The organism is Enterococcus sp. AZ050 (assembly GCF_051715085.1).
Taxonomy (GTDB): Bacteria; Bacillota; Bacilli; order Lactobacillales; family Enterococcaceae; genus Enterococcus; species Enterococcus faecalis.
Genome location: NZ_JBIOTC010000001.1, coordinates 1 through 922,746, shown reverse-complemented (window position 1 = coordinate 922,746; position 922,746 = coordinate 1). Strand labels below are relative to the sequence as shown.

851 protein-coding genes, 5 tRNA genes, 2 other RNA genes, 26 pseudogenes, 6 riboswitches and 3 other annotated features (1 of these 893 only partly in view) are annotated in these 922,746 nt (G+C 36.5%); of the genes and pseudogenes, 542 read left to right on the top strand and 342 right to left on the bottom strand.

The window, feature by feature from the left end; all coding sequences use genetic code 11:
- Together IGJ04_RS04420 and IGJ04_RS04415 are read left to right on the top strand one after the other, a co-directional pair.
- Positions 1-3,135, top strand: the 3' portion of a protein-coding gene (locus IGJ04_RS04420; protein ID WP_438839973.1) for a hypothetical protein. Its footprint begins 654 nt before the window's first position; 3,135 of the gene's 3,789 nt are visible here — the last part of the coding sequence; its start codon lies off the left edge, out of view; it ends in the stop codon at positions 3,133-3,135.
- A 56-nt stretch (positions 3,136-3,191) separates the two neighbouring features.
- Positions 3,192-4,394, top strand: a complete 1,203-nt coding sequence (locus tag IGJ04_RS04415) for a DUF4238 domain-containing protein (RefSeq protein ID WP_438839972.1) — start codon at positions 3,192-3,194, stop codon at positions 4,392-4,394.
- Between the two features lie 177 nt (positions 4,395-4,571).
- Here IGJ04_RS04415 and IGJ04_RS04410 read toward each other — a convergent pair whose 3' ends face one another.
- Genes IGJ04_RS04410 through IGJ04_RS04390 form a run of 5 tightly spaced genes read right to left on the bottom strand, consistent with a single transcriptional unit; the run spans position 4,572 to position 11,359 of the window.
- A complete protein-coding gene (locus tag IGJ04_RS04410; RefSeq protein ID WP_438839971.1) occupies positions 4,572-5,474 on the bottom strand; it encodes a conjugal transfer protein in 903 nt (300 codons plus the stop codon).
- An 18-nt stretch (positions 5,475-5,492) separates the two neighbouring features.
- A complete protein-coding gene (locus tag IGJ04_RS04405) occupies positions 5,493-6,494 on the bottom strand; it encodes a bifunctional lytic transglycosylase/C40 family peptidase (RefSeq protein WP_438840348.1) in 1,002 nt (333 codons plus the stop codon).
- A 5-nt stretch (positions 6,495-6,499) separates the two neighbouring features.
- On the bottom strand, positions 6,500-8,533 hold the full coding sequence (locus IGJ04_RS04400; protein ID WP_438839970.1) for a CD3337/EF1877 family mobilome membrane protein: 2,034 nt from the start codon (positions 8,531-8,533) through the stop codon (positions 6,500-6,502).
- Positions 8,533-10,983, bottom strand: a complete 2,451-nt coding sequence (locus IGJ04_RS04395; protein WP_438839969.1) for an ATP-binding protein — start codon at positions 10,981-10,983, stop codon at positions 8,533-8,535. Before IGJ04_RS04395 ends, IGJ04_RS04400 begins: the two co-directional genes overlap by 1 nt.
- Positions 10,967-11,359 carry a conjugal transfer protein gene (locus IGJ04_RS04390; protein ID WP_438839968.1) on the bottom strand — a complete coding sequence of 131 codons (393 nt, stop codon included), beginning with the start codon at positions 11,357-11,359 and terminating at the stop codon, positions 10,967-10,969. The genes IGJ04_RS04395 and IGJ04_RS04390 overlap by 17 nt, the downstream gene beginning before the upstream one ends.
- A gap of 122 nt (positions 11,360-11,481) precedes the next feature.
- Between IGJ04_RS04390 and IGJ04_RS04385 the strand changes: the two genes are divergently transcribed.
- Positions 11,482-12,717 carry a hypothetical protein gene (locus IGJ04_RS04385; RefSeq protein WP_438839967.1) on the top strand — a complete coding sequence of 412 codons (1,236 nt, stop codon included), beginning with the start codon at positions 11,482-11,484 and terminating at the stop codon, positions 12,715-12,717.
- A gap of 4 nt (positions 12,718-12,721) precedes the next feature.
- Here IGJ04_RS04385 and IGJ04_RS04380 read toward each other — a convergent pair whose 3' ends face one another.
- Entirely contained in the window at positions 12,722-13,222 is a 501-nt protein-coding gene (locus IGJ04_RS04380) for an antirestriction protein ArdA (protein ID WP_438839966.1), read from the bottom strand.
- Between the two features lie 430 nt (positions 13,223-13,652).
- Between IGJ04_RS04380 and IGJ04_RS04375 the strand changes: the two genes are divergently transcribed.
- Complete coding sequence (locus IGJ04_RS04375; protein WP_438839965.1) at positions 13,653-14,123, top strand: hypothetical protein; 471 nt, start codon at positions 13,653-13,655, stop codon at positions 14,121-14,123.
- Here IGJ04_RS04375 and IGJ04_RS04370 read toward each other — a convergent pair.
- The 10 genes from IGJ04_RS04370 to IGJ04_RS04325 all read right to left on the bottom strand — a co-directional run bounded on the left by IGJ04_RS04370 (position 14,120) and on the right by IGJ04_RS04325 (position 25,191).
- Positions 14,120-14,341 carry a hypothetical protein gene (locus IGJ04_RS04370; protein WP_010709716.1) on the bottom strand — a complete coding sequence of 74 codons (222 nt, stop codon included), beginning with the start codon at positions 14,339-14,341 and terminating at the stop codon, positions 14,120-14,122. The two genes, IGJ04_RS04375 and IGJ04_RS04370, sit on opposite strands and share 4 nt — an antisense overlap.
- Complete coding sequence (locus IGJ04_RS04365) at positions 14,338-14,631, bottom strand: hypothetical protein (RefSeq protein ID WP_438839964.1); 294 nt, start codon at positions 14,629-14,631, stop codon at positions 14,338-14,340. Before IGJ04_RS04365 ends, IGJ04_RS04370 begins: the two co-directional genes overlap by 4 nt.
- A complete protein-coding gene (gene mobT / locus IGJ04_RS04360; protein ID WP_438840347.1) occupies positions 14,628-15,827 on the bottom strand; it encodes a MobT family relaxase in 1,200 nt (399 codons plus the stop codon). The genes IGJ04_RS04365 and mobT overlap by 4 nt, the downstream gene beginning before the upstream one ends.
- Positions 15,828-16,004: 177 nt before the next feature.
- Positions 16,005-17,369 carry an FtsK/SpoIIIE domain-containing protein gene (locus IGJ04_RS04355; RefSeq protein ID WP_438840346.1) on the bottom strand — a complete coding sequence of 455 codons (1,365 nt, stop codon included), beginning with the start codon at positions 17,367-17,369 and terminating at the stop codon, positions 16,005-16,007.
- A gap of 45 nt (positions 17,370-17,414) precedes the next feature.
- Positions 17,415-18,197 carry a hypothetical protein gene (locus IGJ04_RS04350; RefSeq protein ID WP_438839963.1) on the bottom strand — a complete coding sequence of 261 codons (783 nt, stop codon included), beginning with the start codon at positions 18,195-18,197 and terminating at the stop codon, positions 17,415-17,417.
- 12 nt (positions 18,198-18,209) lie between these two features.
- Positions 18,210-18,578, bottom strand: a complete 369-nt coding sequence (locus IGJ04_RS04345; RefSeq protein ID WP_438840345.1) for a YdcP family protein — start codon at positions 18,576-18,578, stop codon at positions 18,210-18,212.
- Between the two features lie 10 nt (positions 18,579-18,588).
- Entirely contained in the window at positions 18,589-18,903 is a 315-nt protein-coding gene (locus IGJ04_RS04340; RefSeq protein ID WP_438839962.1) for a YdcP family protein, read from the bottom strand.
- 141 nt (positions 18,904-19,044) lie between these two features.
- Entirely contained in the window at positions 19,045-21,639 is a 2,595-nt protein-coding gene (locus IGJ04_RS04335) for a SpaA isopeptide-forming pilin-related protein (RefSeq protein ID WP_438839961.1), read from the bottom strand.
- Positions 21,640-21,786: 147 nt separating this feature from the next.
- Complete coding sequence (locus IGJ04_RS04330; RefSeq protein WP_438839960.1) at positions 21,787-23,808, bottom strand: P-loop NTPase fold protein; 2,022 nt, start codon at positions 23,806-23,808, stop codon at positions 21,787-21,789.
- A 363-nt stretch (positions 23,809-24,171) separates the two neighbouring features.
- The gene (locus IGJ04_RS04325; RefSeq protein ID WP_438839959.1) at positions 24,172-25,191 is read right to left on the bottom strand and encodes a DUF4238 domain-containing protein; all 1,020 of its coding nucleotides are present in this window, start codon (positions 25,189-25,191) and stop codon (positions 24,172-24,174) included.
- 440 nt (positions 25,192-25,631) lie between these two features.
- On the opposite strand from IGJ04_RS04325, the gene IGJ04_RS04320 reads away from it, so the two are divergent.
- The 4 genes from IGJ04_RS04320 (at position 25,632) to IGJ04_RS04305 (ending at position 30,479) form a co-directional block, all read left to right on the top strand.
- Entirely contained in the window at positions 25,632-26,819 is a 1,188-nt protein-coding gene (locus IGJ04_RS04320) for an FRG domain-containing protein (RefSeq protein ID WP_156210240.1), read from the top strand.
- Positions 26,820-27,247: 428 nt separating this feature from the next.
- Positions 27,248-27,535: a hypothetical protein gene (locus tag IGJ04_RS04315; protein WP_002394704.1), complete on the top strand. Its 288-nt coding sequence runs from the start codon at positions 27,248-27,250 to the stop codon at positions 27,533-27,535.
- 347 nt (positions 27,536-27,882) lie between these two features.
- Positions 27,883-29,133: a hypothetical protein gene (locus tag IGJ04_RS04310; RefSeq protein WP_002367008.1), complete on the top strand. Its 1,251-nt coding sequence runs from the start codon at positions 27,883-27,885 to the stop codon at positions 29,131-29,133.
- Between the two features lie 407 nt (positions 29,134-29,540).
- Complete coding sequence (locus tag IGJ04_RS04305) at positions 29,541-30,479, top strand: hypothetical protein (RefSeq protein ID WP_438839958.1); 939 nt, start codon at positions 29,541-29,543, stop codon at positions 30,477-30,479.
- 616 nt (positions 30,480-31,095) lie between these two features.
- Here the strand turns inward: IGJ04_RS04305 and IGJ04_RS04300 are convergent.
- A complete protein-coding gene (locus tag IGJ04_RS04300) occupies positions 31,096-31,698 on the bottom strand; it encodes a YczE/YyaS/YitT family protein (protein WP_438839957.1) in 603 nt (200 codons plus the stop codon).
- Between the two features lie 84 nt (positions 31,699-31,782).
- On the bottom strand, positions 31,783-32,562 hold the full coding sequence (locus tag IGJ04_RS04295) for an SDR family oxidoreductase (protein WP_033625881.1): 780 nt from the start codon (positions 32,560-32,562) through the stop codon (positions 31,783-31,785).
- 415 nt (positions 32,563-32,977) lie between these two features.
- On the opposite strand from IGJ04_RS04295, the gene rseP reads away from it, so the two are divergent.
- The 13 genes and pseudogenes from rseP (at position 32,978) to asnS (ending at position 53,107) form a co-directional block, all read left to right on the top strand.
- Positions 32,978-34,246 carry an RIP metalloprotease RseP gene (rseP, locus tag IGJ04_RS04290; protein WP_002362168.1) on the top strand — a complete coding sequence of 423 codons (1,269 nt, stop codon included), beginning with the start codon at positions 32,978-32,980 and terminating at the stop codon, positions 34,244-34,246.
- A 71-nt stretch (positions 34,247-34,317) separates the two neighbouring features.
- Positions 34,318-36,036 (top strand): proline--tRNA ligase, encoded by a 1,719-nt coding sequence (locus IGJ04_RS04285; RefSeq protein WP_002356780.1) that lies wholly within the window; start codon positions 34,318-34,320, stop codon positions 36,034-36,036.
- Positions 36,037-36,578: 542 nt separating this feature from the next.
- Complete coding sequence (locus tag IGJ04_RS04280; protein ID WP_010707318.1) at positions 36,579-37,109, top strand: hypothetical protein; 531 nt, start codon at positions 36,579-36,581, stop codon at positions 37,107-37,109.
- A 12-nt stretch (positions 37,110-37,121) separates the two neighbouring features.
- Positions 37,122-38,434: pseudogene (locus IGJ04_RS04275) on the top strand (hypothetical protein).
- Positions 38,435-38,447: 13 nt separating this feature from the next.
- Positions 38,448-38,738, top strand: a complete 291-nt coding sequence (locus IGJ04_RS04270) for a hypothetical protein (protein WP_002400826.1) — start codon at positions 38,448-38,450, stop codon at positions 38,736-38,738.
- A 3-nt stretch (positions 38,739-38,741) separates the two neighbouring features.
- A complete protein-coding gene (locus tag IGJ04_RS04265) occupies positions 38,742-39,077 on the top strand; it encodes a hypothetical protein (protein WP_002400825.1) in 336 nt (111 codons plus the stop codon).
- Positions 39,078-39,318: 241 nt separating this feature from the next.
- Positions 39,319-43,674: a PolC-type DNA polymerase III gene (locus IGJ04_RS04260; RefSeq protein WP_002400824.1), complete on the top strand. Its 4,356-nt coding sequence runs from the start codon at positions 39,319-39,321 to the stop codon at positions 43,672-43,674.
- A 210-nt stretch (positions 43,675-43,884) separates the two neighbouring features.
- The gene (locus IGJ04_RS04255; protein WP_002356790.1) at positions 43,885-45,342 is read left to right on the top strand and encodes an amino acid permease; all 1,458 of its coding nucleotides are present in this window, start codon (positions 43,885-43,887) and stop codon (positions 45,340-45,342) included.
- 217 nt (positions 45,343-45,559) lie between these two features.
- Complete coding sequence (locus tag IGJ04_RS04250) at positions 45,560-46,936, top strand: hypothetical protein (protein WP_002400823.1); 1,377 nt, start codon at positions 45,560-45,562, stop codon at positions 46,934-46,936.
- 180 nt (positions 46,937-47,116) lie between these two features.
- Complete coding sequence (locus IGJ04_RS04245) at positions 47,117-49,906, top strand: ATP-dependent DNA helicase DinG (RefSeq protein ID WP_438839956.1); 2,790 nt, start codon at positions 47,117-47,119, stop codon at positions 49,904-49,906.
- Positions 49,907-49,981: 75 nt separating this feature from the next.
- A complete protein-coding gene (locus tag IGJ04_RS04240) occupies positions 49,982-50,500 on the top strand; it encodes a cell wall elongation regulator TseB-like domain-containing protein (protein ID WP_002382785.1) in 519 nt (172 codons plus the stop codon).
- 38 nt (positions 50,501-50,538) lie between these two features.
- On the top strand, positions 50,539-51,738 hold the full coding sequence (locus IGJ04_RS04235; protein WP_010715361.1) for a pyridoxal phosphate-dependent aminotransferase: 1,200 nt from the start codon (positions 50,539-50,541) through the stop codon (positions 51,736-51,738).
- Between the two features lie 16 nt (positions 51,739-51,754).
- Positions 51,755-53,107, top strand: coding sequence for an asparagine--tRNA ligase (gene asnS, locus IGJ04_RS04230; RefSeq protein WP_002376912.1), 1,353 nt, complete (start codon positions 51,755-51,757; stop codon positions 53,105-53,107).
- A gap of 46 nt (positions 53,108-53,153) precedes the next feature.
- Here asnS and IGJ04_RS04225 read toward each other — a convergent pair whose 3' ends face one another.
- On the bottom strand, positions 53,154-54,113 hold the full coding sequence (locus IGJ04_RS04225) for a Gfo/Idh/MocA family protein (protein WP_002382786.1): 960 nt from the start codon (positions 54,111-54,113) through the stop codon (positions 53,154-53,156).
- Between the two features lie 166 nt (positions 54,114-54,279).
- Between IGJ04_RS04225 and IGJ04_RS04220 the strand changes: the two genes are divergently transcribed.
- The 12 genes from IGJ04_RS04220 (at position 54,280) to clpB (ending at position 71,142) form a co-directional block, all read left to right on the top strand.
- Entirely contained in the window at positions 54,280-54,804 is a 525-nt protein-coding gene (locus IGJ04_RS04220; protein WP_002382789.1) for a hypothetical protein, read from the top strand.
- Positions 54,805-54,863: 59 nt separating this feature from the next.
- Positions 54,864-55,043 carry a hypothetical protein gene (locus IGJ04_RS04215; RefSeq protein WP_002384259.1) on the top strand — a complete coding sequence of 60 codons (180 nt, stop codon included), beginning with the start codon at positions 54,864-54,866 and terminating at the stop codon, positions 55,041-55,043.
- Positions 55,044-55,142: 99 nt separating this feature from the next.
- Positions 55,143-55,784: a glycoside hydrolase family 73 protein gene (locus tag IGJ04_RS04210; protein WP_002366997.1), complete on the top strand. Its 642-nt coding sequence runs from the start codon at positions 55,143-55,145 to the stop codon at positions 55,782-55,784.
- Positions 55,785-55,803: 19 nt separating this feature from the next.
- Positions 55,804-56,490: a hydrolase gene (locus tag IGJ04_RS04205; protein ID WP_002356802.1), complete on the top strand. Its 687-nt coding sequence runs from the start codon at positions 55,804-55,806 to the stop codon at positions 56,488-56,490.
- Positions 56,491-56,636: 146 nt separating this feature from the next.
- Positions 56,637-56,734, top strand: a riboswitch (purine riboswitch).
- A gap of 154 nt (positions 56,735-56,888) precedes the next feature.
- A complete protein-coding gene (locus IGJ04_RS04200; protein ID WP_002400819.1) occupies positions 56,889-57,470 on the top strand; it encodes a xanthine phosphoribosyltransferase in 582 nt (193 codons plus the stop codon).
- A gap of 2 nt (positions 57,471-57,472) precedes the next feature.
- Positions 57,473-58,792 carry a nucleobase:cation symporter-2 family protein gene (locus IGJ04_RS04195; protein ID WP_438839955.1) on the top strand — a complete coding sequence of 440 codons (1,320 nt, stop codon included), beginning with the start codon at positions 57,473-57,475 and terminating at the stop codon, positions 58,790-58,792.
- A gap of 327 nt (positions 58,793-59,119) precedes the next feature.
- Positions 59,120-60,235 carry a 5-(carboxyamino)imidazole ribonucleotide synthase gene (purK, locus tag IGJ04_RS04190; protein WP_379895428.1) on the top strand — a complete coding sequence of 372 codons (1,116 nt, stop codon included), beginning with the start codon at positions 59,120-59,122 and terminating at the stop codon, positions 60,233-60,235.
- Between the two features lie 42 nt (positions 60,236-60,277).
- On the top strand, positions 60,278-61,573 hold the full coding sequence (gene purB / locus IGJ04_RS04185) for an adenylosuccinate lyase (protein ID WP_002356808.1): 1,296 nt from the start codon (positions 60,278-60,280) through the stop codon (positions 61,571-61,573).
- A gap of 385 nt (positions 61,574-61,958) precedes the next feature.
- Complete coding sequence (locus IGJ04_RS04180; protein WP_029656609.1) at positions 61,959-63,020, top strand: DUF916 and DUF3324 domain-containing protein; 1,062 nt, start codon at positions 61,959-61,961, stop codon at positions 63,018-63,020.
- Between the two features lie 33 nt (positions 63,021-63,053).
- Positions 63,054-67,703 carry a WxL domain-containing protein gene (locus IGJ04_RS04175; protein ID WP_438839954.1) on the top strand — a complete coding sequence of 1,550 codons (4,650 nt, stop codon included), beginning with the start codon at positions 63,054-63,056 and terminating at the stop codon, positions 67,701-67,703.
- A gap of 187 nt (positions 67,704-67,890) precedes the next feature.
- Complete coding sequence (locus tag IGJ04_RS04170; RefSeq protein WP_010713227.1) at positions 67,891-68,262, top strand: DoxX family protein; 372 nt, start codon at positions 67,891-67,893, stop codon at positions 68,260-68,262.
- A gap of 273 nt (positions 68,263-68,535) precedes the next feature.
- On the top strand, positions 68,536-71,142 hold the full coding sequence (gene clpB, locus IGJ04_RS04165) for an ATP-dependent chaperone ClpB (RefSeq protein ID WP_002362158.1): 2,607 nt from the start codon (positions 68,536-68,538) through the stop codon (positions 71,140-71,142).
- A gap of 34 nt (positions 71,143-71,176) precedes the next feature.
- Here clpB and IGJ04_RS04160 read toward each other — a convergent pair whose 3' ends face one another.
- Positions 71,177-71,656 (bottom strand): nucleoside 2-deoxyribosyltransferase, encoded by a 480-nt coding sequence (locus tag IGJ04_RS04160; protein ID WP_002362157.1) that lies wholly within the window; start codon positions 71,654-71,656, stop codon positions 71,177-71,179.
- A gap of 23 nt (positions 71,657-71,679) precedes the next feature.
- Positions 71,680-72,900 (bottom strand): GNAT family N-acetyltransferase, encoded by a 1,221-nt coding sequence (locus tag IGJ04_RS04155; protein WP_002356813.1) that lies wholly within the window; start codon positions 72,898-72,900, stop codon positions 71,680-71,682.
- A 246-nt stretch (positions 72,901-73,146) separates the two neighbouring features.
- On the opposite strand from IGJ04_RS04155, the gene lepA reads away from it, so the two are divergent.
- The 45 genes and pseudogenes from lepA (at position 73,147) to IGJ04_RS03930 (ending at position 121,424) form a co-directional block, all read left to right on the top strand.
- Positions 73,147-74,982: a translation elongation factor 4 gene (gene lepA, locus IGJ04_RS04150; protein WP_010709699.1), complete on the top strand. Its 1,836-nt coding sequence runs from the start codon at positions 73,147-73,149 to the stop codon at positions 74,980-74,982.
- Between the two features lie 185 nt (positions 74,983-75,167).
- Positions 75,168-76,088: a helix-turn-helix domain-containing protein gene (locus IGJ04_RS04145; protein ID WP_438839953.1), complete on the top strand. Its 921-nt coding sequence runs from the start codon at positions 75,168-75,170 to the stop codon at positions 76,086-76,088.
- A gap of 275 nt (positions 76,089-76,363) precedes the next feature.
- The gene (locus tag IGJ04_RS04140; RefSeq protein WP_289868262.1) at positions 76,364-76,762 is read left to right on the top strand and encodes a replication initiator protein A; all 399 of its coding nucleotides are present in this window, start codon (positions 76,364-76,366) and stop codon (positions 76,760-76,762) included.
- 123 nt (positions 76,763-76,885) lie between these two features.
- The gene (locus IGJ04_RS04135; protein WP_438709840.1) at positions 76,886-77,032 is read left to right on the top strand and encodes a replication initiator protein A; all 147 of its coding nucleotides are present in this window, start codon (positions 76,886-76,888) and stop codon (positions 77,030-77,032) included.
- Positions 77,019-77,846: a hypothetical protein gene (locus IGJ04_RS04130; RefSeq protein WP_438839952.1), complete on the top strand. Its 828-nt coding sequence runs from the start codon at positions 77,019-77,021 to the stop codon at positions 77,844-77,846. Before IGJ04_RS04135 ends, IGJ04_RS04130 begins: the two co-directional genes overlap by 14 nt.
- A gap of 4 nt (positions 77,847-77,850) precedes the next feature.
- The gene (locus IGJ04_RS04125) at positions 77,851-78,288 is read left to right on the top strand and encodes a hypothetical protein (RefSeq protein WP_289868174.1); all 438 of its coding nucleotides are present in this window, start codon (positions 77,851-77,853) and stop codon (positions 78,286-78,288) included.
- The gene (locus tag IGJ04_RS04120; RefSeq protein ID WP_258076823.1) at positions 78,285-78,419 is read left to right on the top strand and encodes a hypothetical protein; all 135 of its coding nucleotides are present in this window, start codon (positions 78,285-78,287) and stop codon (positions 78,417-78,419) included. Before IGJ04_RS04125 ends, IGJ04_RS04120 begins: the two co-directional genes overlap by 4 nt.
- A 630-nt stretch (positions 78,420-79,049) precedes the next feature.
- Positions 79,050-79,382 carry a hypothetical protein gene (locus IGJ04_RS04115; RefSeq protein WP_202579720.1) on the top strand — a complete coding sequence of 111 codons (333 nt, stop codon included), beginning with the start codon at positions 79,050-79,052 and terminating at the stop codon, positions 79,380-79,382.
- A gap of 52 nt (positions 79,383-79,434) precedes the next feature.
- On the top strand, positions 79,435-79,635 hold the full coding sequence (locus IGJ04_RS04110; RefSeq protein WP_033918864.1) for a hypothetical protein: 201 nt from the start codon (positions 79,435-79,437) through the stop codon (positions 79,633-79,635).
- Positions 79,636-80,017: 382 nt separating this feature from the next.
- The gene (locus IGJ04_RS04105; RefSeq protein WP_289868177.1) at positions 80,018-80,578 is read left to right on the top strand and encodes a hypothetical protein; all 561 of its coding nucleotides are present in this window, start codon (positions 80,018-80,020) and stop codon (positions 80,576-80,578) included.
- 118 nt (positions 80,579-80,696) lie between these two features.
- The gene (locus IGJ04_RS04100; protein WP_438839951.1) at positions 80,697-84,776 is read left to right on the top strand and encodes a SpaA isopeptide-forming pilin-related protein; all 4,080 of its coding nucleotides are present in this window, start codon (positions 80,697-80,699) and stop codon (positions 84,774-84,776) included.
- Between the two features lie 150 nt (positions 84,777-84,926).
- Entirely contained in the window at positions 84,927-85,235 is a 309-nt protein-coding gene (locus IGJ04_RS04095) for a hypothetical protein (RefSeq protein WP_438839950.1), read from the top strand.
- A gap of 46 nt (positions 85,236-85,281) precedes the next feature.
- On the top strand, positions 85,282-85,515 hold the full coding sequence (locus IGJ04_RS04090) for a hypothetical protein (protein WP_438839949.1): 234 nt from the start codon (positions 85,282-85,284) through the stop codon (positions 85,513-85,515).
- 14 nt (positions 85,516-85,529) lie between these two features.
- Complete coding sequence (locus tag IGJ04_RS04085) at positions 85,530-85,763, top strand: hypothetical protein (protein ID WP_438839948.1); 234 nt, start codon at positions 85,530-85,532, stop codon at positions 85,761-85,763.
- Between the two features lie 92 nt (positions 85,764-85,855).
- On the top strand, positions 85,856-86,356 hold the full coding sequence (locus IGJ04_RS04080) for a hypothetical protein (RefSeq protein WP_057086817.1): 501 nt from the start codon (positions 85,856-85,858) through the stop codon (positions 86,354-86,356).
- Between the two features lie 154 nt (positions 86,357-86,510).
- Positions 86,511-86,837 carry a hypothetical protein gene (locus IGJ04_RS04075; protein ID WP_070363656.1) on the top strand — a complete coding sequence of 109 codons (327 nt, stop codon included), beginning with the start codon at positions 86,511-86,513 and terminating at the stop codon, positions 86,835-86,837.
- Between the two features lie 93 nt (positions 86,838-86,930).
- Complete coding sequence (locus IGJ04_RS04070; protein WP_438839947.1) at positions 86,931-88,409, top strand: glucosaminidase domain-containing protein; 1,479 nt, start codon at positions 86,931-86,933, stop codon at positions 88,407-88,409.
- A 68-nt stretch (positions 88,410-88,477) separates the two neighbouring features.
- Positions 88,478-89,332: a hypothetical protein gene (locus tag IGJ04_RS04065; RefSeq protein WP_438839946.1), complete on the top strand. Its 855-nt coding sequence runs from the start codon at positions 88,478-88,480 to the stop codon at positions 89,330-89,332.
- Between the two features lie 610 nt (positions 89,333-89,942).
- Entirely contained in the window at positions 89,943-90,326 is a 384-nt protein-coding gene (locus IGJ04_RS04060) for a toll/interleukin-1 receptor domain-containing protein (RefSeq protein WP_438839945.1), read from the top strand.
- 100 nt (positions 90,327-90,426) lie between these two features.
- Complete coding sequence (locus IGJ04_RS04055) at positions 90,427-90,708, top strand: hypothetical protein (RefSeq protein WP_438839944.1); 282 nt, start codon at positions 90,427-90,429, stop codon at positions 90,706-90,708.
- A complete protein-coding gene (locus IGJ04_RS04050; RefSeq protein ID WP_438839943.1) occupies positions 90,698-91,537 on the top strand; it encodes a hypothetical protein in 840 nt (279 codons plus the stop codon). Before IGJ04_RS04055 ends, IGJ04_RS04050 begins: the two co-directional genes overlap by 11 nt.
- A 752-nt stretch (positions 91,538-92,289) precedes the next feature.
- Complete coding sequence (locus tag IGJ04_RS04045) at positions 92,290-93,120, top strand: hypothetical protein (protein ID WP_438839942.1); 831 nt, start codon at positions 92,290-92,292, stop codon at positions 93,118-93,120.
- 27 nt (positions 93,121-93,147) lie between these two features.
- Complete coding sequence (locus IGJ04_RS04040; protein WP_438839941.1) at positions 93,148-93,369, top strand: hypothetical protein; 222 nt, start codon at positions 93,148-93,150, stop codon at positions 93,367-93,369.
- Complete coding sequence (locus tag IGJ04_RS04035) at positions 93,359-93,694, top strand: hypothetical protein (protein WP_438839940.1); 336 nt, start codon at positions 93,359-93,361, stop codon at positions 93,692-93,694. Before IGJ04_RS04040 ends, IGJ04_RS04035 begins: the two co-directional genes overlap by 11 nt.
- A 5-nt stretch (positions 93,695-93,699) precedes the next feature.
- Positions 93,700-94,839, top strand: coding sequence for a hypothetical protein (locus IGJ04_RS04030; protein WP_438839939.1), 1,140 nt, complete (start codon positions 93,700-93,702; stop codon positions 94,837-94,839).
- A 115-nt stretch (positions 94,840-94,954) separates the two neighbouring features.
- Entirely contained in the window at positions 94,955-95,509 is a 555-nt protein-coding gene (locus IGJ04_RS04025) for a hypothetical protein (protein WP_438839938.1), read from the top strand.
- A 67-nt stretch (positions 95,510-95,576) separates the two neighbouring features.
- Positions 95,577-97,064, top strand: a complete 1,488-nt coding sequence (locus IGJ04_RS04020) for a hypothetical protein (RefSeq protein WP_438839937.1) — start codon at positions 95,577-95,579, stop codon at positions 97,062-97,064.
- A gap of 87 nt (positions 97,065-97,151) precedes the next feature.
- Positions 97,152-97,487, top strand: coding sequence for a hypothetical protein (locus tag IGJ04_RS04015; RefSeq protein WP_438839936.1), 336 nt, complete (start codon positions 97,152-97,154; stop codon positions 97,485-97,487).
- A 155-nt stretch (positions 97,488-97,642) separates the two neighbouring features.
- Positions 97,643-98,542 carry a hypothetical protein gene (locus tag IGJ04_RS04010; RefSeq protein WP_438839935.1) on the top strand — a complete coding sequence of 300 codons (900 nt, stop codon included), beginning with the start codon at positions 97,643-97,645 and terminating at the stop codon, positions 98,540-98,542.
- A gap of 100 nt (positions 98,543-98,642) precedes the next feature.
- Complete coding sequence (locus IGJ04_RS04005; protein WP_438839934.1) at positions 98,643-101,189, top strand: type IV secretory system conjugative DNA transfer family protein; 2,547 nt, start codon at positions 98,643-98,645, stop codon at positions 101,187-101,189.
- Positions 101,179-103,146: a pLS20_p028 family conjugation system transmembrane protein gene (locus IGJ04_RS04000; protein WP_438709925.1), complete on the top strand. Its 1,968-nt coding sequence runs from the start codon at positions 101,179-101,181 to the stop codon at positions 103,144-103,146. The genes IGJ04_RS04005 and IGJ04_RS04000 overlap by 11 nt, the downstream gene beginning before the upstream one ends.
- Before the next feature lie 14 nt (positions 103,147-103,160).
- The gene (locus IGJ04_RS03995; RefSeq protein ID WP_016622180.1) at positions 103,161-103,541 is read left to right on the top strand and encodes a DUF5592 family protein; all 381 of its coding nucleotides are present in this window, start codon (positions 103,161-103,163) and stop codon (positions 103,539-103,541) included.
- Positions 103,542-103,620: 79 nt separating this feature from the next.
- On the top strand, positions 103,621-106,170 hold the full coding sequence (locus tag IGJ04_RS03990) for a trse protein (RefSeq protein WP_438839933.1): 2,550 nt from the start codon (positions 103,621-103,623) through the stop codon (positions 106,168-106,170).
- Position 106,171: 1 nt separating this feature from the next.
- Positions 106,172-106,348 (top strand): hypothetical protein, encoded by a 177-nt coding sequence (locus IGJ04_RS03985; RefSeq protein WP_165442590.1) that lies wholly within the window; start codon positions 106,172-106,174, stop codon positions 106,346-106,348.
- A gap of 19 nt (positions 106,349-106,367) precedes the next feature.
- Positions 106,368-107,522, top strand: coding sequence for a DUF3991 domain-containing protein (locus IGJ04_RS03980; RefSeq protein ID WP_438839932.1), 1,155 nt, complete (start codon positions 106,368-106,370; stop codon positions 107,520-107,522).
- Positions 107,519-108,604, top strand: coding sequence for a lysozyme family protein (locus IGJ04_RS03975; protein WP_438839931.1), 1,086 nt, complete (start codon positions 107,519-107,521; stop codon positions 108,602-108,604). The genes IGJ04_RS03980 and IGJ04_RS03975 overlap by 4 nt, the downstream gene beginning before the upstream one ends.
- A 102-nt stretch (positions 108,605-108,706) precedes the next feature.
- Entirely contained in the window at positions 108,707-108,940 is a 234-nt protein-coding gene (locus IGJ04_RS03970; protein ID WP_014862336.1) for an AbrB/MazE/SpoVT family DNA-binding domain-containing protein, read from the top strand.
- On the top strand, positions 108,940-109,266 hold the full coding sequence (locus IGJ04_RS03965) for a type II toxin-antitoxin system PemK/MazF family toxin (RefSeq protein ID WP_014862335.1): 327 nt from the start codon (positions 108,940-108,942) through the stop codon (positions 109,264-109,266). Before IGJ04_RS03970 ends, IGJ04_RS03965 begins: the two co-directional genes overlap by 1 nt.
- Positions 109,267-109,363: 97 nt before the next feature.
- Positions 109,364-110,002, top strand: a complete 639-nt coding sequence (locus IGJ04_RS03960) for a hypothetical protein (protein WP_242384647.1) — start codon at positions 109,364-109,366, stop codon at positions 110,000-110,002.
- 5 nt (positions 110,003-110,007) lie between these two features.
- Entirely contained in the window at positions 110,008-110,949 is a 942-nt protein-coding gene (locus IGJ04_RS03955; protein WP_438724645.1) for a hypothetical protein, read from the top strand.
- Positions 110,950-111,343: 394 nt separating this feature from the next.
- On the top strand, positions 111,344-111,622 hold the full coding sequence (locus IGJ04_RS03950; RefSeq protein ID WP_438839930.1) for a hypothetical protein: 279 nt from the start codon (positions 111,344-111,346) through the stop codon (positions 111,620-111,622).
- Positions 111,619-112,023: a hypothetical protein gene (locus tag IGJ04_RS03945; RefSeq protein WP_016622190.1), complete on the top strand. Its 405-nt coding sequence runs from the start codon at positions 111,619-111,621 to the stop codon at positions 112,021-112,023. The genes IGJ04_RS03950 and IGJ04_RS03945 overlap by 4 nt, the downstream gene beginning before the upstream one ends.
- Positions 112,016-114,193: pseudogene (gene mobP2, locus IGJ04_RS03940) on the top strand (MobP2 family relaxase). Before IGJ04_RS03945 ends, mobP2 begins: the two are co-directional and overlap by 8 nt.
- 77 nt (positions 114,194-114,270) lie before the next feature.
- Entirely contained in the window at positions 114,271-115,050 is a 780-nt protein-coding gene (locus IGJ04_RS03935; RefSeq protein WP_325829761.1) for a hypothetical protein, read from the top strand.
- A gap of 83 nt (positions 115,051-115,133) precedes the next feature.
- Positions 115,134-121,424: an SNF2-related protein gene (locus IGJ04_RS03930; RefSeq protein WP_438839929.1), complete on the top strand. Its 6,291-nt coding sequence runs from the start codon at positions 115,134-115,136 to the stop codon at positions 121,422-121,424.
- A 17-nt stretch (positions 121,425-121,441) separates the two neighbouring features.
- Here the strand turns inward: IGJ04_RS03930 and IGJ04_RS03925 are convergent, their stop codons facing one another.
- Together IGJ04_RS03925 and IGJ04_RS03920 are read right to left on the bottom strand one after the other, a co-directional pair.
- Positions 121,442-121,705: a hypothetical protein gene (locus IGJ04_RS03925; RefSeq protein ID WP_438839928.1), complete on the bottom strand. Its 264-nt coding sequence runs from the start codon at positions 121,703-121,705 to the stop codon at positions 121,442-121,444.
- A gap of 71 nt (positions 121,706-121,776) precedes the next feature.
- A complete protein-coding gene (locus IGJ04_RS03920; protein ID WP_014862324.1) occupies positions 121,777-121,974 on the bottom strand; it encodes a hypothetical protein in 198 nt (65 codons plus the stop codon).
- 124 nt (positions 121,975-122,098) lie between these two features.
- Between IGJ04_RS03920 and ssb the strand changes: the two genes are divergently transcribed.
- From ssb to IGJ04_RS03850, 14 genes and pseudogenes are all read left to right on the top strand, one after another.
- Positions 122,099-122,548, top strand: a complete 450-nt coding sequence (ssb, locus tag IGJ04_RS03915; RefSeq protein ID WP_113851244.1) for a single-stranded DNA-binding protein — start codon at positions 122,099-122,101, stop codon at positions 122,546-122,548.
- Positions 122,549-122,641: 93 nt separating this feature from the next.
- Positions 122,642-123,202 (top strand): thermonuclease family protein, encoded by a 561-nt coding sequence (locus IGJ04_RS03910; RefSeq protein ID WP_438839927.1) that lies wholly within the window; start codon positions 122,642-122,644, stop codon positions 123,200-123,202.
- Positions 123,203-123,323: 121 nt separating this feature from the next.
- Positions 123,324-123,500: a hypothetical protein gene (locus IGJ04_RS03905; RefSeq protein ID WP_202499172.1), complete on the top strand. Its 177-nt coding sequence runs from the start codon at positions 123,324-123,326 to the stop codon at positions 123,498-123,500.
- Positions 123,487-123,741, top strand: a complete 255-nt coding sequence (locus tag IGJ04_RS03900) for a hypothetical protein (RefSeq protein ID WP_438839926.1) — start codon at positions 123,487-123,489, stop codon at positions 123,739-123,741. The genes IGJ04_RS03905 and IGJ04_RS03900 overlap by 14 nt, the downstream gene beginning before the upstream one ends.
- Positions 123,719-123,961 (top strand): hypothetical protein, encoded by a 243-nt coding sequence (locus IGJ04_RS03895; protein ID WP_438839925.1) that lies wholly within the window; start codon positions 123,719-123,721, stop codon positions 123,959-123,961. The genes IGJ04_RS03900 and IGJ04_RS03895 overlap by 23 nt, the downstream gene beginning before the upstream one ends.
- Positions 123,962-124,003: 42 nt before the next feature.
- Positions 124,004-124,663: a DUF2786 domain-containing protein gene (locus IGJ04_RS03890; RefSeq protein WP_431449847.1), complete on the top strand. Its 660-nt coding sequence runs from the start codon at positions 124,004-124,006 to the stop codon at positions 124,661-124,663.
- An 18-nt stretch (positions 124,664-124,681) separates the two neighbouring features.
- The gene (locus IGJ04_RS03885) at positions 124,682-124,936 is read left to right on the top strand and encodes a hypothetical protein (RefSeq protein ID WP_014862514.1); all 255 of its coding nucleotides are present in this window, start codon (positions 124,682-124,684) and stop codon (positions 124,934-124,936) included.
- Positions 124,937-125,196: 260 nt separating this feature from the next.
- Positions 125,197-125,742 carry a hypothetical protein gene (locus IGJ04_RS03880; protein ID WP_438839924.1) on the top strand — a complete coding sequence of 182 codons (546 nt, stop codon included), beginning with the start codon at positions 125,197-125,199 and terminating at the stop codon, positions 125,740-125,742.
- Between the two features lie 803 nt (positions 125,743-126,545).
- Positions 126,546-128,969 carry an ATP-dependent DNA helicase gene (locus IGJ04_RS03875; RefSeq protein WP_438839923.1) on the top strand — a complete coding sequence of 808 codons (2,424 nt, stop codon included), beginning with the start codon at positions 126,546-126,548 and terminating at the stop codon, positions 128,967-128,969.
- Positions 128,970-129,013: 44 nt separating this feature from the next.
- On the top strand, positions 129,014-129,643 hold the full coding sequence (locus IGJ04_RS03870; RefSeq protein ID WP_438839922.1) for a hypothetical protein: 630 nt from the start codon (positions 129,014-129,016) through the stop codon (positions 129,641-129,643).
- A gap of 243 nt (positions 129,644-129,886) precedes the next feature.
- The gene (locus tag IGJ04_RS03865; protein ID WP_438839921.1) at positions 129,887-130,483 is read left to right on the top strand and encodes a GNAT family N-acetyltransferase; all 597 of its coding nucleotides are present in this window, start codon (positions 129,887-129,889) and stop codon (positions 130,481-130,483) included.
- A 6-nt stretch (positions 130,484-130,489) separates the two neighbouring features.
- Positions 130,490-130,687: pseudogene (locus tag IGJ04_RS03860) on the top strand (type II toxin-antitoxin system RelE family toxin); the annotation flags it as partial.
- A gap of 128 nt (positions 130,688-130,815) precedes the next feature.
- On the top strand, positions 130,816-131,430 hold the full coding sequence (locus tag IGJ04_RS03855; RefSeq protein ID WP_202579798.1) for a recombinase family protein: 615 nt from the start codon (positions 130,816-130,818) through the stop codon (positions 131,428-131,430).
- Positions 131,431-131,450: 20 nt separating this feature from the next.
- A complete protein-coding gene (locus IGJ04_RS03850) occupies positions 131,451-131,579 on the top strand; it encodes a hypothetical protein (protein ID WP_289868198.1) in 129 nt (42 codons plus the stop codon).
- A gap of 481 nt (positions 131,580-132,060) precedes the next feature.
- Here IGJ04_RS03850 and IGJ04_RS03845 read toward each other — a convergent pair whose 3' ends face one another.
- The gene (locus IGJ04_RS03845; protein WP_202579693.1) at positions 132,061-132,594 is read right to left on the bottom strand and encodes a DUF805 domain-containing protein; all 534 of its coding nucleotides are present in this window, start codon (positions 132,592-132,594) and stop codon (positions 132,061-132,063) included.
- A gap of 540 nt (positions 132,595-133,134) precedes the next feature.
- Between IGJ04_RS03845 and IGJ04_RS03840 the strand changes: the two genes are divergently transcribed.
- Positions 133,135-133,803 (top strand): hypothetical protein, encoded by a 669-nt coding sequence (locus IGJ04_RS03840; RefSeq protein WP_289868199.1) that lies wholly within the window; start codon positions 133,135-133,137, stop codon positions 133,801-133,803.
- A gap of 323 nt (positions 133,804-134,126) precedes the next feature.
- Complete coding sequence (locus tag IGJ04_RS03835) at positions 134,127-134,327, top strand: hypothetical protein (protein WP_279257368.1); 201 nt, start codon at positions 134,127-134,129, stop codon at positions 134,325-134,327.
- Positions 134,328-134,349: 22 nt separating this feature from the next.
- Here IGJ04_RS03835 and yajC read toward each other — a convergent pair whose 3' ends face one another.
- Positions 134,350-134,598, bottom strand: a complete 249-nt coding sequence (yajC, locus tag IGJ04_RS03830) for a preprotein translocase subunit YajC (RefSeq protein ID WP_438768528.1) — start codon at positions 134,596-134,598, stop codon at positions 134,350-134,352.
- Positions 134,599-134,850: 252 nt separating this feature from the next.
- Here yajC and IGJ04_RS03825 point away from each other — a divergent pair, with 252 nt between their 5' ends.
- The 3 genes and pseudogenes from IGJ04_RS03825 to IGJ04_RS03815 form a co-directional block, all read left to right on the top strand.
- A complete protein-coding gene (locus IGJ04_RS03825; protein ID WP_438768527.1) occupies positions 134,851-135,066 on the top strand; it encodes a class II bacteriocin in 216 nt (71 codons plus the stop codon).
- Between the two features lie 16 nt (positions 135,067-135,082).
- Positions 135,083-135,367 carry a bacteriocin immunity protein gene (locus IGJ04_RS03820; protein ID WP_010717206.1) on the top strand — a complete coding sequence of 95 codons (285 nt, stop codon included), beginning with the start codon at positions 135,083-135,085 and terminating at the stop codon, positions 135,365-135,367.
- Between the two features lie 358 nt (positions 135,368-135,725).
- Positions 135,726-136,466: pseudogene (locus tag IGJ04_RS03815) on the top strand (excinuclease ABC subunit A); the annotation flags it as partial.
- 108 nt (positions 136,467-136,574) lie between these two features.
- On the opposite strand, the gene IGJ04_RS03810 reads toward IGJ04_RS03815, so the two are convergent.
- The 5 genes from IGJ04_RS03810 to IGJ04_RS03790 all read right to left on the bottom strand — a co-directional run bounded on the left by IGJ04_RS03810 (position 136,575) and on the right by IGJ04_RS03790 (position 140,628).
- Positions 136,575-137,873 (bottom strand): MFS transporter, encoded by a 1,299-nt coding sequence (locus IGJ04_RS03810; RefSeq protein WP_438839920.1) that lies wholly within the window; start codon positions 137,871-137,873, stop codon positions 136,575-136,577.
- 24 nt (positions 137,874-137,897) lie between these two features.
- Complete coding sequence (locus IGJ04_RS03805) at positions 137,898-138,527, bottom strand: flavodoxin (protein ID WP_289868236.1); 630 nt, start codon at positions 138,525-138,527, stop codon at positions 137,898-137,900.
- A gap of 118 nt (positions 138,528-138,645) precedes the next feature.
- Positions 138,646-139,269 (bottom strand): NAD(P)H-binding protein, encoded by a 624-nt coding sequence (locus tag IGJ04_RS03800; RefSeq protein WP_202579687.1) that lies wholly within the window; start codon positions 139,267-139,269, stop codon positions 138,646-138,648.
- Positions 139,266-140,132: an aldo/keto reductase gene (locus IGJ04_RS03795; RefSeq protein ID WP_202579686.1), complete on the bottom strand. Its 867-nt coding sequence runs from the start codon at positions 140,130-140,132 to the stop codon at positions 139,266-139,268. The genes IGJ04_RS03800 and IGJ04_RS03795 overlap by 4 nt, the downstream gene beginning before the upstream one ends.
- A gap of 76 nt (positions 140,133-140,208) precedes the next feature.
- On the bottom strand, positions 140,209-140,628 hold the full coding sequence (locus tag IGJ04_RS03790) for a MerR family transcriptional regulator (protein ID WP_202579685.1): 420 nt from the start codon (positions 140,626-140,628) through the stop codon (positions 140,209-140,211).
- A gap of 318 nt (positions 140,629-140,946) precedes the next feature.
- Here IGJ04_RS03790 and IGJ04_RS03785 point away from each other — a divergent pair, with 318 nt between their 5' ends.
- From IGJ04_RS03785 to IGJ04_RS03770, 4 genes are all read left to right on the top strand, one after another.
- A complete protein-coding gene (locus IGJ04_RS03785; protein ID WP_431449856.1) occupies positions 140,947-141,531 on the top strand; it encodes a recombinase family protein in 585 nt (194 codons plus the stop codon).
- A 13-nt stretch (positions 141,532-141,544) separates the two neighbouring features.
- Positions 141,545-141,829 (top strand): hypothetical protein, encoded by a 285-nt coding sequence (locus tag IGJ04_RS03780; RefSeq protein WP_438840344.1) that lies wholly within the window; start codon positions 141,545-141,547, stop codon positions 141,827-141,829.
- 1 nt (position 141,830) lies between these two features.
- Entirely contained in the window at positions 141,831-142,037 is a 207-nt protein-coding gene (locus tag IGJ04_RS03775) for a hypothetical protein (protein WP_010818055.1), read from the top strand.
- Positions 142,038-142,168: 131 nt separating this feature from the next.
- The gene (locus IGJ04_RS03770; protein ID WP_192411281.1) at positions 142,169-142,768 is read left to right on the top strand and encodes a tyrosine-type recombinase/integrase; all 600 of its coding nucleotides are present in this window, start codon (positions 142,169-142,171) and stop codon (positions 142,766-142,768) included.
- A 1,028-nt stretch (positions 142,769-143,796) separates the two neighbouring features.
- On the opposite strand, the gene IGJ04_RS03765 is transcribed toward IGJ04_RS03770, so the two are convergent.
- Both IGJ04_RS03765 and dltB read right to left on the bottom strand, forming a co-directional pair.
- A complete protein-coding gene (locus IGJ04_RS03765; protein WP_181034000.1) occupies positions 143,797-144,354 on the bottom strand; it encodes a DUF805 domain-containing protein in 558 nt (185 codons plus the stop codon).
- 798 nt (positions 144,355-145,152) lie between these two features.
- The gene (dltB, locus tag IGJ04_RS03760; RefSeq protein ID WP_181034001.1) at positions 145,153-146,352 is read right to left on the bottom strand and encodes a D-alanyl-lipoteichoic acid biosynthesis protein DltB; all 1,200 of its coding nucleotides are present in this window, start codon (positions 146,350-146,352) and stop codon (positions 145,153-145,155) included.
- A gap of 1,201 nt (positions 146,353-147,553) precedes the next feature.
- On the opposite strand from dltB, the gene IGJ04_RS03755 reads away from it, so the two are divergent.
- The 8 genes from IGJ04_RS03755 (at position 147,554) to IGJ04_RS03720 (ending at position 153,697) form a co-directional block, all read left to right on the top strand.
- A complete protein-coding gene (locus IGJ04_RS03755; RefSeq protein WP_438839919.1) occupies positions 147,554-149,224 on the top strand; it encodes a bacterial Ig-like domain-containing protein in 1,671 nt (556 codons plus the stop codon).
- Between the two features lie 15 nt (positions 149,225-149,239).
- Positions 149,240-149,878 carry a SpaA isopeptide-forming pilin-related protein gene (locus IGJ04_RS03750; protein ID WP_202579640.1) on the top strand — a complete coding sequence of 213 codons (639 nt, stop codon included), beginning with the start codon at positions 149,240-149,242 and terminating at the stop codon, positions 149,876-149,878.
- Positions 149,879-149,951: 73 nt separating this feature from the next.
- Positions 149,952-150,518 carry a WxL domain-containing protein gene (locus tag IGJ04_RS03745; protein WP_202579671.1) on the top strand — a complete coding sequence of 189 codons (567 nt, stop codon included), beginning with the start codon at positions 149,952-149,954 and terminating at the stop codon, positions 150,516-150,518.
- 97 nt (positions 150,519-150,615) lie between these two features.
- Positions 150,616-150,942, top strand: a complete 327-nt coding sequence (locus tag IGJ04_RS03740) for a hypothetical protein (protein ID WP_202579598.1) — start codon at positions 150,616-150,618, stop codon at positions 150,940-150,942.
- 22 nt (positions 150,943-150,964) lie between these two features.
- Positions 150,965-151,279 (top strand): hypothetical protein, encoded by a 315-nt coding sequence (locus IGJ04_RS03735; protein ID WP_438839918.1) that lies wholly within the window; start codon positions 150,965-150,967, stop codon positions 151,277-151,279.
- 140 nt (positions 151,280-151,419) lie between these two features.
- Positions 151,420-152,718, top strand: a complete 1,299-nt coding sequence (locus IGJ04_RS03730) for a DUF3440 domain-containing protein (protein ID WP_438840343.1) — start codon at positions 151,420-151,422, stop codon at positions 152,716-152,718.
- Positions 152,719-152,742: 24 nt separating this feature from the next.
- Entirely contained in the window at positions 152,743-153,177 is a 435-nt protein-coding gene (locus IGJ04_RS03725; protein WP_202579591.1) for a hypothetical protein, read from the top strand.
- Positions 153,164-153,697, top strand: a complete 534-nt coding sequence (locus tag IGJ04_RS03720; protein ID WP_438839917.1) for an IbrB-like domain-containing protein — start codon at positions 153,164-153,166, stop codon at positions 153,695-153,697. Before IGJ04_RS03725 ends, IGJ04_RS03720 begins: the two co-directional genes overlap by 14 nt.
- Positions 153,698-154,120: 423 nt before the next feature.
- Here IGJ04_RS03720 and IGJ04_RS03715 read toward each other — a convergent pair whose 3' ends face one another.
- Together IGJ04_RS03715 and IGJ04_RS03710 are read right to left on the bottom strand one after the other, a co-directional pair.
- Positions 154,121-155,167, bottom strand: coding sequence for a hypothetical protein (locus IGJ04_RS03715; protein WP_438839916.1), 1,047 nt, complete (start codon positions 155,165-155,167; stop codon positions 154,121-154,123).
- A 39-nt stretch (positions 155,168-155,206) separates the two neighbouring features.
- Complete coding sequence (locus tag IGJ04_RS03710; protein ID WP_438839915.1) at positions 155,207-155,569, bottom strand: helix-turn-helix domain-containing protein; 363 nt, start codon at positions 155,567-155,569, stop codon at positions 155,207-155,209.
- A gap of 1,484 nt (positions 155,570-157,053) precedes the next feature.
- Between IGJ04_RS03710 and IGJ04_RS03705 the strand changes: the two genes are divergently transcribed.
- From IGJ04_RS03705 to IGJ04_RS03685, 5 genes are all read left to right on the top strand, one after another.
- Positions 157,054-157,455, top strand: coding sequence for an RNA polymerase sigma factor (locus IGJ04_RS03705; protein WP_289867979.1), 402 nt, complete (start codon positions 157,054-157,056; stop codon positions 157,453-157,455).
- Positions 157,449-157,697 (top strand): helix-turn-helix domain-containing protein, encoded by a 249-nt coding sequence (locus tag IGJ04_RS03700; protein WP_202579588.1) that lies wholly within the window; start codon positions 157,449-157,451, stop codon positions 157,695-157,697. Before IGJ04_RS03705 ends, IGJ04_RS03700 begins: the two co-directional genes overlap by 7 nt.
- A gap of 342 nt (positions 157,698-158,039) precedes the next feature.
- The gene (locus IGJ04_RS03695; protein ID WP_033919048.1) at positions 158,040-158,228 is read left to right on the top strand and encodes a DUF3173 domain-containing protein; all 189 of its coding nucleotides are present in this window, start codon (positions 158,040-158,042) and stop codon (positions 158,226-158,228) included.
- Position 158,229: 1 nt separating this feature from the next.
- Complete coding sequence (locus IGJ04_RS03690; RefSeq protein ID WP_202579587.1) at positions 158,230-159,372, top strand: site-specific integrase; 1,143 nt, start codon at positions 158,230-158,232, stop codon at positions 159,370-159,372.
- 409 nt (positions 159,373-159,781) lie between these two features.
- On the top strand, positions 159,782-160,615 hold the full coding sequence (locus tag IGJ04_RS03685) for a hypothetical protein (protein WP_002400814.1): 834 nt from the start codon (positions 159,782-159,784) through the stop codon (positions 160,613-160,615).
- Between the two features lie 40 nt (positions 160,616-160,655).
- Here the strand turns inward: IGJ04_RS03685 and IGJ04_RS03680 are convergent, their stop codons facing one another.
- The gene (locus IGJ04_RS03680) at positions 160,656-161,717 is read right to left on the bottom strand and encodes a LacI family DNA-binding transcriptional regulator (RefSeq protein ID WP_002356832.1); all 1,062 of its coding nucleotides are present in this window, start codon (positions 161,715-161,717) and stop codon (positions 160,656-160,658) included.
- Between the two features lie 176 nt (positions 161,718-161,893).
- On the opposite strand from IGJ04_RS03680, the gene IGJ04_RS03675 reads away from it, so the two are divergent.
- From IGJ04_RS03675 to trpS, 10 genes and pseudogenes are all read left to right on the top strand, one after another.
- Complete coding sequence (locus IGJ04_RS03675; protein WP_438839914.1) at positions 161,894-162,280, top strand: hypothetical protein; 387 nt, start codon at positions 161,894-161,896, stop codon at positions 162,278-162,280.
- Complete coding sequence (locus tag IGJ04_RS03670) at positions 162,261-164,060, top strand: DUF2264 domain-containing protein (RefSeq protein ID WP_002400812.1); 1,800 nt, start codon at positions 162,261-162,263, stop codon at positions 164,058-164,060. The genes IGJ04_RS03675 and IGJ04_RS03670 overlap by 20 nt, the downstream gene beginning before the upstream one ends.
- 15 nt (positions 164,061-164,075) lie before the next feature.
- A complete protein-coding gene (locus IGJ04_RS03665; RefSeq protein WP_002362143.1) occupies positions 164,076-165,218 on the top strand; it encodes a glycoside hydrolase family 88 protein in 1,143 nt (380 codons plus the stop codon).
- Between the two features lie 49 nt (positions 165,219-165,267).
- Positions 165,268-166,544, top strand: a pseudogene (locus IGJ04_RS03660) (ABC transporter substrate-binding protein).
- A 150-nt stretch (positions 166,545-166,694) separates the two neighbouring features.
- The gene (locus IGJ04_RS03655; RefSeq protein ID WP_002356840.1) at positions 166,695-167,597 is read left to right on the top strand and encodes a carbohydrate ABC transporter permease; all 903 of its coding nucleotides are present in this window, start codon (positions 166,695-166,697) and stop codon (positions 167,595-167,597) included.
- Positions 167,598-167,686: 89 nt separating this feature from the next.
- Positions 167,687-168,487, top strand: a complete 801-nt coding sequence (locus IGJ04_RS03650; protein ID WP_425279518.1) for a carbohydrate ABC transporter permease — start codon at positions 167,687-167,689, stop codon at positions 168,485-168,487.
- Positions 168,488-168,499: 12 nt separating this feature from the next.
- Entirely contained in the window at positions 168,500-169,171 is a 672-nt protein-coding gene (locus tag IGJ04_RS03645; RefSeq protein ID WP_002400811.1) for a hypothetical protein, read from the top strand.
- 100 nt (positions 169,172-169,271) lie between these two features.
- The gene (locus IGJ04_RS03640; protein ID WP_002400810.1) at positions 169,272-170,240 is read left to right on the top strand and encodes a hypothetical protein; all 969 of its coding nucleotides are present in this window, start codon (positions 169,272-169,274) and stop codon (positions 170,238-170,240) included.
- Positions 170,241-170,250: 10 nt separating this feature from the next.
- Positions 170,251-174,029, top strand: a pseudogene (locus tag IGJ04_RS03635) (Ig-like domain-containing protein).
- A 161-nt stretch (positions 174,030-174,190) separates the two neighbouring features.
- On the top strand, positions 174,191-175,195 hold the full coding sequence (gene trpS, locus IGJ04_RS03630; protein ID WP_002356846.1) for a tryptophan--tRNA ligase: 1,005 nt from the start codon (positions 174,191-174,193) through the stop codon (positions 175,193-175,195).
- A 53-nt stretch (positions 175,196-175,248) separates the two neighbouring features.
- On the opposite strand, the gene IGJ04_RS03625 is transcribed toward trpS, so the two are convergent.
- Entirely contained in the window at positions 175,249-177,027 is a 1,779-nt protein-coding gene (locus tag IGJ04_RS03625) for an ABC transporter ATP-binding protein (protein WP_438839913.1), read from the bottom strand.
- A 52-nt stretch (positions 177,028-177,079) separates the two neighbouring features.
- On the bottom strand, positions 177,080-178,807 hold the full coding sequence (locus IGJ04_RS03620) for an ABC transporter ATP-binding protein (RefSeq protein ID WP_033594907.1): 1,728 nt from the start codon (positions 178,805-178,807) through the stop codon (positions 177,080-177,082).
- 66 nt (positions 178,808-178,873) lie between these two features.
- On the opposite strand from IGJ04_RS03620, the gene IGJ04_RS03615 reads away from it, so the two are divergent.
- From IGJ04_RS03615 to IGJ04_RS03605, 3 genes are all read left to right on the top strand, one after another.
- Positions 178,874-179,689, top strand: coding sequence for a MerR family transcriptional regulator (locus tag IGJ04_RS03615; RefSeq protein WP_002395516.1), 816 nt, complete (start codon positions 178,874-178,876; stop codon positions 179,687-179,689).
- A gap of 473 nt (positions 179,690-180,162) precedes the next feature.
- A complete protein-coding gene (locus IGJ04_RS03610) occupies positions 180,163-184,047 on the top strand; it encodes an isopeptide-forming domain-containing fimbrial protein (protein ID WP_438839912.1) in 3,885 nt (1,294 codons plus the stop codon).
- A 9-nt stretch (positions 184,048-184,056) separates the two neighbouring features.
- Complete coding sequence (locus IGJ04_RS03605) at positions 184,057-184,716, top strand: isopeptide-forming domain-containing fimbrial protein (protein WP_438839911.1); 660 nt, start codon at positions 184,057-184,059, stop codon at positions 184,714-184,716.
- A gap of 93 nt (positions 184,717-184,809) precedes the next feature.
- Here the strand turns inward: IGJ04_RS03605 and IGJ04_RS03600 are convergent, their stop codons facing one another.
- Positions 184,810-185,397 (bottom strand): CPBP family intramembrane glutamic endopeptidase, encoded by a 588-nt coding sequence (locus tag IGJ04_RS03600; RefSeq protein WP_002400588.1) that lies wholly within the window; start codon positions 185,395-185,397, stop codon positions 184,810-184,812.
- A gap of 350 nt (positions 185,398-185,747) precedes the next feature.
- On the opposite strand from IGJ04_RS03600, the gene IGJ04_RS03595 reads away from it, so the two are divergent.
- From IGJ04_RS03595 to IGJ04_RS03570, 6 genes are all read left to right on the top strand, one after another.
- Positions 185,748-186,704: an ABC transporter permease gene (locus IGJ04_RS03595; protein WP_002356852.1), complete on the top strand. Its 957-nt coding sequence runs from the start codon at positions 185,748-185,750 to the stop codon at positions 186,702-186,704.
- 11 nt (positions 186,705-186,715) lie between these two features.
- Positions 186,716-187,639 carry a carbohydrate ABC transporter permease gene (locus IGJ04_RS03590; RefSeq protein ID WP_002359877.1) on the top strand — a complete coding sequence of 308 codons (924 nt, stop codon included), beginning with the start codon at positions 186,716-186,718 and terminating at the stop codon, positions 187,637-187,639.
- A gap of 23 nt (positions 187,640-187,662) precedes the next feature.
- Entirely contained in the window at positions 187,663-189,129 is a 1,467-nt protein-coding gene (locus tag IGJ04_RS03585) for an ABC transporter substrate-binding protein (RefSeq protein ID WP_438839910.1), read from the top strand.
- A gap of 70 nt (positions 189,130-189,199) precedes the next feature.
- Positions 189,200-189,835, top strand: coding sequence for a YesL family protein (locus IGJ04_RS03580; protein ID WP_002362905.1), 636 nt, complete (start codon positions 189,200-189,202; stop codon positions 189,833-189,835).
- The gene (locus IGJ04_RS03575; protein ID WP_016616597.1) at positions 189,789-191,519 is read left to right on the top strand and encodes a sensor histidine kinase; all 1,731 of its coding nucleotides are present in this window, start codon (positions 189,789-189,791) and stop codon (positions 191,517-191,519) included. Before IGJ04_RS03580 ends, IGJ04_RS03575 begins: the two co-directional genes overlap by 47 nt.
- An 11-nt stretch (positions 191,520-191,530) precedes the next feature.
- On the top strand, positions 191,531-193,012 hold the full coding sequence (locus IGJ04_RS03570; RefSeq protein WP_002378518.1) for a response regulator transcription factor: 1,482 nt from the start codon (positions 191,531-191,533) through the stop codon (positions 193,010-193,012).
- Between the two features lie 40 nt (positions 193,013-193,052).
- Here IGJ04_RS03570 and IGJ04_RS03565 read toward each other — a convergent pair whose 3' ends face one another.
- Positions 193,053-195,194, bottom strand: a complete 2,142-nt coding sequence (locus IGJ04_RS03565) for a GH92 family glycosyl hydrolase (protein ID WP_033625060.1) — start codon at positions 195,192-195,194, stop codon at positions 193,053-193,055.
- A 172-nt stretch (positions 195,195-195,366) separates the two neighbouring features.
- On the opposite strand from IGJ04_RS03565, the pseudogene IGJ04_RS03560 reads away from it, so the two are divergent.
- Positions 195,367-196,467 (top strand): annotated as a pseudogene (locus IGJ04_RS03560) (FUSC family protein).
- Positions 196,468-196,510: 43 nt separating this feature from the next.
- Here IGJ04_RS03560 and IGJ04_RS03555 read toward each other — a convergent pair.
- A complete protein-coding gene (locus tag IGJ04_RS03555; protein WP_010828892.1) occupies positions 196,511-196,993 on the bottom strand; it encodes an SRPBCC family protein in 483 nt (160 codons plus the stop codon).
- A gap of 21 nt (positions 196,994-197,014) precedes the next feature.
- A complete protein-coding gene (gene gloA2 / locus IGJ04_RS03550) occupies positions 197,015-197,395 on the bottom strand; it encodes an SMU1112c/YaeR family gloxylase I-like metalloprotein (protein ID WP_173958932.1) in 381 nt (126 codons plus the stop codon).
- A gap of 211 nt (positions 197,396-197,606) precedes the next feature.
- On the opposite strand from gloA2, the pseudogene treB reads away from it, so the two are divergent.
- Positions 197,607-198,872: pseudogene (gene treB / locus IGJ04_RS03545) on the top strand (PTS trehalose transporter subunit IIBC); the annotation flags it as partial.
- Between the two features lie 169 nt (positions 198,873-199,041).
- Positions 199,042-200,046 (top strand): nucleoid-associated protein, encoded by a 1,005-nt coding sequence (locus IGJ04_RS03540; protein ID WP_002356866.1) that lies wholly within the window; start codon positions 199,042-199,044, stop codon positions 200,044-200,046.
- Between the two features lie 37 nt (positions 200,047-200,083).
- Here the strand turns inward: IGJ04_RS03540 and IGJ04_RS03535 are convergent, their stop codons facing one another.
- A complete protein-coding gene (locus IGJ04_RS03535; RefSeq protein ID WP_002398569.1) occupies positions 200,084-200,437 on the bottom strand; it encodes a YxeA family protein in 354 nt (117 codons plus the stop codon).
- A 198-nt stretch (positions 200,438-200,635) separates the two neighbouring features.
- Between IGJ04_RS03535 and IGJ04_RS03530 the strand changes: the two genes are divergently transcribed.
- Positions 200,636-201,340 (top strand): zinc metallopeptidase, encoded by a 705-nt coding sequence (locus tag IGJ04_RS03530; RefSeq protein WP_002384290.1) that lies wholly within the window; start codon positions 200,636-200,638, stop codon positions 201,338-201,340.
- Between the two features lie 83 nt (positions 201,341-201,423).
- Entirely contained in the window at positions 201,424-201,762 is a 339-nt protein-coding gene (locus tag IGJ04_RS03525; protein WP_002356871.1) for a hypothetical protein, read from the top strand.
- Positions 201,763-201,788: 26 nt separating this feature from the next.
- Here IGJ04_RS03525 and IGJ04_RS03520 read toward each other — a convergent pair whose 3' ends face one another.
- Positions 201,789-202,634, bottom strand: coding sequence for a PhzF family phenazine biosynthesis protein (locus tag IGJ04_RS03520; RefSeq protein ID WP_438839909.1), 846 nt, complete (start codon positions 202,632-202,634; stop codon positions 201,789-201,791).
- A 56-nt stretch (positions 202,635-202,690) separates the two neighbouring features.
- On the bottom strand, positions 202,691-203,542 hold the full coding sequence (locus IGJ04_RS03515) for a PucR family transcriptional regulator (protein WP_438839908.1): 852 nt from the start codon (positions 203,540-203,542) through the stop codon (positions 202,691-202,693).
- A 77-nt stretch (positions 203,543-203,619) separates the two neighbouring features.
- On the opposite strand from IGJ04_RS03515, the gene tadA reads away from it, so the two are divergent.
- Positions 203,620-204,141: a tRNA adenosine(34) deaminase TadA gene (gene tadA / locus IGJ04_RS03510; protein WP_438839907.1), complete on the top strand. Its 522-nt coding sequence runs from the start codon at positions 203,620-203,622 to the stop codon at positions 204,139-204,141.
- Positions 204,142-204,180: 39 nt separating this feature from the next.
- Positions 204,181-204,267: signal recognition particle sRNA small type (ffs, locus tag IGJ04_RS03505), an RNA gene on the top strand.
- 87 nt (positions 204,268-204,354) lie between these two features.
- Here the strand turns inward: ffs and IGJ04_RS03500 are convergent.
- Positions 204,355-205,593, bottom strand: a complete 1,239-nt coding sequence (locus IGJ04_RS03500) for an aminopeptidase (protein WP_438839906.1) — start codon at positions 205,591-205,593, stop codon at positions 204,355-204,357.
- 250 nt (positions 205,594-205,843) lie between these two features.
- Here IGJ04_RS03500 and IGJ04_RS03495 point away from each other — a divergent pair, with 250 nt between their 5' ends.
- Together IGJ04_RS03495 and IGJ04_RS03490 are read left to right on the top strand one after the other, a co-directional pair.
- Positions 205,844-206,416, top strand: coding sequence for a TetR/AcrR family transcriptional regulator (locus IGJ04_RS03495; RefSeq protein WP_002356883.1), 573 nt, complete (start codon positions 205,844-205,846; stop codon positions 206,414-206,416).
- Positions 206,417-206,573: 157 nt separating this feature from the next.
- Positions 206,574-207,047, top strand: a complete 474-nt coding sequence (locus IGJ04_RS03490) for a TspO/MBR family protein (RefSeq protein ID WP_002419752.1) — start codon at positions 206,574-206,576, stop codon at positions 207,045-207,047.
- Positions 207,048-207,120: 73 nt separating this feature from the next.
- On the opposite strand, the gene IGJ04_RS03485 is transcribed toward IGJ04_RS03490, so the two are convergent.
- Positions 207,121-207,564, bottom strand: coding sequence for a flavodoxin (locus tag IGJ04_RS03485; RefSeq protein WP_002356885.1), 444 nt, complete (start codon positions 207,562-207,564; stop codon positions 207,121-207,123).
- Between the two features lie 174 nt (positions 207,565-207,738).
- Between IGJ04_RS03485 and map the strand changes: the two genes are divergently transcribed.
- The 12 genes from map to IGJ04_RS03425 all read left to right on the top strand — a co-directional run bounded on the left by map (position 207,739) and on the right by IGJ04_RS03425 (position 217,823).
- Positions 207,739-208,503, top strand: coding sequence for a type I methionyl aminopeptidase (gene map / locus IGJ04_RS03480; RefSeq protein WP_438839905.1), 765 nt, complete (start codon positions 207,739-207,741; stop codon positions 208,501-208,503).
- A gap of 15 nt (positions 208,504-208,518) precedes the next feature.
- Entirely contained in the window at positions 208,519-209,427 is a 909-nt protein-coding gene (locus tag IGJ04_RS03475; protein WP_002383768.1) for a YihY/virulence factor BrkB family protein, read from the top strand.
- Between the two features lie 110 nt (positions 209,428-209,537).
- A complete protein-coding gene (locus IGJ04_RS03470; RefSeq protein WP_033600749.1) occupies positions 209,538-210,674 on the top strand; it encodes an MraY family glycosyltransferase in 1,137 nt (378 codons plus the stop codon).
- A 121-nt stretch (positions 210,675-210,795) separates the two neighbouring features.
- Positions 210,796-211,584, top strand: coding sequence for a glycosyltransferase family 2 protein (locus tag IGJ04_RS03465; RefSeq protein ID WP_002359892.1), 789 nt, complete (start codon positions 210,796-210,798; stop codon positions 211,582-211,584).
- Positions 211,584-212,411: a glycosyltransferase gene (locus IGJ04_RS03460; RefSeq protein WP_010713251.1), complete on the top strand. Its 828-nt coding sequence runs from the start codon at positions 211,584-211,586 to the stop codon at positions 212,409-212,411. Before IGJ04_RS03465 ends, IGJ04_RS03460 begins: the two co-directional genes overlap by 1 nt.
- A gap of 3 nt (positions 212,412-212,414) precedes the next feature.
- On the top strand, positions 212,415-213,128 hold the full coding sequence (locus IGJ04_RS03455) for a glycosyltransferase family 2 protein (RefSeq protein WP_002362119.1): 714 nt from the start codon (positions 212,415-212,417) through the stop codon (positions 213,126-213,128).
- A 121-nt stretch (positions 213,129-213,249) separates the two neighbouring features.
- Positions 213,250-214,116 (top strand): glucose-1-phosphate thymidylyltransferase RfbA, encoded by an 867-nt coding sequence (gene rfbA / locus IGJ04_RS03450; protein WP_002364387.1) that lies wholly within the window; start codon positions 213,250-213,252, stop codon positions 214,114-214,116.
- A gap of 12 nt (positions 214,117-214,128) precedes the next feature.
- Positions 214,129-214,701: a dTDP-4-dehydrorhamnose 3,5-epimerase gene (gene rfbC / locus IGJ04_RS03445; RefSeq protein WP_002356893.1), complete on the top strand. Its 573-nt coding sequence runs from the start codon at positions 214,129-214,131 to the stop codon at positions 214,699-214,701.
- Positions 214,702-214,725: 24 nt separating this feature from the next.
- On the top strand, positions 214,726-215,754 hold the full coding sequence (rfbB, locus tag IGJ04_RS03440; protein ID WP_002359895.1) for a dTDP-glucose 4,6-dehydratase: 1,029 nt from the start codon (positions 214,726-214,728) through the stop codon (positions 215,752-215,754).
- A gap of 92 nt (positions 215,755-215,846) precedes the next feature.
- Positions 215,847-216,689, top strand: coding sequence for a dTDP-4-dehydrorhamnose reductase (gene rfbD, locus IGJ04_RS03435; protein WP_010715344.1), 843 nt, complete (start codon positions 215,847-215,849; stop codon positions 216,687-216,689).
- 58 nt (positions 216,690-216,747) lie between these two features.
- Positions 216,748-217,473 carry a glycosyltransferase family 2 protein gene (locus IGJ04_RS03430; protein ID WP_002369094.1) on the top strand — a complete coding sequence of 242 codons (726 nt, stop codon included), beginning with the start codon at positions 216,748-216,750 and terminating at the stop codon, positions 217,471-217,473.
- A complete protein-coding gene (locus IGJ04_RS03425) occupies positions 217,473-217,823 on the top strand; it encodes a DUF2304 domain-containing protein (RefSeq protein WP_002356898.1) in 351 nt (116 codons plus the stop codon). The genes IGJ04_RS03430 and IGJ04_RS03425 overlap by 1 nt, the downstream gene beginning before the upstream one ends.
- Positions 217,824-217,896: 73 nt before the next feature.
- Here the strand turns inward: IGJ04_RS03425 and IGJ04_RS03420 are convergent, their stop codons facing one another.
- Positions 217,897-218,238, bottom strand: a complete 342-nt coding sequence (locus IGJ04_RS03420) for an EamA family transporter (RefSeq protein ID WP_002356899.1) — start codon at positions 218,236-218,238, stop codon at positions 217,897-217,899.
- 247 nt (positions 218,239-218,485) lie between these two features.
- Here IGJ04_RS03420 and IGJ04_RS03415 point away from each other — a divergent pair, with 247 nt between their 5' ends.
- From IGJ04_RS03415 to IGJ04_RS03250, 34 genes are all read left to right on the top strand, one after another.
- Entirely contained in the window at positions 218,486-219,280 is a 795-nt protein-coding gene (locus IGJ04_RS03415) for an ABC transporter permease (RefSeq protein WP_002356900.1), read from the top strand.
- A gap of 12 nt (positions 219,281-219,292) precedes the next feature.
- A complete protein-coding gene (locus IGJ04_RS03410; RefSeq protein WP_438839904.1) occupies positions 219,293-220,510 on the top strand; it encodes an ABC transporter ATP-binding protein in 1,218 nt (405 codons plus the stop codon).
- Positions 220,500-223,643: a glycosyltransferase gene (locus tag IGJ04_RS03405; RefSeq protein WP_010709670.1), complete on the top strand. Its 3,144-nt coding sequence runs from the start codon at positions 220,500-220,502 to the stop codon at positions 223,641-223,643. Before IGJ04_RS03410 ends, IGJ04_RS03405 begins: the two co-directional genes overlap by 11 nt.
- Positions 223,644-223,654: 11 nt before the next feature.
- A complete protein-coding gene (locus IGJ04_RS03400; protein ID WP_438839903.1) occupies positions 223,655-225,796 on the top strand; it encodes a glycosyltransferase family 2 protein in 2,142 nt (713 codons plus the stop codon).
- The gene (locus IGJ04_RS03395; protein ID WP_438839902.1) at positions 225,797-227,800 is read left to right on the top strand and encodes a DUF7657 domain-containing protein; all 2,004 of its coding nucleotides are present in this window, start codon (positions 225,797-225,799) and stop codon (positions 227,798-227,800) included. It abuts the gene before it with no gap.
- Between the two features lie 28 nt (positions 227,801-227,828).
- Positions 227,829-229,130 (top strand): EpaQ family protein, encoded by a 1,302-nt coding sequence (locus IGJ04_RS03390; RefSeq protein WP_002383757.1) that lies wholly within the window; start codon positions 227,829-227,831, stop codon positions 229,128-229,130.
- 105 nt (positions 229,131-229,235) lie between these two features.
- Complete coding sequence (locus IGJ04_RS03385; RefSeq protein WP_002400612.1) at positions 229,236-230,633, top strand: sugar transferase; 1,398 nt, start codon at positions 229,236-229,238, stop codon at positions 230,631-230,633.
- A 120-nt stretch (positions 230,634-230,753) separates the two neighbouring features.
- Entirely contained in the window at positions 230,754-231,587 is an 834-nt protein-coding gene (locus IGJ04_RS03380; protein WP_010707337.1) for a glycosyltransferase, read from the top strand.
- A gap of 15 nt (positions 231,588-231,602) precedes the next feature.
- Positions 231,603-232,445, top strand: a complete 843-nt coding sequence (locus IGJ04_RS03375) for a LicD family protein (RefSeq protein ID WP_002400614.1) — start codon at positions 231,603-231,605, stop codon at positions 232,443-232,445.
- 319 nt (positions 232,446-232,764) lie between these two features.
- Positions 232,765-236,940, top strand: coding sequence for a GW dipeptide domain-containing protein (locus IGJ04_RS03370; protein ID WP_438839901.1), 4,176 nt, complete (start codon positions 232,765-232,767; stop codon positions 236,938-236,940).
- Between the two features lie 1,137 nt (positions 236,941-238,077).
- Entirely contained in the window at positions 238,078-238,782 is a 705-nt protein-coding gene (locus IGJ04_RS03365) for an IspD/TarI family cytidylyltransferase (protein ID WP_002378508.1), read from the top strand.
- A 12-nt stretch (positions 238,783-238,794) separates the two neighbouring features.
- Positions 238,795-239,853 carry an NAD-dependent epimerase/dehydratase family protein gene (locus IGJ04_RS03360; protein ID WP_141416951.1) on the top strand — a complete coding sequence of 353 codons (1,059 nt, stop codon included), beginning with the start codon at positions 238,795-238,797 and terminating at the stop codon, positions 239,851-239,853.
- A gap of 1 nt (position 239,854) precedes the next feature.
- Entirely contained in the window at positions 239,855-240,835 is a 981-nt protein-coding gene (locus IGJ04_RS03355; RefSeq protein ID WP_002401288.1) for a glycosyltransferase family 2 protein, read from the top strand.
- Positions 240,836-240,850: 15 nt separating this feature from the next.
- Positions 240,851-242,245 carry an O-antigen ligase family protein gene (locus tag IGJ04_RS03350; RefSeq protein ID WP_002401289.1) on the top strand — a complete coding sequence of 465 codons (1,395 nt, stop codon included), beginning with the start codon at positions 240,851-240,853 and terminating at the stop codon, positions 242,243-242,245.
- Between the two features lie 2 nt (positions 242,246-242,247).
- On the top strand, positions 242,248-243,072 hold the full coding sequence (locus IGJ04_RS03345; protein ID WP_010707340.1) for a LicD family protein: 825 nt from the start codon (positions 242,248-242,250) through the stop codon (positions 243,070-243,072).
- Positions 243,073-243,094: 22 nt separating this feature from the next.
- Positions 243,095-244,012, top strand: coding sequence for a lipopolysaccharide biosynthesis protein (locus IGJ04_RS03340; RefSeq protein ID WP_438839900.1), 918 nt, complete (start codon positions 243,095-243,097; stop codon positions 244,010-244,012).
- 72 nt (positions 244,013-244,084) lie between these two features.
- A complete protein-coding gene (locus tag IGJ04_RS03335) occupies positions 244,085-245,506 on the top strand; it encodes a lipopolysaccharide biosynthesis protein (RefSeq protein WP_002401292.1) in 1,422 nt (473 codons plus the stop codon).
- 92 nt (positions 245,507-245,598) lie between these two features.
- The gene (locus IGJ04_RS03330) at positions 245,599-246,558 is read left to right on the top strand and encodes a GDP-mannose 4,6-dehydratase (RefSeq protein WP_029656611.1); all 960 of its coding nucleotides are present in this window, start codon (positions 245,599-245,601) and stop codon (positions 246,556-246,558) included.
- 157 nt (positions 246,559-246,715) lie between these two features.
- The gene (locus IGJ04_RS03325) at positions 246,716-247,462 is read left to right on the top strand and encodes a glycerophosphodiester phosphodiesterase (protein WP_438839899.1); all 747 of its coding nucleotides are present in this window, start codon (positions 246,716-246,718) and stop codon (positions 247,460-247,462) included.
- Entirely contained in the window at positions 247,463-248,392 is a 930-nt protein-coding gene (gene miaA, locus IGJ04_RS03320) for a tRNA (adenosine(37)-N6)-dimethylallyltransferase MiaA (protein WP_438839898.1), read from the top strand.
- 3 nt (positions 248,393-248,395) lie between these two features.
- Positions 248,396-249,637, top strand: a complete 1,242-nt coding sequence (hflX, locus tag IGJ04_RS03315) for a GTPase HflX (protein ID WP_438839897.1) — start codon at positions 248,396-248,398, stop codon at positions 249,635-249,637.
- A gap of 204 nt (positions 249,638-249,841) precedes the next feature.
- The gene (locus tag IGJ04_RS03310) at positions 249,842-250,225 is read left to right on the top strand and encodes a MerR family transcriptional regulator (protein WP_002388239.1); all 384 of its coding nucleotides are present in this window, start codon (positions 249,842-249,844) and stop codon (positions 250,223-250,225) included.
- Positions 250,226-250,267: 42 nt separating this feature from the next.
- Positions 250,268-251,608: a type I glutamate--ammonia ligase gene (gene glnA / locus IGJ04_RS03305; protein WP_002356929.1), complete on the top strand. Its 1,341-nt coding sequence runs from the start codon at positions 250,268-250,270 to the stop codon at positions 251,606-251,608.
- Positions 251,609-251,865: 257 nt separating this feature from the next.
- The gene (gene nifJ / locus IGJ04_RS03300; protein ID WP_438839896.1) at positions 251,866-255,597 is read left to right on the top strand and encodes a pyruvate:ferredoxin (flavodoxin) oxidoreductase; all 3,732 of its coding nucleotides are present in this window, start codon (positions 251,866-251,868) and stop codon (positions 255,595-255,597) included.
- Between the two features lie 196 nt (positions 255,598-255,793).
- Positions 255,794-256,678, top strand: coding sequence for a diadenylate cyclase CdaA (cdaA, locus tag IGJ04_RS03295; RefSeq protein ID WP_002389035.1), 885 nt, complete (start codon positions 255,794-255,796; stop codon positions 256,676-256,678).
- On the top strand, positions 256,675-257,838 hold the full coding sequence (locus IGJ04_RS03290; protein WP_002374494.1) for a CdaR family protein: 1,164 nt from the start codon (positions 256,675-256,677) through the stop codon (positions 257,836-257,838). The genes cdaA and IGJ04_RS03290 overlap by 4 nt, the downstream gene beginning before the upstream one ends.
- Positions 257,831-259,186: a phosphoglucosamine mutase gene (gene glmM, locus IGJ04_RS03285; protein WP_002356936.1), complete on the top strand. Its 1,356-nt coding sequence runs from the start codon at positions 257,831-257,833 to the stop codon at positions 259,184-259,186. Before IGJ04_RS03290 ends, glmM begins: the two co-directional genes overlap by 8 nt.
- Positions 259,187-259,415: 229 nt before the next feature.
- Positions 259,416-259,967, top strand: coding sequence for an ECF-type riboflavin transporter substrate-binding protein (locus IGJ04_RS03280; protein WP_002356937.1), 552 nt, complete (start codon positions 259,416-259,418; stop codon positions 259,965-259,967).
- Positions 259,968-260,067: 100 nt separating this feature from the next.
- A complete protein-coding gene (locus IGJ04_RS03275) occupies positions 260,068-261,774 on the top strand; it encodes an ABC transporter ATP-binding protein (RefSeq protein WP_438839895.1) in 1,707 nt (568 codons plus the stop codon).
- Positions 261,771-262,604, top strand: a complete 834-nt coding sequence (locus IGJ04_RS03270; RefSeq protein ID WP_002356939.1) for an energy-coupling factor transporter transmembrane component T family protein — start codon at positions 261,771-261,773, stop codon at positions 262,602-262,604. Before IGJ04_RS03275 ends, IGJ04_RS03270 begins: the two co-directional genes overlap by 4 nt.
- A 442-nt stretch (positions 262,605-263,046) precedes the next feature.
- Positions 263,047-264,855, top strand: coding sequence for a glutamine--fructose-6-phosphate transaminase (isomerizing) (glmS, locus tag IGJ04_RS03265; RefSeq protein ID WP_438839894.1), 1,809 nt, complete (start codon positions 263,047-263,049; stop codon positions 264,853-264,855).
- Positions 264,856-265,165: 310 nt separating this feature from the next.
- Positions 265,166-266,404: an aminoacyltransferase gene (locus tag IGJ04_RS03260; protein ID WP_002362084.1), complete on the top strand. Its 1,239-nt coding sequence runs from the start codon at positions 265,166-265,168 to the stop codon at positions 266,402-266,404.
- A 47-nt stretch (positions 266,405-266,451) separates the two neighbouring features.
- On the top strand, positions 266,452-266,742 hold the full coding sequence (locus IGJ04_RS03255) for a hypothetical protein (RefSeq protein WP_002359936.1): 291 nt from the start codon (positions 266,452-266,454) through the stop codon (positions 266,740-266,742).
- 175 nt (positions 266,743-266,917) lie between these two features.
- The gene (locus tag IGJ04_RS03250) at positions 266,918-267,883 is read left to right on the top strand and encodes a hypothetical protein (protein WP_438839893.1); all 966 of its coding nucleotides are present in this window, start codon (positions 266,918-266,920) and stop codon (positions 267,881-267,883) included.
- A gap of 87 nt (positions 267,884-267,970) precedes the next feature.
- Here IGJ04_RS03250 and IGJ04_RS03245 read toward each other — a convergent pair whose 3' ends face one another.
- The 3 genes from IGJ04_RS03245 to IGJ04_RS03235 form a co-directional block, all read right to left on the bottom strand.
- Complete coding sequence (locus IGJ04_RS03245) at positions 267,971-268,150, bottom strand: hypothetical protein (protein WP_002384325.1); 180 nt, start codon at positions 268,148-268,150, stop codon at positions 267,971-267,973.
- A 213-nt stretch (positions 268,151-268,363) separates the two neighbouring features.
- Positions 268,364-269,854 (bottom strand): glucosyltransferase domain-containing protein, encoded by a 1,491-nt coding sequence (locus IGJ04_RS03240; protein ID WP_002398603.1) that lies wholly within the window; start codon positions 269,852-269,854, stop codon positions 268,364-268,366.
- 157 nt (positions 269,855-270,011) lie between these two features.
- Positions 270,012-270,084 (bottom strand) — tRNA-Thr (locus tag IGJ04_RS03235).
- A 263-nt stretch (positions 270,085-270,347) separates the two neighbouring features.
- Positions 270,348-270,593: a binding site (T-box leader), on the top strand.
- Positions 270,594-270,915: 322 nt separating this feature from the next.
- Positions 270,916-271,166: a binding site (T-box leader), on the top strand.
- A gap of 85 nt (positions 271,167-271,251) precedes the next feature.
- Between IGJ04_RS03235 and IGJ04_RS03230 the strand changes: the two genes are divergently transcribed.
- The 5 genes from IGJ04_RS03230 (at position 271,252) to IGJ04_RS03210 (ending at position 276,989) form a co-directional block, all read left to right on the top strand.
- Positions 271,252-272,322, top strand: coding sequence for a methionine ABC transporter ATP-binding protein (locus IGJ04_RS03230; RefSeq protein ID WP_010713268.1), 1,071 nt, complete (start codon positions 271,252-271,254; stop codon positions 272,320-272,322).
- A gap of 18 nt (positions 272,323-272,340) precedes the next feature.
- The gene (locus IGJ04_RS03225) at positions 272,341-273,021 is read left to right on the top strand and encodes a methionine ABC transporter permease (RefSeq protein ID WP_438839892.1); all 681 of its coding nucleotides are present in this window, start codon (positions 272,341-272,343) and stop codon (positions 273,019-273,021) included.
- A gap of 18 nt (positions 273,022-273,039) precedes the next feature.
- The gene (locus IGJ04_RS03220; RefSeq protein WP_002401303.1) at positions 273,040-273,873 is read left to right on the top strand and encodes a MetQ/NlpA family ABC transporter substrate-binding protein; all 834 of its coding nucleotides are present in this window, start codon (positions 273,040-273,042) and stop codon (positions 273,871-273,873) included.
- Positions 273,874-273,887: 14 nt separating this feature from the next.
- Positions 273,888-275,081 carry an amidohydrolase gene (locus tag IGJ04_RS03215; RefSeq protein ID WP_002410522.1) on the top strand — a complete coding sequence of 398 codons (1,194 nt, stop codon included), beginning with the start codon at positions 273,888-273,890 and terminating at the stop codon, positions 275,079-275,081.
- A 369-nt stretch (positions 275,082-275,450) separates the two neighbouring features.
- Positions 275,451-276,989 carry an ABC-F family ATP-binding cassette domain-containing protein gene (locus IGJ04_RS03210; protein WP_071646748.1) on the top strand — a complete coding sequence of 513 codons (1,539 nt, stop codon included), beginning with the start codon at positions 275,451-275,453 and terminating at the stop codon, positions 276,987-276,989.
- A gap of 54 nt (positions 276,990-277,043) precedes the next feature.
- Here the strand turns inward: IGJ04_RS03210 and IGJ04_RS03205 are convergent, their stop codons facing one another.
- Genes IGJ04_RS03205 through IGJ04_RS03195 form a run of 3 tightly spaced genes read right to left on the bottom strand, consistent with a single transcriptional unit; the run spans position 277,044 to position 279,572 of the window.
- Positions 277,044-277,970: a metal ABC transporter substrate-binding protein gene (locus IGJ04_RS03205; protein ID WP_002356954.1), complete on the bottom strand. Its 927-nt coding sequence runs from the start codon at positions 277,968-277,970 to the stop codon at positions 277,044-277,046.
- Positions 277,957-278,826, bottom strand: a complete 870-nt coding sequence (locus IGJ04_RS03200; protein WP_002369145.1) for a metal ABC transporter permease — start codon at positions 278,824-278,826, stop codon at positions 277,957-277,959. The genes IGJ04_RS03205 and IGJ04_RS03200 overlap by 14 nt, the downstream gene beginning before the upstream one ends.
- Positions 278,823-279,572, bottom strand: coding sequence for a metal ABC transporter ATP-binding protein (locus IGJ04_RS03195; protein ID WP_002360005.1), 750 nt, complete (start codon positions 279,570-279,572; stop codon positions 278,823-278,825). The genes IGJ04_RS03200 and IGJ04_RS03195 overlap by 4 nt, the downstream gene beginning before the upstream one ends.
- A 212-nt stretch (positions 279,573-279,784) precedes the next feature.
- On the opposite strand from IGJ04_RS03195, the gene IGJ04_RS03190 reads away from it, so the two are divergent.
- The 4 genes from IGJ04_RS03190 to mnmA all read left to right on the top strand — a co-directional run bounded on the left by IGJ04_RS03190 (position 279,785) and on the right by mnmA (position 283,823).
- On the top strand, positions 279,785-280,759 hold the full coding sequence (locus IGJ04_RS03190; RefSeq protein WP_002362076.1) for a ribose-phosphate diphosphokinase: 975 nt from the start codon (positions 279,785-279,787) through the stop codon (positions 280,757-280,759).
- A gap of 156 nt (positions 280,760-280,915) precedes the next feature.
- Complete coding sequence (locus IGJ04_RS03185) at positions 280,916-282,061, top strand: cysteine desulfurase family protein (RefSeq protein ID WP_002360007.1); 1,146 nt, start codon at positions 280,916-280,918, stop codon at positions 282,059-282,061.
- 67 nt (positions 282,062-282,128) lie between these two features.
- Complete coding sequence (locus IGJ04_RS03180; RefSeq protein WP_002356959.1) at positions 282,129-282,473, top strand: DUF1831 domain-containing protein; 345 nt, start codon at positions 282,129-282,131, stop codon at positions 282,471-282,473.
- Positions 282,474-282,698: 225 nt separating this feature from the next.
- Positions 282,699-283,823 carry a tRNA 2-thiouridine(34) synthase MnmA gene (mnmA, locus tag IGJ04_RS03175; RefSeq protein ID WP_002362075.1) on the top strand — a complete coding sequence of 375 codons (1,125 nt, stop codon included), beginning with the start codon at positions 282,699-282,701 and terminating at the stop codon, positions 283,821-283,823.
- A gap of 180 nt (positions 283,824-284,003) precedes the next feature.
- On the opposite strand, the gene IGJ04_RS03170 is transcribed toward mnmA, so the two are convergent.
- Both IGJ04_RS03170 and IGJ04_RS03165 read right to left on the bottom strand, forming a co-directional pair.
- Positions 284,004-285,242, bottom strand: coding sequence for a multidrug efflux MFS transporter (locus tag IGJ04_RS03170; protein ID WP_016618437.1), 1,239 nt, complete (start codon positions 285,240-285,242; stop codon positions 284,004-284,006).
- 16 nt (positions 285,243-285,258) lie between these two features.
- Positions 285,259-285,774 (bottom strand): YbhB/YbcL family Raf kinase inhibitor-like protein, encoded by a 516-nt coding sequence (locus tag IGJ04_RS03165; protein WP_002362073.1) that lies wholly within the window; start codon positions 285,772-285,774, stop codon positions 285,259-285,261.
- 132 nt (positions 285,775-285,906) lie between these two features.
- Between IGJ04_RS03165 and IGJ04_RS03160 the strand changes: the two genes are divergently transcribed.
- The 8 genes from IGJ04_RS03160 (at position 285,907) to cydC (ending at position 296,694) form a co-directional block, all read left to right on the top strand.
- Positions 285,907-286,476 (top strand): TetR/AcrR family transcriptional regulator, encoded by a 570-nt coding sequence (locus IGJ04_RS03160; protein WP_002411399.1) that lies wholly within the window; start codon positions 285,907-285,909, stop codon positions 286,474-286,476.
- Between the two features lie 97 nt (positions 286,477-286,573).
- A complete protein-coding gene (locus tag IGJ04_RS03155) occupies positions 286,574-286,939 on the top strand; it encodes a DUF1033 family protein (RefSeq protein ID WP_002356966.1) in 366 nt (121 codons plus the stop codon).
- A gap of 130 nt (positions 286,940-287,069) precedes the next feature.
- Positions 287,070-289,151 (top strand): DNA topoisomerase III, encoded by a 2,082-nt coding sequence (locus tag IGJ04_RS03150; protein WP_002388224.1) that lies wholly within the window; start codon positions 287,070-287,072, stop codon positions 289,149-289,151.
- A gap of 84 nt (positions 289,152-289,235) precedes the next feature.
- Entirely contained in the window at positions 289,236-290,099 is an 864-nt protein-coding gene (locus tag IGJ04_RS03145) for an AraC family transcriptional regulator (RefSeq protein WP_002369920.1), read from the top strand.
- A gap of 665 nt (positions 290,100-290,764) precedes the next feature.
- Entirely contained in the window at positions 290,765-292,183 is a 1,419-nt protein-coding gene (locus IGJ04_RS03140) for a cytochrome ubiquinol oxidase subunit I (protein WP_010707351.1), read from the top strand.
- A complete protein-coding gene (gene cydB / locus IGJ04_RS03135; RefSeq protein WP_002356976.1) occupies positions 292,180-293,193 on the top strand; it encodes a cytochrome d ubiquinol oxidase subunit II in 1,014 nt (337 codons plus the stop codon). The genes IGJ04_RS03140 and cydB overlap by 4 nt, the downstream gene beginning before the upstream one ends.
- 4 nt (positions 293,194-293,197) lie before the next feature.
- Positions 293,198-294,931 (top strand): thiol reductant ABC exporter subunit CydD, encoded by a 1,734-nt coding sequence (cydD, locus tag IGJ04_RS03130; RefSeq protein ID WP_438839891.1) that lies wholly within the window; start codon positions 293,198-293,200, stop codon positions 294,929-294,931.
- A complete protein-coding gene (cydC, locus tag IGJ04_RS03125; RefSeq protein WP_438839890.1) occupies positions 294,928-296,694 on the top strand; it encodes a thiol reductant ABC exporter subunit CydC in 1,767 nt (588 codons plus the stop codon). The genes cydD and cydC overlap by 4 nt, the downstream gene beginning before the upstream one ends.
- 79 nt (positions 296,695-296,773) lie before the next feature.
- Here cydC and IGJ04_RS03120 read toward each other — a convergent pair whose 3' ends face one another.
- Positions 296,774-297,754, bottom strand: a complete 981-nt coding sequence (locus IGJ04_RS03120; protein ID WP_438839889.1) for a polyprenyl synthetase family protein — start codon at positions 297,752-297,754, stop codon at positions 296,774-296,776.
- A gap of 121 nt (positions 297,755-297,875) precedes the next feature.
- On the opposite strand from IGJ04_RS03120, the gene IGJ04_RS03115 reads away from it, so the two are divergent.
- The 17 genes and pseudogenes from IGJ04_RS03115 to IGJ04_RS03035 all read left to right on the top strand — a co-directional run bounded on the left by IGJ04_RS03115 (position 297,876) and on the right by IGJ04_RS03035 (position 315,297).
- Entirely contained in the window at positions 297,876-298,781 is a 906-nt protein-coding gene (locus IGJ04_RS03115; RefSeq protein ID WP_343440881.1) for a prenyltransferase, read from the top strand.
- Between the two features lie 28 nt (positions 298,782-298,809).
- Positions 298,810-300,021, top strand: a complete 1,212-nt coding sequence (locus tag IGJ04_RS03110; protein WP_438839888.1) for an NAD(P)/FAD-dependent oxidoreductase — start codon at positions 298,810-298,812, stop codon at positions 300,019-300,021.
- 171 nt (positions 300,022-300,192) lie between these two features.
- On the top strand, positions 300,193-302,616 hold the full coding sequence (locus IGJ04_RS03105; protein WP_438839887.1) for a DNA translocase FtsK: 2,424 nt from the start codon (positions 300,193-300,195) through the stop codon (positions 302,614-302,616).
- Positions 302,617-302,746: 130 nt separating this feature from the next.
- Positions 302,747-303,448: a GntR family transcriptional regulator gene (locus tag IGJ04_RS03100; RefSeq protein WP_002356983.1), complete on the top strand. Its 702-nt coding sequence runs from the start codon at positions 302,747-302,749 to the stop codon at positions 303,446-303,448.
- 117 nt (positions 303,449-303,565) lie between these two features.
- A complete protein-coding gene (locus tag IGJ04_RS03095) occupies positions 303,566-304,315 on the top strand; it encodes an ABC transporter ATP-binding protein (RefSeq protein WP_002381711.1) in 750 nt (249 codons plus the stop codon).
- Complete coding sequence (locus IGJ04_RS03090; RefSeq protein WP_438839886.1) at positions 304,305-306,134, top strand: ABC transporter permease; 1,830 nt, start codon at positions 304,305-304,307, stop codon at positions 306,132-306,134. Before IGJ04_RS03095 ends, IGJ04_RS03090 begins: the two co-directional genes overlap by 11 nt.
- Before the next feature lie 125 nt (positions 306,135-306,259).
- Entirely contained in the window at positions 306,260-307,333 is a 1,074-nt protein-coding gene (gene rlmN, locus IGJ04_RS03085) for a 23S rRNA (adenine(2503)-C(2))-methyltransferase RlmN (RefSeq protein ID WP_002356987.1), read from the top strand.
- A 289-nt stretch (positions 307,334-307,622) separates the two neighbouring features.
- Complete coding sequence (locus IGJ04_RS03080; protein ID WP_438839885.1) at positions 307,623-308,951, top strand: APC family permease; 1,329 nt, start codon at positions 307,623-307,625, stop codon at positions 308,949-308,951.
- A 240-nt stretch (positions 308,952-309,191) separates the two neighbouring features.
- A pseudogene (gene comGA / locus IGJ04_RS03075) lies at positions 309,192-310,159 on the top strand (competence type IV pilus ATPase ComGA).
- Positions 310,116-311,162: a competence type IV pilus assembly protein ComGB gene (gene comGB / locus IGJ04_RS03070; protein ID WP_016618444.1), complete on the top strand. Its 1,047-nt coding sequence runs from the start codon at positions 310,116-310,118 to the stop codon at positions 311,160-311,162. Before comGA ends, comGB begins: the two are co-directional and overlap by 44 nt.
- On the top strand, positions 311,162-311,437 hold the full coding sequence (comGC, locus tag IGJ04_RS03065) for a competence type IV pilus major pilin ComGC (protein WP_002356991.1): 276 nt from the start codon (positions 311,162-311,164) through the stop codon (positions 311,435-311,437). Before comGB ends, comGC begins: the two co-directional genes overlap by 1 nt.
- Positions 311,434-311,880 carry a competence type IV pilus minor pilin ComGD gene (gene comGD, locus IGJ04_RS03060; protein ID WP_016618445.1) on the top strand — a complete coding sequence of 149 codons (447 nt, stop codon included), beginning with the start codon at positions 311,434-311,436 and terminating at the stop codon, positions 311,878-311,880. The genes comGC and comGD overlap by 4 nt, the downstream gene beginning before the upstream one ends.
- Positions 311,846-312,172 carry a type II secretion system protein gene (locus IGJ04_RS03055; RefSeq protein WP_010775953.1) on the top strand — a complete coding sequence of 109 codons (327 nt, stop codon included), beginning with the start codon at positions 311,846-311,848 and terminating at the stop codon, positions 312,170-312,172. The genes comGD and IGJ04_RS03055 overlap by 35 nt, the downstream gene beginning before the upstream one ends.
- Complete coding sequence (gene comGF, locus IGJ04_RS03050; RefSeq protein ID WP_010707381.1) at positions 312,162-312,596, top strand: competence type IV pilus minor pilin ComGF; 435 nt, start codon at positions 312,162-312,164, stop codon at positions 312,594-312,596. Before IGJ04_RS03055 ends, comGF begins: the two co-directional genes overlap by 11 nt.
- Entirely contained in the window at positions 312,596-312,949 is a 354-nt protein-coding gene (gene comGG, locus IGJ04_RS03045; protein WP_016618446.1) for a competence type IV pilus minor pilin ComGG, read from the top strand. The genes comGF and comGG overlap by 1 nt, the downstream gene beginning before the upstream one ends.
- 128 nt (positions 312,950-313,077) lie before the next feature.
- Positions 313,078-314,085, top strand: coding sequence for a class I SAM-dependent methyltransferase (locus IGJ04_RS03040; RefSeq protein ID WP_002357063.1), 1,008 nt, complete (start codon positions 313,078-313,080; stop codon positions 314,083-314,085).
- Positions 314,086-314,109: 24 nt separating this feature from the next.
- On the top strand, positions 314,110-315,297 hold the full coding sequence (locus IGJ04_RS03035; RefSeq protein ID WP_002357064.1) for an acetate/propionate family kinase: 1,188 nt from the start codon (positions 314,110-314,112) through the stop codon (positions 315,295-315,297).
- 111 nt (positions 315,298-315,408) lie between these two features.
- On the opposite strand, the gene IGJ04_RS03030 is transcribed toward IGJ04_RS03035, so the two are convergent.
- From IGJ04_RS03030 to IGJ04_RS03015, 4 genes are all read right to left on the bottom strand, one after another.
- Complete coding sequence (locus IGJ04_RS03030) at positions 315,409-315,882, bottom strand: universal stress protein (protein WP_002357065.1); 474 nt, start codon at positions 315,880-315,882, stop codon at positions 315,409-315,411.
- Positions 315,883-316,058: 176 nt separating this feature from the next.
- Positions 316,059-316,337, bottom strand: coding sequence for a hypothetical protein (locus IGJ04_RS03025; protein WP_002380425.1), 279 nt, complete (start codon positions 316,335-316,337; stop codon positions 316,059-316,061).
- A gap of 61 nt (positions 316,338-316,398) precedes the next feature.
- Positions 316,399-316,592: non-coding RNA, 6S RNA (ssrS, locus tag IGJ04_RS03020), on the bottom strand.
- Between the two features lie 72 nt (positions 316,593-316,664).
- Positions 316,665-317,942, bottom strand: coding sequence for a replication-associated recombination protein A (locus tag IGJ04_RS03015; protein ID WP_010713277.1), 1,278 nt, complete (start codon positions 317,940-317,942; stop codon positions 316,665-316,667).
- Positions 317,943-318,070: 128 nt separating this feature from the next.
- On the opposite strand from IGJ04_RS03015, the gene IGJ04_RS03010 reads away from it, so the two are divergent.
- The 29 genes from IGJ04_RS03010 to IGJ04_RS02870 all read left to right on the top strand — a co-directional run bounded on the left by IGJ04_RS03010 (position 318,071) and on the right by IGJ04_RS02870 (position 347,369).
- Entirely contained in the window at positions 318,071-318,748 is a 678-nt protein-coding gene (locus IGJ04_RS03010) for a DNA-3-methyladenine glycosylase (RefSeq protein WP_185928058.1), read from the top strand.
- A complete protein-coding gene (locus tag IGJ04_RS03005) occupies positions 318,705-319,190 on the top strand; it encodes a DUF3013 family protein (protein WP_010713278.1) in 486 nt (161 codons plus the stop codon). The genes IGJ04_RS03010 and IGJ04_RS03005 overlap by 44 nt, the downstream gene beginning before the upstream one ends.
- Positions 319,191-319,205: 15 nt before the next feature.
- Entirely contained in the window at positions 319,206-320,153 is a 948-nt protein-coding gene (gene prmA, locus IGJ04_RS03000; RefSeq protein WP_002357075.1) for a 50S ribosomal protein L11 methyltransferase, read from the top strand.
- 1 nt (position 320,154) lies between these two features.
- The gene (locus tag IGJ04_RS02995; protein ID WP_002357078.1) at positions 320,155-320,907 is read left to right on the top strand and encodes a 16S rRNA (uracil(1498)-N(3))-methyltransferase; all 753 of its coding nucleotides are present in this window, start codon (positions 320,155-320,157) and stop codon (positions 320,905-320,907) included.
- A gap of 214 nt (positions 320,908-321,121) precedes the next feature.
- Entirely contained in the window at positions 321,122-323,335 is a 2,214-nt protein-coding gene (locus IGJ04_RS02990) for a RelA/SpoT family protein (protein ID WP_002357079.1), read from the top strand.
- A 23-nt stretch (positions 323,336-323,358) separates the two neighbouring features.
- Positions 323,359-323,805, top strand: coding sequence for a D-aminoacyl-tRNA deacylase (dtd, locus tag IGJ04_RS02985; protein WP_002357080.1), 447 nt, complete (start codon positions 323,359-323,361; stop codon positions 323,803-323,805).
- A 139-nt stretch (positions 323,806-323,944) separates the two neighbouring features.
- The gene (locus IGJ04_RS02980) at positions 323,945-324,166 is read left to right on the top strand and encodes a hypothetical protein (protein WP_002383130.1); all 222 of its coding nucleotides are present in this window, start codon (positions 323,945-323,947) and stop codon (positions 324,164-324,166) included.
- Positions 324,163-325,464: a histidine--tRNA ligase gene (gene hisS / locus IGJ04_RS02975; protein ID WP_002362049.1), complete on the top strand. Its 1,302-nt coding sequence runs from the start codon at positions 324,163-324,165 to the stop codon at positions 325,462-325,464. Before IGJ04_RS02980 ends, hisS begins: the two co-directional genes overlap by 4 nt.
- 17 nt (positions 325,465-325,481) lie before the next feature.
- Entirely contained in the window at positions 325,482-327,251 is a 1,770-nt protein-coding gene (gene aspS / locus IGJ04_RS02970) for an aspartate--tRNA ligase (RefSeq protein WP_002360034.1), read from the top strand.
- A gap of 149 nt (positions 327,252-327,400) precedes the next feature.
- Positions 327,401-328,237, top strand: coding sequence for a bifunctional hydroxymethylpyrimidine kinase/phosphomethylpyrimidine kinase (locus IGJ04_RS02965; protein ID WP_025191152.1), 837 nt, complete (start codon positions 327,401-327,403; stop codon positions 328,235-328,237).
- Entirely contained in the window at positions 328,221-328,727 is a 507-nt protein-coding gene (locus IGJ04_RS02960; protein WP_002395212.1) for an ECF transporter S component, read from the top strand. Before IGJ04_RS02965 ends, IGJ04_RS02960 begins: the two co-directional genes overlap by 17 nt.
- Positions 328,724-329,293, top strand: a complete 570-nt coding sequence (locus IGJ04_RS02955) for a TIGR01440 family protein (protein ID WP_002364165.1) — start codon at positions 328,724-328,726, stop codon at positions 329,291-329,293. The genes IGJ04_RS02960 and IGJ04_RS02955 overlap by 4 nt, the downstream gene beginning before the upstream one ends.
- Positions 329,294-329,435: 142 nt before the next feature.
- On the top strand, positions 329,436-330,314 hold the full coding sequence (locus IGJ04_RS02950) for a YitT family protein (RefSeq protein ID WP_002357090.1): 879 nt from the start codon (positions 329,436-329,438) through the stop codon (positions 330,312-330,314).
- A gap of 420 nt (positions 330,315-330,734) precedes the next feature.
- Positions 330,735-331,772 (top strand): sugar-binding transcriptional regulator, encoded by a 1,038-nt coding sequence (locus tag IGJ04_RS02945; RefSeq protein ID WP_085443264.1) that lies wholly within the window; start codon positions 330,735-330,737, stop codon positions 331,770-331,772.
- A 39-nt stretch (positions 331,773-331,811) separates the two neighbouring features.
- Positions 331,812-332,813 (top strand): type I glyceraldehyde-3-phosphate dehydrogenase, encoded by a 1,002-nt coding sequence (gap, locus tag IGJ04_RS02940; RefSeq protein WP_002357093.1) that lies wholly within the window; start codon positions 331,812-331,814, stop codon positions 332,811-332,813.
- Between the two features lie 126 nt (positions 332,814-332,939).
- Positions 332,940-334,133, top strand: a complete 1,194-nt coding sequence (locus IGJ04_RS02935; protein ID WP_002357094.1) for a phosphoglycerate kinase — start codon at positions 332,940-332,942, stop codon at positions 334,131-334,133.
- 48 nt (positions 334,134-334,181) lie between these two features.
- Positions 334,182-334,937, top strand: coding sequence for a triose-phosphate isomerase (gene tpiA / locus IGJ04_RS02930; RefSeq protein WP_002362045.1), 756 nt, complete (start codon positions 334,182-334,184; stop codon positions 334,935-334,937).
- A 131-nt stretch (positions 334,938-335,068) separates the two neighbouring features.
- Positions 335,069-336,367 (top strand): phosphopyruvate hydratase, encoded by a 1,299-nt coding sequence (eno, locus tag IGJ04_RS02925; protein WP_002357098.1) that lies wholly within the window; start codon positions 335,069-335,071, stop codon positions 336,365-336,367.
- A gap of 354 nt (positions 336,368-336,721) precedes the next feature.
- Complete coding sequence (locus IGJ04_RS02920) at positions 336,722-337,546, top strand: toll/interleukin-1 receptor domain-containing protein (RefSeq protein WP_002400675.1); 825 nt, start codon at positions 336,722-336,724, stop codon at positions 337,544-337,546.
- Positions 337,547-337,562: 16 nt separating this feature from the next.
- A complete protein-coding gene (locus IGJ04_RS02915; RefSeq protein WP_002371997.1) occupies positions 337,563-338,924 on the top strand; it encodes a deoxyguanosinetriphosphate triphosphohydrolase in 1,362 nt (453 codons plus the stop codon).
- 211 nt (positions 338,925-339,135) lie between these two features.
- Positions 339,136-339,351, top strand: coding sequence for a hypothetical protein (locus IGJ04_RS02910; RefSeq protein WP_002357102.1), 216 nt, complete (start codon positions 339,136-339,138; stop codon positions 339,349-339,351).
- 143 nt (positions 339,352-339,494) lie between these two features.
- Positions 339,495-342,266, top strand: a complete 2,772-nt coding sequence (locus tag IGJ04_RS02905; RefSeq protein ID WP_438839884.1) for a sigma 54-interacting transcriptional regulator — start codon at positions 339,495-339,497, stop codon at positions 342,264-342,266.
- 71 nt (positions 342,267-342,337) lie between these two features.
- The gene (locus tag IGJ04_RS02900) at positions 342,338-342,757 is read left to right on the top strand and encodes a PTS sugar transporter subunit IIA (RefSeq protein ID WP_002389037.1); all 420 of its coding nucleotides are present in this window, start codon (positions 342,338-342,340) and stop codon (positions 342,755-342,757) included.
- Between the two features lie 11 nt (positions 342,758-342,768).
- Positions 342,769-343,239 carry a PTS sugar transporter subunit IIB gene (locus IGJ04_RS02895; protein ID WP_002357106.1) on the top strand — a complete coding sequence of 157 codons (471 nt, stop codon included), beginning with the start codon at positions 342,769-342,771 and terminating at the stop codon, positions 343,237-343,239.
- Between the two features lie 15 nt (positions 343,240-343,254).
- Positions 343,255-344,046 carry a PTS mannose/fructose/sorbose/N-acetylgalactosamine transporter subunit IIC gene (locus tag IGJ04_RS02890; protein ID WP_002357107.1) on the top strand — a complete coding sequence of 264 codons (792 nt, stop codon included), beginning with the start codon at positions 343,255-343,257 and terminating at the stop codon, positions 344,044-344,046.
- Positions 344,027-344,860, top strand: coding sequence for a PTS system mannose/fructose/sorbose family transporter subunit IID (locus tag IGJ04_RS02885; RefSeq protein ID WP_002384383.1), 834 nt, complete (start codon positions 344,027-344,029; stop codon positions 344,858-344,860). The genes IGJ04_RS02890 and IGJ04_RS02885 overlap by 20 nt, the downstream gene beginning before the upstream one ends.
- Positions 344,861-344,870: 10 nt before the next feature.
- Positions 344,871-345,947, top strand: coding sequence for an SIS domain-containing protein (locus IGJ04_RS02880; protein WP_438839883.1), 1,077 nt, complete (start codon positions 344,871-344,873; stop codon positions 345,945-345,947).
- The gene (locus tag IGJ04_RS02875) at positions 345,941-346,945 is read left to right on the top strand and encodes an SIS domain-containing protein (RefSeq protein WP_002357110.1); all 1,005 of its coding nucleotides are present in this window, start codon (positions 345,941-345,943) and stop codon (positions 346,943-346,945) included. The genes IGJ04_RS02880 and IGJ04_RS02875 overlap by 7 nt, the downstream gene beginning before the upstream one ends.
- A 73-nt stretch (positions 346,946-347,018) precedes the next feature.
- The gene (locus IGJ04_RS02870; RefSeq protein ID WP_002360043.1) at positions 347,019-347,369 is read left to right on the top strand and encodes a DUF2200 domain-containing protein; all 351 of its coding nucleotides are present in this window, start codon (positions 347,019-347,021) and stop codon (positions 347,367-347,369) included.
- A gap of 199 nt (positions 347,370-347,568) precedes the next feature.
- On the opposite strand, the gene IGJ04_RS02865 is transcribed toward IGJ04_RS02870, so the two are convergent.
- Positions 347,569-347,928, bottom strand: a complete 360-nt coding sequence (locus tag IGJ04_RS02865; RefSeq protein ID WP_002364154.1) for an iron chaperone — start codon at positions 347,926-347,928, stop codon at positions 347,569-347,571.
- A gap of 150 nt (positions 347,929-348,078) precedes the next feature.
- Positions 348,079-348,228 carry a hypothetical protein gene (locus IGJ04_RS02860; protein WP_002357118.1) on the bottom strand — a complete coding sequence of 50 codons (150 nt, stop codon included), beginning with the start codon at positions 348,226-348,228 and terminating at the stop codon, positions 348,079-348,081.
- Positions 348,229-348,436: 208 nt separating this feature from the next.
- Here IGJ04_RS02860 and IGJ04_RS02855 point away from each other — a divergent pair, with 208 nt between their 5' ends.
- The gene (locus tag IGJ04_RS02855; protein ID WP_070416108.1) at positions 348,437-350,272 is read left to right on the top strand and encodes an LTA synthase family protein; all 1,836 of its coding nucleotides are present in this window, start codon (positions 348,437-348,439) and stop codon (positions 350,270-350,272) included.
- A 35-nt stretch (positions 350,273-350,307) separates the two neighbouring features.
- On the opposite strand, the gene IGJ04_RS02850 is transcribed toward IGJ04_RS02855, so the two are convergent.
- The 3 genes from IGJ04_RS02850 to yeiL all read right to left on the bottom strand — a co-directional run bounded on the left by IGJ04_RS02850 (position 350,308) and on the right by yeiL (position 352,731).
- Positions 350,308-351,489, bottom strand: coding sequence for a multidrug effflux MFS transporter (locus IGJ04_RS02850; protein ID WP_002365813.1), 1,182 nt, complete (start codon positions 351,487-351,489; stop codon positions 350,308-350,310).
- Between the two features lie 109 nt (positions 351,490-351,598).
- Positions 351,599-351,994 carry a DUF3224 domain-containing protein gene (locus IGJ04_RS02845; protein WP_438839882.1) on the bottom strand — a complete coding sequence of 132 codons (396 nt, stop codon included), beginning with the start codon at positions 351,992-351,994 and terminating at the stop codon, positions 351,599-351,601.
- A gap of 71 nt (positions 351,995-352,065) precedes the next feature.
- Positions 352,066-352,731: a transcriptional regulator YeiL gene (gene yeiL / locus IGJ04_RS02840; RefSeq protein WP_002419935.1), complete on the bottom strand. Its 666-nt coding sequence runs from the start codon at positions 352,729-352,731 to the stop codon at positions 352,066-352,068.
- An 88-nt stretch (positions 352,732-352,819) separates the two neighbouring features.
- Between yeiL and IGJ04_RS02835 the strand changes: the two genes are divergently transcribed.
- The 4 genes from IGJ04_RS02835 to IGJ04_RS02820 all read left to right on the top strand — a co-directional run bounded on the left by IGJ04_RS02835 (position 352,820) and on the right by IGJ04_RS02820 (position 357,609).
- On the top strand, positions 352,820-353,470 hold the full coding sequence (locus tag IGJ04_RS02835; protein ID WP_438839881.1) for a YczE/YyaS/YitT family protein: 651 nt from the start codon (positions 352,820-352,822) through the stop codon (positions 353,468-353,470).
- 317 nt (positions 353,471-353,787) lie between these two features.
- Positions 353,788-356,493, top strand: coding sequence for a cation-translocating P-type ATPase (locus IGJ04_RS02830; protein WP_002419934.1), 2,706 nt, complete (start codon positions 353,788-353,790; stop codon positions 356,491-356,493).
- Between the two features lie 69 nt (positions 356,494-356,562).
- Positions 356,563-357,099, top strand: coding sequence for a GNAT family N-acetyltransferase (locus tag IGJ04_RS02825; protein WP_002425928.1), 537 nt, complete (start codon positions 356,563-356,565; stop codon positions 357,097-357,099).
- A gap of 69 nt (positions 357,100-357,168) precedes the next feature.
- Positions 357,169-357,609 carry a hypothetical protein gene (locus IGJ04_RS02820; RefSeq protein ID WP_438839880.1) on the top strand — a complete coding sequence of 147 codons (441 nt, stop codon included), beginning with the start codon at positions 357,169-357,171 and terminating at the stop codon, positions 357,607-357,609.
- An 80-nt stretch (positions 357,610-357,689) separates the two neighbouring features.
- Here IGJ04_RS02820 and IGJ04_RS02815 read toward each other — a convergent pair whose 3' ends face one another.
- The 3 genes from IGJ04_RS02815 to IGJ04_RS02805 are packed head-to-tail and all read right to left on the bottom strand — an operon-like array spanning position 357,690 to position 358,401.
- Positions 357,690-357,872 carry a hypothetical protein gene (locus IGJ04_RS02815; RefSeq protein ID WP_164548038.1) on the bottom strand — a complete coding sequence of 61 codons (183 nt, stop codon included), beginning with the start codon at positions 357,870-357,872 and terminating at the stop codon, positions 357,690-357,692.
- Positions 357,850-358,011 (bottom strand): hypothetical protein, encoded by a 162-nt coding sequence (locus tag IGJ04_RS02810; protein WP_002357133.1) that lies wholly within the window; start codon positions 358,009-358,011, stop codon positions 357,850-357,852. The genes IGJ04_RS02815 and IGJ04_RS02810 overlap by 23 nt, the downstream gene beginning before the upstream one ends.
- Positions 358,012-358,044: 33 nt before the next feature.
- Positions 358,045-358,401 (bottom strand): hypothetical protein, encoded by a 357-nt coding sequence (locus tag IGJ04_RS02805; protein ID WP_002419931.1) that lies wholly within the window; start codon positions 358,399-358,401, stop codon positions 358,045-358,047.
- A gap of 179 nt (positions 358,402-358,580) precedes the next feature.
- On the opposite strand from IGJ04_RS02805, the gene IGJ04_RS02800 reads away from it, so the two are divergent.
- From IGJ04_RS02800 to IGJ04_RS02770, 7 genes are all read left to right on the top strand, one after another.
- The gene (locus tag IGJ04_RS02800) at positions 358,581-359,915 is read left to right on the top strand and encodes an FAD-dependent oxidoreductase (protein WP_438839879.1); all 1,335 of its coding nucleotides are present in this window, start codon (positions 358,581-358,583) and stop codon (positions 359,913-359,915) included.
- A complete protein-coding gene (locus tag IGJ04_RS02795) occupies positions 359,905-361,371 on the top strand; it encodes a helix-turn-helix domain-containing protein (RefSeq protein WP_002385844.1) in 1,467 nt (488 codons plus the stop codon). Before IGJ04_RS02800 ends, IGJ04_RS02795 begins: the two co-directional genes overlap by 11 nt.
- A 276-nt stretch (positions 361,372-361,647) precedes the next feature.
- Positions 361,648-363,153, top strand: a complete 1,506-nt coding sequence (glpK, locus tag IGJ04_RS02790) for a glycerol kinase GlpK (RefSeq protein ID WP_002357138.1) — start codon at positions 361,648-361,650, stop codon at positions 363,151-363,153.
- A 20-nt stretch (positions 363,154-363,173) separates the two neighbouring features.
- Positions 363,174-365,003 carry a type 1 glycerol-3-phosphate oxidase gene (gene glpO / locus IGJ04_RS02785; protein ID WP_438839878.1) on the top strand — a complete coding sequence of 610 codons (1,830 nt, stop codon included), beginning with the start codon at positions 363,174-363,176 and terminating at the stop codon, positions 365,001-365,003.
- A gap of 7 nt (positions 365,004-365,010) precedes the next feature.
- Positions 365,011-365,730, top strand: a complete 720-nt coding sequence (locus IGJ04_RS02780; protein ID WP_002357140.1) for an MIP/aquaporin family protein — start codon at positions 365,011-365,013, stop codon at positions 365,728-365,730.
- 282 nt (positions 365,731-366,012) lie between these two features.
- Complete coding sequence (locus IGJ04_RS02775; protein ID WP_048737323.1) at positions 366,013-366,540, top strand: 5-bromo-4-chloroindolyl phosphate hydrolysis family protein; 528 nt, start codon at positions 366,013-366,015, stop codon at positions 366,538-366,540.
- Positions 366,533-367,378 carry a hypothetical protein gene (locus tag IGJ04_RS02770; protein ID WP_438839877.1) on the top strand — a complete coding sequence of 282 codons (846 nt, stop codon included), beginning with the start codon at positions 366,533-366,535 and terminating at the stop codon, positions 367,376-367,378. Before IGJ04_RS02775 ends, IGJ04_RS02770 begins: the two co-directional genes overlap by 8 nt.
- Before the next feature lie 302 nt (positions 367,379-367,680).
- On the opposite strand, the pseudogene IGJ04_RS02765 reads toward IGJ04_RS02770, so the two are convergent.
- Positions 367,681-369,189: pseudogene (locus IGJ04_RS02765) on the bottom strand (helix-turn-helix domain-containing protein).
- Positions 369,190-369,307: 118 nt separating this feature from the next.
- Positions 369,308-371,221: a PfkB family carbohydrate kinase gene (locus tag IGJ04_RS02760; RefSeq protein WP_179143025.1), complete on the bottom strand. Its 1,914-nt coding sequence runs from the start codon at positions 371,219-371,221 to the stop codon at positions 369,308-369,310.
- 179 nt (positions 371,222-371,400) lie between these two features.
- On the opposite strand from IGJ04_RS02760, the gene rihC reads away from it, so the two are divergent.
- From rihC to IGJ04_RS02745, 3 genes are read left to right on the top strand one after another with little or no spacing between them, the layout of a single operon-like run.
- The gene (gene rihC / locus IGJ04_RS02755) at positions 371,401-372,321 is read left to right on the top strand and encodes a ribonucleoside hydrolase RihC (protein WP_438839876.1); all 921 of its coding nucleotides are present in this window, start codon (positions 371,401-371,403) and stop codon (positions 372,319-372,321) included.
- 16 nt (positions 372,322-372,337) lie between these two features.
- On the top strand, positions 372,338-373,711 hold the full coding sequence (dcuC, locus tag IGJ04_RS02750; RefSeq protein ID WP_438839875.1) for a C4-dicarboxylate transporter DcuC: 1,374 nt from the start codon (positions 372,338-372,340) through the stop codon (positions 373,709-373,711).
- Positions 373,712-373,722: 11 nt separating this feature from the next.
- A complete protein-coding gene (locus IGJ04_RS02745; protein ID WP_438839874.1) occupies positions 373,723-374,211 on the top strand; it encodes a GNAT family N-acetyltransferase in 489 nt (162 codons plus the stop codon).
- A 78-nt stretch (positions 374,212-374,289) separates the two neighbouring features.
- On the opposite strand, the gene IGJ04_RS02740 is transcribed toward IGJ04_RS02745, so the two are convergent.
- Positions 374,290-375,318 (bottom strand): lactonase family protein, encoded by a 1,029-nt coding sequence (locus tag IGJ04_RS02740; RefSeq protein ID WP_438839873.1) that lies wholly within the window; start codon positions 375,316-375,318, stop codon positions 374,290-374,292.
- A 191-nt stretch (positions 375,319-375,509) separates the two neighbouring features.
- Here IGJ04_RS02740 and clpX point away from each other — a divergent pair, with 191 nt between their 5' ends.
- Both clpX and yihA read left to right on the top strand, forming a co-directional pair.
- Complete coding sequence (gene clpX / locus IGJ04_RS02735) at positions 375,510-376,763, top strand: ATP-dependent Clp protease ATP-binding subunit ClpX (RefSeq protein ID WP_002357154.1); 1,254 nt, start codon at positions 375,510-375,512, stop codon at positions 376,761-376,763.
- Positions 376,764-376,860: 97 nt separating this feature from the next.
- Positions 376,861-377,442 carry a ribosome biogenesis GTP-binding protein YihA/YsxC gene (gene yihA, locus IGJ04_RS02730; RefSeq protein ID WP_002357155.1) on the top strand — a complete coding sequence of 194 codons (582 nt, stop codon included), beginning with the start codon at positions 376,861-376,863 and terminating at the stop codon, positions 377,440-377,442.
- Between the two features lie 16 nt (positions 377,443-377,458).
- Here yihA and IGJ04_RS02725 read toward each other — a convergent pair whose 3' ends face one another.
- Positions 377,459-377,611 carry an SPJ_0845 family protein gene (locus IGJ04_RS02725; protein ID WP_002362024.1) on the bottom strand — a complete coding sequence of 51 codons (153 nt, stop codon included), beginning with the start codon at positions 377,609-377,611 and terminating at the stop codon, positions 377,459-377,461.
- Between the two features lie 177 nt (positions 377,612-377,788).
- Between IGJ04_RS02725 and yidD the strand changes: the two genes are divergently transcribed.
- Both yidD and IGJ04_RS02715 read left to right on the top strand, forming a co-directional pair.
- The gene (gene yidD, locus IGJ04_RS02720; RefSeq protein WP_002357157.1) at positions 377,789-378,091 is read left to right on the top strand and encodes a membrane protein insertion efficiency factor YidD; all 303 of its coding nucleotides are present in this window, start codon (positions 377,789-377,791) and stop codon (positions 378,089-378,091) included.
- A gap of 2 nt (positions 378,092-378,093) precedes the next feature.
- On the top strand, positions 378,094-378,975 hold the full coding sequence (locus IGJ04_RS02715) for an ROK family protein (RefSeq protein ID WP_002365792.1): 882 nt from the start codon (positions 378,094-378,096) through the stop codon (positions 378,973-378,975).
- 40 nt (positions 378,976-379,015) lie between these two features.
- Here the strand turns inward: IGJ04_RS02715 and IGJ04_RS02710 are convergent, their stop codons facing one another.
- Complete coding sequence (locus IGJ04_RS02710) at positions 379,016-379,627, bottom strand: FUSC family protein (protein ID WP_010713300.1); 612 nt, start codon at positions 379,625-379,627, stop codon at positions 379,016-379,018.
- Positions 379,628-379,729: 102 nt separating this feature from the next.
- On the opposite strand from IGJ04_RS02710, the gene IGJ04_RS02705 reads away from it, so the two are divergent.
- From IGJ04_RS02705 to IGJ04_RS02685, 5 genes are all read left to right on the top strand, one after another.
- Positions 379,730-380,689 carry an aromatic acid exporter family protein gene (locus IGJ04_RS02705; protein ID WP_002419923.1) on the top strand — a complete coding sequence of 320 codons (960 nt, stop codon included), beginning with the start codon at positions 379,730-379,732 and terminating at the stop codon, positions 380,687-380,689.
- A 115-nt stretch (positions 380,690-380,804) separates the two neighbouring features.
- Positions 380,805-381,758, top strand: coding sequence for a hypothetical protein (locus IGJ04_RS02700; RefSeq protein ID WP_164972898.1), 954 nt, complete (start codon positions 380,805-380,807; stop codon positions 381,756-381,758).
- 154 nt (positions 381,759-381,912) lie between these two features.
- On the top strand, positions 381,913-383,250 hold the full coding sequence (gene murC / locus IGJ04_RS02695; protein ID WP_002357163.1) for a UDP-N-acetylmuramate--L-alanine ligase: 1,338 nt from the start codon (positions 381,913-381,915) through the stop codon (positions 383,248-383,250).
- 196 nt (positions 383,251-383,446) lie between these two features.
- Positions 383,447-383,932, top strand: a complete 486-nt coding sequence (locus tag IGJ04_RS02690) for a MaoC/PaaZ C-terminal domain-containing protein (protein WP_002357164.1) — start codon at positions 383,447-383,449, stop codon at positions 383,930-383,932.
- Positions 383,925-384,611 carry a Bax inhibitor-1/YccA family protein gene (locus IGJ04_RS02685; protein ID WP_002357165.1) on the top strand — a complete coding sequence of 229 codons (687 nt, stop codon included), beginning with the start codon at positions 383,925-383,927 and terminating at the stop codon, positions 384,609-384,611. The genes IGJ04_RS02690 and IGJ04_RS02685 overlap by 8 nt, the downstream gene beginning before the upstream one ends.
- 188 nt (positions 384,612-384,799) lie before the next feature.
- On the opposite strand, the gene IGJ04_RS02680 is transcribed toward IGJ04_RS02685, so the two are convergent.
- The 3 genes from IGJ04_RS02680 to IGJ04_RS02670 all read right to left on the bottom strand — a co-directional run bounded on the left by IGJ04_RS02680 (position 384,800) and on the right by IGJ04_RS02670 (position 387,907).
- Positions 384,800-386,602, bottom strand: coding sequence for a glycerophosphoryl diester phosphodiesterase membrane domain-containing protein (locus IGJ04_RS02680; RefSeq protein WP_438839872.1), 1,803 nt, complete (start codon positions 386,600-386,602; stop codon positions 384,800-384,802).
- Between the two features lie 100 nt (positions 386,603-386,702).
- The gene (locus IGJ04_RS02675) at positions 386,703-387,311 is read right to left on the bottom strand and encodes a TVP38/TMEM64 family protein (protein WP_002383106.1); all 609 of its coding nucleotides are present in this window, start codon (positions 387,309-387,311) and stop codon (positions 386,703-386,705) included.
- Between the two features lie 221 nt (positions 387,312-387,532).
- Entirely contained in the window at positions 387,533-387,907 is a 375-nt protein-coding gene (locus IGJ04_RS02670) for a VOC family protein (RefSeq protein WP_002381774.1), read from the bottom strand.
- 196 nt (positions 387,908-388,103) lie between these two features.
- Between IGJ04_RS02670 and IGJ04_RS02665 the strand changes: the two genes are divergently transcribed.
- The 22 genes from IGJ04_RS02665 (at position 388,104) to IGJ04_RS02560 (ending at position 414,134) form a co-directional block, all read left to right on the top strand.
- Positions 388,104-389,465 carry an Nramp family divalent metal transporter gene (locus IGJ04_RS02665; RefSeq protein WP_002360069.1) on the top strand — a complete coding sequence of 454 codons (1,362 nt, stop codon included), beginning with the start codon at positions 388,104-388,106 and terminating at the stop codon, positions 389,463-389,465.
- 107 nt (positions 389,466-389,572) lie between these two features.
- The gene (gene rimM / locus IGJ04_RS02660; RefSeq protein WP_002360070.1) at positions 389,573-390,097 is read left to right on the top strand and encodes a ribosome maturation factor RimM; all 525 of its coding nucleotides are present in this window, start codon (positions 389,573-389,575) and stop codon (positions 390,095-390,097) included.
- A complete protein-coding gene (gene trmD / locus IGJ04_RS02655; protein WP_002381776.1) occupies positions 390,087-390,827 on the top strand; it encodes a tRNA (guanosine(37)-N1)-methyltransferase TrmD in 741 nt (246 codons plus the stop codon). Before rimM ends, trmD begins: the two co-directional genes overlap by 11 nt.
- Before the next feature lie 143 nt (positions 390,828-390,970).
- Entirely contained in the window at positions 390,971-391,318 is a 348-nt protein-coding gene (rplS, locus tag IGJ04_RS02650; RefSeq protein ID WP_002357176.1) for a 50S ribosomal protein L19, read from the top strand.
- Between the two features lie 1,012 nt (positions 391,319-392,330).
- On the top strand, positions 392,331-392,684 hold the full coding sequence (locus tag IGJ04_RS02645) for a hypothetical protein (RefSeq protein ID WP_438839871.1): 354 nt from the start codon (positions 392,331-392,333) through the stop codon (positions 392,682-392,684).
- Positions 392,681-393,004, top strand: coding sequence for a hypothetical protein (locus IGJ04_RS02640; RefSeq protein WP_438839870.1), 324 nt, complete (start codon positions 392,681-392,683; stop codon positions 393,002-393,004). Before IGJ04_RS02645 ends, IGJ04_RS02640 begins: the two co-directional genes overlap by 4 nt.
- A gap of 381 nt (positions 393,005-393,385) precedes the next feature.
- A complete protein-coding gene (locus IGJ04_RS02635; protein ID WP_010707478.1) occupies positions 393,386-394,774 on the top strand; it encodes an MFS transporter in 1,389 nt (462 codons plus the stop codon).
- Positions 394,775-394,816: 42 nt separating this feature from the next.
- Positions 394,817-396,877 carry an LTA synthase family protein gene (locus IGJ04_RS02630; RefSeq protein ID WP_438839869.1) on the top strand — a complete coding sequence of 687 codons (2,061 nt, stop codon included), beginning with the start codon at positions 394,817-394,819 and terminating at the stop codon, positions 396,875-396,877.
- A 500-nt stretch (positions 396,878-397,377) separates the two neighbouring features.
- The gene (locus IGJ04_RS02625) at positions 397,378-398,223 is read left to right on the top strand and encodes a glycosyltransferase family 8 protein (RefSeq protein ID WP_438839868.1); all 846 of its coding nucleotides are present in this window, start codon (positions 397,378-397,380) and stop codon (positions 398,221-398,223) included.
- Entirely contained in the window at positions 398,213-399,115 is a 903-nt protein-coding gene (locus tag IGJ04_RS02620; RefSeq protein ID WP_438839867.1) for a glycosyltransferase family 8 protein, read from the top strand. Before IGJ04_RS02625 ends, IGJ04_RS02620 begins: the two co-directional genes overlap by 11 nt.
- Positions 399,116-399,500: 385 nt before the next feature.
- Positions 399,501-400,232, top strand: coding sequence for a GntR family transcriptional regulator (locus tag IGJ04_RS02615; RefSeq protein ID WP_002360115.1), 732 nt, complete (start codon positions 399,501-399,503; stop codon positions 400,230-400,232).
- An 11-nt stretch (positions 400,233-400,243) separates the two neighbouring features.
- Entirely contained in the window at positions 400,244-401,416 is a 1,173-nt protein-coding gene (gene agaS / locus IGJ04_RS02610; protein WP_002398374.1) for an SIS domain-containing protein, read from the top strand.
- A gap of 22 nt (positions 401,417-401,438) precedes the next feature.
- A complete protein-coding gene (gene lacD / locus IGJ04_RS02605; protein ID WP_002357245.1) occupies positions 401,439-402,434 on the top strand; it encodes a tagatose-bisphosphate aldolase in 996 nt (331 codons plus the stop codon).
- Between the two features lie 15 nt (positions 402,435-402,449).
- Positions 402,450-403,391, top strand: a complete 942-nt coding sequence (locus tag IGJ04_RS02600; RefSeq protein ID WP_010823747.1) for a hexose kinase — start codon at positions 402,450-402,452, stop codon at positions 403,389-403,391.
- Positions 403,392-403,423: 32 nt separating this feature from the next.
- The gene (locus IGJ04_RS02595) at positions 403,424-405,238 is read left to right on the top strand and encodes a glycoside hydrolase family 35 protein (protein ID WP_025192026.1); all 1,815 of its coding nucleotides are present in this window, start codon (positions 403,424-403,426) and stop codon (positions 405,236-405,238) included.
- A complete protein-coding gene (locus tag IGJ04_RS02590) occupies positions 405,235-405,714 on the top strand; it encodes a PTS system mannose/fructose/N-acetylgalactosamine-transporter subunit IIB (protein WP_002361968.1) in 480 nt (159 codons plus the stop codon). The genes IGJ04_RS02595 and IGJ04_RS02590 overlap by 4 nt, the downstream gene beginning before the upstream one ends.
- Positions 405,715-405,727: 13 nt before the next feature.
- Positions 405,728-406,627 carry a PTS mannose/fructose/sorbose/N-acetylgalactosamine transporter subunit IIC gene (locus IGJ04_RS02585; protein ID WP_010707485.1) on the top strand — a complete coding sequence of 300 codons (900 nt, stop codon included), beginning with the start codon at positions 405,728-405,730 and terminating at the stop codon, positions 406,625-406,627.
- Positions 406,614-407,423, top strand: coding sequence for a PTS system mannose/fructose/sorbose family transporter subunit IID (locus IGJ04_RS02580; RefSeq protein WP_002357254.1), 810 nt, complete (start codon positions 406,614-406,616; stop codon positions 407,421-407,423). The genes IGJ04_RS02585 and IGJ04_RS02580 overlap by 14 nt, the downstream gene beginning before the upstream one ends.
- A gap of 19 nt (positions 407,424-407,442) precedes the next feature.
- Positions 407,443-407,850 carry a PTS sugar transporter subunit IIA gene (locus tag IGJ04_RS02575; RefSeq protein ID WP_002365775.1) on the top strand — a complete coding sequence of 136 codons (408 nt, stop codon included), beginning with the start codon at positions 407,443-407,445 and terminating at the stop codon, positions 407,848-407,850.
- A gap of 149 nt (positions 407,851-407,999) precedes the next feature.
- Complete coding sequence (locus IGJ04_RS02570; RefSeq protein WP_438839866.1) at positions 408,000-411,974, top strand: endo-alpha-N-acetylgalactosaminidase family protein; 3,975 nt, start codon at positions 408,000-408,002, stop codon at positions 411,972-411,974.
- A gap of 240 nt (positions 411,975-412,214) precedes the next feature.
- Positions 412,215-413,369, top strand: coding sequence for an AI-2E family transporter (locus IGJ04_RS02565; protein ID WP_002386882.1), 1,155 nt, complete (start codon positions 412,215-412,217; stop codon positions 413,367-413,369).
- Between the two features lie 120 nt (positions 413,370-413,489).
- Positions 413,490-414,134 (top strand): DUF998 domain-containing protein, encoded by a 645-nt coding sequence (locus IGJ04_RS02560; RefSeq protein ID WP_113792553.1) that lies wholly within the window; start codon positions 413,490-413,492, stop codon positions 414,132-414,134.
- Between the two features lie 46 nt (positions 414,135-414,180).
- On the opposite strand, the gene IGJ04_RS02555 is transcribed toward IGJ04_RS02560, so the two are convergent.
- Both IGJ04_RS02555 and IGJ04_RS02550 read right to left on the bottom strand, forming a co-directional pair.
- The gene (locus tag IGJ04_RS02555) at positions 414,181-414,792 is read right to left on the bottom strand and encodes a lipoprotein (RefSeq protein ID WP_002382413.1); all 612 of its coding nucleotides are present in this window, start codon (positions 414,790-414,792) and stop codon (positions 414,181-414,183) included.
- A gap of 185 nt (positions 414,793-414,977) precedes the next feature.
- Positions 414,978-415,148 (bottom strand): hypothetical protein, encoded by a 171-nt coding sequence (locus IGJ04_RS02550; RefSeq protein ID WP_002380379.1) that lies wholly within the window; start codon positions 415,146-415,148, stop codon positions 414,978-414,980.
- A gap of 199 nt (positions 415,149-415,347) precedes the next feature.
- Between IGJ04_RS02550 and IGJ04_RS02545 the strand changes: the two genes are divergently transcribed.
- From IGJ04_RS02545 to IGJ04_RS02530, 4 genes are all read left to right on the top strand, one after another.
- The gene (locus IGJ04_RS02545) at positions 415,348-415,800 is read left to right on the top strand and encodes a DUF2188 domain-containing protein (protein ID WP_002374668.1); all 453 of its coding nucleotides are present in this window, start codon (positions 415,348-415,350) and stop codon (positions 415,798-415,800) included.
- Positions 415,801-415,991: 191 nt separating this feature from the next.
- A complete protein-coding gene (locus tag IGJ04_RS02540; RefSeq protein WP_002366823.1) occupies positions 415,992-417,011 on the top strand; it encodes a branched-chain amino acid aminotransferase in 1,020 nt (339 codons plus the stop codon).
- Between the two features lie 134 nt (positions 417,012-417,145).
- Positions 417,146-417,466: a cupin domain-containing protein gene (locus tag IGJ04_RS02535; RefSeq protein ID WP_185946354.1), complete on the top strand. Its 321-nt coding sequence runs from the start codon at positions 417,146-417,148 to the stop codon at positions 417,464-417,466.
- A gap of 62 nt (positions 417,467-417,528) precedes the next feature.
- Entirely contained in the window at positions 417,529-419,169 is a 1,641-nt protein-coding gene (locus tag IGJ04_RS02530; RefSeq protein WP_010828822.1) for a peptide ABC transporter substrate-binding protein, read from the top strand.
- 97 nt (positions 419,170-419,266) lie between these two features.
- Here the strand turns inward: IGJ04_RS02530 and IGJ04_RS02525 are convergent, their stop codons facing one another.
- Positions 419,267-420,142: an NAD(P)H-hydrate dehydratase gene (locus tag IGJ04_RS02525; protein ID WP_438839865.1), complete on the bottom strand. Its 876-nt coding sequence runs from the start codon at positions 420,140-420,142 to the stop codon at positions 419,267-419,269.
- Positions 420,143-420,291: 149 nt separating this feature from the next.
- On the opposite strand from IGJ04_RS02525, the gene IGJ04_RS02520 reads away from it, so the two are divergent.
- The 14 genes from IGJ04_RS02520 (at position 420,292) to IGJ04_RS02455 (ending at position 433,990) form a co-directional block, all read left to right on the top strand.
- Positions 420,292-421,158 (top strand): SPFH domain-containing protein, encoded by an 867-nt coding sequence (locus IGJ04_RS02520; protein WP_438839864.1) that lies wholly within the window; start codon positions 420,292-420,294, stop codon positions 421,156-421,158.
- A 172-nt stretch (positions 421,159-421,330) separates the two neighbouring features.
- Positions 421,331-421,819 carry a 5-(carboxyamino)imidazole ribonucleotide mutase gene (gene purE, locus IGJ04_RS02515; protein ID WP_002360132.1) on the top strand — a complete coding sequence of 163 codons (489 nt, stop codon included), beginning with the start codon at positions 421,331-421,333 and terminating at the stop codon, positions 421,817-421,819.
- A complete protein-coding gene (gene purK / locus IGJ04_RS02510; RefSeq protein WP_033625011.1) occupies positions 421,812-422,936 on the top strand; it encodes a 5-(carboxyamino)imidazole ribonucleotide synthase in 1,125 nt (374 codons plus the stop codon). The genes purE and purK (IGJ04_RS02510) overlap by 8 nt, the downstream gene beginning before the upstream one ends.
- Before the next feature lie 151 nt (positions 422,937-423,087).
- Complete coding sequence (gene purC / locus IGJ04_RS02505; RefSeq protein ID WP_002357270.1) at positions 423,088-423,801, top strand: phosphoribosylaminoimidazolesuccinocarboxamide synthase; 714 nt, start codon at positions 423,088-423,090, stop codon at positions 423,799-423,801.
- 13 nt (positions 423,802-423,814) lie between these two features.
- Positions 423,815-424,066, top strand: coding sequence for a phosphoribosylformylglycinamidine synthase subunit PurS (purS, locus tag IGJ04_RS02500; RefSeq protein WP_002357271.1), 252 nt, complete (start codon positions 423,815-423,817; stop codon positions 424,064-424,066).
- A complete protein-coding gene (purQ, locus tag IGJ04_RS02495) occupies positions 424,067-424,741 on the top strand; it encodes a phosphoribosylformylglycinamidine synthase subunit PurQ (protein ID WP_002361952.1) in 675 nt (224 codons plus the stop codon).
- Entirely contained in the window at positions 424,738-426,957 is a 2,220-nt protein-coding gene (purL, locus tag IGJ04_RS02490) for a phosphoribosylformylglycinamidine synthase subunit PurL (RefSeq protein ID WP_016616891.1), read from the top strand. Before purQ ends, purL begins: the two co-directional genes overlap by 4 nt.
- Entirely contained in the window at positions 426,933-428,372 is a 1,440-nt protein-coding gene (gene purF / locus IGJ04_RS02485) for an amidophosphoribosyltransferase (protein WP_016616890.1), read from the top strand. The genes purL and purF overlap by 25 nt, the downstream gene beginning before the upstream one ends.
- Position 428,373: 1 nt before the next feature.
- On the top strand, positions 428,374-429,405 hold the full coding sequence (gene purM / locus IGJ04_RS02480; protein WP_016616889.1) for a phosphoribosylformylglycinamidine cyclo-ligase: 1,032 nt from the start codon (positions 428,374-428,376) through the stop codon (positions 429,403-429,405).
- Complete coding sequence (purN, locus tag IGJ04_RS02475) at positions 429,402-429,974, top strand: phosphoribosylglycinamide formyltransferase (protein ID WP_016616888.1); 573 nt, start codon at positions 429,402-429,404, stop codon at positions 429,972-429,974. The genes purM and purN overlap by 4 nt, the downstream gene beginning before the upstream one ends.
- A complete protein-coding gene (purH, locus tag IGJ04_RS02470) occupies positions 429,926-431,512 on the top strand; it encodes a bifunctional phosphoribosylaminoimidazolecarboxamide formyltransferase/IMP cyclohydrolase (RefSeq protein ID WP_016616887.1) in 1,587 nt (528 codons plus the stop codon). The genes purN and purH overlap by 49 nt, the downstream gene beginning before the upstream one ends.
- A gap of 18 nt (positions 431,513-431,530) precedes the next feature.
- Entirely contained in the window at positions 431,531-432,778 is a 1,248-nt protein-coding gene (gene purD / locus IGJ04_RS02465) for a phosphoribosylamine--glycine ligase (protein WP_010823738.1), read from the top strand.
- Between the two features lie 127 nt (positions 432,779-432,905).
- Complete coding sequence (locus IGJ04_RS02460; RefSeq protein ID WP_010713335.1) at positions 432,906-433,235, top strand: DUF1648 domain-containing protein; 330 nt, start codon at positions 432,906-432,908, stop codon at positions 433,233-433,235.
- Positions 433,236-433,255: 20 nt separating this feature from the next.
- Positions 433,256-433,990 (top strand): TIM44-like domain-containing protein, encoded by a 735-nt coding sequence (locus tag IGJ04_RS02455; protein WP_078071503.1) that lies wholly within the window; start codon positions 433,256-433,258, stop codon positions 433,988-433,990.
- 39 nt (positions 433,991-434,029) lie between these two features.
- Here the strand turns inward: IGJ04_RS02455 and IGJ04_RS02450 are convergent, their stop codons facing one another.
- From IGJ04_RS02450 to IGJ04_RS02435, 4 genes are all read right to left on the bottom strand, one after another.
- On the bottom strand, positions 434,030-434,551 hold the full coding sequence (locus IGJ04_RS02450) for a QueT transporter family protein (protein ID WP_010707505.1): 522 nt from the start codon (positions 434,549-434,551) through the stop codon (positions 434,030-434,032).
- 145 nt (positions 434,552-434,696) lie between these two features.
- On the bottom strand, positions 434,697-435,482 hold the full coding sequence (locus IGJ04_RS02445) for a 3-oxoacyl-ACP reductase (RefSeq protein ID WP_438839863.1): 786 nt from the start codon (positions 435,480-435,482) through the stop codon (positions 434,697-434,699).
- Between the two features lie 62 nt (positions 435,483-435,544).
- Positions 435,545-435,778 carry a DUF2829 domain-containing protein gene (locus tag IGJ04_RS02440; protein ID WP_002357284.1) on the bottom strand — a complete coding sequence of 78 codons (234 nt, stop codon included), beginning with the start codon at positions 435,776-435,778 and terminating at the stop codon, positions 435,545-435,547.
- Complete coding sequence (locus tag IGJ04_RS02435) at positions 435,768-436,502, bottom strand: YigZ family protein (protein WP_016616883.1); 735 nt, start codon at positions 436,500-436,502, stop codon at positions 435,768-435,770. The genes IGJ04_RS02440 and IGJ04_RS02435 overlap by 11 nt, the downstream gene beginning before the upstream one ends.
- A gap of 69 nt (positions 436,503-436,571) precedes the next feature.
- On the opposite strand from IGJ04_RS02435, the gene IGJ04_RS02430 reads away from it, so the two are divergent.
- Both IGJ04_RS02430 and IGJ04_RS02425 read left to right on the top strand, forming a co-directional pair.
- Positions 436,572-436,859, top strand: coding sequence for a DUF7662 domain-containing protein (locus tag IGJ04_RS02430; protein WP_002357286.1), 288 nt, complete (start codon positions 436,572-436,574; stop codon positions 436,857-436,859).
- Between the two features lie 139 nt (positions 436,860-436,998).
- A complete protein-coding gene (locus IGJ04_RS02425) occupies positions 436,999-437,316 on the top strand; it encodes a PTS sugar transporter subunit IIB (protein ID WP_029644912.1) in 318 nt (105 codons plus the stop codon).
- Positions 437,317-437,640: 324 nt separating this feature from the next.
- On the opposite strand, the gene IGJ04_RS02420 is transcribed toward IGJ04_RS02425, so the two are convergent.
- Positions 437,641-438,357, bottom strand: coding sequence for an AAA family ATPase (locus IGJ04_RS02420; protein WP_438839862.1), 717 nt, complete (start codon positions 438,355-438,357; stop codon positions 437,641-437,643).
- Between the two features lie 272 nt (positions 438,358-438,629).
- Here IGJ04_RS02420 and IGJ04_RS02415 point away from each other — a divergent pair, with 272 nt between their 5' ends.
- From IGJ04_RS02415 to IGJ04_RS02340, 16 genes are all read left to right on the top strand, one after another.
- Positions 438,630-439,946, top strand: a complete 1,317-nt coding sequence (locus IGJ04_RS02415) for a DEAD/DEAH box helicase (protein ID WP_438839861.1) — start codon at positions 438,630-438,632, stop codon at positions 439,944-439,946.
- A complete protein-coding gene (locus IGJ04_RS02410; RefSeq protein WP_016618332.1) occupies positions 439,936-440,622 on the top strand; it encodes a ComF family protein in 687 nt (228 codons plus the stop codon). Before IGJ04_RS02415 ends, IGJ04_RS02410 begins: the two co-directional genes overlap by 11 nt.
- Positions 440,623-440,760: 138 nt before the next feature.
- A complete protein-coding gene (hpf, locus tag IGJ04_RS02405) occupies positions 440,761-441,312 on the top strand; it encodes a ribosome hibernation-promoting factor, HPF/YfiA family (protein WP_438839860.1) in 552 nt (183 codons plus the stop codon).
- A gap of 255 nt (positions 441,313-441,567) precedes the next feature.
- A complete protein-coding gene (gene secA, locus IGJ04_RS02400) occupies positions 441,568-444,105 on the top strand; it encodes a preprotein translocase subunit SecA (protein WP_002420121.1) in 2,538 nt (845 codons plus the stop codon).
- 76 nt (positions 444,106-444,181) lie between these two features.
- A protein-coding gene (gene prfB, locus IGJ04_RS02395; RefSeq protein ID WP_100068981.1) for a peptide chain release factor 2 occupies positions 444,182-445,283 on the top strand; the annotation gives its coding sequence in 2 pieces (ribosomal slippage) (positions 444,182-444,253 and positions 444,255-445,283; 1,101 coding nt in all).
- Between the two features lie 105 nt (positions 445,284-445,388).
- Complete coding sequence (gene ftsE / locus IGJ04_RS02390; protein ID WP_002361935.1) at positions 445,389-446,075, top strand: cell division ATP-binding protein FtsE; 687 nt, start codon at positions 445,389-445,391, stop codon at positions 446,073-446,075.
- On the top strand, positions 446,068-446,952 hold the full coding sequence (gene ftsX / locus IGJ04_RS02385) for a permease-like cell division protein FtsX (RefSeq protein WP_002364071.1): 885 nt from the start codon (positions 446,068-446,070) through the stop codon (positions 446,950-446,952). The genes ftsE and ftsX overlap by 8 nt, the downstream gene beginning before the upstream one ends.
- Positions 446,953-447,127: 175 nt before the next feature.
- Complete coding sequence (locus IGJ04_RS02380) at positions 447,128-447,982, top strand: phosphate ABC transporter substrate-binding protein PstS (protein WP_002357298.1); 855 nt, start codon at positions 447,128-447,130, stop codon at positions 447,980-447,982.
- A gap of 122 nt (positions 447,983-448,104) precedes the next feature.
- Entirely contained in the window at positions 448,105-449,025 is a 921-nt protein-coding gene (gene pstC, locus IGJ04_RS02375) for a phosphate ABC transporter permease subunit PstC (RefSeq protein ID WP_002357299.1), read from the top strand.
- A complete protein-coding gene (gene pstA, locus IGJ04_RS02370; RefSeq protein WP_002357300.1) occupies positions 449,025-449,909 on the top strand; it encodes a phosphate ABC transporter permease PstA in 885 nt (294 codons plus the stop codon). Before pstC ends, pstA begins: the two co-directional genes overlap by 1 nt.
- 16 nt (positions 449,910-449,925) lie before the next feature.
- Positions 449,926-450,735 carry a phosphate ABC transporter ATP-binding protein PstB gene (gene pstB, locus IGJ04_RS02365; RefSeq protein WP_002357302.1) on the top strand — a complete coding sequence of 270 codons (810 nt, stop codon included), beginning with the start codon at positions 449,926-449,928 and terminating at the stop codon, positions 450,733-450,735.
- A 10-nt stretch (positions 450,736-450,745) separates the two neighbouring features.
- Complete coding sequence (pstB, locus tag IGJ04_RS02360; protein ID WP_002357303.1) at positions 450,746-451,504, top strand: phosphate ABC transporter ATP-binding protein PstB; 759 nt, start codon at positions 450,746-450,748, stop codon at positions 451,502-451,504.
- Positions 451,505-451,518: 14 nt separating this feature from the next.
- The gene (phoU, locus tag IGJ04_RS02355) at positions 451,519-452,196 is read left to right on the top strand and encodes a phosphate signaling complex protein PhoU (RefSeq protein WP_002357304.1); all 678 of its coding nucleotides are present in this window, start codon (positions 451,519-451,521) and stop codon (positions 452,194-452,196) included.
- 208 nt (positions 452,197-452,404) lie between these two features.
- Positions 452,405-454,006, top strand: a complete 1,602-nt coding sequence (liaX, locus tag IGJ04_RS02350) for a daptomycin-sensing surface protein LiaX (protein WP_002360155.1) — start codon at positions 452,405-452,407, stop codon at positions 454,004-454,006.
- A 74-nt stretch (positions 454,007-454,080) separates the two neighbouring features.
- Complete coding sequence (locus tag IGJ04_RS02345; protein ID WP_002357306.1) at positions 454,081-454,404, top strand: PspC domain-containing protein; 324 nt, start codon at positions 454,081-454,083, stop codon at positions 454,402-454,404.
- Positions 454,404-454,760 (top strand): phage holin family protein, encoded by a 357-nt coding sequence (locus IGJ04_RS02340; RefSeq protein ID WP_002357307.1) that lies wholly within the window; start codon positions 454,404-454,406, stop codon positions 454,758-454,760. Before IGJ04_RS02345 ends, IGJ04_RS02340 begins: the two co-directional genes overlap by 1 nt.
- Before the next feature lie 34 nt (positions 454,761-454,794).
- Here the strand turns inward: IGJ04_RS02340 and IGJ04_RS02335 are convergent, their stop codons facing one another.
- Entirely contained in the window at positions 454,795-455,757 is a 963-nt protein-coding gene (locus tag IGJ04_RS02335; protein WP_002357308.1) for a GIY-YIG nuclease family protein, read from the bottom strand.
- Positions 455,758-455,966: 209 nt separating this feature from the next.
- Between IGJ04_RS02335 and hprK the strand changes: the two genes are divergently transcribed.
- The 6 genes from hprK (at position 455,967) to IGJ04_RS02305 (ending at position 460,964) form a co-directional block, all read left to right on the top strand.
- Positions 455,967-456,902: an HPr(Ser) kinase/phosphatase gene (gene hprK, locus IGJ04_RS02330; protein WP_002357309.1), complete on the top strand. Its 936-nt coding sequence runs from the start codon at positions 455,967-455,969 to the stop codon at positions 456,900-456,902.
- 17 nt (positions 456,903-456,919) lie between these two features.
- A complete protein-coding gene (lgt, locus tag IGJ04_RS02325; protein ID WP_002381830.1) occupies positions 456,920-457,753 on the top strand; it encodes a prolipoprotein diacylglyceryl transferase in 834 nt (277 codons plus the stop codon).
- A 68-nt stretch (positions 457,754-457,821) separates the two neighbouring features.
- Entirely contained in the window at positions 457,822-458,844 is a 1,023-nt protein-coding gene (locus tag IGJ04_RS02320) for an NAD(P)H-dependent glycerol-3-phosphate dehydrogenase (protein ID WP_002357312.1), read from the top strand.
- 11 nt (positions 458,845-458,855) lie between these two features.
- Complete coding sequence (gene galU / locus IGJ04_RS02315; protein WP_002357314.1) at positions 458,856-459,752, top strand: UTP--glucose-1-phosphate uridylyltransferase GalU; 897 nt, start codon at positions 458,856-458,858, stop codon at positions 459,750-459,752.
- Positions 459,753-459,929: 177 nt separating this feature from the next.
- Positions 459,930-460,361, top strand: coding sequence for a DUF948 domain-containing protein (locus IGJ04_RS02310; RefSeq protein ID WP_002364066.1), 432 nt, complete (start codon positions 459,930-459,932; stop codon positions 460,359-460,361).
- 15 nt (positions 460,362-460,376) lie between these two features.
- Positions 460,377-460,964 carry a YtxH domain-containing protein gene (locus IGJ04_RS02305; RefSeq protein ID WP_002381831.1) on the top strand — a complete coding sequence of 196 codons (588 nt, stop codon included), beginning with the start codon at positions 460,377-460,379 and terminating at the stop codon, positions 460,962-460,964.
- Between the two features lie 120 nt (positions 460,965-461,084).
- Here IGJ04_RS02305 and IGJ04_RS02300 read toward each other — a convergent pair whose 3' ends face one another.
- Complete coding sequence (locus IGJ04_RS02300; protein WP_438839859.1) at positions 461,085-462,188, bottom strand: aminopeptidase P family protein; 1,104 nt, start codon at positions 462,186-462,188, stop codon at positions 461,085-461,087.
- A 214-nt stretch (positions 462,189-462,402) separates the two neighbouring features.
- Between IGJ04_RS02300 and ccpA the strand changes: the two genes are divergently transcribed.
- Entirely contained in the window at positions 462,403-463,404 is a 1,002-nt protein-coding gene (ccpA, locus tag IGJ04_RS02295; protein ID WP_002357319.1) for a catabolite control protein A, read from the top strand.
- A 104-nt stretch (positions 463,405-463,508) separates the two neighbouring features.
- Here the strand turns inward: ccpA and IGJ04_RS02290 are convergent, their stop codons facing one another.
- Complete coding sequence (locus tag IGJ04_RS02290; protein ID WP_070415814.1) at positions 463,509-465,914, bottom strand: transglycosylase domain-containing protein; 2,406 nt, start codon at positions 465,912-465,914, stop codon at positions 463,509-463,511.
- A gap of 184 nt (positions 465,915-466,098) precedes the next feature.
- On the opposite strand from IGJ04_RS02290, the gene tyrS reads away from it, so the two are divergent.
- Positions 466,099-467,361, top strand: coding sequence for a tyrosine--tRNA ligase (tyrS, locus tag IGJ04_RS02285; RefSeq protein ID WP_002357324.1), 1,263 nt, complete (start codon positions 466,099-466,101; stop codon positions 467,359-467,361).
- Between the two features lie 65 nt (positions 467,362-467,426).
- Here tyrS and IGJ04_RS02280 read toward each other — a convergent pair whose 3' ends face one another.
- The 5 genes from IGJ04_RS02280 to IGJ04_RS02260 all read right to left on the bottom strand — a co-directional run bounded on the left by IGJ04_RS02280 (position 467,427) and on the right by IGJ04_RS02260 (position 470,969).
- Positions 467,427-468,560: a site-specific integrase gene (locus tag IGJ04_RS02280; RefSeq protein ID WP_202579563.1), complete on the bottom strand. Its 1,134-nt coding sequence runs from the start codon at positions 468,558-468,560 to the stop codon at positions 467,427-467,429.
- Positions 468,561-468,577: 17 nt separating this feature from the next.
- Positions 468,578-468,895, bottom strand: a complete 318-nt coding sequence (locus IGJ04_RS02275; RefSeq protein WP_438709756.1) for a hypothetical protein — start codon at positions 468,893-468,895, stop codon at positions 468,578-468,580.
- A gap of 67 nt (positions 468,896-468,962) precedes the next feature.
- Entirely contained in the window at positions 468,963-469,973 is a 1,011-nt protein-coding gene (locus tag IGJ04_RS02270) for an LPXTG cell wall anchor domain-containing protein (protein WP_070363885.1), read from the bottom strand.
- A gap of 43 nt (positions 469,974-470,016) precedes the next feature.
- The gene (locus IGJ04_RS02265; protein WP_101732118.1) at positions 470,017-470,229 is read right to left on the bottom strand and encodes a hypothetical protein; all 213 of its coding nucleotides are present in this window, start codon (positions 470,227-470,229) and stop codon (positions 470,017-470,019) included.
- Positions 470,229-470,969: a helix-turn-helix domain-containing protein gene (locus IGJ04_RS02260; protein WP_438839858.1), complete on the bottom strand. Its 741-nt coding sequence runs from the start codon at positions 470,967-470,969 to the stop codon at positions 470,229-470,231. Before IGJ04_RS02260 ends, IGJ04_RS02265 begins: the two co-directional genes overlap by 1 nt.
- A gap of 154 nt (positions 470,970-471,123) precedes the next feature.
- Here IGJ04_RS02260 and IGJ04_RS02255 point away from each other — a divergent pair, with 154 nt between their 5' ends.
- From IGJ04_RS02255 to IGJ04_RS02245, 3 genes are all read left to right on the top strand, one after another.
- Positions 471,124-471,351, top strand: coding sequence for an XRE family transcriptional regulator (locus tag IGJ04_RS02255; protein ID WP_438839857.1), 228 nt, complete (start codon positions 471,124-471,126; stop codon positions 471,349-471,351).
- Positions 471,352-471,379: 28 nt separating this feature from the next.
- The gene (locus IGJ04_RS02250) at positions 471,380-471,580 is read left to right on the top strand and encodes a hypothetical protein (protein WP_070363880.1); all 201 of its coding nucleotides are present in this window, start codon (positions 471,380-471,382) and stop codon (positions 471,578-471,580) included.
- Between the two features lie 305 nt (positions 471,581-471,885).
- Complete coding sequence (locus IGJ04_RS02245) at positions 471,886-472,164, top strand: hypothetical protein (protein WP_263307712.1); 279 nt, start codon at positions 471,886-471,888, stop codon at positions 472,162-472,164.
- On the opposite strand, the gene IGJ04_RS02240 is transcribed toward IGJ04_RS02245, so the two are convergent.
- Positions 472,161-472,391, bottom strand: coding sequence for a DUF2188 domain-containing protein (locus IGJ04_RS02240; protein WP_101732120.1), 231 nt, complete (start codon positions 472,389-472,391; stop codon positions 472,161-472,163). The two genes, IGJ04_RS02245 and IGJ04_RS02240, sit on opposite strands and share 4 nt — an antisense overlap.
- A gap of 207 nt (positions 472,392-472,598) precedes the next feature.
- Between IGJ04_RS02240 and IGJ04_RS02235 the strand changes: the two genes are divergently transcribed.
- The 6 genes and pseudogenes from IGJ04_RS02235 to IGJ04_RS02210 all read left to right on the top strand — a co-directional run bounded on the left by IGJ04_RS02235 (position 472,599) and on the right by IGJ04_RS02210 (position 475,139).
- Positions 472,599-472,955 (top strand): hypothetical protein, encoded by a 357-nt coding sequence (locus tag IGJ04_RS02235; RefSeq protein ID WP_438839856.1) that lies wholly within the window; start codon positions 472,599-472,601, stop codon positions 472,953-472,955.
- Positions 472,956-473,034: 79 nt separating this feature from the next.
- Complete coding sequence (locus tag IGJ04_RS02230; protein ID WP_438839855.1) at positions 473,035-473,328, top strand: hypothetical protein; 294 nt, start codon at positions 473,035-473,037, stop codon at positions 473,326-473,328.
- Positions 473,329-473,542: 214 nt separating this feature from the next.
- On the top strand, positions 473,543-473,671 hold the full coding sequence (locus IGJ04_RS02225) for a hypothetical protein (RefSeq protein WP_438839854.1): 129 nt from the start codon (positions 473,543-473,545) through the stop codon (positions 473,669-473,671).
- Between the two features lie 58 nt (positions 473,672-473,729).
- Positions 473,730-474,047 carry a DUF771 domain-containing protein gene (locus IGJ04_RS02220; RefSeq protein ID WP_438839853.1) on the top strand — a complete coding sequence of 106 codons (318 nt, stop codon included), beginning with the start codon at positions 473,730-473,732 and terminating at the stop codon, positions 474,045-474,047.
- Positions 474,048-474,068: 21 nt separating this feature from the next.
- Positions 474,069-474,787: pseudogene (locus IGJ04_RS02215) on the top strand (ORF6C domain-containing protein).
- Between the two features lie 178 nt (positions 474,788-474,965).
- A complete protein-coding gene (locus IGJ04_RS02210; RefSeq protein ID WP_438839852.1) occupies positions 474,966-475,139 on the top strand; it encodes a hypothetical protein in 174 nt (57 codons plus the stop codon).
- Here IGJ04_RS02210 and IGJ04_RS02205 read toward each other — a convergent pair whose 3' ends face one another.
- The gene (locus IGJ04_RS02205) at positions 475,140-475,340 is read right to left on the bottom strand and encodes a KTSC domain-containing protein (protein ID WP_154081271.1); all 201 of its coding nucleotides are present in this window, start codon (positions 475,338-475,340) and stop codon (positions 475,140-475,142) included.
- A gap of 106 nt (positions 475,341-475,446) precedes the next feature.
- Here IGJ04_RS02205 and IGJ04_RS02200 point away from each other — a divergent pair, with 106 nt between their 5' ends.
- The 39 genes from IGJ04_RS02200 (at position 475,447) to IGJ04_RS02010 (ending at position 505,689) form a co-directional block, all read left to right on the top strand.
- A complete protein-coding gene (locus IGJ04_RS02200) occupies positions 475,447-475,641 on the top strand; it encodes a hypothetical protein (protein WP_174114273.1) in 195 nt (64 codons plus the stop codon).
- Entirely contained in the window at positions 475,632-475,817 is a 186-nt protein-coding gene (locus IGJ04_RS02195; RefSeq protein ID WP_438839851.1) for a hypothetical protein, read from the top strand. The genes IGJ04_RS02200 and IGJ04_RS02195 overlap by 10 nt, the downstream gene beginning before the upstream one ends.
- Before the next feature lie 44 nt (positions 475,818-475,861).
- The gene (locus IGJ04_RS02190) at positions 475,862-476,185 is read left to right on the top strand and encodes a hypothetical protein (protein ID WP_438839850.1); all 324 of its coding nucleotides are present in this window, start codon (positions 475,862-475,864) and stop codon (positions 476,183-476,185) included.
- Positions 476,186-476,384: 199 nt separating this feature from the next.
- Complete coding sequence (locus tag IGJ04_RS02185; RefSeq protein WP_192189395.1) at positions 476,385-476,717, top strand: hypothetical protein; 333 nt, start codon at positions 476,385-476,387, stop codon at positions 476,715-476,717.
- On the top strand, positions 476,704-477,354 hold the full coding sequence (locus tag IGJ04_RS02180; RefSeq protein WP_438839849.1) for an ERF family protein: 651 nt from the start codon (positions 476,704-476,706) through the stop codon (positions 477,352-477,354). The genes IGJ04_RS02185 and IGJ04_RS02180 overlap by 14 nt, the downstream gene beginning before the upstream one ends.
- Positions 477,351-477,992 (top strand): putative HNHc nuclease, encoded by a 642-nt coding sequence (locus IGJ04_RS02175; RefSeq protein WP_002363343.1) that lies wholly within the window; start codon positions 477,351-477,353, stop codon positions 477,990-477,992. Before IGJ04_RS02180 ends, IGJ04_RS02175 begins: the two co-directional genes overlap by 4 nt.
- 4 nt (positions 477,993-477,996) lie before the next feature.
- The gene (locus IGJ04_RS02170; protein WP_438839848.1) at positions 477,997-478,197 is read left to right on the top strand and encodes a hypothetical protein; all 201 of its coding nucleotides are present in this window, start codon (positions 477,997-477,999) and stop codon (positions 478,195-478,197) included.
- Positions 478,198-478,248: 51 nt separating this feature from the next.
- Entirely contained in the window at positions 478,249-479,157 is a 909-nt protein-coding gene (locus tag IGJ04_RS02165) for a DnaD domain protein (RefSeq protein WP_438839847.1), read from the top strand.
- A 3-nt stretch (positions 479,158-479,160) separates the two neighbouring features.
- On the top strand, positions 479,161-479,463 hold the full coding sequence (locus IGJ04_RS02160) for a hypothetical protein (RefSeq protein ID WP_202579554.1): 303 nt from the start codon (positions 479,161-479,163) through the stop codon (positions 479,461-479,463).
- A gap of 320 nt (positions 479,464-479,783) precedes the next feature.
- A complete protein-coding gene (locus IGJ04_RS02155; RefSeq protein ID WP_438839846.1) occupies positions 479,784-480,608 on the top strand; it encodes a DNA-methyltransferase in 825 nt (274 codons plus the stop codon).
- 210 nt (positions 480,609-480,818) lie between these two features.
- Positions 480,819-481,568, top strand: coding sequence for a phage antirepressor (locus tag IGJ04_RS02150; protein ID WP_047649051.1), 750 nt, complete (start codon positions 480,819-480,821; stop codon positions 481,566-481,568).
- A 323-nt stretch (positions 481,569-481,891) separates the two neighbouring features.
- A complete protein-coding gene (locus IGJ04_RS02145) occupies positions 481,892-482,308 on the top strand; it encodes an ArpU family phage packaging/lysis transcriptional regulator (protein WP_438840342.1) in 417 nt (138 codons plus the stop codon).
- 810 nt (positions 482,309-483,118) lie between these two features.
- Positions 483,119-483,190, top strand: a tRNA-Glu gene (locus IGJ04_RS02140).
- A 216-nt stretch (positions 483,191-483,406) separates the two neighbouring features.
- Complete coding sequence (locus IGJ04_RS02135; protein ID WP_219376566.1) at positions 483,407-483,493, top strand: putative holin-like toxin; 87 nt, start codon at positions 483,407-483,409, stop codon at positions 483,491-483,493.
- A gap of 351 nt (positions 483,494-483,844) precedes the next feature.
- Positions 483,845-484,075 (top strand): hypothetical protein, encoded by a 231-nt coding sequence (locus IGJ04_RS02130; protein ID WP_438839845.1) that lies wholly within the window; start codon positions 483,845-483,847, stop codon positions 484,073-484,075.
- A gap of 68 nt (positions 484,076-484,143) precedes the next feature.
- Positions 484,144-485,001, top strand: a complete 858-nt coding sequence (gene terS, locus IGJ04_RS02125; protein WP_438839844.1) for a phage terminase small subunit — start codon at positions 484,144-484,146, stop codon at positions 484,999-485,001.
- Positions 484,961-486,259, top strand: coding sequence for a PBSX family phage terminase large subunit (locus IGJ04_RS02120; RefSeq protein ID WP_438839843.1), 1,299 nt, complete (start codon positions 484,961-484,963; stop codon positions 486,257-486,259). Before terS ends, IGJ04_RS02120 begins: the two co-directional genes overlap by 41 nt.
- Before the next feature lie 15 nt (positions 486,260-486,274).
- Positions 486,275-487,774, top strand: a complete 1,500-nt coding sequence (locus IGJ04_RS02115; RefSeq protein WP_438839842.1) for a phage portal protein — start codon at positions 486,275-486,277, stop codon at positions 487,772-487,774.
- The gene (locus tag IGJ04_RS02110) at positions 487,774-488,937 is read left to right on the top strand and encodes a phage minor capsid protein (protein ID WP_438709744.1); all 1,164 of its coding nucleotides are present in this window, start codon (positions 487,774-487,776) and stop codon (positions 488,935-488,937) included. The genes IGJ04_RS02115 and IGJ04_RS02110 overlap by 1 nt, the downstream gene beginning before the upstream one ends.
- A 112-nt stretch (positions 488,938-489,049) precedes the next feature.
- Positions 489,050-489,643, top strand: coding sequence for a phage scaffolding protein (locus tag IGJ04_RS02105; protein WP_192189247.1), 594 nt, complete (start codon positions 489,050-489,052; stop codon positions 489,641-489,643).
- The gene (locus IGJ04_RS02100) at positions 489,643-490,638 is read left to right on the top strand and encodes a major capsid protein (RefSeq protein WP_172759938.1); all 996 of its coding nucleotides are present in this window, start codon (positions 489,643-489,645) and stop codon (positions 490,636-490,638) included. Before IGJ04_RS02105 ends, IGJ04_RS02100 begins: the two co-directional genes overlap by 1 nt.
- A gap of 32 nt (positions 490,639-490,670) precedes the next feature.
- Complete coding sequence (locus IGJ04_RS02095; protein ID WP_016632587.1) at positions 490,671-490,787, top strand: HeH/LEM domain-containing protein; 117 nt, start codon at positions 490,671-490,673, stop codon at positions 490,785-490,787.
- Complete coding sequence (locus IGJ04_RS02090; protein ID WP_033918994.1) at positions 490,780-491,172, top strand: hypothetical protein; 393 nt, start codon at positions 490,780-490,782, stop codon at positions 491,170-491,172. Before IGJ04_RS02095 ends, IGJ04_RS02090 begins: the two co-directional genes overlap by 8 nt.
- Positions 491,166-491,507, top strand: coding sequence for a putative minor capsid protein (locus tag IGJ04_RS02085; protein ID WP_016632589.1), 342 nt, complete (start codon positions 491,166-491,168; stop codon positions 491,505-491,507). Before IGJ04_RS02090 ends, IGJ04_RS02085 begins: the two co-directional genes overlap by 7 nt.
- Positions 491,507-491,854 carry a minor capsid protein gene (locus tag IGJ04_RS02080; protein WP_016632590.1) on the top strand — a complete coding sequence of 116 codons (348 nt, stop codon included), beginning with the start codon at positions 491,507-491,509 and terminating at the stop codon, positions 491,852-491,854. The genes IGJ04_RS02085 and IGJ04_RS02080 overlap by 1 nt, the downstream gene beginning before the upstream one ends.
- Entirely contained in the window at positions 491,854-492,252 is a 399-nt protein-coding gene (locus IGJ04_RS02075; RefSeq protein ID WP_016632591.1) for a minor capsid protein, read from the top strand. The genes IGJ04_RS02080 and IGJ04_RS02075 overlap by 1 nt, the downstream gene beginning before the upstream one ends.
- 1 nt (position 492,253) lies before the next feature.
- Complete coding sequence (locus IGJ04_RS02070) at positions 492,254-492,733, top strand: phage tail tube protein (RefSeq protein ID WP_070363852.1); 480 nt, start codon at positions 492,254-492,256, stop codon at positions 492,731-492,733.
- A gap of 88 nt (positions 492,734-492,821) precedes the next feature.
- Complete coding sequence (locus IGJ04_RS02065; protein WP_016632593.1) at positions 492,822-493,259, top strand: hypothetical protein; 438 nt, start codon at positions 492,822-492,824, stop codon at positions 493,257-493,259.
- Positions 493,260-493,267: 8 nt separating this feature from the next.
- Positions 493,268-493,846: a Gp15 family bacteriophage protein gene (locus IGJ04_RS02060; protein ID WP_438709743.1), complete on the top strand. Its 579-nt coding sequence runs from the start codon at positions 493,268-493,270 to the stop codon at positions 493,844-493,846.
- On the top strand, positions 493,839-497,819 hold the full coding sequence (locus tag IGJ04_RS02055; RefSeq protein WP_438839841.1) for a phage tail protein: 3,981 nt from the start codon (positions 493,839-493,841) through the stop codon (positions 497,817-497,819). Before IGJ04_RS02060 ends, IGJ04_RS02055 begins: the two co-directional genes overlap by 8 nt.
- Positions 497,820-497,875: 56 nt before the next feature.
- On the top strand, positions 497,876-498,577 hold the full coding sequence (locus tag IGJ04_RS02050) for a phage tail protein (RefSeq protein ID WP_438709741.1): 702 nt from the start codon (positions 497,876-497,878) through the stop codon (positions 498,575-498,577).
- Positions 498,574-500,853, top strand: coding sequence for a phage tail spike protein (locus IGJ04_RS02045; RefSeq protein WP_438839840.1), 2,280 nt, complete (start codon positions 498,574-498,576; stop codon positions 500,851-500,853). Before IGJ04_RS02050 ends, IGJ04_RS02045 begins: the two co-directional genes overlap by 4 nt.
- Positions 500,846-502,318 carry a BppU family phage baseplate upper protein gene (locus IGJ04_RS02040; protein ID WP_438839839.1) on the top strand — a complete coding sequence of 491 codons (1,473 nt, stop codon included), beginning with the start codon at positions 500,846-500,848 and terminating at the stop codon, positions 502,316-502,318. The genes IGJ04_RS02045 and IGJ04_RS02040 overlap by 8 nt, the downstream gene beginning before the upstream one ends.
- Before the next feature lie 16 nt (positions 502,319-502,334).
- Positions 502,335-502,769, top strand: a complete 435-nt coding sequence (locus IGJ04_RS02035; protein WP_202579541.1) for a hypothetical protein — start codon at positions 502,335-502,337, stop codon at positions 502,767-502,769.
- Entirely contained in the window at positions 502,769-502,909 is a 141-nt protein-coding gene (locus tag IGJ04_RS02030; protein WP_438768144.1) for an XkdX family protein, read from the top strand. Before IGJ04_RS02035 ends, IGJ04_RS02030 begins: the two co-directional genes overlap by 1 nt.
- A gap of 29 nt (positions 502,910-502,938) precedes the next feature.
- Entirely contained in the window at positions 502,939-503,343 is a 405-nt protein-coding gene (locus IGJ04_RS02025; RefSeq protein ID WP_010710709.1) for a phage holin family protein, read from the top strand.
- Positions 503,327-504,160 carry a peptidoglycan recognition protein family protein gene (locus IGJ04_RS02020; protein ID WP_016617618.1) on the top strand — a complete coding sequence of 278 codons (834 nt, stop codon included), beginning with the start codon at positions 503,327-503,329 and terminating at the stop codon, positions 504,158-504,160. Before IGJ04_RS02025 ends, IGJ04_RS02020 begins: the two co-directional genes overlap by 17 nt.
- Before the next feature lie 460 nt (positions 504,161-504,620).
- Positions 504,621-504,908 (top strand): hypothetical protein, encoded by a 288-nt coding sequence (locus tag IGJ04_RS02015; protein WP_438839838.1) that lies wholly within the window; start codon positions 504,621-504,623, stop codon positions 504,906-504,908.
- 265 nt (positions 504,909-505,173) lie between these two features.
- A complete protein-coding gene (locus IGJ04_RS02010; RefSeq protein ID WP_438840341.1) occupies positions 505,174-505,689 on the top strand; it encodes a Fic family protein in 516 nt (171 codons plus the stop codon).
- Between the two features lie 235 nt (positions 505,690-505,924).
- On the opposite strand, the gene IGJ04_RS02005 is transcribed toward IGJ04_RS02010, so the two are convergent.
- The 3 genes from IGJ04_RS02005 to IGJ04_RS01995 all read right to left on the bottom strand — a co-directional run bounded on the left by IGJ04_RS02005 (position 505,925) and on the right by IGJ04_RS01995 (position 507,431).
- Positions 505,925-506,383 (bottom strand): hypothetical protein, encoded by a 459-nt coding sequence (locus tag IGJ04_RS02005; protein WP_438839837.1) that lies wholly within the window; start codon positions 506,381-506,383, stop codon positions 505,925-505,927.
- 33 nt (positions 506,384-506,416) lie between these two features.
- Entirely contained in the window at positions 506,417-506,674 is a 258-nt protein-coding gene (locus tag IGJ04_RS02000) for a hypothetical protein (RefSeq protein WP_025193465.1), read from the bottom strand.
- Positions 506,675-507,140: 466 nt separating this feature from the next.
- Positions 507,141-507,431 (bottom strand): hypothetical protein, encoded by a 291-nt coding sequence (locus IGJ04_RS01995; RefSeq protein ID WP_002393362.1) that lies wholly within the window; start codon positions 507,429-507,431, stop codon positions 507,141-507,143.
- 437 nt (positions 507,432-507,868) lie between these two features.
- Here IGJ04_RS01995 and IGJ04_RS01990 point away from each other — a divergent pair, with 437 nt between their 5' ends.
- The 8 genes from IGJ04_RS01990 to ybaK all read left to right on the top strand — a co-directional run bounded on the left by IGJ04_RS01990 (position 507,869) and on the right by ybaK (position 515,475).
- On the top strand, positions 507,869-508,531 hold the full coding sequence (locus IGJ04_RS01990) for a YdeI/OmpD-associated family protein (protein WP_002361915.1): 663 nt from the start codon (positions 507,869-507,871) through the stop codon (positions 508,529-508,531).
- Positions 508,531-508,998: a DUF1801 domain-containing protein gene (locus IGJ04_RS01985; RefSeq protein ID WP_002369299.1), complete on the top strand. Its 468-nt coding sequence runs from the start codon at positions 508,531-508,533 to the stop codon at positions 508,996-508,998. The genes IGJ04_RS01990 and IGJ04_RS01985 overlap by 1 nt, the downstream gene beginning before the upstream one ends.
- Positions 508,999-509,008: 10 nt before the next feature.
- Entirely contained in the window at positions 509,009-509,902 is an 894-nt protein-coding gene (locus IGJ04_RS01980; protein ID WP_010715252.1) for a deoxyribonuclease IV, read from the top strand.
- 193 nt (positions 509,903-510,095) lie between these two features.
- Positions 510,096-510,314: a YneF family protein gene (locus IGJ04_RS01975; RefSeq protein ID WP_002357397.1), complete on the top strand. Its 219-nt coding sequence runs from the start codon at positions 510,096-510,098 to the stop codon at positions 510,312-510,314.
- Between the two features lie 196 nt (positions 510,315-510,510).
- Positions 510,511-512,262 carry an ABC transporter ATP-binding protein gene (locus IGJ04_RS01970; protein WP_438839836.1) on the top strand — a complete coding sequence of 584 codons (1,752 nt, stop codon included), beginning with the start codon at positions 510,511-510,513 and terminating at the stop codon, positions 512,260-512,262.
- The gene (locus IGJ04_RS01965) at positions 512,262-514,046 is read left to right on the top strand and encodes an ABC transporter ATP-binding protein (RefSeq protein WP_010823724.1); all 1,785 of its coding nucleotides are present in this window, start codon (positions 512,262-512,264) and stop codon (positions 514,044-514,046) included. Before IGJ04_RS01970 ends, IGJ04_RS01965 begins: the two co-directional genes overlap by 1 nt.
- Positions 514,047-514,201: 155 nt before the next feature.
- The gene (aroD, locus tag IGJ04_RS01960) at positions 514,202-514,963 is read left to right on the top strand and encodes a type I 3-dehydroquinate dehydratase (protein WP_010712514.1); all 762 of its coding nucleotides are present in this window, start codon (positions 514,202-514,204) and stop codon (positions 514,961-514,963) included.
- On the top strand, positions 514,960-515,475 hold the full coding sequence (gene ybaK / locus IGJ04_RS01955; protein ID WP_033625742.1) for a Cys-tRNA(Pro) deacylase: 516 nt from the start codon (positions 514,960-514,962) through the stop codon (positions 515,473-515,475). The genes aroD and ybaK overlap by 4 nt, the downstream gene beginning before the upstream one ends.
- Before the next feature lie 130 nt (positions 515,476-515,605).
- On the opposite strand, the gene IGJ04_RS01950 is transcribed toward ybaK, so the two are convergent.
- Entirely contained in the window at positions 515,606-516,013 is a 408-nt protein-coding gene (locus IGJ04_RS01950) for a ribonuclease HI family protein (RefSeq protein ID WP_002357402.1), read from the bottom strand.
- A 100-nt stretch (positions 516,014-516,113) separates the two neighbouring features.
- Between IGJ04_RS01950 and IGJ04_RS01945 the strand changes: the two genes are divergently transcribed.
- On the top strand, positions 516,114-516,575 hold the full coding sequence (locus tag IGJ04_RS01945; RefSeq protein WP_002357403.1) for an EbsA family protein: 462 nt from the start codon (positions 516,114-516,116) through the stop codon (positions 516,573-516,575).
- Between the two features lie 104 nt (positions 516,576-516,679).
- Here the strand turns inward: IGJ04_RS01945 and IGJ04_RS01940 are convergent, their stop codons facing one another.
- Positions 516,680-516,886 carry a cold-shock protein gene (locus IGJ04_RS01940; protein WP_002357404.1) on the bottom strand — a complete coding sequence of 69 codons (207 nt, stop codon included), beginning with the start codon at positions 516,884-516,886 and terminating at the stop codon, positions 516,680-516,682.
- Positions 516,887-517,064: 178 nt separating this feature from the next.
- Between IGJ04_RS01940 and IGJ04_RS01935 the strand changes: the two genes are divergently transcribed.
- The 16 genes from IGJ04_RS01935 to IGJ04_RS01860 all read left to right on the top strand — a co-directional run bounded on the left by IGJ04_RS01935 (position 517,065) and on the right by IGJ04_RS01860 (position 534,616).
- Positions 517,065-518,735, top strand: coding sequence for a formate--tetrahydrofolate ligase (locus IGJ04_RS01935; protein ID WP_002371060.1), 1,671 nt, complete (start codon positions 517,065-517,067; stop codon positions 518,733-518,735).
- A 104-nt stretch (positions 518,736-518,839) separates the two neighbouring features.
- Entirely contained in the window at positions 518,840-519,544 is a 705-nt protein-coding gene (locus IGJ04_RS01930; protein WP_002360173.1) for a CBS domain-containing protein, read from the top strand.
- 5 nt (positions 519,545-519,549) lie between these two features.
- Positions 519,550-520,026, top strand: coding sequence for a signal peptidase II (gene lspA / locus IGJ04_RS01925; RefSeq protein ID WP_002366774.1), 477 nt, complete (start codon positions 519,550-519,552; stop codon positions 520,024-520,026).
- A complete protein-coding gene (locus tag IGJ04_RS01920; protein ID WP_002371061.1) occupies positions 520,013-520,918 on the top strand; it encodes an RluA family pseudouridine synthase in 906 nt (301 codons plus the stop codon). Before lspA ends, IGJ04_RS01920 begins: the two co-directional genes overlap by 14 nt.
- Before the next feature lie 338 nt (positions 520,919-521,256).
- Positions 521,257-521,796 (top strand): bifunctional pyr operon transcriptional regulator/uracil phosphoribosyltransferase PyrR, encoded by a 540-nt coding sequence (pyrR, locus tag IGJ04_RS01915; protein WP_301280621.1) that lies wholly within the window; start codon positions 521,257-521,259, stop codon positions 521,794-521,796.
- Positions 521,797-521,812: 16 nt separating this feature from the next.
- Entirely contained in the window at positions 521,813-523,093 is a 1,281-nt protein-coding gene (locus IGJ04_RS01910) for a solute carrier family 23 protein (RefSeq protein ID WP_002357410.1), read from the top strand.
- A 13-nt stretch (positions 523,094-523,106) separates the two neighbouring features.
- Positions 523,107-524,033 (top strand): aspartate carbamoyltransferase catalytic subunit, encoded by a 927-nt coding sequence (locus IGJ04_RS01905; protein WP_002357411.1) that lies wholly within the window; start codon positions 523,107-523,109, stop codon positions 524,031-524,033.
- A gap of 8 nt (positions 524,034-524,041) precedes the next feature.
- The gene (locus IGJ04_RS01900; RefSeq protein WP_016618342.1) at positions 524,042-525,325 is read left to right on the top strand and encodes a dihydroorotase; all 1,284 of its coding nucleotides are present in this window, start codon (positions 524,042-524,044) and stop codon (positions 525,323-525,325) included.
- 2 nt (positions 525,326-525,327) lie between these two features.
- Positions 525,328-526,407 carry a carbamoyl phosphate synthase small subunit gene (locus tag IGJ04_RS01895; protein ID WP_002360175.1) on the top strand — a complete coding sequence of 360 codons (1,080 nt, stop codon included), beginning with the start codon at positions 525,328-525,330 and terminating at the stop codon, positions 526,405-526,407.
- Positions 526,407-529,589, top strand: a complete 3,183-nt coding sequence (gene carB / locus IGJ04_RS01890; RefSeq protein ID WP_438839835.1) for a carbamoyl-phosphate synthase large subunit — start codon at positions 526,407-526,409, stop codon at positions 529,587-529,589. The genes IGJ04_RS01895 and carB overlap by 1 nt, the downstream gene beginning before the upstream one ends.
- A gap of 107 nt (positions 529,590-529,696) precedes the next feature.
- Positions 529,697-530,488, top strand: a complete 792-nt coding sequence (locus tag IGJ04_RS01885) for a dihydroorotate dehydrogenase electron transfer subunit (RefSeq protein ID WP_002365731.1) — start codon at positions 529,697-529,699, stop codon at positions 530,486-530,488.
- On the top strand, positions 530,485-531,423 hold the full coding sequence (locus IGJ04_RS01880; RefSeq protein ID WP_002409453.1) for a dihydroorotate dehydrogenase: 939 nt from the start codon (positions 530,485-530,487) through the stop codon (positions 531,421-531,423). The genes IGJ04_RS01885 and IGJ04_RS01880 overlap by 4 nt, the downstream gene beginning before the upstream one ends.
- Positions 531,413-532,126: an orotidine-5'-phosphate decarboxylase gene (pyrF, locus tag IGJ04_RS01875; protein ID WP_002357417.1), complete on the top strand. Its 714-nt coding sequence runs from the start codon at positions 531,413-531,415 to the stop codon at positions 532,124-532,126. Before IGJ04_RS01880 ends, pyrF begins: the two co-directional genes overlap by 11 nt.
- A 1-nt stretch (position 532,127) precedes the next feature.
- Entirely contained in the window at positions 532,128-532,760 is a 633-nt protein-coding gene (gene pyrE, locus IGJ04_RS01870) for an orotate phosphoribosyltransferase (RefSeq protein ID WP_002357418.1), read from the top strand.
- Positions 532,761-532,930: 170 nt separating this feature from the next.
- Positions 532,931-533,644: a carbonic anhydrase gene (locus IGJ04_RS01865; RefSeq protein ID WP_002382382.1), complete on the top strand. Its 714-nt coding sequence runs from the start codon at positions 532,931-532,933 to the stop codon at positions 533,642-533,644.
- A gap of 18 nt (positions 533,645-533,662) precedes the next feature.
- Complete coding sequence (locus IGJ04_RS01860) at positions 533,663-534,616, top strand: LysR family transcriptional regulator (protein WP_438839834.1); 954 nt, start codon at positions 533,663-533,665, stop codon at positions 534,614-534,616.
- Between the two features lie 159 nt (positions 534,617-534,775).
- On the opposite strand, the gene IGJ04_RS01855 is transcribed toward IGJ04_RS01860, so the two are convergent.
- Positions 534,776-535,822, bottom strand: coding sequence for a GntR family transcriptional regulator (locus IGJ04_RS01855; RefSeq protein WP_096397784.1), 1,047 nt, complete (start codon positions 535,820-535,822; stop codon positions 534,776-534,778).
- A gap of 156 nt (positions 535,823-535,978) precedes the next feature.
- Here IGJ04_RS01855 and IGJ04_RS01850 point away from each other — a divergent pair, with 156 nt between their 5' ends.
- The 4 genes from IGJ04_RS01850 to IGJ04_RS01835 all read left to right on the top strand — a co-directional run bounded on the left by IGJ04_RS01850 (position 535,979) and on the right by IGJ04_RS01835 (position 542,311).
- Complete coding sequence (locus IGJ04_RS01850) at positions 535,979-537,268, top strand: glycoside hydrolase family 125 protein (protein WP_438839833.1); 1,290 nt, start codon at positions 535,979-535,981, stop codon at positions 537,266-537,268.
- An 11-nt stretch (positions 537,269-537,279) separates the two neighbouring features.
- Positions 537,280-539,970 carry an alpha-mannosidase gene (locus IGJ04_RS01845; protein WP_438839832.1) on the top strand — a complete coding sequence of 897 codons (2,691 nt, stop codon included), beginning with the start codon at positions 537,280-537,282 and terminating at the stop codon, positions 539,968-539,970.
- A gap of 161 nt (positions 539,971-540,131) precedes the next feature.
- Positions 540,132-541,295 carry a pyridoxal phosphate-dependent aminotransferase gene (locus tag IGJ04_RS01840; RefSeq protein WP_104855391.1) on the top strand — a complete coding sequence of 388 codons (1,164 nt, stop codon included), beginning with the start codon at positions 540,132-540,134 and terminating at the stop codon, positions 541,293-541,295.
- 125 nt (positions 541,296-541,420) lie between these two features.
- On the top strand, positions 541,421-542,311 hold the full coding sequence (locus IGJ04_RS01835; protein ID WP_002357425.1) for a phosphate ABC transporter substrate-binding protein PstS family protein: 891 nt from the start codon (positions 541,421-541,423) through the stop codon (positions 542,309-542,311).
- A 40-nt stretch (positions 542,312-542,351) separates the two neighbouring features.
- Here IGJ04_RS01835 and pnpS read toward each other — a convergent pair whose 3' ends face one another.
- A complete protein-coding gene (gene pnpS, locus IGJ04_RS01830) occupies positions 542,352-544,127 on the bottom strand; it encodes a two-component system histidine kinase PnpS (RefSeq protein ID WP_002413857.1) in 1,776 nt (591 codons plus the stop codon).
- A complete protein-coding gene (locus tag IGJ04_RS01825) occupies positions 544,124-544,834 on the bottom strand; it encodes a response regulator transcription factor (RefSeq protein ID WP_002360193.1) in 711 nt (236 codons plus the stop codon). The genes pnpS and IGJ04_RS01825 overlap by 4 nt, the downstream gene beginning before the upstream one ends.
- A gap of 162 nt (positions 544,835-544,996) precedes the next feature.
- Here IGJ04_RS01825 and IGJ04_RS01820 point away from each other — a divergent pair, with 162 nt between their 5' ends.
- From IGJ04_RS01820 to ffh, 3 genes are all read left to right on the top strand, one after another.
- A complete protein-coding gene (locus tag IGJ04_RS01820) occupies positions 544,997-545,461 on the top strand; it encodes a DUF523 domain-containing protein (protein WP_438839831.1) in 465 nt (154 codons plus the stop codon).
- A gap of 83 nt (positions 545,462-545,544) precedes the next feature.
- On the top strand, positions 545,545-545,883 hold the full coding sequence (locus tag IGJ04_RS01815; RefSeq protein ID WP_002357429.1) for a putative DNA-binding protein: 339 nt from the start codon (positions 545,545-545,547) through the stop codon (positions 545,881-545,883).
- A gap of 4 nt (positions 545,884-545,887) precedes the next feature.
- Positions 545,888-547,306 (top strand): signal recognition particle protein, encoded by a 1,419-nt coding sequence (ffh, locus tag IGJ04_RS01810; RefSeq protein ID WP_002361897.1) that lies wholly within the window; start codon positions 545,888-545,890, stop codon positions 547,304-547,306.
- Positions 547,307-547,380: 74 nt separating this feature from the next.
- On the opposite strand, the gene IGJ04_RS01805 is transcribed toward ffh, so the two are convergent.
- The gene (locus IGJ04_RS01805; RefSeq protein WP_438839830.1) at positions 547,381-548,136 is read right to left on the bottom strand and encodes a MerR family transcriptional regulator; all 756 of its coding nucleotides are present in this window, start codon (positions 548,134-548,136) and stop codon (positions 547,381-547,383) included.
- A 117-nt stretch (positions 548,137-548,253) separates the two neighbouring features.
- Positions 548,254-548,808, bottom strand: coding sequence for an NADPH-dependent FMN reductase (locus tag IGJ04_RS01800; RefSeq protein ID WP_002357432.1), 555 nt, complete (start codon positions 548,806-548,808; stop codon positions 548,254-548,256).
- A 141-nt stretch (positions 548,809-548,949) separates the two neighbouring features.
- Here IGJ04_RS01800 and IGJ04_RS01795 point away from each other — a divergent pair, with 141 nt between their 5' ends.
- From IGJ04_RS01795 to IGJ04_RS01755, 9 genes are all read left to right on the top strand, one after another.
- Positions 548,950-549,753 (top strand): GNAT family N-acetyltransferase, encoded by an 804-nt coding sequence (locus IGJ04_RS01795; RefSeq protein ID WP_438839829.1) that lies wholly within the window; start codon positions 548,950-548,952, stop codon positions 549,751-549,753.
- A 146-nt stretch (positions 549,754-549,899) separates the two neighbouring features.
- The gene (rpsP, locus tag IGJ04_RS01790) at positions 549,900-550,175 is read left to right on the top strand and encodes a 30S ribosomal protein S16 (RefSeq protein WP_002357434.1); all 276 of its coding nucleotides are present in this window, start codon (positions 549,900-549,902) and stop codon (positions 550,173-550,175) included.
- A gap of 11 nt (positions 550,176-550,186) precedes the next feature.
- Entirely contained in the window at positions 550,187-550,432 is a 246-nt protein-coding gene (locus IGJ04_RS01785; RefSeq protein ID WP_002357435.1) for a KH domain-containing protein, read from the top strand.
- Between the two features lie 120 nt (positions 550,433-550,552).
- Positions 550,553-551,119, top strand: coding sequence for a hypothetical protein (locus tag IGJ04_RS01780; RefSeq protein ID WP_002357436.1), 567 nt, complete (start codon positions 550,553-550,555; stop codon positions 551,117-551,119).
- 214 nt (positions 551,120-551,333) lie between these two features.
- Complete coding sequence (gene rnz / locus IGJ04_RS01775) at positions 551,334-552,275, top strand: ribonuclease Z (protein WP_002360200.1); 942 nt, start codon at positions 551,334-551,336, stop codon at positions 552,273-552,275.
- Positions 552,276-553,064, top strand: a complete 789-nt coding sequence (locus IGJ04_RS01770) for an SDR family NAD(P)-dependent oxidoreductase (protein WP_002357438.1) — start codon at positions 552,276-552,278, stop codon at positions 553,062-553,064.
- A gap of 16 nt (positions 553,065-553,080) precedes the next feature.
- Positions 553,081-553,548, top strand: coding sequence for a LapA family protein (locus IGJ04_RS01765; RefSeq protein ID WP_002357439.1), 468 nt, complete (start codon positions 553,081-553,083; stop codon positions 553,546-553,548).
- Positions 553,549-553,702: 154 nt separating this feature from the next.
- Positions 553,703-556,015, top strand: a complete 2,313-nt coding sequence (gene recJ, locus IGJ04_RS01760) for a single-stranded-DNA-specific exonuclease RecJ (protein ID WP_438839828.1) — start codon at positions 553,703-553,705, stop codon at positions 556,013-556,015.
- A 2-nt stretch (positions 556,016-556,017) separates the two neighbouring features.
- A complete protein-coding gene (locus IGJ04_RS01755) occupies positions 556,018-556,530 on the top strand; it encodes an adenine phosphoribosyltransferase (RefSeq protein ID WP_002357441.1) in 513 nt (170 codons plus the stop codon).
- Between the two features lie 106 nt (positions 556,531-556,636).
- Here the strand turns inward: IGJ04_RS01755 and IGJ04_RS01750 are convergent, their stop codons facing one another.
- Both IGJ04_RS01750 and trhA read right to left on the bottom strand, forming a co-directional pair.
- Positions 556,637-556,834, bottom strand: coding sequence for a hypothetical protein (locus IGJ04_RS01750; protein ID WP_002360203.1), 198 nt, complete (start codon positions 556,832-556,834; stop codon positions 556,637-556,639).
- A 193-nt stretch (positions 556,835-557,027) separates the two neighbouring features.
- Positions 557,028-557,681 (bottom strand): PAQR family membrane homeostasis protein TrhA, encoded by a 654-nt coding sequence (gene trhA / locus IGJ04_RS01745; protein WP_002357443.1) that lies wholly within the window; start codon positions 557,679-557,681, stop codon positions 557,028-557,030.
- A 131-nt stretch (positions 557,682-557,812) separates the two neighbouring features.
- On the opposite strand from trhA, the gene IGJ04_RS01740 reads away from it, so the two are divergent.
- The 14 genes from IGJ04_RS01740 (at position 557,813) to IGJ04_RS01675 (ending at position 569,044) form a co-directional block, all read left to right on the top strand.
- Positions 557,813-558,655, top strand: a complete 843-nt coding sequence (locus IGJ04_RS01740) for a DegV family protein (RefSeq protein ID WP_002357444.1) — start codon at positions 557,813-557,815, stop codon at positions 558,653-558,655.
- A gap of 103 nt (positions 558,656-558,758) precedes the next feature.
- Positions 558,759-559,658, top strand: a complete 900-nt coding sequence (locus tag IGJ04_RS01735) for an SGNH/GDSL hydrolase family protein (protein WP_438839827.1) — start codon at positions 558,759-558,761, stop codon at positions 559,656-559,658.
- On the top strand, positions 559,651-560,304 hold the full coding sequence (locus IGJ04_RS01730; RefSeq protein WP_002357446.1) for a YpmS family protein: 654 nt from the start codon (positions 559,651-559,653) through the stop codon (positions 560,302-560,304). Before IGJ04_RS01735 ends, IGJ04_RS01730 begins: the two co-directional genes overlap by 8 nt.
- Before the next feature lie 16 nt (positions 560,305-560,320).
- Entirely contained in the window at positions 560,321-560,836 is a 516-nt protein-coding gene (gene msrA, locus IGJ04_RS01725; RefSeq protein ID WP_002357448.1) for a peptide-methionine (S)-S-oxide reductase MsrA, read from the top strand.
- Between the two features lie 5 nt (positions 560,837-560,841).
- Positions 560,842-561,060: a YozE family protein gene (locus tag IGJ04_RS01720; protein ID WP_002364020.1), complete on the top strand. Its 219-nt coding sequence runs from the start codon at positions 560,842-560,844 to the stop codon at positions 561,058-561,060.
- Positions 561,061-561,147: 87 nt separating this feature from the next.
- Positions 561,148-562,590, top strand: coding sequence for a S41 family peptidase (locus IGJ04_RS01715; protein ID WP_025192032.1), 1,443 nt, complete (start codon positions 561,148-561,150; stop codon positions 562,588-562,590).
- Positions 562,591-562,608: 18 nt separating this feature from the next.
- A complete protein-coding gene (gene lepB, locus IGJ04_RS01710; protein WP_002382369.1) occupies positions 562,609-563,163 on the top strand; it encodes a signal peptidase I in 555 nt (184 codons plus the stop codon).
- Between the two features lie 114 nt (positions 563,164-563,277).
- A complete protein-coding gene (locus IGJ04_RS01705; RefSeq protein WP_002360207.1) occupies positions 563,278-563,727 on the top strand; it encodes a hypothetical protein in 450 nt (149 codons plus the stop codon).
- Between the two features lie 148 nt (positions 563,728-563,875).
- Positions 563,876-564,244, top strand: a complete 369-nt coding sequence (locus tag IGJ04_RS01700) for a GntR family transcriptional regulator (RefSeq protein ID WP_002357453.1) — start codon at positions 563,876-563,878, stop codon at positions 564,242-564,244.
- Positions 564,241-565,095: an ATP-binding cassette domain-containing protein gene (locus IGJ04_RS01695; protein ID WP_173951156.1), complete on the top strand. Its 855-nt coding sequence runs from the start codon at positions 564,241-564,243 to the stop codon at positions 565,093-565,095. The genes IGJ04_RS01700 and IGJ04_RS01695 overlap by 4 nt, the downstream gene beginning before the upstream one ends.
- Position 565,096: 1 nt before the next feature.
- Entirely contained in the window at positions 565,097-565,828 is a 732-nt protein-coding gene (locus IGJ04_RS01690; protein ID WP_002371093.1) for a hypothetical protein, read from the top strand.
- Positions 565,829-566,020: 192 nt separating this feature from the next.
- Entirely contained in the window at positions 566,021-566,701 is a 681-nt protein-coding gene (locus IGJ04_RS01685; protein ID WP_002357457.1) for an ABC transporter ATP-binding protein, read from the top strand.
- Entirely contained in the window at positions 566,702-567,985 is a 1,284-nt protein-coding gene (locus IGJ04_RS01680) for an ABC transporter permease (protein WP_438839826.1), read from the top strand.
- Positions 567,986-568,075: 90 nt separating this feature from the next.
- Positions 568,076-569,044 carry an NADP-dependent oxidoreductase gene (locus IGJ04_RS01675; protein ID WP_025192033.1) on the top strand — a complete coding sequence of 323 codons (969 nt, stop codon included), beginning with the start codon at positions 568,076-568,078 and terminating at the stop codon, positions 569,042-569,044.
- 220 nt (positions 569,045-569,264) lie between these two features.
- On the opposite strand, the gene IGJ04_RS01670 is transcribed toward IGJ04_RS01675, so the two are convergent.
- The 4 genes from IGJ04_RS01670 to IGJ04_RS01655 form a co-directional block, all read right to left on the bottom strand.
- Positions 569,265-569,867 (bottom strand): alpha/beta hydrolase, encoded by a 603-nt coding sequence (locus IGJ04_RS01670; RefSeq protein WP_438839825.1) that lies wholly within the window; start codon positions 569,865-569,867, stop codon positions 569,265-569,267.
- Positions 569,868-569,879: 12 nt separating this feature from the next.
- Complete coding sequence (locus IGJ04_RS01665; RefSeq protein WP_033596522.1) at positions 569,880-570,842, bottom strand: ring-cleaving dioxygenase; 963 nt, start codon at positions 570,840-570,842, stop codon at positions 569,880-569,882.
- Positions 570,843-570,852: 10 nt separating this feature from the next.
- Positions 570,853-571,281 (bottom strand): MarR family winged helix-turn-helix transcriptional regulator, encoded by a 429-nt coding sequence (locus tag IGJ04_RS01660; RefSeq protein WP_002357464.1) that lies wholly within the window; start codon positions 571,279-571,281, stop codon positions 570,853-570,855.
- 128 nt (positions 571,282-571,409) lie between these two features.
- The gene (locus tag IGJ04_RS01655; RefSeq protein WP_002360217.1) at positions 571,410-572,204 is read right to left on the bottom strand and encodes an SDR family NAD(P)-dependent oxidoreductase; all 795 of its coding nucleotides are present in this window, start codon (positions 572,202-572,204) and stop codon (positions 571,410-571,412) included.
- Between the two features lie 204 nt (positions 572,205-572,408).
- On the opposite strand from IGJ04_RS01655, the gene IGJ04_RS01650 reads away from it, so the two are divergent.
- Both IGJ04_RS01650 and IGJ04_RS01645 read left to right on the top strand, forming a co-directional pair.
- Positions 572,409-573,161: a DUF7006 family protein gene (locus IGJ04_RS01650; protein ID WP_002384475.1), complete on the top strand. Its 753-nt coding sequence runs from the start codon at positions 572,409-572,411 to the stop codon at positions 573,159-573,161.
- Positions 573,162-573,265: 104 nt separating this feature from the next.
- On the top strand, positions 573,266-573,988 hold the full coding sequence (locus IGJ04_RS01645; protein WP_002357468.1) for a TraX family protein: 723 nt from the start codon (positions 573,266-573,268) through the stop codon (positions 573,986-573,988).
- A 59-nt stretch (positions 573,989-574,047) separates the two neighbouring features.
- Here the strand turns inward: IGJ04_RS01645 and IGJ04_RS01640 are convergent, their stop codons facing one another.
- Complete coding sequence (locus tag IGJ04_RS01640; protein ID WP_002382358.1) at positions 574,048-575,082, bottom strand: YdcF family protein; 1,035 nt, start codon at positions 575,080-575,082, stop codon at positions 574,048-574,050.
- 282 nt (positions 575,083-575,364) lie between these two features.
- Here IGJ04_RS01640 and ptb point away from each other — a divergent pair, with 282 nt between their 5' ends.
- The 6 genes and pseudogenes from ptb to IGJ04_RS01610 form a co-directional block, all read left to right on the top strand.
- Positions 575,365-576,186, top strand: coding sequence for a branched-chain phosphotransacylase (gene ptb, locus IGJ04_RS01635; protein ID WP_010823706.1), 822 nt, complete (start codon positions 575,365-575,367; stop codon positions 576,184-576,186).
- Between the two features lie 18 nt (positions 576,187-576,204).
- Positions 576,205-577,287, top strand: a complete 1,083-nt coding sequence (gene buk, locus IGJ04_RS01630) for a butyrate kinase (protein WP_438839824.1) — start codon at positions 576,205-576,207, stop codon at positions 577,285-577,287.
- Positions 577,288-577,292: 5 nt separating this feature from the next.
- The gene (gene lpdA / locus IGJ04_RS01625; RefSeq protein ID WP_010713372.1) at positions 577,293-578,702 is read left to right on the top strand and encodes a dihydrolipoyl dehydrogenase; all 1,410 of its coding nucleotides are present in this window, start codon (positions 577,293-577,295) and stop codon (positions 578,700-578,702) included.
- A 10-nt stretch (positions 578,703-578,712) separates the two neighbouring features.
- Positions 578,713-579,699, top strand: a complete 987-nt coding sequence (locus tag IGJ04_RS01620) for a thiamine pyrophosphate-dependent dehydrogenase E1 component subunit alpha (protein WP_438840340.1) — start codon at positions 578,713-578,715, stop codon at positions 579,697-579,699.
- 21 nt (positions 579,700-579,720) lie between these two features.
- Positions 579,721-580,707 (top strand): alpha-ketoacid dehydrogenase subunit beta, encoded by a 987-nt coding sequence (locus IGJ04_RS01615; protein ID WP_002357475.1) that lies wholly within the window; start codon positions 579,721-579,723, stop codon positions 580,705-580,707.
- A gap of 23 nt (positions 580,708-580,730) precedes the next feature.
- Positions 580,731-581,216: pseudogene (locus IGJ04_RS01610) on the top strand (biotin/lipoyl-containing protein); the annotation flags it as partial.
- Here IGJ04_RS01610 and IGJ04_RS01605 read toward each other — a convergent pair.
- Positions 581,217-581,831 (bottom strand): annotated as a pseudogene (locus tag IGJ04_RS01605) (LysR family transcriptional regulator); the annotation flags it as partial.
- Between the two features lie 176 nt (positions 581,832-582,007).
- On the opposite strand from IGJ04_RS01605, the gene IGJ04_RS01600 reads away from it, so the two are divergent.
- The 12 genes from IGJ04_RS01600 (at position 582,008) to IGJ04_RS01545 (ending at position 595,009) form a co-directional block, all read left to right on the top strand.
- On the top strand, positions 582,008-582,949 hold the full coding sequence (locus IGJ04_RS01600) for a 2-dehydropantoate 2-reductase (protein ID WP_002374778.1): 942 nt from the start codon (positions 582,008-582,010) through the stop codon (positions 582,947-582,949).
- Positions 582,950-583,224: 275 nt separating this feature from the next.
- Entirely contained in the window at positions 583,225-584,076 is an 852-nt protein-coding gene (gene ylqF, locus IGJ04_RS01595) for a ribosome biogenesis GTPase YlqF (RefSeq protein WP_002357480.1), read from the top strand.
- A 1-nt stretch (position 584,077) separates the two neighbouring features.
- Positions 584,078-584,845 (top strand): ribonuclease HII, encoded by a 768-nt coding sequence (locus IGJ04_RS01590; protein WP_010823704.1) that lies wholly within the window; start codon positions 584,078-584,080, stop codon positions 584,843-584,845.
- A gap of 60 nt (positions 584,846-584,905) precedes the next feature.
- Positions 584,906-585,769 (top strand): DNA-processing protein DprA, encoded by an 864-nt coding sequence (gene dprA, locus IGJ04_RS01585; RefSeq protein WP_002382350.1) that lies wholly within the window; start codon positions 584,906-584,908, stop codon positions 585,767-585,769.
- Positions 585,770-585,859: 90 nt separating this feature from the next.
- On the top strand, positions 585,860-586,513 hold the full coding sequence (locus IGJ04_RS01580; protein WP_010828812.1) for a CPBP family intramembrane glutamic endopeptidase: 654 nt from the start codon (positions 585,860-585,862) through the stop codon (positions 586,511-586,513).
- A 184-nt stretch (positions 586,514-586,697) separates the two neighbouring features.
- On the top strand, positions 586,698-588,776 hold the full coding sequence (gene topA, locus IGJ04_RS01575; RefSeq protein WP_438839823.1) for a type I DNA topoisomerase: 2,079 nt from the start codon (positions 586,698-586,700) through the stop codon (positions 588,774-588,776).
- Positions 588,777-588,883: 107 nt separating this feature from the next.
- A complete protein-coding gene (trmFO, locus tag IGJ04_RS01570) occupies positions 588,884-590,191 on the top strand; it encodes an FADH(2)-oxidizing methylenetetrahydrofolate--tRNA-(uracil(54)-C(5))-methyltransferase TrmFO (RefSeq protein WP_002357486.1) in 1,308 nt (435 codons plus the stop codon).
- A 211-nt stretch (positions 590,192-590,402) separates the two neighbouring features.
- Positions 590,403-591,302: a tyrosine recombinase XerC gene (xerC, locus tag IGJ04_RS01565; protein WP_002357488.1), complete on the top strand. Its 900-nt coding sequence runs from the start codon at positions 590,403-590,405 to the stop codon at positions 591,300-591,302.
- 28 nt (positions 591,303-591,330) lie between these two features.
- Positions 591,331-591,879, top strand: a complete 549-nt coding sequence (gene hslV, locus IGJ04_RS01560; RefSeq protein WP_002357489.1) for an HslVU peptidase proteolytic subunit — start codon at positions 591,331-591,333, stop codon at positions 591,877-591,879.
- Positions 591,880-591,893: 14 nt separating this feature from the next.
- Positions 591,894-593,297, top strand: a complete 1,404-nt coding sequence (gene hslU, locus IGJ04_RS01555) for an ATP-dependent protease ATPase subunit HslU (RefSeq protein WP_033624982.1) — start codon at positions 591,894-591,896, stop codon at positions 593,295-593,297.
- A gap of 20 nt (positions 593,298-593,317) precedes the next feature.
- Positions 593,318-594,100 carry a GTP-sensing pleiotropic transcriptional regulator CodY gene (codY, locus tag IGJ04_RS01550; RefSeq protein WP_002357492.1) on the top strand — a complete coding sequence of 261 codons (783 nt, stop codon included), beginning with the start codon at positions 593,318-593,320 and terminating at the stop codon, positions 594,098-594,100.
- Between the two features lie 33 nt (positions 594,101-594,133).
- Positions 594,134-595,009 carry an aldose 1-epimerase family protein gene (locus IGJ04_RS01545; protein ID WP_010707554.1) on the top strand — a complete coding sequence of 292 codons (876 nt, stop codon included), beginning with the start codon at positions 594,134-594,136 and terminating at the stop codon, positions 595,007-595,009.
- 41 nt (positions 595,010-595,050) lie between these two features.
- On the opposite strand, the gene plsY is transcribed toward IGJ04_RS01545, so the two are convergent.
- Complete coding sequence (gene plsY, locus IGJ04_RS01540) at positions 595,051-595,680, bottom strand: glycerol-3-phosphate 1-O-acyltransferase PlsY (protein WP_002360243.1); 630 nt, start codon at positions 595,678-595,680, stop codon at positions 595,051-595,053.
- Positions 595,681-595,885: 205 nt separating this feature from the next.
- A riboswitch (cobalamin riboswitch) is annotated at positions 595,886-596,045 on the top strand.
- 118 nt (positions 596,046-596,163) lie between these two features.
- Between plsY and IGJ04_RS01535 the strand changes: the two genes are divergently transcribed.
- The 29 genes from IGJ04_RS01535 (at position 596,164) to IGJ04_RS01395 (ending at position 625,529) form a co-directional block, all read left to right on the top strand.
- Positions 596,164-597,192, top strand: coding sequence for an ABC transporter substrate-binding protein (locus IGJ04_RS01535; protein WP_002384486.1), 1,029 nt, complete (start codon positions 596,164-596,166; stop codon positions 597,190-597,192).
- Positions 597,185-598,192, top strand: a complete 1,008-nt coding sequence (locus IGJ04_RS01530) for a FecCD family ABC transporter permease (protein ID WP_002360246.1) — start codon at positions 597,185-597,187, stop codon at positions 598,190-598,192. The genes IGJ04_RS01535 and IGJ04_RS01530 overlap by 8 nt, the downstream gene beginning before the upstream one ends.
- Entirely contained in the window at positions 598,189-598,956 is a 768-nt protein-coding gene (locus IGJ04_RS01525; RefSeq protein ID WP_010707556.1) for an ABC transporter ATP-binding protein, read from the top strand. Before IGJ04_RS01530 ends, IGJ04_RS01525 begins: the two co-directional genes overlap by 4 nt.
- Before the next feature lie 141 nt (positions 598,957-599,097).
- On the top strand, positions 599,098-599,541 hold the full coding sequence (locus IGJ04_RS01520) for a EutP/PduV family microcompartment system protein (RefSeq protein ID WP_002363995.1): 444 nt from the start codon (positions 599,098-599,100) through the stop codon (positions 599,539-599,541).
- Complete coding sequence (locus IGJ04_RS01515; protein ID WP_002360247.1) at positions 599,538-600,119, top strand: cob(I)yrinic acid a,c-diamide adenosyltransferase; 582 nt, start codon at positions 599,538-599,540, stop codon at positions 600,117-600,119. The genes IGJ04_RS01520 and IGJ04_RS01515 overlap by 4 nt, the downstream gene beginning before the upstream one ends.
- 44 nt (positions 600,120-600,163) lie before the next feature.
- Positions 600,164-600,313, top strand: a riboswitch (adenosylcobalamin (AdoCbl) riboswitch).
- A 292-nt stretch (positions 600,314-600,605) separates the two neighbouring features.
- Entirely contained in the window at positions 600,606-601,736 is a 1,131-nt protein-coding gene (locus IGJ04_RS01510; protein WP_010707558.1) for a 1-propanol dehydrogenase PduQ, read from the top strand.
- 159 nt (positions 601,737-601,895) lie between these two features.
- The gene (gene eutS, locus IGJ04_RS01505; protein ID WP_002345864.1) at positions 601,896-602,243 is read left to right on the top strand and encodes an ethanolamine utilization microcompartment protein EutS; all 348 of its coding nucleotides are present in this window, start codon (positions 601,896-601,898) and stop codon (positions 602,241-602,243) included.
- 27 nt (positions 602,244-602,270) lie between these two features.
- Positions 602,271-602,843 carry an ANTAR domain-containing response regulator gene (locus tag IGJ04_RS01500; RefSeq protein WP_002357503.1) on the top strand — a complete coding sequence of 191 codons (573 nt, stop codon included), beginning with the start codon at positions 602,271-602,273 and terminating at the stop codon, positions 602,841-602,843.
- A complete protein-coding gene (locus IGJ04_RS01495; protein ID WP_002357504.1) occupies positions 602,844-604,277 on the top strand; it encodes a sensor histidine kinase in 1,434 nt (477 codons plus the stop codon).
- Positions 604,278-604,343: 66 nt separating this feature from the next.
- Complete coding sequence (gene eutA, locus IGJ04_RS01490; protein ID WP_438840339.1) at positions 604,344-605,792, top strand: ethanolamine ammonia-lyase reactivating factor EutA; 1,449 nt, start codon at positions 604,344-604,346, stop codon at positions 605,790-605,792.
- Positions 605,793-605,809: 17 nt separating this feature from the next.
- Positions 605,810-607,174: an ethanolamine ammonia-lyase subunit EutB gene (locus IGJ04_RS01485; protein WP_142966505.1), complete on the top strand. Its 1,365-nt coding sequence runs from the start codon at positions 605,810-605,812 to the stop codon at positions 607,172-607,174.
- Positions 607,175-607,191: 17 nt separating this feature from the next.
- Positions 607,192-608,103 carry an ethanolamine ammonia-lyase subunit EutC gene (gene eutC / locus IGJ04_RS01480; protein WP_010823698.1) on the top strand — a complete coding sequence of 304 codons (912 nt, stop codon included), beginning with the start codon at positions 607,192-607,194 and terminating at the stop codon, positions 608,101-608,103.
- A 13-nt stretch (positions 608,104-608,116) separates the two neighbouring features.
- On the top strand, positions 608,117-608,770 hold the full coding sequence (gene eutL / locus IGJ04_RS01475) for an ethanolamine utilization microcompartment protein EutL (protein WP_002357509.1): 654 nt from the start codon (positions 608,117-608,119) through the stop codon (positions 608,768-608,770).
- A gap of 13 nt (positions 608,771-608,783) precedes the next feature.
- The gene (locus IGJ04_RS01470; RefSeq protein ID WP_002366723.1) at positions 608,784-609,302 is read left to right on the top strand and encodes a BMC domain-containing protein; all 519 of its coding nucleotides are present in this window, start codon (positions 608,784-608,786) and stop codon (positions 609,300-609,302) included.
- Entirely contained in the window at positions 609,293-610,771 is a 1,479-nt protein-coding gene (locus IGJ04_RS01465; RefSeq protein WP_002357511.1) for an acetaldehyde dehydrogenase (acetylating), read from the top strand. The genes IGJ04_RS01470 and IGJ04_RS01465 overlap by 10 nt, the downstream gene beginning before the upstream one ends.
- A 123-nt stretch (positions 610,772-610,894) precedes the next feature.
- A complete protein-coding gene (locus tag IGJ04_RS01460; protein WP_002357513.1) occupies positions 610,895-611,185 on the top strand; it encodes a BMC domain-containing protein in 291 nt (96 codons plus the stop codon).
- Positions 611,186-611,252: 67 nt separating this feature from the next.
- Positions 611,253-611,822, top strand: a complete 570-nt coding sequence (locus IGJ04_RS01455; protein ID WP_002357515.1) for a hypothetical protein — start codon at positions 611,253-611,255, stop codon at positions 611,820-611,822.
- A 3-nt stretch (positions 611,823-611,825) separates the two neighbouring features.
- Positions 611,826-612,461 (top strand): ethanolamine utilization phosphate acetyltransferase EutD, encoded by a 636-nt coding sequence (eutD, locus tag IGJ04_RS01450; RefSeq protein WP_002357516.1) that lies wholly within the window; start codon positions 611,826-611,828, stop codon positions 612,459-612,461.
- A 14-nt stretch (positions 612,462-612,475) separates the two neighbouring features.
- On the top strand, positions 612,476-613,075 hold the full coding sequence (locus IGJ04_RS01445; RefSeq protein WP_002363982.1) for a TIGR02536 family ethanolamine utilization protein: 600 nt from the start codon (positions 612,476-612,478) through the stop codon (positions 613,073-613,075).
- A gap of 12 nt (positions 613,076-613,087) precedes the next feature.
- A complete protein-coding gene (locus IGJ04_RS01440) occupies positions 613,088-613,351 on the top strand; it encodes a EutN/CcmL family microcompartment protein (RefSeq protein ID WP_002357519.1) in 264 nt (87 codons plus the stop codon).
- 12 nt (positions 613,352-613,363) lie between these two features.
- Positions 613,364-614,464 (top strand): ethanolamine utilization protein EutH, encoded by a 1,101-nt coding sequence (gene eutH, locus IGJ04_RS01435; protein WP_002357520.1) that lies wholly within the window; start codon positions 613,364-613,366, stop codon positions 614,462-614,464.
- Between the two features lie 12 nt (positions 614,465-614,476).
- Complete coding sequence (locus IGJ04_RS01430; protein ID WP_002357522.1) at positions 614,477-614,920, top strand: ethanolamine utilization protein EutQ; 444 nt, start codon at positions 614,477-614,479, stop codon at positions 614,918-614,920.
- Between the two features lie 88 nt (positions 614,921-615,008).
- A complete protein-coding gene (locus IGJ04_RS01425) occupies positions 615,009-615,437 on the top strand; it encodes a CoA-binding protein (protein ID WP_010713382.1) in 429 nt (142 codons plus the stop codon).
- 204 nt (positions 615,438-615,641) lie between these two features.
- Positions 615,642-617,699, top strand: coding sequence for a DNA topoisomerase IV subunit B (parE, locus tag IGJ04_RS01420; RefSeq protein WP_002401497.1), 2,058 nt, complete (start codon positions 615,642-615,644; stop codon positions 617,697-617,699).
- 12 nt (positions 617,700-617,711) lie between these two features.
- Entirely contained in the window at positions 617,712-620,174 is a 2,463-nt protein-coding gene (gene parC / locus IGJ04_RS01415; protein WP_194178126.1) for a DNA topoisomerase IV subunit A, read from the top strand.
- 289 nt (positions 620,175-620,463) lie between these two features.
- A complete protein-coding gene (gene pflB / locus IGJ04_RS01410; protein WP_002357529.1) occupies positions 620,464-622,710 on the top strand; it encodes a formate C-acetyltransferase in 2,247 nt (748 codons plus the stop codon).
- A gap of 76 nt (positions 622,711-622,786) precedes the next feature.
- Entirely contained in the window at positions 622,787-623,551 is a 765-nt protein-coding gene (gene pflA, locus IGJ04_RS01405; RefSeq protein WP_002357530.1) for a pyruvate formate-lyase-activating protein, read from the top strand.
- 95 nt (positions 623,552-623,646) lie between these two features.
- On the top strand, positions 623,647-624,573 hold the full coding sequence (locus IGJ04_RS01400) for a manganese-dependent inorganic pyrophosphatase (protein ID WP_002360265.1): 927 nt from the start codon (positions 623,647-623,649) through the stop codon (positions 624,571-624,573).
- Between the two features lie 71 nt (positions 624,574-624,644).
- A complete protein-coding gene (locus IGJ04_RS01395) occupies positions 624,645-625,529 on the top strand; it encodes a DUF1803 domain-containing protein (protein WP_438839822.1) in 885 nt (294 codons plus the stop codon).
- A gap of 58 nt (positions 625,530-625,587) precedes the next feature.
- Here the strand turns inward: IGJ04_RS01395 and IGJ04_RS01390 are convergent, their stop codons facing one another.
- Positions 625,588-626,139 carry a DUF2179 domain-containing protein gene (locus IGJ04_RS01390; RefSeq protein ID WP_002361848.1) on the bottom strand — a complete coding sequence of 184 codons (552 nt, stop codon included), beginning with the start codon at positions 626,137-626,139 and terminating at the stop codon, positions 625,588-625,590.
- Positions 626,140-626,319: 180 nt separating this feature from the next.
- Here IGJ04_RS01390 and cls point away from each other — a divergent pair, with 180 nt between their 5' ends.
- The 4 genes from cls to IGJ04_RS01370 all read left to right on the top strand — a co-directional run bounded on the left by cls (position 626,320) and on the right by IGJ04_RS01370 (position 631,622).
- On the top strand, positions 626,320-627,780 hold the full coding sequence (gene cls / locus IGJ04_RS01385; RefSeq protein WP_002381891.1) for a cardiolipin synthase: 1,461 nt from the start codon (positions 626,320-626,322) through the stop codon (positions 627,778-627,780).
- A 282-nt stretch (positions 627,781-628,062) separates the two neighbouring features.
- Positions 628,063-629,943, top strand: a complete 1,881-nt coding sequence (locus IGJ04_RS01380) for a beta-glucoside-specific PTS transporter subunit IIABC (RefSeq protein WP_438839821.1) — start codon at positions 628,063-628,065, stop codon at positions 629,941-629,943.
- On the top strand, positions 629,943-631,352 hold the full coding sequence (locus IGJ04_RS01375) for a glycoside hydrolase family 1 protein (protein ID WP_049095496.1): 1,410 nt from the start codon (positions 629,943-629,945) through the stop codon (positions 631,350-631,352). The genes IGJ04_RS01380 and IGJ04_RS01375 overlap by 1 nt, the downstream gene beginning before the upstream one ends.
- A gap of 108 nt (positions 631,353-631,460) precedes the next feature.
- Positions 631,461-631,622: a hypothetical protein gene (locus tag IGJ04_RS01370; RefSeq protein ID WP_002361843.1), complete on the top strand. Its 162-nt coding sequence runs from the start codon at positions 631,461-631,463 to the stop codon at positions 631,620-631,622.
- A gap of 58 nt (positions 631,623-631,680) precedes the next feature.
- On the opposite strand, the gene IGJ04_RS01365 is transcribed toward IGJ04_RS01370, so the two are convergent.
- Together IGJ04_RS01365 and IGJ04_RS01360 are read right to left on the bottom strand one after the other, a co-directional pair.
- Positions 631,681-632,661, bottom strand: a complete 981-nt coding sequence (locus tag IGJ04_RS01365) for a LacI family DNA-binding transcriptional regulator (protein WP_438839820.1) — start codon at positions 632,659-632,661, stop codon at positions 631,681-631,683.
- Positions 632,662-632,679: 18 nt separating this feature from the next.
- On the bottom strand, positions 632,680-634,140 hold the full coding sequence (locus IGJ04_RS01360; protein WP_438840338.1) for a sucrose-6-phosphate hydrolase: 1,461 nt from the start codon (positions 634,138-634,140) through the stop codon (positions 632,680-632,682).
- 242 nt (positions 634,141-634,382) lie between these two features.
- On the opposite strand from IGJ04_RS01360, the gene IGJ04_RS01355 reads away from it, so the two are divergent.
- From IGJ04_RS01355 to IGJ04_RS01340, 4 genes are all read left to right on the top strand, one after another.
- Positions 634,383-636,056 carry an alpha-glucosidase gene (locus tag IGJ04_RS01355; RefSeq protein WP_438839819.1) on the top strand — a complete coding sequence of 558 codons (1,674 nt, stop codon included), beginning with the start codon at positions 634,383-634,385 and terminating at the stop codon, positions 636,054-636,056.
- A gap of 16 nt (positions 636,057-636,072) precedes the next feature.
- Entirely contained in the window at positions 636,073-638,001 is a 1,929-nt protein-coding gene (locus IGJ04_RS01350; RefSeq protein WP_438839818.1) for a sucrose-specific PTS transporter subunit IIBC, read from the top strand.
- Positions 638,002-638,272: 271 nt separating this feature from the next.
- On the top strand, positions 638,273-639,154 hold the full coding sequence (locus tag IGJ04_RS01345; protein WP_002394463.1) for a helix-turn-helix domain-containing protein: 882 nt from the start codon (positions 638,273-638,275) through the stop codon (positions 639,152-639,154).
- Positions 639,155-639,286: 132 nt separating this feature from the next.
- On the top strand, positions 639,287-640,720 hold the full coding sequence (locus tag IGJ04_RS01340) for a cryptochrome/photolyase family protein (protein WP_010823687.1): 1,434 nt from the start codon (positions 639,287-639,289) through the stop codon (positions 640,718-640,720).
- Between the two features lie 213 nt (positions 640,721-640,933).
- On the opposite strand, the pseudogene IGJ04_RS01335 reads toward IGJ04_RS01340, so the two are convergent.
- The 5 genes and pseudogenes from IGJ04_RS01335 to IGJ04_RS01315 form a co-directional block, all read right to left on the bottom strand.
- A pseudogene (locus IGJ04_RS01335) lies at positions 640,934-642,372 on the bottom strand (catalase).
- A gap of 302 nt (positions 642,373-642,674) precedes the next feature.
- Positions 642,675-643,663 (bottom strand): annotated as a pseudogene (locus IGJ04_RS01330) (hypothetical protein).
- Positions 643,664-643,802: 139 nt separating this feature from the next.
- A complete protein-coding gene (locus IGJ04_RS01325) occupies positions 643,803-644,228 on the bottom strand; it encodes an 8-oxo-dGTP diphosphatase (protein WP_438839817.1) in 426 nt (141 codons plus the stop codon).
- Positions 644,229-644,316: 88 nt separating this feature from the next.
- On the bottom strand, positions 644,317-646,095 hold the full coding sequence (locus tag IGJ04_RS01320; protein ID WP_438839816.1) for an ABC transporter ATP-binding protein: 1,779 nt from the start codon (positions 646,093-646,095) through the stop codon (positions 644,317-644,319).
- Entirely contained in the window at positions 646,088-647,836 is a 1,749-nt protein-coding gene (locus IGJ04_RS01315; RefSeq protein WP_438839815.1) for an ABC transporter ATP-binding protein, read from the bottom strand. Before IGJ04_RS01315 ends, IGJ04_RS01320 begins: the two co-directional genes overlap by 8 nt.
- Positions 647,837-647,972: 136 nt before the next feature.
- Here IGJ04_RS01315 and IGJ04_RS01310 point away from each other — a divergent pair, with 136 nt between their 5' ends.
- Positions 647,973-648,791 carry a helix-turn-helix transcriptional regulator gene (locus IGJ04_RS01310; protein WP_002357554.1) on the top strand — a complete coding sequence of 273 codons (819 nt, stop codon included), beginning with the start codon at positions 647,973-647,975 and terminating at the stop codon, positions 648,789-648,791.
- A gap of 53 nt (positions 648,792-648,844) precedes the next feature.
- On the opposite strand, the gene IGJ04_RS01305 is transcribed toward IGJ04_RS01310, so the two are convergent.
- Together IGJ04_RS01305 and IGJ04_RS01300 are read right to left on the bottom strand one after the other, a co-directional pair.
- Positions 648,845-649,372, bottom strand: coding sequence for a GNAT family N-acetyltransferase (locus IGJ04_RS01305; RefSeq protein WP_010707581.1), 528 nt, complete (start codon positions 649,370-649,372; stop codon positions 648,845-648,847).
- A 19-nt stretch (positions 649,373-649,391) separates the two neighbouring features.
- Positions 649,392-649,796: a GNAT family N-acetyltransferase gene (locus IGJ04_RS01300; RefSeq protein ID WP_002363965.1), complete on the bottom strand. Its 405-nt coding sequence runs from the start codon at positions 649,794-649,796 to the stop codon at positions 649,392-649,394.
- 271 nt (positions 649,797-650,067) lie between these two features.
- Between IGJ04_RS01300 and IGJ04_RS01295 the strand changes: the two genes are divergently transcribed.
- Positions 650,068-650,676 (top strand): NUDIX hydrolase N-terminal domain-containing protein, encoded by a 609-nt coding sequence (locus IGJ04_RS01295; protein ID WP_002363964.1) that lies wholly within the window; start codon positions 650,068-650,070, stop codon positions 650,674-650,676.
- 47 nt (positions 650,677-650,723) lie between these two features.
- Here IGJ04_RS01295 and IGJ04_RS01290 read toward each other — a convergent pair whose 3' ends face one another.
- The 4 genes from IGJ04_RS01290 to IGJ04_RS01275 all read right to left on the bottom strand — a co-directional run bounded on the left by IGJ04_RS01290 (position 650,724) and on the right by IGJ04_RS01275 (position 654,965).
- Positions 650,724-652,064, bottom strand: a complete 1,341-nt coding sequence (locus IGJ04_RS01290) for an NADH oxidase (RefSeq protein WP_002361833.1) — start codon at positions 652,062-652,064, stop codon at positions 650,724-650,726.
- Positions 652,065-652,361: 297 nt separating this feature from the next.
- On the bottom strand, positions 652,362-652,805 hold the full coding sequence (locus tag IGJ04_RS01285) for a Fur family transcriptional regulator (protein ID WP_002357560.1): 444 nt from the start codon (positions 652,803-652,805) through the stop codon (positions 652,362-652,364).
- Positions 652,806-652,943: 138 nt separating this feature from the next.
- Positions 652,944-653,876 carry a cysteine synthase A gene (cysK, locus tag IGJ04_RS01280; protein WP_126300956.1) on the bottom strand — a complete coding sequence of 311 codons (933 nt, stop codon included), beginning with the start codon at positions 653,874-653,876 and terminating at the stop codon, positions 652,944-652,946.
- Positions 653,877-654,104: 228 nt separating this feature from the next.
- Positions 654,105-654,965 (bottom strand): glucosaminidase domain-containing protein, encoded by an 861-nt coding sequence (locus IGJ04_RS01275; protein WP_002357562.1) that lies wholly within the window; start codon positions 654,963-654,965, stop codon positions 654,105-654,107.
- A gap of 354 nt (positions 654,966-655,319) precedes the next feature.
- Here IGJ04_RS01275 and IGJ04_RS01270 point away from each other — a divergent pair, with 354 nt between their 5' ends.
- Entirely contained in the window at positions 655,320-656,510 is a 1,191-nt protein-coding gene (locus IGJ04_RS01270; protein WP_002357563.1) for an MFS transporter, read from the top strand.
- A 51-nt stretch (positions 656,511-656,561) separates the two neighbouring features.
- Here IGJ04_RS01270 and tkt read toward each other — a convergent pair whose 3' ends face one another.
- Together tkt and IGJ04_RS01260 are read right to left on the bottom strand one after the other, a co-directional pair.
- Positions 656,562-658,556, bottom strand: a complete 1,995-nt coding sequence (gene tkt / locus IGJ04_RS01265; RefSeq protein ID WP_002360299.1) for a transketolase — start codon at positions 658,554-658,556, stop codon at positions 656,562-656,564.
- Positions 658,557-658,627: 71 nt separating this feature from the next.
- A complete protein-coding gene (locus tag IGJ04_RS01260; protein ID WP_438839814.1) occupies positions 658,628-658,870 on the bottom strand; it encodes a DUF896 family protein in 243 nt (80 codons plus the stop codon).
- A gap of 150 nt (positions 658,871-659,020) precedes the next feature.
- Here IGJ04_RS01260 and lexA point away from each other — a divergent pair, with 150 nt between their 5' ends.
- Positions 659,021-659,641 (top strand): transcriptional repressor LexA, encoded by a 621-nt coding sequence (gene lexA / locus IGJ04_RS01255; protein ID WP_002357566.1) that lies wholly within the window; start codon positions 659,021-659,023, stop codon positions 659,639-659,641.
- 13 nt (positions 659,642-659,654) lie between these two features.
- Here the strand turns inward: lexA and queG are convergent, their stop codons facing one another.
- From queG to IGJ04_RS01140, 23 genes and pseudogenes are all read right to left on the bottom strand, one after another.
- Positions 659,655-660,824, bottom strand: coding sequence for a tRNA epoxyqueuosine(34) reductase QueG (gene queG / locus IGJ04_RS01250; protein WP_002366694.1), 1,170 nt, complete (start codon positions 660,822-660,824; stop codon positions 659,655-659,657).
- A 23-nt stretch (positions 660,825-660,847) separates the two neighbouring features.
- Positions 660,848-661,342, bottom strand: coding sequence for a trimethoprim-sensitive dihydrofolate reductase (gene dfr / locus IGJ04_RS01245; RefSeq protein ID WP_438839813.1), 495 nt, complete (start codon positions 661,340-661,342; stop codon positions 660,848-660,850).
- A 17-nt stretch (positions 661,343-661,359) separates the two neighbouring features.
- The gene (locus IGJ04_RS01240) at positions 661,360-662,307 is read right to left on the bottom strand and encodes a thymidylate synthase (RefSeq protein WP_002398298.1); all 948 of its coding nucleotides are present in this window, start codon (positions 662,305-662,307) and stop codon (positions 661,360-661,362) included.
- A 17-nt stretch (positions 662,308-662,324) separates the two neighbouring features.
- Positions 662,325-664,214: an ABC-F family ATP-binding cassette domain-containing protein gene (locus IGJ04_RS01235; protein WP_438839812.1), complete on the bottom strand. Its 1,890-nt coding sequence runs from the start codon at positions 664,212-664,214 to the stop codon at positions 662,325-662,327.
- Between the two features lie 110 nt (positions 664,215-664,324).
- Positions 664,325-666,379 (bottom strand): cation:proton antiporter, encoded by a 2,055-nt coding sequence (locus IGJ04_RS01230; protein ID WP_002360309.1) that lies wholly within the window; start codon positions 666,377-666,379, stop codon positions 664,325-664,327.
- A gap of 35 nt (positions 666,380-666,414) precedes the next feature.
- A complete protein-coding gene (locus tag IGJ04_RS01225) occupies positions 666,415-666,747 on the bottom strand; it encodes an ACP phosphodiesterase (RefSeq protein WP_002357572.1) in 333 nt (110 codons plus the stop codon).
- Between the two features lie 77 nt (positions 666,748-666,824).
- On the bottom strand, positions 666,825-667,301 hold the full coding sequence (locus IGJ04_RS01220; RefSeq protein ID WP_002357573.1) for a hypothetical protein: 477 nt from the start codon (positions 667,299-667,301) through the stop codon (positions 666,825-666,827).
- A gap of 11 nt (positions 667,302-667,312) precedes the next feature.
- Positions 667,313-667,507 (bottom strand): hypothetical protein, encoded by a 195-nt coding sequence (locus tag IGJ04_RS01215; protein WP_002357574.1) that lies wholly within the window; start codon positions 667,505-667,507, stop codon positions 667,313-667,315.
- A gap of 193 nt (positions 667,508-667,700) precedes the next feature.
- The gene (locus tag IGJ04_RS01210; RefSeq protein ID WP_002382324.1) at positions 667,701-668,549 is read right to left on the bottom strand and encodes a DegV family protein; all 849 of its coding nucleotides are present in this window, start codon (positions 668,547-668,549) and stop codon (positions 667,701-667,703) included.
- Positions 668,550-668,624: 75 nt separating this feature from the next.
- The gene (locus IGJ04_RS01205) at positions 668,625-669,797 is read right to left on the bottom strand and encodes an LCP family protein (protein ID WP_002365661.1); all 1,173 of its coding nucleotides are present in this window, start codon (positions 669,795-669,797) and stop codon (positions 668,625-668,627) included.
- A gap of 143 nt (positions 669,798-669,940) precedes the next feature.
- Positions 669,941-670,783 carry a prephenate dehydratase gene (gene pheA, locus IGJ04_RS01200; protein WP_438839811.1) on the bottom strand — a complete coding sequence of 281 codons (843 nt, stop codon included), beginning with the start codon at positions 670,781-670,783 and terminating at the stop codon, positions 669,941-669,943.
- 7 nt (positions 670,784-670,790) lie between these two features.
- Entirely contained in the window at positions 670,791-671,297 is a 507-nt protein-coding gene (locus IGJ04_RS01195; protein ID WP_159150482.1) for a shikimate kinase, read from the bottom strand.
- A gap of 19 nt (positions 671,298-671,316) precedes the next feature.
- Positions 671,317-672,603 (bottom strand): 3-phosphoshikimate 1-carboxyvinyltransferase, encoded by a 1,287-nt coding sequence (gene aroA / locus IGJ04_RS01190; RefSeq protein WP_104659709.1) that lies wholly within the window; start codon positions 672,601-672,603, stop codon positions 671,317-671,319.
- A 6-nt stretch (positions 672,604-672,609) separates the two neighbouring features.
- A pseudogene (locus IGJ04_RS01185) lies at positions 672,610-673,705 on the bottom strand (prephenate dehydrogenase).
- 33 nt (positions 673,706-673,738) lie between these two features.
- Positions 673,739-674,905, bottom strand: coding sequence for a chorismate synthase (gene aroC / locus IGJ04_RS01180; protein ID WP_010713405.1), 1,167 nt, complete (start codon positions 674,903-674,905; stop codon positions 673,739-673,741).
- Between the two features lies 1 nt (position 674,906).
- Positions 674,907-675,983, bottom strand: a complete 1,077-nt coding sequence (aroB, locus tag IGJ04_RS01175) for a 3-dehydroquinate synthase (protein ID WP_438839810.1) — start codon at positions 675,981-675,983, stop codon at positions 674,907-674,909.
- Between the two features lie 22 nt (positions 675,984-676,005).
- The gene (aroF, locus tag IGJ04_RS01170) at positions 676,006-677,031 is read right to left on the bottom strand and encodes a 3-deoxy-7-phosphoheptulonate synthase (RefSeq protein ID WP_438839809.1); all 1,026 of its coding nucleotides are present in this window, start codon (positions 677,029-677,031) and stop codon (positions 676,006-676,008) included.
- Between the two features lie 36 nt (positions 677,032-677,067).
- Positions 677,068-677,934, bottom strand: a complete 867-nt coding sequence (gene aroE / locus IGJ04_RS01165; RefSeq protein ID WP_438839808.1) for a shikimate dehydrogenase — start codon at positions 677,932-677,934, stop codon at positions 677,068-677,070.
- 487 nt (positions 677,935-678,421) lie between these two features.
- Entirely contained in the window at positions 678,422-678,877 is a 456-nt protein-coding gene (locus IGJ04_RS01160) for a hypothetical protein (RefSeq protein WP_002357586.1), read from the bottom strand.
- 89 nt (positions 678,878-678,966) lie between these two features.
- Positions 678,967-679,341 carry a thioesterase family protein gene (locus IGJ04_RS01155; protein WP_438839807.1) on the bottom strand — a complete coding sequence of 125 codons (375 nt, stop codon included), beginning with the start codon at positions 679,339-679,341 and terminating at the stop codon, positions 678,967-678,969.
- On the bottom strand, positions 679,341-680,561 hold the full coding sequence (locus IGJ04_RS01150) for a CCA tRNA nucleotidyltransferase (RefSeq protein WP_016617312.1): 1,221 nt from the start codon (positions 680,559-680,561) through the stop codon (positions 679,341-679,343). Before IGJ04_RS01150 ends, IGJ04_RS01155 begins: the two co-directional genes overlap by 1 nt.
- Positions 680,558-681,337 (bottom strand): 4-hydroxy-tetrahydrodipicolinate reductase, encoded by a 780-nt coding sequence (gene dapB / locus IGJ04_RS01145; protein WP_438839806.1) that lies wholly within the window; start codon positions 681,335-681,337, stop codon positions 680,558-680,560. The genes IGJ04_RS01150 and dapB overlap by 4 nt, the downstream gene beginning before the upstream one ends.
- Entirely contained in the window at positions 681,330-681,680 is a 351-nt protein-coding gene (locus IGJ04_RS01140) for a nucleotide pyrophosphohydrolase (RefSeq protein WP_002363944.1), read from the bottom strand. The genes dapB and IGJ04_RS01140 overlap by 8 nt, the downstream gene beginning before the upstream one ends.
- 123 nt (positions 681,681-681,803) lie before the next feature.
- Here IGJ04_RS01140 and IGJ04_RS01135 point away from each other — a divergent pair, with 123 nt between their 5' ends.
- Positions 681,804-682,688, top strand: a complete 885-nt coding sequence (locus tag IGJ04_RS01135) for a YitT family protein (protein WP_002357595.1) — start codon at positions 681,804-681,806, stop codon at positions 682,686-682,688.
- A gap of 37 nt (positions 682,689-682,725) precedes the next feature.
- On the opposite strand, the gene IGJ04_RS01130 is transcribed toward IGJ04_RS01135, so the two are convergent.
- From IGJ04_RS01130 to IGJ04_RS01085, 10 genes are all read right to left on the bottom strand, one after another.
- Positions 682,726-683,265 (bottom strand): ReoY family proteolytic degradation factor, encoded by a 540-nt coding sequence (locus tag IGJ04_RS01130; RefSeq protein WP_071646703.1) that lies wholly within the window; start codon positions 683,263-683,265, stop codon positions 682,726-682,728.
- A gap of 9 nt (positions 683,266-683,274) precedes the next feature.
- Positions 683,275-684,531 carry a tetratricopeptide repeat protein gene (locus IGJ04_RS01125; RefSeq protein ID WP_024041751.1) on the bottom strand — a complete coding sequence of 419 codons (1,257 nt, stop codon included), beginning with the start codon at positions 684,529-684,531 and terminating at the stop codon, positions 683,275-683,277.
- Between the two features lie 9 nt (positions 684,532-684,540).
- A complete protein-coding gene (locus IGJ04_RS01120) occupies positions 684,541-685,581 on the bottom strand; it encodes a hypothetical protein (protein ID WP_010816517.1) in 1,041 nt (346 codons plus the stop codon).
- A gap of 305 nt (positions 685,582-685,886) precedes the next feature.
- On the bottom strand, positions 685,887-686,162 hold the full coding sequence (locus tag IGJ04_RS01115) for an HU family DNA-binding protein (protein ID WP_002357604.1): 276 nt from the start codon (positions 686,160-686,162) through the stop codon (positions 685,887-685,889).
- A 247-nt stretch (positions 686,163-686,409) separates the two neighbouring features.
- Entirely contained in the window at positions 686,410-687,720 is a 1,311-nt protein-coding gene (gene der, locus IGJ04_RS01110) for a ribosome biogenesis GTPase Der (protein WP_002357608.1), read from the bottom strand.
- Positions 687,721-687,893: 173 nt separating this feature from the next.
- Entirely contained in the window at positions 687,894-689,105 is a 1,212-nt protein-coding gene (gene rpsA, locus IGJ04_RS01105; protein WP_002360341.1) for a 30S ribosomal protein S1, read from the bottom strand.
- A gap of 113 nt (positions 689,106-689,218) precedes the next feature.
- Positions 689,219-689,899 carry a (d)CMP kinase gene (gene cmk / locus IGJ04_RS01100; RefSeq protein ID WP_010713408.1) on the bottom strand — a complete coding sequence of 227 codons (681 nt, stop codon included), beginning with the start codon at positions 689,897-689,899 and terminating at the stop codon, positions 689,219-689,221.
- Between the two features lie 236 nt (positions 689,900-690,135).
- Entirely contained in the window at positions 690,136-690,762 is a 627-nt protein-coding gene (locus IGJ04_RS01095; protein ID WP_002360346.1) for a LysM peptidoglycan-binding domain-containing protein, read from the bottom strand.
- A gap of 75 nt (positions 690,763-690,837) precedes the next feature.
- Positions 690,838-692,280, bottom strand: coding sequence for a RecQ family ATP-dependent DNA helicase (locus IGJ04_RS01090; RefSeq protein ID WP_105194901.1), 1,443 nt, complete (start codon positions 692,278-692,280; stop codon positions 690,838-690,840).
- The gene (locus IGJ04_RS01085) at positions 692,281-693,315 is read right to left on the bottom strand and encodes a helix-turn-helix domain-containing protein (protein ID WP_438839805.1); all 1,035 of its coding nucleotides are present in this window, start codon (positions 693,313-693,315) and stop codon (positions 692,281-692,283) included. It abuts the gene before it with no gap.
- A 35-nt stretch (positions 693,316-693,350) separates the two neighbouring features.
- Here IGJ04_RS01085 and IGJ04_RS01080 point away from each other — a divergent pair, with 35 nt between their 5' ends.
- Positions 693,351-693,569, top strand: coding sequence for a ferredoxin (locus tag IGJ04_RS01080; RefSeq protein ID WP_002357617.1), 219 nt, complete (start codon positions 693,351-693,353; stop codon positions 693,567-693,569).
- A 22-nt stretch (positions 693,570-693,591) separates the two neighbouring features.
- On the opposite strand, the gene IGJ04_RS01075 is transcribed toward IGJ04_RS01080, so the two are convergent.
- The 8 genes from IGJ04_RS01075 to IGJ04_RS01040 form a co-directional block, all read right to left on the bottom strand.
- Positions 693,592-694,923, bottom strand: a complete 1,332-nt coding sequence (locus IGJ04_RS01075) for a zinc ribbon domain-containing protein (protein WP_002420209.1) — start codon at positions 694,921-694,923, stop codon at positions 693,592-693,594.
- A 256-nt stretch (positions 694,924-695,179) separates the two neighbouring features.
- A complete protein-coding gene (locus IGJ04_RS01070; protein WP_002382314.1) occupies positions 695,180-695,845 on the bottom strand; it encodes an ECF transporter S component in 666 nt (221 codons plus the stop codon).
- A 71-nt stretch (positions 695,846-695,916) separates the two neighbouring features.
- Positions 695,917-696,036: riboswitch (FMN riboswitch) on the bottom strand.
- A gap of 150 nt (positions 696,037-696,186) precedes the next feature.
- Positions 696,187-696,903 carry a pseudouridine synthase gene (locus IGJ04_RS01065; RefSeq protein WP_002357624.1) on the bottom strand — a complete coding sequence of 239 codons (717 nt, stop codon included), beginning with the start codon at positions 696,901-696,903 and terminating at the stop codon, positions 696,187-696,189.
- A gap of 3 nt (positions 696,904-696,906) precedes the next feature.
- Positions 696,907-697,512, bottom strand: a complete 606-nt coding sequence (gene scpB, locus IGJ04_RS01060) for an SMC-Scp complex subunit ScpB (RefSeq protein ID WP_002357625.1) — start codon at positions 697,510-697,512, stop codon at positions 696,907-696,909.
- Complete coding sequence (locus IGJ04_RS01055) at positions 697,509-698,303, bottom strand: segregation/condensation protein A (protein WP_002420210.1); 795 nt, start codon at positions 698,301-698,303, stop codon at positions 697,509-697,511. Before IGJ04_RS01055 ends, scpB begins: the two co-directional genes overlap by 4 nt.
- 64 nt (positions 698,304-698,367) lie before the next feature.
- The gene (gene xerD / locus IGJ04_RS01050; protein WP_016617958.1) at positions 698,368-699,258 is read right to left on the bottom strand and encodes a site-specific tyrosine recombinase XerD; all 891 of its coding nucleotides are present in this window, start codon (positions 699,256-699,258) and stop codon (positions 698,368-698,370) included.
- Between the two features lie 168 nt (positions 699,259-699,426).
- The gene (locus IGJ04_RS01045; protein ID WP_002357629.1) at positions 699,427-700,356 is read right to left on the bottom strand and encodes an alpha/beta hydrolase; all 930 of its coding nucleotides are present in this window, start codon (positions 700,354-700,356) and stop codon (positions 699,427-699,429) included.
- Positions 700,357-700,549: 193 nt separating this feature from the next.
- The gene (locus tag IGJ04_RS01040; RefSeq protein WP_002360357.1) at positions 700,550-701,641 is read right to left on the bottom strand and encodes a DUF871 domain-containing protein; all 1,092 of its coding nucleotides are present in this window, start codon (positions 701,639-701,641) and stop codon (positions 700,550-700,552) included.
- Between the two features lie 181 nt (positions 701,642-701,822).
- Here IGJ04_RS01040 and IGJ04_RS01035 point away from each other — a divergent pair, with 181 nt between their 5' ends.
- The gene (locus tag IGJ04_RS01035) at positions 701,823-702,572 is read left to right on the top strand and encodes a peptidylprolyl isomerase (protein WP_002374887.1); all 750 of its coding nucleotides are present in this window, start codon (positions 701,823-701,825) and stop codon (positions 702,570-702,572) included.
- 43 nt (positions 702,573-702,615) lie between these two features.
- Here IGJ04_RS01035 and IGJ04_RS01030 read toward each other — a convergent pair whose 3' ends face one another.
- The 5 genes from IGJ04_RS01030 to obgE all read right to left on the bottom strand — a co-directional run bounded on the left by IGJ04_RS01030 (position 702,616) and on the right by obgE (position 706,979).
- Positions 702,616-702,990, bottom strand: coding sequence for a YxeA family protein (locus IGJ04_RS01030; RefSeq protein WP_002357632.1), 375 nt, complete (start codon positions 702,988-702,990; stop codon positions 702,616-702,618).
- A 142-nt stretch (positions 702,991-703,132) separates the two neighbouring features.
- The gene (locus tag IGJ04_RS01025; RefSeq protein WP_438839804.1) at positions 703,133-703,678 is read right to left on the bottom strand and encodes a TetR/AcrR family transcriptional regulator; all 546 of its coding nucleotides are present in this window, start codon (positions 703,676-703,678) and stop codon (positions 703,133-703,135) included.
- A 218-nt stretch (positions 703,679-703,896) separates the two neighbouring features.
- Positions 703,897-705,195 carry a PTS sugar transporter subunit IIC gene (locus IGJ04_RS01020; RefSeq protein WP_002363934.1) on the bottom strand — a complete coding sequence of 433 codons (1,299 nt, stop codon included), beginning with the start codon at positions 705,193-705,195 and terminating at the stop codon, positions 703,897-703,899.
- 26 nt (positions 705,196-705,221) lie between these two features.
- Positions 705,222-705,524: a hypothetical protein gene (locus IGJ04_RS01015; RefSeq protein ID WP_010817272.1), complete on the bottom strand. Its 303-nt coding sequence runs from the start codon at positions 705,522-705,524 to the stop codon at positions 705,222-705,224.
- 138 nt (positions 705,525-705,662) lie between these two features.
- Positions 705,663-706,979, bottom strand: a complete 1,317-nt coding sequence (obgE, locus tag IGJ04_RS01010; RefSeq protein WP_002384537.1) for a GTPase ObgE — start codon at positions 706,977-706,979, stop codon at positions 705,663-705,665.
- A 287-nt stretch (positions 706,980-707,266) separates the two neighbouring features.
- Here obgE and gap (IGJ04_RS01005) point away from each other — a divergent pair, with 287 nt between their 5' ends.
- Positions 707,267-708,277, top strand: coding sequence for a type I glyceraldehyde-3-phosphate dehydrogenase (gap, locus tag IGJ04_RS01005; protein WP_438839803.1), 1,011 nt, complete (start codon positions 707,267-707,269; stop codon positions 708,275-708,277).
- A 58-nt stretch (positions 708,278-708,335) separates the two neighbouring features.
- Here the strand turns inward: gap (IGJ04_RS01005) and IGJ04_RS01000 are convergent, their stop codons facing one another.
- The 15 genes from IGJ04_RS01000 to IGJ04_RS00930 form a co-directional block, all read right to left on the bottom strand.
- A complete protein-coding gene (locus tag IGJ04_RS01000) occupies positions 708,336-709,529 on the bottom strand; it encodes an MFS transporter (protein WP_438839802.1) in 1,194 nt (397 codons plus the stop codon).
- Positions 709,505-710,827 carry a radical SAM protein gene (locus IGJ04_RS00995; RefSeq protein WP_438839801.1) on the bottom strand — a complete coding sequence of 441 codons (1,323 nt, stop codon included), beginning with the start codon at positions 710,825-710,827 and terminating at the stop codon, positions 709,505-709,507. The genes IGJ04_RS01000 and IGJ04_RS00995 overlap by 25 nt, the downstream gene beginning before the upstream one ends.
- A 68-nt stretch (positions 710,828-710,895) precedes the next feature.
- Positions 710,896-711,030 carry a hypothetical protein gene (locus tag IGJ04_RS00990; RefSeq protein WP_268258774.1) on the bottom strand — a complete coding sequence of 45 codons (135 nt, stop codon included), beginning with the start codon at positions 711,028-711,030 and terminating at the stop codon, positions 710,896-710,898.
- A 171-nt stretch (positions 711,031-711,201) separates the two neighbouring features.
- A complete protein-coding gene (fur, locus tag IGJ04_RS00985; protein ID WP_438839800.1) occupies positions 711,202-711,651 on the bottom strand; it encodes a ferric iron uptake transcriptional regulator in 450 nt (149 codons plus the stop codon).
- A gap of 115 nt (positions 711,652-711,766) precedes the next feature.
- Positions 711,767-712,648, bottom strand: a complete 882-nt coding sequence (locus IGJ04_RS00980; protein WP_010823669.1) for a CvfB family protein — start codon at positions 712,646-712,648, stop codon at positions 711,767-711,769.
- A gap of 73 nt (positions 712,649-712,721) precedes the next feature.
- Complete coding sequence (locus IGJ04_RS00975; protein WP_438839799.1) at positions 712,722-714,785, bottom strand: cell division site-positioning protein MapZ family protein; 2,064 nt, start codon at positions 714,783-714,785, stop codon at positions 712,722-712,724.
- 151 nt (positions 714,786-714,936) lie between these two features.
- Positions 714,937-716,043: an RNA polymerase sigma factor RpoD gene (rpoD, locus tag IGJ04_RS00970; RefSeq protein ID WP_002360364.1), complete on the bottom strand. Its 1,107-nt coding sequence runs from the start codon at positions 716,041-716,043 to the stop codon at positions 714,937-714,939.
- 107 nt (positions 716,044-716,150) lie between these two features.
- Positions 716,151-718,037, bottom strand: coding sequence for a DNA primase (gene dnaG / locus IGJ04_RS00965; protein WP_016617302.1), 1,887 nt, complete (start codon positions 718,035-718,037; stop codon positions 716,151-716,153).
- A 316-nt stretch (positions 718,038-718,353) separates the two neighbouring features.
- A complete protein-coding gene (locus IGJ04_RS00960; protein ID WP_002357645.1) occupies positions 718,354-720,690 on the bottom strand; it encodes a cation-translocating P-type ATPase in 2,337 nt (778 codons plus the stop codon).
- Positions 720,691-720,818: 128 nt separating this feature from the next.
- Complete coding sequence (locus IGJ04_RS00955) at positions 720,819-721,436, bottom strand: lysozyme family protein (protein WP_002357646.1); 618 nt, start codon at positions 721,434-721,436, stop codon at positions 720,819-720,821.
- A gap of 226 nt (positions 721,437-721,662) precedes the next feature.
- Positions 721,663-723,660 carry an N-acetylglucosamine-specific PTS transporter subunit IIBC gene (gene nagE, locus IGJ04_RS00950; RefSeq protein ID WP_438839798.1) on the bottom strand — a complete coding sequence of 666 codons (1,998 nt, stop codon included), beginning with the start codon at positions 723,658-723,660 and terminating at the stop codon, positions 721,663-721,665.
- Between the two features lie 36 nt (positions 723,661-723,696).
- Entirely contained in the window at positions 723,697-724,530 is an 834-nt protein-coding gene (locus IGJ04_RS00945) for a PRD domain-containing protein (RefSeq protein WP_438839797.1), read from the bottom strand.
- A 309-nt stretch (positions 724,531-724,839) separates the two neighbouring features.
- On the bottom strand, positions 724,840-726,492 hold the full coding sequence (locus tag IGJ04_RS00940; RefSeq protein WP_438839796.1) for a peptide ABC transporter substrate-binding protein: 1,653 nt from the start codon (positions 726,490-726,492) through the stop codon (positions 724,840-724,842).
- A gap of 17 nt (positions 726,493-726,509) precedes the next feature.
- Positions 726,510-727,886 (bottom strand): transglutaminase-like domain-containing protein, encoded by a 1,377-nt coding sequence (locus tag IGJ04_RS00935; RefSeq protein WP_137685764.1) that lies wholly within the window; start codon positions 727,884-727,886, stop codon positions 726,510-726,512.
- Positions 727,887-727,902: 16 nt separating this feature from the next.
- Positions 727,903-728,967, bottom strand: coding sequence for a dipeptide epimerase (locus tag IGJ04_RS00930; protein ID WP_438839795.1), 1,065 nt, complete (start codon positions 728,965-728,967; stop codon positions 727,903-727,905).
- 275 nt (positions 728,968-729,242) lie between these two features.
- On the opposite strand from IGJ04_RS00930, the gene IGJ04_RS00925 reads away from it, so the two are divergent.
- Entirely contained in the window at positions 729,243-729,587 is a 345-nt protein-coding gene (locus IGJ04_RS00925) for a metal-sulfur cluster assembly factor (RefSeq protein ID WP_002357660.1), read from the top strand.
- 97 nt (positions 729,588-729,684) lie between these two features.
- Here the strand turns inward: IGJ04_RS00925 and IGJ04_RS00920 are convergent, their stop codons facing one another.
- Together IGJ04_RS00920 and IGJ04_RS00915 are read right to left on the bottom strand one after the other, a co-directional pair.
- Complete coding sequence (locus tag IGJ04_RS00920) at positions 729,685-730,224, bottom strand: GNAT family N-acetyltransferase (RefSeq protein ID WP_438839794.1); 540 nt, start codon at positions 730,222-730,224, stop codon at positions 729,685-729,687.
- 212 nt (positions 730,225-730,436) lie between these two features.
- A complete protein-coding gene (locus tag IGJ04_RS00915; RefSeq protein WP_438839793.1) occupies positions 730,437-731,291 on the bottom strand; it encodes a hypothetical protein in 855 nt (284 codons plus the stop codon).
- A gap of 286 nt (positions 731,292-731,577) precedes the next feature.
- Between IGJ04_RS00915 and IGJ04_RS00910 the strand changes: the two genes are divergently transcribed.
- A complete protein-coding gene (locus IGJ04_RS00910) occupies positions 731,578-732,111 on the top strand; it encodes a hypothetical protein (RefSeq protein WP_002365632.1) in 534 nt (177 codons plus the stop codon).
- A gap of 15 nt (positions 732,112-732,126) precedes the next feature.
- On the opposite strand, the gene IGJ04_RS00905 is transcribed toward IGJ04_RS00910, so the two are convergent.
- Both IGJ04_RS00905 and lysA read right to left on the bottom strand, forming a co-directional pair.
- Positions 732,127-733,119, bottom strand: a complete 993-nt coding sequence (locus tag IGJ04_RS00905; RefSeq protein ID WP_016617300.1) for an alpha/beta hydrolase — start codon at positions 733,117-733,119, stop codon at positions 732,127-732,129.
- A gap of 145 nt (positions 733,120-733,264) precedes the next feature.
- Positions 733,265-734,575 carry a diaminopimelate decarboxylase gene (lysA, locus tag IGJ04_RS00900; RefSeq protein ID WP_025192682.1) on the bottom strand — a complete coding sequence of 437 codons (1,311 nt, stop codon included), beginning with the start codon at positions 734,573-734,575 and terminating at the stop codon, positions 733,265-733,267.
- A 197-nt stretch (positions 734,576-734,772) separates the two neighbouring features.
- Between lysA and IGJ04_RS00895 the strand changes: the two genes are divergently transcribed.
- Together IGJ04_RS00895 and IGJ04_RS00890 are read left to right on the top strand one after the other, a co-directional pair.
- Positions 734,773-736,653 (top strand): fructose-bisphosphatase class III, encoded by a 1,881-nt coding sequence (locus IGJ04_RS00895; RefSeq protein WP_033624956.1) that lies wholly within the window; start codon positions 734,773-734,775, stop codon positions 736,651-736,653.
- 153 nt (positions 736,654-736,806) lie between these two features.
- Positions 736,807-737,694 carry a serine hydrolase gene (locus tag IGJ04_RS00890; protein WP_002357668.1) on the top strand — a complete coding sequence of 296 codons (888 nt, stop codon included), beginning with the start codon at positions 736,807-736,809 and terminating at the stop codon, positions 737,692-737,694.
- A 110-nt stretch (positions 737,695-737,804) separates the two neighbouring features.
- Here the strand turns inward: IGJ04_RS00890 and IGJ04_RS00885 are convergent, their stop codons facing one another.
- The 12 genes from IGJ04_RS00885 to IGJ04_RS00830 all read right to left on the bottom strand — a co-directional run bounded on the left by IGJ04_RS00885 (position 737,805) and on the right by IGJ04_RS00830 (position 748,533).
- Entirely contained in the window at positions 737,805-738,902 is a 1,098-nt protein-coding gene (locus IGJ04_RS00885; RefSeq protein ID WP_126268154.1) for a hypothetical protein, read from the bottom strand.
- Positions 738,903-739,412: an RNA polymerase sigma factor gene (locus IGJ04_RS00880; protein ID WP_002360391.1), complete on the bottom strand. Its 510-nt coding sequence runs from the start codon at positions 739,410-739,412 to the stop codon at positions 738,903-738,905.
- Positions 739,413-739,550: 138 nt separating this feature from the next.
- On the bottom strand, positions 739,551-739,940 hold the full coding sequence (locus tag IGJ04_RS00875) for a hypothetical protein (protein ID WP_010823655.1): 390 nt from the start codon (positions 739,938-739,940) through the stop codon (positions 739,551-739,553).
- A gap of 74 nt (positions 739,941-740,014) precedes the next feature.
- A complete protein-coding gene (locus IGJ04_RS00870) occupies positions 740,015-740,650 on the bottom strand; it encodes a V-type ATP synthase subunit D (RefSeq protein WP_002357673.1) in 636 nt (211 codons plus the stop codon).
- A gap of 4 nt (positions 740,651-740,654) precedes the next feature.
- Complete coding sequence (locus tag IGJ04_RS00865) at positions 740,655-742,031, bottom strand: V-type ATP synthase subunit B (protein WP_002357674.1); 1,377 nt, start codon at positions 742,029-742,031, stop codon at positions 740,655-740,657.
- Positions 742,024-743,805 carry a V-type ATP synthase subunit A gene (locus IGJ04_RS00860; RefSeq protein ID WP_010775823.1) on the bottom strand — a complete coding sequence of 594 codons (1,782 nt, stop codon included), beginning with the start codon at positions 743,803-743,805 and terminating at the stop codon, positions 742,024-742,026. Before IGJ04_RS00860 ends, IGJ04_RS00865 begins: the two co-directional genes overlap by 8 nt.
- Before the next feature lie 17 nt (positions 743,806-743,822).
- On the bottom strand, positions 743,823-744,134 hold the full coding sequence (locus tag IGJ04_RS00855) for a V-type ATP synthase subunit F (RefSeq protein WP_002357676.1): 312 nt from the start codon (positions 744,132-744,134) through the stop codon (positions 743,823-743,825).
- Complete coding sequence (locus IGJ04_RS00850; RefSeq protein ID WP_438839792.1) at positions 744,124-745,125, bottom strand: V-type ATPase subunit; 1,002 nt, start codon at positions 745,123-745,125, stop codon at positions 744,124-744,126. Before IGJ04_RS00850 ends, IGJ04_RS00855 begins: the two co-directional genes overlap by 11 nt.
- A gap of 16 nt (positions 745,126-745,141) precedes the next feature.
- A complete protein-coding gene (locus IGJ04_RS00845; protein WP_002365627.1) occupies positions 745,142-745,723 on the bottom strand; it encodes a V-type ATP synthase subunit E in 582 nt (193 codons plus the stop codon).
- Between the two features lie 16 nt (positions 745,724-745,739).
- Positions 745,740-746,213, bottom strand: coding sequence for a V-type ATP synthase subunit K (locus IGJ04_RS00840; protein WP_002363905.1), 474 nt, complete (start codon positions 746,211-746,213; stop codon positions 745,740-745,742).
- Between the two features lie 27 nt (positions 746,214-746,240).
- Positions 746,241-748,220 (bottom strand): V-type ATP synthase subunit I, encoded by a 1,980-nt coding sequence (locus IGJ04_RS00835; RefSeq protein ID WP_438839791.1) that lies wholly within the window; start codon positions 748,218-748,220, stop codon positions 746,241-746,243.
- A complete protein-coding gene (locus tag IGJ04_RS00830) occupies positions 748,210-748,533 on the bottom strand; it encodes a hypothetical protein (protein ID WP_002391201.1) in 324 nt (107 codons plus the stop codon). The genes IGJ04_RS00835 and IGJ04_RS00830 overlap by 11 nt, the downstream gene beginning before the upstream one ends.
- 116 nt (positions 748,534-748,649) lie before the next feature.
- Positions 748,650-748,697: a sequence feature (sodium ion sensor (DUF1646 type); this cis-regulatory element may regulate processes involved in with the transportation of sodium ions), on the bottom strand.
- A 208-nt stretch (positions 748,698-748,905) separates the two neighbouring features.
- Between IGJ04_RS00830 and nrdI the strand changes: the two genes are divergently transcribed.
- The 3 genes from nrdI (at position 748,906) to IGJ04_RS00815 (ending at position 750,844) form a co-directional block, all read left to right on the top strand.
- Complete coding sequence (gene nrdI, locus IGJ04_RS00825) at positions 748,906-749,349, top strand: class Ib ribonucleoside-diphosphate reductase assembly flavoprotein NrdI (RefSeq protein WP_002389303.1); 444 nt, start codon at positions 748,906-748,908, stop codon at positions 749,347-749,349.
- Positions 749,350-749,407: 58 nt separating this feature from the next.
- The gene (locus tag IGJ04_RS00820) at positions 749,408-749,587 is read left to right on the top strand and encodes a hypothetical protein (protein ID WP_002357684.1); all 180 of its coding nucleotides are present in this window, start codon (positions 749,408-749,410) and stop codon (positions 749,585-749,587) included.
- Between the two features lie 121 nt (positions 749,588-749,708).
- Positions 749,709-750,844, top strand: a protein-coding gene (locus IGJ04_RS00815) for an IS3 family transposase (RefSeq protein ID WP_438839790.1) whose coding sequence is annotated in 2 segments (ribosomal slippage) — positions 749,709-749,982 and positions 749,982-750,844 — 1,137 coding nt in all. Because the reading frame shifts where the segments join, the coding sequence is not laid out codon by codon here.
- Between the two features lie 104 nt (positions 750,845-750,948).
- Here the strand turns inward: IGJ04_RS00815 and IGJ04_RS00810 are convergent.
- Positions 750,949-752,298 (bottom strand): glucose-6-phosphate isomerase, encoded by a 1,350-nt coding sequence (locus IGJ04_RS00810; protein ID WP_002357685.1) that lies wholly within the window; start codon positions 752,296-752,298, stop codon positions 750,949-750,951.
- Positions 752,299-752,479: 181 nt separating this feature from the next.
- A complete protein-coding gene (gdhA, locus tag IGJ04_RS00805) occupies positions 752,480-753,826 on the bottom strand; it encodes an NADP-specific glutamate dehydrogenase (protein WP_002360402.1) in 1,347 nt (448 codons plus the stop codon).
- 137 nt (positions 753,827-753,963) lie between these two features.
- Here gdhA and IGJ04_RS00800 point away from each other — a divergent pair, with 137 nt between their 5' ends.
- The gene (locus IGJ04_RS00800) at positions 753,964-755,250 is read left to right on the top strand and encodes an NAD(P)/FAD-dependent oxidoreductase (protein WP_002361770.1); all 1,287 of its coding nucleotides are present in this window, start codon (positions 753,964-753,966) and stop codon (positions 755,248-755,250) included.
- 40 nt (positions 755,251-755,290) lie between these two features.
- Here IGJ04_RS00800 and IGJ04_RS00795 read toward each other — a convergent pair.
- Positions 755,291-755,962, bottom strand: a pseudogene (locus IGJ04_RS00795) (ATP-binding cassette domain-containing protein); the annotation flags it as partial.
- A 6-nt stretch (positions 755,963-755,968) separates the two neighbouring features.
- Here IGJ04_RS00795 and IGJ04_RS00790 point away from each other — a divergent pair.
- Positions 755,969-756,475 carry a hypothetical protein gene (locus tag IGJ04_RS00790; protein WP_438840337.1) on the top strand — a complete coding sequence of 169 codons (507 nt, stop codon included), beginning with the start codon at positions 755,969-755,971 and terminating at the stop codon, positions 756,473-756,475.
- 25 nt (positions 756,476-756,500) lie between these two features.
- Here the strand turns inward: IGJ04_RS00790 and IGJ04_RS00785 are convergent, their stop codons facing one another.
- Positions 756,501-757,895, bottom strand: a complete 1,395-nt coding sequence (locus tag IGJ04_RS00785; protein ID WP_438839789.1) for a 6-phospho-beta-glucosidase — start codon at positions 757,893-757,895, stop codon at positions 756,501-756,503.
- Positions 757,896-758,036: 141 nt separating this feature from the next.
- Between IGJ04_RS00785 and IGJ04_RS00780 the strand changes: the two are divergent.
- Positions 758,037-759,034, top strand: a pseudogene (locus tag IGJ04_RS00780) (LacI family DNA-binding transcriptional regulator).
- Between the two features lie 35 nt (positions 759,035-759,069).
- On the opposite strand, the gene IGJ04_RS00775 reads toward IGJ04_RS00780, so the two are convergent.
- From IGJ04_RS00775 to IGJ04_RS00615, 33 genes are all read right to left on the bottom strand, one after another.
- On the bottom strand, positions 759,070-760,332 hold the full coding sequence (locus tag IGJ04_RS00775; RefSeq protein WP_010713432.1) for an ABC transporter permease: 1,263 nt from the start codon (positions 760,330-760,332) through the stop codon (positions 759,070-759,072).
- Complete coding sequence (locus IGJ04_RS00770) at positions 760,325-761,224, bottom strand: ABC transporter ATP-binding protein (protein ID WP_002357699.1); 900 nt, start codon at positions 761,222-761,224, stop codon at positions 760,325-760,327. The genes IGJ04_RS00775 and IGJ04_RS00770 overlap by 8 nt, the downstream gene beginning before the upstream one ends.
- A gap of 104 nt (positions 761,225-761,328) precedes the next feature.
- Positions 761,329-761,586 (bottom strand): DUF3884 family protein, encoded by a 258-nt coding sequence (locus tag IGJ04_RS00765; protein WP_010713433.1) that lies wholly within the window; start codon positions 761,584-761,586, stop codon positions 761,329-761,331.
- A gap of 170 nt (positions 761,587-761,756) precedes the next feature.
- Positions 761,757-763,553: an excinuclease ABC subunit UvrC gene (uvrC, locus tag IGJ04_RS00760; protein ID WP_438839788.1), complete on the bottom strand. Its 1,797-nt coding sequence runs from the start codon at positions 763,551-763,553 to the stop codon at positions 761,757-761,759.
- Positions 763,554-763,717: 164 nt separating this feature from the next.
- On the bottom strand, positions 763,718-764,032 hold the full coding sequence (trxA, locus tag IGJ04_RS00755) for a thioredoxin (protein ID WP_002357703.1): 315 nt from the start codon (positions 764,030-764,032) through the stop codon (positions 763,718-763,720).
- Positions 764,033-764,129: 97 nt separating this feature from the next.
- On the bottom strand, positions 764,130-766,496 hold the full coding sequence (locus IGJ04_RS00750; protein ID WP_002369462.1) for an endonuclease MutS2: 2,367 nt from the start codon (positions 766,494-766,496) through the stop codon (positions 764,130-764,132).
- Positions 766,497-766,606: 110 nt separating this feature from the next.
- On the bottom strand, positions 766,607-767,155 hold the full coding sequence (locus IGJ04_RS00745; protein WP_002357705.1) for a CvpA family protein: 549 nt from the start codon (positions 767,153-767,155) through the stop codon (positions 766,607-766,609).
- A 19-nt stretch (positions 767,156-767,174) separates the two neighbouring features.
- A complete protein-coding gene (gene zapA / locus IGJ04_RS00740) occupies positions 767,175-767,618 on the bottom strand; it encodes a cell division protein ZapA (protein WP_002357706.1) in 444 nt (147 codons plus the stop codon).
- A 268-nt stretch (positions 767,619-767,886) separates the two neighbouring features.
- Entirely contained in the window at positions 767,887-769,989 is a 2,103-nt protein-coding gene (locus IGJ04_RS00735; protein WP_002398260.1) for a heavy metal translocating P-type ATPase, read from the bottom strand.
- Positions 769,990-770,110: 121 nt separating this feature from the next.
- A complete protein-coding gene (locus IGJ04_RS00730) occupies positions 770,111-771,115 on the bottom strand; it encodes an ATP-binding cassette domain-containing protein (protein ID WP_438839787.1) in 1,005 nt (334 codons plus the stop codon).
- Positions 771,112-771,783: a molybdate ABC transporter permease subunit gene (gene modB / locus IGJ04_RS00725; protein ID WP_002360415.1), complete on the bottom strand. Its 672-nt coding sequence runs from the start codon at positions 771,781-771,783 to the stop codon at positions 771,112-771,114. Before modB ends, IGJ04_RS00730 begins: the two co-directional genes overlap by 4 nt.
- An 8-nt stretch (positions 771,784-771,791) precedes the next feature.
- Positions 771,792-772,592: a molybdate ABC transporter substrate-binding protein gene (modA, locus tag IGJ04_RS00720; RefSeq protein ID WP_002357711.1), complete on the bottom strand. Its 801-nt coding sequence runs from the start codon at positions 772,590-772,592 to the stop codon at positions 771,792-771,794.
- Positions 772,593-772,610: 18 nt separating this feature from the next.
- Positions 772,611-773,582 carry a molybdopterin-binding protein gene (locus IGJ04_RS00715; RefSeq protein ID WP_010713437.1) on the bottom strand — a complete coding sequence of 324 codons (972 nt, stop codon included), beginning with the start codon at positions 773,580-773,582 and terminating at the stop codon, positions 772,611-772,613.
- A gap of 3 nt (positions 773,583-773,585) precedes the next feature.
- On the bottom strand, positions 773,586-774,068 hold the full coding sequence (locus IGJ04_RS00710) for a MogA/MoaB family molybdenum cofactor biosynthesis protein (RefSeq protein ID WP_002361756.1): 483 nt from the start codon (positions 774,066-774,068) through the stop codon (positions 773,586-773,588).
- The gene (locus IGJ04_RS00705) at positions 774,061-774,495 is read right to left on the bottom strand and encodes an MOSC domain-containing protein (RefSeq protein ID WP_002357714.1); all 435 of its coding nucleotides are present in this window, start codon (positions 774,493-774,495) and stop codon (positions 774,061-774,063) included. Before IGJ04_RS00705 ends, IGJ04_RS00710 begins: the two co-directional genes overlap by 8 nt.
- A gap of 2 nt (positions 774,496-774,497) precedes the next feature.
- Positions 774,498-775,472, bottom strand: a complete 975-nt coding sequence (gene moaA / locus IGJ04_RS00700) for a GTP 3',8-cyclase MoaA (protein ID WP_438839786.1) — start codon at positions 775,470-775,472, stop codon at positions 774,498-774,500.
- Positions 775,469-775,978, bottom strand: coding sequence for a cyclic pyranopterin monophosphate synthase MoaC (gene moaC, locus IGJ04_RS00695; RefSeq protein WP_438839785.1), 510 nt, complete (start codon positions 775,976-775,978; stop codon positions 775,469-775,471). The genes moaA and moaC overlap by 4 nt, the downstream gene beginning before the upstream one ends.
- A gap of 264 nt (positions 775,979-776,242) precedes the next feature.
- Positions 776,243-777,445, bottom strand: coding sequence for a molybdopterin molybdotransferase MoeA (locus IGJ04_RS00690; RefSeq protein WP_438839784.1), 1,203 nt, complete (start codon positions 777,443-777,445; stop codon positions 776,243-776,245).
- A 17-nt stretch (positions 777,446-777,462) separates the two neighbouring features.
- Positions 777,463-780,183 carry a formate dehydrogenase subunit alpha gene (gene fdhF / locus IGJ04_RS00685; RefSeq protein ID WP_438839783.1) on the bottom strand — a complete coding sequence of 907 codons (2,721 nt, stop codon included), beginning with the start codon at positions 780,181-780,183 and terminating at the stop codon, positions 777,463-777,465.
- A 2-nt stretch (positions 780,184-780,185) separates the two neighbouring features.
- A complete protein-coding gene (locus IGJ04_RS00680) occupies positions 780,186-781,484 on the bottom strand; it encodes a complex I 51 kDa subunit family protein (protein WP_438839782.1) in 1,299 nt (432 codons plus the stop codon).
- Positions 781,485-781,495: 11 nt separating this feature from the next.
- Positions 781,496-781,984, bottom strand: coding sequence for an NADH-quinone oxidoreductase subunit NuoE family protein (locus IGJ04_RS00675; protein WP_002357722.1), 489 nt, complete (start codon positions 781,982-781,984; stop codon positions 781,496-781,498).
- Complete coding sequence (locus tag IGJ04_RS00670) at positions 781,972-782,553, bottom strand: hypothetical protein (protein ID WP_002378323.1); 582 nt, start codon at positions 782,551-782,553, stop codon at positions 781,972-781,974. The genes IGJ04_RS00675 and IGJ04_RS00670 overlap by 13 nt, the downstream gene beginning before the upstream one ends.
- Positions 782,543-783,367 (bottom strand): formate/nitrite transporter family protein, encoded by an 825-nt coding sequence (locus tag IGJ04_RS00665; protein WP_438839781.1) that lies wholly within the window; start codon positions 783,365-783,367, stop codon positions 782,543-782,545. The genes IGJ04_RS00670 and IGJ04_RS00665 overlap by 11 nt, the downstream gene beginning before the upstream one ends.
- Before the next feature lie 15 nt (positions 783,368-783,382).
- Positions 783,383-783,958, bottom strand: coding sequence for a molybdenum cofactor guanylyltransferase (locus IGJ04_RS00660; RefSeq protein ID WP_368554031.1), 576 nt, complete (start codon positions 783,956-783,958; stop codon positions 783,383-783,385).
- Between the two features lie 139 nt (positions 783,959-784,097).
- Entirely contained in the window at positions 784,098-785,126 is a 1,029-nt protein-coding gene (locus IGJ04_RS00655) for a lysylphosphatidylglycerol synthase transmembrane domain-containing protein (RefSeq protein WP_002371843.1), read from the bottom strand.
- Between the two features lie 19 nt (positions 785,127-785,145).
- On the bottom strand, positions 785,146-785,412 hold the full coding sequence (locus IGJ04_RS00650; protein ID WP_002357729.1) for a DUF1294 domain-containing protein: 267 nt from the start codon (positions 785,410-785,412) through the stop codon (positions 785,146-785,148).
- Positions 785,413-785,557: 145 nt separating this feature from the next.
- Positions 785,558-786,787 (bottom strand): peptidase T, encoded by a 1,230-nt coding sequence (gene pepT, locus IGJ04_RS00645; protein WP_002360428.1) that lies wholly within the window; start codon positions 786,785-786,787, stop codon positions 785,558-785,560.
- A 29-nt stretch (positions 786,788-786,816) separates the two neighbouring features.
- Complete coding sequence (locus tag IGJ04_RS00640; protein WP_002413840.1) at positions 786,817-787,935, bottom strand: Nif3-like dinuclear metal center hexameric protein; 1,119 nt, start codon at positions 787,933-787,935, stop codon at positions 786,817-786,819.
- A complete protein-coding gene (locus IGJ04_RS00635) occupies positions 787,919-788,635 on the bottom strand; it encodes a tRNA (adenine(22)-N(1))-methyltransferase (protein WP_010775808.1) in 717 nt (238 codons plus the stop codon). Before IGJ04_RS00635 ends, IGJ04_RS00640 begins: the two co-directional genes overlap by 17 nt.
- 202 nt (positions 788,636-788,837) lie before the next feature.
- Positions 788,838-791,480 (bottom strand): alanine--tRNA ligase, encoded by a 2,643-nt coding sequence (alaS, locus tag IGJ04_RS00630; protein ID WP_002357736.1) that lies wholly within the window; start codon positions 791,478-791,480, stop codon positions 788,838-788,840.
- A 345-nt stretch (positions 791,481-791,825) separates the two neighbouring features.
- Positions 791,826-792,509 carry a helix-turn-helix domain-containing protein gene (locus IGJ04_RS00625; protein WP_438839780.1) on the bottom strand — a complete coding sequence of 228 codons (684 nt, stop codon included), beginning with the start codon at positions 792,507-792,509 and terminating at the stop codon, positions 791,826-791,828.
- Positions 792,510-793,057: 548 nt separating this feature from the next.
- Positions 793,058-794,416 carry a DEAD/DEAH box helicase gene (locus tag IGJ04_RS00620; protein ID WP_002385937.1) on the bottom strand — a complete coding sequence of 453 codons (1,359 nt, stop codon included), beginning with the start codon at positions 794,414-794,416 and terminating at the stop codon, positions 793,058-793,060.
- A gap of 53 nt (positions 794,417-794,469) precedes the next feature.
- A complete protein-coding gene (locus IGJ04_RS00615) occupies positions 794,470-795,651 on the bottom strand; it encodes a VanZ family protein (RefSeq protein ID WP_438839779.1) in 1,182 nt (393 codons plus the stop codon).
- Positions 795,652-795,706: 55 nt separating this feature from the next.
- Between IGJ04_RS00615 and IGJ04_RS00610 the strand changes: the two genes are divergently transcribed.
- Positions 795,707-796,105, top strand: a complete 399-nt coding sequence (locus IGJ04_RS00610; RefSeq protein ID WP_438840336.1) for a hypothetical protein — start codon at positions 795,707-795,709, stop codon at positions 796,103-796,105.
- A 60-nt stretch (positions 796,106-796,165) separates the two neighbouring features.
- On the opposite strand, the gene IGJ04_RS00605 is transcribed toward IGJ04_RS00610, so the two are convergent.
- From IGJ04_RS00605 to IGJ04_RS00585, 5 genes are all read right to left on the bottom strand, one after another.
- A complete protein-coding gene (locus IGJ04_RS00605) occupies positions 796,166-796,504 on the bottom strand; it encodes a zinc ribbon domain-containing protein YjdM (RefSeq protein WP_002357741.1) in 339 nt (112 codons plus the stop codon).
- A gap of 113 nt (positions 796,505-796,617) precedes the next feature.
- On the bottom strand, positions 796,618-797,571 hold the full coding sequence (locus IGJ04_RS00600; RefSeq protein WP_002357742.1) for a DHH family phosphoesterase: 954 nt from the start codon (positions 797,569-797,571) through the stop codon (positions 796,618-796,620).
- Positions 797,572-797,584: 13 nt separating this feature from the next.
- Positions 797,585-798,904, bottom strand: coding sequence for a DRTGG domain-containing protein (locus tag IGJ04_RS00595; RefSeq protein WP_438839778.1), 1,320 nt, complete (start codon positions 798,902-798,904; stop codon positions 797,585-797,587).
- A 9-nt stretch (positions 798,905-798,913) separates the two neighbouring features.
- Positions 798,914-799,588 carry a metal-dependent hydrolase gene (locus IGJ04_RS00590; RefSeq protein ID WP_438839777.1) on the bottom strand — a complete coding sequence of 225 codons (675 nt, stop codon included), beginning with the start codon at positions 799,586-799,588 and terminating at the stop codon, positions 798,914-798,916.
- Positions 799,589-799,792: 204 nt separating this feature from the next.
- Positions 799,793-801,226, bottom strand: coding sequence for an MFS transporter (locus tag IGJ04_RS00585; protein WP_438839776.1), 1,434 nt, complete (start codon positions 801,224-801,226; stop codon positions 799,793-799,795).
- A 191-nt stretch (positions 801,227-801,417) separates the two neighbouring features.
- Here IGJ04_RS00585 and IGJ04_RS00580 point away from each other — a divergent pair, with 191 nt between their 5' ends.
- The 5 genes from IGJ04_RS00580 to IGJ04_RS00560 all read left to right on the top strand — a co-directional run bounded on the left by IGJ04_RS00580 (position 801,418) and on the right by IGJ04_RS00560 (position 806,154).
- Positions 801,418-801,768: a helix-turn-helix domain-containing protein gene (locus tag IGJ04_RS00580; protein WP_002357747.1), complete on the top strand. Its 351-nt coding sequence runs from the start codon at positions 801,418-801,420 to the stop codon at positions 801,766-801,768.
- Between the two features lie 335 nt (positions 801,769-802,103).
- On the top strand, positions 802,104-803,225 hold the full coding sequence (locus IGJ04_RS00575; RefSeq protein ID WP_438839775.1) for a baeRF6 domain-containing protein: 1,122 nt from the start codon (positions 802,104-802,106) through the stop codon (positions 803,223-803,225).
- A gap of 297 nt (positions 803,226-803,522) precedes the next feature.
- Positions 803,523-803,723, top strand: coding sequence for a cold-shock protein (locus tag IGJ04_RS00570; protein ID WP_002357750.1), 201 nt, complete (start codon positions 803,523-803,525; stop codon positions 803,721-803,723).
- Positions 803,724-803,879: 156 nt separating this feature from the next.
- Complete coding sequence (locus IGJ04_RS00565) at positions 803,880-805,085, top strand: YdcF family protein (RefSeq protein ID WP_016615776.1); 1,206 nt, start codon at positions 803,880-803,882, stop codon at positions 805,083-805,085.
- A 16-nt stretch (positions 805,086-805,101) separates the two neighbouring features.
- A complete protein-coding gene (locus IGJ04_RS00560) occupies positions 805,102-806,154 on the top strand; it encodes an AI-2E family transporter (RefSeq protein ID WP_002357754.1) in 1,053 nt (350 codons plus the stop codon).
- A 19-nt stretch (positions 806,155-806,173) separates the two neighbouring features.
- Here IGJ04_RS00560 and IGJ04_RS00555 read toward each other — a convergent pair whose 3' ends face one another.
- Positions 806,174-808,585, bottom strand: a complete 2,412-nt coding sequence (locus IGJ04_RS00555) for a hydroxymethylglutaryl-CoA reductase, degradative (protein ID WP_016617927.1) — start codon at positions 808,583-808,585, stop codon at positions 806,174-806,176.
- Between the two features lie 185 nt (positions 808,586-808,770).
- On the opposite strand from IGJ04_RS00555, the gene IGJ04_RS00550 reads away from it, so the two are divergent.
- Positions 808,771-809,922: a hydroxymethylglutaryl-CoA synthase gene (locus IGJ04_RS00550; RefSeq protein WP_033625681.1), complete on the top strand. Its 1,152-nt coding sequence runs from the start codon at positions 808,771-808,773 to the stop codon at positions 809,920-809,922.
- A gap of 72 nt (positions 809,923-809,994) precedes the next feature.
- Here IGJ04_RS00550 and IGJ04_RS00545 read toward each other — a convergent pair whose 3' ends face one another.
- The 5 genes from IGJ04_RS00545 to IGJ04_RS00525 form a co-directional block, all read right to left on the bottom strand.
- Complete coding sequence (locus IGJ04_RS00545; RefSeq protein ID WP_033625682.1) at positions 809,995-810,777, bottom strand: hypothetical protein; 783 nt, start codon at positions 810,775-810,777, stop codon at positions 809,995-809,997.
- 123 nt (positions 810,778-810,900) lie between these two features.
- Complete coding sequence (dhaL, locus tag IGJ04_RS00540) at positions 810,901-811,503, bottom strand: dihydroxyacetone kinase subunit DhaL (protein ID WP_002357759.1); 603 nt, start codon at positions 811,501-811,503, stop codon at positions 810,901-810,903.
- Between the two features lie 12 nt (positions 811,504-811,515).
- Entirely contained in the window at positions 811,516-812,499 is a 984-nt protein-coding gene (gene dhaK, locus IGJ04_RS00535) for a dihydroxyacetone kinase subunit DhaK (RefSeq protein WP_002363860.1), read from the bottom strand.
- Positions 812,500-812,898, bottom strand: coding sequence for a dihydroxyacetone kinase phosphoryl donor subunit DhaM (gene dhaM, locus IGJ04_RS00530; protein WP_002357762.1), 399 nt, complete (start codon positions 812,896-812,898; stop codon positions 812,500-812,502). It abuts the gene before it with no gap.
- 12 nt (positions 812,899-812,910) lie between these two features.
- Positions 812,911-814,050: a glycerol dehydrogenase gene (locus IGJ04_RS00525; RefSeq protein ID WP_002363858.1), complete on the bottom strand. Its 1,140-nt coding sequence runs from the start codon at positions 814,048-814,050 to the stop codon at positions 812,911-812,913.
- A 160-nt stretch (positions 814,051-814,210) separates the two neighbouring features.
- Between IGJ04_RS00525 and IGJ04_RS00520 the strand changes: the two genes are divergently transcribed.
- Complete coding sequence (locus tag IGJ04_RS00520; RefSeq protein ID WP_002382271.1) at positions 814,211-815,197, top strand: PocR ligand-binding domain-containing protein; 987 nt, start codon at positions 814,211-814,213, stop codon at positions 815,195-815,197.
- A gap of 112 nt (positions 815,198-815,309) precedes the next feature.
- On the opposite strand, the gene lpdA (IGJ04_RS00515) is transcribed toward IGJ04_RS00520, so the two are convergent.
- The 9 genes from lpdA (IGJ04_RS00515) to IGJ04_RS00475 all read right to left on the bottom strand — a co-directional run bounded on the left by lpdA (IGJ04_RS00515) (position 815,310) and on the right by IGJ04_RS00475 (position 830,050).
- Positions 815,310-816,716, bottom strand: coding sequence for a dihydrolipoyl dehydrogenase (gene lpdA / locus IGJ04_RS00515; protein WP_002357765.1), 1,407 nt, complete (start codon positions 816,714-816,716; stop codon positions 815,310-815,312).
- Positions 816,717-816,723: 7 nt separating this feature from the next.
- Positions 816,724-818,343, bottom strand: coding sequence for a dihydrolipoyllysine-residue acetyltransferase (locus IGJ04_RS00510; protein WP_002357766.1), 1,620 nt, complete (start codon positions 818,341-818,343; stop codon positions 816,724-816,726).
- Between the two features lie 142 nt (positions 818,344-818,485).
- The gene (locus tag IGJ04_RS00505) at positions 818,486-819,463 is read right to left on the bottom strand and encodes an alpha-ketoacid dehydrogenase subunit beta (protein ID WP_002357767.1); all 978 of its coding nucleotides are present in this window, start codon (positions 819,461-819,463) and stop codon (positions 818,486-818,488) included.
- Between the two features lie 2 nt (positions 819,464-819,465).
- On the bottom strand, positions 819,466-820,581 hold the full coding sequence (pdhA, locus tag IGJ04_RS00500; protein WP_002357768.1) for a pyruvate dehydrogenase (acetyl-transferring) E1 component subunit alpha: 1,116 nt from the start codon (positions 820,579-820,581) through the stop codon (positions 819,466-819,468).
- A gap of 598 nt (positions 820,582-821,179) precedes the next feature.
- The gene (mgtA, locus tag IGJ04_RS00495) at positions 821,180-823,792 is read right to left on the bottom strand and encodes a magnesium-translocating P-type ATPase (RefSeq protein WP_002388982.1); all 2,613 of its coding nucleotides are present in this window, start codon (positions 823,790-823,792) and stop codon (positions 821,180-821,182) included.
- A gap of 223 nt (positions 823,793-824,015) precedes the next feature.
- A riboswitch (M-box (ykoK) riboswitch) is annotated at positions 824,016-824,183 on the bottom strand.
- Between the two features lie 81 nt (positions 824,184-824,264).
- Positions 824,265-824,846, bottom strand: coding sequence for a TMEM175 family protein (locus tag IGJ04_RS00490; protein WP_002407466.1), 582 nt, complete (start codon positions 824,844-824,846; stop codon positions 824,265-824,267).
- 169 nt (positions 824,847-825,015) lie between these two features.
- Positions 825,016-826,629: a glycoside hydrolase family 13 protein gene (locus IGJ04_RS00485; RefSeq protein WP_033625423.1), complete on the bottom strand. Its 1,614-nt coding sequence runs from the start codon at positions 826,627-826,629 to the stop codon at positions 825,016-825,018.
- Position 826,630: 1 nt separating this feature from the next.
- Complete coding sequence (locus tag IGJ04_RS00480; RefSeq protein WP_016626466.1) at positions 826,631-828,256, bottom strand: glycoside hydrolase family 13 protein; 1,626 nt, start codon at positions 828,254-828,256, stop codon at positions 826,631-826,633.
- A gap of 27 nt (positions 828,257-828,283) precedes the next feature.
- Positions 828,284-830,050: a glycoside hydrolase family 13 protein gene (locus IGJ04_RS00475; RefSeq protein ID WP_016615768.1), complete on the bottom strand. Its 1,767-nt coding sequence runs from the start codon at positions 830,048-830,050 to the stop codon at positions 828,284-828,286.
- Positions 830,051-830,309: 259 nt separating this feature from the next.
- On the opposite strand from IGJ04_RS00475, the gene IGJ04_RS00470 reads away from it, so the two are divergent.
- The 3 genes from IGJ04_RS00470 (at position 830,310) to IGJ04_RS00460 (ending at position 833,856) form a co-directional block, all read left to right on the top strand.
- Positions 830,310-831,560, top strand: a complete 1,251-nt coding sequence (locus IGJ04_RS00470) for an extracellular solute-binding protein (protein WP_002382263.1) — start codon at positions 830,310-830,312, stop codon at positions 831,558-831,560.
- 85 nt (positions 831,561-831,645) lie between these two features.
- Complete coding sequence (locus IGJ04_RS00465) at positions 831,646-832,989, top strand: carbohydrate ABC transporter permease (protein ID WP_002357775.1); 1,344 nt, start codon at positions 831,646-831,648, stop codon at positions 832,987-832,989.
- A 3-nt stretch (positions 832,990-832,992) separates the two neighbouring features.
- On the top strand, positions 832,993-833,856 hold the full coding sequence (locus tag IGJ04_RS00460; RefSeq protein WP_002360454.1) for a sugar ABC transporter permease: 864 nt from the start codon (positions 832,993-832,995) through the stop codon (positions 833,854-833,856).
- 37 nt (positions 833,857-833,893) lie between these two features.
- Here IGJ04_RS00460 and IGJ04_RS00455 read toward each other — a convergent pair whose 3' ends face one another.
- Positions 833,894-834,403, bottom strand: a complete 510-nt coding sequence (locus IGJ04_RS00455) for a MarR family winged helix-turn-helix transcriptional regulator (protein ID WP_002365578.1) — start codon at positions 834,401-834,403, stop codon at positions 833,894-833,896.
- 124 nt (positions 834,404-834,527) lie between these two features.
- On the opposite strand from IGJ04_RS00455, the gene IGJ04_RS00450 reads away from it, so the two are divergent.
- From IGJ04_RS00450 to IGJ04_RS00440, 3 genes are all read left to right on the top strand, one after another.
- Positions 834,528-836,867 carry an ABC transporter ATP-binding protein/permease gene (locus tag IGJ04_RS00450; RefSeq protein ID WP_002360456.1) on the top strand — a complete coding sequence of 780 codons (2,340 nt, stop codon included), beginning with the start codon at positions 834,528-834,530 and terminating at the stop codon, positions 836,865-836,867.
- Between the two features lie 119 nt (positions 836,868-836,986).
- The gene (gene camE / locus IGJ04_RS00445; RefSeq protein ID WP_438839774.1) at positions 836,987-837,487 is read left to right on the top strand and encodes a plasmid sex pheromone cAM373 precursor; all 501 of its coding nucleotides are present in this window, start codon (positions 836,987-836,989) and stop codon (positions 837,485-837,487) included.
- Positions 837,488-837,683: 196 nt separating this feature from the next.
- Positions 837,684-838,145: a hypothetical protein gene (locus IGJ04_RS00440; protein WP_010775800.1), complete on the top strand. Its 462-nt coding sequence runs from the start codon at positions 837,684-837,686 to the stop codon at positions 838,143-838,145.
- Between the two features lie 42 nt (positions 838,146-838,187).
- Here IGJ04_RS00440 and trxB read toward each other — a convergent pair whose 3' ends face one another.
- The 32 genes and pseudogenes from trxB to IGJ04_RS00280 all read right to left on the bottom strand — a co-directional run bounded on the left by trxB (position 838,188) and on the right by IGJ04_RS00280 (position 872,515).
- On the bottom strand, positions 838,188-839,102 hold the full coding sequence (gene trxB / locus IGJ04_RS00435) for a thioredoxin-disulfide reductase (RefSeq protein WP_002357780.1): 915 nt from the start codon (positions 839,100-839,102) through the stop codon (positions 838,188-838,190).
- A gap of 157 nt (positions 839,103-839,259) precedes the next feature.
- On the bottom strand, positions 839,260-839,796 hold the full coding sequence (locus IGJ04_RS00430) for a hypothetical protein (RefSeq protein WP_227301199.1): 537 nt from the start codon (positions 839,794-839,796) through the stop codon (positions 839,260-839,262).
- A 47-nt stretch (positions 839,797-839,843) separates the two neighbouring features.
- Positions 839,844-840,137 (bottom strand): annotated as a pseudogene (locus IGJ04_RS00425) (DUF5085 family protein); the annotation flags it as partial.
- 33 nt (positions 840,138-840,170) lie between these two features.
- Positions 840,171-840,293, bottom strand: coding sequence for a hypothetical protein (locus IGJ04_RS00420; protein ID WP_438839773.1), 123 nt, complete (start codon positions 840,291-840,293; stop codon positions 840,171-840,173).
- An 8-nt stretch (positions 840,294-840,301) separates the two neighbouring features.
- The gene (locus IGJ04_RS00415; protein WP_025189366.1) at positions 840,302-840,748 is read right to left on the bottom strand and encodes a hypothetical protein; all 447 of its coding nucleotides are present in this window, start codon (positions 840,746-840,748) and stop codon (positions 840,302-840,304) included.
- Between the two features lie 239 nt (positions 840,749-840,987).
- Positions 840,988-841,686: a hypothetical protein gene (locus IGJ04_RS00410; protein WP_002413337.1), complete on the bottom strand. Its 699-nt coding sequence runs from the start codon at positions 841,684-841,686 to the stop codon at positions 840,988-840,990.
- Positions 841,683-842,093 (bottom strand): annotated as a pseudogene (locus tag IGJ04_RS00405) (T7SS effector LXG polymorphic toxin); the annotation flags it as partial. The gene IGJ04_RS00410 and the pseudogene IGJ04_RS00405, both read right to left, overlap by 4 nt.
- 5 nt (positions 842,094-842,098) lie before the next feature.
- Positions 842,099-842,830 carry a hypothetical protein gene (locus IGJ04_RS00400; RefSeq protein ID WP_081115628.1) on the bottom strand — a complete coding sequence of 244 codons (732 nt, stop codon included), beginning with the start codon at positions 842,828-842,830 and terminating at the stop codon, positions 842,099-842,101.
- Entirely contained in the window at positions 842,818-843,999 is a 1,182-nt protein-coding gene (locus tag IGJ04_RS00395) for a hypothetical protein (RefSeq protein WP_438840335.1), read from the bottom strand. Before IGJ04_RS00395 ends, IGJ04_RS00400 begins: the two co-directional genes overlap by 13 nt.
- Complete coding sequence (locus tag IGJ04_RS00390; protein WP_438839772.1) at positions 843,996-844,712, bottom strand: hypothetical protein; 717 nt, start codon at positions 844,710-844,712, stop codon at positions 843,996-843,998. The genes IGJ04_RS00395 and IGJ04_RS00390 overlap by 4 nt, the downstream gene beginning before the upstream one ends.
- Positions 844,700-845,989: pseudogene (locus IGJ04_RS00385) on the bottom strand (T7SS effector LXG polymorphic toxin); the annotation flags it as partial. The pseudogene IGJ04_RS00385 and the gene IGJ04_RS00390, both read right to left, overlap by 13 nt.
- The gene (locus IGJ04_RS00380) at positions 845,968-846,687 is read right to left on the bottom strand and encodes a hypothetical protein (RefSeq protein ID WP_002361718.1); all 720 of its coding nucleotides are present in this window, start codon (positions 846,685-846,687) and stop codon (positions 845,968-845,970) included. The gene IGJ04_RS00380 and the pseudogene IGJ04_RS00385, both read right to left, overlap by 22 nt.
- A complete protein-coding gene (locus IGJ04_RS00375; protein WP_438839771.1) occupies positions 846,672-848,216 on the bottom strand; it encodes a T7SS effector LXG polymorphic toxin in 1,545 nt (514 codons plus the stop codon). Before IGJ04_RS00375 ends, IGJ04_RS00380 begins: the two co-directional genes overlap by 16 nt.
- Before the next feature lie 15 nt (positions 848,217-848,231).
- Positions 848,232-848,876 carry a DUF4176 domain-containing protein gene (locus IGJ04_RS00370; RefSeq protein ID WP_438839770.1) on the bottom strand — a complete coding sequence of 215 codons (645 nt, stop codon included), beginning with the start codon at positions 848,874-848,876 and terminating at the stop codon, positions 848,232-848,234.
- Between the two features lie 13 nt (positions 848,877-848,889).
- On the bottom strand, positions 848,890-849,162 hold the full coding sequence (locus tag IGJ04_RS00365) for a hypothetical protein (RefSeq protein WP_002407019.1): 273 nt from the start codon (positions 849,160-849,162) through the stop codon (positions 848,890-848,892).
- Between the two features lie 19 nt (positions 849,163-849,181).
- Positions 849,182-849,628 carry a YwqH-like family protein gene (locus IGJ04_RS00360; RefSeq protein WP_002357790.1) on the bottom strand — a complete coding sequence of 149 codons (447 nt, stop codon included), beginning with the start codon at positions 849,626-849,628 and terminating at the stop codon, positions 849,182-849,184.
- A gap of 12 nt (positions 849,629-849,640) precedes the next feature.
- On the bottom strand, positions 849,641-849,826 hold the full coding sequence (locus tag IGJ04_RS00355) for a hypothetical protein (protein WP_438839769.1): 186 nt from the start codon (positions 849,824-849,826) through the stop codon (positions 849,641-849,643).
- Complete coding sequence (locus IGJ04_RS00350; protein ID WP_438839768.1) at positions 849,823-850,512, bottom strand: DUF6232 family protein; 690 nt, start codon at positions 850,510-850,512, stop codon at positions 849,823-849,825. The genes IGJ04_RS00355 and IGJ04_RS00350 overlap by 4 nt, the downstream gene beginning before the upstream one ends.
- 14 nt (positions 850,513-850,526) lie before the next feature.
- Positions 850,527-853,094: pseudogene (gene essC, locus IGJ04_RS00345) on the bottom strand (type VII secretion protein EssC); the annotation flags it as partial.
- Positions 853,095-853,298: 204 nt separating this feature from the next.
- Positions 853,299-854,147 (bottom strand): hypothetical protein, encoded by an 849-nt coding sequence (locus IGJ04_RS00340; protein WP_368023080.1) that lies wholly within the window; start codon positions 854,145-854,147, stop codon positions 853,299-853,301.
- A gap of 9 nt (positions 854,148-854,156) precedes the next feature.
- On the bottom strand, positions 854,157-855,755 hold the full coding sequence (locus tag IGJ04_RS00335) for a hypothetical protein (RefSeq protein WP_438839767.1): 1,599 nt from the start codon (positions 855,753-855,755) through the stop codon (positions 854,157-854,159).
- A complete protein-coding gene (locus IGJ04_RS00330) occupies positions 855,746-856,102 on the bottom strand; it encodes a hypothetical protein (RefSeq protein WP_002394401.1) in 357 nt (118 codons plus the stop codon). Before IGJ04_RS00330 ends, IGJ04_RS00335 begins: the two co-directional genes overlap by 10 nt.
- Before the next feature lie 12 nt (positions 856,103-856,114).
- Positions 856,115-856,369, bottom strand: coding sequence for a hypothetical protein (locus IGJ04_RS00325; protein ID WP_002394400.1), 255 nt, complete (start codon positions 856,367-856,369; stop codon positions 856,115-856,117).
- Positions 856,370-856,780 (bottom strand): DUF4176 domain-containing protein, encoded by a 411-nt coding sequence (locus tag IGJ04_RS00320; protein WP_010712370.1) that lies wholly within the window; start codon positions 856,778-856,780, stop codon positions 856,370-856,372.
- Positions 856,777-861,207: a type VII secretion protein EssC gene (gene essC, locus IGJ04_RS00315; protein ID WP_438839766.1), complete on the bottom strand. Its 4,431-nt coding sequence runs from the start codon at positions 861,205-861,207 to the stop codon at positions 856,777-856,779. Before essC (IGJ04_RS00315) ends, IGJ04_RS00320 begins: the two co-directional genes overlap by 4 nt.
- Positions 861,188-862,360: a type VII secretion protein EssB gene (gene essB, locus IGJ04_RS00310; protein WP_010712368.1), complete on the bottom strand. Its 1,173-nt coding sequence runs from the start codon at positions 862,358-862,360 to the stop codon at positions 861,188-861,190. The genes essC (IGJ04_RS00315) and essB overlap by 20 nt, the downstream gene beginning before the upstream one ends.
- Positions 862,357-862,626 carry an EsaB/YukD family protein gene (locus IGJ04_RS00305; RefSeq protein ID WP_010712367.1) on the bottom strand — a complete coding sequence of 90 codons (270 nt, stop codon included), beginning with the start codon at positions 862,624-862,626 and terminating at the stop codon, positions 862,357-862,359. The genes essB and IGJ04_RS00305 overlap by 4 nt, the downstream gene beginning before the upstream one ends.
- Positions 862,627-862,640: 14 nt before the next feature.
- A complete protein-coding gene (locus IGJ04_RS00300; protein WP_096397710.1) occupies positions 862,641-863,138 on the bottom strand; it encodes a hypothetical protein in 498 nt (165 codons plus the stop codon).
- 2 nt (positions 863,139-863,140) lie between these two features.
- Positions 863,141-866,617: pseudogene (esaA, locus tag IGJ04_RS00295) on the bottom strand (type VII secretion protein EsaA).
- Positions 866,618-866,644: 27 nt separating this feature from the next.
- Positions 866,645-866,938 carry a WXG100 family type VII secretion target gene (locus IGJ04_RS00290; RefSeq protein WP_002357798.1) on the bottom strand — a complete coding sequence of 98 codons (294 nt, stop codon included), beginning with the start codon at positions 866,936-866,938 and terminating at the stop codon, positions 866,645-866,647.
- Positions 866,939-867,353: 415 nt separating this feature from the next.
- On the bottom strand, positions 867,354-868,061 hold the full coding sequence (locus IGJ04_RS00285) for a GntR family transcriptional regulator (protein ID WP_002357800.1): 708 nt from the start codon (positions 868,059-868,061) through the stop codon (positions 867,354-867,356).
- A gap of 206 nt (positions 868,062-868,267) precedes the next feature.
- Positions 868,268-872,515, bottom strand: coding sequence for an acyl-CoA dehydratase activase-related protein (locus IGJ04_RS00280; protein WP_438840334.1), 4,248 nt, complete (start codon positions 872,513-872,515; stop codon positions 868,268-868,270).
- Positions 872,516-872,690: 175 nt separating this feature from the next.
- On the opposite strand from IGJ04_RS00280, the gene IGJ04_RS00275 reads away from it, so the two are divergent.
- Complete coding sequence (locus IGJ04_RS00275; protein ID WP_002357803.1) at positions 872,691-873,302, top strand: TetR/AcrR family transcriptional regulator; 612 nt, start codon at positions 872,691-872,693, stop codon at positions 873,300-873,302.
- 55 nt (positions 873,303-873,357) lie between these two features.
- Here IGJ04_RS00275 and IGJ04_RS00270 read toward each other — a convergent pair whose 3' ends face one another.
- The 8 genes from IGJ04_RS00270 to IGJ04_RS00235 form a co-directional block, all read right to left on the bottom strand.
- Positions 873,358-873,537: a hypothetical protein gene (locus IGJ04_RS00270; RefSeq protein WP_002357804.1), complete on the bottom strand. Its 180-nt coding sequence runs from the start codon at positions 873,535-873,537 to the stop codon at positions 873,358-873,360.
- A gap of 154 nt (positions 873,538-873,691) precedes the next feature.
- Positions 873,692-873,763, bottom strand: a tRNA-Gln gene (locus tag IGJ04_RS00265).
- 9 nt (positions 873,764-873,772) lie between these two features.
- Positions 873,773-873,853: transfer RNA gene (locus IGJ04_RS00260), tRNA-Tyr, on the bottom strand.
- 96 nt (positions 873,854-873,949) lie between these two features.
- Complete coding sequence (locus IGJ04_RS00255; RefSeq protein ID WP_002357806.1) at positions 873,950-874,183, bottom strand: DUF2969 domain-containing protein; 234 nt, start codon at positions 874,181-874,183, stop codon at positions 873,950-873,952.
- A gap of 146 nt (positions 874,184-874,329) precedes the next feature.
- Complete coding sequence (locus IGJ04_RS00250; RefSeq protein ID WP_002357808.1) at positions 874,330-875,799, bottom strand: flotillin family protein; 1,470 nt, start codon at positions 875,797-875,799, stop codon at positions 874,330-874,332.
- 16 nt (positions 875,800-875,815) lie between these two features.
- A complete protein-coding gene (locus IGJ04_RS00245) occupies positions 875,816-876,349 on the bottom strand; it encodes a hypothetical protein (RefSeq protein WP_002357809.1) in 534 nt (177 codons plus the stop codon).
- 183 nt (positions 876,350-876,532) lie between these two features.
- Positions 876,533-879,169, bottom strand: a complete 2,637-nt coding sequence (locus IGJ04_RS00240) for an FtsX-like permease family protein (protein ID WP_438839765.1) — start codon at positions 879,167-879,169, stop codon at positions 876,533-876,535.
- A 9-nt stretch (positions 879,170-879,178) separates the two neighbouring features.
- Positions 879,179-879,880: an ABC transporter ATP-binding protein gene (locus IGJ04_RS00235; protein ID WP_002363831.1), complete on the bottom strand. Its 702-nt coding sequence runs from the start codon at positions 879,878-879,880 to the stop codon at positions 879,179-879,181.
- Positions 879,881-880,040: 160 nt separating this feature from the next.
- Between IGJ04_RS00235 and IGJ04_RS00230 the strand changes: the two genes are divergently transcribed.
- Positions 880,041-880,700: a DNA/RNA non-specific endonuclease gene (locus IGJ04_RS00230; protein WP_002357812.1), complete on the top strand. Its 660-nt coding sequence runs from the start codon at positions 880,041-880,043 to the stop codon at positions 880,698-880,700.
- A 13-nt stretch (positions 880,701-880,713) separates the two neighbouring features.
- Entirely contained in the window at positions 880,714-881,100 is a 387-nt protein-coding gene (locus IGJ04_RS00225; RefSeq protein WP_002357813.1) for a hypothetical protein, read from the top strand.
- Between the two features lie 63 nt (positions 881,101-881,163).
- On the opposite strand, the gene IGJ04_RS00220 is transcribed toward IGJ04_RS00225, so the two are convergent.
- From IGJ04_RS00220 to IGJ04_RS00210, 3 genes are all read right to left on the bottom strand, one after another.
- A protein-coding gene (locus IGJ04_RS00220; RefSeq protein ID WP_096397480.1) for an IS3 family transposase occupies positions 881,164-882,308 on the bottom strand; the annotation gives its coding sequence in 2 pieces (ribosomal slippage) (positions 881,164-882,035 and positions 882,035-882,308; 1,146 coding nt in all).
- A gap of 116 nt (positions 882,309-882,424) precedes the next feature.
- A complete protein-coding gene (gene nagA, locus IGJ04_RS00215; RefSeq protein WP_002357814.1) occupies positions 882,425-883,573 on the bottom strand; it encodes an N-acetylglucosamine-6-phosphate deacetylase in 1,149 nt (382 codons plus the stop codon).
- Positions 883,574-883,673: 100 nt separating this feature from the next.
- On the bottom strand, positions 883,674-884,501 hold the full coding sequence (locus IGJ04_RS00210; RefSeq protein ID WP_002381942.1) for a helix-turn-helix domain-containing protein: 828 nt from the start codon (positions 884,499-884,501) through the stop codon (positions 883,674-883,676).
- Positions 884,502-884,678: 177 nt separating this feature from the next.
- Between IGJ04_RS00210 and IGJ04_RS00205 the strand changes: the two genes are divergently transcribed.
- Positions 884,679-884,855, top strand: coding sequence for a hypothetical protein (locus tag IGJ04_RS00205; RefSeq protein ID WP_002357816.1), 177 nt, complete (start codon positions 884,679-884,681; stop codon positions 884,853-884,855).
- Positions 884,856-884,920: 65 nt separating this feature from the next.
- On the opposite strand, the gene IGJ04_RS00200 is transcribed toward IGJ04_RS00205, so the two are convergent.
- The 12 genes from IGJ04_RS00200 to mgtA (IGJ04_RS00145) all read right to left on the bottom strand — a co-directional run bounded on the left by IGJ04_RS00200 (position 884,921) and on the right by mgtA (IGJ04_RS00145) (position 899,553).
- Positions 884,921-886,138, bottom strand: coding sequence for a pyridoxal phosphate-dependent aminotransferase (locus tag IGJ04_RS00200; RefSeq protein WP_002357817.1), 1,218 nt, complete (start codon positions 886,136-886,138; stop codon positions 884,921-884,923).
- A 246-nt stretch (positions 886,139-886,384) separates the two neighbouring features.
- A tRNA-Leu gene (locus IGJ04_RS00195) sits at positions 886,385-886,468 on the bottom strand.
- A gap of 68 nt (positions 886,469-886,536) precedes the next feature.
- Positions 886,537-886,998: a SprT family protein gene (locus IGJ04_RS00190; protein ID WP_002365561.1), complete on the bottom strand. Its 462-nt coding sequence runs from the start codon at positions 886,996-886,998 to the stop codon at positions 886,537-886,539.
- A 26-nt stretch (positions 886,999-887,024) separates the two neighbouring features.
- Entirely contained in the window at positions 887,025-889,217 is a 2,193-nt protein-coding gene (locus IGJ04_RS00185; protein WP_438839764.1) for a Tex family protein, read from the bottom strand.
- Positions 889,218-889,314: 97 nt separating this feature from the next.
- Positions 889,315-890,049 (bottom strand): metallophosphoesterase family protein, encoded by a 735-nt coding sequence (locus IGJ04_RS00180; RefSeq protein ID WP_438839763.1) that lies wholly within the window; start codon positions 890,047-890,049, stop codon positions 889,315-889,317.
- A gap of 238 nt (positions 890,050-890,287) precedes the next feature.
- The gene (dnaJ, locus tag IGJ04_RS00175; protein ID WP_002357822.1) at positions 890,288-891,457 is read right to left on the bottom strand and encodes a molecular chaperone DnaJ; all 1,170 of its coding nucleotides are present in this window, start codon (positions 891,455-891,457) and stop codon (positions 890,288-890,290) included.
- 54 nt (positions 891,458-891,511) lie between these two features.
- Complete coding sequence (locus IGJ04_RS00170; RefSeq protein ID WP_002357824.1) at positions 891,512-891,634, bottom strand: hypothetical protein; 123 nt, start codon at positions 891,632-891,634, stop codon at positions 891,512-891,514.
- A gap of 114 nt (positions 891,635-891,748) precedes the next feature.
- The gene (gene dnaK / locus IGJ04_RS00165) at positions 891,749-893,578 is read right to left on the bottom strand and encodes a molecular chaperone DnaK (protein ID WP_002357825.1); all 1,830 of its coding nucleotides are present in this window, start codon (positions 893,576-893,578) and stop codon (positions 891,749-891,751) included.
- Between the two features lie 59 nt (positions 893,579-893,637).
- Complete coding sequence (gene grpE / locus IGJ04_RS00160; RefSeq protein WP_002357827.1) at positions 893,638-894,177, bottom strand: nucleotide exchange factor GrpE; 540 nt, start codon at positions 894,175-894,177, stop codon at positions 893,638-893,640.
- Positions 894,178-894,231: 54 nt separating this feature from the next.
- Complete coding sequence (hrcA, locus tag IGJ04_RS00155; protein WP_033624937.1) at positions 894,232-895,275, bottom strand: heat-inducible transcriptional repressor HrcA; 1,044 nt, start codon at positions 895,273-895,275, stop codon at positions 894,232-894,234.
- 225 nt (positions 895,276-895,500) lie between these two features.
- Positions 895,501-896,649, bottom strand: coding sequence for a radical SAM family heme chaperone HemW (hemW, locus tag IGJ04_RS00150; RefSeq protein WP_033625284.1), 1,149 nt, complete (start codon positions 896,647-896,649; stop codon positions 895,501-895,503).
- A gap of 243 nt (positions 896,650-896,892) precedes the next feature.
- Positions 896,893-899,553, bottom strand: coding sequence for a magnesium-translocating P-type ATPase (mgtA, locus tag IGJ04_RS00145; protein WP_438839762.1), 2,661 nt, complete (start codon positions 899,551-899,553; stop codon positions 896,893-896,895).
- A gap of 113 nt (positions 899,554-899,666) precedes the next feature.
- Positions 899,667-899,837, bottom strand: a riboswitch (M-box (ykoK) riboswitch).
- A gap of 252 nt (positions 899,838-900,089) precedes the next feature.
- Between mgtA (IGJ04_RS00145) and IGJ04_RS00140 the strand changes: the two genes are divergently transcribed.
- Both IGJ04_RS00140 and IGJ04_RS00135 read left to right on the top strand, forming a co-directional pair.
- Positions 900,090-900,965 (top strand): LysR family transcriptional regulator, encoded by an 876-nt coding sequence (locus tag IGJ04_RS00140; protein WP_002382245.1) that lies wholly within the window; start codon positions 900,090-900,092, stop codon positions 900,963-900,965.
- 23 nt (positions 900,966-900,988) lie between these two features.
- Positions 900,989-901,876, top strand: a complete 888-nt coding sequence (locus IGJ04_RS00135) for a LysR family transcriptional regulator (protein WP_002357832.1) — start codon at positions 900,989-900,991, stop codon at positions 901,874-901,876.
- Between the two features lie 61 nt (positions 901,877-901,937).
- Here the strand turns inward: IGJ04_RS00135 and IGJ04_RS00130 are convergent, their stop codons facing one another.
- The 23 genes and pseudogenes from IGJ04_RS00130 to IGJ04_RS00020 form a co-directional block, all read right to left on the bottom strand.
- A complete protein-coding gene (locus IGJ04_RS00130; protein ID WP_002357833.1) occupies positions 901,938-903,086 on the bottom strand; it encodes an FtsW/RodA/SpoVE family cell cycle protein in 1,149 nt (382 codons plus the stop codon).
- Complete coding sequence (locus IGJ04_RS00125) at positions 903,052-904,227, bottom strand: FtsW/RodA/SpoVE family cell cycle protein (protein ID WP_002366570.1); 1,176 nt, start codon at positions 904,225-904,227, stop codon at positions 903,052-903,054. Before IGJ04_RS00125 ends, IGJ04_RS00130 begins: the two co-directional genes overlap by 35 nt.
- Before the next feature lie 158 nt (positions 904,228-904,385).
- Entirely contained in the window at positions 904,386-904,646 is a 261-nt protein-coding gene (locus tag IGJ04_RS00120) for a DUF2087 domain-containing protein (protein ID WP_002360471.1), read from the bottom strand.
- A gap of 24 nt (positions 904,647-904,670) precedes the next feature.
- Positions 904,671-905,012, bottom strand: coding sequence for a DUF1048 domain-containing protein (locus IGJ04_RS00115; protein ID WP_002357836.1), 342 nt, complete (start codon positions 905,010-905,012; stop codon positions 904,671-904,673).
- A gap of 3 nt (positions 905,013-905,015) precedes the next feature.
- Positions 905,016-905,339, bottom strand: coding sequence for a PadR family transcriptional regulator (locus IGJ04_RS00110; RefSeq protein WP_438839761.1), 324 nt, complete (start codon positions 905,337-905,339; stop codon positions 905,016-905,018).
- Between the two features lie 149 nt (positions 905,340-905,488).
- A complete protein-coding gene (locus IGJ04_RS00105; RefSeq protein WP_438839760.1) occupies positions 905,489-906,085 on the bottom strand; it encodes a GNAT family N-acetyltransferase in 597 nt (198 codons plus the stop codon).
- Positions 906,085-907,035 (bottom strand): riboflavin biosynthesis protein RibF, encoded by a 951-nt coding sequence (gene ribF / locus IGJ04_RS00100; protein WP_002363808.1) that lies wholly within the window; start codon positions 907,033-907,035, stop codon positions 906,085-906,087. Before ribF ends, IGJ04_RS00105 begins: the two co-directional genes overlap by 1 nt.
- A 25-nt stretch (positions 907,036-907,060) precedes the next feature.
- A complete protein-coding gene (gene truB, locus IGJ04_RS00095) occupies positions 907,061-907,981 on the bottom strand; it encodes a tRNA pseudouridine(55) synthase TruB (RefSeq protein WP_010713466.1) in 921 nt (306 codons plus the stop codon).
- Between the two features lie 155 nt (positions 907,982-908,136).
- Complete coding sequence (locus IGJ04_RS00090) at positions 908,137-909,261, bottom strand: SH3 domain-containing protein (RefSeq protein ID WP_016617903.1); 1,125 nt, start codon at positions 909,259-909,261, stop codon at positions 908,137-908,139.
- Positions 909,262-909,379: 118 nt separating this feature from the next.
- The gene (locus IGJ04_RS00085) at positions 909,380-909,775 is read right to left on the bottom strand and encodes a phage holin family protein (protein ID WP_002357842.1); all 396 of its coding nucleotides are present in this window, start codon (positions 909,773-909,775) and stop codon (positions 909,380-909,382) included.
- Positions 909,776-909,798: 23 nt separating this feature from the next.
- A pseudogene (locus tag IGJ04_RS00080) lies at positions 909,799-911,567 on the bottom strand (hypothetical protein).
- Between the two features lie 32 nt (positions 911,568-911,599).
- A complete protein-coding gene (locus tag IGJ04_RS00075) occupies positions 911,600-913,057 on the bottom strand; it encodes a phage tail protein (protein ID WP_002397217.1) in 1,458 nt (485 codons plus the stop codon).
- Between the two features lie 12 nt (positions 913,058-913,069).
- The gene (locus IGJ04_RS00070; RefSeq protein ID WP_002365553.1) at positions 913,070-913,996 is read right to left on the bottom strand and encodes a distal tail protein Dit; all 927 of its coding nucleotides are present in this window, start codon (positions 913,994-913,996) and stop codon (positions 913,070-913,072) included.
- A gap of 1 nt (position 913,997) precedes the next feature.
- On the bottom strand, positions 913,998-916,931 hold the full coding sequence (locus IGJ04_RS00065) for a phage tail protein (RefSeq protein WP_010828734.1): 2,934 nt from the start codon (positions 916,929-916,931) through the stop codon (positions 913,998-914,000).
- Complete coding sequence (locus tag IGJ04_RS00060) at positions 916,921-917,289, bottom strand: hypothetical protein (protein WP_002361692.1); 369 nt, start codon at positions 917,287-917,289, stop codon at positions 916,921-916,923. The genes IGJ04_RS00065 and IGJ04_RS00060 overlap by 11 nt, the downstream gene beginning before the upstream one ends.
- A gap of 17 nt (positions 917,290-917,306) precedes the next feature.
- Positions 917,307-917,666: a tail assembly chaperone gene (locus tag IGJ04_RS00055; RefSeq protein WP_002357848.1), complete on the bottom strand. Its 360-nt coding sequence runs from the start codon at positions 917,664-917,666 to the stop codon at positions 917,307-917,309.
- 32 nt (positions 917,667-917,698) lie between these two features.
- Positions 917,699-918,211: a phage major tail protein, TP901-1 family gene (locus IGJ04_RS00050; RefSeq protein ID WP_438839759.1), complete on the bottom strand. Its 513-nt coding sequence runs from the start codon at positions 918,209-918,211 to the stop codon at positions 917,699-917,701.
- Positions 918,212-918,223: 12 nt separating this feature from the next.
- Positions 918,224-918,640, bottom strand: a complete 417-nt coding sequence (locus IGJ04_RS00045; RefSeq protein WP_002382237.1) for a hypothetical protein — start codon at positions 918,638-918,640, stop codon at positions 918,224-918,226.
- A 221-nt stretch (positions 918,641-918,861) separates the two neighbouring features.
- A complete protein-coding gene (locus IGJ04_RS00040; protein ID WP_002360491.1) occupies positions 918,862-919,269 on the bottom strand; it encodes a RinA family phage transcriptional activator in 408 nt (135 codons plus the stop codon).
- 19 nt (positions 919,270-919,288) lie between these two features.
- Entirely contained in the window at positions 919,289-919,681 is a 393-nt protein-coding gene (locus IGJ04_RS00035; protein WP_016617237.1) for a hypothetical protein, read from the bottom strand.
- Positions 919,682-919,747: 66 nt separating this feature from the next.
- Positions 919,748-920,589, bottom strand: a pseudogene (locus IGJ04_RS00030) (ATP-binding protein).
- A gap of 18 nt (positions 920,590-920,607) precedes the next feature.
- Positions 920,608-921,363 (bottom strand): DnaD domain protein, encoded by a 756-nt coding sequence (locus IGJ04_RS00025; RefSeq protein WP_033625339.1) that lies wholly within the window; start codon positions 921,361-921,363, stop codon positions 920,608-920,610.
- 45 nt (positions 921,364-921,408) lie between these two features.
- Positions 921,409-921,591, bottom strand: a complete 183-nt coding sequence (locus tag IGJ04_RS00020; RefSeq protein ID WP_002379367.1) for a hypothetical protein — start codon at positions 921,589-921,591, stop codon at positions 921,409-921,411.
- 169 nt (positions 921,592-921,760) lie between these two features.
- On the opposite strand from IGJ04_RS00020, the gene IGJ04_RS00015 reads away from it, so the two are divergent.
- The 3 genes and pseudogenes from IGJ04_RS00015 to IGJ04_RS00005 form a co-directional block, all read left to right on the top strand.
- A complete protein-coding gene (locus tag IGJ04_RS00015; RefSeq protein ID WP_002357856.1) occupies positions 921,761-922,243 on the top strand; it encodes a helix-turn-helix domain-containing protein in 483 nt (160 codons plus the stop codon).
- A 34-nt stretch (positions 922,244-922,277) separates the two neighbouring features.
- Positions 922,278-922,361 (top strand): annotated as a pseudogene (locus tag IGJ04_RS00010) (toxin); the annotation flags it as partial.
- Between the two features lie 194 nt (positions 922,362-922,555).
- The coding region (locus IGJ04_RS00005; protein ID WP_438839758.1) for a hypothetical protein at positions 922,556-922,746 on the top strand (191 nt) is incomplete at its 3' end.

Sequence of the window (922,746 nt, the reverse complement as noted above, 5' to 3'; positions counted from 1 at the left end):
TTTATAAAAGCAGAGTCTTCAATAGAAGCAACTTTATTTTTAATTGCTGCAATGAAAAATATTGATATTGAGATAGCTCACAAAGTTATTCTTATAAAAGACAGAGACACATGGAATAAGGTTATATCACTAGAAAATAAAAATATTATTTTGGTGCCGATATTTCCAATTGATGATGATATCTCTTGCCCAGACTATATTAGTGCAATCTTACCTATTAGTAAATTTACACCGCTTGCTAAAATATCGGAAAATTTTAAAGGTATGGAAATTAGTAGATTTAAACATGATCAGTTTCAAAAAAATTTATTGGAATTAGATATTTCACACGATAAAATTTCGGAACTTGAAAAAGATACAAAAAGATGTTTTCTTCCTTTGTACAGAAAATTATCAACCAATCCTTTGGTAAAGAGACCGGGCTGGCTTTCATTATTGAACAAAGAAACTGCAAATTTAATTTCCATTATGTTAGTCAGTTATATAGATACAGAGTCGCAAGGTGATATTGAAGTACTTAAAATACTGACTAAAGATTCAAGTGAATTTTTATCAAAACTTGAAGAATGGACAAAAATGGAAGACTTTCCAATTATAAATATTGGCAATGTGTATCGAGTAGTTTCAGTTCAAGACATGTGGTTATTTTTGACCGATAAAATTAAAAAAAATGATATTGAAAACCTGGAAAAAGTAATAAGTTTAATTTTTTCAGAAACAACTCCTAAATATGATTTACCGACTGAAGAAAGAAGTATGGCAGCAATTTTAGGAAAAAACGATAAATATTCAAAACAGCTTATTGAAGGGTTGTTAATTTCATTGATTTTTTTAAAAGAAAGAGATGAGATGTTCTCTAGTACATTTATTGGTTCAACCAAAACGGTCGTAAATGTTTTATTGAAAGAGATATTGAGCGAAATAAACTCAGAAAAACAATGGCTTTCAATTGCAGAATTTCTTCCGTTAATTTCTGAAGCTTGTCCTCAGGTTGTGATTGATAAATTAAAAAAAGAACTCAGAAATCCAGAGAGTATGTTCTGGGAGATATTTAATGTAGGGGAAGGGAATAGTTTATTTTCAGGGAATGTATATCACCATTTATTGTGGGCGATAGAGAGGTTGCTTTGGATGGAAGATTACGCTGTAGATGCGATACTATTATTGGTTAGAATAGCGCAAAAGCAGTACACTCTTCCAAATGGAAATACGCCAGAATCAAGTTTGAATCAAGTTTTTAACATGATGTTTCCTCAAACTATATTATCTAAAGATGAATTAGCCAAGTTATTAGGGAAAATTATTCGTGACTATCCTGATGTGGGTTTAAAAATTATCGATGAGATGAGTGGAAATAATAATAATCGTATACTAATATCAATAAGTAAACCTGAATGGGTTGATTTCACGGATCCATATGAAAAAAGATCTTTAACATATAGGGATTTGCAATCATTTAGAAATAAGATTGTAGACGTTTATTTTGAGAATATTAGTGAAACAGATATTCGTGTATACGAAATTATCTTTAAAAATATTGGTTACTTTTACTATGGAAATGAACAGAAAATAAAAAAATTAATTGAGAATAATATTGAGAATTTCAATGAAGAGAAAAAATTTTCGATATCAATAAATATAAGAAAAACTATTTTTAACAATAAAAAATATATCGATAGTGAAAGCAATCTACCAGAAAAAACTATTAAGTTTTTGGAAGATTTATTGCCTTTGATAGAGCCTAATAATATTATGAGATTTGTTTATTTGTGTAAATATAATCCACCAATCAATAATCCTGTCCCTTATTCTGATTCGATTCAATATGATATAAATCAAGAAGACACATTAGTTTATATTGAGCGAGAAAAAGCAATAAGAGAGATTATGAAAGTTTATGGAATAGATGAGATGATTGACTATTGTAAATTTATCGAAGATACTTCTGATTTTGCAAAAATAATTGTTGAAGAAGTTTTAGAGGGACAGTTTGATGTTGAGTTTTTATTAAAAGTTCAAAAAATCAATTCTATTTTATTTAGTTCACTTCTTTTCTTCTTGAATAGAGATGGTTTAGAAACTATGTTTAAAACACTAGAGAACGATTCAAGTTTATGTTGGAAACAAAAAGCGGATATATTTTGTCAAACTGAACACAGTATGACTTTGTGGAAAGAAGTAGAAAAGCACGATTCTTTGTTTCAAAGTTACTTTTGGAAGAATTCGCCATGCATTTCTGTGGTTCGTTTAAATAAAGATGAGATTGAGTATTATCTACGTAAACTGGTCGAGCATGGTCGAGTAGTAGAAGCGATTAATTCAACTGCTTATTCCGACTATAATGATTACAAAGTTTTACAATTTTTATTGTATTCATTACGAGAGTATATAAATGATGGGAATAATATGAACAATTCAGATAAACTTGATCCTAAGAATATTCAAAATGTTTTTGAAAAAATTTACCAAGAAAAAAATAAGGATATTGAAAAAATCGCTATTTTGGAACTATATTTCATTGGAATTCTACCTTTTGATTTTTATCCACAATCTATAAGTGAATTGATAGCTAAACAGCCAGAAATTTATGTTCAATTAGTATCAAAGTCATTTTTGGACGATTCTGGAGAAAGTAAAAATAATGGTAACTCCATTTCCTTCTATAAAATACTAGATAGAATAACTATTATTCCTGGCTGCAATAAATATACCGCAGACAAAGAAGCTTTTGATTCATGGATTACTAATGTTAGAACTATCGCTAAGGAATATGGATACGAAAAAGCAGTATCATTGTCTTTAGGAACTTTTTTAAGCCACTCACCCAATGGTGAAGATGGTATTTTCCCTCATGAAATTATAAGAGATTTTTTTGAAGAAAATGCTTATGAATCTTATGTTTCAGAATACCTTATCCCTAACTTTGTTGTAGGAAAAAGTAATCATGAGGGGGCTAAAGTATTTTGGGGGAGTAGTAGTAATCATGAAAAACATATGGCAGAAAAATACAAGAATGATGCTAAAATAATAAAAATTGATTATCCAGAAACTTCTTCGATTCTGAAGCGCTTAAGTGATAGCTATGAATGGAGTTCTAAGGCTGTAAGTAGTATTGATGAGAGGTACTTTGATTAATATGTGATAAATATGATTGGTAAAGAGTATTTAAAATTATCAGGAAGGTGGAAAAAATGCAAGTAACAAAAAAACAACACTACATCCCACAAGGTGTATTGAAACATTTTTCTGATAATAGAAAAAAAGTTTTTGAACTGTACAATAACTCTTATCTAAGTAAAAAAGAAATTAGAGATACTATGTGTCAGAACTTTGTTTATGAGCATGAAAAATTACCCCAAAATACTATTGAGAATTCTTTTGCACGTATTGAGAGTGCATTTATTCCTTATCATGATAAATTAGTCAAAGTATTGGAAGAGAATTACTTAATCAGTCAAGAATTACCAGAAGAGGAAATTAATAAGTTAATGATGTTTTATGTATTGCTATATTTACGCAGTGGTGCATTACTGGAAGAGTACGCAACATATAGTGATAATCCAAAAAATGAAAGAGTCGAACGGCTTTTAGAAAATATAGTTGGTAACGTATATCCAGCTAAGCTTGCAAATACCATTCTAAAGGGGTATGAATTATCAATTCTTGTTGATGAAGCTGAAATGTTTTGTATGAGTGATCAATTTTTTAGCACAGTATCTTTAAAGTTTAAGAATAAGTTTTCCAATATGTCTAATCGTCAGATTGGTTTTAAGGACACGATGATTTTAATACCAATATCTTCAAAATTTTATTTATGTTTTTACCATGGTAATAAACCTAAGTATGTCAAATTTAAATCATATTGTTTCCTTACAGAAGAGCAAACAAATGAAATAAATGTAGCTATTTTAAAAAATTCGTATTCCAAGTCAGTTTGTATGAAAGAAGTTCCTTTGAAACAAAATAAATCTGAAGGTCAAGGCATGAAAAGTCCTGAACGGAGCATTATGGTATATCAAGGTGGAGACGTATCTATAAATACAATTAAAAAGGAAATAGAATTTTATAAATCAGAAGAAAAATTTAGTAAAGAATATTTGTCTATTTTTAGTGAGTATAGAAGCTTGTATGAAGGAAAAGTTAAACGAAATGATTTATGTCTTTGTGGAAGCGAAAAAAAATACAAAAAATGTTGTCTAGAAATACATGAAAGATGTATTAGTATTTACCATGAAATTCACAATCAAAAAAATGACTGGTATTCTATTTCACCTAAATATACAGTTGAACGGGAAATTGAAGTATTTAGAGGTCCTCAAGAAGAAATTCCGACATCTAAAGATCGTGAAATATTTGAATTATTAAAGAAAGAAAATTTAGGACCTATGAGATGAATTTTATATACTTGAATATGAGCAAGTATAAGGGCAGATGCTCATGTTAAATAGTTCAAGTTATATATCTAAGAAGATGAAAATTAGTGAGTAAAAAAATCTGGAATTTTTACAAATAAGTACAGCAACAATAAAAGAAATCTAACGAATAATTCTCGTTAGATTTCTTTTATTGTATTAGTTTAAAATCATCCAGTTATCTTCTTTTTGTAGAGTTAAATTATATTGAGAAGTTTGAATAGCTTTAGTTATTGGATCAAGGTATGTCACCGATACTTGTGCAATGACTTGATCATTTTTTAATGAATAATTGGAAGAAGCTAGTTCCAAAAATTGATATTCTCTATTAATAGGTTTTAAAGCTTGATTATTAACGTAGTAAGATAGTTCTTTTTCATTAGCTTTGGGGTAAAGTTTAAAAAATGTTTTTAAGAATGAATCAATTTCCTCTGTAGTTTTGGCGTCTATGGTTCCGTCTATATCGCTAACTTTTGGCTTGTACTTTGATTTAGTAGGTATACTACTTATCGTTGGATTTTTTATAATAACCATATTTTCTTCATCGTCCACATAGATAGTAAGAGTATAGGCAGAGTGAGTGGTTTGTTTCTTTTTTTGTTCGGTAATATCTTGGTTAACAGTAAATAAAACCTCAAAGTTGTTTCTATCGACTGGCTTAATATCCCAAAACTGAATGGATTCAACTGTAGAATTTGTAGGAATATCAGTCCTCACCATATCTGCATTTAGGATTTGTAAATCTTCTGTAAGATAATCTTTTAATTTTTCAGTTCGTTGATCTAATGCTTTTTGATTATGCTCCCAAGAATAGAAAACCGTAATGAAGTTTCGACTGAAGCTTTCGATTTTATTTGTATCAATGACTCGTTGTTCAATGATTTCTTTTTCATGAGTCGTATGTTGATCGATAGTTGTAAAGTTTTTATACACACCAAAAGTAATACTTGCTAGCAGTAAAACCCATAGTACCGTTGTCGTTTTTTTGTGTGTTCCTACTTTTATTGTAGGAATTTTTTTGACTTTGTTTCTTTTTTCTTTTCTCTCTAGTTTGATTTTCATGAATGTGATTCCTTTCTCTTATTTAGTAATAATTCGCCCTGCACCAATTAGGTGTTGTTGCCAATAAGTTGAGGTAAGGTCACCATAACCAATGGGATCTCCTGCGTGATACATTTGTGTTGGAGATACGACGATGCCAACATGTGTAACATAGTCCGATGTATCGTAGGTTGAGTGGAAGAAAACTAAGTCCCCAGCTTTTGCTTCAGTTAATGGAATATGTTGTGTAGCGTCATACTGTGCTTGAGCGATTCTTGGAAGGATTATGCCAGCTTTTCCAAAACACCATAACGTTAACCCACTACAGTCAAAACTTGTCTCAGGACTAGTACCTCCAAAGACGTAAGGATAGCCCTGATATTTCAACGCTTCATCCATGATTGCTTGGACAGTTTTATTATCAAATTCAGTCACTGTTAGATATTGAGAAACTAATTTTACATAAAATTGATTTCCGTAGTTGTATCGCCACCCACCATTAATAGGTATGGCAATTGGATTGGGATAACTCACTTTAGTACCGTCTGATTTTTCCTTTGAGAAGGTTTCTGCTAGCTCATAAGAATATTTCTTTCCGTGAGAAGCAATGTATTCAAGAAAACCACCGCCATAATTATAGGATTGAATGACTGAATTAACATCGCAGCCTAAGTCATTGGAAGATTTCAAAAGTTCGCTAAAGTACTTACAGCCTTGTCTAATTGATTCTTCAGTTGATAAAGTATTTGGAGGAAGTCCTAGAGACTCACTACTTTGCATCACATCTTGCCCTTTCCCAGCAGATTCAACCTGCATAATCGCAAGAATATAGCGAACATATTTTGAAATATCATATTCCTTGCAGTATTTCTCAACGGTATTCTTATGAGAAAGAACTTCCTTTGAAACAGACAATCCACCTATATCAGAAGAGTCTTGAGCACTACTGTCATCAACTGAGAAAAAAAGGATGACGCAGAAAATTAAGCCAAATAGGATCATAAATAAACTACCAAATAGTAGAGTAAACTTTAGTTTTATTAGCTTCATTTTTTAGAACCTCGATTTTTAGGTTGCCTTCTTTCCTGTGTCGTGTTCCTAGGGGCTTGATTATCTTTTGATTGTTTAGGGTGAGGATTCTTATTTTTAACTGGTTTATTTTCACGATTGATTGGTGTAGTCGATGCATTCATTATTTCAGATTTTGAATAAGGCTTGATAGTATATTTTGTAAGCGGACGTTGATGATCTGGAGTTTTTGAATTTGTTTTATTTTGAGTTTTAGGTGAACTAGTTTTACGTCTTGTTTTTGCTTGTTCCATTTCTAATCGTTTTTGTGCAATTGTTTGTTTATGCTGACGTTGTTTTTTCAGTCGTTCGGCTTGATTTTTTTGTGGTGTATTTTTAGTTGTATCAGAAAAGTTTTGAATGCCTTCTTTTAAGTTGACTTTCTTTTTATGAATCGCATATTTAGCTTGTGTAGGTAAATCTTTTGTTTGTTCTTTTAGTAGTTTGGTTTTATCACTTGCTCGTCGTTTTATATCTAACACATTGCCTGTTGTTTTTCCGAGTCGTTCTGATAATGTTTGCTTCGGTTTAATAGGTGAAGGAACAGTATTCTGTCTGTCGTGAGTTTGAGGTACGGATTTGTTATTAGCTGCTGCTTTCTTTTTAGAAGGGGAACTTTCTGGAGTCAGACTTTTACTGAGTTGCCGTTGGATTTTTCTTGTTTGGCGATTGACTAAGCGTTTAGGTTTACGGAAAATTTGTTTTCCAACACCTTGAGAATCATTACTTTGTAATGCAAACAGACTCATTAAGTCGCCCAATTTTAAATAGATACCAGCGAACGTCACAATCTGTAAGAATGCCGTCATAAAGAAGGGCGAACTGGCGGACAATGAATACAACATCGTAGAAATGCTAAAAGCAACAGTAATAATCATTGTAATACCTGCTCGAGTCATGATGACATTAAAGAGTTTCATAACAGCCCTTTTACTGGTACTTTGAAAACTAGGAATCATACTTAGCAGAAAACTAATTGGTAAAAACATGGCATAGACAATGAAGAGGACTTGAGAGAAAATCATGATCCCTGTGAGCAGAAAGATAAAAATAGAAATGCCGATGTTAAAGAAAAATAAGAAGAAGACCGTCCCCAGTCGATTAATGGCTTTGGTGATACTCAAATTGTTGTTTTTCTTATTCTCAATCTCATCTTTAACAGTCGTTTCTCTGTCTTTTCCGTCATTAAGTGTTGGACTAACGGAAAGAAGTTTCTCAACACGAGATTCTCCTAAAGATTCAATATCAGAATCATCGTATTGTAAAAGAAGCCAAGGCTGTTGTACTTGGATAGAAAATAGGCTATCTCGTATTAAGTCCACACTGTCTTTTCCTTTAGAATCAGAATTAGGTAAAATAATCTTTGTGCCAATATCTAAGCTTGCTTTGCTTACATCGGTAGAGAATTCATTAATCTTTTGAATGTAATCAGGTGCATAAGCAATAAAAGAAGCAGATAAAATAAAGACTACGAAAAAGTTGATGACAGCTTGAACAGCCTTGGTAGTTTCACGTTTTAATAATCCCGTATAAGCGACATAGATACCCAAAACTAAAACTAGAATCAATAGAAAGCCTACATAGAATCCAGAACTAGAAAAGCCATGTTTCGTAATTCCTGCAATGGTTTGCATGCTTTGACCAATTGCATCGGTTGTTTGAGAAATGAAATCTAACTTGTAGGCTTCTTGAATCAAGTAACCTGTCGCATTTGAAAGGTAAAGAGAAATGGTCCAAATGAAATTGGTAATGGCATAAAGACCATACGTGACTTGTTTTCCAATCCCATCACCCCAGTTCCAAGGCAACCAGCCCCATGAATTATCGACATAGAAATCTAGTTGGTAATTATCAAGCGGGTATTTTGAATACACATTACTGGAATTAATGGTATCGTCTACTAGTCCAGCAGCTTCTACAAAGGTTCCTAGCAAAATTAGCGAAAGTAAAATAATCCCAACCAGTAGAAGTAGAGATAAAATAATTTTCTTTAAAGGCCATTTGTGTTTCATTAGGACACCTCTTTTCTCACAGGCGGTCTTGTATCAAAAGCATGAAGCAACTCTTCAAAAATGGGATGAAATTGAATCACACCTACACGTCCATATAAATCTGAAAGGAGACATTGACCATTTTCTAAATCTCTTAATCGTTTTTGATTGCCTTCATCTTCTTTATCAATGCCAAAAAATTCCAATGTCTTTTTAATTTCATGAATATCCGTAGAACGGAAAGCAAATTTCAACCCAAGATTATTTTTTAGTTTTTCATCTAGTAAGTCATCCGCATTTTGCGTAACAAAATAGACCCCTGCATTCATAGCTCGTCCAGCACGGACTAGCTTCATAGAAAGGGTCTTTCCTTGAGCTACTTGAAGGAAACTCCAAGCTTCATCTAGGTCAACAATTTTAAAGATAGATCTGTCAGAGTGAATGAAATCTAAAGCAAAGGTACTAATAACAATTAGCATGGCAACACTTAGTAATTCCATCGTCGTATATTCTTCAAACCCAGTTATAGCATCAGGAAGAACTAAATCGGCAACTTGAATAATATTGAGCTGCTTATCTAAACTAATAGACTGTTCAACAGTTCCGTCACTAAACAATAAGTGGGCAAAATCGTAGTCGGTAAAAGATTCAATGTGATCGGCTATATGGTTACTGATAACCGTATCTTCTTTTCGTAGTTCATCCAGAACAAGTAAAAGACCACGCGTTTTACTTTTGGTAACACGACGAATGGCTTTTCGTAAGACTGGGAATTTTTCACCATCCCGACTGGATATTCCTGTTAAGGACGTCAAAATATCAATCGCTAGGCTTTCACTATCTTTAGGTCGTTTTAAAATGACATAAGGATCAAGTAATCCTTTATTGGTCTCTTCGCTTGTAAGGTTCACAATATTAATTTCGTGCGCAATATCTGGTAACGTTTCTTTCCAGTTGCCTCGTTCTGCTTTTGGATCAACGATAACGGCTTGCCCACCAAATAAAACAGCATAGTAAACGAGCATGTTATTACTAAAGGATTTCCCACCACCCAAAGAGCCAATGAATGCAGAAGCCAAGGCATTCGTAACAGAGCCTTTTACACCTTGACTGGCTAAACTAGGTTTTAGATAAACGTTTCTTCCGGTATCTAAGTTGTATCCTACATAGATACCTTCTGTTTCTCCTAGCATTTGAGTCGCACCAAAACCTAATCCAGCAAGGAAATCAGAGGTGACATATTGGATATAGTCGTTTATATATCGTTTAGAAGCTGGAATAAATTCACCATGTAACCCAAGCATATCGCCAAAAGGTCGCACCAATTTGATACTAAAATCATCATAGAAATCTTTGACTTCATTGCAACGACGTTTTAATTCATCTGGATCACTTGCAGAGACACGTATAACATAGCTTAGTTTGTACATAGACTCTTTTGTTTGATCTAAGGTACTTTCAAGTTCATCTACTGAGTCTAATGCATCTACAACGTTCGAGCTTGTCTCATTATTACTTTCAAAGGCATGATTGTCTAAATCTTTAAGTTCTTTCTTTTTATTTCTAACGGTAGAGAGGGCTTTTTTGTTCGTAACGATTTCTACGTTCATAGAAGTATCAATAGGGAAGGAGAATTGTTGTTGCTGGTAATAAAAGATTTCGCTATTTGGAAAACCTAATTCACCAATAACAGAATTGATTGTAAAATAAGCAGCGTATGTTGTCTCATCTTCGTTTTCAATTTTCAAATAACGCTGATTTTCTTCGATCAAGCAACGGGTCGGTTTTAAAAGGTCATACCGTTTTACTAAGGTTTCTTTTTTTAGTTTTTTAGTTGGTAGGTGATAAGAGTATTCTTCATAGGGGGTTCCCGTTTGTCCATAAATGTGTTCAATGATATAGCCAAAATCATCTTTAGATGCGCGACGAATCTTAAAGCGTTTTGAGATTTTATTTTCAAGAAGGTGTTCCATTTTTGAAAAACGATCAATCTCATCATTACTCATAGAGACAAAATCTCCCATAAGCTTATGGTTCACATCATGAAAAAAATCTTGTAAAGAAATCCAAAATTCGTTGGATACATTCTTAATTGTCACTTCTTGATCATTTAGAGATAATTTAAAGCCAATAAAAAAGCGATAGTCAACTTGATTGTCTCCAATCATTTCAACTAACGCATCGGTTTGTTCGTCTATTTTTTTAGTGGCGACTTCTTTTAATTTACCAGTGATTTCATTTTTAGATCGCTCCTGTGCGGCTCGAATACTGGATTCGGTACTAAGTTGCAAGGCATGAATTTTTCCATCCCGATTTTGAGCAATCAATTGACGGAAGCTGTCATGTACTTGGAACTTTTCTTCTGGACTCAGAAAACTATAGTTATAGGGTATCAATTCATAGTAAGAAAAGCATTCACCATCATGATTGAACACCAGGTTATTTTCAATATATTTAATCGGAAACTTCATAAAGTTCACTCCTTACAATTGTAATGGATTCATTTAGTTTTTGAGACTTCAATTTTATGGGCTTGTAGGCATAAGTTAGTTTAGAACGGAAAAAATAAGAGAGGATAGATTTTAAGAATCCATACGGTTTTTTTCCGTCAAATGTTTTTTGACTCATAAACCAAGTGACGGCAAGGGGTAACCCAAGATATTTTAGAAACGCCCCATCAATGAATGAGAGAGGTGGTATGTGGCTAAATAGAATGACAAAAAGAATGGATACCACAAACCATGTCATTTGAGAAAAGGTAATAGGGAAGGGAAGTTGTAAGTCGTTGATAGCATAGATAACTTTTTCTACATTCCAGATGCTAGTATAGCTTTTTATTTTTTTCACTACATCACGTCCTTTCTTAAAACAAAAAAGAGTCACTCATTTTAATAGTGAGACTCTTTGGTAATTATATATTTACTTTTTGTTATTCTTTATAGATAATAGAGCTTATAGGAGGGGATTTTTTGGGAAATAAAGGAACTGATAAAAATAATTACTCGTTATTAGGAATGCTAATATTATTGATACTGCTCTACATACCACTAATACTGTTATCAAAAAAATTATACATCGCAACTAGTCTTTATGTTTTACTAATTAGTATATGGATTGTTTGGATAAATCGAAACATTATTGTAAAAAATACTAAAATATTTTTTACAGAACGAAAAAAACTTAAAAATTTAGATTATTATCGAATTACAGATGACAATAAAATTATTGATTTAGAAAAAAGAAGAAATATCTTTAGCCTTTTTCGTGACATGACAATGGGAACATTCCTTATTGCAGTAGTAAACATTATGGCTATAAGTAGTCTTATTCGTCACTTTCTAGGAGAGTCACCGATATTAAATCTAATAACTGCAATCGTAATTAGTTTAATAACCCTTGTTGGCTACGGAGGTATCCTAGCTAGCATAGTTTACAAATATACAACAACTATTTATGTTGCTATACCAATGATTAGTGCCATTATCTATTTTTCATTTCTAGACCCGTTAGTTTCCTTTTTACCAGACTTTGCTCGGTTGGCAGGATATTTAATGACTACAATCATATTATATTTTATATTAACTTATGCGTTTCCAGCTCATATTCTAAGAAAGTTAAATAGCAAGACTATTTTGATTAGTTCATTCACTACAATTTTAGCTTCCTTTTTCAGTCAAATATTACAGTTCTTTTTCACAAGTTATTTTCAAAATGAGCATTATTTATTAACTGTTGAAGCTGTAAAAGAAACTACAGATATTTCTGAGGGTCTAAAAAGTATCATCTTAGATAATAAAGAATTAATAGATATTATCAATCATTTTTTATTAAAAGAAGGGGCAAATTTGTTAGCCTCAATAACAAGTCTGATAATAACTGCCTTAACAATTTCTTACATTATTGGGGGACTGATAATTAACCATAGAATCCGAAAAAATAAATTAAAAGCTAAATCGATATATAGAGAATTAATAAAAAAAGAACATCCATCCTATAGTATTTTGATTGAATGTTCTTTCTATGGTGGTGAAGAGTATGAAAATCTTCTGTTAAACAATAATATAACTTTAGAAATAATTATGGAAAATGAAGCTGCTATAAAAATTCCTGATATTTCCAGAAAAACAAGACTTATAGCATGGTGGAAAAGAAATTCAATAATGTATTCTACATTTAATGACATACGACAAATTTTTGAGAAATAAACTATTAATTGATGTATTCAAATACTCCATGAGAAGTAATCAAAAAACTTCCTTCAAGTTCCATATCTCTACCAAGTGCTTGATAATCAATGTAGTTTTGAAGATTACTGGGAACTTCTCCAAGACTTCCAGTTTCTTCTACATAGTAACGAGCCACATCCTCCATATCATCACAATCTGGATAACAAATAATATCATCTTTATTTTCTATTAGTTCTTCAATATCATTAAACCAGTAATTCATAAATTCTGAGATGTTGTCATAAAATTCTGTTCCTTCTAGTTCTTCAATTAATGCGCATTTCCGATTGATTTCTGATATTGATGTGTATTCACCAACATCAAATGGAAGCTCATAATCGTGGATGGCATATTCTTCATATTCATCGTTTAATCCAATTTGTTCTTTGACTGCATCGAAATCAATAGGAGGCGTGAACCAGTCACCGACCAGTTCACCCTCATTGTATTTGCCAAGATTGGCAATATAAACTTGCATTTCCATGTGAATCAACACCTTTCTTTTTATGAAACGTTTTTGAAAATGCCTTTTGGAATGATATACTATTTGTAACTATTTAAAATAATTTATTTAAACGTCATTAATAACCAATAGTTAACTGACAAGGATTGAAATCGAAATGAATAAACAACTAATACTTAAACAATCAAAAGTAGCTCGCACTTTGAGCATAAATAATAGATTTATTTTAGAATCAGCAGGTTTATGTGGCTGTTTCTATTGTTGTGCCATTTTTCCATATGCTGATATAAAAGAATGGATCAATGACGCACTAGATCAAACAGCGGTGTGTCCATATTGTCAGATAGATTCTGTAATACCCAAGAATGAACAATATCATTTAACAACCGACTTTTTGAATTTCATGCATCGACAATGGTTTAATGACTAATTATTTTCTGAGGAGCTTACTATGACAAAACTTGTTTATAATCATGATAAATTTTTCGTTTTTACTGATACACCAATTACAAAATGCTTTTTAGACAATCAGTTTCTACATATAGAATGTGAATTTGTCTATTGTTTTTTTAACAATAGTGGTAAGCCAGCAGTCTATTCATCAGAAGGGCATCCTAAAGTTGTTATTCAACTTAAAAAAATAATCAATTGGACTAATTGGGAAAATCAGGAAAACTACACTAATGAATTCAAACAGCATATTTCTTCGCTTGTTGGAACGGAGTTTTTAGAATTTTCCTACAAAGACAATGTTGGGAAAATTATTTATGTTTCAGGAGAAATTGAATTTGAGTTTATCGATTTTCAAATGATTGTTTCTCCTGAAAATTTGTATTTTTATCGAGATGTTACTAAAGAAGAAATCCAACAGTTTCTACCTTTTGAATTACCTAAAATTCAACTCCCTGTTTCATTTCATTAAGCACCAATGATCTTATTAAAAATATTCAATAAAACATCCTTGACGCCACCGGCATTAAAAACTAATCCAACTGCAATCAATGCAATGATTAAAAAGCCAATGAGTTTTGAAAATTCACGTTTAAAGCCTAAATAAATCCCAATCACAACAATGGCCATTAAAACGAGCGATTGCGCATTGGATAGAAACCAGGTATATAAATTTTGTCCAAAGTTCATAATGATGTTTTGCTCCTTCCATTTAAATAATTTGTTCTGTTCGATAAATAGATGCGAACACGCTCTAGTAATTTCGCAGGAGTTAAATATTTTCCATAAGTTGTGACAATATTAGAGTGATACTTATGAAAAGTTTGTTTGTAAAAGGTGTATCGATAATAAATATCATTTGGTTTCTTGTAACCTTCAATGATTAAAGAAGTATATTTTCCTGTATCTAACATATACAATTCATTTTCTTTGAAACAAAAAAATCCGAGCATTTTTAATTCTTTCGTTAGACGATTCATAAAATGACGTCCTCCGTACTATAAGATTGTTGTTCTATTATTTTTTCATGTCGCTCATTTAAACGAGCCTCACGAATAAGTTCATCCACAATATCTGTGTTATTTAAGGTATCCAACATTTTTGCTACTTTTAAAGTTGGCGCAACTTGATGACGTAGCCAATTTAATGTTCGCTCAAATGAGTAGGGTTCAGGTTTGGTTGTTAATCTTAGTGCACCACGATCTTTGCCTATAAACCATTCCCAATGTTCGTTGGTTTCCCAATCTGTCCGGCGTTTTGTTTCGTCTTTATCTACAAAACGTATATAGCGGTTAATGATATCAAAGGCTGTCTTTTCAGCATTGTTAAAAGCTAGTAAATCCTGAACGGCATGACTGGCTCTGTCATTTTTTAAACGAATTTCAAAACGATTTTTGATAGCTGCTTCTTCAATAGGGACAGCGTTTTTGACGTATTGTTCATAGTCTTTTTCGTAAATACAAAAATAGACTTCACTTTTCAGTGAGCCTATATATAAGGTGTTTCCCATATCTGCTTTTTCTTCACGATGAACTAATTCTCCAGAACGATAATTTTTAAAGCTTCGAAAAACTGAAATACATTCTTCTTGTTTACATTTTCGGGTTAGTTCAGGAATATCTAAGATGCCAACTTTATCATTAATTGCTAAATCCAGTCGTTTGAAGACGGCGTTTTCTTCTAAGCATGTCCGAAAAAAATCAAACCAACTACGATGTTGAGCCAATAAAAAGCTTTCGAATTGACGACAGCCTTTTCCTTTGAGTTCAAGTAGTGTGCCTTTGGTAATATCATAAGAAATCATGACAACAATATCACCAAAACGAAAATGTTCTTGGTAACCGTAAAATGCAAAATCTTCATGAAGCATATAATCTATGTTGATTCGTAAAATATGTTCAATCACATGATCCACCTTGTCGGTGGGAAATCGAATTCGGACATAATCGAAAAGCATCTCTAAAGGATTAGCTGGATTAAAACGTTCTAAAGCGCTGTTTAAGATCTCTTTTAATTTAAGTGTAGGTATTGCTTTTCCAGTTTCTATGTCACTTATATAGGAACGAGTAATGCCAGAGGCTAGGGCAAGCTTGTTTTGTGAGAGACCATAAGTTAACCGTTTGTTTTTTAGTTCTTTTCTCCAAGTTTCATTTGTGTTCAATCGCAAACCTCCAATAAAAAATACAGATGTAAACTTTTGGTGCTTAGTTTACATCTGCATAGTATTTTCAAAAGCCTTGTGAGTAAGGGCTTTAAGATATTTTAGGAACTGTTTCCAGTTGCTTTTGTGCCCCCCTGTTAGGTATAGGGGGGCTGAGCCTGTTGGTGTGGCTTGCGCCACACCAACAACAAGCTAGGCTGTATCTGCATCTTTCGCTTCGCACGATGCAGCCACAGCCTGCTTTTGTTGATTGAGCTCTTGAATAGCTTCTAAAAAGTCGTGCTCTTTTGGAACAAGAGGGGTATAAAACTCACTAATGACACTTATTCCAACATCCACATAGCCACGACCTTTAATAGGTTTTAAGAAGAAGTCTTTATCATTTTCACCAAACATCATGTTATAGCCAAGCTCTGACATTCTTCCTAGAGCTACTCGAAAATTAAAATTATCACGAATACCATCACCTAAATATTTTGCATCAGGTCTCTGACAAGCCAAAATCAAGAAGAAGCCAGATTGCCGACCTAGCATCACAATTTTTTTAAGTTTACTCATCACTTCGATACTGTCACGTCCAATCATTTCCATGAAAGAAGTATACTCATCAAAAACTAAAAAGTGAGCAGGTAAATTTAAATAGGCATAATTTTTACCAGTTTTATATCCATCCATTAATTTCATTGTTTCATTTCGTAGTATCATTTCATCATAAAATTGGTTTAAGCAGTCGATCATGTCTTCTTTCTTATAATAGACATTTGGCATAACCGTTTCTAAGTCAGCCAAGTCAGCATTCTTTGGATCAAGCACATAAATAGTGGCATTGGTTTGAAGAAGGGCTTCAATAATCGTTAGGATAAAATAAGTTTTTCCTCCACCAGTTCCGCCAGCAATTAACATATGGGGCAGGGAGTCATAAGACCACCAAACCTTATCCATTAATTTTAGTTGTCCATTTTGTGCTTTAACATCATCAATGGTAATCCGACTGTTAATCGTATCGTAAAGAAGGATGTATTCCACATAAGAGTCTTTAAGAATTTTATCCGTAAGTTCACAATACAATCCTGTTTCCAATTTGTTTTCCAATCGTAAAAGTTGTTCTTGGTATTTGCCCATTGTGATCTCTACCTGAATATGAATCAATCCATCTTTTAAACGATAATAAATTTTTGGGAAATAGCGGATTTTTTCTTTCGTTTTACTACTACCTAAGTCTTTAAAAAAGCTATCTGCTTGTATTTGTTCGGATTCATACCAGCCATTCTCTAGAATCATTCGAGCTAGTTTTTGACGGTGATGCAATTGTTTAATATGGTCAATTCGGCAGTAATAGTAAAGATAAGTTGCTAAAAGGCAAACAAAAAGAGCAGTGAAGAGACTGCTCATTATATAGGGGATATTTAATTGGATGTTTGCATCTATAAGCTTTACATTTTTCCAGTTTATTTGAAGAAGTTGTTTATGGTAAAACAACAAAATAATAGAGAGGTAAAGAGGTAGTAGTGTAGCAAGTGTGAAATAATAAAGGAGATTTTTATCATTCGGTCTAATTCGTTTTCCACGATAAGTTCAGTTCATTTTGAGAGTCTCCTTTCATTAAAGAGTAAACTTTTGTGAGGTATATGCATGACAATTTTTATCAAAAGATGGTTGGGGAATTCTTTCGTATTTTCGATAAGCAATTCGCTTTTCAAATCGAAGTTCATTTTCTTTTGGGTAATTGCCTCTTATATATTTTGGTGAGCATTTCAGGAGTTTTTCAGCATCCTTTGTTAAAGGATAAAGATAACGAAACATACGGCCATTAATCTTTTCAATGCCTTTATATTCACAAAAATCGTGAGTTAACCAATTTCTTTTAGATACACCATCAAACTGGGCGTTTTCTTCTAACAAAATTCGCGCACTTCGAGGATGGATTTTTTCGGAAGTTATACTATGACGATAAACACTTGTCTTGAAGTAACCGCCATAATAAAAATTAGCAGCTTGATAAACATAGCCACATTTTCCTTCAATCCCATCAGCTAACGTATATAAAAAGAGGCAGTCTGTATTCTCTTTAAGCCACTTAACAAGAGTGGAAAGAGCAAGACTTCCAAAGTAGTTCGTTTGATTCATTTTGGGTAAAAAACACATTTTCCCAATTTCTAAATAATCATTTGTAACTAAATTCTGTTTAGGAAAAAGTTTTCGAATCGTTTGTAGTGGCTGAGTTCCCCAACCAAGCTCTATTACACCTAACAATTCCCTTTCACAATAGATTCCTAGAAAGTATTTGCACAATCTAGGAATCACTTTTGAATAGTGGTAGTTCCGAATAAAAGTTATTGCCTGTTCTCTAGGGATAGGCTCTATCACGAGTGATTTAGAGATCATCTAACATACTTCCTATTTCCCGTTAGTAGGTTCTTTTCTTGACATTTGCACTTTTTCCTTTAGTTTAATATCATCAGCTTTAATATACCAATCTACATCTGCACCTTGATAAGTGGCATTAGCGACTGTATCTGCAATTGGATTCATTAATTCCACTTCTGCATTATATTCAAATTCTTTTAGTGGAACGGAAGCAGGGATGCTTACTTGAATCATACGACCTTGACCGGTTGATTTTAAATCGTAAGTGCGTTCTTTGATATCGTTTGAAGCTGTTCCATCTTCATTTTGGATCCGAACTTCTCGACGCAATGCCGAAAATTTTAACGTACCAAATGTTTCTTCTTTTTCAATGACAATTCCTTCAGCTAATCTCATAATTTTTTTCCTCCTATAATTTCACAATATCATCAGCGTGCATGATGTAATTTGTGAATCCTCTCGTTCCAATTTTGTATCCTTCAGCTGTTATTTTGGGATTCACAAGTTTCACTTTATCGTCTACTTCAAAATGCTTTTCACCAGCATCGGCAGGTAAAATGACTTCAATATCATCTGCGCGTTGAATTGTTGAATAAAGATTATAACTGCGAGAGAGTACAGTCGGTTTTCCATTGATTCTTCTTTGTTCAACTGTTCCTTCACCCGCATATTCTAGCTGACCAAATGTTTTTTCCATATTGGGGATAATGTGTTTTAATTTCATATTTAATTACCTCTTTCTTTTAGTTGAGTTAAATTCGTTTGACTTGCATGGTCTATTTGTTGGCGAGCGAATGGGATTCATATTAACCCTCCTAGAAGATATAAAAACACAAGAATCTTTTAAAAAAGTAGATTCTTGTGTTTAGTCGTTAGTTTCTTTTGATTTTTTTACTTTCTTTACGCCAATAAAAGTTAATGCGCTCAGAGACAAGGCAATCCCAATGCCAAGTAGAAGAGGACTATGCGTTTCTCCTGTTTGTGGCAATGGATTCGATTCTGTTCTTTGATTTGTCATTTTGCATTTCACCACCTTTCCATGTTCTTTGATTTCAAATTTTATGGGTGTTTCATCTAATTGGTAGCCCTGTGGAGCACCGAATTCTTGGAAATAATAGATTCCTTTTGGCAAATCTTTAAAGGTAAAGTTTCCTTTTTCATCCGTTTTTCCTTCAATAATACAGTTTTTATCTTCATCAAGAATTCTAATATCGGTGTTTGGAAGAACATCACCAGTAGAAACATCTTTCTTCGTTAATTCAGCACTTCCTTTTATTAAGTCATTTTTTATTTCTAATAGAATAGGAGTTTCTTCATTTTCGGAAAGCTGTTCCCCTATCACTTTTCCGTCAGAATCGGTTGCTTTAATACCTTCTTTAGTAGAAGTTATTTGAATAATAGAATCAAGGGGGAGGTAATGATCAGAAGAAGGGAACTTTTCTTTCAGATAGAACGTCCCTACAGGAACATTTGAAAAAGTACCTATGGATTCTTTGTCGATCGAAACGGTTTGCAAAACTTTTCCATCTTCATCTTCAAGTGTAAATTCAGCACCTGTTCCTAGACCGTCATAATTAAATTCATACCCGTTTTTATTTTTCAATGTTGCTTGCTCATTGTTTTTTTTGATACGGAATTCATTAAAATGTAATTTGTTCAAGATAGAAATATCAGAACCTTCTTCGGTAGGAGACTCATAGATTGTAATTTCTTTCAGTGAATCATTATCTTCAGCTTTAAAGCTAAAAGGGTACTTATTGGGATTTAAGTCGTGATCCGTACCTGAATCTAGCTCTTTGAAGTAATAGTTACCTTCTGGATACTGAAGCTCATCCAGGGTTAAAAGACCTTCTTTGACCGTTCCATAATTAATTAAAGAGTCTTGAGGGATTTCTTGATCAGCAAACGCCATTGATTGATCTGTGTACAAACCAAATACTTTATCATTTGCTTCTTGAACATCAAGAATAGGGAGGTTATCTTTCCATTCTTTGATGACTTCTTCAGATTTATGAAGTGTTAATTTTATTTTTTGAAATTCATTGGTAGCGGATAAGGATTCAGAGACTAATTCAATGGTTTGTCCTTGATAAGTGAATTCAAAAGGAATCGGAGTGGAATCAATAATGAATCCATCAGGTGAAGATTTTTCAATAGCTTGGTATTTACCAAGGTAGAGAAGAGGCATGTCAATTAATTCTCCATCATCACCTGTTACAACAGTAGCCACAGTATCGCCCTTTTTAGCATGAGTTGTGCTTCCAACTTTGATATCTTCTGTCGCTTGAATTTCGTAAGTTACACCTGCAAGAGGTCTGTAATCAAATTTGAATTCATATAAATCACCATATTCAGTTTCTTTCTTTTCAAGACCTACAGGTACTTTTCCTTTTTTTATGAGGGAAAGTTGTCCTTTTTGAGGTTTATTATCTAAAGTTACTTCAATGGTTTTATTTGGTTCTACTACTACTTTTTTTAGTTCACCTTGATTAAAGAAACCATCTGGTGCAGTCACTTCGCTAATTGTTACGGTTGTACCTTGAGTAATATCATTTATTTGTGCAAGTCCGTTAGAATCTGTCATCACTTCTTTGGTTTTATTGTCGTACTCAAATTTCAATTTAGCATTTGGTAAAGGTTTTCCTGTATCTTTATCGATTTTCTTTACTTTGATATTTCCATTTAGTTTCACTTTGACATTCAGGTTGAATTCACCCGCATTTGAAAGTTTAAAGGTGGCGACTTTTTGTTCATTAGGTTTAGCATAAACAAAGCTTTGACCCACTGAATTTGAATCAGCAATACCATATTTAATCGTTCCAGATTCCTTAGAATCTTTGGTAGCAGTCAATGTTAGTTTATTGCCATTCTTCTCAATTTTGAGGTTAGCGGAATTACTAAGCTGCTTAACATATTTGGATAAGACATTGTTTTTATCTTCTAAAGTAACGGACTCACCAACTTTTAGATTGATTGTTTGATTATTAAAAGTCGGTTTGACGTTATGATTTTTGACTTGATTTAATATCTCATTTCTCCGATTCTCAAAATTGGGAATATTTGTAGTTAATAATTCATCGCCAAATTCAAGCCAGACTAAGTTTTGAGTAATCCCATAATTATCAATAGTAGGGTTTACTTGATAACCGTAATACGCAATTAATGAAAGGCGTTCTTTTTCTGCGATAGTTAGTTCTGATGGGGTGAATCCAGAACCACCAGTAAGAAGTGTTCCATGTTCAATACAAAATGCAGGTTGATTATCCGCTTTAATCATATGGATGCCGTCATCAGTCCAATGTAATCCACCTAATGATTTAATATGCCAGGTAGAAATGTAGTTCGCAACTTTTTCATAATTGACCGTAGCAGCGAATGTAGTAATAGGGGAAATAAAAAAAGCGATTAGGACTGTTAGTAAACTAAACAGCGTAATCGCTTTGGTGTTTTTTGTATTCATTTATTTTGTCTCCTTAAGTTGATTGATAATTTTTGAAAAATGAGAGTAGGGTTTCTTATTTTTATTACCATTTTAATCTCCATTATCTTAAAGTTAACTTCATTTATATAAAAAAGACGTCCATATAAGAACGTCTTTCAATATTAATTAGTGATCCTTGACTAATTGTATATTCAATTTATCTTTGTAATAGCTATCCATATCTGTATATCTTGTCTGTATTCTTTTTAATTGCATATCTGAGATAGTTGAACGTAATTCAATTCTGTTAATACCGCGATCATAGCTGTTTCTAGCAATAAAGTGATAGAACTGTCGGTCTGATAACAATATTAGTGTCTCTACTTGCTTATCAGTAAATTTTTTATTATTTAGATATAGATAGTGAAAAATAAATTCCGGATATTCTAAATCATTAATAGTATCAGATTGTAAGGCAGATACAATAGCTTTTCTCTGGGAATCTAATACATTTGTTGGCTCTATATAGAGATAGTACTGATAGAATTGAAGTTGAGCAGAAACATCAAGTTTATGGATAAAATGTTTTTGCAAGTATTCTCTAGCTTCATCTTTGTTTCTAGAATCAAAGTAAGTGTTTAAGTGCAGGCCTAAACTAATAATCATGCAAACTTCTTTTCTAATTGCTTGTTTATCTATATCTGCATCATCAGGATATTTATAATCTTGATGACTAACAAAGTCCATAGCTAATTTAAATAAATTATTTTTTTCTGAAATAGTTAATTGATTCTGATTTCTTCTAATATAATCAGATATGTCTGAGTTAGAGTTTTCTTGGATTTTTTGTAATACTTTTTCTCTTGTAGAGGAACTATTAATCATATCTCTAATATCTTTTCCAGCAATATTTACAGGAACATAGTTAATGAGATAATTTGGGAATTGGGTAATAAAGTCATTGTATTTATAATTTTTATATTGTGTATTTCCGTATAAATCATCGTATCTCAAAAGGATATCTAGAATTAGAATAGTCGGAATAGTAGTTGTGCTATTTTCTCCAAAGTATTTTCTAGCTTCATTTTTGATATTTTCTAATTCACTATTCTTTTTTTCAGAATCATTTTGAATAGCTAATCTAAAGCCAGTATGATGGTAAGCATCTAAAAGCTTATCGATTTTGTTAGCTAAGATGTTATAATGACTATTATGAAATAAGTAGAGATAGATGATTAAAAACTGTTGATCTATATTAACTTTATCGTATCGATCTTCATGATATATGATTTCATTCACGTACTTCTCAAATAATTTTTTTTCTCTTAAGGTTCTATTTTCCGTAATTATTTCATTTTTTAAAGTTTCTAAGTTTTTAGTTTCAGTAGTACTTAATGCATCTTCTCTTTTTTCTTCGATAGAGCTAGTAATAGTTTCAAAATAGAGTGACCAAAAATTTGAAGGTGATAGTTCATAAGGCAATTCTATTCTTCTATCAATTATTTTTTGTAAGTAGCTATCTTCATTTTGTTGAATAGAATTGTAATCACCCAAAAATACAAATTTTATTTTTTTGTTAGTTATCAAATTGAAAATTTTGTATAATTCATTCTGTCTAGAAGGAGTAATGCGATCAAAATCGTCAATAATGATTATTCTTTTTCTCCATAAAAAGTATTTCTTTGTGCGAATTTTTAGTAGATTTAAAAATAAACTATCATAATCAATCTGTCCTAAAATTTGAGTCATTCCAGATAAAAAACCAGAAATAAAGAAAAAATAAGTAGTGGTAGTAATAGATGAAGAACTACTAGTAGCTGATTCGATAGGAAACTTTATATTGGAAAAATATACAGCCAATCCGCTAAACAATAAGAATATTAAAAAGAAAATATATTTAGTGATGAAACCAGTTATCGGAAAAAGTGTTCTGTAGCAAATTTCTGAAGTTTTTTGATTAGTTGTTATTCTCCATAAATCTATTGTTTTTATTATCTTTTTTTTGAGTTTTATAAATTTAAAGTCTATTTTATTTTCCTCAAGAATAATGTTAAGATAACTAGTTTTTCCGCTTCCCCATTTTCCATTTAGAAAGATAACATCATCATTATTTTCTTTGAAAAAATTTATATAATCCGAGTGAGCTCGCTTATTGTATTTAATGGAATAGTTATTATCATTTTTTCCAGATATAGGTTTATCGCGCATTAAATTTCCCCCTTAAATTTAGAAGTTATCTCCTAAAGTATAGCATAATTCAGAAAATATAATTTTAGTACATAGGGAGATAAAATTTTGTATCTTTGAAAAAACTGAAGACGTTAATTAACTATTTCAGTATTTATTCTAGCTCGCGAATTATTTACTAATTAGTTTGAAATTCAATTAAAACCAATTATAATCCACAAAAAATTTCAAGCCTTAATTGTATTTATAGGAAATAATGTTGTAATACAAATGTTTAGGATCTATCGGAAACTCGCCAATAATCTGGTCTTCTAACAAATTTTTAAAGTTTATTTTATTGAATGATGTATCAATTTTTCAAAGAAAAAATAAGAGTTTATTTATCTAAAGTTTGTCTTTTAAAAGAGGAATTTCATCGTTCACATAATTGTCATGGAAATTCTTTAATGAGTCATTAAATTCTCTGAATTCTTTTTCATCTACACGACGTTTGCGTATTTTCGTGATTTTTTTTACAGCAATTCGCGAATATACTTTAGAATATGCATTCTCAACAATGTATCTTTGGATTTCCTCAGCAAAAGTCAGAGACGCTTTTTGGTATGGAGTTGTAGGTTGACCAATTGTTGCAAATAATAACTTGGTTGGAGATAAAGGGAAAATGATATTTGTATTGTTTACACCCCAAGCACCATCAAAATTGTAATTCTTTTTATTGTAGAAGTTTAGAAAAATTACTGGGTCATCAGAAGTAGCCCATTCAAAGTTATTAGGAGCATCATAGATACACCATGAAATCTTATTTAAAGCTTTATAAGTGGAAGTAAGGAGATGTTTTATACCAAACAACCACAATGATTTACCAGCAATTGTTTGTACGATCAAACCAGATTTTTCCTCATCAAGTTTCTGAATATCAACTTTTAAGGGAATGAAGTTGTTGTATTCTGTTTTTGATTTATTATCAACTCGCAAAGTTCCTGTTGTTTTAAACTCTTGCTCCATTGAGAATGTTAAATCTTCAATAATATCAGGAAATGTATCTATTACAAATTTTTGAATACGGTAAAAACCCTTCAATGTTCTGAGGTATTGACTAGCAACTAGCTTTGAAATATATTCTTCGTCAATCTCATCAAGAATAGAGTAAGAGTTAATTTTATCGATGAATGAGCTATATTGCATTTCAAATTCAGTTGAAAAAAAATCTTCCATTTCATCGGTGATTTCGCCTTCATCGTAATACAAATATAAAGAGTCAAGGCTTGAAGTTCTTGAGATAGAAACATTACTCCATTTAGGACATTTATCATGAGGAGCTAGAAGCTTATATTCATAAATTTTATTTTCACGAGCCCATTGTTTTAGATATGTTTTAGGAACATAATGATTGTTAATTTTCAAATGAATCCCTCCTTTATAGCTATATTATAGTATTTTATTTTGGTAATCAACTAACCTCGAATAATCCGATAGTTCAAGTTAAGAAGTACATCTTTATTGAAAGTAACGTGAATTTTGTCTTGTTCCCAAAAATAAAGTGAGAATTATTAGCAGACTGGCTCTCACATAGAGATCAGTACATCGAGTGGGGTATATGAAAAAAGATACTCATTTTTAAGATGAGTCAGTTGGTATTCGTCAGAAAATCAGAATGCCGTTATATCAAGGCTTCTGGTGCATCTTTTTTTGAATAGTATTGGTAGAATATAAATATAATTGATGGTTGATTTAGACAGAATATATAAGTATTCATAACGAATGAATACTTAACTAATTGGCTATTACATAAAATTATATGTTAACATGAACATATAAAAAATAATTGATGAAAGGATAATTGTATGAAGACGATAATCAACATTAATAACATTCAAGACTATATTTCTAATATAGAAGCTTTAGATGGTAATTATTATTATAGGGGAGAATCGAGTACTAAGTTTCCAGAAATAACGGCTTCTGCTTTTAGAGAGTACAATATTCCTTTTTCTGAAATGAGACAAAGAATCGATTATAGAAAAACGTTAAAAGAATATTATAGTGAAGTTGGACATCAATTAAATGAAATTGAAAGAGAAAATTTTCTTCAATACTCACAACATCATGGGTTACCAACTTCGTTAATAGATATCACCTCTAGTCCACTGGTGGCACTCTATTTTGCATGTTCTTCTAATTATCAGGAAAGTACATGTAAAGTTCATGTTTTTAATAAAGAAAGATTCATTGATATGTCTGATTTTGAAAATAAAGAAGAAATGACTTTAAATTCTTTCTTTTTAGATAATGACTTCACATATCAAGTTTTAGTAAAAATAAAAAATCAATCCATTGAAGCTAAACGTGAACTATTATTTAAATGTATTGAAAATTTAGAATCAATTATGGTAAAAAATAGTGTTTTGTATGAAAGAAAATATATTGGAATTGAAGTTGATGCGACTTTTGCTCAAATATTACGAGAGTTTAAGTCACAAGAATACGAAAATCTAGAGACGTATGCCCAAAATTTTGAGGAAATTTTTTTGAAATATTTCGAAATAGATTTTAAGTATAATAAAGAGCGTAACAAATTTAGGACTGCAATTTCAATGATTGGAAAAGATCCTATATTTGAAGTTCATTATAAACAATATTTGTCAGATACACTTGCAGTGATTATCTTATTGGCTATTAATCAGCAAAGTAGGAATATGGTAGATAGTTTTTCAAATCAATTTTCTATATCTTATGAAGTTGGGTCGCATGTTGTATTTCCGTTAATTTCTATTCAACCATCTGTTAAATTTGAGCGTATGAAATCACAAGAGGGAACATTTCTTTATCAACTGCCTCATTATAGAGGAGCAGCTAATGAAACTAGTGATTATATAGGCTTTTCAAAAGTTGATAGTGATGTAGAATTTGTTATAACAGATAAAGAAAAAGTGTTTAGGAGTTTAAATAGATTAGGTATTAATCAAAAAACTATTTTCCCGGATCATGACAATATTGCTGAGTATTTAAAGACAAAGGAACTATTGGAATAATTAAGAATATATTCTATTAAATTCTTTAGATATTTTTGAGTGAGCATGCAGCAATAAATTACTCAAGATAATCTTGCTAAGTTATCTTGAGCATAAGTTAATTCAGAAATGTTTTTTTTAGTATCTAACCTAGCTCGCAAATTCTTACTAAAATTCCCAAAAATATCCATTTTTTCTTGCCAAAAAAGTTTGAAACTAACTCAAAACTAACTACAATTGGCAAAAATTAACGGGATATGACAGTATTCACTAGAGAAAAGAATACTGTCATACCAATATTTAGAACCCATTAGAGCCTTCAGAAAAAGCTAACTTTTTGCTGGAAGGTAGTGTGGGATAAACCTGTTATAGGAGCTAGAACCCTTAATCTATAAGGATTCTAGCTTTTTTATTTTGTCTTGATAGTAGAAATGACCAGCTTTTTACTGATGAGCCATCATATCAGCAAACTCTTGACCAGTTTTCTTAGGAGCGCTGTTCACAATATCTGTATAGATAGATTACGTTACTTTTCTATTTATGTTGATGAGTCTATTCCAAATGATAAGCAAGCTATATCAGAAGCAATTAGCCTATCTGTTCAGCAGAATGTGGGAGAAGGGATAACAGTAAGTTTAAAAGAGCCACTGAAAACGGGGTACACTCTTACTCTAATTGAAGTACAACCAACTCAAGCTAATCATACCTTCGGTAGAATGATACAAGGAATTGGATGAATAGGATATAGAATCCTACCCCGTTATTATTTGACCGTACTGAGGGTATCCTTTAAATGAGCTACAGTGCTCACTGGGGGTATTCTTTTTTTGACTTTTGTAAAAGGTTAATAAGTTTTGATACATGAAACGAAATGAAAAAAAGGCTTATAAACGTTGAGGTAGAACGGTTTTTATGTTTCAAATACAGATGAAATGAAAAATAGTTTTTGGTTGAAAATCCTTAAAAAGTACTACATAGTTGTGGGAGTTATTGTAGATGAGACAGACCTACAAATATTTCATATAGCTTCTATTGGTTATCCTTGGCTAAAGAAGGATGATATAATAAGAAACGAGGTGATTGAATGGGAGATAAGATAGCTAAAAATGAAACTATACATGATTTAGAAGAAAGTATACAAGGAGCTAAACTTCTAAGCAGTATTTCTTCATTATTTGGTATTAAAATTGATGAAGATTTTGATTTGCTAGAAAAAAGGATAATAGAAATTAAAGAATTACCAGATAAGTTTAATGAAATATTTTCTTCTAGAGGATGGATTGCGCATGATTCTTTAGATGTTAAAGTAATGAAAGAATGTGTGGAACAGGGAATAGATGGGGAAAGTCTTCTTATAAATTATTATGAAGGAAAGCTAGAATGGCTAATTAACATGTTATCTTATAGACCTATATTCAAGGAAAGAGCTGAGTTACTAAATTTGGCTAAAAAAGACTATTTTGAGGAAAGATATCATAGCTGTATCCCAATTGTGTTAATGTTGGTTGATGGTATAGTTAATGACATTAAACCAACAGGGTTATTTGCTGATACGACAGATTTAGACGTATGGGATAGTATTGCAGGTCATTCTACAGGACTAAATTCTCTTGTAGATATTTTAAAGAAAAATAGAACAAAAACTAATGTAGAACCGATTTATTTACCTTATAGAAACGGTATACTACATGGTAGGGAATTGAAATATAATAATAAGATAGTTGCTATTAAGACATTTGCCATTTTATTTTATGTGAATGACTGGATTCAGTCTTTAGAAAGTGAAGAAAAAAGAAGAGAAGAGTATCTAGAAGAGAAAAAGAAAAGTAGAGAAACAAGTTTTTTTGATATAGCTAGGAAATATACTGATCATAAAAAGAAGTTACAAAAAATGGATAAGCTACTTGAAGAATGGCAACCAAGAAAATTTGAAAATGGTTATGAGCACTTTACTATTAAAGATGGGACACCAGAAGCCAATGCTATTAAATTTTTAGAATGCATTAAAAAAGGAAACTTTGGTACACCAGTTAGTTTGTATTTTGAAAATATATATGGAAAAGTTTCAGTGAAAGAAAAAGCTGGTCTATTTAGAAAAGAATATGAGGATATCAGATTGGATAGTTGTTCTATAACTAAAATAGATGACAAAGGTGCGTCAGTGAGTCATGTATATATATCTATGGTTTATAGACTTGATGGTGTATGCAAAAATAAAGAATTAGATTTTAGGATGATATATGAAAAACAAGGAGAAGTTGAAAACAGGCTGATAGAGGGAGGAGAATGGAAAATAGTGAATATAGAAGGGATAATAGACCAATTGAAATCTTAGTACATTTTTTCACCTACTATATGTAGGGGGTGGATAATCTTTAATTATTATGTTCAGATGATTTGGTAGCGTTCTACAATTAGTTTTTCGTATTTAATATATAGTTTGTTTACAATCTATATAAAAGAATGAGGCACAATATATAGTGTTATAGATTTGACTGTATAAATACATTGTGATATTATCAAGTAATAGAAAAAAGGGCATAGATTGCAGTCTATCCCCGTGGTTGATATTAGTTAAACTAGTTGCAGACACAACACAAAAATCAATTACCTAACTAAAATGTTGACTCTTAGAAGTTTACCAAATGTTTTTGAAAATGTAAAGCTTTTTTGCTTAGAGTATCCAAAACTAGAATTAATTTCGACCTTTTCTATAAAATATTATAGATAGGGAATGATGTAATGGTAAAATTTAGTCAAGCTTTGTATTCAAAGGATGGTGAATCTAGATTTATCGAAGTTAAAAGGATTCCGCATCAAAATAATTATGATGATTTCGTGAACCACTTGTTTTGTCCAGATGAAAATTGTGATGCGAAATTAATTTATGTTAGAACTCGTGAAGGCGGTTACTTGAAAAAACCGCAAGGTTTTGAACATAATGAAGAGTGTGATTATGCTGATGACTCAATTAGGGTTGTCCCTGAAACTGTATATATTGAGATTAATGGAAATATATCAGATGATGGTATTTCTCGTAGAAATAAAAACATGGGTAAAAAGCTAAGAGATTTTTTAAATCCTCCAGAGGAAAAAAAAGTAGCTAAGTCAGATAAGAAAAAGACTACTAGGTCTAAAAAGGATTCAGATGATCCTAACTCCAAAGATGTCAAGACAGGGTTTAGAATAAAGTATGATCCCAATAGTATAGTAAGTAAAGAAAAATTAGATCAAAATGGTACAAAAACAAGAGAACCAGCGTTTATATCGGTTCTTCTTCACCAAATATCAGAGAGAGATTCCAATAAGAATCTGTCGACTGTTGGCTTAATTAAAAATGTAGTTCTTAACAAAGAACAATCATCTGCTTCTATACAAGTTGTGTTTGAAAATGTTAAAGCAACTATTTATCTACCACAAGCTTTTTTTAGTAATTCTATACGTGGACTATCTAAAGAACAACTTTTTGAATATGTTGAAATGTTGGGGAAATATATAAGGACAAATCCTGATAGTCTATATATAAACACCATGTGTCAGACTCATAAGATAGATATAGAAAATTTAGCTCTGTATGTGTATGACCCAGACTTTCCAAGTTTTATACTTGCTTCTAATACTAATAGAGAATTTAGAAGTTTAAGTGTGTTGGCTTCTATGATATCTACAAATGCAATTTAAACGAAATTTAATTGTGAGGAGAGAGGCTTTAATGTTTCTCTTCTTTGTTTCAATAATATGCCTTAAATTGGCAAATATATAAATACTTATGTATAAATGGGAAAACATTTCTGCCTGACAATGATATGAGATTTTTGAAAGCTTGAGAAGATCATGTTACATTTTTGTTCAGGTAATGGTTACTATTATAAATAAACATTGAAAATACCAAGAAAAATGTAACTGATTTTATTGAAGAAAATTGCGAATAAAAAAGCTGAATTTTTTAACAAAACAGCTTTTTAAATTGCTCCCAATAACACATCAAAATTGACCAGATTTTGACCATCCTAATTTGATAATCATTGATAAATATTGAGTCTTTAAACTACAATAAGAACTCTTAATAACTTGGTTTGATAGTTAATGACACTGGTTGAGAAGTCGATTCCAATATGGAAGGCTCTGTCGGCTAGTTTTTCACTCTACCAACAAATAATCAACCAAAACAACAACGGAAAGCCAAACAAGAAACACACTAATCATGCTTCTTCAAAGAAGCACAAATAAAAAAGCGATGACTCGAGAAGAAAATCTCTATGGAGTCATCGCTTTTTCTTATATTTTAGTTAAAAAATCATTTTACTAAAGGTTGAAGTAACTTGTTCCAAAAACTAATAAGTGGGCCAGCACCAAATGCACAAATAATTGTACCAATCCCAATTGGACCACCAGCAATAAAGCCAATTAATAGGACCAACAAATCTTGTGCTTTTCGAACAGAAGCGTAAGGTTTGTTGGTTTGTTGACAGATGGTTGGCGCAATCGCATCATAGGGGGATTCGCCTTGATCTGTAGCCATGTATAAGGCGCAGCCAAATGTAAAAATCAGGACTCCGACGAATAAAGAAAGTAGTTTGCCAATTGTTGAGCCTCCTAAACTATCGGCGTAAGGTTGAAGCCAAGTAGAAATCTGTTGAATCAAAATCCCTACTAAAAGCATATTTAAAATAGTTCCTAGACCAATGGCTTTTTTGTTTTTTAAATAGACATAGAATAAAATAAACGCATTGACAATAATTTGAAAAATGCCTAATTGCATACCAAACATCGAAGAAAGTCCGATATTCATAGCAGTGAAAGGATCAACTCCTAAACCTGCCACTCTTAAAGTGGATGCGCCAATCCCGATAATAACTAAACCAATTAAAATTAAAAAAACATTTTTGACTAGTTTCATGGTAAGCCTCCTGAATAGATTTTGTGTGTGATAGTACAAAGTCTGCAACAAAAATTCATAGAGAATTTTGTTGCAGACTACTTTTTAACCAGCTCCGTGTTGGAACGAAGGGTATAGAGACATCCCGCCATCTACAAAGAGTGTTGTTCCGGTTACGTATGAGGATTCATCAGAAGCTAACCAAGCGGCCGCAGCAGCTACTTGATTGGGTTTACCAATAATGCCCATAGGAACCATGCTCGTTGTTTGTTTTAACTGTTCGGGATCGGAAAATTTTTTAGCATTAATAGGTGTGTTAATCGCTCCAGGCGCAATACAGTTGGCACGAATACCATATTCCGCATATTCCAAAGCGATTGTTTTCGTGAACATTTCGGTGGCGCCTTTACTTGCCGCATAGTGGGCGAACGTTGGCCAAGGAATTCTTTGGTGAACGGAGGACATATTAATGATTGACCCTTTGATTTTTTGATCTCTAAATATTCGGAGTGCCTCTCTAGAACCCAAAAAGACACCGTTTAAATTGACATCAATGACACGTTGCCATTCTTTTAATGGCATATCAATTGTCGGAAAAGAAGCCTCCACACCGGCGTTATTTACCCAAATGTCAACATGACCAAACTCTTTTAAAGCGGTTTCAGCTAACGCTTTAATATCCTCTTCATTAGAGACATCAGCCTTCACGAATTTTACGCGGTCTGCGTGCTTGGCTTGGACATCTTCAAATTCTTTAGGCAGCTCACCGACATAGTCAGCAACAACATTCATGCCCTCTAAGATATAACGCAGAGTAATAAATAATCCTAAACCCGTAGCTGCACCAGTGACAACGGCCACTTTACCATGTAATTCTCCATACATTGATTCATTCCCCCTAAAATTACTATTAATACTTTCATGGTAGCACATGTCAATCAGCGTGTTGATAAAATACGACAAACTGTCGGAAAAGTTTATGGTCTAAAGTTAGCTACTATTGTTGAAGGTCTTTAAAAAAATACTGGTCGTAGTAATCAATTCCTCTCATTTATAGAGTTTTCTAAAAAAACACAAAATATCTAGGCGAAGTGGTCAAGTCCAATGGTTATTTATGAGTGAATATGCTAAAATAAAACTTGTCTTACATAAGGAAAGATTTGTTCACTAACAGTGGCGACTGTTCTCAGTAAACAGTTGCACTGGTTTATCGGGAAGGGAACAGAGCAAGTTTTACGAGACTTTCCCATGTAATAATAAAAAGCACTGAACGTCAGTGAATGAAGGAAGAAGGACATCTATGAAAACAATTATCACATTCATTATTGTCTTCGGTATTCTTGTCCTCGTACATGAATTTGGCCACTTTTATTTTGCAAAACGAGCGGGTATTTTAGTTCGTGAGTTTGCAATCGGAATGGGACCAAAGATTTTTGCGCATCGTGGAAAAGATGGCACCACTTATACGATTCGCTTATTGCCGATTGGTGGCTATGTGCGAATGGCTGGGATGGGCGAAGACATGACAGAAATCACACCAGGTATGCCTCTATCTGTTGAGTTAAATGCCGTGGGTAATGTGGTTAAAATTAATACAAGTAAAAAAGTACAATTACCTCATAGTATTCCGATGGAAGTCGTTGATTTTGATCTTGAAAAAGAATTATTCATCAAGGGCTATGTCAATGGAAACGAGGAAGAAGAAACCGTTTATAAAGTTGACCATGATGCAACGATTATTGAAAGTGATGGAACCGAGGTGCGGATTGCGCCACTTGACGTTCAATTTCAATCAGCGAAATTATCGCAACGCATTTTAACGAACTTTGCGGGACCCATGAATAACTTTATCTTAGGGTTTATTCTGTTTACGTTAGCGGTCTTTCTACAAGGAGGCGTCACTGATTTAAACACGAACCAAATTGGACAAGTGATTCCTAATGGCCCAGCCGCAGAAGCTGGGTTGAAAGAAAACGATAAAGTCTTATCGATTAATAATCAAAAAATCAAAAAATACGAAGATTTTACAACCATTGTGCAGAAGAACCCCGAAAAGCCGTTAACGTTCGTAGTTGAGCGTAACGGCAAAGAAGAGCAACTAACAGTGACACCAGAAAAACAAAAAGTGGAAAAACAAACGATTGGTAAAGTCGGCGTTTATCCTTATATGAAAACCGATTTACCGTCAAAATTGATGGGTGGTATTCAGGATACTTTGAATAGTACGACACAGATTTTTAAAGCACTCGGCTCACTATTCACAGGCTTTAGTTTAAACAAACTAGGTGGGCCAGTCATGATGTTTAAATTATCGGAAGAAGCATCCAATGCTGGAGTAAGTACAGTTGTATTCTTAATGGCCATGTTGTCAATGAACTTAGGGATTATTAATTTGTTGCCGATCCCAGCTTTAGATGGCGGGAAAATTGTCTTAAACATTATTGAAGGTGTACGTGGAAAACCAATTAGTCCTGAAAAAGAAGGCATCATTACGTTAATTGGCTTTGGGTTTGTCATGGTGTTAATGGTGTTAGTTACTTGGAACGATATTCAACGCTTTTTCTTTTAAGGAGAAAGCTTAAGTAAAAAAGTGTGTAAAGAAATCAAAAATAGTTGATTTTAAAATAGAGGAGAGTTTTAATGAAACAGTCAAAAATGTTAATTCCAACGTTAAGAGAAGTACCAAATGATGCAGAAGTCTTAAGTCATCAAATTCTGTTGCGCGCAGGCTATATTCGTCAAGTCGCTGCAGGGATCTATTCTTATTTACCTTTAGCCAATCGTGTTTTAGAAAAATTAAAAACGATTATGCGAGAAGAATTTGAGAAAATTGATGCAGTTGAAATGTTAATGCCTGCGTTATTACCAGCAGAACTTTGGAAAGAATCAGGCCGTTATGAAACTTATGGACCTAACTTGTATCGCTTAAAAGATCGCAATGACCGTGACTATATCTTAGGACCAACGCATGAAGAAACCTTCACAGAATTAATTCGTGATGAAATCAATTCTTACAAACGATTACCTTTGAATTTATACCAAATTCAAACAAAATATCGTGATGAAAAACGCCCACGTTCTGGCTTATTAAGAGGCCGTGAATTTATCATGAAAGATGGCTATTCTTTTCATGCCGATGAAGCTAGTTTAGATCAATCATACCGTGATTACGAAAAAGCTTACTCACGCATTTTTGAACGCTGTGGACTAGAATTCCGTGCCATTATTGGGGACGGTGGTGCCATGGGTGGTAAAGATTCTAAAGAATTTATGGCGATTTCTGAAATTGGGGAAGATACTATTTGCTATTCAACAGAAAGTGATTATGCTGCCAATTTAGAAATGGCAACAAGTCTTTATACGCCGAAAAAATCACATGAAACACAATTAGATTTAGAAAAAATTGCAACACCAGAAGTGGGTACAATTGCCGAAGTGGCAAACTTCTTTGAAGTTGAGCCACAACGTATTATTAAATCAGTACTATTTATTGCCGATGAAGAGCCAGTAATGGTCTTGGTTCGTGGCGATCATGATGTCAATGATGTCAAATTGAAAAACTTCTTAGGCGCTGATTTCTTAGATGAAGCAACAGAAGAAGATGCTCGCCGTGTCTTAGGAGCGGGCTTTGGTTCAATTGGTCCAGTCAATGTTTCCGAAGATGTTAAAATTTATGCAGATTTAGCTGTTCAAGATTTAGCCAACGCCATTGTTGGAGCTAACGAAGATGGCTATCATTTGACAAATGTAAATCCAGATCGTGATTTCCAACCAATTAGTTACGAAGATTTACGCTTTGTTCAAGAAGGCGATCCTTCTCCTGATGGCAATGGTGTCTTAGCCTTTACCAAAGGAATCGAAATTGGTCATATCTTCAAATTAGGAACGCGTTACAGTGATGCTATGGGCGCAACAGTTTTAGATGAAAACGGTCGTGAAAAATCAGTGATCATGGGTTGCTATGGCATCGGCGTTAGTCGTTTACTTTCAGCAATCGTTGAACAAAATGCAGACGAGCGCGGTATTAATTGGCCAACAGGAATTGCGCCATTTGATTTACACGTGGTCCAAATGAATGTGAAAGATGAGTATCAAACAAAACTATCACAAGAAGTTGAAGCAATGATGACCGAAGCGGGCTACGAAGTATTAGTTGATGACCGCAACGAGCGTGCAGGCGTAAAATTTGCTGATGCTGATTTAATTGGTTGTCCAATCCGTATCACAGTCGGTAAAAAAGCAGTTGATGGTGTGGTAGAAGTCAAAATCAAACGTACTGGTGAAATGTTGGAAGTACGCAAAGAAGAATTAGAAAGTACACTTTCTATTTTGATGAACACAACATCAGAAGCGGAATAAATAAACAAACTTAATAACAGTATAAAGCTTAAAACGAAATCAAAGTTTCTCTGATTTTGTTTTAAGCTTTTTTAATGTAATAAAAAACTTAAATGTCTCAAGCTATAAACAATATTCGATTTTAAAAATTAATCTATATAAAATTACTCCATTTATTTTTTTAAAATAACAAAGGAAATAAATAAGTGATTTAAGCTGATTAAATGATATTTTTGTGTTTTTAAACAAATTTTTCATATATATATATATATATATATATATATATATATATAGAATTTAAAATTATATTTACAGTAATTATATGTTAATGGTATTATAAAATGGTGGCTAATTCATTAGATTAAATAGAGGAGGTTATAACTAATAAAAAATAGGTTAGAAAATTAAAGAAAATACTCTTTCAGAACAGAAACGATTGAATGAAGTTAGGTTAGTAAAGGGAACCCAGTAGCATTGGTGCTGTACTAGTGAAAGGAATTTATGGGACGAATCCAATAAGTGTTAAAACATGATTGTACATAAAAAAGAAAGGAGGGAAGCCAGTGAAAAAAGGAAAACTAAGTACCTTAGCTGCTGTAGTACTAATCATAATAGGAATTGGAGGGAAACAATACATGGATAAAAAAGCAATAGAAAAAGATTACCAACAAGGCATCGGTTTAATTCAAAAATATGTATCAAACTATTTGGTAGAAAACTATGAAGGTATTGAGAAGATTGAGTGGCAAGGCGTTGGCGTGGAATGGCGGAATGCAAAAGGATATGGGCCTTCGTTGTTGGGGAATTATGTGAATACTAGAGTGAATATATTTGTATCAGAAGATAAATATTTTTCTGTAAGATTTACTTTGACAGATGAAACAGATTATGACAATAATTTGAAAAAATATGTTAAAGCAAGTTCTTTGAATTCTGAAAATATTGATTTTTCAATCAAATCGGATTTGGAAAATGCTACCTATGATTTAAAACAGAGTGAAAAAGAATCATTCACGAAGCTAGAGAAGTCAATTTTTGGTAGTGATAATGCAAAAATCATTTATAACTTAGAAATTTATGAGTTGAACTATTAGGGGGGAGAATCTATGAGTAGAGAAATCACAACGGAAATATTAGCTAACGCTATTGATGAGACGAAAGATACTGTTCAAACAAAGAATACAAATGTACGATTGAAAATTCAAGGAAAAAAACAGACTTCAAAATCATCCACAAAGCCGCCAGCACCCAATCCAGCCAACTAAATGCCATGGCCATCGCCCCTTTAGATGACCAAGGCAAACCTGACTATAACAACGTCGCTGTCGTGTACGCTGGTACCAATTCATTTGGGGATGAAGGTAAAAAAGGCTTTGAAACAGCTGGAACAGCTTTTGTAGGTGGACTTTCTGAAGAATATCAGGAAGCTGAAAAATTTTTAAAACAAACGCAGCAAAAAATCGCCTCGCAAAACGGCACAATTACCGATGTTGCAGGCTTTAGTCAATCAGGTGGCTACATGATGAAAATGGCAGGGAAATACGGGCAAGAAATGGGCTTTCGTACCACCAGTTTTGATGATTGGGGCCGCAATCAATTTGAACGTTTAACGACGAGTGAAAAACAGTGGCTACAAGAAAATCCAGAATTTTTGATTCGCTACCAAAATGATTCATGGGCAGCACTGTCAGGACGTGATAGTAAATATGGCACGATTTCTTCGATTTCAGGGGTTGGTGAACATAATACTTTAGCCAACTATTTTGACGGGGACGACTTGGATTTGGATCGTTTAGCCAAAGATGGCATTTTTGCACCGAATATGACTTTGGAGCAAGTCAAGTTAGCAGCGAAAGTCTGGGCAAAGAAAAATGGCGACTGGGATCCCACCACAAATAATGAAGCCGAAGCGAAAAAACGAGTGCAGGAGTACTTAGAACTCTATGGCGAATTTGCGCAAACGAATGCGAATTTGGAAAAATTAAAATCTGGTACTGATAAAGCTATTCGTTCTTTACATACAAAAATTGCCAGTGCTTCTGGCGGTCAAAAAATCAAGTTACGAGCAGACTTGGCATTACAGGTAGCTAATCAGGCTAGGACAATCGGTGAAGAAGCGGAGAAATTGCTAAAACAAAGCCAGCAAGACACAGAACAAGCGTTAGCAGAAATTTCCAAGGAAATTTTAACAAGTGCTAATGAAATTAGACAATATTTGTCTTATTCTGAGGTCCAAGCAATGATTGCACCGTATGAAAAAAGTCGTTTGTGGGACGAGGCACAGGCCAGTCACAATCGGAAACAAGTTCAACAATATAATCAAAAACTGATGACATTTAGTGAAAAGTTAACAACTGCGGCTAAAAATATTCAAGAATACGATCGCCAAGCAGGGAATCAGTTATTTGCACAGAAATGAAAGGATGTCGCACATGGATGAACTGGAAAGAGAACTTCAATTGGAATTAGAACGCGTACAAAAGATACAAGAACGCCAAGCCATTCAAGCTGTGATTACAGCAAAACAAACCAGAATCGCAACCATCAAACAAACCTCCACACATACAATCAAGAAACTTTCAGAATTGATGAGCAAACAATCAAAAACTACGTTGCCTTCTTCCTTAAAAGGTGCGTTTCAAGGGCAAGTGGCGGACGCAGCGAGCCATTATTTGAAAACGATTCCTGACGCAAATTTAAAAACACCAGCAAAAGGAGGTTAAGAGATGACACCGGAAGAAAAACGCCGCAGTTACCAGATGATTGAAGACAACTATTATCAAGAAAAGCGCAGAATCAATCAACAACAGCAACATGTTTCCGCTGAAATCCAGCGATTTAGACAACAAACGAACCAACTAGTAGGCAAGGTGGCTTATTTTACTAGAAATGATACTTGGGACAAACGAATGTTTCATCATCAAATAGCCACCAGTTTAGATGAAGTGAAACGAACAGAAAACCGATTTGTTTTAATCCTAGAAGAAACAGAACAAGCCATGCGGAAAAATTATCGAAAAGAGATTGAGAAATTGGAAGAAATGGCAAGAATGGATTTGTAAGGGATTGGTAAATACGGATTGACAGGATTTTTTTGTTCAATATGTTCAAACAAATAATGGAATTCTTCAGGAGTACATTACTCTTGTTCTCTAATTTTTAGCAAGCCATTGACGGAACAAGATTGTTTTTTTACAAAAAACGAGTATACTTAATAGAGAAGCGAATGCAGAGAAACCGAAAAAAGGCACTTGACAGATTTGTCTGAGGGCCTTTTTTCAATGATAGAAGGAGGTTCATTTTGTGACAGAAAAAGCACGCGATTTATTTGATAAACTGATGACGCAAATTCAGTTAGATGACACAGCGAAAGAACATCCCTTAATTCAAAATGGCCGGATTGACAAGGTCATTGTTCACCAACAAAGTCGCTTATGGGAATTTCATTTAAGTTTTGATGAATTGATGCCAGTGATGCTATATCAAACATTTATGCAACAATTGGAACTAGCTTTTCAACAAATTGCGCAGGTTTCCGTTCAAATAACCACAAATCAGACAACATTTACTGAGGAACAATTAACGGATTATTGGCAATTGGCCTTGTTAAATAGTCAATGCAATACACCGTTAGTTCAGAAAGTCTTAAAAACACAGACACCACAATTTGAAGATCGGAAAATTATCTTACCTGTTGATAATGAAGCAGTTATTCCTTATTTGAAGCAACAATATTTACCAATTATTGAGGAACTTTATTTCTCTTACGGGTTTCCTAAATTTCATATTGAACCAAAAATGGATCAACAGCAAGCTGCAGAAGTGCTGAAAAAGTTTGAAGAGCAAAAATTAGAACAAGCCGCAGCCTTTCAACAACAAGCTGCTGAATCGCTTGTTAAACATGAACAAATGAAAAAAGAAAAACAACAACAAGCGCCTGCGTTTGATGGTCCAATTCGTTTAGGTCGGAATATTCCCAATGATGAACCCATTATGCCAATGGGAAACATACTGGAAGAAGAACGTCGGATAACGATTGAAGGCTTTATTTTTGATAAAGAAGTGCGTGAATTGCGTTCTAAACGAAAAATTTTAATTTTGAAAATAACTGATTATACTTCCTCTTTCGTGGTGAAGAAATTTTCGAATGGGGAAAAAGATGAACAAGTTTTTGATGCGATTCAACCGCAAAGTTGGATTCGTGTTCGTGGTAGTGTACAAGAAGATACCTTCATGCGTGATTTAGTCATGAATGCCCAAGATTTGATGGAAGTCGCCCATGCGCCAAGAAAAGACTACGCGCCAGAAGGTGAAAAACGTGTAGAATTACACATGCATAGTAACATGAGTACAATGGATGCGACCAATAAAGTAGGTGACTTGGTGGCGCAAGCGGGGAAATGGGGTCACAAGGCCATCGCAATTACGGATCATGGCGGCGCCCAAGCGTTTCCTGATGCCCATGCTGCAGGTAAAAAAGCAGGCGTTAAAATTTTATACGGCGTGGAAGCTAATATTGTTGATGATGGTGTACCCATTGCTTACAACGAAGAACATATTGAATTAACAGATGCTACCTATGTAGTCTTTGACGTGGAAACAACGGGGCTTTCCGCTGTTTATGATACAATTATTGAATTGGCCGCTGTCAAAATGCACAAAGGAAATGTCATTGAGACATTTGAGCAATTTATTGATCCTGGCCATCCATTATCTCAAACAACGATCAATTTAACTGGGATTACAGATGAAATGGTGCGCGGTTCAAAATCCGAAGAAGAAGTTTTACGCATGTTTAAAGAGTTTTCAGAAGGAACTATTTTAGTGGCCCACAACGCTTCTTTTGATATGGGGTTCTTAAATACAAGTTATGGCAAACATGGAATACCTGAAGCGGCTAATCCCGTCATCGATACATTAGAATTATCCAGATTCTTGTATCCACATTTCAAAAGCCATCGTCTAAATACCTTATCGAAAAAATTTGGCGTCAACTTAGAACAACATCACCGCGCCATCTATGACTCGGAATCAACGGGTCATTTGTGCTGGATTTTCTTAAAAGAAGCGAAAGAGAATCATGATATGCATTTCCATGATGATTTGAATCGTCATATTGGCGAAGGAGACTCATACAAACGAGCTCGACCTTTCCATGCAACGATTTTAGCAACAACTCAAGCAGGATTAAAAAATCTTTTTAAATTGATTTCCATGTCCAATGTAGATTATTTTTTCCGAGTACCACGGATTCCTCGTTCGCAATTATCGAAGTTAAGAGAAGGGCTTTTAATCGGTTCCGCATGTTCAAACGGCGAAATCTTTGAAGCAATGATGCAAAAAGGTGTCGAAGAAGCAAAAAATCGTGCCAAATTCTACGATTATATTGAAGTTATGCCCAAACCAGTTTACGCGCCATTAATTGAACAAGAATTGGTGAAAAATGAAGCAGATTTGGAAGAAATTATTAGTAATCTAGTGAAAATCGGTGACGAACTTGGCAAGCTGGTTGTCGCCACTGGAAATGTTCATTATTTAAATGAAGAAGATGCCATCTATCGGAAAATTTTAGTCGGGTCTATGGGTGGCGCTAATCCGTTAAATCGCCATAGTTTACCAAAGGTTCATTTCCGAACCACCGATGAAATGTTAACGGAATTTCAATTTTTAGGACAAGACGTCGCTAAGCGAATTGTAGTAGAAAATCCCAACAAAGTCGCTGATTTATGTGAAGAAGTTATTCCAGTAAAAGACGATTTGTATACGCCGAAAATTCCTGGGTCTGAACAAGAGATCACTGATTTAAGCTACAATCGTGCGCGCGAATTGTATGGCGATCCTTTACCAGAAATTGTCGAAAAACGGTTAGAAAAGGAACTGAATTCGATTAACGGGAATGGTTTCTCGGTCATTTATTTAATTTCTCAAAAACTGGTGCATAAAAGTAATGAAGACGGCTATTTAGTCGGTTCACGGGGCTCTGTCGGTTCGAGTTTTGTTGCGACAATGACAGGGATTACTGAAGTAAATCCTTTAGCGCCACATTATTATTGTCCTGAGTGTCAATATTCTGAGTTCTATGAAGATGGTTCCTATGGTTCAGGGTTTGATATGCCTGAAAAAGCCTGTCCAAAATGTGGCGCTCGATTGTTTAAAGATGGTCACGATATTCCTTTTGAAACGTTCTTAGGGTTCCATGGCGACAAAGTTCCCGATATCGATTTGAACTTTTCTGGCGATTATCAAGCCGAAGCCCATAACTACACGAAAGTTCTTTTTGGTGAAGAATATGTCTATCGGGCAGGAACCATTGGTACAGTAGCTGACAAAACAGCGTATGGCTTTGTTAAAGGATATGAAAGAGATCATAATTTACATTTGCGTGGTGCTGAAATTGATCGCTTAGCCAAAGGTTCAACAGGGGTTAAACGGACGACTGGGCAGCATCCCGGCGGTATTATTGTAATTCCTGATTACATGGATGTTTATGACTTTACGCCAATTCAATACCCTGCTGATGATCAAGAGGCAGAATGGAAAACGACGCACTTTGATTTCCATTCCATTCACGATAATATTTTAAAACTTGATATTCTGGGACATGATGATCCAACCGTGATTCGGATGTTACAAGATTTATCTGGGATTGAGCCAAAAACCATCCCAACAGACGATCCAGAAGTGATGCGTATTTTTGAAGGACCTGAGGTTCTAGGTGTGGATGCAGAGCAAATTTATTCTAAAACAGGAACGTTAGGAATTCCTGAATTTGGAACACGTTTCGTTCGAGGCATGTTAGAGCAGACCCATCCATCAACTTTTGCAGAATTACTTCAAATTTCTGGACTGTCTCACGGAACCGATGTGTGGCTAGGGAATGCAGAAGAGTTGATTCGCCGTGGCGAAGCCAATCTTGCTGAAGTAATTGGTTGTCGGGATGATATCATGGTATATTTAATTCATGCTGGTTTGGACAGTGGGATGGCCTTTAAGATTATGGAAACGGTACGTAAAGGACAATGGAATAAGATTCCTGATGAACTACGGGATACGTATTTAAATGCGATGAAAGAAAACAACGTCCCTGACTGGTATATTGATTCTTGTTCTAAAATTAAATATATGTTCCCGAAAGCCCATGCGGCAGCATACGTATTAATGGCGTTGCGGGTCGCTTACTTTAAAGTTTATTTCCCAATCTTATATTACTGTGCATTTTTCTCCGTTCGGGCGGATGACTTTGACTTAGTGGCAATGTCACAAGGGAAAGAAGCTGTGAAAGCACGAATGAAAGAAATTACGGACAAAGGGATGGACGCCTCCACTAAAGAGAAGAACTTATTAACGGTTTTAGAATTATGTAATGAAATGCTGGAACGGGGCTATAAATTTGGCATGATTGATTTGTACAAATCGGACGCTGAAAATTTTGTGATTGAAGGGGATACCTTGATTGCACCTTTCCGAGCAGTGCCAAGTTTAGGACTCAACGTAGCGAAAGCCATTGTCGCTGCGCGAGAAGAGCAACCGTTCTTGTCGAAAGAAGATTTGGCAACACGAGGCAAAGTTTCTAAAACGTTAATTGAATACATGAATGAAAATGGTGTCTTAAAAGACTTGCCAGATGAAAACCAATTATCATTATTTGATATGTTATAAAAGAAAAATCTCTTAGAAAAAGGCCGGTGAAGCAACTTATTCACCGGCCTTTTTTAGTCATCAAATAAATTAGAAAATCATTGCTAGAAGCGTTTTAATTACTTATTAAAAAGCCATCTTTATTTAATTATGTTGAGCTTGTGCATAAAAAGTAAAATGCTTATGATAAATGAAGAGCTTTATTTTTTTAATAAGAAAGGAATTGGTTATATGGACAAAAAGCAATTACGATGGTTCACCGTCGGGTTAATTGCCTTTAACATGGTCTGGGGTCTTGGAAATGTTGTGAATAATTATGCACAACAAGGGATTTCAGTGGTCACTTCATGGCTTTTGATTTTAGTTTTATATTTTATTCCCTATGCGTTAATCGTAGGACAGTTAGGTTCAACATTTAAAGACAGTAATGGTGGGGTTAGTTCGTGGGTGCAAAATACCAGTACTAAACGTCTAGCCTATTATGCAGCATGGACTTATTGGGTAGTGCACATTCCTTACTTGGCACAAAAACCACAAGCAATTTTAATTGCCTTAGGTTGGGCAGTTCAAGGGAATGGAAACTTAGTCAATACGATGCCAATCGTAACGGTATCATTTATTTCATTAATAATTTTCTTGGTTTTCTTGTTATTATCAACAAAAGGGTTAACCACCTTAAAAGTTATTGGTGGTTTAGCTGGAACCGCCATGTTTGTGATGTCTATTTTATTCATTTTATTAGCGGTAGGCGCACCATTTATTAATTCAACGGTTGAATTTGCGACGCCAAACATGTCACAAGTCAGCACCTACATTCCTAAATTTGACTTTAGTTATTTTACAACCGTATCAATGTTAGTTTTTGCGGTAGGTGGCGCTGAAAAAATTTCTCCTTACGTAAATGCAACTAAAAATCCAGCCAAAGAGTTCCCTAAAGGAATGATTTTCCTAGCAGCAATGGTTGGTTTATCGGCTGTTTTAGGTTCATTTGCAATGGGCATGTTATTCTCAAGTGACAATATTCCTAAAGATTTAATGGCAAATGGTGCCTACAGTGCCTTCCAAAAATTAGGCGCATATTATGGTGTCGGTAATCTCTTAATGATTGTTTATGCTTTGACGAATACAGTGGGTCAAGTGGCTGCATTAGCCTTTTCAATTGATGCTCCACTGAAAATTCTTTTAGCTGAAGCAGATCCAGAATTTGTTCCAAGTTGGTTACGTAAACGTACGAAAAAAGGTACGTTAATTAATGGTTACTTATTAACAGGTATTTTAGTAAGTATTATTATCGCTTTACCGATGTTTGGGTTGAAGGACATGAACGAAGTGGTTAAATGGCTAACTAACTTAAATTCTGTAGTTATGCCAATGCGTTACTTGTGGGTCTTCTTTGCCTATATGCTTCTAAACAAAGCATACAAACAATTTAATTCAGAATATAAATTTGTTAAAAATCCTAAAATTGGTTTTGTGTTTGGTCTCTGGTGTTTCCTATTTACAGCCTTTGCTTGTATCCTAGGAATGGTGCCTAAATTTGAGTATGCCTCAGACCCTCAAGGCTGGTTGTTCCAATTAGCTTCTAACATTGTGACACCAATCGTCTTAATTCTATTAGGAATGATTTTACCAGCAATTGCACGTCGCGAGAAAAAAGACACGATTTTGCCAATTGATTCAGCAGAATAATTGGTTACATGTCCCAAGGATAAAATAGTCAGTTTAAGTATTTTGCGTGAGATAAATGGTCAATAGGACTGTTTGTCTCACGTTTTTTTCTGTCGATTTTTCTCTAAAATTTCTATTGTCTCTTAAAAATATGAGAAAATCAGAAGAATTTCTCCTGTATACTAAAGGTATCTATCATTAAAAATGGTTATTAACGGAGAAAAAGGAAGTGAACCTCATGACTAAAACACTTGAAACACAACCAGAAGAGAAAACGGTCTTTCTTTGTAAAGAAACGAATCCAGATTTTTTAGGACGAGAAATTTATGCGGATAATGTTGAAACACCGTATAATTTTTACTTAATTCGCAAGCTTTATTTAGCGAAAGAGTACCAAAATTTAGCAGAAGGGGAACAATTTTTTGAGGCTTTATGTGAAAGTTGGGATGAATCAGAACAGTTTGAAGAGTTAATTGTTAAAAAGATTTATGTCTATGTTGAAACGGAGTTAATGTACTACACTGTTTATTTTGGAAGCTTTGAGCCGACCACTCGTGACTTACGATTCGCACTGAAACAATGGATGTATGAAATACCGACAACTAAAAATAAAAAAACAGTCCGTATGAATGAAACCAATGTACAAGTAGTGCCGCAAGAAAATCAATTAACGGAATTAGCTGGTGAAATTGCTGTCTTACGTGAAATGTTGACACTTTTAAAAGAAAATTTAGCCTCCTTGAATGAAGCCGTTAAGCAAACGAGAAATCCCGTCATTTCTAGACAAATAAAAACGATCCATTTGAAAAGAGCTTCTCCTGTGATAGCCGCAGAACAGGCATCGCTAAAAGTATCAGAGGATACTAATCCGGAACAACCAGACGTCAATCTCTCGCCTGATAATCTGGAAAATCAAGAAGGTGAAACAACTGTAGCAACAAGTGAAGCAGTGCTTCCCGTTAACAAACTAGTGCTTGAAGAACCAGCGAAAGAACCAGTGTTATCTGAACCAGCGCCAATTAAAGAAGCGCAGCTAGAAAAAAAACAAGAAAACCAGCAGAGCACTGCGGCAAAACCTTTATTTACTTTTCCACAAGAAACAGAAAAAAGCTCGCTAAATTCAGTGGATAAGTCTGCCGAAAAAGAAGAGGAGCAGAAGCCAGAAAAAGAAGCTGTCTCTATGGAAAGTGAGAAAGAAAATTCATCAAGTCGGACAATTCCTGCGGACTTTCAACGACAATTGGACGAATTAGAAGAGGAAATTTATCGTCGCTTTATGAGTCGCCAGTTAGAGGATACTGATGGAAATCAAGCAGTACCGAAAATAACGATTGAAAAAAGACAGTTAGAAGCACAAATGTTTGAAGCAAAAGCATTCTCACAATCATTTAAACAAGTTCAAAAGAAAAAGGCAGGAGACGTGCGAATTTGCAATCAGTTAAGTTGTATGAAATTAGAAAAAGGATTAGATAAATTTTTAGACGAAGTTACAGAATATGTTGAAAAGCGGACACTATTTAATAAAAAGGTTCGTTGTCCGCTACCAGTAATCAGAGAATTGGAAGGCTATGGGCAATTAAACCAGTATATGCAGAAAATCCTTGACTGTTATTAATCGCTTATTTAGGAGAAGGTAAGACAAAACCGTTCAGTTTATCAGCTTTTAAGCCTGAAACAAAAATCACTTTGGATTTTTGTTTCAGGCTCTTTCTTATTATCTCTGGAAAAGATTTCAAGAGAATTTTTGAAATACTAGTGAAAATCCTATAAATTGTAGTATAATTTTCAAAGATGAATGAAAGGCGTGAAGTCATTGAAAGACAAACAAGTGTATGCAGTAGTTGACCTTGAAACGACTGGAACAGATCCTACAAGTGATCGGATCATTCAGTTTGGATGCGTTCTCGTTCAAGATGGAAAGATTATTGCGAACTTTGCGACAGATGTGAATCCCAATCAAGTAGTACCAAAACAAATTCAAAGTTTAACGGGGATTAGTAATACGCAAGTTCAAAAAGCGCCTTATTTTGAAGATGTAGCACATACAATTTATCATTATCTGGAAGATACTATTTTTGTGGCGCATAACGTCCACTTTGATTATAATTTTTTAGCTCGTGAACTGGTACGGTGTGGCACGCCGCCACTTACCATTCCAGCCATTGATACAGTGGAATTGGCACAGATTTTTTTACCGACAGAAAAAAGTTTCCGTTTAAGTGATTTGTCGGAAAGCTTAGGTTTGTCTCATGAGAATCCCCATCAAGCAGATAGTGATGCGCAGGTTACAGCCGAACTTTTGTTATTAATTCAAGAAAAAATGAAATCTTTACCATTAGTCACTATGGAAAAAATTGCGGAATTAAGTCAACAGACAGCGCGGGAAACCAGTACTTTTATTCAACAAACGTATGAACAAATGAAAAAACAAGTCACACCATTAAATCCAGCTTATCAAGTGGTCAGTGGCATTGCTTTACGCAAAAAAGAAGTTCCTCTTTTTGAAGAAACGTTCTATCAGACTAGCACGTATCCCAAAACTAAAAAAGCCAAAGAAAAACTGTTTGGCGAACGTTTCGCTTATCGTGCGGAACAGAGTCGGATGATGAATTTAGTCTATGATCATTTTACAGAAGGAACGACAAAAGATTTATTTATTGAAGCAGCGACTGGAACGGGAAAAACATTAGGCTATCTGTTGCCGATGAGCTATTTAGCAACGCCAGAAAAACCAGTCATCATTTCAACAGTTTCGATTGTTTTACAAAATCAATTAGTGGAAAAAGATTTACCATTAGCCAATCAAATCTGCCAAGGAAAATTACGAGGCATTGTTATTAAAAGCCATCGACACTATCTTGATTTACAACGCTTTAAGGCAACGTTGAATCAGCCAACTCCGCAAAAACAATACGCTCTTTATCAAATGGGCGTTCTCGTCTGGTTGCTAGAAACAGAAACGGGCGATTTAGATGAACTACAATTGACGAATTTAAATCATTTATTCTGGAAAGAAGTTACACATCGCGGATTGGATTTTCTTTCAAAAAAAGATGAACTTTATGAAGTTGACTTTTTAAGACATCTGTATAAAAAAGTCGCTCAAAGTAACGTGTTGATTGTTAATCATGCATTTTTGGCGCAAGAGTCGCTAAGGAAACAACCGTTATTACCTGAAAGTCCGTGGCTAATTATTGATGAAGCACATCATTTACCAGACATCGCTAGTCGGATGGCGAGCGAACGAGTGAACAGTGTGATACTAAAAAAACAAGTCACACATTTTATTGAAAAAGAACAACTTTTTGTTGCTTTACAGCAAATTTTTCAACAGTTTTCTGAAGAGCAGCGGTTTGTAAAAATTTATCAGCAAGGTTTACTGGATTTTGTGGATGAATGGCAAGATTTTCTTTTTGAATTGCATCGTTTATTTAGTAAAACGCAGAAGCGGATAGACCATCAGGAGTTGCTTTTAACCAAAGAACGTATTGATTATTTATCTGCTGCGGGAGAAAAACATAGTCAAACGCTCCAGCTTTTACTGCAGGAGCTGTTAACTATTCAAAGTAAGTTACAGCAAACAATTATGAGTCAGTTGGAAACCTTTAGTTTGGCTGATCGCATCGTTTTTGTTCGCTTGTTTCAATTTTTTGATGAAATTGAACGTATTCATCACTGTTTTACCATTTATCTTGATGATTGGCGTCCACGTTGGGTAAAAGAATATTTACCACAAAATGAAGACCATGGCTTGATTGAAATTCATGACTTAGAAGCTAGTTTGCTTCCTGAAACAAAGTGGTATCCGCGGTATGAACGAATTATTTATACAAGCGGCACATTGAAGTTTGGCAACAATAAAAAGTATTTACCGCAACGGTTAGGTTTAACAGAGGTGACGTTCAAAACCCTGCCAACGCCATATAACTATGCAGAAAATGCGCGAGTCTATGTACCGGAAGAAGCAGTAGCCATTCAAAATGCCTCTTCCTATGAGATGGGTCAATACATTTCAGATACCATTGAAAAATTGATGGCGCAAGAGGAACGTTCGATGTTGGTTCTTTTTACTTCGCATGAATTATTGTCCACCGTGTATCATCAAGTCCAGCCAAGATTATTGGAAAAAGGACAAGAGGTCCTCGCCCAAGGGATTAGCGGCAGTCGTGAAAAAATTCTTAAACGGTTCTCTAATGGAAAACCGAATGTCTTGCTAGGAGCCAATAGCTTTTGGGAAGGTGTGGACTTACCAGGAACAGCTTTACAGTTATTGATAGTCACGCGTTTGCCTTTTGAAAACCCGAAACGACCACTTGTGCAAGCAAAATATGCGTATTTAGAAGCAGAAGGGATACAACCATTTGCTCAAGAAGCGGTACCGAAAGCAGCCTTACGTTTGCGACAAGCACTGGGCCGTTTAATCCGTTCTGAAGAAGATAGAGGGGCATTGCTGATTCTGGATCGTCGTTTAGTCACTGCAAAATATGGCAAACGATTAATCAAAGCGTTTCCCAAAGGACTCTCAGTAAAAGAAGCGCCCATGCCTGAAATTTTAGAAGAATTAAAGGAATTTTTAAACAAATAATCGATTATTTTTAGGTCATATTTGTGAAAGGCCGCTATTTTTCTGCTATAATAAGACCCAGTAAGTTTAGAGAGGATGGAAGGATTTTTGGAGGAATTAGAAGAAAAGAAAGAGAAGAAACGGATTACTGTCCTTTTAACCCTATTGGCAATCCTTTTAGCAATTCTTGTAACAATAATTATCTTTTTTGTACGAACCAATCAACCAATGGCTCAAGCTAAAAAAGAAGCAACCGCAATTGCCAAAACTTCTGCTAATTTAGAAACAGTTGATAAATTTTACTGGTTTACACGCAAAAATACGTATTTTACTTTAACCGGCAAAAATGATAAAGGCACAGAGATTGTCGTGATTGTCCCTAAATCGGGAGAAAAAGTCACGGTCTTAAATCAAAAAGATGGTCAAACTGAACAACAAATAACAGATATTGTTGCTAAAGCCCATCCCGATGAATCGGTGATGAAAGCTACGTTAGGGCTTTATGATAAGCGCCCTGCATGGGAAGTGGTCACCGAAAATGATCAAGGAGTACTGACGTATTATCTGATGAGCTTTGATAAAGGCGAAGAGATCAACGTTGTCAAAGATATTTAATTTAGATAGGTTTTGATGAAAGTGGGAGTGAAAGGTGTATGAACGTATCAAATCGAGCACAGCAATTGACTCCTTCTGTTACATTAGCAGCTGCCGCCAAAGCGAAAGCATTAAAAGCAAAAGGTGTAGATGTTTTAAGCTTAACGGTTGGGGAACCAGATTTTGTAACCCCAAAAAATATTCAAAAAGCAGCAATTGCTTCAATTGAGGATGGAAGAGCAAGTTATTACACACCTTCTGGCGGCATTCCTGAATTAAAGCAAGCAATTGTCTCTTATGTGGAACGAGAATATCAACTTCGTTATCAACCCAAGCAAGTTATTGTGACAGATGGTGCCAAATATGCGCTGTATCTATTATTTCAAGCCATTTTGAACGTTGGGGACGAAGTGATTATCCCTGTCCCTTATTGGGTAAGTTATGGTGAACAAGTCAAGTTAGCAGAAGGCAAGCCAGTGTTTGTATCAAGCACGCAAGAGCAATCATTTAAAGTGTCAGTCGCACAATTAGAAACTGTACGAACGGACAAAACAAAAGCAATCATTTTAAATTCACCATCTAACCCAACTGGTGTTATTTATACGGAAGAAGAATTACGCCAAATTGGTGAATGGGCAGTTGCTCATGATATCCTCATTATTGCAGATGATATTTATGGTCGTTTGGTGTACAATGGACATCGGTTCACACCAATTGCAACCATCTCAGAAGCAATTCGTCAACAGACAATCATTATTAATGGCGTTTCCAAAACATATGCAATGACAGGCTGGCGCATTGGTTTTGCAGTCGGGGATGAAAAAATTATTCAAGCAATGACACAACTCGCTTCACAATCCACCAGTAATCCAGTCGCAGTTAGCCAATATGCGGCAATTGAGGCTTTAACAGGTGAACAGTCGACAGTTGAAGACATGCGTCAGGCCTTTGAAAAACGCCTAAATCATATCTATCCAAAAGTAGCAGCTTTGCCAGGCGTTTCGCTAATAAAACCTGAAGGCGCCTTTTATCTATTCCCGAATGTCAAAAAAACGTTAGAAATTTGTGGGTATGATAACGTGACTAACTGGGTGGAAGATTTATTACAAGAAGCGCATGTTGCTCTGGTAACGGGAGAGGGCTTTGGTGCACCAGAACATGTGCGGATGAGCTATGCGACAGATTTAATGACGTTAGAAAAAGCGATTGAGCGAATGAATGACTTTATAGAAAAGAAACGAATTCAGCACAACGCCTAAAAGAATAAACTAAGAAATGAACGGAGAGACAAACGTGGAACAAATTCAAATTATTGATTCAAACAAACATGTTGGAGAAACAGTAAAAATTGGCGCTTGGATTGCTAACAAACGCTCAAGCGGAAAAATTGCCTTTTTACAATTACGTGACGGGACAGCCTTTTTTCAAGGTGTCGTGTTCAAACCAAACTTCATTGAAGCCTTTGGTGAAGAAGCTGGTACAGAAAAATTCCAAGAAATTAAACACTTATCACAAGAAACAGCAGTCATGGTTACTGGTGTTATCAAAGAAGATAGCCGTTCTAAGTTCGGCTATGAAATGGATATCACTGATTTAGAAGTCGTTGGCGCTTCAGAAGATTACCCAATTACGCCGAAAGAACACGGTACAGATTTCTTAATGGATCATCGTCATTTATGGTTACGTTCAAGCAAACAACATGCAATCATGTTAGTTCGTAACGAAATTATTCGTGCTACTTACGAGTTCTTTAACGAACAAGGATTCATTAAAATTGATAGCCCAATTTTAACAGGCTCAGCACCAGAAGGCACAACAGAATTATTTGAAACAGATTACTTCGGACAACCAGCATTCTTATCACAAACAGGTCAATTATATGCAGAAGCTGGTGCGATGGCATTTGGAAAAGTCTTTACTTTTGGACCAACCTTCCGTGCGGAAAAATCCAAAACTCGTCGTCACTTAACGGAATTCTGGATGATTGAACCAGAAATGGCATACACAACTCATGAAGAATCACTAGATATTCAAGAAGCCTACGTAAAACATTTAATTAAATCAGTATTGAAAAATCAACAATATCCATTGGATGTTTTAGAACGTGATACAGCTTTACTGGAAAAATATGTTTCGGAACCATTCAAACGTATTACTTACGATGATGCGATTGAGTTATTACAAAAAGAAGAAGCAAACAATGATTATGATCACATTGAATGGGGCGAAGACTTTGGTAGCCCACATGAAACCTTTATTTCAAATTACTATGGCGTTCCAACATTCATTTTAAATTATCCAAAAGCAATTAAAGCCTTCTATATGAAACCACATCCAACACGTGAAGATGTTGTAATTTGTGCCGATTTAATTGCGCCAGAAGGTTATGGTGAAATTATCGGTGGTTCAGAGCGTGCAACTGATTATGATTATTTGAAAGAAAAAGTAGCTGAGTTTGGCTTATCTGAAGAAGAATACAGCTGGTATTTAGATTTACGTAAATACGGTTCTGTGCCACATTCCGGCTTCGGGTTAGGTTTAGAACGTGCTGTTACGTTCATTACTGGTAATGAACACATTCGTGAAGCGATTCCGTTCCCACGTATGTTAAACCGTATTTATCCATAGAGAACAAATAAAAAAGAGAACTTCGGCAAAAGCCGAAGTTCTTTTTTTAATTCTGCCATAATTTTTGCATCTGGTCCAAAATATCAATGACTTCTGTCGTGAAAAATAAGGAGCGGTTGGGTTGAGTACCTTTGATTGCTTCAACCATATTGTAGATTTCATAATTCATGGCTTCAGCTGAGTACCCAGAAACGATGGTCTCAACCGTACCGTCATTGTAGTGAACGATTGCTTCATCTGCACGTGGATAATCTGTAATGGTAATATAGGCATCTTCAAAAGCAACAATTCCTTGCTTTGGCATTTTTGCTTGGAATGTTAATGAAATAGTAGCCAACTCATTTTCTTTATTCCGAAGCAATGTCACCGATTGTTCATCAACGCCAGTAGAGAAGGGAACCATGCTAGAAGCTAAAACGTCTGGCTGTGAGCTGAGAAACCAACGAGCAAACGAAACCGCATAAGTACCAATATCTAACAATGCGCCGCCTGCTAAGTCAGGATTAAAAAAGCGATTTTTAGGATCGGGTTCTTTGTAACTTCCAAATGGTGCTTGAATCATTTTTAACTGACCAAATTTGCCAGCATCCATCAAGCGACGTAATTCGTCGTATAGTGGCATGTTAAAAATAGTCATGGCTTCTGCTAAAATAAGGTCATTTTTTTCTGCAACTGCCAAGGCTTGTTTTAATTCTGCCGCGTTCATCGTAATAGCTTTTTCACACAACACATGTTTTCCGGCCTGGAGCGCTTTTAAAATGTGTTCAGCATGTTGTTTATTTGGCACTGCTATATAGACAACATCGATTGTTTCATCTGCTAGCAATTCTTCATAAGAACCATAGGCTTTAGGGATTGAATAATCAGCGGCAAATTGTTCTGCTTTAGACAATGTCCGTGAAGCAACAGCTGCAAGTTGGCTAGTTTCTTGTTTAAACGTTGAAGCAAATTCGTGGGCAATCCCACCTAATCCTACGATGCCCCATTGATATAATTTTTTTGTCAAAAGAAGTCCTCCTAATCTATGCAATTTCTTCAAATCTTCTTCATTATTTATTATACTGTAAACAAGAGAAATTAGAAAACAAGGACAATTTAGTAAATATGATAAAATCCAGAGATAAAAAGATGCTTTTTTTAGAGAATTTCAGTAAAATAGAAAATGGAGGCGAATGATTATGCATCAAGTTTATGTAGATATTATTGTTGACGCAATTATTGAACAGTATCAAACAGAAGAAAATTTTTACTCCGCTTATCAAATTCAAGCAGCCGATTGGCAAGCTTGGAAAGAAGGCCAATTTGGTTTGGACAATGAAGTCATGCAAAAAATTAAGAATTTGTTTACGGATTATGAGTGGATGCTGACTCAAAAAATACTCCGCCAAACCATCTTATTTCCGGAAAAACGTAACCTAGCTGTTTCGGAATATAAACGGTTAAAAACAACAATTGCCAAAAAATGGCTGCAATCTGATTTGGGCGTTGTAGAATTGATTCCTAACAATAAACAGGAACAAGAAATTGCTGCTGGTTATATCGATTTGAAAGTGACGCTGGCCTATGGTGAATGGGGTTTTGATGACATTATTACATTCCGGTTACCAGCTACGATTCAACGACAATTGGAAGGTTCAAAAGTTGAATTATTAGATTGGGTCAATGAAAATCTGATGGATACTTACGTAGGTGAATAACGAATAGGAAGGATGGTCTTTTGAAATACACAATTGCTGGGATTTTATCTGTGATTATTATGTTTGGTGCGGTAATTTTTGTCTTTTTTGGCAAAAAGCCAGTTGAAGAATCTGTTCACACATCAACTGAAACAACAGTGAAATCATCCACTAAAATTTCTGAAAGTAGTACAGTTTCTTCAACTGCTACCACTGAATCAAGTACTGAAATCACGAGCGTAAGCAGTGATGAAAGTTGATAATTTTCTGTGAAAATGATACAATTATTCGGTTATAGTAACAAATGAAATCAATCACGAAAGTGAAAGATAGTGAAACATTTTATCGGAAAATAAAAGATGAAGTGGGGAATTAATGAAGTGAGCAACTATCAGAAAAAAAGAAAAAAGCAGCTGAATTTGCCAAAGTTATTCTTAGGCGTAGTTGTCGTCGGTTTAGCCTTTGTCTTTTCGTTATCTGTCCTTTCTGATTCAGATAAGGGACAAAGCGAGTCAGTCAATCGCCAAAATGAAAACATCTCAAAAGAAGAATTTGTTGCTGAAATCACACCGTATGCACGTGAATTACAAGAATCTTACGGGGTGTTACCAAGTATTATTATGGGGCAAGCAGTTTTAGAATCAAATTTTGGACAAAGTCAATTAGCATCGAAATATAACAATCTTTTTGGGATTAAAGCATATGGGAATCAACCAAAAGTCAATTTAGAAACAAAAGAGTATGTCAATGAGGTCTGGATTACGATTCAGGGTGATTTTCGAGTTTATGACAATTGGGAAGAATCCATGCGAGATCATACCAAGTTATTTGTTGATGGGGTCGATTGGGATCCAAATTTATATGAAAAAGTCTTGTTAGCCAAAAATTATAAAGAGGCTGCACAAGCGCTTCAAGATGCTGGATACGCAACGGATCCTACATACGCTGATAAGATCATTCATGTAATTGAAGAATACAATTTAAATAAATACGACCGTTAAGCATGGAGGAATGATGACAATGAGCGAAAAGTGGATTCCAGAAATTATGACGCCGCTGAAACAAGATATTGTAAAAATGCCAGAGATTATTCGGCAAGCCAGTGGCATTAAAATTTTTGGCCGTAAAATAAAATCAATTATTTTTACGACAGATATTGCGATTATCCGCAATACGGATGCACAGGCAGTGATTGCTGTATATCCTTTTACACCGCATCCAGCGATTACAAAAGGCATTATTGAAGCAGCGGATATTCCTGTCTTTTCAGGAGTCGGCGGCGGTTTAACGCAAGGCATGCGTTCTGCTTATATGAGTTTATTTGCAGAAGCACAAGGCTCAATGGGTGTCGTTTTGAATGGTCCTACACCAATTGAAACAATTAAAATGGTGGATGAAGCAATCGATATTCCTATTATCAGCACAGTAACTTCTATTCATACACCAATTGATGAAAAACTTGCGGCTGGCGTGGATATGATTAATATCAGTGCAGGAAAAGACACTGCAGCCACCGTACGCTATTTCCGTGGCAAGTATCCAGAATTACCGATTATTGCAACAGGAGGACCAACTGAATCGAGTATTCATGAAACCATTATCGCCGGAGCGAATGCTATTACATATACGCCCCCTAGTAACGGTGAATTATTCAGCAAAAAAATGAAAAAATATCGTGAACAAGAAAAAGCAACCGATGAAGAATAAAAAACGCTTTGGCAGCCGATCCTGCCAAAGCGTTTTTGGCTATTTAATGTTCGCTTTTACGGAACAATGGAAGAATGAACCAATTATTTGAAAATTCTAATGAAAAAAAGTTGTTAAACCATTGAAAGTTAGAGATTTTTGTACTATCCTAGAGAAACATAGAAGCTTGTATAAGGTCAAAATACGGTTGACCGTCTCTACCCAGCACCGTAAATGCTGGTCTATAAGTGAAGAAGAGCGGATAGCCCTTTTTTGCTTTGGCAAAATGGGCTTTTTTCTTTTGTTAGAACACGAATATAAATAGCACTTTGTTTTATTTCGTTCGTTTTTAACGAACCGTCCTTTCCTCAGGATGAGAACAAAGCATCTATCGAAAAATAAGTAAAGGAGTTCATATTGTGAAGGAATTAGTCGAACGTATTAAAAATGATGGCCGTGTATTAGGTGAAGGTGTTTTAAAAGTAGATAGTTTTATTACGCACCAAGTGGATCCAGAATTAATGGAGGCTATGGGTAATCGTTTTGCTGAGGTTTTCGCAGAAGCAGGCATTACCAAAGTAATTACAATTGAAGCATCAGGAATCGCTCCTGCCTTATACGCAGCGCAAAAATTAGGTGTGCCAATGATCTTCGCTCGTAAGGCAAAAAGTTTAACCATGGATGAAGAGCTCTTAACGGCTTCAGTTTATTCATTTACAAAACAAGTGACAAGTCAAATTTCCATTTCAAGAAAATTTTTATCTGATGCTGATAAAGTGTTGATTATTGATGACTTTTTAGCTAACGGACAAGCTGCTAAAGGATTGGTAGAATTATGCCAACAGGCTGGTGCAAAGGTTGAAGGAATTGGTATCATAATTGAAAAATCATTCCAAGATGGTCGTCAGTTATTAGAAGACATGGGCTTAAATGTAGTCTCTTTAGCACGTATCGCTTCATTAAGTGAAGGAACGGTGACGTTTTTAGAGGAGGATGCATAATCTTGGAAACAAAACAATTGAATACACCACAACAGACGGAAACACCAAATGGGAAAGCCGCCGTTTTAGGATTGCAACATTTATTAGCGATGTATGCTGGAGCAGTTGCGGTACCTTTATTAATCGGAACCGGCTTGAATTTTGATTCGCAACAAATGACGTATTTGATTTCAATCGATATTTTTATGTGCGGCGTTGCGACACTTTTACAATTAACGGTGAATAAGTTTTTTGGGATTGGTTTGCCAGTCGTTTTAGGTTGTGCCATTCAAGCAGTTGCGCCTTTAATCATGATTGGTACGAACAAAGGGGTTGGGGCAATTTACGGTTCAATTATTGCTTCGGGCATTTTTGTCGTTCTTATTGCAGGATTTTTCTCAAAAATTAAACGTCTATTTCCGCCTTTAGTCACCGGCACAGTCATTACAGTTATTGGTTTGACCTTAATTCCTGTTGCTGTTGAAAAAATGGGTGGCGGCTTAGCAACGGACAAAAGTTTTGGTGATCCTAAAAACTTGCTCCTCGCATTTGTAACAATTGCCTTAATCATTGTTGTGCAAGTTTGGGGACGTGGCTTTATCAAGTCAATTGCCGTGTTAATCGGCCTAGTCGGCGGCACAATTTTAGCTGCGTTTCTGGGATTAGTGGATTTATCTCCTGTTGGTCAAGCTACGTGGTTTCATTTTCCACAGCCATTTTATTTTGGCAAACCAACGTTTGATCTTTCTTCTATTGTGTTGATGATTATTATTTCAATTGTTAGTATGGTTGAATCAACAGGTGTTTATTTTGCCTTAGGAGATATTACAGGGAAGAAAATTGGCGAAGATGATTTACGTCGTGGGTATCATGCAGAAGGTTTAGCCGTCATTTTAGGGGGGATTTTTAATACGTTTCCTTATACAGGTTTCTCTCAAAATGTCGGGTTAGTTCAATTATCTGGGACCAAAACACGTCGACCAATTTATTTTTCTGCTTTTTTCTTAATTATTTTAGGCTTATTACCAAAAATTGGTGCGATGGCCCAAATTATCCCAGAGCCAGTTTTAGGCGGCGGAATGCTGGTTATGTTTGGAATGGTGGCTGTCCAAGGAATGCGCATGTTGTCAAAAGTTGACTACTCAAATGACAAAAATTTATTAATTATTGCCATCTCAATTGGCTTTGGTTTAGGCTTTAATATTATGCCGACGCTCTTTAATAAAGTACCAGAAACTGTTAGCATGTTTACTGGTAATGGAATTGTCATGAGCAGCATTACCGCAATTATTTTAAATCTTTTATTCAATGGTTTAAAAGAAACCTCAGAAAGTAACGAATAGTTTCAAAAAAGTATGATAGATAAGGTCAGGTGGCTTTTCTTTCATACTTTTTTGACCTCATCATCGTTTAGAAAAATTTAATGTTTTCATCAATCTGAAGAGAAAAAGAGAAAAAAGCTTGGTTACAAAGAGACGAGTAGTAAGTTACCGCTGTTTTATCCTAAAGTATGTTAATAAATTCTGATGAGAAAACCTAAGGGAAACACTGCTGGCACTTGAAGTTGAGCCTTTTTCCTTGTATCATGTAAAAAGAGCACTCTTAAAGGCTAGACTGCGACGAGAAACCGCAGAAGGATTTTAAGGATAAAACTGTGATGGAAAGTTGTGATGAACTTGGATAAACCACTATTACCTGGTCAAGTGATTGGTATCATTGGTGGCGGACATTTAGCAAAAATGATGGCCCTTAGTGCAAGAGAAATGGGGTTTCGAGTGGGTGTGCTAGATCCACAAATTGATTGTCCTGCTGCACAAGTTGCCGATTGGCAATTATTAGGAGCATATAATGATCCTGAAGCGTTAGAGAAATTGGCAAAACGTGCCCAAGTGATTACGTATGAATTTGAACATGCAGATGTTGATGCGTTAACAGCGATTCAACATTTAGCGAATATACCACAAGGAACAGACATTTTAGCGATTACGCAAGATCGCTTAATGGAAAAAAGTTTCTTGGAAGATAATAATATTGTGATTGCACCTTATGCAACGATTGTTAGTCCTACTGATATTCAAGAAGCAATTGATGGCATTGGTTATCCGTGTATCTTGAAGAATACGCGAGGGGAAGGTCGTTATGTACTACATAGTACTTCAGACTTAGCGCCATCCATGAATCTTCTGAGAGAAGGAACCTGTGTCTTGGAAGCTTGGATTCCTTACGAAAAAGAATTATCTGTTCTGATTTCTGGTAATGGTCGTGGCGAATTTGCGACATTTCCAGTTGTGGAAACAATTAAAAAAGAGCGTAAGCTACATGAAACGATTGCGCCAGCCCGAATTGATGACGAAGTCAGTGGCGAGTTGCAACGAATTGCTAAGGTGATTGCTAAAGCAGTTGGTTTAGTCGGCACCCTTTCAATTGAAATGTTTTATACAGAAACAGGCGGGATTTATGTAAATAAAATTTTACCTCGTCCAGAAGATGCTGGGAATTTTTCAATAGATGCTTGTTCTTTTAGCCAATATGATACGCATATTCGTGGTTTATGTAATTGGCCAATGCCAACGATTCAACTGTTGTCAGAAGCGGTTACGGTCAATGTGCTTGGGAATGAAGCCTATGAAACGATGGACATTATTAATGAACATCCAGATTGGCATTTCCACTATTATGGCTATAGTGAAGCAAAAGCGCAACGAGCGATGGGGCATATTACTATATTAACCAAAGAAATCGATGAAACACTGGAAGAAATTAAAGAAACAAAGATTTGGTCGTAATTATTTTTCAAAAATTGAGGAGTAAAGAGGGGATAAGGTACAATGATTGATCGTTATACAAGACCCGAAATGGGCGCAATTTGGACAGATGAGAACCGCTACAAGGCATGGCTAGAAGTTGAAATTTTGGCGGATGAAGCTTGGGCAGAACTTGGCGAAATTCCTAAAGAAGATGTACAAAAAATCCGAGAAAATGCATCATTTGATGTTGCACGTATTTTAGAAATTGAAGCAGAAACCCGTCATGATGTTGTCGCTTTTACCCGTGCCGTTTCAGAAACGCTTGGTGAAGAGCGAAAATGGGTGCACTATGGCTTAACCAGCACAGATGTTGTGGATACTGCCTATGGTTATCTATTGAAACAGGCGAATGATATTTTACGGAAAGATTTACAAACATTTACGGAGATTGTCGGAGCCAAAGCCAAAGAGTATAAACATACGGTCATGATGGGAAGAACGCATGGTGTTCATGCAGAACCGACTACATTTGGTTTGAAATTAGCGTTGTGGTATTCTGAAATGAAACGCAACATTGAACGTTTTGAACATGCAGCCAAAGGTGTCGAAGCAGGTAAAATCAGTGGAGCCGTAGGTACCTTTGCCAATATTTCACCATTTGTTGAAGAATATGTTTGCGAACATTTGGGAATCCGTGCTCAAGAGATTTCGACACAAGTTTTACCACGTGATTTACATGCAGAATATGTTTCTGCCATGGCATTAATTGCGACAAGTATTGAAAAATTTGCAACAGAAATTCGTGGTCTACAAAAATCAGAAACACGTGAAGTAGAAGAATTTTTTGCAAAAGGACAAAAAGGATCTTCGGCAATGCCGCATAAACGGAATCCAATTGGTTCTGAAAATATGACTGGTTTGGCACGTGTGATTCGTGGTCATGTCATTACTGCCTTTGAAAATGTGAGTTTATGGCATGAACGAGATATTTCTCACTCGTCTGCTGAACGGATTATTATTCCCGATACAACGATTTTGCTAAATTACATGTTGAATCGTTTTGGTAATATTGTCAAAAACTTAACGGTCTTCCCAGAAAATATGAAACGTAACATGGATGCGACCTATGGACTAATTTACAGCCAACGTGTCTTGTTAAAATTGATTGACCATGGCATGACACGTGAAGAAGCGTATGATCTGGTCCAACCAAAAACAGCTTACGCATGGGATCATCAAACGGCGTTCCGTCCGTTGCTAGATGCGGATGAAAAAATTACATCTGTCTTATCAAAAGAAGAGCTAGATGATGCCTTTGATTATCATTATCATTTAAAAAATGTTGACACGATTTTTGAACGTGTTGGTTTAGGATAAAAAAGAGCGTTCAGGAAAAAACAGTTTCTTCCTGAGCGCTTTTTTATTTTCAGAAAAAAAGTTGAAAAGTTATTTAGTAGAAATAAGAAGAAAAAGTATTAATTTTTAGCGAGCAAACGTCAAAAGGTATAATTCATTTATTTACCTTTTGACGTTTGCTCGCTATTTGTTTGGTTTTTCTTTAGATTATAAAGGAGATATTTTCAAAAAAAGATGGAATTTAGGTGTTTTCATAGGTGTAAAGCGCTATCAAACCCTTATAGGATAAGCATATATCATTTTTTAATTATGGGTTTAAAAATTCAAAATTTTTTTTTGTGTATCTTTAGCTATAATGAGTCTATTAACGATAATTATTAAAAGAATGGAGGGAAAGTTGATTGTAATGAAATTGTCACAAGTCCCAAATAAAACGACGGGGAATGGAATAAAAATATTCTGTTATCTCTGTTTTATAGTTAGCTGTTATCTAATCTTTTTACGCTTCGAAGTTGCTTTATCCCAACAACCAGAGCCACAGCCACTAGCGGGTTTCACAGTTGAAAGTGTGATACCAGATAATCAGCTAGATAAGAACCAAACTTATTTTTATTTAGGTGTTCAGCCAAGTAATCAGCAGATTATTCAAGTGAAAATCAGAAGTTTGCAAAAAGAGCCCGTAACTGTCGCTTTAAGTATTCATGATGCAGTGAACGGAACGGAAGGACAGATTGACTATACGCAGACGAGCCCCAAACTAGATTCTAGTTTGACAAATTCCATCACACAAATTGTTCATTTGCAAAATAAGGAAGCTACGGTCACTGTAAAAAACTTTGAAGAAAAAATAGTGAATTATGAAATCAAAATACCCAAAGAGCCGTTTTCTGGAGTTAAATTAGGCGCATTACGGTTTATTAAACAATTAGAGGATGAATCATTAACAAGTAATCAGTTTACATCAACCTATGCGTATACTATTTCCGTCATGTTGACAGAAGATAAACAACCATTTGATGAAGGAGCAGAATTGCAACTAAAAAAAGTTGGTACAACGATCAGTGCTGGCCAACCTGTGGTTCAAGTAACATACCAAAATCGGCAACCAAAAGTTATGAAAGAAGCAACAATTACCAATTGGTTAACCAAAAAAGGTCAGACAAAAGAGTTACTAAAAAAAGTACAAGCAGATGTGACAGTGGCACCTAATTCGCTATTAGCTATGGATCTGCCATTGAATGACGTTGTCCTGCCAGCGGGAACTTATACTGTTCACAGCCAAGTAAGCGCTGGTAATCGCGAATGGCAGTGGCGAAAAGATTTTACAATTACACAAACGCAAATAAAACAATGGTCGACGAATACACCTTCAGCAAAAAGGCAACCGTTTTTGTTAGTGGGCGGTAGTGCAATGGTCCTCGTTGTAGTTAGCATTTATTTTTACCTTAAAAAGAGTAGAACTAAATAGTAAAGAAATAAAAAGGAAAAGCAGGTGTTGGTTATGAACAAGAAAATGACTCATCTAATCTGTGTCATATTATTAGGCACGATGATTTTACCAATTAATGGCTTAGCTGAGAGGACTGAGTCAACAACAGTAACGAGTGAAATGCAACAAATTATTGAAGATTCATTACCTAAGCTATCAGAACCGTCCAAGCAAACGATAGAAACAACTGAAACAACCGATTCTTCAATTGAAAAAACTCAAGCAACTGAAGCAACGAAAGAAGTAGAAACTGTTTCCTTTACTTGGTCACAACAAGAATCAGAACGTCAAGTAACTGCCGGAGCGGATTTTTATCTAAAAATAACTAGTAATGTAACTTGGGCGGAAATCCAATTGCCTCAGGAAATTCAATATAATCCCCAAAAGAACCAACAATTGCAGGAGCATAGTTCTTATAATCAAGAACAACATAGCTTGGTTTTAAGAGACTTAGCCCAGTTGGGGGAGAGTTACTTGCTGTTAACGACAACAAAAGCAGGAACCTTTACCTTGTCAGTCAAAGATAAAAACCAAGAAACGTTGGCTAATAATTTAGACGTGACGATTGTGAAAGAGCAAGTAGTAGTGCCACAAGAGACCCAGAAGAGTAGTGAGCAGAAGCAAACAAAGGAAAATGAAAAAAGCAACCCTGTCGTTAAGTCTAAAAACATTGCCGCTAAAGCGAATGGGATTACGGTCGGTTTGACTGCACCAGCCACTTATCGTACATATACTGACCCTGCGACAGGAACAGCACCAGATTACTTAACTGTTTCTTTACCAGTTTCCATCAGCCAAGCGGGCCTCACTGGTACTTCGATTGAGCTTCCTTATGGCTTTTATCCAAGTAAAAGTGACCCGATTTTTAAAGACTTTGATAGTACAGCACCGATATTTTCGTTGGTGACACCTAGTACACCTAGTGCTAACTCCATTGTGGCTTCGTATGTAAACGATACGGCCAATAAAAAATTAATTATTCGCTTGAAAGAAACCAAGACAACTTTAGAGACGATTAATTTACGTTTTAAATTTAATAATGTCTATGATGCCAAAATCCCACCTGAACAAATCGTGTGGAATAATCTCCAAGCGAAGGTATTTGATAATACGGGGACACAAATAGCAAGTTCAGCGACAAATAAAGTGTTAAAAACTGATGTGGCTGTTTCTAGTGCTTCATATGTGCTTTCTGGTTACGCAGTTCCTAGTGATGACAATTATTTTGATGGTGATATTGTTATGACAAACTCTTATCGGTTTAATTATTTAGCTAGAGCGAATTTAGACCCTAATTATGAGCATCAAGTGTATGTTGAAATTCCCACGGGAGCTACATTAACGGGAACTTTAGCCAATAAATTATTAAAAACAGGGATCACAAATGCACAAGACCCTAGTGTGCCAGCGGGTTTTACTCGGTACTATCAGAAATTAGTAACTCTCTCACCAAATATTTTAGAAAACCCAGCAACTCGAATTGATTTATCCTATACTAACACAAGGGTTACTTTGAATAAAACGTATGCAGAAGGGAGTACTTTTTCTGTTAATTTTGGAATGAAAGTAAAATTCCTAAATGGGAAAATAAATACGCTTACCACTACGAAAAGTTATGTAAAACGTTCTCGGCCAGATTTTCAATTATCAGGAACAGGCTATCATTCGACTGTTATAGGTTCTACTAACACAGTTAATAACTTAGATAATTTAGCGACAGCTGGAAATTTTTACGCTTTTAGCTCTGGGATATTTAACCGCTCTGCTACTATTAAGAATACTGGCGCTAAACCAATTCAAGGAGTGACATACAAGTTACAAGAATTAACTGCAGGCTCAGCTAAGGGAAACTTTACTAATTTATATATTTTAGGTTTGACTGATGGAGTGAGTGTCCCCGCCTATTATCGCCCTTTGTATCATATTAAAAATGCTGTAACTGGAACGAGTCGTTCTGTTTGGAGCAGTACACCTGCCACGACTGGTAGCTTTAGTCCAGCTTTACCGACTTTAGCAACCAATGAGTATATTTCAACCATTGATATTATTCCTATGGGAACCGATGGCACAACCGCCAATTCGTTACCTCCAGGCAATGGGATGGCACTCCGATATCGAATCAAAAGTTGGTCTAATGGGCGGTGGCCAGATGGGACAGTACTTTCTAAGATGACTAATCCAATCACCTTTGGAGCCACAATGCAGTACCAAGATGCAACGGGGACTCCTACAGAGCTTAAATTAAACAATAATGTAGTATATTATAATAAAGGGGTAGCCTTACGTGCTTCTGCTTACCTTACCAGTGTTAATAGTGAGAATAAACTGCCTGGGGACACGATTAACTATGAAATAAGCGGGAGAAACAGTGGCTACTATACAGATACTTCTTCTGGGGATTGGGAGAATCCCATTATTACAATTAAAGTTCCCAAACAGTTACGTTTAAAAGCGACTACGAAAAAAGATTTTATTGATGAGAGTAACCAAGTGACCTATCCAGCTTCGGTGACCGTTGAAACCTTAGCTACAAATGATACAACTTACAATTATTATCGTTTTAAGACGTCCAGCACGGCTTATAAATCTAAAGTAACGGGAGAGGCTAGTTTTTTTCGGATTCCTTTAGAATTTGTAGTGGATAGTTCAGCTGCTTCTGGAAGCTATCAAATTCCTTATATCGCCTATAGTAGCCCTAAGCCAACTGATTTCTTTCATGGTGTACTTACTCAATTATCCGCTGCAGAGGCTAAAAAAATCGGTGTAGACAACACGAAAGAAAATAGCTACGAGATCAACTCATCTCCTTTTAATATCGGCTTTTCTGTTGTGGATTCTTCTAAATTAGACAGCGCTACTAATGCTCGTGGCTCCGCGACGCAAGCTTGGTCAAATACGAATATCTTTGCGGTAGATCGCAAAGGCACCCCGCAAATGCAAACGGTCATTAAAAATTCTGGAAATACAAACTTCAATAATGTTCGCTTGTATAATATTTTACCTTCTTCTAGTGATGGTCGTGGTTCAACAGGCAGCATCGGGTTTACAAACTTGACCAGTAATAATGGGACAGCCAAAACTTACTATACAACTAAGCCTGTCTCACAATTGCCTAGTTATGCTAACAATGATTTGCAAGCGTGGAATGCCACTAAACTAACCAGTTTAGGGTTCACTACAACTAAACCCGCTAATTCAGCTTTAATCACAGCAATCTATGTCGATTTTGGCGCAACGACAATCAAACCAAGTGAGACATTAGATGCGATTATGAGTTTTTTAGTGCCAGATGCAGAGAATCAAAAAGCAATTAACCAATTTCAATATTCTGCTAAAGAAGCTAAAGCAGGAGCCACTTTAACAGCAGTTAGTGATGAAATTACCTTTAGCACAGAGTTTGCTCAAGTAGCCTATGAACAAAATTTACCGAGTATTACAGTTCCTGGAAGTGGAGTGAAAGATTTACCTTCTCCGCAAACAATCCAGTTAGATGTGAATGATGCCGGCAAAATTGTCATTCCAACAGCCAAACCAACGCTTAGTGGTTATACTTTTGTAGAATGGCAAGATGTTGAAACACCAACCAAAAAATATCAACCGGGAGCAACGATTAGCTTTACGTCTACGTCAACTACCACAAAAATAACTCTGAAAGCTATTTGGAAACCAATCTCAGTGAATGTGACTTTTAGTGCCAATGGGGGCTCGGGTGGTACGGCTGCTAAAGCCTATACTTTTGGGACAGTAGTTAATTTAAGCACGGTTGTGAAGCCAACAAGAACAGGCTATATTTTTCAAGGTTGGGCTACAACAGCCAGTGACACAACACCAGATATTACAACAAACCCTCTCGTTAATTATGCCTCAGCTAAGACCTATTATGCTGTTTGGAAGGGGAACGCTTATACCGTAAAGTTTGATGCGAATGGGGGAACTGGTACTATGCCTAACGCTAGTTTTATTTATGGAACAGGCAAGCCATTACCAGCCAACACCTTTACGAAAGAGAGTAATACGTTCCTTGGTTGGTCGAGGACACGGACAAGTGCAGTTGTCTATACGGATAAACAAATAATTTCGACATTAACTGCTACTAATAATGGGACTGTAACTTTATATGCGAAATGGAGTGGGCAACGACCTGTATTGATGGGGACACCAAGTACGTTTGATTTTGGCAAACAAACGATTTCGCCAACGGCAAAAAGTTATGGACTAAATTCAGCAAGCTATGTAGGAAGTCCCGAATTACAACAAGCTGGTTTTATGTTACGTCTAGAAGATAATCGACCAACTAGCACAGGTTGGAAATTAAACGTTAGTTTATCTGAATTTAAAGATAAAACTGGTAAATCTTTACCACAAGGAGAAGGAATTACCTTAAACTTTGCGGACACTCAGCTTCAAAAAGTTCAATATGCTAATACAGCTGAGGAATCAGTAACGACTGGTTTTACCAATGGACCGATGTTAGGTTCTCAAGCTTTTCGATCGGGTGCAACAGCCCAATCAATAATCACAGCAACTGGAGCACAAGGAAGTGGAACTTGGCAACTATATTTTCCTTTTGAAGAGATAAAATTAACTGTGCCTGCAAATGTAGGAGAAATATCAAAAGTATATCAATCGACAGTAACTTGGTCATTGGACGATGTAGTCTAATCTTAGTATGTTTCACTTGAAAGGAAAGTTAATTGTATTAAGAAAAAATATAAGTTTTATAGTAATATTAAAAAACAAACGTATTGTTAAATACGTTTGTTTTTTTCTATACTTTTTTCGATTTATCCTTTATAATGTAACTTAAATAGTTACATTAACTATTTAATGCAAACAAAGGAGGAGAAGTATGGATAAACAACAGCGAGGCATTCAAGTGATTAGAATTTGGCTAGGGGCGACGATGTTAATTCATGGAGTGATGAAAGTAACGTCATTGGAAGATACTTTAGCGTTTTTTGCTAGTATTGGTTTGCCAAGCCTTTTCGTGTATGGTGTAGCGGCAATTGAATTAATTGGTGGATTATTTATGATTATTGGCTTTTTAATTCCATTGGTATCAGTAGGATTCATAGCAGTTTTAGTCGGAGCTATTTTTTCTTTTGGTTTGGCAAGTGGTTTTAGTGGTTATGAGTACGAATTATTTTTAGCAATAACCAGTTTGGCTATTTTGGTTAGCCATGCCGATAAAAAGTATCTTACGTTAAAACTTTATTTTTAATAAATCAATGTAATAAAGAGTTGGTCAAACTAGTTGTTATTGCGAAAAAAGCCCTAAAACAGTGATATTTAACTGTTTTAGGTTTTTTTTTATCAAAAAGGTCAAAAAAGGTCAATTTATTTATTGACCTTTACTGACCAATAGGGTATAATAAATTTATAAGGTTTACAAATACCTTAACTTTTGAAGAAATCCATCAAAAGTCGGATAATAATAATTGTAAAGAATGTTAAAATAAAAAAAAGACAAAACAATAAACGGGAGGGATCGTTTATGAATATTGAAAAAATGACAACAACGCTACAAGAGGCGATTGCTGAAGCTCAAAAAGTTGCGGTGACACGGCAACATCAAGAAATTGATATTGCACATTTATGGAAAATTTTTCTTCAACCAAACCATTTTGGGCGTAATTTTTACACAGATGCTGGTTTAGATGTTGACGCATTTGAACGAGAAGTAGATAACGCGTTAGATGAATATCCAAGTGTGGCAGGCGGTAATGTGCAATATGGTCAAAATTTAAGTCAAAATTTGTTCCATTTATTGCAAGAAGCTGATTCACTTCGAGAAGAATTCCAAGATGAATTTTTATCAACCGAAATTGTACTTTTAGCTTTAATGAAATTGAAAAATTATCGTTTAACAAAATATTTAATGCAACAAGGCATTACAGAAAAAGAGTTAAGAAAAAATATTGAAGAGATGAGAGGAGGAGATCGTGTGACTTCTCAAAACCAGGAAGAACAATATAAAGCACTAGAAAAATACGGTGTTGACTTAGTACAACAAGTAAAAGCAGGAAAACAAGATCCAATCATTGGTCGTGACGAAGAAATTCGTGACGTTATTCGGATTTTATCAAGAAAAACTAAAAATAATCCAGTCTTAATTGGTGAACCAGGTGTTGGTAAAACAGCGATTGTTGAAGGATTAGCACAACGAATCGTTCGTAAAGATGTTCCCGAAAACTTAAAAGATAAAACCATTTTTTCTTTAGATATGGGTGCCTTAATTGCGGGAGCAAAATTCCGTGGCGAATTTGAAGAACGGTTAAAAGCTGTTTTAAAAGAAGTGAAAAAAAGTGATGGCAAAATCATTTTATTCATTGATGAAATTCATAATATCGTCGGAGCTGGTAAAACAGAAGGCAGTATGGACGCCGGGAATTTATTAAAACCGATGCTAGCACGTGGTGAATTGCATTTAATCGGTGCCACAACGCTTGATGAATATCGCCAATATATGGAAAAAGATAAAGCCTTAGAACGTCGTTTCCAAAAAGTATTAGTCAAAGAACCAACAGTAGAAGATACAATTTCTATTTTGCGTGGCTTAAAAGAACGATTTGAAATTCACCACGGCGTGAATATTCATGACAATGCTTTAGTTGCTGCCGCTACTTTATCCGATCGCTATATTACTGATCGTTTCTTACCAGATAAAGCGATTGACTTAGTCGATGAAGCAAGCGCAACGATTCGAGTGGAAATGAATTCGATGCCTACAGAGCTCGATCAAGTAACACGTCGGTTAATGCAACTAGAAATTGAAGAAGCGGCCTTGAAAAAAGAATCAGATGATGCAAGTAAAAAACGGTTAGCCAACTTGCAAGAAGAATTAGCAGATTTGCGTGAAGAAGCCAACTCAATGAAAATGCAATGGGAAACGGAAAAAGAAGAAGTTAATGCGGTTTCCAACAAACGTGCAGAGATTGATAAAGCAAAACACGAATTAGAAGATGCTGAAAATAATTATGATTTAGAACGAGCGGCTGTTTTGCGTCATGGAACAATTCCGCAATTAGAACATGAATTGAAAGAATTGGAAGAAAAGAACGCCAAAGATAACGTTAAAATGGTACAAGAATCGGTTACTGAAAACGAAATTGCGCAAGTGGTCGGTCGTTTAACCGGCATTCCTGTGACAAAATTAGTTGAAGGCGAACGAGAAAAATTAATGAAACTGAATGAAACATTACACAAACGTGTGATTGGTCAAGATGAAGCCGTCGATGCTGTTAGTGATGCGGTGATTCGTTCAAGAGCAGGCTTACAAGATCCAAATCGCCCACTCGGTTCGTTCCTTTTCCTAGGACCAACTGGTGTTGGTAAAACAGAACTTGCTAAAGCTTTAGCTGAAGATTTGTTTGATTCTGAAGATCATATGGTACGGATTGACATGAGTGAATACATGGAAAAACATGCCGTGTCTCGTTTGGTTGGTGCCCCTCCAGGCTATATTGGTTATGAAGAAGGTGGTCAGTTAACAGAAGCTGTTCGTCGAAATCCATATACAATTGTTTTATTAGACGAAATTGAAAAAGCGCACCCAGATGTCTTTAATATCTTATTACAAGTTTTAGATGATGGTCGTTTGACAGATTCTAAAGGTCGGGTCGTTGATTTTAAAAATACGGTTTTAATTATGACAAGTAACATCGGCTCTCAGCTTTTATTGGAAGGTGTGACACCTGAAGGAACAATTCCAGAAGAAGTTGAAAATCAAGTCATGAATATTCTAAAAGGACACTTTAAACCAGAGTTCTTAAACAGAATTGATGATACTATTTTATTTACACCATTAAGCTTGGATAATGTGAAAGGAATCATTGGTAAAATGACCGCACAACTTGCTCATCGTTTAGAGCAACAAGAAATTGTGTTGGAAATCACTGATGAAGCTAAAACATGGATTGCTGAAAATGGGTATGAGCCAGCTTATGGAGCTCGTCCGTTAAAACGTTTCATTACTCGCGAAGTCGAAACACCATTAGCAAAAGAAATTGTTTCTGGACGAGTAATGCCAAAAACAAAAGTCACGATTAGTCTATTAGACAATCAATTAGTTTTTGAAAATGAACCGATAGAAGAAGTATAAAAAAAGAACGAGCGAATTCGCTCGTTCTTTTTTATTATGACAATCGTTGCTTAATTTCTTCCAACAAATCCTCTTCTGAAGAAACAACCCGACCATTCAATTTAATCAAACCAACTGTATAAAGGTTTAAATAATGGAATTGATTTTCAGCGACTTCGTTCAAAGCATCAAGCTTTTGGTGATTATCAGCACCTTGTTGTCGGCTGTCTGTGTAAAGGGCAACCACCGGAATTCCTTTGGCATAAGCAACACCAATTTCGGAAGCTACGCCCGCATCAATGGTTGGTCCGTCTAATAAAGCAACCAATAAATCGCTAGCAAGGACATTTTCTGTATCTGCTAAGGCAATCATTTTACTATCGGCATAAGCAGATTTGTCGTTAATCGCCGCATTTTCTTGTGGTAAATAAAGATCGATTGTTTTATCCAATTGTCGAATTTGTTCGACTAAATAGGCATTATAACGTAAGTCAGCTTGCGAAAATAAAGGTCCTGCAAAATAAATTTTTGTCATTTGTCTGTCTCCAATCCAAGGGTTTAGAAATAATCACTGAAATAAGCTTCTTGGTCAGGAAAAATCCGTTCCAAAGAATTTAAAGTTTCTTTATCTGTATCAATGCGCTCAATTCGATGTAAGTACGAAGGGCGTCGGTAATTCATGACTAAACAAGTTAGTGTTTGAATATCTAAGTGAACGGCGGTGCCTAAAGGTTCATCCGTAATGGTTACTTGATCATTTTCATCCCAAATTAAGCCAAAAATACCATTATTCCACTCAGCAACAGGATCTTTAACGACAAAATGGAAGGGCTTAGCTGTACTTTCAAAAGGAAAATTTTCTAAAAAGGCTTTGACATCGACAATTCGAGCCATATAATAGGGCTCAATGCTTTCTTTAATTTGGCTGTCTTCTAAAAGAAAGGCTAATGGTTCATTTTTATAGATATCGCCCTTGACCCAATAAACCATCGAAAAATGCGCAGTAATAAAATTCCACAAGCCATTTCGGGCTTCTTGGTTCAAGTAAAACATTTCCTTAATATGAAATACCTCATCGGCCACCCAATAGAAAAGTACTCCTAAAGGTTCTTGATTGGCACCATAATAGACAGCAGCAGTCCGTTCTTCCTCGTTTTCGAAACGCCAATATTCTTCCCAGTTGAAGGCACTACGAATGAGCGCGCCGTGATTTTGACGAGCGAATCGCGCATAGACATCAAAGACATCTGGGTGATCGACAGCTAACCGTTCAATCATTCCTGGAACAGGAACGGTTTTTGGTAATTGCGTATCCCGAATTTTAAAAGATAACTTGTCGGACATGATTTCCCAACCTTTACGTCGGTAATAAGGAATGTTGTAAGGGAAAAGATAAGAAATCCACTGTTTATCTTGGCGCATTTCTTCTAATGCCGTTTGAATCAAGTCTTTCATTAAACCGTGGTTGGCATATTCAGGATAGGTACCGACACCAGTAACGCCGCCCATTTTATACAAAGCACCATGGATATTGACTTCGCATGGATAGATAGCAATTTGTGAAATTAATTGATTTTCGTGAAACCAGCCAAATACTTTTGAAAGTTCTAAAATCGGTTGTTTTGATTTGATAAATGCGCGTTTGTTTTCAAAACCACTTTCTTCAATATCTGCTTCAGTCACTTGAAAAACATAGGAAAGAAGTTCATTAAATTGATCAATGTGTTCTTCCTCAACAGGCTTTAAGGTCAGTTGCTTTCGAAATTCTTGTTCATCCATTTTTCCATCTCCAATAAATTTACTGTTTTTAGTATACCAAATTTTTCGAAACTCTGTTAGCCTTTCGAAACCAAAAGAATAAAAGGGAAGTGCTTTAAATCTTCTTCAAAAATTGGTATAATGAAAAGTGCTGATTATCCTAGACCTTTAAACATGATAATTTGATAAAAAAGGCAACTAAAATATAACAATTGATTGATGAAGCTAGCAGGGAGCTAGCTTTTCTTAAAAGAAATGAGGCAAAAAATGAACAATAAAGAAATGAAAGCAAGACAAGAGAAAATTCGTAATTTCTCGATCATTGCCCACATTGACCATGGGAAGTCAACTTTAGCCGACCGGATTTTGGAAAAAACAAATACAGTTAGCAGTCGAGAAATGCAAGATCAATTACTTGATTCAATGGATTTAGAGAGAGAACGCGGCATTACCATCAAATTAAACGCAATTGAATTAAACTATACAGCCAAAGATGGTGAAACCTATACTTTCCATTTGATTGACACACCAGGGCACGTCGATTTCACCTACGAAGTTTCTCGTAGCTTGGCAGCTTGTGAAGGGGCTGTTCTAGTTGTTGATGCGGCGCAAGGAATTGAAGCGCAAACGCTAGCAAATGTCTATTTGGCATTGGATAATGACTTAGAAATTTTACCTGTTATTAATAAAATTGATTTACCCGCCGCTGACCCAGAGCGTGTTCGGACAGAGATTGAAGACGTAATTGGAATTGATGCATCGGAAGCTGTTTTAGCAAGTGCCAAAGCAGGGATTGGGATTGAAGATATTTTAGAACAAGTGGTGGAGTATGTACCAGCTCCATCAGGCGATATTGAGGCTCCTTTAAAGGCTTTGATTTTTGACTCTATTTACGATAGTTATCGGGGGGTCGTTTTAAACATCCGTGTAATTGACGGTGTCGTTCGTCCTGGGGATAAAATCCAAATGATGAGTAACGGTAAAACGTTTGATGTAACAGAAGTCGGCGTTTTTTCACCGAAACCAATTGCTCGTGATTATTTAATGGTTGGTGATGTGGGCTATATCACCGCTAGCATTAAAACGGTTCAAGATACACGGGTCGGGGATACAGTGACTTTGGCCGACAATCCAGCAGCAGAAGCACTACCAGGCTACCGCAAAATGAATCCAATGGTTTATTGTGGCTTATATCCAATTGATACGTCGCGCTACAATGATTTACGGGAAGCATTAGAAAAATTACAATTAAATGATGCGGCGTTACAATTTGAACCGGAAACATCGCAAGCTTTAGGATTTGGTTTCCGTTGTGGTTTCTTAGGTTTGCTGCACATGGATGTTGTTCAGGAACGTTTGGAACGAGAATTTAATTTAGAGTTAATTACAACAGCACCGTCTGTAATCTATCACGTTAATAAAACTGACGGAACAACCGTTGTTGTTGACAACCCAGCTGAATTTCCAGAACCAGTAACGATTGAATCTGTGGAAGAACCTTATGTTAAAGCGCAAATCATGGTGCCAAATGATTATGTAGGAGCAGTAATGGAATTATCACAACGTAAACGTGGCGAATTCATTACAATGGATTACTTAGACGATTATCGTGTAAACGTAGTTTATGAAATTCCGTTATCTGAAATCGTGTTTGACTTTTTCGATAAATTGAAATCAAGTACAAAAGGCTATGCATCCTTAGATTACGAAATGGCTGGCTATCGTACCAGCCGTCTAGTAAAAATGGATATTCTATTAAATGCTGAAAAAGTGGATGCTTTAAGCTTTATTGTTCACCGAGATTTCGCATTTGAGCGTGGTAAAGCGATTGTTGAGAAACTGAAAAAACTAATTCCACGTCAACAGTTTGAAGTCCCAGTTCAAGCGGCGATTGGTCAAAAAATTGTGGCTCGTTCAGATATTAAAGCCTTACGCAAAAACGTACTGGCTAAATGCTATGGTGGCGATGTTTCTCGTAAACGTAAATTGTTAGAGAAACAAAAAGAAGGGAAGAAACGGATGAAACAAATTGGATCCGTGGAAGTTCCTCAAGAAGCCTTTATGGCGGTTCTGAAAATGGATGAGCAAGATAACGAGAAATAGCTTGTTATCAATATAAAAGCCTATTAAATAAGGGTTTTCGAGTTGCTGGAAAAGCGTGATTTTGCTGTTTAAAGAAATTTAAACTGTCATATTACTGTCACAGCTATAAAAAAATTAACAAAAATGGAATATTTTCTTGAAGATTTTTTTCTATCAGTGTAGGATAAAAGCATCTCATTAAGGAGGTGCTTTTTATTTTTGAAAATAATAGTGGGAATATCCTAAAATCTTTAAGGAAAGAACAAAAATTGACTCAAAAGAAGCTATCTGAGTTAACAGGGATTTCTCAAAGTGCTTTAGTCAAGTATGAGAATGGTACAAGAGGTATTTCAAAAAATGTAGATATTGCGCTAAGCAAGGCTCTGAATGTAGATTCATTGCTTAAAAATGAAGTAGAGAATTTGAGTTATATGATTAACCGAATAATAGAATATAGGGATCTAAATAATTTATCTAATAAAAATTTAGCAAATAAAATCGGAATTAGTGAAGCTTTATTAAGTTATATTTTAAATGGAAGGAGAAAACTTTCAAAAGAGATTCAAAGAAAAATTGCATTATTTTTGTTAAATGATGGAAATGAAAGTTTGATAGATACTAAGTTAGGTGGTGCTTCTTTAAATTTTCCAAGTATTGATAAAAACTTGATGGGGAACAGAATAAAAACTATTCGAAAAAATAGAGGAGAGAGTTTAGAAAAATTTGGTCAAAACTTCACTTGTCCAGCTAGAAAAAATGTGATTAATAGATGGGAAAATGGTGTAAATATTCCTGATGTAGAAAGATTGATGAACGTTGCTTACCTTGGGGGGACGACTGTTCCTGCTCTCTTATATGGAGAAGGTTATAAAAATATGTTAAAAGAGGGAAAGAAGATTAGAAAATTTGAAAAATTGGCTCCTTCTATGCTGGGGGTTAGATTTCGTAAAATTCGAAGTGATTATCGTTTAGAAAGAATAGCTTTCGGTAAACTTTTTTCCCCATCTATTACAAAGTGGTCAATAGATAAATATGAGAATGGAAAGGATGTGCCTAATACAGAACGAATTATTCAGTATGCTTATATTGGAAAAGTCTCATTAGAATTTTTAATATATGGCAACTGATACTATTGTAAAGTGATAATAAAAGAAATTAGAATAATTGACTTTAAAAGTACTTCAATTTGTAGTAATTCTAGAAAAATGAGAACAAAATAAACCTAGATTGTTTAGATAATATAGGTTTGTAAGTGTCTAGTTTCTACCCTAAACATATTTTGAAAATTAGGATTTTCTAATCTATAAAATTCCTTCAAAAAATTAAATGACAATCAAAAAAAGCTCTGTGTAATTCGATTTATCCAGAGCTTTTTTTATGTGTTTTTCTAGGAGGAAAAAATATGGTAAAAAACAAATTTCGCGCAACAGATGTGTTGACACAAGCAACTTTTCACATGCCAAAACTATTTTTTATAAAATCGTCGAAATATTATGCGATGTCTGCTCAAGCAAAATATGTCTATAGCTTACTGAATGAGTACTTAGAAGAATCCTTAATTGAAAAACGCATTGATGAAAAGAAACATGTCTATATTTCTTATGCCAATCAAGAATTAGCTGTTTTACTCAATGTGTCTGAAGAAGAAATTGAGGGAATCAAAAATGAATTAGAAGATTACGACTTATTGACAATTGAATTCGGTCGAATTTATCTAAAAGAATTGATTGCTACAATGGAAGATGTTCATAGCTATCAATACCAAAATTCTTTCTTAATTCATGAGCAAGATGAGGTGTAAAAGATGGCTACAAAGAGATTTACCGCAACTCGTAAATACAATGAATTATACTATCAATTTCCAAAAGTATTTATTACAAGCGAGAAATATCGCTCGTTGTCTGATAAAGCGAAAATTGCGTAAATGGTTTTTCGGTCACGTTTAGATTTAGCCATTCAACGAAATCAAGTGGATAGTCAAGGCTTTGTTTATTTTGAATTTACGGAACAAGAGTTAGCGAAAGTAGTGAATTGTTCTAAATACAATCAAAAAAGAATTGAAAGAATATGAGCTATTAGAAATAGAGGATATGGGGTTTGATCTACAAACGGGAAAAAGAAACAAGGCTCGTTTGTATCTAGGAGAATTAGAAACGACAGAAAATGATGTGTATTCTTTAAGTCCTGATGGCTCAACTAGTGAAGATTCTGCACAAGGAAAAGAAGAGGAGAAATCTGCTAATCATTTAGGAAGTTTCGATGATTTTGGCGAAAAAAATCCATGTGAAAATTCTGCGCAATTATTTAATAATTCTTTTAACAATCTAGATACAAAAATCGATACAGCGATTTTCACAGAAGTATCTAGTAGTTGGCAAAAAGAGTTTATTGTTCGTTACAGAGAAAGTACATTTGTTCCGAAAGATGTTTTGACATGGATTGTTCGCAGTTCAACTGAATGGCGTGAGGCGAAAGAGCAGCTAAACATGATTTATGACAGTAAACGAATTATCGAAAAGCGGCAACGAAAGTATAATCAAAAACATGGTTTATCTGAAGAAAGCGAGTATCGAATTTTAGGGGAAATATTTGCAGAAGATTTAAGTAAGACGTATCAACGCTGTATTCAAAACGAAAAAGTCGCTCGTCATGAAGGCAAAGAAATTCAGAATCGCAAAGGATTTTATTTCAAAGCTTTATTAAATTTTTGGGAATGTTGTGCAAGAGAATTGAATCTGGATCCAATGACAACAGGACTGCCAGAACAAGCAGAAATTCATTACTTCAAGCTAAGCGCTCATGTGGTCATGAAGGCCTGGAAACGCAGATTTATGGGCTGTCACAATTGCCAAAAATTTCGATGCATAATTGGTTGGAGGAATTAGATAAATGAAAATGAATCCCAATCATTTACGTCACATTTGTTGTGAAGTAACATTGTTTAATCGGCAACGTTGGAAGTTATCGAATCGGATTGTTCGAAGGATTATTGTAGATTCAATGGGGAAAAGCACAGTGATTTTGTCAAAAAAATTAGCAACAAAGCAAGATTTCCAACTGTTTTTTTCTCAAGTGAAAGCTATTTTTTTGGATGAAAAAATGATTGCGAATCGTGGTTGTTCGAACCATGATTTGATGGTTTCAAATATTGTTTTCTCACGAATGAAACGTCGACAAGACCTATTAATTCAGGCACGAAAAGCGTATAAAGTATTCAAAAAGCAAGAAAAGCAAAAATGGTCCAGAGGAAAACAAAACGAGCAAATAATGAATAAAAATGTATCGAAACGACCACAGCGACACCAAAAAGAAAGAGGGAAGACATGAAAACTATCCGATTTTACTTGCTTGCACTAATTGTTTTTCCTGTGGTTTTGTTGGGTGTATTGGTTTTAGAACTTGGAATTAAACTAACAACTATTTATCGACGGTTAAAAAATAAAACAGAAAGAAACTAGCCTTTTTTGTTTGTTAGTTTTTATTTGAGCTAACAAACAAGGAATAAACGAGTAAGTAACGAGCGGATAAATCGCTATCGAAAAAAGGATAAGAGAGCACACGGACACGAAATGTAAATACTTTTTAGGAGCATTTGATGATGAAAGGGAAAGCTCGCTAGCGGAAGGAACCCCTTGAACTAGGGGATTAGAAATACTCAAGGAGAAGAAATTCCTCCTTCAAACGGAAGCGATACACGTAAACTTATTTATTTCTTTTGGGAAATCTTTGAAAACTAGATAGAAACAGGACTTTCTAAGTTAATCAGCGTGTCTAACAGGGACTTAGGAAGGATAAACCACCTAAAAGTATGGTGAATCTGAAGACAGTATAAAATCACGACACGTATTAATGGGTGTGGCACAGAACAAAAAAGTTTATTTGTGTGGATCAGGTAGTATGAAAAACATATGGTGACGAGTACAATCGTCCGCTCGTTTTTTAAGAGAGCAAAGACACTTTTTAGAGTTTTGGGTTGCTGACGCTAGAAACCCTGTGAGAAAAAAATCTGTTAACTTGTTAATAATTTGTAAAAACTAGTAAACAAAAGAGGCTAGTTTTAGAGAAGATTTCAAAGAAAGGGTGAGGAGATGAATTTGACATGTGACAGAGTCGTTCAAAAGAAAGACTATTCAAATAGTTTATGTAAGGTTGATATTCCGGATTTTGTAAGAAAAAGAATTGATTATTTTGCGAATTTTATTCCAAAAGGAATGACGTATTCAGACTTATATTTATTTACGATAGCTGAACCGACCGAAGAAGTATCAGTGATGTTTGAAGAAATTTTTGTTAGTCCATATCTTGAGATGGATCAAGCATTTATCAAATGGTATCGAGAACCGAAGTATTGGAAGCAACGCCAAATAGAATTAGCGAATGCAGTTATTCAGATATATCAACAAAAAATACTGAATGGATAACTGAATACTGTCTAATGTCAATAGACAGAGTAAGAGAGGAAAGGAATTTTGCATGAATAAGAAAAAAGAGCAATGCAGTTTAAATCAATTAAATAAAAAAACAATTGTGCTTGTAACAATGGACGGTAAAAAAGTATCAGGCATTCTTGCAGGTGTAACGAAATATGAATTGTATATCGAACAAGTGCATGAGGGGAAAAAAGGACAAATGTTTGTTTTCTTTAAACATGCAGTGAAATACATTCGTTGGTAAAACGATTGAATTGGAGAAAAGTGAAATGTGTGATTTTTTGAAAAGCAAAAAAAGAATTGAAAATTTTTTCTATTTACTTGATTATTTTTATTAGTTTTTTATTTGGGACTTTAAATGAGAAAATGGTGAATAGACAACTTGTTTTTGAGGAAATATTAAACACTATTCAAAATCAATGTGAAAAAATTAGAGGTTTGAAAGAAGAGGAATATTCTATTGATCAAGTGTTTCTGTTTTGTTGGATACAGAAAAAGCAATAATAGCGAGTACAATCAGTACGATTGAACCAACTGCAACAATGTATTTCTTATTCATAAAACCTCCGTTGTAAAATTGTTTATTATTGTTTTACTTGTAAATCCAAGACAGAAAACACTTCATTTTGAGTTTTGATGGCAATGTAGCAAGTGTGCAAAACAGCGCAGGTGAAACTGTGGCTCAAACAGTGATTCAAGATACAGACAAAGTAAATCCTTCTCAACCTGTCGGACAACCTGCACAAGAAGCAACAACGAATAATGTAGTAACAGATAACACACAAACTGGAAATGTTGAAGCAGCACCAAGTACACCAGAACAAACGCCAGTTCAACCAGATAATGGCAGTCAAGGCGGACAAACAACGCCTTCTACACCAGAAAATAATCAACCGTCAACTCCTGAAAATGGGGGAACGACAACACCAGAACAACCAAGCCAACCTGGCGGAGGCAATCAAGGTGGTTCAAATGGAGGAACAACAACTCCTGAGCAACCAGAAACTCCACAAGAACCAACGCCAGATAATGAACCAGCTGGACGTGTAAGTCCTTGGTTCATGACATATGAGGAAGCTGAAGCTTGGGCAGAAAAAAATCTAACTGATGAAGAATACAATAGATCAGGTCTTGCCACTAGCTCATTTTCTGATGGTACAATCAGATATTGTGTAACATTAAATTAAGATAGGCACTATACTTATGAAAGATCTTTAACGTTTATGTTAAAGGTCTTTTTTTGTACAAAAATTTCACCAATTTAGGTGTTTATATAGATAAATTTTTAATTAAGGGGGCAAACAAATGCGATTAAAAAAATTATGTACACTCTTTGCTGTAGCAGTGTTAGGAATGAATTCTTTAACTCCTGTAACACAAGTAGTAGCTGAAGAACTTCCGTCTATGGCAACTACAGAAACAACTGCTTCTGAAAGTACGTCCAGTACGACGGAAACTTCAAAAGAAGAAACAACAGAAAAAACTCAAACAAGTTCTTCTGAAAAAGAGAAGACAAGTGAGACAAAAGAGGATGAAACAAGTACACAAACTCAGCCGTCAACAGACACGGAAATGGGCGAATCAACAGTTAACGCTGATAATTCAAGTCCAGAAGTGGCAAAAGGTGAAGAACAACTGTATTCTTCTGATAGATCTGCCTATACTTATTTAGAAGGAAATGAAACAGAGCTTGTAAAAGCAGAATTACTTTCTTTTATGGACGCACATACACAAGAAATTCAAGCAATCAAAGGTGCTTCTTATGAAGCACACGTAGGATTTACTGCTTCAAATGGTAAGTTGTATGAATTCACTCCAGTTGAATCAGCGTCTAGATTGCGTAGAGCAGTAGAAGAACGAGCAGGAATAACGATTCAAGTTGTTCGTCAATTTGCGGTTAATTGGCATATTCGGATGCCTAATAGTGGCTTAGAAACATGGGGCTCAGTTTATGATGAAATGGCTACTCCTGATGGAAAACCACTTTTTTGTATTGAACCAGGGCTTTTGGTTAATGGTTTTGGTGGATATACACAAACAGTAATGCCTAGTCAGATTACAAAAAGAATGAAACAAGGTGCAACAGTAGGATATACTAAAACTAAAGATATTCCACATTATTGGAATACTCAAACATTTTTGTGGGATGAACTAGGTGTTCAATGGATTCAAAACAGTGGACGCAATCAAGGGATTATTAATGAAATCCATAATGGAATTGCGAATCTTGCAAAACGACCTTCATTTAACAATCAACAAGTAACATTAAAAGTAGGCCAATCTGTAACGTTAACAGATACAAATGGCGTATTTAAAGATTATCAAAAAATGAGTAGTAACACGGCAGGAGTAAAAGTAGAGAGAAATGGCAATCAATTAAAGCTAACAGCAACTGCCTCAAGTAATGAAACAGGAAATGTTAGTTTTTTACGTTATTCAGAAGATCCTAATAATATTGCATATGTTAAACCAGGAAGTCAGACAGTTGCAGTTTTAGGAGATCCTGATAGAGCTAAAATTAGTATTCCAATCAAAGTTCTAAAAAACGGTAATGTAAAAATCAAAAAAGTGGACGCAGACACAGGAAAAGCTATTTCTGGTGCGAAATTCAAACTTTCTTATGGTGGCCGAAATGTAGAAGTGGTAACTAACGCTAATGGTGAAGCTGACCTGAAAGACATTCCTCACGGAACAAAAGTAATCCTTGAAGAAATTCAAGCAGCGAACGGCTACGTTCTTAACAAAACACCACAAACAGTTACAATTGAAGCAAATAAAACAATTACAGTTACGTTCAAAAATAAAAAACAAGTGGGCCGCTTAGATCTTATCAAAGAAGATAAGGAAACAGGCAATCAAGCGCAAGGCTCTGCTAAGTTAGAAGGTGCTGTGTATGGTTTATTTGAAACAAACGGTCAAAAAGTAAAAGAAGTGACGTTGAAAAAATCTGGAGACAAAGTCACAGGTTCTTTTGAAAACATTCAAATTATGCATGACTATTATGTTCAAGAAATCAAAGCACCAGAAGGATATACGTTAGATAAAACAAAATATCCAGTAAACATTGCATATGCAGGCCAAGATAAAACTGTCGCAGTAAAAACAATGACGCTAAAAGACCAAGTCATCAAAGGTGGCGTGGAAATTGTTAAAATTGGTGACAAACCACTTGTCAAAAAAGTCCTTGATACAATCGCAGGAAAAGCAGACAATATCAAGCCTCAATTAGAAGGGGCAGAATTCACTATCACGTCAAAAACAACTGGAAAAGTTGTAAAAGTGATGACAACGGATAAAAATGGTAAAGCAAGTACAGGTAAAACATTGCCTTACGATTCTTATGTAATGACAGAAACTAAAACGCCAGAAGGTTACTTGCCAATTGAGCCAATCGAATTTACTATTTCAGAAGAAGACCAAAAATTCTTCTGGGTATTGGAAGATAAAATCATTGAAGCTCGTCTACATTTAGTCAAAGTGGACGCAGAAACAGGAAAAAATATTCCGCTACGCGATACCACGTTCAAAATTTGGGACCGCTGGGCAAATGACGGTAAAGGCGACTATGTTTCTATGCGTGTACCAAACTCATTAGAAATTAGTGACGAATTCAAAACCAATGAAAAAGGGGAATTTGTGACAAGCGATAGCTTACCTTACGGAAAAAATCGTTATGAAATTCGTGAGTTACGTGCGCCAGAAGGCTACTTAATTGCGACTGAACCAGTTGTTTTCTCTGTTACTGAAGCCGATGCAGGTGGTGTAATTACGATTAAATTCGAGAATATGCCACAAAAAGGCCAAGTAAAAATCCATAAGACAGGTGAAAAAGGAATTTCTACCGTTGAAAAAGAATGTGAGTACGGGAAATATGCGGAAATTCAATATGACCAAGTGGATTTAGCAGGTGTGAAATTCAAAATCCGTGCAAGAGAAGATATTACAACACCAGACGGAACAGTTCGTTTGGCCAAAGGTGAATATGTTCAAAAAGACGGTAAAGATTTTGAGTTAGTAACAAATGATTTAGGAATGACTGAATCTGAGCCAAACTTGTATCTAGGTAAATACGAAGCAGTGGAAATCGAAGCACCAAATGGTTTTGTGATGTTAAAAGACCCAATTCCTTTTGAAATCAAATACGAAGGACAACTGGTTGAATTGGCTTCTACAACCGTTAAAGTGGAAAATCAATTGCAAGAAATCAACGTATACGGCTACAAGAAACAAGAAGTTGTAACTGGTTGGGAAGACGGCAAACCAGTGATCGAGCTAGAAAATGCGAAGAATGGCCAAGTCTTTGGCTTGTTTGTTGGTGAAGGTGGTATTCAAATTGGCTTTGATATTTTACCTCATGATACTGCATTAGCTTTTGCGAAAGTCAAAGACGGCAAATTAGCTTTTGAAGGCTTAACATTACCAAATGTAGAAAGTAATTTCTACTTAAAAGAAATTGATGCAGGTAATGACCATGTGTTGGACGAAACCAAATATGGATTTAAATATGTACCTTCTACGAATGAAAAAGAGCATACGATTCATGTATTTACGGACGGATACGCTGAAAACAAAGAAATCTTGACGAAAATGGTTCGAAAAGAGATTGAAAACAAATTGGCGTATACAGACGTAGAGCTAATCAAAACGGATAATTTAGGAAACAAACCACTTGAAGGGGTTGAGTTCAAATTGATCCGTGTAGACGGTAAAAAAGAAACTGTGGTAAATACGTACAAAACAGATAAAGACGGAAAAATCGCTGTGAAGAAATTACCAACAGGGAACTACAAATTCAAAGAAACAAAACCTTTGAAATGGTACTATCCAAATACAGACGATTTGAGCTTTGAAGTAACGCCAGAAACGAATGGCCAAGTCATTTCCCTTAAAGCAGTCAACAAACGCAAACCAATGGAAATTACGACACTTTTAGCGACTGTAGACGGTAAGAAAGAAGCGAACCCAACGATTGACAATACATTACGTGATGAAGTGAAAATCAAAGGTTCTGAAGTAGGACACACGTACACTATCGTTACTCCATACGTAGACCCAGAAACGAAAAAAGTGATTACGACTGTTGAATCAACGTATACAGCAAAAGCCGAAAATGAAACGATCCATGTAGATATTCCAATTGCGAAAAATACAATGAAAGACGGTCAAAAAGGGGTAGCTACTCACTATATCTATTACGATAAAGAAAAAACAAAACTTGTTGGTAAAGAAGATAACTTGGCCAATAAAGACCAAACAGTTACCTTCAAAACACCAAAAGCATTACCAAAAACAGGAGAAACAGCAAATGTTGCATATGTAGCATTAGGGCTGTTTCTTTTTGTATGCGCAAGTGTTGTGTTGGTACGGCGTAAAGTCAAAGAATAATTGAGCATGACGAATAAGCGATTAGATTTCTTCTAACCGCTTATTCGATTTTGTAAAGAGTGGAATTGTAGACAATAAAAATTAACAGGAGAAGTGAAGATTAAAAGCTCTTTGCTTTTTTGTTAGTTAAAGTATGTAGGAGGTAAGCAAATGTTGTTATATATTGTTCAAAAATACAAGGGAGCTATTTATGTTGAAGATAGTATCATTTTTTATGATAAAAAATGGATGGAAGAATATATAAAAGAAAAAAAAGAATCTGAATTATATACGTACAGAGGGATTATAATTAATCCTTTTTTAACTGAAGATGCATTAATGAAATTCAATTTTTCAATTGAAAGAGATATTTTAGCACTTCATGAAGAGTTCATACAAATAGTAAAACCTGAATATAGGTTTTTATCAGAGAAATTGTTTTATAAAGTGTGTCCTTTTATAATCAATCGGTTCTCTTAACTAATAAAATTAGAGATAGTCAAAAGAGACTATTTCTAGTTTTGTTATGATATTTGAAGTGAAATTGGGAGGAATGATAGTTGTTAATGAGGTCTATCTAAATAAACAAAAACAATTTAAAAAACTTGCAGACAATGCTATTGATTTGTATCAAGTGGACTTTTCGTATTCAGGAGAGTTAAGCGGAATTACAACTGATAATCAAGAGGTACGTGTCAATCAAGATGGAACAGAGTTGTTTGTAAATGATAAGAAAATAGAAGGAGACATACACAAATAAGGAGAAGGAGATCAATGCTTTCTAAATTTTTGAACAATTTTAACAAGAAAAAACAAAGTAGAAATAAACAAAGAAATATCCATAAAAATTGGTTTTTAGACGCTAATATCTTGACTGATAATTCCACAAAGCCTATTAGCCAATCAAAGAAAATGAGAAAAAATGCTTGCTTTATGCAAGTAACTGATGCCAATTTTTTTATTATACCTGAATCAAGAAATCCGAAATTTGGAAAATGGAATAGGTAGTAAAGAGTATCTTATGTAGAAAATTTGTAAAAATAATTAAAAGTAGGGTTAGGAGAAAATGTTGTTTATTTTTATGTTGAGGAGGAATCTCTGTGTTTTCAAGAATATTATCTGAATTTGCTTCTGTTGAAACTGTTATTGTTTATTTATTACCATCAGTGTTATTGGCATTGTTTTTTCTTTTGTTGCTTACATGTATTGCTTTTTATTCTAAAATATCAAAAATCAAAAGAATTTGTCTTTTAGCAGGGTTAAGTTTTTTTCTTATTGCTACATGTATAACGGGTTATATTTATAACAAAAAAGAGAATGAGTGGAAGGATACTATTCAACATAGTTTGAAAGAAAAACATTATCAATTACCAGGAATGGTAGACGATAAGTCTAAACCAATTATACAGTTTTATCCTAACCCTGTTCTAAATTTTTATGAATCATTGAAAAACGAAGGACCATCTTTTTTTGTTAATTTTAAAACAGAGGATAGGAGAATAAATCCAAAATTTTATTTAACAGGAGAGATTCGAGGAAATAAAGTAACAAATATTCAAATCGTTAATAACAAAAATGTAAAGGAGAAACTTTTACAATGAGTAGCATTCTTTTTGCCTGTGGCTTACTTGTTGGTCTTTTCTTAGGTGTATTTCTAAGTTATCTAGCTTTACACGTTGAGTAACATAGTATTTTTTGACAGTGAAGTTCACTGTTTTTACTTATAATAATTGAGAAAATTTTAGGAGGAACTTTATGGGAAGTATTTTTAAAGCTGAAGGAAAAGCTTTGGCAGTGAGAGAAACAGATGTAAAACTTTATTATGATGAAAATAATTATCTTTTTCGGATTTCACTTTTACCAAATAAAGTGTTGGAATTTCAGAAGAATGGTTTGTTGAAGCCAGATCAGTTGAGGGCATATACCCAGATAATTTTGATACATTCAGGTAAGTGTTTGCCAATACCGATTGTACAAGGAAGTCATGGAGTTTGGAAAGATTTGTTTGGATTTGACGTACCAAAATCATCCAAAATAAAGAAACGAAAATTAAACAAGTGGCACCTAAAAGCAAAAAATTAAAAAAATTTTTACAGTGTATTAAAAAAGCTTTCACAAACAGATGTATATACTTCTGTTTGGTAAGAAAAAAATGAAATAAATGGAGGAAAAGTCATGAAGAAAACAAGTAAATTATTGTCTGCATTATTAGTTGTTAGCCAAGTGTTCGGCTATACACCAGCAGTTTTTGCAAATGAAGAACCTACGTCGCCAACGCTTTCTTCAGAATCTGCGACGGTTCAAGAAGGAAGTACTGGAGAACAAACAGAAGAAACCGTTGATTCTACACCAGAAACAACGCCAGAAGTACCACCAACAGATTCTTCCACGGAGGAACAACCGACTACGCCTGAACAGCCAGTAGAACCAGAAACGCCTACAGTGCCAGATTCAAGCAAACCAGAAACCACACCCGTAGAACCCGAACAAAAACCAGAAGAAAATCAGCCTGTGGAAGAGTCTAAGCCAACGGATTCTACAACGATACAAACACCACAAAAGCCGACAGAAACGCCGACGAATCAGCCAAATGTGTCCACTCAATCTGGTGTTTCTACTAATACAGAAACAAGCACAACAAATCAAGAAACAGCAGCACCTGTTGTAGACGAAGTCAAAGAATACCACCAAGCTCCATCAGCGCCTATTCAAGAGTTAGTGCCAGAAAGTACGCTTTCTTCAGATGGAACAATTCACTTTGAAAAAAATGAAAGTGTGGAACAATTTATTCAAAAAATTGGAGAAGCGGCTAGAAAAGTGGGCCAAGAAAATGATTTGTATGCTTCCGTTATGATTGCGCAAGCGATTTTAGAATCTGCTAGTGGTCAAAGTTTACTATCAAAAGCACCAAATTATAATTTATTTGGCATCAAAGGGACACATAACGGAAAAGGGGTCTCTTTTGCGACACAAGAGGATTTAGGCAATGGAACGCTTTATACTACCCAAGCAACCTTTAGACAATATCAGAGCTACGAAGAGAGCCTGAAAGACTATGCGAAACTCTTAAAAGAAGGGTTGGCAGGTAATGCTTCTTTTTATGAAGGTGTCTGGAAAAGTAAAGCGAAAACCTATCAAGAAGCTACTCAGTATTTGACAGGACGTTATGCGACAGATAGTCAATACAATCAGAAATTAAACGGCTTAATTGAAACCTACGACTTAATGATGTATGATCACCCGAAAGCGACAGTAGAAATGACAGAATCTGATTTTCCAGCGTATAACGGTGAAAACTACGATACGTCTAATAGCTATGCGTGGGGGAATTGTACGCAATATGTCTATAATCGAATCACTCAATTAGGTAAACACATTGACTTAACGATGGGAAATGGAAAAGACTGGGGAGTGACTGGTCTAGCTCGAGGGTATGAAGTGAGTCGCACACCACAAGCTGGAACAGCTGTTTCCTTTCCTGCAGGCGTGTTGGGTGCAGACCCAGTTTATGGTCATGTCGCATTTGTAGAAAAAGTGAATCAAGACGGTTCTATTTACATTTCAGAAATGAATGTACAAGGATTAAACATCGTATCTACTCGTACAATTCCAGCAACTCAAACGAGTATGTTGAATTATATCATGCCCAAATAAAGAAACAGAGAAAAGCAGACAATGTGTCTGCTTTTCTTTTGTTTCTACGAGAAAGGATTTTGAAAAAAATGAAAAATGATGTTAAAAAAATGTTCAACGAGTTAAAAAGGGAAATGAAAGAAACGAAAAATAAATGTAAAGCAACCCTAACAAGTTTTGCGTTTTATCGTATTCAATGGATGAATCTTATTTATTTTATCAAACACCTTGCGAAGATAGTCTGGCTGTTGTATTTTTGGAATTTTAGTCTAATTTATTTTGAATTAGATAAAATTTTGGGAATATCTAAACAACAGCTGTTTACTGCTGTAGCCACCACGTTAAGTAGTTTTTTACTTATTTGGTTTCTTGGCCATTTTGTAGGTTTGTTATGGGACATATCTAACTCAGATTATAAAAGAGAGCGATTCTGTCATTTAGTAAAATCATTTACCAATTATTGTTGTGTATGGTTTGTCTATTTAATTTGGCAAAAACAAATTCCGAATATCCAAACGTTGGATGATATTCCAATAGAATTCATTTTTACATTTCTTTCCAATTTAGTAACGTTTCTTTTAAGTACTCTTGCGATTCACCTTTTTTGGAAAAGAGCGAGAAACCATTTAGCTGTTATTGCAGATTATAGGGAAAAAAGAGAGGCTGATTCTATCCCTAAACGTATTCAAGATCAAGTTATTTTGTCTGATTACGCTAAGCAGCTTTTTGTTCCAGTTGGTTTAAAAAAAGTTGAACATGAGCTTGAAAACCAGCCTGCCTATATAGAAGGACAATCTGCTCATACTCATATAGAAAAATATCTAGAAGAAACATTTGTTATTGTGAAATTGAAGTGGTCAATTATCGAGCCGAAAAGTTTATCGGTGCAAGAATGTGTGCTTGAAACTGATTCATCATTCACTTTAGAAGAAGCTAGTGAATGAGAATAAAAAGAAAAAAGGTATTTAAAAAGTGAAAAGCTAATAGTTTCTAAAACAAGAAGCTTCTGAGTAAAGGAAATAAAAAAAGAGAAGCAATCACACCTGATTGCTTCAACAGCGTTTTAGAAAATAGTTTCTAATTTTTTTTTTGAGGTAAGTATGTTATTTATATAACATATTTTTTTTTAAAATTCAATAAAAAATACCAGTCTTTTAGACTGGCAGTCGTAAATTCGATGCGTTGAATTTACTAAGGATTACACTATATGTTTGAGTTTACTGGCTTAACTACTTTATATCAAAAATTTAAAAATTTTTCAATAAAAAATTCACTGCCTCAATAAATGTAGTTGAGACAGTGAAAAATGTGATCGTAGTTAATACAAAGTTAATTATTATATAAAAAAAGAGGAACAGTCAATATAAAAAATACCCAGCCAATCAACCACTGATTGACGGGGTATTTTTATAAATAATTAGACTATTAAACCAGAAAGAAACGCCCGCTAGTTTCCGCTAACGGGCGTTCGAGTGTGACAAAGAATCGCCATTCTTTCTTCATTTATACCATAAGTTTGTTTGTTATTTCAAGCAAAAAAAGAAAAAGTTGTTTGTGTCATACTGTCATAAGAATAAAGCAGAAGTAGAAAAAATTATTTCCGGATTGAGAGAATATGGTTTAGATTTTTGGTTAGACGAAGAACAAATTGATGTAGGCGACAGATTAATGGAACGAGTAGACGAAGACGTTCGTTTATCGGATATTCCGATTATATTTTTGAGTGAAGCAACTAAAGAAGCGATGTTTGCTAAGCATGAATTATTCGTTTTTTTTGATAAAGTGATTTATCAACAATCAACTGCTAAGCCTTGGTTTATTGTAAAACTAGACCAAGTAAACCCCAATGATATTATGTTTGGCTTAGGAAATTTCAAGTATATTGATTATGAACATAGTACAATTGAAGAAATCGCTCAAGCAATTGAAAAAAGATGAATTAAGTCAACACTAGCTACTAACAAATGGGATGTTAGTAGTTTTTTGTTATTCAAAAATAAAAAAACAAGGAAAAAGGTAGAAGGGAGAAAATCAAACAATGAACAATTTTTTATTGTTAATGATACTACCGATATCAACAGCAGTATCATTGGTATTAATTAGATTCATGGAGGAAAAATATAGAGAACGTCGACGTTTATTGACTGACAAACAAAAAGCAATTCAAGAGTCGCTGGACTTTTTAAAGCAGGTCAACGATGAAATACAACGAGTTCAACTAGAAAATGAAGAATTACGTTCACAAAATCGTGCGTTGCGACAAGCAAACAGTCACTCTGTAGAATTTATGAAGGAAGAAGGTTTAACAAATGAAAAATGATGCTAAAAAAATGTTCCACGAGTTAAAAAGAGAAATGAAAGAAACCAAAAATAAGTGTGTAGCAACCCTAACAAGTTCTGCGTTTTATCGCGTGCAATTGATGAATCTTATTTATTTTATCAGATATCGTGCGAAGATAGTCTGTCTACTGTACTTTTTTAATTTTAGTCTACTTTGTTTTGAATTAGACAAAAGTTTTAAACAACAGCTGTTTACAAACGTAGCAGACACAATAAGTAATGTTTTACTTTTTGTGGTTTTTGTTCAATTTATGTTTTTGGGACTATTAGGCTTTAAAAGAGAGCGGTTATGCCGTTTTGTAAAATCTTGCATTGTCTGTTGGTGTGTATTGAGAGTTAATTCCACATGGCAAGGACAAATTCCAAATATCCAAACATTGGATGATATTCCAAGGGAATTTGATGTTACATTCCTTTCCAATTTAGTAACGTTTCTTTTAAGTAGCCTTGCAATTTATCTTTTTTGGCAAAGAGCAAGGAACCATTTAGCTGTTATTACAGATTATAGAGAAAAAAGAGAGACTGCTTCTATTCCTAAACATATTCAAGATCAAGTTATTTTATCGGATTATGCTAAGCAGATTTTTGTTCCAGTTGATTTCAAAATAGTTGAACATGAGCTTGAAAACCAACCTGCTTATATAGAAGGACAATCTGCTTATACTCATGTAGAAAAATATCTAAGAGAAACATTTGCTACTGTGAAATTGAAGTGGTCAATTATCGAACCGAAAAGTTTATCGGTGCAAGAATGTGTTCTTGAGACTGATTCATCAGTCACTTTAGAAGAATCTGGTGAACGAGAATAAAAAGAAAAGAGACAGTTAAAAAGTGGAAAGCTAATAGTTTCTAAAACAAGAAGCTTCTGAGTAAAGGAAATAAAAAAGAGAAGCAATCATGACTGATTGCTTCAAGTGCGGTTTAGAATTTTTGTTTTTGTTACTTGATTGAGGTAAGTATCTTTTTTATATCATATCTTTTGTTGGAATTCAATAAAAAATACCAGTCCGAGAGACTGGCAATCGTAAATTCGATGCGTTGAATTTACTAAGGATTACAATATATGTTTGAGTTTACTTGCTTAACTATTTTATATCAAAACTTAGTAAAAATTTCAATAAAAAATTCACTGCCTCAATAAATATAGTTGAGACAGTGAAAAATGTGATGGTAGTTAATACAAAGTTAATTATTATATAAAAAAAAGAGGAATAGTCAATATAAAAAATCCCCAGCCAATCGACCACTGATTGACGGGGTATTTTTATAAATAATTAGACTATTAAACCAGAAAGAAACGCCCGCTAGTTTCCGCTAACGGGCGTTCGAGTGTGACAAAGAATCGCCATTCTTTCTTCATTTATACCATAAGTTTATTTGTTATTTCAAGCAAAAAAAGAAAATGTCCAGTACCGCAAATACTGGACTTTAAAGGAGTTTGTTTAGTGACAACACCATAAAGACTGGTGATATTTATAACTATTTTATAACATAAAGCGATTTCTTAGGCAAGTAGTTTTTACTTGCTTTTTTTGTTGCTTTGAGAGGAGGTGAGGAAGAAATGAACGAAAAAGAACTAGCTATAAAAAAATGGTTACTACATTTGTTAGATCAAGTTTATCTTGATGCAGATGCGTACAAAAACTTTTTTATACGTATTTTACCAAAAGAGCGAAAGCGTGTAACAGGCACTTATCATTCAGTTGAACGAGTGATTGAGGTAAGTAACTTGTTACGGCCTCCAGAAGTAATTGCTTTAAGTGTCATAAAGCTTTTAGCCCAACATATTGTTGTGGTCAATCAAGAATTATTTGACACAGAAGAATCAGAAGTAAGTATCTGTAAAGAATTACTAACAGAATTAATCAATCAAGGAAAAATTAGTAAGAAAGAACTAGGAACGATGGTTGATACAGGAATGTTAGAAGACGAAATGGCGGTGTATGGAGAAATTTCTACATGGTCAGAAAAAGAGACAGAAGACTTACTTTGTGTGGTGGTTAGAAATAGTTTTTCTCTTAAAGGAGCATTACGAAAACGAGGGTATAAATGGTTGTCAGCTAGAAAAGCATGGATTAAAACTTATTCTTCGTTAGAAACTGCTGAAGAGGAAAAAAGCAGCTTGTGGACGTTAAGCAGTGAAATAGACATTGGTCTTGAAACACCGATACAATGTTTATTTCATTTTGATTATTTTCTTGCCATTAAACAACCAGAAGTCAATGGTGACCAAATGGAAGTGCTTGGCTATGTCTATGAAAATTACGGAATTACCAAAAAATTTGTTAAGCGCGTTCCTACTTGTTTATTTTCAAATGAACGAGAACGGTTGGCAAAATTAGAAATTCCATTTGAATTAGTCGTACCGAAAGAACGTCAGGTCGTGTATTAAACACATAAAAAAATAGGAGGCAAGTATATGGCAGTAAAAATTGATGGAGTCATAAAAAAACGTGCGCAATCGTTAATGGCTCTAAATGGCCAATCTTATGAAGAATGGCTAAATGAACAACATCAGAAATATTTGAATGAACAAGCTGATGTGATTGATCAATTATTGAAAAAAGAATTGGAACGAAAAAAGCATGAGAATCAGCAAAAACCACATCAAATGTATGGAGGGAATTCTAATGGTGAATAAAGTAAAAGAAAAGTGGACACGTTGGACGAGTGTGTTACAAATAATTTTAGCTTTAGGTTGGATTGAAGTAAATACAATGATGCCTGCTTTTGCGGACGTAGAACAAACATTAAAAGGAGTAGAAACGGGTTTAGGTTCTAATTTTAGAAAATTTGCCAATCCAGCCTTAGGTATTGCTATTGCAATTTATGGTGGTTGTCGTTTCTTAGGAGTAGAACTGTCTCAATGGGCCAAAAGATTTGTATTTGGTGCATTCGTTGGTGCAGCCATTATTATTAATTTCACTTGGATTAAAGATACTATCTGGGGTTGGTTAGGAGGGTAAAAGAAATGGCAGTAGAAGTAGAAATTTTAACATCAAATGTTGAAATTCTAGCAAAGCAGCCTCCCTTAGAACTATTACCTTTTAGTGATTTTTTAGAAATTACCCAGTATATGGAAAAAGGAGAAACTGTGACGTTTCAATTATTGGAAGTAGCTGGAGAGCCGTTTTACAAAGGGACATTTACAAAAATGTCTGAGGAATATGCGTTTGAAGAAGATATTCGTAAAAAGTTGAATCAAGTGATAAAACAAAAGAAAATGTCTGCAGAACAAGCAGAATCATTGTTGGAAAAACTTTCTTTTACAACGGTTCAAGAGACACCACCGCTTTCTGTGAAACAGAAATTTTTAGAAAAAAAGAAAGAGAAGTCTGAAAAAGTACTGATTCAGAAAAAGAAACCAGAAAGACGTGTTCCACGTCTTTCTAAGGTTTCTCTTCCTTCTTTTTTTGTTTCATGGAAAAAAATAGGCATTGGAGTGCTTATTTTTAGCTGTATAGGATTAAGTGCCTTCTTTTTCTTGAAAAATGATACGAGTGTAGCAAAGAAAGACACTAGTTATGAACAATTATTTCAGGAAGGAAACTATCAACAGCTTTTAGAAAAGTATCCTGAAAAAGAACAAACGTTGATTGAGCAGTTGTATCAAGAAGGAAATGAGAAGGGACTGGAAGAAGTAGCGAAACAAGCCACTGATAATTTGGCTCAATTTTATCTTTCTTTTTATCGAAAAGACTGGGAAAAAGTGACAACTCTTAAAGAGTTACCACAAGAAAAAGACGTTTTGTCAATGAAAGGTTATGCTTTTTTAAAACAAGGCAAGCTAGAAGAAGCTAAATTAATCAATGAAGCAATCAAAAATGAAACGCTCACCCAACAAATTGAAGCATATGAACTAACTCAGGCATATAAGGCTTTGCGAGAAGGAAATGTTTCAACCGCTGAAAAAATCAATAAAGAAATAGCAAATAAACAGCTATCAGACGATATTTCAGTAGTAAAAAGCATATTAAATTTAATGAAAAAATATGCAGAAGATAAAGAAAATAAAAAGTTGTCAGAAGCTGAGCGAAAAGAAGCGCAACAAAATTATGATGACTGGAAAAAGAATTTACAACAAATAGGGGAAGAGTCAACCTTTGAGTAAAAATGACAGGTATCTTCTATACATATTGTGGAATTCTTTTGAAGCTATTTTCTTTTGTAATAAGAAGAATGTAGAACCCAAAATTCCTTTTTGCTAAAATTGGAGGTGAAAAAAAGTGAAAGGAAGTAGTGTGATGGATTGGGTACAACTGAGTGGGATTTTGTCAATTATTGCTACTATCGTAGCAACTTTGATAGTAATGGTACGAGATAATAAAAATTTAACAAGGGACCATAAAGACTTATCTAAAGATCATGTAGATTTAAAGCATGGGCAAAAAAGTCTAAGTAAAAAGCTTTCTGTTCATGAAAAAAATAGAGTTTCAGACGTCCATAAGTTAGATAAGACCGTATCAGAAATAATGAAAGAGACAACAAGGGTTTCAACATTTTTATTTAATGAAAAACAAAAAGAGCAACATAAGTTAAGTTTGTTGAATTATAGTCAACAAGATATTCAAGATTCGTTGGAACATATTCAAGGGATTTTTGAAGTAGTCAAAGAAACGAATCGTTTGAATGCTAAACTTGCTTCTGAACGAGAAGAATTGATACGTAAAAACGAAGAATTGACTGAGAAGAATCAACAGTTGCAACAAGAGAACCATGAATTAACTAAAAAATTAGATAAAATAATGAATAAAGGACGTTCTAAAGGCTTAGAACGTTAAAAATATAAAATACTACGTAAAACGATAATCATTGAATGATTGTCGTTTTTTTATTGGAGGAAAAACTATGTCAAAAGAAGTAAATGTAAACAATGAGAAAAAAATGAAGTATGGAATTGTTAGTGTATGTGCAGTCGCTTTGTTAGGCTGTGGTGCAGCATTTGCTATGTTAAACAATGAACCTGAGCCAGTGCATAAAGCAAATGGCACAGAAACAATCCAAGAACGTAAAGAAAAACCGTCTGCAGAAACGAAAAAAGCGCCTTGGGAAAAACAAGTGGAAAAAAGTCAGAAGAAAGAAGCTTCTAAAAAAGCAACCAAAACAGACGATCCACTGGCATTAGTTAAGGATGAAGCTCCGTTGGTAGTAGCTAATCCATTAAAAGCAAAAGTTGAATTACTGAATCAGTTAGAAAAAGCGATTTCTGTGCAAAATGAGAAAGAAGCAACCAGGAAAAAAGAACAAGAAGTCGTTCCTTTAGTATTCTCTAAAGAGGAGAAACCAGCTGTTTCTTTAACAGAAAAACCGACTAATAAACCGAATGTAGAAAAGCCTGAAGGCTCCGAAGAATTGGAACAACCAGTATTACCAGAAAAACCAATTTTACCAAATGAACCTGTATTGCCAGATAACCAACCGTCTATACCAACACCGCCTGACCAAAATATTCCAAGTGAACCAGAGCAACCAGTATTACCAGAAGAGCCAACAGGACCTTCTTTAGATGAGTTGGTTTCTTCCGCAAAAGATAAGTTACAAACAGCAAATACGCAAGCCCAAGCAATTAATCAACAGTTACAACAAGTACAAGACAAATTAAACCAATTGAATCAAGTAACAGAAAAAACACAAGCAAATGTAAATGAAGCAACAGAACATTTAGCTGAAGTAAATCGATTAGTAGCAGAATACAATGAATTATCGGCTCAAATTAAACAGTTGTTAAATGAAAACAACGAAATTCCGCCTATTAATCTAACGATCTATCAAGAAACTTATGCGAAGTTACAAGCAAAAGTAACTGAAATTCAAGAAGCACAGAAAAAAGCAACACAGTCAACAGAAGCTGCACAAACAGTTGTTTCAGAAGCACAAGAAGTAAATCAATCATTAGATACAATGAAACAACAATATGAAGAAACGCATAAACCACAAGCGGAAACAGCGGTTTCCACGATTCAAACAACTGTAAATGAAGTGAAAGAAACACCTGAAGTAGCAGAACAGGTACAACCAGAGTTATCTCAAGCACAAGAAACAGCAAATATGGTAGGAACAACAATAGAAAAAGTGGAAGCTGGGTTTGAAGAAGCTAATCAAGCAACAACAGAAGAAAAATTAACGCAAGCCCAAGACTCTGTTAATCAGTTAGTAGAAGAAACAACCAATCAAAATCAGAAGGTAGAAGAAGTGTTAGCAGACTTTAATCAATTGCCAACCCCACCTGAAGAAACACCTGAAGTGCCAGAACAAGAGACACCAGAAACTGCACCTACCACGAGTGAAGTAACTACCCCTGAGCAACCTGTAAGTGCAGATTCTACTATGGCCTAAGAGATTGTTTCATTTTTTGAGCAGAGAAAGTCTTATTTTCTCTGCTTTTTAAAATGTATTTTGTAAAAGAATAGGAGAAAACAGTCTATGGTAAAGAAAAAATTATATTACTTGTATTTTAAAGGAAACGATTATCAGTTACTTAGTGGTAATCATTCTGAAGAAATGAAAAATATTATGAATGGCTCGAGTGGTACACAAATTTTGACAATTGGGCTGACAAAAGAAAATGAAAATGCTACAGAATTTGTTGTGTGGGGAAGCTCTAAGGAAGAAGTAAAGGAGCTTTTGGAAACAGGGATAAAAAATGTATTAGATAATTTAATTAATTATATGGAAGGAGATTTAAAAAAAGGATTGGAATTGACTTGTTTAGAGATGTTAAAGAACAGTTCTCCAAATTTAGGAGAACTGTTCTTTTAGTTCGTTAAGTATTAGTAACTTTTCATTTGGTGCTGGTTCAGATTTTAAGCAGAGAAAGTCTTATTTTCTCTGCTTTTTTACTATGAATAGCCTTTTTCTGGTAAGAAATATGACATTTTATATAGCAAAATTATGATAGAATAGGAGAAAACAAAATGATATTTGTTAAGATAGGAGTAGTTTTGCTAATGCTAAGTGTAGGTGTAGAGGTTGTTAAAAGCATTTTGAAAAATAACCATGGCGCTCAATTTCTTATGCAGTTAGGAGCAATTATCTTTGTAATTCTGGGAATTGCTTCAATAGACTTAGTATATTCTTCTTTTTTTACTCAAGGGTGGTTATTTTTTCCTTCGATGATTAATACTTTATTAAAGGAATCAGAAATTCCTTTTGTTTATTCAGATAAACTAAATGTGGAGTTAAACATGATTGGTATAAGTATTATACTTATCATATTATATATAATTGCACGAAATAGGCTAATCACTACTGACAAAAAACAGATTAAACTTGTTGAATTGGATAATAAAGTACCAATTTATGTCGACAAAAAAACGTTTAATTACTCTTTTTTTTGGATTGGATTAACCACGCTTCTTGTATCTTTTAGTTACTATTCTTATATTTTTGATTTAGGACGTACGGATAAACGGATACTAATTCCCCTGATGATTGTATGTGGAATAGTTGAATTATTATTAACTGTAACACAATATATTTTTTTAAAAGAGCTAAAACAAATTGGTTTTATGATTCTCTTGTTTAAAGATAAAGAAAAATATAGTGATATAGTGACGAAAATTGACAAGCTCCTTACTAATTCTACTGTATATGTACAGGGGAAAGAGATTGATAACCTATTAAAAACATGTGTTGATATGAATGTATTTGATGTAATAGGAACAGAAAAAATAAGAGATATTAAGTTGAATGATACTGTTCAGATAAAATTGACAGAATTAGCTAAGAAGTTTTTCTCAAATCAAGAGGAGCTTTTATCAAAAGGAGTCGTTATATGTGAAGAAGGAGTTGATTTATATAGTTTAGAAGAATAAAGAACAAGTCCTTTAAGAAGTTTTGCTTATTTGATAAAAATGGATAAAAACAAACACTGATAGAAAGGTGTTTGTTTTTATTTTATTATAGGAGGTTCCTATGAGAAAAAAAGAAAGAGGAAAATATAAAAAAAGGAATTATGAAAAAGCCGCACAAAATCATTTACGATTTCTTGCAGATCGTCGCTTTTTAATTCCTAGTATGACTATTTTCTTTATGGTGGAAATGATTCTTGGAAATTGGTTAATACAAATGGTTGGAAGTATTACCCAACAATCACTGTTTGATTTTCAAGGGGTATCATTAAGACAAGCAGTTTTTTACTATCCGATAGGACAATATCCTCAATGGTATCTTCTATTGTTTCTTTTTTCTTTAGTTGGGGTAGCTGTATCAACGCTTCGATTGTATAGCTCGTTTCGACCATTGGAAGAAGAACACGTTCAAGGAACGATGGATTTTGAGACAGTCGAAGGAATGAATAAGCAATATGAGCTTGTTCCTGTCCATATGTTTACAGACAAAGAAGATTATTTTGATGGGAAACCAGGCTATCCAGTCGGAAGAAAACCACAAACCCCTAGTGAAAAAGCCCAAGGGCTTTTTTATTATTATGTTGATACTACAGATTCGAATAGCATTACTTTGGCAGGAACACGCCAAGGGAAAGGTATTTATTTTGTAGATCCATTTATTGATATATTGACACGAGCCCGATTGATTAGCAATCGGGCTTCTTTTGTTATGACAGCTACTAAAGGAGACGAGCCAAGGGTATGGTATGAAACCTTAAAAAAACGCGGCTATCGCATACGAGTGGTTAATACAATGAATCAATATTATTCTGACCCAATACCTGTTTTGGGTGTGTTTAATAACTATTATCGACACTATAAACGATTAAAAGCAGAAAGTACTCAGTTGAAACAAGCTGGCAATAAAAGCGAAGCGTTAAATTTAAATATTCAAGCGGAAAAACAATTGGCCAATGCAGAAAAAATCATTACGCAAGCAGCATTCTCTTATTTTAAAGAAGTGAATGAAGGAAAAGATGGTGGTTTCTGGACCAAGGCTTGTCGTAGTTTATTTATTAGTATCGGTATAGCTTTAGCAGATCAGGAATATGAAAAAGAGGAAAAGAGTAAAGTCAATCCATACACTATTTATACGGTTGCTAATGAAATGCAAAAACGCAGAATCAAAGAAAAATCCCATAATTTCTTACGAAAATACACAGACGATGAGAGTGAATTAAAACGTTTGTTGGCAGAGTATGAAGGGAAATGTGAATTAGACGTTTTCTTTGGTGAATTGCCTCGCACACACCCAGCTACACGACATTATGACGCAATTTTTGCTTCAGCACCAGCTCATGTGACGTTGGGAAATATTATAACGCATTTTAATGGAGATTTAGAGCCGTTCTTAATGACGTTAAATGCCAAAATGACAGCGATTGATGATGGCTTTGATATGGAACTGATTGGTTTTGATAGAGAACAACCAACAGCGGTATTTGTTATGTTAAGTGATGCAGATACGTCTAACAATGCGTTAGGAGTCATGTATATCGATCAAATTTATCAAGTATTGATTAATCGATGTAACTTAGAGGACGATTCCTGTTGCTATCGAGATGTGCATTTCATTTATGAAGAAGGAGGAAACTTAGGCGTTCCAATCTCAAATCTAGCAAGAAAATGGACAGCTGGACTAAGTAGACGTTTATTTTCTCATTTAGTGTTACAAGATGTGCAACAACTTGCTTCTTTATATGATGAGGATACGAAAGATATCATTTTGGGCAATACAGGGAATTTAGCGTATATTCGTACAGCCTCAGATAAAACGAATAAATATATTTCTGGTCGATTAGGTGAACGGTCGAATTACTCAAAAACCCGACATAAAGATCCGCTGTCTATAAAAGCAACCGAGACAGAAAGCGCAGAAAAAATTGATTTGTTAGCTTCGTATGAGTTAGAACGTGTACGTGAAGGGGAATCGATTATTTTGCGTATTAATAAACACCGAGATTTAGAAGGAAACCCTATTTATCAGTATCCGATTTTTAATACGTATGAAAATGATACCAACTTAATCCCTTTTTATAAGTATCGGAAAATGAAAAAAGTTTCATGGGAAGAGATTCCTGTAAATAATCAGTTTATGGAACTAGAGCTGGAAGAGTTGAATTGGTTGTTAGAACCTAAAGAAATAAAACAGACAAGTGCTCCAGAACAGCTTTCACTTCCATTGCTTTCAGAGTATCAAAAGCCAAAACGTAGAAAACAACAAGAAAATAAAGTGTTATCACTGAAAGAGATTGAACCAGAAGTGCAAGAAAAGCATTTCTTTGAAACAAGCAAATATCAAACGCAGGTTGCGTTGCTAGAAAAATTATATGGTGACCAGCTTGAACAATCAGTAAAAACTACTTTTTCAGAAGAACAACAAAAACGCTTGACCTCGTTGATTCATATTGCAGGTGAAAGGAACAACAAAGCGTTTGCGGAACTTAAAACTATTTCAGATACAGGAAATTTACGGTCGTACTTTAGTTGTATACTCTCTAATTTTGAAGAAAAAGCCGTAAATGTTTTTGTGCAACAATTGAAAGAATGGAGGGGAACGTATGAGTACTAAAGAAATTTTTACAGCATTAGATACGTTTTCGGATTATCTTTCGCTTGCGTCTATGATAAAAGATATTGGGCGTTCCATCTTGTATTTTATTGTGTCAGTTCTATTATGGATTGTAGACAACTTAACGAATGTATTAAAAGAAATGTTAAAATTTTTGGGGTTTTACAATGCTGATTCTTTAAAAGGAGAAGGTGGGCTAGTTCAAACGCTTATTAGTTTTAAATCATTTGGGGTAGCTGTTGCTATTTTAATGATTGGGCTAGTTCTACTTTTAGGGAAATCACAACAAACAAGAGATATTCCAATGAATGTCTTGATGTTGTTGCTAATGTCGTTGATGTTGCCTTCTATTATGCGTGATGGGATAAAAATTGTAACGGCCACAGAAACAAGTTTATCTGCGACACAAGGGGCTGTTGGCTTTGCGACAGTAAAAGACAACATAATAGACACGTATATTTTAGCAGAAAAAGGGTGGAAGACCACAGAACCTGACCCCAAAAATCGACTGACGGATTTAGATTGGTTTGATATCAATGAACGAATATCTGATCCAGATGAAATGGAAAATGGGGAAGTATTTAATTATGAACTAAAAAACAAGAAAAATGGAGAAGGAAAAGAAGCGGTCGAATTGGACGACGGTGGAGGAGGAATAAAAGGATGGTTACTGAAAAAATTCTTTACCTCGGCTTATTATCGATGGCGAGCAGATTGGTTGCCAATGATTGTTACATTGGGTGTTCTTGCGTTTTCTTTAATTATTTCACTGCTTCGTGTAGGACGGTTAGGAATTGAGCTTGCTTTTAACAATATTTGGGCTCAATTAACTGTCTTTTTTAGTTTTCGTGATATGAAACGTGCAAAAATGGCGTTTATGGAAATCATCAGTGGGTTTGTCATGTTGCTGTCGATTTTTACGATGTATTATGTGTTTATCTACTACAATAGCTTCGTGTTTTCAAAAGATGTGTCTATGTTGGCTAAATTGTTTGCTGTAGCTGGTGGTGCTTGGTTTGTGTATGACGGACCAGCGATTGTTCAAAAAACATTAGGTATTGATGCAGGACTATCTACTGCAGGTTCGTTTGTTATGGGTATGGGTGCCAAAAGTGCAGCTGATAAAGTTGGTGATGTGGCTAAAACAGCCGCAGGTGCTACGGTTGCAGGAGTTGTTGGTGCTGCAGGTTTTGCTGATGGTTTGATGAGAGGTAAGAAAAATAATGAGGACGCAAACCTTAACAAAACGGATAATGAAAAGAATACAGATGAAACAAATGATGATCTACCACCAGAGGATGAACCAGAAGATTCTAATTTAGAGAAAGAATCAAAAGATACAGAAACAAAAAATGCTTCTGAAAATGAAGGAGAAGATTCTGAAACAGGAGAACCTGATATGGAAGAGTCTGCAGATACAGAAAAATCATCAAATGAACATGAAAATATGGATGACTGGAATCAAGAAGATATGGAAGAGAAAAATTCAGAGGGCAATGATGCTTCCTCTTCTCCTGATGAATTTGATGAAACTGGCGAAGCAGATAAGACAGCAAACGAACAAGATTCTTCTAATTTTTCAGAAGAGACTGGTGAAAAGAATACGACTTCTGACCATGAATCTACAGAATCAGCAAGTAAAAATTCTAGCGATACAAGTGAATCAACAGCACCTGATGAAAAAGAGAGGAGAAACTCAGACCGCTCTTCTGCTTCAGAAAGAGAAGAGAATGCAGATAATTCTTTAGAAAAAGTAGAAAATCCGTTTAAGAAAAAAGCGAAAGAAATGATTCATACCAATAAGTATCAAAAAAATATGAAAAATCCTATTGGGAATCAAGTAGATCGTTATCAACGGAACAAAGAATTTGGTCAAGAAGTAAATGAGTGGTTAAGTCAAAGAAAAGCATTAAAAGAGCAAGCACGTAATGAGCAACGTTCAAAAAATAATGACTAGGCAGGTAAGAGTGTATGCATGAAATACAAGAAGAGATTTTCACACAAGCAAAATTTTTTGGGAAACTCTTAATAAAGGATGCGGTTTGTGTGTTTATTCTGTTTCAGGTAGCCACAGGGTTACAAGAAAAAACCTATAACCCACTAGGCACTGTTGCGTTTCTTTTTGTTATGATTATGGGAATCTATTGGTTATTGCCAACTGTAGGAAATGTACGAGTGAGGAATTATCAGCGATTGTGGCTTATTCTTTCAAAAAATCGTCAAACCTATCATGCGATTGCCCAACAATCTTTCCAAGAGGAAGAAGAAATAGAGTTTCCCATGTTTACGGAAGAAGAGCTTTTAGAAGAAGATTCGCAAATTGAACAAGAGATGAAAGAATATAATGAATAAAAGAAAGCAAAGAGACATTCTTTGCTTTCTTTTTATTTCATGGTGTAAGTATTTTAGAACAAGGAAGTGAAATGATTTGATGATTGATACAGATGCATTATTGCAACCAGAAGAGGCGTTACCAGCGTTAATTGATACAACGGAAAAGAAAAAAGAAAAAAAGAAAATAAAAAAAATAGAAAAATCCGTATTAAGTTTTATGGCAGAACGTCGCATTATTTCGGAAGAGTGTATTGCCTTAGAAAAAGGAGTAACAGACTTTTATCGTATTGAAGACTCTTCTGCACGAGAGGGAAGTTTAGAACAACGACAAGCAGCCATCAATGATTTTTTGGTCTTTTTAAAAGCGATTCACAAGGATGTAAAATTCATTTTTACCAGTTTTCCAATTGATATGTCGGAAAATATTGATTATGCCATTCGTCGGTTTAAGATGGGGGCATTAAGTCCAGCAGTAAAACAAGAACAGAAATATACGCTTAAAGTATTAGAGAATTTAGACAACAATCGATTAATTGATACGGTCTATCTTCAAATATTTGCAGATAACGAAGAAGAATTAAAAGAGGTTAGTCGCGAAATACGGGTAGCTCAAAGTGCAGGATTTCGATTGTATCCAATGACATTAACACAAAAAATCAAATTCTTATTTCGACGATATAATCCAAGTTCTCCTTTGCCTGTAGGCATTCCTTATCAAAAAACAGATAAAACAGGAAGAGAAGCCTCTGTACAAAAAATAGTAGATAAAAAAGGATATGATCCGTTATTTATTGGAACTATTCAGCCAATGGGAGGAGTTAAACCGCATTCTTCAAAAGATTTACAAATTGCGGACGGTTACATACGGGTATTAAACCTTGTTATTTATCGACCGAAGAATAATCCGAATTTTTGGGGTGAAAAAATTTTTTGTATGAAAAACGTTTTAAGCACGTTGGATGTTCATACGATTGATATCAATAATCCTCTAGTAGAGCAAAATTTAAATCGTAGTTTAGGAGAATATGAAGAGCGTGTGTATTCGTCAAAAGACAAAATTTCACGAAAAAAAGCTCGGAAAGAGTATGAACAACTTGATCGTACCGTAGAAAGTATTTTGGAATCGGTTGAAGTTTTAAAAGAAATTCATGTACGATACATTTTGACTGAATCAAGTATTGAAAAACTCAATGAACGAGAACAAGAAATTCACCGAAAACTACGAAAAAATCAATTTCAAGCAACTTGTTTCTTAGATGAAGCAGAACGGCAATTTAGAGCTTCTTTTGTAAGCTTTAAAGAAGGCATGAAGCTAATTAAACGGAAAGGAAAAGAAATTAAAGGAACGGCATTAGCAGGAAGTTATGCGTTTAATTATGCCAATCACATTGACTATGATGCACCGTATAGTGGCTATCCGTTATACGGATCAGGTGTTGTTGCGTTATCTACCACACATAAGGATAGTGTGAGAAAATCCTACAGCATTTTTATTATAGGTAGTCAAGGGTTTGGAAAAACAACGGCTGCTAAAAAGCTATTAAAACAGGCAGTGGAATATAACAATATTCATTATGGTTTTTATGTAAGTGATGAAACCAAACGCTTAACAGAAAAATTAGGGGGCAATTATTACGATGCAAGTCTTGTCCGTTTAAATCCTTGCCAAATCTATCGCTCTGATGTGGATGCAAAAACAAAACAGACCAATGAAAAACAATCGTTAAAAACAAATTTAACCAAAATGCGTTTAGTTTTTGGGTTAGCTGAAAACATTGATTTTGGCAGTTCTATTATGACAGAAGCAAAGCAAATTTTTAATGATGGGTATCGGAAATATATGGAGCGTCATCATTTAGAAGAAAGTAAAATTACCCAATATGATCCTGAACAGTATCCAATTTATTCTGATATCTTGGCTTATGCAAAAGAAGAATACAATAGGCGATCTGAAACGTTTGAAAAGCAATCGTTGAGTGAGTTAATAAAAAAACTAGAATCGTTTATTACGGATTCAGGAGACATTTTTAATCAAAAATCAACGTTTGATTTTTACGATAAGAAATTAGTGACCTTTAATATGGAAAATCTCGTAAAATCAGATATGTTTGCGTATAACGCCCAATACTACAACTTATATACCGCTGCATTTAGCGAAACCGTTCGTGTAGGCCAACGAGAAAAGTATTTGTTTGACCGTAAGAAAAAACGGGTAGACGAACTGATTTATTCCAATATTACTTCAGATGAGTTTCATAACCCTATTCGCACAGAAAATCTTACGTTGTTAAAAGCTTTGGACCGTTATAATCGTGAAGGAAGGAAATTATTGATTGGCCAAACGTATATATTGCATGATATAGCCGACGCATTTCCTGACTATAGCGACAATAAAATGGGTGAAATTTCAAAGATTGTTGTGAACTTGTTTAAATTATCTACGTATCGGTTTTTGTTTAAACAAGATGAATCTTCCGAAGAATTATTAAGAAAAGTCTTTGGGAAACAACTAAGTGTTTATGATATTAAAGATATTATTCAGTTTGAGGAAGGCGATATTTTGTTAAATATTAAGGGAGCGAAAAATATCAAATTCCGTTATGGTCTATCAGCTATGGAAAAAGAAATTTTTGATGGAGGGGTGTAACATGGCTAAAAATGTAGTAGAAAAGCAAAGAAAACTGAAAAAAATAAAACAAAGCGTTCAGCGCATTGTATTTGGAAAAAAGAATCAAACGATTGTAAGTTTTGAAACAAGACGACTATACCTTCTGGTAGTAGTTGTCTTTTTTATTTACCTTTTATGTTCATGGTTAGTTTCTTAAAGGAATAGGAGGGAAACACATGTCAACCATTCCTGTTTTCTCCCAAAAACAGTTAGCAATTGCAAGACGTGCAAATATGTTGGCGTATATGCAAGAGCGAGGAGAAACTTTTGAAAAAGTTTCTTCCAAATTTTTAGAACATACACTGCATGATAGTATGCGAGCAAATGCCAAAACAGGTGTCGTAAATTGGTATTCTCAAGGAATCAATTCGTATGATAATGCGATAGATTTTGTTATGACTTATTATCAAGAGCCTTACGAGCAAGTAGTGCGTCAATTGTTAGACTTTCAATTTAATCAGCAGAAACGATACACGACAACGAAAACAGCAAATAAACAACAAGAACCACGACAAGAAGCATTTCGCTTAGATAAGCTTTCAATCACAGGAAATTATGACACAGGTGTATTAGATGAAAAAGGCTGGGATTATTTAAGAAGTCGCTATTTATCTGATGAAACCATTCAAGAATTTGTAGATAAACAAATGATTAGTTCAGACAATCGCCACAACATTCTTTTTAAATTTTCTGATATTGGAAAAGGTAAAATGGGAACAGTGGTTGGAGCGGATGTGCAAGGAACCTATGCTCGACCATTGGCAAAGCGAATAAAAAAAACGAAAGAGAATGACCTTAATTTAGAACGAAAATATTTTAAGGGAATTGCTTTAAATAGCCACGGACAACGTGGTTTTTTGTTTGCCAAAAATGTTGATTTTAAAGAACCTATTACACTTTATGTGACAGAAAGTCCAATAGAATCTTTATCGTTGTATGAGTTAGATAAAGAATATTTGCCTAAAAATAGCTTTTTCCTTTCATTGTCTGGTTTAAAAGAAGAAACCCTTTGGCGAACGTGTCGTGATTTATCCAATACGATGAACTGTTCTATTGGAAGGATCGTGTTAGCTGTAAATAATGATGAAGCTGGAAAAGAATTAGTGAGTAACGTGCATGGTACTTATAGTAAAAATGCTGAAATGAAAGAAAACACTAAGTTAACTTTATACTTGCCAACAGCGATAGAAAAAGGAGATTACAATGAAGTCTTAGAAATGCAAAAAACAGGGCGTCTTGCCAGTCGTGAACTGAAGGAAAAAGAACAACAGCAAGCGCAACAACTATATAACCAACAAAAGGCTGTACAGTATCAAGAGGTGTCGGTATGAGAGGTTTAAAGGCGAAAATTTTTCTTATCGTTGCTTTATTAGGAAGTATAGCTTTAGTTACAATGTCTGTTGCTCAAGAAATAAATTATATTATCATGCTTGCAATAGGTACTGAAGAAGAGGAAAAAACAAATCTTTCTCCTGTAGAAAATCAAGGACTTTCAGCAGAAGTATTAGCGTTAAAACCAATTGTTGAGCGAATTGCCAAAGAGATGGGGGTTTCAGAAGAAGTTCCTTATCTTTTGGCCATTATTATGGTGGAATCAGGAGGAAGAGGTGGCGATCCGTTTCAATCAAGTGAAAGTGCGGGATTGCCGCCCAACTCAATAACTGATCCTGAACAGTCTATTCGGCAAGGAATTATCCATTACAAAAGTGTTTTACAATTAGCAAAACAATATGGCATAGAAGATAGAAAAGCAGCCTTACAAGCATATAACTATGGCGGAGGTTTTCTTAGTTGGTTACATGCTAATAATCGTCCATATACGTTTGATGCAGGCGTAGAATTTGCTAGACAGCAAGCGAATGGATTGAAGGTTCCATATACGAATCCGATAGCAAGTTCTCATGGAAATTGGCGCTATGCTTATGGAAATATGTTTTATGCAGAATTAGTGTATCAGTACGTGAATAGTATGCAACAAGGGGTTGCGAATGGTGGAAATGGGGCTTCTTTAGCGGTTTTAGAATCTGTTTTAGGTCAGGAACTTTACGGCGGAGAGTGTTACATGTTGACCGCTTATTACGTTGAAAAATTAGGAGGCCCACAATTACGAGGAAGTGGCTTCGACTATGCAGAAAGAATTGGCGAAGATTACGATTGGGCATCATATGGATGGTCAGTAATTATTGACCCTAAGCCGTCAGATTTGCGCGCAGGAGACATTGTTAATTGGTACGCAGGAGGAATATTAACACCTCAAATATGGGGCCATACAGGCGTAATAGCGAGTGTTTCAGACGGTGGGCAATCGTTTACTACCTACGAGCAAAATTCAGAAAAAGGAAGAATAGTAGCGAAGTATAATCGTACCTATTCGATAACGAAAATCCGTAGTATTGTGCGAAAAAACAAATAATAAGTTGTATTTTTCTTTTATAATAAATTGCTATTCATTCTTTTTGACAATTGAATTAAATTGAGTTAAACTTTGTTAAACTAAAGAATGGAGCTGAAAAGAATGGAAACCATCGCAAGAAAAATCGGCAATTCTGTAGGAGCAATTTTCCCAAAAGATATCTCTCCAGAAGTTGGGGAAGCCTTTACTATTTTTAAAGTAGGTGACACGTATATTCTAAAACCTAAAAAAGAAGATATTTTTGAAAAGAAAGAAGCGTGGGAAGGTTTTAGAGAGTCTTTAACAGAAGAAGATAAAGAATGGGACACTATGAAGCTTGAAGGGGAAGAATATTAATGTATACACCAAAACAGCGTGACATTATTTGGTTAGATTTTGACCCTTCTAAAGGTAAAGAGATAAAAAAACGAAGACCTGCATTGGTCGTCAGTAAAGATGAATTTAATGAACGGACAGGTTTTTGTTTGGTCTGTCCCATAACGTCTTCTAAAAGAAGCTTTGGGACATATATTTCTATAAAAGACCCACAAAAAATTGCAGGAGACGTTGTTACACATCAATTGCGTTCGGTGGATTATACGAATAGAAATGTAGAAAAAATAGAGCAATGTGATGTATTAACATGGATTGATGTTATTGAAGTCATAGGTATGTTTATTTGAGTACAGAGTTAATAAAATAGACAGGAAAAAGCAATCTAAGAAAGAATTCTTAGGTTGCTTTTTTTTGTAAAAAAATACAAGAATGCGAGGGAAAATAATGAAATCAATGCCTCAATGGTTAATGATTGGTTGTTGTGGTTTATTATTAGGGATAGGAGGAACCTTCTTCTATACAAAGAAAATATTGGCACCACAAGAAACAAAAATCATGCAAAACTATGAAGAAAAAAACAAGCAATTAGAAGAAGAATTACAGTCGTTAAAGGAGAAAAAAGCTAACGGAACAGCAGGAGAAGTTCCGATTCCGAAACATACTTATTCACATAGAGAATATAAAAATTTAAAAGCGATTGGAGAACAATTTAGGAAAGCCTATTATGATATTTCTACCGATACGGCAGAAGAAAAATTAAAAAAATTATCGGAAATATGTGAACCCAAATTAGCAAAAACGTTACGTCCTGCTTGGGTAGATGACTACAAAGATAGCTTCCGAATTGAACAAGAAACAGTAAGTGAACAATACTATGTTCAGCTTGATGGCATTACTGGTAAAGCAAGAATGATTGGTTGTCTGGTTGTTTCAACGAAACACGGAAGTGCGCAAGCATTTGATGTGAAATATATCGATCAATTTACGTTAGAAAAAGACGAAAATAATCATTGGAAAATAAAAAAATTTGAAGAACAAATTGCTTCACGAGATTTTCCTACTAGCTATTTTTCTAAGGAGTGAAACGAATGTTTGACAAGATAAATGAATGGCAAGAACGTATTGAAACATTTCGAGAACAAGTCCAATCGAAGGAAAAAAAACCTCGTAAAATACAGTCAAAATTACAAAAACATGCCTCAAAATTTTATATTTTGATGTGTGTTTTTACTATTTGTGGGTATCTATTTTTTAGCTTTTCAAGAAGTATTTTTAAAGATGATAGCCCTATGTTAGATACAGGAATTGGCGTGGCAAGTAAAACAAAAATCGGGTCTAGTGAAGTTGAAATTTTATCACGAAAAGTAAATGAGGATAGTGGGTATGGAGAAGTTCTTTTTTCTATAGAAGATGGGAACGACCAGGTGCATAAAAATTATGTTGCTTTCGCAGGAGAAAGCAAAAGTAAGCAACAAATAAAAACCGATTTACAAGAAATTTCAACGGGTTACTACTTACTGAAATTGAATGGCATACCCAAAGAATGGAAAGAAATTATTATTGATTTTGGGTACAACGAAGAGAAAAAAGCGCCAACTTCTATCGAACAAATTGAAGAGGAAGCAGAAGAAAAACAAAAGAATCAATCGCAACAAACAACGTTTTATTGGGACGTTAGAAAAAGTAAAAACAGTCCTGACTTAAAAGAAAAACCAAAAGAAAATTATGAATTAGAGGTCATTAAAATTGAAGAAAAAGAGGTAGGAAAACAACAAAAATTATTAGCGGAAAACAGTAAAAAAATTGATGAAGAAATGAAATTAATTGAAGAAAAAATAGCTACTGAAAAACAAGAATTGTTCTATAAAGTTGGGGAGGAAAAAGAAGATGGAGAAGAAATTGTTAGAGGGTTGGAAAGAGAAAAAGAAACCTATTTAGAAACCAAAAAGAAGATAGCTGAGGAACAAGAATTATTAGAGGAAAAAGCAGAAAAATTAGCTGAAAAGCGAAATAAAATAACAAATAATTAATCATTTTACACCTATTAAAAACGTAGTATGTGTCTATTAGAAATGTATTATGTTTGTAGTATGAATGTAGTATGTGTCTATTAGAAATGTAGTATGTCAAAAGCACAATTACTGTAAAATCAATAAATACGTATCTATTAGAAATGTAGTATATATGTATTATGAATGTAGCATGTATGTAGTATGAATGTATTATGAGTGGGCAAAAATGTACTACACCGGAAAGCCTTGCACTGCAAGGCGGGACACCCTGTGTGTCCCCCATTTCCCCTTATGCTCTTACAAGAAGAGTGGCGATTAAGCAAACTGCTCAGAACTAGAAAGATAAATAACGAAGGTACAACAAAATAACAAGAAGTGAAAGGAAATAAAAAAGGAAGGAAATGTGGTAAAAGTGACAGAAAAAGTCATTATAAAGATAAGAGATATTGATAGAGAAACGAGCCAACGATTAGTAAAAGTGGCAAAGGAAAAAGGGTACAGTGGACGAGATGAAATGTTGCGTGACATTCTGAAAAAAAATGCCTATGAAGAGTTTCAATTAGAGACAGAAATTCGTTATCAAGCTTTTACAAAAGATGTAGTTGAAACGATGCAATTGGGCATGGAAATTTTAGCAATGAAAATGCTCGAACCAGGAAAAACTTTTGACGAAATGGAGAATGAAAAATGACGAAAAACACTTTAGAAGTAAAGAAATCAACAAGTATTTATATGTCAGCAAAAACGAAAGAGCGATTGGATCAGTTGGCAGACAAATTACATTATAGTTTAGGAGATACGATTGAGTTTCTATTGGATATTTCTGAACGGACAACGATGAATCAATCAGACGAATTATTGGCCACACAAAATCAAACGAAAAAAATGGTTTCGGTGATTGAAGAGCGGACAGAATTATTTATGGTTTTATTCAATGCAATGACAGATTTTATGCAACTAGAAATCAAAGAAGGGGAAGAACATGCAGCGTTTATTGAAGCGAAAGAGCTAGTAAAAAAACGACAAGAAAGTAGAAAAACAGAAGCGATTAATAAAAAGAAATATTCTCAAGTGACGGGAAGAAATGACTAAGAAAACAGCAGGCATTATCTTGACGAGTGCGTTTGTTATGCCTGGTTCCAATACGTATCAAGCTTACTTGGATTATATGGAAAGAAATGAAGCCACTCGTAATGAACAATTCGATCGTTTTAATGCTTTTTCTACACAAAATTTTATGGACAGTATTTCTGCTATTGATGGCGGAGGAGAAGTGATGTTTTCGACCTATAATGATTATATGTCGAATCCAGAAAAAACCTCTGCACTATTTACAAAAAATTATGATCAAACACCAGAAAACGAAGTTCACCGAATGAAAAAATACTTTAGTGAGGCACAAGAAAATCGCTCACCTTTATGGCAATTAGTCTTTAGTTTTCGCAATGAATGGTTAATTGAAAAAGGTTACTTAGATGAGAAAACCAATCATTTAAAAGCGCAATATATTTACCAAGCTACTTGAAAAGCCGTAGCTGAATTGGAAAAGAAAGAAGGATTGAAAGGTGAATGGACAGCGGCCATTCACTACAACACAGATAACCTTCATGTTCACGTAGGTTATGTTGAAAAAGAACCGACAAGAGAATGGATTAATTATATTCACCCAACAGAGCCTCACAAATCAGGTTGGCAATATAAAGGGAAATTTGCGCAAAAAAATATCACAGCGACAAAACGTGCTTTCGTGAATGAATTAATGCAAAATAAAGAACAATTATTGTCATTGCAGACCTACCTAGATTATCAAAAAAGATTAGCAGAATCTTGTCAGGAACAATTTACACAAGGGCAGTATGAACAACGCTTTGTTCAACTCATGGAAAAACTTCCTCGCAATCAATATTTTTGGAAATATGGTTTTGCGGAGCGCCACCATTTTAAACCAGAATTGGACCGATTAATTGATTTATTTCTAGAAACTGATGGCAAAGAATTGATGGATAAAATTCTTCCACGTTTAAAACAAATTTCTGATGATTATGAAGAAGTATATGGGAATCCAAGAAATAAACCTACGTATTATGATCAACAACTTTATGGAAAAAATAGTTTGTATTCTCGTATAGGAAACTTAATTTTATCCGAAGCAAAAAAACACCCTGAATTATTCAGAAAAACACCACGAGCTGCTTCTTTGTCAGCATTAATTGAAGAAGAAAATAGAGAAAGAGATAGTCCAAACGAACAATTTTTAACAGAACAACAAATAGTAACAGAGGAGGGGGGCTTTTCTGAAGGCTATGCGTCGTTAGAAGCTTCTATGCCAAGTGAAGAATCAGAATCTTTAATTGACGTACAAAGTGAAAAGCCTCTCTCAGAGCTGTGCACAAATAAAGAGGAGTGGACAGAAGAAGAGCAACGGATGTTTTCATCATTAGAGGCAGAGCAGCCAATGGATAACGAAGAAGAACAGATAACAGCTCAACAAACAGAAGCAAAAAAAGAAGAAACACCATTAACTCAAGCATTAGACACGTTGAATCGTTTTTTTGAAAACCGTGAAGCTACAAGAGAAGAGCGAAATCAGAATATTATACGTCAAATGGAATTAGAAAAAGAAACCGCTATTAAAGAAAAGCGAGGGGTTTATTTCCATAAAGTAAATGATGAGGATTTGGCAGAACCTGTGAGTATATTTGAACATGGAAAATTAAAGAAAAAGATTATCTTACCTAGCAACAATCGTGCGGAATATGTGTCAATGCATGAAGGGCCTTCTAAGAAGATAAAAAGCAACTTAGAAAATTATTCAAGTACAAACCAACGGTCAATTTTGAACCAAAAACCAGAAGCAACGTATGTGTTAGGAGAAGAGCGTTGGCAACTGAAGAATCGTCGAATAAAAGAGTCAGAAAAAGACAAGCCTATTTTATTAATTAGCCTAAAAAAGGAAGGAGAAGAGAGTTTTCGTTTTGAAAAAAAGAAGGTTTATGATTATTCTCAGACAGAAGAGATTCCTATAAAAGAACGAAAAAAAGATGAAACGATAGAAAAAGGTGTATTGACCAAAAAGCAACCTTCGGCATTCCGCTCGACAAATGTAGGATTCAACAAGAATCACTCGAAACAAAGTGATTATGAATTTCGAAAACAGATGTATCATTTACGGAAAGCGTGCCAAAATAGTTTACAAAATTACTTAAATGAAAAGGCGTATCGAGAGTTAGAACATTCTATCGGTACAGAAATGATTTTTTAATAAGCAACCATTGTGTATTAGAAGATAGCTGAAGCTATCTTCTTTTTTTATTTATCAAAAAGAAAAGAGGAAACAATATGCAAAAAGAAGTATCTAATTTTGATTTTTCAGATTTTTACGATGAAGGATTTGAAAAAACAAGTAATATTCGTCAAGCGATTTATGTTTTTCAAGATGGTTCAATGTGGAATGGTTATTCTGAGGGAGGGGGTGGTTATATTAGAGATGTAGATCATGGGTCTATTGAAGCCTTTTTTAAAGACACGTCAATTGATAGATATCACCCTGAATATCATTCGATGGTTTTGAGCGAGCTAGTTCAAGTTGTACCAGAAACGCAAACGGTATTAACATTAGAAACCAATAATTACTCAGAAGAACAATTAGAAATGTTGCAGCAATTTGAACAAGAAGGATTTTCTATAGAAAAATTAGAAAGTTCTATTTCAGAAGAACAGGAAAAGTATGTACCGATTCAAACAGCAGAAGGAATGTCTGAAGTTTTTGAAAGAGAAACAAAAGAACCTCTTCCAGAATTAGAAGAAAAAGTAAAACAGGCCTCTATCGAATTAGAAGAAAATATTATGGAATTAGACGATGAAGAATTTTGGGAAGATTTACAGTCAAGATATGACTTAACAAAACTTGAAGACATAGAAAAAGCACAAGAAGAAACTGAACAGCGATTACTTGAAGAGGATGAAGAAGCTAAAGAATTAGCTGAAATAGAAAATGAAATGTGGGAGGCATATGAACAACAACAGGAGGAAAATATATATTTACAAGAAGAACTAGGAATTGCTGCAATTGAACAAAAAATGGCTCAGCATGAGATGGAACAAGGACTATCTTTTTAAAAAGTATTTTTTGTAGCATAAAATGAAATTTCCCTGCTTGACTAATCATGTGCGTTAATATATGATTTGTGTGAGCGGGAGTAATGAAAGGAAGACTAGATTTGCACCCAACGAAACAAAAAAAGCTATTAAGTTTGTATGATGAAACTTTTTTACAGGTCACTAAAACAGAACAAAACTTTTTTAATTTTTTGAAGCAGAGTAGTTATTTGCATAAGTATTCGATAGATGAACAGCTTTGTATTCATGGGCAAAGGCCACAAGCAAAGTATTTAGCTGATTTTGATACCTGGATACGAATAGGACGATTTGTTAAAAGAGGGCAAAAAGCAATATGTGCTTTACGATTCAATGAAGATAGAGTTCAAGGGCTTAACTTTTTTGATGTGTCTCAAACGTATGGTAAAAAAATAGATTTTCCAGATTATACTTTGTCAGAGCAAGAATATAGTCAGTTATTTACTATCGAACAGGTAAAAAGTAAAATAGCTGAAATTCAGAATTATAGTCATTTGTCGCAAGCTGAGAATCGTTTAGCGGAAGTAATTGGTAAAGAATTAATCCGGTATAAAACAATACAATCTTTTACAAAATCTATTGAATGGAACGTGGATTTACAAGATTTGAATAAATTTGTTCCAATTATGCAAGTTGCGAATGAAATGAATCGTGTCGTAAGTAAAGAAATTTTATTATTAAAACAAGAAGAAAGGATGAATAGCAATGAGTATGACATACAAGGAGAACGAAGCTGGAGTACAGATTCCTCAAGTCACATATCCCGACAACAAACCATTGGGGAGATTCGGGAAGATAGCAGTAGAGAATTTGAAGAATCGAAACAGATCGGAGTACGTGATAAAAATGATGGACGCCAGCTTGATGAGCTACGGCCACGAAATGGAACAAAAAATGTGGAATCGAATCAGCGAATTGGAGAATCAGTACGAACAACAAGCGCCGTTGACGAAAGAACAACAGAAAGACTTGATGACCGCAACGAAAATACGGAATCAGTATCGACAACAAGCAACGGAAGTAGCAATGAAGGAACTACTCAACTAGACGAAAATACAGCCATGTCGTTGTTAAATGAGGAACTCCTTCAAGGAACAGGAACCGAACATGGTAAGTATCGGGTTGTTCATTTTTTCAATAATGTAAAATCACAGTCGTTACGTATTAAATTCTTAAAAGATGAATATGGATACTATGGCCATGCAGGACCAAATCAACCTCATGTATCGTATTCTTCAAAAGGTGTTTCTATTGATGATATACAATATAGTTGGAAACAAGTTACACAGACGTTGGACGAACTTATTCTCACTAATCAGTATTTAATTGGTGGAGAAACTATTGGCTATCATCAATATAGAAGTACGTTAGATGATGATACATTCATAAAACAAAATAAAACGAAAACCAATAGCGAAAACTCTGAACAAGAGCTTTCGCTATTTGATTTTTCTTCAGATAATGTTGAATCAGAAAACGTATCAGACACTACAATGATAGGAAGTTCTTCTCTTGAAGAAGAGCAAGTTTTGCAAGAAACAGGACAAGCATTCTATTTTCCAGAAACAGAACATTTTTATGATACGAAACCGAAAGAGAAAATTCGAAATAATATAGCAGCTATTCGATTATCAAAAAAGATTCAAAAAGAAAATCGATTAGCAACACCTGAAGAACAAGTAATTTTAGCTAAATATGTTGGCTGGGGTGGTATTGCGAAAGTATTTGATACACGTTCTGACAACTATGAAAAAGAACGAGAAGAATTACGTTCTTTAGTAACTGAAAAGCAATATAAACAGATGCGAGAAAGTGTACTGACTGCTTACTATACAGACCCAATGATTATTAAAGCAATGTATCAAAAAGTCCAAGCATTCGGGTTCACAGGAGGAAAAATTTTAGATCCCGCGATGGGTACGGGAAACTTCTTTTCTGCTTTACCAGATACTTTAAAAGACCAATCCGAATTGCATGGAATTGAATTAGATGAAGTTACTGGAACGATTGCAAAACAATTGCACCCTGAAGCTGACATAAAAATCAAAGGATTTGAAGAAGTAGGGCCTTTAACAGATCAGTATGATTTAGTCATAAGTAATGTTCCTTTTGACCAGCAAAAAATAACGGATAGTCAGTTTGAACGACGTTATTCTATCCACAATTATTTTTTAAGAAAAGCCATTGATAGTGTACACGATGGCGGAATAGTAGCCATTATAACGTCTACTAATACGTTAGATAATTTGACTGGAGATATACTTCTTGATGTCAGTAAAGAGGCAAAATTACTTGGAGCAGCAAGACTTCCAAATAATGCATTTAAAAAGATTGCAGGAACAGAAGTGACCACAGATATTTTATTTTTCCAAAAAGATGTCTCATGGGCTGCTACCCAAGCCTATTCACCTAATTGGTGTTTTGTAAAAACAGGAAAACAAGGAGCAATCTGGTATAACAATTATTATCACGATCACCCTGAACAAGTTTGTGGCCAGTTTGAAATAAGACACCACCATGGGAATACATTGTCGGTTGTTTCGTCAGGTACACCACTTGATGTGCAATTGAAACAAGCGTTTGAACGCATAGAAGGTCGTTATTTTGGTGAGAGGAAAATAGTCGAAGAAATAGAAAAAGCGGATATAGTGGAAAAAGAGCCGCTTTCTATTGACGAAATTCCGTTATTTACACATGAACTCATTGATAATCAAATCTATTACAATGATTCTAATGAAATCGTGAAAGTTGATGTATCAGGGAAAGCATTTGATAAAATGAAACGATTAATTGATATTCGTAATACGTTATTGGATGTGATTGCGATTCAACGAGAAGTTGACTATGATACAGAAACGTTGAAAGAGTTACAAGAAAAACTAAATCAATCTTACGATTCGTTTGTTGAAAAGTATGGATCCATTAATGAAAATCAAAAGGTTTTTGTGAAAGATGATTATTTACCGTTACTTCGCTCGATTGAAGTGCTTGAAAAAGATGGAAGTATTACTAAGTCTGAAATATTTACTCAAGCGACGATTCGACCTAAAAAAGAGATTAAGAGCGTTTCTTCTGCGTTAGAAGCGCTACATGCGTCTTTGGGCAATCGTTTAAAGATTGATTGGGCATATATGTCTGATATCTATTCCAAACCTGCAGAAACGATTTTAGAAGAATTAGGGGAGAAAGTATTTCTTGAACCAAATTTATATGATGAATCCAATCTTTTTGGGGAAGGATGGCAAGAAGCAGAAGAATATTTAAGTGGTGATGTGAAAACAAAATTACTTGAAGCAAAAAGAGCGGCAGAAAAGCACCCAGATATTTTTGAACGAAATTTTAAAGCATTACAAGAAGTGCAACCAAGTCCAGTTAAAGCAGGAGACATAGAATTTTCGATTGGAAGTTCATGGATACCAACAGAAATGTACCAGGAATTCATGTATGAAACTTTTGAAACGAGACCTTATTATATCAACTATGATGTGATTAAAATTGAAAAAGACTCTCTTTCGGTTCGTTATTTTATTAAGGGAAAAGGACAAGATAAAAGCGCCGTTGTTACCAATCAATATGGAACAAAGCGTGCGTCTGCGTATAGTATTCTTGAAAATAGTTTAAACCTAAAGAAAGTTGAAGTGAAGGACAAAATAAGAGATGGAGATAAATACAAATATGTATTGAATCCAACGGAAACTGCCTATGCACGTTCCAAGCAAGACCAATTAGAAGAGGTATTCCGTTCGTGGGTGTTTAAAGATGAAAAACGTTTGGAAAAACTGCAAGAAATTTATGAAGAACGATTTAATCGAATTGTTCCAAGAACGTATAATGGCGATTATTTAGTGTTTTCAGGTTTAAATGAATTGTATGAGCTACGTCCACACCAAAAAAACGTTGTCGCACGTATTATTCAAAATGGTCGTGCATTGATGGCACATACGGTAGGTGCAGGAAAGACATTGTCCATGATTAGTGCGGGAATGTTAATGAAAGAGCAAGGATTAATTAATAAACCGCTATATGTTGTGCCGAACCATTTAACCAATGAATTTGGGAATGAACTATTACGTTTTTATCCAGCGAAAAAGGTTTTAATTACAACTAAAAAAGACTTTGAGAAAAAGAACCGCCAAGCCTTTATCTCAAAAATTGCTGTGGGGAATTACGATGCCATAATTATTGGCCATTCGCAGTATGAAAAAATTTCCCTTTCTCCAGAAAGACAAAAAGAAATGCTGGAAGAAGAAATTGCCCAGGTATCAGACGCAATTGCTACGTATCAAATGGAATCTGATGAAGATAGCTGGTCAATTAAGCAAATGATTGCCTTTGAAAAACGTTTAGAAGAACGTTTGGAAAATCTAAATAAATTAGATAAAAAAGATAAGCAAGTCTATTTTGAAGATTTAGGGGTTGATTTTCTTTTTGTAGATGAAGCACACCAATACAAAAATTTGTACAGTTATACCAAATTATCGAATGTTGCAGGTGTGAATTCTTCAAACAGCTTAAGAGCTAGCGATCAAGAAATGAAATGTCGCTATTTGCTAGAAAAACATAATAACAGAGGGGTAGTATTTGCAACAGGAACTCCCGTATCAAATTCGATGTCGGAGTTGTATACGATGCAAAAATATTTACAACCAGATGTGTTAAAACAATATGGGGTGTATCATTTCGATGCGTGGGCGTCTACATTTGGTGAGATTATTTCTTCTTTGGAAATTACTCCTGAAGGCACAGGTTATCAGATAAAAAATCGATTTGCGAAGTTTCATAATTTACCAGAACTTATGCAAATGTATAATTTGATTGCTGATATTCAAACTAAAGATATGCTAAATTTACCTGTACCAAAAATGAAAACAGGAAAGGCACAAGTAATTGTGACAGAGCTGACAACATATCAAAAAGAAAAAGTCGCTCAATTAGCGGAACGTGCAGAACGTATTCGTGCAAAAGAAGTAACGTCCGACGTTGATAACATGTTAAAAATTACGAATGAAGGAAAACTTATGGCGCTTGATCCACGCTTAATGGACGATTATGATTCTAAATGTTATCCAGTTGAAGAATTGAAAGAAACAAAAGTTGCTGCATGTGCTAATAAGGTATTTGAAATCTGGGAAAATTCTAAAGAAAGAAAATCTACTCAAATGATTTTTTCAGATTCAGGAACACCTAATCCGCAACGGTTTAATATCTACGATGAATTAAAATTACAACTGATTGAAAAAGGGATTCCAGCAGAAGAAATTGCCTTTATTCATGATGCTAAAAACGAAAAACAACGGGAAGAGATATTTGATGCTATGCGTGAAGGTGAAATTCGTGTCTTATTAGGAAGTACGAGTAAACTTGGTACAGGAACAAACGTGCAGAGAAAATTAATAGCCTGTCACCATGTCGACTGTCCATGGCGTCCTTCTGATATCGAACAACGTGATGGTCGAATTATCCGTCAAGGCAACGAAAATGAAGAGGTTGAGATTTATCGGTACGTCACAAAAGGCTCTCTGGATAGTTTCTTATGGCAAATTCAGGAGCAGAAATTAACGTTTATCAACCAAGTTATGACAGGAAAAGCCGTAACACGTAGCTGTGATGAATTGTCAGATACGGTTTTGGAAGCGGGAGATATGAAGGCCATTGCTTCAGGAAATCCAAAGATTGCTGAAAAAATGAAATTAGATAATGAAATCGCTCGTTTGAAAATGATGCAACGAACATTCATTAATGAAAAAGAAGGCTTAAAATGGCAAGTTAAACATGAATTACCTGCGAGAGTCAATTCTTTAAAAGAGACGGTAGCTAAATTAGAAGAGGACAAACAGTTAGTAGAATTACCTGCAAACCAAGAATTTTCAATAACCATCGATAATCAAACGTTTACTGAACGTGCAAAAGCAGCAGAAAAATTGGATGAACTTTGTACTTTGTATAAAAACACGGAGAACTTTACTGAGATTGGTGAGTATCATGGGTTTACAGTAGAAGTAAGAAAAAATTTCCACGAATATGGAAATGTAGATATCCGTATGGTTGGACAATCCAATTACATTGTGAGTAATGCTCTTGGAAATGGATTGGGTGGTATCAGAAAAATGGAAAATGAGTTACAAAGAATACCAAGCTACTATGCAGACACCGTGAATAAACTAGAAATCGTAGAAGATCAATTTTCTAAAGCGAAAGAGCGACAACAAGGAGGATTTCCTCAAGAAAAAGAACTGGAGGAAAAACTAGCGTTGCAAGCTCAATTAAATCAAGAAATTCAAACGACTTTAGAAAGTGAAAAAGCAACTACAGCATGTAAGGAATTTGAACAACCAAACCTTGAATTAGAATACTAATAAAAAAGCCGTCACAATCAATGTGATGGCTTCTTTGAAGGTTGATTTTTTTGTCGGTTTTGTATCTTCTTTGCATAAGCTTCTACGTCTTGTTTTAAAAATAAACGCACGGTTCCAGAAGGTGTATTACCCTTTTTTTCAACAAAGGGTAATAATTGTTTAGTATAAACAGATTGAGTAAATGCATAGCTACTTTGCTTAGTGATAGCCATAGCTTCTGTTCTATTTAGCAAATTTTCTTGACACCATTTTTGATAATGTTCTAGTTTTTCTTCGTCCAAAATACTCCTCCTTTCAACATGCTTCGAACTTTTTTTATAAAAGAATGATGGAAGAGACTTCGCTAACAGAATCAATTGTTTGGCGAAGTCTCTTCTCTTTCTTTTAACCAGCTACGGACAAGTTGTAAATCTTCTTCAGTTGCTAAATTTAGAATAAAGCTTTTTGTCGCATATTTTTTATTACGATACTGTTTGGCTGCGGCATTTTTCTGCTCGTATTTTTTTATAGCTTTTCTTTGTGCTTCCGAAGTTTTGTAAGAATTATCCAAAAAAACACCTCATTTCATTTTTAATATAGCATAAAAAAATAAGAATATCCATAGATAACTATTGACATTATATGGATATCCATATAAAATATATTTATAAAAGATAAGAAAGAAGGAACGACAAATGATGAATAATGTGACATTAATTGGAAGAGCGACGAAAGACCCAGATTTACGCTATACAGTTAGTGGAACAGCTGTAGCAACATTTACTCTTGCCGTAAATCGTAATTATAAAAACCAGAATGGTGATCGTGAAGCAGATTACATTCAGTGTGTGATTTGGCGTAAGCCAGCAGAAACGTTAGCTAATTATGTAAAAAAGGGAACATTGTTTGGAATTTCAGGAAGACTTCAAACTCGAAACTATGAAAATCAGCAAGGACAACGAGTTTATGTGACAGAAGTTATTGTAGAAAGTTTTTATTTGTTGGAATCACGTTCGCAAGCAGAATCGAGAGAACAAAAAACGACAACGAGTCAGACTCCACCTATGGATAATACTATGGGAAATAATGATGATCCATTTGGTGGAAACCCAATAAATATTTCAGATGATGACTTACCGTTCTGAGAGCTTTGTTAAGTAATGTTTTATGAAAATATAAATAAGTCTTGCTCTATGCTACGCAGGCATGGAGCAAGAAATTATAGAAAGGATAAAAAAATGAGGAAACGACTAAATAAAATAGGCTTCTTTTTTGTTTCTTGTCTTAGCTTTCTTTTATTGACGGGCTGTAGCACACAAGAAATAATCGGTGGATTAACGCAAGAACTACACCAATCGATACAACAAATCGAGCAAAAACAAACTTCTTCAGAAAGAGTAGCTGTAGATTTTGTTAGACATGTAGACGGTGATACAAGTGTGTTTCTTGTAAATGGCAAGGAACAAAAAGTAAGGTATTTGTTGATAGATACTCCTGAAACAGTCAAACCGAACACACCTGTTCAACCATTTGGTAAAGAGGCAAGTAATCGAACAAAAACATTGTTGAGTAATGCAAAAGAAATCCAACTAGAATTTGATGAATCCAATAAAACAGATCGTTATGGTCGCTTATTGGCATATGTGTTTGTGGATGGAAAGTTGTTGCAGGAAACCTTAGTAAGTGAAGGTTTAGCAAAAGTCGCTTATGTGAAAAATAAAGAAGCAAAATACTTAGAACAGTTAGAAGCAAAACAAGCATTAGCGCAGCAACAGTACTTAGGCATATGGGGTAACTAGTGCTAATAAATCAATTTAAAATAAAAAACGGTACTTGTTATAAATGAACAAGTACCGCAAACAAAGGGTTCACAATTAAAATGATAACTATATTTTACTAGAAAAAGGACGTGAAGACAAGGTGAACAAACGATTAGTGGTCGCAATGCTTTTATGTGGTATGTTAATGCAATTTTTACCGTTGTTAATTAAATTAGTTATTTTCTTTTTGTTATTTATCTATTTGTTTACTACTTGGGATGAGTATAAATATCAATGTTCAGTGAGAGAAAGAAGGGTACAAAATGTCCAAAAATAATTCAGGTCCACATGTGAACCTAACAGCTCCACATGTGGAGGAAAAAGCGCGAATTGATTGTTTAGTTTCTCGAGAAGTAAAAGAGATGTGGGAAGAAATTGTGGCAAAAGATAAAGAGATGAGCGAAAAGCGCTATTATCCTGCATATACATTAGAACGAATGATTCGAGCAGATTATCAAATAATGAAGGCGTTTGGAACAGGAGGAAGGGAAAAGAATGGAAAAACAAAAAATAGCTGAAGCGTTTATAAAAATTGTTCCGTCATTTCTTTATTCAGTTTTTGGCTTGATCATTTCATGGACATTGCAGTTACTTTATCATTGGAAGTTTCTTTGGCTAGTAATTAATGTATGTGGATTCTATGTATTATTTGTTACTTTCCTATTTGTAGTAGCTGTAGTAGTTGTTAAAAGAAAAGAACGGAAACTTGAGATAAAAGAAGATGAATTGTATTTTTGAAATAATTAATTAAAAGTATAAATAATAAAGAGAGGGAAAAGAATGGAAAATAAACGATTTATAAAAATTCAAAAGCTTTTAGCTTTAGCGAATGATGCAAATGATGAAGAATCCATGAGCGCGTTAGCGAAAGCACAAGAGCTAATGCTTGCTTACGGAGTATCTGAGGAACAAGTATTTGACTATAAACAATTTTCTTTTGAAGAGAAAGTGGTTGATTTTGTTGTATATCAAGGAAAGCCGCAGAAATGGCTATATCGATTAGCAGGAATTATTGCTTGGAATTTTCGAGTAAAGTTTTATTATGTAGCAGGAACACCTGTAGAATTACATTTTCTAGGAACGAAAACAGATGTAGAAATTGCGGATATTACGTTTCATTATGCAAAGGGAAGTATTGCATATAGTGCAAGGAGATTCATGCAACGGCCTGAAATCAAACGAAAAAGAAAGCGGAAATGGCAATTAAAACAAGATTATATTCAAGGTTATCTTGTAGGATTGCAGGAACAATTTGAGGAACAAGTAAAAACAAAAGGGTACGAAATGGCTTTACAAGTTCCAGAGCACGTGCAAAAAGAGTTTGATCAATTATCACTAGTGCCAGGAAAAGATACTTCTCATAAAACAAAAGACCTAGTAGCATTTCAGGAAGGCGTTGAAGAAGGGAAACAATTTAGTCAAAGAGAAAGATTAGTATAAGGAAAGAGTGAAAGCAACATGTTTATTTACGGCCGTGAGTGTGGCAACACGTTTGGTTGTACGTATTTTTTGCAAATTCGGAACGTAGAATTAACAGTAACGTTGATATGGAAGGGGGATTTTTTTGAATACAATGAAACAGAAGTGAAAGAAATAATTAATCAGATACCAGGGCTAACAGACACATTGAAGGTAGCAATCTATCAATATATTGAAAAAACAAATCAATTATTTTTTCTTTCCTACAAAGAAAAAGTAATTATGAGAGATTGAATTTTGGAAAAACATAGTATAAAATAATAAGAGATTTTCATTAAGAAGGTCATTATATTTCTCAATTTTGACGATGCTCTCTATTTGATAGAGAGCTTTTTGTAAGAAAAATATTGTGCTTTTTCTTATTGTGTGGTATTATTTGATTAGAGGTAGTCGGAGAACAATACCGACTCTAAAAAGAAACTGTTCATAGTTGATGTAGTCGTAGATGCCGCGACTCTAAAAAGAAAGGCTTTTTTTTTATGAGAGGTATAGATATGATTAAAAAGAATACTCTTTACTTTCGTTTGATGAAACCAAGCTATTTTAATGATTATAAAAGCTTAGATGAGTTTCAAGAAGATCATTTAAGAGGTCACGGAATAATGATTTTAGATGTAGACGATTTATTAGTTGCAATTCCCTTGAGATCAGGTATTCCAGCTTATATGAAACAAGCAAAACATATATTTTTTTATGAAATTTATATTAAAGAGAACAAAAAAGAGTGTTTAAAAGCGTTAGATTTTAGTAAATTAACCATCATAGAAGAAAAATACTTGGATAATACAAGAACGTATATATTTAAAGATGAAAAAGAAAAACAATTTTATCTAAATAATTTTAATAGAATTTATTCACGGGTTAATAGTTATGTATCTTCTTACAAAAAAATATGTAAAAATATTGAAGAAGGAAAGACAATTACTTCGTATACGTTAAAACCTTATAGATATAGCACTTTACGAAATTTTCACAAAGAATTAAATATAAAAATCTCTAAAGAAGATTTTACAACTGAATTAGATAAAATTTTTAAATAAAAAATATTTATTCACCATGCAAAAATATGAAGTTGTTAAACAATGACAAAAGAAGTAACCAGGCATTAACTTTGGCGAGTTAACTGGTTACTTTTTAATTAGTAAATCTTGCTACCGTCTTAAACGGTTCTACACTAGAAAGTTGTGTTAGCGTAGCGCACAGCTCTCTTTTTCTTTATAGTATAGCATATTCTAAAAAAATACTACTAAATGAGTAGGGCGCAACGATCTATTATAGATGTGTGCCTTTTTTAAACCAAAAAACGCAAGATTTGAAAGAAACGAAAGCCAGCCGTTTTCCGCCGACTGACCAAAGAGATAGATTTGTAAAGAAATGATTTGTGCTTCCTATAATTCTTTTATATCATTTAATGATTTAATAGACAACCAATTTATTAAAATAGATTTAACAAGAGCCAACAGGGTATACTTTGTTGGCTCTTGTTGTTGATTGTACATATATTAAGTTTGTAAGGAGGCAACAGAATTGGGCAATAAAATTTGGAAACGGTGAGTATTTTTATGGTAATAAAATTTATCATTTTTTTAAAGATTATAAGATATTCACAGTTGTTGAAAAATACGTTTATTGGTAAACTTACAGTAATGAATCTACAAAGTTAATTATAAAAATAATTTTTTTAAAGAGGAGTGGATTTATGGATTTGAAATTCAATATTTTTGGAAAATCAATATATTCTTTGGAAGAAATGGAGCTAATTCAATTAGCTGCCCAATGGTTTTATGATGCGGGAAGACTTCATGGGCTCAGGTAACCCAAGGTGATTTTGCAGTTAATGCAATTGAAAAAATTATATCGGATCAAAGTGGATCTTATCGTTTTGGAGGATTTGATAAAATATTTTCAGGTAAAAGGAAGGAAAGTTATTAGAAGAATGAGTAAGACGGATGATATATTGCATTATTTTGAAAAAGAATTGCCTAAATTGTATAATGGAGCACCAATTAGAAAAGAACAAGTACAGCTTGCTTTAGATGTTGGAAACTTCCTCTTTAATTCTCAAAAAAAATTTTTATTTATTGATGCTCCAGTAGGAACTGGAAAATCAATGGGAGTGCTTATACCAACGCTTATGTATTCTAAAAGTAAATTTAAAAGTTTACTTTACGCTACAGCAACAATTAGTTTACAAAATCAGATAATGAATGAGGAAGTACCTAAATTAAAAAAATTAAATTTAGTTGACAATGCATTATTAGCTATGGGAAAGAATAATTACACATGCAGATGGAATTTTGAAGATAAACAAGAAAAGTTTTCTAAAGAAAAAAGAAAAAAATTGTCTGCGTACTTTGAAAACTATTCAAGATATACTGGGCAATTATCTGAAATTGAAGAAGAATATGAACTTAGTCAACAAGAAAGTAATTACATAAGAATGCCACAAACTATTTCAAATAAGAAAGATAAAAATTGTAGAGAATGTATTTACAAAAATAAGTGTAGTTCTATTAATCATAGGAAACTATTTAGAAGTGAAAGTAATTATTTTAACATTACGGTTACAAATCATGATCAAATGATTGTTTCTCAAAAATGTAAAGAGGACGGGATAAAACCAATTGTTCATATAGATAAAGGTGTAATCGTAGTTGACGAAGCACATTTGTTTATAGAAAACTATTTGGGTAGAACACAGACCGAATTAACTTTTAATGAACTTAACAAGCTTGTGGGTATGATAGATAATAAGTTGGAAGAAGAATTAAAAAAAGAACAAAAGAAAGTATTAAAAAATATAGACGAAGTACAGGGAATAGCTGAAATAACTCAAGAATGTAAATATTTGTTAAAAGATAGTATAGATAAATTAGAAAATTTATCTATCAGGCAATCAATGAAAAAAAAATCGAATGATGAATTGATGGATCGAATTGACGAATGTACCAAAATTTTAAAGACTATTAAAAATGATAGCCATATTTCATGGATAGATTTAGAACAAAAAAAGTATTGTGCAGCTTCAAAGAAATTTTTACCAGAATTTACAACGTTTATTTCAAATTTAGCGCAACATAATAAAGTAATATTTATGTCAGGAACATTAACTGGAACAAAAACAAAAGAAGAAATTGTATTACAGTGGGGATTACCTTCTAAATATTTTGATTTTTACTGTTACAACACACCATTTGATTATTCAAAACAAGCTAAAGTTTATATACCGAAAGATATAGCTACACCTACTCATAGTAACGAAAACCATTTGTTTGATGTAAGTAGAAGAATAATAAAAATGACAGAAATTTCAAAAGGTAATTTATTAGTATTATGCACTTCAAAAAAATACATGAATACTATTTCAAATGAGTTGAAAAAATATTACAAAACGAACTATGACATTCTTACTCAAGGTGATAAAAGGGTAGAAATGTTAACTGAAGATTTTAAATTAGGAAATAAAATTTTAGTAGGTTCAGGGTCGTTTTTTACTGGTTTTTCAGTAGCTGGTAAGGCCCTAACGTCTGTAATTATTACTAAATTACCATTTCCAACTCCAAATAATCCACTAATAAGATTAATAGGACAAAATATGGACAAGGATGAAAAGTTTAATCAAGTGATTCTTCCAATGATGTTTAATAAATTAAATCAGGCTATGGGGCGTCTGATTAGAGATATTGATGATTATGGAATAATCTCTATTCTTGATCCTAGAATATACAATAATTCAAAATATTCAGATAAAGTTATAAAAAATTTATCAGAGATAGATTACAAAATAACAGATTCTTTTGTAGAAATTAACAAATTTTACGAAAATATAAGTAAAAATGGTACAAATGCTGAGTTTGTTTTATACACTCGCAATAAGTTATCTAGACTACCTATTCTTGATCCAAAAAGAGATGTATACTCACTTTCTAAACTCAATCAAATTAACAATAAAACCTCTATTCAGAAAAAAAATACAAGAGAAAAAAAAAGAAGTGAACTTATTGAACGTGTTAAACCTTTGGAAGATTTCCGAAAAAAATGGAAATTACAATTGTTTACTCAAAATCAAAGAGATCAAGGTGTAGAAAAGTGTTTTATTTCCACAGTTGAATTAATTACTAAAAAATTTGAATCAAATAAACAAGAAGTAATGGAAGATCTATTTAAGAAATATCCATTTTCTGATAAATTTGAGAAAGATAAATTTAGACGTTTGGCAGAAGAAATAATTGCAAAGAATAATATACAGAAAACTGAGATTGATTGAATTTGAATAATTAGTTGATGTAATAAAAAAGAGGTGTAGAAGATATGGCGAAACAAGAAAAGGAAACAATTATGACCCAATTGGATTTTCTTTGGAATAGTAGTATAGAGATGAACTCATATTTTACTGTAATAAAACAAATTGATGATAATTTTTATACTTATAAAGATCAAATATTATTATCTCCAACTTTTTATCTATACACATATAATGCTTTAATTATAGCAACTTGCTCTGAAGTATCTAGAATGTATGATAGAAGAAGTAAAAATAATTTATTTAAATTTTTGAATTATTGTATTCAAAATAGCGAGTTATTGTTTTTAATTCATAAAAATGATGGATCAGGGTTAAAGAGCAAGCTGGAAATCGACGAATTTATGCATGAAACTAATAATAAAATAAAAAAAATAGAGTTAGTATTAGATAATCTAAAAAAACAAAGAGATAAAATTTATTCGCATAATGATTTTCAAAAAAAAGAAGACAAAAATTTGTATATAAATAATAATCCAATTTTCGTAGAAGATATGGAGAAACTAATACAAATAGCAACAGAATTTTTACAATCTATGTACGTGTTATTAATAAATAGAAAAAAAGCAATAGTAGCAAATGGAATTTTAGATTGGGAGAATACATTGCAAATATTAAAAGATAGAGGAATTTATTAAAAATTACCATGAAAATGTTGTCTTTAAATATCTATTAAAATTTATTCATAAAGAAAGTTACTTAATATAGCTAAGTGTCTTTAGGACATGAGAAAAATATTATATACAGATGACATACCGTATCTTTTCTTATAAATATTTAATTCTCCTCAAGATGAAGAACAAGTGATTAGTAGAAACAAGATTATGATAATATTTTAGCAAGTGGATTAAGTAAAGGAAGGCGAATGAGCTTATGTTTTTTTGAAGAAAAGAAAAATAGAAAAGTTACAAACGTTATGTAATCAATATGAATATGAACTTAATCAATTTAAATGTAGGGAAGAGCGACATAAGGTAAATAACACCAGAAGTGAAAAATATCCACTACCCTCTCCTGAAATTTTAGATAATGGAAATCATATTATATTGGACGAGTTGGATTTACTTAATGGAATTATTATGGTGTTTAAACTTAAAAAGCCCGTTGAAAGATGGATGTTAGATTTAGGTTCTTCCTTACAATGCAGAGATGATTGTGCTAAATGTATAGCCAGAATTAAATTAGGCCTGACTGTTGACAATTTTACTAAAATTGAAGGGCTAGGTGTAGATCCTATGTATAGAAAGAATGGCCTAGCAACTTATTTACTAAAAAGAACAATTATTTGGGGAAAAGAAAAAGGTATTTCAGGACTATATCTTACAGCATGCGCTTCTTCAATAAGCGATGAAAATTCGCTAACTCAAGATGAATTAGTTCAATTTTATAAAAATATTGGATTTCAACAACGTTCTGACAAGTATTCAGGTGATTTGGTATATTACTACAACGAAAAAAGAAGTTTCCGATGGCTTTAATAATCTATAATAGTCACATGGATTAGAAAAAACTTAGAAGAAACTACTGACCATCGTCAACATGGAAAAGGCTTGACAGGAAATAGAAGTGCTGAATGGCGTTATAGAATTGGAAAATATCGTATACTTGCTAATATTTGTGATTCTGAAATTGTGATACAATATTTTTTTATAGGTCATAAAAACATCGTTTATAAAAGATAATTTATTGTTAGTGATAGATATTTGAAAATAAAAAAATAGCACGAAAAACCAAAGAGGTCAGAAACTTTAAGTTTTTGGCCTGTTTGTTTTTTCGTGCTATACTTGGAATTATCAAGTGTCAAAAACTTATGTTCAGAAAAGGTGGGGAAATTTTGTCTATTTATGGTTATTCAAGAGTGAGTACTAGTAATCAAGATTACAAAACCCAGATTCAAAAACTAGAACAAGCTGGAGCAGAAAAAATCTTCAGTGAAAAATATACGGGAACAAAAAAAGAAGGAAGAAAAGAATTAGAAGAACTACTATCTATTGTAAAAACTGGTGATAAAGTTTTAGTGACGAAAATTGATCGGCTGGCTAGAAGTATCGTTGATTTAAATTCGATTATTTCTTCTTTGAACAAGTCAGGAGTGACTATCACCTTCTTAGATAATGCCCTAACATTTGAGCCAAACAAAAGTGATTCTATGCAAACATTGATGATGAACATGTTAGGGAGTTTTGCGCAATTTGAAAGAGATTTGATTGTGACGCGAACTCAAGAAGGAAAACAGTGGCATAGAGCTAATAATAAAAATTATCGAGAAGGACGTCCGAAAAGAGTTCTGAATGATAAATATAAACATGCACTAGAGCTAATGGAAACAAACAGCATGCGAGAAGTAGAAAGGAAAACAGGGATTTCTTTATCTACTCTCAAACGAATCAAGAAACAAGCGAAAGAAGAAAATTTACTTTTATAATAAACAAGGGAGACTAACAAATGAATAACGTTGCAGAAGCATTAAATATATTAGGAAATTTTTGTGGTAAAAGAGATATTGCCGAACTTACTTCAGAACAATTACAGGATAAATATGGTATTAAGCAAGCAGACGTGCTAGGGTGTTAAAAGAAAAAACTGTGATTTATAGAGAACTATTCATAAAAAGGCTTGAATACTTGTAAATAGATATGATAAAATTTTTGGTAACAAGACTTCTTACATTCTTAATTCATGCCAAAAGACTAGAGGATTATTATGTGTAAATTTTTTAATTCCTCACCTCTAGTTTTTTGAGCATGAAAAGTAATATTATATTCTTAGTTTTAGATAAAATTAATATTAGATAGTAGGAAACAGTATACACCACTTTCGAATAATTTATTACACAAAAAGGACTAGATTACTTATTAAAAATAATCTAGTTCTTTTTGTTTTTTATTAAGCGAAAAGAGCTATCATAAATTATTTTTTTGAAGATTAATATAATAAAAACACTAGGTAAATGAATAAAAAACCTAGTGCTTTTGTGGAGTATTACTTATGCATTTTTGAATAAATAAAGTATAACATGTTTAAAGCAGAAGTAAAGTTCCATTTTAAGAGCTTTTTATTCTGCCGAACGGAAAAAGAAACGTAAAATTTTATTTTCGCTTTTCGTAGTCAGCATATCTGTAGGAAAAATGGTTAATAGGAACATAAAAACATTGATAGTAAAAGCTAAAAATGTAAGCAAAATATTATTCCCAAAAGTAATTTCTTCTGATACGTAGTCGAAATTATAACTATAAGTTCCTTGAGACATAAAAAGTATAAGATAAAGACAAAGACTTCCCCAACCTGTTAAACCAGCATCGCGATTACGTCGAATATTTAAGGCGATACTTGGTATGATTGCGATAAAAATAAAAATAAAAAATAGAATGAGCCACCATTTTAAAGCGTCTACAGAAGAATAAGCAAATGCTGAGAAAAAGAAAACTATCCCCAAAATTATGGTTATTATGGTTAGCAGAGTAAATGAAAGAGCAACCCACCAGTAACCAGCGCGTGTGGTTCGACCTTTAAAATCGAAATACCCTCTAAAAAAGTCTTTGATTGCTTGTTTGCAAGACACTTTACCTTTTTGTTCAATTTTAGCCAAAATACTTCCTCCTTAAATTAGATATTTTCAAAAAAAGATTTTACTATATTGTAATATGAGGTGCAATATTTTTTAGTAGGGTTATAATTCTATTTTTTTATTGTGTAAGTATACTAAATTCTGCTGAATATACTTGAAAAGGGGAATAGAAAATATGGTTGTTTGTTACCACATGGAAGTTGTTTATAACAACAAAGGGTTACAAAGTGATAATGTTGTATAAACTATTTATAAAGTAGGTAAGAACAGTGAAAAAAGACAAAAGAATTTTTTTGTCTCTTTTATAAACTAAAAAAGTTGTTATCTTATTGTTTTTTTTCTTGATATGTAAGGGAGTAATTTATAAAACGAGATTTTCTCATTTTTTTTTATTTGCTCTTATTGAAAAAAATATTATTTTTTTGTAATTTTATATATAGAAATATACCTTGCAAAAGAGAGAAGTTTCGCTTCTAATTGAAAACTATAAACAACAAAAAAAAGACAAAAAAATTCTTTTGTCTTTTTTCATAGGAAAACTTTAATCAGGAGGAGATATGTTTGAAGAAATTTTATCAGTTAGCAGTAGGAGTTAGTTTGCTAAGTGTGCTAGTAGGGTGCGGAACCAAAGAAATAAAACAAGCACAATCAACGCAAGAAACTACCAAAACAAGTTCAACTAAAATTAGTGAAAGTTTAAGTACGAATGAAACATCTACGTCTATTGAAGAAAAACAAAGTAATGGTGCAATTTCTAAAGATTTATCTAAGAATTGGTATGATAATCAAATACAAATAGATAGCCAAGTGTTGACTATGCCTATAGAATTAAAAGATTTGAATAAGTTAGGTTTTGAATTGAAATATTCAGATTCTTACGTATTAAACCCAAAAGATTCAGTTGCAGGAACACATTTAACAAATAAAAAAGGTAATACTATTTCTGGTACGTATTCAAATTTAACTGATAAAACAATTGATATTAAAGAGTCAAGTATGACATCTATTAATATAACGGATACTACCAATAAAGATTTGACAGTTTTCTTTCCGGGTGGTTTAACATGGGGGACTACTATCGAGAAGGTAAAGGAGATGTATGGAGAGCCCAAAGATGAATACACTGGAGATAGTGGTTTTGCAATTTTAACGTATCAAGAGGATACAGATCATTATGCAAAATTAACATTCTCAAATGGAAAGCTAAAAGGGTATGAATTATATATCTAATCTTCAGATAGAGAAATTGATTTATAAAGAAAATGTTCTCTTTATTTCTTTTTGTTATTTCGCCAGTGATAAACTCCTGTTAAGATAGTGGCTATATAAAAAGGCAGATACTTAAGAAGAGTATATTCATGGTTCCCTCCTAGTTAAATGAAAGTCATGAATAATTGTACTAAGATTTTTTTAGGGAAATTAAGATTGAAATAGGAAAGTAAATACGATAAAATTTTTATAGCCTGATACGTTGAAATTGTTCTTCAGAGACTATTTCTTCCAAACCACCTACTAGATAGGTGGTTTTAATCATTATTTTCGGAGGTTGTGTTTTGGCCAAAAAAAGTAAGGATTTAATAAATATTGGCTCATTTGTGCATTGTCAATCTGTTTTGGGACAAACGATTAAAGGAAAAGTTGAAGTGATAAATCAATATACAGTGATCGTTTTTGATGGAGAATTTCGTCATGTGGTCACGAAAAAACAGTTGAAAGAGTTAGGCTATTCTTTATCAAATAAAAGAAAAAAATAAGCAGAGAGGAACCCCTTTCTGCTTATTTTTTCGCTCGTATAGATTGTTGATCAAAGTCGAAAAACGCCCCTTCACAGTCGAGAGTTACCTTCTTTTTATCTGAAGATATTTCAGAAATTACTCCATGTAACCCACCAATAGTCACAACAGCGTCTCCTGGTTGTAAATTGTTAAAAAAATCTTGTCGTTCTTTTTGTTGCTTTTTTTGTGTACGAAACAGATAAAAATACATAGCAACAATGACTAACAGCATGATAAGCATCGGTTTCATTTCTCCTTGTTAATTTGAAAATTTATATATAGACATCAAGGTTATTTTATAAAAAGAAAGTATTGATGGCAATATTTGTTTCGAATGAAATGGTACAATAATCAGGTAAAAAACAATTGAAATTGATGGATACCAACTTACAAAAATATTAGGAAAATTCTTTTGTTTTAACATTTACAAAACTATACCAATAGTTCTATAATTTCTATATAGAAGACGTTTTCTAATTTTTATTTTTCGAGGTGAACATTCATGAAAAAGAAATTAGTTAAAGGCTTAGTTATTTGTGGGATGATTGGGATTGGTTTTACAGTATTAGGAACAAATGTAGAAGCCGCCACGTATTACGGAAATGGTTTATATTGTAATAAGCAAAAATGTTGGGTAGACTGGAATAAAGCTTCAAGGGAAATTGGAAAAATTATTGTTAATGGTTGGGTACAACATGGCCCTTGGGCTCCTAGATAGAAAGGATTAGTTTAAAATGGATAAACAACAAGAATTACTAGATTTACTTAGTAAAGCGTATAATGATCCTAAAATAAATGAATATGAGGGGTTAAAAGATAAGTTATTTGAATGTGCCAAAAGATTGACAACTAATGAAACAAATATCGGTGAAGTCTGTTATAAATTAAGTACAATTAATAGTGAGTATTTAGCAAGACATCATTTTGAAATGCCTAAATCAATTATTGAATTGCAAAAATTTGTGACTAAAGAGGGCCAAAAATATAGAGGTTGGGCGTCTATCGGTATTTGGAGTTAAACAATCGTTTTTTTAGGAGAGTTTATGGACATCAAGAAAAAAGAAGCGCTGGAAAAGATTATTCAATTAACAAATAATGCATTAGCGAATCCGCAAATTTCTTCAGATAAAAACTTAAATGACCTTTTATAAAGTTTAGAATAATTACAAAATTCCGTATAAAGCAACATAATGTAGTTGAATATAAACTAGTATATTTTGTATTTCCCCACTGTCTTGGATGACAGTGGGATTCTTTATTCTGTTTGGAGAAAACTACTATGTATAATAAAAAATTTTACTGTTAAAAATGAACGCTGTTCGCTTGACTATACGAACTCTAGTTCGTATAATATTGAGTGGAAAGGTGGTTTTTGACATGAAATTTGATTACTCCAAAGAACCTAGACGCGACATTCTGTGTATCGATGTAAAATCATTTTATGCGAGCGTAGAATGTGTAGAACGTGGCTTAGATCCCCTCAAAACAATGCTCGTGGTAATGAGTGGTGCGGATAATGCAGGTGGCTTAGTACTTGCTGCTTCTCCAATGGCAAAAAAAGTTCTAGGAATTTCTAATGTGACTCGTAAAGACGAAGTCCCTGATCACCCTGATTTATTAGTTGTACCACCAAGAATGAATGTGTATATGAAAAAGAATCAAGAAATCAATAATTTATACAAAAGATTCGTTGCCGACGAAGATCATTCTGTCTTTAGTGTAGATGAAAGCTTTTTAGATATTACTGCTTCTCTCTCCTACTTCAACTGTGAGTCAGCATTTAAGTTGGCCAAAATTATACAGCGTGTGATTTATAATCATATGGGATTGTACGTAACTATTGGAATTGGAGACAATCCTTTGCTAGCTAAATTAGCATTAGACAATGAAGCGAAAAATGCACCAGGTTTTGTGGCAGAATGGCGATATGAAAACGTAGAAGAAAAAGTTTGGTCTATCTCCCCTATTACGGAATTTTGTGGCATTGGTAAGCGAATGGCTGCTCGTTTGAAGATGTCAGGAATTCAATCCATTCATGATTTAGCTCATACAGATCCTTACATTTTAAAACAACGTTTTGGTGTCATGGGTGTCACTTTTCTATTTAAATGGCAAATATTATTCTCCTTAAATGACAAATATAGGATTTATCTATAAAAATGAGAGCTAAAATTTTGATTGCTAATCAAATCTTAGCTCTCATTTTATTTTGGATGATTAAAAAAACTATTTTCTATTATTGACAAAGAGAGTAACCACTAATATAGATATAAGTATAAATACTGCCATCATCCAGATTTCAGTTTGAAAATTAGTTGTTGTTGCGACAATCAATGATAATCCGATAGGACCACCAATTTGATGCATCGTGTTTGTTACACCACTTGCAATACCTGCCAACTCATCAGGTGCATCATGAACACCTGCAGATGTGACTGGAGCTAAAATTAAACCTTGTCCTAACCCAAGTATGATCATAGGCACAAAAATAGTCTGCCAATAGCCATTTAATGGATTTGAGATAGCAAGTAAAATTAACCCTATAGATAATGTGATTTCTCCAATAAGTAATATCTTATTGTTCCCAAATTTTGAAGTTAACTTTGGTAATTGCATCGCAATCATAAAATTAACAATTGTCAGTGGCAAAAAAGCAAAACCGGATTTTAACGCTGAAAAACCATATTGGCTTTGCATCATCTGTGGTAAAAAGAACCAAAATGGCAACATTGCCATCATAAATAAAAGACGAGTCACATAAGCACCAGAACGAATCTTATTTTGAAAAAGTGCTAACGGGAGAATGGGTGAAGAAGTCTTTCGTTCCCATAAAATAAACAAACATATAAAGATAATCCCTATAAATACGAAATTAAGCATTCCTTCAGTAAAGCCATAGATAATACCAACCAAACCGATTATGGAAAGTATACTACCTAAATAGTCGATATTTTCTTTTCGGCGAGCTGAAGGTTTCACATACTTCAATGTTAGGATAAATAATATAAGAGTAAATGGAACGTTTATTAAAAATCCTACACGCCAAGAAATCAAGCTAGTTAGTCCACCACCAACTAATAAACCAATACTTGAACCAATTCCAGCAGTTGCCCCATAATAAGAAATCGCACGTTGTCTCGTATTATTTTGGTAAGCATCCATGATTAATGCCAAAGTTGTTGGAGCGATAATGGAGCTGCCAATTCCTTGTATTGCACGCATACTAATGACCATTTCAGCTGATTGCGATAGACCAATCGCTAAAGAACTGAATCCAAAGATCAGTAATCCTATCAAAAAAATACGTTTCCTCCCTAATAAATCAGAAAGACGTCCGCTTAATAGTAAAAAACCTCCAAAAGTAAGTGTGTATGCACTGGATACCCATGAAAGTGCTGCAGCAGATAACCCTAAACTTTCACCTATCTGCACAGAACTTGTAAAAATGATTGAATTATCCATTAATATCAAAAAATAAGATAATAATGTAATTGGTAAAATGACACCAAATTTTTCTCTATTCAAGTTTCCTAACTCCTTTCTATTTTTTTAATTGATTGTTTCTAACCATGTATCAATTTCCTTTGATACTTTTTCTCTATTTTTATCTTTAATAATAAGCATGAGGCCGTTTGTCTCTTCTCCACCTTTTACAGTGTACCCTTCTAGTACATTAGCGCCTTTGGTATTAGCGCTTATCTGACTGAAAGTTGAACCCACACCGTAACCACCGTGTGTATTAAAAGGTATAATTGTTTTCCCGGTGAAATCATAGCTATCTAAAAAAGAAACAACGGCTTGGGGTAACGCCATATTCCACGTTGGTGTTCCAATAAAAATCCGTTCGTATTTGTCGAAATCAGGAATAGTCGTTGTTAATTCTGGTAAGATATCTCTTTCCTGTTCTAGTGCATTTTGTTCAACTTCCTTCGGATAATCTATTGGTCTTTTTTCTTCTGTTTCGATTTGTATAAGATCTCCAGCAATCTTTTCTTGAATCAGTTCAGCAACTGCTTTTGTATTTCCAGTTCGTGAATAATAAGCAATCAATGTTTTTGGATTTTTCATCATTTCTCCTCCTTCTTGAATTTTGCTTATCATTTTAGGTAAAGTAATAAATTCAACAATGATGAAGCTTATAAACGCTATTAAAAAGTATGAAATTCGTTTCTTAAACATCTCAATCGCCCTCTTTACATATTATTTCCCATAAAAATACTGCGGCATCAACTATCTCATGATTGATGCCACAGTATTCACTTTTACTTTTCTAAATGGTTAAACTTGCATCCTTCTATCAATAAAAATCAGGTTTTGATTTATTTTCTGAACCAGATTCCCACAATCCAATACTTGCTCGAATGTCATTTCTTTTTCCTGTTATATTGTCCATTATAAATTGAGCAATAGCACGTCTCGTAATTTGAGCACCTAAAAATGGGTCTCCCTTAGAGCTTGCAATATAGTCCTTTCGGTTCCCATTATAGAGCCAAGTCATACGCATATAAGTGTAATCCAAATCACTGACTTCCAATGCTTCTACACCTCGATTATGCGCGACTGCCTCTCCCATCATGTGACTATTCCATGTAGCAAACGGTTCTGCAACTTCACCGTACACGCTAAGTACACCTGCTTGAATGATTCGTTTCACACCCGTTTTATGCATTGCATCAATCACAATTTCGGTTACTTTTTTATTATCAAAATTCATATAAATGATATCTTGGTTTTTCATAACATTAATCAAGTCAGTTAATTTTCCAGCGTCTCCAGAAACCTTTGTTACATTCGTATAGGGTAATTTAGCGGTATGGCGCCCAAATAAAGTCAAATGTAAACCAGGTTGCTCTTGCAAAAGCGGGATTAATACCTGTGGAATCTGACCGCCAGCACCAATAATTAGGATATTTTTGTTCATTTTTCTGTATCCAACATCCGATTCATAAACCATTCTACTTGTTGAGGTGCATCATGATCAAAGAACGCAGATTCTTTCATATCTAAAGCCGCTATCTTTTCAATATCTTCTTTTGAAAGCTCAAAATCAAAAATATCAATGTTTTCAGCCATTCGTTCGGGTCGAACTGATTTTGCTAAAGCAACAATCCCTCTTTGCATTAACCAACGTAATACAACTTGTCCTACTGTCTTTCCGTATTGTTTACCGATTTCTGTTAATACAGGATTAGTAAATAGTTCGTGACGACCTTCTGCAAATGGTGCCCAAGCTTCAACTTGTACACCATATTTTTTATGCCATTCCTGATCTTCAATTCGTTGATTCCAAGGATTCACTTCGATTTGATTGATTTGAGGTTTCACGTCATTCAACCCAATAAATTCGATCATTTTAGCTGATTTGAAATTTGAAATCCCAATGGCACGTAATTTTCCTGCTTTTTGAGCAGCAACCATTGACCGCCATGCACCATAAATATCTCCGTATGGTTGATGAATAAGATAAAGATCCAGATAATCCAACCCCATTACTTTAAGAGAATGTTCAATCGTTTCCGCAGCTTTTTCTTCTGGTGCTTGAAGAATAAACAATTTAGAAGTAACAAAAAGTTCTTCTCGAGTGACTAGGCCTTCATTGATGGCACGTTTGATTCCTTCACCTGTTTCTTTTTCATTTCCGTAAATAGAAGCTGTATCGATCAGACGGTATCCTGTTTTAATAGCTTGATAGACTGCTTCAGCTGTTTCCTCCAATGGAATTTGATAAACACCAAATCCTAATTGTGGCATTTCTACGCCATTGTTCAAAGTAATTGTTTGCATATTGTTTTCCTCCTCCATTTTTCTTTACATGTTCTATCCTAAACCTTGGAGTTAAGTCCATAGCAAGAAAAAATTTTTATTTTTTTCGTTCCCATAGTTTTTCGACTTTATCAGGCTCCAATGCACCTGCTTTAAATTTTGCGATGTGATCATCATATGTTTCTATCTTATAAATAAGTAAGTCTCGTACTTCCTGCATTTCCGCTAACTTTTTGTCTAATTCTTCTAATTGATCAGATAAAATTTGTTTCTGAGCTTTTTCTACATTCTGCGTTTCGCGTAATTGAGCCAATTGAGCAAACTCAATGAGTGATTCGATCGATAATCCCGCATTTCGTAAGTTTTTTGCTAGATAAATCCAATTAAGATCATTCGTAGTATAGTCCCGATAGCCGCTCTCATTGCGGTGAATAGGTGGTATGACACCAACCCGTTCATAATAGCGTAGTGTGTCTACACTCAAATCAAACATTTCCGCTGCTTTTTTAATATTCATCAAAATTAACCTCCACATCTTTTTATATAAGTATCATAAACCCTAAAGTGAACTCTAAGGCAAGTTATTTAAAAAATTTTATTCCTTGGTTTTCCATTTATTTATGTTATTATTCAAAACTAGAATCATACCAGATATATTTTTTTATTTCAAAATAAGTGTACAGAAAATCACGCGTTTCTGTACACAGTATTTTTTTATCTAGTTTTTAAATTTTTAACTCCTTTTCGTGTTCATAAACTCATATCAAAATCTATGTTCAAATATACTAGTTGATTAAAGTTATGTTACAATAGATTTTGTAAAGGAGTGATTTTTTTGAAAATAGGATACGCCCGGGTGTCTACTGGTTTACAAAATTTGGATTTACAAGAAGATAGCTTAAATAAATTCGGATGCGAAAAAATTTTTTCAGATCATATGAGTGGTGCAAAAAGTAATCGGCCAGGATTAGAAACAGCCATTGATTTTGTACGATCTGGAGATACACTTGTCGTTTGGCGTTTAGATCGTCTAGGAAGAAATATGGAAGACTTGATTTCAATCGTCAATCGCTTGAATGAACGAGGTGTTAGTTTTCATAGTGTTCAAGAAAATATAACAATGGATAAATCAAGTTCTACTGGACAGCTTATGTTCCATTTGTTTGCAGCATTTGCGGAATTTGAACGAAATCTAATTTTAGAAAGATCTGCGGCAGGACGAGCGGCAGCTAGAGCAAGAGGGCGATTTGGAGGTCGTCCTGAAAAATTAAAAGCACAAGACTTAGAATTACTAAAGACTCTAGTTGATAGTGGAACACCGATTAAAACCATTGCCGAACGTTGGAATGTTTCTCGAACAACGATTTATCGCTATTTAGATAAAATGGAGGAAAAAAGTGGAAAAACAAATGTTCACTAGTTTTTCAGATGTTATGGAGAATAAAAAGAAAATCATTCAATTGTTGGAAAATCCTTTGATTTCAGGATATGGAATAGAAAAAATGTCAAATGGTCGACTCTATTCAGCAAATTATCAAAGATACAAAAAACGCGTTGAAAAAGAAAATAAGCCAATGGTTATTTTTGATACGATGTCAGTAAAAGTGGAAAAACTATTATTAGAGTTGGCCGAAGAAGTATTGCGAGTTCAGCCTAAAACAAAACAAGAATATAGAGAAATGATTGCAAGATATAGTTTTAGAAACGGAGAGATTTAAGATGGTTGTTCGAAAAAAATATGATCACTGGGGAATAGAAATTACTACGTGGAATAAGACAAATGTAGTTGCATATGTTGCTTGTGATTGTGGGCAATTGGCTAGAAGAGAGCTGGGAAAATATAATCATTTTAAGTGTAGTAGCTGTAAAAAAGAATATAAATTAAGCAATGGTTCTTATATAGAAATAGGTGCGGGAAAGAATTAAAACACTTTTAAAAACCATCATGAATTAGATCAAAGTAGATAATTCATGATGGTTTTTATTGAAAATAAAAAGAAGAGGTACATTTGAATTCTTTTTATGATAAATATAAAAATATGAAAGAAGTGTGAACAGTGAATACAGTAGTTCCTCTAAAAGATAAACGGTCAATAAATAAAATGAAAAAAAGTTTGCGTAAAGGGAGATATGGTGAGCGAAATGTGCTTATATTTTCTATGGGAATTAATACAGCCTATCGTATTTCGGATTTGAGAAATCTAAAATTATCAGATGTAGCAATGATAGAAGAAAATAAAATAGTGATTAAGAATAGATTGTCTTTAAAAGAACAAAAAACAGGGAAGTACAATTCTGTTATATTATCAGACCAATTACGAGAAGAACTTGAGATTTATATCAATAAAAATTTTACAGAATATGTAAATAATGATGAGTTAGAGCATTATCTTTTTCCTAGTGGAAAAGGGATAGATAGACCAATGAATCGTCAAACATTATGGGCCATTTTAAACCGTGCAGCAAGTGAAAATGGAATCTCAAATATAGGTAGTCACTCTATGAGAAAGACATTTGGTTATTTTTTATATAAAAACAAAGTACCTATAGAAATTATTCAGGATTTATTAAATCATTCTTCCCAAAGAGATACATTAAGGTATATAGGGATTACACAAGAAGATAAAGATATAGCTGTTATGAGTTTAAACTTATAAAAATATAAAAGTACAAAACAGAAGAATAAAAACCATATTTACAATTTTTATTCTTCTGCTTTGTGGTTCTATGAATGTATATCACAATTTTTTTGTTTTTTATGAATAATAGAGTCTTAAAAAAATAGTAACAGTTTACAGGACTTTGAACTAAACAAATGAACTGTTATGAGTAAAAATAAAACATATTTTTTACTTTATGTTTGAAAGAAAACCAGTGAAAAAAGGGAGCCAAATTGAGAAAACCAGTATAATAATGCTTACTTTTTGAAGCGTTGTTAATTTTTTTCGCTCAGTTTTAAAACTAAAGAGTAATAAAATGCTACTGAAAAAGCTTATAAAACTTGAAAAAATGTATATGAAATCGGACATTTGTTACCTCCAAAATAGTGTTAAATTTTATTTTGAATGGAAAAAAACAAAAGAGTGAATTAGCTCTTGAATGATTAATTCACTATGTGTTCAACCTAAAAAAAATATAAAAGGTTTTTCAACAAAAATCAATAGTTTTTTTGTTAAAGAAAGAATTAAAATAGTCGATATTATTTTTTAGAGATAGGGTGTTAAAAAAGTTAGAATCTATAGGAAACTATTCATAAAAAAGGTTGAATACTTGTAAATAGGGATGATAAAATTCTTGGTAACAAGATTTCTTACATTCTTAATTCATGCTAGAATACTAGAGGCTTATAATTTGTAAACTTTTTAACTCCTACCTCTAGTTTTTGTGCATGAAAAGTAGTATTGTATTTTGAGTTCTAGTTAAAAACTAATACTAGATAATAGGAGATCTCATTTTTAAATAATTTATTATACAAAAAGAACTAGGTTATTTTTGATAAGTAACTTAGTTCTTTTTTAGTAAATAAAAATGGTTATTATAAACTATTTTTTTCTGAATATTAATATAAAAAAACACTAGGTAAATGAATAAAACCTAGTGTTTTTGTGGAGTATTAATGATGCATTTTTGAATAGACAAAGTATAACATGTTTAAATTAGAAGCAAAGTTCCATTTTAAGAGCTTTTATTCTGCCAATCGGAAAAAGAAACGTAAAATTTTATTTTCGCTTTTCGTAGTCAGCATATTTGTAGGGAAAATGGTTAATAGAAGCATAAGAATATTGATAGTAAAATCTAAAAATGTAACTAGAATATTGTTTCCTAATGTAATATTTTCTTTGCTTCCTTCTATGAAATCAAAATTATAAACATAGCTATAAGTTCCTTGAGCCATAAAAAGTATAAAAGCTAAAAGATACAGACAAAGAGTTCCCCAACCTGTCAAACCGACATCACGAATTCGACGGACATTTAAGGCTAAGCTTGGAATAATTATGAATAAGATAAAGATAGAGACTACAATTAGCAGCCGTTTTAAAGCCTCCGCAGAAGAAGAAACAAACATTGAAAAAAAGAAAAACATTCCTAAAATTAAAGTTATTATAGTTAATAGAATAAATGCAAGTATAACCCACCAATAACCTGCACGTGTTGTTTGTCCTTTAAAATCGAAATACCCTAAAAAAAAGTCTTTGATTGCTTGTTTAAAAGATACTTTACCTTTTTGTTCAATTTTAGTCAAAATAATCCCTCCTGAAATTAGATATTTTATCAAAAAAGATTTCACTATATTGTATTATGAGGTGCAACATTTTTTAAAAGGGTTGTAATTCTATTTTTCATTATATAAGTATACTTAAAAATATATAGAATATGAAAAATAACAGCAATAAGAATATCCACCCAAAAGACTGGTGTGTAATATTTAATTTCAATTTACAAATCGAAAAAAAGTTGTTTATAATGACAAGTTAGAAATTGTTTTAGTTTTTTTGTATAATTTTTCCTAAAGATAGAAAAAAACAATGAAAGAGACGTAAGAAACTACCCAAATAAGTTCAACTAAAATTAGTGAAAGTTTAAGTACAAATGAAACATCTACGTCTGTTGAAAAAACGCCTCTGTATAACAGATACAAGGGCGTATAGTGTAAGTAAATGTAGTTGTTTTAGAATTTTGGGAAAAACTCTATGGTAAAAGGTAAACATATACAACAAACAAGTACTATAATATTGATTTTTTGCATAGTAGTTAAGTCTTTCCAGCTTTCTTTAAATGTAAATAAAAGTAGAATGCTACTAAAAAAACCAATGAAGCTTAAAATAATGCGAACAGTGTCCATATTATCCCTCCTTAAATTTATTTACTAAGAGAATTTAACAAAATTTTGATTCTATTTCAATAAATGATAAATATAATGAGAAAATCCTAATAAAATGATAACAGCCTACAATATTTTTTTATTGAAAACTATACCTTCCCTTTTTTTAACCATAAAAGTATATTTTAGTTATTATATCTCTTTTGTTTTGATACTGAACTATTTAAACCAAAGTTGATCTAAAAATCCTGAAAATATAAAAAAACTAATACAAATGGCGTGGAAGGTTAAAAATATTGCAAGTGCGTGGGTCAATTTATTTGATGGAATTTTTTTTCTGTTTTTTTTCTTGAAACGTAACCAAGCATCTGTTAAGCAAATCAAAGTTGCATGATATACTCCGTACATAATGTAATACCAGGTTAAACCGTGCCATATCCCCATAATTAAAAATAAAACAAAATATCCAATATTTGAAGCTACAATTTTGCTTTTGAACATGTTCTTTTTCATTAAAAAGAACATTAGTCGCATATATACATAATCACGGAACCAAAAAGATAAAGTCGTGTGCCAACGATTCCAAAATTCTTTTATATTCCAACTTAAGAAAGGCTTATTAAAATTCATAGGAGTATCATACCCCATTAAATAACTTGTTCCTACTGCAAATAAACTGTATCCAGCAACATCAAAAAAAAGATATAAGCTATAAACATACATATAACCTAAAGCCCACAATGAAATACCATCTTGTGCTAAAGCAATTTCTTTAACATATTGTAAAAGTTCATATAAATAATAACTAATAATGAATTTGTATAAAAAGCCTAAAAATAAACAAAAAATACCTCTATCTAGAAAGTCTAAATATTTTTCTGTATTGGGCGGACTTGTTAAATCTTTTTCAAAACGCCGATATCTATCAATTGGACCAGAAGAGATTGTTGGAAAAAAAAGTAAAAATTGAATGTAATGCCATGGATAGTATTCTTTAATCAATCCATCGCGCAAGTCGATATTTACTTGGACAGCTTTAAATGTTAGATAAGATATTCCTAAAAAGCCTATTGGAGTTTTCTCTAGCATAAATGGAGAAATTTTTACTAAGATAAGTGGCAAAATATTTAGAAAAATGAAAAGATAAAATATTTTATTTTTATTCTTATTCTTTCGATAAGTAGCATAAGTCCATGTCAATAGTGTTTGATAGATAGTATATACAATTATAGTTATACCTTGTTGCCATCGATGACCACCAAAACTTATATAAAGAAAAAGTAAAGTTATTAATGTTTGATACCAAGACCATCTTTCTCCTTTAAACATTAATGTTAAGATTATTGGTATCAATGCTATAATCAATAATACAAAATAAAATGGGGTGTAATATGGTACCATATGAGGAAAATTCATCACTATATTTCCACCAGTCTTTCATAGTTTTTTTCATCTATTAATCATAGTTAATAAAAAAAATATTTCCATATATAAGTCTAACGATTTTCTTACATTGTTGTAACATTTAGTATATCTAAAAAAACAATAGTGAGAAAAGAAGAATATTATACTGAAACGATTGCTTTCAGTAGGGTTATAATTCTATTTTGCATTACATAAATATACTTAAAAAATAGTAATAAGAATATCAGCTCCAAAAATTGGAGTGTAAAAAGTAGTGTATTGAATTCTTTATAGAAACGAATCTTACAGTTCATTATTCTGCATCGTAACTAAAAATTCTCAATAAAAAATACACTATCAAAAAAATTGGTTGGAATAGTGTAAAATACTGTGATTTTTTTAATAAAATATACTTACCACTGAGTATATTTGAATAGGGTAATAGAAAATATGGTTGTTTGTCACTATATGGAGGTTGTTTATAACAACAGATGTAAAATTTAAATCAAAGTCAATAAAATAAATGTGTATTTATTTTTTTTATGATTGCAAATAAGTTAAAGAACTACAAATTGATATTGTTGTATAAGCTATTTATTAGGTAAAAAACAATGAAAGAGACACAAGAATTTTTTGTCTCTTTTGTAAACTAAAAAAGTTGTTATTCTATTATTCTTTTTTGTTTGATATGTAAGGGTTTAATTTATAAAAAAAGGTATTTTTTCATTTTTTTTATTTAATCCTATTGAAGAAAATATTATTTTTTTGTAATCTTTTACATAGAGATATTCCTTGCAAAAGAGACAAAAAATTCTTGAGTCTTTTTTCTGAAGATGAGAAATCACTTTAAGAGAAGTTGTAAAAATAGTAAAAGAGGAAAGGTGTTTATCTCGCATTGCATAGCAAAATTGGATAAAACTAAATTGCTTTTTAAAGGGATAAGTTAGTTTTATTATATAAAATTAAAGAGGGAGGAAGTGTGTTTGCAGCAGAATCAGAAATAGCTCTTACCTCTTCTTACCCCTTAAGAGAGGAGGTAATCAGCGTTGTAAGAAGTCAAATTTTTATAGCTGTTTAATCAAGCCTATAAGTTTAAAATTTTGTATGGTTTCAAAAAGTAATAGGGAGTGATAAGGGTTTGACTAAGAATAGAATGTATTGGTTAGTCATAAAAAATTTTTTCTTAGGAGTGTTTATCCTATTTATTCTGGGAGGAATGACAACAAGTGCACAAGAGTTGGATTATAAGAACACCTTGCCATATTATGGCTATAATGAAAACTCTGAAAATAATGGACAAGGCTATTTGAGAAAGACGGTTGCTGTTTTAGGTGTTGGAAATATATCTGATAATACGGCAATAAGCTCGGGGAATCAATCACAAAATGGCTCTTCTATTAGTGGTGGTTGGAAAGTAGGCCCAAATGATAAAGTAGTAATGGATTTGCATGTAGAAGGTATGTTATTGAAAAAAGAAATAAATAGAGTGAATTTTGAGTTTTATTATAATGATGTAATTGAGATTGATACAACTATTGCGCCACAAGTTGTTCTTCCAGATGGAAAATCACAGCCTTTAACTTGGGGAAAAGATGTAATATATAGTCCTGAAAATAAGAAAATTACAGCTTCATTGACTCCAGATCAGTTGTTAATGCCAGATAATAATTATAGTCCGGCGATAAGAATTCAGGGACAAATAAAAGAGTTTTCTATTGGAGATTACTCCCAAATTCCATTAAATTTGCGAATTACTACACAAGCAGCGGATGGGAATACGTATGTTTCTGGTGTAACAGGTTATTTTAGTTCTAAAAATCAGTTAACAGCACAAAAAACAGTGAAAAATTTAAGTGATACTTCTTCGGACAAATTTTACGAAGGAGACACTATTGAATATGTAAGTGAATTAAATAATACAGTAGCTAAACCTACTGTTGATGTAAAAAATATTACTGTTGAAGATGAATTACCAACAGGGTTTGAGTATGATCCTGATTCACTAGTTATTAGTAAAGTAGGAGTGACTGGGGAAGAAATCATCACAAATCAAGTAACAATGCATGAAAATTCAACGAAAAAAATCAGCTTTACATTAAATAGTTTGGAAGCAAACATGAAATTAATTGTAAAATACCAAGGGAAAATTTCTACAGGTATTACAGAGCTGACAAACACAGTAAAATTTATTGGGAGTCAACAAAATGTAGCAAATAATCCTATGATAGTAACCAATACTATTCAAGTAAATAAAGATTTGAGTAGTATTGAAGTAAAAGATTCTTCGATTTTTGTTGGAGATCCATGGAAGAAAGAAGATAATTTTGTTTCAGCGACTGACAGATCAGGAACTCCATTGACTGTTGATCAAATACAGGTAATTGGAAATGTCGATAATCAAAGGCCAGGAAAATATCCAATAACTTATAAAAATGGCAGCATTGAAAAAATTGCTACAGTTACTGTAAAAGGAAAACTGGAATTGAATGTTCCAAGTACTTTTGATTTTGGAATACATGAATTAGAAAAAGGAACAAGCTATTATGAGCCACGCTTTTCTGAAAATGAAGAATTTACTGTTATTGATAGACGAGGAAAAGGAAGTAAGTGGCAATTGACAGCTAAAATGAATTCTGTGTTAACAAATAATGAAGGAAAAGAACTTCCTAACAGTTTAATTTATAAAACAGAAAGTGATGAACAAATTATTACACAAAATTCTGCACAATTGATAGCAAGTAAAACAACTACTGAGTCGGAAGATAGCACAGATATAACAGTAAATTGGAATGCTCAAAAAGGAATCTTATTGAAAATTAAAACAGGTGAGGCTTCAATAGGAGAGTATACAGGAACAATTGAATGGACGTTAAACGATACGCCATAGAAAGGAATAGAAGCGATGAAAAAAGTCTATCAATGGTTGTTAATGGGTAGCTTAATGGTTTTGACTTTTTGTTTAGGCATTACTACTTATGCAGAGTCTAAAACGAGTCAAGCTGGAATTACTTTTACTGGTGATGGTTCGATTGAAGTCTCTGTAACTTTGCAAAAAAAGGATAAAGAAACAAAAGAAGTATTATCAGGAGCGACGTTTGAACTACGAGATGAAAAAGGAGCAGTAGTAGAAGTAGCTCAATCGATGACGACAGATGGAAAAGGAGAAATACACCTTACCCGATTGTTTCCAGGAAAATATACGTTTGTGGAAACAAAAAGCCCAAAGGGGTATCAACTAGATCAAACCCCAATCCCATTTGAAGTGGGATTTGATCAAACTTCTGTAAAGGTTACAGCTTATAATGAAAAAAGTAAAAAAACAGGTGGTACAACGCAATCAACAACACCTGTAGAGAGTACGAATAAAAATCAAAGTACAAGCAGTAAAGAGCCTGTAGCTCAAAAACAAGAAGTAGCTAAAAAAGCAAAAGGAAACCTTCCAAAAACAGGTGTCAAAATGTCATACGTTTGGATGATTCTAGGTATTCTTATTTTGGCAAGTGCTATTTATGGGATGTATCGGAAATATATAACAAAGTAGCTAAACAAGTGGAATAAACAAAATTTGAATTTTGTTTATATAAATAATTTTTTAAGAAAGAAGGAGAAAATTTATGAAATCAATGAAATTAACTAGTGCATTGACAGTGGCTATGATTGCAGGAGGGATTGGATTCTCTTCAATTTCTGCAGATGCAGTAGCACCACAACAAACTACAGGGAAAGTGACATTTACTGCAGGGGACTTAACGTTGGATAAAGTGCCAAGTTTTGATTTTGGTACACAACAAATTACGACACAAGATAAAGATTATGATGCGCAAGCACAAAGTGAAGTTCAGGTGACAGATTTACGTGGTTCTTCAGCTGGATGGACACTAACAGTTACAGCAGGGAAGTTGAAAGCTGGAGTAAAAGAATTAACAGGGGCTCAAGTTAGTCTAGCTAGTGGAGTAGTAGCTAATTCAAGTAATGAAACAGTCACAGCTTCAGATACGACTTTGACACCAGAACAGTCAGTGAAAGTGATGAATGCAGCAGCTGGAAACGGAAATGGAGTGACGACTGGGACTTGGCAAACAACAGGCGTGAAATTACACGTTCCAGGAACTTCAACAAAATCAGCAGAACAATATACTGCAGATTTAACTTGGACATTAACGGATGCGCCAGCATCATAAATAATAAAAGAAATAGAGGGAAGCAAATCGCTTCCCTTTTTTCAAAGAATAATGGGTGTATTTAACAGTGGGAAGAAAGTAAATGGAGTAAAGAAATATGTATGAAACAAGATGTATAAATGATGAAAAAATTCTTCAAGACAAGAACAAAATTAAAGAGACACGAATAGAATTATTATGTTTGATGGCATTAGATGATGAATGGCATAGAGATGAAACCAGTGAATTATATAAGAAAATTATGGCGTGTAGTGAAGAATTACGACGATTAACTTCTGATAAGAGAAAAATTCGTAGAATGAGTCAAGAAGAATATATGCGTTTACGAGCATTGGGGTATACACTTCATGAGATTGCGGATTATTATGGTGTCTCTGTATCTTATTTAAATAAATGGCGTCAGAACAAAGGGATAATCGTATAACTAATGAAAGAAGGGATGAACTGTGAAAAAAAGATGGCAACAAGTACGATCAATTATTCTTTCCTATCTTGCAACAATTATAGGATTACCTGTAATCTATTCTTTTTTGGATCAACAACTGCCTATATTTAGTGGCTTTACAGATACTTGGCGGCAGACAATTGTTTTTACATTTTGTGAAAATGGACAGACATTTATTTATTTTCTTGGATGTTATTTTTCCACATTAGAAATAATGGGATGTTTTTTTTTTTTAGCAGAAAAATTAAAAAATCAAAAAATCAAAAAATCAAAAGCCTTGAAAGTTGGTCACTTCTTTCCTATTATTTTTATATAATAGCTAATTTTTATTGCTATTCAGATAACAAAAATCGGTTAGATTGGTTGTAAATAAACTTAAAACTTTGGGTAAAAAGAACAAGACAGTGTAATTTAATTAGTTAAAAACATGTATGCAAAATAAGCTAGGTGAATGAGATGAAAGAATATAAAAAAGAGAATGTTTTAGATGCTGCAATTACTAGACTAACGTATATATTCGAAAACTTTCAACATGTCTATTTTTCTTTTAGCGGTGGAAAAGATAGTGGAGCTATGATTCAATTGGCAAATGTAGTCGCAAAAAAATTGAATAGAAAGTTTGATTTATTTATTCTTGATGTTGAGGCCAATTATGATTCAACTCGTTTTTTTATTGAAAAAATAAAAAAATTAGAATCTATAAAAGCGACATATCATTTTTGTTTACCTTTTTACGAAGATAATACAACCAGTATTTTTCAACCTCAGTGGCTTATGTGGGACGATGCAGCAAAAGAACAATGGATTCAACCATTACCTAAAGATGCTATTACAATAGATAAATTAGATAAAAATTTGTTTACGTTGTATAGGAGTTCAAATATGAATCCTGATAAATTTTTAAAAAAATTTATTCATTGGTATTATTATTCAAATGATGAAGAAACTGTAGCTTGTGGAATAGGTATACGCTCTCAAGAAAGCTTAAATAGATATAAAGCAATAACTAGCTCTAAATTTAATTATGATGAAAAATGCTGGATTAAACATCAATATTCTAAGCAGATTCATGCAGTCAACTTTTATCCTATATATGATTGGAGCTTACAAGATGTATGGGGAGCATACGCAAAATATGACTGGTATGTAAATGAGTTTTACGAAAAGATGTATAAAGTAGGAGTTCCTTTATCGCAGATGCGTATATGTCAACCTTATGGATTGCAACAAAGAAAAGGTTTAGAGCAATATGCTTTTGTAGAACCTAACACATGGGAAAGAGTAGTTAATAGAGTCTCTGGCGCAAACTTTGGTCGACTGTATTCAAGAACATCGTTACTATCACATTATAAGTCAAGGAAACCTGATCATATGTCGTGGCAGGAATATACAGTTTTCTTACTAGAGTCTATAGGCCTATATTCAAATAAAATGAGAGATCATTATTATTGGAAATTGTCAATATTAATGGAGTACTATAAAAAGAATTTTAATGTTGATATTGATGATATACCTGAGGAAGCGACAAAAAAAGAATGGCAGAATGATGAAAAACTTTGGCATAATTGGAAAGATATAGCAAGAGCCATAGAGAAAAATGATTTTGCATTAAGTACTAGACAATATAGTTTAACAAAAGTAGATGAAGAAGAATTATATGAATTAGCAATAGAGTATGGGAATAATTTAGGAATAGAAAATCTTCCATACTTTCAATTACGTAAAATAGAGAAAAAACTAAAACATTTGATGTAGAATAGTTAAGAAAGCAGGGATTCAATGGACTATAAAATGTTGAGCTTTTTTCCTCCATACAACAAATCACAATTTTATCAATTAATGGGCTTTTTTTTTGCTGAAAGAATATATCAAAAAATGTATCCCTATTTAGTAAATACACCTAAAACTTACTGGTATGTAGTTGTTGACAGTAAAAATGTCGTCCAAGCATTTTCTTCTTTTGAAAAGAAAAAAAATAAAATTGAAATAGGTGATATTTATCAGTCTAGTAGAATAAAAAAAGATATAAAAAGAATATTATTAAGAAAAATGCTGTTAGATATTAGAAATTACGATCAAGCAGGAGTAATTGAAGCTTGTGTTAATAATTTAGAAGATAAAAGATTATTTGAATTAAAAGGTTTTAGTGTTTTTAAAAAAACAAAAAACTATTATTTTTTAAAAAAAGAAGTGAGTGTTAATGAGAAAAATTGATTTTCCAGTTTTAAATGTAAAAATGGTTCTTTTGTCACAAATAGTTGCAAATGATTATAATCCTAACAAGGTTGCTTCTCCTGAAATGAAGTTATTAGAGCTTTCTATAGTTGAAGATGGCTTTACACAACCTTTAGTTTGTTACTATGATAAGGTAAATGACAGGTATATATTGATAGATGGTTTTCACAGATATTTAGTTGCAAAGGATAAACTGTTTTTAAAAAAAGTTCCTGTAACAGTAATAGATAAACCTTTGGAAAAAAGAATTGCTTCAACGATAAGACATAATCGTGCACGGGGAGTTCATGGAATTGCAGAAATGGAAAATATTGTTCAAAGATTGATCAAGAGTGGATGGCATGACAATAAAATATCTAAAGAATTAGGAATGGATATGGAGGAAGTTTTTAGATTTAAGCAGTCCTCTGGATTAAAGGCGGCTTTTAGTAGTCATAATTTTAGTAAAAGTTGGATTGCGTTTGAAAATAGATATTACAAGAAGAAGTATAAAACGTAAAAGATTCTTAATAGAAGTATAAATTAGAATTTAAGATGAGAAAATGCGTAAAATATACTTTTCAATTACGGAAGAGAAGGTCTTTTTGGTAAATAATAATTGAATATTAAAGGTGTTGAAGTACTTACTTGTTTTATAGATGACGCCGAAGTTCTGGCACTGCATCCTGGTCCTCCAGTATTTACCAAAAAGACCGTTTAGAGTTTTTTTATTTATTGAAAAACATTGGAGTATCATTTTAGATTAAGTAATCTGATTATTTATTTAGAATAATTAAAAGAACACAAAGGCTTAACAATGCCTCCCAGTTGGGCAGTAAACAAGCCAAAAAATCTGGAACGAAAATGCTACGATTCTCGATCTACGTATTGGATTGGATTTTATTTAATCATTTTTTGGTATCTTTCAGGTAATCATTTGTTTCTAACTTTTTTCAATAATATTGAATAATAGTTTTTTTAGATCTTTTTTTAGAGTAGTCACTGAAATTGGAAAGAGATTATCATTTTTTTGATTAGTTAGTAGTGCTCGATCACAAATAATAATATGCGGTAAAGATTGAACATATATTGGAATACTAGCTAAATCATAGTACATAATAGTATCTATAGTATTGAATTCTGGATTAATCCATCTTTTTAGGTTTTCTCTATATAAAATATGTGAAAGCTCATCTTTAGCCACTATAATAAATATGGTCTTTTTTTCCTGTTTTTTTAATAATGTAGTTGTCACCTGCGCACAAAATTTTTCAATAGAGATAGAATTGAATTGAACGCTAGATAAGTTGAATTCTTGTGTCCATTCTTTCAATACTTTATTGACCCTATGAATACAATCAATTTGATCAGGTGTTAAATAATAATGTTTATCTACTATAAAGCTCTGTATATTATGCCAAATAGAATTTATAAAAGTTAAAAAAGGTTTTTCAAAAGAAATTTCATTTAGTAGAACTGTTCTAAATTCGTATTCAAATTTTCGAATTAGTTGTTTTACTATAGGATTATTTTCTATTGTGAAATTACGCTCAATCAAGTAATTAGTCTCAATCAATAAGTAGTTATCCGTATTCAAAGAAACAGCTTTGTACATAAAGCACAGAAAGATTATCTCGTCAGAACTTAACATACTTTCTTTTAGAATTTGTTTATTTATACTATTAATTTTTTCAAAAGTAAAGCTTGAATTGACTATTTTTTCATAATAATCCAGTGGGAAACTAATTTTAATATTTTTATCTTTTCTGGTTAATGAAAGGTAAGTCGCGAAAAGAAAAAGGGTGTAATCTCTTTCATCTATCTCATGATTATTTGAAAAATCGTTGAAAACACAATCACATATTACTTTTGCTGTTTCCATATATTCCGTTTCTATTGATTCATTATACAGATCTGAACGCATCCAAATAGATAATACTACGAGTCGAAAGTTAATCTCATTATCTATAAATTCCTTATCTTCATTCATTATATTTGAATTGATAAAGAAATCTTCAACTTTCTTTTTTTAATGAAATGCTTTTGTAACAGATACATATTCTTTATCAACTATATCCAAATAATTTGATTCCCCTGTTAAGTATCGAGTGCAAACTCTTAAAATTTTGGAATCTTTATACAGCTTTTTTACCAAAGAATAATAATTTGTTCCAGTATGAAACGTTATACAAATTTCTTTACTTGTAAATGATGAATTTAAAATATGATCTTCCAAAAATGTGCATATTTTTTGGAAATCTCTTTTTATAGTATTTGAATTCACATGAAGTTTTGTTGCAACATCATTAATGTTTAAGGTTTTCATATCTAGTAGATATTCTGTAAGCTTTACTTGTCTAATAATATCTTTCTCAATATATTTTTCAATCATAATAGCTACCCTTTCTTTAAAGCAAAAATTATTATTTTAGCACTATATAACAAAAAGATGTCGTAAAATCTTTTTATAATTCATGAGGCGTAAGAAGACTTGAGAAATTATTGGTATATGTCATCACAATTAAAACTGCTCGAATTACATGGAGGAAAAGATATATATTTCTATGTATGAGCTATCTTTAAAAAATGGCAAATTCCTAAAATTATTGCAGGATAATCTAATATGTCTTGGTGTCTGATTAAGATGAACTAATTATCTGAAAATTCTCCTTTTTTCGAAATCAAATAAATCACCAGACAAAATATTGATAAAATAAAAAAATATCCTATATCTAGTATATACTAACTTCGATTTAAGTGAAACTTTTTTTTGCTAGCTCATAACTAAATCTAGAGTATTATTCCATAAAGAATAAGTCAAGAAAACGGCAGAAGCATATCTTTTTTATTCATCAAAAGAATTTTTATTTTCAAGGTTTGATAAAAAATTTAAATATCAAAAGCTAATAGACAAATAACTACTGCACGTGTATATAGGGAAAAGATGCTTTGTCAAAGTAATATTGAGAACAGACCTCAGCTGATAGATCTATTGAAATAGGTTTGTCAGAAAAATGATTGAAAGTAGAAAAATACTAAAAACGATTGACATGTATATAGAAGAACTTGATATTCGTAGTGTTTAGGATTTAGGTGTCAAAATTTTAATTAATAAATAATTTTTATTTAGTGATATGGTCGATGGTAATTCATGTATGTCTTCACATTATCATTATCCTTTTTCAAAAGAATTCATACAGTTAGTAGATCGTAAATGTATTGTAGGTATTGATGAAGTATCGGGAGTAAGGTTACCTTTGAGTTTCACAGCTATTTTTTAGACGACATTATAGAAAACATATAACGTGAATAGAGATATGGACAATAAATGTTCACAAACTGACGATTGAAAAATTGATAGAACGTGACAAAAATTTTCCAAGAGTTTCGTAACGTGGTCAATTGCAATGAACCAGATTCGATTTCCAAAGGGCTAAAGATTAGTTTGTGAACAAGTGAAGGAATCTTAAGAGTACAAGGGAATAAAAAAGGAAGATTTAGTAGAGAATGGGCGCCTAAAATGATTGTGCACTATCTGAACAAAATGGTTATTAACACCAAAATTCAATAATATAAAATAGGATAGTAATAATAGATATTTTTTATAAAAGCACATAAAAACCTATAATTTTTTTGAAAACCGATTAGGCTAACCTAGTCGGTTTTTTTGTTATCTATCTGTATTCATAAGAGAAGAACAGATATTTGCAATTAATGAATACTATACATCTTGGATAATTTTTTAATGATCGTATGTAAAAATAAATTTTGTCTATGCTGGTATGAGAAATTTTACAAGATTTTTCTTGTTTTTCGAAAAAAAAGCACACTTCGATTGTTGTATTAGTGGAAAGGGGAAAATGGAGCAGATATATAATGGAAAAAATTTTTGATGAAAATTCTATACAACATCAATTTGATGCTTATTGCAAAAAGGTTTTACGAAATGAAGCAAAAAATATAAGGAAACAAAAAGCTAGAATAAAAAAAAATGAAGAACCACTAGATTATGTAAGTGAAAGCAAATATCCGCAGAGTGAATACGAAAATAAAAGTAGTTACCTTCTGCTAGGAATGGAAATTTTAGTTTCAGATCCAAAATTATCAGTAGCCATTGATGCTTTATCGAAAATGAAGAGAAAGATTGTCTTGCTTTATTATTTTGCAGGTTTCAATGACAAAGAAATTTCAGAAATACTTAACATGAGTACAAGTGGTATTTGGTATCAACGAACTAAGGCAATAGAACAACTAAAAATGGGGTATGGTTTATGGTAGAAATACGAAAAAAAAGCTATTACCCAATAATTCCAATACCAATTATTTTATCTGCTATAGAGGAAGATCCAATTTCGATAAAAATTATACTTAAGCACTATTATAGTTACATGGCTAGTTTATGTTTGTCAAATGGATTTAATGAAACGGGAAAATCTATCGTTTATATGGATGAAATTATGTTAAGACAATTAGAAACAAAGCTAATAGAAGCTATATTGAAATTTAAAATCAAAAAATAAAAAAATCCCCTTTCCATTTGTCTCTCTAAAAGAGGCTTTCAATATTTAATGAGATTCTTTTAGTTGGACAATTTAGTTGTTCATTGAAATCTAAATAGATTCTATCAGTACTTTAACACTTCAAAGAGCATATTTTAGATGCGCCATGACATCTTATTATTTAGATAGAGCGACGAAAATTCTAAAATAATTTTTATAGTCAATAAAAAGCGATGACTTGAAGCTGAGATAATGATACTTCCGTAAGGCTCGCCGTAAACTTGGGGAGAGGTGAAAGTCCTATGTGCTTTAGACAAAAGCAGCTGATAGAAGGAAATGATAATAATTTAAGAAGGTGGTATAATGAAGACAGCAACTCGAAAAGATATAGTTAAATTAGGCTTTTCTAAATACTATGCTGATAAAATCTTCAGGGAATGCAAAACACTTCTGGTTAAAAGAGGTTACACGTTTTATGAACAATCGAAAATAAAACGTATACCTGTTTCGATAATAGAAGAAGTCTTACACATTTCTTGGGAGGAACATTAAGATGAGAAGAGTTGCAAATGTTTATAAAGATTCAAAGAGAGGGACGTGGTTTTTTTCAGTAACTTTAGGACAAGATCGTTTTGGTAAGAGAATACAAGTAACAAGAAGAGGATTTAAAACACAAGGAGAAGCAAAGAAAGCATTAGAAGAAGTAAAACAAAATTTTTCTGATTCACAAGGTATTTATTTACAAGGAATCACTTTCCATGATTTTTACCATAAATATTTTTTTCCTTGGTATAAATTAGGAACTGTTGAAAAGACGTATGTGAAAACAGAGAATATTTTGCAACGTGCATTGGACTATTTTGGACATATGCAACTAGAAAAAATTCGTCCGATTCATATACAAGAATTCCAACAATTTTTAGTGAACATTCGTATTACCAAAAACGGAAAAGACTCCCCATTATCGTCAAATTATATTAAACAAATATTCAATAAACTAAGAGTGGTTTTTAAACGGGCCACTGTATTGGAAATCATTGAAGAAAATCCGGTAGATTCTATTGGCAAAATTAAAACGCAGCGTTCGAAAATAGAATTTTGGACAGTTGATGAATTTAAGCAGTTTTACCACTGTGTTTATCGAAATGATTTTGAAGAATCTTTCTATAAACGATTAATCCGATTTGCTTTTGTAACAGGTATGAGAAGCGAAGAGCTTTTAGCGTTACAATGGTCCGATTTGGATTTAGACAATAAGTCATGTAGTATCAATAAATCCATTCACATTCGGACAAGAGAAGATTTCGAATTTGCAGATACTAAAAATACTTCAAGTACTCGAACAATTGCTTTGGATGAAAAAACAATAGAGGATTTGAAAGAGTGGAAAACCATTCAAAAAACGATTGCTGAGGACATCAGCCTGGTGTTTTCGTATGATGGACTCCCTCCATCTCCAAGGACGATTCTTAATCGGATAAAAGCATTGGCAAAGGTAGCAGGGGTAAAACCCATTCATATGCATGGGTTACGGCACTCCCATGTTGCCTTTTTAGTTGAACATAATAAAAATATCTATGCTATCTCTAAACGTTTAGGCCATTCATCTATAAAAACTACTTTAGATAAATATGGTCATTTATATCCAGAAACGAATCAAGCGCTCGCGGATGAAATTTCGAGGTTTGATATTTAATTTTTTCTCATTTTTCTACTGTCATACCGTTGTCACGAGCCGATTTCCAATTTAAGAACGTTGATATATCGGGATTTTGATAGTACTTGGCGGTATCGAAAATGGATGAAGATGATCAGAAAAAATCATAAATTTATTCTTTTTTTATTGAAAGTGGGACATTAGTCATTTCGACTTGAGCCGACTCCCAAAAGTTAGACCTAGAAATCTAACTTTTGGGGGTCGGCTCAACTTATGTCACACTTTTTAACTCTTAAGATAATCAGTTTGAACAAAAGAAGACTTTTAAGAAAAGCCTTTTTATTTTTTTGATCTAAACATTTATTCTTTAATCAGCTATTATTTTAGTAAAAAATAGATTAATTTACTAAAATAATATATAATAAAGGTAAAACTAGGAGGGAAGCATATGACGTGTATTTCATTATCGATTTTAAATCAAGAACAAGAAGTTAGAAAAGCTAAGATAGATGATTCAGATTCTTTGAAAGAGTTAACTATTACAGGAAAAGATTTTGTTTGTTTAGCTGCTCGGGATTGTCAATTACAAGACGGCGATGTGATTCAAGTTTGTTTAGATACGCCCAATACTTATTTAATGGTGAAGTTAGATGCTACGCTTGACAGCAGTTTGATTTATGTTCCAGAACAAAAATGGACGTTTCCAATCACAAAAAATGAAAACGCTATCGAAGCGCGAGCAGCGTATCGTTTTGAAACCAAGAAACCTTATATAAGTGTGCGTGTTGCCACTAAAGAAGAAATTAAGAGTTATCGTAATTGGGCGTTAAATCCACATGATTTACAACATTTTACTGGTGCGTATCCTCATGCATCTGCCAACGTGGAAACGCGAAATGATGCCACTTTTTTTGCTTGCAATGCGATTGACGGTACCTTTGCTAATCTTTATCATGGGCCGTATCCTTATCAATCATGGGGGATTAATCAGCAGTTAGATGCCGCATTAAAAATTGAATTTGGGCGTGAAGTCTTGTTGGATAAAGTGATCTTAACATTACGAGCGGACTTTCCTCATGATAATTATTGGCAACAAGTGACTTTAAAATTTTCCGACGGTACACATGAAGTTTTTAAAACTGTTAAGACTGAGCAACGCCAGAGCTTTACCTTTGCGAAACGGGCAGCGGAGTGGGTGATACTAACAGAGTTAATTCAAGCAGATGAACCATCACCATTTCCAGCATTAACACAAATTGAATTATTTGGTCAAAACAAATAAAAAATAAGGACGGTTCCTTTATAGGAGCGGTCCTTATTTTTTATTTCTGGCGTGGGCTAGTTGTCGATTGGCGGACAACCAATTCTGTGTTTAACAGGACTCTACGAGGAATGCTAGGCATTTGAATTCGTTTGTGCAATAAATTAATGCCTGTCTCGCCCATTTCTTCAGTAAAGGCATGGACAGAGGATAGCGGTGGTGAGACATATTGAGAAATAGAGATATCATTGATCCCCATGACACTAATTTCTTCAGGAACCTTTATACCGTGTGCGGCTAACGTATGTATCACACCGATTGCAAAGGCGTCATTATAAGCAAGAATCGCAGTAGGTAAATCATTTCCCCATTTCTCTAACGCTTCTTCTGTCAATTGTTCCCCCGTTTTGACATCCAACATGCCATTTTCTTTTAAGATAAAATAATCTTCGTTAAACAAGTGATAATGCTGCATAATGTCAAGATAAGCGTTGGTTGTCGGTGTTTTATAGCGACGGAAACCATACATATTTTCGCTTTCTTCGGCACCAATAAAGGCAATTTTTTCGTGGCCCAATTCCAAAAGATGGGTTAAGGCAATCTCGGTTGCTTGATAAAAATCAGTATTTACAGAATCAAATTCCTCCAATGGGAAATTACTGCCAATTACACAAAGGTTTGGATGCAGTTGCTGCAACTCTTGTAGCGTCTTTTGAGTGAATTTACCAATTGCCAAAATGCCATCAATCCCTTGAAGGTTATGTTGTTCCAATTGAGAAACTTTGAGAATATTGTAACCTAACTCTTCGGCCCGTTTTTCAGCGCCTAAACGAATCGACATATAGTAAATATCCGTTAGTTCTTCGTCATCTGAACGCCACTGAACGACGGCAATCGAAGGCTCTTGCGGAGCTGTTTGTACGGAAAGGTTAGGTGTCAGTTGCTCCTGCTGTTTGTTTTTATTTTTAGTTTTATATTTCGTATAATTCAGGGTTTCTGCTGCTTCAAAAATTTTTCGCTTGGTTTCCTCTGTAACGGATAAGTTTGGATCATAGTTCAGAACTCGCGATACAGTTGAAATTGAAACATTCGCGACTTTTGCGATATCTGTGATAGTTGCCATTCTAAATGCCTCCTTCTCAAGTACTATTATAGCATATAGTATATTTCTTTTTAGTAAAAAAAAGCAAGAAAAAGCTTTTTTTTACTTTTTTTTAGCAAAAACTATTGATTTTTTGACTAAAAAAATATACTATAAAGTCAAAGAAAGCGCTTTAATTCGATGGAGAAGGTGGTTTAGTGAAAAGATTTTCACTTTTTTTACTAATTTTACTTGCTTTAACAGATTGTAAATCCGGTGAAAAAGAATTTGATGAAGAATCTCTTCAAAATCTAAAGGAAACGGCACAGTCTTATTCAGAAACAGAATTACAAAATGGTGACGTTCGTTTAAATGAATATATTTCTTTGAAAGGGGAGATTGTTGAGAGCGACAGTCGTTCCAGTTTAATAAAAAAAGGTGATCGTTTTATTTTGAAAAGTGGTTCTAGTAAATATCAAGTTTTTAATGAGCAAAAGAAAAAATTGAAAATTGGTGACGAAGTGACAGTTTACGGAGAATATTACGGCTTTTTGAAAGGGACATTAATTGAAAGTGAGGAGAATCATGATTCAGCCACGAATTAGACAGAATCCTTTTGAAACATACGAAGAAGTTGCAGAAGGATTTGAAGATTTATTAGCGCCACTGGAATTGTTTTTTGATCGAGAATATCAAGGTCATCTGGATTTAGGGACACACGGGACAGTTTATTCTAAAGGAACACGTGATGCGGAGGCATTTTTACGACCATTATGGGGACTAGGTCCTTATGTAACGCAAAATGAAAGTGAGTATTTGAATGACTTTCTAACGGGAATTATCGAAGGCACCGATCCTGAGAGTTCATCTTATTGGGGAAAAACAAAAGATTATGATCAATTGATTGTTGAGATGGCAGCATTAAGTACATTTCTTTTGTTAAACAAAGAAAAAACGTGGGACCAGCTAACAAAAGAACAGCAAAATAATTTACACAGTTGGCTGATACAAGCCAATGAAAACATTATTCCGCCAAATAATTGGCATTTCTTTAGAGTGTTGCTGAATTTAGCGATGAAACATTGTGAAATGCCGTATTCAAAAGAACAGATCGCTGTTGATTTGGCTGTAATTGATCGTTTTTATGTCGGTAATGGTTGGTATTATGACGGAGTCGAGACACAAGTTGATTATTATGTTTCTTTCGCTATTCATTATTATAGTTTATTGTATTGTCGTTTTGCCCCGGAAGATACCGCAAGAGTGGCTATTATGAAGGAACGAGCAACTTTGTTCGCGCAAGAGTTTAAATATTGGTTTACTCAGCCAGGAGAAGCGATTCCCTTTGGACGTAGCTTAACGTATCGTTTTGCTCAAGTGTCATTTTTTAGTGCCTTAGTTTTTGCAGATGTTGAAGCATTGCCGTGGGGTGAGATCAAAGGTCTAATCAGCCGACATCTTCATCAATGGATGAACAAAGATATTTTTACAACAGATGGATTATTGTCGGTAGGTTATGATTATCAAAATATGGTCTTTGCCGAAGGCTATAATGGTCCTGGTTCACCTTATTGGGCCTTTAAAACATTCATTTTGTTAGCGGTTCCAAAAGATCATCCTTATTGGCAAGCAGAAACACAGCCTATTAGCTTTCCAGAAAAACACTTACCTTCACCAGAAAGTCGGAACTACTATCAAGTAAATGATGCAGGGACACATGGTTTAATGTTTCCAGCGGGACAATTTATTAATTATCAAGCTCATGCGCATGATAAATATAGTAAATTTGTTTATTCTTCCCATTTTGGTTTCAGTACTATAAAGAGTGATTATTGGTATTACGAAGGTGCTTATGATAATTGCTTGGCTTTAGCTGAAGACGACCATTATTTCCGCACGAAGGGATTAGATGATCAGTACGAAATTCTTGATGATCGTATCATTCATCAATGGTATCCTTGGTCCGATGTAGCAATCAAAACGACAATTGTACCATTAGAAGGCCAGCATTTACGGATCCACGAAATTGAGACACAACGTGCATTAGTGGCTTATGAAGGTGGCTTCTCAATCCCGCTCTTCGATGAAAAGGTCACTTGCGTTTCTGATCAAATGGCTGAGGTAAAAAATGCAAAAGGTGTGTCAAAAGTAGAAAATATCAACGGCTTTTCTGAAGCTGCGATTATTCGAACAGAACCGAATACAAATTTACTTTATCCGTTAACGGAGTTGCCATATTTGAAAGCAAACTTGTCGAAAGGGAAACATCTTTTAATTACATTGGTGACAGGCGTACTACCGAATGAACAAATTGAGCCAGTTAAAGTTAGGTTAAAAGAAAATCAGCTTTTAGTTGAAGAAAAAGTTGTAATTTTGGGGAATTAGGGGGAGAAATACACAATGACAGAAAATGGACAGATTGAGTGGTTGCCGAAGCAAATCAGTTTTGCTTTAAACAAAGTTCGAGGAAATTTAGAGACATTTAAAGAATTAGTTCCACCCGCGGCAAGTTTAAATCAAATTTATTATCCTGAAGAAAATATTGACTGGACGGCCAGCTTTTGGCCAGGAATGTTATTTTTAGCAAAGGAATTAACAAATTCAACAGAGTTCGATGAAGTGATTGCCACACAGATGGCTTCTTTTCAACATCGCTTGGATGAACAAATTGAGCTGGAAACACATGATATAGGCTTTTTGTATATTTTAACAGCCATTGCCGATTATCAAGTCAATGGTCATGAGGCCTCAAAAGAAATGGCCTTGCAAGCTGCGGACTTATTAATGAAACGTTATTCACCAAAAGCCAAGATTATTCAAGCTTGGGGGAATTTAGACGATCCAGAGCAACGAGGCAGAATGATTATTGATTGTTTAATGAACTTACCATTATTATACTTTGCAGCAAAAATGACTGGCAAGCAAGAGTATTATGAAGCTGCCTACAATCATGCGAAACAAACACAAAAATATATTGTGCGAGAAAATCACACCACGTTCCATACGTATTATTTTGATACGGAAACAGGCGAAGCTTTATACGGTAAGACGCAGCAAGGATACTCAGACGATTCTTGTTGGGCTCGCGGCCAAGCCTGGGGAATTTACGGCTTTACGTTAAGTTATTTATATACAGGAGATAGTAGTTTTCTGGAAACAGCAAAAAATGTTGCTGATTACTTTATTCAAGAATTACCAGAGGACAAAATCTGTTACTGGGATTTAATTTTCAATGAAGGGAGTGAAGAAGAACGTGATAGCTCATCTGCTGCAATTGCTGCATGTGGCTTACTAGAATTATCTCGTCAGCTTCCATTAAATGATGAAAAACATGGCTATTATGAAAAGGTTGCGCTAGAACTATTACAAGCATTAGCGGAAAAGTATACAACGGTTTTACGACCAGAGTCGAACGGCCTATTGCTTCATGGTGTCTATGATAAAAAAACAAATACAGGAGTCGATGAATGCATGATTTGGGGCGACTACTTTTATTTGGAAGCGTTAACTCGTTTAGCGAAAAGCTGGTATTCTTTTTGGTAATTCAGGGAGGAAAACTCCTAAAAAATAATAAATAGCGGAGGTAGTACAAATGAAATTTTGGAAAAAAGGCTTAACAGCGGCAGCGTTGTTAGCGGTGGCGGCAGTAACTTTAACAGCATGTGGTGGTTCAAGTGAAAAGAAAGCAACTGAAAAGAGTGAAGATGGCAAAACAAAATTAACAGTAACTACTTGGAATTATGACACGACCCCAGAATTTGAGAAATTATTCAGAGCTTTTGAAGCGGAAAATCCTGATATCACTATTGAACCGGTGGACATTGCTTCAGATGATTATGACACAAAAGTAACAACGATGCTTTCATCAGGAGATACGACAGATATTTTAACCATGAAAAACTTACTTTCATATTCTAATTACGCGCTACGCAATCAATTGGTGGATTTAACCGATCACGTTAAAGATTTAGATATCGAACCTGCCAAAGCAAGTTACGAGATGTATGAAATCGATGGTAAAACCTATGCTCAGCCTTAACGTACAGATTTCTGGGTATTGTATTACAATAAAAAAATGTTTGATGAAGCCGGAATTGCCTATCCCGATAACTTAACTTGGGATGAATATGAAGCGTTAGCGAAAAAATTATCTAAACCAGAAGAACAAGTATATGGTGCCTATCAACATACTTGGCGCTCAACCGTTCAAGCGATTGCTGCTGCTCAAAACAATGCCAATTTGATTGAACCAAAATACAATTATATGGAAACTTATTATGATCGCGCATTGAGAATGCAAAAAGATCAATCACAAATGGATTTTGGAACAGCAAAATCAACAAAAGTAACGTATCAATCACAATTTGAAAATTCAAAAGCGGCGATGATGTACATGGGTAGCTGGTACATGGGGACTTTATTAACCAACATTGATGATGGCAAAACAAATGTCGAATGGGGGATTGCCGAAATACCACAACAAGAAAAAGGCAAAGCAACTACCTTTGGCTCACCGACAAGTTTTGCAATTAATAAAAACAGTAAAAACAAAAAGCTGCTCAAAAATTCTTAGACTTTGCTTCAGGTAAAGAAGGTGCAAAACTTTTAGCAGAAGTAGGGGTGGTTCCTTCTTATAAAACAGATGAAATTGATAAAATCTACTTTGCAAGAAAAGGAATGCCTTCAGATGAAGTCTCACAAAAAGCCTTTAACCCAGATACAATTAATTTAGAATTCCCATCTGATAAAAACGGTGCCGCAATTGATAAAGTATTACAAGAAGAACATGATTTAATTATGGTCGGCGACGAAAAACCAAAAGATGGTATTGCTAACATGGAAAAACGTGTCAAAGCAGAGATAGACTAACTATTATTTCCTGCAAAAACACAAAAGATTGATGAAAAAAATAAGCTGAAATGAGTAACCTACAATGAATTTCAGCTTATTTTTTTAAATAAAGAATGTAGCTTGAGTTTGGAAGGAGGGCCTGTTAAGTTCACTTAACAGAATACAATTATGGAAATTACTTCAAAAACAAAAACAGCAAATAAATTGAGACGAAAAAATACGTGGACTGCGTTATCTTTTATCGCACCAAACTTTATTGGCTTTTTCCTCTTCACTTTAATCCCGGTTATCTGTTCACTGATTTTAGCTTTTATGAGTTGGGATTCTTTTTCAACTCCTGAATTTGTCGGAATGAAAAATTTCACCAAAATGATTCATGATGATACGTTTTGGATTTCGTTAAAACAAACGTTTATCTATACGATTGGTGTTGTTCCGTTAACATTGATTTGCTCATTAGGACTAGCGATTTTGTTGAATCGTAAAATTAGAGGGATGAAATTTTTTAGAACGGCTTTTTTCTTTCCTTATGTAACGTCATTAGTTGCGATTGCGGTCGTTTGGAATATGCTATTTCATCCAACAATGGGACCAATTAATCAATTTTTGAAATTATTTATTGAAAATCCTCCTGGCTGGACATCTAGTTCTACTTGGGCTTTACCAGCAATTATCATCGTTAGTGTGTGGCGCTTTATGGGGTATTATATGATTTTGTATTTAGCTGGTTTACAAAGTGTGCCAAGAGAATTATATGAAGCAGCGTCAATGGATGGCGCGGGTAAATGGAATCAATTTTTAAATGTTACCTTACCTTCACTACGACCAACGACCTTTTTCGTGACTATCATGCTTGTAATTAACTGTTTCAAAGTGTTTGACTTAGTTCAAGTTATGACTGGTGGTGGACCAGGACGTGCAACGAATGTGTTAGTTTACGAAATTTACAATGAAGCCTTTGTCAAATTTAATTTTGGTTATGCATCAGCCATTGCGATGGTCTTATTCATCATCGTTCTAGCGATTACTGTGGCTCAATTTAAATGGAATCAACATCAAGAGAAAGTTTAGGAGGAGAAAAGATGGAAGCAACTTTTTCAAAAAAAGAAAATACTTGAAAAGCAAAAACGAAAAAAGCAGAAAAAGTCACACCTGGTGGGATCCTTGTAATCATTCTCTTAACTTTACTTGCGTTAATTACTTTGGTGCCTTTCATTTGGATGGTTTCAGCATCATTTAAAACAAACAATGAAGTTTTCACCATTCCAATTCAATGGATTCCTAAAAGTTGGCATCCAGAAAACTATTCCGTTATTTGGGAACGCATTCCATTGTTAACTTTCTTTAAAAATACGTTATTTTTAAGTATTGTGATTACGATTATTCAACTATTTACTTCAAGCTTTGCAGCATATGGCTTTTCAAAAATGAATTTTAGAGGAAGAGATACACTTTTTATTACGTACATCGCAACAATTGCTATTCCTTGGCAATCGTATATGATTCCACAATTTATTATGATGCGTCAATTAGGTTTGACTGACACGTTATGGTCACTTGTTTTATTACAAGCATTTAATGCATTTGGGGTCTTTTTACTGAAACAATATTACAGCAGTATTCCAGATTCACTATGTGAAAGCGCGCGGATTGATGGGTTAAGTGAGTGGGGAATTTATTGGAAAATTATTTTACCATTAACCAAACCAGCTTTAGCCAGTCTCACGATTATTACTTTTGTGAATACATGGAATGACTATATGGGACCTTTCATTTATTTATCTTCTACTGAGAATAAAACGATTCAGTTAGGTTTGAAAATGTTCGTCGGTTTATTTGATGCTGAATATGCCTTAATCATGGCCGCATCAGTGGTTTCTATTTTACCAGTAGGGATTGTCTTTTTAGCAATGCAAAAATACTTTGTTGAAGGTATTGCTACATCTGGAATGAAGAATTAGGAGGAAGTTTGAATGTTTACTAAGCAAACCTTTGATAATAATATCTATATGAAAATTTTTCGCTGGCTTTACATTTTATTTATCGGTAATCTAGGGCTTCTCTTAGTGAACATTCCTTTTTTCATAGCGGTGATTAGCTTAGACATTGATCCACGAAACCTCCCACTTTTTGTAGTAACGTTGCTGCCGATGGGGGCAGGGATGATTGCACTTTTAGGTTTAATCGATACTTTTAAAGAAGAAAAAGAGCTGGATCCGTTTAAAACTTTTTTCCAAAAGTTTCGTCAGTTTGGGTTAAGAGGCTTTCTTATCAGCTTGCTAGGCTTAGGAAGTAGCATCATCAGTGTGACAGATATATTCTTTTTTGCCAAAACAACGATTGGTAAATGGTTTATTCCATTGATGGTCCTTCTGCTAATTTTTGGGTTAGCTATTATGCTGAATGCTTGGTATTTTCAAGTACGAAACCCGCAAGCTTCTTTTAAAGATGTGTTTCGGATTTCAATTTACTATGGACTGCGGAAATGGTATGTCAGCTGTCTAAATGTTTTTTTACTATTCTCAATGTTTGCAATGATGTGTTTGAAGCCACAGTTTGGGTTTGTTGTAACCCCTGTCCTGTTCCTAGGGATTATTTATTTAAATACTGGGAAATTGCATGAAAAGCAAAAAAAGAATAAATAATTTTTACCTAATAAGTAATCTCGATTTTCAGGAAAATGAATGAAGGTGGGATTGCTTATTTTGTTCTTGCCTTGTTTATTAAAGTGGAGGGAGCGAACGAATGAAGAAAAAAATAATTATTTTAAGTAGCTTTTTGATAGGTGCTATTTTTGTGCTCGTTATTTTTACTACCAGCCAGCAAAGTATGATTAATAACGAAGCAATCCAAGTCGAAGAATTGATTGTTTATGGCGATAAAAATATGAATCGTGTAGCGAAGCAATTCTCTGATCAGAATAATTTAACTTCGTTTGGGAAAAATTTCTGGCGCAAAACGTATAACGGAAAATCACCCACTCAGGAACTACTGAAGGTTGCAACGAAGGATTTAGTACAACATAAAATGATTAAACAGCTGGCAACGGAGTTAGAAATAGCCCACTCACAAACATTTGGGCAAGAAAAAAAAGAATGGCAAGACCAAAAGAGCAGTTTAACGCTCTGGCAATTTCTAGATGCAAAAGATCAACAATTACAGGACCAAATAAAAGAGAAATTAATGGAGAAAGAAAAGCCAACGCAAAAAGAATTGCGGCAGGCCTTTGAGCAATTGGAGGATAAATATAAAAAGACCGATTACTTTATTGAAGCAATTGAAATTCCAACTTTTTCAGGTAAGCAAGCAGAATTAGAAAAAATAGCCGAAGCAATCTCTCCGAATCTATCTTATGAGGAGACGTTATTGGAGTGGCAAAATAAATTACCTAATCTTGTTATTGCATCGTATCAATTGAAGAGTGCAGAAATCCAAAAAGAGGATATTTATTCGTTGTCTGTTGGGGAGATTCTTAGTGAAAAAGCTGTTGGTACCGTGGTGGAAGGATACCACGAAAACCAATACTTTTATATTTTTAATAAGGAAGGAGGGCAACTTTTACAGTTTGAAGAAGCACCACAATTTGGCAAAAATGCCTATATCAACACATGCTACAAAGAGAAATTAGCTACGTATCAACAAGCAACCAAAGTAGACTTGTTGGAGAAAGACAGAGAAAAGTTTTTTCAAAATTATCAAAATAAAAACAGTTAAGGAGCAGAAAATGAGAAAAAAAGCGTATTTTAAAAGTGTAACCATTTTCCTTTCTATTTTGCTTGTTTTTTCCCAGCTTCAATTATTTAGTCTTCCTGCTTATGGGGAAACAGTGAGTGATCAACCGTTACTTTTTCGTTCAGTAGGTGTCGCTCAAAATGGGACGACCTACTATGTGGATGGGGAAGGAGGAAATAATGCCAATGATGGGCAGTCACCTGCCAGTGCTTGGCGTGATTTTGAAAAAGTGAATCAGACGGAGTTTCAGCCAGGCGACCATCTTCTGCTGAATGCGCAAAGTACCTGGAATAACCAATTGTTGCATCCAAAAGGGAATGGGACAGCGGCACAAAAGATTGTCATTGATTTTTATGATACGAATGACAAAGGAGAAACCATTTTTGAAACAACACGGCGTCCGATTATTAACGGTGGTGGCACCTACAGCACAGGGACTTTCAAACGTGCAATCTCAGGGGCCGTGCAGTTAGTGAACCAAGAATATTGGGATATTTCAAACTTAGAAGTGACAAATACACCAGAGCTAGATAATCTCGAAGGCTATAAGAAACCAGGAGATGCTCAAAGAGCGGGGATATTAGTCCTAGGATATGAACAAAATCGAACGTTCAATAGTGTCACGATACGGAATAACTATGTTCATGACGTTCAAACAGAATATTATTTGAATCTAAGTGGGAATACTGCAACCAAACGATTAAAAGCGGTAGGTGGAATTATTGTTTTAGGAAGTTGGTTTGATGAGAATGGCAATGTAGTAACGGCAGCCAATGATCATCGAACAACGACTGGATTTAATGATATTTTGATTGAAAATAATGTGATTCAACGAGTGGGACTTGAAGGAATTCGAACAAAAGCTGATTCAGATACCTCAAGAGCCAACACTTTCTACAAAACGTTTTCTAATATTACGATTCGTAATAACTATTTAGAAGATATTGCTGGCGACGGAATTGTCTTGTCAGAAGCCAAAAGTGGCGGTGTCGTCGAAGGAAATGTTGCTGTCCGAATGTGCAATGCCGATTATGGTACACAAAATTACGCGGGCGTTTGGGCAATGTCTGTAGATGACGGACTGTTCCAATATAACGAAGTATACGGAATCAAATATGGATTTAACGATGCCGAAGCTTATGATGTGGACATGCAGTCAAACAATGTTATTTATCAATATAACTATTCACATCATAATACTGGCGCTTTTTATTGCTTATGTCTGATCAAAAAAATTCGGTTATTCGTTACAATATCTCAGCTAATGACGGCGGTGGTAACCGAGGAACAGGTAAAGACAATCCAGGCGGAGCTGGTGGCTACAATTATAAAGAACAAAGCATTTTCCATTATTGGGTAAAAAATGATGGAGCGGCAATGCCAACTATCCACAATAATACGATTTATGTTGGCGACGGCATTTCAACGTCATTATTTGGTGAAGGAAATAGTTCTGACAACAGTGGTACAGTAGCCAATTTTTACAATAATATTTTATACAAAGAAGGTACCGGACAATTAAAATTCTTATCTAATTATCCAACAAATGGGACACAACCAATTGAACGTAAAATGGTCGATAATCCAGAAAAATATTTCAAAAATAATGTTATTTGGCCAAAAGAAATTGCTACAGAAAAAAGTGGTGCAACTGTTGAAAAATTAGTATCAAGTGGAAACATTTTTGAAAAACCACAATTAGAAATCACAGATAACCCTGAAAAAGTGAAAGAGTTGGCAGAGCAAGAATTTACGACATTGAAACCAACAAAAGATAATGTGGTTGAATTTACTTCCAAAGAACGCTTACGTCAGCGAGCACAAATGTTCCAATTAAAAGAAACCTCGCCAGCGATTGGTAAAGGCTTGTCGGAAGTGAACAGTGCGGCCGAAGACTTCTTTGGAAATAGCTTGAAAAATAAAGTTTTAGATATTGGTGCGCAACAAGCATCCACAATTGAAAAAAGTATTCGTTATCAAAATCAAGTGTTAGAAATTAGTTCGGCAACAGGTGTGTATCCTAATTTGCCAGAGCAAGTTGAATTAACGTACGAAGAAGTCGTTAATGAAGAAGTGGTTGCGACAGGCAAAAAAGAATTTAAGTTACAATGGGAAGCAATCCCTCAAGAAAAAATTAATACAGCAGGCACAGTTGAAGTTGCAGCAACAGTTATCGGCTTACCGATAGATGCTGTCAAAGTAACAGCCAAGGTCTCTTTTGAGGGTGAACTTGGTGAAGGAAAAGACACCGTTAAACTAAAAACAGCTCAAACTGCCTATGTTCAAAAGAGTGATGGTAACCGAGCATACTCTGCTATAGCAGGCGGTACCGCTGCCATTAGTTCAGGAGACGCCTATAAATATCCTTATGGAGTAAACTATACGGGCAATTACGCATTAAAATTAAAAAATGCTAGTTCTGCAGGGTATAATCGCCGGATTTACGTTGAAATTGATACACAAGAATTGAAGAACTATCAATCACTAAAAAGTGCCAATTTAGAACTAAATGTGATGCGTTATGATGTGTGGAATGGTGCTGGCAATACAAATGATGAACGTTTGAAAAATACGCAGTTCCAAGTAGATGTTTATGGAACAGATACTAATTGGATGAGTAACACCATTACTTGGAATAATGGTCCAAATAATTTAAATGTACCAAATGAAGAAGTTATTGCTCGACAATCTTTTACAAATAGTTCAATTATGAATAATCAAAATACAATCTCTATTGATATTAGTAACTATCTACGGAAGCTAATTCAAAGTGGTGAGACAATTCCAGCCAAGTTAAGTTTCTTATTAGCGATTACAGACAGTCGTTTGCCTGGTTATGATTCTGATAATGCTGGGTTTGATGCTTTTTCAAAAGAAGGCGCACAAAAGGCCTATCAAGACTTTTTAGCAGGCAAATTGACCTTGCCAACTGGTCAACAGCTAACAGAGGATAGTTTAGCTCCTAAAATTGTTTTATCGAATGTTTTCGAAGTCAAACATGAGTCGATTGAGGTTGCGACAGAAGCGGGTCAAGCCCCTAAACTACCAGAAAAAACAACTATTTTTTATTCGGATGGTTCACAACGAGAAGTGACTGTCAATTGGTCAGAAGTTCCAGCATCTTCTTATCAAAAAGAAGGAACATTCACTGTTGTAGGACGAGCAGCAGGTGTCTCAATGCCAATTATTGCCAATGTAAAAGTCACCGCTAAACATATTGTTGGATTCAAGGAATTGCCTACGCTGGATCGACTAACAGGCACCTCGCGAGGCGAACTGAATTTGCCAACTGAAGTAATTGCAAAATTAGATGATGGTAGCGAAACGAAATTGAAGGTTATTTCTTGGGATGACGATGTTAGTAATTATTCGCCAAGTAGCCCGCCAGGTACTTACCAGTTCCCTGCTGCAGTAGAAGAAAAAATAGGAATTGCGAATCCTGATGAACGAAAAATCTTCCAAGTCGTGCAAACTCATGCGATTCCTGAAAGAGTTCAATTTGCTACAGAAACAGCCACTATAAAATCAGGCGAAAATTATCAAATTCAATCTAAAGTGATTGGTCAAGCGCCGCACACAGAAACGGATGCTTGGAGCTCGCAAGTAACGTATGAGTTGGTTACACCAGATGCTGGCAATACAGTAAGTGTAGATGAGAACGGTCTGATTAGGACAGAAGCAACGACTGCTGCAGGAAATTATCAAATCAAAGTAACAAGCAAAGTTTTACCGGTAGTGACTGCACAATTTTCAATTAAAGTCACAAAATAAATAAACTGTTTGAAGAGACTGGAACAAGAATTGCTGTAGCTTGCAATCTTTCTAGTCTCTTCGATTATCTAGAATCAATAAATATTCTATTGCCTACTATTCATTCTTTTTAAAACAAGGTAAAATAATAAATGAAAGTAAACGATAAAGGTGTGTAGACAATGAATACTATCTTAACAGGTGATCGTCCAACTGGTAAATTGCACCTAGGACATTACGTAGGTTCCTTAAAAAAACGAGTAGAAATGCAAGCAGACCCTACAAATCAATTATTTGTCATGATTGCAGATTTACAAGCATTGACAGATAATGCAAAAAATCCCGAAAAAGTTTCAGCCAATGTTTTAGAAGTTGCTTTGGACTATTTAGCAGTTGGTTTAGACCCTACGAAAACAACAATTTTTATCCAATCGCAAATTCCACAGTTAGCTGAATTAACAATGTACTATCTAAATTTAGTGACCACGTCACGTGTTCGTCGGAATCCAACGGTCAAAGCAGAAATTGAGCAAAAAAAATTTGGCGAGGGTGTTCCGACAGGATTCTTTATTTATCCCGTTTCACAAGCTGCTGATATTACTGCCTTTCAAGCGAACTTAGTCCCAGTTGGGGAAGACCAAAAACCAATGTTGGAACAAGCGCAAGAAATTGTGCATAGTTTTAATCAGACGTACGGTGAAGTTTTAGTTAGACCGGAAGCTGTGTTACCACCAAAAGGCATGGGACGCTTGCCAGGAATTGATGGCAACGGAAAAATGAGTAAGTCTTTAGGTAATGGTATTTATCTTTCAGATCCAGCTGAAGTGGTTCAGAAAAAAGTAATGAGTATGTATACCGATCCAAATCATATTCGTATAGAGGACCCAGGACAAGTTGAAGGAAATATGGTCTTTACTTACTTGGATGTCTTTGGGAAAGAGAAAGAATATATTGAAGAATTAAAAGAGCACTATCGTCATGGCGGTTTAGGAGATGTGAAAATTAAACGTTACTTAATTGATGTCCTAGAAGAAGAACTCGCACCGATTCGTCGACGTCGTGAAGAGCTGGCTAAAAATCCAGAAGCGATTATGGAAATGTTGCATAAAGGAAGTCTTGCTGCTGAAAAAGTGGCAGCACAAACCTTAACAGAAGTCAAAAAAGCGATGGGAATTCAATATTTCTAAGCAATAAAAGAACTGGAACAAGTCAAAAGAAGAATGACTTGTTCCAGTTCTTTTTAAGTGGTTTGAAATTGACTATTATATAAGCTGGCGTAAAGAGTCGGAGCTTGTAATAGTTCCTGATGCGTTCCCTTTTCAATAATATCGCCATTTTTCATCACTAAAATTAAATCAGCATTTTCAATCGTGGATAATCGATGAGCGATAACGAAGCTTGTTCGATTTTCTGTGACAGTTTCCATCGCTTTTTGAATATGGGCTTCTGTTCGTGTGTCCACACTCGAAGTTGATTCATCGAGAATAACAACGGGCGGATTTGCTAAAATGATTCGGGCGATGGTTAATAACTGTTGTTGCCCTTGTGATAATGCACCATTTTCGCTAGAAATAATTGTGTCATATCCTTGAGGAAGGGTCCGAATAAAATGATCACATTGAGCAATTTTAGCCGCTTCAATTATTTCTTCACGAGAAGCGTCTTTTTTTCCATAGGCAATATTATCTGCTACGGTTCCTTCAAATAGCCAAGTGTTTTGTAATACCATGCCAAATAAATTTCTTAGATTTTGTCGAGAAAGTTTCGTAATATCAATCCCATCAAAAGTAATGGCGCCTTGATTTATTTCATAGAAACGCATCAATAAGTTGACTAATGTTGTTTTACCAGCGCCGGTGGGTCCCACAATGGCCACTGTTTTTTTCGGTTGAACAGAAAAATCAACATTCTTCATTAAAATTTTTTCTGGTGTGTAGCCAAATTGAACATTTTTAAATTCAATGGCTCCTTTAGGAGAAGAAATAGTTTCTAAATGAGTTGCTTCTGGCTGTTCATCAGCTTCATCTAAGATAACAAAAATCCGATCAATGGAAGCCATCGCTGCTTGAATTGAGTTAATGACATAAGAAGCGGTAGAAATCGGCTCAGAAATTTGGTTGATATATTGCAAATACGCTTGCAAGAAACCAATCGTAATACCACCAGATAAAACGAGCATTGCGCCTAAGATAGCACTGATAATAAAAGCCAACTGATTGATAAAACGAATAGCTGGATAAATCGCAAAATTTAGAAACTGTGCTTTTTTAAAGGCACGATAATGTTGTTGATTAACAGCAGCAATTGTTTTTTCAGCATTTTGCTGTTGATTAAAGGTTTTTGTGACCAAATTTCCTGCTAAATATTCTTCCATTTTATTATTTAATTGACCTAATTCAGCTTGACTTTGATCAGCAAACACCTTGTTTTTATTCGCAATTTTTGTCGTCATGAAAGTACTACCGCCAATTAGTAGCAACACTAAAATAGTTAATTTTGCATCAATATAGAACAACATAATTCCTGCAAAAAGGATAGTCACGACGGAAGTGAAAAATTGGTTGATGCCTGTTAAAAGAACTTGTGACAATTGGTTTAAGCCAGTTGTTGAACGACTAATGATATCGCCCACTTGGTGATTGTCAAAGAAGGCCATTGGTAAAGTTTTAAACTTTTTTGTCACTTCTTTTCTAATTCTTAAAGTAACCCGTTCGCTTAAAGAAGCCATTGCTCGTTCCTGGATAAAAGAAGTGATACTACTAATGATTGAAAAGAGAATTAAAAGTAAGACGGGACCTAAGAGTGCTTCTTCAACTAAAGGAAGTGTCATGCCTTTGAGTCCGACACGCTTGATCGCTTCTAAGAGGTTATCAATCCCGATTGCCATAATATAGGTCATGGCAACAATTAATAAGTTTCCAATTAAACTGCAGATCATTAGACCATAAAAGATTGGATGCTCAGGTTTAATCATTTTCCAGAAACGTTTAAAGCTTTGAAGATTCATTGTTTTTTTCATTGTATGGCTTGAAAAGAAAACTTTCTTTCAAGCAGTCACATCCTTTCTTTAATTACTTGGGTAAGATACCTTGCGATTTAGCAAAGTCTTGGTAATAGCTATTAGTGGTAAGTAAATCAGCGTGGGTGCCTTGACCAACAATCCTTCCTTCATCTAGGACGATAATATTGTCAGCGTTCATGATTGTACTTAACCGTTGAGCAACAATGAGTAAAGTTTTGTCCGCCATTTGTGCATGTAAAGCGGCACGTAGAGCGGCGTCAGTTTTGTAATCTAATGCGGAAAAGCTATCATCGAAAATATAAACGTCTGCCGGTTTGATTAAGGCTCGTGCAATACACATTCTTTGTTTTTGACCACCAGAATAGTTGGACCCGCCTTGTGCTACGAAACTTTCAATCCCTTGTGGTAAGGAATCGATAAATTCAGAAGATTGTGAAATTTCTAGTGCCGTTCTTATTTCTTCTGTAGTTGCTTTGGCATTTCCCATTAATAAGTTTGATAAGATTGTCCCACTGAAAAGAAAGGCTTTTTGTGGCACATAACTGATGACTTGGCGAATCGTTTGCTGAGATAATGAGCGGATATCTGTGCCAGAATAGCTAATCGTGCCGGCTGTGACCTCATTTATTCGTAAAAGTAACTTAACTAAAGTACTTTTACCAGCGCCAGTTGCACCAACAATCGCCGTTGTTTTTCCTTTAGGGATGACAAAACTAACATTTTCTAAAACAGGATCAGCTGTTTCTGTATATTGAAACGTGACGTGATCGAAGCAAATCAAGGCTTTCTCAGGATGATAAGCAATGGTTGCTTCAGTGTGAGGATCGCTAATTTCAATTTCTTCTGACAAAACTTCTTGCAAGCGATTCAAGGAAGCAACGGACCGTGGAATGACAACTAATACCATAGCCGCGATCATTAAGTAGGCCAAAGTTAGAAGCGTATATTCAATCACAGCTGTAACGGTGCCAATTTGTAGGGTGCCTACTGCAACTAAATTACCGCCAAACCACAAAATAGAGGCGTACACAACGCCCATTAATAAAAAGGCAACGGGAGTAATCCAAGCAAAGATTCGATTCACTTTACTCATGCGTTCAGCATAATTTTTAAATGTTTGATTGGTTCGCTGCTCTTCAAAGTCTTGATTATTGAACGCACGAATCATATTAATTCCAGTAAAGAACTCTCGTAAAGTCGTAGTAATTCGATCCATTTTTGGTTGAATTTTTAAAGATAAAGGGGTACCTTTTTTCATTAAAAAATAAACAACGACTAAGTAAAATACGATGGAAGCCAATGTTACCCAAGCGAGTGAAACTGAATAAGAAAATGTCATCACTAAGGCAAATAAACTAATAATAGGCGCTGGAAAGATTAATTGGCAAAATAGCACAATCATTGTTTGAACATTATCTACATCGTTGGTCATTCTAGTTAGCAAAGAATTTGAACCAAATTTATCAACATTTTTCATCGAGAATTGTTGAAATTTTTTAAAGAACAATCCTCTAACTTGAAAACCAAACTTAGCAGCTACTAAAGCAGACAAATAGCTAGAAATAATTGCGGCAATTGTTCCAATGAATGCCACAAGAAACATTTGTATGCCAATCGTTTTAATTACTTGTTGGTCACCGCTAACGATGCCCACATCAATCAACTTGCCAACTAATTTAGGGACGCCAAGGGTTCCTGCGATTTGCAAACAGATGGTTAAAGTTGTCGCAAGAACAATCCATTTATTTTCTTTAATAAACTCTTTCATTAATTTCATGAAATTTCCTCCTTAAACAATACCGTTTTAGCTGTTACAAAGAGTCATTGTACACGTTCAAGTAACTTGAATGTCAACAGTAGAAATGCTAAACTTTTTGATGGAGGGAACAGTATGGAAAAAAATTACACAATAAAAGATGTTTCTGAGTTGTTAAATATCCCTAAGTCCACGATTCGTTATTGGGACGAGCAAGGGTTGATTAGTACAACACGCAATGAAGAAAACGGATATCGAACCTTTGATTTAGAAGATTTGTTCAAAATATATGATATTGATTTTTATCGAAAAATGGGGATTCCTATCAAAGATATGTTGAATTTATATAAAAAGACTCCTACCGATCTCTATGCCACCATGGAAGCAACAGAAGAACAACTGGGGCAAGAAATAAAAAGGCTTCAGCATAAATACAAAGAAATCAAGAAAAGAAAATTACATTTACATGCGTTAATTGATTTAGAAACATTGGTTTTTTCAGATGAACCAATTCCTTTTGATAAAATTGTTGTTGTTGATATTGAGGATCCAGAAGAGATGAAAGTTTACATGGAACACATTTCAACTTTAGGTATTTACGGGGATTTAAGTGAATCCAATGAATTGACGTATGGGATTTGTTTGGCAAATCATGTGAATAAAAAAAGTTTAGACAAAGTGATTTGGCTCAAAGAACCAAGTAGCCAATACAAAGGCTTTATTTTAAAAGTCAATACACAAGATACCCGTTTGAATAATATCGAAGAAGTAAAAAAGCGTTTAGCAAAACAAGGATTTGAAACAGGCATCGTTGTCGGGGAGCATATCTTGACACAACTAGAAGAGGAAAATCAATATATTGAATATTATTATGGTTGGATTGAAATTTTAGGGGAAAAGTAAAACAATTAAAAAAAGGAACTAGCAATAGCAAATGTAGCTAAGCTAGTTTCTTTTTTTGGTAAATGTAATGAAAATTACATGAAAAAAGTTTTAGTTTTTAAAACAATTTAGAACGAATGTTATTAAAGGGAAAACAATAAAAAAATTACTCTTAAAGCTAGAACTTACCTATATTTGTATTTTTTTAGGGAAAGTCAATATATTTGCTTCATATAAAACGTGTTATTTAATTCGCTATTTTTTGTTGAAATATCGGGTTTTTTTCTTTTTTTAGCTAATATAATGTGTTACTTTTTGATTATAAGGAGAAACGGAAAATCGTACGTTAAAAAAAGTTGTTGTAGCTAAATAAAGAAAGAATTGAAGGTTGAAAAGTATTTTATGGAGGTGGATATTGAGAAACAATTAGTAATTGTAAAAGTTGTTTGAAGATGATTTGTTTAAGTAAATGAAAAGAACGAAGGAGAATGTAAATGAATAGAGCAGTTAAAAATTTTGTGAGTTACCTTATGATTACCATGCTGTTTATTTTAAATTTGTTACCAATGATGAACGCATTTGCTCAAGAAGTAACAAGTGATGCTGAGAATACTGTTGAAAAAGACGGGCTCAAAGTAATAGGGAAAATAGAAGATACATCGTCTCAAGAAGATATTAAAACGGTCACTTACGAAATAACAAATACACGAGATGTACCAATCAAAAATCTCATTTTAAAACAAAAAAATAACAATGATAGTCCAATCAAATTTGTATTAGATACTTTAAGCGAAGAGCGAGGACCTACGTCTTTAGAAGAACAAGCAAAGGTTGAAACAAATAAGAAAGATCAAACAACCGATATTAAACTGCTTAACCTTCAACCAAATTCGACAAGAAAGATTACCATAAATGGGCAAATAACTACAAAAGCGTCGAGCAAGTTATTGGTCAGCGTACTAATAGAAGATAATGAAAAAGGAACACTAGTAATTGATTTACCTAATAAATATATGCTAGCAGATAAAGAGTCGGTTTCGAAGGAAAAACAGGAAACTTCAGAAACAAAAGTAGAAAATCAGGCAAACGAAACAGCCTCTTCTACAAATGAAATGACCGCAACTACTAGTAACGAAACAAAGCCTGAAGCAGGAAAGGCGACAGAAAGTATTCAAGAGACAGCACTAACGCAGGCTACCGAAAGTCCTGAGCAACCTCCATTAAAGGCGCAACCTACTGGTCCGTTAGTGCCACCAACACCTGGTCGGGGGTTTAATACACCGATTTATCAAAGCGTTCATAAAGGAGAACTTTTTTCAACGGGAAATACCAACTTAAAAATTGCGAATGAAAATACGGCGGCTGCACAAACATTTTTAAACACACGAGGAGCAAGTAGTGGTTATGCAATTAACAATTTTCCTTTAGAATTTGCAGATGTTGACAATGATCCAAATACGTATAACTCTAGTCGGGCTTATATTGATTTAAATGGTGCAAAAGAGATTGCTTGGGCGGGCTTATTTTGGAGTGCATCTAGATATAAAGGCCCTGCTTACGGAACAAATCTTTCTGATGAAGAAATTAGTGCACCAGTTCAATTTACTACACCAAATGGAACCGTACAGCGTGTTTCGCCCCAAAGGTACCATCGTATCGATCAAGATGCAACAAACCCAGGACAACGTTTCGGGTACAATAATACTGGATTTTCTAATTATGCAGATGTAACTTCAATTTTACAAGGGGATAAAAGTGCGACAGGAAGTTATACGTTAGCAGATATTCCTATGACAAGTAGTTTAAATGGTCAATATCAATATTATAACTTTAGTGGTTGGAGTTTGTTTGTTGTTACAAAGGATCAGGCAAGTAAGTCAAGAGCTTTTAGTATTTACTATGGAGCACGTGGCAATGCTGCTGGAACTAATAATGAATTTACTATGAGCAACTTTTTAACAGCAAAACAAGGAAATCTTGATCCAATTGTGACCTGGTTTACTGTTCAAGGAGATAAATACTGGACTGGAGACAACGCACAAATTAAAAATAGCGCAGGAATTTGGGTAAATATTTCGAACACGCTCAATCCAGTTAACAATGCTATGAACGCAACTGTGACAGATAACGATGAACATATGGTAGATAAGTATCCAGGAAAATTTGCGCCGGATCATCCTAATTTTTTAGATATTGATATCGATCGTATGGCAATTCCCGAAGGTGTTTTAAATGCTGGACAAAACCAAATTAATTTTAGAACAACAAGTAGTGGTGACGATTATTCTACGAATGCGATTGGTTTTGCTGTAAACGCAGAAACACCTGAATTTGAAATTAAGAAAGAAATTGTGGAACCAAAAGAAACTTACAAAGTTGGTGAAACGATCACGTATCGTGTATCACTAAAAAATACAAAAGCTGATTCAGAAGCGATAAATTCAGTCTCGAAGGATGCACTAGATGGTCGCTTAAATTATTTGCCAGGCTCTTTAAAAATTATTAGTGGACCAAATTCTGGTGAAAAAACGGATGCTTCAGGCGATGATCAAGCTGAATATGATGAAACCAATAAACAAATTATAGTCCGTGTCGGCAATGGTGCAACTGCTACACAAGGAGGTAGCTACAAAGCTGATACAGCTGAAACAATTTACGAATTTAAAGCGCAGATAAATGAACGAGCAAAAGCAAATGAATTAGTGCCTAATAGCGCAACAGTTGAGGCAGTAGATATTTTAACATCTGCAAAAGTCAACGAAACTTCTAATATAGTAGAAGCAAAAATTGCGGACGAACAAGTAACTGGCAAATTAACCGCTATAAAAACCGTTAATAACGCCAAACCCAAACTAGGCGAAACTATCGAGTACACCATCAGCTTCCGCAACACCATCGAAAACAGTGTCCTAAACAAAGTAGTTATCACAGACCAACTACCAAAAGGACTGACGTATGTCAAAGATAGCCTAACAAGTATCGGTGATGAACCCCAGCCAACAAGCTTGAAAGAAGCTAACGGCACAATCACAGCGGAATACCCAAGTATCACCGATACGAAAGAACGGAGTATTCGTTTCAAAGTGATCGTTAACGAAGAAGCCAAAGCGGGCGAAACAATTCTCAACAAAGCCAAAGTAGATGACACAGTCAATCCACCAGAAGAACCAGAGGTGCCCATTACACCCGAAGAACCAATCACACCTCGAGTAAAAGAAGGCAAACTAACCGCAACAAAAACCGTTAATAACGCTAAACCAAAACTAGGAGAAGCAATCGAATACACCATCAGTTTCCGCAATACCATCGAAAACGGCGTCCTAAACAAAGTAGTTATCACAGACCAACTACCAAAAGGACTGACGTATGTCAAAGATAGCCTAACAAGTGTCGGTGATGAACCCAAGCCAACCAGCTTGAAAGAAACCAACGGCATAATCACGGCGGAATACCCAAGTATCACTGATACAAAAGAGCGGAGTATTCGCTTCAAAGTGATTGTTAATGAAGAAGCCAAAGCGGGCGAAACAATTCTCAACAAAGCCAAAGTAGATGACACAGTTAATCCGCCCGAAGAACCAGAGGTGCCTGTGGTACCAGAAACGAACGCAGGCAAACTAACCGCAACAAAAACCGTTAATAACGCCAAACCAAAACTAGGCGAAACTATCGAGTACACCATTAGCTTCCGCAACACTGTCGAAAACGGCGTCCTAAACAAAGTAGTTATCACAGACCAACTACCCAAAGGACTAACGTATGTCAAAGATAGCCTAACAAGTGTTGGTGATGAACCAAAACCAACCAGCTTGAAAGAAGCCAACGGCACAATCACAGCGGAATACCCAAGTATCACCGATACAAAAGAGCGGAGTATTCGTTTCAAAGTGATCGTTAACGAAGAAGCCAAAGCGGGCGAAACAATTCTCAACAAAGCCAAAGTAGATGACACAGTCAATCCACCAGAAGAACCAGAGGTGCCCATTACACCCGAAGAACCAATCACACCTCGAACAAAAGAAGGCAAATTAACCGCTACAAAAACCGTTAATAACGCCAAACCAAAACTAGGCGAAACTATCGAATACACCATCAGCTTCCGCAACACTGTCGAAAACGGCGTCCTAAACAAAGTAGTTATCACAGACCAACTACCCAAAGGACTGACATATGTCAAAGATAGCCTAACAAGTGTCGGTGATGAACCAAAGCCAACCAGCTTGAAAGAAGCTAACGGCACAATCACAGCGGAATACCCAAGTATCACCGATACGAAAGAACGGAGTATTCGTTTCAAAGTGATCGTTAACGAAAAAGCCAAAGCAGGCGAAACAATTCTCAACAAAGCCAAAGTAGATGACACAGTCAATCCACCATAAGAACCAAAGGTGCCCATTACACCCGAAGAACCAATCACACCTCGAATAAAAGAAGGCAAACTAACCGCAACAAAAACCGTTAATAACGCTAAACCAAAACTAGGCGAAACTATCGAGTACACCATTAGCTTCCGCAACACTGTCGAAAACGGCGTCCTAAACAAAGTAGTTATCACAGACCAACTACCCAAAGGACTAACGTATGTCAAAGATAGCCTAACAAGTGTTGGTGATGAACCAAAACCAACCAGCTTGAAAGAAGCTAACGGCACAATCACAGCGGAATACCCAAGTATCACCGATATGAAAGAACGGAGTATTCGTTTTAAAGTGATCGTTAATGAAGAAGCCAAGGCAGGCGAAATAATTCTCAACAAAGCCAAAGTAGATGACACAGTTAATCCACCCGAAGAACCAGAAGTGCCCATTACGCCTGAAGAACCAGCGAAAAATAAAAAGGAAACAAAAAAAGTTGTTACAGACCAGAACAAACCTACAAAAAATAGTAAAAATGAAATTGCCATAAACAAGAAAGAAACGTCTAAATCATCCTATTTACCAAAAACAGGAGAAAAAGTCCAAAAAATATTTGCGTATCTGGGTGTAGGACTGATCTTAATTGTATTAATTCTCTATGTTATAAAGAGAAACAAAGAAAAAGAGGAGTAAACAAAATCGATTGTTTTAGAACGACTAATTAGCTGAAAATTTAAGAGTTGGCAACATAAGTCAAAATGACCTATGTCGCCAACTCTTTTTGATTTATAACAAGAAACCCAACATATTATTAACAATATGAATAGCCATAACAAATACAAGCGAACGATTTGATTTTAAGTAAGCTGCAGATAATAAAATAGCTCCTGGCAGATAAATGAGAAAATCAAGGGGCTGTTGTGTGTGCATAAAGGTGAATAAAAAAATTGAAATCATAGTTGCACAGGCTATACCAATTGTTTCCGATAAACAATTCATTAATACTTGCCGAAAAACTAGTTCTTCAGCAATTGGCCCCACGATTGCTAAGAAAAATAGAGTAACAAGCAATGGGACTTGTGCACCAAATGAGAGAACGTCTTGTTGATTAGCAATTAGATTATTACTCATGATTTTTTGAATAATAACATCGACTAAAAAAATCAGCCCCACCCATAAGAAAATGCTAAAAATACGCCAAAGAGTCTCTTCTTTAAAATAGTCGAACCCAGCAACGATTTCTTTCCAAAATAAAACTATTCCCACAATAGCAGTAATAGTTAAACCTGTTACGAGATTTGCAAAAGATGATTCTACTAAATTATTATCAAATAACAGTGAAATAGCTAATAATAATAAAGAACCAGCTTGCATTAAAACTGTGAAAAAATATACCACAATTAAACTAATTGCTCTAGTGTTTTTACGGATAAAATTCAAAAATAGTCCTCCTCAAAAATAATTAGATAATATCCTTTGTGAAAATAACAAGTTCTCAGCTTTTATACAACAAATACGCACAAGTGAAATCGCTTTATGAGTGGAATTTATCCAATTATTTTTAATGTTCTTAAGAGGTTATAAAAAAAATATCAGATAAACGTTTTCACAAAGAACGGTCAATTCGGCAAATTTTTACCTTAAATGACACAAAATCTATAATTTGTTTCTCAAATCCTATAATTTGTTCCTTAAAAAGATATTATGAAAACGCTATTATATTTATGAAAGGAGCGAAACGAATGAAGAAGAAAAACGGGTTTTTTCAAAATGTATGGCGTTATAAGGCCTTAATCCTTATGGCGTTACCAGGATTTATCTGGTTTATATTTTTCTTCTATATACCAGTCTTAGCCAATGTGGTCGCATTTAAAGATTTTCATATTTCACCAGATGGTTTCTTAGCTAGTCTAAGAGAAAGTCCTTGGGTTGGTTTTGAAAACTTTAAATTTTTATTTGCGTCAAAAGATGCTTGGTTAATTACTAGAAACACCATTTTGTACAATGTCGTCTTTTTAGCCTTTAACTTATTCTTTGCGATTGCTTTTGCTATTATTATGAGTGAATTAAGAAATCGTCGCTTGGTTAAAGTTTATCACACGATGTCATTGCTACCATATTTCTTATCTTGGATGGTTATTAACTATTTTGTTTATGCCTTTTTAAGTCCAGATAAAGGGATTTTGAATCAATGGATTACTGGTAATGGCGGTACAATGATTAACTGGTATGCAGATCCACGTTGGTGGCCAGTAATTTTTGTCTTCCTAAATGTTTGGAAGAGTCTAGGCTACAACAGTATTATCTACTATGCTTCTGTGATGGGGATTGATCCGACATACTATGAAGCAGCGATGGTAGATGGTGCCAACAAATGGCAACAAATAAAAAATGTTACGATTCCACAAATTTTACCAATGATGTCTGTTTTATTAATTTTAAACATCGGCGGTATCTTCAGAGCAGACTTTGGTTTGTTCTACATCGTACCAAGAAATTCAGGTGCGCTTTACAACGTGACAAGTGTGTTAGATACCTATATTTACAATGGCTTAACGGCTACTGGTGATGTAGGCATGACGGCAGCTGCAGCGTTATATCAATCTGTCGTTGGCGCATGTTTGTTATTAATTGCGAATTTAGTTGTTCGTCGAATTGAACCAGATTCAGCACTATTTTAGGAGGAAGGATTATGAAAAAGAAAAAAGTCACTAGCGTTAACGTTCGATCCTTCAACCCGACAGCGAATTTGATTTTCAATATTGTCATTGCTATTTTTGCTATTTCCTGTGTGGTTCCGTTTTTCTTTGTTATTATGATTTCATTGACAAGTGAAGGATCATTAGCAGCAAACGGCTATCGGTTTTGGCCAAAAGAATTTTCATTGGAGGCCTATCGTTACATTTTCCAAGGGGCAATGAGTCAACGCATTATTCATGCCTTAGGGGTAACGGTCTTCATTACGGTGACAGGGACGATTGTCAATGCAACAATGACGTCATTATATGCCTATGTCATTTCTCGTTCCAACTTTCCATTTAAAAAATTCTTTACATTGTTTGCTTTAATTACAATGTTATTTTCACCAGGGATGGTTGCGAACTATTTAGTAATGACAAACTTATTGCAATTGAAAGATACAATTTGGGCGTTAATTTTGCCTTTAGCTTTAGGACCATTTAATATTTTAGTGATGCGAACGTTTTTCAAGAAAACCGTGCCTGACAGTATTATTGAATCAGCACGTATTGATGGCGCAAGTGAAATGCGCATTTTTGTCAGCATTGTGTTACCGCTAGCCGTTCCAGGGATTGCCACAATTAGTTTGTTTGCGGCTTTGGGTTATTGGAACGATTGGTTCAATGCGTTACTTTACATTCAAAAAGATACCTTGGTACCATTACAGTATTTATTGATGAAAATTCAAAACAACTTAGAGTTCTTATCAAGAAGTACGGATATGGGTGCAGCAGCACAAGAAGGGTTAGGCGTTCTACCAAGTGAATCGGCTCGAATGGCGATTGTTGTCTTATCTACGTTACCAATTGCGTTAACTTACCCATTCTTCCAAAAATATTTCGTGGGTGGTTTAACAATCGGCGGCGTGAAAGAATAAAATTGTACAGGAGGAAATAAGGAATGAAAAAATGGCAAAAAGGATTAGCCGTAGCTGGCGCAGCAGCTTTAGCTGTAGGATTAAGCGCGTGCGGTAAATCTTCAAAAGATGCAGCGTCAAAAGGTGATGATAGTACACCAACGTTATTAATGTATCGTGTTGGGGACAAACCAGATAATTATGACCAATTAATCGATAATGCGAATAAGATTATCGAGAAAAAAATTGGGGCAAAATTAAAAATGGAATTTGTTGGTTGGGGCGATTGGGACCAAAAAATGTCAACAATCGTTGCTTCTGGTGAAAGCTATGATATTTCATTAGCACAAAATTATGCAACGAATGCACAAAAAGGCGCCTATGCTGATTTAACTGATTTAGCACCTAAATATGCCAAAGAAGCCTATGATCAATTGCCAGATAACTATATTAAAGGAAATACGATCAATGGAAAACTGTATGCGTTCCCAATTTTAGGTAACTCTTACGGTCAACAAGTTTTAACTTTTAATAAAGAATATGTCGATAAATACAATTTAGATATTAGTAAAGTCGATGGTAGTTATGAAAGTGCAACGGAAGTTCTAAAAGAATTCCATAAAAAAGAACCAAATATTGCTGCTTTTGCTATCGGCCAAACATTCTTTGCAACAGGTAATTATGACTTCCCTATTGGTAACCAATATCCATTTGCAGTAAAAACAACTGATAATGGCTCACCAAAAATTATTAACCAATATGCCGACAAAGACATGATTAATAACTTAAAAGTCTTACATCAATGGTATAAAGATGGCTTGATTCCAACAGATGCTGCTACAAGTACAACACCATATGACTTAAATACCAATACTTGGTTCATGCGTCAAGAAACACAAGGACCTATGGATTATGGTGATACAATCTTAACACAAGCTGCTGGCAAACCACTTGTTTCTCGCCCACTAACAGAACCATTAAAAACAACATCACAAGCGCAAATGGCTAACTATGTTGTTGCAAACACGTCTAAAAACAAAGAAAAATCTGTTGAATTGCTAGGCTTATTAAACAGCAATCCAGAATTGTTAAACGGACTTGTTTATGGTGAAGAAGGCAAACAATATGAAAAAGTTGGCGATGATCGCGTGAAATTATTGAAAGATTACACACCAACAACTCATTTGAGTGCTTGGAACACAGGAAACAACTTAATCATTTGGCCAGAAGAATCTGTCACTGAAGACATGGTTAAAGAACGTGATAAGAGCATCGAAGAAGCAAAAGATTCACCAATTCTTGGTTTTACTTTTGTAAATGATAAAGTGAAAACTGAAATCACTAACGTTGCTACAGTTATGAATCGTTACGCAGCAAGCTTAAATACAGGAACTGTTGATCCAGAAGAAACACTTTCAAAATTAATGGATGACCTAAAAACAGCTGGCTGGGATAAAGTTCAAAAAGAAATGCAAACACAATTAGACGAATATATCCAATCTCAAAAATAATCACAGGAGGCTGAGGCATTAGCTGAGCGCTTTTGGCTCAGCCTTTTACATAATAGAAAGGAAGAGGAAGATGGAAAGTACAGGGATTCAGCGGTTGTTTTACCTTTCCTGGACAGTAATCAAACTAAATTTACTGTTTGTTTTATTTAGTTTAGCTGGAGGGATTATTTTTGGTGTTGGCCCAGCACTCCAAATGATGACTGATTTCATTTTGGAAGAGGGCATGAATTATCAAGCAATCACCGTTAAACGAGCATTTGAATCATGGAAAGCACATTTTAAAAGAAGTAACTGTTATTTTTTACTTTTTCTCTTCACTTTAGGATTTGTTTTTTATAATATTTATTTAGCCGTTCAATTTACCGGAATAATGTGGTTAATTATTACATTTATTTTATTTTTTGTTTCCCTAATACTCGTTATTTTTTACATTTATATGCTACTATATGAAGGAAGCTATTTTATCTCAACTATTGATTTAATGAAGCTTTCATTTATCAGTATCTTTTTAAACCTCGGTGTATTTTTTAAAGTCTTATTCGGTGTAATTAGTATCGTTGCTTTAACTTGGAAAATGAAAGGACTGCTACTATTTGCTTCGTTTGCCTTAATTATGATGTGGTGTGCCTATGTCACGCGCAAAAATCGCCAGTTTATTGATGGAAAGTTGGAACAAAATGAAGCAAATCTTCAAAAAACTGTTTAAAAAAAAATATTTATTAAATCGATTAGTACAAAAATACAGTCTACTGTTAACAAGTATTATTTTGTTAACGGTGGCTGCTTTGTGCGTTTATGTTACTTATACAATTAACTTATCAATTGATTCACAAAAAAATAACGCCGTTTCCCAAATTGACAGCTATGTAACGAATAAAAATAATGCGGCGACAAATATGATTAATGAATTAGCTGGCTCTGCAAGTAAAATTGAAAACATGCGAAAATATATGGAACTTTCTCCTCCTGAGTATTTTGACTATACTTACAGTCAATGGTCGGAAGATCGGGTCAGTACCCACTTTGGAAATAATTTAAGTACATTATTTAGCACCTTTCCTGACTTAGAAGAAGTGATTATTCGCTTAGATGAATTTGATCAGGTTTTGTTCGCCAATCGCACAGCTACAAATGGGAAAAAAATGGATATGTCATCAATTAAAAAACATGGCTTTCAACTAATGCGAATTATCTCCGATCCTTATACAGGACAACCGTTGGGAGAGTTGTACACTGTGTTTTCAAGTCAAGAGTTGCTAGGCAACCAAGCAGACTTATTGAAAAAATCAGGTATTAATGCGTTTATCTATGATAGTGCTGGGAATCAAATTTTTTCTGAAAAAGCACAATTTACCAAAGAAGAAGAGCGGCAACTAGATAAAAGAATGCACACCGATAGTGACATTCAACAGGTTTTTCATAATCGCTACGATATTACGGAAATAGAAAGCAGTGGCCGGAGTACCATTCTCTTATTAACAAGCCGCCGAGTCTTATTTCAACAATTGTTTATGAATTATGCAGCCATTTTAGGGATTGGGTTACTTTTGATTGTTATTTTATTAGTGGGCTTAAACCGCCTATTTAAACGCTATTCTCAACAAGTCCAATTAATTTTAGAAGCGACACGAGCCATTGGCGATGGCAATTTAAAAGAACGAATTGACACGAATCAAGTTCAGGAAGAGTTGAATGATATTGCTTCCGCGATTAATTTTATGGTAGACAGTTTAGATCAATACATTCACGATATTTATACTTTAGAAATTAAGCAACGCGATGCTCACATGAGAGCGTTACAGTCGCAAATTAATCCTCATTTTCTTTATAATACGTTGGAATATATTCGTATGTATGCCTTGAGTCGGCAACAAGAAGAACTAGCTGATGTTGTCTATGCTTTTTCAACGTTACTTAGGAATAATATTAACCAAGAAAAAACCACGACCTTGGCAGAGGAAATCTCATTTTGCGAAAAATATGTGTATTTGTATCAAATGCGTTATCCCGACCAATTTGCCTATAAGTTCGAAATAGAAGAAACAATTGCTGATGTTGAAATTCCTAAGTTCATCATTCAGCCGCTTGTCGAAAATTATTTTGTGCATGGAATTGACTATCAACGACAAGACAATGCTATCAAGGTCCACGCCTACCGAGAAGGCGAAAAAATTATTGTGGCTGTTGTGGATAATGGAAAAGGAATTACCGCCAATCGGTTAGAGGAAATTCGCGAACGTTTAAATCAAACAGAAATAGAAACGGAACAATCCATTGGATTAAGAAATGTTCATGAACGTTTACAACGCTTTTTTGGGGAGAGTTATGGTTTAACCATTGAAGGGAAAGAAGGAGAAGGGACGACAATTCGTCTTTCGTTTGTAGCATAAGGGGTGAAAAGATGTATCGAGTGATGTTTGTTGATGATGAATATATGATTTTAGAAGGCTTAAAATGGATTATTCCTTGGCAAGAGTTAGGCTTTGAAATTGTTAAAACAGCGCGTAGTGCGCAAGAAGCATTGGCTTTTTTAGAAACAGAATCCATTGATGTTTTATTAACAGATATTACGATGCCGGAAATGAGTGGGATCGAATTAATTGAGCAAGCAAAGAAAAAAGGACATCAATTTATTAGTTTAATTTTATCAGGTTATCAAGAGTTTGATTACGTCAAAAAAGGCATGGCTTTACAGGTCCAAGATTATCTTTTGAAACCAGTCAATAAGCAAGAACTATTAGCCAATATCCAGAGAATTAAAATAGAATTGGACCAACAAAAAAAATCCCATGCCCGCGTGCGTCTATATCTAGAAAATGGCTTGATGCGTTGGCTTAATGATGAAATCAGCGAAGGGGAATACGAAGAGTTAATGCAGCAATTTACGACTATAAAACCAGGTGATTTTACCGTTTTATTGGTTGAAGCTGAGATGCCATTTTTAGAAACAATCAAGGAACTATTTATGAAAAAAGGTCAACTGTTATTCATTGAAAGTTGGATGAGTACGTACCACCAATTGTTACTTATCTATAAAGGGGCTAGACAAGAAGCGTTCTTATTTATTCGTGAAATTGAAGCGATTCTAGCTGGTCAAGGTCAGATTTTTGTAGGGGAATCTGTCAATGAATGGGAAACGGTTTATGAAAGTTATGAGAAAGTAAAACAGTTGCAAGCAATTGAAACGTTCTATCAAGAATTTCTGCCAAATAATCAAAAAGAACAAATGAATCGTTCGGCAGAAGATTTTACTTTTCTAGCGTTTAACCAAGCCTTGATGATTGGGGATATGCAGACCATTCAACGGGAATTAGATGCCATTTTCAATCAGTTAAGTCAACAACACGCTACGCCAGAATATGTACGCTATGTAGTCTTCTTACTTTTTTCAGATATTTCCCGTCAGTATCCAACTGTGTTAGAAGAAAACTATGAAAAAATCGTGGAAGAAATTCGAGCCAGCAACAATCTTAATACACTGTATGCGTTAATGCAGCAAGTCTTGGCAGAAGTGAAAAATAAACCTAAAATAAAAAAATATTCAGAAAGTGTTAGCCAAGCTGTAGAAAGAATTGAACAAGGCTATTTAGAAGAATTAAACTTAAAAACGGTGGCGGATGAGCTTCATTTGAATCCTAGTTATTTAGGCCAAATTTTCAAAAAAGAAACCAAGCGGAGTTTTTCTCAATATTTGAATCAAGTGCGTACCAAGCATGCCCAGAAATTATTATTGTACACGGATGATACAATCAACGAAATTTCAGAAAAAGTAGGATTTAACAATACCAACTACTTTTCAAAAATGTTTAAAAAATTAAATGGAATTACGCCAAAAGAATTTCGAGAGCAATACCAATCAAATTACGCAGGTGTCGAAGAATAAAAAGAAAGATGTTCAATTTTTATGAACATCTTTCTTTTTATTATTTTTCTGTACTTAATGAAAACGGTCGTTCTGCTGTGTTTTGTGGATTCGGGACAATCCCTAATTGATAATCTAAAGTCCCGCCGTTTAATAGTTCTTGATGAGTAAAATAAGGCGCAGTATGTTTTTCTTGGTTTAACTGAATTTCATGAATAAATTGTTGTTGGACTTTGTTTGGTGATGTCTGAATGGTTAATTGTTTACCATTTGACAGTTTTACTTCCGCCGTCTGGACTAAAGGCATCCCGATTACATATTCACCAGTTCCTGGTGTGACGGGATAAAAGCCTAAGCTATTAAAAATATACCAAGCAGACATGCTACCATTGTCTTCATCACCTGGATAGCCAGTTGGTGAAGCATCAAATGTTTGCATTAGTTGTTTTAAAAGTGGTTGAGCCATCTCTGGTTTGCCGATGTAGCTGAATAGAAACGGATAATGGAAACTTGGTTGATTTGAGATGGCTAATTGACCAAAATCAATTGCCGCCATTTCACTCATTTCATGAATTTCAAAACCATAGCCTTCAACGTTAAAGTTAGGTGCTTGATTGCAGAGCTGAATTAATTTTTTTTCGAAAGCTAACTCGCTACCATATAGCTTAATCAAACCTGCAAAATCTTGATAGACCGCAAAACTTGATTGCCAAGCACTTCCTTCGGCGTAATCTTTGCCCCAACGAATATCTAAAAAGTCAGGACGGAAATTGCCTTCAGTATCCTTTGCTTGCATAAAGCCAGTTTCAGGATTAAAAAGTTGTTGATAATTCAAGGCTTGTTGACGATAAAACGTTGCGGTCTCTGAATCATTCAATGTTTTTGCAACTTGCGAAATACAGAAATCACTGTACGCATAGTCTAAGGTATGATTGACAGATTCATGATAGGTTGAAGGAACATAGCCATATTTTAGATAATCCAGAGTTCCTTGACGTCCATAATTTTCTCGTTCGCTTTGTTGTGTAGCGCCTTTTTTCATCGCTTCTAGGAACTGAGGCATCAAGTCAGGACGAATCTTTTTCACGGCGGCATCAGCAATGACAGCATCAATCAAGGTGCCGGGCATTAAACCACGCTCATCTGGAGATAACCATTTTGGCAAGAAACCTGTTTCGTTGTAACTATTTAAAAAGCCTTCTAGCATCTCTTCGTATTTTTCTTGAGCAATGAGTGAGAACAATGGGTAGACCGTTTTGTAAGTATCCCAAAAGCCATTATTGGTATATAGTACACCAGGACGAACCGTTTGCGAGAACGTATCATAATGAATCGGCTGCTGATTTTCGTCCAATTCATAAAAGGTTTGCGGAAATAGGAATGTTCGATACAGTGTATGATAAAACGTTTTAGTATGTTCAGGGTTTTCATGCGTTACTTTAAGGCGATCGAAATAATTATGCCAATCTGCGATTCCTTGTTGCAGCATCTCAGTAGAACGCAAAGAGATTTCTCGCGCTAAATTTAACTGCGCTTGTTTTTCAGAAATAAATGAACTACTAAAATGAACAACTTGTTGAGCAATATTTCCAAAAGAAAGAAGGATTTTGCCATCTTCGCCTGAAGAAGGAGCAAACCATTTGGTTAAAGGCTGTTCAAAATGAAGCACGAAATAAAAACTAAAATCTGGATCTTCACAACCAGAATAGTTGATGACTTTTACAGCCACTTGATGGTTATCTAATTGTTTTACTTGATAACGTCCAGGCAGAGTTAGTAGTAAGTGATTATCTTTTTGTTGATAATCAATGGTTAAGATACCACCATACATGCTTGGGATTAATTGAGAAGTTATTTGATAGCGTAATTGAGTTAAGTTAATTTCGACAGGAGAAAAAAGACTTTCTTCTGGACGATAAGAACTTTGGGCATGGAATAAAGAAAGTTCCGACAATGAACCACTGACAGGGGTCATTAATAAATGGCTAAAATCACCCATCCAAGGACTTGGTTGATGCGTTACTCGATAGCCTTGAAATGTTCGATCTTCTGGATGAAACCACCAGCTGCCTTTTTGGTCAGTTGTTTGCGGGGCGTAAAAATTCATCCCAAATGGCACGCCAGTATAGGGTAGACAATTTCCATTTGAAAAACTATGTTGGTTGGCAGTTCCGTGTCGCGTATCAATCGCTTGAATATTCATGAAAGTAGCTCCTTTGTTTTAAATGATATATCATATAGGCTGATTATAGCACAAAAAACGATAAATGAAAGCGTATTTATTCGCTTTTTTATTTATTTTTAACGAATTGGTATATTCAATTTGGAGAGGGAATTGACAAGCATGTTACAATGGATAAGGAATCGATATTGGAGTGATTGTTATTTATTTTTTTAGTACAAAAAGTCAGCAATTTTTTGCGTATGTTTGGGCCATTTTCCCAGTCATCGCCTTTTTTTTGGTTAGTTTTTATACATTGGATTTTTTATTTTCCCCAAGCTATTTAATTATGGTGCCTGTATTTACTATTATGTTTAAAATTAACTATAAAAAAGATTATTCGTTTGTAGCGCTGCTCAAAATGAGTATCAGGCAATTTGTGATCAGTTTTTTAGCATTTATAGCTAGTAGTTCCTTTAGCTAGTCTATTATTTTAAATAGTAGTGTGACATTTTTAATTGTTTATTTATTTTATTCATCTGCGACACCCATGCGGTATCATAGTTATTTGATGATGTTTACGTTTTGTCAGTTAATCCAGGTTAAAGGAAATACATTTTTGATGCAATCTCAAGTTGTGGCCTTTTTAATTGGTCTTTTTTTATTGGCTTTAACACTAAACGCTTGGTGGCAAACAGGATTAAGTCAGTTAGCCAGCTTAAAGAGTAGAGGCCATAAAAGCATTCAATTAAATATGAAACAACAAAAATTGGCGGTTATTAATTTCTGGCACGACTTACAACAGACTTTTTTTGGGATCACAAGTTTCAAACAATTTTTAGAAAGTCCTGACGAAAGGGTGCAACGATTTCGTTTAGCTATTCGTATGAGTTTCACCATTACGCTGAGTTTTATTTTAATGTGGAGTGTAGGAGGCATTAAAATAATTTGGATTCCGATGAATGTTTTTCTACTCTTGCATCCAGTGAAAGCAGAAATGAACACGCGTATTAAGACACGTTTTTGGGGGACTCTTTTAGGATGTTTCCTTAGTCTGTTTGTTGTCAATTGGCTTCAATTGCCACTGACACACCTCGTTGTTTCTAGTTTGATTGGCATCTTTGTTTATGCCCTAAAACCAGGAACCGTGTTACAAGTGACAATGGCAACGATTTTTGGGTTATGTTTGGCAACAATTAGTTTACGAGGGATGTATGCCGCAGAGTTGCGGGTCTCTTTTGTATTATTGGCAATTTTTGTTGTTTGCTTAATTGATTTAGGTTTATTTGTTTATCAGCGTATTTTACGTTTTTAAAAAGTGTGGCACAGAGGGTTATTTACCTGTTGTGCCACACTTTTTAATTTTCTAAATTCGTTAATTTTTCCAAGTAATGATTTTCTATTTGCGGAAAATCTATTTTTTCTGGTGCTGCATCAGGGGTTTCAACTACTTGCTTCAAGCGGTTGAGAACAATTGACCAACCAGCGATATCTTTATGGCGAGGTGTTGTAAAATTTTCTGGGAGAGATTCTGAAAAGACTAACAGGGTCTGATGAGGTGCTTGTTCTTTTAAGTCAAAATAGATGATACCAGTATCCCAAGTCACGCCCAGATATTTGTCCTCTGCATAATCAGTGAAAGGCATTGTTTCTTCAAAATCGGGCAGAATAAACCGCCAAAACCCGTTAACACCTAATTCACCAATCTCTAATTCTGGAAACCATTGTTTTAGTTTGTCTGTCTCAGTTAAGTAGCGCCAAATCGTTTGAGGGCTGGCTGAAATTGCCCGTTCTGTACCAAAATAAATCGTCTGGTTTTCTAAGCGAAAGGTATCTTTCATTTTGTTTCTCTCCTTTATTTATTATTCATGAAGTTCTAAAGGTAGTCCATCTGGATCAAAAAAGAAGGTCATTTTTTTACCCGTAAAATCATCTACTCGTAGCGGTTCTGTTTCAATTCCTTGCTCATTTAAAAAAGCAATCACTTCTTCAATACGTTCAACTTTAAAAGCTAAATGACGTAATCCTAAAGCTTCAGGATAAGAGGGGCGAGCTGGAAATTGATCAGAAATGAAAATTTCCAATTCTTGGCTGCCTAATTTTAAATCTAATTTAATATCGTTTTTTTCGGGACGATGATTTTCGCGAAGAACTTCAAAGCCCAACTTTTCGACATAAAAATTTTTAGTTGCTTGATAATTTGAGGCATTGATTGCCACATGATGAATTTCTTTAAAAAACATTTTTCATACTCCTTTTCGTTTTTTCCCTCTGTAGTATAGCAATAAAGAAGCAGCTAAAAAAGCGTTCTGTTTGACTCTTTAAGAAAAGACAAGGGATTTGTAAAAAAATAAAATTATTTTTTTGAAAGAAAGCGCTTGCCAAAAAAAGAATAATCAAGTATGATGTATATACAACTTAATTGTATATACAAGTTTGAGAGGGGAATGTAAAATGGGTAAGTTTCAAAGCGATGCACAGCAGTTGTTGAAAGCAGTAGGAGGCAAAGAGAATATTTCAGCTGTTTCTCATTGTGCAACTCGAATGCGTTTTGTATTAAAAGATCCAAAAAAAGCGGATGTACCTGTGATTGAAGATATTCCTTCTGTAAAAGGAACCTTTACAAATGCTGGACAGTTTCAAGTAATTATTGGGAATGAAGTCCCACAATTTTATAATGATTTTTCTGCAATTTCCGGTTTAGAAGGGGTTTCAAAAGAAGAAGGGAAAGCAGCTGCCAAAAGTAATTTGAGTCCTGTTCAACGAGTTGTTTCTGTTTTAGCTGAGATTTTTACACCATTAATTCCTGCACTTGTTATCGGGGGATTGATTTTAGGATTCCGCAATATTTTGGAAGGGGTTCCATTTGGCTTTCTTGATGGTCAAACAATCGTGGAAGTTTCTCAATTTTGGAATGGGGTCAATTCATTCTTATGGTTAATCGGCGAAGCAATTTTCCACTTCTTGCCAGTTGGGATTACGTGGAGTATTACGAAGAAAATGGGAACCACACAAATCTTGGGGATTGTCCTAGGGATTACATTAGTCTCACCACAACTTCTGAATGCTTATTCAGTTGCGACGACTAAAGCAGCAGAAATTCCTTTCTGGGATTTTGGGTTTGCTCAAGTTAACATGATTGGTTATCAAGCGCAAGTTATCCCAGCTATGTTAGCCGGCTTCTTGCTTGCCTATCTTGAAATTTTCTTTAGAAAAGTGATTCCTCAAGCAATTTCAATGATTTTTGTCCCATTGTTTGCTTTAGTACCAACAGTATTGGCTGCACATGTCATTTTAGGGCCAATCGGTTGGACGATTGGTAGTTGGGTCTCTGATATCGTAAATGCAGGATTAACGTCAACATTTAATTGGTTATTTGGTGCCGTCTTTGGCTTTATGTACGCACCATTAGTCATCACTGGGTTGCATCATATGAGTAATGCGATTGATTTACAGTTGATTGCTGACTTTCAGTCAACCAACTTATAATATGTTTATCCATTTGTTGCGGGCATGATTGGTTCGGCAATGGCAGGAATGTTTGCCACTTTAATGGGCGTTCGTGCGACAAGTATCGGCGTCGGTGGCTTGCCAGGAATTTTATCTATTGTGCCACAATATTACTTGCCATTTTTAGGCGCAATGGTGATTGCTATTATCGTACCAATGGGCTTAACTTATATTTTCAGAAAGAAAGGCATCTTTAATAAAGTCGATCCAGTTGATGAAGCAACAGGGATGTTATACAGCGAAGAAGGGTAATCGCTTTTTGAAGTAAAGAAGAATTTGTAGACATTTGTCTACGAATTCTTCTTCTTTTTATAGAAACTATTGGCTTTTTTCTCTCTTTCAGTTAGACTAAAAAGGTTGAGAAAAGGAGATCGTAAAAATGGATATTTATTTAAAAAAAGCAATTTTACACATTATTGATCGAGAAACTGGGACGCCGGTTTTCTCTGAAAAGGAACTAGATTTAACGACCGAGTATATTCGAACGTATTTAACTGCAAAAATTTCAAAACTTTCGACTGCACAAACAAAGACTGGAACATTGGCGGAAAATAGTTCCTTTGTTGACACGTTACGTGGGATTCCTAGTGATTTTGTGAAGAAAAGCCAAGAAGTTACCCAACATTGGTATGATGTTTATTCAGGAAGCGAAGATGCGCCTAGTGCTGATATTTTGTTCATTTTATATGAATTAGATACGGTGTTACATGTCGCAATGATTAAATTAAACTATAAAGAAAGTTACACGCATTACGTCGACTATGAAGAAGAATCTGTTTATAACAAACTGATTATCAACCGAGCAATTTTGTCTTCAAAATCACAAAAACCAGATGAAGGGATTACGGTTGACTTAGATACATTAGCATTTGAATTACTAGAGAAAAGATATGAATTTTCAGGAGAAAAAATCTGGTATTTCTCTGAAAAAGTGATTGAGACGCAAGCGGCGCCTTCCATGGAAGAAAATATCAAAGAAATTAAAAAAGCAGTCAAACGCATTGGAAAGAAATTTAACGAAGATGAGTTTGAACTAATGGCTTCTGTAAAAGAAGCGGTGTATGATAGCATTGAGGAAACGGGGACGATTGACAATGAGCAGATTGCTGAGCAAGTGTTTAAAGAAAATGTATCAGCTAAATTAGCTTACCAAGAAGAAGTGAATGAATCGAAGTTTGTCGACAAAACACCGCCAGTCAGAGAATCTCGCGAAATTTCTGAAAAGAAATTTGGCAAACAAAAGTTAAAAATGGATAACGGTATTGAATTAATTGTTCCGTTAGATGTTTACCGCAATGGCGATTTAATTGAATTCGTCAATAATCCAGATGGCACAGTGTCCATTATGCTAAAAAATATCGAAAAAATTAGTAATCAATTATAAAGAAAAAACCGTTGGTCGTTTGCCAACGGTTTTTTCTTTATTTTAATTTTTCTAAAGCTTTTTCAGGGACTTCTTTTTCTGTCACTTCATTCCAACTGATCACGCCTTTACGGGGATTGACTTTCAATTTTAGATAGGCTTTCATACGTAAAGGTTGATCACGGTATTCATTTAATTCCACGGTCTTTTCTTCGCCGTTTTTATTAAACGCAGGTTGTTGATAGTAATACATGGTCGTTGGTTCACCAGAATCTGATTTTTCATCTTTCTTTTCACCAGATGTTGTGATTTGTGTATAATAGGCTTCTCCGCCGTAATAGTAATTATAAACGCCCCAGCTACCACCGGCTAAAATGACTAAGGGGATTAATATTTTTAGTAATGTTTTCATTTTCCTCACCTCAAGGAATAGTATGCCTTTTTTTTAGAAAATTTGCCATATTTTTTTCCGTTAATTGAGTGACACTTTTGTTAGTTTTGGTACTTTCTTGAAAAATTCATCATTTTTTTAAACAAAAGACAACGTTTGTCGCTCCCTTTTTTCCACTATCATGCTACAATAAAGAAAAAAAGATGGAGGTAGAGGACAATGATGCCCTTTTATTTTGGAATCGATCCAACCTATATATTGGTAATTATTGGAATTGCGATTTCTGGTGCGGCCTCCGCATATGTTAACAGTACCTTTCGTAAATATGATCAAGTACGAAGCAGTAAACATGTTACAGGCACGCAGGCAGCACAATATATTTTACAAAAAGAACAAATTAATGATGTTGGAGTTCAGCAAATTGCGGGTGATTTAACCGACAATTATAATTCTGGAAACAAAATGTTGAGCTTATCCGAAGCCACTGCTCAATCGACATCGGTCGCGGCTATTGGCGTGGCGGCTCATGAATGCGGACATGCGGTACAAGATCATACGAACTATGTGCCTTTACGTCTTCGTGCAGCCATTGTTCCAGTTGCCAACATTGGCTCAACCATCTCCTTTCCACTAATTTTGATTGGTGTTTTATTTAGTTGGAATCAAACATTAATCAACATTGGAATTTTGGCTTTTTCATTAGCCTTGATTTTTCAATTGGTGACTTTACCGGTGGAGTTTAATGCGTCTAGACGTGCATTAAGTATTCTTTCTGAAGGTGGGTTATTAACAGAAGAAGAAGTCCCAATGGCCAGAAAAGTTCTTTTTGCAGCTGCACTTACCTACGTAGCAGCAGCGCTTTCGACCTTTTTACAACTTTTACGTTTGGTTATTTTATTTGGTGGTAACAACCGACGAGACTAAGTGCTAGTAAAGGTCTTTCTATTACGCATAAAAGTAATAATATGTTATGATTAAAGTAGAAAATAACAGAGGAGCTGAAGGAAATGAAAGCATCAACAAAAATTGGTATCGGTTTAAGCATTGCTGCAGTTGCAAGTGTCTCTGTTGCAGTCATCGCTTCTGAAAAAATTATTAAGAAGGTATCTCATGTTTCCAATCGTTATAAAGTTAAAAAGTTTGTAGACGATAAATTTGATGGAAACCAAAAATTATTATCGATTGTCGATGATTTATCCGATGATGAATTAGATTCTGTTTTAAATGTTGTTGATCGTGTGAAAGATGGCGGTTCAAAATTAGCTGAATATGGCGAAAAAGTTAAAGACAATACAGATTCTTTAAAAGAACGCTTTTTCACATTTATTGAAGATGCAATGAAGTAAAAAAGATGGCCTAGGCCATCTTTTTTTTATAAAAATAATTCTTTTGTTTCAACATAATAGCCTCTGCCACCAACTAAAACTTGATCAATTGTCTTTTGGGATGTAGTGTTCAAACGCACTAAGACTTCTGAAGGAGCGTTTAAGGTATAACCTTGGGCAAAGGTGTAATTGGTTTTTTGTAAAATTTGGTGATGGTGCAGATAACAAGCTAACGCACCATTTGATGTACCAGTAGCGGCTTCTTCATCGATGTCATAAAGGGGCGCAAAATTCCTACAAATGATATTTTCTTCAGACAAAGCAAAAAGATGCATCCCAATAACTCCATACTTTTGACTAAGTAACTTAATTTTTTCAAAGTTTGGTTGTAAATCCAGTAATAATTGCGCATTTTTAATGGGAACCAAAATATCTTTTAGGCCCGTTGACACAATCTGGATAGGAAAAGCAGTTGCCACTGCGTTTAAATCAAAGCATCCGCTCAATTCTTCTAAAGTGAGCGTATCATAAAAAGTTGGGACAGTTTGTTCCATAAATAGTTGTTCACCGTTCGCCGTGATTGCGAGCAAACCGCTGTTCGTTTCGATTGTATATTCTGTTTGCAATAATTTATTTAAGTGCTTCATAATGGTGAAAGCGCCAATTGTCGCGTGGCCACATAAGTCGACTTCTTCTTTTGGTGTAAAATATTCAAGGCGGAAATCAGCAATCTTTGAGTCTGAAATAAAAGCAGTTTCTGCAAATCCTAGTTCTTTGGCGATGGCCATTTTTTGGGTTCTCGTTAAGGGCTGTGTCATAAAAACAACGCCTGCTTTGTTGCCACCTTCGTGGTTTTTACTAAATGCACTAGCGACATATGCGGTAATTTTCATTGGAACGCCTACTTTCTAATTGGGAATAAAAAACATACGAGTACAAAATGGACGTGCTACTTTCTTAATAACAAATAACAAAAGATTAAATCATCCATTTTTTTTAAAGATAAGCCAGTTTGTTCAAAAAACTTTTCCAACCGATAGTGTAAAGTATTTCGATGCATAAATAAATCTTTTGCAGTGGAGCTGATATTGCCTTGATTTTTCCACAAAGCGCTGATGATTGGCTGAATATCGGTGTCTTTATTTAATAAACGACGATAATACTCAACAAGTATATTTTGACTCATGGCTTCCTTGGTAAAATAGTGGAGGGCGACATCGGTTAAACTAAAAACAGTCGTCCGACTAGAGGAATTAAGTTCTTCTGAAAAAATACGTTGTTCTTCATGGAAACAACGCCGGAGAATGTCTTCAGAGGAATAAAAATTGCCAACAAATACAGCACTAGTGCAATCAAAGTCTGTATCTAATGTTAAAAAAATCCCTTGAATTTCTTCTTGTTGAAAGGTATTTTTTGACTGTTCTTCAACTAAAATATACATATTATTACTTGGACTGAAACAATCAACTGTATCTGGAAACATCTTTGTTAAATTAAATTGCCATTCAGCTTGTAATTCTTTTGTGACATTCGTTTGAATTTGCAACATACGAAAGGTCCCTTCGGCAGGTAATTTTGCCTGTTGAAATAAGTAACTGAACCAAGGATGGTTACCAGTAATTGTTGGGTTTTCAGAAATTGGGAAAAGCGCTTCCAACAAATGCTGTTCTTTAATACTTAAGAAAGCTTTATTCACAATGAAAAATTGGTCGTCAACAGGAATTGAATAGGTGGCTTCGGAACCAATTGTTTTTGATAAATAGCCTTTGGGATAAAGCTGAGATAAATTTTCAATAATCATAGACACACCTCACTGATTTATTGTACCATGAAGCAAGACAGAAGTTTAGTGGGAAAAAGCCGAAAGGTGGAAATTAATTGGGAAAAAAAGAAACAACGTTAACACAAGAAGAAAAAGAATTTTTTATGCGAGAAGCCATTGCAGAAGCGAAAAAAGCAGAAGGTTTGGCTGAGGTGCCTATTGGAGCTGTAATTGTTCGGCAAGGGAAAATTATTGGCCGCGGGCATAATCTGAGAGAAGCACGGCAAGAAGCAACGGCGCATGCAGAAATGTATGCAATCCAAGAAGCGTGTCGCGGGATAGAAAATTGGCGTCTAGAAGAAACCCAATTATTTGTAACTTTAGAGCCTTGTCCAATGTGTAGTGGGGCGATGCTTTTAGCACGAATTCCAGAAGTTTATTATGGCGCAACTGATCCTAAAGCAGGCACTGCTGGCACATTGATGAATTTATTAGAAGATGAACGCTTCAATCATGTGGCCTATGTCGAAGCAGGCGTTTTAGAAGAAGAGTGTCGCTTATTGCTAGTTCAGTTCTTTAAAAAGTTACGGGCAAAGAAAAAAGAAGAGAAACTTTTAAAAAATCAAAAGAAAGACTAGTCAAAAGAATAAAAATACGTTATACTAGGTTTTGCCGAAAGGCTAGGACAATGGCGGGCTAGTGAATTGTGTCAGATCCGGAAGGAAGCAGCACTAAGCAAGTGCCGCCATGTGTCTGATTGAATAAGGAACATATCAAGGCTGAGAAGCCTTTTTTTATTTGAAATAAAAAGAAGCAAGCCGTAAAAAATAACGGCTTGCTTCTTTTTAAATTTATGCCCAATCGCCATTTCTAAAAACTGGAACAATCGTCCCGTCTTCCTTAATGCCATCAATATTCATTTTGTCAGATCCTACCATAAAGTCCACATGTGTTTGGCTACGATTTAAACCAGCTTCAGCTAATTCTTCTTCGCTCATCTCCGTGCCGCCTTGTAAGTTGAAGGCATAGGCCGAACCAAAGGCTAAATGATTAGAGGCGTTTTCATCGAACAATGTATTATAAAAAATCAAACCGGATTGTGAAATTGGTGAAGGGTCTGGCACTAAAGCAACTTCTCCTAAGTGTTTGGCACCTTCATCAATAGCTAAGAGATTTTTCAATGCTTCTTCGCCTTGTTCAGCTGAGAAGTCAACAACTTTTCCATCTTTAAATGTAAATTTCATGCCCGAAATGATTGTGCCAGCATAACTTAGTGGTTTTGTACTAGAGACATAACCATCAACGCGGCGACTATCTGGAGCGGTGAAAACTTCTTCTGTTGGCATATTAGCCATGAATTCTTCTCCACGCGCGTTATAACTACCAGCGCCTTCCCATAAATGGTTTTTAGGCAAACCAATCGTTAAATCTGTCCCAGGAGCTGTGTAGTGTAAAGCAGTAAATTGTTGTTCGTTTAATTCAGCCGCTTTTTCTTGTAATTTTTTATCATGGATATCCCAAGCAATGACTGGGTTTTCTTCATAAATTCGTGTTGTTTTAAAAATTTCATTCCAAAGTGCATCAACTTGTTCTTCACTTGTTGCTAATTCTGGAAAGACTTTAGCTGCCCAGCCTTCACTAGCAGCAGCTACAACAGTCCAACTTACTTTGTTGGCTTGCGTTGCTTTTCGTAGGTTGACCAATGCTTTCCCATTAGCCGCTTGGAAAGCTGCTACACGTTGTGCATCCACGCCAGCTAATGCATCAGGATTAGAAGAAACCACGCTAATTCGGCTTGCGCCTTTGACAATCCAATCATCGGTTTGATCAATTTTATATTGAGGAACATTTTCAATACGATCAGTTGCAGCATGAGCTAAAAATTCACGTTGAATGGTTTCGTCGCTCCATTGAACAATTACTTCGGCCGCGCCTAAGCGATAAGCTTCTTCCGTAATTAAGCGGGCAAGGGGCGCTTGATCGACACTGATTTGTAAAACAACCGTATGATTGTCCTGAACATTGACACCCGTTTCAGCAATTAAACGTGCATATTTCTTTAGATTTTCATTAAAATTCTCTAAGGTCATTCGTGATTCCTCCTTCATTTTGATGGGTAATGACTGCTCATATCATAACACGGAAGAGCAGGGAACTCAACGAAATAAAGCCTTTATCAACTGTTATTTTAAGTCGGGGTAAAAGTTGTCGTGCTCCCGCTCAGTGAACTTTTGTACAAAGAGTTGTTCTAATTTTGCATAATAGAAAAATCGTGTTACAATAACCATAAGCATTTATTTGGAAGCGTTGTATATGAATGAATAAAGGGGATAGGGAATTATGGCAAGAAAAAAAACCATTACGAAAGAGCAGATTTTAACAGCTGCCTATGAAGTAGTCGCCACTGAAGGATTTTCGAAGTTCACTGCACGTAATATTGCTAATAAAATGAAATGTTCCACCCAACCGATTTATTTGGAATTTAAAAACATGGATGATTTACGCGATGCTTTATTCCAAAAAATTCATAAATACTTAGCGAAAGAAGTATTTCCAGTAAAACATACCGGGAATACAATTGTTGATTTGGCTTTAAACTATATTCATTTTGCGACAAGTGAAAGTAAGTTATATCGTGCGCTTTATTTAGAAGAATATGGTGGCGGCAAAAAAATGCAAGAATTCTCTTATCACTATTTTACTGAAGCGGTAAAAGCTGATCCTGAGTATGCTAATTTAAACGATGTTCAAATTGACTCTTTACACATGGGAACATGGGTGGTCGCTACTGGTGTGGCTGCATTGATGACTTCTGGAATTATCCATCCTTCAGAAGAACAAATCATTCATTTAATGAAAGATAGTATTGAAGCAATTCTTGAACGAGATGAACCAATTGATATTGACCTATAAAAATTAAAAAAAGTGTAACCTCATGCTGATAACTTCTGTGAGGTTACAGCAAAAGACTGTTTCTTAAAAGAACGGTCTTTTTTTGTTAAGTGTATTAATGGTAGATTATTCGCAACCATGCTACAGTAAAGAAGAGAAATAGAAAGGGGCAAAAAACATGAACCGAGTGAAAGATAAGCGTTTATGGCTAAGTATTGTAGGAATTACCGGACTAGGGCTCTTGTCGGGCTTATTTTCAGTAAATGCGAGAGAATATTATCAAGCGTTGAGATTACCAAGTTTTGCTCCGCCAGGCTGGTTATTTGGACCGGTATGGTTGGTGTTGTATATTTTTATGGGCATTACTTTTTATTTCATCTTAGTTCATCCAAATAAACAACAGAAAAAACGGATGATTACGCTATTTATTTTACAATTTATTGCGAACTTTTTCTGGACATTTTTCTTTTTTTCTTTACAAAATAATTTAGTATCTGTGATTGATATCTCTTTGTTATGGCTATTATTAATAGTTCAACAGTGGGACTACTTGCGTTATAAATTAATAACGCGTGGCTGGTTGATGATTCCTTATATTCTTTGGGTTACTTTTGCGGCAGCTTTAAATTACAGTATTTTATTTTTAAATTAGGAATATCAAAACACCAGAGAAAAATGGAAAATCGCCATTTTCTCTGGTGTTTTTTTTGTTTATTTTAACGTAGTTATTCTGCGGCAGTTGCTAATTTTTTCGCAAATTCTTCTAAACGTTGGATGTCGTCTTCTTCAGCGGCTAGATCAACTTTAACACTGTCGGCGCCTTTTTTTGCCCCAATTTGAGTAAAGACTGCTTCGAAGTCGTCCACCGATTTACAAAAATCATCATAAAACGTGTCTCCTGAACCACAAACGCCGAAGATTTTTCCTGATAAATCAATCTCTTGTAAGTCTTCATAAAAGTCGACAATTTCATCAGGTAAATCGCCATCGCCATACGTATATGTAGCTACTACACAGATATCGGCCTCTTCAAAATCAGCGGCATCGACTTGCGTACACTCATCAATTTCGACCTCTAATTCTAAATCTTCAAATGCTTCTGCAACAATGTCGGCAATTTCTTCTGTATTCCCAGTCATGCTTGCATACACAATTTTAGCTAACGTCATAAACTTTCTTCCCCCTCATACAATTCTGTCACTTATTATAGCAGATGCGCATTTCTTATAAAAGACTAGCGAGTGCTTTTATTAAGGGACTTTTTGAAAATTGGTGTTTGAACAATCTTTTTTGCAAAAAATGTGATAAAATAATTTGAATGAAACAAGTTTAGGAGAGATAGTATGATTACATTAAAATCACCACGAGAAATTGAAATGATGGATGAATCAGGGGAATTATTAGCGGATGTTCACCGTCATTTACGGACGTTTATTAAACCTGGCATTACAAGCTGGGATATTGAAGTATTTGTGAGAGACTTTATTGAAAGTCATGGTGGCGTGGCGGCTCAAATTGGCTATGAAGGCTACAAATATGCTACCTGTTGTAGTATCAACGACGAAATCTGCCACGGATTTCCTCGTAAAAAAGTATTAAAAGATGGCGACCTAATCAAAGTAGATATGTGTGTCGACTTAAAGGGCGCAATCTCTGATTCATGCTGGTCTTATGTCGTGGGTGAATCAACACCTGAAATTGATCGCTTGATGGAAGTAACCAAAAAAGCGCTATATCTTGGGATTGACCAAGCACAAGTAGGAAATAGAATTGGCGACATTGGTCATGCAATTCAAACGTATGTAGAAGTGGAAGGCTATGGCGTAGTTCGCGACTTTGTAGGTCATGGCATTGGCCCAACTATTCATGAAAGTCCAATGATTCCTCACTATGGTGAAGCAGGTAAAGGACTACGTTTAAAAGAAGGAATGGTTATTACCATTGAGCCAATGGTTAACACAGGGACTTGGCGCATGAAAATGGACCCAAATGGTTGGACTGCTTATACTGAAGATGGCGGTCTAAGCTGTCAATATGAACATTCATTAGCGATTACGAAAGAAGGTCCAAGAATCTTAACGTCACAAGGCGAAGAATTGACTTATTAATAAGGAGAGTGTGTGATGAAGTTTCTCGACAACATCAAAAAGAATCAATCTTTGATGCGTTTTATTGAGACAACGCAAAGTCACATGGTCACAGCCGAAATAGGCAACAGCTCAGTGGTTGTTGCCTATTATTTATTACTCTCGCTGTTTCCATTACTGATTGCGGTGGGCAATGTCTTACCTTATTTAAGAATCGACCCTAATTCTGTGTTGCCTTATATTGCAGAGGCCATTCCGAAAGATGTTTATAAGAACTTAGAACCAGCGATTCGTTCACTATTGACTCAACGTTCAGGGGGGTTGCTTTCTGTTTCCGCTTTAGCAGCATTTTGGAGTGCCAGTCAAAGCATTAATGCACTACAAAATGCGATGAATAAAGCTTTTGGTGTCGAACAAAGGAAAAATTTTATTCTCGTAAGAGTGGTCTCATTTTTAGTTATTTTGTTATTTATGGTAGCGATTGTTGGTGTAGTAGTAATTTTAGGTCTGGGTCAGTACATTATTGAATTACTGCAACCAATTTTCCATTACTCAACATCTGTGATCGATACTTTCCAAGCGTTAAAATGGCCGTTAACGACCGTTGTTTTATTAGTGATTATGTGTTTGATTTATGCGGTCGTTCCTAATCGGAAATTATCGTTACGTTCTATTTTGCCAGGGGCTATTTTTTCGACAGTCGGTTGGATGCTATTATCACAAATTTTTGGTTTGTACGTAAAATATTTTAGTTCTAGAATCGCAAGTTATCAAATCATCGGGAGTTTTATCATCTTGATGTTATGGCTGAATTTTGCTGCCACGATTATTATTTTAGGAGCAATTGTCAACGCTGTTGTCGATGAATACTTATCTGGAGATAAAGAAAAAAAACAACCAAGTTTTGAACAACGCTTGTTTAGATGGTTTAAAAAGAAAAAATAAATGGATTTCTTTAAAAAAGTCTAAACCGTTGCCAGAACACATGTTTCAGCTTGTAAATGCTTCAGTTTACGGTATAATATACCCTGAACGAGAAGAAAGTGGGTTCGACTATGTCACTATTTATTTATGAAGTTTTGATACGTTTATTCATGACATTTATCTTATCTTTGCTATTAACACCACTTGTTAAGCTTCTAGCGTTTCGGATTGGCGCCTATGATGCACCAGGAGAGCGACGAATCAATACCAAAAATATGCCTACAGCAGGAGGACTTGCAATCTATATTGCTTTTGCTGGTTCATGTTTATTGATTTTTCGTTCGATTATCCCACAAGATTATATTTGGCCGATTATTTTGGCTGGTGGAATGGTTGTTTTGACAGGCCTCATTGATGATATTAAAGAGATTACTCCAATGAAAAAAACAATCGGTATTTTGTTAGCAGCATTAGTTATTTATTTTGTTGCTGGAATTCGGATAGATTTTGTGACGTTGCCAGTCGTTGGAATGATTGATTTGCGCTGGTTTAGTTTACCACTAACTTTATTGTGGATTTTAGCGATTACAAATGCAGTAAATTTAATTGATGGTTTGGATGGTTTAGCATCAGGCGTATCCATTATTGGATTAACCACGATTGGTATTACAGGGTATTTTTTCCTACATGCTAAAACGGTCTATATTCCAATTGTTATTTTTATTTTAGTTGCGAGCATTGCGGGATTTTTCCCATACAATTTTTATCCAGCTAAAATATTTCTAGGAGATACTGGGGCGTTATTCCTCGGGTTTATGATTGCGGTAATGTCGTTACAGGGCTTAAAAAATGCCACGTTTATTACGGTAATTACGCCAATGGTGATTTTAGGTGTGCCAATTACGGATACGGTTTATGCAATTATTCGACGGCTATTGAACAAGAAGCCCATTTCCTCAGCAGATAAAATGCATTTGCATCACCGCTTGTTATCTTTAGGTTTTACCCATAAAGGGGCGGTCATGACTATTTATGCGTTAGCGTTAGTTTTTTCCTTTGTTTCTTTATTGTTCAGCTATTCAAGTACAGTAGCATCAATTTTATTAATTGTCTTTTGTTTAATTGGCTTAGAATTATTTATTGAATTAATCGGTCTAGTTGGCGAAGGGCATCAACCGTTGATGTATTTGTTACGGATTTTAGGGAATCGTGAATATCGTCAGGAGCAAATGAAAAAGCGACTTGGCAAGCATTCTAAGAGAAAGTAAAGAAATCTTTAGGTTGCTTTGCGAGAGCGTAAACCTATGATATAATTCCATTAAACTTAAAAAAGTATATGTGTGAAACATATGCTTTTTTTTTAAGACGATGTTTCAGTAGTAAGGAGAAATGAGCATGCAAGAAATGGTAACAATCTCGATTGTCACTTATAATAGTCGTTACATTTTTAATGTACTAGACCAATTAAAAGCTGAACTAGGTACTGATAGTATTTATGATATTCATATCTATGACAATCATTCTGAAACAGCGTATCTTGAAAAATTAACAACATATGAACCATTTATTACTATCCATCGCGCTGAAGAAAATCAAGGGTTTGGTCATGGTCATAATCAAGTGTTATTCAATGCTTCGACAAAATATGCAATTATTTTTAATCCCGATGTTTTGGTTACTAAAGACGTGCTTGATCGTCTATTAGACCGTATCAAAATAGATAAGAACATTGCAGTCGTTAGCCCTAAAGTGTTAAATGAAGATGGCACGACGCAATATTTAGTTCGTCAAAAATTAGATGTCTTCGATTATATGTTACGTTTTATTCCCTTTCAATTTGTAAAGAAAATTTTTGATAAACGTTTGAGTATTTATGAATGTCGCGATTTGTCGGATACAGAAACAACGGATATTAAAATGGGCTCAGGCTGTTTTATGTTGATTGATCGTGAAAAATTCGTTGAAATTGGTGGGTTCGATGAACGTTTCTTCATGTACTTTGAAGACAACGATTTATGTTTACGTTTTGGCAAAGCAGGCTATCGGATTCTCTATACGCCTTTTGAAACGGTTGTTCACATGTATGAAAAGGGCGCCCATAAAAGTCGAAAATTGTTTAAAATCTTTATGCAATCAATGGGAAAATTTTTTAACAAATGGGGCTGGAGGTTCTTTTAATGAGTCAAAGATTAGCGGTAGTCATCGTCTTATATCAAATGAAAATGGCTGATACGCCGAATTATTTGTTATTAAAAGAAGTGGTAAATCATCCCGAATTGCACTTATTTATTTATGACAACAGCCCACTTCCTCAAGAAGATGCATTATTTTTACAACAAAATGTTACTTATCGACATAATCCTGATAATCCAGGCCTAGCGACCGCTTATAATGAAGCGATTGCTTTTAGTCAAGCGAATCAATGTGAATTATTGTTGCTCCTTGACCAAGACACAGAAGTGCCAGCCTCTTATTTTGATACGTTGATCATCATGCCATTAGATCCGACTGTGGCAGTCTATGTTCCAATTGTAGAAGCAAATGGACAACAAATTTCGCCAGTATATAGTGATCAATACGTTGGGCTTAAAGGAGCAAAGCCAGCAGCAGGGATAGCCAACCAACCGTTGATGGCTATCAATTCTGGTACAGTTATTACGGCAGAAACGCTACGCTGGTTGGAAGGATTTTCGGAAGAATTTCCTTTGGACTATTTAGACCATTGGTTCTTTTATCAATTAAATCAAGCCAATAAAAAGATTGAAGTCTTACCAATCCACCTAAAACAAGAATTGTCTGTTTTAGATTATCGTACAATGAGTCCTCAACGTTATCGCTCTATTATTGAAGCAGAAACGTTATTTTATCGTCGATATGATCAAGAAAAGTTTTCCCATCATCGACGCCATTTATTTTTACGCAGTAGTAAGCAATTTTTAACTGTCAAAAATCGCCAAATTTGGCGGCAAACATTGGCAGAATTTCTCAAGTTAATGAAAGGATAATCTATGATCTCAGTTTGTATTGCGACATATAATGGAGAAAAATATCTCGCGGAACAATTAGATAGTATTCTTTTACAAGTCAGTGAAGAAGATGAACTAATTATTTCAGATGATGGTTCTACTGATCATACGTTGGAAATTTTGAGGACGTATGCAGCGAATTATCCCCAAATTCAATTGTTACAAGGTCCAGGGCAAGGAGTGATTGCTAATTTTGCATTTGCGCTTACGCATACGAAAGGCGAAGTAATATTTTTAGCAGATCAAGATGACGTTTGGTTGCCAAATAAAGTAACGACGGTGACAGAATATTTTGAAACGCACCCTGACATCCAAGTGGTTATTAGTGACTTGAAAATTGTTGATGCGGATTTACAAGTTACCAATCCCTCTTATTTTAAGTTTCGAAAAGTCAAACCAGGGTTTTGGCGAAATGCGATAAAAAGTGGCTATATTGGGGCAGGTATGGCCTTTCGTCAAGAGATGAAAAACGTCATTTTACCCATTCCGCCAGAAGTTCCTATGCATGATATGTGGATTGGCTTATTAGCTGCACGGAAAAAGCAAACGGGTCTCATTAAAGAACCATTAGTGCTTTACCGAAGACATGGAGCGAATGTCAGCCCTATTATTACCAAAACAAGTTTCCAACAAAAATTAAATTGGCGTGTGAATTTATTAAAAGCTTTACATCAGCGTTTAAAGGAACAACGCTAAACTTTTACAGATTTGTAAAATTTACGTAAAAAACATGACAAACCCTATGCTTAATGCGATAATAGGGAAGGATATTTGGTTTTATAGAAACTAAAAATAGAAGTATTTAAGGAGATTGTTCATGAAAGGAATTATTTTAGCAGGCGGAAGCGGGACACGCTTATATCCGCTAACAAAAGCAACATCAAAACAATTAATGCCAATTTACGACAAACCAATGATTTATTACCCAATGTCAACGTTAATGTTGGCGGGAATTAATGAAATTTTGATTATCTCTACACCAGAAGATACACCACGTTTTGAAAGCTTATTCGGCGATGGCCATGATTTAGGCATTCATATCGAATACGCGGTACAAGAAAGCCCAGATGGTTTGGCGCAAGCATTTATTATTGGTGAAGAATTTATTGGTGATGATAGTGTCTGCTTAGTTTTAGGGGACAATATTTATTATGGTGGCGGCTTATCAAAAATGTTGCAACGAGCGGCTTCTAAAGAATCAGGGGCAACAGTCTTTGGTTACCATGTAAATGATCCAGAGCGTTTCGGCGTGGTAGAATTTGATGAAGAGATGCGGGCGCTTTCTATTGAAGAAAAACCAGCACAACCAAAGTCAAATTATGCAGTGACAGGTTTGTATTTTTACGACAATGAAGTGGTTGAAATTGCGAAAGGGATCAAACCTTCAGAACGTGGGGAATTAGAAATAACAGACGTTAATAAAGTCTACCTTGAAAAAAATAAACTTTCTGTTGAGGTAATGGGCCGTGGCTTTGCTTGGTTAGATACAGGCACACACGAATCCTTATTAGAAGCGTCAACATTTATTGAAACAATTGAAAAACGTCAAAATTTAAAAGTCGCTTGTTTGGAAGAAATTGCTTATCGAATGGGCTATATTACAAAAGAACAATTGGTAGAATTGGCACAACCATTGAAGAAAAATGGCTACGGCCAATACTTGCTACGTTTAGCAGCAGAATAGGAGCGAAGAAACGTGAAAGTTATTGATACAAAATTACAAGATGTCAAAATTATCGAAATGGATGTTTTCGGTGATCATCGTGGCTTTTTTACAGAAAGTTATTCCAAAGCTAAATTTGCAGAACATGGATTAGACTTTGATTTTGTCCAAGATAATCATTCATTATCAACAGAAGCAGGTGTCTTGCGTGGATTGCATTTTCAAAAAGGCGAAGCTGCGCAAACAAAACTAATTCGTGTTGTAACAGGTGCGGTATTAGATGTGATTGTTGATATTCGTAAAGGGAGTCCAACCTATGGTCAATGGGAAGGCTACATTTTATCAGAACATAATCACCGTCAGCTTTTAGTACCAAAAGGTTTTGCCCATGGTTTTGTCACTTTGACACCGAACGTGAACTTTATGTACAAGTGTGACAATTACTACAATGCGGCAGCAGACGGCGGTATTGCTTTTAACGATCCAGCGTTAGCTATTGATTGGCCAATTGCGCCAGAAAAAGCGATTACGTCAGAAAAGGATCAAAAACATCCAACCTTAAAAGAATTTGAAGCGGAAAATCCGTTTATCTATGGCGAAATTTAAGAAAAAAGTAGGAGAGTTTCAATTATGAAAAAAATCATCGTAACAGGTGGAGCTGGTTTTATCGGCTCAAATTTTGTTCATTATGTTGTAAAGAATCATCCAGAAGTTCATGTAACTGTATTAGATAAATTAACGTATGCAGGAAATGAAAAAAATCTTGAAGGTCTACCAAGTGATCGCGTGGAATTAGTCGTAGGAGATATCGCTGATGCTGAATTAGTTAATCGTTTAGTCGCTGAAACAGATGCGGTCGTTCACTATGCTGCTGAATCGCATAACGACAACTCATTAAACGACCCATTCCCATTTGTACAAACCAATCTGATTGGGACGTACACATTGATCGAAGCTTGCCGTAAAAATAATGTTCGTTACCACCATGTATCGACTGATGAAGTTTATGGCGATTTACCTTTAAGAGAAGATTTACCAGGACATGGAGAAGGCGAAGGGGAAAAATTCACTGCCGAAACGCCTTACAATCCTTCAAGTCCTTATTCTTCAACAAAAGCAGGATCTGACTTGTTAGTCAAAGCGTGGGTTCGTTCTTTCAACTTACAAGCAACAATTTCAAATTGTTCAAATAACTATGGTCCATATCAACATATTGAAAAATTTATTCCCCGTCAAATTACCAATGTCTTAAGTGGCATTACACCAAAACTTTATGGTGCTGGTAAAAATGTTCGTGACTGGATTCATACAAACGACCATTCTTCGGCTGTTTGGGCAATTTTAACAAAAGGGCAAATTGGCGAAACATATTTAATCGGAGCCGATGGTGAAGAAGACAATAAAACAGTAATGGAATTAATTTTAGAATTAATGGGACAACCTGTTGATGCCTATGAGCATGTCAACGATCGTGCAGGACATGACTTACGTTATGCGATTGACTCAACCAGATTACGCGAAGAACTAGGTTGGGAACCAGAATTCACGAATTTCCGTGAAGGCTTGGCAGAAACAATCAAGTGGTATACAGAAAATGAAGACTGGTGGCGTGCAGATAAAGAAGCTGTTGAAGCAAAATATGCACAAAATGGTCAGTAATTTTTTCTGACATGTGAGATAACAGTCGAAAGGCGATGGCAAAGTACAAAAGCTACTTTGCCCTGCCTTTTTTTCAAGAAGGAGTGAAAAAAATGATTTTAATTACTGGTGGAAATGGCCAATTGGGCACAGAATTACGTCACCTATTAGATGAACAAGGAATTGAGTATGTTTCAACGGATTCAACAGAATTAGATATTACTGATGCGGATAGTACGTTGGCAAAAGTGAAAGAAATTCAACCAAGCGTCATTTATCATTGTGCTGCTTATACAGCTGTTGATAAAGCAGAAGACGAAGGCAAGGAATTAGATGAAAAAGTGAATGTAGATGGCACACGTCATATTGCAGAAGCTGCTAAAGCAGTGGGGGCGACACTTGTTTACGTAAGTACAGATTATATTTTTGATGGAACTAAAAAAGAAGGTGTCTATGCAATTGATGATCAACCGAATCCTTTAAATGAGTATGGTCGGACGAAGTTATTAGGTGAACAAGCGGTACAAGAAATCCTGGACGACTATTATATTATTCGAACATCATGGGTATTTGGTCAATACGGTCATAACTTTGTCTTTACCATGCAAAAATTAGCGGAAACAAGAGACCAACTAACGGTAGTGGACGATCAATTTGGCCGCCCAACTTGGACAAGAACGTTAGCGGAATTTATGGCATTTGTTATTGCAGAAAAAGCGCCATTTGGTGTTTATCATTTGTCTAATGAAAACAGCTGTAGCTGGTATCAGTTTGCTAAAGAAATTTTAAAAGATACTGAAGTGGAAGTACTGCCAGTGGATTCAACTCAATTTCCACAAAAGGCGCAAAGACCACAATATTCTGTCATGGATTTAAGTAAAACAGAAGCGTTAGGCTTTAAAATTCCTACTTGGCAAGAAGCCTTAGCACAAATGTTAGAAAATGTTCAACAATAAATTGTTTTGTGTAAGTGAGGGGTTTTGTTAGAGAAAAAGTGGAAAGGTGTTTCTCTTTATGAAGGTACTTTTAATCATTCCTGCTTACAATGAGGAAGAAAACATTTTGCGGACGATTGCTTCCATTGAAACATTTAAACAGGAAGTTACGCATTTTCAACATGAATTGGATTATGTGGTAATTAATGATGGCTCGACAGATGGAACCAAACAAATTTTAGAAGCCAACCAAATTAATGCCATTCATTTAGTGTTGAATTTAGGTATTGGCGGGGCGGTACAGACCGGCTATAAATATGCGTTAGAAAATGAGTATGATGTGGCGGTTCAGTTTGATGGTGATGGTCAACATGATATCAATAGTTTACCTGTTTTACTGGAACCATTAGCAGAGGATAAGTGTGATTTTTCGATTGGCTCTCGTTTCATTCCTGGAAACGAAGCGGCTTTTCAAAGTACGAAAATGCGCCGTTTTGGTATTCGTTTGTTATCTTTTTGCATTCGAATGGCTTCTGGTAAAACAATTTATGATGTGACTTCTGGTTATCGAGCGGGAAATCGGAAAGTGATTGCTTTTTTTGCAAAGCGTTATCCGACAAATTATCCTGAGCCAGAATCGATTGTTCACTTAATTAAAAAACGTTTTGTGATTGTTGAAAGACCTGTCAATATGATGGAACGGCTTGGTGGTGTTTCTTCGATTCGTGCCTTGGCTTCTGTGAAGTATATGCTGGAAGTCGGCTCAGCAATTCTGATTGCTGCCTTTATGAAGGAGGGAGATTAATGCTACCAACCGTGTTATGGCTAGCTTTATTTTTATTTGCAATTGGCTTTTTCTTATACATTATTCGAGGAATTAATAAAAATATTTTTCTCCTAAAAAATGCTTTGATTTGGTTATTAATCTCAATTGTCTTAATTATTTTTGCTATTTTCCCGCATGTGGCAGAATGGTTAGCAATGGCCTTTGGGTTTGAAACAACATCAAACTTCTTATTATCAGCTGCGGTGATTGTCCTTTTAATCATGGAAATTAAAAATTCTGTGTTGATTTCAAAACACGAAAATCGCATTAAAACATTATTGCAAGAATTATCTATCATGAAATCTGAAGAAAATAAAAAAGATCGCTAATGTGTAGTGACCCTTAAAAGTTGGACCTGAAAGTCTAATATTTAAGGGTCAGCTCAATGAATAGCGATCTTTTTTATTTAAGATTCATAATCACAATGCCGACAATAATAACCACAGCACCAATAAGGGCATTCGTTGTGATCGTCTCTTTTAGAATCAGATTTGAAGCGATTAAAATAGCAATGTTTGTACAGGCAACGCCTAAAGGAACAATGTAAGAAACATCGGAACGACTAATAATTAACATCCATAAAATAAAACTAATTAAATAACAAAATAAACCTAATAAAGAAATAAGTGAGATATTCATTGAAAAGATTGTTTGTTGGAGTTGGATGTTCAAACTGCTAGAACCTAGTTTAAATAAGACCAGACCAGCAGAAGACAGAAATACGTAAATAATAAAAAGAACCATAATTTCCCTTCTCTCAAAAATAGTTTCCGTGCAAAAAAATGCAAGACCTCCATTATTGTAGCATAATCTCCTAAAAATTGGACAAGATTTTTTAATATAGCGAAATCAGTTAAATTTTTCTTTATAAAAAGGGGTCTACTATTGAAAAGCTAGGCGTTTATCGATAAAATAGAAATGTTGTTTAAAATGGCATTTTTGTATCCAAAAATTTTAGATAAAAATAGTTTATTACGGAAGGAATAAGTATATGTTTAAAGAAACATTTTCAATTTTCAAGAATATTTTTCAGAACAAAAAATTGTTATTACAATTTTCATTTAATGATTTTAAGGCCAAGTATGCTGGTTCAGCACTAGGAATTGTCTGGGCGTTTTTAACGCCATTAGTAACTGTTTTGACGTATTGGTTTGTCTTTTCTGTAGGCCTTCGTTCTAGAGCTGGCGACAATATGCCGTTCATTGTCTATTTAGTAACAGGGATGGTACCTTGGTTCTTCTTTTCAGATTCGTTATTATCAGCCACGAATGTGTTTCGTGAATATAGTTATTTAGTTAAAAAAGTCGTGTTTAATGTACAAATTTTACCAACGTCTAAAATTTTATCGAACTTGTACACCCACTTGTTTTTCATTCTAATTGGTTTTGTAATTACTACAGCTAACGGTTATTACCCAAGTCTGTACAGTTTGCAATTAATTTACTACTTAGCTTGTTTATTAGTCTTTTTAACAGCAATTACGTGGATTACTGCTTCAACACAACCATTTTTACCTGATATTATGCAATTTATCAATATCATTATGCAAACAGTTATGTGGACATTACCAATTTTATGGCAACCAACTGGAATGATTGCGACAATCTTAAAAATCAATCCATTATATTATATTGTTCAAGGATACCGCGAATCTTATTTAGGCGGTGCATGGTTCTGGGAACATTGGCAATATAGCTTATATTTCTGGGGAGTTACTATTGTTTTACTATTAATTGGCTCAACCGTGTTTAGACGCTTAAAACCACATTTTTCAGATGTACTATAAGGAGAGAACGACATGTCAGAATATGCAATCGATATCCAACATATTACCAAAACATACAACATGTATAAAAAGCCGTCCGATCGGTTTAAAGAAGCGCTTAGTCCAACCAAAAAATCTTACCACGATTTGTTTTATGCGTTAGACGATGTCACGATGCAAATTAAAAAAGGCGAGATGATTGGCTTTGTCGGCGAAAATGGTTCTGGAAAATCAACCATGTTAAAAATTATTACAGGAGTATTAACGCCAACCTCCGGGTCCATGGTGATTAATGGGAAAATTTCAGCGTTGCTTGAATTAGGTTCAGGTTTTAACCCTGAATATTCAGGATATGAAAATATTTTCTTAAATGGAATGGTCTTGGGTTTTTCCCGAGAAGAGATGGAAGAGCGTGTCCAAGATGTCATTGATTTTGCTGACATCGGCGATCATTTGTATCAACCAGTTAAGACATACTCTAGTGGTATGTTTGTCCGCTTGGCTTTTGCGGTAGCCATTAACGTGGATCCCGATATTTTAATTGTCGATGAAGCGTTGGCTGTCGGGGATTTAGAGTTTCAATTAAAATGTATGGAAAAATTTACAGAAATTAAAAATTCTGGTAAAACAATTTTATTTGTTTCTCACGATGTAAACTCCATCCGCCGTTTTTGTGATAGAACTTTTTGGTTGCAACACGGGAAAGTCGTTGAATATGGAGATACGATGGACGTGACTACCAATTACGAAAACTTTTTGAAAAAGAAATCAATTAAAACAGTTGACCGCGAAGCGACCATGAAAGATGAAACCCCAACGCCAGATATTATTGAAGTGGATCATGCGGAACTTTTAAACGCGGATTATGAACCATTAGAAATGGTAACGCAAGATGAAAAAGTGATTGTAAAAATTGAATATACTGTCAAAAACGACCAAATTAAGAAGCCTGTTTGTGGGGTCGCTATTCGAACAGTGGACAATCATTATGTCTGTGGCTTAAATACGTTGTTAGATGGCGTGAAAATTCCTTGGAAAAAAGGACGGAATGTTTTTTATTTAGAATATGAAAAAATGTCATTATTAACAGGTGAATATTATTTTGATATTGCTTTCTTTGAGGAACATGCAACAGTCCCATTAGTCTACAAAACAAAATACGTGACGATGTTTATTACCGGTCGTTATGCCGGAGAAGGAATTGTCATCTTAGATCATAAATGGAAGGATACGACAAAAGATGAAGTATGATTTTGAAATGGAAACAGACGAGAGTACCAGTGTTGGGAAAATCGTAGCACAAATCAAAGAAAATAGTGATGTCTTGGAATTTGGTCCAGGTAATGGGCGAATGACTAGCTATTTGATGGAAGAAAAAAAGTGCCAGGTCTCAATTGTTGAATTAGACAAAGAACTTTATGATCATGTCAGTCAATTTTCAACAGATGCCTTTTATGGCAATATTGATGAAAATGATTGGGTCGAATACTTTGCTGGTAAGACGTTTGATTATATCGTTTTTGCAGATGTGTTGGAACATTTAATGAATCCTCAAAGCGCCTTAGCAAAAGTCAAACCATTTTTAAAACCAGGTGGTCAAATTTTAATCACGTTCCCTAATTTGGCACATAATTCGGTCTTAATTGATTTATTTAATAATCGTTTAACGTGGAATGAAACTGGGCTATTGGATGCTACGCATAAATCATTCTATTTACAAGAAGGATTTGAAAAAGTTTTTGCAGAAGTTGGTTTATACATTGCCAAAGAAGATTTTACATTTAATCAAGTTGGCTACAACGAAATTCCTACGACGTATGAAGCGTTACCTGTAGAAGTACAAGCAGCTTTTAAAGCGCGTCCCTTTGGCGAAGTGTATCAGTACTTTTTTGCCTTGACTGCTGAACCAGTAGAACAGCCAGAGCGAGTGACACCAGTAAATTCATACAATGAAAAAAACGTTCATATTTTAATTAATTGCGGCGAAGAAAAAGAGACTGAGTTGGATCAACCAGTTGATTTACAAAAACCTGAAACAAAACAGTTCCAACTGAAGATACCAGAAGACGTCCAACTGATAAAATTATTCCCAAGTTTAACGGGGGCAATTATTAAATTATCCATGACGATAGACGGCGAGACAGTCCCAGTCGCAGCCACGAATGCTTTTCTGGTACAAGAGAATATCTATTATTTCTTAGATACGCAAGTACCTGTAATCGAAGTAACCGATGCACAAATGGCAGGCAAAGACCTGACAGTAGACATTGATTATTTCTTTGAAGGCAATTATTCAGAACGTGAAAATACCTTTATTCATGCACTGTTAGATGAAAGAAATCAATTTTTAGAAGAAATGAATAAACAGACGGAGACTGCCCCTATGCCTACTGGAAAATATAAACGAATCACGTTAACTAAATTTGATAAAATGATTAATTTAACCATCGACGATATTGCTCGCGATGTAGAAAATAACGTTTCTGTTATCAGAGGGTGGGCGTATGACAAACAAACAAATTATCCGCTAAGATTCAGCATTGCAGAAGCTAGTGAATCAGTCACTTATACGGTGGAAACAGAATATCGTCGGGATGTTATTGATATGTTTGAATTAGAAGGCGATCAAGATTATGGTTTTGTCATTACGATTAAAGATCCAGAAGATTTACCAGCCTACACGTTAAACATTGACACCAAATCAGGTCAGAAGGTTCAATACGTGGTGGAGCGTCCAAACATGGTTCAACCAGGTACGAAATTTGATCGAGCATGGCGTTCGATTCAAACACGTGGTTTGATGGGCTCAGTGAAGTGGTACTTTAAACGACAAGAAAAAGCAGAAGCCCCTGTTGACGTGGAGGCAGTTTTAGCGGAAATTAAAACGTTCCAATTTCAGCCTAAAATTTCTGTCGCTGTGCCTGTTTATAATGTCGAAGAAAAATGGCTTGCAGCATGTGTCTCTTCTTTACAAAATCAGTACTATGAAAATTGGGAGTTATGTTTAGCAGATGATGCATCGCCAAGCGAACATATTAAGCCCATGCTAGAAAAATATAAAGAACTAGATCAACGAATCAAAGTTATTTATCGCGAAGAAAACGGACATATTTCAGAAGCAACTAACTCAGCTTTGTCGATTGCTACTGGCGATTTTGTTGGTTTCATGGATAACGATGATGAATTAGCGCCACAAGCATTATATGAAGTGGTCAAAGCTTTAAATACAGACCCAACGATTGATTTTCTTTATACTGATGAAGATAAAATTACAGAAAATGGTCGTCGCTTCAACGCGTTTTACAAATCGGACTGGAATCCAGAACTGATTTTAAACCATAATTACATTACACACTTTGTTGTTGTGAAACGTGATTTATTAGAAAAAGTAGGCGGATTGAACTCAGCATATAACGGTGCTCAAGACTATGATTTCGTATTACGAGCAACGGAACAAGCAACGAAAATCAAGCACATTCCTGGTATGATGTATCATTGGCGTGCCATTGAATCATCGACTGCTCTAAACCCTGAAAGCAAAGGTTACGCCTATGTAGCTGGTCAAAAAGCGGTCCAAGCGGCAACGGAACGCCGTGGCTTAAAAGCACAAGTAGAGATTGCCGAATTTTATGGTTCCTATAAAATTAACTATCTTTATGATCATGTGCCGATGGTATCATTGATTATTACGAATGATACAGAGAATATGAGTAGTTACTTACGTCAATTATTAGAAAAAACTGCCTATACAAATTATGAAATTCTATTGCCTGCACGCTTCGAGAATCAAATAAATATCCAAAATGACCGTCTTCGTTATGTTTCAACAGAAACTCGTCATGGCATGATTCAAGCTGCTAAGGGAGAATATGTGGCTTTATTAAATGCTGGATTGGTACCAACGAAAAATGATTGGTTAAAAGAGTTAATGAACATTGGTCAACAAGAGACCTCTGGTTTAGTGACTGGCCGCGTAGTTGACGCACGCTATCGCGTGGAAACGGTGGGAGTATCAGTTGATACAGACAAAGGTCGATTACTTTATCCTGAAAAAGGCACCCCTGGTAAAAGCTTAGGTTACTATTACAGAATTGCTTTACCAAGAAATATTCAAGCAGCAACTGAAGACTGCTTACTATTCAACAAACAACTTTACCTAAATTTAGAAGGAATTAACGAAAGCTTAGGAAAAGAATGGATGGGTGTCGATTTATCGTTACAATTTGCTAGCGCTGGTAAACGAAATGTATATGTGTCCTATGCAATTTTGAAAGCAGACGAAAAAATGCAAAACCATGATAAAAAAGGATCTTATAAAGAACTTGCGGAAAAATGGACCGCGGAAGCTTTAGTTGATCCCTACCGAAATCCGAAACATCTATAAGGAGAATGCACATGAATGAAGACATTAAGGTGATCTTTGATAGTATCTATCGCGACAAAATAACAAATAATTTAACCATTACAGGTTGGGCGTTGGATACAATCACTAAAGAAAGCCCAACTTTCACAATTAATAATGAAAACCAAGTGTCCGCTTATAACATTCAGCGCGTTTTACGTGAAGATGTTAATCAAATTTATCAAACAGAGCCTGCGATTGAAGCTGGCTTTGTTGTTACACTTGAAGGAATTAAACAAAAAAAAGTACTCCCTTTTCATTTTCAATCATCAGCACATGTTGTAACGGTGGATTTCCCCTTGAATAAAAAATATCCAGTGATTCCAGGGACAGAAGATAAAGTGACTCGTCTTTGGATAAAAGCCAAAAAAGGATTTAAGTATATGGCTAAAAATGGTATTTCTCATACCATTCAACGAGCGAAAATTGAGAAACTGAGAAATCAAGCTTCGTATCCTAACTGGTTAGCTAGAAATGAAGTACTTGACATAGAAGCGATGACACAAGAAATCGCAACATTTCATTACCAACCTAAAATTTCCATTGCGATGCCAGTGTATAATGTTGAAGAAAAATGGCTTCGGTTGTGCATTGATTCTATTTTGAATCAAGTCTATACTAACTGGGAATTATGTATGGCCGATGACGCCTCAACAGATCCTAATGTCAAAAAGATTTTAACAGAGTACCAACAATTGGATGAGCGAATTCGGGTCGTCTTTCGTAAACAAAATGGTCATATTTCAGAAGCAACCAACTCTGCTTTAGCGATTGCTACCGGAGAATTTGTCGCCTTACTAGACAACGATGATGAATTAGCAATCAATGCTTTTTATGAAGTGGTTAAAGTGCTTAATGAAAACCCAGAACTAGACTTAATTTATAGTGATGAAGATAAGATTGACATGGATGGAAATCGTTCTGATCCAGCCTTTAAACCAGATTGGTCACCTGATTTACTTTTAGGAACCAATTACATTTCGCATTTAGGTGTGTATCGTCGGAGTATTCTAGAAGAAATTGGCGGCTTTCGAAAAGGTTACGAAGGTTCTCAAGACTACGATTTAGTTTTAAGATTTACTGAAAAAACGACAAAAGAACGCATCACACATATTCCAAAAGTTCTTTACTATTGGCGGATGCTGCCAACCTCAACAGCAGTGGATCAGGGCTCAAAAGGTTATGCTTTTGAAGCGGGGCTAAGAGCCGTGCAAGATGCGCTCGTTCGTCGAGGTATTAATGGTCATGCAACGCATGGGGCGGCGAATGGCTTATACGATGTTTATTATGACATTGAATCTGAAAAGTTAGTCTCAATTATTATTCCAACTAAAAATGGCTATAAAGACGTACAACGTTGTGTTTCATCGATTATTGAAAAAACAACCTACCAAAATTACGAGATTATTATGGCTGACAATGGAAGTACAGATCCAAAAATGCACGAATTATATGCAGAATTTGAACAACAATTACCTGGTCGCTTTTTCGTTGAATCAATCGATATTCCATTCAATTTCTCAACTATTAACAATTGTGCAGCGAAAAAAGCGCACGGAGAGTATTTATTATTTTTAAATAATGATACCGAAGTGATTACAGAGAATTGGTTAACCTTGATGGTTTCATTTGCTCAGCAAGAACGGATTGGCTGTGTAGGTGCGAAATTATTGTATCCAAATAATACGGTCCAACACGCAGGCGTTATTTTAGGATTAGGTGGTGTCGCTGGACATGGTCATTATGGTTATCCCCATGGTGACTTAGGCTATTTTGGTCGGTTAGCTATTAATGTTAATTATTCAGCAGTAACTGCCGCATGCTTACTTATGAAAAAAGCAGATTTTGATGCAGTTGGTGGTTTTGAAGAAGCGTTTACCGTAGCTTTCAATGATGTTGATTTATGCCTGAAAGTCCAAGCTTTAGGACGTGACAACGTCTGGCTTCATGAAGCAGAGCTTTATCATTTTGAATCTCAAACTCGTGGATATGATGATAAAGGCAAAAAGAAAAAACGTTTTGAACAAGAAAAAGTGATGATGGAAGAAAAATGGGGACCTTCAATTGAAAATGATCCATTTTATAATCCTAATCTGACAAGGGATATTCCCAACTTTTCATTACGAATTGACTAGATGCAATTGCGGATGACGAAATGGAGCGAAAAGATGGAACAACAACTAACTACAAGAAAAGAAAAACAACCATTACGCAACCAAGCTGAGCAGAGCGCTCGCTTGGTTGATCATTTGTTACGCTGGCGCTATCTGCTAGCGGCAGTCATTTTTATTTTACTGGTCGCCTTTAAAGTCCATGGTAGTTCATTAAACATGTGGGATGCGTATGTTTCTGAATATGCGGATGGTCAAAAAAGTTCATTAATTGCTGGTGAACCAAGAGGTGTTCGCTCGGATGAATGGCTCGTTCAAACCCCATTTAGCCTCTCACAAACACAAACAGGTTTGAAAACACATAATGATGTGATTACGTTAAATGGGCAAGACATGGTGGTAGGCTATAATTCACCAGCGTGGAATCTGGCCACGTTAGCGAAACCTTTTACGTGGGGCTATGTACTATTAGGCAAAGAATATGGCTTATCATGGTATTGGAATCTTAAATTAATTGGCTTAATTTTATTTTCTTTTGAAATTGGTTTGATCGTCACACGGCGGAATAAATATTTAGCTTTGTTAGCAAGTGTTTGGATTCCGTTTTCTTCGGCCCTTCAATGGTGGTTTGTCTCGCCAGTTGGAGATTTAGTATTTTTTGGCTTAGGTTTTTTAGTGGGAATTTATAATTATTTCTATTATCATAGTAGTGTTCGACGTCGTGTCATATGTGCGATAACGGCTGTTATTATGGCCTCAGGATTTGTTTTAGTTATTTATCCTGCGTTACAAGTACCACTTGGTTATTTGATTTTATTATTTTTAATTTTATTTTTTTTAGAATTTCGTAAAAAAATTAAGTTGGATAAGTGGGATGGGGTCCTGATAGGTGGGGCACTCTTGATGACGGCGATTATTGTTGGCGGCTCGCTATATGGCTCATTGGATTCCTTAAAAGCAGTAATGGATACCGCTTATCCAGGAAAACGGGTAAGTTTAGGTAGCGATATGCCTAAACGCGACATTTTGTTATTTTTAACAAATTGGAAAATGCCGTTTCAAGATGTTCCATATTCAAATAATTCGGAAATCAGTAGTTTTTATCAATTATTTTTTGTTATTTTGCCGCTCTCACCATTTATTTTTTATAAAAAAATCAAAGAAAACATTTACGGTTTTGTCTTATTCGTGTATTGTTTATTTAACTTAGTTTGGATGAGCGTTCAATTTCCAACAATTTTTGCTAAGTTGACATTGTGGTCTTATGTGCCAGAACAACGGGCGATGTTATCCTTTGGGTTTGCCGCTGTGTTATTGAGTTTATGGTTCATCGATTATTTATGGAATCGCCAAGCAAAAATTCCAATGATGGCCTGGTTAGGGGCGCTAGGATTAAATGTTGTTCTGTATTTCTTTGTTTTATATACGGGCAATTTACGGTTATACGTTACACGAATGGACATCATTGGTGTCTTAGTTGTCGCTACCGTTTTAATTGTTGCTTTATTTAAACGTTGGCGCACGTTATTTGTCCTTGTCTTATTAGGAATCATTATGGTTTCTGGTGCCTTTGTTAATCCAATTTCTCGAGGCGTTTCTGCTGTCTATGGTAAAAAATTAGCGGTAGAAGTGGAAGAAATTAACAAAAAAGACCCCAACCAATTGTGGGTGGGCGAACGCTTGATGTATGGCTATTTGCCAATGTTAGGTGTGCATACATTTAACGGTGTTGCTTTTACACCTGACTTAGAGGCTTGGAAACCATTAGATCCAAAAGGAAAAGACACATTTATTTATAATCGCTATGCGCACATCAATGTTGAAGTAGGAAATCAGACCCCTGTTTTAGAGTTGATGCAAAAAGATGCGATTATTGCTCGTTTATCTCCAGAAAAATTAAAAGAATATGGGATTAAATATGCGGTCGTTTATAAACCATTAGAACCGTTAGACACACCAACGATTCATTTTGAAAAATTATATGGACCTGATCAGAACGGGGCATATATTTATCGAATAAACGACTAGTGATTCATTCATGGAATGAGGTTTGAATATGGGAAAAGTATTGAATAGAATCGGTCGACTTATTTTATTAGTTACAATGATCGGCTCGTATACGATGTGGGTCGTAGGAATTGATGCGCCAGTCACAAAATATATGTATGCCAATAGTTCAATTTTATTATTAATAGCAGTAATACTTGTATTGCTATTAAATTGTACGAAATTAAAATTTATTGACTGGCTAACCGTTGCGTTGGCGTTAGCCACCTGGCTCTTGTTTCACTTTACGGAATCAATCCGTCATAGCACAATGCAAACAGATACAATGATTCCTTTAATTATTTTGTTGGTCCTTTGTTTTAAAGTTTGTGTCTTTGATCGTTTGGATCAAACGCTTTTATTAATTGTCTCTTTAGTTGCTTTGAGTGCGACTTTGTATCGGATGTCCGTGGAGTTGCCTCAGTTGATTCCAGCAGACGAAATTTTTAAAGAATCAAATAAACTCGAAAGTATTTGGATTAATACCAATACGATTGGTGCAACATTGATGTTTTCAACAATGATGGCCAGTAGTTTGATCAAAGCATATAGAAATAAGGTTTTTAACCTGCTGCTTTTACCTGTATACATTGGTGGTGTTTTAGGTACATGGGTCAGTCAATCCAAAACCTCTTTTGCCATTTTAGTTGGTTTTATTCTGGTGGATAATCTTTTACCAAAACGTTTCTTGCAACGTTCGAAAGTTTGGCTGTTTGGTTTTGTCGGAGTAGCTGCATTGGGACCATTGTTATTTTACTTATGTGCGGAATCGGATACTGTGGATTTATTTACAGGAAGAGAACGAATTTGGCATGAGTTTTTTGCTAAATGGTTATCTGATCCTCAACATATTAAAGTCGGTATGGAGCCTTTTGTGGCCTCATGGAAACCGCTGGGGACACATAATGCTTTTCTATTTACGTTAAGTAATTTTGGTGTCATTGGCTATCTGATTTTATTTGGTTTTTTAGTCAGTATGATTTTATTGATTGGTTTCCGCAAAAAAACATTGGATCGTTTGCAAGTTAGTTTACTTTTAGGCTTCCTTTTAATATGGATTCATTCATTTATGGAAGATATTTTATTAGCGCCTCATTGGATGCCGATTGTTTATAGTTTCCTTGGGCTAGCCTTCTACTTCCGGCCAGAGAAAAAACGAGGAAGACATGAAAGACCAACGACGCCTAAAAGAAGAAAACGAGTGAAACAAACAAGTCCTGTTAGCAATGAAGAGCGCCCGATAGCACCTGTTGACGAAGAGGGCTGGGACCAACCTGAAGAATTAAGTCGTGTCCAAAGACATCGCAGATAATTTTCATCCTATAGAACTTTCTTGTCCGCTGACATTATGGTAATATAGGGGTTGCATGTTATTACAAATAATGTAATTACTGGAAGTGAAGAGAGGAAGTTTTTAATGACATCAAAAAGTGAATGGAGTAATGCAAGACGAATTGTAATTATTTTAGCAGACGTTTTGCTCTATAATTTATCAATCATCTTAGGGTTTATGGTGAAATTTGGCCGAGAAATTCCTTCATTTAACTTTGTGGCTTATGAAAAATCTGCAATTTACATTTCAATCTTTTTTATCTTTTTGAATTTATTGTTAGGTGCGTATATTTTTTATAATCGCAAAATTAGTGACATCATTTTTGTTACGGTGATTGGTCAAATTTTAATGACTTTAACGATTATGATTGTGACATTTGCCGGACGTTGGTTTACGTTCCCGCGTTCTGTTTTAGGATATTCTTTTATAATCGGAATTATTGTTCTAAGTCTTTGGCGAATTCTTGTTTATTATCTTTACTTAAAGGTCAGCAATGAGCGAAAAGTTGTTTTACTAGGTAAAGAAAATCAAGTTATGCAGTCAATTCAAAACTTTATGTCTGATAAAAATAACAAGCATAAAGTAACGAGCGTTGTTGTCAGCAATTACTATGAAAACTTAAAAAAAATTATCGATGAAATCGATATTGTTTATATTTCAAGTAATGTTGATGAGAACGAAAAAGTAAAATTGTATCAATTAATTGTCAAACACAAGAAAAAAATCTTTTTAGATACAAGTTTTGAAAATCTAATTATGTTAAAACCGAACATGATGAACTTTGAAGATGAAAGTATTATCGAAGTCTCAAATTTTGAAATTCAACCAGAAGAGAATTTTATTAAACGTTTATTTGATATTTTAGTCTCTGTTTGCCTATTTGTGATTACCTCCCCCTTAATGCTTATTGCAGCAATTTTAGTCAAAGCAACCTCACCGGGACCAGTGATTTACAAACAAACTCGGATTACATTAGATCAACGTGAGTTCTCGATTTTAAAATTTAGAACGATGTCGGCAACAGCGGAAGCAAAATCAGGTCCAGTCTTATCTACAAGTAACGACAGTCGCGTCACTACAGTTGGTAAATACTTGCGCGCTTTACGTATTGATGAGTTGCCACAACTAATCAACGTTATTCGCGGAGATATGTCCATTGTCGGACCACGTCCTGAACGACCATTCTTTGTTGATCAATTTAATCAGGAAAACCCGAATTACTATTTACGTCACAATGTACGTGCGGGGATTACCGGCTATGCCCAAGTTTATGGGAAGTATGCTTCTGACTACAATAGTAAATTGAACTTTGATTTACTGTACATCAAGAATTATTCATTACTATTGGATATGAAAATTCTACTTCAAACCATCAAAATTCTCTTTGATAAAGTATCATCAAGAGGATTGGATGAGTCTGAAGAACGTGAAGAATTGACGATGGATTATTGTAAAGAGAATGCTATTAGAATTTACCGTTAAGAGGAGCTATGGCTTCTCTTTTTTTTGAAAAAAAGAGAGACTTCTAACAAAGCTTGAAAAATCAGGTATTCTATGTAAAAATATACAAGCGTGGATGAAAAAAGAAATAGGGGTGAAGAAATGGAAAAGGTACCAGTAAGTGTCTTACTTTCCATTTATATAAAGGAGCGTCCTGAATATGTTATTGCATGTTTAGACAGTATTTTTAATCAAACTGTAAAAGTCGATGAAATAGTATTAGTAGAAGATGGTCCTGTAACTGAAGAAATGACAGTCATTGTAGATAAATATAAAGAAACGTATCCAGAAGTGCTTCATGTTTTACCTCTAGAAAAAAATGTTGGTTTAGGTAAAGCGTTGGCAGAAGGGGTTAAAGCTTGTCGTAATGAACTGATTGCACGAATGGATGCAGATGATATTATGAAGACGGATCGGATTGAAAAGCAGTGGCAATTATTTCAAAAAAATCCTAACTTGGTCATTACCGGTTCTAACATTATCGAATTTGAAGGGAACATAGAAAATATTTTGGGGTATCGTAACCTTCCCAGTTCTAATGAGGCTATTCGTGAATTTTCCAAAAGAAGAAACCCGTTTAATCATATGACTGTCATGTATAAGAAGTCAGACATTTTAGAGGTCGGTAACTATCTGCCAATGTCAGGATTTGAAGATTATTATTTGTGGGTGCGGTTATTGAAAAAAGGAAAGGAAGCACAGAACCTTTCTGAACATTTAGTCTATGCTCGAACAGGCAGTGATATGTACGCACGGCGTGGTGGTTGGCAGTATTTTAAGTCAGGACTAAAAGGACGCAAAGCAATCTATCAAGCAGGACTTGGTAGTTTTAAAGATTTTTTTGTGAGTTCCAGTGCACATGTTGTCGTAAGTTTGATGCCGAATACTTTACGAGGTAAATTTTATGAGAAGTTTTTAAGGAAAGAAAATGATTAAGATTGAGGTAAAATTATGCAAGAGATGTCTCAGACAGATTTAAAAGAAATACAGGCTGTAACATTAACTATGTCCAAATATTTTGTGCAATTTTGTCAAGAAAATAATTTATTATGTTATTTCTGTGGCGGTGGTTGTATTGGTGCTGTACGCAGTCAAGGATTTATTCCGTGGGATGATGATTTGGATTTTTTTATGCCACGACCAGACTATGAAAAATTAAAAAAGCTATGGCCACAGAAAGCAGACATAAATAGATATCCATTATTAGTTGCTTCTAAAACATATAATGATCATAATTCATTTATAACTATTAGGGATACTGCCACTACTTTTATTAAACCCTATCAAGAGGATTTAGATATCCCTCATGGTTTACCAATTGATATTTTTCCGTTAGATGGTGCGCCAGAAGGGAAATTGCGAAGAAAAATCCAAAAGTTTTGGGCACTGATTTATGCGTTATTTTGTTCGCAAGTTGTTCCAGAAAAACATGGTGGTCTGATGGCTACAGGAAGCAAGGTTTTATTAGGGATTTTTTCTTCAAGCAAAATTCGCTATCATATTTGGCGCTTCGCTGAAAAAAGAATGACCAAGTATTCCTTTGGTTCAACTCCTTATGTCACAGAATTGTGTGTCGGACCACGCTACATGGGCAATATTTATCATTTAGAAGATTTTAAATCTGCTATTTTTGTTCCATTTGAAGATACAAAAATGCCAATACCAGTGGGCTACAAGCGCTACTTAACACAGGTTTTTGGGGATTATATGCAATTGCCACCAGAGGAAGATCGTCAACCTCATCATGAAGCGCTAATTGTTGATACTAAAAAATCGTATACAGAATATCTTTAAAAACTTCAATTATTTATACTGAAGCTGAACGTTATCTATAAATAGCGTTCAGCATTTTGTTGTAAAAAAATAAATAACATAATCAATGTAATAAAAAGATAAAGTTTAGAAATAAAATAGTAAAAAAAAGTTAGCAAGATTTTCTTGACGTAAGCTAAAATTTATTAGAAAATTATTTGAAACTAGTGCTCATTCTAATCAGTTTTGAGAAATTTCAATTTGAAAAGTAAAAAATTGTTGGTTTCAAGTAAAATTTACATACTATAATTAAATGAGGATTAATTGTAAACAATACGCAAAAAGAAGGGTTAAATAAATAATGAAGAGAATAAATAAAATATCTGTTATTACAATGCTAATGTTGACAGCATTGGTTCCTAGTTCATCAATAGTGTATGCAATCGATGCATCAAGTAGTGAAAGTGCAGAAGAAGTAATTTCTACGGATACAGCAGAAACACTAAACTCTACGTCATCTAGCGGGGAAACTTCGACAGAAAGTTCTTCTAGCACCTCATCTTCAGTTCCTTCGGAAACAAAAAATAGTTTGGACACGAGTGATGCTAAAGACACTTGGCAATCAAAAGATGCTGAAGAAACTTCGGAAACGACTAGTTCTTCAGAAGCTAATAATAAAGATGAAGACGAAATCGTAATAACAGAGGATATGAACAAACCTATGGGATCAGGAATGAAAGGAACGAGAAGAAAAAGAGCCGCATATGCCTATGGTGATCCTATTAGCATAACAGAGGCAAATCGTCCGCCTAAAAACTTTATCGATGTATCTTCTTGGAATGGTAGTTTAAGTGTAGCAAATTATCAAACTATGAAAAGTTATGGGATAGGCGGAGTGGTCGTTAAAATGACCGAAGCGACAACTTATCAAAATCCAGAAAGATTTGCACAAGTTCAAAATGCAAATGCAGTGGGAATAAAAGTATCCGCCTATCACTATAGTCACTTTACAACAAAAGATCAGGCAATAAAAGAAGCAAACTACTTTGCCGATACAGCAATTAATACTGGATTACCAAAAGACACTTTAATGATTAATGATGCAGAAGAAGGTAGCATGAATAATGGACAATTGACAGCTAATTCAATTGCTTTTGCTAATCAATTAAAAGCAAGAGGTTTTACGAATGTATTACATTATTCAATGGCAGCATGGTTTACAGAAGGAGTTTTATCGCCTACACAACTAGGGACTGAAAATATTTGGATTGCTCAGTATCCTTTTGAACCGACTGCAGATCAGTTATGGCACAAAAATGAAGGTTATGCGGCATGGCAATGGTCTTCATTATTAACGATTCCAGGTGTTGATATCGGCGTAGGTGTGTTTGATATTAATGCTGATTACACTGGACGATTTACATCTAGTGGTGGAAAACAGTATGATGATTTAATTAGCCAAAAAAACTACGATTATAACGCAAAAGTAAAAGTAGCGAGTGAAGCAAAAAAACATGATGTATACAACGGAATTTACAATGTCGGTCCAGGAGTTTCTAGTATGGGCAAAGGAGACATATACGCAGGTCAAGCCGCCCATATTACAGGGTATGCGAAGACTAGCCGTGCAGAATTTTTGCGATTTGCGATTGGAGGCAAAACAATTGGCTGGATGAATAAGCAGGCGTTTACCCCTGCTCTCAATACAGCGACTTACACGAAAATGAACAAACAAGGCATTATCGCAGACACGTCAATTTCTAATGGACATGGGGTCTTTAGCAAAGCGAACAATACTGCCGAAGATGGCGAGAACTTGGGACGTGCCTCTCAATATGCCAACCAAGTCGTAACTATTATCCAGTCTGCAAAATTATCTAATGGTCTGACCACATACCAATTTCAATTGAATGGCAAAACAATCGGCTGGGTAGATAGTCGGGCATTTGGAACAATCTTTGATGATTTAATTAGTCAAAAAAACTACGATTACAACGCAAAAGTAAAAGTAGCGAGTGAAGCAAAAAAACATGATGTATACAATGGAATTTACAATGTCGGTCCAGGAGTTTCTAGTATGGGTAAAGGGGACATATACGCAGGTCAATCCGCCCATATTACAGGGTATGCGAAGACTAGCCGTGCAGAGTTTTTGCGATTTGCGATTGGAGGCAAAACAATTGGCTGGATGAATAAGCAGGCGTTTACCCCTACTCTCAATACAGCGACTTACACGAAAATGAACAAACAAGGCATTATCGCAGACGCGCCAATTTCTAATGGACATGGGGTCTTTAGTAAAGCGAACAATACTGCCGAAGATGGCGAGAACTTGGGACGTGCTTCTCAATATGCCAACCAAGTCGTAACTATTATCCAGTCTGCAAAATTATCTAATGGTCTGACCACATACCAATTTCAATTGAATGGCAAAACAATCGGCTGGGTAGATAGTCGAGCATTTGGAACAATCTTTGATGATTTAATTAGTCAAAAAAACTACGATTACAACGCAAAAGTAAAAGTAGCGAGTGAAGCAAAAAAACATGATGTATACAATGGAATTTACAATGTCGGTCCAGGAGTTTCTAGTATGGGTAAAGGGGACATATACGCAGGTCAATCCGCCCATATTACAGGGTATGCGAAGACTAGCCGTGCAGAATTTTTGCGATTTGCGATTGGAGGCAAAACGATTGGCTGGATGAATAAGCAGGCGTTTACCCCTGCTCTCAATACAGCGACTTACACGAAAATGAACAAACAAGGCATTATCGCAGACACGTCAATTTCTAATGGACATGGGGTCTTTAGCAAAGCGAACAATACTGCCGAAGATGGCGAGAACTTGGGACGTGCCTCTCAATATGCCAACCAAGTCGTAACTATTATCCAGTCTGCAAAATTATCTAATGGTCTGACCACATACCAATTTCAATTGAATGGCAAAACAATCGGCTGGGTAGATAGTCGAGCATTTGGAACAATCTTTGATGATTTAATTAGTCAAAAAAACTACGATTACAACGCAAAAGTAAAAGTAGCGAGTGAAGCAAAAAAACATGATGTATACAATGGAATTTACAATGTCGGTCCAGGAGTTTCTAGTATGGGTAAAGGGGACATATACGCAGGTCAATCCGCCCATATTACAGGGTATGCGAAGACTAGCCGTGCAGAGTTTTTGCGATTTGCGATTAGAGGCAAAACAATTGGCTGGATGAATAAGCAGGCGTTTACCCCTACTCTCAATACAGCGACTTACACGAAAATGAACAAACAAGGCATTATCGCAGACGCGTCAATTTCTAATGGACATGGGGTCTTTAGTAAAGCGAACAATACTGCCGAAGATGGCGAGAACTTGGGACGTGCTTCTCAATATGCCAACCAAGTCGTAACTATTATCCAGTCTGCAAAATTATCTAATGGTCTGACCGCATACCAATTTCAATTGAATGGCAAAACAATCGGCTGGGTAGATAGTCGAGCATTTGGAACAATCTTTGATGATTTAATTAGTCAAAAAAACTACGATTACAACGCAAAAGTAAAAGTAGCGAGTGAAGCAAAAAAACATGATGTATACAATGGAATTTACAATGTCGGTCCAGGAGTTTCTAGTATGGGTAAAGGGGACATATACGCAGGTCAATCCGCCCATATTACAGGGTATGCGAAGACTAGCCGTGCAGAGTTTTTGCGATTTGCGATTGGAGGCAAAACAATTGGCTGGATGAATAAGCAGGCGTTTACCCCTACTCTCAATACAGCGACTTACACGAAAATGAACAAACAAGGCATTATCGCAGACGCGTCAATTTCTAATGGACATGGGGTCTTTAGTAAAGCGAACAATACTGCCGAAGATGGCGAGAACTTGGGACGTGCTTCTCAATATGCCAACCAAGTCGTAACTATTATCCAGTCTGCAAAATTATCTAATGGTCTGACCGCATACCAATTTCAATTGAATGGCAAAACAATCGGCTGGGTAGATAGTCGAGCATTTGGAACAATCTTTGATGATTTAATTAGTCAAAAAAACTACGATTACAACGCAAAAGTAAAAGTAGCGAGTGAAGCAAAAAAACATGATGTATACAATGGAATTTACAATGTCGGTCCAGGAGTTTCTAGTATGGGTAAAGGGGACATATACGCAGGTCAATCCGCCCATATTACAGGGTATGCGAAGACTAGCCGTGCAGAGTTTTTGCGATTTGCGATTGGAGGCAAAACAATTGGCTGGATGAATAAGCAGGCGTTTACCCCTACTCTCAATACAGCGACTTACACGAAAATGAACAAACAAGGCATTATCGCAGACGCGCCAATTTCTAATGGACATGGGGTCTTTAGTAAAGCGAACAATACTGCCGAAGATGGCGAGAACTTAGGACGTGCTTCTCAATATGCCAACCAAGTCGTAACCATTATCCAGTCTGCAAAATTATCTAATGGTCTGACCTCATACCAATTTCAATTGAATGGCAAAACAATCGGCTGGGTAGATAGTCGAGCATTAAAAAAATAATAGTGAAAATACTTATTGAATCACACACAGAAAGAGCCTGGGACAAAAATCACTTCAGATTTTTGTCCCAGGCTTAAAAATTGATAAACGGCGGAAACAGAAGCAACACTACGCGTTGCATTGTTCTCAACAACTTCTATGGTGTTTTCTCGACATACGTCTCGTCACAGTCCGGCCGTCAAAAGAGCTAAAGCGCTAAAAGTTGCAATGTTTCACTGTGAAGCATGAACAGATGAAATCATCGTACACTACACTTCGTTTCAATCTCTTCAATTTCTAAGTCTTAAAGGACTAAGAGATTGAAGAATTCGGTGAAGGTCCTTCTTATTCTTCTAAAGAATTTTGGAAAGGGAAGTACGCCATAGTCGCAAATTTAAGGATTACTCTGTTGAAATTCATGCAAGAGAGTAGGTTTTAATGGCAGATTTCCCTAACAAAGTGAAACTATTAGAGTGAAAATGGGAACATAGATTAAAAAATTTATTTAGCGACTATTTCATACGTTGGTTCCTCATCAAAAAGCAATAATAGGTACTATTGAATTCCTTTATTTTGAAAATATTTCAAAGAAAGTTATTATCTAAAAATTTAATTCATATTAGTTGTGGACTTGTATAACAATTGGAATTATACGACTAGTTTAAAACATAAAGTCAATGAATCAAGGAGTATTCTTATCGTCGTATCTTTTATTTCAACTAAGGTAGGGTTTGTTAAAGAATGTATTATGGACAGGCTCTTAAAGAAAATACTATTTTTGAAAGTTAACAATAATTAAAGAAGATCATTGGGAGATACATTTATTAGTATAACGATCATCGAAGTAAAGAAACACTTGGTTTGGCAATTCCTATCAATTTTTGTCAAGAACAACAATTAAAAATAAAGTGGAAAATACACTTAATAAAAAGTCAAACTTTCCGAAACCTGTCCAGATTTATATTCATCAATGAGTTTTTTCTTAATCAAATATTTACAGTTCGATTAAGGTCTACGATAAATTATTGAAACTTACTGATAGTTATGAGAAAATGTAAAAGATTGAATGCAGTTTTGGCTGTGTTGATGAATATATAAGTTAAACAAAATTGAAATAAAACTAGTTGTTGACTAGTTAGAGAAAGGATTTTGTATCAAATGATTACAGCTTTAATTATTGCCGGTGGGGTCGGTAAACGAATGGGGCAGGAGATTCCTAAACAATTTATTATGGTAGAGGAAAAACCGATAATTATCTACACATTGGAATCTTTTCAAAAGCATCCACTCATTGATCGAATCTTAGTTGTGTGTAAAAAAGGTTGGGAACAAACACTAGATGCCTATGCAAAAGAGTACCATATTGACAAATTACAATGGATTATTCCAGGAGGAAATTCTGGTCAAGAATCAATTAACAATGGGGTTAATTTCTTAAAAGAACATTCAAATCCAGAAGATACTATTGTTATCCATGACGGGATTCGCCCATTAGTTGATGAATTAGTTTTATCTGATGTAATTGTTAAGTGTCAAGAATATGGAAATGCAGTGACTTCGTTGCCATATAATGAACAAATTTTTGTAAAAGAAACTGAGGAAACAACTCGACAATATATTAATCGTGAAACATTACGTCGCGTGTCAACACCACAAGCCTATAAATTTGAAAAATTAACTTGGGCTTACGAAAAAGCATTCCGTGAGAATATTGGTATTTCTGAATCGTCATACACAAATACTATGATGGTGGATTTAGGCGAAACATTGTATTTTGCTTTAGGCTCAGATAAAAACATTAAGTTAACCACACAAGATGACTTACAGTTATTTAAAGGCTTCTTGAAAATGAAAGAAGAGTAGTGGAGGGATACCATGTTATTTACAGACGATAATTATTTATCAGACGTTGAACGAGTTTTAGAGAAGACACCAGATTGGACGAAAGTAACAAATAAATCTGTTTTTATAACTGGTGCTTCAGGCATGATTGGGACCTTTTTAATTGATGTACTTATGTACCAAAATAAAACGAGAAATGCGAATATTTCAATCTGGGCGATGGGACGAACATTGTCGCGTTTGGAAGAGCGATTTACTAGTTATTTAGAAGATCCGTTATTCCATATAGTTATCGGAGATGTCACAGAAGAAATTCAGGTAGCAGAAGCTTGTGACTATGTGTTGCATTGTGCTAGTAATACACATCCTAAATCATATGCCAGTGATCCAATTGGGACGATTATGACCAATATTGCTGGTACGCAGCATATTTTAGATTATGCGGTCAAAGCGAATAGTGAAAAAGTGTTATTTTTATCAACTGTTGAAATCTATGGAGAAAATCGTGGAGATCTTGATAAATTTACGGAAGACTATTGCGGCTATATTGACTGTAACACGCTACGGGCCGGTTATCCCGAAGGAAAAAGAGCAAGTGAATCATTATGTCAAGCCTATATTCAGAAATATGGTATTGATGTTGTTATTCCAAGAATTAGTCGTACTTTCGGGCCTACGATGTTACTTTCGGATAGTAAAGCTTCTTCTCAATTTATTATGAATGCAGTCCATAAAGAAAACATTGTGTTAAAAAGTGCAGGGACCCAACTATATTCTTATGCATATGTTGCAGATATTGTATCTGCTCTTCTGTTTTTATTAGTTAAAGGGCAAAAAGGGGAAGCTTACAATGTTTCAAACGAACATTGCGATATTACGTTACGTACTTTTGCGGAAACATTAGCCAATGTGGCTGGAACAAAAGTGATTCATGGTGAAGCCACCGCCCAAGAAAAACAAGGGTTTTCTAAAGCAACAAAAGCACTACTAGACAATCAAAAAATCTACGCATTAGGTTGGCGGCCACTGTACGACAGTATGGAAGAACCATTAAAACATACAATTAAAATTTTAGAAGGTAGCGGAAATTGATATGCCCAAAATTAGTATTATTGTTCCTGTATACAATGTAGAAAAATATTTAGAAAAATGTGTACGCTCTATTTTAGCTCAAACGTTTACTGACTTTGAATTAATTCTGGTGGACGATGGCTCTCCAGACAGTTCTGGAGCAATGTGTGATCAGTTTGCTGAACAAGATCAACGGGTAAAAGTTATCCATAAAGAAAATGGTGGGCTAAGCGATGCTCGCAATGCTGGAATTGAGATAGCGACAGGTGAGTATTTAGGTTTCGTAGATAGTGATGATTACATTGCGGATGATATGTATGAATTATTATATACAAATATCGTAAAAGAAGATGCCGATTTATCAATCTGTGGTATTTATGATGTCTATGAGGGGAAAGAGCCTGTAGAAAAACAACAGCAATATATAGTATTAGATAAAGTAGCGGCAATGAAAATGATTTTAGAAGCTAAAGTTGTATCTGTTCATGCTGTGAATAAGTTATATAAAAAAGAAATTTTTGAAGATATCCGATACCCTGTAGGCATGATTACAGAAGACGGCGCAGTTATTTTATCTATCCTAGAGCATACAGAGAAAATTGTTATTGATACGCAACAAAAATATTATTATTTTCACCGTGCCAATAGTATTTCAAGCAATCTTTTTTCTAAGAAAGATTTAGATACAATCAATGTTTGGAAAGAAAATGAAAAATATATCTTAGACTGGTATCCTGAATTATCTAATGTTGTTCATACACGTGTATGTTGGGCAAATTTTATAGTATTAGATAAAATGATGAATAGTAAGTTAAATAATGAAGAAAAAAAAGTTCAAAAAGAAATTGTTACTTTTTTACGAAAAAATTTTAAATTTATAATGAAAAATCAATATTTTACTATGCCTAGAAAAGTCGGAGCAATCGCACTTCAAATCGGAGTACCATATTATAAGATGATTGCTATATTGGAAGAAAAACATAGGAAAACAAAAAATGAATAAATTAGGAGTAGTATTATGTGGGTAAATAACTTTTTGGAAAAAACGAAATTACCGTTTTTAATAATTTTTGAATTTATGCTTTTATTAAGAACAATTAGTCTTTATAGCTTGTTACCAAGTAAGGTAGATACTCTGGTGTTTGGGTTGATATCAATTTGGGCGATGGTTTATATTCTAAATCAGATGTTTTTTATTCTAAAAAATAAAAGATTTAAACAATTTGATCCGATGTTAGTCATTTTTATAGTCATGCTTTTTTTTGTAACACTCATTCATTACCAAACGTATTTTATAGCTAACCTAAAATTAGTTATATGGCAGGCTATTTTTTTATTAGTTATTTATCAAATTGGTAAAGAACAAGATAAAAAAACATTTAAAGTATTAGAAAAAATTCTTTTAATAGTTTGGGGATTGTTAGTAGTTATCGCTATTTGTATGTTTTTTATACAGTATTCATATACAGCGCCTTTGGATAAAATTTATAATGGCTTAAGAATTGGCTTTTTTGAAAATCGTTTATATGGGGTATTTGCCGACCCTAACTTTGCAGCTACCATTTCTGTTGTTTCAATAATTTTATCGGTGTCATTGCTTTTTCAAACTACTTTGAAAAAGTGGAAATGGTTATTGATAATGAATACTTTGATACAATGGATATATATAACTTTATCTGGATCAAGGACGGCTTTTGTAGAGCTAATGGTAATTATTTTTGTGGGTTCGTTTTTTGTGGTGTATCAAAAAACGACTGAAAAAAAATTAGGTTTACAACTTTTATATTCTATTATTACAAGTATTGGTATGGTCTTTTTTGCCTATATAGCAACGAAGCTAATTGAAAGAGGAATGTTAGCTATTTTAGATTTGTGGAATAACGTAGAATACAAATCTACAACGAACGTTTCAAAAAATCGACCAGATGTTTCTTTGGATAGACCAGACGTAGAAAACAAGACAGATATTTCTAATAATCGTTTTGGACTTTGGAAAAGTTCGTTTGAGATATTTCAGTCAAATATCTGGTTTGGTACCTCTCCTAGAAATTTGGTAACATATGCCCAACACTATTTACCTAATACTTTGATTGCGGTTAAACAACAAACTTCGCATAATTTTTTCTTTTATACCTTAGCGACAACGGGGCTGGCAGGGACTATTCCGTTAATTCTGTTTTTAATTAATAAAATCCTAACAACATTGCAAGTTTTATTTTCAAAAAAAATCAATATTTTTAATGATAATTTTTTGAGAAATGTCTTAATTGTACTGACTATTTTAGTTTCGGCAATGTTTCTAACAGAATTAATTTTAGTTAATAAAATTGGTACCTTTTTATTTTGGCTATATTTAGGTTCTGTATCTAGTCAATTAGTAAAAAACAATAATAAATTCTTATTTTGGAGATAAAAATGAAACCATTAACGATTAAAGAAATACAAGAAACGAGCACAGAAATATTAGTATATATTGATAATATATGTCGTCAAAATAATATTGAATATTCTATTTACTACGGTAGTTTAATTGGTGTTGAAAGGCACCAAGGATACATCCCTTGGGATGATGACTTGGATATTGTCTTAACGAGACCTAATTATGATCGTCTAATTAATATATTATCTAAAGATAAAAATTATCTATTATTGAGCTTGGAAACAAGAAAGAACTATCGCTATACGTTTGCAAAATTAGTTGATACTAGAACATGTGTTAAATCGAAGCAATTTTATAATAGTGAGGACCCGGAATTAGGTGTGTTTGTCGATATTTTTCCGATTGATGGTTTTCCAACCACATCTTCTGAACGTTTAGATTTTGGTCGTCAATGCGAGTCATATAGAGAAAATATGTTAGCTACCTTAAATAATTCTTATGCCATTTCTAAATCTCGATGGAAAGCATACTTAAAACGAGTACTTCTATATCCAAGGTACCGAAAATTACTTAAACAGGGAGATTATGATTTTTGGAAACGTAAATTTATGGATAAAGTAACTACTTATCCGATTGAATCATCTATCGAATGTGGTTATATTGAATTTATCAACGAAGAATGGGGTGTTTTTCCAAAAGAATGGTTTGATCATTATGAAGATGTGTTATTTGCTGGCAATAAAGTTCGAGCAATCAAAGACAGAAAACTATTTTTATCATTACGTTATGGAAATTATATGGAATTACCACCTATGTCTGAACAAGTAACGCACCATCCGTATACTTTTTATTGGAAATAAAGTAAAAAAGGTAGGAAAAATAATGGATTATAATCGCATGATGATTATTACTTTAGATGAAAAATCAGTTCTGTTTTCAACTGATGCGCAAAAATTAGGTGTACATGTAGAAAAATATTTTTCTAAACGTCCTTTTATTGTTAAATTATTAAATCAATTAGATAAAAGAATAGACGCTACATTTGCAAGATTTTTTTATGGAGAGTGGAAAAATAATCTCTCTGAAATAGATTTTATTTTGTTGAATTCTCATTACTTTTCACGACCGGTAATTAAATATTTAAATCGTAAATATCCGCATATCAGGATTGCTATATGGTATAGTAATCCTGTTGAAAAAGATACACCGGTTTCTTATTACGCTGATTTAAACTGTGAGCTTTGGTCCTTTGATATAGGTGATTGTGAAAAATACCAAATGCATTTTAATAACCAATTTATAGACGAGACAAAGGTTGTTGCTAGTCAGGAAGATCCAAAGTATCAATCTGATGTTTGTTTTATTGGTGTAGATAAACAGCGTCTCTCTTATTTATTAGAGTTAGAAGCGTACTTTGTAGAGTGTAATTTGAATCCTTTTATCTATGTAGTAGATTCTTCGAAAAATTCTTATTCAAACTATGACTATAAGAAGCCTATCTCTTATAGTGAACTCATTAAGTATGAAGCAAATACATCGGCTATTCTAGATGTTGTACAGGAAAATCAACATGGAATATCATTAAGACCTTTAGAGGCATTATTTCTTAATAAAAAGTTAATTACGAATAATCGCACAGTTTTAAACATGGATTTCTATGAAAAAGAAAATATATTCTTACTAAATAAACAAAATATGTCTGAGATATTAACGTTTTTAAAGGTACCTATGAAACCAGTTGCTGAAACTGTTAAAGAGAAGTATTCATTCAAAGGTTGGTTAAATAATTTTTTTATTTAAAGTACGAAAAATGAAAATCTATGATGAATATTTTTTTGATTTAAACTTATAAAAGAATAAGAGGTACAATAAATGAATGAGAAAGCTAAATCAGTTGTAAAAAATCTATACTATACAGTCGCTGCTAATTTTGCTACCCTGGGGATATCCGTTTTATTAAACTTATTTGTTCCAAAATTGCTGGGGGTTAGAGAATATAGTTATTGGCAATTATATGTTTTCTATGCTTCCTATGTTGGTTTTTTTCACTTAGGCTGGATTGATGGTATCTACTTAAAAATTGGGGGAGAAGAATACGAAAATTTAGATAAAAGAAATCTCGGTTCTCAATTCTGGTATTTAGCGATTTTTGAATGTTGTATTTCTGCTTTTGTCATTCTTTGGGCTTACTTTTTCATGCCGAAAGAATATCAAGGGATTATTTTGATATTGACGGCCATTGTTTCAGTAATTACAATTGCAAAAACGTTTATTCTGTATGTTTTCCAGTCAACAAATCGTATTAAGGAATATGCTCAATTATCCAGAAATGATCGCTATTTATATGTCCTGTTCATTGCAATTTACTTTGCATTAGGAGGACGAGATTTTTATTGGCTAATCATTATGGATATACTTTCTAAACTGATTATTACGGTTTGGGGAATGTTTAGAGTTAAAGACATGTTGCGTGTGAACATGATGAGTTTGAAGGAAGTTACTCCTGAAATAGTTGATAATATTAACATAGGTAGTAAACTAATGCTCAGTAGTATAGCAAGTATGCTAATAATGGGAACCATTCGCTTTTTTGTTCAACAGCGTTGGACTATCGAAACCTTTGGTAAATTGTCCTTTACTTTAAGTTTATCAAATATGTTTTTAACTTTTATTAATGCTGTTGGAATTGTAATGTTTCCGTTGTTAAGACGGACAAATAAAGAGCGATTGCCGTCTTTATTTGTCACATTAAGAGGTGTTTTTGTTCCGTTGACGTATGCAATTCTGCTGTTATATGTACCCGTCAAATTTGTTTTAGGTATGTGGTTACCCGAATATAGCGAGAGTTTGAAATTTATGGGAATTCTATTTCCTATAGTTATTTATGAAGGTCGGATGTCTTTACTAATTAATACGTATTTAAAAACGTTGAGAAAAGAAAAAACAATTTTATTTGTTAACGTATTGACACTTGCCTTGTCGTTAATCCTATCGCTGTTTGTGATTTTCGTTGTTGGGAACTTGAATTTAACTGTTGGGTTGATATTAGTAAGTTTAGCATTTCGTTGTAATTTAGCAGAAATTTTTCTATGCAAAGATATGAACGTTAAAATAGGTAATAGCACGGTATTGGAAACGTTGGTTACATTATTGTTTATCTTTAGTAATCTTTGGTTTGGCGGTAGTATTTATAGTTTCATTTCTTATGGAATTGTGTATATTATCTATTTCTTATTCATTCATAAGAGCTTTGTAAATAACGCAAAGAATTTAAAATATTTAGTAAAAGGTTGAGAAAGTTATTTTCTCTCCTTTTTTATTGAAAAAAACAAACTGTAGTCTTTGACACCTAAAAATGGTAAAATTAATGTATTATTTTAATTGGAGTGGGAAACTTGAGGAACTTTTTAATCACAGGCGGTGCCGGCTTTATCGGCTCAACCTTAGCAAATTATTATAGTAAAGACAATCAAGTTGTGGTCATTGATGATTTATCAATGGGCCAAACTGAAAATTTAAACACATCTGAAAATATCACGTTCATTGAAGGTAGCGTGATTGATCAACAATTAATGGAAAAAGTACTACAAGAGTATCAGTTCGATTACATTTTTCACTTAGCAGCGATTGCTAGTGTAGCAGATTCAGTAGCACGTCCAGTGGAAACACACCAAGTGAATTTTGAGAGTGTGTTACAATTACTGGAATTAATTCGGAAATACCAGAAAGATTTAAAACGTTTGGTGTTTGCTTCTTCTGCAGCGGTTTATGGTGATGAGCCAACTTTACCAAAACAGGAAGAATCAGTAATTCGTCCATTAACGCCTTATGCAGTCGATAAATTTGCTTCTGAAAAATATGTTTTAAACTATTGTCATTTATATGATGTTCCGACAAGCGCTGTTCGCTTCTTTAACGTTTATGGGCCAAACCAAAACCCTAATTCGCCTTATTCTGGCGTTATTTCGATTGTGATGGACTCTTACAAACGCTTATTGGCCAATCAAGAAGTGACATTCAATATCTTTGGCGATGGAAAACAATCCCGTGATTTTGTCTTTGTTGAGGACGTGGTTCAAGCATTGAATCTTGTCGCTCATTCTGACCAATCACTTGGGGAAGTGTATAATGTCGGGACTGGAAAAGCAACCGATTTAAATGAGTTAATTTCTTCTTTAAATGATATTATGAAAGTCACTTTGCCAGTTGAATACAAAGAAGCGCGAGCTGGGGACATCAAAGATTCCTTAGCGGATATATCTAAATTACGTGCCATTGGTTATGAACCGAAATATAGTATTCAATCCGGTTTGGATAAATATGTTAAGTATGAACTAAAAGATTAAGAGAATAAAAGACGGATTTGAGACTAAATTGTTTATAAGACTTAGAGAGTGGGACATCATCAGTCGCTTTGATTGATGTCTTGCTCTTTCTTTTCTTTTTCCTATATTTGAACCCACCTCACTCCAATGGTACAATAAACAAGATTGGAGTGAGAGCATGACAGATATTATTGCACATCGAGGAAGTAAAGGCACCCATCCTGAAAATACGTGTATTGCTTTCAGAGAGGCTGTTCGTGTTGGTGCTGAAGGAATTGAATTAGACGTTCACTTATCTAAAGATGGTTATTTAATCGTTATGCATGATGAAACGGTGGATCGTACGACAGATGGTCATGGTGAAATCCAACAGTTAACATTAAACGAATTAAAACAACTAGATGCTGGAAGCTGGTTTCAGAAAAATCCTTCTGTTCAATGTGTTCCAACATTGGAAGATGTTTTAAATTGTCTTGTAGAAGAACAATTCAATGGTTTTTTGAATATTGAACTTAAAACGGACATTATCCATTATGAAGGAATTGAGAAAAAAGTCGTCCAACAAATGAAGCAAAAAAACTGGCCGTTTCGTTATTTATATTCTAGTTTTTATTTTCCGAGTTTAGTTAAATTAAAAAAAGCTGATCCTAAGACAGAAATTGCCTTTATTTATGAATCTGCAGAGGATTTAAGTCAAGCGGGACCGGCATTCGCGCTTGTCGATAGTTTACATCCAAAAATGTCTTGGGTGTTGGCTCATGAAAAAGAACTTATCGCAATTGGCAAACCGCTGCGGCCGTGGACTGTTAATCGGATGGAAGAAACGGAAAATTGTTTTCAGCTAAAATTGGCGGGTGTTCATACGGATTTTCCTGAAGAAGCAAAATTTGCTCGTCAAAATTGGCAAGAAGAAGGAGAAACATAATTGGAGAAAGTATTAGTTATTGTAGGACCCACTGCGGTGGGGAAAACAGCATTAAGTATTGCTTTAGCAAAAAAATTTAATGGTGAAATTATTAGCGGTGACTCCATGCAAGTTTATCGCTCGTTAGACATTGGCACCGCTAAAGTCACAGAAACAGAAAAAGAAGGAATTCCTCACTATTTAATTGATTGCCGTGAAGTCAGCGAAACATATTCTGCCGCTGATTTTCAGAAAGAGGGTCGTCAAAAAATCAAAGAAATTACTGAAAAAGGGAAACTACCAATTATCGTTGGAGGAACAGGTTTGTATATTCAATCACTCCTTTATGATTTTCAACTAGGAAGTCGTGAGATAGATGACTCGCCTGAAATTAGAGAAACGTACAATTTATTTGCGGAAGAAAAAGGGAATCAAGCCTTATGGCAGTTATTACAACAAAAGGATCCTCTAGCGGCTGACAGCATTCATTTTAATAATCGCAAAAAAGTCATTCGTGCGTTAGAGGTCTTTGATAAAACAGGTTATAGTATTTTGACCCCGAAGGAAAAACCAGCTCGTCTCTATGATTATTATTTGTTAGGTTTGAAAACAGATCGCGCTTTATTGTATGAGCGTATTAATCAGCGGGTGGATCAAATGATGACAGAAGGACTGTTGGAAGAAGCAAAACAGATGTTTCAGCAACCACATGCACAAGCAGCTCAAGGTATTGGCTATAAAGAATTTTTCCCGTATTTTTCCGGTGAACAATCATTAGAGATGGCGGTTGAAACAGTCAAACAGCAATCGCGGCGATATGCCAAACGTCAATTGACTTGGTTTAGAAATCGAATGGCTGCGCATTGGTGGGATTTGGTTCAGCAGCCAACAGATTTGCCCAAGTTGGAAAAAGAAGTAGCGGAATGGCTACAACAGAAGGAGAGTGAGTAGGCGATGACCACTCATGAAAAAGTGATTCTAGTAGGAGTTGAGACGGAAAAAAATTATCAGACATTTTCTGCATCAATGGAAGAACTGGCGAATTTAACGGAAACCGCTAATGGCGAAGTGGTGTTTGTTTTAACGCAAAAACGACCACAAGTCGATCGACAAACCGTAATCGGTAAGGGGAAATTGGAAGAATTAATTCAATTAACAGATGCCTATGAAGCGGATCTTGTGATTTTTAATCATGAGCTCACACCGCGTCAAAATCAACTGTTATCTGAAGCATTAGCTGTGCGAGTAATTGATCGTGTACAATTAATTTTGGATATCTTTGCTTTGCGTGCGCGCTCCAAAGAAGGAAAGTTACAAGTTGAATTAGCACAATTGGATTATTTATTGCCTCGCTTGGCTGGTCAAGGAAAACAGTTGTCCCGACTTGGAGGAGGTATTGGGACACGCGGGCCTGGTGAAACGAAATTAGAGTCGGACCGCCGACACATTCGGAATAAAATCTTAGGCATCCGTCGTGAGTTAAAAGAAGTCACTGCTCATCGTGAACGAAGCCGCCAGAAAAGACAAAATTCAGAACTATTTCAAATTGGCTTGATTGGTTATACCAATGCTGGCAAATCAACCATTCTCAACATGTTGACGACAGCAGGAACTTATTCAGAGGATCAATTGTTTGCAACGTTAGATCCTTTAACTAAAAAATGGCAATTGCCTCAAGGCATGGAAGTTACGCTGACCGATACGGTCGGCTTCATTCAAGATTTACCAACACAACTGATTGAAGCCTTTCAGTCGACATTGGAAGAAAGTCGGACGATGGATTTACTGCTCCATGTGGTGGATGCAAGTGCGCCAGATCGGTTACAACATGAACGCACAGTTCAAACATTGATTAAAGAATTAGCGTTGGAAAATATTCGGTGCTTGACGGTTTATAATAAAAGAGATCAAGTGGACAGCAAAGAATTTGTCCCAACCTTATTTCCCAATGTATTGATCTCAACTAAAATTCCTGAAGATAAAGAACGACTGGTTCAAGCTATCCGTGCCCAAATGATGGAATTACTCGAGCCTTATCAATTAGAAATTAGCCCAACTGACGGACAACTATTAAGTGAACTTCGCCGGATGACACTAATGATTTCAGAAGAATATGCTGAAAATGAAAATCGGTATATCGTGAAAGGTTTTGCGAAAAAAGAGTCTAAATGGTTGGCTGAATCCGAAAAAGAATAAAAAATGGTAAGTTGATTAGAAATGATTTGTAAAAACAAATCATTTCTATTTTTTTGGTTAGCAGGAGAAAATCAGCCATGAAAAGATGGGAAAGTCCATATTTATCAGGTTTTTTTTGTTTTATGTTAGAAAATCTAACATAAGTTCTTGACAATTTGTCATTCTATTGTTATTCTAAGAAATAACTAAGAGAGGAGGATGGAGATGAGAGAAAAAGAGTTACGCCGTTCCATGTCAGTTTTTCCAATTGGTACAGTTATGAAACTAACGGATTTGACCGCTCGACAAATTCGCTACTATGAAGAACAGGGATTGATTCATCCAGAACGTAGTGAGGGCAACCGACGCATGTATTCTTTAAATGATATTGATGTTTTGTTAGAAATTAAAGATTATTTATCTGATGGATTGAACATGGCAGGGATTAAGCGTGTGTATGAAATGAAATTAGAGGAACAAAAAAACACCGCCGAGGCGACTCGTCCGTTAACCGATGCAGATGTTCGTCAGATTTTATACGACGAAATCCTTTCGCAAGGAGGACTTACTCAGCAAAATCCGTTCCAATCGAATGTACCAAGGCTTTAACGTTTCAGCAGCCAATAAAAATGAAGGATGGGGATCAGACCGATGACAAGAAAAGCCAAAACGGCAGAAGAGATTAAACATATTGCAGAAGAAGAAAACGTACGTTTTTTACGACTAATGTTTACCGACATTATGGGAACAATTAAAAATGTTGAAGTTCCTGTGAGTCAGCTAGATAAAGTATTAGATAATAAAATGATGTTTGATGGGTCATCCATTGAAGGATTCGTTCGTATCGAAGAAAGTGACATGTATTTATACCCTGATCTATCTACATGGATGATTTTTCCGTGGGAAAGCGACCATGGAAAAGTTGCGCGCTTAATTTGTGATATTTACAATCCTGATGGTACCCCTTTTGCCGGAGATCCCCGCGGTAATTTAAAACGCGCCTTAGCAGATATGAAAGAATTAGGCTTTACTTCGTTTAACTTAGGACCAGAACCAGAATTTTTCCTATTTAAATTAGATGAGAATGGTGAAATTACCACTGATTTGAATGATAAAGGTGGCTATTTTGATTTTGCGCCAACCGATTTAGGTGAAAATTGTCGCCGTGATATTGTTTTAGAGTTAGAAAGTTTAGGCTTTGAAGTGGAAGCTTCGCATCATGAAGTAGCACCTGGTCAACATGAAATTGACTTTAAATATGCTGATGTAGTTGATGCTTGTGACAATATTCAAACGTTCAAATTAGTTGTGAAAACTATTGCGCGCAAACATGGCTTGCATGCAACATTTATGCCAAAACCTTTGTTTGGAATTAATGGTTCTGGTATGCACTGCAATATGTCATTATTTAATGAAGAAGGTAATGTTTTTTATGACGAGTCAGGAGAGATGGGCTTAAGCCAAACTGCGTATCATTTCTTAGGTGGTTTATTAAAACATGCCCGTGCCTATACTGCGGTATGTAACCCAACAGTGAACTCTTATAAACGCTTGGTACCAGGTTATGAAGCACCTGTTTATGTAGCTTGGAGCGGCAGAAATCGTTCACCACTCATTCGAGTTCCTGAGTCTCGTGGTTTATCGACTCGTTTAGAGTTACGTTCTGTCGATCCTTCAGCGAATCCGTATTTAACAATGGCAGTCTTATTACAAGCAGGTTTGGATGGTATTCGTAATGAACTTACGCCACCGCCAGCGGTTGATCGTAACATTTATGTGATGAATGAGGAAGAACGTCAACATGCACAAATTGAAGATTTGCCATCAACCTTACACAATGCCATCAAAGAATTACGTAAAGATCAAGTAATGATTGATGCATTAGGTCGTCACATTTTTGCCAATTTTGTAGAAGCAAAACGAATGGAATGGGCAGCCTTCCGTCAAACCGTTTCTGAATGGGAAAGAGAACAATATTTGGAGTTGTACTAAAAGCTGTTACTTTTAATAATCTTAATGTTTAGAAAGAGGGAGATAAGTCGAAACGCTTATCTCCCTCTTTCATTCTTTAGTTTGTGAACGAATGGATAATTTCTATTTCACAAAATAAAGTAATTTTAATTCAGTTAAATAGTTTGTTTATAGGGGATAAAGTGGTTTTTTCTCAATTTCTCTTTTATTTTTAAGCAAAAAAATTGACAAAATCTTTCATAATTTGTGAAATTCCGCTATAATAAACAAGAATATGCGTGCAACTATTCTATTTTTTAGATATAAAGGATGAGAAAAACATGCGGAAAATGAAAACAATGGATGGGAATGCTGCAGCAGCTTATATTTCCTACGCCTTTACAGAATTAGCAGCCATTTATCCAATAACACCAAGTTCAACAATGGCTGAACTTGTTGATCAGTGGTCGGCCGAAGGTAAGAAAAATATCTTTGGTCAACCTGTGAAAGTAGTCGAAATGCAATCGGAAGCTGGTGCTGCCGGCGTGGTCCATGGCTCTTTAAAAACAGGCGCGCTTACCACGACCTATACGGCTTCACAAGGGTTACTTTTAATGATTCCTAATATGTACAAAATAGCTGGAGAACTATTACCATCTGTTTTTCATGTGGCGAGCCGAGCTTTAACCACGAATGCTTTAAATATTTTTGGTGATCAAGGAGACGTAATGGCCGCACGCCAAACAGGCTTTGCTATGTTGTCAGAAAGCAGTGTACAAGAAGTGATGGATTTGGCACCAGTGGCTCACTTAGCTTCGATTGAAGCGAGTGTTCCATTTATGAACTTTTTTGATGGCTTTAGAACAAGTCATGAAATTCAAAAAGTGGCAGTTCTTGACTATGAAGAATTAGCACCCTTAGTAAATCAAGAGAAATTAGCCGAATTTCGTCGTCGGAGCATGAACCCGAATCACCCTTCCGTTAGTGGAATGAACCAAAATCCAGATATTCACTTTCAACAACGAGAAACAATAAATCCTTATTATGAAAAATTACCTGGTATTGTTCAAAAATATATGACAGAAATTAACCGGTTACGGGGAACCAATTATGATTTAGTGACGTATTATGGCGCAGAAGATGCAGAAGAAGTGATTGTTACAATGGGTTCAGTTGCGCAAACAATTGAACAGACGGTTGATTATTTACAAGAACAGGGAAGAAAAGTTGGCTTCCTTAATGTCCATCTTTATCGACCATTTCCAGTTGAAACATTTCTCGAAAAAGTACCTCAATCAGTTAAAGCAATTGCTGTCTTGGATCGGACGAAAGAGCCCGGTGCTGGTGGTGAACCGTTATTATTGGATGTCCAAAGTGCGATGTATGAAGCGGACATTCGCCCAACAATTATTGGTGGGCGCTATGGGTTAGGTTCTAAAGATGTACTGCCAAATCAAATTGTTGCGGTTTTTGATGAATTAATGAAAGAACGTTCTGCCATGAAGAAGCGCTTTACAATTGGGATTGATGATGATTTAACTTATACTTCATTAGAAGTTGGCAAACCACTTGATTTGACGAATCCGAAAACCTATCAAGCTAAATTTTGGGGCTTTGGTTCTGATGGGACAGTAGGGGCGAACAAGTCAGCGATTAAGATTATCGGTGATCATACAGACAAGTATGCGCAAGGCTTTTTCTATTATGATTCAAAAAAATCAGGCGGGTTGACCGTTTCTCATTTACGTTTTGGCGAGACGCCTATTCGTTCAACGTACCTCATTGAACATTCTGATTTTGTGGCCTGTCATACGGCCGCTTATTTGCATACCTATGATTTAGTACAAGGGTTAAAAAAAGGCGGGACTTTCCTCTTAAATACCATTTGGAATGATGAACAACTAGCACGATTTTTACCCAATCAATTAAAACGGTATCTAGCTGAAAATGAGATTCAGTTTTATACAATCAATGCAGTGAAATTAGCTAGTGAAGTCGGACTAGGCGGGCGAATTAATACCGCAATGGAAACAGCTTTCTTCAAATTAGCGCAAATTATGCCTTTTGAGCAAGTGTTACCAATTTTAAAAGAAGAAGCACTGAAAAGTTATGGTCATAAGTCTATGAAAGTTGTCGAAAAAAATATTCAAGCAATCGATAAGACCGTTGAATTGTTGCATCAGGTACCTGTTCCAGCAGAGTGGAGAACGCTTGAAGTTCAACCGCGAAAACGTTCAGAAAATGTTAGTGATTTTGTTCATGAAATTGTTGAACCGATTAATCGTCAAGAAGGCAATGCGTTATCTGTTGCGACACTAGCGAAAAATGGGATGACAGATGGGCGGATGCCTTTGGGAACTGCGGCAGTTGAAAAACGTGGAGTTGCATTAGAAGTACCTGAGTGGATTAGCAATCGATGTACTATGTGTAATGAGTGTGCCTTTGTATGTCCCCATGCGGCGATACGACCATTCTTAGCCGATGAAGAAGAAATGACTGAAGCGCCAGAAGGATTCATTGTGCGTGATCTACGTGGTGCCGACGGCTTGAAATATCGTATCCAAGTCTCAGTCAAAGATTGTACTGGCTGTGGACTTTGTGTTGAAGCCTGTCCAGCTAAAGGCAAAGCTTTAGTAATGAGACCTTATGAAGAAGAAAAAGAGCAGGCTATGAACTGGGCGTTTGCTATGACATTACGTCAAAAGGAAAACCCAGCAAAACCGAATACTGTTTTAGGTTCGCAATTTAATAAACCTTTATTAGAGTTTTCTGGTGCTTGTTCTGGTTGCGGCGAAACGCCTTATGTTAAATTATTGACGCAAATGTTTGGTGACCGAATGCTGATTGCTAATGCAACAGGTTGCTCATCGATTTGGGGTGCTGCAGCGGGTGTGACACCTTACACTACGAATGAACAAGGACAAGGTCCAGCTTGGTCAAATTCTCTTTTAGAGGATAATGCCGAGTTTGGTTATGGCATGTTGTTAGCAACGCAAGCGCGTCGCGAACGTTTAGCTAGTAAAATGACCAAAGCTTTTTCTGTAGCCAGTGATTCTTTACGTTTATTGATGGAAGATTGGATAGCACATCTGTCCGAAAGTGAAGGTACGCAACAACGTGCAGCTAAATTACGTGCAGCTTTGCTTGAAGAAAAAACGAATCAACCTTTATTGGAAGCAATTTATGACGATCAAGATCTTTTTGTTAAACCAAGTCAGTGGATGATTGGTGGAGACGGCTGGGCTTACGATATTGGCTACGGCGGTATTGACCACGTGTTAGCTAGTGGCGCTGATGTGAATATGTTAGTTCTAGATAATGAAGTCTATTCCAATACAGGTGGCCAAACTTCCAAAGCAACTCCGGCATCAGCGATTGCGAAATTTGCTGCCAGTGGGAAATATGCCTCTAAAAAAGATTTAGGGATGATGGCAATGACTTATGAAAATGTCTATGTCGCTCAAATTGCCTCAGGTGCAAACCAAATGCAGACGATTAAAGCTTTTGAAGAAGCAGAAAAATTCCCTGGACCATCGATTATTATTGCTTATACACCATGTATTACACATGGTTTAGCAGGTGGGATGAGTCAAACGTTGAAAGAAGCGAAAGACGCGGTTCATTCAGGTTACTGGTCTTTATATCGCTATAATCCATTATTGCGAGAAAAGGGCAAAGAACCAATGACATTGGATTTCAAAAAACCAGATTTTTCATTAATGAAAGAGTTTATGCGCCAACAAGTTCGCTTTGCATCCTTAGAATCTAGTCAACCAGATACAGCGGAATTGTTATTTAATAAAACAATTAATGATGCTAAGAGACGGTTCTATAATTATGCTCGTTTAGCTGGTCAAGAAGAAAAAATTCGAGCAAAACTTGAAAAACAAAGTGAACCAGAAATAACTGCGCCAGAGAACGAGAAGCCACGAGTGAAAAAGGAACGCGTAGTTGATCCGGAAGCGGAAGCAAGAAGGGCTGCCCGCCGCGCAGAACGAGCAGCCAAGAGAAAACAACGTGAGCAAGATTAAATAGAAATCAAAAAAACGTGTCTGAGCTTTTTGCTTGGACACGTTTTTTAGTTAGAAATGCGATTTTTTGATGAAAAATTTCAAGTTATTTGAAAAAGTTCCTAAATTTTTTTGATGTTTCCGCTTGCGTTCTGTGATGAAAGAAAATAATGTGGTATACTTGTTAGGAAATCTTGAGAGAGAAGTGAGGGGTATGATGTCGTTTCAATTGAATCAATTATTAGATTTGAATTATTGGCAGCAAGTCATCTCAACGGATTTCTTATCTAAGGATTTTGTTATCAATATCATAGATATCCTAGTCGTATGGTACCTCGTTTACAAATTAATCATGCTTGTTCGTGGAACAAAAGCAGTCCAACTATTAAAAGGTGTCGCTGTTTTTATCATTATCCGCATTCTAAGTGAGATAATTGGTCTACATACATTATCTTGGTTAATGAATCAAGTCATCATGTATGGTGTAATCGCCGCGGTTGTTATTTTTCAACCAGAAGTGCGAAGAGGGCTGGAACATCTAGGGAGAAGTTCGTTTTTCCGCCCGAATAAAGGTGCGCAACAAGAAGATGAGCGTATTATTCAGGCCTTTGACAAAGCCATTCAGTACATGTCAAAACGGAAAATTGGTGCTTTGATAACCATTGAACGCAATACCGGTTTAGATGAATACATTGAGACAGGTATTGATTTGGATGCCGATATTACTGGTGAATTACTGATTAATATTTTCATTCCAAATACACCACTACATGATGGTGCAGTGATTATCAAAAATGAAAAAATTGCTGTTGCTAGTGCGTATTTACCGCTATCAGAAAGCAATTTAATTCCAAAAGAATTTGGAACGCGCCATAGAGCCGCAGTCGGTATCAGTGAAGTCAGTGATGCCATTACGATTGTTGTTTCTGAAGAAACTGGTGACGTTAGTTTGACGTTGAACAATGAATTAATTCCTGGTCTAACGCAAGAAGAGTATTTAACAATTTTGCGTAAGGAGTTAATTTCGGAATCATCGGAAGATAAAAAAAGTGCTTTACAGCATTTTATCGATGATGTAACAAAGGGGGTTAAACGCAAATGAGAAAAGCCTCCCAAAAAAGCTGGTTTAATGGTTTGCTTTCATTGCTGTTTGCATTGTTGTTATTTTTTAATGCCAATGCAACAGGCAATAATCCCTCCAATTCAGGTTCAAGCCAAACGTATAGTGAAACACTGAATAATATTCCGGTCCAAGTCCAATACGATAAAGACAAATATTATGTCTCTGGATTTGAAGAGAGTGTAAATGTTCATTTACGTAGTGCGAACCGCATTCAATTAAACATGGAATCAAATGCTGACACACGAAATTTCCAAGTGGTCGCAGACTTAACCAAATTGCCATTAGGGACTTCGGAAGTGCCTTTGACAGTGCGGGGACTAAGTTCAGCTGTTACAGCTGAAATTGAACCAAAAACAGTGACTGTAACGATTGAAAAGAGAGTAACAAAAAAATTCGATGTAGAAGCACAACTTTCTGATAACATTGAAAAAGAAGGCTACAAAGTAAAAAATATTTCTGTAGATCCAAAAACTGTAGAAGTAACAACTGGAGAAGAAACAGCGAAAGCAATTGACAAAGTGATTGCACCAGTCTCAAGTGCCAAACAAACAATTGATACGATTAAACAAACGGTAAATGTCCAAGCGCTAGATGCCAAAGGTCAAGTCCTAAGTATCGAAAATCCAGCACCACAAGTCAAAGTAACAGTAGGCTTAACTGCGCCAACGAAAGATGTACCACTGAATGTTAGTATGACAGGTACGCCACCTGCTGGGATCGCTCATTACAATTATAGTTTATCAACGTACCAAGTTAGGGTCAGTGGCCCGCAATCAATTTTAGATACGCTAGAATCAATTGAGGTACCGGTAGATATTTCTGATATTCGCAAAGAAACAAAACAATCAGTGACTATTCCCGTTAATGGAGAATACGTAGTTACACCAGATGAGGTTGACGTTTCTTTGAGCCCCGTGTACAATCAACAACAGTCATCAAATACAAATGAAACTTCAGGGGAACCTGCAAGTTCAACAACGGTTGGCTCAGGTAGCCAAGCAGTACAACCAAGTACATCCAGTCAAGTAGAATCAAATACTTCTGAAACAACAAGTGAGGGATCAACAGTAGAAAGTACAACTGCTGGTTCAACTGAAAATACAGAGAATCAAGTGACTAAGGAGAATCAAAATGGGTAAATATTTTGGAACAGATGGTGTAAGAGGAATTGCAAATAAGGAGTTAACACCTGAATTAGCTTTTAAATTAGGACGTTACGGTGGTTATGTGTTGAGTCAACATGAAGATAGTTCAAGAAAACCTCGTGTTCTAGTAGGCCGCGATACACGTATTTCAGGTGAGATGTTGGAACAAGCATTGATTGCTGGATTATTATCAGTCGGAATTGAAGTTTTCCAATTAGGGGTGATTTCAACACCTGGTGTAGCATATCTTACTCGTTTACAAAAAGCATCCGCTGGCGTAATGATTTCAGCTTCACATAATCCTGCGGAAGACAATGGGATTAAGTTTTTTGGGGCAGATGGCTTCAAATTAGTAGACGATCAGGAAGCAGAAATTGAAGCATTGTTAGATGCAGAAGAAGACACCTTACCAAGACCTTCTGCAGAAGGCTTAGGCTCGTTAGATGAATTTCCAGAAGGCTTACTAAAATATTCGCAATTTTTAGTTCAAAGTATTCCTGGCGATTTAGCGGATATGACTGTTTGTTTAGATGCTGCCAACGGAGCAACCGCAACAGCAGTCAATCGTGTCTTCGCAGATTTAGAGACAGATTTCTATACAATGGGAACAAGTCCTAATGGCTTGAATATCAATGATGGTGTGGGTTCCACTCATCCTGAAGCTTTAGCAGAAATGGTTGTTGAAAAAGGCGCGGATGCTGGTTTGGCTTTCGATGGCGACGGTGATAGAATTATTGCAGTCGATGAATTAGGACGAATTATCGATGGTGATAAAATCATGTATATTTGTGCTAAATATTTAGCTGAGAAAAAACGTTTGAAAAAAGATACAATCGTTACAACAGTGATGAGTAATCTAGGTTTCCATAAAGCTGTAGAAGAAATTGGCTTAAAAGATGTGGTAACGCAAGTGGGTGATCGTTATGTTGTAGAAGAAATGCGTAAAAATGATTACAATTTTGGTGGCGAACAATCTGGTCACATGATCTTTTTAGATTACAACACAACAGGTGATGGTATGCTTTCAGGGATTCAATTGTTGAATGTTATGAAGCAAACGGGAAAAAAATTATCTGAATTAGCGGATGAAGTGACGATTTATCCACAAAAATTAGTCAATATTCGTGTCACAGATAAAAATGGTGCAATGGAAGTTCCAGCAATCAAAGCAGTTGTCGAACAAGCAGAAGCAGAAATGAATGGCGAAGGTCGTATTTTAGTTCGTCCTTCTGGAACAGAACCATTGTTACGTGTGATGGCTGAAGCGCCGACACAAGAAAAAGTTGATTATTACGTTGATAAAATTGCCGAAGTAGTACGTGCAGAAATCGGCGTTGAATAAGAACCAATTAGAAACCAGACACTTAATGCTAGCTTGCGTTAAGTGTCTGGTTTCTTTGTTGGAAATCAAAAAAAGAAAATAGCTAATAAGCTCCGTCTATCATTGACATAGAGCGGTTAAAAGGGTACTATTTTAGAAGTAAGATGCACCGCGTATCTTCTTTTTTTATTTGATAAAATCAAGAAGGGAGCGGCTGTAAATCAATGGAGTTATAGAATGGAGGAGCGAAATGAAAGAAAAAATGTCCGTCAAGACAATTGTAGCAATTGGAATTGGCTCTGCAGTTTTTGTTATTTTAGGTCGATTCGTTGTAATTCCAACTGGGATTCCTAATACGAACTTAGAAACGTCGTATCCATTTCTTGCTTTAATGTCAGTTGTTTTTGGACCAGTAGCTGGAGGGCTAATTGGTTTGATCGGTCACACGTTAAAAGATTTTACCACGTATGGTAGCGCTTGGTGGAGCTGGATTATTTGTTCAGGAATTATTGGTATTATTTTTGGCTTCGCTGGTCGTAAAATGGATCTTCAACATGGTGAATTTACAACAAATGACATGGTGCGTTTCAATATTTTCCAAGCCTTTGGCAATATCGTCGTTTGGGGCTTAATCGCGCCTAGTTTGGATATTTTGATTTATAGTGAACCCGCAAGTAAAGTATTTACACAAGGCGTATTCGCGACTGTTTCAAATATTGTCGCTGTGGGGATTATTGGAACATTGTTGATGAAAGCTTATGCATCAACAAGAACAAAGAAAGGCAGTTTATCGAAAGATTAAGAAACTGTCGAAATAATTTAAATGGTTAAGGGTCTGCCCTAGTAATTACTTTGCTAATGCTCAGACCCTTTCTTTTATGGAGAAACTGAGGTGAGGCCGAATGAAAAAACCAATCATTACTTTTAATAATTTTTCCTTTCAATATCATAGCCAATCTGAACCGACATTAAAGGGGATTCAATTAACCATCTATGAAGGAGAAAAGGTTTTAATCGTTGGGCCTAGTGGTAGTGGCAAATCAACATTGGCGCAATGTATCAACGGGTTAATTCCCAATATTTATGAAGGTGAGATTCAAGGAACAGCTACGGTTGCTGGTAAAAATATCCAAGAAACAAGTCTATTTGATTTGTCTTTTGATGTAGGAACTGTTTTGCAAGATACCGATGGGCAGTTTATCGGTTTAACGGTTGCTGAGGATATTGCTTTTGCTTTAGAAAACGATGCAGTTGAACAAGCAGAAATGAAAAAAGCGGTCCACAAATGGTCCGAGATTGTTGAGCTGAATCAGTTATTGCAACACCGTCCACAAGATTTGTCAGGTGGTCAAAAACAACGTGTATCTATGGCGGGCGTTCTAATTAACCAATCAAAAATTTTACTTTTTGATGAACCTTTGGCTAATCTTGACCCACGAGCGGGACAAGAAACAATGACTTTGATTGACACCATTCAACAAGAAACAAAAGCGACTGTTTTAATAATAGAACATCGCTTAGAGGACGTTCTTTGCGAATCAGTTGATCGAATTATTGTCATGAATGAGGGCGTAATTATTTCTGATACAACGCCAGATGAATTGTTACGTCAAGATACGTTGACCCAACAAGGGATTCGTGAACCTTTGTACGTTACAGCCATGAAATATGCTGGGATTGATTTAACACAAGTTAGTCATTTAGACAAATTAGCCGAAGTATCAGGCGAAACAGTTTTGTCCAAAATGACACAGTGGTCTGTCCAACCTAGTTCAGTTAGTGCAGTCAAAGGAGCTGAACTATTACGTTTGGAACAAGTGTCCTATCAATATGATCGTCACGGTGAAAAAGTGTTAGATGACTTCTCAGTAACTATTCATCATGGAGAAATGATCAGCATTGTAGGAAAAAATGGTGCCGGGAAGTCTACACTTTCTAAAATAATTTGCGGGTTCATCACGCCTCAATCGGGCAAGATTTTATGGGAGGGACAGGATTTTTCCAATTATTCAATCAAAGAACGTGCAGATAAAATTGGTTATGTGATGCAAAACCCCAATCAAATGATTTCTAAAAAAATGATTTTTGAAGAAGTAGCTTTAGGATTAGTTTTACGAGATGTGCCACAAGCAGAAATTGAGGAACGTGTGACGAATATTTTACATATTTGTGGGCTGTATCCCTTCCGGAACTGGCCGATTTCCGCATTGAGTTTTGGGCAGAAAAAACGGGTAACTATTGCATCGATCTTAGTTTTAGAACCTGAATTATTAATTTTAGATGAACCAACAGCTGGGCAAGATTTTAAACATTATACAGAAATGATGACATTTTTAGAAGAATTGAACCGCTTAGGTGTGACTATTTTAATGATCACTCACGATATGCATTTAATGTTGGAATATACAACACGTGCGTTAGTAGTTTGTGATGGACGTTTACTAGCAGATGCGACTCCAGTTGCTGTTTTAACAGATGAAAAATTAATTCAAGCGGCTTCTTTAAAAGAAACGAGCTTGTTTTCCTTTGCTAAAGCGTTAGGCTTGGAAAATCCCTTGCTATTTACGGAAAAATTTGTTGCTTACGATCGTGAGGTGCGTTTTGGATGAGTGAACGACAAATGTTAGGCTATCATCCTGATTCAACCTGGATTCATCGCTTAAACGGCACAAGCAAATTAGTCTTTTTAATCGTTGTCTCTGTGGCTTGTATGACCACGTATGATACTCGTTATCTGTTAGGAATGTCTGTGGTTTCGCTTGTTTTGTTAAAATTATCAAATATTAAATGGCATCAAATATCTTTTGTTATTAAATTTATTGCTATTTTTTCTTTGTTAAATATCTTAACGGTTTACCTTTTTGCACCTGAATATGGGGTTGATTTATATCAATCACGTACCGTGATTTGGGAAGGAATCGGACGGTTTACTTTGACACAAGAAGAATTATTTTATGAATTTAATTTAGTTTTAAAATATTTCTGTACGATTCCGTTGGCATTAATCTTTTTATTAACAACAAATCCTAGTGAATTTGCCTCCAGCTTGAATCGAATTGGTGTGAGTTATCGGATTAGTTATGCAGTAGCGCTGGCTATTCGTTATATTCCCGATATCCAAGAAGATTTTTTTAATATTTCTTTAGCACAACAAGCGCGAGGCTATGAGATGTCTAAAAAGGGACGGTTAGGCCAACGAATCAAAGGCGTAGCACAAATCGTTTTACCCTTAATCCTATCTAGTTTAGATCGAATTGAAACTGTGAGTACCGCTATGGAATTAAGGCGTTTTGGTCAAAAGAAAAATCGAACGTGGTATGCGCAACAACCTTTTCATCTGCGTGATTTTTCGGTAATGATACTTGCCTTATGCTTATTAGGAATCAGTTTCTGGTTGTTCCATGTGAATGGTGGCCGGTTTTATAATCCATTCCAATAAATAACAAATTGATAAGGTTCTATAAATAGAACGGATATTTTTTTATTATTAAGAATCTAGTACTTTCTCTTACTATGAGTGTACTAGATTCTTTTTTTGCAACTTTAAAGAACTAGACCAATTTTTGGTTTTTAGATTTTTGTTGACAAGTACCTACTTTTAATTGTATGATTATTTATGTTTCTACGGAATATATTTACAAAGGAGGTATATAGACCAATATCGGATAGCGCCAGACCTGAACGTTCAGGTGACGAGGAGAGAGCTTATCGAAGATTCGGCGGGTGGCTCTAGGGACTGCACTCTACAGATAACAAAGAAAAACTAATTGTGAAGTTAGAACAAAGCGGTTATCACGCAGGTAGAAACATATAATGGGATTTGCTAGTTAAACAGGACCTAGTAAATACAGAATTTCAATTGGAAAGTAGGAATTAGCATTATGTGTGGAATTGTCGGAATGATTGGAAAAGAAAATGTCACGGAAAGTTTGATTCAAGGATTAACAAAATTGGAATATAGAGGTTATGATTCTGCTGGGATTTGTGTGAATGATCAAAGCCAACAGTCCCATGTAGTTAAGGCAGTTGGAGGCATTGCCGATTTAGCAGCAAAATTAACGCCAGAAATCGATGGAACAGTTGGTATTGGTCATACTCGTTGGGCCACTCATGGCGAACCAACTGTCGCCAATGCACATCCCCATGTTTCAAGCGATCAACGCTTTGCATTAGTGCATAATGGTGTCATTGAAAACTTTGAAGAATTAAAAGAACAATTTTTAAGTGGTGCTCACTTAATTGGTGATACAGATACTGAAATCGTCGTTCAATTAATTGCTCATTTTGCTGAAAATGGTTTTTCAACAAAAGATGCTTTTAAAGCGGCTTTAGCCGAAATTAAAGGTTCATACGCTTTTGCATTAATGGATAAAATGGACCCCAATACTATCTACGTAGCGAAAAATAAAAGCCCGTTACTTATCGGTCTAGGTGAAGGCTTTAATGTTATTTGTAGTGATGCGATGGCGATGATTAAAGAAACCAATCAATTTGTTGAGATTGTTGATGGTGAAATTGTAACTGTTACAGCGGACAAAGTAGTAATCGAAACGCCAGAAGGACAAGTAATCAACCGAGAACCTTTTGAAGCGCAATTAGATTTAAATGACATTGAAAAAGGAACATATCCGTTTTATATGCTCAAAGAAATTGATGAACAACCTGCAGTGATGCGCAAAATTGTTCAAGCGTATACTCAAGGTGAAAAAGTGACTTTAGATGAGGCGTTACTTGAAAAAATTAATCAATGTGACCGAATTTACATTATTGCTTGTGGGACAAGTTATAATGCAGGTTGGGTCGGAAAATCTTTAATTGAAACGATTGCCAGTATTCCTGTGGAAGTTCATTTATCAAGCGAATTTGGCTACAACATGCCTATTTTATCTGAAAAACCGTTCTTCATTTTCTTAAGTCAAAGTGGTGAAACGGCAGATAGCCGCCAAGTACTTGTACAGGTTAATGAATTAGGGCATCCATCACTTACATTAACAAATGTTGCTGGCTCAACATTATCACGTGAAGCGGACGATACCTTGTTATTACACGCAGGACCAGAAATTGCTGTTGCTTCCACCAAAGCTTATACTGCTCAAATCGCTGTCTTAGCTATTTTAGCAAAAGCAATTGGTGAAGAACGCCAAACATTAGCGGCCGTCTCATTTGATGTGGCTCACGAATTGAGCGTGGTAGCAGCTGTCATGGAAACCTTGATTGATGAAAAACAACAAATGAAAGCCTTGGTGGAAGATTATCTGACGTATACTCGAAATGCCTTCTATATCGGGCGAGGAGTCGACTATTATGTGTCGATGGAAGCGGCCTTGAAGTTGAAAGAAATTTCCTACATTCAAGCAGAAGGCTTTGCGGCAGGTGAATTGAAGCATGGAACGATTGCCTTAATTGAAGAAGGAACACCTGTGATTGGGATTGTGACAGATGCCAAAGTCGCAGCCCATACAAGAGGCAATTTAAAGGAAGTCGAAAGTCGTGGAGCAAGAAATATTGTGATTGCTTTGGAATCCTTGGCAAAACCACAGGACCAACTGATTATTCCAGATGTTCATCCGTTACTTTCTGCCTTAGTTAGCATTGTTCCAGGCCAATTATTAGCGTACTATGCAACCTTACAAAGAGGCTACGATGTTGATAAACCAAGGAACTTAGCCAAAAGTGTAACTGTTGAGTAAATCAAGAACCTGAGAGAAAGATGTTCAACAGGTTTTCATAAGTTTTAATATCTGAGACAAAAATCTAAAGTGATTCTTGTCTCAGATATTTTTTATAAAAGAAAGATATTCAGTCAAAAATGAAAGATTCCAAAGAAATTCTTTTTTTCCGTTGAAAACTGTTTGCATTTTAGCAAAATTAGATATAATTAATAAGAACCGAAAAATAAGAATTAGCCAGTGAGGTAACTTTGTTTGAAAGAAAGCAAAAAGTAGGTTAAGCTGAAAAGTGCTAATTTATTTAACAAAAAAAGATTGTGAGTTGTTTGATATGGATCAGTTTAGTACATTAACTGAACAAGAATTTACTACCTTTGCAATGACACATCCTGCAGGTAACTTTTTAGAAACACCCGAAATGAAACATTTATTGGAACGACGTGGCTGGCATTGTGAATACGTTGGCGTCAAACGAGAAGGCCAACTAATTGCTGCGTGTATCCTAAGCAAGAAAAAAGTCAAAATTGGTTATGCTTTCGACATTGACGGCGGAATTTTGATGGATTATACAGATAAAAAATGTGTAGAAGCCTTTTTCACAGGCTTAAAAAAATATGTGAAAAAAAATGATGGCCTTTATTTAACCTTTACTCCAAATAAACAAATTTGTTTACGTGATTTTAATGGCGGTGAAGTTGAAAAGGTCAATCAAGAAACATTTGACTATTTCACATCAATTGGTTTTGAACACCAAGGATTTGATGTGCACAATTTTGATGGCGCGCCACGTTGGCTGTTTGTCAAAGATATGGCTGGATTAACAGAAGAAGAGCTTTGGAAATCTTATGGAAAAGATGCTAAATATGACATCAAGAAAACATGGGAATATGGCGTAACAACCCGAGAACTTCGTTACGAAGAGTTACCTCTCTTTAAGAAATTAACGGAAGAAACAAGTGCACGGCGTAATTTTGAAGATAAGGATTTAGCTTATTACCAAGCTGTTTATGAAGAGTTTGGCGAACGAGCGAAATTTATGGTGGCGGAACTAAACTTTGCTACTTATTTAGAAAATCTTCATGAGAAATTACGCAAATTACAAGAGACGCTCAACGAAGTCAATGAAGCGTTAATTGCCAATCCTAAAAGCCGTAAAAAAAATAACCAGAAACGTGAATTTGAAGATGAAGTTCGTACCGTGCGCAAACGGATTGACGAGGCTAAAGAAATGAAAACATCAGATGAACCTGAAATTTTAGCAGGTGCCTTATTCATTGTTCATCCACAAGAAGTTGTTTACTTGTTTAGTGGTACGTATGAAAAATATAAACAATACTATGCACCGTATTTAATTCAACATAAAATGTTAACTTACACAGTAGAAAATAACATTCCCAAATATAATTTTTATGGCGTTGACGGTGTCTTTGATGGAAGTGATGGGGTTCTTAAATTCAAACAATCCTTTGGCGGTCATGTCGAAGAATTAATGGGCAATTTCCAATGGAAAGCCAAACCAATGAAATATGCCTTATATCACGCATTAAAAACAATTAAAGAAAAAGTCTAAAATTAAAACCCAATCCTTAAAAAGGAATGGCAAAGTGAGGCGTTTAAATGGAAAATCAAGTTGAGGTTATGACGTATGCACAGTTAAAAGAAATTATGCAGGCGTTAGAAGCAAACGAAGCGATTACAGAAGATACAAAGGTCTTTATTGATACAGGCTGGGATAGCGTGCAAGAAGTAGCACCAGATGCAGTCAGTATTGAAAAAGTTGCTAAATTCACAGTAGCAGATGTTTTAACAAACGAAAGTTTTGCTGGGTATAGTTTAGAGGAAAAGGCGGAGAAGATGAACGCTGAGGGCGACCTAGAAACGGCAATTATTATTCGTAATCTTTACTAAAAAAGTCCGTTTGAATAGTTAAAATCGAGGTCGGGACAGAACCGTTTAGCTCCGAGCAACGCGTAGTGTTGGTTCTGTTCCCGCCGGTTATCAGGTTTTGAGCCTGGAGCAAAAATCCAAAGTGATTTTTGTCCCAGGCTCATCTGCTTTAAACAAGAAATAAAGGAGGTTAGATATGAGTACCATTCATGAATTTCCCAAAAACTATGAACGTTTTATTGCACAAGGAGAAGAAGCACTTGTAGAACATAATCAGATCGCCGCTTTAGAAAATTTTCAACAAGCCTATCAGCTACAACAAACGCCGCCAGTAAACCAAAAAATTGTCCAATTATTGTTGGAAATGGGTGAAGCTGACGAAGCACTAGCATTGGCAGAAGCGTTCCAAGAGTCTTATTTTGAGAACCTTGAAACAGCGGCAATTTATATGCAAATTTATAGTCAAAGTCGTCGCTTTATTGAAGGGTATATTTTATTGAAGCAATTACTTCAAACTAAAAAAATAACGCTAGCACAACAAAAAACGTTAGAACAGCAATTAATGCAAGTGGAAGAGGCGTATCAACAATTAGAAACGCAGCAAATTCAAGCAATTAAAAGGAACTTGTTAGTAAGCGATCAATTGCCCGTTTATCAACAATTAGCGAACATTAAAACCAGTTTATATTTGCCTAAACCAGTATTTGTGGAAGTCGCAAAAGATTTAGTTATGAACCAAGCACTTAGTTATTTTGCTCGGGAATGGTTCATTGAAGAATTAGCACTGTTGCAATTTTCAGAACCACTGACTTTTCTTTGGTATGACAATCAGCCTCAGACAGTCTTACTAGAAGGAAAAACTGGACCGTTAAATACGCCAATCTATTCCGAAATTTATACTGAACTTAGGAATCGTTTAGAAAATGATGATCCAATTATGCTGCAGCATTTGGAAGAAGAAATTCGGTTGCATCTTGCCTATTTGTATCCATTAGCAGAGAAGGTTATTTCAGATCCAACTATCTGGGTCTTGGGTTATTTGGCAACCTACTATCCTGAATATATTGAAAAAGAATTGACTGAAGCAAAAGGTCATCAAATCGATGCTGTTCAAAAAGTTCAACAGGCGATACGAACGGCTTTTACACAAATAATGCTTTAAAAAATGGCACGTCCTAAAAACGAGGACGTGCCATTTTTTCGGTTTCAGAAATTTGCTGAATCTGCTCTAATTGCTTTTCTTGACTGATTATTGCGGATAATAGAAAAAAGCAAGACAGAAATAAGTAAAAAGGATTCCTTGAATCAAGCAAATCACAACGAACAATGGCGTTGCTCCTGGAAAAGAATCAGAAATCCGTGTAATTAAAAATTCAACTAACCATAAAATCATTGAAAATAAAAATAATTTTTTCTGATGAGTTCTCATAGTCCGCAACAACCTTTCTGGTGATTTTCACTTCTCTATCATAACATAGAAAACGAACTGTTTTTTCTCAAAAATTTTGTTACTTCATAAGAAAAATGGGAAATAAACAAGTTTCAGGAAGTACTAGCTTTACCCGAAAAGAATACTTAATCCATCTTAATCAAACCATACAGTCACGTTTATTGCAAAAGAAGTGTTTTTGGATGGAACAAATTATTTCATAAATACAAATATTTCTTTGTTGTTTGTATAAATGTCATAAAAGTGATTACTTACTACTTTTTGATTTTTAGACATATCCGTATCGGTCAGTGGTGCCATCTCTACTCCTAAATTCGATGAAGTATTGAACCAAACGTAATTAGGGAAATATAGACCGTCATTTGGTGGCACGATTTTTGAAAGAATTGGGTAGTTTCGACTTGTATTAGCATAAACAGTTGAATTTTTGAAAAACGTATTTAAATAAACTTTTTTTCGTTCGTTTGTTACAACATTTTTTAAATCATCTGTTAAAACAGCTGCTTGGCGATTGAATGCTTCTTTTTGATAGTTTAATGTGGAAGAATACACCAAAACAAACGATAAAATATAATAAGATAACAAGCTGGCCACAAGTAACGAAGTTAGATAAATTGCTTTCACTTGTCGATTGTTAAATAAACTTAACATGCTGATTGTAACAAAAACAGCAAATCCGTAAATATAGCGAGGCGCATCACCAGCGATATTTCTTGAATAGACAATAAAAATACCAAAACTTAAGAGAGAAGCAAGTCCTAAATACAAGATACAATAAAGGAAACTTAAGCCCAAGTTGATTTTGCTATTTGATAGATGACTAATAAAAAATAAAACAAGCAGTAGGAGCAGTAATAAAAGCCATAAACGATTACTCTGGTTCAATAGCTCTGAAAAATAATGGTAACTATTTTGATAAGCCACACTGGGAATATCGTGGAAACTTGGTAAGGCCTGACTGCCCCCAATGTTGTTTGTTGCGGAAGGTACAAATTTTAACTCGATAAGGTAGCTGACTATAGAAAGTAGATAAGCGATAGCAGCAAGTGCGACTTTTTTACAAAGAGCAATGAAATTTTCTCCAGCAAGTAACTGCTTGAAAGTAAGGAATAAGACGATAACTATATAAATTCCTGACGAGGCTTGGTAAGTATTAAACATAACAAACAGTGAAAAGACAGAAACCAAGAAAAACGTAAAAGAATTACGCTGCCACCAATAAAAAGGAAGAAACGAACAAAAAATACTCAATGCCATATAGGGACTATCAAACCTGAAACTAAGACATTGGAGGAACCAAGGATTGAGGCCAATTAAAGTAGCTACTAAAGAGGAACCCCAGCTAATTTTTTGGTCATTGATGATATAAATTGCCAGTATGCTTGTGAGAGATAAGATAAGACCTGTTAGAATCGGTGTGGTCAAGCCCAGATCTGTCAAATGACGACTTCCTTGAACAAACCATGAGAGAAATTCACTGCCCCAACGTGCGTAAGTCGTACCAAAATCTGTCATTCCAGCGACTTGGCGAGCATTATCATCTAAGTAAGGGAAATTGATAATGCCGATGGATAAAACTGCCACTTGATAAATTAAAATGATCAATAGAAGATAGGCTTTATTTTCAATACACCAATTCTTTAAATCAAATTTTTTTGATTCTGTAGGTAATTGTTTCATCATTGTACTCCACTCCAATAATTATTTAACAATTAAAATATACCATAACGAGTGGAATGAAGAAATTGCTTTTGTTATTTTCTCATCTTGACAGAACACTAAGGGTAGGCAAAACAAAAAAATCCCAACTCTTTATTAAAGAGTTGGGATTTTACCAAAAAGCCACCTGCCGGGCTTGAACCGGCGACCCCCACCTTACCATGGTGGTGCTCTACCAACTGAGCTAAGGCGGCACTTTCAAAGGCTAAACTAACTCGAGGATTGCAACGAAGTGAAACCCATAGAGTTCATTTTCAAAGGCTACACTGCGACGAGTAATCGTCAAAGTTCCTTTTGAAAAATCGTACAAATCTCGTGCACAAGAAATAGAATAACGTATAGACGAAAGTTTGTCAATTGCTCTTTCGTAAAAAAAGAAAAATGATTTTTTTCTAAGAAAAACTGTTGACAATCTCTTTTTTCTCTAGTAAAGTGTAAATCATCATCACAGATAACTATTCATTCGTTGAAGAGAAGAGTAAATTTTGATGACCTTCAAAAGAGAGTCCTGATTGGTGAAAAGGGACAAGGTTCAGAAAAGTTGAAGATGGCCTCTGAGAATAAATTGCTGATAAGTAAGCAATTTCGGCTAAGCACCCGTTACCATGTGCACCAAGTTAATAAAGACTTGGATAAGAGATGAGATATAAAGAATCAGTTATATTTCGAAAAAAGGTGGTACCGCGAATCATTCGCCCTTTACTAGCAAAACGCTAGTGAAGGGCTTTTTGCTGTGAATCACTACGACTGGCGCGAAGCGACAGAGTAGATGCTGTCTGCGATTACTCGACGCAGTATGGCCTTTGTAAGTGATGAACAGTACAAGGTGACCGGAGGGCAGGTTGTATCATTTGCACGAAAATGTTCCTACGATTCTCGCCACAGTCAAATCCTGTTGGGCACTACGACTGATGCAAAGAGAGAGAGCAGCTATTATCTGCGATTACTCGATGCTTGAAGGGGTAGGAACTCTAGTCTGTTTGATTTTGAAAATAAACGAAAATCAGTTTAAAATGAATAGAAATAAAAAAGCAGTGATATAGTAAGTACAAGACTTGATTTGTCTAACAGAGAGCCTAGGTAGCTGAGAATAGGTGACAAAGACGTTTTGGAAAATGGCTATTGAGCAAGCGCTCCGAGTGTTAAACACAAGGCGGCGACGGGTGCTCCCGTTATCGAGCTAGGGTATCGAACATATTGTTCCGTACTTGAAAAGGGAATTTGTGTGAGCAAATTCTGAACATGAGGTGGTAACACGCAAAAAAGCGTCCTCAACGATACAACTCGAGTTGTGTCGTTGAGGATGCTTTTTTCTTTTTTGTGAAAAAATGCAGGTTGGTAAGAATGAAGGGGGATAAAGAATGATTGAACTAAAAAATATCAGTGTGACATTTCAACAAAAAAAACAAGAAATTCAGGCTGTCCAAGATGTTTCTTTGACGATTGATAAAGGGGATATCTACGGAATCGTTGGGTATTCCGGTGCTGGAAAAAGTACGTTAGTACGGGTAATTAATTTATTGCAACGACCAACAGCGGGCACCGTTATTATTAACAAAGAAAATATTTTAACTTTTTCTAAAAAGGAATTACGACAACAACGAAAAAAGATTGGAATGATTTTTCAACATTTTAATTTGATGAAAGAGCGGACCATATTTAGTAATATCGATTTTTCATTAAAATATTCTGGGCTAAGTAAAAGTGAACGGCGTCAAAAAATCAGCCATTTATTAGAGCTAGTTGGACTAAGTGAAAAACGGGACGCTTACCCCAGTCAACTATCAGGAGGGCAAAAACAGCGGGTTGCGATTGCCCGCGCTTTAGCAAATGATCCTGAAATTTTACTTTGTGATGAAGCGACGAGTGCGTTAGATCCAAAAACAACAGGACAGATTTTAGCTTTGTTAAAAAAGTTAAATCAAGAACTGAACTTGACGATTGTCTTAATCACCCATGAAATGCAAGTGGTTAAAGAAATTTGTAATAAAGTCGCGGTGATGGAAAATGGCTGCGTTGTCGAATCAAACGATATTGTTTCGATTTTTAGTCAACCCCAACAACCTTTAACCAAAGATTTTATTCGGACAGCAACTCATATTGACCAAGCATTAACCACGATTCTTGAACATCCTAAATTAGCTGATTTAGATAAAAATCAAGAATTAATTGAATTTTCTTATGTGGGAGATCAAACGAACGAGCCATTAATTGCACAATTGTATAGCCAATATCAGGTGTATACGAATATCCTTTATGGTAATGTCGAAATTGTTCAAAACGTTCCTATTGGTCATTTAATTGTGGTGCTTTCTGGTGATGAGGCCCAGCGTCAACAAGCCCTTACTTATTTAGCGAAACAAGGCGTGCGAACCAATGTTTTGAAAACCTATCAGCAAACGAAGAAAAAGCAGAATTTACAGGTGATTTAAAAAAGGAGTGAACTGAGAATGTATCAATTATTTGAGAAATATTTTCCGAATGTTGTCCAATTAAAACAAGAATTTCTTCAAAGTACATGGGAAACAGTATACATGGTTTTTTGGACAGCATTGATTGCTGGTGTGTTAGGAGTCTTGTTGGGTGTCGTGCTTGTCAGTACTGGCCCCAGTGGTGTTTTGAAAAATCCACCCCTGTATAGTGTCTTAGAAAAAATTATTAATGTTTGCCGCTCTATTCCTTTCATCATTATGCTCACACTGATTCAACCATTAACACGAATTTTGGCAGGAACGACAATTGGTACAACCGCAGCGTTAGTCCCATTAGTTATTGGCGTAATCCCGTTCTTCGCGCGCCAAATTGAAAATGCGTTATTAGAAGTGGATCCTGGCGTTATCGAAGCGGCAGAAGCTATGGGGACGAGTCCCTTAGGGATTATTTTTCGGGTTTATCTAATTGAAGGGTTACCAAGTATTATTCGTGTTTCAGCGGTGACAATTATTAATTTAATTGGATTAACAGCCATGGCAGGAGCGATTGGGGCTGGTGGTCTGGGCAACTTAGCGATTACTCGAGGCTACAATCGCTTTCAAACCGATGTGACATTTATGGCCACGTTAATTATTTTAATTATGGTATTTATCAGTCAAGCCATTAGTAATCAATTAATCAAAAAAACATCACATTAGAAAAAGGAGAAATGACAAATGAAAAAATTTAGTAAATTAATTGGACTTATTGGGGTATTAGCTTTTACGATTGCAGGTTGTGCATCGGGGACTGCGAAGGATACTAAGACAGAAACTGTTAAACTAGGCGTTGTAGGAACAAAAAACGATGAATGGGAATCGGTCAAAGAGCGTTTGAAAAAGAAAAATATTGATCTACAATTGGTAGAATTTACAGACTATACGCAACCAAACGCAGCATTAGCAGAAAAAGAAATTGATTTAAATGCCTTTCAGCATCAAATCTTTTTAGACAATTACAATAAAGAACATGGGACGAAATTAGTATCAATTGGCAATACAGTCAATGCACCATTGGGAATTTACGCTAATAAATTGAAAGATATCACGAAAATTAAAGACGGCGGAGAAATTGCTATTCCTAATGACCCAACGAATGGTGGGCGGGCGTTAATTTTATTACAAACTGCAGGACTGATAAAAGTTGATCCTGCGAAACAGCAACTACCGACTGTCAGTGATATTACTGAAAATAAACGCCAATTGAAAATAACTGAATTAGATGCTACGCAAACAGCGCGTGCTTTACAAGATGTCGATGCTTCAGTGATCAATAGCGGCATGGCTGTCGATGCTGGGTATACACCAGATAAAGATGCAATTTTCTTAGAACCTGTAAACGAAAAAGCGAAACCTTATGTGAACATTGTCGTGGCCAGAGAAGAAGATCAAGAGAATAAACTTTATCAAAAAGTTGTAGAAGAATATCAACAAGAAGAAACGAAAAAGGTCATTGCAGAAACATCAAAAGGCGCCAATGTTCCAGCCTGGGAAACATTTGGTAAAAAATAAAGGAGGCATTTATAATGAGTACAACAACGATTCAAACAATCCAAGAAGCTATTGCTACAGAAAAGGAATGGATAATCCATTTAAGACGTCATTTTCATCAATACCCTGAAGCAAGTTTAAAAGAATATGAAACGATTAAGCGAATTAAAGAAGAACTACTAGCCTTAGCTATTCCTTTTGTAGAAGTAGGGGAAACGGGTGTTTTAGCAACCATTGAAGGAGGTCTTGGCGCTGGCAAAACGATTTTGTTACGTGCAGATATTGATGCGTTGGAATTGCCAGATGCAACAGGTACTGCCTATGCTTCTAAAAATCCAGGACTCAATCATGCTTGTGGACACGATGGTCATGCGGCAGCATTGCTAGGTGCAGCTAAAGTGCTCAAAAAACATCAGGATACCTTTTCAGGAACGATTAAACTGGCCTTTCAGCCCGCTGAAGAAATTGGTGCAGGCGCGCGACAATTTGTGGAAGGAAATTATTTAGAAGCAATCGACCAAGTGTTTGGGATTCATTTAGATTCTAGTGTGCCGGTCGGAAAATTAGTCGCTACCAAAGGCGCCACCAACGCCTCTTGTGATATTTTTAAAATTGAAGTCAGTGGTCAAAGTAGTCACGTCGCCCAACCACAGAATGGCCGGGATGCTGTTTTAGCAGCGGCCAGTATCGTTGTGGAATTACAAAAAATTGTAGCTCGCGAGATTGATCCTTTAGATTCTGTCGTAGTAGGAATTGGCGTTTTACAAGCAGGAACACGCTATAATATTGTAGCAAACCAGGCAACCATTGAAGGTACTGTCCGAACATTTAGTCAGGAAACGCGCCAATTTGTTTTACAACGAGTCGAAGAAATTGCCCATGAAATTGCCCAGTCTCATCGCACAGAAATTGCTGATTTTTCTGTTTATGCGGCAGCGAATCCATTAATTAATGAAGAACAAGCAACCAACCGTGCACAGCAGGTAGCCAGTGAAATTGTTGGTTTTGAAAATGTTGTGACCGATCATCCTAAAAGTTTAGGGGCGGATGATTTTGCTGATTACTTAGCGGTAATTCCTGGTATCTATGGACGGGTCGGTTCACGAAACCCTGAAAATCCTGCTACTCATTTTGGACACCATCATGAACAATTTGATATTGATGAACGTGCCTTACTTTTAGCAGCAGAGTACCACGTACGCTATGCATTAAACTATTTATCAGAATAATAGGGATAGGGAGCCGACAAAATGATGGTTTGTGGGCTCCTTTCGTTATAAACCAACGTGGCTTGCTTTCTTGTCATTCTATGGTAAAATACAAGCATAAGAAAGGTGATTCACATGTTTTTTGTTTTAACTGATAAATTAACAAGAAAAGTAGCTCCCGATAGTTTAAGAACAGATGAAGCACTGTTGTGGAGCCGAGCAATTAATTTCTTCATCGCTTGATAGGACATTTTTTGACTAGAAAAGCTAGTCTTATTTGAGTGTACGTACAAGCGGTTGTCGGGATTTCTGTCAGGATGGACGACGTGCAGACGTGGTTCTTTTTTTGTTGTCCCAAAATAATCAGTTAACAAGAAAGAAGTGACGAAAATGAGTATTTTAACTATTGAACATTTAACGCATCGGTTTGGCGAAAAGGTCTTGTATGAAGAGGCTTCATTGCAAGTGAATAAAGGGGATCATTTAGGCTTAACTGGCCAAAATGGTGTCGGCAAATCCACCTTAATTAAAATTTTAACGGGGGAAGTATTGCCAGACGAAGGAACGATTCAGTGGCAAAAAAATTGTAAGATTGGGTACTTGGATCAGCATGTTTCTGTAGAACAATCACTAACGATGGTTGATTTTTTGAAACAAGCCTTTCAAGAACTTTTTGATAAAGAAGCGAAACTGACAAAACTTTATGAAGAATACAGTCAAACGGCTTCGGAAAAACTTTTAGAACAAGCAGGCAAATTACAAACAGATTTAGATGAAAGTAATTTTTACCAAAGCGACACGATTATTCAGGATTTAGCCAATGGGTTAGGACTACAAGCAATTGGTTTGGATAAAAAGTTAGGGGAGCTAAGCGGTGGTCAACGTTCAAAAGTGATTTTAGCAAAATTATTGTTAGAGGCCCCTGATGTGTTACTTTTAGATGAACCCACCAACTATTTAGATGATACACATATTCAATGGCTTGTTCGCTATCTGAATAATTTTGAAGGAAGCTTTCTATTAGTCTCCCATGATTATCAATTTTTAAATGAAGTGACGAATTGCATCGCAGACATTGAGTTTGGCAAGTTAACCAAATATACTGGAAATGTAGAAAAATCTTTTGCACAAAAAGAGCAGAATAAACAAACCTATTTGAAACAGTATCAGGCCCAACAAGAAAAAATTGAAAAAATGGAAGCCTATATTCGTAAATACAAAGCTGGAAATCGAGCAACGATGGCTAAAAGTCGTCAAAAACAATTGGACCGGTTGGAACGATTGACTCCGCCTGGTTCCTTGACTAAGCCAGCGATTGAATTTCCTTATCAAGGGTTAGTTGCAACGCAAGCACTAACGACCCAGAAGTTAGTTGTCGGCTATCGGGAACCTTTGTTAGAACCGTTAGATTTAATGGTTCATGTCGGTGAAAAAGTCGCATTGAAAGGCTTTAATGGGATTGGCAAATCAACATTAATTAAAACGTTGACGAAAGTGATTCCTTCATTAGATGGAGAATTTCATTATCCGCTGAATACAAAAATTGCTTATTTTACCCAAGACTTAGCGTGGCCTAATGAGCAGTTAACGCCGCTAGACTATTTATCAGATCGTTTTCCAGATACAACGATTAAAGAGCGAAGAAGTCATTTGGCTAGGGCAGGTTTACCAGATAAGCTAGCAATGCAGTCGTTAGCCCTGTTAAGTGGTGGTGAGCAAACAAAAGTAAAACTAGCGGAACTAATGATGCAAACAAGTAATTTGTTATTTTTAGATGAGCCAACCAATCATATTGATGAAGCGGCCAAAAAAAGTTTACAAGAAGCAATTCACGTTTACCCAGGAACGGTTTTTCTGGTTTCCCATGAAGCAGATTTTTATGAAGAAATTGTGGATCGAGTAATTGATATTGAGGAATTAGTTAAATAAAGAAGAAAGAACCAAGTTGAGGGGGAGTCAACTTGGTTCTTTCTTCTTTATTATTTATTTACTCATTAAGCCATCATGGATTTTTGTTAAATTCCAGTTCATCATGCTGTAGTACGTATCGCCTTCTGTTCCTTCTTTGGCAAGAGAGTCTGTGAAAAGTGTATCGTAAATTGGTCGTTTCACTTCTTTTGAGACCCGTTCCATACTACGTTTATCGACACTGGTTTCAACAAATAACACAGGTGCTTTTGATTTCTTAATGGTATCAATAATCGTGGTCATTTGTTCAGGTGTTCCTTGACTTTCTGTGTTAATTTCCCAAATATAAGCGGCATTTAAATCATAAGCTTTGGAGAAATATTTAAAGGCACCTTCACTTGTAACTAATAATTTTTTATCATCAGGAATATCAGCAAATTTAGCTTTGGCTTCCTCATGTAGTTTGCTAAGTTTTTCGGTATAATTTTTCGCGTTTTCTGTATAGAAATCTTTATTTTTTGGATCTTTTTCTACCAACACGTCACGAATGTTTTCTACATATTTAATGCCATTTTCAATGTCTAACCAAGCATGCGGATCTTCTGTTTGTTCTTGACCGGCACTTGTTAAATATTGTGGCGTAACATTTTTGCTTGTAGAAAAGTAATCTTTATTCTCAACTTTTTTGGCCGTTTTCATTAATTTGTTAAACCAGCCATTTCCGCCTGTTTCTAAGTTCAAGCCGTTAAAGAATAAAATGTCCGCTTCAGAAGCTTTCGCAATGTCTTCTGGTAACGGTTCATATTCGTGAGGGTCTGTCCCAATTGGCACAATACTATGCAGCTCAATTTTGTCTTGCCCAACATTTTTCACTAAATCAGATAGGATCGAGTTCGTTGTCACAATTGCTAATTTTTCTTTCTTTTCAGCGGCTTGATTCCCGCAAGCAGCTAACGTTAACCCTGCTAAAAGTGTTAAAAAAAATAAACTAAATTTTTTCATTCGTTGATTCCTCCATTTCTTTCTCACGGTTTACAAATACTAGGCCTTTCTTTGGTGAGAAAAAGAAAGCCAATAAAAAGAATAAGGCGGCGGTTAAAACAATCGTCGCACCAGAAGCTAAGTTATAAGAATAACTAAAGAATAGGCCAATCACTGAACTTAAAATCCCAAAAGTAGAGGCTAAGCCAATCATTGTCGGTAAGTGATTTGTTAATAGATAAGCTGTTGCCGCTGGCGTAATCAGCATGGCAATGACTAAAATAGTTCCGACGGTTTGCAAAGAAGAAACAGCGACTAATGTTAGTAAAAACATCAATGCATAGTGGAAAAATTGAATATTTAAACCATAGGCCTGAGCCATTGTGGGATCAAAAGAAGTGAGTTGCAACTCTTTATAAAACAATGCCACAAAAATCAAAACAATCACGCCGACGACACAAGTAATTAAAATATCGGTATCTGCGACCGCTAATACATTTCCAAACAGAATATGATATAAATCGGTGGAACTTTTTGCAAAAGAGATAAAAATAATCCCTAAAGCAAAAAAAGAACTAAAGACAACACCAATGGCAGTATCATTTTTTAGTGGACTTTTTTGGGTAATAAAGCCGATTGATAATGCAGCTAATAAGCCAAAAATAGAAGCGCCAAAAATATAATTGAAACCAAACATATAAGAAACAGCGACCCCTGGTAAAACAGCATGTGAAATCGCATCACCCATCAAAGACATCCCACGTAAAATAATGAATGAACCAATTACCCCTGAAATGAGTCCGACAATTACAGACGTCAAAAGGGCATTTTGTAAAAATTGATAACGGAATAAACCATCAATAAATGCAGCAATCATTTTGCAACCCCCTGTATTAATAAATCACCTAACAAATCACCGTATGCTTCTTGGAGCGTTTCTGCAGTAAATGTTTGTTCAACAGGACCCGCAGCAATTAGCCGGTTTTTCAAAACGATTAATTCATCAAAATAGTGGGACACTTTGTGCAAATCATGGTGAACAATGATAATCATTTTACCTTGATTTTTTAATGATTTGAGAATATCCATAATCACTTTTTCACTAGACATATCAATGCCGACGAAAGGTTCATCTAAAAAAATCACCTCAGCACCTTGGGCCAAAACACGAGCGATAAACACACGTTGTAATTGGCCACCAGAAAGTTCGCCAATCTGGCGTTGCGCATAGTCTTCTAATTGCACCATTTTTAATGCAGCCATGGCTGCTTGCTTTTCTTTCTTTCCTGGGCGTTTTAATAGTCCCAAGTTTGGATAGGTTCCTAGCAAGACCGTTTCAAAAACGCTAATTGGGAAACTAAGATCCAAGGCGCTACGTTGTTCTACATAGGCAATGGTTGTTTTTTGTTGGTCAATCGCTTGATTATTTAACAAAACATCACGTTCCTTTGTTTTAATCAAGCCTAATAACCCTTTAATAAATGTTGACTTTCCAGCACCATTTGGTCCGATAATTCCAGTAATTTTACCGGAGGGAATAGTAACGTGGATATTATTTAAAGCGGTCCGTCCTTGATATTGAACGGTTAACGCTTGAACAGCTAAGTTAAAGCTTTTTCTCATGAAATTCCTCCTTTTTAGGTTTGCCTTAAAATCAGTATAAGGGATAGTTTAAGAAAATGCAAATAATTTTTAGGTGCACCTAAATACAAGCGCTTTTTTCACAAAGAAAACCGTTTCTTTCAATAAATTAAGGAGGATCCCATGATTTTTATGACAAAAAATGGTAGAATATGAATGAAAACGACTATTATTTTATATTGACGGAGGATATCATGACCGAAAACTATCAAGATGACACCTTACGCATCTTCAGTTTAAATGCAAATCGACCACTTGCTGAAAAAATCGCAGCATCAGTAGGAACAGAATTAGGAAAAAGCACCGTGCGCCAATTTAGTGATGGCGAAATTCAAATTAATATTGAAGAAAGTATTCGTGGCGATCATGTCTACATCATCCAAGCAACGAATGCTCCTGTAAATGATCATTTGATGGAATTGCTTATTTTAATTGATGCATTAAAACGTGCTAGCGCAAAAACAATTAATGTTATTTTGCCTTACTATGGTTATGCTCGCCAAGACCGCACAGCGAAACCAAGAGAACCCATTACTGCGAAATTAGTTGCTAATATGTTGGTAGAGGCAGGCGCAACACGTTTGTTGACATTAGACTTGCATACTGTTCAAGTCCAAGGATTTTTTGATATCCCAGTAGATAATTTATTTACAATGCCTTTGTTTGCTCATTATTATCGTCAACAAGCATTAGTAGGGGAAGAAATTGTGATTGTTTCGCCTAAAAACAGTGGCGTTCAACGCGCACGTAGTTTATCGGAGTACTTAGATGCGACCTTAGCAATTGTCGACCATGAAGAGATTGATGGGGTGCGCCAAGAAGGTTACGTTATTGGGAATGTCGCTGGGAAAAAATGTATTCTTGTTGATGACATTTTGAATACTGGTCAAACGTTAGCCACAGCGGCGGAAGTTTTAATGAAAAATGGTGCGCAAGAAGTGTATGCTTGCGCCTCGCATGGTTTGTTATCAGAAGGCGCAAAAGCAACCTTAGAAAATGCGCCGATTAAGGAAATTAGTATTACTGACTCTGTTTATACGACAGCAGACCGCCAACCAGCAACCTTGAATATTATTTCTTGCGCTGAGTTAATGGGGGAAGCGTTACTTCGTATTCATGAAAATAAACCAATGAGTCCATTATTCCGTTTAGAACCAAAAGGAGAATAAGTGATTCCTTAAACTAGAAATAGGTCTAACAACTTTAATAGTGTTGGGCCTATTTTTCTTATCTCTTTTATAAATAGAAGAGAAAGTATTCTGATTTTGTGTTTTAAGCTTTTTATGCTAGAATAACGCCAGAACATAAGGAAAGGGACGAGTCATTTGGAACCCATTTATTTAGATCATGCGGCAACAACACCGCTTCATCCAACGGTCATTCAAGCGATGACTGAAAATATGCAAACGACTTTTGGCAATCCATCAAGTATTCATCAGTTTGGACGAAAGGCACACGGTCTTCTGGAAGAAGTGCGTCAAACGATTGCCGAGAGCTTACAAGCCAAACCCCACGAAATTATTTTTAATAGTGGTGGCACAGAAGGGGATAACACAGCCATCTTGGCAGTTGCTTTTTCTCGTCAAAAGGAAGGAAAACATATTATTACTACGGCAATTGAACATCCCGCTGTGTTACGAACGATGGAATACTTAGAAACGTTAGGCTTTGAAGTGACTTACTTGCCTGTGAATGAAAATGGTCAGATTTCAATGGATCAATTCAAAAAGTCTTTACGCGAAGAAACGATCTTGGTTTCAATGATGTATGGCAATAATGAAATTGGAAATCGATTACCGATTGCTGAAGTTGGTGCAATTCTTAAAAATCATTCGGCGATTTTTCATACAGATGCCGTCCAAGCTTATGGAAGTGAAGTCATTTTACCTCATGAATTAGGGATCGACTTATTAAGTATTTCCGCTCATAAAATCAATGGTCCAAAAGGCGTAGGTTTTTTATTTAAAAGCGATGCAATCCAATTACCACCTCTTTTACATGGTGGGGAACAAGAAGAAAAACGACGTGCGGGCACGGAAAACTTAGCTGGAATTATTGGCATGGGTACTGCCGTTTCATTACTAACTTCTGCAGAAAAGCAAGCAAGAAAAACAGCCTATCAAAGTTTTCAAACGATTATTTTAAAAGCGTTAGAAGAAGCCAATATTGATTTTTCAATTAATGGTGAACCAACCAATCGTTTAGCGCATGTCTTAAATCTTCATTTAAAAGGAATTCCCAGTGATTTGCTCTTAATGCATTTGGACTTAAGAGGTATTGCGATTTCAACAGGCTCGGCTTGTACAGCGGGAACTGTGGATCCTTCGCACGTGTTGACAGCGATGTATGGAGAAAATTCCTCGGCTATTAAAGAATCAATCCGGATTAGTTTTGGCTATGGGAACACACCAGAAGAAATTGCGACTTTTTCTGAAGTACTAGTTGCAGTGATTCAACAATTGAAAAAATAATCTGATTGCGGCAGCTACAGGTTTTCGCTATAATGAAGATAACAATGAAAATAACGAGGTGGAACCCATGGCATTTACAACAACGGCTGCTGTTGAAGGCTCAACAGTTTTTTACAAAGTACATCCTAGTGCAAAACGCTATACATTAAAAGATAACGGCTTTACTGAAACAAAATCAGGGAACTTTCAATTGATTCGTTCCTTAGATCCAACGCCTCAGAGAAATGAAGGCTTCAAATTGAAAATTACGATCACTGCTGATCTAAAAGAGTTGAAAATGTCCATTACAACGGCAAATGGTTTAAAACCAATGAATATTTTCAAGAATGAACAACATGAAATGAGTAAAGAAAAATACTTTTTCTTAATGGATGGCTTAATTAGCCGTGGTGTATTAGAGAAAGTAGAATAATTTAGAGAAACCTGAAGAAACAAGTGAAAGTAGCTTGTTCCTTCAGGTTTTCTGTTTATTTGAAAGCAATAGCTTGTTGGCTGTGTCTTTGTTCCAAGTATTTTCTCATTATACGCCCGGCTTGCTTTACTTATTTCAAAAAAATAGTATAATGAAAAGCACTGAAAAGTTACGACCTTCAAATCGTGGATGATTTCAGAATCTAATTGAAATGATGGTGATAAAATGGCAGATAACAGCAAAACGCGTGTCGTGGTAGGCATGAGTGGCGGTGTCGATTCATCTGTCACAGCGTTGCTTTTAAAAGAGCAAGGCTATGATGTAATTGGGATCTTTATGAAAAATTGGGACGATACAGACGAAAATGGTGTCTGTACCGCAACTGAGGATTATAAAGATGTCGCAAAAGTAGCGGATCAAATTGGGATTCCGTATTATTCGGTCAATTTTGAAAAAGAATATTGGGACCGTGTGTTTGAATATTTTTTAGCAGAATATCGGTTAGGACGGACACCAAATCCAGATGTCATGTGTAATAAAGAAATTAAATTTAAAGCATTCCTAGATTATGCTATGCAACTAGGCGCTGACTATGTTGCAACTGGCCACTATGCGCAAGTAGAAACAGATGAAAATGGCGTAGTGCATATGTTACGTGGAATTGATAATAATAAAGACCAAACCTATTTTTTAAGCCAATTATCACAAGCCCAATTGGCAAAAACAATGTTTCCATTGGGTGGCATGGAAAAGTCAGAAGTTCGTGCAATTGCTGAACGTGCTGGATTAGCCACAGCCAAGAAAAAAGACTCAACGGGCGTTTGTTTTATTGGTGAAAAGAATTTCAAAGAATTTTTGAGTAATTATTTACCAGCTAAAAAAGGCAACATGGTGACAGAAGATGGCGAAATCAAAGGACAACATGATGGTCTGATGTATTATACTATCGGTCAACGCCAAGGCTTAGGAATTGGTGGCGGCGGTAAAACACAAGAACCATGGTTTGTGATTGGGAAAGATTTAACTACCAATACATTATATGTGGGACAAGGATTTCACCATGAAAAACTATATGCAACACATTTAGAAGCTAGTGAGGTTCATTTTACTGTTGATACGCCAATGCCAAAAGAGTTTGACTGTACGGCTAAATTCCGTTATCGTCAAGCAGATATTCCAGTGCATGTTTCCTTATCTGAAGATGGCACAAAAGCAACCGTTACGTTTAAGGAACCAGCCCGCGCAGTCACTCCAGGTCAAGCTGTTGTTTTTTATGATGGAATGGAATGCTTAGGGGGCGGCTTAATTGATCGCGCCTACCAAGATGAAAAAGAACTACAATACGTCTAAAAAAGTTTCACGAGTTGTGAAACAAAAAGCGTATAGTTAACCAAAAGAAAAGCGGATATGCTGGTCATAAAACCAGTAAATATCCGCTTTTCTTTTTTGTTTTATATGCCTATTTTTTTTGAAATAAGAAAAAGAGAAAAATTAAAAATTCAAATTGTGGATAACTTTTCTGTGTATAACTTAGTCATCATTTTTCTCTTTTTTTAATTCGGCGGTGCTTCGACGAACCCATAGAAGGTTAATGAGAACCAGACAAGAAGTGGAAATAAAGACCCCACGATAACCGAAAGCGGCAGATACGCTTGAACCAATCATAGGACCAATCACATTTCCTGTCGCTTGGAAAGATTGATTGTAACTGAAAATACGACCTGCAGCGTCACTTGGGGAATAACGAGTGATCAACGTTTGAACAGCTGGTAGTAAACAGGCATCGGAAATCCCAACTAAGAAACGAAGCATGGCAAGCTGCCAGACATTTTGAACAAAGGCCATTGGTAGGTAAACGAAAATGGCTAAAATTAAGCCAATTGTCAAGATGCGTTCACTGCCAATACGATCGCCTAACCGGCCGAAACGAGGGGCGGCTATTAACGTTGCAATCCCTGGAATAGAAGCAATGACTCCGCTAATTAAGGTGACATTTCCGTGACCACCCAACAATTGTTGAATATATAAACTGATGATGGGACTAATTGAATTATTGGAAGCTTGAATGATTAATGTCGTAATAAACATTCCAAGAATCACGTGGGGATGTTCTAGTTTTTTTAAAATTTGTTTCCCAGATGCGGCTTGATTTTTTTCAATTGGCACAAACTCTTCATGGACAAAGACGAGACTCAAAACAAAAACGAGTAATAAAATCGTACCAGTAATGAAAAAGGTTGGCCGATAACCGAAAATAGAAGCAGTGACACCGCCCAAAAGAGGACCAAGCAACGTGCCGGTAACAGAACCAGTGGCTAAAGTACCAAGCACTTGACCGCTTTTTTCCTTAGGTGTGCCTGTAGCAACTAACGCAGTCGCATTACTGATATAACCAGAAAAAACACCTTGTAATAAGCGTAAGCCAATCAATTGATAAACACTTGTGACTGCGCCCATTAAACTAATGACGATAGCCATCCCTAATGAAGCGCGTAATAACATTAACTTGCGTCCTTTTCGGTCGGCTAAACGGCCCCACCAAGGTGAAACAATGGTCGTGACTAAAAAAGTGGAGGAGAACGTGATTCCGCTCCAAAAATTCAATTGTTGGTGGGTAAAATTACCTAATGTGTTGATATAAAGAGGCATGAATGGCATCACTAAGCTAAAGCCAATACCAGCCATAAATGTGCCAAACCATAAAACAAGCAGATTTTTTTCCCAAGGTTGTCTTGGACGGAAAATTTTACTTTTAATTAATTCATACATTCTATTTCCTCACTTTCTAGTAAAGAAATTCAAATTTGGCTTTGGCGAGTCGTTGATCATTCAATGCTTGATGCAATTCATTCGCAAAAAAGCCTTCTTTTAAATTTAGTGGATTTTTTGTAGCGTATACATATAACGTATAGGTGTGCACACCAGAGCGAGGACTTAACCCCAGATAACGTTCGGTTAACTCAGGTAACGTTTCAGTGGCAAGCGCTGGAATCATCTGTTTCCCCAAAGGAGAAGCAAGACTATTTTTTCCTTGAATGGTAGGCTTGAGTGCTGTTCGACTAAAGTCTTCAGGAATCTCATTGGTTACAGGAACATTGGCAGCTAACCAATGAATAAAAGGGAAACCGATTAGAGGAATCGTGTCATAATCAATTAATTCCCAGGATAAATAGCGGGCTTCTTTAGGAATGGCCGCTAAAGAAATAGGAAAAGATAAAATAGGACGTTCGTGTAATAAAAATTCTGCACTGGTTCGTTTGCCATAACGATCGGCCAAATGAGAACGGTTGGTAATATGCATGCCAAACAGCCTTCTTTCAAAAATGATGTTTACAAATTATTATTATAAACTATAATTTATAGTTTAAAAAGAGTCAATAGATATGATAAACTAATACTTGTCCAAAATTTAAGAATTGGAGGCGTCAGAAAGATGGCAAAAAAACGGAATTTAACGAAAGCCAAAATCCTTGAAAGTGCCCGCAACCTAGCGGAAGAATTGGGCGTTCACCAATTAACCTTTCAAAATTTAGCCGTTGATTTAGGCATCAAGTATCCTTCACTCTATAATCACTTTAAAAATATTGCTGAAGTAAAAAATGCTCTAGTGGACTTGTTAATTCAAGAATTAAATGATGCATTGCGAAGAGCCTTAGTGGGTAAGAGTGGCGCAGAAGCAATTCGGATATATGCTGAAACGTACCAACAATTTGCTTTTGAAAATTCTGCAGTCTATGAATTACTTATCAGTGTGCCGAAAACGCAAAACCAACAATTAATTGAAGGCATCCATGAAACCAATCAAATTATCTTACAACTTTTAGCTTTTTATCCATTTAATAATGAAGAACGACTGCACAAAAGTCGAGAATTACGTAGTTTAATCCATGGCTATATTACCTTACGTTTTTTAGGTTATTTTCAACGCGAAGAAGCCACGCCGGAAGAAAGTTATCGTCGCATGATTGAAGATTTTATTGCTTCTTTAGAAGTAGCAGGATAAAATAAATTTCAAAAATTTCTCAGTCCGAAACCAAATCCTTGCAACTTTTTCAGAAAGTGACTATGATACCTACAGTAGCAAAAAAAGGAGCGGTTCAATGTATCAAGTAATTACAATGTATGGCGACAATGAACCTTGGTGGTTTTTTGATGATTGGCAAGAGGACATTGTTCAAGAAAAAACCTTCGATAACTTGACCGATGCAGAGACATATTATGTGGAAGTTTGGCAAAAACTTTCTCAGAATTATACATACGTCAACACGAAGCCTAATTATTTAACGGCTTTCTGGAATGATGGGGAAGAACGCTGGTGTGAAGAATGCGATGAAGATTTACAACAATACTTCGGTTTAGCATTACTAGAAAATCATCATGCAGTTACTTTTGAAAATAAAGCTGAGTTTACCACAATATCCAATCATTTTGGCAAAACAAAATTCTGCAAACGGAAAGTTATTTGAAACGCATGAGTTTAAAGAAAAACCTCAGGGAATTTTCTTTAAACTCTTTTTCTATTCTCGGAATTTAGAGAAAATCGAACCAATATTTGGTATAATACGAAAAGATAGCACTCAAAAAGGAGCGAAACTAGTGGTTGCAAAACAATTAATTATTGCTGAAAAACCTAGCGTAGCAAAAGATTTAAGCCGCGTTTTAGGAGCAAATCAAAAAAATAAGAATTATTATGAAGGACCCAACGTGATTGTCACCTGGGCTTTAGGCCATCTCTTAGGACTAAAAATGCCAGAAGATTTAAACAAAGAATGGCAAACGTGGCAAATGGAAACTTTACCGATGATTCCTAAGAATTTAGGGATTAAACCGTTACCGAAAACGGGACATCAATTAAAAGCGATTAAACAATTAGCTAATCGTAAAGATGTTTCTGAAGCCGTGATTGCCACTGATGCTGGTCGTGAAGGTGAATTAGTGGCCCGCTGGATTTTAGAATATGTCCGTTTTAACAAACCAGTCAAACGCTTATGGATTTCATCTCAAACAGACAAAGCCATTAAAGACGGGTTTAAGAAAATTCGCCCAGCGAAAGACTACGATAATTTGTATTACTCTGCCTTGGCGCGCGCAAAAGCTGACTGGTTAGTTGGGCTAAACGTCACACGGGCCTTGACAGTGAAATATCAAGATAACTTATCCGCAGGTCGTGTTCAAACACCAACTTTAGCAATGGTACGCCAACAAGAAAAAACGATTGAACAATTTAAGCCTCAAACTTATTTTACTATCTCGTTAACTGTTGAATCAGAAAAAGCAAAGATGACCCAAAAAAATCCATACGCTTTAAAAGAACGGCAGGAAGCAGAACAATTAGTCAAAGAACTCTCAAAACAAAAGGGCTTAGTTACCGATATCCAAGAAAAAGTTAAAACAGAAAATGCGCCGTTACCGTATGATTTAACCGAAATCCAGCGTGAAGCCAACCAGCGATTCCAATTTTCTGCAAAGAAAACGTTGTCTCTTGTACAAAGTTTATACGAAACCCATAAAATTGTTTCCTATCCTCGAACTGACAGCAAATATCTAACGACGGATATGAAAGGAACGATGAAAGAGCGCCTTCAAGCTATTGCTGATTTTTCACCAGAAGTGAAAGGCTACCTTAAAAATGGGGCCGTTGTTAAACAACAAAAAGTTTTCCAAAATGCAAAAGTCACGGATCACCATGGGTTGATTCCAACTGAACAACGTCCTCGTTATGAAAAACTAAGCAATGATGAACAAAAAATCTATCAAATGATTGTTCAACGATTCTTAGGTTTGTTTGCTGAGCCAAATCAAACCAAACAAACAAAAGTTACAGTCGCTTTTGGAAAAGAAACATTTGTCTTTCATCAAAATAAAGTAGTTGTTGCTGGTTGGAAAACAACAGCCGAACAGCCGCTATCCACTGTCCAATGGCAAAAAGGCATGACCGTTGCGCCAAACTTTACCATTAACAAAGAATTAACGTCGCCGCCAAAACCATTAACCGAAGGAACGTTGTTAGGAAAAATGGAGAAACACAGTTTAGGCACACCGGCAACGCGAGCTGAAATCATTGAAAAACTGATTAAATCAGAATTGATGGAACGAACCAATAGCGGTTTAAGTGTCTCTGCCAAAGGAAAGCAACTATTAGACTTGGTGAATCCATCACTTGTGACACCTGAACTAACGGAAAAATGGGAAAAGTCGCTCGAAGCAATCGCTTCGGGTCAACAAAAGAGTCAACTTTTCTTAAAGGATATTGAAGAGGATACGAAAAAATTAGTCCGTGAAATTAAACAAAGCGAGAAAAAATATCAAGATTTTTCCATTACGCAAAAAAAATGTCCAGATTGTGGCTCAAACTTACGGGAAAAAAATACGAAAGATGGGAAGATTTACGTTTGTACAAACCAAGAATGTTCTTATCGTCGGCGAAAAGATCCTAAAGTATCCAATCACCGTTGCCCACAATGCCATAAAAAAATGGTTATCATAGAAGGAAAAAATGGTCGTTCTTTCAAATGTAAATTCTGTTCGATTACTGAAAAAATTCCCGATAAAAAAGAACGAAAACAAAAAATGACTAAACATGAAGAACGTCGTTTGATGAAAAAATATTCACAACCAGACGAACCAGAAGAAAGTGCTTTAGCACAGGCTTTAAAAGCCGCTATGAACCAAGAGTAGCAATTTGACGAATGTTGACTCTAAATAATCAAGTCATCCTTGTTGGTCTTTAGTAAACTTTCAAATAGAAAGAGAGGGACACGGATGCTCGCAAATTTAAATCAAGCAATGGATTATATTGAAGAACATTTAACGGAAGAAGTATCCTTCGATGAATTGGCAAAAAAGACAGGGATTTCTGTTTACCATTTTAAACGAACTTTTTCGTTTATTGCGGGGATGAGTCTGGCTGAATATATTAAAAAGAGACGTTTGGCGGAAGCAAATTTAGCATTACTTGCTGGTGAAAAAGTGACAGATGTAGCTTTTAAATATGGTTATCAAAGTATTGAAGGATTCTCAAGAGCCTTTCGCGATTGGTCAGGACAAGCCCCTTCTGAAGTAATGAAAACACAAATCCAAAAAACGTTCCCTAAATTCTCTTTCTATATTGATATTAAAGGAGGACAATCAATGGATGTTAAATTGATTGAAAAACCAGCGTTTCAAATAGTCGGAGTTAGTCAGAAGGTTCCCTTGCAGTATCAAGGGGAAAATCAAGCAATCATGGAATTAGCACAGCGCATTACACCACAACAACGAGCGGAAATGCATACATTTGATGACATATATCCTCATCAAGTAGTAAATGCTTCTTTTGACTTTCAAGAGGGACGAACAACAGAAGGTGGAGAAATGACACACATGATTGGCTTTGCCACTTCGCAAGAAAATACCTATGAAGATTTGGAGCAACTAAGCGTACCTGCTCATACATGGGCGGTTTTTCCAAATGAAGGTCCTTTCCCACAAACATTACAAGAAACCTGGGCAAGGATATTCTCTGAATGGTTGCCTTCATCTGGTTACCAAGTCGTTGCAGCACCAGAAATTTCGTTTACGCAATATCAAGGACCAGCAGAAGCTAAGTATAGTGAAATCTGGCTCGCTGTTACAGCTACTAAATAAAGAAAAACCACCATTGAAAAATGGTGGGTTTTTCCGCCAAGAAGGAGAAAGTTTGGTATAATAAACGTGAAGAAAAAAATCAGACCTTCTAAACTGAAATCTAGCTATGGATAAGTGATGCGAATACGGAATCATGGAGAAAAAATAATTCTCCGAGGTTTTAGAGTCATGTTGTTTAGAATGGTACCAAAACCCAAGTTGGTACGATTACTCAAAAATTAGAGTTTTATAGCCATGTTGTTAAAAAACAAACTATCACCACAAGCAATCCGTAATTTTTATCACAAGATTAGAATTTTTATCATCAAAGACGAGCTGCTTCAATTTTCGAAAACTAATCAAGTGATAAGTCAAAATGTTGATAGATTGAGATTAGTTCTTCCTTTTTTTAGGAAGGGCTTTTTTTATTGATAGAAGAAAGGGAAGAAATCTTGGTAGCACCTAAAAAAATTGTGAGAAATGCTTCTGTATTGTTTGGTTTCTGCCTCAGAAAGTTGTATACTTAGATTGGAATTATTCTATATTACATGCATTTTCACACTTTTTGGAAAAGTTCACTTGAATTTTCTTTTAGTTTCATAGATAAAAGGAGTCATCGCTAATGGAAATGAACAATTCAGGTAAGCTTGTTTCTTTGTGTGGAGGCAAATCAGGGAGGAAATAATATGTTTGATATTGTAACATTGGCGAGAATCCAATTTGCGATGACAACAGTTTTCCACTTTTTCTTCGTACCGTTTTCAATAGGATTAGCACTTGTTGTAGCAATTATGGAAACAATGTACGTTGTGAAAAAAGAGGAACGTTATCGTAAAATGGCCAAGTTTTGGGGAAATATATTCCTATTAAGCTTCGCTGTTGGGGTTGTAACCGGGATTATTCAAGAATTTCAGTTTGGGATGAACTGGTCTGACTATTCTCGATTCGTCGGAGATATTTTTGGGGCACCGTTGGCGGTAGAAGCGCTCTTAGCTTTCTTCTTAGAGTCAACATTCTTAGGTTTATGGATCTTTACTTGGGATAAAATGAATCCAAAAGTTCACGTAACCTTTATCTGGTTAGTCGTATTCGGTTCAATGATGTCTGCTTTCTGGATTTTAGTTGCCAATAGTTTTATGCAACATCCAGTAGGTTATGTCATCAATAATGGCCGTGCTGAAATGGTGGATTTTGTAGCTGTCATCAGCAATCCAAAAGTTTGGTATGAATTTTCACATGTTATCATGGGCGCCTTTACATTGGGCGGCATGGCAGTAGCTGGTATGGCTGCTTTCCAATTGTTGAAAAAACGGGATATTTCATTCCACAAAGCATCTATGCGCATTGGCTTATGGGTTACTTTGTTCGGTTCAATCGGCGTTTTATTAGCTGGCGACTTGCAAATGAAAGCTCTAATTGAAGGACAACCAATGAAATTTGCGGCGATGGAAGGGGCCTATGAAGACTCTGATGATCCTGCTGCTTGGACATTGATTGCTTGGGCAGATGAACGAGAACATAAACAAGTTTTTGGTATCGATATTCCATATATGCTAAGTATTTTATCGTATAACAAATTATCAGGTTCGGTTGATGGAATGGATACAGTCAACAAGCGCTTGGTAGAAAAATATGGGGATGATAAAAATTATTATCCACCAGTTAACACTTTATTCTGGAGCTTCCGTATCATGGCTGGTTTTGGTGCCTTAATGTTATTGGTTGCTGCCTTAGGACTATTCTTTACAAGGAAGAAAAAACCATCGCTGTACGAGAAGAAATGGATGCTGTGGGTTGTTGCTTTATGTACGTTCGCACCATTCCTTGCGAATACAACAGGTTGGTTAGTCACTGAATTAGGTCGTTATCCGTGGACTGTCTATGGACTATTTACTATTGAACAAAGTGTTTCACCAAATGTATCGGTTGCTTCATTAATTACGTCAAATGTCATTTATTTCTTATTATTTGCTGGTTTAGGTAGTGTCATGGTTTACTTGGTCATTTTAGAATTACGTAAAGGACCAGACTATGAAGCGAAAAAATTAGCGAAAGAAAATGAACCAGCGTTGGATCCATTTGATAAGGGGGTATTTGGCGAATGAGTACACTACAATTATTATGGTTTGTCCTTATCGGCGTCTTGTTCTCAGGTTTCTTCTTCTTAGAAGGATTTGACTTTGGTGTTGGAATGGCCGTTCAAACGTTGGCACACAATGACGACGAAAAAGATCAAGTCGTTGCAACAATTGGACCTGTTTGGGACGGAAACGAAGTTTGGCTATTAACAGCGGGCGGCGCAATGTTTGCCTCTTTCCCATATTGGTATGCTTCATTATTTAGTGGCTACTATTTAATTCTATTTACGATTTTATTTGGCTTAATTATTCGCGGAGTTTCCTTTGAATTCCGCCACAACATGCCGGAAGGTAAACGTCGTCGGATGTGGAACTGGACGCTATCAATTGGTAGTTTCCTTGTACCGTTCTTCTTTGGTATTTTGTTTATCAGCTTAGTCCAAGGGATGCCTTTAGATGCAAACGGCAATATGCATGCGCAATTTACGGATTATTTTAATCTGTTTTCAATTGTTGGTGGAGTAGCCTTAACATTACTTTGCTACTTACACGGCATGAACTATATTGCTTTAAAAACAGAAGGCCCAATTCGTGAACGTGCTCGAAATTATGCAGAAATCTTATACGGCGTTTTATATGTCGGTTTAGTTGTTTTTGCAGTGTTGATGTACTTCAAAACGGACTTTTATGAAAAGAACTTTGCGGTCACTTTAATTTTAACGTTAGCAATTGTGGTCTTAACGGTCATTGCTAATGTTGGGGTGTTTAAACGCAAAGAGATGTTAGCTTTTCTAGCGAGTGGTTTAACATTAGTTGTACTAGTTGCTCTCTTGTTCAGTGGCTTGTTCCCACGTGTTATGATTGGTAGTGAAGGTTTTGATTTGTTGATTAAAGATGCAACAAGCACACCATATACACTAAAAATTATGACGTGGATTTCTTTAAGCATTTTACCATTCGTGTTAGCTTATACTGCTTGGTCCTATTATATTTTCAGAAAACGTATTTCACAGACAGCCGTACCAGAGGGGTATTAAATCTATGATTGATAAAGACATCTTACAGATGCCTAAAATCAAAAAAATTCTTGTCTTGCTTGCAGGTTTTTCTTTCCTGCAAGCAGTCTTTATAATTGGGCAAGCTTTTTTTCTTTCAAAAGCCATTGTCGGCCTTTGGAGTGGCGGGCATCTTAACCAACAACTACAGAGTATTTTACTCTTTTTTATTTTTTATCTTGGTCGACATGTTATTACGTATTTTCGTGAGAGAATGCTCGATACATTTAGTTATGAACGCTCGAAAGAATTACGCGAACAATTATTAACCAAAATTTTCCGTTTGGGGCCAAATGTTGTTCAAAAAAATGGGACTGGAAATATGGTTACCATGGCTTTAGAAGGCATTAGTCAAACCGAAAATTATTTACAATTGATTTTGACAAAAATGATGAATATGATGATTATTCCTTGGATTATTTTGGCCTTTGTTTTTACACAAGATATTCGTTCAGGCGTAACATTACTGATTGTTTTTCCGATTATTATTATTTTTATGATTGTGTTAGGTTATGCAGCACAAAGTAAAGCGGACAAGCAATATGCGGCGTTTCAAATGCTTTCCAATCATTTTATTGATTCCTTACGAGGAATTGACACGCTGAAACTGTTTGGGTTGAGTAAAAAATATGCTGGGAGTATTTACCATACAAGTGAACGATTCAGAAAAGCGACCATGAGTACATTGAAAATTGCTATTTTATCAACCTTTGCGTTAGACTTTTTTACGACATTATCGGTAGCTGTTGTGGCAGTTTTCCTTGGATTAAGTTTATTAAACGGCACGATTTTATTATTTCCTGCCTTGGTTACTTTAATTTTAGCACCTGAGTTCTTTTTACCGATTCGTGATTTTTCAAGTGATTATCACGCAACCTTAGATGGAAAAAACTCTTTTCAAGCGATCCAAGCGGTATTAGCATTGCCAGAAGCAGAACAGACCGATGTGCTCACGTTAGATGATTGGCATCAAGAAAGTCAGTTGTCAGTCACAGCGTTAAATTTTTCCTATGAAGATGCAACGCAAGAAGCAATTCAATCGTTGCAATTCTCTGTTGATGGTCGCAAAAAGATTGGAATTATTGGGGCGAGTGGTTCTGGTAAGTCAACGTTAATTAATTTATTAAGTGGCTTTTTATTGCCAACAGAAGAAACGAGTCAATTGGCGATAAATGGCCAAACGATTCCACATTTTTTACAAAAAGACTGGCAAAAACAAATCCTTTATATTCCGCAAGCACCATATATTTTCCAAGATACTTTGGCAAACAATATTCGCTTTTATACACCTGAAGCAACAGATGAGGCGATTCAGCAAGCGATTCAGTTAGTTGGCTTAGACGAGCTGGTTAAAGACCTTCCCGAAGGAATTCATACCTTTATTGGGGAAAGTGGTCGAATGTTAAGTGGGGGACAAGCGCAACGAGTAGCGTTGGCCCGCGCCTTTGTCGATCAAAAACGCCACGTCTTGCTGTTTGATGAGCCGACAGCGCATTTGGATATTGAAACAGAAGTTGAAATGAAAGAGCGCATGTTGCCATTAATGAACAATCATCTTGTCTTCTTTGCGACACATCGTCTGCATTGGATGGAAGAAATGGATTACATTTTAGTGATGGAAAAAGGTCAATTAGTGGAACAAGGAACGCTAGCAGAGTTGATTGAAAAAGATGGCTACTATGTTCAATTAATGAAGCAAATGAGAGGAGGACGCCAATGATGGAAAAACAGCCGACAACGAAAGACGTTTGGAAAAACGATCAATGGGTTCGTCCTTTTTTAAAACGCTATAAAAAAACCTTGTATTTTGCCTTACTTTTAGGCTTCTTGACGTTCTTTAGCGCAGGGGCATTAATGTTTACGTCTGGTTACTTAATCAGTCGTGCGGCTTCCTTACCAGAGAATATTTTATTAATTTATATTCCCATTGTTTTAACAAGAGTATTCGGGATTGGCCGTCCTGTTTTTCGTTATGTGGAGCGTCTAACGAGTCATAACTGGGTGTTAAAAATGACCTCTGATCTGCGCTTGAAACTTTATAATGTGCTAGAAAAAGATGCGATTTTCTTTAAGACAAAATATCGCACTGGGGATATCTTAGGTTTGCTTTCGGAGGATATTAATCATATCCAAAACTTGTATTTACGAACGATTTTCCCAACCGTTATTGCTTGGATTTTGTATATCTTTTTAGTGATTGCATTAGGTTTCTTTTCTTGGTGGTTTGCTTTATGCATGTTACTGATGTTAGGAGTGGTTGTTTTTCTATTACCACTTGTTTCAGTTCTAGTGAATGGTGCGCGTCAAGAAAAACATAAATATGCCAAAAATGAGTTATATCAAACACTAACCGACAATATTCTAGGTGTGTCTGATTGGGTATTTAGTCAACGTGGCTCTGAATTCGTTGCTCGTTATGAAACAGATGAAGCGAATGTTCGTGCATTAGATGAAAAAATGAAGCAATTTAACCGTGGCCGAGACTTTGTTTTACAACTTCTGTTTGGTGTGATTGCGATTGCTGTCTTAGCTTGGACTAGTGTGCGGTTTCCAGGTAATCATGGGGGTGCAGCCAATTGGATTGGTGCCTTTGTTTTAACCGTTTTTCCGTTAATTGATGCTTTTGCTCCGCTACCTGCTGCAGCACAGGAAACAACGATTTATAAGGATTCCATTCGTCGTTTTAATGAGCTTCCTGAAGGGGAAGATGACTCAACAGAAGTGCCTGTTCAGCCAAATGGCACCAGTTTATCGATAGAACATTTGTCTTTTGCATATGAAAATCAAGAGAAAAAGGTATTAAATGACTTATCGTTAACAATTCCTGAAAAACAAAAATTAGCGATTTTAGGGCGCAGTGGTTCCGGAAAGAGTACGTTGGCTTCGCTCATTCGTGGTGATTTACGGCCTACTTCGGGAGAAATCCTTTTAGGAAACATCCCAACTGAGGCATTTGGTGAGACGATGACTGAATATATTGGGGTTATGCACCAAGCACCGTACCTATTTCGAACAACCATTTTAAATAATATTCGGATTGGTAGAGAAGAAGCGAGCGAAGCAGAAGTTTGGGCGGTTTTAGAAAAAGTTGGCTTAAAAGAAATGGTTACCCAATTACCAGAAGGTTTACAAACAATGGTGGATGAAGCAGGTTTGCGTTTTTCTGGTGGCGAACGACATCGCTTGGCACTAGCGCGGATTCTTTTGCAAGATACACCGATTGTGTTATTAGACGAACCAACTACTGGTTTAGATCCAATTACAGAACAGCAATTGCTGGAAACCTTTTTTGAGGCATTAAAAGATAAAACCGTCATCTGGATTACCCACCATTTGCAAGGCGTAACTTTGATGGATCAAGTGATTTTTATTGAAGATGGCCAATTAGAGATGAGTGGTACACCAGAAGAATTACTTGCAACCAATGCGCATTATCAAAAACTTTACCGAATTGATCGTGGCATTAGTTCTTTCGAGGAATAAAAAAACGACTGGTTGTTGATTAAAGCAAACAATCAGTCGTTTTTCTATTTCAATTAATGGCAATTCTTCCATAAAACGTTTAAAATGAACGATGTAATAAGAGCTCAGTTAAGGAAAGTAAGGTTTCTTTTGCTGTGCCATCAGGCAATTGTTGAATATAAGTGATTGCTTTGTTGGTTACTTTTTTAGCAAAAGCTTGTGCTTCTGTAACGCCATGATAGTCATTGACTAGCGCCGCAACTTCAGCTGCCTCTTCTAAGGTAATGGCGCGTTCTTTATCCAAATAAGGGCTGAATACGTCAGGTGCTGCTTGATAAGCGAAGAGAAGGGGTAACGTATAAACACCTTGTGACAAGTCTTCTAAAGCGGGCTTTTTCAAGGTTTCCGTGTCGGCAGTATAATCTAAAATATCGTCATAGACTTGAAAAGCAATGCCAATATGACGGCCAATTCGTTTAGCCAAACGTTGGACTTCTTTTGAACTATGACCGAAATAGGCCCCTTCAAGACAGCTTAGTGAAAAAAGTTCGGCTGTTTTGCCGTTGACACTTCTTAAATAAGCAGGAATCGACATGCGGCGGTCAAATCGATGACTCATTTGATCGAGTTCACCAAGTAATAACCGTTTCATTCCTTGTGCATTGATTTTCATAAATTCAGAGCCATTCATGGCATCTGCAATCAAAGTAAAGAATTCAGTGAATAGTAAATCACCTGTGTAAACAGCCACGTCTTTACCATATTTTGATTGAATAGTCACAGCGCCTCGGCGCAATGGAGAATCGTCAATAATGTCATCGTGAATCAACGTAGCCATATGTAGGATTTCCAAAGATGCAGCTATTTTTAATAGTTGTTGTTTCTCTTGTTTTTCTTCATCACCCAGTTGAGCAAAAAGAAAGAAAAAAGCGGGGCGTAATAATTTGCCGCCAGAACGAGCCAAAGTTACTAAGGCTTCTTCAATGTCTTCGTTGCGTGTATGCAACGTTTGTTCAATTAATTCACATGTTTCCGTTAAAGAACGTTCAACGTCAGGAAACGACTTCCAAAATGTGTTCATAAATATACTACGATCCTTTCAGTGGTTCAATACTATTTGATTGTATACGAATTGGCGACAGAAATACAGTAATTAAGTTTTAAAAGTAACAAAGTTTGTAAAAAAGTAGCGGAGGGATAGTTTGAATCGAGAAATATTTTTTGAATTAGTAGAATTAAAAGCAAAAACGGCGAGTGTTTTGCCATTTTTGTTAGGAATTTGTTTTAGTTGGTACCAATATGGGCGGCTCCATGTTGGTTATGTTTTAATTTTTTTCATTGCGATGTTTATTTTTAATATGGCAGTCGATATTTTAGATAATTATAATGATTACCATCATGCCACAGAAGTTCATGATTATAAGGAAAAAACGAATATTATCGGTCGAGAAAATTTATCTTTGCCATTAATACGCAAAATGATTTTTTGGATGATTCTCGTTTCTGCTTTAATGGGGATTGGGTTGTCATTTATTGTCGGCTGGCCGTTATTAATTATGGGTCTTTATTGTTACTTAATTGGTATTTTTTATTCATCAGGACCGAAACCTTTATCCAGTCTACCATTAGGGGAAGTTTTCTCAGGATTTACAATGGGGTTCATGATTACCCTTATTTGTGTCTACATTAATACGTTTGAAGTTTTCAATTGGTCAGCAGCTAATTTATGGGGGATTTTCTTAGTCACCTTACCTAACACTTGTTACATTGCTAACTTAATGTTAGCAAATAATATCTGTGACTTAGAGGAAGATGAAAATAACAAGAGATATACATTAGTTCATTACCTTGGCAAAGCAAGTTCTTTGAAATTATTCGTCGGATTAAATACAATAGCAATGTTAGCCATTTTGTTAGCTGTCGGTTTAGGATTGACGCCGCCAACAATGTTACTCATGCTTTTAACTTTACCTTTTGTACGGAAACAAACCCAAGCCTTATTGAAGGAACAAGTGAAGAGTAAAACATTTGTTTGTGCTGTGAAGATCTTAGCTGTGGGAGCAACTGCACAAGTGCTATTTTTTGCCATAGGTTTGTGGTGGCTGTAAATTTTTTATAGAGTGGAAGGGAATCAAAATGAATAAGAAACATGTTGTTATTTTAGGTGCTGGTTATGCAGGCCTAAAAACATTACGCGAATTACAAAAAGGCGCCAAAGACGTCGAAATTACTTTAGTGGATCGTAACAACTATCACTACGAAGCAACGGACTTGCATGAAGTTGCTGCTGGAACACAACCAGCTGAAAAAATCACATACAATATTATGGATGTTGTCGATGAAAAAATGACAACCTTTATCCAAGGAACAGTTAAAACAATTGATGCTGCAACACAAACAGTTGCTTTAGAAGATGGCCAAACAATCAATTATGATTACTTAGTTGTTTCTCTTGGGTTTGAATCAGAATCATTTGGTATCCCTGGTGTGCAAGAACATGCTCTACAAATGGTAGATGTGAAAACGGCTTTAAACGTGTATGAACATATCCAAGAACAAATGCGTCAATACAAAACAACTCAAAACGAAGAATTCTTAAAAATCGTTGTCTGCGGAGCAGGCTTTACAGGGATTGAATTATTAGGTTCTCTTGTTGAAAATAAACCAAAATTTGCTGAAATCGCAGGTGTCTCAGCAGATCAAATCCAAATTTATTGTGTCGAAGCAGTTACTCGCCTATTGCCGATGTTTAACGAAAAACTTGCGAACTATGGTGTGCAATTATTAAAAGATTCAGCTATTCATTTATTATTAGGTAAACCGATTAAAGAAATCAAACCAGGCGCAGTTGTTTATCAAGATAACGAAGCAGGCGACTTGGCAGAACTTTCTGCTAAAACAATTATTTGGACAACGGGTGTTAGTGGAAGCCACGTTGTAGGCGATTCTGGATTTGAAGCTCGTCGTGGTCGTGTCATGGTTCAACCAGATTTAACAGATGCGAACCATAGCAACGTCTATATTATTGGTGACTGCTCAGCAGTTATGGATACAGAAACTAATCGACCTTACCCAACGACAGCACAAATCGCCTTGAAGATGGGCGCTCATGCTGCTAAAAATATTCAAGCACAATTGAAAGGGGAAGCAACTAAACCTTTCAGCTTTAAATCACAAGGTTCTGTTTGTTCTGTCGGAAATACACGTGCTTTAGGAATTGTTGGTAAAACAGACATTAAAGGATACCCAGCTTCATTCATGAAAAAAATTATCATGAACAAAGCGCTCTTTGAAACAGGTGGTACCAAAGAAATGATGGCTAAAGGTCGTTTCGACTTATACCATTAAGAATCAGCAAAATAAGAAATAATGGAACAGTGGTCAAGAGACCATTGTTCCATTTTTCTTAAATGAAAGTTTTAAAAAAATTTCCATGATTTTTCAAGTAAAATGAGGTGGGCACTTTTGTTCGATTCCATTTTTATGTATAATGAGAAGTGATGGAAAGAGGGAATTTAAATGGCACAAAAAAGAGCAACAAATAAGAAAAAAAGTACGACAAAGAAAAAGACCAAAAAACAACAGCAACAACAAGAACGTTTAAATTATATATTTCTTGGCCTGATTTTTATTTTATTCGGTGTCTTTGGACTCTTTCGCTTAGGGTTTTTAGGCACGTTATTAGCGAATTGTTTACGCTTAGTTGTAGGTAATACCTTTCCATTTGCAGCGATTTTACTAATCCTGTATGGCTTATTAGTCATGATTTATGGGAAAGATTTTCCGTTGAAAAGAGGGCGCCCTATTTTTGGGGCTGTTCTGATTTATATTAGTGTTTTGTTATTTTTCCATGCCTTTATGTTTCGAAATGTTAGTGGCAGTCAACCAGATATTTTAGGTAACACTTGGGAATTTTTGCAAAGCGATTTAAAAGCCAACCAAGTGACGCAAAACGTAGGGGGCGGTATGATTGGCGCGCTGCTTTATCAAGGAACGTACTTTTTGGTGGCACAATTTGGCAGCTATTTAATTGCCACATTGCTACTGTTAGCGGGTATTTTCTTGATGAGTATGTGGGATTTTCAGCAAATTGTTGATCATTTCCAAAGTATTCAAGATCGCCTAAGTCATGTTTCGGCAAAATCACAGGCGCGACAAGAAGAAAAAGAGGCGAAGCGAGCAGCGAAGAAAGAAGCCAAAGCTGCAGAACGCCAAGCAAAAATTGAAGCCGCTGCCCAACAAAAATTACAAGAGCGGGAACGCATGGAACAAGCGGCAGCCGAGCGCTTAACAAAAACACCAGTTGAAACCCACCAACCAATGGTGGAAGAACCGGCTGCACCAACGCCTGTTCAAATTGATTCGTTTCAACAGCAAAATCAGGCGATGCCTGTACCACCAATCGCAGCAACAAAACCGCAACGAGAGCAGGAAGAAGAGGCGTCAGATGAAGCTGGTGTTCTCGAATTTGAAATTTCTGAAGAAGCGGAAGATCGTGATTATCAACTACCACCAACTGATTTGTTAGATACAATTCAAGCAACGGATCAAAGTGGTGAATATGAAAAAATCGAAAAAAATATTGGCGTCTTAGAACAAACCTTCAAGAGCTTTGGTGTTGATGCTAAAGTAGTCAAAGCTAGTTTAGGACCATCTGTCACAAAATTTGAAGTTCAACCCGCTGTTGGGGTAAAAGTTAGCAAAATTGTTAACTTGACGGATGACATTGCTTTAGCGCTTGCGGCCAAAGATGTTCGTATGGAGGCCCCGATTCCTGGGAAATCACTAATCGGGATTGAAGTTCCTAACAGTGCAATTAGTACAGTATCCTTTAGAGATATTGTTGAGGCACAACCAAGTCATCCAGATAAACTATTAGAAGTACCTTTAGGTCGAGATATTTCAGGGATGGTTCAAACTGCGGATCTATCAAAAATGCCGCATTTATTAATTGCGGGATCGACAGGGAGTGGGAAATCGGTTGCTATCAATGGCATCATCACAGGTATTTTGATGCAAGCGAAACCCCATGAAGTAAAATTAATGATGATTGACCCGAAAATGGTGGAATTGAATGTGTATAACGGGATTCCTCATTTATTAACGCCAGTGGTTACTAATCCGAGAAAAGCGGCCCAAGCCCTGCAAAAAGTAGTTCAAGAAATGGAATTTCGTTATGAAAAATTTGCAGCAACAGGCGTCCGAAATATCACTGGTTACAATCAACTAATTCAACAGAAAAATGCGGAAGATGGCGAAAATCGTCCGATTCTGCCATTTATTGTTGTCATTGTTGATGAGTTAGCTGATTTAATGATGGTGGCAAGTAACGAAGTAGAAGATGCGATTATCCGCTTAGCCCAAATGGCACGGGCAGCAGGCATTCATATGATTTTAGCGACACAACGGCCAAGTGTGGATGTCATTACAGGAATCATCAAAGCAAATGTCCCTTCTCGAATGGCTTTTGCAGTCTCAAGTGGGACAGACTCGCGTACCATTATTGATACTAACGGGGCGGAGAAACTATTAGGTCGAGGCGATATGCTCTTCTTACCAATGGGAGAAAATAAACCAATTCGTATCCAAGGGGCCTTTATCTCTGATCAAGAAGTCGAACGAGTGGTTGCGTTTGTAACGGACCAACAAGAAGCTGAATATCAAGAAAGCATGATGCCAACGGATGAACCGACCACTTCAGGCGGTGGCGAAGCTCCTCAAGATGAGTTGTTTGAAGAAGCGAAAAACTTGGTAGTTGAAATGCAAACAGCTAGTATTTCATTGCTACAAAGACGTTTTAGAATTGGCTATAATCGTGCGGCTCGCTTAGTGGATGAATTGGAAGCACACGGAGTTATTGGACCATCAGAAGGTAGCAAACCAAGAAAAGTCTTTCTACAAGCGGAATCAGAAGAGGCAGTACCTGAAACGCCAGAACAATAAACAAAAAGAACAAAAATAGATAAATTTATCTATTTTTGTTCTTTTTTTATAATTTCAGCAAAGCATCATGTTATAATCATCATTTTCTGGTAAAATAGAAAGGAATAGTGCGGTTGGGAGGGAGCGTATCATGAGAAGAAAGAGCGTGCTTTATTTAGAAGTAGCAGATCAGATTAAAGAAGATATTTTGAGTGGCAAGTATCCAGTAGGAACGTTTTTACCAACAGAAACAGAATTGGAAGAGATGTTTAATGTTAGTAAAATTACGATTCGGCGGGCAATCGAAATGTTAGCAACAGAAGAATTTGTTGAGAAAAAAAGTGGCCGAGGCACAACTGTGTTAAGCAATCGTCCCTATAATAAACTATCAAAAGCAGGGACATTCACTGAATTTTTGAATGAATCAGGTCAGAAAGTAACTAAAAAAGTTTTACAAGTTGAAAACTTGACGTTGTCAAAAGAGATGCCGGCTTATCAATTTTTAGGAGAAGAAGTGGTTCACCTTTCACGGTTATATCTAATCGATGAACAACCCTATATTTATTTTAATTACTATTTGCCAGCTGCCATGAAAGACGTATCATTGACTGAATACAAAGAAGAATCCTTGTATCGTTTGATGGATCGCCATGCCATTGAAATTTATAAATTTGAAGACCGTTTTGAAGTTGCAACTTTGACAGAAGCAGAGCAAAAGATGTTGCAAACAACTGAAACAACGGGCTTAAAAAGAATTCGGCGTTCGTTAAGCCCAACAGGTCGTTGCGTAGAATATTCAGAAGCTATTTATAATACGAAGATTCATCCTTATGTGATTGAATATGAAGCATAACTTTTAAAAGAATAACAGTGCACTTACATTAATGTAAGTTCATTGTTATTCTTTTCTATTGTTGTTTTTTTTCGTTTTCGATACACTAAATGAGTGAGAAGAATAGGAGTGGAAAATATGTTAGAAGTACAAAATTTGAAAAAAGTTTACGGAAACGAAATTAAATATGAAGCCTTAAAAGGGATTAATTTAACTGTCCAAGATGGTGAATTTATTGGTATTATGGGACCTTCTGGAAGTGGAAAAAGTACACTTTTAAATTTGTTGGCAACAATCGATAGTCCAACAGACGGTGAAATACTTTTAAATGGAAAAAATCCAAACAATTTGAATCAAGAACAAATTGCTAAATTCCGTCGTACAGAATTAGGATTTGTTTTTCAAAGCTTTAATTTAATGCCAACATTAACTGTTGAAGAAAATATTATTTTGCCATTGACGCTTGATGGAGAAAAAGTCTCTGTAATGAAACGACAATTAGCAGAATTAAGTGAGCGTTTAGGTATCAATCATCTGTTGAAAAAACGAATTGCAGAAATTTCTGGTGGACAAGCACAACGGGTCGCCGTTGCTCGCGCAATGATTCATCATCCACAATTATTATTGGCTGATGAACCAACAGGAAACTTAGATACGAAATCATCTAAGGATGTGATGGGCTTGTTACAACAATTAAACGAAGAAGAAGCGGCGACTATTTTAATGGTGACCCATGATCCGCTAGCCGCAAGTTATTGCAAGCGCATTGTCTTTATTAAAGATGGTGAATTAATTGATGAAATTGTCCAAAATGGCAATCAAAAAGAGTTCTACGATTTAATCATGGTGAAACTGGCTGAGATTGAAGGTGTCGATAATGAATTTTAATCAGTTTGTTATAAGAAACACGATTCGAAATGAGCATTTATACTTGGCTTATTTCCTAAGTACAATGTTTTCTGTGATGATCTTTTTTACGTTCACTGGTTTTGTCTTTCACCCAGCCTTAGCTAATGGTTTAAATCCTAAAGCACAAATGGGAATGACGGCTGCGGCAATTATAATCTATGGTTTCTCTTTCTTATTCGTTTTATACTCGATGGATGTCTTTATCCAATCTCGGAAAAAAGAGTTTGGAACCTTGATGATTCAAGGGATGAGTCCAAAACAGTTAAAGAAAATGATTTTTATTGAAAACTTAGTGATTGGTTTCTTTGCTACAATTTTTGGTAGCATTTTAGGTGTTGGATTTTCACAGTTTATTTTATGGATTAGCAATTTATTGATGCATCTAGGTTTAGGTTTTTATTTGCCAGTGATGCCGTTTATCATTACTGTCATTTCATTTGCGGTCTTGTTCTTAGTAATTTCTTTCTTTATTCAATTCCGCTTGCCAAAAGCGACACTTCAAGAGCTATTAAAAGCAGGGGAAATGGGTAAAGGTGAAATCAAAAGCTCTAAAGTTAAATCTTTCTTAGCCGTGTTGCTTTTAGTTGTCGGTTATGGAATTGCTTTAGTTGCTAAGGGACAGTTAGTTTTAATGGTGATGTTCCCAGTAATTTTCTTAGTTATTTTAGGGACAAAATTTTTATTTGACCAATTGAGTGTTTCTGTCATTGAACGTTTAAAACGGAAACCAAAAATCTTTTGGAAAAAAACCAATATGGTCGTTTTATCAGATTTAGCATTCCGCATGAAAGATAATGCACGTTCGTTCTTCTTGGTTTCGGTGATATCAACGGTTGCTTTTGCTGCCATTGGAACGTTATACGGCGTGAACGAGATGATTTTTAAAGGAATAAGTTCTGTACCGTACGAACTGACATTGTCTGATTCGACCAACCCAGAAAATCAAGAAATGAAACAATTTGCGACAAAAACATTCCAAGAAAAAAATATTCAGTTTGATGAAGTGGAGTATCCACAATTTACAACAAATGAAGGTATCCGCTTAATTCAAGCATCAGAATATAATAAGTTAGCAAAAATGATTGACGAACCAACGATTGATGGGAATAGCGTTGTTAATTTAAAACAAGAAAATGTTCCTTCAGATATGTTTGTGGACGTAAAAACAGTTAGTTTAGCTAACAATCAAACTTTAAAAGTCGATAAAATCTCTAAAACCAATGTTTTGCCAACAGCTGGAGGGATTTTAGTTGTTCCTGATACAACACCGTTAGACGGAGTTAAAAGTGAAATAAATACCATTTGGCAGCCCAAAGCAGGAACTGATCGTGAAGAATTGATAAAAGCAGAAAATATCATTGGTGACAAGTACCCGATGTTACTAGGAACAGCTGCAATGTCGGCAGCCATTACGCAATTTTATACGCCAGTTCTTTTTGTCGGACTATTTATCGGTATCGTGTTCTTTGTTTCGGCGGGTAGTTTCTTATACTTCCGTTTATACAGTGATATGAATACGGATGTTGAAAAATTCAAGATGATTTACAAACTTGGCTTGACGAAAAAAGAATTGAAGAAAATGATTTACCAACAAGTAGGTATTTTATTCTTTACCCCAATTGTTGTTTCATTTATTCATGGAGCTGTTGCTTTGAAAGCAATGTATGCTGTCTTAGATCAGCCAATGCAATTAGCTGGCTGGGAAGTTTTAGGTGTTTTCTTATTGATTCAGGTCGTTTACTATTTAATTGCTAGAACGTTCTACTTCAAAAAAGTTTATCACTTAGTGAAAGATTAATTATAAAAAATCGTTAAGCATGCACGCTTAACGATTTTTTTTTGAGGCTCTTCGTGATATTGCATTCAAAGTGAGAATACGTTATAGTTATGAAGCGAATGTAATAGCAGAAATGAGGAAAAGAAATGCAGAAAGAATCCATTTATGGACTGACGAGAGAACAGCTTGTGGACTGGTTTTTAGCCCATGGCGAGAAGAAATTTCGCGCAACACAAGTGTGGGAATGGTTGTATACAAAACGTGTTGCTTCATTTAGTGAAATGTCGAACATTTCTAAATCGTTGATGACTTTATTAGAAGAAAATTTTTCATTAAATCCATTAAAACAAGTCATTGTGCAAGAAGCACAAGATGGTACCGTAAAATATTTATTTGAATTACCAGATAAAAATATGATTGAAACAGTCTTGATGCGTCAAGAATATGGATTATCTGTTTGTGTGACCACTCAAGTTGGTTGCAATATTGGGTGTACATTTTGTGCTAGTGGGCTATTAAAAAAACAAAGAGATTTAACTGCTGGCGAGATTGTAGCCCAAATTATGTGGGTGCAACATTATTTCGATGAACGTGGGTTGGATGAACGTGTTAGCCATGTCGTTGTGATGGGAATTGGTGAACCATTTGATAATTATGCCAATGTCATGAACTTTTTACGAACGATTAATGATGATAAAGGCTTGGCTATTGGTGCCCGTCATATTACAGTTTCAACAAGTGGTTTAGTGCCAAAAATTCGTGAATTTGCAGACAGTGGACTACAAGTAAACTTAGCAATCTCATTACATGCTCCTAACAACGAAGTCCGTACATCAATTATGCGGATTAATCGTAGTTTTCCAATTGAAAAATTAATGGCAGCAATTGATGAATACATTGAAAAAACAAACCGACGTGTTACATTTGAATATATTATGTTGAGTCAAGTGAACGACCGACCAGAACATGCTCAACAATTAGCAGATTTACTACGGAATAAGAAAAAACTTTCTTATGTTAATCTGATTCCGTATAACCCAGTGAGTGAACACGATCAATATAGCCGAAGCTCTAAAGAAGCGGTTTTAAAATTTTATGATGTACTCAAAAAGAATGGCATCAATTGTGTTATTCGTAAAGAACACGGAACAGATATTGATGCGGCTTGCGGACAATTACGCAGTAAACAAATGAAAAAAGAAAAAGTCAAAAACCAATAACATAGTTAAAATCGGATCAGAAAGGTTTCTTTTTGATTCGATTTTTCGTTTATTTAATAAAAAATCGTCGGTTTTTCAATTCTTTTTTATAAACAAAAGATGAATGCTCTAAAACTTTTATGACAAATTTTCTTTTTGTGGTTTTCAAACTTGAAATTCTAAAAGAAATAGCTATACTGAAAAGAGATCGTCACAGAATTTTTCATGAAAACAGCTATTATTTTCGTTATCTTTTCAAGAAAGTGAAATTTTGTTACGCTTGTTTAGTTTAAATGAAATGAGGGAGTCTATGGAGAAAAAGCAATTAAAAAGAGAGATAACAACGTTTGGTGCGTTATCCACGGTAATGGGTACGGTGATTGGCGCTGGTGTTTTCTTTAAAGCTGCGAGTGTCGTTGGACACGCACAGTCAGCTAGTTTAGCTATCTTTGCTTGGGTGTTAGGTGGTGCCTTAACCATTTGTGCAGGATTAACCAGCGCCGAACTTGCTACAGCAATCCCTGAAACAGGTGGCGCAGTGAAGTATATTGAATATACATATGGTAAATTAGCTGGTTTTCTTTTAGGGTGGGCACAAAGTATCATTTATTATCCTGCCAACATTTCGGCGTTATCCATTATTTTTAGTACACAACTAATCAATTTGTTTCATTTATCGGCAAATTTATTGATTCCAATTGCCATTCTTGCGGGAACCAGTATCACGATAATTAATTTATTAGGAACAAAAATTGCTTCTTTGGTCCAATCAACAACATTGGTGGTAAAACTGATTCCAATTGCCTTGATTTCTTTAGTAGGATTATTTACTCCAGGACAAGTAGCTGTTTCGCTTTTTCCCATTGAAACAACAGCGAATACTGGCTTTTTAGTTGCTTTTAGTGGCGCCTTAGTCGCCACCATGTTTGCTTATGATGGCTGGCTAGGTGTGGGTAACGTGGCTGGTGAAATGAAGCGACCAGAAAGAGACTTGCCTAAAGCCATTATTTTTGGTTTGTTATTGATTACTTTAATTTATGCTTTAATTAATTTTGTATTTCTAAAAACATTACCAATTGAGCAAATCGCTGGGAATTTGAATGCAGCTTCGGATGCTTCTGTGGCTATTTTTGGACCAATTGGCGGCAAAATCGTAACTATTGGGATTTTAATCTCTGTATATGGTGCGTTAAACGGCTACACAATGACAGGGATTCGGATTCCTTATGCCTTAGCCTTAGATAATCTGATGCCTTTTAGTCGTCAGTTTCAAAAGTTGTCTAAACGCTTTGTTGTTCCTTACGTTGCTGGAATTTTCCAGTTAGCTGTAGCCATTATCATGATGTTTTTCGGGACCTTCGATTTATTGACGGATATGTTAGTTTTTGTTATGTGGCTGTTTAATCTATTAATTTTCTTAGCCGTTTTTATTTTAAGAAAACGAGAACCTGAATTAAAACGACCGTATAAAGTTCCTGGCTATCCAATTATTCCAATTATCGCAAGTCTAGGTGGTATCTTCATCTTGGTTACAACGAGTATTACACAGCCTATTCTAGCATTGATTGGTATAGGAATTACGCTTCTAGGAATTCCAGTTTATTTAGTTAATAAACAAAAAAAGAAGCCAAAAACGTAAACGATCCAATCGGATTATCATAGTTTTTCTCAAAAATTTTGTGATTCAGAGAAATTTTTGAAAACTAAACGCAAGATTTTTTTAGTATAATACTAAGTGTCTAGGAGTTCCACTATTTTGGGGAAGATAGATGGACAGCGCAAACTTCAAAAAAAGAACCTTCATCTTAATGGTGAAGGTTCTTTTTTTTGCTGAAATCATAAAATAAATGCGTAGTTTATTAGTGAGAGGAGGAAATGAATGACTGAAAATGTAAAAAAATTAGCTCATCAATTAATTGAATGGGGCGTCCTTCATGGGCGCAAGACGTTTATTTTTTACCCAATGATACCGAAATAGCCATCTCTTTTCGGACAGGGATGCAACGGACACTTTACACACAAGTTTCCGCAGAAATAGGCGAAAAGTTAATTTTCCACTTTAAATTTATCGGCGGCATGGATGTCGGAGAAAGACGAAAAGCACAATTAGGCGCGACAACTTATCTAATTGGCGAGACGAAGCAACGCTTGCGTTTATCATCTGTGGGAGATTTTCAGAATCGAGAGAGCTTGGTAATTCGTTTTTTGCACCGATTTGGTGAACAAGCTGAACATTTTTTCTTTCCCCACCAGCTGAATGAAATTGAAGCATCTTGTCAGAAACGAGGACTTTATTTATTCAGTGGGCCAGTTGGTTCTGGGAAAACAACAACCATGTATCGTGTGGCTAAACAAAGAAGTGGCGAACAACAAGTGATAGCGATTGAGGATCCTGTTGAAATTGAGGAAAAGCAGTTTTTACAGTTGCAAACAAATGAAAAAATTCAGTTAACGTACGAAGCCTTGATCAAAGTTTGCTTGCGCCATCATCCTGATATTTTGATTATTGGTGAAATTCGTGATGGCGAGACGGCTCAAGCAGTTATTCGAGCCGCCTTAACGGGTCATACTATTTTTGCGACAATTCACGCCCGTAACTTATTGGGGGTGCAACGGCGTTTGATAGAATTAGGTGGCCCAGAGCATGAATTGGCTGAATGCTTGCAAGGTATCATTTACCAACAGATTTTGACAACCACGATTAATAAGGAACAAGTAGCGGGAATTCTTTATGATTATTTCTTCTTTAAGGAAGCTGTTATAAAGAGTAGTTGGCAAAAGAATCTAAGAAAGGCGTGGGCGTATGGGTTTATTACAGAAAAAACGTATTTTCAAGCCATCGAATAAACTAACGAAAAAACAACAGCAGCTTTTTCTGAAACTATTAGCGGATTTACTTGCCAATGGTTTTAATATACAAGAAAGTTTTTCCTTCATGAAAAAATCAAACGCATTACCTCAGCACAGTATAACTTTTTTAGTTGAAGGTTTTTCCTCAGGCATTGCCTTACAAGCTTTAGTCGAAGAATTAGGATTTTCAACAATGGTCTCGGCTCAATTATCGTTTGCTACCGCACACGGGGATTTGGTAGGGACACTACAAGCGATTTCCGAACATTTTTTTCAAACGGAAAAATATCGGCAACAGTTCTTTAAAATAATTAGTTATCCGCTGCTCCTGATTGTTTTTTTGATTCTCGTCATTGTTGGTATTCGGCAATTTTTATTGCCCCAATTAATGGAAAATGATGCCAATAGTTATTCTAAAAATATTGGGATTCTTCTGATTGTTTACAGTCCATACATTCTGGTTGCCTTAGTTTTTGTCCTCTCATTTAGTTTCTTCATTTTAAACCGTTATTTGAAGCATCAGTCTGCTATTCAGCGGGCCTTCGTATATCTGAAACTGCCCATTATCCGTGGCCTTTATCGGGAATACGTCAGTGCTTTTTTTGCACTAGAATGGGGGAAGTTGCTTGCGCAAGGATTAGAAATGAAAGAGGTCATCGATTTGATGCGCCATACAACCAATTACCCCTTAATGAAAGAATTAGCTGGAGCGATTAGTGAAGGACTGCTAGTTGGTGAAACCTTACATAGACAATTAGCTGCTTATCCTTTTTTTACAAAAGCATTGGGTTTAATGATTCAACAAGGAGAAGTAAAAGGAAAATTAGGCAAGGAGTTGATGGTTTATAGTAATGTCTGTTTCCAAGGTTTTTTCAAAAAAATTGAACGAGTCATTACTCTCGTTCAACCACTTATTTTTATCATAATTGCTTGTTTAATTATCGGTGTTTATGGGGCAATGTTGCTGCCTATTTATGGCAATATGGAAGGAGTTTTATAATGAAAAAGAAACAAAAATACGCGGGGTTTACATTATTAGAAATGTTGATTGTCTTATTGATTATTTCCGTATTGATTTTACTTTTTGTCCCTAACTTAGCGAAACATAAAGAAACAGTTGACAAAAAAGGCAATGAAGCAATCGTAAAAATTGTAGAATCACAAATCGAGCTCTACACACTAGAAAAAAATAAGACGCCTTCCTTAAATGAATTAGTCAACGAAGGCTACATTACTAAAGAGCAGTTAGATAAATATACAGCAGAAAAGCAATGAACAAGTCAGCAGGATTCACATTAATGGAAACACTTGCTAGTTTAACGATTGTTTGCTTTATGACTATGCTCCCAACACTCGCTATTAACCGCTGGCAAGAAACATTAAAAATTGAACAGTTTCTTGCTACGGTAGAAAAACAACTTCGTTTTGCGCAACAGCAAGCAATTGTTTTAGAGGAAACACAAGAAGTTTGGTTTTTTGAAGAACAACAAAGCTTTTCATTTCCTGATAAATTTAACCAATCAGCTCGAAGGACTTCGCTAGCTGTACCTGAAAAAATGACAGTGAGTGGTCCAAGCAAACTCAGTTTTCTTCATTCGTCAGGGAACAATGGTCGTTTAGTGAAATATATTTTTACTTGGACTGAAAAGAAACAGCAACTTATTTTACAATTTCAGATGGGGAGTGGCAAATATACGAAGAAAATTAACTATTTATAGCGGTTTTATTTTATTAGAGAGTCTCGTTAGTTTTAGTATTGTATGTGTGGTAGCAGGGATATTCTCCCTGACTATTACACAATTAATTCAGCAAAATTATCAACGGGAGCAAGAATTAACGCGCACTCGTCTAGGATACGAAGCAATTTTATTTTTAGAGCAGACGGGTGATTTACGTTTCAAAGAGCGGATATATCAAGGAGAAACTTACCGATTTTCTTTGATGGAGAACGAGGGAAGAAGGATACTAAAAGTCACAGATTCAAGAGGAGCGATTTTGATTGGTCAATAAAAAATATGCGGGTTTTACGATGTTAGAGTGTTTAGTGGCACTAGTCGTTTTAAGTTGTATGTGTCAATTGTTTCAGTTGATGATTCAACAAAGTTTTATCGGAAATCAATATTTGAAAAACAATGATTCGAAATCCTGGCATATTTTTTTAATTCAATTAGAAAAAGAATGTCAAAAGCTCGTTTTCCAAACAGGCTCTGCTCAAGAGATTTCTTTCCTCGACTCAGAAACAAACAAGACTATTTCAATTCAAATCAAAGAAGATAAAATTATTAAGCGAGTCAATGGTAAAGGTTACCAACCGCTGTTAATTGGTATCAAAAATGGACAGTTTAAAAATGAAGGACAATCGTTTACTTTGGAAATTACTTTTACTTCTGGAAAAACATTTGATAGTTTTTTTCCAATAAAGGGAGAATTTTAATGAGGCAAAAATATTCAGGAAACTTATTGTTCACGGCCATGGCCTTTGTTTATTTGATGAGTTTTCTCGCCCTTCTGTTACTAGAAGAACGTCAGTTAACACAAAAATTTACGCAAGCTACCCAGGAATACTATGCAGGGCAAAGTATCCTTCATTTATTTCTTGCAGATGTTAAACAAAATAGACGAAAGTTAAAAACAGAAGAAAGGCTCGTATACGCGCAAGTGACCCTCGATTATACGTACAAAAATGAACAATTAAGAATAACTGTTTTATTAAACAAATCTGGTCGAAAATACCAATATCAAGAGAGAGTTTCTCATCAAAAAAAAGCGGAAACAATACTGGAATAGCGTTGTTTTTCTACAAATTATTAGATTTTAGAAGAAAGACAGTAAAGGCATTGATTATTCTTTCTTTTTTCGTTAAAATAAAACAGGTATGGAAGTTGTTACATTTTGAATAGAATAGAGGTGCTAATTTGTTCCCAGAAAAAATTGAAGAGGCTTTCGAGCCAATGGAACAAGCAATCCAGTTATTGCAACAGTCATTGGATACTTCTTTTTTAGATGCGTATATTGAAAATGGTGAAAATATTTTAGATGATTTTCAAGTACGAGTACTTGACGGAGTACCTAATCCAGAGACAGTGAAACAATTAGAAACGCTGTATCATACGATTAAAAAAATTGATTTAGCTCCTGAAGATGTGCGACGCTTGTCCCAATTACTTTTGTTAAAAGGAACGAGAAAAGAGCAGCTTCAAGCAAATCATCAATTGACGCCAGACGGTATTGGCTTTTTGTTTGTTTATTTAGTAGAACAATTAACAAATAAATCAGAGCCATTAAAAATTTTAGATCCTGCTTCAGGAATGGGAAATTTACTGTTAACGGTTCTGCTGAACCTTGAAACAGCTGGTTACAAAGTTTCTGGTTATGGTGTGGATATCGATGAAACACTTTTGGCAGTATCTTCTGTGAACAATGCTTGGTCACAAGCCAATATTCAGTTGTTCCATCAAGACGGATTGCAAGATTTGTTATTGGATCCAGTTGATTTAGCATTAAGTGACTTACCGATTGGCTATTATCCAAATGATGAGCGAGCAAAGGGATTTGCTGCTGCTGCTGAGGAAGGCCATAGTTATGCGCATCATTTATTAATGGAGCAAGCTATGAAATACGTGAAGCCAGCAGGGTTTGGCTTATTCTTAATCCCGACAAATATTTTAGAGACTGAGCAAAGTGAATTCTTTAAAAATTGGTTGACAAAAAATGTCTATTTACAAGGAATGATACAGTTACCTGATGAATTGTTTAAGTCAGAACAATCACGTAAAAGTATCTTGCTTGTTCAAAACAAGGGTGCAGATGCTGAGCAAGTGAAGGAAGTTTTGTTAGCAAAACTTGCCTCTTTGAAAGATATCAATAAAGTAACGGAGTTCTTTAAACAATTTGAAGCTTGGAAAGCTTCAAATTTAAAATAAAATAGTAACGAAGAGGAGAAAATTATGTCTAAAACAATTGCAATTAATGCAGGTAGTTCAAGTTTAAAATGGCAATTATACCAAATGCCAAATGAAGAAGTGATCGCTAAAGGAATCGTTGAACGTATTGGCTTAAAAGATTCTATCTTCACAATTAAATATGGTGAAGGACAAAAATATGAAGTAATTGTTGATATTGATAACCATGAAGTGGCAGTAAAAATGTTACTAGACCAATTAATCGACTTAAACATTTTAGGTTCTTATGATGAAATTACTGGTGTTGGTCACCGTGTAGTTGCTGGTGGAGAAGAATTTAAAGATTCTGTTGTTATTACAGACGAAGTATTAGAAAAAATTGAAGCTTTATCTGAATTAGCACCTTTACACAACCCAGCGAATGCAATGGGGATTAAAGCATTTAAACATATCTTACCAGAAATCATTAGCGTGGCAGTCTTTGATACGTCGTTCCACACAACAATGCCAGAACACAACTATTTATATAGTGTACCGCGTGAATACTATGAAAAATTTGCTGCTCGTAAATATGGGGCACATGGAACAAGTCATCGTTATGTCTCTCAACGTGCCGCAGAAATGTTAGGTCGTCCAATTGAAGACTTGAAAATTATCACTTGTCACTTAGGAAATGGTGCTTCAATCACTGCAGTTGATGGTGGTAAATCAGTCGATACATCAATGGGCTTCACTCCTCTTGCTGGCGTTACAATGGGGACTCGTTCAGGGGATGTTGATGCGTCACTATTGCCTTATTTAATGACAAAACTTGGCTTGACTGATGTACAAGACATGGTTGATATTTTAAACAAAAAATCTGGTTTATTAGGTTTAACAAATGGTTTATCAAGCGACATGCGCGATATTCAATCAAACCTAGATAAACCTGAAGTTCAAACAGCATACAACATTTTTATCGATCGTATTCGTAAATACATTGGTAGCTATGTCACTGTTATGAATGGCGTTGATGCGATTGTCTTTACTGCTGGAATCGGTGAAAATGCAGTTGGCGTTCGTAAAGATATTATTGATGGCATGACTTGGTTTGGTTGTGAAATCGATGATGACAAAAATAATGTACACGGTGAAGAAGCAGTTATCTCAACTGATGATTCAAAAATCAAGCTTCTATTAGTACCAACTGACGAAGAGTTAATGATTGCCCGTGACGTAGAACGTCTAAAATAATTAAACGAACACACCTTGTGAGACGCTCTCACAAGGTGTGCTTAATAGGTCAATAAAGAGAAGCTGAGCCAACTATCACTTTTGATAGTTGGCTCAGTTTCTTCTTATTTTTTATTTTTCTTCATTTTTTGGTAATTTGTTGTCTAAATCCGTCCGTACAACGAGAACATCGCAACTAGCGTTACGGATAACTGATTCAGAGACAGAGCCAATAAATAAACGCTCAACGGCATTTAATCCAGTTGCTCCTAACATAATTAAATCAATGTTGTATTCTTTTGGTAATTCTTTGGCAATAATGTTCTTAGGAGAACCATAGGCTAGAACGCTAGAGACTTTTGTTTGTCCCATATCCACCGCTTGTTGTTGGTAGGTGTCTAAGGTTTCTTTTGCCATTGACATTGCTTCTTCTGCTAGCGCACCATCAAAAGAGGACACTGATTGGAAAGAGCGCGTATCAACAACATGTGCTAATAGTAATTCAGCATCGTTTCGTTTAGCGACGTTGACCGCTTTTTTAAAGGCTAAGTCTGCTTCGTCAGAACCATCGATTGCTATCATAATTTTTTGATATTGTTGTAACATAATAACCGCTCCTTTCAGCGTAAAAAAAATCATTAATTGTTTCTATAATAATTGTAAAACAAACAAAGAAAAAAAGAAACTGAAACCGCTTCTTTTTTCTGAATATTGGCATTTTTTTGTAAAAAAAACTTCGTTCAAAAAAATCTTTTTGAACGAAGTTTTAAATTCATCGTCTTTTATGACATTTTTTTTGCAAAAGTTAAACTAAACAACGTTGAAAGTAATAAAACAAAAAAGATAAAACCAATTGACAATAACGGGCGATTAAAAATAGCCGCTAGAACACCTAGAATGGCGATAATCAAGTAATAACGCCCAAAACGTTCGATAAACTGTTGACTTTCTGTTGCAGTTTCTTTTTTTAAGAGTGGTAAAAAAGCTGCACTTTTCTTCATCAAATAATAACTGGCTACGCCTGTGACAACGGCGAGTAATAGTACGAGTATACGAATCATCTTGTCCTCCAAAAAAAAACAACTTGCCAGAGCAAATTGTTTAGAAATCTACATAAAAATGGTAAAATCCGTCGATGCCGGTAATCGTCCTAGAGTATTGAACCCGCAAGATAAGCAGGTGGGTTCCTCGATCGCAGTATTGAACTACCAAAAGAAAAGGCATGTTACCAACTTTGATACAAGCAGGATCCCTAGATATCAATAAAAATGTTCGGTCAACACAGTGAAAGGACAACGCGTACATCACAGACTTACCATCTTTATAATAGCATACTCTCTCAAAATCGGCAACGAGATTGTTTCTTTTTTTGAAAGCGTATTATTTTGTTATTTTTTCTGTTTCCATTCTTGGATACGCTTGAGTTGCTGATGTAAGGCTTGTTCATATTTACCAATATCAATCGGTTCGTAATAACGTGCCTCTTTTAATTTGTCAGGTAAGTATTGCTGATCGACCCAACCGTTTTCAAAATTATGTGGGTATTGATAACCAATACCACGGTTTAATTCTTTGGCTCCAGCATAGTGGGCATCACGCAAATGATCAGGAACATCTCCCACAGAGCCTTGTCGAATATCTGCCAAAGCAGCATCAATCGCTGTGACTGCAGAATTTGATTTTGGCGATAAACATAAATCAATGACGACACTGGCTAGAGGAATTCTAGCTTCTGGAAACCCTAGCTTTTCGGCGGCTTGAACAGCGGTGACTGTCCGAGCGGCGGCCGCAGGATTCCCAAGACCGATATCCTCGTAAGCAATGACCATTAAACGACGACAAATAATCGGTAAATCACCTGCTTCAACTAAGCGACCTAAATAATGAAGTGCAGCATCTACATCGCTTCCTCGAATCGACTTTTGGAAAGCGGAAATTACATCATAATGGGCATCGCCATCTTTATCATGGGTTAAGGCTTTTCGTTGCACGCACTCTTCAATAATCGGTAAAGTAATCTTAATTTCGCCTTGTTCATTTTTGGGTGTTGATTTAACAGCTAATTCTAGTCCATTTAGCGCACTACGTAAGTCACCGTTCGTTGCGCGTGTCAAATGTTGTAATGCTTTTTCTTCTAAGTGGACGGGATAATCGCCTAAGCCACGTGTGCTATCGGTTAAGGCTTCTTGAATCGCTTGCTGAATGTCTGTTTCTGTTAAGGGCTTTACTTCAAAAATTTGCGTGCGACTACGAATCGCAGGGTTAATTGTAATATATGGATTTTCGGTAGTTGCTCCAATCATAATAATTCGTCCGTTTTCTAAATGAGGGAGCAAAAAATCTTGTTTTGTTTTATCTAATCGGTGAATTTCATCAAGCAGTAAAATCACTGTGCCACTCATTTTGGCTTCTTCAGCAACGATTTGTAAATCTTTTTTGGTGTCTGTGGCCGCGTTCAACATGCGAAAGGCATAATTTGTTGAACCAGCGATTGCGCTGGCAATACTGGTTTTACCAGTACCAGGCGGCCCATAAAGAATCATCGATGAAAGCATTTTGGCTTCGACCATCCGACGAATAATTTTACCAGGGCCGACTAAATGTTGTTGACCAACTACTTCGTCTAAGTGACGAGGTCGCATTCGATAGGCTAAAGGTTGTTGCATAAAAGGACCTCCTTTTTCATAATCATCTTATTATAACATAAAGAACGTACATTCGCTTTTTGGTGGTTTTTTGGGTTTTAGATGGATATAGCGGAAGGTTTCGTGTATGATAGGGAGTGGTGAAAGAAATGAAAGAAACGATAAATATCTTTAACACAAAAACAACTGAAGAAGTGGCGCAATACTTGTTAGGGATGTATTTAGAGCACGAAACAGCAACAGGCGTTTTAGGTGGGTACATTGTGGATGCAGAAGCTTATTTAGGTCCTGATGATGAGGCGGCCCATAGCTTTGGCTTGAGAAAAACGCCACGCTTACAAGCCATGTATGACAAACCAGGCACGATTTATTTATATACTATGCACACGCATTTAATTTTAAATATGGTGACACAAGAACAAGGCAAACCACAAGGGGTGATGATCCGCGCGATTGAACCTGTTGAAGGTGTCGACAAAATGATTGAAAATCGCCAAGGACGTCAAGGCGTGGAATTGACCAATGGACCAGGTAAATTAGTTGCAGCCTTAGGAATTGATAAGCAATTATATGGGCAGTCGATTTTTTCTAGTTCGTTACGGCTCGTGCCAGAAAAACGAAAATTTCCGAAAAAAATTGAGGCACTACCACGAATTGGAATTCCCAACAAAGGTCGTTGGACAGAGTTGCCTTTAAGATACGTCGTGGCTGGCAATCCATATATTTCTAAACAAAAAAGAACAGCAGTAGACCAAATAGATTTTGACTGGAAGGATGAAGAAAATGAAAAAAGCAACAATGCTCACATACTTAGAGGAACAACTTGAAAAACACTTAGCAGATTACGAAGTAGGCCTTGATTGGGATCGCAAAAACCATACCATCGAAGTCATTGTTCGTTTATATGCAGAAAACAATGAACAAGTGGCGATTGATGATGTTGACGGTACGCTTTCAGAAGAAGAATTCATTGAATTTGAAGATGGCTTGTTATTTTATAATCCGCAAAAGTCAGTCGTTGATGATGAAGAGTATTTAGTCACAATTCCTTATGAAGGAAAAAAAGGGCTACGCAAAGCAGTTTTAGACGGATTCATTCACTATTTAAAAGTGGTTTTAGATGAAGGGCAAAGTGATTTGTTAGACTTTTTATCAGATGAAACAGCGGAAGTTTTTGAATTGCATTGGGAGCCAGCAGATTTTGAAGCGATGATTAAAAAAGTGGCAGAAACAGAAAAAGAACAATGGATTGCGTATCCAAGTTATTAATTTAGAGGTGAGAACATGAAGTGGACAGAAGTAAAAGTAGAAACGGCTAGCGAAGCAGTTGAAGCAATTTCAAACATTATGATGGAAGCTGGCGCAAGTGGCGTGGCCATTGAAGATGCGTTGGACATTGAAAATTTTGAAAGTGATCTGTATGGGGAAATTTTAGATAAAGAGCAATTCACCCACATTAAAGAAGGGGCGATTGTGATGGCTTATTTTCCTGAAACAACCTTCTTACCAGAAATTTTACCATTTATGAAAGAAAATATTTTACGCTTGCCAGAGTACGGCTTATCCATTGGTAAAAACGAAATGACAATTAGTGAAGTAGCAGAAAGCGACTGGGCAACTGCTTGGAAAAAATATTATCATCCTGTCCGTGTCACACGATTCTTAACGATTGTGCCAAGTTGGGAAGCCTATCACGCACAAGATGAAGCAGAAAAAATTATCACATTGGATCCGGGCATGGCTTTCGGTACAGGCACGCATCCAACGACTCGTTTAACCTTGCAAGCTTTAGAAACTGTTTTACGTGGTGGCGAAACAGTTCTAGATGTAGGAACGGGTTCTGGTGTTTTGAGTATTGCAAGTCGCTATTTAGGGGCTAAAGACGTCTACGCATATGATTTAGATGAAGTAGCAGTTGCAGCGGCAAAAGAAAATATGGATTTAAATCCCATTGCGGCCGATGTTCATGTGTCAGCCAATGATTTACTAAAAGGGATTGACCATTCTGCTGATGTAATCGTCGCAAATATTTTGGCAGATATTATTGTGTTAATGATTGAAGATGCTTGGCGTTTGCTAAAACAAGACGGTACCTTCATTATTTCTGGAATTATTGAAGATAAAAAAGCAATGGTTTTAGAAGCACTAACGAAAGTCGGGTTTGTGGTGGACCAACTCTTTAATCAAGGCGATTGGTATGCGATTATCTTGAAGAAACCAGAGGAAGAGTAAAATGCAACGGTATTTCATGAAAGAAGATTATCAAGAAAAAGATTTGTATAAAGTCGCAGATGAAAACTATCATCATATTGTGCGAGTTATGCGAATGACGCCGAATGATCGTTGTTATTTAGTATTTCAAAATAAAACTGCCATTTTAGCTGAGATTGTGGAAATTGATTCAACGTCTGTTTACTTTAAAGAAATTAGTAAAGAAGAAATGGACAAAGAATTGCCAATTGAAGTGACGATTGCGTGTGGGTTACCAAAAGGGGACAAGTTAGAATGGATTGTTCAAAAAGGCACGGAGCTAGGTGGCAATCAGTTTATCGGCTTTCCTGCGAAAACTTCCGTTGTCAAATGGGACCACAAAAAAAGAGCAGCCAAAGAAAAAAGATTACAAAAAATTGCCACAGAAGCGGCGGAACAATCGCATCGGCAGCAGACACCAAGTGTTTCTTTGGTGGAAAAAACACAAGAAATCATTGCGCAATTTGACTCATATGATACAGTCTTGGTTGCGTATGAAGAATCAGCAAAACAAGGAGAAAAAAGTCAATTAGCACAAGTATTATCCACTTGCCAGCCAGGCGCACGTTTGTGTGTGCTCTTTGGACCTGAAGGTGGCTTTGCACCGCAAGAAATTGAACAATTTCTGCAGGCTGGGGCGAAACTTTGCGGGTTGGGTCCGAGAATTTTACGAGCAGAAACAGCACCGTTGTATCTTTTAAGTGCGGTTAGCTACCAAATGGAACTTTTAAATTAAACGAAAGCCCGCCTGTAAAATTCTTGGAGGCATTCTCTTTGAATAAACAGAGAGTAAAAAAGCGACAGTGATTGAAATTTAAGGGAAATTTAGTATAATAGAGTTGTTGAAAGTGCTACTGTTTCAAGTGGTACTTTTCTTTTTTATTAAAATAGATAAAACGTGAACGAAGTGTTCTTTATCCAAAGGTCACCTTCATAGAGGAGTGAATACCATGCCAAAAGAAGAAATACTGACAGGCCCAGCGGTCATCAAAATTGTAAGTACCTATATGGGACCAGAACATGTTGAGTTGGTTCAAAAAGCATTAACTTATGCTGAAAAAGCACACGAAGGTCAAGTCCGACAATCAGGTGAACCTTACATCATCCATCCGATTCAAGTGGCAGGCATTCTGGCTGAATTACATATGGATCCCCATACTGTAGCAACAGGATTTTTACATGATGTTGTCGAAGATACGGACGTAACACTGGACGATTTAAAAGAAGAATTTGGCGAAGACATCGCAATGTTAGTCGATGGCGTAACGAAACTAGGAAAAATTAAATATAAATCTCATGAAGAACAATTAGCTGAAAATCATCGAAAAATGTTATTGGCAATGGCGCAAGATTTACGGGTTATTATGGTGAAACTAGCCGATCGTTTGCACAATATGCGCACATTAAAACATTTACGTGAAGATAAGCAACGACGGATTGCACAAGAAACTTTAGAAATTTATGCGCCTTTAGCACATCGCTTAGGGATTAGTCGAATTAAATGGGAATTAGAAGATACGGCCTTACGTTATATTAACCCCAACCAATACTATCGAATTGTTAATTTGATGCAAAGTAAACGCGATGAACGTGAAGCTTATGTGGCAGAAGCAGTCGAAGATATTCGTTTAGCTACGGAAGATTTAGAAATTTACGCAGAAATATATGGTCGACCAAAACATATTTATTCAATCTATCGTAAAATGAAGGACCAAAAGAAACAGTTTAATGAAATCTATGACTTATTAGCCATTCGTGTTATTGTCGATTCCATTAAAGATTGCTATGCCGTGTTAGGTGCGATTCATACACGTTGGACACCAATGCCAGGTCGCTTTAAAGATTATATTGCTATGCCAAAAGCGAATATGTATCAGTCTATCCATACGACAGTTATTGGGCCAAAAGGGAATCCAGTAGAGGTCCAAATTCGGACCCATGAGATGCACCAAATCGCCGAATTTGGGGTGGCGGCTCATTGGGCCTATAAAGAAGGCAAAGCGGAAAAAATTGAAACAGATGAACTGACGAAGCAAGTCGATTGGTTCCATGAAATTATTGAATTACAAGATGAAAGCTATGATGCTTCTGAATTTATGCAAGGTGTTAAAGAAGACATTTTTAGTGACAAAGTCTATGTCTTTACGCCAAGTGGAGATGTAACCGAACTGCCAAAAGGCTCCGGACCACTAGATTTTGCCTACAGCATTCATACTGAAATTGGAAATAAAACAACCGGTGCGAAGGTCAACGGCAAAATGGTACAGTTAGACTATGTCCTAAAAAATGGGGATATTATTGAAGTCTTAACATCACCGAATTCTTTCGGACCTAGTCGCGACTGGCTGAAAATGGTTAAAACAAGTAAAGCCAAAAATAAAATCAAACGTTTCTTTAAAGAACAAGACCGTGAAGATAACATTATTAAAGGGCATGATGCTGTCATTAAATACATGACAGAAATCGGCTTTACACCGAAAGAATTTTTAACGAAGAATAAAATGGCGGAAGTGCTAGATAAATTTAAATTTCAAACGGAAGATGATTTATTTGCGGCAGTAGGTTATGGCGAAGTAAGTGCGCAAGTAGTGTGCAATCGTTTAACAGAAAAAGAACGCCGCGAACAAGAGTTGGAACGCCAACGTCAAGAAGCAGAAGAGTTGTTAAATCAGCCAGCTAAAAAAGAATCAGAAAAAATGAAAGTTCGTCATGAAGGCGGCATCGTGATTCAAGGGGTGGACAACCTATTGATTCGTTTAAGCCGCTGTTGTAATCCAGTGCCTGGTGATGAAATCGTTGGTTACATTACCAAAGGACGGGGCGTTTCAATTCATCGTGCGGACTGTCCTAACGTACAACATCAAGAAGAATTAGCACAACGTCTAATTGAAGTTGAGTGGGAAGATACCGAGCACAGTCGCAAAGAATACGCTGCCGATTTGGAGATTTACGGCTATGATCGTAGTGGCTTACTGAGTGATGTTTTACAAGTCATTAGTTCGATGACAAAAAATTTAGTCGGCGTTGAAGCTCGTCCATCCAAAGATAAGATGGCCCAGATTCATGTCACTGTGAAAATTCAAAACCTTTCTCATTTAAAAACCATCGTTGACAAAATTAAAAGTGTACCAGATGTTTATAGTGTTCGTCGAACCAATGGGTAAGTGTTAAAAGTGAGGCAAAAAAGATGAAAGTAGTTATTCAAAGAGTCAGTCAAGCACAAGTTGCGATAGAAGAGCAGATAGTGGGACAAATCAAACAAGGCTTCATGGTGCTGGTGGGCATTCATCAAGAAGACACGCCAGAAGATGTGGCTTATGTTGTTGGCAAAATCAGTAAATTACGTGTTTTTGAAGATGACGAAGGAAAAATGAATCGCAGTATTCAAGAGATTGAAGGATCAATTTTGAGTATCTCTCAATTTACCCTCTATGCAAAAACTAAAAAAGGCAATCGTCCCAGTTTTATTGAAGCGGCTCGTCCAGATGTGGCGATTCCTTTGTATGAATTATTTAATCAACAATTAGAAGCAGAAGGAATAGCGGTAGCCACAGGAGAATTTGGCGCGGATATGCAAGTGTCGTTGACCAATGATGGTCCAGTGACCATTGTGATTGATACACGAGAAAAATAATTGATTTTCCTGTCGGAAACCCTTGACTTTCTAAGAGAACTTTAGTAGTTTATAGATAATATTAAAAATCTACGAAGGAACGAGTAAGTTTCATCTGTCTGCGAAGAGAGAGTTGCCGTGGCTGAGAGCAACTTCAACAGTGAAAGTGAAAGACATTCTGGAGATGGACGGAAGAAAAGCCGTCCCGTTACGAGCGTTAATCGTTGAGGAAAGAGTAAAATCTTTCAAAACTAGGTGGTACCGTGTAAAAGAGACTTTTACGCCCTTGTATGTTCAACATACAAGGGCTTTTTTCATTTTTAGAAAAAAGAAAATGGCGCACACATTTTTGTGGAATGATAGAAGGAGAGAAAGACAATGAGTTATCAAAAACCAAAAGGAACAAACGATATTTTGCCAGGAACTTCTGAAAAATGGCAATTTGTGGAAGAAACAGCTCGTTTGATTTTTAAAGATTATCAATACCAAGAAATCAGAACCCCGATTTTTGAACATTATGAAGTGATATCTCGCAGTGTTGGCGATACTACAGATATTGTTTCAAAAGAAATGTATGATTTTTATGATAAAGGAGACCGTCACGTGACGCTACGTCCTGAGGGGACAGCGCCAATTGTTCGGGCCTTCGTTGAAAATAAATTATATGGTCCGGAATATACGAAACCATATAAAACCTATTACATGGGGCCGATGTTCCGCTATGAACGCCCACAAGCTGGTCGTTTGCGTCAATTCCATCAAATTGGTGTGGAAGCATTTGGTAGTGAAAACCCAGCATTGGATGTTGAAATTATGGCTATGGCTTTGGACTTCTTCAAACAATTAGGCATCCAACAAATCAAATTAGTTATTAATTCCTTAGGGGATAAAGAAACACGTGCTACGTACCGTCAAGCATTAATCGATTATTTAGAGCCCCATATGGCAGAATTAAGCGAGGATTCACAACGTCGCTTACACGAAAATCCATTGCGGGTGTTAGACAGCAAAGATAAAAAAGACAAGGTGATTGTCGCGGAAGCGCCCTCCATTTTAGATTATTTAAATGAACCATCTAAAGCACATTTTGAAGCAGTAACTGATATGTTAGATTTACTAGAAATTCCTTATGAAATTGATAGTAATATGGTTCGCGGTCTGGATTATTACACACACACAATTTTTGAAATTATGAGTGAAGCGCCTAAAATGGGGGCGCAATCAACTATTTGTGCAGGGGGCCGATACAATGGTTTAGTTGAAGAATTAGGCGGCCCAGACACACCAGGTTTTGGTTTTGGTATGGGCATTGAGCGAGTGTTGTTAACAATGGAAGCTGAAGAAGTTGTGATTCCAGCGTTATCTGAATTAGACGCATATGTGGTTGGCATTGGTTCAGAAACCAACGTCGCAGCTTTGCAACTTGTTCAAAGCATTCGTAACTTTGGTTTCTCAGCTGATCGTGATTACATGAATCGCAAACCAAAAGCGCAATTTAAAACGGCCGATAAATTACAAGCAAAATTAGTTTTAACAATCGGTGAAAATGAATTGAATGAAGGCATTGTCAACGTAAAATCAATGGCAACACGCGAAGAAAAAGCCTTCCCGTTAAGTGCTATTCATGATTCATTTGATGAAGTGTATGACGAAATGATGACAAAAATGATTGAAGAATAAAAAGGAGAGATTGAGAAATGGCAAAACGCACAACCTATTGCGGCAATGTATCTGCCGAATTTATTGAAAAAGAAGTTGTATTAAAAGGATGGGTTCAAAAACGTCGTGACTTAGGAGGCGTTATCTTTATTGATTTACGTGACCGTGAAGGAATCGTCCAAGTGGTCTTTAACCCAGAAAAGTCAAAAGAAGCATGGGAAATTGCTGATAAATGTCGTAGTGAATACGTCATCGAAGTTAAAGGTCAAGTCGTTTATCGTGATAAAGAAGCGATTAATCCCAAAATGAAAACTGGCGAGTTTGAAGTGATGGCGACTGACATTACGATTTTAAATACTGCGAAAACAACGCCATTTACCATTGAAGATGATAATAACGTTAATGACGAATTGCGCATGAAATATCGTTATTTAGATTTACGTCGTCCATCAATGACAAACAACATTAAATTACGTCACCAAGTAACGAAAACAATCCGTCACTATTTAGATAATCATGACTTTTTAGACATTGAAACTCCTTATTTAGGCAAATCAACACCAGAAGGCGCTCGAGATTATTTGGTTCCTTCTCGTGTCCATGCCGGTCATTTTTATGCTTTGCCACAATCACCACAACTCTTTAAACAATTATTAATGGGGGCAGGCTTCGATCGCTATTACCAAATCGTTCGTTGTTTCCGTGATGAAGATTTACGAGGCGACCGTCAACCAGAATTTACACAAATCGATATCGAAACGACCTTTTTAACACCAGAAGAAATTCAAACATATACAGAAAATATGTTGGCTGAAGTGATGAAAGAGACAAAAGGAATTGAGATTTCTGTTCCGTTTCCACGAATGAGCTATGACGAAGCGATGGCACGCTATGGTAGCGATAAACCCGACACTCGTTTTGCTATGGAATTAATTGATGTTGCAGATGTAGTGAAAGACGTAGACTTCAAAGTTTTCCAAGCAGCGTTGGAAAATGGTGGACATGTGAAGGCTTTAAATGCAAAAGGCGCCGCAGATAAGTATTCTCGTAAAGATATGGATAACTTAGGTAAGTATGTGAGTCAATTTGGCGCAAAAGGCTTAGCTTGGTTAAAAGTTGAAGAAGATGGCTTAAAAGGACCAATTGCTAAATTCTTAACAGAAGTTAGTGATGAATTAATTGCTGCTACCAATGCAGAAGTCGGTGATATTTTAATGTTTGGTGCCGATAAACCTGAAATCGTAGCCGCTGCTTTAGGTGCGGTACGTACACGTTTAGGTAAAGAATTAGGTTTAATTGATGAATCGAAATTCAATTTCTTATGGATTGTGGATTGGCCGTTGTTTGAATATGATGAAGAAGCTGGCCGCTATGTTTCTGCTCATCATCCATTTACACAACCAAAAGCAGAGGATGTGGCCCGCTTAGCAACAGACCCAGCCTCTGTGTATGCTGAAGCTTACGATGTTGTCTTAAACGGCTACGAATTAGGCGGTGGCTCATTACGGATCCATACACGAGAATTACAAGAAAAAATGTTTGAAACGTTAGGTTTTACAAAAGAAGAAGCACAAGACCAATTTGGTTTCTTGCTAGACGCATTAGATTACGGCTTCCCGCCACATGGAGGGATTGCTTTAGGGCTAGACCGCTTAGCAATGCTATTGGCTGGGGAAGAAAATATTCGTGAAGTGATTGCCTTCCCTAAAAACGGGAAAGCAATTGACCCAATGAACAACGCACCAAGTTTAGTTTCTCCATTACAATTGTTTGAATTAAACATTGATGTAACAGCCATTGACGAATAAATGTTAAATCTAAAGAAAGAGTGACTTCATTGACGGATGAGGTCACTCTTTCTTTGGGAAAGAAAAGGATAACAAAATAAAAAGTGGCTGAGCTAAAAATCTGCCAATTGGCTGTTTTTTCTTTTTAGAAAACTTTGTATGATAACTGAGTGTATAAAGGAGCGAAACAAATGACAAAAATAATTTTAACAATTGGCGGTTCCGATCCTTTTTCAGGTGGCGGGATTCAAACAGATTTAAAAACGTTTGAAAATCATCAAGTCTTTGGCTTATCAACTTTAACTTGCCTTGCTACAGCCCCTAAGAATCATTTTCAGATTCATGACCTTGAGACTTCTTTGGTGAAAGAGCAACTCGCTTCCATACCTGCCGGGAGTTTAGACGGCATCAAGATTGGCTTGATTCACAGTGAAGAAAGTATGCTACAAATTGCAACCTTTTTGAAAAAGTACGCAGGTCTGCCGGTGGTGTTGGATCCTGTCTTGGCTTTTAAAGAAACGACTTCAGTTTATGAAAAAAGATACATGCAGTTATTGATTGAAAAACTTTTTCCATTCGCAACGATTATAACGCCTAATTTGAAAGAAGCAGAATTACTCATTGGCAGAAAATTAACAACCGTCGAAGAAGTCCAACAAGCGGCGGAAGAGTTAAACTCTTTAGGAGCGGCAACGGTGGTGATTAAAGGTGGTAATCGTTGGCTTGGCCAAGAAGCACGTGACTTTTTTTATGATGGACAACAACATATTCAATTGGTCAAAGAAAAAGTAATGGCCCACACCATTGATGGCGCTGGTTGTTCCTTTGCCTCTGCAATTGGTGCGAATTTAGTTAAAGGATATCCGTTAATTGAAGCAGTTGATTTAGCAAAAACATACGTTCATGAAGCCATTGTTTCTGGGGTCCAGCTAAATGCAGCTTTTGGAAGTGTGTGGCATGAAGGATTACTAGCAGGAGGTGTGGCGGATAATGACAAGAAAAATTAGTCTATATGCAGTAATTACCGCTTTAACAGTGGCTGTGTCAATGGTCTTTATTATCCCCGTCCCAGCAACAAATGGCTTTGTTACATTGGCGGATGCAGGGATTTACATTGCTAGTTTACTTTTTGGTCCGATTGGTGGCTTGACAGTCGGAGCTTTAAGCGGTGGTTTAATTGATTTATTGTCAGGCTATCCACAATGGTTCGTTTTTTCGTTATTGATTCATGGCGGACAAGGTTGGTTAGCAGGTCACTTCTTTAATAAAAGTAAAAAGATGCAAACGCTAGGATTACTTTTAGCCAGTCTCCTTATGATTAGCGGGTATGCTTTAGCGACTAGCTGGCTTTACGGCGTGGGTGCGGGGATTGCCTCTTTACCAGGGAATATCATTCAATCCTTATTTGGGGTGATTGTAGCATTGCCTCTTAGTCAAACATTAAAACGTGTGTTACCAAAAAATGGTCGTTTAGAAGAAAGAAGGATGAACAAATGACTATCGATGAAAAAATGTTAAAAGAACAGTTAGTGACAATTACAGAAGAAGTCATTACAGCAGGGAATTTAAAAAAAGGGGACCTATTCGTTTTGGGTTGTACCACCAGTGAGGTAGTAGGTGGCGTCATTGGTAAAAATTCCAGTGCCGAAGTAGGACAATGGATTGTCTCAACCTTAATTGAACAATTAGATAAAAAAGGCATCTCTTTGGCTGTCCAAGGATGCGAACATATTAATCGTGCTTTAGCGATGGAACGTCGTGTGGCTGAAGAAAAAGGCTTTGAAATTGTCTCGGTAGTACCACAATTACATGCTGGCGGTTCTTGTTCAGTGGCTGCCTTTGAAAAATTTGATGAACCTGTGGAAGTGGAGCATATTGTTGCTCAAGCAGGGATTGACATTGGCGATACATCTATCGGTATGCATGTAAAACATGTGCAAGTTCCTCTTCGCTTGAGCATTCGAACGTTAGGTGCGGCCCATGTTACAGCATTATATTCTCGTCCTAAATATATTGGTGGACCAAGAGCACATTATGAAACAACCCAAGAACGAAATCGTTAAGATTTCGTTCTTTTTTCATTTCTATAAACATTTGATGAATCTTCCGTAATTATTATAGGAATCTCTTTTTTTCTCTCGGTAAACCACGTATAATATGAAAAGAAATGTAATTTATTGAAAACCTGAAACGAGGCTATTATTTATGAAAAAAATTTATGACGGACTGCCAGTTCATGACTATACAACAAAATTTTCCGTGTCGATTGTCTATGCTATTCTTGCATCAATTGCCATGAACTTTTTCTATCAACCAGGAAATATTTATTCCAGTGGCTTAACAGGCTTGGCACAAATTTTAACAACCCTCTCAACAAAAATTGTCGGTTTTAATGTGCCTGTCTCCATTACATTGTATCTTTTAAACGTGCCGTTATTCTTTATTGCGTGGAAAAAAATAGGTAAGAAGTTTACAATTTTTACTTTCATTACCGTGACTTTAACTTCATTATTTATGCATATTGTTCCGCAAACGGTGATGACTCAAGATCCAATTATCTGTGCTATTTTTGGTGGGGCGATTTCTGGATCAGGAATTGGTTTTGTTTTAAAAAACGGGGTTTCTTCTGGGGGCTTAGATATTCTAAGCATTACCATTCGGAAAAAAACGGGGCGTTCCGTTGGCTCGATTTCAATTTATTTTAACGCACTAATTGTCTTCGTTGCAGGTTATTTATTTGGCTGGCAGTACATGTTCTACAGTGCGTTATCAATTTTTGTAAGTGGGAAGGTCACAGATGCCGTTTATACTAAGCAAAAGAAAATGCAAGTTATGATTGTCACTAAAAACCCAGATCGAGTCGTGGATGAGATTCAAAAGAAAATGCGCCGTGGTATTACAATTATTCATGAAGCGGAAGGAGCATATCGCCACGACCGCCAAACTGTTCTGCTAACTATTGTGACACGCTTTGAGTTGCCAAGTTTAGAAGCAGCCATGAAAGAAAGCGATCCGAATGCCTTTGTCAGCATCTCAGATAATGTCAAAATTTTAGGACGTTTTTACGAAGAAGATTACAAATAAAAGGATATGAAGCAACGAGAGAATGGCTGTGTCTATTCTTTCGTTGCTTTTTTTGAAAAATAAGTAAAAAAATGCTTTGTGTGAGGACCTGAAATTCCCATTTAAACAAGAAGTTAATTGAAAGACGTTCGTGAATTCCTTTGCTTTTGGTTTAATTAAATCTAATTATTCGGAAATAAGTCGCTATTGTTTCTCGCAAACGAATGCTTTGTTTGGATTTGAAAGAAAACGATGAAAAAAGAATCATTTTTATTGAAAAGACCCAAAAAAACTGGTACACTAAGTGTGTAATTGATAAGTACTTTTAATACTGTTATGAATAAATAGTAGGAAAAACGAACATCAATTCTATTTTTTTAAAGTTCATAGGTCGTTTTCAGTCTTACTTGGACATATTTCGACCCACAAAAGGAGCGCATCATGTTAAAAGAATTTAAAATGATTGAAGCAGTTGCTCCAGATATGCTCGATGTATTACAAGAAAGATTCCAAATTCTTCGCAATATTTATTGGATGCAACCTATTGGACGTAGAAGTTTATCAGAAACGATGGGAATTACAGAGCGAGTCTTGCGTACAGAAACAGATGTTTTGAAGCAGCTCAACCTGATTGAACCTTCAAAAAGCGGAATGACATTAACAGAACGCGGTTTGGAAGTCTACCAAGGCTTAGAATTAGTCATGAATCAATTGCTTGGCATGCACCAAATCGAAAAAGAAATGACACAGTACTTTGGCATTCAACGTTGTATCGTTGTTGCAGGAGATAGTGATATCCAAAAGAAAGTTCTTTCGGACTTTGGAGATGTCTTAACCAATACGCTGAATTTACTCTTACCAAATGGTGAGAATACAATTGCGGTTATGGGTGGGACAACAATGGCCATGGTGGCCGAAAATATGGGATCACTAGAAACTGAAAACCGTCATAATTTGTTTGTTCCAGCCAGAGGAGGGATTGGTGAAGCAGTTTCTGTCCAAGCCAATTCAATTAGTGCTGTAATGGCCAACAAAACGGGTGGTAACTACCGGGCGTTATATGTCCCAGAACAATTGAGTCGTGAAACGTATAATAGTTTATTACAAGAACCCTCGATTCAAGAAGTTCTTACGTTAATTAGTCATGCCAACTGTGTGGTGCACAGTATTGGTCGAGCGTTGCACATGGCGGCACGCCGAAAAATGTCTGATGACGAAATGGTTATGCTCAAACAAAAAAATGCCGTGGCAGAATCGTTCGGTTATTTCTTTGATGAAGAAGGAAAAGTGGTCTATAAAATTCCACGAATTGGTCTTCAATTAAAAAACTTACAAGAAATTCCCTATGTCGTCGCAATTGCGGGCGGCAAAACGAAAGCCAAAGCCATTCGCGCATATATGAAAAATGCACCAAAACAAACGTGGCTCATCACAGATGAAGCTGCTGCAAACGAGATTTTAAAAGGGGTAACCCTTTAAAATAAAAAATTTTTGATTTTCATAAGGAGGAAATCTTTAATGACAGTTAAAGTAGGTATTAATGGATTTGGACGTATCGGACGCTTAGCTTTCCGTCGTATCCAAGATGTAGAAGGAATCGAAGTAGTTGCAATCAACGACTTAACAGATGCTAAAATGTTAGCACACTTGTTAAAATATGACACAACTCAAGGCCGTTTCAACGGTACAGTTGAAGTTCACGAAGGTTCATTCAACGTTAACGGCAAAGAAATCAAAGTTTTAGCTAACCGTAACCCTGAAGAATTACCATGGGGCGAATTAGGCGTAGACATCGTTTTAGAATGTACAGGTTTCTTTACTTCTAAAGAAGCTGCTGAAAAACATTTAACTGCTGGTGCAAAACGTGTAGTTATTTCAGCTCCTGGTGGTAACGATGTACCAACAATCGTTTACAACACAAACCATGAAACATTAACTGGAGAAGAAACTGTAATTTCAGGCGCTTCTTGTACTACAAACTGCTTAGCTCCAATGGCTAAAGCTTTACATGACAACTTTGGTGTTGTTGAAGGTTTAATGACAACTATCCACGCTTACACAGGTGACCAAATGACATTAGACGGACCACATCCTAAAGGCGACTTCCGTCGTGCGCGCGCTGCTGCTGCAAACATCGTACCTAACTCAACTGGTGCTGCTAAAGCAATCGGCTTAGTAATCCCAGAATTGAACGGTAAATTAGATGGCGCTGCTCAACGTGTTCCTGTAGCTACTGGTTCATTAACTGAATTAGTTACTGTATTAGACAAAGAAGTTACTGTTGATGAAGTAAATGCAGTAATGGAAAAAGCTGCTAACGAATCTTATGGTTATAACACAGACGAAATCGTTTCTTCTGATATCGTAGGTATGACTTACGGTTCATTATTCGATGCAACTCAAACAAAAGTTATGACAGTTGGCGACAAACAATTAGTTAAAACTGTTGCTTGGTATGACAACGAAATGTCATACACTGCTCAATTAGTTCGTACTTTAGAATACTTCGCTAACTTATAAGATTCATTCTTATCATTAGTGAAATTTGAACAATTGTGAAATAATAAGCGGGGAAGCAACGCGCTTCTCCGCTTTCTTTTTTTAAAAAAGAAAAATCCTAAAATTGACAATACAGGAGGTCTACTCATGGCTAAAAAGACAATTAAAGATGTAGATTTAAAAGACAAAAAAGTCCTTGTCCGTGTTGACTTTAACGTTCCGTTAAAAGATGGCGTGATCACAAACGATAATCGTATCGTAGCGGCTTTACCAACAATCAAATACGTGATTGAAAATGGCGGAAAAGCAATTCTTTTCTCTCATTTAGGTCGTGTAAAAACAGAAGAAGACAAAGCTGGCAAATCATTAAAACCAGTGGCTGAACGTTTAAGCGAATTACTAGGTCAACCAGTTACTTTTGTTCCAGAAACACGTGGTAAAGAATTAGAAGACGCTGTTAACAATATGAAAGACGGCGACGTTTTAGTATTTGAAAACACTCGTTTTGAAGATGTTGACGGCAAAAAAGAAAGCGGCAATGACGCTGAATTGGGTAAATACTGGGCTTCTTTAGGCGATGTATTTGTCAATGATGCTTTTGGTACTGCACACCGTGCACATGCCTCAAACGTTGGAATTGCTTCAACTGGTATCCCAACAGTTGCTGGTTTCTTAATGGAAAAAGAAATTAAATTCATCGGCGAAGCTGTTGAAAATCCAAAACGTCCATTCGTAGCAATCTTGGGTGGCGCAAAAGTTTCTGACAAAATCGCTGTTATTGAAAACCTAATTGAAAAAGCCGACAAAATTTTAATCGGTGGCGGTATGGCTTACACATTCATGAAAGCACAAGGCTATAGTGTTGGTTTATCTTTACTTGAAGAAGATAAAGTGGACTTAGCGAAAAGCTTAATGGAAAAAGCTGGCGACAAATTAGTTTTACCGGTTGATACAGTTGTCTCTAAAGAGTTCAGCAATGACGCTCCTTTCCACACGGTTCCTTCAACTGAAATCCCAGATGATGAAGAAGGCTTGGATATCGGTGAAAAAACAATTGAATTATTCGCTAACGAATTACAAGGTGCGAAAACAGTTGTTTGGAATGGTCCAATGGGCGTATTTGAAATGAGTAACTTTGCCAAAGGAACAATTGGTGTTTGTGAAGCGATTGCTAATTTAGAAGACGCAACAACAATCATCGGTGGTGGGGACTCTGCTGCTGCAGCAATTCAATTAGGCTACGAAAACAAATTCTCTCACATCTCAACAGGTGGCGGAGCAAGTTTAGAATTATTAGAAGGCAAAACTTTACCAGGTTTAGCTTCTATTAACGATAAATAATCAGTTTAAAAGACAATATTTTTAAAAAAAGAAAAGGATGTGCTTTTCATGCGCAAACCAATTATCGCTGGTAACTGGAAAATGAACAAAACTTTAAGCGAAGCACAAAGCTTTGCAGAAGCAGTAAAAAATGCTGTTCCATCAAACGACGTTGTTGACGCTGTGATTGGATCTCCAGCATTATTCTTAGCTCCTTTAGCTTGGAACCTAAAAGATTCTGAAGTGAAATTAGCTGCACAAAACTGCTACTGGGAAAACGCTGGTGCCTTCACTGGTGAAAACTCACCAGCTGCAATTGCCGATTTAGGTGTAAACTATGTGATTATCGGACACTCTGAACGTCGCGAATATTTCCACGAAACAGATGAAGATATCAATAAAAAAGCCAAAGCAATCTTTGCAAATGGTATGACACCAATCTTCTGTTGTGGTGAAACTTTAGAAACGTATGAAGCTGGTAAAACAGCGGAATGGATCGAAGGTCAAATCACTAACGGCTTAGTTGGTTTATCAAACGAACAAGTTGCTTCAATGGTTATCGCTTACGAACCAATCTGGGCAATCGGAACTGGTAAATCTGCAGATGCTAATATTGCAGATGAAATCTGTGGTGTTGTTCGTTCAACAGTTGAAAAATTATACGGCAAAGAAGTTTCTGAAGCTGTTCGTATTCAATACGGTGGTTCTGTTAAACCAGAAAACATCGCTGAATATATGGCAAAAGAAAACGTTGACGGTGCTTTAGTCGGCGGCGCAAGCTTAGAAGCAGATTCATTCTTAGCTTTATTAGATGCTGTAAAATAAGAAATCACTAACGGTAACGTTTTCTCAATGACTTTTGCAAAAAAATGTTTGCATAGTTTGCGAGAATTAACTACAATCATACATGAGGGAATCCCCTTAGTATAAATACAAACTCAAAGGAGAGACAAAACATGTCAATTATTACTGATATTTACGCACGCGAAGTCTTAGACTCACGCGGTAACCCAACAATCGAAGTAGAAGTTTACACTGAAAGCGGAGCTTTCGGCCGTGGAATGGTTCCTTCAGGAGCTTCAACTGGTGAATACGAAGCAGTTGAATTACGTGATGGCGACAAAGCTCGTTACTTAGGTAAAGGTGTTACTAAAGCTGTAGATAACGTAAACAACATCATTGCTGAAGCAATCATCGGTTACGATGTACGCGATCAAATGGCTATCGATAAAGCAATGATCGATTTAGATGGAACTCCTAACAAAGGTAAATTAGGTGCTAACGCTATTCTTGGTGTGTCTATCGCCGTAGCTCGTGCTGCTGCTGATTACCTAGAAGTGCCTTTATATCATTACTTAGGCGGATTCAATACAAAAGTATTACCAACTCCAATGATGAACATCATCAACGGTGGATCACATGCTGACAACAGTATTGACTTCCAAGAATTCATGATCATGCCTGTAGGTGCGCCTACATTCAAAGAAGCTTTACGTATGGGTGCAGAAGTATTCCACGCATTAGCTTCAATCTTAAAAGGTCGCGGCTTAGCTACTTCAGTAGGTGACGAAGGTGGTTTCGCTCCTAACTTAGGTTCAAACGAAGAAGGTTTCGAAGTAATCATCGAAGCTATCGAAAAAGCTGGCTATGTTCCTGGTAAAGACGTTGTTCTTGCTATGGATGCTGCTTCTTCAGAATTCTACGACAAAGAAAAAGGCGTTTACGTTTTAGCTGACTCAGGCGAAGGCGAAAAAACAACTGAAGAAATGATCGCGTTCTACGAAGAATTAGTTTCTAAATACCCAATCATTTCAATCGAAGACGGCTTAGACGAAAACGACTGGGACGGATTCAAAAAATTAACTGAAGTATTAGGCGACAAAGTTCAATTAGTTGGTGACGATTTATTCGTAACAAACACAACTAAATTAGCTGAAGGTATCGAAAAAGGTATCGCTAACTCAATCCTAATCAAAGTTAACCAAATCGGTACTTTAACTGAAACATTTGAAGCAATCGAAATGGCTAAAGAAGCTGGCTACACTGCAGTTGTATCTCACCGTTCTGGTGAAACAGAAGATTCAACAATCTCTGATATCGCTGTTGCAACAAACGCTGGCCAAATCAAAACTGGTTCATTAAGCCGTACTGACCGTATTGCTAAATACAACCAATTATTACGTATTGAAGATCAATTAGGCGATGTAGCTGAATACAAAGGCTTAAAATCTTTCTACAACTTAAAAAACAAATAATTCATTTAATGAATAACGCTTAAAGGGACAATTGGTTAATGAACCAATTCTCCTTATACTCGGACGTAAAAACACGCCTTTCTGCAAAGAAAGGCGTGTTTTTTTTATATTTATAAAAATATTGAAAAAAATAGATTAGAAATAACTTCAACCGTACATCGCTCTATAATCACTTGTTTAAAAATAACAAAACATTAACAAAACAACATTATATAAAAATTTAATAAAACAAAATAATTGTTATTTTATAATTTTAGTATTGACTGGTTTCAGATAACGCTGTACGCTTAAAGAAATAGTATAGAATTTCACAAAAAAATGAAAATACAAATTTAACTTGGAGGATGTTGAGTAGTGAGCAACGGGAAAAAGATTTTTATTAGTCATAGTTCAAAGGATCAAGAATATGTGGATGCGTTTATCCAATTGTTGAAAAAGTTTGGGTTTCGAACACAGGATATTTTTTATAGTTCCGCTATTGAAACAGGTGTACAGCCAGGAGAATTAATTTTTGACACGATTAAAAGGGAGCTAACTAATCAACCTGTCATGCTGTATTTTTTATCTGATCATTATTATCAGAGTATTCCATGTTTAAACGAAATGGGTGCTTCTTGGATGCTATCAGATAAACACTATCCAATTGCGTTAAATAATTTTTCTATGAAAGATATGAAAGGTGTTATTAGCAGTGAGCGTTTGGCGATTGCGTTTAATGATAAGACAAGTACTAATGAAATAAACTGCTTATTAAAAAAGTTATCTCATGACACAGATGTACAAGCTGAGCCAGATTTTGAACTAAACGTTGAGAAAAATATTCAGCCATTCCAAAATAAACTGACACAACTGATTCGACAAGCAAGTTATTTAAAACCTGATGAAAAGGGATATTTTGAAACGACTCTTAGCACTCATCGTCCTGTGTATGGCACAGCAAAAGGGGTGTATGACTGTTTTAAATTACCTAGCTTAATTGAGCCTAAAAGTTTAGGTTTAGACACGCTATCAGAGGATGAAAGCCATTGGTTATTCTTTTTTCTTACGTGGGGAACTTTTCAAGAAGGCGAAAAAGTGCGGTTTAAATTGAAAAAGGATAAGGCGTATAACAATCGGGAATTCAGTGATATTGGTAAATGTAAAAATATTTACGTCTCTTATTTAGAGAAGGTAGAGTAATTGGAGGAGGTAATAAATGAAAATGAATTGGCGTCAGTTGGTTGGTACATATCGTATTTCTGATAATGGTAAACAATATCAAAATGACTGGTTAAATAAGCAAGTTGATTTAGCCACAGAACTTCGTAAATCTTTTGATAGTGACTATCGTAGAGTAATTAAAAGTGATGCATTTAGACGTTTACAAGACAAAACACAAGTTTTTCCTTTAGAACGTAATGATTTTGTAAGAACGCGTTTAACGCATAGCTTAGAAGTGGCAATGCATAGCAGGGATATACTTAGATTAGTTATTTCACAGTTGAACGAACGAAACATTGAGGTTATGGAATTATCAGAATGCTATCGGTTGTTAGAAACAGCTGCATTAATCCATGATATTGGCAATCCCCCTTTTGGACATTTTGGGGAAGAAGCCATTCGTATTTGGTTTGAAAAAAATGGTCCTTTGTATGCTTGTTGGTCTGATTTTTCGGAGCAACAACAAAATGATTTTCTTAACTTTGAAGGAAACGCTCAAACCATCCGACTTTTAACAAAACTGCATCATGATAATGGGACTTCTAAAGCAGGAATGAAACTAACTGCCACGACATTAGATACAGTTATCAAATATACGGCATCTTCAGATCAATTAAATAAGCAACAGCTTTTGTCTAAAAAAGTTGGCTATTTTTACTCGGAAAAACAAGTGTTTAACGCCATTAAATTTGCGACAGGAACACAAAATAAGCGACACCCATTAGTCTTTTTGCTAGAAGCCTCAGATGATATCGCCTATACTTTTTCAGATATCGAAGATGCCTATAATTATGGTTTATACAGCTATCAAGATTTAAAGCAGTTTGTTGATGGGCAAACAGGAACAAAAAAATTTTTAATGTTAGAAAAAGATAAAACAGAAGAAGCTACCTTACAAGAATTTTTGAGAAAGACACAAAGAGCTGTTTGTCAAAGCGTAGCGAAAAATTTTGCTAATCATTATGACTTAATTATGAGAGGTATCTATCATAATGAAATTATCATTGAAGATTGTGATGAAGTGAAATGCTTTCAGGCATTAAAAAACTTTTCTAGAGCCTATGTTTTTCAAACAAAAACAATTTTGGATCAAGAGGTATTGGGCTTCAATATCATCAATCGTTTACTAGATGAATTTGTTCCAGTCGTACTGAAATATGAAAAAGTTTCCATGAATAAGTATGAGGAGCGAATCTTTAATAATATTTCGGAAAGCGCGAAAGCGTTGTATAGAAGAGAAGCAAAGAACGCTACAGAAGCAGAAAAAGACTATTATCGTTTGAAAATGGCGGTGGACTTTGTATGTAATATGACGGATGGATATGCCAAAAAAGTTTATGATACATTATTCACTTAAAATTTGAGAAAAAGCTTCTCAGCGGTTGCCGCCGCTGAAGAAAACTAGTTCATTGCACAGGCTGATCGTTTCAGTAAAAATTTTAAAGATGCTAGTAATTTCACTGAAAATCGGGTACACTAAAATTAGCTAGTGTAACTAGCAAAAAAGGCAACTGGAATAGATAGGTTGTGCTGTCTATGAAGGGCTTTGTTTGTCAGGTGGTGCTGACATGCAAAGTGCCTTTTTTCTTTTTCTCAACATTTTAAGGACAAAAAACGATTGCAACATGTCACAATCGCTAACCTCGGAGAAAAAGGAATTTTTCTCCAATGGCCATTTCGATAACCTGTTGTGTGTTTCGAAACATTCAGAACGGTGGTGCGTTCTTTCAGTGCCTAATTATCCAATTCGTTTCTTGTTCCTCTATTTACAGTATACTGAATGAAAGCCTATTCTGCAATGATAGAATCAGGTTCCTGTGATTAAATAACATAAAAAATGGGCTCCTTATATAAAGAAAAATAACAAAAGAAATTTTGAATATTGACGTTTTTTTTAGGTACGTTATGATAAATGAGAGGTGATTTTATGTTAAAAATGCAAATTGTTGATTATTTACGCAATCAAACAGCTTTTTTTGAACCATCTTTAGTCAGTGAAATTTTCACAGCAAGCAATATTGCAACGACATTTTCTATCAAACGAAATACAGCTAGTCACTATTTAAATCAGTTAAACGAAGAAGGGATTCTAGTTAAGATCAATACACGACCAGTTTACTTTTTTCATAAAGAAGCGTTTCAACAACAAAACTATCTTTTAAAAAGAACTGTTTATCAAAGTTTCCAAGAAATGATCGATGAACAGCCTGTTTTTGATCGCAAAAGTGATTTTTTTCAGTCGGTCATTGGTTATCGCGGTAGTTTAGCCCAGACCATCGAACAATTAAAAATGGCAGCGCTTTATCCTGGCGGTGGATTGCCTGTCTTAATTACAGGTGAAAGTGGTACGGGTAAAAGTTTTTTAGCATCCTTATATTATCAGTTTTGTCTTTCAAAAGAACTGCTTGACGATTCAGCACCTTTTGTGACAGTTAATTGTGCGCAATATGCCAACAATCCAGAGCTTTTAACTAGTCAATTATTTGGGCATCTTAAAGGCGCTTTTACGGGAGCAGATTCCGATAAAATTGGGGCCTTTCAAAGTGCAGAAGGGGGCGTTTTATTTTTAGATGAAGTTCATCGTTTGAGTCCTGAAGGGCAGGAAAAGTTGTTTACATTTTTAGATCAGGGCATTATTTATCGAATGGGTGAAACCAATCGGCCCATTCCTGTTACGTGTCGGTTGTGCTTTGCCACAACTGAAGAAATTTCTAGCACCTTTTTAACGACATTTTTAAGACGAATTCCTATTCAAATTAAAATCCCAAGTCTTGCTGAACGCACTCAAGCGGAAAGAAAACAATTAATTATGCGAGCATTTTATGAGGAACAGCAAGCTATTCAAAAAGCAGTTACTATCACGCCACAAGTTATCCAACTTTTAGAAAACCACCATTATGTAGGCAATGTAGGTGAATTAAGAAATAATATAAAAATTATTACTGCACGCAGCTTTGCCGCCAATCTTGATAAACGTGTTATTCCAATCACTTTGCACGATCTACCGAAAGAATTTCTGGATCAATCGATCAGACTAGCTCCTGATGAAAATGAATTGCCTATTCGTTTAGATGAGCAAACAAATCTGGTTAGTTTGTTAGAGGAAACAGAGCTTGCGCAAAGAAAAATTATCCAGAGTTATGAACGAATCCTTCGTCTTTATGTCTCTCACCATCATCATCTTTCCACTGCTAATAACGACATCTCGAAAGAAATTGAACGCTTATTCGATGATTTATTATTTGAAAAGAAGCGAGAGAAAAATCACGAAATGTTATTGTTTATTACGCAAAATATCCGTCAATTATTGGAAACGATTGAATCGTCTTATCAAATTCGGTTTAATGGCAGTTTAGTCTATGCATTAAGCACCTATCTGTTTCAACGAAGATGTATTGATTGGTTTCCAGAAAAAGAACCTACAACAGTCATTGACGAACTTTTAACAGAAGTTCAAACTAAATTAGCAACTAGTTATGGCTACGCTGAACAACTGTTAACTTTAGTGAAACGTTCATTAGATATTGAACTATCCCAGATGGATCGAATTATTGTCACCATTTATCTTCACTATTCGGGTTCAGTAAAGGAAAGTCACTATTCGAAAGCGGTGATTGTTGCCCACGGATATGCCACAGCAAGTAGTATTGCGAATGTTGCAAATCGGCTGTTAGATGTGCCAATTTTTCAATCGTTTGACATGCCGTTAGATGTTACTCCCAAAAAAATTTCCGAACACTTAATTCACTATATGGAACGTCAAGAAACGAGGAATGGTTTAGTAATTCTTTTTGATATGGGTTCATTGAAAGAAATTTATCAGTATTTTCCGGCAGAAGAAGAAGGTCCTTTTTTATTAATGAATAATGTGACAACAAGCTTGGCTCTGTCTATAGGAGAAGCCATTAAAGACGAAGTTTCTTTTGAAGAATTGCCCCAAAAAGCGTTAACGGTTCATCCAAATGAATGGGAAATCATATTACCTGAAAATAAAACGGAACGTGTCATTTTAACAACGTGTAGTACCGGAATTGGCACAGCCGTTAAAATTAGAGATTTACTTGGAAAAAGTTTACCTGCGGAAGCACAATTAAAGATTATTCCTTGTGAATATAATCAATTACGTAATGCAGAGTCGATCAAAGAAAGTTTTCCAGAATATGAGATTGTCGGCATCATCGGTACAAACAACCCGTCTTCAAATGACCTCCCGTATATCTCTTTAGAAGAGTTGATTGCAGGAAAAGGAATTACGACCCTTTTAGAATGGACAAAGAGAGAATTAACTAAAGATATGCTGTCCTATGTAAATCATGAGTTGATTCGTAACTTTTCATTAGATCGGGTCATTCAATCAGTGACGATTTTAGATACAGAAAAAATTATTCGACAAGTAGAAGTCTTTTTAATTCAATTAGAAGAGCGGTGGCAACAAACAATTCAAAATGATCGTAAATTAGCGGTATATGTCCATGTCAGTTGTTTAATTGAACGATTAATCCGGAATGAACCTATTGAAAATTATAATGGCGCCGAACAATTAAAGCAGTGTCAAAGAACGGTCTTGCAAGAGTTAAAAGAGGCGTTTAGTGTCATTGAAAAAGTTTATAGTGTCAATATACCTGAATCGGAGCTTTTTTATGTCTATGATGTGTTGTTTGGAAAAACGGAGTTTAACAACGCAGAAAGCGATTTTTAAAATAAAAAGGAGAGAGTGCCACTTTTTTGGCACTCTTTTTGCTATATAAAGAAGTAAGTGAGGTGAAGAAAATGGAACGTAAAATTATTCTGGCAACACATGGTAATTTCGCTGCAGGGATTCAGACATCATTAGCTTTAATTTGTGGTGAAACAAAGAATGTGGAATGTCTTTGCGCTTATATGGAACAACCTTATGATTTAGCCAAGACGGTCAAAGACATTTTAAAGAACAATCAACAAAATGAATTAATTGTGATTACAGACCTATTTGGCGGAAGCGTGAATAACGAATTCTTTAATTATGTGGGGAAACAAGCAATGCATTTAATTTCAGGATTAAATTTAGCAACATTAATTGAAATATATACCCAAATAAATACTGTTGATTCATTAGTTGATTTAGTAAAACGTGCCGTTGAAAACGGACAAGAAAGTCTTTGTTATTGTAATGAGTTATCTAGTAAAGAAATTTTAGAAGAAGAATTTTAGGAGGAAATGAAATGATTAAATTGTTAAGAGTCGATCATCGCTTGTTACATGGTCAAGTGGCTTTTTCATGGACCCAAGGCTTAGGCGCCGATTGTATTTTAATCGCAAATGATGACGTACCTAAAAATGATATTCGAAAAACAACCATTAAGCTAGCTAAGCCAGCAGGAGTAAAACTGGTCATTAAAACGATTGAAGATGCGATTGCCGCACTAAAAAGTGGTGTTACAGAAAAATACAAACTTTTTATTGTAGTTGAGAGTGTAGAAGATGCTTATCGATTGGCTACTGCTTATCCAGAAATAAAAGAAATTAACTTAGGAGGGATGAAAGTAAGGGAAAATACTCGAAACATTTCTAAAGCAATTAATATCACACCGGATGAAGAAAAAATGGTTAAAGAATTGGTCGCAAATGGTTGTGAAGTTGAAATTCGACAAGTCCCAAATGACAAAAAAGTAGCAGCATTAAATGTCTTGTAGAAAGGAGAAATACAAATGATAGGACAAGCGATTCTTTTAGGTTGCATCGCTTTTATTGCGCAGTCGGAATATGCTTTAGGAACCTCGTTGCTTTCAAGACCAATTGTAACCGGTTTATTTGTCGGAATTGTATTAGGTGATGTCAAAACGGGCGTAATCATGGGCGCGACCTTAGAGTTAGCTTTCATCGGTTCTTTTTCAGTGGGCGCATCAATCCCACCTGATGTAGTGACTGGTGGGATTCTTGGTACAGCGTTTGCTATTACTGCTGGCGCAGGAACAGAAACAGCCTTAGTCTTAGGCTTGCCAATCGCAACGTTAACGTTGATTCTTAAAAATATTTATTTGGGTTTGCTCATCCCAATCATGAGTCAAAAAGCTGATCAGTATGCTGAAGAAGGAGCATATAAAGGGGTGGAGCGCATGCATTTACTTGCAGGCTTTGGCTTATCGTTCATGCTAGCGCTCATTGTAACTATTTCATTTGCCGTGGGCAGCAACACCATTAAAGGCTTACTTGATCTGATCCCTGAATTTATTCAACATGGGTTGTCTGTTGCAACTGGGATTATTCCAGCGCTAGGATTTGCGATGCTTGCACGCTTACTGATTAACAAACAAGTGGCGCCATATTTCTTTTTAGGCTTTGTCTTAATGGCTTACTTTAAGTTACCTGTAACAGGAGTAGCAATTTTGGGTGCCATTACAGCAGTAATTGTTGTGAATATCATGAATTATGCCAAAGGAAAGAATGAAACAATACAAACAACAAGTGGGGAGGTAATTGATGATGACGAAGACTTCTAAAACTAAGACAGAAAACTTAATTACAAAAAAAGAACTTAATCAAGTCTTTTGGCGTTCATTCCAAATGGAATTTTCATGGAATTATGAACGTCAGATGAATATGGCTTATGTCTATGCCATGATCCCTATTTTAAAGAAATTATATCCTCAAAAAGAAGAGATGGCGGCAGCTTTAAAACGGCATCTTGCTTTCTTTAATACCACGCCGCATATCGTGACGTTTATTTTAGGAATTAATGCTGCAATGGAAGAAGAAAATGTTCTGGACGAAAATTTTGAAGTTGGAACAATCGATAGTATTAAAACCTCGTTAATGGGACCTTTAGCTGGTTTAGGTGATTCCTTTTTCTGGGGAACCTTACGCTTGATTGCAACAGGTGTTGGAACTTCGTTAGCTTTACAAGGGAATGTGTTAGGGCCAATTCTATTTTTACTCATTTTTAACGTCCCCCATGTGATTGTTCGTTATTTACTGAATCGTTGGGGCTATAAATTAGGAACTGGTTTTCTCAAAAAAATTCAAGCAAATGGCATGATGGAAAGTCTCACATTAGGCGCTTCAATAATTGGCTTGATGGTGGTAGGTGCTATGACCGCCTCCATGATTGATTTAACTATCCCGATTACAATCAGCGGAAGTGGCAAAAATGCAGTCACGGTTCAAAGTATCTTTGACGATATCATGCCTAAATTATTACCGCTTGCATCCTTTGGTTTTGTTTTTTATTTATTGAAAAAAGAAGTAAAACCTTTAGCGATTTTAGGTGGCATGGCAATTGTCGGAATTCTTGGCTCATTAATTGGTCTATTTTAGGAGGCAAAATATGAAAACGATGCTGGATTATATAAATGAGGAGCAAGCAGCCCTAACTCAGATTCTTAACCAATTTCAATTAACTGATACAGACGTTTCAAAGGTCACGCACTGTCTAATTTTAGCAACTGGCTCGTCACATAATGCTTGTCAGGCGGCTAAAGTTTACCTTGAAGAAGTGGCGCCTATTTATGTGGAAATCCAAGAGCCGTTCAATTTTGCTCATTATGGCAAAGTGGATGATCGGTTTGATCTGGTCGTAGCGGTTTCGCAAAGTGGTAAAAGTGCTTCAACAATTGATGCCATTGCAAAAATTAAAAACCAAACGTCTGTAAAAACAGTGGCCTTGACAAGTGATGTCACCAGCCCGATTACGGAGGTTGTGGATGAAGTCCTGGATTTAAAAATGGGGCTTGAAACAGTTGGTTTTGTCACAAAAGGCTATACGGCAACACTTTTAAATTTATTTCTATTTGGTTTGAAACTGGGCTATCAAAAGCATCAATTAACAAAAGTAGAGGTTGAAGAAGAATTAGCAAAACTTGCCAAAGCAATTCAGGAAATCGATTCGGTGATTTATAAAACCGAACAATTTTGGCAAAAAACGAAAAAAGAATTAACAGAGGGGACACGATTTATCGCAATTGGTTATGGGCCCAATATTGGTACGGCGAAAGAGTTTGAGACGAAGTTTACAGAAACAGTTCGCTTACCTTCCCAAGGATTTGAAGTCGAAGCCTATATGCATGGGCCTTATCTTGAAGCGGATACTACACATCTTTTGTTTTTTATTGAGAATCAAAGTCCTATTCAAGCACGTAGCCAAGCCTTGAAAAATTATCTAGCCAATTATGTTGGCCAATGTTACACAATTACAACGGGTTCAACGAGAGCATCAAATACGTTAGGTTTAGCAAGTGATGTCGAAGAAAAAATTAGTCCGTTATTATTAGTTATTCCATTTCAATATTTGGCGTATCAAGTAGCTACAAGTAAAGGAATTGATTTATCTCAACGGATTTTTGATGATTTTGATTGTGTCCTAAAAAGTAAAATAGCAAAGAAAGAGGGAAATCAGCCATGTTAAAATTTAATGAAGAACAACAAATCAAAGACATACGAGGTGCCTTAGCCTTGCGTTCAGATGTTGAAAAAGTTGTTGATCAAGTTTGGACGAAAGGATTTGATGCGGTCTATTATTTAGGAATCGGCGGTACTTATGCTTCAGCCATGCAAGCAGTTACTTATGCGAATGGAAAAAGTAATTTACCAATCTATGTTCAACATGCTGCTGAGTATTACACAACAGGCAATAAACGTTTAACAGAAAAATCATTCGTCATCTTGTCTTCCGTTACTGGGACAACACAAGAAGTGGTGCAAGCCGTTCAAGAAATCAAAAAGGTCGGCGCAACGTTATTTGGTTTTATCGATGCAAAAGACAGTCTTTTAGCAGATTTATGTGATTATGTGGTGACTTATCCAGCTCCAGGAACTGAGCAAATCAAGTTCTTTATGGTAGCTGATCGTTTAATGCAAAAAAACAACGAATTTACAGATTACGAAAATTATTACCAAGAATTGGAAGAATATTTGCCTACAGGTTTAGCTGAAGCCGAAAAAAGTGCCGATGCGTTTGGCTTAGCTTTTGCGGAAAAACATCGTCATGATAGCATTCACTATTTTATTGGCGCAGGGAACCAATGGGGAGCGGTCTATTCTTATGCAATGTGCTATTGGGAAGAGCAAAGTTGGCTTCGCTCAAAATCAATTCATGCAGCAGAGTTCTTACATGGAACGCTAGAAATTGTAGATGAAACTACGCCAGTAACGTTGTTTATTGGAGAAGACGAGCAGCGACCGTTGGCAGAACGAGTAGCAAAATTATTGCCGAAAATCTGTGCCAATTATACAATTATTGATTCGAAAGCGTATGAACTTCCAGGAATTAGTGAAAAATATCGTGGCCGAGTTATTTCATTTCTCCTAATGCATGCGGTAACGCAACGCATTGATGCGCATGTAGAAAAATTGAATTGTCACCCATTAGAGATTCGTCGTTATTATCGTCAATTTGATTACTGAGACAAAATAGCCTCTTTTTCCAGCAATCCTGTGGTAGACTGAAGAGAGAATACTTCAGAAAGTAGGAAAACCAATGACAAAACCGAAAATCTATACAATGACCTTTGCCAGTGTTTACCCGCTATATATCCAAAAAGCAGAACGTAAAAATCGAACGCAAGCGGAGGTTGACGAAATTATTTATTGGTTAACTGGTTATGATGAAAAAGGCTTGCAACAACAATTGGCTCAAAAAGTAACGATGGAAACATTTTTTGAAGAAGCACCCAATTTTAATGAAAATGCCCAATTGATCAAAGGCGTAATTTGTGGCTATCGCGTGGAAGAAATTGAAGATCCTTTAATGCAAAAAATCCGTTACCTAGATAAGTTAATCGACGAGTTGGCCAAGGGAAAAGCGATGGAAAAAATTTTAAGAACATGAAGAGGTCGGGACAGAAGTGTTTAACTCCGAGAACCAAGTAGGTACTGTTTAACATCTATTTGCTTTGCAAATAGTGTTTCTCAGCAATAAGAAGGAATTTCCGAAAATTGTTCTGTAATTTTTGGAGAATTTCGGCTTATTTCCGAAGGAGTTGCTTCTGTTCCCGCCGTTTATCAGTTTTTGAGCGTGGGACAAAAATTCAAAGTGATTTTTGTCCCACGCTCTTCATGTTTTCTTGTACACGGAATTTAACTATTTCCTGTATTAATGAAAGAGGTAACTCTTGCGTGTAGGGAAATTGAATGGCACCTTTCGAGGTTTTAAAAGGGCGTAATTCTTTGCTGAAACGTTGGATGGCTGATGGCGTAGGATAGAAACCTAAATGTTGCTTGGCCGCCGCAAAATGCACTAAATTGCCATTTAAGTAAAAGGTCGGCATTCCATAAGCGATTTTTTCAGTAGTCTCCTGAGGAACAACCGCTAAAATTGCTTGGTAGATTTCTGTTAACTGTGTTTGATGTTGGGGTTGCTGGCGAATATAGTTTGCAATGATGGTCATATAAAAACACCTCCGTTTGTTTCAGTATACTATGTAAAAAATAAAAGGCGAAGAAGATACAAAAAAACCGTCTAGTATTTTTTCTTTACTAAACGGCTTTTAGCTTAAATAACTACCTAAAGGGTCTTGCATGGAAATGTTTGTCACTCCTTAGTTTAATTGTTTTAAGTGTGCAATTGCTTCTTCAATTGTGTGACCAGTTGCTGTTTTACTTTCATTTTTTGCATCAAAAACAATGAAAATATTTTTGTCTGTGTCTAATTGAATACGGTATTGAATGTTTTTTACTTTGTAAGTCATAGTTATTCTCCTTTCATAAAGTACTCTAAAAAGGCGACGATAACTGATAACGAAATTCCATTGTTACTATACCACTGGAAAATTATTTTTGCAACAAATAACATTTTTTCTTTACTATTCCTTAGACTTCTTTGTTAGCTACTTCTTTACATTCTTTTTCAAGAAGCATAAAATAAATACATTACTAGTTTTTGAATAGGAGATCGATGTGAAAAAGAGAGTTGAGAAAATTAAACGATGGCCCTACCGCAATCTTCTGTATGGAATCGGGTTCATCATATTAATTATTTTTAGTAATTTATATCTGCAATGGTGTCAGAATAACTTGTCTGTTGATTTAGCCTTCAAGTTTGCTTTTTCGTGGCATACGGAAAAGTTTTTCTTAGGTTGTTTTGTGCTAAGTGTTTTTTTACTTTTTTTATGTAGTTTGGCAGGTTCATTAGGAGTTGGCGCTCTTTTATATAGTGTCATAATAGGTGTTTTAGGATTTGCGGACTATCAAAAGATGTTTTATCGTGTCGAACCTATTTACCCAGACGACTTAAAAATGATCACAGAAGTTAGTTTATTAAAAGAAATGGTTGGTTTATGGCCGTTTATTTTTGTGGTAGCGTTAGGTTGTGTAGCACTTTTTTTCTTAGGAAAAGCCTTTTATAAAAGTTTCTTTTTATCGAAGAAAAAACAAACGATTCGTGTGTTAAGTCTTGTTCTTTCGATTGGTCTATTTTCATATATTGGTGATTTTAACAATCCGCAAAATTTGTTACGTAAAGCCTATAATAAAACCGCGTTATGGATTCCTTACAGCCAAAAAATGAATTACTACAATACAGGATTTATTGGTGGTTTTCTATATAATTTAAAAGTAGAGGCTATGGACCAACCAAAGGGTTATTCAAAAGAAGCTATTTCAGAAATTACTCAGAAATATCAAAAGTTGGCCGAGGCGAAAACAGTGCCGAGCAATGAGCAACCAAATATTGTGTTTGTCATGAGTGAAAGTTTTTCAAATCCAGATCATCTGAAAGGTTTGTCCATTATTGGTAACCCTTTAGCTGATTATCAGCAAATCGCTGATAAAACTTACAGTGGCCAGATGCTTTCACAAAACTACGGGGGCGGAACTGCGAATATTGAATTTGAAGCCCTAACAAGTTTTTCGATGGAATTAATGAATGCCCAAATGACTACACCTTATACGATGATGATTCCTAAGATGACGGAATTGCCTTCCATTGTTTCATTACTTAAGGAACAAAAGTACCAAACAACGGCTATTCATCCGTACAATACATCTATGTATAAACGAAAAGATGTGTATAAAATTTTAGGTTTTGATCAATTTATCAATGAAAAAACAATGAACTATACGGATAAACTAGAAAATAATCCTTACATTTCAGATCAAGCAGCGTATCAGGAAGTGACGACACTGCTTAAAGAAAAAGAGCAACCGCAATTCATTCATTTAGTTACTATGCAAACACATATGCCCTATGAAAATAAATACACAACGTCCAATTATTTTTCTCAAGGAAACGGCAATCAAGTCGCGCTCAATAATTATTTGCAAGATATTGCCTACAGTAGCGAAGCTTTAAAAAAATTCCTACAAGAAATCGAAAAAATGCCCAAACGCACATTAGTCGTTTTTTGGGGAGATCACTTACCAAGTATTTATGATGAAAACATTCAAGCGTTGAATGAAGGGGCAGCCCTTCACCAGACAGAATTTCTAATGTATGATACGGCGAACCAGTTAACAGAAAAAAATCAGCATCAAGCAACCATTAGTCCATTTTATTTTGCTCCCTCACTTTTCCAACAAAGTGGCTTACCGCAATCTGGATTTTACGCTATGCTAAATGAGGTACAAGAACAATTGCCTGCTTTTGAAAAGGGGAATTACTATCTCGGTGGGGAATGGAAAAAAACAGTAGAAATGAATAAAAAGCAAGAACAACTATATGAGGAATACCGACTGATTCAATATGATATTGTTTCAGGGAAGCAATATAGTTTAGAAAATCAATTTTTTAGCTAAAAAAAACACACGAAATATTCGTGTGTTTTTGATTTTTATTTTAAAGTTTTACGATAAACAATGACATAATAGCTGAAAGCTAACAGACAAGCAAAACTTAAAAAGTAAAGCGGTAAGACCCAAATGGTACCATTGTGAAAGTAACTAATCAAATAGGTAAAGAAACTAACAAACAAGTAATAGACAAAACTAAAAATCCCACTGGCAGTACCAATTACAGATTCATAGCCTTTTAAGGCCATACTTAAGGCATTGGGCAAAGTAATATTAATCCCTAAGAAAAAGAGGAAAATAAACAAAATAAGACCAATGATTGTTTCAAATTGTGTCATTATTAATAAACAGCAAGCCGCAAAGATACTTAGCAGCAAACCAGCAAAGGCAATTTTTTCCGCTGACCAATATCCCAGCAACCAATTGATAAGAACCGCAGCAAGAATACTAGACACAGCTAAAACTAAACCAAGAAAGCCATATTGGACACTGCTAAAGCCAAAGTGATTGATGAAAATAAACGGAGCTTCTGCATAGTAGCTAAACAATAAACCATTAATGCCACCAATCAATAAGCCGTAGCACCAAACTTTCGAGTCGAAGGAAAGGCGTTTCGCCACGGACCAAAAAGGCGCTTTCGTTAAGGTATTTCCTAAGTGAAAGGTTTCTGGTAAACGATAAAAACTATAGAAAAGTAATAGAACAGCCATGACAATTAAGGTGCTAAAGACATGCTGATAGCCAAAATAGGTTTGAACAAGTCCGCCGACTAAGGGTCCGATGGCAGGAGATAGCGATAGGGCAGCGCTTGTTTGAGCAAAAATTTTCCCTCTTTGAAGATCGTTAAAGCTTTCCCGCATCATTGATTGGGTAATGACAGAACCAACGCTTGCACCAAATGCTTGAATTAAACGGAAGAATAACAGCCAAGGAAATGTCGGACTCAAAAAAAGGCCAATATTTCCAATTAAATAGCATAAAATTCCTAATAACATAGCTGGGCGACGTCCAATCGTATCGGATAAAATTCCCCAGAATAAAACGCCAACGGCAAAGGCAACAAAATAAATACTCATGGTTAATTGTGCTACGCTATCGTGAATGTTAAAAGCAGAACTAAGCGCTGGCAAAATGGGTGTGAAAATCGACTCGCTGATTTGTGGAAATCCCACAAGCAAAATAATAATTAGTAATGATGGGACGGTGTTTCGGGTGTTTTTCATGATTTTTCTCCTTAAAAGTTTAATCTAATCAAAAACACCCATTGTCTTTTACAACCGCCAAATTTAAAATAAGTAAAATAATGTCACCAACTTTCCTTGAAATTTTTTATTATACAAAGTCTAAATGAAGAAGCGCTTCTTCTTGACTAAATTCATAAGTGTAGTGACCGGATAAACCGGCAAGCTCACCTGATGCTTGAAATAGTTCACCTGGGCAGTCTAAAAGACCCTGTGTAAACGTCCCTTTTTCGCAAGCAGTAAAGGTGCCTTTTTTTCCTAAATAAGTTCCTTCGAAATGTAGGAAACCGACCACTTGAGCCATAGCTTCAAGCCCATCTGCCATTGAAGAGCCTTGATAAGTCATTAAGTATTCCACAGAAGCTGTCCCAGATAAGGCGCCTGACAATTGATAAGTAGCGCTCGCTTGATTCACTGGGAAATTTTCATTAAGATTGTCAATCGGTTGTTCTTGCCAACTAGATACAGTAAATGATGCTTGCTCCATTGCTGTCCCTTCTTTCTTATTAATAAGAATAGGGTAGCGGGAAGCGCATTATTTGTCAACAATCCACCACTTTAACTCTTCATTTTTTTTACAAAAGAATGTAACGCTAAGCGGTTGATGTGATAAGCAGTTCCTTGTTTTTGAATAAAGCCGCGCTCTCGAAATTGTTTGAAGGTATAAATAAGATGGCGATAACTAACCCCTAAGTATTCGGCAATCTCAGTATGTTTTTCTTTATAAACATCTTCGTGATTAGCGGCAACCAATAGCAATTCCGCTAGCCGATAACTTAGTTCATAGGTCTGATTCGTTGTAAAGTGGTCCACCCGTTGGAGCATTTTTTTCCCTAGATAATGGCTGAGTTGCTGCATAAAAAGTACCTTGTTTTTTAAAACAGTTTCTGCGTAAGCTAAAGGTACAGCCAAACAACAGGTTTCACCTAAGGCGATAACGTCCTTGGTTATCGTTTCCGCTTGGACTAATGTTAAATCGCCAATTAAATCACCTGTCGTTAAAAACTGAACAATGGATTGGCGGCCATTGCGTTCTGTTTTTAAAATTTTCGCTTTTCCTTTGATTAAATAAAAAAGATAATTTAATGGCTCTGCTTGGTGATGAATGAATTCTTGATTTTCAAAATCGATAATAAAACTGTGTTTTAAATCAGTTTCATTAAAAAAAGGCGTATTTTTAGCTAATTCTTGTTTCGGTGATCGTTGGTAGGCTGTTTTAAGCATTTTTTCTCCTTATAATAGGAGATATCTCCTATTTGTTTCTTCTATTGTAGCACATAATAGACGTATCAAGAGTAGAGGAGTTTTTATAATGTGGAAGAAAAAAATTGTGCTATCGTTTCTTTTTTATTTAATTAGTGCATTGGGCATCAGTTTGACAATTCAAGCAGGCATTGGAGTTAGTAGTTTTAATGCATTTAATGTGACCTTCGCAACACTTACTCATTTAAAAGTCGGAACTGTTACCACAGCTATCAATTTCGCTTTTTTAGGCACGTGTTGGTTGTTAGATCAGCAGCGTAAAATTCAGGACTATTTGATTATTTTGATGGCATTAATTGGCTTTGGTTTTGTCATTAATTTTTTCTTATATCAATTATTTGGTTCGCTTGTTTTTCAAAATTATTTGGTTAAAATTGTTCTATTTATTTTAGGGACAATCATAGCAGGAATTGGGACAGGACAGGTAGTTGCGCTAGGTGTTTTGCAATTTCCCATTGAAAAATTTTGTACACTTATTTCTGAAAGAACGCGCTATAGTTTTCAGTTTTATCGTTATTTAGTTGATATTTTTTGTGTCGGTTTAGCACTAGGATTGTCCATTAGTTATCATTTGCCGATTTTTGTTCGTGAAGGAACCGTGATTAGTCTTTTCTTACTTTCTTGGGTTATTAGTTGGTCGAGAAAGCGGGGACAACAGCGTATTTTACGAATACAAATCAAGAAACTGGAATCCGAATGAAAGGATTTCAGTTTTTTTCAAATGAGCAGAACTTTTATTTGAAAAAAAGAGTGGAAAACGGTATACTAATTAAGTAATTATTCATAACATTGGTTCTCCAATCAATGTTAAATAGTTTTTTCATGAGGGAGTAACTGACAGTATTTATGCTGTGACAACATCACCAACTCCGAAAGCAATTTCTGGTGTTGTCTTAAACGGTGAGACTTATGTATGTTCGACGAAGTAGCATACACAAGTCTATTTTTTTTCATTTATTTTTGATGAAATGTAAAATAGTACTTGGAGGATGCTGCAAAAAATAGAGGAGGAAGAACATGTCAGAAGAAAAGAAAACACAATTGTCTGAAGCGTTTTACGCACAAGACGACACAGTTGTTTTGGAGAAAATGAACACAACAACTGATGGATTAAGTGCACAGGAGGCTCAAAAGCGTTTAGAAACGTACGGGGAAAATGTGCTAGATGAAGGGAAGAAAAAATCACTTGCCGTGAAATTCTTTGAGCAATTCAAAGATTTTATGATTATTGTTTTATTAGCGGCAGCGGTCATTTCAGCCGTCTTTTCCCATGATGTGGTAGACTCGATTATCATCTTAGTGGTTGTTATCTTGAACGCCATCTTTGGGGTCATTCAAGAAGCCAAAGCGGAACAAGCCATTGAAGCATTAAAAGAAATGTCTTCACCAAATGCGAATGTTCGCCGTGATGGACACGTCATTACTGTTAAAAGTGATGAATTAGTACCAGGCGACATTGTTTTATTAGAAGCAGGGGATGTCGTTCCAGCTGATTTACGTTTATTGGAAGCGAATAGCTTAAAAATTGAAGAAGCAGCGTTAACCGGTGAATCTGTTCCAGTTGAAAAAGAAGTAACCATCTTAGAGGGAACCGATATTGGTATCGGTGACCGGATCAATATGGCTTATTCCAATAGTAATGTGACGTATGGACGTGGTCTTGGCGTTGTGGTTGGCACAGGGATGAATACAGAAGTCGGTAAAATTGCTGGCATGCTAGCAAGCGAACAAGAAACGGAAACGCCTTTAAAACAAAACTTAAACCAATTGGGTAAAATGTTAACAATTGCCATTTTAGTCATTGCAGCGGTGATGTTTGTGGTAGGAATGATGAATGGTCGTTCATGGATTGACATGTTATTAACGTCAATTTCGTTAGCTGTAGCGGCAATTCCAGAAGGATTACCAGCGATTGTCACGATTATTTTGGCTTTAGGGACTCAAAAAATGGCCAAGAAAAATGCGATTGTCCGTAAGTTACCAGCCGTTGAAACATTAGGAAGTACAGATATTATCTGTTCAGATAAAACAGGTACGTTAACCTTAAATCAAATGACCGTTGAAGCGTTGTATACAGATGGTCAAGTTTTATCTGCTTCCACAGAAATTCCTGCTGATAATATGGCTTTAAAAATCATGAACTTTACGAATGATACAAAAATCGCTCAAGATGGTTCATTAATTGGTGACCCAACAGAAACTGCCTTAGTACAATTTGGTTTAGATCATGCGTTTAACGTAACCGAAAAAGTAGCAGCTGAACCTCGTGTGGCAGAGATTCCTTTTGACTCTGATCGTAAATTAATGACTACTGTTCATGAATTAAAAACAGGTGGCTTCCTAGTTTCTGTCAAAGGTGCACCAGATGAATTATTGAAACGTTGTACGGAAATCTTATCAAATGGAGAAACAAGTCCATTAGATGAAACAAAACGTCAAGAAATTTTAAAAACCAACACTTCATTAGCGAAACAAGCCTTACGTGTTTTAGGAATGGCTTATAAATATGTTGAGACGATTCCAGCCGAAATGAGTTCTGAACTTGTGGAAAAAGATTTAACATTTGCTGGTTTAGTCGGTATGATTGACCCAGAAAGAAAAGAAGCTGCAGATGCTGTAAAAGTCGCGAAAGAAGCGGGTATTCGTCCAATTATGATTACGGGTGACCACCGTGATACAGCAGAAGCAATTGCGGCACGTTTAGGCATCATCAAAGAAGGCGACGACGATGCAGTCATTACAGGCGCTGAATTAAATGAATTGTCAGATGAAAAATTCGCACAAGTCGTGGGACGCTACTCTGTCTATGCTCGTGTTTCACCAGAACACAAGGTTCGGATTGTTAAAGCGTGGCAACAAGAAGGAAAAGTGGTTGCGATGACTGGTGATGGCGTAAATGATGCCCCAGCCTTAAAAGCTGCTGACATCGGGATTGGTATGGGAATTACCGGAACAGAAGTATCAAAAGGTGCTTCAGATATGGTACTTGCCGATGATAACTTTTCAACAATTATTGTAGCGGTAGAAGAAGGACGTAAAGTCTTCTCAAATATCCAAAAAACGATTCAATATTTACTTTCAGCTAACTTAGGGGAAGTATTAACCTTGTTTATTGCAACAATGCTCAATTGGGATACCTTGTTACCTGTTCACTTATTGTGGATTAACTTAGTAACGGATACTTTCCCAGCGATTGCGTTAGGTGTGGAACCAGCAGAACGTGATGTGATGAGCCATGAACCTCGTGGTAAAAAATCGAACTTCTTCTCTGGCGGCGTTTTAAGCAGTGTTGTTTATCAAGGGATTACGCAAGGGGCATTGACTTTGATTGTGTATAAAATGTCAATTATGTTCCCAGCACATACCGCGGCTAACACAAACTTATCGGCGCAAGCGTTGTATGATTTACAACACGGCGATGCTTTAACCATGGCCTTCGCTACTTTGGGATTAATTCAATTGTTCCATGCCTTTAATGTGAAGTCGATTTATCAATCAATTTTCAAAGTTGGCTTATTCCGCAACAAATCATTTAACTATGGGATTCTTGTTTCGTTCTTGCTATTAGCTGCAACGATTGTTATTCCAGGATTTAATGATTTATTCAGCGTCACACATTTAGATGCATATCAATGGGCAATTGTAGCAGGTACTTCTTTTGCTATCATCCCAATTGTGGAAATTGTGAAGTTCTTCCAACGTAAAGCAGGTAAAGGTGCTTAATAAATAAGTAAAGAAAATTGGCTGGTACTTAAACCAGTCAATTTTTCTTTATGTAAGGAGTGAAAGGGCTTGAAACGGAAAATTATTTTCGAAACACAACGACTTATTGTCAGAGAATGGCAGATGGAAGATGAAGTGGAATTGAAAAAATTTTTGCAAGATGAAAATGTGATGTATGCCTATGAACACGCTTTTTCTGATGAAGAGGTTGCAAACTGGCTAAAGTGGAACTTACAGTCCTATCAAGAATGCGGCTACGGCTTATGGGCGTTAGAGAAGAAGCGAACAGGCGAAGTTATCGGCGAGTGTGGCCTCACCAATCAATTAGTAAAAGGCAAGAGCTATCCAGAAATTGGTTATCATTTATGTGGAAAAGAATGGCACAAAGGGTATGCGATTGAAGCTGCCGCAGCGACAAAGCAATACGCATTCGATGTATTAAATTTTCCAGAAGTTATTTCAACGATTCGTGATACGAACTTAGCCTCTATGAATGTCGCTATTCGAAACCAGATGCTTGTTAGGGATCGATACATTAAAACATACCGTGGCAAAACGATGCCTCACTATGTTTTCTCTGTTAAAAATCAAAAGAATAAAGACTGAAAAAGTGCCACTTGTCAGATGGAATAGAAAAAGTGTAAAATGGAGTGAAAGAGAAAAGGGAAAAGAGGGATGGTTATGAGACCAAATTTAGGATTTTACGTTCAAACAATCAATGATATCGTTAAAACAACAGAAGATATTGGCGAAGTCATGAATCCATATTACGAAGAAGTTCGTCAAGCGATTGATAAGAATAAAGTGAATGATTTAACAGCCGAACGAATTGCAGAAATTCAAGCAAAATTTAAAGAAGGTACTGAAAAATATGAATTAATGCTCAAAAAAGTCGGAACATTAAAACCGACGCCACAAGTACTTGGCATTCATAAAAAATTTCAACATACTTATACAGAATATGTAGCAGGATGCAATGAAATGATTTTAGCAACAGATCCAGAAACAGGTATTGATGCAGATTTATTTAATGCTTCAGAGGAAAAGCAGGATCAAGCAACGGATGAATTAACCTTTGCCATTACACGGATGAGCAACATTCTTTTGAAAAAATAAAAAACTAATAAAAATAACTAACGAATTTAATATTTTTTTCATGTCTTTTTTATGGACAAAAGAGAAAGTGTATTGTATTATTAATTCATACCAACAACAACCTTTTTATTTTTCATTTTACTCTTATTGAGTAAATACTCCTTTTCCATCGGCAAAACTGCCGGTGGTTTTTTTGTTATTTTTTTATTTAATAATAAAACAACCTTTGATTTTATAAAAATCAAAGGTTGTTTTAGCTTGTTAATTTTCAACATTTCGCACATAATCATCAAAGTATTGAATTAACTCTTTCTTGATTTGTTGATAATCTGCTTCAGAATAGTTCTTTTCTTCTAGTGTGCCATTAAAAAATGGCAAATTTAGTTCTTCTTTTAAACGTTCAATCACTTCTTCTTGCTTCATAAGGACCCCTTCTCAACGAATTGTTCTCTTCTATTATAGAACATTGTAGTCATCCGTCAATTGCTCAAAGGCAATTTTCATTTCCTCTAGACGTTCATTCAATTGATGGGTTTCATCTTCTTCATTGAAAAAATGTTGTTTTAATTCAAAATAAAAATTTTCGAAGGCTTGGAAAAAAGGCTCAGACTTGTTATTTTCAAGAGCAGGAACACTTGTGTAGAGAACACGAGCGCTATGATAGTAAGTGCAAACCTCGTTAATATTTAATAAAATACGCGCTTCTTCTGGGCGTGGTCGACTTGTAACTAAGTCATGTAAAGATAAACTTTTTGTATGGGTTTCAGATAAATAAAATAAAAATAGTTCCAATTGCTCTTTTGTTGCAGACATGAAAACTCCTCCTCAAACAGTAGTAACATTTATTATAAATGAAAATGAAAGTGCTTGAAAAGCAATGCGCTCAGCAAAAATAATTATTTTAAGTGAAAACTATAGTTGTTGCTTTAGCATTCTTTTTAATCATGATAAACTGAGAGAAGTATAGTAGGTCCTGACAGAGGAGGAAACAAATGAAAATTGTGATTATTGGTGCATCATTCGCAGGTATTTCCGCAGCAATTGCTTCAAGGAAAAAATATCCCCAAGCAGAAATTTCTTTAATTGACAAACAAGCAACAGTGGGGTATTTATCTGGTGGCTTAAGTGCGTATTTTAATCATACCATCAATGAATTACACGAAGCACGTTACATAACGGAAGAGGAATTACGTCGTCAAAAGATTCAGTTGCTTTTAAATAGAGAAGTCGTGGCAATGGATGTTGAGAACCAACTGATTGCTTGGGCGCAAAAGGAAGAACAACAGTGGTATTCTTATGATAAATTGATTTTAGCGACAGGCGCGAGCCAGTTTTCCACGCAAATTCGTGGTAGTCAAACAGAAAAATTACTCAAATATAAATTTTTATCAGGTGCTTTAGCGGCTGTTCCATTACTGGAAAAGAGCCAGACAGTAGCCGTCATTGGTGCAGGACCCATTGGAATGGAAGCTATTGATTTTCTTGTGAAAATGAAGAAAACGGTCCATGTCTTTGAAAGTTTAGAAAATCTATTGCCTAAATATTTTGATAAAGAAATGGTTGCAGATGTTCAAAAATCTTTGGAAAAACAAGCAGTAATTTTCCATTTTGAAGAAACGGTCCTAGCAATTGAAGAAACAGCAAATGGTATTGTTCTTGAAACAAGCGAGCAGGAAATTTTTTGTGACAGTGGGATTTTTGCTTTAAACTTACATCCTCAATTAGCCTATTTGGATAAAAAAATTCAACGAAATCTGGATCAGACAATCGCGGTGGATCCTTATTTACAAACTTCAGTGCCGAATGTTTTTGCCATCGGAGATTGCATTTCAGTTATGAATGAACCAGTCGCGGAAACTTTTTATGCTCCGTTAGTGAACAATGCGGTACGAACTGGCTTAGTAGTCGCCGACAATTTAGAAGAAAAAACACACCGATTCATTGGCTCTTTGCGAACAATGGGAACAAAAGTGGGGGACTATTACCTTGCTAGTACAGGTCTAACCGAAACGGAAGGTTTATTTTTTCCGCAAACACTTGCTTCCGTAATTGTTAGACAGCCAGCGCCGCCTCTACAACATGGGACAGAAATTTTAGGCAAATTAATCTATGATAAAGTGACACAACGGGTCCTTGGGGCACAGCTTTGTTCAAAAAACAATTGTTTAGAAAAAATAAATACGTTAGCATTAAGTATCCAAACAGGTCAGACACTGACAGACCTATTACAAAAAGATTATTTTTATCAACCTTCCTTAACCAATATTTATGATATTACAAATTTGATGGGTGCTTCGGCTTATTGGAGAGAGAACGATGAAAGTTGAGACGTTATTGGAAAAGAAAGCGATGCGACAATTATTAACGGTGCAACAAACCATCTTAGCAGGGGGTACCTGCTCAGTCTCTGATTTAACAGCATTTTTAGCGGTCACAAAAGCCTCCTTTGAAAAAGACTTAGAGGATTTACATTATTTTTTGAAACCTTTTGGACAGGATTGTCAGCTTACTTATGATGGCCAACAGCTATCAATCACCTTATCGGATTTTTTTTCGTTGAATCATTTAATTGAAGCATTTGTAAAAGAGTCTCTTAAATTTCAACTTTTAGATTATTTATATCGTAATAAAGAGTTTTCTATTGTTCAATTAACGACTAAATTTATGATTAGTGAGTCTTCTTTATTTCGAAAGATTAAGGAACTCAATCAATTGTTAGCCGCCTTTGATTTGCAAATAAAAAATGGACAACTACAGGGAGAAGAATTGCAGATTCGTTACTTTTACTTTCAGTTGTATTGGTATATTACTCCCTATGAAACACACCAGAAAAAAACGATGTCCCCGTTAAATAAACGGATAATTGAAGGGATTGAAACTGGCTTAGGTTTTACTTTTAATGAACATAATGCGTTAAAAGTTAGCCTTTGGTTGAGTATTACGAAAAAGCGCCTAGCGGTTACTTCAAAAAAATATCAACAATTGAGAAAGAAAATGATTGATTTTAAAGAAGATCCGTTATTTAAGCAAGTTCGACAATTGTTTTTCCGTTTTTCTAGTCGCTATTCATTAGAATTAGACGAAGGAGAAAGCATGATTCATTTTGTTTTTCTAATCACAATGTCGGTCTTACCAGAATCAGCTTTTGATGAATATTCCTTAATTCGGGGACGTCGTTCCGCTGTTTCTTTAGCTGATACGTTTATCTTGGAAAATGTGGTCTTGTATTATCGGCCCCATAAATTTGAACCTACTCTTGAGAAAACCATGGCTTACTATTTTTCACAAATTCATGGAAAACTCTATTTTTTTAAAGGAGAATTGGAAGTTTTTGATCGGGCCCATATCTGGGAAAAAGAACAGCAATTATCTAGTCGGGAATTAGCTTCTTTTTCAACAACGTTATTAGAAAAAGCTTTAGCTTGTTTTGATGAAACGTATCAACCAGGAGATAGTTTGCATGAACTTTCTCTGGTCAAATATTTAAGCGTGTTGGCATTAATTGAATTTAAAATGATTGGTGAAATAAAAATTGGAATTCATTTAGCAATGGATGCTCTTTATCAAGCGGCGTTAACACAAGTATTAATGCTTAGTCTTAAAAATATGAATGGCACGCTGGTGGAGAGGTATCAGCCTGAACAAACATATGATTTAATTGTGACCAATTATCAGCAAACGAGCTATCAAGGAACACCGGAAGTCTATGTTTTGTCAGAATTAAGTTCGACCTATGATGTGCAACAATTAAAAAAGAAAATACGCACCTTGCGGGAGAAATAAACAAAAGGTTGGTGTGACGGAAATTGTCTGATCCTCGCACCAGCCTTTTTACAACTAAAAGTCGAAAATTAGGCTTTTTTAAACAAAAATGTTTCTTTTTATTGAAAAATTAGAGATAATAAAAGCATTATTGAAAGCGTTGTCTTTGTTGATTTTAGTAGAAATCCTTTCAATTTTTTTAAAATAAAAAAAGTTTTTGACATGTTTAGTTATTCTTTTATTTGTAAGATAGGGACATAAAGAAAACGATTTCAAAAACGTTTAGGAGGAATTATCATGGCAGAAGAAAAATACATTATGGCGATTGATCAAGGAACGACTAGTTCTCGTGCAATTATTTTTGATAAAAAAGGAAACAAAATTGGTAGTTCACAAAAGGAATTTACTCAATATTTTCCTAATGCAGGTTGGGTGGAACATAATGCCAATGAAATTTGGAATTCTGTTCAATCCGTTATTGCAGGTTCTTTAATTGAGTCAGGAGTGAAACCTACAGATATTGCTGGAATTGGGATTACAAACCAACGGGAAACAACCGTTGTTTGGGACAAAGCAACTGGGTTACCCATTTATAACGCAATTGTTTGGCAATCACGCCAAACGACACCTATTGCCGATCAACTAAAAGAAGATGGCTACAGCGAAATGATTCATGAAAAAACTGGGTTAATCATTGATGCTTATTTCTCAGCAACGAAGGTTCGTTGGATCTTAGATCACGTAGAAGGTGCGCAAGAACGTGCAGAAAATGGAGAATTGATGTTTGGAACAATTGACACTTGGCTCGTTTGGAAATTAACGGGAGATACTCATGTCACTGATTATTCAAATGCAAGCCGGACGATGTTGTTTAATATCCATGATTTAGATTGGGATCAAGAAATTTTGGATCTTTTAAATATCCCACGAGTGATGTTACCGAAAGTCGTTTCGAACTCTGAAGTGTATGGATTAACAAAAAATTACCATTTTTACGGAAGTGAAGTTCCTATCGCTGGGATGGCTGGTGACCAACAAGCCGCCTTATTTGGTCAAATGGCCTTTGAACCTGGGATGGTTAAAAATACCTATGGAACAGGCTCATTTATTGTCATGAACACTGGCGAAGAACCTCAACTTTCTAAAAATAATCTGCTTACCACTATTGGCTATGGCATTAACGGCAAAGTATATTATGCCTTGGAAGGAAGTATCTTCGTGGCTGGTTCAGCGATTCAATGGTTACGAGATGGCTTAAAAATGTTGCAAACGGCTGCTGAATCTGAAGCAGTAGCCAAAGCGTCAACAGGGCACAATGAAGTTTATGTGGTTCCGGCATTCACTGGTTTGGGCGCACCATATTGGGATTCACAAGCGCGTGGGGCTGTCTTTGGATTAACACGCGGTACCACGAGAGAAGATTTTGTCAAAGCGACACTTCAAGCAGTTGCGTATCAAGTTCGTGACATTATTGACACGATGAAAGAAGATACAGGCATAGACATTCCTGTCTTAAAAGTAGACGGTGGAGCAGCAAACAATGATTTCTTGATGCAATTCCAAGCAGATATTTTAAACACTGCTGTTCAAAGAGCCCATAACTTAGAAACAACGGCCTTAGGCGCAGCTTTCTTGGCGGGCTTAGCGGTTGGCTTCTGGAAAGACTTAGAAGAAATCAAAGCATTCCAAGAAGAAGGACAACAATTTGAACCAATTATGGCGGAAGAAGAACGAGAAGATTTATATGAAGGTTGGCAACAAGCAGTAGCAGCTACCCAACAATTCAAACGTAAAAATAAGTAAATGGAAAAGGGGAATTTTCTATGACTTTCTCAATAGAAACACGCCGACAATCAATCGACGATTTAAAAACACAACACTTAGATGTCTTAATTATTGGTGGTGGCATTACTGGCGCAGGGGTTGCCCTGCAAGCCAGTGCCGCTAAAATGAAGACAGGGTTAATTGAAATGCAGGATTTCGCAGAGGGCACCTCTTCACGATCAACCAAATTAGTTCATGGTGGTATCCGCTATTTGAAAACGTTTGACGTGGAGGTGGTAGCAGATACAGTGAAAGAACGAGCCGTCGTTCAATCCATTGCGCCACACATCCCTAAAGCGGATCCCATGTTATTGCCGATTTATGATGAGCCAAATGCAACATTTAATCTATTTTCTGTCAAAATAGCAATGGATTTATATGATCAGTTAGCTGATGTAACAGGTACCAAGTACGCCAACTATCTGTTGACAAAAGACGAGGTTTTGGCACGTGAGCCACAACTAAAAAGTGAAGGTCTACAAGGTGGCGGTGTTTATTTAGATTATCGAAATAATGATGCTCGTTTAGTTATTGAAAATATTAAACAAGCAGTAGCTGACGGGGCACATGCTGTGAGTCGGGTTCAAGCGGTGGGCTTTTTATACAATGATGAAGGGAAAATTACTGGCATTCAAGCAAAGGACCTACTAACTGACGAACAGTTTGAGATTCACGCAGATGTTGTGATTAATACTACTGGTCCTTGGTCAGATAAATTAAGAGGCTTAGACAAAAACGATTCATTTACACCACAAATGCGTCCAACCAAAGGGGTTCATTTAGTTGTCGACAAAAGCCGTTTAAATGTTCCTCAACCAACGTATTTTGATACAGGTAAACAAGATGGCCGCATGGTCTTCGTTGTTCCAAGAGAAGAAAAAACATATTTTGGGACGACGGATACAGATTACCATGGAGACTTTCAACATCCAACAGTAGAACAAAATGATGTGGATTACCTATTGGAAGTAGTCAATAATCGTTATCCAGAGGTACAATTGACAATTGATGATATTGAAGCCAGCTGGGCTGGCTTACGACCTTTAATTTCTGCTAACGGTGGCTCAGATTATAACGGGGGAAACAATGGCAAACTTTCAGATAAAAGTATTGATGAAGTCATTGATGTCGTTGACAGATACCAAAAAAACCAAACAGATAAACGAGAAATTGAAGAAGTCCTAAACCGTCTAGAAGACAGTTTGGTGGAAAATAAAGTCAATCCTTCAGCTGTCTCTCGAGGCAGCTCATTGGAAAGATCAGCGGATGGCTTGCTCACTTTGGCTGGTGGGAAATTAACAGATTATCGTAAAATGGCAGAAGGTGCGATGAAAATGATTCAAACCATCTTAGCAGAAGAATACCAGAAAGAATTCACCTTAATTGATTCTAAAAACTATCCAGTTTCAGGCGGAAAATTGAACCCTGCAACGGTAGACGAAGAATTAGAAGCGTTGGCAAAACATGGCGTGTCTAAAGGGTTAAGTGAAAAGGATGCACTATACTTAGCTCATTTATATGGCTCCAACGTACCAACTGTTTTTGAAATGATTGATGATGCCAAAGTAATTCCTGGTTTAACCTTAACAGAAACTGTCTCTTTAAACTATGCGATGGAAGAAGAAATGGCTTTAACACCCGTCGACTTTTTATTGCGACGGACCAACCACTTATTATTTATGCGTGATCGTTTGGACCAAGTGAAAGCGGGAGTCATTGAAGAAATGGCACAGCATTATCAGTGGACAGCGGAAGAAAGAGCACGACACATTGAAACATTAGAAAAAGTAATTGAAGAATCAGATTTAAAAAATTTGAAAGTAGGGTGAAGAAAAAATGGGAACTTCGATGATGACACAATTATTCGGTGAATTTTTCGGAACGATGATTTTAGTTTTACTAGGGGATGGCGTCTGTGCCGCAGTTAACTTGAAGAAAAGCAAAGCCTTTGCTTCTGGTTGGGTCGTTATTGCTTTAGGTTGGGGCGCTGCTGTTACATTAGCTGTTTACATGTCTGGGTATATGAGTCCAGCGCATTTAAATCCTGCTGTAACAGTTGCGATGGCAATTACTGGAAACTTTGAATGGGGCATGGTTTTACCTTATATCGTAGCTCAAGTCCTAGGCGGTTTTATTGGTGGTTTAGTTGTCTGGTTAGCTTATTTACCCCATTGGAACATTACAGAAGACAAAGGTGCTATTTTAGGAACCTTCGCCACTGGTCCAGCTGTCCGTAACTATCCAGCCAATGTTTTAACAGAAATTATCGGCACATTTGTCTTGGTTTTTGGCTTACTCGCCTTTTCTCAAAACGACTTAGCGGCTGGCATTAATCCAATGCTTGTTGGGATTTTGGTATTAGGACTAGGTCTATCATTAGGCGGACCTACAGGTTATGCAATTAACCCTGCACGTGATTTAGGACCTCGTTTAGCGCACCAAATTATTCCTGTGAAAACAAAAGGTGATTCTGATTGGGCTTATTCTTGGGTGCCAATTGTGGGACCTATCTTAGGTGCTTCATTAGCTGCAGTAATTTATTTATTCACTATTTAATAAAATGAAATGTAAATAGTTGTTTTAGACAATAAAAAACGCTTGTGAGAAGTAATCAATTCTTGCAAGTGTTTTTTGCTACATATAAACCAAAAAAGATTTCCTTAGACATTTAGACAATTTGTCTAAATGCGGAACAGAACAATTTTCCTATATGATACAATAAAAGTGCACAAGTAATTGGGGGAGTAACATTTCATACTTATTTGTCAATTTTAAGCTGGACAATGTGTTCAGTAATATATACTAATTTAAAAAGGAGTACATGATTTGAATGGGATAATGGTTTTGTTAGTGGGCGCTGGGTACATCGGTTGGGTTATTTATAGAAATGGTCGTACGTATTTCCGTTATAAAAAAAATCTAAAAAAATATCAAACGACGCACCATCTAACGGACAGTGACCTAGAGATGTACCAAAGAATTATGGACGAATTAAAAAAACAAATTATTTATTTAAACGAACTAACGAATAAGTCACGAAATTTAAAAAAAATTGAACAAGTAGAACTGGGTGTTGCTTCCGCTAAGGGCATCTTTAAACACTTAGTGAAGTATCCTGAAGCAATTACTCATTTTAGTGATTTTTTATATCATAAGGTACCAGAGATTTTACGAGCATCAGAACGGTTTTTAAGCATTAAAGAAGATAAATTGTCAACAGAAGAAATAACACTTGCAACCAATGGTATCTTAAGTACCATACGAGTGTTGTCGGAAAGTATCACAGATGATTATGAAAGATTAGTCTCCGAAGCATCTGAGGAAATTGCCTTATCAAAAAAATTAGTGGAGAGAAAAAATGGCTAAACAAAAGAATTTTTATGATACATATGATGCGCTTTTTCAAAAGCCAAAATGGTCGTTTTTTCCTGTCACAAGAACAGACACAGTAAAGCAACTTCCTAACCCAAATAAAAAAGTGGTAAAACCACAGACGAAAAAAAAGAAAAAACAAAAAAAGAACAAAAAAATTATTTGGATAGGCATTGCTGTAGCAATTGGCTTTATAGTATATATTGATCTTGCGGAGAAAGATGATTATTGGGATTACTCCGCTTCATCAGAAGATGTTTATCCTTTAAAAGAAGCTGGACTTACCACAACTGGACCTGTTGATTTAGAAAAAACACTAAAAGTCACAATAGAAGAAAATAAACTTTTATTTAATCAAGGCTACCAAATAGAAATTATCGGCGATGCCGATATTGAAACCAGTGGCGGAAAGAACTTTTTAATTTTACCTTCTACAGAGGAGTATCCAGATACAAAATATCTAGGCAATATCAGTTTTTATGAAAAAAGAGACTATTATACATCGGCAGGTATGTACCTTTCTGGCAATCTTGTCAACAGTCTTTCTGATTATTTGGATACAAGTAAAGAGTTTATCAAAGCATACCCAATTGATAAAATTGCTGATGTACAAACCGGCTATATTTTAAAACGGAATCAAGGATATACAGACATCTCAAAATATTATCTCTTTAAAGATGGAACAGGATTTGAATTAGAAGTCTCTGTTGACCAATTGGAAAAGGTCAAAGATCCCAAAGACTATTCTTCTTTTGTAAAAACATACGCAAAAGAAGTCGCTTTTATAGAAAAAAGTTTTAAATTTGAGTCTACTGATGAGGAATCTCGATAGAGAAAATAGTTTTCAGCTTCAAGTAGCGCCTAGCAATACCTTTGTTGAAAAAATGTAAGAGCCTGAGACAAAAAACACTTTGGATTTTTGTCTCAGGCTTAAAAACTGATCAGCGGTGGAAGCGTAGCACTTTAAGGACTGAAGTACGTTACTAGATTGTCTTTGAAGGTAACATAGAAAAGAACAGCAATATACAAGCGACCTACAAACTATTTTCTGTCAGACTAAAACTGGCAGAAGTGGTTTGTAGGTTGCTTGTTTTCATTATGGCTGGTGAGACAGGTTGGCGCTTGATGTTTGTTTTAATATTGCAAATCAAAAATGGCGATACTTATTTTACTGAAAATTAGTTCCCAATCTTCTCGGGTTAATTCTTCTTCTAAAATGTAAATTCGGTCAATTTCTTTTGGTAAATCAAATAAGGGATAGTCAGTAATCACAATATCACAACTAGAAAAATCGGTTCGTTCAAAAATAATATCCTCACTAAATGCTTGCTTGATTTTCATCATAATAAAGCTAGCAATGTAAAAATCGCGAGAATATGCAACACCAATTTTAATTTTTTTGCGGGGACTATAGTGCTAATAAATTCGTAACAACAATTCACATGTCCAAATTGGGTTCTCCTGATCCTTAAATCTTAACTGATAAGGGGAATGCGCTGAAAAGTTTTGATAAAAAGCATAGATTTCTTTCTGTAAATCTTTTTGATAAGTACTATTTTTATTGACTAAAAAATCTAGAATTGCGGTATTTGGTTGCTGTGAAATAAATAATTGGTTATAGATAATATTTTTAAATAAAATAAGTAAGAAGTAATGACGATCAAATTCACGCATTTTTGGAATTTGAAAAACTTCGCAAAAATTGGTTAATAAAGAATCAACGTAGAAATATTCTGGGCAAGAAATTTCATTTAGAGCAGCCAGTAAATCTTTGGCTCGTTTTGCTGAATCAAAATTATCAATGGCAATGGGTGCAATGATATCTACAACCCGCTGTTGATCTTCTGAAAAATTTGATTGGGAACAAAAAATAGTTTGTTTTGAGTCTGAGAAAAGCCTTAAATAAGGATGTTCTTCAAATTCTTTTTGGAGATCATCTTCACAAGTATATGGAAAGCGATATTTTGCGATGTGTAAAAGTAAATTTAATTTTAGTAGAGAAGCGTGTTCCAAGCGTTCAAGAATTTCTGGTTTAATATGTTGCGTCAGTATATCTTCAAAATAAGTAGAGGTATAACGTGGTAAGGCTAAGGTATTTAAAAAGATGGTCCAGTAGACATCAAGAAAAGCATATAGGACTTGAAATTCAGAACCTGTAATCACTTTACTCGCGGAGGGGGAAAAATGGACGGAAATTCCATACAAACCAAATAGTTTATTAATGTTATTTAACCGTTTGTAAATGTAAGATGAGCTAAAATTAGTTTCTTGACTCACTTTCCAGACAGAATTGTTTTCTTTTTTGATAATTGCTTGAAAAAGAATGAAGTCAGTAGAATGGACACAGTAATAATTAAATAATAAAAAATAGTGGGAAAGAAAATCATTGGAAGTCGTATGTAATGAAATTTTTCCGTGATGGATCTGAATCTCTAAGGTATTTTCAGGAAGGGTTGCTAAGTCTTCTTGAATTTCACGAAGATAAATTGATAAATTTTTAGTAGAAAGATCGAATTTTCGGGCAACACTAGATAAATCAAGGTTCGTTTGTTTTGCTAAGTATAAAAAGACAGCCAATTTTTTTTGTGTTTTCTTTGAAAGTAAAAATGTTTTTATGGCATCTTGTGTTTTGATGAGACTCACTCCTTAGTAATAACTTCTCTTTTATTATAATAGTTCGCCTAATAAATTGTAATAAAAAAGAACAATTCTCATTGGTTTATGAGAAAATAACAAGATATTCAGCAGGAAAACACCTGTGTCAGTCGACACAGGTGTTACGATGAGCAAAAAGAGCGGGTTCTTTTTTTATCAAATAATTTTCCAAAGTGACGTGATCAACTAAAGAATCAATCACCCCTTCTTTAGAAACTGAAAATCCTGCAGCCTGAATTGCTATTTGAATGGCTGCTTCAGTCGGATAACCTTTCGAAAGATAGGAGGCGAGCGCGCTGATAAAGCTGTCACTGGCACCAGTACTATCTACAGCTATATTTTCTGTTGCAGGGAAATAGTGGCACGCTTGGGGTGTTTTTAATAACACGCCTTTTTTTCCTAAAGTAACAATGACATTTTTTACGCCCATTTCTAAGAAGTACGCCGCTTTCTCTTCTAATGTACCAGTATCTGGTTGAAGTTCCAATAATTCATCTTCATTGGGAATGAAAAAATCAACCTTTTCTAGTATATTCACTGGAATATGATGAATAGCAGCCGGTTTTAAAATAATCGGTACCCCTGAATGTTGGGCGATTTCACAAGCTTTCTCTACAGCAGACAAAGGAATTTCTGTTTGAATGAGACAAAAACTGGCATCCATAAATAGGTGTTTTTGCTGTGCGATTTTTTTAGGTGTAAGCGCTGTGTTTGCACCAGGTAAGATTGAAATCATGGAGTCGCCGCTTGTCTCAACATAAATATAAGCTTGACCAGTCTCAGCATCTTGAATACGTGTGACACCATCTGTCGTAACGTGGTATTTTTCTAATTCTTTATATAAGTAATTCGCATCTGTGTCTGAGCCTAAACAACCAATTAAAGTGGCCTGATGGCCCAGTTTGGTTAAGCCAACAGCTTGATTTAATCCTTTTCCGCCGGGGAATTTAGCATAGCTAGACAAAAAATTTGTTTTACCATTATGTGGTAAATTTGTTGAATACAGATAATTATCAACGTTTAAACTACCCACTACAATCATTTTGCTATGTGGATTAACACTAGACATGCCTAATGTATTTTTGTGATCTAGCACCAATTTTTCAGTCTCATTAATCAAGGCTGTTTTTTCTTTGCGTTTGTTAAGCAATGATAAGGCTAACTGGCTGCCAAACGTCTCTGTATCTAATAAGACGGAAGAAATATGATCAGGTAAAAATGAACGATCAATTTTTCGCTTAATTGCGAGTAAAGAGTAATTATCGGGGGTTCGCAAACCGCTCTGCTTTAAAAGCTGTTCCAAAAAAACAGCCTGGGTATAGTCATCGGTAAGGATACCCGTAATCCCATCTGTGATAAGCTGATTACTGAAATCAGCAGGGATAGTGGTTAAAATATTTTCTTTATTAAAGGGTAAATTGACATCAAACAAGGCTTTTTTATAGCCTGCAATAATTGCTTCTTTATATTTTTGGTTAGTGACGAAATAACTAATTTTTTTATGGTTATTCTGTAATAATTCTTGGGTTAAAACATAACTAGCTTCTTCATAAAGCCCCGCTAGAGAAGGCAATTCGTTAGTTGAGTGATTGACGAAATAGTAAGGAATCGTTAATTCTTCTATAAATTTCGCGTATTGTTTACTGTTTTCATTGATTGGGTCCCAAATAATGCCACTGGCTTGTTTTAAAGTTGGCGAGGTAATATTTTTCAGTTCTTGTTCTAAACTACCGTGACTATTCAAAATCAAGCAGTTATAGCCATTTTCTTGAGCTTTATCAATAAAGCTCGTAACCCAAGCTTCAAAAGTTTCATGGCTATTTAATAATAACACGAAGGTTTTTGTAGTACTATTTGTGACGAGATTTGCTGAGTAAGGTGTGTAGTTGTAATCTCGAACGATTTTTAAGACACGCTCACGGGTTTCTTTACTAATAGTTTGATCTTTATTATTTATAATTTTGGATACAGTTGAAGCGGAAACGCCAGCTAATTTTGCAATATCTTTAATATTCATCATTTTCGTCCTTTCACTGAACTCTTTTTTATAGTAAGCATTCTAAAAGCAGAAAGTCAAGAAAAAGCCTAATTATTTATTATTTAGAAATTCTGCTTGACTTTTAATGAAAGCGCTGTTAATCTCAAATTAAGAAAACGTTTCCGGAAATATTTTTCCTAAATGTGAATGGAGGAAGAAAAATGGATACAAAGAAAAGACCGATCATTATTGATACGGACCCAGGAATTGATGATGCTGTAGCTTTAGCGATTGCACTGAATCATCCTAACCTAGAAGTTCGCTTAATAACGACGGTTGCAGGGAATATAGATGTAGAAAAAACAACAAATAATGCTTTGAAACTTGTCGATTTTTTTGGGAAAAAGGTTCCTGTAGCCAAGGGGTGTAATTGTCCGTTACTTATTCAATTGGAAGATTCTGCTGAGATTCATGGGGAGACTGGCATGGATGGCTTTGAGTTTCCGCAACCTATCTCTACGTGTTTAGATATTCATGCAGTGGAAGCTATGCGAAAAGAAATTTTGTCTAGTGATGTTCCTTTGACCATTGTTCCAATTGCTGCATTAACGAATATTGCTTTGTTACTGACCCTCTATCCAGAAGTCAAAGAAAATATTGCAGAAATCGTCATGATGGGTGGCTCATTAGCAAGGGGAAATACAAATACAAGTGCCGAATTTAATACGTATGTCGATCCACACGCTGCACAAATTGTTTTCCAATCAGGTGTCCCGCTAACAATGGTAGGATTAGATGTTACAAGTCAAGCTGTGTTAACGAATCATGAAGTAACAGCCATCAGAGCGCTTGGTAGAGTTGGGGAAATGTTTTATGGTCTTTTCCGTCATTATAGAGGCGGCAGTCTAACTACAGGTTTGAAAATGCATGATGTCTGTGCGATTGCCTATTTAACTTCACCAGAATTATTTGAGACAACTGAAACGTTCATTGAAGTTGCTTTGGAAGGTCCAGCTGCGGGAGCTACTGTTGCGGATTTAAAAATGAAGTATCATAAAAACACGAATGCTGTTGCCTGTATAGATGTAAATGTTGAAGCTTTTCAAAAATGGGTTGTCGAAAAAATGAAAGCGGTTAATTAACTGAAGGAGGATAAGTATGATTGAAAGTTTATTGGTATTGGTCGTTTTAGTTGTTGTAGCCTATTTGATTGTAAAAAATTATCATCCCGCACTCAGTTTAATTATTGGTGCGCTTGTTCTACTTGCATGTGCATGGATGTTAGGACATCCCATTTATCCTGCAGGGGAAGGAACCGGTTTTGGATTATTTGATATTTTCTTGAAGTTTAAAGATACAATTATTGCACAAGTGAGTTCAGCAGGAATTGTAATTATGATTCTTTTTGGTTATTCAGGCTATATGAATGCAATCGGGGCCAATCAGATGGCTGTCAACTTTTTGGTGAAACCATTAATGAAGATTAAACGTAAATCGTTATTTGTCCCTGTGGTCTTTTTGATTGGAAATTTAATGTCACTAGTAGTTCCTAGTGCATCAAGCTTAGCGATTATTTTAATGTCTATATTATATCCGATGCTAGCCAGCATGGGGATTTCATCATTAACTGCTGCAGGTGTGATTGCAATGACGGCAACTATCATGCCAACACCTTTAGGCGCGGATAACGTAATCGCCGCAAATACCCTTGGTTATGATGTGTTAAATTATGTTGTATGGAATGCCAAAATTTCGCTGCCATCGTTATTAATCATTGCGGTTGCACAGTACTTCTGGCAAAAATACTGCGATAAAAAAGAAGGTGAGGCTGCCTATGTTTCATTAAATGAAGAGGGCTTAAGCAAACAAAAAGAATTTGATGTTCCTAAATTTTATGCAATATTGCCAATATTACCGCTATTATTAATTGTTGGAGTGGGAATCGCAGGAATGTTTATTAAAGGAATAACGATGGATATTTTTGTTCTTACATTTATTTCTTTCTTCATTGCTGTATTGGTTGAGACGCTTCGCTTGAATTCTTTTAAAAAGGTTCAAGATACGGCTGTCGAGATGTTTAAAGGAATGGGGCAAGGGTTTAGTCAAGTTGTGATGCTTGTCGTAGGCGGTTCATTGTTCACTTCTGCGATTCAAACGTTAGGAATTATTGATAGTATTATGGCATCTGTCGAAGCATCAAGTTCAGCAGGAATTGTCACGACCTTAATTTTCAGCGGTGCAACGACCCTTTTTGGAATTTTAAGCGGTGGTGGACTGGCAATGTTTTATGCGGTTATCGAACTAATCCCTGGGATTGCCGAAAAAGCTGGGATTGATGGCATCTTAATTTCCCTGCCAATGCAGATGATCGCGAATTTAACTAGAACGATTTCTCCTGTAGCAGCAGTTGTCATGATTGTCGCATCAACAGTAGGAGTTAGTCCCATCAGAATTTTAAAACGGACGAGTGTACCGACCATCATTGGTATTATTAGTGTGATTGTCCTGTCGATTCTATTGTTACCTTATTAAGAGAATAAACAATGAAAATTAGAGTGGCTGATGAGAAAGAGTTACCGATTATTCTTCCATTTTTAACAGAAGTAAAGGCATACATGGATGTTGTGGGCATTACACAGTGGACAAAGGGCTATCCTTCTCAAGAAGATATCCAAGAAGACATTACAAAAAAACGATTGTATTTGTTAGTGCACGAAGAAATGATTTTTTCAATGGCAACGTTCTGTATGGAGCAGGAACAAGACTTTGTTTGGCTAAAGCGCTTTGCAACTTCGCCTAATTATATTGCCAAGTGTTATGGCAGTTTATTGTTCCATGAATTGGAGAAACGGGCAGTCTGGGAAGGAAGACGTAAAATGTATGCTCAAACTAATCATACAAACCATAGAATGATTCGATTTTTCGAAAGTAAAGGGTTCACAAAAATTCATGAATCTTTACAAATGAATCGCTTAGACTTTGGCTCTTTTTATCTATACGTTAAAGAATTAGAGAAGCAATCCATCGTTTAAAATAAGAAAACAGGAGTCAGATGCAAAAATTATTTAGCATCTGACTCCTGTCGTTTTCCAAGGAAATAGTCAACTTAATTATACAAATAAAACACAAACACATTCGGGAACGGCAACATCTTTTTGAATCATTTCTAATAAGCCTGTTTCTTGGTTCCGACGATAAAGTGTTAAGTTGTCAGAGTCTTGATTAGCGACAACGATGAAATCTTCAGAAGGATCTAAATCAAAATCTCTCGGAATATCGCCTTCTGTTGAAATTAATTGAATTCGTTCAATTGCTTCGCCATTTTCTGAAACAGCATAGACAGCAATTGAGTTATGGCCACGGTTTGAAGCATAAAGGAAACGGCCATCAGAAGAAATACGAATCGCAGCGCCACCATTAAACGCATCATAATCAGCAGGTAAAGTAGAAACTTTTTGTAATTCAGTGAAAGAACCATCTGTTTCATCATATGAAAGAACTGAAACAGTGCTATCTAATTCACCAAATAAGTAAGCCAATGATTTTGTTGGGTGGAACACTAAATGGCGTGGACCAGTCCCTGGCTCAGTCACGAATTGAGCGATTTCAGAAAGCTTTCCATCTAAGCTAACATTATACGTATACACACGATCGGTTCCTAAATCACAGACGACTAAGCGTTGATCAGGCGTCAAATCTGTGTAATGAACATGGGCATTGTTTTGGTTTTCATGAGGACCAGTTGGCTCTGTATGAATCACTTTGTCAGCATCTTCCAAAGAACCATCTTCTAAGATACGATACACGTGAACGATACCTTGGTGATAATTTGCTGCATAGACAAGTTGTCGGTTTTCGTCAACAGCTACATAACATGGCGGCGCACCTTCCTCAGTTACTTTATTCAATAAGTTAAAATGATCCATTTCTGGTTGATAAGCGGCAGTGCCACCTTCACCGTCAACACTAGTGACGCTAAAAAGTTCGCCCTTTTGACTCAGAGCAAGATAGGTAGGATTCGTTTCTTCTAACAAAAGTGTCGCTTCTGTTAAACGACCTTGTGTCGTATCTAATGCAATTTTATAAATGCCTTGGCTGGCTCTTCGAGTATAGGTACCTAGTAAAATTTGTTCTAACATCACAATTCCTCCAATTTGTTTCAACACAATCACTTTTTATGAAAGTGCTTTTATATAATGTAGTATACCATAAGAAGTCTAAGAACAATAAAACTTTCTATCTGAGATGTTCGCATTTTAAAGTGGTTTGTGCTATTATGATGAGAGACTGTGATGACAGTCATTTTTTGATTTTTAGAGGGGTGACGAACATGTACGACAATACGGATAATAACGGGACCGTTCGTTGTTCATTTTGTGGGAAAACACAAGAAGAAGTAAAAAAAATTGTTGCTGGTCCGGGTGTCTATATTTGTAATGAATGTATTGATCTATGTAAAGAGATTATTGATGAAGAATTTTATGATGAAGCAGTCCGAGAATTAACGGATGTGCCAAAACCCCAAGAAATTTTAAATGTTTTAAATGAATATGTTATTGGACAAGAACGTGCAAAACGCACACTTTCTGTTGCTGTTTACAATCACTATAAACGTGTGAATCAATCTGAAACAGCTGCAACTCAAGATGACGTTGAATTGCAAAAAAGTAACATTTGTTTAATTGGACCAACAGGTTCAGGTAAAACTTTCTTGGCTCAAACGTTAGCAAAAACATTAAATGTACCTTTTGCAATCGCTGATGCGACCAGTTTAACAGAAGCAGGTTATGTAGGGGAAGATGTTGAAAACATCCTTTTAAAATTACTACAATCTGCTGACTATAATGTTGAACGTGCGGAAAAGGGCATTATCTATATTGATGAGATTGATAAAATTGCCCGTAAGAGTGAAAATGTTTCGATTACTCGAGATGTTTCAGGTGAGGGTGTTCAACAAGCCTTACTAAAAATTCTTGAAGGAACAGTTGCAAGTGTACCACCACAAGGGGGCCGCAAACATCCACATCAAGAATTTATCCAAATTGACACAACGAATGTTCTCTTCATCGTTGGTGGAGCATTTGATGGAATTGAAACTATTGTTAAAAACCGCTTAGGCGAAAAAACTATTGGTTTTGGTAAAACTAATTCTGCTTTAAATGAAGAAGAAAGCATCATGCAACATATTATTCCAGAAGATTTATTGAAATTTGGTTTAATTCCAGAATTTATTGGACGCTTACCTGTAATGGCTGCGCTTGATAAATTAACGAATGATGATTTGGTTCGAATTTTAACAGAACCGAAGAATGCCTTGGTGAAACAATATCAAAAATTATTGTCTCTTGATGACACTAAATTAGAATTTGAACCAGAAGCATTAAAAGCCATCGCAGCCAAAGCCATTGAACGTAATACTGGCGCACGGGGACTTCGTTCAATCATTGAAGAAATTATGATGGACGTAATGTTTGATGTTCCTTCAGATGAAAGCATTGAAAAAGTTATCATTACTAAAATGGCCGCTGAAGGTACAGGTAAACCAACAATTATTTATAACAAAAAAGATAAAGAAGCTGTATAAGATTGAAGCTGAAAACAGCTCTTTCGGCGGATCTCCGAAAGAGCTGTTTTTGTTAAGCTTTTGAATGAAAGACTGAATAGAAGAACGGAGGAAAACAATGAACGTACATAATGCAGAAATCGTGATTAGTGCGGTATCCCCTAAACAATATCCTGAATCTCAATTACCGGAGATTGCTTTAGCTGGACGTTCGAACGTTGGGAAATCATCTTTTATTAATACCTTGATTAATCGTAAAAATTTAGCAAGAACTTCAGGCAAACCTGGTAAAACGCAAACGCTAAACTTTTATTTAATTGAGGACGCCTTACACTTTGTGGATGTTCCTGGCTATGGTTATGCCAAAGTTTCTAAAACAGAACGTGCGAAGTGGGGAAAAATGATTGAAACGTATATCACGCAACGTGAGCAATTACGTGCAGTCGTTTCTTTAATTGATTTACGTCATCCGCCGACCCAAGATGATATCCAAATGTATGAATTTTTGAAATACTATGATTTGCCAGTTATTATTGTGGCAACTAAGGCAGACAAAATTCCGCGGGGCAAATGGAACAAACACGAGAGTGTCATCAAAAAAGCCTTGAATTTTGATAAACAAGATGACTTTATTATTTTCTCTTCTGAAACAAAAGAAGGAAAAGAAGCAGCTTGGACAGCAATTGAAAAATTTCTATAGAAAAAAACAAGCAAAATTACTCTTTTGCTTGTTTTTTTGCTTCTTCTTTTTTTGCTTCTTGTCGTTGTTTTGCCAGTTCTTCAAGAGGTACTTCTTTCTTTAATGGATCAACGGCGAAAGAATCGAAGAGTTTATCTAAGTCATTGGAACGTTCAAATTTTAATCCCATTTACTAAGCCTCCATTCCTTTTTTTATAGTGTAGCACGTTTTTTTTCATTTGGATAGCAACAGAAATGTAAGAATTCGTAATAGGTGCACCTGGTGTAATTTCTCGTAACTAAGACTTGCCAAACATGAAAAAACAAGCTATTCTTTAGTAAGAATTAGTTAGAAAGAAGGCACTTTATGAAAAATCCGTTAATCGGCGGTGTTCGTTTTTATCAACGATTTATTTCTCCAGGATTGCCTGCACGTTGTCGCTATTACCCAACGTGTTCACAATATATGATTGATGCAATTCATACACATGGAAGTGTCAAAGGAACAACGATGGGAGTAGCACGGATTTTACGATGTCATCCTTTTGTTAAAGGCGGCATTGACTATGTTCCGTTGAAATTTCGCTTGACGAAAAATCCTGATGAGACCTATCATGGACCGTATACGTATCGAAGAAATAAGAAAACAGAAGTAGAAAAGGATGGATAAATATGGCAATTTTAGCATTTGATCTTGGCGGTTCTTCCGTGAAATACGGCGTTTGGACAGGCAAAGAATTAACAAATCAAGGGAGCTTTCCAACACCTGGCTCTTGGGAAGAAATGAAAGCGCATTTATATTCGGTTTATGCAGACAAAAGAAATGAGTCGATTAGTGGTGTTGCTTTTAGTTCACCTGGAGTAGTTGACGAAAAAAGTCAACAGATTTTAGGGATTTCCGCCATTCCATATATTCATCATTTTAACATTTATGAAGAATTAGAAGCGTTGTTTGGCTTACCAGTGACTATCGAAAATGATGCGAATTGTGCTGGTTTAGCTGAGATATATGAAGGCGCGGCGAAAGGGAAAAAAGAAGTGCTTTTTGTCGTTATTGGGACAGGAATTGGCGGAGCGATTTTTCGCAATGGTGAATTGTACAAAGGCGCTCATTTATATGGAGGCGAGTTTGGACTGAACTTTTTAAGTAATGGCCAAACATTCAGTGAAATTGGCACAGCTGTCAAAATGGCTCAGCGCTATTGTGAACGAATTGGAGTCGAAAAACAGGCGGTGACAGGAGAAGAAGTTTTTGAACTGGCACAACGAGGGGATGAGGTTGCTCGCGAAGAAGTCAATAATTTTTATGATTATTTAACACAAGGATTATTCGGCTTACAGTTTTCTTATGATCCTGAAATGATTGTACTTGGAGGCGGTGTTTCTGCTAAAGAAGGCTTATTAGCAGAGATTAATCGCCGGATGCTAACGCATTTACAGACCTTTGAATTAAAAGATTTTGTTCCAGAAATCGTGACCTGCCATTATCAAAATGATGCCAACTTGATTGGCGCAGCCGCCAACTTTCAAGCAAAAACGAATTGGGAACTATAAAGAAACAGCCGATTGTTATTCTCTTCAATCGGCTGTTTCTTTATTTATTTGCCTTGTCGTCAGTGCTTTCTTCTGCGTCAATCCGCGCTTGAACTTGTTGGCGTAAAGCTTCTAGTTCTTTTTCTTTCTTTTCTAATTCAGCTAAATCTTCAGAAATTTCATGGGCTTCTTCTGCTGGCTTAGGTTGTAAAAAGACGTTTAAACCAATCGCTATAAAGGTCCCAATGAATGTATCCAACACACGTTCCATTGCATATTGAAAGGAATCGCTTTGCGGAATACTTAAAGAAATCATTAAAAGTGTCGCAGTTGCAGAAATGATTCCAGCATTGTTATTAATCCCATCAGAAACAACGATGACGATAATGACTAAAAGTGGTAGTAGCAGTAATTCTACTAAGTGTTGATTAGGAAAATAATCTTGTGCTAATACATAAAGCAAAGCTAAAAAGCCACCCAATGTGTTTCCAATAATGCGCGATTTTCCAAAAGACAAACTGGTATTTAAATCTTGTCTTAGCGAAAAAACAGCTGCTAAACAGGCAATCATAGGTGAGCCACGATGGAAAAATTGAAATAAAAGAATACACAGCATGACAGCAATTGCTGTTTTTAACGTTCGCATGCCTAAACGAAATCGACCCACTATCATAAATATTCGCTCCTAAATAACTTTTCTCTTTAATGATAACCGAAATAGAGGTAAAATTACTAGAGAAAAGTGAAGAATTATTATTTTTTAAGGGGAGTATGCATGAAAATTGGTTTACGAACAGTCAAGACAGCCATTAGCGCTGCATTAGCAATGATTATTGCGGAAAAACTGGGATTGCTTTATGCCCCTTCGGCAGGGATTATTTCAGTTTTAAGTGTTACTAGCACGAAAAAAACATCTGTCATGACAGGAATTTATCGTTTGTTATCCTTAGCTTTAGCAACTATTTTAGCGTATATTTGTTTTACTTTTTTAGGTTTTACAGCGATTGCTTTTGGTATTTTTTTGTTATTGTTTATTCCAGCAGCTGTGTATTTTCAATTATCTGATGGGATTGTTGTGAGTTCCGTTTTGGTAACTCATTATTTAGTCGAAAAAAATCTTTCTTGGGCGATTATTGGAAATGAGTTTTTATTAATGAGTATTGGTGTGGGACTAGCGTTATTAGCTAATTCCTATATGCCTGATACAGAAAAACGTTTAAGAGAAGACCAAGAAGTCATTGAAACAATGTTTCGTAAAATTTTAAGGGAAATGGCGCTACATTTAAACAACGCTGCAGGAGAGCGAAATTTGGTCATGTATTGTGCAGATTTAAAAACCTTTATTCGCACAGGCGAGACGTGGGCCAAAAATCATGCCGAGAATCAATTGCTATCTACCAATACGTACTATTTAGAGTACTTTGCGATGAGAAAAATGCAAAGTAATATTCTAAAAAACATGTTGGAATTATTAGAAGATATTACTGTTGATGCGCAACAAGTTCGCTATATTCAACAATTGTTGGAATATACGGCAGAAACATTTGCAGAGAATAATGATGGACAAGAAATTATGAATCGAATTAAGAACGTTTATGAAACCTATCGCACAAAACCATTGCCGCAAACAAGAAATGAATTTGAAAATCGGGCGCGGCTCTTTCAGTTTTTACAATTATTTCAGTCGTTCATCCAAATCAAAGCGGACTTTGCCAAATTACAACTAGATAAATAACAAAAAAGAAACCTTTTTAAACGGAGGTTTCTTTTTTGTTCTCTTAAAAATTCAGGCAAGTTCTTTAGTATTCATTGAGAATGTGTTAAACTAATGAGAAAGAAAAATAAAAGGAATGACCGCAATGGATAATGCTCAAGTGAAGAGAAAACATTTCCGTTTTCCAGCGTATGATGATGAACAGGGCGTAAAATTACCAACAGATAATGAGCGTAACTTATTTCAAGATGATCTGATTGGTAAAGCAATGTCTGGTAGCAGAAGAACTGCAACACCTGCCGAAGATACTAGACAAAGCACACCATCTGTCCAACAACCAACAACGAATCAACCAACTACAAATAAACAAACACAACAATTAACGGCAGCACAACAAGAGCAATTAGCACGTCATCGTTCTAATTTGCCAGACTACACAAAACATGCTAGTAAAGCAACGAAAAATAAACAAGCAACGAAAAAAAATAATAGCCTTTTTGGGACGCCAAAAGGAAATGGCTGGACACAAACGTATAAAAAAAAAGAAGTCGTAGCGAAACCAAGTAGACCTGCCGCATCACCATTAGTGCAGAAAACGACACCTTCTTATTTTGTTCCTAAATATATCCCGGCTTCTGTGATTCCTGAGGAACAGGAACCTAGTTTTACTGAAGAAGAGTTGCTAAAAGCAATGAAAAAAGATCGGCGTTCATATGTCATTCTTGATGATGAACCAACGGCTTTTCAAGTGAAAGATACGGAAGAAGATCCAACGGTGCGGAAGTTTAATATTCCAACCTCAGAACCTGAGATTCCTTTAACTAGACGACAATATCAACAAATCAAACCAGACTTAGAACGTTTTGGCGAAGATGCGTTAGATTTACGTTCGCGTTCCCGTTTGAATGCCGCAAAGAAAAATGCTAAAAGTCAAACTGCTTATGGGAAAAAATTAGCTAAAGCGAATGCTCAAGTGGAGCCGGAAGCACCTGTGACAGAAGAGAAGAAAAAGGGCATCTTGGATAAACCATTAAGCGGGATGCTAGAAGATTCAAGTTCTGTATTAGAAAACAGTAAATATTTTAGTTAAGAGATGAAACTTGCATGTGGATTTGAAACATGTAAGTTTTTTATTCTGTTTTAATAGTTGATTATTTTTTTGTTTTATACGATAATGAATCTCGTATGATTGAAATTTTTTTAAAAAAGGTATGTTTTATATAGTGACAGAGAAGAGGATTATAATGGGAAATCAAGAGAACAAATTATACCATTTTGTCGGAATTAAAGGTTCTGGCATGAGCTCATTAGCGTTGGTCTTACACCAAAAAGGCTACAACGTTCAAGGATCAGATGTAGAAGAGTATTTCTTTACACAACGGGATCTTGAAAAATCAGGTGTCCCTATTTTACCATTTAATGCAGATAATATTGATAAAGACATGATTGTTATTGCTGGAAATGCTTTTCCAGATACCCATGAGGAAATCGCCCGCGCCATCGAATTAGGCGCAGAAGTAATTCGTTACCACGATTTCATTGCTCGTTTTATCGAACCCTATACAAGCATTGCTGTAACAGGGTCACACGGGAAAACAAGTACGACTGGTTTGCTAGCACATGTATTAAGTGGTATCAATCCAACTAGTTATTTAATAGGTGATGGCACTGGCCACGGCGAACCAGATGCTGATTTCTTTGCATTTGAAGCGTGTGAGTATCGCCGTCATTTCTTGGCTTATTCACCAGATTATGCGATTATGACCAATATCGATTTTGATCATCCAGATTACTACAAGAGCATTGAGGACGTTTTTTCAGCGTTCCAAACAATGGCTCATCAAGTCAAAAAAGGAATTTTTGCTTATGGTGATGATAAGTATCTTCGTCAGTTAGAATCAGAAGTGCCAGTTTATTATTATGGCGTCAGTGAAGAGGATGATATCCAAGCACGAAATATTCAACGAACAACGGAAGGCTCATCTTTTGATGTTTATCACAAGGATGATTTTGTAGGTCATTTTGTCTTACCAGCATTTGGCCATCACAATATCATGAATGCGCTAGGTGTGATTGCTGTGGCTTATTTTGAAAAACTTGATATGCAAAAAGTCGCAGAAGAAATGCTAAGTTTTAAAGGTGTAAAACGTCGTTTTAGCGAGAAAAAAGTCAGTGACATGATTATTGTTGATGATTATGCGCACCATCCAGCTGAAATTAAAGCAACGATTGATGGCGCTCGTCAAAAATATCCTGACAAAGAAATTATTGCTGTCTTCCAGCCACATACATTTACACGAACAATTGCCTTAATGGATGAATTTGCTGAAGCACTGGATTTAGCAGATGAAGTATTCTTATGTAATATTTTTGGCTCTGCGCGTGAAACACAAGGCGAGGTACGCATTGAAGATTTAGGTGAAAAAATTCAAAAAGGTGGACAAGTAATTACCGAAGATAATGTGTCACCTTTACTAGATTTTGAAAATGCAGTGGTGGTCTTTATGGGCGCTGGCGATGTTCAGAAATTTGAACAAGCTTACGAAACATTACTAAGTAACACAACTAGAAACGTTTTATAATAAAAAGAAACAAAATCGGGACAGGGGTATCTGGCTTCAAAAAATAAGAAGCTGCTCCTGTTCCGTTGTTTGTTTTTAAAATCTAGCATGGTAGATAAGTTGGTTTTGTTTAAACATCCTTTAAAGACTACTTTTTAACTTGCCTTTTAAGTACATTTTGGTACAATTATCTTATCAATAACGGAGGTGTACTAATTTGAATATCGGAAAACCGAGAAAATTAGGCAAAACCATCGAAGATATCGAAGAGGGAGATTCGTTGTCCTTGACAGAGTCAATTGAAGACAAGGACTTATTACTTTACTTGGGCTTGACCAATGATGCGAATCCTTTATATATCCAACATGATTATGCCCAAAAAACAGAATATGAAAAACCAATCGTACCATCAATTATGCTGATGGGAATTATCACTAGTGCGATTTCAAAACATTTACCAGGACCAGGTTCACATGTTGTGAATTTCTCTGTGAACTTTGTGGAACCCGTTTTTCATTACGAAACATTGACTTTCCAATTAGAAGTAATCAAAGTCGACAAAATGAAAGATGTGATTACCATTTCAGTTGAGGCTGTTAATGAGCAAGAAAATCGCGTGTTAGATGCAGTGGTGATGGTTCAACCACCCCAAGTGACGATTGATGAACTAACAGAGAAAGAAGGGACTTTAACTTATGAATAATCAAGAGTATATCCAAACTGGCACAGGTTTGAATAAATTTTATGCCAAAATTTACGGATTTTTAGCGTTAGGAATTGGTATTAGCGCAATCATGGCTTATGCAATGACAACTGTCTTTTTACCCGTTCTAGCTACTTTATTCCAATCAAGCTTAGCTTTTTGGATGATTTGGCTTGTTGAAATTGGCTTAGTTTTATATCTAGGCGCAAAAGCACAGAAGAATCCAACCATTGCGATTGCAGGATTTGTTGCGTATGCATTATTAAATGGTGTCACTTTATCCGTGACGTTATTAATGTATACTGGTGGAACAGTGGCCGGCGCATTTTTAAGTGCAGCAGCTACCTTTGGCGCGATGTCATTAGTAGGTGTCTTTACGAAGAAAGACCTATCAGCAGTTGGTCATGCCGCTTATAGTGCCTTAATCGGAATTATCATTGCGATGTTGCTAAATATGTTCCTTTTACACAGTAATGCTGTAGAATTCTTTATTTCCATTTTAATGGTTCTAATTTTCTCAGGGATTACTGCTTATGATAACCAACGTATACGCCAAGTCTATGCGCAAACAGGTGATCAAGCAGGTACTGGGATGGCCGTTTTCTTCGCATTACAATTATACCTTGACTTCATCAACTTATTCTTAGCTTTCTTAAGAATTTTTGGTAAAAACAACTAACATGAACGTAAAAGAGGTCGGGACAGAAGCGTTTAATTCCGAGAAATAAGAAGGAATTTCCGAAAATTGTTCTTTAATTTTTGGATAATTCCGGCTTATTTCCGAAGGAGTTGCTTCTGTTCCCGCCGTTTATCAGTTTTTGAGCGTGGAGCAAAAATCCAAAGTGATTTTTGTCCCACGCTCTTTTTTTAACCCATTCCAATAGCGAAATTCAACAGTTTATCGGAGTATGTTGGATTTTCTAAATCGGTTTTCATTGTTTCGTTCAGTAGACTGAGCTGATCGGTAATGATGCCATCGACGCCATAAAAAATCATTCGTGTCATAACATCTTCATCATTTGCTGTCCAAGCATAAACCTTTTTCCCATCATGATGAGCGGCATTTACAAAGTTACGATTCATTGTACTGTATTCCATAGTAAAAAAGTCAACTGGCATTTTAGGCGGTCCCACAATGTTGAAAGGAATAACGTAGCCTACATAAAAGCGTGGTTCTTCTTTCTTTAAGGCCATCGCCGTATCATAGGTTAAGGTATGAAGGATATGGCCGTTTTCTAAAATATTTTCACGGTATTGTTTGACAAAGCGCTGTACTAAATCAGGGCTATCTTGAGGCGTGGTTTTGATTTCAATTAATAAACGTTGTTTTAATTGATTGGCTTTGGCTAAATAATCATCGAAAGAAACCATTTTAGCAGTTTGACCATTTTCTGTGACATTCATATTCGTTAATTCTTTAAGTGTTAATTGATTCGGTCGTTTATTAACGCCCGTTAACGCCCGTAAATTAAAATCGTGCATGACAATAAATTGATGGTCTTTGGTTTCTTGAATATCCATTTCAACATAATCAGGTTTTGCCTTATTGGTCTCGATTAAAGAGTCCAAGGTGTTTTGAACGCCATTGTTACCATTAACACCACGATGGGAGATGGTAACCGGTTTTCGGTCAGGTGTATGACTTAAGTAATTCGTATTATAGGTGCCTACACCAATTCCGAAGATGATTGCAATCAAACAAAAAAGAACGACTCTGAAGGTGGTCCATTCTACCCGAACCTCTGATTTCGGGGTGAACCATTCTGGCGTGTCAGGCAAAATCCCTTCATCCTCCATATCATCAACAATAATGTAAAAAATAGCAACACTAGACAACACCAAGTTTAAGAGCATCATAACCTGAAGGAGCGTCATAGCGATGACAGCGCTAGGTAAAGACCACTCAGGTTTAAACGTTTCGACGGCGGTTTGACCTAAAAATATCAAGAAATAGCCAGCCGTAAAAATCCCTAAAACAGTTCCACCAATGATAATAAATTGTCCTAAAATCTGGAAAAAGCGTCGCTTTGTAATTTGACAACTACGTTTTAAAGACTCACGAAAACCAACATCACGTAAAATCAACTCTGGAAGGGCAAAAGCAAGTCGAATCGCTAAATATAAGATAATCAGTTCTAACAATACGAAACCAATAATAATAATGACGCGATTTGCAAAAATAAAATCTAAGATAAAGGCTGGAATCTTAACTCTTGTTAATAAATAAGAGCGGAAGGTTAACCCACTTAATGGTAAAATCAAAAAGAAATATGCCAGGAAAAACAGAAAGGTAATTCCTCGAACTTTTTTGATCTGAAGCAAGGTGCCGTGCAATAATTGCGTTAGAGTAATTGGTTGCTTTTTCTTAATAAAATAAACACTAAGCAATAAAAAGGTAAATTCAAAAAAGAGCGCCAGTAAAATTAACAGCCCAATTAGTAGAAAAGTCAAAAGGACATAGGGATGTTGCGTAGCAATTGCCCCTAAGTTATCGTAGGAAATATAATCAATCCCACCTTCTTTGAGTACCAATTTGGACAAACTTGTCAATAAAGGCAATAGAACGAATAACATAAATCCGTGCATCAAGAGCACGTCGCGAAAATACGCCGTTGTTCCTTTAAGAAAATCTACCGTATTCACAATACTATTTTTAAAATAACTAAACATCAAAAGTCCCCCAGTTTCTACCAAAATTCCATAATAAAAGGACTAAATCAAACTGACACAGGCAGAGTTTTGATTTAGTCCGTTCGCTTTTTTATTTATTTTACATTCCCAGTAAGCTAGTTAAAAATGTACCGCCATAAATTAACGCAAGACTATATAAATAGATAGAAGCAGGTTTTGCTAATAAAATAATCAGAGTAAATTTTTTCACAGACATTTTTGTTAAACCGGCCATTAAACAAAGCGCATCATCCGGTGCAATCGGGAAGAAAATTGCTAAAGCAAACAATCGTTCAAAACGTTTTTCATTGTCTAACCAACCGATATACTTGTTATATGTTTTATCACTGACAAGGCTCATAATGAATGGTTTCCCATAATTACGACCTAATAAGAAAATGATAATAGAGCCAAGTGCAATACCAACGTAATTATAGACGAAGCCCATTGTTGGCCCGAAAATCAAGACCCCTGCAGCACAGCTAACACCACCAGGAATAATCGGAATAACCACTTGAATAATCTGAATTAACATGAAAATAATCGGACCGAGAATGACAGATTGCCCTACTAGTCCTCTTAGTGCATTGATGTCCTTGAAGACACCTAATCGGATAAAATAGATGGTTGCAATTATGGTTGCAACAATGCCCAAAATGGAAATAATATTAACAATTTTTCTAGATAGGGTAACACTCACATTTCTCATCTCCTTTAGTTATACTCATCGTACTTTTAGTATATAACTTTTTATCAATAAAAAACATCGTTTGTTCTTTCTGCAAACGAACAAAGTTGTAAGATACACATCATTTGATAAGTTTATTATACAAAAAAAGAGACAGAAAAGACATCCTACTTAAGACCCATTCTGCACTGATCTTTCGAAAGAGAGTAAAAGAAACGAAAGTGGCGCATTTTTTAGTAATATTATAGAGGGGCAAAGAGTGAAATTAAATTTGCATCCACGTCTTTAATGATTGCGTATCGTTGGCCCCAAGGTGCATTCCAAGGTTCTTTAAAAACAATGTAACCAGCTTGGCTCATTTTTTTCACGGTGTTATCAACTTCTGCGGCCGTTTCACAAAGAAAAGCAAGTTCGATTTTATCGCCTTGCTGGCTAGGCGCAAACCCATAGACACCAGTAATCATTTGTAGTGAATTTAAAGAAATCCTGACGCCATTGTTTTGTAATTCTGTGTAATCGGGCGAAGCTTCTCCCAGCACGTTAAAACCTAGCGTTTGGTAAAAAGAGAGTGCTTGTGTCATATCGTTGACGATAATACCGACCATATCTAACTTCATCCTCATAACCTCCGATCTATGATAAAATAAGTGTAAGGGATTTTTTGGTAAAAACCAAACGATTTATAGCGAAAGTGCTTAAAAAATTAGAATGTAACAGTTTACAACGAAGAATAAGAAGACTATAATTATGTTAACTAGTTTTAGGTGTACCTAAAAGTGAAATGTGTGAACAAGATAGATTGAGGGATGTTGGATGAAAGAAAAGAAAACGGAAAAAATGCTTAATTATGCAAATGGACCTAGTTTAGAAGAGATAAATAATACCGTCGAGGTACCTAAAAACGCAAGCTTTTGGCGAACTTTGTTAGCCTATAGCGGACCTGGCGCTTTAGTGGCTGTTGGTTATATGGATCCAGGAAATTGGATTACGTCAATTGCTGGCGGAGCGGAATATAAGTACACGTTACTTAGTGTGATTTTGCTTTCTAGTTTAGTTGCCATGTTACTACAAAGTATGGCTGCGCGCTTAGGAATCGTGACAGGAATGGATTTAGCCCAAGCGACTAGAGAGCATACAAGTAAACGAACGGGCGTTGCCTTGTGGGTGGTGACGGAGTTAGCCATAATGGCAACAGATATCGCTGAGGTAATTGGTGGTGCCGTTGCTTTGCAATTATTATTTGGTTTTCCATTATTAATTGGTGTGTTGATAACAACGTTTGATGTTTTATTACTTTTGCTACTGACAAAGTTAGGCTTTCGCAAAATCGAAGCAATTGTTTCTTGTTTAATTGCAGTCATCTTTTTTGTTTTTGCTTATGAAGTGGCATTAGCAGATCCAAATGTTGGTGAAGTATTACGAGGTTTTATTCCAGACACAAAAATAGCGACAGATAAATCCATGTTATTTTTAGCCTTGGGAATCGTTGGAGCGACAGTCATGCCTCATAACTTATATTTGCATTCTTCCATTGCGCAAGCTCGGAAATTTGATCGTAACGATGATGCTGAGAAAGCCAAAGCAATTCGTTTCACTACTTGGGATTCAAATATTCAATTAACTGTCGCTTTTGTCGTAAATTGTTTGTTGTTAATTTTAGGAGGAGCATTATTTTATGGAACCAACAGTGAATTAGGTAAATTTGTTGATTTATTTGATGCTCTGAAAAATCCAGATATTGTTGGTAATATTGCTAGCCCAGTGTTAAGTATTCTTTTTGCAATTGCTTTACTGGCTTCGGGTCAAAATTCAACGATTACAGGTACGCTGTCAGGACAAATTGTAATGGAAGGCTTTATCCATTTAAAAATGCCGTTGTGGGCACGACGAGTGTTAACTCGTTTGTTAGCAATTGTGCCAGTCATTATCTGTGTCATTATTTATGGCGGTAGCGAAACGGCTGTTGAAGACTTGTTGCTTTATACGCAAGTTTTCCTAAGTATTGCTTTGCCAGTGTCGATTATTCCTTTAACGATGTATACAAGTGATAAAAAATTAATGGGCCAATTTGCGAATCCAGCGTGGGTGAAATTTTTAGCTTGGATTATTGCAATTGCCTTGACGTTATTGAATTTATTTTTAATTTATGGCACATTAACTGGTTTAACGAATTAATAAAAACAAAGGCTGACTAGAAAAGTTGGCCTTTGTTTTTTCATAGAATTTGCGCGTAAGAAATGGTAGAATAGGAAAGATGAAATACAAGGAAGAGAGGCTTTCACGTGACAGATTATTTAAATGTAGGAAAAATTGTGAACACACAAGGAATCAAAGGGGAAGTTCGGGTCATTTCGAAAACGGATTTTCCAGAAGAACGTTATCAAAAAGGGGCAACGTTACTGCTATTTCAAGAGAAAAAAGCACCAATTGAATTGGTCGTGAAGTCCCACCGCAAGCATAAGAATTTTGACATTTTAAGCTTTGAAGGACATCCAAATATCAATGATGTTGAAAAATATCGTGACGGTATTTTAAAAGTTGCAAAAGACAATCTCGCTGAATTGGCAGAGGACGAATTTTATTATCACCAAATCATTGGTGCCACTGTTTATGATGAAACCGGTAGTGAACTGGGAAAAATTAAAGAAATTTTATCTCCTGGTGCGAATGATGTGTGGGTCGTCCAACGACCAAAGAAAAAAGATTTACTTTTACCGTATATTGAAGGCGTTGTTACAAAAGTCGATGTCGAAAATCAACGGATTGATGTGGACATTCCAGAAGGATTGATTGACGATGAGAATTGATGTATTAACTCTTTTTCCTAGAATGTTTGAAGGACCAATGGGGGAATCAATTATTGGGAAAGCTCGGGAAAAGCAGTTATTAGAATTGAATGTCTCTAATTTTCGCGATTTTTCAGATAACAAACACCAAACGGTCGATGATTATCCGTATGGTGGTGGCGCGGGGATGCTTTTAAAAGTACAACCGATCTATGATAACCTAAAAGCAATTGAAGAAGAGACAAACCAGCAACCAAAACGGGTCATCTTATTAGATCCAGCAGGAAAACCGTTTAATCAAAAAATGGCCGAGGAATTTTCACAAGAAGAACATTTAGTTTTTATTTGTGGACATTATGAAGGCTATGATGAGCGAATTCGCACGATGGTTACAGATGAAGTTTCATTGGGGGATTACGTTTTAACAGGGGGCGAATTAGGCGCAATGGTCATGATTGATGCGACAGTCCGTTTATTACCTGATGTCTTAGGTAACAATCTTTCTGCACAAACGGATTCACATTCCACTGGCCTATTAGAGCACCCACAATATACCAGACCTGCTATTTTCAACGATATGGAAGTCCCTGCCGTGCTAACGAATGGTAACCATAAATTAATTGCAGAATGGCAACTAAAAGAATCATTACGACGGACCTTTTTGCGTCGACCTGACATGTTGGAATCAGTAGAAATGACGCCTGAAATGTTGAAGTTATTAGAAGAAATTAAACAAGAAGAGCAAAAATAAGGGAACTTTCAAGAAAATTCTCTTTACAGCTTATTTTGTCTGTGGTAAACTAATTTGGTGAGTGCAATGCGCTCTAACTATTACAATATTCCGCTGTGGCAGAAGTGACCATAAGAATATTTGGGAATAAGGAGAAGGATAAAATGAATCCATTAATTCAAGAATTAACACAAGAACAATTACGTACGGATATTCCTGCGTTCCGCCCTGGTGACACTGTTCGCGTTCATGCGAAAGTAGTCGAAGGTACTCGTGAACGTATCCAGTTATTCGAAGGTGTTGTAATTAAACGCCGTGGTGCTGGAATCAGCGAAACTTATACAGTACGTAAAGTTTCAAATGGTGTTGGTGTGGAACGTACATTCCCATTACACACACCACGTGTTGCTCAAATTGAAGTGGTTCGCTACGGTAAAGTACGTCGTGCAAAACTTTACTACTTACGCGCATTACACGGAAAAGCAGCTCGTATCAAAGAAATCCGTCGTTAATCTTTACTATTCGACAAACGAACACCCTCTTGCTCAGCAAGAGGGTGTTTTTGTGTGTAATTAAGTGGAAATTCACTTTGACTTTTTTTTGAAGTCACATAAGTGTGAAAATTAGGTTTTTGGACAATGATTCAGAAATCTTTTGAAAATTGAAGGTGTGAGGAAATTTAGAAAGATAAAAAGAGGGAGTACTGAAAACCAAAATTTCAGTTAAGTGCTTGGATCAAGAAACAAAAACTACGTTAGTTTGTCAATATCAGTTGAAATTGGAGAAGAAGCAGAATGGGGTGATAGTATTGGCAAATCAATTATTCAGGGCCATAGTTACAGGATTTTTGTCTTTTATATTCAATCAAAAAGAAATAAATACAAAGAGCACAGATAAGTATTTTAGCAAGTAACCAATAAATAGCAGGACTGTTGGTGCTATAAGAATACAAGAAAATAGTAGTAAACTTAATTAAGAATCGTTTGCTATTTAAATAGTGTTCTTTTCCTTTTAAAATATATACGATAAAATAAGTATATTAATTGTAAAAGGACATGATAATTATGGAAGAATTAGAATGGAATAATTTTTATGTTTGCTATAGTTTTGAGGGTAGTGATTCTTTTAATAACTGTCAAGATAGTAGATTACTTTGCGAATACTCCTGAAGTACAAATACAGAGAAAACTTCCTGAGTTTGAAAAAGTGCCACCTTATGATCCAAGAGATAATTCATTTCTGATACAAATTATTCTTTAAGTAGGACAACGACTAAGTTTATTTACCAAACCATTACAATAAGAAAAGGTGCAAGTATACCTAATTACTATTGGTATGATGATGGTCAATTTAGAGGAAATCTAAAACTTCAACGTTGGCAAGACTACGGAGAAGATCCAAACATAAGAGGATATATCTGTACTTATGGAGGCTACGTTACCAATGGTTCAAGCACGGCGCAAAGAATTGTCGATATTAATGAACAATAGCTATTCTAACTTTATGTAATAGGAGGGAGTAATCATGAAAAAAATCGGGTATTTTAGTTGTATTATTTTTTTCATGTTTTTGGTAGGTTGTAGTAATAACAAAAAAGAAAACGGCAATCTTTTGAATGCCAGTTCGTTTCCTTTAATACTCACCACGATTATTGAAAAGGAAGAAGACCTAACGAAAGGTTCAATTTTTTTCAACAAGGACAAAACCATGACGCTTGAAAAAGAATATTTAGTTAATCCCAATAATGAAGATACAAAAAAAACAAGTAGAACAGAAAAAAAGGTATATAAAAATATTAAAATACAAGAAAATAAAGAGAGCTATGAAATTACAGGTCAATTAAACAAGAAATTGAGGAAGAAGGCTTCACCTGTTTGACCAACTATCCATTTCTATTTTTGCCGCATCACTTAGATCATTTAGAAGCTACCAAGAGTGTGCTAGAAATGTTGCAATTAACAAGTCCGCTTGTTTGTTGCTACGATACGTTGATGCTTACTCGTCTCATTGAAAAAAGTAAAGGAGTTTATGCGGTAATCTCTCTTCGGAAAGAACAACTGCAGGAAATTGATTCTAAACTCTTCTTTTTACCGATTGAACGAAAACAAAAATTTTATTTATACCGAAATGTTTCCAGTTCGGTTTTTGTCCAACCTGGTCAAATCAAGGCAACTTTACAAAAGTTGCTAGAGACTTAGCCATTAAAATTACTTTGGAATAGTTACCAAAAATAGCTTTATTCGCTTAGATTTACTTCTGCTGCGGATAAGGTTATTTTTGATGTTCATTGTTTAAAAGAGATGCTCAATTATGGGACTGTTCGATATTTCTGAACGGAATGTTCAATTATTTAATAACTTAAGAATCGATAAATCGTATCTATTACGGTTCAATTTAAAAGGGTTCTGGTGTATAGTTTGGCTATCTAAAGATTTACTTTTTTAAGTATAAAATAACTAAATGGCAAGCAATATAAAGAACTGTTGATACGTGAGTACTTGCGATAATCGTGTCGTTAGAAGTTTAAGTGTCATTGTTGCTTTTCCTGTTTTATGTAGTTGCTAGAAAGGACTGTTTTTATGATCGATAGAAAAAAAGTTATTTTGTATACTTGTTGCATGAGTTTGTTTGTAGTGACCATGGATGTTACGGTTGTCAATGTGGCGTTACCATCCATTCAAAGTGATTTTCACACGAATCTGTCTACATTACAGTGGGTAACAGATGGGTACACTTTAATGGTAGCATCCTTATTATTGTTATCTGGGTCTACAGCAGACCGAATTGGCCGTAAACGAGTCCTTCAATTGGGCTTAGCCTGTTTTGGTTTAGCGTCTTTCCTATGTGGGATTTCGCAAACCCCAGGGCAATTGATTGCGTTTCGCATGTTGCAAGGGATTGGTGGTTCTATGTTAAATCCGGTAGCAATGTCTATTATTACACAGGTATTTACCGAAAAGTTAGAACGTGCGAAAGCAATTGGCTTGTGGGGCTCTGTTACAGGGATTTCCTTAGGCATGGGCCCGATTATTGGCGGACTAATTGTTTCTTATTTTAGCTGGCGGTATGTCTTTTTTGTAAATGTACCGATCATTGCTGCGGCAATCATCCTTACACAAAAGTTTGTACCTGAGTCAAAAGTAGAGAAAACGGTGAAAAATGATTTTGTTGGTCAAGCATTGATGATTCTTTTTCTATTTAGTTCTATCTATTCCATTATCGGACTACCTAGAAAAGGGCTTTTCGCGCCAGATATTTTAAGTACTGGGATAATCGGCTGCTTAGCCATTGTCATTTTCTTTATTTATGAATATAACATTGACAATCCGTTAATCAACCCGCGCTTCTTTTTATCTATTCCATTTACATCGGCTTCTTTTTTAGCTATTTTTGGCTTTATCATATATAACGGCTATTTATTTTTAAACACGCTATATTTGCAAGAGATGAGAGGCTTCAGCCCGTTGGAAGCTGGCTTATCAACCATTCCTTTGGCTTTTGTTAGTTTTCTTGTTGCACCGAGAGCTGGCGAAATGGTAGGGAGAATAGGAACGAAACGTCCTATTATGCTTTGTGGTATTTCAATGTTGGCTGTTAGCTTTTTACAATTATTTGTAACTAAAACAACGCCTATGATTATTTTATTTGTTATTTATATCTTTTTAGGCATTGGGTTTGGGATGTTAAATTCACCGATTACCATTACAGCGATTGAAGGAATGCCACTTTCTCAGTCAGGAACGGCAGCAGCCATTGCGGTGACATGTAAGCAAATTGGCAATTCTTTAGGGGTTGCGCTACCAAGTCTTTTAATTACAAAGCCTATTACTAGTTCGCTTACTCGAACACCTTTTACAAACGTATGGCTTTTATTTGGATGTTGCGCCATTGCGATTATCTTTTTAAGTTATTTATCCAATTCTCCGCTAGCGAAAAAGTCATTGCGCAGAGTTAGGTTTTATTTTTAACAAATCAAGATTTTTTTTGAAGGGAAAGGAAGACAAACTTAGATGAAAAAAATAAATAACCGATTAGGACTCTTTTTATTTTTTGTTTTACTCTTTTGGGCAAAAACGATTCTGGCGTATTACCTAGATTTCTCATTGGGCGTTAAGGGCAGTCTCCAGCGAGAAATTTTATGGTTCAATCCAGTTGCTACTACGCTGTTATTATTTGGCTTTAGTTTGTATTTTAAAAAGCATAAAACATTTATGCTTAGCTTAACTCTTTTAAATGTTTTAAATACATTAATTTTATATTTGAATATTATTTTTTATCGTGAATTCACTGACTTTATTACCATCCAATCTGTTTTTGGCTTTTCAAAAGTTTCAGAAGGGATTTCTGGTGATTTACTTGCTTTAATGAGAGTCCACGATGTCTTTTATTGGCTAGATACTTTAGTGCTGCTCGTTTTGGTATTTTACTCTTTTAAACAGCGACGGAATCATCAAGTCTTTGTGACCAAACCTATCAACAGAAGATTGGCGATCTCAATTAGTTGTTTAAGTGTTTTGCTCTTTTCGGTTAACTTATTTTTAAGCGAAACCGATCGTCCTCAATTGCTTCAAAGAATTTTTGACCGTAATTATATTGTAAAATATCTTGGCTTGGATGCATTCACAGCCATCGATGGTGTCAAAACAGCCATGTCAAATGAGATAAGAGCAGAAGCTAGTTCAAACGAATTACCTGAAATCATGAAATTTACCAAGCAAAACAATTTACCGCTTAATCCACAGTATGCCGGAATTGCCAAAGGAAAAAATGTATTTGTGATTCATTTAGAAAGTTTTCAACAATTTTTGATTAATATGAAAGTCCAAGGCCAAGAGGTTACACCGTTTTTAAATCAGCTCTATCAAAACAAAGCGACAATCAGTTTTGATAATTTCTTTCATGAAGTAGGGCAAGGAAAAACGAGTGATGCGGAGAATATGTTGGAAACAGGAACATTCGGGCTCCCGCAAGGCTCTCTTTTTACACAATTAGGATCAGACAATACTTTCGAAGCGGCTCCTGCAGTTTTAGGACAAAAAGGCTATACAACCGCTGTTTTCCATGGGAATGTGGGGAGTTTTTGGAATCGGGACCATGTGTATAAAAACTTAGGTTATCAATACTTTTTTGATCGGTCATATTTTTCAAAAGATGACAAAATGCTAGGTTACGGTATTTTAGATAAACAATTGTTGCGTGAATCAGCTAGTGAGCTTGAGCATTTACAGCAGCCATTCTATGCGAAGTTTTTAACTGTGACCAATCATACCCCTTATTATACGGATGACCAAAACTTCCCGTTTCCTAAATTGAACACAGGCAATTCGATTGTGGATGATTATGTTCGAACAGCGCACTATTTGGATCAATCGCTAGAACAATTTTTCCATTACTTGCAAACAACAAGTTTATACAATCATTCTATTTTTGTTATTTATGGTGACCACTTCGGTATTTCAGATGCGAACAACAAGGACTTATGTAAAGCCTTCAACCGCGATCCAAAAACGTGGACAAACTATGACAATGCGCAATTGCAAAGAGTACCTTTGATGTTTTACATGCCAGGCTATACGCAAGGGAAAATCATGCACGAATATGGTGGGGAAATTGACGTTTTACCGACACTGTACCATCTTTTAGGTGTCGATGATAAAAATTATATCCATTTTGGCACGGACCTTTTATCTCCTCAATATAAACAAGTGGTTCCTTTTAGAAATGGCGATTTTGTAACGCCTCAATTTTCTTATCTAGGTGGGGAAATCTACAATAATCAAGGAAAAAAATTAGACCAAGTTCCAGCAGAGTTAAAAGCAGAAGTCACGAAAGATAACGATTGGGTGAAAAAATCGTTAAGTTTATCTGACAAATTAAATCAGGAAAACCTTTTACGTTTTTATAAACCACAAGGATTCCAAGAAGTGCAACCAAAGGACTACAACTATGATGTGGCTTTTGAAAAAAACAAAGTCTTAGAAGTAGAAAAACAAAAAAATGCACAATCAACCAGCTTGTTTAGTCAAAATGGCAATCAAACGACAGTCCAAAATTATCCGACTACGCCATAGATCATTTAAGAAGGATAACTTTTGGAAGGGAAAGAGAATCATATATGAAGTGAAAGAGGTCAGAACAGAGTCGTTTATTTTCGAAGCAATTGGTTCTGTTTCCGCCATTTATCAGGTTTTGAGCCTGGAACAAAAATCCAAAGTGATTTTTGTCCCAGGCTTTTTCGCTCTTTTATTGAGTAAGAAGTCAGTTTAGAATTTATATTAAGTTTCGCTGTACATTTTAAAATTACCATCAACAGAAAATACAACAGGCGAATTTTTAGATAAAAAAATTAGTAAAACAAGTATTAAATAAATAGTATTTTTGAGGATAAAGTAAGAGAAATGTTGTTTTTTTAATAGTTGTTAACGGAAAACAAAATTATTTTATAGCCATAAAATATATTTTTATTATAATTATATTATAAAATAATGAGCATATGATTTGCAGGTAAGTTTTTCAGGGCCTATTCTGAATAGGAACTTAGCTATAAAAATAAAAGAGGAGAGTGGTTTTGATGAGAAAAAATCAGAAGATTGTGCCAATTGTGACAGCTTCAGACGAAAATTATGCTCCTTATTTGAATGTAATGATGACAACTGTTTTAGAAAATTGTCATGCGGAGAGACCTGTTCATTTTTATGTGATTGATGATGGGCTGTCGCTATCTAGCAAAAAAGCACTCCAAGAAACGGTTAGTAGTAACTCACAAAATGCGACTGTTGAATTTCTAACAGCAGACAAAGAAGTCTATCAAAATTTTTTAGTGAGTGATCATATTACAACGACCGCATACTTACGCATTTCTTTACCGTCACTTTTACAAAAATATAGCTATAAAAAGGTTCTTTATTTAGATGCAGATACGCTGGTTTTAGATGATATTGTCCAGTTGTATGATACGCCATTAGTGAACCAAACGATTGGTGCGGTTATTGATCCTGGTCAAGCATATGCCTTGAAACGTTTGGGCATCGATTCCTCCGATTATTATTTTAATTCAGGAGTTATGATGATTGATATTGACCGATGGAACGAGAAAGCAATCACGCAAAAAACAATTCAGTATCTAGAAGAAAATGGGGACCGCATAGTTTATCATGATCAAGATGCTTTAAACGCTGTTCTTTATGAAGATTGGCTAGCTCTAGAACCAAGATGGAATATGCAGACGTCTTTAGTTTTTAATCGTCATGAAGCGCCTAATGAAGCCTATCAAAAATTATATACAGCGGGAAATCAAGAGCCAGCGATTATTCATTTTACTGGACACGATAAACCTTGGAATACGTTAGAAAATCATCCTTATACAGCTCTTTATCTAAACAAGTTAAAGAAAGTAGGTGCAAGAAATGGAAAATAGAAAAGAATTAGCGATTGTCTCCTGTTGCAATACCAACTTTGTACCGCATCTTGCTGCTATGTTTGTTTCAATTTTAAAAAATAGTCCTTCAGCAGCAGCTGTTCATTTTTATGTGATTGATGACAATATCAATTTTGAAAGCAAGCAACTACTGTATTTTACGATTAAACATACCCAAATCAATGCAGAGTTAACATTTTTAAAAATCAACCCCCATTTTTTCAAAAATGTTGTAACCAGTGAACAAATTCCCAAAACAGCTTACTACAGGATTGCTATTCCAGAGCTGTTTAGAGGAAGCCAGATCGAACGGCTGTTGTATATGGATTGTGACATGATTGCCTTAGATGATGTCGCAAAATTATGGACAGTTGATTTAGGTGAAAATATCATCGCCGCTGTTGAAGATGCAGGGTTCCATCAACGTTTGGAAAAAATGGCGATTCCTGCAGAATCTATGTGTTATTTTAACTCAGGCTTGTTGCTAATCGATGTTAAAAAATGGTTGAATTTAGATGTAACCACTAAAGTCTTAAGATTTATTGAAGAAAATCCAGATAAATTACGTTTCCATGATCAAGATGCATTGAATGCGGTTTTACACGACCGTTGGACCCTGTTGCATCCTAAGTGGAACGCCCAAGGTTATATTCTGTCAAAAGCGAAAAAACATCCAACTATTTATGGAGAAAAACAATATGAAGAAACGAGAAGAGCACCATCCATTATCCACTTTACTGGCCATGTCAAACCTTGGACGAAAGAATTTCAGTGGTATACCAAGCGTTATTATGATCAATATGCGAATAGGACGGCCTTTCGTTGTGTCAACACATTCAATCAATATTTATCTTATACGAAAATTAGCAGAAGGATTGAATATGCTCGATAATGAATATTGTCATGGATTTCGTAAAATCAGTTACTTGTTAGTTGTTGCCAGAACCAAACAATAGAAACGAAGAAGTCGGGATAGAACTGTTTTTCAGATTTTGAGTATGAGACAAAAATTTAAAGTGATTTTTGTCTCATACTCTTTTTTGTCTATTTAAAATAAAGCCAGCAACTGGTATCATATTTAAGGATGGTTTTTTATAAAAAAATGATTTCTTGAGGAAAAAAATATTACAATAAAGAAAAATAAAAAAATGTAAACGTTATCATTTCAAGGTTATAGCGGTATGAAGATATTTATTAATACTTTTTATTGACAAAATAAAAAAAACCACCGTACTATTGGTTTGTGGTTATAACCAGTTAGGGTAAAGGAGAAAGTTATGGAAAATGCCTTTAAAAACAAAGCTTTGTATCATCAACTTGTTGATTTGCTGCAGGAACGAATCGAAACATGCATGATTCCTCATGACAAGTTGCCCTCTGAACGTGAATTGACTGCACAATATGGAGTGAGTCGGACGACGGTCCGGTTAGCGCTACAAGAACTAGAAAATAGAGGTTCCATCTATCGTCGTCATGGCAAAGGAACATTTGTTTCAGATATAAAAAAAGAGGCCGCTGATTTAGCTGGCGCATATAGTTTTACAGAACAAATGAAAGGGCTGGGTCGAAAACCACATACCCGTATATTATCCTTCGAAAAATTGGAAGCGGATAAATTTATTTGTCAGCATTTGAATCTTTCGTTAGGAGAGGCAGTTTTTAAATTAAGTCGGTTGCGGATTGCTGATAACGAGCCATTAATGGTTGAAGACACATACTTGCCTGTGAAATTTTTCTTATCACTCACGGATCAATTACTACGTAGCAAGCCATTATATGATCTATTTTCGGAAGATTTTAAGCAAACCGTTCGTTTAGCTGATGAAGAATTATACGCTAGCATTGCGTCAAAAGAAGATGCCAAATTATTGATGATTCCGGAAGGAGCGCCAGTCCTTCATTTAGCACGCCAGACATATAACATGAAAAATGAAATTATTGAATTTACGTTGAGTGTGGCACGAGCAGACCAATTTCATTATCAGATACGCCATATTCGGAATAGTTAGGAGAGTTAAGTATGTTTACAGCAGAAAAAGAAGAACTAGAACAACTAGGAGCGGAAATCACGACACGTGAAATTCGTCAGCAACCTGAGCTTTGGCAAGAAACCGTGACACTTTATCATGAAAATCAAACAGCTTTGGAAAACTTTTTAAAAGAAGTCCAAGCCAAAGCGCAAGGAAAACGAACAAGAGTAATTTTTACAGGAGCAGGGACTTCGCAATATGTCGGTGATACGGTTGTACCTTATCTCCGAGCACACGGCGACACACAAGCCTTTTCATTCGAAAGTATTGGAACAACGGATATTGTGGCCAAACCAGAAGATTATCTGATTAAAGACGAACCAACATTGCTAGTTTCGTTTGCAAGAAGTGGAAATAGTCCTGAAAGTTTAGCGGCAGTTGAAGTAGCTAATCAAGTGGTTGAAACAATTCATCATTTAGCGATTACTTGTGCCGAAGAAGGACAACTGGCACAAATAAGCCAAAAAGAAGAAAACAGCTTTTTATTCTTAATGCCAACACGTTCCAATGATGGTGGTTTTGCGATGACTGGTAGCTTTTCTTGCATGACTTTGGGTACATTACTACTCTTTGATCAAACAGCCTTTGAGCAAAAACAAGATTATGTAAACGCTCTAATTAAATTAGGTGAAGAAGTGCTATCCCGTGAAGAAGAATTAAATGAAATTGTTAACCTTGATTTTGAACGCATTGTTTATGTTGGTTCTGGAAGTTTAGCTGGTTTGACAAGAGAAGCGCAATTAAAAATCTTAGAACTAACAGCCGGCAAAGTTGCCACAATTTTTGACTCTTCTATGGGCTTCCGTCATGGACCAAAATCATTTATTAATGAAAAAACAATAATGTTTGGTTTTGTTAATAATACACCATACACAAGAGATTATGACTTGGATATCTTAGAAGAAGTTCACGGTGACGAAATTGCGGCGGGTGTTTTTGCGATTGCTCAACCTGGCAAACGTAATTTCTCAGGTTCAACTATTGAATATTCCGCAGAAACTGCTCTATTACCTGATGGCTATTTAGCATTAGCAGATATCATGGTAGCCCAAACAGTCGCACTTTTAACATCTATTAAAGTTGGAAATAAACCGGATACCCCTTCACCGACAGGTACAGTGAATCGTGTGGTTAAAGGTGTAACGATTTATGACTATAAATAATACAACATTTGGAGGAGGAACTATGCTTACGTTAACAGCTGGAAAAAAAGCGGCAATGGATCGTTTGTCAACCCAAGAAGGAATCATTAGCGCATTAGCCATTGATCAACGAGGTGCCTTGAAAAAAATGATCAAAGCGCTAGATGTAGAGCCAACTGATGCACAAATTGAAACGTTTAAAGAATTAGTCTCGAAAGAATTGACACCTTATGCGTCCGCCATTTTATTGGATCCAGAATATGGATTGCCTGCTGCAAAAGCACGCGATACCGAGGCTGGATTGTTACTCGCTTATGAAAAAACGGGCTATGATGCAACAACTCCGGGACGATTGCCTGATTTACTAGCAGATTGGTCTGTTTTACGCTTGAAAGAAGAAGGCGCAGATGCGATTAAATTTTTACTCTACTATGATGTGGATGAGGATCCAGAAATCAATCATCAAAAACATGTATTTATTGAACGCTTAGGGAGTGAATGTGCAGAAGAAGACCTACCATTTTACTTAGAATTAGTTTCTTATGATGCACAAATAGCAGATGCAACTTCTTTAGAATATGCAAAAGTTAAACCGCATAAAGTGAATGAAATGATGAAAGAATTTTCTAAACCCCAATATAAAGTAGATGTATTGAAAGTGGAAGTTCCAGTTAATATGAATTTTGTAGAAGGTTTTGCGCCAGCTGAAACAGCGTATACAAAAGAGGAAGCGGCGAATTATTTCTTAGAACAAAGTCAAGCCACTGATTTACCATTTATCTTTTTAAGTGCCGGTGTCTCAACAGAACTATTCCAAGAAACACTACGTTTCGCTAAAGAAGCTGGTTCAACATTTAATGGTGTTTTATGTGGCCGTGCTACGTGGAAAAATGGCGTGAAACCTTTCGTTGAAGCAGGAGAAACTGCGGCTTGTGATTGGTTAAAAACAGAAGGCCGAGAAAACATTGAAAGTTTAAATGAAGTCATCGCAGCAACCGCCAGCTCTTGGCATGCGAAAGTTCAAGTAAACGAAGGGTAATTGGGAGGCATAGCTGTGATAGTAACAGTAACAATGAATCCGTCAATTGACATCTCCTACCTATTAGATCATCTAAAGCTTGATACCGTTAATCGGACCAGTCAGGTGACCAAAACCCCTGGTGGCAAAGGACTAAATGTCACTCGCGTTATTCATGATTTAGGTGGAGATGTTATCGCTACCGGCGTTCTTGGTGGTTTTCATGGGGCGTTTATTGCAAATGAGTTAAAGAAAGCAAACATCCCCCAAGCATTTACGTCAATCAAAGAAGAAACACGTGATTCGATTGCGATTTTGCACGAAGGGAATCAAACTGAAATTTTAGAAGCTGGACCGACTGTTTCCCCAGAAGAAATCAGTAACTTCCTTGAAAATTTCGATCAATTAATTAAGCAAGCAGAAATTGTCACAATTTCTGGCAGTTTAGCGAAAGGATTACCATCAAATTTTTATCAAGAATTAGTTCAAAAAGCTCAAGCACAAGAGGTTAAAGTGCTACTAGATACTTCTGGGGATAGTTTAAGGCAAGTTCTTCAAGGACCATGGAAACCGTATTTAATTAAACCTAATTTAGAGGAACTAGAAGGATTGCTAGAGCAAGATTTTTCAGAAAATCCATTAGCAGCTGTACAAACAGCTTTAACAAAACCAATGTTTGCGGGAATTGAATGGATTGTCATATCTTTAGGAAAAGATGGTGCAATTGCCAAACATCACGATCAATTCTATCGTGTAAAAATTCCAACGATTCAAGCTAAAAATCCTGTTGGTTCAGGAGATGCAACCATTGCTGGTCTTGCCTATGGACTAGCCAAGGATGCCCCAGCGGCCGAACTGCTAAAATGGGGCATGGCGGCTGGAATGGCTAATGCCCAAGAAAGAATGACTGGGCATGTAGATGTAGAGAACGTGAAGAAACATCTTATGAACATCCAAGTAGTTGAAATTGCTAAATAAAGAGCTTTCTTTATTTAGCAATTATCCAGTAATTGAAAGCGTTTACTAGAAAGGGTGGCAATGTGGACAGATTTGAAATTAAAGAGGAGTTTCTTTTAAATGGTCAACCATTTAAAATTTTATCAGGCGCCATTCATTATTTTCGTGTAGATCCCTCAGATTGGTATCATTCACTTTATAACTTGAAAGCTTTAGGCTTTAATACAGTTGAGACATATGTACCATGGAATTTACATGAACCGCAAAAAGGAACATTTCATTTTGAGGGAATATTAGATTTGGAGCGCTTTTTAAAATTAGCACAAGAACTTGGACTATATGCGATTGTGCGGCCGTCTCCTTATATTTGTGCAGAATGGGAGTTTGGCGGTTTTCCAGCCTGGCTATTAAATGAACCAGGACGGATGCGTTCGAATAATCCAACCTATCTGAAGCATGTTGCGGAATATTATGATGTTTTAATGGAAAAAATTGTTCCGCATCAACTTGCTAACGGTGGCAATATTTTAATGATTCAAATCGAAAACGAATATGGTTCATTTGGCGAAGAAAAAGCGTATTTACGGGCGATTCGCGATTTGATGATTGCACGCGGCGTGACAGCACCATTTTTTACTTCTGACGGGCCATGGCGCGCAACATTGCGGGCAGGCAGCATGATTGAAGATGATATTTTAGTAACCGGAAATTTTGGCTCAAAAGCCAAAGAAAATTTCGGTATGATGCAAGCCTTTTTTGAAGAACATGGTAAAAAATGGCCGCTAATGTGTATGGAATTTTGGGATGGCTGGTTTAATCGTTGGAAAGAGCCAATTATTAAACGAGATCCGCAAGAATTGGCTGAATCAGTTAGAGAAGCATTAGCATTAGGCAGTATCAACTTATATATGTTTCATGGCGGCACCAATTTTGGGTTTATGAATGGCTGCTCCGCACGAGGAACCATTGATTTACCACAAATCACTTCCTATGATTATGATGCGCCTCTTGATGAACAAGGGAACCCAACCGAAAAGTATTTCGCGTTACAAAAAATGCTTCACGAAGAGTACCCTGCGTTACCACAAGCTGAACCATTAGTAAAAGATTCTTTTGCGCAAACAGCAATTCCTTTAACCAACAAAGTGAGTTTGTTTGCGACTTTAGAAACGATTAGTCAGCCAGTGGTCAGCGTTTATCCGCAAACCATGGAACAATTAGGACAAAATACCGGCTATCTTCTTTACCGAACAAGCATTGAAAAAGATGCTGCAGAAGAAAAGCTAAGAGTGATTGACGGTCGTGATCGTCTGCAATTATTTGTCAATCAGGTACATCAAGCAACGCAATATCAAACGGAAATTGGCGAAGATATTTACGTTACACTGCCGCAAGAGAATAATCAAATCGATATTTTAATGGAAAATATGGGTCGTGTCAATTACGGGCATAAACTATTTGCAGATACTCAGAAAAAAGGGATTCGAACGGGTGTCATGGCAGATTTACATTTTATGACGCAATGGCAACAATATTGTTTATCTATGACAAGCTGTGAACAGGTAGACTATTCAAGAGAATGGCAGCCTGATCAACCAAGCTTTTACCAGTATCATGTGGAGTTAGCAGAAGTGAAAGATACATTTATTGATGTTTCTAAATTCGGCAAAGGAATTGTTTTTGTTAACCAAACCAATCTTGGTCGTTTCTGGAATGTTGGTCCGACGCTTTCCTTATATATTCCCAAAGGATTATTAAAAGAAGGGCAAAATGAGATCGTCATTTTTGAAACGGAAGGAACGTACCAACCAGAAATTCAGTTAGTAAAAGAACCACTATATAAAGAAATGAAAGAGGGATTACAATGAGTATTATTGGCGTAAGAATTGATGGACGTTTGATTCATGGACAAGTGGCAAATTTATGGGCGACAAAATTGAATATTTCCAGAATTATGGTCGTTGATGATGAAGTTGCAGGGAATGCCATTGAAAAAAGTGGCTTGAAATTAGCAACACCAGCTGGCGTGAAACTAAGCGTGTTACCAGTTGAAAAAGCTGCTCAAAATATTTTAGCAGGAAAATACGACTCACAACGTTTACTAATTGTGGTACGGAAACCAGATCGTTTATTAAAACTAGTAGAACTTGGGGTGCCGATTAAAGAAATCAATGTTGGGAACATGTCTCAAACAAACGAAACACGGTCGATTACTAAGTCAATCAATGTGGTCGATCAAGATATTGAGGTTTTTAAAGAGTTAAATGCTAAAGGTGTCCATCTGATTGCTCAAATGGTGCCAAGTGACAAAGCGGAAGACTTTATGAGTTTGATAACAAAATAGGAGGGAACAAAAAATGAATATCTTATGGTGGCAGATCTTATTATTAACATTATACGCAGGATACCAAATTTTAGATGAATTACAAATTTATTCTTCATTAAGTGCGCCAGTGTTTGCAGGTCTTTTTGCAGGATTAGTGATGGGGGATATTAAAGCAGGACTTATTATTGGTGGAAGTATGCAATTAACTGTATTAGGAGTTGGGACTTTCGGGGGTGCCTCCAAAATTGATGCTAACTCAGGTACGATTCTTGCCACAGCATTTTCTGTGTCTTTAGGAATGAACCCTGAACAAGCAATCGCTGCTATTGCAGTACCAGTTGCTAGTTTAATGATTCAATTAGACATTTTGGCTCGTTTTGCGAATACCTACTTTGCACATCGAATTGATAAAATGGTCGAAGATATGAACTACAAAGGAATTGAACGTAACTTCTTAATGGGTGCCTTACCTTGGTCTCTTTCTCGAATGATTCCAGTCTTCTTAGCACTTGCTTTTGGTGGTGGTTTAGTACAAAAAGTTGTATCTGTCCTAAATGGCGATTTGAAATGGTTAGGTGATGGCTTGTCTGTTGCTGGGGCGGTCTTACCAGCGGTCGGTTTTGCAATTTTACTACGTTACTTACCAGTGAAAAAACATTTCCCTTATTTAATTCTTGGTTTCACTGTAACTGCTTTACTAGGAACAATCTTTACAAACATGCAACTTTTAGGAACATCTGTTGCGAGCGTTGTGAAAGACTTCAGTGGTGTATTTAACGCACTACCAATGTTAGCAGTCGCTTTAATTGGTTTCGCTTTAGCCGCAATTAGCTACAAAAATGGTCAAATGATTCCGAGTGGGCCAGTAGCCAAAAAAGAACATGCAGCGAATGATTCAGACGAAGGAGAGATTGAAGATGACGAAATCTAATTATAAATTGACGAAAGAAGATTTTAAACAAATTAATCGCAGAAGCTTGTTTACTTTCCAATTAGGTTGGAACTACGAAAGAATGCAAGGATCAGGTTACTTGTATACGATTTTGCCACAATTGCGTAAAATTTATGGGGATGATACGCCTGAATTAAAAGAAGTGATGAAAACACACACGCAATTTTTCAATACTTCAAACTTCTTTAATACGATTATTACAGGGATCGATTTGGCCATTGAAGAAAAAGAAGGCATTGCTGGAAAACAAACAGTTTCAGGTTTGAAAACTGGTTTAATGGGACCGTTTGCAGCAATTGGGGATTCAATTTTCGCAGCTTTAATTCCAACTATTTTTGGAGCGCTAGCTGCTAACATGGCGATTAATGGTAACCCAACTGGTATCTTTATCTGGATTGTTGCTCAAATTGCCGTGATGGTCTTCCGTTGGAAACAATTGGAATTTGCGTATCGCGAAGGAATTTCTTTGGTAACAACTATGCAACACCGCTTAACTGCCTTAACAGATGCTGCAACTTTACTAGGGGTCTTCATGGTTGGCGCTTTAGTGGCAACGATGGTTAATGTCAAACTATCATGGGCACCAAGTATTGGGGATGTAACACTTAACATGCAAAATAACTTGGATATGATTTTACCACGCCTACTTCCTGCAGGAATTGTCGGTGGCGTTTATTGGATGCTAGGTAAAAAGAATATGACGTCTACTAAAGCCATTTTTATCGTATTAATTGTCTGTGTCGCATTGTCTGCGTTAGGTGTTATTTCAAAATAAGTAAGACAGGAGAAAATCGATGAGTGAACATTTAGTTTTAGTAAGTCATGGCCGTTTTTGCGAGGAATTGAAAAAAAGTGCGGAGATGATTATGGGACCGCAAGAAACAATTTCCACTGTTGCTTTATTACCAGAAGAAGGTGAAGCTGACTTTTTAGAAAAATTTGAAGCGATTACGGAATCGTTAGAAGATTTTGTTGTCTTTGCTGATCTACTAGGGGGAACACCTTGTAATATTTTATCCAAAAAAATTATGCAAGGTGCTTCGTTTGACTTATATACTGGGATGAATTTACCGATGGTTATCAGCTATGTAAATGCAAATTTATTAGCGATTGAAGGTGACTATGTTAAGGAATCAGCAGAAAGTATTGTGAAAGTCAACGAATTGCTGCTAAATGTTGCAGTAGATGATGAGGATGAATAATTCTGACTTGTTGTCGTAAGTAATCAAAGTTTTTAAGAGAATGATTTAGAGATGGACGTTCCAAAAATAAAAGAATTTATTTTTGGAACGCCCCTTTAATTGTTAATAATGAAAGCGTGTTCAAAAATGTTAGGGGGCTGATTTATCAGATGAAACATGGAAAAATAAAACGATTTAGTACATTGACACTATTGGCAAGCGCAACGATTTTAGTACCATTAAGTACGTCTGCAGAAGAAACAACAAACAGCAGCACTGAAACAAGCTCATCAATGGTGGAACCTACCGCAACAGAAGAAAAATTGTGGCAATCTGATTTTCCAGGAGGGAAAATTGGTGAGTGGCAAGATGTGATTGGTAAAACAAATCGAGAATTAGCAGGAGAGTCATTGGCGATTTCACGAGATGCAGCAGCAGGTAATAATGCCGTATCTTTAAATTTAGATTCCCCTAAATTAGCTGATGGTGAAGTAGAAACAAAGTTTAAATACACTGCTGGAAGCGGTCGAACGGGTGTGATTATTCGTGGTAATACCAAAGATAGCTGGGTTTTTGTAGGCTATAACGCGAATGGCAAATGGTTAGTTGAAAGCCCTAATTCGTGGAATGATTCAATTTCTGGGCCAACGTTAAATGAAGATACGAATTATTTGTTGAAAGTACGTTATGTTGGTGAAAAAATTACTATCTGGCTTAACACCACGTTGATTTACGAAGGAGAACCTGTTTTGGCCAACGGAGACAAAATTCCAACAGAAGCCGGACATGTGGGTGTCCGTTTGTGGTACGACAAAAAAATTGTCAATTATGACTATTTTAAAAATGGCCCCGTAGATAGCATTCCGGAAATTGTGCCAGAAGTGACACAAATTGCACCAGTCAAAGTTTTTACAAAAATTGGTGTCGCACCAAAATTACCGAAACAAGTAAAAGTGACCTATAATACTGGTAAAGAAGCCAATGAAGCAGTCAGTTGGGATGAAATCGATCCTGCTGCATACAAAGAATCAGGAACTTTTGAAGTCGACGGTACTTTGGAAAATACAAACAGCAAAGCAAAAGCCAGCATTGTTGTTGCTAAAGACAATGAAGCTGAAAAAGGCGACAAAATCTCTTCTGCAGATTTAACAGCCGTGGTTGATCCACAATTTCCACGAATTATTCGCTACGAAGACCCTCAGAGTAATCAAGTGATTTTTAATGGCCAACACGAGAAAGTTGACCAAGTAATGATTGATGGCAAAGCATATAAAGCAACTGCTGAAAAACAAAAGAGTGAAGCAAATCAAGCCGTTTATAATGTAGCTGTCCCAGAAATTGGTTTGCGTTTCACAACGACATTGACTGTTTCCGAAGGCCAAGAATTAGCTATGAAACTCTCAGATATTCGTGAAGAAGGAACTAAAATACACACAATTTCAATTCCAAATCAAGGCTTGATTTCTGTCAATAGTACAGATGAAGGGGCGACTTTTGCTGGCGTTGTGATGAATACTGGGACAAATGCAAATAACGGAAATAAAAATGGTGATACTATCCAAGATTTAACTACAACAAGCCAAGAAGAAACGAAAAAATATATGTATGGTTTCTTAAATACAGCGAATTATGCTGCAAGTTTTTGGACGAACGCCTATGGAGACGGCTCTGTCGATGGTAGTGACAACAATCGAATCCATAAACAAACAAAAGAAGCGGCGACTGGTTTTGTAACAACCTTGTCAAGTGGGGCATGGACCTATCGACCATTTGATGCACCGGAAGATTACACAACTGGAGAAACGCCAGAAGTGAAAGTTAAATTCTCAAAAGATAGCAACGACGACAATCGGGTGGATTGGCAAGATGCGGCAATTGGGTTCCGTTCAATTATGAATAACCCAATGGGCGCGGAAAAAGTCCCTGAATTAGTCAACCAACGGATTCCTTTTAACTTTGCTAGTCAGGCGACAAACCCATTCTTAGTGACGTTAGACGAATCAAAACGTATTTACAATTTAACAGATGGATTAGGACAAATGAATTTACTAAAAGGGTATCAAAATGAAGGACATGATTCTGCGCATCCAGATTACGGTGCTATTGGTCAGCGACCTGGTGGGGAACAAGCGTTGAATCAATTAATTGATGAAGGCCATAAATTAAATGCCGTTTTCGGTGTGCATATTAATGACACCGAGTCTTACCCAGAAGCAAAAGGATTTAATGAGGAATTAGTTGATCCAACGAAGCGTGGCTGGGATTGGTTAGATCCGTCTTATTTTATTAAACAAAGACCCGATGCATTGAGTGGTCGTCGCTATGAGCGCTTTAAAGAATTAAAACAAAAAGCACCGAATCTAGATTATATTTATGTTGATGTTTGGGGCAACCAAGGCGAATCAGGTTGGGCAAGTCGTCAACTAAGTAAAGAAATTAATTCACTCGGTTGGTTTACAACCAATGAATTTCCGAATGCTTTAGAGTATGACTCGGTTTGGAACCATTGGTCTGCAGAAAAAGATTACGGCGGTACAACAACGAAAGGCTTTAACAGTACAATCGTTCGTTTTATTCGGAATCACCAAAAAGACACTTGGATTATTTCCGACAACCCTTTGTTAGGTGGAGCTGAATTTGAAGCCTATGAAGGTTGGGTGGGTAAAACCAATTTTAATACCTATCGCCAAAAAACTTTTGCCATTAATGTCCCAACTAAGTTCTTACAACATTACCAAATTACAAACTGGGAAACTACAACAGCAGCAGATGGTCAAATCTATGGCACAATTAAATTAGCGAACGGTGCTGAAAAAGTGACCGTTACTCAAGCAGATGCTAATTCGCCAAGAAGCATTACGTTAAATGAGACAGAAGTTCTAAAAGGTGATGCGTATCTACTGCCTTGGAATGTCAATGGTCAAGACAAACTATATCACTGGAATCCAAAAGGCGGTACCAGCACTTGGTCATTGGATAAGAAAATGCAAGGAAAAACGAATTTACATTTATATGAATTAACAGATCAAGGGCGTATTGACAAAGGCGCAATTGCCACTACAAATAACCAAGTGACCATCCAAGCCGAGGCTAATACACCGTATGTCATTGCTGAACCTGACAGTATTGAACCGATGACATTTGGAACAGGAACACCATTTAAAGATCCTGGATTTAATGAAGCCAATACCTTGAAAAATAACTGGAAAGTTTTCCGAGGTGATGGAGAGGTTAAAAAAGATGCTAACGGTGATTATGTCTTTAGTTCAGAAAAAGAAAGAACCGAAATCAAACAAGACATCAATCTTCCTAAACCAGGAAAATATAGTTTGTATCTAAACACAGAAACACATGATCGTAAAGCCACAGTAACTGTTAAAATTGGTGGTAAAAAATATACGCGGACAGTGAATAATTCGGTTGCCCAAAACTATATTCAGGCAGATATTAACCATACAAGCAGGAAAAATCCGCAGTATATGCAAAATATGCGAATTGATTTTGAAATCCCAGATAATGCAAAAAAAGGCTCGGTGACGTTAGCGGTTGATAAAGGCAATTCCGTTACAAAATTTGATGATTTACGAATTGTTGAGCGTCAAACGGATATCATGAACCCAGACAAACAAACAGTTATTAAGCAAGATTTTGAAGACACACAAGCAGTTGGATTATATCCTTTCGTTAAAGGCTCAGCTGGTGGTGTAGAAGATCCACGGATTCATTTATCAGAAAAAAATGAACCTTACACACAATATGGTTGGAATGGAAACCTTGTTTCAGATGTATTAGAAGGCAACTGGTCCTTGAAAGCCCATAAACAAGGAGCAGGATTGATGCTTCAAACAATTCCGCAAAATATTAAATTTGAACCGAACAAGAAATATACGGTCCAATTTGATTATCAAACTGATGGTGAAAATGTCTTTACTGCTGGGACCATTAATGGGGAGTTGAAAAATAACAATGACTTTAAGCCAGTCGGTGAGTTGACTTCGACAGCAGCAGATGGTCAAACCAAGCATTATGAAGCAGAAATAATTGGGGATGCTTCAGGAAACACTACGTTTGGTATTTTTACAACAGGTGCCGATAAAGATTTCATTATGGATAACTTTACGGTCACAGTGGAATCGAAAAAATAAATTTAGTCTATCTAAGCAACTTGGTCTACAAGTTAAACGTACTTGTAGCCCAAGTTGCTTCTTTTATGAAAAGAAGCAAGGTCTAGTGTCTCATTTTTATACTGCAGAATAAACAGACACATTTTTTAAAGTGTCTGGCTTCTTTGTGTATTTCATCAAGAACGAATGGACAAACTTGCCTTTTGCAACAAATCGTTTACAATTACAATGATAGGCATAATTTATTTAGAGGTGAAGTGATTGAAGAAATACAATGTTGATTGGAATTACTGGGTTGTCCGCTTTTTATTTGTAATGGCGCTGATTGTTGGCTATTTATTAATCACGAATTATCAGCACTTTGTCCATAGTGTTTCGGGTTTGTTAGGCATCTTATCCCCATTCATTACTGGGTTCGTGATTGCTTATTTATTGAGTGGAAGTCAGAAAAAAATCGAGGGATTACTAGAAAGAGTTCCTTTACCAGTCGTAAAAAAAGCGAAACACGGCTTGAGCGTACTCCTTTTGTACCTGATTATTTTGTTTATTTTTGTCTTGACATTAAACTATATCGTTCCGCTACTCATTAGTAATTTAGTAGATTTAGCAAACTCTTTACCCACTTTTTATGATCACATGGTTCAGTTTGTGATGAGTTTAGAAGATAAAGGGATTTTAAAAACAGCTGCGATTGAAAAATATTTAAATAGTGTCCTTAAAGATTTGTCGCCGGAACGTTTTTTAAATCAATGGACACAAGCGTTATTTTCATTAGGAACGTTGACTAAAAATGTTTCCTCATTCTTTTTAAATGCATTTTTAACGTTGATTATCTCAATATATGCGCTGGTATTTAAGCAATCTATTTTGACATTTGTTGAAAAGGCCGCCCACAAATTGCTGTCTGAAAAAGTGTACAAGCAAACACAAACCTGGTTAAATACAACGAATAAAATTTTCTATAAATTTATCAGTTGCCAATTTCTTGATGCTTGTATAATTGGCGTTTCATCAACGATTTTGTTAAGTATTTTGAATGTGAAATTTGCTGTGACTTTGGGGATTTTATTAGGTATTTGTAATATGATTCCTTATTTTGGTTCGATTTTTGCGTCAATTGTTGCTGGTGTGATTACGCTTTTCACAGGTGGTGTTACTCAAGCCATTACGGTGTTACTAGTTTTATTAATTTTACAACAAATTGACGGCAATATTATTGGTCCTCGAATTATGGGAGATGCCCTAAATGTCAATCCGATTTTAATTATTGTTTCAATTACGATTGGGGGAGCGTACTTCGGCGTCTTAGGGATGTTTTTAGCAGTTCCTGTTGCTGCAATCATTAAAATTATTGTCTCGGAGTGGCTAAATGAATCAAAAGAAAATGATAAGATTGTAGATTCTATTGAATCCTAAAATAAAACTTTTCGTCTCGCGTTGACGAAAAGTTTTTTAGTGAGAAAGAAAGTTTAATTATTTGGAATTTTTGATATGCTATACTTAAAGTAAATAGAAAATCAAAATTGAGGTGAATAGATGCAGTTTTTAAAAAAATATGGTGGCTATTTTTTAGTTTTAGGGGTCTTACTTGATTTTTTTACACCTTATTATGTCGGATTCAAAGATCAAGGTTACAATCAATTGACAGAAGTTATTAGCTTATTAGGTGATGTGAATAGTCCAGTTAGAGAAACCTTTAATCGGTTAACTATCATTGCGGGAATGTTAATGTTAGCAAGTTTACCTAGGATATATGCTATTTTTTCCAGAAAAACGAAAAAAGGTGCTTGGTTAGTAGTGGCAATGATTGGCGCTTATGGTTTATTTGATTGTATTTTCAGTGGGCTCTTCAGCGTAGACACTTCAAGCGCTGGCACAGTTGCTACCGCGCTTCATAACGGAGGATCAGCAGTCGGTTATACAGGCTTTTTGTTGTTATCAGGCGTCTTAACCATTATCTATAGTAAATACGGTTCGCAAAAAAATAAAAACCTTTTTGGCTTTTTGTTTATTTTATGTATGCTTGCAGCCGGCTTATATGGCTTAGCAAGGATTCCACAGCTACAACAGGTAAAACCATTTAATTATTTAGGCTTATGGCAAAGAGTGAGTTCATTTTGTAATTATCTACCAATGCTGGCACTGTGTTTACAAACTAAAACCAATGACAAATTTGATTGAACATTTGTCATTGGTTTTTTACTAGTTAAAATTGTTTGGTAATGACTTAATTATTGGCTACGGTGACTTCACCAGTAACAGTGGCACCATCTTTTTCTAAGTCAGCAGAATCTTTGTATTCTTGTTTATCAAAAGTAATATTGCCATTAACTTTGGTACCATTTAAAGTAAAGCCATTTGCTTTCACCTCAATATCACCTTTGACAGTCCCGTGAACGATGTTGAAATTTTCAGAAGAAACGATTAGCTTAGGAACCGTGATTTCATATTCAGCAGTTACTTTTTTATTATCATCTTGAGAATAAAGCGCTAATTTACGATAGACATCGTTGGAATCTTTCCCCTTATCATGGAAAGTACCAGCAACTGTTACCTCTTTATCAAAAGTGACATTGTCAGTAGCTGCGACAATCCAATTTCCTTTATCACTTAACGCCATTTCGAGTTCTTCAGGTTTGGCACTAATTGAAGCACCAGAGACTACTTCTGTACTTGAATTAGCTGTTTCTTTGCTACTAGAACTACTATCTGTTTTTTTATCAGATGAACAAGCACTAAGAAGCACAAGAGCAGCAGTTGCCGTCAAAACAGTGGTGAGTACTTTAGACATTTTCATGAAAATCCCTCCAAAAAATTTATTTATTTCTTCCTTTATCATAACTGATTCAAAGGGGAATGAGTAATCATACACTCAAAGATTGAGAAGTTTGGAAGGGGAATCCACTTTAAAATGTATTTATATTTTTAACAATTTATTGTTATATAATCAGTAGTATAAATTGGAAACTTAAGCATTTTTTTAGAATTTGATGGTTTTTAGCTTCTTTTTTTTATTAATAGTTTTTATTTTTTGCAGCCTTTTTTTTCACAAGTAACATATTGGGTTGTATTTTCCCAGTCTTCAGGATTGTCATCGATTCGAGCTCCACAAGCTGTATAATTGCCATTTCTTACGTGGATTTTCCCTTTTTCAGATTTTTTTGTATCGTTTCCAATATATTTTACATTAGCCATAAATTAGCAACTCCTTTTGTTGGATTTATAAATTTTTACTTCTGCTTAAGCTTCCATAAATAAAGATAGCATTTTTTTACATTGTAAACAAATATTTTTAGTTAACCTTAAAAAAAATAAGTCTTTGATTCATTTCTTTTTCAAATGTTCCTTTTCTGTAGTAAGCTAGTAATAGACAGAATTTAAGGAGGAGATTTTGATGCCTTGGAATATGAATGATTATCCTACATCAATGAAAAATTTAGCACCTTTGATTCGGAAAAAAGCGATAGATATTGGCAATGCGTTGCTTGCGGATGGCTACCCTGATGATCGTGCCATTCCAATTGCGATTAGTCAAGCGGAGAAATGGTATCAAGAGGCAAGTGCAGCAGACAAAAAGGCCTTCGAACATGAAGCAAATCCTACGAAACAAGATTCGCATAAACAGGATAAACATGCTGGAAAATTATTAACGGCGGCTGTCAACGTTAAATATAAAGACGACCAATGGTTGGTGATTTCAGACAGCGCTGAAAAAGCAAGCAATACATTTACCCACAAACAAGAGGCGGTTGAACGAGCTCAAGAAATTGCTCGGAATAAACAAACAAAGCTGAAAATCTATAAGCAAGATGGGACGTTACAAGAAACCAAAGAGTATACTGAATAATTTTTCGAAACCTTGATATTCCGTTGCAATTCAAGAAACGGTTATCAAGGTTTTTTTTGCGAGGGAAATATGGACAAGTAAGAAAAAATAACAAAAGTTAAGAATGAGAATAAGACTTGCTTTTCTAGTTTTTGGTGGGTACAATTACACTAATTAAGATAAAAAATCAAAATAATTGAGGTGCTACGACAATGGAAAAAGCCAATCTTGATTGGAATAATTTAGGATTTTCTTACATTAAAACGCCCTTTCGTTATATTAGTTATTGGCGAGATGGCAAGTGGGAAGAAGGCACGCTAACAGATAACAATCAGTTAACGATTAGTGAAGGTTCGCCTGCTCTACATTATGGCCAACAATGTTTTGAAGGATTAAAAGCGTATCAATGTGCAGATGGTTCTGTCAATTTGTTTCGTCCAGATGAAAATGCCAAACGGCTACAAAAAAGTTGTGCGCGTCTACTGATGCCACAAGTACCAGTAGAAACCTTTGTTTCTGCATGTCAAGAAGTGGTGAAAGCCAACCTTGCTTATTTACCGCCATATGGAACGGGCGGTACGTTGTATCTTCGCCCTTATATGATTGGTGTCGGCGATAATATTGGTGTAGCACCTGCCAAAGAATACATTTTTTCTATTTTTTGCGTGCCGGTTGGTTCATATTTTAAAAATGGTTTAGCACCAACCAACTTTATTGTTTCTGACTATGATCGAGCGGCGGGTCGAGGAACTGGGGCCGCTAAAGTGGGGGGCAATTATGCAGCTAGTCTTTTACCAGGTGCAGAAGCACATGAGAAAGAATTTAGTGATTGCATTTATTTAGATCCGTATACGCATACGAAAATTGAAGAAGTTGGTGCAGCCAATTTCTTTGGCATAACCAAAGATGGTACTTTTATTACGCCGAAATCAGCGTCTATTTTACCAAGTATTACTAAATATTCATTATTGACGCTAGCAAAAGAACGTTTAGGGATGACGGCGCTTGAAGGAGACGTTTACATTGATCGATTAGCGGACTTCTCCGAAGCGGGTGCTTGTGGCACAGCGGCGATTATTTCTCCTATTGGTGGGATTCAAAACGGCACAGATTTCCATGTATTTTATAGTGAAACGGAAGTTGGACCAGTGACTAAGCAACTATATGATGAACTGGTTGGCATACAGTTTGGTGACAAAGAAGCGCCAGAAGGCTGGATTGTAAAAGTTTAAAGAGACAAAAAAGAGAGAATTCATGCTCTCTTTTTTTTGTGTAGAATATTCAGAATTTTCTATAAAAATATTGACTTTGATTCTATTTAAAGGAATAATGGAAGATACAAGATTTAAAAAAGGAGGGAAAGCTATTGCTTATTAAATCAGCAGAATCAGAAGAAATGACGATTTTTTTTGATAAAGAAAACCAACCAAATGCACAAGTTCAAATGGGCATTATTACATTACAACCTGGTGAAAAACGGCCTTTAGCTGGATATGCTCGCCATGAACAAGATGAATATTCTTATGTGATTTCTGGCGAAGCACATACGATTTTAGAAGATGGTCAAGACTTAGTCGGAAAAGCTGGACAAGCCCAATTAATTGAAGCTGGTGAAGGTCACATTAATTATAATGATGGGGTGGAGCCAGCGGTCGTTGTCTGGATGCTTGTGGAAAGGACAAAATAAAAGGGGAGCTGTCTTTCTGTAAGTAAGAGCATAAAAAAATGAAGAGTTATAGGAGAAAGAAGATGAAAAAGTATTTAAAAATCACAATGGTTTGTATTTTATTGGTAGGATTTTTAGCTGGGTGTACCAATAAAAATGAAAATAAAAAGAAACAGAAAAATACCAAAGAAGCCGTTCAACTGATGTCACCCTCGGAATTAACAACGCTCAACACCTCTGTATTATTGGATTTCCCAGATGCTATTGTCCAAACAGCAGCGTTTGAAGGGTTATATAGTTTAGATGAACAAGACCAATTGGTACCAGCCGTAGCAAAAGCATTGCCGACGATTTCAGAAGATGGAAAAACCTACACGATTTCTTTGAGAAAAGAAGCGGTTTGGAGTAACGATGATCCTGTCACAGCGCATGATTTTGAATATGCTTGGAAAAAAATGATTGATCCTAAAAACGGCTTTGTTTATAGCTTCCTCATCGTTGAAACAATTCAAAATGGTGCAGAAATCTCAGCTGGGAAATTAGCACCCAATGAACTAGGTGTCACAGCTGTGGATGATTATACATTAAAAGTGACGCTCAAAGAGCCAAAACCGTACTTTACGTCCTTGTTAGCTTTTCCTACATTTTTCCCGCAAAATCAAAAAGTAGTCGAACAATTTGGTGCGGACTATGGAACTGCTAGTGATAAAGTCGTCTATAATGGCCCGTTCGTGGTAAAAGATTGGCAGCAAACAAAGATGGACTGGCAACTAGCAAAGAATAATCGCTATTGGGATCGCCAGAACGTGCGCTCAGACATTATCAATTATACGGTTATCAAAGAAACATCTACTGCATTGAATCTTTTTGAAGATGGACAATTAGATGTGGCTACACTAAGTGGTGAACTGGCGCAACAGAATAAAAATAATACGCTGTATCATTCGTACCCAACAGCGACAATGAACTACTTACGCTTAAATCAAAAACGGAAAGGGCAAGCAACGCCGCTTGCAAACGAAAACCTGCGTAAAGCATTGGCTTTAGGAATAGATAAAGAAAATCTAGTCAATAATATTATTGCAGATGGTTCTAAAGCTTTACATGGTGCGATTACGGAAGGCTTTGTGGCGAATCCCACAACGGGTCTCGATTTTCGTCAAGAAGCAGGTAATTTAATGGTTTATAACAAAGAAAAAGCGCAAAGTTATTGGAAAAAAGCACAAGCAGAATTAGGAGAAAAGGTTAACGTTGAATTGATGGTAACAGATGATGGTTCTTACAAAAAAATTGGTGAAAGTTTGCAAGGCTCGCTACAAGAACTGTTTCCTGGTTTGACAATAGAGCTAACCGCATTGCCGACCGAAGCTGCATTGAACTTTGGGCGAGAAAGTGACTATGATTTATTCTTAATTTACTGGACACCAGACTATCAAGATCCTATTTCTACCCTGATGACTTTATACAAGGGCAATGATCGCAATTATCAGAACCCTGTCTATGACAAATTATTAGATGAAGCAGCCACAACCTATGCCTTAGAGCCAGAAAAAAGATGGGCGACCCTGATTGCAGCTGAAAAAGAAGTGATTGAAACGACTGCTGGTATGATTCCACTTAGCCAAAATGAACAAACAGTCCTGCAAAATGATAAAGTCAAAGGCTTGAATTTTCATACCTTTGGCGCTCCATTAACGTTAAAAAATGTTTATAAGGAAAAATAAAAAGAGAGCCTGGGCTGAAAATCGCTTTTGATTTTCGGCCCAAGCTTAAATCCTGCTTTTTAACCCAAAATTTGTCACCATTTAGCCTTTTCGGGTTTTATCTCGAACGCTTCTGTTCTAATAGTTCAGAATCAGGTGCAGTGTGGGGCTGGGCATTTTTTTTCATATATGTCGGCAAGGCTTGACTAATCTTCGTTGGTAAAACAACATAGTCAGTTTTGGCCAAATCATCTCCAATGAGACTGTGTAAGTAGACGGCGCCAGCAATGGTTTCAATTGTCGGCTTAAACTGAGCTAAAAAACCAGCAATGATGCCAGCCAAGGTATCCCCAGTTCCGCCAGTAGCCATCCCAGGGTTGCCACCTGTATTTTGAAAAGGTTCTCCTGCGTGGAAAATTGTGGTGCGATGACTTTTTAAAACAATCGTACTGCCTAATTTTGCTTGTTGGCGCTGGTTATTTACCAGTGTTTGTTGCTCAATAGGTAAGTGACTCAAACGTTGCCATTCCATTTGATGAGGTGTGAAAACAACTTTTTCAGGATAGGTAAGGGAAAAATTGCCTTGGCTAAACAGGGTAATTGCTGAGCCATCGATAATTAACCATTGTTTTTTTTGATGTTGGGCGAGTACCATCTTTAATATTTGTTGTGCAGCAGCATCTAAGCCTAAACCTGGACCAATTAAAATAACCTCCGCTTGCTCTACGACGTTCGTCAGAAGGACTGTTTCTTCAAAGCCCACGACCATCGCTTCTGGGCATCTTGCATGTAAAGGCCCGTGATTTTTAACATCAGTAATCACAGTGGTGAGACCAGCGCCACTATTGATACACGCTTCGGTACTCATGATGATGGCTCCGCCATATTGTCGGTTTCCTCCGATTAATACAACACGCCCAAAATTACTTTTATAAGAGTCAGAGGGGCGTTGAGTGATGACTTCCTCTAAAATGTCCTTGCTTAAATAGCGCATTCTATCACTCCTTTTCTTGGGATTTCTTTGTTCTCAGTATACTACAAGAGCCCCGAAAAAATCAGTTTATTTAATGTTAAAAGTTACTCTATTGAAGGCAATGAGGTGTATAATAAGGACCAGATAAATGAGTTAGGAGAGTGAAACAGATGGAAGAGAAAAAAACATTTTATATGAGTGGCTACGTAGGAATTGCGAGCTTATTAGTTATTTTAATTGCGGGAATTGGTTTATTTATTTATGGAGCGAGTCATACTAATGGTGTTCTTGTTGTTTTAGGTATTATTTTGTTAATTGGGGCTATTTTATTTTTAAGTTCCTTAACCGTTGTTAGTCCCAATCAGGCGAAAGCTATTTTATTTTTTGGTCGCTACTTAGGTACGATTAAAGAAAATGGGTTGTTTATTACCATTCCATTTACGCAAAAAATGAACATTTCTTTGAAAGTACGAAATTTCAATAGTTCTCTATTAAAAGTCAATGACTCTGACGGGAATCCAATCGAAATCTCTGCGGTCATCGTTTTTCGGGTAGTCGATACAGCTAAGGCGTTATTTAATGTCGATTATTATCAAGACTTTGTGGAAATTCAAAGTGAAACGGCAATCCGGCATGTAGCAACACAATATCCTTATGACACTTTTTCAGATAATGATGTAACTCTGCGAGGAAATACCGAACAAATTTCCGAGGAGTTAACCAAAGAATTGCAAGAACGCTTAGCAGTGGCTGGTGTAGAGGTTATCGAAACACGGTTGAATCATTTAGCTTATGCAACTGAAATTGCTAGCTCCATGTTGCAAAGACAGCAAGCAAAAGCAATCTTAGCGGCTCGACAAACAATTGTTGAAGGTGCGGTAAGCATGACACAAATGGCCTTAGAACAGATTGAAGAAGGGCAAGAAATTAATTTTACCGATGAACGAAAAGTACAACTTATTAATAATTTACTAGTCTCAATCATTACTGATAAGGGCACACAACCAGTTATTAATACAGGCGACGTTTCTTCTTAAAGAGGAAGCAACGCTAAAAATAGCAAAAAAAGAGTCATCTTTCCGATGACTCTTTTTTGATAAACACGAACATTATATAATTTTAATCTATAATATTTCGGTTTTTCTTTGACATCTCTTTTTCTCATTGTTAGAATAACAGTGAAAAAAGGCGGAAGGAGTTATTACATTCATGAAACCATTAGTCGCTGTGATTATGGGAAGTACCTCAGACTGGGCAACGATGAAAGCTGCTTGTCTTGTGTTGGAAGAGTTGGGAATTCCTTATGAAAAACGAGTGATATCAGCACATAGGACCCCTGATTTGATGTTTCGTTTTGCAGAGGAATCACGAACAAAAGGATTGAAGGTTATTATCGCTGGCGCTGGTGGAGCGGCCCATTTACCAGGGATGGTAGCTGCAAAGACAACCTTACCTGTCATTGGTGTTCCAGTTAAAACACGAACATTAAACGGTATTGATTCACTGTTGTCTATTGTGCAGATGCCAGGCGGAGTTCCTGTAGCAACAACTGCGATTGGCTCAGCAGGTGCTACCAATGCTGGGTTATTAGCTGCAGAAATACTAAGTATTGATGATTTACAGTTAGCAGAAAGAATCCAAGCAAGACGACAATCATTGGAAAAAGCGGTTATGGAAAGTGGGGAACAACTTGAATAAACCTTTAAAAGTCGGAGCAACTATTGGCATTATAGGTGGGGGACAGTTAGGGCGAATGCTAGTCATGAGTGGTAAAAAAATGGGTTTCCAAATGATTGTGTTGGACCCGATGCTCAATAGTCCAGCTGGTCAAGTAGCTGACCGTCAAATTGTGGCAGCCTTTGATCAGATATCTGCTTTAACTGAACTAGCAGAGTTATGCGATGTGATCACCTATGAATTTGAAAATATTGAAGTGGCCTCCCTAGAAAAGGCCATCCCACTAGAAAAGCTGCCACAAGGAACAGGATTGTTAAAAATTACTCAAAATCGATTGCTTGAAAAAACGTTTCTTCAATCGATTGGCTGTAAGATTGCTTCTTTTGCGGAAGTGAAAAGTCAGAAAGAGCTGCCACAAGCAACAGAAAAGATTGGTTTTCCATGTGTCTTAAAAACTATTCAAGGTGGATACGATGGAAAAGGACAAGTCGTCTTAAAATGCGAAGAAGATTTCTCCCAAGCGACTGAATTATTAGCTAACGCCACTTGTGAATTAGAAAAGTGGGTGCCTTTCACTAAAGAACTTTCAATCATCGTTGCAGGGAATAAGCATGGTTACCAAAGCTTTCCTGTATCTGAAAACATTCATCGAAAGAATATCTTGCATGAATCAATTGTGCCAGCTCGAATTTCTGAGAATGTGCAACAAAAAGCAGCGGAATTGGCGCAACACATTGCTGAGGAATTAAATTTATCTGGGGTTTTAGCTATCGAACTGTTTTTAACGGATTCAGAAGAGTTGTACGTCAATGAATTAGCGCCACGGCCTCATAACTCAGGTCATTACTCTATTGAAGCTTGCTCATTTAGTCAATTTGATGCGCATATTCGAGGGATTAGCAATTGGGGCATTGGGTTACCCCAGTTACTTCAACCAGTGGTTATGGTGAATCTCTTAGGTGAACACTTAGAAAAAAGCTACCAGTTATGCACGTCAAAACCCACTTGGCAAGTCCATTACTATGGAAAAGCCGAATCAAAAGTTGGCAGAAAAATGGGCCACGTCACCATTACAACACCTTGTTTATCAGAAACGTTAAAGGAAATTGAGACTGTTGGTATTTGGAACGTAACTTAATAAATGCTTGCTCCAAGCAAGTTTTTTATTTTTACATTCAACAAACACGAACGATTGTTGTTTTTTTGTAACTAATGTAAGTTTTTAACTGATGTGAATCAGCTGACTTAGAAAGAATAGCGTTCATGAAGCTAACGAGAAGAGGGAAAGAATGGAAAAGAAAGCACTTGTGTATACAGGAAAAGCGAAGAAGTTGTATCAAACAGAAAATGCAGCGGTTCTTTTTGTGGAATATCTTGATCAAGCAACAGCTTTAAACGGTCAAAAAAAAGACAAAGTTCTTGGGAAAGGCGCTTTAAATAATCAAATCACTAGTCTAATTTTTGAACATTTACAGCAACAAAAGATTCCCAATCATTTTATCAAAAAAGTATCTGAACACGAACAATTAATTCAGGCCGTAGAAATGATTCCTTTGGAAGTTGTCGTACGTAATTATGCGGCAGGAAGTTTTTCAAAGCGTTTAGCGATTGAAGAGGGCACTAAATTAGTGACGCCCATTATCGAATTTTATTACAAAGAAGATCGTCTGGATGATCCTTTTATTAACGAAGACCATATTCAATTTCTAAAAGTAGCCACTCCTGCTGAAATTGTGGAGATTAAAGCATTGGCTTTACAAATTAATCAGGCGCTTAGTCAACTCTTTCAACGCCTCAATATTTGTTTGATCGATTTTAAAATCGAGATTGGTCGGACGAAGGCCAATCAATTGTTACTGGCAGATGAAATTTCTCCAGACACCTGTCGTTTATGGGATTTAAACACAAACGAACATCTGGATAAAGATGTTTATCGCCGTGAATTAGGAGAAATAGTTCCTGTATATGAAGAAGTTTTACAACGTTTACTAACAGCTAATTGAGGAGGAAGCGCGTATGTATTTTGTCAAAGTCTATGTTACGTATAAAGAATCAATTTTGGATCCCCAAGGTGAAGCGGTTAAGGAAGCAGTCCATCGGCTTGGTTTTACAGAAGTAGCCGAAATCCGTGTCGGTAAGTATTTTGAAATGCACGTCCAGCAGACAGAAGCAATTGAAGAGAAAATTGAACAAATTTGTGATCAACTATTAGCCAATGTAAATATGGAATCCTATCGTTTTGAAATTTTATCTTTGGAGGAAATTTAAATGAAATTGGCAGTGATTGTTTTTCCAGGATCCAATTGTGATGCAGACTTATTGTGGGCTGTCAAAGAGGTGATGGGCGTTGATGCAGAATTTGTCCGACATGATGCCACTTCTTTAGCAAAATTTGATGGCGTGTTATTGCCGGGCGGTTTTTCTTATGGCGATTACTTACGTTGTGGTGCAATTGCTCGGTTTTCGCCAATTATCAATGAGGTGATTCGCTTTGCTACAGAAGGCAAAATGGTTTTTGGTACTTGTAATGGCTTTCAAATTTTAACAGAAATTGGCTTGCTTCCTGGTACGTTGTTAAGAAATGATTCGCTTCGTTTTATTTGTAAAAGTGTCCCATTGAAAGTGAATACGCACACAAAGTTTACAAGCGAGTATCCTGAAAATGTTTCGATACATTTACCAGTAGCGCATGGCGAAGGGAATTACTATTGTGATGAAAAAACGTTGAAAGAGCTGAAAGAAAAGAACCAAATTGTTTTTACGTATCAAGAAAAGGTGAACGGTAGTCTTGCGAATATTGCTGGTATTTGTAATGAACAGGGCAATGTTCTAGGAATGATGCCTCATCCGGAACGAGCGATGGAAGAATTGTTAGGTTCAACAGATGGACGCAGCTTTTTTGCTTCAATCATTAAAAACTTTGGAAAGGAATTAAGCCAATGATGAATGAACCAACACCAAAAGAAATCAAGGAGACACGGTTGTATGCAGAATGGGGACTAACAGATGAAGAATATCATCAGATTGAGACCATTTTGCAAAGAGAACCTAATTATACAGAAACTGGCTTATTCTCCGTGATGTGGAGTGAACATTGCTCTTACAAAAATTCCAAGCCCGTTTTAAAAAAGTTTCCGACGGAAGGGCCACAAGTGCTTCAAGGCCCTGGTGAAGGAGCTGGGATTGTCGATATTGGTGACGGATTAGCTGTTGTTTTTAAAGCAGAGAGCCATAATCATCCTTCTGCAGTAGAACCTTACGAAGGAGCAGCTACAGGCGTTGGTGGAATTATTCGCGATATTTTCAGTATGGGGGCGCGGCCGATTGCTTTACTGGATTCGCTAAGATTTGGCGAACTGACGGATGCACGAACACGTTATTTGTTTCAAGAAGTTGTGGCGGGGATTAGCGGTTATGGAAATTGTATTGGTATTCCAACCGTTGGCGGTGAAATTGCTTTTGAGCCATGTTATCAAGGAAACCCACTTGTTAATGCTATGTGTGTGGGATTGATTCGTCATGATGAGATTCAAAAAGGCCAAGCAAAAGGCGTCGGAAATAGCATTCTTTACGTAGGTGCGAAAACAGGACGAGATGGAATTCACGGTGCGACCTTTGCTTCAGAAGAATTTAGTGAAGGTGAAGAACAGCAACGATCTGCGGTACAAGTAGGTGATCCGTTTATGGAAAAATTATTATTGGAAGCTTGTCTTGATTTAATCAAAAATCATCAAGATATTTTAATCGGCATCCAAGATATGGGGGCGGCTGGCTTGGTTTCTTCAAGTGCTGAAATGGCATCAAAAGCAGGTTCAGGCTTGATTCTAGAGCTGGATAAAGTTCCGCAGAGAGAGACGCAGATGAGCCCCTATGAAATGCTCTTGTCTGAGTCCCAAGAACGGATGTTAATCTGTGTGGAAAAAGGAGCAGAACAGCAAGTTTGTGAATTGTTTCAAACGTATGACTTAGAAGCGGTAGCGATTGGCTCCGTAACAGATGATGGACAGTATCGTGTCTTTCACGGTGGCAAAATAGTCGCAGATGTACCAGTAGATGCTTTGGCAGAAGAAGCCCCTGTCTACCAGAAAGCCTATCAAGAACCAGAGCGGATGCGTGCTTTTAAAAAATTAGCGCCCTTCATTCCAGAAATTACGAATAGCACGGAATTATTAAAACGCCTATTGCAACAGCCAACGATTGCATCGAAAAAATCAGTTTACGAAACCTATGATAGTCAAGTACAAACGAATACAGTGGTGCAACCAGGAAGTGATGCAGCTGTTTTAAGAGTGCGGGGCACCAATAAAGCCTTAGCGATGACAACAGATTGTAATAGCCGTTATTTGTATTTAAATCCTGAAATTGGTGGGCAAATTGCGGTTGCAGAAGCAGCCCGTAATATTGTAGCAAGTGGAGCACAACCTTTGGCTATCACTGATTGTTTGAATTATGGTTCCCCTGATAAACCAGAAAGTTTTTGGGAATTATGGACGTCGGCGGATGGAATCGCCGCAGCCTGCCGTCAGCTAGGAACACCCGTGATTTCAGGGAACGTCTCTCTTTACAATGAAACAGATGGTCAAGCCATTTACCCTACGCCGATGATTGGCATGGTGGGCGTGATTGAAGATGTTTCACAAATTACCACACAAGCGTTTAAACAAGTTGATGACTTAATTTATCTCATCGGTGAAACCCACGCAGATTTTAACGGCTCAGAAATTCAAAAAATGCAACTGGGTCGAATTGAAGGGCAATTACGCTCATTTGATTTAAAAGAGGAAAAAGCAAACCAAGAATTAGTTTTAAAAGCAATTCAAGCAGGCCTAGTTGCTAGCGCGCATGATTGCGCTGAAGGCGGCATTGCCGTTGCTTTAGCCGAGTCGGCTTTTGCCAACGAACTGGGGCTACAAGTGACACTGCCATTAAAAAAAGAATATCTATTTGCGGAGACGCAATCCCGTTTTATTCTTTCAGTTAGTCCCCAGCATCAAGAAGCATTTGAAACACTTATCGGAAAAAAAGCCCAACATATTGGGAAAGTGACTGAAACTGGTTTGGTCATTCATGCGTTAGATGATGTGATCAATTGTTCAACAAAAGATGCCAAAGCCTTATGGGAGGATGCGATTCCATGTCTTATGAAGCAAAAAGCTTAAATGAAGAGTGTGGTATTTTTGGTATTTGGGGTCATCCTGATGCGGCACACGTGACCTATTTTGGTTTACACAGCTTACAGCATCGAGGCCAAGAAGGCGCAGGAATTGTGGCGAACAATTCTGGGAAATTAGATGGCCACCGTGATTTAGGTTTATTAGCAGAAGTATTCCAAAAGCAAGAACAACTGAATGCGTTAGAAGGAACGGCGGCTATTGGTCATGTACGCTATGCAACCGCTGGTACGGGTAGCGTGGATAATATTCAGCCATTTTTATTTAAATTTTATGATAGTCAAATTGGGTTAGCACACAATGGCAATTTGACAAATGCCAAGCGTTTACGAAAACAACTAGAAAGAGAAGGCGCTATTTTTCATTCCAATTCAGACACTGAAATTTTAATGCACTTGATTCGAAAAAGCACTGCTGCCTCGTTTCTCGATAAATTAAAAGAGAGCTTGAATTTGGTTAAGGGTGGCTTTGCTTATCTTTTATTAACAGAAACGATGATGATTGCTGCACTGGATCCCAACGGCTTTCGCCCTCTCTCCATCGGACAAATGAACAATGGGGCGTACGTTGTGGCATCCGAAACGTGTGCATTAGAAACAGTTGGGGCTCGCTTTATTCAAGATGTGGCGCCTGGTGAAGTAGTCATCATTTCTGATGAAGGCTTGAAAATAGAGGTTTTCACTACGGAAGTCCAACCGGCAATTTGTGCAATGGAATATATTTATTTTGCACGACCAGATTCAAATATTGCTGGAGTTAATGTGCATACAGCTCGTAAAAGAATGGGGAAGAACTTGGCAATCGAAAGTCCAGTCGCAGCTGATATGGTAATTGGTGTACCGAACTCGTCATTGTCTGCAGCTAGCGGCTATGCAGAAGAAGCACAGATACCTTACGAACTAGGTTTAGTAAAAAATCAATATGTCGCTCGAACATTCATCCAGCCGACACAAGAATTAAGAGAACAAGGTGTCCGTATGAAACTATCGGCAGTTCGTGGCGTGGTCAAAGGAAAAAAAGTCATTTTAGTAGATGATTCGATTGTTCGCGGGACCACTATTCGGCGCATTATTCATTTATTAAAAGAAGCAGAAGCGCAAGAAGTTCATGTCAGAATTGCTTCACCGCCATTAAAATATCCGTGTTTTTATGGCATTGATATACAGACGAGGGACGAACTAATTGCGGCAAACTATTCAATTGAAGAGATCAAAGAGCAGATTGGCGCAGATTCGCTGGCTTTTTTGAGTGAAGCAGGGCTGATTGATGGGATTCAATTAAATTATGATGCTCCTTATTCTGGGCTGTGTATGGCTTACTTTAATGGAGACTATCCAACGCCTTTGTATGATTATGAAGAACAATATCAAGCATCCTTGAAAAAAGAAACTAGGAGGAATTGACATGGAAAATGCCTATTCAAAAGCTGGCGTAAATGTTGAGGCAGGATACGAAGTAGTGGAACGAATTCAAAAGCATAGCCAAAAGACACAACGGACGGGAACGTTGGGCATGCTTGGTGGTTTTGGTGGTTGTTTTGATTTAAGTAGTTACAAGCTTAAAGAACCAGTTTTGGTATCAGGAACGGATGGCGTAGGCACAAAGTTACTCTTGGCAATTGAAGAACAGAGACACGAGACAATCGGAATTGATTGTGTAGCAATGTGTGTCAATGATGTCGTCGCACAAGGCGCCGAACCGTTATATTTTTTAGATTATTTAGCGTTAGGGACCGTTAATCCAGCTAAAGTTGAAGCAATTGTTGCGGGTGTTGCGGCTGGCTGTTGTGAGGCGAATGCAGCCTTAATTGGGGGCGAAACAGCTGAAATGCCTGATATGTATGAAGCAGATGCTTATGACGTGGCTGGTTTTGCCGTGGGTATTGCTGAGAAAAGTCAACTCTTGACTCCAAGTAACGTAAAAGAAGGCGATTTCTTGATTGGTCTTCCTTCAAGTGGTCTTCATTCTAATGGTTACTCTTTAGTAAGAAATGTTTTTTTTAAGAAACATTCGTTTAAAACAACGGACGAGCTTCCAGAATTGGCACCCAAAACGTTAGGGGAAGAATTATTAACACCAACAAAAATTTATGTGAAGGAATTATTGCCATTGTTAAAAGCAGGACTCGTGCATGGGGCTGCGCATATTACTGGCGGCGGGTTTTTAGAAAATCTACCAAGAATGTTTTCTTCCGCATTAGCTGCAGAGATTCAATTAAATAGTTGGCCAGTGCTACCAATTTTTAAATTGCTTCAAAAATACGGTGAAATTCCACCTGAAGAAATGTATGAAATTTTCAATATGGGCTTAGGAATGATTTTAGCGGTGAGTCCAGAGCATGTTGAAAAAGTTCAGGAGCTTTTGCCAGAAGCTTTTGAAATTGGTCGTTTGGTACCTAGGAAAACGAAAGCCGTTATTTTTAAGGAAGCCTTATGAAGATAGCTGTTTTTGCATCTGGCAATGGTAGCAATTTTGAGGCGATTGCTGCAGCTTTTTCCCAGAAAAAAATCGCAGGGCAGTTGAGCTTAGTCTTTTGTGACCAGCCTGAAGCCCATGTATTGACCCGTGCCCAAAAGCGCAAGATTCCCGTTGTTTGCTTTTCGCCATCTGATTTTCCATCTCGTGGGCAGTATGAAGAACAAGTATTGAAACATTTAAAAGAGCATCAGATCGATTTAATCGTGTTAGCTGGTTATTTGAGAATTATCGGCAAGACTTTACTGGAGACTTATCCAAAGAGAATCGTCAATATTCATCCTTCTCTGTTACCTAGTTTTCCAGGTCTTCACGGAATTGAAGAGGCATTTCATTATGGAGTGAAAATAACAGGAATCACTATCCATTATGTTGACTCTGGGGTTGATACAGGACCGATTATTTTCCAAACAACCACCAAGATTGATACTGAAGATACATTGGACACATTAACAGAGAAAATTCATGCTCTTGAGCACGAATGGTACCCAAAAATAATTTCACAAATTGTAAAGGAGACAATGAAATGACCAAAAGAGCATTGATTAGCGTTTCAGACAAAACAGGAGTGACAACATTTGCAGCAGGCTTAGTTGCAAATGGCTTTGAAGTTATCTCCACTGGGGGAACAAGGACTGTCTTAGAAGAAGCGGGGGTACCGACACTTGCTATTGACGACATCACTGGCTTTCCAGAAATGTTAGATGGTCGTGTCAAAACGTTACATCCGAATATCCATGGCGGACTTTTGGCAAAAAGGGGAAACCAAGCGCATCAAAAAGCACTGACTGAACAAGGCATTCATTTTATTGACCTTGTAGTAGTGAATCTTTATCCATTTAAAGAAACAATTTTAAAACCAGCAATCTCTGAAGCAGAAGCGATTGAAATGATTGATATTGGCGGTCCTAGCATGTTACGTTCAGCGGCAAAAAATTATCAAGACGTAACAGCAGTGGTTGATCCTAGTGATTATGAACAGGTATTAAGTGAAATTAGCAGCACTGGAACTAGCCAGTTAGCCACTAGAAAAAGATTAGCAGCAAAAGTCTTTCGTCATACCGCTGCTTATGACGCGCTTATCGCTGACTATTTAACGACGCAAGTGGGTGAAACTGAACCAGAGAAACAGACGCTTACTTATGAACGTAAGCAAACATTGCGTTATGGCGAAAATAGCCATCAACAAGCCACCTTTTATCAATCCGTTGTACCTGTATCATTATCCATTGCTTCCGCTCGACAACTTCATGGCAAAGAACTGTCATATAACAACATTCGAGATGCTGATGCAGCACTCCGGATTGCTAGCGAGTTTACAGAACCTACGGTCGTCGCTGTTAAACATATGAACCCATGTGGAATTGGAACAGGAAAAACGATTTTGGCAGCCTATCGTCAGGCATTTGAAGCAGATCCAGTTTCAATTTTTGGTGGCATTGTTGTTTTGAATCGTCCAGTGGACCAAGCGACTGCGGCTGAAATGCATCAAATCTTTTTAGAGATAATTATTGCGCCTAGTTTTGAGGAAGAAGCTTTGGCACTGTTATCTCAGAAAAAGAATCTTCGTTTGTTAACGTTAGATTTTCATGCTCAAGAAAAAAAAGCGGTGGAATTAGTTTCTGTTATGGGCGGGTTATTAATTCAAGAACAGGATACAGTTGTTGAAAATGACCAAGCATGGCAAGTTGTTACAGAGCGCCAACCCACACCAGCTGAAAGAGACGCATTGAACTTTGCTTGGAAAGCAGTCAAGCATGTAAAATCAAATGCTATTGTTTTAGCCAATGAAAGCCAAACGGTGGGGATTGGCGCTGGTCAAATGAATCGAATTGGGTCAGTAAAAATTGCAGTTGATCAAGCCCAAGCAGCTGGAAAATTACAAGGGGCCGTCTTAGCAAGTGATGCCTTTTTCCCCATGGCAGATAGCGTGGAATATGCTGCACAACATGGTATTCAAGCAATTATTCAGCCAGGCGGGAGCATTAAAGATCAAGCATCAATTGATCTAGCGAATCATTATGGTATTGCGATGATTTTTACTGGGACTCGTCATTTCAAACATTAATTTTTAAAGGAGAAACCGATGAATATATTAGTGATTGGGCGTGGTGGTCGTGAACATGCAATCGCCAAAAAATTACAGCGAGAAGACAAAGTCAAGACTGTTTATTGTGCACCAGGTAATCCTGGTATGAGTGGTGATAATATTCGGACCGTACCTATCAGTGAAGAGCAGCAAACGGAACTAATTCAATTTGCGAAGGATAATCAGATTGATTGGACATTCGTCGGACCAGAAACGCCATTAATTGAAGGGATTGTAGACGCCTTTCAAGCAGCGGGATTACTGATTTTTGGCCCGACAAAAGCAGCTGCAATTATTGAAGGTTCAAAAAGTTTTGCGAAAGATTTTATGCAAAAATACCAGATTCCAACGGCGGAATATCGGGTCTTTCGACGTTTGGCACCTGCCTTAGAATATATTGAACAGCAAGGCGTACCAATTGTTATTAAGGCAGATGGTTTGGCAGCTGGAAAAGGAGTAGTAGTTGCCGAAACAAAAGCAGCCGCAAAACGGGCGCTAGTTGCGATGATGGAGGATCAACAATTTGGAGTAAGCGGTCAAACGGTCGTAATCGAAGAATTTTTGCAGGGAGAAGAATTTTCCTTAATGGCCTTTGTTTCTAATGAGAAGGTATATCCGATGGTGATTGCTCAAGATCATAAGCGGATTTTCGATGGGGATGCTGGTCCGAATACAGGGGGGATGGGTGCTTACACACCAGTGCCTCAGATCCCAGAAGAAGCGGTTCAGCAAGCCATTAGCCAAGTCCTGAAACCGACTGCTAAAGGAATGGTGGCTGAAAAACGTCCGTTTCAAGGGATTTTATATGCTGGTTTAATCCAAACAGCAACTGGCCCCAAGGTTATTGAATTTAATGCTCGATTTGGGGATCCAGAAACACAAGTTGTGTTGGCACGTTTAGAGAGTCCCCTTTCAGAAATAATTTCTTCATTGCTGGCGAAAGAGCAACCAACGATTGTATGGAATGAGTTAGCGAGTGTTGGTGTTGTTGTAGCAGCAGAAGGCTATCCTAATCAATACAAGACAAATCTACCATTACCCGAAATGTCTGGTGAAACCATCTATTATGCAGGGGTAACTCGTTCAGAACAGGCTCTGGTTTCGGCTGGCGGACGAATCTTTTTAGCAGAAGCAACTGCTTCGACTCTTGAAGAAGCCCGCAAAAAAGTTTATCAAACATTGGATAATTACTCATTTCCTGGAATGTACTACCGAAAAGATATAGGCGTGAAAGGCTTGATTTAGGATTTTTAAAAACAGAGGCAAGGACATTTAATCGAATGTTTCCTTGTCTTTTTTTATTGCAAATTCAGATAGGGAGGCATAAACTGAAAGTATATCCATCATTAAACTAGAGGAGAAAGCTAAATTAATGAGAGAGAAGCAGATTGAAAAAGTTAGTCAGGGGTTATTTATTGTTACAAGTGTCTTGGCAGTTAGTTTACTGTTATTAAGTGCGGTGTTTTATCCTGATTTACCAGCTCATGTGCCCATTCATGTGAATTTTTGGGGCGAGGGTAATTCGTTTGGCCCGAGATCTAGTATATTTATGTGGCCAGCGGTCCTGTTTGGCTTGAGTATTTATCAACGAAGTTATCAATCAGTACAACCATATGGCAGATGGCTGAAGGTATTATTAATCATTGTTAATCTTGGCGCTTTGTTTAGTATTCTGCGTCTATTTATTCATTTGTTGGTTTGAAGGGGTCGAAAGGTGAGAAAATGAGAAAGTTAATTTTGGTTTTTGTGGGTTGTGCCATGGCCTTTTGTTTATGGCCTAATCAAGCAGCGGCTGTAGCTGGTGGCTACGGCGGTGGACGTGTAGAAAGTCCTAGCGGGGGTAATCCCTCGAATGGTTTTTCGCCAAGCGGTGATGGATCAAGAAGTTATGTTCATCATAACGAGACCGGGACCAGCAACACAACGCCACTGGAAGGCTTAATTTCAACAGTGTTTTTTGTTCTTTTTGGGGGCACGATGATTTGGCAAAGACGCCGTAGAAATCAACCAGTCGATGAAGGAGCTTTTCAAGAAATGTGGGCAGCATTACCTGGAACATCAAAAGAAAAAAAGGCACTCTTAAAAGAAATACAACAAACGTTTTTAGAAATACAACAAGCGTGGGACCAAGAAAATTTGTCTGTAGTCAAAGATAACTATACAGAAAAACTTTATCAAAAACATCTTGCAGTATTACAAGCAAATCAACAAGCGGGCATCAGAAATCATGTAAAAAAAGTGAAAGTAGCGCCAGCTTCGAATTATCATCCTATTAGTGAAACCAGTTTTTCACTGATGCTTCATTTTTCTTGTATTGACTACGAGGAAGATACTCAAAGCGGTCGTGTTTTATCGGGATACAAGCATCAAAAACAATATTTCTCACAACTTTGGTATTTTGATTACAATCCATCTCTTGGAAAATGGCAAGCAGACTTCATTCAACCTAAAGGATAGTGCTAAAAAGCGCTTGGGGTTTAAACCCCAAGCGCTTTTTTATTCTTCGATGCGTTTTACAAGCTGTATTTTTTTATTTAATACGTAAATCAGGATACCGCCGACTGTCATTGAAAGAAGTTCACCAAGTCCAACGGTCAACCATGTGTACCAAAAAGGTAACTGATAAAAGAACGTTAAGGGTCCGGCGACAGTGAACATGGACAAAGCAAAAAGAATGGCCGTCAGCATTAGTTTAATCAATAAATTTTGCTGATTTTTTGTCGCAAAATAGGCAATCCATAAGACTACGCACGTCCCAGCGCTACCGATGACTATATCGATGATACCAAGAGGCGAAGCGGTATTGGCAATCGCAACCCCTAACGTAATGGACCAGATATATCGCTTGTTAAAAACGCCTAAATAATTAAATAATTCGGCAAGACGAAGCTGTATCGGACCAAAACTAAGCGGAGCGAGAAGTACAGTGACAACGACATACAAAGCGGTAACTAGCGCCATTTTAGCCAAAGCCGTAGCTGACCACGTACTGGTTTGTGGATTTGATGAATGATTCATTTAAGATTCTCCTTTATAAAACAACGACGTGTTTTAGTGATAACCATAACCAAAGGAAGGGCAGTAAAGCCAACTGAAGTGTTATGGTGTGAGTTGCCTCACTGTGTTACATGTTACTGAAGAACAGACACTCTGTAAAGTCTTTTTATTTCATGGTCCAACCACCATCAATGGTCATAACTGTGCCGTGGATATAATCAGCGTCATCACTAGCTAGAAATAATGAAAGTTTTGCTACCTCTTGTGGCTGTGCCCAACGGCCCGCGGGTGTTTCACGTGCTACCCAAGTAGCCATTTCACCTTCTCCTGCAAAATCAGCTGCGTTCATGGGTGTTTGGATGGCACCTGGCGCAATCGCATTTGCTCGAATGCCTAATTTGGCATAATCGTAGGAAAGTTGTTTTGTATACCCGATGATTGCGTGTTTGGAGGCAGTGTACGCTGCGCCGCCGCCCCCAGCTACTAAGCCAGCGATAGATGCCATATTAACGATTACTCCTTTTTTTTGTTGGAGGAAATAAGGTAATAGAGCATTGGTCACTAAAAAGACACTTTTTAAATTGGTTGCTAAAATTTGATCCCATAAAGCTTCCGAAGTTTCTAGAGAAGGACGATAATCATCTAAAATACCTGCCGTATTTAATAAAATATCAATTTGGCCGTTGTTTTTCACAATTTGTTTCATCGTGGCTTGCACAAATGAGGGAGAAGACACATCACCGACAAAATAAGTAAATGGCTTAGTAGAATCTGGGTTAACCAGTGCGGCTGTCTGCTTTAACCCCGTTTCGTCTAGGTCGATGCCAATAACTTCAGCACCTTGCTCAGCAAAGGCAATTGCTTGTGCTTGGCCAATCCCTGAAGCTGCACCGGTTACAAGCACCAGTTTTGTTTCAAATTCTTTTGGCATAAGAAAAACTCCTTTAAACATTTAAAAATTAAGGTCTGGAAGAACGAGCAATCGCCGTAATCTGCCAGACCTTATGTGTGTAGTTATGCTTCAACAATCACCCAATCTTCTGCTAAGACATCACAAGGTGTTGGTGAAAACATGCTGTAGCCTTCATCAGAAGTTTTGATTAAAAAATACGGGGTAACTTGTAAAAATTCACCTTCGGAGGTGCCAATTTCATCACGTAATTCAATAAAAAGTTCAAAACCGCTCCAGCCTTTACGTACGGCTTTTTTTCCTGCTTTAATCTGTGGCAATACTTCTTCAAATGTCATTTGATTGTGCTCCTTTTTCGTTAAATGGTAGTTCGTGATAGCTCGTTGCGCCTTTTTCAATTGTCAACTGACCGTTAAGTAGATCCGTCATTTCAGCTATAAATGTTTCTGTTGCTTGTTCATCTACTAAACAAATTAACTGAATAGACTCTGTGTAAATAGTTTCTTTAAGCGTGTAGGGACTATGTTCCAAAAAGGCTTGGGCTTTTCCTAATAAAGGATAGGCGATCGTAATCAATAGTTCTTGTTGCAATTTGCCAATGACTAAACCAATTTCATCTAAAGTGTGGGAAAGAGCATGACTATATGCTCGGATTAAACCGCCAGCGCCTAATTTTATTCCGCCAAAATAACGAGTGACAACAGCCACTACGTTGATTAACTCTTTTTTCTTTAAGACTTCTAGCATTGGAACACCAGCAGTGCCACTAGGTTCGCCGTCATCGCTGCTCCGCTGAATGTCATTTTTTTCGCCGATCACAAAAGCACTACAATTATGATTGGCTTTCCAATGTTCTTTTTTTATTGCGGCGATAAAGGCTTTTGCTTCTTCTTCTGATGTTACGCGCTTTACAGAACAGATAAACCGCGATTTCTTGATTTCAATCTCGCTGAAACCATCTTGTTTGACTGTAATATAGCTTTCTAACATATGGGCATCCTTTTCTCTCGTAATAAAGTCAGTATAAAAAAGAATCAACTGAATAGCAACTTTTTCTCTCATCTTTTTTGTGAGATTTTTGGAAAAAAACGTTATAATAAGGTATGATAGAGAAAAGGGAGGCGCTGGAAAATGGTACATACACGACAGAAAAAATATGATACAATTACTCATTATTTGAAAACGAATGGCGGTTCCCAAGTTACCTTGACCTTTACCCAGTTTGATGAATTGTTATTCCCTCATTCTGGTTTACCAAAAACTGCTAAGACAGATGTCGATTGGTGGGCGAACGATTATAAGCATCCAGAAAAGGGCGCTTATGGTTGGTTGAATGCGAGTTACCAAGTAGTTCAAGTGAATTTGGAAAAAGAATATGTGGTATTTAATAAATTACTGAAATCAGCATGGTACGTTTAAACCAAGATTGTATCCGCTTTAAAAAACAAGAATGATTGACAAAAATTAACTTTACACTATAATATTTTTAATAGATAATGTTGAAAATTGAAAAAGGCAATGGTAAAAGGGGCTGTTAAAATGTCAAAAAAAAACAATTATGTTAGTTTGCTCCGCTGGAATGAGTACTAGTTTACTTGTTACAAAAATGCAAAAAGCAGCATTTAATCAAGGCTTAGATGCCCATATATTTGCGGCTTCTGCATCGGAAGCAGAAACGAATTTAGAAAATAATCCAGTCGATGTGTTATTGTTAGGTCCACAAGTTCGTTATATGAAGAGTGATTTTGAAAAGCGTCTATCACCAAAAGGTATCCCAACAGATGTCATTAGCATGTCTGATTACGGCTTAATGAACGGGGAAAAAGTGTTGGAACAAGCCTTGGGTTTGTTAGCACAAGCAGATAAAAAAGAGTAAAAACAAGTTGTTTTTTCGAGAATTTTCGAAAAAGCAACTTGTCTTTTTTTATGACTTTAGTTAATTGGAATTGAGCTGAAACAGTCATTCTAGTTTATCAGTTCCATAAATTATAGAGCCGAAATTAGTCCTGTGAGCTAGAGAAAGACAACTGTCTTTAATTTTTTACTTTAATCTAGATACTAAAAAAACATACTTAACAATCTATTTTCTGAATAATGAACGCCTTTTTCCGTAGTCTGAAAGTTGTAATTCAAAGAATGATTAACAATATTTTTATATACGAGTCATTATAGTATGGCATAAGCATTTCGAATAACAGACTTATTCAGCAAATAAATGAGAGAGAATTCTGTTTTTGTTGTTTAAAAATAATGAGGTTATTTCATAAGGCATACTTTCTTCATACGTGATTTCTAAAGGACTATCTTTATCAAAAGAAATAATTTGTGAGTCAGGCATTGCAAGTAATATAGGTGAATGAGAGACAATAATAAACTGAGACCCCTCATCAATTAGTTTTTTTATAGATATCATTAAGGCTAGTTGGCGTTGAGGTGAGAGAGCCGCTTCAGGTTCATCTAACAGGTACAGACCATTTCCTCTAAACCGATGGTTCACCAGATTCAAAAAACTTTCGCCGTGTGATTGATGATGTAGGGATTTATCGCCATATTCAGAAAAATCTAAGTCTATATTTTCTGCATATGTAGCAACATTGTAGAAACTTTCAGCTCTTAAAAAGAAGCCATCCGTAGCACGCTTTACACTTTTTGCAACAGTTAAATAATTATGTAAATCCAAGTGAGTATCGTTTGTAGAGAAATTAAAATTAATACTACCGCCTTCAGGATTAAATCCCCAATTGACTACGATTGCTTCTAATAAAGTGGATTTTCCAGTTCCATTTTCACCTGAAAAAAAAGTAATAGGTTTTTTAAAATTTAGTGAATTAAATTTATTCAGCCCTTCAATTTTTGAAAAAACAGAATCTTCTTCAAAAGCTTTGAGTTCTAGTCTTTTTAAAAAAATATTTTCCATGATAAAGTTTGCTCCTTTCTAGTCTTTTCAAATTAAAGCTTGAATTACTAGATATACTTTAACATTAATTTTTCTTTAAAGGTAGATAAATTTGTTTATAAAAAAGCTGCATATAGGTAAGTCGAAAGTAGAAGATTCGTGTAAACAATAAAGCGTATCAAGAGTTTGTTTAGTAGGTAACGACTAGATAAGAATAGAAAGATAACGGTGGGAGATCTCCTTTTTCGCAAAAAAGCTAGAGAAATGCGTATTTTATAAATGAGGTGGTTAACATGGAAGATTTGCATGGACGTAAAATAATTATTGAAGAAACAGAACCTTCAATACAGACAAAACTGGTTTATTTACCAACAATGTTAGAGCGTTCCCCCCTAACAATTCAATGTCAGCGGTGCGGGGAAGTCGTATCCAAAAAAGAAAACAGATTGGCGATAAATGCATACTACTGTCATGCATGCATTCAATTAGGCCGTGTGACTTCTTGTCAAAAATTTTGTCATTTACCAGAAAGGCCCAATAGCCCAAGAACTGTCTTTTTTGAGTGGTCTGGACAATTAACAAAGGGACAGCAAGCGATCTCGGTTGAACTTTGTGAGACAGCAAAAATAAGAGAGAATCGCTTAGTGTGGGCAGTTACAGGTGCAGGCAAAACAGAAATGTTATTTGCTGTTTTACACCAAACCTTACAAGAAGGGGGGCGGATTGCGCTGGCTTCGCCGCGTGTCGATGTTTGCTTAGAACTGTTTCCCAGAATCCAAGCGGTTTTTCCTCATGAAGCAATTGCTTTACTCCACGGAAACAGTCAAGAAGCGTATCGTTATACGAAACTAGTGATTTGCACCACCCATCAATTATTGAAATTCCATCAAGCGTTTGATTTACTTATCGTTGATGAAGTCGACTCTTTTCCTTTTGTTAATAACGAACATCTTTATTATGGAGTGCGTAACGCACGAAAAAAAAGAAGTAGTTTGGTGTACTTAACAGCAACGCCTACGAAAGAATTGCGGAAGCTTTTACAGCAAAAAAAGTTAGCAGCCAGTATTTTGCCAGCAAGATATCATCGTAGGCCATTACCTGTGCCACGCCGATTTTGGGTTCAGTCGTGGCAACGTCTTTCTAGCAAAAATATTAAAATCATTGCACATCATTTGAAACGTTTATTGGTGCGTAATTCAGTTTTACTATTTTGCCCAAGCATTTCATTAATTCACCAATTGCATGCATTAATAGCTGAGCGATTTTCCGACAAAGAAGTTGTCGCCGTTTATGGTAGTGATGAGCTTCGCCTAGAAAAAGTTCAAGCAATGCGTCAGCAGAAAACGGATATTTTGATCACTACAACCATTTTAGAACGTGGTGTGACTTTTGATGCAGTCTCAGTTATTGTTTATGGTGCTAATCATCGAGTCTTCACTTCTTCAACACTTGTCCAAATTGCGGGCCGAGTCGATCGAAGACAAGAATTCAATTACGGCGAAGTTTTATTTTTACATGATGGGGAAACAAGAGATATGAAAGAGGCGATTCGGCAAATAAAGCAAATGAATCGCTTGGCTAGCAAACGAGGGATGTTAGATGGATTGTAAAAATTGCGCAGAGCCCATTCGTTTGGAGATAACATTAAAAATGCTCTTACGTTTTAAAAAATGGGCGAGGCCTTCACTTTGCCAGCACTGCCAAGCAAAGTTCCAGAAACTGCCAATGATAGGCACTTGTTTTGGCTGTAGTCGAGTCAGCCAAGAGCGCTATTGTTTTGATTGTCGAAGGTGGCAGCTGCTTTATCCAGAGTATTCTTTTCATAATGCAGCGTTGTTTCATTATGATGAAGGAATGCAAGAGTGGATGGAACGCTATAAATTTCAAGGAGACTATCGCTTAAGAATGTGTTTTAACGAGGAAATCAACTTTTACTTTCAGCAACAATCTGCGGATTATATTATTCCGGTGCCCTTATCCGAAAAACGAATGCAAGAACGAGGCTTCAACCAAGTAATTGGCTTACTAGAAGCGGCTGATGTTCCGTACAGCCCTTTTTTAATTAGAAAAGAGGAAAATGTTCCGCAATCTAAGAAAACTAGAAAGGAAAGGATGCAGTTGCAACAACCATTTGCCATCCAAAAAGAAAACCAAAAAAAATTAAAAAATTGTTCTATTATTTTGGTGGATGACATCTATACCACTGGACGAACTCTTTTCCACGCAGCTGCTGTTATCAATAACTGTTATCCTAAAAGTTTGAATACGTTTACTCTCGCGCGGTAAAAAGAAAAGAATTCATAAATTTGATGACTATTTTGTTGGCAAAACCCAGATTATTCGATATAATGAAATTAAGAAGAAGGGAATTAAAGAGTGGTCCTTTAATCTTTTCTTTACTGGTAGATGAAAGGGGTAATTGTTATGTTTAGATATAATGTACGTGGAGAAAATATCGAGGTAACCGAAGCGATTCGAGACTATGTTGAGAAAAAAGTCGGTAAATTAGAAAGATATTTCAGCGATTCACCTGAAGCAACGGTTCACGTGAATTTGAAAGTGTACACTGAAAAAACAGCCAAAGTCGAGGTTACTATTCCTCTTCCTTATCTAGTTTTACGAGCTGAAGAAACGTCACTTGATTTATACGCAAGTATTGATTTGGTTGTCGATAAATTAGAACGACAAATTCGTAAATTTAAAACAAAAATCAACAGAAAATCTCGTGAAACAGGACGTAACAATACAAAAGCCGCTGTCTTCTTAGTTGGTGAAGAAACAGAAGAAACACCTTCGGAATTAGACATCGTTCGTACAAAACGTCTATCATTAAAACCGATGGACAGTGAAGAAGCTGTTTTACAAATGAACATGTTAGGACACAACTTCTTTATTTTTGAAGATGCTGAAACAAATGGAACAAGCATTGTTTACCGTCGTAAAGATGGCAAATATGGCTTGATTGAAACAGACTAAAGCTTAAAATAAGAGCTGAAATGCCTTCGTGCATTTCAGCTCTTTAAACATCTTTAAAGCACGGAGTAAAGAAAAAATAAAGAAATACATAAAATAACTTTAAAAGTTCCTCTTTTAAAGGAAAATGTCTGCAAAATAGAGAGAAATGGTTTTCTTTCTCGTCAAGTAATGATAAAATAAAATGGATAGATTGTGCTTCTTGTACAAAAAGGATACAAAAATAAAAAGAGGTAATTGAAAGGAACACAGATACCAATGGCAAATTTTTTGAAAAAAATGATTGAAAACGATAAAAAAGAATTAAGACGATTAGAAAAAATCGCCGATAAAATTGATGCACATGCAAGTGCAATGGAACAACTAAGCGATGAACAATTACGTGAAAAAACAGATGAATTTAAAGCCCGTTATCAAAAAGGGGAAACCTTAGACGAACTATTACCAGAAGCATTTGCGGTTGTCCGTGAAGCTGCTAAACGAGTACTAGGTTTATTCCCATACCGTGTCCAATTAATGGGTGGGATTGTGCTTCATGACGGGAACATTCCTGAAATGAGAACAGGTGAAGGGAAAACCTTGACTGCCACAATGCCTGTATACTTGAATGCACTATCTGGCGAAGGAGTACACGTTGTTACAGTTAATGAATACTTAGCAACCCGTGACTCTAACGAAATGGGAGAATTATATAATTTCTTAGGCTTAAGCGTTGGCTTAAACATTAACTCTAAATCTTCTGATGAAAAACGTGAAGCATATAACTGTGATATCACTTATAGTACAAATAACGAATTAGGATTTGACTATTTGCGTGATAACATGGTTGTTTATCGCAGCCAAATGGTTCAACGTCCATTAAACTATGCAATTGTCGATGAAGTGGATTCAATCTTAATTGATGAAGCAAGAACCCCATTAATTATTTCTGGACAAGCTGAAAAATCGACAGCACTCTATACGCGTGCCGATAATTTTGTCAAACGCTTAAAAGAAGACGAAGATTACAAAATTGATATTCAGTCTAAAACAATTGGTTTAACAGAAGCAGGGATTGAAAAAGCTGAAGAAACTTTCGGATTGGATAACCTTTACGATATTGAAAATACAGCATTAACGCACCATTTAGATCAAGCGTTACGGGCAAACTATATCATGTTATTAGACATTGATTACGTGGTGCAAGACAATAAAGTCTTAATTGTTGACCAATTTACTGGTCGTATCATGGATGGTCGTCGTTATTCTGATGGCTTACATCAAGCGATTGAAGCAAAAGAAGGCGTCGAAATTGAAGATGAAACAAAAACAATGGCGACGATTACGTTCCAAAACTACTTCCGGATGTACAAAAAACTAGCCGGGATGACTGGTACTGCTAAAACAGAAGAAGAAGAATTCCGTGAAATTTACAATATTCAAGTCATTCAAATCCCAACCAATCGTCCAATTATCCGTGACGATCGTCCAGATTTACTTTATCCAACCTTGGAAAGTAAATTTAACGCAGTAGTGGAAGATATTAAAGAACGTTACCACAAAGGGCAACCAGTGTTGGTAGGGACTGTTGCGGTAGAAACATCAGAATTACTTTCTGATAAATTAAACGCAGCTAAAATTCCTCATGAAGTATTGAATGCGAAAAATCACTTTAAAGAAGCCGAAATCATTATGAACGCCGGTCAAAAAGGCGCAGTTACAATTGCAACAAATATGGCTGGTCGTGGAACGGATATTAAACTTGGTTTAGGTGTACTTGAACTAGGTGGTCTAGCGGTTATCGGGACAGAACGTCATGAGTCACGTCGTATTGATAATCAGTTGCGTGGACGTGCAGGACGTCAAGGGGATCCAGGGGTTTCACAATTTTATTTATCTTTAGAAGATGACTTAATGAAACGCTTTGGTTCAGAACGAATTAAAACATTCTTAGAACGAATGAATGTGCAAGAAGAAGATGCAGTTATTCAAAGTAAAATGTTTACTCGCCAAGTAGAGTCTGCTCAAAAACGTGTGGAAGGAAATAACTATGACACACGTAAAAATGTCTTACAATACGATGACGTGATGCGCGAGCAACGTGAAGTTATTTATGCGCAACGACAAGAAGTAATTATGGAAGAAAATGACTTGTCTGATGTATTGATGGGCATGGTAAAACGGACGATTGGCCGAGTGGTGGATAGCCATACACAATTAGAAAAAGAAGAATGGAATTTAGATGGGATTGTCGATTTTGCAGCCTCAACACTTGTCCATGAAGATACGATTTCTAAAAAAGATTTAGAAAATAAATCAGCTGAAGAAATCAAAGACTACTTAGTGGCACGTGCGCAAGAAGTATTTGAAGAAAAATCTCAACAATTGAATGGACAAGAACAATTGCTAGAATTTGAAAAAGTAGTCATCTTGCGTGTTGTCGATACTAAATGGACAGATCACATTGATGCAATGGATCAATTACGCCAATCTGTCGGGTTACGTGCGTACGGTCAAAACAACCCATTAGTAGAATATCAAACAGAAGGTTATTCTATGTATAACAATATGGTGGGTTCAATCGAATATGAAGTAACACGTTTATTCATGAAATCGGAAATTCGCCAAAATGTCCAACGTGAGCAAGTAGCTCAAGGACAAGCGGAACATCCAGAAACAGAACAAGATGCAGCTGCACAAAGCAACACAAGTGCGAAGCGTCAACCTGTGCGTGTAGATAAAAAAGTGGGCCGTAATGATTTATGCCCATGCGGAAGTGGCAAAAAATTCAAAAATTGTCATGGAAGAAACGCTTAATTAAAGAAAAAACGCAGGGTGGGGCAATTTGTCCCGCCTTTGCTCTTTTTACAATAAAGAGAAAGAAGGAATCATTTTGGAAAACCCAGAAATTCGTACATTATTAGACGAAATGACACAAAAAATTACTAGCTTCAGGAGGTCTCTTTGACTTAGACCAGTTAGAAGAAGACATTGCCGAGGCGGAAAATCGGATGGGAGAACCTGGTTTTTGGGACAACACAGAAACGGCTCAAAAGCTAATTAACGAAACCAATAGTTTGAAAGAAAAATATCAACAATTTCATCAGCTCTCTGAGGAACTTGACGAATTAACGGTGATGTTTGAATTACAACAAGAAGAATATGATACAGAGATTCAAGAAGAATTGGAAGAAAGAATTCATCTCTTGCAAGAACGTTTAACAACGTATGAGCTATCCTTACTACTAAATGAGCCATATGATCATAATAATGCCCTAATTGAATTACACCCTGGTGCCGGTGGTACTGAGTCACAAGACTGGGGAAGTATGCTTTTACGAATGTATACACGTTGGGCAGAAAGTCACGGTTTCCAAGTTGAAACGTTGGATTACCAAGCTGGAGATGAAGCAGGGATTAAAAGTGTCACCTTATTAATCAAAGGTTACAATGCTTATGGTTACCTAAAATCTGAAAAAGGTGTCCATCGTCTTGTGCGGATTTCGCCCTTTGATTCCGCTAAACGCCGTCATACTTCGTTTTGTTCAGTTGATGTAATGCCTGAATTAGACGATACAATAGAGATTGCAATCAATCCAGATGACTTAAAAATTGATACCTACCGAGCAAGTGGTGCCGGTGGTCAGCATATTAATAAAACAGAATCGGCTGTTCGAATCACACATATTCCAACAGGTACCGTTGTCGCAAGTCAAGCGCAACGTTCTCAATTAAAAAACCGTGAGCAAGCAATGAGTATGTTAAAAGCCAAATTATATCAATTGGAAATGGAAAAGAAAGCCCAAGAAGCAGCAAGTTTACGTGGTGAACAAATGGAAATTGGCTGGGGCTCACAAATCCGTTCTTACGTGTTCCATCCGTATTCAATGGTCAAAGACCATCGGACAAATTACGAAACTGGCAATGTACAAGCTGTGATGGATGGAGACCTTGATGGTTTCATTGATGCCTACTTAAAACAGCGCTTAAGTTAAGCTCTTCATTAAATTGAAATAAAAATGTAACTTAATGCAAGAAGTTTGCAATATTGACATGTTATAATGAGTAGGATTGAAGAAAAAAGAGATGGAGAGAACGCCATGATTGAAATGAAAGATGTAATGAAGAAATATTCGAATGGTACAACAGCGATTCGAAATATTTCAGTAGAGATTGACCAAGGCGAGTTCGTCTATGTGGTTGGTCCCTCAGGTGCAGGGAAATCAACCTTTATTAGATTAATGTATCGTGAAGAAAAAGCAACAAAAGGTAATTTGACAGTTGCAGGTCATGATTTAATGAAAATAAAAAATAAAGAAGTTCCTTATTTACGTCGTGAAATCGGCATCGTTTTCCAAGACTATAAACTATTACCAAAGAAAACTGTGTATGAGAATGTGGCCTATGCGATGCAAGTTATCGGACGACGTCCTCGCGAAATCAAAAAACGCGTGATGGAAGTTTTAGATTTAGTCGGTCTAAAACATAAGGTACGTGTTTTTCCAAGCGAACTTTCTGGTGGGGAACAGCAACGGGTATCCATTGCACGAGCAATCGTAAATACACCGAAAGTTTTAATTGCCGATGAACCAACTGGAAACTTAGATCCAGAGAATTCATGGGAAATCATGAAATTGTTGGACCGGATTAACGCACAAGGAACAACAGTCGTGATGGCAACGCATAATAGTACAATTGTAAATACGATTCGTCACCGTGTTATTGCCATTGAAAATGGTCGCATTATCCGTGACCAAGTGGAAGGAGAATACGGCTACGATGATTAGAACATTCTTTTCTCATTTATTTGAAAGTATCAAAAGTTTAAAACGGAACGGTTGGATGACTGTTGCTTCAGCAAGTGCGGTTACAATTACATTAGTTTTAGTTGGTATTTTTATGGGCGTTATTTTTAATGCAACGAAACTTGCTGATGATATCGAAAAAAACGTGACAGTGTCTGTCTTTGTCGATATTGGTACAAAACAAAATGAAATGAAAACATTAGAAAAACAACTTAAAGGATTAGACAATGTTGAAGATATTTCTTATTCAAACAAAGATCAACAATTGAAAAAAATCCAAGAACAAATGGGGGATGCCTGGAATCTTTTCGAAGGCGACAGTAACCCATTATACGACGTGTATTATGTCCGTGCAAAAACACCAGAAGACACGAAAGATATTGCGAAACAAGCAGCTAAATTCCCAAGTGTTTTTAAAGCCGATTACGGTGGTGTAAATTCAGACAAAATCTTTAAAATCGCTCAAACCGTTCGAACTTGGGGCTTAGCAGCTGCTGCATTACTTTTATTCGTTGCAGTGTTCTTAATTTCCAACACTATTCGGATTACGATTTTATCTCGTCAAAAAGAAATCCAAATTATGCGTCTTGTAGGAGCCAAAAACAGTTTCATTCGTTGGCCGTTCTTCTTAGAAGGTGCTTGGATTGGGTTGATTGGCGCAATCGTGCCAGTCATTATTATGACGTTAGGCTACCATCAAGTTTATAACATGTTTAACCCGCAGTTATTGCGTTCGAATTATTCATTAATTCGTCCAGAAGATTTTATCTGGAAAGTTAATCTATTAATGATTGCAACAGGAATGATTATTGGATCACTAGGTTCAGTTATTTCAATGCGTCGTTTCTTGAAAATTTAAACGAAAAAAAGCTCTCCATTTTGGAGAGTTTTTTTTGTTTTAGTTTTAAAATACTTGTTATTTAATTTAAGAGTTTTCTCAGTTGTACCAACAAATTGATAACTTATAATTTTCAAGTCCTACATATAATGGTAAAATAGAATAGATTGAAATTAATTGGAGGAATAATGAATCGATGAAAAAAAGATTGCTATTATTTATTGGTTTGGCAAGTATACTTACTTTGACAGGATGTGCAAAATGGATTGATCGTGGTGAATCCATCACAGCGGTAGGCTCATCAGCTTTACAACCATTAGTAGAGACAGCGAGTGAGGAATATCAAAGTCAAAATCCGGGAAGATTTATTAATGTCCAAGGTGGCGGAAGCGGAACAGGTTTGAGTCAAGTCCAATCTGGCGCGGTAGACATTGGTAATTCTGATTTATTTGCAGAAGAGAAAAAGGGCATCAAAGCGGAAGACTTAATTGATCATAAAGTTGCTGTCGTTGGGATTACACCAATCGTTAACAAAAATGTCGGTGTCAAAGATATCTCAATGGAAAATTTAAAGAAAATCTTTTTAGGTGAAGTAACAAACTGGAAAGAACTTGGCGGGAAAGACCAAAAAATTGTTATTTTGAACAGAGCGGCCGGTAGTGGTACGCGCGCTACTTTTGAAAAGTGGGTCTTGGGAGATAAAACAGCCATTCGTGCGCAAGAACAAGATTCCAGCGGCATGGTTCGTTCCATTGTTTCTGATACACCAGGAGCGATTAGTTATACCGCATTTTCATATGTTACTGATGAAGTAGCTACGTTAAGTATTGATGGTGTTCAGCCAACAGATGAAAATGTAATGAACAATAAATGGATTATTTGGTCTTATGAACACATGTACACTCGTAAAAATCCAAGTGATTTAACCAAAGAGTTTTTAGACTTTATGTTGTCAGATGATATCCAAGAACGTGTGATTGGTCAATTAGGGTATATTCCTGTTTCGAAAATGGAAATTGAACGGGATTGGCAAGGAAATGTCATTAAATAATTCTCTTAACACAAAATTTACAAACTTAACATAAAATTTACATGTTATTAAAAACAAATTGATGTAAAAAAGGTACACTATTTTTATCTGTAAAAGTTGGATTGTTTGAGGAGGAAATATTCTTGGAAGATGTACAGAAAAAATTATTAACAAAATCGAAAAGAGCCAAGATGGAGCAACGAGGGAAATTTATTAGTTTCCTATGTATTGCCTTAATTGTAGCAGTGGTTGTTTCAATTTTCTATTTTGTTGCAAGTAAAGGACTTGCTACATTCTTTAAAGATAAGATTAACGTGTTTGATTTCTTATTTGGAACAAACTGGAACCCAAGTGATATCGGCGCAGACGGTAAACCCATGGTTGGGGCTTTACCAATGATTGCGGGTTCCTTTATTGTAACGTTTTTGTCAGCGATTGTTGCGACGCCATTTGCGATTGGAGCGGCTGTTTTTATGACAGAAATTTCACCTAAAAAAGGAGCGAAATTTTTACAACCAGTTATTGAATTACTTGTAGGGATTCCCTCTGTTGTTTATGGATTTATTGGTTTATCTGTCATTGTTCCTTTTGTCCGTTCAATCTTTGGCGGAACTGGCTTCGGTATTTTAGCTGGTACGTTTGTGCTATTTGTCATGATTTTACCAACGGTTACTACGATGACCGTAGATGCATTAAAAGCTGTGCCTCGACATTATCGTGAAGCGTCGTTGGCGCTTGGTGCTACGCGTTGGCAAACGATTTATAAAGTTGTCTTGCGGGCAGCTGTGCCTGGTATTTTAACTGCGGTTGTCTTTGGTATGGCTCGTGCGTTTGGTGAAGCCTTAGCAATCCAAATGGTAATCGGAAATGCAGCTGTGATGCCAACTAGTTTGACAACACCAGCTTCGACACTAACAAGTATTTTGACAATGGGGATTGGGAATACAATTATGGGAACAGTTGAAAACAACGTTCTTTGGTCTTTAGCCTTGATTCTATTGTTGATGTCTTTACTATTCAACATTGTTATCCGAATTATCGGTAAGAGAGGAGCCTTAAAATAATGAATGCAAAAAAAGCAGATAAAATCGCAACAGGTATCTTATATGCCGTATCTGGCGTCATTGTTTTAATTTTGGCGGCCTTACTGATTTACATTTTAGCTAGAGGAATTCCTCATATTTCGTGGGAATTTTTAACACAACCATCCAGAGCCTATCAAGTTGGTGGTGGGATTGGTATTCAGCTTTTCAACTCACTATATTTACTATTGATTACAATGATTATTAGTATTCCAATTTCATTGGGTGCTGGAATTTACTTATCGGAATATGCGAAAAAGAATTGGTTAACTGATTTAATTCGTACCTCGATTGAAATTTTAAGTTCATTGCCTTCCGTTGTTGTCGGGCTGTTCGGCTTCTTGATTTTCGTTGTACAAATCGGATATGGCTTTTCAATCTTATCAGGTGCGTTAGCATTAACATTTTTTAACTTACCATTATTGACTAGAAATGTTGAGGAATCTTTGAAAGCCATTCATTATACACAGCGTGAAGCGGGGTTAGCCTTAGGTCTTTCACGTTGGGAAACAGTTAAAAAAGTTATTTTGCCAGAAGCGTTACCAGGAATTTTGACAGGTGTTATTTTGAGTTCTGGTCGGATTTTCGGTGAAGCCGCTGCGCTAATTTATACAGCAGGACAAAGCGCACCTGCCTTAGATTTCAGTAATTGGAATCCATTGAGCGTTTCAAGTCCAATTAGTATTTTCCGTCAAGCGGAAACGTTGGCTGTGCATATTTGGAAAATTAATACCGAAGGAACGATGCCAGATGGCGCTGCGGTCTCAGCAGGTGCCTCCGCTGTGTTAATTTTAGTAGTTTTACTTTTCAATTTCGGCGCTCGCTTTATCGGCAACCGTCTTTATAAGAGAATGACATCAGCTTAATGTTAGGGGAATTAGCATGAAAGAATACAATTTAAATGATACCCATTTACTTCAACTAGATAGCCAAAAAGACCCGATTGCGTTACACACGGAAGACTTACATGTCTTTTACGGGGACAATGAGGCTATCAAAGGTGTTGATTTGCAATTTGAAAAGAACAAAATAACCGCCTTAATTGGACCTTCTGGTTGCGGTAAATCCACGTATTTACGTTCGCTAAATCGTATGAACGATGGCATTGCCAATTCACGTGTTACTGGAAAAATCATGTATAAAGATGTCGATGTCAATACGAAAGAAGTTGACGTCTACGAAATGAGAAAACGCATTGGCATGGTTTTTCAGCGGCCCAATCCATTTAGTAAATCTATCTATGAAAATATCACATTCGCATTGAAACAGCATGGTGAAAAGGATAAGAAAAAATTAGATGAAATCGTTGAAACAAGTTTGAAGCAAGCCGCACTTTGGGATCAAGTGAAAGATAACTTAAACAAAAGCGCCTTAGCTCTGTCTGGTGGGCAACAACAACGTTTGTGTATCGCTCGGGCAATTGCGATGAAACCAGATATTTTATTGTTAGATGAACCGGCAAGCGCGTTAGATCCGATTTCAACAGGAACGGTTGAAGAAACGTTAGTGAATTTAAAAGATGATTACACGATCATCATTGTGACACATAACATGCAACAAGCGGCGCGGATTAGTGACTATACAGCTTTCTTCTATATGGGCAAAGTCATTGAATACGACCATACAAGAAAAATCTTTACACGACCAAAAATTCAAGCAACGGAAGACTACGTTTCAGGACATTTTGGTTAGGAGGAGCAAGATGGGCAAAGAAATTATTTCATCAAAAGATTTACATTTATATTACGGGAAAAAAGAAGCATTGAAAGGCATTGATTTAACTTTTAATCAAGGAGAATTAACTGCCATGATTGGTCCTTCTGGTTGCGGGAAATCAACGTATTTACGTTGCTTGAATCGTATGAATGATTTAATTCCAGATGTAACTATTACTGGAAGTGTTGTCTATAAAGGAAAAGATATTTATGGACCGAAAACAGATAACGTTGAATTACGTAAAGAAATTGGGATGGTTTTCCAACAACCTAATCCATTTCCATTTTCGGTTTATGAAAATGTGATTTATGGCTTGCGCCTAAAAGGAGTCAAAGACAAGCAAGTCTTAGATGAAGCAGTTGAAACCAGTTTGAAAGCAGCTGCCGTTTGGGAGGATGTCAAAGATAAACTTCACAAAAGTGCACTTTCACTTTCTGGTGGACAACAACAGCGGGTTTGTATCGCTCGTGTTTTAGCTGTGGAACCAGATATTATTTTATTAGATGAACCAACTAGCGCCTTGGACCCAGTTTCTAGTGGTAAAATTGAAAACATGCTGTTAACATTAAAAGAGAAATATACCATGATTATGGTGACACATAATATGTCACAAGCATCACGGATCTCTGATAAAACGGCCTTCTTTTTACAAGGTGATTTAATTGAATTTAATGACACGAAAAAAGTATTTTTAAATCCAAAAGAAAAACAAACAGAAGATTACATTTCTGGTAAATTTGGTTAAAAGGGGGAAAAAGAATGTTACGGACACAATTTGAAGAAGAACTATTGAATCTGCACAATCAATTTTATGAAATGGGTATGATGGTTAGTAGTGCCGTCCATAAATCTGTTAAGGCATATATTAATCATGATAAAAAATTGGCTCAAGAAGTGATTGATCGCGATATTGAAATTAATGATATGGAAGTCAAACTTGAGAAAAAGAGTTTTGAAATGATTGCATTACAACAACCAGTGACAACAGACTTACGTATGATTATTACTGTTATGAAAGCTAGTTCGGATTTAGAAAGAATGGCGGACCATGCCGTTTCAATTGCTAAATCAACGATTCGCTTAAAAGGAGAAACACGTATTCCTGAAATCGAAAAAGAAATTTCAGATATGTCTGATTATGTGAAAAAAATGGTGGATAATGTTTTAATCGCCTATGTTAAAACGGATCAAAAAGATGCACGAATGATTGCACAAATGGATGATCGTACTAATGAATATTTCGATAGTATTTACAAACATGCCGTAGAAGCAATGAAAGCTAATCCAGAAACGGTCATTAGCGGAACTGATTATCTACATGTGGCACAATACTTGGAAAGAATTGGCGACTATGTCACAAATATTTGTGAGTGGATTGTTTACTTGGCAACTGGTAAAATTACCGAATTGAATAGTAATCGTGACGAACAATTTTAAGAAAAACAAATAAAAAAACTAGGAGACGGCCTTTTTTAGACCAATTCCTAGTTTTTTTAGCATAAAATGAACTGATTTTATAAAACTAGTCCTTACTAATGAGAAGAAATCGTTCTTAAGTCCTATGACAAATGATCAAAAACAAGGCATAATAATGCATGTAAGGAAAACACTATTGAGTGAAAAATTTGCTAAGGAGGCAATATCCATGAAAGAAAGAGAACGCGTATTAGAATTAGTGAAAAAAGGTATTCTAACGTCAGAAGAAGCGTTAATTTTATTAGAAAATATGGCAACTGAAAAAGATGAAAAACAAATCGAAAAAGCTGCTGAAAAAGTTGATACACAAAATATTGGAACAACAAATAAAGAAGATCAAGTCGCAGATTTAATGGATGCATTAGAAAAAGGCGAATCAGAAGGACCTACTGTTGATTCGTTTGAAGAAAATACACAGGACAGTGCAGAAAAAGATCGTGAAAACTTAGAAAGAATTCTTGATGAGTTAGCAACAAAAGCCAATCGTGCTTCGGCTGAATTGGACGAAGTCAACGCAGAAATTGCCGGCATCAAAGAAGAAATTAAAGAAGTCGCAGAAGAAATTGGAACATTAGATACAAAAGAAGAATTAGATGCATTAACAGAAGATGAACAAGTTCAACGAAAAGACTTGCACGTTTTACTTGCACAATTAGAAGAAAAATTAGCGACTCAAAGTACTGAAAAAACAGCACTGGAAGAAGAACTAAAAAACATTCGTAAAGAACAATGGAAAGGTCAATGGAATGATACAAAAGAAAAAGTTTCTTCTCAATTCTCTGAAGAGTGGAAAGATCAAGCCACAGACACCTTTAACCAAGTCGGCGGCAAAGTTGCCGAAGTTGGCGGCCAAGTGGGAGAATTCTTGAAAAAAACATTTAATTCTTTCAGTGATACCATGAATGATAATGTGGAATGGAAAGACATTAAAATGAAAGTTCCTGGTGTGGCAACAACTAAGTTTGAACATGAGTTTAACTATCCAAATCCACAAGCAAGTTTAATTGATGTCAAGGTAGCAAATGGTACCGTGGTTTTCAAAACTTGGGATCAAGAAGATGTGAAAGTCGAAGCAAAAATCAAATTATATGGTAAAATGGCAGGAGATTCACCAATGGAAGCTTTCTTAGAACGAAGTGACATTGATGTGGATGATGAAACGATTTCTTTCCAAGTGCCAAACAAACGGGTGAAAGCAGATTTAACGTTCTATTTACCAAAACGCACTTACGATCATGTATCTGTTAAATTATTAAACGGAAATGTCTTAGTAGAAGAGTTAACAGCGAAAGATGTTTACACAAAATCAACGAATGGGACGATTACGTTTAAAAAAATTGATGCAACTATGTTAGAAATTGAAGGCGTGAATGGTGAAATTAAAGTCCTAGAAGGAACGATTTTAGATAACATTATTGAAACAGTCAATGGTGATGTGTCTATTTCCGCGGCACCAGAAAGTCTAAGTGTTTCTCTGATTAATGGAGATATCCGCATTACAGCTAAAGAAAAAACGCTTCGCCGTGTTGAAGCAAGCTCTGCAAATGGGAATATCAAGTTGGCCTTGCCAAATGACTTAGGCGTTGAAGGGCAAGTGAAAACGAATTTAGGTAGTATTAACAGCCGTTTAACAGATATTGAAGTTGTTCGTGAAAAGAAAGATCGCGGCAATCAACAATTACATTTTAGACGTGTACTGGAAGAATCAATGGCTCAAATTAATGCTTCTACAACAACGGGAAGTATTTTCCTAAAAGATACGGATAAATAATTAATAATTTTAAGCTAGATGGGCTGACGAATCAGCCTTTCTAGTGTAAAATTTAGTAGACGAGGTGAAAACATATGAAAAGAAAACTAACAAAATCTCCGAATAACGTGGTTTTAACAGGAAGCTTAGCTGGGATTGCTGATTGGCTAGGAATTGACCCAACAATTATTCGTGTCGTTTATGTCTTGCTCAGCTTTTTCTCAGCAGGATTTCCAGGCATTCTCTTATACATTGCCTTAGCAGTTTTGATCCCTTCTGGAAGAACAGGAAGCGATCGCGGCTACGGCCATCAAAATCCTTATAATAGAAATGTTCGCAATGAAAATCCTTATGCTGCCAATAAAAAGCAACGTAAAGAAGCGGAAAAAATTGATGATGACGAATGGAGTGACTTTTAATGACATATTTTCAGCGATTGGTTGTTAATACACTGACATTCATTTCTTTATCAGTTGTTTTTCCTGGCATGATTCATGTGAGAGGCATAATGCCTGCAATTATTGCCGCCTTTGTTCTCTCAATCCTAAATATGTTGGTGAAACCAGTCTTAACAATCTTGTCGCTCCCATTTACTTTATTAACGTTTGGTCTATTTAGCTTTGTTGTCAATGCAGCGATTTTACAAATGACCTCGTTTTTTGTGGGGGAAATGAACTTTGGCTTCTCAAGTTTTTGGGCAGCGGTGCTAATGGCTGTAATTATGTCAATTGTCAATACGATCGTTACGGATCACAATTTATCTAAATATGAATAAAAAAGCCTGAAGAACGTAGCATAAAATGCGTTCTTCAGGCTTTTTCGATGGTTAAATTTTCTAGGTGACATTCTGGATGACGGCTGATATAGCCATATAAAATGTTTAAAAAATCAACTTGTTGCTTCGAGTAATGCTCAATTGTTTTCGGTGATTTTTTGGGCATGATTTTTTTTGCTAGTTCAAGCGGTGAATATTTTTGAAACGTTTGTTTAGTTACAACACGTGTTGCTACCACCAAGCCTTGGTAAATTAAATAGTATTTGATTTTTTTCTGACAAGGTAACCACATCAGTTGCCAATCTCGTTGGTTAGCTTGACTAATTCGTTGATTTTGGTTTGCAAAGCGCGTCAGAAAGAGCCAATCTTCTTTGAGTTTTGCCGCTTTTTCGAAGGCTTGTTTTTCAGCAGCTTCTTGCATTTGTTGAGCAATTCGTTTGATTGGTTCTCGTCCTTGATTATGGAAAAAGTCGAACAATTCTTGTTGAAATAGTTCGGTCGGAATGGCACTCTCTTTTTGAAAGGTTTGATGCCAATAGTTGGTTGGGACGAGATCGTAGATACTATCCAAAATTATTTTTAAACGGTTTAATTTTCGACGAATCGAATAAGGACCAAAACAGTTCTTTTTAGTGGGAATATTTAAGAGTTTAATCTCTAATTGCCGCTCATTAACGGCTACCGATACATAAGAATATTGTTCATAAGCATTCATTTGGCGATTGTAACGCGGTCGATACTGTTGAATCAGTTGACATTCTAGGAGGAGTGCATCCAATTCTGTGTCAGTATGGAGAACATCGAAGTCTATAATTTGTTTGACTAAACGCATCGTCTTTCGAGAATGTTGATTACTATTAATAAAATAGCTCGACACGCGATTTTTTAATTTTTTGGCTTTACCCACATAAATAATTGTGTCGGTTGCGTCTTTCATTAAATAAACACCCGGTGTTAACGGTAATTGATGGGCTTTTTCCTTTAAATATTCTTTCATAAGTTTCCTCTTTTCTTAAAAGGATCGGCTTCAAGTATACAAAGTTTTCTGAAATAGTCAAGTAACAGAAATAGCATAGGTAATTTCACTGAAAAATAGTTTCATTTTTTTGAAATATGATAATTCTAGGAATTATCTAGTGAATAGCTAGAAACTTGTATTTTTAAATGATAAAATATAACAAGTAGCAGAAAGGACTGACATTCGATATGACAGAAGTGGTAAAGATTTATCAACTGGTAGAAAATCTTTCTTTAGAAGTAGTATACGGAGATGAAGAAAGCTTAAATAGAACAATTAAAACTGGTGAAATTTCCCGGCCAGGTTTAGAATTAACTGGGTATTTTAATTATTATTCCCATGACCGTTTACAATTATTTGGGAGCAAAGAAATTACCTTTGCGGAACGAATGATGCCTGAAGAGCGTTTATTAGTGATGCGCCGTTTATGTGCGAAAGATACTCCAGCCTTTATAGTATCCAGAGGACTAGAAATCCCCGAAGAATTAATTACAGCAGCAAAAGAAAATGGGGTTTCTGTATTACGTTCACCGATTTCAACTTCCCGTTTACTAGGGGAACTATCCAGTTATTTAGATGGCCGTTTAGCTGTTCGGACAAGTGTCCATGGGGTTTTAGTTGATGTTTATGGACTTGGTGTTTTGATTCAAGGAGATAGCGGTATTGGTAAAAGTGAAACAGCTTTAGAGCTTATTAAACGTGGACATCGGCTAATCGCAGACGATCGTGTCGATGTTTATCAGCAAGATGAATTAACCGTGGTTGGAGAGCCACCAAAAATTTTGCAGCATTTAATTGAAATTCGTGGTATCGGAATTATTGACGTTATGAACCTGTTTGGAGCTAGTGCGGTCCGCGGCTTTATGCAAGTTCAATTGGTCGTTTATTTAGAGGCATGGGAAAAAGACAAGAAATATGATCGTCTTGGTAGTGATGATGCAATGGTTGAAATAGCTAACGTTGATGTCCCTCAGATTCGTATTCCTGTTAAGACCGGCCGAAATGTGGCCATTATTATTGAAGTGGCAGCAATGAACTTCCGCGCGAAAACAATGGGCTATGATGCAACAAAAACGTTCGAAGAGCGCTTAACCCGTTTGATTGAAGAAAATTCAGGAGAATAGAAGGAGAAGATGTGATGATGTTAGCTCAAGTAAATTCAATTGCATTTCGCCTTTTCGGTATTCCCGTCTATTGGTATGCAATTATTATTGTTTCAGGGATTGCTTTAGCTGTTTGGCTAAGTAGTCGTGAAGCCGTTCGTGTTGGTTTAAAAGAAGATGATGTCTTTGACTTTATGCTCTGGGGATTACCTGCAGCAATTGTTGGCGCGCGCTTGTATTACGTCGCTTTTCAATGGCAAGACTATGTAGACAATCCGATTGAAATTTTCTTTACTCGAAATGGTGGCTTAGCGATTTATGGTGGTCTTATTGGTGGGGGACTGGCGCTGTTTTTCTTTACGCGTCATCGTTTCATTTCTACATGGACTTTTTTAGATATTGCTGCACCAAGTGTGATTTTAGCGCAAGCAATTGGTCGCTGGGGCAACTTTATGAATCATGAAGCCTATGGGCCAGCGACCACCAGACAATTTTTAGAAAATCTCCATTTACCAACGTTTATCATTGATAACATGAATATCAACGGAACGTATCATCAGCCAACATTTTTATATGAATCTGTCTGGAATGTTTTAGGCTTTATCGTTTTAGTGTTATTACGCAAAAAGCCACACTTTTTAAAAGAAGGCGAAGTCTTTTTAGGTTATATAATATGGTATTCTTTCGGCCGCTTCTTCATCGAAGGGTTACGGATGGACAGTTTGTATGCGTTTAGTAATATTCGTGTCTCACAATTGTTGTCTTTAGTGATGTTCGTGGCAGCAATTGTTATTGTGATCGTTCGTAGAAGAAATCCCAATTTGAAATTTTACAATCGGGAGAAACAAAAGAAAAAAATAACAACTTCTTAATCCAACTTGATCGAAGAATATGGTAAACTAGAGAAGCAACGTTGTTTAGCGAAAGGAGAGTTTCACCGATGAAACAAAAAGTCGCTGTTTTAGGACCAGGTTCCTGGGGGACAGCTTTAGCTCAAGTATTAGCCGAAAATGGACACGAGGTCTGTATTTGGGGAAATAAACCAGAGCAAATCGATGAAATAAATACAAAACATACCAACAAACATTATTTACCAGAATTAATCTTACCTACTTCAATTCAGGCAACCACTGATTTAGCCACTGCTTTAGTAGATGTTGATGCGGTACTGTTTGTGGTACCAACTAAAGCCATTCGTTCAGTAGCACAAGAAGTGGCCCAACATTTAAAAACAAAACCAATTATTATTCATGCAAGTAAAGGGCTCGAACAAGGTACACATAAGCGGATTTCAGAAGTGATAGCGGAAGAGATTCCAGCAGAAAAACGGCAAGGGATTGTGGTTTTATCTGGTCCAAGCCATGCAGAAGAAGTCGCTGTTCATGATATTACAACCATTACAGCAGCAAGCGAAAATTTAGCAGACGCTGTGTATGTGCAAGAGTTGTTTATGAATGATTACTTTAGAATTTATACGAATGATGATGTGATTGGTGTAGAAACAGGGGCGGCCTTAAAAAATATTATTGCTTTGGGCGCCGGAGCGATTCATGGCTTAGGCTTTGGTGATAATGCCAAAGCGGCAATTATGACTCGTGGTTTAGCAGAAATTAGTCGTTTAGGGGTTGCGATGGGAGCAAACCCATTAACATTTATTGGTTTAAGTGGTGTTGGGGATTTAATTGTTACTTGTACAAGTGTCCATTCTCGAAATTGGCGTGCGGGTAATTTATTAGGAAAAGGCCATAAGTTAGATGAAGTCTTAGAAAACATGGGCATGATTGTGGAAGGTGTTTCAACAACTAAAGCAGCCTATGAATTGGCACAACAACTAGAAGTCGAAATGCCAATCACAGAAACAATCTACAATGTCTTGTACAATGACGAAGATGTACAACAAGCAGCAAAAGAAATCATGTTGCGCGATGGCAAAACCGAAAACGAATTTACACTTGATTTTTAGGAGGAAAAAAGATGAAAGTTAAAAAGGCAGTTATTCCAGCAGCTGGGTTAGGAACACGTTTCTTGCCGGCTACTAAAGCGATGGCAAAAGAAATGTTACCGATTGTTGATAAACCAACGATTCAATTTATTGTAGAAGAAGCACTAGCTTCAGGAATCGAAGATATTTTAATTGTGACAGGCAAAGCCAAACGTCCGATTGAAGATCATTTCGATTCAAATGTTGAATTAGAAAATAATTTAAAAGAAAAAAATAAAACCGATTTATTGAAATTAGTCGAAGAAACAACGGATGTTAATTTACATTTTATTCGTCAATCCCATCCGAAAGGCTTAGGTCACGCTGTTTTACAAGCGAAAGCATTTGTTGGCAATGAACCTTTTGTCGTGATGTTAGGCGACGATTTAATGGAAGATAAAGTGCCATTAACGAAACAATTAATGGATGATTACGAACAAACACATGCTTCGACAATTGCGGTAATGAAAGTACCCCATGAAGATACTTCAAAATATGGTATTATCAATCCAGAAAAAGAAATCGAAAAAGGACTATACAATGTCGAGAACTTTGTTGAAAAACCAAAACCTGAGGAAGCACCAAGTGATTTAGCGATTATCGGCCGTTATTTATTAACCCCTGAAATTTTTGATGTACTTGAAAATCAAAAACCAGGCGCTGGTAACGAAATTCAGTTAACAGATGCGATTGACACTTTAAATAAAACACAACGCGTTTTTGCTCGTGAGTTTAAAGGAGAACGTTACGACGTTGGCGATAAATTTGGGTTTATGAAAACAAGCATTGAATATGGTTTGACTCATCCAGAAGTAAAAGATAATTTACGAGAATACATTATTAATTTAGGTGCTCAATTAGCGAAAAAAGAGCAACCAAAAGAAAAATAAATAAAAATAAGCGTAAAATTTCAATTCGTTAGAAGGAAATTTTACGCTTATTTTCTTAAAGAAAAGGGCATGAGAATTTTATAAAATAAATTGTCATTCTTAGCTTTATGAGTTGTGAAAAATATAAGTTGGTGTTATCCTAAGATTATAAATAAAATTTCAGAGGGGAGTAATGATATGTCAGGTGGGGAAATTGCTGCCTTAATTGCAGCGGTAGCATTTGTTGTTTTAGTCATCTTTTTAGTACTTGTGTTATATAAAGTTTCTCAAGTTGTTTCAAAAATTGAAGATACAATTGATGAAACAAATACAACAATCAAAGTCGTGACTAGCGATGTGAATGTATTGAGTCGCCAAGTGGAAGGCTTGCTTGTTAAAAGCAATGAACTATTGACAGATGTGAATCAAAAAGTGGCAACGATTGATCCGTTGTTTACGGCCGTTGCTGATTTAAGCGAAAGTGTCTCTGAATTGAACACCTCAAGTAAACATTTGATTACAAAGGTAGGAACCGTAGGGAAAAGCACAGCGAAAGCTGGTTTAGTGAGTAAAGTAGGCGGTTCTGCTTTTAGAGCAATGCGTTCAAAAAATAAAAAAACAAATAACTAATTGGAGGAGATTTTTATGGCTAAAAAAGGCGGATTTTTCTTAGGAGCAGTAATTGGTGGAACAGCAGCAGCCGTTGCCGCATTATTACTTGCACCAAAATCAGGTAAAGAATTACGTGATGATTTATCAAATCAAACAGATGATTTAAAAAACAAAGCGCAAGATTACACAGATTATGCTGTTCAAAAAGGAACAGAATTAACAGAAATCGCAAAACAAAAAGCCGGCGTTTTATCAGATCAAGCCTCTGATTTGGCAGGTTCTGTCAAAGAAAAAACAAAAGATTCATTGGATAAAGCACAAGGTGTTTCTGGCGACATGCTTGATAACTTTAAAAAACAAACAGGTGATTTATCTGATCAATTTAAAAAAGCAGCTGACGATGCTCAAGATCACGCAGAAGATTTAGGTGAAATTGCCGAAGATGCAGCAGAAGATATCTATATTGACGTTAAAGATTCTGCGGCAGCGGCCAAAGAAACTGTTTCTGCTGGTGTCGATGAAGCAAAAGAAACCACCAAAGATGTTCCTGAAAAAGCTGCAGAAGCAAAAGAAGATGTTAAAGATGCAGCGAAAGATGTAAAAAAAGAATTTAAAGGGTAACAAGCGTTTAGCTTATGAAAGTTAGCAACGGATCGTGTTGCTTTTGTTCAGCGGCTTACCTTAAAATTTAGAAATGAGGCCATCAGTCCGGTTGACTGATGGCCTCATTTTATTTTTATGCTATTCAATAATTTGCAATTCTTTGGTTGTCTTAGTGAATGGTTCGGAGCCTGTTTTCGTTACGTGTAAACAATCTTCAATACGAACGCCTACTTTTCCAGGAATGTAAATACCGGGCTCAATAGAGAAACACATACCTTCTTCAATGACTAAATCATTGCCATGAACCAGCGATGGGTATTCATGGACAGTGGTTCCAATGCCATGACCTAAGCGATGGTTAAAGTATTCACCATAACCAGCTTTTGTGATTACACCTCGAGCAATATCATCTAATTCGCCTGCTGTAACACCAGGTTTCACCGCTTCAGTTGCTGCTAATTGTGCTTCTAAAACAATTCCATAAATTTCTTTTTGGAAATCAGAAGGTTCCAAGTAGCTGACTGTTCGTGTGGCATCACTACAATAGCCATTATGAACGACACCTAAATCAAATAGCACTAAGTCATGGGGCTCAATTTTTGTTTCGCCAGGTACCCCGTGAGGACTAGCTCCGTTTTTTCCTGTTAAGACTAACGTATCAAAACTCATCGAGCGAATACCTTGACGTTTTAATTGATACTCGATTTCTGCAACAATTTCTTGTTCCGCAACGCCTGCTTGAATTGCTTTGAAGCCAATCTCAAAAGCGACATCAGCCCAACTACCAGCTTCTAGTAAACGTTGAATTTCAGGTTCTGTTTTAATTAATTGAAGTTTTTCAATTAAAGGCGTAACATCATGCGAAAAATCGCTAGCTGGGAAATAGGTTTTCAATTGATCGAAACGAGCTAAAGAAAGAGCTTGTTTTTCTAAAGCAAGGCGTGGTGTGCCTTGTGTCCGTTTATTTAATAAAGCCGCAATTTTTTCCCAAGGATTTTCGCTATCTAAATAACCATAAACGGGATAAGTCCAACTACTATTTTCGGCATCTTCGACTTCTAATGCAGGTGTAAATAAAAATGATTGATCGTCCGCAGCGATAAACAAAGCTAACACGCGCTCATGAGGTTCGCTTTCGTAACCGGAAAAGTAAGCGATATGACCAGGATCACTAATATAAGTGAAGTCAATCTTTTCTTGGTGCATCCAATTTTTTAAATCGGCAATTTTTTCTTGATTCATAAAACATCCTTCTTTCTTTTATTCTGAAGTGAATCACAGTACTATCATAACATGAAATGACAAAAAGTTCCTTTTGAAATGGAAAGTAAATTTTCATGAAAAAACGATAAAACGGTTGCAAAAATAGAAGAATTTTGATATTCTAGGCTAGGAAAGAAATGTAAACAGTGTTTTCAGAAAATGAGAACAAATTCATATTTATAGGAGAAGAAACATGGAAAAACAAACAATTACAATTTATGATGTTGCTAGAGAGGCAAATGTATCTATGGCTACTGTTTCTCGTGTTGTCAATGGTAATCCCAATGTAAAACCAGCAACGCGTAAAAAAGTCTTAGAAGTGATTGATCGCTTAGATTACCGTCCTAACGCAGTCGCACGTGGTTTAGCAAGTAAAAAAACGACAACAGTGGGTGTCATTATTCCAGATGTTAGTAATGCATTTTTTGCTTCATTAGCACGTGGCATTGACGACGTGGCTACAATGTATAAATATAATATCATTTTAGCTAATTCAGATGGAGACGATCAAAAAGAAGTTACTGTATTAAACAATTTACTTGCCAAGCAAGTAGATGGGATTATCTTTATGGGTCATCGCATTACAGATGATATTCGTGGTGAATTTTCACGTTCAAAAACACCTGTTGTCTTAGCAGGTTCAATTGATCCAGACGAACAAGTTGGTAGCGTTAATATTGATTACACAGAAGCAACGAAAGATGCAACAGCGACTTTAGCGAAAAATGGGAACAAAAAAATTGCTTTTGTTAGTGGTGCATTAATCGATCCAATTAATGGTCAAAACCGAATGAAAGGCTACAAAGAAGCCTTAGCGGAAAATGGCTTGTCTTATAATGAAGGCTTAGTTTTTGAATCTGAATATAAATTTAAAGCAGGTATTAATTTGGCTGAGCGTGTCCGTAACAGTGGAGCAACAGCTGCCTTTGTTACAGATGATGAGCTAGCGATTGGTTTATTAGATGGGATGCTAGATGCTGGTGTGAAAGTTCCAGAAGAATTTGAAATCATTACAAGCAATAACTCATTGCTTACAGAAGTCTCTCGTCCACGTCTATCAAGTATTACACAACCTTTATATGATATCGGTGCCGTGTCAATGCGCTTATTAACAAAACTAATGAACAAAGAAGAAATTGAAGAAAAAACAGTTGTTTTACCTTATGGAATTGATCAAAAAGGTTCAACAAAATAAATTGAATTAAACGGCTAAACAAAGAGCGGTAACTCTTAGTTTAGCCTTTTTTTGATACTTAAAAATGAGCCAGAAAACGTATTTTTCTGGCTCATTTTAGCGAGTTAATTATCATTCTTTTTATTATCGTTGTTTTTATTGTTGTTATTATTTGTAGTGGCTCGTGGAGCAAGATTTCCCCAGTAAGAAGCGTAATTGCTGTCTGTTCCACCGATCCCAAATTTATAGGTACTTTGTGGTGCACCATCTTTGGCATAGTATGAAGTCGTTGTTTTGCCAGGTGTATTGAACTTAGCACCATTATAGGTAATTGAGCCAGGTTTTTCACCAGTAAATTCAGAAACTTTTGATTTAATGACACTTGGGTCTAATTCAAATTTTTGACCAATGCCAAACAATTCTGGATTCGCATAGTACAGCGCATTAGCTAAGTTCGCCATATAATTCCCGTTATTGTCGCCGCTGGTTGTCGTCATTGGCGCTGGTAGATCATGTCCCGTCCAAGAACTTAGTGTCACAGTTGGAGTAGAGACAATCAGCCATGAATCTTTAAACTCATCAGTTGTCCCAGTTTTTCCGACCCAATCAGCACTAGCTAGATGAGGATTCAAGCCAGCTAACGTTGGTTTGAATTTTGTCGTATTCGCAGAATCCACCACTGAACGCAACAAGTCATTCATAATAGAAGCGGTCGCCGGTGAATAAACTTGCGTTCCTTCATCTTTGTGTTCGTAGACCACATGTCCGCTATTGTCTGTAATTTTTTCAATCATGTAGGCTTTTTGATATTTCCCTTTGTTAGCAAGCGCTTGGAAACCGTTTGTTTGAGTTACAACATTTGTTTCTACTGGACCCAATGGCGCAGATTCGTAAGCCCAAGCATCTGAAGCTGGATAGTTCATTTTACTTAAGTAGTGATTGTAAGAAAAATTATCATCACCCATTTTTTTCCTTAGCTCATTATTAACATGAACGACAGGGATATTGAAAGACCAATTCAAGGCATTCCGAACAGTCACGAATTGATTTAAATCCACAGTTGTTGAGTTAACAAATTCACGACCATCAGCATAAGTCGTTGGGTAGTTGGCCAGACGACTTTCAGAACCAATGAGTCCTTGATCAATCGCAGGGCCATAGACAGAAATTGGTTTAATCGTAGAACCAACTTGACGATCGGCATTAAAGGCATGGTTGTTTTGATTAATATCGAAGTTTCTGCCGCCGATAAAACCGAGGATACGACCAGTAGCGTTATCCATTAAAATATTCCCAGTTTCAATCATTGTATTCCCATTGACATCTGCAGTTCCATCATCAAGCAAATAACCATAATTTGCGACAGCGGTTTGCATCGTGTTATAAATGTTCTGATCAATGGTCGATTGGATTGTATAGCCTTGCGACTGGATTTCGCGACGTGCTTGTTCTTCATATTGATCTAAACCAACTTGATCTAAATCATCACGATTAACTTTAGCTTTTTTCATATCTAAATCCATGACAATCTCAACTGCTTTATCTAACACCGTATAGTATAGATAGCCTTCTGTATTGACATTGGCCTGTTCAGTTGGTAAAAAGTCTTTTTTCAAGTCGTAAGCTTTGGCTTCTTCATATTCCTTTTGCGAAATAGCTTTTTCTCGGTACATACTGAAAAGAACAAAATCTTTTCTCTTCATTCCTAAAGACAAATCGTCTTTCAAGGCACCAGTGTTAGTATAGGGCGTGTAAACAATGGGACTTTGGGGAAGTCCTGCGATAAAGGCCGCTTGAGGAAGATTCAAGTCCTTGGCACTTTTACCAAAGAGTCCTTTGGCTGCTTCTTCCACGCCTGCAATATTTTCACCTTTGTTATTACGACCAAAAGGGGAGACATTTAGATAAGTTGTCACGATTTCGTCCTTAGAAAAGTATTTTTCAATACGTAAAGCTAATAAAATTTCGTTGGCTTTCCGTTTAAAAGTCGTTTCGTCAGTTAAAATCTGTTGCTTGACCAATTGCTGAGTCAATGTTGAACCACCAGAAGAACCGCCGATACCTGTCGCATCAGAAATCAACGCTCGAACTAGCGCTTTTGGTACTACCCCATGATGTTCTTCAAAATATTCATCTTCTGTTGAAATAATGGCTTTTTTTAGCAATGGAGACATTTGATCGCCATTAATTCGTGTCCGAATTAAATCTGATTTGATGTTAGCAATCGGAGTACCATCTGCGTAAGTCATTTTTGACACTTCGGTAATATCACTGATTTCTTTTTGCAATTCTTCCTTCGTTGGGGGCTGTGTATCTTCAACTAGAAAAGCAAAATAGCCCATTCCGATACCTAAGCCAAGAGAGCCACCTAAGACAATCAGAATAACCCCAAAAACCACTAATGACTGAAAAACGCGAATAATGACATTTAAAATAAGTAAAAAGACATTGCCGCCAGAAGAGGTCGTTGGTTTTTGCTTATTGTTACTTGAATTATTTTTCAAAAGCTTCACCTCAATAAAATGATACATTCTGTGTTATTATAGCAAAAAAAAGCTTCTATGAATAGTTTCTACACCAATTGCCATTTTTTGTTGAAAAAACTTAAGAGAAAATAGGGAAATCTCATTTTTTGACTTTTCAAGTGTGACAGAATCGGTTACTATGAATAGGGGAATTTGATCTATTATTATGTTTTACTATAGGAGGAAAATCATGAATTCAGCTTTTTTTGAAGAATTAAAAGCCCGTGGGTTGGTCTACCAAGTCACAGATGAAGAAGCCTTACAAAAACAATTAAATGAAGAATCTGTTAAATTATATATCGGCTTTGATCCAACGGCAGACAGTTTACACATCGGGCATCTACTGCCAATTCTTATGTTACGTCGTTTCCAACAAAATGGCCATGTGCCCATTGCTTTAGTTGGTGGCGGAACTGGCATGATTGGTGATCCATCATTCAAAGATGCAGAACGTAGTTTAAACACACTTGATACAGTGAAAGCTTGGTCTGAAAGTATTAAAGGCCAGTTGTCACGTTTTATCGATTTTGAAGATGAAAAAAATCCAGCGATTCTAGCAAATAACTATGATTGGCTTGGAGAGCTTTCGTTAATTGATTTCTTACGTGATGTGGGAAAAAACTTTACAATTAACTATATGATGAGTAAAGAAAGCGTGAAACGCCGAATCGAAACAGGAATTTCTTATACTGAATTTGCGTATCAATTATTACAAGCGTATGATTTCTTGAAATTGTACGAAACAGAAGGTTGTTTATTGCAATTAGGCGGCAGTGATCAATGGGGAAACATTACTTCAGGGATTGAATTATTACGCCGAGAACAAGAAGTTCAAGGATTTGGCTTAACTATGCCTTTAATTACAAAAGCAGATGGTACCAAATTTGGTAAAACAGAAGGAAACGCAGTTTGGTTAGATGCGGAAAAAACTTCGCCATATGAATTTTATCAATTCTGGATTAACACAGATGATCGTGATGTCGTGAAATTCTTGAAATATTTTACTTTCTTAACATTGGATGAAATTGCAACAATTGAAGAAGAATTTACAGCGAACCCAGGTCAACGTGCTGCGCAAAAAGCATTAGCCAAAGAAGTGACTACTTTAGTCCACGGTGAAGCAGCCTATCATCAAGCGGTTAAAATTTCAGAAGCTTTATTCAGCGGGGATATCCAAAGCTTAACAGCAGAAGAAATTAAACAAGGCTTTAAAGATGTACCAACGTACGAGGTGCAACCAGAGGATCAATTAAGTTTAGTCGACTTATTAGTTACCTCAAAAATAGAACCATCCAAACGTCAAGCCCGTGAAGATGTACAAAATGGAGCGATTTACGTCAATGGAGAACGTCGACAAGATTTAGCAGCTGAATTGACAGAAACTGATAAAATCGAAGGACAATTTACTGTGATTCGTCGCGGTAAGAAAAAATATTTCTTGTTAAAATACTAAAATAGGGTGTAATGCTTTGTATATATGGATTTCTAAAACATTGAATACCAATTTGAATACCATATTTAGAAATTAGCATAATTAGATAATTTCTCGATTGCATTTCTTTCGGAGGACTTGGTTACATGAGTGTAAATATCCATAGTGGTGTTTACATTGGTGTGACCAAGTCTTTTTTGAACGTCTTTAATTGTAGCCCCAGATTCAAATAATAACGAAGCGTGAGTATGACGAAATGAATGAGGCGATAAAGCAGTTTGCAAATTTGAAGATAGTAGATGATTAATGTGTTCTAAATAATGTACAGTATTATTCTTTTTATGAAACACTAGTTGTTCACTATCCTTTTTTATTCTTAAACCATATTTTAGAAGTTCTTGTTTTTGTTGTTTTTTCCAAAAGCTTAATTCAGATACCGTTGTTTGATCAAGTCCGATAGTACGTTTTGATGCTTTGGTTTTAGGTTCTGAAATAATATATTTTTTTCCAATTCTGGTTAATGTTTTATTCACAGTTAACTGTTTTTGTGAAATATTAATATCATCCCAAGTTAAAGCATACAATTCGCCTTTTCGTAAGCCAGTAAAAGCTAGTACTCGAAACATTAGGTAGTCTTGAAAAGATAACTTGCTTTTTGCTTCTTCTAAAAACTGTTTTAACTCTGTAAGTTCTAAGAATTGTTTTTTGTCAGATTCGTTTGATTGATTTTTTTTAGGCATCACGACATATTGCATTGGATTCATTTCAATAATATCTTGAGAAACAGCATAGTCTAACATCTTTTGAGTAATTGATTTAAGTAAATGGAAAGCAGAGTATTCTTTACTCCACTTGTTAACGACTTTTTGGCACATCAATTTAGTTATTTTATTTATTCTAGTATTCCCAAATTCTGGCAGTATATGAAGTCGAAACATACGCTCTGTGTGACCTGCTGTGATGGGTTTAACTGTATTTACATATTGAGCATACCAAAGCTCGTAAACGTCTTTAAATGTGCTGTAATTTTGTTTTACAAAGCCTTTTGTGTCTACTTCCAATTCTAAACGAGAAAGAGCAAGTTTTGCTTCTTTTTGAGTTTTAAAGCCACGCCTAGTTGTACGCTTAGATTTTCCCGTTAATGGATCAACGCCTAAATATGCATTGAACATATAGGCAGTTGAACCATCTTTCTTTGTATATTTTTTTATTGTAGCCATATTTATGAACTCCTTTTTTACTCAAATTCAAGTTCCGCAACACTTTCTTCGAAATAGTTTAAAACATTATGCTCATCAATAAACTCTAACCATTGTTTACGCCAATAATCTTCGAGCGGACATTTAGGTACATGAGGACTAATTTGGTTATACAAATTGCTAACAGTAGTTTCCCACATGTTGTTTACTTCATGTTCTAATTTAATTAGATTCCAGCGTTTGTCTTTTGGACGTTTTTGATTTTTTTCATTTTGATAATCAATTGCTTTTTCTAAAAAGATATTTTTTGCTCTACAATTTTCTTCTAAATATTTTTTGAATTCATCTAGGTACATAGTTTTCTTCCTTTCTCGAATGTATGTTCTTATGTTTTTTTAAAGAAAAGCCCGAAGGCTTTTCTTGTTATCCAATTTTTTTAATTAATATAAAAGCACTAGATACTAAAAGGAAAAATAATCCAACAATAGGTAAAGTATGATTGCCTTTTTCTCCAGTTTTTGGCAAAGTAGCTTTAGATGCTGAATTTGGCATTGTTTTAGCTTCTTTTTGTGACAATGTGTTTACATTAGATATTTCATTTTGAACAGGTACATTATTTGCTGTTGAATTAACGGTTACAGAATTTTCAGTGTTTTCTGTTGAAAGTGATGATGCAGGATTACCAATAGTTACTGTTGTTTGTATTGTTGTTTCGGGATTGTTTTTATCAGTAAATGAAACATTATATTGCCCTGGCAATGAACAATTAATTACTTCGATATTTTTATTAGCATTTCCTTGTGCAAGAGTTAAGCCAAGTTTTTGGGCTTGCGAAATTGTCATTAACTGAATATTATTTAAATTTGCTGTTCCAAGTAATGCATCAAGATCAGTATGATAAACTTTTGAATTTTGTTGCCCGTTTTTAGAAACATATGCATAGTTACTTGTTATAACAATATCTAAATTTGATTTATCTCCATATGTGTAACTAACTAAGCTTAATAAATCATTTTTTGTAAGTTTTACGCCATTTTCAACATTGTATTGACCGTTTTTAGCAGTCAAAAAAGGCTTTGGTACAGCGCTAGGTTTTTCTGTTGGTTCTGGAGTTGGGACAGTAGTTGGTTTTGTCGAGCTACTAGTACTTGAACTGTCAACGGAACTTGAAGATTGGGATTCAGTTGATGTTCTTGAACTATCGATAGTAGTACTATGCTCTGATTCTGCTTGAGTTGAAGAACTTGAACTAGTGTCAGTTTCAACGCTAGAGGATGTAGTGCTACTAGCTAAATCATTCGTTGTAGTAAAGGTACTATCTGTTGTAGCAATATTAGAATTTGTAGTCGAGCTGCTAGTCGTTTCCCCATATACAGTTTGCGATGAATAAATAAGTGATAAAAGAACAACAGATGATAATAAAATTTTTTTCATATAAAAATTCCTCATTTCTAAAAAATATTTATATAAAAACCACCTAGCCAAATTGGTCAGGTGGTTCTTTTTCGTTAACATAAAACCACTTTCCAAAGTTTCTGATTAGTCGTTTTTTAGTTATATTTATTTTTTTCTGTTTGTCTCTTGTTTTCCATAAGATAACAGAGATGTTAGTAATCAAAACTAGTAAAACAATAAGAATATAAGGGGCTATTTTAAAAAATAGTATTAAATATTCTAAAAATTTTTCCATTACATAACCACTTTTCCAACGATTCTGAATTCATCATTTTCAGTAATGATAATGTCTTTGTATTTTTTATTGAATGATTCCAATCTAATATTGTTATTTTCAAACCAGATTCGCTTTAAAAACGATTCACCATTCACAATAACAACGCCGATGTTACCGCTAAAAATCTCTGACTGCCGTTTTACAAAAACGTAATCGTTATCATGGAAGATAGGTTCCATAGAATCGCCATTAACACTTAAACAAAAATCAGCTTCATCTGGTATCTGTTCAATAGGTAACTCTATTTCTTCACAAGTCTCATCTGTTAAAAATTCGCCTGTTCCTGCAGACACAGCCCCATACCATTTTGTAGTCCCATAAATTATGTCTTCTTCTTTTCTCTTTCTAAATTGTTCTAAAGAAGTGATAGGGTTATTTTCTCGTTTAATTTCTTGTTTTTGTTCTCTTAGTTGAGACGCTGCAAAATCATAAACTTTTTGTTGGCGAGGTGGAGAGAGCTGATTAAAAACAGATACTATAGAAAAATTACTTTTATTTTCAGTCCAACCCATTAATTCTTCAGGGGTTGTTTTCAAAACCTCTGCTATTATTCGTAAACTTTCAGTTGGTAGTTTTTCTATTTCTCCTTTTTCATATCTGAAAATGGTTGATCTTGAAACACCTAAAGCTGATGCAATTTCGTCTGCACTTATTTTCAATTGTTTTCTTCTAAGTTTCATTTTTTCTCCTATAGTCATTTTATCACCTCCTGTTATTATTATATAAAGATAGTTGCAAATTTGCAACAAAAACAATCGCGAAAATGCAACTTTTTTATTGACCTTTTTAGAATAGTGTTGTATATTTAAAACACAAAGTCGCATAAATGCGATTAGGAAGGAGGAATCATTAATGATAAATGTTGCTAAATTAAAAGGTTTAATTGTAGAACGCGGAACTACTCAACAAGCAGTTGCCGATTCAATTGGTATTAACAGGAGTACATTTTATAGAAAAATGAAAAATGGTGGAGAATTTACTATAGCGGAAGCTAAAAAAATTAAGGAAGAGATACCGCTAACAGATGATGAAGCAATAGAAATTTTTTTTGGCAAAAAAGTCGCGTTTATGCAACATTAACCGTCAACCAGCATAGGAGGTGAGAGAGATGATAAAAATTAATAGAAGTAATTCAAAAAGTGGAAGTAATTATGATGCTAATAGTATTGAAGAAGCTCAAAAAATCGTGAGTGAACTGATAGATAAAGATACAGTTACAATCACGATTAAACAAAAAGAGTGTGAAGAAGGAGAACCTGTGACAGCTAACGGCGATAAATTTTCTGACGTAAATAATCACTATCGCTAGAAGTAAACAGACCTTCGTAGTTCGAGGTCAATCCGCCAATAAACAGTCGGTCTTGTTTGGTGATTACCTGAAAAAACGAATCTCTGATTTGTATAATTGTTTTGTTTGACAAGATTATCCATACGTTAGGCTGTATCTGAATAAAGTCTTTTGAAACACTCTGAATAATGGATTGAAGCGAATTAGCGTTTGAAGCTCTTTCTAATTCAACAGAAACAATATATTTTTCCATATATATTTCACCTCCTTGGGCTAATTTTATCAAGAGGTGGGAATCAAAACAACCAGCATAGGAGGTGAGAAGGATGGATAAAAATCAACAAGAAGCAAAAGAAACTAGAAACATATTTGAAGGACGTAGCTTCAAATATCCACCAGTCTCAAAGGAAGAGTACATTAAAGCATATGAAGAATATGTTAAGCGATGTTCAGAAAAGCATTTAAATGTAACAACTCTTGAAGAATATACGAAAATTGCTGTTGAAACAGATGAAGAAAACCCGAAAACAATCGCAGTTATCACTGCTGATGATATTGAACCATGCGAAGGTTTTCGAGTTCGAATGACTCCTAGATACGATTAATGTTCTTTATCACGTGGAGGTATAGGATCGTTTCCAAAACTATCCTTTGATTGTATTTGTCCATTCTTTTTTTGGACAATAAATTCAGATTGCTGTTTTTTAGAAATCTTTTTACCATACTCAATTGCATCTGATTTTTTATCAAAAACTTTTGTATCTTTGGAATTTCCTTCACCATGAACAGCCCATTTACCATTTCTAGGAGATACCCATTGATTTTTACCCATACAAATCACCACCTTTCGAAAATATTTTATCAAGAGGTGGATATTGAAACAACCAGCATAGGAGGTGAGAGGGATGGAAGGGTCAATACGTATGATAAATAATCAAATAATTATTGAGTCAGGAACAGGAATTTTACTTTTTGATAAACATGGCTTTAGCTATGAAGTTAAAAAGGGATAAGTTCTATTAGGAGGTATTCAGAGAATGTGAGGCAAGAAATTGACTTTCTAACAGAACAACTAGACAGCGAAATAAAAGAAGTATCTGAACAAATTATTGATTGCCAAAAATCTGCATTGGAACTTCAAGAAAAATATCAACGTCTAGTTGCAAAACGTGAATATATATTGCTGAACGAAGAAATATATGTAGCTAGTAAAAAAACTAGTTTTACCAAAAAAGAATTACAAAAGAAATTCAAGTTGGGTGATGACACATTTAACATGATCAAAAAAATAGGTCGTTTAGAAGAAATTGACAAAAGAGGTAACGCAAAGATTTATGATTTAGAACAATTTATGCAAGCAAGAGAAGAGTACAAATTGTGGAAGTCGAAAAGGTAATACCATATCAGAAAATAAAAGGACTGAGAAAAATGGACAACTTAGTAATTATGAAAAACCAATGGGAGGGAAGAAAAGGATGGAAATTAAAATTGCAGGCTATGTAGTTTCTGTAGAAGAAAGCAAAACGATCTTAGCTAATGAGGGAAGAATAGGTGAATACTCACCATTCGAGCAGAAGATCAAGGTAGATTCATCTTTATCTAAACAACAAAGAAATGAGACCGTAATTCATGAAATTCTTGAAGCGATCAACGATATTTATGAATTAGGTCTCGAACATGATGAACAGCTTTGTAAATTGTCAGTGGCTCTTCATCAAATTACAGTAGATAATCCTGAACTGCTTAATGCTTTGAATTCTTGTGATTAGCTAATATTTTACCGGCATTTGATTTTCTTGAAGCTGATTTACTAGTAGCAAGAGTTTTGCCTGCTTGTTTAACTTTTGTAGAAGGTTTGCAACTTTTGGATTTAGCCATGAGATTCACCACCTTATCAGTTATTTCAGTGGGCTTCTCACTGATAAGGAAATTTTATCAAAAGGAATGAATAAAAATCAACCAGCATAGGAGGTGTAGGTAAAAATGGAAGAAGCGATTATCAAAGTTGACTTACAAAACCTAATGAAGTTGATCAAACAAGCAAAGGAGCAAGCTGACCAACTTCAAAAAACTTTAGATGAGATAAATAAAACTAAAATCATAATTTCTTAGCTGCCATTCTGACCCAGTAGAGGTGAAAAGCAAGACAACCAGTTTAGGAGGTGTAGCCATGTTTTCGCAACCCGAAGTGCCAGTACAGGTTAACGTACAAGTGGATAATCAATATCTTGATAAACATCTAAAAGAATATGTTGAACAATATTGTGAAACTTTTTTACGGCCTGAATGGTACACAATGTCAGATATGGAAAAAATCACTCGTCATAAACGGGCGTGGATTATGCAAAACATTGTTGATGATCCGTATGTAAAAAAGAATAAGCTAGCTAAAAAAGAAAGTGATAGCGTAAATGCGCAATGGCTGTTTGATGCTGAACGCATTAGACCGTTTTTAAAACGATTATATATCGAATTGCCTGATTATTAAATTTTTTAAGGAGGAAAGAAGATGGAGAATCTAGTAATTATGAAAAACCAACAAGCAGTAACAACTAGTTTACAAGTTGCAGAAACGTTTAATAAAAATCATCGTGATGTTTTAGCAGCGATTGATGATTTAAAAGAGGGGGTTGCGGAAAATTACGCAGACCTATTTTACGAAGATAGTTATATTCATCCACAAAACAAAAATATAGACAAATTATTATGAACCGTGACGGATTCACGCTACTAGCAATGGGATTCACTGGTCAAAAAGCTCTTAAGTTTAAACTGAAATACATTGAAGCTTTTAACCAAATGGAGGAACTGCTCAAAACTCAATCAAACTTACCGATGAATAACACAGAATTATTATTAGAAGCTGCGCTAAAGCATGAACGTGGATTGACTCTTGTAAATCAACGTTTAGATAAGCTAGAAACAGAAACAACAATTAATAGAAGCCAACAACGAAAGATACAAGGCCTAGTTTCATCAACTGTTATCAAAGTATTAGGTGGCAAAAAAACATCGGCTTATAAGGATTCAAGTATTAAGCAATCAGCCTTTAGTAATTGCTATAAACAATTGAAAGCATTATTCGATGTAGCCTCTTATGTAGATATTCCAAAAGTTCGATATGAAGAAGCATTAGCTCTAATTCCTAAATGGAAGCCTGACTTGGAATTACAAGCAAGAATTGATATGGCTAATGGAAACGGAGATATGTTTAAAGAAGTGAGCTAGATCAGTAAATAAAAGGATGGAAGCTAATGTTTAATTTTTTAATCAATCCAGAGTTTTGGAAAGGATTTATAGTTTTAGGGATTTTAGTAATTATAGCTATCTATTTGGCGATTAAGCTTGATAATTAATCACCTCACTTTCAACTAAATTATATCAAAAAAATTATAGGAGGTTAATCATGAAAGAAAATGAATTCAACGAAGAAAGAAAACAAAAAATATATGAATTAGCATTGGAAATTGTAGAGCTATTAAAAGAACATGGTAATCCTAATATGAAAATTGAAATTAGCATAGATAGAATCGAACAAACAAGTGTTGACTGGGCAGAGCCAACACCTGCATGGGACTGATTAGTATCCACGTCTGAAAGGGTACCTTTTAATATTTTGATGATAGTAGCTACCTTTTGAAGAAGACGACAATAGTCCCTCGTAAATATAATGAGGCACACCTGTATGCGTATAAACACCGTTGTGGAATTGGACCGTCAACTCTTGATTGGATGAATTATATCCAACAGCAACCATATTACTAGAAGAAACAGGAATCATTTCCACTCATATTCACCACCTTATTAGTTATTTCAGTGGACCACTCACTGATAAGAGAATTTTAGCAAAAAAAAATTATATAAATCAATAGCATAGGAGGGTAACCATGAAAGCAATCCGAGAAGCACGATTGATAGGCGCATTTTTAGTGATGATTGTACTAGGTGTGTTATTGAAAAGCTATTTTTCAGTGTTAGTAGTGACCATATTCATTGTAGCGATCTTTATCCTTTGGTTTTTTAACTGGGATGAAGCGAAGTATCAATACTCTACAAAAGGAGGCGATAAAAAATGTATGTAGCTGTGGGTGAAGCTAGTAGAGAAACATACGTGACTGGAGAAACACAAGCGGAAGTCTTTAGAAAATTGCTTGAAGAATATCCATATGTTTCAGCTGATAAAAATGTTTATCCAGAGAGATTAAGCATAGTAGAAAAAGAGCCCCGAACGTCTGCAAACGAACAGGGCAAATATTGAACCAAAAAATTAAAAAAATGACTAACTAAGGAGAGTATACCAAAATGAACGACAAAATTCAAAAATTGATTAAGAAACTAGCAAAAGAATGCCAGAAAGGAGAAGTTGCGCTTGTTTTAGCAACTGTTGATCCAGAAAGAATGTACCTACCCAGTGTTTTACTTGCAGGTTCTTTGCCTGAACAAGCAATTGCATTTAGTGAATTATTTGAAACACTTAAAGAAAAAGCACTTGCTCATGATTGTGATTGTCCGCAATGTAAACAAATAAAAGAATCATTTATTTGTGCAGAATCATCTTCAACTAAACAAAACAATGAGGAAAAACTAGATACATTGTTAAAAGATTTTTTACGAGGTGAGTTGTAATGACTAGAAAAGAAAAGTTAAACCAAGCAAAAAGATTAGCTGATTTATGGTACAAGCAACAAAAAAGTCAACTATACATTGCGCAACAAAAAGAGCGCAGAGGGATTGCATGATGAAAAAAGCGACTATGCCGCCAAGCAATTAGTCGCATACAAAAATTACACTAGAAAAATTGTAACACAGAAAAGAGGTTTTGTGAATGAATCGTAGAGAAGCAAATGCGCTAGATCAATATTTAACAGAATCGCCTGAAACGCTTAGTGAAGAGGATAATGAAGAAATTAGAGATTGGAAAGACAATGTATTGACAATCTATGACGAAGTATTGGAAGTAACGCTTAAGGATACTATTTCAGGAAAAACAATTGAAAAGATTACGAAATCAGAAGATTACATGGAACTTATTCTTGATGAGTATAAAGATTGTATTCCCATTAAAGTTACCTTTTTTGATGCAGGAGACTATATTCGATTAAACCCTTGTCGTTGGTCAGTTTGTTATAAAGAGGAGAGAGAACATGTCAGAAGATAAAAAAACATTTGTAGAAAAACTAATTGCTGTGCAAACAGCATTAAAAGCTCCTAAAGGGCAATACAACTCGTTTGGAAATTATAACTATCGATCAGCAGAAGATATTCTAAATGCTGTGAAGCCACTAAACAAAGAGCAAGGATTACTTTTGACACTATCAGATGAACCTTTGCTAATCGGAGATTGGCATTACATTAAGGCAACGGCGACTATAACAGATGGCATTATAAAAGAAAGTTTCACCGCATACGCTAGAGAATCGTTTACTAAGAAAGGAATGGATGATAGTCAAATTACTGGAGCTGCTTCTTCGTATGCACGGAAGTATGCGCTAAATGGATTATATCTAATTGATGATACAAAAGATGCGGATACAGACGAATACAAGAAACAAGAAAAAAATGTAAAGAAGATTACTAAAAAACAATTGGAACAATTGAGAGCAAATTTCCAAAAAATAGCTGCCTTAAAAAAAGTTTCAGAAAAAAGTGTCGAAGCTCAATTTCTGACGATTATAAAATTTGATGGAAAGATAGAAGAGTTAGACACAGAAATACATCATAAGCTAATGGAATTAACCAATAGAAATATTCATAAGCTAGAAAATGAACAATTTTTTAATGATGTGATGGAATGATTGGAAAAATCATAAAACATAAAGGAAATAAATTAGCTATCGAGTTCGAGGAAGAAATTAACTCAAATTTCCTCGATCTCTTAGCTAACAATGATGACAATTTAGCAAAAGTTGAACTGTTAGATAATCGGCAAATGTCTCAAAAACAGAATGCACTTTCTCATGTTTTAATAGCCGACATTGCTCGTTGGAGTTATGACGAGCCTAAATGGATAGAAGGAGTTCTAAAGTATTACTACGAAGCTAAAAGCGGTGTGTATTTTGAACACAGTAAGGCTACACGACATGAGGCAACAGAATGGATTAGTTTTTTAATCGAATTTATTTTGAAAAACGATGTGCCACTAGAAAAGAGATACCAATACTTGCTAGAAAATAACAAATGGTTTTATTACTGCCTTAAATACCGTAAGTGTTGTATTTGTGGGAAACATGCCGATGTTTGTCACATCGAGGTAGTCGGTATGGGGCGAAATCGTCAAAAGATTAATCACGAAACATTTACTTTTTACGCTGGTTGTCGTCAACATCATCAAGAAGAACATCAGATAGGCACTAAGAACTTTTTAAACAAGTATCAAATTAAACCAGTAAAACTAAATGTTGAAGAACGTAAGAAGTTGAATATCGGAGGTTAACAGTTTGGTAGAGGAATTACTTGAAAAATACAGGCAATTAACATCGAGTCAAAAACTATTTTTTGAACTATTAGCATTTGTCTATATCGGTTCAAGAAATGGTAAAGGAATAGCTATTGAAACACAAACAATAAAAAAAGTCGTTAACGGAGAAATTAGGCATAAATATGTCTATACGGTCGTTGTTGATGAGGAGGATAACTAGTGAATAAATAAAGAGAGGGAATTTTCCCCTCTTATCTAGGGAGGTGCGATGATGGACTATATTAAGCAGATTTTAGCGTTTGACGATTATTTAATGTACAATCAGGGACTTTCATCTGGGCAAATTGCTTTATGGCGCGCATTGATGAGCATAAACAATAAAACAAGATGGAGTGAGTGGTTTACGGCAAGTAATCAAACGCTTGAAACTCTAGCTGGTCTTTCACGCCAAGGAATAAATAAAAATCGAAATGTATTAAAACAACTAGGATTAATTGATTTTCAAACCAATGGAAGAAAAGCAACTTCTTACCATATATGTAAACTTTATACATCAGATAGTGTACAAGGAAGTTTACAAGAAGATGTACGTAAACTTTCTACGTCAAATAGTTTACAAGAGAGTGTACAAGACAGTTTACAAAGTAGTAGCGAAACAGTAGCGGAAAAGTGTACAACACAGTTGCGCAACAGTGGCACATTATATAAACATAAACAAAACATAAATATAAACGAAAACACAAACATAAATGAGCATGAAGAAGATGTCGGTGTGTATGAGTTTATTCAAAGCCATTGGGAACAACAGCCTAATAACTTGTTGAAAGGTGCTTTAGGTCCATGGATTAGAGAATGGGGTCCAGAGCTAGTTTTGTATGCTGTTAAACAGGCTTATGAGTACAGCGTAGATATGAGATGGCTAAAATCATACGTGGATAAAATTTTTGCGAATTGGAAAGATAAAAGCATAACCACGCTTGAAGAAGCAATAGAAGCGCAGAAAGCATTTAATGCAACAAGAAAAAAAAATACAGGGATTAGTAGCTATCAAAATAAAGCTGTTCGGCAAGAAAAGGTGCCTGAATGGATGAATCAAGCAAACGGTGAAGAAGAAAAGCTATCACCAGAAGAGCAAGCAGCTCTAAAAAGACAAATACAAGAATTGTCGGGAGGAGAGTAAATCATGATTGAAATGAAGATACTTGATTATCGAATTACTAGTGATGATAAGCAAGTAATCGTAAATAAAGCGAGACGAAACGAACACGGAGAGTTAACCATTTTGACTGATAAAGACGGTACACAAAAAGAATCACTCGCTTTGATTGGTTATTATGGCAATTTAAGTAAGGCTCTCGTCGCAATAGAACGCGATTACGTGCTTTCTAGTGGTAAAACAATACAAACAGTCAAAGAATACAAAAAAGAGCTAGAATCGATTCACAGCAAGCTAAAACGTGAATTAGATTTCGGGGAGGAATTTTAGATGAATGAATTAGTTATCATGAAACCACGAACAGAAATTGAAATTATGAGTTTGGAGGAACAAAAGTAGTGGGAAAAAAGGAAAACGGATAAAAAAGCAAAATCGAAAACGAAAAAACGCTGCTATTGCAAACGGCACATACAGTAAGCGAGGTAAAAGCGATGACATGTCCAAAGTGCAAGGGACAGATGATTGTCTGGGAAAAAGATAAGTTGAAACATCAAAAAGGTTTTTATTGTCCGTTATGCAACAAAAACGGTCAAAGTGTTGCGAAAAAGTTAGCTGAGATAAAGAAAAAATAAACGAAAGGAGTGGGAGATTTGCGGCCGCAAGAAAAAGCTTTTTACTCCTTTAAAAATATGGAACTAAACAAAATATATAACGAAGATTGCCTGGAAGGAATGAAACGGATACCAGATAAAAGCATCGACATGATTTTATGTGATTTACCGTATGGAACTACGAAAAATAAGTGGGATAGTATTATTCCGTTTGAGAAATTGTGGGAACAATATGAGCGAATCATTAAGGACAATGGCGCAATTGTCTTAACAGGCTCACAACCATTTACGACAGACATAATCATGAGTAACAGAAAATTATTTAGATACGAATTAATTTGGAACAAAAAACATTCTACTAATTTTTTCTTAGCTAATAAGATGCCTTTGAAGGTGCATGAGAACATTCTTGTTTTTTACAAAAAGCTTCCAACTTACAACAAACAGATGATTCCAAGAGTAAGTAAACGAATAGCAGAACATCAAGCAAAAGGCTATGTTTTACCAGAATCCACTAATTCAGATAATTACGGAATTATACGAGGTGTAGTAGATTCGAGACACTACGATAAAGATTGGAAAAATCCGATTAGTATTTTAGATATTAATCAAGTGAAAAGTAATGCCCATGAGCGTACAGGACACCCTACCCAAAAACCTGTTGCATTGTTTGAATATTTAATCAAAACATACACAAATGAAAACGAGGTGGTATTAGATAACTGCATCGGTTCAGGCACTACAGCAGTTGCTGCAATTAACACTAATCGTCAGTTTATTGGTTTTGAGAAAGAAAAGGAATATTTTGATATTGCTATTGGGCGGATTAAGAAAGCTAGTGAAGAAAATAGGTTTCAAGTTTAGCGATTACTAGTTTAGATAATAAGCAACAAGCGCAAGTATTACGAGCTTTTGCATTGTTCCGAAAGGACAAATCGGCGAGTGTATTGATAAAGTGGATGGAAAAGTATTCGCTTTATTGATTAAATTTGATAATGGTGAAGTGTTTTGGTTTATGAAGAGAGATTTGATTGAAGTAAAGGAGTATGCAGATGAAGAAGGGAGATAAAGGAAATGAATACACCACAAATTTTTAATTTTGGACAACAAGAAGTGCGAACAATGCTTATAAATGAAGTTCCATATTTCGTAGCAAATGATGTCGCTAAAACATTAGGTTATAAAAATCCAAGTGATGCTACTAACAAACATTGTAAAAAAGCTATAAAAACATGGGGTAGCGATTCGCTAGGTCGTCGTCAATCGTTTAAAGTTATTCCTGAATCTGATATTTACAGACTAGTAATAAAATCTAATCTTCCAAATGCCGAGCAATTTGAAGAGTGGGTTATGGAAGAGGTCTTACCACAAATTAGGAAAACAGGTAGCTATACGAATGTTCCAAGTTCGTTTGCGGAAGCCCTGCGGTTAGCTGCTGACTTGGAAGAAGAAAAAATGATGCTTGAACAAAAAGTAGCGGAGTATGAGCCTAAAATCACTTATCTTGATACAATTTTAGCTTCGAAAGATACAGTCACGACTTCTCAGATTGCAGCAGATTATGGCATGTCGGCTATTCAATTAAATAAACTATTACATCAATTAGGCGTACAACGAAAAGTTAGCGGACAATGGTTGCTTTACAAAAAGCATATGAATTGCGGCTACACTAAATCTCATACAAGTGAAATCAAGCAATCAGATAATACAGTGAAAATAGTGATGAGTACGAAGTGGACGCAGAAAGGTAGATTGTTTATTTATAACTTGTTAAAAGATGAAGGCTATTTACCTCAAATGGACCTATGGGATAACGTTTCTTAAGCAGAGAACAAAAAAAGCCAACCGACCACTGGTTGACTAAGAAGAATATTTTACCAGAAAAGTGGTAGCTTGTGATATGCGAGGTTACTTTACCCCAAACATTGGTCACAATAAAAATATTTTATCATAAATAGAAAAACTCAACTAGTTTTTTCTAGTCGAGTTTTCTAGATGACACCACTCAAGATGAATTGAGTTGTTCATATTATATCATGATGAAATATGAAATTTCAATAAGAGTAAATAAAAAAAGCCGGATTGCTCCGACTGTGAGTAATGTTTTCGACATAGTTATTATACCACAAAAGGAGCGATTCCACTTGATTCAATTGCTAAAAGAAGTAGATTTTCGACAAACAAAAGCGAATGCCAGAAATGTGTTGAAGAATTTTAGACGTTTAGAGCGAATAGCTGGTCGCTCTTTAATAGATTTAAAATCACCAATTATTACAGATATGCCTAAAAGCCAAAGCCACGGAAACAAAACAGAAGATGCACTGGTACAATTAGCAGATGCAGAAGCAGAAAGAGACGCAATTTTATCTGCGCTTATGGCATTAAGTCTTATTAGTCGTCAAGTGTTATACTATAGTTTTTGCGATGTAGAAAAACATACCAATTGGGAAATAGGGCAGTTAATACGTGGATATGGTGAAAAAAATGTTGAGAAGTTAAAATCTAATGCTTTGATTGAATTTGCTGAAGCCTATAAACACGGAATTTTAGTTGTTTATAAATAGAAAATTTTGTAGGGTTTTTGTAGGGAAATTGTAGGGATTTTATTCGGAAATCCATGTTATTATGGTAGTGTCGAAAGATAAGGAAACGAGGTAAGGCATGCATTACCTATCTTAGCTCCGTTTCGCCTATCTTTTGAGGCTACCTACAAAAAATAAAGAATAAGGATGTGGAAAGTCCAGTTCTTTCTGTCTCGTTTAGTCTAGGTAGCAAATATTGCAATAAACTTGGCATTAAGCTTACACGTAGACGTACGCCGAAAGCACTTGTCAAGATAGCGCTATGTTAGTTGCAATGATCACTCACAAATCATACGTTCTCAAACTAAAGAAATGTGGTGTAATTCCTCTCTCTTTTTTCTACAGGTTTGTGAGTGATTTATCGCTGTGGCGGAACAGGTAGACGTTACTACGTAGAATAATCGGCTTTGGTGTTCGGTGTTTATATAGGCGTTAGTCTGTAATAGTATAAGAGGACAATCACAAGAGCCTGTAAACAGCTGAGTAATGCGGTTTGAGAGAACCTCCTATACTCCATAAAATATATAATCTTGTGATCATTTGGTGCGGAGGCTTTAAACATTATTCGGTGATATCCGATGTAAATCTAAAGGGAGATAAACGGTAAAGATTATTCATGCAAGGTGCAAATCCTTGCCAGCGATATTGAGTTTGCGGTAATCTCGATTGCCTGTAACGAAAACCGTATAGAGATTGAGCAGTTAGCACGTGGCAATCAGCCACTATGTCATTCTAGGGCGCTGCCGAATGAACGATCTCAAAAAATGGCATAATGTAATTGATACTTTCGGTTGGCGTGTAGCTTAAAGGTAGAGCGTTGGGTGTTCTGTTCAAAATATGCAGGTTCGATTCCTGTCACGCCAATAGGTAGCTTTGCTACTTAAATAAAAGAATCGTCAATAGATGTTTCTGCTGCATTCACGTGAGGCACTAGCTTAAAAGTGCCTCTTTTTTATCTGGTAGAAGAATGAAAAATTATGTATAATAACTTTTGTAGAAAAGTGAAAAGATGGTGGCTAATCTCTTGAATAAAGGGGTGATGCCTATGGTTCATAGCTTTATCCCTAGAAGGGAGTAGGCATGTCTGTATTTGAAGCATTATCGCTAATGATTGCATTTGCAACGTTAGTTTTGCTTATTATAGACCATACGAACACAAAAAAATAACCATCTAACACTTTAGCAGAGAGTAGATGGTTAAACCATTGAAATTAAGCTGCCGTCTTTTTAACGGTTCTACATTGGGGCGTGTTAGCAGCACGTCCTTTTTCTATGTATATTATACCATGAAATAGAATAAATTCAATCAGGACTACTCAACGTAAGTGAGTGGTCTTTTTTTTGTACATAAAAAAGCCACTAGACTATGGGTTCTAGTGGCTAGGTAGCATTCGTGCACAATTTGTTAGCTATGAGTGTGAACATCTACATTTGGTTTAAAGGAGTTGCTACCTATAGATAGTATAGCAAGAAGTGATTTATTGAATCAAGTACATAAAAACAATTAGGAGAGAGAACATGAAAAGCTATTGGTATGTATCGCTAACACATAAATATCCACAGCCGAACCGTTCAACTGATTCAGTACGTGTTGTTATGTCTGTGCAGATAAAAAAGAATGCATCTATTGTCGAAATGACGAGAGAAGCTACACCGAAAGAGATTGATTCTTGTAAGTTAGTCTATTGTGGTTATGGTAGTTGGGGTGATAAGCATATACAAGAGAATGTAGAGAAGTATAAATGCTAATAAATTATGATTGTAAATATCGAAAACAAACTCAACTATTGAAGCGAAAAGCGAGGTGGTGTTAATGGATGGCTAGAAAAAGAGACCCTCGTCGTGATGAAGCTAAAAAAATATGGCTAGATTCAGGTGGGAAAAAGGTTCTTAAAGAATTAGCTAGTGAACTAAATGTTTCTGATTCTCAAATCAGGAAATGGAAATCTGTTGATAAATGGGCGGAGGAATTAAAAGGTAACGTTACTAAATCGAATAGTAACGTTACCAATAAAGGTGGAGCGCCTCCAGGTAATAAAAATGCTAAAGGGAACAAAGGAGGTTCTCCTCCTAAAGGTAATAAGAACGCTATTAAAACTGGCGAATATGAAACAATATTTTATGATACATTGAGTGAAGAAGAGAGGGAGATTTATTCTAGCATGAATGATGATCCTTCTCTTGTTTTATTAGAAGAAATTCGTTTATTGAAATTGCGACAATTTCGAATGATGAAAAGAATACAAAAAGCTGAAGCTGGTTTAAACGACGAAGAAGTCGACCGTTTGCAACAGCTAAGGAAAATTAAAACACCTATTGAAAAAGACGGTAGAAAGCTAGAGATAAAACGTGAAGTTATGCAAGATGTTCAAGTAACAAGGAAAACTTACAGAAAAATAGATAATATTTTATCGTTAGAAGAGGCATTAACTAGAATCAGTAATAATTTAACGAAAACCATTAAGATATTTAATGAGTTAGAATTACAAGCTGAACGAACTAAGATAGCAGGTATTCAAGCTAGAAAATTATCAGCTGAAACGACAATTATTGAACATGAAGTGGATAAATTAACATCTAGTGGTAAAGTAAATGATTTGCTTCGTTCCTTGTTAGATGTCAAGTTAGGGGGAGATGGTAGTGGCTCAGCTACAATTCAGTCAGAAGCAGATTGAAAACATCAATCAACCTATAAAAGGCATCACGTTTGAATTAAACGAAGGTACGCCACGTAGTGGAAAGACTACTTCTGATATTTTTAAAATGGCTGATTTCTATTTGCAGTCACCTGACCAAAATCATCTCGTTACTGCATATAATCAAGAACAGGCTTATCGCATGTTTATGGATGGGGATGGTTTAGGTTTGGTCCATATTTTTGCTGGTTGTTCAGATATACGGCATGATGAACATGGAGACCATCTTTTGCTTTACGCTCCAAATGGAGAAAAGAAAATTTACTATAAAGGTGGCGGGAAGATAAACTCTGTGGGTGCTATTACTGGTATGTCTTTAGGTTCTGTGACATTTCTTGAATTTAATTTATTGCACAAAGATTTTATCAATGAATGTTTTAGACGGACGTTTGCTGCAGAATGGCGTTATCACTTAGGTGAACAGAATCCGCCAGCACCGAATCATCCTAATTTAGAATTGTTAGAACGTTTTGAGAAATCAGGACGTTTTTTATTTCGGCATTGGACACCAAACGATAATCCAATCTTAAATGAAGAAAGAAAAAAACAATTATATGACGAGTTATCCAGTAGCGAATACTTATTGGAACGTGACTGGTACGGTCATAGAGTTTTGCCACAAGGTGTTATTTATTCAATGTTTGGGAAGCACAATAAAGCAACTGAAATAAAAGGGAACATAATTGAAACGTTCTTTACTGCTGATGGTGGGCAAGCTGATGCAACTACCTGTGCATTTTGGGTTGTCACTTTCTATGATGGGAAATTTTATCTATATCGTTTAGCGAATTATTATCATAGTGGAACGGATACAGGCGTAACAAAAGCAATGTCTATTTATGCCAAGGAAATAAAAAAGTTTATTGAGTGGTGCTATACAAAATGGCGTTCTTTACCACATTGGAATTGGTTTTTTGTTGATCCAGCCTGCAAAACATTAAGAACAGAATTAGATTTGATTGGTATTGATACAGATAAAGCTGATAACAATAGTTCTGACAAAGTTTCTAGTAATGGTCTTAAAATTGAAGTGGGTATCGAACGATTGCAAAATACCATGACAAGCGGTCAATTTATTATTTTAGAAACAGGCGATAAATACGATCATTATAATTTTGAAAAAGAATTATCTATGTACGTGAGAAACGACAATGGATTACCGATAGATAAATATAATCATGCTTTAGATGAAGCTAGGTATGGTAATAACTATTTTTACAAAAATTATATCGCTTAGAATAGAGGTGAGAAGATGTTTAATAAATTAAAAGCTTTATTCAAGATAGGAGGTGCAAAAATAAGAATGGTAGAAACGTTGGACAATATAACAGATCACCCTAAAATTGCTATGAATTCAGTTGAATTAGAGCGCATAAAAAGCAATAAACGTATTTACAAGAATATTTTTAAGGATGTCCATTATATCGATAGTGATGGATATGAACAAAAACGACCATTTCATTCATTAAATGTATCTAAAGTGGTTGCCAGAAAATTATCTAAATTAGTGTTCAATGATGGTTGTAATATCAGTTTAGATGATGAAGAAGCTAACAAATTTCTCCAATCTGTGTTTGCTGAAAACAAATTCAGAAAAAATTTTGGCGAAGAGCTAGAAGCTGGATATGCAATTGGCGGGTTAGCTTTAAGACCTTATGTAGATGCCAATACAAGAAAGATAAAGATTGCTTTTTGTCGAGCAGATACTTTTTTTCCGCTTCAATCAAACACAAATGATATTTCAGAAGCTGTTATTGTCAATCTAACACAACAAGCAGAAGGACAAAAAATTATTTATTATACTTTGTTAGAGTTTCACGAATGGGAAAACGGAAAGTATGTTATCAGAAATGAGCTATATCGCTCTGAATATCAGGAACAAGTAGGCGTTAGGATTCCGTTAGACTATCTGGATAAATACAAGAATTTACAAGAAGAAGTCGTTTTGGAAGGCTTTAGCAGACCTTTATTTGTTTATATTAAACTGGCAGGAAAAAATAATATTAATTTAGATAGTCCTTTAAGTTTAGGAATTATCGATAATGCCAAACGTCAACTCAAAGATATTAATGAAAAATACGATGAATTCATGTGGGAAATTGAAGAAGCAAAACGAAGAATCTTAGTATCATATCACTTTTTTAGAGTTAAATATGATAAGAATGGTATTCCTATTAAGCGATTTGATAGTAAAACGTCTGTTTTTCAACAACTCAAATCAGATGAACCTTTTATCGATGAGTTTGCTCCTTCTTTACGTTCGTCAGAATTTATAGAAAGTATTAATTTTATCTTGCGAATTATAGAATTACAAACAGGTTTTTCTAGTGGTACGTTTAGTTTTGATGGTCAATCTGTCAAAACAGCAACAGAGATTATTAGTGAGAACTCTGAAACATTTTCTACACGTTCAGACAATGTCCTTATCGTTGAAGAAGCGTTGAAAGAGCTGATTATCACAATTTTTGAATTGGCGACAGCTTATGATCTGATTTCCCCAGTAGAAAATTTAGGAATAAATATTGATTTTGATGATGGTATTTTTCAATCACAAGATGCAAAAGCGGACTACTATTCAAAGTTAGTGACTGCTGGTTTAACCTCAAAATTAAATGCTATCCAAAAATTGACTGGAGTTACTGAAAAAGAAGCTAGGAAAATAATCAATGAAATTAGAGCAGAAACGCTTGAAGTAGATTATCAAGAGTTTGAACAAGAGAAGATGAGTAAAGAGCTAGGAGATGAGGAATAATGATTACTCCTCATCAATTAGATTTGTGGTCTTCTAACATGGCACACCTTTATCAATCATTAGAAGGAGAATTAATACGGATTCTCATTAAGCGATTAAATAATGGGCATGACGACATATTAGAATGGCAAAGAGAAAAACTACAAGAATTACACTTGTTTAACAAGGAAACCGTCAAAGTGATTTCTCAAGTAACAGGAATTGCTGAATCTGAAATTGAACGAATGTTTGAAAATACAGGAGAAAAAATTATAAAAGATGTCGATAAAGAATTACCTTATAAATCAAAACCTTTGCCAACCAACTTGTCTAATGTTATGAAAGCTTACCATGATCAAGTGTGGTCAGATATTGATAATTATGTTAACCAAACGTTGTTATCTACGAATTTCGGTTATGGAACGGCAACAACTCAAATGTATAATGACATCATTAATAAGACAGTTGCTGCATTTAATAGTGGCTTATTTACTTTTGAAGAAGCTTTAGCAAGAACGATTCAACAATGGGCGCAAAAAGGGATTAAGTCTGCTTTTATCGATAAAGGGGGGCATACGTGGAGCTTAGAACGTTATATTAGAACGGTTTTAAAGTCTACCTTATCAAATACCTACGACACGTTGAGAAAAGACCGCATGAGCGAGTATGATGTTCATACAGTTGTTGTGACGAGCCATATGGGTTCAAGACAGGCGTGCTCAAAAATACAAGGAAATGTTGTTGATTTGAGAGAAATGTCTGAATTGCCTCCTAATTGCAAATATCGAAGTATTTATGATCCTTATTGGAATGCTGAATACGGTACTCCAGGCGGTCACAGAGGCGTTAATTGCCAACATTTGCATATTCCGTATATTCCTGGCGTCAACACGAACAATCAGCCTAAAATCGATGCCAAAGAAAATGAAAAAGTAGCTCAATTGACAAATCGTCAACGACAATTAGAACGTCAAATTGTGAAATTCAAAAAGAATCACATGGTTTCTGATGCTTTAGATCAAACTGAAAATGCTAAATATTGGCAACAAAAGGTAAGAGCAAACCAAGCAAGATTACGAGAATTAGTTAATTCAAATGAGTATCTTGCAAGAAATTATGCTCGTGAAAAAGTTTATACACCAATTAATACGTTATTAAAAGATTTTCGTTATGATGATTTTTAAGTCTAGTCATTGGCTAGGCTATTTATTTTGCCTTGTTTAGCTTGTTAAGGCGTAAAAGATAAACTGCTCCATCGAGGGCGTAGCCTCGTTAAACAACGAAAGGAAGAGAAAAATGAAGAGAGAACAATTAAAAGAACTTGGATTGACAGATGAACAAATTAATTCAGTGATGGGATTACATGGCCAAACGGTTACTGAATTAAACAGCAAACTTGCTACAGCAGAACAAGAGCGTGACCGATTTAAAGAGCAACTTGATTCGAATCAAACCGAATTAGACGCATTGAAAGAATCAGCTAAAGGCAATGAAGAACTAACGAAACAATTAACTGATTTACAGAACAAATTTAATGAAGCTGAAAAAGATGCGCAAAAAAAACTTGCTGAGCAACAAAAAGATTTTGCAATTAAGCTAGCTTTAAAAGAGGTTAATGCTCGTGATGAAGATATTGTATTACAGTTGTTAGACAAAGAAGCAATAAAAGTGACAGATGAAGGTTTAGAAGGATTGAAAGAACAGCTAGATGCGTTAAAAGAAAATAAAAATTTCTTGTTTCAAGAAAAGGAAAATACGCCTTCTGTTCCACGAATTTTTGTAGGCGGGAATCCATCTGCAACCGAAGAAGTTTCTGGGTCATTAGGACAACAAATGAAATCTAAAAACTTTAATTTAACTAATTTTTTAACTAAAGGAGAGAATAAATAATGACAACCGAAATTACAAAATTATTAGATGTGGTAACACCAGAAGTATTTAACACTTATATGAATAACTTTACTGAAGAAAAATCAGCGCTTATTCAATCAGGAGTAGCAGTATCAGATCCTAGCGTATCAGCTAATATTACATCAGGTGGTCTGTTGGTTAATATGCCATTCTGGAATGATTTAGACGGAGAGGACGAAACGTTAGGCGACGGAGAAAAAGCATTATCTACTGGTAAAATTACAGCAAGTGCAGATATTGCAGCAGTTATGTATCGTGGACGTGGTTGGTCAGTTAACGAATTATCGGCTGTTATTTCAGGTGATGATCCATTAGGTGCTTTGATGAGTAAAATTGCTTCTTGGTGGATGCGTCGAGAACAAAGTGTGCTTATTTCTGTATTAAACGGCTTATTTGCAGATGGTGGGGCATTGCATGACACGCACCTATTATCAAAACCAACAGAAGGAATTTCAGGAGATTTAGTATTAGATGCGAAACAGTTATTAGGCGATTCAGCAGGTAGATTAAGTATGATTGTTATGCATTCAGCTGTATATACTACTTTGCAAAAACAAAACTTAATTGCTTTTATTCCAGATGCTCGTGGGGAAGTAAACATTCCTACTTACCTAGGTTATCGAGTAGTTATTGATGATAATGTTCCTTCAACAGGTTCAGGAGATTCAAAAGTCTATACTACTTACCTATTTTCAACTGGTTCTATTGGTCGGAATACAGGTAATCCAGCTAAATTAACTACTTTTGAAACTGCTCGTGTAGCAAATAAAGGAAATGATGAAGTTTACACTAGACGAGCGTTTACGATGCACCCTTATGGCGTTAAATTTACAAATACTGATAGAGAATCAGGAGAAATTACACCTACTAATAAAGATTTAGCCAAACCTAACAATTGGGAAAAAGTTTATGAAGATAAACAAATTGGAATTATTGGTATTCAACATTTGCTATCTTCTTCCCCAAAAGGGTAACCCCATCAACAGATGGGGTTACTTACTCATCGATGAAAGTTTCTGAATTAAAAAATATCCTAGAACAAAAAAATATTCCGTATAAATCCTCAGATAAGAAAGAAGATTTGATTGAATTGTTAAAAAAGGAAGGTCAAAGTAATGACTAGCTATCTAACTTTTGAAGAATTCACAGAATTAACAGGTAGGGAAGTAGTCGTTGATTTGTTCGATCGATATTACAAAAAAGCAGCTTCGGTTTTAGATAATATTACAAATAATTTTTATCAAGTGCATTCAATAGAAAATGATCCAATTGAATTTAGAGTTAAAAAATTTAAATTAGCTTTATGTGCACAAATTGTTTATTTTTATGAAGTTGGCGGAGATAGCAGTGAAAGTTTGAATAAAACTCCGCAAAGCTTTTCTGCTGGACGAACGAGTATTTCTAACAAATCTACAGAAAATGGAAAAGATAAACCGTTAGTAGCTGAAGATGTCTATATTTATCTTGAAAGCACAGGGCTTCTATATCGAGGTGTTTTATCATGTTAATGTCAAAACCACCAATTGATTTTTTAGTAGATTCTTTTATTTATCGAGAATATTTAGGAGAAGGTGACTATAATAAACCTATTTACGGAGAATATGCAATTATAGAAAATTGTCGCATTGATCGAGGAAGTCAGTACACTTTTTCTTCAAGTGGGAAACAATTGCTCTATCATGCAGTGATTTTCTGTTATAAGGATTTGACAACCCCTTTGCCTGAATTTAAAGAACAATCATTAGTTATTTATGATGGCAAAGAACACGTTATCACTAAAATTGAGAAAATTTCAGAGGCTTATTCAAACACTGTTTATTCTTATGAATTAGAGGTGATTTGATGGGTGTTAAAGTTGATCTTACTGGTATTAGAGCTAAAGTAAGCCCACAAGCTATGAAGCGAGGAAGGTATGCTCTAGGTAATCAAGCAATGGCTGACATGAATCCGTATGTTCCTAGAAGTTCAGGTGGAGGCATTTTAAGAGGTAGTGCTCATTTAAATAGTGAAGCCTCAAAAATTATTTATGATACTCCTTATGCAAAAGCACAGTTTTATGGTACAAATGGAAAAGCGATATTCAAGAAGTATTCGACGCCAGGTACAGGAAAACGATGGGATTTGAAAGCCAATTCTATTCACGGTGCGGATTGGAAACGAGCTTTTTTGAGAGGAGCAGGAATTAAATAATGGATTTTCTGGATTGCTTAAATAAAAAAATAAATCAGATACCTGATTTACCGTTAAATATTCGAAAAGGTTATCTTTCGGCAGTGGAAAGCTTAGTTATTTATCCATTGCCTGGTGGTAAGGTTGAAACGGAATACTATGACGGAATCAAAGACGAACTATTAAATTATGAAATTGCCATGAAATCAAAAGACGGCAATAAAATTGAACAAACATTGTGGCTTTTGTCGGATGTTTTAGAAGATATTGAAGAATTAACTAGTCAAAATAAATCGTTTGAGTTTAATAAATTAACTATCACGAACAGACCTTACATTAGTGAAGCTGATGAGCAAGGTTGGTTCGTTTTTTTATTGGATTTTCAAGCAAAATTAACCACATTTAAGGAGGAAAAATAACATGATTAAAATGGATTTACAATATTTTGCACGTAAGAAAAATGCCTTGAGAGAACATTATATTGCTGAATATACACCAGGGGAAGAAACTGCTCCAGCTAAAGAAGCAGAAACGTGGTTACCATTAGCAAAATATATTAGCTCAATTGGTGATGATACGGATGAAGAAACAGATGACACTGGCTTTTACGATGGAGACGGTACACCAGAAACAACTGTAACCTCTGTGGCTGGTTCATATAGTCCAGAAGGATTTTATGATCCTGAAGATAAAGCACAAAAATTGATTGCATCAAAAAAATATAAATTAGGAGAAGAACGCAAGGTTTGGCACAAAATTGTTCAAACAAACGGTGATACAGTGATTGGTCGAGCAACAGTTACAGATATTGTAGCTGGTGCTGGAGATGCTACAGAGTATGAAGAATTTAGTTGCAAAATTACATTTGACACCTTGCCAACAGTTACCCCAAAAGGTTAGCCCCGTCAGTTGAGAAGCTTGCTTCTCAATCTGACGATGGGGCGAAAGCTACTTCAAAAAAATCTAAAAAACAAGAGGAGAAAGATTGATGGAATTTCAAATAGAAAAAAGAGGTTTTCCAATTAAAATCGGTGAATTAGAATTTTTCTTTGGAACAACAGTTGAAGAATTGACACGTTTTTTTGATGCACAGGAAGAATACGAAGCAAAAGTAAAAGAATGCGAAGAAAAACTAAAATCAATTAAAAATATTGATCAACCAACAAAAGAAGATACGTTGTTAATTGTTGAATTGTCCGAAGAACTAGCGACTGTTAAGTATGATGCCCTATTGGGAGAGGGAGCTTTCAAAGAAATTTATGAAAAATATACTGATATAGAACAATTATTAGATTTATTCGAAACTTTAGAATTTGAAGTTGCGGAAAAAATAGCTAATGAATCTGCTAAACGACAAGATGCTGTTTCTAAAAAGAAAGCTGATTTATTGAAAAAGAAAGCCTTGAAAAACAAGAAAAAGAAATAGGTGATTAGATGCGGTTAAATGATCCGTTGGTCACTACAGTTGAATTTGAAGGCAAAGAATATCCGCTTGATCTATCTTTTGATAATGTTTTAGATGTTTTTGATATATTATCGGATGAAAATTTGTTTCCAGAAGAAAAAATGAATATGAGTTTAGAACTGTTGATATGTGGCTTTGAAAAAGAATTTGAAGGAACGATAGAACAACAGTTCTTACTTTTTAATTTCATTCTTAAAAAGTATATCTATCTAAATGAAGAGGTAGATAGAGCAACTGATCGTTTAGGGAATCCTTTACCAATAAAAAAAGGAAAGAAAGTTATTGATTTAACACATGATGCAAAATATATTTATGCTTCTTTTCGTCAAATAGGGATTAATTTATTTGACGAACAAGGAAAAATGTCATGGGAAGAATTTCAAGCATTATTGGAAAGTTTGCCAGATGATACTATTTTGGCAAAAATTATACAAATTCGTACTTGGGAACCTCAAAAAGGCGAATCCGCCAGAGAGAAAAGTCGAATGAAAAAGCTCCAAAAAAAATATGCATTGCCAGATGAAAAGGTAGGTGAAGAAGATGAGTGATGGAAGAGTTGAAATTGATGTAGAAGTAGATGGTAAAGGTGTAGCCTCATTAAATAATCGACTGAATCAATTGACAGATGTAGGCGGTCGTGCAGGTATTTCAATTAAGAATTTAGTTGTGTCAATGGGACTTTTGAAAGTTGCTTCGGCAGCAATTACGGCTTCTATAAATGCGATAAAAACCTCATTTTCTAGTGCAATTTCTGAAGGAGCAAAGCTTGAACAGTCCATTGGTGGTGTAAAAACATTATTTGGTGATAATGATTGGGGAATAGTTTCCAAAAATGCTGATCAAGCCTTTAAAACAGCAGGAGTTTCAGCAAATAAATATATGGAAACTGTTACCTCATTTTCAGCAAGCTTGATTAGTAGTCTTGGTGGTGACACAAAAAAAGCAGCTGATCTTGCAGATGTAGCCGTAAGAGATATGTCAGATAACGCTAATAAAATGGGTACTGATATGGAATTGATAATGCAAACTTACCAATCTTTGGCTCGTGGAAATTACGCCATGTTAGATAATCTAAAATTAGGTTATGGCGGTACGAAGTCTGAAATGGAACGTTTGATGAAAGACGCAGAAAAAATAACTGGGGAACATTATACGGTTGGTGATTTTGCAGATACGGTCAAAGCGATTCATGCAGTGCAAGATAGCTTAAAAATCACAGGAACTACAGCTGCGGAAGCAGCAACTACAATGAGCGGTTCGTTTGCTTCAATGAAAGCAGCAATGCAAAATGTTTTAGGAAAGTTGGCAATTGGCGAAGATATAAAAGATGAATTAAATGATTTAGCCACAACTACTTCAACATTTCTTTTCGGGAATTTTATTCCTATGGTAAAAAGAATTTTGCAAGGATTACCTGAATTATTTTCAACTTTTACTAAATTAGCTGTAGATCACTTAAAAAAAGGCTTGAGTGAGCTTACAGGTAAAGACTTATCGAAACCGATAGACACAGTTGTAGAAGTCGCCTCTAAAGCAATTAAAAATGTAAAAGAAGCGATACAATCAGTAATGGCGGTTTTTTCTAACGTTTCGGGAGGACCAACTGCTTGGGTTTCTACAATCAGCAAAGCTTTTATTGCTTTGAATAGTGTTATTACCGCTAGTGCAAATATTGTAAAGAAATTTATGACAGCACTAGGCGAAACAGGAGCAATCCAAAATGTAAAAAATGCAATTGAAAGTGTTAGTAATGCGTTTAAAAAAATAACAGATTCAGTCGGAGACGCCTCCATTTGGTCAACGCTAGGAACAGCGATAGGAAATGTTATAAGTGTCATTGCTCGAGGAGTTCAAGTTGTAGCGGAATTTATATCAAAATTAGATCCTAAAATTATTCAAGCATTTACAAATGTTTTAGTGGGAACAGTTGTCGGTTTTTCAGCTGTTAAAACTGGTATGAAAGGGTTAGATTTTATTCAATCATTCAATCCGTTTAACGCTTTTAGAAGAAACGTTGAAACAGGAATGACTGGAGCAGAAAAAAGCATTAGTCGTTCAAAAAGTACAATTGCACAAATTTTTAGCGGATTATCTAACATCGTAAAATCATCTGGAAATGCAATTAAAGCAAGTGCAACAGGTATTGGAACAGGAATAAAAACAGCACTTACTGGAGTAGCAACTGCTGCGAAAGGTATTGGGGCTGGTTTGGCGGCAACGTTTAAGGGGATAGGTCAAGCTATGAGATTGGCAGGACCTGCAAATATTTTAGCACTTGGCGCTTCTGTTGGAGTAGCAGCAATTAGTATTAGTGCAGGAATAGGAATAATCATTTCCGCATTAACGTTACTAGCTACGCAGGGAGAAGGCGTTGCAACAATAATCAATGCTATAGGAACAGCTTTTTCAATGGTAGCTACAACGATTATAGGAGCATTTGCACAAGCGATAGTAACAGTATCTAGTGTTCTGCCAATAATTACAAGTGCTCTTTCTGGCTTAGCACCTTTAGTGGTTGCCGTCGGAGTTGCAATTGGCGCAATGTCGCCAGCAATAGAAGCTGTAGGAACTGCTATAGGAGCAACTGCTCCAGCAATTACAGCATTAGGAACAGCGATTTCAACCGTTATTAGTGCATTACCACCTGTAATATCAGCACTTGGTTCAGCAATCTCTCAAATTGTAACAGCCATTACACCAATTATCCAAATTCTTGCGGATGCGTTTTTACAGCTTGTGCCAATTGTTGGTAATGCAATTAGCCAAATTATCCAAGCGATAACACCAATTGTTCCAGAAATTACAAAAATGGTTGAAGCAATAGCACCAATACTTGGTAAGATAGTAGAAGCTTTTCAAACTTTAATTCAAGAAATTAAACCTATTGTCGATTCTATTACTAATCTTATCAAGGAATTAGGAACACAAATTAGCAATATATTAACTGAAGCAGGAAATGTAATTAATACTTTTGGAGATAATGTAAAAAAAGTTTTTGATGGTGCTTCAAACGTTGTAAAAAGTTTTGGAGACACTGTTAAAAATATTTTAGATGGAATAGCAGGTATTTTTGATTCTATTGGAAATGCTGCTTTAAACGCTGGAAAAGGCGTTAAACAAATGGCACAAGGGATCAAAATTCTTGTTGATTTAAAATTGGGAGATTTAGGTGCTACATTAGCAGCAACTGCAACAGGATTAGCAGCAATAACTGCTTCTGGTATTGCCACAGCTGGACCAGGCTTACAACAAGCTGGAACAGGCTTAATGATGATTGCCACGGCTGGTCAGACAGCCACTGTTGCTTTGCAAATGCTACCTAATATTTTGACCGTGTTTTCAAATAGTATTGGTAATTTACCAATTAAAATGAACGAAGTAGCCAGTAGCTTTGCTAGTTTTGCTTCACGAGCTGTTATGGGCTTAGCTGGTTTATCTGGAGCAAATATCCATATAACAACTTTCAGAGCACAATTAATGACAATTCCACCAAACTTAAATATGGCCAGTGCTAGCTTTAATTTATTTGTTTCAAGAGCGATGTCAATAGGAACTACATTGATGACGATTCAGACGATGATTACTTCATTTAATGCTAAAGTGATGACTATTTCAGCTACTTTGAATAATGTAAGCAATTCTTTTGGCTCATTAACTAAAGTTTCTGATTCTGTAAAAAACGCTCTTAGTGGTGTTTCTTCTGGGTTAATGAGAGTATCTTCAAGTGCAAATGTTACAAAAAATCAAATTAGTAATATGGTAGCTGGTTCTAGTGCACAAATTAAAAGCATGGCAAGTAGTACAAAAATAGTAGTTACATCATTTAATGCAATGAGAGCTCAAATTCAAACCTCCATGTTAAGCATTGTAAATATTCTTATTACTTCTGGAAATAAGATGAAAAATCAAGGAAGAATCATCGGGCAACAAACCGCACAAAATATTGCACAAGGAATACTTAACGCTATCCCGATGGGTTCTAGTGCAATGATTTCTTTAATGCAAGCTGTACTAACGGCTGGAATGTCTAATATAAATGGTATGAGAAATATTGGATTGATGATTGGTTATGGTTTAGCAGAAGGAATGTATGCTTCGTTAGGAGAAGTGACAAGAGCAGCGAATGCTCTTGTAGAGCAAGCTGACCGAGCTGCTAGAGCAAAAGCGGAAATTCACTCACCATCTCGTTTGTTCCGAGATAACGTAGGTCGTTATATTTCTCAAGGGATTGCTGTTGGTATTGAAAAAGATGCCAATAATGCATACTCTGCTATGGATAAATTAATAACTGGTTTAATGCCAAATGTGACTCCTGAGATAGCTTTAGGCACTTCAAAAATAGGGATGGCATCAGTTGGTTCTCAAATTGTTAATAATACAACGAATCAATCGCAATCTTATCGACCAGTATTTCATTTTAATATTGAAAAAGCAGACCTTTCGTCAGATAAATCTATTGAAGAGACATCAGAACGGTTAGCAATACTTACGGAGCGACAAACAAGGGGGCGTTTGAAATAGATTTAACCAATTATCCTCACTTTCAATTTAGAGGAAGAAAATCAAATGAATTTCGAATGCGAATAAGAAATGAGTTAGAATTTGTTATTCCTGAAACTGCTTTAGACTTTATAGAAGTTGACGGTCTTGATTCTGATGTCATTTACGATAAGGGAAAACGAAAAGATATTGAAAAAGTTTTCCCTGTTCGCATTTATAAAGAAAAAGATACAACCATAGCCATGCAACTTAGAAATATAGTTGCATGGCTATATTTAGATAAATCCTATTCGCCATTAATTTTTAGCGAACAAGGAGAATATTACTATCAAGCTTTAGGGTATAGCCAAATAACCGCTCGAGATAAGCATAGAGAATGGGTAGATATTGATTTTTCGTTTAAATGTCAGCCCTTTGTTTTTCGATTGGATGGAAACAAAGAAATAGTTGTTTCAAACAATGGAATTATTACGAATCCAGAAGCTTTTTCAAGTTTGCCAATAATTAGTTTCAATAAAACAAGTAGTACACAAGATAGTAATATTTATATTAATGGTCAGCAATTTAGAATTGCTAAAGAGGTTGGTGTAGGAAAAGTTGTTTTAGATTGTGAGCATGGTATTGCTTACAAAGAAAACGGGATAAACGTTACAAAATATTGTTTTTTAAACGATGATGGTTATAATCCAATCACATTACAACCAGGCCAAAATCAGATTAATTACAGCTATATTGATAGTTTTAAAATTATACCGAATTGGAGGACATTAGCAGTATGAGTACTATAGTTTTATATGAAAAGAAAAATAACGATTGGAATTCTTTAGGATTGGGACCTTTAACAGAAGCGATTAATCCACTAGTAACTAGAGAAAAGAATGGTATTTATGATTTGACCTTTGAATATCCAGTAAATGGTAAGTTATTCAATGAATTAAAAGTAGGTCGATGGGTTACAGCTAATGCTGGACCGACGATTGTGGCCAGAAAACAAAAATTTGAAATTGCTCAAATCACTAAACCAAAAAATGGAATAGTTACTGTTTATTGTGAACATTATCGTTATAAATTATTGCGTTCTATTGTGACAATAGGGATAAAACATGAAAATATTCCTGCTCAAACTGCTTTAAATTATTTGAAAGAAAGAATGCAGCCAAAAGGAGATTTTTCTTTTTTTAGTGATGTGGGTACCAAATCATCAATTGATTTTACCGATCCTTCAAAATTTAAAAATGCTCAAGAAGCGCTTGGAGGTGTTGCTGGTTCAATTTTAGATAATTTTGGTGGAGAATATTTATTTGATAATAATCAAGTCAAATTATTAGTTGAAGCTGGCAAAAAAACCAATATTGTTATTGCTTATGGCAAAAATTTAACCGATATTACACAAGAAGAGTCTATAGAAAATACCTATACTTCAATTTATGGCTGGGCCAAAATAGGAACAGGCGATGATGAGGAAATTTTAACATTACCTGAAATCTATATTGATAGCGATTATGTAAATAACTATACAGAGCGTCGTATCCAGATGGTGGATTTTAGTGATAAAGAACCAAAAGACGTTACTACTTTAAGAAGTATGGTTAAAAGTTATATTAAATCAAATAAAGTCGGTGTACCAAAAGTAAGTATTAAAGCAAGTTATGTCGATTTAGCAAGTTCGGTAATGGATACTCAATTAAAAAATTTAGAAGAAATTGATCTATGTGATTGGGTAACGATTACTTTTAATCAGTTAAAAATTAATACTACTGCTCAAATTGTAAAAACAGTGTGGAACGTTTCTCTTGATCGTTATGAATCAATTGAATTAGGAGAGAGTAGAACGGATTTTGCTAAAGTAATAGAAGAATCAAAAGAAGAGATTAAACAAGTCACTAATAAAATCAATTGGTTAGAACAAGCACAACAAGAAGCTACAGATATAATTAAAAATCCAGGAAAAGGACATGTTGTTATTTATCCTTCTTTGGCTGATCCTCAAGAGTTTTTAATTATGGATACTACAGACATTAAAACAGCTAAAAAGGTTTGGCGTTGGAATGTGGGAGGCTTAGGTTTTAGTTCTACTGGGTACAATGGTTCATACGGTTTAGCAATGACTAATAATGGTGCAATGGTTGCAGACAGAATGACTACAGGAACACTTCGAGCAATAAATATTATCGGTGTTGCTATTACAGGTTCAACAATTGATGGTGGAGTAATTACTAATTCTAATGGTTATAGCAAAATAATTTTAAGAGATGGTACAATCAAAACCTATTATAATAATGTATTAAGGTATGCTGTTTCAGGCGTAAGATTTACTCTTTATGATTCAAAAGGCGTAGCTGTTATGGATTTAGATAGCGATGGCGTAAGTATTAATAAAGAAAATACGACAACAACGCTAGGGTATCTTGGTCGAGGAAGAGATGTAAAGACAGGTAAAGAAGAATTAGCAATGAATGTTAATGTAGGAAATATAGGATGTATAGCTGTACAAGAAAATACAAATGGAATTTATATACGTAAAATAGCGGCCTCATCAGCAGGAGCCCACATATCTAATTTAATAATGGGAGGAAGTTATGTAGGAGGTTCAGGCGAAATCAAAAATGCTAATTTAAAAAATGCAGGAGTTTCAGATAAGTTTACGGTATATAACAATGTAAATTTAGGATTTTATTCTAATTTGAATATGAATGGTTATTCTATTTTAAACCAATCAGATATTCGTCTAAAAGAAAATATTGAAGAGACAAAAATTGATGGTATAGAAGAAACAAAAAAACTAAATTTTGTAGAATTTGATCGAAAACAAAAATATCGAACAAAAGATATAAATAAACAACCTTCATCAAAACGAGAATTAGGATTGATTGCTCAATATTCACCTTTTTTAGCTATTGAGAGTGATTTTGATAATTATTTAAGTATTGATGTTAATAAACAAATTATGTTAAACAGTTTGACGAACAAGCAATTAATTGAGTTAGTTGAATCGCAAGAAAAAAGAATTACTGAATTAGAATCGAAATTAGAAAAGGTGATAAATGATGGCTAATAAAGTATTGAACTTAGATTTTTTGAAAGATCCTATATTACCGCCAATCGTTTATGGTCGAGTGGGTGATGATGGACTACAAACAATCACTATAAATATTACTCGAGGCGATGAAGTAGCTAATTTAACAGGTGGAGTTCTTACTTTTGAAGGTGAGCCAGCTGGGGGAAAAGTAAAAGTATTTGACTCTGATAATATTAGTTCGACAACGGAAGGATTAAGAAAAGGGACATTCGATTATACGTTTCCAAGCAAAGCATTTAGTGTGGAAGGAACATATGAAAGAGCGTATTTCTCATTTCAAAAAAGTGGAAAAAGAGACACGACAAGTGGCTTTAAAATAATTGTACAAGGGAATGCTGATATTGATGCTCCAGAAGCTGAAACAATTATTACAGAATACAATCGATTAGTTGAAAAGTTAAATAAAGCGTATCAAGATGCGTTAAAAAAGATAAATTCTGATTATGATGTAGTTGTTGCAAGAATAGAAGAAATAACTATTGAAATAACTAAATTAAAAGCCCAAATTAGTGAAACTATTGCTAATACAGAAAAACGTATTTCTCAAATTGCAGAAAATGCAGAAACTTCTATCACTACTATTGGAAGAACTGTCACAGAAGCGATGAATCAAGCCTTGGAAGAATTACATGCTGCAGATTTTTATACAAAAGATGAAGCAGATTCTAGGTTTGTAAATAAAACAGCAACAGAAAATGGATTGTTTGTTAGAAAAAATATTGAAATAACAGACTTAAATAATGCTAAAGAACCAGGAATCTATTCGATTCCAGCTACAGGAGTTGAAAATAAACCTTTACCTAATTCTGGTAGCTTGATTGTTAATAAAGACCCTGGGGGAGTCAGACAGCTGTTTCAAACAGAAAGGACTGTCCTTATTCGTCAATTTGGTGGTATTCCTTCAAATTGGACTGATTGGAAAGAAGTAGCGTTTACAACGAATGTTGTGAATTTAACCGAACCTCAACATATTGATGGTATTAAAGAATTTTCAGAGATTCCTTTAGTAAACGGAAAAGAAGTTGCTTTAAAAGAAGACACGTATATTTACAAAAAAACAGGGCTTGATGAAGTAGAAGCTGCATATAAAAGTGCTTTTGGAGCAGAAACCAATATTCTTTTAGTTCGTAAGGGAGATAAAGTAGATGCGTATATACGTGTAAATATAGCTGATGTAACTAAATTAAAAACAGCATTTGTACCGATATTTCTTATTCCAGAGGGCTTTAAATTAGATCCATCATTAAGAAAGGGGTTCTGGAATGTTCCATTGACAGTAAACCAATACACTTTCCCTCAAGGAAATTATGGAGCATTGTATGAATATGGTTCGAAAGGTATTCGATTTGGTAGTGATAGAAAAGGGAATCATTATGTGCATGGTAGTTGGCATACAAATGATCCATTTCCTGAAAATAGTTTAAATGTAACAAAAAAATAATTAAGGAGGACTCCAAATGAAAACGATATGGCAATTCGGGCGAACTGGAGGGTCAGAATTAGAGGTTCCAGATGATTTCTTAGTTCAAGTTCCATTTACAGATATTCCCCCATTAAAAGATGTTGAATTAAATCAACAATTTTTTATTCCTAGTGAGGGACGTTGGAAAGAAATTATGAACCAACTGGATAGGGAAAACTTAGATAATCTTAGTAGCCTTTATTCAAATTTAGAAAAAGAAAATGAAGAGATTAAGGTTAAGGCAAATGATTTAGCGCAATTAAATGGGAAGTTAATGTTATCAACAATGAATCTTCAAAAAGAAAATGCAGAATTGAAAGCAAAATCTGACAGTTTAGCTAAATTAAATTCAAAAGCAATGCTTATGATTGCTGCTCATGATAAGGAAATCAGAGAACTTAGTAATGAATCGAAAGGAAGTGTTCAATAATGTTATTTACATTTGATGATATTAAAATGATGTATGATTGGGGCTGCTTTACAGATGAACAAGTTGCAGAATTTGTACCACTTTGTATAACAGAAGATGAATTTACAAAAATGACAGGAAAACCGTTTAGCAAAGTCTAAGCGGTTTTTATTATTGGAAGGTGGAAGACATGGTGATTATTGATAATCAAGCGTTAATAGCAGAATTTAAAAATTTAATTTCAAACGGCTTTATCCAAGTGTTTGTTTGGATTGTGTTAGGAGATATTGCAACAGGTATTTGTAAGGGAATCTACAGGGAAGAAGGAAATAGTACAAAGGGATTACCTGGATTAATTAAACATTTACTTGTTGTATGTTTAGTTATAGTGACCTATCCATATTTAAAAATAATGGGATTCTCATCTATTGCTGATGGTTTTGTTTTATTTTACATTGCTGTTTATGGTCTTTCGATTACAGAAAACTTAGGGCAGCTAGGTGTTCCGTTACCTTCTTGGGTTAAAAATCATCTAAGCAAATTAAAAGATGAAAATGATAAAGGAGGTGAACCGAAAGATGGTACAGGTAATTAATCAATCTGTTTGTGGAGGAATTGCTGGTAGACGCCCCAACGCAACACCAAAAGGCGTTGTCATTCATAACGATGCAGGAAGTATTTATGCGACTGCTGCGCAATATGTTAATGCTTTAGCTGTAATGTCTCCTACGCAATTAGCGAATGGTTTTGCTCATTATTATATTGATCGAAATACAATTGCACGTGTAGAAGATACATTCAACGCAGCTTGGCATACAGCAAATTCAGATGGAAATTTGAACTATGTTGGTTATGAGGTTTGTCAATCGATGGGCGCTAGCGATGCAGACTTTTTAGCGAATGAGCAAATGACATTTAAGCAAGTAGCCGAAGATATGAAGTTTTGGGGAATGCAACCTAATAGAGATACTGTAAGATTGCACAAAGAATTTGTTCCTACAGCATGTCCTCATCGTTCGTGGGAATTGCATGGAAAAGAAACAAACGCAGTAAAAGACTATTTTATTAGCCAAATAAAAAAATATATGGGAAATCAAAACGAAAACAATAGCAACTCAAGTAATAACAATCAAAATACAATAAAAGGGAGAGAAGCAACGATGTTTTGTTTATATCAACGACCAATTAATAGTAAAACAGGAAAATTAGAAGATAACGGGGATCACTGGGCTACATTCTTCTGTAATGGAGTGAATTGCCGACGTTTATATCATGGCGATGAGGCAGAAGTAATAAAAACAGTATACAGAGAGAACAACGGAAAAGAAATACCGTTCTTTGGTAAAGAGAAATGGCCTAAAAATGCTCCATGGTACAAACGTTTAGAGACTGTTTGTCCAGTTGTAAAATAGCTTGAAATTTAGAATAAATAGGTTTAAAATATAGTTACCTTTTAATAAATTCATAGTATGACCTTCTTTTATTAATAATACAAGAAGGGTGCACCTATCTTTTTCTAAGTCCTAAGATAGGTGCATTTTTTTATTGAAATATTTCTAAAGCTTGTATAAAATAGTAATAGGCCTTTTTGGTAAAGGTTGCATGGTTTTCTCAATTGTAACGGAGCTCTCTATGTTTTATAGAGAGCTCTCTTTTTTTTGTTGAAATTCAAAAAAGAAAGCGGTAAAATGTATTTACCAAACAGTTTTATTTTTCATTTTATTACTACCTCTTGCCGCCTTTCCCCAATGAGGCGGCCTTTTTTTACATAAAAATATTGAACTAAAAAAACAGATATTGTAAAATATGTTGCTTTGTATTTGTCCTTTTGATATAATTTATCAAAATACATTCAAAAAAAGAGGTGTAAAGATGACATATACTTATCTAAGGAAATATAGCTATGGTAATCAAGTTGAATACAAAGCAGAAGTGGAGGCTAGAGTAAACAATCCCATTGGAATTAAACTTCCATTTGAAATTCATCCATTTTTCAGAGAGCAAAAGCAGTTTGACAAAAAATTTCAATTGTTTTATTTACCAACGAAAGAAATTAGTTTTCTTAGAGAAAAGTTATATGAAAATTCAAAGGAAATAGGGAACCTTTTGATAGTTTGCCACCTATTGCTCAGAAAAAAGTATTTATCAACAATTTATTAGAGGAAATAAAAGCAACCAATGATATAGAAGGGGTTACAAAGTACACGTAAAGAAATAAGTGAAGCAATTGAAGAAGCGGAAAAAAATATTACTAATAACAAACGGTTCAGCGGTTTGGTTAAATTATATATGAAATTTAGAGATAGTGAATATAGTGATATAAAAAATGTTGAAGATATCAGAAAAATTTATGATATATTACTTGAGGATGAAATTGAAAAAAGAATTTACCTGATGGGAATCTTTTAGAAATGACAAGGTTTATATCGAAAAAAATGGTAAACGAGTACATCAAGGAATTGGCAATTCTAAAAATGCAGAAGTATATATCATTTCTGAACTAGAAAAGCTTGTTAAATTTATGAATAAACATGATGTGCCATCTTTAGAAAAGTGCGTATCACATTATTATTTAGAGTATATACATCCATTTTATGATGGAAATGGAAGATTAGGAAGATTTATTGCTTGTTCCTATCTATCAAGAAAGTTAGATTTCCTTTCAGCTATTAGTTTTAGTAGTTCTATAAAAAAACAAAAAGGAGTATATGGAACAGCATTTTCGGAGGCATCAAATCCTAGAAATCATGGCGAATTAACCATCTTTATCATTGAAATGTTTGGTTTACTCGTGAAAGGACAAGAAAATATTATAGATAATTTGAGAGTAGGTAAATCCTCGTTTGATGCTATAGCATCATATTTAGATACATTGAGTTTAAATGAACTTCAATCTAGTATTCTATTTGTTTTATCTCAAGATTATTTGTTTTCACACTAATAATAAAATTACTGACATTGATTTAGCAGAAGTGTGTTCTGTGGGGAGGAAAAGATTAAATACAGCTTTAAAATATTTACTCGAGGAAGAATATATAGTGCAAACTCAGCGAAACCCAAAGGCTCATAAACTATCAAATAGGTTTATTAATCATATAAATAACCTGATATCATGATAATAGTAATGTTTATTTTAGCTTACAGGTTCGAGTCCTGTATGATCCATAATTAAAGGCTTACCTCTCAAACGAAAGGTAAGCCTTTTTTGTTTCATTAACTAAATTTTCTAACTGATAAGGGATACTACTACGCCCATACATTATATAGTCTTTATTTTTTCTCCAATGATCATGTTGCAGACTTTTGTTTGTTAGTTCAGATACTTTTTGGTTTAATTGAAAATCAATAATAGTGTTTAGTTTGGAAAATTCAGCTATTTCTTCTTTAGGCTCAAAAATTTTTGCTCCACCATAAACGCTGTATTTTTCGTAAATAGTTTTAACTACAGGACCATATCGCCAAACAAAAAAATTGGAATCATACTGTTTGCTTAACCATGATTCATCTATAATTTCTTGTTTTAATCCATCGATTAACGTGAAGTAAAGTACTTTTTGAAGTTGTAAATTAGTAATTCCTAATTTTGTATTTTGTGCACGAGCAATTATGTGGTTTGCTAAATCATTCATTGCCATTTTTTTATCCTCCGCTTAGCCATTTTACAAAAATTAGCTAATTAAATTTTTGTGGTGTATTTTCCGCACACACATTTTCACAACAACGAGTTGTCTTTTTTGATTATACCTACCATAAACAGCAAGCTCTGTGCCATCAGGTAACATGAGTAATTCATCCGCCAATTCTTTTTTAGAAATAATGCAGTTGATAGTCTCTTTTTGAGTTTGTAAAGAAAAGCGGACTAACATTTCTGGATAAGTAGTTAATACCTTGATTTTATGAATTGTTCCTACATAATTTGGTTTCATAGAAATCAACTCCTCGATAGTAGTTAACTATATTATATTAAGATTATTTTTATTCGTCTAGGTATGAAATTGAATACCATTTGAATACCAAAATTAGAATAAAAACCACACAAGAAAGAATAGACTTAGTTTTAAAATGCTGATAAATAAAGGTTTAGAATGGAACGGAATGCTTAAGAATAAAGAAATATATTTCTTGTTAAAATACTAAAACACTGTGAACTTCAATCTTATACGGTTTATAAATTAAAAATAATAGTTAACAGTTAATACTAGCTTAATATTTTGCTTTAGGAAGACTTGTTTACCTTAATGTAAGCAAGTCTTTTTATAAAGTTTTGCTTATAGTACTAGAATCAATAGTCACCAACATTATCTTGAACGGTTTATTATATAAAAATACCGACCAAGTTTCTCTGGTCGGTATTCTGTCTAATTTTTAAGTCTCACTACAGATAGCCAATCCTTACTTGTATAATATTACTGTATGGAAACCTTCCATAGATCCTGACAGACCTTGATTTTGTAGTGAATCAATTTTTATATCAACAATTTCATAACCATCTAACTGCATAGAAGATATTATTTCATCAATTTGCGTAGTGTATTTGTCCTCACAGCCAAAATTTTGATTAATCCATTTACTAAAACTATTTACCATAACTAGATGAGTTAAACCATCTTTAGGTTTTAAAAATTTTTTTATTTCTTTTTGATAAATAGATTCTGCAGCACTTTTTTGTCCTTTTGTAAACATTCCCACTCTATTTCACCACCTTTCCAGTAAAATTATTATTGCTAATATATTTATTGCTTCAAGCTTTTTGTGAATGTCCAAAGTGTTAATCACTAATAAAGTTAGACTATTATTCCTCTCTATGGTGATTCATTAAGGAAAAGTATTGGTTAAAGCATATAGACGATAAAGATAGTATATCAATGTTCACAAAAGTCTACAATAAAAATTCAAATTTGTTATAGACTATATTAGAAAAGTAATGGGTGGGTATTGTTGTATCAACAATAAGGAGGACTGTAAGAAAAGTCCTTTGTCAAGATAGTATTGAAATAAAAAGCTGAAAATCAAAAGGACAAATGTTACAAAAAACTCTTTTTTACTATTGGGCATATTCAATTACAGATAACTTGTGCTATGCTAGAATAAAAAAGTGCAGTCGCTATAAGGAGTAGGTTATGAAATCAATTGTCGAAAAGTTAAACTTAACGAAGTATCAGCACCCAGTTATTTTAAATAGACCACAGGCAGAGTATCTATCTGAATTTGCTTCAGCCGCGCAGCAATTACCCTCAGAACCAGTTGAGCTGATTTTTGCATTCGTGAAAACGATGGCGGAATTTCAAGAGATTGTTTCAATGGTGATTGAAGGTCAACATTTAGTAGAAAATGGGTTGTTATATGTGGCTTATCCGAAAAAAGGCAATAAAATGTATCCAACCTTTGTCCACCGAGATGAAATTTTTCCAACATTACAAGTAAACGAGGCAGATGGGTATATTAAAGGCTCAACCTTAAAATTTAATCGCATGGTTAGTTTAGATGAGACTTTTACGGTTGTCGGCATGAAGAATGTTCTTAAAAAGCCAGCGAAGAATCAGACCAGTTCTGCTGTTGGGGATTATGTTCAATATTTACCAGAAATTGAAGCGTTGGTACAAACAGAACCAGCTGCTGCAGCGACATTCGCTGCATTAACGCCTGGTTATCAAAAAGAGTGGGCGCGGTATGTATTTAGTGCAAAGCGAGCGGAGACACGGAAAAAGCGGCAAACTGAAATGTTAGTCATTTTAAAAGAAGGCTATAAAACCAAAGCGCTTTATCAGCAAAGGAAGAAATAATGGCGCAGTCAATTGAAACAGTTACAGCATATATCGAAACAGTTGAACCAAACTGGCGAATTGCTTATCAGCAAGTATTAGATGTCGTTTCGCAAAATTTGCCAGCAGGATTTGAATTAACAATGCAATATGGCATGCCAACCTTTGTTGTACCGCTTTCAGTATTTCCGGAAGGCTATCTCAACCGTGGTGATGAACCGTTACCATTTATCAGTTTAGGCGCTACTAAAAGGCAAGTAGCTTTATATCACATGGGATTAATGGGAAATGAAGCCGTCCGAAGTTGGTTTCAAGAAGCCTATCAGGAACAAGTGTCAACAAAGCTAAACATGGGGAAAAGTTGTCTTCGCTTCACTAATCCTAAGCGAATACCCTATGAACTAATTGGCGAATTAGTAACAAAAATCACGCTTGAAGAATGGCTGCAACAGTATCAACACTACCAAAAGAAAAAGAAGAATTATTAGGAGGAACCACATGTTATTAGGATCACACGTTAGTATGAGTGGCAAGAAAATGCTATTAGGCTCTGCCGAGGAAGCGGCTAGTTATGGCTCAACAACCTTTATGATTTATACAGGTGCGCCACAAAACACGCGCCGGAAACCGATTGAAGAAATGAATATTGAAGCTGGGCAAGCGTTTATGAAGGAACACAATTTGAGTAATATCGTCGTTCATGCCCCGTATATTATTAATTTAGGCAATACAATCAAAACGGAAAATTTCGGTTTTGCCGTAGACTTTTTGCGACAAGAAATTGAGCGAGCACAAGCGTTGGGAGCAACGCAAATCACGTTACACCCAGGTGCGCATGTTGGCGCAGGTTCAGAAGCCGGCATCAAACAAATTGTTAAAGGTCTAAACGAAGTCTTGTGGAAAGAGCAAATCCCTCAAATCGCTTTAGAAACAATGGCTGGTAAAGGAACCGAAATCGGCCGTACGTTTGATGAACTAGCTGCGATTATTGACGGAGTTACGCTAAATGATAAACTTTCTGTCACTCTGGATACTTGCCACATTAATGATGCAGGGTATAATGTAAAAGATGATTTTGATGGCGTATTAGTTGAATTTGATAAAATTATCGGATTGGATCGTTTAAAAGTTATTCATGTGAATGATTCTAAAAATCCTATGGGCTCACATAAAGATCGTCATGCCAATATTGGCTTTGGCACTATTGGTTTTGAAGCTTTAAACGGTGTGGTTCACCATGAAAAATTAACTGCTTTACCAAAAATTTTAGAAACACCTTATGTCGGAGAAGACAAAAAAAATAAAAAGGCCCCTTACGGCTTTGAAATTGCGATGTTAAAAAATCAAACATTTGATCCAGAATTATTAGAAAAAATTCAAGGACAAAACTAAAGCAACAATCGCTTTTAAAGGTCCTATTGACATTTAAGAGCGTATATTTTTGACTTTTAATCACTATTTTGCAAAAAAATCAGACTTTTTTCATTATTTAAGAGAAATCCCGCAAAAAGAACTTTTCTTTTTTTGCTATTTCTAGTAAAATAATTCATTGAGAGCAAAACTATACGGAGAGGAGAGAGTTTCAATGGCAACAGGTTGGGTAGTATTAATCGCAGTAATCGCTTTATTAGTAGGCGCTGCAGGGGGCTTTTTCCTTGCACGCAAATATATGCAAGATTATTTCAAAAAAAATCCTCCCGTTAATGAGGATATGTTACGCATGATGATGGCATCAATGGGTCAAAAACCGTCAGAGAAAAAGGTTAGACAAATGATGCAACAAATGAAAAACCAAGGAAAATAGTAAAGGTTATTCAGGTAATCATGAATAAGTGTAAAAACGGGCTGATTTTCAGTCCGTTTTTTTGTTGTTTTGCGGGAGAATAGGATAATCTAGGAGGAAAAGAGCGAAACGTTTAATCAAAAACAACAATAACGAAGAAACCTTCTAGCTCGAAAGTAGTCTTCGTAGAACAACAAAGTAAAGGAGGGACAACTGAATGTCCATATTCAAAAAATTAGGCTGGTTTTTTAAGCAAGAGAAAAAAAGTTATATTATTGGGGTTTTCTCATTAATGATGGTCGCTCTTGTTCAATTAGTCCCGCCCAAAGTTATTGGCGTCGTTGTAGATGAAATCGTTAACAAAGAAATTCGCTTAACGAAAATTATCGTGTGGGTTGCACTCTTGGTTGGTGCTGGGCTTGCCCAATATCTTTTTCGCTATATTTGGCGGATGCATATTTGGGGGAGTGCCGCTCGTTTGGAAAAAGAGCTACGGACTCAATTATTTCATCATTTCACAAAAATGGATAGCATCTTTTATCAGAAATATCGGACAGGTGACTTGATGGCGCATGCAACCAATGATTTAAATGCCATCCAAAATGTGGCTGGAGCTGGGATTTTAACATTTGCTGACTCTGTGATTACGGGAGGAACAACGATTATCGCAATGGTTCTATTTGTCGATTGGCGCTTAACATTAATTGCTTTATTACCGCTGCCTTTATTAGCGGTCACCTCACGAGTTCTAGGTTCTAAGTTGCATGATGCCTTTCGAGATTCACAAGCTGCTTTTTCAGCGATTAATGATAAAACACAAGAAAGTATCACTGGAATTAAAGTCATTAAAACATTTGGGCAAGAAAAAGAAGATCTTGCTGATTTTACAGAGAAAATTGATGATGCTATCGTCAAAAATAAACGAACGAACTTTTTAGATGCACTATTTGATCCGTTTATTACGCTGATTATTGGTGTTTCTTATGTTTTGACAATTATTATTGGTGGTCGTTTCATCATGGAAGGAACGATAAGTTTAGGTCAGTTGGTCTCTTTCATTGCCTATATTGGGATGCTAGTTTGGCCAATGTTTGCGATTGGGCGCTTATTTAATGTGTTAGAACGTGGGAATGCTAGTTACGATCGTGTGAACGAATTATTACATGAAAAAACGCATATTATCGAACGAAAAGATGCCATCAAAACAATGGCGCAAGGGACAATTTCAATGAAGATTGATTCTTTTTCTTATCCAAAAGAAGAGACGGTGGCTTTGGAAAATATCCAATTTTCGTTGCAAGAAGGAGAAACCTTGGGGATTGTTGGCAAAACAGGCGCTGGTAAAACCACTATTTTGAAATTGTTGATGCGTGAATATGACCAATACCAAGGAACGATTTTCTTTGGAAAACATAACATTAAAAATTACACATTAGATGCATTGATGGGTGCAATGGGGTACGTGCCACAGGACCATTTTCTCTTTTCCATGACGGTACGAGATAACATTCGTTTTGCTAAACCAGACTTGGAACAAGCAGCAGTTGAACAAGCGGCAGCATTAGCATTTATTAACCAAGAAATTAAAGCATTCCCTGAAGGCTATGACACAATGGTTGGGGAACGTGGCGTTTCGCTTTCTGGAGGACAAAAACAACGGATTTCTATTGCACGGGCCTTGATTGTTGAACCAGAATTGTTAATTTTAGACGATGCCTTATCTGCAGTCGATGCGAAGACTGAAGAGGCGATTTTATCAAATCTAAAAGAAACGCGCCAAGAAAAAACCACTATTATTACAGCGCATCGTTTAAGTAGTGTCATGCATGCAAAAGAAATCTTAGTGTTGGATGAAGGGAAAATTATTGAACGGGGGACGCATCAAGAGTTACTGGCTCAGAAGGGTTGGTATCAGCGGATGTGGGAAAAACAGCAATTAGAAGCGAAAATTGAAGGGAGTGAGAGTTAATGGAAGAAAAGTATCAATCCGAATGGTCCAGAGAATTACCGATGAAAGAACAATTAACGATTGTTCAGCGTTTGTTTCGTTTTGCCAAGCCATTTCAACGCATGTTTTACACAGCTATTCTCTTTGCATTTGGCTTATCAATTATCAATATTCTTTTGCCTAGAGTCATTCAAGTTTTTATGGATAATTATTTAACGCCTAAAACTGCTACAATGCAAGTGATTCTAACTTTTGCTGCTATTTATTTTTTTGGTGTCATTGTCAAAAGTATTGTTTGGTTTTTCCAATGGTATTTGTATTCGATGGCTTCTTTAAAAACGTATCAATATATACGAGTGAAATTATTTGAAAAATTACACACTTTAGGTATGCGTTATTTTGATCAAACACCAGCGGGTTCGACGGTGTCTCGTGTTACCAACGATACAGAAACATTGTTTGAATTCTGGTATGTATTCCTAATGGTGATTACAGGAATTTTTGCCGTAATCTCGTCATTTTTTGCAATGTTTCAACTCAGTCCAGAAATTTCATTTTATTGTCTAATTTTCTTGCCAATTTTATTAGTTGTAATTTGGTATTACCAAAAATTTAGTTCAAAATTATATCGCAGTATGCGGGAAAAATTAAGTCAATTAAACACCAAACTAAATGAATACATCTCTGGTATGCAAATCATTCAACAATTTCGCCAAGAAAAACGTTTGGAAAAAGAATTTGAAGAAACCAATGATGACTATTTAAAAACACGAGTAGCAATGATTCGTATGAATTCGTTATTATTAAGTCCCATCATTAATTTGTTGTATACGTTGGCGATTGCATTGGCCTTAACTATGTTTGGCATCGATGCTTTACATTCTCCTGTAGAAGCGGGAATGATTTATGCTTTTGTAACGTATGTCCAAGCTTTTTTTAATCCGATGACACAAATGATGGACTTCCTAAGTATCTTTACAGATGGGATTGTCGCAGGTAGTCGTATTTTAAAAATTATGGATACGGAAGAATTAACACCGCAACAATCAGTAGGTGCGAATGGGGAAATTATTCGCGGGAAAATTGAATTTCGTAATGTTACTTTTTCTTATGACGGCAAAAACGAAGTATTGAAAAATATTAGCTTTGTTGCAAATCCCGGGGAAACCGTCGCTTTAGTCGGTCATACTGGAAGTGGTAAAAGTTCAATTATTAATGTACTCATGCGTTTCTATGAATTTTATGAAGGGCAGATTTTAATTGATGATCGTGACATTCGTGATTTTCCCATGACAGAATTACGGGAAAAGATGGGCTTGGTATTACAGGATGCTTTCATGTTTTATGGAGATATTGCTGGAAATATCCGTTTACTGAATCCAAACATCACAGATGAACAAATTAAACAGGCTGCGGAATTTGTTCAGGCGGATAAATTTATTCACACGTTACCCAATACCTATCATGCGAAAGTCATTGAACGAGGAGCGAGTTATTCTAGCGGACAACGTCAATTAATTTCGTTTGCACGAACAATTGTAACTGATCCCAAAATTTTAGTTTTAGATGAAGCAACCGCTAATATTGATACAGAAACAGAAGGATTGATTCAAGAAGGATTAGCCAAAATGCGACAAGGAAGAACGACAATTGCGATTGCGCATCGCCTTTCGACGATTCGTGATGCAAACTTGATTTTAGTTTTAGACAAAGGGCAGATTGTAGAACGAGGAACGCACGAAACGTTACTGGCAGAAGGGGGCCTTTATGCGGATATGTATCAGTTACAAAGTACGGAAGTTTAACGTAACAACAGAAAGAGTTAAATAACCCAAACAAAGACATTTAGTGTTAGGAAATTCCTAATTCTAGGTGTCTTTGTAGCTCTTTAAATTGCAAAAAAGAAGAGAAATGGTATGATATGAAGAGAGAAAAATAAACGAGGAAGTTAGGTGGAACTGTGAAGCCAGTTATAGTCAAAAATGTGCGAATAGGTGAAGGCAATCCCAAAATTGTGGTGCCCATTGTTGCTCGAACAGCCGAGGATATTTTGGCCGAAGCAACGGCGAGCCAAACACTAGATTGTGATTTGGTGGAATGGCGTTTAGACTATTATGAAAATGTCGCTGATTTTTCCGATGTATGTAATCTTTCACAACAAGTAATGGAACGGTTGGGGCAAAAACCGTTATTGTTAACTTTTCGTACACAAAAAGAAGGCGGCGAAATGGCTTTTTCCGAGGAAAATTATTTTGCTTTGTATCATGAATTAGTGAAAAAGGGTGCGTTGGATTTATTAGATATTGAATTATTTGCGAATCCGCTGGCGGCAGATACGTTAATTCACGAAGCTAAAAAGGCGGGGATTAAAATTGTTCTCTGTAATCACGACTTTCAGAAAACACCATCGCAAGAGGAGATTGTCGCGCGGTTACGCCAAATGCAAATGCGTCAGGCAGATATTTGTAAAATAGCTGTGATGCCACAAGATGCGACAGATGTACTTACGTTACTTTCAGCAACCAATGAAATGTACACCCATTATGCATCCGTTCCAATCGTTACTATGTCAATGGGACAGTTAGGGATGATTAGTCGCGTAACAGGTCAACTGTTCGGATCGGCACTAACTTTTGGCTCAGCCCAGCAAGCGTCTGCACCAGGCCAACTATCCGTACAAGTATTAAGAAATTATTTAAAGACATTCGAACAAAACAAGTGATTCAGAAGGTGAAAAAAGTGGCAAAGAAAAAAACACAACAAAAAACGAATGCGATGCGCATGGTGGAACAACATAAAGTACCATATAAAGAATATGAATTCGCTTGGAGCGAAGATCATTTAAGTGCAGAAAGTGTCGCTGAAAGTTTAGATATTGACAAAGGACGAATTTTTAAAACCTTGGTTACAGTAGGTAATAAAACAGGTCCAGTCGTGGCTGTCATTCCTGGTAATCAAGAATTAGATTTGAAAAAATTAGCGAAAGCTAGTGGCAACAAAAAGGTAGAAATGCTTCACTTAAAAGATTTAGAAGCAACCACAGGCTATATTCGTGGGGGCTGTTCACCAATTGGGATGAAAAAACAATTTCCCACCTATTTAGCTGAAGAAGCTCAACAATATTCTGCAATTATTGTTTCTGCAGGCAAACGTGGCATGCAAATTGAATTAGCACCTGAAGCAATCCTTTCGCTAACCAATGGGCAATTAGCGGAAATAACGACAGAAGAATAAGTGGGCTATAAGAAGAAGTCGAGACAGAACCGTTTATCTGTTTTTAAGCGTGGAGCAAAAATCCCAAGTGATTTTTGCTCCACGTGTTTAATTATCAAATTAATAAAGGAAAAGCATTAAGTAAACAGTGCTACTTTTTATTGGGATAAAATTTTTGTAATGCTTGCCGTGCGAGCATATCGGCCGCTTTGTTTTGACTTTCAGGTAGCCATTTGATTAAGAGCAAAGGAAAATTCTTTTCTAGTTGTTGATATTCTGCTAAATAAGGCTGGTACTTTTCATTTTTAGCATAGTTTTTTTCAATTGTTTGGACAACAATTTTACTATCTGAGTGGAGAAGAACGGTTTGTTGATTGTCTTCATTGGCAATCGCTTGTTTTAAAGCTTCAATCAGCACTTTAAATTCGGCTTCGTGATTACTAACAATGCCTAAAGGCACATGCAATTGTTGCCGCGATTGGTCGGTGAGGTAAACGATACCGCCGCCAGATTCACCTGGATTGCCTTTTGTTGCAGCATCTACATAAATTCTTAACATAAAATTACTCCTAATTTCTTTTTGTTCTTAAAAAAAGTATGTTACTATTATAACATATTTAAATTTAGCGGCGTTGATCCAGAAGTAGTGAGGGCACTTTATGAAAAAACAGAAATTCTATTGGCAGCCAGAATTAGCATCAACAATTATTTACTGGTCTTGCACATTTTGTATATTATTTATTAGTTTAATTTTAGCATTGGAAAATAATGGTCCTTACTTGATTAGTAATCTGGTGATGGTTCCATTTTTTGTGTTTGCTTATCTAGGAATTGCGCGGTCTTTTAATATGACAGAAACATCTTTAATTGTCAGAGATGTTTTGTGGTTTCGCAAAAAAGCACTTCCGCTTTCTCAGATAGAAAAAGTAACCTACAATGAAAAAAGCATCGAAATTTTTTCCTCAGAATTTAAGGAAGGCTCAAAAGTCTTTTTAATGAAAAAGAAAACGATTCCGTTATTTCTTGAGGCACTTAAGGTAAAAAAGCCTGAATTGAAGGTAGCAGAAGATCATTCTTTGGGCCTTCATAAAAAAGAAGAAAAAAACAAGAGTGAGTCATAAGTCGAAACGACTGGTGACCCACTCTCAAAATCTTAAAATAATCAGCTGAAACAAACGCTACGTTTACTTACTTTTTGGAGCAAAGCGTTGTTGGTTCAGCTTTTTTAGTTATCTATTTTTTTGACATGTGCTGCTTGTAGCCCACGATTGCCTTCCATTATCTCGAACTCTACAGATTGATTCTCATCAAGTGATTTGAATCCGTCACCTTCTATAGCAGTGAAGTGGACAAAAATCTCATCTTCTTCGTTGTAAACGATAAAACCATAACCTTTTCTGTTATCGAACCATTTGACAATTCCTTTTTGCATCCAATTCACGCTCCTTTTAGATTTGTAAAGACACTTTCATTATACGAGAAAAGGCTACCAAACGTCAATGGTTGGGTTGTTTAAAAAAGGTTATTCTAGCCATTCTATTCAATACAAGCTATAATTTAAAAGAAACAATGTGTCACAAAGACGATAAAGAATTGAAAAGGGGTCCGTTATGAAGACAGATATTAACATTGCACAAGCAGCAACATTAAAACCTATTCAAGAGATTGCCGAAACAATCGGTCTTTCAGAAGATTCGCTCGAACTTTATGGAAAATACAAAGCGAAAATAGATTTTCCAACGCTTCAATCCTTAGAAGCGAAGCCAGAAGGTAAATTAATCCTCGTTACGTCGATTAATCCAACACCAGCAGGAGAAGGAAAATCAACCGTGACCATTGGTTTAGGAGATGCATTAAATCAAATCAATAAAAAAACAGTTATTGCCCTAAGAGAACCATCATTAGGTCCTGTGATGGGGATTAAAGGTGGTGCAACAGGTGGCGGTTACGCACAAGTATTACCAATGGAAGAAATCAATTTGCATTTTACTGGTGATATGCATGCGATTACGACAGCCAATAATGCCTTAGCTGCGTTACTAGATAATCATTTACAGCAAGGAAATGAATTAAAGATTGATTCTCGACGGGTGATTTGGAAACGGGCAGTGGATCTAAATGATCGTGCGCTTAGACAGGTCGTTGTTGGTTTAGGCGGTCCTTTCCAAGGTGTACCAAGAGAAGACGGTTTCGATATTACTGTGGCAAGCGAAATTATGGCGATTCTTTGTTTAGCGCAAAATTTAACGGACTTAAAAGAACGCTTAAGTCGGATTATTGTCGCCTATAATGACCAAAGAGAGCCGGTGACGGTTAAAGATTTAAACGTGGCAGGTGCCCTGACTTTATTATTAAAAGACGCCTTAAAACCTAATTTAGTTCAAACGATTGAAGGAACTCCAGCTTTTGTTCACGGTGGTCCTTTTGCCAATATCGCTCATGGATGTAACAGTATTTTAGCGACAAAAACGGCTTTGCATCTAGGGGATTATGTCGTAACAGAAGCGGGTTTTGGTGGTGACTTAGGTGGCGAAAAATTTTTAGATATTAAAGTACCTTCTTTAGGAAAAGCACCCGATGCCGTTGTGATTGTGGCAACGATTCGCGCGTTGAAAATGCATGGCGGTTTGGCGAAAGATCAGTTAGCAGAAGAAAATTTACCAGCGTTACAAAAAGGCTTTGCCAACTTAGAAAAACATATTCAAAACATGCAACGTTATGATGTACCAGTAGTTGTTGCAATTAATGAGTTTACACAGGATACAGAAAAAGAAATTCAACTATTGAAAGAAGCCTGCCAAGCGTTAGGCGTGCCCGTCGAGTTAACAAGTGTTTGGGCGCAAGGTGGCGCAGGTGGCACGAATCTAGCGAAAACAGTAGTAGCAGAGATTGAAGCCAATACAAAACAGTTTCAACCTTTATATAATCCTCGCCAAACTATTGAAGAAAAAATTCAAGCCATTGTACAAACGATTTACGGCGGGGAACAGGCGATTTTTTCTCCGAAAGCGCAAAAACAAATCGCAGATTTTACAAAAAATGGTTGGGATCAATTACCAATTTGCATGGCGAAGACACAGTATTCACTTTCTGACGATCCTCAAAAATTAGGACGGCCAGAAGGATTTACGATTACGATTCGTGAGCTAGTTCCAAAAATCGGTGCGGGGTTTATCGTGGCGTTAACGGGTGACATTTTAACGATGCCTGGCTTGCCGAAGGTTCCTGCTGCGTTAAATATGGATGTGGACGAAACGGGTCAAGCGAGCGGTCTCTTTTAAAGCCGCTCTTTCCTGAGACCTATTTTTAGTATATACTTGAAAGTAGCTCAATAAAAAATAATGACGGAAATTTATTGCGTAGTTTATTATAAGGAGCAACGACTATGGGGGAACGAGCAGATACATTTTTAGCACACTTTAATCGCATTGAAAAGTGGATGAGAGAGAGACTGAACAATCCTGTCAATATGGGATTCAGTGAAATGACAAGACGTCTTTCCCGAAAAGAAAAAGGACAGATTGCTCAATTTGAAGAGGATTTGCTTCAAATGGCTCAGTTAAGAAATGCCATCGTTCATGAGCGAATTGCTGATGATTTTGTAATTGCAGAGCCAAACGAATGGGCAGTTCAACGAATTGAAACGATTGAACAAGCTTTAACAAAACCAGAAAAAGTAGTGCCTAAATTTGCGAAACGTGTTACAGCTTTTGAAATCACCACTTCTTTAGAAACGTTATTAACGATTATTGCAAAAAAACAATATTCTCAATTTCCGATTTATGAAAAAGGTGTATTTAAAGGATTAATCACGGTTCGAGGGATTGGTGTATGGTTTGCCATTGAGAGCACCAAAGGCGAAGTTCACATTGCCAACCGAACGGTGCGAGAATTGTTGGCATCAAATTATAAACGCAGCAACTATCAATTTGTTTCAATTGAAGCAACCGTTTTTGAAGTTGAACAAATGTTTCGGGAGCAGCCACGCTTAGAAGCTGTGCTTATTAGTAAAAGTGGCCATCCTAATGGTGAGTTAGTAGGCATTGTTCGACCAAGAGATTTAGCAAGTATTCATAGAGAAAAGGAATGACGCGATTGTTAGTAGTATATTTTTTAATCAGTGCTTTATTAGTAGGGCTTGACCAATGGAGCAAATATTTGACGGTCCAAAACATTTCTTTGGGTGAAACAAAAGAATTCATTCCTGGATTTTTGTCGCTGACCCATTTAAGAAATACCGGAGCTGCTTGGAGCTTATTAGAAGGAAAGATGATATTCTTTTATGTCATCACAGTAATTGTTAGTGTCGTGATTATTTATTTATTAATTAAGAATTATAAAAAAAGTGTCTGGTATTCTGTAGGTTTATCTTTTGTCTTAGCAGGTGCCATTGGAAATTTTATTGATCGTGTACGTTTAGGCTACGTGGTGGACATGCTCCAAACGGATTTTATGAATTTTCCTATTTTTAATGTTGCAGATAGTACGTTAGTGGTCGGCGTTATTTGTATATTTATTTATTTGATTTTAGATGAAAAAGCAGCAAAGGAAGGCAAAAATGGAACAAATTAACGTAACGATTCAAACAGAAAAAGGCCGGATTGACAAAGTATTAAGTGAACATTTACCCAATCATTCCCGCTCGCAAATTCAACAATGGTTAAAAGAAAAACACGTAACAGTTAACGGTGAAACGGTCCGCGCAAATTACAAAGTTACAGCAGGCGATGAAATTGTTGTAACAATTCCTGAACCAGAAGTTCTAGATATGGTAGCAGAGGATATTCCTTTGACCATTGTTTATGAAGACAATGATGTGATTGTCGTCAACAAACCTCAAGGCATGGTTGTTCATCCTTCGGCAGGGCATCCCAATGGTACATTAGTGAACGCGTTACTTCATCATGCGGATCACTTATCGGCGATTAATGATGTGGTGCGACCCGGAATTGTTCATCGAATTGATAAAGATACTTCGGGGCTATTGATGGTGGCTAAAAATGATCAAGCCCATGAATCATTAGCGAAACAGCTAAAAGAAAAAACATCGTTACGCAAATACGTCGCCTTGGTCCACGGTGTTATTCCTCACGATAAGGGAGAGATAAATGCGCCTATTGGTCGTTCCAAGGTTGACCGAAAAATGCAAGCGGTCATTGAAGGCGGTAAAGAAGCAGTCACGCATTTTACTGTTTTAGAGCGTTTTGATGCATTTACCTTAGTTGAATTACAACTAGAAACAGGCCGGACACATCAAATCCGTGTTCACATGAAATATATCGGTTATCCATTAGCTGGAGATCCGTTATATGGACCGAAAAAAACATTGCCTGGCAATGGACAATTTTTACATGCGAAGTTATTAGGCTTTACACATCCTACTACAGGTGAACAATTAGTCTTTGAAGCACCTTTACCAGAAGTTTTTGAAAAAACTTTACACCAATTAAGAAATAATCATTGATTTTTTTCTGAAGAAGAGGTAAACTCTTTTTTAAGAAGAAAAATAACTAAATAACTGTAACCTTTAAGTTTAGTCCCGTGAGGCTAAGAAGGAATCATGCAAAAGAACACTAGGTGCGCTTAGTTAGTAAGTTGTGTGGGCTACGTGGTACCCTTGTACCTTTTTAAACTGTAACCAACATCCTCCTATCCTCATACGGGTAGGAGGATTTTTTGTTGGAAAAAATAACAGGACAATTTCAATAAAAATCCACTTATTTTTCAGCTGCTCAATTGAAGGAAGAATCGCTGACCCCAAGACAGCGAGGACGTAGATAAAAAAGAAATGAGGAGGAAATTATTATGCCAAAGAAAGAAGTTGTTGACGCAGTCACAATGAAACGAGCGCTTACTCGAATCTCGTATGAAATTATTGAAAGAAACAAAGGAATTCAAGACATTGTTTTAGTAGGAATTAAAACGCGTGGGATATACATTGCACAACGTCTAGCCGAACGCTTAAAACAATTAGAAGATATTGACGTGCCAGTTGGTGAATTAGATATTACTTTGTATCGTGATGATGTGAAAGATATGGAGGAACCTGAATTACATTCTTCTGACGTACCAGTCTCAATTGAAGGTAAAGAAGTTATTTTAGTAGATGATGTCTTGTACACGGGCCGGACCATTCGTGCTGCGATGGACGCTGTTATGGATTTAGGTCGTCCGAGAAAAATCTCTTTAGCAGTCTTAGTAGATCGTGGGCATCGGGAATTACCGATTCGTGCCGATTATGTAGGAAAAAATATTCCAACATCAAAAACTGAGGAAATTATTGTGGAAATGGAAGAGCGTGACGGCGCAGATCGTATTATGATCAGTAAAGGAAACGAATAAAAAGGAGTGAACAACGTTGTCAGAAAAAGAATTTCGAAATGAGGATGCAGTCTTAGATATTAAAGACAGACCGCAAGCTTTTCACTGGGTTGGCCTAAGTTTACAACATTTATTTACGATGTTTGGCGCAACGGTTTTAGTACCAATCTTAGTGGGAATTGACCCAGGGATTGCGTTAGTCAGTTCAGGATTAGGAACAATGGTCTATCTGATTACTACAAAAGGAAAAATCCCCGCTTATCTTGGCAGTAGCTTTGCTTTTATTGCAGCGATGCAGATGTTAATGAAGAGTGATGGTTATCCAGCCATTGCCCAAGGTGCTATGACAACCGGCTTGGTATACCTAATCGTTTCATTAATCATTAAAAAAATTGGTTCCGACTGGTTGGATAAAATTTTACCGCCTATCGTTGTAGGACCTGTCGTGATGGTTATCGGTTTAGGCTTGGCAGCTAATGCCGCAAATAACGCAATGTATAACAACAACGTTTATGATTTTAAATATATTGCTGTAGCCTTAATTACTTTAGGCTTAACCATTTTTTACAACATGTTTTTCAAAGGCTTTCTAGGATTAATTCCAATTCTTTTGGGAATTGTCAGTGGGTACCTAGTCGCTTTAGCTTTCGGAATTATTGACTTAACCCCTATTAAAGAAGCTGCTTGGTTTGCTTTACCGAATTTTGAAGTACCTTTTGTTCAATATGAACCGAAATTGTATTTAAATGCCATTACAACAATGGCACCAATTGCTTTTGTAACAATGACAGAACATATTGGTCATTTAATGGTCTTGAATAAATTAACCAAGCGCAACTTTTTCCAAGACCCAGGCTTATCTAAAACTTTAATGGGAGATGGCTTAGCGCAAATTGTAGCAGGTTTTGTTGGTGGACCGCCAGTTACAAGTTATGGTGAAAATATCGGCGTGCTGGCAATTACAAGAGTACACAGTGTCTTCGTGATTGGTGGAGCCGCGGTGTTCGCTGTAGCTTTAGGATTTGTTGGAAAATTAAGTGCCTTGATTCTAAGTATCCCAGGACCAGTTATTTCAGGAATTAGTTTCGTCTTGTTCGGTGTGATTGCCGCAAGTGGTTTGAAAATCTTAATCGATAATAAGATTAATTTTGATAAGAAAAAGAATTTATTGATTGCTTCAGTAATTTTAGTCATCGGCATTGGTGGCTTAGTCTTCAAAGTAGGAACCTTTGAATTGTCTTCAATGGCATTAGCAACCGTCTTAGGAATTGTTTTGAATTTAATTTTACCGGAAAACGCACGTAGCGAAGAACAGTAGGAGGACTGGACGAATGATTATTACATCTGAACGAATTAGTTTAAAACATCTTTTAACTGCTGAGGCTTTAACCGACCGTGAAGTCATGGGGTTAATCCGTCGCGCAGGAGAATTTAAACAGGGGGCAAAATGGCACCCAGAAGAACGTCAATATTTTGCAACAAACTTGTTTTTTGAAAATAGTACTCGAACACATAAAAGTTTTGAGGTAGCTGAGAAAAAATTAGGCTTAGAAGTGATTGAGTTTGAAGCAAGTAGAAGTTCTGTTCAAAAAGGAGAAACGTTATACGATACAGTACTAACGATGTCGGCAATTGGTGTAGATGTAGCAGTCATTCGTCATGGTAAAGAAAATTATTACGATGAATTGATTCAAAGTAAAACGATTCAATGTTCTATTATTAACGGTGGGGACGGGAGTGGACAACACCCTACACAATGTTTATTGGATCTGATGACTATTTATGAAGAATTTGGTGGATTTGAAGGCTTGAAAGTGGCGATTGTGGGAGATATTACACATTCTCGCGTTGCTAAATCAAATATGCAGTTATTAAACCGTTTAGGCGCTGAAATTTATTTTTCAGGTCCAGAAGAGTGGTACGATCATCAGTTTGATGTCTATGGACAATATGTGCCATTAGATGAAATTGTTGAAAAAGTCGATGTGATGATGTTGCTGCGCGTGCAGCACGAACGTCATGATGGTAAGGAAAGTTTTTCAAAAGAAGGCTATCATTTGGAATATGGTTTAACCAACGAACGGGCAACTCGTTTACAGAAACACGCAATTATTATGCATCCAGCGCCAGTCAATCGGGATGTTGAACTGGCAGATGAATTAGTGGAAAGTCTGCAATCAAGAATCGTCGCGCAAATGAGTAACGGAGTCTTTATGCGCATGGCAATTTTAGAAGCAATTTTACATGGAAAGGCCTAGGTGGAGAAATGAAGACGTTAATTAAGAATGGAAAAATCATCAAAAAAGAGAATCAATTGATTGAGGCAGCACTTTGGCTAGAAAATGGTGTGATTCACGCAATCGGGGAATCGTTTGACGAAGCAGATTTTGAGCAAGTGTTTGATGCGAACGGGCAACTAATCACGCCAGGCTTGGTCGATGTGCATGTTCACTTTAGAGAACCAGGCTTTACGTATAAAGAAACGATTAAAACGGGTAGTAAAGCTGCTGCTCGCGGTGGTTTTACTACGGTTTGCGCAATGCCCAATTTGAATCCAGTACCAGATACGGCTGAAAAATTAAGTGAGGTTTACGACTTAATTCAAAAAGATGCAGTCGTGAAAGTTTTACAATATGCCCCCATTACAGAAGAGCTACGGAGTGAAGTTTTAACCAATCAGAAGGCCTTAAAAGAAGCGGGCGCCTTTGCATTTACGAATGATGGTGTTGGTGTCCAAACGGCAGGAACGATGTACTTAGCCATGAAAGAAGCGGCTGCATTAGATATGGCACTTGTTGCGCACACGGAAGATGAATCTTTATTATTTGGTGGTGTGATGCATGAAGGAGAAGTTTCTAAGAAATTAGGCCTACCAGGGATTTTAAGTGCAACGGAAGCTTCACAAATTGCTCGGGATATTACTTTAGCAAAAGAAACAGGCGTTCATTATCATGTTTGTCATGTTTCAACAGAAGAAAGCGTGCGCGTTATTCGGGATGCTAAAAAAGCAGGGATTCACGTAACAGCCGAAGTTTCGCCACACCATTTAATTTTAGTCGATGAGGATATTCCTGGTGACGAAGGGTTTTGGAAAATGAACCCGCCATTACGTGGTTTAGCAGATCGACAAGCATTGATTGACGGTTTGTTAGATGGCACGATTGATTGTATTGCTACCGACCATGCGCCCCATGGTTTAGAAGAAAAACAACAATCATTTTTAAACGCACCTTTTGGTATTGTCGGTAGTGAAACGGCCTTCCAATTGATTTATACGAACTTTGTCGAAACAGGCATTTTCACATTAGAACAAGTGATTGATTGGATGGCAGAGAAACCGGCAGAAATTTTTGGATTAAACGCAGGAACACTAACAATTGGTGCACCAGCAGATATTGCAGTTTTTGACTTAGCAACAGCTGCACCAATTGATGCAGAAGCATTTGAATCAATGGCTGTCAATACACCATTTACAGGGTGGACAGTCAAAGGAAAGACACTTATGACATTTGTTGACGGAGCATTAGCTTGGTCGGAGGAGGCGCAGTAGGTTTGAAAAGGTTATTGATTTTAGAAGACGGAACAGTATTTGAAGGAAAAGCGTTTGGTGCAGAAGGCAATGTAGTAGGAGAAGTTGTTTTTACTACTGGCATGACAGGTTACCAAGAAGCAATTACTGACCAAAGTTTTAATGGACAAATGATTACTTTTACGTATCCATTAGTTGGAAATTACGGGGTCAACCGAGATGATTATGAATCCATTGCACCAACCTGTAAAGGTGTCATTGTTAAAGAGCATGCGCGGGTTGCTTCAAATTGGCGTCAACAAATGACCTTGGATGAATTTTTAAAGCGCAAAGGGATTCCGGGAATTTCAGGAATTGATACGCGTGCGCTGACTCGTAAGTTACGGTCAGCTGGAACAATGAAAGGGAGCATCATTGATGCCGTGGATGATTTGCCGCATGCGTTTGATCAATTAAAAGCGACAGTCATGCCGAAAAATCAAGTGGCACAAGTCTCCACCACTAAGCCTTATCCGAGTCCAGGTATTGGGCGTAATGTGGTCGTCGTTGATTTTGGGTTGAAACATAGTATTTTGCGAGAATTATCAAAACGGCAATGCAACTTAACCGTGTTGCCTTATAATACAACGGCCGAAGAGATTTTAGAATTAAGTCCCGATGGTGTCATGTTGACAAATGGGCCTGGAGATCCCAAAGATGTGCCTGAAGCTATTGAAATGATTCAAGCAATCCAAGGAAAAGTTCCAATTTTCGGCATCTGCTTAGGTCATCAGTTATTTTCATTAGCAAATGGTGCGGATACGTATAAGATGAAGTTTGGACATCGCGGTTTGAATCATCCTGTACGAGAAATTGCAACAGGACGCATTGATTTCACTTCACAAAACCACGGATATGCCGTAGATGAAGCAACAATTGATCCAGAAAAATTACTTGTGACCCACGTGGAAGTCAATGATGGAACGGTTGAAGGCGTGCGTCATCGAGATTATCCAGCTTTTACTGTGCAATATCACCCAGATGCGGCTCCAGGACCGCACGATGGTCTTCATTTATTTGACGAATTTATGGAATTAATGGATGCATGGAAGGAGCAAAACTAATGCCAAAACGAACGGACATCAAGAAAATCATGGTGATTGGTTCAGGACCAATCATTATTGGACAAGCAGCAGAATTTGACTATGCAGGCACACAAGCCTGTTTAGCGCTAAAAGAAGAAGGGTATGAAGTTGTCTTAGTAAACTCAAATCCAGCGACCATCATGACCGATAAAGAAATCGCGGATCATGTTTATATTGAACCGATTACTTTAGAATTTGTTTCAAGAATTTTGCGAAAAGAACGTCCTGATGCTCTTCTACCAACATTAGGTGGTCAAACTGGATTAAATATGGCGATGGAATTATCGGAATCAGGAATTTTAGACGAGCTAAATGTAGAATTGCTAGGAACAAAGCTCAGTGCGATTGACCAAGCGGAAGACCGTGATTTATTTAAACAATTGATGGAAGAATTAGAACAACCGATTCCAGAAAGTGAAATTGTCAATACGGTGGAACAAGCCGTGGCTTTTGCCAAACGAATTGGCTATCCAATTATCGTTCGTCCCGCATTTACTTTAGGTGGAACAGGCGGCGGCATGTGCGATACGGAAGAAGAACTCCGCCAAATTGCTGAAAATGGTCTGAAATTATCACCAGTTACACAATGTTTAATTGAAAAAAGTATTGCTGGTTTTAAAGAAATTGAATATGAAGTGATGCGTGATTCGGCTGATAATGCGATTGTGGTTTGTAACATGGAAAACTTTGATCCTGTCGGCATTCACACTGGGGATTCGATTGTTTTTGCTCCGAGTCAAACCCTATCAGATTATGAATACCAAATGTTACGAGATGCGTCCTTGAAAATTATTCGTGCATTAAAAATTGAAGGTGGCTGTAATGTTCAATTAGCTTTGGACCCGCATAGCTTTAATTATTATGTGATTGAAGTGAATCCTCGTGTTTCTCGCTCATCTGCACTTGCTAGTAAAGCCACAGGGTATCCCATTGCGAAGTTAGCCGCAAAAATTGCTGTTGGTTTAACATTAGATGAAATGAAAAATCCAGTTACTGGAACCACTTATGCCGAATTTGAACCGGCTTTGGACTATGTTGTTTCCAAAATTCCTCGTTGGCCTTTTGACAAATTTGAAAAAGGTGCTCGAGAACTAGGAACGCAAATGAAAGCAACCGGGGAAGTCATGGCAATTGGCCGCAATATTGAAGAATCCTTATTAAAAGCAGTTCGTTCTTTAGAAATTGGTGCTTATCACAACGAGTTAAAAGAACTAAGTCATGTCAGTGATTTAGAATTAACGAAGAAAATGGTCCATGCGCAAGATGATCGATTGTTCTACTTATCAGAAGCCATTCGCAGAGGATATAGCATCGAAGAATTACAAAGTTTAACGAAAATTGATTTATTCTTCTTGGATAAACTTTTACACATTATCGAAATTGAAACAGCCCTTGAAAGTCACGTGGACAACGTAGCTGTTTTGAAAGAAGCCAAACAAAATGGTTTTTCTGATCGGAAAATCGCAGCACTTTGGGGACAAACAGAACAAGCCATCGCTGACTTCCGCAGAGCCAATCAAATTGTGCCCGTCTATAAAATGGTGGATACGTGTGCTGCAGAGTTTGAATCACACACGCCTTATTTTTATAGCACGTATGAAGTGGAAAACGAAAGCAATGTTTCGAAAAAGCCTTCTGTACTAGTATTAGGTTCTGGTCCCATTCGCATTGGTCAAGGGGTCGAGTTTGATTATGCAACGGTTCATTCTGTCAAAGCAATCCAAGCGGCTGGTTATGAAGCAATTATTATGAATAGTAATCCTGAAACAGTTTCAACAGATTTCTCTGTTTCTGATAAATTATACTTTGAGCCATTAACTTTAGAAGACGTCATGAATGTGATTGATTTAGAAAATCCGATTGGCGTGATCGTCCAATTTGGTGGACAAACAGCGATTAATTTAGCTGAGCCGCTCACAAAACAAGGCGTTAAAATTCTTGGAACAACGATTGAAGATTTAGATCGTGCGGAAAATCGTGATTTATTTGAACAAGCTTTGCAAGAGTTAGCGATTCCTCAACCACCAGGAGATACGGCCACAAGTGCAGAAGAAGCAGTCGTGATTGCTGATCGTATCGGCTATCCCGTTTTAGTGCGTCCAAGTTATGTTTTAGGTGGTCGTGCAATGGAAATTGTCGAAAATCAAAAGGATTTGGAAGATTATATGCGACATGCAGTCAAAGCTTCTCCAGAACATCCTGTCTTGGTTGATAGCTATTTATTGGGACAAGAATGTGAAGTTGATGCCATTTGTGATGGTGAAACAGTACTAATTCCAGGGATTATGGAACATATTGAACGAGCTGGCGTTCATTCTGGTGATTCAATGGCGGTTTATCCACCGCAGTATCTTTCTCAAGAAATTCAAGCAACAATTGCCGATTATACAAAAAAACTGGCACTTGGTTTAAACTGTGTAGGTATGATGAATATTCAATTTGTTATTCATGAAAATCGTGTTTATGTGATTGAAGTGAATCCTCGTGCGAGTCGAACAGTTCCTTTCTTAAGTAAAATCACAGGGATTCCGATGGCCCAAGTTGCTACAAAAGCGATTCTTGGTGAGAAACTGACTGACCTAGGATATCAAGATGGATTATACCCTGAAAGTAAACAAGTTCATGTGAAAGCCCCTGTGTTCTCCTTTACGAAACTACAAAAAGTAGATACGTACTTAGGGCCTGAAATGAAATCAACTGGGGAAGTTATGGGTAGTGATTATTATTTAGAAAAAGCCTTGTATAAAGCCTTTGAAGCATCTGGCTTGCATTTGCCAAGTTATGGAGCTGTACTTTTCACCATTGCTGATGAAACAAAAGAAGAGGCGTTAGAAATTGCTAAGCGTTTTTCAGCAATTGGCTATAGTTTAGTCGCAACGGAAGGAACCGCTGACTTTTTAGCGAAGCATCAGTTGCCTGTTAAGAAAGTGACGAAAATTTCTAATCCTGAAGGGGAAACCGTGCTGGATGTCATTCGCAACGGGAATGCGCAAGTGGTAATCAATACTATGGATAAAAATCGTTCCAGTGCCAACCAAGATGGGTTTTCAATCCGTCGGGAAGCAGTCGAACATGGGATTCCATTGTTTACCTCACTTGACACAGCAAATGCGATTTTAAAAGTTTTAGAATCAAGAGCCTTTACGACAGAAGCCATTTAAGCAAAAATCTGGAACAATCGTCTGAGGAGGACTGTTCCAGATTCTTTTACGAAGAAATAGAAAATCATTTATAGGGGAATCAGAGAATAAAGGAGTGAAGGATACTGATGCAGAGAAAGCAAGAAATGATGACCATTGTAGCTCAAAAACAGTTAGCGCCACGGATTTATCAGTTAGACTTACAAGGCGAGTTAGTGAAAGAGATGACACGACCTGGACAGTTTGTGCATATCAAGGTTCCGCGTGCAGATTTACTTTTGCGGCGACCGATTAGCATCAACCAAATTGATCATTCGAACGAAACCTGTCGTTTGATTTATCGAGTCGAAGGCGCTGGAACGGAAGTGTTTGCCACCATGAAGGCTGGTGAACAATTAGATATTTTAGGTCCTTTAGGAAACGGCTTTGATATAACTACCGTAGCAGCTGGTCAAACTGCTTTTATCGTTGGCGGAGGAATCGGGATTCCCCCATTGTATGAATTATCAAAACAACTCAATGAAAAAGGCGTGAAAGTGATTCATTTTCTTGGTTATGCATCAAAAGAGGTTGCTTATTACCAACAAGAATTTATGGCATTAGGAGAAACACATTTTGCCACAGATGACGGCTCGTTTGGCGCTCATGGCAACGTGGGCCGTTTATTGTCAGAAGCGTTAGCAAAAGGACGGATCCCTGATGCAGTGTATGCTTGCGGTGCGAATGGTATGTTAAAAGCAATTGATTCTTTATTTCCAACACATCCACACGTTTACCTTTCTTTAGAAGAACGGATGGCCTGTGGAATTGGGGCTTGCTATGCCTGCGTTTGCCATAAAAAAGGAGACACTACTGGAGCAAAAAGTGTCAAGGTCTGTGATGAAGGTCCGATTTTTAAAGCAAGTGAGGTTATCTTATGATGAAAAATCCTTTAGCCGTTTCAATTCCAGGTTTAACATTAAAAAATCCAATTATTCCCGCCAGTGGTTGCTTTGGGTTCGGGGAAGAATATGCTAACTATTATGACCTTGATCAATTAGGTTCAATTATGATTAAGGCAACAACGCCCCAAGCACGATATGGAAATCCCACACCACGTGTAGCTGAAACACCCAGTGGTATGCTAAATGCCATTGGATTGCAAAATCCAGGTTTAGAAGTGGTAATGCAAGAAAAATTACCGAAATTAGAAAAATACCCTAACTTACCGATTATCGCAAATGTTGCAGGTGCTTGCGAAGAGGACTATGTGGCTGTTTGCGCAAAAATTGGGCAAGCGCCTAACGTCAAAGCAATTGAACTGAATATTTCCTGTCCCAATGTGAAACATGGCGGCATAGCTTTTGGTACAGATCCAGAGGTTGCTTTTCAATTAACACAAGCAGTCAAAAAAGTCGCCTCTGTTCCGATTTATGTTAAGCTATCACCAAACGTAACGGACATTGTGCCGATCGCCCAAGCAATTGAAGCAGGGGGCGCAGACGGTTTTTCTATGATTAATACATTGCTAGGGATGCGCATTGATTTAAAAACGAGAAAACCTATTTTAGCCAATCAAACTGGTGGACTATCTGGACCAGCCATTAAACCTGTTGCTATTCGCTTAATTCGACAAGTCGCCAGTGTTTCTCATTTGCCAATTATTGGAATGGGCGGTGTTCAAACAGTGGACGATGTCTTGGAAATGTTCATGGCAGGTGCTAGCGCTGTCGGGGTTGGTACGGCCAACTTTACAGATCCATATATTTGTCCGAAGTTGATTGACGGATTACCTAAGCGAATGGAAGAGTTAGGCATTGAATCGTTGGAACAATTAATTAAAGAAGTGAGAGAGGGGCAGCAAAATGCACGATAGACCAATTATTGCGTTAGATTTTCCCACGCAAAAAGAAGTGGCTGTTTTTTTAGAAAAATTTCCTAAGGAAGAAGCCTTGTTTGTTAAAGTGGGGATGGAACTTTTTTACGCAGAAGGACCAGCGATTGTTCGCTGGCTTAAAGAACAAGGACACGATGTTTTCTTGGATTTAAAATTACATGATATTCCGAATACTGTGGAAAAAGCGATGACAAATTTAGCAAAATTAGGCGTTGCCATTACCAATGTCCATGCAGCAGGGGGCGTTCGAATGATGCAAGCAGCTAAGGAAGGTCTAATCAAAGGGACTCAGCCAGGCGCTAAGGTTCCTGAGTTAATTGCTGTAACCCAGTTGACTTCTACTAGTGAAGAAGAGATGCACCATGATCAATTAATCAACGTTCCTTTAGAGACAAGTGTCATTCATTATGCTAAATGTGCGGAAAAAGCGGGTCTGGATGGCGTGGTTTGTTCAGCATTAGAAGCACGTGGTATTCAAGAAGCAACCAAGCAGACGTTTATTTGTTTAACACCTGGTATTCGTCCAGCAGGAAGTGCAGTAGGTGACCAACAACGGGTCGTTACGCCGCAACATGCTCGCGAAATCGGGTCCACATATATCGTTGTTGGCCGACCTATTACCCAAGCAGAAAATCCTTATGAAGCCTATCAAGAAATCAAAAAAGACTGGAGCGGAAAGTAACATGACAAAAGTAGCAAAAAAGATTGCCAAAGATTTATTAGATATTGAAGCGGTATTTTTAAACCCTAATGAGCCTTTTACTTGGGCTAGTGGCATAAAAAGCCCGATTTATTGTGATAACCGTATCACGATGAGTTATCCTGCTGTGCGTAAAGAAATTGCAGAAGGCTTAGCGGCAAAAATTAAAGAGACTTTCCCAGAAGTCGAAGTGATTGCTGGGACAGCTACCGCAGGGATTCCACATGCGGCATGGGTAGCCGATATTTTAGGATTACCAATGGTTTATATCCGCAGTAAAGCCAAAGATCACGGCAAAGGGAATCAAATTGAAGGCCGAATTTCTGAAGGACAAAAAATGGTAGTTATCGAGGATTTAATTTCAACAGGCGGTAGCGTGTTAGAAGCGGCAGAAGCGGCGGAACGTGAAGGAGCAACGGTTTTAGGCGTTGCGGCAATCTTCACTTATGAGTTACCCAAAGGAACGGCAAATTTTGCAGATAAACAGATGACGTTACTAACGTTAACCAATTATTCAACTTTAATTGATGCTGCATTAGAAGCAAATTATATCGAAGAAAAAGATGTTACCTTATTACAAGAATGGAAAAAAGATCCTGAAAACTGGGGCAAATAACCGTTGAACTAAAGAAGGTTCTTGTCGTCTGATTTTTAGTGTCATTTTCAGTAACCAGATTTAACGGTAGGAGAACTTAGGTCATTTGCCGAGGAGCGTAATGATCTAAGTTCTTTTGTTTGACGTAGAAAAGATGTTAGGATAGAGTTTTACCTGATTACTATGTGGAAATGAAGGAAGAGTGTATGAAAAAAATAAAAAATATGGACGTTGAATGGAGCTATACAGGCAACGATGGACCAGAACATTGGCATACGCTATGTGACTGGTTTGCAGAAGGTGCTAAGTTTGCTTATCAATCGCCAATTGCTTTAGAAAAAGAAAGTGCTGAGACAGTAAATTCTCAGATTACGTTTCATTATAAAAAAGAAGAATTCACTGAAAAGGAATTCAAAAATACGTTTCATTTTGTACCACCAAATACGGAAAGTTACGTAATGTTTGAAAATGTTGCGTATCATTTAACCGATATCCATTTTCATATGCCTAGCGAACATTTGCTATCGGGAAAGCAGTATCCGCTAGAATTCCATTTGGTTCATATGAACGATGCTGGCGAAAATTTAGTTGTCGGTTGCCTGTTTACCATCACAGAGGAAGAAAATCGTTTTTCAGAAGCGAATCATCCGATGGACTGGGAAAACGGCACGCACCAACAATGGTTTAATCCGTCAATCTTTTTACCAGAGGAGCGTCTACACTACCATTATGTAGGCTCGTTAACAACACCGCCAACTAAGGGGCCAGTGAAATGGTTTGTATTTGATACCATTCAAAAAATGGATCAAGCCTTTTTAAATAAGATCAAGGAAGGAATGTTGGCCTTTAACAATCGGCCCCTTCAGCCGTTGAATGGGCGTAAGATTTATTTTTCAAATGATTAGTGTGTGGAGGAAAAAGTGTTGAATATTCAACAAATGAAGTATGTTGCTGCCATAGCTAACAATGGGAGTTTTCGGGAAGCAGCCAAAAAACTATTTATTACACAACCTAGCTTGTCAAATAGTATTCGGGAATTAGAAGAAGAACTAGGGATTTCCCTCTTTTTACGTACCAATAAGGGCGCTTTTTTAACAGAAGAAGGAATGGTTTTTTTAGAACAAGCAGAGAAAGTTTTAGTTCAAATGGAGTTATTGGAAAATCGCTATCGCGAGACAGTGACCAGCGAACGATTCTCCATCTCTTCGCAACATTATGATTTTTTAGGTGAGGTAATTGCCAAAGTTCTTAAAAAGTATGGGGATCAATATAAAGATTTTCGTGTCTTTGAAACCACGACCTTAAAAGTAATTGAAGATGTCAAAGGATTTCACAGTGAGTTGGGGATTATTTATTTAAATGAACAAAATAGTGTCAGTATTGAACGGTATTTAGAACAAGCTAATCTAGCCTACGAGGTAATTAGTACTTTTAATACACACATTTTTTTAGGAAATCATCATCCTTTAGCCAAGCAAAAAGAAATTCATTTAGAGGAATTAGTTCCCTATCCACAAGTTCGCTTTAATCAAGAAGGAAGCAATTTTTCCTATTTTTCTGAAGATTTAGTTGAAATTCCTGAACAGGAATCGGTCATTCATACTACGGATCGTGGAACCTTGATGAATTTGTTGGTAGAAACCAATGCTTATGCTTCTGGTTCAGGAGTCGTAACGGGTTTTACGAAGAAAGAAATTCGGTTAGTGCCATTGGCGCCAGCTTTGGAAAATCGTATTTGTTTACTCTTTCCCAAAAATCGGGAAATCAGTCCAATTGGTCGCTACTTTATCAAAGAACTAAAAGCGTTGTTTAAAAAAGAGGTAGATACCAAAACATTTAGCACTATAAAAAGAAGAGGTCGGGACAGAAGTGTTTAACTCCGAGAAATAAGAAGGAATTTCCGAAAATTGTTCTTTAATTTTTGGAGAATTTCGGCTTATTTCCGAAGGAGTTGCTTCTGTTCCCGCCGTTTATTAGTTTTTGAGCGTGGAGCAAAAATCCAAAGTGATTTTTGTCCCATGCTCTTCTTTTTTGGCTCATTTTGAAACAGTAGAAATGGTTTCTCTTTCAATTAATGTGACAGGCACTTGAATGTCTTCTATGATTTGAAGGTCTTGTTGCATCGTTTGTAATAACACTTCACCAGCTAGTTTTCCCATTTCTTTAAAGTCTTGCGCCATGGTTGTTAATGGCGGTTCGACAAATGCTGCTGCTTGAATATCGTCAAAACCAATAATCGATAATTCTTCTGGCACATGAATACCTAGGTTTTTACAGTTTCGTAAACAATGTAACGCGCTGAAGTCATTATCGCAGACCACGGCTGTGAGTTGGTGCGCCTCAAAATACTGTTTAAAGTTGTGTTCATCTAAGAGATTGGTTTCCGTGATTGCTGTATGAAACGCCAGATTGGCTTCTTTTAAAGCTTGGAGATAACCTAAATAACGTTGCCGAACGGATTGTAGGGCCGGACTTCCTGAAAGGATATATCCAATTTTCGTATGTCCTAAGCCAATTAAGCGTTCGGTTGCTGTTTTACCACCAGCAAAGTTGTCTGACTGAATGGTTGCAAAAGGTAAATCATGGATCTTTTTATCCAAGACAACGACTGGAAAATTCATCAAAGCCAACTCAAACAATAAGTCGAGGTAGTCATTACTAGTAGCAGCATAATAGACAAGCCCGGCAAACTCATTCACAATGTCCGCAGCATTTTTCTCTCTCAAAAAATTAGGCGAGGTCATAAAGACTTCTAAACCAGCTGCTTGAATAGTAGGGGCCAAACCGCTATAGAAATTTCCTACTGATAAATCGTCTGCAAAAGGCAATAAAAAAAGAACTTTATTTAAAGAAGTATGGAGAGGATGCTTTGGTGCTTGAACAAAACTTCCTTTTCCTTGGTGACGTTGGATTATGCCTTGCGTTTCCAATTCAGTTAGCGCTCGTTTGGACGTAATTCTACTGACGTTAAACTGAGCCGATAATTCTTTTTCGGTAGGCACTTGTGCTCCAACAGGCAATCGCCCTGAATCAATTTCATTTTGTAAATAATCAATAATTTGTTGATATAATGGTTGCTTCATTCATTTCACCTCACAATAAGATATATCTTATTTATAGTTTACCATAAATTAATTGGTTTTAAAATGAAAAAAATGATCGAAATCACTAGACAAAGTGAAATGTAAACGCTATAATTCAATTGTGAAATGATATATCAAATTTAAGAGGTGACGAGAATGGTTTATACAGAAGTTCCAAAATCCGTAGCAACATTTATGGAGACAATTACAGAAAAATGCGGTGAAGCACATCAAGATTGGGCAAAAAACTTTCAGGCGGCCTTTGCCAATACTTTACTAACAACAGTGAAACGTCAAGAAGATGGTACTACCTTTTTATTAACAGGCGATATTCCAGCAATGTGGTTGAGAGACTCAACAGCACAAGTTCGTCCCTATTTAGTGATTGCGAAAGAAGACGAAGACCTTGCTCAAATGATTGCTGGGTTGGTTAAGCGCCAGTTTCGTTATATTTGCATTGATCCTTATGCCAATGCGTTTAATGAAACAGATAATCATGCAGGCCATCAAACTGATAAGACCGAAATGAATGGCTGGATTTGGGAACGGAAATATGAAATTGATTCATTATGTTACCCGGTCCAATTAGCCTATTTACTTTATAAAAATACTGGGATGACCGAACAATTTAATTCAGATTTTGTGGAAGGCGTCAAAAAAATTCTCAACGTTTTTACAACAGAACAAGATCACGCACAGTCACCTTATTTATTTGAACGAGATACGTGGCGTCAAGAAGATACGTTGGTTGAAGCAGGGAAAGGAACGCCAGTCGGCAAAACAGGGATGACATGGTCAGGCTTCCGTCCTAGTGATGATGCCTGCCAATATGGTTACTTAGTTCCTTCTAATATGTTTGCAGTCGTAATTTTAGGCTATATTCAAGAAATTTTCTCTGATGTTTTAGAAGATGCTACGATTGTGGCGATTGCTAAAAAATTACAAGAAGAGATTGAAGAAGGCATCCAAACATTTGGACGAACAAAAAATCAAAATAACGAAACGATTTATGCGTATGAAGTGGATGGCTTAGGCAATGCAAGCGTGATGGATGACAGTAATGTTCCCAATTTAGTAGCAGCCCCTTATCTGGGTTATTGTTCAACAGAGGATGAACAATATTTAACAACCCGTCAAACCTTATTAAGTAAAGAAAATCCTTACTTCTATGAAGGTAAATGCGCGAAAGGGATTGGTAGCTCGCATACACCAGAAAATTACGTGTGGCCGATTGCTTTAGCAATGGAAGGAATGACAACCAAAGATAAAGCAGAAAAAGAACGAATTTTAGATTTATTAGTTGCCACAGATGCGGGGACTCATTTGATGCATGAAGGTTTTGACGTAGATAACCCTGAAAATTATACAAGAGAATGGTTTTCATGGGCTAATATGATGTTTTGTGAATTAGTTATGGATTATTTTGACATCCGAGTGGAAAAATAGGAGGAAAAGTGATGACAAAGAAAAAAGTCTATATTGTTTCCCATAGTCATTGGGATCGTGAATGGTATCTTCCTTATGAAGAACATCATATGCGCTTAATTGAATTAGTGGATAATGTATTAGATTTAATTGAAAATGATCCAGAGTTTAACAGTTTCCATTTAGATGGACAAACGATTATCTTAGACGACTATTTACAAGTTCGCCCAGAGAAAAAAGAAGCCGTGAAAAAAGCTGTCCAAGCAGGCAAACTAAAAATCGGACCATTTTATATTTTACAAGATGACTTTTTAATTAGCTCTGAATCCAATGTTCGAAACATGCTGATTGGGCATTTAGAAAGTCAAAAATGGGGAGCACCAGTTCAATTAGGTTACTTCCCGGATACATTTGGTAACATGGGTCAAACGCCTCAAATGATGCAATTAGCAAATCTGCCTGCGGCTGCCTTTGGACGCGGGGTGAAACCGATTGGCTTTGATAATCAAGTCTTAGAAAGCGACTATAGCTCACAATATTCTGAAATGTGGTGGGAAGGTCCGGACCAAACCAAAATTTTCGGCTTGCTTTTTGCAAACTGGTATAGTAACGGGAACGAAATTCCTTCAGAAAAAGAAGCGGCAATCGCTTTTTGGAAACAAAAATTGGCTGATGTGGAACGTTACGCTTCCACAAACCATTTATTGATGATGAATGGGGTCGACCACCAACCGGTACAAAGAGATATTACTAAGGCCATCGCTTTAGCCAATGAACTATTCCCAGAATATGAATTTATTCATTCCAATTTCGATGACTATTTGAAAGCTGTTCAAGAGGAGTTACCAGAAGATTTAGGAACAGTAACAGGTGAATTAACGAGTCAAGAAACGGATGGCTGGTACACATTAGCCAATACTTCTTCTGCTCGCGTCTATTTAAAACAGTGGAACACAAAAGTCCAACGCCAATTAGAAAATATCGCAGAACCTTTAGCAGCAATGGCTTACGAAGTAACTGGCGACTACCCACATGACCAATTTGATTATGCTTGGAAAACATTGCTTCAAAACCATCCGCACGATAGTATTTGTGGCTGTTCTGTCGACGAGGTTCACCGAGGCATGATGACTCGCTTTGAAAATGCCAATGATGTCGGGCATTTCTTAGCAGATGAAGCAACACGACAATTAACAGAAGCAATTGATACAAGTGTTTTCCCAGAAAAAGCGCACCCGTTTGTTTTATTTAATACTAGTGGCTATCAGAAAACGGAGGTTGTCACTGTGGAAGTGGAGATTGAACGATTGCCATTTTATACAGGAAAACCTGAAGATCTTTATCATGAATTAAAACAAAAAGCCACCCCAGATTATCAAGTGATTGATCCAACTGGAAAAGCCGTTGCAAGCCGTATTGTCAAAGAAGATGTTCGTTTTGGTTACGATTTACCTAAAGATGCTTTCCGTCAACCGTACATGGCCAAATACTTAACGGTCGAATTATCTGTCAAAGAAATGGCGCCATTCTCTTGGGATAGCTTTGCATTGATTCAAGGAGAAACGAAAGCTTTTGAAGGAAGTCTTTTGGCTCAACCAGCAACAAATGAAATGGAAAACGAATTTATTCAAGTGAAAATTGAAAACAATGGTAGCTTAACCATTGCTGACAAAAAAACAGGAGAAACATTTTCAAAATTATTAACATTTGAAGATACTGGCGATATTGGGAATGAATATATCTTTTTCAAACCGACCGAAGACCAAGGAATTACAACTGAAAATGTAACGGCTGAAATCACGAATAAAGAAAATTCCCCTGTAAAAGCAAGTTATCAAATTAAACAAACTGTCATGTTACCAGTTGCAGCAGATGAACGATTAGAAGAAGAACAAAAGGCTGTTTGTGAGTTTAGAGAACGCCAAGCACAACGTTCAACGACGCTTCGCCCGTTCGAAATAACGACAGTGGTTACAATGATCAAAGAAAGTAACCAATTGTTCTTTGAAACAACCATTAATAATCAAATCAAAGATCATCGTTTACGCGTGCTTTTCCCAACTGGCATGGTCACAGAAACACACGAAGCGGATAGTATTTATGAAGTCGTGACACGACCAAATCAAGTAAGCGATACATGGGAAAATCCAACAAACCCGCAGCACCAACAAGCGTTTGTGAATGTTCATGACCAAAACAAAGGCGTGACTATCTTCAATGAAGGCTTAAATGAGTATGAAGTCTTGGCAGATGGAACCATTGCGGTCACATTAATTCGTTGTGTTGGCGAACTAGGTGATTGGGGCTATTTTGCGACACCAGAAGCACAATGTCAAGGAGAATATACCTTTAAATATGGTTTGTCATTGCATGGCAAACCAGAAGAACGCTTTGCTACGTATCAACAAGCCTATAGTGCACAAATTCCTTTTACTGCAGCTACTACTGCGCGTCATGAAGGTAAACTAGCACCGAACCATGTCTACTTGACAACGGCAGAAGGACCAATTGGTTGGACAGCCGTTAAACGTCAAGAGCAAACGAATCATTTAGTCGTTCGTGGCTTTAATCTAACAGCGCAAAATATTCCTTGTGAACTTCACAAAGAGACACAACCAGCGACTTGTTTAACAAATGTATTAGAAGAACCGTTGACACCAGCGATAGAAATCGATGCACCATTACGTCCGTTTGAAATTCGGACATGGCGTTTCGAAAAATAAATAAATAGGAGAACTTTGTTGAAAAGGACAAAGTTCTCCTATTTTCTTCTCTGTCGTTTTTTTGAGATATTTATAATAAAAATCTAGCGAAACAATGAGAAAATCATTCATTTTACGGTCAATTTGTGCTACTATAACGTCAACTGAAGGAGTGAAGCTAAATGGATTTAACCAATCGTTTTAATCGTCAAGTAAATAAAATTGCTGTTTCTTTAATTCGTCAATTTGACGAACAAGTCTCAGGAATTGAAGGTATTTTAAAATTAACGCTAGGAGAGCCGGATTTTAACACACCTGAGCATGTCAAAAAAGCAGCCAAAGAAGCAATTGATGCGAATTTTTCTCATTATACAGGGATGTCTGGTTTATTAGATGTCCGTGAAGCAGCCGCTTATTTTATGAAAGAAAAGTATCATTTGACTTACCAGCCTGCGACAGAAATTTTAGTAACAGTTGGAGCAACAGAAGCGATTTCAGCTTCGTTATTAGCAATTTTAGAACAAGGTGACAAAGTGCTATTGCCAGCACCTATTTACCCAGGGTATGAACCAATTATTACATTGGCGGGGGCGGAACCGGTATATTTGGATACACGAGACAACGATTTTGTCTTGACCCCTGAAATGATTGAAGCGGCAATGGCCGAGCATGGGGAACAAGTCAAAGCAATTATTTTAAATTATCCTAGCAACCCAACTGGTGTCACCTATAACCGCCAAGAGTTGCAAGCAATTGCTGATGTTCTAAAAAAATACGACATTTTTGTGATTAGTGATGAAATTTATAGTGAGTTAACTTATGATGAGAGTCATGTTTCGATTGCTGAAATGTTACGTGACCAAACGATTTTAATTAACGGTTTGTCGAAATCACATGCTATGACAGGCTGGCGGATTGGCTTTATTTTTGCACCAGCGATTTTAACAGCGGAGATCATTAAAGTTCATCAGTATTTAGTTACTGCGGCTGCAACTGTGTCTCAAAAAGCGGCTGTTCGTGCCTTAATCGAAGGAATGCATGATGCTGAAATTATGAAAGAAGAGTATCGGAAACGGCGCGATTTTGTTTATGAACAGATGACTCAATTGGGGTTTGAGGTTGCACGTCCAAATGGCGCCTTTTATATTTTTGCTAAGATTCCTACTGGTTATGAACAAGATTCTATGAAATTTTGTATTGATTTAGCGCAAAAAGAAGCAGTAGCGTTGATTCCAGGTATTTCTTTTGGTCCAGAAGCAGAAGGATACGTCCGAATTAGTTATGCGTCCGATATGGATAAATTGACAACGGCCATGGAACGAATTGCACATTACATGGCGACCTAACGCGTAACGCACTAGCCTTTATAGATTCTTTACACACCTTTACCTTTTATTTACATTTAATTGAAACAGAATTAACAGAGTCTTGGTAGACTAAACTTGTAACTAATTGAAAAGGAAGTGCAAAGATGAAAAAACGTGTAATTGCAGCAACTATGCTGAGTCTAGGGTTATTATTAACTGGGTGCGGAGCTCAAGGAGGCACAACTGAAAAATCCAGCGAAGCGGATAGTAACAAACCAGTTAAAATTGTCGCTGTTGGTTCCACCGCTTTACAACCGTTAGTAGATGCTGCGAAAGATCAATTTACACAAGAACATCCTAATTATACAGTTTCTGTCCAAGGTGGCGGCAGCGGAACAGGACTTTCGCAAGTTGCAGATGGCGCAGTGACCATTGGAAATTCCGATGTGTTTGCCGAAGAGAAAGATGGCGTGGATGCCTCTAAATTAGTTGATCATCGGGTGGCCGTGGTTGGTATGGGACCAGTGGTCAACAAAGAAGTCGGCGTGAAGAATTTAACGAAGCAACAATTGATTGATGTCTTTACTGGCAAAGTCAAAAACTGGAAAGAAGTGGGCGGCAAAGATCAAGAAATCGTCGTAATAAACCGCGCAAACGGAAGTGGCACCCGAGCAACATTTGAAAAATGGGGCTTAGATGGAGCTAAACCAGTTCAATCACAAGAACAAGATTCTTCGGGAACAGTTCGTAAAATTGTTGAACAAACACCAGGAGCAATCAGCTATTTAGCTTTTTCTTATATGGATGATTCCACTGTTGCCTTAAGCATTGATGGTGTTGAACCAAAAGAAGAACACGTGAAAGACAATTCATGGAAAATCTGGTCTTATGAACATATGTATACAAAAGGGGAGCCTAATAAAGAAGTAAAAGCCTTCTTAGACTATATGGTCACCGATGATGTTCAAAAGACAATTGTCAAAGACTTAGGTTATTTAGCCATCACAGATATGCAAGTAGAACGTGATGTAAATGGAAAAGTAACTGAAAAATAAACAAAAAACTCAGCCAATAAACAGGATTGGCTGAGTTTTTTTAGGCTTCTTTTTTTGTTAAAGGTAAGGTGATTGTAAAAGTGGTCCCTAAGCCTAAGTGACTATCAATGGCGATTTTACCGCCTAATAATTCTGTGTAATTTTGGACAATAGCTAGACCTAGACCGGTGCCACCAGAATGACGGCTACGTGCTTTATCGACACGATAGAACCGTTCAAAGATCCGTTCTTGGTCTTTTTGACTAATGCCAATGCCAGTATCTTGAACAGATAAACGTAATTGCTGATTTTCAATAGCATAAGAAATAGTAATCTGTCCATTTTCTTGGGAATACTGAATGGCATTTTCAATTAGATTCTTCACGATTGGATAAAACAATTCGTATTTGGTGAAAAACTGGCTCTCTGGCAGACCATGAACGACTGTTTTCAGCTGTTTTGCTGCCAATTGTTGCTGATAAGAACCGAGAATTTCTGTAATAAATTTTTCTAAAGTAATTTCTTGTTCTGCATAAGGAATTGTCGCGCTGCCCCGAGAAAGTTCTAAAATTTCTTGAATTAATTGTTGCAGACGCTGGGCATCTTTTTGCATGATGTGCAAAAATTGATCAAGGACTTTCGGATCTTCTTTGGCGCCATCTATGAGTGTCTCGGTAAAGCCCAAAAGAGAAGTGACAGGCGTTTTTAATTCATGAGACACGTTTGATACAAAATCTTTTTGCATTTTTTCTAGTTGGCGAACGCGCGTTAAATCATAGGCAATTCCTAACACTTGATAATCATTGGCGCTTTGATCATCCAAGTAACGAAGAGAAAGATCTAAGCGTAAAGGTGTTGGTCCTTGTGTCACAGTGATTTCTTGATGTAAGCTGTTTTTTTCAGCAACGACTTGATGGATTAAATGAATCAAATCGGCGTCTTGAATCACTTCAAGATAATTGCTTTGCATATTTTTAGCAGAGAGTCCTAACATTTCCTGCATTTTAGGGTTCAACAGACGAAGCCGTCCTTGCGTATCAATGATAAAGACACCAATCATCAGCTCATCTAAAAGTTCGTGAAATTGCTCATCTGCAGATGTATACGCTTTATACGTTTGACTTACTTGTTGACTCAGTAAGTTAATAGTTTCGTAAAGTTCATTCCATTCAGAAGATTGCTGGATAATGGATCGATTTTCATCTGGATGCTTAAGCATTCGTTTCAGAATCGGTAAGACAGTCACTAGCGGTTGATTTTTTTGCCGTAACAATAAAAAAATAAACAAGGTAATTAGTAGGAACAAGATGCCAAATGTAAAGATAATATAGCGACGAAAAGATTGGATATTTTTAGAAAATAGCGCAGTTTGTTCCGAAATCCGAATAATACCAACGATTTCTCCTGATTTTAAAACAGGCGTGGCAACGTACAGAAGTTCTTTATTTAACGTTTTACTCTTTCGTAAAGCTGAACCATAGGTAGCTCCTGATAGAACCGCAGCGATTTCAGGTCGTTTTTTGTGCGACTCTAGCGGTTCATTTTGGCTGCTGTCAAAAAAGACGGTACCATTTTTTTGCAACAAAGTTACCCGTTCTTCTGCATCATCTAACGCATGGGTGACAAGGAGTTGTTGTTGGTTTGTCAGTTGTCCTTTTTCGAAAACGGAAGGGGGCAACTGGTCTGTTAAAAGGGTATTTTTTCTTCTTAAATAGGTTTCTTGCTGAGCAACCATTTCTTTTTGAAAGAAAAAATTGGTCGCTGCAATACTCCCGACAAATAATAAAAGCATGACTGCCGCAACTAAAAAATATTCAATCCGCAGTCTCTTTTTCATCGTTTTGGCTCCTGAAAACGGTAGCCAAAGCCGCGGACAGTTACTAAGTAAACGGGCCGTTTGGGATCAGGCTCGATTTTATCACGTAAATGACTAATGTGGACATCGACGATGCGACTTTGTCCAGCGAAGTCATATTGCCAAATTCGTTCCAACAAGGTTTCCCGATTAATGACCCGATCTTTGCGTTTCATGAAGTAAACGAGTAATTCAAATTCTTTCGGTGTTAGCTCAATGGGCTGATTGCGCACAAAGACTTCATAATTTTGTTCATCTACACGAATCTCGCCAATCACAAGCGGAGCTTTAGGTGTGTCCTCTTGAAGCGGTTCGGTCGTGGTAGGTTTTAAACGACGGAAAATAGCTTTCATGCGTGCTAAGACTTCTCTGGGACTAAAAGGTTTTGTTAAATAATCATCTGCCCCAATTTCTAAGCCGATGATTTTATCTACTTGTTCATCTTTGGCAGTTAAAATCAAAATAGGCGTGTCAATTTTTTCTCGACGAAGTGCCTTGGTAATTTCTAAGCCATCCATACCAGGAAGCATTACATCTAAAATTATAAAATCATATTGATTAGACAAAGCTAATTCGAAGCCGTTTTTACCATCTTCGGAAGTAGTCACCTGATAGCCTTCTTTTTCCAAATTAAAGGTTAACAAAGTTAAAATCGATGGTTCATCATCGACGACAAGAACTTTTTTCATTTACATAACTCCTTCAAGAAATTTCTGAAAATAAGTGTATATTTCACTATTGTTAGTTTAACATATTTTTAGAGGAAGAACGTACTTTAAAGTAAGCGAGAATGCTACTTTTGAGAAAAGTCAACTCATGGTATAATAGAGAAATGAAATGAGGAGAAGCGAATGATTGGTATTAGTAGTTGCTTAGGTGGGATTTGTTGCCGTTATGATGGAAAATCTCAAGAACAAGAAGCGTTAAAACAACTTGTAACTAATGGAAAAGCAATAATGATTTGTCCCGAAGTTTTAGGAGAGTTGCCCATTCCACGTCCGCCAGCAGAAATCATTGGCGGGGACGGCTTCGATGTTTGGGCGAATACTGCTTATGTATATACGGATAACGGGGAAGATGTCACTGAGGCATTTAAAGCAGGGGCACAACGCGCGTATCAAAAATTAAAAGCCCAACAAATTACAACCTTGATTTTGAAAGAAAAAAGTCCCAGCTGTGGCAGCCAGCTGATTTATGATGGACAATTTTCTGGCATTAAAAAAGCTGGAGTTGGAGTCGCAACTGATTATTTTATTCAACAAGGAATGACCGTTTATTCTGAAGAAACATGGCAACTTGCGGACATTTCTTTTTAAAAGGTAAAAACTTAGTAAAAAAAGATTGACTATTCCCTATGAAATCGGTAACCTATAAGGGATTGAAGATGGGAGCACGGCTCATGGAAATGGAAAAAACAAACCGCATGAATGCGTTATTTGAATTTTATTCGACATTATTAACGGAAAAGCAGATGAATTATATGGAGCTTTACTATGCTGATGACTTTTCTTTAGGAGAAATTGCGGAAGAATATGAGGTTAGTCGCCAAGCGGTTTATGATAACATTAAACGAACCGAAAAAATTTTAGAAGAATATGAAAAAAAGTTACATCTTTATTCAAACTATGTTGTACGGAAAGAATATCTTGAACAACTACAGCAGTATGTTCAAGAAACTTATCCCAAAGATAGTGAAATCAAAAAATATATTGAACAAATTCAAGAAATAGAGGAATGAAACTATGGCTTTTGAGAGTTTAACAAACCGCCTACAACAGGCAATGAGTAAAATCCGTCGTAAGGGAAAAGTTTCCGAAGCCGACGTAAAAGAAATGATGCGAGAAATCCGTTTGGCTTTATTAGAAGCCGACGTTAATTTACAAGTGGTCAAAGATTTCACAAAACGCGTCAGAGAACGGGCAGTAGGAGTCGAAGTATTAGAAAGCTTATCACCAGCCCAACAAATTGTAAAAATTGTTGATGAAGAATTAACGAAAACGTTAGGTTCAGAAACGGTTGAACTGAATAAATCTCCAAAAATCCCGACAGTGATTATGATGACAGGGTTACAAGGGGCTGGTAAAACAACTTTTACTGGTAAATTAGCAAAACACTTAATGAAAACTGAAAACGCTCGTCCGCTTTTAATCGCTGGTGACGTTTATCGTCCAGCAGCGATTGATCAGTTGAAGGTTTTAGGTCAACAATTAGAAGTTCCCGTTTTTGATATGGGAACAGATGCTAATCCAGTGGAAATTGTTCGTCAAGGGTTAGCGTTAGCAAAAGAAAAGAAAAATGATTATGTCTTAATTGATACGGCCGGCCGTTTACACATTGACGAAGCTTTAATGGACGAATTGAAACAAATTAAAGAGTTGGCTGATCCCAATGAAATTCTGTTAGTTGTTGATGCGATGACGGGGCAAGATGCTGTCAACGTTGCAGATAGTTTTAATGAACAGCTTGGAATTACTGGGGTTGTTATTACCAAAATGGACGGCGATACTCGTGGGGGGGCTGCGCTGTCAATTCGGGCAGTAACGGGCGCTCCGATTAAATTTGTCGGTTCTGGTGAAAAATTAACCGATTTAGAAATTTTCCATCCCGATCGTATGTCGAGTCGTATCCTAGGTATGGGGGACATGTTGACGCTAATTGAAAAAGCGCAACAAGATTACGATGAGAAAAAAGCAGAAGAACTTGCTCAAAAAATGAAAGAAAACAGTTTTGACTTTAACGATTTCATTGAGCAATTGGATCAAGTTATGGGCATGGGACCGATTGAAGACTTATTAAAAATGATCCCTGGGATGAGTAACATGCCTGGTATTGAAAATGTCAAAGTCGATCCAAAAGATGTGGCACGGAAACGGGCGATGGTCCTATCAATGACTCCTGCAGAACGTGAAAATCCTGATCTATTAAATCCTAGTCGCCGCCGCAGAATTGCAGCCGGTTCAGGAAATAGTGTGGTTGAAGTCAATCGTATGATTAAACAATTTAAAGAATCCAAAAAAATGATGCAACAAATGTCCAAAGGGGATATGAACATTCCTGGTATGGATCAAATGCTAGGTGGCGGTGTTAAAGGCAAGCTAGGTAAAATGGCCATGAATCGTATGATGAAGAAAAACAAAAAAAAGAAAAAGAAAAAAAGATAAACAGGCTTTAGTTAATTATCATAAGAAACAGAAAGTGCGCCATCAGTCTCTTCGACTGATGGCGCACTTTCTGTTTAAGCGTAGTTTTGGATAATTGCGTTTAACGCTTCGGCAAAACCAGCACCGTGTTGTTCATAATATGACGTAAATCGTTCATCGCCAACATACATAAGGCCTAACCCTTTGTGTGCTTCTGGCGAATAGCTTGACCAAGAGTACATTAAGCAATCTTTGTGTAATTGGAAAATTTCTTGCGCAAGTTGCCTAGTCAACTTGGGTGATTTTTGATACATGGCTAACTTAGAAAATAAATCTTTTTCCACGTTCTGCATTGCTTGCATGTCTTTTTCCGTCAAGTTTAAATATTTTTTGTTGGCTTGTTCAATCGTTTCGTTGCCATATTTTTCCCGAATCTCTTTACCATATTTTTCTTCGTTTTCTTGAACTCGATGTTGTTTGAATGCTTCGAATTTTTGCTGATCTGACATGTTTATCTCTCCTTTGTAATGGTGTAAGGTTTGTTGAACAGAGGCTAAAAGACGATCAATTTCATTGCGCTTTTCCAATAGTTTTTGTTGATGCTCGTATAAAGCCTGTTCAACATTAAAGTCAGGTTGCTCCAAAATTTCTTTAATTTCATCTAGTTTCAGATCCAATTCACGGTAAAAAAGAATTTGTTGCAAACGATTCACCTCGGCTTGCCCGTAAATTCGATAACCAGAAGAATTAATTCTGGCTGGTTGAAGAAGACCAATTTCATCATAATATCGTAACGTCCGTGCACTGACGCCAGATAGTGAAGCCATTTTTTTAATTGTATATTCCATCATTCATTCCTCCTGACAAAATCTATCATAAACCTTTACGTAACGAGAGGGTCAAGTAAAAAAATAAAAAAAGTGAGACAACCTGTAAAAAGTTGCCTCACTTTTTCTCGATTGATTCAATTAGGCAGTTAAGCGATTAAAGAAATCCACGTAAGCATCTACAATTGATTGTAAGAAGCCAACAGTGCCATCAATAATTTTACCATCTTCACCAATTAAGTTCGTAATACCGCCAATATAGGCTTCAGGTTGTTGTAAAGTTGGAACATTTAAGAAGACTAATGATTGTCTTAAATGATGGTTCGCACCAAATCCGCTAATTGCACCTGGTGAAACACTCACCACAAGTCCTGGTTTTTTATCCCAAACGCTTTCGCCATACGGACGTGAACCGACATCCAATGCATTTTTTAAAACAGCTGGTACTGAACGGTTATATTCTGGTGTTACAAACATCACACCATCTACTTGTTTGACTTCTTCACGGAATGTTGTCCAAGCTTCGGTGGGGGTTCCTTCATCATCCAAATCTTGATTGTATAATTCTAAATCACCAATGTTAATAAAAACAGGTTCGAAATCAGCTGGAAATAAGTCCGCCATTGTTTTTGCTACCAATTTGTTAAATGAATCTTTTCTTAAACTCCCTACAAAAATACCAATTTTTTTTGTCATGTAAATCCCTCCATTTTTCTTTTACTTACTTTATGATAGTACTTTTTCGAAAAAAGCGCAAACGTTTTATCCTTGTACATTGTTGAACTTCGTAACTTCACGTATAATAGCTAGTAAAAGGATGATTAAAGGAGCAACTGCTTGAATAAAAAAATAAATTGGCGCCGACAGTTAACACCGTTGGAGAAACAAACATTGACTGAATTAAGAAACAAGGAAATGATTAAACAAGGAACTTTTTATAAATTGGAACAAACATTTCCTGAGGAATCAGCTTATACTTATTATGGTTTATACAGGAAGGAACAAACCATACAAGCGTATATCGTAGGGTATTGTTTTGATGGGGAAACCTTGGAAGCGACGATTGTTGCGCCAAATGTAGGGCCATTTTTTGAAGAACTTGTTCAAGAACTCGAAAAGCAAGCAGCTTTGTGGGGAATGAAAGAAGTCTTTCTCGTGATGGACGACAAGCAATCTGTTGGCCTGAATTATTTTAATAGACAAGGAATTGTGCCAGCTTTTTCAGAACAGTATCTGGTTTTTCAAAGAGAAACTTACTCACAGGATTTGGCGAAGCTGACACTTCTCCGACCACAAGTGGCTGATTTGCATTCCTTGGCTAGGTTACTCGAAGGTACGCCTTTGCCGGAGGACCTTCAACGAACACTTATTTATAAAGAAAACAATCAACTTTTAGCCACGCTACGTTTGGATCATTTTGAAAACGAATGGGGGATTTATGGCTTTGTTGTGACAAAAACGCAACGAGGTCGCGGTCTTGGCCGTCAAGTGTTACAGTCTGCGCTCCGAATGATTTTAGAAAAGTCAGCCTCAGCGACTATTTTTTTAGAAGTTGAAACAGAAAATCAAGCAGCGCTTCATCTCTATCAAACAGAAGGCTTTCAAGTGAGAAACCAGTACAACTATTATCAAATTTTGTAAAAATTCTTCATTATTTCGTTTGTTTTCCTGCAAATTGGCTAAAAAAATTGAAAAAAAGTAAAGGTGTCAAGAAAAAACTCTTTACATGTTGTTGTTAATCTGTTAAACTAACTCTTGTGATTAAGTTAATGGAGGTGTATTTAATAATGGCAGTTAAAATTCGTTTAAAACGTATGGGTTCTAAAAAGAGTCCTTTTTACCGTATTGTAGTAGCTGATTCTCGTTCTCCTCGTGATGGACGTTTCATCGAAACTGTAGGTACTTACAACCCTTTGAAAGACCCTGCAGAAGTAGTTTTAAAAGAAGATTTAGTTTTAGATTGGTTATCTAAAGGTGCGCAACCTTCTGATACAGTTCGTAACATCCTTTCAAAAGAAGGCGTTATGAAAAAACATCATGAAGCTAAAAACGTTAAGAAATAAGGTGATTGAATATGGCAGATGTGAAAGAGTTAATTTTAACTATTGTCCGTCCGTTAGTCAGTCAACCTGAAGCAGTCTCATTAGAAATTGAGGAATCAACTGATTTCCTCGAGTATAATTTGACTGTGGCCAAAGAAGATATTGGACGTATCATTGGTAAACAAGGGCGTGTTGCAAAAGCAATTCGGACAATTGTTTATAGTGTACGTATCGATGGTCCGAAAAAGGTCCGTTTAAATATTCTTGATGGTAAATAAGCATTAACAAGGAGGTAGCCTAGCTATCTTCTTTTTTTATACATAACCAAAAAGTTTTCATTGCTAGAGACAGGCCTTTCTTGCTAAAATAGATGTATCCAGAATAAAGGAGCGATTTGTATGGCAAAACGAATTATCATTATGAACTTTGATATTGAAAGTAAATCGTACCAAGCATTTTCCGAAATAAAAAAGATGCAGGCAGAAAGACAGCTTAAAGGTGAGCAAATGGCGGTTGTTACGCATGTTAATGATGGCCAGCATCAATTTAAAATCAATGATTTTATCGATTTTACAGGCAACAATCATACATCAAAAGATAGCATGATTGGGATGCTAGTAGGCATATTAGGTGGTCCTCTGGGCATTCTTTTTGGCTGGTTTGCTGGAAGTATGTATGGTGCAAGCAAAGATGCCAAAGAAATTCAAGAAGCACAAACGGTTTTTGAACATGTGATTCAAAAGATTGATGAAGGACAAACGGGATTGTTATTAATTGCAGAAGAAGAAGACAACCGTCCACTCAACCAGTTGGTTATGTTTGACTTAGGTGGCGAAATCACGCGGCTTGATTTAGAGGAAGTCCAACAAGAAATTAACGATGCGAACGAAGTTGCAAATGAAGCGAAACAATCGTGGCAAGCAAAAAAAGAACAACATAAAGAAGCGACATCGAAAGAAGAATAAGGATCAAAGACTGTTTTCTGAATAAAGGGAAACAGTCTTTTAAAATACTAAGAAATCACGGTTTTTTATGGTAGTTTGCTAATTTTTTGTTATTTTATCGTAAAATGCGGTAAACTAAGAAGAAAACTTTGAGAAAATAGATAAATTATTATTTGCTAAAGGAGCAAACTTCTTCTAAAATAAAAAGGAAGTTTAAAAGAAAGTATGGTAGCAGATGGAAATACAATTTTTAGGAACAGGCGCTGGTGTGCCAGCAAAACATCGCAATGTCACAGGGATTGCGTTGAAATTATTAGATGAACGAAATGCAGTTTGGCTCTTCGATTGTGGGGAAGGGACGCAATTGCAAATTTTAAAAAGTAGTATTCGCCCAAGAAAAATTGAAAAGATTTTTATTACACATTTACATGGGGATCATATTTTTGGTTTACCTGGTTTGTTAAGTAGTCGTTCTTTTCAGGGCGGGACAGAACCTTTAGAAATCTATGGACCAGTTGGGATTGCTGATTTTGTTAAAACTTCTTTACGGGTCTCGCAATCGCGGTTGTCCTATCCACTGAAATTTATTGAATTAACGAAAGAAAATGACGTTATTTTTAAAGATAAACAATTCACTGTTCGCTGTAATATCTTGGACCATGGCATCACGAGCTTTGGCTATCGAATTGAGGAAGCAGCGCATGAAGGAGAATTACAAGTAGAGAAACTTCAAGCTTTAGGGATTCCTTCTGGGCCGTTGTATGGCAAACTCAAACGTGGTGAAACGATTGTTTTTGATGGACAGGAAATTAATGGACAAGCGTTTGTGGGAGAGCGTAAACCTGGACGAATCGTGACGATTTTAGGAGACACTCGCAAAACTAAAAATAGCGTAACCTTAGCACGACGAGCGGATGTTTTAGTCCATGAAAGTACGTTTAATAAACACGAAGCAAAAATGGCAAAAGCCTACTTCCACTCAACCAGTCAACAAGCAGCTGAAGTTGCAAAAGAAGCGCAAGTAAAACAACTTATCTTAACGCATATTAGTGCCCGTTATTTAACCAAAGAGGCCTATCAGCTTCAAGAAGAAGCCCAAGAAATTTTCCCCAATACAAAAATCGTAAAAGATATGGATATCATTGAGATTCCATTTGCCAATGAAGGAGGAGCTTAGATGGATTTAACAAATAAAGTCGTTGTCGTAACTGGAGGTTCAGCTGGTTTAGGTGAACAAATTTGTTATGAAGCAGCTAAACAAGGGGCGGTCGTCGTTGTCTGCGCCCGCAGAATTAATTTGATTGGTAAAGTTCGCGAGCAGTGTGCTGTTTTAAGCGGACGAGAAGCATTTTCTTATCAATTAGATATTGCCGATCCAGAAAGTGTTGAACGTGTGGTTGAAGCTATTTCAGCAGAAGTTGGTCCTATAGATGTTTTAGTCAACAATGCTGGTTTTGGCTTGTTTGAAAATTTTGTTGAAATTGACTTGGCTGTTGCACGCCAAATGTTTGATGTCAACGTTCTAGGAATGATGACGTTTACTCAAAAAGTAGCTATTAAAATGATTGAAGCTGGGCAAGGACATATTATCAACGTTGCTTCAATGGCTGGGAAGATGGCTACAGCTAAATCAACCGTTTATTCTGCAACGAAATTTGCTGTGTTAGGTTTTTCAAATGCTTTACGTTTAGAATTGAAACCGTTGGGTGTAGCAGTAACGACTGTCAATCCAGGACCAATCCAAACAGAATTCTTTGATAAGGCGGACCCGACAGGCACTTATCTAGCTGCGGTGGATAAAATTGTTTTAGACCCTACGAAATTAGCGAAAGAAGTGGTTGGGAGTATGGGGACTTCTCGACGTGAGATTAATCGTCCGTTTGTCATGGAAGCAGCTGCCCGCTTTTATACATTGTTTCCACATTTAGGAGATTTCATAGCGGGAAATATTTTAAATAAAAAATAAAGGAGTCAATCAAGTCATGAAAAATCAATGGCGTGTTATTTTGGGCCTTGTGTTGGTCTTAATTGTTGTTATTTTTGCTGTTTTAAATAATCAAGCTGTTCCAGTAAACTTTGGTTTTACTAAAATTAGTGGACCGTTAATCTTAATTATTTTAGGTTCTGCAATTATTGGCGCACTAGTTGGGTTACTAACCTCCACAACCACTATTTGGAACCAACGTAAAGAATTAAAAGCTGTACAAAAAGAGTTGGATATTTATAAAAATGATATGGATAAATTAGTCAAAGAAGAAACGGAAAAAGTTCAACGTTCATTTGATAATCAATTGGCTGATTTGCAAGCCAAACAAGCGGCAGCACCACAAGTCGCAGAACCAGTGGTCAACGAACAAACATCAAACACAGAAGTAGATGCCACGCCTGTGTCAGGTAGTCGTATTGATCGTTATGTGAAACCTCGTGTGAATGAAGAGGAACAAAAATAAGGAAGAGACTTTATCACTAAGTTTCTTTTAAAATAAAACTGTGATATCTGCTATTTATCTAACAGATATCACAGTTTTTTTCTCAGATTTAAAAAAATGCTTTCTTTAGTTTTTGGAAAAATTTTGCTATAATTACTTGGTTAGGAGTGACGTCGTGAAAAAATCAAACTATCAATGGCAGTTACAGACAAAGACAGAATTACCTGTAGAATTTATAGAACAATTAAAAAAAGAAGAAATTAATCCATTAATTGGCCAACTTTTATGGCACCGCAATATCCGGACAGAAGAAGCATTACGTAAGTTTCTACATCCGACTATCGAAGATATTTATGATCCGTTCTTAATGCATGATATGGAGAAAGCGGTAGCCCGCATCCAGCAAGCCGTCGAAGCGGGTGAACAAATCCTTGTCTATGGGGATTATGATGCAGATGGCATCACTAGTACCACGGTTATGAAAGAAGCAATCGAATTAGTCGGTGGCATGGTTCAGTACTTTCTACCGAATCGTTTTGTTCATGGATATGGGCCTAATAAAGACGTATTTGCTGAACAAATTGAACAAGGAGTCCAATTAATTGTAACCGTTGATAATGGTGTAGCTGGACATGAAGCAATTAACTACGCTATGGCTCAAGGGGTAGATGTAATCGTCACTGACCATCATGAATTGCCTGAACAATTACCAGAAGCCTATGCGATTGTCCACCCTAGACATCCGCAAGGAGATTATCCTTTTGGAGATTTAGCTGGTGTTGGCGTGGCTTTCAAAGTCGCTACTGCGTTACTTGGTGAATTACCAATTGAGTTATTAGATTTGGTAGCAATTGGGACAATTGCTGACTTGGTTTCATTAACCGATGAAAATAGAACGTTTGTCAAAATGGGCCTTCAAATGATTCAAACTGGTGATCGAATTGGTTTAGACGTTTTATTACAAGAAGCGGGTGTGAAAAAGGAAGCTGTTTCAGAAGAATCAATTGGCTTTACCATTGGACCTCGTTTAAACGCATTAGGTCGATTAGGGGAAGCCGCACCAGGTGTTGAATTGATGACTACATTTGATGAAGAACAAGCGCTGGAAATCGCTAAATATATCGATCAACAAAACAATGAACGAAAAGACATTGTAACGACGATTGCCAAAGAAGCGCTGGATTTAATCGACCCGAATGCGCCGGTCCATATTTTAGCGAAACAAGGCTGGCATGAAGGCGTCTTAGGGATTGTCGCGGGCCGCATTATGCAAGAAACGGGGAAACCAACCATTATTTTAGCAATAGATGAATCTGGTACGACCGCTAAAGGCTCTGGACGTAGCATTAGCGCATTGAATCTCTATGAGGCGTTGAACGAAGTGCGTGAGCAATTCACTCATTTTGGTGGGCATCATATGGCAGCGGGAATGACTTTACCTGTTGAAAATATTCCTTTTGTTCAAGAACATTTGGCACACTTTATTGAAAAAAATCAAATTGATATGGCTAATGGACAAGAGTTACTTATTAGTGAGAGCTTAGCGGTTTCGCAGGCAACGACTGCTTTTATTGATCAATTGCGTATTTTGGCGCCTTTTGGGACTGATAATACTGTGCCAACTTTTGTATTTAAGGAAATCACGCCTACGCAAATTCGGCAAATTGGTGCAGATAATACACATCTGAAATTTCAAATGAATCAAGAAGGGGCACAATTGGATGCAATTGCTTTTCAAATGGGGCCTCAAGCGGATGAACTAGCACAAGGAACCGCCGATGTGGCAGGCCAACTTTCCATCAATGAATGGAATGGTCGTAAGAAACCACAATTAATGGTGACTGATTTTGCTGTATCTGGAAGACAATTATTTGATTTTCGTGGCAAAAATAATCAAACGAAACCAATTCCTTCAGAAGCAACAGCTTATCTTTTGTTTGATGAAAAAAATCAAAAATTCATTTCAGATCCAACCGCTAATATTATTGTTTGGTCAAACCAAGAAGAATTGGTGGAAGCTGTTTCTCAAAATCAAATCGAACAACTGGTTTTTGTCGACTGTCCTGTGGAATCAATCACGGTTAAAGAAATTGTTGAAGCAACTGAGATACAACGTATATACATGATGTTTATTTCACCAGAAGAAGCTTATTTAAACGGTATGGCTTCACGTGAACAATTTGCAACATTGTATAAATTTATTTTGCAGCAAAAAGAAGTAAATCTACGTTCCCAGCTATCGAAGGTGGCAAATTACTTAAATATCCAAGAAAAATTATTAATTTTCATGATACAGGTGTTTTTTGACTTAGGATTTGTTACAATAGAAAGCGGTGTTTTAAACAGTATTGAGAAACCCGACAATCGACCATTGACTGAAAGTCAAGTGTACCAACAACGATTGAAAAAAATAAAAACAGAAGAATTTCTACTTTACAGTGATTGTCAAACAATACAACAATGGCTGTGGAATGAGGAGGACAAATAAAAATGGATTTAAGAGATTACATTGCAAGCATTCCAGATTATCCTGAGAAAGGGATCGTGTTCCGTGACATTTCTCCATTAATGGCTAATGGGGATGCCTACCGTGAAGCAACGAAACAAATCGTGGATTACGCGAAAGAAAAAAGAATTGATATGGTTGTAGGACCGGAAGCTCGTGGCTTTATTGTCGGCTGTCCAGTGGCTTATGAACTAGGGGTTGGCTTTGCTCCGGTTCGTAAAAAAGGAAAACTTCCTCGTGAAACCATCGAAGTGACTTATGACTTAGAATATGGTTCAGATACATTAACGTTGCACAAAGATGCCATCACACCAGGCCAACGTGTTTTGATTTGTGATGACTTGCTAGCAACTGGTGGTACAATTAAAGCAACCATCGAATTAGTCGAACAATTAGGTGGTATTGTGGTTGGTTGTGCGTTCCTAATTGAATTAATGGATTTACATGGCCGCGATAAAATTGATGGCTACGATATTGTTACCTTAATGGAATACTAATCTAATTTAATTAGAAAGAGCGAAGGAATTTAATCCTTCGCTCTTTCTTTGACATATTTATAAAAACGGAGCGTAGCTTGGGGGGAACACACCGTTTTATTATTTATTAAGGGAACTTACGATAAACGTATCTTGCTTGCTGTTGTTTACGTGTACGTGTATAACGCTTCTCATCCCATGACATAAACCAAAGAATAAATAACGGCGTCACGATCATAAAAGCAAGACGTAATCCTAATGTTCCCAAAAAAATACCTATAACCAATACAAAAAATAAAAATCCAACACGACGAATTGCTTCCATGTGTATCACCTCTTCATTTGATTCGAACGAGTGTTCGTATTGTTATTATACGAATGTATGTTCGTTTTGTAAAGTCTTTTCTACTAATTTATGTTAAAATAATTCGAAAAGAAGAATATTCCTTTATAATAAAGAGATTTAGGGCAATAAAAGAACACGATGCTCAAAGCATCGTGTTCTTATTGTGCTGTGATTACGTATAAAAGAGAACAGAAAAATACATGAGGATCGCTGCAAGCATGACGAACAAGTGCCAAACTACATGCATAAACCGCACATTTTTCAATGAATAGAAGGCTGCACCTAATGTGTAAGACACGCCCCCTGCGACCAATAACGCTGTTCCTGTAAACCCAAGAGATTCATATAACGGACGAGCAGCGATGATACAGAGCCAACCTAAAACAATATAAATAATCGTTGAAATGTTTTTCACTGTTTCTTGTTTATGCAACGTGAGGGATTTATAGACAATACCGACAATGGCGATTAACCAGACTAAACTAAATAAGGTCCAACCTAACCAACCGCCAATACTAATTAAGCAAAACGGCGTATAGCTGCCAGCAATCAATAAGAAAATAGAACTATGATCGAAGACCTGAAAGACCTTTTTGGCTCTTGTAAAAATTAAACTATGAAATAACGTTGAAGATAAAAAAAGTAGAATCAACATGGAGCCATAAATAGCATAAGATACCACGTGAATCGGTGAGCCTAAACGAGCTCCTTTAACAAGTAAAATGACTAAGCCAGCAATACTTAAACCTGCGCCTATGCCATGTGTAACTGCATTTAAGACTTCGTTCACGATTAGGTATTTTTTTGAGAAATGCGTTTTTTCCAATAAATTCACTTCCTTTATTTTAATTTGATGAAAAATTCGGCAGTGTCTGTTATACTATAACTAGATAATTAACCGTTTAATGGTATTCTACCATGAAAACAGGTTCCTTTTAAAGAAAGAGTGATAAATTTATGACAAACGTTAAAATCGTAACGGATTCTTCATGTACGATGGAAAAAAGTCTTAGAGATGAATTAAATATCCATATGATGCCTTTATCAATTATGGTTGATGGCGTTGTTTATCCAGATGATGATCATTTGCCAGGCGAAAAATTTATGGACATGATGGCTAATGCGAAGGCCTTACCCAAAACGAGTCAACCACCAATTGGTGAATTTGTAGAATTATATGATCGCTTAGGTGAAGATGGCAGTGAAGTAATTTCGATTCACATGACAAAAGGCTTAAGTGGAACGGTTGAAGCGGCCCGTCAAGCTAGCAACTTATCATCAAGTAAAGTAACGGTGATTGATAGCGATTTTACAGACCAAGGTTTGTCTTTCCAAGTCATTCAAGCAGCAAAATTGGCACAAGCGGGAGCGGGTGTTCCAGAAATTTTAGCTGAAATTGAACGCGTCAAACAAAATACTAAATTATACATTGGCATTTCAACATTGGATAATTTGGTTAAAGGTGGACGAATCAGCCGTACAACAGGATTATTATCAAACATTTTTAATATGAAAGTTGTCATGGACTTTGAAAATACGGAATTGATTCCTGTAGCGAAAGGCCGAGGCGTTAAAACGTTTAATAAATGGTTTGACGAATTGAAATCAGAATTAAGTAAGATTCCAAATGTTCGACAAATTGGCATTTCTCATGCGGATGGGCTAGAACTAGCAAATGGATTCAAAGAAGGATTACAAGCAATCTTTAAAGACATGGATATTCCCGTATTACATACGAATCCAGTCATTGCAACACATACAGGAAAAAATGCCTTTGCTATTATGTACTATACAGACTAAGAAATAACGAGGTTGGGTCTCGCTCTTAAATGAGTAGACGCAACCTCTTTCTAACAAGAAAAGGAAAATTTCTTGTTGGTTTATTTAAAAGGAAGTGACGAAGATGAAAAAACAAACACAGCATATTTTGCTGACCGTCTTAACACCTATCCTCATTGCGCTAGGTGTTTTTACATTGTTAAGTGTGGCCATCCCCAAAGCAAAGCCACTATTAAAGCAAGAGAAAGTGGCCACAACTGCTCAAAAAAATCAAAAAGAAGTCATTCATTATACAGCTATCGGTGATTCTTTAACTGAAGGAATTGGCGATTTGACGAATAGTGGAGGTTTTGTTCCTATTGTGGCAGATGATTTAAAAGAACACTACAACTTGAACGGTGTTCAAACAGACAATTTTGGGAAAAATGGGGATCGTAGTGATCAAATTTTAAAACGAATCAAAGAGAAACCTGAAATTCAAAAGGGCCTTGCCTCTGCGGACGTGATTACGCTAACGGCTGGTGGAAATGACTTAATGAAAGTAATTAGTAGTAATATTTTCGACTTGAAAGTCAGCTCGTTCAATCGTCCACAAAAAGCCTATCAACGCCGAGTAAGACGACTACTTGAAGAAATCCGAGAGTACAACGAGAAGGCCCCTATTTATGTCTTAGGAATTTACAATCCCTTCTACTTAAACTTTTCCGAAATTACAGAAATGCAAGAAATCGTTGATAACTGGAATCAAGCAACCGAAGAAATGGTTCAAGAGCAAAAACGAGCCTATTTCATTCCTATCAATGATTTACTCTATAAAGGTCGTGGCGATGAAGTTGGCGTAACCGGTGGCGACTCAGAAACTACAGGAAGTAGTGCTAGCAAAGAGGATTTAAACAATTTGTTATATGAAGAAGATCGCTTCCATCCGAATAATCTTGGCTACCAAATTATGGCCGGAGCTGTCCGGGATGAAATGGTCAAGACAGAGAAAGAATGGATAACCAAATCAGAAGGTAGTGAATAAAATGAATGAAGAAAAGCCAAAAACAAGTAAATCAATTAAAAAGACACAACCAACCAATCTTAAACGAAATCCCTGGAAAATCGCTTTTCTTGTTCTAGTGGGTTTAGTCATTGGTAGTGTAGCTTTCGTGACATTTCGAGCAACACAAGTTCGCGAACCAGATTTAAAGAAAATACCAGCAATTGTTGAAAAAGAAGGCGAGCCAGTCGTCACCATTCAGTCAAAAAAACAACAAGTGAACAAACTGATTGACTTTTATTTAGCCGACTTTCAAAAAGGTTCGGAGATCAAATATAAATTTTATTTAGAAAATGATGCTTTATTAAATGGAACATTTCAGGTGTTAGGGCATGACATTCCTTTTTACTTATATTTTGATCCTTACGTGATGGCGAATGGTAATGTACAATTAAAAGCAAAAAGTTTATCTATAGGAACGTTAGGCTTGCCAATTAAAGAAGTATTGAAATTTGCTAAACGTTCTTACAAACTACCTAAATGGGTTGAAATCAATCCAGATGATCAAACTGTTTTATTACGTTTAGATCAGTTTAGAATGCAAAATGGTCTATTTGTTCGAGCAGAAAAGATTAATTTAGTTGACGATGACATTCGGATGAATATATACTTGCCAAAAGAGAAATAAAAAAGGAGTGTTAGAGATGGAAGAAAAAGCAATTTTTGCAGGCGGCTGTTTCTGGTGTATGGTGCAGCCTTTTGATACACAACCAGGGATTATCTCAGTTGTTTCGGGTTATACAGGTGGGCACGTGCCTAATCCAACATATGAACAGGTTCTAACACACACAACAGGCCATACGGAAGCAGTAGAAATCACCTTTGATCCAGCGATTATTTCTTACGAACAATTAGTGGACATTTATTGGCAACAAACGGATCCTACTGATGCTTTCGGTCAGTTTCAAGACCGCGGCGATAATTATCGGCCAGTTATTTTTTATCGTTCTCAAGAACAAAAAGAAATTGCTGAGAAAAGTAAAGAACGTCTAGCTAATAGCGGCCGTTTTACAGAACCAATTGTTACCACCATCGAACCAGCAGCACCATTTTATCCTGCTGAAGAATACCATCAAGACTTTTATAAAAAAGACGCTTTGCGTTATGGATTGTCCCATCAACGTAGAAGTGAATTTATCGAAGAAAAATGGAGTGATTAATTTACATGAGACGAAGCTTTTACCATTACTTAATGACATTAAAAGGTCCGGCTAAAGATTCTGAAACTGATTTTGCCAATGAAGCGGCCAAAGATATTCAGTTTCCAAAACAAACCGAGGATTATCATGAACTTTCTTCTTATTTAGAAATGAATGCTGACTATTTAAGCAACATGGACATCTTTGATGAGTTATGGGAAAAGTACCTTGAAAACAATAAATAAATCCAGAGGAAAAGCAAACAAAGCTTTTCCTCTTTTTTCATTCATGTTATAGTAAACAAAAGTAGTGACGAATTTGTTAGAAATGAGATGAAATATATGAAGAACAAACGAACTGTTCCTTTTTATCAATATATTATTTCGCTCCTCTGTGTCGCATTTTTAGCTGGAGGAAGTAGTTATATTTATTTTGATCATCGTGTTAAAAAGATGAGTCAAGAAGGGGCAATTACCAATGCTGATTTAAGCAAAGTGCAGGATTTATATAATGAAATTAGTACCAATTATGTAGGTGAAGTAGATAAAAATGAATTAGTTGAAGGCGCCTTAAAAGGCATGTCTGAAGCCATTGGAGACCCATACTCAACTTATCTAAATGAATCTGCTGCCAATGATTTAAACGAAAGCTTATCTGGCGATTTTGAAGGAATTGGTGCCACTATGACAATGAAAGATGGCGAACCAGTTGTAGCAGAGGCACCTGTAGCAGATTCCCCAGCTGAAAAAGCGGGAATCAAAGAAGGCGATATTATTGAAAAAGTTGATGGTACAGCTACAAAAGGGATGAAACTAGCAGAAGTCGTGTCAAAAGTCCGAGGTAAAAAAGGAACTTCCGTTGAATTGACTATCCAAAGAGAGGGAGAAACTAAAAATATCTCAATCAAACGTGGGAAAATTCCCGTTAAAACAGTGACAGGTGAGTTAGACAAAAAAGATGCACAAATTGGCTCGATTAAAATTACGTCCTTTGGTAAAAAAACATATCAGGAATTGAAAGAAACAATCACGAATTTACGAGACAAAGGAGCTAAATCCTTTGTAATTGATGTACGCCAAAATCCTGGTGGACTGCTAGATCAAGCAGAGCGAATGGCCAGTATGTTTTTAAAAAATGGCGAAACAATTGTTCAATTTGAAGACAAAAAAGGACGTACGATGAAAGAAGTTGCTTCCAAAGAATTAGACGACGGCTTTAAAGTAAAAGAACCTGTTGCAGTTATCATTGATGGCAATAGTGCCAGTGCATCCGAAATTTTTGCTGCAGCACTGCATGAATCTGCGAATGTCCCATTAATTGGAACGAAAACATTTGGCAAAGGAACGGTCCAAACGGTGAAGGATTTAAATGACCAAACCGAAATAAAATTGACTGTTTTAAAATGGTTAACACCAAAAGGCGAATGGATCAACGAAAAAGGAATTGAACCAACCATCAAAGCTGATTACCCCGAGTATGCCTATTTAAAATTGATTCCTCGCGATAAAACGCTAAAAGAAGGAGATCAATCTGAAGATATTCAGAACTTAAATGCTATTTTAGCTGTATTAGCGTATCCTGTTGATGAAAACAATGCAAACTACACCGCAGAAACAAAAGCAGCGGTTAGCGATCTTCAACAGAAAAATGGCTTGCCTATAACTGGAGAAATCGACAATGAAACAGCCACAAAAATTGAAGCCACTTTAGGTAAATTAATTCTTGAAAATGACGCTGCTTACGATACAGCAGTCAAGGAAATTCAAAAAAACTAGAAAAAAGGTGGCACGAAGTTGAAGAAGAAACGTGATTATGTTGGGTATTTAATGTACTTTCTGAAAATCTTAGTACCAGCAATCGTAGCCGTTTTTATTTTAAGAGGATTTTTCCTGATTCCTGTTCGGGTGGATGGCCATTCCATGCAAAAAACCTTGAATCAAGGAGATATGATTGTGATGGAAAAATTCTCCGCCATTAAACGGTTTGATGTGGTGGTCTTTAAAACAGACACAGGATCGATTCTGATTAAACGTGTGATTGGTTTACCAGGAGAAGCTGTGCGTTACGAAAACGATCAATTATATGTCAATAATCAGCCAATCGCTGAACCGTATTTAACTAAAAACAGAAAAAAAGATCATGAAACGATGCCTTACACTACGAATTTTGATTCAAAAGAATTGTTAATGCAAGAAAAATTACCTAAAGATAGCTATTTTGTGCTTGGTGATAATCGCCGTATGTCCAAAGACAGCCGTTCTTTTGGTGCAATACATGCAGATCAAATCTTAGGGAAAGCACAATTTGTTTATTACCCACTCACTCATATGAAGATCATTCCTAAATAAGTAAGACCACTAGTTCGTTTATTTAAATAACGACTAGTGGTCTTTTCTAATCTGAAAAATTGTTCTCTTAGCTGAAAAATGTTAAGGTTAAAGTAATGATAGATGTAGGAGGTCATGCAAATGATTAGAAAAACAATTTTAGCAAGTTCTATCTTAGGCGTTGGGTTGCTAATTGGTGCATGTGGGAATCAAACCCAAACTCAAATGAATTCAACCAATACCAGTGAATCATCACAGCCTAAAGTAACTGAATCAAGTCGCAAGTCATCTGAAAGTGCGTCTAATAACGAAGGTGTATCAAGCGATTCTAATAAACCCACAAGTTCCACTACAGAATCAGAAATCTTAAAAGGTCTGGCGGAAGAAAAAACGCTAAAAGAAAAAATTCCGTCCTTGAATCAAACAACGATTAAGAAAGTCACTGATAATGAGTATAAACGCATTCTTGTGATGGAAGAAAAGGCTACAGGAACAACCTATAAAAGTATTTTGATAAAAAAACAAAATCGCTTAAAAATTGTCAACGAAACAACCGATGAATTGTTATACAATGGAACCCTATAAGAACGAAACCATTTAATAAACTCAAAAGTATAGCCATTGTTTTCAAAGAAAAATTTCTTTGGAAACAATGGTTTTTTTGTTGACAAAAGAATTTCTAAGATATATAGTTAGTTACATAAGTAGTTAACCGTTTAAGCGAGGTGTAAAAATGGAATTTAATTTTTCGGGGGAAAAGCCTTTATTTCAGCAAGTAGCCGATCAGATTGCTGAAGGAATTTTTAATGGCGCTTACTTAGAAGGCGAACAAATTCCCTCAACCACAGAAATATCAAAAAGTTACCAAATCAATCCAGCCACCGTTTTAAAAGGAATGAATTTATTAGTAGAACGACAGTTGATTGAAAAGAAACGGGGGATTGGCATGTTTGTTTTACCAGGCGCTCAAGAGAGAGTAAGAAGTGCACGGAAAGAAGAATTTTTAAATAAAGAAGTCTTAGAAGTTGTCGCAGAAGCTAAAAAATTAGGGATTACAGCTGAACAATTAAAACAACTAATTGAAAGAGGGTATGACGCATGAGTTTGCGGGTGGAATCAGTAAGTAAAAAATATCATCAAAAACAAGCACTAGATAATATTTCAATTACTTTTGAAAAAGAAACGATTTATGGGCTCTTAGGCAGAAACGGGGCTGGTAAAAGTACGTTATTAAATATCATAAATAATCGAAGTTTTGCCACTTCAGGTTCCGTTAAATTGGCGGGAGAAACAGTGACCGATAATGAGGCTGCTTTGACTCATATTTACTTAATGAGTGAAGATAATTTGTTTCCTCCTCAGTTAAAAATTAAAGATATTTTTAAAACGACTGAAGGTTTTTATGGATCCTTTGACTGGTCTTTAGCCGAACAAATGTTAAGCGATTTTGGTTTAGATGGTAAAAAGACATTCAAAAAATTATCAACTGGTTATCGGAGTATTGCTAAACTAATAGTGGCGCTATCCGTCCCCTGTGAGTATATTTTTTTAGATGAGCCAGTCTTAGGTTTAGACGCCAATCATCGGGAATTATTTTATACTTATTTAATTGAGACATACCAAGAACGTCCCCGTACGTTTGTGATTTCTACCCATTTGATTGAAGAAATTGCGAATTTATTAGAAGATATTATCATCATTGATCAAGGAAAATTGATTCGCGCAGAATCTATTGAAACAATTTTGAAAAACGGTCGCATTGTTTCTGGGCCGAAAGAACAAGTAGAGCGCTATACTCAGTCATTGGAAATCTTAGGCATGGACACTTTAGGTGGAGCAGTTACGGCTTACGTGTACGGCGACTTGCCGACTGAAAAAGCAGAGGTTCAAATTGCGCCGCTAAATTTACAAACATATTTTGTACAATTAACCAATAGAAAGAAGGAAAAGTAAAATGAAATTTAAAACAGCTTTGCGGTATCGTGTTATTTATCAAGTCCGTTCTTTAGCAATTTATTTTGGCTTTTATGCTTTGTTCGGCATTCTTTTTCCTCTTATTGGGTTGCTCTTTTCTAACGACGTGAACACTGTCAGCTCTGATGCAGTAATTCCTTGTCTGGTTTTTATGGGGATACTATCATTTTTAGGGGTAAACACAGATTTTAAACTGTTTATTCAAAACGGGCTTTCCCGCTGGACGATTTTTTTGGTGAATTTTGTAAGTAATGCTATTTTATCTTTGGTTGGATCCTTGGCTGTACTTGTACTGATTAAAGTATTTAGCGGCAATTTCATTTCTCATTTTCAATTATCAATGAAATTAATTGATGTCTATGCGCAAGGAAACTTTTTCATGTCGTGGTTGCTCTTTTTTATCTTACTAATGCTTAGCGGCTCACTTGGCTTGTTAGCAGGTGTCTTTAATGATCGGATAGATGGCGTAAAAAAACTCATTGTTTTATTGCTGTTATTAATGATTCCTATTTTACTGGGCACGATTGCACAATTAGGGGGGGCACCAATGCGCCTGAGAATGCTCCATGTCTTGCAAGCAATGGTTGGTTATCAATCCACTGGTTTTACTGTCCTACCACTTCTTCTGACAATCAGTTGCTTTGTTGGCATTAATCTTGGTTTGGCCTATTTATTGAATAAACATCGTGAAATTAAACGCGTAAATGCATAACTAATTAATAAGAACATGTTCAATGAGGTGAATTTGGAACATGTTCTTATTGTTTTAATTGAGAGATACATCGGAAGTACCATGACAAAGGAAAGGGCTTCCGTCAAAATAGAAAGAGAAGAAAGGAGTATGAAAAGAGTAAAAAACTTTGTAAATAAGTAAACGACAAAGAATGAAAAATGGAGGGGTAACATGGCGGTAATTGAAGCAAAAAATATTAAAAAAAGTTATGGAAAGAACGAAACAAAATTTGATGCGTTAAAAGGTGTTGATTTAAAAGTTGAAAAAGGTGAATCTGTGGCCATAATTGGTAAAAGTGGCTCTGGGAAATCAACATTTATGCACATTTTGGCATTGTTAGATCAACCAACTTCAGGAGATATTTATTTAAATGGTAAAAATGTTACTAGTATTAGAAAGAAAGTGCTGAATAAAACGAGAAATGAAGAATTTGGTTTTGTTTTTCAACAATTCTTTATGAATGCCAAGGATACAGTTTTAAATAATGTTCTTTTACCATTAAAAATTGGTGGAATTTCCGGTAGCAAGAGGAAAAAGATGGCTTTAGATGCGTTAAAAGCAGTCGGTTTGGAAGATAAAGTTCAAAACAAAGCGAATAATTTATCTGGTGGTCAAAAACAACGGGTATGCATAGCGCGTGCTTTAGTTAATAATCCGCAAATTATTTTTGCGGACGAACCTACAGGAAATTTAGATTCTGCCACTGGGAAGAAAATTGAAGAATTATTATTTGATTTAAATAAAAATAAAGGAATTACCTTAATTATTGTGACACATGATCCAGATTTAGCAGCACGTTGTGATCGGCAAGTTCATGTTCGAGACGGCTTGATTGTAGGAGGAGATGAGTAAATGAAATTTAGAGATATTTTAAAATCAGCTAGTACCAATTTAATGCGTAATAAAGGCCGAACCGTATTGACCATTATTGCAATCTTTATTGGAGCATTTACCATAGCTTTAACTACAGGAGTCAATATTGGTGTAAATGATTATATTGACAAACAAGTCGGCAGTGTCGGTGGTGCAAATCAGCTATTTATTCAGCCAAAAATGGAGATGAATGTTGGTAACGGAACAGAACCAAGTAAATATAATCCAGAGAAAAAAACCAGTACGATTCAACAACAAAGTATGCTTGCTGAAAAAGATATTGAGAAGATTAAAAAAATCTCGGATATTACATCAGTGGAACCAATGAAATCCGTTGCTATCGATTATATAAAAGGAGCAGATAAGCATAAATATGTATTTTCAGCAACTTCTGCGCTAGATGAGATGACCATTGATTTAGCGGCTGGCCGTAAAGTTTCGCAAACGAGCCAGGACTTCGAAATTAATTTGTCACCAGAATATGTAAAGGCACTCGGCTATACATCTAGTAAAGCTGCCGTGGGAGAAACAGTTCAATTAGGTATCTCAAGTTCCTTGAAAGGACAAGAGCAAGTTATTGAAGCAAAAATTGTTGGCGTTAGAAATACCAGTGTCATTCAAAATGGGCTCTCGCTGATGAATAAAGTATTGATTGATAAAGTTGTCTCAATCAATCAAGCAGATCTTCCAGAACATTTAAAAAATCAATACGCGATGATTATTGCTGAAGTTAAAAAAGACAGCACGCCAGAGCAGATTAAGGACATCAAAAAAGACTTAGATAAAGCTGGCTATTTAGCGACTACTGTCGAAGATGAAATTGGTATGATTCGTAATATAATCAATGCAATCACTGGTGTTTTAACCATGTTTGGTGCAATTGCCTTGTTAGCTGCAAGCTTTGGCATTATTAACACGCTGTATATGTCTGTCCAAGAAAGAACGCGAGAAATTGGTTTAATGAAAGCCATGGGTCTTAGCAATGGGAAAGTCTTTACAATTTTTAGTGTTGAGGCGGCTTTAATTGGCTTTTTTGGCTCAATGTTAGGCATTTTAGGAGCTGTTGGGGTTGGAAATTTAGTTAATCGTTTGGCAACGGATTCTTTTTTAAAGGCTTTAACAGGATTTAAATTAATTCAATTTTCATTGCCATCTTCACTAATGATTATCTTAGTTATTATGTTTATTGCTTTTTTAGCAGGAACTTTACCAGCTCGAAGAGCAGCCAAATTAGATCCAATTGAATCTTTACGTTATGAATAATAGACTAAAAACAGCTACTTTCTCTCAATTTAACTAAAGCATATTCTTATATAAAAAGAAGGCAATAGGCGTATACTAAAAGTGTGAAAAATGAAACAAATGAGAGGAAGTTGGTTTATGAAAGCTGTTGTGATTAATCAGTACGGAAGTAAAGAGGTACTTGAAGAAGCAGAAGTAACACTGCCAGAATTATCGGAACATCAAGTGTTGGTAAAAGAATACGCGACATCAATTAATCCGATTGATTGGAAATTGCGTGAAGGATATTTAAAACAGATGTTTGATTGGTCCTTTCCGATTATTCTTGGTTGGGATGTCGCTGGTGTGATTACAGAGGTGGGGAGTCAAGTAACGGATTGGCAAGTTGGCGATAAAGTTTTTGCTCGTCCTGAAACCACTCGTTTTGGTACCTATGCAGAAGTAACGATTGTGGATGATCATTTATTAGCAAAAATCCCTGAAACAATTAGCTTTGAAGAAGCGGCTGCCGTTCCGTTGGCTGGTTTAACCGCTTGGCAAGCATTGTTTGATCATGGTCACCTTAAAGAAGGAGAAACTGTTTTAATTCATGCTGGTGCAGGTGGGGTCGGTACTTATGCGATTCAACTAGCAAAAGAAGCGGGCGCACATGTCATCACGACCGCTAGCGCAAAAAATCATGCCTTACTGAAAAAAATTGGTGCAGATGAAGTGATTGATTATCATACAACGAATTTTGTAGAGGTATTAACTGATGTTGATTTGGTCTTTGATACAATGGGTGGTGAGGTTCAAAAAAATAGTTTTGACGTCTTAAAACCAAACACAGGTCGTCTTGTTTCAATTGTGGGCATTGAAGATAAACAATTGGCAGCCGAAAAAAATATTTCTGCTGAAAGTATTTGGCTTCAACCAAATGGAGAACAATTACAAAAAATTGCTGATTTGATGGCAGCTGGAAAAGTGAAATCAATTATTGGTGAAGTTTTCCCTTTTTCTAGACAAGGGATTTATGATGCACATGCACTCAGTGAAACGCACCATGCAGTTGGTAAAATAGTTGTTCAAATGGCAGAATAAAAAGAAGCTCAGACAGTGAATTATCTTAAAATAGAAAAAGTGAGCCTGGGACAAAAATCCAAAGAGATTTTTGTCCCAGGCTCAAAACCTGATAAACGGCGGGAACAGAACTAACTCCTTCGGAAATAAGCCGAAATTCTCCAAAAATTAAAGAGCAATTTTCGGAAATTTCTTCTTATTTCTCGGAGCTAAACGGTTCTGTCCCGACCTCACTTTTTTGTTAAGAGGGCAGATGTGCCAACCAAGTTTGTGTTTCCTTAATTTCTTGATAAGTTAATTGATGACTTTGTGTCCAAACCTCTTGTACGGTTGCTCCATGATTCTGAAATAATTGAATCACACGCATACTTTCAGGAAGTGGGACAATCGGGTCATGCTCTCCTAGAGATAATAAAACAGAAGTGTCGGTCAAGTCTGGTTGATTGGTCAATTCAACAGGAAACATGGGATGATAGAGGACAGCTTGATGGTAACTATCGGGATGAGTAAGCAATAATTGAATAGCGATATTGGCCCCATTTGAATAGCCAATAAAAATAATTTTATCCAATGAAAATTGATGCTCGTTAGCGGCTTGTTGAATAAACTTATGAAGCGCCTCGCCGCGTTTTTCTAGATCTTCTAAGTCATAATGACCTTCCGCTAGGCGCTTAAAATAACGATTCATTCCATTTTCTGAAACATCACCACGAATACTTAGCACAGTAGCTTGTTTATTTAGTTCTTGGGCAATTGGCAGGAGAGATGTTTCATCACCACCTGTACCGTGAAGTAGCACAAAGACAGGTGCTTCAGGATGTCCTTTTTTTAAAATTGAATGCATGTTTTTTCCTCCTTAGGCTCGTTTTGTATTGAAAGGCTTGATCACACTCTCAATATACTCACGACGGTTTTCTAAAAATGGCGCAAGAGATAACTTTTCTCCTAATGTTTCGTAAGGTTCATCCCCCATAAATCCTGGTTCATCGGTGGCTAATTCGACTAAAATATGCCCAATACGAACATACAATGATTCAAAGTAATAACGATCGACATAGCCAGAGTTTTGTAAGCCTAAATGATCAAAGAGCGCTTGCCAAGTCCCAAGTGATTTACGATCCGCTAGGCGGAATGCAACGTGATGTACTTCACCATATCCTTGTTGCGCTTGTGAGCTAGTATCATCGTCTACCAAAATGACTTGGGCACCATTGCCACCTTGGCCAACTTCTAGTAAATAGCGATTGCCTTCTTGTGCCACTACGTGAAAGCCTAGAATTTCTTCAAAGACTTCTTTGAATTCATGAAAATAGGAAATAGCTATTTCGACAGGTCCTAAGCCATAAATCGCAAATTCTGTAGGGACAGGTCCTTTTTTCCAAGGGGTGCCCGCTGCAACGCCCTGATTTAATTCATCAGAGATTAATTGATACGCTTGATCATCAAAATCCCAGAAGCGAAGGACTTTTTTGCCAAATTCTTCAGAAATACCTGTGTGTTTGACAGCAAATTCATTGAAGCGATTTTCATAATAAGTCAAAGCTGCATCTGAAGGAACCCGGAACCCTGTTCTTGAAATTGTATTGGTTCCTTTTAATCCTTTAGGGTTATTGGGAAAATCGAAAAAGGTCATGGTTGTACCTGGTGTACCCAAATCATCGGCAAAATAGGTGTGGTAAGTATAGATATCATCTTGATTCACTGTTTTTTTGACTAAACGCATCCCTAAAACGTCTGTAAAGAAGTGATAGTTTTTTTCTGCATCACTTGTCATAGCCGTAACGTGGTGGATTCCTAATAATTGATCTTCTTTTTTCATCATTATTTCCTCATTTCGTTTCATTTGTTATTTTTCGTAAAGTTTTTTGAAGAAGTGTTAATTCTTCGGAAGAGAGTTGTTCAAATGCTTCTGCAATTCGCTTTGCATGCATCGGAAAAATTTCTTCAATTAATGTTTTTCCAGCTTCTGTTAATTCGACGTAAGTAATGCGTCGGTCTTTTTCACTGGGGGTGCGCGTTACATAGCCTTTTTTATGTAATTGGTCAATAACATAAGTGGTGCTACTGCTAGCAATTAAAATTTTCTCCTTAATTTTTTGGATGGTCTGAGGACCTTTATGGAGTAACAGCTCTAACACTGAAAATTCTGTAATGTTTAAGTCATAACAAGTGACATCTTGCTTGGCAAGTTGCTCTAGTCGATGGCTGGTTCTTAATAAACCGATATAGGCTTTTAAAGCTTCTTGCTGTTGGGTCATTGTTTCACCTCTTTTTATTTCGAATTCGAGATAAATATAACTTACTTTTGGTAAGTAATCAATTAATATGCTTAAAAAGACAGCCAGCAAAAAATGTGAATTTTTGCTGGCTGTCTTTTTTGTTTATTTTAGAAGATTGTTGGAACTAAGCCGCCATCGATTCTTAAGGCTTCTCCTGAGAAAGAAGAAGAATCTGGGCTGGCCACAAAGGTAACAAAACGACCAATTTCTTCTGGTCGAATGAGCCGTTGGATTTGTGAACGAGAACGATGATTTTTCATGAAATCTTTTTCCCAATCCTCTTTGGGAATGTCTGAATCAGCGTACATATCTTCCAACATTTTTTCTACACCTTCGGTAAGGGTTGAGCCAGGCATAACCGTGTTAACGGTGACATGTGTGCCAACAGTTAAGTTAGATAAACTTTTAGCTAAGGAAAGATTCATCGTTTTTGTCATGCTATATTGGGGCATTTCGCCAGAAGGCATCACCGCTTCTTCGCTAGCAATGAAAATAATGCGACCAAAATCTTGTGCAAGCATTTTAGGTAGATAAGCTTTTGCTAATGCATTGCCTGACAACACGTTCACAGTAAAAAATTTTTCCCAAGTGGCGTCATCGATGTCCCAGTATTCCATTGGCTCAAAAATCCCCATATTGTTCACTAAAATGTCGACTTTAGGGAATTTTTCAAGTAAAGTAGTTCGTTGACTTTCAATGGAAATATCGGCAGTTCCTGCTTGAGGATGAGTGTCTGGAAACATTGTTTGTATTTCTTCAACAACTTTGATTACTTCGGCTTCATTGCGCCCATTGATAATGACATCGGTCCCTTCACGAGCCATTTCAATCGCAATTGCTTTGCCAATTCCTTTGGTTGAACCAGTAATTAATGCTAATTTATTCGTTAAGTGTAAATCCATTTAAATCCCTCCAACGTTTGTCTATATGTCTATATCTAGTGTAGGTCTTTTTCTGGACTTTTAAAAGGAAAAAGTTTTTTCGGCCCGCGAGAAACAAGCCCCAATAATTACTTAACAGCTGAGTTTTCACTTTTTGGGCGTAAAACGAGTAATTATTGTCAGTAAAAAAGCGTCACTTTTTTGATAGAATAACTAGAGACGAAATTGGCTAAGACCAATTTTGTAAAATTGTACATAAAAAAGAAGAGTGGGAATGCTATGAAGAAACAATATTACTGGAATATACCCGATAACTTATTAAACTCGTTAAAACAGCGGAAAAAGTTATACAGCTTTTATAAAAATGAACAAAATAAGGCAAGAGAATTAGTAGAGAATTGTCAGTCGGTTCTTTTTCCTGAATTAGTCGCTTCGCTGAATAAAATAGATGAGCGGATTAAATTATTGATATTCTATCAAAATTTAGAAGATTGTGAGCTTTCAGAAGAAGAAATTATTACTGTGATTGAGCGAGAATATTTTGTGACTTTTTATGAAACAATTGAAGAACCGACCACTGAAATTATTAGTAGTCATTCTATGTATTATTTATTGCAACAGCCGACTAAAGAAATGCTTTGGGATTTAGACTTTAGTAACATGTTAAAACAAGGTCAGTTAGTTGATTTAATGGATTATCAAAAATTGACCAAATGTTATCAAAAGCTGCAGAATCAAGCTAAAAATTTGATTGAAAAATTAAATAAAGAAACATTTTACACATTCTATAGTCAACTTTTATTGATTGATTGCCAATGCAAATTATTAATAGAAGAGGCGCTTCTGAAAGAAGAATCATTGATGACGGTCGATGAATGCTTAACAGCCATTAAGCAAGAAATTCGAAAAATTCATTTTGAACAATTTAAATACCAACATTATTTATTTGAAGATTTATCTTTGCGGTACCAAGTTTAACGGAAGTGACAAAAAGAATGGTTGAATCTAACAAGAATGTTCGTTGTTTTCTGTTATATAAAAAGATATGATAGTTTCTGTAGAAAAAATAAAGGAGACGATTCATGAACGCAAATCGCTTAAAGTTATTGATGATGGGGTTAATGGTTCTTGACCATATTAGTTATTTTGTTCCGCCAGAATGGGCACTGATTTTTCATGTAATTACTCGTTGTGTCGGTGTATTTTTTGGTTACATGGCTGTAGAAGGGTTCAACTATACACGGAATGTTTATCGTTACAATGGTCGTTTGTATATTTGGGCAGCAATCATGTTTGTTGGAAATACGCTTCTAAATCATTTAGTGAATAATCCAGCTGTTGCTGTTCACAACAATATTTTCTTCACCTTAGCCCTGGGTGTCAGTATGTTAATTGTGACAAAAGCGATGCTAGAGATGCCAAAAATCAGTTTAAAAATTGTTTTATTGATTAGTATATTAGCAATTTTAGGAATAGGAGCAATGTTTGCTGAAGGTGGCATTGTGATGTTACCTTTTATGTTGATTACGTATTTAGCCAGAAAGAGACTTGTCTTACGGAACTGTTTATATGGTGCATTAGCGCTCTTTTTCTTAGTTACAAGTTTTCAATGGTTGGGAGATTGGCCAACGACAATTGAAATGTTAGCTTATAATTCTGATTTTATGTTTATCACTGTGTTACCATTTATATCGCTTTACAATGGTGAGAGAGGAAGCAAAGCACCATTTTTCAAATATTTATTTTACGGATTCTATCCGCTTCATTTATGGCTGATTGCATTGATAGCCAATTACGTTCATTAAACCTTTTTATATTAAAAGAATAAAAACAGCGACTCACAAAAATGTGAGTCGCTGTTTTTTTAGATGGGTAAGATACTGATTCCTAAAAGAAGAGTGACAAGTAGAAAAACAAAAAGCACAATTCGCTTATCATGAACCAGTAAGGCAATGTATTCTCGGATTAGAGCAGTTGGTAAAAAATATAAGGCAGTTGGCGCCCCGACACCTTCAGCTTTTAAGCCGACACGATGGGCATACATAGCTCCTCGTAAGACATGATAGTTATTTGTTGAAAAAATAACAGAGGGTTGTTTAGAATCAGACGGCATCTTTTGCCAATCTGCCTGAATTATTGCTTTAGAAAACAACATATTTTCATAAGTGGTTGTGGATTGGTCCTCCATCAAAATTGCTTCTGCAGGAATATTTTGTGAAAGCAAATATTTTTTCATTGCGAAAGCTTCGGCCACAGGTTCGTCAGGACCTTGACCACCGCTGACTACAAATTTAGCGGTGGGATTTTTTTCATAATATTCAATTCCTTTATCTAACCGACTCTTCAAAAGTGGAGGTACTTCCTCGCTACGAATTCCCGAACCTAAAACAATGATATAATCAACCGCTTTTTTTAAAGGAATCATTTGGTACATCCATGAATACAAGACGTAAGCAGCAAATAGAAAGGTCAGCAAAAGATCCATTAACAATAGAAAAAGTAAGAACAGAAAAAGCACATAAGGTATTTGCGCTGTGCCAACTGATAATAAATATAGAAAGGCTGGTAAAGCAATTAATAAGTTCAGCCCTAAGCCCGCCGACAATTTAGCCGTGACACTTTTGCCTTCTTTCGTTTGCATCGTACGTGAGTTAAAAATAAAGTAAAGGCAAATGCCGATAAACACAGCGGGAATTAATAGATAAGCAATGGCCAAGGTAATTAGGTCGCCATTCTTAAAATGTAAATAAATTTTGTCTAATCCGATAAATAGTAAGGTGACTAATGACAATAAGGTACCGGAAGCCAGAGTGATACCGCCGAGGATACTGCGGTTATTAATTTTTAATATACCAAATCCTAGTAGGGCGATAAACAAAAAGAATAGTAGTAGTGCCATTTAATTCCTCCTAAAAATAAGTATCTAAAGTATAACATGCTTTAGGATCTGACATAAATAAACAGTTGTGCCGAAGCATAAGTTTTCCTTTCATTCTTAGAAAAGAAGTTTTTTCATGAAAAGTAAATTAGATAACAATTGTTTAGAGAAAGAAAAGCTTGATTTACTAAGCTTTTCTTTCTCTATAAAAAATATTAATAAGGACATAAAAATTAACAATTTGTATGCGCTTACATACTAAGGTAGATTTAAAGTGTAAAGAAGAAAAAATGAGGTGAGAAAATGATCACTGTTTCAATTGCAGGAGGTTCACAACCAGAGATTTTACAGTTAGTTAAAAAAGCACTAAAAGAAGCCGAGCAACCGTTGCAGTTTATTGTATTTGATACAAACGAAAATCTTGATACTGAAAATCTCTGGAAATATGTTCATTGCTCAGATGAGGCCGCGGTAGCACGGGAAGCTGTCAGTCTAGTTGCAACTGGTCAAGCACAAATTTTATTGAAAGGAATTATTCAGACCCACACATTACTAAAAGAAATGTTGAAAAGTGAGCATCAATTAAAAAATAAACCGATTCTTTCCCATGTAGCAATGGTGGAGCTGCCTGCAGGAAAAACCTTCTTGTTAACCGATTGTGCGATGAATATCGCTCCCACTCAAGCGACCCTCATTGAAATTGTTGAAAATGCTAAAGAAGTCGCCCAAAAATTGGGACTGCATCACCCGAAAATTGCTTTGTTAAGCGCAGCGGAAAATTTCAATCCTAAAATGCCTTCGTCTGTTTTAGCAAAAGAAGTCACGGCACATTTTAATGATCAACAAGAGGCTACGGTTTTTGGGCCACTTTCGCTTGATTTAGCGACCTCTGAAGAAGCGGTTGCGCATAAACGTTACAGCGGTCCTATCATGGGGGATGCAGATATTTTAGTGGTCCCAACTATTGATGTTGGAAATTGTTTATACAAATCATTAACCTTGTTTGGGCACGCCAAGGTGGGAGGAACGATTGTTGGCACAAAAGTCCCAGTCGTTTTAACATCTAGAAGCGATTCGACAGAAAGCAAATTCCATTCATTAAGATTTGCCATGAGACAAGTTTAAAAAAAGGAGCAGAAAACAATGGAAACAGTATTGGTTATTAATCCTGGCTCGACCTCCACTAAGTTAGCGCTTTTTGCTAATCATGATTGCTTGGCGGAAGAAACGCTTAGACATAGCGTCCAAGAATTGGCACCTTTTGAAAATGTTGTCAGTCAAACACCATTTCGAAAACAAATGATCGCGGAATTTTTAGAAACACATAACATCACACAATTAGCCGCTGTCGTGGGGCGTGGTGGTTTGCTTAAGCCTATTCCTGGCGGTACGTATCTTGTCGATCAACAAATGCTAGAAGACTTGCGGACAGAACGCTTTAATACCCATGCTTCAAATTTAGGGGCGATTTTAGCTAATGAGTTTGCAGAAAAATATCACGTGCCAGCCTTTATTGTCGATCCTGTTGTTGTAGATGAGCTACAGCCATTAGCCAGGATTTCCGGATTAAAAGGCATTCACCGGCGTAGCGTTGGTCACGCCTTAAATCAAAAAGCGGTCGCTCGAAAAATCGCTGAGGATTTAGGGAAAACATATGAGCAAAGCAATTTTATCGTTGTTCATTTAGGTGGGGGCATTAGCTTGGGGGCGCATCAAAAAGGCCGCATGGTGGATGTGGTAAATGGGCTTGATGGTGAAGGTCCTTATACGCCAGAACGCAGTGGTGCCTTACCGCTCGTTGAATTTGCGCAATGGATACTTGAACAGGAGTTAACGATTAGCCAAGTGAAAAAGCTAATTGCGGGTAATAGCGGCCTTAAATCATACCTAGGTGAAACAGATTTACGGCATATCCAAGCACAAATAGCTGCAGGTGATCAAACAGCAAATTACTATTTAAAAGGAATGTGTTACCAAATCGCAAAAAGTATTGGCGAGATGGCCGTGGTTCTTGAAGGCACAATTGAGGCAATTATTTTAACAGGGGGCGCAGCCTATTCGCAAACCGTTGTTCAAGAAATTAGTCAAAAAGTCACTTGGATTGCACCAATTAAGGTTTACCCAGGTGAAATGGAGATGGCTGCTTTATATGAAGGCGTCAATCGAGTATTAACAGGGGAAGAACAAGCTTTAAATTATAGTGAAGCAAAAATTGAGCAGGAGTGATCAAAATGGCGGAACAAACAGATTTACTGATTTTAGGTGGCGGAACAGGAGGCTATGTAGCAGCAATTCGAGCCGCACAAAAAGGGCTAAATGTCACAATTGTTGAAAAATACAAATTAGGTGGCACTTGTTTGCACAAAGGCTGTATCCCTACAAAAGCTTTATTAAGAAGCGCAGAGGTTTTTGATACCTTAAAACAAGCGGCTTCTTTTGGGATTGAAACAGAGGCAGCGTCCATTGATTTTTCTAAAATACAACAACGAAAAGAAGGAATTGTTGAGCAGTTGCACAAAGGTGTTGAAGGCTTATGCAAGAAAAATAAAATCAAAATTTTAGCAGGCGAAGGTGCGATTTTAGGTCCCTCCATTTTTTCACCAGTCTCTGGCGCAGTGGCAGTTACGTTTAATGATCCAACACGAGAAGAAGAAATTATCGTTCCTAAAAATGTCATTATTGCGACAGGCTCTAGTCCTAAAACGTTACCTAATTTGCCACTGGATGAAGAATTTATCTTATCTTCTGATGGGATGCTTGAATTAGAAGAGCTACCAGAATCAATTGCAATTATTGGTGGTGGCGTTATTGGTGTCGAGTGGGCTTCTTTATTAAATAGTTTAGGTGTCAACGTAACTATCATTGAATTTTTGGATCGGTTACTTATAAATGAAAGTGCAACAATTTCTAAAGAATTAAAGAAACGTTTAGAGCAACGAGGAATTAACATTTTATTAGGTAGCAAAGTCCAAGAAGCGAAAGTTACTGGACAAAAGGTTCAAGTAGAAGTTGCAGGACAAGAAAGCCTCACTGTTGACAAAGTCATGGTAGCAATTGGTCGTCAACCCAATATCAATAAGTTAGGGTTACAGAATACCTCAGTGAAATATACTGACAAAGGCATTGAAGTAAATGAATTTTATCAAACCACAGAAGGACATATTTATGCGATTGGTGATTGTATCGATACACTTCAACTAGCCCATGTGGCTATGAAAGAAGGAGAGTTAGCTGTTCAGCATCTTTTAGGCGAGACAGTGGAACCTTTAAATTATACAAACGTGCCTCGAGGTGTTTATACAAATCCTGAAATAGCAAGTGTCGGCTATACTAGAGAAACTTTACCAGAAGATAAAGAAGTAGTGATTGGCACCTTTAATTTTAATGGTAATGGTAAATCACTTGTTTATGGAGAAACAGATGGCTTTATAGAAGTAATTCGTGACAAGAAGACCGATGATTTATTAGGGGTTTCTATGATTGGGCCACATGTCACGGATTTAATTGCCGAAGCAAGTACTGCCATGTATTTAGATGCCTCGCCCATTGAAATTGGTGAAGCAATCCACGCGCATCCAACAATGACAGAAGTATTGCAAGAAGCAGCCTTAGATACTTATGGCTTAGCGATTCACAAATAGAGAAAGGTTGATGAAAATGAAAACGCTTAAAAAATCGGGTTTATCAAAAGAAGAATTGATTCAGGCATATCGTCAAGTACTACGAGGACGTCGTTTAGACGAACGGTTGTGGCAATTAACAAGGATTGGTAAGACCTCTTTCAATATTTCTGGTCAAGGGGCAGAAGTTGCACAAGTAGCGATGGCTTTTGATCCTCAAAAAGATTATTTTTTACCGTATTATCGTGATATGACCGCGTGCTTGGTTTGGGGCATGACCTCCAAAGATATTTTAATGGGTTCTTTTGGAAAAGAAGCGGATCCTTCTTCCCATGGTCGTCAAATGCCGAATCATTATGGTTCAAAAGAGCATAATATTGTTTCCTTCTCTTCAACAGTAAGTACACAAATGCCATTAGCGACAGGTGTTGGTTATGCAGCGCAACTTCAAAAAGCTGATTTTGTTGCATTGACCACCACTGGGGAAGGCTCTGCCAATCAAGGAGAAGTCCAAGAAGCTATGAACTTTGCAGGCGTAAAAAAATTACCAGTCATTTTTGTGGTTGAAAATAATGAATATGCGATTTCTGTCCCAATTGAAGAACAGTATGCCAATAAACGAATGGCCGATCGCGCGAAAGCTTATGGCTTTGAAGGTGTAACCGTTGATGGTAGTGATTTTACTGAAGTCTATCTAGCATTTAAAGAAGCAGTAAAAGCGGCTCGCGAGAAAAAAGGACCAAAATTGATTGAATTAATGGTTTCTCGCTTGACTTCTCATTCCGCTGACGATGATCAATCTGTTTATCGTTCAAAAGAAGAAATTGAAGAGATGAAAAAGAACGATGCAGTGAAGCTTTTTGAAAAACAATTATTAGAAGAGGGCTATTTAACAGACGAAGACATTTCCAAAATTGATGAAGAAATTCGTGCAGAAATCAATCAAGCAACGGATGAAGCAGAAGCAATGCCAGATCCTGTACCGACATCAATTTTAGAAGAAGTGTATGCAAAATAAGAGAAGAGGAGAAGAAATATAATGGCTGAGATGACTTATTTAGAAGCAATTAACTTAGGAATTTCTGAAGAAATGGCTCGTGATGAAAAAGTAGTTATTTTTGGAGAAGATGTCGGCGGCGACAAAGGCGGCGTGTTCGGTGTAACAAAGGGCTTGGCTGCTAAATACGGTGACGAGCGTTGTTTTAATACACCGTTAACAGAAGGCTTAATTGGTGGTTTAGCTGTCGGCTTAGGTTTAATGGGCTATCGCGCAATTGGTGAATTTCAATTTGCGGATTACATTTTGCCTGCAACCAATCAATTGTTATCAGAGGCTCGGACAATGCGCTATAGAACAAAAGGCGATTGGACTGCGCCAATCGTTTATCGGACACCTTATGGCGGCGGTGTTCGTGGTGGGCTGTATCATTCTCAGTCTACAGAAAAAGTTTTTTGTGGACAACCAGGATTAAGAGTGGTGACCCCCTCTAATCCTTATGATGCAAAAGGGATGATTAAAGCAGCGATTCGTTCCGATGATCCAGTCATTTTTTACGAACATAAGCGTTTATATCGTTTACTAAAAGATGAAGTGCCTGCAGATGATTATATCGTACCAATTGACAAAGCCAATGTCGTTAGAACGGGTAGTGATTTAACCGTGATTAGTTACGGCATGACCTTGCAATTAGCTTTAGCTGCGGCGGAAAAACTAGCCGCTGAAGGAATTGATGCCGAAATCGTCGATGTTCGCTCATTATATCCTTTAGATCGCGAAACATTAGTAGCTGCAGCTAAGAAAACAGGGAAGGTCTTACTCGTAACAGAAGACAATAAAGAAGGCAGCGTGATGAGTGAAATTGCGGCAATGATTTCAGAAGATGCTCTCTTTGATTTAGATGCACCGATTCAACGACTTGCAGGACCTGATTGTCCAAGCATGCCTTATGCATTACCTTTAGAAAGAGAATTTTTAATCAATGAAGAGCAAGTATTAGCAGCAATGAAAGAATTAGCAGAATTTTAATTGAAGCAAGGAGGAAAAAATAAATGGCCACAAAAGAAATCAAAATGCCTCATCTAGGCGAAAGTGTCACAGAGGCAGCCATTGTCCAATGGTTAGTTAAACCAGGAGATTCAGTGAAACGCTATGATCCCTTAATGGAAGTCGTTTCTGATAAAGTCACCACGGAAGTCCCATCAGATTTTGATGGTGTAGTAAAAGAATTTCTGATTTCTCTAGATACAGATGTGCCCATCGGAACAGCGGTGATGACGTTAGAGACAGAAGAAACAACCGAAAAAACAGAAGAAGCTACTTTAGCACCAGTGAAAGAAGCAAGTGCGGAACAAGCACAAGAACATGAAACGGTTGAAACAACAAGCACTGCGACGTCCCATCAAAAAAATAATGGTCGTTATTCCCCAGCAGTCCTTAAAATTGCCCAAGAAAAAAAGATTGATTTAACACAAGTTACAGGGACAGGTCGTGATGGTCGGATTACTAGAAAAGATGTCACAAACTTTACACCAACACATCATAAAATTATCACTTAACGATGAAAATCGTTGATCTTTCAAATCTTTAAAAGTTAATTTTTCATGTTGAGAGAGAGGATTTGATTCTGGTACCACGACATAAACATGGTAGCCTTTGGTAGTCGTTTCTAAAGGTTCAATATGAATAATTTCAGGTAAGGTATTTGGGAAAGAAATTAGCCCCATATCAATTTCTTTATTTGCTAACATCGTTTGTAATTTTGGCGAGCCATCTTGCTGTAATATTAAATTCACATGTGGATGGGTTGTTAAAAATCGTGAAATTTCTTTCATAAATTGTACAGCAAATAAAGTAGTTAAGCCTAAACGCAATTGCTTTTTAACTGGTTTCTGGTTCATTTCACGAATATCTGTTACCAATTGATCGAATTGAAAAACAACTTCTTGGCCATGTTCATATAAATAAAGACCTGTATCGGTTAATTGAAACGGTTGATCAGAATGATCAAACAACGCTGTGCCTAACTCAGATTCCATTTTTTTCAATGCTAAAGAAAGTGTTGGTTGGGTGACAAATAAATTGCGAGCGGCCGCCGATAAACTGCGGGTATTAACAATTTCAATGAAGTACTTTAAAAGCTGAATATTCATCAGAAACTCCCTTTCTTTTTAAAAGCGCTTACACAAATGTGCTTGGATAAAAAATAACAAATAGATCACTTATAATATAACATATGTTTTGCCTTTTTATTGCTATAAAAGTAAGAGATAGAGATTTTCTTAGCAGATTTTTACCTAAAAATAAAAAATTGAACGGAGGAAAAGAAATGAAGATTATTATCGCAGGTGCTGGCGCTATGGGCAGTCGTTTTGGACTAATGTTACATCAAGCAGGAAATGACGTTATTTTTGTTGATGGTTGGCCAGAACATATTGAAGCAATAAGAAAAAACGGGTTAGTTGCTGATTTTAATGGCGAAGTGGTGACCGCTAAAATTCCTATCTATCCTCAGACAGAAGTAGCAAGCATCGATTTTACAGCAGACTTAGTTATTCTATTTACAAAAGCAATGCAACTGGAAGGAATGCTTGAAGCATTAGAACATTTCCTTAATAAAAATACGAAAGTTTTATGCTTGTTAAATGGAATTGGGCACGAAGATATTATCAAAAAATACGTGCCATACGAAAATATTTTATTAGGAAACACAATGTGGACCGCTGGGTTAGAAGGACCGGGCAAAGTAAAATTATTTGGCAATGGTTCTATTGATTTACAAAATTTAGGAGCGCAAAGTGAACAAGCAGCAGAAGCAGTCATTAAGGTATTAAATAACGCTGGCTTAAATGCACGTTATTCTGAGAATATTTTATCATCCATTTATAAGAAGGCCTGTGTAAATGGAACAATGAATGGTTTATGTACTTTGTTGGATTGTAATATGGCAGACTTTGGCGAAACAGAGCAAGCAGATCAAATTGTTCAACAAATAGTTAATGAATTTTTAGCAGTCGCTGAAGCGGAACAAGTTACGTTAGATAAACAAGCAGTTCTTCAACAAATCCGCTCGTGTTATAATCGAGAAACAATTGGTTTGCACCATCCATCGATGTATCAGGACTTAATAACCAATCATCGTTTAACCGAAATTGATTATATCAATGGAGCAATTGTTCGCAAAGGGAAAGCTTATGGGATTGCTACACCGTACTGTCAGTTTTTAACAGAGTTAATTCATTGTAAAGAAAATTTACTTCATGCGAAATAACGAGTAAAAACAGAAATATTCTTGAGTCAGGCTTGAGAAGAGCTTGACCTACTTCTTTCTATACTTTGCCAGTGTATAAGTCTGAGACAAAATCCAAAGTGAGTTTGTCTCAGCCTTTTTGTTTTTTAAAGAACACTGCAGAAAATAAATCAAATCCGTGAAAAATATGTTAAACTAGAGAAGGTGTTTTTTCGCAAGAATCTACGCGGAACACAGGACTCGTTGAAGAATTGAATCAAAGAAACAATGTGTTAAAGAAGGGATTTGAACAGATTATGACCATTCAATGGTTTCCCGGCCATATGGCCAAAGCAAGAAGAGAAGTTTCTGAAAAAATCAAATATGTCGATATTGTATTTGAACTAGTTGATGCGCGGTTACCGCTTTCTTCCCGTAACCCAATGATGGACCAAATTGTCCAACAAAAACCAAGATTAGTCCTTTTAAATAAAGGGGACTTAGCAGATAACGACCAAAATAAAAAATGGCAACATTACTTTCAAAAGAAAGGATACCAAACCCTAGTCATCAATGCCCAACAAAATAAAGGAATCAATAAAATTGTGCCAGCAGCCAAGGAAGCGTTAAAAGAAAAATTGGCTCGTGAACAGGCGAAAGGCTTGAAACCGCGTGCGATTCGCGCAATGTGTATTGGGATTCCCAACGTTGGTAAGTCAACTTTAATGAATCGTTTAGTCGGAAAAAAAATTGCGCAAACTGGGAACAAGCCAGGCGTGACAAAAGGCCAACAATGGTTACGCTCTGGTTCCCAATTGGAATTACTGGATACACCAGGAATTCTCTGGCCAAAATTTGAAGATGAAGAAATTGGGAAAAAATTAGCTTTAACTGGCGCTATAAAAGATCAATTATTGCATTTAGATGATTTGGCGATTTATGGATTAGAATTTTTTGCACGTTTTTATCCACAACGTTTAACGGAACGATATGGTTTAACAGAGGAAGAGCTATTTTTACCTGCCCCAGAACAGTTGATGTTAATTAGCCAAAAACGTGGTTTTAGAGATGATTATAATCGAGCCAGCGAAATGATTATTTTAGAAATTCGCAGTGGAAAATTAGGTACGTATACTTTGGACCGCTGGGAAGAACTAGGAGACGAATAACATGGCAAAAGAGTCGATTCAGGTAATCAAAGAAGCGCTGTTAACGGTCACTGATGCAACCGATGAACGATTAGCAAGCTGGCGAGAAGATGAACGTTCAGGAGTGCAACAAGCGATCAAACAATGGGAACGTCGCCAGTTAGCCAAAGAAAAAGAGTGGCAACTTTTTAAAGAAATGAGTCAATTTGAGGAAGCGGCCTATAAAAAAGGCCATCGTTTAATTGCGGGAATTGATGAAGTAGGCCGCGGACCATTAGCTGGTCCTGTTGTGACAGCTGCAGTTATTTTACCGAAGGATTGTCAATTATTAGGCTTAAATGATTCAAAAAAGCTATCTGCTAAAAAACGGGAAACGTTATATAACCAGATTCAAGAACAGGCTGTCGCTATCGGGTTAGGTATCGCTGATCAAGGAGTCATTGATCAAATTAATATTTATCAAGCAACTAAACAAGCGATGAAAATGGCAATTGACGATTTAGCTTTTGCACCAGATTATTTGTTAATTGATGCAATGCAGTTAGACGTTCCCCAACCACAAGAAAGTTTGATTAAAGGGGATGCACGCTCCATTTCGATTGCAGCAGCCAGTATTATTGCAAAAGTAACAAGAGATCGATTAATGGAAGAATATGATGAATTATATCCTGGATATGGATTTAAAAACAATGCAGGCTATGGAACAAAAGAACATCTTCTCGGGTTAGAAAAATACGGTGTAACTCCCATTCATCGACGTACGTTTGCGCCAATAAAAGATATGATTTAAAAATAAAACACTTTTTTTACGTATTCTTATTATAAGAAGATGTGAAAGAGGTGTTTTTTGTTGGAAATTTTACAACGACAATTATTATTTAAATTAGCGGTATGCCAAGGAATTGGCAATTTAGGTATCTTAAAAGTGTTACAAGAAGCTATCGCACAAAAGCGTGTTGATTTTTCCAGTACAGAAATTATTAGAATCGCTGAAATCAAGAAATATCGTGAATTATTTGAACAATCTTGGTTACACCATACGATTCATAGTGAAGCGTTATATATACGACAATGCCAACACCAATTTATGACAATTTTAGATGCCGTCTATCCTAAATTATTACGAGAAATTTATAATCCACCAGCAATTCTTTTTTATAGAGGAAATTTACAATTGTTGAGCAGAAGGAAAATTGGCATCGTCGGCGCTCGCTATGCCACTTCGTATGGGTTAAGAGTGACTGAAGCTCTGGTTCCTAAAATAGTCAAAGAAGGGTTCACTATCGTCAGTGGTCTTGCCAAAGGTATCGATAGTCGTAGTCATGAGATGGCCATCCAGAACGGGGGTCAGACAATTGGAATTTTAGGCACTGGATTAGATGTATATTATCCGTATGAAAAGAAAGAATTACAGCAAACTATGAAGCAGAATCAGCTTGTTTTAACAGAATATGTGAATGGGAGTGGGCCGAAAAAATATCATTTTCCTGCACGTAATCGCATTATTGCTGGATTATCTTTAGGGGTCTGCGTGATGGAAGCTCGTAAGAATAGTGGCTCTTTAATTACTGCACAAGCGGCGATGGATTATGGGCGCGAGGTATTTGCCGTACCGGGAAGTATTTTCCAGTCTTTTTCAACAGGCTGCCATGAATTAATTCAGGACGGCGCTAAATGTGTTCAGACAATTGATGATATTTGTGAAGAATTGTGACTTTTACTAATTGTGAATTGACAACCTACGTTCACTTCGGTACTATTTAATCAGATTTTAATCTTTTGGTTGGTAGTTAGGAGTGTCTAAATGGAAACGGTTGTTAGAAAAAGATGGTTGTTTGGTATGCAGCTACTGGGCTTTTTGATTTTGGATCAAATTCCTTTGATGATGGTCTCAGTTGTTCAATTTTCTACAGAAAATTTTTGGTTTCGCTTTGTTAGTGGATTAGTGGCTGTTGGACTTGGTGCCTATTTCGTCTATCTATTTGTTGCTTTTTTGAAAAAGAAAAAGCTCATAACTTGGACTTTTTTAGGAATCAAAGAAACCTTGCCAGTGGTCTTGTTAGGTTTGGTGATAATCGTTTGTGTGGGAATACTTGGTGATTTCTTATTACGTCTGGAAGGACTAGAGACGACCTCTAACCAACAAAGTGTTGAAGAAATTGTCCAAGCCATTCCTAAAGGGCTTATACTTATTTTTGCAGGTGTGATTGGGCCAATTTTCGAAGAGGGAATTTTTCGTGTCGGGATTCAAGCGTTTTTCAAGCCAGCTTCAAAAATAGGCATACTCGTTTCTTCTATTTTATTTGCACTTGTGCACACGCCCACAGATATAGGTAGTTTTATTATTTATTGGGGCATGGGTTTAGCGTTAAGTTGGGTCTATCTACGCACGGGTCGCTTTGAAGCTGCTGTCTTGACTCATTTTATTTGGAATGTTTTGGGTATTTTAATGCTTTAGGATAAAATCTATAAATCATAGGCATTTTTTATTTATAAATTCGGACAGTCAAACAGAAATGACAGAAATGTTAGAAAGCCTAGTCTTGACAAACCTATTCTATATAGCATATGATGTATTACGATTTGTGCGTTTTTTACATATATTATATAGTAGGAAAGCGAACACGAAAGGAGCTAATTGAATGGCCTATAAGTATCTCGTGATTGTAGAATCACCTGCCAAAGCCAAAACAATTGAAAAATATCTAGGAAGAAACTACAAGGTGGTTGCCAGTGTTGGTCACGTTCGCGATTTACCAAAAAGTAAAATGGGGATTGATATTGAAAATAATTATGAACCTCATTATATTTCGATTCGCGGAAAAGGCGATGTCATCAAAAGTTTAAAAGCGGCTGCAAAAAAAGCTGAAAAAGTCTATCTCGCAGCCGATCCGGACCGAGAAGGTGAAGCAATTGCTTGGCATTTAGCTTATCTTCTTGGCCTTGATTTAAAAGATAAAAACCGTGTGGTATTCAATGAGATCACTAAAGAAGCAGTAAAAGCGGCATTTAAAGAACCTAGAACCATCAACGTTGATTTAGTTGATGCACAACAAGCACGGCGCATTTTAGACCGTTTAGTTGGATACTCGATTAGTCCTATTTTATGGCGTAAAGTCAAAAAAGGTTTGAGTGCTGGTCGTGTGCAATCTGTTGCTTTAAAAATGATTATTGATCGAGAAAATGAAATTCGAGAATTTAAACCTGAAGAATATTGGAGCATTGATGGGAATTTCCAAAAAGGTCGCAAGAAATTCAAAGCAAATTTCTGGGGCGTAGATGGTAAAAAGAAAAAATTACCAAATGCAGAAGCGGTGAAAGAAATCACTTCTCGAATTGACGGTAAAGATTACGATGTTACAAAAGTTGAGAAAAAAGAACGGAAACGTAATCCTGCATTACCTTTTACAACCAGTAGTTTACAACAAGAAGCGGCACGTAAATTAAATTTCCGTACCCGTAAAACCATGATGGTTGCGCAACAATTGTATGAGGGAATTGCTTTAGGGAAACAAGGCACTGTGGGGCTGATTACCTACATGCGTACAGACTCAACCAGAATTGCCGATTCCGCCAAAGCAGAAGCTGCTGAATTCATTGAAAAGACCTACGGAGATGAGTTCTCAGCACATGGCGGCCGCAAAGCAAAAAATACGCAAGGTGCACAAGATGCCCATGAAGCGGTTCGTCCGTCAAGCGTTTTAAGAACACCTGATGAAATGAAGAAGTATTTAGATAAAGATCAATTAAAATTATATACTCTTATTTGGTCGCGCTTTGTTGCTAGTCAAATGACACCAGCGATTTTAGATACCATGAAGGTCACGCTTCAACAAAACGGCGTAACGTTTATTGCCAATGGCTCCAAAGTGAAATTTAAAGGGTTTATGCAAGTATATGTTGAAGGACGCGATGATGGTAAAGAAGACAAAGAAAATATTTTACCTGAATTAGTAGAAGGTGACGTTGTTAAATCGGTCGATATCGAACCGAAACAACACTTTACTCAACCACCGGCTCGTTTTAGTGAAGCCACGTTAATCCGGACTTTAGAAGAAAATGGTGTGGGCCGACCATCAACATATGCGCCAACATTAGAAACCATTCAACGGCGTTATTACGTGAAGCTAACGAATAAACGGTTTGAACCAACGGAATTAGGTGAAATTGTGAATTCCCTAGTTTCAGAGTTTTTCCCACAAATTGTCGATACACATTTTACAGCGACAATGGAAACGGACTTAGATAAAGTCGGTGAAGGTCAAGAAAAATGGGTTGAAGTTGTCGATCGTTTCTACAAGCCCTTCGAAAAAGAATTAACAAATGCCGAAGAAAAGATTGAAAAAATCCAAATTAAAGATGAACCAGCAGGTTTTGACTGCGAACTATGTGGACATCCAATGGTGATTAAGCTGGGTCGCTACGGGAAATTTTATGCATGTAGTAATTTCCCAGATTGTCGGAATACAAAAGCGATTGTCAAAGAAATTGGCGTGACTTGTCCTGTGTGTCACGAAGGACAAGTTATTGAACGGAAATCAAAGAAAAATCGGATTTTCTATGGCTGTAGTCGGTACCCAGAGTGTGACTTCACTTCTTGGGACAAACCAGTAGGCCGACCATGTCCAAAATGTGGGCAATATTTAGTAGAGAAAAAAGTTAAAGGCGGCAAACAAGTCGTTTGTATCAATGGCGATTATGAAGAAAACGTCCAAAAATAAGAAAAATTGAGACCGAAGAATTTACTTCGGTCTTCTCTTTTAGTAAAATGAATTGAGTTTGTAAGAGACAGCTCTTAACTTCTTGACATAGAAAGGAATTTTTATACATGACAAAAAAAGTCACAATTATTGGTGCCGGTTTAGCCGGAAGTGAAGCGGCATGGCAAGTGGCCAATGCTGGCGTACCAGTTGATTTATATGAAATGCGCCCTGTCAAAAAGACACCAGCGCATCAAACAGAAAATTTTGCAGAGTTAGTTTGTTCTAATTCATTACGTGGAAATAGTTTAACCAATGCGGTAGGTGTTTTGAAAGAAGAAATGCGCCGTTTAAATTCAATCATTATTGGTAGTGCAGATCAAACCGCTGTACCAGCTGGCGGCGCCTTAGCAGTTGACCGTGATTCTTTTTCTGAAACAATCACTGAAAAAATTAAAAGTCATCCATTAATTACAATCAAAAATGAAGAGATCACTGATATTCCGGAAGGGATTGTAATTATTGCAACGGGGCCCTTAACCTCTGAAAGCTTATCTCAAAAAATTCAAGAATTTAATGGTTCTGAAGGCTTTTATTTTTACGATGCAGCAGCACCAATTATTGATAAATCAACAATTGACATGGATAAAGTTTATTTAAAATCTCGTTATAACAAGGGGGAAGCGGCTTACTTAAATTGTCCGATGACTGAAGAAGAGTTCAATGCTTTTCATGAAGCGCTAGTCAATGCAGAAGTGGTTCCTTTACGCACGTTTGAAAAAGAGAAGTTTTTCGAAGGCTGTATGCCCATCGAAGTAATGGCGCAACGTGGTATTAAAACCATGTTGTTTGGCCCAATGAAACCTGTCGGACTAGAAGACCCTAAAACAGGTAAACGCCCTTATGCTGTAATTCAATTACGTCAAGACAATGCTGCAGCTTCTTTATACAATATTGTTGGTTTCCAAACGCATTTAAAATGGGGTGAACAAAAACGAGTATTCCGTATGATTCCGGGATTAGAAAATGCTGAATTTGTTCGCTATGGCGTCATGCATCGTAATAGTTTTATGAATTCTCCAGAGTTGCTAAAACCAACCTACCAATCAAAAAAACGTGACGATCTGTTTTTTGCTGGACAAATGACTGGTGTTGAAGGATATGTTGAAAGCGCGGCAAGTGGTTTACTTGCAGGTATTAACGCAGCTCGTCTTGCCAAAGGGGAAGAGCCGATTGAATTCCCTCGCGAAACGACTTTAGGAAGTATGGCTTATTATATTACACATGCAGAAGGCAAACATTTCCAACCAATGAATGCAAACTTTGGGCTTTTCCCAGAGTTACCTGAACGAATTCGTGACAAAAAAGAACGCTATGAAGCGATTGCTAATCGGGCCTTAGATGTTCAAGCTCAAGTTATCCAATCTTTAGACTAAATTAGAAAAAATATGAGAAAAGACTGAGCATCATTGCTAAGAAATGCGATGATACTCAGTCTTTTAATTTTTAGAAAAAAATAACAAAAGCTAAAGAATAGTTAAAATTGTGAACATATTTAGAAATATTGATTAAATTCTGACAACTTAATTGTCTTTTGAAAAAGGTTATGCTAAAGTTACTTTGTAATCGAATGAGGAGGGCTATCACATGGAAGAAAAGAATTGGCCTGAGTTATTTGCTCGTTATCTTATTGTCGAAAGAGGCTATTCAGAAAAAACAAAAAAAGCATATCAAGAAGATATACAACATTTTTTTTCGTTTTTAAAGACTTCAGGTAATGACAATTATTTGACTGTGGAACATTTGGATGTTCGGGCTTATTTGAGCGAATTATACGATCAGGAATATAGCCGCAATTCGATTAGTCGAAAAATTGCCAGTTTGCGTTCTTTTTATCAATTCTTATTAAAAAATGAAGCAATCCAAGAGAATCCTTTTTCCTATGTTCATATGAAAAAGAAACAGTTACGGTTGCCCCGTTTTTTTTATGAAAAAGAAATGGATGCATTATTTGAGAGCGCACAAGGCGAGCAACCGCTTGATTTGAGAAATCAAGCGTTGCTAGAAGTTCTGTATGGGACTGGTATTCGGGTCAGTGAATGTGCGAACTTAACGGTGGACGCAGTTGACTTTCAAGCTTCTGTTTTATTGGTTCACGGAAAAGGAAATAAAGATCGCTATGTGCCTTTTGGTTCATTTGCACAAGACGCCTTAAAGGATTACTTAGAGAATGGCCGCGCGCTATTAATGACAAAATATCAAAAAAAACATCCGTATGTCTTTGTTAATCATCATGGTGAACAAATCACGCCAACAGGGATTGAATATGTCTTAAACCAACTAATTAAAAAAAGTTCATTAAATGCGGAAATTCATCCCCACATGTTACGCCATACATTTGCGACACACTTATTAAATAATGGCGCCGATATGCGGACAGTTCAAGAATTATTAGGACATGCTAATTTATCAACAACTCAGATATATGCGCATGTGACAAAAGAAAGTTTACAAAAAAATTATCGAACGTTTCATCCTCGTGCATAATGGAGGTAAACGTCTAGGAGGAACAATAATGGTTGAATCACAATTTCACTCTACAACAATTTGTGCAGTCGAAAAAGATGGAAAATTTGCAATGGCTGGTGACGGCCAAGTAACAATGGGCGAATCTGTCGTTATGAAAGGTACAGCCAAAAAAGTGCGCCGTATTTACAATGATGAAGTCGTTGTCGGTTTTGCAGGAAGTGTGGCAGATGCCTTTACATTAGAAGAAAAGTTTGAAGGAAAATTAAATGAATACAACGGAAACTTAACGAGAGCTGCGGTTGAGTTAGCCCAAGAGTGGCGTACACAACAGTCTATGCAAAAATTAGAAGCTATGCTGATTGTGATGAATAAGGAAGAAATGCTCTTAGTTTCAGGAACTGGGGAAGTCATCACACCAGACGATGGTATTTTAGCAATTGGTTCAGGCGGTAATTTTGCTTTGTCCGCTGCAAGAGCCATGAAAAACTTTGGCGATAAAGAAATGCCAGCGAAAGAGATTGCTAAAAATGCCTTAAATATTGCTGCAGATATCTGTGTATTTACGAATCATAATATCATTGTAGAAGAATTATAAGCGAGGGAAAATCCATGAATGAATTAAACAAAACACCAAAAGAAATAGTCAAAGAACTAGATCAATATATTGTTGGACAGCAAGCTGCCAAAAAATCAGTGGCGGTAGCTTTACGTAACCGCTATCGTCGCTTGCAATTAGAAGAAAATATGCAACAAGATATTACGCCTAAAAACTTACTAATGATTGGACCAACAGGTGTTGGTAAAACTGAGATTGCTCGTCGTCTCGCAAAAATTGTCAATGCGCCTTTTGTAAAAGTTGAAGCAACCAAATTTACAGAAGTAGGCTATGTCGGTCGGGATGTCGAATCAATGGTTCGGGATTTAGTAGAAAATGCGATCCAAATTGTTGAAAAACAACAATACAGTCGTGTGTACGCGCAAGCGTTGAAAAAGGCCAATCAACGTTTAGTCAAAGTATTAGTGCCTGGAATTAAAAAAGAACAAAAACAGGCTGGCGGTAATCAATTTGAACAAATGATGAACATGTTTAACATGGCTCAGCAACAGCAAGAAGCACAAGAAGAAGTAACGGAAGATATTCGAACGAATCGCCGAACAATTTTGGAACAGCTGGAAAAAGGTCTATTAGATAATCGTGAAGTAACAATTGAAATTGAAGAACCGAAGAAAACGATGCCAGCTATGAACAATGGCCTAGAACAAATGGGCATCGACTTAAATGAAACGTTAGGCGCTCTGTCACCGAAGAAAAAAATCGAACGTACTGTAACGGTGAAAGAAGCACAAGACTTATTAGTGAAAGAAGAATCAGCAAAAATTGTCAATGATGCTGATATTCATAGTGAAGCGATTCGTTTAGCTGAATCAAGCGGAATTATTTTTATCGATGAGATTGATAAAATCACCTCTAAAAGCCAACAAAATTCGGGCGAAGTCTCTCGTGAAGGAGTACAAAGAGACATTTTGCCGATTGTTGAAGGCTCCCAAGTTAACACGAAGTATGGTCCTTTACAAACGGATCACATTTTATTTATCGCTTCAGGTGCTTTCCACTTGTCAAAACCAAGTGACTTGATTCCAGAATTACAAGGCCGCTTCCCAATTCGAGTTGAATTAGATGATTTAACGGCGGATGACTTCGTAAGTATCTTAACTGAGCCAAACAATGCTTTAATTAAACAATATGTAGCATTAATTGGCACAGAAAATGTTTCAGTCATCTTTACCAAAGAAGCAATTGAACGGTTAGCACACATCGCTTATGATGTAAACCGTGATACAGATAATATTGGGGCGCGTCGTTTACACACAATTTTAGAACGTTTATTAGAAGATTTATTATATGAAGCACCAGATATGCAAATGGGTGAAATTACGATTACCGAAGCATATGTCAATGAAAAATTGAATGACATTGTTCAAAATGAAGATTTAAGTCGTTACATCTTATAAAAAAGGCTGGAGGAGAAAAGATGGCTACATTATTAGAAAAAACACGTCAAGTGAACGAGCTTTTGCAAAAAAACAATCTGTTTGACGTACAAGCAGAACTTCCGTACAACAAAATGGCAATGATTTTAGGGGATATTTTAGAAAGTAATGCGTATATTATTAGCAGTTCAGGGGATTTGTTGGGGTATACTGAAAAATTAGATGTTAATAATGCCCGTATCAAAAATATGTTTAAAGAGAAAAAATTTCCTCAAGGATACACCGAGGCCGTGGATATGCTCAAAGTAACCGAAGCCAATATTCCAATAGACAGTGATTTAACTGCATTTCCTTTTGAATCACGAGAGCTGTATCCGTTTGGGTTAACCACTATTGTGCCTTTGTACGGTGCTGGCAAACGCTTGGGTACGATTATTTTAGCGCGTGTTGAAAAATCCTTTAACGAGGATGATTTAGTGTTAGCTGAATATAGTGCGACCGTTGTCGGCATGCAAATTTTGTATCATCAATCCAGAACAATTGAAGCAGAAGTTCGCAGTGCGACTGCCGTGCAAATGGCCATCAACACTCTTTCCTATAGTGAATTAAAAGCCGTCCATGCCATTTTTGAAGCCTTAGATGGCGAAGAAGGTCGTTTAACTGCTTCAAGTATTGCAGACGAAATAGGCATTACTCGTTCCGTAATTGTGAATGCCTTAAGAAAATTAGAATCAGCTGGAATTATTGAATCACGTTCTCTTGGTATGAAAGGGACTTATTTAAAAGTGTTAAATCAACAATTTATTAAAGAATTGGAAAAATAAGCAATTGCTCGTATCAACTAGGAGGACAACGCAATGACTGTACAAATTGAAAATGAATTTCTAATCGCAACATTTGCTGAAGAAGGAGCAGAATTAGTAAGTTTACAATCAAAAGAAACCGGCATTGAATATATTTGGCAAGGAAATCCTGAATTTTGGGCCCGCCATGCGCCCGTACTTTTTCCGATTGTCGGTCGTCTAAAAGAAGATACGTATATGTACCAAAATCAAGCGTATCATTTAACTCAACATGGTCTTGCTCGTGATCAAGTATTTGATGTGATTGAAAAAGGTGGAGAAGAAGTTTCTTTTTCACTAAAATCAACAAAAGAAACCAAGAAGAAGTATCCTTTTGATTTTGAACTAGTGATTACTTATACATTAGAACACCAAGAATTGACTGTAAACTACCAAGTAGAAAATACAGGGAAAGAAGAGATGTATTTTGGGATTGGTGGTCATCCAGCCTTTAATGTACCTTTAGAATCTTCACTAACGTTTGAAGATTATTATCTAAGTTTTTCACCTAAAAAATCACGGACACAAATTCCCTTAGCAGGCCCGTTTATTGATTTAGCGAATAAAACGCTAGCCCAAACGAATACCAGCTTTGACTTAACGCATCAATTATTTGAAAATGATGCAATGATTTTTGAAACAAAAGGTCAAACAGCGATTACAATTGCCACAGACGAAAGTGAGCATCAAGTCACTTTGAGTTATCCAGAAATGCCTTTTGTGGGGATTTGGTCACCGACACCGAAAGAAGCACCTTTTGTCTGTATCGAACCTTGGTGCGGGATTGCTGATGCTGTCGATGCAACTGGCCAACTTGCTGAAAAATTTGGCATCAATAAGTTACCAGCTAACGAACTATTTAAAACACAGTATATGATTAGTGTAAAATAAAGAAAAAGGCTGTGAACATTATTTGTTCACAGCCTTTTTCTTTATTTTTTTGCACGTAAGCCAAAAGAGAGGCGACTTTCTGTTCCATTTTTAATTCGCTGAATGTTTTCACGATGACGGACAAAGATAAAAGTAGTCAAAGCAATCGCAATCACGGTTAATAACCAGTTAAATGTTGGTAAAATAGCTGGGACAGTGAAAGGCAAAATAATAGTAGAAAGTGTAATTAGTACAGCGCTAATCATACTTGTTAAACTCACCATACTGGTTAGATACAGACAAATCACAAAAATAAGAGCAGAATAAATAAAAAATGTGGGGCTGTATGCTAATAACATGCCAGCGCTAGTGGCTACGGCTTTACCACCTTTGAAATTGGCAAAAATAGGGAAGGTATGCCCTAAAACAGCTGCTACCCCAAAGAAGAGTGGGTTCACGCCTTGTAAACCAAACAAATAGGGTAATGAAGTGGCTAACGTTCCTTTCAAGATATCCATTAATAATACCGTGATTCCGGCAGGTTTCCCTAAGACACGAAATGTATTGGTTGTTCCTGTATTCCCACTCCCAAATTGGCGTATATCTTTTTTAAAGAAAAGTTTGCCAATCCAAACACCTGAGGGAATCGAACCTAATAAATAGGCAACAAGTAACAAAATGACGATTTTCATCAAGTTAACCTCTTTCTTATTCAAACTAGGATTTATTTTATCATGAATAGAAAAACGGAACAACGTCTAATAACTAAAACAAGAAAAGTTTTTCTTTTGCTTGAGGAAGCGTTGACAAATGGTTGATAACCGTTATAATAAATGTGTGTCATTAGACAAAGACGTCTAATCACTGGTTTGAAAATTAGTTATCAACGAAGATACAATATATATGTACTTATGAAGTGTCAGGGAAAGAGGTGCGAATCCTCTACAGACCTACCTACTGTATGGTGGATGAAACCAATAAGACCACAGATTATTCTGGAAGGATTGGGAGTAAGAAGAAGCTAAGTCAGGATACCGGCTTGATAAGTCTAATCATTCTTTTGTAGGAAAAAGAAGGGGCTTTGAAGATAACTGGCTGAGTATATCATTAGCATAGTTAAGTGACTGCTTTTTTTCTATTGGAGAAAAAAGTGGTTTTTTTGTATTTTTTTGACGTTGAGACAAAGGAGGTTCATTTCAGAAAATTTTCCCCAAAATAAAATAGACGAATGCGAGGATGAAAAAATGAAAAAATTTACTTTAACAATGATGACTTTAGGTTTAGTAGCAACACTTGGCTTAGCAGGGTGTGGTAAACAGGAAAAGAAAGCAACTACCTCTTCTGAAAAAACAGAAGTAACGTTACCAACCAAAGACCGTAGCGGCAAAGAAATTACTTTACCCAAAGAGGCAACCAAAATTATTTCCCTAGTGCCATCAACAACAGAAGTGATTGAAGACTTAGGTAAAACCGATCAATTAATCGCAGTTGATACTCAAAGTAGCACAATGATGACTGATTTAAAAAAATTACCACAAATGGATATGATGGCTGTCGATGCCGAAAAATTGATTGCCTTGAAACCACAAATTGTTTATGTGAATGACATCAATTTAGCTAGCTCAGAAAGTGTTTGGAAACAAGTGGAAGATGCTGGAATTACAGTCGTTAACATCCCCACTAGTACAAGTATCAAAGCAATCAAAGAAGACGTCCAATTCATCGCGGATAGCTTATCCGAACATGAAAAAGGACAAAAGTTAATCAAAACAATGGATCAAGAAATCGACGAAGTGGCCAAAATTGGTAAAACCATTAAAAAACCAAAAACTGTTTTGTTTGAAGTAGCTGCCTTACCAGACATTTACAGCTTTGGTAATGGGACGTTTTTAAATGAAATGATTGAAACAATTGGGGCAAAAAATGTTTTGGCAAATGAAAAAGGCTGGTTACCAGTGACAGAAGAAGCGGCCATTGCTGCAAAACCAGAAGTCATTTTAACCAATGTTAACTATATGAAAGATCCCGCCAAAGAAATTTTAGCTCGTAAAAACTGGGAAAACGTTCCTGCAGTTCAAAACAAAGAAGTTTTCGAAATCGATAACATGTCTAGCTCTTTACCAAATAACCACATTACCAAAGCATTAAAACAAATGGCAAAAGCTGTTTATCCAGAGGAATACAAGGATTTAAAAGATGAGTAAAAAAACGTGTCTCATACTGATGCTCTTGATCAGTATGAGCATGCTCTTTTTGGGTATTAAAATTGGAAGTGTTCAGATTTCGTTAACGGATTTGCTTCAAATTTTAGTGAAAAAGACGGTTTCAGAAGACGGGATTTTAGAGGGAATCATCTGGAATGTACGGTTACCGCGTGTCGTGATGGCCTATCTCGTGGGCGCAGGCTTAGCAGTAAGTGGCACGGTGATGCAATCACTCTTAGGTAATCCTTTAGCTTCTTCATATACTTTGGGCGTATCAGCGGGAGCATCCTTAGGCGCTGCGTTAATCATGGTAACTGGAGTAACTGCTTCGATTTTAGGGGCATTTTTATTGCCTTTAACTGGTTTTATCTTTGGCTTAGCAACGGTCTTTTTAGTTTTGTTATTTACGCAAACAATGGATAGTCAAATGTCTAATCAAACAGTTGTTTTAGTGGGGATGATTATGACCTTGTTTGTCGGTGCTATTTTGACGTTGATTACAGCACTTTTCCAAGATTATTTGAAACAATTAGTCTTTTGGCAAATGGGTAGTTTTTCTGGCAGTAATTGGCAAAAAATTGCTATTTATTGTCCAATCTTGCTTGTCAGCAGTTTGTTTCTTTGGTTTGATGCCAACGCATTGGATGTTCTTGGCTTAGGAGAAGAACATGCGATGTTAGCGGGAGTAGAAGTCAAAACAGCAAAACTACGCATTATTCTTTTGGCTAGTTTACTAGCAGGAAGTGCGGTTTCATTTGTCGGTGTGATTGGTTTTGTTGATTTAATAGCGCCACATATTGTCCGTCGCTATCTAGGGGCGACTCATCGCTGGCTGATTCCCGGTTCAGCAATCTTAGGTGGGACCATCATGGTACTAGGGGACACAATTGCCCGCACGATTTTATCACCAAGAGAAATTCCCATCGGGGCCGTAACAGCCTTGATTGGAGCGCCATTCTTCTTGTATATTTACTTTAAAAAAAGGGGCGTTGCTGCATGATTGAATTAAAAAAAACAGCTGTAACACTCCAACAAACCCCCATTTTAAAAGATATTTCCCTCGTTTTTCCGACAGGTAGTAAAACTTGTATTTTAGGTCCAAATGGTTGCGGTAAAACGACACTTTTAAAAACGATTGCCGGACTTGTCCCTTATAGTGGTTCTGTTTTAATTGATGGTCAAGAAGTTCATGGACAAAAGCGGAAGGAATTGGCAACGAAAGTAGCGATGATGAGTCAATTCACGACAGTTGCTTTTGATTATACGGTCTACGAAACAGTTTTGATGGGGGCGTATCGACAACAAGCAAAACGTTTTTTACCTATTGTTTCTAAACAAGAAAAAGAACGAGTCCTTTATTATATAGAACGCACGGGTTTATTGCCTTTAAAAGATAAAGTTGTCAATCAGCTTTCAGGAGGACAACAACAACGAGTATTTTTGGCTAAATTATTTGTACAAGATCCAGAAATTATTTTATTGGATGAACCCAATAATCATTTGGATATTCGGTATCAACAAGAATTGATTCAGCAGTTAAATGAGTGGAGTGCGCAAGAAGGGAAAACGTTAATCGGGGTGTTTCATGATATCCGTTTAGCGTTAACGCTAAGTGAAAAAATTGTGTTTATGAAGCAAGGGAAAGTGGCCGCGCAAGGTGATTTTCAAACGTTGGCTTCCAAAGAATTTTTACAAACAATTTTTGAAACAGATATTGTCTCCTATTTTCAGAAACAACATAAAGTTTGGGAAACTATTCAATAATTTTGACAAGTTTTTTGGAAACAGGTAAGATAAAGGCAAAGAATCAGAAACACAATGGCGTGTTTTAACAAATCGGCAAAGGAGCCCAAGACTAAGTACGTGATGGTACTTGCTTTGGGCTCCTTTTTTATGGAGGTAGCGATGAAACGAATCATTTTAATGGGAGCTATCGGGTGTGGCAAAACCACGTTATGTCAAGCTCTGCAAGGCAAAGAATTAATTTATGATAAAACACAGGCGGTGGAATTTCATACAGAAATGATTGATACACCGGGCGAGTTTATTTTGCATCGACAATATTATAATGCGTTAAACGTCACAGCGGCAGAAGCAGATGTGATTGGTTTGGTTCAAAGTGCTGTAGAAACACAACAAGTTTTTTCACCAGGATTTGGTAGTATTTTCCCGAAAGAAATCATTGGTATTTTAACCAAGATTGATTTAGCACAAGATTCTCAGCAATTAGAGATTGTTCGGCAACAATTAAAAAGTGCGGGTGCAACAAGAATTTTTGAAATTTCTTCTGTTGAAAAAATTGGCTTGCAAGAATTAGTAGATTATTTAGAGGAGGATGAAGCAGAATGAAAATTTATACAAAAACTGGCGATAAGGGAATGACGAAATTAGTCGGCAGCTCAACCGTCGCTAAGGATTCTGATCGAGTTGAAAGTTATGGAACGATTGATGAATTGAATTCTTGGGTGGGCTATATTATCAGCCAACTTCCACAAGAAAATCAAGAAATTAAAGAAGAACTAGAAGCTTTACAACATTTACTTTTTGATGCGGGAACAGATTTGTCAACACCGATTGAAGCACAACGACCATTTAAATTACAAAAGGAAAGTGTGCATTGGCTAGAACAGCGGATTGATTTCTACACTGCACAATCACCAGATATTGATCGTTTTATTTTACCTGGCGGAACCCCAGCAGCCAGTATGGTTCATGTGGCTCGGACGATTGCACGGCGCGCAGAACGCATCATTGTTCGTTTAAATTGGACAGCCAAAATTAACGAAGAGGTATTAATTTTTACCAATCGTTTATCAGATTATTTTTATGCGTTGGCTCGCTATTTAAATGTTCAAGCACAACGACCTGATGTTTTTTATGAACGAAGCGAAAAGGTTTTCCATAAAATTAAAGAAGATGGATTGTAAACAGTTGCTTTTCTAAAAAACTTATGGTAAATTTCAGATAGATTAAACGAATATTTTATGAAAAATATGAATGGAAGCCAGTGAGAATCTGGCACGGTCCCGCCACTGTGAAGAAGCAAGGTTGCTTTTAAGTCAGGTCTTTTCATTTTTTCATTATTGGGCATGCTGTTTCGAGGCAAAACAGGATGTTTCTTAACAACGCTTGTGTTGAAAATCCAGCCCAAGATATTTGTATTAATCCAATTAATGGCACGAGGAAGTGCTTTTGGGAATTTTGGGCTGGTCTTTCAATGTTGAAGGAGATTTCAGGTACAATGACGTACTGCTATATTCCCTTTTTTTATTGACAATTAATTAAAGGCGTTGTACTCTATGGATAAGGTTTCGTGTACAATGGCGTATACATAAGGAAGCAAAGACGCTTCAGACAGATGATTTTTCGTTTGTTTGAAGTGTCTTTTTGTATTTTATTAAGGAGGAATTGAGATGAAAACAATTCATTTCCCTACCGAACTATGGGTAGGAGAAGGCGCATTAGCCAATTTGGAAACACTTCATGATAGACGTGTTTTCATTGTCACAGATCCATTCATGGTTGACTCTGGATTTGTGAATGAAGTGACAAAGCATTTAACAAAAAGTGAATGGCAAATTTTTAGTGACATCATCCCCGATCCACCAATTGATAAGATCGCTGCGGGAATTAAGCAGTTAGCGACATTTCAAGGAGATACGATATTAGCTTTAGGTGGGGGATCTGCTATTGATGCGGCCAAAGCAATGAAATTTTTTGGCAAACGTACTTTGCAAACTCAGATTGCTGAGTTTATTGCGGTTCCTACAACTAGTGGAACTGGTTCAGAAGTTACGAATTTTTCAGTGATTACGGTTGCTGAAACTGGCACCAAAATCCCGCTTGTAACAGATGAAATTCAACCAGAAATTGCGATTTTAGATACAAATTTAGTGATGAGTGTGCCACCAAAAATCACAGCGGATACAGGAATGGACGTCTTAACGCATGTTATTGAAGCTTATGTTTCAACAGAAGCAAATCCGATTTCAGATGCGTTGTGCGAAAAAGTCGTTCGCTTAGTATTCGACAATTTAGAAATAGCCTTTAATGAGGGTAGCAACCAACAAGCCCGTGAAAATATGCATTTAGCTTCATGTATGGCAGGGATGGCGTTTAATGTTACTTCGTTAGGCTTGAATCACGGTATTGCTCATGCGGCCGGTGCGCGTTTACATGTGCCACATGGACGAATGAATGCAATGCTCTTACCTGAAGTCATTGCATATAACAGTGGCTTAGCGAATGGCAAAGTCACCAACGAACCAACAGCCAAACGTTATGCGCAGTTAGCAAATTGTCTAAATGATACACAGACAACCAATGCACGGATTGGTGTTCAACAATTTATTCGACAAATCAAGCAACTCCGTCAAAAATTAAACATGCCTGCCACTTTTAGTGACTATGGTTTACCAAAAGAAGAAGTCCAAGCTGCGATCCCAAAAATAGCTGAAGGCGCATTGATGGATGGCTGCACCAAAACAAATCCTGTCCAACCAACAGCAGCAGAAGTGACAAAAATTTTAAATTCTATCTTATAAGCGATTGACAGGATGAAATCGATAACATATAATGTGGGTAGCACAACGGCGTGCTTCAAAATTTAAGAGCAAAGAAGCTCCTTAGTAGAAAGCGAAAGTGGAACCTTTACGTTTTTTATTGAGGATTTTTTATTTGCTAAATTAAAGGAGCGAGTCTGGTTGGAAGAAAAACAACGAATGATTCAAGAATATGTTCCTGGGAAACAAGTAACGTTAGCGCACATCATTGCTAGTCCTAATAAAGAAATTTATACAAAATTAGGGTTGCCAGAAGGCACCAGCAATGCACTAGGTATTTTGACAATCACTCCGAGCGAAGCGGCAATTATCGCTGTTGATATTGCGACTAAAAGCGGAGATATCCAAATCGGTTTTATTGATCGTTTTTCTGGATCGGTAGTCATTTCTGGTGACGTAAGCTCAGTGGAAGCAGCCTTACAAGCGGTGATTGAAGGTTTACAACAGATTTTAAACTTTTCTGTAACTTGTAAAATTACCAGAACATAGCGTTGAAAGGACAAGGGCGTGAAGAAAATGGATGGACGAATTGTAATAGTCGATGATGAACCTATTACGAGACTCGATATTCGTGATATTGTGATAGAAGCAGGATACGAAGTAGTCGGTGAAGCGGCCGATGGTTTTGAAGCAATTGAAGTATGTAAAAAAACACAACCTGACCTAGTATTAATGGACATTCAAATGCCAATTTTAGATGGTCTAAAAGCAGGTAAAAAAATTGTTCAAGACCAACTAGCCAGTAGTATTGTCTTTTTATCTGCATACAGTGACGTACAAAATACGGACAAGGCTAAAAAATTAGGTGCACTGGGTTATTTAGTTAAACCTCTAGACGAAAAATCATTAATACCTACAATTGAAATGAGCATTGAACGAGGCAAACAAACGCAGCTGTTACTAAATCAAATCGATAAATTAAGTTTAAAATTAGAAGAACGTAAAATTATCGAAAAAGCCAAAGGTATTCTTGTAAAAGAAAATCATATATCGGAAGAAGAAGCCTACCAAATGTTGCGTACGTTAAGTATGAACAAACGCGCACGTATGAGTGAAATTGCAGAATTGATTGTAATGGATGATGAATAAATGAAACGATTAGAGCAATTATGTCACCAATATACCAATCTTTCAGAATCAGACATTAAAGAATTACAACGTACAGCACGTTATCTTTCTTCGACGACACTCTATCAAAGTGCAGATGTTTTTATTGATGTGTATAAGGAAATGTCACAGCAAGCACTAGTCGTTTATCATAAGCCGCCTGCGAAGACAACTTCTTTATATAGCGGAGATGTCGTCGGGATGGAAGCTTTATTAAAAAATGAACCTGGTGTTCTGCGTACCATGCAGACTAGCTTAAATAGCATTGGTTTGTTAGCAGTGACTCAGGAAAATCGTTTGATTAAGCAAAATATCTATCCCATTCGCAATGAACATCGAACGATTGGTGTCATTATTGTCGAGATTGCGGCAGATGAAGAGATTCAAGCGGACTTACAAAAAGAGGAGCTAAATAACTGCCAGTTAGCAAAAGTAGCGAAATCAACTAGTCAAGTCGACGCATTATTTATTGATCAATTGGCAGAAGCCGTTTTGATTTTTGATGCGGCGGGTCACTTATTAATTACCAATCACAATGCACAAGAGCTTTATCGCAAACTTGGTTATCGGGACAATATCATTGGAATGAGTTATGATAATTTGTCCATTGATTATACAACTTTTGAATATGTGTTGTATCAAATGAAATATAAAATGAGTAATCAACCAATTGAAAGCAAAACGACCTACCTTAATTATTATTTTAAGGTTCGGAAAGTGTGGTTGGCATCAGAAGAACAACTGATTATGATTATTCAAGACAATACAGAATTTAAAGAAAAAGAAGCGGAAATTATTTCCAAATCTGTTGCGATTCGTGAAATTCATCATCGTGTTAAAAATAACTTGCAATCGGTGGTTTCCTTATTGCGTATTCAAGAACGGCGAACGCAAAGCCCCGAAGCAAAGAAAGTCCTTCATGAAAGTGTCAATCGAATTATGGCGATTGCAGCCACCCATGAATTGCTGTCAAAACAAGTCAAAGATGACGTTGCTTTACGGCAAACATTGGAAGCAGTGATGTATAATTTTAGACATCTTTTTCAAGGCGCACAACCCATTGAGATGATGATGGATGTTGATCCAGCCATTATGGTTTCTAGCGAACAAATGGTCACCATTTCCCTTGTTGTCAACGAACTATTACAAAACATTTTTGATCACGCATTTGAGCCACAAACAAGTGGCGTTGTTAAACTTAGTGGAACATTAGATAATAAAATGATTACCATTACTGTTACAGATAATGGTAAAGGCTATGACGTTCATCAAAGTAACGAGACCAGTTTAGGTTTGATGATTGTCAAAAGCTACGTAAAAGATAAATTAAAAGGAAAAATTACAATTGAATCCAATAAACAGGGAACTAAAACCTGTTTCTATTTCGAACAGAACACCAGTGATGTTGTTCATTGATTAAGCAAAGGCGCTTAAAGAAAAGTAGAAAGAAATTTTCTAACGATTCTTTAAGTGCCTTTTTGTATGCAAAAGGAGGCGAGTCAGGCGATGTCGAAGGAAACACTTTTAACCGTAGGGATTGATTTAGGGACGTCTACAACCCAATTAGTCTTGTCAGAATTAACTGTTGAAAATTTTGCCTCTGCGTTTACAGTACCACGTATCAGCATTTCTGATAAAAAAGTCATTTACCGAAGTGACATTATCTTTACACCCTTACTTAACCAATCAGAAATTGGTGCAGAACCTATCAAAGCGTTTGTAGCGGAGCAATATCGCCAAGCAGGCATTCATAAACAAGATATTCAAATGGGTGCGGTAATTATCACAGGTGAAACTGCTCGAAAAAGCAATGCCAACAATGTGCTACGAGCACTTAGTGGCTATGCAGGTGATTTTGTCGTTGCTACGGCTGGACCTGATTTAGAAAGTATCATTGCCGGAAAAGGCGCTGGGGCTCAAACTTATTCTGAGACGAAACGCCGACCGGTGGTTAATTTAGATATTGGTGGTGGAACGACAAATTTAGCTGTCTTTAAAGATGGTGAAGTGATTGACACGGCTTGTTTTGACATTGGCGGACGCTTAATTAAATTAGATCAACAACAAAAAATCACCTATATAGCTCCGAAAATTCAAGAAATTATAAATAAAAAAGGGCTAACCTTGCACCTTGGTGACCAAGCCACCGAACAAAACTTACTGCCAATTATTTCGGAATTAGTTGCCGTGTTAGAAAATAGCATTGGCTTGGGGACACAAAGTCCGTTCTACCAGTTATTAGTAACCAACCATCCACTACGAAAAGGTGAGGAATTACCAATTGTAACATTTTCTGGTGGTGTGGCTGATTGCTTAAATACGACAAGTACGAATCTCTTTAAATATGGGGACATCGGCTTACTTTTAGGGAAATACTTGAGAAAGTCACTGATTTTTTCGGAAAAAGAAGTCTTAGAAAGCGCAGAAACAATTCGAGCGACGGTCGTCGGAGCAGGTTCACATACTGCTGAAATTAGCGGAAGCACGATCGCTTATCGTGAGCAAATTTTGCCGGTAAAAAATATCCCAATTCTAAAATTAGCGCAAGAGGATGAAACCCTTACTGTGACAGAATTAGGCCAGCGAATCCAAGAAAAACTCAATTGGCATCGTATTGAAGAAACACCCCAGATTGCCCTAGCAATTAGAGGCATGAGCAATCCAACATTTGCTGATATTCAACGCTATGGTCAAGGGATTGTGGAAGGATTAGCTAGTTTAGTTGCTGAACAAATTCCCATTATTGTTATGGTGGATGAAGACATGGCGAAAGCTTTAGGGCATGCCTTAAGTGCCCATCTGCCAAAAGACTATCCGTTTATCTGTCTTGATTCGGTCAAAGTAGAAAACGGTGATTATGTAGATATCGGTTTACCAGTGGCAGAAGGAGCCGTCCTTCCAGTCATTGTTAAGACCTTAGTATTTAATTAAAAAGGAGCGACACAAAGATGATTTTAAAAACCAAACTATTTGGCAAAGTCTATCAATTTACATCCGTTAAAGAAGTCTTAGCCAAAGCCAATGAAGAAAAGTCTGGCGACAAGTTAGCTGGCGTAGCTGCTAATTCAGCCGAAGAACGCGTGGCAGCAAAAGTCGTTTTATCGGAATTGTCCTTAAATAACTTGTTTAACAATCCCGTTGTTGATTATGACGAAGACGAAGTGACACGCATTATTATTGACCAAGTCAATATGCGAATTTTTGAAAGTATTAAACATTGGACAGTCGCAGAATTACGCGAATTTATCTTATCTTCGGAAACAACCGATTTTGATATCAAACGAATTTCCCGTGGACTCACTTCAGAAATGATTGCTGCTGTTTGTAAATTAATGTCCAACATGGATCTAATTGTTGGCGCAAAAAAAATCAATATTGAAAAAACCGCCAACACAACGATTGGCCGTCCCGGAACTTTTTCGAATCGTTTACAGCCAAACCATCCAACCGATAATGTCGATGGCATTATGGCATCAGTTATGGAAGGTCTTTCTTATGGCGCCGGTGATGCCTTAATTGGTTTGAATCCTGTTGATGATTCTACAGAAAGTGTTAAACGGATCTTAAACAAATTTGAAGAGTTCCGTAGCGAATGGGAAATTCCAACACAAACTTGCGTGCTTGCTCACGTAACGACACAAATGGAAGCCATGCGTCAAGGCGCGCCAACTGGCTTAGTCTTTCAATCCATCGCTGGTTCAGAAAAAGGAAACACTGCATTTGGTTTAAATGCAGAAATTTTAGCTGAAGCACAAGATTTAGCGCTTCACAGTGGTCAAGCAGCTGGTCCTAATGTGATGTATTTTGAAACAGGTCAAGGCTCAGAACTTTCTTCTGAAGCGAACTTTGGCGCAGACCAAGTGACAATGGAAGCGCGTTGTTATGGCTTAGCCAAAAAATTTGATCCGTATATTGTAAATACCGTTGTCGGCTTTATTGGACCAGAATATCTTTACGATTCAAAACAAGTCATCCGCGCTGGTTTAGAAGATCATTTCATGGGCAAATTAACAGGAATTTCAATGGGCTGTGATGTCTGCTACACCAACCATATGAAAGCTGATCAAAATGATATGGAAAACTTAGCAATGTTATTAGCAACAGCTGGTTGTACGTATATCATGGGGATTCCTCATGGCGATGATGTCATGTTAAATTATCAAACAACTGGGTTCCATGAAACTGCGACGATTCGTGAAACATTAGGCTTACGTCCAATTAAAGAATTTGAAGAATGGATGGAAAAAATGGGCTTAATGGAAAACGGAAAATTAACAAGTCGCGCTGGCGATGCATCTGTATTTATTAAATAAACGAGGTGAGAATACAAATGAACGAAAAAGAATTAAAAGAAATGATTGCCGGAATTTTAAAAGAAATGGTCGCTGACAATCAAGCGGTTTCGACTGCCACTGTGACTGCTGAAGAAAAACCAGTCACAACACACGTCACTGAAACGACAGAAATTGAAGAAGGCCTAATTCCTGACATTACTGAAGTAGATTTACGTAAACAATTGCTATTGAAAAATGCCGTAGATCCTGAAGCACTATTAAAAATGAAAGCTTTCTCGCCAGCTCGTTTAGGCGTTGGTCGTGCAGGGACGCGTTATATGACTAGTTCAACATTACGTTTCCGAGCGGACCATGCGGCAGCACAAGATGCGGTCTTTTCAGACGTAAGCGAAGACTTGGTAAAAGAAATGAATTTTATTTCTACAAAAACAATCTGTAACAGTAAAGATGAATATTTAACACGTCCAGATTATGGTCGTCAATTTGATGAAGAAAATAGTGAAATCATTCGGAAAAATACGACACCAAAAGCCAAAATCCAAATGGTCGTAGGGGATGGCCTTAGTTCAGCTGCTATCGAAGCGAATATTAAAGAAGTCCTACCAGCAATTAAACAAGGATTAAACATGTACAACTTAGATTTCGACAATGTAGTTTTTGTTAAATATTGTCGTGTGCCAGCAATGGATAAAATTGGTGAAATCACTGACGCTGATGTTGTTTGCTTGCTAGTTGGCGAACGTCCTGGTTTAGTAACAGCAGAATCTATGAGTGCCTACATTGCCTACAAACCAACTGTCGGTATGCCAGAAGCACGGCGGACAGTTATTTCAAATATTCACAAAGGTGGGACACCGGCTGTTGAAGCAGGGGCCTACATTGCCGAAATTATCAAAAAAATGTTAGACAAGAAAAAATCTGGTATTGATTTAAAAGAAGCTGAATAAAGGAGGATTTCTCATGAAAAATGATCGTCTAGGCGCAAATGTCCTAAGTATGAAAGTCATTCCCAATGTCGATCCGGCATTAGCAAAAGAATTATCATTGAAACCAGAACATCGCTCATTAGGAATTGTTACTTCCGATTGTGATGATGTCACTTATGTTGCATTAGATGAAGCAACTAAAGCCGCCGATGTTACTGTAGTTTACGGTAAAAGTATGTATGCTGGCGCAGCAAATGCTTCAACCAAATTAGCCGGTGAAGTGATTGGCATTATTGCTGGTCCGAGTCCTGCTGAAGTCAATAGTGGCTTGAGTGTCATTACGCAAGTCATTGAAGAAGAAGCCAGCTTCTATAGTGCTAACGAAGATGACAGTATTGTTTATTTTGCACATGTAGTATCAAGAACGGGTAGCTTTTTATCTGAACAAGCGAATATTCCTGAAGGTGAAGCGATTGCTTATCTGATTGCACCACCGCTAGAAGCAATGGTTGGCTTAGATGCAGCAATGAAAGCTGCCGATGTTCAAATGGGTGTCTTTTATGGACCACCTTCTGAAACGAACTTTGGCGGCGCCTTATTGACAGGTAGTCAATCTGCATGTAAAGCTGCTTGCAGTGCGTTTGAACAAGTCATTCAAAATATCGCTGACAATCCGTTGAGTTATTAAGGATGTGACCTGAATGAAAGCATTAGGAATGGTCGAAGTCAAAGGATTTTTAGGTGCCATTAGTGTGGCCGATGCGGCATTGAAAGCCGCCGACGTTACTTTGTTAAAAGCTGAAATTATTAATGGCGGTTTAACAACTGTGGAACTGATTGGTGACGTTGCCGCGGTTCAAGCTGCCGTTGAAGTAGGCACGGAAGTAGCTAAAGAATTAAATTGTTTAATTGCTCATCATGTGATCTCACGGGTTGATGCTCAAACGGAAGTGATTTTATCAGATCCAGAACCCAAGTCAGCACCTGAACCGATGGAACAAGTAGAAGTAATTGAAGAAGAGATTGAAACACCAGATTCGGAAGAACACACTGGCATACGCCAAAAATTAGAAACACAACGCGTGGTTGATTTACGCAAACAAGCCTACAAAATGAACCTAAGTAGTTTAAAGAAAAGTGAGATTAAATTTGCCAATAAAGAAGCTTTAATTCAAGCAATCATGGCGGAAATAGAAAGAAGTGAAGACGAGTGGAATTAGTAGATAAAGACTTACGTTCCATCCAAGAAACAAGAAATTTAATCAGAAAAGCCAAAGAGGCACAGCAAGTATTAGCAACATTTTCGCAAAAACAAATCGATGCGATTGTCCAAGCAGTTTCAGAGGCTACATTTAACCAACGAGAAAAGTTAGCGAAAATGGCCAATGAAGAAACAGGATTTGGTATTTATGAAGATAAAATCATCAAAAATGCTTTCGCTTCAAAAGTAGTATATGACGAAATGAAGGACAAAGCTACAGTTGGTGTGATCCATGATGATGCTGCCAAAAAAGTCACTGAAATTGCTGTCCCAGTTGGTGTAATTGCAGGATTAATTCCTTCTACCAACCCGACATCAACAGTCATTTACAAAGCATTAATTTCATTAAAAGCTGCCAACAGCATTGTTTTTTCACCACATCCCAATGCGTTGAAATCGATTATTGAAACAGTAGAAATTATCCAAAAAGCGGCTATTGCTGCAGGGGCACCAGAAGGTTGTGTCTCGGTCATCAAAACGCCAACCATGCAAGCGACCAGCGAATTAATGAAAAATAAAGAAACAAATTTAATTTTAGCTACTGGTGGAAACGCAATGGTTAAAGCAGCGTACTCTTCTGGAACACCAGCAATCGGTGTTGGGCCTGGTAATGGACCAGCCTACATCGAACGAAGCGCAAATGTTCCTCATGCAGTGAAACAAATAATGGATTCAAAAACTTTCGATAACGGTACAATTTGTGCATCGGAACAATCAATTATTGTTGAAACTGTCAACCGTGAAGCGGTCAAAGAAGAGTTAATTAAGCAGGGAGCGTATTTCTTAAGTCCAGCCGAAGCCGACAAATTAGCTAAATTTATTTTACGACCAAACGGTACAATGAACCCGCAAATCGTGGGTCGTTCCGTTCAACATATTGCTTCATTAGTTGGTTTATCTATTCCAAAAGATCGCCGCTTAATTGTTGCCGAGGAAACACATGTAGGCTTGAAATATCCATTTTCAAGAGAAAAATTGGCACCGATTATTGCTTTCTATACAGTTGAAAACTGGGAAGCAGCTTGCGCGTTATCAATTGAAATTTTGAAAGGTGAAGGTGCGGGTCATACGATGGGTATTCACACAGAAAACAAAGAAGTCATTCGTGAATTTGGCTTAAGAAAACCCGTCTCTCGTTTGCTTGTTAACACCTCTGGTACACTTGGCGGAATTGGTGCTTCAACTAACTTAGTGCCAGCATTAACACTTGGCTGTGGCGCAGTTGGTGGCAGTTCAACTTCTGATAATATTGGGGTTGAAAATCTGTTCAATTTACGTCGTGTTGCATATGGCGTGCGTGATTTAGAAGAGATTCGTCAAGAATTTGGTCAAACATCAACCACATCTGTGGCTACTTCTTGCGAAACAACCAATCAAGAAGAACTAGTAAATGCCGTGGTAGCTCAAGTTTTAGCTCGCTTAAACTAACAAGAAACGAGCGAGTAAGAGTAAAACAAATAAATTATTGGATTTAGGGTTTGGGACCTAAGTCAAATTGATAATTGTCCCAAATTTTTAAAAATAAAACATACATCTTAGGAGGAAATTATAATGTCAAGTACAAATGCTTTAGGAATGATCGAAACTCGTGGTTTAGTAGGTGCTGTTGAAGCAGCTGATGCAATGGTGAAAGCGGCAAACGTTACTTTAATTGGAAAAGAACAAGTCGGTGGCGGTTTAGTTACAGTAATGGTTCGCGGTGACGTTGGTGCTGTAAAAGCAGCAACAGATGCTGGTGCTGCTGCAGCAGAACGTGTTGGTGAATTATTATCTGTCCATGTAATTCCACGTCCACATACAGAAGTAGACGCTATTTTACCACACGCAACAACTGAATTATAATTTTGATTTTTTGGGGCAGAGGTAGGTTCATTACTTCTGTCCTAAACTTTCATTGAGGAGGGGTGTTATGACAGTTATTACAGAAGATATGCTTCGCAACAAAAGGCTTAAAAAAGAACTAGAAGATGGCACGGATTTTGTGTTTCCTGTAGGCAGTTTTCTGACGCCAGCCGCCAAAAGCTATCTACGCGAGCATCGGATTAATAGCAGCTTCTCTTCAACAAACCCATTGCTTTCTGAGGTTCATTCAGTGAAGGCCTCCTCACAAAAACAAAAACAAGAACATTTATCAAAAGAAACAATTTATGAGATTCGGCACTTAAGCCATCTATTGTATTTGCCTTTCTTAACGAATGAAGCGTTATCAACAGAAGGTTGGTTATATTTCGAACAACAACAACAGTGGTTAGAGAAGTTTATTTTAGAACAGTCGATTGTAATGGAACCAGTCATTTTGGAATCAAAGGTAACTATTCTAACTAACCAACAGAGACAATGGCGCTATTCCTCAAAAGAAATTCAATTACAACTAGATAAAATTATTCTCCAGTTAAAAGGAGAATCACAACTGTTCGGCCTTTTTCAATCTTGGGCTACAGAATTAATTAGCACCATGGCTGAAATATCACGAAACTAGGAGATGAACAAATTGGATTCAATGAATGAAATTGTTGAAGAAGTTGTTAAACGAATTCAGCAACAACAACAAAATACTTTTGAAGTTGAAGCTTCTGGCCGACATGTTCATTTGTCTCGTCAAGAGATTGATGCATTATTTGGACCAGGATATCAACTAACAAAAGTGAAAGATTTATCACAACCTGGACAGTTCGTTTGTAAAGAACGAATTACGGTTGCTGGACCTAAAGGACTTTTTCAAAATGTGGTTATTTTAGGCCCTGAACGTAGCGAATCACAAGTTGAAGTTTCTATGACGGATACACGTATTTTAGGAATTAACGCCCCAGTTAGAGAGAGTGGCAAGACAGAAGGGACACCAGGTGTCACGCTGATGAACGGATCAGCAGTTGTGACATTAAGTCACGGCTTAATTGTTGCCAAACGTCATATTCACATGACACCCGAAGACGCCTTGAAAAATAAAGTAAGCAATAGCCAAATTGTGCAAGTCAAAGTGGAAGGCACACGTCCGTTAATCTTTGATGATGTAGTTGTGCGAATCAGTCCGCGATTTGCAACGTACATGCATATTGACTACGATGAAGCCAACGCTTGCGGCTTAACCAAAGGAGCTCGTGGCTATATTCTTAAGTAAAAGGAGGAAGGACAATGAACGTTTCTGAAATGGAAAATTTGATTCAACAGATTACTGATCAAATTTGTCAACAATTGCTGTCGTCGTCTTATTCGGTGGCTTTAGCAGAAGCAAAAGAAGCATTTCCTGAAGAAATGTTTGTTCGTTTTCCTGATGTAAATTGGGTAACCAAGGAGCAGAAGCTAGCACGAGGCTTGGTTGTAAAGAGGCTAACGATTTCCCAAGTAAATGCGATTGCGCATTTACAGGAAACGGATGAATTAGTCAAAAACATCTTAGCATTCTTATTTGAAGGTAAGCCGGTATTGGTTTTAACCCCAATACCTTCAGTGACTAAAAATTCACGATTGAAGTATCGTTTGAAACAAACGATTCAGGAAAACGTGGACATGTGCCAACAGTTTGGGCTGATTTTTTATCATGATTCAGAAAATTACGCTGTGTTTCAGGCGGCCTGTCAAAAACAACTTCGTTCTTTGGCTGAGACCAAACGAACCTACATTACTGAAAAACAATTGATAAGAATGACAGAATCAGGTGTTTCTTTAAGTAAAAACGCCTATTTAACCCCGTTAGCGAAAGATTATGCTAGGAAACATCAATTGCTGACGTAAGGAGGAAAAACGATGCTTTTAGGAAAAGTGACTGGTAGCCTTTGGTCAACAAGAAAAGATGAAAAATTAAATGGCTGGAAATTTATGATGGTTGATATTTTGAATCAAGAGGACGAAAAGCAAGGATTTTTAATTGCTGCTGACAACGCTGGAGCTGGTGTCGGGGACAAAGTGTTAATTAGTCAAGGCAATGCTGCCCGTATTTCGGCAGAAGATCCGAATGTCCCAATTGATGCAATGATTGTTGGTGTCATTGATTCTACAGAGGAAGAATAGGGAGGACGAGACATGAGCATTAATGAAATTATTATGTATATTATGGTTCTTTTCATGATTATTGGAGGAATCGATAAATGTATTGGCAACAAACTAGGTTTAGGGGAGCAATTTGAGGAAGGGATTATGGCTATGGGTTCTCTAGCGCTTTCTATGGTAGGGATTATCACTTTAGCGCCTGTCTTAGCCAATCTTTTAAGCCCGATTGTCGTTCCTGTCTATGAATTACTAGGGGCTGATCCAGCAATGTTTGCCACAACCTTATTGGCTAATGATATGGGCGGCTTTGCGTTAGCGCAACAATTAGCCAATGATCCACAAGCTGGTTTATTTGCGGGGGCAATCTTAGGTGCAATGATGGGGCCAACGTTAGTCTTTACAATTCCAGTAGCGCTTGGCATTATCCAAAAAGATGACCAACAATTCTTAGCAACAGGTGTTTTGAGCGGGATTATTACAATTCCTTTTGGTTTATTAGCAGGCGGTTTAACAGCTGGCATGCCATTGTCATTGATTATTCCTAACTTAATTCCAATTATTATTGTTGCCGCTTTAATTATTTTAGGTTTATGGTTAGCGCCAAAAGGCATGATTAAAGGCTTCCAAATTTTTGGTCAAGGCGTAGTGATTGTCGCTATCTTTGGTTTAGTTGTGGGGGCGATTCAACTATTATTAGGAATTACAGTGATTCCTGGTATTGCACCAGTTACTGAAGGAATTGAAGTCGTTGGCGGGATTGCTTTAACTTTAGCTGGCGCTTTCTGTTTAGTCGCTGTGATTACGAAAGTCTTTAATAAACCATTGATGAAACTAGGAAAAGTTTTAGGAATGAATGAAGTAGCGGCTGCAGGAATGGTTGCTACATTAGCTAACAATATTCCCATGTTCCAAATGTTAAAAGACATGGATAATCGAGGGAAAATTATTAATATCGCTTTTGCTGTTTCGGCTTCTTTCGTTTTAGGTGACCACCTTGGTTTTACTGCAGGCGTAGCAAAAGAAATGATTTTTCCAATGATTGTTGGAAAATTAGTTGGAGGGATTACCGCCATTTTTGTGGCTATCTTTATGGCAAATCGAATGCTAGGGAAACCCGAAACAGAAGTGAAATAATGAGGTGTAAATATGACAGAATTAAATCGTGAAATGATTGAAACGCTTGTTCGACAAATTGTCACAGAAAAATTAATGCCGACTAAACAAGTGGATCCAAGTGGAATTATGTCCATCAAATTACCCGAAATTGACGTAACAGAAGACGATCGCTTAGATACAGGCAACCCAGCGGACATTGTTTACACAAAAGATCTGTTTTCTTTAGAAGAAAGCCCGCGCCTTGGTTGCGGTTTAATGGTGATGAAAGATACCACCTTCGACTGGACACTAGAATACGATGAAATTGATTATATTATTTCAGGACAACTGGATATACTGATTGACGGACGTAAAATTTCTGCAACAGCCGGCGAAATTATTTTAATCCCGAAAAGTAGCAAAATTCAATTTTCAGTGACGGGTGATGCCCGCTTTGTCTACGTGACTTATCCAGCAGATTGGCAAAGCCAATAATTATTTTGTCGGTATTCAGAGAATAATTTTGCCAAAACCCTTTACTCAGCGTTATAATAGATAAGAACGAAAAAAAGGGGTTGAGTGAATGACATTTGAGAATCCAAGTCAAAATCAAATTTTTGATATTTTAAAACAAGCAAAAAATATTGCGGTGGTTGGTTTGAGTAACAAGCCCGACCGCACGAGTTACAAAATTGCGGAAATTTTACAGCAACATGGCTATCGTGTGTTACCTGTCAATCCAGTTTTAAAAGGCGAAACGGTGCTTGGCGAAACGGTTTATGGGGCATTAACAGAGATTCCTGAAAAGATTGATATTGTTGACGTCTTTCGGCGGAGTGAATTTTTGCCAGAAGTGGCCGCAGAAGCATTGAAAACAGAAGCGCCTGTCTTTTGGGCCCAACTAGGTTTGGAAAACGAAGAGGCAGCGAACTTGTTATTAAATGAAGGTCGTCAAGTTATTATGGACCGTTGTATTAAAATTGAATTGGCAAAAATGGCAGATGCTGAATAAACACGTGTAATTTTATAAAGAAAGAGCGTCCTGAACGGAAAGCTCTTTTTTTTTTGACCCAGATAGAGTATTATTGTAATGATGGTTTTAGAAGGAGCGAACGGAAAACGCAAGAAACCGGCTCACTCTTCTTCTAAGTCTTTAAGAAATAGTTAATGTACGCTTATTAACTAAACGAGAATCTAAGTATAAGGAGTTTTTTCTTTGGCTAAAAAAATTAACAATGAGTACAATGATGCCTCTATCCAAGTCCTAGAAGGATTGGAAGCAGTGAGGAAAAGACCTGGTATGTATATCGGTTCAACCGATAGCCGTGGACTCCATCACTTAGTCTATGAAATTGTCGATAACGCAGTCGATGAAGCGTTATCTGGCTACGGGAATGAAATCAACGTAACTATCCAAAAAGATAATAGTATTTGTGTTGCAGACTCTGGCCGCGGAATGCCAACAGGGATGCATGCTTCTGGTATCCCAACAGTAGAAGTTATTTTTACTGTCTTACATGCGGGTGGTAAGTTTGGCCAAGGTGGCTATAAAACTTCAGGCGGACTCCATGGGGTGGGTGCCAGTGTTGTTAATGCCTTATCTAAGTGGTTAGAAGTTCATATTGTTCGTGATGGCGTAGAATACATGGAACGATTTGAGGACGGCGGTAAACCAGTTGGTACCTTAAAAAAAATTGGCAAAACAAAAAAACGCAACGGCACCTCCGTTACTTTTTTACCTGACGACACCATTTTCTCTACGACAAATTTTTCTTACGAAATTTTAGCAGAACGTTTGAGAGAATCAGCTTTCTTATTAAAAGGCGTCAAAATTACTTTAACGGATGAACGTGGGGAAGAACCCAAAGAAGAAGTCTTCCACTACGAAGAAGGCATTAAAGAATTTGTTGCCTATCTAAATGAAGAAAAAGATACATTAACACCCGTTGTTTATTTTTCAGGAGCCAAAGAAGGTATTGAAGTTGAATTAGCCTACCAATACAACGATGGCTATTCTGAAAATGTTTTATCTTTCGTTAACAATGTCCGCACAAAAGATGGCGGTACCCACGAAGTCGGTATGAAAACGTCAATGACAAAGGCGTACAATGAATATGCACGTAAAGTGGGACTATTAAAAGAAAAAGATAAAAATTTAGAAGGTAGCGACTTCCGCGAAGGCTTAGCAGCCGTCCTTTCTATTCGAGTACCAGAAAACTTACTACAGTTCGAGGGCCAAACCAAAGGGAAATTAGGTACACCTTTAGCAAGAACCGTTGTCGACAACGTCGTAGGCGAACAAATGGGCTTCTATTTACAAGAAAACAGTGAAATGAGTCAATCATTAATTCGGAAAGCGATTAAAGCCCGTGAAGCCCGTGAAGCGGCTCGCAAAGCCCGTGAAGAAAGCCGGAACGGTAAAAAACGGAAAAAAGGCGAATCGTTACTTTCTGGAAAATTAACCCCAGCTCAATCCAGAAATCCTAAGAAAAATGAATTATATCTTGTCGAAGGAGACTCGGCCGGTGGCTCAGCAAAACAAGGACGCGACCGGAAATTCCAAGCCATCTTACCGCTACGAGGAAAAGTCATTAATACGGAAAAAGCGAAAATGCAAGACATCTTGAAAAATGAAGAAATCAATACTATGATCTATACGATTGGCGCAGGCGTTGGTCCTGAATTTTCAATTGAAGATTGTAATTATGATAAAATCATCATTATGACCGATGCGGATACCGATGGTGCCCATATTCAAGTGTTGCTATTAACGTTCTTCTATCGTTATATGAAACCATTAATTGAAGCCGGGAAAGTCTACATTGCCTTACCACCACTTTATAAAGTCTCTAAAGGAACTGGAAAAAAATCAGTCATTGAGTATGCTTGGACCGATGGTGAATTGGCAGAAGTGATTGATAAAGTTGGTAAAGGCTATATGCTCCAACGCTATAAAGGTCTGGGTGAAATGAATGCAGAACAACTTTGGGAAACAACGATGGATCCTGAAACTAGAACCTTAATTCGTGTTCGGATTGATGATGCAGCTCAAGCAGAACGCCGTGTGACCACATTAATGGGCGACAAAGTCGAACCTCGTCGAAAATGGATTGAACAACATGTTCAATTTACGTTGGAAGAAGATGGCAGTATTTTAGATCGTTCAGAAGAAGACACTTCTACACCAACAGGAGAAAGTCTTTTAGATGCGGAAAAAACAAAAGAAGCAGAACAAACCGATGACACTGAAATCAGTTTGTTTGACATAGAGTAGGGAGTGACAATTTTGGAAAAACGCCAAGAAGTTCAAGAATTAACCCTTGAAGAAGTAATGGGCGATCGTTTTGGAAGATATTCCAAATACATCATTCAAGAACGGGCCCTACCAGATATTCGAGATGGGCTAAAACCAGTACAACGCCGCATTCTCTTTTCAATGAATAAAGACGGCAATACCTTTGATAAAGGCTTTCGTAAATCAGCAAAATCTGTCGGAAACATTATGGGGAATTATCATCCCCATGGCGACAGTAGTATTTATGAAGCGATGGTCCGTCTAAGTCAAGACTGGAAATTACGGGAAGTACTAATTGAAATGCACGGAAACAACGGAAGTATGGATGGCGACCCGCCAGCGGCGATGCGTTATACAGAAGCTCGTTTATCACAGTTAAGTGGTGAGTTGTTAAAAGATATCGACAAAAATACCGTCGATTTCGTCTGGAATTTTGACGATACAGAAAAAGAACCCACTGTTTTACCAGCCAAATATCCTAATTTATTGGTAAACGGCTCAACGGGGATTTCAGCAGGCTATGCAACAGAAATTCCTACACATAATTTAGCGGAAATTATTGATGGAACCGTGTATTTAATTGATCATCCTAATGCAAGTTTAGAGAAATTAATGGAATACATTCCAGGACCAGATTTTCCAACAGGTGGGATCCTACAAGGAAAAGCAGAAATTAAAAGAGCCTACGAAACCGGCCGCGGTAAAGTAATTTTACGTGCGAAGACAAAGATTGAGCCCTTAAAAGGCGGCAAACAACAAATTGTCATTTCTGAAATTCCTTATGAAGTCAATAAAGCAACGCTAGTGAAGAAGATGGATGAAATCCGTTTAAATAAAAAAGTAGACGGCATTGCCGAAGTTCGTGACGAAAGTGACAGAACTGGCTTGCAAATTGTTGTTGAACTAAAAAAAGATGTCAATGCAGAAGGTATTTTAAATTATCTATTTAAAAACACTGAATTGCAAATCAATTACAACTTTAACATGGTAGCCATCGACAACATGACCCCGCAACAAGTGGGCCTAAAACGGATTTTAGAAAGTTACATTACGCATCGCAAATCAGTTATCATTAACCGTTGTCAATTTGAGTTGGACAAAGCTCGCAAACGTGAGCACATTGTTGCTGGTTTAATTAAAGCATTGTCTATCTTAGATAAAGTGATTGCAACAATCCGTGGCAGTAAAGATAAAAAAGATGCGAAGAAGAACTTAGTATCCGACTATGCGTTTACTGAAGAACAAGCTGAAGCAATCGTTACTTTACAGCTATACCGTTTAACCAATACGGATATTACTGATTTACAAGAAGAAGCGAAAACTTTAGAACAACAAATTGCTGAGTTATTGAATATTTTAAACAATGAAAAAGAACTATTCTCAGTCATGAAAAAAGAACTTCGCGAAGTTAAAAAGCAATATGGCAATCCACGCTTAACTCAAATTGAAGAGGAAATCCAAGAAATCAAGATTGAAACAGCCGTGTTAGTTGCGCAGGAAGACGTGGTTGTAACCGTGACGCACGAAGGCTATATCAAGCGGAGTAGTATTCGTTCTTATACAGCATCAAAACCAGAAGAAATCGGCATGAAAGAAGGCGACTTTTTATTATATGCTGGCGAAGTCAATACATTAGATCATCTTTTACTAGTAACAAATAAAGGGAATATGATCTATCGCCCCGTCCATGAGTTGCCAGATTTACGCTGGAAAGAAATTGGCGAACATATTTCTCAAACCATTTTAAATCTTGCTATCGATGAATCGATTATTGCTGTATATCCTTATAAAGAGTTAAGTCCGACAAAAACCTTTGTTTTCATTACAAAAGCTGGCATGATTAAACAAACCAAAATGGCTGATTTTGAGCCTTGGCGCACTTATAAGAGCCGCCCGACATCTTGTATGAAATTAAAATCAGACCAAGATGAAATTACCAATGTTTATTTAACAAATGATCAAGACTTATTGGATGTTTTCCTCGTTAGCAATCGCGGTTTTGGCTTACGCTATCCATTATATGAAGTACCTGTTGTAGGTAGTAAAGCGGCTGGAGTTAAGTCAATGAACCTCAAAGAAGACGATTATGTCGTTAATGGTTTACTGGTTCATTCTGAAGGGGATACACCGATTGTTATTGTTACCCAACGTGGCGGTGTTAAACGCATGTTAGCCCAAGAATTAACACAATTAGGACGAGCAAAACGTGGATTAATGGTCTTACGGGAATTGAAGAAAAATCCACATCGTGTTGTCTTTATGTCTGAAAGTACCGATTTAGATTTATTAGTTACTACGCAAAAAGGCACACAAGAAGTTATTCAGTCGAAAAACTATCCAATCAGCGAACGAACATCCAACGGTTCCTTTGTCATCGATGAACAAAAAGATGGCCAAGTAATGGAAGTCCACGAGATGCATTCTGCAGTAATTGAAGAAGAACAAACAAACTAAACTGTGTTATAAATATCTCGACAGCAGCCATCTGTATTAATACAGATGGCTGCTGTTTTTAATACAGAAGTACATTTTTCACAAGTGATAACAACTATAAATCGTTCTTATTTTCACAAGTATAAATGTTTATATATCAGCGTTTATAATCTTCACTCCCCATTTATTTATTAAGAAAGTGCAATAAATAATAAAAAAACGCTTGCATCTAAAAGGTTATGTGTTATACTAATCACATAAAGCTGTTACATACAATCAAGTAGCAGTTAACTAAGGAGGCAAACACTTCATGAAACAATGGGAAGGCTTTAAAGGCGACAAATGGAGAACAAGCGTTGACACTCGTGATTTTATTCAAAACAACTACACAGAGTACAAAGGCGACGACAGTTTCTTAGAACCAATCGCTCCGAGCACTGACAAATTATGGACAAAACTACAAGAATTATTTGAAATCCAACATGAAAAAAATGGCGTTTATGACATGGATAGCGATATCCCAGCAACTATTACGTCACATGAACCTGGTTACTTAATCAAAGAAGAAGAAAAAATTGTCGGTTTACAAACAGATGTACCATTAAAACAAGCATTTATGCCATTCGGTGGTATTAAAATGGCGAACAATGCCTTAGTTTCAAATGGTTATGAAACTGACGAAGAAATGACAAAAATCTTCACAGAATACAGAAAAACACATAACCAAGGTGTTTTTGATGCCTACACAGCTGAAATGCGTTTAGCACGTAAAAACAAAATCATTACTGGTCTTCCAGATGCTTATGGCCGTGGCCGTATTATCGGTGACTATCGTCGTATCGCATTATATGGTATCGACTACTTAATGGAACAAAAGAAAAAAGATCATGATAACACTGGTAACAAAGAAATGACAGACGATGTTATTCGCTTACGTGAAGAAATTTCTGAACAATACCGTGCGTTAAATGACTTAAAACAAATGGCTGCTTCTTATGGTTTCGATATTTCTCGTCCTGCTGCAAATGCGCAAGAAGCAATCCAATGGTTATACTTTGGTTACCTAGGTGCCATTAAATCTCAAAATGGTGCGGCAATGTCAATTGGTCGTATCTCAGCATTCTTAGATATCTATATCCAACGTGACTTAGAAGCTGGTTTAATCACTGAATTCGAAGCACAAGAAATGATTGACCATTTAATCATGAAATTACGTATGGTTAAATTTGCACGGACACCAGAATACAACCAATTATTCTCTGGTTATCCAATTTGGGCAACATTATCTATTGCTGGTATGGGTATTGACGGTCGTTCATTAGTTACCAAAAATGACTTCCGTATCTTACACACATTAACAAACATGGGACCATCTCCAGAACCTAACTTAACTGTATTATATTCTTCTCACTTACCAGAAGGCTTCAGAACATATGCAGCTAAAATCGCGAAAGAAAGCTCATCTATCCAATTTGAAAACGATGACTTATTACGTGAAAACTGGGGTTCTGACGACTGTGCAATCGCATGTTGTGTTTCTGCAACAGTTATGGGTAAAGATATGCAATTCTTCGGCGCTCGTGCGAACTTAGCGAAAGCTGTTCTTTATGCAATTAACGGCGGGGTCGACGAAAAAACTAAAATGCAAGTAGCACCAAAATATCGTCCAATGACTGGTGACAAATTAGATTACCATGAATTCATGGAACGCTATAAAGACATCTTAGACTGGTTAGCTGAATTGTACGTTAACACATTAAACATTATTCATTACATGCATGATAAATATGCATATGAAGCACCACAATTAGCTTTAATGGATACTGATTTACAACGGACATTCGCAACTGGTATTGCCGGAATCTCTCATGCGACTGATAGTATCATGGCAATTAAACACGGTGAAGTAGAAGTAATCCGTGACGAAGATGGTATGGCAATTGATTATGTACCAACAAAAGAATTCCCAACATACGGAAACGATAACGAAGAAGCCGATGCAATGGCTAACTGGATTTTAGATTACTTTATGACACAAATTAAACGTCAACACACATACCGTAACTCTAAACCAACGACTTCATTATTAACAATCACTTCAAACGTTGTTTATGGTAAAGCAACAGGGAACACGCCTGACGGACGTCGTGCCGGCAAACCTCTTGCACCAGGTGCGAACCCAAGTTATCAAGACGGTAAATTCTTAGGTGAGAAAAATGGCTTGTTAGCTTCATTAAACTCAACAGCTCGTTTAGAATATACAATCGCTTTAGATGGTATTTCTAATACACAAACCATCAACCCTAATGGTTTAGGTAAAGACGACGACACAAGAATTAACAACTTACGTAACGTATTAGATGGCTACTTCGATAAAGGTGGTTACCACTTAAACGTAAACGTATTTACAAACGAATTATTATTAGATGCACAAGCACATCCAGAAAAATATCCAAACTTAACTATCCGTGTATCTGGATATGCCGTGAAATTCCGTGACTTAACTCCTGAACAACAAGCAGACGTTATTTCAAGAACTTCACACGACAGACTATAAAAAACATTTACATTATTTAACTGAAAGGGTGACATTTAACGTGTCATCCTTTTCGTTTGAAAGAAGAGGGATCATTATGACAACACCAGTTACAGGTAGAATTCATTCAACAGAAAATTTTGGTACCGTTGATGGCCCAGGTGTCCGTTTTATCGTATTTACACAAGGGTGTCGCATGAGATGTCAATTCTGTCATAATCCAGATACTTGGAAAATTGGTTCCGGTGGTCGTGTGGTGACGACTGACGAAGTATTAGAGGAAGCATTACGTTTTCGCTCTTATTGGGGCGAAAAGGGTGGTATCACTGTCAGTGGTGGTGAGCCGCTATTGCAAATGGACTTTTTGATCGATTTATTTAAAAAAGCCAAAGCACAAGGCATTCATACAACCTTAGATACGTGTGGCAAACCTTTTACTCGGGAAGAACCCTTCATTAGTCAATTTGATGAATTGATGAAGTATACAGATTTACTCTTATTTGACATCAAACATATTGATAACGAGCAGCATAAACTGTTAACAACGCAATCAAATGATAATATTTTAGAGATGGCTACCTATTTATCTGAAATTGACAAACCTGTTTGGATTCGCCACGTATTGGTGCCTCAACGTAGTGATTACGACGAATATTTAATCCGTCTGGATGCCTTCATAAAAACATTAAACAATGTAGATAAAGTTGAAGTGCTTCCTTACCATACGATGGGCAAGTACAAATGGGAAGAACTAGGTATTCCTTATCCATTAGAAGGAATTGAGCCTCCTAAAAATGATCGTGTTGAAAATGCGAAAAAACTACTACATGTCGAGGACTATCAAGGTTATCTAGCACGTTAACAAACGAAAAAATAGAAAAGAAGACAATTTTTTTGTTGTTTCTTTTCTATTTTTTGTTATCATTAAGAGTGAATCAAAACCAAGGAGTGTGTATTATGTCAAAAATTTTAGTTTTTGGACACCAAAATCCTGATACAGATGCTATCGGAGCAGCAATTAGTTTTGCTTACTTACAAAAAGAATTAGGAAAAGAGACAGAAGCTGTCGCTTTAGGAACACCAAGTGAAGAAACTCAATATGCCTTAGATTACTTCAATATTGAAGCACCACGTGTTGTCACTGAAGCAGCTAGCGAAACAAACCAAGTCATGTTAGTGGATCATAACGAATTCCAACAAAGCATTTCAGATATCGCTGAAGTAAACATTTTAGCAGTAGTAGATCATCACCGGATTGCCAACTTCGAAACAGCAGATCCATTGTATTATCGTGCAGAACCAGTTGGGTGTACCAGTACAATCATCTATAAAATGTTTAAAGAAAATAACGTGACAATTCCAGCTCAAATTGCTGGCATGATGGTCTCAGCGATTATTTCTGATACATTATTATTTAAATCACCAACTTGCACACAAGAAGACATCGATGCAGCGCACGCCCTAGCTGATATTGCTGAAATCAATTTAGAAGGCTATGGTCTTGACTTATTAAAAGCAGGAACAAACTTAAGCGATAAATCAGCTGAAGTCCTTTTAGATTTAGATGCTAAGAGCTTCCCAATGAACGGCAAAACAGTTCGTGTTGCTCAAGTAAATACCGTCGATTTAGCAGAAGTTTTAGATCGTCAAGCTGAATTAGAAGCAGCTATGGCCGCAGAAAATGCAGCCAATAATTATGACTTGTTTGTCTTAATTATTACGAATATCCTAGACAGTGATTCTGAATTATTAGCGATTGGTGCGGAACAAGCCAAAATTGAAGCAGCATTCAATGTAACATTAGTTAACAATCGTGCGTTCTTACCAGGCGTTGTTTCTCGTAAAAAACAAGTAGTACCACAATTAACAGAAGTCTTTAACTAAAACCGTAAGCGCCTAAGCAACGCGATAAATTCCTTGTTGCTTAGGCGCTTCAATAGTAAAGGGGCGTTAACATGAATGATTTAGCAATTTACTATCATTCTCCGCAACAAATGAAACAATACAATCATTTGCTCAACCAATCACTTTTTTTCCCTCTTGTTACTTTTATGTATGAACATCGGGAAGAAAGAATCATTTTAAGACAATTAAAAGCGGCCTTTGCAACAGAAGCCAAGTTAGAACAATTTTTATCAGAAATGATTGATTGTCAGTTAATCATTCGGGAAAATCGTCAATATCGTTTGAATTTTCCTATTTATACGGCAGCTGAAGTTGCGAGTTTGACCTTGGCTGAAGACGAACTTCCTAAGTTTAAAGGAACTGTAACAGAGCAATTATTTTGGCTAGCTGAATCTTTTTGGCCACAAGTGTTTCCAGAAGAGGAAGACTATTTTTTTGGCGTGAGCGGTGGCCCCTCATTTTATCAAAAACAAAGATTGGCCTCGGCACAACTATCTATAATTACGCTTGAAAAAGAGAAGACAGAGGTTCCAACAATGCCTCGTTATTTTGATTATTTGGGCAAAGAGGAAGCCTTGCCAGAAGCCTTCAGCGCTTTATATGACTTGCTAGGGGACGTAAATCCTGAATACTATCTTTCGCAAGCGAGAAGAGTCATTAAACAAGCTCTGCGAGGCCGCAAAGTCAGTACTGTGCCTAATATTTTTCAAGAAAGTTTGCACTTGACCCAAGTGATTACGATTGACCAGGACCACTTAAAACTCCTTTTACCAGTAGCAACGGAACAAGCCGAGCCTTTAGAAGCACAGTCGGATATTCTAGCATTTTATTATGAAAAAATTGCTAACCGATCGGCCATCGAACGCTTAGTTTTTATGCAACAATTGATTGAGCAACTAGGTACGAACTCTCTAAGTTATCTTAGAATAAATTAAAGTTACGATAATTTTATTATGTAAACTAAAAATCAATAACAAGAAATGACGCCGTTTCTTAGTGAGAAATGGCGTCATTTCTTTTGCGAACTTTTTTCGTCCAAAACCCACCGGAAATGAACTTAGGCTCATAGGAAATGATAAATGCTCTCGGCTCTAATTGATTGATTAATTTGTACAATGTACGTTCGTTTTTTCTTGGGGAAAGAATTTCTAAAACCATTCGTTCTCCTTCGCGTCCGTAGGCGACACTTTGCGTAACACCATAGCCGTGTTCACGAAGTGTTTCTGGTAAATGAAATTGTTCAGTAGTAGAAGGGAGGATAACCGATACCATAATATAACCCAAGGCCAAATAGTCTTCGATTTTAATTCCTACACTAATGCCAACAGCGTAACCAAGCGCATAAACAAGTAAATTTAAAGGATTGTCTAACCGATTCAGAACCATACTTAGCCCTAAGACATAAATTGTTATTTCAGCCATACTAACCAGCGGTGCAATAACCCGATAACCTTTCATCGTTAACATAAAACGAATAGTATTTAAGGTAATATATGCAAAATTAATGATAAAAATCATAGCTAACATTTTCAAATCAACGACCATAAAATAAGTACCTCTTTTCAAAATCTTTACATCTAGCCCTCATTATAGTACAGAAAAACTGAGAATCAAAGGCGAAACACTTATAGAAATGAATTCTTTTTTGAATACTCGCTCATATTATTCGCCTAATTTAACTGTTATTTGATATAATCTTAGTATGAAGTAAGAAGGAGGTAAGCGATGAAAATTTTTGTTTGGATTTTGTTATTTTTATTAGTAATTAACGTTATTGCTGCCTTAATTACTGTTTTTAGAAAACCTCGTAGTATTTCCAGCGTTTTAGCATGGATGATGACGTTGATTTTCTTGCCTGGTATCGGATTTATTATTTACTTATTCTGTGGGCGAGGTATCGATGGACAAGAAGTTTTTAAATTGTCTGATGATGAAAAACAAATGGTTCAACGAATTAAAGAAAAAGTGGACATCGATAACAAAAAAGCAGGGCGCGATAAACGTTATGATTTACTTTATGATGCGAAAGTTTTAAATCGTTATTTCCGGAATATGGACGCATCACCGTTGGCCAAAAGAAATAGTTTGCAATTATTCACAGATGGCCAAGAAAAATTCCAAGCATTATTTGAAGATATTCGTGCAGCGAAAGAAACCGTTCATGTGGAATATTATGCGTTTTTTAATGACACGATTGGCAATCAATTTTTAGATGTATTAATCGAAAAGTTGCATGAAGGCGTGGAAGTTTACTTAATTTACGATCCTTGGGGTTCACCCGGCGCAAATAAAAAGTTTTTTGCTCGTTACGTTGACGCTGGAGGAAAAGTAGCTCCCTTTATTACTTCTCGCGATATGATCCGTAAAACACGTCTAAATTATCACTTGCATCGGAAAATTGTTGTCATCGATGGGAAAATTGGCTGGACCGGCGGGTTCAATGTTGGGGATCAATATTTGAATGTCACCGAAAAATTTGGTTACTGGCGAGATACCCATATTCGTTTGGTCGGGACGGCCGTATTTTCATTGCAAGAGATATTTATCATGGATTGGAATGCTTCAGTCAAATATCCTGAAGAACGTATGACGTATCATGAAAAATATTTTAAATTACCAGAAGATCATGAAGTGGAGCATTTGTCCTTACAAGTTGTTTCAGATGGTCCTGATTCAGAAGAAGAAATTTTGAAAAGCGGGTTTGTTCGGATGATTTTTTCTGCAGAAAAGAGTGTCTGGATTCAAACACCGTATTTAATCCCTGACGATAGTATGATTAATGCGTTGTTAGTGGCGGTTCGTTCAGGTGTCGACGTGCGAATTATGATTCCTTGTATGCCTGACCATCCCTTTATTTACCGCGCAACACAATATTACGCGAATTACTTACACAAACGCGGCATTAAAATTTATATTTATGATAGTGGGTTTATTCATGCAAAAACAATGGTAATTGATGATGAATTAGCTATGGTTGGGACAACAAACCAAGATATTCGCAGTTATTCATTGAATTTTGAGGTAAGTACGTTTATTTACAATCCCGACATTGCGTGGATGTTAGCGCAAGTCTTTGAAGAAGATATAGAAAAAAGTGTCTTACTAACCGACGAGATAATTAAAAAACAAGGGTACTGGCTACGCTTCAAGCAAAACTTTTCACGCTTGTTGTCCCCAGTCTTGTAATCAAATGAATCAGCAGTGAATGTAGTAAACTACTATTTTCACTGCTGATTTTAGTAACAAAACACTGAGTTGGTCTACCTAATTCATTGATAATCCCTCTAAATAATGGTAAATTAAAAATAAATTCAATCAGCTATTCTATCGTGAGAAACATAGTTATTACGTAGATCAGATCAAAGGGACATTCACGACGAGCAAATATTGAGTGTGTTTGCTGAAACGTGCATGTGTGATTTGATCTTTTTTATTGAGCTGTTATTTTATAGATAAGGAGTGGTCACCATGGACTACCAAGCAATAGCAAAAGAAATTTTGAAAGACGTAGGTGGCAAAGACAATATCGTGGATGTCACACATTGTTATACACGATTGCGTTTCGTATTGAGAGACACGAAACAAGTGAACAAAGAAGCCTTACTACAAACAGAAGGTGTCATTTCTGTTGTTGAAAGTGGCGGGCAGTATCAAGTGGTTTTAGGCAATAAAGTCGCGCATGTCTATAATGCTCTAGAACCTTTGTTGGCTCAGCAACTTACGACCAAAACATCCACAAAAGAAAAAAATTCATTAGGTAATCGAATTTTAAATACTGTTGCCGCGATTTTCACACCTGTCGTACCAGCAATTGCCGCTTCAGGCATGTTAAAAGGAATTCTAGCCATTGCTGTGATGGTCGCAAACAATTTTTACCAGGTCGATTTAAAACCTTTGAATACGTATATTATTTTAAGCGCCGCTTCCGATGCACTTTTTTATTTTATGCCAGTTATTTTAGGTTATTCAGCTGCTAAGGTTTTCAAAACAAACGAATATATCGCTATGGTAATTGGTGCCACCTTATGTTATCCGACCATCGTTTCATTAATGACTGAAGAATCAGCGGTTACCTTGTTTGGATTACATGTGACCAAAGCCAATTATGTTTCCACGGTAATTCCTATTATTCTTGCAATTTTTATGTTAGCTTATGTGCAACGCTTTTTGGAAAAAGTGATTCCAGAAGTTCTAAAAATTATTATGGTTCCTACGCTATCATTACTTTTAATGATTCCAGCCACTTTATTATTATTTGGACCGATAGGGATTTATTTAGGTGACGGCGTAAATTGGTTGTATTATTATATAATGAATTTGAGTCCCATCTTGTTAGGCGGTTTTATCGGTGGAATTTGGTGTGTCTTAGTCATTTTTGGGGCTCACCGCGGACTTGTACCAATTGGGATTAATGATGTCGCTCGAACAGGGCGGCAAAATTTGCTAGCGTTTGCTGGTGCAGCGAACTTTTCTCAAGCGGGCGCCGCATTTGGCGTGTTTGTCCGCACAAAAAATAAAGGCTTGAAAGCCGTTGCTGCCTCTGCAACTGTGACTGCATTATTTGGTATCACAGAACCAGCCATTTATGGTGCAAACTTGCGGCAAAAAAAACCGATGATTTATGCGGTGGCTAGCGGAGCAGCAGGTGGGGCCTTAATGGGCTGGGGCGGCTCCTATGGGACAGCCTTCGCTAACCAAGGACTCTTGACCATCCCAGTTTATGCAGAAGCAGGAACCAAAGCCTTTATTTGTTATTTATTAGGTTGTGGCATTGCTTTTTTTGGTGCATTTCTATTAACGATTTTTCTAGGCTTTAATGATTTACCGCTTGACGATTCACGTCAAGAACCCGGCATAAAGACAGAGGCAACGACAGTCAAAGAAAAGCAACGGATTCAAGCACCTGTTCAAGGACAACTCGTATCTTTAGACCAAATCAACGATGAAGTCTTTGCTTCTCAACAAATGGGAAAAACGCTAGCTATTTATCCGACAGAGGAACAAATTGTTTCACCAGGAAATGGGCAAGTGACGGCTTTATATCCAACTCATCATGCAATTGGCTTAAAGTTAGACAATGGTGCTGAAATCCTCCTTCACATTGGAATCAATACAGTCGAATTAAAAGGGCGGGGATTTGAAACGTTCGTAAAAGTAGGAGAAAGGGTCAGACTAGGACAAAAACTGCTCTCTTTTGATAAACAAGTTATCCAAGCTGCTGGTTATGATCCAACCGTCTTAGTCATCGTAACAAATACTGTGGAAATGGCTATAATTGAGACAACCAAACAAACAGAGATTACACCACAAACAAATTTATTTTTCATGCAAGTAAAGGAGCAAAACTAATGGTTAAACAATTTAAGAACGATTTTTTATGGGGAGCTTCTTCCTCCGCTTTTCAAATTGAGGGAGCTTGGAATGAGGACGGCAAAGGCCTAACAGTTGCTGATTACAATTCTTTTAAAAAGTCAGCTGTACAAGCAGATACGAAAGTCGCCAGCGATTTTTACCATCATTTCAAAGAGGACATTGCGTTAATGAAAGAATTAGGCTTAAAAACCTATCGTTTTTCTCTTTCATGGGCACGAATCATTCCAACAGGTGATGGCGAAATCAATCAAGCCGGCATCGATTTTTATAATACCGTCATTGATACACTTTTAGAAAACGATATTTTGCCGTTTGTCACACTGTATCATTTTGATTTACCTTTTGCGTTGGTGGAAAAATACAATGGTTGGGCGGATCGTCGCTGCGTTTCCGCATTTCAACGCTATGCGCAAGTTTGTTATCAAGCGTTTGGTGATCGAGTCAAAAATTGGCAAGTTACGAACGAACAAAACTTAATGATTCGTGTTGATGAACGAATGAATATGTACGATGTTGCACCAGAAAATGTTGAAAAAATTCGTGCACAAATGGATTACCATATGTTTGTTGCCCATGCGTTAGCGACGAATGATTGTCACCAATTGGTTGCTGGGGGAAAAGTCGGTCCCTCTGTTTCCTCAACGATGACTTATCCTAGTTCCAATAAGCCTGAAGATGTTTGGGCGGCTCGTATGAATGATAACTTTAAAACGAATTATGCTCTAGAAATGTATTGTTTTGGCGAATACCCAGGTTACTATCAAGAGTATTTAACCAAATGCGGCATTTATCCCGAAACACAGCCAGAAGATCAAGCAATTCTGAAAGCCGCTAAACCAGATTTTATCGCCCTTAATTATTATCGGACGTTAGTTGCTAGCTATTTACCGACAGATGAGCAACACCCATTGGGTACGAAAGAAAAGGACATTGATTTTGATCTATACGGTTATTTCAAAATCGAAAAAAATCAACATTTAAAAACCTCTAAGTATGGTGCCCAAATTGATCCAACTGGTCTACGTTTAGTTTTAAATGATTATTATCGTCAATACCGTTTACCGTTAATCATTACAGAAAACGGCTTAGGCACACCAGATCACCTAACAGAGGACGGAAAAATTCATGATGATTATCGAATTGCGTATTTGCATGATCATATTGCTGCTTGTCATGCGGCTATTTCTGACGGTGTTGAGTTGTTTGGTTATTGCCCTTGGTCGGTCATGGATATTTTAAGTTCCCATCAAGGATTCAAAAAACGCTACGGTTTTATTTACGTTAATCGTGAAGACCATGAGTTAAAAGATTTACGACGTATTAAAAAAGATAGTTTTTATTGGTACCAATCAGTGATTAAAAATAATGGGTTACCAGAAGAATAGTGCCCCAAAAGGATCATCCATTGCATAAGTGGGTGATCCTTTTGTTTTCAAGTTCTCTCATTCCGTGTTAGACTTAAGTTAACAAACCCATTAAAGGTGGTGAGAGAGATGAATAATTACGATTTATGGAAATGGGCTGCCGGGAAACGAACCGAAAAAGATAAAAATGAAACCTATAGCGCCAAAAATTGGTGGTATGTTTTACTAATGCTCGGTGTATTTGTAGGGATCATGTTGTTGTATTATTTAATCTCTGTGCTTTGGAATTAAGGGAAATGGGCAAATGAGGAATTAAGAATAAAAAAAGACACCTTTTCAGGTGTCTTTTTTAACAGGATTCAGACAATGATAGCTGAATCGGAATAGGATAATTTTCCTCGAGCGCAACATCAGGATCCTTCATTCTAAGAATCAGTAAGTCAATCATAACGTCACAAATCTCGTCGATTGGCTGCACAATGGTTGATAGTTGTGGGGCAATTCTTTTGATTAATTTTGTCCCATCATAACCAATTACTTTTAATTCTTCAGGAATGGCTATCTTCAATTTTTGAGCAATATTCATAACTGTAATTGCTGTCAAATCATCGGTACAAAAGATGCCGTCTACAGTTTTATTTTGAAGCAAACGTTCGATTTCTAGATTTTTTAATGTTGTTGAGGTTCCATTATCAATTTGTAGAATCGTTTTTTCTGCGCCATATTTTTCCATCGTTTGTTTATAACCAGCCAATCGATAATCGCTAGGTGCGCCTGTGTTATTAGCACCAGTAATAATTGCAATCTTTTGTGCACCACTTGCAAATAAGGCTTCAGTGGCTTTTTGGCCGCCTTGAAAGTTTTGCGAAGAGACAATTGGAATGCCAGGTGCCAAGAAACGGTCAAAGGAAACAATAGGTAGTGAAACATTTTCATATTCGTTAATAGCTAAGTTATGGCTACCAGTGATTACACCGTCCACTTTATTTGCAGCGAGCATTCGTAAATAGGCGCGCTCTTTTTCTGGATCTTTTTCACTATCACATAAAATCACTTTATATCCTTGAACAAAGAGCTTTCTTTCCAGTGTTTCAATTAATTCACCAAAAAATGGATGACTAACAGAAGGGAAGACTAAACCAATCAGCTGCGTACTTTTTCCTTGGAGGCTTCTGGCTAATCCATTAGGTTGATAATTTAATTCTTCCATCGCTTGATGAACTTTATCAATTGTTTTTTGACTAAGATAACCATAATTATTAATCACGCGGCTTACCGTTGTCGGGCTCACCCCAGCAAGCTTTGCTACATCCGTTAATTTAACCACCATCAAAATTCACCATCATTCCTAATTATTCGTATTTTCCAGCTCATAAAAACAAGCTTTTGCCGTCTTGGATAGATGAAGATACTGTTGCGCTTTATCTGGAAAGAAGCGACCAGTCATCGTTTTTTCACCTTTATTTACATAGATTTCTGCAACAGAGCAATCAACAAAAATAGTTAACTGAACTGACTTATTTTTCCTAATTTTAGTTTCACGAATTGTGCCATACTTTTCAGCAAAAGGTTGGCCAGCAAATGTTCGATCAAGGGTTATTTTACCATGAATCGTATCAATTGTAATTAAAAGTCCTTTTGAACCCGTTTCGTTCGCTAAAAGCCGAATAAAAGCAATCTCATTTTTGGGAATATCCACTTCTAATTCAAAAGAAGCAGTAGATAAAAAATGGCAGCCATTTGATAAAGTAGTGGCGGATTGACGAAGCATTTCTGTTTCAGAAACTGGATATTGAAATAGTTTCCCGTTGTGAATTGTGAGTTCTTTAACCAGACTTAAGCCATTTGCCCAACACTCCACATCACTTGGGTAAGTGATTTCTGGCAACCCAATCCAACTGACCGCAAGTGCACGACCATCTGGCGCATTAAAGGCTTGAGTGGCGTAGACATCAAACCCTTCATCTAAATTTTCAAAAGGTCCAGCCTGAACTAAAGAAAGATTCTCCAAATCAAACGTTTCAGCCAATGTGTACATATTCGGATAGATATTCTGATAACTTTTTACAGATGGAGATAGACCTTGTGGGCAAAATAATAAGACAGGCTGGCCATCAATAAATACCAAATTGGGGCATTCAACCATGTAGCCTAATTCTTGGTCGGTGAACGTCAATTCGCCAAGTTGATGAAAATTGTGTACGTTTCGATCTTTAGAAAAATAGACCACAATTTTTCCTTGTCCATTTAAATCACTAGCACCAATTAATAAAACAAGTCCTTCTTGATAAGGAAATACCATCGGATCACGAAAATGGGAAGAATAATTGGGGTCAATTGGTATGAATGGTGTTGATTCCTTTGTGATCGCACCTAAAGAATTCAGCCATGCAATATTTTGATATGCAAATCGTTGCCAAGTTTGATCACGAACATTTCCTGTATAAAATAAACATAGTTGGTTATCTATTGGTAAAGCTGAGCCTGAATAGACGCCATGAGAATCATATTCAGAGTCGGGAGAAAGGGCAATTCCTTCATAATCCCAGTGAATTAAGTCGGAGGAAGTTAAGTGGGCCCAACTTTTTAGTCCGTGAACACTCCCAAAAGGAAACGCTTGATAAAATAAATGCCACTGGTTATTGAAATACGAAAAACCGTTGGGATCATTTAGTAGTCCTGTCTGTGGTTGAATATGATACTTAAAACGCCAACTAGATTGCGCGATAATAGAAGTTAGATTTTCGAGGTGAGCAGATGTCCAAGAAGAATAAGGCGCATAACGTAATTCATCAGTCCATTGGTTCATGATGCTTGACATAAGTAATGTCTCCTTTATTAGAAAATAGTAGTTAGTCTAATAGTATAAACAAATTAGAAAAAAGTCAAACGTATAACATATATAAATCTATTTAAATCAAAAGAATATTATAATTTACATTTATTTATGATAAACGTTTGACATATTACGCAAAAACGAGTATCATACAAAATGTAAAAACGGTTACAGAAAAAATTAACAGGACTAGTTTAAGAGTGAGGAGAACCAGAATGAACAGAAATTGGTGGCAAAAAGAAGTGGCCTATCAAATTTATCCACGTAGCTTTTCGGATAGTAATAATGACGGAATTGGTGATTTACAAGGCATTATTCAAAAACTGGATTACTTAGAAAATTTAGGAATTACGCTGATTTGGCTGAGTCCAATGTACCCGTCGCCAATGGCTGACAATGGATATGATATTTCAGACTATTATGGTATTTCTAGCGATTTTGGTACAATGGCAGACTTCGATGAACTCATTGAAGAAGCAAAAAAACGAAACATAAAAGTTATTTTAGATTTGGTGGTAAACCATACATCTGATGAACATGCTTGGTTTCAAGATGTTTTAAAAAATCCTCAAAGTCGTTTTCGAGACTTTTATATTATAAAAGAAGGACGAGAAGCACCTACAAATTGGCGTTCTAACTTCGGTGGTAGTGTTTGGGAAAAATTACCTGGGGAAGATGCCTACTACTTTCATGCCTTTCATAAAAAACAGCCGGATTTAAATTGGGAAAATCCTGAACTACGCAAAGAAATCTACCAAATGATCCGTTTTTGGTTAAACAAAGGAATTGCTGGTTTTCGTGTAGATGCGATTAATTTTATTAAGAAAGATTTGACTTGGACAAACTTACCTGCTGATGGGGCAGATCAATTAGCCAAAGTAACAAAAGCGAGTAGAAACATGCCAGGAATGAGTGACTTTCTGAACGAATTAAAAGAAAAAGCTTTTGCTGGCTTTGATATTGTCACAGTTGCCGAAGCGGCCGGCGTCAATTATCCAAATTTATCAGAATTTATTGGAGAAACAGGGTATTTCGACATGATTTTTGACTTCAAATGGGCTGATTTGGATGTGAAATCAGGAAGCGAATGGTTTTATAGAATCGATTGGTCTTGGAATGATTTACGCACATTAATTTTCAAACAGCAAGAAGCCATGCAAGAGGCTGGTTGGAGTGCAAATTTTATTGAAAATCATGATCAACCTCGAGCGACAACGAAATATTTAAAAGAACAGGCTCAACAGCCAAATGCGGTTAAAACATTCGGCGCCATGTATTTCTTTTTAAGGGGCACGCCTTTTATTTACCAAGGACAAGAATTAGGAATGACCAATTTTGAAAGGGGTTCGATTGATGAATTCGATGATATTTCTAGCATTGATCAATACTATCGAGCAATAAAAGAAGGATTTACGCCCAAAGAAGCCTTGTCACTTGTCAATTTGCGTAGTCGAGACAATGCCCGCACGCCTTTTCCATGGAATGATTCTATGTATGGCGGTTTTTCAAGCGTCAAACCTTGGTTAGGAATGGTGGATAATTATAAAGAAATCAATGCCGAAGCAGAAATAAAAAATAGTCAAAGTATTTTTCATTTCTATAAGCGGATGATTGCATTTCGTCAAAAGAGTCCCTATACAGACATCTTACTTTATGGAACATTTGAGGGACTATCAAATCTTCCAGATAATGTTATTGCTTATAAACGCAAATTAAATGAAAAAACGATTTACGCCTTTTTTAATTTTGGTGAGGAGGTTCCAATCCCTCATTATTTAGTTAATGGCACAGTTATTTTTGATACACAGTCTGAAGAACGAGAGCAATTAGTTCAGCAGGGAACATTATTAAAAAGCTATCAAGGACTATTGATTACTATAAATGAGTAGCTAGGAGGAGTATAACATGGCAGAAAATTATCAGCAGGCAGCCAAAGACATTATTCAATTAATCGGTATGGATAACATTATATCGGTCACCCATTGTCAAACGCGGTTACGTTTTATTTTGAAGGACCACGAACAAGTAGATGGTAAACAACTAGAAAAAATCGATTTAGTCAAGGGTGTTTTTTATAATGGTGGTCAATACCAAGTGATTTTAGGAACTGGTATTGTGACTAAAGTGTATGATGAAATAGAAAAACTTGGAATCAATGTTGTGTCAAAAGCAGAGCAAACAGCAATTTTAAAAAATAATGAAACGGGCATGCGCAAAACAATGCGCATTTTAAGTGAAATATTCATTCCAATTGTTCCAGTAATTGCAGCAACAGGATTGTTCCTAGGGTTAAAAGGTGTTATTTTTAACGATACTTTTTTACAATTATTCGGAGCAAGTGTAGCCAATATTCCTGAAAGCTTTCAACAAATTGTCTCTGTCATTACAGATACCGTCTTTGCCTTTTTGCCAGCTTTGATTGTTTGGTCTACCTTTAAAGCATTTAATGCGACGCCTGTAATCGGGATTGTTATTGGTTTAATGATGGTATCACCCATTTTACCAAACGCTTATGCAGTTGCAACACCAGATTCTGGCGTGAAAGCTATTATGGCTTTTGGTTTTATCCCAGTTGTCGGTGCACAAGGTTCCGTTTTAAGTGCAATTGCTGCTGGTATAATTGGCGCAAAGATTGAACTTTTTTTCCGAAAAAAGATGCCGAATATTCTCGATCAAATTTTTACACCTTTTATGACTATGTTAATTACTTTTTTAATCATGATTCTCGGTATTGGCCCGATTTTGCACACCGTTGAGTTAGGCATGGTAGATGTTGTCCAATGGTTGATTGGGTTGCCCTTAGGACTAGGTGGTTTCGTGATTGGTGCCTCATATCCTTTAATGGTTTTGATTGGTATTCATCATACACTAACTATGGTAGAAACATCATTATTAGCAAATACAGGATTTAATGCATTGATTACAATATGTGCCATGTATGGGTTTGCTAACGTTGGCAGTTGTTTAGCCTTTGCGAAAAAAGCGCAAGATAACAAAGTGAAGTCGACAGCCATTGGTTCTATGTTGTCTCAATTATTTGGAGTTAGTGAGCCTGTGTTATTTGGATTACTTATTCGTTGGAACTTAAAACCGCTGCTATGTGTCTTGTTTACATCAGGTTTAGGCGGAGCAATCTTAGCTATTTTTCATATTCAATCAAATTCTTATGGATTAGCCGTTATTCCTTCTTTCTTAATGTATATCTATAGTGCACATCAATTAGTGATCTATTTATTAGTCGCACTTTTATCTGTCGGTGTATGTTATGCATTAACCAGTTTATTTGCAATTCCGCAAGAAGTTTTGATTTCAGATAAAGTAATCGAAGAGGAAGAACGCGAAGTCTTTGAAATGCAACACAATACCTTAGATGAACAACTTTTTTCTCCGGTAACTGGTTACGCCATGAATCTTACTGCTGTTAATGACCCAGTATTTTCAAGCGAGATGATGGGCAAAGGTTTAGCAATCATGCCAACAGCGAACAAGGTTTACGCGCCTGCAGATGGTTTATTAAACTTGGTTGCAGAAACTGGGCACGCTTATGGTATCCAAACGGACGCAGGAGCTGAAGTATTAATTCATATAGGAATTGATACTGTCACATTGGGGCAGGAGGTCTTTCAGACACAAGTAACCCAAGGTCACCGTGTTAAAAAAGGAGATCTTTTAGGAACGTTCGATCGAAAAGCCATTAAAGAAGCTGGGCTTGACTCAACTGTCATGGTTATCATTACAAATACTTCAAGTTATTTAAGCGTAGAGCCAATGATGTCAGATCATAATGAAATTACGCCGGAACAAATCATTTTAAATCTAAATACACCTAACTAACAAAAGAACAGCAAGAAGTAGTTATCACTTCTTGCTGTTCTTTTTCTTAATAAAAAACCAATGATTTTCGGTTGTATTTGTCTATCCGTTTGTAGTATGATTGAGTCAGTTTTAAAGGAAACATGCCAAGTATGGAAGACCATACTTGACACGCATTGACTAATTAAACATGGGGAACGTTGCCATAAGTTGATGTTCCAGTCAATAATGCAAGTAAATCAAACATAGCATGTACCTCCTTTAATTGATAATCAAAGTATAACATTTTTTAATGAATTTACATAATAATACAAGTGGAGGTCTGTTCGTGAAGGTAGCAGGAGACAAAATAAAACAAGCGAGAAAACTTAAAAAAATCACACAATCAGAGCTGGCTAACGGCATCTGTACGCAAGCAACAATTAGTAATATTGAAAACCGTAATCTATGTGACAGTTTAGATATTTTCTCATCTATTTGCCTCCGATTAGATTTAGAAGTAGAAGAATGCATGATGATTTCTGAAGAAAAGAAAATTGAAAATCTACTAAACAAAGTCGAGGATTTATCTTTACGGTTATTTCACTTAGAGGCCTACAATTTATTACAAGAAGTGCCTGAAGGTCTTATCTTATCTAATAATGAACTAACGACTAAATTGTTATATTATAAGGGAATTACTTGTTTATTAGGAAAAAAAGATAAAGCAGAGGCCTTGTTTTACCTATACCGGGGCGCGGAAATTGACCGTAAAGTCAATATTTACAACATTTTAAGCCTGAATGCGCTAGGTACGCTATATGAACTGGAAAAAGATATGAGAAAAGCGCAAGTGTATTACGAAAAATCATTACAAGAATTGGAACAATTTAAATTAGAATGTTCCTTGGAGCGCTGTAGAATTTATTATAATTCTGCTAAATTCTACTCGGAAATAAAAGATTACCAAAAAAGTGTCATTTTAAGCGAAAAAGGGATTCAGATTTGTCGTGACAAACACTCCATTTATTTGCTAGATTATCTTTTATATGAAAAAGCCTTTAACAAACAAATGCTCGGGGAAGACACAGCCGATGACTATCGTCAAGCCTATTATTTTACACAATTTTTTGGCAATACAGAAGTCCTACAATATATTGAGAAAGATATGAAAGCTTTTAATATTTCCTATTAATTTAATCAAAAAGCCGATAAAAGCTGAAAACCCAGTTTTTATCGGCTTTTTGAAAAGTCTAGGCAAGTTGCTTTTAAAAATCAGCAATCACGGTTACGATAAGCAAGACGAAGTATTTAGGAGGATTTAAAAATGAAAAGAGTAATGTGGTTTAGACGTGATTTACGATTACAGGATAATAAAGCATTAGCACACGCGTTACAAAATTCTGCAGCTGATGAATTGATTTTATTATTCCAAATGAATCCTCAACAATTTATTCAAGAAAGTGCTAATCATAACGCTTTTTTTGCAAGTTTAGCCTCGTTTAAAGAACGAATCGATCAAGAGGCACATTTACAAATCATGGTCGGCGAACCATTAGATTTATTTTCACGTTTGAAACGCAAATTACCCGATTGGCAGGCCATTTATTTTAATGAAGATACTTGTGGCTTTGGGGCAAAGCGGGACCAGCAAGCTATGCGCTTTTTTGAAGAAAATAATATTCAGTCTTTCTCTTTTCAAGATGCCTATTTGCATGGCTCTGAAGAAATTAAGAAGAACGATGGCAGTAAGTACCAAGTGTTTACGCCCTATTACAATAAATGGAAAGAGGCGCCTAAAGAAACACCGATTCCTGTTTCCTATACAGCTGAAAAAATTTTTAGTGCGTGTCTTTTTCCAGAAGAGGAAGCAGCTTATCGTGAACAGATTGCGAGGATTCCTTTAAAACAATATAGTGTCGGCGAAGAAACAGCCAGAAGGCGCTTAAATACTTTTATTGATCAAAAACTTCAATCCTATGAAAATAATCGTGATTTTCCTTATCAGGATCAAACGAGTCATCTGTCTACTTTTTTAAGAACGGGAGAGCTTTCGATTCGCACCATTTGGCAAGAGCTTGCATCTGCGCCTTCTAGCTTAAGTAAAGAAACCTTCAAAAAAGAATTAGCTTGGCGTGACTTTTACAATATGATCTATAGTGCGTTTCCACAACAAAAAGAGGAAGCTATTCAAGAAAAATTTCGTTATATTCAATGGACAAATGACCCAGAAATGTTTGTCAAGTGGCAAAAAGGGGAGACGGGGTACCCTATAATTGATGCCGCAATGCGACAACTGAATCAAACTGGTTGGATGCACAACCGCTTAAGAATGATTACTGCCTCTTTTTTAGTTAAAAATTTACACATCGATTGGCGTTGGGGTGAAAAATACTTTCAAAAAATGTTGATTGATTATGATGCCGCCAATAATATCGGTGGCTGGCAATGGGCTGCTTCGACAGGAACGGACGCTGTCCCGTATTTTCGGATTTTTAATCCAATTATCCAGTCAAAAAAATTTGATAATGACGGCCAGTTCATCAAAAAATATGTTCCAGAACTTAAGCAAGTGCCACAAAAGTATATTCATCAACCAAATCTAATGAACGAAGCTTTACAAACGCAATATCATGTACATTTAGGAGAAAATTATCCAAAACCCATTGTCGATTATGCATCAAGTAAAAAACAAACATTGTTTCTATATGAAGCGAGCAAAGAAATTCATCAAGAAATGAACAATCCAAGGTTTAAATAAACAGTAAACCCAACTAGCTTAGCAAACAACTTGTAAGGTTAGTTGGGTAAATTAATTAGTCGAAAGAGAGGTGCAATTTATCGGCTAAAGTTTTTTTATTTTATTCTAGTTTACATAATATACATTATACAAAGTAGAGTAAAAAGCATTGAAAAGCAAACAAAACCAGTCCTTAGTTTATCTAGACTGGTTTTGTCACGTACGTTATATAAATTATGCTTGTTGATTAATTGCTTGTGCGACACGTGCTCCATATTCCGGATTTACTCTAGTGAACAAATCAATTTGACGCGCGATGATTTCTTGATTTTTCACTTGACCTAAAGATGCCGCTATATTGTTAATTAAGTTTTCTTTTTCTTCGCTTGGCAGCAAATTATACAAAGCGTTTGCTTGTGTAAAGTGATCTTGATTATAGCTATAATTACCAACATTTCCCTCAACTTCAAAGGAACTAATTTTCGCGTTAGGATCTTCTTTTGGTGTTTCAGTATAACTATTTGGTTCGTAATTAATTTCGCTATTGCCATTGTCAAAACGCATATTGCCGTCTTTTTGGTAGTTATTTACAGGTGCTTTTGCTTGGTTGATTGGCAATTGGTGACTATTAGCGCCCACGCGATGACGATGCGCGTCCCCATAAGCGAACAAACGTCCTTGCAATAATTTATCTGGAGAAGCTTCAATACCAGGAACGAAATTCCCTGGTGAAAAGGTGTTACTTGTTCAACCTCTGCAAAATAATTCTCTGGATTTCTATTTAAAGTCATCGTGCCAACTTCAATCAGCGGATACTCTTTTTGAGAAACCGTTTTTGTTACATCAAAAAGAGTTTCTTTCATTGTTAACGCGTCTGCATACGGGATAATTTGTACAGATAATGTCCAAGAAGGAAATTCTTGATTTTCAATTGCATTATGCAAATCTTCAATATGGAAATCTGGATTTTTCCCAGCAATTTCTTCTGCTAATTGACTCTCTAGATTTTTGATTCCTTGATTCGTCTTGAAGTGATATTTAACAAAAAATACTTCTCCAGCAGCATTGACCCATTTGAATGTATGGCTACCAAAACCATGCATATGACGGAACGACAACGGAATGCCACGATCACTCATTAAAATTGTTACTTGATGAAGGCTTTCAGGTGAATGAGACCAAAAATCCCAAACAGCTTCTGGACTTTTCAAATGCGTCCGTGGATTTCTTTTTTGGCTATGAATAAAATCTGGAAACTTAATTGCATCACGAATGAAAAAAATGGGCGTATTATTGCCAACTAAGTCGTAATTTCCTTCGTCTGTATAGAATTTAAGCGCAAAACCGCGAGGATCACGCAATGTATCTGATGAACCTAACTCTCCAGCTACAGTTGAAAAACGAGCGAATAAAGGTGTTTCTTTGCCAACTTCAGATAAAAAATCGGCTTTAGTATATTGTGCCATTGATTGACTCACCTTGAAAACGCCATGAGCACCAGCACCTTTGGCATGAACAACCCGTTCTGGTACGCGCTCACGATTAAAATGAGCTAATTTTTCTAATAAATGAACGTCTTGGATTAGGACAGGTCCAAATTCTCCTGCAGTTAGCGAATTTTGATTATCGCCAACTGGACTTCCTTGTGACGTAGTTAAATGTTGATTTTTCACCTAAAACACTCCTTCATCTAAAATTATACTCATTGTATAAAAAAACCACTCTGCATAACAAAAATAATGCTTAAAAACACTCGAAAACATTTGTTATTTAATAGAATGATTAAAAATAGCAGTAGAATTTAAATCAAAAACAAATGTATTAACTTTAAACTGTTTACACCACCAAAAATAACAACCAATAATTCAAAGAAAACTAAAATGCTGTTTTTTTATTCAAAAAAGACCTAGCATCCCAATCATGCTAGGTCTTTCGTTACTTTTTTTGAGCGGTCGTTTTTATTGGTCATTCAGCGTTATTGATTGATCGCAACAGTCGTGTCTTCAGTCGATAGACCTGTCATAGAGGTGCTATCGGAAAATATTTTTTCAACTTCTTGTTCTGATAAAATATTTTCTTTCTTAGGCATTGAAATCGTCGCTTTTTTGGCTTTTTGTGTAATGCTAATTTTACTAGATAATGATTCAAGTCCCATATCAACGTTCTTGTCTTGCTGCGGTTTCACATTAATCAACATAGCAGAAACATCTTTGATTTTTTCGAAAGGATCTTGTTCTTTACCTTTCTCAGATGCTTCTGTCGTAATTTTGATTAACTTTTGTAATTCTTTTTTTGTAAACGTATGGGTAATGGTGTCCCCTTTTTTCTCGAACGTATCCTTGTCTAATCCTTCTAAAAACTCTTTGTATTCCTTAGCAGACTGTTTTCGTTCTTTTTCCGATTCTTGATATTCTTTGATTGTATCTTGCCATTCTTTCGTACTTTCCTCGTTCATGGCTAAAAGATCAATGTATTTTCCTTTTAGTTTTTCTGTATCTAACTGAGAACTATCGATAGCACCGTCAGTCATTGAGTCTGCGACAGCGACAATATATTCCATCATATCTGTTGCTAAATAGAGTTTTGTAAATAGAGTTTTGGCTCTTTGCCCTCGTTATCTAACGATCCAACCAATGAAATCGGTACATCCATGCCCATCGCTTTTAATTTCATCTCTAAGTTGAATGCTTTTTCTTTTTTGGCATCTACTTGAATCTTCCCAGAAAGCGATGCGTCTTTGATTTGCGTGATGAGCATCCCAATCATAGGATTCGTTTGTGCACCATCTTCTTGTGAAAATTTCATGTCACTAATTGACATAGAGAAATCCCAAACCCCAGATTCTTGTGCGTTTTGATTGCTGATCCCTTGAATGAACTCATCTTTCGCACTTTTGCCACAGCCTGTCAGTAACAAAGCTGAACAGAAAACGCCTGCAATAATCCCCACTTTTCTTTTTAACACACTTTTTCCCCCTCATTATATAAAAAATTAATTCCCTTTTATTAAGAATAGCAAACATTGCTTATAAATAGCAATGTTTAATTTTAGATTTCCTCTCTTTTAATAAGTGGGATTGATTTAATCTTTTAGGTTTGAATCATTAAGCTGTATTATTTTTAAAATAAAATTGCTTTTCGCCAAAAAATACTGGGAAAAGTTCTGCTAAACTGCCAGCTAAAGGACCTTCTCGCAATTCTTTTTCAGTGACCCAAAACAAGGGTTGTTCCGTTTCTTCTGGTAGTTCATCCGCTGTTTCTGCAATGAATAATGTGGCTAATTCCCGCGTACCTGAACAATCATTCAGCCATTCTGCAACACCTACTAATTGTGGCTTCAGCACTAATCCTGTTTCTTCAAGGAGTTCGCGAACCATGGCTGTTTCCATGCCCTCGTTTTTTTCAACATGTCCGCCAGGGAACGTCCAACCAGGCCAATCCTTTTTTTGTCGTTCTTGCACAAGGATTTCATTTTTCTGATTTCTAATCATACATAATGTTGTCAATTCCACTTCAAAATTCCGATTCATTTGGCACCTCATCATTTTTTCCTTTGTTAAGGTTACGATACAGAAAAACAGAGAAAGATTCAACTAAGAATTTTCTCTGTTTTATCATCTAGCTCTTTAATAAATCGTATTGCGATTGATATAAATGATGATATAACGCATGTTTTGCCATTAGTTGATTATGAGATCCTTCTTCCACAATACGACCACCATCAATATAGAAAATTTTATCGCTATTTTTGATGGTAGAAAGTCGATGAGCAATAATAAACGATGTCCGTCCTTTCAGAAGTTGTTGTAGTCCTTCTTGTAACAATTCTTCTGTTTTTGTATCAATACTGGAGGTTGCTTCGTCTAAAATTAAAATTTTGGGATCTGCCAGTAAAGCACGAGCAAATGAAATTAATTGGCGTTGTCCTGCCGAGAGTGTACTACCCCGCTCTTCCACAACTGTTTCATAGCCATCTTTTAAATCCTTGATAAAATCGTGCGCACGAACAATTTTTGCGGCTTGGATGACTTCTTCCTCTGTGGCTGCTAAATTTCCGTACCGAATGTTTTCAATAATCGTTCCTGAAAAAATAAACGTATCTTGAAGCATTACCCCCATTTGTTTTCTTAACGAACGGAGTGTCACATCGCGAACATCATAACCATCAATTTTAACGGCCCCTTCATTCACATCATAAAAACGACTTAACAAATTGATGATTGTTGTTTTACCCGCACCTGTTGGCCCAACCAAGGCGATTGTTTGTCCTGGCTCAATATGAAAACTAACATCGGTCAAAATATTTTTTCCTTCTTCATAACGGAAATAAACATGCTGAAAGTCGACGGTTCCTTTAATTGGCGGCAACTCAATAGCTTGCGGCGCATCTTGAATTTCTGGAACAACATCCATCGTTTCAAAAATCCTTTCCAAATAGGCAGTTGCAGTAATCAGAGAATTGTAGAAGTTACCAATATTGATGACCGGATTCCAAAAGTTATTGATATAACCGATAAAAGCAATTAGCGTCCCAGTGGTAACGGACACACCTAATTGACGGATTCCTACGAAATAGATAAAACAAGTCGTAATGACGGATATATTTTGCACTGCTGGCCATAATAAATACTGGACACGCACAGCTTTCATAAAGGATTGACGATATTCTTCGCTTACCTCGTTAAAAATCTGGAAATTTTCATCTTCTCGTGCAAAAGATTGTGTAATTTTAATTCCTGAAATACTTTCATGAATATAGGCATTTAAGTTTGATTGTTTATTGCTAAGCTCTTGGTAAGCTTTCCGTTGTTTCCCTTGAATAAACAGAACCATCACGAACAACACAGGCAATAGCAGTAAACTGTATAAGGTTAATTTCACATCAATAAATAACATGAAAATTAAGGTAATAATCACATTAAATAAATCAGAAATTAAATTGATCAAGCCGTTACTTAGTAAATCACTTAACGTATTGATGTAATTGACCACCCGGATTAAGATTTTTCCATGCGGCCGACTGTCAAAGTAAGAAAATGGTAATTTTTGTAGATGCTCAAAAATTGAAAAACGCATATCTTTTAAAATATCTTGTCCAATTTCTGTGATGGCATATATTCGATAACGCATACACCAACCAATAATCACCAAGGAAAATAGGAAAATAGCTCCTAGTATCAAGAGTAACGAGAGATTCTTTTGTGGAATTACTTGGTCAATCGCAATTTTAGTAAAGTAAGGGCCTAACATACTTGCCAGATTAGCTAATATGATGACAAATAATGTTTTAAAAACAGCTTTTTTGTAAGGCTTAATATAGGCGCCTAATCGTTTATAGTGGGACCAATTAAATTCTTTTTCTAAAGTCTCATCTACATCAAACGTATTTCTAGCCACGCGACTCACCTTCCTTTGTCAGACCTAATTGTTTTTGATATACGTCAAAATATTTGCCTTTTTGTTTGACTAATTCGCTATGCGTACCGCTTTCCACCACACGGCCTTTTTCCATCATCAAAATTAAATTGGCCTCTCTCACAGAAGAAATTCGGTGGGCAATAATAAATGTCGTTTTCTTTTCCGTCAAACGGCCTAGTTCTTTTTGAATTTTTGATTCTGTTTCCATATCAACAGCGGAAGTTGTGTCATCTAAAATTAAAATAGCTGGATCTTTGGTTAAGGCACGGGCCAGTGAAATCCGCTGTTTTTGGCCACCAGATAGGCCAACGCCGCGTTCACCAACAATTGTTGCATAACCTTCGGGCATTCTGGAAATAAAGCTATGGGCATCAGCAATTTCAGCCATCATTTGCACTTGTTCCAAGTTAGCCAGTGTATTACCAAAAGCAATGTTATCTTCTATCGTATTGGAAAAAAGAAAGACATCTTGCATAACCATGGAGATATTTTCTCGCAATTTACGAACAGAATAGCTTTTAGCATCTTTTCCATCAATATAAACAGTGCCTTTTGTTGGATCGTAGAACCGAGCAATTAAGTTAACTAAAGTGGTTTTGCCTGAACCAGTTTCCCCTAAAATACCAATTGTTTCACCAGGTTTTGCTGAAAATGAAACATCCGATAAAATGGGGGTTTCTGGATCATCTGAAAAATGAAAGGACACGTGATCAAACGTCACATAGCCTTGGATTGGTTCTGCTTCTTTTTCCCGAGCAATGGGAATCTTCGGTTTCGTTGCTAATAACTGACGAATTTTAATGGACGATGCCGTAAAGCGTTGCACATCATTGATCAACCAGCCACTCATTCGCATCGGCATGTTCAACATCCAAAGAAAGCCGTTAAAGGCCACTAAATCACCAATTGTCATCCGACCTTGAATTACAAAGAGGCCACCAAGAACTAAGGCGATAACATTTAAACTACCTGCAAAACCGTCTAACCACGGTAAATATTTTTTAGAGACATCTGCGGAAGCCATATTCCATTTTTTATAGTCTTCATTGTGCTTGTTAAACTTTTCAATTTCATAAGGTTCTTGAGAAAAAGCTTTAACCACCCGATTTCCACCAATATTTTCTTCGACCATTGAATTTAACCGAGAAAAACTTTCCCGAATCTCAAAAAATACCGGATGCGATTCCTTCGACATTTTTTGTGTTAACAGAAAAATCAAAGGTGTAATTAAAATTAATGCTAGCATCAATTGCCAATTGATCGTCCCCATCACAATCACGGCTGCGATGAACCATAAAATACATTCTAAAAGGTTATAAGTGACCCAAGAAACGAAATGGCGGATAGCGTCTGTATCCCCTGTCATTCGCGCCATAATATCGCCAACACGTGTATGATTAAAGAAATCAAAATCTAATTCTTGAAGTTTGACATACATATCTTTTCTTAAGTCAAATAACGCAGATTGTCCAACCGATTCAAACAAGACTTGATAACTATAACGAACAACTGTCCGAATAACGGTCACCCCAATCATAATCCCAAGAATTGGGATAAGCTCTTCAGTTTTCCCCTGATTGATTACTTGGTCTACAATTCTGCCAGATAACAATGGAATAATAACAATTAAAATAGCGTTAATAACGACAAAAATAACAGCTAGCAGTAACTTATTCTTATTTTTTTTAGCATATTGCCAAATCCATTCAAAACTATTCATTTTCTCCCCTACTCTCTCTTGTTTTTATGGACGTGTATAAGATTACTGTTTTTTTATAGGAAAAGAAATGGGCATTCTTGTATATTTTGATGTACAATATAGTATAGAAAGCGGATACAAGTAGGAGTGATTTTTTATGAACTACACAAATAGTCGAACGTTTAATCCTGAAATTTTATATGCCTTTGATCCTTGGAACGAAGAGACCCACCCTTATAATTGTCATCATCATGAATTTCTGGAAATATCTATTCTTTTAGAAGGTGAATCTGAATATATTGTTCAAGGGCAACAGTACCATGCCACTGCTGGTACAGTGTTTCTTTTTAATCCGCGAACGGAACATGGTGAGCAACAAAAAGCAGGAACTTACTCACATCAACTACACATTGGCATTTCAAATCTCTATTTAGAAGGCTTAGCGCGAAACGTATTTCCAAATAAATCAGCTTTATTAGATTTAAGTCATTTACATGGTGCTTTTTTAGAAAAAGCTTGGCAAATTGTTCATGAATTAAACCATCAAGAAGTTGAATCAGCGTTACAAATTAAAGCTTTAGTTATTGAACTATTGGTCTATATTTTAAGAAGCTTAGCAGTTGATCAAGAAAATAAAATTGAAACTCGGCTATCGAAAACGGAAAAAAGAAAACGAAATTTAGTCAATCATACGATTTATTATCTGGAAACCCACCATGACGAAGAAATTACTTTGGAACAGTTAGCTGAAATGTTATATGTTACCCCGACTTATTTGTCGAAAACCTTTAAAGCGGCCACAGGCGTTGGGCCAATCAATTATTTAATTCAAATCCGCTTAAACCATGCGAAAGAATTGCTGAAAAATGATTCCTTAAGTGTCAAAGAAGTAGCAAAAACGGTTGGTTACGAAGATGCCTATCATTTTAGTAAATTATTCAAAAAATATTATGGAAAATCTCCTTCACAATTTTAAGATAAAAAACAAGGAATCGTCGGCTTCACTGCGTCCGTTTCCTTGTTTTTGCTTTACGTTGACTCTTTTAACTGTTTCGTCATTGTATAATCGGTATGGCGTTCATTTCCCATATAAAAATCATGTTCATCTGTTTTTACGAAGCCCAATGATTGATAAAATTTTTGCGCTGGATGATTATGTTCCCAAACACCTAACCAAACCGTCTCTTTTTTTGCTTCTTCCGCTAATTCAATTGCTTTCGTAATCAAATGTTTGCCTAAGCCTAAACGCTTAAAAGATTTACGAATATAAATGCGCTCAACTTGTAACGCTTGTGGATGTTGATAGGTAATCTGAGCATCACCGTGATTTAATTTCACATAACCTGCAAGTTCATTATTATAAAAAGCAAAGAAATATTGCGAATCTTTATGTAAGATTTCGCTTTCTAAAACTGCTGGACTAAATTTCCTCTCATAATGTGCCTGTAAATCCTCTTCGTTTTCGCCATCTCCATAAGTATCTGCAAAAGTCTCTTGGCAAATGGCCTCTAATTCTGGTACGTCTGCGACGGTACACTCTCTAATAAATACTGACATACTAAAACTCCTTTGTAGATTAAATCAACTGTTTAATTAAAATTAAACAAGGATTCCAAGCGTCCCATAATGTCGGAAAAACCTCAAGGCGCTTAAAACCCAATGATTCGTAAAAACGAATAGTATGATCGTACACGGAATAATTTCCTTCGTCAACTGTTTTGACTTGAATAAAAAAATAGTTATTTTTAGAATACGTTTCCACGCTTTCTATCAATAACTTGCCGATACCTTTGCGATGATACCGCTTTTTAACTGCCATACAATGGATTTCTACTGTATCTTTACTTGTTTCTGAAAGTGTTATAAAACCGAGTATTTTATTCTCTACATCCTTTGCCACCCACATAGGTAAAGTGCTAGCTATATCGATATACTTGCGGGTCTCTTTTTCAAGGCCAAACCATTCTGGAAGATTAAACAATACTTCTTGTGCTGCCTGAGTCTTTTTATCTGCATTTTTTCCCTTATAATTGTAAATTCTTTCAATTTACAACCTCCTTTTTGTTTACATAACAAAATTATTGTATACCCAATCTTTTTTATTAAATAATAGCATAGGTAGTTTAAAAATGTAAGTTAGTCATTTATTCTTTATTATTTCCTTAAAACGACGCCTTTTCTCGCTAAATCTGCCCTTTCTTTATTTTTTTCTGTTAAACTAAACGTATTAAGTCTATGAGGAGCGTGCGTATATGGATTATCTGAACACCTATAAGCGGTTGCTAGCATTGGCGGATGCAGGTCTTTTTTACGGGAAAGATGCTTTTGATCAAGAACGTTACCAAGAACTACGAGAACTTACGTTACAACTTATTAGCGCAACCGGACCCGAAGCGACTGTTTTGCCCGACTTAGAAAAAATCTTAACTAAAGAGGAAGGTTATCCAACACCGAAAGTAGATGTTCGCGGTTTGATAAAAAAAGAGAATCGTTTTTTATTAGTTGAAGATTTACGGACCAAAGAATGGTCATTACCTGGTGGCTATGCCGAAATTGGCTGCTCTCCTAAAGAAAATATTGAAAAAGAAGTATTGGAAGAAACTGGCTTAGTTGTTACAGCAAAAGAATTGCTTGCTGTTTATGATACAGATAAACGAAAAGACATTCCTCAACTATTTCAGTACTATAAAATGATCTTTTCTTGTGAGATTTTAGAAAATCATCCCTTTGAAAAAAACATTGAAACCTCGAATTGTGCTTATTTTTCTTTAGATAATCTCCCCCCTCTTTCTATCAAACGAACAACGAAAGAGCAATTAATGGCATTAATGAACCAAACAACTGGAGCGCTTAGTGACTAACAAAAAGGATGAAGAACTTCTGTTCTTCATCCTTTTTCTATTATTAATTACATATTTTCTAAAGCGGCTTGGGCTAATAAGTTTAAGTAGTTCCAAGGGCGATCAAAATGTGGTTGGAAGAAGAAATCAGAAATCGCTAAATCTTCGACAGTCATTTTATTTTGGACCGCTAATGATAAAGTATTGGCAGATTGTGTGATATCATATTTAGACATCAATTGACCACCAACAATGCGTTGTGTTCCTTTTTCATAGACTAATTCCATCAGAACTTTTTCAGTTGTTGGCATAAACTCTGGACGATAGTTATCTTCGAAAACAGTTGCTTCGACATCTAGTCCGTTTAATTTGGCACTTTCTTTTGTCACACCTGTTGAACCAATTTTCCAACCGAATAAATATAAGCCAGAAGTTCCCTGTGTGCCACGATAAGCCAATTTTTGTTCAGTCAAATTACGACCTACTAGCATACCTTGACGAACAGCATTCGTTGCTAATGGGATATAATTTTTTGTTTGACTTGGGTTGTAGTGAACAACTGCACTATCACCCGCAGCAAAAATATCAGGATTGCTTGTTTGCATATACTCATTGACTTCAATTGCACCATTTGGTAACATGTCAACTTTATCTTTTAATAATTCTGTATTTGGACGGAAACCAACACACATAATCACCATATCTGCTTCGAATTCTTGACTTGGTGTAATGACTTTTGCTACTTTTCCTTGCTCATCTGCTACGAATTGTTGGACATTTTCACCTAAAGCTAAATTAACGCCACGATCAACTAATTCTTTTTCTAGAACATCTGTGAATGGCTTATCTAAATATTTATTTAAAATGCGGTCTAACCCGTCAACTAAAGTAACTTGTTTACCTGATTCTACAAAAGCTTCTACTAATTCAATACCAATATAACCGCCACCAACGACAACGACACGTTTGGCATCTTTCGCTTTTTCGATGATCACGTTGGCTTGTGAATAGTTTTTACATAATAAAATATTTTCAGCATCAATTCCTGGAATTGGTGGAATAATTGGCCAAGAACCAGTTGTCATCACTAATTTATCATAAGAAACGGTCTCAGTTGCGCCCGTTTGTAAGTTTTTCGCTGTAACAGTTTTGTCGTCCACGTTGATTTCTTCAACATTGTGTTCCATCTTCACTGTTGCTCCTAAAGAAGCCAGTTCTTCTGGATTTGAATAAAATAAATCAGCAGCATTTTTAACTACGCCTCCAACGTACAAGGCAATTCCGCAAGATAGGAAGGAAATATTGTCATTTCTTTCATATACAGTGACTTCCGCCTCCGGGTGATTTGCTAAAATACTTTTAACTGCTGAAGTTCCAGCATGGGTACATCCTACGACTACGACTTTCATGTTGTAAATCCCTTCTTTCACAATCTTTGTTTTGCAGAGGTGACGTCTCCCTCTGTCTGTTTAAAATATATCAGAGGAATCAAGCTTATTCGAGTTCTATGCTTGTGAATCGCATATAAAAAAATTCACAAACTGTTGCTAATTCTTAATAATAGCTAGTTAATTTTTTGTTTTTAAGAATTTAAAAGTCAATAACCACACAAAAAAACAAGCATAAGAGTGAAAACTCTTACGCTTGTGAAATTTGCCTAGACAAGTGACTTATCTTTTGATAAATTTTTAACAGTATGTAATTTTTTACACATTCTCCTGTTGTGCTTGTTGGCAATCTGGACATAATCCATATAATTCTAAACGATGTTCATTAATTTCGAAGCCTGTTAATTTACTAGCGGCCATTTCAACGTCCTCTAACCCTGGATAATGAAAATCAACGATTTTACCACATTTTTGACAAATCACGTGATAATGTTTCTTCGAACTAAAATCAAAACGACTAGATGCATCGCCATAACTCATTTCTTGAACGAAACCGATTTCAGTAAATAAACGTAGATTGTTGTAAACCGTTGCTACACTCATATTTGGAAAATGATCTTCTAGTGCGCGATAAATTTCATCAGCTGTTGGGTGTGTATGATTTTCGATTAAATATTCCAAGATAGCATAACGTTGCGGAGTAATTCGGATATTGGCTTCTTTTAATTCAGCAAGTGCATTTTTAACCAATACGTTGTCCATCTTTGTATCCCTCCCCTGTCTATCTTTCTTAAATAATACTATTTCTTATTACGATTGACAAGAATTATTGTAGGATTCTCGTGGAAAAAACGAGCATTTTACTAAACTAAGAGAAATGCTCGTTTTTTGGCGTGTTTTTTATTCTGGAAATTCGTAAAGAGCTGTCGAAAGATAACGTTCACCGTTATCTGGAACCAGCGCTAAGACACGTTTGCCTGCGCCTAATTCAACTGCCAAATCAATGGCAGCTTTAATTGCTGCCCCTGCTGAAATCCCCACAAGGATGCCTTCTTTTGGCCCCATTAAACGAGCAGTTTCTAATGCGTCTTCACTAGAAACAGCGGCAACTTTTTGATAAACGGTGGTGTCTAAAACTTCTGGGACAAAACCAGCGCCTATTCCTTGGATTTTATGTGAACCTGGTTCGCCACCTTCTAAAACAGGCGACTCCGTTGGTTCTACTGCAACAATTTCAATGTCTGGAAAAATCCGTTTCAATTCATGGCCAACTCCTGTAACGGTTCCTCCAGTGCCAACACCAGAAACAAACGCATCTAAGCCACGTTTACCAAAGACATCAACAATTTCTTTTCCTGTTTTTTGTTCATGTACCATTGGATTAGCTGGATTATTAAATTGCAAAGGCATGAAGTATCCGTGTTCTTCTGCTAATGCTGTGGCTTTTGCAATTGCCCCTTTCATTCCTTCGGCACCAGGGGTTAATAATAGATCAGCCCCATATGCTTGCATTAATTTGCGGCGTTCAATACTCATAGTATCTGGCATCACAATCTTAACTGGATATCCCAACGCAGCACCTACCATTGCTAACCCAATGCCTGTATTACCACTAGTCGGCTCAATAATCGTTTGTCCAGGTTTTAGGCGACCATCTGCTTCGGCTTGTTGGATCATGCTTAAAGCAATTCGATCTTTCACACTGCCACCAGGATTAAAGAACTCTAGTTTAACAAAAACATCTGCAGCTCCTTCTGGTACCATCCGTTTTAATTTCACAACTGGGCTTTGACCAATTAACTCTGTTACTGATTTTACATAACCTTTAGTCATAATCCTACATCCTCCAATTTTACAAACAATATAATAATTCTTTCTCTAAGCATAGCTCAAAAAAACGATTTCTACCAGAAAAACGAATTTTAGTTTGTGAAAAATTAAATAAAAAAACGGATTATGCTCATCAAATAATTGCTGCTGGCCCTACCTATTTTCACGATAAAAGACCTTACAAAAACTACTGCTTTTGTAAGGTCTTTCTTCAACTAAATAATTGCAAAATTAACCGATTTGGATGGTTTGACCCACCGATAAAACAGAATCCAATGTTAATCCATTTAGTGACATTAAATTATCAACTGTCGTTCCAAAACGTGCAGCAATGTCCCACAATGTGTCGCCGTTTGCGACAGTGTAACTTTGACTAGCTACAGTTTCTGCTGTTGCTGTTGCAGAAGCCGCTGTATCGATTGTTGTATCAACGGTTCCCGTTGTATCTGAATAACTAGTGGTTTGAGCGACTGGTGCTCCCCAATCATATTGAGTTAAATTATATGCTTCAATTAACCAATTCAATTTTTCGGCATAGCCTGGATCAGTTGCATAACTTCCAGCTAAAGCGGCTGTTGCATCGCGATAACTGCTAGTATTACTCTTCCAAACGCCTGAATAATGGTATGTATCCCCAAAAGCAGTGGAACGAATAACATTGGCATGATCTTGGAACGATTCCGCATAAGAATTATAACTTCTAAATGCTGCTGTGACGGTCACCCATTGTCCGTCTAAATATTCTTTTGTTGGCATATAAACAGATTGTCCATTATAACTTCCTTTTACACCAAACAAGTTATAGTTCGGTGCAGATGCTAACCCAGAACTACCATAACTACTTTCTAGCAACGCTTGAGCAATCATGACGGAAGCATACATATCATTGCTATTGGCAACGGCTGCTGCTGAATTTCCGATTTCATTAATAAATGCTTGCTGGCTTGATTCTGCTTGGGCAGGTACCGCAGCACCAACCACAGGTGCTAAAATCATTGAAGTCCCCGCAACGGCGGTAGCACGTTTATAAGCTTTTTGCTTTTTAAGAGCTTTTTGGATATGTTTACTACTTCTTGTTAACTGTTCGCTCATTCATTTTTCCTCCTCACTGTCTCACTTTTCTATTTTACCGTTAATTTCCTATTGAAACAAGAAATAAACGTATTAAATTTTGAGTTTTAAAATTTCTGTAATGTAATTGAAATCTTGTTTGTATTTAATTAACCCTCTTCACACTTGTGAAAACAACTACTTCTTCTTTTCAATTTGATGAGATTTTTGTTATTTATCCTCTTACTTTTCTTTATTTATTGTGATAAACTTTTTAATGGACTTGTCACTTTTTGAACAAACTTTATAAGAGAAGTCTGTTTTTGTAGTCAAAACAACTATTGCCGAGTAGTTGTTGTATTACAAAATGAATTACATAGAAATGTAGGTGGTTAGATGAAGAAACAACAATCGGGTTTAACAAATCAAGTGACGTTTTTATTAGCATTAACTTGCGGGGTCGTGGTCGCCAATATGTATTATATTCAACCAATTGGCACCCAAATTGCTCAGGCCTTTCAAGTCAGTATTGGTTCTATTGGTTTTGTTACTATGCTGACCCAATTAGGGTATGCGCTAGGCTTACTTTTTCTTGTTCCATTAGGCGATGTCGTTGATCGCCGCAAATTAATCATTCGAGTAGCTGCGCTCTCCTCGCTGTCTCTAAGTGCTGCGTTTTTTGCACCAAGTTTTCTCCTGTTTGCACTCTCTTCTTTTTTTATTGGGTTGCTCTCTATTGTCGCCCAAATTATTATTCCTTATGCAGCGGTCATGGCGGGGCCAGCGAACCGTGGTAAAGTAACAGGTCGAATGCTGGGCGGACTATTGACAGGAATTTTATTGTCTCGAACGATCTCGGGTTTCATTGCTAGTGCAGCTTCTTGGCGAACAGTCTACCTAATCGCCGTAATATTCGTGTTAGCATTGGTTGTTCTACTCCAATTAAAATTGCCCAAAACAGTGATACATACTCAAACTTCAAATCGATTAACTTATTTAGGTTCTTTGAAAAGTCTTCCTAAGCTAATCAAATCGCAACCTTTGTTAAGAGAAGCAACTGTCAATGGCTTTTTTATGTTTGCAACCTTTTCAATCTTTTGGTCTACATTAATTTTCTTTGTTAGTAGTCCAGCTTATTATTGGGGACCGAAAGAAGTCGGTATTTTAGCAATTTTTGGTTTATCGGGAGCATTCGTAGCACCCATCATTGGTCGTCTATCCGATTATTATCCAGAACGGAAGATTGTTTTGATTGGCCTGTTGATGCAGTTCGGTAGTTTTATCTTACTTTTTCTAGGTGGAACACATGTGGTCTTACTAATCTTAGCAATTATTGTTTTAGATATCGGTACTCAATTTGGGCAAGTAGCCAATCAAACACGCGTCCAAAATTTAGGAGAAGAAGCCAGCAATCGTAACAATACCGTCTTTATGTTTTTCTATTTCATCGGCGGTTCACTGGGTTCATTGATTGGTACATTAATGTGGCAAAATTATGGTTGGTCCGGTGTTACTTTAACTGGTATTGGGTTCCAATTGTTCGCATTATTTTTCCACTTTATGCTCTTTGCTCCCAAAAAGAAATGAAGCAAAAAAACCTGAATGCTATCACAAGCATTCAGGTTTTTTAATCTTTATTTATAGTGATTTATAGGTATTAACCACATTTTCAGGAGTAAAGCCGAATTTTTCAAGAACTAGACCGCCAGGTGCAGAAGCGCCGAAGTGATCAATTGTGATTGTTTTGCCTTCCGTCCCTACATAGCGTTCCCAACCAAAACTTGCTGCAGCTTCAATCGCCACACGTTTTGTCACAGCTTTAGGTAACACACTTTCTTTATATTCAGCAGATTGTTTTTCAAATAAATCAAAACTTGGCATTGACACGACAGATACATCGATGCCTTCTTCCGCTAATTTCGCTTGTGCTTCCACTGCTAGATTTACTTCAGAACCAGTCGCAATTAAAATCCCTGCTGGTTGTTCACCTTTTTGTGGTGACAATACATAAGCACCTTTTTGAACAGAATCAGAAGCGTGTTCTAACGTTCCTTCTAAAACAGGTAAGTTTTGACGACTTAGAACTAAAATAGTTGGTGTTTCCGTAGAAGTCATAGCAATTTTCCAAGCAGCAACAGTTTCATTGCCGTCTGCTGGACGAATCACATGAACATTTGGAATGCAACGAACACTTGCTAATTGCTCAATTGGTTCGTGTGTTGGCCCATCTTCACCCACCGCAACAGAGTCATGCGTTAAGACGTAAGTTACAGGAACTTTTTGTAAAGCGGCTAAACGGATTGCTGGACGCAAGTAGTCAGTAAAGACGAAGAATGTCCCGCCATAAACATGGCTACCACCGTGTAATTGAATCCCGTTCATTGCTGCAGCCATTGCAAATTCGCGAACACCAAACCAAATATTACGGCCTTCGTATTGACCAGGTTCGAAATCTTTTTCTGCAGCAACCATTGTATTATTTGAGGCAGATAAATCGGCTGAACCGCCCCAGAAACTTGGAACAACTTTTGAAATAGCTTGAATCGTTTCTTTACTTGTTACACGACTTGCGGCACTTGTTCCTAGTTCATATTTAGGTAATTCTTGTTCCCAACCTTCAGGTAATTGGTTGGCAAAAGCTTCTTTAAATTGTTTGGCTAATTCTGGATGCGCATGTTCATAGTTCTTAAACATCTCATTCCAAGCCTCTTCAGCTTTTTGGCCTTCGTCAATCATCGTTTCTTTAAAACGAGCAGCGACTTCCTCTGGCACAGTAAAGTCAGGATATTCCCAACCATAAACAGCTTTAGCCGCTGTAATGCCCTCTTCACCAATTGGCGCGCCGTGAACGGAAGATGTTCCTTCTTTTGGTGCTCCGTAACCGATGACTGTTTTAACTTCAATCAGTGTTGGTTTATCTGTTTCAGCTTTAGCCGCTTCAATCGCAGCCTCTATTTCATCTAAATCATTGCCGTCTTTAACTAAAATATGTTGCCATCCGTATGCTTCATAACGAGCCCCAACATTTTCAGTAAAGGCTTTAGAAGTTGGTCCATCTAATGAGATGTCATTTGAATCGTACAAGACAATTAATTTACCTAATTTCATATGACCAGCCATTGAACTTGCTTCTTGAGAAACACCTTCCATTAAATCGCCATCACCACAAATTGCGTACGTATAATGATCCATAATAGGGAAACTATCACGATTATAAGTTGCAGCTAAATGCGCTTCAGCCATTGCCATACCAACAGCCATAGCAATCCCTTGTCCTAGAGGTCCTGTTGTTGCTTCAACACCATCTGTGTGGTGCACTTCTGGATGCCCTGGTGTTTTACTATCCCATTGACGGAAATTTTTCAAATCGTCAATTGTTACGTTGTATCCTGATAGATGTAATAAGCTGTACAACATTGCAGAGCCGTGGCCTGCTGAAAGTACAAAACGATCACGATCAACCCAGTTTCTAGAAGTTGTTGGGTTCACCTTTAAATGTTTTGTCCAAAGTGCATACGCCATTGGGGCAGCACCCATCGGTAAACCAGGATGTCCTGAGTTCGCTTTTTGTACGGCTTCAATACTTAATGTCCGGATTGTATTAACGCCCAATTGATCTGTCTTGTCAAACAAAAAAATCATCTCCTAATTTAGGTTTTTTTTACCTTTATTCATAGTGTAGCTTATTTCGACAATGAAAGCAATTACTTTCTGTTGTGAAGTCCTTTTTCACGTTGAATTTGTTTTAGTTTTTCAGGAGTCACATCGGTCCCTTCTTGATCCACGACCTTCATTCCTTCAATATGGTGACGCATCCCTCCACGAAATGCTTCTAAATACTCTTTACGTAATTCTTGTCGTTCGACTTTTTCTTTCGCACTAAGTTCTTCCACTTTTGCTTTATTCGCTAATTCATTTATACGGGCAATTTTTTCTTTCGATAACATCAAAATCCCTCCTTACTCTCACTGTCTATATTATAAGAACTGCCTTAAAAAAACAACTATATTCTGATATTTATAAAACACGAACGCTTGTTTGATTTCGTTCGCATTTTATGGTACACTAATTTTATCAATTGAAAGAAGGTGCGGGTTTTGGCGAAACGTACAGAAACAAGACAATTAGAAGTACTTAAATATATATACGAACAAGTCGAATTAAAGGGTTATCCGCCAACCGTTCGCGAAATTGGGAAGGCTGTTGATTTATCCTCAACTTCTACCGTTCACGGACATTTAGCTCGTCTTGAAAAAAAGGGTCTAATCTTACGTGACCCAACAAAACCGCGAGCAATCGAATTAACACCAGAAGGCTTGGAAAAGATCGGAATTCAACCGACAACTATTCCGATGTTAGGTGTCGTAACTGCTGGTGAACCAATTTTAGCGGTGGAAGAAGCATCAGATTTCTTCCCGTTACCTCCTGATTTACGTACAGAAGAAAATGCTTTATTTATGTTGACGATTCGAGGAGAAAGTATGATTAACGCAGGTATTCTAGATGGCGACCAAGTGATTGTTCGTAAGCAATCGAATGCCAATAATGGCGACATCGTAATCGCAATGACCGATGAAGATGAAGCAACCTGTAAACGATTCTTCCGAGAAGTAGATCATATCCGCTTGCAGCCTGAAAATGATGCATTAGCGCCTATTCTTTTAGATAACGTTACAATTTTAGGTAAAGTTGTTGGTTTATATCGCAATCATATTTAATAAAAAAAGGAAGTCACTCCGTTGAGCGGCTTCCTTTTTTGCTTGTTAACAAGTGAATAGCCTTTTGAGCTTCCTCGATAACCTCTTCTTCAGTTTCTACAGAAAGTAGATAATTTAAAGCTTCTAAACTTTGCTCGGGTTCTCTTTTTGCGAGCTGACCTAACGACCAAGCAGCTGTTCCGCGAATGACAGGACGCTGATCATTTAAACAGAGAATAATTTGTGGGATAGCTTCACGGCCGCCCAAATTCGCTAACGCAATTAAAGCATTTCGTTGCAATGGTTTTTTACCACGCCAAGAGCCTGCTAAGTGTCCGAATTGCTGTTTAAACTCTTTATTGGAAATAGTTAATAACGGTGCCAATTTGGGATAAACTTCTTCAATCTTTGGTTCCATCTCTTCATGAAAATGAAAATCTTTTCCTTTATTATAAGGGCAAACCAGCTGACAAATGTCGCAACCATAAATGACGTTACGCATTTTTTTCCGATACTCTTCAGGCATCATGCCTTTTGTTTGCGTTTGATAAGACAAACATTTTTGAGCATTCATTCGACCGTCCCCTAACAAAGCCCCTGTAGGACACCCTGTGATACAACGAGTACAATCACCGCAACCATTTGGAACAGGTTCATCTGGCTCAAATTGAATGTTGGTGGTCACCTCACCTAAATATACAAAGGAACCAAATTCTTCGGTAATCAGTAGACCATTTTTACCAATGAATCCTAAACCCGCCCGCTGAGCAACAGCGGTGTCAACATATTCGCCAGTATCTACTTGCGGCCGAAAGCGCCAGTGTTCTTTTTCTGCTTCAGTGGCAGCTTGCTCTTCAATAAAAGCAATTAATTTTTGCAACCGATCCTGCAAAATGTGATGATAATCAATTCCCCAAGAGGCTCGCGCAAATTGGCCACGCTTTTCATCTCTAGGCATTTTTTCCTGAGCTTTGGTGGGATAAGCTAAAGCAATGGAGATAATACTTTTAGGATGCTCAAACGTTTTTTCTGGGTAAATTCGTTCTTCCACATTTTGATGTTCAAACCCCGAGTTATATCCTCGCTCTCGTTGTTCATGTAGAGAATCTTCTAATTCAATAAATGGTTCAGCATGAGTAAAGCCGATTTTATCGATGCCTAAACGTTGACTCTCTTGAATAATTTTTTCTTTCAATGTCGGCATTGCTCATGCCTCCCTTCATTTTATTATTTATCGTTTCGATGATACGTTTCATAGTCATGTGCATAGAGATTTTTCTCGTCCACGACGCCGGGAACAGTGGCAACTTTTTCCCAAACAGACCAGTCGATTTCTGGAAAGAAAGTGTCGCCTTCAAATGTTTCATGAATCATCGTCCGATATAAGACATCGCATGCGGGAATCAGTTCTTTAAAAACGACAGAACCTCCACCAATAACGGTCACGCCTTCATAGTTGTCAGCATACGCAAGAATCTCCTCTACGGAATGCATAACCAAAACGCCTTCAGCTTGGTAATCCGGATTACTGGTAAGAACAATCGTTGTTCGATTTGGTAACGGACAACATCCCATGCCTTCGAAAGTTGCACGTCCTAAGACCAATGTATTATGAATTGTTTTTTCCTTGAAAAATTTCAAGTCGTTGGGTAAATGCCAAGGCAATTTGCCTTCTTTACCAATCACTCCTTGTTCATCTTGGGCCCAAATGGCTGCTAACATAGCTTCTCTCTCCTTTTTTATACGGCAATCGGCGCTTTAATCGTTGGATGTGGGTCATAGCCTTCTACTTTAATATCTTCCATATCAAAATCAAAAACAGAAGCCTTGTCTGGATTCAAAACGAGCGTTGGAAAAGAACGAACTTCTCGTGATAATTGTTCTTGCATTTGCTCCACATGATTTTGATATAAGTGGGCATCTCCTAGCGTGTGTACAAACTCGCCCACTGCTAAACCTGTTTCATGTGCAATCAGATGTGTCAATAAAGCATAGCTTGCAATGTTAAAAGGAACACCTAAAAAAACATCGGCACTGCGCTGATAAAGTTGACAGCTTAATTTTCCTTCATTTACATAAAATTGAAACATAGTGTGACAAGGCGGCAACGCCATTGAAGGAACATCTTCTGGATTCCAAGCAGAAACAATTAAACGGCGAGAATCAGGATTGGTTTTAATCATTTCAATCACATTAGCTAATTGATCGATAAAGCTACCATCTTTGGTTTCCCAGTGACGCCATTGCGCACCATAAATATTCCCTAATTCACCATATTTTTCTGCAAACTCTGCATCATTTAAAATGGTGTCACAGAACTTTTGATGTTCTTCTTTGTATTGTTCTGCAAACGCTGGATCTTGTAAGACACGATGCCCAAAATCCGTCATGTCTGGTCCTTGATAATCTGCGCTTTTTACGTAACGTTCGAACGCCCATTCATCCCAAATATGATTATTTCGCTCTAATAAATAGCGAATATTCGTGTCGCCTTTTAAAAACCACAATAACTCACTTTTAATCAAGCCAAACGGTACTCGTTTGGTTGTTAGTAAGGGAAATCCTTTGGCCAAATCAAAACGCATTTGATAGCCAAATAAACTATACGTCCCAGTTCCTGTACGGTCTTCTTTAAAATGACCTTCTTCTAAAATCTTTTTTCCTAGCGCTAAGTATGCTTCTTCCATCTTATTCCCTCCGTCTCTTAATCCGCGTATTCACTCAAGTATTCCCAACGATTCATTTTTTCTTCTAACAATTGTTCCGTTGCAGTTACTGCTTCTTGCAATTCTTGTAAACGAACAAAATCATCACCCTGATGATTCATTTCTACAGTTAATGTTTCTAATTTCGTTTCTAATTGTGTGATGTCTTCTTCAATTGTTGCCCACTCTTTTTGTTCCATATAAGTCAGCTTTGTTTTTTCTTTCTTTTCTGTCGATGCTTCTTTTACTGGTTTATTGAGCGGTTTTTCTTTGACCTTTTCTTGTTCTTTTTGGTTCGCCAAATATTCACTCATCGTGCCATAAAATGATAGGATCTGACCATTTCCTTGAAAAACTAACAATTTATCCATTGTTTTATCCAAGAAATAACGGTCATGAGAAACCGCAATTACCGCTCCTTTAAACGTTTGGATATAATCTTCTAAAATGGTCAACGTATCAATGTCCAAATCGTTGGTTGGCTCATCCAATAATAACACGTTAGGCTGACTAATTAATAATTTTAAGAGATATAACCGGCGTTTTTCTCCACCAGACAGTTTGCCAATCAGTGTGCCATGCATAAAACGAGGAAATAAAAAGCGCTCTAACATTTCAGCGACCCCAACGCTGCTTCCATCACTGCGTTTCACTTCTTCTGCTGCTTCTTGCAAATAAGCAATCATCCGTTGATTAGGATCCATTTCTTCGTTTTGCTGGGTATAATAGCCAATTCGGACGGTTTCACCGATACTATATAGACCACTCTCTAAAGGAATGCGGCCAGCTAAAATATTTAATAACGTGGATTTGCCTGCACCGTTTTTACCAGTAATGCCAATTCGATCGTTTGCTTGAATGAGTAAATTAAAGTCTTTCAAAAGCTGTTTATGATCAATGGCATAATTTCCTTCCTTGATTTCCAGAACTTTTTTCCCTAAACGCTGCGTGGCAAAGTTTGCTTCTAAGGTGCCATTGGTTTGTACCTGATGCAAGTTTTCTTTTAAATCCTGAAACCGATCAATTCTTGCTTGCTGTTTCGTTCCTCGTGCTTGAACGCCTGCTCGCATCCACGCAAGTTCTTGTTTGAAGAGGCGTTTTCTTTTTTCTTCTTGTTCTACAGCGACACGTTCACGTTCGGCTTTTTCCATCACATACGTTTCATAGTTTCCTTTGTATTCATACAGTTTTCCAAAAGAAAGTTCGAAAATCCGATTGGTTACTCGATCTAAAAAGTAGCGGTCATGGGTCACCATTAAAACCGCGCCACGATAGTTATTTAAAAAGTTTTCCAGCCATTCAATCGTTTCATAATCCAGATGGTTCGTCGGTTCATCCAATAACAGTAAATCAGGCGCTTCAATTAAGACTTGCGCCAAGCTTACTCGTTTTAACTGCCCACCAGAAAGCTCACCTATTTTCTTTTCCAATGTGGGAATACCTAATTTTTGTAAAATAATTTTTGCATTGGTATCTGCTGTCCAAGCATCTTGTTTATTCATGGCTTCTTCTGCTTGCGTGTAACGTCTTTGAACCCCTTCGTCTAAACCATTCTCACTTAAAGCAGCTAACGCTAATTCATAATTTTTGACCGCTTTTATGATCGGGCTGTCTCCCTGAAACACGGCTTCTGCAATCGTAATATTCTCGTCAAATATTTGATTCTGGGAAAGGTACCCAATTTGATAATCACTTGGCTGCTGAATTGCAGCAAGATCACCATCACCGCTATCTACGCCAGCAATAATATTTAATAAACTGGTTTTCCCTGTGCCGTTAATCCCAATTAAACCAATGCGATCTTTTTCATGAATCAAAAAAGAAAGATGATCAAATAGTGTTTTTTCCCCATATGTTTTGGTTAAATCTGTTACTTTTAATTCTTTCACCGACACTACCAACTCCTTCTATTTTGGTCTTGCTTATTGTATCAAAAATTGGATTATAAAAAAAGTGCATGAGATAAAAATCGTCTTGGTTTCATCTCATACACTATTACTTATTCTTTATTAAAATTTTTAACAAATCGTTTCAGCGGAACATTATTCACTTCGCCGCTAATCGAATAACTCTCTAATAAATTGACATTTTTTCGTAACTCGTTCGCTTCGATAATTGAAATGCGTTCAGATTGTTCGTAATGATCAATCATCCGTCGTTCTTCTTGGAAGCCTAATAATAGGTCTTTGACATAGTCTGTCTCCGTATGAACAATATACGAATCAATAAATTCGCCTTTTTCAAACTTATGGGCTAAATCCAAGCGTCCGTCAATGAAGAAATCAATTAAATCATCATCATAGACACCGCGCAAATTATCTAAACTCTTCAGAATAACTTGAGAATTTCTTAGAAAAACTTGGCGAATATTTTCTAGTTCTTCATTTCGTAATTCTTTTTCTTCTTCAGAAGCTTCACCACGATTGAAAAATAACTTAGGATGTAAAAGAATCGAAATGATTTGTCGAGCAAATAATAACCAAAAGCCTACAATCGATAATAATTGTTTGGCAATCGACCGTTGCATCCGTGTAATCAAGCGTTGATACATACGATAACTTCTGACACTAATTTCTCCTTGTTTCAGACTTTCTTCTAGGCCGTCTCGTTCAATGGACACAATTAACGTCCGCAACTCTTGCACTTCTTGTTTTCGTTCTGCACTTAGCTGCTCGGTATACAATTCTTTTAAACGATCTTGATAATTTTCAATGACCGCATTCATTTCACCACGAGGATTCTCTTCATTTTGCTGTTTTAAGACATCAATGACATCACGTAATAAATCAATTTCGACTGACTCTTCATTTTCCACTTCCGTCTCTGAATCAGTTAAAAATGGTAAAACTAGAATCCCGCCAATCAGAGTCACCAAAATAACACAAGCCGTAATAAATAGTAATAACGGTCGTTCTTTAAAATGCTCGCCGTTAATCGCTGTTGGCAAAATAAAGATGGTGGCTAAACTCACTGTTCCTTTAACACCGCCAAAAGTTAAAATCAGCATTTCATTCATTGCGTTTTTAACTTTCTTAAGTCCATGTTGAAGCGTGTAAACACTGAAAATGGCTAAGAAACGAATCAAAAAGACAACGGCGCTAATAATTAGAACAACCATTAGTAGGAACCAGTTTGAATATTGTTGGTCAATCCAAATTGGCGAAAACACTTGAGAAAGTTCAATTCCTAAGAATAAGAAAACTAAGGCATTTAAGGTGAACTCAATCATACTCCAAATACTTTCGCCAACATTTGACAGCTCTGCTTCAAAAAGCGAAACTTTTTTCAAACTAGATGCTTGCATAATCCCAGCAATCACAGCAGCAATAATTCCAGAAACGCCAATCAACTCTGAAATTAAATAAGCAATAAATGGCAAGAGTAATTCAATCAACAAGTAGCCTGTAACATCTTTTGCCACTGCAGTTTCAAGTAAATGAACAATTTGCTGTTTTAATAGAACTAACACGATTCCGACTACCGCTCCACCAATACTGGAAATAACCAAGGTCCCTGCCGCTTCCACCGGCGAAAATGACCCCGTTAATAAAGCCGCTAAAGCAAATTGAAAGGCTGTAACGCCTGATGCATCATTAATGAGTCCTTCACCAGATAAAATGTTCATCGAACGTTCAGGAATGTCAATTCGACCTGATAACGAACCTACCGCCACCGCATCCGTTGGCCCTAAAGCCGCTCCAAAAGCGAAGCAAGCAGCTAATGGTAAAGTAGGCAAAATCATATGCAGGGTCCAGCCGACTCCAACTAAGGTAATTAACACACCAAAAAAGGCCAAGAAAAGAATCATCCCGAAATTTTTCATCATTGCTTTCAGATTGATTAGCTCCCCTTCTCTAAATAAAAGCGGTGCAATAATCATTACTAAAAACACTTCAGGCTCAAATTCAATTTCCTGCCCCATTTTAGTTAAACCAATTAGAACGCCTACAATAATTTGCACAATTGGCAGCGGAATGACGGGAACAATCCGGTTGAATATGTTTGAGAAGGTAATAGACAGTGCAAAAACAATGATTAGAAAGGTAAATTCCATCCTATCATTCCCTTCTATATTAAATTTTTATTGACTTACCGATCAAAACATTTAAGTAATTTTTTCTTTTTAAGAATAATTTTCTTTTCGACTTCTTCTAACTCAGAACTGCGTTCGCAAAGTTCCAATTGAGCGCGTCGTGCTTCTAAACGAAGAAGTTCTCCTTTAATTAATTCAATTTTTTTGTAGCGTAAGAAATTTTTCTTTTGCATACGTTCTGCAAAGTGTTGTCGTTTTTCTTCAGGGATTGCTTGATATTTCTTTTTCAAGTCAGCGACACACTTTTCAAATTCTTCACTCACCGAAACAACTTCCTTCCAAAATTTAATCTGACTAATTATAACAAATTTTACCAAAAGTACAAGCAAAATTGCTTTCTTTTTTTCAAAAGAAATTCAGACAAAACTTAACGCGGGAAAAGCTGATTTCTAGGAGCTGAACATGGTTAATCTTCATTAACAATAATATCAATTTCTGCCTCTTCATTCATCCGTGTTGAAAGAAAAAGAACCATTTCTTCTAGTGGCGCAGAAAAGCGTAAAACCACCCCTCTTCTGCCTTTTTTTAAATACCCTAAACGAATACCGTTCGACTTTTGAACGAGGACAATCTTTTCGATATCTTTAAAGGCCGTGCCCCGATTGTCAAAAGGATGCGTAATAATACAGTCCTCCGCAAAACCTCTTGCATCGTAAAGAAAACTGAAGATAATCAAAATATATAACACACTTCGAATCATTTCAATTTTATCTCCTGCCGAAAATGCATTGGCCAGAATCATTAAACTAAAAAAAGCAACTAAATATTTTGTTGTAGGATGTTTTGCAGCCGGAATTACAATACTTTTACGTACGAAGTAAAAGTAACCATACATAACGACGACAAATAAAAATAGCAATAACGTAAATCCATCGATAATCACAAACGACTCCTTTATTTCTTTTTCTTTTGAATATCTGTTAATATATCATTTATTTCTTTAATTTCTTTTTTTGATTCATTAATCTTTTTGATAACCGCCTCACGGTTTTTTCCAGGCGGTAAGTCAATTGATTCTTGGTAGTAGTTTGCTAAAGCTTGAACTTTTTTCATTTTTTCGCTTTGCAACAAGGCTATATTTCTTTTCATTTAACCGCCTCCTCTTCCTTAGTATACATTACTTTGTAAGGAATTGCTTAATTTGCAAGATATTTTCTAATAAAAAGGAGTAATTTTACATTTTCTTATAAACAAAAAGTATTCGGCTGAGTAACAGCAGCAAACGACAAAATAATAGAATAAAAGATGAGACAGAAGTAGTTTACTTTTGTCTCATCTTTTATTATTGAGCTGAAATCGCTAAACCAATTGCTTTTTCCCCTAGATGGGTCCCAATAACTGGACCAAAATGACCGATTTCAATTTCTGCATTTGGGTATAGCTTTTGTAATTTTGCTTGTTCTTTTTCAGCAACGATGCGGTTATTAGCATGAATCACATACAGTTTAACTGGTGCTTCAATCCCTGCGTTTCGTTCACCAATAATCTTTTCTGCACGAGCAAAAGCTTTCTTTGTTGAACGGATTTTTTCAAATAATACAATTTTTCCATCTTCAAAAGTCAAGATAGGTTTAATCTTCAATAGCCCAGCGATCAAGGCTGCGCCATTCGTTAAGCGACCGCCACGAACTAAGTTGTTCAGATCTTCTACAATTAGATATGCATACGTATTATCACGAATTAAATCTAATTTGGCAAAAATTTCTTCTAAGCTGGCTTTTTCTTCTGTTAAATCTAAAGCAGCTTCTACCATGTGTCCCATTGGCATACTTGTAATTTTTGAGTCATATGGATACAAAGCAACGCCTGGGATTTCATCAGTAAGTCCGTGCAATGTATGAACAAAACCAGAGATTCCTGAAGAAAGATGAATGCTGATGATGGTGTCGTACCCTTGTTCAGCGATTGATTTGTAAAGCTCTAACACTTCTCCTAAAGCAGGTTGTGAAGTCGTCGGAAATTCTTTACTATTATTTAGCAATGCATAATATTCATCTGCTTCAATGTCAATGCCTTCGTTGTATATTTTTCCATCTAAAATGACTGGGATGGGAATTACAAAAAGATTCGGATGATCTTTAATGCGCTCGGGTAAATAAGCTGTACTATCTGTCACAATAGCAATTTTCATTTTGTAACCTCGTTTCACTAATTTTCCACGTTGTTTCTAATATAGCATAAAAAAGGATATTTTAAAATGCTTTCCTTATTCGTTCAGGAATTTTTCGATGGCGTCAGCATTTTTTTGTTCATCTACTTCTAAAATACTGCCTGCATAAGAGGATTCACCAAAATTCCAAGAATCTGGTACCGGAACCGATAATGACTCAACCCCTGCTTTTCCTTTAATCAGCAATGATGGTCCGTTCGTTAACATGAAACTAACAGGCACATCTGTCGACATATAGCCGACTAATTTCCCAAGTGATTCTGGGGTTCTTAATAAAGTCATTGGGTTTTTCATTTGGCTCATTACAGCTGACATAACTTGTTGTTGGCGACGAACCCGACCAAAGTCGCCTTCTTCATCCATCCTAAAGCGAGCGTATTGAAGTAAGACATGTCCATCCATGACCTGTTGCCCTTTTTCAATATCAACACCATCTAAATTCAGTGATTTTTCTGCATCGATTTTGACACCTTTTGGAAACATAGAGTCAACAATTTTTTCAAATGATTGGAAATCTACCTTAGCATAATATTTCGTATCTAAATTAAAGTTTTGTTTTAACGTTTCACGAACCAATTCAGCACCGCCATAAGCGTATGCGGCATTAATTTTATTCGGCCCGACACCAGGAATGTCCACGAATGTATCACGCATAAATGAAATTAATTTCGGTTTTTTTGATGGTCCATTTAGTTGGAGAACCATTATTGTGTCGGCTCGTCCAGCATCTTCCCCACGTGTATCGCTGCCAAGAATTAAAATATTCTTAGCCCCATTGCTACTTTTGACACCATTAAATGTTTCTACTTTTTCTTGAGGCAACGAGTCATCATGTTCTGCTGCAGATTTTCCTTTTAAAAACATGACTGTACTATAGGCAAATAACAGAATCAATAGGATCACTAGCCATTTGAAAAAGCGTTTTGTTTTTGATTTTTTACGTTTCTTTTTTGGTTTCTTGTCTTTTTTTCCGCGGGGTGGTTGGTCAGAACCGTTGCCACCACCTGAATCTGTTTGATGTCGCCTCTCACTTCTGCGACTGTCCTCAGTATAGCTGTCTTCGTAAACTGGCTCTTGAAGGCTTTCAGCTAGTTCTTCTGGTTCTTCTTCTCTATGTTCACCCATTGATTTTCGGGGATTAAAGGTCTTTTTATGCTCTGCTGGTCTCGATTTTTCATGAATATGTTTATAACGATCTACACGACTCATCGTGTCACTCCTTTACCTCTGTGTTTTATCACCTTTCTTAGGATACCTCATTTCGCAGGAAATTCCTATTACAAATATGTAATTTAATAAAAAATGAAACTCACTTTATCTAATAAGTAAGCTTCATTTTCATTTTTAACTCTTTAAAGTGTGGACAAAACATAGATCGGGTAATCCCCTAAAATTTTTATTTCTGCACCAATCAGTTCCAGTTCTGTTAAAGCTGCTTCAATTAGTTTTTCTGGTTGATCATTCACTAAGTCCATTAAAAAGAAGTACTCTCCGAGCTTTGTTTTCAACGGCCGCGATTCTATTTTGCTAAGATTAATCCCTCGCCAACTAAACACGCTTAATGCTTTGTGTAAAGAGCCAGGAACATTACTTGGCATCGTAATCGCCAACGTTATTTTTTTCTCAGATAGCGGGAAAGAAATCGCTAAATTTTCAGAACCAAGAACCCAAAATCGGGTTTGATTTACCGATAAATCTTGTATATTTTTTTCAACAATGGTCAAATCATACATTTCCGCAGAAAGTTTTGGTGCAATAGCTGCAAAAGGTAATTCTGGATGTTCTGCAATGTATTTGGCGGCGTAAGCTGTTGAAGGCGTTGCTTCTAAAATCGCTTCTGGATTCTCTAGAAACATCTGCGATTGAGCTAATGCTTGCGGATGTGATAAAATTTTCTGACTTTGTTGCCAAATCGCTTGATTCTCTTTTGCCACCATTAATTGTTGTTGAATCGGTAAAACTAACTCTGCTTGGACAGGTAACTGCGCTTGATGATACAAATAATCTATCGATGCGTTAACAGTTCCTTCAATCGTGTTTTCTATTGGAATAATGCTACATGCCACTTCTTGCTGTTCAATTGCTTTCAAGCAAGCTGGAATCGATGCGTACGGTATCAATGTAGCATCAGGAAAAGCAGCCAACGTTGCACTGTACGTAAAGGAACCAATCGGACCTAAATAACCAACTTTCATCGTTTCTCTACTCCTTTAATTGTTGCAGAATTTCATTGATAATTTCTTCTGGCAAGCGATTGGTCGTATCAATTGTCATCTTCGCACATTCTTCATAAAAATTTTTACGAGACTCAAACAAAGCAATGATTTCTTTTGAAGAACGTTCTATAGCTAAGGGTCGTTGGTTTTCAGTATCTTCTTTGATTCTTTTTAACAGCTCTTCTGGTGTCGCATGTAAATAAATCACTTGCTGAAAAGATTTTAATAAGCTACGATTTTCTGGTCCGACAACAATCCCGCCCCCAGTTGAAAGGACGGCTGTATTTTTTGACAGCTCCTTTAAAAGTTGGGTTTCCTGTTCTCGGAAAGCTGCTTCACCATATTTTTCGAAATAGTCAGGAATTGAGCGTCCTATTTTTTCAATTAACGCTGTATCTAAATCAAGATAAGACATCTTTAGTTTATTGGCCAAACTTTGGCCGATAGTTGTTTTACCCGCACCCATGAAACCAATTAAAACAATGCTTTCCATGGTTCGTTATCCTCCTTCGTTAACAACTTAAACGTTCTAAGTCGTCAAAAAATGCTGGATAAGAAACTGAAACTGCTTCAGCCTTATCTAATTCAACAGTGCCTTCTTTTACAAGTAATGCAGCAATTTGTAACATCATCCCGATACGATGATCCCCATAACTGGTAACTCTTCCACCATGTAAAGAAGTTGGTCCATGTATAATTAAGCCATCATCAGTAGGCGTGATGTCGGCGCCTAAAATTGTTAATTCTTTCGCTACTGCATCAATCCGATTGGTTTCTTTGACTTTCAATTCTTCTGCATCTCGAATGATTGTCGTGCCAGTAGCCTGAGTAGCTAACAAAGCAATAATCGGTAACTCATCAATTAAACGTGGGATAATAGCGCCACCAATCTCTGTAGCTGTTAATTGACTCGTTTTTACAAGTAAATCGCCAGAATGATTGGCCTCATCTTCATTTAAAATAGTGACGGAACCGCCCATGTTTTTAATCACATCTAAAATACCTGTCCGCGTTTGATTTAAGCCAACATTTTTCAGAAGTATCTCGCTATCTGGGACTACTAAACCTGCAACTAAAAAGAAAGCCGCAGAAGAGATATCTCCAGGAACTACCACGTTTTGACCTGTTAATTGTTGCGGTCCAGTTAACATAATTTTTTTACCGTCTACTTCAAGCGTCCCACCAAATTGTCGAATCATCTCTTCTGTATGATCACGTGTCTTTTCTTTCTCAACCACTACAGAAGTGCCCTGGGCTTGCAAAGCGGCGAATAAAATAGCCGATTTCACTTGAGCACTCGCAACAGGCATTGTGTAGTCAATAGGTTGTAAATTTTGAGTCCCGCGAATAGAAATTGGCGGAAACTCCGTTTGTTGAACCCCTTGACATTCCGCTCCCATTTGGTTTAAAGGAAGCATCACACGATTCATCGGTCGTTTAGCAATAGACGCATCACCAGCTAGGCGCGTTTCAAAGGGACAGCCAGCTAAAATGCCTAGCATTAGACGAATTGTTGTCCCTGAATTTCCAACATCAATTGTATTCTTCGCCTTTTTTAAGCCTGCAAATCCTTGCCCCTCAACGGTGATTGTCGTCCCGTCATCTTCAATGTTCACACCTAAAGAACGAAACGCCGCTAAGGTACTTAAACAATCTTCGCCTCTTAGAAAATTTGTAATCGTCGTTTTTCCAGAAGAAATCGCTCCAAACATAATACTTCTATGGGAAATCGATTTGTCGCTAGGAACCATCAGAGTCCCTTGTAAATGTTTCACATTTGTACGTAGTTGCACCCTCATCACCTCTTATTTTTCGTAACACGTATAGTTCGTTTTTTTAGATAAAATTTGTTTTGCAGCTTGGCAGTCTGATTGATTTTTAAAAGACAATTGAAGAATCCCATAGATTTCTTCTCTCGTTTCTAAAATTTTAATATTTGTAAGAGAAAGGTCCGCTTCGCCTAAAATTTGCGTAATTTCAGCAATGATTCCTGGTTGATCTGGTACATCAACAAACAGATCATAGAAAGCTGGGATTGCGCCTTCTTTGTGAATAGGCAATTGAGCACGTGTTTCTTTGGCCTTATCAAAAAAATTACGAATAGCTGGGGCGTTTTTTTTCTGTTAACCATTGGCAAACAGTAGTCATCTCTTTTTGCCAATTTTCTAGTAAGTCCAATAATACTAAGCGATTGCTTAATAAAATATCCGTCCACATCGTTGCATCAGAGGAAGCAATTCGAGTAATATCTCTAAATCCTCCAGCCGCTAGCTGCTGTGCTCTAGGGTAAGTAGTATTCAGTTGCTGACTTTCGTTCACTAAAGCTGCGGCAACAATATGTGGCAAGTGACTTAGAGCACCAGTAATTTCATCATGTTCCTGTGCAGGCATCGTAATAAACTTCGCATGAGTTCCTTTTAGTAACGTTTGTAACTCCTGAATCTGTTTGTTTTTTTCGCCATGGTCATCGGTAAAAATATAGTAGGCATTTTCAAACAAACGTTCATCAGCGGCTGTTACGCCAGATTTATGTGAACCAGCCATTGGATGACCACCAATAAAATTTTTCATGTTAAGCTTTGTTGCTAACTGATTAATTTCCACCTTGGTACTACCCACATCTGTGATCAGAGCAGTTTCTAGTGATAATTGGTTTAATTCTTCTAGTTGTACTAAAGTTGCTTTAACTGGGGAACAAAGAAAAATAATCTCTGCTCGTCTTGCCCCACTTGTTAAAGATTCAGCTATCTCATCAATTAGACCCGTTTTCTTAGCAAATTCAGTTGACTCCGCTTGATTATCGAAACCGATAATCTCACTGTTTGGATGCCCTTTTTTGATACACAAAGCCAGTGAACTCCCGATTAGCCCTAATCCTACGATTAAAATACGTTTCTTCATTTTTTCCCTCCATATACTTGCGACTTTCTTCCATTAAAAGTTTTGAGTATATAGACGATAACGTTTCACTGCTTCTTTCATTTGTTCAAATGAGTCACTATCAAATTTTTCGAGCATAGCCTTCGCTACTTCCGTTGCAACAACGGCTTCACAAACAACGCTAGCGGCCGGTACCGCCGTGCTATCAGAGCGCTCAACGCTAGCCTTATAAGGCTCTTTTGTATCAATATTCACGCTTTGTAATGGTTTATAAAGGGTTGGAATAGGTTTCATGACACCACGAACGATGATTGGCATTCCGTTGGTCATTCCTCCTTCAAAACCGCCTAAATTGTTGGAAGTTCTGGTATAACCTGTACTTTCGTCCCAAACAATCTCGTCCATCACTTGACTACCAGGGCGTTGCGCCATTTCAAATCCAATGCCAAACTCAGCACCTTTAAAAGCATTGATGCTTACAACAGCTTGCGCAATTTTGGCATCTAGTTTACGATCCCATTGAACATAGCTACCTAAGCCAGCTGGAACGCCACCCACAAGTACTTCTACTACCCCACCAATTGTATCGCCATTTTTCTTGGTTTGGTCAATTAGTTCTTTCATTTTTTCTTCTACGGAAGGATCTAATACGCGAACGGCAGATTGTTCAGATCGTTCTTGAATTTCACGGATCGTTAAATTTTCAGGGATCGTAGCTTCAATCCCGCCTAATACTGCGACATGCCCAGCGACTTGGATATTCAGTTCAGCTAAGAGTTTTTTAGCAACCGCACCAATCGCCACACGCATCGTTGTTTCTCGTGCCGAAGACCGTTCTAAAACATTCCGTAAATCATCATGTTGATATTTCATGCCACCGACTAAATCAGCATGTCCTGGACGTGGTTTGCTGACGCGGCGGATTTTCTTTTGTTTTTCAGGAACTGGCTCTACTGACATCACGGAGGTCCAATTTTTCCAGTCTTTGTTTTCGACAATCAACGTTACTGGTGAGCCAAGTGTTTTACCATGCCGAATGCCCGAAGTAATACGTACTTGGTCTTTTTCAATTTTCATCCGTCCCCCACGACCGTAACCGCCTTGACGTCTTGCTAATTCTCGGTTAATCTCTTCGCTACTTAAAGGAAGACCGGCTGGTAAGCCTTCAATAATAGCAGTTAATTCAGGTCCATGTGATTCGCCTGCTGTAATAAAGCGCATCTTAAATTCCTCCTTCTCTATTTAAAAATGCTCGAATTTCTTCCGTTGGTAAAGAGACAATTTTCGCTTGACCAATTTTTTCTAAGACAATGATTTTAATCTGTCCCCCACGTGTTTTTTTATCATGTGTAATTGCTTGATAGAGACGTTCTTCTGGCCAACAATCTGTCGTTACTGGTAAATGGAACTTTTCTAGCATGGTGACCAACTCTTGGGTAATCCCAAGTGGGGAAAGCCCTCGTTGTTCTGCGACTTGAGTTATTTGAATCATTCCTAAAGAAACGCCTTCACCGTGAGCAATCACCCCGTAACCAGCTGTATTTTCTAATGCGTGGCCGATCGTATGCCCAAAATTCAGAATCAAACGTAAGCCCAAATCTAATTCATCTTCTTCGACGACATCACGTTTAATCTTGCAACAGGCCGTGATAATTTCTTCTGCATGTGCCACTAAATCTTGTTCATTTTCCAAAGAGGATAAACGGTGCCACAATTCAACATCAGCGATAGCTGCTGATTTTACAATTTCTGCAATTCCTTCACGCACACGTCTAGGTTCTAATGTTTTAAGTGTATTAGGATCAATTAAAACCCCATCTGGTTGGGCAAAAGTACCGACAAGATTTTTGGCTTTTTTAGTGTTAACCGCTGTTTTACCTCCAATGCTACTATCTACTTGTGCCAGTAAGGTTGTTGGTACTTGCAAAAAGTGAATACCGCGCATATAGGTTGAAGCGACAAATCCAGCTAGATCTCCCACAACACCTCCACCTAGAGCAATTAAACCATCACTTCGAGTCAATTGCTGTTCCGCTAAAAAATCATAAAGCAGCTGAGCTGTTTCGAGGCTCTTACTTTGTTCACCTGCCGCTACAGCAATCAATGATGTTTCAAAACCAGCAGCTTGCAATTCTTTCTCAACAGCTGCGCCATATAATTTATTCACCGTTTCATCGGTAATAATCGCTACCCGTTGTGGCTGCCACAGGCTACGTACCCAGGTGCCAATTTTATCTAAGGCACCTGTTTCGATGGTTAAATCATATGAATGTGTAGGTAACGTTACGGTTAATTTCATGTCCTCTACTCCTCTGTCTTTACTAATCTTCTAAAGCATTAATTTCTTTCATTGCTTTTTCGATGATATGAACTTCTTTCATCATACGTAGGTAAGTTTTTTCATTCAAGGATTGTGGCCCATCTGACCACGCATTCGCTGGGTCTGGGTGAATTTCTACAATCAAGCCGTCCGCACCTGAAGCAACACCTGCTCGGGCCATTGGCGGTACTAAATCCCAGATACCAACACCATGACTCGGATCAACAATAATTGGAAAATGACTTAATTTTTTAATTAAAGGCACCGCACTTAAATCAAGTGTATTGCGCGTAGCGGTTTCGTACGTACGAATCCCACGTTCAATGAAGATCACATTGAAATTTCCTTGCGCAGCAATGTATTCAGCTGCGTTTAGCCATTCATCAATCGTACCAGCAATCCCGCGTTTTAAGCCAATAGGTTTTCCAGTTTTACCAACCGCTTGTAATAACTTGAAATTTTGCATGTTGCGCGCACCGATTTGTAAAATGTCACTGTATTTTGCGACAAGTTCAAAATTCGCTTCATCCATTACTTCTGTAATGACTTGCATATCTAATTCATCAGCCGCTTGGCGAATGTATTTTAGTCCTTCTTCTTCTAGTCCTTGGAAAGCGTATGGCGACGTTCTAGGTTTGAATGCACCACCTCGTAAAATTGTTGCACCGCCAGCTTTAGCAATTCGCGCACATTCACGAATCTGATCTAAGCTTTCGATTGAACAAGGGCCCGCCATCATGGTCATACTGCCGTCACCGATTTTAACACCGTTCACATCAACCACTGTATTCTCTGGATGAAATAAACGACTCGTTAGTTTGTATGACAACGAAATGCGGACACTTTTCTCCACGCCTTCTAATGCTGTTAACTCTGCTTCAACTAATTTTTCTGTATCACCAATCAAGCCTATCACTGTTTTTCCATTATCTTGACTTGTTTGAGTAGTTAAGCCTGCACCTGTTACTAAATCAATGACTTGTTTCATTTGCTTTTCGGTTGCATTTTCTTTCATAATTACGATCATTATATTCTCTCCTCATGCCTTTAAACGGCGCTCTTTTTATCTATTTTCAATTTTACGTTTTACGACTGATACAGGCATTTTTTGTCCTGTCCATTGTTCAAAAGCAGCAGCTCCTTGATAAAGTAGCATGTCCAAGCCGTTGCTTGTTTCTGCGCCACGTAAACGGGCTTCTTTTAATAACTGTGTTTCTCTGGGATTATAAATAGCATCATACACGAATAACTTCGGTTGAATCATTGCATAATTTTCTATAGGACTACTATGTGCATGTGGATGCATACCCACACTCGTTGCATTAACTAACAAGACGCTTTCAGCAACATCTTTTGCTAGTTTTTCAGTATCCGCTAAATCGTTTAAATGAATTACACAGTTGGTTCGTTCAGTGAAATTTGCCAGTTTTTTTTGACTGTCGTTAACCCCCGCGCTTTTCCTGTTGTAAACGGCGATTTCTTTCACGCCATCTAAAGCAGCTTGGGCAATGATTGATAAGGCTGCACCACCTGTTCCTAAGATGGTCATTTTATTCTGAAAAACGTCAACCTTTTTCTCTTTCAAACTCCACATAAAACCAGTACCATCCGTGCTGTCTCCGTAAAGTTTTCCATCTTTGTTGACAATCGTATTAATTGCGCCAACCAGTTGGGCGGTAGGACTTAGTTCATCCATATAACTTACAGCCGCCACTTTATTGGGCATTGATAAGTTGGCCCCTAACATGTGAAACGTTCGAATCGCTTCAATTGCTTGTGGTAGTGTCTCTTGTCCAACGTCAAACGCCAGATACCGAGCATCAACTCCTAAATTTTGAAATGCTGTATTATGAATCAACGGTGAAATACTGTGTTGGCTGGGTTTCGCGAATAGCCCAGCTAAACGAGTGGCTCCAGTTATTTCTTTCATCCTGTGTGCTCCTTTACGAAATTTTTTTAGTAAGTTTCTGAAATCCTAATTTTTGGCCAAACAAAAAGGATATTCACAGTAAATTTTAAGAAAAATCTACAGTGAATACCCTACAAAAAAGCAATATAAAAGCCACTATAGATTTTCTTAAATCTACATGGCTGAAAGTCATCTTAAATTTCCCTAGCCATTATAGATACAAACGTTTGTTGTCTGTACCCATAATGTTATGAATACAAACCTATCTAAAATAGCTAAAGTAAAAGTTATTCAGTTGTGTATGGTTTTTCTTCGTTGTTGTCATAAGAATCACTCCAAAACTGATTTAATTAAGAATTGTTAACAGTATACCGCTAGAAAAAACATGTGTCAACACTTATTCGCTTATTTTTTCGACTATTCCATTAAAACCAATGTTATTTTATTCGCCAAAAGACTAAAAAAGCCACAGGAACCAGTCATTTCACTGATTCCTGTGGGGCAAAAATTATTTTAATTCTTCAGCGTATACATCGTCAACTGTTTGTGTTGGGTCGATAACAATGTATAAGTTTTTAGTTTTTTCGCTGACTTTTGTAGATTGATAGATGTTATCCAAGCCCTCATCTGTTTTATCTTTGTAAGGGAAATAAACTAAATCTGGTGTGCCATTTTTGTAAAGAATTTCCATACGTTCGATATCTTCATATTTTAAAGCACGAGAGAACATCCCTAATTCTAAGCCACCTAAGTTAATATCGTGGGTTTGAACATGATCTCCTTCTTGGAAAATTTCAATTTTGAACCCTTCACATGGATGAATTTCAACAAATTCACTACCATGGATACGGCCAAAACTTGTTGTAATATGTTTGATCCATAAATCACCAATAAAACGACGATCAATCGTCCAAGTTTCACCATTTCTGAAATAAAATTTAAGTCCTGTCATTTCTCTAGCCATAGCACAAATCTCCTTACTTAAAAATAATTTCTTACATTATTAGTTTACCATACTTTTGATAAACGGTCACAAACTTTCGCTGTAGATTCTTAATCTTTTGTTATTCTTTTTAAAAAAGAATCAATCTCAACTACTGCACGTTGGTGAGAACCTTTGGCAATTTGTCGTTCTCCTTCATAAGCAACAAATTCATAGCGTATTTTGTGTGCAGTCTGTTCAATGCTGGTCATCGTAACAACGATTGTCGCCCCTACCGCGGATGGAAATAAGTGGCGCAATTCTAACACCGTTCCGACAGTTGTTTCCCCAACTGATAATTGCTCCTTCACAGCTTCTTTGGCTGTTTGTTCAATCATGGCAGCTAAAGCAGGGGTTCCTAAAACTTCTAAGTCACCAGAACCGAGCATTTTAGCCGTTTGTGATTCTTTCACCAAGAATTCTTTTGTAAACATTTCTGTTGGCATTATGCTTTCTCTCCTTTTGAACGTTGTTTTTTGGCAAACGAAAGCAGAACTTCTTGTTTATTCTCTAAGCTACCTTCAACAACGTGTTGCTCGATTTCAGCAATCAGTTCCCCTAACCATTTGCCTGGTGTTTCTTCTAAGACGGCTAAAAGGTCTTTTCCTGTGATGGCCAATTCATGTCTTTGATGGATGGGTAATGCCTTAACTAACTCTTTTGTTACTTGTACTTGACTCTCTTGTTGGTAATAATATAAAAGTCTTTCAACAAGTACTGCTGATTCTTCGCCTAATTCATAAAGCATCATTGGCTGCCAGTCGTTACTCAAACGAAAACGCAGACCACGTACTAATTGTGAAACGTTTTGAATTAATTGATTTGAAAGTTTCCAAGCCTTTAAGAAGGGGCGGATTTCTGCTTCTGGTAAATTCAATGATTGGATAAGTAACGTCCACGCTTCTGCTTCTGTTTCAATTTGACGAGCAGGCAAGTCCATTAAACGAAAAAGTCCAGCCCCTTGTTCTCGTAATTTGGGACAATATTGATAGCATTCTGTTTCAATAAACGGAGCTAAGCCACCTTGTCGATTAACCCCTAAAAGCATTTTTACAAATTCAATCGTAATGCGCTCTACTGAAATTTTTTCTAATAAAGGATGAAATTCAGCGATAGCGGCTAAGGTTTTTTCTTCAATTTTAAAATCTAATTGGCTAGCAAAGCGTAAGCCCCGCATCATCCGCAGAGCATCTTCATGAAACCGCTCATGGGGATTGCCGACTGCACGAATGGTTTGATTAGTTAAATCTTCGATACCATCAAATAAATCAATGATTTCGCCTGTGCTGTCAAGCGCCAAGGCATTAATCGTAAAATCTCGCCGTTTTAAGTCTTCTTTCAAGGAGCGAACAAAGGTGACTTCATCTGGTCGGCGAAAGTCTTGATAAGTTGACTCGGTACGAAAGGTTGTTACTTCATACTGTTGGTCTTCCATCAATACAAGGACTGTGCCATGTTCGATGCCCACATCAACGGTTCGTTTAAAAATTTGCTTAATTTCTTCTGGATAGGCACTTGTCGCAATATCGACATCATGGATTGGTTTATTTAATAAAGCATCACGGACACTGCCCCCGACAAAATACGCTTCAAAGCCCTGTGCATTGATTTCACGAATAACGGGAGCGGCTTCTTTAAATTCGTTTGGAATAGTTGTCAATTTCATAGCATCTGTTCCAATCCGTAAAGTAGTTCTGTTCTCTGTACCACTTGCCGACAAGCTAACGCCACTCCTGTCATGAATGAACGCCGATCATAAGAATCATGCCGAATAGTGAGCCCTTCACCTACACTGCCAAATTGGACTTGTTGGTGTGCCACTAAACCAGGTAAGCGGACACTATGGATTCGCAGACCCTCGTAATCAGCCCCGCGTGCCCCTGATATTGATTCTACCTCTTGCGGATTCCCTTGTTTTTTTGCTGGCCGAACTTCTTGAATCATTTCTGCAGTTTTTATAGCCGTTCCGCTCGGTGCATCCAATTTGTTATCATGATGTAATTCAATGATTTCCACATCTGGAAAATACTGCGCCGCTTTTTGGGCAAATTGCATCATTAAAACTGCCCCAATTGCAAAATTTGGCGCAATTAAGCCGCCGATGGCTTTTTCTCGAGATAGGTTTGTCAATTCGTTGATTTGTTCCTCCGTAAAGCCTGTCGTCCCAACAACTGGCGCCATACCATGTTCCAACGCAAAACGTGTATTTGGATAGGCGGCTTCAGGAACCGTAAAATCAATCCAAACATCTGGGTTGACAGCTAGGACTTCTTCTAAGCGCTGAAAAACGGGAATTGCTGTTTCATCATTGAAAGAAACAGTTTCTTGTGCTTCATGAGGATCATACACACCTACTAATTCAAAGTCTGCGGTTTCTAAGACCATTTGTGTAGCAGTACTGCCCATCCGTCCTTTAAACCCAGCGACAATTATTTTAATCATGTGTTTTCCCATCCTTTCTTTCAAAGCGATAGCGGTCCCGCTTGTTAAATTTGGCCATATTTTCTTCAAAAACTTCGGTTAAATCAATCTCTAAAGAATTTGCCATGCTAATCAATACAAAAAAGACATCTCCAAGTTCCTCTGATACTGTCTTTGGTTTTTCGTCTGCTTTTTTCTGTTTTTCACCATAATAATGATTGACTTCACGGGCTAATTCTCCGACCTCTTCCGTCAAACGAGCCATTTGTCCTAATGGTGAAAAATAGCCTGTTTTAAACTGTTGAATATAATCATCAACTTCCGTTTGCATCGATTGCAAACTACGTTGTTCTGATTCTGACATTTTACCCCAACCTTTCTTACTCTACCTCCTACATCTTATCAAAAACTTGGCTATCTGGAAAGGTTCTACTTGTTGTTTTATATAGAGAATGATACAGTTTATACTGTAAAAGGACGTGATTAAATGGAAGAACAAAGATTTTATTTTAAAGATGTGTTATTTATTGTATTAGGAAGCTGTATCTATGCCTTTGGTTTGGTTACTTTCAATATTGCTAATGACCTGGCCGAAGGTGGTGTCACAGGGATTACTTTGATTTTAAGAGCCTTATTTCATTTTAACCCAGCATATACGACATTATTAATCAATATTCCGCTCTTATTAATTGGTGGTAAAATTTTAGGCAAACGTTCCCTCTATTATACGCTAATTGGTACCGTGTCGTTATCGGTATTTTTGTGGTTTTGGCAAAAATTTCCTGTTGAAATTAATTTAGATCATGATTTATTGATTGCTGCTCTCTTAGCTGGTTTGGCCGCAGGATTCGGTAGTGGCCTTGTTTACCGCGTAGGCGGAACCACTGGTGGGACCGACGTCATTGCCCGCATTTTCGAAAAATACTTTGGGATTAGCATGGGCCGCTCGTTGTTACTTTTTGATGTTGCAGTCTTACTCCTCTCGTTAACCTATATTGATGTCAAACGAATGATGTATACTTTAATTGTGTCCTTTGTTTTCAGTCGTGTTGTTGATTCTGTACTCGATGGAGCCTATGCTGCGAAAGGAATTTTAATTGTTTCCAATCATTCCGAAGAAATCGGTCAAAGTTTAATGGCTTCTTTAGAACGTGGGGTAACATATTTAAATGGTGAAGGTGCTTATTCACAAGTGGAAAAACGGGTTCTCTACACGGTAGTCAGTCCTCGAGAAATAATGGAGGTCAAACGGATTGCTAATGAAATAGATGAAAAAGCCTTTGTGTCCATCATTAACGTACATGAAGCAATTGGCGAAGGCTTTACTTATGCAAAACCCAGCAAACAACGGCGCTTTAAATTAAAACAATAAATAAAACCCAGCATTTATTGAAAATGCTGGGTTTTATTTATTGTTGTTTCAAACGATTTAATTCATCGGATAATTCTAAAAACGCTTCTTTGTCGCCTGTTTCTAAAGCATCATCAATTTGAGCTTTAATTAATGCCATTCGCTGCGTTTGTTCTTCTTGCTTAAAATATTGATCAATCGCTCTGGCAACTTCCTGATCCACTTGTTCATTCCATGGCGCAAACGGATTGTCTTCTAAAACAGATAAATACTGGCTCGTTTGCCAAGCCTCTGGAAATACACATTCTAAATAAAGAGCTTTCCGCCAATTCATCCGAATCTCGTGAAAAATTTGTTCCGGATCTGTAAATTCTTGTGCTTGGATAAAAAGCAATAACGGCTCCTTACCTAAACCATCTGCTACCACGCGGATCCCTCGATCAGTCTTCTCTACGTTCTCAACAAAATGAACATTATTTAAAATCGCATCGTGCGTTAATAAGTAATTTAAAATCCACAGTACTTCTCTTCTTCCAAAAGGCACGGTATTCACTAACCAAGTTAAAAATTTTTTCTTTTCTGATAAACTAACAAACATCGTCGTTTCCTATCTTTCTTCCATATCTGCTAGCACAGATTGCATGTCTACATCACCAGGTTCATGTTCCAAATAATGGTGCAACAAGTGTTTTGCTTTTTCAAGTTCGCCTTCTTCTCGTAAGAACAATGCGTATTCTTTTAGAAATTCTGGTTCGTGAGACAATTCTTGCGCTGCTTGTTCATAATGAACTTTAGCGACGGCAAAGTCTTCTAATTCGTTGTACGCTTTTGCTAAGTTCCATTCAGCATAAGGATGATCCGTTTCCTCTAAATCATTTAAAATAGTAATTACTTCCTCAAAACGCTCTTCCGTGAGGTAGAGATTACTTAAGGTCAAACGACTTTCATCTGTTTTCTCACCTAATTCCAAAGCTTTTAACAACCAGTTTTCAGCACCAGCAATATCGTGTAAGCGATAGGCATTTTCAGAGGCAAATTGGTATAACTCTACTTGGAAGGGGTTTTCCGCAATTCCTTCTTCGATCACCGCTTTTGCTTCCTCTAATTGCTCTTCTTCTTGGAGCGCTTCCGCTAAATATAGATAAAGTGATTGATAATGTGGGTTTAGTGTTTTTAATTGCTGGAACAACGCAATGGCTTTTTGATTCTCATGTAACTGTAAATAAGTGAAAGCTAACTGGAATAAACGATCGTCTGTTTGTTCTTCTTTGACCGCGGCTTCCAAATAAGGAACTGCTTCTTCAAAATCACCTAACATGCTGTAACTACTTCCTAAGCGTTCATTCAAGGAAATAGCAGAGATTTGCGCTGTCCCGCTTTCTACAATGCTTTGATAACGAGTAATAGCCTCGACAAATTGACCATTTGTAAAATATAGTTCTCCCAAAGCAAATTGAATTAACGGCTCTTCTGGCATAAGATTGGCTGCTTCTTTTAATTTCGCTTCACTGACTTCTGGAATCCCTAAAACTTGGTACAAATCCGCAGTAACTAAGAGACTTTGGACATAACTGTCACTAGTTTCTGGAATTTTTTCTAAATAGATGAATGCGTCATCTATTTCATTATTTTCAATGGCGATTTCTGCTAATGGAATGTTTAAGCCATCTGCATCGGGAAATTGTTCCAACAACTGTTGGAAAATTTGTTTGGCTTCTTCTAGAAAACCTAAAGATAATAACGTTTCCCCTAAATCAGCTAAGGTATTTTCATCATCTTTCTTTAATGCTTCTTCAAACATTAACTGTGCTTCTGCTAAATTTTCAGCTTGTAATGCTTGAACCATTTTTTCACTATATGACATAATTTCCCCTCAAATCTCTTTTAAAATTTCTTGGTATCTTTCAATCGTTGTTAACAGTTGATCGGGCGTTGGCTTTAAAGCTGCTCCTAGTTGACCGATTTTTTCCAACACCATAGGAGGACCTAGTGTTTCTGTGTGAAGCAAAACTTGTTCTGCGTAATCAGCACTTAAAATTTCTTTTGGAAACGCCACCGGAAAACCTAAGCGAATAAACCAAACGATAAAATTTTTAAATTGAAAATCAAAGTGATTGACTTGCTGGCTCCATAAAACTTGTAACAACAATCCTAATAATCGTTTCATGGGACCTGATAACAAATGGCCATTTTCGGTTGTAGCAAAGGCCACTTCAAAAACTCGGCCAAATTGATCCACTTTTTCCCCTGCTTGTTCATACAAAGATAACAACTCGTCTAAAATACCATTAAATGACGTTTGATTCAACCGTTTTTTATCTGGATACGTTTGGTATAGCATTTGTAAATAAGTATAATCACAGACAAGACCCGCTCGAATAAAAACGAGCAAATCAATTAAAGGGGCAGCACCTTTTTTATTGGTCAAGGTACTATCAAACAAAATTTCTTCTGAATGATTTTCTATATGCATAGTTGCATGCTGTGCTTGCTGAATTGTGACACTTGGTAAAAGTCCTTGCCGTAACGCTTGAACAGACACAGGCATCAGCCAACATTTGGAGGAACACTTACTTACTTGGTGCAGAAATGCGGTTAATTGTAGTACCCCTTCATTACCCAAACCAATCAATAAAACATCCTGATTTTCTGGCCAATCAGCTAAGAAACGTAACACACTTTCTAATTCTGATAAGTCATTGCAATGAACATCATTACGACAAATATACCAGTTTAATCCCAACTGTTCCCCAAAGGCATAATTAATCTTCTCAGAAAAAAGATCATAGTAACGCTGATTCGCCAAAACAACGATTGACTCCGTCGTTACTGGTCGTTTTTTTAGGACGGAAGCAAATGTTTCTCCATAAATAATAGCGACCTTGTTTTCCCCTCTAGAATAGTTGTATTTCATTGATTCACCACCTTAAGACTGTTTCCTCTTCCTTCACCCCAAGTCTAGCATAACCACTAAAAAACAGCTACTGGCAACAACTTATTTTTGTCCTTCATTCATAAATCTTTCTCTTTTTATCAAAAAAGCAAGGAGCGAGTGTCGAACCGTTCCCACTTGATTCTCGGAGCGAAGCACGTTTTTTCACCCAAGTTTCGTCACAATTTAACCTTTTAGCGTGCTGTTTCGACCACCTCTTAAAATAACATTTTTTATGTATGATTCAAAAAAGAACCCTTGGAAACCAAGGGTTCTAATTGTCTGTCTTATTTCACTGCATCTTTCAATGCTTTACCTGGTTTGAATGCAGGTACTTTGCTTGCAGCGATTTGAATTTCTTGTCCAGTTTGTGGGTTACGTCCTTTACGAGCTGCGCGTTCGCGAACTTCAAAGTTACCAAAACCGATTAATTGAACTTTTTCACCTTTAGCAAGAGTTTCTTGAATTGTTGAAAAGACAGCGTCTACTGCTGCAGTAGCATCTTTTTTAGTTAAACCAGTTGAAGATGCAACGTTTTCGATTAATTCTGCTTTATTTGCCATGGATCATTTCACCTCCTCTATAAGAGATACGATGTTTTTACACACCTAAAGTTCCGTCTATTTTTGAGTGGTCCAAAAACAGACAGCAAATATTGATCTGGTTCAATATTCTGTTAACAAGATAGCATAAGAAAGTTGTAATAGCAAGGTTTTTAGTGTATTTTAACCAGTTTTTTCAAAAAATAATCATTTTTTCTCAAAGTTGATAAATTTATTTGAATATCTAAAAAAAGTATGGTAGAATGCACTATTTTCGGCGTCGCGGAATGATTTTAATCGGTGTACCTTCAAACGTAAATGCTTTTCTGATTTGATTTTCTAAAAACCGGGCATAAGAAAAGTGCATTAGTTCCTCTTCGTTGACAAAAATAACAAATGTAGGTGGTTTGACTGCCACTTGTGTTGCATAAAAAATCTTCAAACGTTTTCCTTTATCGGTTGGTGTTGGATTAATTGCTACAGCATCCATTACAACGTCATTTAACAACGCTGAAGGAATCCGTAAGTTTTGATTCATACTTACTGTTTCAATTAGTTCAGGCAGTTTGTTTAAACGTTGTTTGGTTAATGCAGACACAAAAATAATAGGTGCATAATCTAAATATTGGAATTCATCACGAATTTCCGCTTCAAAATCACGCATTGTATTTGTATCTTTTTTAACTGTATCCCATTTGTTGACCACGATAATAATACCGCGACCTGCTTCATGGGCATAGCCCGCCACACGCTTGTCTTGCTCACGAATACCTTCTTCTGCATTCAAGACCATTAAAACAATGTCTGAGCGTTCAATCGCCCGCATTGCGCGCATGACGCTATATTTTTCAGTTGATTCGTATACTTTTCCACGTTTACGCATACCAGCCGTATCAATCATTAAGAACTTTTGACCTTCTTCAGATTCAAAATACGTATCGATTGCATCTCGCGTTGTTCCTTCAATATCTGAAACAATCACGCGATCCTCACCAAGAATAGCATTAATCAATGATGATTTACCGACATTTGGACGCCCGATTAAACTAAATTTAATTGTATCTTCGTCCTCTTCTTCTGAAGTGTTAGGAAAATGTTTAACTGCTTCGTCTAACACATCGCCAATGCCTAAACCGTGACTACCAGAAACTGGGAAAGGATCCCCTAGTCCTAAAGCATAAAATTCATAAATATCATTACGCATTTCAGGATTGTCAACTTTATTAACAGCTAAGATCACTGGTTTATTACTACGATATAAAATTTTTGCTACTAACTCATCTGCATCAGTAATTCCTTCACGGCCACTAGCAACAAAGATAATCACATCTGCTTCATCAATCGCAATTTCTGCTTGGTGTTTGATTTGATCCATAAATGGTTCGTCACCTAAATCAATCCCACCTGTATCAATAATACTAAATTCACGCCCTAACCATTCTCCAGTTGTATAAATACGGTCGCGTGTTACGCCGGGAGTATCTTCTACAATCGAGATACGCTCACCGGCAATGCGGTTAAAAATAGTCGATTTACCGACATTCGGTCTACCGACAATCGCAATAGTTGGATTTGCCATTTGATTCCCTCCTTGAGAATTTCAATCCTTACTAGTTTACCTAATCAAACCTTAAAGTGCAAGAAAAGTTTTAGTTTCTGCTGATTTTCTAACCAATTCAAGAAAAAATGAGTTTGACATAGCCGATCTGTTTACGGCTATGTCAAACTCATAAATTTCAAGAAAGTAACGTGTTATTCCTCTTCTTTCGCATCAGATAAAGCGTCACCTAAAATATCGCCCATGGTAAAGCCAGTATTTTCTTCAGGCAATTCATATTCCTGTTCTTCTTTTGGTTCTTCTTGAGACTCAGGTTTTGGTTCTAACGCTTTGATACTTAAAGCAATACGATGTTCCTCTGGATTAACTTCTAAAACTTTCACTTGTACTTGATCCCCTTCATGAAGAACTTCATGAGGCGTTGCAATATGCTTGTGAGAAATTTGAGAAATATGCACTAATCCTTCCACACCAGGGAAAACTTCCACAAACGCACCGAAGCTTGTTAGGCGTTTTACTGTTCCATCTAAAACAGTCCCAGCGGCTGCTTTTGTTTCGATATCTGTCCATGGTCCAGGCAATGTTTCTTTAATAGATAAAGAAATACGTCCTTCTTCTGGATTAATTGAAAGAATTTTTACTTGAACGTCTTCGCCAACAGTTAACGCATCACTTGGTTTGCCCACATGCTGATGAGCAATTTCAGAAACATGAACTAAACCATCCACGCCACCTAAATCAATGAATGCGCCGAAATCTGTCAAACGAGCTACTTTCCCTTCAACAACGTCTCCGTCATGTAAGGAAGAAAGTAATTCTTCTTTTTTCGATTCTTTTTCAGCTTCAACAACTGCTTTATGTGAAAGAATTAAGCGGTTTTCTGAAGGTTCGATTTCAATAATTTTAAATGCTAGTGTTTGACCTTTATATTCAGAAAAATCTGCAACAAAATGATCTTCAACCATTGAGGCAGGAACAAATCCGCGAACACCAACATCAACAACCAAACCACCTTTAACAACATTTGTAACAGGTGCTTCGATTACTTTGCCCGCTTGGAAATCTTGTTCAATTTCTTCCCAAACTTTTTTAGCATCTAAACGGCGTTTTGACAGTAAATAACTGCCGTTTTCTTTATCTTTGCCAATTGATGTGATAACAACTAAATCTAACACATCACCGACTTTCACAAGTTCGTGTACATCTTCAACTGGTAAAGTCGATAATTCCTTTGCAGGAACAACGCCTTCAACGCCCGCTCCTTCAATGCCGACAACAACTTGTTTGTCTTCAATGGCTAAAACTTCGCCTTTAACAATATCGCCAACACTGACTTCTTGAACGCTGTTCATTGCATCTTCCATTGTTTCGTTGTTTGCTACTTGTTTGTCTTCAAAATCTGTCATGCCTCTTATCCTCCTATGCCAACAAAAATTCCAAAACTTAGCTATATATACTTACATAGTACGAGATTTTTGTAAAAAAATAAAGCGATTTCTTCTATTTTTCTTAAAATTCTTTAAAAAAGTTCAAAACCTTTTTGTTTAATCACATTTTGTATGGCGGCGACGACTTCTTCAATCGTCAACCCTGTTGTATCGATTTTCACAGCATCACTTGCTTGGACAAGGGGTGATACTTCTCTCGTTGAATCTAAATAATCCCGACGTTCAATCTCCGCCTTCAAGGTTTCAAAATCCGTCTCAATCCCTTTTTCTTGATTTTCTTTAAAACGACGTTCTGCACGTTCTTCAACGCTAGCCACCAAGAATATCTTTACTTCGGCCTTTGGTAAAACTGCAGTACCAATATCTCGACCATCCATGACAACTCCGCCGGCTTGACCAATTTTCTGTTGTAACGCCACCATTTCTTCTCTAACTTTTGCATGTTTTGAAACAGCTGAAACAGCATTCGTTACATCTGGCTGGCGAATCGCTTCGGTCACTTCATGACCGTCGATAAAAACACGTTGGCCATTCTTTGCTTGCTGAAAAGAAATAGTGTGGTTGACACAAAGCGCTACTAATGGCTCTTCCGCTTGAATGTCGATTTGATTTTGCAAGGCCAGATACGTAATCGCTCGGTACATGGCCCCCGTGTCACAATACACATAATTCAATTGTTTTGCTAAAATTTTTGCAACTGTACTTTTGCCTGACGAAGCTGGTCCGTCAATAGCAATACTGATTTTCCCCATGAAAAAACTCCTTAACTGATATGCATCCTTTAAAATGCGCTTCTTCTTTTATATTAAAATCAGAAGAAAAGAACTTGGATTTAAACTGATGACGAGTCTCTAACGAAAAAGCAATAAGCCGAAATCCCTCGAAAGACGCAAACCATCTTTCGGAAATTTCTGCTTATTGGCATTCTCATGTAATCATTCGTCGCGGTTTAGCCCTTGAAAGTGCTGTCCAAACCTCTTTTTCTGGATTATTTAATACGTAATGGTTGTCCTGGATAAAACACAGATGTATCAATCCCAGGATTTAACGCTAAAATTTGTTCTAATGTCATTCCGTTACGTTCGGCAACTTGACGTGCCCCTTCGCCACTTTGAACGGTATCATAAACAGGTTGTTGGTTCTGCGCTTGTTGCTGTTGTTGATTTTGAGCTTCTTGTTGTTGTTGCTGCTCTTGTTGTTGCTGTTGCTGTTGTTGTGCTTGTTGGTCCTGTTGTTGCTGTGCAGCAGCATCTGAACTTGAAGGTGTTGTATTTTCAGCTGGTTGGCTGCTTGCTGGTTCTGAGCTTTCCACTGATTTTGACGTACTTTCTTTTTTCTTCTCTTTTGATGATGATTGGACTAATGAAGAAGATGGCTGGCTATTTTTGCTAGCACTTTCGTTCGGTTTCTTGTCTTGCATCATCCATAAGAAAGTCCCAATTGGAATGGCAATAATTAATAATAGCAAAATAACTAAAACAGTTAGAAATAATGAATTTCCTCGTTGCTGTTGGCGTTTTGCTAAACGAGAACCACCACCATTTTGATCAGGTTCATAAATTGATTGTTCCCATGGCTCACGAGCTTGGTTTTTCTTTTTGTCCTTTTTACTCACTGCTAATTTCCTCCTAAACTTCTCTCGCTTGTTATTATATCATAGCTTTTGCCAACTGCCGACTAAAAAAATGAATTAATCACGTTCTTTAAATAATTTTAGAAATTTAGAACGCCAATCTTCTTCATTTTGATTGCTGGTCTTGTTCGATTTTACTATTGAATCTTGGTAAATGTCAAAGAATAACGCACAATTATCACAACAAGTTTCCGGTGATTGTTTTACAATCGGTTCTTGAAAATAAGTTTGAATCAACGTTCTTCGACAGGTTGTGGTTTCAATATACGTCAGCATCCCTCTTAATTGTGCTTGGCGATCTTTTTCTTTCTCCTCTAAACGATGCTCTAGCTCTTCAAAAGAATAATCCTTGGCTAAATAGCCTTGGACCCATTTTTGTTGTAACTCGGTGGCATTTTCTAACAAACCTGCTTGTTCTTCTCCTTCAATCAGCGATTTTAAGGTCGCTCGATTCGCTCTTGTCTCTTCTAAGAAAAACCGATGAATAAATTCATCCCCTTTTTTATACAATAATAGCGCCCAACTTTTTTGACCATCACGTCCAGCTCGCCCGATTTCTTGCAGGTAATTTTCTAAGCTATCAGGCAAATCAAAATGAATCACTCCACGAACATCAGGTTTGTCGATTCCCATTCCAAAAGCATTCGTTGCACAAAGAATATCGATTTGATTATCAATAAATTGTTCTTGCAAGCGACTACGTTCACTAGCCTCCAAGCCCCCATGATAATAGGCTACCTTAAAACTGGTTTTTGCCTGAATAAGTTGACTGATTTGTTCTGTTTTGTTGCGCGTGGCGCAATAGATAATGATTTTACCAGCCGTTTTAGATAAGTAATCTAGTAACACTTCTTCTTTTTCTGACGTTTCCTTCACGAACAAGCCAATATTTTTTCGATTCACTGAAGAAAGAACTTCTTGATAGCTACCATGAGAAAATAATTGTTTTATAATTGCGTGCTGTACAACGGGTGTCGCTGTGGCAGTTAACGCCAAGGTCAAAGGAAAGTCTAGCTGTTTTTGGACCAGATCTAATTTACTATATTCAGGGCGAAAATCGACGCCCCACTGATAAACACAATGGGCTTCATCCACCACAAATAATGCAATTTTTTGGCGTTGTAACACACTAAGTACTTCTTGCTGCAAAAGCATTTCTGGGCTTAAAAACAGATAATCGTATTGGAACATTTCCGCTAAAATATAACGCTTTTCTGAATATTGTAACGTACTGTTTAAGGCAACCGCACCTTTAATTCCTTGTCTTTGTAATTGACGCACCTGATCTTCCATTAACGAAAGTAAAGGAGAAACAATTACCGTTAGTCCCTCTAACTTCTGGCCCACAAATTGATAACACAATGATTTACCAGTCCCTGTTGGCAAAACAGCCAATGTATTCATACCGTCAAGTAAGTTTGTAATCACTTCTTTTTGACCAGGCTTAAACGCTGCATAACCAAATCGAGTGAATAATTCTTGTTCTAATGTCAACAACACTCACTCCTTTTCTTGCCAAATTTGTTGGATTTGATATAAGCGGAAATCTAAATAAGAAAGCGTCTCTTCTTGGGCTCGCCAATCCCGATACACCCACAACCGCGGATCTTGTTCTGTTTGAGCCAAGTTTTGGAGCATTGCCTCCTTTTCAAGATAAACAGACGCCTGCAGCTGCCCTTGAATAGCCAACTCTAATAGATGGTCATGAATGGTACTCAGTTTTATTTTTCGCTGCTCAGCAATTTCTTGAAGTGTCTTACCTTCCGTTAACAATCGTTGAGTTTCTTGCATACTTTGGTTTAGATTTTTTTCTAGATACGGCCATACAAGCGTTTGTAAAGCAGGATAGTTTCCTCCGTACATTATCAACTGCAGTAAATGATGAACCGCTTGTGTATGCCACAAACGCTGTTCAAGATCTGTCTTATGGCTTGTTAATTGCTGAGGAACTTTGCCAGTTTGCTGATAACCAGAAAGTTGCGCAACCAAATAGTCGCTTTCTGCTTCAGGTAGTAACTCAAACCCTCGCAACAGTTCTTCTTTGATTGATTGAATGCGCTGCTCTTTCTTGTCTTGTTGTAACCATCGTTTCAAATATAGTTGCGGAATCGGTGTTGATAAAAGTGGAATATACTGTTTTTCCTCAAATGATAAATACGAAGTCACTTGCACGGCAAATTGAATGAGTTGCCAACTTTCTTGATCACTTCTGCCAAAACGATAAAGATCAATTGCAGGATAATCCAGCAACGAAAAATGGTGCTCCTTTAAAAATAGTTGCCCTTCTTTTGTTAGTTGAATTTCATTTGTCTCTTTGTGATACTGAATTTGTTTCGCCTTCGAAAGTTTTTCAAGAAATTGAAAATAGGCTTGTTCGGAAATCGTTGGCCACCAGCCAATGAACCGTAAACAATCATATAAAAAACCATAAATCAAAACAGAGCTAGTCCGTTTGCCTTTTAAAAGATGATACAAAGTTGATGCACGTACCTTGTATCCGTGAGATAATAACGCTAAAATAAAAGTTGCTTCCATAGTAAACCTCTTTTAGATAGGATGTGTCACTGTTTATGCAATCACGTTTAGTTCCTGAAAAATGTATTGCTTGTGGACTTTGTCAAGTTTATGCGCCCAATATATTTGATTATGATGATCATGGGATTGTCCTTTTTAAAGACGAGCCGCATGCTCGACAACAATTTATTCCAGAAAACGAACGCGAGAATGTGTTAAAAGCGTACCGCAAATGTCCCACGCGTGCAATAGAAATAAGCAAAAATGAGTGCTAAATAATTTAGCACTCATTTTTGCTTAGAGTATTTTTTCGAGCCAAGCAAGTGTTTGTTCATCTATCGAAACAAACTGTAATTGTCCTTCTTTTAGCGGTTCTTTGACTAAATGAATTTGATCATTTAGGCCATTGATCCATTCATAACGAAGACCATTTTCTTTTGCTTTAGAATTTTTGGCTTCTAAATAATAATTGACATGGTAATTTTCTTTACCATCCAATTGTAGCGTATTAATGGTCACTTCAAAATCTGGTGAACCATCGGTCGATTTCTTTTCACGTAATCGTTCAAGTGCTTCTATAAAAGAAGGAAATTGAGGATTATTTTCCCCACCAACGAGATATTTTTCAGCAAATTCTGCACTATCCGTATGACTTTTCACTTGTTTGGCAAATGCTTGATAAAAGGTTTCTAGCGCTTTGCGGGCATCATAGTCGCTAGCTAACGGAAAATTCAATTGTAGCGTAGGATTATCGGAGAGCGCTTCGACAAAATCATTTTCACCAATCGTTTCTTTTGATGTTTGAATTTCTTCTCCATTAATCGTCTTTTTAAGTTGAATCGTCATCCCTTTGGACCAGAACAAAGGGCCAATCGTTTTGCTTCCATTCGTTAGCGTACCAACTTTCCGATCATTAATATAAATATCTGCGTCTGGCAGATTGCTCTCCACAACAAAATTCATTCGTTTAAAATCTAAAGGTATACTAGAAATATAATTCTCCTCTTCTAATAAACGATACTCTTCTGTGATAACAGGTTCGCCGGTGCTATCTTTCACTGTGGCTGTAAAGGTATATTGTCCTGGCGCTAAGGGTCCCAATTCCTTTTGATAAGTAGTTGAGTCGGAAGTGCCCACTTCCCGCCCGTTCATTGCCAGCGTCACACCGCGCTGATTCGTCGTTAACTGAACAGAAACAGGCGTTAAAATGAATTGATAACGGTGAAAGAAAAATGCTGTTTGACTCGTTTCACGAATAGTTAAACCATGTAGCTTTTTATCCTTTAATAGCGCTTTTTCTAATTTTTTTAGCTCAGTTGGATTTTTTTGATAATAAGTGATTAAAGGCTTAATGCTTTGCGGATTCACTTGAAATTCAGACTCGTTCGTCCTCATTTTTTTACTTAATTCTTGGGCATCACCATTCTCAATCGCTTCAATAAAATGAGAAATTTGTTGTTCCTTAGAAAAATAATGCGTCCCGAGAAAATAGCTACCCGTTCCAAGAACGATGAACACAAAAAGAAACACCCAGATCCAGCTTCTTTTTGATCTGAGAGGAGTAGATTCGTTCCCTTTATTCATTGATGGTTGTGCTTGGTTTTCCTCTTGATGCATTGATTCATTCATTAGCGGAGCGCCGCATTCTTCACAAAAGGACTCCGTATCACGATTCACGTGACGACAATTTTTACACTTTTTCACTCAGGAAAACTCCTCTTTCTTTGATGATTTCTATCATACCAAGGGAAAGTTAAAATTACAATGCAGATGGTTTAGTATTTTTTAACAGAATGATGACAGATTGTGACAACCTCTTTTCTTTTAGGCGTAAATTTTAAAAACCCACTGTCAAACATTGTTCAACAGCAGGTTTTTTTATCATTTATTTTGTTAACGGTGTTTTTTTCTGAATAGTATGTTGTTTTTTTGATAGCCATGGCAATAACTTCGCATGTAGTACTAGAAAAACACCACTGACTAAGAGGCCTTTAATAAGGTTGAATGGCACAATACCAATCGCCACATAGCTTGCTAAAGATGTTCCTAAAAATTGTTGTGTGGTCACACCATATAATTGTAAGTAAATGGGTGTAATAACAAAATAATTCGCAATACTCATGAAAATTGTCAAGGCTAAAATCCCACTTACTAAGCCCACTATCCGATTTGTACGGATATTTTTCTTTTTACCAAAGAAATAAAAAATTGGCAAGGTGAAGATACTACTTGCTAAAAAGCTAGCGAAATCTCCCACCATATTTTGCGGTGCTAGTCCGGTTAAGAACAGGTGTAGCAACGAACGAACAAAAGCAGTAATTACTCCTGCTAACGGTCCGTACAAGAACATTCCGAGTAGAATCGGAATATCACTAAAATCGATTTTCAAAAAACTAAACGCTGGCATAATCGGAAATGCCACAAATTGTAATACTGTACCGATTGCAGCCAACATTGCAATGCTGACCATTTTTTGTACCTTGTTGTTCATCTGAAATCCTCCAATTAAGGACCCATCTTCAACGAACTTTTTGATTCGCTTCTTTGTCATACAAAAAAACCCTATTTTTCTGCAGGGAAAAATAGAGTAGGATTATCTGATGAAAAAGCGTCTCAAATAAGCCCTATCTTCTTTATCCAGACTATACTGTCGGTATTGGAATTACACCAATTCAATCGTTAAAAACGAGTCGTGGACTATAACCACCGGTCGGGAATTACACCCTGCCCCTGAAGACGAACCTTGTATTATATTTTTTTACTTACTTAGTGTAACCGATTTGAACAATGAATGCAACTAACTAAGCTTTTTATTAAATTTCATTGATTGTTTCGTTTCTCAAAAAAAACAATCCCTCCGCCATAAGCGCGAAGAGATCGAGTCATTTTATCTTATTTGGCTTGATTTAATAATTGACTGATTTCTTTTTTAGTTAAATCACGATATTGCCCTGGTCGCAATCCTTGTAAGGTCAACTCACCGTAACGTTCACGTTTTAATTTTTGAACTGGGAAACCAACAGCTTGAAACATTTTCTTCACTTGATGATTACGTCCTTCATGAATCGTTAATTCCACGACGCTGCTACCTGTTTTAATGTCCGCTGAAAGAATTTGAAAATTGGCTGGTGCTGTGCGTTTGCCATCAATGCGAATGCCTTTGGCTAATGGCAATAGATCCCGTTTAGTTGGTACACCTTTAATTTTTGCTACGTAGACTTTATCTACTTCATGTTTAGGATGGGTTAATTTTTGTGAAAAACTTCCATCATTCGTTAAAAGTAACAACCCAGAAGTATCATAATCCAGACGACCGACTGGATAAATTCGCTCAGTAACATCTGTAAAATAATCCGTTACTACTTTACGGCCTTTGTCGTCAGATACTGCAGAAATAACCCCTCTTGGTTTATAGAATAAATAATAACCATATTCTTCTTGATAAATTGGTACACCATCAACCTCAACAGTATCTTGTTTACTTACTTGCGTTCCTAATTCTTTGACCACTTGGCCATTGACTTTTACTCGACCTTTGACAATTAATTCCTCTGCTTTGCGACGCGAAGTCACCCCAGCATGAGCAATTGCTTTTTGTAATCTTTCCATTGTTTAAGCTTCCTCGCCTTCTGTTGTTTCAGACATTGGGTTCGTTTCTTGATAACGATCAAAAAATAGATCCATTGGTAGTTCTTCTTCTAATTCATCTTCCATTTGTTGGATATCTGGTAATTCATCTAAACTTTTCAACCCAAAGTAATCCATAAAATACTTCGTTGTGCCATACAAAATCGCTCTACCAGGACCATCTACGCGGCCTTTTTCTTCTATTAACTGACGGGCAACTAACTTTTGGATAGAGCCAGAAGTCTGTACGCCACGAATTTCATCAATTTCAATACGCGAAATTGGTTGCTTATAAGCAATAATGGATAATGTTTCTAGCGCCGCTTGTGATAAGGCGTTCGACATAGGCGATTGCGCATATTTTTTTAGTAATGAGGCATATTTTTTCTTCGTTGTTAAGACAAAATGATTGCCGACTTCTAAAATATTCAACGCTGATTTATTGTCAGAAGCATAATGTTCTTTCAATTTCGTTAATTCTTCATAGGTTTTTGCTGTTGACTTCTCTAATAAGTACGCAAGCTCTTCCAAGCCAATTCCTTCTTCGCCAACCACAAATAAAATTGCTTCAATTTGACTAACTAATGTCACTGTGTTTCCTCCACCTCTGTTGTATCTTCCTGCTGGGTTTCTGTATTAAATAACAAAATTTCACTATAATTATTTTCTTGTTCAGCATAAATCACGCCCGTTTTCATTAATTCTAAAAGAGCCATGAACGTTGTCACAATTTCTTGTTTGGAATAAGAATCGAAGAAAGAATCAAACGACACTGCCTTCCCTTTCTGTACTTGACGCATACGTTCTGAAATAGCGGAGATTTTTTCTTCGATGGAAACATCGTCACTGGCAACAGTTGTTTCAACAGGCTGGCGATTTTTTTTCTTTTCTAACATGGCATGAAAGGCTAGAAATAAATCAATTGTATTAATTTGATTAGGCGGTAGTGTTGTATCTTCCTCTTTATAATCATCCATATCCATTGGTTCTTTTGTATAATAGAGTTTACGTTCTTCTTCTTTTTCATGTAAAACAGTCGCTGCATATTTAAATTTCCGATACTCCAATAACTGAGCTACTAAAGCTTCCCGTGGGTCTTCCTCTTCAAAAAAATCTTCATCATCAATGATTTCAAGCTCTTGTTTTGGAAGCAACATCTGACTTTTAATAGCCATTAAGGTGGCAGCCATGACTAGATATTCTCCAGCGACTTCTAACTCTAAGGTTTGCATCGCATGAATATAAGACATGTATTGTTCAGTTACTGCTGTAATGGGAATGTCATAGATATCGATTTCTAATTTTTGAATTAAATGTAGTAGAAGATCCAGTGGTCCTTCAAAGACATCTAGTTTTAAATTAATTTCTTGCAAAAACGACACCTACTTTCTTTTCTCGACTTCCTAGTTTACCATAAATTTATTCGTTTGTGGGCATTCTCGCAAATTAAGCCCGAGGAAAATGTTCCTTATAAACATCTGCCATTCGTTGTTTGGTAATATGTGTATAAATTTGTGTCGTGGAGATATCTGCATGTCCTAATAATTCTTGCACGATTCTAAGGTCTGCGCCATTTTCCAACAAATGTGTCGCAAAGCTATGCCGTAATGTATGCGGGGTAATATTTTTCTCTATCTGGGCTTCTCGAACAATCTGTTTTAAATTTTTCCAAATGCCCTGTCTAGATAACGGTTCGCCATGATGGTTAACGAACAGGTGTGTTTCATTCGGATGGTTTTTAATCAATTGAGGTCTGGCTTCGTTCATATAGCGCTCAATCCATTGAATCGCATAATCGCCTAAAGGAATAATTCGTTCTTTGTCCCCTTTTCCGATTGTTTGCAATAAACCAATGGATAAATGCAGATCCCCTAATTTTATTTCAATTAGCTCACTAACTCGCAGGCCCGTTGCATACATCACTTCTAAAATAGCACGATTCCGCATACCTAGTGGTTTACTTGTATCAGGCGTTTCAATTAATCGAGTCACTTCGTCAACAGATAATGTACTTGGCAATTTTTGAACTTTCTTGGGGGAGTCAATATGTTGCATCGGATTATGTTCGCTTAAGCGTTCTTGACGTAAAAATTGATGAAATCCTCTCAAACTAGAAATCATCCGAATCACACTTGCTGAAGCTTGCTGTTCTTCGTGAAGGGATTGCAAAAATTCTGTAATCATGTAACGGTCAACTTCGTCCCAATAATGCAGGCCTTGTTCTTGTAAAAAGGCTACGTATTTTTTTAAATCTCGTTCGTAACTCCGTCGTGTGTTATTTGATAAGCCCCGCTCTATTTGTAAATAGTGTAAATAATCGACTAATTGTTCTTCCATTATCCTTCCCTCATTTCTAGTACTATCCTATCAGATTATGCCCTAGATTGCATGGGTAAATTCCAACTTATTAAAAAAAATCAACTGACAACAAAAGACTTGTTCACTAAGTCGTTAACTTAAGAACAAGTCTTTTGTTTTTGCTACTATTAGTAAAGAATAAATTTGTTATTTTATATATTTATCTAGAAAAGCAGCTACTGTTTCCTTATATTTTTCTGGGTTTTTATTATAAGCTTTCGCATGCTCTGCTCCAGGCACGACATATTTCTCTTTAGGTCCTTGGGTTGCATTATAAACTTCGTCTAACATACTAAACGGCACAAACGTATCATTTTCACCATGAATAAAGAGCATTGGTAAATGATTCTTTTGCAATTGCTTAACAGCGCTTGCTTCCCCAAAGAAATAGCCAGCTCTAAGTTTCGTAATCCCGCTAGTAACATTAACTAATGGGAAACTTGGTAAATTGAAAAGCTCTTTCAATTGATATTGCAACTCCTGATTGACTGTAGAATAGCCACAATCTTCCACAATGGCTTTCACGTTATCTGGTAATTTTTCCCCGCTCGTCATCATGACTGTAGCAGCACCCATACTGACACCGTATAAAGTGATTTGTTCTTGCTGACCATTTTCGGTTAAAACTTTCTCAATCCATTGGACATAATCTTTACGATCGGGCCAGCCGAACCCAATATAATCTCCTTGACTTTTCCCGTGACCACGCGCATCTGGCGCTAACACATTGTAGCCCCAATCATGATACATTTTCGCAAAGACAGACATCGTTTCTGCCGAACCCATATAACCATGCGCCATAATAACGGTACGATTACTTTTTTTGTCGGCTGGTAAATAAATAGCCTTTAGACGTAGCCCATCTTCCGAAGTAATTGACCATTCTTGTCGATTTTTGTCATCTTTAAACCACGCGCCTTCAGGTGTCTGGACCACTTTTGACCCTGGGGTATTCTCATTTATAAAGTCTTTCTTTCCTGGAACTACTGCATAATTATAAAAATATAAGCCTGCCGCAATTAAACCAATTGCAATTACTACAATAAGCGCAATCAAAATTTTTAACCATCGATTCATCTACGTACTCCTTTTATTTAAACTGTATGATTCATTATAAGTTGTCGCCTTTTTTTTGACAACTACCATTCAAAGATTTAGCCATCTTTCTTTACCACTAAAATGAGACAATTTTGTTGCGACAAAAAAGCATAGCACAAAAATGTTACCTTTTGCGCTATGCTCCACTTATCTATTTATAGGAAACTAAAAATTATTTATTTTCAATAAGTTTAAAACTTGACCATGGTTTCAAAAATTCTAATAAGAAACGTTCGTCATCAGAAATACGACCAACCACATTTACACGGCCATCATTTTTCATTTCTTTTAAAGCAATTTGTGTTTCCCCTTTGTATTGTCCATAGCCAACGTTGTCAATCAAGACATCGCCTCGAACAATATCTCTCGTTGTATGAGCTGGGAAAGGACGATCTTTATAGTAAACACGTGTCATTGTTGAACGCAAAACGTAATCAGAACGATCTCCACGATAACTGTGTAAGTTATCGAACAATGCAATTCTTTCATCTTCTGTGATTTCTGGTTCTGTATCCACTTTGATCGAAGGATACGGTGCATGAAAGGCTTCTGCCATTGCTGCTAATTCTGCTTCTGAGGCATAAGCATTTCCGACAGAAATATCATCGATTAACCCTGTTAAAACTAAATGCTTAACTTGCGTTGCAATTTCTAAATCGCGGTGGTCTTCCAAAGAACATAATCCATCTTGTGTCGGCCATGGTCCAAATGTAGCATCGTGTGAGTTCACAAACGCCATCGTATTTAAATTATATTTTCTAAATTTTTCTGAACAATAAACAAAATGCTCATAGCCTAAGCCTGTATAACGATGTGGATAGAAATTATGTGAGCCTAGTAAATTTTCTGTGTTTGGTGAGTAGGCCATAATATTATCTACATAGCTTGTCCCTGAACTCATATTAATTTCAATTTTAATGCCATAAGGGTTTCTTGTCATATTCGCCTCTTCTTGCCCAGTAAAACCAAGATCTAAACGAATACCGTAGGCGCCCATATCATGGAAAAATGATAAATCATCATAAGAGATGCCTAATTGTTCGAACAATGCAGGATTAATATCGACCATCACTTCCATACCTAATTGGTTGGCATAATCTACGACTTTTTTAAACTCTGCTAATACCTTTTCCCGATCATCATTGATTTGCAATAAACTAGTAAAGACACGCTTAAAGCCGTATTTATGAGCCAAATCCAAATATGCTTTGTCCTTTTCAAATGTTGAACGTTCTGGATAAATTGAAATACCTAATTTTCCCATGTGATTGCCTCCTAAATTGTAAAACATAATAATGTATCTGCTTACATTGTAACAAAAAAAACAAAAGTGGTCTACACCTTTCCTATAGGAAATCTTATAAAAATTCCACTGGTTTGTTATCTTCTCTTTTGTTATGATAAAAAAGAACCTAATTGTCAGTGTGAAAGGAAGAGGAAAACAGATGAAACATAAGAAAATGCTTGCTGTTGCTTCAGTTGCAGCATTCACCTTGCTTTTAGCAGGCTGTAACACAACCAATAATAAAGGCACGACCGCAACGAGTGATTCTGTCGCTAAATCCAGTGAAAGCAAAACAAAGGATTCGGTCGACTTAAATTCACTAGATTTACCACAACTAGATGACAAAGTTGCCGAAGATCAAGACTTAGTCCAAATGGTTACTTCAATGGGAAATATTGAAATCAAACTATTTCCTAAACAGGCTCCAAAAACTGTCGAGAACTTTATGAAACATGCCAAAGATGGCTATTATGATGGCTTGACTTTCCACCGCGTCATCAATAACTTTATGATCCAAGGTGGCGATCCTAGCGGTGATGGAACTGGCGGAAACAGCATCTGGAATAAACCATTTGAAGATGAATTTTCAAACCAGTTATATAACATTCGTGGCGCATTATCAATGGCGAATGCAGGACCTAATACTAACGGCAGTCAGTTCTTTATTGTCCAAAATACAGATGATCAATCTGATGGTCTTTTATATGATGATTATCCAAAAGCAATCATTGATGCTTACAAAAAAGGCGGCTATCCTTCTCTTGATAAAAAACATACTGTTTTCGGTCAAGTAACCAAAGGAATGGATATTGTCGATAAAATTGCCAAAGTCGAAGTTGGTGCCAACGATAAACCAAAAACTGATGTTAAAATTGAAAAAATCAATATTCTTCAAGAAGCAAAAAAATAACAAAAAGTCAGAACGTATCTTCAGCGTACGTTCTGACTTTTTGTTATTTTTGAATCGCTTGTAATGCCTTTTCTGGCACTTGGTCTTGATTGACCTCTTCATACGTATTGATGTGGGCCCCTTTATTTGAGACTTTTAGATAATGATCTGTTTTTAATTCATGGTCCGCTGTGAAAGTTATTTCTCGCGTTTTGCCTTCCTCATCTGCGGCTACTTGCGTATAACTAGCAATTCCATAGCCATTAACACTATCGGCTTTCTTTGTTTTAACATACACATTTCCTTCTTTAACCAATGGATTTAATTGATCTAACACACCAGCTAATTCGCCAGAGTTCTTCTCTGCGTAAAACTTGGCCCCAAATAAACCACCACCAATAACAATTGCTGTCACCACTAAAAATTTAATAAATTTCATCACATAAATCCTCCCGAGTAATTATTCTCTGTTACTTCTTCCAAAGTATAGCAAGTTTTAAACAATCCTTCCTCGGGCGCAACGACCAGTTTTTTCTCAGACTTATGTCGTATTTTTGTTATTTTGAATAAATAACAAAACACTACTCTTCTATCAATAATTGACTTAATAATTGAATTTCTTGATTCTTAGTTAAGTCAATTGTTTTCAATGTAACTGCTGTGGCTAAACCTAAATAGATTACCACCATTTTAGGAAATAATTCGACAAATTTTCCTTTGTCCATTTGTACATATTTTTTATCCAATAATAAACGCTCTTCAAAAAAAGTTTGAAGCATTTGCTGCAATTCTTCTTCATAACCATGTGCTTTCATAAATAACGCCGTATAGATTTTTTGATGTTTTTGGGCAAATAATATAAAGTTCAGACCCAATGCAATCACTGGGTCTGAGGCACCGACATCTGCTTTATAAAATAATTGCATACGATGAAATAACGATTTAATTAAGGTTCGTTTTAAATCGTCCATGTTGACAAATTCTAAATAAATTGGCTGCGTAGAAATCCCCATAGTATCTGCAATATTTCTAGCAGTTAAATTAGAAAAACCTTTATCTACTAAAATTTTTTCAGCTACGTTTAAGATTTTTTCCTTTGTATATACCTTCGTTCTAACCATTTTCATACCCCTTTTCTCTTTTAGTTAACAATAACTTTATTATGTTCACACAAAAGAAAACCATTTTCATTATATATATAATATTTTACACTTTTTTATGCGTTTCTTTTCTCAAAATTTTCTATACATTTCAAAAAAATTGAGAATTTTCATCACCTATAAACAAATAGGTCCAGAACAAAAGGTCATCACCTTTTGTTCTGGACACTAAACGGCTGCACTCTTTATTCTTCTATTTGTTTGCCTTGCTCTTTGGCAAGCTCATTTTTATCATAAGCTACAAAGAACGGATAGTAAATCAAGATGGCCACTAGAATTAAAACAATATTCAAAACAGCAGCACGCCAATCGCCACCTGTCGCCATAAAGGCGCCAATTGGTCCTGGTAAGGTCCAAGGTGCGGTAAAGACAACTTCACTAACTAAACCTAATTTAGTGGCAAACCAAGCAATCGTTGCTAAAACCATTGGTGCAAAGATAAAAGGAATCATTAAAATCGGATTTAAGACAATCGGTACACCGAAAATAACTGGCTCATTAATATTAAAAATAGACGGTGCTAAAATAGCTTTTCCTAGTTTTGAACCATATTCTGATTTTGCCCGAAAGGCTAATAATATAGCTAAGCCAATTGTGGCTCCAGCACCACCAATCCAAATGAACCATTGGTAAAATGGCTCTGCCGCAATCCGAGGCAATGCTTCGCCAGCTGCTTTAGCAGTCGTGTTTTCCTCTAATAGTTGTAGCCATAGAGGACGCGCCAACGATCCTACGATTGAAGCACCGTGAATCCCAAAGAACCAGAAAAATGTGGTTAAAAAGACTAACAGCAAGACACTCAATAAAGAATCTGCTGCTTGAACTAGTGGTCCTACTAAGTTCCCTACAAATGTGTGCCAATCAAAGCCTAAATAATAAGTGATTGAACCAATCAATAACATGACAATTAACGTCGGCGTCAATGATTCAAATGAACGAGCAACAGCAGGTGGAACGTTATCAGGCATTGTAATTTTGAACTTAGACTTATCTGTTACTCGATAGATTTCGACAGCAATAATTGACGTCACAATCCCGACAAACATCCCTGCACCACCCAAATTAGCCATTGGTAAAACAAACCCAGAAACGCCAGCTGCTTTACTGGCTTCTTCAGGAATCGCTACAGGTACTAATGTTAATAAAAAAGCAATCGTAGCCAAAATCCCTCCAGAGACTTGATCAAGATTATATGATTTCGCTAAACTAGCGCCAATGCCAAAAGTCGCATATAACGCCATAATGTACATTGTCATTCGGTAAGGCAGTAAGATTGTAGCAGCATTACTTGTTAAAAATTGAGTAATGCCCCAAGATTCTGGTAACGGCGGAAACGCAATAATTAGAAAAAAAGAACCGACAATAATTAAAGGTAATGTCGCAATAATTCCATCCCGCACCGCACGTAAATGGCGCTGATTGGCAATTTTAGCCATTGGTCCAGCTAGATGATTTTCAATCCAAACAGTCAGTTTATCTAACATAAATAACACTCTCCTCTGTTTTTCTCTTAAAAAATAACTCCTTTAATCAGCCATAAATAAGAGATAAGCTCTAATAAAATAAGAGAAATTAAAAACAACCAAATAAAACGCTTACAAAAACCTGTTTTCGTTTCAATAAAATAATGACTATACGCTAACGCAAAAGCAATCCCAACAGGCAAAAAAATCATGGCACCAATATTAAACGGCAGATTGAAAGTCCATAATAAAACACTCGGCAACAGGACACCACATAAGAGCCCCATACTAAAAAGAAAACCAGCACTTTTAACTGAAAACTTAGGAACAATTGCTTGATTGTTTTCCATTTCAATTTCGCTCCTTTCGTTTGTTATTTTGTTACATTTAAAATTATAAGCTATTAAAAATATTATTTCAATCTATTCGCTGATTTAATACTAATTTTAAAATAAAAAAACAGTTCACTGAGTGAACTGGTTTTATGCTTATTCGACAAATTCAAATTCAAAATTACCAATCCGAACAATGTCGCCATCTTTCGCGCCACGTGCTCGTAATGCCTCATCGACACCCATACCACGTAATTGACGTGCAAAACGCATTACTGTTTCATCATGATCGAAATTCGTCATTTCAAATAATTTTTCTAATTTTTCACCAGATAAAACCCATGAAGCATCTGGTTCACGATCAATCGTAAATTCTGGACCTTCTGGTTGGAAGCCATAACGAACGGTTTCTTCCTCTACTACTTCATCTTCATATAATGGGAATTCAGGCGTTACTTCCAACAAGTCAGCTGTTGCATTTAATAAAGGTTCAATACCTTTACGAGTAACCCCAGAGATTGGGAAAATAGGTAGCTCATCAGCATACTCATCTGTGCGTTCCTTCGCAAGTTGCTCTTTAAATTTCGCTAAATTCTCTTCTGCTTCAGGCATGTCCATTTTATTGGCAACAATAATTTGAGGTCGCTCCATCAAACGTAAATTGTGTGAAGCCAATTCTTTATTGATTGCCAAATAATCTTCATAAGGATCGCGTCCTTCCATACCACTCATATCAATGACATGTAAAATAACACGCGTCCGTTCAATGTGGCGTAAAAACTGTGTTCCTAAGCCGACACCTTGAGAAGCTCCTTCAATTAAGCCTGGCAAATCTGCTGCAGCGAAGCTTCGACCGTCACTAGTAGTCACCATCCCTAAGTTTGGAACTAACGTCGTAAAATGATAGGCACCAATTTTCGGACGAGCGGACGAGATAACAGAGAGTAACGTTGATTTCCCTACAGAAGGAAACCCAACTAAGCCAACATCTGCTAAAACTTTTAATTCTAATTCGATTTTACGTTCTTGGCCCGGTTCGCCGTTTTCGGCAATTTCTGGTGCAGGGTTTCTTGGGGAAGCAAAGCGAATATTCCCGCGACCACCGCGTCCGCCTTTTGCTACTACTAAGGTCTGACCATTCTCAATTAAATCCCCAATTAAGGCTCCAGTTTCTGCATCACGAACTGTTGTACCTGGTGGAACTTTGACAAGTAAATCTTCTGAACCACGACCGTGCATTCCTTTACTCATACCATTTTCTCCAGGTGTCGCCTTAAAATGACGATTAAACCGGAAATCCATTAATGTGCGTAATCCTTCTTCAACAACTAAAACAACGTCGCCACCGCGACCGCCATCACCACCAGCGGGACCCCCGTCTGGTACATATTTTTCTCTACGGAAAGCAACCATTCCGTCGCCGCCTTTACCAGCTTTGACATCAATCGTCACTTGATCTAAAAACATGGACATATAATTTGTCCTCCTATTCTACTTCTACTATCTTTAATCACCTCAAAAAGCGTGATTCGAAAGTCTTTATTATTGTATCGGGAAAACAACCGTTTGTCTAGCAATTCTAGTTAGTTATCGTTGGAAAAAGCAAAATTTCTCATGAATCTTTCGCTTTCTTTTTGTCGCTTCGCTATCAGTCTTTTGACAAAAAAATTTTAGAGGTTCATACTATAGATAGTTGAAGAAAATCACTTTTTCAGCAAGGGTCCAAAGAAACACAAACATCTAAAGGAGGAATTTTTGTTATGACAGTCAAAGTAGGAATTAACGGTTTTGGAAGAATTGGTCGTTTAGCCTTTCGCCGAATAAAAGAAGTTTCTGATGATATTGAAGTTGTGGCTATCAATGATTTGACTAGCCCAACAATGTTGGCTCACTTATTACAATTTGACTCTACGCATGGCACCTATCCTGGCACCGTGACAGCCACTGAAAATGGCATTGTGGTTGACGGCGAAGAAACCCGTGTCTACGCAGAACCAGATGCAAGTAAAATCCCTTGGGTTAAAGAAAACGGAGTAGACATTGTCCTTGAATGTACAGGTTTTTATACCTCTGAAGAAAAAGCACAAGCTCATTTAGATGCAGGTGTGAAACGTGTGGTTATCTCTGCTCCTGCAGGCGCAATGAAAACAATCGTTTACAACGTCAATGATGATACACTTGATGCCAACGATAAAATCATTTCTGCTGGTTCATGTACGACAAACTGTCTAGCACCGATGGCTTACTTCTTAAATAATGAATTTGGTATTGAAGTTGGTACCATGACAACTGTTCATGCCTACACATCAACACAAATGCTATTAGATGGCCCTGTTCGTGGCGGAAATCTTCGTGCGGCACGCTCTGCTGCAGACAATACTATTCCCCATTCAACTGGTGCTGCTAAATCAATTGGCTTAGTTATTCCAGAACTTAATGGAAAATTACAAGGCCATGCCCAACGTGTTCCCGTTGTGGATGGATCCTTAACAGAATTAGTTAGCATTTTAAAAACAAAAGTAACAGCTGATCAAGTAAATGAAGCAATGAAAAAACACACCATTGATAACCCTTCTTTCGGTTATGATGATCGTGAAATTGTTTCTGGAGACATAATCGGCACGACAGAAGGTTCGATTTTTGACCCAACGCAAACAGAAGTAACGACAGCTGGCGATTTCCAATTAGTGAAAACTGTGGCTTGGTATGACAATGAATATGGTTTTACTTGCCAAATGATTCGCTTATTGGAAAAATTCGCTAATTTATAAAGATTCGTTTGTCAAAAACACCATTTCGCTAATCCAAACAATTAGCGAAATGGTGTTTTTATTTTTCTTTGAATAGTTTGGGTTTTACAAAAGCATAAAGCGGAAACCCAAGACACAACAATATGCCAAAAGAACCGAATGTTCGATTGTAACCGACTTTGTCAATGCTGAAACCAAGTGCTGGATCGCCACCAAAAAAGAGCACATTATCCAACATATTGGAAATAGATAACATGGTGGTTCGATTCTTAGAAGAAATCAGTTGATTCATTTTTTCACTAATCAATGGTTGTAAAAAATTATTGACCGCCAAAACCAGACAAATCAGATAAATCCAATAGTAACTGGAATTTATAACAAGTGTCAACGTTGTACTAACAAAGAGTAAAGTTGTTAGTCTCTTTAGGACATTTTTCTGTAAAAGCTTGAGAATCCGCGATTGATTTCTCAATAAAATAATTGAAAGAATTTTGGCTCCAGCCATGACATAGCCAGTGTGTTTGAGTTTCATACCATTTTCAATTAAAATTGGTGATGCTAAAACAGATAAATTACTCACTAGTAAAATAATCACCGAAGAAAACAAGGCAAGAAACAAAAATAATTGATTTTTTTTAAACGCCGTCAAAAAGCTTGGTTTCGCTTTCTTCGTGTCTGCTTCCTCCTCATTTTCGGAAAGATTTTTCATTTCTGTTAGAAACATCGTGGCTCCAAACATGGTTAAATAAAGCAAGAAAGAACTAAGGAACAACAGCCATGTGTACTTTTCCAATAAAAAAGTTGCCAGAATCACTGTGAAAATAGATAGAAAAATGGTGATGCTTCTGTTTTTAGCCACTACTTTGGCATATTCTTTTTCCAAATTCTTCTGTTTCAAACTATCATACAAAAGTGAGGCATCTGTGCCGCTGATTAAACATGAAGCGACAGAAAAAACAATTTCCGCTAACAGCAAACCATAAAAATGTTGACTAATGTATAACAACAACACAAATAAAATATTTAAAAAATTGCCAATTATCAGATTCTTTTTGCGGCCAAATTTATCTGCTAATAGACCAGAAGGCACTTCTAAAACAGCAATCACGATACTTCCAACGCTGTTAAGCAAACCAATTTCAAAAAAAGATAAGCCTTTTGATAAATAAATTAATGTCATAACAGGCCAAAGAAGAATCAGCGCGCGTAAAATTCGGTTTAAATTGATTAAATGAACATTTTTGTCGTTTAGTTGGTTTGTTTTAATAAACATCTTGGATCGCCTTTCCCAAACATTTTTCCGTTTCTAACCAAGTTAATAGTAGGACACCCACCATTACAAAAATTATTGCAAGTACAAGACAGGCATTTTTCATCTGTAGTTTTTCCATTTCTTAATTCTTTAAGCAGAGTAGAACTATCCCAAATATTCCTTAAACTACTTTCGAAAACATTTCCACATGACATATCTTTTTCAAAAAAAGATATACACGGGTAGCTGTCCCCATTAGGAACTATCTCCAATCGACTATTCCCTGCTTCACACCCATAAGTTAATTGCTGATAAGGTGTGTTAACTACTGAACCGTCTAAATCTTCATAAACACTATAAATCATACACCCTTCTACAGAAAAGTGAAAATTTTCATAATTATTAGACTCTATATATTTTTCTAAACAATCTTGAACATAAATTATTTCTTTAAAACTAGTCCAATCAGAATTCACATCATATTTATATGCTAAAGAAAATTTTTCTACATTATTATTATAACCAAAATCAATAATTTGCTTTAATTCCTCTATACTCTGATCTAAATATACTGAATTTATTCGAATTTTTTTAAATTTAGTAATTTCATATACAGTAGTTTTCCACTTTTCCATATCATGTGACTTTCCCATATACTCTTTATTACGCTCGCTAAAACTTTGAATAGAAAAAATCGGTGTTATATATTTTGATGTTTTTATAAAATCTAATACGCACTTTTTCCAACAAAGACCATTACTAGTTATTGATGTTCTAATTTTTGCGTTTTCAAGCATTTTCAAAAGATTTAAAATATCAAAATATAGCAATGGTTCTCCACCTAAAATAGAAACACTTAGACAGCCACTCTTAACTGCATCATTTATCAATGTAAACCACTCTTCTGCATTTTTTTCATTATAATTTTGATTCAATTTAAATCCTAAAAAACAAAAATTACACTTGAGATTACATTTCAAAGAAGGATATATTGATATTTCAATAGGATATGATAAATAATTTTTGTCTATGTGGTTAATTTCTATAGGTGATAATTCTTCTCCCATGCCCATGCCATCTGTTTCACCTATTAATACGCCTATCTCTAAGAACTGATTTATATCAGGGATATAATCTATATCCAAACTATTATTGATATTATTGATAACTGTTTGGATATTAGAATTACTTCGTAAAAATTCATTTAAAAAGACGTAATCATATTGATTTATTTCATATCGAACAAGATTCCTCTTATCTACAAGTAAGCCTCCAAAAAATTCTTTTCTTAACATAAAATTTTTATTGTCAAAAAACATTTTATACGTCACCTCCAAGTAATAAAAACCCCTGCTTTTTAATTAAAGAAAAAGCAGGGGTTTTATAATTAGATATTTGTTGCCCAAGCATCACCTTTTGCAAAAACAGCTCTACCTAAAACACCATTTTTTTCTTTAGAAGCTTCTGTTTTAGAAATATTGATAATAGATGACTTAACAACTTTTTTATCTGTCTTATTCATATGACACACCTCCTTTTTGTATAGCTCATTATACAAAATATTTTTTTAGTTTATTTTCATTTTAACCAAACCATAAATTAATCTTTTATTAATTATACGATTAATTTACTAAAGAATAACAAAAAATAGCCAACGGCACTTTTTCGTGCTACTGGCTATTTTTTGTTATTCTTATTTTTTACTTTGACAACTTTGACAAATACCATGAAAAGTTAGGCGATGATCTTTGACTAAAAAATGATACCGACTTTCAACAATTTGCTCTACTTCACCAAGCAAGTCTTCTTCCACTTCCTCAATTGTGCCACATTCTAAGCATAACAAATGGTGGTGAAAGTGTTTGGCGCCTTCTTTTCTTAAATCATAGCGAGCTAAACCATCGTTAAAGCTCACTTTATCAACGACTTTTAAGTCTGTTAAAATTTCTAGCGTTCGATAGACTGTTGCTAGACCAATTTCCGGACTTTTTTGTTTTACCAAGAAGTAAATTTCTTCTGCTGATAAATGATCTTTTTCATTTTCCAATAATACAAGTACGGTTGCTTCCCGTTGTGGTGTTAATTTAAAGCCTGATTCATGTAATTGTTTTTTTGTCTTTTTTAAAGCAGCAGTCGAATCCATTATTACAGCTCCTTGTTTAGAATGATTACAAATTAAGAAACTTAATTTATCAATCAAATTAAAATAATTATAAAAGAAATAACTGTAATTTGCAAGATATTCTCAATTAGCTACCTTAATTTTTTTCTTTTGATTGTTCCAACGAGCCAATTAGAATTGTTTTACCATCTTCTTGTTTAATTAATTTTTGTTTCATTAAATGGCCTAAGGCGCGTTTAAATTGCGCTTTACTAATGCCAAAGGTTTGTTTAATTTCATCAGGGCTTGATTTATCGGTGAAAGGAATTTGGTGATCGTTTGCTCTTTCTAAGAAAGTTAGAATCATTAACGCATCATCGCTGATTACTTCATGACTTCTTGGTTTTAATGAAAGATTCAATACGCCGTCCGGCCGCACGCCAATCACACGCCCCACTACTTTTTCACCTAAACGTGGTTCCTGGAATCGTTCAGAAGGATGGATAAATCCAATGTATAAATCATCAGTTAAAATATACGTTCCTGCAAGTTTCAGACGATACACATACCCGGTTAAGTTTTGGTTTTGCATTTCAGCATTCCCACGTTTTGCCATTGCTTTAAAGACTTTTTCATCTGCTAATTCGCCCCAAATGCGGTCTTTACTGTCCACTTTTAAAGTAACCATTACTCGGTCTTCTTTTTTAGGCCAAAGTTCCCGCATAGTTGGTAATTCATCCAACGAAATAACGACATCTTTATCTGGTAAGCCAACATCCACAAAGACACCTAAATCACGTCTCGTTCCTGTGACAGTACCAAAGCCATAGCTACCAATGCGCACAGTAGGAATTGTAGTTGTCAGTGCTGGCTCTTGTTTTTGATTTAAATAACCAAATCCTTCTACAGCCTCTCCTATGGCATGCGTACCTTCTTCTTTTTTTAAACGGAATGTGATGCCATTTTTTTGAACAAAATAAAATTGTTCATTTTCATCGACCACAATGCCGGTAAATGTTGTTGCTAGTAATTCTCTCATTTATCATTAACTCCTCAAGGAAAATCAATCGAACAAAAGATTTCCGCTTTTGTTCGATTGTTTCTATTTTCTTTTATTGCCCTGCATTACGAGAAGCGTTCCCTTTGAACCAACCTGTTTTAGCATTGATTGTAACTAAATACATGTGAACATTTTTCTCTGTAGTGCCTTCTAATAATTTTGATTGATTGTTTGTTGCATAAAGATTGTAGTAACCTTCGCCATTCACAATTTTGGCAGGTTCTAAAGAATATCCGCCAGGAACCACATAGCCACGAGCAATCACTGTGTCTAAGACTTTTTCTTTCACACCTGGTGCCCATGTCCACGCTGGATTGCTACTATCAGCGATATCGGCAGCATCTGGCGCATAAAGCGGACTAGTGTAAACCCCGTCACTGTTCGGCGCCGTGTAGCCATTCGCTTCTGTTTTCGCTGTTTCTTCCTTCTTAGCGTTCTCTTTTTTCGCGGCAGCAGCTTGTTTCGCTTGTTCTTCTGCTTGTTTTGCTTGCTCTGCGGCAGCTTGTTCTTCTGCAATTCTTTTCTGTTCTTCTTCAACCTTGGTTAACGCTTGGTCAGCTGTCGTGACTTGTTTGACCAGTTCTTTTTTCAGCTTATCACTTGTTACTTTATCTACTTCTGCCTTAGCAGCTTGATACGTGTCTCGATTCAGCTGATTGGTAGTTTTTCCATCTTTATAAATGACCTCGACTGCTTTTTTAGCTTTTTGTAATTGGTTGTATTGTTGGTTCGCTTGATCGATTGCTTGGTTCATCAATTGGTCAAATGGATCATTTCCTGTTAATTTCTTTACGGAAATTGGTTGATCAGCCGCTAGAATCGCCGGTTTCAACTCATTGCCATTGACAATCGGGGCCTCAAATAATTGGTTGATTTGTTGAATGGTTTGTTGCTTCTCTTTCAATGTTTGAATTTGTTTATTTAATTGAGAATACTCTTCTGAATCTTTAATTTCCGCGACTTGTTTTGAGAGTTTTTCTGGACTAACAGTCACCATATCTGGTTTAATAAAAACTTGCTCCTTCGTGGTATAAAAGGCTGCTAGTTCATCTTTCAGTGTATCTTTTTTCTTGGTTAGTGCCGCCGCCTCTTGCGCGGCAGCTTTTTGCGTTTGATCATGATACGCCCAAGCACTACCTCCAGCTAATAAAACAACCGCAAGCGCAACAAAAGCCACTTTTTTTGATGGTTTCTTCGGAGCAGGCGCTGGTTGAGTATTCCCAGTTTCATTCATCGGTGGTATCACACCTGAATCTGAAACTTTTTCCTCGGTTGTATCAGCTTCGCTCGGTTCCTCTAGCGACGCTGCACTTGTTAGCCCTTCTTCAGAATCTGAAATGGATTCAGTTGGTGTTTCGGCTTGGGTTAATACTGCCTCACCGCTGTTTTCTAACTCTTGGGTCTCTGCTGTTTCTTCTAATGGATTTTCAGACATTTCTGTATCTGCTCGATGCGCTTGAATATAAGCTTGCAAAGTTTCGTTTGGTGTGACATCTTGATCTTCTATCGGTGGTTGTGAAAAAATTTCTTCTTCAGAAGTAGTAGAGATAACTTCAGTTCCTGAAATCTCTGTTAAAGCTTCCTCTTCTGACTTCACTGTCTCAGATACCTCAGCTGTTTCTGCTTCAACAGTAGTTGTTTCTTCTGTTGTTTCCTCTAAATTAACTGCTTCGTCCGTTGCTAGTTCTTCTTCTGTTGAATGAGTAGGCGTCTCTTCTGTCGCTGGTATCGACTCCTCCACCGAATCATGAGTCTCCTCACTAGCCCCTTCTTGAAGCGATGCTTCTAGACCAGAAACATCCTCTGAATCAGAGCCTATTAAGTTATCTTCTATCGACTCTTCTTTTTTGTCATCATTACTTTCTTCTTCTGGTGATTCGCCAAACAGTTCCATCACATGGCCTAAGCTCATATCTTTTAACTCAGACCATTCAATATTCTCATTTAATTGATCTTCGTGTTGTTCATTTTCCTGTGTTTCAAAATCTATATTTGTTGAAGTCGTTTCCACTTCTTCTTTATCAACTGTTGTGTCAGTTAGTGAATAGCCACATGTTGGGCAGGTCGTTAATTCTGCATCGAATTCGTTCCCGCACTTCGGACATTTTTTTGTCATTCTTCCGCCTCACATTCTGCTAATATTCCATTACTTCTAATTTACCACAACTTGCGCCTTCTTCCAATAACTAGCAATGACATTTAGAGACTTTTTAAAAAACAAAAGCGGCTCTTCTCGCATGCACGAAAAGAGCCGCTAAACGGTATGTTTATTCTAAAAAGTCTTTTAATTGTTTTGAACGAGAAGGATGTCTTAGTTTTCTTAACGCTTTTGCTTCAATTTGACGAATACGTTCGCGAGTGACACCGAAAACTTTTCCGACTTCTTCTAGCGTACGTGTCCGACCATCATCTAAACCAAAACGTAAACGTAAAACATTTTCTTCACGGTCTGTTAAAGTATCCAGAACATCTTCTAGTTGTTCTTTTAACAATTCGTAAGCTGCATGTTCAGCAGGACTTGTAGCATCTTGGTCTTCAATGAAATCACCTAAATGTGAATCATCTTCTTCACCAATTGGTGTTTCTAAAGAGACTGGCTCTTGTGCGATTTTTAGGATTTCACGAACTTTTTCTGTTGGTAAATCCATTTCCGCACCAATTTCTTCTGGCGTTGGTTCTCTACCTAAATCTTGCAATAGTTGGCGTTGAATCCGAATCAATTTATTGATTGTTTCAACCATGTGAACAGGAATTCGAATTGTTCTAGCTTGGTCCGCAATTGCCCGCGTAATCGCTTGACGAATCCACCAAGTAGCATACGTAGAGAATTTGAACCCTTTACGGTAGTCAAATTTTTCAACAGCTTTCATTAAGCCCATATTACCTTCTTGAATTAAATCCAAGAATTGCATACCACGACCTACATATCGTTTGGCAATTGAAACAACCAAACGTAAGTTGGCTTCTGCTAAACGTTGTTTTGCTTCTTGATCGCCTTCTTCAATTTTAAGTGCCAATTCAACTTCTTCTGCGGCAGTTAACAATTGAACGCGCCCAATTTCTTTTAGGTACATACGCACGGGATCATTAATTTTAACACCTGTTGGCGCAGATAAGTCTTCTGCTTGGGCCTTTTCCGCTTCTTTTTCATCTTTTTTCAAGCTATGTTCACTTGGGTCTCCATTTTCATCGACCACGCTGATACCAGCATCTTCAACTTTTTGGATCAATTTTTCCATAGCTTCTGCATCCAAAGTATACGGTGTGGCTAATTGATTCGCTAAATCATCATAAACCACTGTTCCTTTAGGCTTGTTTTCTTTGATAAATGCTGCCACTGCAGCTTCATATTTTTTACTTGTTTCTTTTTCCATGAAAGAAGGCCCCCTTCATTTTTCGGTTCACGCTTGAAATAACTGATAAATCACTGGGACTTATCAAAATAAAATGAACAAAACGCTTAGCTCTATTCATTTATTGCTTAAGTAAATGTTCGTTGAGCTTTAAGCTGTCGAGCCAATTGGATAATCTCCATTGTTAATTCGGCTTCAAGCTGTTGGTTGCCCACTCGTTTTGCTTCTTGCTGTTGAATCTTTTTCTGCTCAATTGCCTCTGCAATACTTGATAAGGCAATTACATGTAATAAATCGGCAACTTCTCGCTCAGAGCTTTCTTCTGATAAATTCTGATACGCAATTTCAATTGCTAATTGTTTGGTTTGATTATCTTGCAAGAAATTAATAAAATCGGCAATGTCGAAACTTTGATGCAGTGTCGCATAACTTTCTAGCAAGAAATATAATTCTTGGTATTCATCATGAGCGAACGAAAAATCTGGCAATTGTTGAATGGTTTGCCGTACTCCTTGTTCATTCATTAAACGAAATAATAAAGAACGTTCTGCTTTTTGAACTTGGGTTAACGGTAACTTGTTCTGTACGTGATTCTCTTCAAAAACAGGTTCTTCCATTGGTGGTGGCATCATTTCATCTTGATAAAATTGTTGCCTTTCTTGCCGTTGGACTGAACGTTGCTCCTGCTTCAATTGATTGAATTGCTCTTCCAAACTATGAACAGAAAGTTGAAATTCCTGAGCAATTTGGTTTAAATAACGATCACGTTCCAAAGGAGATTGAACATTGGTTAACTCCCGTAACAATTCGTTCACATAATCCAATTGTTCTTTTTCGTTATTCATGTTTCTAGTTAACCGATGATAATTCATTTTAAAACTAAAAACTGTTTCTCGGCCATGATTGGCTAAATTTTGAAAAGCTTCTGCGCCATATTTCCGCACATATTCATCAGGATCCAGCTTTTCAGGGATGCTGACAATACTCAAGTCAAAATGACTGTTTTCTTGCAATAATTGAATCGCACGGTTTGTGGCTTGAACACCGGCATTATCGCCATCGTAACAAATAACTACTTCCTTAGCGACCCGCTCCAAACGCCGAATTTGTTCATTGGTCAAACTAGTCCCCATTGAAGCCACCCCACTTTTTACGCCTGATTGCCAAGCAGCGATAACATCCATGAATCCTTCAAAAAGCAATACTGTATTTTCTTTACGAATTTCTTTTCTGGCTCTATCAAAGTTAAACAGCGTTTCTCGCTTATTAAAAAGTGTTGTTTCAGGACTATTCAAGTATTTAGGCATCTCATCTCCTGGAAAATCAGCTGTTTTTAACAAGCGACCAGAAAAGGCGATGACATTGCCTTGGGGATCATTAATTGGAAACATGATTCGTTGATAGAAACGATCCAAAAACGTACCGTTATCTCTTTGGACAAACAGCCCAGAAGGCTCAAAAAGCGTTTCATCCAGTTGTTCATTTTTAAAAACTTGACTTAAGAAATCACGTTTTTGCGGCGCAAATCCAATTTGAAAGGTCTCAATTAGTTCTTGTGTTAACCCCCGCTCTAATAAATAGTTTAATGCGGGTTCGCCAATTTTAGTATTCACTAAAATATGATGGTAAAGTTCTGCGGCTTTACTATGCAGTTGTAACAAACTCCGTCTTTGTTGGTGTTCTGGGGTATCCGCTACTTCACGCGGCTCTGACCAATCAAAGTCCACAGATAAATGTTCCAAATCTGCAACACGTTTCACGGATTCTGGAAAACTAATGCCTTCAATTTCTTGCAAGAAATTAAAAACAGTTCCACCTTTCCCGCAGCCAAAACAGTGAAAAATTTGTTTGTCTTCTGCTACTGAAAATGAAGGGGAACGTTCTTCGTGAAACGGACATAAACCCATATAATTTTTACCGGATTTTTTTAACTGGACATACTGCCCAATAATATCTACTATATTCGTTCGGTGACGAACTTCCTCAATGACTTCCTGAGGAATGCGTTGTGCCATTGTCCTCACCTCCTAAGAATAGCATTGTGCTAACTCATGTGATTGACCGTTTAAAAAACGCACTGTCATTTCAGTGCGAATTCCAATGGACACATTTACACATGATTTATTGTATCACATAATCTCTGTTTTTCAAGTATCTTGTTTCAACTCAACAAAAAAAGAAAGTATCTAGGACAAAAGTCATCCTGACTCCTGCCTCAGACACTAACTCTTAAAATAATCAGTTAAACATCAAGCTTGCTCCGACTTCCTTCAAGATTTAAAGAAGAACTGCATTTCTGGAGACGAATGCTTTTAGCTCAACCTCTGTTTTTTATAAATCTTTAATTGTTTTTCCAGCACGTTTCATTTGTACGAAACCAATTGTTACACGCACCACAATATTAATGGCCATCATAATAAAGAAGAGACCCATTGTTTGCGAAGTTAAGAAACCAATTTCTAAAATGTTGTGGAATAACATAGCTGCTACATAAATACCAATAATGGTACTGAAAACCAAGAAAATGCGTAGTGGATTTAAAGGCAGACATGCTCGAACAACAGCCATACAGCTAATTCCAACTAATAAATAATACATTAACGTCGTGGTATCTAAAGAAGAAAATCCTTGATTTTGTCCAATCAGATAAACAGCAATGATATTCGCTACAACTAAAAGCGCATTAACAGACGCATTTTTCAAAGCCGTTGGTAAAAACTTCCCGACAACTTTTCGTTTGTCCCCTTCGAAAGATAAGAAGAAGGCTGGATATCCTTCAATTGCTAAATCAATCAAGGTCACTTGAATCGGAATGAACGGAAACGCAATGGCCGTTAAGGCACAAATGATTGAGAGAATAAACGAATAAATCGTTTTAATGAAGAAAACGCTGGAAACTCGGGTTACATTATTTACCACACGCCGTCCTTCAAACAAGACATCTGGTAACGTTGTAAAATCAGAATCTAGCAAAACTAGATTAGAAATTTGCCGAGTAGCGCCATCTCCTTCTGCCATAGCGATACTACAATCCGCTTCTCGTAACGCTAAAACATCGTTGACGCCATCGCCGGTCATCGCCACCACATGCTCTGTGTCTTTCAACTCACGTACAATGGTTCGTTTTTGCTGAGGCGATACACGTCCGAACACTGTGTATTGCTGAACCGCTTCACGCACTTCTGCTTCTGTCGTTTTGGTCGACAAATCAATATAAGACTCATAACCGGGTAGCCCAGCACGACGAGCAATATTTGAAACAGTCACCGGATTATCACCAGAAATTACTTTTAAGTCGATTCCTTCTTCTTTTAGATAAGCCAGTGTTTCTTTGGCATTTTGGCGAATTGGATCATCAATTTCTAGAATTGCTAATGGCTCTAAATAAGGCATTTTGGTTTCGTTTAACGGTTGTTGTTCCGCAATGGCTAACATCAAGACGCGATACCCATTCTCTTGTGCTGTAAAAACAGCTTCTGGCAACCGACTATCGTCTACCAAACGCTCAGGAGCCCCTAAATAAACTGTCCCAATTTCTGGAAATTCAATAGCTCCCCATTTTCGTTCAGAAGAAAAAGCCAAGACTTCTTTTGCGCCAAATCGATTGGATACTTCATAATGATCACGAATTGCTTGCATTGTAATATTATTATCCGTACTTTCAGATAGGTAGCTTCCGATAATCTGTGGGAAGAGTTCTTCATATTTGTCATGCAAGATAATCGCCTTTTGCACTTTCATTTTACCTTCTGTAATCGTTCCAGTTTTATCTAAACACAAAGTGTCCACATGGGCCAATGTTTCAATTGAGTACATATCTTGTACTAGAATACGTTTTTTGGCTAACTTAATGACACCTGTTGTCAGCGCAATACTAATTAATAGTACTAATCCTTTTGGTAACATCCCTAACAAAGCAGCTGCAGAAGCAACAACAGATGTTTTAATGCCAGCATCTCTTAACCAAAAAGCTTCAACAAATAAAATAATCCCTAGAGGAATAATCACCCAACTTGTAAATTTAGAGACTTTACGAATCGAATTGACTAACTCTGATTGAATTGGTTTATGCACTTTGGCTTCTTGGGTGATTTTCACAGCATAGTTTTCGGCACCAACGTGGATAACACGGGCATAGGCTTGTCCGCTAACAATGAAACTTCCAGAAAGCAAGGTATCGCCGATTTCCTTTTCAATTAAATCTGATTCACCTGTTAACAACGCTTCATTCGCTTCGACTTTACCGTCAATAACTTCCATATCAGAAGGAACTTGTTCCCCTGCAGAGATAATAACAATATCTTCCATAACTAGTTCTTTTGTATCAATTTCTTGTTGTACGCCATTTCGAACAACATGAACATTTTCTTTTGCCACAATAGATAATTTTTGAACTAAATTACGGGCATGAATTTCTTGGAAAATCCCGATTGACATGTTCACAATAATAATCGCTAAGAAAGCCAGATTGGAATACGCTCCGACAAATAGTAAACAAACAGCGATTGCAAAGTTTAAAAAGTTGAATAACGTCATGACGTTATCAAAAATAATATCTTTTGTAGATTTCGCTACATTTTCCTCATAATTATTTTGAAGGCCTAACTCTTTCTGCTTGGCAACTTCTTCTGTACTTAACCCTTTTTTCAGGTCGACTTTATTCAACATCCAGCTCTTTCCCTACCTTTTCAATTAATCAGTTACATCCCTTCTAGTTTACTTGCATTTTCATGAAACTGCAAGAAAAGCCTAAAAAATTCCTGTAAGTTGAAAGAATTCTTTAGACTTTTCTCGTTTTAATTTAACTTTTCAATAAACCAACGATTCATTTTGACAATTTCCGCATAGAACATATTGCCACCATTTTGATAAAGGTAACCACCATTGTAAACTAACGCTTGCCAACGATAATAACGATATTTCGTATTTTGGTCATTCCCTAGCAACGGTGAAAGGACTTCTCTTGAATATTCTTCTGCTAACTCTGTCGTGTGTTTCCCGCCACGTTCTTTAACAAACTGAATATAATCCAGTCCATAATTATATGCTTGTACGCCTGTCCATTCATCACAGCCAGCTTCTTTTGCTTTCGCTAACGCTTCCGCGAGAAATTTGACGCCATGTGCGATACTTTCTTCTGGTGTTTCAATCACTTCTTGTTGTCCATAAACACTTTCACTGCTCTGCATAATATCGCCAGATTTCCCTTTAGATTCTGTATAGATAATCGCTAAAGCTAATGTTTTGTATTCAGGTATTTTATTTTTTTTGACTTCTGCTTCTACTTGTTTTTCAAAGGTCATTACCGTTTCAACATTTTGATGTATTTTATAGCCAAGATAGCCAAGACCAGCAACTAAACCAACAAACAAAAGTAGCATGATTTTATAAATTATTTTTCTTACTCTACGCATCGAATCATCCAAACTTTTTCTTTTAAGATACGTTCTATGTTACTTGAAATAACTGAAAAAAGCGAAGTTTTTGTTACTTCTTTAGTTTTATTTAATAAAAGTAACTTTTTTGTGAACAAACCGTAACTTCGCAAGATTGAACGTTTTCACCTAGAATAGAATAACAAGTAATTTTATCGAATTTCATCAAAAAAAGGGCTGCCTTACGGCTAGCCCTTTTTTACTTTTATTTTACGGTAACATTTCCGATTACATAATTCATTGAAGTCGTTTGACCTGCTTTTTGTAAATCGTATTGAGCAACGATATCTTGATTTGTGAAAACAACAATTAAATCTGATTTTTTGCCAGCTTGTTCTAATGCGGCTAAATCAATGGTTGCAATTTTATCGCCTTGTTTTACAACTTGGCCTTCTTCAACATGTAATGTAAATGGTCCACCTTGTAACTCAACAGTATCTAGACCCATGTGTAATAATACTTCAATGCCTGAATCTGTTTGGATACCTAACGCATGTTTTGTTGGGAAAATGCTAGTAATTTTACCAGCAACAGGTGTTGAAACTTCGCCGTCTGTTGGTACGACAGCAAAACCGTCACCCATCATTTTTGCTGAGAAAACATCATCTGGTACTTCAGAAATAGGAATAACTTTCCCATTCGCTACAGAATATAATTCAGTTTCTTTCGTTGAAACTGGTGCTTTTTCTTCAACAACTGGTTGAGAAACAGGTGTTTCTTTGACTGGTGTTGCTGGCGCTTGGTGGTTATATAATCGTTGCATTTCGTCAGCAACAAATTGTACTTCTGTACCAACGATCACTTGGATATTGGTGTCATCAATGACTTTCACACCAGGAACCCCAGTTGCTTTAATTTTTGCTTGATCCACTTTGCCTGTATCTTTCACTGTTAAGCGTAAACGAGTTGTACAGTTATCAATAGAAGTTACATTAGCATCAGCGCCTAAACCATCATAAATACGACGAGCTAGAGAAGCAAATTTGTTGTCGCCTTCTGCAACATCTGGCGTTTCTTCGCCATCGCCTTCTTCACGTCCTGGTGTCATTAAGTTAAACTTAGTGATTGCAAAACGGAAACCGAAGTAGTAAATTGCTGCAAAGACAAGTCCTTGAACCACCAACATCATTGGATGATTCGCGACTGGGTTTTTCAAACTTAAGAAGAAGTCTACAAAACCTGCACTAAAGGCAAAGCCAGCTGTCCAATGCATAAACGCAGCGAATGCTAAAGAAATACCTGTAAAGACTGCATGTAAAACATATAAAGGCCAAGCAACGAACATAAATGAGAATTCTAAAGGTTCAGTTACGCCTGTAAAGAAGGCCGCAAAACCAGCAGCTAACATTAATGAAGCTGTAACTTTTTTCTTCTCAGGACGTGCACATTGATAAATAGCAAACGCACCTGCTGGTAAACCAAACATCATTACTGGGAAGAAACCAGCTTGATACATACCCGTTTGTCCTACAATTGCTTTACCAGTATCTAACGCTTGTTGACCAGCTAAAAAGTTCCCAATATCATTGATACCAGCAACATCAAACCAGAAAACAGAATTCAAGGCATGGTGTAAGCCTGTTGGAATTAATAGTCGGTTAAAGAAACCATACAAGCCAGCTCCTACGAAACCTAAGCTAGAGATTCCTTTACCAAAAGCAACTAATCCGTTATAAACAACTGGCCAGAAGAAGAATAAGACAGCTGAGATTGCTAACATCGAAATAGCTGACATAATAGGAACTAAACGTTTTCCACTAAAGAATGATAAAGCCATTGGCAATTTCACACCAGAGAAACGATTATACATTGCCGCAGCAACTAAACCAGCGACAATCCCGACAAAGACATTGTTGTCCATGCTGTTGAAGGCTGGGTTTACTTCAGCAATATCCTTGAAGCCTTTAATGGCTTGGATAGAAGCAGGCGCTAAAACAGTTTTTGGCACTAAATAAGCGACTAAACCAGCTAATGCTGCCGATCCATCTTTATCTTTTGACATTCCTAACGCTAAACCAACCGCAAATAATAATGCTAAGTTGTTTAAGATAGCCAAGCCACCATTCATTAGAAAAGTTGTGGCTGGACTAGCGCCGATTGTTCCCACGATCCAGTTGGCAATACCGACTAATAAAGAAGCCGCCGGTAATACAGCAACTGGTAACATTAACGAACGTCCCATTCTTTGCATATACGCTTTCATTATACGTAACTCCTCACATAAACTATTTAATTTTTATTATTTGGTCATTCTTAATCGTTCAATGTGAATCGATAAATAATCAAGTTCTTCATTTGGTACTTGATAATGAAAATTTCTCATTAATAAGACTTGTACTTTTTTTGAGATTTCATAGCTTTCAGCATACTTTTTCTTTACGACTTCCAAAATTTCTTCATCTAAAACAGCATATTGATTTTGTTGGAAGCGATGAATAAACAAACGTAAATGATTCACCAAACGTGAATAACTGAGACTATTTTTGTCATCATGAATATCAATAGCCAATTCCTGCTCGATTAAATGAATAATTTCAGAAACGATTGTAACTTCACGGATACTTTTACTATTATCAGTACGCCCGCTGCGAGCACTATGGATATGAATTGCAATATATCCCGCTTCATCATAACTAAATGGAATCTCTAAGGTTTGTGTTAAATATTCTACAGCCCATTGAGCAATAGCAAATTCTTCACTATATAAAATCTCAATTTCACTTAAAAGCTTGTTCCGAACAATAATATTATTTTGAATATTTTCAGCTGCAAAAGCAATGTGATCACTCAACCCAATATTAATATGTTCATTCAACTTTTCACCCAATACCGTTTCAGCATGTTGGATAATTTCTTCACTCGCTAAAAAGTATTTGTCTTCAATTTGTGATAGCAGTACTTGAAGTTTTTTCAGTCCTTCTGGCTCCATCACAAACATCCGCTCCACCAATTGTCGAGATAAGACATCATTTTTAGTCTTATTAAACCCGACGCCTTTACCGACAGCTACTTTCTCCTGTCCTTCGTCAAGAACAAGTACAGCATTTTGATTTAGCACCTTTTTAATTTTCATAAATGACCCTCTTCTGCAGAAGTAATTCTAACATTTTCAGTGAAAACAACAAAAAAAGCATAGAACAATCCCGTTAAACATGTTGCGTAACCATTGTACACCACATTGTATTACGAAATTCTTCCATGCCTAGTATTATCTAGTCACATGAAAACGCTATTCATTTGTTAACAGTGCTTATTCTAACGAGTATCATTATTTTTGTCAACCTTTTTCAATTATTTTTTTATTAATTGTTGACTATTAACAAAAAAGAAGCTCTTATCGGAAAAAAAGTACCTTCAGCTAAAGGTACTTTTGTTCACTAATTTATTCTTTATAGGCATACTTATATGTGCTCGTTGCACCGAAGTTATGATACTGAATACCTTTGACACCTGGTCGTATAAGCTGACTACGAGCCTCTTGGTATAAAGGAATTAAAGCGGCATATTCTTCCACCAATACTTTTTCAGCTTTAATTAATGTTTGCCAACGAGTTTCAGGATCATTTGCGTATTTAGTTGTTGCTTCTTCAATTAGTTGATCAAACGTTGGGCTAGAATAGTTCATACGGTTACCACTAACTGAGCTTTCTAAGAAAGTCATTGGATCCTGATAATCGGGTCCCCACATGCCAACAGACAATTCATAATCCCCTTTTCTCATTAATTCAATCGCATTATTTAAAGGAACTGTTTTGACATTAATAGTGAGACCTGGCAACGTTTCTTGTAACTGGCCTTGGATAAATTCAGCAACTTTTCGGTCACTATCACCATCTCTTGAAAGAAGTTCAATGGCTACATCTCCGTTTAGCTCTGCTTTTGCTTTATCTAAATACTCTTTGGCTTTTTTGGCGTCTGTTTTGACAAGGGCGCCTGCTTCTTGACGAAAATCTTCATTCGTTTCTGGGTTATATACAAATTTTTCTGGAATGTACCCATAAATTTCTTTTGAACCATCTGCTAAAATATTGTCGACTAAACTTTTTTTATCCAAAGCATAAGCTAAAGCTTTGCGGACATTCTCATTTGCAAAAATGGATGGTTTTTCGTTTCTTTTTTGGTTTAAACGTAAGGAATAGACTTTTGACCGTTCGATTGCTTCATAGTCTGGGTTGTCTCGATTTTGTTTAGCAAAATCTCCTGTTAAGACAGCCACATCTAATTCACCTGATTCGTACAAATTATAAACGGTATTGGTTTCTTTAAGAACTTCAAAATGAATCGTTTCTGATTTTACTTTTTCTTTATCGTAATAGTCGGGATTACGCACAAAATCCCACGACATCGCTGACTGATCCCAATTTTTCATTAAAAATGGACCATTAGATACAATCATTTCACTAGAAGTGCCATAGGCTTGTCCTTTTTCTTTCACGAATGCTTCGTTTTGTGGGAAAAATGGAGAAAATGCCAATAACGACGTAAAATACGGTACAGGCTTTTCCAAAGTAACCTCCAAAGTATAATCATCAAGCGCTTTGACACCCAATTCCTCTGGTGCTTTTTCCTCTTTTGTAATAGCTGTTCCGTTCAGAATCGTTCCTTCTAACAAGAAAAAGTAATTGGCTTGGTTTTTGGGATTCGCTAATTTACGCCAAGCAAAAACAAAATCATTGGCTGTTACAGCATCACCATTGGACCACTTACCATCTTCTCTTAGTTTAATGGTATATCGTTTGCCATCTTCAGAAATTTCAGGCATCTCTTTAGCGGCAGCTGGTATTAGTTGATCTTTTTCATCCAATTGATATAACCCTTCAAAGACATTGGACTGTGCGTTAATACTGGCTTCATCTTGTGTAAAAATAGAATCCATTGAACCGATTTCCGAGTTCTCCATTAAATTTAAAACTTTTTTCGAGACACTGGTTTTCTCAGTTGCTTTCTCGTCTATTTTTGTTTCTGCTGTTGTGCCACAACCTACCAAGACCGTACTAACAAATAACATAATCCCCATCATTTTTAACTTTTTCATACTATTCCCCCTATGTGTCAATCAAACGGCAACTCTTCCATGGAAAGCCGTTCTTGCGAAACTATCAAGCATGCGTAGGGCAAGCCCTCATTTTCGTACTCAAATTCTCCCCGCTGGTTGTCAATTGGGTCTGCACGCAATTGCATTTTTGCCGGGTGAAAGTCTGCCTGGATCTCACTATTTGCGACCATTCTAAAAACATCTAAATTGCCGAAATAATGATTCCACCGCTGTCTATCCCCGTCTCGGTAAGCACCTCCGCCAAAAGATAAATCCGCAAAGAGCCAGCCGTACGGTTCTATATAAAATTGTGCCCAATCATGACAGCCTGTATAATGTGTAGAAACATATAATCCCGATTGCCATTTGGCTGGTATCCCTGTAATCCGACAAAGCGTGATAAACAAAATCGCTTGCACGCCGCAGTCACCTTTTAAATTAGTTGCAGCATACTCTGAAATATTGGTAATTGTAAAATATTCACGCATGAAAGAATAATGAATCTTTGTCGTCACAAAGTCATAAATCAAGCGTGCCTTTTTTAAGGGATTACTTTCATCGCCCACAATCTCATCTGCTAAATTTCTTAAATAAGGCGTGAATCGAATATGCGGTAACTGTTCCTCTAAATCAAAGCTTGGTTGCATTTTGTCTACGTTACTTTCTTCTAACTGTTGGTAAACCATCCGATTAACATAACAATATTCAACTGTAAACGTTTGATTTTCTTTTAAGATTGTTTCAAAACACAGTGTTCGTTGAGGCGCATCTTCTGCCGCAATATAGGTTGCCTCAGGTGACGTAGCTAGGATTTCAATTTCTGATTGTTGTTGACACGCTTTGGGCAGCGGCAAATGGACACGAACACGCTCACCTGGACGCTCAAATTCTTTTTTCACCTGAATGGTGGCTTTAATTGTTGTTTTCACTTTTCTACCACCGTTTTTTTGCATTTGTTCGATGTTCTCTTTTAGTTCTTTTTTGCGGAGAATTTCTAATTGATTGCTTTCTGCTTCCCGCAAACGTGCAACATATGCCGCATTTGTTTTAATTAAATTGGCCAAAAATCGAAGTTGGAAATACGGTTCACCGTCAATATAAACCCAGTCCACTAATCCCGTTTCTTTTAAACGAATTAATTCCTCTGTTTGATAATCCTGAAAAGTGTCTCTCATCATTTGATCAGCTTTTGCAAAGCTATGAGGATACTCATTCATACGCATCATTTTAATGACATCTTTTTCAATTATCAAACGTTCTTTTAATGCCTGCGGAAGTTCTTTTGTCAACCAAAAATCAATGGCAATATCCGCACTTGCAAAATCGCCAAATTCTTTCACCCTTTGAATTTCCTCAGGCAAAGGAACACTAAGATACTTTAAATCATACTTCATTTGCTTTACTCCTTTTTTAATGAGAAATGCCTAATCCAGCTGCTTCTCCTAATTCCAATAATGGTTTTGCTTCTAAGGATACGCCCCCAGTTACGGGCGCAGTTTCTAAACCGAATGTCGCATCTAAATCTGCTCGTGTGATATTCTTTTGAGCAGCAGCTAAATGGGCAGCAGCCGTGATGCCAATGGTTGTTTCTTCCGCCATGCAACCAATCATGCATTCGATGCCTGCTGTTTCACAAATCTGATTAATTTTCAGCGCTTCATGAATGCCGCCACACTTCATTAATTTTATATTGATAACATCGACTGTGCCTTTTTTAACTAATTCCAACGCATCTTGAGCATCAAAACAGCTTTCATCAGCCATAATTGTCGTATTAACTTGTGAAGTAACGTATTTTAGACCTTCTAAATCGCGTCTTTTAACTGGCTGTTCCACTAATTCAATTTGATAATCTGCTAATTCTTGAATCGCTTTAACTGCATCTTTGGGCGTCCAAGCCTGATTCGCATCTAAGCGGAGCTTGATATCAAAGCCAACTGCTTCACGAATCGCTTTTACTCTTGCGATATCAGCTTCAATTCCTGTTCCGACTTTAATTTTTAATGTATCAAAACCTAGTTTGACTTTTTCGACGGCTTTTTGTGCCATCACATTTGGTTCATCAATACCTAGTGTAATATCCGTTATTACTTGGTTATCATAGCCGCCTAACAATTGATAAAGAGGCAGTTGAGCTTTCTGACCCATCAAATCATAACAAGCAATATCGATTGCTGCTTTTGCCGCTGGAGCGAAAGCAGATATTTTATCCATCACTTCATGAATTTTCTCAATATTAAAGGGGTTTAAGCCAATGATTGCTTGGCCAAATAATTCGATCATTTCAATCGTGCCAGCCAACGTTTCACCGGTAATAAAAATGCCTGGCCCTCCTTCTCCATATCCAACTAATCCCTCTTCTGTTTCAATTTCCACAATTGCACTATCCGCTGATTCTATCGTCCCCAAAGCGATCGTAAATGTTTCTTTCAGTTTAATTTTCGATGCCCTAACATGTACCTGCTTAATTTTCATAAAATCCTCCCTTTGATATTTCCAATTGACTGAAAATTCAGTTTTTTAAAAATATCCAAAAATTAAATTTAGATTGTTATCGATCACTCTAAACTCATTGTTTTCTAATGTCAATAAAATAATGAGATTTCAATTAAAATAAAATGAATTTCGAATTTTATGAGCTTTTTTAATAAATCAGTAAATTACATGACATGTGAGATACTTCTCATTTACAAACATTCTTAAAAAAGGTATGATAGTAAAGAGGCAACTTGCAAAGGAGTAGAAGACGAATGAGTGAACAACCTCAACAACGTTCAACCGAAGAAGTTGAAGCAATTAAAGAAGATATTTTAACTGCATTAGAAACAGTGATTGACCCTGAATTAGGCATCGATATTGTTAATTTAGGACTAATTTATGAAGTTGAATTTGCAGAAGAAACTGGTGATACTGTCATCAAAATGACCTTAACCACAATGGGTTGTCCGTTAGCAGATGTTTTAACAGAACAAATCCATGGTGTTTTAAAAGATATTCCTGAAGTGAATAATATCGAAGTAAAATTAGTCTGGTACCCTGCTTGGACAACGGATAAAATGAGCCGTTACGCACGAATTGCTTTGGGTATTCGCTAGTTATTTCGAGACTAATGATAAAAAACATATGAAAGAACCGATTGGTCCGTTCTTTCATATGTTTTTTTGTTTGTTTAATTTACTTATTTGAAAAAAACTACCTGATACCATCAATACTTGGCCTTTTCCAAATTTTTGCTACTGGATGGAAGTCTAATAAAAACTGTAGCTGCGTTCCACCGAAGCCTGACGCTCCAGCAAACATGATATGAAAAGTGAGCCCTCTATCCATAATCAGATACCCTGTATCCAGCACGCCATTTCTTTCATAAAACTGATAACGTTTTTCTCTTTGGGCTTCATTCGCTGCATTTTTGCCAATTTCTTCACTCTCCAAAAGAACCCCCTTAGGATAACGTGTCTTCAATAACGCTAACACGGTTGAACCTAATCGTTTGTTTCGGTGGTGCTGATCAATTGCAAAGAAAAAGACATAGGTTGCTTCAGGTGCAATTGGACTATTTAACAAAATCCCCACGTTCTCATCCGCCTCTTGAATAACAAACAAATGAAATTTTCCTGCTTGAGAAGACGTCAATAATTGACCAAACGGCAGTCTCTCTTCTTCTGGAAAAGCTTCTATGTAGGTTGCTTCCCAATAGGCTTGATTTTCTTGATTTAATAATGTGAATTGCATAAAAGCTCCTTTCTAAAATGATTGCTTCGTACTAATAACTTTTGTTACGTACATAAGACCTAAAAGTTATTTAAACATGCGACTGGTTAGCCCTATACGCAATTATTTTTTGATACTAATCTAGTAGTTTAATCGTTCTCTGTTCCTGAGTCAATAAAAGAGCACACGATTCGAGACTTTCAACGTTTAGTGAAAAGGCGATTCTTATTTCATTACAACCGATTCACTATTCGCTGCCCTCTTTTTTCTATTCGTTGATTTACTTGAACTAAATATTCATTTATCTCCTCTATATTCTGAGGTAAGATAAACGAGTCTTTTTTCAAATGATTTTTCCATAGCGCTACTGGTTGATACTGTTCATTTAAAAATGGTTGCATCTCATACGTATGAACGTAGCTTTCCCATGAATGAAACGAAGCTAAAAATATCGAAAGTTGTTCTAAAGAATAATCCCAATAATCTTTAAACGATAAGCTTCTTCCACTGTTAAATCCTAGTGGAACTACTGTAATGTTTCCAATTGAATGGGTAAGTTCGGCAAAACGCTTTAATTGTGGGTCCTGATGGACTCGATCAAATTTAGTAAAATTGTCGAGAAGGAATTCATTCCATGTATATTTTTTGGGTACAGGATTTGGTAAATAGTCAGGAAAAGCTTGGTCAAAATAAGTTAAATATCGGTCCGAAATCACAGCCGATGCCCCGGAATCATGAGGCGGATACTTGCTATTTACTGCAAGCAAATTCTGTTCAGAAGGTTTTTCTAAATAGCTTTCTTGATTTTCCCCAATTACTTCCGCTGGTCTAAAGAAATCGGGATAAACAAGTTGTAACATAATTTTATACGTTGTCCAAAATGAGTTCATAATATCTTTGTGCACGGTCGCCTTCCCAGTTAACTTTAAAAAAACATCCTCCACAACCTCGTACTTTTCAATATGGACATTCGATGTTCTAGCTTTTAAAATATTTTTAACTGGCTGCTGTTGGTCATACTCTTGACCCAAAAGCAACTTCTTTAAATCATCTTTCGCTGAAATTGTCTTAACTGTAATCTCCGCCACTTTGAATAACTCCCATCCTATGATTTTCTCTATATTCTTTTATATTATTATACTAGAAAAACGCTCCCTCCTGCCCTTTTTTAATCAACAAATCATCAATTAGAAAACACCAACGAAACAGAAGTGCAACACTAGCATGCGAAAAAATGCGATCGGCAACTTATTTTTTAGACACTCTGTGTGTTTCGTATAGTCGAGGCTGGTTGCGTGTATTTTTTTCAAGAAAATTGAGCACAGCTATGGTATAGTCAAAACTACGATTATTTCAAACACGGAGCGACAGTTTATGGAAATGTACCAAGTAATTAGATATTTTTTAAATGAAATGGAGAAAAAGATTTGGCATGCCTTGTTAACATTAGTACTTTTTTGTCTTTATATTTCCATTTTTGATGTTCCTTTTACAATTAAAAATACATTCATCGGCAGACTACTTTTCCCGAAAGCTTTTATGAACGCAGGAAGTGCGAATCTGATTTTTTATTTGATTAGTTTTTTTGGTTTTTTATGGTCAATTTTCATTTTTGCTTATCTATTGAATAAGACACGCCTCAAATTATTAAATAAAACCTTTCCTTATCTTTTGGAAATATTAGAAGTCTGTATTTTGCCTTTAGTGATTCTTTTTGCTTACATTTATATTTATTTGCGGGTCCATGGCGAAGGTTTCAGCTATATACGAGAATCTCTTTTACAGCAAGAGTTAACTTATTCAATGAAATGGTTCCTTTGCCTTGGTAGTTTGGCGCCGTTATTTTTCTTTTTAAGCACTTTAAATTTAGCTAAACGAGTCAGACAAAAAAAAGACATGGAATCATGAAAATCCATGTCTTTTTTAGTCGGATATTGTTTTTACCGCAGGACAGTTTTCTTCCAAAAATTCAAAAATACTACTGTAATAATTTTCAGGTTCGTAGACACTTGAAGATAAATGTGGTGCTTTAGCAACAATGAGACCTTTTTTTATCCCCTGAGTTGCCGCTAAATTTTCTTCAAACATTGTCATTGGAACAAAGCGATCACCTGTACCGTGAATAAAGAATGTGGGCAACGTATTTTTGTGTAATTGTCTCACGGAAGAAGCAGTTTTCAATTGAAAGCCATAGTTATTTAATGCTAATTGATTAGCAATCGTTAAAATAGGAAAAGCGGGTAAATGAAAAGATTCATGTAGGACATATTTAAATTCATCATAAACAGAAGTATAGCCACAATCCACTATTAATCCGCGGACATTCGTTGGTAACTTTTCACCACTTGCCATCATGACAGTAGCCGCTCCCATGGAACCGCCCACTAAAATAATTTCTGCTTCCATATCAATGGCAAGAACTTCACTAAGCCAACTTAATAAATCTAACCGATCCAGCCATCCCATCCCAATTTTATTACCTGAACTTTTCCCGTGCGCACGCAAATCGGGAACTAAAACATTGTAGCCTTCTTCTGCAAAACGTAATGCAGTATATGCCATATCGCGTTTTCCGTTTGAACGATAACCATGCACACAAATCGCCCAACGATGGTTATCTGGATAAGGAATAAAGCACCGTGCATACAATGTTTCATCTTTAATTTTCAACCAACGATCTTCAGCAAAAGACTCTGTCCAAAAAGCTTCGCCTTCTTGTTTTTGTTGTTCTTCTATTTTAGTATATCTTGTTTCTCGTTCTTGAAAATTATCCGGATTTAATAACCGATGCCCTTTTTTATGATACCAAGGGTTGTCTTTAAGCAACGCGATTTTCAAAAAATAATTGGCAATGTAAACAGAAAAAACAACGCCAATCATTGCAAAAATGATCAGTAACCCGAGGAGCCATTTCATCTGCAAATCACACCCTCTTCTAAAGTATTTCCTTCTTCATTTAATATACTATGGATTTTTCATTTCTGAAAGGAATCACCCTTACATTTTGTTATTTTTTGAAAAAAAGCAGCCGTCTCAAAAAGAGGCGGCTACTTTTAATCTATCAACAATCCAACGTTGTCATATCTTCATATGTCTCACGGCGAGCAACTAATTTTGCTTGTCCATCTTCGACAAAAACCACCGCTGGTCGAGGATTTCGGTTGTAATTACTTGCCATTGAATAACCGTAAGCCCCCGTACTACTAATGGCCAATAAATCCCCTGCTTTAACTTCTGGCAATAAAATATCTCGAAGTAAGACATCTCCTGATTCGCAATATTTACCAACCACTGTGACTTTCTTGATTGAATCATGCCCATCACGATTCGCTAGAAATCCATCATAAACCGCTTGATACAAAGCAGGCCGTATATTATCACCCATGCCACCATCTACGGAAACAAAATGACGAACACCAGGAACCTCTTTTTGCGCGCCAACTGTATATATCGTTGTGCCCGCTTCGGCAATTAAACTGCGGCCTGGTTCAATCCAAAGCTCAGGCAGTGGATACCCTAATTGTTCACAATGACCTTTCAAGGAATAAACAATTTTTTCAACAAATGTTGCTGGTGCTAATGGCTCATCTTGCTGCGTGTACTGCACACCAAAACCACCACCCATATTTAAAACACGTGCTGTAAATTGATGGACTTGCCGCCAGTCTTCTAAAATAGTGAACATTTTTTCAACAGCAGCTAAAAAGCCTTCCACAGCAAAAATTTGCGAGCCAATATGGCAATGGACCCCTTGCACATCAAAAGAGGGATTTGATAAAAGGCGAACGAGCGCTTCTGTTGCCTGGCCACTTGCAACATCAAAACCAAATTTTGAATCTTCTTGGCCTGTCAAAATGTAATCATGTGTTTCTGCATCCACGCCAGGACTCACCCGAAAAAGAACTTTTTGTGTTTGGTTTCGTGTAGCTAATAATTCTTCCAACAAGTCAATTTCGTAAAAATTATCAATGACAATTGTACCTATTTTGTTATCCAAAGCATAACGTAATTCTTCAGGGGTTTTGTTATTTCCATGGAATTCAATTTCCGCTGGCTCCATGCCCCCTTTTAAAGCTGTGAATAGTTCTCCACCAGAGACAACATCACAAGCAATATCTTCTTCCTTTAACACTTGATAAATAGCTAAACAACTAAATGCTTTACTTGCATAAACCACTTTATTTTTGATACCTAATTGATTTAACGTTTGTTTAAAACCACGTGCTTGTGCGCGAATATGAGCGACATCATAAACAAATAACGGCGTCCCGAATTTTTGCGCCAACTTTACGGTGTCACAACCACCGATTTCTAAATGATTTTCCCGATTCATTTTTGCTGTACCAAATAACATGTTTTCCCGCCCCTTCATTTCGTTTTATTAAAAATCATAGCATAAAACCCAGTAGCTTCCTATAATTTTCCACATTTTTCTCTGACTTTCTCCTGTTGCTTTTTTTCGCCAAATAGCCTACAATAATTGGCATATGAATAAAAAACCTTTATTCTCAAGACTTTAATCTTTTAAACAAAAATTGGTATATACGAAAAAGAAAGAAGGCAGATGACTTGGCTACACTGAACCGCGATCAACAAATTGAAGAAATTATTAATTTGGAAGCAATTTTGAATTTACCGAAAGGAACAGAACATTTTGTCAGTGATTTACATGGTGAATTTGAAGCTTTTGACCATATTTTAAGAAATGGTTCTGGGCGAATCCGAGAAAAAGTTCAATTTTTATTTAAACAAGAATTAAATGCCCATCAGATGGACGAGCTTTGTTTTATTATCTACTATCCAGAAGAAAAATTAACACTTTTAGAAAATGAAAGCGCCCTCTCTTATGAATGGTGGCTATTAACGATTCGCCGTCTGGTTGAAATCGTCCGTTCTTCTTCGATGAAGTACACACGTTCTAAAGTTCGCAAAGCCCTTCCTGAAACCTATGGGTATATTCTCGAAGAATTGATTTATCAATATGATGAAACAACAACCAAAAACGGTTACTATCAACAAATTATTGAAAAAATTATTTTACTAGGTGAAGCCAAACGTTTCGTGACAGAATTAGCTTATCTAATCCAACGTCTGATTATTGATCACCTACATGTTATTGGGGATATCTATGATCGGGGGCCAGCACCAGATAAAATTATGGACCGATTAATGTCCTATCACTCCTTGGATATTCAACTAGGCAATCATGATATGATTTGGCTGGCTGCTTATAGTGGTTCACTGGCTTGTTTAGCCAATGTAGTGCGTATTTGTGCTCGCTATGGAAATTTAGATTTGTTAGAAGAACGTTATGCTATCGATTTAACCGCCTTAAAAAAATTTAGTTTAGAAACGTATAAAGAAAATCCTGCTTTTGCACCCAAGAAAAATCCCTATCGTGCGTTAACTGAAGATGAAAAACAAGTAGCGATGCGTGTGCAACAAGCCATTGCCATTATTCAAGAAAAACTAGAAGGCCAAATTATTGGTCGACGCCCTGATTTTAACTTGGCACATCGGCTACGCTTAGATAAGATTCAAGGGGAAACTATTACTTTTGACGAATGTCGTTATACATTAATTAACAGCTGTTTCCAAACCGTTTCTGAAGAGCAGCCTTACCAATTAACACGTGAGGAAAAACAGATAATTGATGATTTATTAACGCAATTTCAGTCTTCACCGCGGTTAACAAAACACATGCGCTTTCTAATGGAAAAAGCTTCTCTTTACCTTGTGTATAATCAAAATTTATTGATTCATGGCTGTCTGCCTCTGAATGCGGACGGTACTTTTCAAGCTTATACATTTAAAGGCCACTCCTATTCAGGAAAAGCTTTAGTTGACTTCTTTCAGAAAATGTTAGAAGAAGCATACGCTCAGCCTGCTATTACAGATGACTATGCGACAGATTGTTTATGGTATCTTTGGTGTGGCGAAGGTTCCTCATTATTTGGCAAACGAGCTATGAAAACCTTCGAGCGTTATTTTCTCGCTGAAAAAGAAACACATTACGAAGAAAAGAATCCTTATTACTCTTTGCGTGATACAGTTGAAGTTTGTGAAAGAATCCTAGATGAATTTGAAGTGACTGGTGAAAATCGACATATCATTAATGGTCATACACCAGTTAAACGAACAAAAGGCGAATCACCAATCAAAGCAAATGGCACGCTTCTCGTAATTGACGGCGGCTTTTCAAAATCTTATCAGACAATTACTGGAATTGCTGGTTATACATTGTTGTACAACTCGTTCGGGTTACAACTGACCGCGCATAAATCTTTTTCTAGTAAAGAAACAGCCATTTTAAATAATCAAGACATTCATTCCATCAAACAAGTCATCGATCGCCCCTTACAGCGGCTATTAGTGAAAGATACCACTATCGGCAAAGAGCTATTAAAGCAATCGCAAGCACTCCAAAAACAAATGAAACAAAACCAGTAGTGCCATTAAAAAGACGCTTGCGCTCTTATCCGAAAAATGATTAAATGGAGGAGTTGAGAAAATATCTATTAGAGAAACGGAAAGGGTTTTACATTGAAGAAACAGCAACTCTCACTATACGGCATCATTTTCTTTCTTTGCTTTTTCCTAATTGTGGGCTTCTTCTTCTCAAGTCGTGGCGAAGATTATGCCAAAGAATCTGAACAAAAAGTTACAATTGATTCCGCCAAACATGAGAAACATACGAAAGACAAGGAAGAAAACAATTCAGCAAATACAGTATTTTTTGATAAAATAAATGACCTGCTCGTCGCTTCTGTCAAAGAATTTGAAGGAACGGTCGGGATTAGTTATTTGGATTTAGAAACTGGCGAACAACGTTCCGTGAATGGCCAACATGAATTTTATACAGCTAGTACTATTAAAGTGCCACTGACGATGCTAGTCGCCGACACGGTTGCTTCTGGTCAAAAAAAATGGACAGACCTGATTCCCTATAACGCCGAAGAAGATTATGAAGAAGGAACTGGGATCATTGCCTATAATATCCAACCAGAATATCCATTAAAAACGTTACAAGAATATGCCATCACCTATTCTGATAATATCGCTAAAAATATGCTCTATGACACATTGGGTGGTGATGCAAAAGCAAAACGAGAAATGTATCAGCGTTATTTGCACAAGACACCTTCGATTGAAGAGCCACAATTTTCTTCTGAAGATGCGCTTGTTATTCTACAAAAATTATATACTGAAAAAGCAACAAAACCAGATTACCAAGCGATTTATGATTCTATGAAACAAAGTGTTTTCCATGAAAGAATGGAAACTCCCACAACTCAAGGAAAAGTTGCTCATAAAATTGGTTCCTATGATGAATTTATTCATGATATGGGGATTTTAGAAACACCTCACCCCTTTGCTTTAGCAATTTTTACTAAAGGACCTGATAATGCTAAGAGTGCTGCGTTTATTGCTTCAGTGACAGATAAGTTATGGCAATTACAGGTGTCTGAATATCCCAATGATAACCATTGATAATGAAAATAAAAGCATCTTTTTTTAATGACAACGCTCAATAAAAAAGATGCTTTTATTAGTAGTTATATTAATTAAAATATTTGTATTTTCCATAACCTTTTTAGCAATTATTTCTGAGTATTTTTTAACTCCAACGAACCTAATTCTTTTCCTGCTGCATCATCTTCATAAGAATTTCTAACGATTACTTTATATAATGACTTATGATCCAAACTACTTAAGTCAAAAGAAATGTTAATTGTAGCATCTTCCCCTTTATTAAAGCCACTACCAATTTGACGTGCAATAGGTATCTCAAGACCGTTTTTATAAACTGAAATTAGAATCTCACGACTTTTTTTATTTTTTTCTGGATTTGGAATGTCCATAATCAGCGTAGTTTGAAGCGCATCACTTTGGGCCTTAATATTTTTAATTTTTTTCACGTTTTTAATGCTAGGTATCGTTTCTTTCATAATGGGTTGGTAAGGAATTTTAAACGTCCAATCACCTTGATACTCTAATGCATTCTCAACACTAAAAGATCGGCTACTTGCTTTGATTGCTTCTTTTAATTCATTATCATGCTGTTCTTGATCTTCCCAAGCTAATCGGTAGATATGAAGCGTTAATTGATCTTGACTAACAAGTTTTTGCTTATTGAAAGTTGAAATCACTGAACCATAAAAAACATCCTTCTCAATTCTATATAACGATGTTGAACTTACACCCCCAAATAAATCTTCTTTGCTTCCTTCTCTAAATAACCCTAGTTGAATATCTTGAGAATAATTATTTCTAGCGATTTTTTTCTGTAATAACTCTTTTAATTTTTGATCTTTAATCTTAAATTGATAATCAAACGCCATTTTATTTTTTGTCGATACAAATTTTGTTAATACGATTTCTCGCTCATTTTGTACACTCCGCAATTCTAGTTTTGTTGGAACACCAGAAGATTCTACTGTTTGAACACCTGTATCTTGACTAATCCCCAATACCTCTTCTATGGCACGTCCAATGGGTGTTTTTACTATCAAAGTAAAAGTGGTAGCAATACTAATTAGCCCTATAATTAAATGTTTACGCGATATCTTTTTCTTTGGCTGTCTGTATTGTTTTATTTCTCCCATTAATATCTTAGTTCTTTGTATGTTTAAACGTTCCACTGTTTCTAAAGGCATCTTTTTTTCATATTTTAATATATCACTTCGTTTTCTATCCATTTACCATGTCTCCTTTAAATATGTCCTTAATTTTTTTCGACCACGAGAAAGACGAATTTTGATGGTATTTGTTGAAACATCAAGTTGCTGAGCGATTTCTTTTATACTAAGGCCAACATAATAGTACATAACTAGCGGAACACGATAATTATCAGGTAATTTATGTAATCCTTTATCCAAATCATATAAATCATCAAAAGCAGGAACAGGAGAATAAGTATCCATCCAGTGAGTTGTTTTCTGCTTTTCTCTAAAAATATTTTGAACTTGGTTTAACATTATTTTAAAAATCCATGAATTAAACGCATATTCATTTTTTAATGTTGTTATTTTTTCCCATGCACATAGTTCAGTTTCTTGTAAACAATCAGCAACGTCGACTTCGTTTAATAGCATTTTATATGCAGCATTGTATAAAACTGTTTCATATTTTTGACAAAGGTGAACAAATGCTTGTCCATCTCCTTTTTTTGCTTTCTGAACTAATTTTTTTGTTGAAATTTTATCCATAAAACACCTCTTTTCATTTAACTAACTATTAGACGTTAAGTATCTGTAAAAGGTTTCATATTTTTATAAAAAAAATATCTGGGACAAGAGTCATTTTGACTACTGTCCCAGATACTAAAATCCACAATGAGTAGCTGGCTACTTTACAGACAACAACTTCGTAAAACGTTCTGCCAACATTTGGTGGGCATCAATTTTTTTGGTTCCTTGTGCTTTTGCTGCAAAACTAGCAAAGTTTAAGCCAGCCCCAAATAGTTGTAACGCACCGTTGCCTAAATCTCCCTTTTTAAGAGCTTCAAGCCCATCTTCGATAAATTGGTTACTTTCATCTAAATGACACTCAGGAAGATATTTCACGCCGTGATGATATCGTTTTACATTCAGAATGATTTGCTTCGCGGCTTCTTCTGAAATAGTCGCTCCCAAGTTTAACAGTAGCTCATTGATTGGTTCCACCAAGCGAGCATAGTCACTTTCGTACTTTTGACAATTCAGTGCAATCGCTTTGCGGCGTTCTTCATTTTTCATTTTTTCCACTCCCTTTTTTATTGAAAACGAGCACGAAAGCTACCAACTGGCTTCGCACTCGTTCTTTCTAACCATTAATTTTCTTTGTTCATGCTTTTAATTTTAATTAAACGTGTAATTTCGCCACGTTCATTTTCTTCTAATTTCATTTGAATGTAGTAAATTGTTTCTTCTAATTGTGGAATCGTCATATACTCTAAGGCGTTGACACGACGACGCGTTTTTTCAATTTCTTTTGATAATAATTGGCACGTCTTTTCAACATTTGCAAGTGCTAATAATTTCGGTAAAATGCTTGAAATTTTAGCAAAAGCTTGATCAAGCTCGCTGTTTGAATTCACATAGCCATAATCTAAGGGTGCTTCTTGAACAGATTCATCGTAATCAAAAATCATTTTAGGAACTGGCACACTTAAGATGTTCTGTTCAATAATTTCTAATTCAACTTTTTCGGCTGGAATTGCCACTAACTCTTCAATAAAGGCTTCGTTCAACGTTGCGTTTGCCAATACAAAATTTGATAACGCATCCGTCACTTCTTGTTCAACCTGAATACGTAACTCATTGTTTTCTTTGACTAGCGCAATAAACCGTCGCATCAATTCATCTTGTTTGTCTTTCAGCAACTTATGACCTCTCGTGGCCGTAGTTAACTGTTTTTTCAATCGGGAAAGTTCCATACGGGTTGGATTAACATTTAATCGAGCCATTTTTCTACTTCCCTTCAGTTAAATATTGATCGAGCATATCCTCTTTAATTCGTTTTAGTTCTGTTCTCGGTAGCATACTTAATAGTTCCCACCCAAGATCTAACGTTTCTTCAATCGAACGGTTTGTATCGAATCCTTGATTGACATATTCTTCTTCAAAACGTTGGGCAAAAGCTGCGTAAATTTTATCGACATCGGAAAGAGCTGATTCTCCTAAAATGACAGCTAATTCTTTGGCTTGTTTCCCTTGTGCATAGGCTGAGAACAATTGATTCATCGTCGCTGCATGATCCCCGCGCGTTTTGCCTTCACCAGTTCCTTTGTCTTTAAGACGGGAAAGTGATGGCAAGACATCAATTGGTGGTTGGATACCGCTCTTATATAGTTCCCGGGACAAGATAATTTGCCCTTCTGTAATATAGCCAGTTAAATCGGGAATTGGATGTGTTTTATCCTCCTCTGGCATTGTTAAAATAGGAATCTGTGTTACGGAACCTTTTGAGCCACGAATTCGGCCCGCCCGTTCATACAACGTTGCTAAGTTCGTGTAAAGATAACCTGGGTAACCACGACGTCCTGGAACTTCACGGCGTGCTGCTGAAATTTCTCGCAACGCTTCGCAATAATTGGTCATATCCGTCATGATAACTAAGACATGCATGCCCTTTTCATAAGCTAAATATTCAGCAGCTGTCAAAGCCATTCTAGGTGTTGCAATCCGTTCAATGGCTGGATCATTCGCTAAGTTCATAAACAAGACTGAACGATCAATTGCGCCTGTTTGACGGAAATCTTCCATAAAATATTCCGCTTCTTCAAAGGTAATCCCAATGGCCGCAAAAACTACGGCAAATTCTTCTTCACTATTTAACACGTTGGCTTGTCTGGCAATTTGTGCCGCTAATTCTTTATGAGGTAAGCCAGATGCTGAAAAAACAGGTAATTTTTGACCACGAACTAAGGTATTTAAATGGTCAATCGCTGAAATCCCTGTTTGGATGAACTCATCGGGATAATCACGAGCAACTGGATTGATAACTTCGCCGTTAATATCTAATTTTTTCTCAGGTAATAATTCTGGTCCATTATCTTTTAAGCGACCTAAGCCGTCAAAAACGCGCCCCATCATATCTGGCGAAACCCCTAATTCTAAAGGATGTCCCAGAAAGCGAACTTTTGAATCACGAATATTGATGTTACTCGTTCCTTCAAAAATTTGGACCATCGCTTTATCTCCATTGATTTCTAAAACTTGCCCTTGGCGAATTTCGCCATTTTGCATGCGTACTTCAATTAATTCTTCGTACTTTACGCCTGCCACTTTTTCAACAATCATCAGAGGACCAACGACTTCATTGATTGTGCGATATTCTTTAATCATTCGTCATTCCTCCTTCAGCAATGATTTCTTTTATCGTTGTTTTAATTTCTGCTTGTAAACGATCCAATTTTTCTAATTCTTCTTCTGGTAAATACTTGCTACGAGCAATGCGATCGCGGATTTCAACTGTTCCCGCCATTAACTCAGAGAAATAAGTGCCTAAACTTAAGGCTTTTTGACCTTCTTCACCAAAAGTTAGAATCAATTGCAACATTTTCGCTTGTTTGGTTCGAGAAGTGAACGTATCCACGTCATCAAAAGCATTTTGTTGCAAATAGTCTTCCCGTAATGATTTGGCTGTTTCCAACGTTAAACGGTCTTTATCCGACAAGGAATCAATCCCAACCAAACGAACAATTTCTTCCAATTGAGATTCCTCTTGTAAAATCCGCATCCCTTCAGCTACCATAGCGGCCCAGTTTCCTTGCAATTCCAAGTCTAAATATTGCCCTACTTCTGTGGAGTAAAGAGAATAACTTTGCAACCAGTTAATAGAAGGAAAATGACGTTTTTGTGCTAATTGAGAATCTAAGCCCCAGAATACTTTAACAACGCGTAACGTATTTTGAGTGACAGGTTCTGATATGTCCCCACCAGATGGCGAAACCGCACTAATCGCCGTAATGCTTCCTTCACGATGATCTTTTCCTAACGCGATGACTTGTCCTGCTCGTTCATAATATTCAGCTAAGCGACTACCTAAATAGGCTGGATAGCCTTCATCACCAGGCATTTCTTCTAACCGACCACTCATTTCTCGTAACGCTTCTGCCCAACGAGAAGTAGAATCCGCCATAATTGCGACTGAGTAACCCATATCACGGAAATATTCTGCAATGGTAATCCCTGTATAAATCGAGGCTTCCCGTGCCGCTACCGGCATATTTGACGTATTCGCAATTAAAATCGTCCGATTCATCAAAGACTCACCAGTTGTTGGATCAATTAATTCTGGAAATTCATTTAAAACATCTGTCATTTCATTCCCGCGTTCCCCACAACCAACGTAAACGACTAAGTCGACATCGGCCCACTTGGCAATTTGGTGCTGAACGACTGTTTTTCCAGCGCCAAATGGTCCTGGAACTGCTGCCGCTCCGCCTTTCGTAATTGGGAAAAAGGTATCAATTACGCGTTGTCCGGTCACCATCGGTACTTTGGGACTTAGTTTTTCTAAAATGGGACGTCCCCGCCGAACGGGCCATTTTTGCATCATGCTAAAACTTTTTGTTCCTTTAGCCGTTTCCACTGAATAAACTGTTTCATCAATGGCAAAGTCCCCTGCTTTAATTTCGGCAATCGTTCCTGAAACGCCGAAAGGCACCATAATTTTATGTTGAATAATCGGTGTTTCTTGAACCACACCGACGATGTCACCTGCCGACACTTCTTCACCAACTGCCACAGTCGGTTCAAACGTCCATTTTTTCTCACGATCTAACGCATCAATTTTAACGCCACGGCCTAAAAAGTTACTGTGGGTTACTTCTTGAAATGTATCCAATGGTCGTTGAATACCATCAAACATTTCGGCAATTAAACCTGGGGCTAATTCAACAGATAATGGTTCTCCTGTTGAAATAACTGGTTCTCCTGGTCCAATGCCTGTTGTTTCTTCATATACTTGAATCGAAGCGACGTCGCCTCGCATTTCAATAATCTCTCCGATAACGCCTAAATCTCCTACATGACAAATGTCTTGGATACTAGCATCTGACATGTTTTCAGCTAAAATCAAAGGACCTGAAACTTTGACAATTTTTCCAATTTGCACGCTCATTCTCCTTTGCATTATAAAATATTTTGTCCAATTGCTTTTTCAACATTTTTTTCAATCTCACTTAAACCGATTCCGATTGTACCATTATGACTTGGGATTAAAATAATCGCTGGTGTCACTTGTTCTTTGTATCGTTCAATCGTTTCTTCTGCTAAAGTAGAGGCTTCTTCCGTTATGAAAATGACCCCAAACTTATTTTTTGCCATAGTTTCAATGGCTTCTCTAACTTGCATTTCTGAAATGGCATGATGGACCTCAAAGCCAAACAGTTTAAATGGTAAGATTGAATTTTTGTCTCCAATGACACCAATTTTATACCCCATTGACTTTTCGCATCCTTTCTCGAATTTTTTCATTTGAAAACCCACTATGTTTTCCGACCAAAATTAAACGCAAATTTTTCCATTCAACTTCTTTCGCATTCAAAAAGGCTAGTAATGGGAGCGGCCCAAAAGCGACCGTTCGACCGTTTTCATACATTGAGGTCAGGTAATCATCTTTGAGTTTTTCAAAAGCCAATAAATTTAATTCATTGGTTTCTTTATTGATAATCTTTTCTAATAGTTGTCCGTAATTCGTTGTTCTGACAAATGCTGTAAATTCTACAAGTGACTTTTCCGCATAGGTCAACAGCTCTTTCTTTGAGAGACTGCCAGCGCTAGAAAGCACGGTTGATAAAAAGTTACTGTTTTGATGTTGAACAATCCCTCTAGCCATCGTTGATAGATTGGTTAAATCAATAAAAGCGATGACTTCCTTCGTTAACTCTTCATAGCCCAATTCATCCGCTAATTTTCGCTGTTGCTGTAAAAATGCTCGATCATAAAGGATATCAATTGCTTGCGGCAAACCGCCTTCTTCCAGATAGGCAAAAACATCACGGATCACTTCTAATAATGCTGGCTCAAGTTCGGAAGAGTTTTTTGTATGAATGGCACTTTTGACTGTGTTTAGAGAATAACGACCATCTTCTAAATAAAGATAATCAAAATCTTTACCTATTCGCTCAGCTTTCGTCAAAATTTTCAAGTTATGGAAGGTAAAACGCATCGTATACAACGTTACTACAGCTGGTTCTGGAGCCATTTCATATAACCAGCGATAAAGATTTCCCAGCGCTTCAGAAGAATGGTAGTCAAATTTTTCTTCAAAAGTTTCGGTTAAATAAGGTTGATAAACCGTACTTTTTAACATATTTTTAATGTCTTCAACTGTTTCCGCTTCTAAAAGTTGTTGAAACTGTTGCTCAGAAAGCAGCTCCGTTTCTTTTAAACGAATCAGCGGATTAATTTGATGATACGTTGGTTTTCTCATGCTACGTCCTCCCTTCTTAACTGAAAAGTTTTTCTGCTACTTTAAAGCCTTCTGTTTTTTGAATCTCTTCAACTAATGCTGAAAAGAGAAAATTATAATCCAAACCGTCTTTTGCAACGATAAAGCCACTTTCTTTTGGAACAACTTCCTCTGAAAGCTCCCATTGAACAGTAGCATCAGAAAGAGCGGTCAGCCATTCTTGCGTCACTTTCGTTTGAGAATACTCTCCTAAAAGAATGGTCGCTTTTCCTGTTAATTCAAGTGAACCTAATTGTGCTTTCATAAATTGTTGAAATTCTTCCGCTGACCATTCACTCATCTTTAAGACCACTTCATCAAATAATTGGTTAAGATATGCTTGTTTTTTATTTAATGCATCTTGACGAATTTCTAGTGTTTGCCGTTGTTGGCGTTGTTTAAATTCTTTTAATAATTGTTGTTGTCGTTTTTCTATTTCATGTTCTTGCTTCAGCAAAATTTCTTGTTGTGCTGCTTGGAATTCTTGATCGATGCGCGTTTGTTCACTGGTGACATAGGCTTCGACTTCTTGCTTTCCTTGCTGCTTAATTTCACTGATGATTTTTTCAATGGCATCCATCCATCTGCCTCCTCAATTATTTGACGTTCAATACAAGTAAGAAGGAAATTACGAACCCTAAGATGGCATAAGTTTCAACCATGGCAGCATAGATAATTCCTTTTGTTGCATGTTCTGGTTTCTTCGCTAAAATTTGAATCCCCGCAGCGGCTACACGACCTTGGGCAATCCCAGAGAACAATCCTGCAAAAGCAATTGGTAAAGCTGCTACAAAATAGTTCAATCCTTGAACCATACTCATATCGTTTCCTAAGTTAATATAAATTAAGAAAGCAATAACGAAACCGTATAGTCCTTGTGTACCTGGTAATAACTGTAAAATTAACGCTTGACCAAATTTTTCTGGCTGCTCCGTCGTTAAAGCTGCTGCTGCTTCCCCAGTAAAGCCAACCCCTTTGGCTGATCCAATCCCAGCAAAAATTGTCGCCATCGCCATTCCTAATACTGCAAAAACAATTCCACCATTATTATTAATTAAGTAATCCATCATCTCTATTTTCCTCCAATAAATAATTTTCTATTTTTTCTCAACATTGACATACTTTTCTTTTGTTTTTAGCGGATTAAACGCCCGGCCACCGCCTGTGTAAAATTTTCCAAAGAACTCAACATATTGCAAACGTGCGCCATGAACATAAGCACCTAATAACGATAAGAATATGTTTAACGCATGTAAAACAATTAACAGCAAGATGCCCACACTAAAACGGGCAACTGGCGGCATGAACTCTACGAGCATATTAAACGCTGAAGCAATACTTCCCCCAGCAATTCCTAACGCCATCAAACGTGTATAACTAACTAAGTCACCGACATAACCTGTCACGCCGTATAGTCCATACAGTCCTTTGGCTAAACCTTTTAATTTGGCCTTCGATTGAATCATTGGAATCACAATAATTGCAATGGCAGAAAGACTAGCTAAAATCGCACCTGCTGTAAATAAGCCTTCATTTTTAACCACTAATTTACCAACGACTAACAATGCTAAACCAAACAAAATCCCTAACCAAGCGTAACTTTCGTTAATACTATCTAAATAGCGCTTTTGTTTTGATAACTGAATCCCATTAATCATTAGACCGACAACCAATTGGATAAACCCAAAAATAACCGATAAAATAAGAATCGTATTTACATCTTCGGTCGTTGATAAAATCGGAAATGGTGATTTGATTCCAAACATTGTTGGCGGTAATGCTGCACCGAAAAACGAACCGTAAATGAAGCCCCAAATAATTGTTGGAAATGATAAAATCAAGAAAAAGTCGGCAAAACGTTTCATGCCTCTCGGTAAAACAAATGCTTTCAAAGCAATAATAGACAAGAGTAGCATCAGTAAGCCATAGCCAATATCCGCTACCATCATACCAAAAAAGACTAGATAAAACGGCATCATCGCAGGTGTCGGATCAACTTCTTCATATTTTGGTAAGCTATACATCTCTGTTAACATTTCAAACGGCTGCACCAATTTATTATTCGCTAATTTAACTGGTATATCCGTCTCAATTTCCGCCTTCGTAGGATTTTCAAAAGTAAGAGCTATTTCGTCCTTAGGAACTTTTTCTTCAATCGCTGTCAAAATCTCGGCTTTTTCTTCGACTGGAATCCACGTTTGCAAGATGAAAAATGATGAAGCATTTAACAAATGTTGACGTGCTTGTTCTCTTTGGATAACCGCCAATAAGACTTCTTCAGCCAAGCAAAACGTTTCATAGAAATCATGATAAGAAGCCAGTTGTTGCTTTAAGGCTTTTTCTTCTTTTTGTAAAATTTCATATCGTTCTTTGACTTGTTGATATGCCTCTTTAGGCGGAACATCATAACGGTATTGGAGTGGGTCAAAACTATATTGGTTTAATAACTCGGTTACACTCTGCTGATGTTCCTTCAGGTAAACGAGTGTAAAGTAACTATGATGCATACTTTGATAAATTTCTTCAAAATAAACCGTTGGCCATTGAGACAAAGCGCTCAAGAAACTGGCTTTATTGGCTAGATTTATCGAACCATGAACGACATGACTACTTTTTAACTGCTGTTTGTGTGGTAGAACATCCAGATATTGCCAGCGGCCTAATAATTCTTCTTCTGCTTCTAACCCTTGACGATCCGTTTGAATTTGTTTCAAAGATTCTTGAATATTCTTTAATTCCGTCAAATAGCTTTGTAATGTTTTTTCATCAAAGGTTTGTTCCAACTCTTCTAAGGTATAGACTTTTCTTTTTATCTTTAAGCCTTTTCCTGAAGAGCGTGTCAAAAATAAAAGAAGCTCTTGCAATTGTTGTAGCATCGTTTCATATTTACGTAGCTGTTCAGTTGACTGTTCTGCTTGTAAAAAAGAATATTGACTCTTTAAGGCTTGTTCTTCTTCAGGCGAATGAAAAATCCGTTTTACTTCGACAATTTGCAAGCCTTGAATGGCTTGTAGAATTGCTGCTTCTTTTTCGGCAGCGGCAATTATTGTCATTTTTTCCATTTTACTAACTGCCATAAACGTCTTTCACCCTCTCAATAATTGAATCAATGACTTGTTCTTTGTTCGCTTCATAACGTTCGTGAAGCGCTTGTTCAGTGCGCTTTGTTTCATCTAAAAGTTGTTCTTTTTCAAGTTGTAACATCTTTTCTTGCGTTGCTAGTGAATCCGTCAGCACTTTTTCAACAGCTTCTTCACTCTCTTGACGTAGTTTAGCTAAACGTTCTTGCTTCTGTTCTTCATATAAACGACAATTCATCTTAGCTTGTTGCCGATGCTCTTCCACCGCATCTTCCGCTGCCTTGATTTGCTCTAGTACTTCTTGTACCATTGTCTCCACCTCCTTAGTTTTTACACCTTTAGCATATAAGAAAAAGGACTAGCGAAATAGAGATACGCTCAGCCCTTTTGTTTTAGGTATGCAAAAAGGCGCAAACTCAAAAATTGTTCTTCTCACCCCTTGAAGAACTGAATCCTTGAAGCTTTCGCCCAACCATTCTTTATTCAATACTCTACCATCTTAGCAAAGTTTTTCGCAAAATTCAATACTTACCCAAATGAATTAAAATAACAAATTTTCACTTTTATAATAGGTAATAAAAAGGCATTATTTTTTTCGCTTTATAATTATTGATCTTGAATTTTTTTCACATAGATGTGCTATACTTACGTAAACAATTAAATTTATTTGGAGGGATCTCTGATGAATATACGATATATTTCAATCTCTGGTAATACACGCTCATTTGTTCAACGTTTAACAACTTATGCTGAAGAGCAACATCAGCAAAACGAAAAAAATCCTACGATTACTTTCAAAGAAATTTCGGAAAATTCTCCGTTAGAAGTAGAAACAGAACCATTTTTTACTTTTGTGCCTACCTATTTAGATGGTGGCGATGGCATCAACAACGGCAATACCGAAATTTTAACAGAAGTCATGCGAGAATATCTTGCTTTTGAAAATAATTATCGTTATTGCTCTGGCGTGGTGGGCAGCGGCAATAAAAACTTTAACCACCAATACTGCCTGACAGCTAAACAGTATGCGGAACAATTTAACTTCCCCTTCTTAGCTGACTATGAATTAAGAGGTACTCAAGCGGATATTGAACGAATTTATGCTATTTTAAAGGAAAACCAATAAGCAAGTTTCATTACTAAAAAGCTCACCTATGATAGACTACATTTTGAGGTGAAGAAAAATGAGAAATACATGGTTAGCAGAACAACTTCAGTCAATCAGCGAAGAGCCCAATTCTTTTATTATCGAGGAAACCATCAAATATATTGAACAATTAGAAGATGATAATGAAAGTCTTCAAGTTGCATTGGAAGGAACTATTTGGAGTCCTAAAAAATGGAACGAACCATTGGAAAAATAATTTAAACAGAAGAAAAGAGCCAGAAACGTAAGTGAACTGACCCAATAAACTGAGACAAAATAAAAAAGCACCTCTTGTTGAATTCACGTTAAAATGAATTTAACTAGGAGGTGCTTTTTCAATGGGAAATCGAGTTTCTTATCCGATTCACATCAAAGAAATGGCTATACAGATGAAAAAAGAGAATATTCCTGTAAAAATAATTATGGCAGAATTAGGAATTAAAAACAAAACACAAATTGAAACATGGTGGCGTTGGTACCGTAATGGCGAGAATCATCGTCTGGTTCAACCCGTTGGAAAACAATATGCTTATGGAAAAGGTCCAGAAATTCTATCAAATGAACAACAGCTTAGAAATGAAAATAACTATTTAAAAATGCATATTGAGGTGCTAAAAAAGTACAAAGAATTGGAAAGGACGTGGAGCCAGAAATATTTGTAGAATTAGTTAAAAGAATGAAAGGAAAAATAACCATTACTGCATTGTGTCAACTTTTCGGCGTTTCGCGAGCTACTTATTATCGTTGGACTCATCGAAAAGACTTGGGAAAGTTAACACCTCTTGAAGAAGCTGTTCGTCGACTTTGCTTCCAACATAAGTTTCGATATGGCTATCGAAAGATTACTGCGTTGATTAATCAGGAATACAAAGTAAACAAAAACACCGTACAAAAGATTATGCAGAAATATCATTGGAATTGTCGCGTGAAAATGAAGAAACGCAGTAAAGTGGGACAACCTTACACGGTTGTCGAGAACAAGCTAAATAGACAATTTTCTTCAGACGCTCCTTTAAAGAAATTGGTAACAGATATTACTTATCTGCCTTTTGGTCAAAAGCAATTGTATTTGTCTTCAATTATGGATTTATACAATGGTGAAATTATTGCCTATACCATCGGTGATAAGCAAGATACGGCTTTTGTTCTGGATACACTTGATCAATTGCCCCAAACAACGGATTGTCTATTGCATAGTGATCAGGGCTCTGTTTATACTTCTTTTGACTACCAGAATCAAATAAAAACAAAAGGCATTACCATGAGTATGTCCCGCAAAGGGACACCTTCAGATAATGCCTGCATCGAATCGTTTCATGCCTCACTAAAGTCTGAAACGTTCTACTTAGATGGGCTCACAAATGAACCTACATCTATTGTAATAGAAATTGTAAAAAAATACATTACTTATTATAATGAAAGTCGAATTCAACAAAAACTAGACTACCAATCGCCGATAGATTATCGGAAATAGATTATCGGAAATCAGCAGTCTAGGAAAATGCTTTTTTATTCCTGTCTCACAATCTTAGGTCAGTTCCTAAGTGTTTCTGGCTCTTTTCTTCTGTTATTTACAAATTATAGGCGTGCATTTAAATCTTTTGCTAATTCTTCAAAACCTGGTTTACCTAATAAAGCGAACATGTTGCGTTTGTAAGCTTCAACACCTGGTTGGTCAAATGGATTAACCCCATTTAAGTAACCTGAGATGCCCACTGCAATTTCGAAGAAGTACATAACATAACCTAATGAATAAGCATCCATTGTTGGCACTTTAACGATCATGTTTGGCACACCACCATCTGTGTGAGCAAGCAACGTACCTTCGAACGCTTTTGTATTGACGAAGTCAATTTCTTTTCCTTGTAAATAGCCTAAGCCATCTAGATCTTCATTTTGTTCTGGAATTGAAATGCTATGGCGTGGATTTTCAATTTTAACCACTGTTTCAAATAAGTTACGCATACCCTCTTGAACATATTGACCCATAGAATGTAAGTCAGTTGAAAAGTCTGCGGCTGCTGGGAAAATACCTTTGCCATCTTTTCCCTCTGATTCACCGTATAATTGTTTCCACCATTCAGAGAAATAGTGCATGCCAGGCTCATAGTTAATTAACATTTCAGTTGTTTTGCCTTTGCGATATAAAATGTTACGTAACGCAGCATATTGATAGGCTTGGTTTTCTTTTAAGTCGCTCGTTGCGCCGTATTCTTTACGTGCATCATTTGCACCTTCCATTAAACGATCAATATCCGCACCGCTAACAGCGATTGGTAAAAGACCTACTGGCGTTAAAACAGTGAAACGACCGCCCACATCATCAGGAATCACAAATGTTTCCCAACCTTCCGCATCGGCTTCAACTTTTACTGCTCCTTTAGCACGGTCAGTTGTCGCATAAATACGTTTATTGGCTTCTTCTTTGCCATATTTATTAATTAATAACTCTTTAAAGACGCGGAAAGCAATCGCTGGTTCTGTCGTAGTTCCAGATTTTGAAATAACGTTGACAGAAAAATCACGATCACCAATCACATTGATTAAATCAGCTAAATAAGTTGAGCTGATGCTATTTCCAGCAAAGAAGATTTGTGGCGCTTTCCGTTCTTCTTTTGATAATAGATTATTAAATGAATGTGTCAAAAATTCAATTGCTGCACGGGCACCTAAATATGAACCACCGATACCAATGACTACTAATACCTCAGAGTCAGATTGAATTTTTGCTGCTGCTTTTTTAATGCGCGCGAATTCTTCTTTGTCATAGTTTTCTGGTAAATCAATCCAGCCAGTAAAATCATTACCAGCTCCTGTACCTTCACGTAATGCTTTGTCCACTGCAGTGACTTGTGTTTGCATGTATTCCAATTCATGGTCAGCAACAAATGGTGCTAATTTGGAATAATCTAATTGAATGTGTGACATTCCTTTTCCTCCTCGAAAGTAAACTTACTACATGTATACTTTACGTGTTTTTAGACATTTTTTCAAGCAAATTCTTTTGGATAGACCAATTGTTTAATTTTAACTATTTAATTAGAGATATTTATTCTCTTAATCAAACAAACCAAGAAAAAATGCTAGGAAATCCTAGCATTTTTTGTTATTAAACGAGTCCTTGACTTAGCATCGCTGCCGCTACTTTTTCAAAGCCAGCAATATTCGCACCTAAAACAAAGTTATCTCGTGCCTGATATTCGTTAGCTGTATCACGACAAGTCTCATAAATGTTTTGCATAATTTGATCTAGCATACCGTCAACTTTTTCAAAGGACCAAGCTAAACGTTCAGCATTTTGGCTCATCTCTAATGCAGAAACCGCAACACCACCTGCATTAGCGGCTTTACCTGGACAATAAATTACAGCTGATTTAGCAAAAACGGCGACTGCTTCTAGTGTACAAGGCATATTTGCGCCTTCTGCCACGACTTTCACTCCATTTTTCACTAAAATAGCGGCTTGCTTTTCGTTGATTTCATTTTGTGTTGCACATGGTAACGCAATGTCATACGCTGTTTCGAAATCCCAAACAGATTCTTTATCATAATAAGTTGCGCCTTTACGTGTTTCAACATATTTTGAAATGCGTTCACGATTTTTTTCTTTTAGTTCTTTTACTAACGCCACATCAATTCCTTCTGGATCATAGACAAAACCAGACGAATCGGAACATGTGATTACTGTGGCGCCTAGCTCAGTTGCTTTTTCCATGGCATAAATTGCGACATTCCCGCTACCAGAAACAGCGACTTTTTTGCCTTCAAACGTATCGTTTTTATCTGCTAATAAATGTTTAACAAAATAAACCGTTCCATAACCCGTCGCTTCTGTTCTTGCTTGGCTTCCCCAGTATCCTAAAGGTTTTCCAGTCAACACTCCTGCATCATAGTTGCGCAAGCGTTTATACATGCCAAACAAATAACCAATTTCACGAGCGCCTACGCCAATATCGCCTGCTGGAACATCTGTACTTGGACCAATATGTTTTTGAAGTTCGGTCATGAAACTTTGACAAAAGCGCATCACTTCAGCATCTGACTTACCTTTTGGATCAAAATCACTACCGCCTTTGCCGCCACCGATTGGCAAACCAGTTAAACTATTTTTAAAAATTTGTTCAAAGGCCAAAAACTTCATCACACTTAAATTCACACTTGGATGAAACCGCAAACCACCTTTGTATGGTCCAATCGCTGAATTATATTGGACACGATAGCCTCTGTTCACATGCCAATTGCCCTGGTCATCTTGCCACGGCACACGAAATTGAAAAATACGTTCAGGTTCAATCAAGACACCTAAAACATTTGCTTCAATGTATTGAGGATTTTTTTCTAAAAAACCTTCTACGGTTGGTAAAAACTCATCGACTGCTTGTAAATATTCTGTTTGACCTTGGTCTAATTGGTGAATCTTTTCTTGAATATTTTTAACATATTGTTTTGCGTCCATTTAATCATCCTCTCATTGTTATAGGTTTATTTTAACTGAAAATTCAAAAATTACCATAGTCAAACGTTTATTTTTTCCTTAAATCCAGAAAAAATCCTGTAATTATGGTACACTACCTATTGAATTGGAGGAGAACTATGAAGAAATTTGATGTAATTATTGTCGGTGCTGGGACGAGTGGTATGATGGCCACGATTGCGGCCGCAGAAGCTGGTGCTCAAGTATTATTGATTGAAAAAAATCGCCGTGTTGGGAAAAAATTATTAATGACTGGTGGCGGTCGCTGTAATGTAACCAATAATCGGCCCGCAGAAGAAATCATTTCATTTATTCCTGGGAATGGAAAATTTTTGTACAGCGCATTTTCACAATTTGATAACTATGATATCATGAACTTTTTTGAATCCAATGGTATTCACTTAAAAGAAGAAGATCACGGACGCATGTTCCCTGTTACAGATAAATCGAAGTCAATTGTTGATGCGCTATTTAACCGCATTAACGAATTAGGAGTCACTGTTTTTACAAAAACACAGGTCACAAAATTACTACGAAAAGACGATCAAATAATTGGCGTTGAAACCGAACTGGAAAAAATTTATGCACCGTGTGTTGTATTAACAACTGGCGGCCGCACTTATCCTTCCACAGGAGCAACTGGTGATGGCTATAAACTAGCCAAAAAAATGGGGCATACTATCAGCCCACTCTACCCTACCGAATCGCCTATTATTTCTGAAGAACCTTTTATCCTTGATAAAACGTTGCAAGGTCTCTCTTTACAAGATATTAATTTAACTGTTTTGAACCAAAAAGGAAAACCTTTAGTTAATCATCAAATGGATATGCTGTTTACACATTTTGGCATTTCAGGACCTGCCGCGCTCCGCTGCTCTAGTTTTATTAACCAAGAATTAACTCGCAACGGCAATCAACCTGTCACGGTAGCCTTGGATGTGTTTCCGACAAAATCTTTTGAAGAAGTGCTGAAAAATGTTGATTACATGATTGAGGAACAGCCAAATAAAGTGGCAAAAAATGCCTTTCATTCTTTAATACCAGAACGTCTGCTCACTTTTTATCTAGAGAAACTAGCAATTGAAGAAGTGCCTGCCAAACAACTAACAGAAAAGCAACGTCTTTCCTTTGTGGAACTACTGAAAGACTTTCAGTTCACTGTTACGAAAACATTGCCCTTGGAAAAATCTTTTGTCACAGGCGGTGGGATTTCCCTCAAAGAAGTGACCCCTAAAACAATGGAGAGCAAATTAGTCAATGGTTTATTTTTTGCTGGTGAACTTTTAGATATTAATGGCTATACTGGAGGCTACAATGTTACAGCTGCATTTGTCACTGGACATGTTGCTGGCTCCCATGCCGCAGAAATTGCAGAATACACCTATTTACCAATTGAAGAAGTCTAAACAAAAAGTCGCTAAAATAGCGACTTTTTGTTTGCTTTTTTTATTTATCAATAATTTTCCCGTTTTCTAAATAAATAGTGCGGGTGGCTACTTTTTCCACAAACGTTTCATCATGCGAGGTGAAAATTACTGTTCCTTGATAGGCACTTATAAATTCTTCAAGTGCTTGGATTGTCTCTAAATCAAGAAAATTGGTGGGTTCATCCAATAAGATGATATTATTTGGTTCTATAAACAATTGCGCCAAAGTAATTTTTATGGCTTCGCCACCACTTAGAGAAGATATCTTTGTCTGTAAATTTTCTTGTTGAAAACCTAGCCGATATAAAAGTGAACGCACAATCTTTTCAGAATAATTTGTCCGCTTCAATAAATAAGTCAACAGTGGTTCATCATTTTTTAATCGATAATCTAATTGATGATACGTTCCTAACCGGACTTTGGGAGAAAAGTAAATGGCCGGGTGACGGGCTTCAATTTGTTGAAGAAAAGTACTCTTCCCAGCACCATTTTTTCCACAAAGTGCTATTTTTTCGTTTAAAGGAATTTGAACGTTCACTTGGTTAAGAATTGCTCGATTCTCATAAGCGAAAGTTAAATTTTCAATTCTAATTGGATATGGATTGTATAAAGAGAACTGATTATTAGTAGGAAAAATAATTTTTCGCTCTTGTTTTGCTTGCGCAACATCGGGTAATCTGTCAATTCTGGCCCTAAAATCAGAGAATCGGACTTTAGTAGGATACAATTTTACCGAAACTATGGCAAAATAAAGACGGAGGTGAAAACCATGAAGATTACATTGACACGAAAAACATCAGCTTGGGGCGCGTTACGCTATTTTACATTTTATAAAAATGGTGTGCATCAAGGGAAACTTTTTACTAATGTACCTATTGAAATTGAGGCTGATCCTGGGGATGTTTTAACGTTCTATGAAGGCTGGTGCCAATTTTATCGGCGCATTGAAGTTACTGAAGATACCAAAGAAATCACGATTATCAATTCTAAAAAATTACAACACGTTTTTTATACCTGTGTCGTCTTATTTTTAATTTTAACGCTATTATTCCTTTCCGCACAGAAACTTTCGACATTTATTATTGCTGAAATTTTAATTTACTCTGGTATTCAATGGCTGTTCCGGCAACAAACCTATCATTTTACTGTCAAGAAAAAAACGGAATCCTTTGCTTCCTATTCTAAAAAAAGTATCGCACACTAAACGAATCTTTAGCGTGCGATATTTTTTAATTACTTTTCATTAATTCGGCCACATATGTGACTGTTTCTGGTTGTGTTTCTTCAATTTTATTAATCGCATCTGCAAAATTCGGTAAATGCGCTTTGTGGGCAATTAATAATTCGTCCAACAAGGTCTTCGCCATGACGCCGCCAGGAACTAATGGATTAATAGTGAAAGCATGCAATGCTGCGCCGTAATCACCATTGATGGCTGCTCGAATAACCGTTTCTTCCATAGCTTTCATATTTTGAATAATTCCTCGTGCTGCTGGCGGAAAGGCCCCCCAGTTGTAAGGTTCATGGCCATGTGCTGTTACAGGTCCAGATACTTCTACAACACAATCATACGGTAAATCAGTAATTGTCCCATTATTTTCAGTAGAAACAACCATATCCGTTCGTTTATCATTATAAATTGATGCAATCATTTCACAAGCTGCATCGCTATAGTGTGTGCCGCCCCGTTCTTCTAATTCTTTTGGTTTGTAATCTAGTTTGGGATCTTTATACAATTCAAACAAACGACCTTCCGTTTCTTTAACCACTTGTGCTCTTGTTTCGCCCCGTTCATACTCTTCGATGGAATGCTTCAACATCTCATCTTCAATATAATAATAGCGATGATAACCACATGGTAACATTCCTAAATCTTTTAACTGTTCATAATGGAACGGCGCATCAAAAATATTTTTCAAATGACTTTCTTGCTCTTGCTTAGGTCCGTAAATTAAATCAATGAGTTCTTGTGTTCGCTCTTGTCCTTCTTTGTCCCAAACGCGGTGCCAATTGAAATGATTAATTCCAGCAAATTTAAAGAATAAGTCTTCTTCTGGAATTCCCAGCATTTCGGCCGCTTGTTTTCTATGACCAATCGGCACATTACATAAGCCAACTGTTTTTTTCCAACCGCCATGTTTAATTGCAGCTTCCGTAACCATTCCAGCTGGATTAGTAAAATTCACTAACCAAGCATCTGGGCAAAGACGTTTCATATCGTCAATAATAGCTAAAATGACAGGAATTGTTCGAAATGCTTTAAACATTCCTCCCGCGCCATTTGTTTCTTGGCCTAATACCCCATGTGACAAAGGAATCCGTTCATCTTTAATGCGAGCATCTAATAATCCTACACGAAACTGTGTTGAAACAAAATCCGCCCCTTTTAAGGCTGCTTCACGGTCCAATGTTAAATGAACTTCCCAATCTAAACCAGCAGCTTTAATCATGCGCTTCGCCATTGCCCCAACGATTTCCAATTTTTCTTTACCAGCTTCAATATCGACTAACCAAATTTCCTTAATTGGCAGTTCATCTTTTCTTTTAATGTATCCTTCAATTAATTCAGGTGTATAACTAGAACCGCCACCAATTGTTGCAATTTTTAATGCTCCTCTTGTCATCCGTCTTCTTCCTCCTTGATTAAATTGTTATCGTTTACATCTTTAGGATAAATTATGGGAATGTTCCCATGTCAAGCACTATTTTCAAAAAAATGTATGCTATACTTCTTATAAGAATACATTCCACTTTGGAGGTAAAAAATGACGTCTATCATTGATGTAGCAAAAGTTGCCGGTGTCTCGAAATCGACTGTTTCTCGCTTAATTTCTGGAAAAGGATATGTGAGTGCCGATAGTCAAGAAAAAATTCTCAAAGCAATGAAAGAATTAAATTATACCCCGAATTATGTGGCGCGGAATTTACGAGCAGGTGCCACAAAAACTATTGGCTTTTTAGCCCCTAGCTATTTAGGTTCCTTAGGTATTTTCTTGAATCGCTTTATTTCAATTGCCAAAAAATACAATTATTCCGTAACCTTATTTTTACAGATGGCGATCAGCAGAAAGAAATTGATGCCTTGAACCAATTAAAATACAAACAATTAGATGGCTTGTTTTTATTGACACGAACAAATGAATGGTCGGTGATTGAGCCTTACAGCGCGTATGGCCCTTTAGCAACCTGGCATCGTATCGATTCACCTAATATATACTCTTCCTACATTGATCATTACTCTGGTTACTATCGTTCCTTAGAATATTTACAACAACAAGGATACCAAAAAATCGGTCATGTCCTCGGTAATCCCGAAAATTTAAACACGCACGCACGAAAACGTGCAATGAAAGATTTTTATGAAAACACTCAGGCACCTTGGCAAGCTGAGTGGCTGATTAATGATCAGTATACTAACCATTCTGGTCGCAAAATTGCCCATTACTGGCAACAATTAACCGACAAGCCAGAAGCTTTGGCCTTTTATAATGACCACGTAGCAGCTGAGTTTATTTCAGAACTTGAAAATCTAAATTATGCCGTTCCTCGAGATGTCGCTGTCATTGGCTTTGATAATAGTTATGTCAGTGAGTTGATGCATATTACGACTGTTGATTATGCCATTCAGTATCAAGCCGAAAACTCATTTATTTACCTATACAACCAATTAAATCAGACGAACATTCCTGAAAAAAAATTAACCGTTCGTCTTGTTGAACGACGAACGGTGCCTAAAAAAGACCCGGCAGATCAGTCACTTTGACTGATTTACCGGGTCCTTTTAGAGTTAAACAAAAATTATTTATGCTTTTGTTCATTTTTTAAAATAGAAATTGACTGTTTTAAGGATTGAATCATGCCGCCTTCGCTGTATACAAGAACGTTTGATTTGTATAAACGAGCAGAGAAGATTGTTAAAACAATTCCAAAGACTGCCAAAATCACTAATGAGACAATTGCTTCCATTGTTGATGCCGTTTCGGTCGCCAAGCGTACTGGCATAATGTATGACGAAATCAGCGGAATAAAGGAAGTCACTTTCACCACGATATTTTGTGGATCATTCGTCCCAAACGTAATGCCAATCATATAACCGATTAAACCAATATACATGATGGGCTGAACTGCTTTTGCTGTATCCTCTGGTTTGGAAACAAGAGAACCACAAAGTGCTGCCAAAACAGCAAAAACGAGAATACCAATAATGAAAAAGCCTAATGTAAAAATAAAGGTTGATGAAAAGATACTTTGTGGTGAAATACCACTTAATAGACTTTTCATAAAATCAAGATTTTTCAATTGAGAATAGCCGAGAACAAACGCCACTCCGTAAATAAAAATTTGTGTTAAAGCTACTAGAATAACCCCAGTTAATTTGCCATAAAAATGGGTTTGCGCTTTTGTACTAGAGAGAATAACTTCCATGATTCTAGTGCCTTTTTCAGAAGCAATCTCTTGGGCAATAATTGAAGAATAACTGCTGATGAAGACAAATAACAAAATTGTTATCCCCATTGCTAACGCCATTTGAATCCCTGTGTTATCTTCTCCTGTTTTTATTTTACCATTCTCATCAAAACTAATTTTGGCTTTTTTAAATGTTGCTTGTTGATTCAACATGGCAACTTGCTCAGCTGTTAGGTTTAAACGATTGGCATTCGCCATTGTTTGTAATTGGTTTAACATTTGAGGGATTAGCATCTCGGTTGCATTTCCTAAAGAGCGTTCAGAGTAAAGCTGACCAGAAATCTGATTATCTGTAGTGTCCAAAAGTAAATAGGCATCAATTTTCTCGTCTTTTAATTGTTCTTGGGCCTTTTTCTCAGAAGAAACAGCTTTGAAAGAAAAGTCCTCTGTTTTATTCTTTGTCAACTCTTTAACGAGCGCTTGATTTTCCGAAACCAGACCAATGGTAGTATCTCCTGAAAAACCGCTAGCTAGAGAGCCCGCTAAGTAAACAATTCCTACAAGAAGAAATGGCGCTAAAATCATGATTAAGAAAGACAGCGACTTCACATTTTTCTTATAGACATCAGTCGCAATAATCCAAAATTTACTCATCTTGCCCACCTACTTTCATTTTGAAAATTTCTTCCAATGTTGGTGGTTGTTGATTAAACATTGGAATGTAGCCGTTGGCTGTCGCTTTATCAAACAACACTTTGCCCACTTCAGCGTTTTCTAATGTCGCTTCTAAGACGCCATCTTGTCGCAAGTGTGCTTCTTTCACACCTGCTGTAGCAGCAACTTCCTCAACAGATAACGGTGATTCTAAAAATAATTTTGTTCGACCAAATTGTTGTCGAATTTCATGAACCTGACCATCTAAAACCATGCGTCCATTTTTTAACATGACTAAATGGTCACAGATTTTTTCCACATTGTCCATATTATGACTGGAAAAAATGACACAAGAACCTTGATTTTTCAATTCAATAATGCCGTCTTTTAATAATTCTGCATTAACTGGATCCAAGCCACTGAATGGTTCGTCTAAAATAATTAACTTCGGTTCATGAATAAGTGTCGCAATCAATTGAACTTTTTGTTGATTGCCTTTTGATAAAGATTTAACTTTATCCGTTTTTTTGCCTTTAACTTGAAATTTTTCCATCCAAAAGTCAATTTTAGGTTCAATTTCTTTTTTAGTTTTCCCCCGCAATGAAGCGAAATAAATTAGTTGGTCTTCAATCGTAATTTTAGGATATAAACCCCGTTCTTCTGGTAAATAACCAATAATATTGTATTCTTTTTCGTTTAATGGTTGACCATTCCATAAAACCGACCCGCTATCTTGTGTTAAAAAATTTAAAATCAAGCGAAACGTAGTTGTTTTCCCGGCACCATTTTGGCCAATTAATCCTAAAATTTTCCCGTCCGGTATCGTAAAGGATACATGATCAACTGCTTTAAAATCCCCAAAGGTTTTGACTAACTCTTTTACCTCTAACACATAAACGCCCCCTTCACTTTTTCTAAACCGCTGTTTAGTTACTCATATCGTATCTTTACTGTGTTGGCTTGTCAATGACAATTGTTATGGAAAGATGCTGCACTTTAATCAGACGCTTTATTTTCTGCTAAACGAAAAAGACCATCCGTCTCGGCAGAAATATGCACTTCATTTGCGGACAAGCCTGTACTTTCATAAAATGTATTTTTAAATTCCTTTGCCGATTTTGATGATTGGCAGGCCCAAATTCGACCTGTACGATTCAGCCACGTACCCAATTCATTTATTAAACGCTCATCAATCAGTAATTGATTTGGTACTTTTTTAAATTTTATTTGATAAACGGGTGTTAGTATTTTCATGATCAGACGTCCTCTCTTTTAAGTTAGTTTTAGTATATCACGAAAGAAATCGTTATCATTTTTTCTTGAAAGTTCAATTTTTTCATGAAAAGTTGAACTTTCAAGAAAAAATTGAATAAAAAAAACAGACAAATTAGGAAAAGCACCTAATTTGTCTGTTTCATTTCCCTTTATTTTTCTATCTCAGAGGTTGTTTCTTGGTGCAAATGACGATACACATTCTTTGCGACAGTTTCAGGTAACCCAGCTTTTCTTAATTCTTCAACACTGGCTGCCGTAATATTTTTAAGCGATTTAAATTCTTTTAAAAGATTTTTTTTGCGTTTCGGTCCCAAGCCTTCAATGTTATCTAATTTGGAAGCAAAACTATTTTTACTACGTAATTGACGATGGAATGTGATGGCGAAACGATGGACTTCATCTTGGATTCGTTGCAACAAGAAAAATTCTTGTGAGTTTCTTTCCAATGGTACAACTTCTAAGTTTGGACCAAATAAAAGTTCACTCGTTTTGTGCTTGTCGTTCTTGGCTAATCCAGCTACAGGAATATCGACTCCTAGTTGATTGACTAACACATCTTTAGCAACATCGACTTGACCTTTACCACCATCGATTAAAATTAAATCAGGAAAAGGCAAGCCTTCTTTTAAAACTCGTGAATATCTGCGATAAATGACTTCTCTCATGGAAGCGTAATCATCAGGACCTTGGACGGTTTTTATTTTATATTTTCGATACTCATTTTTAGCTGGCCGTCCGTCAATAAACACAACCATCGCAGAAACAGGGTTTGTTCCCATAATATTTGAATTATCAAATGCTTCAATTCGAATGGGCGCAGGTATGTTCATCGCATTGCCTAATTTTTCAACTGCGCCAATTGTTCGTTCTTGTTTCCGTACAATCAAATCGAATTTTTCATTTAAAGCAACTGCAGCATTTTTACTGGCTAATTTAACCAGTTTTTTCTTTTCTCCCCGTTGCGGCTGCAAGACTTTCGTAGCTAATAAAGCTTCGACGCTTTCTTTATCAATGTCATCAGGAATCAAGACTTCTTTTGGCACAAAATGCTCATTCTCTTGATAAAATTGTCCAATAAAAGTTAAAAATGCTTCACTGGCATCATCATAAAATGGAAAAATCGATACATCACGTTCGATTAATTTTCCTTGTCTGACAAAGAATACTTGGACACACATCCAGCCTTTATCAACAGCATAACCAAACACATCACGATCAATTAAATCCACATTCGTCATTTTTTGGCGGGTCATAACTGTTTCAATCGCTTTAATTTGATCGCGAAATTCTGCAGCTTTTTCAAATTCCATATGTGCTGCTGCATAAGCCATTTTTTCTTGTAAGCGGTCCTGAATTTCTGTATGTCCACCAGAGAGAAACCCTTTAATCTCTTCCACCATATCTTTGTAGACTTGCGGATCCACATCAAAAGCATAGGGACACAGACATTGCCCTAAATGGTAATACAAACAAGGTGTTTTTTGCGACGGATTACATTTTCGCAAAGGAAAAAGCCGATCTAACAGTTTCTTTGTTTCATTCGCTGCATTTACATCTGGATATGGCCCGAAATATAACGCTTTGTCTTTTAAAACCTTTCGAGTAATCATTAAACGAGGATATTTTTCGTTTGTGATTTTGATAAAAGGATAGGTTTTATCGTCTTTTAACATGATGTTATATTTGGGATTATTTTTATGGATTAAATTAATTTCTAATAAAAGTGCTTCAATATTCGATTCTGTCACAATATATTCAAAATCATCGATTTCACTGACTAATCGTTCTGTCTTAGTATCATGGCTACCACGAAAATAAGATCGGACACGGTTTTTCAAAATTTTGGCTTTCCCAACATAGATAATCGTGCCGTTTTTATCTTTCATTAAATAACAACCAGGTTGATCAGGAAGCAGTGCTAATTTATTTTTTATTCGTTCGTTCATACGATACTTCCTTTCTAACAAAATGCTTCGTCTATTATACACCTCTTTTTGTAATTAAACAAAAAAAGCCGCTACTTTATGTACGAAAGAAACAGCCTGAAAAGACAATCGCTAATGATTTCTCTTCAGACTGAATCAGACTATTCGTAATGACTAATCAACGTTTATAAGTGTTTGGCAATCATTGCTTGCAATTGGTCTTTTGTATGAACACCGACTGCTTTTTCAACAACTTCGCCATCTTTTTTCAATAGCAATGTTGGGATGCTCATGATTCCAAAACTTGCTGGTGTTGCAGGATTTTCATCCACATCCATTTTGACGATTTTCACTTCGTCTTCATCATATTCTTCAGATAATTGTTCTAAGATGGGTGCTTGCATACGACAAGGGCCACACCAAGTTGCCCAAAAGTCGATTAAGACTAATCCTTCATCTGTTTCTGTTGCAAAATCTTTATCGGTAATTGCTTGTGTCATTTCACAAACCTCCTACTCTTTACTCTTATTACATGCTTAGTATAACACGTCATCTTTAAGATAGCGAGCGTTCTGCTTACTTATTGTAAGTCCTTGTTTATTGGAATTTTACGACAGTTGCACCATTACCACCTTGGTTTTGTGGCGCAAATTCATAGCTTTTCACACTGCGGTGATTTTTTAAAAATTCCGTTATTCCGGTTCTTAATGCACCTGTTCCTTTGCCGTGAACAATGGTTACTTGTGGATAGCCCGCTAGAATCGCAGCATCAATGTATTGGTCAACTTCTGCCAATGCTTCTTCGTAGCGTTTGCCACGTAAGTCTAGTTGTGTGCCAACATGACTGCTTTCTGCAGAACGAACCGTTGTAACTCTTGGTTTTGCTTCTTTTTGTGGAGCGACAGGCGTCATATCCTCTTCAGATACGTTCATTTTTAAAATGCCTAATTGGACTTGCCATTGTCCTTTGCCGTTGTCTTTTAATAAGGTCCCTCGTTGGCCGTAAGTATTGACAATTACTTCATCGCCAGCTTTTAATTTTTTCTGTTCTTTCGCCTTCTTCAGCACTTTGTTTTTAGCAAGCTTGGTTTCTTCATGGTGTAATTGAGAAAGTTGTGTTTTCGCATCAATTAACTGATGTTCTTTGACACCACCTTGTTGGCCACTTTCCAATTGCATTTTGCGAATATCAGAAATAATGGTTTCCGCATTTTCTTCCGCTTCTGCAATAATTTTATTCGCTTCTTTCCGCGCTTTTTGTAATTCTTTTTCTCGTTCTTCAAAAAACACTTGGTAGGCTTCTTTCAGTTCTTTATGCAAAGCGGCCGATTCATCGACATAGTGGCGAGCTTCTAAATATTCAGTTTCGGCCATTTTGCGACGGTTTTCCAGGTCTTCAATCATTTCGTTTAAATCTTGACTTTCACCGTCCATTATTTGTTTTGCAGCTTCAATAATACTGTTGTCTAATCCAAGACGTTTCGAAATTTCAAAAGCATTACTTCGGCCAGGCACGCCAATTAATAAACGATAGGTTGGACTCAAAGTATCTACATCAAATTCCATACTGGCATTGATTGTTCCAGCTCGATTATAGCCATACACTTTTAATTCAGGATAATGGGTTGTTGCCATCACATAGGCTCCTTTAGCACCCAATGAATCTAAAATGGCAATCGCTAAAGCGGCCCCTTCTTGCGGATCTGTCCCAGCACCTAATTCATCAAATAGTACTAAACTTTGATGATCGACTTTCTTTAAGACAGACACGATATTCGTCATATGTGAAGAGAAAGTACTTAAACTTTGTTCAATCGATTGTTCATCCCCGATATCCGCAAATACTTCTGTAAAAATACCCATTTTACTCTCTTCTTCCACTGGAATAGGTAATCCAGCTTGGCCCATTAATTGTAAAAGACCTAACGTTTTCAGAGTAATGGTTTTCCCGCCGGTATTAGGCCCTGTAATCACAATTGCTTGATATTCTTCTCCAATCACAATGTCATTGGCTACAGCTTTTTCTGGATCCAATAGTGGATGCCGGGCTTGTTTAAAAACTACATGATTTGCTTGACTAATTTCTGGAACAACTGCTTTTAGTTCTTTTCCTAGTCGCGCCTTAGCATTAATAAAATCAAGTTTACCGATGACATAAGCGTTATGCGTAATTTCTCGGCGATAAGGAACCAACTCAGCCGACAGTTCTGCCAAGATGCGAGTAATCTCATTTCTTTCGGCAATTTGTTGTTGTCGCAAACGATTATTCATTTCTAAAATTTGTTTAGGTTCAATAAATAAGGTTTGACCTGAAGCACTTTGGTCGTGAACCACGCCACCAAAAATATTTTTATATTCTTGTTTGACTGGAATCACGTAGCGTTCATTTCGCATAGTAACAAGGGCATCACTCAGATAACGTGCGTTTTTCCCACGAATAATACTATCTAGTTCTTCTCGAATGGTCTGTTCACTACGTCGAATATTTTGCCGAATTGCCTTTAAGGCTGGCGAAGCTTCATCTGTGACGTAGCCATCATCATCAATGGCTTGTTTGAGTTGGCGATTTAATTCAGGCAAAACTTCTAGTTGCTCTCGCCACATATATAAACGTTCAAAATCCACTTCATTTTCACTTAACTCATCAAAAAAACGAGTCAGTTCTGAAGTAGTCGACAAGACACGGCCTACTTGTGCTAATTCTATGCCATTTAAATCCGCACCAATTTCAATCCGTTTCATGTGTGGTTGGATATTTTCTAATTTAGGAATGGGGATTCCACCACGTAATCGTTGAACTTTTAAACCATCCTGTGTTTCATTTAGCCATGATTGAATTTTATTTTCATCAGCAATCGGTAATAATTCCGAAACTTCGTTTGTCCCCTGAGCTGTCACAATAAATTGCAACAACTGTTGTTTTACTTTATCAAACCCTAATGTTGATAGAATACGCTGATTCATTTTTCCACCTACTTTTCTAACTTTTTCATTTGTTGAAAAGACTGAGACATAACATAAGAAGTTTCGCTTTGCTCACTTACTTCTTATCTCTATCTCAGTCCCATTCAGCTTTATTTCGTAATTGGTTCAACCCATAATTCATATGCTTGTTTTGTTAGAATTGGGGTATTTTTTACAATGCCTCGTGCCAAGCCACTTGACCGAAACTGATTTTGGACAATATCTGACGGAATCATTGACGCCGTAGCTAACACTAGAAAAAGACCCACGTATAATACAAGAACACTTAATACGCCACCTAATAGTCCATTTACCTGTTTCAAAACTGGAATAAATGTTAATCCATGTAAAAAGATCGCTAAAAAGCGAACGACTAACCAGCCTGCAAACAGCAATAATAAAAACGCAACCGCTGAATAAAAGGCTTTGTCCAAGTCTAAAGAAATCTCTTGATTAAAAAAGACAAGCTTTGACGTTGGCGTAACCGATGGATATGGAATATACAATTCTAAATGAGAGGCGACCTCTTTGTAATAGGTTCGAGCAACAAAATATGAAATTAAGTAACCTACCGAATAGAGCACTTGTAAAATCAAGCCTCGTTTAGCTCCTGTATAAAATCCAAAGGCTAAAAGTAATAAAATAAGTATTGTTAACATCTTGTCATCCTTTCAGGAACTACTCCGAAACACCTTTATTTTGAATCTGCTGTTTTCGATTTTCATTCAAAATTTGTTGGGCTTCCACATGATTATGAATTTCTACATCTTCTTGTCCATTCTTTTTCAAAACATCCCGTGCTTCTTCTTCGATAATTTCCATTCGGCGCACACGATTCTCTAATTCAGCCAAACGAATGGTTTTCTGTTTTAAATCTGCTACTTGTTTTTCCAATTTTAAAGCATATTCTTGTTTTTTTAGTTGATCTGAAATTGCATTAATTGCTAATAAAACAGAAGCTTGTTCCGTATCAGTTTGCGGAGAAAGATGTTTAATTTCCGCCAGTTGTTCGTTGACAATTTTTGTGACTAAATCCATATGTTGTTTTGACTCTTGGCCAATAATTGTATACGTATGGTCTGCAATGATTGCTTTATATCGTGTTTTTTCATTTGATGCCATGTTGAGGTTCCCTCCTGTAAATCAATCCATTCTTGCTTATTGTACCATGAAAAAAAAGCGAAGCGCAATTTTCGTACAAATTCTCTCTTATTATATGCCACAAAGCGAAAAATTTAAAGATTTCTTTACAAGAACTCTGGCAATTTAAGAACGAATAGAAATTGTGTAGGAGAAAAAGCGTGGAACAAAAAGTCAAAGTGATTTTTGTCCCACGCTCAAACTCTGATAATCAGCTAAAAATGTTTGTTTCAGCTGTACTTTTTAAGGCTTAGTTATTATCTTTCATCTTTTCTACACGTAAACAACGCATAGCATTTAAAACAGCGATAATAGTTACACCAACATCAGCAAACACTGCTGCTTGCATTGAAGCCAAGCCTAATGCACCTAGTACCAAAACAATAATTTTAACAGCAATCGCAAAGATAATGTTTTGTTTAACAATTCTCAATGTTTTTCTTGATAATTTAATCGCAGAGGCGATACGACTTGGTTCATCATTCATAATCACCACATCAGCAGCTTCAATTGCCGCATCACTTCCTAAACCACCCATGGCAATCCCAACATCAGCCCGAGCTAAAACAGGTGCATCATTCATACCATCACCAACAAAGGCAACTTTGTTTTTAGGTGAAGATGCTTTTAACAACTCTTCTAAACGATCCACTTTGCCATCTGGTAAAAGTTCCGCATAAACTTTGTCAACACCAACTTCTTTTGCAATAGCTTCTGCAACTTGTTGATTGTCTCCAGTCAGCATAACAGTTTGTTTGACCCCTTCAGCTTTTAATTCTTTTATTGCTGAAATGGCGTCTGGTTTCAATTGATCCGCAATCACTAAGTAGCCTGCAAATTGATTATCAATAGCGACAAAAATTAAAGTTCCCGCTTCCTTCACTTCTGGTGCTTCGATACCAAATTGTCTCATTAACTTCGCATTACCGACTAAAACTGTTTTGCCTTCAATTGTGGCTTTGATACCGTGACCGGCAACCTCTTCAATTGCTGTTGCTGGAACAGTTTCTTTGCCATAGCTTTCTTTAATAGAAATAGCAATTGGATGAGTGGATAATTGTTCTGCTGTTGCTGTTAAACGCAACAACTCTTCTTCAGGTAAAACAACACTAGTTATGTTTTGAACCACAAAATTTCCTTTTGTTAGCGTACCAGTTTTATCAAAAACAATCGTTTCCGTATTCGCTAAAATTTCTAAATAGTTGCTCCCTTTAATTAAAACACCTAGTTTGCTGGCTCCGCCAATTCCACCGAAGAAACTTAAAGGAACAGAAATGACTAAGGCACATGGACAAGAAATAACCAAGAACGTTAATGCCCGATAAACCCATTCATTAATAGAAGTATCAGGGAAAATAAATGGTGGAATCACTGCCAATAAGACAGCTAAAACAACGACAACTGGTGTATAGTAACGAGCAAATTTAGAAATAAAGTTTTCTGCAGGGGCTTTTTTACTGCTAGCATTTTCAACTAAATCTAAAATTTTGCTAACTGTTGAATCCCCAAATTTTTTCGTAACATTAATAGTCAAGGCCCCATTTTTATTAATAAAACCACCTAAGATTTCATCGCCGACTTTGACCGTTCTTGGAACGGATTCACCAGTCAACGCAGAGGTATCTACCATACTTGATCCATCAATAATTTGACCATCTAATGGAACTTTTTCACCTGGTTTCACTAATATTTGTTGCCCAATTTCAATTGTATCTGGAGCGACCGCTTTTATTTGTCCATTTACTAAAAGATTTGCTGAATCTGGACGAATATCCATTAATTTGGCAATTGATTTTCTGGATTGATCAACCGCAGCACTTTGGAACCATTCGCCGACTTGGTAGAACAACATTACTGCCACAGCTTCGGGATATTCCCCAATAAAAAATGCCCCAATCGTTGCCACAGACATTAAGAAATTTTCATCAAACACTTCCCCACGAAAAATATTCGTTACCGCTCGTTTGACAATGTCGCCACCAATTAAGACATAAACGACTAAATAAGACGCCAAAGCAACCCAATTATTACTTGGCTTAATGATAATAAGTGCTAAAAATAAAACAAATGCAATAATGATACGAATTAAGCGATTCTTATTTGGATTACGTCCCTCTTCTTCTTTGACATCTTTTAAAGAAATAACTTTGACATCTGGTTCTAACTTACCAATCACTGCACGCGCTTCATTTTCGACTTCTAAATCATGTCCTGATTCAACTTCCAGTGTCATTTTTTCAGCCATGAAGTCTACACGCGCTTTTTCTACTCCGTGAATTTTTTGGACAGATTTTTCAATTTTGTCTGCACAACTTGCACAATCAAGTCCTTCTAGTTTATAACTCTTTTGCATTTAAACACCTTCACTCCCTATATAATAGCGATTATTCCGTTTACATGAATAACCTTTCATGAATCTATTATAAATGAAGATGCGATCATATGTCAACTGCTTCACGTAATCTTTTTCTATTTTATAGACATAATGGCATAATTGCTGTAGGTGGAATGGATAACTGAGTAATAACTTTCGGATTGAGTCTATTGCTGCCTTTCCACCAAATTTTGGTTTGTTGGTGTTGAAACCAAGCACTTTGTTCAAAAGGTGCTGACAATGTTTGTAAGTGATGCACTTCGATTTGATTGGTTGCCTGCGGTTCTGTTGTGAAATCATGGGCCCGAATACCAATAGAATGACAAGAAATAGGAACTTCTTGTGTAACCGTTAGTGTTTGTTGCCAGCCAATCACTTGGACTCTGTGCGCATCTATGCGTTTGACAGGCCAAATATTTTTACAACCAGTGAGTTTAGCTGCTTCAATCGTTTGAGGTTGGTTAAATAATTGATTTGTTGCACCAAAAAGTGTTTGTTTTTTTGTGATTATCACTAAACTCTGACATAACTTATACAGTTCATCTAAACTATGACTCACAATTAAGGCATGTTGATTTAAATTACTTAATCGCTGTTGAAGTTCAATTTGCAGCTCTTCCTTTAAGGGTGCATCTAATGCGGAAAATGGCTCATCTAATAATAGGTAAGCCGGCTGAGCCGCTAGCATTCGCGCAAAAGCCACTCGTTGTCTTTGTCCTCCAGAAAGTTGACTAGGATATTGTTGTTGGACTTTAGTTAAGTGAAAAGACGCAAGCAATTGAGTGACCAATTGTAAATCTTTTGTCACGAACGTCAGATTTTCTACTACCGATAAATGAGGAAACAACGCATACTGTTGAAACAAAAGACCAATTTTTCGTTGTTGCGGCGACAAATTGATCTTTTGTTCAGCATCGAATAAGACTTGATCATTTAAAACAATCTGACCTTTATCCGCAGTCTCAACACCCGCAATACATTTTAATAACATACTCTTGCCACAACCAGAAGCACCTAAAATTCCTGTTGTTTGAGTCTTTGTTTCAAACTGAATTTGCAAAGTATGACTTTTCAATTCTTTTTGAATATCAACAATTAATCTCATTCCGATCTTCTCCAAGCGCGCTGACTAAAAAATTCCGTAAAAAATAAAATAATCAGGCAAAGTAATAACATAATCACAACATATTGATTGGCTAAACGCCAATCCCCACTTGCTACAGCAGAGTAGATAGCTAAAGGAAGCGTTCTTGTTTTGCCAGCAATATTCCCTGCTAACATTGTCGTCGCTCCAAATTCGCCTAACCCGCGGGCAAAGGCTAACACGCCACCGGCCAAGAGACCGTTCATCGACAAAGGTAACGCAATTTTTCTAAAATATCGACTTTCCGAAAACCCGAGTGTCTGGGCCACCGCCAACAACTCACTATCCATTTGTTCAAACGCCGTTAAGGCTGAACGATACATTAAAGGAAATGAAACAGCAACGGCAGCAATAACCGTAGCTGGCCATGAAAAAACAACTTGAATGGCAAAAAAATCAAGTAAAAACTGGCCGACTGGTTGCTGAACACCAAAAATAGTTAAGAGAAAAAAACCAAAAACAGTCGGCGGTAAAACTAATGGCAACGTAAATAAACTATTCAAAAGAATTTTTAATTTACGATTTTTCAAACGAAAAACAATATATGCAACGCCTGTTCCTAAAATAAAAGTAAATAAAATGGCGATTATTGCTGTCTGAAAAGATAAAAGAATTGGTCGAACATCCATTTTCCCACCTACTTTGTTAACTTAAAGCCAATATTTTCAAAATATTTTCTGCATTGTTGACTCTGTAAAAAATTTAAAAAAGCATCCGCTGATTTTTGTTTCTTAGAGGCGGCAACTTTACCAACTGGATAGATAATTGGCTTTTTCAAAGCAGCTTCAGGCATGGCCGCAACAATCGCTACTTTTGAATTGGTTGCTGCATCTGTCGCATAAACCAAGCCAGCTTCTGCACTTGCATTCGCTACCCATTCAAGGACTTCTGTTACATTCGTGCCAAAGCTTGCGTGTTTTTCTACATAGGACCAAGCACCTAAAGCTTTTAAGCCTTCTTCGGCATATTGACCAGCTGGAACACTCGCAGGATCACCAATTGCTATCATTTGGGCTTTTTTTAAATCAGAAAAATCATGCCACTTTGCTTGATCTTGGTTAGGCACAATAAGAACAAGCTGGTTTTCCAATAAAGGAACGACACTTTTCTTATTAATTAGTTTTTCTGCAACCAATGCATTCATTTGTTTTGTCGAAGCCGAGAAAAATACATCGGCTTTTAGGCCTTTTTCAATTTGCATCTGTAATTTTCCAGAACTATCATAGGTTCCAGTTACCTGAATATCTGGATGCTCTTTTTCAAAGGCTGGAATAATTTTCTTCTCCATGACTGATTCTAAGCTAGCTGCTGCCGCAAGGGTTATTTCTTCTTTTTTTGTTGAAACTGTTTCTTTTTGCGGCTGATTTGTACATGCAGCAATTAGGGCAACTAAACTGAATAAACTAAGCAAGAACACAGTCTTTTTTTGTTTAGACATTTGAACGCCTCTTTTCTTTTATAAATACCCGCCATAACTCAAGTCAATAATTTCAGATTTTTTAATCACTTCTTTGGCCATTAATCTTGGTAACAACAAATCAAAAACCGTTTTTTCTGAAAATAAAACACCACCTGGTAAGCCAATGATCGTTTGCTCTCCTTTATAAGCCAGCAAAAACATTGAGCCTGGTAAGACTGGTGTCCCATGGGTTACGATTTCAGCACCTGTCTGCTTAATTGCTAACGGTGTCAAATCATCAGGATCTACACTCATACCACCTGTACAAACAATCAGATCAAGCCCTTGTGCTAACATCTTTTTGATCGCAACAGTAATTTTTTGCGGCTGATCATCGACAATTTCTTGCTTGACAATCGTAACTAAAGGATACGCGGAGAACTTGGCTTTTAACACAGGGTAAAAAGCATCCTCAACCAATCCTGTGTAAACTTCACTGCCAGTAGTTACAATCCCGACCCGTATTTTTTTGAAAGGTTTCACAGAGATTAGTGGCTCAGACGTGCTGAACTGGCATGCCTTTTCTAATTGGCTTTTAGAAATTGTTAGTGGAATCACTCGAAAGGCTGCAACTTTTTCATCTTTCTGAACTTCTATATTGGTAATTTTAGTTGACAAGGCAAGACCTTCAATTTCATTTAAAGCAATTAATTTTTCTCGATTGACTTTTAAAAGACCTCTCGTGCTAGCTTTAGCAACAATTTTTCCTTCATGGACTTCACTCGGCTGACATGAGTCATCTGTTAACAGGTTATACAAAAATGTCGCTGCCTCTTCTTCATGTATTTCTGCTGGATCCAAGGAAACAAACAGATGTTTTTTCCCTAATGATAAAAGAATTGGAATATCTTCTTGAACAACTATATGTCCTTTTTTAAAACACACTTCCTTGGTCTTTCCATAGTCAATTCGCGTAATATCATGACTCAACGGAAGGCCAACTGCCTCTTCTGTTCGAATTGTTTTCATGGTTTATTCCTCATCATGTATGATTTTTTTATTTGTGATTAAATCCAAAGCGTGGGGCAAAACAGGCAACAAAAAATGCAAATGTTCTGTTACACTTTTTGGACTACCAGGCAAATTAACAATGAGCGTGCGTCCTCTTTGAACAGAAACGCCTCGACTTAACATAGCAAATGGTGTTTTTTCCAAGCTAAGTTGACGCAAGCCCTCACTGATCCCAGGAATGATTCGCTCTGCTACACGTAAGGTAGCTTCTGGGGTCCGATCCCGTTCACTCAACCCTGTGCCGCCTGTCGTTAAAATCAAATCACAGGTCTTAGACCACTCTTGCAATAGCTCTACTAATTGATTTTCTTCATCTGGTAAAATGGTTTGTTTGGTTACCTGGTAGAGCGCAGGTAACTGTTCACGAATCAAGGGCCCCGATTGGTCGACAGCAAGTCCTTGAAAGCAACGATCACTTAATGTTACAATGCCAACTTTAAACAACGTCTAACTGGTCTCCTTTTTTAATATGACCTTCTGTCACAACAACTGCAAAGATTCCTTCTCTAGGCATGATGCAATCGCCCACTCGCGCATAAATCTGACAGTGTTTATGGCACTCTTTCCCAATTTGAGTAACCACCAATTCGGAATCGCCTATTTTCATTTTCGTTCCAACAGGTAATTGACGTAAATCAATCCCTGAGACGATTATGTTTTCCCCGAAAGCACCATTGCCAACCCGAGCTCCTTTTTCATTGAAAGCCGTTATTTCTTCAAAAGATAACAAACTGACTTGTCGATGCCAATTCCCGCCGTGCGCATCATTTTCTAATCCGAAACCTTTAATTAAGTTGACTTCAGGAATTTCCTTTTTCTGTGTGCCTCTTCGTGGGCTAATATTTATTGCAATAATTTCTCCTGTTTTCATACTTACCCTCCTATTTGTGACATAAATCGTTGTTCTCCTTGTTGTTCCAAGAAAAGATGTTTTTCAGGCTTACAGGCAATGCCACTCTTGATAATCCCTAACAATTCTGCTGTTTGTTCCTTAGCTAAAGCTTCCTTTAACGAGTAGCCGTCTGCAGAATGCAGGCACGTTTTTAAATGGCCGTCTGCAGTAATTCGAATTCGATTGCACGTCTCGCAAAAACAATGCCCTAATGCACTAATAAAACCTATTTTTCCTTTAAAATCTTTTAAGGCGTAATAACTAGCAGGGCCATTGCCCAATGGTTTTTGGTATGGTTGTAACGTTCCATAATGTTTGGTTAAAATGTCTTCTACTTCTTCTTGTTGCTTACCTGGATGCTCCTTCCCTAATCCAATTGGCATCATTTCAATGAAACGAAGATGCACAGTCTCTTTCTTAGCGATTTCAGCCAGTTCTACAATTGTTGCTTCACTTAGCTCTTTCCTAGCTACAGTATTAATTTTGATATTAGGTAATCCCACATCAATCGCTTGTTCTAAGCCCGCCAGAACATTCCTTAACTGACCAACTCTTGTTATTTCTCGAAATTCTTCTGTATCCAAAGTGTCTAAGCTAATATTAATGCCGTCCAAGCCCACCTCTTTTAACCCTTGAGCCTCACGAGCTAACTTCATGCCATTAGTCGTTAGGGTTACTTTTTCGATTCCTGAGATTTGCTTTATCCTTTTAATTAAAGAGAGTAAATTTGGTCTAACAAGCGGTTCACCACCTGTTAATTTAACTTTTTTGATGCCTTCTTTCGCTAATATACTCAGTAAAAAAATAATCTCATCATCTGTTAGAAGCTGCTCTTTTTTTAAAAAGCAAAGACCTGTTGCTGGCATGCAATACGTGCAACGTAAGTCACAACGATCTGTTAAAGACAAACGAACATAATCAATTTCACGGTTAAATGCATCTTTCATGCTGTTCACTCATCACTTTCCTTTGATTTAATTGAAGAACGAATGAAATGACCACTGCGTCCACCATTTTTCTCTAATAAACCAATGTTTGTCATTGTCATTCCTCGATCAATTGCTTTACACATGTCATAAATTGTTAAGAGTGCTGCCTGCACACCTGTTAGCGCTTCCATTTCAACGCCAGTTGAACCCACTGTTTTTGTAAAGCAACGTACTTCTAAACAAGTTTGATTGCGCCAATTAAACTGAATTTCACACTTTGTCAAAGCAACCAAATGACACAAAGGAATCCATTCAAACGTTCGTTTTGCGGCGGTAATCCCAGCTACTCTTGCTACCTGTAATACTTCACCTTTTTTAATCATTTGGGTCTGGATCGCTTCTGCTGTCGCTTCCAACATGTGAATTTCTCCATAAGCGAGGACTGTTCTTTCAGTGTCATTTTTTTCCGAAATATCAACCATGTGCACTTCTCCTTGTGTATTCAAGTGCGTAAATTCCTTACTTTGAACCATTTCTCCACCTCACATTTGACATTTGTTAACGTTTACACAATACTTCTTTTTCAAGTGTATCACTCTTGCATCAAAAAAACAATCTGGCATCCACAATTTTTTTTAGCGAGAAATCGAAGTAAAAAAAACGTTAAGCGACAAAAATTACGTGCTTCGCTTAGCCTGACCAGACTTTTGTCTAAGTCTTAAAACTTGATAAGCAATAAGCCACCAGTCGACTCGACTGATGGCTTACTTTCATACTAATCTTAGGTCAGGTTGTCATCAAGTTTGCCAATAATAGACTTTTACAAGCGCGCCTTTTTTGAGTAGTACACCAGCTGGTTGTTCTAGTAAGCAATTTGTTTCTAAAGTATTTGATAAATTGGATGAAAGATGACTTTTTGTCACTAAATTTACTGTGCCATCTATTTCTTTCGCTCGGTAAAATCGACGTAGTCTACTGGGGGCTAATTCATGCGCTAAAATTACTGTTCGTTCCTTTAGATTTAACTCGACACAATTAAAAAAAGTAGCTAATAATGTCCAGTAAAAAAGATGTAAATTAACCATTGCCGCAAACGGATTGCCTGAAACGCTTAAAATGAGTGTTTCTTGAAATTGACTTCCCATAACTGGGGTTCCCGGTTTCATATTTACAAAATGAAACAACTCTGTTCCTCCGATACGTTTAATCGCTAAAGGTAAATTGTCCTTTTCACCTACCGAAACACCACCACAAGTAATTAATACATCAAGTTTTGGTGAAATCTCAATCAGCCTCTTCACTAATTCTTCAGGGTCATCTGAACAATGGTCTAGGTGGATTACTTCATTGCCACTCGCTTTGACAAAAGCTGCTAACATGTAGAGATTACTATTATAAATTTTCCCAACTGACAGCGGTTCTTCCAAAGAAACTAACTCACTACCCGTCGCTAAAATCCCCACCTTCATGCGCTTCAATACAACAACTTTATCAATCCCTTGCATTGCCAACAGACCAATCATGCGACTATTAATCTGTTGATGTTTTGCTAAAATTTTTTGCTGAAAAGCAATATCTTCTCCAATTTCCGCATAGTTTTGGCCCGCAGTGACAGAGCGAAAAATTTTAACATGGTCCTGCCCAAAATCCGTCCATTCTTGTGGCACTACAGCATCAAAATCGGTTGGAATAAAAGCACCTGTCGTTATTTTAATCGCACAGTTATTCGTCTGATTACAATAAAACATGGAATCCCCTGCCACTAAAGAACCAACGACTTTTAAACAACTTGGGCTTTCAGCAGTCGCACCTCGTGTTTCTACTGCACGAACGGCATACCCATCCATCCCGGCACGAGGAAAATGAGGAATCGCTGTCTCTGCAAAAATGGTTTCTCCGCTAATCCGCCCCAAGGAATCAAGCAGCGCCACTTCTTCTGTTTCACATTGACTCTTCATATGTTGGGTCATTTTCTCTCGTGCTTCTTCCAACTCGATCATGTTTTAACCATCCTTTTTTATTTATTCACTGGTTTAATCGCAACGGCACAAACTTTATATTCAGGAATTGTGGCGATATCATCAAATACAGCATTGGTGATTTCGTTAACATTTCCATCTGGAAAATGGAATGTCATAAAGACTTCTTGCGGAAATACTCGATTTCCGACAGCCGCATAGGTTTCAATTTTGCCACGTCGAGAATGAACTTCAACTTTGTCACCTTCTTGGATTCCCAGAGCTTGTGCATCGACTGCATTTATCTCAATATAAGAGTGATTCGCTATTTGGTTAATCCCTTCCGTTCGTCCTGTCATTGCTCGGGTATTGTAATGGTAAAGCATTCGGCCTGTCGACATTAAATACGGGTACTCTTCATCTGGTAATTCTTGTGCTTGCTTATACGGAATTGCTTTAAATAAACCTTTCCCACGAGCAAAACTGCCCACATGCATAATCGGCGTACCTGGATCTGTCAAGCTACGACAAGGCCATTGTAAGCTCTCCTTCTCTAATCGTTCATAATTAATTCCACCAAACGAAGGCGTCACAGCTGAAATTTCTTTCATAATTTCTTTTGCAGATTCATACGCACAAGGATAGCCCATTCGTGTCATGACTTCACAAAAAATTTCATAGTCTTCTCGCGCTTGTCCTCTTGGTTCAACAGCTTTACGGACTCTTTGCACGCGCCGTTCTGTATTTGTAAATGTCCCGTCTTTTTCTGCATAACTGATGCCTGGTAAAACGACATCTGCATAAGCAGCCGTTTCGGTCATAAATAATTCTTGAACAACTAAAAAGTCTAAACTTTCTAAAGCTTGACGAACATGTCCTGTGTCTGGATCCGTAACAATTGGATCTTCTCCAAAAATATAAAGGCCTTTGACGTTTCCTGCCGTTGCTGCTGGCAAGACTTTAGTAGAAGTTAAACCTGTGTTTCGATTTAACGGCACATGCCAAGCTTTTTCAAATTTGTCGATTACTTCTGGATTATTGACTTTTTGATAGCCTGGGAAATCATAAGGCATACAGCCCATATCGCAAGCACCTTGAACATTATTTTGACCTCGCAAAGGATTGACACCACAGCCTGGTTTTCCAACTTTACCAACCAACATTGCCAAATTAGACATACTCATAACACCCTCAGTTCCTGTCGAATGTTCCGTTACGCCTAAACAATAAATGATTGGTGCTTTCTCTGCTTTTGCATACATGCGTGCTGCTTGAATTAAATCTTCTGGATGAATATGACAAATTTCTGCGACTTTTTCCGGCGTATAATCAGCCACCATTTTTTCTAAATCTAAAAATCCTTCTGTCCGTTCTTCAATAAAATGGTGATCTGCTAAACCTTCTTTCAAAATCACATGCATCATGCCATTAGCAAATGCGACATTCGTTCCCGCCTGAACTTGTAAATGCAGCGCACTATCCTTCACTAAGTTAATTTTCCGCGGGTCAACAACAACAACTTGCGTTCCTCTTTGGATGGCTTGGCGAATTTGCGCACCAATAACTGGATGAGCTTCTTCTGGATTGGAACCTACTAATAAAATCATGTCGACATCTTCAGTGATATCAGCAATAGGATTAGTCATCGCACCAGAGCCTAAGGTTTGGGCTAAACCATGGACCGAAGCCGAATGACAAACACGGGCACAGTTATCAACATTATTGGTCCCAAAAGCAGCACGCACCATTTTTTGAAAGACATAATTATCTTCATTTGTCGCTCTAGAGCACGAAAAACCAGCAAGAGCATCCGGACCGTTTTCTGCTTTAATTTCGTTAAATTTTGACGAAACAAGCGTTAAGGCTTCTTCCCAAGAAGCAGGTTCAAAAATCCCATTCCGTTTAATTAATGGCTCCGTTAAGCGATCTCCTGACCCAACAAATTTATATGAAGCAAATTTTCCTTTCACACAAAGTAAATTTTTATTAGCTGGTCCATCCAGGGGTTCAACACCCACCAAACGATTATTTTTAACGAGTAAATTCATCTGACAGCCTGTCCCACAATGTGGACAAGTTGTAGGAATTTTCTGGGTTTCCCATTTGCGGTACTCTTTCGTATCTTTTGCTGTTAACGCTCCTGTAGGACAGGAAGAGACACAATTGCCACATGATTCACAGATAGACTGATCAAACGGCTGCCCATAACTTGGCATCATTTTTGTTTCAAAGCCACGATTAGCAATACTAAGTACATCTCTTCCCTGCCGCAATTGACAGACACGGGCACAACGACGACACATGATACACTTTTCTGGATCATAAGAGAAAAATGGATTACTGGTATCTTCTTGGTGGCAAGGCATTCTTTTCCCCTCGGTAAAGCTAGTGGCGTCAATCCCATAATCTAGCGCATACTGTTGTAATTGACAATCCCCGTTTTTTCCACAAGAAAAACATTCTAATTTATGATTACTCAATAATAAATCAAGAATAAAACGTCTGGAATCAGCAACTTTTTCAGAATGTATTGACACAACCATGTCCTCTTGACAATGTGCCGTACAAGCAGTTGTTAAGCCACCACGTCGGCCGCCTTCCACCTCAACCACGCACATCCGACAAGAACCATCAGGCGCTAATTCCTTTAAATGACAGAGCGTTGGGATTTCAACACCTAGCCCTTTCGCTGCTTCGAGAATGGTAGTCCCTTTAGGCACAGTTACTTCTTGGTTATCAATAGACAATGTAACTGTTTGCGTATGCAACTTTGTTTTCATTTTTACCAACCTCCTTTGCTGGTGGCATAGATTTCTGTTTCAGCAGTCGTTTCAAATTCTTCTGGAAACAAAGTCAATGCACTCTTCATTGGATTTGCGACGGATTGGCCCAAACCACAAGCTGATAATCGCGTGACATGCGTGAGCATCTTTTCCAATCGTGGCAAATCACTAGCTGTTGCCTCGTTCCGATTGAATTTACTCAATAATTCCAAAATCCTAGTTGTTCCCAATCGACAAGGGGTGCATTTACCACAGGACTCATGAGCAAAAAAGGCCGCCACGTGTACTAAATAGTCCACAACATTGACTGAATCATCCATTACTACAATTGCGCCAGAGCCGACAGATAAATCATGCGCCCATAAATCTTCGTAAGAATACAAACAATCCCTTAACGTTGCGACAGCACCAATTGGACCGGATTGTCCACCGAAGTGAATAAATTTTAATGATCGACCAGTTGCAGAGCCTCCGCCGTATTGCTCGCCATAAATTATTTCTTCTAATGGTGTTCCAAGGTTGACCTCGTATAAGCCCCGATTTTTAATATGTCCAGACAAACAAATTAGCTTTGTGCCGCCACCATCGGCAGTACCCATCTCTAAAAAGGCTTGTCCACCTTCTCGTAAAATTACAGGAACACTTGCAAATGATTCAACATTATTCACTAATGTTGGTTGCAAATATAAACCAACATCTGCTAAGTGAGGCGGTTTGACACGCGGCCGCCCCGTTTTTCCTTCAATTGAATTTAAAAGTGCTGAATTTTCCCCACAAATATAGGCGCCGGCACCAGAAATAATCGTAATATCATAATTGAATCCTTCAATTCCTAAAATGTTTTCCCCTAAAAAGCCAGCTTGTCGTGCATTATCGAGTGCTTCTTGAAATTTTTTTTGGATTCTGCGATATTCTCCTCGCATATAAATATAACCTGCTTTTGCTGAAAATAAATAGCCAGCAATGATCATTCCTTCAATCACACTCAATGGATCTTCAGATAAAAGTACTTTATCCTTAAAGGTCCCTGGTTCGCCTTCATCAGCATTACAAACAATGTACTTTGTGGTTCCTTTTGCATGATAAAGATGGCGCCATTTTTTTCCTAAAGGATAGGCTGCTCCACCGCGACCTCTTAAGTGAGCAACATCCAGTTCGTTTAAAATCTCTTCATCCGATAGTGAAATTGCTCTTTTTAAACCATCAAATCCATCGTATTTACAATATTCAGCAACATCGGTCGCAGATTGCATTTTTCCCATTCTCTCTAATAACATTGGTTTGTTTCTCTTAAGCATTGACTCACCTCCTACAATCCTTCATAGCAATCATTTTGTAAATGTTGAATTAATTGATAAATTTTCTCTTCTGTTAGTTGACTAAAAACGGTGTCCTTAATTTTAATTACTGGACCCAAATCACAAGCCCCGATACAAGGAATACTGTGATACATAAATAAGCCATCTGGGGTCGGCTGATTCTCTGGCACTTCTAAAATAGTTTCTAAAACTTCGGCAACCATCGCCCCACCAGTATAATGACATGGTGTGCTGTTACAAATCTTCAACACATACTTCGCTTGCGGTTCCGTCTTTAAAATGGCATAAAAACTGACGATTTCATAGACTCGCGCTTCCGTTAAATGTAGATGCTCTGCAACTAATTGAGCTGTCTCCTGATCGATATATCCTTCCTCTGAAGCAAATTGTAATTCAATTAAAATATTTAAAATTCGTTGTGGATCAGCATCGTTTTCTAGAATAATCGCTTCTTTTTCAATTAAGCTTAATGCACACATTCCTTTTTATTCCCCCTTTTTAGTGAAACTTGAAGTTGTTCTCCTTGATAATAGATACGCAATTCTTTTGGTATTTCAGCAGATAGTAAACAAAAATCGGCTTTATCTATAACATTTTTTGCTGATTCTTTTTGGCGATTCTGGTTATTCATCATAAGAAATAGTCCTGGCTGCACAACATTACGTAATGAATTTGATTCACAAATGATTAATGCTTGGGCCGGCACAGCTTTCAGAAATTGCTGAATGGCTTCCGCCAAATTTTCTTGAAAAACTTTCAATAGAAAAACTTTTTGACAACCTGCAGCTAATAATTTCATGGTATCTTTATTGCCAATCGTCTCTTGCTCTTCTACTAATTCATAACCAGCTGTAATACTGGTACAAATTCCGCATCCTTTTGTGCCTCGTTGACACACCCCTCGTTGACCACTAATCGTAATAATCTTCAAGCCATAAATTGGATAGACTTCTTGGTACTGTTTAATAAGAGCTTCGGCTAATGTCGTTTTGCCACTATTCCGACCAGTAGATCCAATTTGAATCATATTTGGTACCTCAATTGCCATAGAGCTCCTCCGTCTGAATCGTTTTCTCAACTCTTGGTTTGACAGTTGCTGGTTTTGTCATAAAGAGCAATGGTACGGCCATAAAAAGACTGCCCCCTACCGCATTGCCTAAAAATACCCATAGTGTATTTTGCAAATAATCCCACCAACTGATTGTGGTGCTTTGTGAAAAAATTGCCGCTGGAATAATAAACGCATTGGCGACCACGTGTTGAAACCCACAAACAACGAAAACCATGACAGGAAACCACAAGCCAAACATTTTACCTAAATATGATTTTGCCAACGCTCCGAGATAAACCGCTAAACAAACAAAAATATTACAGCCAATCCCTGAAACAAAAGCAACTAGCGGTGGATCAGCAATTTTCGCCTGAGCAACTGCGACTGTTTTATCCAGAAACGCACCTTCAGTTAACCCAACAATATGGCCAAATAAATACGCCACAAGAAATCCGCCTAGACAATTGGTCAATAAAACAACTAGCCAGTTATAACAAAGAGCGCCCACTCGAACCTTTTTCTGTAATACGCCTAATGTCATTACCATCATATTGCCTGTTGCTAACTCACCACCAACAAAAGTAAGCGCTATCAACCCAACTGGAAATAAAGCTCCACCCAGAAAGTTGTTAAAACTTCCCCATTCTGTGGGGGCGGTTCCAGTGATACGAATAAACGCCAAGTAACCCAGTGCAATACAAAAACCAGCCATGATGCCTAAAATACAGAGTCGAACAAACGATAATTTCCCTTTCATTTTTGCCTTATCACCTAAGCTTGCAACTATTTCTTCACTACTGAAAAAATCCATTACGATTCCTCCTTTTTATCGATACCACTGAGACAATTCTTCTTTTCGATTGACATTTTTAAGTTGATTCTCTTTTGATAGTTGCACCATTTTTACAGATAGGCGCTCAAATTCTTGGCGAATCTGATAGTTATTTTGCGCAAGCTGTTTTTGAAATGTTGGTAAACAAGAACATCGATAAAAGCCAAATAATGGTTCTTGACGACCTTCAAAGTCAAAGATTGTTACTTGATTTTGTCCACGCTTAGAGGCTAACTGATACACAAGTTTAGGAGAAAAAGTTGGTATATCACAGGCAATTACAAACACTTCAGCTTTCTGAGTATAGTTCATTGCTGTCACAATCCCACCTAATGGCCCCTTTCCAAGATACATATCTTGAATGATTGTGCATTTTCTAAACGCCTTAGGAAATTTTTGACTATCATTCGTTACTAAAATAACCTCTTCGAACAGTTCCATTAACTTTTCAGCTGTTTGCAAGATCACGTATTGGCCTTGAATTTTCAATAATGCTTTATCAAATCCCATCCGTGAACTTTTCCCGCCGCATAACAGCACTGCTGTACAATCAGCAATAATTTTCGCCACCCCTTTACCACAATTTTTATTAGTTCAAAAAAATATTTTTTAGTCATGTATTAAGTCTATTATAAGACATCCCTCGTACAAGTCAATTCCTTTTAAAAAAAAGAACGAGAAAAAGAGTCGCTCTTTTTCTCGTTCTACCTTATTCATCTGTTTGACGTTTTATTTCTTCAATCTCAATGCGTAATGATTTTCGTTTCTCAATGGCGACATAAACCAAGCCAATCAAAAAGGGTAACACAAAGCTACCAAATCGATACAGTAAAACAGATGCTACAGCATCAACATTGCCGACCAATGGTTTAAACAACAATAAGTAAACAAATTCAAATGGACCAATGCCAGCAGGTGTTGGAATAACTCCTGAAAGAATAACAGCAAAACTGGTAAAGGACATCACTAATAATAAATCAATATTCGGGTGATTTTCTACTAAAACAATGTAAGGAATAATGTACCAAAATAATAATTTAAATACATTCCATGAAAAGATTCGAAGCAACGCTGAGCGATCTTGTGTAATTGTTTGGACAGCCGCCCGCAAGGAATAGATTTGTAAATTACAATTATCCACCCAATCTCTTAGTTTTGGTCGTTTAAACCAACGATTGGCAAACTTAACCAATAAAACTTGCAACTTTAAGCTACTAGATAAAATAAGTAATGCTGCAATTATTACTAATGTTAAAATAACACCTGCTAAAATGAATGGAATCATCTTAGGCGCATTTTCATAAAACAGGGAAAATTGAATAATCAAACCAATAATTGCTAAAAAAATCACGGCTGCTTTGTACATAATCATATGTAATGCCGTTATCCCCACACTTTTAGAAACAGGAATTCCCTTTTTCTTATAAAAATAAATTTCTGAAAGCAAGGTTCCCGTGCCAAATGAAATAATCCGATAAAATGCTACATAACAAGAAGTAAAAAAAACATCCACTGTTGTAAAGTCTTTGTTAAAATAACGAGCTATTTCCTTGATTGAGCGCCCTTCTGCAAATTGATAAACTACTCCAAAAAAAATAACAGCAATCAGCACCAGCCAACTCGTTTCCATCAGTTGAGCAAAAATATCACTTAATGAATTATCCATGACATAAAAGATTACGCCTAAAACGATAATCATTAACAACATATTTAAGCCAATTTTTACTTTTCCTTTCATCGCTTCTCCTTTTTTGTTCTTACTTAAACGTTAGATAGATGCAACTAATCATCGCGATTACGCCAATTGAATAACACAATGCAAAAACTGGTTTTTGGGTTTTATGATGAAATTTCTTTTGTCCCATTAGCCCACCTAGACCGCCACCGACAAGTCCTATCGTCAATAAGCGGCGTTCTGGAATACGCCAGTCCCCACGTTTTGCTTGTTTTTTATCATAACCCATCATACTAAACAATACTAAATTAATGACGAGGAAATAAATGATTACTATCCACTGAAGCATTCTTTCTGGCCTCCTAACTAGTTACTGTACTAGGATACCTTGTTCTGATTCTAATTGCAAAAAAATTTTCAATGACTCATGAAACTACAACAGGAAAGTAAGCTCTCGGTTGCCCGTTTTCTTACTTTCCTATTGAGTACCTCATTTATTTTGCATTTAATTCAGCAATTTTAATAATCACATTGGTCGCTTTTTCCATGGCTTGTAATGAAACAAATTCAAAACGGCCATGCATATTTTCGCCACCAGCAAAGATATTTGGTGTTGGAATCCCTAAATAAGAAATTTTTGAGCCATCCGTTCCACCGCGAACAGGTTCAATAATTGGTTGAATTGACAATTCTTCCATTGCTTGTTTAGCAATTTCGACAATGGACATATCTTTTTCAATCACTTCTCGCATATTATAGTATTGATCAAATAAATCAACTTTGATTCGTTCTTCATCAAATGGTGCATTCAATGTTTGCTGAATTTCTTTAATTTTAGCTTTACGTGCTTCAAAAATCTCGCGATTGTGATCGCGAATAATATACGTCATTGTAGCTTCTTCTGGCGTTCCAGCAAACGCTGCTAAATGATAAAAGCCTTCTTCACCTGCTGTTTTTTCTGGAACTTCGTCAGCAGGTAAGGCATTATGGAAATCAATTCCTAGTTGTAACGCATTAATCATTGTATTTTTCGCCGTTCCTGGATGAACGTTTTTCCCTTGAATTGTAATTTCTGCTTGCGCCGCATTAAACGTTTCAAATTGTAATTCACCTACTGGCCCACCATCCATTGTATAAGCAAAATCCACGTTAAATTGAGCGACATCAAATTTGTCGGCACCTACACCAATTTCTTCGTCAGGACCGAAAGCCACACGAATGGTGCCATGCTTAATTTCTGGGTGATTAATTAAATATTCCATAGCTGTCATTATTTCCGCAATACCTGATTTATCATCAGCCCCTAATAAAGTGGTACCATCGGTTGTGATAAGTGTTTCACCACGATAATTTTTTAAGTTAGGAAAGTCTTTCGTATTTAAAGTGAATTTGCCTTCTTTATCTAAAGGAATCGTTGATTCTCCGTCATAGTTCTCAACAATTTGCGGAGAAACATTCACTGCATTAAAATCAGCCGTATCCATATGGGCAATAAAGCCGATTGAACGAACGTCTTTCTCCACGTTACTAGGTAACGTAGCAATCACAAAACCATTTGTTTCGTTATAAATAACATCGCTCATCCCTAATTCTTCTAATTCTTTTTTTAAGGTTTGTGCAAAGGCTACTTGTGTTTGTGTTGATGGTGTCGTTGTGCTAGTTGCATCTGAGCGTGTTTCTGTTTTCACATAGCGTAAAAAACGAGGTAATAGATTTTCATACATAAAAGAACACTCCTTTAATCTTCATTTTTTTATTTAAAACGAAATGGGTTGGTATTCGCTTCTGATTCAAAAATGGATACAGCCCACTCATTTTCTTGTTTCCATTGATTCATTAATTCCACAAGTTTTGGCTTACAAAGCGCTTCAATGTAATGACCAGGATCGATAACTGGTAAATCTTCAGCAATCATGTCATGTGCCGTATGATAATACACATCACCAGTAATATAGACATCGGCTTGTTTACGTAATGCATCATGATAGAATTTTTCACCACTTCCACCACAAATGGCTACCCGTTGAATCATTTTAGTGTCATCTTTTGCAATGACCCGCAAGCCGTCCAATTGGAAAGCTTCCTTGACTTGCTGTACAAAATCAGAGAATCTCACAGGCTTGTCTAATACTCCAACCCGACCTAAACCAAATTCTTTTGATTGATTTTCAATGGTATAAACATCATACGCCGGTTCTTCATAAGGATGCGCCTGTAACATAGCTGCAAGAACTTGTTCTTGTTTAGTTTCAGGGAAAATCACTTCGATTTTTGCTTCTTGGACGACACTTTCTTGACCAATTTCGCCAATCGTGGGATTTGCTCCTTGTGTTGGTGTAAAACGTCCTGTTCCAATTAAAGAGTAACTTGTTTTAGAATAATCACCTTGAGCTCCAGCGCCAGCTAGACCTAAAGCTTCTCTCATTTGCGGAGCTTCATCAATTGGCACAAAAACGGCTAATTTTTTATAAGGAACAGTATGTGTTTTAGTTAAAAAGGTGGTCTGTTTAATTCCCAATAATTCACAAAACCAATCGTTTAAGCCATTGTCAATAATATCCATATTAGTATGCGCTGCGTAAACAGCAATATCGTGTTTTAATAAATCAGCGTACATTTTTTCTTGAAAATTATCTGTGGTTAATCGCTTAACTGGGCGGAAAATAGGTGGGTGTTTCGCAATAATCAAATCAACCTGCTTCTCAATTGCTTCTGCAACGACCTCAGGACGAACATCTAAGGTAACCATCACATTTTCAATTGGTTTATCTAACGTACCAATGTGCAAGCCCACAGGATCTCCCGTTTCTGCTAGCCACTCGGGACAATAGTCATTGAAGCGTCGAATCAATGTCTTACCGTTCACAGCCATTGGTCAGTACCTCCTCAATTAATTGTTGGTCTTGCTGTAGTTTCGCTTGTTTTTCAATATGTTCTCCACTTGCTTTTGCTAGTTGTGCAAGAACAGTTTTGCGCTGTTTTAATTCTCGTTGCCATTTTTTAGTAAAAACCGGTCCTTGTTTTTTAATTAAAACTGGCCCAAATAGTAATTCTTGGTCCGTATAAGAAACGGATTGCTCTGTTTTTTCGGCTACGATAATTTCATACAATTTACGGTTTTCTTCCACGATTGTTTCATCAATAATACTGTAGTCGTTTACCATTAACCAGCGACGTAAAGTTGGTTCACCAATATTCGGTTGTAAAACAAGGCGTTCCTTCCCTGTTAAACGATTTTTTTTGCGTCCAGCTTCTAAAATATCTCGGATTAATGTGCCGCCCATTCCACAAATACTAATGACGTCTATTTGATCTTCAGGTTCAATTGCATCTAGCCCGTTCGCTAAACGTACGATAATTTTATCCGTCAAATTGGATTTACTGACTTGGGTTTTGGCAGATTGATAGGGGCCTTCCACCACTTCCCCAGCCACAGCAAAAGACAGTTTATTTTCTAACATTAAAGCAACTGGTAAATAAGCATGGTCTGAACCAATGTCTGCTAAGCGACTTCCTCTAGGGATTAAATCACCAACCGTTGCGAGACGTTTTGATAATTGATTTTCATTCATATTTTTGATTCCTCCGTTGCTTATTATACCATTGTCAATTGAAGATGAAAACTTACACATTCGTGCAATCTACTGTTTTCTCTCCGTAATCACTTATAAAAAAGAACCCCCTTCAAAATCAATTTCATAACTTTGAAGAGGGCTGTCATTATTGCTATAAAGAGCATTCTCCTTATATTAATAATAGGGAAAACATTTTTAATTAGGCATTTGCCAACCAGTTTTCAACTTCTGCTAAGGCATCCGCAATCCCTGCTGGATTTTTTCCACCAGCTTGAGCCATATCAGGACGACCACCGCCGCCACCGCCAACTTTTGGCGCAATTGCTTTGATTAAGTCACCGGCTTTTAAGCCTTTTCCGTTCATGTCTTTTGTCATAGCCGCTAACAAGCTTACTTTTTCATCTTGTGCAGTTGCCAGAACTAGTACATCAGACAATTCTTTTTGTTTCCATTGGTCGGCCAATTGGCGTAATTGATTCATGTCTTTAACATTGACTTGAGCGGCAATATAACGAACACCGTTGATGTCTTTGACATCTTTAAAAATGTCACCAGCTTGTTGGTTCGCTAATTTGCCTGCCAATTGTTCGTTTTCTTTTTGTAGATCACGTAATTGTTGTTGCAATTGCTCTGTTTTCGTAACCACTTCTTTTAATTGAGGTGATTTAACTAGTGTAGCAATCTCTTTCAATTGACGTTCTTCTTCTTGTAAAAGTTGATACGCTTCTTTACTCGTCACTGCCTCAATACGGCGTACTCCTGCACCAATCCCAGATTCAGAAACAATTTTGAAAATCCCGATATCTTCTGTATTAGCAACATGTGTTCCACCACATAATTCGATAGAGTAATCCCCAATATTAACTACACGGACTTCTTTGCCATATTTTTCGCCAAATAACGCCATTGCGCCCATGTTTTTCGCTGTATCAATATCTGTTTCAATTGTGACAACAGGAATAGCTTCCCAGATTTTTTCGTTAACGATGGCTTCCATCCGCGCTAGTTCTTCTGATGTAACTTGCCCAAAATGAGTAAAGTCAAAACGTAGATGTCCTGGTGCAACTAATGAGCCTGCTTGGTTGGCATGCTCCCCTAACACATCTTTTAAAGCACGATGCAATAAATGGGTTGCCGTATGGTTTTTCAAAATACGTGTCCGCATCCGTTCGTCCACTTGCAATTGATAAATTTGACCTTCTGCTAATGGCGCCAAAACTTCTACTTTGTGTAAAAATTGACCGTTTGGTGCTTTTTTCACATCCACCACGTTGGCAACGACTTCCCCTGCGGTATTTTTTACATAGCCGCGGTCAGCAATTTGTCCACCCATTTCAGCATAAAATGGTGTTTCAGCAAAAATTAATTCGGCTGTTCCTGCAGATGCTTCATTTACTAGTGCGTCACCTTGAATAATAACAAATAATTCACTATCATGTGTTAATTCTGTATAGCCAACAAATTTACTTTCTACTTTAATATCTGTTAATAAAGCAGATTGAACACCCATTGAAGTTTCTTTACTGCGGGCAGAACGAGCACGTTCACGCTGTGCTTCCATTTCTGTTTCAAACCCAGCATGATCGACTTTCAAGCCTTCATCTTCTGCAACTTCTTCCGTTAATTCTACGGGGAAGCCAAAAGTATCATAAAGTTTGAAGATAATTTTTCCATCTAATGTATCGCCTTTTGCATCTTTAACTTCTTTAATAACCTCATTTAACATGCTTAAACCTTCATTGATGGTTTCATGGAAACGTTCTTCTTCTGTCCGAACCACTTTTTCGATGAAGTCTTTTTGTTGTAATACTTCTGGATAGTAGCTTACCATGATTTCGCCAACAACAGGCACTAATTTGTATAAAAAGGCTTCATTAATGCCTAATTTTTTGCCGTGCATTACCGCACGACGTAATAAACGACGTAACACATAGCCACGACCTTCATTTGAAGGAAGCGCACCATCACCAATTGCAAAGGATAAAGCACGAATATGGTCAGCAATCACTTTAAAGGAAACATCCGTTTGTGGTGCATCTCCATATTTCACGTTGGTTCCTAAAGCTTCTACCGCATGAATGATTGGCATAAATAAATCAGTTTCAAAATTTGTTGGTGCATCTTGAATGATAGATACAACACGTTCCAAGCCCATCCCCGTATCAATGTTTTTATGTGGTAATGGTTCATACGTATCTTCTGGTGTATGGTTAAATTCAGAGAACACTAAGTTCCAAATTTCTAAATAGCGTTCATTTTCGCCACCAGGATAATTTTCTGGATCATCTTCTGGAATATCTAAAAATTCTTCGCCGCGATCATAAAAGATTTCCGTATCCGGACCACTTGGACCAGCACCGATATCCCAGAAGTTATCTTCTACATCAATAATATGGTCTTCAGATAAACCAACTTCATCACGCCAAATGCGTTTTGCTTCTGTATCTTTCGGATAAACAGTCACATATAATTTTTCTGGGTCAAAAGCAAGCCATTCAGCACCAGTTAAAAATTCCCAGGCCCAGTGAATCGCTTCATTTTTAAAATAATCTCCAATTGAGAAGTTCCCTAACATTTCAAACATTGTATGATGACGAGCCGTTTTCCCAACATTCTCAATATCATTTGTACGAATAGATTTTTGAGCATTCGTAATTCTTGGATTTTCTGGCACAACAGAGCCATCAAAATATTTTTTCAAGGTTGCAACACCAGAGTTAATCCATAATAATGTTGGATCGTTTACTGGTACTAAAGAAGCGCTTGGTTCTACTGAATGTCCTTTAGACTTAAAGAAGTCTAAATACATTTGGCGAACTTGACTACTTGTTAATTCTTTCATTGATTTTCCTACTTTCTATTAATAATTAACTATTTATATTTTGTACCCTCTTAAGTGGCAGATTGTGAACACAAAAAACACCATTGCAGTCAAGGACGATTGCTCGCGGTACCACCTTGATTGCAATGATGTTGGATCATTACCTCTTAAGCTCTATAACGCAGAGTCGCGTTGATATTTCTATCAAGTCCATCTAAAGGGAGCAAGTAAATTTATCTGATGCCCTTCTCTCAGCAATGAACGGCTTTCTGTGATCAAAATAAGATTCCTCATATCCTTTAGCTTATAGTCAAAAGTATAAGAAAGATCTGCTAAAAAGTCAATTGTTTTCGTAGGAATCTTTCCTTACTGAGCTGTTTCAAATAACGTTTGCTCTAAATAAGGCAAAATTTGTTCATTTATTTGATACCCTTTTCCCCAAGAGGTTGTAATAATCTCTTCGTTCATACCTGCATCACTAAATTTTTGTTTCACTCGTTTACATACGAAAGACAGCTGCGATTTTGTAGAAGCATCTGGTTCTTTCTGCCAAAGCAAGCGACAAATTTGATCACGATCCAACCCTTCATGGGCATGCTGATACAAGATTTTTAAAAAGCGTTGCTCGTTTTTTGTAAAGCGAATCTTTTTTACTTGGTCATCAAGTAGCTCGGCTGTTACTTCGGCAAAACTTTGATCGACAGTGTCAATTTTTTCACGAATATCTTCCAATGAATCTTTGAGGCCTAACCACCGGATAATACCTCTTTCCTGCCAAATCTCTGCTTCACGTTTATTACACATCGATTGTGAACGTCGATAAATCGGCTTCTCTAATGATGAAAGACTTCCTAATAATCTCAAGCAATCGTTCTGAGAAAGTGTTTCGCTTAACACAATTGCATCAAAATAATTAAAAAAAGTTAACTCGTGTTCTACAGTTTCTTCAAAGCAGTTTGTACAAAAGACTTCATAATTTAAATATTGTAATTGCTGCTGAAATGTTTGCTCAACTAAAATGTTCTTTGTTAATACCAAAATCCTTCTCATTTTTTCTTTCCTCCTAGAACTTCTTTCTGTTACCCATAACTAAACGCACCGATCAAAATACGTTACCAAATCGCGTGTTTCCTCCAGCGATTGATTAATAAATACCTTTTTATCTTCATCTCTCTTCGCTCCTTTATTCTTTATTTTAGTGGTTATTTATATTATATTAGAAAATGCATTTTTTTGTGTGTGAAATTTTTTTATCCTCCGTAAAAAAAAATGAATTTCCTTTAATATCAACTAATAAAGCCGATTTTTTTACAAAAAAAAGGCCGAAACTTCCTACTTTTTGCTAAAACATGCCAAAAAATCTGTAATTTTATCATTTTTTTCTTGAGAAAACATCAAAATGTTGGTTCTAAACACTAACATTTTGATGTTTTTAACAAAAATCTTTACAATTAATCGGTAAATTTCTCTACTTTTAGCAATAGTCACTTTAAAAAAAGAGTTATTTTAAAAGTGACTTAAATATTTATCATATAAAAAAGTAAGGGACGAGAATCTTTACGATTCTCGTCCCTTACTTTAAATAATCCACAACAATGTTAGTTAGAAGAATTCTTTTTTGCTTTTCTAGCAGAACGATCTTTTTGACGACGTTCAATTTTACGTTTTTTCTTATTGCTGTCTTCAATTGCCCAATTAATTTTTTTCTTGTATCCTGGTTTAATTTTTTTCTTTTTCTTTTTCACTAAACCAATTAACGTTGGGTCTAATTCTTCTCGAGATTTTTCTCGTTTTGTTCGACGATTGCGATCATACGTCTCTACAATCTCACCATTTTTAATTTCTTTTGGTTTGAAAGAAACACCTAACTGCTCAATCTGAGTAATCGCTTCATCATCTGCTGGTGAATATAATGTTATGGCAGTCCCATTCAATCCATTACGTCCTGTGCGGCCAACCCGATGGATAAAGAAGTCCAATTCATGTGGAACTTCTGCATTGATGACATGTGAAACCCCTTCAATATCAATCCCACGCGCGGCTAAATCAGTAGCTACCACATATTGGTAGTCAAGATTTTGAACTTGACGCATCACACGTTTTCTTTCGCGTGGTGTGATGTCTCCATGAATTTTGGCAACTTTTAGGCCCTGATCTTTTAAGTAATCGGTGATTTCATCAACTCTTTGTTTAGTATTTGCAAAAACAATCGCTAAATAAGGATGCCCGATAGTCAATAATTGATAAATTATTTGATTGCTGTTTTTTCCTTTGGTGGAAATCAACCAATTGTCAATTGTTTCTGAAATAACTGCTTTTGGTTTGATATGTTCAATCACTGGATTTTCTAAATATTTTTTTAAGAATGGTCGTAATTTTTCTGGAATGGTTGCAGAAAAAACGAGCATTTGTAATTTTTCTGGCAAACGGCCAGCAATTTGATCGACTTCTGCTAAAAAGCCCATATCTAATGTCATGTCTGCTTCATCGACAACAAAGGCAAAAGCCGTATGCACTTTCAAGGCTTGTTCATTCATCATATCTAAAATACGCCCTGGTGTACCAATCACCACATGAGGTTGCTGATGCTTTAATTTATTTAATTGACGTTGTTTATCTGTTCCGCCAACAAAATTTGACACGCGAATTTCTGGTTGACTGAAACGAGCCAGTTGCTGCGCTTCTTGATAAATTTGATTGGCTAATTCACGACTAGGCGCAGTAATCACAATTTGTACTTCGTCGATAGTTGGCTTAACTTTATCCATTAATGGAAGTAAAAAAGTATGCGTCTTTCCACTTCCTGTTTGCGATTGTCCAATGACACTTTTCCCTTTCTTAATGATTGGGATTAATTTTTCTTGGACTTCTGTTGGTTCTTCAAACCCTTTTTCTGCGAGTGCTTCGTTGATAAAAGGTTGAAATTGAAATTGTTTAAATGAAGGCACTTGCCTCACCTCTTCTCGTTAAATTCTTTATGCACTTTGGCATTATAACACAAAAACAACTTTTACTCACCTGCTGATTCCTTTGTTTTCGCAACTTCTAATGTACTGACTGTATAAGTATGGCTGGCTTTTTCATAAAACAAACGCCGTTTTTTACGAATCAAGGTTAACAAAACGTTGATCAAAAATAGTAAATATAAAATTAAACAGAACAAATACAGAAGCAGTGACACCATTTGCAACATCCGATTAGAAGAATTCAATAAATCAGCGGCATTAGCTAGATAAATACTAATTAAACCATACACAAAATACAAATAACCGTAGCGAACAAACAAGGCTTTTAAACGAATTTTTTCATGTCCTGTTTCAACCACCCGAATGCGAACAACTTTTTTCCCTAACGTTTGACCATTTGTCAGTTTCATCATGACGATAAAGACCGCAAACACCATGATAAAGAACCACGTCCGATCTGAAAAAATCGGATAATTGGTTGCCCAATTTTTATAAGCTGGAATGAAATTTAGTCCAAAAACGAGCAGGCCTTGCACAAAGCCAATCACCAACCAATCAATCCCCCATGCAAAGAAACATCTTAACAGGCTAACTGTTTGCCCTTTTTCATAAGAGGTGGCATCAATTTCTTCTCTTGTTGGCAATAAAAAGGTAAAGAGCGGCGTCAACCAATAACCGACCATGCCTCCGACGGTATTATTAATTAAATCATTGACATCCGCCAAGCGATACGAACGTGGATAAATAAAATAAAGGCCAGATAACTGTGTTAATTCAAAAAATAATGACAATAAAAAACTCGCAAGAACTGTTTTTAAAAATGAACATTTGAAATAATACCGTAAATACACACCAAAAGGTAAAACTAATAAAACATTAAACAGTGGTTCTAAAACGGCATGCTGTTTTAATGCTGGCAAATACGTACTAGGATCTTTGAGCGAAAAAACAGTTTCATTTAAAATCCCTGAAATAAAATGAAAAGGCCGCAGTTCCATTGTTGGTCCTGTGTATTGAGCCACTTCTGCCCGAGATGGCAACGGTAAAATTACCAAGAAATAGGCACATAATAAATAAAAAACAAATGAATACAAAATCATTGCTCGTGTCCAAACAAAGGAACCATATTTGCGGTATTCATAGATTAATAATGCCCCAGAAATAAAAAATGCTAGAAACGGGAAAATAATGATTGCCCATTTAATTGGTTCGCTATATACTGCCATAAAAATTCCTCCAAGATAAACAATTTCAAGTATGAATGCCTCAATAACACTATACTTGTTTCTAAAAAAATGTACCAACAATAAATTTTATTTTGCAAATCCTCTTCTTTGCAGTATCATTAAGAAAAAGGAGGACGTTCTCATGTTACAGCCATATTTTGCGTTTGGAGTGCCGCTATTTTTACTTGTGCTCTACTTACTCTTTGCACTGATTCACCGTCAAACAACGATTCATTATTTACGGTTTATTTTATTACTTATTTCAACATTTCTCATGGTTTTTAGTTTCCAAGTATTGCAAGAATCATGGACCATCAACCCTGAAACGTTAAAAGATGCCGCTTATTCTCCGCAATGGTTATGGATTCCTTTAGGTATCGGGTTAATCCTCACACTTTACAACGCTTGGCACGGCCTTCGTTCAATGATAAAATACAAGACCGATAAACATTAGTAAGAGTCTAGGACGTTGGTTGCGTCCTAGACTCTTACTGTCTCATCATTCAAATGAAATTTAATTTTTCTTAACAAACTCTGATTTTAACTTCATTGGACCAAAGCCATCTACCTTACAATCGATGTTATGATCACCTTCCACTAAACGAATGTTTTTCACTTTTGTGCCTTGTTTAATTGCGCCACTGGCACCTTTAACTTTCAAATCTTTGATTACAGTAACACTGTCACCATCCGCTAAAAGATTGCCATTTGAGTCCTTGACTACTAAGCCTTCTTCTGCAACTTCTTCTGTTGGTGACCATTCATGACCGCATTCTGGACAAATAAATAATCCGCGATCTTCATAGGCATATGCCGACCCACATTCAGGGCAGTTTGGTAATTGCTCTGTCATTAACGTTCTCCTTTGTAAAAAATAATTCTTTTTCATTTTACCTTATTTTCTAGTGAATGAAAAGTAGTCCTAATGATTTATCAACGTCCGATAACTACTTTCTAATTACTTATTTATTTTTGAGCCCACTCTTGGCAAGCTGCTTGGATTTCTTGGTAAATCACTTCAATTTCAGCCGCATCACGTGCATTAGCGCCACTTGCCAAAGGATGGCCGCCGCCATGATGTTTTTTAGCAATTGTATTAATGATTGGCCCTTTGGAACGTAACCGAACGCGATAATAACCTTCCGGCTGTTCAACAAAGATTGCCCATGAGAGAACATCTTCAATTTTTCCTGGCATTGAAACAATGGCTGCCGTTTCAGAATCGACAATATCATAACTGTTTAAAATACTTTGTGGTAAAACGACACGAGCAGCGCCATTTGCGTCGATTTCTAAATTTTGATAAATATAACCCGCTAATTTAGCAACCTTTAAAGGCATTTGGTCTAACTCACGATTTAAGTCTGCGGCATTAAAGTTAAACGTACGCAATTGCGCAGCGACAGCGAGTGTATGCGCCGAAGTGGAAGGATAAAGAAAACGTCCTGTATCCCCCACAATCCCAGCATACAATAAACGAGCTGCATTATCTGTCATCGTTAATTCTGCTAAATGCTGTTGCCAAAAATCAACAATAATTTCACTACAACTACTTGCATTTGTATTCACCCAAACTAAATCTCCATAGGGTTCATCATTCGGATGATGATCGATTTTAATTAATTGATCGCCTAAAGAAAAACGCGCATCACTAATTCGTGGAGCATTTGCAGTATCTGTTACAATGACTAATGCACCTCGATAGACATCGTCAGTAATGACATCCATTTCAGCTAAAAACTCTAAGCCTTCCACTGGTCCGCCTACTTGATAAATATTTTTTTCAGGAAAGCTCGCTCTTAAGAGTTCTGCTAACCCAACCTGTGAGCCAATCGCATCTGGGTCGGGCCTTTGATGTCTATGAATAATAATTGTTTCATATTGTTTAATTGCTGCCATAATTTCTTTTACTACGTCCATTCTTTGTAGCCTCCTACGTTCTCTCCATCACTTGGCAAACAACAATTGCTTTTGCCACAATGACATTTTCTAAATAAACTTCAATATCTAATTTTGCAGAGCGACGACCAATTTCTAAAATCCGTGGACGAATGTCCAATTCACTTTCCAACTGGATTAGCCGCAAATAATGTAGATTCACTTGTTCAATTAGTACATTTCTTTTTTGATTCATCAACATTGTTCGTTGTGTCACGTTAGAAATAATTTCACTTAGGACACCGAACGAGATGGTACCAACACTGTTAACCATTTGGGGCGCAACCGAAAAACGAAAACGGGTTGTTTCTTTGCCATTTTCTTCAACAGGCATCACTTCCCCGGAAATTTGATCTGAAATTGTATCTGCAATTTGTGGTTGTCGTTGCACCAATTGCATAGCTTTCATCACATCTTGGCGAGAAACAATCCCAACAAGCGCTAAATCATCTTCCACCACCGGCATGACTTCTAGACCATCCCAAATCATTTGATGACTGACACTCGCTACACTCATCATCTTTTTCACAACATTGGGATCCTTTGTCATGACTTTATCCACGGTTAAATGTTCACTTTTACCAATGACATCTTTGGCTGTGACAATCCCCACTAAACGTAATTTCTTATTTACTACTGGGAAACGAGAATGATGGGTACTTTCAGATAATGCCTGATAATCTGCAATCGTCTGAGTTGTCAATAAATAATTGGTTTTTTCAAGCGCTGTATAAATATCACTGACGAGTAAAATGTCTTTTTTAATCAGCTGATCACTTAAAACACGGTTAATCATAGTAGCCACAGTAAATGTATCATATGTGGTTCTCAAGACAGGCATACCCAGACGATCTGCTAACTGCGCAATCTCTTCAGATGTTTCAAATCCACCTGTAATTAAAACGGCTGCCCCATTTTCTAAAGCAAGCTTTTGCACACCTTGGCGGTTACCAACAATCATTAAGGATCCGGGAGTAATATATCGCGTCATCGCGGTTTCTGTCATCGCACCAATTACAAATTTATTAAGGACTTTGTCTAGACCAGAGCTACCGCCTAACACATCCCCTTCAATAATCCGGACCACTTCACCAAATGTTAATTTTTCAATATGTTTTTTTAACTTCCGCTCAATTCGTATCGTACCAACACGTTGAATGGTGGAAACAAGCCCAATATTTTCTGCATCTTTGATGGCCCGATACGCTGTTCCTTCACTAACACTTAAACTTTTGGCAATGCTTCGAACAGAGATTCGATCGCCAATTGGTAATTCTTCAATATGTTTTAAAATTTGATCATGTTTCGTCGCCATAATTTCCTCCTAAACTAGGATCGTCTCTCCTGGGTTTAATACTTTCCCGCCAACTACTTGCTCTACGAATATTGCTGGATTTTGTTGGATAACAGGAAAGGTATTGTAATGAATTGGAATGGTTATTTCGGGATTTAAGTAAGAGACTGCTTCTAGCGCATCCTCTGGTCCCATCGTGTAATTATCGCCAATTGGTAAGAACGCTACATCAATGGATTTGTCTTTTGCAAAAAGGCGCATATCTGAAAACAACGCCGTATCACCAGCGTGATAAATTTTTTTATCTTCTGCTTCTAAAATAATCCCACTTGCTTCGCCCATGTAGGTCATTACGCCGTCTATTTCATAACCGGAACTATGCAAAGCTGGCACAAATTTAACCGAACCAAAAGGAAAGACATAACGCCCACCTAGATTCATTCCATGCGCTTTTACCCCTTGCGACTGCGCATACGTAGTCACTTCAGCTATCGCAATAATCGTTGCCTTGTTGGCTTGAGCAATTGCTAGCATATCGCCAATATGATCGCTGTGTCCGTGAGTGATTAAGATGTAATCAGGGTGTAAATCTTCAAGTGAAACGTCCGCTAAAGGGTTGCCATTAATAAAAGGATCAAATAAAAGGTTCGTGCCGTCGTTTAGACGAATTTCAATACATGAATGTCCATGTCCTATCAGTTCCATTTGTATTCCTCCTACGGTATTTTCTACACACTCTTATGATAATTAATCGTCAAATTCATTCTTAAAAGTAGTACAGTTTAGTACAGTTTACTTTCTTTATTGTAACAGAGAATTAGAAATATACAATCGCATTTGCTTATTTTCTTAGCTAGTAAAGAAACAGACGAGAAAAATCATGAATCTTTCTCGTCTGCTTCTTTTTACTTATTTGGTTGTTTTCCGAAAACGTAAAATCGTTAATATAAAGGCCGCCACACATAATAGAAAGGCGACAAAAAAGGTTTCACGCATTCCCACAATAAATATATCTGGGCGATTAGCCAGATACGTGGTTACTCGTTCACCATAGGCTTCGCTCATACCACGATATAAAATGGTCGTTGACAATGCAATCCCAATGACCATCCCTAAGTTTCTAGCAAAAGAATTCATACTTCCTGCTACACCTAAATCTTGCTTTTCAACACTGCTCATAACCATTGTATTGTTTGGAGACTGGAAAAGTGCATTTCCCAAGCCCATAATGGCCGTTGCAATCACATAATACCAGATGGGCGAGTTCATATCTAAAAACATATACATTAACGACGTACAGCACAAGAGCAACAATCCGGCAAACGTTAAAATAGCTGGGCCAATTTTATCCGTCAAATAGCCACTCAGAGGAGCCCCAACCACCATTAATAACGGAAATACCATCATTAATAGACCAGCATAACTAGCACTTAGTTTGCGTGCATCCTGCAAATAAAATGGAATGACAACATTTACAAAAAAGTTTGAGGCAAAAATTAAAACAGCGGACAATAAACTTAACGTAAAAATTTTGTTTTTAAAAATTGCGAACTTAATAAGTGGGCTTTTTCTTTTTCGTTCAACCATTATAAATAATCCTAATGCGATTACTGCAATAATGAACAATAAATAGGATTGTAACGAGCCAAACCCGCTCTCTTGTCCGAGGAAAATCCCGCCGAAGAACGTCATAATCGCAATGGCAATACAAGCAAATCCTGAAAAATCGATTTTTTCTTTTGTTTTTGTAATATCTTTTGGTAGAAACTTTTCGCCAATTAAAATTGTAATTAGCCCCACGGGAACATTAATCCAAAAAATATACGACCAAGAAAAGTTTGATAAGATCAATCCACCAATCCCAGGACCAGCAATCGCGCCTAAAGAGACAAAGGCACCTACTGCACCAAGCGCCCGCCCTCTTTCATTTAAAGGGAATACTTCCGTAATAATTCCTGAATTGGTCGCCATGGTCATGCTAGCACCAATACTTTGAACGACTCGCGCAAATAATAGAAAGCTCAGCGATTGATTAAAGCCACAAAGTAACGAACCAATCGTAAAAATAACCGTGCCAATTCGATAAACTTTTATTTTTCCAAAACTGTCGCCAATTTTTCCAAATAATAATAAACAAGCACAGACAACCATTAAATAAATAGATACGACCCATTCCGCTTGATTCATGGGTACGGACATTTCTTTTGAAATAGTCGGTAAAGCAATATTTACAATGCTGGAATCTAATGTAGACATGAAGGTAAACATAGCCACAGAAACTAAGATCCACCAACGATTTTTCTGCACTTCAGAATCCTCTTGGTAACTTTTAATTTTCTCCATTGATTCATCCCCTCTCGCTCCAAAACAGTTTACTTACTAATAATAACTCTATTTCTTCTTTTTTTCATCGGAAATTTTCTAAAAAATCACTCATGAGATGTTCACCTTCTTATTACACGCTCGCAATTGACAACCATTCGCTTTTACGCTAATTTAAAATTAGCAAACGGAAAACACAAGGAGGACTTGAAATGACCTTAATTTCTCGCATTAAACAACTAGCTCAGTCAAAGCAATTAACCCTCGCCCAATTAGAAAGAAACGTCGGCATTTCCAATGGACAAATTCGTCGTTGGGATACCTCTTCGCCTAAAGTAGAAAATCTTTTAAAAATAGCAGACTATTTTTCTGTTTCCTTGGACTATTTAATGGGCCGCACCCAACAAACAGAGATCAATCATCAGGCACCTATGACAAGCACACAAAAAGAGTTACATATTCACATTACTACGGAAGAGTTAACAGAAGAAGAAATTACTCAGTTAGAGGAAGAAGCAAATCGTTTCTTGCGGTTCCGTAAATTTGAAATGACAAATTCTTAAAGAGCGTTCACTTCTCCTAGTCAATTAATAGCAAAAACTAGAACCTAAATAAAAAAACCACCACGACCGTCGTCTGTGGTGGAAATGAAGGTTGTTATTTACTCTTGGTAGGAGTAAGTATGAAAAAACCAATTCGGGATAATTGGCATAACGTAAGTATAGTGGTTTGTGCCTTTTTTATCATGAGTTTCAGCTATATTTTTTATAAAACTTTTATTAGAACACCATTAACAGTCCTTTATTTAGATTCTTTAAAGCGTTTTCTTTTATTGAACATATTGTTTTAAACATTCGATTTCCTGTGCTACACTTACTTTTAGAAGGGGGATTTTATTATGGCAAATCAAAAAAAAGATAGCTTATCAACATTATTTTCTGAAGAAGTTCATGGACCGTTTGTTACTTTCTTGTTTAACACCCATGTCGCTCATCAAAACGTAGAAAAAGATTCGCTTGTTTTGAAAAATTTTGCAAAAGCGGCAAAAACACGCTTTGAAAAAAAATTTCCTGAGGAAAAATGGGCTGTTTTCCAAGAAAAAATTGACGCACTTCTAGCTGATGCTTACTTCTGGCGCAACGGCACAGCAAGTGTTTCAATCATCTTATCTCCAGAGAACACCTTTGTTCAACGATTAGATGTGCCCGTTGACGATCAATATTACGTGGACACGATTCCTTATTTACTTGGACTAGTCAAAGACAAACAATTTAACTACCATTATTACCTACTTGCTCTAAATCGTGATTCAATGAAACTTTACAAGGTTGATCATACGACTGTGACTCCTGTTGAATTGCCTAAAGACGCGCCAACAGACGTGGTCACAGCTTTAGGTGATGAATTAACGGGTGGTAATTTAAACTTTTCAACTCAAGGTAGTTCTAACGGTTCTAAAGAAGGTGTCGCTTATCATAGCATCAATACTAAAGATAAAGAAGTTGAAATTGATTGGGTGAACTACTATCAAGCAGTCGATACTTTCTTAAAAGATCAACTGGATAATCCTGAAAAATTACCGCTTTATCTTTATGCTTTACCAGAAAACCAAACACTCTTTAAAAAGATTGCTAAAAACCCTTATTATGATTGCTCAATTTCAGTTGCTGCTTCACCTGCACAAGCAACCATTCAAGATATCCGCAGCGCTAGTGAAAAAATAGCTGCAGAGTTAACAAAAAAAGAAACAGCTTCTTATAACAAATTACTAGATCGTAAATTCTTAGATCAATTTACAGATATTTCGCCAGCGGCAGCTGACGGCAAAATTTCCCATCTTTTTATTGCAACGTCACTCTTTGTTACTGAAAACAATGAAATGTCATCTGAAGAGTACGATCGCCGCAAACTTTTAAACACCATTGCTTACCAAGTTATTCAAAATGGCGGTCAAGTTTTTGTTTTAGACCAAAAAGCTGCACCAGATGAAAAATCTTTAGCGGCTATCCTCCGTTATTAAAAACAGGCAAAAAGCCCATTGTAAGAAAGCGCCTTACAATGGGCTTTTTTTCTGAGTCTTATTGAAACAGCACTATAACAGCCTTATCTTCACTTTCTAGTTTTTAAAAAACATCCGATAAAAAAGAAAATAAGGTTATCGCTATACAAAAACCAGTTAGTATGCTATAGTAATAGATGTAGTTTTTGTTCGGTAATATGGGTAGCTGTTTCAAATAAACATCTTCCACATTTTTCACCTTTCAAGTAATTGCAAAATATGAATGTGTTATAACACACATCTAGGAGGATATTTATTATGGAAACAGGTACAGTAAAATGGTTTAACTCAGACAAAGGCTTTGGCTTCATCACTGCAGAAAACGGAAACGATGTATTCGTACATTTCTCAGCTATCCAAGGTGACGGCTTCAAAACTTTAGAAGAAGGTCAAGCAGTAACTTTCGAAATCGAAGAAGGTCAACGTGGCCCTCAAGCAACTAACGTTACTAAAGCTTAATTAAACAATACTGACTCAAAAACCTGACGTTAATCGTCAGGTTTTTTTTTATAAAAAAAAGAACAAGAAAACTTTCTGAAACTAAGTGCTTCCTCTATTTTTTTTGAAGAGTTTTCGTTATACTGAAGAGGAAAAATGTTTTAAAGGAGTTTATTTATGCAATTTTATGGTGATTTAACCTTTTTAGGTGTTTATTTATTGGGTCTCTTTTTCATTCCCTCGTGGCGGAAAAAGAAAAAAGAACACGATTGGTTGCCGTGGATGTTTGGCTGGACTGTCTTTATGTTCTTCTCATATGTTTTATATTTAGAAATCATTCGTGGCACAGCCTTCTTTTTAATTCCCATTGCTTTTTTTGGCTTGTTTGCGCTCTTCTACTTCAAAGAAAAAAGGCGTTTACTGAATGGAACATTATTTAATATTTTTCTTGTGGTTCTAGCGACTTATTTAGGGATTACTGCGATTCGTACAAACAACTACTTTCTAATCACCTTAGCAATTATTGCCCTGCTGGCAATTTTTATCGCTTTGGCTTTAGGACTCTATGCCTTAATTATTTTCCTCTATTGGAATGCGGTCGTTGTTATGAGAAAAGAAGGTCGGTCTCTAGGGAACTTGTTGACGTTGTTGCTGGCAATTGGCTTAACATTACTATTAATTTATAATTTCTTTTTTCAATCGTTGTTACCAACGTGGCTCTCCTTACCATTAACTATTGCGCCATTTATTTTGACTTATTTCGCGTTTGTTTTTTATAATTTTTTAACTGTTTCTACGTTGTATCAATTTAATCAGCCAAAATATACACAGGATTATATTGTTGTGTTAGGTTCGGGGTTAATCAATGGTGAGGTTGTGCCGCCGTTATTGCAAGCCCGCATCAACAAAGCCATTCAATTTTACAAGGCTCAAAATCGCGCAACGTTAAATCCACCAAAAATCGTCATGTCTGGTGGCCAAGGTCCCGATGAATTACTTCCTGAAAGTGTCGCGATGAAAATGTATGCTTTGACACAAGGTATTCCTGATGATGATATTTTAGTAGAAGCTCATTCAAAAAACACACTAGAAAATATGCGTTTTTCCAAAGAAACAATGATTGAGGATTTTGGAAATGCTAATTTCCAAGCCATTTTTACTACAAACAATTATCACCTTTTCCGAGCGGGTCTTTTCGCTCGAATGGCTGGCTTAAAAGCTGATGGCATTGGTGCAAAAACCGCTTTTTATTTTTTACCTAACGCGTTTATTCGAGAGTTCATCGCCATTGTAGTGATGTACAAACGCCGCCATATTATTGTTTGCGGCCTAGCTGCCATCGGTATGGTTATGTTATTCTTAACAGGATTGATTATTCAGTAAAGAAGGAGTTTCCCCTATGAGTTTGTATCAAAAATTTATTCAAAATGAACGTTTGCGACGTTTTTGCGTCCTTGCTTTGATTATTTTTGTGCTTTATTTATCCAGAAGTATGATTACAACAATTCTTTTAACATTTATCTTTACCTATTTAGCTGTTCGTTTGGTCCATTTTGTTCAACGCTATATGAAAATCCCGACGATTGTCATCGTTCTCTTAACCTATGCATTGGTTGTTTTTCTAATCTATTTAGCGATTACTAAATATGTTCCCGTTCTAGTTAACCAAACGACTCAAATGATTAATTCTGTAGTTGATTTTTATCAAAGTCCACATACAGATACAAATCAAGTATTGCAATTTATTGATCAATACTTGGAAAAATCTAACTTACTCTCTCAACTCCAGAATGGTGCTTCAATGATTTTACGCTACATTCAAGATATTGGTGCTGTCGGTTTATCATTTGTCATGTCCTTTATTTTAAGTTTCTTCTTTATGATTGAGAAGAAGCAAATGGCCGATTTTTCTAAGTTATTTTTAAAAAGTGATTTTGATTGGTTTTTTCAGGATATCTATTATTTTGCCAACAAGTTCGTCAACACATTTGGTGTCGTAATGGAAGCTCAGTTTTTCATTGCTGTGGTGAATACAGTCATTACTACCTTGGCCTTGGCGATAATCGGCTTTACTCAGTTACCTAGTTTAGCCATTATGATCTTCATTTTGAGCTTAGTCCCAGTTGCTGGTGTGATTATTTCCTGCATTCCGCTAAGTTTCATCGCTTATTCCCAAGGTGGCTTGAACGATGTGATTTATATCTTAGCTTTAATTACAATCGTCCATTTATTTGAATCTTACGTGCTAAATCCTAAATTCATGTCTAGTAAAACAGAGTTACCAATCTTTTATACGTTTGTCATTTTATTAGTTAGTGAGCGTCTCTTTGGTGTATGGGGACTTATTGTAGGAATCCCTGTGTTCACTTTCTTCTTAGATGTCTTAAAAGTAAAACCAATTCGTGGCCTGAAACGGCTACCTAATGTGAAAAAAAATAGTTCAGCAGAATAATTTCTGCTGAACTGTTTTTTTATTGTTTTCTTAAATCATTTAAAATAGCCATGGCTCGGTCTTGGTTCATCGTTTTTTGACGTTTTAATTGTTGAGCGACTGCCTCAACTTCTTTACCAGTAGCTCCGACCGTCATCGCCAAAGAACGTGCTTGTAGAGCCATGTGTCCTTTTTGAATTCCTTCAGAGACTAAGGCCCGTAACGCTGCTAAATTTTGTGCCAAACCAACAGCCGCTACTACTCGACTTAGTTCTTTTGCATCCGTCACTGCTAACAAATCAGCAGCTGCTTGAGATTTAGGTAAGACTTTTGTGGCACCGCCAACCGTGGCTAAAGCAAGCGGAACTGAAATTTCACCAATTAGTTGTTCGCCATCCAGCGTCCAACTAGTCAAACCTTGGTAGCGACCTTCCTTCACCGCAAAAGCATGACAAGAAGCGCTAACAGCGCGTGTATCATTTCCTGTAGCTAAAACTACAGCTTCAATGCCATTCATGATTCCTTTGTTATGCGTGACTGCCCGATAAGGATCTAATGAAGCATAGCGTGAAGCTAAAACAATTTTTTCAGCAATTTCCCGGCCATTGCTCCCCTTACTTAAACGTGAAACTGGAATAGCCGTTTTCATCGTAACAACCGACTCCGTGGCATAATTACTTAAAATACTGAATAAAATCTTTTGCTCCGCAAACCATTCACGGAACAACTCGGCCACACCTTCCAACATAGCGTTAACGATATTTGCCCCCATTGCATCCTTAACATCTACTAAAAAGTCGACAGATATAAATGATTCATCAAAAGCACGATACTGCAAATCTCTTAAGCCGCCGCCCCGTTTAACGATAGATGGATAACTTAACTCTGCTTGTTGAAAAATTTCCGCTTCTCTTACTTGTAGTTTATCAATCAATGACTCGGGGTCTGCAACATTGTAAAAAACGATTTGTCCACGCATTAAGCGTTGTTGACTCACTGTTTTAAATCCTTGTGCTATTTTTGCACCATTACTCAAAGCAGCAATCACTGAGGGCTCTTCTGTCGCCATTGGTACCAAATAATCAGTTTCGTCCACTGTTAAATGTAAGCCAACGCCCATCGGCACTTCTGTTTCACTGATTTGATTTTCAATCATATGATTGGCAATCTGCGAAGATAAAGCCGTATTTTCAAATTCTTTTTTTGTATCAGCAGAAATCTGGCCTTCATTAAGAAGAGAAGCCAGGCGTTCCTCAGGACTCATTTGATAAAATCGGCTGTTTTTTTTTTGCTGAGGTCTCTCTAGTAGCATAGCGAGTCCTAAGCCACCGCCGATACATAAAGAAGCCACTCCATATTTCTTTTCTTTTTGATTTAATTGATAACTTAAACTCGTTAATAAACGAGCACCTGTGGCGCCAATCGCATGACCTAATGAAATACCGCCACCATAAATGTTGACCTTTTCCTCTGGTAAAGCCAGTTCTCTTTGGACCACGATTGAAGTTGCTGCAAATGCTTCGTTGATTTCATACAGATCAATTTCTTCCGTAGTAAGTTGATTGCGCGCTAACAGTTTTTGAATGGCTTTAATCGGCGAAATTCCCATATAGGCTGGATCAATACCGACTTCCACACTGTCTCGAATAATAGCTAAATAAGGAAGACCGTGTGCTTCGGCATATTCTTGTGAAGCAATAATCAAAGCAGAAGCCCCATCATTAATGGTTGATGCATTCCCTGCTGTTACAGTACCGTCTTCTTTAAAAACTGTTTTAAGCGTTCCTAGCTTCTCAACGCTCGAATTAGGGCGAATCCCTTCATCTTTCTCCACAAGCGTTCCTGATACTTCTAAGGGGGCTATTTCGTCAGCGAATATCCCTTCTGCTTGTGCTTGAGCTGCTTTTAATTGTGAATGTACAGAAAATTGATCTTGCTCTTCTCTAGTTACATGATACTTTTCGGCCACATTTTCAGCAGTTAAGCCCATTGCCTGACCACTAAAGGCATCCGTTAACCCATCATACATCATACTAGAAAAAGGCGCATCGTAGCTTTCTGTTTCGTAATTAAATCGTTGTAATTTAGGTGCTTGGGACATATTCTCAATCCCGCCAGCAATTAAAACTTCCGCTTCCCCTAATTGAATCAATTGTTTCGCCAAAATAACGGCCTTCATTCCTGATCCGCAGACCTCATTAACCGTCATTGCGGGAATTTCATGAGACAAACCGCTGTTTATTGCTATTTGTCGTGCGGGATTTTGGCCATTTCCAGCTTGTAAAACATTTCCAAAGATTACTTGATCAATTTCTTCAGAAATAGTGGAATTTCTTTTTAAAAGTTGTGTTGTAACATGTGTTCCTAAGTCTACGGCACTTACTTGACTTAAGCTGCCTTTATATTTTCCAATTGGTGTTCGTAATGCATCAATAATAACTACTGTTTTCAACTAAATGCACCTCCATCTTGAAATATATCATAAAATCCCAGAATCACAAGTGCCAATTACTGAATGTTAACAGACTTATAAGATATTTTTTAATAATCTATGAAGTTAATACAAAAATTCCCCATTTTGGTTCATTTCGTGCTATTTTATATAATGAATCTATTTATCGTAAAGGAGTTAAAGAAATGACAATTGGGATTGATAAAATTAGTTTTTTTGTGCCCCCTTATTATATTGATATGACGGCACTGGCTGAAGCCAGAAATGTAGACCCTGGAAAATTTCATATTGGTATTGGGCAAGACCAAATGGCGGTGAACCCAATCAGCCAAGATATTGTGACATTTGCAGCCAATGCCGCAGAAGCGATCTTGACCAAAGAAGATAAAGAGGCCATTGATATGGTGATTGTCGGGACTGAGTCCAGTATCGATGAGTCAAAAGCGGCCGCAGTTGTCTTACATCGTTTAATGGGGATTCAACCTTTCGCTCGCTCTTTCGAAATCAAGGAAGCTTGTTACGGAGCAACAGCAGGCTTACAGTTAGCTAAGAATCACGTAGCCTTACATCCAGATAAAAAAGTTTTGGTTGTAGCAGCAGATATTGCAAAATATGGCTTAAATTCTGGCGGTGAGCCTACACAAGGAGCTGGGGCGGTTGCAATGTTAGTTTCTAGTGAACCGCGCATCTTGGCTTTAAAAGAGGATAATGTGATGCTGACGCAAGATATCTATGACTTTTGGCGTCCAACAGGCCATCCGTATCCTATGGTCGATGGTCCTTTGTCAAACGAAACCTACATCCAATCTTTTGCCCAAGTCTGGGATGAACATAAAAAAAGAACCGGTCTTAATTTTGCAGATTATGATGCTTTAGCGTTCCATATTCCTTACACAAAAATGGGCAAAAAAGCCTTATTAGCAAAAATTTCCGACCAAACTGAAGCAGAACAGGAACGAATTTTAGCCCGTTATGAAGAAAGCATCGTCTATAGTCGTCGCGTAGGAAACTTGTATACGGGTTCACTTTATCTGGGACTCATTTCCCTTTTAGAAAATGCAACGACTTTAACCGCAGGCAATCAAATTGGGTTATTCAGTTATGGTTCTGGTGCTGTCGCTGAATTTTTCACTGGTGAATTAGTAGCTGGCTATCAAAATCATTTACAAAAAGAAACTCATTTAGCACTGCTGGATAATCGGACAGAACTTTCTATCGCTGAATATGAAGCCATGTTTGCAGAAACTTTAGACACAGACATTGATCAAACGTTAGAAGATGAATTAAAATATAGTATTTCTGCTATTAATAATACCGTTCGTTCTTATCGAAACTAAGTATTTAAATCCCCCGATTCAATCAACAAAAGAGCTAGACATTCAAGCAAAAACTTGAATGTCTAGCTCTTTTTATGAAAGCCAAACTTCTTTGACCCCGTCTGTCACGGCGATACCATCTGTCAAAGCTAAACGTTGTGAATAAGAAACGTAGCCATAATAAACATCAACACCGCCGCCATTGTTCCAAGTAACAGTGATTTTAACATTTGGAGTAATCGATTTTGTAGCTGGTTGGGTCGTCGGGCGATAACTAGTCGTATCATAACTTAAAATAGCGCCCGAAGCTCCACTTATTTCGGCTTTTCCTGTGTAAATTTCGCCATTCGTATTCGTCTGCGTGACCGCTCCATTCGCTTCAATGATTAAACCCGCTTGCTTTTGATCTCCTCGTGGATAATAAAAAAGATACGTGGTTGCCCATTTAGCAAATTCATCTGGAATTGGTTTAAGTGATTCCGTTGGTGCCGGACTCGACTTCGTTTGCTTTTCAACCGCGACTTCTTCTTGTCTTTTTAAGCCTTCATTATTTTGATTATTTAGTTTCTCAACCGTTTCTTTAACGATCGAATAGTGTGGTTTCCCTAAATCGCTAACAGGGATCGTAGCTAATTTTTCTTCTGATTCTTTATATTGCCCCTCTGCCGTTAACTTTTTAGCTTCTGTAATAATGGCATCATACTTGGTTTGGTCTACAGAAGAGGATGTGCTTTGTCCCGTAGCTTCGACTTGTTTTGTGACACTGGTTTTTTCCGTGGTCACGTCTGACGAATTTCCACAAGCACTTACAAACATTGAGCTAACGATTAATAAACATCCCACAATCACATGCTTTTTCATCTTTAAATCCCCCATTGGTCTATCTTTGTTATTTTTTGTTACTTAAATTATCCCATAGATGAACAAAAGAAACCATTATTTATAAAAAAGTTTAGCAAGCGCTTCAAGAGAGGCACTTGCTAAACTTTTTTCTCACTGTTATTGATTGATTACTTTGACTAGTTCTTCAAATAATAATGCACTAGATGCTGCTCCTGGATCAATATGACCAATTGCTCGTTCCCCTAAATAAGAGGCACGTCCTTTTTTCGCCACCCAATCTTTTGTTGCTTCAGCAAATTGTTCAATTTTTTCTTCATTAAATTGTTCCGTTCCAATTACTTCAGCAACAGGTGCCCAGACATCAACCATCGTTTTATCTCCTGGTTCAGCTTTGCCACGCATCTGAATCCCAGCTAGACCTTGCTGAACAATTTCTTTTAATTGCTCTGGCGAACTGATGGTTTCCAAATCTTTTGTCGCTTTAGTCATATTCATAAACGCAGTACCATATAAAGGACCAGAAGCTCCGCCAACTTTTGAAATCAAGGCCATGGATAGGACTTTAAATGTCTCCGTGATTGTTGTTGGTACTTTTTTGTCAAACGCAATTTTGTATTCAGCCATACCACGAGCCATGTTGTTACCGTGATCCCCATCACCAATCGGCGTGTCTAATTCACTTAGATAGTCTTTTTTTTCTTCGATAACTTTTGAATAATTGTCTAACCATGTTTGAATGTCTTGTACTGTTAATTCCATCTTTTATCACCCTTACCAAGAAATTGTTGTTACATTGCTTTCTAGCGCTGTTTGCCAGTCTTTTGTCGCCAAGTCAATCATCGTTAAAGATAATCCTTGCATGTCAATAGACGTCATATAGTTACCCACTTTATGGAAGGTCACTTGAACACCTTTATCTTCTAATAATGTTAGCACGTCGTTCATAAATACAAATTGTTCCATTAATGGCGTGCCGCCCATGCCATTGACAAGTACCCCCACTGTTTGTGGTTGTTGTTCATAGCTACTTAATGTTTTTTCAACTAATTCTTTCGCTAACTCTTTCGATGGTTGGATTTTTTCACGACGATAGCCTGGTTCTCCGTGAATCCCTACGCCAAATTCAATTTCATCTTCTGGTAAAGTAAAACCTGGTTTGCCAACTTCAGGCACAGTGGCTGCTTTTAAAGCCACTCCAATTGTTTTCGTGGCTGATACAATCTTTTCTCCTAAAGAAACGAGCTCTTCTAAAGAAGCACCTTGGCGGGCATGATGTCCTAAAATTTTATGGACAAGAACAGTCCCGGCAACGCCTCGTTTTCCAGCGGTATAGGTGCTATCTTCGACAGCAATATCGTCATCGACAACGACCATTTCTACATGAATGTCTTCCATATCAGCCATATCTTTGGCCATTTCAAAGTTCAAAATATCGCCTGTATAATTTTTTACGATTAACAGAACACCGGCCCCTTGGTCTGCCGCTTGGATCCCTGTTAAAATTTGATCTGGTGTTGGTGAAGTAAAGACATCACCTAAAACTGCGGCATTTAACATTCCATCACCAACAAACCCAGCATGTGCAGGCTCATGACCACTTCCGCCACCAGATACTAACCCAACTTGTTTGTTTGAGTCGTTGCGAGCAATCACGCGAGAATCTTCGACTTGATGAACAAGGTTTCCATAGCTTTTCACAATTCCTTGGAGCATTTCTTCGACAATTTTACCAGGTTCATTAATAATTTTTTTCATTTAGTTCCACCCTTTCTTACCAGCATTTTGAGCTTCTGCTAAAATTTGCGTCAAATCATCTGAGACACCTGCAGTAATTGCTGCCGCAAAGGCACCTTCAACCAATGGTGCATCGACTAAATGATAATGTTTCTGTTGGTCTTCTTCTAGCATATCAAAAGCTAATTCTGAACTTAAAACGGCACTGCCTAAATCGGCAAAAATTAAAAATTCTCGGTCAGAGTCCGCTTCGTTAATCGTGTCAATGATTTTCATTGGATCTGAACCTAATGAACCATCTGATGTACCACCAAGTGAATGAATTGTAATTTCTTCACTGGCGTTCATCTGTTCAATCATCTCTTTAATACCATCTGTAATCATTTTGCTATGTGAAACGAGTAAAATATCTGCTTTCATGTGGACACTTCCTTAATCTAATTTATGTCTTGTTTTATATTCTTGTCCGACTTTATCTGCAACAATGATTGCATTCGCTACTTCTTCAACGACAATTGGGAATGGCATTGAATGAATTGATTCTTCTGGAATGCAAGCAATTTTGGCTACTTCCAACGCTTCTTCATAAGTGATTTCATCGACACCAATGTCTGAAAGCGTTAATGGTAAACCTACAGAAGCGCTAAAGTCTAAAACAGCTTCTAATTCGTCTTTTGCTGCATCTTCTAATACAAGTTGTGCAATCGTTGCAAAGGCTACTTTTTCACCATGTAAATAACTGTGCGCACCAGGTAAGACTGTCATACCGTTATGAATCGCATGCGCTGCAGCTAAACCGCCACTTTCAAAACCTAAGCCTGAAAGTAAGATATTTGTTTCGATAATCTTATTCAATGATTCAGTAACCACATTTGCATCACAAGCTAATTTCGCTTTTAACCCATCTTCCTGGAGGTTTTCCCAGCAAAGTTTTGCCATGGCCAAAGCTGCATATGTGCCGCTAGCAGCAGGCGTTAAGCCTTCTCTTGAACCCATTGGCAAACTAGCATTAACCCGAGAATATGAATTGTGTGTTGCGCGTGCTTCAAAATATGTGGATAAGGCATCCCCCATTCCAGCAACTAAAAATCTAGTTGGCGCTTTGGCAACCACTTTTGTATCAACCATAACGACGCTTGGACTTTGTTTAAAGTAAGCATAATCATCAAATGAGCCATCTTCATGATATAGTACAGCTGAATGCGAAGTTGGTGCATCTTGAGCCGCAATCGTTGGTACAATAATTAAGTTTTCACCTTCTGCTACGACTTTTGAAGCATCGATTGCTTTACCGCCACCTAAACCAATGATACAGTCTGCTTGTTCTTTTTGTCCAACGTTTTGCAAGCGCTTTGTTTCTTCACGCGTTACTTCTCCACTAAAGCCACCCTCTACGAATGTAATGTCAAACTTTTTCGCTGTTTCTTCCAATTGTGGACGTACACGATCAACGTCAGCAGGATTTGCAATTAGTAACGCTTTTTTTCCAAAAGTTGAAACGAAGTAACCTAAGTTTAGTAATTCATCTTCCCCTTGAACATATTTCGTTGGTAAAATCAATGCTTTTCTCATGTTGATAGCCTCCTATATTTTGTTTACATACATAGTATAAAACGCTTTCATCAAAAAAGCATTGAACTTTTGGTATCGTTTTCTTGCAAAAAATGATAGAATTATTTTGTGAAATAATAAAATATTATGATTTTTAAACTTTAGATTGAAGGATTGCCTTATGACTGTAGAATTAAAAAATATTTTAGATTTAGAAAAGTGGGAAAAATTGCAAGAATCATTGGCCTTAAGCACTCGTTTAGCCATTATTTTAGTCGATTATAAAGGTCGACCTGTGACGAAACATAGTCAAGTTCAACCCTTTTGCCAACTGGTACGTCACTCCCCTGAGCTCTCGAAACTTTGTGAAAAATGTGATGCTCGTGGTGGCTTGGAAGCTGTTCGCACTGGTCAGCCTTTTATCTACCGTTGTCACTTTAACATCGTTGATATGGCCATCCCCATTATTGTTGATGACCAGTATGTAGGAGCCATTATGGCTGGTGAAGTTTTGCTCGAAGATCACCAAGAAGAGTTAGAACAGGTTTTAACCATGAATGATGCCTTCATTCAAGAATTTTTAGTAACACACCAAGAGCTGTATCAACAATACCCTGTTTTAGAACTAGCAGACTTAGAAAAGAGCGCGACATTAATCGCTGATCTAAGCCAATATATTATTTCTGAAGCCATCAAAAAAGATTATTTAATCAATACGTACAAACAATCCTTACAGATTAGTTCGCGAAAAGAAGAGCTGGAGCCATTGAATATGATCCAAAAAGATATTCAACAAACTTTATTAACTGCTCAATTAACTCCTTCAAGTGCCTATCAAACTAAAAATAAGCAATTACAACCGGTTTTAGATGCCCTTTGGGAAAACAAATCGCTGCGTTTAAATTTACAAGAACTGGCAGACCTTGTTCATTTGACACCGACGTATTTAAGTCGTTTATTAAAAGAGGAGTTTGGTATTCCCTTTAGTCAATTTTATCGACAATTAAAAATCACATGGGCTAAACAGCTTCTTTTGGAGACAGATAAAACAATTGCCCAAATCAGTGAAGATTTAGGGTTTGTTGAAGATAGCTATTTTGTCCGGATCTTTAAACAAGAAACGGGTGAAACACCCCTTAAATACCGTAAAAGAAAGAACAGAGCATAAAAAAACAACGACTCCTAGAAGTCGTTGTTTTTTTACACCTTTTGCTCTTGCTGTGGCTAATGCAACAAGTGCAAAAGGCGCATTATATCTGTCGTGCGACAAAGTGATACTATTAAATATGAATTGGTAAACCTAAAGCCAATTCAGCTGTATCCATAGTGATTTCGCCCAATGATGGGTGTGGGTGGATTGTTAAAGCAATGTCTTCTGCATTCATGCCAGATTCAATAGCTAAAGCTAATTCAGAAATCATGTCACTTGCACCGACACCGGCAATTTGTGCACCGATGATGACATTGTCTTCTACAGTTGTAACTAAACGCATGAATCCTTCAGTTTTATCTAAAGAGATTGCACGGCCGTTACCAGCAAATGGGAATTTGTAGCCTTTTGCTTCGATTCCCGCTTCTTTTGCTTCTGCAACAGTCATACCAACGCTTGCCAATTCTGGATCAGTAAAGGCAACAGCTGGCATTGCTTTGTAATCAACTGCAACTTTCTTACCAGAAATTGCTTCAGCAGCAATTTTTGCTTCGTAGCTTGCTTTATGCGCTAACGCAGCACCTGGTACGATGTCGCCGATTGCGAAGATGTTTTTCACGTTAGTACGTCCTTGGTTGTCAACTGGGATTAAACCACGTTCGCCAATTTCAACGCCCGCTTGTTCTAAGCCTAAGTCGTCTGTGTTTGGACGACGTCCAACAGTGACCATTACGTAATCTGCTTCAACACTTTCTTCTTTTCCGTTAACTTCATATTTAACAGTGACGCTATCGCCATTGTCAACAGCTTCTTTAGCCATTGCAGAAGTCACGATTGTTACGTTTTTCTTCTTGAAGTCGTCTGTGACAACTTTAACCATATCTTTTTCATAAGTTGGTAAAATTGATGGGCTACCTTCTAAAATTGTTACTTCTGAACCTAAGTTAGCATAAGCGCCACCTAATTCAGCACCGATGACACCGCCACCGATAATAACGAATTTTTTAGGAACTTCTTTTAAGTTTAAACCGCCTGTAGAATCTAACACGCGTCCGCCAAATTTGAATCCTGGGATTTCAATTGGACGAGAACCTGTTGCTACAATAGCATTATTGAATGAGTAAGTTTGTGCTGAGTCTGGGTGAATAACACGCAATGTATTTTCGTCAACGAAGAATGCTTCGCCTTCAATAATTTCCACTTTGTGTTTTTTCAATAACATGCCAACGCCGCCTGTTAATGATTTAACAACTGTGTTATCTTTCCAGTCTTGTGTTTTGGCAAAGTCTAATTCGACTCCTTTAGCTGTTACACCAAAAGTTGAAGAATCTTGTGCTTCTTGGTAATGATGTCCAGCAGCAATTAAAGCTTTTGAAGGAATACATCCAACGTTTAAACAAACGCCTCCGATGTATTCACGTTCGATAATCGCAACTTTTTGACCCATTTCTGCGGCACGAATTGCGGCAACGTATCCTCCAGGACCAGCTCCGATTACGACTGTATCTAGTTCAATGGCGAAATCTCCTACTACCATTTGTTAATCATCCTTCCATTAATAGTAATTCTGGATCAGCTAATAAGCGTTTAATGTTGTTCATTGCTTTTTGAGCAGTTGCGCCGTCAACGATACGGTGGTCAAAGCTTAATGATAATTTCATCATGCGTCCCACAACGATTTCGCCGTCTGCATTAACAACTGGTTCTTGTGCAATTGTACCAACGCCTAAAATAGCAACTTCAGGGTAGTTGATTACTGGTGTAAACCAGCCGCCACCGACTGAACCAATGTTACTAATTGTGATTGTACCATCACGCATATCTTGTGCAGTTAATTTGCCTTCGATAGCCAATGCTGCTTTTTCGTTGATTTCATCAGCGATAGCAAACATGCTCTTCGTATTAGCATTTTTAACATTTGGTACATATAAGCCATGATCTGTATCAGTAGCGATACCAATGTTAAAGTAATTTTTGTAAACAATTTCTTGTGCTGCATCATCGATTGATGCATTCAAGATTGGGAATTTTTGAACAGTTGAAGTCAATGCTTTTACAACGTATGGTAAGAATGTTAATTTTGTACCATTTGCAGCAGCAACATCTTTAAATTTCTTACGGTGATCCCATAATTTAGAAACTTCTACTTCATCATGTAATGTTACGTGAGGAGCAGTGTGTTTGCTGTTAACCATTGCTTTAGCAATTGCTTTACGTGTTGGTGTCATTTTTTCACGTGTTTCCATTTCGCCTAAATCAGAAGTAAAGGCTTTTGGCGCTGCTTTAGGTGCTGCTGCTTCCGCTTTAGGTGCTGCTTCTGTTGCGGCAGCTTCAGTAGCTGGTGCTGCTTGAGAGCCACCAGAAACAAAGGCATCAATATCCGCTTTAATGACACGGCCACCTTTACCAGTTGCAGTTACTTGTGTAATATCAACGTCTTTTTCACGCGCATACTGACGAACAGATGGCATTGCTAAAACGCGTTTGTTTGGATCAGCGGCTGCAACTACGCCTGTTGAAGCGGCTGGAGCTGATGCTTCCGCTTTAGGAGCGTCAGTAGCTGGTGCTGCGGCTGCCGGTGCTGCTGAATTATGACCAGGTGCGTCAATTTCAACTAACACGTCACCCACATTGGCAACTGTTCCTTCTGGTACAACGATATTTTTTACAGTACCTGTTACTGGTGATGGAATTTCTTCTACTGATTTGTCATTTTGTACTTCTAATAATGAATCATCTTCATTAATTGTGTCACCCGCTTTAACGAACCATTTAACGATTTCGCCTTCGGCAATTCCTTCACCGATGTCTGGTAATTTGAATTGGAAAAATCCGCCAGCTGCTTCGGTTGTTGGTACAGCAGCAGGTTGTGCTGGTGTTTGTTCTTGTGCAGGAGCTGCTGGTGCTGCATCGTTATCTTCGTGACCAGGTGCGTCGATTTCGATTAACACGTCACCAACGTTTGCAACTGTTCCTTCTGGTACAACGATATTTTTTACAGTACCTGTTACTGGTGATGGAATTTCTTCCACTGATTTGTCATTTTGTACTTCTAATAACGTATCGTCTTCGTTGATTGTATCGCCAGGTTTTACAAACCATTTAACGATTTCGCCTTCGGCAATCCCTTCACCGATATCCGGTAATTTAAACTGATAAGCCATTTTTTAAGTCTTCCCTTCTTCGTTGGATCTGTCTATTTTCTTAGGAGCAAAACGCGGGGAAACGACTATAGTAGCTGAACATTTCATGCCTATAGCCGTATTCCACCTGTTTAATTCTTCGTTTATCTACTTCGAATAACTATTAAAATTCGACGATTTCTCTAGCTTTTGCTTCGATATCTTTCGCATTTGGTAACCAGATATTTTCTGCTTGTCCGAATGGGAAGATTGTATCTGGAGCAGATACACGTCCGATTGGTGCTTCTAATGATAATACGGCACGTTCAGAAATTTCAGAAACAACCATAGCGCCAACGCCAGCTTGTTTTTGTGCTTCTTGAACGACAACCACACGGCCAGTTTTTTCAACAGAGTTAATAATTGTTTCCACATCTAAAGGAGCCACTGTACGTAAGTCAATGATTTCTGCTGAAATATTGTCTTTCGCTAAGCTATCAGCTGCTTTAATCGCTTCACGAACCATAGCGCCGTAAGTGATGATTGATACGTCTGTTCCTTCACGAGTTACAGCCGCTTTATCTAAAGGCACTTCATAAGCTTCGTCTGGCACTTCCTCACGGAATGAACGGTATAATTTCATGTGCTCTAAGTAGACAACTGGATCGTTGCTACGAATAGATGAAATTAATAGTCCTTTTGCATCGTAAGGGTTTGATGGAATAACAACACGAACACCTGGTGATTGTGCGATTAATCCTTCTAAGTTATCTGAGTGAAGTTCTGGTGTATGAACACCACCACCAAATGGGGCACGAACAGTAATTGGCATATTACGAGTTCCACCCATACGGTAACGCGTACGAGCCATTTGACCAACGATTTCGTCAAATACTTCAAAAACGAAACCAAAGAATTGGATTTCAGGAACTGGACGGTAACCTTGCAAGGCAAGACCGAAAGCCAATCCACCGATACCAGATTCAGCTAAAGGTGTATCGAAGACGCGGTCTTCACCAAATTTTTCTTGTAAACCTTCAGTTGCACGGAAAACCCCACCGTTGTTACCAACGTCTTCACCGAAGATTAAGACATTTTCGTCTTTCTCTAATTCAAGAGCTAAGGCATCTGTAATTGCTTGGATCATAGTTTTTTGTGCCATTTTTATTTCGACTCCTTCGCTTCATAAAATGCAATTTGTTCTTTAATTGTTTGAGGTTGAACTTCAAACATATTTTTCAAGAAATCAGAAACTTTTTGTTTTGGCGCTTTATCCGCTTCTGCAATCGCTACTTTGATTTCTTCTTTTGTTTTTTCAATAATTTCTTCTTCTTTTGCTTCAGACCATAAGCCTTTATCTGTTAGATATTTACGGAAACGAGTCAATGGATCTTTTTGTACCCATTCGTCATCCATTTCTTTTGAACGGTAACGTGTTGGATCGTCTCCAGATAAAGTATGTGGACCATAACGATAAGTTAATGTTTCAATTAAAACTGGACCGTTTCCTGCAGCTGACCAATCGCGTGCTTCTTTTGCAATTGCGTAAACTGCTAATGGATCCATACCATCAACTTGAATACCAGGAATTCCTGCTGCAACAGCTTTTTGAGCTAAAGTTTTAGCCGCTGTTTGTTTTTCACGAGGTGTAGAAATCGCAAAACCATTGTTTTGGATAATGAAGACACCATTTGCTTGGTAAGCACCAGCAAAGTTAATTGCTTCATAGAAGTCCCCTTGTGAAGAACCGCCGTCACCAGTATAAGTGAAGACAACATTTTCTTTTCCACGTTTTTTCAATCCTAAAGCAACACCAGCTGCTTGGATGTATTGAGCACCAATGATAATTTGTGGTGGTAATGCATTTAAATCTTCCGCGTAGTAGTTCCCTGCTACGTGACCACGAGACCATAAGAAAGCTTCTCTTAATGGTAAACCATGTTGTACTAATTGAGGTACATCACGGTAACCTGGTAGTAAGTAGTCTTCTTTTTCCATTGCAAATTGACTTGCCAATTGGCTTGCTTCTTGTCCAGCTGTTGGCGCGAAGAATCCTAAGCGTCCTTGACGGTTTAATGCAGTAGAACGTTGGTCTAACACACGAGACCAAACCATGCGTGTCATTAATTCAACTAATTCCTCATCCGATAAATCAGGTACTAAATCTTCATTCACAATTTTTCCATCTTGATCCAAGATTTGGAAAGTTGGGAAATCAGCGTCGACTTTAGCCATTAGCTCTTTAAAGTCAATAGGTTTTTGTTTCTTAGCCTTTGCCATTTTGTCACACAATCCTCTCTATTACGTTTCTTTAATTTCGATAAAAGTAAAACAGAGTGCGAAACTGTATTACTTTTTATCGACTACACTTAACAAATTATCACTAAATTCGAAAAAGCGCAAGAAAAAAACTCTAATTTCTTCATTTTTTCACAAAAGAGCAAAACCGCATGTTTTTGCGGTTTAGTGATGATTTTCACAAACAAGAAAACGGTTTCTGTTCCACACTTCTTCTGTACTATTTTTCTCCCAACTGTTATATTCTATTTTGAAAATATTATATAACAGTTCTATTAATTTGAGCCCTCTTATCCCCGAACTGGCTAGTAATCTGATTTCCGAACTTTGCATTTTCATGAAAATTATCTTGAAAAAACCAAAAAATAAAAACCGTCAGCCGAGTAACCTACTCAGCATGCGGTTTTTTATTTTTTAGAGAACAAAGTTTTTTTCGTTAATTTTTATTTTTTTTGGCTCGTTTTTTTGCCAAATACTTTACCTTAGGTTTTATCACGAACATTCATTGCTTAAAATCACCAAATTTTCGTAAAACGAGTAATACAGCTTAGCCAATTCTTTTCTCTTTCAGTAGATTTTACTAAATCCATTCCTTGGTAATTTTAATATATAAACGTTTAGCTACTTCAACAGTTAACATGTACGCAATGATGATTCCAAAGAACCATGGCCAGTAGTTAGCCGGAAGTTTCACAAAGTCAAAAACCTCTCTTATGGGCGTTGCTACAATCAAGAAACCGAGTAAGATTGCGCCTAAACTACTTAGCATCACAGGCATTGACGCACGACTTTGAATAAATGGTATTTTCCGCGTCCGGACCATATGAACAACTAACGTTTGACTAACAAGTCCCACCATAAACCAACCTGTTTGGAATAAATGTTGAGTTGCCAAACTATTGGCACTAAACACAAACCACATGACAAGATACGTTAGAATATCGAAAATACTACTTACCGGGCCAATACATACCGTAAATTTCGCTAGTCCGTTCGTTTCCCACCGAACAGGGCTTAATAACTCTTCTTCATCGACATTATCCCAAGGAATTGTCAACTGAGCCACATCATAAATCAAATTTTGAATCAAGAGTTGTAAGGAAAGCATTGGTAGAAATGGTAAAAAGGCACTGGCTACTAAAATTGAAAAGACATTCCCAAAATTAGAACTGATGGTAATTTTAATATATTTCATCATATTGCTAAATACTTTTCGTCCTTCAATCACACCAGATTCCAGTACATTTAAACTTTTTTCCAGTAAAATAATCGAGCTAGCATCTTTAGTAATATCAGCTGCAGTATCTACTGAAATGCCCACATCAGCTTTTCGCAATGCTGGTGCATCGTTAATGCCATCCCCCATAAAACCAACCGTATGACCTTTCGCTTGTAGCAATTCAATGATTTTAGATTTTTGCATCGGATTTAATTTGGCAAATAAATTAGTTTCTTCTACTTGCGCCCGCAACTCTTCATCTGTCATTGCTTCAATTTGAGAACCTAATAACACATGGGAAACTTCAATGCCTACATCTTTACAGACTTTTTTGGCGACAATGTCATTATCGCCCGTTAGCACTTTCACGTTGACACCATGTTCATGTAAGGAGCGGATAGCGCTGACAGCTGACTCTTTTGCTGGATCAAGAAAACCCATAAACCCAATCAATGTCATCTCTTTTTCATCTTCAACTGAATAAACTGCTTCTTTATGGACATCTTTTTTTACAGCTACCGCTAACACACGCATCCCTTGTTTGTTCATTTGAACATTCACTCGGCGTAGTTCTTCTCGTACAGCAGTGCTTAATGGTACAATTTCGCCATTAATTTGCGCATGCGTGCACACTTCTTCCATTTCTTCCACGGCGCCTTTCGTAATCATCAATTGATGATCATCTGCATTCACGACAACCGTTAAGCGGCGTCTGGAAAAATCAAAAGGAATTTCATCAATTTTAGTGACATTTTTAAACGGCGTTTTCCATTGATGCTCTTCATAAAAATTAATAACGGCAATATCCATTAAATTTTTCCAACCTGTTTGATAAGAAGAATTTAAGTAGGCTAAATTTAGAACCTCGTCACTCAAATCACCTAATGGATTCAAATGTTGAACCAAAACTACACGATCTTCGGTAATCGTTCCAGTTTTATCTGTACAGAGCACATCCATACCACCCAAATTTTGGATAGCCGCTAACTCTTTAACAATGACTTTATGTTTCGATAAGGATAATGCACCCTTGGCTAAGTTACTCGTAACAATCATTGGCAACATTTCTGGTGTCAAACCAACTGCAACGGCAATCGCGAAGAAAAACGCTTCGCCCCAAGCACCTTTAGTTAAACCATTAATCAAGAAAACGATTGGAAACAAAATCATTACCATTCGTAATAAAAACTTACTGACTTTTGCTAAGCCTAAGTCAAAACTAGTTTTTCCTCGTTGTGTTGTAGCATTTTTAGCAATATCACCAAAAAATGTATGTTGCCCAGTTTTTAAAATAATCGCTTTTCCTTGTCCACTCAAGACATCTGTGCCCATAAACACTAGGTCTTGCATATCTAATGCAGAAACCTCTGTTTGTTGACGATCCACACCTGCATCCACAAATTTTTCAACAGGCATGGATTCGCCTGTTAGCGACGATTGATTAACGAATAAATCTTTGGTCCAAATCAACACGGCATCTGCAGGAATCATGTCTCCTGTAGCTAAAGTTACAATGTCTCCTGGAACAATTTCGTCCATTGGAATTTCTTTCGTAATTCCTTCCCGTGTCACTGCAGCGGTGTTTTCAATTAATTCTTTTAAATCCAAACTCGCTTTTTGAGAACGATATTCTTGTATAAAAGCAATCAAGACACTGGCTAAAATCATCACGCCCATCACGATAGCGGCTTCGAAATCTTTCGTTAAAGTTGAAACGACCATCAATAAGGCTAAGACATAGACAAACGGATCTTTGAATGCACTTAAAAATAAAATAATTGCTGGGGTTGGCTTTTGTGCAGAAACTTCATTTGGTCCAAATTCCTCTAATCTTTTTTCGGCATCTTCATTCGAGAGTCCTTTTTCAGATGTCCGTAATTCCATCATTAATTCCCGTTCAGAAAGCAACGCCAATTTACGTAATTCTTGATCTTTGGTTGCTTTTCTCATATCCATTGTTTTTTTGTTCATCATTTTCTTTTCCTCCAAGGTTGTGGTCACCTGCCGAAAAGAGTGCTAAAATCTTCTCCTTTCGTTGGTGACTGTATTTTGTTTCTCTGTTCACTTCCAGGGTCTTCCATGACAGTCATCCTTTCTTTTTCTTATTTATACTTCCAGTGAATAATTGCTTTTTTGCCAAACACACAAAAAAGGACCTACTCAACAATAGAGTACGTCCCAAAATACCATCTTTAAATAAGATTCTCTATCGTTGAGCTTTAGCACTATAGGGCGTAGATAACATGTATCAGCTACATTATGAATAACCTTCACGATTATTCCTGTTCAACCAACTAAGGGTCTCTCGATCCTTTCGCGGCAGCAGCATTTGTCCAAATAGGAGCCTCACCTAACAATTATTCAGTTTTTATCCACTTCTTATAATAGAGGAGTTTGACATTCTTGTCAAAAGATTTATGACTTTTTTGTTATAAATAAAAAATGACTACTTTAAAATTTCCTTTATTTCTGCTTTTCGCTCAGGAATAAACCACATAACTAAAACAATCGTATCAATAATCAGAACAGCGATTGGCGCTACCAGTTTACCCACAATCAACGCAATAATATTCAACACAATCGAAAGCGTTAATTTTGGATAGTGGCCAAACAAACGTTGTACTTCGGATTTGGGCCCATTTGCCTGAATCAATGCCCGCACCACTAGATAATAAGCAACATCAGCTCCTAATACTACTAAGCCATACAAAGCTTGTGGCGGCCAAGAAAATGGATGTTCACCTACCCAACCAGTAACAAACGGGAAAAACGTCAACGTCAAAATTAAAAAATTATTCATCCAAAGGACACGTCCATCAATTTTACGGACACTTTGAAATAAATGATGATGATTGTTCCAGTAAATTAATAAAGTAACAAAACTAATTAAATAAATAATGATTTTGTGTCCAGATTGAGTCAGAGCAGACCAATCTGCTTTTTCAGGAATTTTTAATTCTAAAATTAATAACGTTAAAATAATCGCAATGACTGCATCTGTAAATGCTTCTACACGTGTTTTCGGCATCATTTCCCCCTACTTTCATAAAATTAAATAACTTACCCAAAGTAAGTATAACGCATTTCTGTAAAAATTCAATTATTTATGAAGTCTCTCGGTTGTTGAAGTTCCTAAAAACGAGTGCAAGAGTCCTACTTAAAAGTAAGCCTCTTGCACTCATTATAGAACAAATCAGTTATTGGAAGACCCCTGCCTGATAAGGTGCTAACCGCATCCGTTTCTCCACTGTAAACTCTTGGTTTCCTAACAATTGTTGCCACTTTCTGCCTAGTAATTTATTCGGCAAGTCAAATTGGCACTTTTCTCCACTTAAATTGACAATCACTAACGCTGTTGCCTCAGTTGTTTTTCTTAAAAAAGCAAAAACAGACGGATGATTGGGCGCTAATAGTTCAAACTGTCCATCTGTAAAGACTGGATTTTCTTTCCGCAGCGCAATTAACTTTTTATAATAATTCAACACGGATTGCGCATCCGTTTCTTGGTCAGCCACATTTATTTCTTTGAAATTGGGATGAATTGCTAACCACGGATGCCCCGAGGTGAATGAACTTGCCTCTTGATTCGTCCACTGCATAGGCGTACGCGAATGGTCCCGCGTCCAATGCGCCACTTCTTTTAATGCTTGTTTCGCATCGTAGCCATTTTCTATAAGCAAACGATAATGGTTATGGGAATCTTTAGCATCTAACTCGTCAATCTGTTGAAACGGATAATTAACCATGCCGATTTCCTGTCCTTGATAAATAAACGGCGTTCCTCGCAAGAGCAAGGCGATTGTTCCAATCGCCTTAGCAGAATGAGAGGTTTCATCGCCTAAAATTGAATTGATTCTGGGATTATCATGATTTTCTACATATAATGCATTCCAGCCTTCTGTCCCTAAATGCTTTTGCCAGCGAGCCATTACTTTTTTATAGCCTAAAATATTTAACCGTTCTTCTCCTGGCTTTCCTTCTCGAACATTGTGCTCTAATTCAAAAATCATATTTAGATAGCCCGTATCATTGGTCCATTCCACCGCTTTTTTACTTGAAACACCACTAGCTTCCCCCACTGTCATGATGTCATACTCAGCAAAAATAGCTTTCAAATCCAGCATATAGTCTTCAATGCCTTTTACATTCATAAAGGGAGCCCACGGATTCGTGGTAATTTTAAAATCCCAAGGTTCTTTTTGGATATGACTAATCGCATCCAATCGGAAACCATCAATTCCCAAATCTAACCACCAGCGAATCATCGCATAAATCTCTTCACGAACTTTAGGATTTTTCCAGTTCAAATCAGGTTGCTCTTTTGCAAACACATGAAAATATGCTTGCTTTGTACCCTCGTCATACGTCCAAGTCGAGCCACCAAAAAAGCTTTGCCATTCATTCGGCATACGTTCTGGTGTCGCATCGGCCCATAAATAATACTCACGATACGGATTATCTAAACTTTTTTTCGCTTCAACAAACCACGGATGTTGATCACTTGTATGATTGACTACCAGATCAAGAATAATCTTCAAATCTAATTGATGCGCTTGATCCAAAAGTTCTTGAAAATCTTCCATCGTACCAAATTCTGGCTGAATCCCTTGATAATCCGCAATATCATAACCATTGTCAACGTTTGGCGAAGTGTAAATCGGATTTAACCATAAAAAATCGACCCCTAGTTCTTTTAAATACGGTAATTTCTCAATAATTCCCTGCAAATCACCAATGCCATCCCCGTTGCTATCTTTAAAACTCCGAGGATAAATTTGATAACCGACAGCATTTTTCCACCATTGGTCCATCTTATTGACTCACTTTCACAACAAATGCTTGCCAAGGCGCTAACGAATAATCTGCTAAAGCAGTGACATCTGTCGGCATATTTTCAATCATTACTTGTTCTACATGAACGTCTGCAGAAAATGGCTGAACTTTGTCAGAAAAGTTCGTTACAACAAGCCAGCGTTCCTCACCATAGGTACGATAAAAACTGATCACTTCGTCCACTGTTTCTAGCAATTCAAAGTTGCCCCAAACAATTAAAGGATGTTCTTTTCTCAAACGAATCATTTCTTGGTACGTATAGAATAGTGAATTTTTATCTGCCAAAGCAGCAGCGACGTTAATCGTTTGATAATTGGGATTAACATCAATCCAAGGTGTACCCGTCGTAAAGCCCGCATTTTTTTCAGCGGTCCACTGCATAGGCCGGCGTGCATTGTCGCGACCTTTAGTATTAATTTTCAGCAAAATTTCTTCTTTAGAATATCCTTTTTCTAGATACTCATGGTACATGTTAATCGTTTCGATGTCCCGCGCTTCACGAATATCTGTAATCGGCGTATTGGTCATACCAATTTCTTCCCCTTGATAAATATAAGGTGTGCCTTTCATCATGTGCAGTAAAATAGCGAATAACTTACTACTTTCCAACCAATGTTCCTGATCATTTCCCCAACGTGAAATCATTCTCGGTAAATCATGGTTATTCCAAAATAAAGAATTCCAGCCATCATTTCCTAATTCTGTTTGCCATTTTGCAAAAACCTGTTTCAACTTGGCAACTTCCATTGGCTGAAGGTCCCATTTTTCTTTACCTGGTTGTTGATCCAAGCTCATATGTTCAAACTGAAAAATCATAGATAATTCATGACGCTCTGGACTAGAGTACATTTTTGCAATCTCAGGTGTGGCCCCCCATGTTTCACCTACAGTTAACAGCTCTTTGCCGCCAAATGTCGCGGCGTTCATTTCTTGTAAATAACGATGTAAATGAGGTCCATTCGCGGTGATCTCTTCTCCTGGAATTTTACCCACTAAGTCAATTACATCTAAACGGAAACCGCCAATTCCTTTATCAATCCAAAAATTCATCATCTCGTAAACCGACTGACGCATTTGTTGGTTTTCCCAATTTAAATCTGGTTGTTTTTTACTAAACAAATGCAAATAGTATTGCCCACTCGCTTCATCAAACGTCCACGCCGAACCCGAAAAGGCAGATTTCAATCGGTTAGGCACACCGCCATCTGAAGCAGGATCAGCCCATACATAATAGTCTCGGTAGGGGTTCTCCTTGCTTTTTTTCGCTTCAATAAACCAACGATGTTCATCTGACGTATGGTTAACCACTAAATCCATAATAATTTCAATCTTTCGCTTTTTCGCTTCCTCAATTAGACGATCCATATCCGCCATCGTCCCAAACTCTGTCATAATCGCTTCATAATCAGAAATATCATAACCATTGTCATCATTGGGTGATTGATAAACTGGTGATAACCAAATAGCCCCAATGCCTAACGTTTCCAAATAATCCAATTTTTCAATAATTCCTGGTAAATCTCCAATGCCATCTCCATTGCTATCCTTAAAACTGCGAGGATAAATCTGATAAACCACGACTTCTTGCCACCAATGTTTTTCCATTCTTCTTCACATTCCTTTGCTTAATTATTATGCTTGATATAAAAGAAAACCTTTTGGTAAAACCATTATCTGTTCTGAAGCAATTTCGATAGAAGAACTTAGCAAAACTTCTCGATCAGTTCTATCAACAAATTGTGTCTCTTGGCCAGTATTAAAAATCCCATAGATCGTTTGTTCCTCCAAACGACAAGCGAGTCTAATCAACCCCGTTTCAAAAGAAGTTCCTGTCCAATCGATTGTTCCACCAGAAAAAACAGCCGCATACTTTTTGCGAAGGGCAATCAATGATTTTACAAATTCCTTCAAATCCAAATCTTGCTGATTTTCCTCCCAAACCATACAACGACGACAATCAGGATCCATATCACCTGTCATACCAATTTCATCACCATAGTAAAGACAAGGGACGCCTGGTTGAATATACGTAAACGCTAATACTTGGCGCATCAACTCTTTATCCTCTTTCGTTTCATGCAATAAGCGTGGTGTATCGTGGGAATCTAAAACATTAAACTGCATTTGATTCGTTTGTTGTCGATAGAGCATTAACTGGTTGTTCATTTCAGAAAGCATCTTTTCCAAGGACAGTTCTTGCTTGACAAAGTAGCCCATAATCGCATCTGTGTATGCATAATTCATCACTGCATGAAATTCGTCTCCTTGGAGCCAGCTTTGCGACGAGTGCCAAATTTCTCCTAAAATATAAAAATCTTCTTTTGCGTCATCACATGTTTGCCGGAATTTTTTCCAGAACGCATGATCCACTTCGTTTGCCACATCTAAACGCCAGGCATCAATATCATATTCCTCAATCCAATAACGAGCAATTTCTAAAAGATAGGCTTGCACCTCTGGATTTGCTGTATTTAATTTAGGCATATGCGGAGTGAATGCAAAAGTATCATAGGTAATGTTGCTTGCTTCTTCAAAATCAGCACTTTCTTCATAGCTAGCTGGAAACTCATTTACGTGGAACCAATCGGCATAAATTGAGTCCTGGCCATTTTTTAACACATCTTGCCATTGAGGCGAAGTGTCCCCCATATGATTAAAAACGGCGTCCAACATAATCTTAATGCCCCGTCGATGACACTCTTCGACTAAACGCTTAAAGGTAGCACCATCACCAAAAGCTGGGTCAATTTTTAAATAATCAATCGTATCATATTTGTGATTAGAAAACGCTTCAAAAATTGGGCAAAAATATAAGCCGTTAACACCTAAATCTTCAATGTAATCAAGATGATCTAGCACCCCTTGCAAATCCCCACCAAAAAAATCTTGTCGATCTGGTCTTTTAGATCCCCACGGCAACGTCCCTTCAGGATCATTGGCGGGATCACCATTTGCAAAACGCTCTGGAAATATTTGATACCAAACCGTTTCTTTTACCCATTCAGGTGCTTTAAAACGATCGATTTCATGAAAATACGGCATCCGAAAATAATTATTCGCCATCGCTAAATACTTTTCTTCTAAAGGATAAATGCCGTGTTCGCCATAAAACGCCGTCAAGCCATCCGTCCCTACTAAAGTAAAAGCATATGAAAGGCGTTTAAATTTTGCACTTAATGCAATAAACCAGTAATCATATAACTCCGTAGATACTAACTTCTCCATGGTTAACGACTGTTGGTACCACTTTTCTTTTCCTAAAAGATAAGGATCTCCTTGCACTAATTGGACAGAGGCAATGTCGCCTTTTGCCGTACGCAAACGAATATGCATGGTTTCTTCTGTATAAAGATAAGCAAATTCACTTTCTGGACGATGGTAGATTGCAGCAGTGTTCATTTAATTCTCTCCTTTAATTGTCGCTTTTCGTGTATTTTCTAATACTCGAACACATTTTAGCGCAAACGATTGCATTTGTATACCCTTTTTTATTTTTTTATTTAAAATGCTTAATTAGTGGTATACACCACTTCAAACAAACAGTATGTTATTTATAACAAAAAAACTTTTTTAACTTTCTCGATGAAAAACACTTGATTATTTCCGCAATCGGTTGCATAATAAGACTTGTAAAAAATAATTTTTGGAGGGTTCAAAAATGAAAGCGAATTGGAAAAAGATTTTAATGGGCGGTATCCTTTTAAGTGCTTCCGCGGTTTTACTTACTGCCTGTGGTGGCGCAGAAAAAACGAAAGCTGAAAATGAAAGCGGTTCAGCAAATAAAGCAGCTGGTGACGTAAAATTATGGGTTGATACTGAATATATGGGCGTCTTTAAAAAAGTTGTCGCCGATTTTGAAAAAGAAAACCCCGATATTAAAGTTAACTTAACTGCTGGAAATTCGGCAGATGCTAAAAAAGACATTGCAAAAGATCCTAAAGCTGCCGCAGATGTTTTCATGATGCCACATGATCAAATTGGTCAAATGGCAGAAGCTGGTCTGATTTACCCTAACACAAAATATGAAAAAGAAGTCAAAGAAAACAATATCGACTCGGCAGTCGCAGGAGTCACTTGGAAAGACAAAGTCTATGCCTACCCTTATGCCGTAGAGTCACAAGTTCTTTATTATAACAAAGATACGTATTCTCCAGAGGAAATCAAAACTTGGAAGTCTTTAACTGAAAAAGGCAAAATCGGTACCAATTTTGGCGAAGATGGCGCAAATTATATCTTCGGTCCTCTATTTATGAGTAACGGCGATTACTTATATGGTGAAAATGGCGAAGATCCAAAAGGTACCAACTTTAATAACCAACAAGGTATAGAAGTATTACAATGGATTGCCGATCAAAAAAATAATCCTGGTGTGATCCAATCAAATACAGAAGCATTGTCTAATCTAGGTTCTGGCAAAACGGATGCCTTCCTTTCTGGCCCTTGGTCTAAAAACGATGTAGAAAAAGCTCTTGGCGACAAAATGGGGGCTGCTGCCTATCCAACCATTGATTTTGGCAATGGAGAAAAACAAATGAAAGCTTTCTTGGGCGTTCGTAGTTTTGCTGTCAACCAACAAACACAAGCACCATTGGCCGCAATGACATTAGCAAACTATTTAACCAGCGAAAAAGCACAAATGACTTACTTCAAAGAAATCGGCTTTGTCCCTTCAAACAAAAAATTACAAACAAACGAAGAAATCACACAAGATACTGTTGCAAAAGCTATCTTAGAAATGGCACAACCAACCCACTCTGTGGTAATGCCAAAAATCCCAGAAATCGTTTCATTCTGGCCTGCGATGGATGCAGTGATCAATGATACGTACAAAGGCAATATCAAACCTGCGGACTATCAAGCAAAATTAGATAAATTAGTCCAAGACACATCAAAAGAAGCAAAAGAATAAAAAGAGTAAAGAAATGGGACGAGCTTCAATCTGCTGTCCCATTTCCTCTATCTTTTTTATTTAAGTAGAAAGTGAGTGAACGAAGATGTTCAAGAAAAAGAAAGCCCAGACGTCATTTCGAGAGGTCTTTAAAAAAGGCGACTTCGCTACAAAACTATCTTTTTTAGTTATGGGTGCTGCAAACTTCGCCAACAAGCAGTGGTTAAAGGGAATCATCTTTTTAACAGCTGAAATTGGCTTTATCTATTGGTTAATCCGTAATGGTTTCCACGCATTAATGATGCTAGGAACACTAGGGACCCAACAGCAAGGATTAGTATATGATGATTCTTTAGGGATTGAAGTTCTAAAAGAAGGCGATAATTCAATGCTCTTATTATTATTCGGAATTGCAGCAATTTTAGTCTGTTTATCGCTAATCATTTTATATGTAATCAATTTAAAAAGCGCCCGTCACCTATATGAATTAAAGACAGCCGGCAAAAAAATTCCAACAACTATGGATGATTTACGTAGCTTGTTAAACGAACGTTTCCATGCAACTTTAATGACGATCCCCTTACTAGGCGTTCTTTTCTTTACCATCTTGCCGTTGTTGTATATGATTTCAATTGCCTTTACCAACTACGACCATAACCATTTGCCACCGAAAAACCTTTTTACTTGGGTTGGATTGGCAAATCTAGGCAATGTAATCACAGGCGATATGGCTTCAACGTTCTTTCCAGTACTTGGCTGGACCTTGATTTGGGCTGTTTTCGCAACCGCAACTTGTTTCTTTTTTGGAATCATTTTAGCCTTGCTTATCAATACAAAAGGCTTAAAATATAAAGCGTTTTGGCGGACTATTTTTGTTATCACGATGGCCGTACCTCCGTTTGTTTCACTTTTAATTATGCGAAACCTCTTAAATGGTTCTGGACCTATCAATGCTCTGTTGTTAAATTGGGGCTTAATCGATTCTTCTATCCCCTTCTTAACAGATCCGAATTGGGCAAAATTAACCATTATTGTTGTCAATATGTGGATTGGTATTCCTGCTACGATGTTAATCTCTACAGGGATTATCCAAAATCTCCCTGAAGATCAAATCGAAGCTGCTAGAATTGATGGCGCCAATAAATGGCAAATTTTTAAAAGTATTACATTTCCACAAATTCTATTTGTGATGACCCCGGCGCTAATTCAACAGTTTATCGGCAACATCAATAACTTCAATGTCATTTATCTATTAACAGGTGGTGGGCCAGCCAATTCTAACTTCTACGGTGCAGGCTCAACTGACCTTTTAGTTACCTGGTTATACAAATTGACTGTCGATACAATGGATTACAATTTAGCCTCTGTGATTGGTATTTTAATCTTCATTCTTTCCGCAGTCTTCAGTTTAATTGCCTATACACGGACGAATTCATTTAAGGAGGCGTAACTTATGGCTAAAGCAAAAAGTTACCAGAAAAAACAACGCACTGCACTTACCAGCGTTTACATCATTCTAACCATTTTAGCAGTTTTTTGGATGTTCCCCATTGTGTGGATTATCTTAACAAGTTTTCGTGGCGAAGGCGGTGCATTTGTTCCCTATATCATTCCCAAAACATTCACTTTAGAAAATTATAAAGTATTATTAACAAATCAGACTGGCAACTTCCCCTTTGTCCGTTGGTTTTTGAACACCTTGTTCGTCTCCATCGCAAGCTGTCTGTTATCAACTTTTATTACAATCGCAATGGCTTATGCGCTGTCACGGTTGCGTTTCCGCTTAAGAAAACCATTTTTAAAAGTGGCGCTCGTTTTAAATATGTTCCCTGGTTTTATGAGCATGATTGCCGTTTACTATATTTTAAAAGCCTTAAATTTAACTGAAAGTTTATTCGCTTTAATTCTGGTTTACTCTGCAGGCTCGGCGCTAGGTTTTTACATCGCCAAAGGGTTCTTCGATACCATTCCGATGGCTTTAGACGAATCGGCTATGATTGACGGTGCCAACAAGTGGCAAATTTTCACAAAAATTACGTTGCCATTGTCGAAACCAATTATTGTCTATACTTCTTTAACCGCCTTCATGGGCCCTTGGATGGATTTTATTTTCGCAAAAGTTATTATGGGTGATAAAGTTGAAAATTACACCGTTGCGATTGGTCTCTTTTCGATGATGACCAAATCAACAGCTAATTCACTATTCATGGCTTTTACAGCTGGATGTGTGCTAATTGCCATTCCAATTACTATTTTATTTATATTAATGCAACGTTTCTATGTAGAAGGCGTGACTTCTGGCTCTGTCAAAGGCTAGAAAAAACATCGTTTGGTTTATAGCCAAACGATGTTTTTTATTTTTTGGCGTTGTTTTCCTTACACGTTTTTCTTCGTAGCGCTTGATAATTGGACAAAATTTTCATGACCGCCAAAAAGTGTTGATTGACTTCTTGATAATCCTCTAACGAAAGAACACTAAGTGTTTCAGATAGTTGCTGTTTTACTTGATTTTCTTTTTGCTTAAAGAGCTTCTCGCCTTCTTTTGTCGTATAAACATTAACCACGCGGCGATTTTCTTGATTATGGCGACGTTGAACAATCGCTCGTTCTTCTAACCCCGCAATAGAGCGACTCACTTGAACTTTCGACGTTCCTACTTGGTTGGCTAACTCCGTCATACTAATTCCTTCATTCGTTGCCACAATTAATAAAATTAACATGTCTAACTTGGTTAATTTTAGATCCTCCAAGTCTAGGTCTTTAAAAAGCAATTGGCTCATATATGAAAAAATTTCAGTAAAGACACTAATATCTAAATTTGATGAATGCTTCTCTTTATCCATATGTTCTCCCTCGTTTCCCACCTAGTGTATACTAAATTCACTTGATTATCAAATGGTAATGATTGATTTTTGTTAACTATTATGTTACGTTATACACTAACTTAAGGTTGTGTTGTTGATAAATTGGAAGAAGGATGCGAAAAATATGCTAGAACTCAAAGAGATAAAAAAATATTATACTGTCGGCGGAACGACCACTAAAGCTTTAGATGGCGTCTCTGTCGCTTTTCGAAAACAAGAATTTGTAGCCATTCTGGGTCCCAGTGGCTCTGGTAAAACGACGATGTTGAATGTGATTGGCGGATTGGACAATTACGATTCTGGTGACTTAATCATTAACGGCAAATCAACAAAAAATTTTAAAGAAGCCGACTGGGATGCTTATCGGAATAACTCAATTGGTTTTATTTTTCAAAGTTACAACTTAATTAGTCATCAAGGGATTTTGGATAATGTCGAGCTTGGTATGACACTGAGTGGTATTTCAAAAGCAGAAAGACGCCAAAAAGCCGAAGATGCACTCATCCGTGTCGGTTTGAAGGACCATATCCATAAAAAACCTTCCCAATTATCTGGCGGTCAAATGCAACGGGTTGCCATTGCTCGTGCTTTAGCTAATGATCCCGATATTTTACTTTGTGATGAACCAACTGGTGCATTGGATTCAGAAACCAGTCTGCAAATTATGGCACTTATCCAAGAACTTTCGAAAGAAAAATTAGTTATTATGGTGACCCACAATCCTGAATTAGCTCACGAATACGCTGATCGAATTATTGAATTTTCAGATGGCCAAATTCGTCATGACTCGCGTCCTCATATTGAACATGAAAAAAAAGAACCTTTCGAATTGAAACGCACCAAAATGAAATTCACGACTGCGTTGCGTTTATCTTTTAATAATATCCGCACTAAAAAAGGGCGAACTTTTTTAACCGCCTTTGCTTCAAGTATCGGAATTATCAGTATCGCGATTGTCCTTTCTCTTTCAACAGGATTCCAGAAACAAATTGATAAAACTCAGTCGGAAACGTTAGCGCAATTTCCGATTACCATTTCTAAAATAGCGACCGATCAAGATCCAGAAAGTTTCAATAATCAGGACAAAAAAGGCACCTTCCCGAAAGAAAAAGAAGTAACTGCTAAAATTAGCGATGCGGACCGTGCGCAACACACGAATTTAATTGATCAAAAGTTTATTGACTATGTCAATCACATTGATCCTGAATTAAGTAATAATATCGGCTATACTCGTCTAGTCAATATGAACTTATTAAGAGAAATCAACGGGAAAGCACAAGCTGTCAAATTTTCAAACGATGCACCCGACGGCCAATCAAACGCGATGGCTTCTATGATGGCTGCCCAAACTGGCGTCGGCGTTTCTGCTTTTCCTAAACAACTAGAAAATGGAAAAAACAATTTCTTAAAAGACAATTACTCGTTGCTTGAAGGAAATTATCCAGAAAAAGAAACCGATGTCGTTTTAATCGTTGATAGTAACAATACCACCAATATTAATGCTTTAAAAAATCTTGGCTTTGACGTGAAAGATAATCAAAAGATTGCCTTTTCAGACATTGTTGGCACAAAAATGAAATTAGCCAATAATAATGCATTTTACACCAAATTACCGACAGGCAACTTCATTCCTAACCAAGATTTGCAAGCTGTTTACGATAACCCAGAAAATACTGAATTAACAATTTCAGGGATTTTGCGAATTAAAGATTCTTCAACAATGAATCTATTAGCACCTGGAATTGCTTATAGCGATGCACTTTCAACTAATATGATTGCCAAAAACAAAACCTCTGATATTGTTAAAGCGCAAGAAGCCAGCAACACTAACGTTATGACTAACGAAACATTAGATGCTTCCGCGAAAGAAAACCTATTGTCTTATTTAGGAGCGAACGAAATCCCTTCAAGTATTATGATTTATCCAAACGACTTCAAATCAAAAGATAAAATTCTTGATTATTTAGATGCTTATAACAAAGGAAAAGATAAAAAAGACCAAATCATCTATTCTGATTTAGCTGGAACAATGACCCGCTTAACAGGTGGTTTAATGGATGCCATCACCTATGTGCTGATTGCATTTGCTGGGATTTCCCTTGTTACAAGTATGATTATGATTGGGATTATCACCTATACTTCTGTCATTGAGCGGACCAAAGAAATCGGTATTCTGAAAGCGTTAGGAGCTCGTAAAAAAGATATTACCCGGGTGTTCGATGCCGAAACTGCTATTTTAGGCGTTGCCTCTGGTATTCTTGGTGTTGTGATTGCCTTTCTCGCAACATTTCCGATCAATGCAGTGCTCTATAACCTGACTGATTTAGAAAATGTTGCCACCTTAAATCCAATTCACGGGATTATTTTGATTGTAATTAGCACAATCTTAACCATGATTGGTGGCCATATTCCTGCCCGAATGGCAGCGAAAAAAGATGCGGCAGTTGCTTTACGTGCAGAATAAATAACAAAAAATAATCCTTTAATTTCTCTTAAAGGATTGTTTTTTTATTTGTATTTCTTATAAAACCTCCGTATACTAAGTGATTGTGAATACTTAATAAAAGGAAACGAGGTAATTTCATGTTAAAAAAAACATTTTTACTATTTTTTTCACTTTTAGGAGCTATTTTTATTTTAGCTAGTTGCGGCGTAGGAAAAGATGCCGTCACGGATACAAAGTACAAAGTTAGTTTGCAGCAAGCTGCTGAAATCTACGAAAAAGAAGCCGGCAACAGCAAACCATTAGTAAATGTCCAATTTGATACAAAACCAGAAAGTGACTACAGCTATATCTTTACCAACGATACAGAAACACTTTACGTGAATCCTGAAACAGGAAAAGTCACCAAAAATACTGAAACAAATCAACTTGGCGAAAACGAGACAGCCTTTTCAGCTGCTGAAGTCAAAGAATTAGGCGCTGTTAACGACGTTTTAGCCAAAGCAAAAAAAGAAGTTGGAGGACTTTCTCCACGTATTTTAACTTGGAAGTTAACCAAAAATAACAATAAACTTGTTTATACAGTAGATGTTAAAACGACTACGGCAGATGAAAAAGTTACCTTAGATGCCAATAAATAAGTACAAGCGTATAACTTATCACGAAATAACCAAATCTTAAAATACTCTTTGGGACAGAACCTACGCATTCGGAAATCTTAACATTTTCTGAAGCCGATCGTTCTGTCCCAATTTCATTCTTTTAAGTAATAATAATTGTTCGTTACCCCTGCTACCGTTATACTTAGTTTAAAAGAAAAGATGGGAGTATCAATTCATGGTTTATACAGTTGATTTTAAAGAAGTAGCCACTATTGGTTTAGAAAGTTCACCAGTGGCACCTGCCCTTGCTGGACTAAGAGCGAATGAAGCTCGCTATTTTTGGAATAAATACAAACATCGCTTTACGACCGTCCCTGCCTCTGAAGCTCCAGAAACATTGGCCTGGATTGAAAAAATTTTATTGGAACGAGCGTTACATTTCCCTTACAAGCCACTTGAAATTTCTTCTTTCACTTTAGATGGCATAAAAATGGCCTATGTATTTTATGAAAACGGCTTAGCAGTTAACGTGATGTACACATTAGCTGATGAAGGCAAACGCGCCGTTGGGTTTAAACTTTCAGATAGTATGGCAATCCCTGCAGAATTTGAAGGAAAATTCAAATTTGCTCGTCAAAAATCAAAATTAGCTGGAACCATTCGCGGCTCTTATTTTGTCATTAAAGGAACCTATTAAAAAAATGCTTTTGCCCTTATTCTTAAAGGCAAAAGCATTTTTTTATTTTAATTCTTCAATATAGTTAAATACTTGTTGTCCAGCAATACCGCCTTCACCGACCGCTGTCGTGATTTGACGCAATGTTTTTTCACGGACATCACCAATGGCATAAACACCAGGAATTTTTGTTCTCATTTCTTGGTCTGTTTCAATCCAACCAGCCTCATTCGTAATACCAGCTTTTTTAAATGGTTCTGTTAATGGATCTAGCCCCACGTAAATGAACACGCCGTTTGCTTCAATTTCAGAAACTTCATCTGTTTTGACATTCCGTGCTTTCACACCTGTCACGACCATTTCATTGCCAACAATTTCTTCGACAACTGTATCCCAAACAAAGGAAATCTTTTCATTTGCAAAGGCACGATCTTGAATGATTTTTTGCGCACGCAATTCATCACGACGGTGAACAATCACTACTTCAGAAGCAAATTGCGTTAAATAGATTGCTTCTTCAACTGCAGAATCGCCGCCGCCAACGACTACTAAGCGTTTATTTTTAAAGAAAGCACCGTCACAAACGGCACAATAAGAAACACCACGGCCAGCAAATTCTTCTTCGCCTTTTACACCCAATTTTCGGTGTTCACAGCCTGTTGCAATAATTACCGCTTTAGCTTCATAAGATTTGTCATCACAAATCACTTCTTTATAAGATCCGTGGTCTTCAATGCCCATCACAATGCCATACGCATTTTCCGTACCAAATTTTTCTACATTTTCATACATTTTATAGGCCAATTCTGGACCCATAATAGAATCAAAGCCTGGGTAATTCTCTACCTCAGCAGTGTTGTTCATTTGCCCACCAGGCGCACCGCGTTCAATCATCAATACAGAAAGATTGGACCGTGATGCATAAAGTGCTGCCGTCATCCCAGCAGGACCGGCACCAATGATAATTACATCATACATTTTATTTCCCCCAAAATTTTAAGTAAGTTTACTTTACTCCTTAAACAATTTCTTGTCTACTTTTCTGCCCTTTTTTGACATTCGGAGTAGGTGTGTCTACTACGTAAGTTATTGTACCACGGTTTTGTGTTTTCTAGGAGGGGGAAGGAAGATTAATTTAGCTATTGTATTTAAACCAGAATTCTTCAATTTTTTCTTTGAATGCTATCGTTGGATAATTCCCTCTTAAATCAAAAGTGTGTCTATCACCATCACTAAATTTTATTTGATAATTATAAATAACCTCACTTTCCATTTGTCTGAAAAGTCCTACATCAATGACCTCCGACCAACCACGCACTATTAGAAATCCCTTTTCATGATATGACAAACCATGACTGTCCATTCTATATAAAATGCCACCATATTTTCTGATATACTTAGTCTCATTAATCCCGGTTTCGATTATCAAAAAAGCAAACATACATATTAATTTAAGTAAGGATAAAGCACTGATTAGTATAGCCACTACTGTTAAAAAAACAAAAAAAATTATATTACTTGTCACTGGATTTTTATAGAGTGGAAAGTAAAACCATACCAAGCAACTAAGTGTGACAAAAATAACACCTAGTCCTATACCAATTTTTTTGTACCCATCTGCCTTAGTCAGTCTCACTTCAAATATCTCTTCCTCATTTATAAGCAAACTCAAACTTTTCTCTCCTCTTTCCTTACGAGAAAACTCTAATCAGTTCAAAACTATTTAACACCAATCATCAAATCAGTGTATACCTTATTATCTATTACTTGCGGACAATAGAAAATTGGTGAAACAATTGTCAAATCTTCCTGAACAACTATAGTGATTAACTCTTCTAATGCTTTAGAGAATTCAGATAGCTTATCGCCTTTTGCTCTAGTTGCTAACATATTATTCACCTGAAAATAAGATTGGAAACGATATTCTGCTGGAAGATTCTCTTGGCATTCTTCATTGACAGGTAAAAAAACTTGAATCAGCAATTCTTCTTCACGAATGTCAGAATTCATTGAATAGAAAAAGCTGTCTGATAAAGAATAATCTGCTTAAAAAATTGTTTCCAAAGCATCTTCTAAACAACGACCCATCTCCTCTGAAGTCGTTACATAATAACAACTGATGACATTTTGATAATGTAATGATTGTTTATAGCCAATTGTTTTTCTCATTTTTTCACCTACTCTTTTGTTGGGATTAAAACATCTACCCAATATTCATCATAAACTAAGGTCATTACCAACAATAATTTATCGTCAAATTCAATCTTTTGTTCCAGCAAGTAATCCGTCATTTCCTCAATATTAGCACCAAGTTCATCATCAAAAGGAATTCTTTTACGAACTAGATGATCATAATGAATATTTTCTACAGTAAAAATCTCGCCACTTTCAACTGGCTCATTCACAGGAATATAAAATTTATACGTTTGTTGTTCTTCACTTAATTCAGTTGGTTTTAGTTCAATCATTGTTGGTCCATTTTTATAAAAACCTTCTTCATAAGTTAATTCTTCTGATTGTAAAATTAAATCCACTAATTGATCTGTTGTTGCTCGTTTTTCAATATACACTAAATTGTTCATTTCCAATGATACTTTTTCAATCATCTTCTTCCCTCTTTTCATTAAATTAATTTCCTAAAATCGATCTATTTTTAAATTTTTCAATACCTACCAATTCCTTTGACTGAATCTTAGAAGGCTGGTTTTAAGCCTCCTTACGTGCTTGGAGTCAAGTAAAGTCTTTGCCCTTTCTCATATATTTATCAATTCCGGCTAGTTTATCAAACTTACTCAACCATTTTCCGGCTTTTTTGATCACTAAAGTACCGTCTGACATTCGTTTAATTCTGGAAGAAATATAGCTATTTTTTGGTTCTCTTGTTCTTCATCATTTCAATGGAATTCCCATATACAGATACATTGCTATCAATATCTGATTGTCTTTTCCAATAGTGTAATACTCTAGGATAATGAAATGTTGCTAAAATAAGTAAACCCGCTATTATTGCTGTAGCTCCAAAAACTCCAAATGATATATTGTCTTTAGCTTCTGATAAAACGATTAAACCAATTCCAAGCAAACTCACTCCGTTCATAATGAACATAGCAACCATATCTCGTAAATTCAAATTATTAATTTTTAACGAAATGAAAACAATCAGCATATATACAAACTCTAAAAAAATAAGCAGAATAAACAATAAACTAATACTTTCAATAAATACTTTTACAGGATTTTCTGCTAAGAAGCTAAAAAATGCTATAGCAAAAAAAGTAAACAATATTGATGAAAAATACATAATTAACGCTAAATATTTTTGTATGTTTTTCTTATCAAATAGTAGATAAACGATTAATGAAAGTACAAATAAGATAACAGCTCCAATAGACTGTATGCTTAAAAAATTTTGATGTGTTTCTTTCTCTTTATCAAATATTTGTATAACTATCAAACTAATAAGCAACAGTAAATAAGCGCTCAACACTTTCTTAGCCGATTGTTTTGTAAAAGGCTTCTTGTTATAGTTTTTATATTTCGTAGGTACATAATTTTTTATCATGAAAACCATCCTCGCGCACTTTTTATTAGAGAGTTGACACCTTTTTTCATTTCCGAAGTAACTCCTAGTTTCTTATCAATTGTATTTGCTGTCCAACCTGCTATTATTCCCACACCAACAACTGCTCCTATTGATGCAGTGGCTGGTAAAAGTGCGGTTGCCGCTCCTATCATCGCCGTTGTCACCGCCACTTTCCCGACATCCACCAATGCTCCGCCAACTTTACTTGCGGTAATTTCTTGCCCTTTCAATCCGTCTTTTCTGGCTTGTTTCTCACTCTTACTGATTCCTTGCACAACCTCCACAGCACCTGCCGCTATGTTTAATCCGGGAATAATTTTTCCTGCACCTTTTGCATTGATTAATGCTTTGGCACCTTTCCCAACACTGTTAATCTCAAAACTTATAGTAGTTACTGCTTTTTATTTTCCTTATTCTTCATCATCTCAATTGAATTTCCATATGCAGATTTGTTTAAATCAATCGATGGTATTTTCTTCCAATATCGTATTACACGAGGAAAATGGAAAATTCCAATATTCATAAGTATAGATATTGTGATAGAAAATCCTATAAAAAACAATGAGCTATTATCCAATATCTTTGCTAAAAGAAGAATTAATAATCCGAAAATGCCAATAAAGTTCATACAATAATTTGCGTATTTATCTCGAATGCTCAGATTATTTTTTTTCAAGGAGATGAAAGTTAAAACAAAATTATAAACAACCTGCAAAAATAGACAACTAAAAACAAGAATAAGCTCCCATATAAATACATTAGTTGTGTTATCTGATAATGATGCTGTAAATGCACACAAAATTATTAAAAATAACATACCTAACGCATAAATAAATACAGCTAAATATTTTTGCAGCTTTTTTATTTTAAATAACATTAAACATACAACATCTAATATTAGTAATTGCATAATTATCTTTAAAAAGTTTAAAATAAACTGATTGGTTTCATCTGTTATGGTTCCCGAAGATCTTCCAGACCACCTACCTAAAAGCCAAAATAAAAGCAAAAATATATATCCACTTCCTGACAGTAAAAATGATTTATTTGTATACTCCTTTAAACTATATTTTTTATAATTCGTTGGAATAAAATTTTTAAAAATACTTTTTATTTGAACCATCCAGACACCCCTTTTACCATTGAATTTATTCCAGATTTTAAAGAATTAGTTACTTTCCATTTCTTATCTGCATAATTAATTGCTCCTGAGACCGCAATTCCAGTTAAAACCACACCCACAACAGGAGCGCCAAAAAATCCTGCTACAGCACCAGCCGCTCCTATCGCCGCCGTTGTCACCGCCACTTTCCCGACATCCACCAATGCACCGCCAACTTTACTTGCGGTAATTTCTTGCCCTTTCAATCCGTCTTTTCTGGCTTGTTTCTCACTCTTGCTTATTCCTTGCACAACCTCCACAGCACCTGCCGCTATGTTTAATCCAGGAATAATTTTTCCTGCACCTTTTGCATTGATTAATGCTTTGGCATCTTTCACAACACCGTTAACGCCAAAAGATAATCCTTTCTTTAACGATTTCCCCATTGATTTTAGAGTTCCCTTTGCGGTCCCCGATGCAGTGATACTTAATGACCGATGACCTTTTGGCACATAATCATCAATATCTGCTAATTGATCTAATTTTTTTAGCCAGCCTTTTGCTCGTCTCATTACCAATTTTCCATTTGGCAGACGTTTGATACGACTAGAAATGTATAATTTTTTCATATGGTTTATATATTTTTTTCCTGAAACAACACCTTTTGCTATCGCATGATTAATTAATTTATCTAGTTCGTCTAACTTTTCTTCTGTTAAATTACCATCCATAGCCATTAAAATTGGATGGTCTTTTTCAAAAGCAAGTCTATCTTTTTCTTCTTCCTGGACTTTTTTATGCGCTTCTTTTATTTCATTTTTAAATGTTTTATCCGTAAATATTTCCAATGATTTGGGATTGCTATAGCTTAATCCTCCGACTTTCGTGATTTGACTAGATTGTTGGGCTAGTTTGTCTTTGACAGTACTGCCTGCTTTGCGTCCATTAAAAGTGTCCATGCCTTTCAGCGTTTCCGTCAAGACTTTCTTAGCCTCTTCCATTTTTTTATTAAATTGATTGGATGGTGCGGAAATAGGGACGATATGTGCCACAGAACTGTAGATGTTACTAATTTTCTTATCTAATTTTGCAAAATTTGATAACGGCGTTGAAAATTTTCCTTTTGCTTCATTTAAGGCATTTGTATCAATGATGGCTGATTCACTTAATTTTGGAAGAAATGTTTCTATTTTTTTGTTTTCTTGTTCTTCATCATTTCAATGGAATTGCCATATATAGAGGCATTTTCATTCTTTGGTTCTTTTTTCCAGTATCTAAGAACTCTTGGAAAGTGAAAGGTCGCAAGTATTTGTAGCGTTGCAATTAGAAACACCATGCCTGTATATGCATAAGTAAAATTATTAATCACTTTACTCACAAAGAAAAATATAATCCCTGCTATTGATAGGCTATTCATAAAGTAGTTTGCATATTTATCTCGTATTTTAAAATGTGAAGTTTTCACTGATTTCCATACTAAGACTGTATTTATAAGAACGCCAATAATCCATAGTAAGTTACTTCCAACCATCCCTAATTTTAAATCAGAAACTGGATTATCTGTCATTGATGCACCTATTGCCATAATTATATAGAACATTAAGATACAAGTAATATACGGAATTATAATTACAAATTTTTGTAGTCTCTCCTTTCTAAACAAAACCAAACCTACAAGATTAGCACATATAGTTCCATAGGATAAATATATGAGTTTATCATTCAAGCTAGTATTTAGTGTTTCTTTCATATCAAGTGAAATAGAGAAAAGAAATAAAATTCCTAATATAAAGACAAATGCACCTATAATGCTAAGGAAGGACTTACTGGTAAAGGATTTTCTTGATACCTTTTTGTAAGTACTCGGGATAAAATTTTTCAACATTTCTTTTATTTGAACCATGCAGATACTCCTTTTACCATTGAATTAATAGCTTTCTTAGCCATATTTGTAGCACCTGTTCTTTTATTTATCTCTTCTAATCCAGCAGAAATAGCAATTCCACCTAGAACTACAGCCCATACTGGGCCACCTGCCACCGCAATTGCACTTCCTACTGTTCCAATAACCGCCGTTGTCACCGCCACTTTCCCGACATCCACCAATGCACCACCCACTTTACTTGCGGTAATTTCTTGCCCTTTCAATCCGTCTTTTCTGGCTTGTTTCTCACTCTTACTTATTCCTTGAACGACATCTACAGCTCCTAAGGCTATATTTAACCCTGGTACAATTTTTCCTGCACCTTTTGCATTGACTAATGCTTTGGCATCTTTCACAACACCATTAATCCCAAAACTTACGCTTTTTTTCAACGCACCACCAGCACTCTTTAAAGTTCCTTTACCAATACCTTTAACTGATTCTTTAAAGGCTTGTTTTGATCCTTTTAATACAACATTTTTATCCACTAACTTCAATTTATCCAGTAATGAATCACCTAAATCAGTAAATTGTTTTAAGCCTCCTGAGGTGCTTAGTCGAGTAAAGTCTTTGCCTTTTCTCATATATTTATCAATTCCGGTTAGTTTATCAAACTTACTCAACCATTTCCCGGCTTTTTTGATGACGAAAGTGCCGTCTGACATTCGTTTAATTCTGGAAGAAATGTATAAGTTTTTAACATGCTTTGTCCACCGCTTCCCTTCTTTTATAGAACCTGCCAACGAACTATTTATCAATTTATCCAATTCCTGCAAATCTGCTTCGGTTAGATTCTCGTTCATGGCTGCTATGAGTGGATGTTCTTTTTTAAAATCAAGTTTTTCTTCTTTTTTTACAGTTTTATGCGCTTCTTTTATTTCATTAAATATTGCCAGTGATTTTGGATTGGTATAGCTTAATCCTCCGACGTTCGTGATTTGACTAGATTGTTGGGCTAGTTTGTCTTTGACAGTACTGCCTGCTTTGCGTCCATTAAAAGTGTCCATGCCTTTCAGCGTTTCCGTCAAGACTTTTTTAGCCTCTTCCATTTTTTTATTAAATTGATTGGATGGTGCGGAAATAGGGACGATATGTGCCACAGAACTGTAGATGTTACTAATTTTCTTATCTAATTTCGCAAAATTTGATAACGGCGTTGAAAATTTTCCTTTCGCTTCGTTTAAGACATCTGTATCGATGATGGCTGATTCACTTAATTCTGGAAGAAATGTTTCTATTTTTTTGTTTTCTTGTTCTTCATCATTTCAATGGAATTACCATATACAGAGTCATTTTTATTATTTTCTGGTTCTTTTTTCCAATACTTCAAAATTCTTGGAAAGTGAAATGTTGCTAGAAATAAAATCATTACTCCCAAGAAAATAAAACCTAAAATACCTAATTCTAATTTATTCAGAATTTCGGATAATATAATACATATTCCCCCTAAAATACTTACTCCATTTAACAAAAACTGTGCTGTAGCATCTCTTAAATTCATAGTTTCTGTTTTAGTAGAATATAAAATGATTATTAGATAAATTGTTTCTACTATTATCCATATACCAATCAAAAGAAGAGATGAAAAAGTAAATACTTTTATTGATTGTGAGACCAATAAAGATATATAAGCTAACATTAAAAATATTGCCAAAATAGCTGACAAATATAGACCCATTGAAAAATATTTTCTATACTTTTTAAATTTCTCACTTAAATAATAGTTAGCAATATTTTGAAGTAGGAATATGAAAATACATATCGTTTGAACATTTAAAAAAATTAGTTGACCACCTTGCTTTTCTCCAAAAGTTTGAGTAAAGATAACTCCAGTCAATAGAACGATATAAAGAAGTATTCCATTTTTATAGGAATTTTTAGTGATACTTTTTTCAGCATATTTTTTGTGTTGATTAGGTATATATTTTGACATTATGTTCATCTTTTGAACCATCCAGACACTCCTTTTATCATTGAATTAATTGCCCCTTTAGCTTTTTCCGTAAATTTATTATCTTTATCTACTTTATTTACAAGCCAACCAACTCCCATCCCTGCTACTACAACTCCCCATACAGGTGTTCCAACTATAGCCAAAGCTGCCCCAGCCGCTCCTATCGCCGCCGTGGTCACCGCTACTTTCCCGACATCCACCAATGCACCACCCACTTTACTTGCGGTAATTTCTTGCCCTTTCAATCCGTCTTTTCTGGCTTGTTTCTCACTCTTACTGATTCCTTGAACGACATCTACAGCTCCTAAAGCTATGTTCAACCCTGGCACAATTTTTCCTGCACCTTTTGCATTGACTAATGCTTTGGCATCTTTCACAACACCATTAATCCCAAAACTTACGCTTTTTTTCAACGCACCACCAGCACTCTTTAAAGTTCCTTTACCAATACCTTTAACTGATTCTTTAAAGGCTTGTTTTGATCCTTTTAATACAACATTTTTATCCACTAACTTCAATTTATCTAGTAATGAATCACCTAAATCAGTAAACTGTTTTAAGCCTCCTGAGGTGCTTAGTCGAGTAAAGTCTTTGCCTTTTCTCATATATTTATCAATTCCGGTTAGTTTATCAAACTTACTCAACCATTTCCCGGCTTTTTTGATGACTAAAGTACCGTCTGACATTCGTTTAATTCTGGAAGAAATGTATAATTTTTTCATATGGTTTATATATTTTTTTCCTGAAACAACACCTTTTGCTATCGCATGATTAATTAATTTATCTAGTTCGTCTAACTTTTCTTCTGTTAAATTGCCATCCATAGCCATTAAAATTGGATGGTCTTTTTCAAAAGCAAGTCTATCTTTTTCTTCTTCCTGGACTTTTTTATGCGCTTCTTTTATTTCATTTTTAAATGTTTTATCCGTAAATATTTCCAATGATTTGGGATTGCTATAGCTTAATCCTCCGACTTTCGTGATTTGACTAGATTGTTGGGCTAGTTTGTCTTTGACAGTACTGCCTGCTTTGTATTCGTTAAAGGTATCCATGCCTTTCAGTGTTTTCGTCAAGACTTTCTTAGCCTCTTCCATTTTTTTATTAAATTGACTGGATGGTGCGGAAATAGGGACGATATGTGCCACAGAACTGTAGATGTTACTAATTTTCTTATCTAATTTCGCAAAATTTGATAACGGCGTTGAAAATTTTCCTTCCGCTTCGTTTAAGGCATCTGTATCAATGATGGCTGATTCACTATTTTCCTTCACACTAGCTTTAAAATCACTAATTGTTTTTTCCATTTCTTGTGCTATTGTATGTAAAAGATCATAATAATTGGTTAGCATCGGTAGTTGGTAATTACCAATTTCACCATTAATAGCTGTTTTGACTTTTCCAGATAAAGCATCACTTCCTTGGACTGTTTTCCAATCGCTTTTGGCACGATTGATTTCTGCTTGTAGTTTATTTCTGGAAGAAGTAATTTTGTTTTTAGCTTCCATTACTTCACGTATATTAATTTTCATTTGCCCACCTCCTCATTAGACATACGTACACGAATATTTTTCATCTTGCACCAATTGTTTTCTCAAAACTTCAAAAGTAAACTTTTCCTCGTACGCATTAGTAGGCCATTCTGAAATAACTCGTTTTACCATGACCGAGTTAAAATAAATTGGCTCCACCTCTGCTTGTAATCCAAATGGCCATAAAGTTCCTACGTAATCAATCATCATTTGCGTTTCTGGAATGGTTAATTTTCTCCCTTGAACAGAAACAAATAAACCTAATACATCTGTAGTAAAAAGCACTTTAACATCTTCGGTTAATAATTCTTCATCTAATTCGACAATGGTTCCAATTGGATAGATTTCTGTAAAAATTGTATCAACGAAACCCATAAATCGTTTAAATTGTGGCACGGTCAATACAACTTGTTTTTTTAACCAAGCAAAAGTGACTCTTTCCTCTTCATAATCAAAACTAATATGAATAATCGCGCCAATTCTTGGTTTATGTTCATAACTTGTGGTTTGATTGAGGAAACTTTGATAAATATTTTGAGCTAATTGGGGTTGACCGCCCAAAATTAAACCGAGTTCGTTTATGGTGTCCTTTGTTATTTCTCCAGTCAGGTTACTACTTTCTATAGTAGCCACCCACAACTCCTTTTGTTGTTGATTCATTTTTCTTCACTCCTTATTGACTAATTTTCATAGTAGCAGCTCCCGCTTTATCATCATTGGCTTTATTTTTTCCGGCAGCAATCATTTTATTGGTGCTTCCTTTTGCAAATTCTTTGTAACTTTCTAGAGAAGAATTGATTTGCTCTATCATTGTTTTGAATTCTGTAAAAGGTCGCGCATTTGTTTGAGAAAAAGATACAGTTTTCATTTTGCCAATTCCTGAAATTGTGCTGTTTGCTTTATTGACAGATTGCATCCATTCCGATAAATTTACACCGCTTTTCATTATTTTTTTCACTCCTTTATTAAGAATCCAAACTCATTGCTATTGATAATAGTGCCGAAATTTGTGAATTTAATGAACTGATTGTCATGGCTTCACGTTGCGCTTCTTCTTGTAAGTTAGACAATTTCCGTTGAAACGTTTGTAAATTTTCTTGATTTTTTGTGGCATATTTTGATAAATCACTATCTACTTTTCTAACTTTTTCATTATACTTATTCCGTCGTGTGCCTTTAAAATTACTTCCAGAAATACTCTTTAACTGACTAGAAACGGTTGATTTCAATTGATGAATACTAAGAATCTCTCGACTTAATTCACGAATTGCTTTTTCTAATTCTCGAATTTTCTGATCAATTTGATTTTTGTTGGCTTGTGCCATGTTGACCTGACTACTTAAATGACTGGCTTCAGCACGCTTTCCGGCTGCCAGTGCTCTTTTTTGCGCTTTTATTGCTTCATCACTCATGAGGTTCCTCCTTTATCGAATCCCTAAAATCGTTGAAATCACTTGAGCCAATACACCACTAGCAGTATTTAAAAATAGATTGGACGTAAAAATTTTCCGATTCATTTTAATGATTGTCTCAAATTGTTTTGCGTCTTTTTTTTCAACAGCTTTTAGCGCTTGCCTGTTGACTTGTTTTGTTTCGTCTTCATTTTTCAATGAAGTGATGACTGCTTTAAAATTAGTTTCAAGTACCGGCCAATCATAAACAGGTTGTTCATTTTTTGATGATTCTGGTTGCCAAATGTCGAATGATGAATAGTACTATCTGTGATATCCCCAACAGTAGTTGACGAATGTTCTTCATGATTATTCGAATGTATTGTATTGCCTTGTTGAATCCCTGTGTTTAAGTTGGCCTGGTTGCCATGAATTACATGGTGATTTCCTTGAATAATTTTTTGTTCCGCAATATTGATTTCTGAATACATATTTTTGTGATTGAATGCTGCTTCAACTGCATTACGGACTTTGTTTAAAAATTCAGCATCTTGAAAATAAAGGGAGTAATTATCTCCAGAATTTAGTTGAAAGATTAAATATTCTTTATTACTTTGATGTCTTTGATAAACCATATAGATATACAATCCTGTCAATCCCATAATAATTAAACTAATCCAACGTAATCCTTCAAACCGAATAGTTCCAAAAGCTAAAACAAAAATGCTTATCGCCATCACAGGAATTCTCATCCGCTTAGTTCCAGCATATATTCTGGAAATGTTACTTAATTGTAAAGTTAAATGATCAAATCTTAAAATGTTATCTTTGATAATAAAATGATTTGTTTCAATTTCTTCTTCGCTCTTTTTCATATCAATTAATTTTGACAATTCATTATTCATAATTCCACTCCTTTTTATTCACTTACTAACTTCACCCGCATTGCTGTTCGACCTTCAAAGAAATGAGATTCATCCAATTCCACGGCAGATTCATTATAATCACTTTTCGTTTTAACAAAGCTTTGGTCTGCGAGTCTGGTACCAACCATACCCGCTGGGATATTAGCACGTAATAATTTATCGGCATCATTAAAACTGTTTTCCAATAATTTTTGATTGGTTTGGAAAATAAAATACATCGCGACTTGGCTACCTTTTTTCAGTAGGATATTTAGGTTTTCAGCACTAATAAAGGATTTTTCGACAAATTGTTGCGCTTCGGGAATATAAATCAACATCGGTTCATACTCACTAATCATTTGTCGTTGTTCAATTTCCTGTAGTAATTCATTGACAAAGCTTCCATATTCAGTTCCTGCGATCACTGTATCAAAGCTATCTGCATAACCGCCAAAACGGTCACTATGGTTAAAGATAATCCGTTCGGCACGCCCTCTAAAATGCTTCATGTCTTCGATAATCACTTTTTCAACAGATTCATTTTGTTGTGGTGTATCATCACCAATCACAAAATAACCATGTTCCGTTGGTTTGAAGCCCACTATGTTAGTCGTTTCTTTATCAAAAGCAATAGGGAACTCCATATTTTCCAGCATTTGTTGAGCGTGTGGATGATTGTATAGATTCGCCATAGCGATTGTTTTCGGTAACATTGGAATTGGTAGTGGTCGTTCACCGCCCCATTTTTGGTTCATCTTTTCAATTTCTTGTTCTAAACGGTTTAAACGAGCGATATCATTTTCCCCTTCTGTTGGTAGATAGATTTGAATTTCTTGCGGCTGTTCCAATTTCACTTGTGCACGTCCCATAATTTCTTGTGGAATCAAAGCTTCTCGTCCAACAACATCACGAATCGCATCTTCTTCTACTAAATACAAACCGATATGTGTTGGGATATTACTTGTCATACTCATTTTAAAGCTATTTGTTCTTAAGACCGTAATAATGGTATACAAGCCAACACTTGCTCCTTCTCGTAGCAATTGATTTAAAACAGATTCAATTGGATCTTCTAATGGGCTTTCTTTGACTGCATCAAACCCATCTACAATCGTAACAATCACTGGTAATTTCTGTCCTGATTTTTCTTCGTATTGATTTAAACTAGCAACACCGTATTCAGTAAAGGCCTCTTTACGCTCTTGAATTTCTTTACGAATTCGTTTTAAAAATTTAACTAATTTTTCCTCTTCTTCCAAACGGACTAAATCAGCAACGTGTGGTAATTTTTTCAATGGTAACAACCCATTTGTACCAAAATCAAACAAATTAAATTGAACTTGTTCTGGTGTATTTTTACGAGCAAAGTTCATTACTAGGGTTTGCAAAGCTGTTGATTTACCAAACCCCGGTGAACCATATAAGGCAGTATGATTTAATTCGTGCAAATCGAAATTGAAATTGACTTGTTCTTGTTTTGCTGGAATATCCATAAAACCAAAAGGAACAGAAAGTTCTCGTTGTTCTTGCCATTGCGTTTTAAAAAGTGGTGAAACAATTTCTGTTGCTAATGGAGGTAACCAAGGTTTCTCTGGTAAAGTTGCTTGACTTTCTTCCGCATGCTTGGCAATTTCTTCAACAATTGCGTCTAATTGTGTTAACTCTTCCTCCGTTTTAATAGAAACCTCTTCTTCTTCGGAAAGGTCGGTAGTTAATAATTCGTATTGTCCTAATTGATTAATTGACCAAATCCTTTCATCCACTTTTTCTTCTTTGGTAGCGAATGGATCATAGTTAGCACCACTCCAAGCAGATTGGAATAATTCGTAAATTTCATTATTCCCTACTTGCAAATAAGCACGACCCGGTTGAGTAATACTAGCAGCATCTGGGGTTTTAATAATCTCATTGGAATCATTGGCGTCAGCAACTTTTAAGGCCAGCTTAAACCGTGAGTTTGACCAGATTTGGTCATCCACTACGCCGCTTGGTTTTTGTGTCGCTAAAATTAAATGTACACCTAACGAACGACCAATCCGAGCAGTAGAGACAAGTTCTGCCATAAAATCTGGTTCATTGGCTTTTAATTCAGCAAATTCATCGCTGATTAAAAATAAATGGGGTAAGGGCTCACTTGGATAGTTTTTCTTTTCTTCTGGGTCAGTAATTTCTTTTCCTTGTTTATATAATTTCGTATAACCATTGATGTGGTTAACCCCGTATTCTCCAAATTTTCGTTGCCGTTTTTGTAGTTCTGCACGAATACTTTGTAATGCTCTAGCTGAACTAGCTCCATCTAAGTTAGTAATCGAACCCAACAAATGAGGTAATTTTGCAAATAAGTTAGCCATTCCGCCTCCTTTAAAATCAATAGGTAAAAAACCTACATCTTCTGGAGCAAAATTAACAGATAATGACAACATATAACTTTGAACGATTTCAGACTTACCAGAGCCAGTCGTTCCTGCGACAAGTCCATGCGGTCCATGGGCACGTTCATGTAAGTTCAAGTAAACAATGTCATCTTTGCCACGAACGCCAAGAGGAACTGCTAAAGACTTAGAAGTATCGGCTTTTTGCCAAATAGTATATGTTTTAATGCTATATTATGTAGAAAGACCAGAAGTTATATTGCAACTCCAAAATCTCAACTTTTTTTAGAATTGGCATAACTATTCTGGTCTCATTCATAGAAGTTTATCCGGATTACTTTTATTTATTACTGAAAAAATCGTTATGAATATCTTCTGTTAGTTTTCATATATTTTAAATGTTTGCAACTATTATTATTTGTTCCTATACCATTCTTCTTTATCAAAAAAAAACGTTCTACGAAATTCTTCTGAATATTTTTTTATTAATGCACCTTGAATAAATTCATTCCCATCAAAAAAGGTTGTTGGAAGTAAACCTACGCAAAAACCACCGAGTATAACACCAAATCCTCCAACGACACCGTAAAGAAAATTAGTTATGTTATTTATATCAGATAATATAAAGAAAGATTTTGTTATTCTATATACTTGCATACCCACAATAGTAAATATAATCAATCTAGCTGGAAACCGACTAAGTCCTTGTTGCCATTTTTTTACGGGTAATACAAAACCGTACGTATCATTCAATACTTTTTTTGTATCGGTAACAATTATTATTACTACTAACTTATACAGTAAAATATAGTAAAGCACTATCAATAACAGTCTGATATATGTGTTCAACTGTTGAAATTGCGCAAATACGATTATCCCACTATAGCCAAATACGCTAACTTCACTCAATGAAAACAGTATCATTTTATAATTAAATCGATTCAATCCTATACAACGATTTTTTTTAGAAATTTTGAAATATAAATAGCAACTCAAAATGACAATGCCTATAAATATTCCAATAATTGCCATAAAAATTGGATATCCTTGTTTTGATACATCTTTAAAATTGTATGTTGACATTGCAATTAGAAATATAGTAGGAATTATCATCGACCCAAGCAAAATTATTTTTTTTTTGATAGAATAGCTGAGCAACGTATTCTTTTCACCTGATATATTTTCTAAAAGTATGTCGTAGTTTATATTTTTTTTTGCTTGTTCAAAGGTTATTATATTTATCATGTTATTTAAACTTTTCATAAACGCAACTCACTTCCTTTTATAAATTTTGTTATTCATTTGCGGGTTAATATTAGTGCTGCCACTATGAGCAGGCACCCCTATTTTATATTCTTTATCCGTTGGAATCACTTCATATTCTCCATGTTTTTTATATTGTTCATTTAACCATTTTCTTTTATCTTCTGCAGAAGATGACCAACCAAATCCATCTTTATCTCCCCATATTTTGGGAATAGAATTAATAATATCTTTTCCCATACGACCAGTAGTATTCACCGTCCCCAACACAGCTCCAACAGGTCCTCCATATTCTGCTCCTTCTAGCGGCCCCATGTCCCAAGCAAATGAATTAATCCCACCATAAATGGCCTTACTTACATCTCCATATGCTGGACTTTTTGGATTGATGTATTCTTCATAGGCATAAGAAAGTAAGGTTAAACCATCTCCTATATATAATAGTCCTTCTTTCAGTATGGGATATGCTTTTAAAAAATCAGAAACAGCTTTCAATTTTTTAAACTCAGCTAAACCTACTTTGGAACCTGCAATGATTCGTGAACCCAATGAGCTTTTTGACAAAACACCCGTCAAGTGGCTCATTGGTGCTAAAACTTCCCAACCCTTTTCACTTAATTTAAATAATACCCCATATAACTGAGCTTGTTTATCTAGCGGCAACTTTTCTGCTAAAATAGCCAGCTCCGAACTTCTTAAAACCTTCAGCACTTTTTCTTTAGGCCAATCATTCACATTTTCTTGAAAAATAAATATTTCTAATGCTGCCATTTTCAATTTCTCTGGTACTTTATCTGAATCCAATGCAGTAATAATATAGTTAAACAATCGTTTATCTTTTTTTACTTTTTCGATAGCCGCCGCTGGATTCTTCTTAAATAAGTCATTAATCATTTTTGCCATATTTTGTTGATTTTTCTTTGCTTCTTCTAAGCTTTCAATCCCTTGGATTTTTGTAAACCATTCTTTACTGGTTCCTTCTGGCAATGTATAACTACCATCCGCATGAATTGTTGTTCCATTTAACACCATTATGACTTGCATAGCCAGTTTAAATTCAGCTAAACTTTCTTGAAACAGCCCACTTGTTTTGCCATTAAATTCTCTTAGCTTATTCAACTTTTTTTCAATCCGTTGAATATCCTTTTGACAGTCTTGCGCTCTCCTCGCGAAATCTCGCTGCATCCCTCTTATCATTTCTGATAGTAAGGGCTCTGGCAATGCATTGGCAATCATGTTGGCTGTACGTTCAGCGTTCTCCAAAGCTGTCTTTGAACTTTTACATAATGTTAATTGTTCATTTAAGTTGTCTTCTTCCAAATAACCTTCACTAGCAATAAAACTGTCGGCTGAAGAGAACGTATTCAAATCTCTTTGAACATTATCTACTGCACTCGAAACACGTTTGATTGTTGGAATCACTAACTCTGAAAATAACCCTTTCCCTGCGGTATACGCTGCTCCTGCTAGTGTCTGGCCATCGATCGCTGCGATTAACTGCTGGCTACCAGAGTTTAGATTACTGACTGCTGTCCGAGCAATAGAGAGATTTGTTGCTAATGAACTTTTGATAACTTCGCTGTCACTATTTGAATAGATTAATCCCATGGCAATTCATTCCTTTCTTTTTGATATTCAAGACGTTCTTCGTTTAATTGTTCATTTTTTCTGACACATTGTTGATAAAATTCCTGATGAACTTGTTGAAAAGTAGAGGTTTGCTTTTGCTGCTTCTGAAGATAATCTTCTTGTAGCCATCTTGCTTCTTGATTACCATTCTTAGCTAATTCATGATTCAGATTTTCTAACTTACGTATATTTCGCGTTAAATCTCCTTCTAATGTGTCAAATAAGTTTTGAACTTGTCTCTTTACACTAGAAATTGAAGATATTTCTTGCTCTTTTTCAATAATTTTTTGATTGTATTCCGCTCGTAACTGCTCATTATTTTTCATTTTATAATCCTCTTATTTAAATCTTGTCCTGCTATCACGTGCTGCGATGACTGCGGCTAATTTAGGAAACTTACTTGCTTGATTATTTACACATTCCACCATCTTTGATACGTTGGCTACAAGCTGATTACTGACTTGCGCACCTTTTTTCATACCAGAAAGATTACTCTTTCCTAATTGACATTTAGCGCCTCCACTCACCGATACATTACTAATCCCTGAAACCGCCGCTTGTGCGGCTCCTTGATTTGAGGCAATCTTTCCCATCTAGTCCTCTCCTCCTTTTCTAAAATAATAAAATGGGTCTCCATTTGTTTCTATTTCCGTTTTTTCTAGTTCACTACTTTTTTCAACCTCCGGTTCAGAATCTTTTGGAAACGATTCTGCACTCCCGTTCATTTGTGAAAGTAAATTTTCCAAAAACTCTTCATCCGTTTTATCAGAAAAACCTTCAAACAAAACCTCTATAATTTGCTCTACTTCAATTGAAAAGACTTCTTGTGTTGGTATATCCCCAAAAGGATGTGGTGCAACTTTATAACGAGAAACAATTTCTCCGTTACCATTTTTAGCAATCGCTCGAGCAACAATGAAATAATATAATGTATCATTGGTTGTATCTTTTAACTTCAACACACTCCCCAATGGTAAAAAAGGGGTAGTTAAATCTTCACTCATTTGTTCACCTCCATTGGCACAACAATTTTATCTAATACTTCTTCTTTTAAGCGATGTAACACATTTTTAGGGACAGGAAGATTTTGCTGATCATAAGGAACATTTTCAACAAATGATTGATTTTGCAATGTACCTCCGAAAAGAACTTGTTCTGTATTTTCTTTGATTGTCGAAATAAAACTACTGTAAGTAGATGTAAGCTTTGCTGAAGTATCTAATAAAATTAACTGTAGTTTGCCGATAGGACTATTTGTTATATAAGCCAGACTATCAATATCCAATGATAATTTATCGACCAAGTCTGCCAAGCCATTAATAATCACAATTCGTTGTGTCGTTTCATCAATTAACATTGCTTCTAACGCTTCTTTCAATTCCACGTTCTGTTGTACTACTTGTGTTCGTTGAATATAAAGGGATACTTTTTCAGACCATTCTTCTAAGTTCCCCGCTACATCAATCAAGACAACTTCATAATTGACAGTTAATTCACTGATTTGCTGCATAAACCATGGAAAGATTAGCTGGGATTGTTTAGTAGATTCTGGAAAAATACCTAGCGTTTTTCTTTGGAATAAGGGTAACGTTTCTGGTTCAGCACTTAATTTGTTTAATCCCAAATATAACTGATTCAATTCTTTTTCTGGTACAAATTGTTGGAATTGTTCATGTGATAATTTTTCAGGAACCATTGGAATTCTTTCAGGACGAATTCCCACCCAGTCATGATTCATCGTAGCCACTTTGGTTTCTAAATTTTCTAATAATTCTGCACTATTTTCACCCTCTGCTGGCAAGTAAAATTGAATCGCCGTTGGCGTATCCAACATGACTTGCCCACGTCCGCTGATTGCTTGAGCCATTAAAGCATCTCTACCTAACAAGCTACCTATTTCACTTTCATCATTTAAATAAAGAACGACTTTAGTTGCGATATTACTCATCATATTCATCCGAATACTGCCAGAACGGCTCGCAGTAAAAATTAAGTAAACGCCAAGACTAGCACCATCTCTTAAGAGTTGTAAAAGTAGCTCGTCAATCCGGTCTTTCCGTTGATCTTCTAAACTTAAACCATCATAGCTATCTAGCAAATTAATAATAATTGGTAATTTTTGCTGCGTTTTCGCTTCATACTGGATTAGACTAGCTACACCAGTTTCTTTAAATAGCTGCTTTCTTTGCGCTAGTAATTGGCTAACTCGATCCAACATTTTTTGCAATTTTTCGTCTTCTTCTAACGTCACAATGTCTGCCACATGGGGCAAATCTTTCAACGGAAGCAGCCCGTTATTCCCAAAGTCTAATAAATTAAAATGTACTTGTTCAGGGGTATTCTTATGGGCAAGATTGATTGCTATCGTTTGTAAAATCGTCGATTTCCCATATCCTGGACTCGCAAAAATTGCTGTATGGCTGGACTTCTCCAAATCATATTCATAGACTTCTTGAGCTTGCTTTGCAGGAATATCAAGTAAGCCTATTGGTACTTTAAGGCTACGATCATTCGATTTTCCAATATTTGGTGTTGCTATTTTTTCTTCAAGATTAGGTAACCACGGTTTATCTGGAATCGTTAGTGTTGATTGTTCAAAAATTTCACCAATCGTAGTAATAACAGCTTCCAATTGGGTTGGTAAGTCGCTCTTATCTTTTCCTTGAACCACTTCTTCACCTGGATCATAAAGCAATTCAGTTTGGCCTAAATCATTGATCCGATATAGCCGTTCATCCACCACTTCTTCCATCACTTGGTCAGGGTCGTAAGGAACCCCCGCATAACCACTTTGGAACATTTCATAAACTTCATTTTCCCCAACTTTTAAATACCCCCGACCAGGATTGGTAATTTGAGCTGCATCTGGTGTTTTTAATAATTCATTAGAATCTTGGACACTAGCCATTTTCAAAGCAATTTTGCTGGTACTATTGGCTTCAATTTGATCATTTACCACACCACTTGGTTTTTGTGTCGCCAAAATTAAATGAACACCCAATGAACGGCCAATCCGCGCCACCGAAGTTAGCTCATCTAAAAATTCTGGAACATTCGCTTTTAATTCCGCAAATTCATCAGAAACCAAAATTAAATGAGGCAATGGTTTAGTAGGATAGATAATATCAGGTTTCGGTTCGTGTCGTTGTTTGTATAAACTCATATATCCGTTGATATTATTCACACCATATTTGGCGAATTCTCGTTGACGTTTATCCAATTCTGCTTTGATACTGGCTAAGGCTCTAGCTGTTCCGGCTCCGTCTAAATTGGTAATAGCGCCCATAAAATGCGGTAGCTTATCTAATGTATTGGCTATTCCGCCACCTTTCCAATCAATAATCAACATGCCGATATCTTCAGGAGAAAAATTAATCGCTAAGCCAATTAGATAAGTTGTTAAAAATTCTGATTTTCCGGAGCCTGTGGTCCCTCCAACAAGTGCATGAGGCCCATGCAAACGTTCGTGTAAGTCCCAATAGACATAATCTGATTTACCACGCCAGCCAATTAGTGAACGAATTGATTTATTTGGCTGCGCATTCAACCAACGTTGATCGATAGTTAATTCTTCAATCCTTGTTACTTCGTATTGCTCAAGTAAACTCAGACTTTCTGGCACCGCATTCTTCTCCACTTCCACATGCTGCAAATTCGCCAAGCGCTGAATCGCATAAGCAAGCGGATATGCACTCGGTAAATGATTAGGAACGAAGTTTTGGTTCACATATTTATTATTTTGATTAATTAAAGTCGCCGCTTCACTACTTTGATACTCAATCAGTGTAGTTGTCGTTTCTGGTAACATATTTAAAGCATCTTTTCCCCAAATAACTGTCACACCATATTGACTCATATCTTCAGCTAAAAATTCATTTAAGCCATGCCCTGACAACCAGCTTTCTTCTAAAATCGACAGAATGTACTGTGGTTGAAAGTGAACTTTTTCATTGCCGGCTTCGCGCACTTGTTGACGACGTTTCGTAATCATTTGATAGAAAGAATTTAAAACCATATCCCTTGTTTGAGGATCATGAACAATCCCACGCAAATTCAGGCTGCGGATTTTGACGTGTGGCAACCAACGCCAAGAATGCCAATCTTTCTGATAATCTTCCTCTGGTACTAAAGTAACAAACTCTACGTCACGATAGGAATGTAAAACAGACACTTGAAATAACAACGTTTGAATGGCTGTCCTTAAAACAGCAGGTGTTCCCGCCAATCCTAAGGTTTGTCCCATTAGTGGTACAACAATCGGCGCCTTTTCTAATTGTTTATATGGCCATACTAATTGTTCTTCAGCTTCTTGACTTAGTGAATCATCTTCCGTTGACTGATAATTTGTCGTAAAACTTGAAGAAATTTCACCAACCCCTAAGCGAACTGTCAAAAAATCTTCATTAGTCATCATGCGTTCATATATTCGCGCATGATACTCTTTTGTCATTAAGGCTAATTCGTTCATGGCAGGATTCATATATTCCAAGGCCTCTTTTTGTTCTTGTTGCAGTATACTTAAATGAGCTTTCTCTTGTATTAAATATTGTTCGTAGCTATTTGTCCGTTCGATATTCTTTTGCTTTGTTTCTTTTTTATTGGTGAAATAACTAGAGACTGAAAAACCAGCCGTCAATAAACTCGCTCCGCCCATACTAAGCATCATAATTGGATTGCCCCCACTTAAAAAGCTTGTTGCGCCACTCAAAACGACCATTCCTAAAGGTGGGACAATCGTCCGTAACAGTTCATTTTTCCCTTCTGTTTGCTTGGCTTTTGGGGCAGCAATTTCTATTTCTTTTTTTGGCTCCTTCAAGTGAATCCGTGGACTTCGTCGAAATGACGGGAAATCGACAGGATATTCTGGAATAACCTCCTCTTCGACAATTTGCCAAGGATTCAGGGAATATGTAGCTCCTAGACTTGTTAACTTTAATTGTTTTTCCCGAACTTCAATGATTAAGCCATTGACAACTAATTGATCACCGACTGCAAAAGCATAGCTTCCTTTTTCAACTAAATAATGATTGTAGTAAATCGTATCTTCTCCGGGATAAATCGTTGCTGTATATTCCCCAGTTTCTGGTGCTAGTGTAATATTGATGATGGCATCTGTTTCTAATGAAATCGCAGCATTTTTGGCAGAGGCAATTAAAAAATCTTTCTGCGGTTTATTGGTGGTGACAGTAATTAATTCTTCGTGGGGAAAAACAGAAAAATTTTCAGCAGAATCAAAGGTTTCACCATTACAGAATAATTCTTCATTTTCGTAAAAAAATAATTGTTGATTGATTGAAACACTTGGGTTTTTAGCCGTAATTTGACGGTGAAGAAGTTGGGGACCAAAATAAAAAATGTCAAAATAAATCATGCTAGATGTATGAATTTGATCATTCACAGAGACCAATTTTTTACTGATTTTCGTTGTCATCCGTTTTTCCTCCCAAGATTTTCATGTATTTATCAATTGCTTCTTCATATTTTGTTAACAATGCTTGTTTTTTCTCGCCGTTCATTTTGTTATTGGCTTTGGTTGCATCATATAATTTTGTATAGGCATGTAATATATATTGGTTATCACCTAAATTTTGGGCAATATCTAATGATTTTTCAAAGTCTCCTTTGCCAATATAAATCCAATAAAGTAAGGTATTTTCACTAGATTTTTGAGATAAATTATTTAAAATTGCTGTTTTTTGTTCATTTGATAAATTATCTAGTTGGACAGAACTAACAGCAGCAACATACTTAGCTCCTATCGGTAATTCTTCTGGTGTATCTTCTTTTAATGTTTTCGTAACACTTGCATAGTCATTAGAAATATACTGCGCTTCTGCCAAACTCACTCGCTCTTGGGCTGGTAATTTTTTTAAGACATAAATCCCTGTTGTAGTTGCAAAAAGTAGCGTTAAAGCCAATAACACTAAGCTGGCCCATTTAAAGGTTAAATAACTTTTTTTACTCACTAATTTGGTTTCTGCTTCACGCTTGGCTTTTTGACGAATGACTTGTTCACCAATGATTTGCTCAATTTCATTGATTGTTTTCGCCTCTTGTAATTGTTTAGATAGCGTATCTTTTAGGGTGCCATTCCCTTGAATCAATTGTTCATACTCATACTTTGGATGTAAGATTGCTAAAATCAGCGCTCGATATTGTTTAAAAAATTCTCTTTCATCTGCTGAATAAGGCACAATGACCTGCATAAAACCACGATGAGCAATTAATAATTCTTCTCCCAAGATATAGATGTTTTCTGGATGAATAAAGGGTTGGACCGGCGTACCTAAGAAATCAACCAAATAATGAACTCTTTGCGCTAACAATAATCGCTCATATTGATCCATTTTTTTTATCGCTTGTAAAATGGATTGCATATATTGATCCTTATGGTATTGAATCACTAACGCTTCTTCCGTTGCTTGTATTATTTTTCCCGATAAAAATCCACGACTTGATTTTAAAAATTGTTGAAACTGTTCTAGTCTTTCTAACTGATATTGATTTGCTTGTAATGTCACTTGAACATATTCTTTTGTTGCTTCTAACGTGATTGTCTCTGAAATATCCTTTAACTCGCTCATCCATGTGTCTCCTTTATAATTTCTTTTACTACTAGTTGGTCGCCATTCCCTAATGGATAATCTGCAATTAATTGATTGTCAGCTAAATGAATTGGTTTATTCAAAACAACCAATTCAAATGATGCTGGCAAACGGTTTGGCAACAGCTCAAACGATTCGAGTAACAATTCTTTTAAACGTGCAACTGATACCTGATTAGGGATTTGCAAATCAATAATTTGATTCGACACATGTAAGCCGATACCAATCGATGTTCTTTTGTTCATGTTTCTTTCACTCCTTAATTTCCGCTTTGTGCACGATGATATGAAAAACGGTTTCCTAGAAAAACACCAACGAATAAAATAACTATACTTCCTAAAAAAATACCACTGTACAACCAAAAGTTTATGGATATTTCTCGGTGAACCTCAAGAGATTCAACGCTTTCAGGAGAAGTGACCGTTGCCGTCTCTTTGAACAGAAAAGGCCTTACCTTTTTATCAACTGCTAATGTTTTTGCATTCTGTTCTGTCCTAAATACATCATTTTTTGCTTCGTTGACAACCCTCGCTTTACTTTGATTGACTTCTTTTTCTCTCTCTGCTTTTATCGGCAAAAACAAATCTGGAATAATGAAATTCACTTCTACGTTTTTTTTCTGCTGATTATCTTGGTAGATCACTTGATTATTTATTTTTAAAGCGCCTACTTCTTCTGCTTTTGTTTTTGTTGATGACAATGACAAATAGAGCATATTAACACTTAAAACAATCACTATTTTTATTAATTTTCTCATGGCTATTCCTCCGGTCGTACAAACAAATTAAGGACAACACCTAAAACAAGTAAAACGATTAAAATAAGGTAACTAACCCAACTAATTTGTACGCCATTTACTAAAGCAGTAAAGCCATTTTGGATATTTTGAAGCGGCGATAAACGATAGAGCCAATTGCTTAATGAGCCTACCTTTGTTGCAATGCCTAATAAAGGTGTCAACATGAAAAATAACCCCAGCATAGCTCCATAAACATATAAAGTAAGTTTTTTAAATTGGCGTAAACAAGCACAAACCAAAAGTGCACCGCTAGCAAATACTAAGAAACTATAGCTAAACCAAGCGAATCGATTTATTTGAGATACATTGAACACCAGTAGAAGTGAAAAGACACTCCCAAACAAAATAACCGTAATCAAGAGTAATAACAGATTTGGTATATTTTGCCAAACTCTGGTTGGTTCAACCAACGCATCCGCTACAGTAACTGTTCTTTTCTTCATAAAGCCTTGGAAAGTTAGCGCAATAACGAATGTTAAAATACTAACAATCAAGGTAGCGTAATAGGGAATTAAAGAGACTTGTCGTGTTTCGCCAAAGATCCCTTCTCCTTGAATTGGGCTCGCAAGGAAACTAAATACCCGTGGATTATCAGCACCGCCGTCTCTTGTATTAGCCAATACTTTTTCAAATGTTTTGGCATACTCTTCATTTTCTTTGGTTGTTTTCTTTGACTCATCAATTGAATCATTTAAGTTTGCTAAGATATTTTGCGCATGATCTTGAACTTTGGTTGTTGAGTCTTTCAACTCTTTGATAATCGGGGCAACATCTTTGACTTTGGCTGCTGAATCAGCTGTTGTTAGACTAGTTTCTTTCGTTGTTTGCATTAACATTTGCATCATTTTAACTAAATTTTCTGTTTCTACATCTAAAGTGCTGGTTTGATTTTCTTCTGGATGTGGATTTCTTTCATCAATTACAGAAGTAGCTCCCACTTTTCCAGCTTCTTGCCAAGTAGCATATGTCGCATTGACTTGTTTTGTTGCTTCATCAAACCATGTATTTAATTTCTCTGCTTCTCGTAATAATTTTTCAGGGACCGTCATTAAATTTAATGTTCCGTAAAGTGTTGTAGGTCGTCCGTCTGTATTTTGATCTGTCTCAGTACCAATTAATTGTTTTAATTGATTAATTTGTTCATCTGTTTCTCGATATAATTGATTTCCTGTTTTTTTATATTCGTCTAATAATTTATCTGTAATCATCATGGTTTGCTCGTTTTCAGTGATATTGTCGTACATCCAGTAAATGGATGTCTCACCTGCTAACTCTTCAATTGTTTTATCCTGATTTTCAGGAGCGGTTAACATTGCTGCATACTCTTGAATAGATAGACTTTGATTAGGCGTACCATATAAAGTTACAATTTGTTGTGATACAGTATCTAAAAGTTGAAATTGCTTCATGATTTCAGAAATATCGGTTACTAATGGTTGGTCCATTGCAATATACACAGCAAACGAACGTGCATTTTGAAGCTCATTATTTACCCACCAAGAATAATCAATCTGATTAAATGCTGTTTTTTGTTGTTCTGGTGTCAGTTGCCAAGCCATTGGTAAGTCAATCGTTAAGGAAAGTTTTTCTGGAAGTGAGAGCAAATCATTTACTGGCTCAGTTACTTTTTCAGATTCATCTTCGGATTCTTCTGCCAACTCTTCTTGCGTATTTTCTTCGTCCACTTCATCATTCTCAGGAATCTCAGCTTGTATTTTGACTGGTTTGGTAATTGTTAGCTGTGTTGGGGTAATTGCTGAAATATCAATGCTGTAACCTGCACCTGCTAACTGCTGATTCAAAGATGTTTTAATTGTTTGAACTTTTGAATCATCTAAAAGAAATGACAATTCGCCATTTTGTGTATTGGTTTGTCGTAATGAAATAACTGACTCTTGATTTGTCGCTAGTGAAAAAGTTACTTTTTCTTGTGGAATCGCTATAGTATCTTCATGAAGTTGTTTAGGTTCCAAATACATAAAGCGGCTTGAATTGGTGAAATCAAGTTCATGTTGTTCTGCATATCGCTGAATAATTTGTAACTCATCACGGAAAAGATTGCCTTGTTCAACTGAAATCCTATTATTCATTTCTAATTCACTAACGAGTCTTTCTAAACTTACAAAAGAAATTTCACTTAGTGATTCTTCCAATCTTTCCTGATAATTTTTATCTAAGTTAGGTATATTTTCTTTTTCGTTCGTAATTAACTGAATAATCGCTTGCTTAATTTGAGTGTCTGTTGCTATCTCAGGTGTTGCTTCAAGATCATTATAATATGTAGCCGCAATTTGCTTTTTTAACGCAGTTAATTGTTCTACTTGCATATGTAGTTCTGCGATTTCTTTTTGTAGTTCGCCAATGCGATTGCTTTGTGTTTCTTGAAATAATTTAGATTCTGATAAAAAGTCAGCATAAATCCCTGAGCTTCCTTGTTCACTTGGTGTGTAGAAGGAGCTAAACTGATTGATTACCGTTCCATTTAGTTGATCGAATTGTTGTTTGTATACTGTCGTGTCACTTTACCATTGATTAGTTAATTCTTGTTTTTGTCTCTCAAACTGTTCATTAAATTGTGCAATTGATTTTTTTATTTTTTCATTTGCTTCTTTCGAATACTCGCCCACTGATTTTTTCGTATCTTCCGTTGTCTTACTAGTTGATTCTAAGCTCTGATTATTGCTTTCTAGTAAGGTTTGTACTGATTTTACAAACGCTTCTTGCTCGGTTGTAAATAATTTATTGTCCTCATCTAAAATACTAGCCGTACTTAATACTGTCGTATAATTCATGGGAATTTCTTTAAATGGTTGCTGAATTGTTTCTTCTAATTGATTTTGATACAGCAACTGCGTATCAGTAATTTGGTTAACGTTTTGTTGTGCGATAACTAAATTTCCAACAATACTGGAAAAATACATCTGAATTACGCGTTGGTTAAAATCTTTCAAAATAGTATTTACTTTGTCTTGAATTGCTTGATTGGTCAATTCATTTTGTCCGTCTCGCACTTGGTATTCAACAGAAGCCTGCTCTGGACTAACAGCTTGTAGTGACAATAATTTCTCAGAAAAATCTTGCGGAATAATAATTTGGGCATCGAATTGTCCATTTTCAACACCAGATGTTGCGATATTCCGAGTCGTTGTTTCCCATCGATTAGCTGTATCTTTGTTAATTAATGTGACAAAATCAGAACCTAATGCATAACGTTTTCCTTCAAAACTTGCGCCTTTATCTTCATTAACTAATGCGTACTGCATCTTTGTTGTCTGATCTTTGCTACTTCGAGTCACGTTCTCATCTTTAAACCCTAAATGAATGAAAAAAAGTAATAACAAGAAAGTTGCTCCAATTGCTAAGGCAAAAGGGATACCTTTTTTTATTTTCCCTTCCATTATCTTCTCTCCTTTAGAAAAAGCGCTAGTGCAATTCATTGCGCTAGCGCTTCAATCTTTGATCAATTAAAAGCCAAATGATCCTGCATCTTGACGGTCACGTTCTGCGACAGTGTCTGCATATTTGTTTAATTGTTGATTAATACTAATCAATAATTCTTCCATCTGTTTGACATTACCTTCCAATTGATTGTACTGTTCCAGATACGCTTGAAATGCTTGCCCTTTCCATTGTTGTGAAATTTGTTGGTTCATTGAATTCACTTTACGAATTGCATCTTGAATTTGAGACGATGCTTGCGAATATACTTTCGCTTGTGATTTCAGTTGTTCTGGTGTTACAGCAATTGATCCTGCCATAAGTAATCCCTCCACATTTTTTATAGTTTTATTACCCGGTACAAATATTATAACTATATATAAAAAATATAGTCAACAACTATTTTAAAATATACGCATTCGCATAAAAATAATTATAACAATAAAATAAACAAATAAAAACTCTTGAAAACAACATTACAAAACCACCAAAATCAATATTTATTAAAATAAAAACAAAAATAACTGATAAATAAAAATTATTCAAAAAATATTTAAATAAAATTTTAAAAAATAAATAAATTCCATTAAATCGTTATTTTTTAATGTCAGATAAATTAATAAGTAAATATGCATTTTATTAAAAAAACAATTTATTTCTTTAGCAAAAAAAATTAAAAGATAGGAAAACTTATCAATGTGATAAGTTTTCCTATCTTTTATTCATTCTTTTTCTCTACTTCTCTAAATAAAACTCAAATCGACTTCCTGCATACTGTGTACGAACATATTCAAAAGGTAGTCCGTTTTCAAAATAGGATACTTGGCGCACACGCAGAATCGCATCGCCTCGTTTAATCTCTAAATATTCTGCGATCTGTTCCGATGCTTGAACAGCAGAGATTGTTTGGTTAGAATGGCCAATTTTGTGGCCAGATTTGGCTTCAAGTGTTTTATAAAAAGAGTTCGTGATTTCAGATTTGCCATATTGCGAGACCAATGAATAAGGAATGCTCGCCACCTCAAAACAAATCGGAATGTCATCCGCAAAACGAATTCTTTCCATTCGTAAAATTGAATCTTCTGGACCTAGTTGTAATTTTTCCATCTCACTAGAACTAGGTTTCGCTACAAAATAAGACACCGTCCGACTAGAAGGAACGCGATTTTGAGACAAGGTAATTTCTGTAAAACTAGTGGTACCTGTCATTGTTTCTTGAACTTTCTTACGTGCTACATACGTTCCTGAACCAATTTTTCGTTCTAAAATCCCTTCGTCTGCTAAAGTCTGAATGGCTTGGCGTAAGGTCATTCGACTAACATCAAATTTCAAGGCTAATTCTCGCTCAGAGGGCAAACGATCCCCGATACTCCAGACACCTTTTTCAATATCTTCTTTGATTTTATCGTGAATTTGAATATAAATTGGTATATTTTGAACCATTTACGCTTCCTCCTCTTCGTTCATCTCCTCTTCTATTATAACTGGTATAGACCGTGTAAACAACCAAAAAATGATAAATAAAAGAGAAATTGGAATTTTTATCAAAGTTGGTCTAGTTGCATGCTTTCTTTTTATAACAAAAACATTTGGCTTAGTCAGTAAAAAGTGACCAAGTCAAATGTTTTTAAACGAATTTCTATTAGTTATTATCTTTTTACATTTTCTTCTTTCAACAACTTGTTCGCTGTGGCCATCATCAAACGGATTCGGTTCAACTGATTGACCAAAGATACCCCTGGATCATAATCCACCGCTGCAATGTTTGCTTGCGGATATTGGCGTCGTAGCTCTTTCACGACCCCTTTTCCAACAATATGGTTTGGTAAACATCCAAACGGCTGCATACAAACGATGTTATTCACCTCGTGTTTTAAGAGCTCAATCATTTCAGCTGTTAAAAACCAACCTTCACCCGTATGATTGCCAATTGATAAAATTTTACTTGCATCTGCTGCCATATCATAAATGGAATGAATACCATCAAAACGGACAGATTTTCTCAATGCCTTATCCATTGGTTTTTCTACCAATTCAATGATTTTTATCGCAAATTCTGCTAAACGTTTGCTTTGTTTTGACATGCCCATATTTTCGTATTTCCAAATTTGATTGTACAAAGAATAGTTCATAAAGCCAACAATATCTGGCACAACTGCTTCAGCACCTTCTTCTTCTAGCAAACGCACAATATCATTATTCGCTGTCGGCGAATATTTCACTAAAATTTCCCCGACCACACCGACTTTTGGTTTTTTTATCTCTTGTAAAGGAATTTCATCAAACGTCCGAATAATTTTTTTCATGAAGTGATTAAATTGTGTCAGCGAACCATTCCGGACATTGGCTTCCACTCTTTTTAGCCAATCTTGGTGCAGTTGATCCACCATTCCTTTTTCTGTTTCATAAGGTCTTGTTCGATAAACTACTCGTTCGAATAAGTCACCATATAAAAAGGCAACTACTAAGCGTTTGATCATTGGCAACGTAAATTTAAATCCTGGATTGGATTCGACTCCTTTATTGCCCATCGAAACTGAAACTACAGGAACTTGAGAAAAACCAGCATCATTTAAGGCTTTTCGTAATAAGGGAATGTAATTCGTTGCGCGACAACCGCCCCCTGTTTGCGTCATTAAGACACTGACATTATCCAAATCATATTGACCACTTTCCAAAGCTTCAACTAGTTGTCCGATGGAAATAATTGCTGGGTAACACGCATCATTATTGACATATTTTAACCCGACATTCACAGCTTCTTTGTCTTGCGCAGGCAAACAGACGACATGATAGCCCGAAGCTTGTAATGCTACATCGACTAATCCAGATTGATGAATCGGGCTAAGCATTGGTAACAGTAAAGTATGTGTTTTTTTCATTTGTTTTGTAAACACAATTTTCTCTGGCTCTTCCATTTGCATATGCGGAACAAACTGTTGCTTCTCCCGCTCATTGACAGCCGCCTTCAAGGAGCGCAACCGAATACGAATTGCGCCCAAATTCGCGCCTTCATCGATTTTGAGGACTGTATAAATTTTGCCAGACCGATCCATGATTTCTTCTACTTGATCGGTTGTCACAGCATCTAAGCCGCAACCAAAGGAATTCAGTTGGACAAGTTCTAAATTTTTCGTCTTAGCCACTACTTTAGCCGCCGCATATAAGCGAGAATGATAGACCCATTGATTCACCACACGTAAATTCTGCACGTCTCCAAGATGCGAGATACTGTCTTCTGTCAAGACATGGAATCCTTCCTGTGTAATGACTTCGGCAATGCCGTGATTAATTTCTGGATCCAAGTGATACGGTCGTCCCGATAAGACAATTCCTCTCTGGCCTTTTTCAGTTAACATGGCTAACGTTTCTTCGCCTTTTTCTTGAATTTCTTTTTTAAAAGCTGCTAATTCTTGATAACCATGATGCAGCGCTGTTTGAATTTCTTCTAAGGAAATCCCTAAATCAGCAAAATTTTCAGCTAAAACTTTGGCAACTGCTGCTTCATTCGCTAAATTAAGATAGGGATTTCGATAATCTACTTGGCCCTCTCTGATGGCATCCACATTATTTCGAATGACATCTGGGTAGCTTTGCACAATTGGACAATTAAAATGATTATCCGCTTCCACTGTTTCTTGCTGTTCAAAAACAACACCAGGATAAAAGATGATTGGCACTTGCGCATCAATTAACGCTTGAATATGTCCATGCGCCATTTTAGCTGGGTAACAAACCGTATCACTGGGAATCGTTTCAAGGCCTTGTTCATAGATTTGCTTATTAGAACGTGGCGATAATTCGACCCGAAAGCCTAAATCAGTAAAAAATGTATGCCACAAAGGATAATTTTCATACATATTTAGGACTCTAGGGATACCCAAGCGCCCACGAAACGCTTTATTTTCCCGCAAAGGTCGGTACTTAAATAACTTGCGGTACTTATAATCAACCAAATTCACTTTGCGTTCTTCTCGTTTAATTTTAATTCGTGCACCACGTTCACAGCGATTTCCCGTAATAAATTGGCGCCCATCTGAAAACACTGTGACCGTTAACTGGCAATTGTTTTCACACAAGCCGCAATGAGTAAATTCCTTTTCAGAGGTAAATGCCGCTAACTCTCCTAAAGAAAGAAGCGTGGTTTCTTCCCCAATTTCATAAGCGTCCAAAGCAATCAGCGCTGCCCCATAAGCCCCCATCAAACCAGCAATAGAAGGACGAACCACTTCACGACCGCTAATTTTTTCAAAAGCTCTCAAGACCGCTTCATTGTAAAATGTTCCTCCCTGGCAGACAATCTTTTCTCCCAACTCTTCAGGTCGGCGAACCTTAATAACTTTATAAATGGCATTTTTGATGACTGAATAAGATAGTCCAGCAGAAATATCGCCGACAGAGGCCCCTTCTTTTTGAACCTGTTTCACTTTTGAGTTCATAAAAACAGTACACCGAGAACCTAAATCAACCGGCGCTTGCGATTCTAAAGCCGCCAAAGCAAAATCCTTCACGTTATAGTTTAAGGATTGCGCAAAGGTTTCAATAAAAGAACCGCACCCAGAAGAACAAGCCTCATTTAATTGAATGGAGGAAAGCACGCCATTTTTAATGGTCATCGCTTTCATATCTTGTCCTCCGATATCCAAAATAAAATCCACACCTGGCTGAAAATGGTTGGCTGCTTTGTAATGGGCCATCGTTTCAACTTCACCAATATCGACTTTTAACGCATTTTTTATTAGCTGTTCTCCATATCCTGTAACAGCCGCTTTTCCGATAAAAACTTCTTCAGGCAGTTGTTGATAAAGTGATTTCAGTACTGTCATGGTGGTTTCTAAAGGTTGCCCTTGGTTATTACCATAAAAAGAAAACAACAAATGACCATCTTCATCAATCAATGTGACTTTTGTCGTTGTTGAGCCTGCATCAATCCCTAAAAAGGCCACGCCAGTATGTTGAGATAAAGGTTTCTCCGTTGCTTGGGCTTGCGCGTGTCTTTCTCGAAAATCTGCTAAATCTTCTGCGCTGTTAAATAACGGTGGTAACGTGTCGCTCGGCTGTAAATCAGTAGCCTGGCTGTTCACTAAGCGCTGAATTAATTCTTCCAATGTACATTCGGCTGCATCTTCTGAATAAAGTGCTGCACCCATTGCTACAAACAGTTGCGGTTGTTCTGGAAAAATAACATCTTCTGGCTGAATTGCTAAGTTTTCAATAAACCGTTTTCTCAATTCTGACATGAAAAATAAGGGTCCCCCTAAAAACGCTACTTTACCTTTAATTTTGCGACCAGCAGCTAACCCGGCGATTGTTTGATTAACTACCGCTTGAAAAATACTCGCCGCGATATCTTCTTTCGCTGCTCCTTCATTGATTAAAGGTTGAACATCCGTTTTGGCAAAAACCCCACAGCGGGAAGCAATCGGATAAATAGTTTGATAATTCTTCGCCAATTCATTCACTCCATTGGCATCTGTTTTAAGTAAAACAGCCATTTGATCGATGAAGGCGCCTGTCCCACCTGCACAACTACCATTCATTCGTTTCTCTAAAGCACCATCAAAAAAAGTGATTTTTGCATCTTCTCCGCCAAGTTCAATAGCAACATCCGTTTCTGGGATTATTGTTTCAACAGTTCGTGTACACGCGATAACTTCTTGAACAAAGGGAATCCCTAATACCTCAGCCAGCCCCATACCACCAGAGCCAGTTATGCTCATTGTCACAGGTTGGTCTGCACCGATCCTTGCTAGCCCTTCTTTTAAAATGCGTTCCGTTGCTGCTTTGACATCTGAAAAATGGCGTTCATATTTTGTAAAAATAGGCTGATTTTGTTTATTTAAAAATACTAATTTTACTGTCGTTGACCCAACATCAATCCCTGCTCTCATAACCATCAATTAAAATACCCCTTCATTTCCCAACAGTTTGTTGATTATTATACAAACTGTTTGTTATAATAGATATACCTATTTTAGAAAGGTTCTAAATGATTTGCAACAAGCAATTTACCCTATTTTGTGAGATAAACAACAAAGTTTCCGCGAATGTTGACTATCTCGAAAGGAATTTATGATGGCAAAGAAAACAGACCTTAGAGTACAACGAACCAGAAAAATGATTATTGAAGCTTTTTTTAAACTTGTAGAAACGAAAGGCTACGAAGCGGTGACGATTCAGGATATTGCTGATGAAGCTATGATTAATCGTGCGACTTTTTATGCTCATTTTAAAGACAAACAGCATTTATATGATGCAATCTTCACCTTTACGCTTAGTGCTTTTACCGCTATTCTTGATTCACAACAACTGGTTAATGGCAACCGTGTCCGCGTGAAGCACATTGAAGAACTTCTGACGCAACTCTACATCAACATTCAAGAGAACAAATCTTTCTTCTTAACTATCATGGACAATAATTTCAACGAACACTTTCGAAAACGCTTAGCTGAAATTATCGAAGAAAAATATGCGACGATTTTTTCGCAGTTGCGTATTACCGAAAATGATATTGATGTACCGATAGATTTTGTTATTGAATACATGACCTCTATCTTCATCGGTACCCTTCATTGGTGGATTACTAGCGAGACGGATATGACACCCAACCACTTAGCCCAATTAGTTATCAAATTAGTTGGTAATGGGCATTTAACTGTCTTAGGCATCGAATTAGAAAAATAAAAACACCGGAGTAGACAATAATTTTGTCTGCTCCGGTGTTTCTGCTAAAGACGAGTTAGTTTTTTGAACGCCATTTGATATTGTGGGCTGTATTTCTTGAAGAAGTGACTTTAACACCACTTTTGATGTTGCCTTTTTTACGAGGAATTAAGTCAACTTTGACATCATACTTACCATCGCGTGCTAAATCGTAAACATTTTCAACCATTTCTGTAATTTTTTCTTTAAAGTTCATTCTTATCAACTCCAGACTATTCTTTCTTAATACTTTAGCATATTCTTATATAAATGAAAACTTTTCTAGCCTGTACATGAGGAAAATCTTACCTCATTTTTGTTATATAATTATACAAAAAAAGAACATCTCTCTACCAGAAATGTTCTGAAAACTGGGGTAGCTGGATTCGAACCAACGCATGACGGAGTCAAAGTCCGTTGCCTTACCGCTTGGCTATACCCCAAAAAGAAAATGGAGGAAAGTGGATTCGAACCACTGAACCCTAAGGAACGGATTTACAGTCCGTCGCGTTTAGCCACTTCGCTATTCCTCCAAAAAGTCATTGTCGCTGTAACGACCTGACTTAGTTATAATACAATCTTTTCCAGAAAAAAGCAACCCTTTTTTTAAAAAAATTGTTATTTATTTTTTATTCACTTAAATTCCATTGACGAATAATTGTTTCAAAGGCTTCGTCCAGATTTTTTGCTGTACCTTCTTGCTTGCCATCAATTTCAATGATGAATTTTTTATCATTTTGCGGAATGACACGACCGATTTCTTTTTTACCAATAAATAATTTGTTCATTAAAACATTTGCTCCATTGTATTGGGCTTTTTCTTCTTCGACACGTACTTCAATATCTTTATTCTTTTTTGACATCTCTATCCCTCCAAGAACTCTATGTTATCAGAATCTTTGAAACAAAACAAGCACTCGCTATTTCTCTGTCAGATTGCTCGTTTATCGTTTCAATGCAGCATTAAGGAGTAACGAAATGCGATTCGCTACTCCTCAAAGACTGATTTCTATTCTTTTTCTGAACCTTCTGTTGCATGATAGTTCACGCTATTTGAGGTACCTTTTTTAGAAAAGTTTTCAATTAGCTCTTTCACGTCGAGGCCCGTTGTTTCTTTTAGTGTTTCTTGTGTACCAGCCAACAAATTTGTTGCATAATTTGTAATACGGTTGGCGCCAGAATTTTCGCCACCTGCGCCTGTATCTACCACTGAAATCTTGTCGATGTTGCCCAATGGTTGTGCTGCTTCTTTCATTAATTGTGGCAACATTTCCATCACCATACTTAACACAGCTGCTTCACCATATTCTTTGAAGGCATCAGCAATCTTTTGTTTGGCTTCGGCTTCCGCTGCACCACGAGCTAAAATAGCTTCGGCTTGCGCTTGACCTGTTAAACGCGTTTTATTGGCTTCCGCTTCGGCTAATGCTTCAACTTTGAAGCGTTCTGCTTCGGCTTCTGCTACTTCGCGTGCTTTTTGAGCAAGAGCTTCTTGTTCGCGTGCGTAACGATCTGCATCGGCTTTTTTCTTCACTTCTGAGTCGTATTGTTTTTCACGACGCGTAATTTCTTTTTCTTCTAACTCAATTTGTTTTTGACGTTCAACGACTTTGACTTCCATTTCTTGTTCCACCACGTGTTGTTGTGCACGCGCGCTTTCCAAGTTATAGGCTTGGTCTGCTTTGGCTTTGGCAATATCTTGTTCTTGTTTGTATAACGCTAATTTCAATTCTTTTTCTTTTGAAGCTTCTGCAATTTCTGTTTGACGTTGCAATTCCGCTTGTTGTGATTCTTTTTCTGCTTCTGCTTTTTTGATGCGGGTTTCTTTCAAGGCTTCTGCTTCAGCAATATCTGCATCACGTTTAACTTGAGCGATTCTTGGTTTCCCTAATGAATCCAAGTATCCATTTTTATCACGAACTTCTTTAATTGTGAACGACACAATAACTAAGCCCATTTTAGCTAAGTCAACACTGGCAACTTCTTGTACACTTTGGCTAAATTTATCACGGTTTTGGTAAATTTCTTCCACTGTCATTGAACCTAAAATCGAACGTAAATGTCCTTCTAATACTTCACGTGCTTCATTTTCTAATTCTTCCGTTGTTTTTCCTAAAAATTGTTCCGCTGCTGTCGCAATTTCTTCAACTGACGAACCAATTTTAATGATTGATGTCCCATCACACATCACAGGAACCCCTTGTTCTGTGTACACTTCTGGTGTAGAAACATCTAATTTGCTTGAAAGCAAACTAATTCGATTTGAACGTTGGAACACTGGTAAGACAAACGCACCACCGCCACGGACGATTTTAATTTTGTTGCCACCTTCGTCTACATGAACATTTTTAGACCCTAGATAGCTCCCGCTGATAATTAACGCTTCATCAGGTTTGGCTGTCTGATATTTAGAAACAAACACAATTAATAACATTAATAATACTAAAACTGCAATAATAATCGGTAACAAAATCCCCATTTTCTTCTCTCCTACTCTATATTTTTAGACTGCCTTCGTAAGGAATGACATAACAAACCCGTTCTTTCAATTCAATAATCAATACCTCACTACCTCTTGGCGCAGCCACTTCTTGTGGCACATAAAATGCTGCTGGTCGACTTAACGAACCTGTGACACTCTTCAATTGAATCTCGCCCATTCCCCGGACAGGAATTGGGGTAATCACAGTAGCAACACGACCCTCCATGTCTTTTTCCGAAATAGAAATTGTGGCCTCCGAATTTTTCAAAGGGACCAACACATAAAAATTTAGGAAGAAAACAATAATGGTTGAAAGAATACCACTGACAATTAAAATAAGCCAACTATTCACCGCTGTTAATTCTTCCCCAAGGTACCCAAACAGCGAGGTAAAAGCAATCCATGGAATAATCAGCATTGGGTCCACCGGTCCATCAAAATTAAAAACATCCCCAAAAATAATTAGTAAAAAAGCGAGGACCGCGCTCCCCACTAATGCATAAAAATAAACCGTTTCCAATGGTAGACCTTCTAACACTTTTCCCACACTCCTTTCTGTGCTATAACCTAGTAATAGTGTACCAATTTTTAAATAAAAAGAGTAGTAATTTCCAAATAAATCTCAAAAGATACATCTTAAGACCTATTTTTTCTTAATAAAAGAAGCAACAATAAACGAGCAGCCCTAGAATTATCGAACTTCTACGGACTCCTCGTTTTTTAAAATGTGCTATTCATTTGATTTTAACGCTTCAATCATATTGATTTTCTTCAATTTCCGATGCATAATGACCATCACAAACAACGTGAAACACATGGTGATGACTGCGGAATACAGATAACTTGGCCAATGAATAATTGGCGAAAACATAATTAAATCAACTTCAACGGTTGCTAAAATATACTGATGCAAAATTTTCCCAAAGAAGCAGCCAACAATAATACCAATGAACGTTAAAATAATGTTTTCACGGTAAACATAGGTGGTGACTTCACGATCGTAAAACCCTAAAACCTTAATCGTGGAAAGTTCTCGAATCCGTTCAGAAACATTAATGTTGGTTAAATTATATAACACAATTAACGCTAAAGAACCAGAAACAGCAATTAGTACCCAAATGACAATATCAAGGCTTTTCAGCATATCATCAAACGAACCTTTCATCGCAGTTAAAAACGTAATGTTCAACACTTTCGGCTGTTTTGTCAACGCCTCTCCGATTGAGGTTTCTTGTTTTGAGGATAACTTTTTGTCAAAAAGTAGGAATTCTGTATTATACTCCGGCTTCTGTTTCGTCATCGTCTGGTAGAGTTTCGGCGTCATATAGACAAAATGACCCGTGTAGTTCTCTGCAATCGCGGCAATTTTCACGTGATAGGTTTGATTATCACTATTTTCTAAATTTAATTGATCTCCGACTTTATAGCCAAATAATTTAGCTAATTTTTCATTAATGATTACACCGTCATCGTTGAGGGAATATTTTTCTCCAGTGACTCGATCATTAAATAACTGAAAATCAGCCATTTTCGAAGGATCTTGTGGCACATAAAGAGTAATATTTTGAGTTGGTGCGCCTTTGCCCTTCGTTTTAAAGATTTCTGAATATAACGGAATTGTTTTATTCAAACCATCCAGTTTGCGCAACGTTTCTTGATACTCTTTTGTCTCTTCAGATGTTGTTTGCTCTTTAAAAGTCACGACTGCTTGGTAATGCCAGATTTTATTAAATTGAATTGTAGCGACATCCACAATTGAATCGCGTAAACCAAAACCAACAATTAACAGCCCCATACAACCAGCTATTCCGATAACGGTCATCAGCATCCGTCGTTTATAGCGGAACAGATTTCTAGCGGTCACTTTTTGAATAAAGCTCATGCGTTGCCATAAAGGGCGGATTCGTTCTAATAAAATCCGTTGGCCTGCTTTCGGCGCTTTGGGTCTTAGCAAGGTAGCTGGGGTACTTAATAAATCGATTCTTAATGTCACTAAGGCCGCTCCCACAGTACAAGCTAAGGCTACAATGATGCCCCATAAACTGTAATTTAAGTACCACGGTGTAACTAAATCAGGAATATTGTACATTTGACCGTAGGCATCAAAAATTATTTTAGGGAATAGATAATAGCCAACTGCCAATCCTAATAATGCACCTGTTAGGCTGGCAACCGTTGCATAGGTAATAAAAATCGAAGCAATTTCACGATTACGATAACCTAAAGCTTTCAAACTACCAATTTCTATTCTTTTTTCTTCCACCATACGTGTCATGGTAGTTAAGCTGACTAATGCCGCAATTAGGAAAAAGAACAACGGGAACAGCGTGGCTAAAGAAGAAATTCGATCAGCGTTATCTTGATATTCAGAAAATCCTGGATTGTCTTCCCTAGTAAAATAATAATACGTTGGGGCTTTCAAATTGGCTAGCTCTGTTTCTTTTTCAGCCAACAGTTGTTCTTGTTTAGCCAATTCGTCTTTTTGCTTTTCAAGCATCTCAGATGGAATTCCTGGTTGTTGCTCCAACTGCGCAAGTGCTTGTTTTCCCGTTTCCAGCGCTTGCCGACCTTGGTTAATGTCCGGCTGAGCCGAATCACGCAGAGCCGCAACCTGTTCTTCTGGCCGATTTTTCAGTGCCTCTTTTACCTGATTTAAGGCCTGCTCTCTTTTCTTTTCATAATCAGAGGAATACGTATTTTGATGTTTTAATGAACGAAATGAGATTAGCAATTCTGGATACCGTTGACTGTCAAAGGCTTTTTCCGAGACCACGCCAAAAAAGTTTAACGTTCCAGAACCGACCGTTGTGGTTCCCCTGGATGTATTATCAATATATTCTGGTGAATTGATAAATCCGACAACAGTAAAATGGGTTTGCGTCAGTCCTTTTTCTTTAATCGCTGCATCGTTTAAAGTGATTTTATCACCCATTTTATAGTCATATCTAGTTTTCGCTAATGTATCTAATGCAATTTCATTTGTTTGTTTAGGTAACCGACCGTCAACTACTTGATAGTTAAGCGATCCTGCTTGATTTTTTCGATAACCAAACAATTTTACTGCATTATTTTGCGGCCCAATCGTGGCATCTATTGTATACCGCGGCACAACTGTTTCGACATCTTTTAAAGACTGTAGTGTTGTTAAATCTTTCTTTTCCAGTCCCATTGTAGAAATTATTCGCGCATCTGGAAGCTGCTCTTTCTGGTAATAATTATTCGCGGTTTTAATCATATCTGGTCCAGTAGCTTTCAAACCAACAAAGACCATTACACCAAGGAAAATAATTCCCATAATCGATAAAAATCGTGTAGTAGATTGTCTAATTTCACGTAAGCTTGTTTTAATTAGCGCTGTTTTCTTCATTTTAGGCACCTACCATTCAATTTCAGCAACCAATTTAGGCTGATCATTCACAGTCATTTCGCGAACTTTTGCATCATTAATCCGAATTACCCGATCGGCCATTTCTGCAATGGCTGAATTGTGGGTAATAATTAAGACGGTCGTTCCTGTTTCACGAGCAGTGTTTTGCAAAATGGTTAAAATTTGTTTCCCTGTTTCATAATCCAGTGCTCCTGTCGGTTCATCACATAAAAGTAACTTGGGCTTTTTAGCAATCGCACGGGCGATGGTTACTCGTTGTTGTTCACCACCAGAAAGTTGCGCTGGAAAATTATCTAAACGTTCCCCTAAACCCACCGATTGTAAAACATTGGTCGAATCCAACGCATCCGCAACGATTTGCGAAGCCAATTCGACATTTTCTTTTGCTGTTAAATTTGGGACTAAATTGTAAAATTGGAAAACAAACCCGACATCATTGCGCCGATAAGTGGTTAATTGTTTCTCTGAAAACTGAGCGATATCTGTGCCATCAATAATAATTTCCCCTTCATCACAGCTGTCCATTCCACCAAGAATATTTAAAACAGTTGATTTTCCAGCACCGCTGGGGCCTAAAATAACCGCTACTTCTCCTTTTTCCACTTCAAAAGAAATGCCGTCATTCGCAGTAATAGTTGTCTCTCCCATTTGGTAACGCTTGTATTCATTTTTGACTTCAATATAGGCCATCCACTATCCCTTCCCTTCTACATTAAAATAGTAACATATCTGAGAAAACAAGTCTTTCAAAGAAAAGCCTTTTTTGATTTTTTAGCAAATTTACGTATAATAGAAAAGATGGTCCACTTAAATTTGGACTATTGCAAGTATAAAATTAGAGGAGCACGTTATGGCAAACAGAAAGAAGAAACCACCATTTAATTCAACCATCATGCTGATTGGCGCATTAATCATTTTAATTTTAGGCGCGGTTGGCGTTAAAGTTCCTGATGCTTTACAAGATTTATTTAATGTTCAACCACAAACAACTACCCCTTCAAGCACACCAGCACCAAAAGGAGATAATCCAGGACCAATTGAAAATGGTAAAGCCACATTTTCAGCAGAGGAATTAAAGGATAACTCAAACGGCTGGATTACTTATCATTCACTAGATCGTCTAAAACGAGCGACAGGCGCTGATGCGCTATTAAAACCCGCCATGGTCAATACAGGAACTTCCGCTAATAAAGATATTCGACCAGCTGGTTTCATTTCAGGAAAAGCTAATCATTCGCGTGGCCACCTAATCGGCCGTCAAATGGGAGGCAGTGGTGATGATCCACGTAACTTAACCACCTTGTATCAGAATCCTGTCAACACTCCTTATATGACGAAATATGAAAATCAGATTCGGGCAGCTCTTGATCGCGGCGAAACCGTTCGCTATCGCGTGACACCTGTATATAACGGAAACGATTTGTTGGCTGAAAAAATCATCTTAGAAGCCAAAAGCCTTAAAACAAATTCACCCATTGATTTTTCAGTAACTATTTTAAACAAACAATAAGGAGGAACTTTCATTGGATTTTGAACAGCTAAAAGAAACATTACCCGATGCAAAACCACAAACATTTTTGCAAGCAATCCTCTCTCAACCTCAAGAAGAGGATGCTGAATTAACTTTCAGTGAAGAAATTGATGAACAATTTGTCGAAAATTGTAAATTTTTAGCCTCTCCGGAAACCATTTCTGAAACAGATGTGGAACATTGGCGCGAACAAGAATTTTTAGTTGTCGCCCAAAGTTTAGATGGCGATTATCTAGCAGGCACTCTAGAGCAAACCTTTGTGATTCCTAGCTCCCTTTACAAAGAGGATATTGAGCAATTTGACAAGCAATTAATCGATTTTTTTATTGCCTACGAGAACAAAGAAATCACTTCTGCGATTTTACCAAAAGAATTATAAAAAAAGCTTGCGGATAAATGGAACTGACCTAAGATTGTGAGACAGGAATAAAAAAGCATTTTCCTAGACTGCTGATTTCCGATAATCTATCGGCGATTGGTAGTCTAGTTTTTGTTGAATTCGACTTTCATTATAATAAGTAATGTATTTTTTTACAATTTCTATTACAATAGATGTAGGTTCATTTGTGAGCCCATCTAAGTAGAACGTTTCAGACTTTAGTGAGGCATGAAACGATTCGATGCAGGCATTATCTGAAGGTGTCCCTTTGCGGGACATACTCATGGTAATGCCTTTTGTTTTTATTTGATTCTGGTAGTCAAAAGAAGTATAAACAGAGCCCTGATCACTATGCAATAGACAATCCGTTGTTTGGGGCAATTGATCAAGTGTATCCAGAACAAAAGCCGTATCTTGCTTATCACCGATGGTATAGGCAATAATTTCACCATTGTATAAATCCATAATTGAAGACAAATACAATTGCTTTTGACCAAAAGGCAGATAAGTAATATCTGTTACCAATTTCTTTAAAGGAGCGTCTGAAGAAAATTGTCTATTTAGCTTGTTCTCGACAACCGTGTAAGGTTGTCCCACTTTACTGCGTTTCTTCATTTTCACGCGACAATTCCAATGATATTTCTGCATAATCTTTTGTACGGTGTTTTTGTTTACTTTGTATTCCTGATTAATCAACGCAGTAATCTTTCGATAGCCATATCGAAACTTATGTTGGAAGCAAAGTCGACGAACAGCTTCTTCAAGAGGTGTTAACTTTCCCAAGTCTTTTCGATGAGTCCAACGATAATAAGTAGCTCGCGAAACGCCGAAAAGTTGACACAATGCAGTAATGGTTATTTTTCCTTTCATTCTTTTAACTAATTCTACAAATATTTCTGGCTCCACGTCCTTTCCAATTCTTTGTACTTTTTTAGCACCTCAATATGCATTTTTAAATAGTTATTTTCATTTCTAAGCTGTTGTTCATTTGATAGAATTTCTGGACCTTTTCCATAAGCATATTGTTTTCCAACGGGTTGAACCAGACGATGATTCTCGCCATTACGGTACCAACGCCACCATGTTTCAATTTGTGTTTTGTTTTTAATTCCTAATTCTGCCATAATTATTTTTACAGGAATATTCTCTTTTTTCATCTGTATAGCCATTTCTTTGATGTGAATCGGATAAGAAACTCGATTTCCCATTGAAAAAGCACCTCCTAGTTAAATTCATTTTAACGTGAATTCAACAAGAGGTGCTTTTTTATTTTGTCTCAGTTTATTGGGTCAGTTCAAAATTTCCGCAAGCTTTTTCTTGTGTCTTATGCTCGATAACGTTCTACGCCATCTAAATAAGTGGCTGCTAATTCCATGGTTGGTTCTAATACGATAAAGTCAGCATCGCGACCATTTGCAATCATGCCACATTGATCATCAATTTTACAGCTAATCGCAGGAACTAATGAAGCCATCATAATTGCTTGTGCAGGTGTTGCAATACCCCAATCAACTACATTTTTAATTGCTTCTTTTAGTTTTAAAATACTACCTGCTAAGTTCCCAGTATCCAAACGAGCCGTTCCTTCTGCTACCACAACAGGAAATTCACCTAAATTGTAGTTGCCATCTGGCATACCGCCAGCCATCATGCAGTCTGTAATTAACGCAACGTGATCATGGCCCGCTTTTTCCATCAATACTTCAGCCGCTTGCGGATGTACATGGTGTCCATCACAAATTAATTCAGAGAAAACGTGTTGTAACGTTAACAATGCACCAACCATCCCTGGTTCACGGTGATTTAAGCCGCGCATCCCATTATATGCATGAACAAAAACGCTAGCGCCTGCTTCAACTGCCACATCAGCTTCTTCTAAGGTCGCATTACTATGGCCTAAAGCAACAACGACACCTTCATCTGTAACGGTTTCAACAAATTCTTTCACACCATTACGTTCTGGAGCCAACGCAATTTTCTTAATAATTCCGCCTGAAGCTTCTTGCCATTCGTGGAATGTATCAAGGTCTGGATCTCCAAAATAACTTGGATTTTGTGCGCCTTTATGTTCTTCAGTAAAGAAAGGTCCTTCAAAGTAAATCCCTTGAATTTTTGCACCAGGTACTTCTTGGTAGACTTGACCAATCGTACGTGCAACGTCTGTTAAACGTTCTTTACTTGAAGTTAACGTTGTTGGTAAAAATGAAGTTACACCACAAGATAATAAGCCTTCAGACATCACTTTAATGCCTTCTGCATCGTTATCCATTACGTCATGATTCATGTAACCATGAATATGAGTATCCACTAAACCTGGGGCAATCCATTTGCCTTCCTCACGAATAATTTTTACGTCCCCTTGCGGTTCATCTTTTGTATAATTACCAAAGATACCATCCGTGATTTCTAAATAACCAGGTCCTTTAACATCGCTTTTTAAAAAGAACTTGTCTGCAAAGATAAATGTTTTCATCTTCATCCTTCTTTCTTTATTTTACTTACTTCAAAAGTACTCTTAATCAGTACAAAAGTCAAGAAATGGTGTAGACCTTTTAAGCAATTCTGAGGATTTTTTAAAGATTGCCACTTTCCACATTTTTCATTTGTTGTGCTAAGTTCAGATAACGTTCTGCTTCTTCATGTTTATTCTTTCTCATTAAAACTAAATATTTTAGATTTAATAATTCACTTAAATAATAATAACTATTTTTTTTGCGGGCCCAAGTAATTCCTTGATCCACATAAATTTCGGCATCTTTTTCTGTATAATTTTTAAATAAGAAATCAGCATAATTAAAAAATATTTTCGTTAACTCTGCATTACTGCGTTCATTTGGCAATTGATTAAAATAATGAATACTCAAACTTAAAAATCGTTCTGCCTCTACTCGATTGCCCATGTAACCATAAGTAGCACCTAGACAACTAATTAATTGAATCTCTAAATCAGAAACATTTAATTTATCGGCTTTATAGGTGAAAGATAATCCTTTACGCAAACTAGCAATAGCTTTTTCGTAATCATTTAGAACAAACAATTCACAACTACCTAAATAATAATAATATTTTTGCCAGTCCGTATCTAAATACAATTGTTCTTCAATACGATTTTCCTTTAAATAATTTAATAATAATTGATATTTTTTATGGCGAAAATATTCAGCCATTTTTTCAAATGAATACGTAACAACGTGCACATCACCAGATTTATAACGCATAATCTGGTCAACAGTCACACCTAAACGATCACAAAGTTGTTGCATTACGAGAACGTTTGGCAACTCTTCATTGTTTTCAATGCGACTTAAAACACTTTGCGAACAGATGTCTTCTGATAACATTTTCTGTGTCAATTTTCTATTTTTTCTAATTTCTTTAATAACTGCACCTAAAGAATTCATCACAATAGCTCCTATTTATATCGGCCATTTTCCTTGCAAAATGGGGATTTTGTCAAAATATGCGAATTCGCATTATGCTTTTATTGTACTTTATTGCATAATATACTGCAAGAACATTATCTAAGGTTTTCTTAGAAAATAAATAGGTTCATTTTTATTAAAAAGGAGTGTTATTGTATGGCCGAAGAGAAAAAGGTTCACTTCATTTGGGAAAAAACAAATTATTCAGGCTTTGTGGAGAAGGAGTATGAAAATTCTTATCTCATCGTAGTAGCAAATCCTAGTCCTGATATGGAAGAAAAATATACCAACCGAATGATTATTAGTAAAAAAGCATGTGAAACCGCAGAATAGTATTGTTGATAAAACAAGAACTACCAAAAAATAGCTTCGTTAGAGGCTATTTTTTGGTAGTTCTTTTATTTTTGTTTGTAGGTACTTAAAAATTCACGCATTTTATCTGCCGTAGTTTTTAAGTCTTCCATCTTCGGTAAATAAACAATACGGAAGTGATCGGGTTGTTGCCAGTTGAACCCACCACCATGGACTAATAAAATATGATGTTTGTGTAAGAAATCTAAAACAAATTTTTCATCATCATAAATGTCAAATTTGGCCGTATCAATTTTCGGGAAAATATAGAAAGCTGCTTTAGGCTTCACGGCTGATAAACCAGGAATGTCATTTATCGCATTGTAAATAAATTCTCGTTGTTCGTAAATTCTGCCACCTGGTAAAAGTAAATCATCGACACTTTGATAGCCGCCTAATGCGGTTTGAATGATTTGTTGTGACAACACATTCGAGCATAACCGCATGGAAGCAAGCATATTTAGCCCTTCGATATACCCTTTTACTCGTGATTTATCTCCACTTAACACCATCCAACCGCATCGAAAGCCTGCCACTCGATGTGATTTTGACAAACCATTCAATGTTACGACAAATAAATCAGGTGCTAATGTAGCAATCGGTACATGAACCAAACCGTCCATGACCAAGCGATCATAAATTTCATCAGAGTAAATAATTAAATCATTTTGACGTGCCACTTCGACAATTTCTAGTAATAACTCTTTCGGATATAAAGCACCAGTCGGATTATTTGGATTTATAATAACGATTGCTTTTGTATTCGAAGTTATTTTTGATTTTATATCATCAATGTCTGGATACCATTCTGCTTGCTCATCACAAATATAATGAACGGGTGTACCGCCCGCCAAAGAAACAGAAGCAGTCCATAAAGGATAGTCTGGCATTGGCACAAGTACTTCATCGCCGTTATTTAACAAGCCTTGCATACACATGGTAATTAGTTCACTCACGCCATTACCAGTGTAAATATCATTAATCGTTACATTAGGAAATTTTTTTAATTGGCAATATTGTTCAATCGCTTTTCTTGCAGAAAAAATACCTTTTGAATCGGAATAACCTTCTGAATCGCGAACATTCACAATCATGTCGCGCACAATTTCATTTGGGGCATCAAAACCAAATGGCGCTGGATTCCCTGTATTTAATTTCAAAATACGTATGCCCTCTTCTTGCATGCGTTCTGCTTCTTCTAAAACAGGACCACGGACATCGTAACTTACGTTATTTAATTTATCGGATTTTTTAAAATTTCTCACACGGACTCCCTCGCTTCACAAATTTATACTCTAAAGTTACGCCAACTATAATGAAAAAGCAATAATAAATATCAGAATTTAATAAAAAATTGATGGTTTTTCCGTAATAAACAAGAGCGTGGGACAAAAATCACTTTGGATTTTTGCTCCACGCTCAAAAACTGATAAACGGCGGGAACAGAAGCAACTCCTTCTTATTTCTCGGAGTTAAACACTTCTGTCCCGACCTCTTGTTATACTAGCTGATGCAGATGATGGGACTCGAACCCACACGGACATCTGTCCACATGACCCTCAATCATGCTTGTCTGCCAATTCCAACACATCTGCATTTTAAGAGCACTTATTTATCCTAAAATAATTACTGGTCTTTGTCAAGATAACAAAGACCAGAATCGTTAGATTTGTTCTTTTTTCGCTTGCCAGGACAAACGCCCATGACATTTTCCGCAGACATATCGTGTCGTATCAATTCGTCGTTTTCTGAGGATGACTTCTCCACAAGACTGACATTGGTACTGATGGAAAACTGCTTTTTTCCGTTCTACTAGAGGCGGTGCATAACGGGCACCGCCAGTCTTAGCCAATAACTCTTTAAAGTCCTTATCTTTATGCTGATAGCCTTTGCCAGCTAAATGTAAATGATAGTGACATAACTCATGCTTAATGACTTTTTCCAGTTCCTCTTGTCCATACTTTAAAAAGACAGTTGGATTAAAATCCAGGTGATGCGAAGCTAAATGATAGCGACCGCCCGTAGTTTTTAACCGCCGATTAAATGTAGCTTGATGCAGAAAAGGTTTCTGAAAAAATACGATTGAAATTTTTTCCACTAGCGTTTGAAGCGCTTGATCTGTCATCAAGACTGGTTGAGACTCTTTCATTGTTACTCTTTTCTATCAGCCCGAGGCAACATGGTTAAACTAATACGCCCCTTTTTCAAGTCAACATCTTCTACCCAAACTGTGACTACATCACCCACCGCAACAACATCCGTTGGGTGCTTAACAAATTTAGTACTTAACTTAGAAATGTGGACTAAGCCATCTTGCTTCACACCAATATCGACAAACGCGCCAAAGTCAATTACGTTTCGAACAGTCCCTTGCATTTCCATTCCTGGTTTCAAATCTTCCATTGTCAACACGTCTTTACGTAAAAGTGGTGCAGACATCTCATCGCGCATATCACGACCTGGTTGGATTAAACTAGCAATAATATCTGTGAGTGTTTCTGAACCAACTTCTAACTCAGTAGCTAATTGATTCACTGGTAACTGTTTCAATTTTTCGATAGCTTCTGCTGTCCCTAATTCTTTAGAAGCAATCTCTGCTTTTTCTAAAATTGCTTGTGCTACTGGATAACTTTCTGGGTGAATGCCAGTGTTATCTAACACATTTTTGCCATTAGGAATTCGTAAAAAGCCAATTGCTTGTTCAAATGCTTTTGGTCCTAAACGAGGTACTTTTTTGACTTGATTTCGTGCTGTAAAGACACCATTTTCATCACGATAAGTGACTAAGTTTTGCGCCGTTGTTTTATTTAAGCCAGAAATATGTTGTAAAAGTTGAGCACTCGCTGTATTCACATCAACACCAACTTGGTTTACTGCAGTTTCCACAACAAAATCCAATTGCTCGGCAAGACGTTTTTGTGATACGTCATGCTGATATTGACCGACCCCGACTGCTTTGGGATCAATTTTTACTAATTCTGCCAACGGATCTTGTAAACGACGTGCAATGCTGACCGCACTTCGTTCTTCGACTTGTAAATCAGGAAACTCTTTACGAGCCACTTCACTCGCAGAGTAAACGGAAGCCCCTGCTTCATTAACAATCACGTAAAAGACGTCCCGTTTCACCGCTTTTAATTGCTCTGCCACAAACAATTCAGATTCACGACTTGCCGTTCCGTTTCCAATAGCTACCATGTCCACTTGATAGTCTTCAATGATCTTTTTAAAGGCTGGACCAGCGGCTTCACGTTTCGCAGCAGTCGCTGGTTTATGTGGATAAATCACTTGAATTGCTAAAACTTTACCAGTTTCATCGACAACTGCTAATTTACAGCCTGTCCGATAAGCCGGGTCAAATCCTAGAACAACTTTTCCTTTAAGTGGTGACTGTAATAATAAATTACGTAAATTTTCACCGAAAATTGCAATCGCTTGTTCATCAGCTTTTTCTGTTAATTCATTGCGGATCTCCCGTTCAATCGCTGGTCCAATGAATCGTTTATAGCTATCTAAATAAGCAGCCTCAATGTATGGGGCAGCTAAACTTGTTGCTTGTTTGCCGATTAGTTGACGTTGGAAATACTCATTAATTTTTGTTTCATCAGCGACAAGGGAAACCTTTAAAATGTCTTCTTTTTCACCACGATTCGTTGCTAAGACACGGTGCGGCACCATTTTGCTAACTGGTTCTGCAAAATCGTAATACATTTCATAGGTCCGCTTTTCGTCTTTTTCTTCGTCCTTAACTACGCTAACATATTGCGCATGCTTAACCATATAATCACGTAACCATGTTCGGTATTTTGGTTCATCGCTAATACGTTCTGCTAAAATTTCATGAGCACCTTGCAAGGCTATCTCGGCGGTTGCAACTTCTTTTTCTTCATTAATAAAAGTAGCCGCTTTGGCTAAGATATCCGCGTTTTCAGGTAAAGAGAGCAACCAATCTGCTAATGGTTCCAACCCTTTTTCTTTCGCGATAGTCGCTTTAGTCCGACGTTTTTGTTTATATGGTCGATATAAATCTTCCACTTGTTGCATTTTTACTGCTTTTTGAATATCTGTTTTGAGTTCTTTTGTTAGTTTTCCTTGCTCTTCAATTAAACGGAGAACTTCTTCTTTCCGCTTTTTCAAGTTTTGTAAATAATGATAACGTTCTTCTATTTCACGGATTTGGACTTCATCTAAACTTCCAGTCATTTCTTTCCGGTAACGGGCAATAAAAGGAACTGTATTTCCTTCATTTAATAAAGTTAAAACCGTTGTTATTTGTTTTGAACCATACGTTGTCAATTCTTTTTGAAGTAGCGCTACTACTTCTTCGTTATAAGCTTCTGCCATTAACTAGATACCTCTTTTCTTATGCATACTTATCTATTTTAGCATATTTTTGCTTCTAAATATAGAAGTGAGGTAACTGATTCATACGATTAAGGAATCAAAATTCTGGTTGCCATGCAGGGGTGCTTTTTTGATATTCGATATCTTGGACAATGCCTTTTTCATTAAAAATCACACCATGTACAGAGCCGCCAAAAATAGCACCACCATCTATCCCAATTTTTCCATCACTTTGCCAAAGGTCCGTGGTCTGCATATCACCATGTAACATCGGAGTAATGGTATGACCAAAAACAATGGTCTTGCCTGTATTATTTTTCCCTTGATGAAAGGGTTCGCGAATCCACAAAAAATCCTTAGGTGCTGTTTGCCGCCAATCTTCCATCGTTAAATCAACCCCAGCATGCACAAATAAGTAATGCTGCCATTCAAAATAAAGCGATCGTTTTGTTAAAAAATCAATTAACTCTGGATAGCGACTACGGATCATTAAGGCCATTTCTGTTGGTGAGTATTCTACAGTAGCTCCTGGATGCAAGAGACTTTCAATTGTTTCCTTGCCACCATTGCGAACATATCCTGCAAACCAGTCCTCTGGATTTTGAAGAAACTGCAAAAAATATTCTTCATGATTGCCTCGTAAATAAACAGCGCCGTGTTGCTCGACAAGTTCTTTTCCTTTGAGAAAACAGGCTTTAGAATCCGGACCACGGTCGTTTAAATCACCAATTAAAACTAGCTGATGCTCGACTGGGTCATAGTCTGTGAGTAAGGCATCAAACAAATCTGCTTGTCCATGAATATCACTGATTACATAAACATATGGTTTCATAAATAAGCCCTCCTAACTTGCTTATATTAAGTATACGCTAAATTTTAAAATATTCTCGTAAAATGTTTGGAAATAAAAAAAGAAAATAGGACATAAGTCAAAACGACTTATGTCCCACTCTCTAAATCTTAAAATAATCAGTTGAACAAAAGCAGCACCTACAATTACTCGTTGCAATTTAGCCTTCGAGAGTGATGAACACTTGGAGCTAACTGCTTTTGTCTCTGACTCGTTTGTTTTATTTTTTCTTCTTACCGCCAAACGCATCTTTCATTTTATCAAAGAAGCCTTCTTCTTGTTGTTCAGTTACATTTTGTCCGCCAGCTTTTGCAAAAGCTCGTAGGGCATCCTTTTGTTCTTCATTAAGATTTTTTGGTGTTATTAATTTCACTTTCACGTGTTGATCACCATTGCCCCCACCACGTAAACGTGGCGCACCTTTGCCTCTTAAGCGGAAGTTTGTGCCAGTTTGTGTTCCAGCTGGAATTTTTAATTTCACGTCACCATGAACAGTTGGTACAGTTACTTCGTCCCCTAGAGCCGCTTGGACGAAACTTACTGGTAAATCATAGTAGATTTCTGCGCCATCTCGATCGAAAATATCACTATCTTCAACACGAAAGACTACATATAAATCACCATATGGTCCACCATTGGTACCCGCTTCTCCTTGGTTAGCTAAGCGCATTTGTTGGCCGTCTTCTACTCCAGCAGGCACATTTACTTTGACAGTATGCGCTTTTTTCTCATGACCTGTGCCATGACAAGTTGGACATGGTTCTTTAATTTCTTTCCCTGTACCATGACACACATCACAAGTTTGACGACTCATCATACGACCTAATGGCGTTTGACGTTCAACATTGATTGTTCCAGAGCCATGACATTTATGACAAGTTTCTGGGTGTGTGCCTGGTTTGGCGCCATTACCGCCACAGGTTGCACAAGTATCTTCTCGATTGTACTTAATCTCTTTTTCGACACCGAAAATAGCTTCTTCAAATTTCAATTGAATTGTATATTGTAAATCGGCGCCTTGTCTTGGTGCATTTGGATCAACAGAACGGCCACCGCCGCCGCCAAAGAATGAATCGAAAATATCTTCGAATCCACCAAAACCACTACTGCTAAATCCGCCGCCACCGAAACCGCCAAAGCCACCAGCGCCGCCACCGTAATTAGGATCAGTTCCTGCATGGCCATATTGGTCATAGGCCGCTTTTTTCTGTGGATCACTTAATACTTCATACGCTTCAGAAACTTCTTTAAATTTTTCTTCCGCATCGGCTTCTTTGTTAATATCTGGATGGTACTTTTTGGAAAGTTTGCGGTATGCTTTTTTAATTTCATCATCTGAAGCACCTTTTGCTAATCCTAGCACTTCATAATAATCTCGTTTCGTCGCCATTGACTTCCCTCCAACTTTCTTCAAACTTTACAATGTGTTTAGAACCAGCCAAATTCATCGATTGCTTTCGGTCTCTCTGGTTGGATTATCTGTCACACCTTGAATCAGTGTTACTAGCTGTGAATAGGTATTTTCAGCTTGTTTAACATCGTTGTAATCATACCACAGTTCTTTCAAAACCTAAATAGTTTCTTGCTAACTTGATTGTGGTTGATTTTCTCACAAAAGACAAGGGACTGGGACATTAGTCATTGTACTAATGATCCAGTCCCTAAAATCAATTGTTATTGATTATTTGTCATCACCATTTACTTCTTCAAAATCAGCATCAACAACATCATCAGCGCCACCTTGGGCAGCTTCAGGATTTTCTTGTGCTTGTTGTTGCGCAGCTTGTTCGTAAAGTTTTACTGTTAAGTTTTGGACGATTTCATTCAATGAATCACGTTTTGCTTTCATTTGTTCGATATCGTTTGCTTCGATGGCTGCTTTTAATTCATCACGCGCATCTTCTGCTTTTTTCACTTCTTCAGCGTCTACTTTGCCTTCTAATTCTTTCAATGTTTTATCAACAGTGAATAATAAAGCATCTGCATCGTTACGTAAGTCAACTTCTTCTTTACGTTGTTTATCTGCTTCAGCGTTTGCTTCAGCATCTTTCACCATACGTTCGATTTCATCATCAGATAAACCTGAAGAAGATTTAATCGTGATTGTTTGTTCTTTTTGAGTGCCTAAGTCTTTCGCACGAACATTTACAATCCCGTTTTTATCAATGTCAAAGCTTACTTCAATTTGTGGCACACCACGAGGAGCCGCAGGAATATCTGTTAATTGGAAACGACCTAATGTTTTATTATCAGCGGCCATTGGACGTTCACCTTGTAAAACGTGAATATCAACAGCTGGTTGATTGTCAGCAGCAGTTGAGAAGACTTGTGATTTACTTGTTGGAATCGTAGTGTTACGATCAATTAATTTTGTAAATACGCCACCCATTGTTTCAATACCTAATGACAACGGTGTTACGTCTAATAAGACAACGTCTTTAACATCACCAGTGATTACGCCACCTTGGATTGCAGCACCCATTGCTACTACTTCGTCAGGGTTAACTGATTTGTTTGGTTCTTTGTTTGTTTCTTTGCGAACAGCTTCAACTACAGCTGGAATACGTGTTGAACCACCAACTAGGATAACTTCGTCGATTTCAGAAGGATTTAATCCAGCATCTTTTAAGGCTTGACGTACTGGTACTTTTGTACGTTCAACTAAATCACTTGTTAATTCATCAAATTTTGCACGAGTTAAGTTCATTTCTAAGTGCAATGGTCCTGCTTCGCCAGCAGTAATAAATGGCAAGCTGATTTGTGTGCTTGTTACACCTGATAAGTCTTTTTTCGCTTTTTCAGCAGCATCTTTCAAACGTTGTAACGCCATTTTATCGTTAGCTAAGTCAATTCCATTTTCTTTTTTAAATTCTGCAACCATGTAGTCAATGATCTTATTATCAAAGTCATCCCCACCTAGGTTGTTATCACCGGCTGTTGATAATACATCGAAAACGCCATCGCCTAATTCAAGGATTGACACGTCAAATGTACCACCACCAAGGTCAAAGACAAGAATTTTTTCATCTTTGTCTGTTTTATCTAAACCATAAGCTAAAGCTGCTGCTGTTGGTTCGTTAACGATCCGTTCTACTTCTAAACCAGCAATTTTACCAGCATCTTTTGTTGCTTGACGTTGCGCATCGTTGAAATATGCAGGAACTGTAATAACTGCTTTTTCAACTTTTTCACCTAAATAGTCTTCAGCAAAACCTTTTAAATATTGTAAGATCATTGCAGAAACTTCTTGTGGTGTATATGATTTCCCTTCAACATCAACTTTGTAGCCAGCTTCACCCATGTGACGTTTAATAGATGAAATCGTGTTAGGATTTGTAACAGCTTGACGTTTTGCTACTTCGCCCACTTGAATTTCACCGTTTTTGAATGAAACGACCGAAGGAGTTGTGCGGTTACCTTCTGGGTTTGCAATAATTTTTGCTTCGCCGCCTTCTAGTACTGCGACAGCTGAGTTTGTTGTTCCTAAGTCAATACCAATAATTTTACTCATAGTGAATATCTCCAATCTGTATTAGTTTTCTATAATAATATATTTTTAATTAACGTTTGTTATTGTGCAACAATGACCATGGATGGTCGTAACACACGATCTTGTAATTTGTACCCTTTTTGTAGAACTTCAACAATGGTATCTGCTGGGGTTTCTTCAGAAGCAGGGACTGTTTGAACGGCTTGATGTAAATTTGGATCAAAGGTTTCACCCATTGCTGGGATTTCTTCAATTCCTTCTTCTTTTAAAGCCACAGTAATACTTTCTAGCACCATCGAAATACCTTTTTTCAAGCTTTCGCCTTGTTCATCTGATACTTCAATAGCCATTGCTCGTTCTAAATTATCAATAGATGGTAAAATCTTTTTACCTAAATCTTGTGAGCGGTAACGAACTAATAATTCTCGTTCGTTTTTATTTCGATTGCTCATATTAGCAATTTCGGCTCTTGCCCGCAAGAACTTGTCTTCCATTTCGGAAAGCTCTGCTTTAAGATTTTCAATCTCTGTTGCTTCAACTTCTACTTCAGAAACGCCAGCAGCATCAACAGCTTCCATTTCTTCTTGTAATTCTTCTTGCTTCTCTTCTTTTTTACTCACTTCAGCAACTTCCTTTCTCTTTATGCATCTACTTCTTATCCTAACAAGGTTTGCCTAATTACCTAAAAAACGGTAATAGTCACCTAGTTGTGAAGCTAGCTCATGTCGAAACGTGTCTACCAAACCGAATATTTTTGAATACGGCATACTGGTTGGTCCTAGCAGGGCAATTGTTCCTTTGCCATGTCCTGATACTTCATACGTAGCAGTGATCATGCTCATATCTTCTAAGAGATTGTTGCCAATTTCTGAGCCGATACGAAAAACAATTGGATTTTCTGTTGTTGCAGAACCATTTAATAAATGCGTCAGCTCATCAGAATTTTGCATAAAGGAATAGACAGATTTCAATTGTTCAATATCTTGTTTGATGCCAAAATCTAACAAATTCATGCGACCACCGACAAAGACTTTTTCTTCAAAGGCATGTCCTAACATCTCATCGAATAAGTTCATCATTCCTTCTGGCGTTTGGAAATAGCGATGTAAAATCATCGGAATCTCCGTCCGCAAACGATGATAAACGGTCAACAAAGGTTGTCCAACCAACTTATCATTGATGATTTGTGTCATTTTTTCAAGATCTTGGCTAGAAACAGCGGCAGGAATGGCAAATACTTGGTTTTCAACATTGCCTTTATCTGTCACTATAATAGCAAGGACTTGCCGATCATTCAAAGGAACCATTCGAAAGCCGGTTAATTTCCGTTCTTTCACTTCAGGTCCTAATGAAAAAGCAGTATAACTTGTCAATTCTGATAGAATTTCAGCTGATTGTCGAATAATATCATTAATCTCATGAAATTCTTTTCCAAAAGATTGACGGATCCTTCTAAGTTCGTCCTCTTCTACTTGTGTTGGTTGTAAAAGATGATCCACGTAGTAACGATAACCAGCCATTGAGGGGATTCGCCCTGAAGAAGAATGGGTCTTAGCTAATAAGCCGTATTCTTCTAATGCTTTCATATCATTACGAATTGTGGCAGAACTAGAGGCAATGCCATCCTCCATCAATTTCTTAGAACCGACAGGTAAGCCCGTGTTCGTGTAATTTTGGATGATAAGTCTCAAGATATTTTGTTGTCTTTCTGTAATCATCGTTATTACCACCCTTCATTAGCACTCTTAACATCTAAGTGCTAACTACATATACTAATATAACAAGTCCTTACCTTTTTGTCAAGGGAAATACGCAACTTTTTAGCACTCTTCACACAAGAGTGCTAATCGCTGCAAACCACCTTCAAAAACCATCAATACCAACTTTTGTAATAAAAAAATCATCGAAATGCTTTGTCACACTTCGATGATTTTTTTATTTTTTCACTCTTTTTCACTTAACAAAAATGCTTCAAAAACATTATTCCCCACAAATAGTCCTTTTTTCGTTAAACGTAAGATATCTGCTTCTTCAATTAATAATTCTTCTTTGATTAAGCGTTGAATGACCTCTCCATAAATTGCTTCAATTGGTTCATGAAATTTTTGTTGGAATTTTTGTTTAGAAATACCTACTTTTTTACGTAAGCCTAAAAATAGCTCCTCTTCTATTTGATTTAGACGAGTTAATTCTTCAGTCTCCACAATTGGCAATTGATTTTCTCGCAAGGGTTTCAAATAATGTTGGATTGGACCGTGATTTTTGTAACGAGTTTGTCCAAGATAGCCGCTGGCACCTGCGCCAAATCCATAGTAGTGGTCATTATTCCAATAAGCTAGATTATGCTGGCTTTCTTTTCCTGTTAAAGCAAAATTACTGACTTCATATTGATGCCGTCCTTTTTTCTCCATTGCTTCAATCGTTTCGTCAAACATCTGTGCTTCGATTTCTTCTTCAGGCAGCTGTAACCGTCCTTGGCGAACCCAGTTCATGAACATTGTTTTATTTTCAAGAATTAATGAATAAAGCGAATAGTGCGGCAAGTCCAATGCTAAGGCTTTTGTCAAAGTATCGCGAAAACTTTCCAATGTTTGTCCAGGTAAAGCATAGATTAAGTCAATACTGACATTGGTAAAATTTTCTTTCTCTAAAAATTTCATTGTTTCATAAACATCTGCGGCGGTGTGCTTGCGGCCGATTTTTTTGAGCAAGCGATCATCAAATGTCTGAACGCCCATCGAAAGACGATTGACGCCATAGTTTTTCATGACTTGTAATTTTTCTTGGGTTAAATCACCAGGGTTTGCTTCCACCGTAAATTCATTTCGGTCATCAAACGTTAGCTGTTCGCGAACCCCTTTTAGTAGCACATCTAACTGTTTCGCTGATAATGAAGTTGGCGTGCCTCCGCCAATATAGATGGTTTTCATTTCTTGTTCTGGATACAATGCTTGCGTAAGTTGAATTTCTTTTAATAAACTCTGAATATATTCATCAACTGGTTGTCCTTCTAAAAAGACCTTGTTAAAATCGCAATAATAACAAATATGCTCACAAAATGGAATATGAATATAGGCCGACCGATCGAACATCGGCGTTGAAGTTGAAAGTTGGTTTGTTTTGGTCATTAGCTCGTTTTATCTCCTTATTACCAAAAAGCTCGTTCTTTTTGGAAAGTCTCTACTAGCCATACTAACTGTAAATGACAAATAAATCCATAAAAAAATTCGCACAGTCACTTAAAACAACAACGAGGAGCTGTCATAAAAACCGACACCTCCTCAACCTTGAAAGAAAAGTAAAAAAATTTTTCTATATATAATAGTACAAATCAGTTACAGTAATTGACCGTAACGTTTGACGTATAAAACTTTAATGAACGCAACCAGTGCTAAATAAGCAACAATTGTCGGGATTAAATACAAGAAATAGCTTGGTGATAAACCGACAAATCCTAGTTCTGCACCGAAAGCGGTAAAGGGTAAAACAGTTCCGAGAACAATCCCTGCTGTAGTGACTAACGTCATAATTCCAGAAGCACTACTTTGAAGGAAAGGCATTTTTTCTGTTCGTAGGAAATGCAAGACGAGCATTTGGGACCATAAGGACTCAATGAACCACCCTGCATGGAAAATACCGATAAAGAGCAATTGATCTGCTCCATTTAATTCAAAGAATGAGCCACCTAGGATAGCCGGACACACAATGAAATACATAAATAAATAGGTAACAATATCAAAAATAGAACTCGTTGGGCCAAACCAACGCATAAAATTACCAATTGATTTTGGTTCCCATTTTTTTGGTTTTTCTACGTATTCTTCATCTACTTTGTCCCAAGGAACTGACATACACGAAGTATCGTAAATTAGATTTAATAATAGCGATTGAATCGGAGCAATCGGTAAAAATGGTAAAAAGATACTTGCTGGGATCACGGAAAACACATTGCCAAAATTAGAACTTGCTGTTAATTTGACGTACTTCATCGTGTTCGTAAACACGCGCCGTCCAGATAAAATTCCTTTTTCTAAAACCATTAAATCTTTTCTCAATAAAATTACATCCGCCGATTCTTTCGCCACATCGACAGCTGTATCAACAGAGATTCCTACATCAGCAGCACGCATTGCTCCAGCATCATTTATTCCATCACCTAAAAAGCCAACAGTTTGACCATTTTCAGTTAACGCATTTACAATACGAACTTTTTGGTCAGGCGTAATTTTGGCGAAAATATTATACACTTGAACGGTTTTTCTTAATTCTTCTTGGTTTAATTGTTGAAGTTCATTTCCTGTAATAATTTTTTCGCCAGCCAGACCAACTTCTTTACAAACAGAATGCGTCACATACTGATTGTCCCCCGTTAATACTTTCACAGCTACATTATGTTGATGCAAGGCTTGAATAGCTGCCGCTGCTGTTTCTTTTGGCGGATCCAAGAAGGCAAGATAGCCTTGTAAAATCAACTCTGATTCATCTTTAGTTGTATACTCCCATTCAGCCGCTTCGACTTTTTTATCGGCAATTGCTAGAACGCGCAAACCATCTCGATTTAAAGCTTCAACGTCTTTGGTAATTTTTTGACGCAGCGTCTCTGTTAAGGGCACAATTTCGCCATCTAAAAGTACCTGTGTGCAGACCAAGAGCATTTCTTCAACCGCACCTTTGGTAATTAAGCGTGTTTCTCGCGTTTTAAACTCTTTGATAATCACACTCATTCGACGTCGATTGAAATCGAAAGGAATTTCATCTACTTTATAAAAATCATCTGATTGTATATCACTTTCTTGTGTCGCCGCTTGAATAACGGCGTTATCCATTAAATTACGCAAACCTGTTTGAAAATAACTGTTTAGAAATGCTAAATCCAAGACTTTTTGATCTTCTTGGCATCCAATATTATAGTGGTATTCTAAAATTACTTTATCTTGTGTTAAGGTACCTGTTTTATCCGTACAAAGTACATCCATCCCGCCAAAATTTTGAATGGCATTGACATTTTTCATAATCGTGCCTTCTTTAGCCATTTCTCGAGAACCTTTGACTAAATTGGTTGTTACAATCATGGGTAACATTTCTGGTGTCAAGCCGACAGCTGTGGCAATCGCGAACATTAATGCTTCCACCCAATCGCCTTTTGTTAACCCATTAATTAGAAAAACAGTTGGCGTAATGACCAACATAAAGCGAATCAGTACCCACGTTGTTTTATTAATTCCTGTTTTAAAACTCGTCTGCTGCTGCTCTTCTCCGTTATCAGAAGCCATCCTTCCGAATAAAGTTTGATTACCAACTTTAATGACAATGCCCAAACCAGTGCCACTAATTACATTTGTTCCTAAAAACAAAAGATTGTCGTATTCTGTATCAATTTGATCACTATCTTTTTGATGAGTCGCGTGTTTTTCAATGGGAAAACTCTCTCCAGTCAAGGATGATTGGGAAACAAATAAGTCCTTAGATTGGATTAAACGTAAATCGGCTGGAATCATATCGCCAGCGGATAGTTGGACTAAGTCGCCACACACAACTTCCTCAATAGGAATTTCCATTTGCTTCTTGTCACGAATGACTGTCGCTGTAACTTTAATCATATTTTGTAATTTTTCAACTGCATTGCTTGATTTGACTGATTGTACAAAACTCATCGTGCCGCTTAAGATGACCATCGCTAACATAATTAACACGCCAGTCACATCTTTTTCCTCTGGCGCAGCATAGACATATTCTGTAAAAAATGAAATCGTGGCTAGTGCTAGTAACACCAAAGTAAACGGCGTGATATACGATTTTATAAAAAGTCGCAGCCGTGAAGCTTTTTTTTCATTCATAATTTTATTGCGGCCATAACGTTCTTGTAATTCCTCAATATCTTGGTGTTTAATGCCATCCCAAGTTGAGCCGAAACGTTGTAAAACTTTTTCTACTTCTGAATGGGCAAACTTTTTGTAACTATAGTCATGGCCCAAGTGACGCATTTTCTTTTCCATTTTCTTTCACCTCATTTATCTGTTGTTGACTTGAATTGACGATCGGTTCATCTTCCATTTTCCTCACCCTTTCCACAAAAAAAGACACGCTGAAAACTCAACGTGTCAAAGAATAATCGTTCTTATCGTTGAGCTTTAGCACTATACAACGTAAAAAGCGATTGCTTTTAGCTACCTTAAGAAAAGCCTTCATTCGACAGTTCCTGTTCTACCCATTGGCGTCTCTCGACATTTTTGGGCAGTAGCCTATGTTTGTATAGGAGCCTCACCTAACAAATCTTATTTAATTACAACAGCAAGTATAATTCTTCCTTGAAAAAATAACGATATAGAAAAAGTTTTTAGCAGATAACTTTTTGTCCATTCAGTAACAAAAAGAAAAATAATCCGCTTATTTACTATAGTTTTCTGGTATGATTCGTATTTATTCATAGAATCATAACTGGTTAAATTAATCTAAAGACCGTCAGATAGCCTTGTCGAGAAGCTTTTCTTCTGCTATTTTTTGTATAGTTAAAGAAACGGCGGTGAGGAAAATGAAATTACAACAACTAGAATATTTTATGGCAGTTTCAAAGTATGCGAGTTTTACTTTAGCTTCTCAAAAGCTCCATACGAGTCAACCTTATTTAAGTACCCAGCTCAAGGAGTTGGAACGTGAATTAGGTGCTTCATTAATTTTAAGAGACAAGAAACATTGTCGGCTTTCTCCAGCAGGCGAAGTCGTCGCCAAGCGAACAGAAATGATTTTTGCACTCATTAAGGAAGCGCAAGAAGAGATTAATGAATTAGTGACCCAAGGATCGACAACGACCATTCGGATTGGAACAAACTTAATTGATATAGATAAAGCATTTGGAGAAGTCTTGTTGTTATTTAATCAATCCTATCCGTATGTAAGTATTGATTTTAAGTATTATTACGATCTTGAAACAGCCTTGGAAACAGATTTAATTGACATTGGGATTGGGATATTTTTGGATACCTCGATTCCATTAGAGAAAGAATTAATTTATACAGAAAGCTATCTCCTTTGTGTCAATAAAAATCATCCTTTAGCCCATGCCGATAGCGTGACGATTGACGAAATTCGTTCTTTACCTTTTGCTGCATATTCCGATCAAGTATATGAAAAAAAAGTGTTTAAACGTTGGGAACGTAAAATAAATTGGGAAAATCGGCAAATCGTCATCGAACTTCCTTCTCTTCATTTAGTCTTAGACATGGTCCAACGAGAAAAAGCCTGTAGCATCCTTCCCTATTCACTCACTGATGAACTAAACAGACGTAACTTAGTTGGTATTCCTCTGGAAGATAGTCCAGAACGAGCCATCTATTTAGTTCAGAATAATCATCACGGACATTGTGAAGCACACCGTTATTTATTTGAACAATTACGTTATTTATTCTAGGAATAGAAAAAGGAGGAATTCCCATGGAACTATTTCGTTTACATTATTTTTTAGAGTTATGCAAAGTGAAACAATTTACTAAAGCAGCCGAAAATTTAGCAATTTCTCAAGCTGCATTAAGTAAGCAAATAAAAATTCTTGAAGCAACGTTAGGCGCTGAACTTTTTAATCGCCAAGGTCAAACTACCACCTTAACACCGGCTGGATTAATTTTAGAAAAATATTGTTGGCGCATCACCAATGAGTTGGTCTCAATTGAAGAAGAGCTAAAAGAAATTAATCATTCTTCCAACCATATTTATGTAGCCACTTATCTCTGTGATTTAGAATATAAATTGAATGACTTACTAATGACAACATTAACGGATCGTTCATCCAACTTACAAGTCCATACTATTATTACAGAAAATATTCTTCAATCCTTGGAAACAATGGATGCAGATTTTGGTATTTCCTTTGCTGACTTACCATTACCTGAACATATTGGTAAAATTGATTTATTTACAGCAAATTATCAATTCATTTTAAGAAATGATCATCCAGCTTTGGCCAAAGCCACGACGGAAGAAATTTTAAAAGAACTAACAATGTACCCCTTCGTCCGTTTAAATACCGAATTTTCCGAGCAAAACAAATTAACCAATTGGCTAGATACTACGTTTTCTAATTTTTCTCCAGAGAAAGTCATTCAAGTGGATACTCTTTCACTTATTACTCACTTGGTGTCTCATTCCGATAGTTTCGCTATTGTCCCCGAATACACAAATATTCAACTTTTAGACAATTCGATCCATACACTGACTTACCAAGAACTACCTAAACGAAACATGGCAGTTTATTATTTAAAAGAACGTTACATGAGTCGACAACTTCAACAACTTTTGGCTGAATGCCAAAAACAATTTCAATAGTAAAAACCAAGACTAGAGCTTGTCGGCAAGCGAGTTCCAGTCTTGGTTTTTATTTGTGTTTTCAGGTAGCGGCTTCTCTTCCTTTGACAAATCCTAAAGAAGTGATAGCCATCACTAACGAAGTGCCTCCTTGACTTAAAAACGGAAGCGGAATACCTTTTAACGGCAACAGTCCAATCACCGCACCGATATTCTCCACCGTTTGAAAAACCAGCGAAAAAATGAGGGCGACACAGATGTACATACAAAAACGCGAATTGCTCCGCAAGCCAGCTACTAAAACTTGATAAAACAAGTAAAAATAGAGAAAAACAACAGTGGCACTGCCCACAAAGCCCCAGGCTTCCCCGATAAAAGTAAAAACCATATCAGACTCACGAACAGGAACATACACTTCAATCCCATGCACACCCTTGCCAAATAAACCACCCGAACCAATTGCCAATAAGCCTTGTACTTGTTGATAGGAGATTTTATCGACATAATCATAGGGATGAATCCATGCTAAAATTCGATCCAATTGATATTGTTTAAAATGTAAAAAGAAGAGTACTTTGTGCCCCCACTCTGTAAAGACTAACAGAATCAAGACCACGCCTAACGTTGCTAAAGCACTGAAAATAATGATTAAAATTTTGCGATCAATTCCTGAAATAACTAAAAGAGATAGAATAATCGTTACGAAAACAAGGGATGTCCCAAAATCTTTTTGTACCGCCATCAAGAAAAAAACAGGGACACTAACCGCAACGATTTTTTTTAGAAGTTGCTTGTCTGAACGCCATTTATCAGACCAGTCTTGTTGCTCATGTTGGACAATAATTTTTGCCAACATTAAAATAAACGCAATTTTCGCAATTTCTGATGGCTGAAATTTAATAAACCCTAAATCTAACCAGCGCTTTGTGCCCGTCAATAAATACATTCCTTTGTCATAGGAAAAATACAAAGCACTCATTAAGATTAATGAAAACCCATAGAAAAAAGGAGCTACTTTCCAAATAAATTTCTGTGACAGCCGACTAGCTAAAAACATGCCTGCATAGCCAACAAAAATAAAGAAAAGTTGTTTTAATGCTGGCACAGTTCCATCTTTTCCTTCATTAACGGCAATCCAATATTGCACACCAGAAGATAAAAGTGTGAGTAAAAAAATGGGCAATAATAAATCATAATTAAGATGTAAGTTGAATTTTTTTGTATTGACCATTTAACTGCCGCCTTTCGTTTGCAATAATTTTAATGACGATTCCTAATGCGACTGAAAAGATTAAATAACTTGTCCCACCGTAACTAACAAACGGTAAAGGAATTCCCGTCATTGGAATCAAACCCAAAACGCCACCAATGTTAATCGCCGTTTGAGCTAAAATCAAGGTCCCGACCCCTAACAAAAACAAGCCGTAACAATGATTCTTTATTACACAACTACTTCGCAAAATCGAGGCCGCTAAAAATAACAAAAGAAATAGTAATAGTAAGCCGCCAATCAAACCAAGTTCTTCCACAATCACCGCAAAAATAAAATCGGTTTGACCTTCTGGCAAGCCACCTTTTTTTACCATACCATTGGCTAATCCAGTGCCCCAAAACCCACCGTTATACATTGCTAAATAGGCCATTGAAGGCTGAAATCCTCGATCATGAAAGGATAAAAACGGATTTTTCAAAACAACTAAGCGGTCATACACATGCGCAAAAAAATGTGGTAAGTAGCGGTGATCGCCTAGAAAAATAATTATTTTAGAAAGAAGCGCCGCGCTAGCAACGACAATCCCCGCAGCAATTACACTAAATTTTGCATGAATACTTGCTGAGAAAATTAAGACACTACCAATAACTAAAATAAGAATGGCCCCGCCAACTTTGGGTTGAATTAAAACTAAAAATGCAACGACCAAAACAAACAGCCATTGTTTCCTTAACTGCTTCGTTGTCAAGCCATTTTCTTTTTCACCTAAATAACAGCTCAAGTAATAAATAATCGCAAAATTACAAAGCTCTGATGGCTGAAATTGGATTCCAAAGAGAGAAATCCAACGTTGTGCGCCATTCGCTGCTACACCAAAAAAAGGTAGTCGAACCATTAACAGTAATAGTATCGAAACTAAAAGCAGTCCAATCGCAATTTTTTTATTAAATAACACTTCTAGTCGAACTTTGTAGATCACGAACATTAGCACCCAGCTGAGACACATAATAATGCCTTGTTTAATAAACACAGCAGTGGGCTTCACGCCTTGCATCAACAAGTCATAGCTACTGGCGCTATAAATCATTAACGCGCCAATAATACTTAATATAATAAAGGTCAAAAGAATTTTTGTTAGACCTAAAGTACGTAGATTCATTCTCTCACCTCTATCTTTTTCTAATTAAATCAATCTTACCAGTCTGAGTTAGAAAACAAATAGAGAGTTTTTTATAGAACTATTACTAAGCTTACATAACAAAAAGTAGCTAGACTTGGTTCATTTCACCTAGTTTCACTACTTTTAAAAAAAGACATTTATATAATTTTTGTGTGTTGCTCACATTTCTGATAAATTTTTCCAAACTTATCTCTTTCTAAATACTGATAATCTACTAAATACCGTCTCAAAAGTGCATAATCTTCATAGATTTCTCTAAGTCGCTGATTGACTTCTTTTTCCGTATATTCTTTCCCAAATTCAAATTGGTTGGCCACACGTTGAAACACTTGGACTTTTTTCGCATTTTTCTTGGGAATAACCAGCAACTTTCCTTCTTTAAAAAAATTTTCAACCATGTTTATTCTCCTTTTTTGTTTTGACTATTGTTTAGAAAATTGATGATTCAGTTTTTCTTTCTGTTTATCGGTCCATTTGCCAGCGACTTCATTGACAATTGTTTCAGCAAAATCGCCTACTTTTTCTCCCGTAATATTTTTGATAGGTGTTCCGTTAGCAGCTCCTTCTTCAAACAAATCAAGTAAATCAGTCAACGCATTGAACATATTGGCTCCACTATGATCTGAAAAATGCCAAGCATATTTTTCAATTTCTTGAAATACTTGTCGATACTCTGCTGGTAATGCTGCAATCCGTCGTTTATATTCTTTGTACTCTTTTTTATCCCCAACAACTTTTTTGATCAACGCTTTAAAATTTGACATGCTCTATCCCTCCATTTTTTTCATCTTGTTTACTTGTTTTGAAAGCAACGCCCACCGCTGCCAAAAATCAGCGAGTTCTGCTTCTCCTGATGAGGTTAAGCGATAGAACTTCCTCATTGGCCCTTTTTCTGAAGGCTTTTTTTCAGCTATAACCCATTGATTTTTTTCTAAACGCAGTAAAATCGTATAAACGGTTCCTTCAACAATTTCAGTAAACCCTTGGTCATTTAAAATTTTTGTAATTTCATAACCATATGTTTCTTTCCTTTGGATGATGGCTAAAACTAAACTTTCTAAAATGCCTTTTAGCAACTCTGTCTGCTTCACTGCTTTTCCTCCCTAAACTACTCTTTAGTACTATGTACCACTACATAATAATACTGAGTACCGGTTCTGTCAACTACTTTGTAATAAAAAGTAGTAAAGACGCGACAACCACCAGTACTTAACTAGTAGTTGTCGCGTCTTATTATTCTTTATTCATTTATTCCGAGTTCTGTTTCAAAGGCTTCTAATTCTGCAGGGTGTGTTTCTGGATAAGCAAAGCATGTTGAAAAATGCCACTCCCCACCACTTGTGCCAAAATAACCTGGCAGTAATTCCAAAGCCAATAATGCTTCTGATGTTTCTTTTTCCGGTAACGTAATCTGAAAAGTAGTCGCTGGAACAAAACCGAACTTCGTATAGTAAGTTGGATGGCCCAGGATAATCAATCCGCCGATGCCTAATTCTTTGGCCTTCTGCACAGAATGCTTAATTAACGCTGAGCCTACGCCCGTGTTCTGTGCTTCTGGATGGACACTTAGCGGCCCAACGGTCAAAACAGCCTTTTCTGTATGATCAGGTAATCGTAGTTTGGCTTTTGAAGACATAATATGACCCGTTAATTTTCCTTGATCAGTTTCTGAAACTAAGGACAACTCCGGAATAAAGTCGGCACTTTCTCTTAATAAATGCACGATAAAATGCTCTGTGGGACGCCAGTTTTCGGTCAAGTTTAATCCCTTAAACGCTTGATACGTTAAACGTTCTACAGCTTGATACTCTGCAGGTTTTTCTTGACGAATCTTCATTATTTATCCTCAGATTGTTGGAAATAGTCAGCCGTATCTCGTTCATCTTGTTTTAATTGGTCGATCAAGGCTTCAGCCCCATTGAATTTCACTTGGTCACGTAAATAATGATTCCAACGAACCACCACTTGCTCACCATAGATGTCTTGATGGAAGTCCAAAATATAGACTTCCACGGTTAGATCGCGTCCTTCTCCAAAGGTGTCATTATGACCAATTGAGCCCATGCCGACATACCATTTGCCACCAACTTCGATTTGCACAGCATAGACGCCAATTCTTGGTAAGCGCACGGTGCTTTTCACTTTGACATTAGCGGTCGGGAAACCCAATAAACGGCCACGAGCATCGCCATGGACAACTGTTCCTTCTGTTTCATAAATATATCCTAACAACTCCGTGACCTCCTCCATTTCGCCGGCTTCCATTTTTTCGCGAATTCTTGTTGAGCTAATTTTGGCACCAGTCATTTCTTCTTTTGGTACTGTCACCACTTCAAAACGGCCTTGCGCATAAGTTGGTAACTGTTTGACTCCAGCGATTTCTTTAGGACCATACGTATAATCAAACCCAGAGACTGCTACTGCACTATTTAAATTAACGATATACTGATCGACAAAATCTTGCGGTTTTAATTGAGCAAACGCTGAAGTAAATTCGACAATATATAAAATATCAACGCCCAAGTTGGCCATTAGGCGTTCTTTTTGTTCCAAGCTAGTTAAATATTTCATATTTTCTGGTAAAACTTTTTGAAAAACGATTGATGGGTGTTGGTTGAAGGTCATCACAGCTAACTTCAAGCCTTTTTCCTCAGCAATCTTTTTGCCTGTTTCAATTACTTTTTGGTGGCCTTTGTGAACACCGTCAAAAAAGCCTAGGACCATCACGACTTCTTCATTAGGAATTTGATTGGGTTCATAGGGATGATGTAGTTGAATAACTTGCATGTGCAAAAACTTCCTTCTTTTTTATTTAATTGTTCCGTAGAACTTTACTTGGTTTCAATAATTTATCATGCGTTGGGTGTGGCATGTATAAACTAACCACTTGATTTTGGTAAAATAAGGCAACTAAGGATTCTGGCATTGCCTTTATTCCTAGTTCTTTTTTGTGCAAACGCATGCCATTTTTTACTTTTTGATACAATTCATCTGATAAATCAATTCGTGGGAATTGTTCTACTGCTGTCTCAATGGGCAACAGGCATTGATCGATTGTTTCAGCAGCCATTTGTTTGGCTACTTCTTCTAACGTTAAGCATTGCGCAGCTTGCAAACCGCCACTTGCCGTTCTCGTTAAATCCGACATATGGGCAGGATAGCCTAATTTTTTGCCAGTATCCACGGATAGTGTCCGCACATAGGTTCCTTTGCCACAGACCACTTTAAACCGCCAACTTTGTGTTTGAGCGGATTCATTAAAAATTGGTTCACTAGTGCGTTCAAATGAATAAATCATTGCTTTTCGTTGGGGCCGTTCAACTTCTTCCCCATTCCGCGCATATTCATATAAACGTTTACCATTGACTTTCACCGCAGAAAACATCGGTGGGATTTGTGTGATTTCACCTGTCATTTCGGCCATTGCTTGATCAATTTGTTCAGTTGGCAGAGGTGTTGTAACTGGTTTTTTTTCAACAATTTCACCACTAACATCTTCGGTTGTCGTAGCAAATCCAAGTGTAATTTCACCTTCATAGGTTTTGCCAGAATCTACCATGTATTCGATCACTTTCGTTCCTTTGCCAACGCAGATGGGTAAGACCCCTTCGACATCCGGATCTAGCGTACCACCATGACCAATTTTTTTGGTATGTAAAATTTTTCTCAATTTAAATACGCAGTCATGACTTGTCATGCCACGTTCCTTCCATAACGGTAAAATGCCGTCCATTATAGTTCCTCCAGTTCCGATAATACTAACTTTGTCATTATAGCATAAAAGTACCTAGCTTCGCAGTCTCCATTGCTTATTCCCTTTGGCAAAATCTCTGCTAAATGCAAAAAAAGCCACAAACTCTGATAAAAGCAGAGTTTGTGGCTTTTTTTTTAGCTAGTAAATGATCCCCATGTATTCTGTGCGTTGCCATCGTTTGGTCCGATTGGCAAATAAATTCTCGCGCCTGTCGTATCTGTTCCACCAATAAAAACATACCCATCTGCAATATAAAACGCATCGTAATAAAAGCGAGTATTTTTGGGCCAGATACCATAAATAGGTGCTGACAAACTAGGTTGTCCTGCTCTTAAAACAATGCCTTCGTCCACACCAATTAGAAATGATTTCTTCGTTTGCGGGCGCCAAAGTTCAGCAATGTCGCCGTCGTTCACATAACCTAACAAATGTCCGCTATTTTCAATACGGTAAAGGTTTTGTCGGTCTGGTAATTTCGCTGTAATTGTTCCTACCTGTGTCCAAAGTGCCTCTGCTGATAGATGTTCATTGATTAAAGCATCTGGTGTTGTATAGATTGAAGTGAAACGAATTGCTTGTCCTACTTGATATTTTGGTGCATTAGGTTTACCTGGCTGAACAATGACAGTCTCACCTGTTTCAGAAACGCCCGTTTGTAAATCTTGTGCCAACTGCGCTTTACTAATCCCCCAACGCGCTAAATAACCATAAGGATCTGTATGATCTCCCCACCAATTTTTTGTAATCCAATCATGAGTGACTATGCCATAACCTGTTCCATCGTCCAGCGAAAAATCAGCACCAATGTTCTGAGCCAAATCACGGGCCAAATTAACATAGGCAGCATAATCTTTTTTAAACGTCGCCGCATTATTCGTTCGAGCCAATTCGATTTGCGCATAGGCTTTTTGATTAGCTAAAGAACCTGCGCCATATTGAATTTGACCAGCAGGAGCTAATTGTTTCACTCGTCCACCAGATCCGACAAAATATGAGACATAAGCATTTGACCAATTTCGTTTCATATAGGCCACTTCATTGTCTAAACTGTGTGGTCCTAGGTTCCGCTCGTTTCCTGATTCATGTAAAACAATTAATTCATTGCTTGCAGAGCCTGGAAAATAAGTAAAGTTGATTGGATCCGCTTCGATGGTGTAAGCGCAAGCCGTCATCGGAATCGTTAAACTTAAGCCAATCACTAAAGCAAGTTGAATCATTAATTTTTTAAACATAGCATACTCCTTTCTAAAAAAAGCCATGAAAGGAAAGTCAAAATAACTTCCCTTTCACGGCTTAAACCTGCAGATAAATGGCGGGACAGAAGTAATTTCTTCGGCAATCAGCCGAAAGTTCTACGTTTGTCCCGACCACTTCTACTTAATCATCTTTATTTTTTAACTGAATAAATAACTCTTTTAACTTTTTCGGCATAGGAATAAAGGTCGCAATGTTTTCAAAAAAAGAAAGTCCTTCGTTCGCAATGTAAAAAATCAGAACCATTTCCCGAATTGGCAAATTGTTTCCCACAACTTTTTCAACACGAACCGCTACGGCAACCACAAATAACATCGTCACTTTTTTCGCAATTCCGAGCATACCAATCCGACTGGACAATTCTTTTGTGGCGATTGCCTTAATCCAACCTGTGATGAAATCGACAATAATTAAAAAGAGGAAGACATCCAACAATTGATCTAATCCACCTAATAAACGTACGACAATCCCACCGAAAATGCTTAAAAGCATTGTTATTGTGTTGAGATAACGTTCCATAAAAAGTCTCCTAAACTAGCTTGTTATTTTGTTGGAAACGGATCGTCCGTATACCAACTTCCTTGTAGGTAAACATTTCCGGCTCTGCTTGAGGCAAAAATTATCCCTTGATTTCCGATTTCATATAGTGCATTACAATTAGGATACGGAAAACGTAAGGTGCAACTGAGAGTGGAATATTCCAGACACTAGCACTTATTTTTGAGGACATTTTGTACCCAGTTGGTATGTTAAATACTTTAGGCATGTGGTTATTCAATTTCGTTGGATCACTCAAATTACATCTTACAAATGCATCGACACGATTTCCTACCCTAATTAATACAAATTTCATATTGTCTTTATTAAAGGCCGCCTGATATTTTGCCTCGACTTCACCGACTCCGCTAGCTTCATAAATGGCCATTTTAGAGGATTCCAAAGGCGCACCATTGACGGTTGGCATAGTCACAAAATTCTTCACCCCAGCAATCTCTTGATCACCTGTTTGTGTCACAGCTTGACCTTTAATCGCTTCCGCAACGTTTTTCGGGTGCATATATTTACTCGTTAAAGTTCCCGCGACTGCTTCGCTGTCTGATGCGAAGCCATAATTTTCTACATTGCCTAGCCCCACTTGTTCAGCGGTTACTTGGTGCGGATTATCCTGATTTTCCACATGGGTATTGAGTTGCTCTGCTTGAACAAAACCACTCTTCGCTAAAACCGCTTGGGCATCAACAGACAGACCAATATGAAGCCCCACGTAATCAACTTCTACGCTGGCTGGCGTTACCCCATTTGATGAATCTGTATAGCTCATTAAATAAATGAACCCTTCATCTGTGATAAAATTCTGATCATTGATTTGAATTGAAAAATCGCCGAACTCTTTTGCTGATTCTTGGATTTGAGTTACCCAATTATCCGTAGTTGGTAAATACGCAGCGATTTTAATCGTTTGATTATTGGGCGCAGCGGCTTTCACACGTTGATTAATCGTAAAAAATTGAACGTTCTGGCGAATAAATGCCACCGCCTCGTCAGTTGTGACTGTTTCAAACATTTGTGGAATTAATTTTTTAGCGGCTTCAACGAGATTGAAGGCCGCTAATTGTTGCGGAATTACACCACTTTGGGTGGAACCTGTTTTCACACCCTCATCATCACGGCTGGCCATTTTATTGTAGTCCGCTTGGGAAACTTCCTCCCAAACGTCTGTTGGCTTCTTAAGAATTTTAGCCGTAAAATCAGTGGAATAACTGTTTGCATTGGTGGCTGTATTGCCGGCCGTTTTACCGTTAAAGTCTAACTTCAATTTGACAGTGGTTGGCTTAGCCAATAAAGAAATGCCGTCTGCTTTTGTCATGCGGTCATTCAAATCAATTTGAAGACGATTCGCTAGAGTAGCTTGTTTGATGCCTTGCGTATCTGTGCGTGCTTGGACAATTTCTGGATTACTATCACCTGCTTCTGCTACTAATTGATCGAAATCATTTCGTAAAGTATCAAATTCTTGTTTATTATTATTTGCCGTTGAAACTGCATTTCCTGCAATCGTAATTGCTGTTTTGGCATTGTTCATCGCTTGGTTGGCTGTTTCATTTGCTTGATTGCCTGCATCGGTGGCAATTTGTACGGCTTCTTTGCCAGCTTCATCTGCGATGTTTTTCGCTTCAGAAATTCCATTCGTTAACTGGACTTGGTAAGCATCTACTTTCTCAGCTGATGCATTCGACTGATCCAAGATTGCATTGATTTTAAGGCGACCTTGATTCAGGGTATCTAATTCTTCAATATGTTCTACTGACATTTCGTCACACTCCTCTAGTTTTCATTATTTTATTAAAACTGGCCACCCAATTGGGATTGAATATACACACGACAGATGACCGAAGCATCCAACCATAGTGGCTGATGAGAGAAAAATTGAAGCGTGTGATTGCCGCGTTCGATTTTTCCATCTGTTGTTTTTCGTAAATAACTCAAAATGTTTAGCCGTTGTTGTTGCAATGATAGTTGGGGTAATTTTTTGCCATCCACTACCAAATCAATGTTCGTTACAGAATGCGAAGGTCCTTTAGCAGTTGCCTTGAACGTTAATTCTGCGGTGTTTATATAAAGAATGTCCTCGTCAAAGTATAAATTCAGCTCCACTGGCTGTGTCTTGCTAAGTTCTCCTTGTATTGAACGATTTAAAAGTGTCGTCGCCCCTTGTGCGTAAGTTTCGCTAATCTCTTGTTTCCGACTGAAAGCTGTCATGGTACTATGAATTGTTTCTTGCAGATTTCCCAACTCTAGCTGAATGTCTTGGGGGGCACCAAAGACATCTTTTTTACTTTCTTTTTTGATACGAAGGTTGACACTCCCAAACTCATTCGTATTAATCATGATAACCGTGCCCAACCGCAAACGATCGATTGCTAAAGGTTGATCTGTTAATTTAATTAAATCAGCTGCAGTCACTACCCAAGAAACTTGTGGCTTGGTCCATTCTTCTAACATTCGCAAAGCATTTTCCTTTAATGCCTTGGGATCAGAAAAACGCTGTTCCACCCAAATTGACTCCAATAAACCATAGCGGTCAATTGCGGCCTTGTTCTCTAAATACGGAACCCCTTGATTGACCGAGCGAATATTGACTTTGTTAACACCTTCGCCTGAACCTAATGGATAAATCCGATTGATTAGCATCTTGGGATTACGTTCTATTTCGAATCCTTGCATATTGTAACCTTCTTGAATTCGCGCAACTGGTTCTGTTGGTGGTTTGACTAATGAAAGTTCAAAAGGATAGACCTCTGTATTCCATTGCCAAAGATATTCCTCTTCGAAATCGGCTGGGATGCTAAATAAAGGCTCGACTAGCCCGTTTTCATTCTCCCATTTATAGGTTAATTTCCTTGAAAAATCACATTTTTTTAGGACCCAATGCTTTGTTTTTTGTTTATTCAATAGAAATTGAATGGCCTCTTTCGTTGTTTTGTTTTTAATTTCGTGACAACCAAAAAGGACAGTATCACCTAAGGTACATAATGCTTCTGTGGCAGAGTAGTGAATTTGATTATTGTTCGCATCTTTCTTAATTGTGGTTGGCATCACGCGATATAAACCAATATATTCATTCTCATTGTCGGTCAGTTCCACCCATTGCATTTCTGCAATAAATTCATTTTTAGGATCATCTAGTGGCATGGTAAAATCTAAACTGCCAATTTTGTTCTCTATTTTTTCATAACTGACTTGATAGGCATTATCCAAAATTGCCGTATATGTTCTTTTCAAATCCAGCGCCATTAACATTTAATCACCCTCCTACACAAATCGGTTAGGATAGCGAATCGTCAAGCGGAAGTCGCTATCTTTGGCTTGAATATACAGCGGTTCATTAGGATATAGATAAAAATCGTTCATTGGTCGAATCATCGGTGCACCATTTTTTGTCAGATAAAAATTTTCAGTATCAATGATAATTTCCGAACGATCAAAGTCTCCTAAGTTAATTGTATCGTTCCGTGTTTTAATCCAAACACCACGTCCGGTTCCTGTTAAAATAATGGTCGGTTTGACTTTTAAGCCTTCGACCGTAGGATAAATTTCAATTGGCCGAACTTCTTTGCCTAAATCCCCCATCGTGTAGGCCCGATTTTGAAAGGTAATCATGGTTGATCCCCAATAGGCTCCACCTTCAATTAAAATTGGAAAATCAACTGCACCTGAGCCTGTATTCCCCATTAAGTAATTCGCTTGAAATGTAATGGTTGGCGAACCCCACATCACACTAGTCGCATCACTCCGTGTGTATTTATACGGATCAGAAAGCAATAAAGTAAAGGTGCCTGTTACTTGGTTAACACCTTCGGGTACATCACTCACTGAAGACTTACTGCCAAACCACAGCATTTCCGGTTCATCGTTAAACCAAATAGAAACGTCTTTTTCCGTAAACAAAGCAACATTTAAATGATTAAATGCATCTCGAAACGCTTCATTATTCACAGCTGAAAGCCGATATTTGACTGTTAATTCTCGTTCTGGAATTCGCGCATAAACGTGACGTTTACCATCACGAATCCCTAATTGATAGCTTTCAATTTCGCTTGGAACTAATTCTCGTCCTGAAACTGATAATGTTTGATAGCCAGGGATGACTTTTTCTAAAAATTGGCCGTTAAAATTCAACGCTTCTGAAGGAAGAGGCGTTGAATGAGTTGCTTGATTGGTATCAACAAATTTATACATGTTATACTCTCCTTCCTAAGCGGTTATTTTGTTTCACTTGTTGTCGTTGTAACTCTGTTGCTAAATAAGGCGCCGTAGTAGCTGCGACAACTTTTCCATCTAACGTTGACTCTACTGTCACAAATAATGGTCGATTGTATGCATCATTTTCTAAACGATGGTCAATCGTTGCCGTGAAGTTTCCTCGACCAGCTAAGTCCAAGGCAAAATCATTTAACAGCGGTAAATCTAAAATAGAAGCCATTGCTCTACTAACGGCTGTTTCGCCTGCATAAATCCCCGTGGCAATTGTGCCGCCGAAATTCAATTTATGCAAATCAGATAAGGGACCTTCTTTTGCTGGTGAAAATGGTAAAAAGTTACGAATTTTACTGACGACCCCATCGATTGCTTCTTTGGCTTTTCCTATTGCGCCTGTAATTCCATCAGCAATCATGCCGACAATATTCGCACCGGCATCGGTGAATTTTGAAAACCAACCTTGGATTGCTTGCCAAGCACCTTCAATTACAGAACCAATGGCATTTTTTACCTGATCGGCTGCATTGGTAACCCCATTTTTGATATTTTCAACTAACTGTCCGCCCGAAGCTAACAGTTGACCAAAATAAGAACCAATCTTCGTGATCATTTGTGAGATTAATGTTCCTGCTGCGGACAGCAAGGCACCCAATAGACTGAGTACACCATTAATTAAGGCTTGAATCAGTTGAATCCCAGCACTTAATAACTGTGGCAACGCATTGATTAACGCACCCATTAAAGCGGTAATTAGCGTAATTGCTGCAGTAACCAGTTGCGGTAAAATTGAAATAATCCCTTGGATCAAGGCCATTAGCAATTTGACACCTGCGCTGATGATTTGTGGTAAGGCACCAATTAAGGCATTTACCAATGTCAAAATTAAGGTAATAGCTGCCGCAACTAAGGTTGGTAAAATCGAAATAATTCCTTGAATTAACGCCATTAACAATTTGACACCTGCGCTGATAATCTGTGGCAAGGCACCTACCAACGCAGTCACTAACGCTAGAATAATCGTCAGCGCTGATTGAATTAACTGAGGTAAAATCGTCATAATCCCAGTGATTAATGCCATCAAAATTTGTAAACCAGCAGTCAAAATCAACGGTAACATAGTAACAAATGCATTGACTAAGGCTGTGATAATTGAAACACCTGCTGTAACTAGCATTGGTAACGCTGTGACAAAAGCTGTCACTAATGTAGTGATGATGTTAATCGCTGCAGTTGTAATTGTTGGCAAGGCGGTGACAATCGCATTAACTAAAGTCATTAATAAGCTCAAACCAACTTCTATCAACATTGGTAAGACTGTTGTAATCCCCTGAACCAACGTAGTAATAATTTGTGTTGCCGCTTCAATTAAAACGGGCAAATTGGCAACGATCGCACCAACAATTAACGTAATTAAACTAGATAACGCGGTGACGATGCTTGGAATAGCTTCTGTTATTTTCCCGAGAATACTGGTTAAGACGGTTGTAAAAAGTTGTATAACTTTCGGTAGATTAGCCGCAAGCATTGTTGTAACCGATGTAATCGTGTTACCTAAATTATCAAAGACTTGGGTAATACCACCCGCACTCAAATCACCGGTTTTCATCCAGGCCGTCACGAATGAAACAATCAAGGAAATAATTAGACCAAACGGCCCAGAAATTCCTAATGCAGCCAGTGCAACTTTTGTCAGAACTTTTACCAAAAGACCAACCGCTAAACCAGCTTTGTCAAAGGTGCCACCAAATTGCCCTAATAAGTTACTACCTAATTGCAAACCGCTGGCAAAAACGCCTGCTAGCACACGACCAATTGTTGAAAAAATAGTCGCCATTTTCTCTAAGCCTACTGCAAAAAATTGTTTAAAAACTGCCATTACTTGCTGAAAGGCCGGCTGGATCTGTTGTAGCAGTCCTACCAATTGGCCAAACGCCGCTGAAACAGCTCCTTGAATGGCACTAGCTAAGCTATTGATACTATTTCTAAATGTTTCATTGGTTTTATAGAAATAAATAAACGCTGCTACCGCTGCTAAAACGGCTGCTACAATTAAAATTAACGGTCCTCCACTTAAGGCACTAAAACTAGCACTTAGTTTTGATAAGCCACCACCTAACTTCCCAATGTTTCCTTTTACAAGAACCAAACCATCACTAAACTGTTGAAATTTTTGCTGAGCCATCGTTACCATAATCAACATGGGCCCAATGGCGGCTAAAATACCCATAATGGCAACAATAAAAACTTGGACGGGTTTTGGTAATTTGATAAATAAATTCACCAAAGCTGTAATGCCTTTGACGACTGTGATAACCACTTGAACCAAAATTTCCATTCCTGGAGCCATCACGCTTTGAATCACTTGTGCTGCCGCTTCAAATGATTGATTCATCTGAGTCAATGCCCCTTGCAACTCGCCTTGCAATGAATCAGAAATCCCTCCTGCACTGGCCATAATCAGTCCTTGCATTCCTTGAAATTCGCCACTGACCCCAGCACCGACGCCCATAGCTGTTTTTAAAACGTTCAGCATAGGTAAGGAAACGGCACTAGTCATGGCCGTCCCAAAGCTCAGCATATTATTTTGTGCATTAGTAAAGCCATCAGAGGTTTCTTTCCCCGCTTTTTTAGCTGCTTCACCGGCTTGTTCAGCAGAATCTGTTAACGCTGTGTTCATTTGATCTGCTGCCTTTGCTGTTTCGTCTCCTGTTTTTTTCACTGTTTCTCCAGATTGTTGCATGACGGTTTTAAATGTGTTCATGACCGTGGCTGACTGATTGACACCCGCACTAATTTTCCCTAAATATCCACTTAATAAGGCATACTCACCGCTCATACTTTTTAATGCTTGTTGGACGCCTGCAAGGCTTTTCTTTGCCTCCGATAACGGCGTTTTTTCTTTGTCATTCTCCATCTACTCTCCTCCCTTCTCGATAGCGGCGTAGACGCTCTGCCACAGTGGCCAGTTGCGTTTTTTTCCGCTCATTTAATTTTGTTCGTTGTGGCTGGTTAGCTGCCAGAACTTCAGCAACTCGTTTTTCATAATCATAAAAACTTTTAAAGCTTTCAAAAACGGGTTTTCCTTTTTTGTTTGTCGCTTGCGCTTTAACATTTAAGTAGGCAAGCTCGTGCCTTTTCCGCTCTTCATCTACTTCTGCTAAATTAAAAGCAATCATTCGTAATTCAAATTCAGACATGGTCATCCGATCCACTTCTTCAAATGAACGACAGCCTAAGTAGCGAAAAGCAGAAAGAGCGATGTCGTGATACACGTCATCGCTCGTTTTAATTAGTTGGTCGCTTGCGCTTCTGCTTTCTTCGCTTCTTTGCTGAACTGATCGATCATTGGTTTTGTAAGAGGTTGCTTTCCCATTTCTTTAAGCAAATCATCTGAAAGTTTTTTGACATCTTGGGTCATTAACCATGCTTCAATTTCCGACTTACCTATTTTTAATTGCCCACTTTGTAAAGCTTCCATGATGTCAACTAAGATTACTGGATTGTATTGGCGTAAATAAATCATTGCTGAACTGATGCCCATGCCGAATTTGGCAGCGCCATTTTCAATTTGGTAACGTTTATCTAATTCACGAATCGCGCCAATCGTAAATTTCACTTCAATTGTTTTTCCGTTAATCTCTAAATTCATTTTTTATCCTCCTAAAATTCAACACTTTTTGATTATGCGCCAGGTTGTGGTGCTTTCTCTGGAACGGTATCTTGGAACGCATATTGTGCTTCCGCAATAATATCTGCTTCTACTGTTGCAAAACCATCTTGTGGTTTACCATTAATAGAGGCTTCTGTTTCGATTTCTACTAATTCTTCTACATTGGCTGGTAAACTCCATGAATTTACATAACCTTGGGCATAAATTGCTGGATATTTACCTTCCGCATTTTTTTCACCTTTTAAATCAACATCCCAAAATTCCATTAAGATGCCATCTTCAACTGCGTCTTTCATGTATAAATTTTCATCATCGCGAGAGGCTAAACCGCTTAACGATAACGTAACTTCTAAACCAGAAACAGCATTCGCAACGCCATCTTTTGTTTGCGTACCGCTCGATTCACGTGAGAATTCCCATTCATGTTCAATTTGAAATAAGGGTTTCATTGCTTTCTTTGTCGCTGCTTCATCCAAGCGACGAACTAATAAAATATGGTCTTTTCCTTGCATAACTTCTCCCATTGATAATTCCTCCTAGTAAAATTGCATGTGTAATGGTAGTACAGCATGCCAAATTGTTTTTTTCATTTGTTTGGTATCTTTTACCATTTGTGCTTTGACTTCTTGATGTTTGATACCCCAATTAAAATGAGCCGTTCGTTTTAAGTTACTAGTTGCCTGCCGTAAAATCGTTCCTTTAATTGTAGAAATTTGTTGTCGTTCAGATAACGCACCATAAACATGCATTATTAATTCAATCTCTCCCAAAATAGCTGATTTAGTTGGCTTAGGTAATTCTTTACTATCACCTAAGTAAACAAATGGCTGATCTGGTAAATCTGTCGGCAGTTCCTCTAGCAACAAAAATCCTGACGTCTGGCAGATTGCAACAAGGGCTTCATATAACTCTTGTTCCGCTTCATTCATTTTTAGCGCCACCTTTCCATTCAAAAAATTCAGGATTGGTTAACAAATTGGCTCTCTTCTAGTCAAAATGAAGGATTTTGAAAGTAGCCGGCATTTTCTGCTCCTTCATAGCTGACACAAGAAAGCAGTCAAAATTATAGAATTCCGTGTCTTCATTTTTTTGGTTGCCTCACGTTTATCTATCTCTTTCGACACTATTAATTTACCATGTTGACACCTGAAAAAATTCCACGCTTTTTCCATGTTTACATCCCTAGTTCATCCGCCACCGCTTCAAAGAAATGATTTCTTAATTTATAGGCTTGGCTTTTACTAATAAATAATTGCTGGGCAAGTCCAATTAATGTTAAAGAGGGCCGTTTTTTCATATATAGTTCTTCAATAATCACGCGCGTTTGTTCATCCGCTTCAGCTAAACAATTTTTGATAATGTCTCGATTTCTCTCTAAGTTCCACAGACGACGATCCATAGCTATCGTAATCGCCATTCGTTCGGTCACTACAGAGTGAAGTCCTTGTCCTCTAATACCAGCATTTAAATCTGCTTCTTGATAAGGGTGCCGTAATTCTTCTTCCCGTTGCCGGATATACTCATCTGTTTTATAAAAGTCTGCTAAAATATCTTTGATATAATTAAATGTTGACGTACGCATTGGTTAATCTCCTTTACTTTTATTCATTTAAAAGTGTTAATCGATAAATAAAATAACACTCTTTCGACATTTCTAAGCCGTGACGAATCGCTTCATCTGAATAACCGAGCCAAATTAAATAGAGATACTCGCTTTTTGTAAACGTTGCGGCCTTGATGGATTGGATGGGTCTTGATTGATCCATCGACCAATTACCGATTGCTTGTCCTAATTCTTGAATTTCCTGCATAATAAGTTTATTTTTTTGACTTGCCCAATCGGGATATTGATTCATTAGTTGTAAGAGTCGTTTTCTTTTTTGTGCTTTTTCGCTTTGTTGCTTTGAAATATCTTTAAATACAACGCTTTTCATTTCAAATAAATCTTTTTTACGTTTTGTTAAATTACTCATGTTTACGGCCTTCTCTTTCACCAATTAGATAACCTAACATTAGTGTCATTGTCCAAAAGATAAACCCAATAATAATTGTTAACATATTTATTTCACACTCCTCATTCGTTTGTCTGTTGTGTCTTTATATTGGAAAACATAGCCACTGGCGTGCTTCATAAGACGAGAAATAATGCGTGTTCCATAGGCCTCCACCAGTTGTTTTCCAGAAAAATTAGTAGTAAAAATAGTTGCTTTATTCTGTCTAGCTTCTAAAATTCGATTTAAGATGTCATTGTTAAAATCCGTACTAACTTTATTTTTAATTCCTAATTCAGCACCTAAATCATCTAAGACCAAAACGTCTGCTTTTTTCATTCTAGTAATATACGCTTGAGCCTTTGCTTGGCTTTTGGCCGATTCATTCATGGACATTTTTAGTTTTTCTAATAACTCAGAGTAGCTGACAAATAAACAATACTTTTGATATGCAGAGCGTTCTAAGACTTCAACTAAAATACTGATAGCCAAATGACTTTTACCGACACCAGGTTTCCCTGAAAAAATAACGTGAATTGGCTTTCCTTCAACAATCGCTGAAACTGCTGCTAAGGCCCGTTCTTTTGCTTGTCTTGTTTCTAATTCAGTGGTTTGGTAATTGGTTAAGCGACATTGCCGTAGCGCATCATCAGCAATTAAGGACCCTTGATGAAAAAATTTTTGTGTACGCGCCATAAAACTCTCTTGAGAACGTTGCTGAGTGGCTTCGTGTTCATGTTTTTTTAGCATTTTATACCCACACGACCAACAAGTTGGGGCACAACGTTCTGTGCCATCTTTATTTTTTTGTTGCCAAACATATTGTTCACTGCCACATTCAGGACATCGGTCTTCAACTTTTCTAACAATTGACTCAATAGTATTTGAAAAGTTTGATCTGTCGCATGCATACTGATTTCCTCCTTTCTTTAAAAACCTAACTCTTGATATTCTTCTGTCATTTGCGGCGCGTGCTCCGACACTTGTTTTTTATCATTTACTAGAACTTCATGTACGGATAAATAATTTTGTTGCTCCCAACTTTTCAAAATAGCATTTACATAGCCGTAATTCCGTTTATTTCGATCGACGGCAATTCCTAAAGCATGCAAGATTAATTGGCATGCTTCCTCTTGGCTAGCCCCTTTTTGTATAAAATCTTGCAACCAATACTTAAAATCTTGGCTTGTTTTTGAGGCCAGTGTACCAAAGCCGTTTTCCTCATAAAAATGATAAATCGTCTTTAAACAATCGTTTTCCGAACTACTACCTTGACTCTGACCTAACTTAGACTGGCCTATGCTTTCCTGTGGTAACCGTTGGTAGTCAGCTGGTTGACCACTGACAGACGATTCTACTTTAAACGTATAAGCTTTGCTATTTTTTTCAACAATCTGATTTTTCTCTTCTTGATACAAGGTTGGTTTGTAACGATCACTGCGAATATAATTATGAATTTTCCAATGTTTGATAACGATCACACCACTTTCAAATACTAGAATAAATTTTTTAACCATTAGCAATTTTAGATCGTCTTCCCCACAACCAACCATTCGCTGCAATTTTTTGGGATTATTGATAAATCCATCATCATCGGCACGCATCGCTAAATGAAAATACAGGGCCTGACTTGATAAGGGCATATCTAAAAACGCATCACTATCAATAATCGTTTTTGCAAACATGCGTCGTTCTGCCAATCCGCTTCTCTCCTTTTGACTAAATTATTGTTACTCTGTTAGTAATTCCATGAGGCCAATCATACCAATCACGATGGCCCCAATTTTTATTGAGACACTGCTTATTAATAAAATAATTGCTAAAAGTAACATATCCGACAACGTTTTTTTATAATTCCGACTCATTTCTTCACCCTTTCCACCAAAATACGGTTTTCCGAACAAAGTGTTCAAAAAAATCAGTTCAGTTAACCGAACATTTGAATAGCTCTATCTTAGCATCAAATATTTTCACTGTCAACTCATAAGTTCGGTTTTATGAACTGCTAAATTTAATTGCGATTGTTACTTGCCTTCTCTAAACAGGTATAGTATACTTTGAGGCAATAGGAGGTTCGGAAATATGAACATTTTTGCTATCCGTTTAAAAGAGGCTTTAACAGCCAAGAACATCAAACCTAGTGAATTAGCGAAAAAAACTGGCATCGGTAAATCTTCGATCAGCGATTGGCTAGCTGGTCGTTACGAAGCAAAACAAGACAAAGTTTATCGCATTGCAGATGCATTAGATATTAATGAGGCCTGGTTGATGGGACAAGAGGTTCCCATGGAAAAAAATGCCTCAACTATCGACCGCATTTATAAAAAATTAGAACCCCAACGACAAGCCATCGTTTATCAATTTGCCGAACAACAATTACACGAACAACAAACGCAAGCAGAAATTCTCTCATTCCCTCGCCGTGACGAAATGACACTGGCTGCCCACGCTGGGGATCCAGAAAAGATATTTTCAAAAGAAGAAATCGAGAAAATTCACGATTACTTGGATGAAATTGATGCCAAATATCAACAATCGATTTCTTCTGACAAAAAAGAGGATTAACTTCCCATCTACTCTTTTTATTAAGTAATGGCAGGTGAATGGTAAAGTGAATGATTATGAAAAACTCGTCAGTTCCTTTCAAAAGGATGTGACGGTTTTAGAAATTGATTTATACAATCTTTTTGCTTCATAAATCTGTATAATTTTTTGTATACAAACATTGTTAAATAGGCACTTCTGTGATTTTATTACCATCTTCAAAACCTCTGAATACCACCAATTTGGTAGTCAAATGGTATTCAATTTCATACCTAGACGAATAAAAATAATCTTAATATAATATAGTTAACTACTAGTAAGGAGTTGATTTCTATGAAACCAAATTATGTAGGAACAATTCATAAAGTTAAGGTATTAACTACTTATCCAGAAATGTTAGTCCGCTTTTCTTTGCAGACTCAAAAAGAGACTATCAACTGCATTATTTCTAAAAAAGAATTGGCGGATGAATTACTCATGTTACCTGATGGCACAGAGCTTGCTGTTTATGGTAGGTATAATCA

Bases quoted from the DNA above. Each gene is read 5' to 3' on its own strand.
- IGJ04_RS03170 (WP_016618437.1), bottom strand. From the start codon at position 285,242: ATGTATGAATTAATTAAAAGTAAAATTTTCCGTCCAAGACAACCTTGG.
- IGJ04_RS03575 (WP_016616597.1), top strand. From the start codon at position 189,789: ATGGAAAGTTGGAACAAAATGAAGCAAATCTTCAAAAAACTGTTTAAA.
- IGJ04_RS03290 (WP_002374494.1), top strand. From the start codon at position 256,675: ATGAGAAAAGCCTCCCAAAAAAGCTGGTTTAATGGTTTGCTTTCATTG.
- IGJ04_RS00570 (WP_002357750.1), top strand. From the start codon at position 803,523: ATGGAAACAGGTACAGTAAAATGGTTTAACTCAGACAAAGGCTTTGGC.
- rihC (WP_438839876.1), top strand. From the start codon at position 371,401: ATGGATACAAAGAAAAGACCGATCATTATTGATACGGACCCAGGAATT.
- IGJ04_RS02050 (WP_438709741.1), top strand. From the start codon at position 497,876: ATGCGAATAAGAAATGAGTTAGAATTTGTTATTCCTGAAACTGCTTTA.
- IGJ04_RS03680 (WP_002356832.1), bottom strand. From the start codon at position 161,717: ATGGCAACTATCACAGATATCGCAAAAGTCGCGAATGTTTCAATTTCA.
- IGJ04_RS00585 (WP_438839776.1), bottom strand. From the start codon at position 801,226: ATGGAGAAAATTAAAAGTTACCAAGAGGATTCTGAAGTGCAGAAAAAT.
- IGJ04_RS02890 (WP_002357107.1), top strand. From the start codon at position 343,255: ATGATAGGACAAGCGATTCTTTTAGGTTGCATCGCTTTTATTGCGCAG.
- IGJ04_RS03475 (WP_002383768.1), top strand. From the start codon at position 208,519: ATGAAGTTTCTCGACAACATCAAAAAGAATCAATCTTTGATGCGTTTT.
- IGJ04_RS00975 (WP_438839799.1), bottom strand. From the start codon at position 714,785: ATGACAAAAAAATGTCCGAAGTGCGGGAACGAATTCGATGCAGAATTA.
- pstB (WP_002357302.1), top strand. From the start codon at position 449,926: ATGAAAGAATACAATTTAAATGATACCCATTTACTTCAACTAGATAGC.
- cls (WP_002381891.1), top strand. From the start codon at position 626,320: ATGAAAATTTTTGTTTGGATTTTGTTATTTTTATTAGTAATTAACGTT.
- IGJ04_RS04295 (WP_033625881.1), bottom strand. From the start codon at position 32,562: ATGTATGGAGAATTACATGGTAAAGTGGCCGTTGTCACTGGTGCAGCT.
- dnaG (WP_016617302.1), bottom strand. From the start codon at position 718,037: ATGGCACAACGCATTCCTCAGGAAGTCATTGAGGAAGTTCGTCACCGA.
- IGJ04_RS04175 (WP_438839954.1), top strand. From the start codon at position 63,054: ATGAACAAGAAAATGACTCATCTAATCTGTGTCATATTATTAGGCACG.
- IGJ04_RS03005 (WP_010713278.1), top strand. From the start codon at position 318,705: ATGAAAAAAGCAACAATGCTCACATACTTAGAGGAACAACTTGAAAAA.
- IGJ04_RS03740 (WP_202579598.1), top strand. From the start codon at position 150,616: ATGTATGAAACAAGATGTATAAATGATGAAAAAATTCTTCAAGACAAG.
- IGJ04_RS01140 (WP_002363944.1), bottom strand. From the start codon at position 681,680: ATGTCAGAATCAGAACAACGTAGTTTGCAATCGATGCAAACGGAAGTT.
- IGJ04_RS00115 (WP_002357836.1), bottom strand. From the start codon at position 905,012: ATGTCAAATTTTAAAGCGTTGATCAAAAAAGTTGTTGGGGATAAAAAA.
- IGJ04_RS03565 (WP_033625060.1), bottom strand. From the start codon at position 195,194: ATGAATATTCAAGCGATTGATACGCGACACGGAACTGCCAACCAACAT.
- IGJ04_RS02115 (WP_438839842.1), top strand. From the start codon at position 486,275: ATGTTTAATAAATTAAAAGCTTTATTCAAGATAGGAGGTGCAAAAATA.
- IGJ04_RS00240 (WP_438839765.1), bottom strand. From the start codon at position 879,169: ATGAAGAAAACAGCGCTAATTAAAACAAGCTTACGTGAAATTAGACAA.
- IGJ04_RS00120 (WP_002360471.1), bottom strand. From the start codon at position 904,646: ATGGTTGAAAATTTTTTTAAAGAAGGAAAGTTGCTGGTTATTCCCAAG.
- IGJ04_RS04000 (WP_438709925.1), top strand. From the start codon at position 101,179: ATGAGTACTAAAGAAATTTTTACAGCATTAGATACGTTTTCGGATTAT.
- IGJ04_RS02160 (WP_202579554.1), top strand. From the start codon at position 479,161: ATGATTGAAATGAAGATACTTGATTATCGAATTACTAGTGATGATAAG.
- IGJ04_RS03025 (WP_002380425.1), bottom strand. From the start codon at position 316,337: ATGATTCGTATACTCGTACTATTACTCGCCGTTGTCACAGGCGTAGCC.
- IGJ04_RS01015 (WP_010817272.1), bottom strand. From the start codon at position 705,524: ATGGAAAACAATCAAGCAATTGTTCCTAAGTTTTCAGTTAAAAGTGCT.
- purQ (WP_002361952.1), top strand. From the start codon at position 424,067: ATGAAATTGGCAGTGATTGTTTTTCCAGGATCCAATTGTGATGCAGAC.
- queG (WP_002366694.1), bottom strand. From the start codon at position 660,824: ATGCCGACATTGAAAGAAAAAATTATTCAAGAGAGTCAACGTTTAGGC.
- IGJ04_RS03690 (WP_202579587.1), top strand. From the start codon at position 158,230: ATGAGAAGAGTTGCAAATGTTTATAAAGATTCAAAGAGAGGGACGTGG.
- IGJ04_RS02635 (WP_010707478.1), top strand. From the start codon at position 393,386: ATGATCGATAGAAAAAAAGTTATTTTGTATACTTGTTGCATGAGTTTG.
- IGJ04_RS01305 (WP_010707581.1), bottom strand. From the start codon at position 649,372: ATGTCAGTATTTATTAGAGAGTGTACCGTCGCAGACGTACCAGAATTA.
- IGJ04_RS03325 (WP_438839899.1), top strand. From the start codon at position 246,716: ATGACAGATATTATTGCACATCGAGGAAGTAAAGGCACCCATCCTGAA.
- IGJ04_RS00565 (WP_016615776.1), top strand. From the start codon at position 803,880: ATGCAATTTTATGGTGATTTAACCTTTTTAGGTGTTTATTTATTGGGT.
- IGJ04_RS02935 (WP_002357094.1), top strand. From the start codon at position 332,940: ATGGCTAAAAAGACAATTAAAGATGTAGATTTAAAAGACAAAAAAGTC.
- pdhA (WP_002357768.1), bottom strand. From the start codon at position 820,581: ATGGCAAAGGCTAAGAAACAAAAACCTATTGACTTTAAAGAGCTAATG.
- IGJ04_RS02630 (WP_438839869.1), top strand. From the start codon at position 394,817: ATGAAAAAAATAAATAACCGATTAGGACTCTTTTTATTTTTTGTTTTA.
- IGJ04_RS02645 (WP_438839871.1), top strand. From the start codon at position 392,331: ATGAAAAAAATCGGGTATTTTAGTTGTATTATTTTTTTCATGTTTTTG.
- comGB (WP_016618444.1), top strand. From the start codon at position 310,116: ATGGGTTTATTACAGAAAAAACGTATTTTCAAGCCATCGAATAAACTA.
- pnpS (WP_002413857.1), bottom strand. From the start codon at position 544,127: ATGAAAAAGAGACTGCGGATTGAATATTTTTTAGTTGCGGCAGTCATG.
- IGJ04_RS00635 (WP_010775808.1), bottom strand. From the start codon at position 788,635: ATGAATGAAAATCAATTATCAAAACGTCTCGCAACGGTTGGTGATTTA.
- IGJ04_RS02950 (WP_002357090.1), top strand. From the start codon at position 329,436: ATGAAAAAAATTTATGACGGACTGCCAGTTCATGACTATACAACAAAA.
- IGJ04_RS00525 (WP_002363858.1), bottom strand. From the start codon at position 814,050: ATGAGAAAAGCATTGATTTTACCAACGAAATATGTTCAAGGGGAAGAT.
- IGJ04_RS00930 (WP_438839795.1), bottom strand. From the start codon at position 728,967: ATGAAAATTAAGCAGGTACATGTTAGGGCATCGAAAATTAAACTGAAA.
- ffh (WP_002361897.1), top strand. From the start codon at position 545,888: ATGGCTTTTGAGAGTTTAACAAACCGCCTACAACAGGCAATGAGTAAA.
- IGJ04_RS01440 (WP_002357519.1), top strand. From the start codon at position 613,088: ATGCTTTTAGGAAAAGTGACTGGTAGCCTTTGGTCAACAAGAAAAGAT.
- IGJ04_RS03945 (WP_016622190.1), top strand. From the start codon at position 111,619: ATGACGAAAAACACTTTAGAAGTAAAGAAATCAACAAGTATTTATATG.
- IGJ04_RS04040 (WP_438839941.1), top strand. From the start codon at position 93,148: ATGGCAGTAAAAATTGATGGAGTCATAAAAAAACGTGCGCAATCGTTA.
- IGJ04_RS00850 (WP_438839792.1), bottom strand. From the start codon at position 745,125: ATGAGAAAACCAACGTATCATCAAATTAATCCGCTGATTCGTTTAAAA.
- IGJ04_RS01020 (WP_002363934.1), bottom strand. From the start codon at position 705,195: ATGTTAGATAAACTGACTGTTTGGATTGAAAATCATCTAGCTGGACCA.
- trxA (WP_002357703.1), bottom strand. From the start codon at position 764,032: ATGACACAAGCAATTACCGATAAAGATTTTGCAACAGAAACAGATGAA.
- hslU (WP_033624982.1), top strand. From the start codon at position 591,894: ATGAATGAATTAAACAAAACACCAAAAGAAATAGTCAAAGAACTAGAT.
- IGJ04_RS00465 (WP_002357775.1), top strand. From the start codon at position 831,646: ATGTTCAAGAAAAAGAAAGCCCAGACGTCATTTCGAGAGGTCTTTAAA.
- IGJ04_RS03555 (WP_010828892.1), bottom strand. From the start codon at position 196,993: ATGAAAGATACCTTTCGCTTAGAAAACCAGACGATTTATTTTGGTACA.
- IGJ04_RS01135 (WP_002357595.1), top strand. From the start codon at position 681,804: ATGGAAGAACAAAGATTTTATTTTAAAGATGTGTTATTTATTGTATTA.
- IGJ04_RS01290 (WP_002361833.1), bottom strand. From the start codon at position 652,064: ATGAAAGTCGTAGTCGTAGGATGTACCCATGCTGGAACTTCAGCAGTT.
- IGJ04_RS02550 (WP_002380379.1), bottom strand. From the start codon at position 415,148: ATGGCTAATGTAAAATATATTGGAAACGATACAAAAAAATCTGAAAAA.
- IGJ04_RS00085 (WP_002357842.1), bottom strand. From the start codon at position 909,775: ATGGAACGTTATCTCAACACAATAACAATGCTTTTAAGCATTTTCGGT.
- IGJ04_RS01125 (WP_024041751.1), bottom strand. From the start codon at position 684,531: ATGTCATATAGTGAAAAAATGGTTCAAGCATTACAAGCTGAAAATTTA.
- IGJ04_RS03210 (WP_071646748.1), top strand. From the start codon at position 275,451: ATGAGTATTTTAACTATTGAACATTTAACGCATCGGTTTGGCGAAAAG.
- IGJ04_RS02885 (WP_002384383.1), top strand. From the start codon at position 344,027: ATGATGACGAAGACTTCTAAAACTAAGACAGAAAACTTAATTACAAAA.
- purH (WP_016616887.1), top strand. From the start codon at position 429,926: ATGGTACCCAAAAATAATTTCACAAATTGTAAAGGAGACAATGAAATG.
- IGJ04_RS00870 (WP_002357673.1), bottom strand. From the start codon at position 740,650: ATGGCTCGATTAAATGTTAATCCAACCCGTATGGAACTTTCCCGATTG.
- IGJ04_RS02625 (WP_438839868.1), top strand. From the start codon at position 397,378: ATGAGAAAAAATCAGAAGATTGTGCCAATTGTGACAGCTTCAGACGAA.
- IGJ04_RS03310 (WP_002388239.1), top strand. From the start codon at position 249,842: ATGAGAGAAAAAGAGTTACGCCGTTCCATGTCAGTTTTTCCAATTGGT.
- IGJ04_RS00960 (WP_002357645.1), bottom strand. From the start codon at position 720,690: ATGTTGAATAAAGTCGACCTGAAAAAAGGGTTAAGTACAGAAGAAGTT.
- IGJ04_RS02545 (WP_002374668.1), top strand. From the start codon at position 415,348: ATGCCTTGGAATATGAATGATTATCCTACATCAATGAAAAATTTAGCA.
- IGJ04_RS02200 (WP_174114273.1), top strand. From the start codon at position 475,447: ATGAAAGCAATCCGAGAAGCACGATTGATAGGCGCATTTTTAGTGATG.
- IGJ04_RS02065 (WP_016632593.1), top strand. From the start codon at position 492,822: ATGGAATTTCAAATAGAAAAAAGAGGTTTTCCAATTAAAATCGGTGAA.
- IGJ04_RS02555 (WP_002382413.1), bottom strand. From the start codon at position 414,792: ATGATAAAGGAAGAAATAAATAAATTTTTTGGAGGGATTTTCATGAAA.
- IGJ04_RS01035 (WP_002374887.1), top strand. From the start codon at position 701,823: ATGAAACATAAGAAAATGCTTGCTGTTGCTTCAGTTGCAGCATTCACC.
- fur (WP_438839800.1), bottom strand. From the start codon at position 711,651: ATGGATTCGACTGCTGCTTTAAAAAAGACAAAAAAACAATTACATGAA.
- IGJ04_RS01675 (WP_025192033.1), top strand. From the start codon at position 568,076: ATGAAACAAATGAGAGGAAGTTGGTTTATGAAAGCTGTTGTGATTAAT.
- galU (WP_002357314.1), top strand. From the start codon at position 458,856: ATGAAAGTTAAAAAGGCAGTTATTCCAGCAGCTGGGTTAGGAACACGT.
- moaC (WP_438839785.1), bottom strand. From the start codon at position 775,978: ATGGTTCAAAGTAAGGAATTTACGCACTTGAATACACAAGGAGAAGTG.
- IGJ04_RS03155 (WP_002356966.1), top strand. From the start codon at position 286,574: ATGTATCAAGTAATTACAATGTATGGCGACAATGAACCTTGGTGGTTT.
- hslV (WP_002357489.1), top strand. From the start codon at position 591,331: ATGGTTGAATCACAATTTCACTCTACAACAATTTGTGCAGTCGAAAAA.
- IGJ04_RS00375 (WP_438839771.1), bottom strand. From the start codon at position 848,216: ATGAAAATTAATATACGTGAAGTAATGGAAGCTAAAAACAAAATTACT.
- rlmN (WP_002356987.1), top strand. From the start codon at position 306,260: ATGCAGAAAGAATCCATTTATGGACTGACGAGAGAACAGCTTGTGGAC.
- IGJ04_RS03035 (WP_002357064.1), top strand. From the start codon at position 314,110: ATGTCTAAAACAATTGCAATTAATGCAGGTAGTTCAAGTTTAAAATGG.
- hflX (WP_438839897.1), top strand. From the start codon at position 248,396: ATGACCACTCATGAAAAAGTGATTCTAGTAGGAGTTGAGACGGAAAAA.
- IGJ04_RS01360 (WP_438840338.1), bottom strand. From the start codon at position 634,140: ATGAACCAATGGACTGATGAATTACGTTATGCGCCTTATTCTTCTTGG.
- IGJ04_RS01395 (WP_438839822.1), top strand. From the start codon at position 624,645: ATGAATGATTTAGCAATTTACTATCATTCTCCGCAACAAATGAAACAA.
- IGJ04_RS00025 (WP_033625339.1), bottom strand. From the start codon at position 921,363: ATGTTTGCAAAAACGATTATTGATAGTGATGCGTTTTTAGATATGCCC.
- IGJ04_RS01845 (WP_438839832.1), top strand. From the start codon at position 537,280: ATGACAAAGAAAAAAGTCTATATTGTTTCCCATAGTCATTGGGATCGT.
- IGJ04_RS02815 (WP_164548038.1), bottom strand. From the start codon at position 357,872: ATGTGCGAAATGTTGAAAATTAACAAGCTAAAACAACCTTTGATTTTT.
- IGJ04_RS01365 (WP_438839820.1), bottom strand. From the start codon at position 632,661: ATGGTGGTTAAATTAACGGATGTAGCAAAGCTTGCTGGGGTGAGCCCG.
- xerD (WP_016617958.1), bottom strand. From the start codon at position 699,258: ATGGAAGAACAATTAGTCGATTATTTACACTATTTACAAATAGAGCGG.
- IGJ04_RS03625 (WP_438839913.1), bottom strand. From the start codon at position 177,027: ATGAAAAAAACAATGAATCTTCAAAGCTTTAAACGTTTCTGGAAAATG.
- IGJ04_RS03935 (WP_325829761.1), top strand. From the start codon at position 114,271: ATGCAAAAAGAAGTATCTAATTTTGATTTTTCAGATTTTTACGATGAA.
- IGJ04_RS03930 (WP_438839929.1), top strand. From the start codon at position 115,134: ATGAAAGGAAGACTAGATTTGCACCCAACGAAACAAAAAAAGCTATTA.
- IGJ04_RS00350 (WP_438839768.1), bottom strand. From the start codon at position 850,512: ATGAATAATGAATTGTCAAAATTAATTGATATGAAAAAGAGCGAAGAA.
- modB (WP_002360415.1), bottom strand. From the start codon at position 771,783: ATGGATGTTCGACCAATTCTTTTATCTTTTCAGACAGCAATAATCGCC.
- IGJ04_RS03645 (WP_002400811.1), top strand. From the start codon at position 168,500: ATGTTTACTAAGCAAACCTTTGATAATAATATCTATATGAAAATTTTT.
- IGJ04_RS03030 (WP_002357065.1), bottom strand. From the start codon at position 315,882: ATGTTACAACAATATCAAAAAATTATGATAGCAATCGATGGTTCTGAC.
- IGJ04_RS03585 (WP_438839910.1), top strand. From the start codon at position 187,663: ATGAAAAAATGGCAAAAAGGATTAGCCGTAGCTGGCGCAGCAGCTTTA.
- IGJ04_RS02590 (WP_002361968.1), top strand. From the start codon at position 405,235: ATGAGTATTATTGGCGTAAGAATTGATGGACGTTTGATTCATGGACAA.
- IGJ04_RS01025 (WP_438839804.1), bottom strand. From the start codon at position 703,678: ATGAAAATGGTTAGAACGAAGGTATATACAAAGGAAAAAATCTTAAAC.
- IGJ04_RS01325 (WP_438839817.1), bottom strand. From the start codon at position 644,228: ATGAATCGGAATTTTGAAGTGGAATTGACAACATTATGTATGATTAGA.
- IGJ04_RS03670 (WP_002400812.1), top strand. From the start codon at position 162,261: ATGATTCAGCCACGAATTAGACAGAATCCTTTTGAAACATACGAAGAA.
- dhaM (WP_002357762.1), bottom strand. From the start codon at position 812,898: ATGAAAGCAGATATTTTACTCGTTTCACATAGCAAAATGATTACAGAT.
- IGJ04_RS04350 (WP_438839963.1), bottom strand. From the start codon at position 18,197: ATGATCTCTAAATCACTCGTGATAGAGCCTATCCCTAGAGAACAGGCA.
- IGJ04_RS03515 (WP_438839908.1), bottom strand. From the start codon at position 203,542: ATGATTATTGAAAATTTATCTCAGCTTTATCCCAAAGGCTATTTATCA.
- IGJ04_RS03275 (WP_438839895.1), top strand. From the start codon at position 260,068: ATGAAAAAACCAATCATTACTTTTAATAATTTTTCCTTTCAATATCAT.
- IGJ04_RS00840 (WP_002363905.1), bottom strand. From the start codon at position 746,213: ATGATGGATTACTTAATTAATAATAATGGTGGAATTGTTTTTGCAGTA.
- purE (WP_002360132.1), top strand. From the start codon at position 421,331: ATGAAACCATTAGTCGCTGTGATTATGGGAAGTACCTCAGACTGGGCA.
- IGJ04_RS03535 (WP_002398569.1), bottom strand. From the start codon at position 200,437: ATGAAAACATTACTAAAAATATTAATCCCCTTAGTCATTTTAGCCGGT.
- IGJ04_RS01965 (WP_010823724.1), top strand. From the start codon at position 512,262: ATGGAAGAAAAGTATCAATCCGAATGGTCCAGAGAATTACCGATGAAA.
- IGJ04_RS01930 (WP_002360173.1), top strand. From the start codon at position 518,840: ATGGGGGAACGAGCAGATACATTTTTAGCACACTTTAATCGCATTGAA.
- IGJ04_RS03015 (WP_010713277.1), bottom strand. From the start codon at position 317,942: ATGCAACAACCTTTAGCCTATCGAATGCGACCTCGTCACTTAGACGAA.
- IGJ04_RS02415 (WP_438839861.1), top strand. From the start codon at position 438,630: ATGGAAGATTTGCATGGACGTAAAATAATTATTGAAGAAACAGAACCT.
- IGJ04_RS04180 (WP_029656609.1), top strand. From the start codon at position 61,959: ATGAAATTGTCACAAGTCCCAAATAAAACGACGGGGAATGGAATAAAA.
- IGJ04_RS01525 (WP_010707556.1), top strand. From the start codon at position 598,189: ATGATTGAATTAAAAAAAACAGCTGTAACACTCCAACAAACCCCCATT.
- IGJ04_RS00640 (WP_002413840.1), bottom strand. From the start codon at position 787,935: ATGGCTGTGAACGGTAAGACATTGATTCGACGCTTCAATGACTATTGT.
- fdhF (WP_438839783.1), bottom strand. From the start codon at position 780,183: ATGAAAACAAAGTTGCATACGCAAACAGTTACATTGTCTATTGATAAC.
- nagE (WP_438839798.1), bottom strand. From the start codon at position 723,660: ATGAAAGCGTATATGCAAAGAATGGGACGTTCGTTAATGTTACCAGTT.
- IGJ04_RS02025 (WP_010710709.1), top strand. From the start codon at position 502,939: ATGGTGATTATTGATAATCAAGCGTTAATAGCAGAATTTAAAAATTTA.
- IGJ04_RS02860 (WP_002357118.1), bottom strand. From the start codon at position 348,228: ATGACTTACAAAGTAAAAAACATTCAATACCGTATTCAATTAGACACA.
- IGJ04_RS01905 (WP_002357411.1), top strand. From the start codon at position 523,107: ATGATTATTACATCTGAACGAATTAGTTTAAAACATCTTTTAACTGCT.
- IGJ04_RS00335 (WP_438839767.1), bottom strand. From the start codon at position 855,755: ATGGGATTAATCTATTCAAATAGTGACAGCGAAGTTATCAAAAGTTCA.
- trmFO (WP_002357486.1), top strand. From the start codon at position 588,884: ATGACAAAAAAAGTCACAATTATTGGTGCCGGTTTAGCCGGAAGTGAA.
- IGJ04_RS01160 (WP_002357586.1), bottom strand. From the start codon at position 678,877: ATGGCTAGAGAAATGACAGGACTTAAATTTTATTTCAGAAATGGTGAA.
- IGJ04_RS02440 (WP_002357284.1), bottom strand. From the start codon at position 435,778: ATGACATTTGAAGAAGTATTGCCACAGATTAAAGCAGGAAAAAAAGCC.
- IGJ04_RS03655 (WP_002356840.1), top strand. From the start codon at position 166,695: ATGGAAATTACTTCAAAAACAAAAACAGCAAATAAATTGAGACGAAAA.
- IGJ04_RS01770 (WP_002357438.1), top strand. From the start codon at position 552,276: ATGGATTTAACAAATAAAGTCGTTGTCGTAACTGGAGGTTCAGCTGGT.
- IGJ04_RS04030 (WP_438839939.1), top strand. From the start codon at position 93,700: ATGGCAGTAGAAGTAGAAATTTTAACATCAAATGTTGAAATTCTAGCA.
- IGJ04_RS02875 (WP_002357110.1), top strand. From the start codon at position 345,941: ATGTTAAAATTTAATGAAGAACAACAAATCAAAGACATACGAGGTGCC.
- trxB (WP_002357780.1), bottom strand. From the start codon at position 839,102: ATGTATGATGTAATTATCATTGGTGCCGGTCCTGCTGGGATGACGGCA.
- IGJ04_RS03870 (WP_438839922.1), top strand. From the start codon at position 129,014: ATGGCGAAACAAGAAAAGGAAACAATTATGACCCAATTGGATTTTCTT.
- IGJ04_RS03105 (WP_438839887.1), top strand. From the start codon at position 300,193: ATGGCACAAAAAAGAGCAACAAATAAGAAAAAAAGTACGACAAAGAAA.
- IGJ04_RS00370 (WP_438839770.1), bottom strand. From the start codon at position 848,876: ATGAATCAACAACAAAAGGAGTTGTGGGTGGCTACTATAGAAAGTAGT.
- IGJ04_RS04215 (WP_002384259.1), top strand. From the start codon at position 54,864: ATGTTTGGTGCGGTAATTTTTGTCTTTTTTGGCAAAAAGCCAGTTGAA.
- map (WP_438839905.1), top strand. From the start codon at position 207,739: ATGATTACATTAAAATCACCACGAGAAATTGAAATGATGGATGAATCA.
- IGJ04_RS02120 (WP_438839843.1), top strand. From the start codon at position 484,961: ATGGTAGTGGCTCAGCTACAATTCAGTCAGAAGCAGATTGAAAACATC.
- cydB (WP_002356976.1), top strand. From the start codon at position 292,180: ATGAGTACACTACAATTATTATGGTTTGTCCTTATCGGCGTCTTGTTC.
- IGJ04_RS02045 (WP_438839840.1), top strand. From the start codon at position 498,574: ATGAGTACTATAGTTTTATATGAAAAGAAAAATAACGATTGGAATTCT.
- dhaK (WP_002363860.1), bottom strand. From the start codon at position 812,499: ATGAAAAAAATTATTAATGAACCTGGTAAAATTGTCGAAGAAATGCTC.
- IGJ04_RS03165 (WP_002362073.1), bottom strand. From the start codon at position 285,774: ATGCATATTACCAACCGTTCTCATTTGGCCGATCGTTATGGCAAACGA.
- IGJ04_RS01230 (WP_002360309.1), bottom strand. From the start codon at position 666,379: ATGGAATTTACCTTTCTAATCATTGTTTTTGCACTGTCTATTACCTTC.
- dcuC (WP_438839875.1), top strand. From the start codon at position 372,338: ATGATTGAAAGTTTATTGGTATTGGTCGTTTTAGTTGTTGTAGCCTAT.
- IGJ04_RS02130 (WP_438839845.1), top strand. From the start codon at position 483,845: ATGAAAAGCTATTGGTATGTATCGCTAACACATAAATATCCACAGCCG.
- IGJ04_RS01750 (WP_002360203.1), bottom strand. From the start codon at position 556,834: ATGGAAGCAATTCGTCGTGTTGGATTTTTATTTTTTGTATTGGTTATA.
- IGJ04_RS03145 (WP_002369920.1), top strand. From the start codon at position 289,236: ATGCTCGCAAATTTAAATCAAGCAATGGATTATATTGAAGAACATTTA.
- IGJ04_RS04370 (WP_010709716.1), bottom strand. From the start codon at position 14,341: ATGAACTTTGGACAAAATTTATATACCTGGTTTCTATCCAATGCGCAA.
- pflB (WP_002357529.1), top strand. From the start codon at position 620,464: ATGAAACAATGGGAAGGCTTTAAAGGCGACAAATGGAGAACAAGCGTT.
- prmA (WP_002357075.1), top strand. From the start codon at position 319,206: ATGAAGTGGACAGAAGTAAAAGTAGAAACGGCTAGCGAAGCAGTTGAA.
- ptb (WP_010823706.1), top strand. From the start codon at position 575,365: ATGATCACTGTTTCAATTGCAGGAGGTTCACAACCAGAGATTTTACAG.
- IGJ04_RS00905 (WP_016617300.1), bottom strand. From the start codon at position 733,119: ATGAAATGGCTCCTCGGGTTACTGATCATTTTTGCAATGATTGGCGTT.
- IGJ04_RS02255 (WP_438839857.1), top strand. From the start codon at position 471,124: ATGATAAATGTTGCTAAATTAAAAGGTTTAATTGTAGAACGCGGAACT.
- IGJ04_RS02540 (WP_002366823.1), top strand. From the start codon at position 415,992: ATGGAAAAAGCCAATCTTGATTGGAATAATTTAGGATTTTCTTACATT.
- IGJ04_RS02575 (WP_002365775.1), top strand. From the start codon at position 407,443: ATGAGTGAACATTTAGTTTTAGTAAGTCATGGCCGTTTTTGCGAGGAA.
- rfbA (WP_002364387.1), top strand. From the start codon at position 213,250: ATGAAAGGAATTATTTTAGCAGGCGGAAGCGGGACACGCTTATATCCG.
- IGJ04_RS04245 (WP_438839956.1), top strand. From the start codon at position 47,117: ATGAAAGGCGTGAAGTCATTGAAAGACAAACAAGTGTATGCAGTAGTT.
- cdaA (WP_002389035.1), top strand. From the start codon at position 255,794: ATGTCGTTTCAATTGAATCAATTATTAGATTTGAATTATTGGCAGCAA.
- aroA (WP_104659709.1), bottom strand. From the start codon at position 672,603: ATGAGGGTGCAACTACGTACAAATGTGAAACATTTACAAGGGACTCTG.
- gloA2 (WP_173958932.1), bottom strand. From the start codon at position 197,395: ATGTTTTTTAAAGAAATTCATCATGTGGCAATCAATGCCTCAAATTAT.
- IGJ04_RS01470 (WP_002366723.1), top strand. From the start codon at position 608,784: ATGAAAGCATTAGGAATGGTCGAAGTCAAAGGATTTTTAGGTGCCATT.
- IGJ04_RS02780 (WP_002357140.1), top strand. From the start codon at position 365,011: ATGGGAACTTCGATGATGACACAATTATTCGGTGAATTTTTCGGAACG.
- IGJ04_RS02175 (WP_002363343.1), top strand. From the start codon at position 477,351: ATGATTGGAAAAATCATAAAACATAAAGGAAATAAATTAGCTATCGAG.
- IGJ04_RS00450 (WP_002360456.1), top strand. From the start codon at position 834,528: ATGCTAGAACTCAAAGAGATAAAAAAATATTATACTGTCGGCGGAACG.
- IGJ04_RS03755 (WP_438839919.1), top strand. From the start codon at position 147,554: ATGACAACAAGTGCACAAGAGTTGGATTATAAGAACACCTTGCCATAT.
- IGJ04_RS04055 (WP_438839944.1), top strand. From the start codon at position 90,427: ATGAACAATTTTTTATTGTTAATGATACTACCGATATCAACAGCAGTA.
- IGJ04_RS02015 (WP_438839838.1), top strand. From the start codon at position 504,621: ATGACATATACTTATCTAAGGAAATATAGCTATGGTAATCAAGTTGAA.
- IGJ04_RS00820 (WP_002357684.1), top strand. From the start codon at position 749,408: ATGAGAAATACATGGTTAGCAGAACAACTTCAGTCAATCAGCGAAGAG.
- IGJ04_RS02420 (WP_438839862.1), bottom strand. From the start codon at position 438,357: ATGGAAAATATTTTTTTAAAAAGACTAGAACTCAAAGCTTTTGAAGAA.
- IGJ04_RS01665 (WP_033596522.1), bottom strand. From the start codon at position 570,842: ATGAAAAAAGAAGATCAATTATTAGGAATCCACCACGTTACGGCTATG.
- IGJ04_RS01880 (WP_002409453.1), top strand. From the start codon at position 530,485: ATGATGAAAAATCCTTTAGCCGTTTCAATTCCAGGTTTAACATTAAAA.
- IGJ04_RS03495 (WP_002356883.1), top strand. From the start codon at position 205,844: ATGGCAAGAAAAAAAACCATTACGAAAGAGCAGATTTTAACAGCTGCC.
- IGJ04_RS00275 (WP_002357803.1), top strand. From the start codon at position 872,691: ATGATGGCAAAGAAAACAGACCTTAGAGTACAACGAACCAGAAAAATG.
- IGJ04_RS01115 (WP_002357604.1), bottom strand. From the start codon at position 686,162: ATGGCAAATAAAGCAGAATTAATCGAAAACGTTGCATCTTCAACTGGT.
- IGJ04_RS02320 (WP_002357312.1), top strand. From the start codon at position 457,822: ATGAAACAAAAAGTCGCTGTTTTAGGACCAGGTTCCTGGGGGACAGCT.
- IGJ04_RS03825 (WP_438768527.1), top strand. From the start codon at position 134,851: ATGAAAAAGAAATTAGTTAAAGGCTTAGTTATTTGTGGGATGATTGGG.
- terS (WP_438839844.1), top strand. From the start codon at position 484,144: ATGGCTAGAAAAAGAGACCCTCGTCGTGATGAAGCTAAAAAAATATGG.
- IGJ04_RS00090 (WP_016617903.1), bottom strand. From the start codon at position 909,261: ATGGCTTTTTTTAGAAAGGAGTATGCTATGTTTAAAAAATTAATGATT.
- IGJ04_RS02070 (WP_070363852.1), top strand. From the start codon at position 492,254: ATGATTAAAATGGATTTACAATATTTTGCACGTAAGAAAAATGCCTTG.
- IGJ04_RS03695 (WP_033919048.1), top strand. From the start codon at position 158,040: ATGAAGACAGCAACTCGAAAAGATATAGTTAAATTAGGCTTTTCTAAA.
- IGJ04_RS03195 (WP_002360005.1), bottom strand. From the start codon at position 279,572: ATGAGAAAAAGCTTTAACTTAGCTGTTCAAGCGTTAACCGTTCAATAT.
- purD (WP_010823738.1), top strand. From the start codon at position 431,531: ATGAATATATTAGTGATTGGGCGTGGTGGTCGTGAACATGCAATCGCC.
- IGJ04_RS02035 (WP_202579541.1), top strand. From the start codon at position 502,335: ATGAAAACGATATGGCAATTCGGGCGAACTGGAGGGTCAGAATTAGAG.
- IGJ04_RS00520 (WP_002382271.1), top strand. From the start codon at position 814,211: ATGACTGTAGAATTAAAAAATATTTTAGATTTAGAAAAGTGGGAAAAA.
- IGJ04_RS04415 (WP_438839972.1), top strand. From the start codon at position 3,192: ATGCAAGTAACAAAAAAACAACACTACATCCCACAAGGTGTATTGAAA.
- IGJ04_RS02290 (WP_070415814.1), bottom strand. From the start codon at position 465,914: ATGTATCATTTTATTGAGGTGAAGCTTTTGAAAAATAATTCAAGTAAC.
- IGJ04_RS00250 (WP_002357808.1), bottom strand. From the start codon at position 875,799: ATGGGGATTTTGTTACCGATTATTATTGCAGTTTTAGTATTATTAATG.
- IGJ04_RS01310 (WP_002357554.1), top strand. From the start codon at position 647,973: ATGAACTACACAAATAGTCGAACGTTTAATCCTGAAATTTTATATGCC.
- IGJ04_RS04090 (WP_438839949.1), top strand. From the start codon at position 85,282: ATGATATTTGAAGTGAAATTGGGAGGAATGATAGTTGTTAATGAGGTC.
- IGJ04_RS03010 (WP_185928058.1), top strand. From the start codon at position 318,071: ATGAAAGAAACGATAAATATCTTTAACACAAAAACAACTGAAGAAGTG.
- IGJ04_RS03520 (WP_438839909.1), bottom strand. From the start codon at position 202,634: ATGAAAATTACCGCATATGTCGCTAGTGCATTTAGTAAAAACCACGAA.
- IGJ04_RS03885 (WP_014862514.1), top strand. From the start codon at position 124,682: ATGTTTATTTACGGCCGTGAGTGTGGCAACACGTTTGGTTGTACGTAT.
- mgtA (WP_438839762.1), bottom strand. From the start codon at position 899,553: ATGGAAAAGAAAATGCGTCACTTGGGCCATGACTATAGTTACAAAAAG.
- IGJ04_RS01340 (WP_010823687.1), top strand. From the start codon at position 639,287: ATGAAAAGAGTAATGTGGTTTAGACGTGATTTACGATTACAGGATAAT.
- IGJ04_RS00730 (WP_438839787.1), bottom strand. From the start codon at position 771,115: ATGAGATTAATTGTTGATATTCAAAAAGAATTGAAAAGTCATACTTTG.
- IGJ04_RS02910 (WP_002357102.1), top strand. From the start codon at position 339,136: ATGCAAAGTGCCTTTTTTCTTTTTCTCAACATTTTAAGGACAAAAAAC.
- eutD (WP_002357516.1), top strand. From the start codon at position 611,826: ATGAACAAATTGGATTCAATGAATGAAATTGTTGAAGAAGTTGTTAAA.
- gdhA (WP_002360402.1), bottom strand. From the start codon at position 753,826: ATGGACGCAAAACAATATGTTAAAAATATTCAAGAAAAGATTCACCAA.
- rplS (WP_002357176.1), top strand. From the start codon at position 390,971: ATGAATCCATTAATTCAAGAATTAACACAAGAACAATTACGTACGGAT.
- IGJ04_RS02260 (WP_438839858.1), bottom strand. From the start codon at position 470,969: ATGACTATAGGAGAAAAAATGAAACTTAGAAGAAAACAATTGAAAATA.
- IGJ04_RS02265 (WP_101732118.1), bottom strand. From the start codon at position 470,229: ATGGAAAAATTTTTAGAATATTTAATACTATTTTTTAAAATAGCCCCT.
- IGJ04_RS00380 (WP_002361718.1), bottom strand. From the start codon at position 846,687: ATGGTTCAAAAGATGAACATAATGTCAAAATATATACCTAATCAACAC.
- IGJ04_RS03335 (WP_002401292.1), top strand. From the start codon at position 244,085: ATGAATGAGAAAGCTAAATCAGTTGTAAAAAATCTATACTATACAGTC.
- IGJ04_RS01765 (WP_002357439.1), top strand. From the start codon at position 553,081: ATGAAAAATCAATGGCGTGTTATTTTGGGCCTTGTGTTGGTCTTAATT.
- IGJ04_RS01720 (WP_002364020.1), top strand. From the start codon at position 560,842: ATGAGACGAAGCTTTTACCATTACTTAATGACATTAAAAGGTCCGGCT.
- IGJ04_RS04285 (WP_002356780.1), top strand. From the start codon at position 34,318: ATGAAACAGTCAAAAATGTTAATTCCAACGTTAAGAGAAGTACCAAAT.
- yajC (WP_438768528.1), bottom strand. From the start codon at position 134,598: ATGAAACCGATGCTTATCATGCTGTTAGTCATTGTTGCTATGTATTTT.
- IGJ04_RS03465 (WP_002359892.1), top strand. From the start codon at position 210,796: ATGAGCATGCAAGAAATGGTAACAATCTCGATTGTCACTTATAATAGT.
- IGJ04_RS01840 (WP_104855391.1), top strand. From the start codon at position 540,132: ATGGATTTAACCAATCGTTTTAATCGTCAAGTAAATAAAATTGCTGTT.
- IGJ04_RS03580 (WP_002362905.1), top strand. From the start codon at position 189,200: ATGGAAAGTACAGGGATTCAGCGGTTGTTTTACCTTTCCTGGACAGTA.
- IGJ04_RS04265 (WP_002400825.1), top strand. From the start codon at position 38,742: ATGACACCGGAAGAAAAACGCCGCAGTTACCAGATGATTGAAGACAAC.
- IGJ04_RS03240 (WP_002398603.1), bottom strand. From the start codon at position 269,854: ATGATGAAACAATTACCTACAGAATCAAAAAAATTTGATTTAAAGAAT.
- IGJ04_RS03090 (WP_438839886.1), top strand. From the start codon at position 304,305: ATGAATTTTAATCAGTTTGTTATAAGAAACACGATTCGAAATGAGCAT.
- IGJ04_RS00605 (WP_002357741.1), bottom strand. From the start codon at position 796,504: ATGACAGAGCAATTACCAAACTGCCCTGAATGTGGGTCGGCATATGCC.
- IGJ04_RS03500 (WP_438839906.1), bottom strand. From the start codon at position 205,593: ATGACCTTAGAGAATTTTAATGAAAATCTAAAGAAATATGCACGTTTA.
- IGJ04_RS03355 (WP_002401288.1), top strand. From the start codon at position 239,855: ATGCCCAAAATTAGTATTATTGTTCCTGTATACAATGTAGAAAAATAT.
- IGJ04_RS03525 (WP_002356871.1), top strand. From the start codon at position 201,424: ATGAAAGCATCAACAAAAATTGGTATCGGTTTAAGCATTGCTGCAGTT.
- IGJ04_RS01590 (WP_010823704.1), top strand. From the start codon at position 584,078: ATGGCAAAAGAGTCGATTCAGGTAATCAAAGAAGCGCTGTTAACGGTC.
- essB (WP_010712368.1), bottom strand. From the start codon at position 862,360: ATGAGCGAGTTAAAGGATATTTCAGAGACAATCACGTTAGAAGCAACA.
- dapB (WP_438839806.1), bottom strand. From the start codon at position 681,337: ATGATTAAAATAATTGTCGCTGGGTTTAAAGGACGGATGGGCAGTACT.
- IGJ04_RS03665 (WP_002362143.1), top strand. From the start codon at position 164,076: ATGACAGAAAATGGACAGATTGAGTGGTTGCCGAAGCAAATCAGTTTT.
- dfr (WP_438839813.1), bottom strand. From the start codon at position 661,342: ATGTTAGCAGCCATTTGGGCCCAAGATGAACAAGGAGTGATTGGTAAA.
- nrdI (WP_002389303.1), top strand. From the start codon at position 748,906: ATGAATATACGATATATTTCAATCTCTGGTAATACACGCTCATTTGTT.
- IGJ04_RS03795 (WP_202579686.1), bottom strand. From the start codon at position 140,132: ATGCAAACAATTACTTTGAACAATGGCGTAGAAATGCCACAATTAGGA.
- IGJ04_RS00865 (WP_002357674.1), bottom strand. From the start codon at position 742,031: ATGATTAAAGAATATCGCACAATCAATGAAGTCGTTGGTCCTCTGATG.
- IGJ04_RS03730 (WP_438840343.1), top strand. From the start codon at position 151,420: ATGAAAGAATATAAAAAAGAGAATGTTTTAGATGCTGCAATTACTAGA.
- pyrF (WP_002357417.1), top strand. From the start codon at position 531,413: ATGCACGATAGACCAATTATTGCGTTAGATTTTCCCACGCAAAAAGAA.
- IGJ04_RS00615 (WP_438839779.1), bottom strand. From the start codon at position 795,651: ATGGCAGTATATAGCGAACCAATTAAATGGGCAATCATTATTTTCCCG.
- IGJ04_RS03400 (WP_438839903.1), top strand. From the start codon at position 223,655: ATGAATGAAGACATTAAGGTGATCTTTGATAGTATCTATCGCGACAAA.
- IGJ04_RS02270 (WP_070363885.1), bottom strand. From the start codon at position 469,973: ATGAAAAAAATTTTATTATCATCTGTTGTTCTTTTATCACTTATTTAT.
- IGJ04_RS01615 (WP_002357475.1), top strand. From the start codon at position 579,721: ATGGCTGAGATGACTTATTTAGAAGCAATTAACTTAGGAATTTCTGAA.
- IGJ04_RS03700 (WP_202579588.1), top strand. From the start codon at position 157,449: ATGGTAGAAATACGAAAAAAAAGCTATTACCCAATAATTCCAATACCA.
- IGJ04_RS00845 (WP_002365627.1), bottom strand. From the start codon at position 745,723: ATGGATGCCATTGAAAAAATCATCAGTGAAATTAAGCAGCAAGGAAAG.
- IGJ04_RS04045 (WP_438839942.1), top strand. From the start codon at position 92,290: ATGAACGAAAAAGAACTAGCTATAAAAAAATGGTTACTACATTTGTTA.
- IGJ04_RS00785 (WP_438839789.1), bottom strand. From the start codon at position 757,895: ATGACAAGAGGAGCATTAAAAATTGCAACAATTGGTGGCGGTTCTAGT.
- IGJ04_RS01805 (WP_438839830.1), bottom strand. From the start codon at position 548,136: ATGATGGAATATACAATTAAAAAAATGGCTTCACTATCTGGCGTCAGT.
- IGJ04_RS03140 (WP_010707351.1), top strand. From the start codon at position 290,765: ATGTTTGATATTGTAACATTGGCGAGAATCCAATTTGCGATGACAACA.
- cydC (WP_438839890.1), top strand. From the start codon at position 294,928: ATGATGGAAAAACAGCCGACAACGAAAGACGTTTGGAAAAACGATCAA.
- IGJ04_RS01655 (WP_002360217.1), bottom strand. From the start codon at position 572,204: ATGGATTTACACTTAACGAATAAATTAGCATTAATTACTGGTTCAACC.
- IGJ04_RS04100 (WP_438839951.1), top strand. From the start codon at position 80,697: ATGCGATTAAAAAAATTATGTACACTCTTTGCTGTAGCAGTGTTAGGA.
- yeiL (WP_002419935.1), bottom strand. From the start codon at position 352,731: ATGCTTAAAACAGCCTACCAACGATCACCGAAACAAGAATTAGCTAAA.
- IGJ04_RS04320 (WP_156210240.1), top strand. From the start codon at position 25,632: ATGAAGACGATAATCAACATTAATAACATTCAAGACTATATTTCTAAT.
- glpO (WP_438839878.1), top strand. From the start codon at position 363,174: ATGACTTTCTCAATAGAAACACGCCGACAATCAATCGACGATTTAAAA.
- IGJ04_RS01130 (WP_071646703.1), bottom strand. From the start codon at position 683,265: ATGTTTGTTAGTTTATCAGAAAAGAAAAAATTTTTAACTTGGTTAGTG.
- IGJ04_RS01820 (WP_438839831.1), top strand. From the start codon at position 544,997: ATGATTGGTATTAGTAGTTGCTTAGGTGGGATTTGTTGCCGTTATGAT.
- aroB (WP_438839810.1), bottom strand. From the start codon at position 675,983: ATGAAATTAACCGTAACGTTACCTACACATTCATATGATTTAACCATC.
- IGJ04_RS01995 (WP_002393362.1), bottom strand. From the start codon at position 507,431: ATGTTTACAAAAGGACAAAAAAGTGCTGCAGAATCTATTTATCAAAAA.
- IGJ04_RS03250 (WP_438839893.1), top strand. From the start codon at position 266,918: ATGAGTACCATTCATGAATTTCCCAAAAACTATGAACGTTTTATTGCA.
- IGJ04_RS01510 (WP_010707558.1), top strand. From the start codon at position 600,606: ATGAAAACAATTCATTTCCCTACCGAACTATGGGTAGGAGAAGGCGCA.
- camE (WP_438839774.1), top strand. From the start codon at position 836,987: ATGTTAAAAAAAACATTTTTACTATTTTTTTCACTTTTAGGAGCTATT.
- gap (WP_002357093.1), top strand. From the start codon at position 331,812: ATGACAGTTAAAGTAGGTATTAATGGATTTGGACGTATCGGACGCTTA.
- IGJ04_RS01030 (WP_002357632.1), bottom strand. From the start codon at position 702,990: ATGAAATTTATTAAATTTTTAGTGGTGACAGCAATTGTTATTGGTGGT.
- IGJ04_RS01495 (WP_002357504.1), top strand. From the start codon at position 602,844: ATGAAACGATTAGAGCAATTATGTCACCAATATACCAATCTTTCAGAA.
- murC (WP_002357163.1), top strand. From the start codon at position 381,913: ATGGGAAATCAAGAGAACAAATTATACCATTTTGTCGGAATTAAAGGT.
- IGJ04_RS01690 (WP_002371093.1), top strand. From the start codon at position 565,097: ATGAAATTTAAAACAGCTTTGCGGTATCGTGTTATTTATCAAGTCCGT.
- ssb (WP_113851244.1), top strand. From the start codon at position 122,099: ATGATGAATAATGTGACATTAATTGGAAGAGCGACGAAAGACCCAGAT.
- xerC (WP_002357488.1), top strand. From the start codon at position 590,403: ATGGAAGAAAAGAATTGGCCTGAGTTATTTGCTCGTTATCTTATTGTC.
- IGJ04_RS03260 (WP_002362084.1), top strand. From the start codon at position 265,166: ATGGATCAGTTTAGTACATTAACTGAACAAGAATTTACTACCTTTGCA.
- IGJ04_RS03190 (WP_002362076.1), top strand. From the start codon at position 279,785: ATGACCGAAAACTATCAAGATGACACCTTACGCATCTTCAGTTTAAAT.
- IGJ04_RS00015 (WP_002357856.1), top strand. From the start codon at position 921,761: ATGAACATTTTTGCTATCCGTTTAAAAGAGGCTTTAACAGCCAAGAAC.
- IGJ04_RS03685 (WP_002400814.1), top strand. From the start codon at position 159,782: ATGACGTGTATTTCATTATCGATTTTAAATCAAGAACAAGAAGTTAGA.
- IGJ04_RS04010 (WP_438839935.1), top strand. From the start codon at position 97,643: ATGATATTTGTTAAGATAGGAGTAGTTTTGCTAATGCTAAGTGTAGGT.
- IGJ04_RS02000 (WP_025193465.1), bottom strand. From the start codon at position 506,674: ATGAAACCAAATTATGTAGGAACAATTCATAAAATCAAGGTATTAACT.
- IGJ04_RS03110 (WP_438839888.1), top strand. From the start codon at position 298,810: ATGAATAAGAAACATGTTGTTATTTTAGGTGCTGGTTATGCAGGCCTA.
- IGJ04_RS03340 (WP_438839900.1), top strand. From the start codon at position 243,095: ATGGATTATAATCGCATGATGATTATTACTTTAGATGAAAAATCAGTT.
- IGJ04_RS00130 (WP_002357833.1), bottom strand. From the start codon at position 903,086: ATGGTCAATACAAAAAAATTCAACTTACATCTTAATTATGATTTATTA.
- IGJ04_RS00765 (WP_010713433.1), bottom strand. From the start codon at position 761,586: ATGAAAATACTAACACCCGTTTATCAAATAAAATTTAAAAAAGTACCA.
- pheA (WP_438839811.1), bottom strand. From the start codon at position 670,783: ATGAAAGTTGGTTATTTAGGTCCGATTGGTTCCTTTACGTACAGTGCA.
- IGJ04_RS00705 (WP_002357714.1), bottom strand. From the start codon at position 774,495: ATGAAAACAGGAGAAATTATTGCAATAAATATTAGCCCACGAAGAGGC.
- IGJ04_RS04300 (WP_438839957.1), bottom strand. From the start codon at position 31,698: ATGAAACTAGTCAAAAATGTTTTTTTAATTTTAATTGGTTTAGTTATT.
- phoU (WP_002357304.1), top strand. From the start codon at position 451,519: ATGTTACGGACACAATTTGAAGAAGAACTATTGAATCTGCACAATCAA.
- IGJ04_RS02100 (WP_172759938.1), top strand. From the start codon at position 489,643: ATGACAACCGAAATTACAAAATTATTAGATGTGGTAACACCAGAAGTA.
- IGJ04_RS03895 (WP_438839925.1), top strand. From the start codon at position 123,719: ATGGAAAAACAAAAAATAGCTGAAGCGTTTATAAAAATTGTTCCGTCA.
- mnmA (WP_002362075.1), top strand. From the start codon at position 282,699: ATGGCAGATAACAGCAAAACGCGTGTCGTGGTAGGCATGAGTGGCGGT.
- lacD (WP_002357245.1), top strand. From the start codon at position 401,439: ATGCTTACGTTAACAGCTGGAAAAAAAGCGGCAATGGATCGTTTGTCA.
- IGJ04_RS00485 (WP_033625423.1), bottom strand. From the start codon at position 826,629: ATGGACCAATGGTGGAAAAATGCTGTCGGTTATCAAATTTATCCTCGG.
- IGJ04_RS03985 (WP_165442590.1), top strand. From the start codon at position 106,172: ATGGCTAAAAATGTAGTAGAAAAGCAAAGAAAACTGAAAAAAATAAAA.
- IGJ04_RS02850 (WP_002365813.1), bottom strand. From the start codon at position 351,489: ATGAAAAACACCCGAAACACCGTCCCATCATTACTAATTATTATTTTG.
- IGJ04_RS02080 (WP_016632590.1), top strand. From the start codon at position 491,507: ATGGGTGTTAAAGTTGATCTTACTGGTATTAGAGCTAAAGTAAGCCCA.
- IGJ04_RS01075 (WP_002420209.1), bottom strand. From the start codon at position 694,923: ATGAATGAATCAATGCATCAAGAGGAAAACCAAGCACAACCATCAATG.
- IGJ04_RS02075 (WP_016632591.1), top strand. From the start codon at position 491,854: ATGGATTTTCTGGATTGCTTAAATAAAAAAATAAATCAGATACCTGAT.
- IGJ04_RS01045 (WP_002357629.1), bottom strand. From the start codon at position 700,356: ATGAATCGATGGTTAAAAATTTTGATTGCGCTTATTGTAGTAATTGCA.
- IGJ04_RS01975 (WP_002357397.1), top strand. From the start codon at position 510,096: ATGGCAACAGGTTGGGTAGTATTAATCGCAGTAATCGCTTTATTAGTA.
- IGJ04_RS02560 (WP_113792553.1), top strand. From the start codon at position 413,490: ATGCAGTTTTTAAAAAAATATGGTGGCTATTTTTTAGTTTTAGGGGTC.
- IGJ04_RS02040 (WP_438839839.1), top strand. From the start codon at position 500,846: ATGGCTAATAAAGTATTGAACTTAGATTTTTTGAAAGATCCTATATTA.
- IGJ04_RS00340 (WP_368023080.1), bottom strand. From the start codon at position 854,147: ATGAAAAGTTTAAATAACATGATAAATATAATAACCTTTGAACAAGCA.
- IGJ04_RS01215 (WP_002357574.1), bottom strand. From the start codon at position 667,507: ATGAAAAGAAATATAGCCTTGTTGCAAAGCGAAAAAATGAAAAAAGTT.
- IGJ04_RS01375 (WP_049095496.1), top strand. From the start codon at position 629,943: ATGGTTAAACAATTTAAGAACGATTTTTTATGGGGAGCTTCTTCCTCC.
- IGJ04_RS01065 (WP_002357624.1), bottom strand. From the start codon at position 696,903: ATGGAAAGATTACAAAAAGCAATTGCTCATGCTGGGGTGACTTCGCGT.
- IGJ04_RS01785 (WP_002357435.1), top strand. From the start codon at position 550,187: ATGGCAGATGTGAAAGAGTTAATTTTAACTATTGTCCGTCCGTTAGTC.
- IGJ04_RS02205 (WP_154081271.1), bottom strand. From the start codon at position 475,340: ATGATTCCTGTTTCTTCTAGTAATATGGTTGCTGTTGGATATAATTCA.
- IGJ04_RS02995 (WP_002357078.1), top strand. From the start codon at position 320,155: ATGCAACGGTATTTCATGAAAGAAGATTATCAAGAAAAAGATTTGTAT.
- IGJ04_RS02245 (WP_263307712.1), top strand. From the start codon at position 471,886: ATGGATAAAAATCAACAAGAAGCAAAAGAAACTAGAAACATATTTGAA.
- hpf (WP_438839860.1), top strand. From the start codon at position 440,761: ATGTTTAGATATAATGTACGTGGAGAAAATATCGAGGTAACCGAAGCG.
- IGJ04_RS02230 (WP_438839855.1), top strand. From the start codon at position 473,035: ATGGAAATTAAAATTGCAGGCTATGTAGTTTCTGTAGAAGAAAGCAAA.
- IGJ04_RS02715 (WP_002365792.1), top strand. From the start codon at position 378,094: ATGGCAATTTTAGCATTTGATCTTGGCGGTTCTTCCGTGAAATACGGC.
- IGJ04_RS03120 (WP_438839889.1), bottom strand. From the start codon at position 297,754: ATGAACACATTTTGGAAGTCGTTTCCTGACGTTGAACGTTCTTTAACG.
- IGJ04_RS03380 (WP_010707337.1), top strand. From the start codon at position 230,754: ATGGAAAAGGTACCAGTAAGTGTCTTACTTTCCATTTATATAAAGGAG.
- IGJ04_RS00855 (WP_002357676.1), bottom strand. From the start codon at position 744,134: ATGGGGTATAAAATTGGTGTCATTGGAGACAAAAATTCAATCTTACCA.
- IGJ04_RS01850 (WP_438839833.1), top strand. From the start codon at position 535,979: ATGGTTTATACAGAAGTTCCAAAATCCGTAGCAACATTTATGGAGACA.
- dnaJ (WP_002357822.1), bottom strand. From the start codon at position 891,457: ATGGCGACGAAACGAGATTATTATGAAGTGCTAGGATTAGCAAAAGGT.
- lpdA (WP_010713372.1), top strand. From the start codon at position 577,293: ATGGCGGAACAAACAGATTTACTGATTTTAGGTGGCGGAACAGGAGGC.
- IGJ04_RS02665 (WP_002360069.1), top strand. From the start codon at position 388,104: ATGAAAGAAAAGAAAACGGAAAAAATGCTTAATTATGCAAATGGACCT.
- IGJ04_RS03570 (WP_002378518.1), top strand. From the start codon at position 191,531: ATGTATCGAGTGATGTTTGTTGATGATGAATATATGATTTTAGAAGGC.
- eutA (WP_438840339.1), top strand. From the start codon at position 604,344: ATGCAAAAGGAGGCGAGTCAGGCGATGTCGAAGGAAACACTTTTAACC.
- IGJ04_RS01460 (WP_002357513.1), top strand. From the start codon at position 610,895: ATGTCAAGTACAAATGCTTTAGGAATGATCGAAACTCGTGGTTTAGTA.
- IGJ04_RS02445 (WP_438839863.1), bottom strand. From the start codon at position 435,482: ATGTTTAAAGGAGTTTTTCTTATGCCAAAAGAATTTGAAACAAAACTG.
- IGJ04_RS01260 (WP_438839814.1), bottom strand. From the start codon at position 658,870: ATGTTATCGAAAGAAAAAATTGCCCGTATAAATGAATTAGCGAATAAA.
- IGJ04_RS04240 (WP_002382785.1), top strand. From the start codon at position 49,982: ATGGAAGGATTTTTGGAGGAATTAGAAGAAAAGAAAGAGAAGAAACGG.
- IGJ04_RS04125 (WP_289868174.1), top strand. From the start codon at position 77,851: ATGAAAATGAATCCCAATCATTTACGTCACATTTGTTGTGAAGTAACA.
- IGJ04_RS00580 (WP_002357747.1), top strand. From the start codon at position 801,418: ATGACCTTAATTTCTCGCATTAAACAACTAGCTCAGTCAAAGCAATTA.
- IGJ04_RS04140 (WP_289868262.1), top strand. From the start codon at position 76,364: ATGGTAAAAAACAAATTTCGCGCAACAGATGTGTTGACACAAGCAACT.
- IGJ04_RS00490 (WP_002407466.1), bottom strand. From the start codon at position 824,846: ATGCCGAAAACACGTGTAGAAGCATTTACAGATGCAGTCATTGCGATT.
- IGJ04_RS03100 (WP_002356983.1), top strand. From the start codon at position 302,747: ATGAGAAGAAAGAGCGTGCTTTATTTAGAAGTAGCAGATCAGATTAAA.
- IGJ04_RS00300 (WP_096397710.1), bottom strand. From the start codon at position 863,138: ATGAGAAAATTAATAAAAATAGTGATTGTTTTAAGTGTTAATATGCTC.
- IGJ04_RS02280 (WP_202579563.1), bottom strand. From the start codon at position 468,560: ATGGCTACAATAAAAAAATATACAAAGAAAGATGGTTCAACTGCCTAT.
- IGJ04_RS02570 (WP_438839866.1), top strand. From the start codon at position 408,000: ATGAAACATGGAAAAATAAAACGATTTAGTACATTGACACTATTGGCA.
- IGJ04_RS00675 (WP_002357722.1), bottom strand. From the start codon at position 781,984: ATGTGTGCATTAAGCTTAATTGAAAAAGAAGCGATTATTCTAGAAAAC.
- IGJ04_RS00625 (WP_438839780.1), bottom strand. From the start codon at position 792,509: ATGAGAAGGATTTTGGTATTAACAAAGAACATTTTAGTTGAGCAAACA.
- IGJ04_RS00325 (WP_002394400.1), bottom strand. From the start codon at position 856,369: ATGGGAAAGATTGCCTCAAATCAAGGAGCCGCACAAGCGGCGGTTTCA.
- IGJ04_RS01980 (WP_010715252.1), top strand. From the start codon at position 509,009: ATGTTATTAGGATCACACGTTAGTATGAGTGGCAAGAAAATGCTATTA.
- IGJ04_RS01080 (WP_002357617.1), top strand. From the start codon at position 693,351: ATGCAATCACGTTTAGTTCCTGAAAAATGTATTGCTTGTGGACTTTGT.
- IGJ04_RS02460 (WP_010713335.1), top strand. From the start codon at position 432,906: ATGAGAGAGAAGCAGATTGAAAAAGTTAGTCAGGGGTTATTTATTGTT.
- essC (WP_438839766.1), bottom strand. From the start codon at position 861,207: ATGACAACGAAAATCAGTAAAAAATTGGTCTCTGTGAATGATCAAATT.
- IGJ04_RS02335 (WP_002357308.1), bottom strand. From the start codon at position 455,757: ATGAAAGAATATTTAAAGGAAAAAGCCCATCAATTACCGTTAACACCG.
- IGJ04_RS03595 (WP_002356852.1), top strand. From the start codon at position 185,748: ATGAAAGGAGCGAAACGAATGAAGAAGAAAAACGGGTTTTTTCAAAAT.
- IGJ04_RS01380 (WP_438839821.1), top strand. From the start codon at position 628,063: ATGGACTACCAAGCAATAGCAAAAGAAATTTTGAAAGACGTAGGTGGC.
- IGJ04_RS01700 (WP_002357453.1), top strand. From the start codon at position 563,876: ATGGAATTTAATTTTTCGGGGGAAAAGCCTTTATTTCAGCAAGTAGCC.
- IGJ04_RS02915 (WP_002371997.1), top strand. From the start codon at position 337,563: ATGAAAATGAATTGGCGTCAGTTGGTTGGTACATATCGTATTTCTGAT.
- IGJ04_RS02195 (WP_438839851.1), top strand. From the start codon at position 475,632: ATGTATGTAGCTGTGGGTGAAGCTAGTAGAGAAACATACGTGACTGGA.
- IGJ04_RS04115 (WP_202579720.1), top strand. From the start codon at position 79,050: ATGAATTTGACATGTGACAGAGTCGTTCAAAAGAAAGACTATTCAAAT.
- IGJ04_RS02380 (WP_002357298.1), top strand. From the start codon at position 447,128: ATGAAAAAAAGATTGCTATTATTTATTGGTTTGGCAAGTATACTTACT.
- IGJ04_RS02520 (WP_438839864.1), top strand. From the start codon at position 420,292: ATGGAAGAGAAAAAAACATTTTATATGAGTGGCTACGTAGGAATTGCG.
- uvrC (WP_438839788.1), bottom strand. From the start codon at position 763,553: ATGAACGAACGAATAAAAAATAAATTAGCACTGCTTCCTGATCAACCT.
- IGJ04_RS04235 (WP_010715361.1), top strand. From the start codon at position 50,539: ATGAACGTATCAAATCGAGCACAGCAATTGACTCCTTCTGTTACATTA.
- plsY (WP_002360243.1), bottom strand. From the start codon at position 595,680: ATGAAAATCGTCATTTTGTTACTTGTTGCCTATTTATTAGGTTCGATT.
- IGJ04_RS03750 (WP_202579640.1), top strand. From the start codon at position 149,240: ATGAAAAAAGTCTATCAATGGTTGTTAATGGGTAGCTTAATGGTTTTG.
- IGJ04_RS01970 (WP_438839836.1), top strand. From the start codon at position 510,511: ATGTCCATATTCAAAAAATTAGGCTGGTTTTTTAAGCAAGAGAAAAAA.
- IGJ04_RS01315 (WP_438839815.1), bottom strand. From the start codon at position 647,836: ATGAATAGTTTTGAATGGATTTGGCAATATGCTAAAAAAAATAAGAAT.
- IGJ04_RS02180 (WP_438839849.1), top strand. From the start codon at position 476,704: ATGTCAGAAGATAAAAAAACATTTGTAGAAAAACTAATTGCTGTGCAA.
- IGJ04_RS00460 (WP_002360454.1), top strand. From the start codon at position 832,993: ATGGCTAAAGCAAAAAGTTACCAGAAAAAACAACGCACTGCACTTACC.
- IGJ04_RS03420 (WP_002356899.1), bottom strand. From the start codon at position 218,238: ATGGTTCTTTTTATTATTTACGTATTTCTGTCTTCTGCTGGTCTGGTC.
- IGJ04_RS01985 (WP_002369299.1), top strand. From the start codon at position 508,531: ATGGCGCAGTCAATTGAAACAGTTACAGCATATATCGAAACAGTTGAA.
- IGJ04_RS00545 (WP_033625682.1), bottom strand. From the start codon at position 810,777: ATGGGGGATTTAAAGATGAAAAAGCATGTGATTGTGGGATGTTTATTA.
- IGJ04_RS03610 (WP_438839912.1), top strand. From the start codon at position 180,163: ATGAATAGAGCAGTTAAAAATTTTGTGAGTTACCTTATGATTACCATG.
- glnA (WP_002356929.1), top strand. From the start codon at position 250,268: ATGACAAGAAAAGCCAAAACGGCAGAAGAGATTAAACATATTGCAGAA.
- IGJ04_RS03900 (WP_438839926.1), top strand. From the start codon at position 123,487: ATGTCCAAAAATAATTCAGGTCCACATGTGAACCTAACAGCTCCACAT.
- IGJ04_RS02680 (WP_438839872.1), bottom strand. From the start codon at position 386,602: ATGTTTAGTTATTTTAAAAATAGTATTGTGAATACGGTAGATTTTCTT.
- IGJ04_RS03430 (WP_002369094.1), top strand. From the start codon at position 216,748: ATGAAGGTACTTTTAATCATTCCTGCTTACAATGAGGAAGAAAACATT.
- IGJ04_RS03280 (WP_002356937.1), top strand. From the start codon at position 259,416: ATGAAAGAAAAAATGTCCGTCAAGACAATTGTAGCAATTGGAATTGGC.
- secA (WP_002420121.1), top strand. From the start codon at position 441,568: ATGGCAAATTTTTTGAAAAAAATGATTGAAAACGATAAAAAAGAATTA.
- cysK (WP_126300956.1), bottom strand. From the start codon at position 653,876: ATGACTAAAGGTTATGTAAAATCAGTAACAGAGTTAATTGGTCAAAGC.
- IGJ04_RS02905 (WP_438839884.1), top strand. From the start codon at position 339,495: ATGTTAAAAATGCAAATTGTTGATTATTTACGCAATCAAACAGCTTTT.
- IGJ04_RS00800 (WP_002361770.1), top strand. From the start codon at position 753,964: ATGAAGAAATTTGATGTAATTATTGTCGGTGCTGGGACGAGTGGTATG.
- IGJ04_RS02835 (WP_438839881.1), top strand. From the start codon at position 352,820: ATGTGGAAGAAAAAAATTGTGCTATCGTTTCTTTTTTATTTAATTAGT.
- IGJ04_RS03805 (WP_289868236.1), bottom strand. From the start codon at position 138,527: ATGTTTAAGAAACGAATTTCATACTTTTTAATAGCGTTTATAAGCTTC.
- IGJ04_RS00810 (WP_002357685.1), bottom strand. From the start codon at position 752,298: ATGTCACACATTCAATTAGATTATTCCAAATTAGCACCATTTGTTGCT.
- IGJ04_RS02865 (WP_002364154.1), bottom strand. From the start codon at position 347,928: ATGACCATCATTGCAAACTATATTCGCCAGCAACCCCAACATCAAACA.
- IGJ04_RS01945 (WP_002357403.1), top strand. From the start codon at position 516,114: ATGAAAAAACAGAAATTCTATTGGCAGCCAGAATTAGCATCAACAATT.
- yihA (WP_002357155.1), top strand. From the start codon at position 376,861: ATGAACGTACATAATGCAGAAATCGTGATTAGTGCGGTATCCCCTAAA.
- IGJ04_RS00415 (WP_025189366.1), bottom strand. From the start codon at position 840,748: ATGAAAAGAGGGAAGAAGATGATTGAAAAAGTATCATTGGAAATGAAC.
- IGJ04_RS02425 (WP_029644912.1), top strand. From the start codon at position 436,999: ATGTTAGTTTGCTCCGCTGGAATGAGTACTAGTTTACTTGTTACAAAA.
- IGJ04_RS03715 (WP_438839916.1), bottom strand. From the start codon at position 155,167: ATGAATGAAGATAAGGAATTTATAGATAATGAGATTAACTTTCGACTC.
- nagA (WP_002357814.1), bottom strand. From the start codon at position 883,573: ATGAAAACATTTATCTTTGCAGACAAGTTCTTTTTAAAAAGCGATGTT.
- IGJ04_RS03965 (WP_014862335.1), top strand. From the start codon at position 108,940: ATGTATACACCAAAACAGCGTGACATTATTTGGTTAGATTTTGACCCT.
- IGJ04_RS04270 (WP_002400826.1), top strand. From the start codon at position 38,448: ATGGATGAACTGGAAAGAGAACTTCAATTGGAATTAGAACGCGTACAA.
- buk (WP_438839824.1), top strand. From the start codon at position 576,205: ATGGAAACAGTATTGGTTATTAATCCTGGCTCGACCTCCACTAAGTTA.
- IGJ04_RS02800 (WP_438839879.1), top strand. From the start codon at position 358,581: ATGAAAATTGTGATTATTGGTGCATCATTCGCAGGTATTTCCGCAGCA.
- IGJ04_RS00190 (WP_002365561.1), bottom strand. From the start codon at position 886,998: ATGACAGATCAAGCGCTTCAAACGCTAGTGGAAAAAATTTCAATCGTA.
- IGJ04_RS00210 (WP_002381942.1), bottom strand. From the start codon at position 884,501: ATGAATTCTTTAGGTGCAGTTATTAAAGAAATTAGAAAAAATAGAAAA.
- IGJ04_RS00670 (WP_002378323.1), bottom strand. From the start codon at position 782,553: ATGGCAATTGAGGTACCAAATATGATTCAAATTGGATCTACTGGTCGG.
- IGJ04_RS01350 (WP_438839818.1), top strand. From the start codon at position 636,073: ATGGCAGAAAATTATCAGCAGGCAGCCAAAGACATTATTCAATTAATC.
- IGJ04_RS01695 (WP_173951156.1), top strand. From the start codon at position 564,241: ATGAGTTTGCGGGTGGAATCAGTAAGTAAAAAATATCATCAAAAACAA.
- IGJ04_RS00990 (WP_268258774.1), bottom strand. From the start codon at position 711,030: ATGAATAAGACAGATAAAAAAGTTGTTAAGTCATCTATTATCAATATT.
- eutH (WP_002357520.1), top strand. From the start codon at position 613,364: ATGAGCATTAATGAAATTATTATGTATATTATGGTTCTTTTCATGATT.
- IGJ04_RS03745 (WP_202579671.1), top strand. From the start codon at position 149,952: ATGAAATCAATGAAATTAACTAGTGCATTGACAGTGGCTATGATTGCA.
- tpiA (WP_002362045.1), top strand. From the start codon at position 334,182: ATGCGCAAACCAATTATCGCTGGTAACTGGAAAATGAACAAAACTTTA.
- IGJ04_RS03880 (WP_438839924.1), top strand. From the start codon at position 125,197: ATGATTAAAAAGAATACTCTTTACTTTCGTTTGATGAAACCAAGCTAT.
- IGJ04_RS03530 (WP_002384290.1), top strand. From the start codon at position 200,636: ATGATGCCCTTTTATTTTGGAATCGATCCAACCTATATATTGGTAATT.
- lysA (WP_025192682.1), bottom strand. From the start codon at position 734,575: ATGAAGGGGCGGGAAAACATGTTATTTGGTACAGCAAAAATGAATCGG.
- IGJ04_RS01085 (WP_438839805.1), bottom strand. From the start codon at position 693,315: ATGGAAGCAACTTTTATTTTAGCGTTATTATCTCACGGATACAAGGTA.
- IGJ04_RS01520 (WP_002363995.1), top strand. From the start codon at position 599,098: ATGAAACGAATCATTTTAATGGGAGCTATCGGGTGTGGCAAAACCACG.
- IGJ04_RS00680 (WP_438839782.1), bottom strand. From the start codon at position 781,484: ATGCTTAAGAGAAACAAACCAATGTTATTAGAGAGAATGGGAAAAATG.
- ftsX (WP_002364071.1), top strand. From the start codon at position 446,068: ATGATTAGAACATTCTTTTCTCATTTATTTGAAAGTATCAAAAGTTTA.
- IGJ04_RS03370 (WP_438839901.1), top strand. From the start codon at position 232,765: ATGAAGAGAATAAATAAAATATCTGTTATTACAATGCTAATGTTGACA.
- IGJ04_RS02845 (WP_438839882.1), bottom strand. From the start codon at position 351,994: ATGGAGCAAGCATCATTTACTGTATCTAGTTGGCAAGAACAACCGATT.
- IGJ04_RS02525 (WP_438839865.1), bottom strand. From the start codon at position 420,142: ATGCGCTATTTAAGCAAGGACATTTTAGAGGAAGTCATCACTCAACGC.
- IGJ04_RS01285 (WP_002357560.1), bottom strand. From the start codon at position 652,805: ATGGACAACGTATTGGTTAAAAATGCACTTGCTGAATTAAAAGAAGCC.
- IGJ04_RS00575 (WP_438839775.1), top strand. From the start codon at position 802,104: ATGGCAAATCAAAAAAAAGATAGCTTATCAACATTATTTTCTGAAGAA.
- IGJ04_RS01275 (WP_002357562.1), bottom strand. From the start codon at position 654,965: ATGAGCGAACAGTTAACAAGAAGTAGTAAACATATCCAAAAAGCTCTT.
- IGJ04_RS01990 (WP_002361915.1), top strand. From the start codon at position 507,869: ATGAAATCAATTGTCGAAAAGTTAAACTTAACGAAGTATCAGCACCCA.
- lepA (WP_010709699.1), top strand. From the start codon at position 73,147: ATGAACAATAAAGAAATGAAAGCAAGACAAGAGAAAATTCGTAATTTC.
- IGJ04_RS01400 (WP_002360265.1), top strand. From the start codon at position 623,647: ATGTCAAAAATTTTAGTTTTTGGACACCAAAATCCTGATACAGATGCT.
- IGJ04_RS04330 (WP_438839960.1), bottom strand. From the start codon at position 23,808: ATGCGCGATAAACCTATATCTGGAAAAAATGATAATAACTATTCCATT.
- purS (WP_002357271.1), top strand. From the start codon at position 423,815: ATGTATTTTGTCAAAGTCTATGTTACGTATAAAGAATCAATTTTGGAT.
- IGJ04_RS04335 (WP_438839961.1), bottom strand. From the start codon at position 21,639: ATGAATACAAAAAACACCAAAGCGATTACGCTGTTTAGTTTACTAACA.
- IGJ04_RS03390 (WP_002383757.1), top strand. From the start codon at position 227,829: ATGGGAAAAGTATTGAATAGAATCGGTCGACTTATTTTATTAGTTACA.
- IGJ04_RS01835 (WP_002357425.1), top strand. From the start codon at position 541,421: ATGAAAAAACGTGTAATTGCAGCAACTATGCTGAGTCTAGGGTTATTA.
- IGJ04_RS03990 (WP_438839933.1), top strand. From the start codon at position 103,621: ATGATTGATACAGATGCATTATTGCAACCAGAAGAGGCGTTACCAGCG.
- IGJ04_RS02190 (WP_438839850.1), top strand. From the start codon at position 475,862: ATGAACGACAAAATTCAAAAATTGATTAAGAAACTAGCAAAAGAATGC.
- IGJ04_RS00925 (WP_002357660.1), top strand. From the start codon at position 729,243: ATGAGTGAACAACCTCAACAACGTTCAACCGAAGAAGTTGAAGCAATT.
- IGJ04_RS01685 (WP_002357457.1), top strand. From the start codon at position 566,021: ATGGCGGTAATTGAAGCAAAAAATATTAAAAAAAGTTATGGAAAGAAC.
- IGJ04_RS01855 (WP_096397784.1), bottom strand. From the start codon at position 535,822: ATGAAGCAACCATTATATCAACAAATTATTGATTATTTACAAAATGAA.
- IGJ04_RS02150 (WP_047649051.1), top strand. From the start codon at position 480,819: ATGAATACACCACAAATTTTTAATTTTGGACAACAAGAAGTGCGAACA.
- IGJ04_RS01885 (WP_002365731.1), top strand. From the start codon at position 529,697: ATGCAGAGAAAGCAAGAAATGATGACCATTGTAGCTCAAAAACAGTTA.
- IGJ04_RS01740 (WP_002357444.1), top strand. From the start codon at position 557,813: ATGACAAACGTTAAAATCGTAACGGATTCTTCATGTACGATGGAAAAA.
- IGJ04_RS04315 (WP_002394704.1), top strand. From the start codon at position 27,248: ATGAGCCATCATATCAGCAAACTCTTGACCAGTTTTCTTAGGAGCGCT.
- IGJ04_RS01580 (WP_010828812.1), top strand. From the start codon at position 585,860: ATGGAAACGGTTGTTAGAAAAAGATGGTTGTTTGGTATGCAGCTACTG.
- topA (WP_438839823.1), top strand. From the start codon at position 586,698: ATGGCCTATAAGTATCTCGTGATTGTAGAATCACCTGCCAAAGCCAAA.
- IGJ04_RS03995 (WP_016622180.1), top strand. From the start codon at position 103,161: ATGCATGAAATACAAGAAGAGATTTTCACACAAGCAAAATTTTTTGGG.
- IGJ04_RS02450 (WP_010707505.1), bottom strand. From the start codon at position 434,551: ATGAATCATTCATCAAATCCACAAACCAGTACGTGGTCAGCTACGGCT.
- IGJ04_RS03080 (WP_438839885.1), top strand. From the start codon at position 307,623: ATGGAGAAAAAGCAATTAAAAAGAGAGATAACAACGTTTGGTGCGTTA.
- IGJ04_RS04220 (WP_002382789.1), top strand. From the start codon at position 54,280: ATGATTATGCATCAAGTTTATGTAGATATTATTGTTGACGCAATTATT.
- IGJ04_RS00835 (WP_438839791.1), bottom strand. From the start codon at position 748,220: ATGGCAGTTAGTAAAATGGAAAAAATGACAATAATTGCCGCTGCCGAA.
- IGJ04_RS04205 (WP_002356802.1), top strand. From the start codon at position 55,804: ATGAGCGAAAAGTGGATTCCAGAAATTATGACGCCGCTGAAACAAGAT.
- IGJ04_RS01515 (WP_002360247.1), top strand. From the start codon at position 599,538: ATGAAAATTTATACAAAAACTGGCGATAAGGGAATGACGAAATTAGTC.
- IGJ04_RS03640 (WP_002400810.1), top strand. From the start codon at position 169,272: ATGAAGAAAAAAATAATTATTTTAAGTAGCTTTTTGATAGGTGCTATT.
- purM (WP_016616889.1), top strand. From the start codon at position 428,374: ATGGAAAATGCCTATTCAAAAGCTGGCGTAAATGTTGAGGCAGGATAC.
- IGJ04_RS01155 (WP_438839807.1), bottom strand. From the start codon at position 679,341: ATGCCAACAGAAATGTTTACAAAAGAATTCTTGGTGAAAGAATCACAA.
- IGJ04_RS01755 (WP_002357441.1), top strand. From the start codon at position 556,018: ATGGATTTAAGAGATTACATTGCAAGCATTCCAGATTATCCTGAGAAA.
- IGJ04_RS01950 (WP_002357402.1), bottom strand. From the start codon at position 516,013: ATGTTAAGAATTTATGTAGATGCTGCAACAAAAGGCAATCCAGGTGAA.
- der (WP_002357608.1), bottom strand. From the start codon at position 687,720: ATGGCAAATCCAACTATTGCGATTGTCGGTAGACCGAATGTCGGTAAA.
- IGJ04_RS00510 (WP_002357766.1), bottom strand. From the start codon at position 818,343: ATGGCTTATCAGTTTAAATTACCGGATATCGGTGAAGGGATTGCCGAA.
- aspS (WP_002360034.1), top strand. From the start codon at position 325,482: ATGGCAAAACGCACAACCTATTGCGGCAATGTATCTGCCGAATTTATT.
- IGJ04_RS00470 (WP_002382263.1), top strand. From the start codon at position 830,310: ATGAAAGCGAATTGGAAAAAGATTTTAATGGGCGGTATCCTTTTAAGT.
- IGJ04_RS03385 (WP_002400612.1), top strand. From the start codon at position 229,236: ATGACATCAAAAAGTGAATGGAGTAATGCAAGACGAATTGTAATTATT.
- carB (WP_438839835.1), top strand. From the start codon at position 526,407: ATGCCAAAACGAACGGACATCAAGAAAATCATGGTGATTGGTTCAGGA.
- IGJ04_RS02310 (WP_002364066.1), top strand. From the start codon at position 459,930: ATGTCAGGTGGGGAAATTGCTGCCTTAATTGCAGCGGTAGCATTTGTT.
- IGJ04_RS00285 (WP_002357800.1), bottom strand. From the start codon at position 868,061: ATGGTTCAAAATATACCAATTTATATTCAAATTCACGATAAAATCAAA.
- IGJ04_RS02620 (WP_438839867.1), top strand. From the start codon at position 398,213: ATGGAAAATAGAAAAGAATTAGCGATTGTCTCCTGTTGCAATACCAAC.
- IGJ04_RS01715 (WP_025192032.1), top strand. From the start codon at position 561,148: ATGAAATATATGAAGAACAAACGAACTGTTCCTTTTTATCAATATATT.
- codY (WP_002357492.1), top strand. From the start codon at position 593,318: ATGGCTACATTATTAGAAAAAACACGTCAAGTGAACGAGCTTTTGCAA.
- pyrE (WP_002357418.1), top strand. From the start codon at position 532,128: ATGACAAAAGTAGCAAAAAAGATTGCCAAAGATTTATTAGATATTGAA.
- glmS (WP_438839894.1), top strand. From the start codon at position 263,047: ATGTGTGGAATTGTCGGAATGATTGGAAAAGAAAATGTCACGGAAAGT.
- IGJ04_RS00655 (WP_002371843.1), bottom strand. From the start codon at position 785,126: ATGAAAGGAAAAGTAAAAATTGGCTTAAATATGTTGTTAATGATTATC.
- IGJ04_RS02740 (WP_438839873.1), bottom strand. From the start codon at position 375,318: ATGTTAGAACAAATTTTACTAGGTACCTATACTCGAAGAGCCAGCCAA.
- IGJ04_RS04020 (WP_438839937.1), top strand. From the start codon at position 95,577: ATGTCAAAAGAAGTAAATGTAAACAATGAGAAAAAAATGAAGTATGGA.
- IGJ04_RS00400 (WP_081115628.1), bottom strand. From the start codon at position 842,830: ATGGTTCAAATAAAAAGTATTTTTAAAAATTTTATTCCAACGAATTAT.
- IGJ04_RS01355 (WP_438839819.1), top strand. From the start codon at position 634,383: ATGAACAGAAATTGGTGGCAAAAAGAAGTGGCCTATCAAATTTATCCA.
- IGJ04_RS02300 (WP_438839859.1), bottom strand. From the start codon at position 462,188: ATGAATCAAGAAAAAATTGCCGATTTAAAAAATTGGATGCACCAAGAA.
- IGJ04_RS00230 (WP_002357812.1), top strand. From the start codon at position 880,041: ATGGCAAACAGAAAGAAGAAACCACCATTTAATTCAACCATCATGCTG.
- IGJ04_RS01640 (WP_002382358.1), bottom strand. From the start codon at position 575,082: ATGGCACTACTACTATTCTTTTTGTTTATCGCCCTACTAGGATTTGGT.
- IGJ04_RS04340 (WP_438839962.1), bottom strand. From the start codon at position 18,903: ATGAAATTAAAACACATTATCCCCAATATGGAAAAAACATTTGGTCAG.
- IGJ04_RS01680 (WP_438839826.1), top strand. From the start codon at position 566,702: ATGAAATTTAGAGATATTTTAAAATCAGCTAGTACCAATTTAATGCGT.
- IGJ04_RS01000 (WP_438839802.1), bottom strand. From the start codon at position 709,529: ATGTTTATTAAAACAAACCAACTAAACGACAAAAATGTTCATTTAATC.
- rseP (WP_002362168.1), top strand. From the start codon at position 32,978: ATGAAAACAATTATCACATTCATTATTGTCTTCGGTATTCTTGTCCTC.
- dtd (WP_002357080.1), top strand. From the start codon at position 323,359: ATGAAAGTAGTTATTCAAAGAGTCAGTCAAGCACAAGTTGCGATAGAA.
- IGJ04_RS04085 (WP_438839948.1), top strand. From the start codon at position 85,530: ATGCTTTCTAAATTTTTGAACAATTTTAACAAGAAAAAACAAAGTAGA.
- IGJ04_RS01920 (WP_002371061.1), top strand. From the start codon at position 520,013: ATGGAACAAATTAACGTAACGATTCAAACAGAAAAAGGCCGGATTGAC.
- glpK (WP_002357138.1), top strand. From the start codon at position 361,648: ATGGCAGAAGAAAAATACATTATGGCGATTGATCAAGGAACGACTAGT.
- IGJ04_RS02945 (WP_085443264.1), top strand. From the start codon at position 330,735: ATGTTAAAAGAATTTAAAATGATTGAAGCAGTTGCTCCAGATATGCTC.
- IGJ04_RS03160 (WP_002411399.1), top strand. From the start codon at position 285,907: ATGGCAAAAAAACGGAATTTAACGAAAGCCAAAATCCTTGAAAGTGCC.
- eno (WP_002357098.1), top strand. From the start codon at position 335,069: ATGTCAATTATTACTGATATTTACGCACGCGAAGTCTTAGACTCACGC.
- IGJ04_RS01425 (WP_010713382.1), top strand. From the start codon at position 615,009: ATGACATTTGAGAATCCAAGTCAAAATCAAATTTTTGATATTTTAAAA.
- trmD (WP_002381776.1), top strand. From the start codon at position 390,087: ATGAGAATTGATGTATTAACTCTTTTTCCTAGAATGTTTGAAGGACCA.
- IGJ04_RS04050 (WP_438839943.1), top strand. From the start codon at position 90,698: ATGAAAAATGATGCTAAAAAAATGTTCCACGAGTTAAAAAGAGAAATG.
- cmk (WP_010713408.1), bottom strand. From the start codon at position 689,899: ATGGGGAAAATCAGTATTGCTATTGACGGACCAGCTTCGTCAGGCAAA.
- IGJ04_RS00690 (WP_438839784.1), bottom strand. From the start codon at position 777,445: ATGATCGAGTTGGAAGAAGCACGAGAGAAAATGACCCAACATATGAAG.
- IGJ04_RS00050 (WP_438839759.1), bottom strand. From the start codon at position 918,211: ATGGGAGAAGTTATGCAAGGAAAAGACCATATTTTATTAGTTCGTCGC.
- IGJ04_RS00910 (WP_002365632.1), top strand. From the start codon at position 731,578: ATGGAAATGTACCAAGTAATTAGATATTTTTTAAATGAAATGGAGAAA.
- IGJ04_RS03910 (WP_438839927.1), top strand. From the start codon at position 122,642: ATGAGGAAACGACTAAATAAAATAGGCTTCTTTTTTGTTTCTTGTCTT.
- IGJ04_RS00665 (WP_438839781.1), bottom strand. From the start codon at position 783,367: ATGGATTTTTTCAGTAGTGAAGAAATAGTTGCAAGCTTAGGTGATAAG.
- IGJ04_RS02615 (WP_002360115.1), top strand. From the start codon at position 399,501: ATGGAAAATGCCTTTAAAAACAAAGCTTTGTATCATCAACTTGTTGAT.
- IGJ04_RS00365 (WP_002407019.1), bottom strand. From the start codon at position 849,162: ATGAAAAGCGGTGTAAATTTATCGGAATGGATGCAATCTGTCAATAAA.
- IGJ04_RS00505 (WP_002357767.1), bottom strand. From the start codon at position 819,463: ATGGCACAAAAAACTATGATCCAAGCAATTACAGATGCCTTAGCTCTT.
- IGJ04_RS02055 (WP_438839841.1), top strand. From the start codon at position 493,839: ATGAGTGATGGAAGAGTTGAAATTGATGTAGAAGTAGATGGTAAAGGT.
- IGJ04_RS02020 (WP_016617618.1), top strand. From the start codon at position 503,327: ATGGTACAGGTAATTAATCAATCTGTTTGTGGAGGAATTGCTGGTAGA.
- IGJ04_RS00980 (WP_010823669.1), bottom strand. From the start codon at position 712,648: ATGAGAGAATTACTAGCAACAACATTTACCGGCATTGTGGTCGATGAA.
- IGJ04_RS04395 (WP_438839969.1), bottom strand. From the start codon at position 10,983: ATGAAGTTTCCGATTAAATATATTGAAAATAACCTGGTGTTCAATCAT.
- IGJ04_RS04035 (WP_438839940.1), top strand. From the start codon at position 93,359: ATGGTGAATAAAGTAAAAGAAAAGTGGACACGTTGGACGAGTGTGTTA.
- IGJ04_RS02095 (WP_016632587.1), top strand. From the start codon at position 490,671: ATGAAAGTTTCTGAATTAAAAAATATCCTAGAACAAAAAAATATTCCG.
- IGJ04_RS03345 (WP_010707340.1), top strand. From the start codon at position 242,248: ATGAAACCATTAACGATTAAAGAAATACAAGAAACGAGCACAGAAATA.
- IGJ04_RS02185 (WP_192189395.1), top strand. From the start codon at position 476,385: ATGAATCGTAGAGAAGCAAATGCGCTAGATCAATATTTAACAGAATCG.
- IGJ04_RS00595 (WP_438839778.1), bottom strand. From the start codon at position 798,904: ATGGCGACGAAACATGATCAAATTTTAAAACATATTGAAGAATTACCA.
- IGJ04_RS00935 (WP_137685764.1), bottom strand. From the start codon at position 727,886: ATGAAGTATGATTTAAAGTATCTTAGTGTTCCTTTGCCTGAGGAAATT.
- IGJ04_RS03225 (WP_438839892.1), top strand. From the start codon at position 272,341: ATGTATCAATTATTTGAGAAATATTTTCCGAATGTTGTCCAATTAAAA.
- pflA (WP_002357530.1), top strand. From the start codon at position 622,787: ATGACAACACCAGTTACAGGTAGAATTCATTCAACAGAAAATTTTGGT.
- IGJ04_RS01645 (WP_002357468.1), top strand. From the start codon at position 573,266: ATGAACGCAAATCGCTTAAAGTTATTGATGATGGGGTTAATGGTTCTT.
- IGJ04_RS01780 (WP_002357436.1), top strand. From the start codon at position 550,553: ATGGCAAAACGAATTATCATTATGAACTTTGATATTGAAAGTAAATCG.
- IGJ04_RS00140 (WP_002382245.1), top strand. From the start codon at position 900,090: ATGAAATTACAACAACTAGAATATTTTATGGCAGTTTCAAAGTATGCG.
- IGJ04_RS04255 (WP_002356790.1), top strand. From the start codon at position 43,885: ATGGACAAAAAGCAATTACGATGGTTCACCGTCGGGTTAATTGCCTTT.
- IGJ04_RS02305 (WP_002381831.1), top strand. From the start codon at position 460,377: ATGGCTAAAAAAGGCGGATTTTTCTTAGGAGCAGTAATTGGTGGAACA.
- IGJ04_RS01370 (WP_002361843.1), top strand. From the start codon at position 631,461: ATGAATAATTACGATTTATGGAAATGGGCTGCCGGGAAACGAACCGAA.
- IGJ04_RS02955 (WP_002364165.1), top strand. From the start codon at position 328,724: ATGACTATCGATGAAAAAATGTTAAAAGAACAGTTAGTGACAATTACA.
- IGJ04_RS02250 (WP_070363880.1), top strand. From the start codon at position 471,380: ATGATAAAAATTAATAGAAGTAATTCAAAAAGTGGAAGTAATTATGAT.
- IGJ04_RS02210 (WP_438839852.1), top strand. From the start codon at position 474,966: ATGAAAGAAAATGAATTCAACGAAGAAAGAAAACAAAAAATATATGAA.
- pepT (WP_002360428.1), bottom strand. From the start codon at position 786,787: ATGTATGAAAATCTATTACCTCGTTTTTTACGCTATGTGAAAACAGAA.
- IGJ04_RS03360 (WP_141416951.1), top strand. From the start codon at position 238,795: ATGTTATTTACAGACGATAATTATTTATCAGACGTTGAACGAGTTTTA.
- IGJ04_RS01735 (WP_438839827.1), top strand. From the start codon at position 558,759: ATGAAAAAACAAACACAGCATATTTTGCTGACCGTCTTAACACCTATC.
- IGJ04_RS00550 (WP_033625681.1), top strand. From the start codon at position 808,771: ATGACAATTGGGATTGATAAAATTAGTTTTTTTGTGCCCCCTTATTAT.
- lgt (WP_002381830.1), top strand. From the start codon at position 456,920: ATGTTAGCTCAAGTAAATTCAATTGCATTTCGCCTTTTCGGTATTCCC.
- IGJ04_RS02275 (WP_438709756.1), bottom strand. From the start codon at position 468,895: ATGTACCTAGATGAATTCAAAAAATATTTAGAAGAAAATTGTAGAGCA.
- IGJ04_RS00920 (WP_438839794.1), bottom strand. From the start codon at position 730,224: ATGCAATTCACATTATTAAATCAAGAAAATCAAGCCTATTGGGAAGCA.
- IGJ04_RS02685 (WP_002357165.1), top strand. From the start codon at position 383,925: ATGAATAATCAAGAGTATATCCAAACTGGCACAGGTTTGAATAAATTT.
- IGJ04_RS02585 (WP_010707485.1), top strand. From the start codon at position 405,728: ATGAATATCTTATGGTGGCAGATCTTATTATTAACATTATACGCAGGA.
- IGJ04_RS01800 (WP_002357432.1), bottom strand. From the start codon at position 548,808: ATGACAAAAAAAATTGGTATTTTTGTAGGGAGTTTAAGAAAAGATTCA.
- IGJ04_RS02795 (WP_002385844.1), top strand. From the start codon at position 359,905: ATGAAAGTTGAGACGTTATTGGAAAAGAAAGCGATGCGACAATTATTA.
- purK (WP_379895428.1), top strand. From the start codon at position 59,120: ATGAACTTGGATAAACCACTATTACCTGGTCAAGTGATTGGTATCATT.
- IGJ04_RS00135 (WP_002357832.1), top strand. From the start codon at position 900,989: ATGGAACTATTTCGTTTACATTATTTTTTAGAGTTATGCAAAGTGAAA.
- IGJ04_RS04120 (WP_258076823.1), top strand. From the start codon at position 78,285: ATGAAAACTATCCGATTTTACTTGCTTGCACTAATTGTTTTTCCTGTG.
- yidD (WP_002357157.1), top strand. From the start codon at position 377,789: ATGAAAAATCCGTTAATCGGCGGTGTTCGTTTTTATCAACGATTTATT.
- IGJ04_RS02410 (WP_016618332.1), top strand. From the start codon at position 439,936: ATGGATTGTAAAAATTGCGCAGAGCCCATTCGTTTGGAGATAACATTA.
- IGJ04_RS02030 (WP_438768144.1), top strand. From the start codon at position 502,769: ATGTTATTTACATTTGATGATATTAAAATGATGTATGATTGGGGCTGC.
- IGJ04_RS03350 (WP_002401289.1), top strand. From the start codon at position 240,851: ATGTGGGTAAATAACTTTTTGGAAAAAACGAAATTACCGTTTTTAATA.
- IGJ04_RS00440 (WP_010775800.1), top strand. From the start codon at position 837,684: ATGGTTTATACAGTTGATTTTAAAGAAGTAGCCACTATTGGTTTAGAA.
- IGJ04_RS02580 (WP_002357254.1), top strand. From the start codon at position 406,614: ATGACGAAATCTAATTATAAATTGACGAAAGAAGATTTTAAACAAATT.
- IGJ04_RS01705 (WP_002360207.1), top strand. From the start codon at position 563,278: ATGCAAATGATTAGAAAAACAATTTTAGCAAGTTCTATCTTAGGCGTT.
- IGJ04_RS04310 (WP_002367008.1), top strand. From the start codon at position 27,883: ATGGGAGATAAGATAGCTAAAAATGAAACTATACATGATTTAGAAGAA.
- IGJ04_RS03975 (WP_438839931.1), top strand. From the start codon at position 107,519: ATGAGAGGTTTAAAGGCGAAAATTTTTCTTATCGTTGCTTTATTAGGA.
- IGJ04_RS00330 (WP_002394401.1), bottom strand. From the start codon at position 856,102: ATGAAAAATAATGAGCAGTTACGAGCGGAATACAATCAAAAAATTATT.
- rnz (WP_002360200.1), top strand. From the start codon at position 551,334: ATGGAAATACAATTTTTAGGAACAGGCGCTGGTGTGCCAGCAAAACAT.
- obgE (WP_002384537.1), bottom strand. From the start codon at position 706,979: ATGTCCATGTTTTTAGATCAAGTGACGATTGATGTCAAAGCTGGTAAA.
- IGJ04_RS00105 (WP_438839760.1), bottom strand. From the start codon at position 906,085: ATGAAGATTCGTCAAGAAAAACCTGCAGAGTATCAAGCTGTAGAACGT.
- eutL (WP_002357509.1), top strand. From the start codon at position 608,117: ATGAAAAATGATCGTCTAGGCGCAAATGTCCTAAGTATGAAAGTCATT.
- pstB (WP_002357303.1), top strand. From the start codon at position 450,746: ATGGGCAAAGAAATTATTTCATCAAAAGATTTACATTTATATTACGGG.
- IGJ04_RS00280 (WP_438840334.1), bottom strand. From the start codon at position 872,515: ATGGTTATGAGAGCAGGGATTGATGTTGGGTCAACGACAGTAAAATTA.
- IGJ04_RS03590 (WP_002359877.1), top strand. From the start codon at position 186,716: ATGAAAAAGAAAAAAGTCACTAGCGTTAACGTTCGATCCTTCAACCCG.
- IGJ04_RS02760 (WP_179143025.1), bottom strand. From the start codon at position 371,221: ATGATGAATATTAAAGATATTGCAAAATTAGCTGGCGTTTCCGCTTCA.
- IGJ04_RS04005 (WP_438839934.1), top strand. From the start codon at position 98,643: ATGAGAAAAAAAGAAAGAGGAAAATATAAAAAAAGGAATTATGAAAAA.
- IGJ04_RS02670 (WP_002381774.1), bottom strand. From the start codon at position 387,907: ATGAAGTTAGATATGGTCGGTATTATCGTCAACGATATGACACAAGCA.
- hrcA (WP_033624937.1), bottom strand. From the start codon at position 895,275: ATGATTACAGAAAGACAACAAAATATCTTGAGACTTATCATCCAAAAT.
- IGJ04_RS02880 (WP_438839883.1), top strand. From the start codon at position 344,871: ATGAAAACGATGCTGGATTATATAAATGAGGAGCAAGCAGCCCTAACT.
- IGJ04_RS01070 (WP_002382314.1), bottom strand. From the start codon at position 695,845: ATGACAAAGAAGCGAATCAAAAAGTTCGTTGAAGATGGGTCCTTAATT.
- IGJ04_RS01210 (WP_002382324.1), bottom strand. From the start codon at position 668,549: ATGAAAATTGCTATTGTGACAGATAGTACAGCTTATTTACCCGAGCGC.
- IGJ04_RS02340 (WP_002357307.1), top strand. From the start codon at position 454,404: ATGACATATTTTCAGCGATTGGTTGTTAATACACTGACATTCATTTCT.
- IGJ04_RS03255 (WP_002359936.1), top strand. From the start codon at position 266,452: ATGGAAAATCAAGTTGAGGTTATGACGTATGCACAGTTAAAAGAAATT.
- rpsA (WP_002360341.1), bottom strand. From the start codon at position 689,105: ATGACAGATTTTGAAGACAAACAAGTAGCAAACAACGAAACAATGGAA.
- IGJ04_RS02345 (WP_002357306.1), top strand. From the start codon at position 454,081: ATGAAAAGAAAACTAACAAAATCTCCGAATAACGTGGTTTTAACAGGA.
- IGJ04_RS01455 (WP_002357515.1), top strand. From the start codon at position 611,253: ATGACAGTTATTACAGAAGATATGCTTCGCAACAAAAGGCTTAAAAAA.
- IGJ04_RS02240 (WP_101732120.1), bottom strand. From the start codon at position 472,391: ATGGGTAAAAATCAATGGGTATCTCCTAGAAATGGTAAATGGGCTGTT.
- IGJ04_RS02900 (WP_002389037.1), top strand. From the start codon at position 342,338: ATGGAACGTAAAATTATTCTGGCAACACATGGTAATTTCGCTGCAGGG.
- IGJ04_RS04135 (WP_438709840.1), top strand. From the start codon at position 76,886: ATGGTTTTTCGGTCACGTTTAGATTTAGCCATTCAACGAAATCAAGTG.
- comGD (WP_016618445.1), top strand. From the start codon at position 311,434: ATGAACAAGTCAGCAGGATTCACATTAATGGAAACACTTGCTAGTTTA.
- IGJ04_RS00940 (WP_438839796.1), bottom strand. From the start codon at position 726,492: ATGAAAAAGTTAAAAATGATGGGGATTATGTTATTTGTTAGTACGGTC.
- IGJ04_RS04305 (WP_438839958.1), top strand. From the start codon at position 29,541: ATGGTAAAATTTAGTCAAGCTTTGTATTCAAAGGATGGTGAATCTAGA.
- IGJ04_RS02675 (WP_002383106.1), bottom strand. From the start codon at position 387,311: ATGAGAAATGTGAGTGTTACCCTATCTAGAAAAATTGTTAATATTATT.
- IGJ04_RS02870 (WP_002360043.1), top strand. From the start codon at position 347,019: ATGACAAAACCGAAAATCTATACAATGACCTTTGCCAGTGTTTACCCG.
- IGJ04_RS04170 (WP_010713227.1), top strand. From the start codon at position 67,891: ATGGATAAACAACAGCGAGGCATTCAAGTGATTAGAATTTGGCTAGGG.
- IGJ04_RS01545 (WP_010707554.1), top strand. From the start codon at position 594,134: ATGACTGTACAAATTGAAAATGAATTTCTAATCGCAACATTTGCTGAA.
- aroC (WP_010713405.1), bottom strand. From the start codon at position 674,905: ATGCGCTTTATTACAGCAGGCGAATCACATGGACCTGAATTAACTGCT.
- IGJ04_RS03620 (WP_033594907.1), bottom strand. From the start codon at position 178,807: ATGAAATTAATGAAAGAGTTTATTAAAGAAAATAAATGGATTGTTCTT.
- IGJ04_RS03270 (WP_002356939.1), top strand. From the start codon at position 261,771: ATGAGTGAACGACAAATGTTAGGCTATCATCCTGATTCAACCTGGATT.
- IGJ04_RS01900 (WP_016618342.1), top strand. From the start codon at position 524,042: ATGAAGACGTTAATTAAGAATGGAAAAATCATCAAAAAAGAGAATCAA.
- IGJ04_RS03220 (WP_002401303.1), top strand. From the start codon at position 273,040: ATGAAAAAATTTAGTAAATTAATTGGACTTATTGGGGTATTAGCTTTT.
- IGJ04_RS00185 (WP_438839764.1), bottom strand. From the start codon at position 889,217: ATGGCAGAAGCTTATAACGAAGAAGTAGTAGCGCTACTTCAAAAAGAA.
- IGJ04_RS01040 (WP_002360357.1), bottom strand. From the start codon at position 701,641: ATGGGAAAATTAGGTATTTCAATTTATCCAGAACGTTCAACATTTGAA.
- IGJ04_RS04160 (WP_002362157.1), bottom strand. From the start codon at position 71,656: ATGACAAAAATTTATTTTGCAGGACCTTTATTTTCGCAAGCTGACTTA.
- gap (WP_438839803.1), top strand. From the start codon at position 707,267: ATGACAGTCAAAGTAGGAATTAACGGTTTTGGAAGAATTGGTCGTTTA.
- IGJ04_RS00875 (WP_010823655.1), bottom strand. From the start codon at position 739,940: ATGAAAAATGAAGAACGCCGCAAAGCGATTGCACTGAATTGTCAAAAG.
- IGJ04_RS02005 (WP_438839837.1), bottom strand. From the start codon at position 506,383: ATGGCAATGAATGATTTAGCAAACCACATAATTGCTCGTGCACAAAAT.
- IGJ04_RS01195 (WP_159150482.1), bottom strand. From the start codon at position 671,297: ATGGAAAGCATTGTTTTAATTGGTTTCATGGGTGCGGGTAAAACAACT.
- IGJ04_RS02110 (WP_438709744.1), top strand. From the start codon at position 487,774: ATGATTACTCCTCATCAATTAGATTTGTGGTCTTCTAACATGGCACAC.
- IGJ04_RS00055 (WP_002357848.1), bottom strand. From the start codon at position 917,666: ATGAATTTAGAGATTAACGGAAAAACAATTGAAGTGAAATTTACGATT.
- IGJ04_RS02705 (WP_002419923.1), top strand. From the start codon at position 379,730: ATGAAAATTGGTTTACGAACAGTCAAGACAGCCATTAGCGCTGCATTA.
- IGJ04_RS03955 (WP_438724645.1), top strand. From the start codon at position 110,008: ATGTTTGACAAGATAAATGAATGGCAAGAACGTATTGAAACATTTCGA.
- IGJ04_RS00255 (WP_002357806.1), bottom strand. From the start codon at position 874,183: ATGTCAAAAAAGAATAAAGATATTGAAGTACGTGTCGAAGAAGAAAAA.
- IGJ04_RS03800 (WP_202579687.1), bottom strand. From the start codon at position 139,269: ATGAACAAAAATATCCTAATTATTGGTGCTGGCGGTCAGATTCCACAG.
- comGG (WP_016618446.1), top strand. From the start codon at position 312,596: ATGAGGCAAAAATATTCAGGAAACTTATTGTTCACGGCCATGGCCTTT.
- IGJ04_RS03540 (WP_002356866.1), top strand. From the start codon at position 199,042: ATGGATATTTATTTAAAAAAAGCAATTTTACACATTATTGATCGAGAA.
- IGJ04_RS03890 (WP_431449847.1), top strand. From the start codon at position 124,004: ATGGAAAATAAACGATTTATAAAAATTCAAAAGCTTTTAGCTTTAGCG.
- IGJ04_RS01815 (WP_002357429.1), top strand. From the start codon at position 545,545: ATGGAAATGGAAAAAACAAACCGCATGAATGCGTTATTTGAATTTTAT.
- IGJ04_RS03970 (WP_014862336.1), top strand. From the start codon at position 108,707: ATGGAAACCATCGCAAGAAAAATCGGCAATTCTGTAGGAGCAATTTTC.
- IGJ04_RS01150 (WP_016617312.1), bottom strand. From the start codon at position 680,561: ATGAAATTGACAACTATTCCAAACGAATTTAAAGAAGCCGCTCCCGTT.
- IGJ04_RS04210 (WP_002366997.1), top strand. From the start codon at position 55,143: ATGAAGTGGGGAATTAATGAAGTGAGCAACTATCAGAAAAAAAGAAAA.
- IGJ04_RS01485 (WP_142966505.1), top strand. From the start codon at position 605,810: ATGATTTTAAAAACCAAACTATTTGGCAAAGTCTATCAATTTACATCC.
- IGJ04_RS01205 (WP_002365661.1), bottom strand. From the start codon at position 669,797: ATGAGTCGTGTAGATCGTTATAAACATATTCATGAAAAATCGAGACCA.
- IGJ04_RS03855 (WP_202579798.1), top strand. From the start codon at position 130,816: ATGTTCAGAAAAGGTGGGGAAATTTTGTCTATTTATGGTTATTCAAGA.
- IGJ04_RS03425 (WP_002356898.1), top strand. From the start codon at position 217,473: ATGCTACCAACCGTGTTATGGCTAGCTTTATTTTTATTTGCAATTGGC.
- IGJ04_RS01620 (WP_438840340.1), top strand. From the start codon at position 578,713: ATGAAAATGAAAACGCTTAAAAAATCGGGTTTATCAAAAGAAGAATTG.
- IGJ04_RS04365 (WP_438839964.1), bottom strand. From the start codon at position 14,631: ATGAATCGTCTAACGAAAGAATTAAAAATGCTCGGATTTTTTTGTTTC.
- IGJ04_RS04015 (WP_438839936.1), top strand. From the start codon at position 97,152: ATGGTAAAGAAAAAATTATATTACTTGTATTTTAAAGGAAACGATTAT.
- IGJ04_RS03365 (WP_002378508.1), top strand. From the start codon at position 238,078: ATGATTACAGCTTTAATTATTGCCGGTGGGGTCGGTAAACGAATGGGG.
- IGJ04_RS01600 (WP_002374778.1), top strand. From the start codon at position 582,008: ATGAAGATTATTATCGCAGGTGCTGGCGCTATGGGCAGTCGTTTTGGA.
- IGJ04_RS01240 (WP_002398298.1), bottom strand. From the start codon at position 662,307: ATGGAAGAAGCATACTTAGCGCTAGGAAAAAAGATTTTAGAAGAAGGT.
- aroF (WP_438839809.1), bottom strand. From the start codon at position 677,031: ATGATCGTAATTATGAAAGAAAATGCAACCGAAAAGCAAATGAAACAA.
- IGJ04_RS04065 (WP_438839946.1), top strand. From the start codon at position 88,478: ATGAAAAATGATGTTAAAAAAATGTTCAACGAGTTAAAAAGGGAAATG.
- IGJ04_RS00360 (WP_002357790.1), bottom strand. From the start codon at position 849,628: ATGAGTGATGAAGCAATAAAAGCGCAAAAAAGAGCACTGGCAGCCGGA.
- IGJ04_RS00320 (WP_010712370.1), bottom strand. From the start codon at position 856,780: ATGAGTGAAGATTTAACTACCCCTTTTTTACCATTGGGGAGTGTGTTG.
- hemW (WP_033625284.1), bottom strand. From the start codon at position 896,649: ATGTTCGATCGGTCGGCCTATATTCATATTCCATTTTGTGAGCATATT.
- IGJ04_RS03600 (WP_002400588.1), bottom strand. From the start codon at position 185,397: ATGCAAGCTGGTTCTTTATTATTATTAGCTATTTCACTGTTATTTGAT.
- IGJ04_RS01270 (WP_002357563.1), top strand. From the start codon at position 655,320: ATGAAGAAACAACAATCGGGTTTAACAAATCAAGTGACGTTTTTATTA.
- rfbB (WP_002359895.1), top strand. From the start codon at position 214,726: ATGAAAAAAATCATCGTAACAGGTGGAGCTGGTTTTATCGGCTCAAAT.
- IGJ04_RS00235 (WP_002363831.1), bottom strand. From the start codon at position 879,880: ATGGCCTATATTGAAGTCAAAAATGAATACAAGCGTTACCAAATGGGA.
- IGJ04_RS03375 (WP_002400614.1), top strand. From the start codon at position 231,603: ATGCAAGAGATGTCTCAGACAGATTTAAAAGAAATACAGGCTGTAACA.
- cydD (WP_438839891.1), top strand. From the start codon at position 293,198: ATGATTGATAAAGACATCTTACAGATGCCTAAAATCAAAAAAATTCTT.
- IGJ04_RS01295 (WP_002363964.1), top strand. From the start codon at position 650,068: ATGGATTATCTGAACACCTATAAGCGGTTGCTAGCATTGGCGGATGCA.
- IGJ04_RS00180 (WP_438839763.1), bottom strand. From the start codon at position 890,049: ATGAAACCATATGTTTATGTAATCAGTGATATTCATGGACAAGCAGAT.
- IGJ04_RS03960 (WP_242384647.1), top strand. From the start codon at position 109,364: ATGAAATCAATGCCTCAATGGTTAATGATTGGTTGTTGTGGTTTATTA.
- IGJ04_RS00715 (WP_010713437.1), bottom strand. From the start codon at position 773,582: ATGAAAACAATTCGAACAGAAGAGGCAGTTGGCCTTCCGTTGAGTCAT.
- IGJ04_RS00475 (WP_016615768.1), bottom strand. From the start codon at position 830,050: ATGAACACTGCTGCAATCTACCATCGTCCAGAAAGTGAATTTGCTTAT.
- IGJ04_RS01530 (WP_002360246.1), top strand. From the start codon at position 597,185: ATGAGTAAAAAAACGTGTCTCATACTGATGCTCTTGATCAGTATGAGC.
- ccpA (WP_002357319.1), top strand. From the start codon at position 462,403: ATGGAAAAACAAACAATTACAATTTATGATGTTGCTAGAGAGGCAAAT.
- IGJ04_RS00410 (WP_002413337.1), bottom strand. From the start codon at position 841,686: ATGATAAAAAATTATGTACCTACGAAATATAAAAACTATAACAAGAAG.
- clpB (WP_002362158.1), top strand. From the start codon at position 68,536: ATGAATATTGAAAAAATGACAACAACGCTACAAGAGGCGATTGCTGAA.
- IGJ04_RS00945 (WP_438839797.1), bottom strand. From the start codon at position 724,530: ATGAAAATTAAAAAGGTGCTAAATCAAAATGCTGTACTTGTTCTTGAC.
- alaS (WP_002357736.1), bottom strand. From the start codon at position 791,480: ATGAAAGAATTAACAAGTAGTCAAGTTCGCCAAATGTATTTAGACTTC.
- IGJ04_RS03405 (WP_010709670.1), top strand. From the start codon at position 220,500: ATGAAGTATGATTTTGAAATGGAAACAGACGAGAGTACCAGTGTTGGG.
- mgtA (WP_002388982.1), bottom strand. From the start codon at position 823,792: ATGATGAACAAAAAAACAATGGATATGAGAAAAGCAACCAAAGATCAA.
- IGJ04_RS04410 (WP_438839971.1), bottom strand. From the start codon at position 5,474: ATGAAAATCAAACTAGAGAGAAAAGAAAAAAGAAACAAAGTCAAAAAA.
- purL (WP_016616891.1), top strand. From the start codon at position 424,738: ATGATGAATGAACCAACACCAAAAGAAATCAAGGAGACACGGTTGTAT.
- ylqF (WP_002357480.1), top strand. From the start codon at position 583,225: ATGACCATTCAATGGTTTCCCGGCCATATGGCCAAAGCAAGAAGAGAA.
- IGJ04_RS02060 (WP_438709743.1), top strand. From the start codon at position 493,268: ATGCGGTTAAATGATCCGTTGGTCACTACAGTTGAATTTGAAGGCAAA.
- IGJ04_RS02745 (WP_438839874.1), top strand. From the start codon at position 373,723: ATGAAAATTAGAGTGGCTGATGAGAAAGAGTTACCGATTATTCTTCCA.
- IGJ04_RS00830 (WP_002391201.1), bottom strand. From the start codon at position 748,533: ATGGTACAAGAAGTACTAGAGCAAATCAAGGCAGCGGAAGATGCGGTG.
- IGJ04_RS03455 (WP_002362119.1), top strand. From the start codon at position 212,415: ATGATCTCAGTTTGTATTGCGACATATAATGGAGAAAAATATCTCGCG.
- rfbD (WP_010715344.1), top strand. From the start codon at position 215,847: ATGATTTTAATTACTGGTGGAAATGGCCAATTGGGCACAGAATTACGT.
- lpdA (WP_002357765.1), bottom strand. From the start codon at position 816,716: ATGGTAGTAGGAGATTTCGCCATTGAACTAGATACAGTCGTAATCGGA.
- IGJ04_RS03775 (WP_010818055.1), top strand. From the start codon at position 141,831: ATGGTTGTTCGAAAAAAATATGATCACTGGGGAATAGAAATTACTACG.
- IGJ04_RS02220 (WP_438839853.1), top strand. From the start codon at position 473,730: ATGTTTTCGCAACCCGAAGTGCCAGTACAGGTTAACGTACAAGTGGAT.
- glmM (WP_002356936.1), top strand. From the start codon at position 257,831: ATGGGTAAATATTTTGGAACAGATGGTGTAAGAGGAATTGCAAATAAG.
- IGJ04_RS02135 (WP_219376566.1), top strand. From the start codon at position 483,407: ATGTCTGTATTTGAAGCATTATCGCTAATGATTGCATTTGCAACGTTA.
- rpoD (WP_002360364.1), bottom strand. From the start codon at position 716,043: ATGGAAAAAGAAACAAGTAAAAAATATGAAGCTGCAGTGGCAGCATTT.
- IGJ04_RS00040 (WP_002360491.1), bottom strand. From the start codon at position 919,269: ATGCGTACGTCAACATTTAATTATATCAAAGATATTTTAGCAGACTTT.
- IGJ04_RS02165 (WP_438839847.1), top strand. From the start codon at position 478,249: ATGGACTATATTAAGCAGATTTTAGCGTTTGACGATTATTTAATGTAC.
- IGJ04_RS03980 (WP_438839932.1), top strand. From the start codon at position 106,368: ATGTCAACCATTCCTGTTTTCTCCCAAAAACAGTTAGCAATTGCAAGA.
- dhaL (WP_002357759.1), bottom strand. From the start codon at position 811,503: ATGGAATTAACAGTACAAGACATTCAAACATGGTTAGACAATTATTCA.
- eutC (WP_010823698.1), top strand. From the start codon at position 607,192: ATGAACGAAAAAGAATTAAAAGAAATGATTGCCGGAATTTTAAAAGAA.
- IGJ04_RS04095 (WP_438839950.1), top strand. From the start codon at position 84,927: ATGTTGTTATATATTGTTCAAAAATACAAGGGAGCTATTTATGTTGAA.
- IGJ04_RS00880 (WP_002360391.1), bottom strand. From the start codon at position 739,412: ATGGATAAAATTTCAACAAAAAAATTAGTTCAGAAAGCAAAAAAAGGA.
- IGJ04_RS00480 (WP_016626466.1), bottom strand. From the start codon at position 828,256: ATGGAAAAACATTGGTGGCAAGAAGTCGTGGTTTATCAGATTTATCCT.
- IGJ04_RS00305 (WP_010712367.1), bottom strand. From the start codon at position 862,626: ATGAACAAAAGAACATCGATTGGTATCGGCTTACATGTGTCGAATCAA.
- IGJ04_RS00065 (WP_010828734.1), bottom strand. From the start codon at position 916,931: ATGGAGAATGACAAAGAAAAAACGCCGTTATCGGAGGCAAAGAAAAGC.
- IGJ04_RS00885 (WP_126268154.1), bottom strand. From the start codon at position 738,902: ATGGATAGAAAACGAAGTGATATATTAAAATATGAAAAAAAGATGCCT.
- IGJ04_RS00070 (WP_002365553.1), bottom strand. From the start codon at position 913,996: ATGTATAAATTTGTTGATACCAATCAAGCAACTCATTCAACGCCTCTT.
- asnS (WP_002376912.1), top strand. From the start codon at position 51,755: ATGAACGGAGAGACAAACGTGGAACAAATTCAAATTATTGATTCAAAC.
- IGJ04_RS02530 (WP_010828822.1), top strand. From the start codon at position 417,529: ATGAAAAAGTATTTAAAAATCACAATGGTTTGTATTTTATTGGTAGGA.
- IGJ04_RS04110 (WP_033918864.1), top strand. From the start codon at position 79,435: ATGAATAAGAAAAAAGAGCAATGCAGTTTAAATCAATTAAATAAAAAA.
- IGJ04_RS04155 (WP_002356813.1), bottom strand. From the start codon at position 72,900: ATGGATGAACAAGAATTTCGAAAGCAACTGACCTTAAAGCCTGTTGAG.
- purF (WP_016616890.1), top strand. From the start codon at position 426,933: ATGTCTTATGAAGCAAAAAGCTTAAATGAAGAGTGTGGTATTTTTGGT.
- pstA (WP_002357300.1), top strand. From the start codon at position 449,025: ATGAATGCAAAAAAAGCAGATAAAATCGCAACAGGTATCTTATATGCC.
- IGJ04_RS02430 (WP_002357286.1), top strand. From the start codon at position 436,572: ATGGTACATACACGACAGAAAAAATATGATACAATTACTCATTATTTG.
- IGJ04_RS01825 (WP_002360193.1), bottom strand. From the start codon at position 544,834: ATGAAAAAAGTTCTTGTCGTCGATGATGAACCATCGATTTTAACTTTG.
- IGJ04_RS03705 (WP_289867979.1), top strand. From the start codon at position 157,054: ATGGAAAAAATTTTTGATGAAAATTCTATACAACATCAATTTGATGCT.
- IGJ04_RS03215 (WP_002410522.1), top strand. From the start codon at position 273,888: ATGAGTACAACAACGATTCAAACAATCCAAGAAGCTATTGCTACAGAA.
- IGJ04_RS03180 (WP_002356959.1), top strand. From the start codon at position 282,129: ATGGCATTTACAACAACGGCTGCTGTTGAAGGCTCAACAGTTTTTTAC.
- IGJ04_RS04400 (WP_438839970.1), bottom strand. From the start codon at position 8,533: ATGAAACACAAATGGCCTTTAAAGAAAATTATTTTATCTCTACTTCTA.
- IGJ04_RS00995 (WP_438839801.1), bottom strand. From the start codon at position 710,827: ATGTTTTTTGACAATAAAAATTTTATGTTAAGAAAAGAATTTTTTGGA.
- IGJ04_RS02700 (WP_164972898.1), top strand. From the start codon at position 380,805: ATGACCGCAATGGATAATGCTCAAGTGAAGAGAAAACATTTCCGTTTT.
- modA (WP_002357711.1), bottom strand. From the start codon at position 772,592: ATGTCTAAACAAAAAAAGACTGTGTTCTTGCTTAGTTTATTCAGTTTA.
- IGJ04_RS01660 (WP_002357464.1), bottom strand. From the start codon at position 571,281: ATGACCCAACAGCAAGAAGCTTTAAAAGCCTATATCGGTTTATTAAGA.
- IGJ04_RS00775 (WP_010713432.1), bottom strand. From the start codon at position 760,332: ATGAGTAAATTTTGGATTATTGCGACTGATGTCTATAAGAAAAATGTG.
- IGJ04_RS03200 (WP_002369145.1), bottom strand. From the start codon at position 278,826: ATGATTGCTGCATTTATTGATGGTTTATTCCGTTATCAATTTTTACAA.
- IGJ04_RS02435 (WP_016616883.1), bottom strand. From the start codon at position 436,502: ATGAGAGAAAAAGTTGCTATTCAGTTGATTCTTTTTTATACTGACTTT.
- zapA (WP_002357706.1), bottom strand. From the start codon at position 767,618: ATGGCATCAAATGAAAAAACACGATATAAAGCAATCATTGCAGACCAT.
- msrA (WP_002357448.1), top strand. From the start codon at position 560,321: ATGGAAGAAAAAGCAATTTTTGCAGGCGGCTGTTTCTGGTGTATGGTG.
- comGC (WP_002356991.1), top strand. From the start codon at position 311,162: ATGAAAAAGAAACAAAAATACGCGGGGTTTACATTATTAGAAATGTTG.
- IGJ04_RS00750 (WP_002369462.1), bottom strand. From the start codon at position 766,496: ATGAATCAGCGTATTCTATCAACATTAGGGTTTGATAAAGTAAAACAA.
- IGJ04_RS00270 (WP_002357804.1), bottom strand. From the start codon at position 873,537: ATGAACTTTAAAGAAAAAATTACAGAAATGGTTGAAAATGTTTACGAT.
- IGJ04_RS00600 (WP_002357742.1), bottom strand. From the start codon at position 797,571: ATGGACGTAGTAAAAGAAATTATGGCAGCAATTAAACAATATGAAACA.
- IGJ04_RS04075 (WP_070363656.1), top strand. From the start codon at position 86,511: ATGGGAAGTATTTTTAAAGCTGAAGGAAAAGCTTTGGCAGTGAGAGAA.
- IGJ04_RS01865 (WP_002382382.1), top strand. From the start codon at position 532,931: ATGAAGGAAGAGTGTATGAAAAAAATAAAAAATATGGACGTTGAATGG.
- truB (WP_010713466.1), bottom strand. From the start codon at position 907,981: ATGGACGGCATTTTACCGTTATGGAAGGAACGTGGCATGACAAGTCAT.
- agaS (WP_002398374.1), top strand. From the start codon at position 400,244: ATGTTTACAGCAGAAAAAGAAGAACTAGAACAACTAGGAGCGGAAATC.
- purB (WP_002356808.1), top strand. From the start codon at position 60,278: ATGATTGATCGTTATACAAGACCCGAAATGGGCGCAATTTGGACAGAT.
- IGJ04_RS02455 (WP_078071503.1), top strand. From the start codon at position 433,256: ATGAGAAAGTTAATTTTGGTTTTTGTGGGTTGTGCCATGGCCTTTTGT.
- IGJ04_RS01120 (WP_010816517.1), bottom strand. From the start codon at position 685,581: ATGAAATACAACTATTCTAGAGGGGAAAACAAGGTCGCTATTATTTAT.
- IGJ04_RS00590 (WP_438839777.1), bottom strand. From the start codon at position 799,588: ATGGAACTGATAGGACATGGACATTCATGTATTGAAATTCGTCTAAAC.
- IGJ04_RS03850 (WP_289868198.1), top strand. From the start codon at position 131,451: ATGAATAACGTTGCAGAAGCATTAAATATATTAGGAAATTTTTGTGGT.
- IGJ04_RS03710 (WP_438839915.1), bottom strand. From the start codon at position 155,569: ATGATTGAAAAATATATTGAGAAAGATATTATTAGACAAGTAAAGCTT.
- clpX (WP_002357154.1), top strand. From the start codon at position 375,510: ATGTACGACAATACGGATAATAACGGGACCGTTCGTTGTTCATTTTGT.
- IGJ04_RS01500 (WP_002357503.1), top strand. From the start codon at position 602,271: ATGGATGGACGAATTGTAATAGTCGATGATGAACCTATTACGAGACTC.
- IGJ04_RS04375 (WP_438839965.1), top strand. From the start codon at position 13,653: ATGACAAAACTTGTTTATAATCATGATAAATTTTTCGTTTTTACTGAT.
- IGJ04_RS04070 (WP_438839947.1), top strand. From the start codon at position 86,931: ATGAAGAAAACAAGTAAATTATTGTCTGCATTATTAGTTGTTAGCCAA.
- IGJ04_RS03720 (WP_438839917.1), top strand. From the start codon at position 153,164: ATGAGAAAAATTGATTTTCCAGTTTTAAATGTAAAAATGGTTCTTTTG.
- IGJ04_RS00745 (WP_002357705.1), bottom strand. From the start codon at position 767,155: ATGTTAACAATACTTATTTTATTACTTTTAGCCTTTGGATTTTATACA.
- aroE (WP_438839808.1), bottom strand. From the start codon at position 677,934: ATGAAAGAAATAACTGGAGCCACTCGTTTAGCTGGGCTATTCGCGAAA.
- IGJ04_RS00075 (WP_002397217.1), bottom strand. From the start codon at position 913,057: ATGTTAATGGCGCTGGATTTGAAAAGAACATATACGGCAATTTTGGAT.
- purN (WP_016616888.1), top strand. From the start codon at position 429,402: ATGAAGATAGCTGTTTTTGCATCTGGCAATGGTAGCAATTTTGAGGCG.
- IGJ04_RS00955 (WP_002357646.1), bottom strand. From the start codon at position 721,436: ATGCGTAGAGTAAGAAAAATAATTTATAAAATCATGCTACTTTTGTTT.
- IGJ04_RS03490 (WP_002419752.1), top strand. From the start codon at position 206,574: ATGAACCGAGTGAAAGATAAGCGTTTATGGCTAAGTATTGTAGGAATT.
- IGJ04_RS02725 (WP_002362024.1), bottom strand. From the start codon at position 377,611: ATGGGATTAAAATTTGAACGTTCCAATGACTTAGATAAACTCTTCGAT.
- IGJ04_RS03485 (WP_002356885.1), bottom strand. From the start codon at position 207,564: ATGACGTTAGCTAAAATTGTGTATGCAAGCATGACTGGGAATACAGAA.
- IGJ04_RS00420 (WP_438839773.1), bottom strand. From the start codon at position 840,293: ATGAGAAAAACAATTGGCTATAAACAATCATTACATTATCAAAATGTC.
- hisS (WP_002362049.1), top strand. From the start codon at position 324,163: ATGAGTTATCAAAAACCAAAAGGAACAAACGATATTTTGCCAGGAACT.
- IGJ04_RS00290 (WP_002357798.1), bottom strand. From the start codon at position 866,938: ATGGCAGGATCAATTGCTGTAACACCAGAACAACTGAAATCACAAGCG.
- IGJ04_RS01670 (WP_438839825.1), bottom strand. From the start codon at position 569,867: ATGCATTCAATTTTAAAAAAAGGACATCCTGAAGCACCTGTCTTTGTG.
- IGJ04_RS03790 (WP_202579685.1), bottom strand. From the start codon at position 140,628: ATGAATATTAAAAAAGCAGCGGAAATGTTTGATTTGAGTGTAGACACA.
- IGJ04_RS00390 (WP_438839772.1), bottom strand. From the start codon at position 844,712: ATGGTTCAAATAAAAGAAATGTTGAAAAATTTTATCCCGAGTACTTAC.
- IGJ04_RS02085 (WP_016632589.1), top strand. From the start codon at position 491,166: ATGTTAATGTCAAAACCACCAATTGATTTTTTAGTAGATTCTTTTATT.
- hprK (WP_002357309.1), top strand. From the start codon at position 455,967: ATGACAGAAGTGGTAAAGATTTATCAACTGGTAGAAAATCTTTCTTTA.
- IGJ04_RS00650 (WP_002357729.1), bottom strand. From the start codon at position 785,412: ATGCTTCAGTGGATAGTAATCATTTATTTCCTCGTCATTAATTTAGTA.
- IGJ04_RS02775 (WP_048737323.1), top strand. From the start codon at position 366,013: ATGGTTTTGTTAGTGGGCGCTGGGTACATCGGTTGGGTTATTTATAGA.
- IGJ04_RS02805 (WP_002419931.1), bottom strand. From the start codon at position 358,401: ATGTCTGCAACAAAAGAGCAATTGGAACTATTTTTATTTTATTTATCT.
- IGJ04_RS03415 (WP_002356900.1), top strand. From the start codon at position 218,486: ATGTTTAAAGAAACATTTTCAATTTTCAAGAATATTTTTCAGAACAAA.
- IGJ04_RS03725 (WP_202579591.1), top strand. From the start codon at position 152,743: ATGGACTATAAAATGTTGAGCTTTTTTCCTCCATACAACAAATCACAA.
- IGJ04_RS01935 (WP_002371060.1), top strand. From the start codon at position 517,065: ATGAAGACAGATATTAACATTGCACAAGCAGCAACATTAAAACCTATT.
- IGJ04_RS02990 (WP_002357079.1), top strand. From the start codon at position 321,122: ATGCCAAAAGAAGAAATACTGACAGGCCCAGCGGTCATCAAAATTGTA.
- dnaK (WP_002357825.1), bottom strand. From the start codon at position 893,578: ATGAGTAAAATTATTGGTATTGACTTAGGAACAACAAACTCAGCTGTC.
- IGJ04_RS03820 (WP_010717206.1), top strand. From the start codon at position 135,083: ATGGATAAACAACAAGAATTACTAGATTTACTTAGTAAAGCGTATAAT.
- IGJ04_RS02810 (WP_002357133.1), bottom strand. From the start codon at position 358,011: ATGAAGCAAGAAGAAGTGATTGAACGTTTAAAAGAAGAACTAAATTTG.
- IGJ04_RS04380 (WP_438839966.1), bottom strand. From the start codon at position 13,222: ATGGAAATGCAAGTTTATATTGCCAATCTTGGCAAATACAATGAGGGT.
- IGJ04_RS01940 (WP_002357404.1), bottom strand. From the start codon at position 516,886: ATGCAAAAAGGAATTGTCAAATGGTTCGATAACAGAAAAGGTTATGGT.
- IGJ04_RS01430 (WP_002357522.1), top strand. From the start codon at position 614,477: ATGACAGAATTAAATCGTGAAATGATTGAAACGCTTGTTCGACAAATT.
- IGJ04_RS00125 (WP_002366570.1), bottom strand. From the start codon at position 904,227: ATGAATCTACGTACTTTAGGTCTAACAAAAATTCTTTTGACCTTTATT.
- IGJ04_RS02710 (WP_010713300.1), bottom strand. From the start codon at position 379,627: ATGATAGTGGGTCGATTTCGTTTAGGCATGCGAACGTTAAAAACAGCA.
- tyrS (WP_002357324.1), top strand. From the start codon at position 466,099: ATGAATTCAGCTTTTTTTGAAGAATTAAAAGCCCGTGGGTTGGTCTAC.
- IGJ04_RS03410 (WP_438839904.1), top strand. From the start codon at position 219,293: ATGTCAGAATATGCAATCGATATCCAACATATTACCAAAACATACAAC.
- rpsP (WP_002357434.1), top strand. From the start codon at position 549,900: ATGGCAGTTAAAATTCGTTTAAAACGTATGGGTTCTAAAAAGAGTCCT.
- IGJ04_RS02770 (WP_438839877.1), top strand. From the start codon at position 366,533: ATGGCTAAACAAAAGAATTTTTATGATACATATGATGCGCTTTTTCAA.
- IGJ04_RS04250 (WP_002400823.1), top strand. From the start codon at position 45,560: ATGACTAAAACACTTGAAACACAACCAGAAGAGAAAACGGTCTTTCTT.
- IGJ04_RS02820 (WP_438839880.1), top strand. From the start codon at position 357,169: ATGGTTATGAGACCAAATTTAGGATTTTACGTTCAAACAATCAATGAT.
- liaX (WP_002360155.1), top strand. From the start codon at position 452,405: ATGAAAGAAAGAGAACGCGTATTAGAATTAGTGAAAAAAGGTATTCTA.
- IGJ04_RS03245 (WP_002384325.1), bottom strand. From the start codon at position 268,150: ATGAGAACTCATCAGAAAAAATTATTTTTATTTTCAATGATTTTATGG.
- IGJ04_RS03095 (WP_002381711.1), top strand. From the start codon at position 303,566: ATGTTAGAAGTACAAAATTTGAAAAAAGTTTACGGAAACGAAATTAAA.
- ribF (WP_002363808.1), bottom strand. From the start codon at position 907,035: ATGCAAGTTATTCAACTACATCATCCCTATGAACCCAATCAAATTCCT.
- IGJ04_RS03460 (WP_010713251.1), top strand. From the start codon at position 211,584: ATGAGTCAAAGATTAGCGGTAGTCATCGTCTTATATCAAATGAAAATG.
- IGJ04_RS03780 (WP_438840344.1), top strand. From the start codon at position 141,545: ATGGAGAATAAAAAGAAAATCATTCAATTGTTGGAAAATCCTTTGATT.
- IGJ04_RS02225 (WP_438839854.1), top strand. From the start codon at position 473,543: ATGGAAGAAGCGATTATCAAAGTTGACTTACAAAACCTAATGAAGTTG.
- IGJ04_RS03205 (WP_002356954.1), bottom strand. From the start codon at position 277,970: ATGAAAAAATTTAGTTTATTTTTTTTAACACTTTTAGCAGGGTTAACG.
- IGJ04_RS01445 (WP_002363982.1), top strand. From the start codon at position 612,476: ATGAACGTTTCTGAAATGGAAAATTTGATTCAACAGATTACTGATCAA.
- purC (WP_002357270.1), top strand. From the start codon at position 423,088: ATGGAAAAGAAAGCACTTGTGTATACAGGAAAAGCGAAGAAGTTGTAT.
- IGJ04_RS00560 (WP_002357754.1), top strand. From the start codon at position 805,102: ATGAGTTTGTATCAAAAATTTATTCAAAATGAACGTTTGCGACGTTTT.
- IGJ04_RS02960 (WP_002395212.1), top strand. From the start codon at position 328,221: ATGACAAGAAAAATTAGTCTATATGCAGTAATTACCGCTTTAACAGTG.
- trpS (WP_002356846.1), top strand. From the start codon at position 174,191: ATGAATACTATCTTAACAGGTGATCGTCCAACTGGTAAATTGCACCTA.
- IGJ04_RS03230 (WP_010713268.1), top strand. From the start codon at position 271,252: ATGATTGAACTAAAAAATATCAGTGTGACATTTCAACAAAAAAAACAA.
- IGJ04_RS00205 (WP_002357816.1), top strand. From the start codon at position 884,679: ATGGCCGAAGAGAAAAAGGTTCACTTCATTTGGGAAAAAACAAATTAT.
- IGJ04_RS02105 (WP_192189247.1), top strand. From the start codon at position 489,050: ATGAAGAGAGAACAATTAAAAGAACTTGGATTGACAGATGAACAAATT.
- IGJ04_RS02895 (WP_002357106.1), top strand. From the start codon at position 342,769: ATGATTAAATTGTTAAGAGTCGATCATCGCTTGTTACATGGTCAAGTG.
- ftsE (WP_002361935.1), top strand. From the start codon at position 445,389: ATGATTGAAATGAAAGATGTAATGAAGAAATATTCGAATGGTACAACA.
- IGJ04_RS02830 (WP_002419934.1), top strand. From the start codon at position 353,788: ATGTCAGAAGAAAAGAAAACACAATTGTCTGAAGCGTTTTACGCACAA.
- IGJ04_RS03395 (WP_438839902.1), top strand. From the start codon at position 225,797: ATGCAATTGCGGATGACGAAATGGAGCGAAAAGATGGAACAACAACTA.
- IGJ04_RS03470 (WP_033600749.1), top strand. From the start codon at position 209,538: ATGTCACTATTTATTTATGAAGTTTTGATACGTTTATTCATGACATTT.
- IGJ04_RS00735 (WP_002398260.1), bottom strand. From the start codon at position 769,989: ATGCAAAAGAGTTATAAACTAGAAGGACTTGATTGTGCAAGTTGTGCA.
- IGJ04_RS01345 (WP_002394463.1), top strand. From the start codon at position 638,273: ATGAATTTACATAATAATACAAGTGGAGGTCTGTTCGTGAAGGTAGCA.
- IGJ04_RS01390 (WP_002361848.1), bottom strand. From the start codon at position 626,139: ATGGTCGTTGATTTGAAAATGTTAGCTATGATTTTTATCATTAATTTT.
- IGJ04_RS02090 (WP_033918994.1), top strand. From the start codon at position 490,780: ATGACTAGCTATCTAACTTTTGAAGAATTCACAGAATTAACAGGTAGG.